773 protein-coding genes, 12 tRNA genes, 2 pseudogenes, 1 riboswitch and 2 other annotated features (2 of these 790 running past the window's edge) are annotated in these 905,449 nt (G+C 66.0%); of the genes and pseudogenes, 464 read left to right on the top strand and 323 right to left on the bottom strand.

Annotation, left to right across the window (positions count from 1 at the left end; translation table 11 throughout):
• On the bottom strand, positions 1–984 hold the 5' portion of the coding sequence (locus tag C1O66_RS11570) for a M14 family metallopeptidase (protein ID WP_102768012.1). It extends 138 nt beyond the left edge of the window; only the first 984 of its 1,122 coding nucleotides appear in the window; the start codon lies at positions 982–984; its stop codon lies off the left edge, out of view.
• Positions 985–1,002: 18 nt separating this feature from the next.
• The gene (locus C1O66_RS11565; protein ID WP_102768011.1) at positions 1,003–2,199 is read right to left on the bottom strand and encodes a M20 aminoacylase family protein; all 1,197 of its coding nucleotides are present in this window, start codon (positions 2,197–2,199) and stop codon (positions 1,003–1,005) included.
• Between the two features lie 642 nt (positions 2,200–2,841).
• Here C1O66_RS11565 and C1O66_RS11560 point away from each other — a divergent pair.
• Positions 2,842–3,879 (top strand): putative phage abortive infection protein, encoded by a 1,038-nt coding sequence (locus C1O66_RS11560; RefSeq protein ID WP_102768010.1) that lies wholly within the window; start codon positions 2,842–2,844, stop codon positions 3,877–3,879.
• A gap of 274 nt (positions 3,880–4,153) precedes the next feature.
• Here C1O66_RS11560 and C1O66_RS11555 read toward each other — a convergent pair whose 3' ends face one another.
• Positions 4,154–6,211, bottom strand: coding sequence for a C1 family peptidase (locus tag C1O66_RS11555; RefSeq protein ID WP_108724342.1), 2,058 nt, complete (start codon positions 6,209–6,211; stop codon positions 4,154–4,156).
• 210 nt (positions 6,212–6,421) lie between these two features.
• Here C1O66_RS11555 and C1O66_RS11550 point away from each other — a divergent pair, with 210 nt between their 5' ends.
• Genes C1O66_RS11550 through C1O66_RS11540 form a run of 3 tightly spaced genes read left to right on the top strand, consistent with a single transcriptional unit; the run spans position 6,422 to position 9,946 of the window.
• Positions 6,422–8,482, top strand: a complete 2,061-nt coding sequence (locus tag C1O66_RS11550; RefSeq protein ID WP_102768009.1) for a molybdopterin-containing oxidoreductase family protein — start codon at positions 6,422–6,424, stop codon at positions 8,480–8,482.
• Positions 8,483–8,501: 19 nt separating this feature from the next.
• On the top strand, positions 8,502–9,587 hold the full coding sequence (locus tag C1O66_RS11545; protein ID WP_102769611.1) for an aminopeptidase: 1,086 nt from the start codon (positions 8,502–8,504) through the stop codon (positions 9,585–9,587).
• Between the two features lie 23 nt (positions 9,588–9,610).
• Positions 9,611–9,946 (top strand): polyhydroxyalkanoic acid system family protein, encoded by a 336-nt coding sequence (locus C1O66_RS11540; protein ID WP_102768008.1) that lies wholly within the window; start codon positions 9,611–9,613, stop codon positions 9,944–9,946.
• Between the two features lie 56 nt (positions 9,947–10,002).
• On the opposite strand, the gene C1O66_RS11535 is transcribed toward C1O66_RS11540, so the two are convergent.
• On the bottom strand, positions 10,003–10,254 hold the full coding sequence (locus C1O66_RS11535; protein ID WP_102768007.1) for an acyl-CoA-binding protein: 252 nt from the start codon (positions 10,252–10,254) through the stop codon (positions 10,003–10,005).
• A 136-nt stretch (positions 10,255–10,390) separates the two neighbouring features.
• Between C1O66_RS11535 and C1O66_RS11530 the strand changes: the two genes are divergently transcribed.
• Positions 10,391–11,803 carry a wax ester/triacylglycerol synthase family O-acyltransferase gene (locus C1O66_RS11530; protein ID WP_102768006.1) on the top strand — a complete coding sequence of 471 codons (1,413 nt, stop codon included), beginning with the start codon at positions 10,391–10,393 and terminating at the stop codon, positions 11,801–11,803.
• A gap of 728 nt (positions 11,804–12,531) precedes the next feature.
• Here the strand turns inward: C1O66_RS11530 and C1O66_RS11525 are convergent.
• From C1O66_RS11525 to C1O66_RS11515, 3 genes are all read right to left on the bottom strand, one after another.
• Complete coding sequence (locus tag C1O66_RS11525) at positions 12,532–12,876, bottom strand: hypothetical protein (protein ID WP_102768005.1); 345 nt, start codon at positions 12,874–12,876, stop codon at positions 12,532–12,534.
• A 224-nt stretch (positions 12,877–13,100) separates the two neighbouring features.
• Positions 13,101–13,874 (bottom strand): tetratricopeptide repeat protein, encoded by a 774-nt coding sequence (locus C1O66_RS11520; protein WP_102768004.1) that lies wholly within the window; start codon positions 13,872–13,874, stop codon positions 13,101–13,103.
• A gap of 13 nt (positions 13,875–13,887) precedes the next feature.
• Entirely contained in the window at positions 13,888–14,544 is a 657-nt protein-coding gene (locus C1O66_RS11515; protein ID WP_102768003.1) for a TetR/AcrR family transcriptional regulator, read from the bottom strand.
• Positions 14,545–14,726: 182 nt separating this feature from the next.
• On the opposite strand from C1O66_RS11515, the gene C1O66_RS11510 reads away from it, so the two are divergent.
• The 6 genes from C1O66_RS11510 (at position 14,727) to C1O66_RS11485 (ending at position 19,858) form a co-directional block, all read left to right on the top strand.
• Entirely contained in the window at positions 14,727–15,635 is a 909-nt protein-coding gene (locus C1O66_RS11510) for an ABC transporter ATP-binding protein (protein WP_102768002.1), read from the top strand.
• Positions 15,632–16,411 (top strand): ABC transporter permease, encoded by a 780-nt coding sequence (locus tag C1O66_RS11505; RefSeq protein WP_207795940.1) that lies wholly within the window; start codon positions 15,632–15,634, stop codon positions 16,409–16,411. Before C1O66_RS11510 ends, C1O66_RS11505 begins: the two co-directional genes overlap by 4 nt.
• Before the next feature lie 50 nt (positions 16,412–16,461).
• A complete protein-coding gene (locus tag C1O66_RS11500) occupies positions 16,462–16,731 on the top strand; it encodes a BolA family protein (RefSeq protein ID WP_102768000.1) in 270 nt (89 codons plus the stop codon).
• A 124-nt stretch (positions 16,732–16,855) separates the two neighbouring features.
• A complete protein-coding gene (hisG, locus tag C1O66_RS11495; RefSeq protein WP_102769610.1) occupies positions 16,856–17,512 on the top strand; it encodes an ATP phosphoribosyltransferase in 657 nt (218 codons plus the stop codon).
• An 11-nt stretch (positions 17,513–17,523) separates the two neighbouring features.
• Positions 17,524–18,837, top strand: coding sequence for a histidinol dehydrogenase (gene hisD, locus C1O66_RS11490; protein WP_102767999.1), 1,314 nt, complete (start codon positions 17,524–17,526; stop codon positions 18,835–18,837).
• Positions 18,838–18,964: 127 nt separating this feature from the next.
• On the top strand, positions 18,965–19,858 hold the full coding sequence (locus C1O66_RS11485; RefSeq protein WP_207795939.1) for a substrate-binding periplasmic protein: 894 nt from the start codon (positions 18,965–18,967) through the stop codon (positions 19,856–19,858).
• Between the two features lie 11 nt (positions 19,859–19,869).
• Here the strand turns inward: C1O66_RS11485 and C1O66_RS11480 are convergent, their stop codons facing one another.
• Positions 19,870–21,435, bottom strand: coding sequence for a methyl-accepting chemotaxis protein (locus C1O66_RS11480; protein ID WP_102767998.1), 1,566 nt, complete (start codon positions 21,433–21,435; stop codon positions 19,870–19,872).
• A gap of 165 nt (positions 21,436–21,600) precedes the next feature.
• Between C1O66_RS11480 and C1O66_RS24085 the strand changes: the two genes are divergently transcribed.
• From C1O66_RS24085 to C1O66_RS11435, 10 genes are all read left to right on the top strand, one after another.
• Positions 21,601–21,822, top strand: coding sequence for a CopG family transcriptional regulator (locus C1O66_RS24085; protein WP_171827544.1), 222 nt, complete (start codon positions 21,601–21,603; stop codon positions 21,820–21,822).
• On the top strand, positions 21,819–22,277 hold the full coding sequence (locus C1O66_RS11475) for a PIN domain-containing protein (RefSeq protein ID WP_207795938.1): 459 nt from the start codon (positions 21,819–21,821) through the stop codon (positions 22,275–22,277). Before C1O66_RS24085 ends, C1O66_RS11475 begins: the two co-directional genes overlap by 4 nt.
• Before the next feature lie 8 nt (positions 22,278–22,285).
• Positions 22,286–23,386 (top strand): histidinol-phosphate transaminase, encoded by a 1,101-nt coding sequence (gene hisC / locus C1O66_RS11470; RefSeq protein WP_102767997.1) that lies wholly within the window; start codon positions 22,286–22,288, stop codon positions 23,384–23,386.
• An 8-nt stretch (positions 23,387–23,394) separates the two neighbouring features.
• On the top strand, positions 23,395–24,021 hold the full coding sequence (gene hisB / locus C1O66_RS11465) for an imidazoleglycerol-phosphate dehydratase HisB (RefSeq protein WP_102767996.1): 627 nt from the start codon (positions 23,395–23,397) through the stop codon (positions 24,019–24,021).
• A gap of 1 nt (position 24,022) precedes the next feature.
• Positions 24,023–24,670, top strand: a complete 648-nt coding sequence (hisH, locus tag C1O66_RS11460; protein WP_102767995.1) for an imidazole glycerol phosphate synthase subunit HisH — start codon at positions 24,023–24,025, stop codon at positions 24,668–24,670.
• Positions 24,671–24,813: 143 nt separating this feature from the next.
• A complete protein-coding gene (hisA, locus tag C1O66_RS11455) occupies positions 24,814–25,557 on the top strand; it encodes a 1-(5-phosphoribosyl)-5-[(5-phosphoribosylamino)methylideneamino]imidazole-4-carboxamide isomerase (protein ID WP_102767994.1) in 744 nt (247 codons plus the stop codon).
• A 402-nt stretch (positions 25,558–25,959) separates the two neighbouring features.
• A complete protein-coding gene (gene hisF, locus C1O66_RS11450; RefSeq protein ID WP_102767993.1) occupies positions 25,960–26,733 on the top strand; it encodes an imidazole glycerol phosphate synthase subunit HisF in 774 nt (257 codons plus the stop codon).
• The gene (gene rsmD, locus C1O66_RS11445; protein WP_102767992.1) at positions 26,730–27,365 is read left to right on the top strand and encodes a 16S rRNA (guanine(966)-N(2))-methyltransferase RsmD; all 636 of its coding nucleotides are present in this window, start codon (positions 26,730–26,732) and stop codon (positions 27,363–27,365) included. Before hisF ends, rsmD begins: the two co-directional genes overlap by 4 nt.
• Positions 27,366–27,415: 50 nt before the next feature.
• The gene (gene coaD / locus C1O66_RS11440) at positions 27,416–27,916 is read left to right on the top strand and encodes a pantetheine-phosphate adenylyltransferase (RefSeq protein ID WP_102767991.1); all 501 of its coding nucleotides are present in this window, start codon (positions 27,416–27,418) and stop codon (positions 27,914–27,916) included.
• Between the two features lie 122 nt (positions 27,917–28,038).
• Positions 28,039–28,305: a YfhL family 4Fe-4S dicluster ferredoxin gene (locus C1O66_RS11435; RefSeq protein WP_102767990.1), complete on the top strand. Its 267-nt coding sequence runs from the start codon at positions 28,039–28,041 to the stop codon at positions 28,303–28,305.
• A 1-nt stretch (position 28,306) separates the two neighbouring features.
• Here C1O66_RS11435 and C1O66_RS11430 read toward each other — a convergent pair whose 3' ends face one another.
• From C1O66_RS11430 to C1O66_RS11310, 25 genes are all read right to left on the bottom strand, one after another.
• The gene (locus tag C1O66_RS11430) at positions 28,307–28,867 is read right to left on the bottom strand and encodes a histidine phosphatase family protein (RefSeq protein ID WP_102767989.1); all 561 of its coding nucleotides are present in this window, start codon (positions 28,865–28,867) and stop codon (positions 28,307–28,309) included.
• Entirely contained in the window at positions 28,857–29,654 is a 798-nt protein-coding gene (locus tag C1O66_RS11425; protein WP_207795937.1) for an adenosylcobinamide-GDP ribazoletransferase, read from the bottom strand. The genes C1O66_RS11430 and C1O66_RS11425 overlap by 11 nt, the downstream gene beginning before the upstream one ends.
• A 38-nt stretch (positions 29,655–29,692) precedes the next feature.
• The gene (locus tag C1O66_RS11420; protein WP_102767988.1) at positions 29,693–30,556 is read right to left on the bottom strand and encodes a sensor histidine kinase; all 864 of its coding nucleotides are present in this window, start codon (positions 30,554–30,556) and stop codon (positions 29,693–29,695) included.
• A gap of 7 nt (positions 30,557–30,563) precedes the next feature.
• Positions 30,564–32,114: a DUF3369 domain-containing protein gene (locus C1O66_RS11415; RefSeq protein WP_102767987.1), complete on the bottom strand. Its 1,551-nt coding sequence runs from the start codon at positions 32,112–32,114 to the stop codon at positions 30,564–30,566.
• 80 nt (positions 32,115–32,194) lie between these two features.
• Positions 32,195–33,241 carry a nicotinate-nucleotide--dimethylbenzimidazole phosphoribosyltransferase gene (gene cobT / locus C1O66_RS11410; protein ID WP_102767986.1) on the bottom strand — a complete coding sequence of 349 codons (1,047 nt, stop codon included), beginning with the start codon at positions 33,239–33,241 and terminating at the stop codon, positions 32,195–32,197.
• A complete protein-coding gene (locus tag C1O66_RS11405) occupies positions 33,238–34,029 on the bottom strand; it encodes an ABC transporter substrate-binding protein (RefSeq protein WP_102767985.1) in 792 nt (263 codons plus the stop codon). Before C1O66_RS11405 ends, cobT begins: the two co-directional genes overlap by 4 nt.
• Positions 34,026–35,606: a cobyric acid synthase gene (locus C1O66_RS11400; protein ID WP_243392774.1), complete on the bottom strand. Its 1,581-nt coding sequence runs from the start codon at positions 35,604–35,606 to the stop codon at positions 34,026–34,028. The genes C1O66_RS11405 and C1O66_RS11400 overlap by 4 nt, the downstream gene beginning before the upstream one ends.
• Entirely contained in the window at positions 35,603–36,670 is a 1,068-nt protein-coding gene (locus C1O66_RS11395) for a pyridoxal phosphate-dependent aminotransferase (protein ID WP_102767984.1), read from the bottom strand. Before C1O66_RS11395 ends, C1O66_RS11400 begins: the two co-directional genes overlap by 4 nt.
• On the bottom strand, positions 36,667–37,617 hold the full coding sequence (gene cbiB, locus C1O66_RS11390; protein WP_102767983.1) for an adenosylcobinamide-phosphate synthase CbiB: 951 nt from the start codon (positions 37,615–37,617) through the stop codon (positions 36,667–36,669). Before cbiB ends, C1O66_RS11395 begins: the two co-directional genes overlap by 4 nt.
• Positions 37,618–37,706: 89 nt before the next feature.
• Positions 37,707–38,276 carry a cob(I)yrinic acid a,c-diamide adenosyltransferase gene (gene cobO, locus C1O66_RS11385; protein ID WP_102767982.1) on the bottom strand — a complete coding sequence of 190 codons (570 nt, stop codon included), beginning with the start codon at positions 38,274–38,276 and terminating at the stop codon, positions 37,707–37,709.
• A gap of 2 nt (positions 38,277–38,278) precedes the next feature.
• The gene (gene bluB, locus C1O66_RS11380; protein ID WP_207796006.1) at positions 38,279–38,941 is read right to left on the bottom strand and encodes a 5,6-dimethylbenzimidazole synthase; all 663 of its coding nucleotides are present in this window, start codon (positions 38,939–38,941) and stop codon (positions 38,279–38,281) included.
• Positions 38,938–40,284, bottom strand: a complete 1,347-nt coding sequence (locus tag C1O66_RS11375; RefSeq protein ID WP_102767981.1) for a cobyrinate a,c-diamide synthase — start codon at positions 40,282–40,284, stop codon at positions 38,938–38,940. Before C1O66_RS11375 ends, bluB begins: the two co-directional genes overlap by 4 nt.
• An 11-nt stretch (positions 40,285–40,295) precedes the next feature.
• Positions 40,296–41,144, bottom strand: a complete 849-nt coding sequence (locus tag C1O66_RS11370) for an ABC transporter ATP-binding protein (protein ID WP_102767980.1) — start codon at positions 41,142–41,144, stop codon at positions 40,296–40,298.
• Positions 41,141–42,193, bottom strand: a complete 1,053-nt coding sequence (locus C1O66_RS11365; protein WP_102767979.1) for a FecCD family ABC transporter permease — start codon at positions 42,191–42,193, stop codon at positions 41,141–41,143. The genes C1O66_RS11370 and C1O66_RS11365 overlap by 4 nt, the downstream gene beginning before the upstream one ends.
• A complete protein-coding gene (locus C1O66_RS11360) occupies positions 42,190–43,086 on the bottom strand; it encodes an ABC transporter substrate-binding protein (RefSeq protein ID WP_102767978.1) in 897 nt (298 codons plus the stop codon). Before C1O66_RS11360 ends, C1O66_RS11365 begins: the two co-directional genes overlap by 4 nt.
• Entirely contained in the window at positions 43,083–43,664 is a 582-nt protein-coding gene (gene cobU, locus C1O66_RS11355; RefSeq protein ID WP_102767977.1) for a bifunctional adenosylcobinamide kinase/adenosylcobinamide-phosphate guanylyltransferase, read from the bottom strand. Before cobU ends, C1O66_RS11360 begins: the two co-directional genes overlap by 4 nt.
• Positions 43,665–43,687: 23 nt before the next feature.
• Positions 43,688–45,640 carry a TonB-dependent receptor plug domain-containing protein gene (locus C1O66_RS11350; RefSeq protein WP_102767976.1) on the bottom strand — a complete coding sequence of 651 codons (1,953 nt, stop codon included), beginning with the start codon at positions 45,638–45,640 and terminating at the stop codon, positions 43,688–43,690.
• A gap of 102 nt (positions 45,641–45,742) precedes the next feature.
• Positions 45,743–46,014, bottom strand: a riboswitch (cobalamin riboswitch).
• Positions 46,010–46,558: a hypothetical protein gene (locus C1O66_RS11345; protein ID WP_102767975.1), complete on the bottom strand. Its 549-nt coding sequence runs from the start codon at positions 46,556–46,558 to the stop codon at positions 46,010–46,012. It overlaps the preceding riboswitch by 5 nt.
• A gap of 4 nt (positions 46,559–46,562) precedes the next feature.
• Positions 46,563–47,237, bottom strand: coding sequence for an aminoacyl-tRNA hydrolase (gene pth, locus C1O66_RS11340; RefSeq protein WP_102767974.1), 675 nt, complete (start codon positions 47,235–47,237; stop codon positions 46,563–46,565).
• 156 nt (positions 47,238–47,393) lie between these two features.
• A complete protein-coding gene (locus tag C1O66_RS11335) occupies positions 47,394–48,017 on the bottom strand; it encodes a 50S ribosomal protein L25/general stress protein Ctc (protein ID WP_102767973.1) in 624 nt (207 codons plus the stop codon).
• Positions 48,018–48,157: 140 nt separating this feature from the next.
• On the bottom strand, positions 48,158–49,120 hold the full coding sequence (locus C1O66_RS11330; protein WP_102767972.1) for a ribose-phosphate pyrophosphokinase: 963 nt from the start codon (positions 49,118–49,120) through the stop codon (positions 48,158–48,160).
• Between the two features lie 70 nt (positions 49,121–49,190).
• Positions 49,191–49,267 (bottom strand) — tRNA-Gln (locus tag C1O66_RS11325).
• Positions 49,268–49,310: 43 nt separating this feature from the next.
• Complete coding sequence (gene ispE, locus C1O66_RS11320; RefSeq protein WP_102767971.1) at positions 49,311–50,318, bottom strand: 4-(cytidine 5'-diphospho)-2-C-methyl-D-erythritol kinase; 1,008 nt, start codon at positions 50,316–50,318, stop codon at positions 49,311–49,313.
• A gap of 72 nt (positions 50,319–50,390) precedes the next feature.
• Complete coding sequence (locus C1O66_RS11315; protein WP_102767970.1) at positions 50,391–50,981, bottom strand: outer membrane lipoprotein LolB; 591 nt, start codon at positions 50,979–50,981, stop codon at positions 50,391–50,393.
• Entirely contained in the window at positions 50,978–52,828 is a 1,851-nt protein-coding gene (locus C1O66_RS11310; RefSeq protein WP_102767969.1) for a tetratricopeptide repeat protein, read from the bottom strand. The genes C1O66_RS11315 and C1O66_RS11310 overlap by 4 nt, the downstream gene beginning before the upstream one ends.
• A gap of 81 nt (positions 52,829–52,909) precedes the next feature.
• Between C1O66_RS11310 and mutM the strand changes: the two genes are divergently transcribed.
• The 3 genes from mutM (at position 52,910) to C1O66_RS11295 (ending at position 57,882) form a co-directional block, all read left to right on the top strand.
• Positions 52,910–53,740, top strand: coding sequence for a bifunctional DNA-formamidopyrimidine glycosylase/DNA-(apurinic or apyrimidinic site) lyase (gene mutM / locus C1O66_RS11305; protein ID WP_102769605.1), 831 nt, complete (start codon positions 52,910–52,912; stop codon positions 53,738–53,740).
• The gene (gene mutY, locus C1O66_RS11300; RefSeq protein WP_102767968.1) at positions 53,737–54,789 is read left to right on the top strand and encodes an A/G-specific adenine glycosylase; all 1,053 of its coding nucleotides are present in this window, start codon (positions 53,737–53,739) and stop codon (positions 54,787–54,789) included. The genes mutM and mutY overlap by 4 nt, the downstream gene beginning before the upstream one ends.
• 498 nt (positions 54,790–55,287) lie before the next feature.
• Positions 55,288–57,882: a TonB-dependent receptor plug domain-containing protein gene (locus C1O66_RS11295; protein ID WP_102767967.1), complete on the top strand. Its 2,595-nt coding sequence runs from the start codon at positions 55,288–55,290 to the stop codon at positions 57,880–57,882.
• Between the two features lie 65 nt (positions 57,883–57,947).
• Here the strand turns inward: C1O66_RS11295 and rapZ are convergent, their stop codons facing one another.
• The 3 genes from rapZ to C1O66_RS11280 are packed head-to-tail and all read right to left on the bottom strand — an operon-like array spanning position 57,948 to position 61,537.
• A complete protein-coding gene (rapZ, locus tag C1O66_RS11290; RefSeq protein WP_102767966.1) occupies positions 57,948–58,910 on the bottom strand; it encodes an RNase adapter RapZ in 963 nt (320 codons plus the stop codon).
• Complete coding sequence (gene recN, locus C1O66_RS11285; protein WP_102767965.1) at positions 58,907–60,658, bottom strand: DNA repair protein RecN; 1,752 nt, start codon at positions 60,656–60,658, stop codon at positions 58,907–58,909. The genes rapZ and recN overlap by 4 nt, the downstream gene beginning before the upstream one ends.
• 3 nt (positions 60,659–60,661) lie before the next feature.
• Positions 60,662–61,537: an NAD kinase gene (locus tag C1O66_RS11280; RefSeq protein ID WP_102767964.1), complete on the bottom strand. Its 876-nt coding sequence runs from the start codon at positions 61,535–61,537 to the stop codon at positions 60,662–60,664.
• Between the two features lie 68 nt (positions 61,538–61,605).
• Between C1O66_RS11280 and hrcA the strand changes: the two genes are divergently transcribed.
• Both hrcA and C1O66_RS11270 read left to right on the top strand, forming a co-directional pair.
• Positions 61,606–62,625, top strand: coding sequence for a heat-inducible transcriptional repressor HrcA (gene hrcA, locus C1O66_RS11275; RefSeq protein ID WP_102767963.1), 1,020 nt, complete (start codon positions 61,606–61,608; stop codon positions 62,623–62,625).
• A gap of 201 nt (positions 62,626–62,826) precedes the next feature.
• A tRNA-Ile gene (locus C1O66_RS11270) sits at positions 62,827–62,903 on the top strand.
• A 220-nt stretch (positions 62,904–63,123) separates the two neighbouring features.
• On the opposite strand, the gene C1O66_RS11265 is transcribed toward C1O66_RS11270, so the two are convergent.
• Positions 63,124–64,317 carry a PEP-CTERM sorting domain-containing protein gene (locus tag C1O66_RS11265; RefSeq protein ID WP_165794567.1) on the bottom strand — a complete coding sequence of 398 codons (1,194 nt, stop codon included), beginning with the start codon at positions 64,315–64,317 and terminating at the stop codon, positions 63,124–63,126.
• Between the two features lie 247 nt (positions 64,318–64,564).
• Complete coding sequence (locus C1O66_RS11260) at positions 64,565–65,656, bottom strand: helix-turn-helix transcriptional regulator (protein ID WP_165794566.1); 1,092 nt, start codon at positions 65,654–65,656, stop codon at positions 64,565–64,567.
• Positions 65,657–65,822: 166 nt separating this feature from the next.
• Between C1O66_RS11260 and C1O66_RS11255 the strand changes: the two genes are divergently transcribed.
• The 5 genes from C1O66_RS11255 (at position 65,823) to C1O66_RS11235 (ending at position 71,293) form a co-directional block, all read left to right on the top strand.
• Positions 65,823–66,668, top strand: coding sequence for a tRNA-uridine aminocarboxypropyltransferase (locus C1O66_RS11255; RefSeq protein ID WP_102767960.1), 846 nt, complete (start codon positions 65,823–65,825; stop codon positions 66,666–66,668).
• 45 nt (positions 66,669–66,713) lie between these two features.
• Positions 66,714–68,105, top strand: coding sequence for a cache domain-containing protein (locus C1O66_RS11250; protein WP_102767959.1), 1,392 nt, complete (start codon positions 66,714–66,716; stop codon positions 68,103–68,105).
• Positions 68,102–68,740 carry a response regulator gene (locus C1O66_RS11245; protein ID WP_102767958.1) on the top strand — a complete coding sequence of 213 codons (639 nt, stop codon included), beginning with the start codon at positions 68,102–68,104 and terminating at the stop codon, positions 68,738–68,740. Before C1O66_RS11250 ends, C1O66_RS11245 begins: the two co-directional genes overlap by 4 nt.
• Positions 68,741–68,967: 227 nt before the next feature.
• Entirely contained in the window at positions 68,968–71,040 is a 2,073-nt protein-coding gene (locus C1O66_RS11240; RefSeq protein WP_102769603.1) for a carbon starvation CstA family protein, read from the top strand.
• Between the two features lie 49 nt (positions 71,041–71,089).
• Positions 71,090–71,293 carry a YbdD/YjiX family protein gene (locus C1O66_RS11235; protein ID WP_102769604.1) on the top strand — a complete coding sequence of 68 codons (204 nt, stop codon included), beginning with the start codon at positions 71,090–71,092 and terminating at the stop codon, positions 71,291–71,293.
• A 350-nt stretch (positions 71,294–71,643) separates the two neighbouring features.
• On the opposite strand, the gene C1O66_RS11230 is transcribed toward C1O66_RS11235, so the two are convergent.
• On the bottom strand, positions 71,644–72,051 hold the full coding sequence (locus C1O66_RS11230) for a DUF1801 domain-containing protein (RefSeq protein ID WP_102767957.1): 408 nt from the start codon (positions 72,049–72,051) through the stop codon (positions 71,644–71,646).
• 63 nt (positions 72,052–72,114) lie between these two features.
• Complete coding sequence (locus C1O66_RS11225) at positions 72,115–72,501, bottom strand: hypothetical protein (protein WP_133155178.1); 387 nt, start codon at positions 72,499–72,501, stop codon at positions 72,115–72,117.
• Between the two features lie 85 nt (positions 72,502–72,586).
• Here C1O66_RS11225 and C1O66_RS11220 point away from each other — a divergent pair, with 85 nt between their 5' ends.
• The 6 genes from C1O66_RS11220 to C1O66_RS11200 all read left to right on the top strand — a co-directional run bounded on the left by C1O66_RS11220 (position 72,587) and on the right by C1O66_RS11200 (position 76,704).
• Positions 72,587–73,219, top strand: coding sequence for an ABC transporter ATP-binding protein (locus C1O66_RS11220; RefSeq protein WP_243392773.1), 633 nt, complete (start codon positions 72,587–72,589; stop codon positions 73,217–73,219).
• A 119-nt stretch (positions 73,220–73,338) separates the two neighbouring features.
• Positions 73,339–74,100, top strand: a complete 762-nt coding sequence (locus C1O66_RS11215; protein WP_102767955.1) for a peptidoglycan-binding domain-containing protein — start codon at positions 73,339–73,341, stop codon at positions 74,098–74,100.
• 66 nt (positions 74,101–74,166) lie between these two features.
• The gene (locus C1O66_RS11210) at positions 74,167–75,345 is read left to right on the top strand and encodes a hypothetical protein (RefSeq protein WP_102767954.1); all 1,179 of its coding nucleotides are present in this window, start codon (positions 74,167–74,169) and stop codon (positions 75,343–75,345) included.
• 110 nt (positions 75,346–75,455) lie between these two features.
• Positions 75,456–75,590 carry a hypothetical protein gene (locus C1O66_RS24620; RefSeq protein ID WP_279305046.1) on the top strand — a complete coding sequence of 45 codons (135 nt, stop codon included), beginning with the start codon at positions 75,456–75,458 and terminating at the stop codon, positions 75,588–75,590.
• Between the two features lie 20 nt (positions 75,591–75,610).
• Positions 75,611–76,141: a hypothetical protein gene (locus tag C1O66_RS11205; protein ID WP_102767953.1), complete on the top strand. Its 531-nt coding sequence runs from the start codon at positions 75,611–75,613 to the stop codon at positions 76,139–76,141.
• Positions 76,142–76,161: 20 nt separating this feature from the next.
• A complete protein-coding gene (locus C1O66_RS11200) occupies positions 76,162–76,704 on the top strand; it encodes a GNAT family N-acetyltransferase (RefSeq protein ID WP_165794565.1) in 543 nt (180 codons plus the stop codon).
• Positions 76,705–76,713: 9 nt separating this feature from the next.
• Here C1O66_RS11200 and C1O66_RS11195 read toward each other — a convergent pair whose 3' ends face one another.
• A complete protein-coding gene (locus C1O66_RS11195) occupies positions 76,714–77,196 on the bottom strand; it encodes an OsmC family protein (protein ID WP_102767951.1) in 483 nt (160 codons plus the stop codon).
• 37 nt (positions 77,197–77,233) lie between these two features.
• Positions 77,234–77,887, bottom strand: a complete 654-nt coding sequence (gene alkB / locus C1O66_RS11190; RefSeq protein ID WP_102767950.1) for a DNA oxidative demethylase AlkB — start codon at positions 77,885–77,887, stop codon at positions 77,234–77,236.
• A 292-nt stretch (positions 77,888–78,179) separates the two neighbouring features.
• On the opposite strand from alkB, the gene C1O66_RS11185 reads away from it, so the two are divergent.
• Complete coding sequence (locus C1O66_RS11185) at positions 78,180–81,167, top strand: adenosylcobalamin-dependent ribonucleoside-diphosphate reductase (protein WP_102767949.1); 2,988 nt, start codon at positions 78,180–78,182, stop codon at positions 81,165–81,167.
• 37 nt (positions 81,168–81,204) lie between these two features.
• On the opposite strand, the gene C1O66_RS11180 is transcribed toward C1O66_RS11185, so the two are convergent.
• From C1O66_RS11180 to C1O66_RS11170, 3 genes are read right to left on the bottom strand one after another with little or no spacing between them, the layout of a single operon-like run.
• On the bottom strand, positions 81,205–81,789 hold the full coding sequence (locus tag C1O66_RS11180; RefSeq protein WP_165794564.1) for an OmpA family protein: 585 nt from the start codon (positions 81,787–81,789) through the stop codon (positions 81,205–81,207).
• On the bottom strand, positions 81,749–83,146 hold the full coding sequence (locus C1O66_RS11175; protein WP_102767947.1) for a sensor domain-containing diguanylate cyclase: 1,398 nt from the start codon (positions 83,144–83,146) through the stop codon (positions 81,749–81,751). Before C1O66_RS11175 ends, C1O66_RS11180 begins: the two co-directional genes overlap by 41 nt.
• Positions 83,143–83,763: a YfiR family protein gene (locus C1O66_RS11170; protein ID WP_102767946.1), complete on the bottom strand. Its 621-nt coding sequence runs from the start codon at positions 83,761–83,763 to the stop codon at positions 83,143–83,145. Before C1O66_RS11170 ends, C1O66_RS11175 begins: the two co-directional genes overlap by 4 nt.
• Before the next feature lie 272 nt (positions 83,764–84,035).
• Here C1O66_RS11170 and C1O66_RS11165 point away from each other — a divergent pair, with 272 nt between their 5' ends.
• Complete coding sequence (locus C1O66_RS11165) at positions 84,036–86,009, top strand: hypothetical protein (protein ID WP_102767945.1); 1,974 nt, start codon at positions 84,036–84,038, stop codon at positions 86,007–86,009.
• Here the strand turns inward: C1O66_RS11165 and C1O66_RS11160 are convergent.
• On the bottom strand, positions 85,990–87,255 hold the full coding sequence (locus C1O66_RS11160) for a patatin-like phospholipase family protein (protein ID WP_102767944.1): 1,266 nt from the start codon (positions 87,253–87,255) through the stop codon (positions 85,990–85,992). The genes C1O66_RS11165 and C1O66_RS11160 overlap by 20 nt on opposite strands.
• A gap of 139 nt (positions 87,256–87,394) precedes the next feature.
• Between C1O66_RS11160 and C1O66_RS23685 the strand changes: the two genes are divergently transcribed.
• Entirely contained in the window at positions 87,395–87,697 is a 303-nt protein-coding gene (locus tag C1O66_RS23685) for a hypothetical protein (protein WP_133155177.1), read from the top strand.
• 15 nt (positions 87,698–87,712) lie between these two features.
• Here C1O66_RS23685 and C1O66_RS11155 read toward each other — a convergent pair whose 3' ends face one another.
• Entirely contained in the window at positions 87,713–88,150 is a 438-nt protein-coding gene (locus C1O66_RS11155; protein ID WP_102767943.1) for a hypothetical protein, read from the bottom strand.
• 175 nt (positions 88,151–88,325) lie between these two features.
• Here C1O66_RS11155 and C1O66_RS11150 point away from each other — a divergent pair, with 175 nt between their 5' ends.
• The 3 genes from C1O66_RS11150 to C1O66_RS11140 are packed head-to-tail and all read left to right on the top strand — an operon-like array spanning position 88,326 to position 89,883.
• Entirely contained in the window at positions 88,326–88,712 is a 387-nt protein-coding gene (locus C1O66_RS11150) for a MerR family transcriptional regulator (RefSeq protein WP_102767942.1), read from the top strand.
• Positions 88,709–89,323, top strand: coding sequence for a hypothetical protein (locus C1O66_RS11145; RefSeq protein WP_102767941.1), 615 nt, complete (start codon positions 88,709–88,711; stop codon positions 89,321–89,323). The genes C1O66_RS11150 and C1O66_RS11145 overlap by 4 nt, the downstream gene beginning before the upstream one ends.
• Positions 89,324–89,352: 29 nt before the next feature.
• Positions 89,353–89,883, top strand: a complete 531-nt coding sequence (locus C1O66_RS11140) for a 3'-5' exonuclease (RefSeq protein ID WP_102767940.1) — start codon at positions 89,353–89,355, stop codon at positions 89,881–89,883.
• A gap of 15 nt (positions 89,884–89,898) precedes the next feature.
• On the opposite strand, the gene C1O66_RS11135 is transcribed toward C1O66_RS11140, so the two are convergent.
• The 3 genes from C1O66_RS11135 to C1O66_RS11125 form a co-directional block, all read right to left on the bottom strand.
• The gene (locus C1O66_RS11135) at positions 89,899–92,562 is read right to left on the bottom strand and encodes a diguanylate cyclase domain-containing protein (protein WP_165794563.1); all 2,664 of its coding nucleotides are present in this window, start codon (positions 92,560–92,562) and stop codon (positions 89,899–89,901) included.
• Between the two features lie 133 nt (positions 92,563–92,695).
• Positions 92,696–93,673, bottom strand: coding sequence for a caspase family protein (locus tag C1O66_RS11130; protein ID WP_133155176.1), 978 nt, complete (start codon positions 93,671–93,673; stop codon positions 92,696–92,698).
• A gap of 11 nt (positions 93,674–93,684) precedes the next feature.
• Positions 93,685–96,681: a CHAT domain-containing protein gene (locus C1O66_RS11125; RefSeq protein WP_165794562.1), complete on the bottom strand. Its 2,997-nt coding sequence runs from the start codon at positions 96,679–96,681 to the stop codon at positions 93,685–93,687.
• A gap of 134 nt (positions 96,682–96,815) precedes the next feature.
• Here C1O66_RS11125 and C1O66_RS11120 point away from each other — a divergent pair, with 134 nt between their 5' ends.
• The 3 genes from C1O66_RS11120 (at position 96,816) to C1O66_RS24080 (ending at position 99,764) form a co-directional block, all read left to right on the top strand.
• Complete coding sequence (locus tag C1O66_RS11120; protein WP_102767936.1) at positions 96,816–97,400, top strand: RNA polymerase sigma factor; 585 nt, start codon at positions 96,816–96,818, stop codon at positions 97,398–97,400.
• Positions 97,390–98,133 (top strand): hypothetical protein, encoded by a 744-nt coding sequence (locus C1O66_RS11115; RefSeq protein ID WP_133155175.1) that lies wholly within the window; start codon positions 97,390–97,392, stop codon positions 98,131–98,133. The genes C1O66_RS11120 and C1O66_RS11115 overlap by 11 nt, the downstream gene beginning before the upstream one ends.
• A gap of 98 nt (positions 98,134–98,231) precedes the next feature.
• The gene (locus C1O66_RS24080) at positions 98,232–99,764 is read left to right on the top strand and encodes a methyl-accepting chemotaxis protein (RefSeq protein ID WP_243392772.1); all 1,533 of its coding nucleotides are present in this window, start codon (positions 98,232–98,234) and stop codon (positions 99,762–99,764) included.
• Between the two features lie 22 nt (positions 99,765–99,786).
• Here the strand turns inward: C1O66_RS24080 and C1O66_RS24615 are convergent, their stop codons facing one another.
• Positions 99,787–99,912, bottom strand: coding sequence for a hypothetical protein (locus tag C1O66_RS24615; RefSeq protein ID WP_271008411.1), 126 nt, complete (start codon positions 99,910–99,912; stop codon positions 99,787–99,789).
• Between the two features lie 913 nt (positions 99,913–100,825).
• Here C1O66_RS24615 and C1O66_RS11105 point away from each other — a divergent pair.
• From C1O66_RS11105 to C1O66_RS11020, 18 genes are all read left to right on the top strand, one after another.
• A complete protein-coding gene (locus tag C1O66_RS11105) occupies positions 100,826–103,111 on the top strand; it encodes a phage tail sheath family protein (RefSeq protein ID WP_102767934.1) in 2,286 nt (761 codons plus the stop codon).
• A gap of 16 nt (positions 103,112–103,127) precedes the next feature.
• On the top strand, positions 103,128–103,652 hold the full coding sequence (locus C1O66_RS11100; RefSeq protein WP_102767933.1) for a phage tail protein: 525 nt from the start codon (positions 103,128–103,130) through the stop codon (positions 103,650–103,652).
• Positions 103,653–103,688: 36 nt separating this feature from the next.
• Complete coding sequence (locus C1O66_RS11095; protein ID WP_102767932.1) at positions 103,689–104,426, top strand: hypothetical protein; 738 nt, start codon at positions 103,689–103,691, stop codon at positions 104,424–104,426.
• A 557-nt stretch (positions 104,427–104,983) separates the two neighbouring features.
• Positions 104,984–105,337 carry a hypothetical protein gene (locus C1O66_RS23680; RefSeq protein WP_133155174.1) on the top strand — a complete coding sequence of 118 codons (354 nt, stop codon included), beginning with the start codon at positions 104,984–104,986 and terminating at the stop codon, positions 105,335–105,337.
• The gene (locus tag C1O66_RS11085) at positions 105,334–106,641 is read left to right on the top strand and encodes a DUF4255 domain-containing protein (protein ID WP_102767930.1); all 1,308 of its coding nucleotides are present in this window, start codon (positions 105,334–105,336) and stop codon (positions 106,639–106,641) included. Before C1O66_RS23680 ends, C1O66_RS11085 begins: the two co-directional genes overlap by 4 nt.
• Positions 106,638–108,701, top strand: coding sequence for an ATP-binding protein (locus C1O66_RS11080; RefSeq protein WP_207795936.1), 2,064 nt, complete (start codon positions 106,638–106,640; stop codon positions 108,699–108,701). The genes C1O66_RS11085 and C1O66_RS11080 overlap by 4 nt, the downstream gene beginning before the upstream one ends.
• Entirely contained in the window at positions 108,698–109,015 is a 318-nt protein-coding gene (locus C1O66_RS11075; protein ID WP_207795935.1) for a hypothetical protein, read from the top strand. The genes C1O66_RS11080 and C1O66_RS11075 overlap by 4 nt, the downstream gene beginning before the upstream one ends.
• Positions 109,012–112,410 (top strand): eCIS core domain-containing protein, encoded by a 3,399-nt coding sequence (locus C1O66_RS11070; RefSeq protein WP_102767929.1) that lies wholly within the window; start codon positions 109,012–109,014, stop codon positions 112,408–112,410. Before C1O66_RS11075 ends, C1O66_RS11070 begins: the two co-directional genes overlap by 4 nt.
• Positions 112,407–113,063: a hypothetical protein gene (locus C1O66_RS11065; RefSeq protein ID WP_102767928.1), complete on the top strand. Its 657-nt coding sequence runs from the start codon at positions 112,407–112,409 to the stop codon at positions 113,061–113,063. The genes C1O66_RS11070 and C1O66_RS11065 overlap by 4 nt, the downstream gene beginning before the upstream one ends.
• Positions 113,064–113,091: 28 nt before the next feature.
• On the top strand, positions 113,092–113,436 hold the full coding sequence (locus C1O66_RS11060) for a hypothetical protein (RefSeq protein WP_102767927.1): 345 nt from the start codon (positions 113,092–113,094) through the stop codon (positions 113,434–113,436).
• Positions 113,437–113,440: 4 nt separating this feature from the next.
• A complete protein-coding gene (locus C1O66_RS11055; protein WP_207795934.1) occupies positions 113,441–114,553 on the top strand; it encodes a hypothetical protein in 1,113 nt (370 codons plus the stop codon).
• The gene (locus tag C1O66_RS11050; RefSeq protein ID WP_102767925.1) at positions 114,550–115,065 is read left to right on the top strand and encodes a phage baseplate assembly protein V; all 516 of its coding nucleotides are present in this window, start codon (positions 114,550–114,552) and stop codon (positions 115,063–115,065) included. The genes C1O66_RS11055 and C1O66_RS11050 overlap by 4 nt, the downstream gene beginning before the upstream one ends.
• Positions 115,066–115,088: 23 nt before the next feature.
• A complete protein-coding gene (locus C1O66_RS11045; protein WP_102767924.1) occupies positions 115,089–115,412 on the top strand; it encodes a PAAR-like protein in 324 nt (107 codons plus the stop codon).
• 16 nt (positions 115,413–115,428) lie between these two features.
• Complete coding sequence (locus C1O66_RS11040) at positions 115,429–115,788, top strand: GPW/gp25 family protein (RefSeq protein ID WP_102769599.1); 360 nt, start codon at positions 115,429–115,431, stop codon at positions 115,786–115,788.
• Positions 115,785–118,250, top strand: coding sequence for a putative baseplate assembly protein (locus C1O66_RS11035; protein WP_102767923.1), 2,466 nt, complete (start codon positions 115,785–115,787; stop codon positions 118,248–118,250). The genes C1O66_RS11040 and C1O66_RS11035 overlap by 4 nt, the downstream gene beginning before the upstream one ends.
• Positions 118,247–120,955, top strand: coding sequence for a putative baseplate assembly protein (locus C1O66_RS11030; protein WP_102767922.1), 2,709 nt, complete (start codon positions 118,247–118,249; stop codon positions 120,953–120,955). The genes C1O66_RS11035 and C1O66_RS11030 overlap by 4 nt, the downstream gene beginning before the upstream one ends.
• The gene (locus C1O66_RS11025) at positions 120,952–123,051 is read left to right on the top strand and encodes a phage tail protein (RefSeq protein ID WP_102767921.1); all 2,100 of its coding nucleotides are present in this window, start codon (positions 120,952–120,954) and stop codon (positions 123,049–123,051) included. Before C1O66_RS11030 ends, C1O66_RS11025 begins: the two co-directional genes overlap by 4 nt.
• 29 nt (positions 123,052–123,080) lie before the next feature.
• Positions 123,081–126,194, top strand: coding sequence for a DUF6519 domain-containing protein (locus C1O66_RS11020; RefSeq protein ID WP_102767920.1), 3,114 nt, complete (start codon positions 123,081–123,083; stop codon positions 126,192–126,194).
• A 74-nt stretch (positions 126,195–126,268) separates the two neighbouring features.
• On the opposite strand, the gene C1O66_RS11015 is transcribed toward C1O66_RS11020, so the two are convergent.
• Entirely contained in the window at positions 126,269–127,171 is a 903-nt protein-coding gene (locus C1O66_RS11015) for a type 2 periplasmic-binding domain-containing protein (RefSeq protein ID WP_102767919.1), read from the bottom strand.
• A 508-nt stretch (positions 127,172–127,679) separates the two neighbouring features.
• Here C1O66_RS11015 and C1O66_RS11010 point away from each other — a divergent pair.
• Positions 127,680–128,090: a cupin domain-containing protein gene (locus C1O66_RS11010; RefSeq protein WP_102767918.1), complete on the top strand. Its 411-nt coding sequence runs from the start codon at positions 127,680–127,682 to the stop codon at positions 128,088–128,090.
• Between the two features lie 660 nt (positions 128,091–128,750).
• On the opposite strand, the gene C1O66_RS11005 is transcribed toward C1O66_RS11010, so the two are convergent.
• Positions 128,751–129,116: a hypothetical protein gene (locus tag C1O66_RS11005; protein ID WP_102767917.1), complete on the bottom strand. Its 366-nt coding sequence runs from the start codon at positions 129,114–129,116 to the stop codon at positions 128,751–128,753.
• 525 nt (positions 129,117–129,641) lie between these two features.
• On the opposite strand from C1O66_RS11005, the gene C1O66_RS11000 reads away from it, so the two are divergent.
• The 7 genes from C1O66_RS11000 (at position 129,642) to C1O66_RS10970 (ending at position 134,592) form a co-directional block, all read left to right on the top strand.
• Positions 129,642–129,718 (top strand) — tRNA-Arg (locus C1O66_RS11000).
• A 12-nt stretch (positions 129,719–129,730) separates the two neighbouring features.
• Positions 129,731–129,805, top strand: a tRNA-Glu gene (locus tag C1O66_RS10995).
• Positions 129,806–130,114: 309 nt separating this feature from the next.
• The gene (locus C1O66_RS10990) at positions 130,115–130,675 is read left to right on the top strand and encodes an HNH endonuclease (RefSeq protein WP_102767916.1); all 561 of its coding nucleotides are present in this window, start codon (positions 130,115–130,117) and stop codon (positions 130,673–130,675) included.
• A gap of 198 nt (positions 130,676–130,873) precedes the next feature.
• Positions 130,874–130,939, top strand: a tRNA-Pro gene (locus tag C1O66_RS10985).
• Positions 130,940–131,198: 259 nt separating this feature from the next.
• Positions 131,199–132,335, top strand: a complete 1,137-nt coding sequence (locus tag C1O66_RS10980) for a slipin family protein (protein WP_102767915.1) — start codon at positions 131,199–131,201, stop codon at positions 132,333–132,335.
• 65 nt (positions 132,336–132,400) lie between these two features.
• Positions 132,401–133,627, top strand: a complete 1,227-nt coding sequence (locus C1O66_RS10975; RefSeq protein ID WP_102767914.1) for an RtcB family protein — start codon at positions 132,401–132,403, stop codon at positions 133,625–133,627.
• A 323-nt stretch (positions 133,628–133,950) separates the two neighbouring features.
• On the top strand, positions 133,951–134,592 hold the full coding sequence (locus C1O66_RS10970; protein WP_102769598.1) for an MBL fold metallo-hydrolase: 642 nt from the start codon (positions 133,951–133,953) through the stop codon (positions 134,590–134,592).
• Between the two features lie 11 nt (positions 134,593–134,603).
• Here the strand turns inward: C1O66_RS10970 and C1O66_RS10965 are convergent, their stop codons facing one another.
• Positions 134,604–134,930 carry a DnaJ family domain-containing protein gene (locus C1O66_RS10965; RefSeq protein ID WP_102769597.1) on the bottom strand — a complete coding sequence of 109 codons (327 nt, stop codon included), beginning with the start codon at positions 134,928–134,930 and terminating at the stop codon, positions 134,604–134,606.
• 324 nt (positions 134,931–135,254) lie between these two features.
• On the opposite strand from C1O66_RS10965, the gene C1O66_RS10960 reads away from it, so the two are divergent.
• Both C1O66_RS10960 and C1O66_RS10955 read left to right on the top strand, forming a co-directional pair.
• The gene (locus C1O66_RS10960; protein ID WP_165794561.1) at positions 135,255–135,833 is read left to right on the top strand and encodes a PEP-CTERM sorting domain-containing protein; all 579 of its coding nucleotides are present in this window, start codon (positions 135,255–135,257) and stop codon (positions 135,831–135,833) included.
• A gap of 248 nt (positions 135,834–136,081) precedes the next feature.
• Positions 136,082–136,750 (top strand): MlaC/ttg2D family ABC transporter substrate-binding protein, encoded by a 669-nt coding sequence (locus C1O66_RS10955; protein ID WP_102767912.1) that lies wholly within the window; start codon positions 136,082–136,084, stop codon positions 136,748–136,750.
• Between the two features lie 2 nt (positions 136,751–136,752).
• Here C1O66_RS10955 and C1O66_RS10950 read toward each other — a convergent pair whose 3' ends face one another.
• Entirely contained in the window at positions 136,753–137,346 is a 594-nt protein-coding gene (locus C1O66_RS10950) for an NADPH-dependent FMN reductase (protein WP_102767911.1), read from the bottom strand.
• On the bottom strand, positions 137,343–138,122 hold the full coding sequence (locus C1O66_RS10945) for an arylamine N-acetyltransferase family protein (protein WP_207795933.1): 780 nt from the start codon (positions 138,120–138,122) through the stop codon (positions 137,343–137,345). The genes C1O66_RS10950 and C1O66_RS10945 overlap by 4 nt, the downstream gene beginning before the upstream one ends.
• A gap of 154 nt (positions 138,123–138,276) precedes the next feature.
• Between C1O66_RS10945 and recC the strand changes: the two genes are divergently transcribed.
• From recC to C1O66_RS10920, 5 genes are read left to right on the top strand one after another with little or no spacing between them, the layout of a single operon-like run.
• Positions 138,277–141,915: an exodeoxyribonuclease V subunit gamma gene (gene recC, locus C1O66_RS10940; RefSeq protein WP_102767910.1), complete on the top strand. Its 3,639-nt coding sequence runs from the start codon at positions 138,277–138,279 to the stop codon at positions 141,913–141,915.
• Positions 141,912–145,706 (top strand): exodeoxyribonuclease V subunit beta, encoded by a 3,795-nt coding sequence (gene recB, locus C1O66_RS10935; RefSeq protein ID WP_102767909.1) that lies wholly within the window; start codon positions 141,912–141,914, stop codon positions 145,704–145,706. Before recC ends, recB begins: the two co-directional genes overlap by 4 nt.
• Before the next feature lie 2 nt (positions 145,707–145,708).
• A complete protein-coding gene (gene recD / locus C1O66_RS10930) occupies positions 145,709–147,682 on the top strand; it encodes an exodeoxyribonuclease V subunit alpha (protein ID WP_102767908.1) in 1,974 nt (657 codons plus the stop codon).
• 36 nt (positions 147,683–147,718) lie between these two features.
• Complete coding sequence (locus C1O66_RS10925) at positions 147,719–148,870, top strand: metallophosphoesterase family protein (protein ID WP_102767907.1); 1,152 nt, start codon at positions 147,719–147,721, stop codon at positions 148,868–148,870.
• Positions 148,867–151,539: an AAA family ATPase gene (locus C1O66_RS10920; protein ID WP_102767906.1), complete on the top strand. Its 2,673-nt coding sequence runs from the start codon at positions 148,867–148,869 to the stop codon at positions 151,537–151,539. Before C1O66_RS10925 ends, C1O66_RS10920 begins: the two co-directional genes overlap by 4 nt.
• Before the next feature lie 192 nt (positions 151,540–151,731).
• Here the strand turns inward: C1O66_RS10920 and C1O66_RS10915 are convergent.
• Together C1O66_RS10915 and ispB are read right to left on the bottom strand one after the other, a co-directional pair.
• A tRNA-Pro gene (locus tag C1O66_RS10915) sits at positions 151,732–151,808 on the bottom strand.
• Between the two features lie 53 nt (positions 151,809–151,861).
• Positions 151,862–152,791: an octaprenyl diphosphate synthase gene (gene ispB / locus C1O66_RS10910; RefSeq protein ID WP_102769595.1), complete on the bottom strand. Its 930-nt coding sequence runs from the start codon at positions 152,789–152,791 to the stop codon at positions 151,862–151,864.
• Positions 152,792–153,168: 377 nt separating this feature from the next.
• Here ispB and rplU point away from each other — a divergent pair, with 377 nt between their 5' ends.
• From rplU to proB, 4 genes are all read left to right on the top strand, one after another.
• Complete coding sequence (gene rplU / locus C1O66_RS10905; protein WP_102767905.1) at positions 153,169–153,480, top strand: 50S ribosomal protein L21; 312 nt, start codon at positions 153,169–153,171, stop codon at positions 153,478–153,480.
• A 49-nt stretch (positions 153,481–153,529) separates the two neighbouring features.
• On the top strand, positions 153,530–153,787 hold the full coding sequence (gene rpmA, locus C1O66_RS10900; protein WP_102767904.1) for a 50S ribosomal protein L27: 258 nt from the start codon (positions 153,530–153,532) through the stop codon (positions 153,785–153,787).
• A gap of 178 nt (positions 153,788–153,965) precedes the next feature.
• Positions 153,966–155,060 (top strand): GTPase ObgE, encoded by a 1,095-nt coding sequence (gene obgE / locus C1O66_RS10895; RefSeq protein WP_102767903.1) that lies wholly within the window; start codon positions 153,966–153,968, stop codon positions 155,058–155,060.
• On the top strand, positions 155,057–156,175 hold the full coding sequence (gene proB / locus C1O66_RS10890) for a glutamate 5-kinase (RefSeq protein ID WP_102767902.1): 1,119 nt from the start codon (positions 155,057–155,059) through the stop codon (positions 156,173–156,175). The genes obgE and proB overlap by 4 nt, the downstream gene beginning before the upstream one ends.
• Positions 156,176–156,300: 125 nt before the next feature.
• Here proB and C1O66_RS10885 read toward each other — a convergent pair whose 3' ends face one another.
• Positions 156,301–156,969, bottom strand: a complete 669-nt coding sequence (locus C1O66_RS10885; protein WP_102767901.1) for an RNA pyrophosphohydrolase — start codon at positions 156,967–156,969, stop codon at positions 156,301–156,303.
• Between the two features lie 164 nt (positions 156,970–157,133).
• Here C1O66_RS10885 and C1O66_RS10880 point away from each other — a divergent pair, with 164 nt between their 5' ends.
• The 3 genes from C1O66_RS10880 to C1O66_RS10870 are packed head-to-tail and all read left to right on the top strand — an operon-like array spanning position 157,134 to position 160,718.
• A complete protein-coding gene (locus C1O66_RS10880) occupies positions 157,134–158,876 on the top strand; it encodes a proline--tRNA ligase (protein ID WP_102769594.1) in 1,743 nt (580 codons plus the stop codon).
• Positions 158,873–160,042: a DUF418 domain-containing protein gene (locus tag C1O66_RS10875; protein WP_102767900.1), complete on the top strand. Its 1,170-nt coding sequence runs from the start codon at positions 158,873–158,875 to the stop codon at positions 160,040–160,042. The genes C1O66_RS10880 and C1O66_RS10875 overlap by 4 nt, the downstream gene beginning before the upstream one ends.
• 34 nt (positions 160,043–160,076) lie before the next feature.
• On the top strand, positions 160,077–160,718 hold the full coding sequence (locus tag C1O66_RS10870) for a lytic transglycosylase domain-containing protein (protein WP_102767899.1): 642 nt from the start codon (positions 160,077–160,079) through the stop codon (positions 160,716–160,718).
• 33 nt (positions 160,719–160,751) lie between these two features.
• Here C1O66_RS10870 and C1O66_RS10865 read toward each other — a convergent pair whose 3' ends face one another.
• From C1O66_RS10865 to hemA, 6 genes are all read right to left on the bottom strand, one after another.
• Positions 160,752–161,321, bottom strand: coding sequence for a UbiX family flavin prenyltransferase (locus tag C1O66_RS10865; RefSeq protein WP_102767898.1), 570 nt, complete (start codon positions 161,319–161,321; stop codon positions 160,752–160,754).
• 35 nt (positions 161,322–161,356) lie between these two features.
• Entirely contained in the window at positions 161,357–161,671 is a 315-nt protein-coding gene (grxD, locus tag C1O66_RS10860; RefSeq protein WP_102767897.1) for a Grx4 family monothiol glutaredoxin, read from the bottom strand.
• A gap of 61 nt (positions 161,672–161,732) precedes the next feature.
• On the bottom strand, positions 161,733–162,368 hold the full coding sequence (locus C1O66_RS10855) for a hypothetical protein (protein ID WP_102767896.1): 636 nt from the start codon (positions 162,366–162,368) through the stop codon (positions 161,733–161,735).
• A gap of 77 nt (positions 162,369–162,445) precedes the next feature.
• Entirely contained in the window at positions 162,446–163,282 is an 837-nt protein-coding gene (gene prmC, locus C1O66_RS10850; protein ID WP_102767895.1) for a peptide chain release factor N(5)-glutamine methyltransferase, read from the bottom strand.
• Entirely contained in the window at positions 163,279–164,364 is a 1,086-nt protein-coding gene (gene prfA / locus C1O66_RS10845) for a peptide chain release factor 1 (protein WP_102767894.1), read from the bottom strand. Before prfA ends, prmC begins: the two co-directional genes overlap by 4 nt.
• Before the next feature lie 79 nt (positions 164,365–164,443).
• Positions 164,444–165,754, bottom strand: coding sequence for a glutamyl-tRNA reductase (gene hemA, locus C1O66_RS10840; protein WP_102767893.1), 1,311 nt, complete (start codon positions 165,752–165,754; stop codon positions 164,444–164,446).
• Between the two features lie 173 nt (positions 165,755–165,927).
• On the opposite strand from hemA, the gene C1O66_RS10835 reads away from it, so the two are divergent.
• On the top strand, positions 165,928–166,206 hold the full coding sequence (locus C1O66_RS10835) for a hypothetical protein (protein WP_102767892.1): 279 nt from the start codon (positions 165,928–165,930) through the stop codon (positions 166,204–166,206).
• Here C1O66_RS10835 and miaB read toward each other — a convergent pair.
• From miaB to C1O66_RS10815, 4 genes are all read right to left on the bottom strand, one after another.
• Positions 166,190–167,566, bottom strand: a complete 1,377-nt coding sequence (gene miaB / locus C1O66_RS10830; RefSeq protein ID WP_102767891.1) for a tRNA (N6-isopentenyl adenosine(37)-C2)-methylthiotransferase MiaB — start codon at positions 167,564–167,566, stop codon at positions 166,190–166,192. The two genes, C1O66_RS10835 and miaB, sit on opposite strands and share 17 nt — an antisense overlap.
• Before the next feature lie 87 nt (positions 167,567–167,653).
• Positions 167,654–168,055, bottom strand: coding sequence for a hypothetical protein (locus tag C1O66_RS10825; protein ID WP_102767890.1), 402 nt, complete (start codon positions 168,053–168,055; stop codon positions 167,654–167,656).
• Positions 168,056–168,205: 150 nt separating this feature from the next.
• Positions 168,206–169,576 (bottom strand): L,D-transpeptidase family protein, encoded by a 1,371-nt coding sequence (locus tag C1O66_RS10820; RefSeq protein ID WP_102767889.1) that lies wholly within the window; start codon positions 169,574–169,576, stop codon positions 168,206–168,208.
• Positions 169,577–169,657: 81 nt separating this feature from the next.
• Entirely contained in the window at positions 169,658–170,800 is a 1,143-nt protein-coding gene (locus C1O66_RS10815; RefSeq protein ID WP_243392771.1) for a YybH family protein, read from the bottom strand.
• Positions 170,801–171,038: 238 nt separating this feature from the next.
• Between C1O66_RS10815 and C1O66_RS10810 the strand changes: the two genes are divergently transcribed.
• Complete coding sequence (locus C1O66_RS10810) at positions 171,039–171,938, top strand: type IV pilus assembly protein FimV (RefSeq protein WP_102767888.1); 900 nt, start codon at positions 171,039–171,041, stop codon at positions 171,936–171,938.
• 91 nt (positions 171,939–172,029) lie between these two features.
• Here the strand turns inward: C1O66_RS10810 and C1O66_RS10805 are convergent, their stop codons facing one another.
• The 5 genes from C1O66_RS10805 to C1O66_RS10785 all read right to left on the bottom strand — a co-directional run bounded on the left by C1O66_RS10805 (position 172,030) and on the right by C1O66_RS10785 (position 175,664).
• Positions 172,030–173,031, bottom strand: a complete 1,002-nt coding sequence (locus C1O66_RS10805) for a choice-of-anchor A family protein (RefSeq protein WP_165794560.1) — start codon at positions 173,029–173,031, stop codon at positions 172,030–172,032.
• A gap of 198 nt (positions 173,032–173,229) precedes the next feature.
• The gene (gene arsH, locus C1O66_RS10800; protein ID WP_102767886.1) at positions 173,230–173,964 is read right to left on the bottom strand and encodes an arsenical resistance protein ArsH; all 735 of its coding nucleotides are present in this window, start codon (positions 173,962–173,964) and stop codon (positions 173,230–173,232) included.
• Positions 173,961–174,638 (bottom strand): aquaporin, encoded by a 678-nt coding sequence (locus C1O66_RS10795; protein ID WP_102769592.1) that lies wholly within the window; start codon positions 174,636–174,638, stop codon positions 173,961–173,963. The genes arsH and C1O66_RS10795 overlap by 4 nt, the downstream gene beginning before the upstream one ends.
• Before the next feature lie 22 nt (positions 174,639–174,660).
• Positions 174,661–175,167: an arsenate reductase ArsC gene (locus tag C1O66_RS10790; RefSeq protein WP_102767885.1), complete on the bottom strand. Its 507-nt coding sequence runs from the start codon at positions 175,165–175,167 to the stop codon at positions 174,661–174,663.
• A gap of 173 nt (positions 175,168–175,340) precedes the next feature.
• Positions 175,341–175,664: an ArsR/SmtB family transcription factor gene (locus C1O66_RS10785; RefSeq protein WP_102767884.1), complete on the bottom strand. Its 324-nt coding sequence runs from the start codon at positions 175,662–175,664 to the stop codon at positions 175,341–175,343.
• An 85-nt stretch (positions 175,665–175,749) separates the two neighbouring features.
• Between C1O66_RS10785 and C1O66_RS10780 the strand changes: the two genes are divergently transcribed.
• From C1O66_RS10780 to C1O66_RS10745, 8 genes are all read left to right on the top strand, one after another.
• Positions 175,750–178,059, top strand: a complete 2,310-nt coding sequence (locus C1O66_RS10780; RefSeq protein ID WP_394341025.1) for a heavy metal translocating P-type ATPase — start codon at positions 175,750–175,752, stop codon at positions 178,057–178,059.
• 72 nt (positions 178,060–178,131) lie between these two features.
• Positions 178,132–178,515, top strand: a complete 384-nt coding sequence (locus C1O66_RS10775; protein WP_133155172.1) for a hypothetical protein — start codon at positions 178,132–178,134, stop codon at positions 178,513–178,515.
• A 195-nt stretch (positions 178,516–178,710) separates the two neighbouring features.
• Complete coding sequence (locus C1O66_RS10770) at positions 178,711–179,994, top strand: TolC family protein (RefSeq protein WP_102767882.1); 1,284 nt, start codon at positions 178,711–178,713, stop codon at positions 179,992–179,994.
• Positions 179,991–181,313, top strand: a complete 1,323-nt coding sequence (locus tag C1O66_RS10765; protein ID WP_102767881.1) for an efflux RND transporter periplasmic adaptor subunit — start codon at positions 179,991–179,993, stop codon at positions 181,311–181,313. The genes C1O66_RS10770 and C1O66_RS10765 overlap by 4 nt, the downstream gene beginning before the upstream one ends.
• Positions 181,314–181,339: 26 nt before the next feature.
• Entirely contained in the window at positions 181,340–184,552 is a 3,213-nt protein-coding gene (locus tag C1O66_RS10760) for an efflux RND transporter permease subunit (protein ID WP_102767880.1), read from the top strand.
• A 153-nt stretch (positions 184,553–184,705) separates the two neighbouring features.
• Positions 184,706–185,527 carry a hypothetical protein gene (locus C1O66_RS10755; protein WP_102767879.1) on the top strand — a complete coding sequence of 274 codons (822 nt, stop codon included), beginning with the start codon at positions 184,706–184,708 and terminating at the stop codon, positions 185,525–185,527.
• 820 nt (positions 185,528–186,347) lie between these two features.
• The gene (locus C1O66_RS10750) at positions 186,348–187,676 is read left to right on the top strand and encodes an AAA family ATPase (protein WP_102767878.1); all 1,329 of its coding nucleotides are present in this window, start codon (positions 186,348–186,350) and stop codon (positions 187,674–187,676) included.
• Positions 187,673–188,509, top strand: coding sequence for an HNH endonuclease family protein (locus C1O66_RS10745; protein WP_102767877.1), 837 nt, complete (start codon positions 187,673–187,675; stop codon positions 188,507–188,509). The genes C1O66_RS10750 and C1O66_RS10745 overlap by 4 nt, the downstream gene beginning before the upstream one ends.
• A gap of 22 nt (positions 188,510–188,531) precedes the next feature.
• Here C1O66_RS10745 and C1O66_RS10740 read toward each other — a convergent pair whose 3' ends face one another.
• The 3 genes from C1O66_RS10740 to C1O66_RS10730 all read right to left on the bottom strand — a co-directional run bounded on the left by C1O66_RS10740 (position 188,532) and on the right by C1O66_RS10730 (position 191,469).
• Positions 188,532–189,413: a DNA adenine methylase gene (locus tag C1O66_RS10740; RefSeq protein WP_102767876.1), complete on the bottom strand. Its 882-nt coding sequence runs from the start codon at positions 189,411–189,413 to the stop codon at positions 188,532–188,534.
• Positions 189,414–189,421: 8 nt separating this feature from the next.
• A complete protein-coding gene (locus tag C1O66_RS10735; RefSeq protein ID WP_102767875.1) occupies positions 189,422–190,759 on the bottom strand; it encodes a hypothetical protein in 1,338 nt (445 codons plus the stop codon).
• Between the two features lie 371 nt (positions 190,760–191,130).
• Positions 191,131–191,469 carry a helix-turn-helix domain-containing protein gene (locus C1O66_RS10730; RefSeq protein WP_102767874.1) on the bottom strand — a complete coding sequence of 113 codons (339 nt, stop codon included), beginning with the start codon at positions 191,467–191,469 and terminating at the stop codon, positions 191,131–191,133.
• Positions 191,470–191,621: 152 nt separating this feature from the next.
• Here C1O66_RS10730 and C1O66_RS10725 point away from each other — a divergent pair, with 152 nt between their 5' ends.
• The 5 genes from C1O66_RS10725 to C1O66_RS10705 all read left to right on the top strand — a co-directional run bounded on the left by C1O66_RS10725 (position 191,622) and on the right by C1O66_RS10705 (position 196,825).
• Positions 191,622–192,257 carry a hypothetical protein gene (locus tag C1O66_RS10725; protein WP_133155171.1) on the top strand — a complete coding sequence of 212 codons (636 nt, stop codon included), beginning with the start codon at positions 191,622–191,624 and terminating at the stop codon, positions 192,255–192,257.
• Between the two features lie 13 nt (positions 192,258–192,270).
• A complete protein-coding gene (locus C1O66_RS10720; RefSeq protein WP_102767872.1) occupies positions 192,271–193,344 on the top strand; it encodes an AAA family ATPase in 1,074 nt (357 codons plus the stop codon).
• Positions 193,345–193,357: 13 nt separating this feature from the next.
• The gene (locus C1O66_RS10715) at positions 193,358–193,975 is read left to right on the top strand and encodes a hypothetical protein (protein WP_102767871.1); all 618 of its coding nucleotides are present in this window, start codon (positions 193,358–193,360) and stop codon (positions 193,973–193,975) included.
• Between the two features lie 229 nt (positions 193,976–194,204).
• Positions 194,205–195,344: a ParB/RepB/Spo0J family partition protein gene (locus C1O66_RS10710; protein WP_102767870.1), complete on the top strand. Its 1,140-nt coding sequence runs from the start codon at positions 194,205–194,207 to the stop codon at positions 195,342–195,344.
• Positions 195,341–196,825 carry a site-specific integrase gene (locus tag C1O66_RS10705; protein ID WP_133155170.1) on the top strand — a complete coding sequence of 495 codons (1,485 nt, stop codon included), beginning with the start codon at positions 195,341–195,343 and terminating at the stop codon, positions 196,823–196,825. Before C1O66_RS10710 ends, C1O66_RS10705 begins: the two co-directional genes overlap by 4 nt.
• A 395-nt stretch (positions 196,826–197,220) precedes the next feature.
• Here the strand turns inward: C1O66_RS10705 and C1O66_RS10695 are convergent, their stop codons facing one another.
• Positions 197,221–197,472: a helix-turn-helix domain-containing protein gene (locus tag C1O66_RS10695; protein WP_102767867.1), complete on the bottom strand. Its 252-nt coding sequence runs from the start codon at positions 197,470–197,472 to the stop codon at positions 197,221–197,223.
• 162 nt (positions 197,473–197,634) lie between these two features.
• Here C1O66_RS10695 and C1O66_RS23675 point away from each other — a divergent pair, with 162 nt between their 5' ends.
• Complete coding sequence (locus C1O66_RS23675; RefSeq protein WP_133155169.1) at positions 197,635–198,003, top strand: hypothetical protein; 369 nt, start codon at positions 197,635–197,637, stop codon at positions 198,001–198,003.
• A 20-nt stretch (positions 198,004–198,023) separates the two neighbouring features.
• Positions 198,024–198,785: a hypothetical protein gene (locus tag C1O66_RS10690; protein WP_102767866.1), complete on the top strand. Its 762-nt coding sequence runs from the start codon at positions 198,024–198,026 to the stop codon at positions 198,783–198,785.
• 84 nt (positions 198,786–198,869) lie between these two features.
• On the opposite strand, the pseudogene C1O66_RS10685 reads toward C1O66_RS10690, so the two are convergent.
• The 3 genes and pseudogenes from C1O66_RS10685 to C1O66_RS10675 form a co-directional block, all read right to left on the bottom strand.
• Positions 198,870–199,532, bottom strand: a pseudogene (locus C1O66_RS10685) (EamA family transporter); the annotation flags it as partial.
• 768 nt (positions 199,533–200,300) lie between these two features.
• Entirely contained in the window at positions 200,301–201,476 is a 1,176-nt protein-coding gene (locus tag C1O66_RS10680; RefSeq protein ID WP_102767865.1) for a hypothetical protein, read from the bottom strand.
• A gap of 6 nt (positions 201,477–201,482) precedes the next feature.
• Positions 201,483–202,103: a hypothetical protein gene (locus tag C1O66_RS10675; RefSeq protein WP_102767864.1), complete on the bottom strand. Its 621-nt coding sequence runs from the start codon at positions 202,101–202,103 to the stop codon at positions 201,483–201,485.
• A gap of 24 nt (positions 202,104–202,127) precedes the next feature.
• Here C1O66_RS10675 and C1O66_RS10670 point away from each other — a divergent pair, with 24 nt between their 5' ends.
• From C1O66_RS10670 to tnpC, 3 genes are all read left to right on the top strand, one after another.
• Positions 202,128–202,472, top strand: a complete 345-nt coding sequence (locus C1O66_RS10670) for a hypothetical protein (protein WP_102767863.1) — start codon at positions 202,128–202,130, stop codon at positions 202,470–202,472.
• The gene (gene tnpB, locus C1O66_RS10665; protein ID WP_102767862.1) at positions 202,469–202,810 is read left to right on the top strand and encodes an IS66 family insertion sequence element accessory protein TnpB; all 342 of its coding nucleotides are present in this window, start codon (positions 202,469–202,471) and stop codon (positions 202,808–202,810) included. The genes C1O66_RS10670 and tnpB overlap by 4 nt, the downstream gene beginning before the upstream one ends.
• A gap of 68 nt (positions 202,811–202,878) precedes the next feature.
• Complete coding sequence (gene tnpC, locus C1O66_RS10660; RefSeq protein WP_102769590.1) at positions 202,879–204,498, top strand: IS66 family transposase; 1,620 nt, start codon at positions 202,879–202,881, stop codon at positions 204,496–204,498.
• A 29-nt stretch (positions 204,499–204,527) separates the two neighbouring features.
• Here tnpC and istA read toward each other — a convergent pair whose 3' ends face one another.
• The 3 genes from istA to C1O66_RS10645 form a co-directional block, all read right to left on the bottom strand.
• Positions 204,528–205,628, bottom strand: coding sequence for an IS21 family transposase (gene istA, locus C1O66_RS10655; RefSeq protein ID WP_243392769.1), 1,101 nt, complete (start codon positions 205,626–205,628; stop codon positions 204,528–204,530).
• Positions 205,629–205,853: 225 nt separating this feature from the next.
• Complete coding sequence (locus C1O66_RS10650) at positions 205,854–206,264, bottom strand: IS3 family transposase (protein ID WP_133155168.1); 411 nt, start codon at positions 206,262–206,264, stop codon at positions 205,854–205,856.
• Positions 206,265–206,296: 32 nt separating this feature from the next.
• On the bottom strand, positions 206,297–206,533 hold the full coding sequence (locus C1O66_RS10645; RefSeq protein ID WP_165794559.1) for a transposase: 237 nt from the start codon (positions 206,531–206,533) through the stop codon (positions 206,297–206,299).
• A 108-nt stretch (positions 206,534–206,641) separates the two neighbouring features.
• Here C1O66_RS10645 and C1O66_RS23895 point away from each other — a divergent pair, with 108 nt between their 5' ends.
• Positions 206,642–206,803, top strand: a complete 162-nt coding sequence (locus C1O66_RS23895) for a hypothetical protein (RefSeq protein ID WP_165794558.1) — start codon at positions 206,642–206,644, stop codon at positions 206,801–206,803.
• 56 nt (positions 206,804–206,859) lie between these two features.
• Here C1O66_RS23895 and C1O66_RS24705 read toward each other — a convergent pair whose 3' ends face one another.
• Complete coding sequence (locus C1O66_RS24705) at positions 206,860–207,339, bottom strand: hypothetical protein (protein ID WP_165794557.1); 480 nt, start codon at positions 207,337–207,339, stop codon at positions 206,860–206,862.
• Between C1O66_RS24705 and C1O66_RS10635 the strand changes: the two genes are divergently transcribed.
• From C1O66_RS10635 to C1O66_RS10610, 6 genes are all read left to right on the top strand, one after another.
• Entirely contained in the window at positions 207,338–210,307 is a 2,970-nt protein-coding gene (locus C1O66_RS10635) for a lantibiotic dehydratase (protein WP_165794556.1), read from the top strand. The two genes, C1O66_RS24705 and C1O66_RS10635, sit on opposite strands and share 2 nt — an antisense overlap.
• Before the next feature lie 454 nt (positions 210,308–210,761).
• On the top strand, positions 210,762–212,393 hold the full coding sequence (locus tag C1O66_RS10630; protein WP_102767857.1) for an erythromycin esterase family protein: 1,632 nt from the start codon (positions 210,762–210,764) through the stop codon (positions 212,391–212,393).
• An 11-nt stretch (positions 212,394–212,404) separates the two neighbouring features.
• Positions 212,405–213,622 (top strand): lanthionine synthetase LanC family protein, encoded by a 1,218-nt coding sequence (locus tag C1O66_RS10625; RefSeq protein ID WP_102767856.1) that lies wholly within the window; start codon positions 212,405–212,407, stop codon positions 213,620–213,622.
• Complete coding sequence (locus C1O66_RS10620; protein WP_165794555.1) at positions 213,619–214,875, top strand: HlyD family efflux transporter periplasmic adaptor subunit; 1,257 nt, start codon at positions 213,619–213,621, stop codon at positions 214,873–214,875. Before C1O66_RS10625 ends, C1O66_RS10620 begins: the two co-directional genes overlap by 4 nt.
• Positions 214,872–216,977, top strand: a complete 2,106-nt coding sequence (locus C1O66_RS10615) for a peptidase domain-containing ABC transporter (RefSeq protein ID WP_102767854.1) — start codon at positions 214,872–214,874, stop codon at positions 216,975–216,977. Before C1O66_RS10620 ends, C1O66_RS10615 begins: the two co-directional genes overlap by 4 nt.
• On the top strand, positions 216,974–217,939 hold the full coding sequence (locus C1O66_RS10610) for a GlcNAc-transferase family protein (RefSeq protein WP_102767853.1): 966 nt from the start codon (positions 216,974–216,976) through the stop codon (positions 217,937–217,939). Before C1O66_RS10615 ends, C1O66_RS10610 begins: the two co-directional genes overlap by 4 nt.
• Positions 217,940–218,219: 280 nt before the next feature.
• On the opposite strand, the gene C1O66_RS10605 is transcribed toward C1O66_RS10610, so the two are convergent.
• The 4 genes and pseudogenes from C1O66_RS10605 to C1O66_RS10590 form a co-directional block, all read right to left on the bottom strand.
• A protein-coding gene (locus C1O66_RS10605) for an IS3 family transposase (protein WP_102766725.1) occupies positions 218,220–219,439 on the bottom strand; the annotation gives its coding sequence in 2 pieces (ribosomal slippage) (positions 218,220–219,151 and positions 219,151–219,439; 1,221 coding nt in all).
• Positions 219,045–219,161: a sequence feature (AL1L pseudoknot), on the bottom strand. Its footprint overlaps the gene before it by 117 nt.
• A complete protein-coding gene (locus C1O66_RS23665) occupies positions 219,436–219,984 on the bottom strand; it encodes a pPIWI-associating nuclease domain-containing protein (protein ID WP_133155166.1) in 549 nt (182 codons plus the stop codon). Before C1O66_RS23665 ends, C1O66_RS10605 begins: the two co-directional genes overlap by 4 nt.
• Positions 219,985–220,027: 43 nt before the next feature.
• Positions 220,028–220,195 (bottom strand): annotated as a pseudogene (locus tag C1O66_RS24365) (PIN domain-containing protein); the annotation flags it as partial.
• The gene (locus tag C1O66_RS10590) at positions 220,192–220,659 is read right to left on the bottom strand and encodes a helix-turn-helix domain-containing protein (protein ID WP_102767851.1); all 468 of its coding nucleotides are present in this window, start codon (positions 220,657–220,659) and stop codon (positions 220,192–220,194) included. The gene C1O66_RS10590 and the pseudogene C1O66_RS24365, both read right to left, overlap by 4 nt.
• Before the next feature lie 292 nt (positions 220,660–220,951).
• On the opposite strand from C1O66_RS10590, the gene C1O66_RS10585 reads away from it, so the two are divergent.
• From C1O66_RS10585 to C1O66_RS10570, 4 genes are read left to right on the top strand one after another with little or no spacing between them, the layout of a single operon-like run.
• Complete coding sequence (locus C1O66_RS10585; protein ID WP_102767850.1) at positions 220,952–223,570, top strand: AAA domain-containing protein; 2,619 nt, start codon at positions 220,952–220,954, stop codon at positions 223,568–223,570.
• Positions 223,560–224,780: a hypothetical protein gene (locus C1O66_RS10580; RefSeq protein ID WP_133155165.1), complete on the top strand. Its 1,221-nt coding sequence runs from the start codon at positions 223,560–223,562 to the stop codon at positions 224,778–224,780. The genes C1O66_RS10585 and C1O66_RS10580 overlap by 11 nt, the downstream gene beginning before the upstream one ends.
• Positions 224,780–226,306, top strand: coding sequence for a phospholipase D-like domain-containing protein (locus tag C1O66_RS10575; RefSeq protein WP_165794554.1), 1,527 nt, complete (start codon positions 224,780–224,782; stop codon positions 226,304–226,306). Before C1O66_RS10580 ends, C1O66_RS10575 begins: the two co-directional genes overlap by 1 nt.
• Entirely contained in the window at positions 226,306–227,790 is a 1,485-nt protein-coding gene (locus C1O66_RS10570) for a sigma-54-dependent transcriptional regulator (protein ID WP_102767847.1), read from the top strand. The genes C1O66_RS10575 and C1O66_RS10570 overlap by 1 nt, the downstream gene beginning before the upstream one ends.
• 29 nt (positions 227,791–227,819) lie before the next feature.
• On the opposite strand, the gene C1O66_RS10565 is transcribed toward C1O66_RS10570, so the two are convergent.
• From C1O66_RS10565 to C1O66_RS10535, 7 genes are all read right to left on the bottom strand, one after another.
• Complete coding sequence (locus C1O66_RS10565; protein WP_102767846.1) at positions 227,820–228,899, bottom strand: AcrVA2 family anti-CRISPR protein; 1,080 nt, start codon at positions 228,897–228,899, stop codon at positions 227,820–227,822.
• Between the two features lie 306 nt (positions 228,900–229,205).
• A complete protein-coding gene (locus tag C1O66_RS10560; protein WP_102767845.1) occupies positions 229,206–229,493 on the bottom strand; it encodes a hypothetical protein in 288 nt (95 codons plus the stop codon).
• Positions 229,472–230,176, bottom strand: coding sequence for a ParA family protein (locus C1O66_RS10555; RefSeq protein ID WP_102767844.1), 705 nt, complete (start codon positions 230,174–230,176; stop codon positions 229,472–229,474). The genes C1O66_RS10560 and C1O66_RS10555 overlap by 22 nt, the downstream gene beginning before the upstream one ends.
• Complete coding sequence (locus tag C1O66_RS10550; protein WP_133155163.1) at positions 230,176–231,147, bottom strand: hypothetical protein; 972 nt, start codon at positions 231,145–231,147, stop codon at positions 230,176–230,178. The genes C1O66_RS10555 and C1O66_RS10550 overlap by 1 nt, the downstream gene beginning before the upstream one ends.
• An 82-nt stretch (positions 231,148–231,229) precedes the next feature.
• Positions 231,230–233,032, bottom strand: a complete 1,803-nt coding sequence (locus tag C1O66_RS10545; RefSeq protein ID WP_133155162.1) for a site-specific integrase — start codon at positions 233,030–233,032, stop codon at positions 231,230–231,232.
• 77 nt (positions 233,033–233,109) lie between these two features.
• Positions 233,110–233,186 (bottom strand) — tRNA-Met (locus C1O66_RS10540).
• 140 nt (positions 233,187–233,326) lie between these two features.
• Positions 233,327–234,229 (bottom strand): delta(1)-pyrroline-2-carboxylate reductase family protein, encoded by a 903-nt coding sequence (locus C1O66_RS10535; protein WP_102767841.1) that lies wholly within the window; start codon positions 234,227–234,229, stop codon positions 233,327–233,329.
• 213 nt (positions 234,230–234,442) lie between these two features.
• Between C1O66_RS10535 and ftsY the strand changes: the two genes are divergently transcribed.
• Entirely contained in the window at positions 234,443–235,690 is a 1,248-nt protein-coding gene (gene ftsY, locus C1O66_RS10530; RefSeq protein ID WP_333780323.1) for a signal recognition particle-docking protein FtsY, read from the top strand.
• Between the two features lie 110 nt (positions 235,691–235,800).
• On the opposite strand, the gene ffh is transcribed toward ftsY, so the two are convergent.
• Entirely contained in the window at positions 235,801–237,219 is a 1,419-nt protein-coding gene (gene ffh, locus C1O66_RS10525; RefSeq protein ID WP_102767839.1) for a signal recognition particle protein, read from the bottom strand.
• 50 nt (positions 237,220–237,269) lie between these two features.
• On the opposite strand from ffh, the gene C1O66_RS10520 reads away from it, so the two are divergent.
• The 7 genes from C1O66_RS10520 (at position 237,270) to C1O66_RS10490 (ending at position 248,131) form a co-directional block, all read left to right on the top strand.
• Positions 237,270–238,172, top strand: a complete 903-nt coding sequence (locus tag C1O66_RS10520; protein WP_102767838.1) for a cytochrome C assembly family protein — start codon at positions 237,270–237,272, stop codon at positions 238,170–238,172.
• Positions 238,173–238,235: 63 nt separating this feature from the next.
• On the top strand, positions 238,236–238,484 hold the full coding sequence (locus tag C1O66_RS10515; protein ID WP_102767837.1) for a PP0621 family protein: 249 nt from the start codon (positions 238,236–238,238) through the stop codon (positions 238,482–238,484).
• Positions 238,481–240,466 (top strand): sensor histidine kinase, encoded by a 1,986-nt coding sequence (locus tag C1O66_RS10510; protein WP_102767836.1) that lies wholly within the window; start codon positions 238,481–238,483, stop codon positions 240,464–240,466. Before C1O66_RS10515 ends, C1O66_RS10510 begins: the two co-directional genes overlap by 4 nt.
• 2 nt (positions 240,467–240,468) lie before the next feature.
• A complete protein-coding gene (locus C1O66_RS10505; RefSeq protein WP_102767835.1) occupies positions 240,469–242,052 on the top strand; it encodes a sigma-54-dependent transcriptional regulator in 1,584 nt (527 codons plus the stop codon).
• An 801-nt stretch (positions 242,053–242,853) separates the two neighbouring features.
• On the top strand, positions 242,854–245,760 hold the full coding sequence (locus tag C1O66_RS10500; protein ID WP_102767834.1) for a ribonucleoside-diphosphate reductase subunit alpha: 2,907 nt from the start codon (positions 242,854–242,856) through the stop codon (positions 245,758–245,760).
• Between the two features lie 239 nt (positions 245,761–245,999).
• Positions 246,000–247,220, top strand: a complete 1,221-nt coding sequence (locus C1O66_RS10495) for a ribonucleotide-diphosphate reductase subunit beta (RefSeq protein ID WP_102767833.1) — start codon at positions 246,000–246,002, stop codon at positions 247,218–247,220.
• 242 nt (positions 247,221–247,462) lie between these two features.
• Complete coding sequence (locus C1O66_RS10490) at positions 247,463–248,131, top strand: histone (RefSeq protein WP_102767832.1); 669 nt, start codon at positions 247,463–247,465, stop codon at positions 248,129–248,131.
• Positions 248,132–248,329: 198 nt separating this feature from the next.
• Here C1O66_RS10490 and C1O66_RS10485 read toward each other — a convergent pair whose 3' ends face one another.
• The 11 genes from C1O66_RS10485 to C1O66_RS10435 form a co-directional block, all read right to left on the bottom strand.
• Complete coding sequence (locus C1O66_RS10485) at positions 248,330–249,697, bottom strand: zinc-ribbon and DUF3426 domain-containing protein (RefSeq protein WP_102767831.1); 1,368 nt, start codon at positions 249,695–249,697, stop codon at positions 248,330–248,332.
• Positions 249,698–249,784: 87 nt separating this feature from the next.
• The gene (gene prmA, locus C1O66_RS10480) at positions 249,785–250,684 is read right to left on the bottom strand and encodes a 50S ribosomal protein L11 methyltransferase (protein WP_102769589.1); all 900 of its coding nucleotides are present in this window, start codon (positions 250,682–250,684) and stop codon (positions 249,785–249,787) included.
• Between the two features lie 53 nt (positions 250,685–250,737).
• Positions 250,738–252,087: an acetyl-CoA carboxylase biotin carboxylase subunit gene (gene accC, locus C1O66_RS10475; RefSeq protein WP_102767830.1), complete on the bottom strand. Its 1,350-nt coding sequence runs from the start codon at positions 252,085–252,087 to the stop codon at positions 250,738–250,740.
• Between the two features lie 9 nt (positions 252,088–252,096).
• Complete coding sequence (gene accB / locus C1O66_RS10470) at positions 252,097–252,561, bottom strand: acetyl-CoA carboxylase biotin carboxyl carrier protein (protein WP_102767829.1); 465 nt, start codon at positions 252,559–252,561, stop codon at positions 252,097–252,099.
• Positions 252,562–252,633: 72 nt separating this feature from the next.
• On the bottom strand, positions 252,634–253,083 hold the full coding sequence (gene aroQ / locus C1O66_RS10465) for a type II 3-dehydroquinate dehydratase (protein WP_102767828.1): 450 nt from the start codon (positions 253,081–253,083) through the stop codon (positions 252,634–252,636).
• 190 nt (positions 253,084–253,273) lie between these two features.
• Positions 253,274–253,903: a TlpA disulfide reductase family protein gene (locus tag C1O66_RS10460; protein WP_102767827.1), complete on the bottom strand. Its 630-nt coding sequence runs from the start codon at positions 253,901–253,903 to the stop codon at positions 253,274–253,276.
• Positions 253,900–254,529 (bottom strand): hypothetical protein, encoded by a 630-nt coding sequence (locus tag C1O66_RS10455; protein WP_102767826.1) that lies wholly within the window; start codon positions 254,527–254,529, stop codon positions 253,900–253,902. Before C1O66_RS10455 ends, C1O66_RS10460 begins: the two co-directional genes overlap by 4 nt.
• Before the next feature lie 6 nt (positions 254,530–254,535).
• Positions 254,536–255,285, bottom strand: a complete 750-nt coding sequence (locus C1O66_RS10450) for a transglycosylase domain-containing protein (protein WP_102767825.1) — start codon at positions 255,283–255,285, stop codon at positions 254,536–254,538.
• Complete coding sequence (gene aroE, locus C1O66_RS10445) at positions 255,282–256,148, bottom strand: shikimate dehydrogenase (RefSeq protein WP_102767824.1); 867 nt, start codon at positions 256,146–256,148, stop codon at positions 255,282–255,284. Before aroE ends, C1O66_RS10450 begins: the two co-directional genes overlap by 4 nt.
• Positions 256,145–257,002 (bottom strand): cell envelope integrity protein TolA, encoded by an 858-nt coding sequence (locus C1O66_RS10440; RefSeq protein WP_102767823.1) that lies wholly within the window; start codon positions 257,000–257,002, stop codon positions 256,145–256,147. Before C1O66_RS10440 ends, aroE begins: the two co-directional genes overlap by 4 nt.
• Before the next feature lie 5 nt (positions 257,003–257,007).
• Entirely contained in the window at positions 257,008–259,077 is a 2,070-nt protein-coding gene (locus tag C1O66_RS10435) for a ribonuclease catalytic domain-containing protein (RefSeq protein ID WP_102769588.1), read from the bottom strand.
• A 348-nt stretch (positions 259,078–259,425) separates the two neighbouring features.
• Here C1O66_RS10435 and C1O66_RS10430 point away from each other — a divergent pair, with 348 nt between their 5' ends.
• Positions 259,426–261,570, top strand: coding sequence for a prolyl oligopeptidase family serine peptidase (locus C1O66_RS10430; protein ID WP_165794553.1), 2,145 nt, complete (start codon positions 259,426–259,428; stop codon positions 261,568–261,570).
• A gap of 308 nt (positions 261,571–261,878) precedes the next feature.
• Positions 261,879–263,267 (top strand): transposase, encoded by a 1,389-nt coding sequence (locus C1O66_RS10425; RefSeq protein WP_102769448.1) that lies wholly within the window; start codon positions 261,879–261,881, stop codon positions 263,265–263,267.
• Positions 263,268–263,524: 257 nt separating this feature from the next.
• Here the strand turns inward: C1O66_RS10425 and C1O66_RS10420 are convergent.
• Positions 263,525–264,744, bottom strand: a protein-coding gene (locus C1O66_RS10420; protein WP_102767821.1) for an IS3 family transposase whose coding sequence is annotated in 2 segments (ribosomal slippage) — positions 263,525–264,456 and positions 264,456–264,744 — 1,221 coding nt in all. Because the reading frame shifts where the segments join, the coding sequence is not laid out codon by codon here.
• Positions 264,350–264,466: a sequence feature (AL1L pseudoknot), on the bottom strand. Its footprint overlaps the gene before it by 117 nt.
• A 763-nt stretch (positions 264,745–265,507) precedes the next feature.
• Between C1O66_RS10420 and C1O66_RS23660 the strand changes: the two genes are divergently transcribed.
• Entirely contained in the window at positions 265,508–266,248 is a 741-nt protein-coding gene (locus C1O66_RS23660) for an NYN domain-containing protein (RefSeq protein ID WP_133155161.1), read from the top strand.
• A gap of 13 nt (positions 266,249–266,261) precedes the next feature.
• Positions 266,262–268,550, top strand: coding sequence for an NACHT domain-containing protein (locus C1O66_RS10415; protein WP_102767820.1), 2,289 nt, complete (start codon positions 266,262–266,264; stop codon positions 268,548–268,550).
• 334 nt (positions 268,551–268,884) lie between these two features.
• Here C1O66_RS10415 and C1O66_RS10410 read toward each other — a convergent pair whose 3' ends face one another.
• On the bottom strand, positions 268,885–269,631 hold the full coding sequence (locus tag C1O66_RS10410; protein WP_102767819.1) for a helix-turn-helix domain-containing protein: 747 nt from the start codon (positions 269,629–269,631) through the stop codon (positions 268,885–268,887).
• A gap of 201 nt (positions 269,632–269,832) precedes the next feature.
• Between C1O66_RS10410 and C1O66_RS10405 the strand changes: the two genes are divergently transcribed.
• The 4 genes from C1O66_RS10405 to C1O66_RS10390 all read left to right on the top strand — a co-directional run bounded on the left by C1O66_RS10405 (position 269,833) and on the right by C1O66_RS10390 (position 274,335).
• A complete protein-coding gene (locus C1O66_RS10405; RefSeq protein WP_102767818.1) occupies positions 269,833–271,092 on the top strand; it encodes an amidohydrolase family protein in 1,260 nt (419 codons plus the stop codon).
• A gap of 122 nt (positions 271,093–271,214) precedes the next feature.
• A complete protein-coding gene (locus tag C1O66_RS10400) occupies positions 271,215–271,631 on the top strand; it encodes a hypothetical protein (RefSeq protein WP_102769587.1) in 417 nt (138 codons plus the stop codon).
• Complete coding sequence (locus tag C1O66_RS10395; RefSeq protein ID WP_102767817.1) at positions 271,628–272,419, top strand: DUF2145 domain-containing protein; 792 nt, start codon at positions 271,628–271,630, stop codon at positions 272,417–272,419. Before C1O66_RS10400 ends, C1O66_RS10395 begins: the two co-directional genes overlap by 4 nt.
• A gap of 23 nt (positions 272,420–272,442) precedes the next feature.
• The gene (locus C1O66_RS10390; protein ID WP_102767816.1) at positions 272,443–274,335 is read left to right on the top strand and encodes an MFS transporter; all 1,893 of its coding nucleotides are present in this window, start codon (positions 272,443–272,445) and stop codon (positions 274,333–274,335) included.
• A gap of 9 nt (positions 274,336–274,344) precedes the next feature.
• Here C1O66_RS10390 and C1O66_RS10385 read toward each other — a convergent pair whose 3' ends face one another.
• The 6 genes from C1O66_RS10385 to fabG (C1O66_RS10360) all read right to left on the bottom strand — a co-directional run bounded on the left by C1O66_RS10385 (position 274,345) and on the right by fabG (C1O66_RS10360) (position 279,861).
• Positions 274,345–275,544: a hypothetical protein gene (locus C1O66_RS10385; protein WP_102767815.1), complete on the bottom strand. Its 1,200-nt coding sequence runs from the start codon at positions 275,542–275,544 to the stop codon at positions 274,345–274,347.
• 53 nt (positions 275,545–275,597) lie between these two features.
• Positions 275,598–276,350, bottom strand: a complete 753-nt coding sequence (locus tag C1O66_RS10380) for an outer membrane lipoprotein-sorting protein (protein ID WP_102767814.1) — start codon at positions 276,348–276,350, stop codon at positions 275,598–275,600.
• A 14-nt stretch (positions 276,351–276,364) separates the two neighbouring features.
• Positions 276,365–277,588, bottom strand: a complete 1,224-nt coding sequence (locus tag C1O66_RS10375; protein ID WP_102767813.1) for an ABC transporter permease — start codon at positions 277,586–277,588, stop codon at positions 276,365–276,367.
• Positions 277,585–278,298: an ABC transporter ATP-binding protein gene (locus C1O66_RS10370; protein ID WP_102767812.1), complete on the bottom strand. Its 714-nt coding sequence runs from the start codon at positions 278,296–278,298 to the stop codon at positions 277,585–277,587. The genes C1O66_RS10375 and C1O66_RS10370 overlap by 4 nt, the downstream gene beginning before the upstream one ends.
• Entirely contained in the window at positions 278,295–278,972 is a 678-nt protein-coding gene (locus C1O66_RS10365) for a hypothetical protein (RefSeq protein WP_102767811.1), read from the bottom strand. Before C1O66_RS10365 ends, C1O66_RS10370 begins: the two co-directional genes overlap by 4 nt.
• Positions 278,973–279,120: 148 nt before the next feature.
• On the bottom strand, positions 279,121–279,861 hold the full coding sequence (fabG, locus tag C1O66_RS10360) for a 3-oxoacyl-ACP reductase FabG (RefSeq protein WP_102767810.1): 741 nt from the start codon (positions 279,859–279,861) through the stop codon (positions 279,121–279,123).
• A 171-nt stretch (positions 279,862–280,032) separates the two neighbouring features.
• Here fabG (C1O66_RS10360) and C1O66_RS10355 point away from each other — a divergent pair, with 171 nt between their 5' ends.
• From C1O66_RS10355 to C1O66_RS24360, 5 genes are all read left to right on the top strand, one after another.
• Complete coding sequence (locus C1O66_RS10355; protein ID WP_102767809.1) at positions 280,033–280,539, top strand: hypothetical protein; 507 nt, start codon at positions 280,033–280,035, stop codon at positions 280,537–280,539.
• 6 nt (positions 280,540–280,545) lie between these two features.
• Positions 280,546–281,490, top strand: coding sequence for a DUF2145 domain-containing protein (locus C1O66_RS10350; RefSeq protein WP_102767808.1), 945 nt, complete (start codon positions 280,546–280,548; stop codon positions 281,488–281,490).
• A gap of 506 nt (positions 281,491–281,996) precedes the next feature.
• Positions 281,997–283,706 carry a glycoside hydrolase family 19 protein gene (locus C1O66_RS10345; protein WP_207795930.1) on the top strand — a complete coding sequence of 570 codons (1,710 nt, stop codon included), beginning with the start codon at positions 281,997–281,999 and terminating at the stop codon, positions 283,704–283,706.
• Between the two features lie 180 nt (positions 283,707–283,886).
• Positions 283,887–287,018: a chitinase C-terminal domain-containing protein gene (locus C1O66_RS10340; protein WP_102767806.1), complete on the top strand. Its 3,132-nt coding sequence runs from the start codon at positions 283,887–283,889 to the stop codon at positions 287,016–287,018.
• A gap of 34 nt (positions 287,019–287,052) precedes the next feature.
• On the top strand, positions 287,053–289,095 hold the full coding sequence (locus C1O66_RS24360; RefSeq protein WP_243392766.1) for a glycosyl hydrolase family 18 protein: 2,043 nt from the start codon (positions 287,053–287,055) through the stop codon (positions 289,093–289,095).
• An 852-nt stretch (positions 289,096–289,947) separates the two neighbouring features.
• On the opposite strand, the gene C1O66_RS10330 is transcribed toward C1O66_RS24360, so the two are convergent.
• Positions 289,948–290,781: an N-acyl amino acid synthase FeeM domain-containing protein gene (locus C1O66_RS10330; protein WP_102767804.1), complete on the bottom strand. Its 834-nt coding sequence runs from the start codon at positions 290,779–290,781 to the stop codon at positions 289,948–289,950.
• Positions 290,782–290,966: 185 nt separating this feature from the next.
• The gene (locus C1O66_RS10325; protein ID WP_102767803.1) at positions 290,967–291,593 is read right to left on the bottom strand and encodes a YqiA/YcfP family alpha/beta fold hydrolase; all 627 of its coding nucleotides are present in this window, start codon (positions 291,591–291,593) and stop codon (positions 290,967–290,969) included.
• Between the two features lie 227 nt (positions 291,594–291,820).
• On the opposite strand from C1O66_RS10325, the gene C1O66_RS10320 reads away from it, so the two are divergent.
• Together C1O66_RS10320 and C1O66_RS10315 are read left to right on the top strand one after the other, a co-directional pair.
• On the top strand, positions 291,821–294,640 hold the full coding sequence (locus C1O66_RS10320; protein ID WP_102767802.1) for a zinc-dependent metalloprotease: 2,820 nt from the start codon (positions 291,821–291,823) through the stop codon (positions 294,638–294,640).
• A 749-nt stretch (positions 294,641–295,389) separates the two neighbouring features.
• A complete protein-coding gene (locus C1O66_RS10315; protein ID WP_102767801.1) occupies positions 295,390–296,400 on the top strand; it encodes a transporter in 1,011 nt (336 codons plus the stop codon).
• Between the two features lie 2 nt (positions 296,401–296,402).
• Here the strand turns inward: C1O66_RS10315 and C1O66_RS10310 are convergent, their stop codons facing one another.
• The 5 genes from C1O66_RS10310 to thiD form a co-directional block, all read right to left on the bottom strand.
• Positions 296,403–296,813, bottom strand: coding sequence for a GNAT family N-acetyltransferase (locus C1O66_RS10310; RefSeq protein ID WP_207795929.1), 411 nt, complete (start codon positions 296,811–296,813; stop codon positions 296,403–296,405).
• Positions 296,814–296,859: 46 nt separating this feature from the next.
• A complete protein-coding gene (gene mpl / locus C1O66_RS10305; RefSeq protein ID WP_102767799.1) occupies positions 296,860–298,248 on the bottom strand; it encodes a UDP-N-acetylmuramate:L-alanyl-gamma-D-glutamyl-meso-diaminopimelate ligase in 1,389 nt (462 codons plus the stop codon).
• A gap of 57 nt (positions 298,249–298,305) precedes the next feature.
• Positions 298,306–298,980: an HAD family hydrolase gene (locus C1O66_RS10300; protein ID WP_102767798.1), complete on the bottom strand. Its 675-nt coding sequence runs from the start codon at positions 298,978–298,980 to the stop codon at positions 298,306–298,308.
• Between the two features lie 17 nt (positions 298,981–298,997).
• Positions 298,998–300,284, bottom strand: coding sequence for a glutamate-1-semialdehyde 2,1-aminomutase (gene hemL / locus C1O66_RS10295; protein ID WP_102767797.1), 1,287 nt, complete (start codon positions 300,282–300,284; stop codon positions 298,998–299,000).
• Positions 300,285–300,357: 73 nt separating this feature from the next.
• On the bottom strand, positions 300,358–301,332 hold the full coding sequence (gene thiD / locus C1O66_RS10290; RefSeq protein ID WP_102767796.1) for a bifunctional hydroxymethylpyrimidine kinase/phosphomethylpyrimidine kinase: 975 nt from the start codon (positions 301,330–301,332) through the stop codon (positions 300,358–300,360).
• Positions 301,333–301,612: 280 nt separating this feature from the next.
• On the opposite strand from thiD, the gene C1O66_RS10285 reads away from it, so the two are divergent.
• The 9 genes from C1O66_RS10285 (at position 301,613) to C1O66_RS10245 (ending at position 315,595) form a co-directional block, all read left to right on the top strand.
• Positions 301,613–301,765 (top strand): rubredoxin, encoded by a 153-nt coding sequence (locus tag C1O66_RS10285; RefSeq protein ID WP_102767795.1) that lies wholly within the window; start codon positions 301,613–301,615, stop codon positions 301,763–301,765.
• An 86-nt stretch (positions 301,766–301,851) separates the two neighbouring features.
• Positions 301,852–302,265 carry a response regulator gene (locus tag C1O66_RS10280; RefSeq protein ID WP_102767794.1) on the top strand — a complete coding sequence of 138 codons (414 nt, stop codon included), beginning with the start codon at positions 301,852–301,854 and terminating at the stop codon, positions 302,263–302,265.
• A 155-nt stretch (positions 302,266–302,420) separates the two neighbouring features.
• The gene (locus tag C1O66_RS10275; RefSeq protein WP_102767793.1) at positions 302,421–302,786 is read left to right on the top strand and encodes a response regulator; all 366 of its coding nucleotides are present in this window, start codon (positions 302,421–302,423) and stop codon (positions 302,784–302,786) included.
• Positions 302,787–302,803: 17 nt separating this feature from the next.
• On the top strand, positions 302,804–303,361 hold the full coding sequence (locus tag C1O66_RS10270) for a chemotaxis protein CheW (RefSeq protein WP_102767792.1): 558 nt from the start codon (positions 302,804–302,806) through the stop codon (positions 303,359–303,361).
• A 103-nt stretch (positions 303,362–303,464) separates the two neighbouring features.
• Positions 303,465–305,777 (top strand): methyl-accepting chemotaxis protein, encoded by a 2,313-nt coding sequence (locus C1O66_RS10265; protein ID WP_102767791.1) that lies wholly within the window; start codon positions 303,465–303,467, stop codon positions 305,775–305,777.
• Positions 305,778–305,792: 15 nt separating this feature from the next.
• Positions 305,793–312,692 carry a hybrid sensor histidine kinase/response regulator gene (locus C1O66_RS10260; protein WP_102767790.1) on the top strand — a complete coding sequence of 2,300 codons (6,900 nt, stop codon included), beginning with the start codon at positions 305,793–305,795 and terminating at the stop codon, positions 312,690–312,692.
• 144 nt (positions 312,693–312,836) lie between these two features.
• Positions 312,837–313,937 carry a GGDEF domain-containing protein gene (locus C1O66_RS10255; protein ID WP_102767789.1) on the top strand — a complete coding sequence of 367 codons (1,101 nt, stop codon included), beginning with the start codon at positions 312,837–312,839 and terminating at the stop codon, positions 313,935–313,937.
• A 230-nt stretch (positions 313,938–314,167) separates the two neighbouring features.
• Positions 314,168–314,749, top strand: a complete 582-nt coding sequence (locus tag C1O66_RS10250) for a porin family protein (RefSeq protein WP_133155160.1) — start codon at positions 314,168–314,170, stop codon at positions 314,747–314,749.
• 219 nt (positions 314,750–314,968) lie between these two features.
• Positions 314,969–315,595 (top strand): GNAT family N-acetyltransferase, encoded by a 627-nt coding sequence (locus C1O66_RS10245; protein WP_102767787.1) that lies wholly within the window; start codon positions 314,969–314,971, stop codon positions 315,593–315,595.
• 47 nt (positions 315,596–315,642) lie between these two features.
• On the opposite strand, the gene C1O66_RS10240 is transcribed toward C1O66_RS10245, so the two are convergent.
• Complete coding sequence (locus C1O66_RS10240) at positions 315,643–316,371, bottom strand: Crp/Fnr family transcriptional regulator (RefSeq protein WP_243392765.1); 729 nt, start codon at positions 316,369–316,371, stop codon at positions 315,643–315,645.
• Between the two features lie 226 nt (positions 316,372–316,597).
• Between C1O66_RS10240 and C1O66_RS10235 the strand changes: the two genes are divergently transcribed.
• The 10 genes from C1O66_RS10235 (at position 316,598) to C1O66_RS10190 (ending at position 327,830) form a co-directional block, all read left to right on the top strand.
• Positions 316,598–318,544, top strand: a complete 1,947-nt coding sequence (locus C1O66_RS10235) for an AMP-dependent synthetase/ligase (RefSeq protein ID WP_102767785.1) — start codon at positions 316,598–316,600, stop codon at positions 318,542–318,544.
• A gap of 23 nt (positions 318,545–318,567) precedes the next feature.
• Positions 318,568–319,389 (top strand): ABC transporter ATP-binding protein, encoded by an 822-nt coding sequence (locus C1O66_RS10230; RefSeq protein ID WP_102769586.1) that lies wholly within the window; start codon positions 318,568–318,570, stop codon positions 319,387–319,389.
• A 12-nt stretch (positions 319,390–319,401) separates the two neighbouring features.
• A complete protein-coding gene (locus C1O66_RS10225; protein WP_102767784.1) occupies positions 319,402–320,331 on the top strand; it encodes a branched-chain amino acid ABC transporter permease in 930 nt (309 codons plus the stop codon).
• A gap of 116 nt (positions 320,332–320,447) precedes the next feature.
• Positions 320,448–321,512, top strand: a complete 1,065-nt coding sequence (locus C1O66_RS10220) for a branched-chain amino acid ABC transporter permease (RefSeq protein WP_102767783.1) — start codon at positions 320,448–320,450, stop codon at positions 321,510–321,512.
• 82 nt (positions 321,513–321,594) lie between these two features.
• Positions 321,595–322,920, top strand: a complete 1,326-nt coding sequence (locus C1O66_RS10215) for an ABC transporter substrate-binding protein (RefSeq protein WP_102767782.1) — start codon at positions 321,595–321,597, stop codon at positions 322,918–322,920.
• 157 nt (positions 322,921–323,077) lie between these two features.
• Entirely contained in the window at positions 323,078–323,884 is an 807-nt protein-coding gene (locus C1O66_RS10210; protein WP_102767781.1) for an ABC transporter ATP-binding protein, read from the top strand.
• A gap of 45 nt (positions 323,885–323,929) precedes the next feature.
• On the top strand, positions 323,930–324,229 hold the full coding sequence (locus tag C1O66_RS10205) for a hypothetical protein (RefSeq protein WP_102767780.1): 300 nt from the start codon (positions 323,930–323,932) through the stop codon (positions 324,227–324,229).
• Entirely contained in the window at positions 324,226–325,548 is a 1,323-nt protein-coding gene (locus tag C1O66_RS10200; RefSeq protein WP_102767779.1) for a phenylacetate--CoA ligase family protein, read from the top strand. The genes C1O66_RS10205 and C1O66_RS10200 overlap by 4 nt, the downstream gene beginning before the upstream one ends.
• A 98-nt stretch (positions 325,549–325,646) precedes the next feature.
• Positions 325,647–326,627, top strand: a complete 981-nt coding sequence (locus C1O66_RS10195) for a tripartite tricarboxylate transporter substrate-binding protein (protein ID WP_102767778.1) — start codon at positions 325,647–325,649, stop codon at positions 326,625–326,627.
• A 210-nt stretch (positions 326,628–326,837) separates the two neighbouring features.
• A complete protein-coding gene (locus tag C1O66_RS10190) occupies positions 326,838–327,830 on the top strand; it encodes an alpha/beta hydrolase (RefSeq protein WP_102767777.1) in 993 nt (330 codons plus the stop codon).
• 7 nt (positions 327,831–327,837) lie between these two features.
• Here the strand turns inward: C1O66_RS10190 and C1O66_RS10185 are convergent, their stop codons facing one another.
• The 3 genes from C1O66_RS10185 to C1O66_RS10175 all read right to left on the bottom strand — a co-directional run bounded on the left by C1O66_RS10185 (position 327,838) and on the right by C1O66_RS10175 (position 330,888).
• Positions 327,838–329,274, bottom strand: coding sequence for a sensor histidine kinase (locus C1O66_RS10185; RefSeq protein ID WP_102767776.1), 1,437 nt, complete (start codon positions 329,272–329,274; stop codon positions 327,838–327,840).
• Positions 329,271–329,933: a response regulator gene (locus C1O66_RS10180; protein WP_102767775.1), complete on the bottom strand. Its 663-nt coding sequence runs from the start codon at positions 329,931–329,933 to the stop codon at positions 329,271–329,273. Before C1O66_RS10180 ends, C1O66_RS10185 begins: the two co-directional genes overlap by 4 nt.
• A gap of 67 nt (positions 329,934–330,000) precedes the next feature.
• Positions 330,001–330,888, bottom strand: a complete 888-nt coding sequence (locus tag C1O66_RS10175) for a LysR family transcriptional regulator (protein ID WP_102767774.1) — start codon at positions 330,886–330,888, stop codon at positions 330,001–330,003.
• Between the two features lie 129 nt (positions 330,889–331,017).
• On the opposite strand from C1O66_RS10175, the gene C1O66_RS10170 reads away from it, so the two are divergent.
• The 3 genes from C1O66_RS10170 to C1O66_RS10160 are packed head-to-tail and all read left to right on the top strand — an operon-like array spanning position 331,018 to position 333,076.
• Positions 331,018–331,443 (top strand): hypothetical protein, encoded by a 426-nt coding sequence (locus C1O66_RS10170; protein WP_102767773.1) that lies wholly within the window; start codon positions 331,018–331,020, stop codon positions 331,441–331,443.
• A gap of 44 nt (positions 331,444–331,487) precedes the next feature.
• The gene (gene htpX, locus C1O66_RS10165) at positions 331,488–332,363 is read left to right on the top strand and encodes a protease HtpX (protein ID WP_102767772.1); all 876 of its coding nucleotides are present in this window, start codon (positions 331,488–331,490) and stop codon (positions 332,361–332,363) included.
• A 38-nt stretch (positions 332,364–332,401) separates the two neighbouring features.
• Positions 332,402–333,076 (top strand): tellurite resistance TerB family protein, encoded by a 675-nt coding sequence (locus C1O66_RS10160; protein ID WP_102767771.1) that lies wholly within the window; start codon positions 332,402–332,404, stop codon positions 333,074–333,076.
• Positions 333,077–333,088: 12 nt separating this feature from the next.
• Here C1O66_RS10160 and C1O66_RS10155 read toward each other — a convergent pair whose 3' ends face one another.
• From C1O66_RS10155 to C1O66_RS10140, 4 genes are read right to left on the bottom strand one after another with little or no spacing between them, the layout of a single operon-like run.
• A complete protein-coding gene (locus C1O66_RS10155) occupies positions 333,089–335,350 on the bottom strand; it encodes a xanthine dehydrogenase family protein molybdopterin-binding subunit (protein ID WP_102767770.1) in 2,262 nt (753 codons plus the stop codon).
• On the bottom strand, positions 335,347–335,817 hold the full coding sequence (locus C1O66_RS10150; RefSeq protein ID WP_102767769.1) for a (2Fe-2S)-binding protein: 471 nt from the start codon (positions 335,815–335,817) through the stop codon (positions 335,347–335,349). Before C1O66_RS10150 ends, C1O66_RS10155 begins: the two co-directional genes overlap by 4 nt.
• Before the next feature lie 20 nt (positions 335,818–335,837).
• The gene (gene dtd / locus C1O66_RS10145) at positions 335,838–336,278 is read right to left on the bottom strand and encodes a D-aminoacyl-tRNA deacylase (protein WP_102767768.1); all 441 of its coding nucleotides are present in this window, start codon (positions 336,276–336,278) and stop codon (positions 335,838–335,840) included.
• The gene (locus C1O66_RS10140; protein ID WP_102767767.1) at positions 336,275–337,186 is read right to left on the bottom strand and encodes a cation diffusion facilitator family transporter; all 912 of its coding nucleotides are present in this window, start codon (positions 337,184–337,186) and stop codon (positions 336,275–336,277) included. Before C1O66_RS10140 ends, dtd begins: the two co-directional genes overlap by 4 nt.
• 105 nt (positions 337,187–337,291) lie before the next feature.
• On the opposite strand from C1O66_RS10140, the gene argB reads away from it, so the two are divergent.
• The 19 genes from argB to C1O66_RS10045 all read left to right on the top strand — a co-directional run bounded on the left by argB (position 337,292) and on the right by C1O66_RS10045 (position 356,148).
• The gene (gene argB / locus C1O66_RS10135; RefSeq protein WP_102767766.1) at positions 337,292–338,209 is read left to right on the top strand and encodes an acetylglutamate kinase; all 918 of its coding nucleotides are present in this window, start codon (positions 337,292–337,294) and stop codon (positions 338,207–338,209) included.
• A 144-nt stretch (positions 338,210–338,353) separates the two neighbouring features.
• Positions 338,354–339,043 carry a pyrimidine 5'-nucleotidase gene (locus C1O66_RS10130; RefSeq protein WP_102767765.1) on the top strand — a complete coding sequence of 230 codons (690 nt, stop codon included), beginning with the start codon at positions 338,354–338,356 and terminating at the stop codon, positions 339,041–339,043.
• 172 nt (positions 339,044–339,215) lie between these two features.
• A complete protein-coding gene (locus tag C1O66_RS10125) occupies positions 339,216–339,911 on the top strand; it encodes a response regulator (protein WP_102769585.1) in 696 nt (231 codons plus the stop codon).
• 148 nt (positions 339,912–340,059) lie between these two features.
• Entirely contained in the window at positions 340,060–340,731 is a 672-nt protein-coding gene (slmA, locus tag C1O66_RS10120) for a nucleoid occlusion factor SlmA (RefSeq protein WP_102767764.1), read from the top strand.
• Between the two features lie 65 nt (positions 340,732–340,796).
• Positions 340,797–341,747, top strand: coding sequence for an ATP-binding protein (locus tag C1O66_RS10115; protein ID WP_102767763.1), 951 nt, complete (start codon positions 340,797–340,799; stop codon positions 341,745–341,747).
• Positions 341,740–342,207: an NUDIX domain-containing protein gene (locus C1O66_RS10110; protein ID WP_102767762.1), complete on the top strand. Its 468-nt coding sequence runs from the start codon at positions 341,740–341,742 to the stop codon at positions 342,205–342,207. The genes C1O66_RS10115 and C1O66_RS10110 overlap by 8 nt, the downstream gene beginning before the upstream one ends.
• Positions 342,208–342,233: 26 nt before the next feature.
• Positions 342,234–342,629 (top strand): phosphoribosyl-AMP cyclohydrolase, encoded by a 396-nt coding sequence (hisI, locus tag C1O66_RS10105; protein WP_102767761.1) that lies wholly within the window; start codon positions 342,234–342,236, stop codon positions 342,627–342,629.
• Entirely contained in the window at positions 342,626–343,000 is a 375-nt protein-coding gene (locus C1O66_RS10100) for a phosphoribosyl-ATP diphosphatase (RefSeq protein ID WP_102767760.1), read from the top strand. The genes hisI and C1O66_RS10100 overlap by 4 nt, the downstream gene beginning before the upstream one ends.
• On the top strand, positions 342,993–343,388 hold the full coding sequence (locus tag C1O66_RS10095; RefSeq protein ID WP_102767759.1) for a DUF4870 family protein: 396 nt from the start codon (positions 342,993–342,995) through the stop codon (positions 343,386–343,388). The genes C1O66_RS10100 and C1O66_RS10095 overlap by 8 nt, the downstream gene beginning before the upstream one ends.
• A gap of 70 nt (positions 343,389–343,458) precedes the next feature.
• Complete coding sequence (locus C1O66_RS10090) at positions 343,459–343,806, top strand: histidine triad nucleotide-binding protein (RefSeq protein WP_102767758.1); 348 nt, start codon at positions 343,459–343,461, stop codon at positions 343,804–343,806.
• Between the two features lie 76 nt (positions 343,807–343,882).
• Positions 343,883–344,125, top strand: coding sequence for a Sec-independent protein translocase subunit TatA (tatA, locus tag C1O66_RS10085; RefSeq protein ID WP_102767757.1), 243 nt, complete (start codon positions 343,883–343,885; stop codon positions 344,123–344,125).
• A 79-nt stretch (positions 344,126–344,204) separates the two neighbouring features.
• Entirely contained in the window at positions 344,205–344,684 is a 480-nt protein-coding gene (gene tatB / locus C1O66_RS10080) for a Sec-independent protein translocase protein TatB (protein WP_102767756.1), read from the top strand.
• A complete protein-coding gene (gene tatC / locus C1O66_RS10075) occupies positions 344,681–345,466 on the top strand; it encodes a twin-arginine translocase subunit TatC (RefSeq protein ID WP_102767755.1) in 786 nt (261 codons plus the stop codon). Before tatB ends, tatC begins: the two co-directional genes overlap by 4 nt.
• 795 nt (positions 345,467–346,261) lie before the next feature.
• Positions 346,262–346,978 (top strand): CerR family C-terminal domain-containing protein, encoded by a 717-nt coding sequence (locus C1O66_RS10070; RefSeq protein WP_165794551.1) that lies wholly within the window; start codon positions 346,262–346,264, stop codon positions 346,976–346,978.
• 17 nt (positions 346,979–346,995) lie between these two features.
• Complete coding sequence (locus C1O66_RS10065) at positions 346,996–348,465, top strand: efflux transporter outer membrane subunit (RefSeq protein WP_165794550.1); 1,470 nt, start codon at positions 346,996–346,998, stop codon at positions 348,463–348,465.
• Positions 348,466–348,527: 62 nt separating this feature from the next.
• Positions 348,528–349,670, top strand: a complete 1,143-nt coding sequence (locus tag C1O66_RS10060) for an efflux RND transporter periplasmic adaptor subunit (RefSeq protein WP_102767752.1) — start codon at positions 348,528–348,530, stop codon at positions 349,668–349,670.
• A 33-nt stretch (positions 349,671–349,703) separates the two neighbouring features.
• Positions 349,704–352,793: an efflux RND transporter permease subunit gene (locus C1O66_RS10055; protein WP_207795928.1), complete on the top strand. Its 3,090-nt coding sequence runs from the start codon at positions 349,704–349,706 to the stop codon at positions 352,791–352,793.
• 31 nt (positions 352,794–352,824) lie between these two features.
• On the top strand, positions 352,825–353,979 hold the full coding sequence (locus tag C1O66_RS10050) for an alpha/beta hydrolase family protein (RefSeq protein WP_207795927.1): 1,155 nt from the start codon (positions 352,825–352,827) through the stop codon (positions 353,977–353,979).
• Positions 353,980–354,180: 201 nt separating this feature from the next.
• Entirely contained in the window at positions 354,181–356,148 is a 1,968-nt protein-coding gene (locus C1O66_RS10045; RefSeq protein ID WP_279305045.1) for a metallophosphoesterase family protein, read from the top strand.
• A gap of 26 nt (positions 356,149–356,174) precedes the next feature.
• On the opposite strand, the gene C1O66_RS10040 is transcribed toward C1O66_RS10045, so the two are convergent.
• The 3 genes from C1O66_RS10040 to C1O66_RS10030 are packed head-to-tail and all read right to left on the bottom strand — an operon-like array spanning position 356,175 to position 358,262.
• Complete coding sequence (locus C1O66_RS10040; RefSeq protein WP_102767750.1) at positions 356,175–356,462, bottom strand: hypothetical protein; 288 nt, start codon at positions 356,460–356,462, stop codon at positions 356,175–356,177.
• Complete coding sequence (locus tag C1O66_RS10035; RefSeq protein WP_102767749.1) at positions 356,459–356,743, bottom strand: DUF2164 domain-containing protein; 285 nt, start codon at positions 356,741–356,743, stop codon at positions 356,459–356,461. Before C1O66_RS10035 ends, C1O66_RS10040 begins: the two co-directional genes overlap by 4 nt.
• Positions 356,744–356,762: 19 nt before the next feature.
• On the bottom strand, positions 356,763–358,262 hold the full coding sequence (locus tag C1O66_RS10030) for a cryptochrome/photolyase family protein (protein WP_102767748.1): 1,500 nt from the start codon (positions 358,260–358,262) through the stop codon (positions 356,763–356,765).
• A gap of 33 nt (positions 358,263–358,295) precedes the next feature.
• Between C1O66_RS10030 and C1O66_RS10025 the strand changes: the two genes are divergently transcribed.
• The 10 genes from C1O66_RS10025 (at position 358,296) to C1O66_RS09980 (ending at position 368,031) form a co-directional block, all read left to right on the top strand.
• Complete coding sequence (locus C1O66_RS10025; protein ID WP_102767747.1) at positions 358,296–358,874, top strand: YqgE/AlgH family protein; 579 nt, start codon at positions 358,296–358,298, stop codon at positions 358,872–358,874.
• Positions 358,871–359,302: a Holliday junction resolvase RuvX gene (ruvX, locus tag C1O66_RS10020; RefSeq protein ID WP_102767746.1), complete on the top strand. Its 432-nt coding sequence runs from the start codon at positions 358,871–358,873 to the stop codon at positions 359,300–359,302. The genes C1O66_RS10025 and ruvX overlap by 4 nt, the downstream gene beginning before the upstream one ends.
• Positions 359,299–359,799: a bifunctional pyr operon transcriptional regulator/uracil phosphoribosyltransferase PyrR gene (gene pyrR / locus C1O66_RS10015; protein ID WP_102767745.1), complete on the top strand. Its 501-nt coding sequence runs from the start codon at positions 359,299–359,301 to the stop codon at positions 359,797–359,799. The genes ruvX and pyrR overlap by 4 nt, the downstream gene beginning before the upstream one ends.
• Positions 359,800–359,804: 5 nt before the next feature.
• Positions 359,805–360,767 (top strand): aspartate carbamoyltransferase catalytic subunit, encoded by a 963-nt coding sequence (locus C1O66_RS10010; RefSeq protein WP_102767744.1) that lies wholly within the window; start codon positions 359,805–359,807, stop codon positions 360,765–360,767.
• 145 nt (positions 360,768–360,912) lie between these two features.
• Positions 360,913–362,226 (top strand): dihydroorotase, encoded by a 1,314-nt coding sequence (locus tag C1O66_RS10005; RefSeq protein ID WP_102767743.1) that lies wholly within the window; start codon positions 360,913–360,915, stop codon positions 362,224–362,226.
• A gap of 1 nt (position 362,227) precedes the next feature.
• On the top strand, positions 362,228–362,965 hold the full coding sequence (locus C1O66_RS10000) for a lysophospholipid acyltransferase family protein (RefSeq protein ID WP_102767742.1): 738 nt from the start codon (positions 362,228–362,230) through the stop codon (positions 362,963–362,965).
• A 58-nt stretch (positions 362,966–363,023) separates the two neighbouring features.
• Positions 363,024–364,613, top strand: a complete 1,590-nt coding sequence (locus C1O66_RS09995; protein WP_102767741.1) for a thymidine phosphorylase family protein — start codon at positions 363,024–363,026, stop codon at positions 364,611–364,613.
• 16 nt (positions 364,614–364,629) lie between these two features.
• Positions 364,630–365,529 (top strand): ribose-phosphate diphosphokinase, encoded by a 900-nt coding sequence (locus tag C1O66_RS09990; protein WP_102767740.1) that lies wholly within the window; start codon positions 364,630–364,632, stop codon positions 365,527–365,529.
• 74 nt (positions 365,530–365,603) lie between these two features.
• Positions 365,604–366,755: an HD-GYP domain-containing protein gene (locus C1O66_RS09985; RefSeq protein ID WP_102767739.1), complete on the top strand. Its 1,152-nt coding sequence runs from the start codon at positions 365,604–365,606 to the stop codon at positions 366,753–366,755.
• Positions 366,756–366,915: 160 nt separating this feature from the next.
• Complete coding sequence (locus C1O66_RS09980) at positions 366,916–368,031, top strand: HD-GYP domain-containing protein (protein WP_102767738.1); 1,116 nt, start codon at positions 366,916–366,918, stop codon at positions 368,029–368,031.
• Positions 368,032–368,052: 21 nt separating this feature from the next.
• Here C1O66_RS09980 and gpmA read toward each other — a convergent pair whose 3' ends face one another.
• On the bottom strand, positions 368,053–368,796 hold the full coding sequence (gpmA, locus tag C1O66_RS09975; protein WP_102769582.1) for a 2,3-diphosphoglycerate-dependent phosphoglycerate mutase: 744 nt from the start codon (positions 368,794–368,796) through the stop codon (positions 368,053–368,055).
• A gap of 197 nt (positions 368,797–368,993) precedes the next feature.
• Between gpmA and C1O66_RS09970 the strand changes: the two genes are divergently transcribed.
• The 8 genes from C1O66_RS09970 (at position 368,994) to C1O66_RS09935 (ending at position 375,943) form a co-directional block, all read left to right on the top strand.
• The gene (locus C1O66_RS09970; protein WP_133155159.1) at positions 368,994–370,226 is read left to right on the top strand and encodes a hypothetical protein; all 1,233 of its coding nucleotides are present in this window, start codon (positions 368,994–368,996) and stop codon (positions 370,224–370,226) included.
• 14 nt (positions 370,227–370,240) lie between these two features.
• On the top strand, positions 370,241–370,693 hold the full coding sequence (locus C1O66_RS09965; protein WP_223696471.1) for a type 2 periplasmic-binding domain-containing protein: 453 nt from the start codon (positions 370,241–370,243) through the stop codon (positions 370,691–370,693).
• Between the two features lie 57 nt (positions 370,694–370,750).
• A complete protein-coding gene (locus C1O66_RS24610) occupies positions 370,751–372,265 on the top strand; it encodes a methyl-accepting chemotaxis protein (RefSeq protein WP_102767736.1) in 1,515 nt (504 codons plus the stop codon).
• 133 nt (positions 372,266–372,398) lie between these two features.
• The gene (locus C1O66_RS09955) at positions 372,399–372,809 is read left to right on the top strand and encodes a rhodanese-like domain-containing protein (RefSeq protein WP_102767735.1); all 411 of its coding nucleotides are present in this window, start codon (positions 372,399–372,401) and stop codon (positions 372,807–372,809) included.
• Positions 372,810–372,853: 44 nt separating this feature from the next.
• Positions 372,854–373,117 carry a glutaredoxin 3 gene (gene grxC, locus C1O66_RS09950; RefSeq protein WP_102767734.1) on the top strand — a complete coding sequence of 88 codons (264 nt, stop codon included), beginning with the start codon at positions 372,854–372,856 and terminating at the stop codon, positions 373,115–373,117.
• 165 nt (positions 373,118–373,282) lie between these two features.
• Positions 373,283–373,762, top strand: coding sequence for a protein-export chaperone SecB (gene secB / locus C1O66_RS09945; RefSeq protein WP_102767733.1), 480 nt, complete (start codon positions 373,283–373,285; stop codon positions 373,760–373,762).
• A 157-nt stretch (positions 373,763–373,919) separates the two neighbouring features.
• On the top strand, positions 373,920–374,948 hold the full coding sequence (locus C1O66_RS09940) for an NAD(P)H-dependent glycerol-3-phosphate dehydrogenase (protein WP_102767732.1): 1,029 nt from the start codon (positions 373,920–373,922) through the stop codon (positions 374,946–374,948).
• 2 nt (positions 374,949–374,950) lie between these two features.
• Complete coding sequence (locus C1O66_RS09935) at positions 374,951–375,943, top strand: Bug family tripartite tricarboxylate transporter substrate binding protein (RefSeq protein ID WP_102767731.1); 993 nt, start codon at positions 374,951–374,953, stop codon at positions 375,941–375,943.
• Positions 375,944–375,958: 15 nt separating this feature from the next.
• On the opposite strand, the gene trmL is transcribed toward C1O66_RS09935, so the two are convergent.
• Entirely contained in the window at positions 375,959–376,432 is a 474-nt protein-coding gene (trmL, locus tag C1O66_RS09930) for a tRNA (uridine(34)/cytosine(34)/5-carboxymethylaminomethyluridine(34)-2'-O)-methyltransferase TrmL (protein WP_102767730.1), read from the bottom strand.
• 62 nt (positions 376,433–376,494) lie between these two features.
• Complete coding sequence (locus C1O66_RS09925) at positions 376,495–377,262, bottom strand: ComF family protein (protein WP_102767729.1); 768 nt, start codon at positions 377,260–377,262, stop codon at positions 376,495–376,497.
• Between the two features lie 106 nt (positions 377,263–377,368).
• Here C1O66_RS09925 and C1O66_RS09920 point away from each other — a divergent pair, with 106 nt between their 5' ends.
• The 7 genes from C1O66_RS09920 to C1O66_RS09895 all read left to right on the top strand — a co-directional run bounded on the left by C1O66_RS09920 (position 377,369) and on the right by C1O66_RS09895 (position 383,286).
• Positions 377,369–378,256 (top strand): class I SAM-dependent methyltransferase, encoded by an 888-nt coding sequence (locus C1O66_RS09920; RefSeq protein WP_243392764.1) that lies wholly within the window; start codon positions 377,369–377,371, stop codon positions 378,254–378,256.
• Between the two features lie 296 nt (positions 378,257–378,552).
• A complete protein-coding gene (gene coxB, locus C1O66_RS09915) occupies positions 378,553–379,674 on the top strand; it encodes a cytochrome c oxidase subunit II (RefSeq protein WP_102769579.1) in 1,122 nt (373 codons plus the stop codon).
• A gap of 38 nt (positions 379,675–379,712) precedes the next feature.
• A complete protein-coding gene (gene ctaD, locus C1O66_RS09910; RefSeq protein ID WP_102767728.1) occupies positions 379,713–381,341 on the top strand; it encodes a cytochrome c oxidase subunit I in 1,629 nt (542 codons plus the stop codon).
• Between the two features lie 4 nt (positions 381,342–381,345).
• Complete coding sequence (locus C1O66_RS24350) at positions 381,346–381,462, top strand: cytochrome oxidase small assembly protein (RefSeq protein ID WP_223696474.1); 117 nt, start codon at positions 381,346–381,348, stop codon at positions 381,460–381,462.
• Between the two features lie 12 nt (positions 381,463–381,474).
• Complete coding sequence (locus C1O66_RS09905) at positions 381,475–382,104, top strand: cytochrome c oxidase assembly protein (RefSeq protein WP_102767727.1); 630 nt, start codon at positions 381,475–381,477, stop codon at positions 382,102–382,104.
• Complete coding sequence (locus C1O66_RS09900; RefSeq protein ID WP_102767726.1) at positions 382,101–382,343, top strand: DUF2970 domain-containing protein; 243 nt, start codon at positions 382,101–382,103, stop codon at positions 382,341–382,343. Before C1O66_RS09905 ends, C1O66_RS09900 begins: the two co-directional genes overlap by 4 nt.
• Before the next feature lie 58 nt (positions 382,344–382,401).
• A complete protein-coding gene (locus tag C1O66_RS09895; protein WP_102767725.1) occupies positions 382,402–383,286 on the top strand; it encodes a cytochrome c oxidase subunit 3 in 885 nt (294 codons plus the stop codon).
• A 137-nt stretch (positions 383,287–383,423) separates the two neighbouring features.
• On the opposite strand, the gene C1O66_RS09890 is transcribed toward C1O66_RS09895, so the two are convergent.
• Positions 383,424–383,642: a DUF2909 domain-containing protein gene (locus tag C1O66_RS09890; protein ID WP_102767724.1), complete on the bottom strand. Its 219-nt coding sequence runs from the start codon at positions 383,640–383,642 to the stop codon at positions 383,424–383,426.
• A 42-nt stretch (positions 383,643–383,684) separates the two neighbouring features.
• Here C1O66_RS09890 and C1O66_RS09885 point away from each other — a divergent pair, with 42 nt between their 5' ends.
• From C1O66_RS09885 to C1O66_RS09865, 5 genes are all read left to right on the top strand, one after another.
• On the top strand, positions 383,685–384,461 hold the full coding sequence (locus C1O66_RS09885) for an SURF1 family protein (protein ID WP_243392763.1): 777 nt from the start codon (positions 383,685–383,687) through the stop codon (positions 384,459–384,461).
• 22 nt (positions 384,462–384,483) lie between these two features.
• Positions 384,484–385,125 (top strand): SCO family protein, encoded by a 642-nt coding sequence (locus C1O66_RS09880; RefSeq protein ID WP_341476789.1) that lies wholly within the window; start codon positions 384,484–384,486, stop codon positions 385,123–385,125.
• A 34-nt stretch (positions 385,126–385,159) separates the two neighbouring features.
• Entirely contained in the window at positions 385,160–386,320 is a 1,161-nt protein-coding gene (locus tag C1O66_RS09875; protein WP_102767721.1) for a COX15/CtaA family protein, read from the top strand.
• A 97-nt stretch (positions 386,321–386,417) separates the two neighbouring features.
• A complete protein-coding gene (gene cyoE / locus C1O66_RS09870) occupies positions 386,418–387,338 on the top strand; it encodes a heme o synthase (protein WP_102767720.1) in 921 nt (306 codons plus the stop codon).
• A 3-nt stretch (positions 387,339–387,341) separates the two neighbouring features.
• Entirely contained in the window at positions 387,342–388,013 is a 672-nt protein-coding gene (locus tag C1O66_RS09865) for an SCO family protein (protein WP_102767719.1), read from the top strand.
• Positions 388,014–388,097: 84 nt separating this feature from the next.
• Here C1O66_RS09865 and rpoH read toward each other — a convergent pair whose 3' ends face one another.
• The 3 genes from rpoH to ychF form a co-directional block, all read right to left on the bottom strand.
• Complete coding sequence (rpoH, locus tag C1O66_RS09860) at positions 388,098–389,018, bottom strand: RNA polymerase sigma factor RpoH (RefSeq protein WP_102769578.1); 921 nt, start codon at positions 389,016–389,018, stop codon at positions 388,098–388,100.
• Between the two features lie 161 nt (positions 389,019–389,179).
• Positions 389,180–389,689, bottom strand: coding sequence for a chemotaxis protein CheW (locus C1O66_RS09855; RefSeq protein ID WP_102767718.1), 510 nt, complete (start codon positions 389,687–389,689; stop codon positions 389,180–389,182).
• A gap of 222 nt (positions 389,690–389,911) precedes the next feature.
• Positions 389,912–391,003: a redox-regulated ATPase YchF gene (gene ychF, locus C1O66_RS09850; protein ID WP_102767717.1), complete on the bottom strand. Its 1,092-nt coding sequence runs from the start codon at positions 391,001–391,003 to the stop codon at positions 389,912–389,914.
• A gap of 229 nt (positions 391,004–391,232) precedes the next feature.
• On the opposite strand from ychF, the gene C1O66_RS09845 reads away from it, so the two are divergent.
• The 6 genes from C1O66_RS09845 (at position 391,233) to C1O66_RS09820 (ending at position 397,560) form a co-directional block, all read left to right on the top strand.
• Positions 391,233–392,345: an FAD-dependent monooxygenase gene (locus tag C1O66_RS09845; RefSeq protein WP_102767716.1), complete on the top strand. Its 1,113-nt coding sequence runs from the start codon at positions 391,233–391,235 to the stop codon at positions 392,343–392,345.
• A gap of 21 nt (positions 392,346–392,366) precedes the next feature.
• Positions 392,367–393,110, top strand: a complete 744-nt coding sequence (locus tag C1O66_RS09840; protein ID WP_223696476.1) for a DsbC family protein — start codon at positions 392,367–392,369, stop codon at positions 393,108–393,110.
• Between the two features lie 126 nt (positions 393,111–393,236).
• The gene (locus C1O66_RS09835) at positions 393,237–393,722 is read left to right on the top strand and encodes a DUF3429 domain-containing protein (RefSeq protein WP_102767714.1); all 486 of its coding nucleotides are present in this window, start codon (positions 393,237–393,239) and stop codon (positions 393,720–393,722) included.
• A gap of 4 nt (positions 393,723–393,726) precedes the next feature.
• Positions 393,727–395,523 carry a M61 family metallopeptidase gene (locus C1O66_RS09830; protein WP_243392762.1) on the top strand — a complete coding sequence of 599 codons (1,797 nt, stop codon included), beginning with the start codon at positions 393,727–393,729 and terminating at the stop codon, positions 395,521–395,523.
• A complete protein-coding gene (locus C1O66_RS09825) occupies positions 395,508–396,743 on the top strand; it encodes a DUF3108 domain-containing protein (RefSeq protein WP_102767713.1) in 1,236 nt (411 codons plus the stop codon). Before C1O66_RS09830 ends, C1O66_RS09825 begins: the two co-directional genes overlap by 16 nt.
• Positions 396,744–396,762: 19 nt before the next feature.
• Positions 396,763–397,560 (top strand): enoyl-CoA hydratase, encoded by a 798-nt coding sequence (locus C1O66_RS09820; protein WP_102767712.1) that lies wholly within the window; start codon positions 396,763–396,765, stop codon positions 397,558–397,560.
• 69 nt (positions 397,561–397,629) lie between these two features.
• Here the strand turns inward: C1O66_RS09820 and lysS are convergent, their stop codons facing one another.
• Positions 397,630–399,156, bottom strand: a complete 1,527-nt coding sequence (gene lysS / locus C1O66_RS09815; protein ID WP_102767711.1) for a lysine--tRNA ligase — start codon at positions 399,154–399,156, stop codon at positions 397,630–397,632.
• Positions 399,157–399,266: 110 nt separating this feature from the next.
• Here lysS and C1O66_RS09810 point away from each other — a divergent pair, with 110 nt between their 5' ends.
• The 13 genes from C1O66_RS09810 (at position 399,267) to C1O66_RS09750 (ending at position 413,275) form a co-directional block, all read left to right on the top strand.
• On the top strand, positions 399,267–400,325 hold the full coding sequence (locus C1O66_RS09810; RefSeq protein ID WP_102769576.1) for a Gfo/Idh/MocA family protein: 1,059 nt from the start codon (positions 399,267–399,269) through the stop codon (positions 400,323–400,325).
• 2 nt (positions 400,326–400,327) lie between these two features.
• The gene (locus C1O66_RS09805; RefSeq protein ID WP_102767710.1) at positions 400,328–400,924 is read left to right on the top strand and encodes an acyltransferase; all 597 of its coding nucleotides are present in this window, start codon (positions 400,328–400,330) and stop codon (positions 400,922–400,924) included.
• A 5-nt stretch (positions 400,925–400,929) separates the two neighbouring features.
• Positions 400,930–402,027: a DegT/DnrJ/EryC1/StrS family aminotransferase gene (locus C1O66_RS09800; protein WP_102769575.1), complete on the top strand. Its 1,098-nt coding sequence runs from the start codon at positions 400,930–400,932 to the stop codon at positions 402,025–402,027.
• A gap of 10 nt (positions 402,028–402,037) precedes the next feature.
• Positions 402,038–403,282, top strand: coding sequence for a lipopolysaccharide biosynthesis protein (locus C1O66_RS09795; protein WP_102767709.1), 1,245 nt, complete (start codon positions 402,038–402,040; stop codon positions 403,280–403,282).
• Positions 403,283–403,328: 46 nt separating this feature from the next.
• Entirely contained in the window at positions 403,329–403,979 is a 651-nt protein-coding gene (locus C1O66_RS09790) for an acyltransferase (protein WP_102767708.1), read from the top strand.
• On the top strand, positions 403,976–405,073 hold the full coding sequence (locus C1O66_RS09785; protein ID WP_243392761.1) for a glycosyltransferase: 1,098 nt from the start codon (positions 403,976–403,978) through the stop codon (positions 405,071–405,073). The genes C1O66_RS09790 and C1O66_RS09785 overlap by 4 nt, the downstream gene beginning before the upstream one ends.
• Positions 405,070–406,350: a glycosyltransferase family 4 protein gene (locus C1O66_RS09780; protein ID WP_102767706.1), complete on the top strand. Its 1,281-nt coding sequence runs from the start codon at positions 405,070–405,072 to the stop codon at positions 406,348–406,350. The genes C1O66_RS09785 and C1O66_RS09780 overlap by 4 nt, the downstream gene beginning before the upstream one ends.
• A complete protein-coding gene (locus C1O66_RS09775) occupies positions 406,347–407,063 on the top strand; it encodes a class I SAM-dependent methyltransferase (RefSeq protein ID WP_102767705.1) in 717 nt (238 codons plus the stop codon). Before C1O66_RS09780 ends, C1O66_RS09775 begins: the two co-directional genes overlap by 4 nt.
• 10 nt (positions 407,064–407,073) lie before the next feature.
• Positions 407,074–408,243, top strand: coding sequence for a DegT/DnrJ/EryC1/StrS family aminotransferase (locus C1O66_RS09770; RefSeq protein ID WP_102769574.1), 1,170 nt, complete (start codon positions 407,074–407,076; stop codon positions 408,241–408,243).
• A 30-nt stretch (positions 408,244–408,273) separates the two neighbouring features.
• On the top strand, positions 408,274–408,867 hold the full coding sequence (locus C1O66_RS09765) for a sugar transferase (RefSeq protein WP_102767704.1): 594 nt from the start codon (positions 408,274–408,276) through the stop codon (positions 408,865–408,867).
• Positions 408,868–408,932: 65 nt separating this feature from the next.
• Complete coding sequence (locus C1O66_RS24605) at positions 408,933–410,792, top strand: polysaccharide biosynthesis protein (RefSeq protein WP_102767703.1); 1,860 nt, start codon at positions 408,933–408,935, stop codon at positions 410,790–410,792.
• 154 nt (positions 410,793–410,946) lie between these two features.
• A complete protein-coding gene (gene tviB / locus C1O66_RS09755) occupies positions 410,947–412,233 on the top strand; it encodes a Vi polysaccharide biosynthesis UDP-N-acetylglucosamine C-6 dehydrogenase TviB (RefSeq protein WP_102767702.1) in 1,287 nt (428 codons plus the stop codon).
• A gap of 19 nt (positions 412,234–412,252) precedes the next feature.
• Positions 412,253–413,275 (top strand): NAD-dependent epimerase/dehydratase family protein, encoded by a 1,023-nt coding sequence (locus C1O66_RS09750; protein ID WP_102767701.1) that lies wholly within the window; start codon positions 412,253–412,255, stop codon positions 413,273–413,275.
• Between the two features lie 139 nt (positions 413,276–413,414).
• On the opposite strand, the gene C1O66_RS09745 is transcribed toward C1O66_RS09750, so the two are convergent.
• The 15 genes from C1O66_RS09745 to C1O66_RS09680 all read right to left on the bottom strand — a co-directional run bounded on the left by C1O66_RS09745 (position 413,415) and on the right by C1O66_RS09680 (position 430,305).
• The gene (locus C1O66_RS09745; protein WP_102767700.1) at positions 413,415–414,542 is read right to left on the bottom strand and encodes a glycosyltransferase family 4 protein; all 1,128 of its coding nucleotides are present in this window, start codon (positions 414,540–414,542) and stop codon (positions 413,415–413,417) included.
• Entirely contained in the window at positions 414,520–415,158 is a 639-nt protein-coding gene (locus tag C1O66_RS23655) for a hypothetical protein (RefSeq protein WP_133155158.1), read from the bottom strand. Before C1O66_RS23655 ends, C1O66_RS09745 begins: the two co-directional genes overlap by 23 nt.
• Before the next feature lie 128 nt (positions 415,159–415,286).
• The gene (asnB, locus tag C1O66_RS09740; protein ID WP_102767699.1) at positions 415,287–417,230 is read right to left on the bottom strand and encodes an asparagine synthase (glutamine-hydrolyzing); all 1,944 of its coding nucleotides are present in this window, start codon (positions 417,228–417,230) and stop codon (positions 415,287–415,289) included.
• A gap of 8 nt (positions 417,231–417,238) precedes the next feature.
• Positions 417,239–418,507 (bottom strand): O-antigen ligase family protein, encoded by a 1,269-nt coding sequence (locus C1O66_RS09735; RefSeq protein ID WP_133155157.1) that lies wholly within the window; start codon positions 418,505–418,507, stop codon positions 417,239–417,241.
• Positions 418,501–419,085, bottom strand: a complete 585-nt coding sequence (locus C1O66_RS09730; RefSeq protein WP_243392760.1) for a serine O-acetyltransferase — start codon at positions 419,083–419,085, stop codon at positions 418,501–418,503. Before C1O66_RS09730 ends, C1O66_RS09735 begins: the two co-directional genes overlap by 7 nt.
• A 31-nt stretch (positions 419,086–419,116) precedes the next feature.
• Entirely contained in the window at positions 419,117–420,205 is a 1,089-nt protein-coding gene (gene wecB / locus C1O66_RS09725; protein WP_102767696.1) for a non-hydrolyzing UDP-N-acetylglucosamine 2-epimerase, read from the bottom strand.
• 8 nt (positions 420,206–420,213) lie between these two features.
• Entirely contained in the window at positions 420,214–421,347 is a 1,134-nt protein-coding gene (locus C1O66_RS09720) for an N-acetyl sugar amidotransferase (protein ID WP_102767695.1), read from the bottom strand.
• The gene (locus tag C1O66_RS09715; RefSeq protein WP_102767694.1) at positions 421,344–422,138 is read right to left on the bottom strand and encodes an AglZ/HisF2 family acetamidino modification protein; all 795 of its coding nucleotides are present in this window, start codon (positions 422,136–422,138) and stop codon (positions 421,344–421,346) included. Before C1O66_RS09715 ends, C1O66_RS09720 begins: the two co-directional genes overlap by 4 nt.
• Before the next feature lie 13 nt (positions 422,139–422,151).
• Positions 422,152–422,787, bottom strand: a complete 636-nt coding sequence (gene hisH, locus C1O66_RS09710) for an imidazole glycerol phosphate synthase subunit HisH (protein ID WP_102767693.1) — start codon at positions 422,785–422,787, stop codon at positions 422,152–422,154.
• A complete protein-coding gene (locus C1O66_RS09705) occupies positions 422,780–423,412 on the bottom strand; it encodes an acyltransferase (protein ID WP_102767692.1) in 633 nt (210 codons plus the stop codon). The genes hisH (C1O66_RS09710) and C1O66_RS09705 overlap by 8 nt, the downstream gene beginning before the upstream one ends.
• 21 nt (positions 423,413–423,433) lie before the next feature.
• On the bottom strand, positions 423,434–424,678 hold the full coding sequence (locus C1O66_RS09700) for an oligosaccharide flippase family protein (protein ID WP_102767691.1): 1,245 nt from the start codon (positions 424,676–424,678) through the stop codon (positions 423,434–423,436).
• Positions 424,679–424,683: 5 nt separating this feature from the next.
• On the bottom strand, positions 424,684–425,727 hold the full coding sequence (locus tag C1O66_RS09695) for a glycosyltransferase family 2 protein (RefSeq protein WP_102767690.1): 1,044 nt from the start codon (positions 425,725–425,727) through the stop codon (positions 424,684–424,686).
• On the bottom strand, positions 425,724–427,043 hold the full coding sequence (locus tag C1O66_RS23650) for a glycosyltransferase family protein (protein WP_133155156.1): 1,320 nt from the start codon (positions 427,041–427,043) through the stop codon (positions 425,724–425,726). The genes C1O66_RS09695 and C1O66_RS23650 overlap by 4 nt, the downstream gene beginning before the upstream one ends.
• Positions 427,044–427,088: 45 nt before the next feature.
• On the bottom strand, positions 427,089–428,258 hold the full coding sequence (locus C1O66_RS09685; RefSeq protein WP_102767688.1) for a Wzz/FepE/Etk N-terminal domain-containing protein: 1,170 nt from the start codon (positions 428,256–428,258) through the stop codon (positions 427,089–427,091).
• A gap of 91 nt (positions 428,259–428,349) precedes the next feature.
• The gene (locus C1O66_RS09680) at positions 428,350–430,305 is read right to left on the bottom strand and encodes an SLBB domain-containing protein (protein WP_165794549.1); all 1,956 of its coding nucleotides are present in this window, start codon (positions 430,303–430,305) and stop codon (positions 428,350–428,352) included.
• Between the two features lie 127 nt (positions 430,306–430,432).
• Here C1O66_RS09680 and C1O66_RS09675 point away from each other — a divergent pair, with 127 nt between their 5' ends.
• Both C1O66_RS09675 and C1O66_RS09670 read left to right on the top strand, forming a co-directional pair.
• Entirely contained in the window at positions 430,433–431,581 is a 1,149-nt protein-coding gene (locus C1O66_RS09675; RefSeq protein WP_102767686.1) for an MraY family glycosyltransferase, read from the top strand.
• A 27-nt stretch (positions 431,582–431,608) separates the two neighbouring features.
• The gene (locus C1O66_RS09670) at positions 431,609–433,105 is read left to right on the top strand and encodes a DEAD/DEAH box helicase (protein ID WP_102767685.1); all 1,497 of its coding nucleotides are present in this window, start codon (positions 431,609–431,611) and stop codon (positions 433,103–433,105) included.
• A 121-nt stretch (positions 433,106–433,226) separates the two neighbouring features.
• Here the strand turns inward: C1O66_RS09670 and C1O66_RS09665 are convergent, their stop codons facing one another.
• Positions 433,227–434,009, bottom strand: a complete 783-nt coding sequence (locus C1O66_RS09665; protein ID WP_102767684.1) for an SAM-dependent methyltransferase — start codon at positions 434,007–434,009, stop codon at positions 433,227–433,229.
• On the bottom strand, positions 434,006–434,650 hold the full coding sequence (locus C1O66_RS09660) for a Maf family nucleotide pyrophosphatase (RefSeq protein ID WP_102767683.1): 645 nt from the start codon (positions 434,648–434,650) through the stop codon (positions 434,006–434,008). The genes C1O66_RS09665 and C1O66_RS09660 overlap by 4 nt, the downstream gene beginning before the upstream one ends.
• 79 nt (positions 434,651–434,729) lie before the next feature.
• Between C1O66_RS09660 and C1O66_RS09655 the strand changes: the two genes are divergently transcribed.
• From C1O66_RS09655 to C1O66_RS09555, 21 genes are all read left to right on the top strand, one after another.
• On the top strand, positions 434,730–435,290 hold the full coding sequence (locus C1O66_RS09655; RefSeq protein WP_102767682.1) for a YceD family protein: 561 nt from the start codon (positions 434,730–434,732) through the stop codon (positions 435,288–435,290).
• Between the two features lie 317 nt (positions 435,291–435,607).
• Positions 435,608–435,790 carry a 50S ribosomal protein L32 gene (rpmF, locus tag C1O66_RS09650; RefSeq protein ID WP_009552540.1) on the top strand — a complete coding sequence of 61 codons (183 nt, stop codon included), beginning with the start codon at positions 435,608–435,610 and terminating at the stop codon, positions 435,788–435,790.
• A gap of 335 nt (positions 435,791–436,125) precedes the next feature.
• Positions 436,126–437,223: a phosphate acyltransferase PlsX gene (gene plsX / locus C1O66_RS09645; RefSeq protein WP_394341036.1), complete on the top strand. Its 1,098-nt coding sequence runs from the start codon at positions 436,126–436,128 to the stop codon at positions 437,221–437,223.
• A 56-nt stretch (positions 437,224–437,279) separates the two neighbouring features.
• Positions 437,280–438,263: a beta-ketoacyl-ACP synthase III gene (locus C1O66_RS09640; RefSeq protein ID WP_102767680.1), complete on the top strand. Its 984-nt coding sequence runs from the start codon at positions 437,280–437,282 to the stop codon at positions 438,261–438,263.
• Positions 438,264–438,342: 79 nt separating this feature from the next.
• Positions 438,343–439,284, top strand: a complete 942-nt coding sequence (fabD, locus tag C1O66_RS09635; RefSeq protein ID WP_102767679.1) for an ACP S-malonyltransferase — start codon at positions 438,343–438,345, stop codon at positions 439,282–439,284.
• Positions 439,285–439,327: 43 nt separating this feature from the next.
• Complete coding sequence (gene fabG, locus C1O66_RS09630; RefSeq protein ID WP_102767678.1) at positions 439,328–440,080, top strand: 3-oxoacyl-ACP reductase FabG; 753 nt, start codon at positions 439,328–439,330, stop codon at positions 440,078–440,080.
• 153 nt (positions 440,081–440,233) lie between these two features.
• On the top strand, positions 440,234–440,473 hold the full coding sequence (acpP, locus tag C1O66_RS09625; protein ID WP_102767677.1) for an acyl carrier protein: 240 nt from the start codon (positions 440,234–440,236) through the stop codon (positions 440,471–440,473).
• Positions 440,474–440,516: 43 nt separating this feature from the next.
• Entirely contained in the window at positions 440,517–441,761 is a 1,245-nt protein-coding gene (gene fabF, locus C1O66_RS09620) for a beta-ketoacyl-ACP synthase II (protein ID WP_102767676.1), read from the top strand.
• 55 nt (positions 441,762–441,816) lie between these two features.
• Positions 441,817–442,362, top strand: coding sequence for a hypothetical protein (locus tag C1O66_RS09615; RefSeq protein ID WP_102767675.1), 546 nt, complete (start codon positions 441,817–441,819; stop codon positions 442,360–442,362).
• Between the two features lie 289 nt (positions 442,363–442,651).
• A complete protein-coding gene (locus C1O66_RS09610) occupies positions 442,652–444,124 on the top strand; it encodes a DegQ family serine endoprotease (protein WP_102767674.1) in 1,473 nt (490 codons plus the stop codon).
• Between the two features lie 566 nt (positions 444,125–444,690).
• Entirely contained in the window at positions 444,691–446,499 is a 1,809-nt protein-coding gene (gene lepA, locus C1O66_RS09605; protein WP_102767673.1) for a translation elongation factor 4, read from the top strand.
• Positions 446,500–446,554: 55 nt separating this feature from the next.
• Positions 446,555–447,529, top strand: a complete 975-nt coding sequence (gene lepB / locus C1O66_RS09600) for a signal peptidase I (RefSeq protein ID WP_102767672.1) — start codon at positions 446,555–446,557, stop codon at positions 447,527–447,529.
• Between the two features lie 74 nt (positions 447,530–447,603).
• Complete coding sequence (locus C1O66_RS09595; protein ID WP_102767671.1) at positions 447,604–448,002, top strand: DUF4845 domain-containing protein; 399 nt, start codon at positions 447,604–447,606, stop codon at positions 448,000–448,002.
• 55 nt (positions 448,003–448,057) lie between these two features.
• On the top strand, positions 448,058–448,798 hold the full coding sequence (rnc, locus tag C1O66_RS09590) for a ribonuclease III (RefSeq protein ID WP_102767670.1): 741 nt from the start codon (positions 448,058–448,060) through the stop codon (positions 448,796–448,798).
• A complete protein-coding gene (gene era, locus C1O66_RS09585; protein WP_102767669.1) occupies positions 448,795–449,856 on the top strand; it encodes a GTPase Era in 1,062 nt (353 codons plus the stop codon). Before rnc ends, era begins: the two co-directional genes overlap by 4 nt.
• Positions 449,857–449,908: 52 nt before the next feature.
• Positions 449,909–450,688 carry a DNA repair protein RecO gene (recO, locus tag C1O66_RS09580; RefSeq protein ID WP_102767668.1) on the top strand — a complete coding sequence of 260 codons (780 nt, stop codon included), beginning with the start codon at positions 449,909–449,911 and terminating at the stop codon, positions 450,686–450,688.
• 53 nt (positions 450,689–450,741) lie between these two features.
• Complete coding sequence (locus C1O66_RS09575) at positions 450,742–451,536, top strand: pyridoxine 5'-phosphate synthase (protein WP_102767667.1); 795 nt, start codon at positions 450,742–450,744, stop codon at positions 451,534–451,536.
• Positions 451,537–451,544: 8 nt separating this feature from the next.
• On the top strand, positions 451,545–452,081 hold the full coding sequence (locus tag C1O66_RS09570) for a GNAT family N-acetyltransferase (protein ID WP_102767666.1): 537 nt from the start codon (positions 451,545–451,547) through the stop codon (positions 452,079–452,081).
• Positions 452,078–452,473: a holo-ACP synthase gene (gene acpS / locus C1O66_RS09565; protein WP_102767665.1), complete on the top strand. Its 396-nt coding sequence runs from the start codon at positions 452,078–452,080 to the stop codon at positions 452,471–452,473. The genes C1O66_RS09570 and acpS overlap by 4 nt, the downstream gene beginning before the upstream one ends.
• 40 nt (positions 452,474–452,513) lie before the next feature.
• Positions 452,514–453,584 (top strand): beta-N-acetylhexosaminidase, encoded by a 1,071-nt coding sequence (nagZ, locus tag C1O66_RS09560; RefSeq protein WP_102767664.1) that lies wholly within the window; start codon positions 452,514–452,516, stop codon positions 453,582–453,584.
• A gap of 17 nt (positions 453,585–453,601) precedes the next feature.
• A complete protein-coding gene (locus tag C1O66_RS09555) occupies positions 453,602–453,823 on the top strand; it encodes an oxidoreductase-like domain-containing protein (protein ID WP_243392758.1) in 222 nt (73 codons plus the stop codon).
• Positions 453,824–453,858: 35 nt separating this feature from the next.
• On the opposite strand, the gene C1O66_RS09550 is transcribed toward C1O66_RS09555, so the two are convergent.
• Complete coding sequence (locus C1O66_RS09550) at positions 453,859–454,896, bottom strand: hypothetical protein (RefSeq protein ID WP_133155155.1); 1,038 nt, start codon at positions 454,894–454,896, stop codon at positions 453,859–453,861.
• A 214-nt stretch (positions 454,897–455,110) separates the two neighbouring features.
• Positions 455,111–458,167 (bottom strand): Rne/Rng family ribonuclease, encoded by a 3,057-nt coding sequence (locus tag C1O66_RS09545; protein ID WP_102767662.1) that lies wholly within the window; start codon positions 458,165–458,167, stop codon positions 455,111–455,113.
• A gap of 1,007 nt (positions 458,168–459,174) precedes the next feature.
• Here C1O66_RS09545 and C1O66_RS09540 point away from each other — a divergent pair.
• The 12 genes from C1O66_RS09540 (at position 459,175) to kdpE (ending at position 473,471) form a co-directional block, all read left to right on the top strand.
• Entirely contained in the window at positions 459,175–460,191 is a 1,017-nt protein-coding gene (locus tag C1O66_RS09540; protein ID WP_243392757.1) for an RluA family pseudouridine synthase, read from the top strand.
• Positions 460,192–460,338: 147 nt separating this feature from the next.
• The gene (locus C1O66_RS09535) at positions 460,339–461,001 is read left to right on the top strand and encodes an HAD family hydrolase (RefSeq protein WP_102767661.1); all 663 of its coding nucleotides are present in this window, start codon (positions 460,339–460,341) and stop codon (positions 460,999–461,001) included.
• A 63-nt stretch (positions 461,002–461,064) separates the two neighbouring features.
• A complete protein-coding gene (locus tag C1O66_RS09530; protein ID WP_102769571.1) occupies positions 461,065–461,496 on the top strand; it encodes a Rieske (2Fe-2S) protein in 432 nt (143 codons plus the stop codon).
• Positions 461,497–461,612: 116 nt separating this feature from the next.
• On the top strand, positions 461,613–462,674 hold the full coding sequence (locus tag C1O66_RS09525) for a S49 family peptidase (protein WP_102767660.1): 1,062 nt from the start codon (positions 461,613–461,615) through the stop codon (positions 462,672–462,674).
• A gap of 653 nt (positions 462,675–463,327) precedes the next feature.
• Complete coding sequence (kdpF, locus tag C1O66_RS09520) at positions 463,328–463,417, top strand: K(+)-transporting ATPase subunit F (RefSeq protein WP_102767659.1); 90 nt, start codon at positions 463,328–463,330, stop codon at positions 463,415–463,417.
• Position 463,418: 1 nt separating this feature from the next.
• Positions 463,419–465,227: a potassium-transporting ATPase subunit KdpA gene (gene kdpA, locus C1O66_RS09515; protein WP_102767658.1), complete on the top strand. Its 1,809-nt coding sequence runs from the start codon at positions 463,419–463,421 to the stop codon at positions 465,225–465,227.
• A gap of 10 nt (positions 465,228–465,237) precedes the next feature.
• On the top strand, positions 465,238–467,337 hold the full coding sequence (kdpB, locus tag C1O66_RS09510) for a potassium-transporting ATPase subunit KdpB (RefSeq protein ID WP_102767657.1): 2,100 nt from the start codon (positions 465,238–465,240) through the stop codon (positions 467,335–467,337).
• A 13-nt stretch (positions 467,338–467,350) separates the two neighbouring features.
• Positions 467,351–467,947 (top strand): potassium-transporting ATPase subunit KdpC, encoded by a 597-nt coding sequence (gene kdpC, locus C1O66_RS09505; RefSeq protein ID WP_102767656.1) that lies wholly within the window; start codon positions 467,351–467,353, stop codon positions 467,945–467,947.
• A 128-nt stretch (positions 467,948–468,075) separates the two neighbouring features.
• On the top strand, positions 468,076–468,912 hold the full coding sequence (locus C1O66_RS09500; RefSeq protein ID WP_102767655.1) for a TorF family putative porin: 837 nt from the start codon (positions 468,076–468,078) through the stop codon (positions 468,910–468,912).
• Between the two features lie 27 nt (positions 468,913–468,939).
• Positions 468,940–469,914, top strand: coding sequence for a magnesium and cobalt transport protein CorA (locus C1O66_RS09495; RefSeq protein ID WP_102767654.1), 975 nt, complete (start codon positions 468,940–468,942; stop codon positions 469,912–469,914).
• A 33-nt stretch (positions 469,915–469,947) separates the two neighbouring features.
• Positions 469,948–472,695: a DUF4118 domain-containing protein gene (locus C1O66_RS09490; RefSeq protein WP_102767653.1), complete on the top strand. Its 2,748-nt coding sequence runs from the start codon at positions 469,948–469,950 to the stop codon at positions 472,693–472,695.
• A gap of 68 nt (positions 472,696–472,763) precedes the next feature.
• Positions 472,764–473,471 carry a two-component system response regulator KdpE gene (gene kdpE, locus C1O66_RS09485; RefSeq protein WP_102767652.1) on the top strand — a complete coding sequence of 236 codons (708 nt, stop codon included), beginning with the start codon at positions 472,764–472,766 and terminating at the stop codon, positions 473,469–473,471.
• 55 nt (positions 473,472–473,526) lie between these two features.
• Here the strand turns inward: kdpE and C1O66_RS09480 are convergent, their stop codons facing one another.
• Positions 473,527–474,267 carry a type 1 glutamine amidotransferase gene (locus C1O66_RS09480; protein ID WP_165794548.1) on the bottom strand — a complete coding sequence of 247 codons (741 nt, stop codon included), beginning with the start codon at positions 474,265–474,267 and terminating at the stop codon, positions 473,527–473,529.
• Between the two features lie 172 nt (positions 474,268–474,439).
• Here C1O66_RS09480 and argJ point away from each other — a divergent pair, with 172 nt between their 5' ends.
• Positions 474,440–475,678, top strand: a complete 1,239-nt coding sequence (gene argJ / locus C1O66_RS09475; RefSeq protein ID WP_102767650.1) for a bifunctional glutamate N-acetyltransferase/amino-acid acetyltransferase ArgJ — start codon at positions 474,440–474,442, stop codon at positions 475,676–475,678.
• Positions 475,679–475,773: 95 nt separating this feature from the next.
• Here the strand turns inward: argJ and C1O66_RS09470 are convergent, their stop codons facing one another.
• A complete protein-coding gene (locus tag C1O66_RS09470) occupies positions 475,774–476,220 on the bottom strand; it encodes an urease accessory protein UreE (protein WP_102767649.1) in 447 nt (148 codons plus the stop codon).
• A 176-nt stretch (positions 476,221–476,396) separates the two neighbouring features.
• Between C1O66_RS09470 and C1O66_RS09465 the strand changes: the two genes are divergently transcribed.
• On the top strand, positions 476,397–476,846 hold the full coding sequence (locus tag C1O66_RS09465) for a GNAT family N-acetyltransferase (protein WP_165794547.1): 450 nt from the start codon (positions 476,397–476,399) through the stop codon (positions 476,844–476,846).
• Between the two features lie 30 nt (positions 476,847–476,876).
• Here the strand turns inward: C1O66_RS09465 and C1O66_RS09460 are convergent, their stop codons facing one another.
• The 3 genes from C1O66_RS09460 to C1O66_RS09450 form a co-directional block, all read right to left on the bottom strand.
• Positions 476,877–478,646, bottom strand: coding sequence for a hypothetical protein (locus tag C1O66_RS09460; RefSeq protein ID WP_133155154.1), 1,770 nt, complete (start codon positions 478,644–478,646; stop codon positions 476,877–476,879).
• A 159-nt stretch (positions 478,647–478,805) separates the two neighbouring features.
• Positions 478,806–479,471, bottom strand: a complete 666-nt coding sequence (locus tag C1O66_RS09455) for an alpha/beta hydrolase (protein WP_394341024.1) — start codon at positions 479,469–479,471, stop codon at positions 478,806–478,808.
• 138 nt (positions 479,472–479,609) lie between these two features.
• Entirely contained in the window at positions 479,610–480,647 is a 1,038-nt protein-coding gene (locus tag C1O66_RS09450; RefSeq protein ID WP_394341023.1) for a formylglycine-generating enzyme family protein, read from the bottom strand.
• A 58-nt stretch (positions 480,648–480,705) separates the two neighbouring features.
• On the opposite strand from C1O66_RS09450, the gene C1O66_RS09445 reads away from it, so the two are divergent.
• Complete coding sequence (locus tag C1O66_RS09445; RefSeq protein WP_102767646.1) at positions 480,706–481,968, top strand: class I SAM-dependent methyltransferase; 1,263 nt, start codon at positions 480,706–480,708, stop codon at positions 481,966–481,968.
• Between the two features lie 682 nt (positions 481,969–482,650).
• Here C1O66_RS09445 and C1O66_RS24600 read toward each other — a convergent pair.
• The 11 genes from C1O66_RS24600 to C1O66_RS09390 form a co-directional block, all read right to left on the bottom strand.
• Entirely contained in the window at positions 482,651–484,405 is a 1,755-nt protein-coding gene (locus tag C1O66_RS24600) for a methyl-accepting chemotaxis protein (protein WP_102767645.1), read from the bottom strand.
• A 141-nt stretch (positions 484,406–484,546) separates the two neighbouring features.
• Positions 484,547–485,065, bottom strand: a complete 519-nt coding sequence (locus C1O66_RS09435) for a hypothetical protein (RefSeq protein WP_133155153.1) — start codon at positions 485,063–485,065, stop codon at positions 484,547–484,549.
• Positions 485,037–486,287 (bottom strand): sialidase family protein, encoded by a 1,251-nt coding sequence (locus C1O66_RS09430; RefSeq protein ID WP_102767643.1) that lies wholly within the window; start codon positions 486,285–486,287, stop codon positions 485,037–485,039. The genes C1O66_RS09435 and C1O66_RS09430 overlap by 29 nt, the downstream gene beginning before the upstream one ends.
• Positions 486,288–486,304: 17 nt before the next feature.
• Complete coding sequence (locus C1O66_RS09425; protein WP_102767642.1) at positions 486,305–488,701, bottom strand: TonB-dependent receptor; 2,397 nt, start codon at positions 488,699–488,701, stop codon at positions 486,305–486,307.
• Between the two features lie 139 nt (positions 488,702–488,840).
• Positions 488,841–489,254 (bottom strand): DUF2946 family protein, encoded by a 414-nt coding sequence (locus C1O66_RS09420; protein ID WP_102767641.1) that lies wholly within the window; start codon positions 489,252–489,254, stop codon positions 488,841–488,843.
• 52 nt (positions 489,255–489,306) lie between these two features.
• Positions 489,307–489,780 carry a copper chaperone PCu(A)C gene (locus C1O66_RS09415; RefSeq protein ID WP_394341035.1) on the bottom strand — a complete coding sequence of 158 codons (474 nt, stop codon included), beginning with the start codon at positions 489,778–489,780 and terminating at the stop codon, positions 489,307–489,309.
• Positions 489,781–489,893: 113 nt separating this feature from the next.
• Positions 489,894–490,730: a substrate-binding periplasmic protein gene (locus C1O66_RS09410; protein WP_133155152.1), complete on the bottom strand. Its 837-nt coding sequence runs from the start codon at positions 490,728–490,730 to the stop codon at positions 489,894–489,896.
• A gap of 91 nt (positions 490,731–490,821) precedes the next feature.
• A complete protein-coding gene (locus C1O66_RS09405; protein WP_243392756.1) occupies positions 490,822–492,099 on the bottom strand; it encodes a M20/M25/M40 family metallo-hydrolase in 1,278 nt (425 codons plus the stop codon).
• The gene (uraD, locus tag C1O66_RS09400; RefSeq protein WP_102767637.1) at positions 492,096–493,883 is read right to left on the bottom strand and encodes a 2-oxo-4-hydroxy-4-carboxy-5-ureidoimidazoline decarboxylase; all 1,788 of its coding nucleotides are present in this window, start codon (positions 493,881–493,883) and stop codon (positions 492,096–492,098) included. Before uraD ends, C1O66_RS09405 begins: the two co-directional genes overlap by 4 nt.
• Positions 493,884–493,886: 3 nt before the next feature.
• A complete protein-coding gene (gene puuE, locus C1O66_RS09395; RefSeq protein WP_102767636.1) occupies positions 493,887–494,828 on the bottom strand; it encodes an allantoinase PuuE in 942 nt (313 codons plus the stop codon).
• A 26-nt stretch (positions 494,829–494,854) separates the two neighbouring features.
• Complete coding sequence (locus tag C1O66_RS09390) at positions 494,855–495,568, bottom strand: GntR family transcriptional regulator (protein WP_102767635.1); 714 nt, start codon at positions 495,566–495,568, stop codon at positions 494,855–494,857.
• Positions 495,569–495,620: 52 nt separating this feature from the next.
• Here C1O66_RS09390 and uraH point away from each other — a divergent pair, with 52 nt between their 5' ends.
• The 13 genes from uraH (at position 495,621) to C1O66_RS09325 (ending at position 515,472) form a co-directional block, all read left to right on the top strand.
• Positions 495,621–495,977: a hydroxyisourate hydrolase gene (uraH, locus tag C1O66_RS09385; protein ID WP_102767634.1), complete on the top strand. Its 357-nt coding sequence runs from the start codon at positions 495,621–495,623 to the stop codon at positions 495,975–495,977.
• Positions 495,978–495,998: 21 nt separating this feature from the next.
• The gene (xdhC, locus tag C1O66_RS09380; RefSeq protein ID WP_102767633.1) at positions 495,999–496,832 is read left to right on the top strand and encodes a xanthine dehydrogenase accessory protein XdhC; all 834 of its coding nucleotides are present in this window, start codon (positions 495,999–496,001) and stop codon (positions 496,830–496,832) included.
• Positions 496,833–497,570: 738 nt separating this feature from the next.
• Positions 497,571–498,806: a glycerophosphodiester phosphodiesterase gene (locus tag C1O66_RS09375; RefSeq protein WP_102767632.1), complete on the top strand. Its 1,236-nt coding sequence runs from the start codon at positions 497,571–497,573 to the stop codon at positions 498,804–498,806.
• Positions 498,807–499,076: 270 nt separating this feature from the next.
• Positions 499,077–500,003: a caspase family protein gene (locus C1O66_RS09370; RefSeq protein ID WP_102767631.1), complete on the top strand. Its 927-nt coding sequence runs from the start codon at positions 499,077–499,079 to the stop codon at positions 500,001–500,003.
• An 18-nt stretch (positions 500,004–500,021) separates the two neighbouring features.
• The gene (locus C1O66_RS09365; protein WP_133155151.1) at positions 500,022–506,060 is read left to right on the top strand and encodes a CHAT domain-containing protein; all 6,039 of its coding nucleotides are present in this window, start codon (positions 500,022–500,024) and stop codon (positions 506,058–506,060) included.
• Positions 506,061–506,306: 246 nt separating this feature from the next.
• Positions 506,307–507,530 carry a urate hydroxylase PuuD gene (locus C1O66_RS09360; RefSeq protein ID WP_102767629.1) on the top strand — a complete coding sequence of 408 codons (1,224 nt, stop codon included), beginning with the start codon at positions 506,307–506,309 and terminating at the stop codon, positions 507,528–507,530.
• Positions 507,527–508,840: a glycerate kinase type-2 family protein gene (locus C1O66_RS09355; RefSeq protein ID WP_102767628.1), complete on the top strand. Its 1,314-nt coding sequence runs from the start codon at positions 507,527–507,529 to the stop codon at positions 508,838–508,840. Before C1O66_RS09360 ends, C1O66_RS09355 begins: the two co-directional genes overlap by 4 nt.
• Before the next feature lie 128 nt (positions 508,841–508,968).
• Complete coding sequence (locus tag C1O66_RS09350; RefSeq protein ID WP_165794546.1) at positions 508,969–509,733, top strand: Crp/Fnr family transcriptional regulator; 765 nt, start codon at positions 508,969–508,971, stop codon at positions 509,731–509,733.
• A gap of 177 nt (positions 509,734–509,910) precedes the next feature.
• Entirely contained in the window at positions 509,911–510,738 is an 828-nt protein-coding gene (locus tag C1O66_RS09345; RefSeq protein ID WP_102767626.1) for an HDOD domain-containing protein, read from the top strand.
• Positions 510,739–511,065: 327 nt separating this feature from the next.
• Positions 511,066–511,704 (top strand): DUF47 domain-containing protein, encoded by a 639-nt coding sequence (locus C1O66_RS09340; RefSeq protein ID WP_102767625.1) that lies wholly within the window; start codon positions 511,066–511,068, stop codon positions 511,702–511,704.
• A 9-nt stretch (positions 511,705–511,713) separates the two neighbouring features.
• Complete coding sequence (locus C1O66_RS09335) at positions 511,714–512,727, top strand: inorganic phosphate transporter (RefSeq protein WP_102767624.1); 1,014 nt, start codon at positions 511,714–511,716, stop codon at positions 512,725–512,727.
• 37 nt (positions 512,728–512,764) lie between these two features.
• Complete coding sequence (locus tag C1O66_RS09330) at positions 512,765–513,412, top strand: DUF47 domain-containing protein (RefSeq protein WP_102767623.1); 648 nt, start codon at positions 512,765–512,767, stop codon at positions 513,410–513,412.
• A gap of 161 nt (positions 513,413–513,573) precedes the next feature.
• Positions 513,574–515,472 (top strand): M48 family metallopeptidase, encoded by a 1,899-nt coding sequence (locus C1O66_RS09325; RefSeq protein WP_102767622.1) that lies wholly within the window; start codon positions 513,574–513,576, stop codon positions 515,470–515,472.
• 138 nt (positions 515,473–515,610) lie between these two features.
• On the opposite strand, the gene C1O66_RS09320 is transcribed toward C1O66_RS09325, so the two are convergent.
• From C1O66_RS09320 to C1O66_RS09310, 3 genes are read right to left on the bottom strand one after another with little or no spacing between them, the layout of a single operon-like run.
• Positions 515,611–516,846: an MFS transporter gene (locus C1O66_RS09320; RefSeq protein WP_243392755.1), complete on the bottom strand. Its 1,236-nt coding sequence runs from the start codon at positions 516,844–516,846 to the stop codon at positions 515,611–515,613.
• Positions 516,839–518,716, bottom strand: a complete 1,878-nt coding sequence (arsN2, locus tag C1O66_RS09315) for an arsenic resistance N-acetyltransferase ArsN2 (protein WP_102767621.1) — start codon at positions 518,714–518,716, stop codon at positions 516,839–516,841. The genes C1O66_RS09320 and arsN2 overlap by 8 nt, the downstream gene beginning before the upstream one ends.
• Positions 518,707–519,204 (bottom strand): MarR family winged helix-turn-helix transcriptional regulator, encoded by a 498-nt coding sequence (locus tag C1O66_RS09310; RefSeq protein ID WP_102767620.1) that lies wholly within the window; start codon positions 519,202–519,204, stop codon positions 518,707–518,709. The genes arsN2 and C1O66_RS09310 overlap by 10 nt, the downstream gene beginning before the upstream one ends.
• Before the next feature lie 544 nt (positions 519,205–519,748).
• Here C1O66_RS09310 and C1O66_RS23885 point away from each other — a divergent pair.
• On the top strand, positions 519,749–519,949 hold the full coding sequence (locus C1O66_RS23885) for a hypothetical protein (protein ID WP_102767619.1): 201 nt from the start codon (positions 519,749–519,751) through the stop codon (positions 519,947–519,949).
• Positions 519,950–520,183: 234 nt separating this feature from the next.
• Positions 520,184–521,359, top strand: coding sequence for a M23 family metallopeptidase (locus tag C1O66_RS09300; protein WP_102767618.1), 1,176 nt, complete (start codon positions 520,184–520,186; stop codon positions 521,357–521,359).
• 79 nt (positions 521,360–521,438) lie between these two features.
• Here C1O66_RS09300 and C1O66_RS09295 read toward each other — a convergent pair whose 3' ends face one another.
• The 8 genes from C1O66_RS09295 to xdhA all read right to left on the bottom strand — a co-directional run bounded on the left by C1O66_RS09295 (position 521,439) and on the right by xdhA (position 530,706).
• Positions 521,439–522,476, bottom strand: a complete 1,038-nt coding sequence (locus tag C1O66_RS09295; protein WP_102767617.1) for an RDD family protein — start codon at positions 522,474–522,476, stop codon at positions 521,439–521,441.
• A complete protein-coding gene (locus C1O66_RS09290; RefSeq protein ID WP_133155148.1) occupies positions 522,473–522,955 on the bottom strand; it encodes a hypothetical protein in 483 nt (160 codons plus the stop codon). The genes C1O66_RS09295 and C1O66_RS09290 overlap by 4 nt, the downstream gene beginning before the upstream one ends.
• A gap of 388 nt (positions 522,956–523,343) precedes the next feature.
• The gene (locus tag C1O66_RS09285) at positions 523,344–523,838 is read right to left on the bottom strand and encodes a hypothetical protein (RefSeq protein ID WP_102767615.1); all 495 of its coding nucleotides are present in this window, start codon (positions 523,836–523,838) and stop codon (positions 523,344–523,346) included.
• Positions 523,839–524,060: 222 nt separating this feature from the next.
• Complete coding sequence (locus C1O66_RS09280; protein WP_102767614.1) at positions 524,061–524,330, bottom strand: hypothetical protein; 270 nt, start codon at positions 524,328–524,330, stop codon at positions 524,061–524,063.
• Positions 524,331–524,860: 530 nt separating this feature from the next.
• A complete protein-coding gene (locus C1O66_RS23640; protein ID WP_133155147.1) occupies positions 524,861–525,502 on the bottom strand; it encodes a hypothetical protein in 642 nt (213 codons plus the stop codon).
• 268 nt (positions 525,503–525,770) lie between these two features.
• Complete coding sequence (locus tag C1O66_RS09275; RefSeq protein WP_133155146.1) at positions 525,771–526,244, bottom strand: OmpA family protein; 474 nt, start codon at positions 526,242–526,244, stop codon at positions 525,771–525,773.
• A gap of 575 nt (positions 526,245–526,819) precedes the next feature.
• Positions 526,820–529,147: a xanthine dehydrogenase molybdopterin binding subunit gene (gene xdhB / locus C1O66_RS09270; RefSeq protein ID WP_102769567.1), complete on the bottom strand. Its 2,328-nt coding sequence runs from the start codon at positions 529,145–529,147 to the stop codon at positions 526,820–526,822.
• A gap of 11 nt (positions 529,148–529,158) precedes the next feature.
• On the bottom strand, positions 529,159–530,706 hold the full coding sequence (gene xdhA, locus C1O66_RS09265) for a xanthine dehydrogenase small subunit (protein ID WP_102767612.1): 1,548 nt from the start codon (positions 530,704–530,706) through the stop codon (positions 529,159–529,161).
• A 362-nt stretch (positions 530,707–531,068) separates the two neighbouring features.
• Here xdhA and C1O66_RS09260 point away from each other — a divergent pair, with 362 nt between their 5' ends.
• Genes C1O66_RS09260 through C1O66_RS09235 form a run of 6 tightly spaced genes read left to right on the top strand, consistent with a single transcriptional unit; the run spans position 531,069 to position 538,269 of the window.
• Positions 531,069–532,058: a LysR family transcriptional regulator gene (locus C1O66_RS09260; RefSeq protein ID WP_102769566.1), complete on the top strand. Its 990-nt coding sequence runs from the start codon at positions 531,069–531,071 to the stop codon at positions 532,056–532,058.
• A gap of 39 nt (positions 532,059–532,097) precedes the next feature.
• Positions 532,098–533,450, top strand: a complete 1,353-nt coding sequence (gene guaD, locus C1O66_RS09255; protein WP_102767611.1) for a guanine deaminase — start codon at positions 532,098–532,100, stop codon at positions 533,448–533,450.
• Positions 533,451–533,500: 50 nt separating this feature from the next.
• Positions 533,501–535,042, top strand: a complete 1,542-nt coding sequence (locus C1O66_RS09250; RefSeq protein WP_102767610.1) for an ABC transporter ATP-binding protein — start codon at positions 533,501–533,503, stop codon at positions 535,040–535,042.
• A complete protein-coding gene (locus C1O66_RS09245) occupies positions 535,029–536,108 on the top strand; it encodes an ABC transporter permease (protein ID WP_102767609.1) in 1,080 nt (359 codons plus the stop codon). The genes C1O66_RS09250 and C1O66_RS09245 overlap by 14 nt, the downstream gene beginning before the upstream one ends.
• Positions 536,109–536,115: 7 nt before the next feature.
• Positions 536,116–537,036 (top strand): ABC transporter permease, encoded by a 921-nt coding sequence (locus C1O66_RS09240; protein WP_102767608.1) that lies wholly within the window; start codon positions 536,116–536,118, stop codon positions 537,034–537,036.
• Between the two features lie 57 nt (positions 537,037–537,093).
• Positions 537,094–538,269, top strand: coding sequence for a BMP family ABC transporter substrate-binding protein (locus tag C1O66_RS09235; RefSeq protein ID WP_102767607.1), 1,176 nt, complete (start codon positions 537,094–537,096; stop codon positions 538,267–538,269).
• A gap of 100 nt (positions 538,270–538,369) precedes the next feature.
• On the opposite strand, the gene C1O66_RS09230 is transcribed toward C1O66_RS09235, so the two are convergent.
• On the bottom strand, positions 538,370–539,344 hold the full coding sequence (locus C1O66_RS09230) for a helix-turn-helix transcriptional regulator (protein WP_102767606.1): 975 nt from the start codon (positions 539,342–539,344) through the stop codon (positions 538,370–538,372).
• A gap of 871 nt (positions 539,345–540,215) precedes the next feature.
• Here C1O66_RS09230 and rsgA point away from each other — a divergent pair.
• The 4 genes from rsgA to C1O66_RS09210 all read left to right on the top strand — a co-directional run bounded on the left by rsgA (position 540,216) and on the right by C1O66_RS09210 (position 546,664).
• On the top strand, positions 540,216–541,364 hold the full coding sequence (gene rsgA / locus C1O66_RS09225) for a ribosome small subunit-dependent GTPase A (RefSeq protein WP_165794545.1): 1,149 nt from the start codon (positions 540,216–540,218) through the stop codon (positions 541,362–541,364).
• A gap of 91 nt (positions 541,365–541,455) precedes the next feature.
• Entirely contained in the window at positions 541,456–541,827 is a 372-nt protein-coding gene (locus tag C1O66_RS09220) for a nuclear transport factor 2 family protein (RefSeq protein WP_102767604.1), read from the top strand.
• A 170-nt stretch (positions 541,828–541,997) separates the two neighbouring features.
• A complete protein-coding gene (locus tag C1O66_RS09215; RefSeq protein ID WP_102767603.1) occupies positions 541,998–544,319 on the top strand; it encodes a TonB-dependent receptor plug domain-containing protein in 2,322 nt (773 codons plus the stop codon).
• Positions 544,320–544,399: 80 nt separating this feature from the next.
• On the top strand, positions 544,400–546,664 hold the full coding sequence (locus tag C1O66_RS09210; protein ID WP_133155145.1) for a diguanylate cyclase: 2,265 nt from the start codon (positions 544,400–544,402) through the stop codon (positions 546,662–546,664).
• A 12-nt stretch (positions 546,665–546,676) separates the two neighbouring features.
• Here C1O66_RS09210 and C1O66_RS09205 read toward each other — a convergent pair whose 3' ends face one another.
• Positions 546,677–546,871, bottom strand: a complete 195-nt coding sequence (locus C1O66_RS09205; RefSeq protein ID WP_102767601.1) for a hypothetical protein — start codon at positions 546,869–546,871, stop codon at positions 546,677–546,679.
• Between the two features lie 194 nt (positions 546,872–547,065).
• On the opposite strand from C1O66_RS09205, the gene C1O66_RS09200 reads away from it, so the two are divergent.
• Both C1O66_RS09200 and C1O66_RS09195 read left to right on the top strand, forming a co-directional pair.
• Positions 547,066–547,572 (top strand): PH domain-containing protein, encoded by a 507-nt coding sequence (locus tag C1O66_RS09200; RefSeq protein WP_102767600.1) that lies wholly within the window; start codon positions 547,066–547,068, stop codon positions 547,570–547,572.
• The gene (locus C1O66_RS09195) at positions 547,565–549,145 is read left to right on the top strand and encodes a PH domain-containing protein (protein WP_165794544.1); all 1,581 of its coding nucleotides are present in this window, start codon (positions 547,565–547,567) and stop codon (positions 549,143–549,145) included. Before C1O66_RS09200 ends, C1O66_RS09195 begins: the two co-directional genes overlap by 8 nt.
• A 13-nt stretch (positions 549,146–549,158) precedes the next feature.
• On the opposite strand, the gene C1O66_RS09190 is transcribed toward C1O66_RS09195, so the two are convergent.
• The 4 genes from C1O66_RS09190 to C1O66_RS09175 all read right to left on the bottom strand — a co-directional run bounded on the left by C1O66_RS09190 (position 549,159) and on the right by C1O66_RS09175 (position 553,009).
• Positions 549,159–550,499 carry a leucine-rich repeat-containing protein kinase family protein gene (locus C1O66_RS09190; protein ID WP_102767598.1) on the bottom strand — a complete coding sequence of 447 codons (1,341 nt, stop codon included), beginning with the start codon at positions 550,497–550,499 and terminating at the stop codon, positions 549,159–549,161.
• A 93-nt stretch (positions 550,500–550,592) separates the two neighbouring features.
• Positions 550,593–550,668 (bottom strand) — tRNA-Asn (locus tag C1O66_RS09185).
• Positions 550,669–550,737: 69 nt separating this feature from the next.
• Positions 550,738–550,813: transfer RNA gene (locus C1O66_RS09180), tRNA-Asn, on the bottom strand.
• A 36-nt stretch (positions 550,814–550,849) separates the two neighbouring features.
• Positions 550,850–553,009, bottom strand: a complete 2,160-nt coding sequence (locus C1O66_RS09175; protein ID WP_102767597.1) for a TonB-dependent siderophore receptor — start codon at positions 553,007–553,009, stop codon at positions 550,850–550,852.
• Between the two features lie 315 nt (positions 553,010–553,324).
• On the opposite strand from C1O66_RS09175, the gene C1O66_RS09170 reads away from it, so the two are divergent.
• Positions 553,325–555,436, top strand: coding sequence for a sensor histidine kinase (locus C1O66_RS09170; protein WP_102767596.1), 2,112 nt, complete (start codon positions 553,325–553,327; stop codon positions 555,434–555,436).
• Positions 555,437–555,502: 66 nt separating this feature from the next.
• Here the strand turns inward: C1O66_RS09170 and C1O66_RS09165 are convergent, their stop codons facing one another.
• The 9 genes from C1O66_RS09165 to C1O66_RS09125 form a co-directional block, all read right to left on the bottom strand.
• Positions 555,503–556,630, bottom strand: coding sequence for an NAD(P)/FAD-dependent oxidoreductase (locus C1O66_RS09165; protein ID WP_102767595.1), 1,128 nt, complete (start codon positions 556,628–556,630; stop codon positions 555,503–555,505).
• Between the two features lie 51 nt (positions 556,631–556,681).
• On the bottom strand, positions 556,682–557,005 hold the full coding sequence (fdxA, locus tag C1O66_RS09160; RefSeq protein ID WP_102767594.1) for a ferredoxin FdxA: 324 nt from the start codon (positions 557,003–557,005) through the stop codon (positions 556,682–556,684).
• Between the two features lie 89 nt (positions 557,006–557,094).
• The gene (gene cobA, locus C1O66_RS09155) at positions 557,095–557,901 is read right to left on the bottom strand and encodes a uroporphyrinogen-III C-methyltransferase (RefSeq protein WP_102767593.1); all 807 of its coding nucleotides are present in this window, start codon (positions 557,899–557,901) and stop codon (positions 557,095–557,097) included.
• Between the two features lie 32 nt (positions 557,902–557,933).
• The gene (locus C1O66_RS09150; protein WP_102767592.1) at positions 557,934–559,253 is read right to left on the bottom strand and encodes a sulfate adenylyltransferase subunit 1; all 1,320 of its coding nucleotides are present in this window, start codon (positions 559,251–559,253) and stop codon (positions 557,934–557,936) included.
• Between the two features lie 2 nt (positions 559,254–559,255).
• The gene (gene cysD, locus C1O66_RS09145; protein ID WP_102767591.1) at positions 559,256–560,215 is read right to left on the bottom strand and encodes a sulfate adenylyltransferase subunit CysD; all 960 of its coding nucleotides are present in this window, start codon (positions 560,213–560,215) and stop codon (positions 559,256–559,258) included.
• Entirely contained in the window at positions 560,212–561,012 is an 801-nt protein-coding gene (locus tag C1O66_RS09140) for a phosphoadenylyl-sulfate reductase (protein WP_102767590.1), read from the bottom strand. Before C1O66_RS09140 ends, cysD begins: the two co-directional genes overlap by 4 nt.
• Complete coding sequence (locus tag C1O66_RS09135; RefSeq protein ID WP_102767589.1) at positions 561,009–561,497, bottom strand: DUF934 domain-containing protein; 489 nt, start codon at positions 561,495–561,497, stop codon at positions 561,009–561,011. Before C1O66_RS09135 ends, C1O66_RS09140 begins: the two co-directional genes overlap by 4 nt.
• A gap of 26 nt (positions 561,498–561,523) precedes the next feature.
• The gene (locus C1O66_RS09130) at positions 561,524–563,239 is read right to left on the bottom strand and encodes a nitrite/sulfite reductase (protein WP_102767588.1); all 1,716 of its coding nucleotides are present in this window, start codon (positions 563,237–563,239) and stop codon (positions 561,524–561,526) included.
• A 66-nt stretch (positions 563,240–563,305) separates the two neighbouring features.
• Entirely contained in the window at positions 563,306–564,064 is a 759-nt protein-coding gene (locus C1O66_RS09125) for a sulfite exporter TauE/SafE family protein (protein WP_207795926.1), read from the bottom strand.
• Between the two features lie 262 nt (positions 564,065–564,326).
• Here C1O66_RS09125 and C1O66_RS09120 point away from each other — a divergent pair, with 262 nt between their 5' ends.
• Together C1O66_RS09120 and C1O66_RS23880 are read left to right on the top strand one after the other, a co-directional pair.
• Positions 564,327–564,845 carry a DUF1993 domain-containing protein gene (locus C1O66_RS09120; RefSeq protein WP_102767586.1) on the top strand — a complete coding sequence of 173 codons (519 nt, stop codon included), beginning with the start codon at positions 564,327–564,329 and terminating at the stop codon, positions 564,843–564,845.
• Positions 564,846–564,996: 151 nt separating this feature from the next.
• Positions 564,997–565,137, top strand: a complete 141-nt coding sequence (locus C1O66_RS23880) for a hypothetical protein (protein WP_165794543.1) — start codon at positions 564,997–564,999, stop codon at positions 565,135–565,137.
• 102 nt (positions 565,138–565,239) lie between these two features.
• Here C1O66_RS23880 and C1O66_RS09115 read toward each other — a convergent pair whose 3' ends face one another.
• Positions 565,240–567,348 (bottom strand): putative bifunctional diguanylate cyclase/phosphodiesterase, encoded by a 2,109-nt coding sequence (locus C1O66_RS09115; protein WP_165794542.1) that lies wholly within the window; start codon positions 567,346–567,348, stop codon positions 565,240–565,242.
• Between the two features lie 307 nt (positions 567,349–567,655).
• Between C1O66_RS09115 and C1O66_RS09110 the strand changes: the two genes are divergently transcribed.
• The 19 genes from C1O66_RS09110 (at position 567,656) to C1O66_RS09025 (ending at position 589,401) form a co-directional block, all read left to right on the top strand.
• Positions 567,656–569,218, top strand: a complete 1,563-nt coding sequence (locus tag C1O66_RS09110) for an FAD-binding oxidoreductase (RefSeq protein ID WP_133155144.1) — start codon at positions 567,656–567,658, stop codon at positions 569,216–569,218.
• A 185-nt stretch (positions 569,219–569,403) separates the two neighbouring features.
• A complete protein-coding gene (locus tag C1O66_RS09105) occupies positions 569,404–569,835 on the top strand; it encodes a gamma-butyrobetaine hydroxylase family protein (RefSeq protein ID WP_102767583.1) in 432 nt (143 codons plus the stop codon).
• 69 nt (positions 569,836–569,904) lie between these two features.
• Positions 569,905–570,636, top strand: a complete 732-nt coding sequence (gene ubiE / locus C1O66_RS09100) for a bifunctional demethylmenaquinone methyltransferase/2-methoxy-6-polyprenyl-1,4-benzoquinol methylase UbiE (RefSeq protein WP_102767582.1) — start codon at positions 569,905–569,907, stop codon at positions 570,634–570,636.
• Positions 570,637–570,962: 326 nt separating this feature from the next.
• Entirely contained in the window at positions 570,963–571,979 is a 1,017-nt protein-coding gene (locus tag C1O66_RS09095; RefSeq protein WP_102767581.1) for an EpsD family peptidyl-prolyl cis-trans isomerase, read from the top strand.
• 8 nt (positions 571,980–571,987) lie between these two features.
• A complete protein-coding gene (gene epsE / locus C1O66_RS09090; protein ID WP_243392754.1) occupies positions 571,988–572,857 on the top strand; it encodes a polysaccharide export protein EpsE in 870 nt (289 codons plus the stop codon).
• 9 nt (positions 572,858–572,866) lie between these two features.
• Positions 572,867–574,276 carry a chain length determinant protein EpsF gene (gene epsF, locus C1O66_RS09085; protein ID WP_102767580.1) on the top strand — a complete coding sequence of 470 codons (1,410 nt, stop codon included), beginning with the start codon at positions 572,867–572,869 and terminating at the stop codon, positions 574,274–574,276.
• Between the two features lie 38 nt (positions 574,277–574,314).
• A complete protein-coding gene (locus C1O66_RS09080; protein ID WP_102767579.1) occupies positions 574,315–575,202 on the top strand; it encodes a polysaccharide biosynthesis tyrosine autokinase in 888 nt (295 codons plus the stop codon).
• A gap of 2 nt (positions 575,203–575,204) precedes the next feature.
• Positions 575,205–576,110, top strand: coding sequence for an exosortase B (xrtB, locus tag C1O66_RS09075; protein ID WP_102767578.1), 906 nt, complete (start codon positions 575,205–575,207; stop codon positions 576,108–576,110).
• A gap of 2 nt (positions 576,111–576,112) precedes the next feature.
• Positions 576,113–576,790, top strand: coding sequence for an exosortase-associated protein EpsI, B-type (epsI, locus tag C1O66_RS09070; RefSeq protein ID WP_102767577.1), 678 nt, complete (start codon positions 576,113–576,115; stop codon positions 576,788–576,790).
• 63 nt (positions 576,791–576,853) lie between these two features.
• Positions 576,854–578,371 (top strand): oligosaccharide flippase family protein, encoded by a 1,518-nt coding sequence (locus C1O66_RS09065; protein ID WP_102767576.1) that lies wholly within the window; start codon positions 576,854–576,856, stop codon positions 578,369–578,371.
• A gap of 4 nt (positions 578,372–578,375) precedes the next feature.
• Positions 578,376–579,836 carry an O-antigen ligase family protein gene (locus C1O66_RS09060; protein WP_102767575.1) on the top strand — a complete coding sequence of 487 codons (1,461 nt, stop codon included), beginning with the start codon at positions 578,376–578,378 and terminating at the stop codon, positions 579,834–579,836.
• Positions 579,829–580,758: a glycosyltransferase family 2 protein gene (locus tag C1O66_RS09055; protein ID WP_165794541.1), complete on the top strand. Its 930-nt coding sequence runs from the start codon at positions 579,829–579,831 to the stop codon at positions 580,756–580,758. The genes C1O66_RS09060 and C1O66_RS09055 overlap by 8 nt, the downstream gene beginning before the upstream one ends.
• Positions 580,759–580,807: 49 nt before the next feature.
• Complete coding sequence (locus C1O66_RS09050) at positions 580,808–581,230, top strand: serine O-acetyltransferase (RefSeq protein WP_102767573.1); 423 nt, start codon at positions 580,808–580,810, stop codon at positions 581,228–581,230.
• A 28-nt stretch (positions 581,231–581,258) separates the two neighbouring features.
• Positions 581,259–582,449, top strand: a complete 1,191-nt coding sequence (locus C1O66_RS09045) for a glycosyltransferase (RefSeq protein ID WP_243392870.1) — start codon at positions 581,259–581,261, stop codon at positions 582,447–582,449.
• 72 nt (positions 582,450–582,521) lie between these two features.
• Positions 582,522–583,613, top strand: a complete 1,092-nt coding sequence (locus C1O66_RS09040) for an NAD/NADP octopine/nopaline dehydrogenase family protein (protein WP_165794540.1) — start codon at positions 582,522–582,524, stop codon at positions 583,611–583,613.
• Between the two features lie 4 nt (positions 583,614–583,617).
• Positions 583,618–584,943 (top strand): AMP-binding protein, encoded by a 1,326-nt coding sequence (locus tag C1O66_RS23430; protein ID WP_108724341.1) that lies wholly within the window; start codon positions 583,618–583,620, stop codon positions 584,941–584,943.
• 22 nt (positions 584,944–584,965) lie between these two features.
• On the top strand, positions 584,966–586,054 hold the full coding sequence (locus tag C1O66_RS09035; protein WP_165794539.1) for a glycosyltransferase family 4 protein: 1,089 nt from the start codon (positions 584,966–584,968) through the stop codon (positions 586,052–586,054).
• Complete coding sequence (locus tag C1O66_RS09030; protein WP_243392753.1) at positions 586,051–588,063, top strand: heparinase II/III family protein; 2,013 nt, start codon at positions 586,051–586,053, stop codon at positions 588,061–588,063. Before C1O66_RS09035 ends, C1O66_RS09030 begins: the two co-directional genes overlap by 4 nt.
• Positions 588,064–588,153: 90 nt before the next feature.
• Complete coding sequence (locus C1O66_RS09025; RefSeq protein ID WP_102767569.1) at positions 588,154–589,401, top strand: glucosamine inositolphosphorylceramide transferase family protein; 1,248 nt, start codon at positions 588,154–588,156, stop codon at positions 589,399–589,401.
• A 24-nt stretch (positions 589,402–589,425) separates the two neighbouring features.
• Here C1O66_RS09025 and C1O66_RS09020 read toward each other — a convergent pair whose 3' ends face one another.
• The 3 genes from C1O66_RS09020 to wecB (C1O66_RS09010) all read right to left on the bottom strand — a co-directional run bounded on the left by C1O66_RS09020 (position 589,426) and on the right by wecB (C1O66_RS09010) (position 594,003).
• Positions 589,426–591,942 carry a heparinase II/III domain-containing protein gene (locus tag C1O66_RS09020; RefSeq protein ID WP_102767568.1) on the bottom strand — a complete coding sequence of 839 codons (2,517 nt, stop codon included), beginning with the start codon at positions 591,940–591,942 and terminating at the stop codon, positions 589,426–589,428.
• A 211-nt stretch (positions 591,943–592,153) separates the two neighbouring features.
• A complete protein-coding gene (locus C1O66_RS09015) occupies positions 592,154–592,894 on the bottom strand; it encodes a WecB/TagA/CpsF family glycosyltransferase (RefSeq protein WP_102767567.1) in 741 nt (246 codons plus the stop codon).
• Positions 592,891–594,003: a non-hydrolyzing UDP-N-acetylglucosamine 2-epimerase gene (wecB, locus tag C1O66_RS09010; protein ID WP_207795925.1), complete on the bottom strand. Its 1,113-nt coding sequence runs from the start codon at positions 594,001–594,003 to the stop codon at positions 592,891–592,893. Before wecB (C1O66_RS09010) ends, C1O66_RS09015 begins: the two co-directional genes overlap by 4 nt.
• Before the next feature lie 303 nt (positions 594,004–594,306).
• On the opposite strand from wecB (C1O66_RS09010), the gene C1O66_RS09005 reads away from it, so the two are divergent.
• Together C1O66_RS09005 and C1O66_RS09000 are read left to right on the top strand one after the other, a co-directional pair.
• On the top strand, positions 594,307–595,314 hold the full coding sequence (locus C1O66_RS09005) for an NAD-dependent epimerase (protein WP_102767566.1): 1,008 nt from the start codon (positions 594,307–594,309) through the stop codon (positions 595,312–595,314).
• Between the two features lie 209 nt (positions 595,315–595,523).
• Positions 595,524–596,855 carry a UDP-glucose dehydrogenase family protein gene (locus C1O66_RS09000; protein WP_102767565.1) on the top strand — a complete coding sequence of 444 codons (1,332 nt, stop codon included), beginning with the start codon at positions 595,524–595,526 and terminating at the stop codon, positions 596,853–596,855.
• 114 nt (positions 596,856–596,969) lie between these two features.
• On the opposite strand, the gene rfbC is transcribed toward C1O66_RS09000, so the two are convergent.
• From rfbC to C1O66_RS08955, 9 genes are all read right to left on the bottom strand, one after another.
• Positions 596,970–597,524, bottom strand: coding sequence for a dTDP-4-dehydrorhamnose 3,5-epimerase (gene rfbC / locus C1O66_RS08995; RefSeq protein ID WP_102769562.1), 555 nt, complete (start codon positions 597,522–597,524; stop codon positions 596,970–596,972).
• Between the two features lie 11 nt (positions 597,525–597,535).
• On the bottom strand, positions 597,536–598,429 hold the full coding sequence (rfbA, locus tag C1O66_RS08990) for a glucose-1-phosphate thymidylyltransferase RfbA (protein ID WP_102767564.1): 894 nt from the start codon (positions 598,427–598,429) through the stop codon (positions 597,536–597,538).
• 56 nt (positions 598,430–598,485) lie between these two features.
• On the bottom strand, positions 598,486–599,367 hold the full coding sequence (gene rfbD / locus C1O66_RS08985; protein WP_102767563.1) for a dTDP-4-dehydrorhamnose reductase: 882 nt from the start codon (positions 599,365–599,367) through the stop codon (positions 598,486–598,488).
• Between the two features lie 4 nt (positions 599,368–599,371).
• Positions 599,372–600,430, bottom strand: a complete 1,059-nt coding sequence (gene rfbB, locus C1O66_RS08980) for a dTDP-glucose 4,6-dehydratase (protein WP_102767562.1) — start codon at positions 600,428–600,430, stop codon at positions 599,372–599,374.
• Between the two features lie 39 nt (positions 600,431–600,469).
• Positions 600,470–601,750, bottom strand: a complete 1,281-nt coding sequence (locus C1O66_RS08975; RefSeq protein WP_102767561.1) for a nucleotide sugar dehydrogenase — start codon at positions 601,748–601,750, stop codon at positions 600,470–600,472.
• A 52-nt stretch (positions 601,751–601,802) separates the two neighbouring features.
• Positions 601,803–603,242, bottom strand: a complete 1,440-nt coding sequence (locus C1O66_RS08970; protein WP_243392752.1) for a mannose-1-phosphate guanylyltransferase/mannose-6-phosphate isomerase — start codon at positions 603,240–603,242, stop codon at positions 601,803–601,805.
• A gap of 24 nt (positions 603,243–603,266) precedes the next feature.
• Complete coding sequence (gene galE, locus C1O66_RS08965; protein ID WP_102767560.1) at positions 603,267–604,289, bottom strand: UDP-glucose 4-epimerase GalE; 1,023 nt, start codon at positions 604,287–604,289, stop codon at positions 603,267–603,269.
• Between the two features lie 45 nt (positions 604,290–604,334).
• Positions 604,335–605,573, bottom strand: a complete 1,239-nt coding sequence (locus tag C1O66_RS08960; RefSeq protein WP_165794538.1) for an outer membrane beta-barrel protein — start codon at positions 605,571–605,573, stop codon at positions 604,335–604,337.
• Between the two features lie 91 nt (positions 605,574–605,664).
• Complete coding sequence (locus C1O66_RS08955) at positions 605,665–607,053, bottom strand: undecaprenyl-phosphate glucose phosphotransferase (RefSeq protein WP_102767558.1); 1,389 nt, start codon at positions 607,051–607,053, stop codon at positions 605,665–605,667.
• 203 nt (positions 607,054–607,256) lie between these two features.
• On the opposite strand from C1O66_RS08955, the gene C1O66_RS08950 reads away from it, so the two are divergent.
• The 8 genes from C1O66_RS08950 (at position 607,257) to C1O66_RS08915 (ending at position 618,989) form a co-directional block, all read left to right on the top strand.
• On the top strand, positions 607,257–607,775 hold the full coding sequence (locus C1O66_RS08950; RefSeq protein ID WP_102767557.1) for a hypothetical protein: 519 nt from the start codon (positions 607,257–607,259) through the stop codon (positions 607,773–607,775).
• Entirely contained in the window at positions 607,772–609,328 is a 1,557-nt protein-coding gene (gene ubiB / locus C1O66_RS08945) for a ubiquinone biosynthesis regulatory protein kinase UbiB (protein WP_102767556.1), read from the top strand. Before C1O66_RS08950 ends, ubiB begins: the two co-directional genes overlap by 4 nt.
• A 75-nt stretch (positions 609,329–609,403) precedes the next feature.
• Positions 609,404–613,411 carry a sensor histidine kinase gene (locus C1O66_RS08940; protein ID WP_102767555.1) on the top strand — a complete coding sequence of 1,336 codons (4,008 nt, stop codon included), beginning with the start codon at positions 609,404–609,406 and terminating at the stop codon, positions 613,409–613,411.
• 122 nt (positions 613,412–613,533) lie between these two features.
• Positions 613,534–614,994 carry a high affinity choline transporter 1 gene (locus tag C1O66_RS08935; RefSeq protein ID WP_102767554.1) on the top strand — a complete coding sequence of 487 codons (1,461 nt, stop codon included), beginning with the start codon at positions 613,534–613,536 and terminating at the stop codon, positions 614,992–614,994.
• 66 nt (positions 614,995–615,060) lie between these two features.
• Positions 615,061–615,390, top strand: a complete 330-nt coding sequence (locus C1O66_RS08930; RefSeq protein WP_102767553.1) for an FmdB family zinc ribbon protein — start codon at positions 615,061–615,063, stop codon at positions 615,388–615,390.
• Positions 615,391–615,462: 72 nt separating this feature from the next.
• Complete coding sequence (locus tag C1O66_RS08925) at positions 615,463–616,119, top strand: DUF502 domain-containing protein (protein WP_102767552.1); 657 nt, start codon at positions 615,463–615,465, stop codon at positions 616,117–616,119.
• 153 nt (positions 616,120–616,272) lie between these two features.
• Positions 616,273–618,078: an aspartate--tRNA ligase gene (aspS, locus tag C1O66_RS08920; protein ID WP_102767551.1), complete on the top strand. Its 1,806-nt coding sequence runs from the start codon at positions 616,273–616,275 to the stop codon at positions 618,076–618,078.
• An 83-nt stretch (positions 618,079–618,161) separates the two neighbouring features.
• Positions 618,162–618,989, top strand: coding sequence for a CsgG/HfaB family protein (locus tag C1O66_RS08915; RefSeq protein WP_102767550.1), 828 nt, complete (start codon positions 618,162–618,164; stop codon positions 618,987–618,989).
• Positions 618,990–619,008: 19 nt separating this feature from the next.
• Here the strand turns inward: C1O66_RS08915 and C1O66_RS08910 are convergent, their stop codons facing one another.
• On the bottom strand, positions 619,009–619,620 hold the full coding sequence (locus C1O66_RS08910) for a glutathione S-transferase family protein (protein WP_102767549.1): 612 nt from the start codon (positions 619,618–619,620) through the stop codon (positions 619,009–619,011).
• Positions 619,621–619,726: 106 nt separating this feature from the next.
• Here C1O66_RS08910 and C1O66_RS08905 point away from each other — a divergent pair, with 106 nt between their 5' ends.
• The 4 genes from C1O66_RS08905 to clsB all read left to right on the top strand — a co-directional run bounded on the left by C1O66_RS08905 (position 619,727) and on the right by clsB (position 623,378).
• Positions 619,727–620,710 carry a helix-turn-helix transcriptional regulator gene (locus C1O66_RS08905; RefSeq protein WP_102767548.1) on the top strand — a complete coding sequence of 328 codons (984 nt, stop codon included), beginning with the start codon at positions 619,727–619,729 and terminating at the stop codon, positions 620,708–620,710.
• 39 nt (positions 620,711–620,749) lie between these two features.
• The gene (gene nudB, locus C1O66_RS08900) at positions 620,750–621,226 is read left to right on the top strand and encodes a dihydroneopterin triphosphate diphosphatase (protein WP_223696497.1); all 477 of its coding nucleotides are present in this window, start codon (positions 620,750–620,752) and stop codon (positions 621,224–621,226) included.
• Positions 621,227–621,336: 110 nt separating this feature from the next.
• Positions 621,337–622,047 carry an endonuclease/exonuclease/phosphatase family protein gene (locus C1O66_RS08895; RefSeq protein ID WP_243392868.1) on the top strand — a complete coding sequence of 237 codons (711 nt, stop codon included), beginning with the start codon at positions 621,337–621,339 and terminating at the stop codon, positions 622,045–622,047.
• Positions 622,044–623,378: a cardiolipin synthase ClsB gene (gene clsB, locus C1O66_RS08890; protein WP_165794537.1), complete on the top strand. Its 1,335-nt coding sequence runs from the start codon at positions 622,044–622,046 to the stop codon at positions 623,376–623,378. Before C1O66_RS08895 ends, clsB begins: the two co-directional genes overlap by 4 nt.
• 29 nt (positions 623,379–623,407) lie before the next feature.
• Here clsB and C1O66_RS08885 read toward each other — a convergent pair whose 3' ends face one another.
• The 8 genes from C1O66_RS08885 to C1O66_RS08850 form a co-directional block, all read right to left on the bottom strand.
• Complete coding sequence (locus C1O66_RS08885; protein ID WP_102769558.1) at positions 623,408–624,532, bottom strand: ABC transporter substrate-binding protein; 1,125 nt, start codon at positions 624,530–624,532, stop codon at positions 623,408–623,410.
• 109 nt (positions 624,533–624,641) lie between these two features.
• A complete protein-coding gene (locus tag C1O66_RS08880) occupies positions 624,642–625,688 on the bottom strand; it encodes an ABC transporter ATP-binding protein (RefSeq protein ID WP_102767546.1) in 1,047 nt (348 codons plus the stop codon).
• Complete coding sequence (locus tag C1O66_RS08875; RefSeq protein ID WP_102767545.1) at positions 625,685–626,662, bottom strand: family 1 glycosylhydrolase; 978 nt, start codon at positions 626,660–626,662, stop codon at positions 625,685–625,687. The genes C1O66_RS08880 and C1O66_RS08875 overlap by 4 nt, the downstream gene beginning before the upstream one ends.
• A 3-nt stretch (positions 626,663–626,665) precedes the next feature.
• On the bottom strand, positions 626,666–627,577 hold the full coding sequence (locus tag C1O66_RS08870; protein ID WP_165794536.1) for a glycoside hydrolase family 16 protein: 912 nt from the start codon (positions 627,575–627,577) through the stop codon (positions 626,666–626,668).
• 12 nt (positions 627,578–627,589) lie between these two features.
• The gene (locus C1O66_RS08865) at positions 627,590–628,960 is read right to left on the bottom strand and encodes a GH1 family beta-glucosidase (protein WP_102767543.1); all 1,371 of its coding nucleotides are present in this window, start codon (positions 628,958–628,960) and stop codon (positions 627,590–627,592) included.
• Positions 628,960–629,793: a carbohydrate ABC transporter permease gene (locus C1O66_RS08860; protein ID WP_102767542.1), complete on the bottom strand. Its 834-nt coding sequence runs from the start codon at positions 629,791–629,793 to the stop codon at positions 628,960–628,962. Before C1O66_RS08860 ends, C1O66_RS08865 begins: the two co-directional genes overlap by 1 nt.
• Entirely contained in the window at positions 629,790–630,701 is a 912-nt protein-coding gene (locus C1O66_RS08855) for a carbohydrate ABC transporter permease (protein ID WP_243392751.1), read from the bottom strand. The genes C1O66_RS08860 and C1O66_RS08855 overlap by 4 nt, the downstream gene beginning before the upstream one ends.
• Positions 630,701–631,987, bottom strand: coding sequence for an extracellular solute-binding protein (locus C1O66_RS08850; protein ID WP_102767541.1), 1,287 nt, complete (start codon positions 631,985–631,987; stop codon positions 630,701–630,703). Before C1O66_RS08850 ends, C1O66_RS08855 begins: the two co-directional genes overlap by 1 nt.
• A 161-nt stretch (positions 631,988–632,148) precedes the next feature.
• On the opposite strand from C1O66_RS08850, the gene C1O66_RS08845 reads away from it, so the two are divergent.
• The 6 genes from C1O66_RS08845 (at position 632,149) to glk (ending at position 640,677) form a co-directional block, all read left to right on the top strand.
• The gene (locus tag C1O66_RS08845; protein ID WP_243392750.1) at positions 632,149–633,195 is read left to right on the top strand and encodes a LacI family DNA-binding transcriptional regulator; all 1,047 of its coding nucleotides are present in this window, start codon (positions 632,149–632,151) and stop codon (positions 633,193–633,195) included.
• 214 nt (positions 633,196–633,409) lie between these two features.
• Positions 633,410–636,394 carry a TonB-dependent receptor gene (locus tag C1O66_RS08840; protein ID WP_102767539.1) on the top strand — a complete coding sequence of 995 codons (2,985 nt, stop codon included), beginning with the start codon at positions 633,410–633,412 and terminating at the stop codon, positions 636,392–636,394.
• 17 nt (positions 636,395–636,411) lie between these two features.
• Entirely contained in the window at positions 636,412–637,128 is a 717-nt protein-coding gene (locus C1O66_RS08835; RefSeq protein ID WP_102767538.1) for a SapC family protein, read from the top strand.
• Positions 637,121–638,122: a cupin-like domain-containing protein gene (locus C1O66_RS08830; protein WP_102767537.1), complete on the top strand. Its 1,002-nt coding sequence runs from the start codon at positions 637,121–637,123 to the stop codon at positions 638,120–638,122. Before C1O66_RS08835 ends, C1O66_RS08830 begins: the two co-directional genes overlap by 8 nt.
• Positions 638,123–638,131: 9 nt before the next feature.
• On the top strand, positions 638,132–639,655 hold the full coding sequence (locus tag C1O66_RS08825; RefSeq protein ID WP_102767536.1) for a tryptophan halogenase family protein: 1,524 nt from the start codon (positions 638,132–638,134) through the stop codon (positions 639,653–639,655).
• A gap of 38 nt (positions 639,656–639,693) precedes the next feature.
• The gene (glk, locus tag C1O66_RS08820; protein ID WP_102767535.1) at positions 639,694–640,677 is read left to right on the top strand and encodes a glucokinase; all 984 of its coding nucleotides are present in this window, start codon (positions 639,694–639,696) and stop codon (positions 640,675–640,677) included.
• Between the two features lie 87 nt (positions 640,678–640,764).
• On the opposite strand, the gene hutH is transcribed toward glk, so the two are convergent.
• Both hutH and hutU read right to left on the bottom strand, forming a co-directional pair.
• On the bottom strand, positions 640,765–642,309 hold the full coding sequence (gene hutH, locus C1O66_RS08815; RefSeq protein WP_102767534.1) for a histidine ammonia-lyase: 1,545 nt from the start codon (positions 642,307–642,309) through the stop codon (positions 640,765–640,767).
• Between the two features lie 24 nt (positions 642,310–642,333).
• Positions 642,334–644,043: a urocanate hydratase gene (hutU, locus tag C1O66_RS08810; protein WP_102767533.1), complete on the bottom strand. Its 1,710-nt coding sequence runs from the start codon at positions 644,041–644,043 to the stop codon at positions 642,334–642,336.
• Between the two features lie 75 nt (positions 644,044–644,118).
• On the opposite strand from hutU, the gene hutC reads away from it, so the two are divergent.
• From hutC to C1O66_RS24595, 6 genes are all read left to right on the top strand, one after another.
• On the top strand, positions 644,119–644,841 hold the full coding sequence (gene hutC / locus C1O66_RS08805) for a histidine utilization repressor (protein WP_102767532.1): 723 nt from the start codon (positions 644,119–644,121) through the stop codon (positions 644,839–644,841).
• Complete coding sequence (locus C1O66_RS08800; RefSeq protein WP_102767531.1) at positions 644,838–645,404, top strand: HutD/Ves family protein; 567 nt, start codon at positions 644,838–644,840, stop codon at positions 645,402–645,404. Before hutC ends, C1O66_RS08800 begins: the two co-directional genes overlap by 4 nt.
• Before the next feature lie 28 nt (positions 645,405–645,432).
• Positions 645,433–646,641, top strand: a complete 1,209-nt coding sequence (gene hutI, locus C1O66_RS08795; protein WP_207795924.1) for an imidazolonepropionase — start codon at positions 645,433–645,435, stop codon at positions 646,639–646,641.
• Positions 646,642–646,670: 29 nt separating this feature from the next.
• Positions 646,671–647,480, top strand: a complete 810-nt coding sequence (hutG, locus tag C1O66_RS08790) for an N-formylglutamate deformylase (RefSeq protein ID WP_102767529.1) — start codon at positions 646,671–646,673, stop codon at positions 647,478–647,480.
• Between the two features lie 2 nt (positions 647,481–647,482).
• Positions 647,483–648,859: a formimidoylglutamate deiminase gene (gene hutF / locus C1O66_RS08785; RefSeq protein WP_102767528.1), complete on the top strand. Its 1,377-nt coding sequence runs from the start codon at positions 647,483–647,485 to the stop codon at positions 648,857–648,859.
• A 146-nt stretch (positions 648,860–649,005) separates the two neighbouring features.
• Positions 649,006–650,559 carry a methyl-accepting chemotaxis protein gene (locus tag C1O66_RS24595; protein WP_271008736.1) on the top strand — a complete coding sequence of 518 codons (1,554 nt, stop codon included), beginning with the start codon at positions 649,006–649,008 and terminating at the stop codon, positions 650,557–650,559.
• Positions 650,560–650,623: 64 nt separating this feature from the next.
• On the opposite strand, the gene C1O66_RS08775 is transcribed toward C1O66_RS24595, so the two are convergent.
• On the bottom strand, positions 650,624–652,150 hold the full coding sequence (locus tag C1O66_RS08775) for a S10 family peptidase (RefSeq protein WP_102767526.1): 1,527 nt from the start codon (positions 652,148–652,150) through the stop codon (positions 650,624–650,626).
• 48 nt (positions 652,151–652,198) lie between these two features.
• Between C1O66_RS08775 and C1O66_RS08770 the strand changes: the two genes are divergently transcribed.
• Positions 652,199–653,035: a DUF429 domain-containing protein gene (locus C1O66_RS08770; RefSeq protein ID WP_102769556.1), complete on the top strand. Its 837-nt coding sequence runs from the start codon at positions 652,199–652,201 to the stop codon at positions 653,033–653,035.
• Between the two features lie 110 nt (positions 653,036–653,145).
• Positions 653,146–654,123, top strand: coding sequence for a hypothetical protein (locus C1O66_RS08765; RefSeq protein WP_133155140.1), 978 nt, complete (start codon positions 653,146–653,148; stop codon positions 654,121–654,123).
• A 9-nt stretch (positions 654,124–654,132) separates the two neighbouring features.
• On the opposite strand, the gene C1O66_RS08760 is transcribed toward C1O66_RS08765, so the two are convergent.
• Both C1O66_RS08760 and C1O66_RS08755 read right to left on the bottom strand, forming a co-directional pair.
• Entirely contained in the window at positions 654,133–654,744 is a 612-nt protein-coding gene (locus C1O66_RS08760) for a nitroreductase family protein (protein ID WP_102767524.1), read from the bottom strand.
• Between the two features lie 69 nt (positions 654,745–654,813).
• Entirely contained in the window at positions 654,814–655,707 is an 894-nt protein-coding gene (locus C1O66_RS08755; RefSeq protein ID WP_102767523.1) for an EamA family transporter, read from the bottom strand.
• A 72-nt stretch (positions 655,708–655,779) separates the two neighbouring features.
• Between C1O66_RS08755 and C1O66_RS08750 the strand changes: the two genes are divergently transcribed.
• Positions 655,780–656,301, top strand: coding sequence for a MarR family winged helix-turn-helix transcriptional regulator (locus C1O66_RS08750; protein WP_102767522.1), 522 nt, complete (start codon positions 655,780–655,782; stop codon positions 656,299–656,301).
• 82 nt (positions 656,302–656,383) lie between these two features.
• Here C1O66_RS08750 and rocF read toward each other — a convergent pair whose 3' ends face one another.
• The 5 genes from rocF to C1O66_RS08725 form a co-directional block, all read right to left on the bottom strand.
• On the bottom strand, positions 656,384–657,304 hold the full coding sequence (rocF, locus tag C1O66_RS08745) for an arginase (RefSeq protein WP_102767521.1): 921 nt from the start codon (positions 657,302–657,304) through the stop codon (positions 656,384–656,386).
• Positions 657,305–657,353: 49 nt separating this feature from the next.
• Positions 657,354–658,259, bottom strand: coding sequence for an LOG family protein (locus C1O66_RS08740; RefSeq protein ID WP_102767520.1), 906 nt, complete (start codon positions 658,257–658,259; stop codon positions 657,354–657,356).
• A 142-nt stretch (positions 658,260–658,401) separates the two neighbouring features.
• Positions 658,402–659,154, bottom strand: a complete 753-nt coding sequence (locus C1O66_RS08735) for a HesA/MoeB/ThiF family protein (protein WP_102767519.1) — start codon at positions 659,152–659,154, stop codon at positions 658,402–658,404.
• Positions 659,155–659,225: 71 nt separating this feature from the next.
• The gene (locus C1O66_RS08730; protein WP_102767518.1) at positions 659,226–660,662 is read right to left on the bottom strand and encodes a S41 family peptidase; all 1,437 of its coding nucleotides are present in this window, start codon (positions 660,660–660,662) and stop codon (positions 659,226–659,228) included.
• Between the two features lie 241 nt (positions 660,663–660,903).
• The gene (locus tag C1O66_RS08725; protein WP_102767517.1) at positions 660,904–662,079 is read right to left on the bottom strand and encodes an ABC transporter ATP-binding protein; all 1,176 of its coding nucleotides are present in this window, start codon (positions 662,077–662,079) and stop codon (positions 660,904–660,906) included.
• Between the two features lie 192 nt (positions 662,080–662,271).
• Here C1O66_RS08725 and C1O66_RS08720 point away from each other — a divergent pair, with 192 nt between their 5' ends.
• Together C1O66_RS08720 and C1O66_RS08715 are read left to right on the top strand one after the other, a co-directional pair.
• A complete protein-coding gene (locus C1O66_RS08720) occupies positions 662,272–663,903 on the top strand; it encodes an ABC transporter permease (protein ID WP_102769555.1) in 1,632 nt (543 codons plus the stop codon).
• A 119-nt stretch (positions 663,904–664,022) separates the two neighbouring features.
• A complete protein-coding gene (locus C1O66_RS08715) occupies positions 664,023–664,682 on the top strand; it encodes a class I SAM-dependent methyltransferase (protein ID WP_102767516.1) in 660 nt (219 codons plus the stop codon).
• Between the two features lie 16 nt (positions 664,683–664,698).
• On the opposite strand, the gene C1O66_RS08710 is transcribed toward C1O66_RS08715, so the two are convergent.
• From C1O66_RS08710 to C1O66_RS08680, 7 genes are all read right to left on the bottom strand, one after another.
• Positions 664,699–664,773 (bottom strand) — tRNA-Arg (locus C1O66_RS08710).
• A 116-nt stretch (positions 664,774–664,889) separates the two neighbouring features.
• Positions 664,890–669,308 (bottom strand): translocation/assembly module TamB domain-containing protein, encoded by a 4,419-nt coding sequence (locus C1O66_RS08705; RefSeq protein ID WP_133155139.1) that lies wholly within the window; start codon positions 669,306–669,308, stop codon positions 664,890–664,892.
• Positions 669,309–669,360: 52 nt separating this feature from the next.
• On the bottom strand, positions 669,361–671,232 hold the full coding sequence (locus C1O66_RS08700; RefSeq protein ID WP_102767514.1) for an autotransporter assembly complex protein TamA: 1,872 nt from the start codon (positions 671,230–671,232) through the stop codon (positions 669,361–669,363).
• Complete coding sequence (locus tag C1O66_RS08695; protein ID WP_102767513.1) at positions 671,229–672,410, bottom strand: vWA domain-containing protein; 1,182 nt, start codon at positions 672,408–672,410, stop codon at positions 671,229–671,231. Before C1O66_RS08695 ends, C1O66_RS08700 begins: the two co-directional genes overlap by 4 nt.
• 68 nt (positions 672,411–672,478) lie before the next feature.
• Complete coding sequence (locus C1O66_RS08690) at positions 672,479–674,560, bottom strand: S9 family peptidase (RefSeq protein ID WP_102767512.1); 2,082 nt, start codon at positions 674,558–674,560, stop codon at positions 672,479–672,481.
• A 39-nt stretch (positions 674,561–674,599) separates the two neighbouring features.
• Positions 674,600–674,839, bottom strand: coding sequence for a hypothetical protein (locus C1O66_RS08685; RefSeq protein ID WP_102767511.1), 240 nt, complete (start codon positions 674,837–674,839; stop codon positions 674,600–674,602).
• Positions 674,840–674,846: 7 nt separating this feature from the next.
• Positions 674,847–675,701, bottom strand: a complete 855-nt coding sequence (locus C1O66_RS08680) for an AAA family ATPase (RefSeq protein ID WP_102767510.1) — start codon at positions 675,699–675,701, stop codon at positions 674,847–674,849.
• An 88-nt stretch (positions 675,702–675,789) separates the two neighbouring features.
• Between C1O66_RS08680 and C1O66_RS08675 the strand changes: the two genes are divergently transcribed.
• From C1O66_RS08675 to C1O66_RS08635, 9 genes are all read left to right on the top strand, one after another.
• Positions 675,790–676,446, top strand: coding sequence for a c-type cytochrome (locus C1O66_RS08675; protein ID WP_102767509.1), 657 nt, complete (start codon positions 675,790–675,792; stop codon positions 676,444–676,446).
• A gap of 143 nt (positions 676,447–676,589) precedes the next feature.
• Positions 676,590–677,849: an HD-GYP domain-containing protein gene (locus C1O66_RS08670; RefSeq protein ID WP_102767508.1), complete on the top strand. Its 1,260-nt coding sequence runs from the start codon at positions 676,590–676,592 to the stop codon at positions 677,847–677,849.
• Between the two features lie 131 nt (positions 677,850–677,980).
• Positions 677,981–679,579, top strand: a complete 1,599-nt coding sequence (locus C1O66_RS08665; protein WP_102767507.1) for an ABC transporter substrate-binding protein — start codon at positions 677,981–677,983, stop codon at positions 679,577–679,579.
• Positions 679,580–679,697: 118 nt separating this feature from the next.
• On the top strand, positions 679,698–681,707 hold the full coding sequence (locus C1O66_RS08660) for a hypothetical protein (RefSeq protein ID WP_133155138.1): 2,010 nt from the start codon (positions 679,698–679,700) through the stop codon (positions 681,705–681,707).
• Between the two features lie 1,012 nt (positions 681,708–682,719).
• Positions 682,720–683,022 (top strand): DUF2249 domain-containing protein, encoded by a 303-nt coding sequence (locus C1O66_RS08655; protein ID WP_102767505.1) that lies wholly within the window; start codon positions 682,720–682,722, stop codon positions 683,020–683,022.
• Between the two features lie 24 nt (positions 683,023–683,046).
• On the top strand, positions 683,047–684,267 hold the full coding sequence (locus tag C1O66_RS08650) for an NnrS family protein (RefSeq protein WP_102767504.1): 1,221 nt from the start codon (positions 683,047–683,049) through the stop codon (positions 684,265–684,267).
• A gap of 36 nt (positions 684,268–684,303) precedes the next feature.
• Entirely contained in the window at positions 684,304–684,813 is a 510-nt protein-coding gene (locus C1O66_RS08645) for an RrF2 family transcriptional regulator (RefSeq protein ID WP_102767503.1), read from the top strand.
• Positions 684,800–686,236 (top strand): cytochrome c oxidase accessory protein CcoG, encoded by a 1,437-nt coding sequence (ccoG, locus tag C1O66_RS08640; RefSeq protein WP_102767502.1) that lies wholly within the window; start codon positions 684,800–684,802, stop codon positions 686,234–686,236. Before C1O66_RS08645 ends, ccoG begins: the two co-directional genes overlap by 14 nt.
• Before the next feature lie 19 nt (positions 686,237–686,255).
• Positions 686,256–687,458 (top strand): NnrS family protein, encoded by a 1,203-nt coding sequence (locus C1O66_RS08635; protein ID WP_102767501.1) that lies wholly within the window; start codon positions 686,256–686,258, stop codon positions 687,456–687,458.
• Positions 687,459–687,514: 56 nt separating this feature from the next.
• On the opposite strand, the gene C1O66_RS23875 is transcribed toward C1O66_RS08635, so the two are convergent.
• Positions 687,515–687,988, bottom strand: coding sequence for a Crp/Fnr family transcriptional regulator (locus C1O66_RS23875; RefSeq protein ID WP_165794535.1), 474 nt, complete (start codon positions 687,986–687,988; stop codon positions 687,515–687,517).
• 614 nt (positions 687,989–688,602) lie between these two features.
• Here C1O66_RS23875 and C1O66_RS08625 point away from each other — a divergent pair.
• From C1O66_RS08625 to C1O66_RS08615, 3 genes are read left to right on the top strand one after another with little or no spacing between them, the layout of a single operon-like run.
• Positions 688,603–690,534 (top strand): type IV pili methyl-accepting chemotaxis transducer N-terminal domain-containing protein, encoded by a 1,932-nt coding sequence (locus C1O66_RS08625; RefSeq protein ID WP_102767499.1) that lies wholly within the window; start codon positions 688,603–688,605, stop codon positions 690,532–690,534.
• On the top strand, positions 690,531–691,232 hold the full coding sequence (locus C1O66_RS08620) for a LuxR C-terminal-related transcriptional regulator (protein WP_102767498.1): 702 nt from the start codon (positions 690,531–690,533) through the stop codon (positions 691,230–691,232). The genes C1O66_RS08625 and C1O66_RS08620 overlap by 4 nt, the downstream gene beginning before the upstream one ends.
• 36 nt (positions 691,233–691,268) lie before the next feature.
• Entirely contained in the window at positions 691,269–692,399 is a 1,131-nt protein-coding gene (locus tag C1O66_RS08615) for an HPP family protein (protein WP_243392749.1), read from the top strand.
• 18 nt (positions 692,400–692,417) lie between these two features.
• Here C1O66_RS08615 and C1O66_RS08610 read toward each other — a convergent pair whose 3' ends face one another.
• From C1O66_RS08610 to C1O66_RS08600, 3 genes are read right to left on the bottom strand one after another with little or no spacing between them, the layout of a single operon-like run.
• Positions 692,418–692,846, bottom strand: coding sequence for a SirB2 family protein (locus C1O66_RS08610; RefSeq protein ID WP_102767497.1), 429 nt, complete (start codon positions 692,844–692,846; stop codon positions 692,418–692,420).
• Between the two features lie 16 nt (positions 692,847–692,862).
• Positions 692,863–694,908 (bottom strand): TonB-dependent receptor plug domain-containing protein, encoded by a 2,046-nt coding sequence (locus tag C1O66_RS08605; protein ID WP_102767496.1) that lies wholly within the window; start codon positions 694,906–694,908, stop codon positions 692,863–692,865.
• Positions 694,905–695,144: a hypothetical protein gene (locus tag C1O66_RS08600; RefSeq protein WP_133155137.1), complete on the bottom strand. Its 240-nt coding sequence runs from the start codon at positions 695,142–695,144 to the stop codon at positions 694,905–694,907. The genes C1O66_RS08605 and C1O66_RS08600 overlap by 4 nt, the downstream gene beginning before the upstream one ends.
• Between C1O66_RS08600 and C1O66_RS08595 the strand changes: the two genes are divergently transcribed.
• Together C1O66_RS08595 and C1O66_RS08590 are read left to right on the top strand one after the other, a co-directional pair.
• Positions 695,143–696,909, top strand: coding sequence for a cytochrome D1 domain-containing protein (locus C1O66_RS08595; protein WP_207795923.1), 1,767 nt, complete (start codon positions 695,143–695,145; stop codon positions 696,907–696,909). The genes C1O66_RS08600 and C1O66_RS08595 overlap by 2 nt on opposite strands.
• Before the next feature lie 214 nt (positions 696,910–697,123).
• Positions 697,124–697,432, top strand: a complete 309-nt coding sequence (locus C1O66_RS08590) for a c-type cytochrome (protein WP_102767494.1) — start codon at positions 697,124–697,126, stop codon at positions 697,430–697,432.
• Between the two features lie 79 nt (positions 697,433–697,511).
• Here C1O66_RS08590 and mobB read toward each other — a convergent pair whose 3' ends face one another.
• The gene (mobB, locus tag C1O66_RS08585; RefSeq protein ID WP_102767493.1) at positions 697,512–698,015 is read right to left on the bottom strand and encodes a molybdopterin-guanine dinucleotide biosynthesis protein B; all 504 of its coding nucleotides are present in this window, start codon (positions 698,013–698,015) and stop codon (positions 697,512–697,514) included.
• A gap of 89 nt (positions 698,016–698,104) precedes the next feature.
• Here mobB and napF point away from each other — a divergent pair, with 89 nt between their 5' ends.
• Positions 698,105–698,578, top strand: a complete 474-nt coding sequence (gene napF / locus C1O66_RS08580) for a ferredoxin-type protein NapF (RefSeq protein WP_207795922.1) — start codon at positions 698,105–698,107, stop codon at positions 698,576–698,578.
• Here the strand turns inward: napF and C1O66_RS08575 are convergent.
• The 32 genes from C1O66_RS08575 to C1O66_RS08420 form a co-directional block, all read right to left on the bottom strand.
• Positions 698,561–699,187, bottom strand: a complete 627-nt coding sequence (locus tag C1O66_RS08575; protein ID WP_102767491.1) for a NapC/NirT family cytochrome c — start codon at positions 699,185–699,187, stop codon at positions 698,561–698,563. The two genes, napF and C1O66_RS08575, sit on opposite strands and share 18 nt — an antisense overlap.
• A gap of 13 nt (positions 699,188–699,200) precedes the next feature.
• Positions 699,201–699,668, bottom strand: a complete 468-nt coding sequence (locus C1O66_RS08570; RefSeq protein WP_102767490.1) for a nitrate reductase cytochrome c-type subunit — start codon at positions 699,666–699,668, stop codon at positions 699,201–699,203.
• Positions 699,669–699,670: 2 nt separating this feature from the next.
• On the bottom strand, positions 699,671–700,537 hold the full coding sequence (napH, locus tag C1O66_RS08565) for a quinol dehydrogenase ferredoxin subunit NapH (protein ID WP_102767489.1): 867 nt from the start codon (positions 700,535–700,537) through the stop codon (positions 699,671–699,673).
• Positions 700,534–701,331, bottom strand: coding sequence for a ferredoxin-type protein NapG (gene napG, locus C1O66_RS08560; protein WP_102767488.1), 798 nt, complete (start codon positions 701,329–701,331; stop codon positions 700,534–700,536). Before napG ends, napH begins: the two co-directional genes overlap by 4 nt.
• 30 nt (positions 701,332–701,361) lie before the next feature.
• Complete coding sequence (napA, locus tag C1O66_RS08555) at positions 701,362–703,908, bottom strand: nitrate reductase catalytic subunit NapA (RefSeq protein WP_102769552.1); 2,547 nt, start codon at positions 703,906–703,908, stop codon at positions 701,362–701,364.
• A gap of 104 nt (positions 703,909–704,012) precedes the next feature.
• The gene (locus C1O66_RS08550; protein WP_102767487.1) at positions 704,013–704,324 is read right to left on the bottom strand and encodes a chaperone NapD; all 312 of its coding nucleotides are present in this window, start codon (positions 704,322–704,324) and stop codon (positions 704,013–704,015) included.
• Between the two features lie 13 nt (positions 704,325–704,337).
• The gene (locus C1O66_RS08545) at positions 704,338–705,135 is read right to left on the bottom strand and encodes a tetratricopeptide repeat protein (RefSeq protein WP_102767486.1); all 798 of its coding nucleotides are present in this window, start codon (positions 705,133–705,135) and stop codon (positions 704,338–704,340) included.
• Positions 705,132–705,539 carry a cytochrome c-type biogenesis protein gene (locus C1O66_RS08540; protein WP_279305044.1) on the bottom strand — a complete coding sequence of 136 codons (408 nt, stop codon included), beginning with the start codon at positions 705,537–705,539 and terminating at the stop codon, positions 705,132–705,134. Before C1O66_RS08540 ends, C1O66_RS08545 begins: the two co-directional genes overlap by 4 nt.
• 32 nt (positions 705,540–705,571) lie before the next feature.
• Entirely contained in the window at positions 705,572–706,096 is a 525-nt protein-coding gene (locus C1O66_RS08535; protein ID WP_102767484.1) for a DsbE family thiol:disulfide interchange protein, read from the bottom strand.
• Positions 706,093–708,054: a heme lyase CcmF/NrfE family subunit gene (locus C1O66_RS08530; RefSeq protein WP_102767483.1), complete on the bottom strand. Its 1,962-nt coding sequence runs from the start codon at positions 708,052–708,054 to the stop codon at positions 706,093–706,095. Before C1O66_RS08530 ends, C1O66_RS08535 begins: the two co-directional genes overlap by 4 nt.
• Positions 708,051–708,518: a cytochrome c maturation protein CcmE gene (ccmE, locus tag C1O66_RS08525; RefSeq protein ID WP_243392747.1), complete on the bottom strand. Its 468-nt coding sequence runs from the start codon at positions 708,516–708,518 to the stop codon at positions 708,051–708,053. The genes C1O66_RS08530 and ccmE overlap by 4 nt, the downstream gene beginning before the upstream one ends.
• On the bottom strand, positions 708,515–708,679 hold the full coding sequence (ccmD, locus tag C1O66_RS08520) for a heme exporter protein CcmD (RefSeq protein ID WP_102767482.1): 165 nt from the start codon (positions 708,677–708,679) through the stop codon (positions 708,515–708,517). Before ccmD ends, ccmE begins: the two co-directional genes overlap by 4 nt.
• The gene (ccmC, locus tag C1O66_RS08515) at positions 708,676–709,428 is read right to left on the bottom strand and encodes a heme ABC transporter permease CcmC (protein ID WP_102769550.1); all 753 of its coding nucleotides are present in this window, start codon (positions 709,426–709,428) and stop codon (positions 708,676–708,678) included. Before ccmC ends, ccmD begins: the two co-directional genes overlap by 4 nt.
• Positions 709,429–709,457: 29 nt before the next feature.
• Positions 709,458–710,126, bottom strand: coding sequence for a heme exporter protein CcmB (gene ccmB / locus C1O66_RS08510; protein WP_102767481.1), 669 nt, complete (start codon positions 710,124–710,126; stop codon positions 709,458–709,460).
• Positions 710,123–710,731, bottom strand: a complete 609-nt coding sequence (gene ccmA / locus C1O66_RS08505; protein ID WP_207795921.1) for a heme ABC exporter ATP-binding protein CcmA — start codon at positions 710,729–710,731, stop codon at positions 710,123–710,125. Before ccmA ends, ccmB begins: the two co-directional genes overlap by 4 nt.
• Complete coding sequence (locus C1O66_RS08500; RefSeq protein ID WP_102767479.1) at positions 710,728–711,789, bottom strand: cytochrome D1 domain-containing protein; 1,062 nt, start codon at positions 711,787–711,789, stop codon at positions 710,728–710,730. Before C1O66_RS08500 ends, ccmA begins: the two co-directional genes overlap by 4 nt.
• Positions 711,786–712,451 carry a Crp/Fnr family transcriptional regulator gene (locus C1O66_RS08495; RefSeq protein ID WP_243392746.1) on the bottom strand — a complete coding sequence of 222 codons (666 nt, stop codon included), beginning with the start codon at positions 712,449–712,451 and terminating at the stop codon, positions 711,786–711,788. The genes C1O66_RS08500 and C1O66_RS08495 overlap by 4 nt, the downstream gene beginning before the upstream one ends.
• Positions 712,452–712,646: 195 nt before the next feature.
• The gene (locus tag C1O66_RS08490) at positions 712,647–713,357 is read right to left on the bottom strand and encodes a Crp/Fnr family transcriptional regulator (protein WP_102767477.1); all 711 of its coding nucleotides are present in this window, start codon (positions 713,355–713,357) and stop codon (positions 712,647–712,649) included.
• A 103-nt stretch (positions 713,358–713,460) separates the two neighbouring features.
• Positions 713,461–715,335 carry a nitric oxide reductase activation protein NorD gene (locus C1O66_RS08485; RefSeq protein ID WP_102767476.1) on the bottom strand — a complete coding sequence of 625 codons (1,875 nt, stop codon included), beginning with the start codon at positions 715,333–715,335 and terminating at the stop codon, positions 713,461–713,463.
• A gap of 16 nt (positions 715,336–715,351) precedes the next feature.
• Positions 715,352–716,347: a 4Fe-4S binding protein gene (locus tag C1O66_RS08480; protein ID WP_102767475.1), complete on the bottom strand. Its 996-nt coding sequence runs from the start codon at positions 716,345–716,347 to the stop codon at positions 715,352–715,354.
• Positions 716,340–717,149 (bottom strand): CbbQ/NirQ/NorQ/GpvN family protein, encoded by an 810-nt coding sequence (locus tag C1O66_RS08475; protein ID WP_102767474.1) that lies wholly within the window; start codon positions 717,147–717,149, stop codon positions 716,340–716,342. Before C1O66_RS08475 ends, C1O66_RS08480 begins: the two co-directional genes overlap by 8 nt.
• 2 nt (positions 717,150–717,151) lie before the next feature.
• The gene (locus C1O66_RS08470) at positions 717,152–718,594 is read right to left on the bottom strand and encodes a cbb3-type cytochrome c oxidase subunit I (protein WP_102767473.1); all 1,443 of its coding nucleotides are present in this window, start codon (positions 718,592–718,594) and stop codon (positions 717,152–717,154) included.
• Positions 718,595–718,771: 177 nt separating this feature from the next.
• Positions 718,772–719,197 (bottom strand): c-type cytochrome, encoded by a 426-nt coding sequence (locus tag C1O66_RS08465; RefSeq protein ID WP_102767472.1) that lies wholly within the window; start codon positions 719,195–719,197, stop codon positions 718,772–718,774.
• 123 nt (positions 719,198–719,320) lie between these two features.
• Positions 719,321–719,707: a YkvA family protein gene (locus C1O66_RS08460; RefSeq protein WP_102769549.1), complete on the bottom strand. Its 387-nt coding sequence runs from the start codon at positions 719,705–719,707 to the stop codon at positions 719,321–719,323.
• 44 nt (positions 719,708–719,751) lie between these two features.
• On the bottom strand, positions 719,752–720,381 hold the full coding sequence (locus C1O66_RS08455) for a nitrous oxide reductase accessory protein NosL (RefSeq protein ID WP_102767471.1): 630 nt from the start codon (positions 720,379–720,381) through the stop codon (positions 719,752–719,754).
• Between the two features lie 6 nt (positions 720,382–720,387).
• Complete coding sequence (locus tag C1O66_RS08450) at positions 720,388–720,948, bottom strand: nitrous oxide reductase accessory protein NosL (RefSeq protein WP_102767470.1); 561 nt, start codon at positions 720,946–720,948, stop codon at positions 720,388–720,390.
• Positions 720,945–721,769, bottom strand: a complete 825-nt coding sequence (locus C1O66_RS08445) for an ABC transporter permease (protein WP_102767469.1) — start codon at positions 721,767–721,769, stop codon at positions 720,945–720,947. Before C1O66_RS08445 ends, C1O66_RS08450 begins: the two co-directional genes overlap by 4 nt.
• Positions 721,769–722,755 carry an ABC transporter ATP-binding protein gene (locus C1O66_RS08440; RefSeq protein WP_243392745.1) on the bottom strand — a complete coding sequence of 329 codons (987 nt, stop codon included), beginning with the start codon at positions 722,753–722,755 and terminating at the stop codon, positions 721,769–721,771. Before C1O66_RS08440 ends, C1O66_RS08445 begins: the two co-directional genes overlap by 1 nt.
• Positions 722,730–724,049, bottom strand: coding sequence for a nitrous oxide reductase family maturation protein NosD (locus tag C1O66_RS08435; protein ID WP_102767468.1), 1,320 nt, complete (start codon positions 724,047–724,049; stop codon positions 722,730–722,732). Before C1O66_RS08435 ends, C1O66_RS08440 begins: the two co-directional genes overlap by 26 nt.
• Positions 724,046–726,700: a NosR/NirI family protein gene (locus C1O66_RS08430; RefSeq protein ID WP_102767467.1), complete on the bottom strand. Its 2,655-nt coding sequence runs from the start codon at positions 726,698–726,700 to the stop codon at positions 724,046–724,048. The genes C1O66_RS08435 and C1O66_RS08430 overlap by 4 nt, the downstream gene beginning before the upstream one ends.
• A gap of 97 nt (positions 726,701–726,797) precedes the next feature.
• A complete protein-coding gene (gene nosZ / locus C1O66_RS08425; protein WP_102767466.1) occupies positions 726,798–728,744 on the bottom strand; it encodes a TAT-dependent nitrous-oxide reductase in 1,947 nt (648 codons plus the stop codon).
• Positions 728,745–728,758: 14 nt separating this feature from the next.
• Complete coding sequence (locus tag C1O66_RS08420; protein ID WP_102767465.1) at positions 728,759–729,142, bottom strand: DUF2946 family protein; 384 nt, start codon at positions 729,140–729,142, stop codon at positions 728,759–728,761.
• 201 nt (positions 729,143–729,343) lie between these two features.
• On the opposite strand from C1O66_RS08420, the gene C1O66_RS08415 reads away from it, so the two are divergent.
• The 3 genes from C1O66_RS08415 (at position 729,344) to C1O66_RS08405 (ending at position 732,583) form a co-directional block, all read left to right on the top strand.
• On the top strand, positions 729,344–729,748 hold the full coding sequence (locus C1O66_RS08415) for a c-type cytochrome (protein WP_102767464.1): 405 nt from the start codon (positions 729,344–729,346) through the stop codon (positions 729,746–729,748).
• Between the two features lie 10 nt (positions 729,749–729,758).
• Positions 729,759–730,805, top strand: coding sequence for an FAD:protein FMN transferase (locus C1O66_RS08410; protein WP_102767463.1), 1,047 nt, complete (start codon positions 729,759–729,761; stop codon positions 730,803–730,805).
• 389 nt (positions 730,806–731,194) lie between these two features.
• Positions 731,195–732,583, top strand: a complete 1,389-nt coding sequence (locus tag C1O66_RS08405) for a transposase (protein ID WP_102769448.1) — start codon at positions 731,195–731,197, stop codon at positions 732,581–732,583.
• Positions 732,584–733,273: 690 nt separating this feature from the next.
• Here the strand turns inward: C1O66_RS08405 and C1O66_RS08400 are convergent.
• Both C1O66_RS08400 and C1O66_RS08395 read right to left on the bottom strand, forming a co-directional pair.
• Positions 733,274–733,363, bottom strand: a tRNA-Ser gene (locus tag C1O66_RS08400).
• A 54-nt stretch (positions 733,364–733,417) separates the two neighbouring features.
• Positions 733,418–734,242: a symmetrical bis(5'-nucleosyl)-tetraphosphatase gene (locus C1O66_RS08395; RefSeq protein ID WP_102767462.1), complete on the bottom strand. Its 825-nt coding sequence runs from the start codon at positions 734,240–734,242 to the stop codon at positions 733,418–733,420.
• 105 nt (positions 734,243–734,347) lie between these two features.
• On the opposite strand from C1O66_RS08395, the gene C1O66_RS08390 reads away from it, so the two are divergent.
• From C1O66_RS08390 to C1O66_RS08375, 4 genes are all read left to right on the top strand, one after another.
• Positions 734,348–735,646, top strand: a complete 1,299-nt coding sequence (locus C1O66_RS08390) for a hemolysin family protein (protein ID WP_102767461.1) — start codon at positions 734,348–734,350, stop codon at positions 735,644–735,646.
• A complete protein-coding gene (locus C1O66_RS08385) occupies positions 735,647–736,396 on the top strand; it encodes a SapC family protein (protein ID WP_102767460.1) in 750 nt (249 codons plus the stop codon).
• Positions 736,397–736,594: 198 nt separating this feature from the next.
• Positions 736,595–737,989: a lyase family protein gene (locus tag C1O66_RS08380; protein ID WP_243392744.1), complete on the top strand. Its 1,395-nt coding sequence runs from the start codon at positions 736,595–736,597 to the stop codon at positions 737,987–737,989.
• Between the two features lie 260 nt (positions 737,990–738,249).
• Positions 738,250–738,930 (top strand): N-acyl amino acid synthase FeeM domain-containing protein, encoded by a 681-nt coding sequence (locus C1O66_RS08375; RefSeq protein ID WP_102767458.1) that lies wholly within the window; start codon positions 738,250–738,252, stop codon positions 738,928–738,930.
• A 15-nt stretch (positions 738,931–738,945) separates the two neighbouring features.
• Here C1O66_RS08375 and C1O66_RS08370 read toward each other — a convergent pair whose 3' ends face one another.
• Together C1O66_RS08370 and C1O66_RS08365 are read right to left on the bottom strand one after the other, a co-directional pair.
• Positions 738,946–739,764 carry an EAL domain-containing protein gene (locus tag C1O66_RS08370; RefSeq protein ID WP_102767457.1) on the bottom strand — a complete coding sequence of 273 codons (819 nt, stop codon included), beginning with the start codon at positions 739,762–739,764 and terminating at the stop codon, positions 738,946–738,948.
• A 144-nt stretch (positions 739,765–739,908) separates the two neighbouring features.
• Complete coding sequence (locus C1O66_RS08365; protein ID WP_102767456.1) at positions 739,909–740,748, bottom strand: IclR family transcriptional regulator; 840 nt, start codon at positions 740,746–740,748, stop codon at positions 739,909–739,911.
• Between the two features lie 811 nt (positions 740,749–741,559).
• Here C1O66_RS08365 and C1O66_RS08360 point away from each other — a divergent pair.
• Genes C1O66_RS08360 through fahA form a run of 4 tightly spaced genes read left to right on the top strand, consistent with a single transcriptional unit; the run spans position 741,560 to position 747,128 of the window.
• Positions 741,560–742,546 carry an MBL fold metallo-hydrolase gene (locus C1O66_RS08360; protein WP_102769547.1) on the top strand — a complete coding sequence of 329 codons (987 nt, stop codon included), beginning with the start codon at positions 741,560–741,562 and terminating at the stop codon, positions 742,544–742,546.
• A gap of 11 nt (positions 742,547–742,557) precedes the next feature.
• Complete coding sequence (locus C1O66_RS08355; RefSeq protein ID WP_102767455.1) at positions 742,558–744,471, top strand: FAD-dependent monooxygenase; 1,914 nt, start codon at positions 742,558–742,560, stop codon at positions 744,469–744,471.
• Complete coding sequence (gene hmgA / locus C1O66_RS08350; protein ID WP_102767454.1) at positions 744,468–745,757, top strand: homogentisate 1,2-dioxygenase; 1,290 nt, start codon at positions 744,468–744,470, stop codon at positions 745,755–745,757. The genes C1O66_RS08355 and hmgA overlap by 4 nt, the downstream gene beginning before the upstream one ends.
• Positions 745,758–745,796: 39 nt before the next feature.
• Positions 745,797–747,128 carry a fumarylacetoacetase gene (fahA, locus tag C1O66_RS08345; RefSeq protein ID WP_102767453.1) on the top strand — a complete coding sequence of 444 codons (1,332 nt, stop codon included), beginning with the start codon at positions 745,797–745,799 and terminating at the stop codon, positions 747,126–747,128.
• Between the two features lie 64 nt (positions 747,129–747,192).
• Here the strand turns inward: fahA and C1O66_RS08340 are convergent, their stop codons facing one another.
• The 3 genes from C1O66_RS08340 to C1O66_RS08330 all read right to left on the bottom strand — a co-directional run bounded on the left by C1O66_RS08340 (position 747,193) and on the right by C1O66_RS08330 (position 750,145).
• Entirely contained in the window at positions 747,193–748,725 is a 1,533-nt protein-coding gene (locus tag C1O66_RS08340) for an ABC transporter substrate-binding protein (protein WP_102769546.1), read from the bottom strand.
• A gap of 161 nt (positions 748,726–748,886) precedes the next feature.
• On the bottom strand, positions 748,887–749,276 hold the full coding sequence (locus C1O66_RS08335; RefSeq protein WP_102767452.1) for a hypothetical protein: 390 nt from the start codon (positions 749,274–749,276) through the stop codon (positions 748,887–748,889).
• 26 nt (positions 749,277–749,302) lie between these two features.
• Positions 749,303–750,145: an isopenicillin N synthase family dioxygenase gene (locus tag C1O66_RS08330; RefSeq protein WP_102767451.1), complete on the bottom strand. Its 843-nt coding sequence runs from the start codon at positions 750,143–750,145 to the stop codon at positions 749,303–749,305.
• A gap of 457 nt (positions 750,146–750,602) precedes the next feature.
• Between C1O66_RS08330 and C1O66_RS08325 the strand changes: the two genes are divergently transcribed.
• The 4 genes from C1O66_RS08325 to zapE all read left to right on the top strand — a co-directional run bounded on the left by C1O66_RS08325 (position 750,603) and on the right by zapE (position 757,599).
• Positions 750,603–753,458, top strand: coding sequence for a 2-oxoglutarate dehydrogenase E1 component (locus C1O66_RS08325; RefSeq protein WP_102767450.1), 2,856 nt, complete (start codon positions 750,603–750,605; stop codon positions 753,456–753,458).
• A gap of 122 nt (positions 753,459–753,580) precedes the next feature.
• On the top strand, positions 753,581–754,843 hold the full coding sequence (odhB, locus tag C1O66_RS08320; protein ID WP_102767449.1) for a 2-oxoglutarate dehydrogenase complex dihydrolipoyllysine-residue succinyltransferase: 1,263 nt from the start codon (positions 753,581–753,583) through the stop codon (positions 754,841–754,843).
• A 151-nt stretch (positions 754,844–754,994) separates the two neighbouring features.
• Positions 754,995–756,416, top strand: coding sequence for a dihydrolipoyl dehydrogenase (gene lpdA / locus C1O66_RS08315; protein ID WP_102767448.1), 1,422 nt, complete (start codon positions 754,995–754,997; stop codon positions 756,414–756,416).
• A gap of 82 nt (positions 756,417–756,498) precedes the next feature.
• The gene (gene zapE, locus C1O66_RS08310; RefSeq protein ID WP_102767447.1) at positions 756,499–757,599 is read left to right on the top strand and encodes a cell division protein ZapE; all 1,101 of its coding nucleotides are present in this window, start codon (positions 756,499–756,501) and stop codon (positions 757,597–757,599) included.
• A gap of 107 nt (positions 757,600–757,706) precedes the next feature.
• Here the strand turns inward: zapE and C1O66_RS23630 are convergent, their stop codons facing one another.
• Both C1O66_RS23630 and C1O66_RS08300 read right to left on the bottom strand, forming a co-directional pair.
• A complete protein-coding gene (locus tag C1O66_RS23630; protein ID WP_133155136.1) occupies positions 757,707–758,225 on the bottom strand; it encodes a hypothetical protein in 519 nt (172 codons plus the stop codon).
• Between the two features lie 159 nt (positions 758,226–758,384).
• Positions 758,385–759,152 carry a PP2C family protein-serine/threonine phosphatase gene (locus tag C1O66_RS08300; RefSeq protein ID WP_102767445.1) on the bottom strand — a complete coding sequence of 256 codons (768 nt, stop codon included), beginning with the start codon at positions 759,150–759,152 and terminating at the stop codon, positions 758,385–758,387.
• A gap of 51 nt (positions 759,153–759,203) precedes the next feature.
• Between C1O66_RS08300 and C1O66_RS08295 the strand changes: the two genes are divergently transcribed.
• Both C1O66_RS08295 and C1O66_RS08290 read left to right on the top strand, forming a co-directional pair.
• On the top strand, positions 759,204–759,407 hold the full coding sequence (locus C1O66_RS08295; protein WP_102767444.1) for a YdcH family protein: 204 nt from the start codon (positions 759,204–759,206) through the stop codon (positions 759,405–759,407).
• Between the two features lie 180 nt (positions 759,408–759,587).
• Complete coding sequence (locus C1O66_RS08290; protein WP_102769545.1) at positions 759,588–761,609, top strand: ATP-dependent DNA helicase; 2,022 nt, start codon at positions 759,588–759,590, stop codon at positions 761,607–761,609.
• Between the two features lie 78 nt (positions 761,610–761,687).
• Here C1O66_RS08290 and C1O66_RS08285 read toward each other — a convergent pair whose 3' ends face one another.
• Positions 761,688–762,527, bottom strand: coding sequence for an outer membrane protein assembly factor BamD (locus C1O66_RS08285; RefSeq protein ID WP_102767443.1), 840 nt, complete (start codon positions 762,525–762,527; stop codon positions 761,688–761,690).
• A 169-nt stretch (positions 762,528–762,696) separates the two neighbouring features.
• On the opposite strand from C1O66_RS08285, the gene C1O66_RS08280 reads away from it, so the two are divergent.
• From C1O66_RS08280 to C1O66_RS08180, 20 genes are all read left to right on the top strand, one after another.
• Complete coding sequence (locus tag C1O66_RS08280) at positions 762,697–763,698, top strand: RluA family pseudouridine synthase (RefSeq protein WP_102767442.1); 1,002 nt, start codon at positions 762,697–762,699, stop codon at positions 763,696–763,698.
• Positions 763,699–764,028: 330 nt separating this feature from the next.
• Positions 764,029–764,895 (top strand): SMC-Scp complex subunit ScpB, encoded by an 867-nt coding sequence (scpB, locus tag C1O66_RS08270; RefSeq protein WP_102767440.1) that lies wholly within the window; start codon positions 764,029–764,031, stop codon positions 764,893–764,895.
• Complete coding sequence (locus C1O66_RS08265) at positions 764,892–767,105, top strand: pseudouridine synthase (RefSeq protein WP_102767439.1); 2,214 nt, start codon at positions 764,892–764,894, stop codon at positions 767,103–767,105. The genes scpB and C1O66_RS08265 overlap by 4 nt, the downstream gene beginning before the upstream one ends.
• A 120-nt stretch (positions 767,106–767,225) precedes the next feature.
• The gene (ndk, locus tag C1O66_RS08260) at positions 767,226–767,651 is read left to right on the top strand and encodes a nucleoside-diphosphate kinase (RefSeq protein WP_102767438.1); all 426 of its coding nucleotides are present in this window, start codon (positions 767,226–767,228) and stop codon (positions 767,649–767,651) included.
• Between the two features lie 150 nt (positions 767,652–767,801).
• A complete protein-coding gene (gene rlmN / locus C1O66_RS08255; protein WP_102767437.1) occupies positions 767,802–768,923 on the top strand; it encodes a 23S rRNA (adenine(2503)-C(2))-methyltransferase RlmN in 1,122 nt (373 codons plus the stop codon).
• 102 nt (positions 768,924–769,025) lie between these two features.
• Positions 769,026–769,796 carry a type IV pilus biogenesis/stability protein PilW gene (pilW, locus tag C1O66_RS08250; RefSeq protein WP_223696505.1) on the top strand — a complete coding sequence of 257 codons (771 nt, stop codon included), beginning with the start codon at positions 769,026–769,028 and terminating at the stop codon, positions 769,794–769,796.
• A 13-nt stretch (positions 769,797–769,809) separates the two neighbouring features.
• The gene (locus tag C1O66_RS08245) at positions 769,810–770,817 is read left to right on the top strand and encodes a helix-turn-helix domain-containing protein (RefSeq protein WP_165794534.1); all 1,008 of its coding nucleotides are present in this window, start codon (positions 769,810–769,812) and stop codon (positions 770,815–770,817) included.
• 102 nt (positions 770,818–770,919) lie between these two features.
• A complete protein-coding gene (gene ispG / locus C1O66_RS08240) occupies positions 770,920–772,224 on the top strand; it encodes a flavodoxin-dependent (E)-4-hydroxy-3-methylbut-2-enyl-diphosphate synthase (RefSeq protein WP_102767434.1) in 1,305 nt (434 codons plus the stop codon).
• 45 nt (positions 772,225–772,269) lie between these two features.
• Positions 772,270–773,592: a histidine--tRNA ligase gene (gene hisS / locus C1O66_RS08235; RefSeq protein ID WP_102767433.1), complete on the top strand. Its 1,323-nt coding sequence runs from the start codon at positions 772,270–772,272 to the stop codon at positions 773,590–773,592.
• A 50-nt stretch (positions 773,593–773,642) separates the two neighbouring features.
• Positions 773,643–774,326 carry a YfgM family protein gene (locus C1O66_RS08230; RefSeq protein ID WP_102767432.1) on the top strand — a complete coding sequence of 228 codons (684 nt, stop codon included), beginning with the start codon at positions 773,643–773,645 and terminating at the stop codon, positions 774,324–774,326.
• The gene (gene bamB, locus C1O66_RS08225) at positions 774,323–775,498 is read left to right on the top strand and encodes an outer membrane protein assembly factor BamB (RefSeq protein WP_243392742.1); all 1,176 of its coding nucleotides are present in this window, start codon (positions 774,323–774,325) and stop codon (positions 775,496–775,498) included. The genes C1O66_RS08230 and bamB overlap by 4 nt, the downstream gene beginning before the upstream one ends.
• Before the next feature lie 50 nt (positions 775,499–775,548).
• Complete coding sequence (gene der / locus C1O66_RS08220; RefSeq protein ID WP_102767431.1) at positions 775,549–776,886, top strand: ribosome biogenesis GTPase Der; 1,338 nt, start codon at positions 775,549–775,551, stop codon at positions 776,884–776,886.
• 92 nt (positions 776,887–776,978) lie between these two features.
• The gene (hfq, locus tag C1O66_RS08215) at positions 776,979–777,224 is read left to right on the top strand and encodes an RNA chaperone Hfq (protein WP_102767430.1); all 246 of its coding nucleotides are present in this window, start codon (positions 776,979–776,981) and stop codon (positions 777,222–777,224) included.
• 29 nt (positions 777,225–777,253) lie between these two features.
• Positions 777,254–778,564, top strand: coding sequence for a GTPase HflX (gene hflX / locus C1O66_RS08210; protein ID WP_207795920.1), 1,311 nt, complete (start codon positions 777,254–777,256; stop codon positions 778,562–778,564).
• A 2-nt stretch (positions 778,565–778,566) separates the two neighbouring features.
• Positions 778,567–779,886 carry an FtsH protease activity modulator HflK gene (gene hflK / locus C1O66_RS08205; protein WP_394341034.1) on the top strand — a complete coding sequence of 440 codons (1,320 nt, stop codon included), beginning with the start codon at positions 778,567–778,569 and terminating at the stop codon, positions 779,884–779,886.
• Between the two features lie 18 nt (positions 779,887–779,904).
• Positions 779,905–780,807, top strand: a complete 903-nt coding sequence (gene hflC / locus C1O66_RS08200; RefSeq protein ID WP_102767427.1) for a protease modulator HflC — start codon at positions 779,905–779,907, stop codon at positions 780,805–780,807.
• 39 nt (positions 780,808–780,846) lie between these two features.
• Entirely contained in the window at positions 780,847–781,038 is a 192-nt protein-coding gene (locus tag C1O66_RS08195) for a DUF2065 domain-containing protein (RefSeq protein ID WP_102767426.1), read from the top strand.
• Between the two features lie 123 nt (positions 781,039–781,161).
• Positions 781,162–782,325 (top strand): ATP phosphoribosyltransferase regulatory subunit, encoded by a 1,164-nt coding sequence (locus C1O66_RS08190; protein WP_102767425.1) that lies wholly within the window; start codon positions 781,162–781,164, stop codon positions 782,323–782,325.
• A gap of 44 nt (positions 782,326–782,369) precedes the next feature.
• Positions 782,370–783,707, top strand: coding sequence for an adenylosuccinate synthase (locus C1O66_RS08185; protein ID WP_207795919.1), 1,338 nt, complete (start codon positions 782,370–782,372; stop codon positions 783,705–783,707).
• Between the two features lie 96 nt (positions 783,708–783,803).
• Positions 783,804–784,325 (top strand): phosphoribosyltransferase, encoded by a 522-nt coding sequence (locus C1O66_RS08180; protein WP_102767424.1) that lies wholly within the window; start codon positions 783,804–783,806, stop codon positions 784,323–784,325.
• A gap of 506 nt (positions 784,326–784,831) precedes the next feature.
• Here C1O66_RS08180 and C1O66_RS08175 read toward each other — a convergent pair.
• Positions 784,832–784,916 (bottom strand) — tRNA-Leu (locus C1O66_RS08175).
• 154 nt (positions 784,917–785,070) lie between these two features.
• On the opposite strand from C1O66_RS08175, the gene rnr reads away from it, so the two are divergent.
• On the top strand, positions 785,071–787,425 hold the full coding sequence (gene rnr, locus C1O66_RS08170) for a ribonuclease R (protein WP_243392865.1): 2,355 nt from the start codon (positions 785,071–785,073) through the stop codon (positions 787,423–787,425).
• Between the two features lie 45 nt (positions 787,426–787,470).
• Here rnr and C1O66_RS08165 read toward each other — a convergent pair whose 3' ends face one another.
• From C1O66_RS08165 to C1O66_RS08155, 3 genes are read right to left on the bottom strand one after another with little or no spacing between them, the layout of a single operon-like run.
• The gene (locus C1O66_RS08165) at positions 787,471–789,078 is read right to left on the bottom strand and encodes an NAD(P)H-hydrate dehydratase (protein WP_243392741.1); all 1,608 of its coding nucleotides are present in this window, start codon (positions 789,076–789,078) and stop codon (positions 787,471–787,473) included.
• A 12-nt stretch (positions 789,079–789,090) separates the two neighbouring features.
• Positions 789,091–790,401, bottom strand: a complete 1,311-nt coding sequence (locus C1O66_RS08160) for an FAD-dependent oxidoreductase (protein WP_102767422.1) — start codon at positions 790,399–790,401, stop codon at positions 789,091–789,093.
• 1 nt (position 790,402) lies between these two features.
• Positions 790,403–791,785 (bottom strand): amidase, encoded by a 1,383-nt coding sequence (locus C1O66_RS08155; RefSeq protein WP_102767421.1) that lies wholly within the window; start codon positions 791,783–791,785, stop codon positions 790,403–790,405.
• Between the two features lie 209 nt (positions 791,786–791,994).
• On the opposite strand from C1O66_RS08155, the gene rpsB reads away from it, so the two are divergent.
• From rpsB to C1O66_RS08075, 16 genes are all read left to right on the top strand, one after another.
• On the top strand, positions 791,995–792,741 hold the full coding sequence (gene rpsB / locus C1O66_RS08150; RefSeq protein ID WP_102767420.1) for a 30S ribosomal protein S2: 747 nt from the start codon (positions 791,995–791,997) through the stop codon (positions 792,739–792,741).
• 124 nt (positions 792,742–792,865) lie between these two features.
• On the top strand, positions 792,866–793,762 hold the full coding sequence (gene tsf, locus C1O66_RS08145) for a translation elongation factor Ts (RefSeq protein WP_102767419.1): 897 nt from the start codon (positions 792,866–792,868) through the stop codon (positions 793,760–793,762).
• 160 nt (positions 793,763–793,922) lie between these two features.
• Positions 793,923–794,633: a UMP kinase gene (gene pyrH, locus C1O66_RS08140; RefSeq protein WP_102767418.1), complete on the top strand. Its 711-nt coding sequence runs from the start codon at positions 793,923–793,925 to the stop codon at positions 794,631–794,633.
• A 28-nt stretch (positions 794,634–794,661) separates the two neighbouring features.
• Entirely contained in the window at positions 794,662–795,222 is a 561-nt protein-coding gene (gene frr, locus C1O66_RS08135; protein ID WP_102767417.1) for a ribosome recycling factor, read from the top strand.
• A gap of 14 nt (positions 795,223–795,236) precedes the next feature.
• Positions 795,237–795,965, top strand: coding sequence for a polyprenyl diphosphate synthase (gene uppS, locus C1O66_RS08130; RefSeq protein ID WP_102767416.1), 729 nt, complete (start codon positions 795,237–795,239; stop codon positions 795,963–795,965).
• 5 nt (positions 795,966–795,970) lie between these two features.
• The gene (locus C1O66_RS08125) at positions 795,971–796,825 is read left to right on the top strand and encodes a phosphatidate cytidylyltransferase (RefSeq protein WP_102767415.1); all 855 of its coding nucleotides are present in this window, start codon (positions 795,971–795,973) and stop codon (positions 796,823–796,825) included.
• Positions 796,822–798,021: a 1-deoxy-D-xylulose-5-phosphate reductoisomerase gene (locus C1O66_RS08120; protein WP_102767414.1), complete on the top strand. Its 1,200-nt coding sequence runs from the start codon at positions 796,822–796,824 to the stop codon at positions 798,019–798,021. Before C1O66_RS08125 ends, C1O66_RS08120 begins: the two co-directional genes overlap by 4 nt.
• Entirely contained in the window at positions 798,018–799,385 is a 1,368-nt protein-coding gene (gene rseP, locus C1O66_RS08115) for an RIP metalloprotease RseP (RefSeq protein ID WP_102767413.1), read from the top strand. Before C1O66_RS08120 ends, rseP begins: the two co-directional genes overlap by 4 nt.
• 10 nt (positions 799,386–799,395) lie before the next feature.
• The gene (bamA, locus tag C1O66_RS08110; protein ID WP_102767412.1) at positions 799,396–801,723 is read left to right on the top strand and encodes an outer membrane protein assembly factor BamA; all 2,328 of its coding nucleotides are present in this window, start codon (positions 799,396–799,398) and stop codon (positions 801,721–801,723) included.
• A gap of 38 nt (positions 801,724–801,761) precedes the next feature.
• Positions 801,762–802,232, top strand: coding sequence for an OmpH/Skp family outer membrane protein (locus tag C1O66_RS08105; protein ID WP_243392740.1), 471 nt, complete (start codon positions 801,762–801,764; stop codon positions 802,230–802,232).
• Between the two features lie 3 nt (positions 802,233–802,235).
• Positions 802,236–803,264 carry a UDP-3-O-(3-hydroxymyristoyl)glucosamine N-acyltransferase gene (gene lpxD / locus C1O66_RS08100; RefSeq protein WP_102767410.1) on the top strand — a complete coding sequence of 343 codons (1,029 nt, stop codon included), beginning with the start codon at positions 802,236–802,238 and terminating at the stop codon, positions 803,262–803,264.
• A 59-nt stretch (positions 803,265–803,323) separates the two neighbouring features.
• The gene (fabZ, locus tag C1O66_RS08095) at positions 803,324–803,767 is read left to right on the top strand and encodes a 3-hydroxyacyl-ACP dehydratase FabZ (protein ID WP_102767409.1); all 444 of its coding nucleotides are present in this window, start codon (positions 803,324–803,326) and stop codon (positions 803,765–803,767) included.
• Between the two features lie 13 nt (positions 803,768–803,780).
• Positions 803,781–804,575 (top strand): acyl-ACP--UDP-N-acetylglucosamine O-acyltransferase, encoded by a 795-nt coding sequence (lpxA, locus tag C1O66_RS08090; RefSeq protein WP_102767408.1) that lies wholly within the window; start codon positions 803,781–803,783, stop codon positions 804,573–804,575.
• A 4-nt stretch (positions 804,576–804,579) separates the two neighbouring features.
• On the top strand, positions 804,580–805,725 hold the full coding sequence (lpxB, locus tag C1O66_RS08085; RefSeq protein ID WP_102767407.1) for a lipid-A-disaccharide synthase: 1,146 nt from the start codon (positions 804,580–804,582) through the stop codon (positions 805,723–805,725).
• Entirely contained in the window at positions 805,697–806,335 is a 639-nt protein-coding gene (rnhB, locus tag C1O66_RS08080) for a ribonuclease HII (RefSeq protein ID WP_102767406.1), read from the top strand. Before lpxB ends, rnhB begins: the two co-directional genes overlap by 29 nt.
• Positions 806,332–807,126, top strand: coding sequence for a TrmH family RNA methyltransferase (locus C1O66_RS08075; protein ID WP_102767405.1), 795 nt, complete (start codon positions 806,332–806,334; stop codon positions 807,124–807,126). The genes rnhB and C1O66_RS08075 overlap by 4 nt, the downstream gene beginning before the upstream one ends.
• Before the next feature lie 21 nt (positions 807,127–807,147).
• Here the strand turns inward: C1O66_RS08075 and ppsR are convergent, their stop codons facing one another.
• Positions 807,148–807,969 carry a posphoenolpyruvate synthetase regulatory kinase/phosphorylase PpsR gene (ppsR, locus tag C1O66_RS08070; RefSeq protein WP_102767404.1) on the bottom strand — a complete coding sequence of 274 codons (822 nt, stop codon included), beginning with the start codon at positions 807,967–807,969 and terminating at the stop codon, positions 807,148–807,150.
• A 205-nt stretch (positions 807,970–808,174) separates the two neighbouring features.
• Here ppsR and ppsA point away from each other — a divergent pair, with 205 nt between their 5' ends.
• From ppsA to C1O66_RS08025, 9 genes are all read left to right on the top strand, one after another.
• Positions 808,175–810,583: a phosphoenolpyruvate synthase gene (gene ppsA, locus C1O66_RS08065; protein ID WP_102767403.1), complete on the top strand. Its 2,409-nt coding sequence runs from the start codon at positions 808,175–808,177 to the stop codon at positions 810,581–810,583.
• Positions 810,584–810,890: 307 nt separating this feature from the next.
• Positions 810,891–812,954 carry a sodium:solute symporter family protein gene (locus C1O66_RS08060; RefSeq protein ID WP_165794533.1) on the top strand — a complete coding sequence of 688 codons (2,064 nt, stop codon included), beginning with the start codon at positions 810,891–810,893 and terminating at the stop codon, positions 812,952–812,954.
• Positions 812,955–813,139: 185 nt separating this feature from the next.
• Positions 813,140–813,502, top strand: a complete 363-nt coding sequence (gene rpsF, locus C1O66_RS08055) for a 30S ribosomal protein S6 (RefSeq protein WP_102767402.1) — start codon at positions 813,140–813,142, stop codon at positions 813,500–813,502.
• A gap of 85 nt (positions 813,503–813,587) precedes the next feature.
• Positions 813,588–813,875, top strand: coding sequence for a primosomal replication protein N (gene priB, locus C1O66_RS08050; RefSeq protein ID WP_102767401.1), 288 nt, complete (start codon positions 813,588–813,590; stop codon positions 813,873–813,875).
• Positions 813,876–813,919: 44 nt separating this feature from the next.
• Complete coding sequence (gene rpsR, locus C1O66_RS08045) at positions 813,920–814,210, top strand: 30S ribosomal protein S18 (RefSeq protein WP_102767400.1); 291 nt, start codon at positions 813,920–813,922, stop codon at positions 814,208–814,210.
• A 13-nt stretch (positions 814,211–814,223) separates the two neighbouring features.
• Entirely contained in the window at positions 814,224–814,676 is a 453-nt protein-coding gene (rplI, locus tag C1O66_RS08040; protein ID WP_102767399.1) for a 50S ribosomal protein L9, read from the top strand.
• Positions 814,677–814,884: 208 nt separating this feature from the next.
• Complete coding sequence (gene dnaB, locus C1O66_RS08035; RefSeq protein WP_102767398.1) at positions 814,885–816,339, top strand: replicative DNA helicase; 1,455 nt, start codon at positions 814,885–814,887, stop codon at positions 816,337–816,339.
• A 10-nt stretch (positions 816,340–816,349) separates the two neighbouring features.
• Positions 816,350–818,392 (top strand): 3'-5' exonuclease, encoded by a 2,043-nt coding sequence (locus C1O66_RS08030; protein WP_165794532.1) that lies wholly within the window; start codon positions 816,350–816,352, stop codon positions 818,390–818,392.
• Between the two features lie 69 nt (positions 818,393–818,461).
• On the top strand, positions 818,462–819,637 hold the full coding sequence (locus C1O66_RS08025) for a PA0069 family radical SAM protein (protein ID WP_102767396.1): 1,176 nt from the start codon (positions 818,462–818,464) through the stop codon (positions 819,635–819,637).
• A gap of 16 nt (positions 819,638–819,653) precedes the next feature.
• On the opposite strand, the gene C1O66_RS08020 is transcribed toward C1O66_RS08025, so the two are convergent.
• From C1O66_RS08020 to C1O66_RS07990, 7 genes are all read right to left on the bottom strand, one after another.
• Positions 819,654–821,285 carry a response regulator gene (locus C1O66_RS08020; RefSeq protein ID WP_102767395.1) on the bottom strand — a complete coding sequence of 544 codons (1,632 nt, stop codon included), beginning with the start codon at positions 821,283–821,285 and terminating at the stop codon, positions 819,654–819,656.
• A gap of 278 nt (positions 821,286–821,563) precedes the next feature.
• Positions 821,564–822,706: a molecular chaperone DnaJ gene (gene dnaJ / locus C1O66_RS08015; protein ID WP_102767394.1), complete on the bottom strand. Its 1,143-nt coding sequence runs from the start codon at positions 822,704–822,706 to the stop codon at positions 821,564–821,566.
• A 129-nt stretch (positions 822,707–822,835) separates the two neighbouring features.
• Complete coding sequence (gene dnaK / locus C1O66_RS08010; protein ID WP_102767393.1) at positions 822,836–824,794, bottom strand: molecular chaperone DnaK; 1,959 nt, start codon at positions 824,792–824,794, stop codon at positions 822,836–822,838.
• A gap of 148 nt (positions 824,795–824,942) precedes the next feature.
• Positions 824,943–825,467 carry a nucleotide exchange factor GrpE gene (gene grpE, locus C1O66_RS08005; protein WP_102769540.1) on the bottom strand — a complete coding sequence of 175 codons (525 nt, stop codon included), beginning with the start codon at positions 825,465–825,467 and terminating at the stop codon, positions 824,943–824,945.
• 96 nt (positions 825,468–825,563) lie between these two features.
• On the bottom strand, positions 825,564–826,001 hold the full coding sequence (locus C1O66_RS08000) for an RNA-binding S4 domain-containing protein (RefSeq protein WP_102767392.1): 438 nt from the start codon (positions 825,999–826,001) through the stop codon (positions 825,564–825,566).
• Between the two features lie 27 nt (positions 826,002–826,028).
• On the bottom strand, positions 826,029–827,495 hold the full coding sequence (locus C1O66_RS07995) for a sensor histidine kinase (RefSeq protein WP_102767391.1): 1,467 nt from the start codon (positions 827,493–827,495) through the stop codon (positions 826,029–826,031).
• A complete protein-coding gene (locus C1O66_RS07990; protein WP_102767390.1) occupies positions 827,488–828,198 on the bottom strand; it encodes a response regulator transcription factor in 711 nt (236 codons plus the stop codon). The genes C1O66_RS07995 and C1O66_RS07990 overlap by 8 nt, the downstream gene beginning before the upstream one ends.
• Positions 828,199–828,372: 174 nt before the next feature.
• Between C1O66_RS07990 and C1O66_RS07985 the strand changes: the two genes are divergently transcribed.
• The 4 genes from C1O66_RS07985 to C1O66_RS07970 all read left to right on the top strand — a co-directional run bounded on the left by C1O66_RS07985 (position 828,373) and on the right by C1O66_RS07970 (position 832,602).
• Positions 828,373–829,407 carry a porin gene (locus C1O66_RS07985; protein WP_165794531.1) on the top strand — a complete coding sequence of 345 codons (1,035 nt, stop codon included), beginning with the start codon at positions 828,373–828,375 and terminating at the stop codon, positions 829,405–829,407.
• Between the two features lie 82 nt (positions 829,408–829,489).
• A complete protein-coding gene (locus C1O66_RS07980; RefSeq protein WP_102767388.1) occupies positions 829,490–830,449 on the top strand; it encodes a Bug family tripartite tricarboxylate transporter substrate binding protein in 960 nt (319 codons plus the stop codon).
• 91 nt (positions 830,450–830,540) lie between these two features.
• Complete coding sequence (locus tag C1O66_RS07975) at positions 830,541–831,059, top strand: tripartite tricarboxylate transporter TctB family protein (protein ID WP_102767387.1); 519 nt, start codon at positions 830,541–830,543, stop codon at positions 831,057–831,059.
• A 13-nt stretch (positions 831,060–831,072) separates the two neighbouring features.
• The gene (locus C1O66_RS07970) at positions 831,073–832,602 is read left to right on the top strand and encodes a tripartite tricarboxylate transporter permease (RefSeq protein ID WP_102767386.1); all 1,530 of its coding nucleotides are present in this window, start codon (positions 831,073–831,075) and stop codon (positions 832,600–832,602) included.
• Positions 832,603–832,630: 28 nt separating this feature from the next.
• Here C1O66_RS07970 and hemH read toward each other — a convergent pair whose 3' ends face one another.
• The 9 genes from hemH to argA form a co-directional block, all read right to left on the bottom strand.
• Positions 832,631–833,725 (bottom strand): ferrochelatase, encoded by a 1,095-nt coding sequence (gene hemH / locus C1O66_RS07965; RefSeq protein ID WP_394341022.1) that lies wholly within the window; start codon positions 833,723–833,725, stop codon positions 832,631–832,633.
• 63 nt (positions 833,726–833,788) lie between these two features.
• Complete coding sequence (locus C1O66_RS07960; protein ID WP_102767385.1) at positions 833,789–834,772, bottom strand: adenylate/guanylate cyclase domain-containing protein; 984 nt, start codon at positions 834,770–834,772, stop codon at positions 833,789–833,791.
• A 280-nt stretch (positions 834,773–835,052) separates the two neighbouring features.
• Positions 835,053–837,326: an RNA polymerase sigma factor RpoD gene (gene rpoD, locus C1O66_RS07955; RefSeq protein ID WP_102767384.1), complete on the bottom strand. Its 2,274-nt coding sequence runs from the start codon at positions 837,324–837,326 to the stop codon at positions 835,053–835,055.
• A 449-nt stretch (positions 837,327–837,775) separates the two neighbouring features.
• Positions 837,776–839,851: a DNA primase gene (dnaG, locus tag C1O66_RS07950; protein WP_102767383.1), complete on the bottom strand. Its 2,076-nt coding sequence runs from the start codon at positions 839,849–839,851 to the stop codon at positions 837,776–837,778.
• A gap of 9 nt (positions 839,852–839,860) precedes the next feature.
• Positions 839,861–843,085, bottom strand: a complete 3,225-nt coding sequence (locus tag C1O66_RS07945) for a bifunctional diguanylate cyclase/phosphodiesterase (protein WP_102767382.1) — start codon at positions 843,083–843,085, stop codon at positions 839,861–839,863.
• Positions 843,086–843,551: 466 nt separating this feature from the next.
• Positions 843,552–843,851 (bottom strand): H-NS histone family protein, encoded by a 300-nt coding sequence (locus C1O66_RS07940; RefSeq protein ID WP_102767381.1) that lies wholly within the window; start codon positions 843,849–843,851, stop codon positions 843,552–843,554.
• Positions 843,852–844,015: 164 nt separating this feature from the next.
• Positions 844,016–845,098, bottom strand: coding sequence for an extracellular solute-binding protein (locus C1O66_RS07935; protein ID WP_102767380.1), 1,083 nt, complete (start codon positions 845,096–845,098; stop codon positions 844,016–844,018).
• A gap of 180 nt (positions 845,099–845,278) precedes the next feature.
• Complete coding sequence (locus C1O66_RS07930; protein WP_102767379.1) at positions 845,279–845,551, bottom strand: oxidative damage protection protein; 273 nt, start codon at positions 845,549–845,551, stop codon at positions 845,279–845,281.
• A gap of 124 nt (positions 845,552–845,675) precedes the next feature.
• The gene (gene argA, locus C1O66_RS07925) at positions 845,676–847,028 is read right to left on the bottom strand and encodes an amino-acid N-acetyltransferase (protein WP_102767378.1); all 1,353 of its coding nucleotides are present in this window, start codon (positions 847,026–847,028) and stop codon (positions 845,676–845,678) included.
• Positions 847,029–847,177: 149 nt separating this feature from the next.
• Between argA and hrpA the strand changes: the two genes are divergently transcribed.
• The 4 genes from hrpA (at position 847,178) to apbC (ending at position 857,090) form a co-directional block, all read left to right on the top strand.
• The gene (gene hrpA / locus C1O66_RS07920) at positions 847,178–851,200 is read left to right on the top strand and encodes an ATP-dependent RNA helicase HrpA (RefSeq protein ID WP_165794530.1); all 4,023 of its coding nucleotides are present in this window, start codon (positions 847,178–847,180) and stop codon (positions 851,198–851,200) included.
• Positions 851,201–851,446: 246 nt separating this feature from the next.
• Positions 851,447–853,258, top strand: a complete 1,812-nt coding sequence (locus C1O66_RS07915; RefSeq protein WP_133155135.1) for an HDOD domain-containing protein — start codon at positions 851,447–851,449, stop codon at positions 853,256–853,258.
• An 86-nt stretch (positions 853,259–853,344) separates the two neighbouring features.
• Positions 853,345–855,909 (top strand): serine/threonine protein kinase, encoded by a 2,565-nt coding sequence (locus C1O66_RS07910; RefSeq protein WP_243392739.1) that lies wholly within the window; start codon positions 853,345–853,347, stop codon positions 855,907–855,909.
• Between the two features lie 83 nt (positions 855,910–855,992).
• Positions 855,993–857,090, top strand: coding sequence for an iron-sulfur cluster carrier protein ApbC (gene apbC / locus C1O66_RS07905; RefSeq protein ID WP_102767375.1), 1,098 nt, complete (start codon positions 855,993–855,995; stop codon positions 857,088–857,090).
• A 75-nt stretch (positions 857,091–857,165) separates the two neighbouring features.
• On the opposite strand, the gene C1O66_RS07900 is transcribed toward apbC, so the two are convergent.
• On the bottom strand, positions 857,166–857,711 hold the full coding sequence (locus C1O66_RS07900; protein ID WP_102767374.1) for an Mpo1 family 2-hydroxy fatty acid dioxygenase: 546 nt from the start codon (positions 857,709–857,711) through the stop codon (positions 857,166–857,168).
• A gap of 144 nt (positions 857,712–857,855) precedes the next feature.
• Here C1O66_RS07900 and C1O66_RS07895 point away from each other — a divergent pair, with 144 nt between their 5' ends.
• A complete protein-coding gene (locus C1O66_RS07895) occupies positions 857,856–858,617 on the top strand; it encodes a YceI family protein (RefSeq protein ID WP_165794529.1) in 762 nt (253 codons plus the stop codon).
• A gap of 34 nt (positions 858,618–858,651) precedes the next feature.
• Here C1O66_RS07895 and C1O66_RS07890 read toward each other — a convergent pair whose 3' ends face one another.
• The 3 genes from C1O66_RS07890 to moaA are packed head-to-tail and all read right to left on the bottom strand — an operon-like array spanning position 858,652 to position 860,981.
• On the bottom strand, positions 858,652–859,209 hold the full coding sequence (locus tag C1O66_RS07890) for a GNAT family N-acetyltransferase (RefSeq protein WP_102767372.1): 558 nt from the start codon (positions 859,207–859,209) through the stop codon (positions 858,652–858,654).
• Positions 859,202–859,825, bottom strand: coding sequence for a molybdenum cofactor guanylyltransferase MobA (gene mobA / locus C1O66_RS07885; RefSeq protein ID WP_102767371.1), 624 nt, complete (start codon positions 859,823–859,825; stop codon positions 859,202–859,204). Before mobA ends, C1O66_RS07890 begins: the two co-directional genes overlap by 8 nt.
• Positions 859,826–859,838: 13 nt before the next feature.
• Positions 859,839–860,981: a GTP 3',8-cyclase MoaA gene (gene moaA, locus C1O66_RS07880; RefSeq protein ID WP_102767370.1), complete on the bottom strand. Its 1,143-nt coding sequence runs from the start codon at positions 860,979–860,981 to the stop codon at positions 859,839–859,841.
• 132 nt (positions 860,982–861,113) lie between these two features.
• Between moaA and C1O66_RS07875 the strand changes: the two genes are divergently transcribed.
• Positions 861,114–862,064 (top strand): PfkB family carbohydrate kinase, encoded by a 951-nt coding sequence (locus tag C1O66_RS07875; protein ID WP_102767369.1) that lies wholly within the window; start codon positions 861,114–861,116, stop codon positions 862,062–862,064.
• A 46-nt stretch (positions 862,065–862,110) separates the two neighbouring features.
• Here C1O66_RS07875 and C1O66_RS07870 read toward each other — a convergent pair whose 3' ends face one another.
• The 4 genes from C1O66_RS07870 to C1O66_RS07855 form a co-directional block, all read right to left on the bottom strand.
• A complete protein-coding gene (locus C1O66_RS07870) occupies positions 862,111–862,893 on the bottom strand; it encodes an oxygen-binding di-iron domain-containing protein (protein WP_102769537.1) in 783 nt (260 codons plus the stop codon).
• Positions 862,894–862,984: 91 nt separating this feature from the next.
• Positions 862,985–865,510 (bottom strand): two-component system response regulator, encoded by a 2,526-nt coding sequence (locus C1O66_RS07865; protein WP_102767368.1) that lies wholly within the window; start codon positions 865,508–865,510, stop codon positions 862,985–862,987.
• Positions 865,507–867,360, bottom strand: a complete 1,854-nt coding sequence (locus C1O66_RS07860; protein WP_165794528.1) for a PAS domain S-box protein — start codon at positions 867,358–867,360, stop codon at positions 865,507–865,509. Before C1O66_RS07860 ends, C1O66_RS07865 begins: the two co-directional genes overlap by 4 nt.
• Before the next feature lie 327 nt (positions 867,361–867,687).
• Positions 867,688–868,305: a phenylacetic acid degradation protein PaaY gene (locus C1O66_RS07855; RefSeq protein WP_102767366.1), complete on the bottom strand. Its 618-nt coding sequence runs from the start codon at positions 868,303–868,305 to the stop codon at positions 867,688–867,690.
• A gap of 269 nt (positions 868,306–868,574) precedes the next feature.
• Between C1O66_RS07855 and C1O66_RS07850 the strand changes: the two genes are divergently transcribed.
• The 12 genes from C1O66_RS07850 (at position 868,575) to C1O66_RS07795 (ending at position 879,582) form a co-directional block, all read left to right on the top strand.
• A complete protein-coding gene (locus C1O66_RS07850) occupies positions 868,575–869,378 on the top strand; it encodes an enoyl-CoA hydratase-related protein (protein WP_102769536.1) in 804 nt (267 codons plus the stop codon).
• A 35-nt stretch (positions 869,379–869,413) separates the two neighbouring features.
• The gene (gene paaI, locus C1O66_RS07845) at positions 869,414–869,887 is read left to right on the top strand and encodes a hydroxyphenylacetyl-CoA thioesterase PaaI (protein WP_102767365.1); all 474 of its coding nucleotides are present in this window, start codon (positions 869,414–869,416) and stop codon (positions 869,885–869,887) included.
• Between the two features lie 17 nt (positions 869,888–869,904).
• A complete protein-coding gene (gene paaK, locus C1O66_RS07840) occupies positions 869,905–871,209 on the top strand; it encodes a phenylacetate--CoA ligase PaaK (protein ID WP_102769535.1) in 1,305 nt (434 codons plus the stop codon).
• A 37-nt stretch (positions 871,210–871,246) separates the two neighbouring features.
• Positions 871,247–872,248 (top strand): 1,2-phenylacetyl-CoA epoxidase subunit PaaA, encoded by a 1,002-nt coding sequence (gene paaA / locus C1O66_RS07835; protein ID WP_102767364.1) that lies wholly within the window; start codon positions 871,247–871,249, stop codon positions 872,246–872,248.
• Positions 872,245–872,538 carry a 1,2-phenylacetyl-CoA epoxidase subunit PaaB gene (paaB, locus tag C1O66_RS07830; RefSeq protein ID WP_102767363.1) on the top strand — a complete coding sequence of 98 codons (294 nt, stop codon included), beginning with the start codon at positions 872,245–872,247 and terminating at the stop codon, positions 872,536–872,538. Before paaA ends, paaB begins: the two co-directional genes overlap by 4 nt.
• 10 nt (positions 872,539–872,548) lie before the next feature.
• Complete coding sequence (gene paaC / locus C1O66_RS07825) at positions 872,549–873,325, top strand: 1,2-phenylacetyl-CoA epoxidase subunit PaaC (RefSeq protein WP_102767362.1); 777 nt, start codon at positions 872,549–872,551, stop codon at positions 873,323–873,325.
• Positions 873,325–873,852, top strand: coding sequence for a 1,2-phenylacetyl-CoA epoxidase subunit PaaD (gene paaD / locus C1O66_RS07820; RefSeq protein ID WP_102767361.1), 528 nt, complete (start codon positions 873,325–873,327; stop codon positions 873,850–873,852). Before paaC ends, paaD begins: the two co-directional genes overlap by 1 nt.
• A 24-nt stretch (positions 873,853–873,876) precedes the next feature.
• A complete protein-coding gene (gene paaE / locus C1O66_RS07815) occupies positions 873,877–874,956 on the top strand; it encodes a 1,2-phenylacetyl-CoA epoxidase subunit PaaE (RefSeq protein WP_102767360.1) in 1,080 nt (359 codons plus the stop codon).
• A gap of 39 nt (positions 874,957–874,995) precedes the next feature.
• On the top strand, positions 874,996–875,619 hold the full coding sequence (locus C1O66_RS07810; RefSeq protein ID WP_102767359.1) for a TetR/AcrR family transcriptional regulator: 624 nt from the start codon (positions 874,996–874,998) through the stop codon (positions 875,617–875,619).
• Between the two features lie 80 nt (positions 875,620–875,699).
• Complete coding sequence (locus tag C1O66_RS07805; protein WP_102767358.1) at positions 875,700–876,878, top strand: ABC transporter substrate-binding protein; 1,179 nt, start codon at positions 875,700–875,702, stop codon at positions 876,876–876,878.
• Positions 876,879–876,971: 93 nt separating this feature from the next.
• A complete protein-coding gene (paaZ, locus tag C1O66_RS07800) occupies positions 876,972–879,026 on the top strand; it encodes a phenylacetic acid degradation bifunctional protein PaaZ (RefSeq protein ID WP_102767357.1) in 2,055 nt (684 codons plus the stop codon).
• Positions 879,027–879,075: 49 nt separating this feature from the next.
• Positions 879,076–879,582 (top strand): hypothetical protein, encoded by a 507-nt coding sequence (locus tag C1O66_RS07795; RefSeq protein ID WP_102769534.1) that lies wholly within the window; start codon positions 879,076–879,078, stop codon positions 879,580–879,582.
• A 33-nt stretch (positions 879,583–879,615) separates the two neighbouring features.
• On the opposite strand, the gene C1O66_RS24675 is transcribed toward C1O66_RS07795, so the two are convergent.
• On the bottom strand, positions 879,616–880,374 hold the full coding sequence (locus C1O66_RS24675) for a C40 family peptidase (RefSeq protein ID WP_341476779.1): 759 nt from the start codon (positions 880,372–880,374) through the stop codon (positions 879,616–879,618).
• Positions 880,375–880,859: 485 nt separating this feature from the next.
• On the opposite strand from C1O66_RS24675, the gene C1O66_RS07785 reads away from it, so the two are divergent.
• From C1O66_RS07785 to C1O66_RS07755, 7 genes are all read left to right on the top strand, one after another.
• Positions 880,860–882,884 (top strand): M3 family metallopeptidase, encoded by a 2,025-nt coding sequence (locus C1O66_RS07785; protein ID WP_165794527.1) that lies wholly within the window; start codon positions 880,860–880,862, stop codon positions 882,882–882,884.
• 301 nt (positions 882,885–883,185) lie between these two features.
• The gene (locus C1O66_RS07780) at positions 883,186–884,007 is read left to right on the top strand and encodes a phosphate/phosphite/phosphonate ABC transporter substrate-binding protein (RefSeq protein ID WP_243392738.1); all 822 of its coding nucleotides are present in this window, start codon (positions 883,186–883,188) and stop codon (positions 884,005–884,007) included.
• A 63-nt stretch (positions 884,008–884,070) separates the two neighbouring features.
• Positions 884,071–885,606, top strand: a complete 1,536-nt coding sequence (locus C1O66_RS07775; protein ID WP_102767354.1) for an acyl--CoA ligase — start codon at positions 884,071–884,073, stop codon at positions 885,604–885,606.
• Positions 885,607–885,661: 55 nt separating this feature from the next.
• Positions 885,662–886,678, top strand: coding sequence for a Bug family tripartite tricarboxylate transporter substrate binding protein (locus C1O66_RS07770; RefSeq protein WP_102767353.1), 1,017 nt, complete (start codon positions 885,662–885,664; stop codon positions 886,676–886,678).
• Positions 886,679–886,711: 33 nt separating this feature from the next.
• A complete protein-coding gene (locus tag C1O66_RS07765; protein WP_243392737.1) occupies positions 886,712–887,266 on the top strand; it encodes a tripartite tricarboxylate transporter TctB family protein in 555 nt (184 codons plus the stop codon).
• A 1-nt stretch (position 887,267) separates the two neighbouring features.
• Positions 887,268–888,794, top strand: coding sequence for a tripartite tricarboxylate transporter permease (locus C1O66_RS07760; protein WP_102767352.1), 1,527 nt, complete (start codon positions 887,268–887,270; stop codon positions 888,792–888,794).
• 19 nt (positions 888,795–888,813) lie between these two features.
• Entirely contained in the window at positions 888,814–889,830 is a 1,017-nt protein-coding gene (locus tag C1O66_RS07755; RefSeq protein ID WP_102767351.1) for a 2-dehydropantoate 2-reductase, read from the top strand.
• A gap of 21 nt (positions 889,831–889,851) precedes the next feature.
• Here the strand turns inward: C1O66_RS07755 and C1O66_RS07750 are convergent, their stop codons facing one another.
• The 4 genes from C1O66_RS07750 to C1O66_RS07735 form a co-directional block, all read right to left on the bottom strand.
• On the bottom strand, positions 889,852–890,688 hold the full coding sequence (locus C1O66_RS07750) for an HAD family hydrolase (protein WP_165794526.1): 837 nt from the start codon (positions 890,686–890,688) through the stop codon (positions 889,852–889,854).
• Positions 890,689–890,761: 73 nt separating this feature from the next.
• Positions 890,762–892,543, bottom strand: a complete 1,782-nt coding sequence (locus C1O66_RS07745; protein WP_102767349.1) for a PhoH family protein — start codon at positions 892,541–892,543, stop codon at positions 890,762–890,764.
• Between the two features lie 281 nt (positions 892,544–892,824).
• Positions 892,825–893,304 (bottom strand): peroxiredoxin, encoded by a 480-nt coding sequence (locus C1O66_RS07740; RefSeq protein ID WP_102767348.1) that lies wholly within the window; start codon positions 893,302–893,304, stop codon positions 892,825–892,827.
• 235 nt (positions 893,305–893,539) lie between these two features.
• Entirely contained in the window at positions 893,540–893,914 is a 375-nt protein-coding gene (locus tag C1O66_RS07735) for an Mth938-like domain-containing protein (RefSeq protein WP_102767347.1), read from the bottom strand.
• Between the two features lie 220 nt (positions 893,915–894,134).
• Between C1O66_RS07735 and C1O66_RS07730 the strand changes: the two genes are divergently transcribed.
• The 9 genes from C1O66_RS07730 to C1O66_RS07690 all read left to right on the top strand — a co-directional run.
• Complete coding sequence (locus tag C1O66_RS07730; RefSeq protein WP_102767346.1) at positions 894,135–895,361, top strand: pyridoxal phosphate-dependent aminotransferase; 1,227 nt, start codon at positions 894,135–894,137, stop codon at positions 895,359–895,361.
• A gap of 55 nt (positions 895,362–895,416) precedes the next feature.
• Complete coding sequence (locus C1O66_RS07725; RefSeq protein WP_102767345.1) at positions 895,417–896,730, top strand: homoserine dehydrogenase; 1,314 nt, start codon at positions 895,417–895,419, stop codon at positions 896,728–896,730.
• A 5-nt stretch (positions 896,731–896,735) separates the two neighbouring features.
• The gene (gene thrC / locus C1O66_RS07720) at positions 896,736–898,142 is read left to right on the top strand and encodes a threonine synthase (RefSeq protein ID WP_102767344.1); all 1,407 of its coding nucleotides are present in this window, start codon (positions 896,736–896,738) and stop codon (positions 898,140–898,142) included.
• Positions 898,135–899,394, top strand: a complete 1,260-nt coding sequence (locus tag C1O66_RS07715) for a molybdopterin molybdotransferase MoeA (protein WP_243392736.1) — start codon at positions 898,135–898,137, stop codon at positions 899,392–899,394. Before thrC ends, C1O66_RS07715 begins: the two co-directional genes overlap by 8 nt.
• Entirely contained in the window at positions 899,391–899,666 is a 276-nt protein-coding gene (locus tag C1O66_RS07710) for a MoaD/ThiS family protein (RefSeq protein WP_263299859.1), read from the top strand. The genes C1O66_RS07715 and C1O66_RS07710 overlap by 4 nt, the downstream gene beginning before the upstream one ends.
• Before the next feature lie 15 nt (positions 899,667–899,681).
• The gene (gene speD / locus C1O66_RS07705; RefSeq protein ID WP_102767343.1) at positions 899,682–900,053 is read left to right on the top strand and encodes an adenosylmethionine decarboxylase; all 372 of its coding nucleotides are present in this window, start codon (positions 899,682–899,684) and stop codon (positions 900,051–900,053) included.
• 606 nt (positions 900,054–900,659) lie between these two features.
• On the top strand, positions 900,660–903,284 hold the full coding sequence (locus C1O66_RS07700) for a TonB-dependent receptor (protein WP_102767342.1): 2,625 nt from the start codon (positions 900,660–900,662) through the stop codon (positions 903,282–903,284).
• A 176-nt stretch (positions 903,285–903,460) separates the two neighbouring features.
• On the top strand, positions 903,461–904,825 hold the full coding sequence (gluP, locus tag C1O66_RS07695) for a glucose/galactose MFS transporter (RefSeq protein WP_102767341.1): 1,365 nt from the start codon (positions 903,461–903,463) through the stop codon (positions 904,823–904,825).
• 204 nt (positions 904,826–905,029) lie between these two features.
• Positions 905,030–905,449, top strand: partial view of a BlaI/MecI/CopY family transcriptional regulator gene (locus C1O66_RS07690; RefSeq protein ID WP_102767340.1) — the 5' portion only. It continues 33 nt past the right edge of the window; only the first 420 of its 453 coding nucleotides appear in the window; the start codon lies at positions 905,030–905,032; its stop codon lies beyond the right edge, outside the window.

Raw genomic sequence — 905,449 nt, 5'->3', positions numbered from 1 at the left:
CTCAGGCGGCGCCTCGGGGTGGGCCTCCAGCCAATGGTCGGCGCGCAGGGCCAGGATCATCTCGTCCAGCGGCACGGTGCCGAACTCCAGTGCGATGCCGGTGCAACGCGCGCCGGGCGCCACCTGGGCGCACACCGATTCGGCGACCGACCACATCAGGCCCTGCAGCGGTGCCGAGCTGGAATTGCCCTCGCGCAGCGAGGTCACGCCGGCGCCCCACCACTGGCGCGCTCGGGCCAGGCCTTCGTCCGCGCCCAGGCCGGTGTCGATGCGCTCGCCATGGCCGCAAGGCCCCAGGCCCGTGTGCAGATCGATCCAGGCCAGCTCGCGCACGCCGGCCAGGTGCTCTTCCAGCACATGGCGCAGGGTGATGTGGCTCCAGGTCGGCGTGTGGCCGCCGTAGAACAGGCCCAGCTCCTGCGTGTACTGGCCACCGCTGACGGCTTGCTGCCAGGCGGCCCGGCCGTGGCGGGCGATGTAGTCGTTCAAGCGCGCCTCGTTCTCGGCGCTGGGCGGCCAGTGGCGGGGCAGCAGGGCGCTGGCCAGCTCCTCATAGCCCGGGTTGGCAGGCAGGGGGCGCTGGTGGAAATCGACGAAGTTGCGATTCAGGTCCACGCCTTCCTGCGTGACCCGCCGCCACCAGGAAAAACCATGCGGGTTCAGGCCGTGCAGATAGAGCACACAGACACCGCTGGCGCGCACAGCGGCCAGCCATTCGGTATCGGCCAGCAGGCCGCACTGGATGCCCGAGCCCGCAAAGCCCTCCACGCCGTGGCAGGCGCTGCTGAGGATGAGCAGGCGCTCGGCCCGGCCGCGCGCCGGGCCCTGGCGCAGCACATCGAGGGCCAGGGTCTCGCCCTCGCGGCCCAGCAGCGGGTGGCGGTGCGGCTCCGGGTCCAGGCCGGCGGACTCGGCCGCGGCCAGGAACTTGGCGCGCGCCTCGGCATAGCTCTGCGCGAAGAAGGTTTCGGCCGGCGCCGACATGGCTGCGTCTTTCTTTCCTCAGGGCCGCGGCTGGTTCAGCCAGGCCTCGGCCAGCTGCACCCACATCGAGCCGCCCAGGGGGATCAGATCGTCGTTGAAGTCGTAGCTGGGGTTGTGCAGGGTGCAGGGCCCCATGCCGTGGCCGCCGATGCGGTGGCTGCCGTCGCCATTGCCGATCAGGAAGTAGCAGCCGGGTTTCTCTTGCAGGAAGAAGCTGAAGTCCTCGGCGCCCATGGTGGGTTCGAACTCCTGCACCATCTCGGGCCCGACCATGGCGCTGAGCGTCTGGCGCACGAACTCCGTCTCGGCGGGGTGGTTGATGGTGGGCGGGTAGTTGCGGCGGAACTTGAACTCGCAGCTGACCTCAAACGCGCTGGCGATGCCCTGTGCCATCTCCTCCATGCGCCGCTCGATCAGGTCCAGCAGTTCCAGGGTGAAGGTGCGCACCGTGCCCTCGATCACGCAGGCGTCGGGGATGACGTTGGTCGCCTCGCCCGCGTGGATCATGGTCACCGAGATCACGCCGGCCTCGGCCGGGCGCTTGTTGCGACTGATGATGGTCTGGAAGGCCTGCACCATCTGGCAGGCCGCCGGCACCGGGTCCACGCCCAGATGCGGCATGGCGGCATGGGCGCCCTTGCCGCGCAAGGTGATCTTGAACTCATTGCTGGAGGCGAACACCGGCCCGGTCTTGAGCGCAAAAGCGCCGGCCGGCATGCCCGGCCAGTTGTGCGCGCCGAACATGGCCTCCATGGGGAAGAGCTTGAAGAGCCCGTCCTTGATCATCTCGCGCGCGCCGCCGCCGCCTTCTTCGGCCGGCTGGAAGACCAGGTAGACGGTGCCGTCGAAATTGCGGTTGGTGGCCAGGTGCTTGGCCGCGGCCAGCAGCATGGCGGTGTGGCCGTCATGGCCGCAGGCGTGCATCTTGCCGGGCTGGGTGCTGGCATGCGCAAAGGTGTTGTGCTCCGTCATCGGCAGGGCGTCGATGTCGGCGCGCAGGCCCACGGCCCGCTCGCTCGTGCCGTTCTTGACGATGCCCACCACCCCGGTCGTTCCCAGGCCGCGGTGCACCGGAATGCCCCATTCGCTCAGGGTCTGGGCGATCAGGTCCGAGGTGCGCTGCTCCTGGAAGCAGAGCTCGGGGTGGGCATGGATGTCGCGGCGCAGGCGCTGGATCAGCGGCGCATCGGCCAGGATGGAGTCGATGAACTTCATGGCGGCATGGCCAGGGTGGCCCGGTGGGTGGCTGAGGAGTGAAGGGGGCAGAAGATAAAGACTGCAGGGCGTCAGTCTAAACCCGGGCGTTTCTCGGTGGGCTTAGCGTGCCCAGTTGATGGCGCCGGGGGGCGTTTTTGTTGCCTGAGCGGCGCTCTACCCCAAGAACAGCAGCACGAAGTGCGAAGCTGAACGTGACGCACGTGCTTGCGCAACAAACCGGTTGCTGTGGTCAGGGAGGATTTCGTGTTGTACGCACAAAGCCATGACGAAGCTTCTGAGCTAAGCCGCGTACGGATTCAAGCGCTCTGCGCTACAGGAATGCCACGATTGGAGAAGAGGGGCAGGGGGCAATGAATGCGTCAAGCCTTGCTAGTGAGGACAAAACCTTACGCACGACACGAAAAGTCGGCGGTGTGCTGAGCATTCAGGGCATGCCTGGCAAGTTGGCTGCGCCGTGTACATCTTGGAGTGGGAAAGAGCCGCTCTGGCGCATGCGCGCGATTGTCAATAGTTCACCGGGGCGGCGAATCGATATTTGAGGATCGCACTGAATTCTGAGCGTCAATTGGCGACACAATAGAAGGAAAGCCAAGCCAAAGTTGGTGCTCAATATATCTATCCTGCTGTCGGGGAGTAAATATGGATTCTTCGCTTTCTAAAAGTTATACGTTAAAAGAGTCGGTGGTAATAACCCTAATTATATCTATTGGACTTGTTGCAGTTTTTTCTGCTGACGTATCAATTGGAATATTGGTGATATTTTTCAGTGGTTGCGTGAGCCTCAATGTAGCAAGGCGAACCCATGATCCAATTCTCGCGGGAGTGGGTGGCCTGATTTTTACGCTTGCCGTCTGGCTTGGTTGGGCTCGTTGGGGCGCGAAAATCATTCAGATTGCCGTAGTTGAGGTGGAGGGCGAAGCGCTAGGGCAACTTGGTCAGTTGGGCGACCTATTTGGCGGCATCAACGCTCTGTTTGCGTCGTTCGCATTCATCGGTGTTGCCGTGGCCGCCTATTTCCAATATCGAACCATGCGTTTGGTCGAAGAGGACAGCAAGCTACAAAGAGAAGAACTCAAGCTACAAAGGCAAGAACGCACGCGCCAAGCATTTGAGCCCCTGTTTTTCCTGCTGTTGGAGCGGGTAGCGCCACCAGCAGATCTATTCGATTCGTTCGGGGGTAGCGCCAGCGCGCCTACGCTAATCCGGAAGTCTGTTGCTGCTCAAAGGCTGGGTAAAATGGTCACAATCCAAGGGGTCAGCCGAGACGAGCACGTTAAAGCCTTGTCGCAGCGTTATAGGGAATTTTATATAGACAACGAAGCAATACTCGGTCCGCACTTTCGAAAGCTGTATCACCTTTTTAAGTTCATTCATCGATCGGAATTGGGTGATGAGCAGAAAAGGGACTATGCGACCATAGCGAGAGCTGCGTTAGATAAGGATGATCTGATGCATCTTGTTGTCAATACATACACCGACGAGGGAAAGTATTTCATACCGCTCATTGAGTACTATGGGCTGCTAAAGCATGCAGGGGGCAGCAAGGAGTGCAAGCAACTGGCCGAATTGAATGGCATCCGAGAATGCGCGTTTGAGGGGGCAAGGGCGCGCAGCGCATTCTGGGAGCAGAATCCTCAGATCAAGTCCGAAATTGAGGGGCTGCTCAAGAGTATTTAGGTCGACTATTTTCCGTAAACTCGGGGTCGAGTCTTAAATGGCGAGGCTCTGAGTTCCCGCACTTTCTCCATCTCACGCGTCAGACCTGTCCGCCTCACCTGCAGTTGCCCCCGAGCCACCGTCAAGCCCAGTTCGGTGGCCATCTCAGTCATCGTCATTTCGCCTCCAGTCCAGCAGCCTTGTGTTTGCCCGATCCTCGACGAGCTGCGCCTGTTGAGCTTGAAGCCCCCGTGGGAGGTGCAGCGTGTTGAGGGCGCTTGAGTCTTCAGGGCGTTCAGAGCTTGCGAGACAGCGCATCGAGCGCCCGGCGCTGTGCCTGCAAGGACGCCGCCGAGCGCTCGAAAGCCAGAGGCGGTGTGGCCGGTTGTGCCGGGCCGCTGCGCTGGCCGCGGGTGGCGGGCGCGGGGGCTGTGGCGCCCAGCATACGGGCAAAGCTGCCGCTGACGGTGGTCTCGTCGTCGTCAAAAGCGCCGTGGGAACTGGCTTTGGAGCCATCGACCCCGGCGGCGAGGTTGGGGGCCAGCACATGGTGGATGCGGCCGCTGGCGATCAGCTGGGCGACGCGGCCGCGATCCAGGAACTTGGCCAGGCCGAGGATGGGCTCGCCATCGGCGCCAAACCAGGGGCGGGGCTTGTCTTCAAATGCGTTGGAGACCAAGTAGAGCAGGGACTTGTTGTAGATGTGGGCGCAGTGGTCGGCACGCTCGTGGTGGTCGTCCAGGGTGTAGAGCGTCATCGCATCAAGCCGACCGTCCTCCAGCGCCGGTGCGTAGTGGGCCTCGAACAGGGTGTGGGTGCAGGCGGGGGCCCAGAGCGTGCAGCTCCTCACCTTGTGGGCTCCGGTGCTGAGCAGATCCAGCAGCGGCGCGCCCAGAATCGAGCCGGCTGAGTGGGCGACAAGATGCACTTCGAGGTCTGGGAATTCCTGGGCCAAACGATGAATCTCAGCGGCAGCCAGGGCAGCGCCGTGGCCGGGGCGGCTGGCAGCAAGGGCGTTCTCCTTCATTTCGCTCCAGGCGGATTTGCCGGTGAGCGCGCGGGCCAGGGGTTCGAGGCCATCGTCGAGGCGGTCGAGCAGAAAGTCTTTGCTGCGGTCGAGTGCGCCCTCGGTGCGGCGGCCGCGCAGCAATTCGCTGAGCATATGGCTCAGCGTGGTCCAGTAGTCGCTGTGCCAGATGAAGGACAGGGGGTAGGCCTCTTGCGGCATCAGCTGCTTCTTGTAGGCCGCCAGGCGTTGCAGGGCCGCATCGGCTGCCACCAGGCCGCCATGTGCATGCAGAACGATGCGGCGGCGGGACCACGTTTTGAGCGTGTTGCGCAGGTCGACGCGGAAGAGCTGCTGCAGATCGGCCTCGCGCATGCCGAGCTCGCCGCGCGGGTCGAGCTTGCCGTCGTTGCCGAGGTTGATCACATGCGGACGCAGCTGGTTGAGCGCGCCCTGGGCCGAGGCCGTGCTGCGGGTGTTGGTCGCTGGGGCACCCGCGATCTGGCTGGTGGTGACGGGCACACCGAGCCGCGCCACCCAGACATCGCTGCCGTGGGCGAGCCAGTCGGCATAGCTGATGTGGCCAAAGCCACGGCGGCCCCAGCTGGGGCCCCAGGAGTTCTGCAACCAGAAGCCGTGTTCGTCGTAGGCCACGATGGCAAAGGCATGGCCACCGAGCAGCTGTTCATTGGGGTGGATCAGGCCATCGGCGCCGACTTCATCCCAGCCGGCATGGACCTCGCTGGTCGCATAAAGGATGCCGACTTCCGCCAAGGCCGCGTGCATGGCCACCAGGTCGCGGTGGTTGACCCGCAGATAGGCGCCCAGCGGACGCAGCGCGGAATCGTCGGCGCGCTCGCGGGTCAGCCCCGGCGACTTGGCGGAGGGTTTGGCCAGGCTGGGCCACAGGGCTTCGGCACAGACGCCGTGTTTCTGCCAGGCCTTCATGGCGCCCCGGGCGCTGGAGCCGTCGTAGTCCTCGCCTTCCCATTCGTCGTAGCGGCGGGCCATCTCGTAGAACATGCGGGCGCTGACCTGGCCCTTGTCCGGCACCACCTTGCGCCGGCGCAGCAGGAAGTGGGCCACGGTGGCGAGTGCGAAGCCGGTGCATGCGCCTTCGGTACCCTGGTTCAGCACGGGGACCTTGTGCTTCAGATAGTCCTCCAGAAACAGCTGGCTGGGCACTTCCACCAGGCTTGCCTGGTAGAGCCGGTCGCGGAAATCGATGGTGTCGGGCCGCGCGTTGTAGCGGCGCTGGGGGCTGGGGGCTGCAGCTGCGCGGCGGGCCGTGCTTTTGCTGAGCTTGGGCTCTTGCTTCTTCGTTGCCTTGATCGCCGGCTGTGCCATGTGTTGCTCCCGTTTGAAGGCGGCGAAGTTAGCATGCGGCCTCGCAGGGAGCTTCCCCCTAACTCGAAATTCTGTGGACAAAAGAATGAGCTGAGACCTGGGGGCGGCCGGCCGCGGTGATTTTGGGCGGTCCGATTGAACCCGGGCGTACCGGGGCCACAATGTGCGCTGCGTGCCCGGCCCCCCGGGCAGCTGTGCAATAGTCTCGCCATGCAAGACCTTCTCGCCCCCACCTCCCTGCCGGACCGCGCCTCGCCCCACATCGTCAAGGGCGCCTGCCCGCACGACTGCCCCGACACCTGCGCTTTGCGCATCACGGTCGATCAGGGCCGGGTGATCAAGATCCAGGGTGCGGCGGACCACCCGAGCACGCACGGGGCGCTGTGCACCAAGGTCTCGCGCTATGCCGAGCGCACCTATCACGAGGAGCGGCTGCTGCAGCCGCTCAAGCGGGTCAGCCGCAAGGACGAGGCGCCGCGCTTTGAGCCGGTCAGCTGGGCCGAGGCCCTGGCCGATATCTCGGCGCGGCTGAAGACCATCGCCGCGCGCGACCCGCAGGCCATACTGCCCTACAGCTACGCGGGCACCATGGGCCTGCTGCAGGGCGAGGGCATGTCGGCGCGCTTTTTCAACAAGCTGGGCGCTTCGCAGTTGGATCGCACCATCTGCGCCTCGGCCGGCGCGGCGGCGCTGACGGCGACCTACGGCCACCGGGTCGGTATGCACCTGCCTTACTTCGCCGAGAGCCGCCTGATCCTGATCTGGGGCAGCAACTCGATCGCCTCCAATCTGCATTTCTGGACCTACGCGAACAAGGCCAAGCGCGAGGGTGCCAAGCTGATCTGCATCGACCCGCGCAAGACCGAGACTGCCGACAAATGCCACCAGCACATCGCCCTGCTGCCCGGCACCGACGGCGCCCTGGCCCTGGGCCTGATGCATGAGCTGATCGTTCACGACTGGCTGGACCACGACTACATCGCCCGCCATGTCGATGGCTGGGAGGAGCTGAAGGCCCGAGCGCTGAACTGGCCGCCCGAGGCGGTGGCCGAGGTCTGCGGCATCACGGCCGAGGAGGTGCGCGGCCTGGCGCGCGACTACGCGCAAACGAAGCCGGCGGCCATCCGCCTCAACTACGGCATGCAGCGCGTGCGTGGCGGCGGCAATGCGGTGCGCCTGGTGGCTCTGCTGCCTTGCCTGACCGGCGCCTGGCGTTCGCGCGCCGGCGGCCTGCTGCTGTCCAGCTCGGGCTGGTTTGCGCCTTTCAAGAACATGGCCGCGCTGGAGCGGCCCGAGTTGCTGGCTGGCCGCCAGCCGCGCCTGACCAATATGAGCACCATTGGCGACGATCTGCTGCGCGAGGCCTCGCCCGAGTTCGGCCCCAAGATCGAAGCGCTGATCGTCTACAACAGCAACCCGGTGGCGGTGGCGCCCGAGTCGCCCAAGGTGGTGAAGGGCTTCCAGCGCGAGGACCTTTTCACCGTGGTGCTCGAGCATTTCATGACCGACACGGCCGACCTGGCTGACTATGTGCTGCCGGCCACCACGCAGCTGGAACATCTGGATGTGCACACCAGCTACGGCCACACCGATGTGCTGATCAACGAGCCGGCGATTGCGCCCATCGGCGAGGCCAAGCCCAACACCCAGATCTTCCGCGAGCTGGCCGCGGCCATGGGCTTCGAAGATGAGTGCTTCCGCGAGAGCGACGAGCAGCTGGCCCGCCAGGCCTTCACGGCCGAGATCGATTTCGAAGCCTTGCGCGCCCAGGGCTGGCAAAGCCTGCCGCTGAAGGAGGCGCCGTTTGCTGAAGGGCGCTTCCCCACGCCCAACGGCCGGGCGCAGGCGGCCGGCGCGGACTTCGTGGCCAATTACGAAAGCCGCCGCTCCAGCCCCGAGCTGGCCGCGCGCTACCCGCTGGCCATGATCTCGCCGCCGGCACGCAACTTCCTCAACTCCAGCTTCGTCAACGTCAAGAGCTTGCGTGACATTGAGGGCGAGCCTCTGGTCGAGCTGCATGCTGAAGACGCTGCGGCCCGCGGCCTGCAGGACGGCGCCATGGTTCGGGTGTTCAATGACCGGGGTAGTTATCTGTGCCGTGCCCGTATCAGCCCGCGCGCCCGGCCCGGTGTGGTCAACGGCCTGGGCGTGTGGTGGCGCAAGCTGGGCGCCGGTGGCAGCAATGTCAACGAGGTGACGCACCAGCGGCTGACGGACATGGGCCGGGCGCCGAGTTTTTACGACTGCCTGGTCGAGGTCAAGGCCGCCTGAGGTGCTGAAGAAGAAGGCGATGAAGAAGAAGCGCTGGCGCTGGGCCTTGCTGGCGGCTGCGGCTGCGGGCTTGCTCGCCTCGCTGGGCGGCTGCGCGCAGATCGGCTATTTGGGCCAGTCGGTCGGCGGCCATCTGCGCCTGGTCTCTGCCGCCAAGCCGGTGGACGAGTGGCTGGCCGACCCGGCGCTCAAGCCCGCCCTGCGCGAGCGCCTGCAACAGAGCCAGCGCATGCGCGACTTCGCAGTGCAGCAGCTGCACCTGCCGGACAACAACAGCTACCGCCGCTACGCCGACCTGGGCCGCTCGGCCGCGGTCTGGAATGTGGTGGCTGCGCCCGAGCTGAGCCTGACACTCAAGACCTGGTGCTTTCCCATCATGGGTTGCGTGGGCTATCGCGGTTACTTCAACCAGGCCGAGGCCGAGGCTTATGCCGCCGAGCTGCGCGCCGAGGGCTATGAGGTCATGGTCTACGGCGTACCCGCCTACTCGACCCTGGGCTGGAGCCGGCTGCTGGGCGGCGACCCGCTGCTCAACACCTTCATGAACCAGCCCGAGGCGGAGCTGGCCGGGCTGATCTTCCATGAGCTGTCCCATCAGGTCGTGTACGCGGCCGATGACACGCAGTTCAACGAGTCTTTTGCCACCGCAGTGGAGCGGCGTGGCGCCCTGGCCTGGTTGCAGGCTCAGGGCAGCGCGGCCGAGCGCGAGCGCTATCTGGCACGGCAGTCGCAGCGTGTGCAGTTCCGCGCCCTGACTCAGCGATACCGCGAGCGGCTGGAAGCGCTGTATGTCCAGCCGATGGATGTGGAGGCCAAGCGTGCGGCCAAGGCGCAGCTGTTGGCCGAGATGCGGGCCGAGCATGCGCAGCTCAAGGCGGCGCAGTGGGGCGGTGACAGCGGCTATGACGCCTGGTTTGCGCGCGCCAACAACGCGAGCTTTGCCCTGCTCTCGGCCTACACCGAGCTGGCGCCGCAATTCGAAGCCTTGCTGGATCGCGAAGGTGGCGACTGGCCGCGCTTTTACACGGCCGTGAAAGCCCTGGCCGAGTTGCCGCCGGAGCAGCGCAGAATGCGCCTGCAAGAGCTCAAGAATTCTGCAGAGTGAGAAAGAAAGAGAAAGTACACACCATGGCCGACATCCGCATCCACCGTGACCATGCCCTCGGGCTCAAGCGTGCCCGCGAGATCGCCTGGGCCTGGGCCGAGCAGGTCGAAGAAAAGTTCGACATGGAGTGCACGGTGCTGGAAGGCAAGACCAGCGACACCGTCGAGTTCACGCGCTCGGGCGTCAAGGGCGAGCTGATCGTCACCGCCGATCATTTCGAGCTGCACGCCAAGCTGGGCCTGCTGCTGGGCGCCTTCAAATCCACCATCGAGGGCGAGATCCAGAAGGAGCTCGACGGCCTGCTGGCGGGAGAGGCGGGCGGCGGGAAAAAAACGGCGGGCAAGAAAAAGCCGGCGTGAAGCCGGCTTGAGCAAGGCGCCGAGCCCGCATCACGCAGGCCCGGGGTCTGTCTCGATCACTTCAGCGATTCGATCAGGTCGATGTAGCTTTGCATCGCTTCATCGCTGCTGGTGCCCTTGAGCTCGTTCCAGGCGTCCCATTTGGCGCGGCCGACCATATCGGTGAAGCCCGGGCGGCTGCCGTCCACATCGCCGCTGCTGCCTTGCTTGTAGAGCGCATAGAGCTTCAGCAGGGTCATGTTGTCAGGACGCTCGGGCAGGTTCTTGGACTCGGCCACAGCGGCTTCGAATTGGTCTTTCAGGCTCATGGTGTCTCCTAGATGGCGGTGAGTGCCGACTGAACTGGTAACAATCGGGATGGACGCCAACGATGTTACCCAGCATTGTCTGGACAAGACACTCTAATTCCTCAAGGAGACTGCATTGGCCACTGTGACGGAACGCATGTCCAAGGTCGACACCGCCTGGTTGCGCATGGACACGGAGTCCAACCTGATGATGATCGTCGGGGTCTGGATCATCCGCCCCGGTATCAGCCTGGCGGCCTTGCGCGAACGCGTCGAGGCGCGGCTGCTGCAGTACGGGCGCTTCCGTCAAAAGGTGGTGGAAGACGCCATGGGTGCGCAATGGGTGGAAGACGATGACTTCGACATCACTCACCATGTGCAGGCCGAAGAGCTGCTGCCCCGGCGCGGCCAGAGCCGGCAGGATTGCCTCAAGGAGCGCGTCGGTGAACTGGCGGCCGAGCCGCTGAACCCGGCCCATCCGCTCTGGCAGTTCCAGCTGATCGAGGACATGGGCGATGGCAGCAGCGCCCTGGTCGCCCGCATCCACCATTGCATCGGCGATGGCATCGCCCTGATCGCCGTGATGCTGTCCATCACCGATGGCGGCAAAGCGCCGCCGAAGCGCCTGCAGCAGCCCCGCGATGACCAGGACTGGCTGACCGATGCCTTGCTCAAGCCCATCAGCGCCATGACCATCAAGGCCATCCGTGTGGCCGGCGCGGGCATGGCCAAGTCGGTGGACACGCTGATGCAGCCTCACCATCCGCTCGACAGCTCCATGGACATGGCGCGCATGGGTTATCAGGCGGTCAGCGATGTGGCGGCCTTTGCCCTGATGTCGGACGATTCGCCGACCCAGCTCAAGGGCAAGCCGGGCACGCAAAAGCGCGTCGCCTGGGACGATGGCCTGCCGCTCGATGCCGTCAAGGCCGTGGGCAAGGCGCTGAACTGCTCGATCAACGATGTGCTGCTCAGCTGTGTGGCCGGTGCGATTGGGCGTTATCTGCAGGCCAAGGGCGAGGATGTGGCGGGCAAGGAGATCCGCGCCATGGTGCCGGTCAATCTGCGGCCGATGGAAAAGGCTTACCAGCTGGGCAATCGCTTTGGCCTGGTGCCGCTGGTGTTGCCCATCGGCATCGAGAACCCGGTCGAGCGCCTCTACGCCGTGCGCTCGCGCATGCAGGATTTGAAAGGCAGCTTCCAGCCGGTACTGGCCTTTGGCCTGCTCTCGGTGGCCGGCTTGCTGATCAAGCCGGTGCAACAGGCCATGCTCAATGTCTTCGCTAAAAAGGCGACGGCGGTGATGACCAATGTGCCCGGCCCGGCGGAGTCCCTGCATTTCTGCGGCTCGACCGTGGAGCGGGTGATGTTCTGGGTGCCGCAGTCCGGCGACATCGGCGTGGGCGTCAGCATCCTGACCTACGCCGGCCGCGTGCAATTCGGCCTGATCACCGACAGCACCTTGTGCCCGGACCCCGAAGGCATCATTGAGCAATTCGCCCCCGAGTTCGACAAGCTCCTGGTGCTGGCCTTGATGCTGCCCTGGGGTGAAGAGGGCGCGGATTTGTAAATCTGAGCCTGGGTCTGGAAGCGGCGCAAGACAAACTTTCGTTGTGCTGATCCTTTTCGCTGCGGTGGCTCGGCCCGCCGCCGGGCTCATGGTTCGCGGGTCGGCTCTGTGAGCCGACTGCCCTCGGTGCTCACTGCGCGGCTCAGCGGCGCCAAACTCCCTCCGTTCGCTGCGCTCACTGTGGTCAAACAGTGGCGCCGAGTCAGCGCTTGAAGCGCGCTTGAAGCAAACTTCGGCGCGCGCCTGAGCCGCTCCGCTGCGCCCTCGGCCGCGCACAAATCGCCCGGCGGCGGGCCGAGCCACCTCCGGAGGTGGCGTGCTCCACGGTTGATGAGGCACATCGACCGCGATGCAAGCGCCCTGCAGCCCGTGCCGCTGCCGGGCGATTTGTGCAGGGCCGAGCAGCACAGCGCCTCGGGGCGCGCACGTACCCGTGCGCTTCAAGTTCTGACTTGGCGCTTCTGTCTGAACGAAGCGAACGCAGGGAGCGAAGTGAGTTATGCGCCAGCCCCGAGGTGCGAGCAGCGCAGGGAAGTCGGCCCTGCAGGGCCGGCCCCGGAACCATGAGCCCGGTGGCGGCGCGGGCTGCAGGGCCTCACGAGCCAAACCAAAGGCTGCTTCGTGCCGATCACCGCCGCCCGCCCACCAAGAAAAAAGCGCGCAAGCCCCCTTGGGAGCTGCGCGCCTTTTGCTGCTGAATCACGAGCGCCCCATGCAGGGCGCTTGGATCACTTCTTGTCGACTTGGTCGGCCAGGTTGGGCTTCAGGTTCGGCTTGATGTTGGGGCGGCCGGCGGCGGTCGGGTAGGCGTTCATCACGCGGGTGGGGTCCACGCTGGCCAAGTAGGCGTTGTACTGCTTCTCGGTGCAGCCGATGGTCTTGTTGCCTTGCTTCTCGCCGCGGTACTCGCCCTTGCGGTAGACGAATTGGTACTCAGCGGCGGCCTGGGCGGGCTCGATGCTGGACTGGTACTTGGCGGCGCATTCCACGCGCAGGGCGGTGGCTTCGGGGGTTTGGGCCCAGGAGGCCGCGGCCAGCGGGGCGAGGGCGAGGGCAATCAGGGTGCGCTTCATGGTGGATCAACCTTTTCGTGTCGGGGTGAGGTGAAGTCCGCGGGCTCGGTCAAGCGGCTGGCTCGAAGGTGTCCGCCTCAGGTGTCACAGCTTAGCCAGCCTGCTGGTGAAAATCCATCCGCGAGTGCGGGGGGAGGCGGCTTTCCATCCAATTGAAAACGTGCGTTTGTGCACGCTTTTCCGGGCTTTGGCCGCGCTGTTTTCAAGCCCTGTCACACAGCCGATCAGTCTTCCAGCTCTTCTCGCGCCATTTCGACGTCCAGGCATTCCATGGCGTCCATGGGCTCGCAGGCGGCGGCGTCGGCATAGAGGCTTTCGGCCTCTTTCATGCGCTTGTCGCCTTCCAGCATGACAAGGCCGTTGGCCCGCTCGATCATGGCGATCGCGCTGCTGGGGTTGAGCTTGATCGCCTGCTCGAACATCTTCAGGCCGGTGGCAGTGTCCGCGCCCTGGGTCTTGCCCAGCAGCTTGCCGACCTTGTCGATCACCTCGGCATGGAAGGCGCCCAGGGCGATGTGGGCGTCGGCATGTTTGGGCGCCAGCTCGATGGTTTTCTCGAGCGCGTTCTTGACCTTGCTGCCCAGGCCTTGGGCCAGGGCCTTGGCCACGCTGATGCCCTGGCCGTAGCGGCCGATGGCATAGGCCTGCCAGTAGTAGGCGGCGGGGTTCTTGGGCTCTTCCTGCTGCTGGGCGTCGGCGCGCTCAGCCACTTCCAGGAACATCTCGAGCTTGGTCTTCTCTTTCTTTTCCAGGTAGTTGGCGTAGATGGCCTGAGCCTTGTTGGCCACCGTGATGCCGGCGCCGCCGGCGGCCAGGCCGGCCTCGTAGGCTTTCTGGAAGTCGCCGGCGTGGAAGTGGATCCAGGCCTCGACCACGGCCGCGTCCTTGGGCCAGGGCTCGGCGTCGCCAGCATGCAGGCGGGCCCAGTGCTTCTTCAGGCTGGCGGCGCTGTACTGGAAAGCGCTGTTGTCATGGGGGAAAGCGGTCCACTTGGCCATGGTGCGGCGTCCTTCAGGTTTGGTACTGGTTGGCAAGGGCGAAGAGGTGATCCTTGGAGGCTGGCTCCAGATAAGGCAGCAGCAGGCTCAGCACATGGAAGGCGCCGCGCATCAGGGCGGCACCGGCCTGCTCGGGCTCCAGGGCGTGGCGCGGGTCGCGCACGTACTCGAAACTGAGCCAGTAGCTGAGCAGCACGACCATGGAGTTGGCGGTCGGCCCGGCCTCGCGCAGCGCCATCTCCAGCGCGCCGCCCTTTTGCAAGCCGGCCAGCACCGCGCGCATGGCCTGGTTCTTCTGCGTCAGCACGTTCTGGAAATGCATCTCCAGGCGGCGGTTCTTGGACAGCAGATCGTTCAGATCGCGGTAGAGAAAGCGGTGCTTCCAGATCAGCTCGTAGAGCATGTGGAAGAACAGCCAGGCGTCCTCCACATTGCGCACATTCTCGGCCGCCACCAGCAAGTCGCCCAGCTCCCGCTCGTAGCGGTTGAAGAGCGCATTGATCAGTTCGTCCTTGGCCGGATAGTGGTAGTAGAGGTTGCCGGGGCTGATGCCCAGCTCGGCGGAGATCAGCGTGGTCGAGACATTGGGCTCACCAAAGCGGTTGAACAGGTCCAGCGTGACTTCGAGGATGCGCTCGGCGGTCCGGCGTGGCGGCTTTTTTGTGGCCATGTAAAGGTTGTCTCCTGCTTTGGCTGATTCTGGCATCAAGCAGCGGGGCCGCTCTAGAGTTTGGCTACAAATGGCACCGTTTGCCTGCTGAAAACCCTGGGCCAGCGGGGGCGGGTCTTGCTTCCTACAATGCGCGGATGCAGCCAACAGTGTCTTCAGCGTCGTCATATGGCGGGCCCTCGGTGCCCGCCATTTCATTTCAGAAGGTCTCCAAGACCTACCGCGGGGGGCAGGTGCGCGCGCTGGACGGGGTGTCCTTTGACATCGCCCAGGGCGAGTTCTTCGGCCTGCTGGGCCCCAATGGCGCGGGCAAGACCAGCCTGATCAGCATCCTCGCCGGCCTGGCCCAGGCCAGCGGCGGCAGCGTCAAGGTCATGGGTCATGACGTGGTGACGGATTACGCCGCGGCGCGCCAGGCCCTGGGCATCGTGCCGCAGGAGCTGGTCTTCGACCCCTTCTTCAGCGTGCGCGAGGCGCTCAAGATCCAGAGCGGCTATTTCGGTGTGCGCAACAACGAGGCCTGGATCGACGAGCTGCTGGAAAACCTCGGCCTGGCCGACAAGGCCCACGCCAACATGCGCCAGCTCTCGGGCGGCATGAAGCGGCGCGTGCTGGTGGCCCAGGCGCTGGTGCACCGGCCGCCGGTGATCGTGCTCGATGAGCCCACCGCTGGCGTTGACGTGGAGCTGCGTCAGACCCTGTGGCAGTTCATCGCCCGCCTCAACCGCGAAGGCCACACGGTGCTGCTGACCACCCATTACCTGGAAGAGGCTGAAGCCCTGTGCGGCCGCCTGGCCATGCTCAAGCTGGGCCGCATCGTGGCGCTGGACCGCACCTCGGACCTGCTCAAAGGTCGCGCCTCGACCATGCTGCGTTTCAAGACCGATGCCGCCCTGCCGGCCTCGCTGCAAGAGCAGGCCCGCACCACCGGCCGCATCGTGCAGATCAAGGCCCATGACGCGGCCGAAGTCGAAACCGTGCTGGCCACGCTGCGCGCGGCGCAATGCCCGATCGAAGACCTGGAGATCGGCCGCGCCGACCTCGAAGACGTGTTCCTGGAAATCATGCAACAAGAAGGGAGCGCGGCATGAGTGGCGGCGGAGGTATTCAATTGAAGGGCGCCGGCACGCTGTTCTACAAAGAGGTGCTGCGCTTTTGGAAGGTCAGCTTCCAGACCGTGGCCGCGCCGGTGCTGACGGCGGTGCTCTACCTGCTGGTCTTCGGCCATGTGCTGGAAGATCACGTCAAGGTCTACGGCACGGTCGGCTACACGGCCTTCCTGATCCCGGGTCTGGTGATGATGAGCGTCTTGCAGAACTCGTTTGCCAACTCGTCCTCCAGCCTGATCCAGAGCAAGGTGACCGGCAACCTGGTCTTCCTGCTGGTGACCCCACTCTCGCACTGGGCCTGGTTCGTGGCCTATGTGGGCGCCTCCATGGTGCGCGGCATGGTGGTGGGCCTGGGCGTGCTGCTGGTGACCTTCTGGTTTGCGCCGCCGGGCGTGTCCAACCCCCTGTGGATCGCTGTCTTCGCCCTGCTGGGCGCCGGCATGATGGGCACGTTGGGCCTGATCGCCGGGCTTTGGGCCGAGAAGTTCGATCAACTCGCCGGCTTCCAGAACTTCATCATCATGCCCATGACCTTCCTCTCGGGCGTGTTCTATTCGGTGCATTCGCTGCCGGCGTTCTGGCAGGGTGTCAGCCATCTGAACCCGTTTTTCTACATGATCGATGGCTTCCGCCACGGCTTCTTCGGCGTCAGTGATGCCTCGCCCTGGCTGAGCCTGGCGGTGGTCGGCGGCAGCTTCGTGGCAGTGGCCAGCCTGGCGTTGGAACTGCTGCGGCGCGGCTACAAGATCCGCTCCTGAAACCGCGCTACGACCGCTCATGCCGCGCTTGAAACTAGAATCCAGCACTTATGGCCGACCCCACACCCGCTGAAGTCCAGCAATACATCGCCGCAGGCCTGCCCTGCGAGCACCTGCACGTCGAAGGCGACGGGCGGCATTTCTTCGCCACCATCGTGTCCTCGGAGTTCGAGGGACTGAGCCGCATCCGCCGTCACCAGCGCGTGTACGCGGCCCTGGGTGAGCGCATGCGCGAGCAGATCCACGCGCTGTCCATGAAGACCCACACCCCGGCCGAGCATGCTGCCACGGCGGCGGCATCGCATCACCATCACGCCTGAACCGGCATCCGCAACAAATCTTCTGGATTGAGATGCGGGTGGCGGTGAGACGCCCCACCCAGGTGAATCTCACGGCCGTCCGCTGAATCCCCAGATTCAGACCCACCAAGGACCGACGCCCATGATGATCACCCTGGCACTCTCCAAAGGCCGCATCTTCGAAGAAACCCTGCCGCTGCTGCAGGCCGCCGGCATCACCGTGCTGGAGGACCCGGAGAAATCGCGCAAGCTGATCCTGGCCACCAACAGCCCCGAGGTGCAGGTGGTGCTGGTGCGCGCCAGCGATGTGCCCACCTATGTGCAGTACGGCGGTGCCGATCTTGGCGTGGCCGGCCGCGATGTGCTGATCGAGCACAACCATGCACTGGGCGGCAACGCCGCCGGCATGTACCAGCCGCTGGACCTGAACATCGCCCGCTGCCGCATGAGTGTGGCGGTGCGCGATGACTTCGATTACGCCCGCGCCGTCAAACAGGGCTCGCGCATCCGCGTGGCCACCAAGTACACGGAAATTGCCCGTCAGCACTTTGCCGACAAGGGCGTGCACGTGGACCTGATCAAGCTCTATGGCTCCATGGAGCTGGCGCCGCTGACCGGCCTGGCCGATGCCATCGTCGACCTGGTCTCCACCGGCAACACGCTCAAGGCCAACCGCCTTGTCGAGGTCGAACAGATCATGGACATCTCCTCCCGCCTGGTGGTCAACCAGGCCGCGCTCAAGCTCAAGCGCGAGCCGCTGCGCCGCATGATCGATGCCTTTGCTTCTGCCATTCCGAAGTGAGAACGAACGCCATGTCCCTGCAACTTCGTCAACTGAACACCGCCAGCGCCGATTTCGAAGCCGAGTTTCAGCGCGTGCTGCACTGGTCGGCCGAGGCCGATGCCGCCATCGAAGGCCGGGTCGCCGAGATCCTGGCCGATGTGCGCAGGCGCGGCGATGCCGCTGTGCTCGAGTACACCGCCCGTTTCGATCGGCTGCAGGCCGCCACCGTGGCTGAGCTGGAGCTGAGCCGCGAGGAGCTGAAGGCGGCCTTCGAGGCCATCAGCCCGGCCCAGCGCAGCGCCCTGGAGGCCGCCGCCGCCCGTGTGCGCAGCTATCACGAGCGCCAAAAGGCCGCCTGCGGCGAGAGCTGGAGCTACCGTGACGAAGACGGCAGCCTGCTGGGCCAGAAGGTCACGCCGCTCGATCGCGTGGGCATCTATGTGCCCGGCGGCAAGGCGGCCTACCCGAGCAGCGTGCTGATGAACGCCATCCCCGCCCAGGTGGCCGGCGTGCCCGAGATCATCATGGTGGTGCCCACGCCCGGCGGCGAGAAGAACCCGCTGGTGCTGGCTGCGGCCTATGTGGCCGGTGTGCACCGCGCCTTCACCCTGGGCGGCGCCCAGGCCGTGGCGGCCTTGGCCTATGGCACGGCCACGGTGCCGCGCGTGGACAAGATCACCGGCCCCGGCAATGCCTATGTGGCCAGCGCCAAGAAGCATGTCTTCGGTCAAGTGGGCATCGACATGATTGCCGGCCCCAGCGAGATCCTGGTGCTGGCCGATGGCTCCACGCCGCCGGACTGGGTGGCCATGGACTTGTTCAGCCAGGCCGAGCACGACGAGCTGGCGCAAAGCATCCTGCTCTGCCCCGATGCCGTCTACATCGCCCAGGTGGCCGAGGCGATCGAGCGCCTGCTGCCCACCATGCCGCGCCAGGCCATCATCCGTGCCTCGCTGGAAGGCCGTGGTGCGCTGATCCAGACGCGCTCGATGGAAGAGGCCTGTGAGATCAGCAACCGCATCGCGCCCGAGCATCTGGAAGTGTCCAGCCGCGACCCGCATCGCTGGGAACCGCTGCTGCGCCACGCCGGTGCCATCTTCCTGGGCGCCTACACCAGCGAATCCCTGGGCGACTATTGCGCAGGGCCGAACCACGTCTTGCCCACCTCGGGCACGGCGCGTTTCTCCTCGCCGCTGGGCGTCTACGACTTCCAGAAGCGCAGCAGCCTGATCGAGGTCAGCGAAGCCGGTGCGCAGAAGCTGGGCCCGATCGCGGCGGAGCTGGCCTACGGCGAAGGCTTGCAAGGCCATGCACGGGCGGCGGAGCTGCGCCTGCGCGCCTGAGGCTCGCTGCTTCGGCTGAACTTTCGGGCTGCGCTGCGCGCAGAACCGGGGTTAGCCATGGCCGGTGGCGGGCCGGGCTGTGGCAGAGTTGGGGTTTCGCGTCTGCTCTGACCCTGAGCCACCTGCCTTGACCTGCCTGCCTCGCCGTCAGCTGCTGATCAGCGCCTTGCCTGCTGCGGGCTGGGCGCCGGGCGTGGCGCGGGCTGCTTCTGCTGCGCTTGGCGTCGCGCAGCCGCTGCGCGTGCGCTACCCGCGGCCCATGCGCGAGATCGACCCCAGCAGCTGGTACCCGCTGCAATTGCTCAAGCTGGCGCTGGAGGCCTGCGGCGTCAGCTGTGAGCTGGAGCCCACGCGCCAGGTCATGGTGCAAAGCCGCGCCTTGCTGGACCTGCAGAACGGCCAGGACGGGCTGGATATCGCCTGGAGCATGACCAGCATTGAGCGCGAGCGGCAGCTGCTGCCCATCCGCTTCCCGATCTACAAAGGCCTGTACGGCTGGCGCCTGATGCTGCTCAAGCGCGGGCTGGAGCCGCATCTGCTGCGGGAGGTGCGCAGCCTGGCCGATCTGCGCCGCTACAGCCTGGTTCAGGGCCATGACTGGCCAGACACGACCATCCTGCGGGCCAATGGCTTGCAGGTGGTGACCGGCTCCTCCTTCGACGCCATGTTCAACATGCTGCGCCTGGAGCGCGGCCAGGCCTTTCCGCGGGCGCTTCTGGAGATCGACTGGGAGCTGGAGAGCCATGCCGACAGCCTGGCCATCGACCCCCATCTCTGCCTGCATTACCCGACGGCCATGTATTTTTTCGTCGGCCGCGGCAACGAGCGCCTGGCCGGCCTGGTCGAGCGAGGCCTCAATCGCTTGCTGGCCAAGGGCAGCTTCGAGCGCATCTTCATGCAGTACCACGGCGCCATCCTGGCCCGCCATGTGCTGAGCCGGCGCCGCGTGCTGGAGCTGCACAACCCCTTGCTGCCGCCCGAGACGCCGCTGGCGCGCAAGGAGCTGTGGATGCAGCCTTGAAGAATCCTGGCTCAGAGACGGAAGCGTTTTGCCGCCTCGTGCAGCAAGGCCCCCTCGCTCTGCAGTTCGATGGATTCGCTGGCCGTTCGATCGACCATGTCGCTGTTTTCTCGGATTCGTTTGGCGATCCCGTCGAGTAGGTCTTGCAGCTCGGCGATCGAACCGAGCTGTTGCTGCAGTTCATGGCTGCTTCCCTGAATCAGGCGGCTGACTTCGGTGACTTGCTCGACCATGGCGTCGATGGTGTTGCGCGTGTGCTGAACCGCATCTGCGCCGCGCTCGACTTGGGTGCTGCTGCCAGCGATCAGATGCTTGATCTCCAGTGCGGCATCTGCGCTGCGCTTGGCCAGCGTACGCACCTCGCTGGCCACCACGGCGAAGCCCCGTCCGGCCTCTCCGGCGCGCGCCGCCTCCACCGCCGCATTGAGGGCCAGGATATTGGTTTGGAAGGCAATGCCGTCGATCACGCCGGTGATGTCTGCAATGCGGCGGCTGCTTTGTTCGATTTCGTCCATGGCGCCGACCACGGCCTGCATGTCCGCACTGCCTTGGCGTGCCAAGCTGGCCGCTTGTTGTGAGCGCTCGTTGGCCTCGGCCGCCGAACTGGCGCCGACCTTGGCCTGCGCATCCATGGCTTGCAAAGCGGTGCCCGCGTTCTCCAGGTCGTGTACTTCCAACAGGGCACGCGCCGAGAGCTCTGCATTGGCTTGCGAGATATTGCGGGAGCTGCTGTCGATATGACCTGCGCCCTGCTGCACTCGCGCGATCAACTCGCGCAGCTTGAAAACCATGCTGGCGATATCGCCACGCAGCTTGCGCAATTCATTGCGGCTGTGGGCGTCGTTGGCGTTGCTGCGCTCTTCCAGGGCTTCCTGCCGCAGATCTCCCTCGGCCACGGTGCGGGCCACGGTGGATGCTTGCGTCAGGGCGCCCATGATGGAGCGTTGCAGGCTCCACAAGCTGCCCCCGAGCAAGAGCACGGCCAGGCCTCCGACGATCAGCATGCCCAGGTAGCCTTGCCAGCGGGTGCGGTCGAAACGCTGCATGGCCTGCTCGGCGAACTGGTTGCTGGTCTTGACGGTTTCGTCCACCGCCTGGCGATGGGCGAGGTAGCGTTGGTGGGCTTGATCCAGACCGCGGCGGGCGGCCTCCGGGTCCTGCCGGATCAAGGGCTTGAGCACCTGCTCACGCGCCAGATCGAGCAACTGCTGCGCCAGTCGGTGCTGTTCCCCCAGGAGTTGGCGCTCCAAGCCGTGAGGCGGGTGCTGGGTCCAATGCTGAACGCGGGCTTCGTACTCTGCTTGCAGTCGCTGGACTTCGGCCTGCGCCATTTGTAGGCTGATTGTTTGTTCCACTGCCTGGGACAGCACCAGCCGAAGCTCGATCAGATACATGGGGGGCGGCAGGATGTCGGCCACCACATCCTTGGCCACAAAGCTCTGCTGCGCGTCTTCGTGCAGCTGTTCGAACCCGCGCACGGCCTGGCCGAGCAGCAGGCCGGTGGCCAGCAGATTGGCGGCAATCAGCAGGGCGAAGCGGGTTTTGAGCGAGAGGCTGGACAGGTCAAAACGGGACATGCGAGCTCCATGGCAGTTGAGGCACCCAGCGATGGCCGCGACGGCTCGGTCGCGTGGGTCGTCCAGCTCATGTTTTCGACCGTCCGGCTGGAAAGTCTGAGCGCTGTTTGCTTTCGATTTGACACGAACTTCGTGTTTCACGGACTTCGTGTTACTCTGCGAGCCGTGAAAAACGTCACCATCTCCATGGAAGACAGCGTCGCCGAATGGGCACGGCTCGAGGCTGCGCGGCGCAACACCAGCGTTTCGCGCCTGGTCGGCGAGATGCTGGCCGAGAAGATGCGCCACGACGACGCCTACGAGCGCGCCATGCAGGACTGGCTGCACCGCGAGCGCAGCTGGGCCTCGGACGGCGCCGCCTACCCGCAGCGGGGCGACGCAGCATGAGTGCCGTGCTGGCCACCCGCGAGCCGGTGTTTGTCGACACCTCGGTGCTCATCCTCAGCGAAGACGGCGCCCAGCCCGAGGCGCGCGAGCAGGTCATGGCCGTGCTGCGCCTGCTCTGGCAGCAGCGCCGCGGCCGGCTCTCGACCCAGGTGCTCAACGATTTCTACCGCCTGGTCACCACCCGCATCCAGCCGCCCATGCCCAATGGCGATGCGCGGGCCGAGGTGCGGCGCTACCAGCGCTGGCAACCCTGGGCCATCGACCACGCCACGGTGGAAAGCGCCTGGTCGATCGAAAGCCGTTTCGGTCTGCCCTATGCCGACGCCCTGATCGTGGCCGCCGCCAAAGCCCAGGGCTGCACCCGCTTGCTCAGCCTGGAGCTCAAGCATGAGCTGCAGCTGGACAGCGTGCAGATCCTCAACCCCTTGCTGATGGCGCCCGAGGCCCTGCAATGACGACGACCATGAACCGCCCCAGCGACGCCCCCGCCGATCTTTTGCAGCAGGCCTTGGCCGCCATCCGGCCCGATGTGCGCGCGATGAGCGCCTACCCGGTGCAAAGCAGCGCCGGCCTGATCAAGCTGGACGTGATGGAGAACCCGTTTCGTCTGCCGGCCGAGCTGCAGGAGGCCCTGGGCCGCCGCCTCGGTGCCGTGGCGATCAACCGTTATCCGACCGAGCGCACCCGCGAGCTGGCCCTGGCCCTGGCCGCCCATGCCGGCATGCCCGAGGGCTGCGACATCGTGCTCGGCAATGGCTCGGATGAGCTGATCACCTTGCTGAGCATGGCCGTCAGCCAGCCGGGCGCTTGCGTGCTGACGCCGCTGCCCAGCTTTGTGATGTACGAGCATTCGGCCCGTTACCAGGGCCTGGGTTTTGTCGGCGTGCCACTGCGCGCGGAAGATTTCGAGCTGGACGGCCCGGCCATGCTGGCGGCGATTGCGCAGCACCAGCCAGCGCTGATCTACCTGGCCTACCCGAACAACCCGACCGGCAATCTCTGGGACCGGGCCGTGATCGAGCAGATCATCGCCGCCGCACCCGGCCTGGTGGTGATGGACGAGGCCTACCAGCCCTTTGCCGCTGCCGACTCCATGGCCTGGCTGCGCCGCCATCCGAATGTGCTGGTCATGCGCACCATGAGCAAGTTCGGCCTGGCCGGCGTGCGCATCGGCTATCTGATGGGCCGCAGCGAGCTGATCGCGCAGATCGAAAAACTGCGCCCGCCTTTCAATATCGGTGTGCTCAATGCCGAGGCCGGCCTCTTTGCGCTCGAGCACGCCGAGGTGTATGCCGCGCAGGCGGCCGAGCTGCGTGCCCAGCGTGAGCGGGTCCTGGCGGCGCTGCAAAGCCTGCCTGGCGTGCAGGTCTTCCCCAGCCAGGGCAATATGCTGCTGGCACGGGTGGCGGACGCGGCGGCCACGTTCGCGGCCATGAAGGCGCGCGGCGTGCTGATCAAGAACGCGTCCAGCGCCCACCCCTTGCTGGCCAACTGCTTGCGCATCACCATCGGCACGGCCGAGGAAAACACAGCCATGCTGGCTGCCCTGAAAGAAAGTCTCTGAGCATCATCATGACGAGCACCGATCTGGTCCTGAGCCCCACACCCGCGGCGCGCATCGCCGAAGTCAGCCGCAACACCAAGGAAACGCAGATCCGCGTGCGCGTCAACCTCGACGGCACAGGCGAGGCGCGCCTGAACACCGGCATTGGCTTCTTCGACCACATGCTGGACCAGATCGCCCGCCATGGCCTGATCGATCTGGAGATCGAAGCCAAGGGTGACTTGCACATCGACGGCCACCACACGGTGGAAGACGTGGGCATCACCCTGGGCCTGGCGGTGGCCCAGGCGGTCGGCGACAAGAAGGGCCTGACGCGCTATGGCCACAGCTATGTGCCGCTGGACGAGGCGCTGTCGCGCGTGGTGGTGGATTTCTCGGGTCGCCCCGGCCTGGCCATGGATGTGAAATTTACCGCCGGCTCGATTGGTGCGTTCGACACCCAGCTGGCGTTTGAATTCTTCCAGGGCTTTGTCAACCATGCCCTGGTGTCCCTGCATGTGGACAATCTCAAGGGGCATAACGCCCACCATCAGTGTGAAACCATCTTCAAGGCCTTCGGCCGCGCGCTGCGCATGGCCCTGACCCTGGACCCGCGCTCGCTGGGCGTGATCCCCTCGACCAAGGGCAGTCTTTGACATGAAGCGGACTGTTGCGGTTGTCGACTACGGCATGGGCAATCTGCGTTCGGTTTCGCAGGCCGTGCTGCATGTGGCGCAGGACTCCGGGCTGGAGGTGGTGATCACCTCCGAGCCCGAGGCCGTGCGCGCCGCCGAGCGCGTGGTGCTGCCGGGGCAGGGCGCCATGCGCGACTGCATGCGCGAGCTCAAGGATTCCGGCCTCCAGCAAGCGGTGCTCGAAGCCGCCGTCAGCAAGCCGCTGATGGGCGTCTGCGTGGGCATGCAGATGCTGCTGGACCACAGCGAAGAGCAGGACACGCCGGGCCTGGGCTTGATCCCCGGCCGCGTGCGGCGTTTCCAGCTGGATGGCCAGTTGCAGCCGGATGGCAGCCGCTACAAGGTGCCGCAGATGGGCTGGAACCGCGTGCGTCAGGCGCAGCCCCATGCGCTGTGGGCCGGCATCCCCGATGAGAGCTGGTTCTACTTCGTGCACAGCTTCTATGCCGCGCCGTTAGATGCGCGCCACAGTGCCGGCGAGACCGATTACGGCCTGCGCTTTACCTGCGCGATCGCCCGGGATAATATTTTTGCCACCCAATTCCACCCTGAAAAAAGTGCTGCGCTGGGCCTCGCCCTGTATCGCAATTTCCTCCACTGGAAACCCTGAGCGTCTCACCTCCTTGACCCAGCCATCATCGATATGCATCCATGCATGCGCGGTCCGCTCGGGCACTTGAGTTTCAGCGGCACTGACCCCTGTTCCTGTCCCTCCCCCCAACCCCATCTACTTCCTCACCACAGACCTCGGCCATGTTGCTGATTCCTGCTATTGACCTGAAAGACGGTCGTTGTGTGCGCCTCAAGCAAGGCGATATGAACGAGTCCACCACCTTCGGCGAAGACCCGGCAGCCATGGCGCGGCGCTGGATCGACGCCGGTGCGCGGCGCCTGCATCTGGTCGACTTGAACGGCGCCTTCGCGGGCAAGCCGGTCAACGAGCCGGCCATCAAGGCGATCCTGCGCGAGGTCAATGGCGAGATCCCCGTGCAGTTGGGCGGCGGCATTCGCGATCTGGACACCATCGAGCGCTACCTCGATGCCGGCCTGAGCTACATCATCATCGGCACGGCTGCGGTCAAAAACCCCGGCTTCCTGCAGGATGCGGCCACCGCGTTTGGCGGCCACATCATCGTGGGCCTCGACGCCAAGGACGGCAAGGTCGCCACCGATGGCTGGAGCAAGCTGACCGGTCACGAAGTGATCGACCTGGCCCGCAAGTTCGAAGGCTATGGCCTGGAAGGCGTGATCTACACCGACATCGGCCGCGACGGCATGCTGACCGGCATCAATATCGAAGCGACGGTGAAGCTGGCGCAGGCACTCAGCATTCCGGTCATCGCCTCGGGCGGTCTGTCCAATATTGCGGACATCGAAGCGCTCTGTGCCGTTGAAAGCGAAGGCGTGGAAGGCGTGATCTGCGGCCGCTCCATCTACACCGGCGATCTGGATTTCACCGCGGGCCAAGCGCGCGCGGACGAGTTGTCCCTGGGCTGAAGCACGAGTCTGCGACGGCTGACGGTACGAAGCAGCCCTTGGGTCGGTTGTTGATCTGGCCGACTGGGCACTTTGCTCCGTTCATGTCCCCCGCCCCCAGCCTGTGGCTGGGGTCTCCTCCTTTACTTCACTTCGCAAAGCACCCAGCCGGCCCGATCCAGCAAGGCTTTTCCCCTTCGACCAAGACGCCGATCGGTTGAACTGACAAGGGGAGTCGGGTGAGTGCTGAAGCGAAGTCAAGGAGGAGGGCCGCGCGTAGCGCGGGCCGGGGGACATGAGCGGAAGCACTCGCCCGGCGACCCTTGGCAACTGCGCACACTTCAACGACGGCTAGGTGCCAATTCCAAGTTGATCAGACCGACGTCTGCTCCTCACTTCTCTTCTCTCTCGCGAAAGCTCGTCATGCTGGCCAAACGCATCATTCCCTGCCTGGACGTGACCGCCGGGCGGGTCGTCAAGGGCATCAACTTCACCGAGCTGCGTGACGCGGGCGATCCGGTGGAGATCGCGGCGCGCTACAACGAGCAGGGCGCCGATGAGCTGACCTTTCTCGACATCACCGCGACCAGCGATGGTCGCGACCTGATCCTGCACATCATCGAGGCCGTGGCCTCCCAGGTCTTCATTCCGCTGACGGTGGGCGGCGGCGTGCGTGAGGTGGCCGATGTGCGGCGCCTGCTCAATGCCGGCGCCGACAAGGTCAGCTTCAACTCCGCTGCCGTGGCGCGACCCGAGCTGATCCGTGAAGCGTCCGACAAGTACGGCGCCCAGTGCATCGTTGTCGCCATCGATGCCAAACGCCGCGCCGAGGGCGATGCGCGCGGCCCGGGCTGGGATGTCTACACCCATGGCGGGCGCAAGAACGTGGGCCTCGACGCGGTGCAGTGGGCCAAGCAGATGGCCGAGTTCGGCGCCGGCGAAATCCTGCTGACCAGCATGGACCGCGACGGCACCAAGAGCGGCTTCGACCTGGCGCTGACGCGCGCGGTCAGCGACGCCGTGTCGGTGCCGGTGATCGCCTCGGGCGGCGTGGGCTCGCTGGAGGATCTGGCCGACGGCATCACGATCGGCGGTGCCGATGCGGTGCTGGCTGCCAGCATCTTTCACTACGGCCAGCACACGGTCGGCGAGGCCAAGGCCATGCTCGCCGCGCGCGGCATTGCGGTGCGGCAATGAGCGGCGGTCGCCCCCGTTCCAGCGCGGCCGCCAAGGCAGGCTCGGCTGCGCCGCAATCGAAAACCCATGGCGCGCCCCGCATGGCGCCGCGCGAGGTGCGCATCATCGGCGGTCAGTGGAAACGCTCCAAGCTGCCGGTGGCCGACCGGCCAGGCCTGCGGCCCACGCCCGACCGCGTGCGTGAAACCCTGTTCAACTGGCTGGGCCAGGACCTCGACGGCTGGCGTGTGCTCGATGCCTTTGCCGGCAGTGGCGCCCTCGGTTTCGAGGCCGCCTCCCGCGGTGCGGCTGAAGTGCTGCTGCTGGAGCGTGACGCCGAACTTGCACGCAGCCTGAATGCCAGCAAAGTTCGCCTCAAGGCCGACACGCTGCGAGTGGAGAGCAGCGACGCCCTGGCCTGGATGGCGCGTTGCGCGCCGGCGCGCTTCGAGCTGGTGCTGCTGGACCCGCCGTTTCAGCAGGACTTGTTCCTGCCGGCCCTGCGTGCGGCCTTGCCGCTGCTGGTGCCGGATGGCCTGGTCTATCTGGAGTCCGGTGAGCCCATCGTGGCGCCGGAAGAGCTGGGCCTGGAGGTCTGGCGCTCGGGCAAGGCCGGGGCTGTGCATTTCCAGGTCTTTCGGCGCAAGGGATAATTCCAACTCGCCAACGCCGTGGTCCAGAGCCTCTCCGCCGGACCGATTCCATGAGCCGACCTTCGCTGACCGCCGTCTACCCCGGCACCTTCGACCCCTTGACCCTGGGCCATGAGGACCTGCTGTGCCGCAGCTGCCGCATGTTCGACCGCGTCGTGCTGGCCGTGGCGGCTGCGCATCACAAGCGCACCCTGTTCAGCCTTGATGAACGCCTGGCCATGGCGCGTGAGCTGGCGGCGCCGCTGCCGCAGGTCGAGGTGATCGCCTTCAGCGGCCTGCTCAGCGAGTTCGTGCTGGCTCAGGGCGGCCAGGCGGTGGTGCGCGGTGTGCGCTCCAACAGTGATTTTGAATACGAGTTCCAGATGGCCGGCATGAACCGCCACCTGATGCCTGGCGTCGAGACCGTGTTCTTGTCCACCTCGGACGCCTACCAGTTCGTCACCGGCACCTTTGTGCGCGAGATCGCGCAGCTCGGCGGCGACGTCAGCAAGTTTGTCTCGCCGCTGGTGCTGGCGCGTTTGCAAGAGCGCTTGGCGCGGAAGGAGGGCTGAGACATGGCGTTGATGATCACGGACACGGGCGAGGGGAGTCCGCAAGGCATGCCTTGCGCCCTCGCACGCGGGCTGCGCATGCAGGCGCTGCCCGTATTCGTCGGTTTGGAGGAGGGTGCGTTATGGCGCTGATGATTACCGACGAATGCATCAATTGCGACGTCTGCGAGCCCGAGTGCCCCAACAACGCCATCTCCATGGGCGAGGAGTACTACCAGATCGCGCACGACAAGTGCACCGAGTGCGTGGGCCATTTCGACGAGCCGCAGTGCGTGCAGCTTTGCCCGGTCGCGTGCATCCCGGTCAATCCGGCCCATGTCGAGGACAAGGAAACCTTGATGGCCAAGTACCTGCGCTTGAGCGCGGTCTCGACCACGCCGGCAGCCTGATTTAGACCGAGCCGACCCGCAGCGCCCAGCATTCGCCGTAGCGCGGGGGCGCTGGCCACACGGCCGCGTTTGGGGTTTTGAGCAGCCCTTCTCGTTCCATCCACTGGCGTGCCAACATCCAGCCGCCATGGCTGATCAGCAGCCCGCCCGCCGGCACCGGCCAGGCGGCCGCGCGCGCCAGCAGCTGCCTCAGGGATTCGCCGCCGCCCGGCGCGTGGCCGGCAAAGTCCTGCATCCAGGGCTCGAAATCGGCGGCGCTCAGCTCGGCCCAGGGGCGGCCGTCCCAGGCGCCGAAGTCCATCTCGGCCAAGGCCGGATCGATGTGATGCCGCCAACCCCAGCGGCGCAGCCAGCGGCCCACATCGGCGCAGCGCTGCAGTCCGGAGCTGTGCACCACATGGGGCAGGCGGTGGCGGCGCGCGAAGCGCTGAATGCGCCGGGCCAGGCGCTTGGCGCGGCGCCGCTGAACCGGCAGATCCGTGCCCGCGCCGATGCAGCGCCCGGCCGCGCCCTCAGGTCTGGGGTGGCGCCAGACCCAGGCCCGGGGCGACTCAAGCGGCATGGGCCACGGCCAACAGACCCAGCAGCAGACCCAGCTCCACCAGCTGCTGCGTGGCGCCGAGGTTGTCGCCGGTGTAGCCGCCGAGGCGGCGTTTCAGCATGGACTGCATCCACCAAGTCAGGCCCAGGCCGGCCAGGCTGGCGGCGCCGAGCGCCGGCAGCAGGCCCGGCAGAAGAATCAGCATGCCGCCGGCCAGGGCCAAGGGCCAGAGCAAGCCCGCGAACACCGTGCCCAGGCTGGCCTCGGTGGCCAGAGGCTTGGCTTTGGCATGCTCGGCATCGCCGGCGTAAGGCAGGGCGTGCATCAGCCAGACCGGCGCCAGGCGCGAGGCGCTGTGGGCCCAGATCAGGGCCAGCAGGCCCAGCATGGGGCTGTGCTCGACCAGGGCCAGCAAACAGGCGGCCTTGAGCCCCAGCATCAGGATCAGGCCCAGGGCGCCATAGCTGCCGATGCGCGAGTCCTTCATGATGGTGAGGGCCTTCTCGCGGCTGACCGCGCCGCCCAGGCCATCGCAGCTGTCGGCCCAGCCATCTTCGTGGAAGCCGCCGGTCAGCCAGATGCTGGCGGCCATGCTCAGGCCCACCGCCACCATCGGTGGCCACAGGCACAGGGCCGCGCCCAGCACGGCGGCCGACCAGGCGCCGACCAGCAGGCCCACGGCCGGAAAGTAGCGCCCGCAGGCCTGCAGCCAGGACGGCTCAAAGCCGACCCAGGCGGGCACGGGACAGCGGGTGAAAAACTGCAGGGCGATGAAGAACAGGCGAAGCTCGTGGAGCAGGACAGGCATGCGGAGGGGAGAAGAGAAGAACAGGTGCGCGCTCGCAATCAATCGCGCAGGGGGAGATCGACACGGAAGCCCAGGCCGGGAACATGGGCCTCGTCCACCACGATCTGGCCGCCCATCTGCTCGCACAGCTTGTGCACGATGTAGAGGCCCAGTCCCGAGCCGCCGCTGCCGCGGCGGGTGGTGAAGTAGGGCTCGAACATGCGCGCCCGCACCTCGGGCGGTACGCCGCGGCCGTTGTCGCTGAAGTGCAGCTGCAGGCGCTCGCCTTGGCTGTGCAGGCGCACGCGGATCAGGCGCGGCCGGTCTTCGGGCTGCTCTTGAAACGCATGGGTCAGGGCATTGACGATCAGGTTGGAGACGATTTGCGAGAACTGGCCCGGCACCAGGGTGGCGTGCAGGTGCTCGGGCGTGTCCAGCTCGACGCGGGTCTGCGCGCTGCGCAGCACGGGGTTGTGGGCCATGACGATGCCGCGCAGATAGGGGCTGAGGTCCACATGCATCTCAGCGGCGCTGGACTGGTCCACGGCCAGGGTCTTGAAATTGCTGATCAGGTCGGCAGCGCGAGCCAGGTTGTTGTTGACCAGGCGGGCGCCGTCTTCCAGCTGGCTGGCCAGGGTTTGCAGCTCGCTGCGGCTGACCTTGTCGCCGCTGAGTTTGCGCGTCAGGCTGCGGGCGAATTCCTCCATGCCCGAAGCGGCGGTCACGGCGATGCCGATCGGCGTGTTGATCTCATGCGCCACGCCTGCGACCAGATTGCCCAGTGCGGCCAGCTGCTCCTGTTCCAGCAGGCGTTCGGTGGCGAGTTGCAGCTCGCGCTGCAGGCGCTGCAGCTTTTGCTGCGGCGTTTCGCCCGGGCCGGTGGGAACCGAGCTACTCATGTCGGAGGGAGTCAGGCTGCTCATGGCGGCCTCAGGAATCCGGATAGCGGACGTAGATGTCCTTGACCGCGGGCAGGTTGGCCATCAGCTTGGCCACCAGATCAGGGTCGAACTGCAGGCCGGCCTGCTCCTGCACATAGCTCAGCGCCTCGTCGAAGTTCCAGCTCTCCTTGTAGCAGCGGCGGCTGACCAGGGCGTCCAGCACATCGGCCAGGGCGACGATGCGGCCGGCGATGTGGATTTGCTCACCCAGCAGGCCGCGCGGGTAGCCCTGGCCGTCCCAGCGTTCATGGTGCTCATGGGCGATGATGGCGCCCAGCTGCAGGATGCGCTTGTCCGATTTGCTCAGCAGCTCAAAGCCGATGCGCGAGTGGGTCTTCATCACCTCCCACTCCTCGGCGTCCAGCTTGCCGGGCTTGTTGAGCACGCGGTCGGGGATGCCGATCTTGCCCACATCGTGCAGGGGTGCGGCCTGGCGCATGAATTCGACCTCGCTGCTGCGCAGGCCCGAGAGCTCGGCCAGCAGGGCGGCCAGTTCGCCGACGCGGCGCACATGGGCGCCGGTTTCCTTGCTGCGGCGCTCGACTGCCTCGCCGATGATGTAGACGGTGGAGCGCTGCGTATCCTGGATCTCCTCGCGCAGCAGCAGGGCTTCGTAGGTGATGGCGACATTGGCGCAGAAGATCTCCAGCAGCTCGCGCGACTGGGCATCCACCGGCTCGGAGAAGGTCATGTAGAGCAGGGTCTCGTTGCCGCTGCTGCTGCGGTAGTAGCCGACGAAGTGGTGGGCGTCGAAGGAGCTGACCTGGTCGTCCAGCGCGCGGTCCAGGGCCACCTTCACTTCGGCCGGCAGGTTGCTGATCTCTTCATCGACCAGCAAGCGCGAGTACTCGGTGGTGGCCGCCAGCACCTTGAGCCGCCCCTCGATGTGCGAGGCCGCGTAGGCCGCCACGCGGCTGGCGCACAGGCCCTGGGCTTCATAACCGAGCAAATGCGCGGCTTGCTCCAGCACGGCCGAGGCAAAGCGGCGCAGATTGTGCGAGTCGTAGATGCGGGTGATGGCGTCGATCGAGCGGCGCAGTGCCAGGCGCGACTGCTCGATGATCATGATGTCGCGGTAGCTGCGCAGCGCCGCGTAGAAGACCGTGATCAGCTTGCGCTTGGTCAGCTCGGTCTTCTCCTTGTAGTCATTGATGTCGTAGCTCTTGATGACATGCTCTTCCGGCGCCTGCCCCGGCTGGCCGGTGCGCAGCACGATGCGCACATGGTGGTTGTCCAGCTCTTCGCGGATGTAGCGCGCCAGGTCCAGACCGGCATGCTCGGACTCCATCACCACATCGAGCAGGATCAGGGCAATGTCGCGCCGGGTCTTGAGCAGCTCGCGCGCTTCGGCGCCGCTGTAGGCATCGAGGAACTGCAGGCGCCGGCCGCTGAACTCGAAATCGGCCATCACCAGCTGGGTGACCTGGTGCACGGCCACATCGTCGTCCACGATCATGACAACCCAGGGCTCCAGCGCCTTGGGGGCGTTGCCGTCGGTATCCAGCTCGGGGTTCTCGTCAGCAAAAACCAAATCCGTCATGGCGCATGTCCTGATGCAGCGTGGCTGGCCCGATTATGGCCACAGCGCAAGCCCTGTAAACAGAGCTTTGGGCAATGATTTCAGTGCTGTTCGCTGACGCCGGCGGAGGCAAAGCTGGCCATTTCGGCCAGGATGCGGCAGGCGGATTCCAGCAGCGGCCAGGCCAGGGCCGCGCCCGAGCCCTCGCCTAGGCGCAGGCCCAGGTCGAGCAGGGGCTCGGCCTGCAAGGCCTCCAGCATCAGCCGGTGGCCGCTCTCGTTCGAGCGGTGGGCAAAAATGCAACGCTCCAGCGCCGCCGGCTGCAGGCGGGCGGCCACCAGCACGGCACTGCTGGCGATGAATCCGTCGACGACGATGACCCGGCGCTCCAGCGCCGCCTGCAGCACCGCGCCCACCATCATGGCGATCTCGAAGCCACCGAAGGCAGCCAGGGCCTGCAGCGGCGCCTGGGCCTGGGCATGCAGGTCCAGCACCTCCTGCAGCACCGCCACCTTGCGCGCCAGGGCGGCATCGTCAAGACCTGTCCCCCGGCCGGTGCACTCGGCCACCGGCAGGCCTTGCAGCCGGGCCAGCAGCAGGGCGGCGCTTGAGGTGTTGCCAATGCCCATCTCGCCCAGCAGCAGGGCATTGCCTGGCTTGCTGCGCAAGAGGTTCTTGCCGGCGGCGATGGCGGTGGCGCATTGGTCGATGCTCATGGCCGCTTCGGCCGAAGCGTCCCGTGTGCCGTGGGCGATCTTGGCGATGATCAAACCCTCGCGCGGCGCAAAGTCGTGGGCCACGCCGGCGTCGACCACGCTCAGCGCCAGGCCGTGCTGGCGCGCCAGCACGCTGATAGCGGCACCACCAGCCAGGAAGTTTTCGACCATCTGCCAGGTCACATCGCTGGGGTAGGCCGACACGCCGCGCCGCGCCAGGCCGTGGTCGCCGGCGAACACCATCATCTGCGGGCTTTTGAGCTGCGGCGTCTCGCTGCCCAGGATCAGGCCCAGGCGCAGCATCAGCGTTTCCAGCTGCCCCAAGGCACCCAGAGGCTTGGTCTTGCCATCGATGCGGGCCTGCAGGGCGGCGGCGAGGGCCGGGTCTTGCAGGGAGGCGATGTCGGGGATCAGATGCTCGGCCATGGTCATGGGTTCTCCGTGGAATCTTGAAACAGGGATTGCAAGGCGGCCTGCACCTGGCGGGCGCCGCGCTCGATGGCCGTGGGGCCGGGGGCCAGGATGTCGGCCGATTTGATCTCGATCAGGCGTGCGCCCAGCTCAGCAAAGCCGGGCCGGGCCAGCACCCGCTCGGGCACGAAGCGCTTGCCGCACCAGCTGCCCAGGATCAGCTCGGGCCGGCGCGCCAGCACCTCCGCGGGGCTGACGATGCGCTCGCGCGCCAGGCTGGCGCGGGCGCGGTCGGCAAACACATCCTCGCCGCCGGCCAGCGCGATGATCTCGCTGACCCAGCCGATGCCCATGATCAGCGGCTCGTCCCATTCCTCGAAGCAGACGCGCGGCCGGCGCGGCAGCTGGCGCCCGATGGCCGCGATCTCGTCCTGCGTGGCCTGCAGCTGGGCGCAGAGCTGCTCGGCCTGGGCCTCGTGGCCGACCAGGGCGCCGAGGGTGCGCACCATGGCATGGATGCCGGCCAGATCGCGGTGGTCGAAGCAGAGCGTGGCCAGGCCGGCGGCCTCGCATTCGGCCAGCAGCGGCTTTTGCAGGTCCGAAAAGCCGATCACCAGATCCGGCTGCACGGCCTGGATCTTCTCCAGCTTCATGGTCGTGAAGCCGCTGATCTTGGGCTTCTCGTGCCGCGCCTCGGGCGGGTAGACGGTGTAGCCCGAGATGCCGGCAATGCGCGCTTGCGCACCCAGGCGGTAGAGCGTATCCACGGCTTCGGTGGACAGGCAGGCGATGCGTTCGGGGCGGCTCATGGCTTGGCGCTCGGGTCCTGGAGCAGGCCCATCAGGGCGCCGGGCTCGAAATGCTGTTCGATGTAGTCGGCCAGGCCCTCGAAGACCGCGTCCAGGCCGGGCAGGCTCTGGCCGAAGAGGGCGCGCAGCACCGTGTCCTGCTCAAACAGGCCGTGGGCGTAGAGGCCCAGCACCGAACCCTCGCGCCAGCCAATGGCCTCGCCCGCCTCGTTGCGCAAGGCCACCTGGGCCGGCGCCAGGCTGGGGTGCTGGACGGTGCGGCCATGGTGGATCTCGTAGCCGCCGGCGGCCACGCCGCTGAGCGGCGCCCATGGCCCGTCCAGCTCGGCGAAGCGCAGATCGCAAGGCCGCAAAAGCTTGTCGCGCTCGAACTGGGTGACCAGGGGCAGCAGGCCCAGGCCCGGCGCATTGCCGTCCAGGCCATGCGGGTCGAGCAGGCTTTCGCCCAGCATCTGCAGGCCGCCGCAAATGCCCAGCACCGGCCGGCCGGCGGCGGCATGCTGGGCGATGGGCAGGTCCAGGCCTTGCGCGCGCAGCCAGGCCAGATCGGCCGCCACCGCTTTGGAGCCGGGCAGGATGATCCAGTCCGCGCCCTCGAGCTCGGCCGGACTTCGCGCCCAGTTCAGGCGCACGCCGGGCAGGCTGCGCAGGGGCTGGAACTCATCGAGATTGGACAGGCGCGGGTAGGCGATGACGGCGATTCGAAGACGCCGAGCACTTGTCGAAGCTGTGAAGCCGTTCGCCGGGCCGCTCCCAAGAACGGCGCAGCCCCCTTGGGGGGCCGACTGCGTACTCGCAGGCGAGGGGCTCTCGTCAAAGACCCCGTCTTCCTCGGGCAGGCCGTGGCCGCGCCACATGGGCAGCACCGCCATCGTGGGCACGCCGGTCAGCGCCTGCAACTGCTCCGGCCCCGGGGCCAACAGGCGGGCATCGCCGCGGAAACGGTTCAGCACAAAGCCGCGGATCAGCGCGCGCTCCTCCGCGGGCAGCAGCTGGTGGGTGCCGAAGAGGTGGGCAAAGGCGCCGCCGCGGTCGATGTCGGTCACCAGCAGGCAGGCGGCATTGACCTCCAGCGCGGTGCGCATGTTCACGTAGTCGCTGCTGTGCAGATTGATCTCGGCCGGCGAGCCCGCGCCCTCGATCACGACCACGTCGTTCTCGGCCATCAGTTCATGCAGGGGCGGCCGGGCGCGCAGCCAGAGCTGCTCGCTGCGCTCGCGCCAGGGCCACTCGGTCAGCACCGGGTCCACCGCGCCGAGCACGATGACCTGAGATTTCGTGTCCGCCTCGGGCTTGAGCAGCACCGGGTTCATGCGCACCTCGGGCGTGCGCCGCGCGGCCAGTGCCTGGAAGTACTGGGCGCTGCCGATCTCGCCCAGCCGGCCGTTCAGGCCGGGCACCACTCGGGCGTTGTTGCTCATGTTCTGGGCCTTGAACGGCGCGACCTTGAGGCCTTGCCGGGCGTAGTAGCGGCACAGGGCGGTGGCCAGCCAGCTCTTGCCCGCGCCGCTGGTGGTACCCAGCACCATCACCGCCTTGGCGGTCTTTCTTGCTTGTTCTTCTTTTTGGGGCGTCATTGCGGGAGGTCCTTGATCGCTTGGTACAGGGCGGCCTGGGCGCTGGGCGGCTGGGTCGAGACGCGCAGCCAGCCCGGCAGGCCGAAGCTGCGGGCATCGCGCAGCTTGATGCCGCGCTGGCGCAGCGCGCTCAGCAGGCTGTCGCTGTCCTGTGTGGGCCGGGTCAGCCAGAAATTGCCGCAGCTCGCCTCACTTTGCTGCCAGCCCAGCTCGGCCAGCAGCGCACGCTGATCCTGCTGCCATTCGCGCAGCTGGGCCCTGACCTGGCTCAGATAGCGCTCAGTTTCCGGCTTGCACCATGCCTGCAGCAGGGCGCAGCCCTCGCTGGCCAGCACCCAGCTGGGCGCCAGCTGCAGGGCGAGCTCATGAAGCGGGCAGGCCGCCGGAGCGATCAGGTAGGCGGCGCGCACGCCGGTCATCCCAAGGGCCTTGTTGGGGCAGATCAGGCGCCAGGCTCGCTCGGCCAGATCGGCGGGCAGGGCGCAGGCGCCGTCCAGGCGCAAGGGCTCGTAGGCTTGGTCCACGGCCAGGATGGAATCGCTGTCTTGCAAGGCCAGGTCCAGCACCATCCACTCGTCGAGGCTGAAGCTTGCGCCCGTCGGGTTGCAGGGGTCGCAGACCCAGACCAGGGCCGGCGCAGCGCAGGGCAAGCCGTCTTCTTGCCGGCCCAGGCCCTGAACCAAATCCTGGCTCGCTGCATAACGGTGCACCTGCAGACCCAGGGCCAGAGCGGCGGCCTCGTAGTCGGCAAAGCCGGGGCTGGGCAGCCAGACATGGCGCAGGCCGGCGCGCAGGGCCGCCAGGCTCAGGCGCCGGATCGCTTCGGCCCCGCCCGAGGCCGGCAGCACGCGCTCGCCCTCTTCCAGGCCGTGCGCCGCAGCCAGGCGCTGGCGCAGGGCGCGGTACTGCGGATCGGGGTAGCGGCTGCGGTCGGCGTCCAGCACCGCCTGCCAGAGCGTCGGCGGCGGGCCCAGGGGGCTGGCATTGCTGGAGAAATCATGGCGCGGTGTGGGACCGCTGTCGGCGCCACCATGCTCGGGGATGAAAGGGAGCGCGGCGCTCATGACAAGCCGCCACGCAGCCAGGCCGCGCCAAGTGCCAGCAGGCCTGCGTTGAGGAGGAGGCTCCAGCGCGCTAGGCCCAGGGCCGGCGCCAAATCACCGAGCTGCGGCGCGCGCCCTGCTTCATTGAGGCGGTAGACCCCGGGCTTGCCCAGGCTCAGACCCAGGCGCAGGGCCAGGGCCGCCATGGGCCAGCCGCTGTTGGGCGAGGGCGTGCGGCGCGCCTGACTGAACAGCGTCAGCCAAAGCGTGGGTCGGCCGAGCAGCAGGCCCAGGGCGGTCAGGCGCGCGGGAATCCAGGACAGGGCATCGTCGGCGCGTGCCGCCCATTTGCCCGACCATTCGCGTCGGTCGCGGTAGCCCCACATGGCATCGGCCGTGTTGGCAAAGCGGTAGAGCGCTGCGCCGGGCAGGCCGGCAATCATGGCCCAGAACAGGGGTGCCACCACCGAGTCATTGAGGTTCTCGGCCAGGGTTTCCAGCGCGGCCTCGCGCACCTCGGCCTCGCTCAAGTGCGTGGTGTCGCGGCTGACCAGTCGCGCCAGCCGAGCCCGCCCGACCGGCAGCGATTCGGCCAGAGCCATCTCGACGGCCGCCACCTCTTCGCGCAACATGCGCCACGCCAGCAAGGGCTTGAGCAAGAGCCCTAGCAGGGCCGCACACAGCAACAGGCGCGGCCCACCCAGCCAGGCCTGTGTCTGCAGGATCAGCTGCGTTTCCAGCAGCATGGCCAGGCCGATGCAGAGCCCGGCGCCCAAGCACCAGGCCAAGGCGCCGCCGACAAACGCCAGGCCAGCCTGCTGCCGCGCCAGCGCTTCCGTGAACAGGCCCAGATACTTGCCCATGGCCACCACCGGATGCGCCCACAGCGGCGGCTCGCCGCAGAGGCGATCGATCGCCAGGGCGAAGGCAAACGCCAGCGGCAGCAGCCAGGCCATGCTTATGCTCATCTCGTCCTTCTCGTTTGACGCCCCGCTTGCAAGCGGGGCGTTCTTCGGCAGGCGTCGGTCCAGCCGCAGGGCTGGCCCTCGGTCCTGCCTCAGTCTTCTATGCCGCGCTGCGCTGGCACACCTGCCTTGAAGTGGTGCTTGATCAGCGTCATCTCGGTCACGGTGTCGGCCAGTGCTATCAGCTCGTCCGGCGCGTTACGTCCGGTCAGCACCACATGGACATGGGCCGGCCGTTCGCGCAGGGCTTGCAGCACCGGCTCGAGCGGCAGCCAGCCGTAGCGCAGCGGGTACATGATCTCGTCCAGCACCACCAGAAAATGCTCGCCGGCTGCGATGGTGGCGGCGGCGCGCGCCCAGCCATCGCGGGCCAGCTGGGCGCTGTGCTCCAGGTCCTTGCTCTTCCAGCTGAAGCCATCGCCCAGGCCTTCGATGGGCACACCGAGCTGTTCGAACATGCGGTGCTCGCCGAAGCGGGCGCTGGGCACTTTCATGAACTGGTAGATCTTGACCGCCTTGCCGCGGCCATGGGCGCGCAGGGCCAGGCCGAAGGCGGCCGTGCTCTTGCCCTTGCCGTCGCCGGTGTGGACCAGGATCAGGCCGCGGCGCTCGGCCGTGGGGATGATGCGTTCGCGGTCGACGGGGGGCTTTTCGATTTCCATGGTCAGCTCAATTCCAGAGAGGGTTCGTCCATCAGCATCTCGGCCAGTGGGCGGGCATCGCGCCAGCCCTGCTGCTCGAGCATGGGGCGTTCGTAAAAACGGGCCACCGGGCCCAGGCAGAGCAGGCCCAGGGGCATGGCGCCCTGCGGCAGCTGCAGCAGCGCGGCCAGGGCCTCTGGCTCGAACATCGAGACCCAGCCCAGGCCCAGGTTCTCGGCGCGCGCGGCCAACCAGAGGTTTTGCACCGCGCAGGCGGCCGAGCACAGCGCCATCTCGCGCGGCATGCTGCGGCGGCCAAACACCGTGCCGTCCTCGGGCGCGAGGCTCACCAGCAGCAGCTCGGCGCAGTCGCCAAGGCCCTCGACCTTGAGGCGCAGAAACTCCGCCGCGCGGGCGTCCAGCGCGGCGGCCGTGCGCTGGCGCTCGGCCTCCACCAGGGCCTGGATCTGCCTGCGCAGCGCGGGCTGGCGGATGCGCATGAAGCGCCAGGGCTGCATCAGGCCCACCGAAGGCGCTTGATGCGCGGCGTTCAGCATGCGCTGCAGCTGCGCATCGTCCACCTGTCCGCCGGGGGCAAAGTGGCGGATGTCGCGGCGCAGGGCGATGTTGGCGTAGACGGTGTCACGCTCCGCCGCGCTGAACTGGTGCTGGGCGCAGCGGATCACGGGCAAGCACCCGCCGAGAAGAAACGAGCCACGGCCGCCGGGTTGGAGGCGAAGTAGTGGTGCACATAGCTGGCCCGCAGCGAGCCCTGGAGGTAGAGCGCCTCAGCCGCGCGGCTGCCGGTCTTGGCATTGGGGTTGCTGGCGATGGCGGCAGGGGCCAGCGGCGTCTCCATCGTCGAGTGATGAAAGCTGTGGCCGCGCAGCGGGCCTTCGGGCCAGTCCAGCGCTTGCAGGCCGAGCGCGGCCAGGCGTTTCTGCATGCGCGCCTGGCCGGGTATCAGGCCGGCCATGGGGTGGACCTGGCCCTCGGCATCGGCCAGGCTGTCGAGCAGGCAGAGCATGCCGCCACATTCGGCCAGCAGAGGCTTGGCTTGTGCCAGGTGCTCGCGCAGCGATGCGAAAAAGCTGGGGTGGGCGGCCAGGGCCGGCGCATGCAGCTCGGGGTAGCCGCCGGGCAGCCAGAGCGCATCGCAGTCGGGCAAGACCTGACCCTGCAGCGGCGAGAAGGGGATCACCTCGGCGCCGAGCGCGCGCAGGCAATCGAGATTGGCTGGGTAGATGAAGGAGAAGCAGGCGTCCTGGGCCACGGCGATGCGCCGGCCGGCCAGGGCCTGCGGCGGCACCTCGCTCGCGGGCCAGAGGGGTTCTTGCAGATCGAAGCGCACCCGCGGCCATTCGAACTCGGGCCTCAGCGCCTCGCCCCAGGCATCGGCCCAGGCGTCCAGCTGGCTGTCCAGCTCGGGCAGCTCCATGGCCTGAACCAGGCCCAGGTGGCGCTCGGGCAGGCTCAGCTCAGGCTTGCGCAGCAGGGCGGCGGCCAGGGGCAGATCGGCCGGCAGGCCTTGGGCCACCATCTGGCCATGGCCGGGGCTGCCCACGCGGTTGGCCACCACGCCGCAGAGCTGGATGTCGCTGCGGTAGCGCTGCAAGCCGGTGGCCAGGGCGGCAAAGGTCTGGGCCATGGCCGAGGCATCGATCACGGCCAGCACCGGCAGGCCGAATGCGGCCGCCAGATCGGCGCTGCTCGGGTCGCCATCGAACAAGCCCATCACGCCCTCGACCAGGATCAGCTCCGCTTCAGCGGCAGCCTGGGCCAGCAGGGCACGGCAATGCGCCAGGCCGCCCATGAACAGGTCCAGCTGATACACCGGGTGGCCGCTGGCGCGCTCCAGCACCATGGGGTCGAGGTAGTCCGGCCCGGTCTTGAACACGCGCACGCGCTGGCCCTGGCGGCGGTGCCAGCGGGCGATGGCCGCGGTGACACTGGTCTTGCCCGAGCCCGAGGAGGGCGCGCTGATCAGCACGGCGGGGCAGAGGGTGGTGGTGTCGGTGTTCAGCGGCATGGCGAGTGAATTCAATCGGCTTTTTGTTTGAGAGGCACGACATTGCTGAAGGCGGCCGGGCTGGCTGCGGGCGCTATCAGCGGCGCCGTGGGCAAGGCCAGCCACTGGCCCTGCACCTCGAGCAGATGCAGGCGCTCGTCAAACACCTGCTGCAGGGCGCGGTGGCTGTCTGCCTCGCCGGGGCTGCCGTGGCAGAGCACGCGGCCGGCTTGCATGATGACCAGTCCGTCGGCCTGCAAGGCCATGTTCAGCTCATGCAGCACGCTGACCACGGCCACGCCGGCCCGGGCCAGGCCGCGCACCAGCTGCAGCCAGTCGGCCTGGTGGGGCGGGTCCAGATGGGCCAGGGGTTCGTCCATCAGCAGCACCTGGGCCTGCACGGCCAGGGCGCGGGCCAGCAGCACGCGCTGGCGCTCGCCGCCCGAGAGCTGGCCCAGCGGGCGCTGGCGCCAGTCCCAGCACTGGGTCTGCAGCATGGCCTGCTGCACGGCGGCCTGGTCGGCGCTGCTCGGCGGCGCCAGCCAGGCGCGATGGGGCAGGCGGCCCAGCATCACCACATCTTGCGCGCTTAGCTCGTCGCCACTGCTTTCGTTCTGGCCCAGCCAGGCCAGCTCGCGGGCGCGTGCCTTGCGCGGCCACTCGGTCAGGGGGCGGCCGAGCAGCTCGATGCTGCCCAGTCTGGGGATCAGCCCGGCCAGGGCGCGCAGCAGGGTCGATTTGCCGGCGCCATTCGGGCCGACGATGGCCGTCCATTGCCCGGCCGGCAGCTCCAGCGAGAGCCGGTGCAGCACCGGCTGGCCTTGCAAGCTGGCGCTGAGGTCTTTGCAGCTCAGCGCTGTTGCGTGGGTCGTGCTCGTCATGCGCGGCCTCCGTATTTGCGCTTGTGCATCAGGCGCAGCAGATAGCCGCCGCCCAGGATGGCGGTGATCACGCCCACCGGCAGCTCTTGCGGCGCCATCAGCCAGCGCGCGAGGATGTCGGCCGCCAGCAGCAGCAGGCCGCCGGCGCAAGCCGAGAGCAGCAGCAGCTGGCGGTGCGAGCCGTGGCAGAGGTTGCGCACCAGATGCGGGGCCACCAGGCCGACGAAGGCAATCATGCCGGTCTGGGCCACGGCGGTGCCGGTGGCCAGGGCGAAGGCGCCAATCAGCAGCACCCGCACCAGGCCCAGGCGCACGCCCAGCGATTCGGCGGTGGCCTCGCCCAGGGTCAGGGCATCCAGGGCTTCGCTGGCGCCGAGCGCCACGGCCAGGCTGAGCAGCAGCACACAGCCCATCAGCACAATGCTGGGCCAGCCGAGAAAACTGGTCGTGCCCAGCACAAAGGCCTGCATGGTGCGCAGGATGTCGGGGTCGGCCAGGGTGACCAGATCGGTGACGGCGCCCAGCACCACACCGACCACCACGCCGGCCAGCAGCAGGCGCAGCGTCTGCTCGACGCCGCGCGCCATGGCCAGGGTTAGGCTGACGCCCATCAGCGTGCCCAGAAAGGCCACGCCGGTCAGGCCCAGGCGTTCCAGCCACTGCATGCCGGCCGGCGTGGTGCCCAGCAGCGAAAGGCTCAGCGCCACGCCCAGCCGTGCGCCGGCGGCGCTGCCCAGCAGATAGGGGTCGGCCAGGGGGTTGCGGAACAGGCCTTGGGTGATGGCGCCAGCCAGGCCCAGCAGGGCGCCAGCCAACCAGGCACCGGCCGAGCGGGGCAGGCGGATATCCCAGAGGATCTGCGCCTGCATGGCATCCTCACCGCGCCAGTCCAGGGTCAAGCCGGTGCTGCCCACGGCCACGCCCACAGCCAGGGCCAGGACGCTGGCCAGCAGCAGGCCGGCCAGCAGGGGCCAGGCCCGCCAGGACGTCGGCGCGGCCGGGAGCGACGCGGCTGGCGGCGACACGGGCGTGGTGGACGGGGCGCTCATGGCTTGCTGCCGTATTGCTCGCGCAGGCATTGCGCCATGATCTGCGCTGCCTCGCCCATGCGTGGGCCGGGGCGGGCCAGCACATCGCTTTGCTTGGCGTCGAAGACGCAGACGCGCTGGTCTCGGATCGCGGGAATGCGCGACCAGCCGGGGCGGTCCGCCAGGCCATCGGCATTGCGCTTGCCGATCATGATCAGCTGCGGTGCCGCGCGCACCACATACTCGGGGCTGATCTTGGGAAAGGGGCCCATCTCGGGCGTGATGATGTTCTTCACGCCCAGGCGGGCCATGGTCTCGCCCATGAAGGACACGGGGCCGGCGGCATAGGGCGAGCGGTCGACTTCGTAGTAGACCAGGGCGCCGCGTGCCTGCGGCGGGATGCTCTGCGCGGCGGCGCCGACCAGGGCCTCGATGCGGCGCCAGACGGCCTGGGCATCGCGCACCTGCAGCAGGGTGCCGATCTTGTCGAGCACGCGCTGAACGTCGGCATAGGACTTGGCCTCCAGCGTCACCACGGTCAGGCCCAGGCTGCGCAGCCGGTCGGTCACGCGAGACGACGGCGCCAGCAGCACCACATCGGGCCGCAGCGACACGATGGTCTCGACCTGGGTGTCATCCAGGCCGCCGAGCTTGGGCAGCTTGCCCACCGACTCGGGGTGGTTGGAGTAGCGGTCCACGCCCACCAGGCGATCGCAGGCTCCCAGGGCGCAGATGGTCTCGGTCAGCGAGGGCAGCAGGGTGACGATGCGCTGCGGCGGGCGGCTCCACTGGGTGGTGTGGCCGAGGTCGTCCTTGATCTCGACCTTGGCAGGCGCTTGAGCTTGCGCAAGCGCCGGGCCGAGTGTCAGCGCGAGCAGCGAGGCCGCGAGTAGGGATGCGAAGCGAAGCTTCATGGCAGATCGGTCTCCACATGCACCGGCCGGGTCCAGGCCTGGCCGGCCACCATCAGGGTCAGGTCTTGACAGCGGCTGGCCACCGCCTGGTTGAGCCGGCCCAGTTCATCGACAAAGTCGCGCACCTCGCGCCCCAGCGGCGAGATGCCCCAGCCCACCTCGTTGGACACGAAGAGCACGGGTGAGGCCAGCTCGGGCAGCGCGGCCAGCAGCGCGCTGCGCTCGGCCTCCCAGCTCGCGCGGTCCGGCCGGCCGCCCATGGGCATCAGCCAGTTGGTCAGCCACAGGGTCAGGCAGTCCACCAGCAGCAGCCGGCCCGGCGCGCTCTGGGCGCGCAGGGCGCGGGTGAGCGACAGCGGCACCTCCACGGTGGCAAAGCCGGCCGGCCGGTCGGCCTGGTGGCGGGCAATTCGCTGGCGCATCTCCTCGTCCCAGGCCTGGGCCGTGGCCAGCACACAGACCTCATGCGCCGGCGAGGCCTTCAGCCAGCGCAGGGCCAGGCGCTCGGCATGGCGGCTCTTGCCGCTGCGCTGGCCGCCGACGATGAGCTGGTGCCTCTGAAGCTGATCAGCCGCCATGGTCGCTTTTGCCTGCGTCAGATTTACAGCGAGGCGGGGCTGTAGCGCAGGCCGACGAAGACCGTGCGCGGTGCCTGGGCATAGCCGCCTGCTGTCTGGTAGCTGCGGTTGAAGGCATTGTCCAGATTCAGCTGCAGGCGCAGCTCGCGCGTCAGGCTGTACTGGGCGTCGAGGTTGAGCAGGGCATAGCCCGCCAGTGGCTTGCTGTTGGCCGCGTCGTCATAGCGTTGGCCCGAGCTCTGCACGGCCGCACCCAGCTTCCAGTTCGCCACCGTGGTGTCGGCACGCAAGGTGCCGTACACGCGCGCACGCCGGGCCAGCAGCTTGTCGTTGCTCATGTTCTTGGGGGCCTGCAGGTCCAGGGTGCTGGAGAGGCGGATGCCGGCGATCTCGGTGCTGCCTTGCAGGCTCAGACCTTGCAAGCGGGCCGAGGCGACGTTTTGATAGCAGCCACGCTTGTTGACGCAGCTGCCTGGCGCTCCGTAGATGATCAGGTCGCGGATGCGGTTGCGGTAGGCCGTGAGCGAAAATTCGCTGTGCTCGGTGTTGTACTTCAGGCCGAACTCGAGGTTGCGGCCGCGCTCGGGGTCCAGCGGCTTGATGCCGGGCTTGCTCAGATCGGGGCTGTATTCGCTGGCGCGCTGAAACAGGGTCGGTGCACGGAAGGCCGTGCCGACGGAGCTGACCAGGCGCAGGCCCGAAGCGAGCACATAGCCGGCCGCGACCGTGCCGGTGTTGACGCCGCCGAACTGGCTGTCATCGTCATGGCGGCCGTGTACTTGCAGGCTCAGCGCATCCTGGTTCCATAGCCAGCCCAGGGCCAACCCATGCTGGCGGCGCTTGTCGATCTTGTTGTCGCTCAGCAGGTTCGGGTTCTCCAGGCGGTCCTCGCGGCGCTCCAGGATGAAGTTGAGTTGCTGGCCTTTGGCGATCTGGTAGCTGCCATTGAGGCTGATATTGCGCAGCTGGGTTTCGGTCAGGTAGACCGAGGGTTGGGTCTCGTACTTCTCGGTCGATTCAGCCAGGCTCAGCTGGGTCTGCAGCGCCGGCAACCATTGCGCACTCCAGCTCAGCTGGGCCACGCGGGTGTCCTGGATGCTGTGGTCGTCATTGTCTGGCGAACTTTTCGATCCATCGTATTGGGCATCGGAGTGGCTGCTCAGAGCGAGGGCCTCAAGCCGGTGGGCCGTGTTCAGCTGCAGGCCGATGCGGCCCTTGAGGTTGTGGTTCTTCCAGCCATCACGGTCGGCGATGTAGCTGAAGCTGCTGGGCGAGTCGATGGTGCTGTTGAAGCCGTCACTGCGCTCGGCCGCGGCGCTGAGGGCGAAGTCCAGCAGGCCCGCGCTGCCGGTGAGGCCGGCGTCGAGCTTGCGAGTGCCCAGATTGCCCAGACCGGCGCCCAGCTCGGCCTGCAGGCGCGGGCCGCCCTTGCGGGTGAAGATCTGCACCACGCCGCCGACTGCGTCGGAGCCGTAGATGGCGCTGGCTGGGCCTTTGAGCACTTCCACGCGTTCGATTTGCGACAGCGGGATGCCTTGCCAGGCCGTGCCGCCGCTGGCTTGCGAATCGACACGCACGCCGTCCACCAGAACCACCGTGTGGCGGGTGTCAGCGCCACGCAGGAAGAGCGATGTCGTGGTGCCGGGGCCGCCGTTGCGGACCATCTCCACGCAGCCGCTGTTGCGCAGCAGATCGGCCAAGCTGCCAAAGGCTTGGCGTTCGATGTCGGCGCGGGTCAGCACGGTCAGGTCGGTCAGGACCTCGCTCAAGCGAATGGGCGAGCGGGTGGCGGTGACCACCACCGAATCGAGCTTGTTGGGGCCAGGGCCTTGTGCCTGGGCTTGGCCCTGGATGGCCATGGCAAGCAGGGCCAAGGCGAAGGGCAAGGCTTGGGCGCGAACAGCAAAGGACGAAGGTGCGGCGGGCAGGAACGCGCGCGCCTGAGTGCGGGCCAAGGGCCGGACGGAAGAGGTCATGAGCAAAAGAAACAGCAAGCAGAACTGCCAGGCACCAGCTCACCCGCTGAGCGCCTGTGGAACGATGTGCTGCAGCACCCGCCCGTAGAAGGGCAGGGGACGCGGCGCACCACGTTGTTGGCCGGTATCCGGGCTGGTGAACCTCAGCAGCTGTGTCCTTCCCAAAACCCGGGGGTTTCAGTGGACCGAGGACAGCGCTTGAAGCGCGCTGGCGGCTGTCGCGATGAGGCGTGCGGCCAGGGCTCCGTTCACTTACCGTTGCGGGGACAGCTCAGGTTGGGCTTGCTTGCGAGCGTGGCAGCGCGCCTTCCTGATTCCCGTTTAACTGTGCAAGACGCAATGCTTGCACGAGCACCAACGGGCTGGATTCTAGCTTGCGGCCGAGGCGGCCCGGCCGGGCTTGGCGCCGATGGATGCGGGCGCAGGCGGCGCTTTTGCCTTCGTGTCTGCCGGTGTCAGGGGCTTCAAGGGTTTGGGCGCCTTGGGTGCTTTGGGCGGTTTGGGATGAGCGGCTTGCGCGGGTTGGGTCTGCGCAGGCGCCGAGGCAGGCAGGCCGCGGCCATGGATGGCCACCGAGCCGGGCGCCCGACGCAGCGCTTCCGATTCGTCTTTCAGGCGACGAGCTTCCATCTCGCGGGCGCGATGCGCATCGTCTCTGGCCAGGGCTTGGGCGGCGCGCCGGTCGGCGTCGCTCGGTTGGTCAAAGGCGATGGTCTTGGGCGCTTGCGCGCTGCCTTCGGGGCAGGGCGAGTCGCGCAGATCGCGGCCCTGTGGTCCGCAGCGGTAGACCTGGGCGCTGCGCGTCTCCGTTTGGGCTTGTGCGGCAGGGGGTAGACCCAGCAGGGGCACGGCCAACACCGCAGCCCAGGCCGCGCCATTCAAAACCAGGACGGGGCGGGGCAGGGTGCGGTGGTGCATGGGCTCAGCTTTCGGTGGGGGCGGCTGGGGTGGTGGGCTGACCGGGGCTGCCTTCGGGCTTGGCGGCCAGGGCTGCCGGCTTGGGCGGTTTGGGCCGCGGCGGCTTGGCGTGGATCTTGGCCAGGGCCTTGTCCATCTGGCCCGCCAGCATCAGCTCGACGGTGGCCAGGGATTTGTCGATGCAATCCTGCACCGCCTCGCGCTCCGACAGGGGCGGCTTGCGCAGCACATAGGCGGCCACTTCACCCTTGTGGCCGGGGTGGCCGATGCCCAGGCGCAGGCGCCAGAAATTGGCCGAGCCGAGCTGGGCCTGCATGTCCTTCAAGCCGTTGTGGCCTCCGTTGCCGCCGCCTTGCTTGAACTTCATCTCACCAGGCAGGAGGTCCAGCTCGTCATGGATGGCCAGGATCTCCTCCGGCGCAATCTTGAAGAAGCGCGCCAGCGCCGCCACCGATTTGCCCGAGAGGTTCATGTACGTCATGGGCTGCAGCAGCCAGATCGGCCCTTCGCAGCCGGGCGCGTTGTTGATTCGCGCGCACAGGCCGTAATAGTTGCGTTCGGCCTGCAGCGTGGCACCCAGCTTGCGCGCCAGCTGATCCACCCACCAGAAACCGGCGTTGTGGCGCGTGTCTTCATATTCCGCCCCGGGGTTGCCGAGGCCAACAAACAGTCGAATCATGGGCGGAGATTATCGGTGGGCAGGGTGGCCGAGAGAAAGGGGCGAACGGGGCGGGGCTTGCAGATGGGGCGGGCGCCGTGCGCCGCCGAGCGGGCAAGAAAAAGGCCCTGCAGTGCAGGGCCTTTTCGTGAGGCATGAAGCCGTGGGGAAGAAGGATTACTTCTTGCCCTTCTTCTTGCCCTTGCCGTCGTCGGCGGGAGCGGCAGCAGCCACCACCACTTCGACCACAGGCTCCACCGGGGTGGCGACCACGGGGTTCGGCTTGCCGTGGGTCACAACCTTGATGCCAGCGGGGATCTTCAGGTCGTTCACGTGCACCGAGTGACCCTTGGTCAGGCCGCTCAGGTCCACTTCGATGAAAGCGGGCAGTTGCTGGGCCAGGCAGGTGATTTGCAGCTCGGTGATCACGTGGTTGACCGTGCAGCTGTCGGTCTTCACGGCCGGCGAGTTTTCTTCGCCGATGAAGTGCAGCGGCACCTTCTTGGTGATCTTGGTGGTGCCGTCCACGCGCTGGAAGTCAGCGTGCAGGACTTGCGGCTTGTAGGGGTGCAGCTGGAAGTCGCGCAGCAGAACTTGCGTGACCACGCCGTTCAGTTCCATCTCGAGGATGGTGCTGTGGAAGGCTTCCTTCTTCAGGGCATGGAACAGGGCGTTGTGGTCCAGTTCGATGTTGGCGGGTTCGCCAGCGCCGAAAACGATGCCAGGAACGCGACCAGCAATGCGCAGGCGGCGGCTCGCTCCGGTCCCCTGCAGCTTGCGATCAAAAGCGGTGAATTTCATAGTGACTCCAAATGGCTGAACACCGCATGCGGTGTCCATGGTGTTGAGCGCCCGCGACCAGGCTGCTCAGTGAAATGCAGTCCGTACGGCGACTGCATGTGATTCGGGCGCCGCAGCTTGCACCGCGTCGCCCGAAGAACTTAGAAGTTGTTGTTCTGCTCGCTGAACAGCGAGGTGACCGACTCACCGTCCGAAATGCGGCGGATGGTTTCGGCGAACAGGAAGGCGACCGACAGCTGGCGGATCTTGCCGCAGGCCTTGGCTGCATCGTTCAGCGGGATGGTGTTGCTGATGACGACTTCGTCCAGGTGCGACTTGGAAATGCGCTCGATGGCGGGGCCCGACAGAATCGGGTGGGTGCAATACGCGAACACGCTCTTGGCGCCGCGGTCCTTCAACACTTCAGCGGCCTTTACCAGGGTGCCGGCGGTGTCGATCATGTCGTCCATGATCACGCAGTTGCGGCCGTCGATTTCGCCGATGACGTGCATCACTTCCGAGACATTGGCAGCCGGACGGCGCTTGTCGATGATGGCCAGATCGCAGCCCAGCTGCTTGGCCAGGGCGCGTGCACGCACCACACCGCCAACGTCGGGGCTGACCACGACCAGATTGCTGTAGTTGCGGGCCTTCAGGTCCGACAGCAGCACCGGCGAGGCGTAGATGTTGTCGACCGGGATGTCGAAGAAACCTTGGATCTGGTCGGCGTGCAGGTCCATGGTCAGGACGCGCTCGACACCGACGGTTTCCAGCAGATTGGCCACGACCTTGGCCGAAATCGGCACGCGGGTCGAACGTGGGCGGCGATCCTGGCGTGCGTAACCGAAGTAGGGGATCACGGCGGTGATGCGGCGAGCGCTGGCGCGCTTCAGGGCATCGACCATGATCAGCAGTTCCATCAGGTTCTCGTTCGTCGGTGCGCAGGTGGGCTGGATGACGAACACATCGCGGGCGCGGACGTTTTGCTGGATTTCGACGGTGACTTCGCCGTCAGAGAAACGACCGACCACGGCCTTGCCAAGCTCGAGGCCCAGGTGGGTGGCGATTTCTTGGGAGAGAACCGGATTGGCGTTACCGGTGAAGAGGACGGTATTGAGCAGCACGGGCCATCCTTTGGGTCAAGGACCCGTGGCCAGCCAGCGTGTCCGGGTGGGTATTCAAGAGAAAGAAATTTGGCAGGGGAAGAAGGATTCGAACCTTCGCATGTCGGAATCAAAATCCGATGCCTTAACCAACTTGGCGACTCCCCTACACAGGACACTGCAGAGCTGCAGCACCCTATAACTTGTGTCTTTACTCAGCCCAACCCTGCAAGGGGTGGCGATTCAGACTGCGGCAAATTCTACCAGACCAGTGAGTGGGCAAACCCGAAATCAGCTGATTTTTTTCACGGTAGTCAATCCCGTTTTTCCCGCCCTCAGGCTTATTGAAAGTGTCGAGCGTTGCAGCATCAACTCTTGCAAAAACCGCACTGCCTGAACCCGTCATCCGGCTGTTGCAGAATCGCGATTCCAGCAGTTCGAGTGCCTGAACCACCTCAGGGCAGAAATCCTCGGCCGGCTTTTGCAGGTCATTGCGACCGAAGCCATTCAAGAATTTCTCGACTCCTTCAGCATCCAGGCTCACTACGCTTGTCACGGCGCCAGCATCTTCTGACTCGGTCGAGCGGCTGTCGCTGCTCGTTTTGTCGTCGCTGCTGTTGTGTGCAGGAAAGCCCGCTACTATAGCCACAGAATTCGACCTTGCCAAGAGGGGACTCGAAAATATTTTCTGCGTGGGGATGCTGGCGGCCGGTTTCACGACGGCAAACGTCATTTCGGGCAGCTCGATCGGATGCAGGATTTCGCCGATGCCTTCGACGAAAGCGTGGCTGCCGCCAAGGAAAAACGGCACATCCGCACCCAGGCTCAAACCCAGCGGCAGCAGGCGCGAGAGCGGCCAGTTCAGGCCCCAGAGGCGGTTCAGCGCGAGCAGGGTGGAGGCGGCATCGGAGGATCCGCCGCCCATGCCGGCGCCCGCGGGCAAGCGCTTCTCGATGTGAATGTCAGCGCCCAGCGTGCAGCCGCTTTGCTGCTGCAGTGCGCGCGCAGCCCGCAAGCACAAGTCGTCCTCGGGCAGGGCGTCGCCCTGGTCGTGGCGCTGCAGGCGGCCATCGCTGCGGCGCTCGAAATGCAGGGTGTCGGCCCAATCGATCAGGGCAAAGATGGACTGCAGCAGGTGATAGCCATCGGGCCGCTTGCCCACCACGTGCAAGAAGAGATTGAGCTTGGCGGGGGCGGGGACGTCGTAAATCGCTTGCATGGAAAAAGGCCGGGGCCGGTGCGGGAGGGAAATCGGGGTGGTGCGGATCTTGAGGCGCGGATCTCGTGGGGTTCAGTTCGAAGCATCCAGTCGTGCACGCAGGGTCACGCTGGGCTCGCCGTTGCGGCTGGCGATGATGAGACCATCGGCGCGGCGTGCCAGATCCAGGCGCCAGCCCAGTTGCTCGAAGCCGCTTTGCGGCGCCGGCAGGGGCTCGTGCGCGGCCTGCGGCCAGGGCTGGCCGCGCAGCCAGTCGAACAGGGCGGCCAGGGGGATGGTCTCGCCCAGCATCTCGCGGGTCAGGGCGTCGAGATCTTCAAAGCGGCGCTCGCCTTCGGGGGTTTGCAGGCTCACTTCGCCGCCGCCCCAGCGCGCGCGGGCGACTAGGGCGCCCAGCGGCGTGCTCAGCTCCAGTTGGCCTGCGGTCGGGCCGCCGCTGAGGTCGAAGCTGACATTGCCGCCACTCGGTCGGCCGCTGACACCCGTCACCTGTACGCTCAAGCGGCCGGTTAGGTGGACGGCGTCGGGTGCGTTCAGAAGAGCAGCCGGCGGCGCCTGTGGCGCCAGGCTGGCACAGCCGCTCAAGACCGGCAGCAGGGCCAGCGCCAGAGCCCCTGCCATGCCGGCACGCCGGCCGGGCAGGGCGCGTGTCATCCAGGTCATGGTTTGACCTTGAGGCGCTTGAGCGTGTCCAGCAGCGCTTCGTTCTTGGGGTCGCGTTTCAGGCCTTCGGCCCAGACGCGGCGCGCTTCCTCGGCCTTGTCGCTGGCCCAGAGTACCTCGCCCAGGTGGGCAGCGATCTCGGCATCGGGTCGCGCCTCGAAGGCCAGCCGCAGCAGGCGCTGCGCTTCTTCCTTGTTGCCCAGGCGGAACTCCACCCAGCCCATGCTGTCCAGGATGAAGGGCTCGGAGGGCACGAAGCTCAGGGCCTTGGCGATCAGGCCGCGCGCTTCGTCGAGGCGAATGTTGCGATCGGCCAGCGAGTAGCCCAGGGCGTTGTAGGCGTGGTGGTGATCGGGCTTGATGGCGATCACGCGCTTGAGCAGGACTTCCATCTCGTCAAGCTGGCCCAGCTTTTCGGCCATCATCGATTGCTCGTAGACCAGATCGGCGTCCTCGGGCAGGCGCTCGGTGGCGCGGGCCAGCAGCTCGTAGGCCTGCTTCCATTCACGCTGGTCGCGCAGCAGCTGCGATTCGGCCATGACCTTGGCGCGCAGCGCATCGGGGGTGTTTTCGGGCAGGCCTTGCAGCAGCTTGCGTGCCTCAGCCATGCGCCCCTGTCGGGCGATCAGCGAGGCGCGGCGGTACTGGGCCTCAAAGCGGCGCTGTGGGCTGTCCACCTTGATCAACCAGGCTTCGGCGCCCTTGAGGTCGCCGCGCAGCTCGGCCGCCTGGGCCAGCATCAACCAGGATTGCTGGCGGGCCTCCTGGTTGAACTCGGCCTGGCTGTTGTCGCTCGTCTCCTTGGCTGCGCCTCCGGGTTCCTTGGCCTCTTTCGCGGCGGCGAGGTCCAGGCGGCGCAGGTACTCGCGCAAGGCATGGTCGGCCGCTTCGGCCTGGCGCAGCTCCAGCTCCAGCGTGCCCAGGGCAAACCAGGCGCTCAGTTGCTCGGGGTCCTTCAGCGTGACTGCGCGGAACTCGCGCGCTGCGTCCGACGGCTTCTGTGCGCGGGCCAGGGCGCGGCCGTAGGCCAGGCGCAGCTTGGTGTCATCGGGCGAGGCCTGCAGCCGCGCTTGGATCAAGGCCTCGGCCGCCGGCTCGTTGGGCATCAGCTCCAGGGCCAGCTGCATGGCGTCATCGCCCTCCGGGAATTGCTGGTTCAGCGACTGCGTCAGCTCCAGGGCCCGCTTGCTGTCACCAGCCGAAAGGGCCAGGCGCGCCAACACTACCTGGGCGGCCACGCGGGTTTCCTTGGCCTGGCTGGCGTTGTGCAGCAGGGGCTCGAGCGCGCTCAAGACCTTTTTGGGCTCGGGCGCGCGCTGGAACAGGCGGGGCAGGCCGGCCAGCACCGCGCCACGCAGCTCGGGTGGGTTCAGGGCCAGCAGGGCGCGCAGCGGCTCCACCACCTCGGCCGGGCGGTTCAGCAGGGCCAGCAGTTGGATGGTCATCTGCTGCGCCGCCAGTGAGGTCGGCAGGCTCTCGCGCCAGGCGCGTGCGGCGCTCAGGGCCTGGTCACCAGCACGAGCCTGCAGGGCGATGTTGACCACGCGCTTGAACAGCTCTTCGTCCTTGGTGCGGCGGGCGGCGTCCAGCAGCACTTGGTAGGCCACGCCGGTCTGCCCGGTGCTGAGTTCCAGCTCGCCGACCAGCAACTGGTAGAACAGCGGCGCGTCGAGTTCGGAGTTGTGGATGGTGGCAGCAGTTGCAGCGTCGCTTTTGGGCGCGGCCGGGGTTTCGGGCGCACGGGACGGCGCACTGGCGGCGCCTGCCAGGCCGTGAAGCAGGCCGGCCGCCAGCAGCACCAGCAGGCTGGCGTTCAATTGGGGGCGGCGGCGGACGAATTCGGGCATGCAACAAGCTCCTGCGTGATCACAAAGCCCGGGCTAGGCACACGCGGGCTGCGGCCATTCTGCACCGATATGATCGCCGCCATGCCTGAGCTCCCCGAAGTCGAAGTCACCCGCCGCAGCTTTGCCGATGCCATTTGCGGCGCCACGGTGCAGTCGGTTCGCCTGGGCAAGCCGCTGCGCTGGCCCTTGGGCCTGGAGCCGCAGCGCCTGGTTGGCGCCCGCGTGGGTGCCACCACGCGGCGAGGTAAATATTTGTGGTTGCCGCTGAGTTCGCAGCTCGCCCCGGGCGGCTTGCTGCTGCACCTGGGCATGTCGGGCAGCCTGGGCTTCAGCGCCGATGCCTCAGCGCCAGCCGGCGCGCACGACCACTTTGATTTGCAAACCGACCGCGGCTTGCTGCGCCTGAATGACCCGCGCCGCTTCGGCGCCGTTGTTTGGTCGCCGGGCCTGGAGGCCGACCCGGCCGCCAAGCTGTTGGCCGGCCTGGGGCTGGAGCCTTTCGACGCCCGCTTCGACGGCCCCCATCTGCATGCCGGTCTGAGCGGCCGGCGCGTGGCGGTCAAGCAGGCCTTGCTGGCCGGCGACATCGTCGTCGGCGCCGGCAATATCTACGCCTGCGAGGCCCTGTTCCTGGCCGGCATCGACCCGCGCCTGGCGGCCTGCAAAGTGAGCCGCCCGCGCGCGGCGCGCCTGGCCACCGCCGTGCGTGCGGTGCTGGCGCAGGCGCTGGAGGCCGGCGGCAGCACCTTGCGGGATTTCAAGGATGCGCACGGCGTGGCCGGCAGCTTCCAGATGCAGGCCCAGGTCTACGGCCGTGAAGGCCAGCCTTGCCGCGTCTGCGGCACGTCCATCCGCCGCATCGTCCAGGGCGCCCGCTCCACGTTTTTCTGTCCCCAATGCCAAAAGAGATGACGAAGAAGACCGCAGCCGGCGATGCGACCGTGCTGCCGCTGGAGTTTGGCGAGCGCCTGGTGGCCTGGCAAAAGCGACACGGCCGGCACGAGCTGCCCTGGCAGAAGACGCGCGACCCTTACCGCGTCTGGCTGTCCGAGATCATGTTGCAGCAGACCCAGGTGACGACGGTGCTGGGCTATTACCAGCGCTTTCTCGAGCGCTTCCCGACCGTGGCCGATCTCGGTGCTGCCTCGCTGGATGAGGTGCTTTCGCTCTGGGCTGGCCTCGGTTATTACAGCCGGGCGCGCAACCTCCATGCCTGCGCGCGCGCCGTGGCCGCCCGGCCCGACGGGCGTTTCCCGCCGACCGCGGCCGAGCTGCAGGAGCTGCCCGGCATCGGCCGCTCCACCGCCGCGGCAGTGGCGGCCTTCTGCTTCGGCGAGCGCATCGCCATCCTCGACGGCAATGTCAAACGCGTGCTCGGCCGCCTGCTGGCCTTCCAAGGCGACCTGGCCAGCAGCGCGCAGGAAAAGCTGCTCTGGCAGCATGCCCAAGCCCTGCTGCCGGCGGTGGGCATCGAGGCCTACACGCAGGGGCTGATGGATCTGGGCGCGACGGTCTGCACGCCGCGCTCGCCGCAATGCCTGATCTGCCCGGCCGAGAGCTTGTGTGCCGGGCGCAAGACGGGCGAGCCGACCCAGTTCCCGATCAAGACCCGCAAGCTCAAGCGCAGCCGGCGCGAGAACTGGTGGCTGTGGCTGGAGCATGAGGGTCAGGTCTTGCTGCAGCAGCGGCCGGACACCGGCGTCTGGGCCGGGCTCTGGAGCCTGCCCTTGTTCGAGGACGAGGCGCAGCTGCAATCGCATGCGCAAAGCCTGGGCGCCACACCCGATGTGCTGCCGCGCATCGAGCATGCGCTGACCCATCTGGACTGGGTGCTGCACCCGCGCCGCGCGGTGCTGGGTGCCGAGGCCGCGCAGCGTGCCGGCCAGCAAGGGCAATGGGTGGCGCGCGAGGCCCTGGCCAGCTACGGCCTGCCGGCGCCGCTGAAGAAGCTGCTGGGCTGAGCGCTGAGGCTCGCCGCCAGCGATCCGCGAGGTGGTATCTAAGCGGTATGCATAAGCAAACAAGTTTTTATTGTTTGGGTGAAGTAAGGGTTTCCACTAAATTTCAGGGGCGCCAACAAGAGCGTGCAGTTGAACAAGAGCCCCCGCGATGCCATCCCTCGCTTTGCAGTTTGTTGATTTGATGACCCTCCCGGGTCCAGCCCTCGCCCCCATCGGCCGAATGTGTTGATGGCCGGCCGCGGCCGCGGGGCCGAGCTGCGTTGACCGTCGACGCGACGGATCGAGCCGCGGCGCCCTCCGCCCGCCTCACAACCCCCCCCCCTCCGTTTGAAGCTCTGCAGCTGCCCGCCGGCAGCCCTTGCAGACGGCTTCACCACGCCTTTTTTTCCGTGTGCCCCGCGCAGCGACCGATCGGCGCTGTCGCTGGCTTGGCTTCGCCTTGCCTCCTTTTCGCTGCGCAGGTTTCACCTCGTTTCCATCCTTTCGCCGTCACCCATCATGTCTCTGAAGCCTTCTCTCCTGGCCGCCGCCCTGGCCGCGGTCTTTCTGCCGACCGCCCATTCGCAAACCACCGAGCCCGAGGGCGCCAAGCGCCTGGAGCGCGTCACCGTCACTGGCTCGAACATCGTCAGCCTCAAGCGCGAGGGCGCCAACCCGGTGCAGGTGCTGAGCGCGGCCGACATCAAGGCCAGCGGCAAGACCAGCCTGCCCGAGGTGTTGCGCCTGATCGCCGCCAACAGCGGCAACAGCTTCAACGAGCAGTTCACCGGCAGCTTCTCCGCCGGCACGGCCGGCCTGTCCCTGCGTGGCTTGGGCCAGCAGAACACCTTGGTGCTGGTCAACGGCCGGCGCGTGGCGCCCTATGCCACGGCGCAGAACATGCAGGATGTGTTCACCGATCTGAACAGCCTGCCTCTGGCCGCCGTGCGCCGCATCGATGTGCTCAAGGACGGCGCCTCGTCCATCTACGGCTCGGACGCCATCGCCGGCGTGGTCAATATCGTGCTCTACGACGACTTCCAGGGCACCGAGGCCCGCGTGGGCCTGGGCCGTTCGACCGAGGGCACGGGCCAGAGCGAGCGCAGCTTCGAGCTGCGCCATGGCTTCGGCGATCTGGCACGCGAAGGCTTCAACCTGACGCTGAGCTTCGACGCACTCAAGCGCGACCGCCTGGACCAGAGCCAGGTCGCCTGGCTGCGCGACAACGATTTCCGCGGCGAGCCCGGCGGCACCCTGGCCTGGGTGGCGACCAACTACCTCGGCAGCGATCCCACCAACAAGCTCGGCGGCGTGCAAGGCCCGCTGCAGCTGATCAACTACGGCGACCTGACCCCCGGCAAGACCGGCACCGTGCTGGCCTACAACCCGGCGGCCTACAAGACCCTGATCCCCGGTGCCGAGCGCTACCACGGCTCGGCCCGCGCGACCTGGCGCCTGACGGAGGACGTCGAGGCCTATGCCGAGCTGCTGCTGGGCAGCTCGCGGGCCGACCTGATCTTCGGTGCGCCCCTGTCCGTCTCTAGCAGCCTGCGCGCCTGGAACGACAAGACCCAGTCGCTGGACACCATCTCGGTCGCCCTGCCCAAGAACCATCCCAACTACCCGACCAGCGGCTCGGCCGTGCTGAACGCCACCTTGTTCGACCTGGGCACCCGCTTCAAGCAAGACGCCGTGCAGTTCCAGCGTGTGCTGACCGGCGCCCGCGGCACCACCGGCCCATGGGATTGGGAGGCCTCCTTCACCCAGTCCAGCAGCCGCCTGCGCGAGACGGTGCAGAACTTCGGCAACCGCTATGAGTTCGAGCGCGCGCTCAAGGCCGGCAGCTACAACTTCGCCGACCAGAGCTTGAACAGCGAGGCCCAGCGCCAGGCCCTGCGCATTTCCACCCTGCGACCGGCCAGTGCCGAGCTGATCGCCCTCGACGCCAGCGCCTCGACCGAGCTGACCCGCCTGCCGGCCGGCCCCCTGGGCTTCGCGCTGGGTGTGCAGCTGCGCCGCGAGAGCATGGATTCGCGCACCTCGGAGCAGGTGCTCAGCGGCACCGAGCTGCGCCCGGCCATCAACATCATCCAGGGCGGCCGCACGGTGGGCGCGGCCTTTGCGGAATTCAATGTGCCCCTGCTCAAGAGCCTGAGCCTGAACCTCGCCGCCCGCGCTGACCGCTACAGCGATTTCGGCTCCGCCGTCTCGCCCAAGGCCAGCCTGCGCTACCAGCCGCTGGACAGCCTGGTGCTGCGCGCCAATGTCTCGCAAGGCTTCCGCGCGCCCTCGTTGCCCGAGATCACGCAGAGCACCGGCGTCAGCTACGGCTCGGTGATTGACCCTCGTGACCCGATCTCGCCCACCGTGGCCCGCGGCGTCACCAACCTGACCGCCGCCAACCCGAACTTGAAGCCCGAGCGGGCCAATAACTTCAACTTCGGTGTGGTGCTTTCGCCCGATGCGCAAAGCCAGATCAGCGTCGATTACTTCAACATCCGTCAGAAGGACTTGATCGACACCGAGACGGCCGACTTCATCATCGCCAACGAGGCGCGCCTGCCCGGCCGCGTGCTGCGCGACGAGCAGGGTCGCATCGTCTCGCTGACCCGCCAGTTCAAGAACCAGGGCACGCGCCGCGTCTCGGGCTTTGACATCGAGGCCAGCCGCAGCTTTGCGCTCGGCGGCGCCGGCCGCCTCAAGCTCAAGACCCAGCTGAGCCGCCTGCTGCAGTTCACCCTGCCGCCGGCCGAAGGCGAGGCCGCCGTCAACGGCGCGGGCAGCAACGAGTTCGGCTCCCTGCCGGCCTGGCGCAGCAGCACCAGCGCTGTGTGGAGCCTGGGCGACTGGACCAGCACCCTGAGCTGGAACCGCGTCGGCAGCTACACCCAAACCTACCGCCCGCGACCCGAGATCGCCGAGCGGGTGCGCGCCATCAACACCGTGGATCTGAATGTGGACTGGCAGCTCAGCCGCCAGCTGCAGGCCACGCTGACCCTGCAAAACTTCAGCGATGCCAAGCTGCCCTGGGATGCCTCGACCGGCAGCTACGACTACAGCCAGGGCGACCCGCGCGGCCGCTTCCTGAGCCTCAAGGCCAGCTACCGCTTCTGAGCTTCCTCCTCACATAGACAAAAGCCCCGCATGCGGGGCTTTTTTCATGGCGAAAGCAAAGGCGCTCAGCGCGCGTCCAGCTCGCGGTGGCGTTTGAGCACCGGCCCATGCTTGCCGAACAGGCGGGCCAGGGTTTCGACCAGATAGACCGAGCGGTGCTGGCCGCCGGTGCAGCCGATGGCCACGGTCAGATAACTGCGCTGATCGGCGGCAAAGTTGGGCAGCCAGCGGTTCAGGAACTCGCCGATCTGCTTGAACATCACCTGCACCTCGGGCTGGGCCTGCAGGAAATCGGCCACCGGCTTGTCGCGCCCGGTCAGCGGCCGCAGCTCGCGGTCGTAATAGGGGTTGGGCAGCACGCGCACATCGAACACAAAGTCGGCATCGCTGGGCACGCCGTGCTTGAAGGCAAAGGACTCGAACACCAGGGTCAGCTTGTTGCTGGGCGCCAGCACCAGATCGCGCACCCAGGCGCGCAGCTGGGCGGGGCGCAGCTGGCTGGTGTCCAGCACGGTGGATTCCACGCGCAGGGCGGCGAGCATCTCGCGCTCCAGCTCGATGGCTTCCAGCAGGGCGCGGTGGCCGTTGTCCGAGCCACCGTGGCCGCCGCGGGTGCGCGATTCGCCGCCGTCCAGCTCGCCGAACTGGCTGGTCTCGTCGATGCGCAGCGGGTGCGGGCGGCGCGTTTCCGAGAAGCGCCGCATCAGGGTCTCGGTGTTGGCATCCAGAAAGATCGAGCGGATGGACACGCCCGAGGCGCGCAGCTGCTTGAACAGGGGCAGCAGCAGGGGCAGGGAGCCGGCGCTGCGCACATCGACCGCAATCGCCACCCGGCGCTCGCCGCGCTGGGCTTCGAGCTTGAGGAAGTCCAGCAGCAGCTCGGCCGGCAGGTTGTCCACGCAGAAGAACTCGGCATCTTCCAGCGCATGCATGGCCAGCGACTTGCCGCCGCCGGACATGCCGGTCACCAGGACCACCGAGCTGGCTTCGGCTTGGGCGGCATCGTAGGGGGATGTCGTCGTGCTCATGAACGTGCTTTCTTGGCCTTGCCGGCGGAAGGAGAAGAGGGGGAAGAGAGAGAAGAAGGGCTCGTGTTCGCAGCGTCCAGGGCCGACAGGTCCAGCATCTCCTGGGCATGGGCCTGGGCGGCCGAGGAGAGGCGCTCGCCGCCCAGCATGCGCGCGATTTCGGCCACGCGGGTTTCGCCCAGCACCGGCTGCACATCGCTGCAGGTCTGGCCGCCGCGCAAGGCCTTGGCCACCACCAGATGGTGGTCGGCACAGGCCGCCACCTGGGGCAGGTGGGTGACGGCCAGCACCTGGCGGCTGCGGCCCAGCTGCTTCATCAGCCGGCCTACGGTCTCGGCCACGGCGCCGCCGACGCCGGCGTCGATTTCGTCAAAGATCAAGGTGCCCACGCCGGCATTCACGCCGGTGCCTGTCTTCTGGCAGGTGGTCACGGCAATCGCCAGGGCGATGCGCGAGAGCTCGCCGCCCGACGCCACCTTGGCCAGCGGCCGCGGTGCGCTGCCGGCATGGCCGGCCACCAGGAACTCGGCCGACTCCTGGCCGTAGCTTTGCGGCTGTTCCTGCGGCAGCAAGGCGATGTCGAACTGGCCGCCGTTCATGCCCAGCAGCTGCATGGCCGCGGTGACGGCGCTGGCCAGGGCCGGGGCCGCTTGCGCGCGTGCCGCGCTGACCCGGCGGGCTTCGGCATCAAAGGCCTTGCGGGCCGCGGCCAGGCTGGTTTGCAGGGCGGCCAGATCGGTGGCGGCGTCCAGCGCGGCCAGCTCCTCGCGCCACTGCGCATGCAGGGCCGGCAGCTCCTGCGGCGGGCGGCGGTAGCGGCGGGCCAGGGTCAGCCAGGCGGAGACGCGCTCGTCCAGCTCTTCCATGCGGCCGGGTTCACCATCGGCCTTGTGCAGATAGGCGCTGAGGGTGTGGCTGGCGTCCTGGATCTGGGCCTGGGCGCCACGCAGCGCTTCCACTGCCGGGGCCAGGCGGGCGTCGTACTCGAGCACATCTTCCAGCCGGTCCAGTGCGTCGCCGGTCAGGCCTTCGGCCGTGCTGTCCTCGGCTTCGCTGAGCGCGTTCAGCGCGGCGCGCACCGCGTCGAGCAGCGATTGCGCATGCGAGAGCCGCTGGTGCTCGGCATTGAGTTCGTCCCACTCGTCGGCGCCCGGGGCCAGGCGGTCGATCTCGCCGATCTGCCAGGCCAGGCGTTCGCGCTCGCTGAGCAGCTCGTTCTGGCGCGTCTGCGCGGCGTCCAGCGCTTCGCTGGCGCGCTTCCAGTCGGCGAATGCGGCGGCCAGGGGGCGGGTGTCGAGGTCGGCGTACTGGTCCAGCAGCTCGCGCACCGAGGCCGGGCGGGTCAGGCCTTGCCAGGCGTGCTGGCCGTGGATGTCCAGCAGGCTGTCGGCCAGCTCGCGCAGCTGGCTCACGGTGGCGGCGCTGCCATTGATCCAGGCGCGGCTCTTGCCCTGGCTGTCGATCACGCGGCGCAGCAACAGGCTGGCGCCCTCGGATTCAAAACCGGCTTCGTCCAGCCAGCCGCTCAGGTGCGCGGGGCAGTCAAACTCGGCCGAGATCTCGGCGCGCGCCGCGCCTTCGCGCACCACGCCGGCATCGCCGCGCTGGCCCAGGGCCAGCTGCAGCGCGTCGATCAGGATGGACTTGCCGGCTCCGGTCTCGCCGGTCAGCACCGAAAAGCCGGCGCCAAAATCGAGCTCCAGCTCGGGCACGATGACGAAGTCACGCAGACTCAGGCGTCGCAACATGGTTCAGCTCACCCCTTCGTACCAGCGCAGCTTGCGGCGCAGGGTGGCGTAATAGCTCCAGCCCTTGGGGTGCAGGAAGCAGACCTGGTGGGCCGAGCGGCGCACAGTGATGCGGTCGCCGTGCAGCAGGCTGGCCAGGCTTTGCATATCGAAATTGACGCTGGCATCGCGCCCGGCCACGATCTCCATGCGCACCTCGCCGGTGTCCGGCAGCACGATGGGCCGGTTGGACAGGGTGTGCGAGGCGATCGGCACCAGCAGCCAGCCGCCGATGCTGGGGTGCATGATGGGGCCGCCGGCCGAGAGGGCGTAGGCGGTGGAGCCGGTGGGCGAGGCGACGATCACACCGTCGGCCCGCATATTGGCCACGAACTCGTCGCCCACATCGATGCGCAGCTCCACCATGCTGGCGGTGGCGCCGCGGCTGACCACCACATCGTTCAAGGCCAGGCCGTCGAAGATGCTCTCGCCATCGCGCCAGACCGAGCCTTCCAGCATGGAGCGCTTTTCGGTCTCGAAATCGCCGTCCAGAATCGGCGCCAGCGCTTCCTGAAACTTCTCCAGCGAGATGTCGGTGATGAAGCCCAGGCGGCCCTGGTTGATGCCCACCAGCGGGATGCCATGCGGCGCCATCTCGCGCGCGAAACCGAGCATGGTGCCGTCACCGCCGACGACGATGGCCAGGTCGCAGCGCGAGCCCAGCTCCTCGGTCGTCAAGGCCTCGAAGGCCGTCATGCCGGTGTTGAGGGCGGTCTCGCTTTCGAGGGAAACATCGAGGCCTTGCCGCATCAGAAAATCGGCAATCTCCTCCAGAATCGGGCGTATGCCGCGGGCCTGGTGTTTGCCGACGATTGCCACATGTTGGAAACGTTTGGCCATAGCGAAGAATTACACCACAGCACTATGTCAGTCCGCTGAAGGCGGGCGCCAGTCCCTACAATGCCGCCATGCTCGACGAGCGATCCAAATCCCTGCTGAAAACCCTGGTCGAACGCTATATCGCGGACGGCCAACCTGTCGGTTCCCGCACCCTGTCCAAAGCCTCGGGCCTGGAGCTGAGTCCTGCCACCATCCGCAATGTGATGGCCGATCTGGAAGAGCTGGGCCTGATCGCCAGCCCCCACACCAGCGCCGGCCGCATCCCCACGGCGCGCGGCTACCGGCTCTTTGTCGACACCATGCTGACCGCCCAGCCCGGCCTGGTGGTGCCCGATGACCGGCCGATCGAGGCCCAGATCCAGCCCGACCAGCCCCAGCGCGTGATCGCCAGCGCCGCGCATCTGCTGTCCAGCCTGTCCAATTTCGTCGGCGTGGTCACCGCGCCGCGCAAGCCCAGCGTTTTTCACCACATCGAGTTCCTGCGCCTGGGCGAGCGCCGCGTGCTGGTCATCATGGTCTCGCCCGATGGCGATGTGCAGAACCGCGTCATCTTCACCGCCCAAGACCACAGCCAGGCCGAGCTGGCCGAGGCCAGCAACCGCCTCAACGCCAGCTACGCCGGCCTGAGCCTCGAGGCCGTGCGCGAGCGCCTCAAGAGCGAGGTGGACCAGCTGCGCAGCGAAATCTCCGGCCTGATGAGCGCAGCGGTCCAGGTGGGCAGCGAAGCCATGGCCGACGAGCAGGAGCGCGTCATCATCTCCGGCGAGCGCAATCTGCTCACCGTGCAGGACTTCTCCAACGATATGGGCAGCCTGCGCCGCCTGTTCGATATGTTCGAGCAAAAGACGCAGCTCATGCGCCTGCTCGACGTCTCCAGCCGCGCCGAAGGCGTGCGCATCTACATCGGCGGTGAGAGCCAGGTCGTGCCCTTCGAGGAACTCTCCATCGTCTCCTCGCCCTACGAAGTCAATGGCCAGGTCGTCGGCACCCTGGGCGTCATCGGCCCCACCCGCATGGCCTACGACCGCATGATCCAGATCGTGGACATCACCTCGCGGATGGTGAGTCAGGCGCTGTCGCAGAAATAAAGGGCGGGGAGGGGCGCACCGCGTGGGTGGTGATTGAGTGAACGGGTGAACAGGTGAACACCTGCGGGTCAGGCTGCTTCACGATTCACGAGCCCCTTAGGCCCCCAGCCCTCGCCCGCGGCGCCCCCTATACAATCGCGGGCTTCGTCGGTGCAAGGCCGGCGATTTTTTCATCTTCTCCAAGGGTCGCAAGTCCCCCGGGGGCCGTTAGCTCAGTTGGTTAGAGCAGGGGACTCATAATCCCTTGGTCACAGGTTCAAGTCCTGTACGGCCTACCAGTCATCCCATCCAAGCCACACCCATTTCGCGGTGCGCGGTCGAGGTTTGCCGCCGTTTGCCGCACTCTTTGCCTCACTTTTTCAGGAATCACCGGGTCAGGGGTGGCTGGATGTTTATTGCAATCTCCCTTTCGCGAAAAAGCCCGCAGTTGCGGGCGTGAAGGCAAGGCGTGAAGCCGTGCGAGATGAGGAATCGGGAACTCTGAGGGCCCGGAGTGGGTCAGCGCTGAGGTGAGTTTGTCGGAGTGGCCTTGGCACGGCGGCGGCTGAGGACGCCCAGCCAGCCGAGGCCGCCCAAGGTCAGCACCCAGCTCTCCGGCTCCGGCACGCTGGACACCAGGGTCATTTGGTAGGCATGGACCTGGCCGTTGTGGACGGCTGTGCCGATGATGCTGCCGTTGTCGGCGATGGCCATGGCGGAGGCGCTGGTGTTGGTGCTGAAGTCCCAGTCGCTGCCGGCGGGCAGCAGGCTTTGGAGGGTGTAGGTGTTGCCGTCGGCGTAGAGAAAAGGGATGGAGAACTCGCCGCCGGCGTTGCCGACCACCCAGCCTTTGTCGTTGACGCCGCTGCCCGAGCCGTTGGAGGTGTTCGGGGGCAGGCTGATGGCTTTCATTCCTTGGCTGGCCGACCAGATGAAGGGGCTGCTCTCGCTGCTGTAGATGCTGCTGGAGCCGACCACAGAGCCGTTGTTGCTGACGCCGAAATTGATGGCCGAGTTATGGCCGGGCAGGGCGCCGAGGCTGCTCATCTCGCCGGTGGCCGAGTTGTAGACCATGCCGACGATGAGAGCGAGATCGCTGGGATCGGTGCCGATGCCCACCACCAGGCCGGCGTCGTTGACGCCAAAGGCCTCGGTCATGAAACTGCCGTTGGCCGTGGTGGCGTTGATGATCTGGCTGCTGCCGGTGGCGGCATTGAAGAGCACGGCGCGGTCGCCGTCCTGCGAGCCGGCGCGGCCGACGATGAGGCCGCTGTTGTTGACGGCGTTCGCGGCACCCCAGCCATAGCCCTCGGGCAGGGCCAGGGCTGTGACGCTGCCGTTCGGGTTCCACATCACCGGCAGGGGGGCGGTGCCGAACCAGGTGGCGGCCGACACGCCGACCGTGAGGCCGGCGTTGTTGACACCGTGAGCGGTGGCGAACTGGCGGCCGTCGATATTGCCCAGCGCCTGCATGCCGCCCTGAGCGCTCCAGCGATAGGCCTGGTCCTGGCTGTCGGACGAGCGGCCGACCACAAAGCTGCCGTTGCGCGAGCTGCCAAAGGCTTGCGAGAACTCGCCATTGCCGATGACGCCGAGGTCGACGATGGTGTAGCTGGGCGCATCGGCCTGTGCGCCGCTGGCGAAGGCGGCCGCGGCACTGAGGGTCAGGGCCTGGATCAGAAGGCGGTGCTTGCGGTTCGAGGAGGTGGGCATGTTGGGATTCATACGGCGTGGGCTGTGCTGAGAGAGAAAGGTGGAAAAACAGGGGCCAGAAAAGCAAGTGAAGGCCACCCGATACCGCGATGCGGCGGGGTTAGGTCTGGCGAACGGTTTTCACCTTAGCAGCGCGGCCTGGGCGCTGGAACCGGGTTTGGCCGCAGCGCAGCGCAAATTGACGATGGCGGGACAGGCCTGACGATTTCGGGCCAGTGGGCGGGAGCCTGCGGCAGGCGGGGCTGAATCAGCGGCTCTCGCTCGGCCGCTCGCCAAAGCGGCGCAAGTAAGCCTGGCTGAACTTGCCGGCGCTTTGAAAACCCCAGCGCTGCGCCAGCTCAGCAATGCGGCCGGCCTGACCCTGGCGCAGCTCGGCGCGGGCGCGGTCCAGGCGCAGCTGGCGCAGGTAGGCCATGGGCGTGAGGCCCAGATGCTCATTGAAATGGCGCAGCAGGCTGCTGACGCTGACACAGGCGGCTGCGGCGATATCGCTCAGCAGGATCTCGCTCTGGGCATGGGCGTCGAGGTAGTCCAGCGCGCGGCTCAGGCTGCGCGGCAGCAGGGGCTCCTCGCGGCGCTTGTGCTGGGCCGCGGCAGCGGGGCCGAGTGCGGTCTGCTCATGCAGCAAGCTCAGTCCCATCATCTCCACCCAGCGCTCGATCAGCAGGGGCGGCATGGCGCCATCGCCCTGCTGCAGCAGGCCGCTGGCTTGCCGCGCCATGAAGTGCAGCTTCTGCGCCAGGCCGGGGGCGAGCTTGGGCTGCAAGCGTGCAGGCGGCGCCTCTGCGCCCGGCACGGCCCACAGGGCGGAGCTCAGGCGCAGCAGGGGCTCGCGCGGCAGGGCGATCTCCACAAAATGCGAATCGGCCGCGAACTGGGCCCGCTCCACCTCGGCCGGGTTGAAGACCAGGCCTTCACCGGCGCGCGCCAGGCATCCGCCCTCGTTCAGCATCTGCAGGCGCACCGAGCCGGACAGCACCAGGCCCACCAGCAGATGCGGCGCGTGCTCAGCTGGCGCGCTGCTGTCCTGAGAGCGCACGTTCAGGACAAAGCTGTTGCGCGATTCGGTCAGAAACAGCTGGGGCGCCGCGCCGGCTTGCAGGGCGCTCGGCGCCTGCACCAGCTCCAAGTTCAGGCGCGCGGCCCGGTCCCGGCCCCAGGACGCAATCTCGCGATGCGCCGAGGGCGCGCGTGCGTTCAGCTCGGCGAAATAGTGTTCGATGCCCTCGCGCGAGGCGAACTGGACGGAGCGCAGCACCGGCGGTCGGGGCGGTGGTGGAGTTGCTAACTTGCGCGAGGCCTGGCCTCGGGCGGCCGAGGGTTGCGATGCATCATTCATGCCGAAAGAGTCGTGCGCTGAGCCGGGGTCCGCCTGCATCGGCGGGCAGAGGGTTCGGTCCAGTATGAAGCAGCGCAGCCGGTGCACCCTCCCGGCATAACCCGCAGATGCGCGGTGTGCGCCCGCGAGGGGCAGCTGGGGGGGGCTGGCCCTAGACTCCGCATCTATGTCTCTTGTGTCCCCCTTTGATCTGGAGCCCGCTCTGGATCTGCTGCTCGCTGACCATGCGGTCGCCCGCCTGCGCGCGGCCTGTCTGCTGACGGACACCGCCAACACACGGCCGCGCCTGGACCGAGGTGAGCCGCGCATCGAGCGCTGCGCGCGCTGCCGCCTGATCCCCAGCCACTGCATGTGCCATCTGCGGCCGGTGCTGAGCGTGCCGCCGCAAGGCCATCGGCCGGCGGCGGTGTGCCTGATCATGGCGCCTTTCGAGGCGCTCAAACCCAGCAACACCGGCTGGTTGATTGCCGACGTGCTGCCCGAGACACAGGCTTTCGTCTGGTCGCGCGTGCAGGTGGAGCCGGGGCTGCTGGCGCTGCTGGCCGATCCGCAGTGGCAGGCCTTTGTGGTCTTCCCGGGCGAGTTTGCCGATCCGGGGCGTGAGGTGGTGACCGAGCTGGCACCGATCCTGGCTGAAGCCGCCCAGGTGCCGGAAGGTCGGGCCAAGCGCCCGCTATTCATCCTGCTCGACGGCACCTGGTCGGAGGCACGCAAGATGTTCCGCAAAAGCCCCTACCTGGCCCGTCTGCCGGTGCTGAGCCTGCAGCCCGAGCAACTCTCGCGTTACCGCCTGCGCCGCTCGCACCACGAGCACCATTTCTGCACCTCAGAAGTGGCGGCCCTGTGCCTGGCCCTGGCCGGCGATGAGGTGGCGGCCCAGACGCTGGAGGCGTACCTCGATGTCTTCAGCAGCCGCTACCTGCGCGCCAAGCAAAGCGTGCCGGCGGATGAGGGCGATGAGGGGCACCAGCGATTGCGGGTGTTGGCGGCGGAGCAGGCACGACGAGCCTGAAGAACTCGGCACCGCCGACAAAGGCGACAAACCCGACAATGCCGCATGGCCCTGCAACTCCGCACCAAATTCATCCTCCTCGCCGTCCTGCCCCTGGTGGCCAGCCTCTTGCTGATCGCGCTGGCGGTGCGGCATCAGGAGCGGGAGCTGGTGCAGCGCGAACATGCGCTGGTGGAGCGGGCGTATATGGAGGCGCGGCGGGCGGAGCTGAAGTCCTACGTGGCGCTGGCGGTCAGCACGGTGAAGCCGTTGTACGAGGCGCCGGGGGACCCGCTGGCGCAGCGGGCGCAGGCGCTGAAGCTGCTGGCCTCGCTGGACTATGGGCCGGACGGTTACTTCTTCGTCTACGACCTGGACGGCAACTCCCTGATGCACTCGCGCCAGCCCGAGTTGGTGGGCCGCAATTTGTGGGACATGCGCGATCCGCAAGGCCGGCCGACCATCCAGGAGCTGATCGCGCAGGCGCGCCAGGGCGGAGGCTTTGTCGACTACCTCTGGCGCCGGCCGTCCAATGGCCAGGTCGAGGCCAAGCTCGGTTATGTGGTGCCGCTGGAGCGCTGGGGCTGGATGATTGGCACGGGGCTCTACCTCGGCGACCTGCACGCCACCATGGAGCAGCTGGACGCCCAGGCCAGCAGCAATATCGCCACCACCTTGCTGTGGATTGCCGGCATCGCTGTCTTCGGCGTGGCCTTGATCAGCAGCACGGGGCTCTTGCTCAACGTCAGTGAGCAGCGGGTGGCCGATGCGAAACTGCGCTTGCTGGCCCACCAGGTGGTGCAGTCGCAAGAGGATGAGCGCGCCCATCTGGCGCGCGAGCTGCACGATGGCACCAGCCAGACCCTGGTGGCGACCAAGCTGCTGGTGGAATCGGCCGTTGATGCGCTGGAGGCCGGGCGGCCGCTGCCGGCGCGTGTGCTGGCCACGGCGTTGGAGCGGCTCAAGACCTGCCTGGACGAGGTGCGGCGCATCTCGCACCGCCTGCGCCCGGCCATGCTGGATGACAGCCTGGGCTTGCCGGCTGCGCTGCAAACCCTGGGCCGTGAGTTTGAGGACGATGGCGGCGCGGGTTCGGTGGCGGTCAGCGTGCAGGGAGAGCCGGTGGAGCTGCCCGAGCTGGTCAAGACCGTGCTGTTCCGCGTGGCGCAAGAGGCGCTGACCAATGCGGCCAAGCATGCGGCGGCCGCGCATCTGCAGCTGGATCTGAGCTTCGAGGTCGGCCGGGTGCGGCTGCAGATCAGCGATGATGGCGCCGGCTTTGACGAAGCCGCCGTGCAAGAGCATCCGCGCCAGGGCATCGGCCTGCGCAATATGCGCGAGCGCCTGGCCTCTATCGGCGGGCGCTTGCAGATCCGCTCTCAGCCGGGCGCGGGCACCGAGGTCTGGGCCGAGGTGCCGCTGTCTTTGAACCCTGCCGCTTCCATGGCCTCCGCATGAACTCAGTTTTCGCTTCCGCCCCGATCCGCATTGCCCTGGTGGACGACCACCCGCTGGTGCGCGACGGCCTGCGTTTGCGCCTGGGCGCGGTGCCCGAGTTTGCGGTGGTGGGCGAGGCCGGTGATGCGCGCGAGGCCCTGGCCTTGCTGGCGCACACGGCGGTGGACATCGTGCTGATGGATGTGGGCATGAAGGAGGTCAGCGGCATCGAGCTGGCCGCCGACTTGCTGCAGCGCCAGCCGGGCCTGCGCGTGCTGATGCTGAGCATGTACGACAACCCCGAGTACGTGCAGCGTGCCCTGCAGGCTGGCGCCCAGGGCTATGTGCTCAAGGACGCGCCGGCCAGCGAGATCGTGGCCGCCATCCAGGCCGTGGCGGGTGGGGGCACGTTTTTGAGCCCGGCGGTGTCGCGCCGCCTGTTCCGCGCCCAGACGCCTCGCCCCTTGCTCTCGCCGCGCGAGAGCGAGGTACTGGCCGCGCTGGGCCGCGGCGAGTCGAGCAAGCAGATCGCCGCTGCCATGGACCTGAGCGTGCGCACGGTGGAAGCGCATCGGCAGAACATCAAGCGCAAGCTCAATCTCGAGGGACAGGCGGAGTTGATCAAGTATGCCGTCGAGCATTCAGGGCAGGCGTGAACAGGTGAACAGGTGAACAGGTGAACGGTTGAGCGTGCGAGTTGAATCCTGGCGCTTCAAACCAGATCATCAGGGTTGACCCTTAAGTGATGCCACGCGCCGCCGCGCGTGGTCTGACGGATGCGCGCAGCCGGCCGCTGGCCGAGACTGCGGCCACGCAGCGGTCCCCCTCGTTTTTCCTCTCTCGTTCCCACAGCCAAGACCGCGCGGATCAGGAGACAAAACTCATGTCCTCGAACATCAGGCGCCACCTCGGGTGGCTTCTGGTCGCGGTGCTGGGCGCTTTTGCGCTGGCCACCGTGGCCCTGGGCCGCGGCGAAGCGGTCAGTGCTCTGTGGGTGGTGGTGGCCGCGATCTGCGTCTACCTGATCGCCTACCGCTACTACAGCCTCTTCATCGCCAGCCGCGTGCTGGAGCTGGACCCGCGGCGCCAAACGCCCGCCTGGCGGCACAACGACGGTCTGGACTATGTGCCGACCAACCAATACGTGCTCTACGGCCACCACTTCGCCGCCATCGCGGGCGCCGGCCCGCTGGTCGGCCCGGTGCTGGCCGCGCAGATGGGCTATCTGCCCGGCTTGCTGTGGCTGCTGGCTGGTGTGGTGTTCGCGGGCGCGGTGCAGGACTTCATCGTCCTCTTCATCAGCACCCGCCGCGATGGCCGCTCGCTGGGCGATCTGGTCAAGCAGGAGATGGGCCTGGTGCCGGGCCTGATCGCGCTGTTCGGCGCCTTCATGATCATGATCATCATCCTGGCCGTGCTGGCGCTGATCGTGGTCAAGGCCCTGGCGCATTCGCCCTGGGGCACCTTCACCGTGGCGGCCACCATTCCCGTGGCGCTGTTCATGGGTGTGTACCTGCGCTATCTGCGCCCGGGCCGCATCGGCGAGATTTCCATCATCGGCTTTGTGCTGCTGATGCTGTCCATCGTCGGCGGCCAGTGGGTGCATGAGAGCCCGGTCTGGGGCCCGATCTTCACCTTCGAGGGCACGACGCTGACCTGGATGTTGATCGGCTACGGTTTTGTCGCCGCCTCCATCCCCGTGTGGCTGCTGCTGGCCCCGCGTGACTACCTGTCCACCTTCCTGAAGATCGGCACCATCGTGGCCCTGGCCATCGGCATCGTCTTCGTCGCACCGACGATGCAGATGCCGGCCATCACCCAGTTCGCCGCCGGCAATGGCCCCGTCTGGTCGGGTGATCTCTTCCCCTTCCTGTTCATCACCATTGCCTGCGGTGCCGTCTCGGGCTTCCATGCGCTGATCTCTTCGGGCACCACGCCCAAGATGCTGGAGAACGAAACCCACGCGCGCTTCATCGGCTACGGCGGCATGTTGGCCGAGAGCTTTGTGGCGGTGATGGCCCTGGTGGCCGCCTCCTGCATCGAGCCGGGCGTGTACTTCGCCATGAACAGCCCGGCCGCCCTGGTGGGCAAGACGCCCGAGGCCGTGGCCGCCACGCTCTCGACCTGGGGCTTTGTCATCACGCCCGAGATGCTGGTGCAAACCGCCAAGGACGTGGGCGAGAACACCATCCTGGCGCGCGCCGGTGGTGCCCCGACCCTGGCCGTAGGCATGGCGCAGATCCTGCACCAGGCGATTGGCGGCAAGGCCATGATGGCCTTCTGGTACCACTTCGCCATCTTGTTCGAGGCGCTCTTCATCCTGACCGCCGTGGACGCGGGCACCCGCGCCGGCCGCTTCATGCTGCAAGACCTGCTGGGCAGTTTTGTGCCCGCCCTCAAGCGCACCGATTCGCTGCCCGCCAATCTGATCGCCACCGCGCTGTGCGTGGCGGCTTGGGGTTATTTCCTCTACCAGGGCGTGGTCGATCCGCTGGGCGGCATCAACACCTTGTGGCCGCTGTTCGGCATCGCCAACCAGATGTTGGCCGCCGTGGCCCTGATGCTGGGCACCGTGGTGCTGTTCAAGATGAAGAAGCAGCGCTATGCCTGGGTGACGGCCCTGCCGGCCCTGTGGCTGCTGATCTGCACCATGACCGCCGGCTGGCTGAAGATTTTCTCGTCCGACGCAAAGGTGGGCTTCCTGGCCCATGCCAGCAAGTACAGCAAGGCCCTGGCCGAAGGCCAGCTGCTGGCCCCGGCCAAGACGCCCGAAGCCATGAGCCGCGTGGTCTTCAACGACCGCCTGGACGCCGCCCTGTGCGTGCTCTTCATGTTCGTGGTGGTTAGCGTGCTGATCTACAGCGTGCGCGCCATCCTGGCCGCGCGGGCCTCGGCCCAGCCCACGGCGCAGGAAACGCCCTTTGTGGCTTTGTCGGCTGCCGCTGCGGCACGCTGAGTGTCAAGCCATGGCTGCTGCTGACGACGTGATCGAACAGGCGCGCGAACTGCGCCAGCGTGTCGGCCAGGCCGGCCGCTACCTGGCCCAGGGCCTGCGCCTGATGGTCGGTTTCCCCGACTTCGACACCTACCGCGAACACATGGCCCGCACCCACCCCGACCAGCCGGCCATGACCTACGAGCAGTTCTTTCGCGAGCGCCAGGCCGCTCGTTACGGCGGGGCGGATGGGCGGATGAGCCGCTGCTGCTGACCCGGCGGGCGGTTGCCGGCATAGAGCAGCCGTTGATGATGGGGCTTGTGCCAAGGGGCGTCGGGCGAGTGCTTCCGCTCATGTCCTCCGGCCTGTGCTGCGCACAGGCCTCCCCCTTTACTTCGCTTCAGCACTCACCCGACACCCCTTGTCAGTGCGACCGCTCGGTGTTTTCGTCGAAGGAGCAAGGCCTCGCTGGATCGGGACGGCTGGGTGCTCTGCGAAGTGAAGTAAAGGAGGAGACCCCAGCCGCAGGCTGGGGTCGGGGGACATGAACGGAGCAGAGCGCCCAGTCGGCCCGATCAAAACCCGACCCAAGGGCTGCAATGTGCCGTTTTCGGCCGTCGACCTCAGACCTTCTTGCTGTTGAAGGCCTGCGTTACCAACTGCTCCAACGCGCCTGCGTTCACATCGGCCAGCCGCTTCAAGTAGACGCAGCCCTTGCCGCGCTTGAGCTTGCCCAGCGCATCCAGCAAGGGCTCGGCCTCGTCAAACCCTGTCAGGCCGTAGAGTGCGATGTCCGCCGACCGAGAGGCAAAGCCCACGGCGCAAATTTCCCCGGTCTTGCCGCCCGCCAGCGGGTAGCGGTGCAGGCCGAAGCCGACGATGGCGCTGCCCCACATCACGGCAGGCTGGCCGGTGGCGCGCTGCATCAAGTCGGCCAGCGCGAGGCAGTCAGCGCGGCGGGTGGTATCGGCAATCGCGTTCAGGTAGGCGGCCACATCGGCGGCTGTGGCTTGGGTTTTGTTGGCAGGCATCGCTCGGGGCTTTCAAGTCTCGGTCGGGGGAGATGGTGAGGGGCAGGCCAGCGTCGGCTTCCTTCAGGGCAGCCGTTCGTCAGCCTCCTCGTTCAATCGCAAGAAGGTGCCCGCAGCATCGAACTTCAGGCCGAGCTGGCCGATCCAGACAAACCCCTCCTTCTCAAAAGGCTCGCTCTCGGGCACGGGCTGTCGCGCAGCCTCGATCAGGGCCTGTCGGGTGTACGAACCCTTGGCCATCGTTCGAACCAGGGCCCTGGTTTGCGCCAGCGCCTGGCGAGTTTCTGCTGCAGAGATTTCGGCATAGCTTCGGGTGATGCCGGCGTCGATCGCTTGATACGCCCACCAGGCGTTGGAGCCGATCAGGGCGGCGATGAGCGCAAGGACGAGGTGGCGAGGGTGTCGCATGGGCAAGAGGCTCCTGTTGTGAGGAGGGGTGAGCGCATTCATCGGAATTGTGCGGTCGCGGCCAGCGCTCTCGACCTCCCGCCGCGTTCCCTGAGAATGAGTGCGCCCCACTTCTTGCGAATGCTCCATGTTGTCCCCCGATCCATCCCAGGCTGTCTATCGCGCCCACGGCCTTAGCCTCGCCCATCCCGACCCCGGCCAGCCGCCCCTGATCCAGGACCTGAGTTTCGAGCTGCGGCCGGGCCTGAGCCTGCTGCGCGGCGGCGATGGCCGAGGCAAGACGCGCTGCTTGCGCTTGATCGCGGGGCGGCTGGGTGCGCCGCTCGCGGGCCAGATCGAATGCAGCTTGGCTCCTGCAGACATCTTTTTCGAGGACCCGACCGACCCGGCGCTGGACGCCCAACTGGCCTCGGCGTGGCTGAGCGGCCTACGCCAGCGCTATGCCGACTGGCGCGCCGACCTGGAGCCGGCCCTGGTTGAGGGTTTTGCGCTGGCGCCGCATCTGGACAAGCCGCTCTACATGCTTTCCGCCGGCAGCCGGCGCAAGCTGGGCTTGCTGGCGGCCGCTGTTTGCGGCGCGCGCCTGACCCTGCTGGACACGCCGTTTGCCGCCCTCGACGGGCGCTCCATCCGCCTGCTGGGCGAGCTGCTGCAAGAGGCCGCAGCGCAGCGCGAGCGTGCCTGGCTGCTGGCCGACTACGAGCGGCTGGCCTGTCTTCAAGGCATATCGCTTCAGACCGAGATCGATCTCGGCGACTGAAACGATCCGCAGCGCGCCACTATTCACGCGGCACCTGGGGATGGCCGGCCGGCTCGTGAGCCCCTAGCGTCTGACTCGCCCCGCAGCGTCGCGGGAGTTCAGCGAGCAAGGAGCATGGCATGGCATACGGTGATCGGGTCCTGCAACAAGGGCTCAAGGGTGAGGATGTGGTGGAGCTGCAGCTGCGCCTGGCGGGCTACCGCGGCACGCTGCTCGATGGCGACTTTGGCTCGGGCACCGAGCTGCAGGTCAAGAGCTTCCAGCGCGACTACATGAGGCTGAGCGCTCCCAGCGGCGTGGTGGACCGCGCCACTTTTCTGGCCATCGACGAGCTGGCCAGCCGCTTCCCCATCGACTTTGCGCAGCTGCGCTGCCCTTGCGGGGTCTGCAGCGGTTTCGGCCAGGGCCGCTTCAAAGGGCGCTACATGCCCGGCGGCGAGGGCCAAGAGAAATTCCACCGCTACGAGTACCCCGGAATCCACCGCCTGATCCTCTGGGCGGCGCGGGCCTTGTTTGCCTACCGCGAGGACATTCGCTTCAGCTTCTCCTCGGGCTACCGCTGTGCGGTCGAGAACGAGCGCAAGGGCCGCACCACCACCAACCACCACGGCAAGGCGGTGGACATCGACACCGTGCTGGCGCCCGGCATGGGCAAGCGCGAAGACCTGGAGCGCTGCAACGCGCTGCGCAGCCTGCTGGTCGAAAAGTCCAACGCCCAGATCGGCTGGCTGGCCCGCAACCGCAAATCGCTGGAACCCTCGGACATTGCGCCCACCTGGGTCCACTACGACGTGCGCGAGTACGAGAGCAAATACCTGCGCGACGAGTTCTTCTGCCGCGATCTGGCCGGGCTGGACCGGCGCCTGCCGATCACGGTCTGAGCGGCTGGCAGCGAGCACAACCATCGCCAACGCGACAGCATGCGTTCATGATTCAGGAGTTACGCCATGCAGACAGATATCGGCTTCGTCATCGAAGGACAGCTCCACACAGTTGACGGCAAAGATCTCCTGCGCCTTTTGCAGCGCTGCACCGCGGCGCTGCAGAACCGCGTGCCGACCGGCCAGGACCTGGGAAAGGGCACGTCGCAGGAGCCGTTTCGTCTGACCTCGGCCCAGGCTTGGTTGTACTGCGCGCGTGCCAAGTTCAAGGGTGGCAACAAGTACGTGGCCGTAGCCGGCCGCATGATCGAGAAGCAGGACAAGGGCTTTTACGTCTCCGACCAGGGCCCGGTCTGGCAGCACAAGGAGGGCTATTCGCCCGCCAAATCGGTCAAAGCCCTGGGCGGCGGCGACCCGACCTATCCGACCTTGGCCAAGCTAGCCCAGGATCCGATCAACCTGTTCCCGGCCACTGCGGCGGCGCGCAGCGAAGGTCGACTCGACAGCCGCAGCCTGGCGCCAGCCTGGAACGATGTGGCCGGCACCGACAAGGCCGTCGCCGCCATGCGCGCCATGCTTAAGGGCACGGAGTTGAGCCGGAGCGATTTGGGCCGGCATTACGCGCGCATGCAGACCATCCTGCCGGTGCTGACGGTGGCCATGTTTCTGTCTGAGCCGGCGCGCAACGGCCGCGCATTCGCGATCAATCTGATGTTGCTCGATCTGGCCGCGCATGGCGAGGCTTTCACCGAGCATGGCTTCAATCGTTTCACCCTGGACCAGATGCTCTGGCATCCGGACGGCCTGGACGACTGCGCCACCGGTGATCTGCTGGCCCGGCCACTGCGGGCTCCTCGGTCAAAGAACGACCGCACCTTCGACCAGATCCGTACCAAGGGCCAGCTGCATCTGGTCGGCGGAATCATGCCGGCCAGCCCCACGGGTGGGGCGCTGAGCACCGAGGCGGTAGCCGAACGTCCCGCCAGCGGCCAGACCCTGGCTCCCCGCGACTACCGCTTTGACTTCATCCACATGAAAGAGCTGTCTGTGTTGACACGCTGGTTGCAGCGCCAGGTGCCCGGCTGTCGTTCCTTGAGTCGATTCCGCCTGAGGCGGAATGAACAGGCTTTGGACTACAACAGCATCGTCTTTCCCGAGGACGGTAAGACCAGCCCGGTCCGGCAGAAGATGCGCGAAATCAAGACGGCGATCGAACGGCGCTTGGCCAGTCTGGATGCCCTTTGAGCTCGATTCGGGGACTGGATGAAAGCCGGCCGAGCCAGTCCGCCGGGTCATTCCGGTGAGCCGGCGTTGGCCTTGCGGACATTGCCGCCGAAGTAACGCGCGCGTTCCGGGTGCCTTTGCTGCTGACCGGCCTAGCGGGCAACGCCTACTTCGACGACATTGTTGATCGCCTGATGCCGCTGCTGGACCTGGTCTGGTTGCCGCTGGCGGCGGCCCCGCAGCTAGACTTCCCACTGTTCGGTTAGCCGGTGAGTGAGATAGAAAAATGAGTGAACAGCAGCAGCAGCGCCTGATCGTGGGCGTCGACAAATTCGAGAACATCGTCGCCTTGTTGCTGGAAGAAGCGGGCTTTTGGGTGCGCCGGGGTTTCAAGGTGGCGCTGACGCAGGATGAAAAGCGCCAGATCGGCAAGACCTCGGCGCCCAAGCCCGAGATCGACATGCTGGCCTACCACCCGGGCCGCCAGGAGTTGCTGGTGCTGGAGGTCAAGGCCTACCAGGACACCCCCGGCGTCAAGCTGGCGCAGATGCAGGAAGTTCACGAGGTGCCCACCGGCCGCTTCAAGCTCTTCACCAGCGATCTCTACCGCCAGGTGGTCTTCACCCGTCTGCAGCAGCAGCTGCTGGAGCTGGGCCAGATCGCTGAGCACACCCAGCTGCGACTGGGCCTGATCCCGGGCAAGGTCAACCAGGGCCAGAGCGAGGCCTTGCGTGCGCTGATGCAGGAGCGCGACTGGTTCTTCTGGTCGCCGGACGAGGTCAAGGCCAAGGTGGCGGCGCGCTCGGCGCAGGGTTGATGGCCGTGGCTGAAACCGGCATGAGCGCTTCGCTGGAGGACGCGCTGCCGCAGCGCAGCGCGCGGGTGCTTTTGCGCCGCTTGCGTGCCGGTGATCTGGCGGACTTTCAGGCTTACCGCCAGGACCCGCAGGTCGGGCTGTACCAAGGCTGGCAGGCGCAGAGCGATGCCCAGGCCCTGGCCTTTTTGCAGGAGATGGCCAGCGCGCCCCTGTTGCAGCCCGGCGCCTGGTGCCAGCTCGGCCTGGCCGAGACGGGCAGCGATCGCTTGATCGGTGACATCGGCCTGTGCCTGGCGGCCGACTCGGCGTCCGTCGAGATCGGTTTCAGCCTGCATGCGGCCCGCCAGGGCCAGGGCCTGGCGGCCGAAGGCGTGGGGGCGCTGATCGCTTTGCTGTGGGCGTGTTCGCCGGCGGCCGACGTTCGCGGCATCACCGATGCGCGCAACCTCGGCTCCATCCGCTTGCTGGAGCGCCTGGGCTTTGCGCGGGTGGACAGCCAGGCTGCGGTGTTTCGCGGCGAGGCCTGTGTGGAGCATCACTACCGCTTGCCTCGGCCCGCTTGAATCGCCCGCTCAAGTCACCAGGTAGCTCCAGCTGCCTTCGCAGCGAACGGTGCTGCGCACCGAGTTGGCGATGAAGCAGTGCGTGTGTGCGGCATGGTGCAGGGCTTGCACGGCTGCCTCGTCGGGCGCCTTGGCGCCGCCAAACTGCACTTCGGGCCGCAGCATCACCTCGGTGATGGCGTCCTGCCCGGCTTCGTTCTTGGCCATCAGGCCTTCGGCCGGGTCCTCGTAGTGGCTCACCACATAGCCGGCACGCGCCGCCAGGTCCAGGAACCAGAGCATGTGGCAGCTGGACAGGGCGGCGATGAAGGCCTCTTCGGGGTCCACCGCGCTGGGGTCGGAGAAGGGCAGGCGCACGACGCTGGGCGAGCTGGAGGCCGGCACCTCGGCGCCGCCGTCGAACAGCCAGCGGTGGGCACGGCTGTAGCGCCGGCCGGTGAAGTCTTCATCGGGGCCCAGTGCCCAGCGGATGGTGGCGTGGTGCGTCGACATGGGAGCGATCCTTTGCGGCGGTGGCCCGCATCTTCCGTCATCCCGCGCAGCGCAAGGTCAGGTTGATGCGCTGCTCGCCCAGCAGCGGATGGCGTCCAGGCGCCAGCGCCTGCACCCCGTGGAAGGCCAGGCGCGAGGGCCCGCCCCAGACGAGCACATCGCCATGCTGCAGCGGCCAGCGCGCCGGCCGCTCGCTGCGGCTCAGACCACCGAACAGAAACACGGCCGGCAGGCCCAGGGAGATGGAGACGATGGGCTGGCGTAGGTCCTGCTCGTCGCGGTCCTGGTGCAGGCTCAGCGGCGTGCCGGGCAGGTAGCGGTTGACCAGGCAGGCGTCGGGCCGAAAGCTGGGGTAGCCGGCCTCCTCGGCCACCGCCACGGCCAGCTCGGCGATCACCGGCGGCAGGGCCGGCCAGGGCTGGCCGCTCAGCGGGTCCCTTGATTGGTAGCGGTAGCCGCGCGCGTCCGAAACCCAGCCCAGGGGGCCGCAGTTCGTCATCGCCACCGCCATGCGCCGGCCGCCGGGGGTGAGCCAGTGGCGCAGCGCGGCCGCGGCCATCACGCCCTCGGCGGCGGCCAGCAGCTGGGGTGCCTGGGCCAGCGCCCGGCCGCGCAGCAACACGGCGCCAGGGGCCAGGTCTTGCCGGGCCGGCGGCGGCTCCAGAGCGTCATCAAACAGGTCGAGGTTCATGTGGCGCGAGCCTGGGTGCTTGTCAATTGGTGAAATCTTTTTTGGGTCAAATTCAGCAGCCAAGTTCGCTTGCAAAAGCTTGCAAACCCGAATTCCCGAGGCTTGAAAAGCGAGTGGCCGCTGACATCTTTATTTTTGCGCGGACGCCGCCCAGGCCGGGCAGGGCCATCTGCTGATCCGGGTCAAAACGGGCTCGCTAAGATGCTTGCAGCATGCGCAGCCGGGCTTTCATGGCCCGGCCAGCCGCCACGATCCCGCCACTGATTTTGCTTGCGCTCCCGGAGTACCTCGCATGAGCTCGTCCATCACCCCCCAGGCCACCCAGTTTGATTTCGACAGCGTCCCGCAAGCGCCCCGACAGCCCCTGGCGGCGCCGGCCGCCCTGCCGGCTCAGGAGATCAGCGCCGAGGTGCTGCTGGAGAAATACGCGAAAGGCGAGGAGCAGACCCTGGACGAGCTGCGCCTGCGCGTGGCGCGCGCCCTGGCCCAGGCCGAGGCGCCCGAAGCCCGGGCCGAATGGGAAGCGAAATTTCTCGATGCCCAGCGCCGCGGCTTCGTGCCGGCCGGTCGCATCAATTCTGCCGCCGGCACCGAGCTCAGCGCCACCTTGATCAATTGCTTTGTGCAGCCGGTCGGTGATTCGATTGCCTCGCTGGACGATGGCCACCCGGGCATCTACACCGCGCTGACCGAGGCGGCTGAGACCATGCGTCGCGGCGGCGGTGTCGGTTACGACTTTTCCCGCATCCGCCCGCGCGGCGCCTGGGTCGGCTCGACCCAGAGCAGCGCCTCCGGCCCGGTCAGCTATATGCGGGTGTTCGACCGCAGCTGCGAGACGGTGGAATCGGCTGGCGCCCGCCGTGGCGCGCAGATGGGCGTGCTGCGCTGTGACCACCCCGATGTCGAGGAGTTCATCCGCGCCAAGGACAAGGGCGATCTGAAGAACTTCAACATCTCGGTCGGCGTGACCGATGTGTTCATGCAGGCGGTCGAGGCCAATGGCGAGATCGAGCTGGTGCACAAGGCCGAGCCCGGCGCCAAGCAGCGCGCGGCCGGCGCCTACCAGCGCGGCGATGGACTCTGGGTCTACCGCAAGCTGCAGGCGCGCGAGCTCTGGGACATGGTGATGCGCTCCACGTATGACCATGCCGAGCCCGGCGTGCTCTTCCTGGACCGCATCAACAACGACAACAATCTGTACTACTGCGAGTCCATCTCGGCCACCAACCCCTGTGCCGAGCAGCCCCTGCCGCCCTACGGCTGCTGCTGCCTGGGTTCGGTCAACCTCACGCATTTCGTGCGCCAGCCCTTCGGCCTGGACGCCAGCTTCGACGGCGAGGCCTTTGCCGAGGTCTGCCGCACGGCCACCCGCATGCTGGACAACGTGCTGGACGTGACGCCCTGGCCCCTGCCCGCGCAGCAGCAGGAGGCTCGCAACAAGCGCCGCGTCGGCCTGGGCTTCACCGGCCTGGGTGACACCCTGGTGATGCTGAACCTGCGCTACGACAGCGAGGCCGCGCGCGCCATGGCCAGCGAGATCAGCACCCTGATGCGCGACGCCGCCTACGAGGCCTCGGCCGATCTGGCGCTGGAGCGCGGTGCCTTTCCGCTTTTCAATGCCGACCTCTACCTCTCGGGCGGCAACTTCGCCTCGCGCCTGCCGCAAGGCCTGAAGGACAAGATCCGCGCCCAGGGCCTGCGCAACTCGCACCTGCTGTCGATCGCGCCCACCGGCACCATCAGCCTGGCCTTTGCCGACAACGCCTCCAACGGCATTGAGCCCGCCTTCAGCTGGAGCTACACCCGCAAGAAGCGCATGCCCGATGGCAGCTACAAGGAGTACGCGGTCGAGGACCATGCCTGGCGCCTGTACCGCCATATGTTCGGCAGCGATGCGCCGCTGTCACCGGCCTTCGTCACGGCGCTGGAGCTCTCGGCCTCCGACCATGCCTTGATGGTGGCGGCGGTGGCGCCCTTTGTGGACACCTCGATCTCCAAGACCGTCAATGTGCCGGCCGATTACCCCTATGCCGATTTCCAGGACCTGTACACACAGGCCTGGAAGAGCGGCCTCAAGGGCCTGGCCACCTACCGGCCCAATAGCGTGCTCGGATCGGTGCTCAGCGTTGAATCGGCCCAGCCGGCGCCGGCTGCCGCGGTCAGCTCGCCCGAGCCGCTCAAGCCGGTGGCCTCGGACGGCGGCAACCAGCGCATGTTGGTCTCGCGCCTGCCCAATGCCGTGCTGGCCTCGCTGCGCTGGCCCAGCCGGCCCGAGCTGCCGAATGGCAACCCGGCCTGGAGCTACATGATCCGCCACCCGCATGGCGACTTTGCCCTCTTCGTCGGCGAGCTGCCGGCCGAGGGGCCCGATGCCGGCCTGTTCGGCAAGAACCTGCCCTTTGAGGTCTGGGTCAACGGCGCCGAGCAGCCGCGTGGCCTGTCGGCCGTGGCCAAGACCTTGTCCATGGACCTGCGCAGCAATGACGCGGCCTGGCTGCGCCTCAAGCTCGATGCCCTGGCCACCGTGGCCGAGGAGCGGTCTTTCGAGATGGCCATGCCTCCGGGCGGCGAGCAGCGCCTCTTCCCCGGCGTCGTGGCGGCCACGGCTGCGGTGATCCGCTGGCGTTGCGAGCAGCTCGGCGCCCTGGCCGAGGGCGGCGCCACCCCGGTGATCGATGCCATGTTCAGCCGCGAAGAGCCGCGCACCAGCACCATGGGCACCCTGGCCTGGGCGGTGGACGTGGACAACCCGGCCACCAACGAGCAATTCACACTGACCCTGAAGGAGGTCAGCCTGCCCACGCCGGACGGCGGCTTTGTCACCCGGCCCTGCGCCATGGGCTTCTCGGGCAACTACCCCAAGGCCCTGGACGGCATGGCCCGACTGCTGAGCCTGGACATGCGTGTGATGGACCCGGCCTGGATCGGCATGAAGCTGCGCAAGCTGCTCAATGTCGGCGAGCCTTTGGGTCATTTCATGGCGCCGGTGCCTAACCTCTCGGGTGAGCGGCGCCAGCAGATCTGGCCCTCGACCGTGGCCTATGTCGCGCGCCTGATCATCCACCGCTACGCCATGCTGGGCGTGCTGGACGAACAAGGCCTGCCCCTGGTGGAGATGGGCTTGCTGCAAGCGCCCATCAGCGCGCGCAAGGCCAGCAGCGCCGGCGCCCTGCAGGCCCAGGCCGGCAAGCCCTGCCCGGAATGCGGCAATCGCACCATGATCCACAAGGACGGCTGCGACTTCTGCACCGCCTGTGGCTATGTGGGGCAGTGCGGCTGATCGAGTGAAGCGGTGAACGGGCTTGACGTCCGTTCGCTCAGCCGGCCATCGCGATCAGCACCACGCGCCGGTTCTTGGCACGGTTGGTTTCGTTGCTGTTGTCGGCGATCGGTTTCTCGTGGCCGAAGCCCTGGGTTTTCAGCGCGCTGCTGGGCCAGCCCGCGCCTTGCAGTGCGTGGCTGACGGCGCTGGCTCGGCGCAGGGACAGCTGCTTGTTGTAGCTGGCGTCGCCTACGGCGTCGCTGTGGCCCTCGATTCGCAGCCGTGGCACCTCGACCTCGCGCAGCTGCTGGCCCAGCTCGATCAGGCGCTTTCTCTGCTCCAGCTGCAGGCGGTCGGAATCGAAGCCGAACAGCAGGCTGGTGGCCAGGTTCAACTCCCACTCATCGCCGTTCGGCACAAAGCCCAGCTCTTGCAGGCGGCGCCGTTGCTGCTCGTTCCAGGGCGAGGGCGGTGTGATGACGGCTGCCGTGCCGGGGCTGCTTTGGCAGGCCTGCAAGAGCAGGGGCAGCAGGGGCAGGCCAAGCAGCGCGCGACGCTGCGTCAGGCCGGCGGCCCGGTCATGGGTGTTGAGGCCGGTCTCAGTCCGGGCTGGGTGTGGGGCGTGTCGGGGCTGCTTCAAGTGAACTCCTGCTTGATGAGCCAGGGGCCGGCACGCTGCGTGCCGCCCGCTTGCGCTGGTACATGTCCTGGTCGGCCGCCTTCATCAGCTCGGCAGCACTCAGGCCATGGGTGGGGAAGATCGCCAGGCCGACGCTGATGCCGGGCACCACGATGGATCCATTGGGCAAGGTCACCGGCTGGGCCACGGCACTGCGCAGCTGCTCTGCAATTGCCGGGGCATTGGTAGCCTGGCGCAGGCCATGGACCAGGACCACGAACTCGTCGCCGCCCAGGCGCCCCACCAGGTCCTGTGCGCGCACGCTGCGGCTCAGGCGCTGGGCCACGGCCACCAGCACGCAGTCGCCGGCCTCGTGGCCATGCTCGTCGTTGATGGTCTTGAAGTGATCGGCGTCGATGAAGTAGAGCGAGAAGCAGCCGCCCGCGCGGCTGGCTTGTGACAAGGTGCTGGCCAGCACGCGCTCGAAATGGGCGCGCGTGGCCACGCCGGTCAGGCCGTCGCGAGCGGCCTGGTCGCTGAGCTCGGCATGGGCATGTCGCAGCGCGTCATGCTCGCGCAGCAACTGCTGCTGGTGCTCGCTGAGCTCCTGCAGCAGGGCGTCGAAATCGGCGCTGAGCTGGTCCAGCTCGCGCACGCCCGCACGCGGGGCCTGGCGCAGGGCCAGCAAGGGGCTGTGGGGCTCGCGCAGCTGGCGCATCTGGCGGCTGTGCTCGGCCAGTGCTTGCAGGGGCAGGACCAGGCGATCGGCCAGGCGGTGCGACACGCGCAGCACCGCCACTCCGGCCAGGCCCATGGCCAGCAGCACGCCCGCGGCGGCCCAGCTCATCAGGCTGAGCAGGGCGCTGGCATCGGCCTGCAGCTCCACCACGGCCTGCACCTGGCCCTGGGCCAGCACCGGTGCCTCGGCGCGCACCGGCCAGAGCGATTCGGCCAGCCGGGCCCAGCTGCCCTGGGCATCGGCCTTGCGGTAGCAGGCGAAGTCTTCATCCAGCAGCGTGCCGGCCGCGCCCGGGCGCGGCAGATCGCGCAGGCTGTGGGCACCCAGGCGCACCCGCGCGGCCGACACCGGTTCGTGGAGCAGCAGCTCTTGCAGCAGGGTTTCGGTGGCCTGCCGGTCCTGGAACACCACGGCGGCCTCCACCGAATAGGCCAGCGAGCGTGCCTGCAACTCCAGATTGCGCACCGTGGACAGGTGCAGCAGCAGGGCGGCGCCCACGGTCAGCACCAGACCGACGCTGAGCACCGACAGCCACCCGATGCGCCAGCTGGCCGCACGCATCAGCTCGAGCACGCTGGGCACCGGCCGGGCGTGATGGGCTGGGCCTTGAGCCCAGAGATGGCGCCAGTGCTTGCTCATGCCTTGCGCCCCTGGGGCTTGGCCAGGCGCAGCACCTGAGGGTGCACGCGCAGGCCGCTGCGGGCTACGGCGTCGAGGTTGACCTCGAAGCGGGTGCGGCCGTCCTGGGCCTCGAGGCAGAACATGCCGCCGTCGCTGCAGAACTCGGGCCCACGGCCCAGGGTCAGCACCGCTTGCTGGGCCAGGCTGCGCAGCAGCTGGCGCAGCGGCTCGGGCTGCCAGCCTTCCAGGTAGACGGCCTGGCAATGGGGCGGCAGGGCGCTCTGATTGGCCTCGATCAGATGGACCTCGAGCTGGCGGCCGTCGTGCAGGGGCTGGACCTGGCGGGCGATCTCCTGTGCATCGCTGGCGCTGCGGCTGACGCACAGGCCCAGGGTGGCCGGGCCTTGCGGCCAGCGGGTGTAGCTGACGATGGCTTGCAGGATGGCGCCGGTGGCCAGGGCCGATTGCGCCACCACGGCCTGCTGTGGCAGGGCCTGAGCCTGGCAGGGGCCGCCGGCCAGGCCGCCCAGCAGCAGACCCAGGCCCAGCTCGAGCCGGCGCCGCAGGCGCCCGCGCAGCCACCCGGGCGCGCGCCGCAGCGGGGTCGAGCAGGAGACAAAAAAGGCAGCCAACATTCAGATTCCAAACCAGCCACGCAGGGCCCGGGCCGGGGCCCGGGGACGCGCTTCATATTTCCGAATGAAGACGAGATCGGCCCAGTATAGGCAGGGCTGAAGCCCGAGCCCCGGGCATTCCTGCGCGCTTGGCCTGGCTCACCCCCGCAAGTGCAGGGGGTCTTGTTGCAGCGTCGCGGCAACCGGGCAAAGCGCGGGCTTTTCCGCGGATGGTTGGGGCAGGTCAACGGCTAGGCTCTTGGCCATCTGAATCCCTTGCCCGGGAGGCCTGGATGGCATTCGCACATGAGCTGCTCCTGTTTCCTCTGGAACGTGAGGTGCAGGCCGCGGCCCAGCAGCTGCAAGACAGCTCCGACTGGAACTCACGTCTGGCGGTGGCCTGGGGCCTGCGCCAGCTCAACAGCCCGCGCGCCCAGGCCCTGGCCACGGCCCTGCTCAAGGAGCTGGAGGAGTCGCAGGAGCAGACCGCCTTCATGGACCCGGCGGCCCTGAGCACCATGCGCGCCCGCCTGCATCTGGTGCAGGGCGAGGTGGCCATGCTGATGATGCGTCTGGACGACGCCCAGGCCTGCGTGGAGCGTGCCCGCGCTGAGCTGCAAGCCCACCCCAACCCCTGTGTGCAGGCCGATCTGCATGGGCTGCAAGCCAGCATCCATGCCGACCGAGGCGATGTCGACCTGCAACGCGACGCCCAGCAGAGCGCGCTGGACTGGGCCGATCAGGCCCAGGACGCCGAGCGCCAGCTCTACTACCGGGCCTGCCTGGCGCGCGCCGATCTCTTCCTCGATTTCGAGCTGGCCCGGGCCACCTGGTCCGAGCAGCTGCCCTCCAGCGGCGAGGGCCTGTCGGCCATGTGCCGCGCGGCGTTGTCGGACTACCGCGCCCTCGAACATGGCCTGGGCTCCGAGTATGTCGAGGCGGCTGCTTTTCTGGAGCAGTCCTACGAGGCCAGCCTGGAATCGGGCCAGGTGCGGCGCGCCATCGGCGCGGCCTCCAATCTGGGCTACAGCTACACCAGCATTTCCGATTTCGAAACCGCCCTGGCCTGGCTCAAGAAAGGCCTGGCCGTGGCGCGGCGCGTGCGTTGGCCCGGTGCCATCGGCCTGTGCCTGGCCCAGACCGGCGAGGCCTTGCGCCGCGTCGGCCAGACCGAGTCGGCACGCGAGCTGCTGCGCGAATGCCTGCAGACCCTGGCCCAGCATCCGCACAGCCGCACCGCCATGATGGCGCTGGATTACCTCGGCCAGGCCGAGCTGGACCATGGCCACTACGAGGAAGCGCTCAAGCATTTCGAGCTGTTGGGTCAGCGCGAGCGGCATTCGCATTCCAGCGATATGCGCACCGGTGTCGTCCTCGGCCGGGCCCGGGCTTTGATGCACCTGGGGCGGCTCGACGAGGCCAAGTCTGTGGCCCTGGAGGCCATCAAGGCTGCCACCGCCCAGCAACAGCGCAGTGATCTGGTGGAGCTGCGTGCCCTGGTGGCCGAGATCGAGCGGCGCAGCGGGGCCACACCCGACACGGTGCTGAGCTGGTTGCAGCTGGCCCTCGAGCAGGCGCAGGCGCTGGAAGCCTACCAACCCAAACCTGAGCTTCTGGACGCTGCCGCGGAGGCCCTGAGCCAGGCCGGCCGGCCCGAGGAGGCCTATGCCATGGAGCGCCGCGCCATGGCCGCGCGCCAGGCCGCCTGGGCCACGGCCTCACGCCATGCCCGCCAGCAGGTCGAGGTGGCGCGCAACGAGCGCCAGCATGCCCGCCAGCAGGCCCAGGCCAAGGAAGAGCGCCTGGCCAAGCTGCAGGCCGCCCACGAGCAGTTGCAGCAGCTGGTGGTGCTGGGCCGTGAGATCTGGCGCCAGCGCAGCCCGGGCCTGATCTTCACCGTGCTTTGCCGCGAGCTGCGCTCGGTGCTGAGCGCCGAGGTGCTGGCTGTCTACCGCCGCGATGCCAGCGGCCAGACCCTGGTGATGGGCGAATCGTCCAAGGGCGAGCATGAAGGCCTGCCGCTGAAGATCGCCGTCAGCGACCCTGACAGCCCTTGCGCCGCCTGCAGCCGCGACTGGACCGAGCGCCATGAGACTCTGGAGCGCGGCCCCACCCGCATCTTCGCGCCCATGGTCGGTGACGATGCCAACCCGGCCGTGCTGGTGCTGGAGCTGCCCGAAGGCCAGGCCTGGGGCACGCGCGAGCAGGGCATCCTGCGCCACCTGAGCACCGACGCCGCCCTGGCCTTCAAGCGGGCCATGGCTTGAGCTCACTGTCGACCGGCCGAGCCCCTTCTCTTGGTTGCGGCGCTGCCTTCTCCAAGGTCTGCCAGCCGAAGAAGCGCGCCACCTTGTGACCCTGTGCCCAGGTGTCTGCTTGCCCGAGTGCCATCAGTTCGCGCGTGTAAGGTGCTTCGAACAACAGGTAGCTGGCCAGGGCAGCCCCCTGTGGTCTTGGTCCGCCGGGCGCAGTCTTGCCCACCCCGGTGCCGCGCAAGAGGGTCCGCACAGCGCGCGGCAGGCTCTCCAGATGGCGAGCGGCGATGTCGTCCAGGCGCTGCGAGGGCGCGATCACCAGGGCGTCGAGCGGCCGCAGCGGTGTCTCGGCCAGGGCCTCGGGCGGCAGCAGGGCCAGGGTGCGGTTGATGCGCTCCATGCGCTCGATGTCCACCGCCAGCGCGTCGAGAAAAATGCCCGAGAGTGCATGGCCGGCCACCTGGGCCAGGCTGGGGTAGGCTGAGCTGCTCTCGCGCTGCAGGGCCGGCTCGTGCATGCGACCGGCGCCGATGATGAGCAGGCGGCGTGCGCCGAGATGGATGGCCGGCGAGAGCGGCGCCGTCTGACGCATCGAGCCGTCGCCATACCAGGCGCCGAGGCCGTCGTGGTGCAGGCGCGTGGCCGGAAAGATGAAGGGAATCGCCGAGGAGGCCAGCAGATGCTCTTGCGTCAGCATGGTCGGCACGGCCAGGCGGCTGGAGCGCAACCAGGGGGCGATCGGCCGCGCGGCCTGGTAGAAGCTGACATGCTCGCCGCTGCTGTAGCTGGAAGCGGTCACCGCCAGCGCTTGCAGATGGCCGCGCGCCAGCATGCTGGGCAGGCGGCTCATGGGCACCAGGCGGCTGAGCAGGCCGCCCAGCGGCGTGTTGTCCAGCAGCGAGCGCGGGCGAAAGCGCGCCAGCGCCCAGCCCAGCGACATCATGCTCAGCCAGCGCGCGCCGCTGCGCGCCACGCCCAGCGCGTCGCTGCGGTAGACCTGCTCGGCGCTGAATTGCGACCAGACCTCGGCCAGCTGGTCGACCCCGGCGTCGTAGTGGTCGGCATGGCAGGCCAGGGCCGCGCCGTTGATGGCGCCGGCCGAGGTGCCGACGATGACGCCAAAGGGGTTTGCTGGATCACCGCGGCTGTGCTGATGCTGGCGGCGCATGGCCGTGATGGCCTGCAGCACGCCCACCTGATAGGCCGCCCGCGCGCCGCCGCCGCTGAGGACCAGGGCGGTGGTGGCAGGCTGGTTCATGGCGCGGGTTCGGGGCTAGGGGACTCACGCCCGATTGAGGGTCAAGCCGCTCAGCCGGGGAGCAGGGGGCGGCAATGTCGCTCCGCTGGACATGGCTTCTCTCGTCCTGACCGTGTCGCATGCGGAGGTGAGCCGGCTCATGAAGATACTCCTTGAAGCGTGCGTGGGGCGGCGGCTGGAACAGAACGATGGAGCGTGCCGGGCGCCGCTGTCAGCACAGCCACCCTTGCCTGCAAGCGCGATCTACGCGAAACCTGATGCCGATGGGCTGGTTGTGATTTCACTGCAAATGATAAAAATACCAAGTGACCAATTGCACGAATTTAGCAATTCGTCGATCCGTGACGCCGGAAATGCGATCAAGCGCATCGGCTCCGTGTTGGCTTGCGCAAAAAGCAAGACGCCGCCGCGCGGGGCGGCGACCTTGGGGCTTGATCCGTGAAAGTTGGGGTGGGTCCTATTGATCAGCGCTGCGAATCGGCCAGGCCTGGCTCAGGCCCCAGAGCATCTCGGGCAGCAGAAAGACCAGCAGCAAGGGGGCCTGGGTCTGCCACCAGGCCAGGGCCATCCAGAGCGAGAACAGTGCGCGCGCCGCGGCATCGAATCGGCCCAGATGAATCTGCGGGCGCCACAGTCGCAGCAGGGACCAGACGGTGACCAGGCTGCCCATCAGCTGGCAGAACAAGGCGTGCAGGGGCTCGAAAGCGGGGAAGGCCTGGCCGCCCAGGGCCTGATTCAGGGCAGAGAGCTGGGGCAACAGCCAGGCCAGGGTCCAGGGCGTGGCAAAGCCGACGGTGAGCAGCAGATCGTAGAGCCCGCTGGCGCGCACCAGGTGCAGGTAGCGGCTTGGGTGGAATCGCGGCCATGTGATGCTGAGGACAGAGGACGGGAACATGGAATCTCCAGGACGTTGAACGGGCTTGAAAGTGCCAAGGGTTGGGCTTGAAGCCGGGCGCGACAGGCCCATCTCCACAGCCAGGGCCGCAGCCTCGGGCCTGGAGTACGCTCCAGGGTCAAGCCCTGGCCTCCGCCTTTTTTCTCCGACCTTGTGAACCCACCCTCCATCCGCCATGCAGATCGGTGAACTCTCCGCCCGCACCGGCTTGAGCCGGGACACCTTGCGCTTCTACGAAAAGCGCGGCTTGCTTCGCGCCCGCCGCAGCGACAACGGCTATCGCGACTACCCGCCCGAGGCCGTGCGCTGGCTGGGCTATGTGCGCATGGCCCAGGGCCTGGGCTTCAGCCTGGCCGAGATCGAGGCCGACTTGCCCCGGGTGACGGATGCGCAGCCGGCCGCCACGGCGGATGAGCTGCAGGCTGTGCTGGCGCGCAAGCTGCAAGAGATCGATGCCCGCATTGCCGGCCTGCAAGGTCTGCGCGCCGAGTTGCTGGCCCAGCTGCAGGCGCCGCAGCCGGCCTGCCCTTTGCGAGGCGTGCGCGGCGAGGTGCTGGCATGAGCGGCGGCGGCCCCTTGATGATCCCGCCCGCAGGCGAGGGCTTGCCCGATCGCATCGCCCAGGCGGTGCTCAGCCTGGTGGCGCAGCGGCCGGAGTCGCAAGCCCTGCCCAGCATGCGCCCGGCCGATGCCGCGCGCCAGGCCACCGGCGAGGCCGCGGCCAAGGCGGCGCTGGCGGCCGGCTCTCTGGCCCTGCCGCCCGGGCCGCTGGGCTGGCTCACGGTGCTGCCCGAGATGCTGGCAGTCTGGCGCATCCAGTCTCAGCTGGTGGCCGATATTGCCGCGCTCTACGGGCGCACGGCCGAGCTGGGCCAGGCGCAGATGCTGTACTGCCTGTTCCGCCACACGGCCGCCCAGGCGGTGCGTGACCTGGCCGTGCGGGTGGGCGGGCGCTGGCTGGTGCGGCCGGCCACCACCGCGCTGCTGCAGCGCGTGGCCGGCCAGTTGGGCGCCAAGCTGGGCGAGAAGCTGCTGCAGAAGACCGTCTCGCGCTGGGTGCCCGTGCTGGGCGCGGCGGCGGTCAGCGCCTACGCCTTCTACGACACCCAGCAGGTCGGTCGCGTCGCCATCGAGCTGTTCGAGCGCGAGCAGGTGCTCGACAACCCTGTCTGAATTTCGGCCGCCGCGGCCTACACTGCGGCATGACCGCGGTCCTGCACAGCCCCAGCCCCCTGGCCCTGCGAGCCCCCGCCATCCTGGATGTGGAGGCCTCGGGCTTTGGCCGCGGAAGCTACCCCATCGAGGTGGGCTTTGTCGAGCCCAGCGGCACGGTCTTTTGCTCCCTGATCCAGCCCGAGCCCGACTGGTTGCACTGGGACCCGAGTGCCGAACTGGTGCACGGCATCAGCCGCGAGATCCTGCGCCGCCACGGCAAGCCGCCCGCTTGGGTGGCTGCCCAGATCAACGAGCGCCTGGCGGGCCAGACGGTCTACTGCGACGCCTGGGCCCATGACTACTCCTGGTTGGCGCGGCTGTTCGACAGCGCGGACATGATGCCGGCCTTCCATCTGCAGGATTTGCGCTGCCTGCTCAGCGAGGCCGAGGCGGCCTGCTGGCATCAGCTGCGCGAACAGGTGCGCGAAGAGCTCCAGCTCGACCGCCACCGCGCCAGCGCCGATGCCCGCGTGCTGCAGACGGCCTTGCTGCGCCTGCGGGCGCCGGCGCGCGGCTGAGGCCGACACGCCGCCTCAGCCCAGCTGGTCGAGATTGCCGCGCGCGCAGTTGCGGCCGGCGCGTTTGGCTTCGTAGAGCTTGGCATCGGCCTCGGCCACCATGGGCTCGAGCAGCAGGCGGTGGTTGGGGCTGATGCAAAAGCCCACGCTGATGCCGATGTGCAGTTCCAGCTGCTCGATACGGAAGGGTGTGCCGATGGCCTGGATGATTTTCTCGGCCACGATGCGCGCGGCGCCTGGATCTTGCAGGCCTGGCAGCAGCACGGCGAACTCGTCCCCGCCCAGGCGGGCCACCAGGTCTTGCGGCCGCAGCACATGGCGCAGGCGCCCGGCCACGGCCTTGAGCAGGGCATCGCCGACCGGGTGGCCATGCTGGTCATTGACCGGCTTGAAACGGTCCAAATCCAGGTAGAGCAGGGCGGCATAGCCGCTGCTGCGCCGGGTGCTGACGGCATCGAACAGGTCTTGCGCCTTCTTGTTGAAACCGCGTCGGTTGAGCAGCTGGGTCAGGGGGCAGGTTTGCGAGGCGTCACGCAGGCGCTGCTCCTCGCGCCGCGCCTCGGTCACATCGTGGGCGATGCAGATCACGCCTTCGATGGCCTCGCTCTCGCTGCGCAGCGGTGCGTAGCGCAGCTGCAGCACCAGGGCCATGTCCTCGCTCGTGGCCTGCGAGCGGGCATCGGCGGCCTGGGCCGTGCTGCGGTCATAGACGCGCTCCAGCTGGGTGGCCAGGCCTTGCAACGCACGATCGATGGCCGGGCGGCGCGCCTGGTATTCCTCGTCGCCCAGCAGTTCGGCCACATGGCGGCCCAGCCAAGCTTCGCGGCGGACGTTGTAGCGCCGCTCGAAGGCCTGGTTGAAGAAGAGGAAGCGGGCTTCCAGATCGAGCACCGAGATCATGGCCTGCGAGGTCTGGGCAATGGCCCGCATCATGGCCTCGGTGCGCTGGCGCTCACGCTGGGCGCGCACATCGGCCGAGATGTCGCGAAGGATGACCGAGAGCGTCTCCACCGCGCCGCTGGCCTTGCGGTGAAGCAAGACGGTGGCCATGCAGGGCACGGGCTGGCGCTGCCCGTCGAGCACTGTGCCCTGGCCCTGCCACTGGCCCTGGGCCAGCACGGCGGGCAGGATCTCCTCACGGAAGCGTTCAGCGCCGCCGGGGGCGAAGAAGTCGGTGTAGGCAGTGTCGCTGAGATCGCTGTCCATGGGCACGCCCAGGCGCTGGCGGGCGGCCGGGTTCATGTAGATCAGGCGGTGGTTCTGATCCAGCTGGCAGACGTAATCGGGCGTCAGGGCAAAGATGGCGTTCAGGGTGCGGGCGGCGCGCTGCTGCTCGGCCAGCTCGGTGATGTCCTCGACCGTGCCGACCTGACCCTGCAGCTTGCCATCCAGGCGCAGCGGCGCGGTGCGCACGGCCAGCAGGCGGCGCTGTCCATCGGGGCGCTGGATGCGGCTGAAGGCCTTGAGGCCCTCGCCGCGCCGGATCATCTCCAGCCAGTTGCTGCGCACGCGCTCGCGCCGCTCCGGCGCTTGCAGCTCCAGCCAGCCCCAGGCCAGCTGATCTTCGCGCAGGCCTTGCAATTGCAGATAGGTCGGGTTGGCGTAGACCATGCGGCCGCTCTGATCGCAGCGGAACAGGCCCAGGGGGGAGGCATCGCTGGCGGCGCGCTGGATCGCCTCTTCCAGGCGCACGCGCCTTTGCGTGCGCGCCAAGACCGCCGTCATCAGCAAGGCCAGGCCGCTGACCACGACACTGAAACCGATCACCACGAGGCGTTCGATCCGGTGCCGCGCCAGCGCCGCGTTGTCGCCCTGCGAGACCAGAAGCTGCAGGCCAAACACATCGAGGCTGCGGTAGGCACCGTGGCGCGGCTGGCCGTCGCTGGCCGCGCCGCTGGTGGCAAAAAAGCCCTCGCGGCCGCTGAAGTCAGCGCGGCGCTCAGGCCGATCGGCGAACACATCCCGGCCGATGAAGCCGGGCAGCTCGGGCACGCGCGACAGCGCCACGCCGTCCGCGCGCAGCAGGGTCACCGCGGCGGCCGGACCACGGGCGAAGAAGCCATGCAGGCGCTGCAGGCGGGTCAAATCAATCAAGGCCACGGCCATGGGCAGACCGGAGTCACTGGCGCTCAGGCGCATCAGCATGGGAATCTGCATGGGCCCATTCGCGCGCAGCTGCAAAGGCAGACCGAGCACAGGCTTGGCCTCTGCATGGTCGGCCAGCAGGGCGAGGTAGGCCTGCTGCTGTGACAAATCGGCCGCCGGCTGGCCGCTGATGGCCGGGATGCGGAAGGCCAGGCCCTGGGCATCCAGCAGCAGCACATCGACCATGCCACGCGAGGTCTCACGCAAGGTGTCGGCCAGCTGGGCCAGGGAGACATCGGCCAGAGGCTCGCGCTGACCGCGGGTCAGCAGCCACAAATCGATGGTGCGCAGGCTGCGCTCGGCGTCGCGGAACACCGCCTCGGTCTGGGCGGCTGCGGCCTCGGTGGCGCTGGCCATCTCGCTGCGCTGGTCCTGCAGCAGCTGAGCCGGGTAGAACAGGGTGAACCAGACCACAAAGCCCCAGAGCATCACCAGCACCAGGCCGATGGCCGCGAAAGGGCCGAGCGTCAGCAGCCCGGCCAGGCGGGAGCTTGGCAGCTCAGAAGGGGGCGGCGGCGTGGATTCTTCGGGCATCCGGCTTCGTGGCCGGCCACGATGGGGGCCGGATGCAAACATTGTGCGGCAAGCGGGCCGCCGGATATCGAGCGAAAAACAGCCGGCCGGCCCCTTTCGTGTCTGCGGACGGCGTTGCCCGCGCGGAGCCAGCTCAGCGCCGCTGGCCCAGCAGCATGGGCACGGGGCTGAGCCGCTGTTCGGCCAGAAAGCGCTGGCGCACCTGCTCGATCAGGCGTTCGCCGTCCAGCCAGCCTTGCTGGCGCAGCAGCTGGGCCAGGTGCCAGGTGAAGACGCCGTGCAAGCGGGTGTTGGCCAGGCTGCCGCCCTTGGGCATCCATTCCTCGCGCACCCGCTCGTGGCTGCGGCCGGCGAAGAGCAGGGTGCGGCCGTCGCTGCGCGGGCTGCCGAAGCGGCCGGGGGCGCGTGTCGCCTTCGCGTCTGCCGCGCTGCTGCGTGCATGGCTCAGGGTCAGGCCGAGCTCGGCCGGGTGCAGGGCGCGCACGCGTGGGCCGGGGCTGGGTTCGCCTGGCTCGCTGCGCGCCATGCCGGCGGCATGGCAGGTGTCGAAGACGGCCCAGACCTGGGCGCCGCGGTCGACCAGGCGGTCGATCCATGTGCCGATCTCGTCGTCGAGCAGGGCGTTGGGAATCTGGCCGCTGGCGCCTTCGCCGCTCCAGGACTGCACGTCGGCGGGCAGCAGCACTTCGTCCAGGCCGTCGGCTTCAGGCCAGCGGGCCTCGCCGGCTTGTGGTTGTTGGCTGCCGTGGCCGGAGTAATAGAACAGCAGGCGCTCGCCCGCCCGAGCCTGCTGGGCCAGGTCTTCCATGGCTTGCAGGATGTCGGTTCGGCTCGGTGCGCCACTGAGGGCCTGGATGCGGCCGGCCTCCAAGCCCTGGCTGCGCAGCAGCTCTTGCATCAGGGCCACATCATTGTCCGGGCCATGCAACCAGAGCCGTGCCGGCAAGGCCGGGTAACGCGACACGCCGATGAGCAAGGCCCGGTCCATGCCGGGCAGGCGGGCGGTGGGGGCTGCCCCGACCTGGGCCGGTGCCCAGCCCAGGGCGGCCAGAGTCAGCAGGCAATGGCGGCGTGAATGGCGTGGAGAGCAGGCGTCAAGAGCAGGGCGCACGGCGAATTCGTTCAATGAATCCAGGTGAAGGCGGCCCAGAAATGCGGGTGGGCGCGGGTATGGCCGCGGTACTGCTGCAACCAATGCCGCTGGGCACGAGCCAGCAGCGCGGGGCCGAGGTTAGCACGCGCCTGCGCGCGCGCCGAAGCGGCTTGCCACGGAGGCTGGGCGTAGAAGGCGCTCAACCAATCGGCCGTGCTGTCGTCGGCCACCCGCCACTGGGTGGCCATCAGCTGCTGCACGCCCGCCCCGCGCAAGGTGGCCGCCAGGCCCAGCCATTCGCGGCCGCGCCCGCGCCGGCTGCTGGCACCCTCGTCCAGCACCAGGGCGGTCTCGCAGGCCGAGAGCACGGCCAGCTGCACGCCGGCCCAGGGCAGGCGACCCAGCTCCACCAGGTTCAAGCTCTGACCGTCACCCAGCAGCAGATAGGACTGCTCACGCCCGGCCGGATCGAGCACGAAATGGCTGGCCAGATGCACCAGGGCCGGGCCGGCTTCCAGCGCGGCTTGCAGGCGACGGGCGGTGAAATCATGGTCCAGCTGCAGCAGGGCACCGGTGTGTTGGCGCAGTGCCGCCAGCTCGCGCCGCACGGCCGGCAGGGGCGCCAGGCGGCCGTCCTCGCTGGCCAGGCTGCGGCCCAGGCCCAGCGCGCCCTGGCGCAGCTCGGGCGGCGGTGTGGCGGCGGCCGGCAGGCCGCTGTCCATGCTCAGGCTGACGCGTTCGACCAGGTAACGCTGGCCATCATGCAGGGCGGCAAAAGGCAGGTAGCGCAGCACATCATCCGCCGCGATGTCGAGGTGCTGGGGCTTCGGTGAAACGGGCAGCAGGCGCAGGGCAGGCGCCATCACAGCCAGGTAGAGCGCCTGCGAGAGGGTCAGGTCTTGCTCGCAGCGGCGCTCCAGGCATTGACGCAGGGCCAGGGTCTGCCGTGCCAGGGCGGTGCGCGTCAGGGGCAGCTGCAGATGGCGGGTGGGCTGGCCGGCGGCTTGCACCCGCAGGCTCAGCCGGCCCTCGCGCAGAAAGAAGTAGCTGAGGCGGGCATGGCCGGGTGCCAGGGCCGCTCTGCGGCTCGGGGCCGGATCGGCTCTGGCGTTTTCAGCGGTTTCGGTCGGCTCGGCCTCGTCTTCCGCCAGCTGACGCAGTTGTTGCACGGCGGCGTCCAGTGCTGTCTGGGCGGCCTGCGAGCGCACAGCTGTGCGGTCCAGCAGGCCCACGGTCTGCTCGATCTCGCTGTCGATGCGGTCGGAGGCTTGGCGCAGCTCGCGGCCGATGTCGGCCAGGGCTCCGTGCCAGTGGCGTTCTGCGGCATTGAGCCGCAGATGACGCTCGCCGTCGCTGGCGCTGCGGCGCCCGCCGCGCAGCAGCTCGCCGCGTTCTTCCTCCTGCAGAAAGGCCAGCGCCGCTTCGCTGTCCTTGAAGCGGCCTTGGTCGATCAGCAGCTCGACCCAGGCCCGCAGATGGTGCTCGTAGCGGGCCAGACCGGCACGCTGCAGGTCGGCGCTGTCTTGCGGCAAATCGCTGCGCAAACGCCGCAAGGCCAGAGCACCGAGCTTGTAGAAGACCAGGGCCAGGCGGGGCTGGCTTGCGCTGAGGCGCTGGGCGTTCTCGAACAAGGCTTGGGATTCATGGGCCGGGCTGCGGCCCATGGCCCCCAGGGCCAGGGCGCGCCACTGGTGCCAGGCGCGCAGCCGTGGCTCCAGCCGTGCCCGGGCCAGGTGCAGGATGGCGCGGTTGCTTTGCAGCGGTGTGCTGTGCTTGGTCACGATGCGCTCGACCTCGCCTGCGGCCCAGCGCATGAGCTCGGTGTCACCCTCGCGTTCGGCCAGAGGCAGCAGGGCTTCGGAAAAGAACAGGGTGTAGTTGCTGCCGAATCCCTCGCCCTCGACGATGTCCCGACCCCGTGCCAGCGCCTGCGCATCACCCAGATGGTGGCGGGCCAGCTGTTCGTACAGCCGGGTGGGCAAGGCCTCGGTGTAGACCAGGCCGAAGGCCTGGCCGGGGCTGCGTGCGGCTTTCTCGGCCACCTGCAGCACCCGTGGGTAGTCGCCCGCGGCATGGCTGAAGCGAACCAGATTGTTGTAGGCCCGGCCCAGGCGCATCCAGGCCGGTCGGCCGGCGGCCTGCTCGGCCTCCCAGTAGGCCACCACCTGCTCATGCTCGCGGATCGCCTCCATCACCTGGCCGCGCTCGTACATCACGATGGAGCGCTCGCTCTGCAGCAGGCGCAGCAGGCGTTCGTCGCCGGCTTGCTCAGCCTGGGCGCGCTGGAAGGCGGTGTCGATCAGATGCCAGGCCTGGTCGATGCGGCCGAGCCGCCGGTGGTAGGCCGTCAAGGGCCGGGCGAGGATCAGGGTCGGCGCTGCATCGGGACCGAGTTCCCGGGCCAGGGTCTCGGCCAGGGCTTCCATCTGCGGCCGCGCGCCGACGGTGCCGTAGAGGCTTTCGCTGAGGCTGACCAGCTCCTCCTGGGCCCGCTCGGCGGCGGGGCTGCGGGCACCGGGTCCGGCCGCTCGCAGGACCTGCACGCGGGACTGGATCTCGCCATCCAGCAGGCTTTGCGCTTCGCTGAGCCGGCCCTGGTTCAGCAGGCCGCCCCAGAGCATGCGCAGCATCTGCATGCGGGTTTCAGCGTCGCCAGAGGCCGCAGCCCGCGCCTCGTGGGGGCGATGAAGGTCCAGCAGTTCCGGCAGCGGCCGGTCGGGCCGCTCGCTGAGGATCTGATGGAGCCGAAAGCCATGCAAGGCCCAGAGTGAAAAGCCGGCCACTTCGTCGGGCATCAGCTGCCAGGCGCAGTCTTCCCAGGCTTGGTAGAGCCGGTGGCGATCCGACAGGGTCTCGATGTTGAAGGCCTCGCGGTTCATGGCCGCCAGGCCGGGGTGCGGCTGCCGCGCCAGCGCCTCGGGATCGCGCGCGCAGGTGCTCTCGGGATTTGCCCGCAGGGGCCCGAAACTGAGCAGGCTCAGGGTTACAGTCAGCGCCCGTGCGAAGCGCAAGCCTGCGCGTCGCACGCTTTGATTGTTGCGCTGGAGGCGCGGCCTGCGGTGTTCTCCCATGTGCCCGATTTTTCTTGTCCCGTTGCCGTGCCTCTTGGCCGGCCCCTCGTCTGGCGCCGGCTCGCCCGGGCCGAATCCTAACCAGCCCCATGTTCGATCGCACCGAGGATGAACCAGAAGCACCGGCCCCGCGTGCCGGTGCCAGTGAGGCCGATCTGGCCGCGCTGTATCCGCAGTGGTATCCGCGCCTGCTGCGCTATTTCGTGGGCACCTGCGGCTGCAGCGAGGCCCTGGCCCATGAGCTGGTGCAGGACAGTTTTGCCGCGGCCCTGCGCGGCCTGGCCGGCTTTCGCGGCGAGGCCCAGCTCTCGACCTGGCTCTGGCAGATTGCCGGCAACGCCTTGCGGGCCCATCTGCGGCGCCAGCAGCCCCTGCAGCTGGGGGCCGAGCCGGACGAGGACGCCGTGGCGCAAGACCTGACCCTGGGCCCAGGCCTGAGCTTTTCCGAAAGCACGCATCTCAATGATCTGAGCGACTGTGTGCAGCGAGCTTTTCGACGTTTTCAGGCCCAGGAACCCGAGCGAGCCGAGGTTCTCTACCTGGCTTATGTCGAGGGCTGGACCCGGGCCGAACTGGCCCAGCGCCTCGGTCGCAGCGAGCACGCCACCACGGTCTACCTGGCCCAGTGCCGGGCCAAACTTCTGCCCTTGATGCAAGACTGCCATGACTGCTGAGCACCCACCCCAACTTCCGCCGGACGCGAGCACGCCCGATGCACAGGCCTTGCGTCAGGCCGGCGATTGGCTGGACGGTCTGGCCGGCCGGCCGCAGCCGGCGCCCTCGGAAGGCGCTGCCGAAAGTGAGTCGAAGGAGGCCTGGCAGCAAGGCCAGCGCCTGCGCCGCGGCCTGGATCGACTGCCGCAGCCGCCGCTCGCGGCCATGGACTGGGCTGAGGTGCGCGCCCGTGCCGGCCTGCAGCTGCAGCCCGCGGCGGTGACGGCGCTGAAGAATCCGCCGCCCGAGTCGGCCAATCACAGCCCGCTTCGCCACAGCAAGCCCAGCGGCGGCCGCTGGGCCTGGGGCCTGGCAGCCTCGTTCATGCTGGGTGGTGTGCTGCTCTGGCCGCTGCTCTCGTCGAAGGACCCGGGGAGCGCCGAGGGCGCCTGGCGCGGGGCGCCCCCGACGCCAGAGGCGGCCGTGGCCGTCTGGAGGGTGGCGGACGTGGCCGAGATTTCCCGTCTCAGCGTGGACCTGAGCGCGCAGCTGGAGGCTTTGGGTGCGAGCGTCGAGATCGCCTCGCGCATGCCCTCCGGGGCGCGCGATCGTGACGGCCTGTGGCTGCACATCCGCTGTGCCGCGGCTTGCGATGCGGCCCGGGTGGACCAGCGTCTGGCCGAGCTTGAAACCGCGCTGCAGCCGGCTGCCGATGGCACGCGCAGCTTGAGCCTGAAGCTGCTGCCGCGCTGAAGCCTGCTGTGGCGTGCGTGCCGTTTTTGGCACGATCTCGCTTGCTCTGCGTGCGCCCAGGCCCGATATTGGGGCTTGGCATCAGCAGGGAGACACGAATGAAATTGCGGTTTCAGGTCTTGGCTCTGGGTTTGGCCGGCACCTTGCTGGCCACCCTCACCGGCGGCATCGGCTTGTGGTCGGCCAATCGTCTCGGCGGCAATATCGAGGACGCGCTCCATGCCGCCGCTGCGCTGCAGGCCAGCCAAGAGGCGGACATGATGCATGACGCCATCCGCGGTGATGCTCAGCTCGCCCTGCTGGGCGCCTTGGAGCAGCAAGCAGCCCGTATCTCTGAAGCGGAGGCCGGGCTCAAGGAGCATGCTGCCACCTTCGAGAAGAACCTGGCCCTGCTGGACCAGGCCACGCTCAGCGAGGAGGCCCGCCAGGCCTTGCGCACGGTCCGGCCCTTGGTGGCGCGTTACGTGCAAGCGGCGCGCGAGATGGTCCAGGCCGCCCACAACGATGCCGCCGCGGCGCAAAAGGCCGGTCCGGCTTTGCAGGTCGCGTTCACCCAGCTGGAAGACCAGATGGCGGAGATGTCCGATGCCATCGAGAAAACCAATGAACGCCTGAATGAGCAGGCGGGGCAGGGAGTCAAGATGACCCGGTACCTGATGGCCGTGGCCTGGCTGGCCTCGGCCCTGGCCATGTTGCTGGCCTCGCTGTGGCTGGCCCGCCAGATGACGCGGCCCATGAATCAGGCGGTGCGCGTCGCCCAGGCCCTGGCCTCGGGCGAGCTGGGCAACCGCATCGAACCGGCCGGCAACGAGGAAACCCAGCAGCTCTTGCGCGCCCTGGCCGAGATGCAAGGCAGCTTTGCCGACATCGTGCGCGAGGTCAAGCGCAATGCCGACGAGGTGGCCAGTGCCAGCACCGAGATCGCCCACGGCAACCAGGATCTTTCCGACCGCACCGAGCAGCAGGCCAATGCCTTGCAGCGCACCACCTCGACCATGTCCGAGCTCGATGCCAATGTGCGCAACAACGCCGACAACGCCGAGCAGGCGCGTCAGCTGGCCGAGCAGGCCTCCAAGGTCGCGCTCAACGGCGGCGACATGATGGGCCGGGTGATCTCCACCATGGGCGGCATCAACGACAGCTCGCGCCGCATCGCCGACATCATCGGCGTGATCGATGGCATTGCCTTCCAGACCAACATCCTGGCCCTCAATGCCGCGGTCGAGGCGGCGCGTGCCGGTGAGCAGGGGCGCGGCTTTGCCGTGGTGGCCGGCGAGGTGCGCGGCCTGGCCCAGCGCAGCGCCGCGGCGGCGCGCGAGATCAAGGATTTGATCGACACCAGCGTCGGCCAGGTCGGGCAGGGCACCGAGCTGGTCAACCAGGCCGGCCAGACCATGGATGAAATCGTCAGCGCCATCCGCCGGGTCACCGAGGTGGTGGCTGAGATCAGCCGTGCCTCGGGCGAGCAGAGCGCTGGGGTGCGCGAGGTCGGCCAGTCGGTCGCCCATATGGACCAGGCCACGCAGCAGAACGCAGCCCTGGTCGAGCAAAGCGCGGCCGCCGCCGACAGCCTCAGCCAGCAGGCCCAGCAACTGGTCAAGGCGGTGGCCGCGTTTCGCTTGCCGGGCTGATTTTCAGGCGCTGCTGCGCGGTTCAGGCCGCAGCGGCCAGCTCGGCGGCGATTTCCTGCCGTGCTGCAGCGGGCCAGGCCACGGCGCGCGGTGCGCGCGCCGGGGTCCAATCGGGCCTTTGCTGCAGCGAGGGGCGCAGCTCGGGCACGGCGGTGGTGCGGGTTCCTGGCGCCAGCGCAGCAGATCCACGCGTTCGGCAAAGTTGAGCGAGGGCCGGGCCGCCAGATGGAGCAGCAAGGCCGGTGGGATGACCGCCCAATCGCCGGCATCGAGCTGCAGGGTCCAGCGCTGGTCGAGCCCCTGCAGCTGCAGCAAGACCTGACCCTCCATCAGCAGAAATAGGTCTGGCGCGTCCGTCAGTGAGCTCTGACCCGGTGGGGCTTGGACAGATCATGTCGGGTGGCATGGCGGCGTTGTGCCTGGTGCCGCGGACCTAGTTGCGCACATTGATGGCGGTGATGCTCATGGCAGTCTCCTGATGAGGTTGTGTTGGCGCTTTGGCCTTCGAGAGTTGCCAGCTTAGGACGCGGTTTCAGTCAGGAAACGAAGCGAAACGCGAGAGCTCATGCGCGCGGCAGATATCGGGGCGGGGCGTGGCCGCGACCCTCGGCATGCCGCGGGGGGGCTGAGCGCTCGGGCAGGGTTTGGCCTGGCAACTCGTGCGGGCGCGATCGCTGGCCGGGCGTGCTTTTGTGCCTTTGCCGCCTGGTTCTGTGGCCGCGATCGCGCGTTGAGCCCCCCATCCCCCTAGAACCTCAGTGCCCCTCATGGCAGCGCTTTCGGCGCGAGGCCCTGCACTGCTTTGCCCAATGCTGGCGGGGCTTGCGGGCGATCGACAACGAAAACCCCCGCACGCGCCTGCCAGGTCGGTGCACCGCGCATCATCAAATCTAATGATGTTGTGCGGTCAACGCCCCTCATAGGCTGCGCGGGCCTGATGCAGCCATTCCCGGTCGTGACAGGCAGCGTGCCGCCGCGGCCCGGTGCTGCGGTGGGCGGATCGAGTCCCGAGCGTCGCGTCGTGCGCCTTGTCGAAACGGCGCCAGAAGGAGTTTTCCATCATGCCTGCGCAACTGAACTATCCTGGCGTCTACATCGAGGAGCTGCCCAGCGGGGTGCGCACCATCAGCGGCGTGGCGACGGCCATCGCGGCCTTCGCCGGCTCCGCGCCCCGGGGGCCGATCAACAAGGCGGTGCGCCTGTTCAGCTTCTCGGACTACGAGCGCCGCTTCGGCGGCCTGGCCCTCGACTCCGAGCTGGGCTATGCCGTGCGCCAGTACTTCCAGAACGGCGGCACCGAGGCCTATGCCATCCGCCTGGTCAAGGACGCCAGCACGGCCGAACGCAGCCTGCGCAATGCCGCCGCCGCCGATGTGCTCAAGCTCACGGCGCTGGACGCGGGGGCCTCGGGCAATGGCATCGAGATCCGCGTCGATCACCAGAGCGCCAACCCGGGCAGCAGCTTCAACCTCTCGCTGTTCCGCGCCGAGGATGGGGCGGCCGAGAGCTATGCCAATGTCTCGATGAACTCCGCCGATGCGCGCTATGTGCTGGATCTGGTCAATGCCAGCTCGCAGCTGGTCAAGCTCAGCCGCCTGGTCAGCAAGGCTGCGCTCGATGCCCTGCCGGCTGGCACTTCGCGAAGCCTGCCCCTGGCCGATGTTGCGACATTGCTGGACGCCAACCACAACGAGTTCCGGGTCTCGGTCAACGGCCTGCCGCCGGTCAAGGTGCTGATCGCTTTGCCGGGCGACATCGGCGGCGGCACGGCCACGCAGCGGTTGGATAGCTTGTGCGCCGCCATCCAGCTCCAGGTGCGCGCCCAGGCCAACAGCCAGCAGGCCTACGACCTGTTCACCTGCGCCCGCCCGCCGGGCACCCAGCAGATCTTGATGACCTCGGGCCAAGGCGGCGAGTTCTCGCAGCTGCGGGTGCTGGCCGGCCAGAAGAACAATGCCAGCGGCGTGCTCAAGCTGGGCGCTGCCTCGGGCGGTCTGGAGGTGGACGCGGTGGCGACCATCCGCCCGGCACCCGTGCCCGATCCGGCCACGCTGAGCAGTGCTGTGTTTGCGGCCAATGACCTCAACACCCTGCCGGATGCCACGCACAGCGCGCTGCGCATCAGCCTCGATGGCTATGGCCCTGATGTGGTCGATATCGGCAGCGCAGCCGCCGCAGGCGCTGACCTGGCTGCCAAGCTCGACGATGTGGCGGCGCGCCTGCAAGCCGCCGTGCGTGCTTTGAAGCCGGGCCACCCGAGCTACCGTGATTTCACGGTCAAGGTCAGCGGCACAAGCCTGGTGCTGGCCACCGGTTCGCGGGGTGCCGGCAGCAGCATCGCCGTCAGCGCTGCCCCGGCCAAGAGCATTGCCAACGAGCTGCACCTGCTGGCCGGCGCCACCAGCACCCAGCCGGGTAATCTCTACCTGGCCGGCGGCACCGAGACGCCCTACGCCGAGGCCGATCTCTACCCCACCTTCATTGCCGACCGCGCCAAGCGCCAAGGCATCTATGCGCTGGAAGAGGTGGATCTGTTCACCTTGCTCAGCCTGCCCGGTGTGACCGAACCCGGCGTGCTGGCCGATGCGGCCGCCTACTGCGAGGAGCGCCGCGCCTTCTTCGTGATCGACGCGCCGCCCTCGGCGCAGGACCCGGCCCAGATGGTGGCGGCCGTCAACGGCACCGGCCTGCCCAAGTCCGACCATGCGGCGGTCTACTACCCCTGGGTTTACATCGCCGACCCGCTGCGCAATGGCAAGCTGCGCCTGACCCCGCCCAGCGGCACGGTGGCCGGCCTGTTCGCCCGCACCGATGCCGAGCGCGGCGTCTGGAAGGCGCCGGCCGGCACCGAGGCCACGCTCAGCGGCGTGCAGAAGACCGCCTACACCCTGACCGATGGCGAGTGCGGCGCGCTCAACCCCCTGGGCGTCAACTGCCTGCGGGTGCTGCCGGTCTACGGCGCCGTGTCCTGGGGCGCGCGCACCTTGCGCGGCGCCGATCAGATGAGCTCGGAGTACAAGTACGTGCCGGTGCGTCGCCTGGCCCTGTTCCTAGAGGAAAGCCTCTACCGCGGCACCCAGTGGGTGGTCTTCGAGCCCAATGACGAGCCGCTCTGGGCGCAGATCCGGCTCAACCTTGGCGCCTTCATGAACAGCCTGTTCCGCCTCGGCGCCTTCCAGGGCAAGAGCGCCAAGGAAGCCTACCTCGTCAAGTGCGACCGCGAGACCACCACCCAGGACGACATCAACCGCGGTGTCGTCAACATCCTCGTCGCCTTCGCGCCGCTCAAGCCGGCGGAGTTCGTCGTCATCCGCATCCAGCAGCTGGCTGGTCAGATCCAGGTTTGAGTCAAGGAGTCGCGTCATGGCCCAGTTCACCGTCAATGCCCAGCGTTTCGATCCCTACAAGAACTTCAAGTTCCGCGTCAAGTGGGATGGACGTTATGTCGCCGGCATCAGCAAGGTCTCGGCGCTCAAGCGCAGCACCGAAGTGGTCAAGCACCGCGAGGGCGGCGACCAGAGCAGCAGCCGCAAATCACCCGGCCGTACCGAGTTCGATGCCATCACCCTGGAGCGTGGCGTCACGCACGACACCGAGTTCGAGAAATGGGCCAACAAGGTCTGGAACTATGGTTCCGGCCTGGGCGCCGAGGTCTCGCTCAAGGACTTCCGCAAGGACCTGATCATCGAGCTCTACAACGAGACCGGGCAGCTGGTGCTGGCCTACAAGGTCTTCCGTGCCTGGGTCAGCGAGTTCCAGGCCCTGCCGGACCTGGACGCCAATGCCAATGCCGTGGCCATCGCCCGCCTCAAGCTCGAGAACGAGGGCTGGGAGCGTGATTACGAAGTGGCCGAGCCCAACGAAGTCAGCTTCACCGAGCCGAGCTGAACCTTCGCGCCTGATCGCACCGAGGGTCTTTGAATCATGGCTTCCCTGAGCTCCGCCGACTGGCTGGACCTGCTCGACAGCAGCCACGGCCTGCCGCCGCCGCTGCGCGCCTGTGCCTTGCTGGACCGCGTCTGGCAGGCCGAGCCCGGCTGGGCCGCGAGCCTGCCCCTGGGCCAGCGCGACCGCCAGCTCCTGGAGCTGCAACAGGCCTTGTTCGGCCCACAGCTGGAGCTGCTGGCCATATGCCCGCGTTGTGGTGAGAGCTTGGAGCTGGCCTTGCAAGTGCCCGAGCTGATGGTGCCGGAGCAAACCTCGGGCAGCGCAGAAGCCCTGACGCTGGAACTCGACGGACGCCTGTTGCGCTGCCGCCTGCCAGATAGTCGCGACCTCTGGGACGCGGCGCAGCAGGCAGACGAGGGCCAGGCCCGCGCCTTGCTGATGGCGCGCTGCCTGCAGCTGAGCGAGCAAGACCAGGCCGAGGCCGCCGCGCCGCTGGCTCTGAGCGAGGAGGCAGTGCAGCGGCTGAGCGCGGCGCTCAGCGACGCCGACCCGCAGGCCCACACCGAGCTGGCCCTGCAATGCCCGGCTTGCGAGCATGGCTGGAGCGAGGGCTTTGACATTGCAAGCCATTTGCTCAGCGCCCTGGCGAGCTGGTCCGAGCGCTGCCTCGATCAGGTGCATCTGCTGGCCCGGGCCTATGGTTGGAGCGAGGCCCAGGTGCTGGCCCTGAGCCCCGGCCGCCGGGCGCGCTATCTGGAACGGGTGCTGGCATGAAGACCCAGGGCATGGCCTCGGACTTCTTCGCCGCGCTGGCCCGCAAGGCCGTGCAAGCGCCCGGCTTGCAGCCGCGCCGTGCCTCGCGTTTTGAGGACGCTCCAGCGCCGAACGGACCTGCGCGATGGGGGGCGGATCCTGCTGCGTGGGCCGAGCCGGGTGAGGGCGATGGCCTCGGCGTGCCGGCGCGCGGCCCGTCCCCGCAGCCCTGGACCAGCCCCCGCGCAGATGCTGCGCCTCAGCCGCACGGCCCTGTGATGCAGGCCTTGTCAGACGCCGGTTCATCGGCGCGCTCCGCCCCGGCGACGAGCGAGCGTGACCCGGCGCCGCGCGCCGCAACCGCGCAGTCGTCTCCTGCGGAGGCTCGTGTGCAGCAGCCTTGGCATCACGTGACGGCCCCGTCGCGGCCCCAGGAGAGTGGCTGGGCCGATGCCAGCCGGAGCCCGGCTGAACGCCGTCCTGCGCGCGATCGCGGGCTGGAATCTGAGGCCGCGCTGCAACCGGCCGATTCACAGCGGGGCCGCTCGACAGCTGTGACGCCATCGCGTCCATCACGCATGGCCGCGCTGGATCGCCTGGAGCCGGCAGCCACTGCGGACGACAGCTCGGCGGCGCGCGGTCCAGCGCTGCCATCGCTGGCATCCTTGAAGCTTCAGCCGCTGGATGCCGTGCAGGCCCCGCGCGAAGCTTCCCTGCATACGCTGCCTGAACGGCGCGAGAGCGCCGCTTCGGCGCACTCCATGCGGCATGAAGCTCTGGCACCGCAGATCGAGATCCACATCGGCCGCATCGAAGTGCAGCCGATCGGGGCCCCGGCGCCTGCGGCCGCTCCGCAGCCGAACCCCGCGCAGGCGCAGGCGCGTGCGCCGCAGTCGCTGGAGTCCTATCTGGCAGAACGGCGGCGCTCATGAGCTCGGCCCTGGGATTGGCCGCCACCTCGGCGGTCTTGCAGCAACTGATCAGCGATGGCTTTGTCGCGCTCAAGCTGGCCGATGTGCTGGGCGCCAGCCCGGCGGTGACCTGCTTGCCGCCCGAGAAAGCCCAGGCCCAGGCGGACCTGCCTTCGCTGAACATCGTGCTCTACAACCAGACCCGCAACACCGGTTGGGCCAATCTCGACCTGCCCAGCCGCGATGGGCGCGGCGAGCGCAGCGCCAATCCGGCCCTGGCCCTGGACCTGCACTACCTGCTGGTGGCCTACGGCCTGCAGGATTTCCATGCCGAGATCCTGCTTGGCGCCGCCATGCAGGTCTTGCACGACACGCCGGCCCTGGGGCGTGAGGCCATTCGCCGTGCGCTCAAGCCGGAAGCCAATAAACCCAATCTTCCCAAGCAGCTGGAGCTGGCGGGCCTGGCCGACCAGCTGGAGCAGCTGCGCATCACGGCCATGAACCTGGGCATGGACGAGGTCTCGCGGCTCTGGGGGGCCATCCAGCTGCCAGCGCGGCCCAGTGCAGCCTATTCGGTCAGCGTCTTGCTGACGCAGACGCCGCGCAGTGTGCGCACACCGCTGCCTGTGAGCAGCCGCCAGGTGCATGTGCTGACCCTGCGCAGCCCCCGCATCGACCGGGTGGAAGCCGAAGGGCCGGCGGGCACGCCCATCCTGCCCAACAGCATCGTGCGCATCAGCGGCGCATTGCTGAAGTCGCCACAGCTGACGCTCAAGCTCAACGGCGTGTCGCTGCCGCCGGCTAGCCTGCTCTCGGTCAGCGACGAAGAGATCCGCCTGCAGCTCAGCCCCGCCCTGGACTTGCGCGCGGGCCTGTGCAGCGTGCAGGTCTGCCATGCCCATCTGATGGGTTCGCCACCGCAGCCGCATGGGGTGGTGGAGTCCAATCTCGGCGCCCTGGTGTTGCATCCGCAAGCGCTGTTTGCGCTGGAGCCCGGTGCGGGTCAGGACGTGATCGACGGCCAGGCCTATGCCAAGGGCCGCATCAGGGCCACGGTGACGCCTCCGGTCGGCGCGCGCCAGCGGGTGCGCCTGCTGCTCAACGAGAAAGACCCGCCCGCCGACCGGCCGGCCCGAGCCTACAGCTTTGATGCGCCCGAGGGCAATGGGGTGATTGCGCCGGCCCCCAGCAATGGCGTGCTGCGCATTCCGTTCCAGCATGTGCTGCCCGGCCGCTATCTCGCGCGCCTGCAGGTCGATGCCGGCGTCAGCCCGCTGACGGTGGCGGCCGATGGCCGCTTTGCCGGCCCGGAGTTGCTGCTGTGAACACCGCCTCGGCCCCATCGAGCTCGCCGATCGGCAAGGGCAGCAGCAGCCACCGCGAGCAGGCGCGCAATGCCCGCGTGCTCACGCAAGCCCTGGCGCGCATCGAGCAGCATCTGCAGCAGGCGCCGGGCCAGCCCATGCCTTTGCTGTCGGGCGAGCAGGTGCCGCCGGCCCTGGGGCAACTGGCGCACAGCCTGGGCCTGAGTCCGTTTGAGCGCGATGCTTTGTTGCTCGCCGTGGCGCCGCAGCTCGATGCCCGCATCGGCCCGCTGCTGGCGCAAGCGCAGGGCGAGGGCGGGCAACCCTGGCTGAACGGCCGCCTGGCCCTGGCCTTGCTGGCCGAGTCGCGTTGGGAAGCCCTGACGCCGGTGGCGCCGCTGCGCCGCTGGCAGCTGATCGAGTTGGTCGGCGGACTGGGCCCGCTCGACGCACGCTGGGCGGTGGACGAGACCGTGCTGCACGCCCTCGCCGGGGTCCGCTATGCCGACCCGCGCCTGGCGCCTTGGTTGCAGCGCCAAGCGGCGCGGCGTGGTATGGAGTCGGAGGCGGAGCTGGGGGCGCAGCAGGATGCCGGCCTGGCCGCACTGGCCGCCGCCTGGGAGGCGGCACCTTCACTGCTCCAGACCCCGGTGGCCCACTACGCCGGCCGTGAGGCCGAGGTGCTGGTCCACACTTTGGCGCAGCGCCTGGGCCTGAGCCTCTACCGCCTGCAAGAGCTGCCCCCATCGGCCGAGCGCGAGGCCATGACCCGGCTCTGGGCCCGCGAGGCGCTTTTGCACCGCGGCCTGCTCTGGGTGGATCTGGATGCCATGGAGGAGGGCGGAGCGTCCGGGGGGCAGTTGGCCGTCTGGCTCGACGGCCTGCCCAGTCTGCTGCTGCTCAGCAGCCGCGGCGAGGCGGGTCGCCTGCCGCTGCGCCGGGCGCAGCGCTTGCTGCCTTCCACCGAGCTGAGCGCGGAACGCCGCCTGGCCTTGTGGCGGGACAGTCTGGGCCAGAGGGATGTGAGCACCGAGCTGCAGCGCCAGATGCCGGCCCTGGCCGAGCAGTTCCAGCTGTCCCAGACCCAGGTTCTGCAGCTGGCCGGGCAATGGCGCGCTGCGCTGGACGATCATGCGGGGGAGGACGAGCGTGCCCGGGCCAGCCGCTTGTGGCAGGCCGCACGCGAGGCGGCGCGCGAGGCCGCAGGTGAGCTGCTGCGGCCCTCCACGCGCACGGCGCCGGGCATGACTGCGGGTTCGGGGGGCGCCGGGCTGGACGACCTGGCCCAGCGCATCGAGGCGCGCGCGCAATGGGCCGATCTGGTCCTGCCCGAGCCGGCCCTGCACAGCCTGCGCAGCATGGCCGCCCAGCTGCGCCAGCGCCACCGGGTCTACCAGAGCTGGGGCTTTGCCGAGCGCAGCAGCCGCGGCCTGGGCCTGAGCGCTCTGTTCAGCGGCGGCAGCGGCACGGGCAAGACCCTGGCCGCCGAGGTGCTGGCGCGCGAGCTTCAGCTCGATCTCTACCGCATCGATCTGGCCAGCCTGGTCAGCAAGTACATCGGCGAGACCGAGAAGAACCTGGCCCGCGTCTTTGCCGCCGCCGAAGCCAGCGGCGCCATCCTCTTGTTCGACGAGGCCGATGCCTTGTTCGGCAAGCGCAGCGAGGTCAAGGACAGCCACGACCGCTACGCCAATATCGAGGTCAGCTACCTCTTGCAGCGGGTGGAGAGCTACCGCGGCCTGGCCATTCTGACCACCAATCTCAAGCAGGCCATCGACCCGGCCTTCCAGCGCCGCATCCGCTTCATCGTCCAGTTCCCCTTCCCGGACGAGGCGGCCCGCGCCGCGATCTGGGAGCGCGCCTTCCCGGCCGCCGCGCCGCTGGGGGCCATCGACATCGGCAAGCTGATGCGGCTCTCGCTCTCGGGCGGCCACATCCGCAATCTGGCGCTCAATGCCGCGTTTCTGGCCGCCGACGAAGACTCGGTCATCACCATGCGCCATCTGCGCGATGCCGCCGCGGCCGAGTTCGCCAAGCTGGAGCGGCCCTTGCCCGCCGCCGATGTGGGAGATTGGCTGTGAACAAGCCTGTCTCAGTGGCCACCTCGGTTCAGGCTGTGCCGCGGAGCAGCGCCGCGCCGGCTCCTCGGGTGCAGCTGCATATCGGCAGCCTCGCCTTGCCGGGCTACACGGCGCGAGAAGGCGCGCGGCTGGCCGGAGCCTTCGAGCAGGAGCTCGGGCGCCTGCTGGCTCAGCAGGCTTCGCAGCTGGCCCTGCAGCCCAGCATGGAGGCCGATCTGCTGCGCATCCCGCGTTTTCGCCGCTCGGCCGCCGAGTCGCCTGAGCGCACCGGCCAGCGCCTGGCCCGCGCCTTGATCCAGGGGCTGCCGCGATGAGCAGCAGTGCCGTCCACGCCGCCAGCCCCAAGGTTGCGGAGCGCGAGCAGGCGCCGCGCGGCGAGAGGCGCCCGCCTGGCAAAGAGCCGGCGGTTCGCCCCTTGCTGCAACGCCGCTGCGCCTGCGGCAGCGGCGCCGGTGCCGGCGGCGAATGCGAGAGCTGCGCGGCCAAGGCCTTGTTGCAGCGTTACAGCAGCAGCGGCAGCCCTGCCTCCAGCCAGAACGAGGCCGCCTGGCCCGGCTCGGTCAGCGACACCTTGTCGCGTGCCGGCCGGCCGCTCGATGCCGACACGCGCAGCTTCATGGAATCGCGCTTCGGCCCCGGCAGCGATTTCTCGGCCGTGCGCGTGCACGACGACAGCGCGGCGGCCGCTTCGGCCCGTGATGTCGATGCCCAGGCCTACACCGTCGGCCAGCACATCGTGTTCGGCGATGGCGCCTACCAGCCGCACAGCGAGCCGGGCCGCCACCTGCTGGCCCATGAACTGGCCCACACGGTGCAGCAGCAGGGCCTGCAGCGCAGCGGCATCAGCAATCTGGCCGATCACGGCCCCGACTACCGCCGCCTGGAAATGGAGGCCGACCAGACGGCCGACCGGGTGATGCGCGGCGGGCTGACGGAGGGTTTGAACCTGGGCCAAGGCCTGAGCCGCAGCGGCCCGCGCCTGTCGCGCAAGCCCAGCGCCACGCCGGCCGCCAAGCCCGCAGAGGCCAAGGATGAAGACACGGGCAAGGCCAAGCCGCCCAGCTTCGAGGCCAATTACGAAACCACCACCTACAACCGCAAGTTCTCGCTGACGGGAACGGCGGTGCCCGAGCAGGCCACCGGTACCGTGGACAAGACCGAGGCGGCCTACAAGGTGGACACCCTGGTCCTGCCGCCGCAGAAAGGCCAGAAGGCCCTGGACTATTGCAAGAAGAACACCAGTGCCTTGCACGCGGTGTTCGACTGGTCGGGCGGCCCGGTGCCGACGCAGAACAAGGCCGGCAAGAACGAGGCCCGTGATCCAACCGAGAAGCTGCAACGCTCCTGGCTGGAAACCGTGGGCCACAAGCTCGACAAGAAAGCCCATGCGCGCTGGGCCGAGGTCGGGGGTGAAAAACAGTTCCCCAAGCCGCCCATCGGCCCCAGCTGCGAACTCGACCATATGCAGGAGCTGCAGGTCGGTGGCACGAACGCCGGCAGCAATCTGCAAGTCATCGACAAGGTGGACAACGCCTCCAGCGGCGGCCTGATCCAGCAGCAGCTGCGCCAGCTGGCCGAGCAGGCTTTTGCCGATGCCAAGGACGCGCTTGGCGGCAAGCGGCCCAAGCGGGTGTCGTTGACCTTTGGCGGTGTGCTGATGCAGGGCTCGCCGACCTGTGGCATCTGCTGCCAGCTCTCTCAACGCTTTGTCGATCCGGCCGTCACGGCCGCCACCGACAAGCCTTCGGTCGATGTCGAAGTGAGTGTGCTGGGCAAGCCCTTCACGCTCAAGCTGCCGGCGGACAAGAGCAAGTCCATTCCGCTGACCGGGGTCAATGCCGCCATCGCCAGCAGCGTCAAGGGTCTGACGATCATCAGCTACGAGCGCGATCCCAAGGGCAAGGGTCACGACAAGCTCAAGGCCACGCTGGACGATGCCGCCATTGGTGCCAAGCCCGGCACCAAGAGCACGGTCGTGACCCTGGCCATCGGCCCGGATGGTGTGGTCAAGCCTCTTTCAGGCAAGCTGCCGGCGCCCATCAAGGCCGAGTTCGCCAAGCTCAGCCCCATCACCTTCACCACCCTGAGCATGGACGCCTCGGGCGTGACGGCCGCAGGCACCATCAAGCCCTCGCTGCCCCTGCTGCCCACGCTCGATGTGGTGCTGGACCCCCAAGGCTTCCGCATGGGCAAGGCGCTCGATCCCAAGAAGATCAAGCCGCCCTTCCCGGGGATGAAGGTCACCGAGGCCAGCGTGATGATGGAGCTGGCGCCGGCCTTCAAGCCGGTGGGCACCCTGGCTTTCGAGATCGGCGGGGCCAAGAAGGTGGCCGATGTGAAGCTGACGGCCAGCGCCGACGATCAGGGCCTGGTGCTCAAGGGCGATCTCTTCGTCTACATCCCCGGTGTCGACGAGGCCAAGGGCACGGTGCTCTACCAGGCAGGGCAGTGGAGCGGCGGCGCCAAGGTCGAGGCCAGCAAGCTCAAGCTGCCTTTTGTCACCGGGGGTGCGGTCGATGTCAGCCTGAAGAACGGCAAGCTCGATGCCAACGGCCGGGTCGATCTGGAGCTGCCTGGCAAGAACCCGGCGTCGCTCGAGGTCAAGTACGCCAACAACCGCTTCAGCTACTCGGGCCGCGGACGCATCGAAACCAAGAGCAAGTATCTGAAGCCCATCGATGCCAAGCTCTCGGTCGATGGCGATCTCTTCCGTGCCACCGGCAGCACCGGCATTGCCTTCTCCGGCCTGGACGGCACGGTCAGCGCGACCTACGAGAACCAGGGCGGCAAGGAAAAGGTCTACGGCGACGGCAATATCAAGATCGACAAGGGCCGGGCCAAGGGTTCCATCGACGTCAAGCTCCACCCCAACCAGACCCTCACCGGCAGCGGCAAGCTCAGCTACGAGATCAAGAAAGACATGGTGGCCTCGGCCGCCATCACCATCGACGAGAAGCAGAAGATCACTTTCGATGGCGAGCTGAGCTTTCCCGACATCACCCTGTTCCCGCGCTTTCCGAAGGACGAGACGCCCAAGAGCCTGTTCAGCGCCTCGGGCAGCATCCCCATCCCCGGCGCGTCCATCGGCCCCATCGGCCTCAAGGTCGAGCTCTACGGCGGCCTGGGCTATTACTACTACGTCGGCCCGGGTGTGCTCACCGGCATCAAGGCCACGGTCAAGTTCAGCCCCTTCGAGCCCGACCCTGACTTCGCCTTCAGCATGAAGGCCAAGGCCAGCATCCCGGCCGGCGGCGGCATCACCGGGACGGTGGGCGCCAATGTGGTGCTCGATGCCTTCATCGGCAAGGTCGGCGGCGGGCTCAGCGTGGAGGCGCGTGCGGGGCTCAAGGGCAAGGCCGAGTTGGGCGGCGAGATCGCCTACGCCAAGGACCGTTTCAGCGTCGATGCCAGCGCCTACATCGGCGGCAGCATCGAGCTCGGTGCGGCGCTCAAGGCCAAGGTGTTTGCCGAGGCTGGCGTCTCGGTCTTCAAGGTCAGCACCGAAAAGGTCTGGACGCTCAAGGAGGCCAAGTTCGACACCGGCCTGAGCCTGGGTGTGCGCATGCCGCTGCACTATGACAGCGTCGAGGGCTTCCGCATGCCCAAGCTCTCGGACATCCAGCCCGAGCCCGCCGAGTTCAAGCTCGACACGCAAAAAATGCTCGGCAATCTGTTCGGTGCCGCCAGCAGCGAGGAGAAGGAAAAGTGACCGGCCTGACCCGCTCGCCCAAGCTGCTCAAGGGCGGCATCATCTTGATCGACCCGTCCAGCGGTGCGGTGCAGCGCGTGATCGCCCTGCAGTACAACCCCGATCTGCTGACCCGCTCGCTGACGCCCCAGGGCGCCGGCAGCAGCACGGCGCTGAGCCAGCCGCTGCGGCTCAAGGGCCCGCCGATCGAGACCCTCAAGCTCGACGCCGACATCGACGCCACCGACCAGCTCGCAGCGCCCGACCAGCATGCCGCCGTGGTCGAGGTGGGTCTTCATGCCCAACTGGCCGCGCTCGAGGTGATGGTCTACCCCGACAGCGGCACCTTGATCCGCAACAACGCCCTGGCCAGCGTCGGCACACTGGAGATTGCGCCGGTGGAGGCGCCGCTGCCCCTGTTTGTGTGGAGCAAGGAGCGGGTAGTGCCGGTGCGCATCACCGATTTCTCCATCGTCGAGGAGGCCTTCGACGCCCAGCTCAACCCCATCCGTGCGCGCGTTTCGCTGGGCATGCGGGTGCTCAATATCAACGACCTGGGTTTTGGCAGCAAGGCCGGCCACCTCTACATGGTCTACCACCAGGGTCGCGAGCGCCTGGCCCGCAAGGCCTCCAGCGCCTCGCTGGCCAGCCTGGGCCTGAACGCCTTGTTCTGAGACCTGCGCCCCCACCGAGAAGCACACCATGAGCACCGACCAGCGCTACCCGCCCAACAGCCGCTACCACGGCATCGAAACCGCCGAGTGGAGCGAGGCCGACGGCCGCACCGTGGTCTATCTGCGGCGCCGCTTCGTGCCCGACCCGGCGCGCTTTGTCGGCTTTCAGGAGTACCGGGTGGTGGAGGGCGACCACATCGACCGCATGGCCGCGGCCGTGCTCGGCGACCCCGAGCAGTTCTGGCGCCTGCCCGATGCCAACGGTGATCTTGATGCGCGCGATCTGGAAGAGATCGGCCGCCGCATCCGCCTGACCCTGCCCGAGGGCATGGGTGGCGGCTCGGGTGGCTGGGGAGGGGCGGGCGGTGCTTAAAGGCATGCATGTCACCCTGCTGGTCGGGCCGGCCGTGCCGGTGCCCGTGCCGCAGCCGGTGATGGAGGCCTTGCAGAGCTTCCAGGTGACCTCGGCGGCCGGCTCGCGCAGCGGCTTCCAGATCAGCTTTGCCATCGAGAACCGTTCCCCTCTGCACACCTTGCTGGTGCTGGCCGGCGGCCAGGTGCCCTGGCTGCGCGTGCTGATCGTGCTGACCATCAACAGCCTGCCGCGCGTGCTGATGGACGGGCTGATCACCAAGCAGGAGATCAGCGGCTCCAACGAGCCCGGCGTTAGCACCCTGACCATCACCGGCGAAGACCTGTCGGTGGCCATGGACCAGCAGCAGTTCAACGGCCTGCCTTACCCCGCCATGCCGGCCGAGGCTCGCGTGGCCCTGATCGTGGCCAAGTACGCCATGTTCGGCATGGTGCCCCTGGTCATCCCCCAGGTCTTCAACGATGTGCCGGTGCCGGTGGAGAAGATCCCCACCCACCAGGGCACCGATCTGTCCTATCTGGAAAAGCTGGCCAAGGACGCCGGCCATGTCTTCTACATCGTGCCCGGCCCGGCGCCCGGCATGAACACCGCCTACTGGGGCCCGGAGATCAAGATCGGCCTGCCCCAGCCTGCGCTCAATCTGGGCATGGATGCGCACAGCAATGTCGAGTCGCTGAACTTCAGCATCGACCATGCCAAGAAGGCCATGCCCGTGGTCTTCATCCAGAACTCGCTGACCAAGTTCCCGATCCCGCTGCCGATTCCCGATGTCAGCCTGCTCAATCCGCCGCTGGGCCTGCTGCAGTCCTTGCCCAAGTCCATCAACCTGATGAGCGACACGGCCAAGCTTTCGCCCATGGCCGCGCTGTCCAAGGGCATGGCGGCGGCGGCCGGCTCGGCCGATGTGGTGCAGGCCACGGGCTCCGTCGATGTGCTGCGCTATGGCACGGTGCTGCGCGCGCGCGAGCTGGTCGGCGTGCGCGGCGCTGGCGTGGCCTTCGACGGCATGTACTACGTCAAGTCGGTCACCAGCAGCTTCAAACCCGGCGAGTTCAAGCAGAACTTCACTCTGACCCGCAACGGTCTCATCTCAACCCTTCCGATGGTGCCCCCATGAGCAGCGAAGGCAAGTACTACGGCAAGTACCGCGGTGTGGTGCTCAACAACATCGACCCCATGCAGATGGGGCGCCTGCAGGTGCAGGTGCCCGATGTCATGGGCCTGGGCCTGTCCAGCTGGGCCATGGCCTGCGTGCCCTTCACCGGCAAGCAGGCCGGCTTGTTCTGCCTGCCGCAGATCGGCGCGGGCGTCTGGGTGGAGTTCGAGCAGGGCGACCCGGACCATCCGGTCTGGGTCGGCGGCTTCTGGGGCAGTGCGGCCGATGTGCCGGCCCTGGCCTTGGCCGGCCTGCCGGTCTCGCCCAGCATCGTGCTGCAGACCGGTAACCAGAACGCCTTGATGATTTCCGACCTGCCCGGCCCGGCCGGCGGCATCCTGCTCAAGACCACCGCGGGCGCCCTGATCTCGATCAACGAGCTGGGCATCACCATCAGCAACGGCCAGGGCGCCACCATCATGCTCAACGGCCCCAGCGTCAACATCAACGCCGGCGCCTTGACGGTGATCTGAGCGCAACAGGAGCTTCGACCGCCATGCCAGGCTTCATCGTTCATGTCGGCGCCACGGTGCTGTGCTCGCACGGCGGCCAGGCCAATCCCAGCGTGCCTTTTCCGCGCGTGCTGGTCTCGGGCCAGCCGGTGGTCACCATCGCTGCGCCCTATCTAGTTGCCGGCTGCTCCATGCCGCCACCAACCGCCGGCAATGGCCCCTGCGTCACCGGCCAATGGCTGACCGGCAGCACGCGGGTGCTGGCCGGCGGCCAGCCGCTGGTGCTGCAGTCCAGCAGCTCCGTCTGTGCGCCCACCGGCACGCCCTTGATCATCGCCATGACGCAGCTGCGCGCGTCGGCACTCTGAGTGAGGAATGGCAGCGATGACCCTCGAGTTCCCCTACCGCATCGACAGCCGAGGCCGCAGCGCCGAGCGCGAGGCCGATGCGCGCATCCGCCAGATGATCGAGCAGGTGCTCTTCACCCAGCCGGGCGAGCGCGTCAACCGGCCCGATTTCGGCTGCGGCCTCTTGCAGCTGGTGTTCGCGCCCAACAGCGATGCCCTGGCCGCCGCCCTGCAGTCCACCGTGCAAGGCTCGCTGCAGCAGTGGCTGGGCGAGCTGATCGAGGTCGAGGGTGTGCAGATCGAGCATGTGGACGAGCGCTTGCAGGTCAGCGTGCAGTACATCGTGCGCCGTGATCGCGAGCGCCAGCTCGCCAACTTTTCGAGGGCCTTGCCATGAGCGGCGCCAGCAGCCAGCGCCGCCAGGCCCGCAGCGAGAACCCGCGCCGTCTGCAGCTGCTGCGCGAGCAGACGCTGCCGCCCGCCCTCAACGGCATCGACTACCTCGAGGTGGCCAGCAAGGACCAGCGCACGCTCAAGCTCGTCTTCGTGTTCCCGGTCAGCGGTCTGAGCGTCGCGCATTGCCGCATCGTCGGCGGCGTGCGCATCCAGGGCGTCCGCGTGCTGACGGCCCAGGCCAGCGGCAAGGTGCTGACCCTGACGGTGGACCAGGCCGGGGATTTCTCCTGGTACGAGCTGCAGCTGATCGACCCGGCCGCGCCCGAGTTTGCGCCCGCCGGCATCGACCCGGTGCTGGCCAGCATCCGCTTCAGCTTCAAGGCGCAATGCCCCTCGGATTTCGATTGCGAGAGCGCCCACCACTGTCCACCCGCCAGCCTGCCCGAGCCCTTGCTCGATTACCTGGCCAAGGACTACGCCAGCTTCCGCCGCCTGATGCTGGACCGCATGGGCCAGCTGATTCCCGGCGGGCAGGACGCCCATCCGGCCGATTTCTCCACCGCCCTGGTCGAGATGCTGGCCCATGTCGGCGACCTGCTCAGCTACCGCCAGGACGCCGTGGCCACCGAGGCCTATCTGGGCACGGCGCGCCGGCGTGTTTCGCTGCGCCGCCATGCCCGCCTGCTGGACTACGCGGTGCACGAGGGCTGCAACAGCCGGGCCTTTGTCTGCGTGGAGGTGGCGCCCCAGGCCGATGGTCGCAGCCTGCCCGCGCGCAGCATGCTGCTGACCCGTGGCGGCGACCCGGATGCTCCGGTGCTGCGCAGTGACGAGCTGGCCCGCCTGCCCGAGGACGGCAGCCTGGTGTTCGAAACCCTGCATGCCCTGAGCCTGCATTCGGCCCACAACCGTATCGCCCTGCACGACTGGGGCGAGCTGCGGTACTGCCTGCCGCGCGGCGCCACCAGCGCGGCCGTGGTCAACAGCCCGGTGCTGGCCTTGCTGCCGGGCCAGGTGCTGATTGCCGAGGAGATCCGCAGCGCCACGACGGGCCGCGAGGCCGACCGCGAGCGCAGCCACCGCCACGCCCTGCGCCTGCTGGCCGTCGAGCCAGCCCGCGATGAGCTGACCGGCACCGATCTGCGGCTGCTGCGCTGGCATGAGGACGATGCCTTGCCCTTCCCGCTGTGCGTCAGCGCCGAGTTCGAGGAAGGCGGCAGTCTGGTGCGGCGCGCCATCTCAGTGATGCGCGGCAATGTGGTGCTGGCCGACCAGGGCCTGAGCCGGCGAGCCGAGAGCCTGCTGCCGCCCGAAGTGCCGGCCGATCGCCCCGGCCGTGCGGCGCGCCCCTATCGGCCGCGGCTGCAAGAGCCCGGCATTGCCTTTGCCGAGCCCTACAGCCACGATCAGGCCCAGGCCGGGTCGGCCGCGCGCGCCCTGCGCCAGGATCCGCGCCGGGCGGTGCCGGCCGATATGCATCTGGAGCAGGATGACCCGGCCCAGTTTGGCGACCAGATCCTGCTTGGCGCCAGCCGCTGGACGCCGCGCCGGGATCTGCTGGCCAGCGACCGCTTTGCGCAGGAGTTCGTGCTGGAAACCGAGGCCGATGGCCGCGCCAGCCTGCGCTTCGGCGACAACCAGTTTGGCCGCCGGCCCGAGCCCGGCGCGCGCCTGCTGGCCAGCTACCGCCAGGGCGGCGGCGCGGCCGGCAATGTCGGGCCGGACAGCATCGTCCGGCTGGTCTGCGACGAGCCCCTGATCCGGCCCTTTGTGCTGCGCGTGCGCAACCCCCTCTCAGCCCAGGGGGGCTGCGATCCCGAGAGCGCCGACACCGTGCGCCTGTTTGCGCCCGAGTCCTTCCGCAGCCAGGAGCGCGCCGTCACTGAAGACGATTACGCCCGCATGGCCGAGCGCCACCCGCAGGTGCAGCGCGCGGCCGCCCGCCTGCGCTGGACCGGCAGCTGGTACACGGTCTTCGTCAGCATCGACCGGCGCGGCGGACTGCCTCTCGATGCCGCCTTTCGCGCCGAGATGCTGGCCCATCTCGACCGCTACCGCCTGGCCGGCTACGACCTGGAACTGCAGGAGCCGGCCTATGTGCCGCTGGACATCGAGCTGGCGGTCTGCGTGCTGCCCGGCTTCATGGCCGCGGCGGTGGAGCAAAGCCTGCTGGCGCGCCTCTCCAATGGCCTCGATGCCCAGGGCCAGCCGGCTTTCTTCCACCCCGATCACTTCAGCTTCGGCGGCAGCCTGGCGCTCTCGGCCCTGGTCGAGGCGGCGCAGTCCCTGGTGGGGGTGGCCTCGGTCGAGGTGCTGCGCTTCCAGCGCTGGGGCCGCACGGCCCAGGGCGAGCGGGCAGCGGGCGTGATCCTCGCGGCCAGTCTGGAAGTGCTGCGCCTGGACAACGACCCCAATTTCCCTGAGAACGGCCGGCTGCGGCTGAGCATGCGAGGTGGTTTGTGAGCGCCCCATCGTCACCCTCGAACTTCAGCGGCGCGGATGCGCAATGCGGCTGCTGTGCCGGCGTGTCGGTGCTGACGCCTGTGGATGCCATCAACCCGCCGGGTCAGCGCAGCCTCTCAGCCCGGGTCGGCAGCCAGGCGCGTTTCATGGAAAGCCAGCTGGCCCTGCTGTCCCAGGCGCCGGCCCTTCAAGCCCTGAGCACGCGCGAGCGCAGCGACCCGGCCCTGGCCTTGCTGGAGGCCTGGGCCGGCGTGCTCGATGTGCTGAGCTTCTACCAGGAGCGCCTGCTCAACGAAGGTTTTCTGCGCACCGCCACCGAGCGCCGCTCGGTGCTGGAGCTGGCCCGTGCCATCGGCTACGAGCTGCGCCCCGGCGTGGCGGCCTCCACCTATTTGGCCTTCAACCTGGAAACCTCGCCCGGCGCGCCGCTGCAGGCGCGCATAGCGGCCGGCAGCAAGACCCAAAGCATCCCGGCCCAGGACGAGAAGCCCCAGGTCTTCGAGACCCTGGCGCCGCTGCAGGCCCGCGCGGCCTGGAATGCCATGCCGGTGCTGAGCATGGAGGCCGTGCCGCCGCACTGGGGCGGCACCACCTTGTACCTGGCCGGCCAGTCCACACGCCTGGCGCCGGGCGATGCCTTGCTCATCATCGGTGAGGAGCGCCGCCTGCAGCCCGACAACGAGAACTGGGACTTCCGCCGCGTCGCCCGCGTGCAGCTGGTGGCGCCCGAGAACCCCGGTGTCGATCCGCAGGGCGGCTACACCGTGGTCACCCTGGACCGGCCGCTGGGCAACCACTCGCCCACGGTCCATCCGGCACGCGTGCAGCCTCGCTGTTATGCCTTGCGCAGCAAGGCGGCCTTGTTCGGCCATGCGGCGGCCGATTGGCGGGCCATGCCGCGCAGCCTGCGTGCGGCCTTTCTGGGCCTTGACGACCCGGACGACTCCAAGGTCAACATCCAGACGCAGCCCGAGTGGCCGGCCTTCAGGATCACCGGCGTCTCGGGGGATCAGGAGACGGTCATTCATCTGGATGCCAGCTATCCGCGCATTACGCGCGGCAGCTGGGTCGTGCTGTCGCGGCCAGGCTATGAAGAGGTCTACGAGGTCGAGGCGGTGCAGGAGGATGCGCGTGCCGCCTTCGGCCTGGCCGGCAAGAGCACACGCCTGAAGCTGATGGGCGAGCAGCTGTACGACAAGTTCAACAACGCGCTGCGCGAAACCTCGGTCTGGGGCGAATCGGTGGAGCTGACCTGGGCGCAGCGGCCGCGCTCGGGCTTCATCAGCGGCCATGAGCTGAGCCTGGCCGGCACGGAGCCCGAGCTGGAGGCCGGGCGCTGGCTGGCCTTCAGCGGCCATGTGCTGGCCGAGCGCGAAGAGAACCGCGTGCTGCGCCGCCGGCTGCGCACCGGCGAGCACCTGGCCGCGGTCGAGCTGGCGCGCGACGAGCGCAGCGCTGTGTTCAGCTTCAGCAATGGCGATCGCCTGCTCGGCCATCTGGAGCGTGTCAGCGAGGTGGTGCAGCTGCTGCGCCAGGACTTGATCGAGGGCCGCAGCCGCCTGCTGCTGGCCAGCGATCTGGTGCATGACTACCTGCCTTTGACCCTGCGTATCAATGCCAATGTGGTGGCCGCCAGCCATGGCGACAGCCGGCAGATGAAGGTGCAGGCCGAGGTGCTGGGCAGCGGCCGCGGCAGCGCCGCTTTCCAGCGCTTCAACTTGCAGCAAAAGCCTCTGACCTACATCTCCGCCGCCACACCCTCGGGCACCGAATCGACGCTGGAGCTGCGCGTGGACGGCGTGCGCTGGCAGGAGGCCGCCCGCATCAGCGAGATGGGCCCGCGGGACAGCCGCTACCTGCTGCGCCGCGCCGATGACGGCACGGTCAGCGTGATCTTCGGCGATGGCCACCATGGCCGGCGCCTGCCCAGCGGCAGCATGAATGTGCAGGCCCGCTACCGCGTGGGCATTGGCAGCGAGGGCAATCTGCCGGCCGGGCAGATCAGCCTGCTGCTGGAGCGGCCGCTGGGTGTGAAGGAGGTCAGCAACCCGGTTCCGGCCGCGGGCGGCGCCGACCCCGAGCGCCTGGAGGATGCGCGCCGCAATGCGCCGCTGACCGTGCTGGCCCTGGACCGCATCGTGTCCCTGCGTGATTTCGAGGACTTCGCCGCGGCCTTCGCCGGCATTGGCAAGGCCCAGGCGGTCTGGCTCTGGGATGGCGAGCAGCGTCTGGTGCACCTGACCGTGGTCGGCCTGGACGGCGCCGACATTGCCCCCAGCTCGGCCCTCTACGCCCATCTGCTGGCCGCCATCGACCAGGTGCGGCCGGCCCACCAGCCGCTGCGCGTGGCCACCGGCGAGCTGCTGCGTTTTGGCCTCAGCGCGGGGGTGCGTCTGCAGCCGGCCTATGCCGCCGAGACGGTGTTCCCGGCCCTGCGTCAGGCTCTGGCCGAGGCCTTTGGCTTCCAGGCGCGCGGCTATGGCCAGTCGCTGGCCGGCAGCGAGGTCCTGAGCGTGATGCAGCGCGTGCCCGGCGTCGAACGGGTGGACCTCGACCGCCTGCGTGCCCAGCCCGGAACCTCGGTGGCCGGGCCCGATGGCCGGCTGCGTGCGCGCGGCGCCCGCTGGCAGGGCACGCAGATCCTGCCGGCCCAGCTGCTGCTGATCGATCTGGCCGATGTGCGCCTGACGGAGTTGAGCTCATGACAAGCCCCAGCAAGACCCTGGATGTCGACTTTCTGTTCAGCCGGCTGCCGGCCTTTTACCAAACCCGCGATTCCGAGCAGGGTGGCCCGCTGCGTGCCCTGCTGGAGGTGCTGGCCAGCCAGGGGCAGCTGCTCGATGAGGACATTTCCCAGCTCTACGACAACTGGTTCATCGAGACCTGCGAGGACTGGCTGATCCCCTACATCGGTGACTTGCTCGGTGTGCGCGGCCTGTACTCGGTGACGGGCACCCAGGCTTTTGGCCAGCGCGCCCACGTGGCCAACACCCTGGCCCTGCGGCGGCGCAAAGGCACGCTGCCGGTGCTGGAGCAACTGGCCCAGGACACCACTGGCTGGCGCGCCCATGCGGTCGAGTATTTCCAGCAACTGGGCTGGACCCAGCATCTCAACCATGTGAGGGCCTTCAATGTCCGCACGCCCGATCTGCGCCAGGCCCTGGCCCTGGAGCGTGTGGACGGCGCCTTCGACACCAGCGCCCACACGGCCGAAGTGCGGGCCCTGCCGGCCGGTCGCTACAACATCCCGCACATCGGCCTGCACATCTGGCGCCTGCAGGCCTATGCCGTGCAGCGGGGCACGGCGGCGGTGGGCAGCGTGGCGGGCTTTTTCAGCTTCGATCCGCTGGGCCGCGATGTCGGCGAAGCGGCGCCGGCCGGCGAATCCTGGCTCTTCAACCGCCCGCGCACCGAGGCGCAGATCAGCGATCTGGCCCAGCCCATCCATGTGCCGGAGCCGCTCTCCCGCCGTGCCCTGCATGAGGAGCTGAGCGCCATCCAGGCCGACCTGGCCCAGGGCCGCGAACCGCAACGGCGCTACTTCTCGCAGGAATCGGGCGGGCCGGTGCTGCGTGTGTGGCTCGATGGGGTGGAGGTGGCCGAGACGGCCTTGCGCGTCTGCCATCTGGGCACGATCCCGGGCCTGGCGCCGCCGCAGTGGCGTCGCCCGCCGGCCGGCTGCGTGGGCTTTGACCCGGTGCTGGGCCGCATCGCTCTGCCGGCGGGTCAGGCGGTTGCTCGGGTCGAGGTGGCCTATGCCTACGGCTTCCCCGGTGACATCGGCGGTGGCCCCTACGACCGTCGCCCGGCCCGCGCCGAGGACGAGGCCAGGCAAGGTCTGTTCTCGGCCGAGGGTGCGCGTCTGATCCGTGTGCCCATGGATCAACCGAGCCTGGCCGCCGCCCTGGCCCAAGTGCAGGCTGGCCAGCGCACCCTGATCCGCATCGACAGCGATGCCACCGAGGCGCTCATGCCCAACCTCAACCTGCCCGACAGCGAGCTGCTGATCGAGGCGGTGAACCAGCGCCGCCCGGTGCTGGTGGGCAGCTGGAAGCTGCGCGGCAACAGCAGCACACGCTTTGGCTTCTCCGGCCTGTGGATCGATGGCGAGCTGCAGCTGCAAGGTGGTTTGCGCGCGCTCGATGTGCGCCACTGCAGCCTGCGGCCCAGCCGCGGCGGCATCCGCCACAGCGGCAATGGGCCGGAGTTGCAGATCCGCCTGAGCCACAGCATCTGCGGGCCGATTCAAGCGGCCAAGGCCCTCGGCGGCGTGAGCCTGAGTGCCTCCATCATCGATGCCGATGTGGCCGCGCAGCCGGCGCCGATCGACCCGCAAGCCCTGGTCCTGCCCGACACCGCGCTCGAGATCGACCGCTGCACCGTGCTCGGCGCCTGCAGCGCCGGCCAGCTGGAGGCGGGCAACAGCCTGTTCAACGGCGCGGTCGAGATCGAGCGGCGCCAGCAGGGCTGTGTGCGCTTTTGCTACCTGCCCATCGATGCCCTCACACCGCGGCGCTACCGCTGCCAGCCCGAGCTGGCGCTGCAGGGCTTGTCGCCGGCACAAAAAAAGGGCGAGCTGCTGCGCATCACGCCCAGTTTCAGCTCGCTGCGCCACGGCCATGCGGCCTATGCCCAGCTGCGCCTGAGCTGTGCGCCAGAGATCCGCCGCGGCGCCGAGGACGGTGGCGAGATGGGCGTCTGGAACCTGCTCCAAGAACCGCAGCGCGAGGCCAATCTGCGCCAGGCCCTCGATGAATACCTGCGTTTCGGCCTCGAAGCCGGGCTGATTTTTGTCAATTGATCTGAAGCGAACCATCACGGGACACCACCATGAAAGCCGACCTGACCCGATCGACCGACCGGCCCGACCAGCATTACCGCGCGGTGCGCATGCAGCAGGGGCGGGTGCAGCTGGATGCCGAGTGGAATGAGCAGCAGGACATCCTGAACCGCCGCATCGAAACCGAGACCGTGGACAGCCTGGGCGCAGGCGCGGCCGTGCCCATTGATGCGGCCGGCTTTTTGCTCACCGGTGCCGGCGAGAACATCAGCATCAGCGCCGGCCGTTGCTATGTGCAGGGCCTGCTCTGCGAGGCGGCCACCGGCCAGACGCTGATCACCCAGCCCGGCCTGGCCAGCGCCATCTCGCCGGTGCTGCCTACACAGCCGGCGGGCCAGAGCTTGCTGGCCCTGCCGCCGGCCCAGGCCGCGCCGCTGAGCCAGATCCGCGTCTACAACGCAGCCGGTGCCGCCGTGGCGCCAAGCGAGGGCGTCTACATCGGCTATGTCGAGGCCTGGCTGCGCCACATCACGCCGCTGGAGGCGCCGCACATCCGTGAGGTGGCTCTGGGCCTGCCGGACACCAGCACGCGCGACCAGCTGGTCTGGCAGGTCAAGCTGCTACGCGCCGGCGATGTCAGCACCTCGTTGAACTGCCTGAGCGTCGAGCCCTGGGCCAGCTTCAGCCAGGCGCCCGATGGCCGCATGGCCGCGCGCGCCGAACCCACGGTGCCGCCCAAAGACCCCTGCCTGCTGACCCCCGAGGCCGGCTACCGGCGCCTGGAGAACCAGCTCTACCGCGTCGAGATCCATGACGACGGCAGTATTTCGGGCAAGCCGCGTTTCAAATGGTCGCGTGACAACGGCAGCATCGTCAGCCGCGTGACGCGCTGGCTGGGCGAGCCCACGGCCAATGAGTTCGAAGTGGCCAGCCTGGGGCGCGACGCCGTGCTCGCCATCCAGGCCGGCAGCTGGATCGAGTTCTACAGCGAGCTGCACGAGCAGACCGGCCAGCCCGGCACCCTGGTGCAGGTGCTCAAGACGGCCGGCAATGTCGTGACGGTGGATTTGAGCAGCAAGACCGGGCCGCTGGACAAGGGCTTGTTCAGTGTCAACCCGCGCGTGCGGCGCTGGGAAGGCTGGGGCCAAATCAACCCCGCCGCGCCCAACACCAACACCGGCTGGGTCGAGCTGGAAGACGGGGTGGAGCTCAAGTTCGCGCCCGGCCGCTACCGCATCGGCGATTTCTGGCAGATCCCGGCCCGCACCGCCACGGCCAACATCGAGTGGCCACTGGACAGCGCCGACAAGCCCCGCTTCCTCGCGCCGCTGGGCGTGCTGCGCGCTTTTGCGCGCCTGGCCGTGCTGCGCTACCAGGGCAATCAATGGACGAGGCTGCATGACTGCCGCCAGCTCTTTCCCAGCTTGAGCGAGCTGCGCAACCTCGTCTACGTCGGCGGTGATGGCCAGCAGATCGCGCCCAACCCGATCGCGCCGGCGCCCGTGCCCTTGCCGCGGCCGCTGGAGGTGGCGGTGTTCAACGGCCAGTTTCCGGTGGCCGGGGCGCGAGTGCGTTTCACCGCCAGCCACGGTCAGCTTCCGGGCGGTGGCCTGGTGGCCGAGGTGGACACGGGGCCGGACGGTCTGGCCAGTGTGAGCTGGTCGCTCTCGCCCACGGTGCTGTCGCAGACCTGCAGCGCCGAGCTGCTGGAGGCCGGTGCGCCGGCAGCGGGCAAGTTCAATCGCATCCATTTCAACGCCAGCCTGCTCACCGCCGCCCAGGTCGCTTATGACCCCAGCAACTGCGCCGAGGCCCAGGCGGCTCAGGTCCACACGGTGCAGGACGCGATCGATGCCTTGTGCAAGCGCGGCCATGGCGGTGGCTGCAGCAAGACGGTGGGCGAGGGCGGTGATTTCGCCACGCTCGACGAGGCCATCGAGCGGCTCATCAATGAGAAGCAGCGTGACCTCGTGCTCTGCCTGCTGCCCGGTGATCACCACTTCAAGGACAGCATCGATGTGCAAGCGCCCAGCGGCACGCGCCTGCATGTGCATGGCGCCGGGCAGGCCAGTCGCCTGTTCGTGCAGGAGCAGGAGTTCAATCTCTTCAACTTCGCCTCGGTGGAGCTGGACCAGTTCGAGCTGGTGTGGAGCGAGAGCTGGGCTTCGTTGCGCATCGAAGGCTGCAGCCAGGTGCGCCTGAGCCGTCTGGGCTTAAGCGGCTTCACCCCCAAGGGATTGAGCCTGCTGCAGATTGCCGGCGCCAGCGCGCTGGAGATCAGCTCCTGCCGCATCAAGGCCTACACGGGCGAGGGCCTGCCGGCGCGTCTGAAGCAGGTGTTTGAGCTGCTGCCCGACTTCAAGCCCTTGCAGTCCAGCTTCGAGGTCAAGGAAGGGCGGGTGTTCGAGCCGCTCGATCTGCGGGTGGCCGAGGCCTATGCCCAGCTCAGCGCAGCCCAGCGCAAGAGCCTGGGAGCCCAGATCGCCAACTACCTGCGCATGGCCGACACGGGCGCCTTGGCGCTGGCCCCCGAGGAGCGCGAGGCGCTGCAGCAGTTCCAGCGAGAGCTGCAGGATGAGCAGGTGCCGGCTCAGCAGCTGTTGGCCACGCTGGAGCGCTGGCGTGTCGGCGTGCTGCTGAGCCAGGGTGGCTCGGCCCTGACCCTGGCCGATGCGCGCGCAGACACCTTGTTGGCCGACAACCTGTTCCACGGCCAGCTGGCCTTGTACGGCGACGCCAGCCTGCCCGAGTTCCCGCAAGCCCTGTTCCAGGGCCTGAGCCAGGCCCTGAAGGCCGGACGGGTCAGCCTGGCCCATGGCAACGGCCGGCTGCGCCTGCGCAACAACCGCTTGCGTGGCGTGCGCCTGGCGGACGAATGGGTTCAGCGCATCGACAGCTTGATCAAGAACGGCGGTGTGCTGGATGGGTGCTACCGCAGCCTGGTGGGCGATGCCAATATCGCCAGCGCCCTGAGCCTGGATCTGCTGGCCTACGAGCTCAGCCTCAGCACCACGGCGTTCGAGCGCAACGACGATGTCGGCGTGGTCATTGCCGATCAGGGCAAGTACCTCGGCAACTTCGCCCACAACGATTTCCGGCTGTTCGCCTTCGGCCATGTGCCGGAGAAGTTCGGCAACGGGCCGCTCAATATCGTGGCGGCCTGAGCCTCGGGCCAAGGTCTGGATTGCGGCCGCGCCCGGCCGGGCGCGCAGCAAGGGGCGCCGCGGCCGCCGCGCCCTCAGGTCTTCTTGAGCTTGCCGCTCAGGGGAGCCAGCAGCTGTTGCTGGGCCAGCTCCACCAGTTCGTCCTCGGGGTAGCCGTCCACGCGCAGCAGGCGGCGTTCGTGCAGGGCGGCGCGGCGCAGGGCCTGGCTGAAATGCTCATCGAACAGGCGCTGGTAGCTGCCGTTGCGCAGGGCATTCTGCAGGCCCAGGTGCAGGGCTTCGGCCAGCTCGGGCTCGTCCGGGCGCACGACGAAATAGTCGTCCAGCGGGTAGCGCAGGCCCAGGCCCGGCACCACCGCGAGGCCAGCGCCCACCAGCTTGCCATTGGCCAGCTCTTCCCAAATTTCGTTCAGGCCGCGCGAGAGGTAATCGCTGCGCCGCGCCTGCAGCATGCCGAACAAGCCGGCGTAGTTGGAGGCGCTGACGACCTTGAAGCCCAGGCGCTCGAACACGGGGCGATCGGTCCAGTCGACGCCATAACCCAGGCCCAGGGCCTTGAGCTCGGACAGGTCGCGCAGCTGGGACAGAGTCTGTGCGCGCTCGGCGCGACAGAGCAGCAGGCGCAGGCCCAGCAGGCCGCGCCGCAGCGGAATGGGCACGACCAAGCCTTCGCTGGCCGGCAGGTCGCGGCGCGTGACCATGGTGACATCCAGGCGGCCCTGGCGCAGCTCGGCCATGGCGCGTAGCTGGGTGTAGTGGTAGCGCTCCTCGACGCGCGGCTCGCGGCCTGACTGCTCCAGCACCAGCTGCAACAGCTGCAAGGGGTAGACGCGTCGCGGGTCCTCGCGCGGGTCGGCCACGGGAAAGCTCACACCCTTGCCCGTGCCAGTGCCCGGTAAGGCCTGGGCCCGCAGAGGCGGCACCGTGAGCAGGCTGCTGCCGGCCAGGGCCAGGAGGATGCGGCGACGATCGCTCATGCGCGTGGACGGATGCTCAGTGCCTGTGGGCGCGACGCAGCGGAGCAGGGCAGAGTGGCATGGTGGGTCCGTATCTTGGTGACTGCTGCCGCGGCGGCGCTGGCTCGGCTTGCTTGCGAGCGTGGCTTCTGGCAACGGGACAGCATTGAGCGAAAACTCGCGGGGTGTCTATCCCACCAAAGCGGGGTGTGCGCTTGCGAGCCCCGCCGTGCTGGTTGCCGCGCTCATGTGATGGTGTTGTGGGCCATCGCTGCGCTCAGCCCGGCCGGGCTTCAGGCTGTCTGGACAGTGTCAGCTAGCTTGAGTTCCAAGAGGCCCTGGTCGCTGCCGTCTGGTCAGCCGCGCTTGGCCGAGGTTTCGAGCTAGACCGCACTGGCTTTGTCACCCTGGATGCGCGCCTCCTTACGCGACTGGGCGGCCGGATTGCCGAGCAGGGCAATGTTGCGTGGCAGCCGCGCCGTCTGCCTTGCCACAATGTGCCACCCCTGCTTGCTCTGGAGCCTGCACCATGCCCTTCGACCCGCAACAGCGCTATGTCCACCTGGCCGAAGACGGCCATGCCATCGAGTTGCCCGGTGGCGATGCCTTCTGGAGCTTGCCTGCCGCACAGATGGAGGCGTTCGACCTCGGCTGGTTGGTCACTGAGTTCGAGTGCAGCGAGGACTGGCCCAATTGGGAGCGCCACCCTGAGGGCGATGAGTACGTCTACCTGCTCACCGGTTCCGTTCAGCTGCTGCTGGAACTGCCCGATGGCCTGCAGACCCTCTCCTTGGAAGGGCGAGCTGCCGTGCTCGTGCCCCGGGGTGTCTGGCACACGGCGCGGGTGAGCAGTCCCAGCCGCTTGTTGCACATCACGCGCGGCCGGGGCAGCGAGCACCGGCCGGTGCGTGCGGACGCTGCGCTGACCATGGCCAGTTGATGCCGGTATGGGGTGGTGCCGTTTCCGGCTCGTGCCTCCGCCTGCCCGCGGATGTAGCTGGCGTGACATAACGCGTGAATTGGTGGTGGCCTTTCCTGCGTGGCATGGATTCAGTTTCGAGCCAACCGAAAGCGCAGGGCCCTGTGCGGCCTGGCCGCTTGGTCTGTGGTGCTTTCCAACTGCGACGCCGCACAGGCGGCCATGGCTGACCTCCTGCGCCCGGCAGTGCCGCCTGACATTCGCTTTGTTCGTTTTGCCTCGCCCAAACAGGCCGCAGCGGCCAGCCCGCTCGGCAACCAGGGCAAGTTCCGTGTGCCGCGCCGGGCAGGGAAGGCGGGCGGCCAAGTCGCAGGCTGAGCCGATCCTGCACGGATCTGCCGGCAGCCTGCAGAGGGCGGTCGATCGCTCGTTTAGCTTGGGTACAGACGGGAGGGAGTGGCCACCTGTCGGCGATGGCATCCGACCGTGCGGGTGCACACAGTCGAAACAGCAGGTCAATCGCCGGGAAGCCCGCGCAGAGCATTGACTACGCCATCGAGGGTTTGGGTCTGCTTGAAGATCGATCAACCACAACCGTGTTCTCGCAAAGATTGAAGGCAAAAGCCCGGCGCGAGCACAGCATCACCCGCAGGGCGCCCCACATCTTGCTCGGACAGCGGCCTATTTTTGGAAAGTTTTCAGCGCCTGCTTCAAGCGCTTTCGCCCATCGCTGTTTGTTTCGCGATAGACCTTGAGGGCGAGTGCAAGGAACTGCTGCTCTCCTGGAGACAGCCCAGTTGGTTCACGCTCCACATCGAGCCAACCTGGCTCCTTGCCGCAATGTTGTTCAATCTGTCGCGCCAGTTTGTCGCCGATGGGGCGTGCGCCACTCTTGGCCATCGACCATGTTGCGCCACTCATCTCGACTTGTTTAGCCCAGGTGGATTCAAGCCCCTTGGGCGGATCGCCTGCGGCGATGCGTTCTTCCGCGAAAGTCTGGAAGAGCGCGATGGCGTTGAGTCGGCGGAACGTAGTGATGCTGGACACGGCTGGTGTTGTTAAAACACTTCACATGCATTCTATGTGATCGAATGTGTTGACGAACGCGTGAACACTCTTCACAATTCTTCTATTCGTTGATTCACCCCAACCCGCCAGATCTCATCATGCTCCGCACAGTCTCCATCGCCAACGCCAAACGACCCATGTCGGTCGAGATGGCTTTGTGCGTCGCTGCGGGTCGCCATGAGTTCGCGATGCTGTTCGCACTGAGCCAGCCGCGGCATGACCGATTTGAGGGTGACTCACCGTTACCGGGAGGAACTTCAGCCTACTGAAGTTCTTACATTCCAGGGATCCATCTCCGATCCCCTGAAGCCCGGTCTCCTGCAGGAACCGGGCTTTTTGTTTGGCTCTTGCAAATCGGATTGATGCCCTCTCGGGTGTGCCCGTGCACAAGCACCGGCCAGCTCGGTGTGCATGTGTGCCAAGCACGTTCTGCAGACGGAGCCGGCATGCAGCGATCTCGGCAACCATGTCGAGATCGCGTGCGGACACAGCCGAGAGTGCATGGCCTCGTTAGCTCAGCGGAGCAGAGCGCCGGTCTACGAAACCGGAGGCCGGAGGTTCGAATCCTCCACGAGGCGCCAGCTTTCATTTCTGTCCCGTTGGACTTCCGGTGAGGTCCTCGGCCCTTCAAGCCGAAGAGGCGGGTTCGACTCCCGCACGGGATGCCAAACCCAAGCCTGTCGTCGAGCTCTCGCTTCGATAGGCGCAAACCGGCCGCAAAGATTGGGCGGCGTCGGAACCCGTCACCGACAACCCTTGGGAGCAGGACCCGTGTGTGGCGCAAGTGGAAAGCGCAACTGCTTTGGGAGCAGAACCGCCATCACTACCAGCGTTGAGCAGCGCTGCCGCCCATTGGTCAGTCGTGGCCTCGCTCTGCTGGAAGAGCACTAAGCCTTGAATCCGCTGGGCGCAGCTTGGAGCCTCGCCGCCTTCGTCGTTGAATTTCAGTCGTGCCCAGTCGCAGAAAGGAGGACGCCATGCACGATGTATTGCAGTTGGACATCACCGGCCAGCCCCAGGCCTGGATCTCGGTCGAGCAGGGGGCGGTCCATGTGGCCTCCCGCTCCGTGGCCTGGTCGCTCGGTGATACGCCGCTGGCCGTCCTGCGCGGCGGCATGAACGTCCACTCCGGCCTTCAGTCCAGGATTGAAGTTCCAGCCATCCTGGCCTTGAGCGGCAGTTCGCGCTTGAACCTCTTCGAGCGAGAGCCGGGCTTCAACAAGCTCAAGCTGATCCGGCGTGACCGACAGACCTGTGCCTACTGTGGCGATGCGCATGACCTGCGCGAACTCACGGTCGACCACATCCTGCCGGCCTCGCGTGGCGGCCCTCTCAGCTGGATGAACACGGTCGCTGCCTGCCGCGCTTGCAATGCGCGCAAGGCCGACCGCACGCCGGAGGAGGCCGGGATGCCGCTGCTGTTCACGCCTTATGTGCCCAGCCGCTTCGAGGACTTCCTGCTCAAGGGCAGGCGGATTCGTGCGGACGTGCATGAGTGGCTGGCCGCACGGCTGCCGAAAGAATCGCGCCTGAGTTGATCCACGAGGTCGGCCCAGGCGCCAACAGATCTGCCTTGGAAGGCAGGGCTCACAGGTAGGGGGTACCACCCCACCGGTGCGCTGTGGCCGGGTCCGTCCCGTCGCTGCGGCGCATGCCGCTCTGCTGGAAGAGGCCGATACGGTGAAGCACGGTTGTCCCGCAAGGGTCCGGGTTCGACTCCCGGTTTCGCCACCACTGGATAGCTCAGTCGGGTAGAGCAACGGATTTGGAATCCGTGTGTCGTGGGTTCGACTCCCACTCCACAAATGGCCTGTCACGCCAGTGAAAAACGGTCGAAAGACCACCCCGCCGAACGTGCCGGTCTGCCTTCGGGTTTGAACGGCATCAGCGCGGCCACCTGAGCTTCGGGCACGCGGGGTCTGCGTCCACGGTCAGTCCGAGGCTTGTCCAGAAAGGGCATGCCGACGACGCACCGTGGCACCCAGTCCCAGGCATCCGAGGTCCGTGTCCGCGCTGTAACGGCACCCTATTTGAAACACACGCTGCAACAAGGAGAACACCATGACGATCAAGCGTGTCAATGTGAAGAAGAACGAGCGCGGCCTGCTGCTGCGCAATGGCGACTTCGAGCGTGTGCTGCAACCTGGCACACATTGGCTCCTGTCTGGACTGGATCGGCTTCAGGTCGAACTGGTCGCCATCGGAGCTCCGGCTTTCGTGCACCCGCTGACGGACTACTTGCTGGCCAAAGAGCCGGCGGTGGTCGAGGCCGAGTTCGTTCGTGTTGAGTTGAATGCGACGCAGGTCGGCCTGCGCAGTGAGAACGGTGTGCTGGTTGAGCTGCTGCCGCCTGAAACCCGCCGGCTGTACTGGAAGGGCTTGGTGGATGTGCAGCTTGAGGTGATCGACCTGGCCAGCACCCCAGAACTGTCGCCTGCGCTCACCGCCCGCCTGTTGCAGACCCAGCTGCGTCCGCGCAGCATCACCGGCCTGGCTGGTGTGCTGCAGGTGGTCGTGCCGGAACACGGCGCGGGCATTCTGTGGGTCGACGGCAAGATCGAGCGCTTGCTCGGTGCGGGTTCGTTCGCCTTCTGGAAGTTCAACCGCAGTGTGAACGTGGAGCTGGTGGACCTGCGCTTGCAGTCCGTTGAAGTCACGGGCCAGGAAATCCTGACCCGAGACAAGGTGGCGCTGCGACTCAATCTCTCGGCCACCTGGCGCTATTCGGACGTGCTCAGCGCCTACAAGGCGCTGGCCAAGCCGGCCGAGCACCTGTACCGCGAACTGCAACTCGGCTTACGCGCTGCGGTGGGCACACGCTCGCTCGATGAGCTTCTTGAGAACAAGAGCGTCATCGATGAGGTCGTGACCGCCCAGGTCAAGGACAAGCTCGCCGCCCTCGGGCTCGAGCTGACCAGCGTCGGCGTCAAGGACATCGTGCTGCCGGGCGAGATGAAGACCATCCTCGCTCAGGTGGTGGAGGCCGGGAAAGCGGCCGAAGCCAACGTGATCCGCCGCCGCGAGGAAACCGCTGCAACGCGCTCGCTGCTGAACACCGCCAAGGTGATGGAGGACAACCCCGTCGCCCTGCGCCTCAAGGAACTGGAAACCCTGGAGCGTGTGGCGGAGCGCATTGACAAGATCTCCGTTTTCGGAGGTCTGGACCAGGTGCTCAACGGGCTCGTGAAGCTGCGTTGATCACCGCCCCGGCTGGGCGCAACTTGAATCTCGCTCGGCCGGGGCTCTACATTGGAAACTAGATCATGGAACAAGAACAAACTCAACATATCCACGAGGACGTCCCCGGCGGTGTGCCGCTGAAGATGTGGACGCGTGGCGTGCCCATCGAGCCCGAAGCCAAGCGCCAACTCACCAACGCGGCACGCCTGCCCATCGTCTTCAAGCATGTGGCTGCGATGCCGGACGTGCACTTCGGTATCGGCGCTACCGTGGGTTCGGTCATCCCGACCATCAAGGCCATCATTCCGGCCGCCGTGGGTGTGGACATCGGCTGCGGCATGATGGCCTGCAAGACCACGCTGCGCGCTGAGGACCTGCCCGACAACCTCGCCCCACTGCGCGCGGCGATTGAGCGAGCGGTGCCGCATGGACGCGCGCCAGGCAACCGTGACCCGGGTGCTTGGCAGAAGCCGCCAGGTTCTGTAGACACGGCTTGGGCGCAGCTCGAGCCTGAATTCAAGGAGATCTGCCGAAGCTATCCCAAGCTGGATAAAACCAACCACCACAAGCATCTGGGCACGCTCGGAAGCGGCAATCACTTCATTGAGGTCTGTCTCGACGAGGCTGGTGCCGTTTGGTTCATGCTGCACTCGGGCTCGCGAGGCGTGGGCAATGCCATCGGCACCATGTTCATCGAACTGGCCAAGAAGGACGCGATGCGCCACCAGGCCAATCTGCCGGATCGCGACCTGGCCTACTTTGAGGAAGGCAGCCGCTACTTCGGCGACTACGTGCGCGCCGTGAGCTGGGCACAGAAGTACGCCGCGATGAACCGAGAGGTCATGATGCGCCGCGTGATCGAAGCAGCGAAAACGGTGCTGCACAAGAACTTCCAGAGCCATATCGAGGCGGTGAACTGCCACCACAACTATGTGCAGCGCGAGCAGCACTTTGGCGAGGACGTATTCGTCACCCGCAAGGGCGCCGTGAGCGCCAAGGCTGGCCAACTGGGCATCATCCCAGGCAGCATGGGCGCGCGCAGCTTCATCGTGCGCGGCAAGGGCAATCCGGAGTCTTTCGAATCCTGCTCGCATGGCGCCGGCCGTGTCATGAGCCGTGGCGATGCCAAACGCAGCTTCACCTTGGCTGACCATCGTGCCGCCACTGAAGGTGTGGAATGCCGCAAGGACAAAGACGTTCTTGACGAGACGCCTGCAGCCTACAAGGACATTGACGCCGTCATGGCCGCGCAGGCGGATCTAGTCGACGTGGTGCATACCCTGAAGCAGGTGGTTTGTGTGAAGGGCTGAACTTCTGGGTTGATCGATACCACCATGCCGATGCAAAGGTCGCTCAACCCGCGCTCGGCCGCAGTCGGGCATGCGCCCTGGAATCGTTCGATGCTGCAGGGCGGTTTTGCGCTGGTTGGAGCCGGTTAACTGGTGGCCACGCCGAATGTGGCCTCAGCCGGCATCCATCACCGCAGCTGCCCCCTCCCACACAGCTCCCCGCCCGCTTTTCCCAAGCGCGACAACTCACTTCGAAACTTTGACTTCACGCCGTTCGCTGCCGCCCCCTGAGACTTCGATAATTTGCCAGTCACTTCGAAACTTTGTTCTCAGCCTCCTTCATCATGACCCTGCGCTACCAAATCATTCCCGTCACCGCCTTCCAGCAGAACTGTTCCTTGGTCTGGTGTGACGAGACGCTGGAGGCGGCGGTGATCGACCCCGGCGGTGATCTGGCGCGCATCCGGGCGGCGGTGCAGCAGCAGGGTGTGACGCTCCAAGCGATCTGGTTGACCCATGCGCACATCGATCATGCCGGCGGCACAGGGCAGCTCTCGCGTGAGCTGCAGCTGCCCATCATCGGGCCGCATCCGGGCGATCAGTTCTGGATCGATGGGCTGCCGCAGCAGAGCCAGATGTTCGGTTTTCCCGCCGCCGAGCCCTTCACGCCGACACGCTGGCTGGCCGACGGCGATACGGTGCAGATCGGCCGGCAGACCTTGAACGTGCGCCATTGCCCGGGCCACACGCCGGGCCATGTGGTGTTCCATTCACCACAGATTGCGCGTGCCTTTGTGGGCGATGTGCTGTTCGCCGGCAGCATCGGCCGCACGGATTTTCCCGGTGGCGACCACGCCACCTTACTCGCTTCGATCCGCGAGCGGCTCTGGCCCATGGGCGATGAGACCGTGTTCATCCCTGGCCACGGGCCGGAGAGCAGCTTTGGCGCGGAACGGCGCAGCAACCCGCATGTGCGGGATCGCTGAAGGACATCCGCTCACAGCTGATTGTGGACGCGCAGCGACTCCAGCCGCAGGCTCAGGCTTTGCTCGAGCTGGCTGAGCTGGGTCTGCAGATCCCGTCGCAGGGCCTCGTCCTCGCAGGCGGCGATGCGTGCTTGCAGCGCCGCCTTGTCACGAAACAGGCCCACCTCGGCCGGCGCGTGGCCTGCGTTTTTCAGGATCTTGAAGCTCATGCGCAGGCTCTCGGGCGTGGCCTGCCAGGCCTCGTCCTCGGGCAGGGGCTGCCCAAAGCCTTGGGCTGATTGCAGTTCGCCCGACTTCAGTGCTTCTTGCAGGTGCTGGGCAATTTCGTCGTCACGCATGACTTGACCCTTCAGTTTTCGCTGGCTGGCTTGACAACAGGCCATGCCAGCACCCAGTGTAGAAAACATCGGGCGGGCGACATGCGCCCCGTGGCTGCGCTGAACAGGCGCGTGAATAAACCCAAGCACCCAGTTGCGGGGGGTGTGGCGCGTCGGTGCGCCGGCAAAATTCGCATCCGGTCAAACCCGTGTCTTTCAGGGGCCTGCCGCAGCGCTTGTTTCTGGTGCTGGCGGCAGCCCGGCGGCCGCGAACAAGGACCGAGAACACGCCGGAGAACACCACACGGCATCGATGCATTTCACCCCCGAGGGAGAACCAACACCATGGCCTTTACATCCACGATCTTCAGCAAGACCTTGATCGGCGCCGCGGCCGCCCTGACCCTGATGTCGGCCCAGGCCGCACCGGTCAGCCTGAGCTATTCGGGCCATGGCACCAGCAGCTGGTGGACCGCAGCCAAGGCCACCGGCACCGGCTCCTTTGAAACCAACTCGGGCCAGTTCAGCGGCGACATCAGCTATACCGATCTCAAGAGCTTCAGTTTCCATCTGCAGATCGAGCTGGATGGTGTGACCGAAAACTTCTTTTACGGCCTGGATCAGCTGAGTAATTTCTGGGCCACCGTGGACAACAGCGGCTTCACCAACTTCTACTTGCGCACGGAATACGTCCGTGGTGATCAGCGTGGTGGCCAAGGCCTGAACTTCGAGGGTCTGGGCGCCGATGAAGCCCGCACGCACCACTTCGACATTCCTGGCCCCTTCACCATCGGCCAGCTCAAGGCCACCTTCGGCCCGGACAACCATGTGCCCGAGCCGGCCACCCTGGCCTTGACCCTGGCCGCCCTGGGCCTGGCCGGCGTGGTGGGCCGCGGCCGCCGCAGCAGCCAAGGCAAGGCCTGAGGCGCAGGCGCGCGAGCTCCTGTTCTGGTTTTTTGAACCGGGGTGGCGCCAGGCGCTGCCCAAGAGCGCGCCGCGCGGCACTGCCTCCGGCGCGCTGTTGTTTTCAGGGCTCGGCTTTCAGAATCGGCCGTCCGCCGAGCCGGCGTGCGCCCTCTCGTGGGTCGATGTGCGAGAGCCCAGGGCGCCGCTGACGCGGCCCTGCCGGGGCATCTGCCCGGGCGCAGCAGCACAAGGAAAGACGATTCGCCATGAAAGTCCATTCATCCACCTCCACCCTGGCCCGCCGCGGCCGCGCCGCATTGGCCTCGGGCTTGCTGGCGCTGATGGCCATCAATCCGGGCCTGTCCCTGGCCGCCGATGCCAGCGCGCCCGACACCTTGATCCGTGAGCTCTCGCAGGAGACGGTGGAAGCCATCAAGGCCGACAAGGCCATCCAGGCCGGTGACTTGCAGCGCATCGTCAAGCTGGTCGACGAGAAAATCATGCCGCACGTGGACTTCGACAAGACCACGCGCAGCGCCCTGGGTCGCCACTGGAACCAGGCCACGCCCGAGCAGCGCGAGCGCCTGAAGACCGAGTTCAAGGGCTTGCTGCTGCGTGTGTACGCTGGTGCGCTCTCGCAGTTCAAGGATCAAACCATCCGCCAAGCGCCGCTGCGCCCTGGCGCCACGGAAGGCGGCCAGGTCGAGATCAAGACCCAGATCGTCGGCAAGGGCGAGCCGGTGCAGCTGAACTACAGCCTCGAGAAATCGGAGGCCGGCGTCTGGAAGATCTGGGACTTCAATGTGCTCGGCGCCTCCATGGTGCAGACCTACCGCAATCCCTTTGCGCAAGAGGTCAATGCCAACGGCATCGAAGGCTTGATCAAGATGCTGGCCGAGAAGAACAGCAAGAAACCCCTGCCGGCCAAGGCCTGAACTCAGCGGGTCAGGGGGTGGCTGGCCACAAAGCCGGCCAGCTCGCCCACCAGGCGCCGCAGCCGGCGCTGTGCCGCTTCATCGCGCAGCGCCAGCGCGTCATCAAAGTCGCCGTCGTCCAGGGTCAGGCGTGTCGGCGCCAGCCAGGCACGCAGCTCCTGCACGCAATGGGCCATGCCGCCCAGGGGGGAGCTGTCGGACAGGCTCACCAGGCCGACCGCACAGCCTTGCAGATAGGGCCGCGGGTCGCGGGCCAGCAGCTGCATGAAGTCCAGCGCGTTCTTGAAAACCCCGCTCATGGCGCCGTGGTAGGCCGGGCAGGTCCAGAGCATGGCGTCGGCGCTGCGGAATGCCGCGACCAGGCGCTGCAGCGAAGCCTGGTGTTCGGCCGGGTAGTCCGCCAGCGCCCAGTCGGGCCGGTACATGGGCAGCTGCAGCTCGCGCACATCGAGGGTTTCACAATCCAGCCCCAGTTCAGCCGCCATGGCCATGCCGGCGCGCAGGGCAGCTGCCGACAGAGAGGCAGCTCGCAGGCTGCCGCCTAGGCCGACGATCTTGCCGCGCGGTTGATGTGTGGCTTGTTGCGTGTCACTCATGCTTGGATTCCGAAATGGTCGAGCAAGGCCTGTTGACAGGCCGCTTCCGAAGGCAGCAGGCTTTCGGTCTTGAGGCCTTCGGCCGAGGTGAGGATCAGGCGCCGATCACTGAGGCTGATGCGGCCTCCATCGTCCGTGGCCCGAGAGCAGATGCGCTTGCGCGTGAAGTGCGAGTCGGGCGAGCTTTGGTGGAAGCGGCACATCGGCTCGAAATCACTCAAGTCTCGTGCCTGCAAGTTGAAGCGGTATTCGTCGCTCCAGCTCGCGCAGGCCTCGTGCTCAGCGGGGAGTTGCTGCAGTGTGCGAACGCCGCCCAGCGCCTGAATGCGGTAGACATGGCGGCCCTGTCGGCTCGGTGCTGCTTCGGGTTCAAGCGGCAGCGGCTGCAGGAAGCAATCGCCGAAACCGACATCGACCAGGTAGGCGCCGTCTTCCAGGTGCACGGCGAGGCAGAGGTGGTCGAACTCCGGCCCAAACATGCCATCGGCCCCGGCCACCTGCGCCGAGAGCAAGCTGACCCGGTAGCCCAGCTCACGCAGCAGCGCCGCGAACAAGCCGTTCAGCTCGTAGCAAAAGCCACCGCGGCGCTGCTCGACGATCTTGCGGAACAAGGCGGTCTCTTCGAGGACGATGGCTTCGCCCCGATGGATGCTGAGGTTCTCAAACGGGATCTGGCGCAGATGGGCCCATTGCAAGGCGGCCAGGGTGGCGAGATCGGGCTGGCGGTCGCCGCAGTAGGCCAAGCGCTGCAGATAGGCGTCAACGTTCATGCTCATGGGACACCATTGTGCGCAAGTGCGGCGCCCTCGCCCAAGGTCATGGCCGCTGGGCATGGCGGACTCTTTTCCAGAGCCGACCCAGTTCTGTGCTTGAATTTGGCCCGGCGCGAGGAACGCCGACCTTCGGCCAGAACAAGACCCTATCCCTTCCATGAGCGCACTCCCATCCACCGACATCACCCCCGGCCTGCTGGTCCTGCACGGCAACCGCGCCGAGCTGCTGGGCGATGCGGTGTTCGAGTGGCTGCGCCGCAGCCCTTTGCGCCCGCTGGAAGAAGAAGTGCTGCTGGTGCAGAGCAATGGCGTGGCCGAGTGGCTGAAGATGCAGCTGGCCAGCCTGCGCGGCATTTGCGCCGCCACCCGGGTGGAGCTGCCCGCCCGCTTCATGTGGCGCAGCTACCGCCAGCTGCTGGGCCGCGAGACCGTGCCGCCGCAGTCGCCGCTGGACAAGCTGCCGCTGACCTGGCGGCTGATGCGCTTGTTGCCCGAACTGCTGGAATCAGCGGCATCCGACCCGCAAGCGGCCGAGGTCTACGCGCCCCTGGCTGATTTTCTGCGGCGCGGTGGCCTGGACCGGCGCCTGCAGCTGGCCCAGCGCCTGGCTGACCTGTACGACCAGTACCAGATCTACCGCAGCGACTGGCTGGACGCTTGGGGCCTCGGCCACGATGTGCTGCCCGCCCAGCTGGCCCCGGCCGGTGAACAGCTGGACCTGCGCCAAGCCCCGCCGCTGGCGCCCGATCAACGCTGGCAGGCCTGGCTCTGGCGTGCCTTGCTGCAGCCGCTCTCGGCGGCCGAGCGGGCCGGCACGCGGCCGGTGCTGCACCAGCGCTTCATGCAGGCGCTGCAGGACGAGAGCCAGCCGCCGCGCGGCTTGCCGCGCCGCCTGGTTCTGTTCGGCATGACCCATGTGCCGCAGCAGACGCTGCAGGCCCTGGCCGCGCTGGCCCGCCACTGCCAGGTCATCCTGGCCCTGCCCAACCCCTGCCGCTACCACTGGGCAGACATCATCGACGGCCGCGAGCTGCTGCGCCAACAGCTTCGCGAGCAGCGCCGCCGCCAGCCCCTGCGCCAGGGCCGCGATCTGGCCGAGCTGCCGCTGGAGGAGATGCATGCCCACGCCCACCCCTTGCTGGCCGCCTGGGGCCGCCAGGGCCGCGATTTCGTGCGCGCGCTCGATGCCTTTGATGATGCGGTGCAGACCCAGGCCCGCTTTCCCGCGGCCAAGATCGACCTCTTCGATGAAGCTGCCGCTGAAGGCGAGGGCGGCAGCCTGCTGCAGCAGGTGCAGGCCCGCATCCGTGACCTGGTGCCCCTGGCCGAACATGCCGGCTACGGCCGCAGTGCGCCCGAGCCGGCCCTGCTGCAGGACCGCTCCATCGTCTTCCACATCGCCCACGGTGCCCAGCGCGAGGTTGAGATCCTGCACGACCAGCTCTTGAGCCTGCTGGCCGCGCCGCCACCGCCGGGCCTGCCGAAGCTGCAGCCGCGCGACATCGTCGTCATGCTGCCTGATGTCGAGGGCTTTGCGCCGGCCATCCGCTCGGTCTTCGGCCAGTACGCGCGCAGCGATGCGCGCCACATTCCTTTCGACATTGCCGACTTGAGCGAGCGCGGCAACAACCCGCTGATGGTGGCGCTGGAGTGGCTGCTGCGCCTGCCGCAAGCACGCTGCACCGCCAGCGAGCTGCGCGATCTGCTCGATGTGCCGGGCCTGGCCCTGCGCTTCGGTCTGGAGCCGGCCGATCTGCCGCGCCTGGCGCAGTGGATCAGCGGCGCCGGCATCCGCTGGGGCCTGAACGCCGAGCAGCGCGCCAGCCTGGGCCTGGCGGCCTGTGGCGAGCAGAACAGCTGGGCCTTCGGCCTGCGCCGCATGCTGCTGGGCTTTGCCAGCGGCCAGGGCGAGGCCTACCAGGGCATCGAGCCCTACGGCGAGATCGGCGGGCTGGAGGCGCATCTGGCCGGGTCGCTCGCCGATCTGCTCGGCGCCTTGCTGGACTGGCAGGCGCAGAGCGCCAGCCTGGCCACGCCGGCCGAGTGGGCGGCGCGCGGCCGCGCCTTGCTGGAGACTTTCTTCGAAGCCAGCGACGAGCGCGAACGCCTGAGCCTGGCGGCGCTGAACGCCGGCCTCTCGGCCTGGCTGGAGGCCTGCGAGGCGGCCGGTTTTGTGGATCAGCCGGTGGACCTGGCCGTGGCCCGCGAGGCCTGGCTGGACGGGGTGGACGAGCCCGGCCTGAACAAGCGCTTCCGCGCCGGTGGCGTCACCTTCTGCACCTTGATGCCCATGCGCGCCGTACCGTTTGAAGTGGTCTGCCTGCTCGGCATGAACGATGGCGACTACCCGCGCCGCAGCACCCGCAGCGATTTCGATTTGATGGGCCTGCCCGGTCAGCTGCGCCCGGGCGACCGCTCGCGTCGGCTGGACGACCGCCAGCTGCTGCTGGAGGCCTTGCTCTCGGCGCGGCGCCAGCTCTACATCAGCTGGAGCGGCCGCAGCGCGCGCGACAACAGCGAGCAGCCGCCCTCGGTGCTGGTCTCGCAGCTGCGCGACTATCTGGCCGCCGGCTGGGGTCAGGGCTTGCCCGAGGCGCTCAGCACCGAGCACCCGCTGCAGCCCTTCAGCCGCCGCTATTTCGAGCAGCCGGCCGACCCGCGCCGTTTCACGCATGCCCGTGAGTGGCGCGATGCGCATCTGCAAGCGGAGCCCTTGAGCAGCGAGTCCATCGGCATGGATGCCGCGGCCGAGGAGGAGCAAGCGCCGCTCAAGCTCGCCACCCTGGTCAGCTTTCTGCGCAACCCGGTGCGCGAGTTCTTCCGCCGCCGGCTCAATGTGCACTTCGAGGATGCGGAAGACGAGGCCGGCGAGGACGCCGAGGCCTTCGCGCTCGATGGCTTGCAAGACCACAGCCTGTTGGCCGGTCTGCTGGACCAGGTGCTCAATGCCCAGGAGCAGCGCCTGCAAAGCGCTGCGCCGCCTCTCAATCAGGGCGATCTGGCCGCGCTGATCCGCCTGCAGGCTGCCCGCCTGCAGCGCGCCGGCCGCCTGCCCATGGCCGAGCTGGGCCGCCGTGAAGAACAGCGCCTGGCCGAGGAACTGTTGCCCATGCTCGACCGCTGGCTGCGCCTGCAGGCCGACTACCCCGATGCCGCGCCCAAGGCCCCGCTGCGCCTGGGCCCGCTGGACGATTGGCTCGACGGGCTGCAACAGGCCGGCGAAGGCCTGTTTGCCGAGCGCGTGTGGCTGCAGCTGCTGCCCAGCCGCCTGTGCGGCAAGGCCGCAGCCAAAGGCAAGCCGCCGGCGCTGCGCATGGAGCGCCTGATCGCCCCCTGGGTGCGCATGTTGGCGGCCAGCAGCTGCGGGTTCGACACCGTGCCCGGCGTGCTGGTCGGGCGTGATGCCTGGCTGCAGCTGCAGCCGCTGGGCCAGGAGGAGGCGCAGCCCCTGCTGGCCGATCTGATCGCCCTGTGGCAGCAAGGCATGCAGGAGCCTTTGCCGCTGGCGCCCAAGACCGCGCTGGCTTTTCTCGATACCGAAAAAGGCAAGCCGGTCGAGGTCTTCGAGGGCGGCGGCTTTGCCTCGGCGGGGCGCCAGGCCATGCCGGGCGAGGGCGAGGAGATGAGCCTCACCCGCGTCTACCCCAGCTACGCCGCACTCAGCGCCGACGGCCGCTTTGCCGATCTGGCCCAGCGCCTCTTCGGCCCTCTGCGTGCCTGGGCCGAGCAAGGCGTGGTGATGCAGCTGCATGAAGCCGTGCAGGGCGATGTGTCGAACCTGGAGGCTCAGCCATGATCGCCTTCGTGAACACCCCGGGCATTCCCCTCGACCCCCTGAGCTTCCCGCTCTGGGGCAGCCGCCTGATTGAGGCCAGCGCCGGCACCGGCAAGACCTGGACGATTGCGGCCCTCTACCTGCGCCTGGTGCTGGGCCATGGCGGCGAGGAGGCGGCTTTTGAGCGGCCGCTGCAGCCGGCCGAGATTCTGGTGATGACCTTCACCCGCGCGGCCACGCGCGAGCTGTCTGACCGCATCCGCGCACGCTTGCTGGAGGCGGCGCGGGTGTTCCGCGGCGAGTTGGCCGCCCCCGATGGGCTGCTGCAAGCCCTGCTCGAGGCCTACCCCGAAGGCCCCGGCCGCCGCGCTGCAGCCTGGCGCCTGGCCGCCGCGGCCGAGGGCATGGACGAAGCGGCCGTGCACACCATCGACGCCTGGTGCCAGCGCATGCTGCGCGAGCATGCCTTCGACAGCGGCTGCCTGTTCGACGAAGAGCTGGTGGCCAACGAGCGCCTGCTGCTGGACGGCGCCACCCAGGACTACTGGCGCCAGCAGGTCTACCCGCTTGCTGGCGAGCAGCTCGATGCCGTGTTCGAGGTCTGGCCTGGTGTGGCCGCGCTGGGCGCCGATGCCCAGGCCTTGATGGCTCAGGAGTTGGACCAGGCGAGTGAGGGCGCCGGTTTTCAGCAGGCGCTGCCGGGCTCGCTGGGCGCGCTGATCGAGGCGCTGCAAGCCCGGCGGCGTGAGGCCTTGGCCTTGTTGAAGGATGGCTGGGTCGAGCGCGCCGAGGCCATGCAACGCTGGATTGATGTGCAGCTAGCACCCAAGCAATGCGCCTTCGACAAGCGCAAGCTGGCGACGCGGCATTACACCGCCTGGCTGAAAACCCTGGCCGAATGGGCGCTCGATCCCGAGCAGGAGACGCTGGAACTCAGCGATTCGGCCCTCAAGCGCTTGCCGCTCCGCGGCATGAAAGAAGCGCTCAAGCCCGATGCTGCGGAGCCCGACTGGCCGCCCGAGTTCGCCGCCTTCGAAGAGTTGCTCGCCGGCCTGGCCGCCTTGCCCTCGGCCAGCGCGCCGCTGCGCCTGCATGCGGCCCTGCACATCCGCGATCGCCTGGCCGAGCTCAAGCGCCAGGACGGCAGCTTCGGTTTTGCTGACATGCTGCAGCGCCTGGACGAGGCCCTCGATGAAGCGCGGCATGGCGACCATGCGCGCCGCCTGCGCGAGCGCATGCGGGCCCAGTACCCGGTGGCCTTGATCGATGAGTTCCAGGACACCTCGCCGCTGCAGACCCGCATCTTCGACCGGCTCTACCGCATCGCCGGCAACGCGCGCGACAGCACGCTCTTGCTGATCGGCGACCCCAAGCAATCGATCTACGGTTTCCGTGGCGCCGATATTTACAGTTATCTGAACGTACGCCGCCAGACCGAGGGCCGCCACTATCTGCTGGGCACCAACCACCGCTCGACGCAAGCCTTGGTTCAGGCAGTCAACAGCGTGTTCGCCCGGGCCGAGGCCTTTGACGCCGGCGCCTTCTTGCTGGGCAGCGCCGGGCTGGCCAGTCCCTTGCCCTTCCAGCCCGTGGCGGCGCGCGGGCGGGGTGAGGTGTTCGTCTGCAGCAGCGGTGCCGTTCCCGCGTTGCAGCTGTGGCTGGACCTGGATTTGCAGGACGGCCGCGCCAGCCTGCAGCGCTTTGGTGAGGTGTGCGCCGAGACCATCGTCAGCCTGCTCAATGATGAGAAAGCCGGGTTCTTGAATGAAACCCAGGGCAGATTCCAGCGCCTGCGCCCGGCCGACATCGCTGTGCTGGTGCGCAATGCCCGCGAGGCCTCGGCCGTGCGCGAGGCCATGCGGCGCCGTGGCCTGGCCTCGGTCTACCTGTCGGACAAGGACTCGGTCTTCGCCAGCGATGAGGCCCGCGACCTGCTGGCCTGGCTGCGCGCCGTGGCTTCCCCGCTCGATGCCCGCCTGGTGCGCGCCGCCCTGGCCAGCCCGACCTTGGGGCTGAGCCTGGTTGAGCTGGCCGAACTGGCCCGCGACGACGAAGCCTTTGATCTGCGCAGCGAGCAGCTCAAGGCCTTGCACAGTGTCTGGCAGCAGCAGGGTGTCTTGAGCATGTTGCGCCAGACCCTGCACCGTTTGCAGCTGCCCAGCCGTTGGCTGGCCGCAGGCCTGACGTTGCAGGTCAGCGGTGAGCGCCGCTTGACCAATGTGCTGCACTTGGCCGAGCTCTTGCAGTCGGCCAGCAGCCAACTGGACGGCGAGCAGGCCCTGATCCGCTGGCTGGCGGCCCAGATCGCCGAGCCCGGCAGCACCGGCGGCGAGGAGCAGATCGTGCGCCTGGAGAGCGACGCCGATCTGGTCAGGGTGGTGACGGTGCACAAATCCAAGGGCCTGGAGTACCCACTGGTGTTCCTGCCCTTTGCCGCCAGCTTCCGCGCCGTGGACAAGCGCCGCGCGCGCTACGTCAAGCTGGAGCAGCAGCTGCATCTGGAGCCCGATGCCGAGCAGATCGCCGCCGCCGATCTGGAGCGCCAGCGCGAGGACCTGCGCTTGTTCTACGTGGCCCTAACCCGCGCCCGCCATGCCCTGTGGCTGGGCGTCTCGGCCTTGAAAGTGGGGCAGAGCGACGATTGCCAGGTGCACCGCAGCGCCCTGGGCTATGTGCTCGGTGGCGGTGTGCCGCAGACGCCGGAGGAGCTCTGGAGCTCGGCCGAGGATCTGGCCGCTGGCGACCCGGCTGGCATTCACTTGAGCCGCCTGATCTACCGCCCGGACTGGCCCTGCAGCGCCTTGCAAGCGCGCGGGTCGGCGCCGCCGTTGCGCGAAGCCGAGGTGTACGAGGCCCAGTTCGAGCGCCGCTGGACGGTCAGCAGCTTCTCGGCCCTGGTGCGCGCGCTGAGCAGCGCCAAGGCGCCGGCCCTGGATGCCGGCCGCCTGATCAGCGACGCTGCCGCGCGCGACGACGAAGACCGCCTGGCTGACCCTGAGGCGGCGGCCCTGGCGGCGCAGGCGCCCGCTGAAACCCAAACATCAAGCAGCGTCAGCCTGTTGCCCGCCTGGCACCGCTTCCCGCGTGGCGCTTTTGCCGGCAATTTTCTGCACGATCAGCTGGAATGGTTGGCCGGTGAGGGCTTTGCCCTGGCCGAGTCTCCGGCCCTGCAAGCCCAGCTGCGAGCGCGCTGCGAGCGTCAGGGCTGGGGCAACTGGTCGGACGAGGTCTTGAGCTGGTTGAGTCGCCTGCTGCAAACGCCGCTGCCGCCGCTGAGCGAGGGCGCTTCGCTGGCGCGCCTGGACGCGCTGCTGCCGGAAATGGAGTTCTGGTTCCCCAGCAGCGGGCTGAGCTCGCAGTCCATCGACGCGCTCTGCCGCCAGCATCTGCTCGGCGGCCGGCCGCGTCCGGCCCTGCCGGAGCGGGCGCTGCAGGGTTTGATGATGGGCTTTGCCGACCTGGTTTTCGAGCAGGGCGGGCGTTTCTGGGTCTTGGACTACAAGTCCAATGCCCTGGGTGAGCGCGATGCCGATTACGACCATGAGGTCCTCGAGGCTGCCATGGCCGAACACCGTTATGACGTGCAGGCCGCGCTCTACCTGCTGGCCCTGCACCGCCTGCTGCGCCAGCGCCTGGGCGAGCTTTACGAGCCGGCCCAGCACCTGGGCGGCGCGCTCTACCTCTTCATGCGCGGCATGGACGGCCCCGAGGCTGGCTGCCTGTGGGTGCGGCCGCCGCTGGCGCTGTTGGAGGGGCTTGAGGATCTGATCGATGCGCAGCACCAGGAAGAAGAAAAAGTAGAAGAGGTATGACCATGGACCCGATCACGCCCTCCGCGCTGCAGCAGGAGTTGAAAGCCTGGGTGCAGAACAAGTGGTTGCGCCGCCTGGACGCGGCCCTGGCCGGCTTCATGCATGAGCTGGACCCGCAGGCCGATGCGGCCGTGCTGCTGGCCGTGGCCTTGCTCAGCCATCTGGAAGGGCGTGGCCATGCCTGCCTGCCCCTGGCGCAGCTCTGCGAGGACGCGCCCGACCTGCTGGGCTGGGGTGCCGAGCCGGCGCAACGTTTGGCGGAGCTGAACCTGCCGACGACGCCGGCCGAGTGGACGCAGTGTTTGGCGGCCAGCCCCCTGGTCTGGCAGCCCGGCGCGCCCGACAACCACAGCCCGCTGGTGCTGCAAGGCCAGCGCCTTTATCTGCGCCGTTACTGGCAGTACGAGCAGCGCGTGGCCAGCCAGGTGCTGGCGCGCGTGTCCGCGACCGAGCGGCTCGACACCTTGGCCTTGCGCGCCTGGCTGTGCCGCTTGTTCCCCATACCGGCCGCGGGCCTGGACTGGCAGCAACTGGCCTGTGCCGTGGCCTTGCGCAGCCGCCTGGCCGTCATCACCGGCGGCCCGGGCACGGGCAAGACCTACACGGCCGCGCGCCTGCTGGCTCTGCTGTTCGCCGTCCACGCGCAGCGCCAGACCCTGCGCGTGGCCCTAGCCGCCCCGACGGGCAAGGCGGCGGCGCGGCTCAAGCAGTCCATCGAGTCGGCCCTGCAAGGCCTGGCCGAGGCGCTGGCGCCGGACTTCGATCTGCGCGAGCTGGCCTCCCACATCGGCCCCGCGCGCACCCTGCACGCCTTGCTGGGCGCGCGGCCGGACACGCGCGCCTTCCGCGCCGATGCGGCCCATCCGCTGGAGTTGGATGTGCTGATCGTGGACGAGGCGTCCATGGTCCATCTGGAAATGATGGCGGCCTTGCTGGAGGCCTTGCCGCCCGGCGCACGCTTGATCCTGCTGGGCGACAAGGACCAGCTCGCCTCGGTGGAGGCCGGCGCGGTGCTGGGGGATCTCTGCCGCGAGGCCGAGCGTGGCGGCTACAGCGCGGCCACCGCGGCTTTTGCGCAGGCGGCGACGGGTCAGGTCTTGCCTGCCGAGTACTTGCAGGCCGAGCGGCCTCAAGCCCTGGCCCAGGCCACCGTGATGCTTCGCGAAAGCCGGCGTTTTGGTGGGCCGATCGGCCAGCTGGCCTTGGCGGTCAACCGCGGCGATGTGGCGGCGGCTCAAGGCTTGATGGCGCAAGCAGAAGATCAGGCCTTGCTGCAGCTGCCAGCGCCCGAGCCGGCCGATGTCTTGCGCCTGGCCCTGCAGGGGCGGCCCGGTGCGCCGGGCGGTTATGCCTCGTATTTGCAAGCCTTGCGCCAGCGCCCGCCGGCGGAGGCCGGCCTGCTGGCCTTTGAGGACTGGGCGCGTTGGGTGTTGGGCGAATTCGAGCGCTTTCGCCTGCTCTGCGCCGTGCGCGCCGGCGTCTGGGGCACCGAGGGGATCAATCTGGCGGTGGAGCGGGCTCTCGCCGAGGCGGGTCTGCTGAGCCGGCGCGGCGAGTGGTACGAGGGCCGGCCCCTCATGGTCACGCGCAACGACCCCAGCGTCGGCGTGTTCAACGGCGACATCGGCATCGCGCTCAAGCCGCACAAGCTGCTCGATGCCCAGGGCCTGATTCCCCTGCGCGCCTACTTCCTCGATGGCCCGCAGCTGCGCTCGGTGGGCGTGAGCCGCCTCAACGATGTGGAGACGGCGTTTGCGATGACGGTGCACAAATCCCAGGGCTCAGAGTTCGAGCACACGGTGTTGGTGCTGCCCGAGCAGGGTGGCAGCCATCTGAGCCGCGAGCTGGTCTACACCGGCATCACCCGCGCCCGCAAGTTCTTCACCCTGGTCAGCCCCCAGGCCCAGACCTTCCACCAAGCCTTGCGCCAGCGCACCCGGCGGGCCAGTGGCCTGCTGGACTTGCTGGCTGTTTGAGTCTTCCTCACTGAAATTTTTTCACGCCTGCAGCCCATGCCCAGATTCCTGCACACCGCCGATTGGCAGATCGGCCGCTGGTTCAGCAGCTTCGATCCCGAGGATGCCTTGCCCCTGGCCGAAGCGCGCTTGGCGGCCGTGGAGCGGCTGGCCGCACTGGCCTGTACACACGAGGTCGATGCGGTGCTGGTGGCCGGCGATGTGTTCGATGCGCAGACGGTGTCGGAGCGAACGATACGCCGCATGTTCAACGCCATGGCAGGCTTCAGCGGGCCCTGGGTGCTGATCTCGGGCAACCACGATGCGGCCCTGGCTGAAAGCGTGTGGACGCGTGCCCGGCGCCTGGGCGCGGTGCCGGCCCATGTGCATCTGGCCCTACGGCCCGAGCCCTTGCTGCTGGAAGCCTGCCGCACGGCCATCCTGCCGGCGCCGCTGAGCCAACGTCATACCTACGGGGACAGCACAGCCTGGTTCGACGCGGTCGAGACGCCGGCGGGCTGGTTGCGCCTGGGCCTGGCGCATGGCAGCGTGCAGGGCATCCTGGCCGAGTCCATGGTCGACGCGACCAACCCGATCGCGCCGGACCGCGCAGCGCGTGCGCGCCTGGACTACCTGGCCCTGGGCGACTGGCATGGCGGCAAGCGCATCGAGGCTCGCTGCTGGTACAGCGGCACGCCCGAGCCGGATCGATTCAAGGCCAATGACTCGGGGCAGGCCCTGCTGGTGGAGATCGACGCACCCGGTGCGGAGCCGCGCGTGCAGGCGCTGCGCACGGCGCAGTTCGACTGGCTGGAGCTGTCCGCCAGCCTGCGCGTGGCCAGCGATCTGGACGGCTTGCTGCAGCGCCTGGAGGCCTTGCCGGCCCACACCGTGTTGAGCTTGCGGCTCGAAGGCCAGCTGGCGCTGGACCTGCATCAGCGCTTGAATGCCGCACTGGCCGTGTTGCGGGGGCGCCTGCGCCACCTGAGCGTGGAGGCCTCGGCCCTGAGCTTGGCGCCGACCGACGAGGACATCGCCGCCCTGCAGGCCGATGGCTATCTAGCCGAGGTGATTGCGGAGCTGCGCGAACTGGGAGCGGCCGGACCGGCACCAAGCTCTGAGGAGCCGGGCGAGGCCGAGATCGCCCGCGAGGCCCTGGCCTTGCTGACTGCCACTCTGGCCCAGCGCCGCAGGGAGCTGTCGGCATGAACGCGCCTCTGCAACTGAGCCGCCTGCGCGTCGAGCAGCTGCGGCAGTTCCGGCAAGGATTCGAGCTGGCGAACCTGCAACCCGGCCTCAACATCTTTTGCGGTCCGAACGAGGCGGGCAAGAGCAGCCTGGTGCGCGCCATCCGTGCCGCTTTTTTTGAGCGGCACCGCTCATCGGCCGTGGGCGATCTGCTGCCCTGGGGCGACAGCAGCGCCGCGCCCAGCGTGGAGCTGGACTTTGCTTTCGATGGCCACCAGTACCGTCTGGCCAAGAGCTTCGGCAAACGGCCGCGCTGCGACTTGCGCATCGATGCACGCAGCCTGGAGGGCGCGGAGGCCGAGGACCATCTGGCCCAGCTTTTCGGCTACGGCTTCGCCAGCCGCGGCGCCAGCAAGACCGAGCATTGGGGCATACCGGGCCTGCTCTGGGTGGAGCAGGGCACAGGCCAAGAGCTGCGCGAGGCGGCCCAGCATGCTCGCGAACATCTGCACGGCGCCTTGCAAAGCCAGGCCGAGCGCTTGGGGCAGGGCGCGGCCGCCCAGGTGGCGGCCAGCGGTGGCGATGCGCTGCTGAGCGAGCTGCGCGCCCAGCGCGGCGAGCTGCTCACGGCCACCGGCAAGCCTCGCGCCGAGCTGGAGCAGGCCGCCCAGCGGGTGCAGGCTTTGCAACAATCGCTGCAGGATCTGGACCTGCAGATCGCCCGTTACCGCGAGGATGTGGACCGCTTGGCCCAGCTGCGCAGCCAGCACCAGCGCGATGAGCAAGAGCGGCCTTGGGAGCAGCTGCAGCAGCAGTTGCTTCAAGCCCAGCAGGCGCAAACGGCCCTGCAGCAGAGCGAACAGCAGCTGGGCGAGGCCCGCCAGCGCATGAACCAGTTGCAGAATCAGCAGCAACTGCTGCAGCGCCAGCTGCAGGCTTTTGCCGAACAGGAGCGTGCTGCCACACAGCGCGAGCAGGCCTTGGCGCAGGCCAGCGAACAGCTGCAGCGCGCGCAGGCTGGCCTGGCCCCGGCGCGCGATCAGTTCAAGCACAGCAGCGCCCAGGTGCGCCAGGCCCAGGCCCAGTTGCAACAGTCCCGCCAGGCCGAAGCCGCGCGCCAGACCCGACAGCAGCTGGAGGCCGCGCAGCATCAGCAAGCCCGCATGACCGAGGCCTTGCAACATGCCGAGGCGGCCCAGCAGAGCGTGGCTGCGCTGCGTGCGCCGCAGGCGCAGCAGCGGCCGCTCACCAAGGCTGACCTGGATACCTTGCGCAAGCTGGATCAGCGTCTGCGCGAGCTGAGCTTGCAGCGCCAGGCTTTGGCCACCCGGCTGGAGTTCAAGCTGGATGCGGGCCAGCAGCTGCGTTTGCGCCAGGAGGGGCAGGCCGAGGCGGAATCACTCGCGGGCCAGGGTCAGGTCTTGCTGGCTGCGCCTGGGGTGCTCGATCTGCCGGGTCTGGGGCGCTTGCGCATCACGCCAGGCGGCCAGGATCTGGACGGCCTGGAGGCTCGCTGGAGCGAGGCGCGAGCGGAACATGCCGCAGCGATGGAGCGTTTGGGCGTGCAGGACCTGGCCGAGGCGGAGAGTCGGTTTGCTGCCCAGCAGGAAGCCTTGGCCCAGCTCAAGCTGGTCGAGCAGGCTCTGGCCTTGAGCGCGCCCCAGGGCCTGGCGCGGCTGCAGCAGGAGCAGGCCGATCTGCAGGCCCGGCTCTTGGCCTTGCACGATGCGCTGGCGCAGCAGGCCGCCGGTGAAGCGGCCACTGCGCTCAGTGTGGCTGAGGCTGAATCTGCGCTCGATGCGACCCAGCGCGTGGAAGAAGCGGCCCGCCAGCAGCTCGGCCGCCTGGAACAACAGCACAGCGCGATGGAGGCCCAGCAGCTGCAAGCGCAGCGCGAGCTGGAGCTGGCCCGAGCTCAGTTGGCCGAGCCCGGTCGATTGGAGCGGCAGCGCGAGCATCAGCGGCAGTGGCTGGCCGGGGAGGCTGAGTTGGCGGCCGTGGCTGCCCGCATCGAAACTTTGCAAGCCAGCCTGGACCGCGCGCGGCCGGACATCGTCCAGCAAGACATCGCGCGCCTGCAGCGCAGCGTTCAACAAATGCAGCAGGCCCATCAGGAGCTTGCGGTGCAGATCCAGCTGATCGAGCAGAGCCTGCAGCAGGCGGGCGCGCAGGGCTTGGACGAGCAGCGCGAGCAAAGCGCCGGGGATCTTGCACGCGCCCAGCGCCGCTGGCATGAGCTGCGGCTGCGCGCTGCTGCACTCGATCTGCTCTGCCGCAAGCTCGACGGCAAACGCCAGGCCAGCCTGGCCCGCCTGCAAGCGCCGCTGCAGCAGCATTTGCAGCGTTATGTGCAACTGCTGTTCCCGGATGCCCGGCTCGATGTGGACGAGGCCTTGACGCCGGGCTTGCTCCAGCGCGGCGTGGAGAGCGGCGATTTCGAAGCACTGAGCTTCGGCGCCCGTGAGCAGCTCGGGCTGATCAGCCGTTTTGCCTATGCCGACCTCTTGCAAGAAGCCGGCCGGCCGACCCTGCTCATCCTCGACGACGCCTTGGTGCACAGCGATGCGCAGCGCCTGGCGCAAATGAAGCGCGTGATCTTCGACGCCGCGCAGCGCCACCAGCTGCTGCTCTTCACCTGCCACCCCGAGGACTGGCGCGATCTCGGCGTCGCCCAGCGCAGCTTGCGTTGATCGCAAGTGGCCTGCGCGTGCAGTCTTGTGCATGCCCGGGCTCTGTGCGCGGTTGCACGCGCAGGCAGGCAAACAAAAAAGGGATCTGGAAACAAAAAACGCTGCGAATGCAGCGTCGGATGTGTGGGCCAGTGGCCGTGGATTGCGAGGAATCCGATGGACGTCGTCAAAGCGACTTGAACAAGAATCAACTGGTCGGGGTGAGAGGATTCGAACCTCCGGCCTCTACGTCCCGAACGTAGCGCTCTACCAGGCTAAGCTACACCCCGATTTGTCTTTTGACTTGTTCTGCCGCTCTGCGCGGGTGCTATTCAAACGAGGTTTAAAAAGACCGCTCAACCGACTGAGCCGCAAATTCTAGCAGAGATTCTTGCCATTTGCTAGCAGGCAACAAATTCAGGCAATCTCGGGCCAGCTTGGCTTCGCCACGAGCGGCTTCGCGGGTGGCATCTAACGCACCGGTTGTGCGGACGATTTCCACGATCTCGCTCAGGCGCTCCAGCTCGCCATGCTCGATGGCATGGCGGATCAGCGCGCGCTGCTCGGGCGTGCCGCGTTCCATGGCGATCAGCAAGGGCAGGGTGGTCTTGCCTTCGCGCAGGTCGTCGCCGACGTTTTTGCCCAGGGCCTGGCTGTCACCTTCGTAGTCCAGCACATCGTCGATCAGTTGGAAAGCGGTGCCCAGGGCGCGGCCGTAGCCGGCGCAGGCTTCTTCCACTACGGGCGAGGCATCGGCCAGCACGGCGCCGAGGCGGGCGCTGGCTTCGAACAGCTTGGCGGTCTTGTAGCGAATCACGCGCAGATAGCTGTCGACCGTGATGTCCGGGTCGTGCATGTTCATCAGCTGCAGCACTTCGCCTTCGGCGATCACATTGGTCGCCTCCGCCAGCACTTCCAGCACGCGCATGCGGTTCACCGACACCATCATCTGGAAGGCGCGCGAGTAGAGGAAGTCACCGACCAAGACGCTGGCAGCGTTGCCGAACAGGGCGTTGGCGGTCTGTTTGCCGCGGCGCAGCGAGGATTCATCGACCACGTCGTCATGCAGCAGCGTGGCGGTGTGGATGAATTCGATCACGGCGGCCAGCTCGAAACGCTCCGGCTTGTCGTAGCCGAGGGCATTGGCGAACAAGAGCACCAGCTTGGGGCGGATGCGTTTGCCGCCGGCGTGGACGATGTAACCCGCGATCTGGTTGATCAGCGCGACGTCAGAGCCAAGCCGGCGGCCGATGACGGCGTCGACTTCGAGCATCTCGGCGTTCAGCGTGGCAAGGGCCTCGCTCAGCACGGGCTTGGGGGAGGGGGACGAAGCAGGCGCAGCGTGCACTCTCGGCTCTCAATTTGGCGAAGCTGCGATTATAGGAACAGCGCTGCCGCCCTTTCGCCCGGAGGTGCAAGTCTTGCTGCGCTGGTGCGATGGAAGGCAGGTCAGAGGTGTCGCCAAGGAAACGCTGGGAGCTTGGCGCTTGTGATCTGCGCTGCCCCGTGCTACACTCGCGGGCTCTGCGCAGTTCTTGCTGCAGAGCTTAGGCCTGTGCTGGTGCGTGAGAGGTGGGTGTCTTCTGGAGGCCTGCCGAAATCCGCAAGGGGTGCGCAACAAGCGCAGGTGGTTCAATTGAAAGGGCTGATATGTACGCGGTCATAAAAACCGGCGGCAAGCAATACAAAGTTGCGGCTGGCGAAAAGATCAAAGTAGAACAGATTGCTGCGGATGTTGGCCAAGAGATTGTGATCGACCAAATTTTGGCTGTCGGCAACGGCGCTGAACTGAAGGTTGGCACTCCCTTGGTTGCTGGCGCTAGCATCACTGCCACGGTTGTGGCCCACGGTAAGCACGACAAAGTGCGCATCTTCAAGCTGCGTCGTCGTAAGCATTACAAGAAGAGCCAAGGCCATCGCCAGACTTACACCGAGCTGCAAATCAGCGCGGTGAACGGCTGAGCAGCGGTCAAACGCTAACTTCTTCGCCAACAGTTCAAGGAGCTAATCCATGGCACAGAAAAAGGGCGGCGGTTCCACACGGAACGGCCGCGACTCCAAACCCAAGATGCTCGGTGTGAAGGCCTTCGGCGGCCAGACCATCTCTGCAGGTTCCATCATCGTGCGTCAGCGCGGTACCAAGTTCCATCCCGGCACCAATGTCGGTATCGGCAAGGACCACACGCTGTTCGCGCTGGTCGACGGCCAAGTGTCGTTCGCCATCAAGGGTGAGAACAGCCGTCAGACGGTGTTCGTGACTCCGGTCTGATCGTTTCCGAACGAGCACATCGAAGCACAGCGCGGGTGGAGGGCAGCAGCCGGCCACCCGTTGCCCAAAGCCCCGGCTTGCCGGGGCTTTTGCTTTTTGAGGCTGCATTTGCGATGCAGGGTTTTCACCCGCATTGCCTTACCATCGCCTCAAAAGGCACGGAGCAAGCGACAAGCTTATGAAGTTCATAGACGAAGCCACCATCGATATCGTGGCCGGCAATGGTGGCGCCGGCTGTGCGAGTTTCCGCCGCGAAAAGTTCATTCCTTTCGGCGGCCCGGATGGGGGTGACGGTGGGCGCGGCGGCAGCATCTATGCTGTGGCAGACAGCAACCTCAACACCCTGATTGATTACCGCTACGCACGCCGCCACGAGGCGCGCAATGGCGAAGCCGGCCGTGGCTCCGATTGCTACGGCGCTGCTTCCGAGGACGTGATCCTGCGCATGCCGGTCGGCACCATCGTGCGCGATCTGGAAACCGACACCGTCATTGCCGAGCTACTCGAGCCCGGTGAAAAGATCTTGCTGGCCAAGGGTGGCGACGGTGGCTTCGGCAATCTGCATTTCAAGACCAGCACCAACCGCGCCCCGCGTCAGAAGACGCCTGGTTGGCCCGGCGAGGCCAAGAAGGTCAAGCTGGAGTTGCGGGTGCTGGCTGACGTGGGCCTGCTCGGTCAGCCCAATGCTGGCAAGTCGACCCTGATCACGGCCGTTTCGAACGCGCGCCCCAAGATTGCCGACTACCCCTTCACCACCTTGCACCCGAATCTGGGTGTGGTGCGCGTCGGCCCGGAAAAGAGTTTCGTGGTCGCCGACATTCCCGGTCTGATCGAAGGTGCGGCCGAGGGCGCCGGCCTGGGTCATCAATTCCTGCGTCACTTGCAGCGCACGCGTCTGCTGCTGCATGTGGTGGATCTGGCTCCGTTCGACCCCGCGGTCGATCCGGTGGCGGAGGCCAAGGCCATCGTCAACGAGCTGAAGAAGTACGACCAGGAACTGCACGACAAGCCGCGCTGGTTGGTGCTGAACAAGCTGGACATGGTGCCCGAGGACGAGCGCGCCAAGCGCGTCAAGGATTTCATCAAGCGCTACAAGTGGAAGGGCCCGGTCTTCGAGATCTCGGCCCTGACGCGCGAGGGCTGCCAGCCGCTGATCCATGCGATCTACGACCATGTGGCCACGGCGCACAAGGTCCATGTCGAAGCCGACCCGCGCTTCCCCGACGGCAAGCCGGCCGCGGAGCTGGACGAAGCCGCGGAACAAAAGGCATGAGCCGCGCGCTTGCGGGCGCGCGCCGCATCGTCGTCAAAGTTGGCTCTAGTCTGGTGACCAACGAAGGCCGCGGCGTCGATGCCGAGGCCATCGGCAACTGGTGCCGGCAGCTGGCTGCCCTGGCGGCCGAGGGCCGCGAGGTGGTGATGGTGTCCAGCGGCGCCATTGCCGAAGGCATGAAGCGCCTGGGTTGGAGCACGCGACCCAAAGAGCTGCATGAGCTGCAGGCCGCAGCAGCTGTCGGCCAGATGGGCTTGGCCCAGATGTACGAGAGCAAGCTGCGCGAGCATGGCATGGGCAGCGCCCAGGTCCTGCTGACCCATGCCGACCTGGCCGACCGCGAGCGCTATCTCAATGCCCGTTCGACCCTGCTGACCTTGCTGCAGCACCGCGTGCTGCCGGTCATCAACGAGAACGACACCGTCGTCAACGACGAGATCAAGTTCGGCGACAACGACACCCTCGGTGCGCTGGTGGCCAATTTGATCGAGGCGGATGCCCTGGTCATCCTGACCGACCAGAAGGGCTTGTACTCGGCCGATCCGCGGCGCGACCCGAATGCGCAGTTCATTGCCGAGGCGGTGGCGGGCACGCCCGAGCTGGAGCAGATGGCCGGCGGTGCAGGTTCGTCGCTGGGGCGCGGCGGCATGATCACCAAGATCCTGGCCGCCAAACGTGCGGCAGGCAGCGGCGCCAACACCGTGATTGCCTGGGGTCGCGAGCCCGATGTCTTGCTGCGCCTGGCCGCTGGCGAAGCCATCGGCACGGCCTTGCTGGCCAGCCTGCCCAAGCTGACGGCGCGCAAGCAATGGATGGTGGATCATCTGCAGCTGCGCGGCGCGGTCTCGGTGGATGCCGGCGCCGTGCTCAAGCTGCAGGCCGAAGGCAAGAGCCTGCTGCCCATCGGCGTGATGGAGGTGCAGGGCGAATTCCATCGCGGCGATGTCATTGCCGTGCGCGACCCGGAAGGGCGTGAACTGGCGCGCGGCCTGAGCAACTACTCCAGCGCCGAAGCCCGCCTGATCGCCCGCAAGCCCTCGGCCGAGATCGGCCGTGTGCTCGGCTACGCGGCCGAGCCAGAGCTGATCCATCGCGACAACCTGGTGCTTCGCTGAGTCGACTGCGTCGAGTTCACACTTCAAAAGAAAAGCCTGCGGCGACTGAAAGGTCGGGCAGGCTTTTTTCAAGCCGGCGTTTGCATGGCGCCGCTTGATCGCTCGAGCAACTGAGCGCCGTGGGCTCAGTCCGGCTGGGCTTCCTGGCCTTGCGTGTCCGCAGAAGGGTGGGGGCCGGCCGGCGAAGCCGAGGTGGGCGCCGCGCGCGTGCGCGAGTCCGCGCCGCCGGGGCGCTCCTCGGCATGACCCTCGCCCGTCGGGCCTTCCTGGCGGCCATGCTGCGGGCGCATGCCCGAGCGCAGGTAGCGGTTGTGGTGGTTGATGCGCGGCAGGTAGCGGGCCAGTTCGGTCAGTGCGTTCTCGTAAACCCCGCGCTTGAACTCGATCACGGCATCCAGCGGCACCCAGTATTCGTTCCAGCGCCAGGCGTCGAACTCCGGGTGGTTGGTGGCACGCAGATTCATGTCGGAATCGCGGCCGAGCAGCTGCAGCAGGAACCAGATTTGTTTCTGACCGCGGTAATGCCCGCGCGCATCGCGCCGGATGAAGTGATCGGGCACCTCATAGCGCAGCCAGTCGCGTGTGCGCGCAATGATGCGCACATGCTCGGGAACGAGCCCCACTTCCTCGTGGAGCTCACGGTACATCGCCTGCTCAGGCGTTTCGCCATAATTGATGCCCCCTTGCGGGAACTGCCAGGAATGGGTGCGAATGCGCTTGCCCCAGAACACTTCATTCCTGTGGTTGAGCAGGATGATGCCGACGTTGGGGCGGAACCCTTCACGGTCGAGCATAATCAACCTCGAATCTATAGTTGGTTTGATTATTGCATTGCGGTGCCGCCTTGGCATCACTGTCTAACCCGCAAGCCAGCTGCGAGTCGACCCGCGCGGTCCGCGCGCGTTTCCATCCACTTTTGAATCCGGTTTGGCCCTTGTGGCCCAGCCCCGCCGCCGCCATGAAAGCCAGTCAGTTTTTCGTCTCCACCCTCAAGGAAGCACCGGCCGACGCCGAGGTTGTCAGCCACAAGCTGATGATGCGCGCCGGCATGATCAAGCGTCTGGGCGCCGGCATTTACAACTACATGCCCATGGGCTTGCGGGTGATCCGCAAGGTCGAGGCCATCATCCGCGAGGAAATGGTGCGCGCTGGCGCGGTGGAGCTGCTGATGCCAGTGGTGCAGCCGGCCGAGCTCTGGCAGGAAACTGGCCGCTTCGACAAGATGGGCCCGGAGCTGATGCGCGTGAAAGACCGCCATGGCCGCGACTTCATCATCCAGCCGACCTCGGAAGAGGTGATGACCGACATCGCCCGCCAGGAGCTGCGCAGCTACAAGCAGCTGCCCAAGAACTTCTTCCACATCCAGACCAAGTTCCGCGACGAGCGCCGCCCGCGCTTCGGCATCATGCGCGGCCGTGAGTTCACCATGAAGGACGCCTACTCCTTCGACCGTGATGTGGCCACCGCCACCGTCAGCTACCAGAACATGTACGCGGCCTACCAGCGCATCTTCGAGCGCTTCGGCCTGCAGTTCCGTGCCGTGGCCGCGGACACCGGCGCCATCGGCGGCGAGGCCTCGCATGAGTTCCAGGTCATCGCCGACACCGGCGAAGACGCTATCGTTTACTGCCCGAGCAGCGAGTACGCTGCCAATATCGAGCTGGCCGAAGCCCTGCCGCTGCTGGCCGAGCGCGCCGCCGCCAGCCAGGCCTTGAGCAAGACAGCGACCCCGGGCAAGAGCACCTGCGAAGACGTGGCTGCCCTGCTGGGCCTGCCGCTGACGCAAACGGTCAAGTCCATCGTGCTGGCGGCTGACGAGCTGAACGAGCAAGGCGAGGTCGTCAAGACCACCGTCTGGCTGCTGCTGCTGCGCGGCGATCACGAGATGAACGAGGTCAAGGTCGGCAAGCTGCCGGGCCTGAAGGCCGGTTTCCGCTTCGCCACCGTCAGCGAGATCGAGGCCCATTTCGGCAGCAAGCCGGGCTATCTGGGCCCGATCCAGCTGCTCAAGCCGGTCAAGGTGGTGGCTGATCGCACGGTCGCGCTGATGAGCGATTTCGTCTGCGGCGCCAACGAGGCCGATTTCCACTACACCGGCGCCAACTGGGGCCGCGACCTGCCCGAGCCGGACCTGGTGGCCGACATCCGCAATGTGGTGGCCGGTGACCCCTCGCCGGACGGCCAGGGCGTGCTCGCCATCCAGCGCGGCATTGAGGTCGGCCATGTCTTCCTGCTCGGCACCAAGTACTCGGCCGATATGAAGGCCACCTATCTGGACGAAAACGGCAAGCCGCAGCTGATGGTGATGGGCTGCTACGGCATTGGCGTGACGCGCATCCTTGGCGCTGCCATCGAGCAGAACCACGACGATCGCGGCATCATCTGGCCCGAGTCCATCGCCCCATTCCGCGTGGTGGTCTGCCCCATCGGCATGGACCGCAGCGAAGAGGTCAAGGCCGCCGCCCACAAGCTGCACGAGGACCTGCTGGCCCTCGGCGTGGACGTGCTGCTGGACGACCGCGGCGAGCGCCCGGGCGCCATGTTTGCCGATTGGGAGCTGGTCGGCGTGCCGCACCGCGTGGTGATCTCGGACCGCGGTCTCAAGGAAGGCCTGGTCGAGTACCAGGGCCGCCGTGACGCCGAGGCCCGCAAGCTGAGCCTGGCCGAGGTGCTGGACTTGCTCACGCCCAAGACGGCGTGACCCTCGCGGCGCTGCCTGCCGCGCCGCCTCCGGGCGTGCCGACGGGCATTCAGGTGCCGCAGCGCCACGCGCCCCTCGATGGCTTGCGGGCGCTGGCCCTGCTGCCGGTGATTGCCGTCAACTGGATCGGTTATGCGGCGCTGCCGGACGGTGGCCCCCTGGCGGCACCGAAGCCGGCAGACTCCCTGGTCGCTCAGGCCGTGCTGGCGTTGGTGGCTACCTTGCTGGCCGGCAAGGGGCTGGCCCTGCTGAGCTTTCTGTTCGGTTACAGCCAGGCAGTTTCCTTTCGTGAGCGGGGTCGGCATGCTGCTTCGTGTGCGGAGCCGGATGGGCATCGCAGCCGGCGCATGCGCCGGCTCTTGTGGATCGGCCTGGCTCATGGCCTGCTCGTGTATTCCGGCGACATCCTGACGGCCTATGCCCTGTGCGGCGTGCTGATGCTGCGTGGGCCCACGATGCGCTTGCGCCAGCTGCGCCGGCGCATCTGGGTGTGGGCCGGTGTTGCGGCGCTGCTCCTGATGCCCAGCCTATTCTGGCTCGTGTTCGACCACAGTTCGTTTGCGCCCGAGGCCCCGCGCTCGCTGGCTGCGCCCGCCTCATGGGCAGACTGGTGGGCGCTCAACGCGGGCCATTACCTGCTGATGCAGCTGGGTTTCGTGCTGCAGGGTCTGCCCTTGTTCGTGGCCTGGATGCTGGCAGGGCTGATGGCGGGCCGCCTGCAGCTCTTCACCCATGCGCGCTGGCGCCCCTTGCTCAAGCGCTGGGCCGAGCGTTGGCTCCTGCCCGGCTTGCTGTTCAATGCGATTTTTGGCTGGGCTTGGTCTCAGGCTTTGTGTGATCAGAACCATCAGCTGGATGCGATCTACGGCCTGCTGTCCCTGTTTGTCGCTGTGCTCATGCCGATTGGCCTGGTGCCTTGGCTGCTGCTGCATGGCCAGCGCTGGCTGATCGTGCTAGCACCGGCTGGGCGCCACACCTTGAGCCTCTATCTCGGCAGCTCGCTGCTGAGCCTGGCCTGCCTCAGCGGTGCGGGCTGGGCTCTGCCCTTGGGGACGCTGGCGTTGTTGGTGGCGAGCTTGCTGTACTGGGCTGGCTGGATGATTCTGGCCCGGAGGCTGGGGCCACGTCGGCGCTTGCCTTTGGAAACCTGGCTGGGCTCGGCTTGATTTCAAACTCTCTTTCGCCTTGAACTTTCACGCCATGAACTCATCCGGCACACCGCTCACGCCCGGCCGACGCAGCCTGATGCTGTCCGCCGCCGGTTTGCTGCTGTGCCTGCCTCGCACTGCTTGCGCGGGTGCGCAGGTCGAAGAGCCCTTGGCCGATGCAGTGCGCACGGCCCTGGCGGCTTCGGTCGCCAACAGTGCCCCCCCGCGCCCGCGTTTCGATCAGATCGACGAACGCCTGGCCTATCTGCGCTGGCTGGGCGCGATGAGCGAGAAGCTCAAGAAGCGCAAGAGCGAGGCGCAGATCCGCATCGAATTTCTGGAGACGCTCTGGTACGAGTCCAAACGGGCCGGCCTGGAGCCCAGCCTGGTGCTGGGCCTGGTGCAGGTGGAAAGCGGGTTTCGCAAGTACGCGATCAGCATTGCCGGCGCGCGCGGCTATATGCAGGTGATGCCTTTCTGGGCCAAGCTGATCGGTGATGGGCAAGCCTCACGGCTGTTTCATATGCAAACCAATCTGCGTTTTGGCTGCGTGATCCTGCGCCACTACCTCGACCGGGAGCAGGGCGATCTCTACCTCGCCTTGGGCCGCTACAACGGTAGCCGTGGCCGGCCCGAGTATCCGCGCGCGGTGTTCGCCGCACGCAAGCAGTGGCTGATGCCGGGTGAGGTCTGAGCCGCTGACGGCGCTCTGCTCAGGGGTCGCGGCTCAGGGCTTGAGGCCGGCCCAGCGCTTGGGTTCGGCGCCGGCGACGCCGGCCAGTTCCAGCACCCGTTCTGCGCTTTCGTTGACCAGTTCCTCGATGCTTTGCGGGTGGTGGTAGAAAGCCGGCAGCGGCGGAAAGACGATGGCACCCATCTCGGTGGCAGCCACCATATTGCGCAGATGGGCCAGGTTGAAAGGCGTTTCGCGCACCATCAAAATCAGGCGGCGTCGCTCTTTCAGCGTGACATCGGCCGCCCGGGTCAGCAGGTTGTCGCCGAAGCCGTGGGCCACCGAGGCCAGCGTCTTCATCGAGCAGGGTGCGATCACCATGGCCGCCGTGGCAAAGCTGCCGCTGGCCACGCAGGCGCCGACATCGCCGGGCGCATGGGCGTAAGACGCCTCAGCCTCCAGCGCCTTGCGATCCAGGCCCAACTCATGGTGGGCATTGAGCACGCCCGAGGGCGTGACGATCAGATGCGTTTCCAGGCCCAGCTCGCGGCCGCGCCGCAGCAGGCGCAGCGCGTAGGCAGCGCCAGTGGCGCCGGTGATGCCGACGACCAGTCGTTGTGTCATGAGAGGAAGGGCAGGCGCAGAAGCGGGGCGCGTGCTTACTCAGCGCCCAGCAGGGCTTGCAGCTCGCCGGCTTCGTACATCTCCATCATGATGTCCGAGCCGCCGACGAATTCGCCCTTGATGTAGAGCTGCGGGATGGTGGGCCAGTTGGCGTATTCCTTGATGCCCTGGCGCACGCCTTCGTCTTCCAGCACATTGAAGGTCTTCAGATCGCTGGCGCCGCAGGCCTTGAGGATCTGGATGGCGCGGCCGGAGAAGCCGCACATGGGGAACTGGGCCGTGCCCTTCATGAACAGCACCACGCGGTTGTTCTTGACCAGATCGTCGATGCGCTGTTGAACGTCGTTCATTGTCTTCTTGCCCCAAAGTGAAAAACTGGGGCAATTATCGGCCAGGCCGTCGAAGGCCGACTCAATAGCTGTAGGACAGCCCGAGCTGCAGTACGGGTTTGAGGCGCAAATCACGCAGCAGGTCTTCGGCGCCGCTGTTGCGGCTCGCCCCCAAACGCAAGCCCCCCAGCGACAGGGAGCTGACCAGACCCAGGTCCGCGCTGAAGCCCCAGCCGCCGCGCAAGGACTGGCCGCTGTAGCCGATGCCCAAGTAAGACAGCGACGCACCGGCATCTCCCATGCCGGCCTCGGGCACCATCATGCTAAGGCTGCGCTGACCTACGGCCAGACGTTGCCGGAAATCGCGGTTCAATGCCAAGCCGGCGCTGCTCAAGGACGCGCTGGGCGCGCCCATCAACATGCCGCCAGTGGCGCGCAGGCCGCCGCTGAAGCCACCCAGGCCCGAGCCGGTCAGGTAGTAGTCGCCCAGCAGATTGGCGCTCAGCAAACGGGCGCCACGGCCTTCCAGGCTGCTCAGCTGCACCCGAGCCTGCCAGGGGCTGGTCTCCAGCTGCAAGCCATTGCCATCCAGCGCCAGAGCGGGGTTGGTCGCGCCGGCCAAGGCGTAAGCCAGGCCCAGCTGAAGGGCAAGGATCGGGCGCATGATGCGGGCGTGGAACATGGCGGTCTCCCAGAGCGGTTGGGGTTTGGAACCCATGCTACTGCTTGCCGCGGACAAGCGACATGTCAAATTGCCAGCAATAACCCGGCAAATGAAACTTTGTGTGGTGTGAATCAGCCAGGCCAGCGACCACCGCTGACGCGCGGCTGGCCGCCCAGGTCGCGACGCAGGCTGACTTCGACAAAACCGCGGCATTCCAGCGCCAGGGCCACCGGCTCGGCCTGGTCGTAGCCATGCTCCAGCAGCAGCCAGCCGCCTGGGCTCAGGTGGGCCGGTGCACCTTCGATCAAGGCCATCAGGTCGCTCAGGCCGTCGCCGCCCGGGGTGAGGGCGCTCAGCGGCTCGTGGCGCAGGGCGGGCAGATGCGGGTCCTGGCCGGCGATATAGGGCGGGTTGCTGACGATCAGCTCGAAGCTGCGGTCGCGCAGTGGGTTCCACCAGCTGCCTTGCAAAAACTCCACCGCCAAGCCCAGACACGCGGCATTGCCGCGCGCCACCTCAAGCGCCCCGGCGCTCAGGTCCACGGCGCTCAGCTCGGCCGCCGGATGGCCGGCCTTGATCGCCAGGGCAATGGCGCCGCTGCCGGTACCCAGGTCCACCACGCGCGGCGCGGCGCCCAGGCCGGGCAGCAATTCAAGTGCCCAGTCGACCAGGGTCTCGGTGTCGGCGCGCGGGATCAAGGTGTCGCGGCTGAGGCGCAGACGCAGGCCGTGGAATTCTTTTTCGCCCAGCACATAGGCCAGGGGCAGGCCCTCGGCCATCTGCTGCATCTCACTCGCCAGCTGGGCGGCCAGGGCGGGGCTCAGGGCCTCGTCGTCGTGGCTGATCAGCCAGGCGCGGCTTTGCTGCAGGCGCTCGGCCAGCAAGGTCTGGGCATCACCCCGCTCCAGGTCCAACTGGCGCGCCAGGGCCAGGGCGGTTTTGACGTCGGTGGGCGGGTTCAGGCTCATGCCCGGCCCTCCTCCAGCAGGGCCAGCTGTTCGGCCGCCTGGGCCGCTTGCAGGCCGGCGGCCACATCGTCGAGGTCGCCGTCCATGATGGCGCCGAGCTTGTACAGCGTCAGATTGATGCGGTGGTCGGTCAGTCGGCCTTGTGGGAAGTTGTAGGTGCGGATGCGGTCGCTGCGGTCGCCGCTGCCGATCAGGCCCTTGCGTGTGGCAGCTTCCTTGGCAGCGCGTTCGTTCTTGTCCTTGTCGCGCAGGCGGGCGGCCAGCACGGCCATGGCCTTGGCCTTGTTGCGATGTTGGCTGCGGTCATCCTGGCATTCGGCCACCAGGCCGGTGGGCAGGTGGGTGATGCGGATGGCCGAGTCGGTCTTGTTGACATGCTGGCCGCCGGCGCCGCTGGCGCGGAAGGTGTCGATGCGCAGCTCGGCCGGGTTCAGCGTCACTTCCTCGGCCTCGTCGGGCTCGGGCATCACGGCCACGGTGCAGGCGCTGGTGTGGATGCGGCCCTGCGATTCGGTCGCCGGCACGCGCTGAACGCGGTGGCCGCCCGATTCGAACTTGAGCCGGCCGTAGACCCGCTCGCCTTCGATGCGCACCACCAGCTCCTTGTAGCCGCCCAGGTCGGACTCGCTGGCCGAGAGGATCTCGCTGCGCCAGCCCTGGCGCTCGGCATAGCGCAGGTACATGCGGGCCAGATCGCCAGCGAACAGGGCCGATTCATCCCCGCCGGTGCCAGCGCGTATTTCCAGAAAAGCCGGGCGCTCGTCATCGGGGTCGCGTGGCAGCAGGGCCAGCTGCAGCGATTCATGCAGTCGCGTGATGTCGGCCTCGGCGGCGGTGATCTCCTCGCGCGCCATCTCGGCCATCTCGGGGTCTTGCAGCAGGCTGCGGGCCTCGGTCAGGTCGGCCTCGCGCTGCAGGTATTGGCGGTACTGGCCGACCAGCTCGGCGGCCTCGGCCTGCTCCTTGGTCAGGGCGCGGTAACGCTTCATGTCGGCGGCCAGGGAGCCGTCGGCCAAGAGCGAGTCGAGCTCGCTGAGGCGGAAGGCAAGGCGGTCGAACTGCTGGCGCAGGGAGTCTTTCATGGGAGGCAATCGGCAAAGACAGAGAACGAGCGGATCTGGGGCATAAGCCCGCAGGGCAGGGGCGAAACCTGCTCGGTCGCTAATTCTCGGACGCCGACTTTTCCGGGCTGCGCGGGCTGTTGCGCAGGAACAGGCGCGAGACGGTTTGTGCCAGCTGCAGGCGCTGCTCGCCGTCGACGCTGTGCAGCTCGGCCAGGGCGCCGTGCAGCATTTTTTGCGTCAGGCCGCGGGCCAGGGCTTCCATGACTTCGTCGACATCGGCGCCCTTGGCCAACAGCTTGCGCGCGCGGCTCATTTCATGCTCGCGCCAGTCCTCGGCCTGGGCATTGAGGGCCTGGATCAGGGGCACGGTGTGGCGCTGGCCCAGCCAGTGCACAAAACTCTGCACACCGGTCTCTATGATGGCTTCAGCCTGCTCGACCGCGGCCTGGCGTTTTTCACCGGCCGACTGCACCAGGGTGGCGAGCTCGTCGACGGTGTAGAGGTAGACATCGTCCAGCTGCGCGACTTCGGGCTCGATGTCGCGCGGCACGGCCAGGTCGACCATGAACATGGGGCGGTGGCGGCGTGCTTTCAGCGCCCGCTCGACGGCGCCGAGGCCGATCAGAGGCAGGCTGCTGGCGGTGCAGGAGATCACCGCGTCGAATTCATGCAGACGCTGAGGCAGGTCGGCCAGACGCACGGCCTCGGCGCCCAGGCGGGTGGCCAGCTTCTCGCCGCGCTCCAGCGTGCGGTTGGCCACGGCCATGTGCAGCGGTGTCTTGGCGGCGAAATGGGTGGCCACCAGCTCGATCATCTCGCCGGCGCCAACGAAGAGCACGCGGATCTTGCTCAGGTCTTCAAACAGCTGGCCGGCCAGGCGCACCGAGGCGGCGGCCATGCTGATGGAATGCGCGCCGATTTCGGTCGAGCTGCGCACCTCCTTGGCCACCGAGAAGCTGCGCTGGAAGAGCTGGTGCAAGGTGGTGCCGACCGTGCCGGCATCGGTGGCCTCGCGCACGGCCTGCTTCATCTGGCCGAGGATCTGCGGCTCGCCCAGCACCATGGAATCGAGCCCGCTGGCGACGCGGAAGGCGTGGCGCGCCGCGGCGCTGCCCTCGCGCACATAGGCGTGGTCCATCAGCGCGGCCGGGCTGACGCCGCCGACCTGGGCCAGCCAGTCCACGGCCGGCTGCACGCCGGCGCCCGAGCCGGCGACATAGATCTCGGTGCGGTTGCAGGTGGAGAGGATGGTGGCTTCGGCCGGCGCGTTGCTGCTGCGGGCGCCGCGGCTCAGTTGCTCGCGAAATTGCAGCAGGGTTGGCGCCAGCTGGTCCAGCGAGAACGCAAAACGCCCGCGCAGATCCAGGGACGCGGAGTTGTGGTTCAGACCGAGGGCGAAGACCGTCATGGGCAGATTATAAAATTGACTCGGCACGCGCCCTGTCGCAGTAAGGCCATGCGCGGGCCGGAAAAGCTTGATATGCATCAAGCCTGCCGAAAAACAAAGCGAATACTCAGCCGATCAACGACCGAGTGCCTCTTGCCGATCCCGGCTGCACCGTCCACCCGAGCCCCGTCACCTTGAACGTCCTGGACGCCTTCTGGCACCTGAGCAATTTCTTCCTGCCCGCTTGGGCCGTTGCCGCCTTGATGGCGGGTGGCGCCAAGCTGCTGTGGCGGCGTGAGCTAAAGGCCCTGGCCTGGCGGCGCCTGACGGTCTGGGGTGGCTGGGGCGGCAGCGCGGCCTTGATCCTGGCTCTCGTGCTGCTCGGTCGGGACGGCAAGATGCTGGGCTATGGGCTGATGCTTTTGGGCATCAGCCTGCCGCAATGCATCTTGAGCTTCAGGCCGGGGCGCTGACGGTCTCCGCGGTCAGCACCTCGGCGCGCAGCGAGTGCGCGAAGGCCTGGGTGATGCGCACATCGACCAGCTGGTTCATCAGGCGCGGCTGACCCTTGAAGTTGACGATGCGGTTGCACTCGGTGCGGCCCATCAGCTCGCTGGCGTCCTTGCGGGCATTGCCGGTCACCAGGATGCGCTGGGTCGTGCCAACCATGGTTTCGCTGATGGCCAGGGTGTTGGCCTCGATCACGGCTTGCAGCTCCTGCAGGCGCTTGACCTTCACTTCGTAGGGCGTGGTGTCCTCTAGGGCCGCGGCCGGCGTGCCGGGGCGGGGGCTGAAGATGAAGCTGAAGGACGCGTCGAAGCCGATGTCGTGCACCAGCTTCATCAGCTTGGCATGATCCTCCTCGGTCTCACCGGGGAAGCCGACGATGAAGTCACTGGCGATGCGGATGTCCGGGCGGATGGCGCGCAGCTTCTTGATCGTGCTCTTGAACTCGAGGGCCGTGTAGCCGCGCTTCATGGCCATGAGGATGCGGTCGCTGCCATGCTGGACCGGCAGGTGCAGGTGGTTGACCAGCTGCGGCACACGGCCGTAGGCCTCGATCAGGCGCTGGCTGAACTCGTTCGGGTGGCTGGTGGTGAAGCGCAGGCGCTCGATGCCGGGGATCTCGGCCGCGTATTCGAGCAGCAGGGCCAGGTCGGCGTATTCGCCCGTGTCGCCCATCTTGCCGCGGTAGGCATTGACGTTCTGACCCAGCAGATTGAACTCCACCACGCCCTGGTCGGCCAGGCCGGCAATCTCGGTCAGCACATCGTCAAACGGGCGCGAGACCTCTTCGCCGCGGGTGTAGGGCACGACGCAGTAGCTGCAGTACTTGGAGCAGCCTTCCATGATGGAGACGAAGGCCGAGGCGCCTTCGACCTTGGCCGGCGGCAGGTGGTCGAACTTCTCGATCTCGGGGAACGTGATGTCCACCTGCGGGCGGCGCTCTTCGCGGCGCGCGGCCAGCATCTGCGGCAGGCGGTGCAGGGTCTGCGGGCCGAAGACCACGTCCACATAGGGTGCGCGTTCGATGATGGCTGCGCCCTCCTGCGAAGCCACGCAGCCGCCGACGCCGATCAGAACGCCTTTTTCCTTCAGGTGCTTGACGCGGCCCAGATCGCTGAACACCTTCTCTTGCGCCTTCTCGCGCACCGAGCAGGTGTTGAAGAGGATCAAGTCGGCCTGCTCGACATCGTCGGTTTTCTCGTAGCCCTGGGCGGCTCCCAGCACATCGGCCATCTTGCCCGAGTCGTACTCGTTCATCTGGCAGCCGAAGGTCTTGATGAAGACTTTTTTGCGGGTCGGGGTGGCGTTGTTGTCGTGGCTGCTCATGGCGGTGGCTCGCAGAAAAAATGGAGAGGCCGGCCTACGCAGGCCAGCCAGATCAAACAATGGAGGGAGGCGCGCTGAAGCGCGGGCTCAGCGCTTGAGCCAGGTCTGGGTGCCCGGCTCAAAAGCCCAGCTGGCCGCTTCCAGCGGCGTGCGGGGCCAGGTCTTGTTGGCCAGCTCCACCGGGTTCAGCACCCAGACATCGAGCACCTGGCCATCGGGCGCCACGGTGTAGTGCACGGTCAGCTTCTGGCCGGCCAGGCTGGCCGGCTGCTGCAGCAGATTGTTGGGGCCGTAGACGCGCGTGCCGGGCGAGAGCCGGGCTGGCTGGCCGTTGAGCAGCACATCGGGTGTTTGCACCAGCTGGAACTCGCCGCGCAAGGTCTGCGGGCTGAACTGGCGGTGGGTCTGTGCGTGCGCGACATAGGGCGCACTCAGCGCCAGACTGGCACCCGCTGCGAGCAGCAGGGCATGGGGAACACAGCGTTGCATGGTATCTGTCCAGGGGCTGCGTGAATCGGAGCGGCTGCGCGGCGGCGGCCAGGTGGGCGGCGCCGGCGAAGGCGCAATCGTGCATTTTAGTTCAGACGAGGCTCAGGGCTCCTGCTGGCCACGCCGGTTCGTCGCCAGTCCTTCACGGCATCAGCCGACCACACCGTCGAAGAAGATCTTCCATTGCCCGTTCTGCTCACGCCAGTACTGGCGCTTGAGGCGGGCGCGCTCGTCCTGGGCGCTCTGCTCACGGTAGGTGACGATGAGCACCGGCTCCGCATGCTGGCCCGGCAGCACGCTCAGGCGCTCCAGCGATTGCACCGGCAGCTCCTGGCGGGCCATGCGCGCCAGATTCGTTTCCAGCTTGTCGCTGCTGCTGTCCGAGCCGCGTTGCAGCCCCGGTTCGTAGAGCTGGCGAAGGGTGGCGGCATCTTGGCGCAAGCGGGCCTGCTGCCATTGCTCGAAGGCCGACTCGAAACCGGCATCCAGCGCCGGCGGGCTGCTGACGCTGCTTTTCTTGACCCAGCGGATCTTGTCCATCACCAGCACCGGCGTCTCGCGCGGCGTCACGGTTTCGGCCAGCAGGCGCATCTCGTCATTGCTGAGCACGATGCAGCCGTCGGTGGACTGCGGGCTGCGCGCGTAATTGCCGGCGCGCTCGCCATGCAGCCAGATGCTGGTGCCGCCGCGGCCGGCCAGGCGGTCGATCTCGTTGGGGTAGTTCAGCGGCAGGGCGGCGGCGCCGTAGCGCGAGGCCGCCTCGTCGCGGCGCAGGCCCACGTAGTAGGTGCCCAGCGGCGTGCGCTGGTCGCCTTCGACCAGCTTGCCGGTGCCCAGCTTGCCGATCGAGATGTAGCTGTCGCGCACCAGGCGCACGCCCTGTGCGCTGTTTTCGAACAGATACAGCCGGGCGCGGCTGGTGTCCACCATGATGGCGTGGCGCACGCTGGGCGAGAGTCCGAACATCTGCTCGGGCAGGGCGTCTTGCGGCGGCCGCTCGACCAGGGCGGCCAGGCGCAGGCGCGCCTCGGTGCGCAGCAGCGCCGCCGGGTCCGAGCTCTTGGCGCCACCGGCCGCGGCCAGCTGGCGCTCGACCGCCTCGCCCTGGCCGCTGCGGGCCAGCAACAAGGTGCCGTAAACCATTTGCGCCAGAGCGAAATCGGGCTGCCGGCGCACCAGCTGCTCCACCAGGGCAAAGGCCTGGCCTTCTTCGCCGCGGGCCAGCAGCTGGTAGGTCTGGATCAGCTGGCCTTCGGGCGTTTGTCCGTCGATCTGGGCCGTCAGCAGGTCGGGCGTCTTGCTGGGCGAGGGGCTTCCGATCTTGCTGTTGGCGCTCTTGCCGCTCAGCGCCGACGGTACGCTCAACTCCACCCGCGCCGAGACAAAACCGACGGCGCCGATGGCGCCCAGCACCGCAGCGGCCAGGCCGGCGATCAGCAGGGGGCGGCGGCGGCCGGCGCGACGGCGCCGGGAGGACAGGCGCTCGGCCAGGCGGTCAAGATCGGAATTCGGAGCCGGCATGGGACAGCAGATTCGCAACAGTGCGGACGGAAATAACGGGGCGCAAGAGGAGGGGCAGGGCGATGTGGCTTCAGACCGGGATCAGCGGTTGGTCTCGTCCGAAATCTGCCAGCGCCCGTTGCGGCCGCGGTTCAGGGTGAAGCTCTTGCCGCTCTTCACGCTCAGGGCGTCGGAGTTGTAGTCCTGGCGCAGGCTGACCGTGGCCTTGTCGCCGCTGACCTTGACCTTGATGTCGCTGAGCGTGACCTTGATGCTCTTCTTGCTGGTGATGCGGTCGCGGCGCTCCTGCTCCCAGGCCTTGCGGCTGGGCGATTTGCCCTTGAAGTCGGGCGCGTAGGCGGCGTAGTAGCCGTTCATGTCACGCGAGCTCCAGGCCTTGGCCCAGGCCAGCATGGTGTTCTCGACCGCCTGGCGGTCGGCAGCGGCGCTGTTCTCGGCCTTGCTCGCTTCAGGCTTGGCGGCGGGCGCAGGCGCTGGCTTGGCGGTCGGTGTCGGAGTAGGCGCCACGACGGCCGGGGCCGGAGCAGGGGCTGGCGCGGCGACCGCAGGTGCTGGTGCAGGCTTGGCCGCCGGCGCAGGGCTTGGTGCTGCAGCAGGTGCTGGCGCTGGAGCCGGAGTCGATGCGGGAGCAGGAGCGGGTGCAGGCGCAGGTGTCGCGGCCGGTGCTGTGCTGGGCTTGGGCGCCTTGCGCGGGTCCACGCTCGATTCAAAGATGTTCTGCACCACGGCCAGCTTCAGCGGCAGCACGCCGTCGTTCTTGTCCAGGGCCAGGGCTTTCTTGTAAGCCTGGCCGGCCAGGCGGGCATAGACATCGCCGAGGTTCTGGAAGGCGGTCGCGTAGGCCGGGTTGGTGCGGATGGCCAGCTCCAGGGCCTGGCGGGCTTTTTCATACTCGCCCTGGTTGCCGTAGAGCACGGCCAGGTTGTTGTAGGGGCCGGGTAGCTCGGGGTGGGTCTCGATCAGCTTCTGGAACACGCCGATGGCTTCGGCATTGCGGTTCAGCAGCGAGAGCGCAATGCCGCGTTGCAGGCGCAGGCGCGGGTCCTCGGGCTTGGCGGCCAGCAGCTGATCGACTTTTTTCAAGCCCTCGGCGGCCTTGCCGGCGGCCAGGATGGCCTGCACCTCGCTGACCTCGTCGGCGCGAGCGGGACCGGTGCTCATCAAACCCAGCGACAGGGCCAGCAGGCTGGCCAGTACGGTCGGGCGGAACGCGGTGCGTGTCACGGACAAGAGCTTGGAGGAGGGCATGGTCGCGGCCGAGTGGGAATTGGCGCCGATTGTAGTGGGCCGACCCCGGCGTCGCCCGGGCCGGCTGGCACCGGAACTACCCGGGTTTCCCGGCCTTGCTGGGGCTCTTGACCCAGGGGGTGCATGCTAGAGTCAGTCGCAGTTTCTGCTGGAGGCCCAGCAGCCTTGAACCGCCCTGGTGTGCATGCTGCATAACGTTGATTTTCACGAACGGATGTTCCCTCGGGCTCGCGGCCTGGCGCTGCCGGTGCTGTGCTTGCTGGCGCTGGCCGCCGGCCCCAGCCGGGCGCTGGACATCAGTCCGCCGCGTCTGCATTCGGCCCTGGGTCAGCCGCTGGAAGTGCAGATCGGCCTGCGCCTGAGTCCCGGCGACAAGATCAGCAAGACCCTGACCGACCCCTGCTTCAAGGTCGAGTTGAGCGTCGGTGAGCGCACGCTCAAGACCGCCGAGTTCATGCGTGCCATCGATTGGCAGGCGGCCGACGGCAGCATCCAGATGCGCTTGCACACCGCCGCGCCCGTGACCGAACCCCTGGTGCAGCTCAGCCTGGGCTGCCCACGCCAGCAATTCAGCCTGATGCTGGATCCTGCCCTGGCCTTGCCGCCAACGGCGGCCGGCCCGCTGCAGCCGGCGCCCGAGCGCGCGGCCGCTGGCCAATCGCCGGCCAAAGCCTCGGCACCGGCGCGGGGCCATCGCGGCGGCCCTGCCTTGCGCCTGGATGCCTCACTGTCCGAGCGTGCCCCTGACACACCCGCCGCCGCCGCCGGCGCCGGCGCCGACTGGTTTGCCCCGCTGGCCGGCATTCGTCTCTTGCTGGCCCTGGATGTCGGTGGCCCCGAAGGCGCCACGCCCGAGACCCATCCCGGTGTCGAAGGCCCGCGGCCCGATCGCATCAAGCAGGCCGAGGCGCAGTTCCTCGCTTTGCAGAACGAGCAAAGGCAGTTGCAGGCCGAGATGGCCCAGCTCAGCAGCGAGTTGCTGGCCCGTGAGCAGCGCCGTGCCGCTGGCCAGGCGCAATCCACCGGCTGGCTGATCGGCCTGGCCGCCCTGGCGCTGCTGGCGGGGGCGGCGGCCTGGTTCTGGCAGCGCCGCCAGGCCACGGGTCAAGGCTGAGCGAGACCGGCGTCGCCGCCGGACGCAAGACCCCAGAAAAAGGGCTCCCGCGGGAGCCCTTTGCTTTGCTCGCTGCTAGCGGCTGCTGCAATCAGGCCTGGGCCTGGCTGCGGCGGCGCGAGAACAGGCCGATGGCGCCCAGGCCGGCCAGCATCAGGGCGACGCTGGCGGGCTCCGGCACCGGGGTGGTCGGCACGAAGGGCTCGTAGCCCAGCTCCAGGCGGCCGTTCGGGCCGGCGCTCAGGGAGTTGGCGATCAGGGTGCCCTCCAGGTGGCCGCTGCCGATCACATCCGCCTTCACGGCCAGCACGCTGCCGTTGATGAAGCTGGCCACGTTCAGGCTGGTGGCGTTGCTGAAGTTGTAGAGGATGCGGTCGCGGTGCTGGGCCAGCGCATCGCTGGAGTTGACCTGGTGGCCGCCGTAGTCACCGCTGAGCACCACATTGCTGAGCGTGCTGTTGATGATCACATGGGCGCCGGCCTTGACGTTCTCGAGCGTGATGGTGGTGGCCAGCGAGGTGTTGCCGAGGTTGAAGACCTGCGGGTTGTCGCTGCCGTCGCCGGTCAGCTTGAGGCCGCCCGAGCCGGGCAGGGCCTGGAAGCTGCCGTTGGCGCTTAGGCTGGCGAGCTGGGTGGACAGGCTGCTCAGCTGGGTCTTGGCGGCGCCGAAGTCCAGGTAGCTGGCGTTCTGTACGGCGCTGCCGTACTGCCAGTCGCGGGCCGTCAGGCTGCTGCCGTAGACGATCTGGCCGAAGTTCAGGGCGCCCGGCACCCAGCTGGCTTCGGACGGGCCGATGCCGGCATTGGTGTCGATGTCGGTGTTGGGGCCGTTGTAGACGGTGCCGGCCGGTCCGCCCGAGCTGTTGGTCAGCGACACGCCGCCCTTGACCACCAGGCTGGGCTGGGTGGAGCCGTAGGCATTGCGATAGCCGATGTCGAAGCCGCCGGTCAGGTTGCCGCCGACCGCCAGGCGGCCTTCCACATCCGAAGCCGCGTTGACATTGCCGAAGAAGAAACCGCTGTAGCCGCTGGCCGGGCCCAGGTCGATCACCGAGGCTTGTGCCGAACCGGCCATCAGCAGCAGGGTCGCCACGGCAGATACCAGTTTGATTCCGCTGATTGTGCGGAGGCTGTTTGTTTTCATCATGAATCCCTTGGGTAAGAACGGCGTGCAGGCAGGGAAATGCCTGCGCTGCAGCCGGCGGGATTCTAGAAATAACGCGCTATTTACTCACCCCCGGTTTGAGGGATGTGGTTTTATATTGGTATTCTGTTTGGCGCATGGCTGGCGTCACAATTTTGACTGCTGCATGCGCTGGGACAGGGCTTCGGCGCTCTCCTTGCGCTCGCTGTAGCGGTCCACCAGGCAGGGGCCGATGTCTCGGGTCAGCAGGGTGAATTTGTAGAGCTCTTCCATCACATCGACGACACGGTCGTAGTAGCTGGAGGGCTTCATGCGGCCTTGCTCGTCGAACTCCTGCCAGGCCTTGGCCACCGAGCTCTGGTTGGGGATGGTCAGCATGCGCATCCAGCGGCCCAGCACGCGCAGCTGGTTCACCGCGTTGAAGCTTTGCGAGCCGCCGCTGACCTGCATCACCGCCAGGGTCTTGCCCTGGGTCGGGCGCACGGCGCCGCTGCTCAGGGGGATCCAGTCGACCTGCGCCTTCATCACGCCCGTCATGGCGCCGTGGCGCTCGGGGCTGCTCCAGACCATGCCCTCGCTCCACAGCACCAGCTCGCGCAGCTCCTGCACCTTGGGGTGGCTGTCGCTGCTGTCGTCCGGCAAGGGCAGGCCGCTCGGATTGAAGAATCGCACTTCGCCGCCCATGGCTTGCAGCAAGCGGCCGGCCTCTTCGGCCAGCAAGCGGCTGAAGGAGCGCTCACGCAGCGAGCCGTAGAGGATCAGAAAGCGCGGTGCATGCGTGCTGAGCTGGGCAGGGCGCAGGGCTTCGAGACTGGGGCGCTGGAACAGCTGTGTGTCCAGAGCTGGGAAGTCTTCGGGCTTGATGGGAAGAGCGTCAGTCATGGCGTGTGGGTCGAGGTGAGAGCGCGTGGTAGGAGCGCATGGTGCAGCGCCAGACCCAGCCCGGCGCCCAGCAGCTCGGCCAGCACAAAGCCGGGCGCGCTGGCCGGGGCGATGCCGGCAAAGCTGTCGCTGAACATGCGGCCGAACACGGCGGCGGGGTTGGCAAATGAGGTGGAAGCGGTGAACCAGTAGGCCGCGCCGATATAGGCCGCCACCAGGGATGAGGCCCGGCCTGCCGGCGCGCGCAGGATCACCAGCAGCAGGCCGGCGGTGGCGATGCCCTCGGCCAGCCATTGCGCCGGGCCGGCGCGCAGCTTGGCCGAGGTCTGCAGCAAGGGCAGCTCGAACATCGCGTGGGCCGCCCAGGCGCCGAGTAGCGCACCGAGCAACTGGGCGGCGATGAAGGGCGCCAGACTGGGCCAGGGCAGTTCGCGGCGCCAGGCCATCACCAGGGACACGGCCGGGTTGAAATGGGCGCCGCTGATGGGGCCGAAAACCTCGATCAGCACATAAAGCCCGCCCACGGTGGCGGCCGTGTTGGCCAGCAGGGCGAGGGCGACATTGCCGCCGGCCAGGCGCTCGGCCATGATGCCGGATCCGATGACGATGGCCAGCAACAGGGCCGTGCCCAGGGCTTCGGCCAGCAGTTGTTGAGATGACAAGCGATGGTGCATGGTGAACAAGGCCCCCGCCGACTCAGCTGCGCGCAATGGCTTGCAGGGCCGCGGCCAGCTCGGCGCCGCGCAGGTGCTCCAGCGGCAGGGCCAGCAGCTGCAGCATGCGGTAGGCAATTGCCTGGCGGGTCAGCTCGAAAGCGCGGCGCTTGCCCTCCTCGCCGCCCTCGGCGTTCGACGGGTCGGGGTAGCCCCAGTGCACCTTCACTGGTTGTTGTTCGCCGCCGGAGAAGAACACCGGGCAGGTTTCGGCCGCGGCGCTGTCACAGACGGTGATGACGATGGACAGCGGCGGCGCCTCCGGGCCCGTGAACTCGTCCCAGCTCTTGCTGCGGTAGCCCGCGACATCGACGCCGGCATTCGTCAAGGCTTCCAGCGCGAAGGGGTTGAGCCGGCCGCTGGGCGCGCTGCCGGCGCTGTGCGCGCGTACATCCCGGCCGAGCTTTTGCGCCCAATGATTGAGCATGCCTTCGCTGAGTACGCTGCGTGCGGAGTTGTGGGTGCAGAGGATGAGGACGTGGGTGGTCATGGCTTGGGTGAAAAGGTGAAAAGGTGAAAAGGTGAAAAGGTGAAAAGGTGAAAAGGTGAAAAGGTGAACAGGTGAACAGGTGAACAGGTGAACAGGTGAATGGGTGAATCGTGAGTCGTGAGTCGTGAGGGGGCGGCTTGAGTTCACCCGTTCACCTGTTCACCTTCCCCAACTCAGCAGCCGCAGTCCAGCGGCTTGGGCTGCAGGCAGTCCTGGCCTTGGCAGCAGTTCTCGCTGAGGTAGGCCAGCAGGCTGTTCATCTGCGCAAAGTCGGCGCGGTAGACCAGATTGCGGCCCAGTCGCTCCTGGCTGAGCAGGCCGGCGTTGCTGAGTTCCTTGAGGTGAAACGACAGGGTGGCTGCCGGCAGGCCCAGGGCTTCGGCCAGGGCACCGGGCGTGAGGCCGTCCAGCCCGGCGACCACCAGCAGGCGAAAGATGCGCAGGCGGTGGCTTTGGGCCAAGGCGGCGAGGGCGCGGATGACGTGTTCTTCAGGCATGACATTAATTATTCCATATCTATGGAATTATCGAAACGTAAAAGCCCGCGATGCGCTTGACTCTGGACTCACTCCAGGGTTTCCAATGCAAGCCATGGACACACGCGCCCCTTCTGCTTCCCGCTCCGCGACTCATGGTCATGCCCACAGCCATGACCATGACCATGAACACGGTCATGCCCAAGCCCCGGCCACGCCGGCCGCCCACGGCGACTGCTGCGGCCATGCCTGCGAGACGGCCGAGCCGGTGTTGCCTCCGGCTGCGCCCGCAGCGCTGGCCGGCTACACCCGCTACCGCATCGCCAGCATGGACTGCGCGGTGGAGCAGGCCGAGATCCGCGCGGTGCTGGAGCCGCTGGCTGGCATCGAAGCGCTGCGTTTCGATCTGCCGCAGCGCCAGCTGGCCCTGAAAGCGCCGGAGCCTGTGCAGGCCCAGGCCCTGGCTGTCATCCGCCGCCTCGGCTACGAGCCGCAGCTTTTGTCCCAGGATGCCGATCCGGGCGCTGCCGCAGCCGAAGGCCTGGGTGCGGGCATCTCGCGTCTGATCGCCTCCTTGCTGGCGGCCTTGGGCGCCGAAGCCCTGGCCTTTTTCGCGCCGGACACGCTGCCCTGGCAGATCGCCTCCATGGCTCTGGCCCTGGCGGCCATCGGCTTGGCCGGGCTGGAGACCTACAAAAAAGGCCTGGCGGCGCTGCGCGTCGGCCGCCTCAACATCAATGCCTTGATGGCCGTGGCCGTCACCGGCGCTTTTGTCATCGGCCAATGGCCCGAGGCGGCCATGGTGATGGCGCTGTACGCCCTGGCCGAGCTGATCGAGGCGCGCGCCGTGGACCGTGCGCGTCATGCCATCCAAAGCCTGCTGGCCCTGGCGCCCGAGGATGCCGAAGTGCTGCAGGCCGATGGCCAGTGGCGGCGCCTGCCCAGTGGCGAGGTGGCCTTGGGCTCGACCGTGCGCCTGAAGCCGGGCGAGCGCGTGCCTCTGGACGGCCGCGTGCTGCGCGGCCAGAGCGCGGTGGACCAGGCCCCGGTCACGGGCGAGAGCCTGCCGGTGGACAAGCGGGCCGGCGATGCGCTTTTTGCGGGCACCATCAACCAGACCGCAGCGCTGGAATTTGAAGTCACGGCCCTGGCGGCCGACAGCACCCTGGCCCGCATCATTCACGCGGTGGAAGAGGCGCAGTCCAGCCGCGCGCCGACGCAGCGTTTTGTCGATCGCTTTGCGACCATCTACACCCCGGCGGTCTTTGTGCTGGCGCTGGCAGTGGCTCTCTTGATGCCCTGGCTGGCCGGCTGGACCTGGCTGCAATCGGTCTACAAAGCCCTGGTGCTGCTGGTGATTGCGTGCCCCTGCGCCCTGGTGATCTCGACGCCGGTGACGGTGGTCAGCGGCTTGGCCGCGGCGGCGCGGCGCGGCATCCTGATCAAGGGCGGGGTCTATCTGGAAGAGGCCCGCAAGCTCAAGGTGGTGGCGCTCGACAAGACCGGCACCCTGACCGAAGGCCGGCCGGTGCTGACGCACTTTGAGCTGCTGCGCCCCGCCGCCGAGTTGGCGCGTGTGCAGGCCTGGGCCCAGGCCCTGGCTGCGCGCTCGGACCACCCGGTGTCCAAGGCGATCGCTCAGGGCTTGTCGGCCTCCGTGGTGCCCGAGGTGCAGGGCTTTCGCGCTGAAGCCGGCCGCGGCGTGGCTGCTCAGGTCGAGGGCCAGGCGCTGGTGCTGGCCAACCACCGCTGGATCGAGGAGCGCAGCCAGTGCTCGCCGACGCTGGAGGAGCAGATGGCGCGGCATGAGCAGGCCGGCTGCAGCGTCAGCCTGCTGGCCGATGCCGGCGGCGTGCTGGCCTTGTGCGCCGTGGCCGACACGGTCAAACCTTCCAGCCGCCAGGCCGTGGCCGACCTGATCGCCCTGGGCCTGACCCCGGTCATGCTTTCTGGCGACAACCCGCGCACCGCCCAGGCGATCGCGGCCCAGCTGGGCATCACCGAGCTGCGCGCCAATCTGCTGCCCGAGGACAAGCTGGCCGCCATCACCGAGCTGCAGGCCCGCCTGGGCCCCACGGCCATGGTCGGCGACGGCATCAACGACGCGCCGGCCCTGGCCCGCGCCGACATCGGTTTTGCCATGGGCGGCGCCGGCACGCACACGGCCATGGAGGCAGCCGATGTGGTGGTGATGAACGACGACCTGTCGCGCCTGCCCGAGACCATTCGCCTTTCGCGCCGCGCCCGCGCCGTGCTCTGGCAGAACATCGCCTTGGCGCTGGGCATCAAGGCGGCTTTTTTGCTGGCCGCCTTGTTCGGCAGCGCGACCATGTGGATGGCGGTGTTCGCCGATATGGGCGCCAGCCTGCTGGTGGTGTTCAACGGCCTGCGCATGCTGCGCTGCACTCGCCGCTGAAATTCAGCGTTTACCCGCATCCGCTTCGCCCCCGCTGGCTATACTGCGCCCGCTTCTGTTCAAGCCTTCTCCATGCGTCGTCTCCTCCTTACCTTGCTGGCACTGTTGATGCTGGCCCAGTCCAGCTGGGCCGCGGCAGCGCTGTGCTGCATCAAGGAGTTCCAGGCCAGCGCCCTGGAGGCGGCCGTGCATCTGCAAGGCCAGGCGCATGCCGAGCCGCGTGAGCCACTCGCCGTCAGTGATGACGGCGATGTCGGCGATGTTGGTGAGGCCAGGGCCCAGGACGTTTGCGCCCTCGGCCACTGCCATTGCAATCATTCGCCCCTGGCCCTGTCGCCCGACGCCGATCTGGATGCCCAGGCCGACGGCGCACAGCGGCGCCCGCCGCCGCGCTGCGCAGCGGCGCGCTCGCACATTCCCGAGGGGCGCGACCGCCCCAACTGGCTGCGCGCCTGAGCGGCGCGTCGTCCAAGACTCTTTTTCCCTTTTGTTTGTCCTCACGCGGCCTGGCCGTGTGAGATGAGTTCGGCCTGAACGCTTCTTTTTCAGGCCCGCCGGACGCTGCGCCGACCACCCGTATGTGCTGTTTTTCCACACAAACCGGAGTGTTCGATGCGAACCCCTTTTTCCAATTCTGTTGGCCCCGTGCCGATGCGGATGACACGCGCCGCGGCGCTGCTGTCGCTCTGCGCCCTGGCGCTGCTGAGCCCGTGCTTGCGGGCGCAAACGCCTGAACCTGCCATCGCGGCGAGCTTGAGCCTGCCGCAAGCCCTGAACCTGGCACTGAGCCACAACCCCGATCTGGCCGCTGCGCGCCTGGAGCTGCAGGCTCAGGAAGCGGCCGAGCAGCAAGCCGGTGTCGGCCCCAACCCCGAGCTCAGCCTGCTGATCGAAGACACGCGCCGTGCCAGCCGCAGCAGCACCGTGCAGTGGAGCCAGGCCCTGGAGCTGGGCGGCAAGCGCGCCGCCCGGGTGGCCGCGGCCGCCCATGCCCGCGAGCAGGCGGCCGTGGGCTTGCTGGCGCGGCAGGCCGAGCTGCAGGCCGCTGTCAGCACGGCGTTTTTTGAACTGCTGGCAGCGCAGGAGCAGCAGCGCCTGAGCGAATCGGCCATGCAGCTGGCCGAGCGCAGCGTGCAGGCGGTACAGCTGCGCCTGCAGGCCGGCAAGGTGGCGCCGCTGGAATTGCACAAGGCGCAGGTCGCCGCCGGCACCGTGCGTGCGGACCTGGCCCAGGCGCGCAGTGAGCTGAACCTGGCCCGCCAGCGCCTGGCGGCGCTCTGGGGCGGCGCCGAGGCTCGCTTCGATCGCGCCGAGGGCCAGGCCGAGCAGATGCCGCCAAGCAGCGCCGAAGCCGCGCCCAGCAGCACGGCGCTCGATGAAGCGCCGGCCCTGCGCCTGGCTCGCCTGGACATCGCCCGCCGCCAGGCCCTGACGGCCGGCGAGCGCGCCAAGCGCGTGCCAGATGTAACCGTCAGCCTGGGCGCCAAGCGTGAGGCAGAAACAGGGCGAAGCATGGCCGTGGTCGGCCTGTCTCTGCCTTTGCCGCTGCGCGATCGCAACGAGGGCAATCTGCTCGAAGCGCTGAAGCGCGAGGAGCAGGCGCGCGAGCAACTGGCCGCTGCGCAGGTGCGCCTGCGCTTGGACCTGGCGCAAGCCCAGGAGCGCCTGCGCCAGACCCGCCTGCAGCAGCTGAGCCTGCGCGAGCAGCAGCTGCCGCTGGCGCAGACGGCGTTTGACACCGCGCTGCGCGGCTACGAGCTGGGCAAGTTCGCTTTCATTGATGTGCTCGATGCCCAGCGCAGCCTGTTCCAGCTGCGCCAGCAAGCCCTGCGCCAGAGCGCCGAAGCCTGGCGCGCCGCCGCCGAGATCGCCCGGCTTTTGGGTTTGCCGCCTTTCACCGAGCAGCCCGCCACCCAACAAGACACCACATCATGATGAAGAAGAGCAACACTCCCACTGAAGCTACAAATCCCAGCCCGGCAGCGCGCCCCAAGAAGCAGGCCCTGGCCGTGGCCATGGTGCTGGCCCTGGGCCTGGCCGGCGGCTGGGCCATCCTGCGCGGCGGGCCGGCCGTGGCCGGGGCTGACGCCCATGCGCACGGCGAAGGTGAGGCGCCCCACGAAGAGGCGCCCTCTGTGGCGGCCCCGCCCGTGGTGGCCGCCTCGGCCCCTGCTGTGGCGGCCAGCTCCGCCGACGGCGGCGAAGAATTCGTCGAGCTCAGCGACGAGCAGCTGCAGCGCCAGGCCATCCGCCTGGAAGCCGCCGGGCCGGCCAAGCTGGCCCGCAGCCTGGAGCTGCTGGGCGAGGTCAAGCTGAACCAGGACCGCAGCGTGCTGGTGACGCCGCGCCTGGCCGGCCAGGTCGAGGCGGTGCGCGTCAGCGCCGGGGACCGGGTGCAGGCCGGCCAGGTGCTTGCCGTCATCTCCAGCCAGGCCCTGGCTGACCAGCGCAGCGAGCTGTTGGCCGCGCAAAAGCGCCTGGCCCTGGCGCGCGGCGTCTACGAGCGCGAGAAGAAGCTCTGGGAAGAAAAGATCAGTGCCGAGCAGGACTATTTGCAAGCCCGCCAGGCCTTCCAGGAGGCGGAGATCACCGCCGAAAACGCGCGCCAGAAGCTGCAAGCCCTGGGCGCTGGCGCGGCGGCCAGCGGCACCGCGGGCCTGACCCGTTACGAGGTCCGTGCGCCCATGGCCGGCGTGGTGGTCGAGAAAAAGATCAGCGTCGGCGAGGTGCTCAAGGACGATGCGCCCATCTTCCAGCTGGCCGATCTGGGCACGCTGTGGGTGGAGCTGAGCCTGCCGGTGCAGGCCCTGGGCCAGCTGCAGATCGGCGCGCGCGGCCGCATCCAGGGTGCGCCGGCCAGCGAGCCGGCGCTGACGCTGAGCCATATCGGCAGCACCGTGGCCGAGCAAAGCCGCAGCGCCATGGCCCGCTTGCTGCTGCCCAACCCGCGCGGCCAGTGGCGGCCGGGCCAGCCGGTGACGGTGGCGCTGCAAACCGGCCAAACGGGCGCCTCGGCTGAGGTGACGGTGCCGGTGGCAGTGCGCAACGAAGCGCTGCAAAGCCGCGAAGGCCGCGACGAGGTCTATGTGCGCGAAGGCCAGCGCATGGTGGCCCGCGCTGTGCGCCTGGGCCGCAGCGACGACCGCCACACCGAGGTGCTGCAAGGCCTGAGCGCCGGGGAGCGCTATGCCTCGGCCAACAGTTTTGTCGTCAAGGCCGATCTGGGCAAGTCGGCTGCGGCCCACGCGCATTGAAAAAGAGCGAGAGGACGCAAACCATCATGTTTGAAAAACTCATACGAGCCGCCATCGCCCAGCGCTGGGCGGTGATGCTGGGCGTGCTGGCCATGGCGCTGTGGGGCTTGTACAGCCTGCAGCGCCTGCCCATCGACGCCGTGCCGGACATCACCAATGTCCAGGTGCAGATCAACACCGAGGCGCCGGGCTACTCGCCGCTGGAATCCGAGCAGCGCGTCAGCTTCCCCATCGAGACGGCCATGGCCGGCCTGCCGAATCTGGAACAGACGCGTTCGCTCTCGCGCTACGGCCTGTCCCAGGTGACCGTGGTGTTCAAGGACGGCACCGACATCTACTTCGCCCGTCAGCTGGTGAACGAGCGCATCCAGCAGGCGCGTGGCCAGCTGCCGGCCGGCCTGGCGCCGGCCCTCGGCCCCATCGCCACCGGCCTCGGTGAAATCTATATGTGGACGGTGGAGGCCAAGCCTGATGCGCGACGGCCGGATGGCCAGGCCTACACGCTCAGCGATCTGCGCGAGATCCAGGACTGGATCGTCAAGCCGCAGCTGCGCACCGTGCCCGGCGTGACCGAGATCAACACCATCGGCGGCCATGCCAAGGAGTACCTGGTGGCGCCCCGGCCCGAACTGCTGGTGGCCCATGGCCTGAGCCTGGTCGAGCTGGTGCAGGCGCTGGAGCGCAACAACAGCAATGTCGGCGCCGGCTATATCGAGCGGCGCGGTGAGCAGTATTTGATCCGCGCGCCGGGTCAGCTGGGCTCGATCGAGGACATCGCCAACACGGTGATCCAGACCCGCCAGGGCCTGCCGCTGCGCGTGCGCGATGTGGCCGAGGTGGGTCTGGGCCAGGAGCTGCGCAGCGGCGCGGCCACCGAGAACGGCCGCGAGGTGGTGCTGGGCACGGTCTTCATGCTGATGGGCGAGAACAGCCGCGTGGTCGCGCGCGCGGTAGATCTCAAGCTGAAAGAGATCGCCCGCAGCCTGCCCGAGGGCGTGATCGTGCAGACGGTCTACGACCGCACCGTGCTGATCGACAAGGCGATAGCCACCGTCAAGAGCAATCTCTTCGAGGGCGCGCTGCTGGTGGTGGCCGTGCTCTTTCTCTTCCTCGGCAATCTGCGCGCGGCCCTGATCACGGCGGCGGTGATTCCGCTGGCCATGCTGTTCACCTTCAGCGGCATGGTGGCCAATCGCGTCAGCGCCAATCTGATGAGCTTGGGCGCGCTGGACTTCGGCATCATCATCGACGGCGCCGTGGTCATCGTTGAGAACTGCGTGCGCCGCCTGGCCCATGCCCAGGCCCTGGCCGGCCGACGCTTGAGCCGCAGCGAGCGCTTTGCCGAGGTGTTTGCCGCCGCGCGCGAGGCGCGCCGGCCGCTACTCTACGGCCAGCTCATCATCATGGTGGTCTACCTGCCGATCTTTGCCCTCAGTGGTGTGGAGGGCAAGATGTTCCATCCCATGGCCTTCACCGTGGTGGCGGCCCTGGCCGGCGCCATGATCTTGTCGCTGACCTTTGTGCCGGCGGCCGTGGCCTTGTTCATCGGCGAGCATGTGGCCGAAAAGGAAAACCGCCTGATGGGCTGGGCTCGCCGCGGCTATGCGCCGGCCTTGGACTGGGCCTTGCTGAACAAGCCCCTGGTGCTGGCGCTGGCGGCAGTGTCAGTGAGCCTGAGCGGCCTGATGCTCAGCCGCATGGGCAGCGAATTCGTGCCCAGCCTGGATGAGGGCGATATTGCCCTGCATGCTTTGCGCATTCCGGGCACCAGCCTGAGTCAATCGGTGGCCATGCAGGCCGAGCTGGAGCGGGTGATCCAGACCTTCCCCGAGGTGCAGCGCGTCTACGCCAAGCTGGGCACGGCCGAGATCGCCACCGACCCCATGCCGCCCAATGTGGCCGACACCTTTGTCATGCTCAAGCCGCGCGCCCAGTGGCCCGACCCCAAGCGGCCCACGGCCGACCTGGTGGCGGCGCTGCAGGCGGCCGTGGCCCAGGTGCCGGGGCAGAACTACGAGTTCACCCAGCCCATCCAGATGCGCTTCAACGAGCTGATCTCGGGCGTGCGCAGCGATGTGGCCGTCAAGGTGTTTGGCGACGAGATGGCGGTGATGGAGCGCAGCGCCGAGGCCATCGCGGCCGTGCTGCAGCGCATCCCCGGTGCGGCCGACGTCAAGGTCGAACAGACCACCGGCCTGCCCATGCTCAGCCTGCAGTTGGACCGCGCCAAGCTGGCCCGCCTGGGCCTGAGCGTGGCCGAGGTGCAGGAGAGCGCGGCCATCGCCATCGGCGGCCAGGAGGCGGGCACCCTGTTTGAGGGCGACCGCCGCTTCGACATCCTCGTGCGCCTGCCCGAGACCCTGCGCAGCGATGTCGAGGCGCTCAAGCGCTTGCCGCTGCGTTTGCCATCTACTGGAGGCAATGCCTCGCCAGCCTACGTGACTCTGGGTGAGGTGGCCCAGTTCGACATGGCGCCGGGCCCCAACCAGCTCAGCCGTGAGCAAGGCAAACGCCGCGTGGTCGTGACGGCCAATGTGCGCGGACGCGATATCGGCTCCTTTGTGGCCGAGGCGCAAGCCCGGCTGCAGGCCGAGGTCAAGATCCCGCCGGGCTACTGGACCCAGTGGGGCGGCACCTTCGAGCAGCTGCAGTCTGCCAGCCAGCGCCTGAAGATCGTCGTGCCCCTGGCCCTGAGCCTGGTCTTTTTGCTGCTGTTCGCCATGTTCCGCGACCTCAAGGACGGCCTGCTGGTCTTCACCGGCGTGCCCTTTGCGCTCAGCGGCGGCATTGCGGCGCTGTGGCTGCGCGACATCCCGCTGTCCATCTCGGCCGGTGTGGGCTTCATCGCCCTGTCCGGCGTGGCGGTGCTCAACGGCCTGGTGATGATTGCCTACATCCGCAGCCTGCGCGAAGAGCAAGGCATGGCTCTGGATGATGCCGTGCGCGAAGGCGCGCTCACTCGCCTGCGCCCAGTGCTGATGACGGCCCTGGTCGCCTCGCTCGGCTTCGTGCCCATGGCCTTGGCCGTGGGCACCGGCGCCGAGGTCCAGCGCCCGCTGGCCACGGTGGTGATCGGCGGCATTCTGTCCTCGACGGCGCTGACCTTGCTGGTGCTGCCGGTGCTGTATCGCTGGGTGCATGGGCGATGGGCTGCGCGCCAGAACTTGGCGCACAGCGCACAAGCGCACGAAGAGCAACAGTTGCAAGCAAACGCAAGTGCCGCTGACATCCGCGCTTAGGCCTGGCCGCTGCAAATGCTAGGCTTGCCGCCGCCGCCGCTGTTCGCTCGACTGGGCCATGCCGCCCCTTCGGGTGATGGCCAAGGGGCGCGGCGGCGGGCAAGCTGCACAGCTTCGATCGACGCAACAGACAAGAAGGAAGGGGAGGGTGCGATGCGCAAGATGGTTGCCATGCCGGCAGGCGAGATGTGGCTGGACGTGGTCGAGGGCGAGGTGGTCTCGCAGCAGAAATGGAGCGAGACCCATGTGCGAGGCTCCGGCGGCGGCGGGTACATCAACCAGGGTTCCGGTCATATCGCGAGCACACAGATCACCAGCTCGACCTCGGAGCAGCTGGAGTTCTGGGTCAAGAGCGACGACGGCAAGGAGACCGCCTTTCGCCTGTCCGATGTCGACATGGCCGTGCGCCCGGGGCAGCGTATGCGGATTGCCAGCGGGGCCAAGGCAGGTGCCAGGCAGAGCACGGTGCTGCTGGCCAAGAACTTCGCCAGCGGCGAGACCCATGGCCTGGTGTCCAACTGGCTGCACTGGGCTCTGTCGGCCGGTCTGTTGCGCCGCCCGCTCTGGTATCGCCTGCTCACCACCTGGCTGGCCCTGGGTCTGGCCCTGCTGGCCACCCTGACCTGGGTGCACATCAACAAAGATACCGCGGCCAACCAGGCGCTCGAAGCCTTGCTCGCCCCCGAACGCGGCGCGCCCTTGCCGCTGCTGCAGCTGAGCCAGACAGTGCTGGGCGATGCCATCGCCGGTGTTGGTGATGTGACGCGCGAGATCCAGCGCGCGATGGCGGCCGGCACAGAGAGCGCTCAGGGCAAGTTGGTGTCCAACCTGATGCTCTTGGTCGCCTGTGTGCTGGGCCTGTGGCTGACCTCGGCCCTGGCCCTCAAAGCCGCCGGCCGCCTGATCCTCGGTCTGACCTGGAACCGCCGCGCCGCCCGCAAGGTCCGCGAGCGCGTGCTGGCGGCCTTCGAGTGAGTCAGTCCTGAGGGACAGCTGGTCGAAGGGGGTGGGGGGGGGGGGCTGCGGCGCTTTCTTCCAGCCGCTTCACGAGTGCTGATCCGGAAAAGAGAAAAGCCTTGCAAGTCGTCGACTTGCAAGGCTTCCAATTTGGTGGCGCTTCAGGGACTAACCCCGAGCAGGCCTATCCAGCGCAAAAACTTGTTGATAATCAATGACTTGGAGTCGCTGCCGGGAATTCAGCGCCTCAGGGAAATGGACCCCGGGAGTGGACCCCCGCAACCCAGTTGATGCCTGATTGTATCTGTGTGGATCGAGCGCCCGCTATCGGTCTTTCGTTCGGGCCGCCGAGTGCGCCAACCCCATCGGCGATAGTAGACCCGCGCAAGCAAAGCTTCCTCGATGCGGCGCGTCATTGACCACCCGCTCGGCCTCGTTGGCAGTACGCGCTGGAAACGATGATCGCCAGAGGGTGGTTAGGCGGGCTCGCTGCGTCGCGCACCTCCTGAAAGGCGTCCGACATGACGGGCTGTGCCGCAACTCTGGGAGCGTGGAAAGGTGTAGCAACTGCTTTGGCAACAGATCCTGTTAGCTGTGCAGGTTTACCCGACGCGGTGAACATTTCGTCCGGCGGCTCATCATCGGCTGCGACCGGAGTCGCTTCTGGCTTCATGCCGATCACGATGCACTGAATCGGCCGTAGAAGTTAATATCTCGACGTTGTAACCAGTTCAGCGAAGCGCGGGCGCGGGGGGCTGGCAATTTAGTCCGAAGCCGATAGGTCGGCCTGAGAACAACAGGCAGCCGCCGGCGGTCAGCTATAGGGAAGGTATTGGCGATGTTTCTCACCCGAATCGCGTTGCGGAACGTCCGCTCCATCGAGTCCTTGGCGTTGGAGTTCGGTACAGGAAGCAGCGGTACTCGGCGATGGACACTTCTGCTTGGCGAAAACGGATGTGGCAAGAGCTCGGTGCTCAGGGCTATTGCACTCCTCCTGGCCGGCAGCGATGCCCTGCCCGACGTGCTGGGGGAGCCTGATGCCTGGATCCGCAACGGTGCCAAGCAGTGCTCGATTGAGGGTAGTCTAGTTACGGCCAAAGGTGAGACGCGGGAGATCAAGCTGGTTATCAACCGCGGAGATGGACTGAAGACGATATTCGAGCGCAATAGCAGTTCGCTCGAGGCCCTTGACTCTGCAATCGTGCATGCGGATCGGAACTATTTTTTCCTCGGATACGGAGTCTCGCGACGACCTCCGGTCGCCAAATTTCATTCAAGATTCCCTGAAGAGCGGTCTCGATCGCCGCGTGCACAAGGGATGGCAACCATGTTCTCCGCTGACGCGGCTCTTGTGTCGCTTGAGCAGTGGGCGATGGATCTTGACTACCGCAAAGGCAAGGGAGCCCTTGCCGCGGTCCAGGAAGCCCTGGACAAGCTGCTGCCAGGGATGGCGTTCTCCAAGATTGATCGCCTCCAGAGGCAGATCATGTTCAAGACTGTAGACGGCGACGTTCCGCTGAGCCAACTGTCCGATGGGTACCAGAATATGGCGGCATGGTGCGGCGATCTTCTTTACCGCATCACTGAGACCTTCCCTGACCGCAAGAACCCACTAGGCACTCGTGGAGTGCTCCTCATCGATGAGCTCGACTTGCATCTCCATCCCGTATGGAGGCGCAACCTCGTCGATTTCTTGACCGACATGCTGCCGAACTTCCAGTTCATCGCGACCACCCACTCCGCGCTGACGGCACAGCAATGTGGGGAGGGCGAACTCTACGTCCTCCGGCGCGAAGGAAAAGAGCAACTACCGACCGTCGTCCCCTTTGTGGGTGAGCCGCGCAAGATGATGCTGCATCAGCTCTTGATGAGTCCCATGTTCGGCCTCTCCACGATGGACTCGGTCGAGGTGGAGCAGGCTCGCACCGTCGTTCGTAGGCTGAGCACGAAGACGACGACGCTGACGACGGACGAAAAAGGTGAGCTGCGCAGTAAGCGGCAGGTTCTCGAGTCAGCCGCGAGTTGGGATGCGGTGCCGCACTACGCTAAGGAGCAGACGGCACTCCTGAAGGGCATCAAGGCGTCGTTGGTCAAAAACGGCAAGGCCCCCGTGGTGTCGAGCAAGAAGCTCAAGGCGACGGCCAAAATGCTGGGGGCAAAAGAATGATTCAGATCCAGCGTACGCGGACGGCCGCAGATGTGAAGGGGTTTACTGGAGCGCCGCTGCAACAGAAATTGGGAAAGCTCCTTCAGTATTACTACGATGGCGGCGGCACGGTCGACTTTAAGCCCAAGGCTCGCCAGGTGTGGGGTAAGGCAAAGGGGCAACTGAAGAAGGAGTCGTTCAGTAAGTGTGCCTATTGCGAAGCGGACACCGCTGTTGTCGCCCACGGAGATGTCGAGCACTTCCGTCCCAAAAGCGGATACTGGTGGTTGGCCTACTGCTACGACAACTACACTTTCAGCTGCCAAGTCTGTAATCAGTCCTACAAGGGCAATACGTTCAACGTTTTAGGCAAGAAGCTGTCCGCGCCAGGTTTGCCTCCAGTGCTTCCAACGGATCCGGTGAAGCTTGCCAAACTCGTTGCCAGCCTTTGTCCTGATCCCGCTGCCTGCACAGATACTCAGGTGAAGGGGCTCTTTTCGGTCGAGAAGGCTGACCTTGTTCATCCATATGTGGAGGATCCGGAGCGCTACTTTGGATGGAAAGTCATCCCGGCAACCGAGGAAGTATGGCTCGTACCCAAGACATCGTCGGCTCAAGCGAAGCGGGCGACCAAGGCGGCTGAGAATGTACTTGGCCTTAATCGTACCGAACTGCTGCGCCTTCGCTGGAACGACTACGACGAGCTTGAAACGCTCGCCCTCGCTTTGCAAGAGGGCAATTTTTCGGATGCAAAAAAACAGAACCTGCTCAATAGAATTCGACGCCTAGCTGGCAGTGATCGCCCATTTGCAGCGATGCGGCGCCACTTCTTGCGCTCGTGGGGCCTTCTATAGCCGAACAGGCACAAAGATGATGTCAGGCCACTAGGTGCATAGGCCGCACCGTATCAGGGATCACAAGGCCATCGGAGAAGAACATGATCTCCGAACCCTGATAACGGTCCTGAGCGCTGTAGCTAAGGCCATACACGATATTCCGAAAGCGCCCATACATTGGGCCAATCTCAGGCGCGTTGTCATAGGACACGATCCAGTTCTTCGTACGAAGCCGGGCGATGCGCTTCGCGATCTTGAGGTGGTCGTCGTGCTGATAGTGGTGTAAGTAGAGGTCGCTCCCCTTGACGTAGTAGGGCGGGTCTAAGTACAGCAGGCTCTTAGACGGGAGCTTAGGGGCAATCTCGTCAATGAACGCGAGGGCGTCTTGCTGGTGGAATTCGATGCGCTCCCTTACCCGTGCAATTGCATGAATCCGAGTGACCAAGTCGGCGGCGTTGAACCGGGCGTCAATCTTCCATTTGCCAGTCTGCGCTTTGCCGCCAATCACGCCTGCGTTGAGGATTCCCGACCGGTTGGTCCGGTTCAGGAAGAAGGTCGAGAACCCGAGCGTGAGGTCGTCATGCTGATCCGGCTGCCGTTGGATTTCGCGCTGCCGATACCACTCGTCCATCGTGACCGACGCTCCGCTAATCGCCGCGCAGAGGGCGTCAGTGTTGTCTAGGACTGAACGCCAAAAGGCCGCGACACCGGCGCTGATGTCGTTGATGTAAATCTTGCGAACGTACTCCTGCAAGAGCAGCTCTAGCGCTACGGCTGCGCCTCCAGCGTAAGGCTCCACGTAGGCACCGTCTACCAGCGAGTTCGCTTCGAGGATGCGTTTTACGAAGGGGACCAATTTGCCCTTGCCCCCAGGGTATCGCAGGGGTGTATAAAAGGCCGATGGTCGAGGTTCGCTGCTCATTCGTAGGTTCACTCCCAAATCTTTGTAAATGCGACCTGGACCTCGGCCCATCCGGTGCGCAGCTCTGATGCGGTCGGCAGCGCGTAGCGGCTGTGTATGACGCCATGTAGGCGGTCGATACTGAGCGCTGCATTCGGGTTGCTTGCTAACGCACGGAAGGCTTGAAGGTCGCGCTTGCTTGCGCCATTTAACTGAAGCCCCGCTGTAACGACCTCGACCTTCTTCTTCAGCGGCAGGTCCACGTTGTAGTCCTTGACCTTCTTCTCGGCGCCGTAATGGTCAAGCGATAGTTCCAGGAAGACACGAAACGACGCCGCGACCGACACGGGGTAGGTATCGAGCGGTAGCTTGCGCAGCTCTCGGCACATCTGCTGGAGCTTCTGGTCGTTGATGTTCAGCGGCGTTTGCGCTTGCCCAGGGATCAGGGCCTTGCGATCAAGGAGCGAGCGAGCCTTCGCCGCAGGGCTTGCTTTGGACATGCCCTTTGTATTCGCGTGCGCTGCCAATCGGTCGAGCGGTTCTGGCGTACCTGTGCGCCTACTCAGGTCCGGCAAAGCAGCCTTGAGCGAGTTGACGTACTTCAGTCGGTCGTCTTTGCCTTTGAGCTGTCCGACCGTGATCGTCTTAGACGCGATGTCGTTGACGACCTTTTTCAAGGGGCGGATCAGCTCAGCTTGCGGCAGGTCGGACAGCAGGTCGCCACCTTCAAGGGTTAGACCGAGCAACTCGCGGATTTCCGGCGTGGCCAGTAGGCGATCTAAGTTCGTGATGGGGAAGCGCTCAAGGGCGGCCAATTCCGACTCTGTCAGTTTTCCGGCAGCTTTGACGAACTCCAACACCTTCAGTGACGTGTTCTTGCCGCGGTAGCGCGCCGTTGCGATGCCGTCCCAACTGACCACGCCGCGACCATCGTTTTCGCCCGTATGGATGGCCTCGATCCAGTGACGGGCATCGGACTCGCTCTTGCACACATACACGTCAATCGGCTGGATCGCGTCGAGGCTGAAGTCCTTGGCAAGCCGACGCAACTTTTGGATAGTGAGGTCGCCAACGCCGGTCATGCCATCGAGCACGGCAGGGTTGGCCAGCACACGAAGTGCGGCAAGCCGGCGATTGCCGTCAAGTACGATGTATCCGAAATTGCCCTTGCCAGTAGCCTTGGCCACCAGCATCCGATGCGCAGGGCTCAGCCCGTTTTCTACGATGTCTTCGGCCAGGTTGACGAGCTTGGTGCCCTGCGATTGAACAATCTTTTGCAGGGCTTCGCGCTGGTTGTCGAGCCCGTCAAATCGCGGGTTCTTCAGGTCAAGTTGCAGTTCGTCGAGATTTACATCTGCATTGCTCATTTTTTCTCCGTACGACCTCCCTGGCCGCCGCGAGAGTGTGCCATCACACATGGCTATTGCAGATTGGTGTCAGCGCTGACATCCGGGCGCTCGACATAGCGCCTGGCATGCGACTTCGTTGATGCTGGATGACGTTGCTGTCGGCATGGGTGCTCGCCAGCTCAACGCTGAGCAGAATGACGAGGGCTGGCACCATGGGGTCGTACGCCCTGCGTGAGCGAATCTAATCCTGTATCCAAGCACGTATCCAGGGTTATCGGACTCTATCGTGGGTTTGAAGACTGAATAATGCCATGCGGGGGGCCGCTGCGCTGATCTGCTCCAGCGGTCGCATTAGGTCACATGGGTCGATCGAACTCATCGGGGAGGCCCTATGTCGAAGACCCGCCAGCGTCGCGCTTTCCATAGCGCGCACGCGCGCCGGCTCCCGCTGCCTCTGTGTTTGCCTTCGGTCCCTTAAACGAGGCCTTTACGGCCGCCGGCGCGTCCTCGTCCGGCACATAAACAAGCAGATCCCCGGTTGTGCATTCGAAGTAGCGGCACAAGCGGTCAATGTTGGCGATCGTGGCGTTGTAGCCGATCGACGACACCATCTTTGACAGGGTGGCCCGGTGAATTCCGGTGGCCTCTGCGACCTCACGCCACTCAACCCGGCGACCCGCTCGGAAGCTGTGTTCGGCCATCAATTCAGCCAGTCGGATACGAATCATCTCGGTCACCACGCATCTTGTATCTAGTCATTATGGATGCGATGTGTTGTGTAAACGCGACCTATGGACCTGACAGGACTCCAAACTCTTGATGATCGCCTGTTAATTGATCATGATGCGTATACGCAACTTTTGGTCTTGAAGGGAGATTGATGCGCAAAGTTAACGAACACATGGAGCAACCCAATGCAGTGGCTGTTCCAGAGCAAGCCGACATGGCCGTAGCCCCTGGAATTCCAGGCAATAGCCATGACCGGCGACCTCAACGCATCCGAAGGTGCGGTGCAGGCGTAGCCAGCAAGCCCTTGCAGACGGCTCGGCTGCTCAGCCCGGTTTCGCAGCGTCGGCATGCATGCGATGCTGATCTGGGGTGGGCGGCGGGCGTCCTGGATGGCGAGGGCTGTATCCATATTGCGCGCCAGACCTATGGCACCAGTGGCCGCCGGCCGACTTATCGGCTGCGGCTGCAGATTGCGCAGAACGACGAGATGCTGCTCAAGGAATTTGAATGGGCCGTCGGTGTCCCTGGGCGGCTGTACAGCGCCAAGCCCACGTTCAAACAGAACAGGACCTGTCACAACCTGACCTATGACGGGGTCAAGGCTTTCGACGTGCTTGAACGGCTCTACGAACACCTGCGGCGCAAGAAGCCGCAGGCGGCACTGGCGGCTGAGTTTCGTCAGCGCTGCGACATCCATCGCCACACCGGGCCGCGAGGCTGCCCGCCCGCCTTGTGGGAACTGCGCGAGTGGTACTACGAGCGAATGTCCGATTTAAAGCGTAGCTGAGCCGGAGGCTGTGATGCATAAGACCGAGACACCTCGCAGCGCCGACCGCGCTCAGCTCAGTTTCTACGTAGAAAACCTCCTTGCTGCCTCCCAGCGCAGCTTCGACGACGAACAGCAGGCCCAGCATCTGGGCCGCAGTATCCAGGTCTACGACCGCAATGAGCTGGCGCAGTTCCAGGCCTTCTGGTCTAGTGATCGCAGTGACGGCGGTGCCAGCGCTCGCAAGCTCCTCCAGGCGCTGGAACAGCGTGACCCTTGCTGGCCTTGCAGCCCAGTGCCCGCAGACAGTGTCCTGATCGAACTCGCCAACAGGTTCCCCAACTTTGCGCCGGCAGTCGACCATGTGCGTCGCGCTGCCGCCCTGGCCCGGCTGGCGCCAGGCGGACCGCTGCACTTGGCGCCAATTTTGCTGAACGGTCCACCCGGCATTGGTAAATCGGCCTTCGCCCGGGCCTTCGCTGCGACATTGCAGGCGCCGTTGCTGCAGTTCAGCATGACGCAGGCCACGGCGAGCTTTGGTTTGGGGGGCTTGAACGCGCAATACTCCAATGGCGGGCCAGGGTATCTCGTGCGTTCCCTGGTCGAGCGGGGCGCACCCGATGCCGTGGTGGTGGTCGATGAACTCGACAAAGCCGCCGTCGACGCGAACCACAACCCGACCTTGCCCCTGTACGAACTGCTCGAAGCCAGCACGGCGGCCCGCTACGTGGATGACGGCCTGCAGATGCCTCTGAACTTGAGCGGCCTGCGTTGGATCTGCACCTCGAACGAGGTCTCGTTGATTGCCGAGCCTTTGCTGTCGCGCTGCATGCAGTTCCAGGTTGCAACGCCGACGCCAGAGCAGATGCGTGCGATCACGGCGACCGTGTATCGAGACATCGTCGCTGCCGGCAACTGGGCGGCTCACTTTGACCCTGAGCTGCCAAGGGCGGTCGCGGAGGAGCTGGCCGAGTCCGTGCCGCGTGACCTGACCCGTGTGCTGCGCAGCGCGCTCGGCGCAGCTGCGCTGGCCGGCCGTTCAACGATTCGCGTCACCGATCTGCCGATGCAACAACAGTCGGCCCGTCGACGCATCGGGTTTGCCTGACGGCTTCCTCCTCATGGATTCCAACGCAATGACTGACTGTTCGATGTCTTCGGGCTCCCGCTGGTATGCGCAAGACCTACCCGCCAAGGACTCCCTTCAAATCGCCGCCCAAGTCTACGGGGTCATACCGACCGGCTGGCTGGCGCTTTGGCGGAAGACGATGCGACAACTGGTCAATGCCCGGACGCCGGACCGCGAGTTCTCGTTGATGTACCTCAGCGTTGACTGGGACAACGGCCTGCTCGAACTCGACATGCCCTGGGCCGACGAGGTGCTGACCGGCATTGCGCGCCGCTGCGCGCGGCGCTCGTGCTTTATATGCCGCCAATGTGGCAAGCCCGGGCTCCTGCGTCGGTTCGATATGAGCGATGTGGCGGTGCTGTGCGCGCGCTGCGCCGCACCGGAACTGCTGCATCGCGCCATCGATGACACCGTCAAATACCCGGGCCTGATCGCCATCGGCGGCAGCGCCGACGATGCGCGGCGCGTTCCAGATGTCCTGAGGAAAGCCTTCGTCCGCGCAGCCCGCCGCGACGACGCGACCGGCCCTGCCATGGATGCCGCCGGTTTCCGCCAGTGGGTCGCGCAACTGCAGCGTGTGCAGAGCGTCTTGCCGCCCCGGTCCGCCTGAATTCGCCGAAATGAGCAGGGGTGTTGCGAGGCCGATCGGCCCACAAGCGCGATCCGAATTGCTACTCTGAACTTGAGCTGACCAGGCAAGAGCAGCCCACGCCGAGGACGGCGCGTGCGGCTCTTGCCCAGTAGTGCATTCGAGAAGAGCTGTCGGCATTCCGACGGCTCGCAGCATCGCCGGTGCTCGCCAGCGCCGGCTTCCTCCGTATCCCTTTCTGGAGCTTCCTATGGACGCGAACTCGTCGTCGTTGATCGACCCTGCCCAAGACATCCCTGCGCTGGATGACGAGGTGGACATCATCCTTCCCTCCGAGACGCTGAGCCCGCCAGTCCCGGCGTTGCCGCTGCGCAAGCCAGGCCTACCCAAGACTCCGCTCGTGATCCACGAGCTCGATCCGCACGCCGTCATCGTGCCGGACACCTTCAACCGGCTGAAGGACTTTGCCGATGATCCGAAGTTCGAAGAGCTGCGGATCAACATCGCCTCCGCCGGCCGCAACAGCCAGCCCATCCTGGTCCGGGCGATCGAGGGCCAGCCAGGTCGCTACCTGCTGGTCTTCGGTGAGCGGCGCCTGCGGGCCTGCCAGTTGGAAGGGCTGAAGGTGCACGCCATGTCCATCGGGGCCGAGACCCCGCCGGAGGCCGACTGCGTCGAGCGCATCCGCGAGAACACGGGCAGGGATGAGCTTTCTGCCTACGAAATCGCCCAGCAGCTCAAGCACGCCGCCACGACGCTGAAGCCCGGGACGCAGGGTGAGCTGGCCGCGCTGCTGGGCATCAGCAGCTCAAAGGTCAGCCGGGCCAAGGACCTGGCTGCTTTGCCCGACGAGATGATCGAGGCCTTCGCCTCGCCGCGCGAGATCCGCGTTCAGGACATCAAGACGCTGAAGGACGCTTGGTCTGCCCAGCCCGAGGCTGTGTTGCGTGAAGCCGCGCTCATCACGCAGTCGGCTCAGCCGCTGACGCGCGCCGAGGTGCTGCAACGCTACCGGGACGCGGTGAAGGCAGCAGCGGACGCAGCCGCCGCGGAGAAGGGAGAAGGCAGTGACGGTTTTGCACCGTGCAAAACGGGTGCTGCGCCTGCCAGGCCGGTCGAGCCGAAGCCCGAGCCGCTGGTCTGCCACGGCAGGCCGGTGGGCGAATGGCTGATGTCGGCCCAGGGCGCACTCGCCATCCGGCTGGATGCGGCCATGTCGGAGCTGCAGCGCCGCAAGCTGCTGGAGCTGGTGCAAGGCTTCCTGCAGAACAAGGTGCTGGCCAAGCCGAAGGCCGAGGCGGTGGTGCCGGCAGGCGCCGTCGCCATGGCCGATGCCGGCAACGAGGCCGCTCAGGCCACGCCGCCGCTCCCAGCGAAGGAGGTCGCATGAACGCCGCCACGCCCAACGACAACGAAGAAACCAAGGCCGTCGGAGCCACAACGAAAACGAAACCCAACGATCGCGAAGCGTCCGCCAGGACATTACCGGACGAAAGTTACTGTGAAGCAACTCCTCGTTCGGTAATGTCTCACGCACAAAGCCCGAATGGGCTTGGTGCGCACAGCCAGAGGGGCTTCGCGCAGCGGGATGCGGGTGGCGGGGCGTCGGGTGTCGGTGCGGCAGCACCGGCAGCCGGGGCCGTGCCAGCTGCGGCCTGCGAAGCAAGCAGGCGGGCGCAGCTCGCCGGGGTGGCGCAGACCTCCGTCTCGATGCGCAACGCGATCGAAGCTGTATTCGCCAACGAAGTCGCACCGCACACGATGGAAGGCGTCATCGAAGCAGCGCAGACGCTGCTCAACGCCGTCGATGCCGCACGCGAAGCGCGCAAGGATACGGAACCGAAGCCATCCTCCCTCGAGGACTACGAACGCAAGCAGCTGCTGGTGGATGAGGCCATGGAGGAAGTCCAGGGCAGCTATGGCGACCGGCTGGTCCGGGTGATGGGCGGCTGGGCCGGCAAGGCTCAGACCTTCAGGGCCATGCGATCGGCCCTGCGTCATCGCGCCGTCAGCGCGGTGCGCAGCAGCCTGCGGGTGCTGACGTCGCTGCAGGGCAAGCCGGACTTCCTGGGCCTGCGGCCCGCCGTGGTGAAACAACTCCAGCAAGAGCTGCCAACCCTGGGGCATGCGTACCTGCTTGATCGGGATGTCTGCCTGGCTGCGGTCGGTTGTAAGTCCGAACCCGCCAGCTCCAAGAGCCGCATGCTGAAACGGCTGCCAATGGGTTGGCGGGAGGGCTTCCTCGAGGCCGTGGCGAGCTCGGCCCAGTACGCCATGCCTTGCGCCCTGCTCGACGCCTGCGGCCTGCGGCCGGTCGAGTTGGAGAAGGGCGTCGCGATGGAGATGAAGGGCGATCGGATCCAGGTGCGCATCGAGGGCGGCAAGGTCCGCGATGGGGCAGGGCAGCCCTGGCGGCAGTTCGAGCTGACGCGGGAGGCGCTGCCGGCCTGGGCCTATGACAAGGTCAATCAGGCCACGGCGCTGACCGTGTCAGCGGATCCCGATGCGCTGCGCGCCTTCATCGGGCGCGTGTCGGAGAAGCTGTTCCCGCGCCATGACCCGCCCAGGGCGAACGACATCCTGCTGTCGGCCTATTTGTTCCGGCATGCGCTGGTCTCCGACCTGCGCGCCGAAGGCTGGGACTCGGCCGACATCGCGGCCGTCATCGGCGAGAGCTCGGCGCAGACCACGAAGTGGTACGGCGTGAACTGGGGCACCGGCGGGCGGCGCTCTCACAAGACGCGCGTCGCCAGCATCGTGAAGGACACCGTGCAGACGGCGCGGCCGGTGCGGCCGGCGTCGACTGCCGGACTCGACATGCTCAAGGAGGCAAGCAATAGGTCACGAAGCGGGGTGAGCTTGAGGCGGTAGAACGGCAGCGTCTGGGCGCGGCGGCGATTCGTCGCCGCCGTTCCATCGATAGTGATCCCGCTGGCTTGGCCTTTTTGCAGGACCACGCGCTGCGCGCAGACTGACTGAGCGGGATTTAGCTGCCGGATTGGCGCTGCCGTCGAATTTTCTCAAGTGCAGCCATCGCGGACGCGTATGTGCTCGGTTTCGCGCTGCCCTCGGCCTGGAGGCGCGCGTGCAGTGCCGTGTTGAGACGAGGCCCGGATGCCTCAGCGGAGGCTTGCATCGGATCGGTTGTATGGGTCTGCTTCTTCAGCATCGTGCTGTCAAAGGTAGCACGATGACCACCCAGCAGCTACCACGATCCGCAGGGACTCTGTCGTTCGTTGGCAGCGCAGCACATGCTTGCGAACGAACTACGACTCGTTCCTGCTGCGCTCCACGATCGAGCGAACCATGTCGGCGGCATCCGTTTCCAAGGCCTCGGCGATCCGTATCAAGACGGCGAGCGATGGCTGCGTCTGGGCGACTTCGAGCCGCGCAATGAAGGATCGATGGACGTCGGCGCGGTGCGCCAGCTCCTCTTGGCTGATCGCAATGCGTCCGCGGCGCGCCTTGATTTCGGCGGCGGCGGCCTTCAATACCTGTTCATCTTGTGCTTTGCGCATCCCCCGAAATGGTGGATGTGGAGTCGCATATATGCACCCGCATATATGGTACAAACTGCGCGCTGAAACGGCACAGCACTGCGCTCACGAAAGCGACCAGGTTCGCTGTGCTGGGGTGCCGGTCTGACCGGCGTGTCGGTTCTACCTGGGGAGGTAAGGAACATGAGGATTGGATTGAATTGCGCGGTGTTCATCGTGGGCACGGCGGCGCTTTGGATGACGCAGACGGTTCAAGCTGGGCATGCCGATGTCGCTGTATCGAGTCACGGCGTCGCGCAGGGCACCGGAGCCACATCGAGCGAGTCGCAGTCTCGCTCGAAGGCGACGCTGACCGCAGCTTCGCTTGGGGCACAGCGGGACAGTGATCCCTCGTTGAACGGATCGATCAGCGGCAGGACAGATCAGCCACCTATTGCCGTACTGCAGGCTGCAGCGGAAGCGGCAAGGCGAGACCAGGATCCACTGATCAACGGAGCCATCGGTTCGCCAGTCACTGCCAGCATCGTGCGCGATGCCGTCGCGAAACGCTGATCCACCGAAGAGAAGAGTTCATGAAGCTTGAGAAAAACCTACTGGGCCTGGCCATTTCCTTGACGGCTTTGCCGGGCTTGGCCGCCCCCAACAATGAAGAAGTCGACGTCGTCGGCATCAAGTTCGGCATGTCTCCCGAGCAGGTGATGACCACGTTGAAGAAGAACAGCGCCGAGACGGCGGTGCTCAGCAAGATGACGTACAAGGCTGGGCCGGGCAACAAAGAGGGTATTGCGTCATTCCAAACTTGTGATCGCCCTCTGAACAAGAAGGAACTGGCTCCGAAGTGCGCGGACGAGATCAGTGTCGCGTTCACTGCGGGCACTCAAGAAGCTTTTTACATCCGGCGAAAAGTGGCCTACGACGGCAAGCTTAGGCAGCAAGACCTCCGAGCGGCCTTGGAGAAAAAGTACGGCTTCGTGCATGCGAACGTCGTGAAGCAGTTCGGCGGCACCGGCGAAACCATTTATGGCGCCATGGCCGCGACGACGGATGGCAAGCTCAGCTATGCGCGGGTCAACCCTGCAGGCTGCGATACCGGAGGCGACGGTCCCATGCTGGAGCCGACCCGTGCAAACGGGCGCTGTAGTTGGGCGATGGTGACAGAGACGTCGGCGATGGGGGCACGCCGCGACCTGGTCGATAGCCATACCTTGGCCCTCACCAGTCATGCCGTGCTGTTTCGCTCGCTGAAACTGGAGCAGGCTGCACGCGACAATGCCAACAAGATCCAGAACGCCGAACAGGACAGGAGAGTACAGCCGGGTGCGCCGAAGTTGTGACTAAGCACGGACTTTCTACGTAGAAATTTGGTGCGAGCCAGCCAGCATCAGATCATCCCGGGCTTCGGGTTCCACGGTCCCATTTCAATGGTTGTGTGTGTTGTGCACATCCGGCACATGAGCATGCGTATGCGTCTTGGCCTGATGTCGATGCACATGGCTGTGCGGCCCTGCCGGCAGGATGTCGTGAGTGTGGTCGTGGTGCCCGTCATCGTGTAAATGGACGTGCTCGTGTTCAAGGTCGTGGTGCTCATGCTCGTGGTGGTGAGATTCGGCCAGGTGAACCAGCACGCCGATCAGCATCAAGACGCCACCGAGGGCCAAGCCCCAGCCGCCAGTCCGGTCGCCCAGAGCAAAGGCAAGCGCAGCACCGATGAAGGGAGCGAACGCAAACACGGAGCCGGTTCGCGCTGCACCGAAGGCCCGCTGAGCCAGCAGGTAGAAGCGCAGACTCAGGCCGTAACCGGTCGCGCCAACAGTCATCAGACCCAAAGCCTTCCCCAGCTCGGGTAGTGGCTCACCCGTCACGATGGTCAGGCATGCCGTCGCCGAGACGCCCAGCGCGGCCTTCGCCAGTACGACCTGACCCGGGTCCCGCTCGGCCAGGGCTCGCGACAAGGTGTTGTCCATGCCCCAAGCAGCGGTGGCCACCATCACGGCCAGCAATCCCCACAGCTGGCTGCCGCCCCCCTGGCTCTGATCCAGTACCAGGGTGACGCCGCCGGCCAGCAGCAACAGCACCGCAGCCTAGATATCCGGTGACCCAGATCTCCACATGAGCGTTGTCGTGGGCGACCCAGGATGGCCCATGGTCGGGAGTGTGTTCCAGGAAAGATGGGGGACGCGTCTGCACGCCCGTTGGCTCAAGATCGCAACTGCACTTGCGAGTGGCGAATGCGTAGTTGTAGATCTCAACAACGCGAGGCAGATCCTCTTCACTGGCGTCGCGGTACGAGTAAGTCGTGCTAGGGTCGAAATTTCGATGGAGGATGCTGGCGCAGAATAACGTTGTAGCTAGGCGGTCTCAAAAACTAACTACCGCGGCAAAGTGCTGTGCCACAAGCGCGTCATGCCGAGGCGAAAGAAGTACCGGGGTTGATGCACTTGAACTCTTTCGGGCCGTCACGAGTTCCCGTCATTTTGCGCGGATAGCTCGACACCGTGCGCCCGTCCAGCCCCAATGACCTGCACTGCTGCACGCACTTCTGCTCAAACGATGGAAGCAAGCGAACAAGCATGGCACCGACAAGACAGGATAGGACAGGACAGGACAGGATGAAACCGCAGAATGCTAGAGGCACGATTCAATTGCGGCAAACGACTGGGCAGAACCTCACGCTGCATAAAGTTGAAGCTGAACCGCGAACGACGGCCTGCCGACGCGAGCCGGCTTGATCGACTGGTACGGCATCACTTCTTCCTTGTGTAGGGGCTGTGCCATGGCTTGGATCGCGGGGCTAAATCGGCCCGCCTTTCATGGAGAAGATGAGAAAACTTGCTTTGGTTAATGGCGGCCTACTTGAACAGGAACTTGAATAGCTTGGACAGGAAACCCTCGGGTTGCTGATGGCTGCCGGCGCTCGGCGGCATCGGCGGCCTCTGGGTGTATCGAGGTTGGCTTGTTGGCGGAGCCGACGGCGCTCGGCGCGCCGTTGGCTGCTGTGCTGTCGGCGCCGGCGGCGCTGTCGCCCGAATCTTCGCCAGAATGGCCTCGTTGGGCGTGAGCGGCGGCGACGCAAGCCGGGGAGTCGGCGCGGCATATTGTGGAACTGGCGCCGAAGGCCTCGGCGCGGGCGCGGCCCTGGTGGGCATCGCTTGGTCCTTGATGCGCGCGAGGGCGTCTTGGTTGGATGCGATGGGCGGGCGCGAGCCGACACCAGGCCCGGCCATGCGGCGCTGAGCCTCGGCCTCGGAGATCAACGTCATTTGCCCGTTGGCCGTGATGTTGATCGACAAGTGCGTGTAGCTGAATCTGCTGGTGGTCTTGGAGTAGGGCGGGTCCATCATGCCGGTGATGCTGACCCACTTGCCCTCCCATGACTTGTCGGGACGGTTCTTCAAAACAGCCATGCCCTCCGGCCAAATGGCAGCCTTGAAAATTTGGCCTCGCCAGTTGCCGAAGTTGACGAAGATGTAGGGCTTGTTGGAGCCCTTGATCCTGGCGAGGTTGACCTCGACGATCCTGCCGATGACCTCGACTTTGTCGCCGACATGCTTTAAGCACTGCTCGTAGTCGGAGCCCGAGAGCACGTCATATGCGCCGATGTATCCGAGCTTCGGCGCGTTGGCGGCGGTTCCATTGAACGCAATCGCCGAGGTGGTCTGCGGGATGCTGCGGCCGGCGATGAAGTCGGCCAAGCTCGGCGCGTTGGCAATGGAGGCCATGCAAACCACCGCGAAGTTCTTGGCGTCGGCGGCCAGCGCGCTGTTGGCCGCGAGCAGCGCGAAGACAGGCGAGGAGCGAGGATCGGCGAAGTCGTTGGCCCGAAACAGGATGGCATCGACCTCGGAGTTGGTCGTGCGCCAAAGGGACTGGTCGGCGCGCAGGGCTTTGAGCGCGACGTATAGGCTAATCAGCGAGAAGCGGTCGAGCGTCGGCCCAAACGGGTTGGCCGACTTGCGCTGCGGGTGTTGGAAGTTGAGGTGCCCGGCCTCGGCGCTGCCCAGGTCTTTGATCTCATCGACATACATGCCGTCTTAGTCGATGAGCTGGACCGACGAGCCGTCGCCAGAAACCATGAGGTTGCCGGTCTGCAGGTCGCCGTGGGCGATGCGCTCCTTTTCCAGCATGGCCGCCATGGCCACGAGCGCGTCGGAGAGCTTGCCCAGGGCCACAGCGTTGGAGCAGTTGTCTTCGAGGAACTCGCCGAGGGTCTCGGCGGCCTTGCGTCGCTTCTTGGCCATTTCAGGCAAGTCAATGTCGAACGCAATCGTAGTCAGCTTGTCGGCGATGGCTTCCGCATGCTTCTTGGCCCACCATTCGCCGAGCATGGCCGCCATGGCATCCCTGTGGGGGCCATCGCCGCCAAAGGCCATGGCCATGCGGGCGATCAACCGCGCGCGCCTATCTAGGCTCGCGTAGATGTAGCGCTTGGGGCCGCTTGCCGCCTTGTTGACCATGGAGATGAGAGAACTCAGGTAGAGAGCATCCCAGGCGGCATTCTTCGCCCCGTCAATGGCCTTTTCCCGATTCGGCGAGCGCAGGCTCTTCATAAGCCCGGCCTTGGGCGCGTTGATCGGCGCGAAGTAAACGCAAGCCATGGTGGCGACCTGGCCGGCGAGGAAGTAATCGCGATGCATCCACTCCAATAGGGCCATGATCTTTTCAATGGGCTCGCCTGGATGGAGCAACTCAACCTCCGCCAGTTTGAGCACGGCGCCGTAGCCAGTGCTCCAGTCACGCAGTCCTGCCGCCAGATCGTGCGATTCGAGCGCGCGAGCTTTCTCGGGGCGCGTAAGGCGTTCAGCGCGCCCAAGGGCCTCGTCAGAACGACACCCGCACCTGTTGCCAAGGCGCCAACATCGAAGTCCTTGTTTGTGCCGCTGAGCTTGCCGGCTCCCGCCGCGACGGTCCCGATGGAGGACATCCGCATCGAGCTGCAGCATGGCGCCACAGCGGTCACTGTGACCTGGCCGGCCAGCGCTGCCGGCGAGTGCGCCGCCTGGATGCGCGAGTTGCTTCGATGATCCGCATTGACGCGATGTGGCTGGCCACCGAGCCCATCGACATGCGCGCCGGTGCCGACCGGCTGCTGGCGCGCGTGGTGCAGGTGTTTGGCGTTGCCCAGGTCCACCATGGCTACCTCTTTGCCAACGCCCGGGGTACACGGGTCAAACTGCTGGTGCACGACGGCTTCGGCGTGTGGTGTGCCGCCCGGCGTCTGAATGCCGGGCGCTTCGTCTGGGCCTCAGCGGGGGCAGACGCGACGGCGATCTTGGCGCTCACCGCTGCGCAGTTTGACGCCTTGGTGCTGGGCCTGCCCTGGCAGCGCTTGCCTGAGATGCAATGCATCACAAGGGCATGACGCGGTGCGGCTGACAACGGCATTTGTGCCGATGGCGCGCAGCCCCTGCGCCGGGCAAGATGGCGGGCATGTTCGGCACGCACGACCTCCCGCCTCACGACCTGCAAGGTCTGCCCCCGCAAGCTGCGGCGCTCATCGAGCAGATGCGCCAACACATCGCGCATCAAGCCGATGAATTGCAACGCAAGGACCGCGAGATCGCGCTGCGCGAGGCCAAGATCGAGAAGATCAGCTTCGAGCTGGCTCGCCTCAAGCGCTGGAAGTTTGGCGCCAAAACCGAGGCCATGAGTGCCGAGCAGCGGCGCTTGTTCGAGGAGACCCTGGCCGAGGACGAAGCGGGCCTGCAGGCTCAGCTTGACGCGCTGCGCGCTCAGGCCACCGAAGGCCAGGGCACGCCTGCGAAGACACCGTGCCGCCCACGCCGCCAGGCTCTGCCTGAGCATCTGCGCCGCGTGGAGCATCACCACGAGCCCGAGAACACCTGCTGCCCGAGCCAGGGCTGTGGTCGCCCCATGACGCGCATCGGCGAAGACGTGAGCGAGCGGCTGGACATCGTGCCGGCCGAGTTCTTCGTCCATCGTCACATCTACGGCAAATGGGCTTGCCGCTGCTGCCAGGTGCTGAAGCAGCAAGCAGCCGCCCCCGAGATCATTGACGGCGGCATGGCCGCCAGCGGACTGCTCGCCCACACCCTCATCAGCCGCTTCGCCGACCACCTGCCGTACTACCGCCAGGAGGCGATCAACGCGAGAAGCGGCGTGCACACGCCGCGCTCCACGCTGGCGGCCTGGGCCGGCCAGGCCGGTGCGGCCTTGATGCCGCTGTACGACGCGCACAAACGCTTCGTGCTGAACAGCCGGGTGCTACACGCTGACGAGACGCCGGTCGCGCTGTTGGACCCCGGCGCAGGCAGGACCCGGCGGGCCTATGTGTGGGCCTACGCCAGAAGTCACCACGACCCGACACCGGGCGTGGTCTACGACTTCTGCCCCGGGCGTGGTGCGCAATACCCCTTGGCGTTCCTCGCTGGCGACGAGCGCGAAGGACTTCCCGCTTGGGCAGGCACGCTGATGACCGACCGCTACGGCGTCTACGACACGGTGCTGGACGAGCGGCTGCACCCCGGGCGCCGCGCTGCGGCCTGCGTGGCGCATGCCAGGCGCAAGTTCGACGAGTTGGCCAAGGCCGGCACCAGCGCCGTGGGCGAGGAAGCGATCCGGCGCTTTGCGGACCTCTACGCGACCGAGCGTGAACTTGCCGGCCTATCCGACGACGAGCGGCGCAGCCGGCGCCAGGCGCTTGCTCGGCCGCAGTGGTCGCAACTCAAAGCCTGGTTGGCCCTGGAGCGCCGACGTGTGGCCGACGGGGGCTCAACAGCAGCGGCCATCGACTACACACTCAAGCACTGGGGGGCACTGACGCAGTACCTGGACGACGGCGCTGTGCCCATCGACAACAACCATCTGGAGCGGCAGATCAAGCCCTGGGCAATGGGGCGCAAGGCGTGGATGTTCATCGGCAGCGAGCTGGCCGGGCAGCGTGCGGCGGTGGTGATGAGCCTGGTGCAGTCAGCCCGGATGTGCGGCCACGAGCCCCTGGCTTACCTGCGCGATGTGCTGCAGCGCCTGCCCACGCAGCTCAACAGCAGGATCGAGGAGTTGCTGCCCCATAGGTGGCAGCCGGTCTGACGCCGATCTACGCACTGGCAAGACCGGCGTCAAGGTGGAGCGGCTGGACGCTCACCCAGGTCATGCATCAAGGAGCGGTTCAGATGCGGCAGCCGCTCGAAGTCGAACTGGTCCAGCGTCTTGGTGGTGGCGACATGGCGGTAGTCCTCGAACAGGGCAACGGCCGCATCGGTGGCCCTGAGCCACAAGGTCTTGCCCACCAGCGTGAACGGCGCCGAGTACAGGACGCGCTCGAACTGCACATGGCAGTCCCGGTGCACGCTGACGCGGTGCCAGGAGCCCAGGTCGGGCGCAACGGCCGGCAGGGCCGTGAGCAGCGGGGCCTCCAGCGCGAAGAGCTCCAGCGGGCTGCGCCGGGTCGTGCCGTGGCAACGCACGCCGGCCTCGCTCATGACCCAGACCTTGGCCTGCGCGTTGAGATCGGCCAGGTCGCGGAAGCTCCGCAGCGCCAGGAAGTTGCCCTTCAGATACTTGACGCCAGCCTCGACGATGCCCTTCTTCTGCGGGTCGTGCGGCGGGCAGGCGTCGATCTTGAATCCGTAGCCCTCGGCACACTCGGCATAGGCGCGCCGCACGGTCGGGTCCTGGGCACAGGCCCGGGTGATGGTGCACTTGGCGTTGCCGATGATGACGCGCGCCGGAACACCGGCGAGCCAATCGAAGGCGCGGCGGTGGCAGCCTAGCCAGGTGGCCACGGTCTGGTCCCAGACGAATTCGACGTACTGGTGGCGGCTGTGCGCCAGCGTCATCACGAAGGCCCAGGTGCGCCGGGGCTGCCCATCGGGGTGCAGAAGCGTCGGGCCGGCTCCGAAGTCCACCTGCGCGGCATCCCCCGGCTCGAAGTCCAGCCGGCAGGTGGTCTCGGGCGGTAGGTTCGAGCGGATGTCGGCCAGCAGCCGCCGAACGGAGGAGTAGCTGCCGGCCCAGGCGTGCTGGCGCTTCAGGGCGGCGTGGATGGCGGTGCCGGAGACGCCTTGCTCGACCCAGGCGCTGAGCAGGGCCCGGTGCGGCTCCAGGGTGGATATGGTGGTGCTGGCGCGCCGGGGCTCCCCCAGGGCGACAGCGATGGCCTCGTCGTCGGGCAGCGGCTGCTGGACATCGAGCCAGCCATGAGCAACTGGCCAATTCACGCCATTGCGCGGCCTTGCGCCGGCCCATGAGACGCGCGGCCGCGATCTCCCGGTCGGACTCGCCCTGGCGCATGCGCAGCAGGGCCTGTCGGTAGTGATGCATCTCGAATCTCCTGCGCGCCATCGCTGAGCCTCCGGGCAAAAGCCCAAGGGTAGAGATGGCGGCGGTCAATTCGGGGGGGCGTTCAACGGCCTGCTGCTGGGCCGGTGGCTCCATTACGCCGATCACGCCCTGGCTCCATTACGCCGGTCAGCGGGTGGCGCCTGTATGCCGATCACCCAGTGGCTCCAATATGGCGGTCGGTGACACCAGCCTTGGTTAACGAACGAGCATCCAGCCAAGGGCACCGGTTCGCGCTTGGGGATTCGGCGCTTGGTGCGGCGGGGGATGTTCAGCCCCAGCTCGCAGTACACCCGCCAGACCCGTTTGTGGTTCCACGGCCGGCCGTCCAGGCGCAGCCGGTCAAAGCACTTCCAGAAACCCCAGCGGCCGTTGCGCTCGACAACGCCGTTGAGCGCGTCGATGACCTCGGCATCCTTATCCTGCGGCAGCGGCGGCACCTTGTAGTGCGCCGCCCGCGACAAGCGTGCAGCCCCGCAGGCTCGCGTGATCGGCAGGCGGTACTCGGTCACCATGACCTCGACCACTTGCAGCTTCGCGGACGGCGTCAGATATTTTTCGCCAGCACATCCTTGATCGCCGCGTTCTCCAGCGCCAGGTCGGCGTACATGCGCTTGAGCCGCGCGTTCTCTACTTCCAGCTCGCGCATGCGCGTCAGGTCCGACACCGTCGCGCCCGCGTACTTGCTCGTCCAGGCGTAGTACGTCGGCGAGCTGATGCCGTGCTTGCGGCACACCTCGGCCGCCGCCGGCACGCCGGCCTCTCCCTCCTTGAGGATCGCCACGAGCTGGCTCTCCGTGAATTTACTCTTCCTCATCGGCCTCTTCCTTCTCGGTTGGGCCGCATTCTCTGATTTCAGCTGTCTACTTGGCGGGGGAGCTTACGCGAGGCCATGAACGCCAACCAGCGCCGCCTGTTCGTGGAGAAGCTGGCCGAGGACGAAGCCGCGCTGCGGGCGCAGCTCGAGCGCCTGCGCCGCGAAGCCGAGGCGGCCGCGGCGGCCACCGGTGCTCTCGCGGCTCATGCTGCAGACAAAGACATGGCGGGCCAGTAGCGCGGTGTGGGCGTGGCTGGCGTACTGGGCGGATTCAACCGGTCGTCGCAACACCTTCAACCAGGAGGTGTTGCGACGACCGGTTGAATCCGCCCTGACTTCCTCGATCCGAATGCACGATCAATCTCGGTGCTGGCTTGCGACTGGCGATGGCCCAGCTCAATGCCGTGCACACCACCGCCCTGTGGATGGCCGGAGGACTGTTTAGCTTTGTCTGTCTTGAGGTGCATAGCAATTTGAAGATAGCTTTTTGTTTTGCTTTCGATTTGCTTCCCTATTCGCACGAATGGAGCAAAAACTCTGGTTTCCACCTGTACTGTATTTGCGTTGAAGATCAAACAATAGAAGAAAAACAGTTTCAACGCATCATCTATCGGCGTTGGATGCCAACCAACAAGACAAGACAAGTGAGGGGGCGAAAAGATGAATGGCTTTGGCAAACCGGCGAAAGCGGCAGGTGATTTGCGAATCAGGCATGCAGGGTTTTGCCTGCTGCGCTCGCCGCTGCTTCCGATAGGAGGTGCCTCCTTGGTCATGAGCGAATCTCCGCAGACGCACGATTTGCGTGCGCGAGCCCTCGATGCCATCTTCAATGCCTCTCGTTCCTTGCATACCAGAATTGTTGAAGAGGCCGGAGCATGCGAGGGAGCGTTTCTGCGGTACCTACTCAGAATGAGCCTCCGTTGCACTCCGTTTGGCACTATGGCCGGCATTACGCATTGCCGGGTCGGCTCGCAGGACAACGTGAGATTTGTCGGCGCAGCCCGCTATGAGCGCCATTTGAGGCTCGACTCCGCCGTGGTGCAAGGCCTGGTGCAGCGTTTGCTGGAAGATGATGATGTCATACGGTCTGTGCGTATTCGGGTCGCCAGTAGCCTGCACGTGGTCGGGCGGCGTGCCTACTATGTACGGCCAGCCAAGGGGGCTGCAGGTTTGGGTTTTTTGCAGAAGTCCGTCGCCATAGACGACGCCCTGCATGTGCTGATTTCTGGTTGCCCCGACTGGACGGATTTCCATCGAATTGAGTGGCTCGTTCGGTCTGTTTCTCCGGAATCTTCATCCGATGAAATAACTGAGTATGTCGGCGAATTAATTCGAGATGGGGTTCTCGAGACGGACCTATCGCCACCTATTACGGGGGAGCCGCATGACGCCTGGCTGCGTCAGCGTGTGTACCAGTTGCCCGATTCGAAGCGATCTGTCGCGGAACGACTAGCTGCAATTGGTGAACTTCTTCAGTCGAAGGCCACTCTTGAGCTTCCCTTCTCTGTTGACGACTACCGGAGGGTAGAGCGCCTGCTCGAGCCGCTACTTACAGCAGAGGACGCTGTCATTCAGGCGGATATGGTCAAGCCCGCTGAGATAGCTGAAATTTCCGATTCAACACTGAACCTCGCGCTTCGCGACCTCGGCGAACTACTCCCCTTGCTACTCGAACGTGCAGCGGTACTTGATGACTTCACGCATCGATTCATCGAACGGTTTGGCGATCAGCGTGTGCCACTTCTTCAAGCGCTTGACCCAGAGCATGGCGTTGGGTTGGACGGGTCGGCCGCGGACCTTTCACCCCTTACTGCAGGCCTGGCGTTGAAGCGTGCTGGGGCCCAAGGGACGGCGGTGATGCCTGCCTTGGCTGGAATGGTGCTTGGCGCATTGACACCGGCCAACATCTCTCGCCGCCTCATCGAACTGGACGAAGCAAAGGTACTGCGGCACAAGGTCGGCACGCGCAATGTGCCGCGCCAACTTTACGGCCTCGTCTCGTTTCTCCAGGAAACTGTTGGCGGACCAAAGAAGACCGTACTGTACGGAGTCGGGGCGCCTTGCCCTTCGGTCTTGTTGGGTCGTTTCGGCTTTGCATCGAAGGACCTGCGCGACAGCTTGCTCGCCTTTCTAGAAGCTGATGAAGAGATTGAAGTGGCGGATATCGCTCACCTGCCCAACGACAAACTGGGCAACGTGGTTCAGCGTCCAACGCTCCGGACCCATGAGATCAGCTACCTTGGACGGGCTGCCGAGTCGGCGATTGAGGTTCAGGCGCGGGATATCGACGTGTCAGTCGTGGAAGGGTGTCTCGTTCTACGGAATTCAAAGACTGGCAAGCGAATTGTTCCGCGGATGGCTTCGGCCCACAGTTTTTACCGCTCCGAGCTCGCGCCGTACAAATTCCTATGTTTGTATCAGTTGGCCGGCTATGAATTGCCAGCTATCAATCTCGGAGAAGCTGTAACCGGTTTGGCTTATTGCCCGAGAGTCACCTACAAGACCTTAATAGTCCTCCCGGAGCGCTGGCGCCTCTCGGCTGCGGACATGGCAGCGCTGCGCACTATCGTAGGCACAGGCAACCTCAGCCGTATGCGGGATTGGAGGGAGCAATTGAGACTGCCCAGTACGTTCTGCTATGCCGAAGGCGACAACGTCCTAACCGTAGATTCGGGTGACATTCAGCAGCTACGTGCTTGGCTGGAAATCGTAAGGAATGACCGTGGGGTCGCCTTGACTGAATCGCTGCAGAACATGCGTACGGCGTGGGTCAGTGGACCCGAAGGCCTGTACTGCAACGAATTCATCGTTCCCTTCGAAATTGACCGGCGCGAGCCCACGCCTCGCCTCGATCTAGCTTCACCGCTGGCCGCAGCCCCCTTGCCGGTGGCACGCCAGTTCCTCCCTGGCGTGGAATGGGTGTACTTGAAGATCTATTGCGGCGTCACCATGGCGGACAGTGTCCTCCAGGCCATGGGTGAGCGGATTCGAGGCCTGGCGGCGGTGGGGCTAGCAAGTAACTGGTTCTTCATTCGTTATGGCGACCCGCAGCCCCACCTGCGCATCAGGGTGCGATGCCCGGGGAACGAAGCGGAAGTAAGCCGGTCGCTCGTTGATCACGCGGCCAGTCTTGGGGCGGAGGCGGGCATCGCCAGCATACAACTTGATACCTACCAGCGTGAGATTGAGCGCTATGGGGGCGCGGATGCCATCGGTTTGGCGGAAGCGTACTTCCATCACGATGCCGTGGCATGCCTGGAACTCATTGCCTTGCTATCACCCAATGACAGGTTTTCGGACCAGCGCTGGCTTTTGGCCTTGCATAGTGCGATGGATATTTTGGACCAGTTCGTGGTGGTTCACGATGAGCGCCTGACCTTGGCTCGAAGTTTGAGGGATTCTTTTTTTGAAGAGTTCGAAGTTGATGGTGAAAAGCGCGCGGCAATCGGAAAAAAGTACAGGCACTACAAGCCGCTCATTGAAGGCAAGGCGGTTGATGCGACGCCTGTACAGGAAGTGTTGCTGCGTAGAAGGTGCGCGAGCTCGGAGATCGCTGCTCGCCTGCGAGCCCAACTCGGGAGTAGTGCTCTGAGGCAGTGCACGTCGAGTCTGATGCATATGACTGTTAATCGCCTGCTTCACGCCAGGGCCCGTGAGCAGGAAGCCGTGATCTATGACTTTTTAGAACGCGAGATCCGGAGGCAAGCCGCAATGGCCGCAATGGTTTATCGACCCAAGTAAGGAGAGTACACCGACAAGAACTGCAGAGCACTCAGAAATTCAATTTACCAATCTACTTCCGAGAGGGTATTCCATGAGACTGAAACTTAACAGCGAGACCATCAAGGCTCTGTCCCGCGAGGACGCAAACCAGGTCGCAGGTGGGGCCACTGGCACTCAGTACGCTTGCAATTCGAACCGCGCCTGCTGGACAACCCAAGTCTGCGTAACGCATTCGTTGGTTAGCCATTGCTTGTGCCCGACCTATCCGAGCGTTGCCGATCCGTTTTGATCGTTTTGAAGTGCTGAACTGATCAAGCAACCTTTGCGCCAAACCTCCCGGTTCGGCGCTTTTAAGAGGAACTTTGTGAAACGTCTTTTTGTTGCTGCTGTACTACTAGCGAGCCTATGTTCGGAGGCAGACGAGCGTTCTGTCTTGCGTGTCCGTTTGCAAGATGTCGATGGCACTGCGCTCATGAACACCCTCGTGATGGCTCACACCGTGGCGCCACCGGTCGCGCCGGCGCAGACATTCGCTTACGTAGTCGCGCGCACGAACCGGCAGGGCATTGCAAGGCTTAGGGTGGGCCGGCTGGGTGGCTCGTTGGCGCTGAGCGTAGTGACCGCCCGTGGTTTTGTGCACACACCGATCGACAAAACGAAGCGGCACTTTCGGCTGGCTTCCTGTGACGCGCCTTTGTCTTATGAGGTTGTAGAAATTGGGCGCACTTCAACCAAGACCCGAAGCCGTCCACTCAACGTTGTTGCAGCGCGCAGCTTCATGGATCCCCCAACGCAATTCGCCATTCCCGCCAGCCAGAAGCATCGATATAGCGTTTGCCTTCCTCCTGCCGACTACCTAGTGCATCGCGTTGAATCTGATCGCAGTGTTGGGCCGACCGAGTTGAGCACCGAGAGTCAGTCAGGGACGACGCACTTGGAGATCCGTCATGGTCGTACTCATCCAAATTTGCCCCGTGGTGCGGGCGCCATTGCCGGCACGCCGGCAGACATGATCGAAGCACTCGCCACGAAGACAGGCGCTTCTGTTTTGCTCGGTCTCGGTGAAAACAGCCATGGCAGCGCCAATTTGATCAACCTTCTGCGCGAGGCCGTTGAGAAAGAAGCGTTGGGACCGATTGCTGTGCTTGCCTTGGAAATTGATGCCATTGCTGCTAGGCACGTTGACCGCGCCTTGCAATCACGTGACCTGCCGGCGCTGCGACGTGCGGTGGCGACCGTACCGGGATGGCCTTATACCTCTGAGGAAATGCTTGGCCTATTGGAAAGCTTTGCGCGGGCAAGGCAGGCTCCGCCGCGCCTCCTAGGTCTGGACGTGGCAGTGCCCTTTTACGCATGCCAACACTTCAAGAAGAGTTTGGAGCCAGATGCGGATCAGTTAGCTCAATTGTTCGCACGTGTCCAGCCCTTGTGCTTGCCGCTCCAAGCCGTTGATGCGGGGTTGAATGAAGTCAAGGCGGCGGACGCGCGGCAAGCCCTGGACTCGCTAATGGCGGACACTCTCGTACGAAGGTCGCCTGAGCGTCTAGAAGAACTCGATCATCTACGCAAGTTCTTGGCGCTGCGCACTCCGCTGGACGCGTTGGAGCGCGACCGATTCCTTGCGCTCAACCTGTTGCGCCATGAAGAGCTTCTGAGTGCCGGCACTTCGCTGCTGCTCTCGCATATGGGCCACGTGGGCTTTGGGGAAGCGGACTCCCTCGGAGCCTTGCTCAAGAAGAAGCTCGGCGACCGCTATTTTGCCATTGGCACGTTGCTCGGCGGGGGCGAGGTGCGCGCTGTTCATCCTGCATCGGGTCCAACATCTCAGCGTATAACTGGGGCGTCGTCGCTGGAAGGCACGCTGGAACATGCGTTCACTGGACTCGGGCACGGCGACCATGCCATGCAGTTCGCTGCTTTGTCGCGGATCTCTGGAGGCGAGTCTTGGCTGACTGGCCGATACCTCGCTCAGGTAATCGGCGCCATGTACATACCGGAATCGGGTGCATCGCAGTTCGCAGCTATTTCCCCCCGCGAGCAGTTCGACGCGTTAATTTACTTTGACGTCAGCCGAGCTACCCGCCCAGCAAGGGGAACGCCTTGAAGGTAGCGCCGATGCCTGCCGCATTCCAGGCTTTGCGTAGGGCTGCAAACGAGCAATTGATCTCGAACTGGCGTGCAATGAAGCCGGCAACGTCGTTGTCGGTCGGACTCGCTGGAGCGCTGATGTACTGCTTCGAAGATGCGAGTAGTGGGGATCCGGATCCACAGTTGCAATCGCTTTCAAAGGTGCTGCTTGAGGGGTTGGTCGACGCACTCGCTTGCGAGCCCTCCGCGCCGAGCCTTTACGGCGGCATAGTCGGCGTTGCGTGGTTATTCGACAATTATCGGGCTCAATTGCATGCGCTCAATTTGTCTTTGGACATCAGCGCTTTTCTCGACGAGGTTGATGGCCTTCTGCTGGAAGGTTTGTGTAACACCTGGATGGGACCATATGACTTAACTGACGGTCTGGCGGGTCTAGGCTTGTACGGTCTTGGCCGAGGCCAGCAAACGGGTGATTTTTCAATTGCCGCCGCCTGCCTCAAGCAACTGGTGCTGATGCGGCGCATCGTCGAGGGCTGTCCCCTTTGGCTGATTGAAAGCCGGCATATTCTTGACGAGAACGTGGTGCGCCAGTTTCCGGACGGCCAACTCAACCTGGGCCTAGCCCATGGCATCCCTGGGCTCGTATCTTTTCTGGCCAATGCGGTGGCGCTGGGAGTGGAGGAGCCGCAGACCATGGAGCTGCTAGAAAATGCAGTTCGCATCTTGCGAAAGTACCGAGTAGCCGATTCGGAAGTGTCTTTCCCCGGTTGGGTGGGACCCGATGCACCTCGGCGTCAGGCCTGGTGCTATGGTGATCCCGGCGTAGCCTGTGCTTTGTGGCTGGCTGCCAAAGCAACGAACGACGTAGCCTTGCTCGACGAGGTGAAGTCCGTTGTGGCGAAGTGCTCGGCTCTACCGGAGGCACTTACCGGCATCGCGGACGGCTCTCTTTGTCACGGCTCAGCGGGTTTTGCCTTGTTGCTGCATCTGCTGTCGATCAACGCTGGCGAGCCGGCCTGGGCAAGTTCAGCATGCTATTGGGTGCAACGGGCCCTAGACCAGTTCGAATGCCATGGCTTAGTCCGGTTGGTTCCATCACTGCCTGGCCGTGTGGATGGGCATAACGTGAGCCTATTGAGCGGAACACCGGGCACCGTCTTAGCGTTGGGGACGGTCTTTGGGCGGTATTCGAAGCGGTGGTGCAAGTTTCTCGGCGTTGCATCCCTAGCATGCCCCGCATCATGAGCCCTGCCGCGTTCTTTCGGCAGGACTACCAGCGCCGACAGGGGCAAGCCCATCCGCCAGGGATCCAATTGCTCAGCCAACCTGGCACGGGGCTTATGGCTGCGGTTTTGGCATCCTTCGCCGCTGGCCTTCTGCTGTTGGCCGCAAATGTCAACTACTCAAAACGCAGTGGCGCACAAGGAATCATCGTGCCCAGTAGCGGCATGGCTATTCTGCGCGCGCCAATTGCCGGAAAGGTGACTCGTGCCCCGACCCGAATCAATGCCAGCGTGGCCCAGGATGAAATCTTGTTCGAGATCCTCAGCGATCAGAGCACGGGCCAAGATGCAAGTACCAGGGCGGCTCTGGAAGGCATGTTGACGCGGCGGATGGCCACCCTTGGCGTTGAGCAGAAGCTCCAGCAAGACGTGTTACTCGGTGAGCAAAGCAAGATTGGCGCCCAGTTGGCTTCGATCGAGCAGCAGCTTGGGTCTTTGGAAGATGAGCAGAAGCTGGCGAATCGGGTGCTGCTGGCGGCTATGCAAAGGCGAGGGCAGTTTGAGGCTCTTGTCAAGGAGGGGTTTGCTTCCACTCAGCAACTTCAGGACCGCGACGCATCACTGGATCAGGCCAATCAGAGGCTCCATGCCTTGGATCGACAGCGTTTCGAGCTAGAAGCAAAGCTCGCCGAACTGCGCCGCGAGATGCAGCAGTCGCTTTTTCGCTCGCGCTTAAGTGGCGAAGCACTGGCCCGAGAAAAAATCTCTGTGGAAGAACAGTTGCTGGCTCACCGTGCGAGTGGCGAAGCGAGGGTCAAGGCGCCCATGCGGGGGATGCTTTCAAGCTCGCTGGTCCAACTCAATCAGCAGGTGGCTCAGGATGCGCCCTTGGCTGCAATCCTTTCAACACCATTTAAGCCCGCTGCCTGGTTGTTCGTGTCAGATACCCACGTGCGTGAGTACAAGGTCGGGGACTCTGTAGTTCTTAGGTTTGAGGGTTCCGACAAAACACGTCAAGCCACCGTCCAGAGTGTGACAACAGCTCCCGTCACAACCAAGGAGCTGATGGTCGCGCAATCCCTTTCATTACCCACTGTTTCCTATCTAGTCAGTGTTTCGCTGCCGCCTGCAGCTCGTAACGGCGAAATGGCCGATTCGGACCTGCGGGCGGGCATGCGTATCAACGCGCTAAGTCCCGGGGACCGCAGACCTCTGCTGCAATGGATTTTCAAACCCTTCATTGAGGTCGTGAGCGGCCTGTCGCACAAAACATGATCTTGCGTACCAAGAGAATGACCGTAGCACTGCAGTCTGAAAGCGCGGACTGCGGCCTGTCATGCATGGCCATGCTGGCCAGCCACTACGACGTATCTATCGATCTTGGGGAACTGCGTGATCAATTCGGGTCGGCGCGGGGGGTAACGGCCGCGACTCTGATGGACATCGCGTCGGCCTACGGCTTCGTGCCCCATCTGCTCCAATGCGAGCTCGGCCAATTGCTTCAGTTGAAATCGCCCTGCATTTTGCATTGGGACATGCGGCATTTCGTCGTATTGGAGCGGTTGTCGCCCACTCGAGCTTGGATCATTGATCCAGCCGTTGGTCGGCGCCGCATTTCCATAGAAGAGTTGGACCAGATGTTTACCGGCGCCGTGCTTACTATCAAACCCGGACTACCGCCCCCCAAAAGTCACAAACGTAGTCATGCCTCATTGAGAGACGTGATCGGACCTACTTCCGGGATTCGTGCAAGTCTAGCTAAGGTGCTTGTGCTGGCGGCAATGCTGGAATGCGTTGCGCTCGGTTCTCCTTTGTTGATGCAGACCGTTATTGATGACGTGATCACCTTGGGCGACAGTGACTTGCTGATGGTGGTCGGTATCGGCCTACTGATAGCGACACTATTTCAGTGCCTACTGGTGGCCGGCCGCGGTTGGGCGCTCTCGTTCGCTGGAGCCAGCTTTCGGCTGCAGTGGAGCAGCGCAGTACTCTTTCGTATCCTGACGCTGCCGTACGCCTACTTTCAGAGACGCTCCGCGAGCGACGTGGTGTCGAGGCTTGAGTCGGTCAAGGCCATTCAGTCGACGCTTACCCATAGTTTTGTCGAAGTCTTGCTGGACGGCACATTCGGGTCCATCGCTCTGGTAATACTGGGGCTGTACTCGCTGAAACTGGCCTTCTGCACGGTCGCATGCCTAGTGGCAGTTGTTTTGGTCCGTTCGACTGCCTTGCACTTGAAGCGGGAGCGCAACGAAGAAGCCATTCACCACGATATCCGGCAGCAGGCGTACGCGTTGGAAGCGGTTCAGGCCATCCAGACGGTCAAGGCCAATCATGCAGTATCGAAGGTCCACGGCCGCTGGCTGAGCCATGCCACAAGCCATACCGAGGCGGACTTTCGAATCAGTTTACTGGAGAGCAACACGCAAGCACTAGTGCGCTTAATCCTAGGTTTGGAGCAGTGCGCTGTCATCTACCTTGGCGCGCGAATGGTGCTTGACGGGCACGCGACGGCCGGAACCCTAGTCGGCTACATGATGCTCAAGGAGCAATTCTTGGCAAAGGCAAGTGCTTTGACTGCCAAGGTCATGGAGTTCAGATTGCTGCGCACCCACGTCGACAGGCTCCATGACATTTCCCGGGAAACGATTGCGAGTCCCACTCGAGAAGCAGCTTTGTGTATTGACGCGCCGACATGCACCGACGGAGTGTTGTCGTTTCAGGACGTTTGGTTCCGATATAGCGACGGAGACCCCTGGATTCTTCGCGGCGTGTCCTTTTCCGTGCGGTACGGAGAGTCGGTGGCTATCGTCGGCGCTTCTGGCGGGGGTAAGTCCACTCTGATCAAGATTGCTGCCGGACTGCTACAGCCGACCCAGGGGCGCATACATGTCGGTGTGGATACCGAGAAGGTCGCGTCGGTACTGCAAGACGATCATCTCTTTGCAGGAACAGTCGCAGAAAACATTTCGCTTTTCGCGGAAACGCCCGACGTGCAGCGATTGCAGTCCTGCGCCGTCGCCTCGCAAATCGGTGATGAGATCCTTCACTTCCCAATGGGCTTCAACACCATGGTTGGCGAATTCGGCAGCAGCCTTTCGGGCGGCCAAAAACAACGAATCCTGCTGGCTCGCGCACTCTACCGGCAGGCGGAATTGCTTCTGCTCGACGAGGCCACCAGCCACCTGGACGCTGCCAACGAACGCGGCGTTATCCAGGAACTCAGTGCCATGCCGATCACGCGAGTGTTTGTCGCTCACCGCGCCGAAACCATTCGGAGCGCGCAGCGCATCCTGAGGCTAGAGGGCGGTCAAGTCGCCACGGGCGAGACTGCCAGTATTCTGGCCAATCAAACTTTTGGCGTTTCATCAACATGAGCATCTTTGTAAGCGTCGCATCCTATAGAGACCCGCTGCTATGTGGAACCCTCCAGTCCTTGTTTGAGCAAGCAGATGAGCCTGCGAAACTTTATGTCGGCGTTGTCGACCAGGGGCGACCGGAAGAACGTTTGGAAATCGACGCTTCGCTGCGAGAGCGAGTCCGGTACGTGCACGTAGACGCCCGGGACACACTGGGCCTGGGTTGGGCAAGGACGCTGGCCAGCTCTTTCTACAACTTCGAAGAATGGTATTTACAGATTGACTCCCACATGCAGTTTTCCCCGGGCTGGGACACCCGCATGCGGGTGCTTGCACAGCAGTGCTCAAGCCTGAACCCCAAGTTGGTGATCTCGTCCCACCCACCTGCATTCACTTTGAGCCCGACGGGAGAGCCGGAGCTTGCTCCGACCTCGGATCTCGTGGCCGCTCACGTGGTCAAGGAAGGGGAGCAATTGAGCGTTGACAGCAGCTTGCTGCGCTATCAGTCCATCCTCGTTCAGTCCGCCGGGCCGATTCGAGGCGCACACCTAGCCGGCGGCTGCTTGTTTGCTCGCGGAGACTTTTTCCATGAAGTCCCCTACGACCCATTTCTGTATTTCAGCGAGGAAGAACAGGCTCTGGCAGTGCGTGGATACACCCACGGATGGGACGTGTTTCACGTGCAGGGCCTTCCTATCTTCCATCTTTACAACACCGAAAAGGGAGGTGTTGCCCGCAGCCTGCACTGGCGCGACATCCAGGATCCTCAGCGTACTTTTACTTGGCAGATGCTGAACGCACGGTCCCAGCAACGCCTCAATCGTCTTCTGGGCGGGCACCCCGGCATGGGGGTGTACGGGCTCGGGTCTGCCAGAACTTTGGCAGAGTACGCGGCATTCTCTGGTGTCGACTATGTAAACAAAGTTATCGAGCCATGTGCTTACTACGGTCACTGGCGGTGTCGCGCTAGCGCGGGCTGAGGGCTCTGTATATGATGATAGTGCGACTCAGGTTGTCAGCGCCGATCCAATTTGACCCACCCTGCCGATTCAGTATTGACCCGGGGATGTCATGGTCCAATTTCTTCGGACACCTCGATAAGGGCCTTTAGCCCCTGAGACGAAGACGAGCATGACAGAGAAGAAGCCCCGCCGAGAACGCAGGAACATGCGTAAGCTCCCCCACCAAGTAGACAGCTGAAATCAGAGAATGCGGCCCAACTGAATCGCCCCGGGTTCCGAGGAGGCCTGTTGGTTTAAGTCAGGCGGTCGCGGCCTGACCAGCGCGGTGACGATGGTAATTGGCTTCGAACTCAGCAGGCGGCACATGGCCCAGTGGGCCCATCAGCCGGTGATGGTTGAACCAGGCGACCCATTCCAGGGTCGCCAGTTCCACCGCCTGCTTGGTCTTCCAAGGCCCGCGCCGGTGAATGACCTCGGCCTTGTACAGCCCGTTGATGGTCTCGGCCAGTGCGTTGTCGTAGCTGTCGCCCTTGGAGCCCACTGAGGGCTCGATTCCGGCCTCGGCCAATCGCTCGCTGTACCGGATTGACAGGTATTGCGAGCCGCGGTCGGAGTGATGCACCAGGCCATCGGACGGCTTGCGGTCGTACAGCGCCTGCTCCAATGCGTCGAGTACGAACTCGGTGTGCATCGAACTGCTCTGACGCCAACCCACGATGCGCCGGCTGAACACGTCGATGACGAACGCTACATACACCCAGCCCTGCCAGGTTGAGACATAGGTGAAGTCCGAGACCCACAGCTGGTTCGGCCGCTCGGCCCGGAACTGCCGATTGACGCGGTCCAACGGGCATGGCGCCTTGGGATCGGGAATGGTGGTGCGCACGGCCTTGCCTCGGCGCACACCCTGCAGCCCGAGCTGGCGCATCAGCCGCTCGACGGTGCAGCGCGCCACGGCGACGCCTTCGCGGTTGAGCTGGCGCCAGACCTTCTCGGCGCCGTAGACCTGATGGTTGGCCTGCCAGACGCGCTGCACCTGCGGTAGCAGTTGCACATCGCGCTGGGCTCGCAAAGAGCGCAAGGCCGGGCTGCGCTGACAAGCGACGTGGCGCCAGTAAGCCGATGGGGCAATCTGCAGGACGCGGCAGATCGGCTCGACCCCAAGCTGCTGGCGGTGCTGGTCGATGAACGCCTTCAGGACTTGATGCGGCGGTCGAGCTCCGCCTGGGCGAAAAACGCGCTGGCCAGCTTCAGAATCTCGTTGGCCTTGCGCAGCTCGCGCACCTCTCGTTCCAGTTCCTTGATGCGCTGAGCCTCCGCAGTCGAGACACCGTCTCGCTGGCCGGCATCGACCTCGTGCTGCTTGACCCAGGTGTGCAAGGTCTGCGGCACGCAGCCGATCTTGTCGGCGATGGATTCGATGGCCGCCCACTGCGACGGATGTTCTGCTCGGTGCTCCAGCACCATGCGCACGGCACGCTCACGCACCTCGGGCGAAAACTTCGGGGACTTCTTCATGGCTCCATTCTCCAGAGTTGGAGCCTCCTCAAAACCCGGGGCGATTCAAGGTGATCGCATAGGCTTCGCCTGCAGTTGGCGGCACAGTCAATCAGGTCCGCTAGGGCCTCGATGGCACTTTCAGATATCTCATTGAGCTGCTCTGAGTCGATGGCGAATGTGGCCTCATTTACGTGGACGAACTTGTTGAGCTTGTCGACGGCGTCGCGCAACGCCTTTGCCTCGCCGTCAACATCAATGCCAAGTTCCTCCTCTGCGAACTTCGTCGACAATCCTCCATGAATGACATATTGAATTCGATGTCGACGGGTGAAGCCATCCCTTGACGTCGGGTCGGGCTTGAACCAGGGACTAGCCTGGAGCTCTTCTTTAGGGGCCAGGCTGTCTAATATGTTGCGGGTAAGCTCGCGAAATCCGTTTGAGAAGTTGGTGGCGCGGAGTGGGTTGCGAAGGTCGCGAAGGCTCAGCAGCGTTGCATCAAACAGCGCTACGTGAAAGGGCCTTGTGAGCTTGGCTCGAAGGCGGTCGGCATTTGTATTGGTCATGGATTTCAAGTTCGGCTGCCCTACTTGAGCTGCTGCCTGGATCAAGCTCGGGGCGGTTCTTCAGCAGGTTCCTCACCCATTCGTCGTGGATGAGATCGGTCCACCGAGCACGGAACCGCCCCGACAAGGCCAGCCACATCAGGAAGTCCCGCAGCGGGGCAGGATACAGAACCCAGGCGTCGAAGACTGCCGTGAACGGCGAACTCTTCATTCGTAGCCCATCTGTAGAGCCTGTGCCTGCGCAGCAAGTTCTTCCATGGCCGCCGCGCTCCGCTCTTCCTGGGCTGCCTTGTAGGCCATCAGGTCAGAGAAGCGAACGCGGCGATGCTTGCCTGCCTTGTGGAAGGGCAATGCACCCGACTCAAGTAGCTTGACCAGGTGGGGGCGCGACACGTTGAGCATGTCGGCCGCCTCCTGGGTGGTCAGCTCTGCATGGATGGGGACGACTTTGACCGCGTTGCCGTCGGCCAGCTCCGACAAGATGTCGACCAGCAGACGCAGTGCGGAGGTCGGCAGCTCGACGGCGTGAGCCTCGTTCTTCTCGTCGAAGATCTGGATCCGCTGGGTCTCGAACTGCGTCGATAGAAACGCAGCCAGTGCGCGTTGACCTTGGGTGGCCGCAGCAACCTCGCGCGCAACCGGCAGGGATGCTTCGAAGGTGGTGGACTGGGTCATGGTGAACTGCTCCGCGTGGCTGGTAACGGGGTGGCAATCATAGTCGAAACAAACGAAAATCGCAACAACCGAAACGGCGAGCCGCTTGGTGCTGGCTTCCGAGCCGCGTGTCACCCTGATGATGCGGCTCGGATGATTTAACCCGTTATCGGGCGAAAATGCCCGTTCGATCTTGTGCGATGAGGAGGTGATCTGTTCTCCGACAAGGGGTTAGATCATTGAAGGTTGCTGGCACCCCTCTTGCGAACAGTGGTGACAACCGCATCGGTTACAAGCTCGCAAGAGAGGTTCAATGGCGCTACTTCACTACAACAACCTGGATGTCGCTCGACCGGACATCCTCCTCAAGAACGCCTTCTACGGCCTGAAGACGTTCCATGACTTCCTTCGACGGACGAAGGACTACATGGAGGGCGACGCCGCCGTGAAGCGGCTCGCGTGGAAGGCCGGAACACCGCCTGACGATGATCAGACCGGCAGCCCTCGCGGCTTCTGGATCCAGCTCGAGGAACCCAGGGACCGTCCGAACGAGCCAGAGTCCACGTTCCGCGCGTTCATGGACGAGAACGTCCGCGACGTGTTCGAGAGGATCGCCGATGACCCGGACGCATCGGCTGACCGCCGCAGCAACGGGCGCAAGAAGTTTGCTGATGACCGCAGGCTCCAGGTGCTCGATCGGGATCCCGAGACATCCCAGCTCCTGGTCGATCGCCGACCCAAGGCCGAAGAGCTGCTCTTGCGCCCGAACACACTCACCCTGCTGCGGCAGGCTCAGGCGTTGCAGGCGCTCCAGAACGCGCCCCTGCCGTCGCATCGGCCGCTGCTACGGCTGACGGAATCCGCGGACCATGCTCGGTGGCCGTCCTTCGAACCCGCCGGGGTTGAGGATGGCGGTTGGATGGTGCTAACCGATGAGACGCGCCCAGGCACAGACGAGCAACGCCGCTTCGTCCAAATCGCCCTAGCGACGCCTGACTTCGTGCTTTTGGAGGGGCCACCAGGCTCCGGCAAGACAACAGCCATCTGCGAGCTGGTGCTGCAGCTCGCCAGGCAGGGCAAGCGCGCGCTACTTTGCGCATCCACCCACGTCGCCGTCGACAACGTGCTCGAGCGGCTGATGGATGAGCGCAACCCGCACCGTGATTTGGTCATCCCGGTCCGAATCGGTGAGCGCAGAAACGTCTCGGAGAAGGCCGGCCCTTGGCAGCTCGAGCGCTTCGTGAAGACCGAACGCGAGCGTCTGCTTCGGCATCTTGACCGCCGCGGAGGCCTGAGCGAATCCCAACAAGCCCTGTTGGATGAGATCAGAAATGGGCCGACCGCCATTGAACGCATGGTGCTCGACGCCGCCAATCTTGTTTGTGGGACAACCATAGGCATCCTGCAACACCCCGACATCAAGGCCAGTGGACACGCGGCCGCGAACTTCGATGTCTTGATCGTCGACGAAGCGTCCAAGACGACCTTCCAGGAATTCTTGGTTCCTGCGCTGCTCGCTAAGCGGTGGGTGGTCGTCGGGGACCCGAAGCAGCTGTCGCCCTACGTCGACGATGCCGCGATGGCCGTCAATGTCGAGGCATGCCTCGGCGACGAAGACACGCGAAATGCCTGCGTTGATGTCTACATGGCGAGCCAAGAGGACCCACGGAAGCGGCGAGTTGCCGTCGTATCCATCGATGAAGCGAAGGCGATGGGTGTGTATGCCGCGCAAGCCGCAGCTCGTGGTGTTGTGCTCGCGGACGCCAGCAACGATGACGCGATATGGAGCGCGGCCGTGGTCGTCGGAGACGCTTCCCATCTTGAGCGCCGAGAAGAGGAACTACCGCTCGATGTCGCCACGGTGCGGCACGGCGGCGATGGCCTGGACACCATCCGACGCAGGGCCGATGCATGGTTGCGCATCTCCGGACGTGGTCGCGAAGAGCAGCCTGAGTGGGCCGCCGAGATCGCCTGGCGCATCGCCCGTCTCTACGAGCAGCGCTTCGTAAAGGAGGCCGAGCCAGGTGTGCCCCAAACCCGCTCGACGAGCCAGCGACTACGTAAGCAGATAGAGGCGCTGCTGCCAGCAGCCGAAACCGGCGTCAAACCGGAGGCGATTTGGGCCGAGATTGATCGCGTCCGCAGAGTCGCACTACCGTCCATCCTCGAGTCGCTTCGCCAAGGCTTTGAGCGTGACCCGCAGGCGAGGATGTCGACTGCGCTCTCAGACGGACTGCCGGCGTCAGCGCTCCGACTGCGCCATGTGCTCCTCAGCACGCAGCACCGCATGCATCCAGAGATTGCAGCATTCCCGCACGAGCAAATCTATGGAGGCGAAGCCCTCTTCACACCAGAGCACATGCCAGACGAGCGTGCCTGGAGCTTTCGTCGCCACGCGCACAGGGGCGTCTGGCTCGACGTTCGGGGCAGTTTCAACGGCCGCTTCAATTCGAACTCAGCTGAAGCCGCCGCGGTCATCGACGAGCTGAAGGCCTTCGACACATGGGCCGCACACAACCCTCGAAGCGACGGGCGGCCGTGGGAGGCTGCGGTACTGACTTTTTATCGAGGCCAGGAGCGCGAGATTCGCAACCACCTTCGGCGCTGGACTCAACAGGGAAGCGGCATGCGGCACTTTACGCAAGGACCGAAGGCCAAGCCGCATCTGACCGTTGAGCTTTGCACCGTGGACCGCTTCCAGGGGCACGAGGCCGACCTGGTGATCATCTCGTTCGCAAGCGCGCGCCCGACGAGCTTCCTCGAAAGCCCAAACCGCCTGAACGTAGCGCTCACTCGGGCGCGATACCTGCGCATCGTCGTCGGTGACCGCCACGCCATGCAGAGGGCACAGCCTTCCGTGCTGGGCATGTTCGCCGAACAAGAAGTTTGGGAAGCACAGATCAAAAAAGCTGGAGGAACTCATGCGAGTTAACGGCCTAGCCGACATCGGCAAGCTATTGAACGCGGTACCTGCGACGGCCGCTTCGGAGCAACGTGCCGCTCAATCAACCCAGCGCGCAGCCACAGGCGCTGCAGGTGCCATCCGCCTTACCCGGGAGATCCGTGTTGAGTGTTGGCGCGTGATTGGCCAGGTCGCGAAGGCGGCCAAGCGCAACGAACTGCTGCCGGTTCTGCTACGAGCGCGTGAGCGCGGACAGACCGATGCGAGAGACATTGCAGAGCATCTGCTTTTCGAGGCCGGTTCACGCCACGTCATCGCCCAGCGGCTCCTGCAGATCTCAGAGCAGTACGGGCTCCTGGAGCAGGAGAACCGCCAGTACCGCTTGACCGAGTCTGGGCGCACGGCACTGGATACGAAACAGGTCTTCGTCCCGGAGCGTGGGACATGGACAGTTTGGGCCAGCGATGACCCGCTGCTTGGCGCATCCATCCTCCGCGTCGAGCCTTGGAAGGAATTGCCAGCTCGTGAGGAGGTCCGACGCGAGAAGCACGACAACGCACCTGAGCGCCGCTTCAGGAATTTGCCTCGGTGGGTTCGAGATGCAGTCGGCGTCATCACCACACCGTTGGTCGCAGGCGCACCACTGCGCATCGATGAGCTCGAGGCGAAGGGTGAGGAGGTCGATGCCGAGACGACCCTCCGGGCGATATGGAATGTCACGGGTGCTGGCCTCAGGATCGACGGCACCCTTGGGAGCGAACGTGTGAACGCTGTCGCCGACGCACCAGAGATAGCCGCCAACGCAGTCTGGATGCAGCTCATGCAGGCTGAGGGGCTGTGGTCGCAATGGGACGGCTCCGCCGATGCACTAAGGGTCGCCTTCGACGAGACGATCGCCGGCGAACGCGAATCTCTCGTCCGAGGGATCCACTTCAAGCGACCCGACATCGAGTCACTTGGAACCTTCGACGCGACGACGGTCGACGGGATCGCGCTGCGAGCAAGCTCCCACCAGGATGCAGCGCGCTGGGCGGAGTGGCGCCTTCGAGCGCGCGTGCAGGACTACGCGACCGCGGAGCAATTCGGCAAATGGACGGCTGAAGCGGTCAAACCGTTCGCCGAGTTTGATCCTTCCACGCCGGCCAGGCAGGAGCTTGCAGATTCGGCGTGGCGTGAACGTACGGATAGACCGACACCGAGCACATGGCACTTGGTTGCTGCCGAGGACTGGAGCCTGTGATGACGACAAGGAATAGTGCCACTTGGCAGAAGCGTTTCGTCGAGACCATCGACCAGCGGAATCGTGAGTTGCCGCCGGCGTGGGTGTCCATGCCTTCTGTCGCCAACGCGCGCGGCGAACAAGGACAGGCAGTGTTCGAGTCCGGCCGGAGCCGGCAGATGGCGAACGCCGTTATCTCGTTGCTTTCCCAGGCTCGCGAGAAGGCGGTGATGTCCAGCTTCCTGCTGGCCGACAAAGGGGTCGAAGACGCGATCCTCGAAGCGGCAAAGCGCGGCGTTCGCGTCTACGTGCTGCTGGCATCGGAAGCGCGCCTTGGGCGGGAGGAGGGTGAAGGCGAGTTCGACAAGCGCGTTCTCGACCAGCACAAAGCGATGCTCACCCGTCTCGGTGGGCATGCGCTATTCCGGTCTGCACCTCACTTCCACGCGAAGGTCGTCGTGATTGATCCGGAAACCCGCCCAGCAGGCCTGTTGCTCACTGCGAACCTCACCACCGAAGCGCTTGAGCGGAACGAGGAACTGGCCGTGAACCTCAACGCTTCGGAGGTGATCGAGGTTACTGGCTACCTGAAATGGGCCATGTGGGAGGCTGCGGAGCACGAGCTGATCGATCCGAAGGATCGCTTCAAGGCTACGCGCCCCCTCGGCAAAGTGCTCCACCCTGACCCAGGGAAGCAAATTGTCGCGACCACAGCGAAAGCCAACGCCATACAAGAGGAGGCACTGCGACTCATTGACGGGGCCAGGTCGCGCATCGTGGTCAGCAGCTTCGGCTGGGATGAGGACCATGCCGTCGTCAAACGGCTCTGCACGCGAGCTCGTGAAGGCCTGGACGTCACTGTGCTGGCGCGCATCCGTCCCTCATCCATGCCCGCACTCTTGGCGTTGGCCAAGGCTGGTGCAACCGTTCTCGGCTTCCGCTGGTTGCACGCCAAGGCGATCTGGACCGAATCGGGTCAGTCGTTGGTGATGTCGGCGAACCTGCAGAGCGATGGGCTGGACCATGGCTTCGAGCTGGGCCTGCGCCTGTCCGATGGGCGCTCGCGCGAGATATTGGAGCGGCTCGAAGGCTGGTGCGCCGCTGCGCCTTGGCGCCTCGAACCGAAACCACTCCTCGGTGCTCTCCTCGGCAAGGTAAAGCTTTGGAAGCAGCAGCAGCTCGTCGACGATGAGATCCTCACTTCGGTCGACGTTGATCTCGGTGCCGTGACGGCCGAATCAGCGGCAGCGATCGAGGCTGGTCGGCCCCGGCGTCCGGCGGAAACAGCGTCGCCGTCGACCCTTGCCCACGACCTTCGTTGCGTTTGGCTGGTGGCTGCACCGAGCTTGGCTGCCAAAGCCAAGGAAAAGCTGCGGCCGGCCGCAGAGAAGGACCAGCCCGGTGCGAGCTATCAGCCCGCCGTCTTCCGCGAGCCGAGCGGTCGCCTGGTGGTCGCCGTTCGATCCGTCGCTGAGCTGGACCAGGCACGCATGGTGATGGGTGAGGTTGGGGCTGCCACCATCGTGGTCGCCGAAGGGGCGAACTGATGGACAGGCGCACGGGAACATTGCTGTGCTGGCATGCCGAGCGCGCGGGCATCGAGGTGCTCGAAAGCGCCATCAAGGCGCTTCAGAACCGGCGCATCGACATCAATCGCGTGCTCTATCTTGTCCAGGCGCAGCGTGTGCCTAGTGTTCCGGCAACGATAGGACGGACCGTGGTCGAACCCATCAGCATCGCGCTCGATGATCCAACTCACCACGCAGCGATTTACAAGCAGGTGCGCGATAGGGTGCTTCCGCGGCTGCGTGATCTTCGAGATAGCCTGCACATCAACGTGTCGCCGGGTACGCCAGCGATGCACAGCGTCTGGCTCATGCTGCATGCAGGAGGGGCGTTCCCCGTAGGCGCGCATCTGTGGTCGTCGCAATTCAGTCGCGAGACGGGTCGAGTCCGCATCGACCCCGTCTACTTCTCGATCACGACGTACCTTGCCGAGATACAGCGGGTGGCTCGTCTCCAGCCTCAGCTGGCGGTCTACGAGGCGCAAGCCCGCTCCCCCTCCCGTCGTCTGGCTTTGGAGCACCTCGCGCGCTATGCGCGCGTTTTCGGGGCCCCATTACTCATCCTCGGTGAGCGGGGCACAGGCAAGACCCGCCTGGTTGAGACGTACGTCGCCACCCTAAAAGGTCGTAAGCAGGTTGTCACCGTCCCATGTGGCGGTCTGGACTCGGCGCTCGCCGAGAGTCTCCTTTTCGGCCACCGCAAGGGTGCCTTCACAGGCGCGGCCGGCGATCGGCAGGGCCTTCTGAAGGAAGCGGATGGCGGGATTCTGTTTCTGGACGAAGTGCAGGACATCCCCAAGCCCGTGCAACGCAAACTCGTTCGCGTGTTCCAGGATCGTCAGCGTCGACACAGGCCGCTTGGCAGCGACCGCGAGGAAACAGCCGATGTCGAGCTGGTCTGTGCATCCAATTTGCCCATGGCCGAACTGCGGGAGCGTCTCGACGCGGATCTGTTCGACCGGCTCAGCCACCTGTCCGTCGCGGTTCCGCCGCTGCGGGAGTGTCGAGAGGACTGCAGAGACGACTGGAACCGGGTTTGGGGGGAGCTCCGACAGCGTGACGACATCCCGGTGGATGCGCCATGGACACCGGAAATCGAAGCTGCGCTGCAGCGCAGCTCGCTGATGGGCAATCTCCGTGACCTTCAGCGCCTAGCAGTGCTTTGCATGGCCTGGTGGTCGGTGCCGGACCAGAAAGTGGACGTTGCCAGCGCCCTCGGTGAGTGGTCGCGCTTCACCATGACTGAAGCGAGCGAAGTCAGCGACCTAGGGGAGGGAACCCGTGCGGAGCGAGTTCGATGGTTCCGGGATCGACTCGCTAAGTGGGCCAAGGCGCGTTACGGGACCTGGGCCGCAGCCGCCAAGGCTCTCGAGTGTGACGAAAAGACCCTTCGACTCGATCTGGCCGCGGCTGATGGCGACGACCCTCACTCTCCTGTGCCGGGTGATAAGACCCGGCAAACCTAGATCGGATCGTCGCGCGGCGACTGCGCAGGTCAGGTGATGGGATAGACAACTGTCGTCAGCCTGTCCTCATCGCAGACCCGGACAAGGGTCGGATGAAGCCATCGCAGCTGAGCCTGTCGCTCGGTGCTGGGGATGCGCTGGCCGCCACAGATTCGGGGGCCGGTACGGTAGGTATGCCAGTGCGCCCGGCGGATGTGCGGTCGAGGTCCGTTGCGCTCGGTGAGCTCGGCCGCTCCGTCCCGGAGGGACTGTGCCTTTCGCAGGGCAGAGCCCATACGCGCGCCAACCAGCCACTCCCGGGTCTGCTGTGCAGCGAATACTTTGAAGCCCTTTCTGGTCTTGGTCGGCGTCGGGTTGCCAGGTCGCCCTTGACGTCCCGAAATGTCTGACGCCTGGCTGCACAAGAACAGGACCAGGTTCACAACGGCTTTGGTTGCCGTTGCGATCGCCTGTTTGATCGCGGGCTCATCTGGCATCCGCAACATGCCAAGTGGCCCTTGGCTCGCAGCGATGACCATGTTGGCTCGATCGTGCGCCTCAGCCAGCGTCCAGTTACCAAGATGAATAGGCACCGGATAGAAGAGCTGGTAGTCATCACATCCGACATCGAACAGCAGTCGCAGCTCGGCTCGCTGATTGTTGACATCATGTTCGAGATGGACGAAGCAGCCATGGATCGAACCGCCCAGGATGCTCATGTTGGGAGTGGGCAAGTAGACGCACCATTCGGGCATCCGGAGCAGCAGGTCGCACGGAAGCTGGCCGTCGAGCGGCGTTTCGCAGACTTCTTGGTAGACCGTTGGGTCGAAGGTGTAGACGCCCCGAGTTTTTCTCCATGCGGCCAGTGCGGCAAAGGCCGTTGCGTCCATCACTGCGAATGGGGAAGACGCCCCCAGATGCGTTACGCAGACCCCGAGGTGGTTGGCGATGGCTGCTTGGCTGCACGTAATAGGGGCGTAACACCAGTCAGGCCAATCGGGGGCACTGACTCCTCGCATCTCCATGCGCATCTCGTCGATGTCGCGGTGCGCGTTTGGGAAGCGCTGCGTGTATGCGGCCAGCAGTTCGTTGGGGCGCTTCGCGTGCCCCAGGTGATTCGTTTCGCTCATGATCCCGGTGTGGTTGCCGAGCTGCGGAAACCATCGAGCTCACGAAAAACGTCAGTCGCGATCTGGTTGGCGCCCACAGCCCCAATGACTCAGTGACGAGCACTGAGTCGCGAGGTCACGGGGGCCAATCACCGCGGAACGAGTAGCTGGGCCTCGCGGTTCACACCGCAAAGTGATCTGGCGAGCCAGACCCGGGAGCAAATCCCGATGTTGAGTTGTTGCTGCTCTCAGCTGCTTAACGTGGGGTCTGATCAGCTCGCTGACAAGCTGCAACCTCACCCCCTAAATTGAGGGGGCGGCGCGAGATCAACTGCCCGACAGCGGTGGCAGTCCTCGCTGCTCCATCACTGCGCTGAGACCTGCAACGATGAGGGCCTGCAGCGACGTGTGCTCGCGCACAGCCAGGTCATGGAGGCGGTACCAGTCTTCGTGGCCCAACCGGACGGCGATACCCACGCGCTTGTTCTTCCCGCGGCCTCGGCCCTTGAGTTCAGCCGCTGCGTGCGGGTCGGACGCCGCTGGTGCTGCGACTGCAGGGGCTACGGGCGTGGCCGGCTTGATTGCGAACTTCGTCAGGCTGCTGCTCGGTTGCATCGTTCTATCTCCAGAAGGTGGCTGTCCAGCCACAGGTAGTACCGAAGGATTTCCAGGACGGCTTTGTCCTCATCCTTTGCCCTCTCGCTCACCGCCAAGCCGTCAGTGAGCGCGCGCGAGAACGCGCGGCGATCGCCGATGGTCACAGGCGCCACTGGTCCGGCCGGTGTGAGTGCGTCAATCGCCTGCTGCACCTCCAGCGCTCGGGCCGGTGCGCGATTGATCACAAACGAGTGCGGCTTGCCGGCAGCCGTCGTCAACGCAACCGTCCGGCGCGTGGCCGCGATGTCGGGCATCGACGGCTGGACCGGGATGACGATGTGATCGGCAACGCGCAGCAGAGCGGTTGTTCCGGCGGCAGCATGGGGCGGGCAGTCCACGATCACCAGTTCAAACCGCTCGGTCGTGGCATGGCTGACGATTTCGGTGATGGAGCTGGGATCCGCCCGAACCACGAGGGGGTCTGGTCGCTGTCGTGTCTCGGCCCATGCCGAGACCGTGCCCTGCGGATCGGCATCGACGAGCAGCACCTTGCGTCCTCTGGCGGCCAGCACCGACAGATGGATGGCCAGGGTTGACTTGCCGCTGCCACCTTTCTGCGAGAAGACTGCAAGCGTGCAAGTGCCAGGGGCGCGATCATGATGACGTGACGACATGCTGACGCTCATGGGATCGTTGCCCATCAATGCTTGAGGTCGGGGTCTGAGCCGTTTGCGCGGCGCACGGTGTCCATGTCCCGGTCGCTCGCTCGCACTTTGAGTGCGCCGCCGCCCTGCGCGTAACGACCTTCGAGGTAGTTCTGCGCTGCGCTGGCGATGCTGCGATGTCCCATCAGCGCGGCCACTTCGATGCGGGTGAGCTCGCGTTTGGCCTCCGCGGCGAACAGATGCCGGGCGGAATAGAGGGTCGGGTAGGTGGACCGCTTGGTCAGGCTGGCTCGTCCGACGTCTGCCACCAGATCTCGCACACGGTTGTAGAGGTCCACGAAGGCACCCTCGGGCAGCATGGCCATGACATCAAGCAGGCTGTCAATGATGCGCAACTGCATAGGGTCGAGACCGCCTACGAAGATCTCGCGCGTGGGGCCGTGGGAGCGACCATTGGTGGCCTTTGCGTTCTGGACGATCAGCGTCACCCCTTGTCGGCGCGCGGTCGCCCATTCGCACGGGCGCAGTCCCGTGGCTCGAGTGGATGCCAGCCAGACGGCAGCCAGTTTGCCCACCTGCGAGCTGGATGCGCAGAGCGCCGTGATTAGGGTGTGCCAGTCTTCCGGACTGACGTACCGAGCCCGCTGCTGGGACCCGCGGCGCTCCATGAGGTTGCGTTTGCGCTGCTCAGCCAGCCTATCGTCGTGTTCGATCTCGGAGATCCCCTGCTCGGGATCCAACAGCTCCATCACGACCCGGTCGATGTCTTCCTCGCTCGGGTGCTCGCGCAGATGCTGCATCAGTGCCGCTTTGTACTGGCGGTCAGTCGATGCAGAGATGAACGGCCGCAGGTCGTGCCAAGTGATGGCCAGTTGCAGGTTCCGATCGTCCAGGTGCCGCAGATCGCCTACAGCCAAGCGCCGGGCGAGGTGGTTCTCCAGGGTTCGCATGACCCGCCGGTAGGACTGCAGGGTCTCCGGCGTTCGGTTCGGTGTACGCAGCAGCATTTCGAGCTCTCCCATGTAGTTGTTAACGCGTGAAGGTGCTGTCCTGGAAATGCGTGTTGCGGCGAGCCCGGAAATGCTGCTTCTAGACGGCGGTGTCTGAGTCACCCGGTGTTGTTGCCGCGGCCACGGCGCGCGACCTGCGGAACTCGTCGAGCATCTGCTGCGCGTAGTCCTTCGCGTTCGTATGCCAACCTGACTTGAACACCGCCGCGCCGTCGCGGATTTGTTTGGTTGTGTTTTTCCGGACGATCTCGGCTGCGGAGCGCAGGCCGAGGTAGTCGAGGTTGAAGTCGAGCGCGTGGTCAACGTGACGCTGCAGGCGCTTGAGGAGTGGTTCACCCTCCTCTGCAAACAGCGTTGCGTGGGCGTAAGTGGACGCTTGGGTGGTGCTCCAAGTGCGCCTGGCGCCCGAGATGCTCTCCGCCCTCATGGCCAGATCCTGCGCCGCATGTCCGGCGATCAGTTCTGAGTCCATCGGCGGCACCCCGCGCCCGAGCATCGTCGTGATTGCAGTGTGGCGAAAGCTGTGGAAGACCAGGTCTTCGTCCGTGATTCCCAAGTCGGTCAGGTAATCAGCGAACCGGCGGCTCTGGTTCTTGCTGGGGTCGCTGGCGCGGGTAGCGCCTTGCTTCAGATGAGGGAACAAGGTCAAGGCACCCAGGGTGTGCGCATGTTCCACGTACTCCCAGAAGCCAATCTCGATCAGGCGGCGCGACACCGGGACGATGCGCTCGGAGTTCTTGTTCTTAACGCGCCGGCCTGACTCTTCATCCTCTCGGATTCGGAAGACCAACACGCCTGAGGCTGGGTCAACGTAGATGTCTGCCAGGGTGAGGGTGACGATCTCACCGAGCCGAGCGGCGGTGAACAGGGCTATCAGTGCACACCAGAAGTAGTCTGCAGCCGAGTTGGCTGCCAGGTACTTTTCGGGATCGAAGATGAGCTTGAGTTGATCCGGGCTGAACGGCCGGTAGCCGTTGTGCTTGCGGGCCGTGGCCGCTTCGTCTTTGATCCCTTTCAAGGCTTTGCGGAAGTCTTCATCGATCGGATTGGATGCCATCACTTCGCTAGTGACGCAGTAGGTGCAGAAGTCCTCAAGGTGACCGATGGCCTTGAGCAAAGTGCGGGCGGCGACGCCGCGGTGGGACTTGGCGGGACGGCCGTCTTTGCCCTTGCCGGTGTCTTTGCCTTCAACAGTCTTGTCCCAGACGGCGTCGGATGTGACGGCGCCATACTTGGCGTAGAAGTTGACGAACCTGAGCAGGGTGGCCCGGGTCAGCTCGTGAGCGTGCGTCTTGCTGATGTCGACCTCAAGGCTGCGCTTGAGGAACATCGTCAGGCTGTCCAGCGACCGCTTCTTTTCGGCCCCGGTGGACTCACTGTTGCGCCCGACACCGTCGCGGGACTCGATGTACTCGTCGACGGCGGCGGTCAACCTCTGTGGCTTGATCGAGCCGAAGGCAGGTTGGCCGGCTGCTTTGACCACGGACTGGGACAGCGTGCGAACGATGGCCTGGGGATCGCTGAGGCTGCCAGCGGCCTTCTCCAGCATGTCCTTGAGCTGCGGCTGCGCTTTGAGCAGCTCATTGAACAGGGTGAGATCGTTCAGGTCCTTGATGTCGATCTTCAGGTCGCCGGCTTGCAGCGTCATCTGCTGCAGCAGGTCGCGCGGGTCGATGTTCGAACTCATCTCGCAGATCCTTTCCAGGGCCAAGTTCACAGACATGGCCAGGATGCGAGCATGACGTGCGTCGCGGGTGCGAAGCGACACACGGATCTCCCGAGGCTTCCCTTGCTCGTCTCGAAGTCGAGTGGGCACGATCCAGCGGAAGCTGAACACGCCGTGGCGGTTCAGTTGGAGCCGTGCGGGACGACGAGTGGCCAAGGTGGATACCTCAAGTGGACACCCGGCCAAAGAAAAAAGGCCACTAAGTCGTTGACTCGGTGGCCTCTTTTAGGATTTGGTGGCGCTTCAGGGATTCGAACCCCGGACCTGCGGATTATGATTCCGTCGCTCTAACCGGCTGAGCTAAAGCGCCTCAAGCCCTCTACTATAGCACCGGTTTTTTGGGCGGCGCAAGAGTTCTTTGAAAAAATCTCAGGAAATTTGAAAACGAAAGGTGGGGCAAGGGACGGCGGCCGGCTGCAGCCGGGGCTGAAATCGGCCCCAAGCCTCGTGTCATGAGCTTTGCAGCGCGACGCGCACGGCGGCCAGGTCCCAGGCGGCATGGCCGACGGTCTTGAACAAGAGCGGCGGGCGAATCAGATCGGAGTGACGCAGTGCTTCGGCGAGGCTGTGCACGCGGCTCCAGTCGATGCCGGCCTGCAGCAGGTCGCCGGCTTCGTGGCGGGCGCCGTCGAGGTCGTCGACCCAGACCTGGCGGCGGCGTACTTCGCTGGCGGGCAGCTCGGCCATCTGCGGCGTGAAGCTGCCGATGCCGACGATCAAGGTGGTGTCGGCCACATGCGCGGGCAGCACAGCGCTGAGGCTGGTGGTGGCGGCCACCGTGACCTCGCTGTCTTCCAGCGCCTGCTCCAGGGGCAGGGCGCGCAGGCCCGGCAGGCCTTCCTTGCTCAGCTGCGCGGCGAAAGCCTCGCCCTGGCCGCGGTTGCGGCCGACGCAGCGCAGCTGCACGCCGGGCCAGCGCTGGCTCATGGCCCAGGCGTGGCTGCGTGCCTGTTCGCCGGTGCCGACCAGGGTCAGCACCGCGGGCGGGCGATGCAGCAGGGTTTCGATGCCGAGCAGGGTGACGGCGGCTGTGCGGCGCGCGGTGACCACCGAGCCGTCCATCACCAGCAGCGGTTCGCCGTGGCTGGCGCTGCTGACCAGCAAGCGGCCCTGGATGGTGGGCTGGCCCAAGGCCCGGTTGGCAGGGGTGACGGCGACCAGCTTGGTGATGGCGTACTGCGCATCGGTGCAGGGCATGGCCAGATAGCTGCCGCCATCGGGCAAGGGCAGGACGGAGCGGGTGGCCGCGTGGATCAGCCCGGCGCGCAGGTCCAGCATGGCTTGTGCCACGGCCGGCACGAGGCGATCGAAAGGCAGCAGGGCGGCTGTGGCCTGGGCGTCGAGGATGTCCATCGGGGCGCGAGCCGGGCGGCGAGGCGGCGGCTGGAAGCGTAGCGGGATTCGAGTATCCACCCGGGGCGTGGCAGTCGACCGGGTGGCCGGGCATTTCGGGCATTTCGCGGCGGCGGCTGGCGCTGGAGGGGCGCCGTTTATGATTCCGGCCGCAGCCGCAGGCGAGGGGGTCGATGCCGACGTCCCGCTGCGGTGCGAACCCCGATCACCGGGATGAGCGTCGCGCTGGCTCCGCCGGCCCACTCGCCCGCTGGCACTGCCCCGGCTTCCTGTCCTCCCGATCGTGAGGCCGCCGCAGCGCCGCAGCCCAAAGTGCCCATGTTCAGTTTCTTCAAGAAAAAGTTTTCCAGCAGCCCGGCGCCTGAGCCCGCTCCTGTCGCGGCTCCGGCTCCGACCCCAGCTCCGGTTTTGGCTCCGGCCTCGGATCCGGTGTCCGCGCCTGAGTTGGCGCCGGAGTTGGCGTCTGTGGCCGAGCCCGCCGCGCTGCCAGCGTCAGCCCCGGCCGCTGCTGCGGTGGCGACCGTGCCTGTGGCCGTTGAAGCCCCGGCGCCGGCGCCCGAGCCGCGCCGCAGCTGGATCGACAAGCTGCGTCAGGGCCTGCGCAAAACTGGCTCCAGCATCGCCCAGGTCTTCACCGGCACACAGATCGACGATGCGCTGTACGAGGAGCTGGAAGAAGCGCTGCTGATGGCTGACACCGGCGTCAAGGCGACCGAGTTCTTGTTGACCGATCTGAAACGCCGCGTCAAGGAAGCCAAGGCGACCGACCCTCAGGCCGTGCGCGGTCTGCTGGTCGAGGCTCTGGCCGAACTGCTCAAGCCGCTGGAGAAAAGCCTGGCCGTGGGCCAGCACAGCCCGACGGTGATGATGGTGGTGGGCGTCAACGGCGCCGGCAAGACCACCAGCATCGGCAAGCTCACCCGCCATCTGGCCGAGGCCGACCAAAAAGTGCTGCTGGCCGCGGCTGACACCTTCCGCGCGGCCGCGCGTGAGCAGCTGTCGGTCTGGGCCGACCGCACCCAGGTGCAGATCATCAGCCAGGAGGGCGGCGACCCGGCCTCGGTCACTTTTGATGCGGTCAGCGCCGGCCGTGCGCGCGGCTGCGATGTGGTGCTGGCCGACACAGCAGGCCGCCTGCCGACCCAGCTGCATCTGATGGAAGAGCTGAAGAAGATCAAGCGCGTGATCACCAAGGCGCAGGCCGATGCGCCGCACGAGGTGCTGCTGGTGGTGGACGGCAACACCGGCCAGAACGCGCTCAGCCAGGTCAAGTCCTTCGATGACGCGCTGGGCCTGACCGGCCTGATCGTCACCAAGCTGGACGGCACGGCCAAGGGCGGCGTGCTGGCGGCGATTGCCCGCGAGCGCGCCATTCCGGTCTATTTCATCGGAGTGGGCGAGAAGCTGGAAGACCTGCAGACCTTCAATGCGCGCGAGTTCGCGCAGGCCTTGTTGGAGTGAGCGGAGATTCTCGAGCGGGTGAACCGGTGAACCGCTCGGTTTCTGCACCATGAAAAAAGCCACCGCTTGCGGTGGCTTTTTCGTCGGTGAAGGGCCGGGGGCTTGGGGCTTCAGCCGCCGAGCCCACCCATGCCGCCCATGCCACCGCCGCCGCCCATCATGCCCTTCATGGCTTTCATGCCGCCCATCTTCTTCATCATCTTCATCAGGCCGCCGCCGCTCATCTTTTTCATCATGCCCTGCATCTGGTCGTACTGAGCCAGCACGCGGTTGACGTCCTGGATCTGCACGCCGGCGCCGGCGGCGATGCGGCGCTTGCGGCTGGCCTTGCTCTTGCCGTCCAGCAGCAGGGCGGGCTTGGCGCGCTCTTTGGCTGTCATGGCATTGAGGATGCCTTCCATGCGTTTCATGTCGCGCTCGGCGCGGTCCATGTCGGCCGCACCGGCCTTGGCGGTCATCTGGGTGGGCAGCTTGTCCATCAAGCCGGAGAGGCCGCCCATCTTCTTCATCTGCGAGATCTGGGCCAGGAAGTCGTTGAGGTCGAAGCCGCTGCCGGTCTTGAGCTTGTCGGCCAGCTTCTGCGCGGCGGCCACGTCCACGCCCTTGGTCACTTCCTCGACCAGGGCCACGATGTCGCCCATGCCCAGCACGCGGCCGGCGTGACGTTCGGCGTCGAACACTTCCAGGCCGTCGATCTTCTCGGACGTGCCCGCGAACTTGATCGGCGCACCGGTGATCTGGCGCACCGACAGCGCGGCGCCGCCGCGTGAATCGCCGTCCAGCTTGGTCAGGATGACGCCGGTCAGGGGCAGGGCTTCCTTGAAGGCCTTGGCCGTGTTGATCGCGTCCTGGCCCTGCATGGCGTCGACGACGAACAGGGTTTCAACCGGGTTCAGCACCGCGTGCAGATCGCGGATCTCGGCCATCAACGCTTCGTCGATGGCCAGGCGGCCGGCGGTGTCGACCAGCAGCACGTCGAAGTAATGCTTCTTGGCGTAGTCGATCGCGGCCAGGGCGATGTCGCGCGGCTTCTGCTCGGGGCTGGAGGCGAACCACTCGCCGCCGGCCTGCTTGGTGACGGTCTTGAGCTGTTCGATGGCGGCCGGGCGGTAGACGTCGGCCGAGACGGTCAGCACCTTCTTCTTGCGCTTCTCGATCAGGTGCTTGGTCAGCTTGGCGGTGGTGGTGGTCTTGCCGGCACCTTGCAAGCCGGCCATCAGGATAACGGCGGGCGGCTGGGCGGCCAGGTTGATGTCGGCCACGCCCTCGCCCATGGTGGCGGCGAGTTCCTTGTGGACGATGGAGACCAGCACCTGGCCCGGGTTGAGCGAGCCCACGACCTCGGCGCCGAGTGACTTCTCCTTGACCCGCGCGATGAAGTCGCGCACGACGGGCAGGGCCACGTCGGCTTCCAGCAGGGCCATGCGCACTTCGCGCAGCATCTCCTGGACATTGCTTTCGGTGATGCGGGCTTGGCCGCGCATCGTTTTCACGAGGCGACTCAGGCGGTCGGTCAAATTGGAAGCCATGGGGGGTGGCGCCGGTCCGGACGGGCGGCGCGCAAAAGTACACTGTGCCGATGATTTTATCGTCTGCCTTCATGAGCCCCTCGGCGGCTGTCACGCCGTGGCTGACTGCGGCCAGTGTGCTGGCAGCCTTGAGCTACCTCTGGGTGGGCCTGCGTGCGCCGGTCGCACGCGCCGCCAATGGTGCGCCCGAGCGTGCGCGGCTGGGCCTGGACTGGCCGGTTCTGCTGGCCTGGTCGGCGCATCTGGCCGCCCTGGTGCTGGACATCGCCGGCCTCGGCCAGGATCTGGTGGGGGCGCGTTTCGGCTTTGCGCCGGCCTTGTCGATGACGGTCTGGCTGGTGCTCAGCGTGTATCTGGTGGAGAGCCGCTTTTTGCCGCTGGCTGTGCCCGGGGTGCGCCGGGTGCTGGCCCTGCTGGCGATGGCGGTGGTGGCGCTGGCCTGGGTGTTTCCGGGCGAGGCACGGCCGCTGGCCGGCTCGCCCTGGGCGCCGCTGCACTGGGTGCTGGGCCTGGCCTCGTACGGTTTGTTCGGTGTGGCGGTGTTGCATGCGGCCTTGCTGAGCCGGGCCGAGCGGCAGATGCGGCAGATGCGGCAGGTGGCCTCGGGCACCATGGGCCGGGCCGGCATGCTGGGCGCACGCTCCGAGCCGGGCCTGCCGCTGCTGCGGCTGGAGCGCCTGACCTTTCAGTTTGTGGCGGCCGGTGTGAGCATGCTGTCCCTGGCTTTGCTGCTGGGTTGGTGGTTCACGCCGCAGTGGCGCTGGGATCACAAGAATTTGTTCGCCGTGCTGGGCTGGCTGGTGCTGAGTGGCTTGCTGACCGGCCGCCAGGTCTTTGGCTGGCGCGGCCGGCGCGCCACGCGCTGGTTGTACTTCGGCGCCTTGCTCCTGCTGCTGTCCTATGCCGGCTCGCGCTTTGTGCTGGAAGTGCTGTTGCAGCGCGCGCCGCTGTGATCGGCGCCTGCTGATCGCCAGCCGCGCCGCCCAAATCGCTGAACTGTTGTCTCGATTGCGTCCATGAAATATCTGCTTCTGATCATCCTGCTGGCCCTCCTGTTCTTTGTGCTGGGCTTCAAGCGCGCGCGTCCGGCCGCGCCGCCGGCCGAGAAGAAGAAACCCGGCCCGGCCACGCCCCAGGACATGCTCAGCTGTGCGCATTGCGGCCTGCATCTGCCGCGCGATGAGGCCTTGCCCGGCATGGGCGGGGTGTTCTGCAGCGCGGCGCATCGCAGCCAGTACGAGGCGGAGCACGGCGGCCCGCGATGAGCTTGGGCGCCAGCAAGCGGGCGGATCCGGCCCAGTCCTGGTTCGGCCCGGGGCATGAGCTGGAGGCCGCCGAGACGGGCGAGGCGGGCGAGTCGCAGTTTGACGCCGGTAGCAGCCTCGGTGGCGGCTGGGGCCCGAGTCAGGCCGAGGGCGCCGCCTGGGATGCCTTGCAAGCCGAGCCGCTGCACGAGAGCGCCGAGGACTCTCAGTTCTTTTTCCAGCAGGCGCGGCGCCTGGTGCAAGCCGGGGGCAATGCGTTTTCGCGCCTGTACCGCGCGTTTCTGGCCGCCCGTGCGGCCCTGGGCCTGGTGCTGGTGGCCACCCAGGTGATTGCCGGCCTGCTCGGCGCCTCGCCGCCGCGCTGGACCCTGGCCCTGTGCCTGCTCTATGCCGCCGAGGCCCTGGCCTTGTGGCTGCTGCCGCGTTTGCAGCGAGGTGCCACGGCCAAGAATCTGGCGCGCATCTCCAGCCCGCAGTGGTGGGCCAGCATCGGCCTGGACCTCGGTTTGTTCGGCCTGCTCCATGCCTTCGACCGCCTGGCTGGCGTCAACTACGGCGCCTTGTTCGTCTTGCCGGTGCTGATGGCCGGCGTGCTGACCCCGCGCCTGCTGGCCCTGGCCACGGCGGCCATGGCGGCCTTGTTGATGCTGGGCGTGGCGGCTTGGGCGGTGCTGGAGGGGGCCGACATCGGCCTGCGCATGACCCAGGCCGGCCTGGTCGGCAGCGGCTTTTTTGTGGTCAGCTTGCTGGCCAGCGAGCTGGCTGGGCGCCTGGCGCGCGAGGAGCGCGCGGCCCGCGGCAGCATGGAGCTGGCGCGCCAGCAGGCGCAGCTGAACCGGCTGGTGATCGAGGAGATGCAAGAGGGCGTGCTGGTGGTGGACCGGCGTGGCCGCGTGCGGGCGGCCAACCCGGCCGCGCGCATCCTGCTGGCCGATGGCGCGCCAGTGGCCGCAGCTGAGGCAGCGCCGGCCGGCCCGGCCATGGTGCGCAAGGCGCCATTCCGCCTGCGCGGCGTGCCGGCCTGGCAGCCCCTGGTGGCTTCAGTGGAGCAGGCCTTTGTGGCCGGCAACTGGCCCGAGCTGGGGCGCGATGTCAGCCTCAGCTTCCCCAGCGGCTGGCAGCGCAGCCTGCGCCTGCGCATGCGCTTCACGCGCCGGCGCGAGTCGCACACCACCGAGGATTTGTGCGTGCTGCTGATCGAGGACAACCGCCAGGTCCAGGCGCGCAGCCAGCAGGAAAAGCTGGCGGCCATGGGCCGGGTCTCGGCCGGCATTGCGCATGAGATCCGCAACCCGCTGGCCGCCATCGATCAGGCCAATGCCTTGCTGGCCGAGGACACCAGCGGCGAGCCGCGTGCGCAGCAGCTCACGCGCATGGTGGCCTCCAATGTGCAGCGGCTCAAGCGCATCGTCGAGGATGTGCTGGAGGTGGCGCCCGGCGCCGTGCCCACGCCCACGCCGGTCGATGCCAGCACCCTGGTCAACGAGACCTGCCTCGACTGGGCGCGCACCAACCAGCTGGCGCCGGGGCCGCTGGACCCGCTCAGCTGTGTCGTGCCCTTGCAGCCTTTGGTGGTCAGCTTCGACCCCGAGCACCTGCGTCGCGTGCTGGTCAATTTGCTGGACAACGCGCTGCGCCATGCCGACCCGGGGCCGGCTTCGGTGCAGGTCTTGCTGGAAGAAGAGGCGGCCGCCAGCGGCCCAGGCTGGGCGCGTCTGGTGATTTTCAACGCCGGCCGGCCGATCGCGCCCGAGGTGGAACGGCATCTGTTCGAGCCCTTCTTCTCCACGCGCAGCCGCGGCTCGGGCCTGGGCTTGTACATTTGCCGGGAGCTGTGCGAACGCTACGGCGCCCGCATCGATGTGCAGCGCCGCCATGACCTGCACTTGCCCGGCAATGAGTTTGTGCTGCGCTTGCGCCGCGTGCCGCCGCCGAGCACCCCGCCGGCTGCTTTCACCCCCTCCCCAACGAATTCGAGATGAGCATGAGTAGCAGCAGTTCGCCTGCAGCCGTCGGCCCCACGCACCGCCTCCTGGTGGTCGATGACGAACCCGATCTGCGCACGCTCTACGAGCTGACCCTGCTGCGCGAGGGTTATGAGCTGGAGACCGCCGGCAGCGTCAGCGAAGGCCTGGCGCGCCTGCAAGCGCAGAGCTACAGCGCCGTGATCACCGATATGCGCCTGCCCGATGGCAGCGGCCTGGATCTGCTGCACTGGCTGGAGCAGCAAGGCCGTGGCGAGAAGACCCTGGTGATCACCGCCTACGGCTCGGCCGAGAACGCCGTCGAAGCGCTCAAGGCCGGGGCCTACGACTACCTGACCAAGCCGGTGGACCTGCGTCAGTTCCGCCTGGTGGTGGCCTCGGCCTTGGGTCGTGTGCCGGCCGCGCCGCCGGTGGTGGCCAAGTCGCCGATCGCTGCGCCTGCGGCTGCGGCTGCGCCGACTGCAGCACCCGAGCCTCAGGCATCACCTGTGGCCAAGACGCCGGCGCCGCGGGCTGCCGCAGCGGCAGTGCCGGCCAGCAACTCGGCTCTGTCCCGCCTGGCCGGGCAATCGCCGGCCATGCAGGAGGTGAGGGCCTTGATCGACAAGGTCTCGCGCAGCATGGCGCCGGTGCTTTTGCAGGGCGAGTCGGGCACCGGCAAGGAGCTGGTGGCCCGCGCCATCCACGACAGTGGCGTGCGGGCGCGCCAGCGCTTTGTGGCCGTCAACTGCGGCGCCATTCCCGAGCAGCTGCTGGAGGCCGAGTTCTTTGGCTACCGCAAGGGCGCGTTCACCGGCGCGCACGAAGACCGCGAGGGCTTCTTCCAGGCGGCTGATGGCGGCACCTTGTTCCTTGATGAAATCGGCGATCTGCCCCTGGCCATGCAGAGCAAGCTGCTGCGTTCCATCCAGGAGCGTTCGGTGCGGCCGGTGGGCGCGGTGGTGGAGGCGCCGGTCAATGTGCGCATCCTCAGCGCCACCCACAAAGACCTCAGCGCCGAAGTGGCCGCCGGTCGCTTTCGCCAGGACTTGTTCTACCGCCTCAATGTGATCCAGCTGCGCGTGCCGCCGCTGCGCGAGCGCATCGAGGATGTGGCCCAGATCGGCGAGCGGGTGCTGCAGCGCATTGCCCAGGATGCTGGCGTGTCGCCGGTGCCGCGCCTCAGCGCCGATGCACTCGAGCTGCTCGGCCGCTATGCCTTCCCCGGCAATGTGCGGGAGCTGGAGAACCTCCTGCACCGCGCCCTGGCCCTGTCGGGCGGCGAGTGGATCATGGCGGCCGACCTGGGCCTGCCCGAGGATGTGCTCGATGACTCGCAGCTCGGCGCTTTCGATGCGCTGGAGCCGGCGGAGGCCGGCGCTGTTGCAGGGCTGGGTGAATCGGATGAGGCGCTGGACCAGGGGCAGAGCCAAGAACTGCCTGCCGATCTGGCCGTCTACCTGGATGAGGTGGAGCGCGAGATCCTGCTGCGCGCCCTGGCGCGGCACCGCTTCAACCGCACAGCGGCCGGCGCGGCCCTGGGCCTGAGCCTGCGGCAGATCCGCTACCGCATGGCCCGCCTGGGCATCACGGCGGGCGACTGATCGCGGGGCCTTGAGATGCCCCTGATGCGGACTCGGTAAAAAAACGTAAGTCTGGGCGCTGGCCGCGCTGCTGCACGGGCCCTTGGCTGCCTGGATGAGCCGCTCCAACGGAGCTGTGGACCGGCTTCAGGCTGACGTGCTGGGGTTCGAAATGTGGCCAAGCGCCTTCGCGCCGAGCCAGCATTGACGCGGCTTGGCGAGCGATTTCGGCCGCCAGGCCTGATTTGATGCGGGTTGGCGCGCGCGTTGCGCGTGGCCATCGAATTCAGACCGTGATTTCCTGCTCAAAACAGGCGGCAAGCCCCGGTTTCTCGGGCTTGTCGGGGGCTGGGACATAGCGCGTTCATACGGGGTCGTCAACCGGATTGATACGCTATCGGTAGTGCTTGAGGGGGTGGTCGGCCCCAGATATAGTGTTCTTCATGGTATCCTTCAATCTTGGCTGCGGTGCTCTGGAGACACCTCTTCACGCCTTCGGGCGGCAGGGGCTGGAGCAGGGCCCAAGACTTGATTTCGAGGCTTCGAACGGCGCTCGCCGACCCACCGGTCGGTGCGGCAGCCGCGGCGAAGCAGGCGCCACCCGCCGATGGATCGCGGGTTCTTGCGTCAACCTCGCAGCAGTCGGCCGAGCCGGCCGGTGCTCCCCAGGAGCCCGATCCGCTTCGCGCCAGCAGCCGGAAACAACCATTGCCCGACCCGAGGCGGTCCGGCGTGTGCCAGCGATGCCCCTGACGGGCGCGCAACACGCCGCCGCCCCGCTATGTATTGACTGAATCAAACGTGACCTCACAAGGAAGATCCATGCAGACACAAGCCGCTCCCGCTGTGAACCCGGCGCCTGAAGGCGCCAGCCGCCTGGCGTCGTCCACCCTGAGCCTGGCCGCCCAGTCGGCGTTCCAGGCCTATCAGATCCTGCGCCGCAACGGCGCGGTGGTGGCCTTCGAGCCGAGCAAGATCGCCGTGGCCCTGATGAAGGCCTTTCTGGCCGTGCACGGCACGACCGGCGCGGCCTCGGCCAGCGTGCGCGAGACGGTGGACGGCCTGACCGAAGCGGTGGTGCGCGCCCTGCTGCGTTCGCGCCCGAGCGGTGGCACCTTCCACATCGAAGACATCCAGGACCAGGTGGAACTGGGCCTGATGCGCGGCGGCCATCATGAAGTGGCACGTGCTTATGTGCTGTACCGCGAGCGCCGCTTCCAGGAGCGCCAGCGCCAGGGTCTGGTGGAAACCGCGCCGGCTGAGAGCACGCTGACCGTGATCGACAACGGCCAGCGCGTGCCGCTGGATCTGCCCCATCTGCAAAGCCTGATCGTGTCGGCCTGTGCCAACCTCGGCGCCGATGTGAAGCCCGAGCCCATCCTGGCCGAGACCAAACGCAATCTGTACGACGGCGTGCCCATTGACGAGGTCTACAAGGCCTCCATCCTGGCCGCCCGTACCCTGATCGAGAAAGACCCGGGCTACAGCCGCGCCACCGCACGCCTGCTGCTGCACACCATCCGCCGCGAAGTGGTGGGTGGCGAGATCAGCCAGGAGCAGATGCAAGAGCGCTACGCCGAGTACTTCCCCAAGTACATCAAGAAGGGCGTGGCCGCCGAGCTGCTGGACGAGAAGCTGGCCCAGTACGACCTGGCCCGCCTGGGTGCGGCGCTGAAGGCCGAGCGCGATCTGCAGTTCGACTACCTGGGTCTGCAAACCCTGTACGACCGCTACTTCCAGCACATCGATGACAAGCGCATCGAAATGCCGCAGGCCTTCTTCATGCGCGTGGCCATGGGCCTGGCGCTCAACGAGATCGACCGCGAAGCCCGCGCCATCGAGTTCTACGAAGTGCTGTCCAGCTTCGACTTCATGTCCAGCACCCCGACCCTGTTCAACTCGGGCACGCGCCGCTCGCAGCTGTCGAGCTGCTATCTGACCACGGTGGCCGACGATCTGGACGGCATCTACGAGGCGCTGAAAGAGAACGCGCTGCTCTCCAAGTTCGCCGGCGGCCTGGGCAATGACTGGACCCCGGTGCGCGCGCTCGGCTCGCACATCAAGGGCACCAATGGCAAGTCGCAAGGCGTCGTGCCTTTCCTGAAGGTGGTGAACGACACGGCTGTGGCCGTGAACCAGGGCGGCAAGCGCAAGGGCGCCGTCTGCGCCTATCTGGAAAGCTGGCACCTGGACATCGAAGAGTTCCTGGAGCTGCGCAAGAACACCGGTGACGACCGCCGCCGCACCCACGACATGAACACCGCGAACTGGATCCCCGATCTGTTCATGCGCCGTGTCATGGACGGTGGCGACTGGACTCTGTTCAGCCCTTCGACCTGCCCGGACCTGCACGATCTGTTCGGCAAGGAATTCGAAGTCGCCTACACCGCCTACGAGGCCAAGGCCGACCGCGGCGAGATCAAGCTCTTCAAGCGCATGCCGGCCAAGGACCTGTGGCGCAAGATGCTCTCGATGCTGTTCGAGACCGGCCATCCCTGGATCACCTTCAAGGACGCCTGCAATGTGCGTTCGCCCCAGCAGCATGTCGGCGTGGTGCACTCGTCCAACCTTTGCACCGAGATCACGCTGAACACCAACGACAGCGAAATCGCCGTCTGCAATCTGGGCTCGGTCAACCTGGTCCAGCATTTGAAGGACGGTGGCGTTGACCACGAAAAGCTGAAGAAGACGATCGCCACGGCCATGCGCATGCTGGACAACGTGATCGACATCAACTACTACGCCGTCAAGAAGGCGCGTGACTCCAATCTGCGCCACCGCCCGGTGGGCCTGGGCCTGATGGGCTTCCAGGACGCGCTGTATGCGCTGCGCACGCCCTACGCCTCGCAAGAAGCGGTGGAGTTCGCCGACCGTTCGATGGAAGCGATCTGCTACTACGCCTACTGGGCCTCGACCCAGCTGGCCGAAGAGCGCGGCCGCTACTCGTCCTACCGCGGCTCGCTGTGGGACCGCGGCATCCTGCCGATCGACTCGCTGGAGCTGCTGGCCGAAGCCCGCGGCGGCTATGTGGAAGTGGACCGCTCGACCAGCATGGACTGGGATGCGCTGCGTGCCCGCATCGCCACCCACGGCATGCGCAACAGCAACTGCGTGGCCATCGCCCCGACCGCGACCATCTCCAACATCATCGGCGTGGACGCATCCATCGAGCCTTGCTTCGGCAACCTCTCGGTCAAGTCCAATCTGTCGGGCGAGTTCACCGTCATCAACGAAGCGCTGGTGCGTGACCTCAAGGCCCTGGGCCTGTGGGACGACGTGATGGTCATGGACCTCAAGCACTTCGACGGTTCGCTGCGCCGCATCGACCGCGTGCCGGAAGAGCTGAAGAACCTCTACGCCACCGCCTTCGAAGTGGAAACGCAGTGGCTGGTGGAAGCCGCCGCGCGCCGCCAGAAGTGGATCGACCAGGCGCAGAGCCTGAACATCTACATGGCCGGCGCCTCGGGCAAGAAGCTGGATGAGACCTACAAGCTGGCTTGGTTGCGCGGCCTGAAGACCACCTACTACCTGCGCACCATGGGCGCGACCCATGCCGAGAAGAGCACGGTGACCAAGTCCGGCCAGCTCAACGCGGTGTCCTCGGGTGGCGCGTCGGGCCTGTCATCGGCACCGGTGGCTGCTGCACCGGTGGCCGCTGAACCCGAGTTGCCAGCCACGGACATGAAGTTCTGCTCGATTGACAACCCCGATTGCGAGGCTTGCCAGTAAGCAGATGAAAAAGAGGCGATGTGAGATCGCCTCTTTTTGTCTGCGGCCCGCGATGTCAATGTTCATCGATGTCGCTGGTCTTTTGTATGCATAGATTTGAAGTTATGTGTTGAGCGTGATCTTGTGCGCGGAATCGAAAATTCGATGCAGCACAGCAACGCACAAGGCGTCTTGATGTCAAGAAGTCCTTGGTGTTTGAACACAACACTCTGATAATTCGACACGATAGGAAGTCCACCATGTTGGTTTGGGAAGAAGACCTGAAGCCTGCTGATTCAGCCACTGCAAATGCCGCATCCAGCCCCGCTGCGAATGCGCGTGTTGATGCCTCCGTCGGCGCCGCCCATCTGGCCGCCGCGGGCGCCGCCCCAGCAGCTGGCCTAACCTCCTCCTCACCCGCCACCGCGGCGGTGCTGGCATCGTCGCCGGCTCAAGCTGCCGAGCGCCGCGTCAAGGCCGCCGACAAGCGCATCATCAACGGCCAGACCGACGTCAACCAACTCGTACCCTTCAAGTACAAGTGGGCCTGGGAGAAGTACCTGGCCACCTGCGCCAACCACTGGATGCCGCAGGAAGTGAACATGTCGCGCGACATCGCGCTGTGGAAGAGCCCGAACGGCCTGTCCGAAGACGAGCGCCGCATCATCAAGCGCAACCTCGGCTTCTTCGTCACCGCCGATTCGCTGGCCGCCAACAACATCGTGCTGGGCACCTACCGCCATATCACGGCGCCCGAGTGCCGCCAGTTCCTGCTGCGCCAGGCTTTTGAAGAAGCCATCCACACCCACGCCTACCAGTACATCGTGGAGTCGCTGGGTCTGGACGAGGCCGAGATCTTCAACGCCTACAACGAGGTCAAGTCCATCCGCGACAAGGACGAGTTCCTGATCCCCTTCATCGACGCGATCATGGACCCGAACTTCCACACGGGCACGCAGCAAACCGACCAGACCCTGCTGAAGAGCCTGATCGTGTTCGCCTGCCTGATGGAAGGCCTGTTCTTCTACGTCGGCTTCACCCAGATCCTGGCCATGGGCCGCCAGAACAAGATGACCGGTGCGGCCGAGCAGTACCAGTACATCCTGCGCGACGAGTCCATGCACTGCAATTTCGGCATCGACCTGATCAACCAGATCAAGCTCGAGAACCCGCAGCTCTGGACGGCCGAGTTCAAGGCCGAGATCAAGGCCCTGTTCATGAAGGCCGTGGAGCTCGAGTACGCCTACGCCGAAGACACCATGCCGCGTGGCGTGCTGGGCCTGAATGCATCGATGTTCAAGGGCTATCTGCGCTACATCGCCAACCGTCGTGCCACCCAGATCGGTCTGGAGGAACTCTTCCCGAATGAAGAGAACCCCTTCCCCTGGATGAGCGAAATGATCGACCTGAAGAAGGAACGCAACTTTTTCGAAACCCGCGTCATCGAGTACCAAACCGGTGGCGCGCTGAGCTGGGACTGAGGTCGTTGAAGGCTGAGGCCTTCCTCGCCCCCGTTTCAGCTCAACGAAAAAGATTAGAAGAAAGATGTGTGTATTGGCCAGTTCTGCGCGCCGCTGAACCCTCAGCGGCTCGTGTGACCGGCACCCCCATTTGCCGTACCGGGGCACTCCTCCTGGGTGACATTCGGACGGCAAATAACTGCGCTGCAGCGGCCTCGCTGACTGTAGGCAGTGCTCTTTTCACTTGATCAAGGAGAACTGAAATGGCAACTGCGAAGAAGGCTCCGGCCAAGAAGGCCGCCGCTCCGGCGAAGAAGGCTGCTGCTGCACCGAAGGCTGCTGCTGCACCGGCGAAGAAGGCCGCCGCTCCGGCGAAGAAGGCTGCTGCTCCGGCCAAGAAGGCCGCTGCTCCGGCGAAGAAGGCTGCTGCACCTGCCAAGAAGGCTGCTGCTCCGGCGAAGAAGGCCGCGGCTCCTGCCAAGAAGGCTGCTGCACCGGCGAAGAAGGCTGCTGCACCTGCCAAGAAGGCTGCTGCTCCGGCGAAGAAGGCTGCTGCTCCGGCGAAGAAGGCCGCTGCACCTGCCAAGAAGGCTGCTGCTCCGGCGAAGAAGGCCGCGGCTCCTGCCAAGAAGGCTGCTGCTCCCGCGAAGAAGGCCGCTGCTCCTGCCAAGAAGGCCGCTGCACCGATCAAGCCTCCCGTGAAGAAGGCTGCTGCGCCGATCAAGCCGCCGGTCAAGAAGGCCGCCGCGCCGATCAAGCCGCCGGTGAAGAAGGCTGCTGCTGCGCCCAAGGCCGCTGCTGCTCCGAAGGCTGCTGCTGCAAAGCCGGCTGCCAAGAAGGCCGCTGCCAAGCCCGCTGCTGCCGCTCCGGCCGCCAAGACCGCGCTGAGCCCGCAAGCCGCTTGGCCTTTCCCCACCGGCAACAAGCCCTAAGTCGCGCGCTGCCGCGCCATGCAGGCCACCTCAGGGCGGCTTGCGGCGGCACCCGCTTCTTCTCAAACCCGGCCTCGGCCGGGTTTTTTCATGCCTGCACGCGATGCGCAGGTCGAAGCGCTTTAACTGGAGCTGGGCAAAGGGGAGAGCGGCGATCGGGCGCAGCGGCGACCCGCTGGCCGCGCGCTCCGCTGAGGCTCAGGGGTAGAACAGCTCGACGCTGTAGCCGCTGACGGCCTTGTCGCCGGTGGTCAGCAGGGCTTGCACGGGCAGCTCGGTCGCTGCGGCAAGTGCATCCTGGCTCAGATTGAAGTCCTTGGGCGCGAGCGCGCGGCGCGCGATCAGCTGGCCGTTGGCATCGGTCAGGCTCAGCTCCACCCAGGGCAGGGCGAGCTCGTATTCGCTCTTGTTGCGCAGGGTCAGGGCCAGCTTGTAGTGGTGCCCCGAACCGGCTTGGCTCAGTGCGCTGGCGTCGACGCTGAAGCTGTCCAGGCGCTGCCAGGGCTTGATTTCGCAGTGGGCCACGGCACAGAAGGCTTGCAGATCGGCGCGCAGCTGCGGGTAACGGGCCACCAGGGCGTCACGGAACTGCCAGGTGGCCTGCAAGCCCAGGGCTGCCAGCGCCAGGCCGCAGAGCAGGCCCAGGCTGACGCGCACCCAGAGCCGGTTCCAGATCGTGGCCTGGCGCGCCGGGCGCATGAAGGTGGGCAGCTCCGAAGGCGCGCCACCGCTGTTGCTTTCGCCGCCAGCGGCTGTGCCTTCTGGTTTCACCGCCTTGGTGGCCTCAGCCTCGGCGGCGGCCAGCAACTCGCCGTTTTCGCCCAGGGTGGTGGGCTGAAAGCCGTGGTCGCCTTCGCCCGGGCTGTGTGGGGCTGGCGTGGCTTTTTGTTGCGCCAGCTGGGCCAGCTGGGCCTGCGCGCGCTGGCTGGCTTCGGCCGCAGCCAGCTCGGCCTGCAGCCGGGCCTGCTCTTCTTCGTAAGCCTGTTGCTGGATGTCGGCTTCGGCCTGGGCCTGGGCTTCCAGCTGAGCGCGCTGTGCACTCAGCCGGGCCATTTCCTGCTCGACCTCTTGCGCCACCTGCTGTTCCAGCGAGGGCTCGATCTCGGGCTCGGTCCAGCGCGGGGCGGGGTCCTTGGCGCCGCCCGCGTCGAGACCGGGCTCATCGACCCAACGGGGTTCGTGGCGCGAGTCCATGGCGGCCGCGACGATGGAGTCGTGGCCCGGGCGAGGCTCCTTGTGCGGTGGTGCAGCCGTCAGGTCCAGTGGCCGCGGTGGCGGTGGTGCGTAGGCGGATGCCGGGATCGGGGCCGGAGGGCTTGAGGTGGGCGGCGGGCTCGGCGCCCAGCGGCCATCGTCCTGCGTCGACAAATCGACCGCAGGTGTGTCGTGGGCAGGGGCGGGCGGCCAGGGCGGTGGGGCCTCGAGATCGATGTCGAAGAGCTGCTCGCGGGCGTCGAACACTTCGGCGCAGCGGCCGCAACGCACCCAGCCTTCCGAGACCCGGAGCTGGTCTTCCACGACGCGGAAAATGGTTCCGCAAGCGGTGCAACGGGTGGCGAGACTCATGGCGAGATCATGCCATGAGTCCGCCGAAGCTCAGGGCTAGGCAAGCCCGAACTCGATCGTGAATTCGGGCTCCGCACCACGCCCGAATCAAGCCGCAGGACGCTGGGCCGTCATCAGGATCCAGCCCTCTTCCTCGTCGCTGACCTCGAGCTTCAGCCAGGGGGCGTAGGCTTCCTTCAGCTCCTCGGCCTGGCGGGCCAGGATGCCGGCCAGGATCAGATGTGCGCCCGGGGCGAGGTGGGCCGCCAGCAGCGGCGCCAGCAGCTTGAGCGGCGTGGCCAGGATGTTGGCCATGACCAGCGGGTACTCGCCTTGCGCGGCATCGGGCAGGGCGGCCTTCAGGGCGACCTGGTTGGCCTTGGCATTGTCCTGGCTGGCGGTGATGGCGGCCGGATCGATGTCCACCGCGTCGATGTTTTGCGCGCCGTGCAGGGCCGCACCGATGGCGAGGATGCCGGAGCCGCAGCCGTAGTCGAGCACGCGGGTCCAGCCGGGGCTGAGCTCGCTGTGGGTGGCGATCCAGCGCAGGCACATGCGCGTGGTCGGGTGGGTGCCGGTGCCGAAGGCCAGGCCCGGGTCCAGGCGCATGACGCGCGTGGCCTGGGCCGGGGCTTCATGCCACGACGGCACGATCCAGAACTCGGGCGTGATCTCCACCGGCGAGAACTGCGACTGCGTCAGGCGCACCCAGTCCTGCTCGGCCACGGCTTGAATCGCCTGCACATGCACGTCGGCCGCCCAGTCCTGGCTGAGGATCAGGGTGGCGCATTCGGTGGCTTCGTTCTCGTCCGGGAACAAGGCCTTGACCACCGAGCGCTGCCAGCCGCCACGCGGCGCCGGCATGCCGGGCTCGCCGAACAGGGCTTTCTCGGCATCGGTGTCGGCATCGGCGTCTTCCACCGACACGGCCAGCGCGTCCAGCTCCATCAGTGCGTCGCTGACGATCTCGACATCGTCCTCGCCGCAGATCAGCAGCAGTTCGTGCAGGGTGGCCGAGTTGGGTTCCTTGGCCGCGTCCGGTGCAGAAGAGGTGTCGTCGCTCATCGCTTGTGTTGGCTCATCCAGCCTTCGAGGTAATGGATGTTGGTGCCGCCTTCAATGAACTTGGCGTCGACCATCAGCTCGCGGTGCAGCGGGATGTTGGTCTGGATGCCTTCCACCACGGTCTCGCTCAGGGCGATGCGCATGCGGGCCAGGGCCTGCTCGCGGGTGTCGCCGTGGACGATGATCTTGCCGATCATCGAGTCGTAGTGCGGTGGCACGACGTAGTTGGTGTAGACATGCGAATCCACGCGCACACCCGGGCCGCCCGGTGCATGCCACATGGTGATGCGGCCCGGCGAGGGCGTGAACTTGAAGGGGTCTTCGGCGTTGATGCGGCACTCGATCGAGTGGCCGCGCATGGTGATGTTGCGCTGGGTGAAGGGCAGCTTCTCGCCGGCCGCCACCTTGATCTGCATCTGCACGATGTCGATGCCGGTGACCAGCTCCGTCACCGGATGCTCGACCTGCACGCGGGTGTTCATCTCGATGAAATAGAACTCGCCGTTTTCGTACAGGAACTCGAAGGTGCCGGCGCCGCGGTAGTTCATCTTGCGGCAGGCGGCGGCGCAGCGGTCACCGATCTTCTCGATGATGCGGCGCGGAATGCCGGGTGCCGGTGCTTCTTCGAGGATCTTCTGGTGGCGGCGCTGCATGGAGCAATCGCGCTCGCCCAGCCAGACGGCGTTCTTGTGCTCATCGGCCAGCACCTGGATTTCCACATGCCGTGGGTTTTCCAGGAACTTTTCCATATAGACCTGCGGGTTGCCAAAGGCTGCGCCGGCTTCGGTGCGCGTCATCTGCACCGCGTTGACCAGGGCCGCTTCGGTGTGCACCACGCGCATGCCACGGCCACCGCCGCCGCCTGCGGCCTTGATGATGACCGGGTAGCCGATGGCGCGGGCGATCTTGATGATCTCCTTCGGGTCTTCGGGCAGGGCGCCGTCCGAACCGGGCACGCAAGGCACGCCGGCACGGATCATGGCCTGCTTGGCCGAGACCTTGTCACCCATCATGCGGATGGATTCGGGCGTCGGGCCGATGAAGGTGAAGCCGCTGCGCTCCACGCGTTCGGCAAAGTCGGCGTTCTCGCTCAGGAATCCATAGCCGGGGTGGATGGCTTCGGCATCGGTCACCTCGGCGGTGGCGATGATGGCCGGCATGCTGAGGTAGCTCTGCGAGGACGGCGCGGGGCCGATGCAGACGGCCTCATCGGCCAGCTTCACATACTTGGCGTCGCGGTCGGCTTCCGAGTAGACGACCACCGACTTGACGCCCAGCTCGCGGCAGGCGCGCTGAATCCGGAGGGCAATCTCCCCCCGGTTCGCGATCAGAATCTTCTTGAACATCGCAAATCCTTATTCGATGACGAACAAGGGTTGGCCGAATTCGACGGGCTGGCCGTTTTCGCACAGCACCTTGGTGATCGTGCCGCTGAAGTCGGCATCGATCTCGTTCATGATCTTCATCGCTTCGATGATGCAGATCGGCGAGCCTTCCTTGATCGGCTGGCCGACTTCGGCGAAAGGCTTGGCGTTCGGGCCGGAGGCGCGGTAGAAGGTGCCGACCATGGGCGACTTCACCACATGGCCGGTTTCGGCCGGAGCTGCAACAGGCGCGGCCGGTGCGGCGGCCACCGGGGCTGCGGCCACAGGGGCGGCAGCCACCGGCGCGGCGGCGGGCGCGGCCATCATCATGGGAACGGCCACCGAGCCGTCCGACTTGACGATGCGGACCTTGCCATCGGCTTCGGTGATTTCGAGTTCAGAAATATTCGACTCGGACACCAAATCGATCAGGGTCTTGAGCTTGCGCAGATCCATAGAATTTCTCCAGCGATTGATATTTATTGTTGGAAAACAAAGGCGGCTTCGTGAGCCGCCACCCTCGACGACTCAGGGCTGCGAGTGCTGCTGCAGCTGTGTCAGTGCGTAGCTCAGGGCCAGTTGGTAGCCCTGCGCGCCCAGACCGCAGATCACGCCGACCGCGAGGTCGGACAGATAGCTGTGCTGGCGGAACGCTTCGCGTTTGTGAACGTTGGACAGATGGACTTCGATGAAAGGCAGGGCCACGGCGGCCAGCGCATCACGAATGGCCACGCTGGTGTGCGTGTAGGCGGCCGGATTGATGATGATGAAGCGGCTGCCGTCCTGCGCGGCGGCCTGGATGCGATCCACCAGGGCGCCTTCGTGGTTGCTTTGGAAGGATTTTAGTTCATGCCCAGCATCCGCCGCCATTTTCAGCAGATCAGCGTCGATCTGCGCCAAAGTCTGCGATCCATACACCGCTGGTTCCCGGCTGCCCAGGAGGTTCAGATTGGGTCCATGAATGACGAGAATTTGCATCGGCGTGGGCTGAGGCGCATCCCGAGAGATTTAGAGCCGCAGCACTAGAAACGAAGAAGGCCGGACTTTACGCGTTTTAGGGGCCGTTCGACGCAGGTCGGTGTAAATAAATTGCTTGACCCTTTTTCCCAAATGCGCTTGCCTTTTGGGGTGGATCCGGCCGGCTTGGCCGCCCTGGATCAGCTGAGATTCAGCGTTTTGCAGCCGGTGAAGCCGCCATCTCGCGCAGCTCGGCCAGGCTGGTGGCTCCGGTTTTGCGCCATTGGACCAGGCCGTCGGCACCCAAGGCCACGCTGAAGGGCAGGCCGCCCTGGCTGTTGCCGAGTGTGCGTGCCAATTGCGTACCGGTCAATCCGGCCAGGCCCTGGGGGAAGTCCAGCGGCAGCTTTTGCAGGAAGGCGCGTACCGGAGTTGGCGCGTCGACGGCCAGTCCGACGACCTGCCAGCCCTGGGCCTTGAACTCGCGCTGGAACTCGGCCAGTTCGGGCAGTTCCTTCACGCACGGCGGGCACCAGGTGGCCCAGAAATTGATCAAGAGCTTCTGGCCGCGGAAGTCGGCCAGGCGCAGCTCGCCGCCTTCCGGGCGCTCGAAGCTTCCCGCCCAGAGCTCGGTCTCGGCGGCCGGCAGGCTGGCGGCGCCTTCCGGCGGCAGGGCGGCGCTCGCCGCTGACCCGGCCGGAGCGGGGGCCTGCGGAGCGGTGCGAATGCCCAGATAGAGGCCGCCCAGACCGGCGGCGCCGGCCAGGGCGCGCAACGCCCAGCGGCGCCCCCTGGAGACCGGCGTGGTGTCGCTGCTGGAGGCGAGGGGCTGCTTGCTCATGGCTGGTGTTTGCTTTCAGTGTCGTCGGGTTCGTCGAGCAGGCGCTGCAAAGCGGCCAGATCGCCGCGTTCGCTTCGCCCGCGGCTGTCCAGCTTGAGGGCGCCGCGCAGGTCGTCGAAATCCAGAATGCTCAGATGCACCGTGATCTGCTCCTGCAGGGCGCGGCAGGGCGCGGCCAACGAGAGCACATCGATCTGCCGGCCGCGGGCGTCGTGGCTGGCGCCCACCTCGTAGTCCACTCCCAGATTGATCAGGGCGATCTCGGCGGCCTTGCTGTCGTCGCAGTAGAGCTGCAGGTGGATGTTGTTCAGCCGGGTGGCCGTGCCGCGCCAGACGGCGCCGCAGAGGTGTGGGCGGAATTCGGCCAGCCGCGCCATCCACTGCGCCGCCAGCTCGCGCAGGGCGCGCAGCTCCGCGGGTTGGGTGTCGCTGCAGAAGATGGCCAGGTACTCGCGCACCTCGTCTTCCAGCTCTTCATTGCTGGGCAGGGCGGCGCGGCCGTGGCGGCTGAGGCCCAGCACCTTCAGCGCGCGCTGCTTGGCCGGGCCGTACTCCAGGCCTTCTTCCACCACCAGGCGGGCGGCGGTGGCGGCGATTTCTTGGCTGAGGGTGGATTCGCTGGACATCGGGGCTCAGGGTAGCTCAACCGCGGGCATGCGTGCTTCGATGGTCGCAGCACGCGACAACACGTAGGGAGATGCGGGGCGCTTTTCAAAGCGCTTGGGCGCCGGCAGCATCACGGCCAGGCGGGCGGCCTGGTTGGCCCCCAGCCGGCTGGCGTCCAGGCGGAAATAGTGGCGGGCGGCGGCCTGGGCGCCGAACAGGCCTTCACCCCATTCGACGTTGTTCAAATAGATGTCGAGGATGCGCTGCTTGCTCAGCAGCCCTTCCAACATATAGGTGATCAGGATCTCCTGACCTTTGCGCACGAAGTTGCGCTCGCCGCTGAGGAAGAGGTTTTTGGCCAGCTGCTGGGTGATGGTCGATCCGCCCACCACCTTGGCCGGCTTCACGGCCTTGGCGGTCGGGCCGGCTTGGGCCAGCTTCTTCTCCAGCTTGGCCTGGGCGCGCTGGTTGCGTTCCCAGGCTTTTTCCAGCGCGTCCCAGTCCACGCCGCTGTGCTCGGCAAAGCTGGCGTCCTCGCTGGCAATCACCGCGCGGCGCAGCTGGGGCGAGATCGCCTCGCCATCGACCCAGGTCTGGCTCCAGGGCAGGGCGCCTTGTTCGGTCAGGATGCGCCAGGCCTCGGCCCGCTGGAAGGTGGTGGATTGGGGCGCCAGCACATTCATCAAGGCGATGCGGCCTGCAAAGTAGAGCTGCAAGGCCAGCGCCCCCAGCAGCAGCAGGGCGGCCAGCCGGGTGAGGAATTGCCAAGGCTTCATGGCTTTGAAGCCAGTTCCTGGCGCAGGGCTTGCAGCACCGGGCCGGTGTCCGGCCGGATGCCGCGCCACAGGGCAAAGGCTTCGGCCGCCTGCTCGACCAGCATGCCCAGGCCGTCGCGGCCCTCGGCGCCCTGGGCCGCGGCCCAGGCCAGGAAGGGCGCGGCCGCCGGGCCGTACATCATGTCCAGCGCCAGGGCGCCGGGGGCCAGCACGCCCTCGGTCACCGGCACGGCGGCGCCGGCCAGGCTGGCACTGGTGCCGTTGATCAAGACCTGGAAACCGCTGCCGCAGCCTTGCAGGTTGCTCGCCTGCAGGTCCACGCCATGCTGCGCCGCCCATTCGGCATGCTGGGCCACCAAGCGGGCGGCCTTGTCCACGCTGCGGTTGGCCACGTTGATGGCGGCCGGCCGGGCCGCGATCAGGCTGCCCAGCACGCCGGCCGAGGCGCCGCCGGCGCCCAACAGTAGGATGCGCTGGCCGGCCAGGCGGCGGCCGGCGTTGTGCTCGATGTCGCGCACCAGGCCGGCGCCGTCGGTGTTGTCGCCGAACCAGTCGGGCTGGCCGTCAGCGGCCGTGTCGAAACGCAAGGTGTTGACCGCCCCGGCCAGACGGGCCCGCTCGCTCAAGCGCGAGGCGAGGGCATGGGCTTCAAACTTGAAGGGCACGGTGACATTGCAGCCACGCGCGCCACCGGCGGCAAAGGCTTGGATGTGCGCGGCAAAACCATCGAGCGGGCAGAGCAATCGCTCGTAGCGCAGCGCCTGGCCGGTCTGGGCGGCGAACTGGGCATGGATGGCGGGCGAGCGGCTGTGGGCCACCGGGTTGCCGGCCACGGCATACAGATCCATCGCAGGCGCACTCATGGCTGCGGGCTCAAGCTGGTTTCCAGGCCGTCTTCGCGGGTGAAGCGGAAGCGCGAGGTGATGACCAGCACTTCGGCGCCCTTGCGCATGGCCTGGCTGAAATTGCCGAAAGGGCTGGCGGCGCGGACGATGGCCACGGCCCGGCGGTCGAGGTTCTTGTTGCCCGAGGAGGCGACGATGTCGGTCTCGATCACGCGGCCGCGGTGGTCCACATGGATGTTCATGGTCAGCTCGCCGTAGAGCTTGCGGCCTTTGTAGGTGGGGAAGTCGCGCGTGCCGCGCGCCTCGACCTTGCGGCGCAGGCTGTCGTAGTACTGGGCGTAGACCACCTCGCGCGTGGCCGGGCTGACATAGCGCTTGCGCGGCCGCGCGTTCTCTTCGTTGACGCGGCGCTCGATCTCGGCCAGCAGCTGCACCAGTTGGCGGCGCCGCTCGGCCTGCTCGCGCGCTTCGGCCGTGCCGCGGTCGCGTTCCTGGTCGGGCAGGGGCAGCAGGGCCAGCTCGCGCCGCACCCGGGCCAGCAGCTGTTGCTGCTGTTGCTGCAGTTCGGCAATCTGGGCGTGTTGCACCTCGTTCGCCTCGCCCACCTCCAGCAGCTTGGACGGCGGCAGGGGCGAGGTGGCGCGGCCCGTCTCGGCCTGGCCGCCACCGGCCAGATTGGCCTGCGCCAGGGCCATGGCCTTGGTCGGCGCCTCGGTGCTGCGGCTGTTGACCAGCACCACCTCCAGCGGCGTCTCTTCGAACAGGCGGTTGAAGTTCTCGGGATCGACCCAGCGGAAAGCCAACAGGCCGGCGTGCAAGCCGGCCGAGATGAACAACGCGATCTGGAGGGTGGAGAACTTGCCGCGCCGCATCGTCGTCAGGTCGCTGCCGCCTCGGCAGACGTTCCTCCGCCCGTGCCGGGGCTGTCGCCCTCGCCCTCGCCGCTCATGTCCAGCGCCAGGGTCAGCGGCCCCGCGACCTCCGCGGCCTCGTCGTCTTCGGACTCGGCGGCCGGGTCTTCGCCCGCGCCGGCGCCTTCGGCCTCCAGGCGCTCGATCAGGGTGGCGTGCACATCCAGCGTCATCTCATCGGTGCCGGTGATGCGCACCCGCACATGGGCGCCGCGCGGCAGCGGCTCGCAGCCCAGGGCCTTGAAGACCAGGGGCAGGGTGTCGGCGCGCACCAGGCCGTCCTTCATGACAGTGGCGGTCAGCTCGGTGATCTCGTTCTGTACCAGATAGCGCAGGGTCCAGAAGCGCTCGATGCCGTTCTGGAAGCCGTTGTAGGCGGTGTAGGCCGCGTCAAAGCCCGAGATGATGGAGAAGAGCTGCGCGTCCTTGGGCTTGAACGGTGCCACCAGGGCGGCCGTGCGGCCGTTCTTGGCGCAGGCAATGATCTGCCACTGGTTGACCAGGTCCACATAACGGCGCAGCGGCGAGGTGGCCCAGGTGTACTGCGCCACGCCCATGCCGGCGTGGGGCAGGGCCTTGGTGCCCATGCGCACCTTCACGCCCGGCGCCATGCTGGCCTGGCTGCGGTAGATGCCGGGCAGGCCCATGTCATTGAGCCAGCCGCCCCAGGTGGAGTTGGCCAGGATCATGGCCTCGGCCACGATCAGGTCCAGCGGCGAACCGCGTTGGCGGGTGCTGATGCTCACCACTTCGCTGCCATCCGGCTCGCGCTCGCCGTTGGAATCGAGGCGGAAGTTGTAGTCCGGCCGGTTGAAGTTCTCGGGCTTGCCGCGCACGACCTCGCGCTGTGCCTTCAGGTGGTTGGCCAGGCGGAAGGTGAAGGCCAGCTCGGGCGCGAAGGCGTAGTCGGCCGGGGCGGCGCCGGTCAAGGTGTCGGCGGTGATGACGCCGTCCAGCTTGTCGTGGCGCAGATTGGCCTTGATGGGCACGCGCTCCAGCTTTGTCTCGCTGCCGGTCACGGCCAGCGTGGCCTCGTCCATGGTGACGTAGAGCGACACCGCCGGGCAGTCGCGCCCTTCGATCAGCGTGTAGGCCTGCACCACCTCGTCCGGCAGCATGGTCAGCTTCCAGCCGGGCATGTAGACGGTGGACAGGCGCTCGCGCGCCACCTTGTCCACGGCCGAGTCGGGCTGGAAGGCCAGGCCCGGCGCGGCGATGTGCACGCCGAAGACGATGGTGCCCGTGCCCAGACCCTGCACCGACAGCGCATCGTCGATTTCGGTGGTGGCCGAATCGTCGATCGAGAAGGCCTGCACCGGCGACAGCGGCAGCTCGTCCTTGATCTCGGGCGCCTGCAGGGCCGGGAAACCCGTGCCCTTGGGGAACTGCTCGAACAGGAAGCGCTTCCAGTGGAACTGATAGGGGCTGGCGATGGCGCCGGCCGACTTGAGCAGATCCAGCGGCGCCTTGTGCGAGCGGCGCGTGGCCTCGACCACGGCCTTGTACTCGGGGCCGTTCTTGTCGGGCTTGAAGAGGATCTTGTAAATCTGGTCGCGGATCGCGTCGGGGCAGCGGCCGGCGGCCAGCTCTTCGGCCCAGGCTTCGATCTGCAGCGCCTGCTGGCGCTTGCGTTCGATGCCCAGCAGGGCGGCCTTGACCACCTCTTCGGCTGCCTTCTTGAACTGGCCCTTGCCGGCGCGGCGGAAGTAATGCGGCGCTTCGAAGAGGCGGAACAGGGCCGCCGCCTGGTGCGTCACCCCGGCCTTGGCGTCGAAGTAATCGCGTGCCAGATCGGCGAAGCTGAACTCGCTGTCGGGCGCGAACTCCCAGGCCAGGTCCAGGTCGATCTCCTGGGCCAGGCGCTGGCCTTCCGCGATCAGCTCCGCCGGGGCGGGCTTGTCGAACTTGAGCAGCACATTGGCTGCCTTCACTTTGACGCGCTTGCCCGACTCCAGTTCGATCTGCATCGAACTTTCGGCTTCGGACATGACACGGCCGGCGAGGAATTTTCCGGCTTCATCGAACAGGGCAAACATATGGGCGGCATTGTCGCTGATCAAACCGCTGCTTTTGGCCGCGCCCGCAAGTGGGGCGGTGCAATGGCCCGGAACGAGCCGGCGCACGGAGGTGCGTGGCGAGCCAGTTCTTGACCGCGTCTGCACTGAGCCGGCCGATGTCAGGCCGGGCCTCCCGATGTGGTTCGCCCGAGGGCGGCCCAGGCCGGGCCAAACTTTCGGCATACCTGCGAGCACCAGCGGACACCTAAGATGACCCGGTTGTCTGGGTTTTTGTCATCTTGTTGTCAAGTTCTGTTGGAGCTTTCGATCGTGATTCCTCTCTTGAAACAAAAAGCAAGTTTGCTCGCACTCTGTCTGGCGGCTTCGGTGAACGGCGCGTTTGCGGCTTCACTCGCGCAGCCTCCCTATCCCGCCACCCCGCTCAAACCCGTCACCGATGTCTATCACGGCACCGCCGTGGTCGACCCCTACCGCTGGATGGAGGACATGAAGTCCGCCGAGTTCCAGACCTGGCTGCGCGCGCAGGCCGACTACACCAAGGCTGGTCTGGCCCAGCTGCCCGGCCGCGCCGCCTTGCGCGAGCGCCTGGGCCAGCTCTCCGACGCAGGCGAAAGCACCGGCGGCTACAAGTCCGTGGCCGGCCAGCTCTTTTATATGAAGCGCGCGCCGGGCCAGAACCAGTCGCGGCTGTGGCTGCGCGCGGGGGTGGAGGGCGCCGAGCGCGAGCTGCTGGACCCGAACAACATCCCCGGCGAGCCCGGCAAGCATGCGATCGACTGGTACACGCCCTCGCCGGACGGCAAGCGCTTGGCCATCGGCCTGTCCAGCGGCGGCTCGGAAAACAGCGTGCTGCGCGTGCTCGATGTGGCCAGCGGCAAGTTCTTGAGCGAGGCCATCGCCCACACCGGCCTCAACCAGTTCGGCGTGGCCTGGTTCAAGGACGGCAGCGGCTTCGCCTACAACCGCCACCCGGCGGAAGAGCGCTACAACAAGAGCGCCGTCTTCCTGCACAAGCTCGGCGCCGATCCGGCGCAAGACGCGCCCCTGTTCGGCTGGGAGGTGAACGCCCAGGAGAAGCACGCCCTGGCCGATCTGCCCTACGTCTATCTGAGCAAGGATTCGCGCTGGGCCCTGGCCGAGGTGCTGCATGGCGATGCGGTCGAGCGCTCCTACTGGGTGGCGCCGGCCGAGGACCTGCTCAAGAAGGGCGCAGCCACCCCCTGGCGCCGCATCATCCGCCCGGAAGACAAGGTCACGGAGGCCACCATCTCCGGCGACCAGATCTACGCCCTGAGCCAGAAAAATGCCTCGCGCCGCGAGCTGCTGCAGCTGGACCTGCGCCTGCGCGCCACGCTCTTCCGCCCCCTGCTGCCGGCGGGCGAGAGCGTGCTGCAGGACATCAAGCTGGCTGGCGATGCCGTCTACGTGAAGGCCCTGGATGCCGGCGTGAGCAAGCTCTGGCGGGTGGAGAAAAAAACCAGCAAAGGCAAGCCCGCCATCTCGACCGTGGCCCTGCCGTTTGAAGGCACGCTGCGCGAGATCAGCCCCTTGCCCGGCGGTGAGCTGCTGGTGCTGCACGAGGGCTGGACCCAGCCGCCGCAAAGCCTGGTCTTGATGAAGCCCGGCGCGGCTGACGCATCGGCGCGGCGCGTGAACCTGCAAAAGCCGGTGGCCGTGGACACCTCGGGCGTGCAGGCCGAGCGCGTCATGGTCAAGAGCCATGACGGCGTGATGGTGCCCTTGTCCATCATGTCTTCCAAGAGTGCGCCGCGCGACGGCAAGCGCCCCACCATCTTGATCGGCTACGGCGCCTACGGCTCCACCCAGGAGCCGCGCTTCGGCGCCACCCGCCTGGCCTGGCTGGAGCGCGGCGGCGTCACCGCCATCTGCCATGTGCGCGGCGGCGGGGAGCTGGGCGAAGAATGGCACCGCGGCGGCCATATCCTGACCAAGCAAAACACGGTCTCGGACTTTATTGCCTGCGCCGAATACCTGATCGCGCAGAAGTACGCCTCGCCCGCCACCCTGGCCGGCACCGGCGGCAGCGCCGGCGGCATCACCATCGGCGGCGCCATCACCCAGCGGCCTGACTTGTTTGCCGCGGCGCAGAGCGCGGTCAGCCTGTCCGACATGCTACGCATGGAAACCACGCTCAACGGTGCGCCCAATATCGCCGAGTTCGGCACGGTGACCAACCCCGCGCATTTCAAGAGCATGTATGCGCTGAGCCCCGTGCACCGCGTGCGCGACGGCGTGAACTACCCGGCCGTCATCGTCACCACCGGCGCCAACGACCCCCGCGTCGAAGCCTGGATCCCCGCCAAGTTCGCCGCCCGCCTGCAAGCCGCCCAGCCCGAGCGTTACGCCAGCAAGCCCGCGCTGCTGCGTGTGGACTTCGAAGGCGGCCACGGCATGGGCTCGGGCGTGTCGCAGCGCCTGGACGAAACGGCGGATGTGTGGAGTTTCTTCCTGTGGCAGTTCGGGGATGTGGGGTTTGCGCCGAAGAGGTGAGGGGTGGGTAGAGGGGCGGGCGGGTGACGTGCAAGCGGCGTGACTCGTCTTGCCCCGCACCTTTGGCGATTGACCTGCAGTCGAGCTTTAGGGCGGGCGGGGGAGGTCTGCAATGCAGCGGTTCCAGTCGTTGGCGGGTCGGTAGGCGAACTCACGCTGACCGGCACCAACCTGTCGCTGGGCTTTGTCACCGCGAGCGGCGTGAGCGTCAGCTGTACGAGGTATTCTGTTGAAAAAGTCCCTACCTCGACCCGCTTGTGCACCGTACAATTTGAGTGTTAGCCGGTCGAATCTTGGAGGGCGCCGAGATGATGGGACGACAAGCGAGCGGGCAAGATCGGTTGTTCTATTCGTTCAACCTCGAAGACCACATTCCCCAGAATCATCTGCTGCGCGGCATTGATCGCTGCCTTGACTTCGCTGGCCTGCGTGAGCACCTGGCCGAGCATTACAGCCAGATCGGCCGCCCGTCCATCGACCCTGAGTTGATGCTGCGCATGTTGGTCGTCGGGTACTGCTATGGCATCCGCTCCGAGCGCCGCCTGTGCGAGGAGTTGCACTTGAACTTGGCCTACCGTTGGTTCTGCCGACTGAGCCTGGAAGACGCCGTACCCGATCACTCCACTTTCTCGAAGAATCGCCATGGGCGCTTCCGTGACAGCGGCGTGTTCCGTTGGTTGTTCGATGAGGTCGTGCGTCGCTGTATGGCAGCCGGCCTCGTCAAGGCTGAGGGCTTTGCAGTAGATGCCAGCATCGTGGAGGCCGATGCCAGCAGCCAGCGTGGTGTGGCTGGCACCGAGTCGGTTGACTGGAAAGATCCAGCACTGAGCACACGCGCCGTGCGCGAGTACCTGGAAGGATTAGATGCCGAAGCCCTTGGCAAGGTCCTAGCCAAGAAGATTTCGCTGACCGACCCACAAGCAAGTTGGACGGCGGCGACGGGCGGCCCCGCGTTCTTCGCCTACTCGACGAATTACCTCATCGATGCCGAGCATGGCGTGATCATGGATGTCCAGGCCACGCCGGCCCACCGCACCGCCGAGGTCGAGTCGACCAAACTGATGGTTGATCGAGTGCAGGAGCAGTTCGGCCTCAAGCCCGAGCGGTTGATCGGCGACACGGCCTACGGCACGGCGCCCATGCTGAGTTGGATGGTGGACGAAAAGGGCATCGAACCCCATGTGCCCGTCTGGGATCGCACGCAGCGCGATGACGGCACGCTCTCAAGCAACGAGTTCACTTGGGACGAGCAGGCCAAGGAATACACCTGCCCACAAGGTCGCCCGCTGCGCAGCCAGTGGCGAGTCTTCAAGATTGAGCGCAGTCACATCACCAAGGCCGACACTGTGATTTACCGTGCGAGCCAACAAGATTGCGCCAACTGCCCCGAGAAGCAGCGCTGCTGCCCCACCACCCCTATGCGCAAGATCGTTCGCAGCGTTCACGAAGCCGCACGGGACGTAGGGCGCAAGATTGCCACCACCGAACAGTACGAGCGCTCACGTTGCCAACGCAAGAAGGTGGAAATGCTGTTTGCCCACCTGAAGCGAATCCTGCGGCTGGATCGCTTGCGCCTGCGAGGACTTAGTGGCGCGATGGACGAGTTCACGATGGCTGCGGCAGTACAAAACCTGCGTCGTTTGGCGATGCGGGTGCCGCAAGGTCCACCAACTCAAGGCACAGCTACGCCCGCTTGAGGCGAAACCCCATCGATTAACCTCAAAACCGGGTCGAAAGACCTGGTTCAGACGAAGAAAAGGTGAGTTGAGCGCCTTCGCCTTCCCTTCCGCAACGTCGCCTTCGAGCCGATCAGCGACTTTTTCAACAGAATACGAGGTACAGCTGCCGTTGGACTCTCGCGAGTCGGCCGGCGTCCCACTTGCGACCAGTTCTCTGCAGTCCGAACTCACGTCACTGAATCGCCCCGGGTTCCGAGGAGGCCTGTTGGTTTAAGTCAGGCGGTCGCGGCCTGACCAGCGCGGTGACGATGGTAATTGGCTTCGAACTCAGCAGGCGGCACATGGCCCAGCGGCCCCATCAGCCGGTGATGGTTGAACCAGGCGACCCATTCCAGTGTTGCCAGTTCCACCGCCTGCTTGGTCTTCCAAGGCCCGCGCCGGTGAATGACCTCGGCCTTGTACAGCCCGTTGATGGTCTCGGCCAGTGCGTTGTCGTAGCTGTCGCCCTTGGAACCCACTGAGGGCTCGATTCCGGCCTCGGCCAACCGCTCGCTGTAGCGGATAGACACGTATTGCGACCCACGGTCGGAGTGATGCACCAGGCCATCGGACGGCTTGCGGTCGTACAGCGCCTGCTCCAATGCGTCGAGTACGAACTCGGTGTGCATCGAACTGCTCTGACGCCAACCCACGATGCGCCGGCTGAACACGTCGATGACGAACGCTACATACACCCAGCCCTGCCAGGTTGAGACATAGGTGAAGTCCGAGACCCACAGCTGGTTCGGCCGCTCGGCCCGGAACTGCCGATTGACGCGGTCCAACGGGCATGGCGCCTTGGGATCGGGAATGGTGGTGCGCACGGCCTTGCCTCGGCGCACACCCTGCAGCCCGAGCTGGCGCATCAGCCGCTCGACGGTGCAGCGCGCCACGGCGACGCCTTCGCGGTTGAGCTGGCGCCAGACCTTCTCGGCGCCGTAGACCTGATGGTTGGCCTGCCAGACGCGCTGCACCTGCGGTAGCAGTTGCACATCGCGCTGGGCTCGCAAAGAGCGCAAGGCCGGGCTGCGCTGACAAGCGACGTGGCGCCAGTAAGCCGATGGGGCAATCTGCAGGACGCGGCAGATCGGCTCGACCCCAAGCTGCTGGCGGTGCTGGTCGATGAACGCCTTCAGGACTTGATGCGGCGGTCGAGCTCCGCCTGGGCGAAAAACGCGCTGGCCAGCTTCAGAATCTCGTTGGCCTTGCGCAGCTCGCGCACCTCTCGTTCCAGTTCCTTGATGCGCTGAGCCTCCGCAGTCGAGACACCGTCTCGCTGGCCGGCATCGACCTCGTGCTGCTTGACCCAGGTGTGCAAGGTCTGCGGCACGCAGCCGATCTTGTCGGCGATGGATTCGATGGCCGCCCACTGCGACGGATGTTCTGCTCGGTGCTCCAGCACCATGCGCACGGCACGCTCACGCACCTCGGGCGAAAACTTCGGGGACTTCTTCATGGCTCCATTCTCCAGAGTTGGAGCCTCCTCAAAACCCGGGGCGATTCACACCGACCCTGAGGGGACATTCGCAGTCCTGATCTCGTTGCCGCACACCTGACAGCCGAATCCGTGCCTGTGGCACCAGAACGAGACACTGCAGGGGTGGTAAGTGAAAGCATGGACGATCAAGGTGCAGTGCGCCTCATTAGACGAGGGTAACGGGGCGCCAAGCCGTGCTTGGACACGAAGGTCAATTAAGCTGATGGAACCTGCCTCTGTGTTCGCAGTCTAGCCAGAGGCCCGCCGGACTAACTCGCTTTGCGGGCGGCGACCGGACCACAATGTTTAGATGCACTCGAAATCTGAACGTGTTGAGTGATTCGCTGTGTACAGCGTCCTAGATGTCGGCGTTGCGAGCGAGGGGGTAATGGCTTCACCTGTCGCCAAGTTAGCCCTCAGTGGCTCAGCCGGATGAGTCAAACAGCTGAGCGCTTCGGCATCTAATGCTTCCTGCACAGCAGGACTGAACCGGGCTAGCCATCAAGGTCATGCCAGCCTCCCTGATCTGCTCCGGCTTCGCTCGAAAACGCAGAAACTGCGCGGTACCGGTCTGAAGCGCGTCTCGCCTAAGCCTTGAATTGAACTGAGTGTTTGCTGGGGTCGCGCCTCGGTGGCGGGAAGGCAACGTCTACACTGAGAATTAGCAAGGGCGGCAAGGCTCGCAACAAGCGCGCTGGTATGGTCGCCGAATCCACCGCACCTGCCGACACGGACGCAGCACATGACCGACAGACTTTTCGTCCTTGTGGACTATGACAACCTCGGCGATTTTCGAAAAAACAAGAAGCTTGACGCGGTTGTTCGGCACATTGAATCGCGCATCCCCAACCAATTCATGGACGGTGTTTCGCGCGTCGAGGTGCGTTTGTACGGCGGTTGGACCACTGGACGCTCACTTACCCGCCAAGCCCAGGTTCTTGGGACAGAGATTCAAGCCAATTTCCCAGCTACAACCCAGCGCCTCGATCCAACCGGTAGGCTGGTCAAGCGCATGCTGACGGTAGCTTTCGCCCGCTCGGGCCTGTTCTTGCCAAGCGAAGACCTAGCCGACACTTTCATGCCTGGACGGTCGGTTCGGAACGTTCAGGTCGATCAAAGTGGATGGCGCACATGCGCGTCCCCACAACGATGCCAGTTGGCGCCAATCGAATCGTTCCTCCGAGATGGGCAGTGCGATTTTGGCAACTGCGGAGTAACGACCCGAGACCTTCTTCGCAGGAACGAACAGAAGCAGGTCGACACTCTTATGGTAGCGGACATGGCGGAACTCGCGCTGCGGCAAGGGGCAAAGAAAGTGGTAGTTGTTTCGTCAGACGCCGACATGTGGCCAGGTGTACTTCTTTGCCTCACAGCGGGAGCATCTGTTTGCCAAATTCATACTTCCCCGGGGGGCATGACCAAACCTGTGCTGATGTCCAATTTGTCGCGACTCGGCGTTGTGTACAAGCAAACTTCCGTCTGAAGAGGAGCAAACCGTGACCGTAAATGAACTGAAGCGCATCCTCGGAGCCTTCGTCAATGACCCGAGTGAGCTGGACGTTCGTCAAGGGCGAATCGTTGCTCAAATTCAAGACGAATTGATAGATGTTCGCCTCGTCACGAAGCCAGATTCGGGCGAGTTGATGATCGAAGACTCCGACTCAACGTATACACCTCGTTCGTGGCTCATTCGAAGGGTTGCAAAGCTCGATCTGCTTGCTGACCGGATCTTGACGTTTGTCCCGGACACACCAGCCTTTGTGATGCCGAGCGGCCTTCTGCGCGGAGATCTTTCTTCCCCCGCCTCAGACGACGAGTTCGCTGTCACCAATGTCGCCGCTTCTCTAGAGCAGCGTTTGGGGGCCCCAATTCCGGCAACCACAGCAATCCTGTATCTCACCTCAGATGCTGGAGAGGGCAAGACGACGCTAATTAACCACTTAGCTCGACAGCAGGCCGCCCGCTGCAAGTCCCGAACAGGTAGTTGGCTTCTAGTACCGATAGCACTTGGCGGCAAGACGTTTCTGAGATTTGACGATGTCGTCATCGGAACATTGTCAAACCGCTTCCGCTTCAATCGGTACTACTTTGATGGATTTCTTGAGTTGGTCAAGCTTGGAGCTATTGTTCCGGCCTTTGATGGATTCGAGGAGATGTTTGTCGAGGGGCACTCAGGCGAAGCCGTCTCCGCGCTCGGCAGTTTCATCGATTCGCTTCATTCAGCTGGATCGATCATGGTCGCAGCGAGAAAGGCCTTCTTTGAGATCACGAGCTTCAAGACACAGGCACGGCTGTTTGACGCGATCGGGGACAGGTCTGCTTCGTTTGCAAGACTGAAGATCAATCGATGGATGAGGCCTCAGTTCCTTGAGTACGCGGCTCTGCGTGGTTTCTCAGATGCCGAGGACTTGTACGACACCTTTGCAGCACGCCTCGGAGGCGAACACCCGATGTTGTCGCGCGCCTTCCTAGTCAAGCGACTGGTGGACCTCGCGCAAAGTGTCGAGACGGTTGAGCAGCTTGCAAATGAACTCGGTACTGCACCGCAGGACTATTTCTTCAGGTTCGTCGAGACACTCGTGGATCGGGAGGCCCGCCTGAAGTGGCTAGACAAAACTGGGGATGCAGCGCAGCCTTTGCTCACTGTGACGGAACACCATCAACTTTTGGCCGCGATCGCACGCGAGATGTGGCAATCTTCGGCCAATTCGCTTCGGCTCGACGTGATCGACGTGATCGTGGAGATGTTTGCCGAGCCGATGAGGCGAGGCCCTACATTTGTTCGCCAAATTCGCGAGCGAGTTCGAAACCACTCCCTTCTCTCGACGAACCCAGCGCGCGGAGGCTTGCTCGAGTTCGATCATGACGAGTTCCGCCGCTTCTATTTGGGAGAGTCATTAGGCAGTGCGCTTGCGGATCGGAACCAAGCGGACTTACTATCAATCGTTTCGGCTGACAGGCTTCCATCTGACACTTGTGACCAAGCAGTCAGCCATCTGCTAAGAGTCGGAATGCAACAGAGCGATTGCACTGCTGTAGTCGTGGATGTCGCACGTAGCTCATCGCCACTGTCGTTTGCGCGAGAGAACTGCGGTGCCCTGCTAGTGCGGCTGCTTTCTGGTCAGTCCGATAGCCGAGGTCGCGTGGAAGTGGATTCAGTGGTCTTTCCATTGAACGCCCTATTTGGTCGACGGCTGTCCGACGTGACATTTTCGCAGTGTCGTTTTGAACCTACGGAGATCGCTGGTGCGAATTTCAACAGTATCTCGTTCCATAACTGCGACTTTGAACGCATCGATGCCGCGGACGCGGACACTTTAGCTGGTACCACCCTTGTCGACTGCCGAGTCAACGCTTTGAAGCGCGGCAGCGGGGAAGGTGAAAGAAACCTCTACGGGCCTCATGAAATAGCCGCTGAAATGCGCAAACTTGGCGCAGCAATTCCGCTGGCAGCGAACTTGCCAGCTGATGCCGCGCTACCTGAGGCCGATTCGCGGATTGATGCCGTCGAGAAGTTCCTTAGAGTGTTTTTGCGTACGACTCAGGTCAATGAAGATACGATCCGGGCCAAATTCGGTAGGCAAGGTCCATGGTTCGTCGACGACATTGTTCCTATCTTGGTTCGAGCGAATATCGTCGAAAACGTTGAGTACAGGGGCAAAGGCGTTCAGGCCCGTTTCAAGCTTGCTGTCCCGATGTACGCGATTCAGGATGCCCTCGCAGCCTCAGCAGGCAGTTTTGACACGTTTCTAGCAGCACTTGACGCTAGGGGAACCCAAGGTTAAGCCACCCGAGAGAGGTTATCAATGAATGGCAGTTCCGCTGGGAACACTGCTCGCTGGCACTTTCCAAGACACTCGTTCAACATCGAAAGGTACTGCGCTAGATCATCACCCTCAAAGTTGATTGCCGCTTTTGGAGAAGCGAGATAAGCGAGGGTCATAAGAAGCGAGGGTCAAAGAAGCGAGGGTCAGGCCTTAAATTTCAAGGCAAGACTTGACCCCCAAGTTGTTCCGTTGAATCGCCCCTTGGTGACACGCGTGGGTGTGTCGCCAGTTTGAACGCCGCGTTCCGGTCTTGAGACCATCGAAGAGTAGAGCAGCCCAGGGTCCGCGCCTCCTACCCCCGCCCCGCCCTCTGCAAATGCTTGAAGTGCTCAAACAACCAGGAGCGCATGCCCATCACCAAGGTGTACTGGCGCTTCTCGGCCTCGGGCAGTTTCTGGTCCAGCAGGTGCTGGCGAGCAAAGTCGTGGGCCAGGCGTTGCAGGCGCTCGACCAGTTCGCGGGCCTTGGCCTGGCTGAGGCGGCCGTGCACCAGGCTGAGCAGCTCGGCCTCGCCGTCGAAGCCGCCTGAGAAAAAATCTCCCGCCACTTCCTCGCGGAAGAAGTTCATCACCGGCCCATGCGGGCGCCAGCGGAAGGTCTTGGCCACGCGCAGCTTGTAGCGGTTCAGGGGCTTGAGCTCGATGATGTCCAGGCGGTCCAGCTCGGCCAGGTGCAGGGTCACCTCGGCCTCGCTGAGGCGGTAATTCTGGTGCATCTGCTCGGCCGTCCATTGGCTCAGGCAGCAGATCGCCACCAGCAGCAGCTTGGGGTCGGCGACCACGGCTTTTTCCTGCGCCAGGCTCAGCTCCATGCGCAGGGGCTGGCGTTCGCTGAGTGAGCGGCTCAGCTCGCCGAAATCGGTGTTCAGCACCCGGCAGATTTCATCAACCCGCGACAGCGGCATCTCGCCGCCGGGCGCAAACATGCGCTTGACGCTGGATTCCGACAGCTCCAGCTCGCGGGCCACATCGGCATAGCTCAGGCCCTGGCTCTTCAGCTCGGCCTTGATCACTTCGATCAGGGTTTGGGTGGTGGACATGCGTGGCTCGGTGCGAAGGAGAGTAAGAAAAAGCAGTGTGACGCTGGGCGCAGCAGTAGCGCATGGTGCCACCGTCGGGGCCAGGTCTTGCCACCGAAAGGCATTTTTCGCACGCCAGCGCCGCGCCGCCGCGAGCATCGCTTTCATTCCCAGCCCGCGCCAAGCCGAGCTGAGTTCAATCAAGACGGAGTGAGACACGCGATGCACCACGATGCTGACTTTCAAACCACGCGGCGCCGCCACCTGCAATGCTGCGGCGCCGCCGCCGTGGCCGGCCTGTTCAGCAGCCTGGTGCGCCCGGCCCAGGCCGGCTATCTGCGCAACCCCTGCCGTGGCGCCTTGCCCGAGGCCCTGCGCCAGCATCCGGCCCTGCAGCAGCTCTGGCAAGACATCGACGCCCGCCAGCTCTGGGACGTGCATTGCCATCTGCTCGGCACCGGCGACGCCGGCAGCGGCTGCCGCATCCACCCGGCCATGCACCAGTGGTGGCACCCGGGCGAGAGCCTGCGCCGGCGCGTCATCATGGACGGCGCTTGCGTGCCGGCCGATGCGCCCAGCGTGGACCGCGCTTATCTGCAGCGCCTGCGTGCGCTGACCGAGGATTTCCCCGAGGGCGCCCGCTGGATGCTCTATGCCTTTGACGAAGCCCACGACGAGCAGGGCCGGGCCCAAGCCGACTGGACCACCTTCCATGTGCCCGATGCTTATGCCCGCAGCGTGGCGCAGGCCGGCCCGCAGCGCTTCGCCTGGGTGGCCTCCATCCACCCTTACCGCGAGGATGGGCTGACCCGCCTGGATGCGGCCATCGCCGGCGGCGCCGTGGCGCTGAAATGGCTGCCCAGCAGCATGAACATCGATCTGCGCGACCGCCACCTGCGCCCCTTTTACGAACGCATGGCTGCCGCCCGCCTGCCGCTGATCGTGCACTGCGGCGAAGAGAAAGCCGTGCCCGGCGCCGGCCGTGATGAACTGGGCAACCCGCTGCTGCTGCGCCAGCCTTTGTCGCAAGGCGTGCGCGTGATTGCGGCCCATTGCGCCTCACTCGGCGACGCGCTGGACCTAGACCAGCCCCGGCCGCGCCTGCGCCCGGCATTTGATCTCTTCGCCCGCCTGATGGACGAGCCGGCCTGGAGCGGCCTGCTGCTCGGCGATGTCTCGGCCCTGTTCCAGTTCAACCGCCGGCCCGAGGTCTGGCGCAGCGTGCTGAGCCGGCCAGACTGGCACGGCCGCCTGCTCCACGGCTCGGACTACCCGCTGCCCGGCGTCGGCCCGCTCTACCGCCTGGGCAGCCTGGTGCGGGCGGGGCTGCTGGACGAAGCGCAGCAGCCTTTTCTGGAGCAGCTGCGCGAGCACAACCCGCTGCTGTTCGATCTGCTTTTGAAGAAGTCGGTTCGGTGGCGAGGCCAGGGCCTGCGCACGGAAGTCTTTCACTCGCGCCGCCATTTTGAGCATGGAGGCTGAGCGCGGCCTGCGATGATGCGCCCGCCAGCGCGCATGCCAATCCCTGTGCCGGCGGCGTGCCTGGTGGAGACATCGAGTCGAAGCCGTGGATCAGCAAGACCCTTGAATCGGGAGTTATGAAGATGAAGAAGAAAGCCAAGTCCTTTTCCTGCTCTGCGGGTCTGCTGCTGAGCCTGGTCTTGCTGCAAGCGCCACAGGCGCAAGCCCAGACCACGGCCTCGGAGGCCAGCGCCTTGTCGGCTGTGCCCGTGGCGGTCTCGGTGGCGGCGCCTGCGGTGCTCTTGTCGGCGGGTGCGAACTTGACGGTCGTGGCCGTCGAAGCCTCGGCCCAGGGCACGGTGTGGGTGTTGGAACGCGCGTCGGATGGCGTCCGCGCCAGCGTTCGTTTCGCCGGCAAGGCCAGCACCGCCTTGGGCGCCGTGGTAGTGGTCTCGGTGATCGGCAGTGGCTATGTGCTCTCGGTGGCGGGCGAGGCGGTCGCCCTGGTGCCCAATGCCATCGGCAAGGCCTTGCTGCACCACGAGCAGATCACCCGATGAAGCGCTGCGTTTGGGTTCTGCTGTTGCTGACGGCGGGCTGGGCTCAGGCCGGGCGGCCTTGTGAGGACAAGCCGCTCACCGTGCAGCAGATCGAGCGCGGCATGAATTTGGCCGAAGCCACGGCTCGGCAGTTGGAGGCCAGCGGCGCTCAGGTCGTGTTGCTGGCTCGCGCGGGGCAAGACCTGAGTAAATACGGTGTGCAGTGGTCCCACCTGGGCTTTGCCTACCGCGACAGCCAGGGTGATGCGCAGGCTGCGCAGCCGGTCTGGCGCGTGCTGCACAAGCTCAACCACTGTGGCAGCGCCCGCGCCGATCTGTTTCGTCAGGGCCTGGGTGAGTTCTTTTTGGACCGGCCGCATCGCTACGAGGCTGCTTTTGCTCGGTTGAGCCCGGCGCTTCAGTCGGCGCTGATGCCGCTGCTGCGCGACAAGGCACGCGTGGCCACTCTGCACGAGCCGCGCTACAGCATGGTGTCTTACGCCTGGGGCAGCAAGTACCAGCAAAGCAATCAATGGGTGCTGGAGACCCTGGCCTTGGCGAGCCAGGGTGCAGAGAGCCGCGCCCAGGCCCAGGCCTGGTTGCGCGAGCGGGACTACCAGCCCGGCCTGCTGCGCCTGTCCACGGCCACGCGCCTGGGCGCACGGGTGAGCATGGCCAATGTCGAGTTCGATGACCATCCGAGCGCCCAACGTTTTGCAGGACGAATTGAAACAATCACAGCCGATTCGGTGTTCGCCTGGCTGCCCCGCGCGGGAGCTGGCGATGCGGTTGAGCTGGTCAAACCATGAATTGAGAGAGCGGAGGCAACAGCATGTCGGAATCCCATGGTGGTCAGTTCGCGCTCTTGGCGCAGCGCCGCTTCGCCCCGTTTTTCTGGACCCAGTTCCTGGGCGCGGCGAACGACAACCTGTTCAAGTTCGCCTTCACCGTGCTGCTGACCTACCAGCTGCAGCTGAGCTGGTTGAAGCCGGCCCAGGCCGGGCTGGTGATCGGCGCCTTGTTCATCCTGCCTTTTGTGCTGTTCTCGGCCACCAGCGGCCAGCTGGCCGACAAGCATGACAAGACGCGGCTGATCCAGTTCATCAAGAGCCTGGAGATCGCCATCATGGCGCTGGCGGCCTGGGGCTTTTACGCGACCAATGTGCCGGCCCTGCTGAGCTGCGTCTTCCTGCTGGGCCTGCATTCGACCCTGTTCGGCCCGGTCAAGTACGCCTATCTGCCGCAGCAGCTGAACGAGCGCGAGCTGACCGGCGGCAATGGCATGGTGGAGATGGGTACCTTTGTGGCCATCCTGCTGGGCAATGTGGCCGGTGGCGTGTTGATCGCCCGGCCCGAGGTGGGCGCGCATCAGGTGGCCTTCGCCTGCCTGGGCCTGGCGGTGCTGGGCCGGCTGACGGCGCAAGCCATTCCAGCTTGCCCGTCGACCGACCCCGGCCTGGCGATCAACTGGAACCCGGTCAGCGAGACCTGGCGCAACCTCAAGCTGGCTGGTGAGCAGCTGGCGGTGTTCCGCTCGCTGCTGGGCATTTCCTGGATGTGGTTCTTCGGCGCCGTCTTTCTGGCCAACTTCCCGGCCTTTGCCAAGGAAGTGCTGCACGGCAATGAGCAGGTGGCTTCGCTGCTGCTGGTGGTGTTCTCGGTCGGCATCGGTGTGGGCTCGCTGCTGTGCGAGCTGTTCTCGCGCCGCCATGTCGAGATCGGCCTGGTGCCGGTGGGCGCCATCGGCATGAGCGTGTTTGCCATCGACCTGTACTTCGCCTCGCGCGGCCTGCCGGCGCCTGCGGCGGCTTTGAGCCTCGGTGACTTTCTGGCCCAGGCCGCGCATTGGCGCGTGCTGGCCGACCTGTGCCTGCTGGCGCTGTTCGCCGGCCTATACAGCGTGCCCATGTACGCGCTGATCCAGCTGCGCGCGCAGCCCACCCACCGCGCCCGCATCATCGCGGCCAACAACATCCTCAACGCGCTGTTCATGATCGCCAGCTCGCTGCTGGCTGGTGCCTTGCTCGGCGCGGGCTTCAGCATTCCCGAGCTCTTCCTGGCGGTGGGCCTGGCCAATGCGGTGGTGGCGTTTTACATCTTCATGCTGGTGCCCGAGTACCTGCTGCGCTTTGTGGCTTTCGTCGCCTCGCGCCTGGTCTACCGCTTCCGCGTGCGCGGCGACGAGCACATTCCGGCGCGCGGCCCGGCCCTGCTGGTCTGCAACCATGTCTCCTTCATCGACGCCGTGCTGCTGATGGCAGCCAGCCCGCGGCCGATCCGCTTTCTGATGGACCACCGCATCTTCCGCATTCCGGTGCTGGGCTGGTTGTTCCGTCTGGCCAAGGCGATTCCGGTGGCGCCGCAAAAGGAAGACCCCGCCACCTACGAGCGTGCCTTTGAGCTGGCGCGCGAGGTGCTGGATGAGGGCGAGTTGCTTTGCATCTTCCCCGAGGGCGGCATTACCCGCGACGGCACGCTCCAGCCCTTCAAGGGCGGGCTGATGAAGATCCTGGAAGGGCGCGAGCAGGTGCCGGTGGTGCCACTGGCGCTGCAGAACCTCTGGGGCTCGTTTTTCTCACGCGTGGAGCAGGGCCAGGCCATGGTGCGGCCCTTCCGGCGGGGGCTGTTCAGCCGCGTTGGCCTGCTGGCCGGGGCGCCGCTGGCTGCACCGGCAGTCAGCCCGGAGCTCTTGCGGGAGCGGGTGGGCGGCTTGCTGCGCAGCTGAGCCGATTGCTCAGAACGCCCAGCTGAGCGCGGCATAGCCCTGGCGGCGCTGCGGCAGCTGGGTCAGCACGGCGCCGGCCGGGCCGCCGTAGTGGCGCAGGCCGGCGTCCACGCGCAGGCGGTCGCCCTGCCAGGTCAGGGAGGCGGTCCAGATGCGGCCGCCGTCGGCCGGGTGGTAGAGGCAGTCCAGCGCGGGCGACCAGCCGCCCTCGCTCCATGAAAGCCGCAGGAAGGCATTGCTGCGCTGCAGGCTGCTGCCGCTGCCAAAGGCTTGGGCCTGCCAGGCCAGGTTGGCGGCCAGGGCTTGAGGCGGCACCGCCGCGCCGGGCGGCAGGGCGCGCAGCTGCTGTGTGCGGCGCTGCCAGTCGCGCCAGTCCTGCGGGCTCAGGGCATTGCCGTCCCACCAGGCTTCGGCCAGGAGGCTGAGGCGGTTTTCACCGGTCCAGCTCAAGCCAAGCAAGGCCTGGGCATGGGAGCCGCGCAGGCCTTCGCGCCAGGGTGATTGGCGCTGCAGCAGGCTGCTGGCGTCGAGCTGGTTCAGCAGCAAGGCGTGATCGCGCCGCGCCAGGTGCAAGGAGGCATGCAGCTCCAGGGAGTCCGTGGCCACCCAGGCCAGCGCCGCACCCAGGCTGGGGCCGCTGTGCTGGCCCCAGCGGGCGAAGCCGTGCAGGTCCAGGCTGCCCTGGCGCTGGTAGACGCGGCCGGCCAGGGCTTGCTCATCGCCGCGCCTGCCTTCTTGCTTGAGCGGATTGACCCAGACCAGCGACCAGGCGGTGTCGGCGTCAAAGTGCTCGGCAGCCAGCAGCGGGCGGCCGCGCACCTGGCTGGATAGCAGGGTGCGTCGCTCTTCCTGGGCCACCATGTCATTGGGGCGGAAGGCATAACCCACGTCCCAGCTGAGCAGCTTGCGCCCGGCGCTGAGCTGCCAGGCGCCGAGGTCGGCGTTGGCGTAGAGCTCGTTGACAGTGGCGCTGCTGCTGCTGCTGCGCTTCTCGTCGGCTTCGCCGCCCCGTTCCTGGCGCAGGGCCAGCGCGGCGTTCAGGCCGCGCCATTGGCCGCGCAGCTCCGCGTCCAGGCCCTGCGTTGAGCCCTGGGGGCCCGCCAGCGGCCCCTGCGGGTTGGCGCTGCGATGCTCGCTGCGCGCGCGCAACTGGGCGCTCCAGTCCTGGGCCAGGGCCTGGGTGGGCGCGGCCAGCGACGCTGCTGCCATCAGCAGAAGAGGATGAGCACATGGAAGCAAGGGGCCTCGCATCGGACTTCTCTTCATTCCAGGCTGGGATTGCGCGCCAGGAACATGGGGTTGAGCCAGGTCTCCGGCACGGTGCGCGGTGTGCGCGAGAGATAGCGGATGCGGGTTTCCTTTTTGTGGCTGAGCTGGTCCTGCAGCACCATCTCGTTGACTTGTTTGTGGCCAGCGTCCATGAGGAAGCGGGCCTGCTTGGCCAGCTTGTCCGATTGCACGTACAAGTCGGCCTTGATCGGCTCGTGGCGGGCCTTGTCCAGCCACAGCTCGATGCGCTGGTAGCTGACGCTGCTGCGCAGGGCCTGCAGGCTCAGGTGCAGGCAGGGGCGCTCGCCGCAGCGCGCCTCGCCGATCAGCTGGCCGCTGTAGTCCTCGGCCCAGGACAGGGTGGCGATGTCGCCGGTCGAGGCATCGCCGAGCAGCTTTTGCATCGGGGTGATGCGCATCGGGCGCTGGCTGCCGGGCATCAGCAGCCAGAAATCATCGCCCAGCATCAGCACCTTCTGGCCTTTCTCGGCCGGGCTTTGCATCAGCACCAGAGACTGGCGCTTGCTCTGCACAAAGACGGTGTAGCGGCGCTCTTTCTCGACGCTGCCATCGGCGGCATGCTGGGTGACCAGGGTCTCGACCTGCAGCTTCTCGGCGCTGTTGGCGCCGCCGCTGCGGAACTGATCGGCGGTCTTGAGCAGGCTGGGCACATCCTGGGCGGCCGATGTGCCGGCCAGCAGCAGGGCAGCCAGGCCAAGAATGGGCGCAAGGGTGGCGTTCTTCATCGCGGGTGTGTTCCTCAGGTGTGGGCCAGGGCCTGGACCACGGGTTGATGCACGGTCTTGCGCGCCACCAGGGCCGAGGCCAGCATCACCAGCAGCAGCATGGCTAGGAGGGTGGCGGCGTAGACGCCAGGGTCGATGGCAATGCTCAGCGGATAGCCGTCCGAGCGTCCCGGCGGCGGCGGCATCTGCACCGGAAAGAGGTAGAGCAGCACGCTAGCGCCCAGGGCCAGCAGCGCACCCAGGGCCGCGCCGCCGCCGCCGAGCACCATGCCCTCCAGTGCCAGGCTGCGCAGCAGCTGCCGGGGCAAGGTTCCGAGGGCGCGCAGGGTGCCGATCTCGCGGGTGCGTTCGATGATGGCCATGGCCATGGCATTGGTGACTACGAAGATGACGATCAGGAAGATGATCAGGCCCAGGGCGCCGAAGATGCGGTCGTAGAGATCGCGCACGCTGCGGTAGAAAAAGGCCTGGGTCTCCCAGTTCTGCACCTCCAGCTCGGGGAACTGGGCGGCCACCCGCGCCTGCGCGCCCGGCACGGCCTCCATGCTGCGCAGGAACACGCCCAGGCTGCTGATGCGCGCCTTGTTCAGCAGCTTCTGTGCCGTCAGGACATCGGTGTAGACCAGGCGCTTGTCCATGTCCGGGATGCCGGTGGAGAACACGCCGCGCACCCGCACATCGAGGGCGTTGAGGGCGCCGTCGGCGGTGCTGGAGAGCAGGGTCAGGCTGCTGCCGGGCTCGGCCTTGAGGCTGCGCGCCAGGCCTTCGCCCAGCATCACCTCGGCGCTGGCCTGGGGGCTGCTGAGTAGGGCCTCGCCGGCCTTGATCTTCAGGAAGGGGCCTTTGATGGCGAACTCGCTGTCGGGGTCGATGCCCACGGCCATCATCACCGTCGACTTGTCGCCATTGCTGATCAGGCCGCTGAAGTCCACGCGCGGCAGCACCTGGCGCACCTCGGGGTCGGCCAGCAGCCGGGCGCGCAGCTCATCGGCCTGGTCCAGGCCGTGCTGCAGCGGGGTGTCTTCGTCTTTGTGGAACTGATCGGGCTTGGCCAGGATCAGGTGGCCGCTGCTGCGGGCCGCCATCTGGGCCAGACCCTGGTAGGTTGACAGGGCGAAGCCGCTGGCCAGCAGGATGGCGGCGGTGCCCAGGGCGGCGATGGACACCGTCACCCAGGAGCGGCGGCGGTTGCGCCGCGCGTTCTGCCAGGCAAATTTCAGCCAGGGAAAGTGGTTCATGCGGCGGCTCCGAGAGGCAGGCTGGTTTCGTGGGGGCTGATGCGGCCGTCGAGCAGGGCGATCACCCGGTCGCAGCGGCAGGTCAGGCGGCTGTCGTGGGTAGCGATCAAGAAGGCGGCGCCCTGCCGATGCGCCAGCTCGCGCATCAGGCTGAGCACCTGATCGGCGGTGCCGGAGTCCAGGCTGGCGGTCGGCTCGTCGGCAATCACCAGGCGGGGCCGCTTCACCAGGGCGCGGGCGATGGCCACGCGCTGGCGCTGACCGCCGGACAGGGCATCGGGCCGATGTGCGGCGTGCTCCAGCAGGCCGACCGATTGCAGTGCCTCGCGCACCCGCTGCTGCCGTTCGGCCCAGGGCAGGCCGGCCAGGAACAGGGGATAGTCCACGTTCTCGGCCACGCTCATCACTGGCACCAGATTGAAGTTCTGGAAGATGAAGCCGATGGCATCGCGGCGCAGCAGGGTGGCGCCGGTTTCATCGCGGGCGTCGACCGGCCGGCCTTGCAGCAGAATCTCGCCCCGATCGGCGGCATCGATCAGGCCGCACAGATTGAGGATGGTGGACTTGCCGCTGCCCGAAGGGCCGGTCAGGGCCAGCAACTCGCCCTCGCGCAGCTGCAGGTCCACTCCTTGCAGAGCGGGCACGATGTGTTCGCCCAGGCGGTAGGTCTTGTGCACCGCCCGCATCTCCATGACCACGGGCTGGCTCATGACTGCAGGGCCTTCAGCTTGGCCTGGGCCTTGCTGGCCTGTGGGGCGCCATGCTCCTGCACCAGCTGGTAGAACTTGCGGGCCTCGTCGCGGCGCTCGCCCTGCTCGGCCGCGCGGCCTGCCTGCATCCAGACCGTGGCGCGGAAGGCCAAAGGCGTTTGTGCGAACTGCGGGTGGTTCAGCACCTCTTGCAGCAGCTTGTTGCCGCGCGGGCCGCGGTTGAAGAAACCGGGCAGGGCCAGAAAGGTGCTGGCGGCGGTGAAGCGGGTGTCCAGGGCGATGGGGATCTGGCCGGCCGCGGCGGCGTCGTGTGTGTTGTTGAGCAGGGCCAGGGCCTTGTCCAGATAGGCCAGGCCTTCTTCGGCATGGCTCATCTTCTTCCAGGGCAGCATCGTGGTGGTGGCGCGCAGCGAGGTCGCCGCGCCCAGCTTGGCCATGAGAGAGGGGTTGCCGGGCTCGGCGCGGAGCAGGGCGGTGTAGGCCTCGACCGCCTTCTCGATGGCCGCACTGTCGCCCTGGGTGGCGGCCAGGAACAGCTGCTGGGCCTGGGCGAGTGCCTGCGGCGCTTCGCTGGCGGCCTGGCTCAAGCTCAGCGTGGACGCCAGGCTCAGGCTCAGCAGGGCCTGCACGACCAGGCGATGGCGACGGCGGGCGGGGGCGTGGTGGGGCTTCATCCGGGGGCTCCTCGGTGCGTTGGACTTGATGGACTCAAGCCCGCACCTTAGAAGCCCCCTTCATGTCGCGCATCGGCTTTGCGACTCGCGGTCGCCAGGCGGCGCGAACGGTGGGCCTTGCGGCGTGAAATGCGCCTGCCGCGGCGCCTCAGACCGTCATGCCGCCGGACACCTCGATCACGGCGCCGTTGATGTAGCTGGCGTCCTCGCTGGCCAGAAAGGCGTAGACGCTGGCGATCTCTTCGGGCTTGCCCAGGCGCTTGAGCGGCACATGGGCTTGCATCTCGGTGATCACCTTCTCGGGGATGGTGGCCAGGATCGGCGTTTCGATGAAGCCCGGCGCCACCGCATTGACGCGCACGCCCTTGGGCCCCAGCTCGCGCGACCAGGTCTTGGTGAAGCCGATCACGCCGAACTTGGCCGCCGCGTAATTGGTCTGGCCGAAATTGCCGTAGAGGCCGACCACCGAGCTGGCGTTCAGGATGACGCCGGCGCCCTGCGCCACCATGGTGTCGGCCACGGCCTGGGCGCAGTGGAAGACGCCGCGCAGGTTGACGTCGATGACGGCATCGAACTGCTCCAGGCTCATCTTCTGCAGCCGCGCATCGCGGGTGATGCCGGCGTTGTTGACCAGCACATCGATGCGGCCGTAACGCGCCAGCAGCTCGGCCACCACCGCATCCACCTGGGCGCGGTCGGTGACATTGAGCACGAGGCCCAGGCTCTCGGCGCCGAGCGCGCGGCATTGCGCCGCGGCGGCATCCACCGCTTCGGGCTTGATGTCGCCACAGATGACGATGGCGCCCTCCTGGGCAAAGCGCAGGGCGGTGGCCAGGCCGATGCCTTGGGCGGCGCCGGTGATGAGACAAACCTTGTTTTTCAGCTTCATGGTGAACGAGGGGTCGCGGTGGGCGGAGATGAATAGGAGATGAAGGGGAGATGAAGAATCGGGATGAAACAGGAAGAAAAATCGGTACGCGGCGCACAGTCTAGAGCCCGGCCGCGCCTCGGCCTGCCGCTAACATCGCGCGATCTTTGGTTTCACAGCGGACGGTGTTTCATGCAAGCCTTCGTGTCTCGTTTCCTGAATCGCACAGCGCTCTCGACCGCGCTGGCCTTGTGCGCGGCCGGCGGCCTGGCGCCCGTGCAGGCGGCTGGCCTGTCGGCCTCTTCAGCGTCCGAGAGCATCGGCACCTCGATCGGTAGCCTGTCCACCTCGGTGCAGCAGTCCAGTGCCAGCTCGACCGGTGACAAGCGCGTGGCCGCTGGCGAGTACCGGCTCATCGAGCTGGCCGCGGCCCCCGGCCGACCCGGGCAACTGCGCCTGACCCTGCAGGCCAAGGCCGAATCCGCCGGGGCCGCGGCCGAGACGTCGGCCGACACCTTCCACCTTTTCCTGCCTCAGGCTGCCTTGAACGCAGCCCGCCTGCAGCCCGGCGATTCGATCCAGGCCCGTGCCAAGCCCTATGGTCTGGAGTTTGTCGAGGTGCGCAGCCAGCAGGCCTTCTTCCTGGTGCTGGAGGACGAGATCTACCGCGAGCTTCCTTCGCGGCCACTGAGCCTCTGATCACCCATGGCCTACCTGCACCGCGCGTGGGGCGTGGCTGCGATGGCCTTGGGTTTGAGCGCATCGGGTGGCGCCTGCCATGCCGATGTGCTGCGCTACTGCGCCGGCAACCAGGCCATGAGCGTGGCGCAGCAGGACCGCCTGCTGCGCTTCAGTGCAGTGGTCAAGCAGCAGTTGGAGGCCTCGGGGCATGCCCTGGCCCTGGTGGCTCGCGCCGGGCTGGATTTGCAGCGCTTCGGGCTGCGCTATTCGCACGCCGGCATCAGCCTGCGGGACAGTCCCAACACCCCCTGGTCGGTGCGGCAGCTGTATTTCTCCTGCGAGGAAGGGCGGCCCCGCCTGTTCGATCAAGGCCTGGCCGGTTTTCTGCTCGGTTCGCTGACGCCGGATCTCAGCGTCATCTCCTTGCTCTTGCTGCCTCCCGAGGCAGAGCGGGCCGTGCTGGCCTGGGTCGGCGATGAAGGCCGGGCGCTGCAGCTGCTGGCGCCGCGCTACAGCGCCAATGCTTACGCTTTCGGCCTCGACTACCAGAACTGCAATCAATGGCTGGTGGAATTGCTGGCCACCAGCTGGGGCGGGCTGCAGCCCGCGTTTGACGCCGTACCTGGGCGTTATGAGCCGAGCTTGCGCGCGCAGGCGCAGGCTTGGCTGCAGGCGCAGGACTATCAACCGACGCGCATCGATCTGGGCTGGCGGCCCTTGCTCTGGGCCACGGCCTTGACCCCCTGGTTGCATCGCGACGACCACCCGGCTGAAGACCTGGCAGCGCTGCGCATGCGGGTCAGCATGCCCGAATCCATCGAACAGTTCGTGCGCCAGCGCTGGCCCGAAGCGCGCCGCATCGAACTCTGTCTGCGCGGTCAGGACTTGGTGTTGCGCCAGGGCTGGCAAGCCCTGCCGGCGGATTGCGCGCCTTCGGCGGCAGACCAAGAGTTCAGCCTGGGCGGCTGATGCCTCTTCGCGCCCGAGGCGCGGTCCCTGCGGGAGCAGGGCGGTGAAACAGGCGGTCCCGGCGGCCGCTTGAATGGCGCGTTCGTGAGCAGCTGTGTCGAGATGTCTCTGCCGGCGCCTTGCGGGACCGCGTGGCGGGCGGTGGCGATGTGGCTGAACGGCCTTGGTGTTCAGCGGCTTTGGCAAGGCTCCGCCCCTCCCCGGTCGCTAGGCGATCTGGACTGCTTTTGGTATTGCTGTTTACGCGAAGTTTCGGTCTAACTAGGTGTTTTCATCTATGTTTTGCGACAAACTGGTATCTAAAGTAAATACCACTGATGGGCCGGAGACTTGTTCTGGTCTTGAAGCGGTTGCCTTGGATGCCAGTGGCTCTGGGGCTTGAATCACACCGGCGCTGCAGCCTTCTGGCGCGTGAGAGATGGGAGTTGTTCATGAACCGAAGTCCTGAAATCGCCACCCAACTGGCATGCGGCAGAGAGCGCCTTACCGGAGCGCGCGAGGTTTCCATGAATCGACCGTTCGGCCTACTGTCAGGCCTTACAGGTCGTCATCCCGGCGTCATCGTCTGGACGGCTCGGGCCGTGTCGGCCCTGCTGCTGGCTGCGGCCGCACCGGCCTGGGCGGTCAACTGCAGCACGCTGCCGGTCTGGGCCGCAAGCACGGCCTACACCGCGGGCAAGCAGGTGCAGGAGGCCGGCAAGGCCTATTCAGCCAACTGGTGGACGCAAGGCCAGGCGCCGGCCAGCAACTCGGGCAGCTGGGGTGTGTGGAAGCCACTCGGCGCTTGTGACGGCGGTGGTGGTGGCACGGGCGGCAACAAGGCGCCGGTGGCCAGCTTCAACTCGGTGGTGGATCGCCTGACCGTCAGTTTCGACGGCAGCGGCTCCAGCGATGCCGATGGCACGGTGGCCAGCTGGCGCTGGGACTTTGGCGATGGCACCAGCGGCACGGGCGCCAAGATCAGCCATGCCTACGCCAAGACTGGCACCTATCCGGTCACGCTGACGGTCACCGATGACAAGGGCGCCACCGGCAGCAAGGCCTTGAGTGTGAGCCTGGTTTCCGTGGTCAAGGACCCGGTGACCGGCAAATACATCTTGCGTCAGGCCGATGTGCAGGCCAATGAAGCGCGCCTGACCGGCACCCCGCTGTTTGCCTCGGTCAAGGCCTCGGTGGCGACTCGGGACAACGCGGTGGTCACGGCGGTCAAACCCGGTGCGGCCAGTAACCCCGAGAACGTCAAGCGCGTTGAGCGCATCCTGCCGGCCAGCCAGTGGGAGTTCCTCTTCCCCCTGCGCCACCCGAGCTACACCTACACCGGCCTGTTGCAGGCCGTGGCCAAGTTCTCGGGCGTGTGCAGCAGCTACAGCGATGGCCGGGATGCCGACGCCATCTGCCGCAAGACCCTGGCCACCATGTTTGCCCACTTCACCCAGGAGACCGGCGCGCATGACCGCAACAACGCCATCCCGGAGTGGCGCCAGGCCCTGTACTTCGTGCGCGAGTCGGGCTGCAGCGAGAGCAGCTACGGCTGCCCCTACAACAACGAATGCCTGCCCAGCACCTGGCAGGGTCAGGTCTGGCCTTGCGGCAAGGATGCGCAAGGCCGCTACAAGCAGTATTTCGGCCGCGGTGCCAAGCAGCTGTCCTACAGCTTCAACTACGGGCCCTTCTCCGACGCCATGTTCGGTGATGTGAAGGTGCTGCTGAACAACCCCGAGCAGGTGGCCGACACCTGGTTGAACCTGGCCTCGGCGGTGTTCTTCTTCGTCTACCCCGCCTCGCCCAAGCCCAGCATGCTGCATGTGGTGGACGGCAGCTGGAAGCCCAATGCGACCGACACGGCCCAAGGTATCAAGCCCGGCTTCGGTGCCACCACCAATGTGATCAACGGCGGCATCGAATGCGGTCAGATCACCGAGAAGCCGCAGTCGGTCAACCGCATCGCCTACTACCGGCAGCATGCCGCCTCGCTCGGCGTGCCCATCGCGGCCAATGAGGAACTGGGCTGCGCGACCCAGAAACCCTTTGTAGTCGGCGGCGCCGGCGCTCTGGACATCTACTGGGACCAGGACTGGGCCTACTACCCCGATATGCCCGAGGGCAAGGCCTTTGCCTGCAAGCTGGTCGGCTACCAGACCGCCCACTTCGCCCTCAAGGCAGGCGACTACCAGCGCTGCGTCGAGAAGTACTTCGATGTGGTGATCAAGCCATGAGCCCTCACTGAGAACCCCGGCGGGCCGGACGCGTCGCTCCGAGCCCGTTTTCCCCCAAAGCCGTTTGTACAGCCCTCGTTTCAGCGAGGGGTGGGGCGGCTGCATTCCGCGACGCAAACCGCCCAGCCCAGCGCCCTGAGCGCTGCCAAGAACCTAGCCTGAGACAAGCAAGGACTTCCCATGAAACATGCACTTCCCAGCCTGAGCGTGCTGGTGGCCGCCATGGCCGCCAGCCCCGCTTTGGCCTACAACTGCACCGGTGTGAATGAGTGGTCGGCCACGGCCGTCTACACATCGGGCGGCAAGGCCAAACAGAACAACAAGGCCTACCAAGCCAAGTGGTGGACCCAGGGCAACAGCCCGGCCACCAACTCGGGCCAGTGGGATGTCTGGAAGCCTCTGGGCGAATGTGACGGCGTCGTCAATCAGCCGCCGGTGGCAGCGTTCACCTCCAGCATCAACGGCCTGGCCGTCAGCGTCAACGGCAGCGGCTCGACCGATGCCGATGGCCGCGTGGTCAGCTATGCATGGACCTTTGGCGATGGTGGCACGGCCACCGGCGCCACCGCCAGCCGCAGCTATGCCGCAGCCGGCACCTACACCATCACCTTGACGGTGACCGACGACAAGGGCGCCACCAGCAGCAAGAGCAGCCAGGTGACCGTGGGCACGGTGGTCAACCAGCCGCCCGTGGCCGCCTTCACCAGCACGGCCAATGGCCTGACGCTGAGCGTCAACGGCAGCGGCTCCAGCGACCCCGACGGCACGATCGCCAGCTACGCCTGGAATTTCGGCGATGGCGGCACTGCCACCGGTGCCACCGCCAGCCGCACGTATGCGGCCGCCGGCAGCTACAACGTCAGCCTGACCGTCACCGACAACAAGGGCGCCACCAACACCAAGACCCAGGCCGTCACCGTGACCGGCGGCTCCGTCAACAAGCCGCCCACGGTGGCCCTGACGGCGCCCAGCGCTGGCGCTACGCCCGGCGCCGGTGACAGCGTGACCCTGAGCGCCAATGCCGCCGACAGCGACGGCACGGTCGCCAAGGTGGCTTTCTATGTCAACGGCGCCCTGGTGTCCGAGGACAGCACGGCGCCCTACAGCGTGGCCTGGACTGCGCGTGCCGGCGTGGCCGATATCGTGGCTCGCGCCACCGACGACAAGGGAGCCAGCAGCGACAGCCCGGCCGTGCGCATCACCGTCAGCGGCACCTCCACGGGCGATGAGCGTTGCCGCCCAGAAGGCCTGCTGACCACGCCGGGCACGACGCCGGCCTACTGCAAGGTCTACGACGAGCAGGGCCGCGAAAAGATGGGTGCGGACAAGCCGCGCCGCATCATCGGCTACTTCACCAGCTGGCGCACCGGCAAGAACGGCCAGCCCGCCTACCTGGCCAGCAACATCCCCTGGGCGCAGCTGACCCACATCAACTACGCCTTCGCGCATGTGGACGGCGCCAACAAGCTCTCGGTCGGCAATGTCAACGACCCGAACAACCCGGCCACCGGCATCACCTGGCCCGGTGTGGCGGGCGCCGAGATGGACCCGGCCTTCAGCTACAAGGGCCACTTCAACCTGCTGAGCAAGTACAAAAAGCAGTTCCCGCAGGTCAAGACCCTGGTGTCGGTCGGCGGCTGGGCCGAGACCGGCGGCTACTTTGACGACAGCGGCAAGCGCGTGGCCAGCGGTGGCTTCTACACCATGACCACCAATGCCGACGGCAGCGCCAACACGGCCGGCATCAATGCCTTTGCCGACTCGGCCGTGGCCTTCCTGCGCCAGTACGGCTTTGACGGCGTGGACATCGACTACGAGTACGCCACCAGCATGAAGGACGCCGGCAACCCGGATGACTTCGCCATCTCCAACGCACGCCGTGGAAGCCTGGTGAAGAACTATGTGGTGCTGATGCAGACCTTGCGCGCTCGTCTGGACGCAGCCGGTCAGGCCGACAACCGCCACTACATGCTGACGGTGGCAGCCCCGGCCTCGGGCTATCTGCTGCGCGGCATGGAGAACTACCAGGTCACCCAGTACCTGGACTACGTCAACATCATGAGTTATGACCTCCATGGTGCCTGGAACCAGTTTGTCGGCCCCAATGCCGCGCTCTATGACGATGGCAAGGACAAGGAGCTGGAGGCCTGGAATTACTACACGGCAGCGCAGTACGGCCGCATCGGCTATCTGAACACCGACTGGGCCTACCACTACTTCCGCGGTGCCTTGCCGGCCGGCCGCATCAACATCGGCGTGCCGTACTACACCCGCGGTTGGAAGGACGTGACGGGCGGTACCAATGGTCTTTGGGGCACGGCGGCGCAGACCGACCAGACCAAGTGCCCGCCGGGAACCGGCGGTGGCACGGTGCAGAAGTGCGGTGCAGGCGCCATTGGCATCGACAACCTCTGGCATGACCTGGACGTGTCCAACAAGGAAGTGCCGGCCGGTTCCAACCCCATGTGGCACGCCATGAACCTGGCCGCTGGCAAGCCCGGCAGCTATCTGGCCGCCTACGGTCTGAACCCGGCCACCAACCCGGCCGATCAGCTGACCGGCAGCTACACCCGCTTCTACGACGGCACCCTGGTCGCCCCGTGGCTGTGGAATGCCCAGAAACGGGTCTTCCTGTCCACCGAGGACGAGCAGAGCATCGGTGTGAAGGCGCAGTACGTGGCGGACCGCGGCATCGGTGGTGTGATGTTCTGGGAACTGGCCGGCGACTATGCCTACGACAACGCCAAGGCCGAGTACTTCATGGGCAGCACGCTGACCAAGGCGCTGTACAACAAGTTCAAGACGGCCGCGCCCTACGGCAACCGCCTGAGCGCCACGGCCCTGCCGACCGAGAGCCTGGACATCCGCTTCAGCATCGCTGGCTTCGCCCTGGGTGATGCCAACTACCCGATCAATCCCAAGCTGACCCTGACCAACAACAGCACGCAGACCCTGCCGGGCGGCACCGACTTCAGCTTCGATGTGCCCACCGCCATTCCTGCCACGTTGACGGATCAGAGCGGCTTCGGCCTGAAGATCGTGCAGAGCGGTGCCAACCCGTCCGGTAACAACATCGGCGGCCTGAAGAACGACGTGCACCGCGCTGCCTTCAAGCTGCCGACCTGGCAGACCCTGGCCCCGGGTCAGAGCGTCACCATCGCCCTGAACTACTACCTGCCCATGCCCATGCCGAGCAACTGGGTGGTCAGCTTCGGTGGCAAGTCCTACAGCCTCAAGCAAGAGGCACGGCGTGCGGACCTGAGCGCCGCCGCCCTGGCCAAGGCCGCTGCCGCCAAGGCCGCAGGCAAGTGAATGCTAGCAACCCCTCTCAACGGAGCATGAAGATATGAGACTGCAACAAACAATGATCCCGGCCGCCCTGGCCCTGGCCTTCGGGCTGGCCAGCCCCTTGGCCATGGCTTACAACTGCACCGGCGTCGCCGAGTGGAGCGCCCAGTCGGTCTACACGAGCGGCAAGGTCGTGCAGCAGGCGAGCAAGGCCTTCTCGGCCAAGTGGTGGACGCAGGGCAACAGCCCGGCCACGAACTCGGGCCAGTGGGATGTCTGGAAGCCGCTCGGTGATTGCGACGGCGGCAATAACGACGTGACCCCACCGACCGTGCCCTCGGGCCTGACGGCCAGCGGCCAGACCACCAGCAGCATCGTGCTGACCTGGAGCGCCTCAACCGACGCCGGCAGCGGCGTGGCCGGCTACGACGTCTATCGCGCTGGCAATCTGGTGGCTTCGCCCACGGCCACCAGCCACACCGACACCGGTCTGGCGGCCGGCACGGCCTACAGCTACACCGTGCGGGCCCGCGACAAGGCAGGCAATGCCTCGGCCCAGAGTGCCGCCTTGATGACGAGCACGGCCAGCGGTGTTTGCGCTGCGGCACCGGCGGTGCCGACCGGCCTGGCGTCGCCGAGCCAGACCAGCAACAGCGTCAACTTGAGCTGGTCGCCGGTGGCTGCCGGCCCGAATTGCACGGTGCAGTACCGCGTGCTGCAAGGCAGCAGCCAGGCCGCCCAGGTGGCCAACCCCAACGCCAGCGTGACCGGCCTGGCCGCGGATACGTCTTACAGCTTCAGCGTGGTTGCCTTCAACCAGGCGGGCGCTTCGGCCGCGTCGCCGGCCATCTCGGTGCGCACCGCCAAGCCTGACACCAACACCGGTGCCAAGAACGTGGTGGGCTACTTTGCGCAATGGGGCATCTATGGCCGCAACTTCCTGGTCAAGGACATCGACAAGGGCGGCACCGCTTCGCGCCTGACGCACATCAACTATGCCTTCGGCAATGTGCGCAACAACAAGTGCGAGGTCGGCCTGACCGTGCCGGTGAACGAGAGCACCGGCGTGGGCGGCGACGCGTTTGCCGACTACACCAAGTCCTTCCAGGGCTATCAGAGCGTGGACGGCGTGGGCGACACCTGGGACCAGAAGCTGCGCGGCAACTGGAACCAGCTGAAGAAGCTCAAGGCCAAGTACCCCAAGCTCAAGGTGCTGATCTCGCTGGGTGGCTGGACCTACTCGCGCGGCTTCTCCAGCGCATCACGCCCGGAGAACCGTGTCGCCTTCGTCAAGTCCTGCATCGACGCCTATATCAAGGGTGATCTGCCCGTGACCGAGAACGCCGGTGGCGTGGGCGCGGCCGCTGGCGTCTTCGACGGCATTGACCTGGATTGGGAATACCCGGTGGCCTGTGGTCTGGCCTGCGGCAAGCCCGAAGACAAGGAGAACTTCAACGGTCTGGTGGCGGAGTTCCGCAAGCAGCTCGATGCCGTTCGCCCCGGTCTGCTGCTGACCATGGCGGCCCCGGCCGGCATTGACAAGATCCGCGAGTACCAGCCTGAGGTGGCGCAGAACTCGCTGGACTTCATCAATGTGATGACTTACGACTTCCACGGCGGCTGGGAAACCACGACCAACTTCCACACTCCGCTGTATGGCTCGCCCAAGGACCCGTCCACCGGTGATGCCCGGGTCTACAACACCGCGGATGCCATCCAGGCCTATCTGGACCGCGGCGTGCAGCCCAAGAAGTTGAACCTGGGCATCGGCTTCTACGGCCGCGGCTGGACCAATGTGCCCAATGTCAACAACGGGCTCTACCAGAGCGGCGCGATCCCGGCGCCGGCCACCTACGAGAAGGGTAACGAGGACTACAAGGTGCTCAAGACCTTGAACTACCCGAGCTATGTGGACCCGGTGACCCGTGCCCAGTGGATCTTCAATGGCACCACCTTCTGGAGCTTCGACACGCCGGTGCAGATCAACGAAAAGATGATCTACCTGAAGAACAAGAACCTCGGCGGAGCCTTCTTCTGGGAGTTCAGCGGTGACGATGCCAACGCCACCTTGCTCAAGGCCATCAGCGATGGTCTGAAGTAAGCAAACCCCTGCTCAGGGATCTCAAGGCGACCCAACAATCCGGAGGCGGAGGAAGGGCCGGGGGCAGTGATTCACTCCTCGGTCACTGCCCCCACAAAGCCCTCAGCTGTTTCCGGACTTGAGGTCGGTCTCATCAAGAAGGCCAGCGTTCGCGCTGGCCTTTTCTGTTTGTTCGCGGTGGGCGTGTGGCGGCAGTCGGCACGAAGCAGCCTTTGGTGGTTTTGCTCGTGAGGCCCTGCAGCCCGTGCCGCCACCGGGCTCATGGTTCCGGGGTCGGCCCTGACGGGCCGACTTCCCTGCGCTGCTCGCGCCTCGGGGCTGGCGCATAACTCACTTCGCTCCCTGCGTTCGCTTCGTTCAGACAGAAGCGCCAAGTCAGTACTTGAAGCGCACGAGTACGTGCGCGCCCCGAGTCGCTGTGCTGCTCGGCCCTTCACAAATCGCCCGGCAGCGGCACGGGCTGCAGGGCGCTTGCATCGCGGTCGATGTGCCTCATCAACGGTAGAGCACGCCACCTCCGGAGGTGGCTCGGCCCGCCGACGGGCGATTTGTGCGCGGCCGAGGGCGCAGCGGAGCGGCTCAGGCGCGCGTACTCGCGCGCTTCAAGTGCTGACTCGGCGCCACTGTTTGACCACAGTGAGCGCAGCGAACGGAGGGAGTTTGGCGCCGCTGAGCCGCGAAGCGAGCAGCGAGGGAAGTCGGCTCGCAGAGCCGACCCGCGAACCATGAGTCCGGCGGCGGGACGAGACACCGCAGCGAGAAAGATCAATCAAGACAGCGGAAGTCCGCAATGTGCCGCAATCCGCCCTTCAGTCGGCGTGCAGGCCGCACGAGCGCATGCGCGTCGCTGGGTCAGAGGAACTCACCGGTAACGGTGTCCCCTTCGAGATCGGGGTAATCGTCCTTGCTGGTGGCGGCGCGCAGGCTCTCGATGTCCTGATGGGCGCGGCTCAGACGGCCGACGATATTGGCTTCCTCGGCGATGGACAGGAAGTAGGGGTAGAGCGAGCGCACTTCGAGCGACAGTTCGGGGCGGCCGCCCAGATTGGCGATTTGCTCCTGCACATAGGCAAAATCCAAGCACATCAGAACTGCCGGTGCGTTGACGCGTGGGTTTTGGCGCTGGCCGGTCAGGACCTTGAAGCCCAGCATGGCTTGATAGAAACGCACGTGGCGGGGATTGACCTCGATCAGCAGGCTGTCGAAGCCCATCAGCCGGTGGGCGTAGATGTAGGCGACATGAAACAGCGAGGCCAGCACACGCTTGGACTTGGAAACGTTGTCCACCGCCAGCTTGGTGAACTCACAGATGTTGCGACGCTCGGCTCGCAGGGCATCGGTTTCGTGGCCGAAGGTTTCATCGACATTGAGGCCGGCCGGCGAATCAAAGCCAATGGTGATGGTGCCGATGATGACTTCAGCGTCACTGGCCACCAAGGTGATGCGTTGTGGTTCGGCTTCCTCGGGCAGGTCGCTGGCGATGTAGCCGCGCGAGGCATAGCGGCGCTGGATCAGCACGCTGGCGGAACTGCGGCGACCTGACGAATCGGCGTTGCGGATCTTGAACAGCCGCTGATTGATCTCCACCCCATTGCCAGCCACCTCGCTCTGCAGCAACTCAGGCAGCAGCGATTGCAGTTTGTGTGGTGACTCGAACGTCACGCCAATGATGGTGTCGCCTTGCAAAGTACTACTTCCTTGTGCTCTCACGTGCAACCTGGCGACTGAGCGTTTGCGCCAGGCTCATTCCGAAGACTTGCGACCTTGGGGCGAGGATTGTCTCCAAATATCGGTCACCTTACACAAATTCCGTGCAATTTGACTCAGTATCGATCTCTAGTTTGATTCAAGTTGTCAGTGTGATTTAGGCGTCAGAGCTGGAGGAAGCGGACCAAGCCTTCCAGATGGTCTTCAAAATCGCTGAGGCCATGGTCGCTGCCTTCCAAGAGCTGGATCGGCCCCGCGGCATAGCGGGCCTGCATTTCACGCCAGTCCAGCAACTCATCGCCTTTTGCCACCACGGCGAGGCAACGCTCAGGGTTCAGCAAACGCTCCGGCCGCAGCGTGCACAACTCATCGACGAACTCAGGCTGGAAGAAAAAGCGTTCCGCCGGATCCTGCCAGCAGCTTTGCTCGCCGATATAGGCCGCCAGATCGCGAGCCGGGTCGACGGCGGGGTTGATCACGACGGCGCGCCAGCCCGGGCGATCCTGGATCAAGGCACTGGTGTAGAAGCCCCCCAAGGAGCTGCCCATGACGGCCGATCGTTCTGCCGGCCAGTCTTGCGTCAAGGTTTGCAGCAGTGCGAATGCCGCACGTGGCGAGGGCGGCAGTTGCGGGCAGGCGAAATGAAGGTCGGGTCGATGGGCTGCCACCCAGGTTTGCATGCGCACCGCCTTGGCCGAGCGTGGCGAGGAGCGAAAGCCATGAAGGTAGAGCAGGTGGCTGCGGCGTGGCGTTTCAGTGCCTGAGCCGGCTGGATCGGAAGCGATGAACATGCGTCTGAGTGTAGGTCGCAGCCCGATCCGTGTTTACCCGCATGCGGTGGCATCGCTCAGCCATTGACGACAGGCAGATGACAGGACACAGTTGCGCGCTTCGCGCCGCTGCGGGTCGGGCCTGAGGCCCCTCGGGGCCGGTTTCCATGCTGGCACAGCCTCTTGTGATCTGCGGCAGCGCGACACTCAATCTCTCTCGTTGCGCCTTCGCGCCAAGGATTTGTTGCATGTCCATTCCGAAACAAGACGTCCAGCCCGCTGCGCTGGTGACGACGACGCACCGCGCCCCCGTGCGCTCGGCCTTGAAGCTGTCGACGCTGGCCGCCGCCGTGGCGGTGCTCAGCGCCTGCGCCACCACCACCCCTCCGAGCGGCAGCGCCGGTGCCCCACCGTCTCCCGCTGCAGCTGTGACGCCGGCCGCAACGCCAGCGCCCGCGGCGGGCAGCACCGCTACAGCGGCCGCACCGGCTGCACCCGGCGCCGCGGCACCGGCCGCAGCGGCTGGCGCCCGTCCGCCGGCTGATCCCAGCGCGCCCAAGCCTTTTGCCGACATCATCAAGGACGCCAAGGTCCAGGACGGTCTGTTCCCGATCTGGCGCAAGGACGAGAAGGCCTGGCTGGAGCTGCCCAAGGACAAGATCGGCAAGCCCTTCCTGTTCACGGTCAATGTGGCCAACGCCGTGGGTGAGCGTGGCCTCTACGCCAGCCAGATGGGCATGGACCAGATGGTCGAATGGCGCCGCATCGGCAACCAGATCCAGCTGGTGGCTTTGAACACCGCATTCCGTGGCGAAGGCGGCGGTAAGGCCGCGGTGGCCCAGGCCTTCTCGCCCAGCCTGCTGGCCTCTGGCACGGTGGCCAGTGCGGAGCACCCGGAGCGCAAATCGGTGCTGATCGACGCCAGCATGTTCCTCGGCGACATCCCGGGCCTGTCCACCCGCCTGGAAGGCGCTTACCGCCTGCCTTTCGCCCCCGACCGCGCCAACTCCTTCATCGAAGCCAGCCGTGCCGATGCGAAGCTGAGCACGCTGACCGCGCGCATGCACTTCTCGACACCGCGCATTCCGGCTCCGCCGCTGACACCGACCCCGGTGCCCATGCCCACGCCGCCGCAGGCCACGCCCGATCCGCGCAGCCTGTTCGTCAGCTTCGTCTACAGCTTCGCGGCCCTGCCCCAGACTGCCATGCGCCCGCGTCTGAGCGATCCGCGCCTGGGTCACTTCATGGAGTCCTTCACCGACCTCGGTGACGACAAGAAGGCCAATGCCCGTGTGCACTACATCAAGCGCTGGCGCCTGGAGAAGAAGGACCCGTCCGCCGCGCTGAGCGAACCGGTGCAGCCCATCACGTACTGGATGGACAAGAACATCCCGGTCAAATACCGACCCGCGGTTGAGGCGGGCATCGTGGAATGGAACAAGGCCTTCGAGAAGATCGGCTTCAAGAACGCCGTCGTCGCCAAGCAGCAGCCTGACGACGCCGATTGGGACAATATGGATGCCGGCCATGCCTCCATCCGCTGGTTCGTCGGTGCCGATGTGGGCTTTGCCATCGGCCCCAGCCATGCCGACCCGCGCAGCGGTGAAATCCTCGATGCCGACATCGGGATGAGCGATGTGTTCTCGCGTGGCTCACGCCGCATGATCGTGGAAGACGTGGGCTTGAGCCCGGCCGCTCAGTCGCTGGCTGCTTTGCCGGGCCACCGCCATGGCGCCCATGAGGCGCTGTGCACCTACGCCCATGACGCAGCGTCCGAGATGAACTTCGCTCTCGATGTGCTGGAAGCGCGCGGCGATATCGCGCCCGACAGCCCCGAGGCCGAGGCCTTTGTGGCCGCGGTCATCAAGGACACCATCATGCATGAGGTGGGTCACACCCTGGGCCTGAAGCACAACTTCAAGGCCTCGACCACCGTCACCCAGAAGCAGCTGGCCGACAAGACCTACACCGATGCCCACGGCATCTCCGGCTCGGTGATGGACTACAACGCCTACAACCTGGCACTCAAGGGCGAGGCCCCGACCACCTTCAACAACACCACCTTGGGTGCCTACGACTACTGGGCCATCGAGTACGCCTACAAGCCCATCAGCGTCGAGAACGAAGCCGCCGAGCTGGCCAAGATTGCCAGCCGCAGCACCGAGCCGGCCCTGGCTTATGCCGATGACGCCGATGCCGGCGGCTTCGGCCCCTACGACGGCATGGACCCGCTGGCCAACCGCTTCGACCTGGGCGATGACCCGCTGGCTTACTACAAGAAGCGTCTGAAGCTGTCCAAGGAACTGTGGACCCGCGTGCAGGACCGCAAGCCCGAAGCCGGTGAGGATCCCTTGCGCCAGCGTCGTGCGCTGATGAGCGGTTTCAACCAGCTCTTCCGCGCCGCCGAGTTGGTGGGCAAGTACGTCGGCGGCATGCACGCCCTGCGTGATCTGCCCGGCAGCACTGGCCGTGCCAGCTTCAAGCCGGTGGAGCCGGCCAAGCAGCGCGAGGCCCTGCAGTTCCTGGCCAGTGGCCTGTTCAGCGCTGACAGCTTCAAGTTCAAGCCCGAGTTCCTGTCCACGCTGACCATCGACTACAACGAGTGGGAACGTGGCGGCCCGCTGAACGTGCCGGCCTCGGTGGCTCGTGTGCAGCTGGTGGCGCTGGATCGTCTGCTGAGCCAGAACACGGCGCTGCGCCTGATGGACATGCCGGCCTATGTGCCGGAAGCCCAGCGCAAGGGCCTGATCTCGCTCAACGAGGTCTACGCCACCTTGCAAAGCGCGATCTGGAGCGAGCTCAAGAGTGGCAGCGAGATCGACCGCCTGCGTCGCAATCTGCAGCGCGAGCACCTGAAGCGCCTGCAAGCCATCCTGACCAAGGGCGGCGGCGCCTCGGGCCAGATGGCGGATGCCTACGCTCTGGCCCGACTGCAAGCCAACAATCTGGCCGCCGAGCTGCGCGCCGCCGTGGCCAAGGGCGGACAAACCGTCGAGACCCGTGCCCACCTCGCCGAAAGCCTGGACACGCTGAACAGCGCCCTCAAGGCCTCGATGTCGCGCTCCTGATCTGACATCAGTTCTTGACGAACAAGGCCGGCGCCGAAGGGCGCCGGCCTTTTTTTGTGCGACTGCTTTTGACGGCAATCGGCATGAAGCCGCCTTTGGTTTGCTCGTGAGGCCCGGCAGCCCGCGCCGCCACCGGGCTCATGGTTCCGGGGTCGGCCCTGGCGGGCCGACTTCCCTGCGCTGCTCGCGCCTGGGGGCTGGCGCATAACTCACTTCGCTCCCTGCGTTCGCTTCGTTCAGACAGAAGCGCCAAGTCAGAACTTGAAGCGCGCGGGTACGCACGCGCCCCGAGGCGCTGTGCTGCTCGGCCCGGCACAAATCGCCCGGCCGCGGCACGGGCTGCAGGGCGCTTGCATCGCGGTCGATGTGCCTCATCAACGGTGGAGCACGCCGAATCCGGAGGTGGCTCGGCCCGCCGATGGGCGATTTGTGCGCGGCCGAGGGCGCAGCGGAGAGGCTCAGGCGCGTGGTCCCACGCGCTTCAAGCGCTGACTCGGCGCCACTGTTTGACCACAGTGAGCGCAGCGAACGGAGGGAGATTGGCGCCGCTGAGCCGCGGAGTGAGCACCGAGGGGAGTCGGCTCGCAGAGCCGACCCGCGAACCATGAGCCCGGCGGCGGGACGAGACACCGCAGCGAGAAAAATCAAGATAGCGGAGGTCCGCAATGTGCCAACACCCGCCACAGCAGCCCTGACATCTCCATGACGCACAATCGCGCCCGCAGCGGAGACAGGGGAGGGCCGTCGTTATGAGTTTCAGTTTCGGTGCACATCAGGACAGCGCCTTGATTTGTGGATTCGTGCTGGCGCCGGGCCAAGCGGGGCGAGCGATTGGCTTGGCTGAGGCTTTGCGCTGGCTGGGCGACCAGGACGCGCGCGCCAGCAGTGCCGAATTCATTTGGCTGCACTTCAATCTCACCGATGCCTCGGCCCAGGCCTGGATGCAATCGCATCTGAGTTTGCCGCCCGAGTTCTTCGAGACTTTGCGCCAGGGCTCGCGCTCCACCCGCATTGAAGATGCCGACGATCATCTGATCGCCGTGGTCAACGATGTGGCCTACGAGTTTGCGTTCGACCCGTCTGAGATCGCCACGCTCTGGGTCAATGTCAGCCCGCAGGTGGCGGTCAGTGCACGCAGCCATCCGCTGCGTTCCATCGACCGGCTGCGCGAGGCGGTCAAGATGGGCGCACATTTCGACTCCACCGTCTCCCTGCTCAATCATCTGTTCCGTGACCAGGGCGATGTGCTGGTGCGCATCGTGCGTGATGCCACGGTGCGTGTCGATGCCATCGAGGACAGCCTGCTCGCCGGCCGTCTGCAGGCCAAGCGCAGCGAGCTCGGCCAGCTGCGCCGGGTGCTGGTGCGGCTGCAACGGCTGCTGGCGCCGGAGCCGGGTGCGCTGTTCCGGCTGCTGCGCCTGCCGCCGCCCTGGGTGGTGCCTCAGGATCTGGATGAGCTGCGTCAGGCGACCGAGGAGTTCTCCCTGGTCATTCGCGACATGGCCGCGCTGCAGGAGCGCATCAAATTGCTGCAAGAAGAAATGGCCGCCCAGGTGGGGGAACAGACCAACCGCAGCGTCTTCACCCTGACCGTGGTGACCGTGCTGGCCTTGCCGATCAACATCATGGCCGGCATGTTCGGCATGAATGTGGGCGGCGTGCCGCTGTCCGACCACCCGCATGGCTTTGCCATCCTGGCCGTGCTGGTGCTGCTGTTCACGGCGGTGGCGGGTTGGTGGGCCTTCCGCAAGCGCGACTGAGCTCAGTCCGTGTCGAGGCGCAGTTCTTCGTCGCCCTGCGCATCACGCCGGCCGCTGGGCCTCCAGCCCTGGGCGCGGTAGAAGCCATGCGCGCGCAGTGCTGGATTGACGCCGGCCATCAGCCAAGGCGGTGGGCTGCCCACCGATTGCAAATGAGTCACCGCCGCCTCCAGCAAGGCGCGCCCCACGCCTTGGCCTTCCTGGCCCGACAGCACAGCCAGCACCAGCACTTCACCGCTGGCCGGGTCCACATTGCAAAAGCCGACGGCCTGAGCTTCGTCATCGACGGCCAGCCAGCCGCAGACCGCGCTGTCATCGAAGGCCGCGCCCAGCGTGGCCGGCGTGATGCCCAGTTCGGCCAGTCTCTCGGGTGAGATGGCGTTGTCCTGCGTGTGCGCTCGGATGTGGAACATGGCGCCCACATCGGCGCGGCAAGCTGCGCGCAGTCGCAAGCCCACCTCAGCTGCGGGCGGCGCGCTCGGCCAGGGCCGCCAGCAGCTTGTCGTGAATGCCGCCGAAGCCGCCATTGCTCATGCACAGCAGGTGGTCGCCCGGGCGGGCGGCCTTGAGCACCGCAGCGATCAATGCGTCGATATTCGCCGTCACGACGGCTTGCGTGCCCATCGGCGCCAGGGCCTCGGCGGCGTCCCAGCCCAGGCCGTCCTGGTGGCAGAAGCTCAGGTCGGCGGCCTCCAGGGCCCAAGGCAGCTGCGCCTTCATGGTGCCCAGCTTCATGGTGTTGGAGCGCGGCTCGAAAATGGCCAGGATGCGCTCCGCCGGTGCGATGCGGCGGCGCAGGCCGTCCACCGTGGTGCGGATGGCCGTGGGGTGGTGGGCGAAGTCGTCGTAGACCTTGATGCTGCCCCCGGCAACGGTGACTTCGCCGCGCAGCTCCATGCGGCGGCGCACGTTCTTGAATTCGGTCAGGGCGGCGGCACTCTGCTCGGGCGTCACGCCCAGGTGCTCGGCGGCGGCGATGGCGGCCAGGGCGTTGAGCTGGTTGTGCTCGCCGATCAACGACCACTCGACCCGCGCCACCTTGAGGCTGCCGCGCAGCACATCGAAGGCCTGCGGTTCGCCGCGCGCGCGCAGGGCGCCGCTTTCTTCCTTGCGAGCCCCGAATCGCTGCACCTCGCTCCAGCAGCCGCGGCTGAGCACGCGCTGCAGCGCCTCTTCGCGGGCATTGAGCACGATACGGCCGCTGGCCGGCACGGTGCGCACCAGGTGGTGGAACTGCGTCTCGATGGCGGCCAGGTCGGGGAAGATGTCGGCGTGGTCGTACTCAAGGTTGTTCAGCACGGCCGTGCGCGGGCGGTAGTGCACGAACTTGCTGCGCTTGTCGAAGAAAGCCGTGTCGTATTCGTCCGCCTCAATCACGAATGCAGGACCCGAACCGAGCTTGGCGCTGACGCCAAAGTTCTGCGGCACACCGCCGACCAGAAAACCCGGCTGCAGGCCGGCGTGTTCAAGGATCCAGGCCAGCATCGAGGTGGTGCTGGTCTTGCCGTGGGTGCCGGCGACAGCCAGCACATGGCGGCCCTGCAGCACATGCTCGGCCAGCCATTGCGGGCCGCTGGTGTAGGCGGCGCCAGCGTCGAGGATGGCTTCCATCAGCGGGAACTTCTCGCCGCGCGTGACCACATTGCCGATCACGAACACATCGGGCTGCAGCGCCATCTGCTCGGCGCCGAAACCTTGGCTCAGCTCGATGCCCAGGGCCAGCAGCTGATCGCTCATCGGCGGGTAGACATTGGCATCGCAGCCGGTGACGCGGTGGCCGGCCTCGCGCGCCAGGGCGGCCAGGCCGCCCATGAAAGTGCCGCAGATGCCGAGGATGTGGATGTGCATGGTCGTGATCGTCAATCGTCAGAAACGGGGTGCGAGCGTAGCTCGCGTGGCGATGGTTCAGGCCATGAACCACGCTTCGCTCAGGGGCAGGGCGTTTTCGAGCGAGCTCAGCACCAGGCAGCGCGGTGTGATCTCGGGGTCCGGGGATTTGAGATCGGGCACCAGCACCACGCCGGCGCCCGCGGTCAGCGCCCCGCGGGCGCCGAAGCTGGAGTCTTCAAACACCAGGGTCTGCTCAGGCGGGCAGCCCAGGCTGCGCGCGGCCAGCTCGAACAGGTCGGGGTGGGGCTTGCCGCGTGCGACCTGGTCGCCGCCGTGGATGGGGCCGAAAAAGCCCAGCAAACCGGCCAGGCCCAGGCGCCGCAGCACCTCGGCATGGCGGGTGGAGGAGGCCACCGCGCAGGGCACGCGGCGCGCTTGCAGCGCCTGCAGCAGCCCCAGCGCACCAGGGCGCAAGGCAAAGCCCTGGCCCTGGAACTGCGCCTCGACCTCGCGGTCCACCGCCTCGTACATGGCCTCGGCGATGGCGTGCGAGCCCAGCAGATCGCTCAGCACCCGCAGGCTGTCGCGGCGGTTGATGCCGACGGTCTTCAGATAGTCGACTTCGCTGAGCGGTGTACCCGCAGCCGCACTCTGGCGCAGCCAGGCGTCACGGATGGGCCGCTCGGAATCGAGCAGCAGGCCATCCATATCAAAGATGGCCGCGGTGAAGCGGCGGCCGGTGTGCGGCATGACAGGGGGCGCTGAGATCAGCGCAGGGCTTGGCGAGCGGCGTCCAGCGTGGCCTGGATGTCGGCCTCGCTGTGGGCGGCGGAGACAAAGCCGGCTTCGTACAGCGCCGGGGCCAGATAGACGCCGGCGTCCAGCATGGCGTGGAAGAAGCGGTTGAAGCGCTCCTTGTCGGTCGTCATCACGGTCTGGTATTCCTGCGGCAGCTGGTCCATCAGGAAGAAGCCGAACATGCCGCCTTGGCAATCGACGCTGAAGGGCACGCCGTTGTCTTTGGCGACCGCTGCCAAGCCATCGACCAGGCGACGCGTCTTGGCCGACAGGTCTTCGAAGAAACCGGGCTTCTGGATCTCGCGCAGCGTGGCCAGGCCGCAAGCGGTGGCCACCGGGTTGCCGCTCAGGGTGCCGGCCTGGTAGACGCCGCCCAGCGGGGCCAGGTGTTTCATGATGTCGCGGCTGGCGCCGAAGGCGGCCAGGGGCATGCCGCCGCCGATGACCTTGCCAAAGACGCTGATGTCGGGCTTGAAGCCGGGGATCAGGCTGGCGTAATGGCCTTGGGCGCTGTGCAGACCGACGCGGAAGCCGGTCATCACCTCGTCCATCACCAGCAGGGCGCCGTGTTCGGTGCAGAGCTCGCGCAGGCGCTTCATGTACGCCGTCTGGGTGCGCACGAAATTCATATTGCCGGCGATCGGCTCGATGATCACGCAGGCCAGCTCCTTGCCGTGCAGGGCGAAGGCTTCTTCCAGCTGGGCCAGGTGGTTGAACTCCAGCACCAGGGTGTGCTGGGCCACCTCGGCCGGCACGCCGGCGCTGGTCGGGTGGCCGAAGGTGGCAAGACCTGACCCTGCCTTGACCAGCAGCGCGTCGGTGTGGCCGTGGTAGCAGCCTTCGAACTTGATGAACTTGCTGCGGCCGGTGGCACCGCGCGCCAGGCGGATGGCGCTCATGGTCGCCTCGGTGCCCGAGGACACCAGGCGCACCTGCTCCATGCTGGGCACCAGCTTCAGGATCTCTTCGGCCAGCTCGATCTCACGCTCGGTCGGCGCGCCAAAGGAGAAGCCCTCTTGTGCGGCCTTGGTGACCGCTTCCAGCACGGCCGGGTGGCCGTGGCCGAGGATCATCGGGCCCCAGGAGCCGATGTAGTCGATGTAGCGCTGGCCTTCGGCATCGAAGATGTAGGCGCCATCGCCACGGGTGATGAAGCGCGGCGTGCCGCCGACCGCGCGGAATGCGCGCACCGGCGAGTTCACGCCACCGGGGATCACGCGCTGGGCGCGTTCGAACAAAGCTTGGTTCTTGGACATCTTGATGAGGCTCGGCGAACGAAAAGACGGCCCCGATCGGGGCCATGGGCTTCGGTGCCAGCAGGCACGGGTTTCAGTGCATGCGGCGCGGCGGACGGCCCGGTGCGGGCTCGTCCAGGGTCAGGGTGGGGGTGCTGGCATGGCCGGCAGCTTCGGCGGCCATGGCGGCTTCTTCCTCTTCGCTGGGCGGCAGGGCCCAGAAGAAGCGGTCGGGAACGACATTGCCCATGCCGGGGCGGAAACCGCCGTCCAGGGCCTGGTCCAGAAAGGACAGGGCCTCGCCGACGGCCGAGTGGATTTCGGCGCCGACCGAGAGCAGGGCGGCCAGGCCGGCCGAGAGCGTGTCGCCGGCGCCGACGAAGTTGACTTCGAAGCGCTCGAACTTCTCGCCCGTCACCGGGCCGGCCGGCGTGGCCAGCACATTGTCGACAAACTGATTGGGCAGCTGGATGCCGGTGACCAGCACATGGGCCGTGCCATGCTGGCCGGCGGCCACGGCCAGCTCGCGCGGTGAGGCCGGGCGATCGGCGTCCCAGTCGGGCAGCAGGAAGTCGCTCAAGGTCTTGTGGTTGCCGACCAGCACATGGGTCTGCGGCAGCACCAGCTCGCGGAAGGCATCCAGATAGCTGGCCTGCTGCTCTTCGTCGAGCCAGGACACATTGGGCAGGTAGGCGACCAGGGGCACGTCGGGGTAGTCCGACAGCACCTCGGCCACGGCGCTCACGCCCTCGGCGCTGCCCAGAAAGCCGACCTTCCAGGCGCTGATCTGCACATCTTCCAGAATCAGGCGGGCCTGCTCGGCGATGGTGTCGGGGTCCAGGGTGTGGTGCTCGAACACCTCGGCCGTGTCGCGCAGCACGATGGCGCTGACCACCGGCAGGCAGTGCGCGCCCATGGCGGCGATGGTTGCGATGTCGCCGGCCAGGCCACCGGCGCCACTGGCGTCGCTGGCATTGAAGCTCAAGACGCAGGCCGGGGCTTGCGGCTCCTGCTCGTCGGCGGGCGCCGTCGGATCGGCGGCGCTGGGGGTGTCGGTCTTGTGATTCATGGTGTGCGGCGCGGGTTCAGAGGACAGAAATTGCAAGCAAATGCAAATGGCGGGCCGCAGGCGGCGAGGGGCTGGACAAGCTCTTTCTTGGGTCTCAGGTCAGTCTTTGAGGACTTGGTCACGAATTCGTTAGCCTGCTTTCGTGACGGGCGGGACAAGGGGAATCCTGATGTTGCGTCCTTGCCGACGGGAGCGCTCCGGCGGCCCCAGTTGGCGTGGCTACAATCTTCGCATTGTAGATAGCAAACCTATACCCATCGTGAGCGAAGCTAGTACCTGGATGTGCCTGATCTGTGGTTGGATCTACGACGAAACCACAGGGGATCCCGAGCACGGTATTGCACCGGGTACGCTGTGGGCCGATGTCGATATGAACTGGACCTGCCCTGAGTGTGGCGCCCGCAAAGAAGACTTCGAAATGGTTCGCATCTGACGCTGCCTCAAGGCAGCGCATTCCCACCTGTTTGCTCGTGCCCGTGGCGCAGCCGCCCTGCGGGCATCGCTGTGAGGAGATAAGGCTTGAACGTACAAGTACCTGAAGGCTTTCAAGCTGCCGCAGCCGGCGCCGCGAAAGTGCTGGTCATCGACGACAGCAACACCATCCGGCGCAGCGCGGAGATCTTCCTCAAGCAAGGTGGGCACGAAGTCGTGCTGGCCGAGGATGGCTTCGATGCCTTGGCCAAGTTGAGCGACTACCAGCCGGATCTGGTGTTCTGCGACATCCTGATGCCACGCCTCGACGGCTACCAGACCTGCGCCATCATCAAGCGCAATCCGCAGTTCGCGGCGGTGCCCGTCATCATGCTGTCGTCCAAGGATGGTCTCTTCGACAAGGCGCGCGGGCGCATGGTCGGCTCTCAAGACTACCTGACCAAGCCTTTCACCAAAGATCAGTTGTTGCAGGCTGTGCTGTCCCATCGACGCGCGGCCTGAGCTTGTGTGGGTCTGACGGGCGCGGCCTGAAGGACCTGGACGTAGATGTAGTTACCGTTGTTGTTGCCGTTGTCCAAGCTTGTGTGTGCCGACAAGTCCGTCGGTTGAGTTGCCGAGGCGCAAAAGCTGCCGCCGCGGCGACGTGAGGATTCCAAATGCCGATACAAAAAATCCTGCTGGTCGATGATTCCAAGACCGAGTTGCATGTGCTCAGCGAGATGCTGGTCAAGCGCGGTTATCTGGTGCGCACCGCCGAGAACGGCGAAGAGGCGATGAAGCGCCTGGCCGAGGAAGTGCCCGACCTGATCCTGATGGACGTGGTCATGCCCGGCCAGAACGGCTTCCAGCTGACCCGCAGCATCACCCGCGACGAGCGCTTTGCTGCCGTGCCGGTGATCATGTGCACCAGCAAGAACCAGGAGACCGACAAGGTCTGGGGCATGCGCCAGGGCGCGCGTGACTATGTGGTCAAGCCGGTCAAGGCCGAGGAGTTGCTGGCCAAGATCAAGGCCCTGGGCTGAGCCCCGAGGGCGCTGACATGAGTAGCAACAACAAGCAAGCCCTGCGCGATCTGCAGACCCGCCTCGCGCAGCGCATGCAGGCGGCGCGCGATCAAGAGACCCAGGCGGCCAGCTGGCTGGCGGTCGAATGTGCAGGCGTCGGCCTGCTGCTCTCGCTGCGCCAGGCGGCCGAAATCTTCACGCCGGTGCCGATGCGGCCCTTGCCCTATGCCCAGCCCTGGCTGGCGGGCGTGGCCAATCTGCGCGGAGGCCTGTTCACCGTCGTCGATCTGGCGGTGTTCCTGGGCCTGCGTGAATCCGGTGCTCAGCGCAGTGAAGCGCGTCAGGATGTGGCTCAGGTTCGCCTGGTCTCGCTCAATGCCGAGCTCAATCTGAACTGCGCGCTCTTGGTGGATCGCCTGCTGGGCCTGCGCGGCGATGAGCAGCTGAGCCCCGATCCGGCGCAGGCCGAGGAGGGCGGGGCACGCCCGCGTTTCGCCGGACCGCGCCTGCTCGACGCTGAGGGACGCAGCTGGCAGGTGCTCGATCTTGAGGCACTGTCCAAGCACGACCAGTTCCTGCGAGTCGTGGTTTGATCTGATAAGCAAACAGCCCGCCTTGAGCTAGGCTCAAGAGTCAGCGGCACGGCCAACGCCGATCCATGTGGGATCGGCTTCCAAACGTATTCACGAGGGTGAGATGAGCTTCCTGGACAAGATCAAAAACCTGGGCAAGAACGAAACCGAAGGCCAGAACGAGCACGCGGCCGCGGACTCCGTGCCCTCCGGTGCGGTGCTGGTGTCCACGCAGTCGCACACCGGCCCAGGCCAGCTGTCGAACTCCTCCATCATCTCCGAGGCCCTGCCGACCGAGCAGCAAGGCGCCACGCAGTTCGATGAAACTGCGGTCGGCACCAGCACCTTTGCCACCACCAGCGCCGCCCTCGACGGCCCGCTGACCGAACAGCCGCAGCCGGCCAAGAGCGCCGAGAACCGCCGCCAGACCCTGCTGACCGCCCTGGTGGCGGCCGGCCTGCTGGGCACCGCGGTCACCGTCAGCCTGAGCCTGGTCGGCGGCAGCCGCAGCTCGGCCCAGGTGCGTGCGGCCGGTCAGGCCTTGATGCACTCGCAGCGCATGGCCAAATCGGTGTCCACCGCCCTGGTGGGCAATCAGGGCGCGTTTGCGGAACTGCGTGAGAGCGGCAGCGTGCTGGTCGGCGTGATCGGCAATTTGCGTACCGGTGACGGCCCGCTGGCCGCAGCCCCCGGCAGCGTGCAGCCGGTGCTGGATATCGTTCAGCCTCTGGTGGAGCGGGCTGAAAAGAACGCCCAGGTGGTGCAGGCGCAGGAAAAGGTGCTGACCGAGGTCGGCCAGGCCCTGCGCGCCATCAACCGCCAATCCAGTGATCTGCTGGAAAGCGCCGAGGCCGTGGCCTCGGAATCGCTGCAACGCAACGGTTCGGCCGCTGAAATCTCGGCCGCCGGTCAGCTGGTGATGCTGACCCAGCGGATCGGCAAGAGCGCCAACGAATTCCTGACGCAGGAAGGCGTGAGCCCCGAGGCCGTGTTCCTGCTGGGCAAGGACTTGAACTCCTTCAAGCTGATCGCCGAGGCCCTGCTGAACGGCAACTCGGAGCTGCGCCTGAGCAGCGCCAAGGACCCGCAGCTGCGCGAACGTCTGGTCGCCTTGCTCAAGCAGTACGAACAGACCCGCACCCAGGCTAAGGCCATTCTGGACAATCTGCAAGGCCTGGTGGCTTCGCGTGAAGCCCAGAAGAGCATCCTGGGCGACAGCGAGGCGCTGCGCAAGGGCCTGGAAGACCTGGCCCTCGAGTTGGAATCTGCCGGCGGCGTGAGCTGGTGGCTGGCCCTGTTGATGATTGCCTCGCTGGGCGCGCTGGTGGCAGGTTCGCTCGGCTTCCTGCGCCTCTACGTGGCGGATCAGAAGCAACGGGCCCTGCTGGCCGAAGCCCAAGAGAGCGAGGCGAAGGCGCAGGAGCGTGAAGCCAAGCGCGTCAACGACGCCAACCAGGCCGCAATTTTGCGTTTGATGAACGAGCTGCAATCGGTCGCTGAAGGTGACCTGACCCAGCAAGCGACCGTGACCGAGGACATCACCGGCGCCATCGCCGACTCGGTGAACTACACCGTGGAAGAGCTGCGCAATCTGGTCGGCCAGGTGCAGGCCACGGCCGCCCGGGTGACGGACACCACCGGCCAGGTTGACCAGACCTCGACCGATCTGCTGGCCGCCTCCAAGGAACAGCTGCACGAGATCCGTTCCACCGGTGAGGCCGTGCTGCAGATGGCCGAGCGCATCAACGAGGTGTCCAACGCCGCCCAGTCCACCGCTGAAGTGGCGCGTCAGTCGCGTCAAGCGGCCGAGTCGGGTCTGCAGGCCATGCAGAACAACATCAGCGGTATGAACGCCATCCGCGACCACATCCAGGAAACCTCCAAGCGCATCAAGCGTCTGGGCGAGTCCTCGCAGGAAATCGGCGAGATCACCGAGCTGATCTCCGACATTACCGAACAAACCAACGTGCTGGCGCTGAATGCGGCCATCCAGGCCGCCTCGGCCGGTGAAGCTGGTCGCGGCTTTTCGGTGGTGGCGGAAGAAGTGCAGCGCCTGGCGGAACGCTCGGGCGACGCCACCCGCCGGATTGCTGCCCTGGTCAAGACCATTCAGACCGACACGCACGACGCCGTGGCCGCCATGGAGCGCTCGACCCTCGGGGTGGTGCAGGGTACGCGTCTGTCCGACGCGGCCGGCAAGGCCCTGGAAGAGATCGACGCCGTGTCACGTCGCCTGGACGAATTGATCGCGCAGATTTCCAGCCAGGCGCTCAGCGAAGCGGCCTCGGCCAATGAAGTGGCTTCCAACATCCAGCACATTTTTGCCGTGACCGAACAGACCAGCGAAGGCACGCGCTCGACCGCACAGATGGTGCACGAGCTGTCCCGTTCGGCCGAGGCTTTGAAGCAATCGGTGGCTCGGTTCAAGGTCGCCTAAGAGGCGGAGCCCGGCATGGATCAGTTCCGCGAGTCCGAGTTCCCTCCCGACCTCAGCCCTTTGGCGTGGGTGCAGGAGGAGTTGCGCCGTTCCCTTGAATCGGTTCACAAGGCGCTGCGGCGCATGCTGCGCGATGGCGACAGCAAGTTCAGCGTGCTGGGCGCCGAGGTTCCCTCCAGCTCCAAGTCGCTGCAGGCGGCCGCCGCCGAGCTGCACCAGGTGGCGGGCGTGCTGTCCCTGGTCGGCCTGCCGGCCGGTGCCACCGTGCTGCGCGCCGCCGAGCAGGCGGTGCTGCGCCTGGCCGATCGCACCGATCTGGTCGATCCTTTCCGGGTCGAGACCATCGAGCGCGCCAATTTCGCCCTGCTCAGCTATATCGCCCGCCTGCTGGCCGGCAACAAGGCCTCGACCCTGAGCCTGTTCCCCGCCTACCGCGAGCTGCAGACCTTCAACGACGCCGAGCGCGTGCACCCGGCCGACCTCTGGCAGTACGAGTGGCGCTGGTGCGAGGTGCCGGCCGAGCCCGGCTGCGCGGCCCTGGCTCCCGAGCAGGGCCGCGCGCCCTTCGAAGCGGCCTTGCTCAAGCACATGCGCACGCCCAGCCCGGCCTTTGCCGGCCGCCTGAGCGATCTGTGCGCCGGTCTCGCTGCGGGCCTGATCGACACCCATGGGCGCACCCTCTGGCAGCTGGCCGCCGCTCAGTTCCAGGCGCAAGCCCTGGGCCTGCTCGACGGCGATGCCTTCGTCAAGCGCCTGGGCTCGCGCCTGCTGTCCCAGCTCAAGCTCGGTCGCCAGGTCGACCCGGCGGTGCAGGAGCGACTGGCGCAAGACCTCTTGTTTTTCTGTGCCCAGGCGCGCGATCCCGCCAGCGAACGCGCCGCGCCCCGCCTCAGCGCGGTGCGCCATGCCTTTGGCTTGAACGCCGATTTCCGCGGCGATTACGAAGACCAGACCTTGGGTCATATCGACCCGGCCTGGGTGGCGCAGGCGCGCCGTCGGGTCGGCGTGGCCAAGGACTCCTGGGGCAGCGCGGCCGAGGGCGACAGCCATCGCCTGGCCGGCCTGGACGAGCAGTTCGCGGCCGTGGCCGAGTCCTTGCAGCGCCTCTTCCCCAGTGGCGAGGTGCTGGGCCAGACCCTGCAGCGCGCGGTGGTTGCCACCCTGCGCTCGGGCCAGCCACCCAGCCCCGCGCTGGCCATGGAAGTGGCCACCAGCATGTTGTATGTCGAAGCGGCGCTGGATGACGCCGCCTTCGACCAGCCCGAACAGGCCGAGCGCGTGCGCGCCCTGGCCCAGCGCATCGACGCGGTCGCCCATGGTGACGCGCCGCAGCCGCTGGATGCCTGGATGGAGGACCTGTACCGCCGCGTCTCGGACCGCCAGACCCTGGGCAGCGTGGTGCATGAGCTGCGCGCCAGCCTGTCGGAAGTCGAGCGCCAGGCCGATGAGTATTTCCGCGACCCCAGCCAGCGCGCCAAGCTGATCCCCGTGCCGGCCCAGCTCTCCGCCATGCGCGGCGTGCTGACCGTGCTGGGCCTCGATCAGGCTGCGCAGGCCTGCGTGCGCATGCGCGATGAAGTCGATGAGCTGGCCAACACCGAGGTTGACACCGAGCGTGGGGGTCCGCGCGAGCTCTTCGAGCGCCTGGCCAACAATCTGGGTGCCCTGGGTTTCTTGATCGACATGCTCAGCGTCCAGCCTCAGCTGGCCAAGCGCATGTTTGTCTTTGACGAGGCCGCGGGTCGTCTGAACCCGGTCATGGGGCGGCGTGCCGATGCCAGCCCGCTGCCACCCATGGCAGTCTCGGCACCGGCGCCTTTCGATGGCCTGATCCAGCTGGATCTGGACAGCAGCCCCAAGGCCGCCCCGCCGACCCATCCTGCGCCGCTGGAAGCTGTCGGCGATCTGGGTCTGCCGGCCTTGCATCTCGATGGTGCCGATACGGTGGCCGCCGATGCGGTGGAGACTCCGGCCGCGGCAGCCGCTGTTGCCGCACCTACACCTGCACCTGCCGCCTTTGCGCAAGACCCGGAGATGCAGGAGATCTTCCTGGAAGAGGCCACCGAGGTCCTGGCCCATGCGCGCCAGGCGCTGGCCGCCTTGCACGACGATGGCAGCGACCGCGAGCAGCTGACCACGCTGCGCCGAGCCTTCCATACCCTCAAGGGCAGTTCGCGCATGGTGGGCTTCGATGCCTACGGCGAGGGTGCCTGGGCCTGCGAGCAGCTGTTCAACGCACGCCTGGCCGATGTCACGCCGCAGGCCGATGCGCCATTGCTGGCCTTCAGCGCCGAGGCTCTGGACTATCTGGGTCAGTGGTGCGAGCAGATCGCTGGCCGCCAGAGCGGCGCCTTCCTGCCCGACCCGCTGCGCCGCAGCGCCGACGCGCTGCGTCTGCAGGGCGAAGCTCTGGCCCTGGATTGGCCGGGCCGCCAGTTGCCGGAGGCCGAAATGCCGCCCGAGCCGGCGATCGAAGTTCCGGCCCAGGAGCTGTTCCTGCCGGTCGAAGATCTGCCGCCGCTCAGCGATGCGGCATTGGATGAACTGAACCCGGACGAGCGGTCTGTGCCGGGTGTCGAGAGCCCGCAAGCGCTGGAGGCGGTCGCGCCGGAACTGGACTTGCCAGAGCTGAACCTGCCCGAAGACGCGTCCTTGCCGGCCGTGAGCGTCAGCGAGGAGCTGCAAGCCTTGGCCGAGCTTGCCGGCTCGCTGGAGCCTGCGCCCGTCGAGCCGCCGCTGCCGGCGGTTTCGGTCGAGCCGCCGCTGCTGACCGAGGAGCCCGGGTTGGATCTGGAACTGGAGCTGGATCTGCCGCTGCTGGCAGAGCCTGCCGAGGCCGCCAAGGCCGAGGCGCCCGAGCTTCCGCTTCTGGAAGAAGCGTCTGATGCGGGCGCCGACACCGAGCTGTCGACCCAGTTGTCCACCCAGCTGATGCCGGAACTGCCCGAGTTGACCGATTGGGTGGCGACTGCGCCGCTGGACATGGGCGTCGCAGACGCCGCGTCAGCCGCGGTCGCGAGCGCAGCCCCTGAGCCCGATGCTGCGCAACCGCCCGTGCTGACCGAGTTGCTCGATCTGGCGCAGGCGGATGAAGCCGAGCCCGCTACCGCCACCGAGTTGATGGACATGGCGCCGCGCGAGGCAGACGCGAGTGCGCCCGCGCAGGACGTTCACGCGCTGCCCGAAGGTGGCAGTTTTGAGACCCTGGCGCTGGATCAGCCCTTTGTGCTGGACCTGCCGCAGGATGCGCCAGTGGCCGAAGCCGCACCGCCGGCGGCCGACTTCGAACTGCCCGAGTTCGAGCTCGATCTGGAGCTCGGCGAGCTGGTGGAAACCGCAGCGGAAATGAACGCCGAGGCCGATGCGCCGGCGCCGGAGACCGCTGCTGAAACCGACCTGGAAGCCGGCGTGGATGCCGACGCGGCAGCCGAGCTGACGCTGAATCTCTACGGTGTCAGCGATGGTGCCCTCGACGAGGCATTGAGCCTGGCCGCGGCGCCCGACGAAACACCGCAGGGTGAGGAGTCCACCGTCGAGCAGGTGCTCGAGGTGGCTGCAGACCCGGTAGACGAGGTTCAGGTTCTTGAGTCACCCGCTGACGCTGCCCACGCCCTGGAGGCCGCGGACGCGGCCGGTGCATCTTCGCCCGACGCCATCGAAGCCGCCGAGTTGCCGCTGGCGCCCGTGATTTCCCTGGTGCCTCACCTCAGCCTGGTCAGCTCGCAAGAGCGTCCGCAGGCCGAGTCGGCCGCTGCGGCGCAGGCCTCGGCCGAAGCAGACGAGGGTGGGCAGGGGCAAGACGTGGGCAGCGATGAGAGCGCCGATGAGGGCGCCGATGAGGGCGTCAAGGTCATTGGCCCGCTGCGCATCAGCATCACGCTGTTCAACATCTTCCTGAACGAGGCCGACGAACTTTCGCGCCGCCTGGCCACCACCCTGGCCGAGTGGGCCATGGAGTTGACTCCGCCGGTGCCACCGCAGTGTGAGTCGCTGGCCCATGCCCTGGCCGGCAACTCCGCCACGGTGGGTTATGAGGACCTGTCGACCCTGGCCCGTGCCCTGGAGCATGCGCTGGGCCGGGCCCAGCGTGCACAGCGCTTCAGCGAGGCCGAAGGCCAGCTCTTCGAGCGTGCGGCCGAGGACATTCGCCAGTTGCTGCATCAGTTCGCGGCCGGTTTCTTGCGCAGCGTGGATTCCTCGCTGGTCGAGCGCCTGCATGCGTACGAGCCCGAGGTGGACAGCAGCCATCTGGGCAGCTTCGATGAGCTGGACGATCTGGGCGAGCCCGAAGGCCCGACCCCGACTGTGGCCGACGACACCCTGGACCTGCATCTGCCGGCCTTCCAGGCGGCCGCGCCTGCACCGGTCGAGCCCACGCCCACGGCCGATCAGGACGAGGTGGAGCCGGGCTTGCCCGACGAGATCGACCCCGTCTTGCTGCCCATCTTCGAAGAAGAAGCCCGCGAGCTGCTGCCGCAGCTGCATGCCGCCTTGCGCGACTGGCTGGCCCGTCCGCAAGACCGCAGTGCAGCCGACGCCTGCATGCGCGCCCTGCACACCTTCAAGGGTGGCGCCCGCCTGACCGGCGCGATGCGCCTGGGCGAGCAGGCCCACGAGCTGGAGTCGGCCGTCGAGGCGGCGCTGGCCATGGACCCGCCGGACAGCGCCACCTTGCAGGCCTTGCAGGATGGTGGCGATGCGCTGGAAGCCGGTCTAGACCGTTTGCTGGCCCGCGAGCAAGTGCCCGATCTCGATCCCTTCACCGCCACCGAGGTGGTGGAGGTGCAAGCGACAGCGGCCGCGCCCGCCGCCGAGGTGGACATCGACTTGCCCGATGCGAGCGAGACGCCCACTCCGGACCTGGAAGTCGAACCTCTTGCGGCGGAGAGCGAAGCCTCGCTTGAACCCCTGCCGGAACCGGTCCCCGAGCCGGTGGCGCCGCGCCGCATCGACTGGTCGCGTTTCAGCGAGCGCCAGGCCAGCCCGGACGACATCACCATCGAGCTGCCGGGCGCGGGCCCGCAGGCCATGGTGCGCGTGCGCGGAAGCCTGCTGGAGCGCATGACGGCCCAGGCCGGCGAGGTCAGCATCCGGCGTGCGCGCCTGGAGTCCGAGCTGGCGCAGATGAAGGGCTCGCTGCTCGATCTGGACGACAACTTGTCTCGCCTGCGCACCCAGTTGCGCGAGCTGGAGCTGCAGGCCGAAGCCCAGATGGGCACGCAGCAGGAACTGCATCAAAAGGCCGGCCGCGATTTCGACCCGCTGGAGTTCGACCGCTACACCCGCTTCCAGGAGCTGACCAAGATGCTGACCGAATCGGTCGGCGACGTGGCCACCGTGCAGCGCGCCTTGCAGCGCAATGTGCAGCTGGGTGAAGACGAGCTGGCGGCGCAATCGCGGCTGACGCGTGAGTTGCAGGACGATTTGCTGCGCACGCGACTGGTCGAGTTCGACAGCCTGGGTGAGCGCATGCACCGCGTGGTGCGCCAGGCCTCGCGCGATGCCGGCCGGCAAGCCCAGCTGGAGATCATCGGCGGCCAGACCGAGCTGGACCGCAGCGTGCTGGAGCGCATGGCGGGGCCGTTTGAGCATCTGCTGCGCAACAGCATCAGCCACGGCATCGAGGCGCCCGAGCAGCGCCAGGCCCTGGGCAAGCCCGCGCAAGGCACGGTGCGCCTCGAGCTGCGCCAGGAGGGCAATGAAATCCTGCTCAGCTTCAGCGATGACGGTGCCGGCCTGGACCTGAAACGCATCCGCGAACGTGGCGAGCAAATGGGCCTGATCCAGGCCGGCGAGTCGCTCACTGATGCGGCGCTGATGCAGTTGATCTTCACCTCCGGTTTCTCCACGGCCACCCAGGTGACCGAGCTGAGTGGCCGCGGTGTGGGCATGGATGTGGTGCGAGCCGAAGTCAGCACCCTGGGTGGTTCGATCACGACCGAATCAACCCCGGGCCAGGGCACGCGCTTTGCGCTGCGCCTGCCGCTGACCACGGCGCTGACCCAGGTCGTGCTGCTGCGCAGTGGCGACCAGGTGGTGGCGGTGCCCGCCAGCTTGATGGATTCTCTGCAACGCGTGCCTCAGGATCAGGTCGAGGCTGCCTACGCCAACGGCACACTGAACCATGGCGGTGAGACCCTGCCGTTCTACTGGCTGGGCGGCCTGCTGGGCCAGCCGGGCCGGGGCCATGGTCAGGGCCGTTACCTGCCGGTGGTGCTGATGCGCAGCGCGCAGCAGCGCCTGGCCCTGCACGTGGATGAAGTGCTGGGCAACCAGGAAGTGGTGGTCAAGAACATCGGCGCACAGCTGAGCCGCGTACCGGGCCTGGCAGGTGTGAGCCTGCTGGCTTCGGGTGATGTGGCGCTGATCTACAACCCGGTGGCCCTGGCGGCCTGGTACGGTGAGCAAGCACAGCAGCGCCTGGTTGAGGCCCGCGAGGCCGCCGAGCTGGCCGAAGCGACCGGCATGGTGCCGCTGCAAGCGGTGGCCGAGCCGGCCGAGGATCTGCCGCCGCTGGTGCTGGTGGTTGACGATTCGCTGACCGTGCGTCGCGTCACCCAGCGCCTGCTGGAGCGCGAAGGCTACCGCGTGCAGCTGGCCAAGGATGGCCTCGATGCGATGGAGGCCTTGGGTGGCGACGAGTTGCCGGCCCTGGTGCTGTCCGACATCGAGATGCCGCGCATGGACGGTTTCGACCTGCTGCGCAACATCCGTGGCGATGCCCGCCTGCGTGCGCTGCCGGTGGTGATGATCACCTCGCGGATCGCGCAGAAGCACCGCGACTATGCCGAGCAGCTGGGCGCCGATCATTACCTGGGCAAGCCCTATGACGAAGCGCACTTGCTGGAGCTGATTGCTCGCTACACTGCGGCGCAAGCGCACAGCAAGACAGAGGCAGCGGCCTTGCTGCCTTGAAGGGGCGGCAGGCGAGGGTGGCCTGGCAGGCAGCCCTCGTCTTCTGCTGCTGCTGCGACCGCAGCTTGCAAGCCGAATTTTGGGCCGGCGTTCACCGGCCCTCCGGCCCCGATTCGGGGCCATTCTTTTTTGACCGTAGCCTTCATGTCTGAAGTCGTTGATCATCTCGCCGAGTTGACCGGGTTCCGCGATCGCGATGTCATGGACGTCACCCTGGTGTCGGCCCTGCGCGATTTGCTGGAACCGAGCTCGGTGGCGATCTACCGCTGCATCGGCGAGGCCGGTCATGAACGCTGGCTGACGCGCGCCCGGCTGTGCGCCGACGACGTCGTGGCCACTGCCGACCCGCTCTGGATGGAGCCCGAACGTCTGCCGCTTGCGCAAGACTTCCCCGAGCGCCTGGAATGCATGCGCAGCCGCACTGTGCTGCAGTGGCAGCTGGCGCCTGCGCTGGAGGCTGTTGAAGCGGAAGGGGCCGCCAACCCGGCCCCCGGGCTGTGGATCAACCTCTTCCCCATCGCCACCGAGCGTGAGGTGGTGGGCGTGGTGGAGGTCCATTCCTTGAGCCGCCTCAAGAGCAAGTCGCAGCGCATGGTCAGCAGCGTGCTGCGGATTTATCACAATTTCCAGGGCCTGCTGGACTACAGCGAACGCGACACCTTGACGGGCTTGCTCAACCGCAAGACCTTCGAGGAGAGCTTTCTCAAGGCCCTGGGCGAGCTGGCGGCCAACGTCTCCTCGGGCGTGATGTCGCATGACGAAGGCGAGGGCGAGCGGCGTCATGAGCACGGCCAGCCGCAGTACTTCCTCGGCGTGATCGACATCGACCATTTCAAATCGGTCAACGACCGCTTCGGTCACTTGATCGGGGACGAGGTCCTGCTGCTGCTGTCGCGTTTGATGCGCAGCAGCTTCCGCTTTCACGACCTGCTCTACCGCTTCGGTGGCGAAGAGTTCGTGGTGCTGATGCGCTGCGATGTGGGGCTGGACGCAGCCCAGGCCTTCGAGCGCCTGCGTCACAACACCGAGCACTACGCCTTCCCACAGGTGGGGCGGATCACGGTCAGCATCGGCTTCACCCAGGTCCGCGTTGGCGACTCGCCCGCGGCGGCCTTCGAGCGCGCCGACAAGGCCGTCTATCACGCCAAGGACAACGGTCGCAACCAGGTGCACAACCATGCTGATCTGGTCTCTGCCGGCCAGATGCAGGAAGTGACCCAGCTCAGCGATATGGAGCTGTTCTGAGCTAAGGAGCCGACTTCGGCCCGGCTCGGCAACCGGGTTCTTTTTTCCAGCCGTCACAGACCGTCACAGAGCACACACCGAGCGTGCACTGACCTGGCGGGCCCCCTTCGACACAATGAATTCATCGCAGCAAGACAGCAAGCCCTGAGGCCTCTGCCCCCGACTTGCCGCGAGTGTTGAAACCCTGTGATGCGGCCCGCCTCGGCGGCCGCGAAGGAAAGGAACCCACCATGACCAAGAACAAGAACTCCAAGATCGCCCTGGCTTCCATCTCGGCTTTGGCCCTCGCACTGGGCGCGGCCAGCGGCGCCGCACGTGCCGCATCGTCCGGTGATTCGGGCTTCTACCTCAGTGGTGACCTGGGTCAGTCCCGCAACAACCTGAGCAGCCCCACCAGCCCGGCGGTCGCCACCGACAAGCGCGGCACCATCTACGGCATCAGCGGTGGCTACCAGTTCAACAAGCACTTCGCCACCGAGCTGAGCGTGCAACGCCTGGGCACCCACGGCATCGGCAGCACCGAAAGCAAGACCACGGCTTACTCCCTGGACGCCATCGGCCGCTTGCCCGTGAGCGACAAGTTCGCCGTCTACGGCCGTCTGGGTGCCAGCCATCTCGACCGCAAGTTCAGCGGCATCGACGGCCAGAACGCTCATGGCGTCGGCTTCAAGCTCGGCCTGGGTGCCGAGTACGCCTTGGACAAGAACTGGTCCCTGCGCACCGAACTGACCCGCTACAACAAGGCGCCGGTTGCCAGCACCTACGGTGAGCACATGAACACCTGGACCGCAGGCGTGAAGTACCGCTTCTGATCAAGCTTGGCAGGGCCTTCGCCGCGAATCGAGGCCCTGCATGAGGACACGCCCCGTGCGCAAGCTTTGCCGCGGGGCGTGCTTGCTTTGTGGTGTCGCTACGCCGATTTGTGCGGATAGCGCGCCCCTGTGATCGGGGGGTGTTCGCATCCCCTGCATTGCCGTTAAGGTATGGCCTAGGGTTTTCACTGGTATTTCACCGTTGAAGGGCAGGCATTCATGGCATTGAGCGAGGCTTGGGGTCCCATGGCGAGCGGGCGGCTGTTGTTGCGAGCCCCCGTGGCGAGTGATCTGGAGGCTCTGCATCGCATCCAGTCCGACCCGCTGACGCAGCGGACACGGCCGCAGCCCACCTCACGTGAGGCCAGCTTGGAGTTGCTGCAGTCCTGGCAGCTGCACTGGCAGCGCTGGGGTTATGGTTGCTGGGCCATGAGTCTCGGCGGTGATGAGGGCAAGGATCTGCTGGGCTTTGGCGGCCTGATGTGGCAGGCGGTCGATGGCCGGCAAAGCTTGTGCCTGAAGCTCTGGCTTCATCCGCAGTCCTGGGGCTTGGGCTATGCCACCGAGGTCGGTGAACTGGCCTTGCAGCAGGCTTTTCAGGAACTGCACGCACCTTCGGTTTTGGCCCTGGTTCGCCCCACCGATCTGCCCACCCGCCGCACCCTGGAGCGGCTGGGCATGCGCTTGAAAGGCGCTTTGGCCGATGTGCCCAAGCAGGCCCCCAGCCTGTTGTTTGAAACCACGCCGGCGCATCGGGCTCATTTGGCGCAGAGCCGGCGTCAAGCGGCGGCTCTGGCCGAGCAAGCGCTAAGCCCAGAATCCTCGTTCGGCGCTTACAGCGCCTGAAGCTCATGCGGCGGCCGTGTTCGGCCGCCCTGGTGCAACCGGCAGGCTCAAGCCAGCACCGGAAATCGCCTCAGCCCCTGCAGATCGAGCACCCGCAGGCCGCCGTACTCGATGCGGATCAGGCCATGGCCCGCCAAGGTGTGCAGGGCCAGGTTGACGCGTTGGCGGGACAGGCCGACCAAGTAGCCCAGCTCTTGCTGGGTGATACGCAACAGGCTGCCCACGCCGGGGTAGAGCTGGGGGTGGAAGAGGGCGGCGAGGTTGCGGGCGACGCGCAGCTCGGGGTCGGTGATGCGGTCGATCTCGCGCGCGGCGATGAATTGGCCCAGGCGTTCGTTCAGCTGGTTGAGCATGAAGCGGTTGAAGGGGATGCTGCCCTCCAGCAGCTCATGAAACGCCTCAATCGGCAGGCCGGCCACCACGCTGCGCCGCAGGGCCTGGATGTTGTAGCGGTAGCTTTCGCGCTTGAGCAGGGTGCCCTCGCCAAACCAGCCGCCCGGCGGCACGCCGGTGAAGGTGATGGCTTGTCCGCTGGAGTCGTCATTGCTCATCTTGAGCAGGCCATCGACCACGCCGAACCAGAAGGTCGCCGGCCGGCCGATGCGGCAAACGCGCTCGCCGACATCGGCCTCGGCCACTTGCAGCTGCTGCACGGCGCGCTCGCGCTGCGCCTCGTCCAAGAGATCCAGCCAGGGGATGGCGGCCAGCTCGGCCGCCGTGGCCGGGCGGGCGCGCTGGCGCAAAGGGATGCTGGGGCTGGATGGTGGATGAGGCACGCCGCTCTCGGAACGGGGCCCTGACGCTGAATTCATACGGCAGTGTCCACCGCCCAAGATGACGCAGCGCTTACAGGCCACCCCCGGGAAAGTACCGGCGGGGGAGTCCCTTGAATTGTCGTTACAACGACAACACAGCGTCAAAGTGACGACCTACCATGCAGGCAACAGATGTCGGCAGCACCGCTTCTTGCGGGTCTTGCATGCACGACACAGGAGACAACACGTGGATGCGACATTTCCTCGCCTCTTGCTGGCCCATGCCGCCGAGCGCCCCGATGCGCCGGCTCTGCGTGAAAAGGAATACGGGATCTGGCAGACCCTGAGCTGGTCGCAGCTGGCCGTGCTGGTGCGCGAGCTGGCCCATGGGCTGGCGCTCGCCGGCCTGCAGCGGGGCCAGCATCTGATCGTGGTGGGGGAGAACCGGCCGCGCCTGTCGGCAGCCATGCTGGCAGCCCAGTCGCTGGGGGCGATCCCCGTGCCGCTGTACCAGGATGCGGTGGCGGCCGAGTTTGTCTTCCCGATCAACAACGCCGAGGTCGCCTTTGCCGTGGTCGAGGACCAGGAGCAGGTGGACAAGATGCTGGAGCTGCGCGAGCACTGCCCGCAACTGCGCCACATCTGGTTTGACGACCCGCGCGGCCTGCGCAGCTACCAGGAGATGGGCCTGCGCTCGCTCGACGAGCTCTGCGAGCGCGGCCGTCACGATGCCCTGGCTCGCCCCGGCTTTTTTGCCGCCGAGGTCGCGCAAGGGCTGAGCCACGATGTCGCGGCCATGTTCTTCACCTCGGGCACCACGGGCAACCCCAAGGGCGTGGTCCACACCCATGCCAGCCTGATCGACCGCGCCCAGGCCGGCGCGCGTTTCGACCGCCTCAGCCATGAGGAAGAGGTGCTCGCCTACCTGCCACCGGCCTGGATCGGCCAGAACATCTTCAGCTATGCCCAGTGGCTGGCTTGCGGCTATGTGGTCAATTGCCCCGAATCGACCAGCACGGTCAGCATCGATCTCAAGGAGATTGGCCCGAGCTACTACTTCGCGCCGCCGCGGGTGTTCGAGGGCCTGCTGACCAGCGTGATGATCCGCATGGAAGACGCATCAAGACCCAAGCGCTGGCTGTTCGCCCGCTGCATGGCCCTGGCGCGGCGGGTCGGCCCAGCGCTGATGGATGGCCGCCCGGTCGGCCTGCTGGACCAGCTGAAATACCAGTTAGGCGATCTGCTGATCTACGGGCCTTTGCGCAACAGCCTGGGCCTCTCGCGGGTGCGCGTGGCCTACACCGCGGGCGAGGCCATCGGCCCCGATCTGTTCAGCTTCTACCGCAGCATCGGCATCAATTTGAAGCAGCTCTACGGCTCGACCGAGACCGCCGTCTTTGTCTGCCTGCAGCCCGATCACGAGGCCCGCGCCGACACCGTGGGTGTGCCCATCGAAGGGGTCGAGATCAAGCTGGCCGAGAGCGGCGAGATCCTGGTCAAGTCGCCGGGCCTGCTCAAGGGCTACTACAAGAACGAGGCGGCCACGGCCGAGGTGCTGACGCCCGAGGGCTGGTTCCACACCGGCGACGCCGGCTTCATCGATGCCCATGGCCATCTGAAGATCATCGACCGCGCCAAGGACGTGGGGCGGCTGCGGGGCGGGGCCTTTGATGGCGCCATGTTTGCGCCCAAGTATGTGGAGAACAAGCTCAAGTTCTTTGCCCACATCAAGGAGGCGGTGGCCTTTGGCGACGGCCGCGACCGCGTCTGCGCCTTCATCAACATCGACTTCGACGCCGTGGGCAACTGGGCCGAGCGCCGCAACCTGCCCTATGCCGGCTACACCGATCTGGCGCAAAAGCCCGAGGTGTACGAGCTGATCCGCGACTGCGTGCAACAGGTCAATGCCGACCTGGCCCAGGATGCGCTGCTGGCCGGCAGCCAGATCAGCCGCTACCTGATCCTGCACAAGGAGCTCGATGCCGACGACGGCGAGCTGACTCGCACCCGCAAGGTGCGGCGTGGCGCCATTGCCGAGAAGTACGCGGTGCTGATCGAGGCACTGTATGCCGGCCGCAGTTCGCAGTACATCGAAACCGCCGTCAAGTTCGAGGACGGACGCAGCGGCAAGGTGGCCGCCGATCTGCGCATCAATGATGCCCAGACCTTCGCGGCCGTGAAGAGCGCCGCCTGATGATGATGAGCAGCAGCAGCCCGATGGACCCAAACGACATCAGCATTCCCGGCGACAACACCGCGGTCAAGAAGATCGGTGATGTCATCCTTGAGGTGCGCAATATCTCGTTGAGCTTTGGCGGCGTGAAGGCGCTGACCGACATCAGCTTCGATGTGCGCGAGCATGAGATCCGCTCCATCATCGGCCCCAACGGTGCGGGCAAGAGCTCCATGCTCAACTGCATCAATGGGGTCTATCAGCCGCAGCAGGGGCAGATCAGCTTTCGCGGCAAGACTTTCAAGCACATGAGCTCGCGCCAGGTGGCCGAGATGGGCGTAGCCCGCACCTTCCAGAACCTGGCCCTGTTCAAGGGCATGAGCGTGCTGGACAACATCATGACCGGGCGCAGCCTGCACATGCGCTGCAATCTGCTCCAGCAGGCCCTGCGCTGGGGCGCGGCGGAGCGTGAGGAGATCGCGCAGCGCGAGAAGGTCGAGCGCATCATCGATTTCCTTGAGATCCAGGCCTACCGCAAGACCCCGGTCGGCCGCTTGCCTTACGGCCTGCAAAAGCGCGTGGACCTGGGCCGTGCCCTGGCCATGGAGCCGCAGGTGCTGCTGCTGGACGAGCCCATGGCCGGCATGAATGTGGAGGAGAAGCAGGACATGTGCCGCTTCATCCTCGACGTCAACGCCGAGTTCGGCACCACCATCGTGCTGATCGAGCACGACATGGGCGTGGTCATGGACATCAGCGACCGTGTCGTGGTGCTCGACTACGGCAAGAAGATCGGCGATGGCGCGCCCGCCGAGGTGCGCCAGAACGAAGACGTGATCCGCGCCTATTTGGGCACCTCGCATTGAGATGGAGTCGTGATGGGATTCGTCATTGAAACAATATTCGGCGGCCTGATGACAGGCATGCTGTATTCGCTGATCGCACTGGGCTTTGTGCTGATCTACAAGGCCTCGGGCGTGTTCAATTTCGCGCAGGGCGCCATGGTGCTGTTCGCGGCCCTGGCGATGGCGCGCTTTGCCGAGTGGATTCCGCTCTGGACCGGCATCAGCAGCCCGCTGCTGGCCAATCTGCTGGCTTTTGTCGCGGCCTTTGCGGTGATGGTGGTGGTGGCCTGGGGCGTGGAGCGCCTGGCCTTGCGGCATCTGGTCAACCAGGAAGGCATCACCTTGCTGATGGCCACGCTAGGCATCACCTATTTCCTTGAAGGCCTGGGTCAGATGGTCTTCGGCTCGGACATCTACAAGATCGATGTCGGCATGCCCAAGGACCCGATCTTCCTGTTCGAGAAGAGTTTTGAAGGCGGGGTGCTGATCAACAAGGAAGACCTCTACGCCGCCCTGATCGCCGCGGCCATGGTGGCCTTGCTGGCCTTGTTCTTCCAGAAGACGGCCACCGGCCGCGCCCTGCGCGCCGTGGCAGACGACCACCAGGCCGCCCAGTCCATCGGCATCCCCCTGTCCACCATCTGGGTCATCGTCTGGAGCGTGGCCGGCTTTGTGGCCTTGGTGGCCGGCATCATCTGGGGCAGCAAACTGGGTGTGCAGTTCTCGCTCTCGCTGGTGGCGTTGAAGGCGCTGCCGGTGGTGATCCTGGGCGGGCTGACCTCGGTGCCCGGCGCCATCATCGGCGGCCTGCTGATCGGCGTGGGCGAGAAGGTCTCCGAGGTCTACCTCGGCCCGGCCCTGGGCGGCGGCATCGAAATCTGGTTCGCCTATGTGCTGGCACTGCTCTTCCTGCTGGTTCGGCCTCAGGGTTTGTTCGGCGAAAAGATCATTGATCGGGTGTGAGTGGGTGGGTGAGTAAGTGAACAGGTGAACAGGTGAACAGGTGATGGCGGACGGGGTTCACCCGTTCGCTTGTTCACCGGCTCACTGATTTGCCAGCAACAGAGCGTCCAAACGACATGATTTACCGCGAAAACGGCCAATTCAAAACCAGCTACCGCGCCGACAGCGCCATCCTGGCGATCCGTCAGGACCGCTGGGCCATGGCGGCGCTGCTGGCCCTGGCTTTTGTCGGCCTGCCCCTGCTGGGCAATGAGTACCTGTTCCGGGCCATCCTGATCCCGTTTCTGATCCTGTCGCTGGCGGCACTGGGCCTCAATGTGCTGGTCGGTTACTGCGGCCAGATCTCGCTGGGCACGGGCGCCTTCATGGCGGTGGGCGCGTACGCGGCCTACAACTTCCAGGTCCGCATCGAGGGCATGCCGCTGATCCTCTCGCTGCTTCTGGGCGGGGTGTGCTCCACGGTGGTGGGCGTGCTGTTCGGCATTCCCTCGCTGCGCATCAAGGGCCTGTATCTGGCGGTGGCCACGCTGGCGGCGCAGTTCTTCTGCGACTGGGCCTTTCTGCGCATCAAATGGTTCACCAACAATTCCTCGTCGGGCAATGTCTCGGTGTCGGATCTCAGCGTCTTCGGCCTGGCCATTGAGTCGCCGGTGCAGAAATACCTGTTCTGCCTGAGTTTTGTCTGCGTGTTCGCCCTGCTGACCAAGAACCTGGTGCGCGGCGCCGTCGGCCGTGAATGGATGGCCATGCGCGATATGGATGTGGCGGCGGCCGTCATCGGCATACGCCCGGTCTACGCCAAGCTCAGCGCCTTTGCCGTCAGCAGTTTCATCGTTGGCGTGGCCGGTGCGCTCTGGGGCTTTGTGCATCTGGGTTCCTGGGAGCCGGCGGCCTTTTCCATCGACCGCAGCTTCCAGCTGCTCTTCATGGTCATCCTCGGCGGCCTGGGTTCCATCATGGGCAGCTTCTTTGGCGCGGCCTTCATCATCTTTCTGCCGCTGCTGCTGAACCAGATTCCGCACTGGCTGGGCCTGCCCATGAGCACCGAGACGGCTTCGCATCTGGAGCTGATGGTGTTCGGTGCCCTGATCGTGTTCTTCCTGATCAAGGAGCCCCATGGTCTGGCCCGGCTCTGGTCCACGGCCAAGGAGAAGCTGCGGCTCTGGCCTTTCCCGCACTGACCTTGTCCACACTGTTTTTTCGCGCCTGCTGTTTGTTCAACCCATAACGCACCGCTTGAGTGCGCATCGACTGGAGACACGCATGAAACTGAAGCCATCCCTCGTTCTGGCCCTGGCCGCAGCTGCATCGGGCCTGTTCGGCCCGGCTCAGGCGGCGCCCGAAGCCAAGGAGCAGTTCTTCCCCCTGCTGGTCTACCGCACCGGGCCCTATGCCCCCAACGGCACGCCCTGGGCCAATGGCAAGCAGGACTATCTGAAGATGATCAACGCCCGCGACGGCGGTGTGAACGGCGTCAAGCTGACGTATGAAGAATGCGAAACCGGCTACGCCACCGACAAGGGTGTCGAGTGCTACGAGCGCCTGAAAGGCAAGGGCGCCACACTCTTCGACCCGCAGGCCACGGGCATCACCTTTGCGCTGACCGACAAGGTCATCAAGGACAAGATCCCCCTGATCACCCTGGGCTATGGCCTGGCCGCCTCACAGGATGGCAATGTCTTCAAGTGGAACTTCCCGCTGATGGGCAGCTACTGGACGGCGGCCGACATGCTGATCCAGCACCTGGCCAAGAAAGAGGGCGGCTTCGACAAGCTCAAGGGCAAGAAGATCGCCCTGGTCTATCACGACTCGCCCTTCGGCAAGGAGCCCATCCCCCTGCTGGATGAACGCCAGAAGATGCATGGCTTTGACCTGCTGAAGATCCCAGTCACGGCGCCAGGTGTCGAGCAGAAGTCCGCGTGGCTGCAGGTGCGCCAGCAACGACCCGACTATGTGCTGCTCTGGGGCTGGGGCGTGATGAATTCCACCGCGCTCAAGGAGGCCCAGGCCACCGGCTACCCGCGCGAGAAGATGTACGGCGTCTGGTGGGCCGGCGCCGAGCCTGACGTCAAGGACGTGGGTGAGGGCGCCAAGGGCTACAACGCGCTGGCGCTGAATACCTCGGGCCAGAGCCCCAAGGTCATCCAGGACATCCTCAAGCATGTGCATGACAAGGGCCAGGGCAGTGGGCCCAAGGATGAGGTCGGTTCGGTGCTCTACACCCGCGGCGTGATCATCCAGGCCTTGGGTATTGAGGCGGTGCGGCGCGCCCAGGAGCGCTTTGGCAAAGGCAAGGTCATGACGGGCGAGCAGGTTCGCTGGGGCCTGGAGAACCTGGCCCTGGATCAGAAAAAGCTCGACGCCTTGGGCCTGGGTGGCGTGCTGCGCCCGCTGTCCACCTCCTGCGCCGACCACATGGGTTCCACCTGGGCCCGCGTGCATACCTGGGATGGCGCCAAGTGGAACTTCAGCTCCGACTGGATGCAGGCGGATGAGCAGATCTTGAAGCCCATGGTCAAGCAGGCGGCCGACAAGTACGCGGCCGAGAAGAAGCTGGAGCGCCGCACGCCGGCGGACTGCCAGTCGTGACGGAGTGAGGTGAACGGGTAAGTCGTTGAGTGAACGGGTGAACAAGTGAACAGGTGAGTCAGAACGCCGTCGCTTCACCCGCCCCCCCCTTCACCCGTTCACCCGCTCCCCCCTTCATCCGTTCACCCGTTCACCCGTTCACTCCCACCCACCCACCATGTCCACCCCATTCCTCAACGTCAACGGCATCGAGGTCATCTACAACCACGTGATCCTGGTGCTCAAGGGCGTGTCCTTGCAGGTTCAGGAAGGCCGCATCGTGGCCTTGCTCGGTGGCAATGGCGCGGGCAAGACCACCACGCTGCGGGCGGTGTCCAACCTGCTGGCCGGCGAGCGCGGCGAGGTCAGCAAGGGCAGCATCGAGCTGCGCGGCGAGCGCATCGAAAAGCTCTCCACCGCCGAGATGGTCAACCGCGGTGTGGTGCAGGTGATGGAGGGGCGCCACTGCTTTGCCCACCTGAGCATCGAGGACAACCTGATGACCGGCGCTTACACCCGGCGCGACGGCCGCGCCGCCGTGGCCGAGACGCTGGAGAAGGTCTACAACTACTTCCCCCGCCTCAAGACCCGGCGCAGCTCGCAGGCCGCCTACACCTCGGGCGGCGAGCAGCAGATGTGCGCCATCGGCCGCGCCTTGATGGCCAACCCGCGCATGGTGCTGCTGGACGAGCCCTCCATGGGCCTGGCGCCGCAAATCGTCGAAGAGGTCTTCGAGATCGTCAAAGACCTCAACAGCAAGGAAGGCGTGACCTTTTTGCTGGCCGAGCAGAACACCAATATGGCGCTGCGTTATGCCGACTACGGCTACATCCTGGAGAGTGGCCGCGTGGTCATGGATGGTGCGGCCCAGGCGCTGCGCGAGAACGAGGACGTCAAGGAGTTCTACCTCGGCACCGGTGGCGGTGATCGCAAGAGCTTCAAGGATGTCAAGAGCTACAAGCGCCGCAAGCGCTGGCTGGCCTGATCCGATATGGCCACGCCCATCTCCCTTTCCGACAGAAAGCCGGCCATGAACGAAGACGCCTTCTTCGCCCTCCCGCCCTTCAGGCCCGAGGAGGCCTTGCTCACCCTCAAGCGCAATCTGCGCGACCTGCGTGCGCTGGAGGCGCGCGGTGACAGCTTCTGGCTGCAGGGCCAGCCGGTGCTGGAGCTGAGTGCGCAGGACGTCCAACTGCTGGCCCGCCTGGTCAAACGCCCGGCGCGCAGCCCCGAGTGGGAGACGCGGCATTGCAAGAACGCGGCCGAGGTGCGCAGCCTGCTGGACGAGGTCAAGCGCCGCCTGAACCGCTGGACGGACGAAACACCATGAGCGCCGCGGCCCCCTCGGACGCTTTCTTCGACGCGCTGGAAACCCGCGACCCCGCCGATCGCGAAGCCCAGCTCTTTGCCGCCCTGCGTCTGCAGCTCAGCCATGCCAAGGCGCACACCGCCGCCTATGCCGATCTGCTGGCCGGCGTGGAGCCGGCCGAGGTGGGCGACCGCGCGGCCCTGGCCCGCCTGCCCGTGATCCGCAAGTCCGAGCTGGCCGCGCGCCAGCTGGCTTTGCGCGAAGGGCAGGGCTCGGCAATCGACGGAGCCCATGAGCCCCACGAAGCCTTGGGCGGCTTCTCGGCCATTGGCTGGCGAGGCTGCCTGCGCAGCGCCGGTGCCGGCCGCGTGTTTCAGTCCCCGGGTGGCTTGTACGAGCCTGAGGGCCGCGCGCCCGATTATTGGCGCGTCGCCCGTGCCCTGTTCGCCGCCGGCCTGCGCGCGGGCGACCTGGTGCACAACAGCTTCAGCTACCACCTGACCCCCGCTGGTGCCATGATGGAGGGCGGCGCCCATGCCCTGGGCTGCACGGTCTTTCCCGGCGGCGTCGGCAACACCGAGCTGCAGATGCAGGCCATGCGCGATCTGCGGCCGCAGGCCTATGTCGGCACGCCCAGTTTCTTGAAGATCCTGCTCGACAAGGCGGCCGAGAGCGGCTTGCGCCTCGATTCCCTGCAGCGCGCCTTGCTCAGCGGCGAGGCCTTCCCGAACAGCCTGCGCGACTGGCTGGCCGAGCGCGGCGTGGCCGGCTACCAGTGCTATGCCACGGCCGACCTGGGCCTGGTCGCTTACGAGACCGCAGCGCGCGAAGGCCTGGTGCTGGCCGAAGGCATCATCGTCGAGATCGTCCGCCCGGGTGGCAGCGAGCCGGTGGCCGAGGGCGAGGTCGGCGAGCTGGTCGTCACCACGCTCAATCCCGACTACCCGCTGATCCGCTTTGGCACCGGCGATCTCTCGGCCATCCTGCCCGGGACCTGCCCGACCGGACGCAGCAACCAGCGCATCCGCGGCTGGCTGGGCCGGGCCGATCAGTCGGCCAAGGTGCGCGGCATGTTCATCCATGCCTCGCAGCTGGCCGAGTTGCAGCGCCGCTTTCCCCAGGCCAGCCGGGCGCGCCTGGTGGTCGAGGGTGAGATGGCGCAGGACCGCCTGACCTTGAAGCTGGAGTTGCCCGAGGCCGTGCCGCGCGAGGGCCTGAGCGAGCAGCTGGCCGCTGCCCTGCGCGACATCACCAAGCTGCGCGCCGAGGTGGAGCTGCTGCCGCCGGGCAGCTTGCCCAATGATGGGCGCGTGATCGAAGACGCACGAAAACTCGATTGACCTTCTCGCTTGGCGGATTACGTAGTTCCCGCTGTCTCCAGCGCTGGCCTGCCGCCTAGGATCACAGTCCTCCCACTCGCCATTCGAGGACTGTTGACATGAAGAAGACTGCATTGCCCCTGCTGACCCTGAGTCTGCTGACCCTGGCCTCGGGCGCCGCCCTCGCCAACTACCCTGAGAAGCCCGTCAACATCGTCGTGCCCTTCTCGGCCGGCGGCCCCACCGACAAGGTGGCCCGAGACCTGGCCGAGGCCCTGCGCAAGCCCCTGGGCGCCACCATCGTGATCGAGAACGTCGGCGGTGCCGGCGGCACGCTGGGCGCCACCAAGGTGGCCAAGGCCGCACCCGATGGCTACACCTTGTTGCTGCACCACATCGGCATGGCCACCTCGCCGGCCCTGTACCGCAATATGCAGTACAAGACGCTCGACGATTTCGAGTACCTGGGCCTGATCAACGAAGTGCCCATGACCCTGATCGCCAAGCCCTCGATGCCCGCGAACAGCTATGCCGAGCTGGCCAAATGGCTGGATGCCAACAAGGGCAAGGTCAACCTGGGCAATGCCGGCCTGGGCTCGGCCTCGCACCTGTGCGGCCTGCTGTACCAGAGCACCATCAAGATCGACATGACTACCGTGCCCTACAAGGGCACCGGCCCGGCCATGACCGACCTGCTGGGCGGCCAGATCGACCTGATGTGCGACCAGACCACCAACACCACCAGCCAGATCGAGGGCGGCAAGGTCAAGGCCTATGCCGTCACCAGCAGCAAGCGCCTGACCGCGCCCGCGCTGGCCAAGCTGCCCACGCTCGATGAAATGGGGCTCAAGGGCTTCAGCGTCAACATTTGGCACGGCGTCTACGCCCCCAAGGGCACGCCCAAGCCGGTGCTGGAAAAGCTGGCCGCGGCCCTGAAGGTGGCCCTGGCCGATGCCGATTTCCACAAGCGCCAGGAAGCCCTGGGTGCGGTCATCGTCACTGACAACCGCGTCAACGGCGCCGAGCACAAGAAGTTTGTCGAATCCGAAATCAACAAATGGGGCCCCATCATCAAGGCGGCCGGCCAGTACGCCGACTGAAGATGGTTTGATGGCGTGGAAGCCCGCAGACGCGCCCTGCGTCTGAGTCCCAGAGCCCGGCTTGCCGGGCTCTTTTTCTTGGGGTCCGCCGGCCAGGTGGGTGGCTCCCATCATCTTTGGCTGGCCTAAAGCTTGGCCGCGAAGAATCGCCGCTGTCTTCAACCACAGCGACCGCCCGGCGCCGCCTCCATCGGCCGCGGTCTTCATGCGATGCGATTCACATCCCCTGCCCAAGCCGTCTCCCGTCTTTCCGCCCTGGCTCTGCGTCTGGGCCTGGTTGCCGCCTGCCTGCTGCCTCTGGCCGCCTGCCAGACCCTGCGCCTGGGCGACCAGGAGTTCATCAAACCCGACCGCCTCAGCGGCTTCCAGGCTCGCAGCACCCTGCAGTCGACCGCGCTGACGCGCCAGAACCCGGCCGTGCGCCTGCTGCCGCAAAGCCTGAGCGTGCCGGGCGCCAGCGCCGACGCTGCGCCGGTGCAGCTGCAAGGCCTGAGCCTGCAGCGCCCCGATGCCCTGGCCACGGTGCTGTACTTCGGTGGCAATCTCTTCCACATCGACGATGGCGGCGACGCCGTGCTGGACGCCCTGGCCGGCTGCCCGGTCAATGTCTGGATGTTCGACTACCGCGGCTATGGCCGCAGCGGCGGCGAGCCCAAGGTCGAGACGCTGACGGCCGACGCGCTGCGCCTGTATGACCATGTGCGCGACCATGTTCGGGCCCAGCAGCCGGCCGGTGCCGGCCCCGTGCTGGTTCACGGTTATTCCCTGGGCAGCTTCATGGCCGGCCAGGTGGCCCAGGCGCGCCCGGTGGACGGCCTGATTCTGTCCGGCGCCGCCCCCAGCCCGCGCGCCACGGCCGAGCATGCCGTGCGGCGCCGTGCCGGCCTGCTGGCGCCCCTGCTCAAGCTGGAAATCAGCGAGGGCCTGGAGCGCATCGACAACCGCCAGGCCCTGGCCGCCTACCGCGGCCCGACCCTGGTGCTGGCCGGGGGCCGGGATGAGACCACGCCGGCCGAGCTGGGCCGCGCGGTCTTCGAGGCCCTGCCCGGAGGCGAGCACAAGCGCTGGGTCGAGCTGCCCGAGGCCAGCCATGCCGGGCTGATCCGACAGGGGCCTGCCCAGCCGGCGTACTGCGAACTGGTGCGGCAGGTGGCCGGCAGCACTGGCACCCCCACAGGAGCCTCCACCGGCGCCGGGCGCTGAGCCGAGCTCAAGCCCGCGAAGCCATCGGCAGGCGCACCCCAAAGGCGCAGCCACGCGGCGGTTTCAGCTCCGGCCGCGGGCTGAGCAGGCTCAGCGAGGCCCCGAGGCGCAGGCTGGCTTGCTGGACGATGGCCAGGCCGAGGCCAGCGCCCTCCACCGGGGTCGAGCCCTTCGGGCCGCGCTGGAAGCGCTGGAACAGCCGGCCCTGGGCCTCGGGCGGGATGCCCGGGCCATCGTCCTTGACCCACAGCTCCAGCACATCTGGCTGAGCCGGATCGTGCAGCAGCTGCAGTTCCAGCTGGGCGCCGTGGCCGGCGTAGCGCAGCGCGTTGCCGATCAGATTGCCGACAATGGAGGCCAACGCTTGCGGCTCCACCCGCCAGGGCAAGTGCTCAGGGGCATCCAGGCTCAGTTCGATGCCCGAGCGCTCGGCCTCGGGCAGAAAGGTGAGCAGCTGTTCGCGCAGCCACTCGGCCAGGTCCAGGTCTTGCGGCACCGGCGCCGAGGCTGCCTCCATGCGGGCCAGGGCCAGCAATTGCTCCACCAGGTGCGAGGCGCGCGCCACGGCGGCGTCGAGCTGCCGACCTGCCTGCTCGCGCGCGCCAGCGTCTTCGGCGCGGCGCAGCACATGGGCCTGGGCGCTGATCCAGGCCATGGGCGTGCGCAGCTCATGCGCGGCGTCGTCGACGAAGCCGCGTTCGCGCTCCAGATGGCCGCGCAAGCGGCCCAGCAGGCTTTGCAAGGCCTGCACCAGGGGCTGCAGCTCGCGGTGGCGCAGGGCTTGCTGCAGAGCCGGGGGCAGGGGGCTCAGATCCTCCGGCCGGCGCTGGCGCAGCTCGCGGCTGAGCCGGTTCAGGGGCGCGAGGCCGCGCGTCACCGCCAGCCATAGCGGCAGCAGGATCAAGGGAAAGGCCAGCAGCAGCAGGGGCAGCAGGGCCTGGTGGATACCGGCAAAGATCTGCCGGTCGCTCATCGGCAAGCTGATGCGGTGCAGCGCCCAACGGGCGTTGCTGCGGCTGCGCAGCAGGCAGTCCTGGCCGGGCAAGCTGCAGCGGCCGGGGCTCAGCTGCCAGTTCAAGCCCGGCAGCTCGCGCAGGCGCTCGGCCACGTACACCGGTGGCGCATCGTCCGGCAGCCGGCGGTCGCGCAGGATGAAGCCGGCCCGGGTGCTTTGGCCGGCGTCCTGAAGCTCCTGCTGCGAGAGCTCGTCGATGCTGCGCAGGCGCAGGGCGGCCTCGGCGGCGCTGTGCTCGGGGCGCAGCTGGGCCAGCACCTGGTCCACGGTCTGCTGCAGACGGGCCTCGCGGCCCTGGGCCCAGCGCTGCCAGTAGAGCAGCAGCAGGGCGGCCCAGACCAGCACAAAGGCCAGCAGCAGGGAGACGATCAGCCGCCGCGTCAGGCTGGGCCCGAGCCAGCGCGCACGCAAGCTGCCCGGCCTGCTCATTCCGGCCGTTCCAGGCGGTAGCCCACGCCGCGCAGGGTGTGGATGCGCTCGGGCCCAATCTTCTTGCGCAGATTGGACATGTGCACCTCCAACGCGCTGAACTCCAACGCTTCGCCCAGCGGCTCCAGGCGCTGGGCCAGGGCGCCCTTGGCCACGGCCCGGCCAGGTTCGCGCGCCAGCTCCAGCAGGATGTTGAACTCGCGCGGTGACAGCTCCAGCGCCTGCCCGCCCACGCGGGCCGTGCGCGCGCCGGGCGAGATTTCCAGATCGCCGATGCGCCAGAGTTCGCTGGCCTGCTGGGCATAGCGCCGCTGCACGGCCCGCATGCGCGAGAGCAGCTCGGGCATGGCAAAGGGTTTGACCAGGTAGTCGTCGGCGCCGCCGTCCAGGCCGCGCAGACGCTCATCCAGACCCGAGCGGGCCGTGATCAAGAGCACCGGCGTCAGCGCGCCGCCGCGGCGCCAGCGGGCGAGCAGGTCGAAGCCGCTGCCGTCCGGCAGGCTCAGGTCGAGCAGCACGCAGGCGTAATCGGCCAGCTCCACGGCCTGGGGGGCGTCGGCCGCGCGGCGCAGCCACTGGCTGCTGAAGCCCTCGGTCTGCAGCACCTGCTGCAAGGCCCGGCCCAGCTCCAGATCATCTTCCACGATCAAGACATGCATGGCGCGGCATTGTCCCCATGCCCCTGCGCGGCCCGCCTCGGGACAAACCGCAGGCGGGGCGAGCCGATCAAGGCGCCCGGCGGGCCGCGTCCAGCAACTGCAGCACCAGCGGGTGGTGCTGGCCACGGCGCGAGCGGATGGCGTGGATCTCTTCCTTCACCTCCTCGACATGGCCCAGCAGGCGCAGGCCATGCATGCGTTCCAGGTCTTCACCGCCGAGGCGGCTGACCGGAAACACACCCAGGCCGCGCGAGGCGAACACGGCCATCAGGGCGCTGTCCTCGAACTCGCCGACGATATTGGGCTGCAGCCCCTGTTCGGCGAACCAGTGGTCGAGCGTGCCGCGCAGGGCCGAGTGCGCCGTGGGCAGCAGCACCGGCAGGCGGTTCAGGCAGAGCGGGAACTCGCGCAGCTCGGCCGCGTGCACCAGGGTCTTCGGCCCATACCAATCGACCGGCGCCTGAACCAGCAGCTCGCTGCTCAGACGCAGGCCCGGCTTGTGCGGCGCCGGCCGCCCGGCCAGCACCAGGTCCAGCTTGTGCATGGCCAGCTCGGCCAGCAGCGGGTCGACCTCGCCCTCGTGGCAGAGCAGGCGCAGGGACTCGGTGCCCAGCACCGGCGCGAGCAGGGCGTGGGCGGCCAGTTTGGAGATGCCGTCGCTCAGGCCCACGGCCAGGCGGGCCGTCGGGCCTTGCGCCGCCTGGCGCACCTCCTCCGGGATCAGGCTGCCGAGGCGGAAGATTTCTTCGGCGCGCGCAAACGCGGTCTGGCCCGCCTCGGTCAAAGCCACGCCGCGGCCGGCGGGCTTGAGCAGCTGGTGCCCGAGCGATCTCTCCAGCTCGCGCACCTGGGTGCTGACCGTCTGGATGGCCATGTCCAGCCGTTCCGCGGCGCGCGCAAAGCCGCCTTCCTGGGCCACGACCCAGAAGTAGTGCAAGTGCCTGAAATTCAGCATGGAGCCTCCGCGCTCAATCTGTTGACTTCCGAAAAACAGAAGTGAATCGTATGCCAGCGCTGCTTGTTTGGAAGTGTGGCGCGGCGGAGAATGCAGCCATCTGTGTTTCGGACAAGAAGGGGGAAGACGATGGCCTATTACCTGTTGACCTGGTTGATGGTGGGGCTGCTGGCTGCGCTCTGGTCGCTGGCCAGCTGGGCCTTTCACAGCCTGGCGGTGTGGACCGTGACCGCCCTGGGCTCGCAAGCGGAAGGGTTGCCCACCCTGGGTGCCCGCCTGTCCGACCTGCATTTGCCGGCCTGGCTGGCGCCCTGGGTGCCCGAGGGCTTGCTGCAAGGCCTGGCCGAGTTTGTGGATCTGTTCGCGCCCCTGCTCAAGGCGGTGCTGGAGGCCATGCCCGTGCTCGGTGAATGGCTCTCGCCCTTGATCTGGGTGGGCTGGGGTCTGGGCATGTTCTTGCTCCTGCTGCTCGGTGGCGGCTTGAGCCTTTTGCTCAAGCTGATGCAGAGCAAGGCGGCCAGCTTGGCCCCGCAGCGTTCGTTGCCTTCGGCTTGAAGTGCACCGGACTGCATCACATCTGAATTTGGAGGACTGAGACCATGAAACGCATTGCCTTGTTTCTATTGACCAATCTCGGCGTCATGCTGGTGCTGGGCCTGGCGGTCCACCTGCTCGGGCTGAACCGCTTCTTGCATGCGAACGGCCTGGACTTGACCACCTTGCTGGGCTTTGCCCTGGTGATGGGCTTTGGCGGCGCCTTCATCTCGCTCCTGATCAGCAAGCCCATGGCCAAATGGACCACGGGCGTGCAGATCATCAACCAGTCGAACGACACCACCCACATCTGGCTGGTGACCACGGTGGAGCGCTTCGCCGAGAAAGCCGGCATCGCCACGCCCGAGGTCGGCATCTACGAGGGTGCGCCCAATGCCTTCGCCACCGGCGCCTTCAAGAACTCGGCCCTGGTGGCGGTGTCCACCGGCCTGCTGCAGTCCATGACGCGCGAAGAGGTGGAGGCCGTGATCGGCCACGAGGTGGCCCATGTGGCCAACGGCGATATGGTGACCATGGCGCTGATCCAGGGCGTCATGAACACCTTTGTGGTCTTCCTCTCGCGCATCGTGGGCTACTTTGTCGACAAGATCGTCTTGCGCAATCAGAACGACGGCCCGGGCATCGGCTACTACGTCACCACGCTGGTGATGGACCTGCTGCTTGGTGTGGTCGCGGCCCTGATCGTGGCTTGGTTCTCGCGTCAGCGCGAGTTCCGTGCCGATGCCGGCGCCGCCCAGCTGATGGGTCGCAAGCAACCCATGGTCAATGCCCTGGCGCGCCTGGGCGGCCTGGACCCGGGCGAGATGCCCAAGGCCATGCAGGCCATGGGCATCAGCTCGCGCCCCGGCGGCATGCTGGCGCTGTTCTCCAGCCACCCGCCGATGGAGCAGCGCATCGCCCGCCTGCAGCAATCGGCCTGAGTCATCACCCATCCATCTGGTTTCAAGGAGCAAGCACCATGAGTGCACAACATATGCTGGAACAGCTGTTCAAGTCGGGCCTGAGCTTGCTGGACGGCAAGAGCGGCGGCCGAGGGCCGGACTGGCGGCAGATCGGCGGCGGCGCCGCGGCGGGCGGTGCGCTGGGCCTGCTGCTGGGCAGCAAGCGAGGCCGCAGCTTTGGCGGCAAGGCGCTCAAGTACGGCAGCCTTGCGGCCCTGGGCGCGGTGGCGTACAAGGCCTACCAGTCCTGGCAGGCTCAGCAGGCCCAACAAGGGCAGCAGCAACAGCCGCCTGCAGCGCAACCGGCAGCCTTGGCCGCCCCATCGCAGAACCCGGCACCCCAGGAGCAGCATGGCCGGGCCTTGCTGCAGGCCATGATCGGCGCGGCCAAGGCCGACGGCCATCTCGATGCCCGGGAGCGCGGTCTGCTGGAGACCGAGTTGCAGCGCCTGCAGGCCGAACCGGCCCTGCGCCAGTGGATGGAGGCCGAACTCGCGCGCCCGCTGGATCCGGCTCAGGTGGCGCAGGCTGCCAGCAGCCCGGAGCTGGCTGCCGAGATGTACCTGGCCAGTCTGCTGGTGGCCGACGAAACCAGCTTCATGGAACGGGCCTACCTCGACGAATTGGCGCGCCAGCTGCGCCTGCCTTCCGGCTTGAAAGCCGAGCTTGAAGCCCAGGCCCTTGTGAGCTGAGCGGCGGCGTGCTCAGGCGAACAGCTCGGGCCGCAGCGGCAGCTCGCGAATCCGCCGGCCGGTCAGTGCAAACAAGGCGTTGACCACGGCCGGCGCGATCGGCGGCGTGCCCGGCTCACCGACTCCACCCGGCGCCGCGCTGCTGGGCACGATGTGCACCTCGATCTGGGGCATTTGCGCGAAGCGAACTGCCTCGTAGTCGGGGAAGTTGCTTTGCTCGACCCGGCCGTTTTTCAAGGTGATCTCGCCGTAGAGTGCGGCCGACAGGCCGTAGACGATGGAGCCCTGCATCTGGGCTTCGACCGTGTCGGGGTTGACGACCACGCCGCAGTCGAGGGCGCAGACCACTCGATGCACCCGCGGCTGCCCATCCTGCAGCGACACCTCGGCCACCTGGGCACACCAGGAGCCAAAGCTCTCATGCACGGCGATGCCGCGGGCCCGTCCCGCCGGCAAGGGCTGACCCCAGCCGGCCTTGGCCGCGGCCAGCTCCAGCACCGCGCGGTGGCGCGGCTTGTCAACCAGCAGGGCGCGGCGGAACTCGAAGGGGTCTTTTTTTGCGGCGTGGGCCAGTTCGTCGATGAAGCCCTCGGTGAAGAAGGCGTTGTAGGAATGGCCAACGCTGCGCCAGGAGCCAATCGGCACCGGTGTTTTCACCCGCAGCTGGCGCACGCTCAGGTTCGGTATGGCGTAGGGCAGGTCGAAAGCGCCTTCGATCTGGTTCTTGTCGGGAGAGTCCGCCGCCATCGAGGGCAGCAGGCGCTCGGTCGTGGCCAGGCCGATGGAAGGCGCGGCCACGCGGTTCAGCCAGGCCTGGGGGCGGCCTTGCGCATCGAGCGCGGCGCTGAAGCTGGCCATGGCGACGGGGCGGTACATATCGTGCTGCATGTCCTCCTCGCGCGACCACACGAGCTTGACCGGCCGGCCTTGGGCCTGCATGGCCAGCAGCACCGTCTCTTCGACCATGTCCAGCTCCAGGCGGCGGCCGAAACCGCCACCGAGCAGGGGCACATGCAGCGTCACATGGTCGCTGTCGATGCCGGCCACCTGGGCGGCCTTCCAGCGTGCCAGTGATGCCACCTGCGTGCCGCACCACACCTTCAGATGGCCGTCCTTGAATTGGGCCGTGCAGTTGATCGGCTCCATGGCCGCGTGGGCCAGGAAAGGGGCTCGATAGAGCGCGTCCAACTGGCGCTCGGCCTGCTGCAAGGCGGCCTCGGCGTCGCCAAGCTGGCGGAAGCCGCTGCCCTTGTCCTTGCTGTCCAATGTCTGCTTGAGCTGACGGTCGATCTGAGCGGAATCGAGCTGGGCGTTGGGGCCTTCGTTCCACTCGATGTCGAGCGCATCGAGCGCCTGCTTGGCGCGCCAGTAACGATCGGCCAGCACCACCACCGCGCGTTCCTGCAGCACGATCACATCGGCCACGCCACGGCGGGCCTTGGCTGCGGCGCTTTCGAGCTTGTGGACCTTGCCGCCCAGCACCGGGCAGTGGCGGATGGCAGCGTAGAGCAGGCCCTCGGGGCGCATGTCGATGCCGAACTGCGCCTGGCCATTGACCTTGGCCGGAATGTCGGTGCGCGGCATGGGCTTGCCGATCAGGCGGAACTGGCTCGGGGTTTTGAGGGTCAGGTCTTGCTGCGGGCTAATCCGGGCGGCGTCCGGCGCCAGCTCGCCAAAGCCGGCCTGGCGCCCGCTGGCCGGGTGGCGAACCACACCGGCTTGCACCTGGCAGCTTTCCGGCGTCACGTTCCAGCGCTGTGCCGCGGCATCGAGCAGCATGGCCCGCGCGGTGGCACCGGCCAGGCGCAGGGGCTCCCAGGCATCGCGGATGCTGGAGGAGCCACCGGTGATCTGCAGGCTCAGCAGATAGCCGACCCGCTGCATGGAGCGCCGGGCCAGGTTCGCCAGCAGGCTGTCATCGTCAGCGCTGAAGGGCAGGACATTCACCAGCACTGCCGTGTTGGCGTAGATCTGCGCCAGCGGTGCTTGTTCGGTGCTGACCTGCTTCCAGTCGGCGTCCAGCTCCTCGGCCACCAGCATGGCCAGGGCCGAGTGAACGCCTTGGCCCATCTCGGCGCGTGGTGAGGCGACGATGACGCGGCCGTCCGGCAGGATCTTGACCCAGCCGTTCAACGCGACCTGGCCCGGCTCGGTCGGCAGCTGGGTTTTGTCACCCAGGCGGGAGGCGGCTGAGGGCGCCGTGGTCAAGCCCACGCCGAGTAGCACGCCGCCGCCCAGCAGGCCACCGGCAATCAGAAAGCCGCGGCGCTTCATGCGGAGGCACTCCCGTTCAGTTGCTGGGCGGCCAGATGGATGCCCGCTCGAATGCGCTGGTAGGTACCGCAGCGGCAGAGGTTGTTGATGTCGGCGTCGATGTCGGCATCACTGGGCTTGGGATTGCTGCGCAGCAGCGCGGCTGCGGCCATGATCATGCCGCTCTGGCAGTAGCCGCATTGCGGCACCTGCAGCTGCACCCAGGCCGCTTGCAGGGCGGCGGTGATGCGGTCGGGCTCGGCCTCGATGGTGCGGATCTTGGTGCCTTCGAGGGCCGAAATGGGCATGACGCAGGAGCGAGTGGCCACGCCGTCCACGCTCACGGTGCAGGCGCCGCAGCTGGCCACGCCGCAGCCAAATTTCGTGCCGGTCAGGCCCAGCTCGTCACGCAGCACCCAGAGCAGGGGCGTTTCGGGCTCGATGTCCAACCGTAGGTCCTGGCCGTTGACGTTCAAGGAGATGCTCATCGGGGAGGCTCCAGGGAGGATCAGCGAATCGTGATCGGGATGGTCACTGGCCCGTCATTGAGCAGGCTGACCTTCATGTCGGCGCCAAATTCGCCGGCTTCCACCCGGGGGTGCAGGCGCCGAGCGACTTGCAGGCAGTGGTCATACAAGCGCCGCCCCTGCTCGGCGCCGGCCGCGCCGGTGAAGCTGGGCCGGTTGCCGCTGCTGCAGTCGGCGGCCAGGGTGAACTGCGAGACGATCAGCAGGCCGCCGGCGATGTCTTGCACGCTGCGGTTCATCTTGCCGGCCTCGTCACTGAAGACGCGCAGCTTGAGCACCTTGGCAATCAGCTTGTCGGCCTGAGCCTCGCTGTCGCCCGGCTCGGCGCAGACCAGCATCAGCAGACCCGGTCCGATGGCGCCGGTGATGTGGCCTTCCACTTCCACCTGGGCGTGTTGCACGCGTTGCAGCACGGCGATCATGGCTTCAACTCCATCTGACTTTCATCTTGTGGGTCATCAAAATGCGCTTCCACATCGCTGGGCAGCAGCTGGATGCTGGCGCGCAAGCCGGGCACGGCGACCATCAGCGCGCGCTCCAGCGCATTGCGCTCGGCCGCGGCCTGGCCCAGGCTCCAGCTGGCGGGCATGTGCATGTGCAGGTCGAGGTAGCGGCGCTGGCCGGCGCTGCGGCTGGCGATGTGGTCGAAGCGGATGTGCTGGGCCTGGGCAAAGCGGTCCAGCACTTCTTGCACCGCGCGCAGCTCTTCAGGGTCCAGGGCTGGGTCCATCAGGCCGTGGCTGGACTTCCAGACCAGGTGCACGCCCTCGCGCAAGATGTTGAGGGCCACCACGGCGGCCAGCAGCGGGTCCAGCCACTGCCAGCCGGACAGCATGACGCCGAGCAGGCCCAGCACCACACCGGCCGAGGTCCAGACATCGGTGAACAGGTGCCGTGCATCGGCCTCCAGGGCCATGGAGCGGTGCTCGCGCGCCTTCTTCAGCATGGCCCAGGCCAGGCCGCCGTTCAAGGCCGAGCTGATCACCGCCAGGGCCACGCCCAGGCCCAGGCCTTCCACCGGCTGCGGGTCCAGCAGGCGGTGAACCGAGGCCCAGATGATCCCCAGGCCGGCGGCGATGATGAGCACGCCTTCAAAGCCGCTGGAGAAATACTCGGCTTTGTGGTGGCCAAATGGATGCTCGGCATCCGGCGGCTTGGCCGCCACCGTGACCATGGCCAGGGCGAAGATGGCGCCGGCCAGGTTGACCAGGGATTCCAGCGCATCGGCGGCCAGGCTGACGGAATCGGTCCACCACCAGGCGCCGGTTTTCAGGGCGATGGTCACCAGGGCGACGGCGATGGACAGCTTCAGGTAGGAGGCGACTTGCATGGCCCGCATTGTGGCGGCCTTCCGCTGAAGCGCGGCTGAATGGTGCGGCGCTTCAAACCTACAATCGCGCCAGTTTCAACCCCTGCCTGCCGAGCGCCCGCCGCCATGACGAACGACACGACCGCCACCTCCAGCACCGATGTGGCCCATATTGCCCCGCGCGAGAAGGCCGAGATCCTGTCTCAGGCGCTGCCCTACATCCGCAAGTACCACGGCAAGACCATCGTCATCAAATACGGCGGCAACGCCATGACCGACCCGGAGCTGCAGAAAGACTTCGCCGAGGACGTGGTGCTGCTCAAGCTGGTGGGTCTGAACCCGGTGGTGGTGCACGGCGGCGGCCCGCAGATCGAAGGCCTGCTGAGCAAGCTGGGCAAGAAGGGCCATTTCATCCAGGGCATGCGCGTCACCGACCAGGAGACCATGGACGTGGTCGAGTGGGTGCTGGCCGGTGAAGTGCAGCAGGACGTGGTGGGTCTGATCAATGCCGCCGGTGGCAAGGCCGTGGGCCTGACAGGCCGTGATGGCGGCTTGATCCGCGCCAAGAAGCTGATGATTCAGGACAAGGATGATCCGAGCAAGGAGCACGACATCGGCCAGGTCGGCGACATCGTCTCCATCGACCCCAGCGTGGTCAAGGCCTTGCAGAACGACCAGTTCATCCCCGTGGTCAGCCCCATCGGTTTTGGCGAGCACAACGAGAGCTACAACATCAACGCTGATGTGGTGGCGGCCAAGCTGGCCACTGTGTTGCGTGCTGAAAAGCTCTTGATGCTGACCAATATCCGCGGCGTGCTGGACAAGGAAGGCCAGCTGCTGACCGAGCTGACCCCGCGCCGCATCGACGAGCTGGTGGCCGACGGCACCATCAGCGGCGGCATGATCCCCAAGATCGCCGGCGCCATCGACGCGGCCAAGAGCGGCGTCAACGCGGTCCACATCATCGACGGCCGCGTGCCACATGCCATGCTGCTCGAGATCCTGTCGGACCAGGCGTACGGAACAATGATTCGGTCTCACTGAGACCGAAGGCTTGTTCCGCGTCTGACCGAAGGGAAGACTTGCAATGATTCGGTCTCACTGAGACCGAAGGCTTGTTCCGCGTCTGACCGAAGGGAAGACTTGCCATGATCCGGTCGCACTGAAGTTGAACCACTCAGCTGTGTCGTGAACGAGCGCCGCGCGTCCCAGGTCTGGTTCTTCGACCTCGACAACACCTTGCACAACGCCTCGGCCCATGTGTTCGGGGCGCTCAATGTGGCGATGAACGAGTACATCGTCCGCCACCTGGGGGTGCCAGGCGATCAGGCCGCAGAGCTGCGTTCGCGGTACTGGCACCGTTACGGCGCCACGCTGCTGGGCTTGGTTCGCCATCACGGTGTGTCGGCCGCGCATTTCCTGGCCGAAACGCATGCGCTGCCGGGTATGGAGCCAGGCTTGCACAGCCATGCCCATGACCTGGCCGCCTTGCGCCGCCTGCCCGGGCGCAAGTTCCTACTGACCAATGCGCCGCTGGACTATGCCTTGCGCGTGCTGCACACCCTGGGCATGGCGCGCGACTTTGAGGCCGTGATCGCGGTGGAGCAGATGCGCATGTTCGGCCAGCTGCGGCCCAAGCCGGATGCGCGCATGTTCCGCCACCTGCTGGCGCGTTTGAAGCTGCTGCCCGGCCAATGCATCCTGGTGGAAGACACCCTGGTGCACCAAAAAGCGGCGCGCCGCGTGGGCATGTCCACGGTCAGGATGCAGCGCTGGCTGAAGTGTGCTGCCACCGGGCCGGGCGCACAGCAGCCGCTGCGTCGCCGCCCGGCCTATGTCGACCGTCGGGTGCGCAGCCTGCAAACCCTGCTTCGCTGAAGCGTCGCCACGGCGCTGCTCCACGTGCATGCCGCTGGAATCCGGCGTCATGTCTGGCTGGCTTGCCTATCCCAAGGATGTGGGATGTGAGGCGGCCCAACCCTAGGGGCTTGCCGCATTGGCCGCGGCGGGCGAGGGGGTGCAGAATGGTTCGGCGCAACCCGGATCCTCCATGCCCAATTTCTCTGTCCTGATCGTCGAAGACCAGCTCAGTTTCCGCGATGCCTTCACCCGCTCCCTGGCTTCGGTGTCGGACATCAAGCTGGTGGGCATCGCCACCGACCTGGCCCAGGGTCGCAGCTTGTTCGACCGCCTGCTGCCCGATGTGCTGCTGGTGGACCTGGACCTGCCCGGCGGCAGCGGCATCGAGCTGATCCGCCACGCCGCCCAGACCCGGCCACAGTGCGAGGTCATGGTGATCTCGGTGTTCGGTGACGAGCAGCATGTGCTGTCCAGCATCGAGGCCGGCGCCACCGGCTACCTGCTCAAGGATTCCCTGGCCCTGGACTTGCCGGAGCAGCTGCGCTGCCTGCGCGCCGGCGGCAGCCCGATCAGCCCGGTCATCGCCCGCCGCCTGTTGCTGCGCCTGGCGCCGGCCCTGCCGCAAGGTGCCGCGGCCTCGGCGACGGCCGGATCGGCCCACCACCCGCCGGCCTCGGACGAAGACGCGGTGGCCCTGTCCGAGCAGGAATCCAAGGTTCTGCACCTGGCCGCCAAGGGCTTCACCTTCGACGAAATCGCCAAGTTCATGCAGGTCTCGCCGCACACGGTGATGACCTATGTGAAGCGGGTGTACCGCAAGCTCCATGTGCGATCCAAGGTGGAGGCGATCTACGAAGCACGACGCCTGGGCTGGCTGCGCGACTGAGCGCGGCGCTGACATCAGGAGCGGCCCCGGGCTGTGCCAGAATCGGCCGCGCGCTGGGTGCAAGCAGGCCCGGATCGCTGATTTCTCTGCCGTACCGTCTGCTCTTGCGGCCCTCAGCGGCCGGCCACTTCTTTCAAGCAATCGACCGATGTCAGCCTCCGTGCCCGAATCCACTGCCGTGCCCGTCGATGCGCCATCGGCCGAATCCTCCGATCCCGTGACTGCCGCCCCGCCGGCCCGCAAGCGGCCCCGCCCGGGCGAGCGGCGCGTGCAGATCCTGCAGACCCTGGCCGGCATGCTGGAGCAGCCCGGTGCCGACCGCGTCACCACCGCGGCCCTGGCGGCCAAGCTCGAGGTCAGCGAAGCGGCGCTGTACCGCCATTTCGCCAGCAAGGCGCAGATGTTCGAGGGCCTGATCGAGTTCATCGAGGGCAGCGTCTTTTCGCTGGTCAACCAGATCATCGAGCGCGAAGGTTCGGGCACCGCCCAGGCTCAAAAAATCGTCGCCGTGCTCTTGCAGTTCGGCGAGCGCAACCCCGGCATGACCCGGGTGATGGTGGGCGATGCCCTGGTCTACGAGAACGAGCGCCTGGTCGCGCGCATGAACCAGTTCTTTGATCGCATCGAGAGCTCGCTGCGCCAGGTCTTGCGCGCTGCTGCCGAGGCCAATGGCAGTAGCACGCCGACGGTGGAGGCCAATGCCCAAGCCTCGGTGCTGGTCAGCTTCATCATCGGCCGCCTGCAGCGCTATGCCCGCTCGGGCTTCAAGCGCAGCCCGATCGAGCAGATGGAAGCGGCGCTGCGCATGTTGGCGCGCTGAGTTGAGGTTGGGGCGCGAAGGCGCTGGCAGCCGGGGCGGCCGCGGCGCGCCCTTAAACTGCCCGCATGTCTCTGCTCGATTCGCTCTCTCCGGACAGCCCCTTGAACCGCCTGCTCAGCCGCGCCGAAGCGCTACTGGGTCGGCTGGAGGCCGTCTTGCCTCAGTCCTTGGCCGCGCCCGACTGGCAGGCCGCTGCGGCCTTCCGCTACCGCCGCCGACGCGGCGCGCCGGTGCTGGAGCCGGTGCGCCATGCCGCCAGCATCCAACTCGATGATTTGCTGGAGGTCGAGCCGCAAAAGGCCCGCCTGCGCCAGAACACCGAGCAGTTCGTTCAGGGCCGGCCGGCCAACAATGTGCTGCTGACCGGCGCCCGCGGCACGGGCAAGAGCTCGCTGATCAAGGCGGTGCTGAATGCCTACGCACCGCAGGGCCTGCGCCTGATCGAGGTGGACAAGAACGACCTCGTCGACCTGCCGGATCTGGTCGATTTGGTGGCCGAGCGGCCCGAGCGCTTTGTGATCTTTTGCGACGACCTCAGCTTCGACGAGGGCGAGCTGGGCTACAAGGCGCTCAAGTCCATGCTGGACGGCTCCATCGCCGCCGCCAGTGACAACGTGCTGATCTACGCCACCAGCAACCGCCGCCACCTACTGCCCGAGCAGATGCGTGACAACCTGGGCTACCGCCATACCGAAGATGGCGAGGTGCACCCGGGCGAGGCGGTGGAGGAAAAGATCTCTCTGTCCGAGCGTTTCGGCCTGTGGCTGAGCTTCTACCCCTTCAGCCAGGACGAGTACCTGGCGATTGCCGCGCAATGGTTGCGTTACTACGGCCTGGACGAGGCGCAGATTGCCGCGGCGCGCCAGCCGGCCCTGGTCTGGGCGCTGGAGCGCGGCTCGCGCTCGGGCCGGGTGGCGGCGCAGTTTGCGCGCGATCTGGCCGGGCGCGGCGCGCCGGCCCAGGAGGCACCGGCCGTGATTGCCGGCCAGGCACCGGAGGGCCTCGATCATGTCTGAGTCCTTGACCGGAATGGCGCCCACCGACCGCGTGCCGGTCGAGGTGGCCGTGGGCGTCTTGGTGGAGCGCGATGCGCAAGGCCGGGAAGGGCGCTTCTTGCTGACCTCGCGGCCTGAGGGCAAGGTCTACGCCGGCTACTGGGAATTCCCCGGCGGCAAGCTCGAAGCCGGCGAGACGGTGGAGCAAGCCCTGCGCCGCGAGTTGCAAGAAGAATTGGGCATCACCATCGGTGCCGCCCATCCTTGGCAAGAGCTGGTGATGGACTACCCCCATGCCCGCGTGCGCCTGCATTTCTGCAAGGTCTTCGACTGGCAGGGCGAGTTCCAGATGCGCGAGCAGCAGACCATGGCCTGGCAGGCGCTGCCGGTCGAGGTGCGGCCGGTGCTGCCGGGCACGATTCCGGTGCTGGACTGGTTTGCCTACGAGCGTTCGCACACCGGCCCCACGCACCAGGCCTGAGCCGGCCCACCACTACACTGCTGCGCATGACTGACGACTGGCTGGATCAAATCAAATGGGATGCCGACGGGCTGCTGCCCGTGATCGCGCAAGAGCGCGACAGCGGCGATGTGCTGATGTTCGCCTGGATGAACCGCGAGGCCTTGCGCCGCACGGCCGCCCAGGGCGAGGCGGTGTACTGGAGCCGTTCGCGCCAGAAGTTCTGGCACAAGGGCGAGGAATCCGGCCACACCCAGACCGTGCATGAGATGCGCCTGGACTGTGACAACGATGTGCTGCTGCTCAAAATCACGCAGAACGGGCACACCCCCGGCATCGCCTGCCACACCGGGCGCCACAGCTGTTTCTTCCAACGTTTTGACAAGGGGGCCTGGGTGGCGGCGGACGCCGTGCTCAAGGACCCGGAGCGGATCTACAAATGAACCCGTCCTCGCAAGGCAATGACACCCTGGCCAAACTGGCCGCCGTGATCGAGTCGCGCAAGCCCGCCAACGGCGGCGACCCGGCCACCAGCTATGTGGCCAAGCTTTTCGACAAGGGCCTGGATGCCATCTTGAAAAAGGTTGGCGAAGAGGCCACCGAAACCGTCATGGCCGCCAAGGATGGCGATGCGCAGAAGGTGGTCTATGAGGTCGCTGATCTTTGGTTCCACTCCATCATTGCGCTCTCGGCCTTTGGACTGAAGCCGGCCGATGTGCTGAACGAGTTGGCGCGTCGTGAAGGTCTGTCGGGCCTGCAGGAATTTGCGGCTCGGGGCCAGAAATCCAAGGCCGAGGAGGAACCCAATGACTGAGGACACACAGAACGATGCCACGGTGCTGCTCGATCCTCAACGGGAGCAGAGCCTGCGCACCGTCGGCTTGATCAGCTACCTCTTGCATACCGTGGTGGCGGTCGGGGCCGTCTTGCCCGGGGTACAGGCCAGTGTGCTGCTCTTGCTGGTGGCCGTGGCCATCGACCTGATCAAGCGCGACGACGCGGCCGGCAGCTGGCAAGCCAGCCATTTCAGCTGGCGCCTGCGTTCGGTGGCCTGGGCCGGCTTTTTCTATCTGCTGACCTCGCCCTTGTGGTTGTTGCTGGTGGTGCCGGGCTGGATCGCCTGGGCGCTGGTGTCGATCTGGTTCCTGTACCGTGTCGTCCGAGGTTGGCTGGCCATGAACGCGGCTCGCAGCATCGTCTGAGGGGCCCAGGCCTCGCGGGGTTCCAGGTTTTTGTCAGCCCGTTTTTCGTTTTTCGAGTTTGCTTACAACCATGTCACACGATCCCAACTGCCTGTTCTGCAAGATCGTCGCCGGCCAGATTCCCAGCCGCAAGGTCTATGAAGATGAGCACATCCTGGCCTTTCATGACATCCATCCCTGGGCCCCGGTGCACATCCTTTTGATCCCCAAGCAGCACCTGTCCTCTCTGGCAGAGGCGACCGACGCGCATGCCGAGGTGCTGGGTCGTATGACAGTGCTGGCGCCGAAACTGATGCGCGAGCTGGGTGTCACAAATGGTTTTCGAACTGTCATCAACACGGGCGCCGATGGCGGCCAAGAGGTCTACCACTTGCACATGCATGTCATGGGCGGCCCGCGCCCCTGGGCCAAGGGCTGAGCCCGGCCAAAGCCGCGCTCGCAGAACTGTCATGTGCGCCAACTAGAATGACAGCTTCCATCTCAGGAGAAAAATAATGGGTTCTTTCAGCATCTGGCACTGGCTCATCGTGCTGCTGATCGTGATTGTGGTCTTCGGCACCAAGAAGCTGAAGAACGTGGGTTCCGATCTGGGTTCGGCCGTCAAGGGCTTCAAGGACGGCATGAAGGATGGCGCCGGCAGCGATGCCACCGCCGCCGCGCCTGCGCAGCAAGTCGCCAACGCCGCCAAGGCGAACGACGCCAACACGGTCGACGTCGAAGCCAAGACCAAGTCTTGAGCCTTGACGCGCCACGCTCTGGTTTGTTTTTCGTCTTGCTCTCCATTTCACGCAGGCCTTTTGAGCGCCTGCGACTCGCATGATTGACTTTGGATTTGACAAGCTCGCCCTGATCGGTGGTGTGGCTCTGATCGTCATCGGCCCCGAGCGCCTGCCGCGCGTGGCGCGAACCATCGGCCATTTGATCGGCAAGGCGCAGCGCTATGTGTCCGACGTCAAGGCGGAGGTCAACCGCTCCATGGAGCTGGAAGAACTCAAGAAGATGCGCACCGAAATGGAGACGGCAGCGCGGGAGGTGCAGGACACGGTGCAGCAGGAGATCAACTCCGCCACCCAGGCCTTTGACCAGACCTGGGCCGATGTCAGTGGCCGCAGCATCGGATCCACAGACGCTGAGTCCGGCCTGCCCAGCTACCGACATCCGAAGAAGAACTGGCGGGTCAAGCGCGGCGCGACCCCGCAGTGGTACAAGCAACGCCAAGGCGTGCGCCGCCATGCTCAGTCCGGTGCCGCCCGTGTGGCGCGTTTCCGCCCCAGTCCTGCCCGCCGATTTCCATGACCGATTCCCACAAGCCCGAGGATGAACTCGCGGGCACCGAGCAGCCTTTTGTCTCTCACCTGATCGAGCTGCGCGACCGTCTGGTCAAGGCCAGCTTGGCGGTGCTGGTGGTGTTCGGTCTTCTGGCCTTCTATCCCGGCCCGGCTGCCCTGTATGACTTGCTGGCCGCACCCTTGGTGGCGCAGCTGCCCAAAGGCACGACCCTGATCGCCACCAACGTCATCTCGCCCTTCCTGGTGCCCTTGAAGATCACCTTGCTGGCTGCCTTCCTGGTGGCTTTGCCGATCGTGCTGTACCAGGTCTGGGCCTTTGTGGCGCCGGGCCTGTATTCGCATGAGAAACGTTTGGTCCTGCCTCTGGTGTTCTCCAGCACCTTGCTGTTCATGGTGGGCGTGGCGTTCTGCTATTTCTTCGTGTTCGGCCAGGTGTTCAAGTTCATCCAGAGCTTTGCGCCCAAGAGCATCACCGCGTCGCCTGACATCGAGGCGTACCTGAGTTTCGTGATGTCCATGTTCATTGCCTTCGGCGCCGCCTTCGAGGTGCCCGTGGTGGTGGTGGTGCTGGCTCGCATGGGCTTGGTCTCGGTGGAGAAGCTGCGCGATTTCCGCCAGTACTTCATCGTCCTGGCCTTCGTGATCGCCGCCGTGATCACCCCGCCCGATGTGGTCTCGCAGCTGGCCTTGGCCATTCCCATGTGCATCCTGTACGAGCTGGGCCTGTTCGCCGCCAGCTACTTCATCCGTTACTCCAAGGCGCCGGACAGTTCGGAAGGGACATCTTGATCGGATTGGATTTGCCAAGAAAGCGCTCTCCGGAGCGCTTTTTCTTTGCTACTGCATGTCTGTGCAGTGGCTGAATTCGGCACGAAGCCGCCTTTGGTTTTGCTCGTGAGGCCCTGCAGCCCGTGCCGCCGCCGGGCTCATGGTTCCGGGGTCGGCCCTGGCGGGCCGACTTCCCTGCGCTGCTCGCGCCTCGGGGCTGGCGCATAACTCACTCCGCTCCCTGCGTTCGCTTCGTTCAGACAGAAGCGCCAAGTCAGAAATTGAAGCGCGCGTGACCGCGCGCGCCCCGAGGCGCTGTGCTGCTCGGCCCTTCACAAATCGCCCGGCAGCGGCACGGGCTGCAGGGCGCTTGCATCGCGATCGATCTGCCTCATCCACGGTGGAACACGCCATCTCCGGAGGTGGCTCGGCCCGCCGACGGGCGATTTGTGCGCGGCCGAGGGCGCAGCGGAGCGGCTCAGGCGCGTGGTCCCACGCGCTTCAAGCTCTGACTCGGCGCCACTGTTTGACCACAGTGAGCGCAGCGAACGGAGGGAGATTGGCGCCGCTGAGCCGCGCAGTGAGCACCGAGGGGAGTCGGCTCAAAGAGCCGACCCGCGAACCATGAGCCTGGCGGCGGGCCGAGACACCGCAGCGAGAAAGATCCAGACAGCCGAGGTCCGCAAGGTGCCGAATGCAGCAGCACAACCTTGATTCGAGGACCTGTTTGGGCGTCTTCCGCCTCTCCATTCGTGCACAGGGGCTATTCAGAATTGTTTAATCAATCGATTGATTAAATTGACTATCATGCCTGCCATGTCCAAATCAAACAAAGCGAATCAGAGCGAGGAAGGACCCGGCCGTCGGGAGAGGCTATTGACCGAAGTCAGCCGGATTTTCGCGATCAAAGGCTTCGACAAGGCCAGCACGCGGGAGATCGCCCAGGCGGCCGGGGCGAACATCGGCTTGATCGCCTATTACTTCGGGGACAAGCTGGGTTTGTATCGCGAGGTGATGATGCGGCCCGTGGCCGATGTGATCGCCCGTATCCCGGAGGCCGATGCCAGTGTTCCCTTGCGCGAGTGGCTGGAAAGCTTTTACGGCGCATTTCTGCAACCCTTGCAACTGGATGAGGAGGCCTTGGCCAGCCTGCTCCGTCTGTGCGGGCGCGAAATGATCGAGCCCAGCGCGGTGTATCAGGAGATCTGTGCCGAGTACATCGCGCCGCGCCACACCGAGTTGGTGCAGATGCTGGCGCTGCGATGTGGCGCGCAGGAAATCGACACCGAGCTGCACCAACTGGCCTTCGGCTTGGTTGCCCTGGCCCAGGACTACTGGATGTCGGCGGACCATATGGAGGCCATGGTACCGGGCATGGTGCGCAGCCCCGGCGCTTATGAGCGGGTGCTGGGCCGCCTGGTGGGGTACGGCGAAGCGTTGATCGAACACGAACGGGCGCTGCGTCAAGCGGCTGCCAAGGCATCTGCCGCAAACCTGAATCCGCAGACATCTCGAAAAGTACGCAAAACATGACGATCGTGAAGGTGAGGATGAGAGCACAAGAGATCTCCGTCATGCCCGGCTTGCGCCTGGCCCTGTCGATGACCGCGCTGGCGGTCCTGAGTGCCTGCAGCAGCCTGGCTCCGCCGCCCGAGCTGCCCAAGCAGCTGATGCCTGAGGCCAGCCGCTGGCATGCGCCGCAGGGCCCGGCCCTGGCAGCCGAAGCCGGGGCCGTGGTTTGGCAGCGGCTGAACGACAGCGTGCTCTTGCAGCTGCAAGCCCAGGCCGAGAGCGCCAACCCCAGCCTGCAGCAGGTGCTGGCCCGCGTGCAGCAGGCCCGGGCGCTGTCGCAGCAGGCCGGCAGCGCCCAGCTGCCGCAGCTCAACGCCAACGGCCTGGCCCAGCGCAGCCGGCCTGCCCAGCCCAGCGGCAGCCCGACCCAGACCCTGTCCTCCGTGAGCCTGGACAGCAGCTGGGAAATCGATCTCTTCGCTCGCGTGCGCCAGCAGGCCTCGGCCGCGCAGGCACGACTCCAGGCCAGCGAGCTCGATGCACAGGCCGCACGCTTGAGCCTGGCCGCAGAAGTGGCTCAGGCCTACCTGAACCTGCGCAGCTGCGAACGTCTGGCGCAGATCGCTCAGGCCGATGCCGCGGCCACTGCACAGCTGGCGCGGTTTGCCGCCGAGCGCCTGCGAGTCGGTTTTGAATCGGCCGCCAATGAGGCGCTCTTGCAAGCCGCGGCGGCCAATGCGGCCAATCTGGCCCTGGCCCAGCAGGCCGAGTGCGAGCTGGCCGTCAAGGGCCTGGTGGCGTTGACGGCGATGGAGGAGGGGGCCTTGCGTCAGGCTCTGCAGCCCGGTGCCGCGCAGCTGCCGGCCATCGCAGGCCTGGGCCTGGCCGTGGCTTCGGTGCCGGCCGAGGCCCTGGCCCGTCGCCCCGATCTGGCGGCCAGCCAACAGCAGGTGCTGGCCGCCTGGGCCGAGCGGGGCGCTGCTGAAGCCGCGCGTTATCCGCAGCTGCAGCTGAGCGGCAGTATTTCGCTCGCGAACTTGCGCATCGCTGGCGGCAGCGATGAAGGCCGTGGCTGGTCCTTCGGGCCCAGCCTGAGCCTGCCCCTGTTCGACGGCGGCGCGCGCAAGGCACAGGCGCAAGGCGCGCTGGCGCGCTATGACGAGGCCCTGGCCGGACACCGCCAAAGCGTGCTGCAAGCCGTGCGCGAAGTCGAAGAAGGCCTGGTGCGCCTGGACGCTGCGCGTGCTCGCGAAGCTTTGGCTGAACGTGCAGCCGCCGGCTACCGCCAAAGCCTGCAGGCGACCGAGCGACGCTGGCGCGCCGGGCTGGCCAGCGCGGCCGAGCTGGAAGACGCCCGGCGCCTGAGCCTGGGCGCCGATTCCGCTCTGGTGCAGCTGCAACGTGAGGGCCTGAGCGCCTGGGTGGCCCTGTGCCGAGCGAGCGGCGCCGGTTGGGATGGCCAGGCCGCATCGCCGGCCCTGAAGAAGAGCTCCGGGGATGCTGCATGAAGCCTGCGCGCCCGAAGCTCAAGAACAACCTCACCTCATTTTTGCCCGCGAGTCCTCAGTCCATGAATCGCTCCATCTCGACCTTTTCTGCTGCCCCCGTGCTGGGCTTGCTGCTGAGCCTGAACCTGTTGCAATCCATGCCGGCCCTGGCTGCAGATGCCTCGGCCAGCGCGTCGCCCTCGACCAAATCGCGCCCGGCCCTGACCGTGCAGCTGACCCAGGCCAGCAGCGCTGAATGGGAGCAAACGCTGAGCGCCCACGGCAGTGTCACCGCCTGGCAGGAGGCCATCATCGGCGCTGAGATCGCCGGCCTGCGCCTGGCCGATGTGAAGGTGCAGGTGGGTGACCGGGTCAAGCGCGGCCAACTGCTGGCCCAGCTCTCGGATGCCACCGTGCGTGCCGAGCTGGCTCAGAGCCGCGCCGCCGCGGCCGAAGCCCAGGCCCTGCTGCAAAGCGCCCAGGGCGATGCCGAGCGCGCCCGCGCCCTGCAGGCCGGAGGCAGCGGCGCCCTGAGCGCCCAGCAGCTGGCCCAGTACCTGACCGCCGAGCAGACGGCCAAGGCCCGGCTCGACTCCGCCCAGGCTAGGGTGGCCAGCGACGAGCTGCGCCTGGCCCAGACCCGCATCACCGCGCCCGATGAAGGCATCATCTCGGCCCGCCTTGCCACGGTGGGTGGGGTGGTGCAGCCGGGCCAGGAGCTGTTCCATCTGATCCGCCAGGGCCGCCTGGAATGGCGCGCCGAGCTGCCTGCCGCCGATCTGGCCCGGGTGCGCCCCGGCCTGCCGGTGCAGCTGGCGGCCGCTGATGGCAGCAAGGTGCCGGGCAAGGTGCGGGTGGTGGCGCCCACGGTCGATGCGCAAACCCGTATGGGCCTGGTCTATGTGGACCTGAGCGGCCCCGGCGCGGCCCTGCTGCGTGCCGGCAGCTTTGCACGCGGCGAGATCCAGCTCGGTCGCGGTCAGGCGCTGAGCCTGCCGCAGTCCGCCGTGCAGCTGCGCGATGGCAACAGCTATGTTTTCCGCGTCGGCAAGGACCAGAAGGTGCAGCAGATCAAGGTCAGCACCGGTCGCCGCAACGGCGATCGGGTCGAGCTGCTCGGAGGCCTGGAGCCGGGTGCGGCCGTGGTGCAGAGCGGGGTCAGCTTCCTCAGCGATGGCGACAGCGTGCGTGTGGTGGCCGCCTCGGCTCCCGCGGTCAAGCCCTAAGCCCGCCTCCACAGGATCAGGACTCTCACCATCATGTTGAACGTTTCTTCCGCGTCCATACGCAACCCGATTCCAGCCATTCTGCTGTTCATCATGCTGACCCTGGCCGGTCTGCTGGGCTTCCGCTGGATGAAGATCCAGAACTTTCCCGACATCGACCTGCCCACCGTCACCGTGACGGCCAGCCTGCCCGGTGCCTCGCCGGCGCAGCTGGAATCGCAGGTGGCGCGCAAGCTGGAGAACCAGCTGGCCACGCTGCAGGACGTCAAGCACATCTACACCACGATCCAGGACGGCGTGGTCATGGTCAGCACCGAGTTCCGGCTCGAGAAACCGACCCAGCAGGCGGTGGACGATGTGCGCGACGCAGTCTCGCGCGTGCGCTCCGACCTGCCGGCCGATCTGCGCGACCCGGTGATCTCCAAGATGGAGCTCAGCGGCACGCCCATCCTGGTCTACACCGTGGCGGCTGAGCGCATGGACGACGAGGCCTTGTCCTGGTTTGTCGACAACCAGGTGGCCAAGCGCATGCTGGCCGTGCGTGGCGTGGGTGCGGTCTCGCGTGTGGGCGGCGTCAGCCGTGAGGTGCGCATCGAGCTGGACCCCGCCCGCCTGCTGGCCCTGAACGCCACGGCCAGCGAGGTTTCGCGTCAGCTGCGCCAGATCCAGCAAGAGGCCTCGGGTGGCCGCAGCGACATCGGTGGCATCGAGCAGTCGGTGCGCACCCTGGCCACCGTGCAGACGGCCCAGGAGTTGGCGGCCATGGACATCACGCTCAGCGATGGCCGGCGTGTGCGCCTGGACCAGCTGGCCACGGTGCAGGACACGGTGGCCGAGCGCCGCTCGGCGGCCCAGCTTGACGGTCGGCCTGTGGTGGGCTTCGAGATCACCCGCACCCGCGGGGCTGGTGAAGTTGAGGTGGCGGCCGGTGTGGCCAAGGCGGTGGAGGAGCTGCGCGCCGCCCACCCCGAGATCCAGTTTGCCGAGGCTTTCAATTTTGTGGAGCCGGTGCAGGAGAACTACGACGGCTCCATGGTGCTGCTCTACGAGGGCGCGCTGCTGGCCATCGTCGTGGTCTGGTTCTTCCTGCGCGACTGGCGTGCCACCCTGGTGGCGGCCACGGCCTTGCCCCTGTCGGTGATCCCGGCCTTCGCCGTGATGTACTGGCTGGGCTTCACGGTCAACACGGTGACGCTGCTGTCCCTGTCCTTGGTGGTGGGGATCCTGGTGGACGATGCCATCGTTGAGATCGAGAACATCATGCGCCACCTGGCCATGGGCAAAACGCCTTACCAGGCGGCCATGGAAGCGGCCGATGAGATCGGTCTGGCCGTGATCGCCACCACCTTCACCTTGATCGCGGTCTTCCTGCCCACCGCCTTCATGAGCGGCATTGCCGGCAAGTTCTTCGTGCAGTTCGGCTGGACGGCGGCGATCGCGGTGTTTGCCTCCCTGGTGGTGGCGCGCATGCTCACGCCCATGATGGCGGCCTACATCCTCAAGCCGCTGCAGAAGGCCCATGCCGAACCGCGCTGGCTGGCCACCTACACCCGCTGGGCGGCCTGGTGTCTGCGCCACCGTCTGATCACGCTGGGCGTGACGGCGGTGTTCACCGGAGCCTCGCTGTTCCTGGTGAGCCTCTTGCCCACCGGCTTCCTGCCGCCCGATGACCTGAGCCAGACCCAGGTCACCGTGACCCTGCCGCCCGGCAGCACCCTGGCCCAGACCACGCGCATGGCCGAGCAGGCACGGCAGATCGTGGCCGCCAACAAGCAGGTCAAGCTGATCTACACCGCCATTGGCGGCGGCAGTGCCGGCAGCGACCCCTTCGCCGGCGGAGGCGTGGCCGAGGTGCGCAAGGCCACGCTGACCCTCAATATGACGCCGCGCAAGCAGCGCCCTGGTGTCAGCAAGCAGGACATCGAGGCCCAGCTGCGCCAGGCGTTGGAGGTGCTGCCCGGTGCCCGCATCAAGGTCGGCTTTGGCGGCTCGGCCGAGAAGTATGTGCTGGTGCTGGCCGGGGAAGACGGCCGGGTGCTGGGCGAGCATGCCCAGTTGGTCGAGCGCGAGCTGCGCAGCATCCCGGGCATCGGCGCGGTCAACTCGACCTCCAGCCTGGTGCGACCCGAGCTGATCGTGCGGCCCGACTTCGCCCGCGCGGCTGACCAGGGCGTGAGCGCCGAGGCGATCGCCGACACCTTGCGGGTCGCCACCGCCGGTGACTACGACCAGGCTCTGGCCAAGCTCAACCTCGCCCAGCGCCAGGTGCCCATCGTCGTCAAGTTGCCGGCCGAGGCCCGCACCGATCTGGCCTTGCTCGCGCGCCTGCCGGTGCCGGGCAAGCATGGGCCGGTGCCCCTGGGCAATGTGGCCACGCTGGAGATCGCCAGCGGACCCGCCCAGATCGACCGTTATGACCGCATGCGCAACATCAACTTCGAGATCGAGTTGAATGGCGTGCCCCTGGGCGAGGCCGAGCAGAAGGCCCTGGCCCTGCCCAGCCTCAAGAACCTGCCGCCGGGCGTGATGCAGACCTCGGTCGGCGATGCCGAGGCCATGGGTGAGCTGTTCGCCAGCTTCGGCCTGGCCATGCTGACCGGCGTGCTTTGCATCTATGTGGTGCTGGTGCTGCTGTTCAAGGACTTTGTGCAGCCGGTGACGATCCTGGCCGCGCTGGTGCTGTCGATCCCGGGGGCCTTCCTGGCGCTGTACGTCACGCACACGGCGCTGTCCATGCCGTCCATGATCGGGCTGATCATGTTGATGGGCATTGCCACCAAGAACTCCATCCTGCTGGTGGACTATGTGGTGATCGCCAGGCGCGACCATGGCATGCCGCGTTTCGAGGCCATCCTCGACGCCTGCCACAAGCGCGCCCGCCCCATCATCATGACCACCATCGCCATGGGCGCAGGCATGCTGCCCATCGCCCTGGGCCTGGGCGTGGACCCGAGCTTCCGCGCCCCCATGGCCATCGTCGTGATCGGCGGCTTGATCACCTCCACCTTCCTGAGCCTGCTGGTGATTCCGGTGGTGTTCAGCTATGTGGATGATCTGATCCTGATGTGCGGGCGTTTGCTGCGGCGCAAGCCCCGGGCCAGCGCCGCGGCCGATCCGGCTTGATTTCTTGGCCCTCAACCTCAGCTGAATTGCCATGCGCACGACCGAAGCCCTCGATCCCTTGTCGCCGTCCTGTCAAACTCGCCGCCGCCTGAGCTTGGGCATGGGTGCGGCTCTGGCGCTCGGCGCTCTGGGCGGCTGCAAGCTGGAGACGGAGACGTCGGCTGCGCTGGGGGAGGCCAAGGCGCTTTCGCCGCATGATGCGGCTTCGGGGGCTTCTGCCGGCTCGGCCTCGGCCCCGGCAAGTGCGCCTGCGAGCGCGCCTGCAAGTGCGCCGGCTTTTGCCGATGTCAGCGTGCCCAGCCGCCTCTACCAGGCCCATGACCTCGACTGGCAAGACCTGATGCGCCAACGCGCGGTGCCGGTGCGCTTGTATTTGCCCGCAGGGCGGGCCGAGGCGCCGGGCCTGCCCTTGCTGCTGTTCTCGCACGGCCTGGGCGGTTCTCGGCGGGGCTACAGCTATCTGGGTGCCTACCTGGCCTCGCAAGGGGTGGCCAGCTTGCATGTCCAGCATGTGGGCAGTGACCGCGGCCTGTGGACCGGCAACCCCTTCAGCCTGGTCGGCCGCCTGCAGGATGCCGCCAAGGAAAGCGAAGCCTTGAACCGGGTGGCCGATGTGCGCTTTGCCCTGGATCAGCTGCTGGCCAGCGAGTTCGGCGAGCGGATCGACCCGCAGCGCATTGCCGCCGCCGGGCATTCCTACGGCGCCAACACCACCATGCTGCTGGCTGGCGCGCGGGTGCAGCGCCAGGGTCAGGTCTTGCCCTTGCTGGAGCCCCGCATCAAGGCGGCCATCCTGATCTCGGCGCCGCCGTTTTACGGCGAGAGCGATCTGGCGCCCATTCTGCAGGACGTGCGCATCCCCAGCCTGCACATCACCGCCACCCAGGATGTGATCCAGGTGCCGGGCTATTACTCCGCCGCCGAGGATCGCATCAAGGTCTTCGAGGCCATGGGTGGCCCGAGCAAGGCCCTGGCCGTGTTCGAAGGCGGCTCGCACAGCATCTTCACCGATCGCAGCGGCACGGGTGGCGTCAGCCTCAACCCCAAGGTCAAGGTGGCCACGCGTGAGTTGTCGCTGGCTTTTCTTGACCACGTCTTCGTCGGGCGCAAGGAGGGGCTGTCCCGCTGGAACGAGCGTTATGGAGCTCTGTTGCAACGCTGGCAGCCGGCGGCGGGCATGGCCTGAGGCGAGGTCGCGGCTGGATGCCGCGACTTGTGCCGTTTGGCTCAGGCGGGCAGGGGATTGACTCGCAGCCCGCACGCCTGTGCGAGGCTTGGTTGGCATCGGTGTGCAGGGGTGCCGAAGCACACTGCGCTTCACGGATGTGTCATGGCGGCTGCGCACCATCGCGGCTTTCTTTCTCCTCGACCCGAGAACGCCACGACCATGATGAAGACGAACAAGAAGTCCGCCCTGACCCCACGCGGGTGCCAGGTCTTGCTGGCCAGCCTGCCTCTGCTGCTGAGCGCCTGCGGCGGCGCCGGTGATGCGCCCAGTCCGGCGCCAGTGCCTGCCCCAGCACCGGCGCCGGCACCTGCGCCAGCCGAAGCCAAGGCCTTGAAGGTCGCCCTGTTGCCTGACACCCAGGGCGGTGGTTCGAATGTGTCGGTTTACCCCATGCGTGCGCTGCTGGAGCTGTACAAGCAGCAGAAGGTCGATGTGGTCCTGGTGGTCGGCGATCTGGCTGAGAACGGGTCGGCCGCCGAGTATCGCCAATGGCGAGAGGTGGCTGAGGCCTACAAGCCTTTCATGACCTTTCTGCCCATCATGGGCAACCACGACAACAAGGGCATGGATCAGGATTGGCATGATCTTGTCGCCGATTTCATCCCGGCCGATGCCGAGCACATGTCGGGCGCACGGAACAAGAACTACGCCGTGCTGCGCAACGGCGTGCTGCTGATCAATGTCTCATACGGCTGGATGCCGTTCGCCTACGATTTTGTCGAGCAGACCATCCTCAAGCACAAGGCCAAGGCACGCCATATCGTGCTGCAAACCCACAACTCGTTTGTCGGCAACAAGTACGGCCTGTTGCGTGAGCGCATAGTCGAAGGCTACAAGTCGGAAGAGGGTGATGTGGCCTTCAAGGCGGTGTACGACAAATACCGCAAGCTGCTGGCCGAACATGAGGTGGTCTATGTCTCCGGGCACGAGCATCTGTACGCGCGCAGCCTGATTCGTGATCCGGCGCAGCGCAATTTCATGCAGATCGTCTCCGGCAGTGCCTCCTACAAGGGCTACGAGAATCGCTTTGGCGAGCATGAGCTGGTGCAGAACACCTTGATGCTCAAGGCCCGCACCGAGGCCACCGGCACCTTGGATGTGAACGCATCCATCCTGGATTTCAAGGACGATGTGCTGGACTTCAAGGCCTGGTATGCCGAGCACAGCGTGATGAAAAACGAAGACGGCCCCAAGGAACTGGCCCAGCCCAAATGGCAGCTCTTCGATCGCTTCCGGCGCAGTGCAGCACGCTGCGAGAAGGTCGTCTTCCCGGCCAGTTTCCCGGTCGAGATTCAGCGCAACAACGCTTACGACACCAACTATCGCAGCAGCCCCTGCCCATCACCGCAAGGTGTATCGGCCCGCGTGCTCGACGGCGAGAACCTCACTTTCAACCGTCACGACACCCGCAGTCGCACCATGAGCGCCGAGGCCGGCAAGACCGAGGCGGCCAACAACCGCGAGATGCTGTCGCTGATGCAGCGCTATATGTTCGTGGCCCATGAAAGCTGGCGCCCGAACTTGAACAACAGCCAACGCGCGCGCCTGATCAAGGTCGGGACGCCCGAGGAAGAGGTTGAGGTGCGCGCCACCACCATCGATCTGAAGAAGCAACTGATCCTGTCCTGGGAAGCCAAAGCCGAAGGCACGGTTTCCGAAGTGCTCAATGTCAGTGGCACCGCTGGCCAGGGCGGCACCTACATTGACCCATATGGTCGCAGCAAGGACATCCGCGCCAGCACCGGCCTGCCCGGTTCTTTGGGCGATGGCAGCGAGCAAGGCAAGCGACCGGTGCAACTGCCGTCCTGGGCCAGTGGCAGCTGGATTCTGGCGGCCGATGGCCAGGGCGATCCCTTTGTGCTCGAGTTCAGCCTGCCCAAGGATGGCAAGCCGGAGCAGCTGATGCTGGCCCGCCAGGACCCGGTCAGCGGTGCCTGGCGGCCGGTCGCCACGACCGCCTGCCTGAGCCAGCGCGCCTATGTGCCAGCATTCCTGCTCGGCACGCCGCCCGATGTGGCGGCCAGCTGCTCGCTGGTCGAGGGTGTGGCCGGCTATGACGCGGCGAAGAAGGCCTTCTGGCTGCGCAGCCCGCGCGAAGGACGTTTTGCGCTGATCGCGCGCCCTTGATCGAGGGAAAGCCGTCTTGTCTGCCTTCAGCCGGTGCGCCGCGGGTGGCGAGCGGCCTGGCCCTCGTTGCCGCGCTTGTAGTTGCCGGTGATCTTGGCCATAGCCTGCTGGCCTTGCTCGAAGCTGCCGGTGTTCAGGATGTGAAGCAGGGCCATGGCGCGGTTGCCGCGCAGCAGGGCCGCCTGGCGGCCCTCGCGCAGCACTTCCAGGCTGCCGTCCTTGCGCTCGCGGTGGCTGAAACCCAGATCGAATGGGCGGGTCGGGGCCGGGTTGAAGTCCTCGCCGTCCTCAGCCGGTGCGGCGGGCTTGTTCATGGTTTTTTGCCTCGCGCCATGATCTTGCCTTCGAACTTGCGCCAGTACTGGAACTCGTCCTCATGGACTTCGATGTCCAGCTCGGCCACGCGTTGCTGCATGCGCTCCTGCACATCGGCCACCGCCTGGTTGTAGATCAGCGGCCCGATCTCTTCCAGAAAAAAGCCCAGCAGGCCGCCGGCAGCGATATTGCCGATGGGCTCGTCCATGTGGTGCTCGAAGTAGCGCTCGATCGAGCGAATCGCTTGCTCGCGGGCGGCTTTGGGGATTTCGATGCTCATGGTGTGTCGTTGGCCTTGCTCACTCAATGGCTCGCGATTTGACCACCGCATAGCGCGCCAGCGTGGCCGCGCGGGCCTCATCGTGGCGCACGATGGGCGTGGGGTAGTCGCGGCCCAGCACCACGCGGCAGGCTTCCAGCTCCAACGGTTTGGCCAGCCAGGGCGCGTGGATCAGCTTGGGCGGCAGCTTGGCCAGTTGGGGCAGGTAGCGCTTGATGAACTTGCCCTCGGGGTCGAACTTCTCGCTCTGCGTCACCGGGTTGAAGATGCGGAAATAGGGTTGGGCATCGCAGCCGCTGGATGAGGCCCATTGCCAGCCGCCGTTGTTGGCGGCCAGGTCAAAGTCCAGCAGCTTCTCGGCGAAATAGGCCTCGCCGCGCCGCCAATCAATACCGAGGTCCTTGATCAGGAAGCAGGCCGTCACCATGCGCAGGCGGTTGTGCATGTAGCCGCTCTGGTTCAGCTGCAGCATGGCCGCATCGACCAGGGGGTAGCCGGTCCGGCCCTCGCACCAGGCTTCGAACAGATGATCGGCCGCCGGGCCGCTGTCCCAGGTGATGGCGTCGTACTCGGGTCGGAAGGCCCGCACCATGGCATGCGGGTGGTGGTGCATGACCTGGTGGTAGAAATCGCGCCAGATCAGCTCGGAGAGCCAGACCTCGGCGCCACGGTCGCCGCCCTGGGCGCGCTGCCAGGCCTCGCGCGCCAGGCGCCGGATCGAGATGGTGCCAAAGCGCAGGTGCAGGCTCAGGTAGCTGGGGCCCTTGACGGCGGGGAAGTTGCGCGAGGCCTCGTACTGGTCCATGCGGTCGAGAAACTCCTCGAACAAGGCCTCGGCGCCGGAGGCACCCGCGCCCAGATGCGGGCTCAGATCGGTGGGCTCGAAGCCGATCTCGGCCAGGCTGGGTACGCCGCGGGCCAGGGCCGTGGGGGCCAGGGCCGCCGCGTGCCGCGCTACGGGATAGCTGCGCAGATAAAAGTCGTTGATCTGGCGCAGCCAGGCGTTTTTGTAGGGGGTGAACACGCCGTAGGGCTTGCCTGCGCCGGTCAGCACCTCGCTGCGCTCGAACACCACATGGTCCTTGAACGTGCGCAGCTGGCAGGCAAAGCTGGCCAGGGCTTCGGCCACCTGGGCGTCGCGGGACAGGGCCGCGGGCTCGTCGTCGTGGTTGCAGAACACCGCCTGCACTTCCAGCTCGGCCGCCAGGCGCGGGATCTCCTCGGCTGCCCGGCCATGGCGCACGATCAGGCCGCCTCCGGGGCAGAGCGCGCGCAGGCTGGTGTCCAGCTCGACCAGGCTGCGCAGGATGAAATCGACCCGGCGGTCGCTGCGGGGCAGGGCGTCGAGGATGTCGCGGTCCAGCACGAAGACGCAGAAGACCTGGTCCGCCGCTCGCAAGGCCCGGTACAGGGCGGCCTGGTCGTCCACACGCAGTTCGCGGCGGAACCAGACCAGGGCGCGCGGCACGCTGCCGGCGGGGGCGGGAGTTTGATCGGGGGCATTTATTGGGCGCGTCATCCCGATAGTGTCGCCCGCGAATAAAATGCCTGCATGCCTCAAGATCGGATCGTCCTCGCCAACCAGTTCCTGATCGCCATGCCGGGCATGGCCGACGAGGCCTTCGCCGGCAGCGTCGTCTACCTCTGTGAACACAATGAAAAAGGCGCGCTGGGCCTGGTCATCAACAAGCCCATCTCCCTGACCCTGGGCAGTTTGTTCGAAAAGGTCGAGCTGAGCCCGCCCAGCGATGAACTGGCTGCCACGGCCGTCTACTACGGTGGCCCGGTGCAGACCGAGCGCGGTTTCGTGCTGCACGAGCCGCTGGACGCCGAAGGCAAGCATTACAACGCCACCCTGGCCGTGCCCGGTGGCCTGGAAATGACCACCAGCCGCGATGTGCTGGAGGCCTTGTCCAACGGCGCTGGCCCGCGCCGCGTGCTGGTCACCCTGGGCTACAGCGGCTGGGCCGCCGGCCAGCTGGAAGAAGAAATTGGCCGCAATGGCTGGCTGACCGTGGACGCCGAGCCCAACATCATCTTCGACACCCCGGTGGAGCAGCGCTACGAACGCGCGTTGGGCCTGTTGGGCGTGGACCCTCGCATGCTGAGCCAAGAGGCCGGTCACGCATGACCGCGCCGGCCCCAGCGACCCCCATTCCCGCACCGGCCGCCGCCGCCGTGCAGACGGCCCTGGCTTTTGACTACGGCAGCCGCCGTGTCGGCGTGGCCTATGGCAGCCGCTTCACCGGCCAGGCCGAGCCGCAGCGCCACATCGCTGTCGAGGGCGAAGCGCGCATGCAGGCGATCGAGAAGCTGGTGCGCGAGTGGCAGCCCCAGGCCCTGGTCATCGGCGTGCCTTTCCACCCCGATGGCGCCGAACACGAGATCACCGCCCGCGCGCGCAAATTTGGCCGCCAACTTAAGAGCCGCCTGCGCCTGCCCGTCTTCGAGGTGGACGAGCGCTACACCAGCGTCGAGGCCGAGAGCCAGGGCGCGCGCGATGTCGATTCGGCCGCGGCCGCCCTGATTCTTGAACAGTTTTTCAGAGAGAACACATGAGCACTTTGCTACTGGATGCCGAGGCGATCTATGCCGATCTGCTGCGCGGCGTGCAAAAACTCTGGCAGCCCGAGGCGGCGCTGGTGGGCATCTGGTCGGGCGGCGCCTGGCTGGCCGAGCGGCTGCAGCGCGATCTGGGCCTGGCCGGCCAGGCCGGCGTGATCTCCAGCTCCCTGCACCGCGATGACTTCGGCTCCAAGGGCATGTCGGCCAAGGCCGACCACACCAAGCTGCCTTTCGAGGTGGAAGGCCGCCACATCGTCCTGATCGACGATGTGCTCTACACCGGCCGCACCACGCGCGCCGTGATCAACGAGCTCTTCGATTTCGGCCGCCCGGCCAGCGTCACCCTGGCGGTGCTGGTGGACCGTGGCGGGCGCCAGCTGCCGATCGAGCCAGCCTTCTCGGCCGCGCGCGTGCATCTGCCGGCCGAACAGCGTCTGCGCCTGGCCAAGAGCGAGGACGGCCGTTTCAGTTTTGATGTCAAGGAAGGCTGAACGCCATGCTCTCCAAACGCAACCCCCAGCTGAACAAGCACGGTGAGCTGGTTCACCTCTTGTCCATCGAAGGCCTGCCCCAGGCCATCATTCACCAGATTCTGGACACGGCCGGCACTTTTCTCTCGGTCAACGACCGTGAGGTCAAGAAGGTGCCGCTGCTGCGCGGCAAGTCGGTGTTCAATCTGTTCTTCGAGAACAGCACCCGCACCCGCACCACCTTCGAGATCGCGGCCAAGCGCCTGTCGGCCGATGTGCTGAACCTCGACATCGCCCGCTCCAGCACCGCCAAGGGCGAAACCCTGCTGGATACGGTGGCCAATCTCTCGGCCATGCATGCCGATATGTTCGTGGTGCGCCACAGCGAATCGGGCGCGCCCTATCTGATCGCCCAGCATTGCGCGCCCCATGTGCATGTGGTCAATGCCGGTGATGGCCGCCATGCGCACCCGACGCAAGGCTTGCTGGATATGTACACGATCCGGCACTTCAAGAAGGACTTCCGCAATCTGACCGTGGCCATCGTCGGCGACATCGTGCACTCGCGCGTGGCCCGCTCCGACATCCATGCGCTGAACATCCTGGGCGTGCCCGAGATCCGCGCCGTCGGCCCCAAAACCCTGGTGCCGGGCGACCTCAAGGACATGGGTGTGCGCGTCTGCCACGACATGGCCGAGGGCGTCCGCGATGCCGACGTCATCATCATGCTGCGCCTGCAGAACGAGCGCATGAGCGGCGCCATGCTGCCCAGCGCCGGCGAGTTCTTCAAGAACTTTGGCCTGACGCCCGAGAAGTTGGCCCTGGCCAAGCCCGATGCCATCGTCATGCACCCGGGCCCCATCAACCGGGGCGTGGAAATCGCCTCCACCGTGGCCGATGGCGCGCAAAGCGTGATCCTGCCGCAGGTGACCTTCGGCATCGCCGTGCGCATGGCGGTCATGTCCATCCTCGCTGGAAACGAAGCATGAAGATGAGCCCACCCCCGATGCGCTTCGCGCCTCCCCCTCAAGGGGGCGAGCCCAGTGGCCCGGCAAAGCCGGTTCCACGGGCTCTGCTGGGTGAAGTCGGCGAGGTCCATGGCCTGGCATGTGTTGCTGCACAGGAGTTCTGCAAGTGAAGATTCTTATCAAAGGCGGGCGTTTGATCGACCCGGCCAGCGGCCTGGACCGCATCGGCGACCTGGCCATCGCCAACGGCCGCATCGTCGGCCTCGGCGATGTCGGTGAGTTTTCGGCCGAGCGCGTCATCGAGGCCGGCGGCCTGGTGGTGGCGCCGGGCCTGGTGGACCTGGCGGCGCGCCTGCGCGAACCCGGCCATGAGCACGAAGGCATGCTCGAGAGCGAGCTGGCTGCGGCAGCGGCCGGTGGCGTGACCAGCCTGGTCTGCCCGCCCGACACCGACCCGGTGCTGGACGAGCCCGGCCTGGTCGAGATGCTCAAGTTCCGCGCCCGCAAGCTGAGCCGCTGCCGGCTCTTCCCGCTGGGCGCGCTGACGACGCATTTGAGCGGTGAGTCGCTGACCGAGATGGCCGAGCTGACCGAGGCCGGCTGCATCGGCTTCTCGCAGGCCGACCAGCCCATCCGTGACACCCTGGTGCTGGCCCGCGCCCTGTTGTACGCGGCCACCTACGACTACACCGTCTGGCTGCGCCCGCTCGATGCCTATCTGTCCGGCGGCGTGGCCGCCAGCGGCGCGGTGGCCACCCGCCTGGGCCTGTCCGGTGTGCCGGTGACGGCCGAAACCGTGGCCTTGCACACCATCTTCGAGCTGATGCGCTCGACCGGTGCGCGCGTCCACCTCTGCCGCATCTCCAGCGCGGCCGGTGTGGCCCTGGTGCGTGCGGCCAAGCAGGAGGGCCTCAAGGTGACGGCCGATGTGTCCATCAACTCCCTGCACCTCAGCGATGTGGACATCGGCTACTTCAATCCGGCCATGCGCCTGAACCCGCCGCTGCGCCAGGGCCGCGACCGCGACGCCCTGCGCGCCGGCCTGGCCGATGGCACGCTGGATGCGCTGGTGTCGGACCACATGCCGGTCGCTCCCGACGAGAAGAACGTGCCTTTCGCTGAAGCCACGCCGGGCGCCACCGGCCTGGAGTTGCTCCTGAGCCTGGCCCTGCGCTGGGGCCAGGACAGCGGCCTGACCCTGGTGCAAAGCCTGGGCGTGGTCACGGCCGCGCCAGTGCGCGTGCTGGGCAGCACCCTGGGCTCGCTGGGCGCCAGCGCGGGCCGTCTGGTCGAGGGCGGTGTGGCCGATGTCTGCGTCTTCGACCCGGCCGCCAGCTGGGCGGTCACGCCCGAGCGCCTGAGCAGCCAGGGCAAGCACACGCCCTTTGCCTACGAGATCAGCGGCTTCGAGCTGCCGGCCCAGGTGCGCTACACGGTGGTGGCCGGCCATATGGCTTTCGAAGCCGCGGCTGCGCGCTGAGATGCGCAATCTGCTCGCCGCCTGGCGCTTGCTGCGCTTTGTCCTGCATGTCTTGCACGGGCTCTTGATGATCAAGCTGCTGTTCCCGAGCCTGAGCTTGGGGCAGCGCCACCACCGCATCCGCTGGTGGTCCGGCAAGATGCTGGCGCTGATGGGTGTGCGCCTGCAGCTCCAGGGTCAGGCCCGGCCGGGCCCCAAGCTGATCGTCGCCAACCATGTGTCCTGGCTGGACATTGCGGCCGTGCATGCGGTGCTTCCCGAAGCGCGCTTCGTCTCCAAGGCCGATGTCAAGCATTGGCCGGTGGTGGGCGCGCTGACCGAGGGGGTGGGCACCTTGTTCATCGAGCGCGCCAGCAAGCGCGACGCGCTGCGCGTGGTGCACCAGATGGCCGATGCGCTCAAGGCGGGCGACACCGTGGCCGTCTTTCCCGAGGGCACGACCGGGGCTGGCCCCGAGCTGCTGCCTTTCCACGGCAATCTGCTGCAGGCGGCCATCGCCACCGAGACAGTGATCCAGCCTCTGGCCCTGCGCTGGCATGAGCCGGGCGAGCGCTTCAGCAGCTCAGCCCGCTTCATCGGCGACACCACCATGATCGCCAGCCTCTGGACCGTGCTCAAGGCGCGCGGCGTGGGCATCGACATCCAGATCCTGCCAGCTCTCGAGAGCGCGCATGCCGACCGCCGCGCCCTGGCTGAGCATGTGCGCGAGCAGATCGCCGCGGCCTTGGCTGCGAATTGACACAAAAGCCTGGTAGATGGGGCCGGGTGAGGGCAGGCGAGTCCGTTAAAGTGGCTGGATGAGCGCCAACCCGCTGCCCAAGAGTTCGCTGTCCATTCGCCGCGTCGGCATCGACACCTGGCGCGAGAACGTGGCCTATCTGCACCGCGACTGCCCGGTGGTGCGGGCGGCGGGCTTCCAGGCCCTGTCCAAGGTCGAGATCCACACCCGCAACGGCCAGGGGCCACGCAGCATCCTGGCGGTGCTCAATGTGGTGGACGATGAGCGCATCGTCAGCGCCTGCGAGCTGGGCCTGAGCGAAGAGGCTTTTGCCCGCCTGGGCGTGGTCGAGGGCCATGCAGCCACGATTGCCCATGCCGAGCCGCCGGGATCGATTGCCGCCTTGCACCGCAAGATCAATGGCGAGCGCCTGGGCCGCGAGGAACTGGCCGCCATCATCCGTGACGTGGCGCAAGCGCGTTACTCCAAGATCGAGCTGGCCGCCTTTGTGGTGGCCACCAACCAGTACGAGCTGGACCGCGAAGAGGTGCTGCACTTGACCGAGGCCATGATTGCCGTCGGCCGACGTCTGGACTGGAAGGGCCAGGTCGGCGCCGGCCCCGTGGTGGACAAGCATTGCATTGGCGGCATTCCGGGCAACCGCACCTCCATGCTGGTGGTGCCCATCGTCGCCGCCCACGGCATGCTCTGCCCCAAGACCAGCTCGCGCGCCATCACCTCGCCCTCGGGCACGGCCGACACCATGGAGGTGCTGGCGAATGTGGAGCTGGGTTTCGAGCGCATGGTCGAGATCGTGCGCGCCACCCGCGCCTGCCTGGCCTGGGGCGGCACGGCCGATCTCTCGCCGGCCGATGACATCCTGATCTCGGTGGAGCGGCCGCTGTCCATCGACTCGCCCGGCCAGATGGTGGCCTCCATCCTGTCCAAGAAGATCGCAGCCGGCTCCACCCATCTGGTGCTGGACATCCCGGTCGGACCCAGCGCCAAGGTGCGATCGATGGTCGAGGCGCAGCGGCTCAAGAAGTTGTTTGAGTACGTGGCCGGCCATCTGCGCCTGCAGCTCGACGTGGTACTCAGCGATGGCCGCCAGCCTATCGGCCGCGGCATCGGCCCGGTGCTGGAGGCCCAGGATGTGATGCAGGTGCTGCAGTGCGACCCCGCCGCGCCGCAGGACCTGCGCCAGAAGGCCTTGCGACTGGCCGGCCGCATGATCGAGTTCGACCCCGATGTGCGCGGCGGCGAGGGCTACGCCATCGCCCGCGACATCCTTGAAAGCGGCCGCGCCCTGGCGCAGATGAATGCCATCATCGATGCCCAGGGTCGCCGCCAGGACATGCCGACCGTGGGGGCGCTGAGCTTCGAGGTGCGGGCACCGGCGGAGGGCCATGTCATCGCCATCGACAACCTGCGCATCGCCCGCGTGGCGCGCCTGGCCGGGGCGCCGCAGGTGGCGGGTGCCGGCCTGCTGCTGCTCAAGCGGCTCGGTGATCCGGTGCATGCGGGCGAGCCGCTCTACCGCATCCATGCCCAGTTCGAGGCCGATCTGCAGTTTGCCCGCGACCTGGCCGAAAAAGACTCGGGCTGCCAGATCGGCCGGCTCGACCAGCTGCCGCATGAATTTGCCAGCGGCTCCCTGTTCTCTCTCTGAAAGTGATTCGCCATCCATGAGCGATCTTCTGCATGCCCGGGCCCTGTTGCTGGCCTTCGAGGACGAGCGAGCGTTGGCCGAGGAACTGGCCGCCGCGCTGGCCGTGCCTTTGGCCTTCATCCGCCGCCATCGCTTCCCGGATGGCGAGCTGCGCCTGGTTCTGCCCAAGCCGCTGCCGCCCACGGTCTTCCTGTTGCGCGGCTTGCAGCAGCCGAACGAAAAGCTGGTTGAGCTCTTGATCGCCGCGCCGACCGCGCGCGAACTGGGTGCCGATCGCCTGGTGCTGGTCTCGCCCTATCTGGCCTATATGCGCCAGGATATGGAGTTCACGCCCGGCGAGGCGGTCAGCCAGCGCCATATCGCCCGCCTGCTGGCCCAGCAGTTCAACCACGTGATCACCCTGGACCCGCATCTGCACCGCATCGCCAGCCTTGATGAGGTGATGCCGGCCGGGGCCGGCTTTGCGCTCTCGGTGGCACCGGTGCTGGGTGCCTGGATTGCCGCGCATGTGCCGGGCGCGCTGCTGATCGGGCCCGATGAAGAGTCGGCGCAATGGGTCAGCGAGGCCGCCGCCGCAGGTGGCCTGGACCATGCCATCGGCCGCAAGGTGCGGCATGGCGACCACCAGGTCGAGCTGGCCTTGCCGGAGCTCGAGGTGAGCGGCCGGGCCGTTGTGTTGCTGGACGATATGGCCTCGACCGGTCGCACCCTGATCGGCGCGGCCCAGGGCTTGCTGGCCCGGGGGGCGGCCTCGGTCGATGTGGCCGTGACCCATGCCTTGTTCAACGGCGATGCCTTGCCGGCCCTGCAGGCCGCGGGCGTGCGCCATGTCTGGAGCAGCAACAGCGTGCCGCACGGCAGCAATGCCGTCAGCATCGTGCCGCTGCTGGCGGGGGTCTTGCGGCGCTGGTTGTGAAGGACTGAAGCGGCCGGGCTGCCGTCTCGGGCCCGGCCTTCCACAGCGTGCTGAGTGAGGAGTGGCTGAGCGCGATGCAATTGCTGAAGCTGGTGGCGGAACAGATCCAGGTGGGCGCGTCCTTGCCCTTCAATGTGCGCGATGCCGCCGGCGGCCTGCTGCTGGCCTGCGGGCAGAAGGTCTACAGCCAGACCCAGCTGCTGGCCCTGCTGGAGCGCGGCGTGTTTGCCGATGTGCAGGAACTGCAGGCCCTGCAAGCAGGGCAGGCCGTGCCGGCCGAGCCGCCCTCGCTGGCCTCGCGCTGGCAGCAGGCGGTCTGGTCGCTGGATCTGATGCTCAAGAGCCTGGGCGACAGCGAGCATTTCCTGGCCAACTGCGATGAGGTCACCACCGAGCTGATCACCCTGGCGCGCCAGGATGGCGATGTGGCGCTGTACCAGTCGGTGCGGCAGGAAAACCAGCAACTGCGCCTTTACGGCCTGACCCATTCCCTGCATGTGGCCACGCTCTGCCTGATGGTGGCGCAGCGCCTCGGATGGGCGGAATCGCGCCAGCGCTCGGCCGTCAAGGCGGCGCTGACCATGAATGCCAGCATCATCGAGCTGCAGGGGCGCTATGCCATGGCCGGCGGCCGCCTGACCGAGAGCCAGCGCGAGCAGATCCGCCGCCACCCCGAGGAGGCCACCAAGCGCCTGCGCGCCGCCGGCACGGCCGATGAGGAATGGCTGGTCGCCGTGGCCCAGCACCATGAGCAAGCGGGTGGCCGCGGTTATCCGCGCGGCCTGACCGAGGTGGAGGAGCTGGCGCGCCTGCTGCGCCTGGTCGATGTCTTCATGGCCAAGATCAGCGCCCGCACCAGCCGGCCGGCCATGGACATCAAGCTGGCCGCGCGCCAGACCTACGAGGCCGCCCCCGGCGACGCCATGGTGGCGGCGCTGATCAAGGAGTTCGGCATGTACCCGCCGGGTGAATTGCTGCGCCTGGCCAGCGGCGAGCTGGCCGTGGTGGTGCGGCGCGGCGCCAGCCTGCAATGCCCCGTGGTGATGACCCTGGTCGATGCCCAGGGCAAGGCCTGCGCCGTGCCCATGCGCCGCGACACCTCGCGGCCCGAGCATGCGGTGGCGGCCGTGGTGCCCGACAAAAGTCTGCTCGCACGCGTGCCCAGCGAGCGGCTCTACGGGCTCTACGGCCTGCATGGTCTGGATGCCTTGAATCCCCTGCACTGACCCCCTGCTTGCAGGGCGATGCCGGCGGCTGCGCCGCTGGTCGGGCCGCCAGTAGCGGCGTAGACTGGAGCGACAAGTGCGGCCTCGTTGGTGAGGCCGGCACGGGGTGCCATGAAGGCCCGGCTGCCCCGGGACATCAAACAGCGACGGAGTCCGCATCATGCAGTTGCTGAAGCTGGTCGCCAAGCAGCTCACCGTCGGTGAACCATTGCCTTTCAATGTGCGTGATGAGCTGGGCAGCCTGCTGCTGGCATGCGGCCAGGTCTTGCGCAGCGACGCCCAGCTGGAGATGCTGCTGGGCCGCGGCATGTATGCCGATGTCGAGGAAATCAGGGCCCTGGCGGCCGGCCGCAAGGTGGCGGTGGCCACGCCGACGGTGTTCGCGCGCTGGAACCAACTGCCTTGGGCGCTGGACGTGCTGTTGAAGAATGTCAGCGTCGAGGCGGGCTTTGTGGCGGCCTGCGAGGAGCTGGCTCAGGAGCTGATCCGCCTGGTGCAGCGCGACCCCGATGTGGCCTTGTTCCAGGCCACGCGCCAGGAGTCGCATCAGCTGCGCAACTACGGGCTGACCCATGCCATGTTTGTCGCCACGGGCGTGCTCCTGCTGGCCCAGCGCCTGGGCTGGAGCGAAGCCCGCCAGCTCACGGCTGTGCAGGCTGCCTTGACCATGAACCTCAGCATCGTCGATCTGCAAGGGCGCTTTGCCGTGCACGGCCGCATGACCGAAGAACAGCGCGCCCAGCTGCGTGCCCATCCGGACACGGCCGAGGCGCAGCTGCGTGCCGCCGGGGTTGAGGATGAGGAATGGCTGCAAGCGGTGCGCGAGCACCACGAGCATGCCGATGGACAGGGCTATCCGCGCGGTTTGAGTCAGGTGTCGGAGCTGGCCGAGCTGCTTCGCCTGATGGATGTGTTCATGGCCAAGATCAGCCGGCGCGAGTCGCGCCCGGCCTTGGCGGTCAAAGAGGCCGAGCGGCAGGCTTACGCCTTGATGCCCGGCAGCCCCTTCGTTGCTGCGCTGGTCAAGGAGGTGGGCATCTATCCGCCCGGCGAGCTGGTCAATCTGGCCAGCGGCGAGCGTGCGGTGGTGATCCGTCGGGGCGCCAGCATGTCGACGCCCCTGGTGGCGGCGCTGACCGATCGCAAAGGCTTGCCGATCACCCAGACGCCCAAACGCGACTGCGCTCAGCGCGAATTCTCGATCGCCGCGCTGGAGTCTGACAAGACCTTGGTCAGCCGCGTACCGCTGGAGCGGCTGTACGGCCTGCTCACCTGAGGGGCCCTGCGGCCCCGAGGGTCAGGCCTTGCCCTGGCTGGCCACGGCGGCCGCTGCCTTGGCCGCGGCTTCGGCGTCGCCGAGGTAGTAGCTCTTGATCGGCTTGAGATCGGCATCGAGCTCATAGACCAAGGGGATGCCGTTGGGGATGTTGACGCCAACGATGTCGTTGTCGCCAATGCCGTCCAGGTACTTGACCAGGGCACGGATGCTGTTGCCGTGGGCGGCGATCACCACGCGCTTGCCCAGCTTGATGGCCGGAGCCACGCTGCCTTCCCAGAAGGGCAGGACGCGGGCCACCGTGTCTTTCAGGCACTCGGTCAGCGGAATGTCCTCGGGGTCCATCTTGGCGTAGCGCAGATCGCCGCGCTCGCTGCGCGGGTCGCTGGGTTCCATGGCCGGCGGCGGGGTGTCGTAGCTGCGGCGCCAGACCAGCAGCTGTTCGTCACCGTACTGCTTGGCGATATCGGCCTTGTTCAGACCTTGCAGCGAGCCGTAATGGCGCTCGTTCAGGCGCCAGCTGTGGACGACCGGCAACCAGGTGCGGTCCATTTGATCCAAACAATGCCAAAGCGTCCAAACCGCACGCTTGAGCATCGAGGTGTAAGCCACGTCAAAGTCAAGGCCTGCATCCTTGATCAAGCGCCCGGCCTGTTTGGCCTGCTCCACACCGGTGGGGGTCAGGTCAACATCGGTCCAGCCGGTGAAACGGTTTTCGAGGTTCCAGGTGGATTCGCCATGGCGAATGAGCACGAGTTTGTACATGGACATTGCTTGATAGGGCCGCCCAATTTGGGCTGCTTGGATTCTACGGGCCCGCTATCGCAAGTCATGCTTCACGCTTGCTTGCGATTCGTACTCAAGTCTGTGGCGTCGGGGCCGACAACGTCTGTACAGAGTTGGGCGTTGGGCGCACATTTGTGCGGCACGCCTGTTTTTTGCTGTTCATAAAGGAGACATTCATGAGAATTGGAACTGCTGTGTTCCTGACGCCAGTGGCCCTGGCCTTGCTCACACTGGCCGGTGGCGCCCAAGCCCAAGCGGCCGGCGATTCTGCGTTTTCCTTTTCCGGTTTTGGCACCTTGGGTCTGGTCAAGTCCAGCTCGGACACCGGCAAGTACGCCCTCTACAGCCAGCCGCGCGGCGCCGACACCTCGGTCACCGGCGAAGTCGACAGCAAGTTAGGCTTGCAGGTCACAGCCCGCGCCAACGCCATGTTCTCGGGCACCGTGCAGGTGCTGACCAAGCAGGACGGCAAGGGCAAGTTCACGCCGGGCCTGGAGTGGGCCTTCGTCAAGGCCCAGGTCTCGCCGAATCTGGCCCTGCGCCTGGGCCGCATGGGCGGCCCGTTCTTCGCGGTTTCGGATTTCCGTGATGTGGGCTACGCCAACACCTGGCTGCGTCCGCCGCAGGATGTCTACGGTCAGGTGCCGGTCAGCCATTTCGACGGTGCCGATGTCAGCTACCAAACTTCGCTGGGCTCGGCCACCGTGACGGCGCAACTCTACGGAGGCAAATCCTCGTCCTATGTCACCGGCGTCAAGGTGGAGCTGGACAAGGTCTTGGGCGTCAACGCCAGCGCTGAGCTGGAAGGCGGCGTGACCCTGCGCGTCGGCCATGTCAGCAGCAAGCTGACGGCGCACAGCACGACTCTGGCCACCATCGTGGCCGGTCTGCGCAACCCGCAACTGGCCGCGTTGAGCCCGCGCTTTGCTGCTCTGGGCAACGAGCTGGATGGTACGAACAAGACGGCCACATTCACCGGCATCGGCGCCAGTTATGACCAAGGCGACTGGTTGGCCAATTTCGAGTACACCCAGCGCCGCACCGACTCTTATGTCTCTGACACCAACGGCTGGTACTTCACCTTGGGCCACCGATTCGGCAAGTTCACGCCCTACCTGACCTTGTCCAAGCTCAAGGTGGCGGACGCCAACGCTGTCAACGACATCCCGGCACCAACGCCTGGGCTGGCCCAGCTGAAGGGGGGCGTCAGCCTGGTGCTGGCCGGACAAGCCACCGACCAGAAAACCACCGGCTTGGGCCTGCGTTGGGACGCCTACCGCAATATCGCGATCAAGGCGCAGTACGAACGCATCCAGCCCAAGACTCAAGGTCTGTTCCTGGTGCCTGTCAACGGCACCGTGGTCGGCAATGTCAATGTCTACAGCATCGCTGTGGACACCGTGTTTTGAGACGGAGGCCTGACATGAATCGCAAGCATCTGATCTCTCTGAACTCGCGCGCTCTGCGTCTGGCTTTCGGCATGGCTTTGGGTTTCTCGGCCCTGGCTGCACAAGCTCAGGTGGCAGTGATCGTCAACAGCAAGAGCCCGACGGCCAGCATGACGGCCGATCAAGTGGCCACCATCTTCCTGGGCAAGTCCAATGTGCTGCCCAGCGGTGCGGCGGCTGCAGCCACCGATCTGCCAGACGGTTCGCCCGTGCGCGACCAGTTCTACAGCAAGGTGACCGGCAAGCAAGGCCCGCAGGTCAAGGCCGCGTGGTCACGCCTGGTCTTTTCAGGCAAGGCCACGCCGCCTAAAGAGCTGGCTTCGGCGGCCGAAGTCAAGAAGTTCGTGGCGGCCAATCCCGATGCCATCGGCTACATCGAGAAATCTGCCGTGGACGGCAGCGTCAAGGTGGTCCTGAGCGTAGACTGATCCAACGCTCAACCTGGATGCGCCGTCGGGCGCGGCGCATCAGCACTGGAGGTTCGAATGAATGTAAAGACCAGAATCTGGCTCTTGCCTGTGTTTGCAGCGTTGATCTTTGCCATTGGCATTGCCGTGGTGTGGGGCTTCTCGGCTCGCACCTCCTCGGCCATCAACGCCGTAGGTCAAGTTCACTATCCCTATGTGGACGCCACCACGCAACTGGCCGCCCAGCTGGAAGCATTGGGCGCCACCATTCAAAGTGCCGTGGCCGAGGGCGAGAAGAAGCGTCTGGATGAAGCGAAGGAGCGCGCCAGCAGCATTCGCAAGCTGCTGGAAGCCATCGCCAAGATCGAAGGCAAGGGGGATACCGCCGCCAAGCTGAAGTCGGGCTTTGATGCTTACTTTGCGGCTTCGGTGGACACGGCCGAGCTGTTCCTTGGTATCAAGCAAGGCGATCAAGCCGGTGCGATTCCCAAGATGCAGGCCGCGCTCAAGACCCTGGATGCCGAGGTCAAGGCGGCTCGTGTCGATGCCAGCGAAGGTTTCGAGAGCGGCCTGCACAAGGCCGAAGGTGGCGTGTCCGCCAGTCTCTTCGCCATCCTGATCAGCGGTTTGGTTGTGGTGGTGGCACTGGGAGTTGGATCCTTCCTGGTGATCGGCAGCGTCTGGCGTCAGCTGGGTGGTGAGCCTGAATACGCTCGCGATGTGATGCGTCAGATGGCCGATGGCGATCTGTCCCAGGACATTCACGTGGCACCTGGCGCAGAAGGCAGCTTGCTGGATGCGGTGCGCGCCATGTCGCAAGGCCTGGCCGCCATCGTCAGTGATGTGCGCATGGGCACCGATTCCATGTCGGTGGCCTCACGCGAAATCGCGGTCGGCAACCATGACTTGTCGGTGCGGACCGAGAAGCAGGCCACTTCGTTGGAGCAGACCTCCGGCAATATGCAGACCCTGACCGACACCGTGCGTCAGAGCGCCGAAGCGGCAGCCCAGGCCAATCAACTGGCTGGTTCGGCCGCGACCGTGGCGCGCAAGGGTGGCGAGGTGGTGGCTCAGGTGGTCTCGACCATGGAAGAGATCAACACCAGCTCCAAGAAGATCAACGACATCATCGGCGTGATCGATGGCATCGCCTTCCAGACCAACATCCTGGCGCTGAATGCTGCCGTCGAGGCGGCGCGTGCGGGCGAGCAGGGCCGCGGTTTTGCCGTGGTGGCCAGCGAAGTGCGCTCCCTGGCGCAGCGCTCGGCCGAAGCGGCCAAGGAGATCAAGTCCTTGATCGGCGCCAGCGTCGATCGTGTCGAGTCGGGCAGCCGCCTGGTGCGCGACGCCGGTGCCACCATGACCGAGATCGTGGCCAGTGTGCAGCGGGTGTCGGACATCATCGGTGAGGTGACTGCGGCCTCCGGCGAACAAAGTCAGGGCATCGGTCTGGTCAACCAGTCGGTGGTGCAGCTCGATCAGATGACGCAGCAGAATGCGGCACTGGTCGAGGAGGCCGCTGCCGCCGCCAGCAGCCTGGAGCAGCAAGCCCAGGCCTTGCAGGCGGCTGTGGCCACTTTCAAGCTGCGCTGACCGCGAATCTCGCGCTCCGAGCGCACAGCCCTGGTGTGCCAGGGCCTTCTTCCAGCCCGCCGCTGCTTTGCACCGGCGGGCTTTCTATAATCCCGCCTCCACTCTTTCACGGACGCCTCACGGCCGCTGCCCTTTGAACTTCTTGCTCGACAACTGGATTTTGGTCTTGGCTGCGTTGACCTCGGGCGGCCTCTTGCTCTGGCCCACGCTGGCGAGCGGCGCGCAGGGCGCTGCGGTCAACACGGCCGAAGCGGTGCGTTTGATGAATCGCGAAAAGGCGGTCTTGATCGACGTGTGCGAGCCGGCCGAGTTTGCGGCTGGCCATGTCGCCGGCGCTCGCAACGTGCCTTTGGCTTCGCTGGAGGGTCACAAAGGCCTGCCCAGCAACAAGAGCCTGCCGGTGATTGTGGTCTGCCAGAGCGGCGCCCGCGCGGCCCGCGCGGCGGCCCAACTGCGCAAGCTGGGCTATGAGAAAGCCCAGCCCCTGGCCGGTGGGCTGAATGCCTGGCGCGAAGCCAGCCTGCCGATCGAGAAGAGCGCCTGAGTCGGCTCGGCTTCCTGTCTCGCCTGGTTTTTGAGGAGTCGGCCATGAGCCACGTCAAGATGTACACCACCCAGGTCTGCCCGTTCTGCGTGCGGGCCAAGGCCTTGCTGAAGCAGCGCGGCGTCGAGCAGATCGAAGAAATCCGCATCGACCTGAACCCGGCCGAACGCGATGCCATGATGGCGCTGACCGGCCGCCGCACCGTGCCGCAGATCTTCATCGGTGAGACCCATGTCGGTGGTTGCGATGATTTGATCGCGCTGGACCAGCGCGGAGGCCTGCAGCCCTTGTTGCAAGCAGGCGCCTGATTCCGAAGCGGGTGGCTGGGGGCGCGCTGAACGCCCCTGGCGTCCGCCGGCCCGAATTCAAGAGCGGGCAGACCCCCACAGACTGAAATATTCGCTGCGCCATAATCAGCGCCGCTGCCCGCAGCAAAGAAGCTGGCGGGCCTTTACTTTTTTGGGAACCCCATCATGGCCGAAGAGAACAACACCCCCGTCTTCCAGATTCAGCGCATGTACCTGAAGGATCTGTCGCTGGAGCAACCCAACGCCCCGCAAATCCTGCTGGAACAAACCCAGCCCCAGGTGGACATCAACCTGGCCCTGGCCGCTGAGCCGGTGGTGGATGGCATCTTCGAAGTGTCCGTGACGGCCACCGTGACCACCAAGGTCGGCGACAAGACGCTGTTCCTGATCGAGGCCAAGCAAGCCGGTATCTTCGAGATCCGAAATGTGCCGCAAGAGCAGACCGAAGGCATCCTGGGCATCGTCTGCCCGCAGATGATTTACCCCTACTTGCGCGCTGTGGTGTCTGACGTTTGCACCCGCGCTGGCTTCCCGCCCGTGCTGCTGACCGAAGTCAACTTCCAAGCCATGTTCGAAGCTCAGCAAGCCGCACGCGAAGCAGCGGCCAACGGTGGCGACGCTGCCGCCGCGCCGACCCTGAACTGAGATGGACTGTCTGCTGGAGACCGGCGCAAGCCGGCCTCCGCGCGCCACGCCCCCGCTGTTGTTCGGCCGGGGCGTTTTGCATTTCGGGCTTCGTCGGTTTGCGCGGGCGCATGCAGAGCGGGGCCGGAGTACCTGTTTTGAAGGTTAAGCTGCTGCCATGAAGATCAGCATTCTTGGAGCCGGTGCCTGGGGTACGGCCTTGGCCGTGCAGGCCGCGGCCCGTCACGAGGTGGTGTTGTGGGCCCGCGATGCGTCGGCCGTGGCCGCCATGCGGGCCGAGGGCCGCAACCGCGCCTATTTGCCTGACACGCCGCTGCCCGAAGGCCTGCAGATCGAGGGTGATCTCGCCCGTGCCGTGGCCCATGCCTGCGAGGCGGCCGAGCCCGGATTGATCGTGGTGGCCACGCCCATGGCCGGCCTGCGTGCCATGCTCGCGGCCTTGCCGGACGGGGCGCGTGTGCTCTGGTTGTGCAAGGGTTTCGAGGCCGGCACCGGCCTGCTGGGGCACGAGATCGCCCGCGCGGTACAGCCGCGCCTGCGTGTGGGCATTCTCTCGGGGCCCAGCTTTGCGCAAGAGGTGGCGGCGGGTCAGCCGACCGCCCTGGTGGCGGCCAGCGAGGATGAAGCCCTGGCACAGGCGGCCGTGGCGGCCTTCCACAGCGAACGCCTGCGCGTCTACACCTCGGCCGACCCGGTTGGCGTCGAGGTCGGCGGTGCGGTCAAGAATGTGATGGCCATCGCCGTTGGCGCAGCCGATGGTCTGCGTCTGCGCGCCGAGCGAGAAGGGCAGTTGCTCGATGCGCCGGGGCTCAATGCCCGCGCCGCCCTGATCACCCGCGGCCTCGCCGAGATGCTGCGCCTGGGCCTGGCCCTGGGTGCGCGCAGCGAGACCTTCATGGGCTTGTCGGGCATGGGCGATTTGGTGCTGACCGCCACCGGCGATCTGTCGCGCAACCGCCGGGTCGGCCTCTTGCTGGCCGATGGCCTGCCGCTGGCGCAGATCCTGCGCGAGCTGGGCCATGTCGCCGAAGGGGTGTACAGCGCGCCCACGGTGCTGGCGCGCGCCCGCGCCAAGGGTGTGGACATGCCCATCACCGAAGCCGTGGTGGCCGTGCTGGAAGGGCGTTTGAGCCCCGCCGATGCCGTGGACCTGCTGATGGGGCGTCAGGCCCGTTCCGAGCACTGAGCATGGTGCCCGCGCCTCGGAACTGTGGTTCTCGTCGTCTGCTGCTGGCGCTGGCCGCCTCGGGGCTGGTGCCACCGCTGCGCGCGGAGCCGGCCTGGCCAGCCGCACGGCCGATCAAGCTGATCGTGCCTTTTCCGGCCGGCAGCTCACCCGATCTGGTGGCGCGCTGGCTGGCCGAGCCGCTGGCCGCCGCCCAGGGGCAAACCGTGCTGGTCGAAAACCGGCCGGGCGCCGGCGGCAATGTCGGCACGGCGCTGGCAGCCCAGGCGGCGCCCGATGGCTATACCTTGCTGCTGACCATCCAGGGGCCGCTGGTGACGGCGCCCTTGCTCAACCCCAAGCTGCCCTACGACCCGCTGCGTGATCTGCGGCCCATCGGCCTGGTGGCCAGCTCGCCCAATGTGCTGGTGCTGGGCAGTGGGGTGAATGCGCGCGATTGCGCTGAGTTTGTCCGTCAGGCCCGTGTGCAAGGTGTGGCCTGGAACTACGGTAGCGTCGGCAATGGCAGTGCCTCGCACCTGGCCATGGAGTCCTTCAAGGCTCGCGCCGGCCTGGCTCTGACCCATGTGCCCTATGCCGGCTTCCCGCAGGTCACCAACGCCCTGCTCAGCGGCGAACTGCAGGCGGCCTTTATGGTGCCAGGTCTTGCCATGGCGCAGGTGAGGGCTGGCAAGCTCAAGGCCCTGGCCGTCAGCAGCCTGGGCCGGGTGGCGGCACTGGCCGATCTGCCTACCTTGGTGGAGCTGGGTTATCCGGGCTTTGAGGCCATTTCCTGGCAGGCCTTGCTGGCGCCGGCACGCACGCCCAGCGTCGTCGTCGAGCGCTTGTCGGCCGAGCTGCTGCGCATCTGCCGCAGCGATGCCTTTCGAGCCAAGCTGCTGGGGCTGTACTTCAGCGCGCAGGGGACCGCACCCGAGGGCTTGTTGAACCTGATGCGTGCGGATCGCCTGCACTGGGCTCAAGTGATCAAGATGGCCCAGGTCAAGGCCGACTGACCGAGTTCAAGCGGCTCAGGCCTGGCTGCCTTCGTAGCCGTTCTGGCGCCAGGCTTCGAACACCGCCACGGCCACGCTGTTGCTCAGATTCAAGCTGCGTTGGCCCGGGCGCATGGGCAGGCGCACGCGCTGCGCCTCGGGGAACTGCTCGCGCAGTTCGGGCGCCAGGCCGGCGGTTTCCGAGCCAAAGACCAGGAAGTCACCGGCCTGCCAGCGCATCTGCGCCAGCGGCTGGCTGCCGCGTGTGGTGAAGGCAAACAGGCGATCGGCCGGAGGCTGCACGGTGGCCAGAAAGGCGGCCCAGTCGCGGTGGCGGTGCACGGCGGTGTACTCGTGGTAATCCAGGCCGGCGCGTTGTAGCAGCCGGTCTTCCATGGAAAAGCCCAGCGGCTCGATCAGGTGCAGGCTGCAGCCGGTGTTGGCCGCCAGACGGATCACATTGCCGGTGTTGGGGGGAATCTCGGGTTGCACCAGAACGATGTGGAACATGGGTCGCATGAAGAAAATTTGGGGGAAAGGTCTGTCCTTGAGCGCCGCTCGGGATCACTGGCTCAGCGCCGGATGCTGTCGCTGCCGCCTTCCGGCGTGCGCGCCACCACCCAGGCCTCGACATGGGCCGCGCCGGCCTGGCGCAGCACGCGGGCGATCTCGAACACGGTGGCGCCGCTGGTCATCACATCGTCGAGCACAGCCACATGGCTGCCCCGCAGATCGGCCAGGCGGCCGGGCTCGACGGCGAAGGCCTGCTTCACATTGTGGCCGCGTTCTTGCAGAGGCAGGCGCGCCTGCTGGGTCGTGCTGCGCACGCGCAGCAGCAAATGCGCGTCGCAGGCCAGCTTGCGGCGGCGCGCCAGGGCCCGGGCCAGCTCGTAGCTCTGGTTGTAGCCGCGTTCCTTCAGCCGCTCGGGTGCCAGCGGCACGGGCAGCAGCCAGTCGGGCGGCTCGACCTGCGCGATGCTCAAGGCCTGCTGCAGGCGCTCCAGCAAGGTCTCGCGCAGATCCAGGGCCTGGTGGAATTTGTAGTGCTGCAGCAGGCCATCCCAGGGAAAGCTGTAGTCGAGGGCGGCAACCGTGCGGTCCAGGGGCGGCGGCTCGCGCAGGCAGCGGCCGCATTTGGCCTCGCGTCGGCCGCTCAGTTCGGGCGGCAGGCGTGCCGCGCAGGTCCAGCAGCGCGGGGCGGGGCGCGCGTAGCGCAGCAGACAGTCGGCGCAGACCCGGGCGGTGGACCAGGCACGGCAGACTGCGCATTGCCCGGGGCAGCGCATCAGCACCCGCTCGACCCAAGCGGGTTTGCCGGTCGCCGCATGCTGGGTTTCCATGGGCTCAATATACTGCCCGCCCATGGCCGATCCCTTGACTCCCCCTAGGACGGAAACGTCCGCCGCAGCCCCGTCTGCGCCCGCTGCCCGGCCGCAAGATCTGGATGTGAACGCCCTGCACCGGCAGGCGCGGCGCTTGGCCAGCATGGCCCAGACGCCTTGGCTGCATGAGGAGGTGGCCACTCGCATGGCCGAGCGCCTGGCCATCATCAAGCTGCAGCCGACACGCGTGCTGCAGTGGTCGGGCCTGCTGGGCGGCGGCGAAGCGGCCTTGCTGGCGGCCTACCCGCAAGCCGAGCACCGTGTGATCGAGCCCGACGCCGCCCTGGCCGAGCGCAGCCAGGCCTTGCACAAACGCTCCTGGTGGCAGAACGCGCTGGGCCGTGGCGCCACGGTGCAAGTGCAGGGCCCCCAGGCGATGGCGGGCTTGAAATCAACGCCAGAACAGGATCAGGTCGGCCTGGTCTGGGCCAATATGGCCTTGCACGCGGCACCCCATCCACCTGAGACCCTGGCGGCCTGGCATGGTGCTCTGCGGGTTGACGGGTTTCTGATGTTCTCTTGCCTGGGCCCCGACAGCTTTGTCGAATTGCGCCAGCTGTTTGAGCGCCAAGCTTGGGGGCGTGCCGGCCCGGACTGGTGGGACATGCATGACATCGGCGATCTGCTGGTGGGAGCCGGCTTTGCCGATCCCGTGATGGACCAGGAGCGCATTCAACTGACCTGGGCGCAAGCCGACGACCTTCTCAAAGACTTGCGCTTGTTGGGTGGCAATGTGGCGCCCGAGCGATTTGTCGGCTGCCGAGGCAAGACCTGGCACCAGAAGCTTTTGCAGGCCTTGGAAACATTGCGTCGGCCCGATGGCCGGCTGCATCTGAGCCTTGAAATCGTGTACGGGCACGCGTTCAAGCCGGTGCCGAAGATACGGGTAAGCCCTGAGACCAGCCTGACTTTGGAGCAGATGCGCGCGATGGTGCGTCGATCTGGGGGCTGATAGAGGCTTAAAGCGACAGTGGGTCGCGACATGCTGGGCTAAAATTCGCGTTTAGCCAAAATGCATGACCCATGACTTTAGGGTCAGACCATGCCAGCGTCTTTGACGAGCCTCAAAAGAAGCGCTGAAGCGGTTGCATCAATGGGCCGGCCGGGCAGTGAAACGGGTTCACGCCAGGGCTCTCATGAGACGAATTTGAAACAAGAGTGACGACCATGAAGATGATGAACGCACGAGTGCATCAGGCCGCGCGCCGCGTGGGGCAGCTGGCGCAAGTGGCCGCGGCGGCCGGCGCGATGCTGGTGGCCCAGACGGCCCTGGCAGCCCAGGCGGTCCAAGACCTGCCGGGTGGCCCTGCGGTCAATCAACTCAATCTGCACCCCCCGGTCACCCGCATTGCGGCCGACCAGATGTGGCTGCACAACTTCATGCTGATCATCTGCCTGGCCATTTTTGTGGCGGTGTTCGGCGTGATGTTCTATTCCATCTTCAAACATCGCAAATCCAAGGGCGCGGTGTCGGCCAACTTCCACGAAAGCGTGAAGGTTGAAATCGCCTGGACCGTGGTGCCTTTCATCATCGTCATCCTGATGGCCCTGCCGGCCACCAAGGTGGTGGTCGCGATGAAGGACACCACCAACGCAGATCTGACCATCAAGGCCACCGGCTACCAGTGGAAATGGGGTTATGACTACCTGAAGGGCGAGGGCGAGGGCATTGGCTTCCTGGCCACTTTGGACACGGCCCATCGCGCCATGTCCGACGCCGGCAAGCCGGCTGGCGATGACTACCTGCTGAAGGTGGACAACCCCCTGGTCGTGCCCGTCAACAAGAAGGTTCGGATCATCACCACCGCCAACGACGTCATTCACGCCTGGATGGTGCCGGCCTTTGGTGTCAAACAAGATGCCATCCCCGGCTTCGTCCGCGACACCTGGTTCAAGGCCGAGAAGATCGGTGATTTCTACGGCCAATGTGCCGAGCTGTGCGGCAAGGAGCACGCCTACATGCCCATCCACGTGAAGGTGGTGTCGGCAGAAGACTACTCCAAGTGGGTGGATGGCAAAAAGAAGGAGCTGGCCGCCAAGGCGGACGATCCGAGCAAGGTCTGGGAGCAAGCCGCCTTGGTGGCTCGCGGTGAAAAGGTCTACAACGCCAACTGCGCGGCCTGCCACAAGGCCGATGGTTCGGGCGCTGGTCCGATCAAAGCCCTGGTGGGTTCGCCGGTGGTGCTGGCGGAAGACAAGCTGGCTCAGATCAAGGTGCTGCTGAATGGCCAGAACAATGGCGCCATGCCGGCCTGGAAGCAATTGAGCGACACCGAGATCGCCGCGGTGATCACCTACACCAAGAACAGCTGGTCCAACAAGACCGGTCAGGTGGTGCAGCCGGCTGAAGTGCTGGCCGCCCGCAAGTGATGGGCTGAACGTCGACAAGCGTTGATAAAGGAAACAAGATGAGTGCAGTGCTTGGCCACCCCGGTCATGACGTTCATGACCATGACCACCACGATCACCACGCCCCCACGGGCTGGCGTCGTTGGGTCTTTGCCACCAACCACAAGGACATCGGTACCCTGTACCTGCTGTTCTCGTTCACCATGCTGATGATCGGCGGCATCTTGGCGCTGTGCATCCGCGCCGAGCTGTTCCAGCCCGGTCTTCAGTTCTTCAATCCGGAACTGTTCAACCAGTTCACCACCATGCACGGCCTCATCATGGTGTTCGGCGCCATCATGCCGGCCTTTGTGGGCTTCGCGAACTGGATGGTGCCGCTGCAGATCGGCGCGTCCGACATGGCTTTTGCCCGCATGAACAACTTCAGCTTCTGGCTGATGATTCCTGCGGCCATCATGTTGGTGGCGTCCTTCTTCATGCCGGGTGGCGCGCCTGCCGCCGGCTGGACGCTGTATGCGCCCCTGACCCTGCAGATGGGCCCCTCCATGGATGCCGGCATCTTCGCGATGCACATTCTGGGTGCCTCGTCCATCATGGGTTCGATCAACATCATCGTCACCATCCTGAACATGCGCGCACCCGGCATGACGCTGATGAAGATGCCGATGTTCTGCTGGACCTGGCTGATCACCGCTTACCTGCTGATCGCCGTCATGCCTGTGCTTGCCGGTGCCATCACCATGACGCTGACCGATCGTCACTTCGGTACCAGCTTCTTCAGCCCCGCTGGCGGCGGTGACCCGGTGATGTACCAGCACATCTTCTGGTTCTTCGGTCACCCCGAGGTCTACATCATGATCTTGCCGGCCTTCGGCATCGTCAGCCAGATCGTGCCGGCCTTCGCCCGCAAGAAACTGTTCGGTTATGCCTCCATGGTGTACGCCACGGCCTCGATTGCCATCCTGTCCTTCATCGTGTGGGCTCACCACATGTTCGCCACCGGCATGCCGGTGACGGGCCAGCTGTTCTTCATGTACGCCACGATGTTGATTGCCGTGCCCACGGGCGTGAAGATCTTCAACTGGCTGGCCACCATGTGGCGCGGTTCCATGACCTTTGAAGTTCCCATGCTGTGGGCCGTGGGTTTCATCTTCGTGTTCACCATGGGTGGCTTCACGGGTCTGATCTGCGCCATGGCGCCGATCGACATCCAGATCCAGGACACCTATTACGTCGTCGCCCACTTCCACTATGTGCTGGTGGCTGGTTCGCTGTACGCGCTGTTCGCTGGTGTCTACTACTGGGGTCCGAAGTGGACCGGCGTGATGTTCTCCGAGACGCGCGGCAAGATCCATTTCTGGGGCTCGCTGATCAGCTTCAACATCACCTTCTTCCCGATGCACTTCCTGGGTCTGGCCGGTATGCCCCGTCGCTATGCCGACTACCCGCTGCAGTTCGCTGATTTCAATGCCATCGCCTCCGTGGGCGCCTTTGCCTTCGGTCTGATGCAGGTGTACTTCTTCCTGTTCGTGGTCATCCCGATGATGCGCGGCAAGGGTGAGAAGGCTCCGCAAAAGCCCTGGGAAGCTGCAGAAGGCCTGGAGTGGGAAGTGCCGTCGCCGGCTCCCTTCCACACCTTTGAAGAGCCGCCCAAGCTGAACGCCAGCGCCACCAAGGTGATCGGCTGACACCATGAGCGCCACGCCTGAACAACGCAAGAGCAACAAGCGCCTGGCGCTGATCCTGTTCACGGTGGCCCTGGTCTTCGGACTGGGCTTCGTGACCAAGATCGCCTTGCTGGGTTTCTGAAATCGGCCTGCGATGAGCGAATCCAAGCGGCCCTGGACCCTGGCGTCCGCCCTGCGCAGGGACAATCTGCACTTGGTGGGCAAGCTCTTGGTCGTGGTGACCATGATGTTCGGCTTCGGCTATGCGCTGGTGCCGCTCTACAACGCCATCTGCTCGGCACTGGGTATCAACGTGCTGTCGCTCAGCGAGCGTCAGCACGCGGTGCGAGCCGAAGATGTGAAGAATGGCCAGATCGACTACAGCCGCAAGATCACGGTCGAGTTTGACGCCAATGCCCGTGGGCCCTGGGAGTTCAAGCCCGCCATGTCGCATGCGGTGGTGCATCCGGGTGAGCTGACCACGGTGATGTACGAGTTCCGCAATGTGCAGAACCGCGTCATGGCGGCCCAGGCCATCCCCAGCTATGCACCCAAGCAAGCGACGGCGCACTTCAACAAGCTGGAGTGCTTCTGCTTCAACGAGTACACCTTGCAGCCGGGCGAAACCAAGCAGTGGCCGGTCGTCTTCGTGATCGACCCCAAGCTGCCCAAGGACGTCAAGACCATCACCCTTTCCTACACCTTCTTTGAAGTGGCGGGCAAGGGCAAGGCGCAGGCCCAACTCAGCGCTCCGGTGCTGAGCAGCAAGGAACCGCGCACATGAGCCAGGCTGGCGAAGACCTGAAGCAGGCGGCGGCTCGGCCGCTGTCCTTTGTGCAGACCATGAAGGCCGTGGCCTGGTCGTTTTTCGGCGTGCGTCGTGGCGCCGACTATGAAAAAGATGTGGCTCAGCTGAACCCGGTGCATGTGATCATTGCCGGGCTCATCGGAGCCGTTTTATTTGTGCTGGTTCTGGTGCTGTTGGTCCAATGGGTCATCGGCAGCGGGGTCGCCGGCGCTTGAGGCTGGCAGCGTTTGCAGCGTCATCAGCAGGACTGAATTTAGTTCGAGGAGAAAAGAAATGTCGGCAGCGACTACCACGGGCAAGACCCCTTACTACTTCGTACCAGGGCCCTCGCGCCATCCGGTGATGGCCGCCATCGGCCTGTTCTTCGTGATCCTCGGCGCAGGCCAGTGGATCAATGACCATGACTGGGGCAAGTACTCGCTGGTCTTCGGTCTGCTGTGGTGGGCCGTGGTGCTCAAGCAATGGTTCGGCGATGCCATCCGCGAAAGCGAAGGCGGTCTGTACAGCGACCGCATCGATGTGTCCTTCCGCTGGAGCATGGGCTGGTTCATCTTCTCGGAAGTGATGTTCTTTGCCGCCTTCTTCGGTGCGCTGTACTGGGCTCGCGTCCATGCTGTGCCGACCCTGGGCAGCTTGGAGAACGCGTTGCTGTGGCCTGACTTCAAGGCTTTGTGGCCCAGCGTGGCAGCCGGCATGACGGCCTCGCCCGCCGGTGTCGTTGAGCCCTTCACCACCATGGGTCCCTGGCCGCTGCCGACCATCAACACCGCGCTGCTGCTGACCTCGGGCGTGACCCTGACGGTCGCTCACCATGCGCTGATCGCCGGCAATCGCGGCAAGACCATCGCCTTCATGTGGATGACGGTGCTGCTGGGTGTGATCTTCCTGTGCGTGCAGGGCTACGAGTACATGCACGCCTACCGCGATCTGAACCTCAAGCTCAGCTCGGGAGTCTATGGCTCGACCTTCTTCATGCTGACCGGCTTCCACGGCTTCCACGTGTTCGTCGGCATGCTGATGCTGCTGTTCATCACCCTGCGCCTGCAAAAGGGCCACTTCACCAAGGACCGCCACTTCGGTTTCGAAGGCGCCGCCTGGTACTGGCACTTCGTGGACGTGGTCTGGCTGGGCCTGTACTTCATCGTCTACTGGATGTGAGGTCGGCCCACTTTGGATGGCGGCGGATATCCGCCGTTCAAAGGGGTTGGCAGGCCGCAGTCGGCCATGAAAAAGCGCCGCAATTCGCGGCGCTTTTTTTCTGAGGCGGGGCCATGCAAGCCCGTTCGTGCTGCGCTTCAGCGCTGCATGGGCAAGCCGGTCGGTTCGATCCAGCCCATCAAATAGCTCAGCAAGATGAACAGGAACAAGGCCACCGACAGGCCGACCCGCAAGGCCAGGGCGCGGGCCATATTCGGGCCGCGGCTCTCTTGCTTGCCGTTCTTGAACATGAACAGACCAGCGGCCGCGAGGGCGCCGAGGATGCCGATGAATGCGAGGATGACGATGAGTTTCATGGTCGCGGATTATGCGCTTGGGGGCCAGTACTGATGGCTGGCTTGAGTCCTCGGGCGCGCGCGTGGGTGATCGGTCTGGCCACGCTGTCGGCGGTGTTGCTGACGGCGCGGCTGGGCGTCTGGCAGCTCGATCGCGCGGCGCAAAAGGCCGCACTGCACAGTGCCGTGCTGGAGCGGGCCCAACTACCGCCCTTGCGCGCCGAAGCTTTGCTGGCCGCACCAGGGGAGGCCGAGACCCAGTTGCACCGTCTTGTGCGTTTGCGTGGGCGCTGGCTCAGCGAGCACACCGTCTATCTGGACAATCGGCCCATGAACGGACGGGTTGGTTTTTTTGTGGTGACGCCGCTGCAGCTCAGTGAGCGCCCCGACATCATCTTGGTGCAGCGAGGCTGGGGCCCGCGTGATGCCCGGGATCGCAGTCGCTTGCCCCAAGTGCAGACCCCGACAGGGGAAGTGGAGTTGCTCGGGCGATTGACCGTGGCGCCTTCCCGTGCATACGAGTTCAGCGCGGCAGGGGAGGGCCCGATCCGGCAAAATCTAGACCCAGCCAGCTTGGTCAAGGCGCTGCCCGCTCCCTTGTTGCCTTTGACGGTGCTGCAACTGCCCGATGCCGACGCCACGCCGGCGGCAGGCGCGGCAAGTTCGCCTCCTGCCGACGGCTTGTGGCGTGATTGGCCGGCGCAGGATGCCGGCCTGCAAAAGCACCACGGCTACGCTTTTCAATGGTTTGCGCTTTCTGCGCTGCTTCTGGGTCTTTATGTCTGGTTCCAAACAATCCGTCCCCGCATCCGCTCCCGCCGCAGCGAGCACAGCGCCTGAAGCCGAGGGCCTGACCTTGACGGTGCACAGCCTGCCAAGCTCCCAAGGCCTGGCCGACGCGCAGCGTCAGCGCGGCGGTCGCCTGCGCATGCTGATGGTCTTGGCGGCCTGTGCTGCGCCGGTGGTGGCGTCTTACTTCACGTTCTACGTGGTTCAGCCGCGCGGTTCGGCCTACAGCGAGTTGATCCACCCGACTGTGGATCTGCCACCGGCTTTGCACCTGCAAGACCTGCAAGGCAAGCCGGTCGCCGCCGAAAGCCTCAAGGGCCAGTGGTTGCTGACCCTGGTGCAAGAAGGCGACTGCGACGAGGCCTGCGAGCGCCGCTTTTTCCTGCAGCGCCAGCTGCGCGAGATGCTGGGCAAGGAGCGCGACAAGGTCGACAAGCTCTGGCTGCTGCCCGAGGACTCGCCTTCGCCCAAGCCCGAGCTGATTCAGGCGCTGACGGCCGGCGTGCCGGTGACCATCCTGCGCGCGCCGCGTGCCGAGCTGGAAGCCTGGCTCAAGCCCGCAGCCGGCCAGACCTTGAAGGACCACGTCTATCTGATCGATCCCATGGGCCGCTGGATGATGCGCTCGCCGCCGCAGCCGGACCCATCCAAGCTCAAGGGCGATCTGACCCGCTTGCTCAAGGCCAATGCGGGCTGGGACAAAGAAGGGCGCTGAGCCGCCTGGGCTTGTGTGAGTGAGAAATAGCCTCATGTTCGATCTCTCCCCTCTGTGGCAGCTGGCAGCGTTGGGCGCCTTGATCGCCTGCGGCCCCTTGCTGTGGCTGCGTCTGCGTTCGCGTGCGGCCACACCGGGCCAGCGTTTGCGCGCCTTGACGGTGCTGACGCTGTTCCTGACTTTCGACTTGGTCCTCTTTGGCGCCTTCACCCGGCTCACGGATTCCGGCCTGGGCTGCCCCGATTGGCCGGGCTGTTATGGCAGCGCCAGCCCACTGGGGGCGCGTGACGAGATCCATGCCGCCCAGACCGCCATGCCCAGCGGCCCGGTGACGCACGGCAAGGCCTGGGTGGAAATGATCCATCGTTACCTGGCCAGTGCTGTCGGCGTGCTGATTCTGGTGCTGTGCGTGATGAGCTGGCGCCACTGGCTGCAGCGCCGGGCCGCGCCATCCACCACGCCAGACGCTGCAGCCGTCGTTTCACCGGCCTGGGCTACCTTGACCTTGGTCTGGGTGTGCATGCAGGGAGCCTTCGGGGCGCTGACGGTGACCATGAAGCTGTTCCCTGCCATCGTCACCCTGCATCTGCTGGGCGGCATGGGTTTGCTGATGCTGCTGGCCTGGCAGGCCCAGGGTTACAGCCCCAGGCCCTTGCGCCTGAACCCGGGTCTGCGTGCCGGCGCCTGGCTGTTGATGCTGCTGAGCGTGCTGCAGGTGGCTTTGGGTGGCTGGGTCAGCACCAACTATGCGGTGCTGGCCTGTTCGGAGTTTCCGGCCTGCCAGCCGGGCCAGTGGTGGCCGGCCATGGACTTTGAGCATGGCTTCACCCTATGGCGCGAGCTCGGGGTGGGCAAGGGCGGCGGCTGGCTGCCTTTTGAGGCCTTGACCGCCATTCACATGACCCACCGCTTGGGGGCCTTGCTGGTGTTCAGCGTCTTGTTGCTGTTCGCGTGGCGCCTGGCCGCCTCGGGTGAAGCCGGTCCCTGGCCGCGGCGTTTGCTGCTGGTGGCGGGCTGGCAGTTGCTCAGCGGCATGTCCAATGTGGTGCTCGATTGGCCCATCCTCGCTGCTTTGGCTCACACCGGCGGCGCCGCGATGCTGTTGACGCTGCTGGCGGCGCTGCTGGCCCAGATCGAGCAAGGCCAGCGCTCGGTGCGGGTGCAGGCCCTGCCGATCCGGCCCTTGGTTGCTTAGCGCCGCTGCCCTCGGTGGCTCTGCACGCGGGAGCCACGCTGAAAATTGTTTGCGCAGATCGCTGCTCAGCCCCCGAATCCCGATACCCTGATCCCTTATGTCTTCTACGCCCTCCGTCACCGCTGCCGTGCCTACCGCCTCGCGTTGGCAGCAGTTCTACCAACTGACCAAGCCACGGGTGGTGCAGCTGATCGTGTTTTGCGCCGTCATCGGCATGGCCCTGGCCGTGCCCGGTATGCCCAGCGGCGCGCAGTGGATCAGCATCGTCGCGGCCACCGTGGGCATCTGGCTGGTGGCCGGTGCGGCTGCGGCCTTCAACTGCCTGATCGAGCAGCAGATCGATGCCAAGATGAAGCGCACCGCCTGGCGCGCCACGGCCAAGGGCCAGCTGAGCCGCGCGCAGACGCTGAGCTTTTCGGCCCTGCTTTGCGGCATCGGCTCGGCGATTCTGTGGGTCTGGGTCAATCCGCTGACCATGTGGCTGACCTTTGCCACCTTTGTCGGCTATGCCGTCATCTACACCGTCATCCTCAAGCCCATGACACCGCAGAACATCGTCATCGGCGGTGCCTCGGGCGCCATGCCGCCGGTGCTGGGCTGGGCTGCGCTGCGGGGCGAGGTGGGGCCGGAGGCCCTGATCCTCTGCCTGATCATCTTTTTGTGGACGCCGCCGCATTTCTGGGCACTGGCCTTGTACCGGGTTGAGGATTACCGCAAGTCCGGCCTGCCCATGCTGCCCGTTACCCATGGCGGTGAATACACGCGATTGCAGATCTTTCTCTACACCTGGATCTTGCTGGCCGCGACCTTGCTGCCCTTCCTGACCGGCATGAGTGGCTGGATCTATCTGGCCAGTGCCCTGGCCCTGGGTCTGGGCTTTTGTGGCTACGCCTGGAAGCTGTGGCGAGGCTACTCGGACGAGCTGGCCCGCGCCACCTTCCGCTTCTCGATCTGGCATCTGTCGCTGCTGTTTGCAGCCTTGCTGCTCGACCACTATTTGCTGCCCTCGGGCGCTTGAGCCATGAAACGCACGACGAACTCCACTTCTTCTTCGCCCTTGCCCTCGCCCAAGGGCCTGAGCCGCCGCAGCCTGGCCGCCACCGGCCTGGCCTTTGCGCTGCTGGGCAGCCTGGCTGCCTGTGACCAGCTGGGCCTGGGTGGCGCGAGCAAGCTGGCCTTCAAGGGCGTGGACCTGACCGGCGCCGAGTACGCGCGCAGCCTCAACCTGCCCGACCAGGACGGCCGCAGCCGCAGCCTGGCCGATTTCAAGGGCAAGGTGGTGGTGGTGTTCTTTGGCTATACCCAATGCCCGGATGTCTGCCCCACCACCATGGCCGAGCTGGCCGAGGTCAAGCGCTCGCTGGGCGCCGAGGGCGAGCGCGTGCAGGGCGTGTTCGTCTCCGTCGACCCCGAGCGCGACACCCCCGCCTTGCTCAAGGCTTATATGGCCAGCTTCGACCCCAGTTTTGTGGCCCTGCGTGGCAGCGAAGAACAGACCAAGGCGGCGGCCAAGGAGTTCAAGGTGTATTACGCCAAGGTGCCCGGCAAGACCCCCGAGAGCTACACCCTGGACCACACCGCGGCCAGCTTCATCTTTGACCCCGAAGGCCGGGTGCGCGTGTTCTCGCGTTATGGCTCGGGCGCGCAAGCGCTGGCCGATGACATCAAGCTGCTGCTGGCGGAGAAGCGCTGAAGCTCGAAGCCAGCTGGCGCTTCGCCACGCCAAAAAGAAAACGGCCCCGGTAGGGGCCGTTTTTCATGGCGGGCAAGGGTCGGATCAGGCCGGGCTGAGTGCCTTGCGCATCTTCTTCATGGCCGCCACTTCGATCTGGCGGATGCGCTCGGCCGACACGCCGTACTCGGCCGCCAGCTCATGCAGGGTCATGCCGCCGGACGAATCGTCGTTGACCTTGAGCCAGCGCTCCTCGACGATGCGGCGGCTGCGCTCGTCCAGGGCTTCCAGCGCGCGGCTGATGCCGTCGCCGGCCAGCTCGTCGCGCGCCTGGGCTTCCAGCACGCGGGTCGGCTCCTGGCTGTCGTCGGCCAGGTAGGCGATGGGAGCGAAGCTCTCGCCGTCCTCGTCGCTTTGCGGCTCGAGCGCCACATCGCCGCCGGACATGCGGGTTTCCATCTCCAGCACTTCTTCCGGCTTGACGTTCAGTTCGCGCGCCACATGGGCCAGCTGCGCTTCGCTGAGACTGTTGCGGTGGGTTTGGTCGTCGGCCTGGTCTTCCTTCATGCTGTGCTTCATCGAGCGCAGATTGAAGAACAGCTTGCGCTGGGCCTTGGTCGTGGCGACTTTGACCATGCGCCAGTTGCGCAGCACGTACTCGTGGATCTCGGCCTTGATCCAATGCATGGCATAGCTGACCAGACGCACGCCCTGGTCCGGGTCGTAGCGCTTGACGGCCTTCATCAGGCCGACATTGCCTTCCTGGATCAGGTCGCCCTGGGGCAGGCCATAGCCCAGGTACTGGCGCGAGATCGACACCACCAGGCGCAGGTGCGAGAGCACCAGGCGGCCGGCGGCCTCGAGATCGCCGCTGTCACGCAAACGGCGGGCGGCCGAGCTTTCCTCTTCCGGGGTCAGCAGGGGCAGGCGGTTGACGGCGGAGATGTATGCATCCAGGTTGCCGAGCGAGGGCACCAGCGACCAGGGGTCACGGACCGTCAGAGCAGTGGGTGTAGACAAAGTCATCGCTTTCTTTCGCAAGCCGAACCTCAGCGGTTCCATGTGGTCAATATTAGCACTCTCGTTTAGTGAGTGCCAAATCGCTGGGGTTATTCCAGAAAGTGCATGAATATGCGCTTTCTGGTGAGTGCGCTCGCTAACTTAGAGCGGCGTCTCAGTCGCTTGCATCAATCCAGCAGGCCGAAATCGGGGCTGACGACCATGGTGTCGATGTCCAGCAGGATCAGCATGCGCTCGCCGATCTTGCCCAGACCGGTGATGAAGCGGGCGTCCAGCGCCGCCGCCACCTCGGGCCGCGGCTTGATTTCCTCGGCGCTGAGTTCCAGCACATCGGAGACCGAATCCACCACCACGCCGACGATGCGCTGCGCCACATTGAGCACGATCACCACGGTGAAGGCGTTGTACTCGCCGCTTTGACCCAGGCGCATGCGCAGGTCAACGATGGGCACGATGACGCCGCGCAGATTGACCACGCCCTTGATGAAATCGGGCGAATGGGCGACGCGGGTGGGCGGCTCGTAGGAGCGGATTTCCTGCACGCGCAGGATGTCGATGCCGTATTCCTCGCCACCGATGCGGAAGGTCAGGAATTGCCGCGTGTCATGGCGGGCCTGGCCGCCGGTGGGCTGCAGGGCTTGGGCACCAGAGGAGGGAACCAGTTCGTTTGAGCTCATGGATCGGTGGGCTTGTCTGCGGTGAAGTCGGAAGAGGGCCAGTCGGTGCTGAACGTCTCAGGTCCATTTTGCAACCATTGTGCGCCGCGCCATCGCTCGATCTGCTGCCACCGGGCCGGGTAATTTCCCCCATGGCCTGAAGCGCTTCGGCGCGGGGCGGCTGTCGCCCAGAAAAAAGCCCCGCCAGGGCGGGGCTGTTGTCGGCGGGGCGCAGGTCCCGGCTCAGACGTTGAAGAGGAAATTGAGCACGTCGCCATCCTTGACCACGTATTCCTTGCCTTCGGCGCGCATCTTGCCGGCGTCCTTGGCCCCTTGTTCGCCCTTGAAGGTGATGAAGTCTTCGAAGGCGATGGTTTGGGCGCGGATGAAGCCGCGTTCGAAATCGGTGTGGATCACACCAGCCGCCTGCGGGGCGGTGTCGCCCTTGTGGATGGTCCAGGCGCGCACTTCCTTCACGCCGGCGGTGAAGTAGGTCTGCAGGCCCAGCAGGCTGAAACCGGCGCGGATCAGGCGGTTCAGGCCCGGCTCGTCCTGACCCATTTCGGCCAGGAACATGGCGCGGTCTTCGTCGCTCATTTCCGACAGTTCGGCTTCGGTCTTGGCGCAGATGGCGACCACCGGGCCGTTCTGGGCGGCGGCGTACTCCTTCAGGCGGTCCAGGAAGGGGTTGTTCTCGAAGCCGTCTTCGGCCACGTTGCCCACGAACATGGCCGGCTTGGCCGTGATCAGGCACAGGGGCTTGAGGATGGCCTGCTCTTCCTTGCTGAAATCGATGGTGCGCACCGGCTTGGCCTGGTCCAGCGAAGCCTGGCACCGCTCCAGCACCTTGACCAGGGCGATGGCGTCCTTGTCACCGGCGCGGGCCACCTTGTTGTAGCGGTGCAGGCTCTTCTCGACCGTGCCCAGGTCGGCCAGGCAGAGCTCGGTCTGGATCACCTCGATGTCGGCGATCGGGTCGACTTTGCCGTTCACGTGGATCACGTTCGGGTCTTCGAAGCAGCGCACCACATTGACGATGGCGTCGGTTTCGCGGATGTGTGAGAGGAACTGGTTGCCCAGGCCTTCACCCTTGGAGGCACCGGCCACCAGGCCGGCGATGTCCACGAACTCGACGATGGCCGGCAGGATGCGCTCGGGCTTGACTATCTCGGCCAGGGCCTGCAGGCGCGGGTCCGGCAGTTCCACCACACCGACATTGGGTTCGATGGTGCAGAAGGGATAGTTCTCGGCGGCGATGCCGGCCTTGGTCAAGGCATTGAACAGGGTGGACTTGCCGACATTGGGCAGGCCGACGATGCCGCATTTGAGGCTCATGGAGGGCTTTCTGGGGAGCTGGGTTGGAGGCCGCGGTTGCGGCCGCTGAACAAGGCGGTCTGGGAGCCGGGCTGAGCCGATGGGGCGGCCGCCGGCTCGAAGCTGGGCGCGATTTTAGGCCAATGCGGAGCCGCGCTGCGCCGGCGCCGCTCCGGCCGGCCGAGTCGGGCGTGCAAAAGCAGCTTCCCCACTCGCCGCAGGCCTGGCCGGGCCTGCCTACAATGCCGCGATGCAAACATATGACGTCCTGGTGCGTGGCAGCGGCTGCGTCGGTCGCAGCTTGGCCTTGGCCCTCGGGGCCCAGGGCCTGCGCGTGGCCCTGCTCGGCAGCGCCGAAGCCACGCCCGCCCAGCGGGAGGACGTTCGCAGTTACGCGCTCAACGCTGCGGCCGTGCGACTGCTTCGCGAGCTCAAAGTTTGGGATTCCTTGCCGCCCAGCGCCCTCAGCCCGGTCTACGACATGAAGATCCACGGCGATGCGCCGGGCTCACTGCTCGAGTTCTCGGCCTGGAGTCAGGGTGTGTCGGAACTGGCCTTCATTGTGGACGCCGGTGCGCTGGAACAACAACTGGCCGTGGCTTTGCGCTTTGCGCCCCATGTGCAGCTGGTGGACTCCCCGGTGCCCGCCGCGCTGACGGCACTCTGTGAAGGCCGTGCCTCGGCTGCACGGGCCGAGCTGGGCGTGAAATTCGAACTCAACAGCTATGGGCAGCGCGGCATTGCGGCCCGCCTGCGCTGCGATCGGCCGCACCAGGGCGTGGCCCGGCAATGGTTCCGCTCGCCCGATGTGCTGGCCTTGCTGCCCATCGCGGCGCCGGAGGCGGGCGCTTCCTATGGTTTGGTCTGGTCGGTGCCGGAGGCTCGGGCCGAGGAGCTTCTGGCGCTGGATGAGGCCAGCTTTGAAGCGGCGCTGAATGACATCTGTGGCGCCGAGGTCGGTGCGCTGAGCCTGGCCAGCGCACGCGGTACGTGGCCGCTGGCCTTGGCTCGTGCCGAGCCGGTTCAGGGGCCCGGCTGGGTTTTGCTGGGCGACGCGGCGCATCTGGTGCATCCGCTGGCCGGCCAGGGTTTGAACCTGGGTCTGGCGGACGTGGCGGCCTTGGCCCGCGTGTTGGCCGGGCGCGAAAGCTGGCGCCCTTTGGGCGACGAGCGTCTTTTGCGCCGCTATGCTCGCGAGCGCCAACTGGACACCTGGGCCATGGGCGAGCTGACCGACGGGCTGCTGCGATTGTTTGCCAGTGATCTGGAGCCGGTGCGCCGTTTGCGCAACCAGGGCCTGAGCACCTTGAATACCCTTTCCCCCTTGAAGCGCTGGCTCACAGCGCGGGCGCTTGGCGCCTGAGACCTCCCCAACTTCTTCTCCATGAGTCTGACAACAATGCTGAACTTGAAGACCCTGGCGGTGGCGAGTCTCGCCGCCAGCCTGCCCTTGGTGGCCGCAGCCAACGAAGCGGTGATCCGCAAGAGCCTGGGCGAGAAGTTGCCCGGCATGCCCAAGATCGAGGAGGTGCGGCAAAGCGCGCTGCCGGGTTTGTGGGAAGTGCGCATCGGCAACGAGATCCGCTACACCGACCCGACCGGCAGCTATCTGGTTGAGGGCGAGCTGATCGATTTGCGCACCCGCAAGAACCTCACCGAAGAGCGCCTGAACAAGATCAACCAGGTCGACTTTGCGGCCCTGCCGCTGAAAGACGCCGTGGTCTGGAAGAACGGTAACGGCAAGCGCCGCATCGCCGTATTTGCCGACCCGAATTGTGGCTACTGCAAGCGCTTCGAACGCGCCCTGCAAGACGTCAAGGACATCACCGTCTACACCTTTCTGGTGCCCATCCTCGGTGGTGACTCCGCGGAAAAGGCACGCTCGATTTGGTGCGCCAAGGACGCTACGGTCAGTTGGCAAGGCTGGATGTTGGACGGCAAGGCGCCGGTCAAACCGCTCGCCGCCTGCGACGATGGTGCCATCGAACGCAATACGGCCATGATGCGCCGCTTCCACGTCAATGGCACGCCGGCCATCTTCTTTGAAGATGGCAGCCGCGTGCCGGGCGCCCTGGGGGCCGAGCAGTTGGAGAAGCGACTTCAGGCCGTGTCCGCCACCAAGTCCTGAGCCAGCCAACTGGCAGCGGCTGCAGCGGCTGAGTGATTCAGCAGGGCTTCAGCCGCTTTTTCTTGCCGCTGGCCGGGGCCCTCGCTGAATGGCCCCTGAATTCTTGTTGACCCGGAGCATCCCTGCATGTCTGCCGCCCCTAGTGCCGAGCCCCCCAAGCCGATGAACACGCTCTCTCCTCTGCCATTGCACCCGGTGGCATTGAAGCTGGGACATCTGGGCCTCCTGCCCTTTGTGGCCGGGGCCGTGCTGATCTGGCTGATCGGTGACCGCAACCTCGAGGCCCATGCCTTCGTGACCCTGGCCACTTCGGCCTATGCGGCCTTGGTGATCTCATTTCTCGGCGGCATCTACTGGGGCTTTGCTTTTCGCATGCCCGAGGCCACGGCCCAGCCCTTTGTCTGGGGCATCATGCCCTCGCTGGGCGCCTGGGTGGCGGTGGTGATGCCAGCCTATGCCGGCCTGGTCTTGCAAGGCGGCATGTTGATCATTTGCTATCTGGTGGATCGTCGGCTTTACCCCGCGTTTGGCGCTGCAGCCTGGCTGACCTTGCGTTTCCGTCTGAGCGCAGGCGCTGCCCTGTGCTGCTTCCTGGCGGCGGCAGGGAGCTGAGACCGTGGCCGATATTCGTTATCGCATCGAGCTCGATCGGGCGCGCGAACACCAGTTCCTGGTCACCCTGACCTTGGCCGCACCGGCGGCCGAGCAGACCGTCAGTCTGCCGGCCTGGATTCCGGGCAGCTATCTGCTGCGCGAGTTTGCTCGCCACCTGAGCGGCCTCACGGCCAGCCAGGGCAGCCGCGAGCTGGAGCTGGAGCAAGTGGACAAGGCCAGCTGGCGCGTCGCGTGCAGCGGCCGCAGCGCCTTGGTGCTGCGCTACCGTGTTTATGCATTTGATCCTTCGGTGCGCGCCGCCTTTCTGGACGTCGAGCGCGGCTTCTTCAACGGCAGCAGCCTGTGCCTGCGCATCCATGGACGCGAAGACCAGCCTCATGTGCTGGAACTGGCCGGCTTGCCCGAGGGCTGGCAGGTGGCCACAGCGATGCCGCAGAACGCTGATGGCAGCTATGTCGCGGCCGACTATGACGAGTTGATCGATCATCCCTTTGAGCTGGGGTGCTTCTGGCAGGCGCGGTTCAGTGCCTGCGGCGTGGAGCATCAGCTGGTGGTCAGCGGCGCCTTGCCGTCCTTTGATGGCGAGCGCCTGCTGGCTGACACCCAGCGCATCTGCGAGGCGCAGATCCAGTTCTGGCATGGCCCGATGGGCAAGCGGCGCAGCCCCTTGCCCTTTGAGCGTTATGTCTTCTTCCTGAATACCGTGGACGAGGGCTATGGCGGTCTGGAGCACCGCGCCAGCACGGCCTTGCTGTCACCGCGCCGGGATCTGCCGCGTCATGGTCAGACCGAAAGCAGCGAGGGCTATGTCCGCCTGCTCGGCTTGATCAGCCACGAGTACTTTCACACCTGGAACGTCAAGCGCCTGCGTCCGGCCAATTACCTGCGCCTGGATTACGCCCAGGAGAACTACACCGAGCTGCTGTGGTTCTTCGAGGGCTTCACTTCCTACTACGACGAGTTGATGCTGGTGCGCACCGGCCTGATCGACGAGTCGCGCTACCTCAAGCTGCTTTCCGCCACCCTCAGCGGTGTCCTTGCGACGCCGGGGCGCAAGGTGCAGAGCGTGGCCATGGCCAGCTTCGATGCCTGGGTCAAGTACTACCGCCAGGATGAGAACTCGCCCAACAGCACCATCAGCTATTACGGCAAGGGCGCTTTGCTGGCCCTCGCCTTGGATTTGACCCTGCGTCTGCGGCATGCCGATGGAGAGCCCGCCACCAGTCTCGATGAGCTGATGCGGGGGCTGTGGCAGCGTCATGCGGCGGGAGAGGGAGCCACGGGCGGAATCCGCGAGGCCGACATCCTGAATCTGTTGGCTGAGCTGGGTGGGCCGGCTGTCGCTCAGCAGTTGGCGCAGTGGGTGCATGGCACCGAGGATCTGCCCTTGCTGCCCTTGTTTGAGCGCCTGGGCGTGCAACTGCGCGCCGACAAGCAAACCCTGGCCCAGCGCCTGGGCCTGCGTCTCCATGACGCCAGCGGCCCGATCAGCGTCAAGCAGGTGCTGGCAGGCTCGGCCGCTGCCACCTCGGGCCTGTGTGCCGGCGATGAAATCATCGGCTGCCAGGGCTGGCGCCTGCGCCGCCTTGATGACGCCTTGCTGACCCTGGCGCCGGGACAGCAAGAGCTGCAACTGCTGGTGTCGCGCGACCAGCGCCTGCTTGAATTGCGGCTCGATTTGCCGAGCAGCAGCGCGGGGGCCACCGTCAGCTCCAGCACCACGCCTGTGCAGCTGTGCCTGGCCGACAAGGCGCCCGCGCGTGCACTGAGCCTGCGCCGGGCATGGCTGACGGGCTGATTCAGCTGACCCGCGGGGGGCAGCCATTGGCAGCGCGCCGCTCCTGGTGGCTACCGGCCGCCTTGACGCTGCCGGTGCTGGTCCTGCACGGCTGTCTGGGTGAGGCCGTCCTCGAGATGCACCAGCGCTGGACCGAGCTGGCGGAGATGCCGCCCAGGCTCAGCGTCAGCTATGTGAGCGAGTTGAAGCAGAGTCGACCGCCTGCCGCGCCGGCCGCAGCACCGGCACTCTTGCGGCCGGTGAGCAAGAAGCCGCTCGGGGCGGCGCCCGCCCATGCGCAGGCGGCTTCGGCATCTGTGCCGGAGCCGGCACAACCGGAGCCCGACAAGGCCTTGCTGCCCGAACCTGCTGCCAGCAGGCCCGAGCTTGAACCGGTCCCGCCCTTGCCTGAGCTGGCGGCCAGTGCCGAAGCTGCTGCTGCTACGAGCCAAGCCGCAGGTTCAGCGGCAAGCCAGGCCTCAGCCGAGGGCCCAAGCTTTCAACCCGGCCCCGAATGGCCGCCCTCGACCCGTTTGCGTTACGACTTGACCGGCAATTACCGCGGTGCCGTCACCGGCGAGGCACAGGTGGAATGGATCCGCGAGGGCAGTCGCTACCAGGTGCATCTGGACGTTTCGGTGGGTCCCAGCTTTGCGCCCTTGATCTCGCGCCGTATGAGCAGCGATGGCCGTCTGACGCCCGATGGCATCGCCCCGCAACGGTATGACGAGGACACGCGGGTGCTGTTCAGCAGCCGGCGTCGCGTCAGCGTGCTCTTTCAGGGGGATCAGCTGACGCTGGCCAATGGTCGGGTCGAGCCGTCCGCGCCCGGCATGCAGGATGCCGCCAGCCAGTTCGTGCAGCTGACCTGGCTGTTTCTGACCGGCCGCCAGAGCTTGCGCGAAGGCCTTGTGCTGGAACTGCCGCTGGCCCTGCCGCGCCGCCAGTACCGTTGGCGCTACGAGGTGCTGGGGCGCGAAACCCTGGCCACGCCCATGGGCGAGCTCGACACCTGGCATCTCAAGCCCTCGGTGGTGGCCGGCGGTGGCGACCTGACCGCCGAAGTCTGGCTGGCGCCCACCTTGCAATACCTGCCCGTGCGCCTGCGCATCCGCCAGGACGAACAGACCTACATCGATCTCATGCTCAAGGCGCCGCCGGCCCAGGCGGCCGAGGGCTCGCCTGCCCCAGCGCCTATAGTGAAGCCCAAGATCGAGACCCCGAACCCCAACCTTCCCTGAGCCAAGGAGTGAGACTCATATGAGCAGTTACGAATGCATCATCACCGCCGTGCACGGCGACGGCCCGCGCAAGACCGCCCTGATCACCCTGAACCGCCCCAAGGCCTTGAACGCGCTGAGCGATCCGCTGTTCGACGAGCTGGGCGAGGCCCTGCTGGCTTTTGATGCCGACGACAGCATCGGCTGCATCGTGCTGACCGGCTCCGAGCGTGCCTTCGCCGCCGGTGCCGACATCCCGACCCTGGCCCAGCACGACTTCCAGAGCGCCGTGCGCACCGACATGATCACGCGCAACTGGGAGCACATCCTGCGCGTGAAGAAGCCGGTAATCGCAGCCGTGGCCGGCTTCGCCCTGGGTGGCGGCTGCGAGCTGGCCATGATGTGCGACTTCATCATCGCGGCCGACACCGCCAAGTTCGGCCAGCCGGAAGTGAAGCTCGGCGTGACGCCGGGTGCCGGCGGTACCCAGCGCCTGCCGCGCGCCGTGGGCAAGGCCAAGGCCATGGACCTGCTGCTGACCGCCCGCATGATGGACGCGACCGAGGCCGAGCGCAGCGGCCTGGTCTCACGCGTGGTGCCGGCGGACAAGCTGCTGGAAGAAACCCTGGCGGCCGCCGAGGCCATCAACGGCTTCAGCGCCCCGGCCCTGCAGCTGATCAAGGAGCTGGTCAACCGCAGCTTCGAGAGCGGCTTGAAAGAGGGCGTCACCTCGGAGCGACGTGTTTTCCATGCGGTGTTTGGCACCGACGACCAGCGCGAGGGCATGGATGCGTTCTTGAACAAGCGGCCGCCAGTCTTCAAGCACGGCAAGCGCTGAACACCGGCGCTGAAATAAAAAAGGGGAGGCCATGGCCTCCCCTTCTTTTGATGCCCGTCGCTTGAGCGATCAGGCCTCGCGGCGCAGCGCCGGGAACAAGATGATGTCGCGGATGCTGGGCGAATCGGTGATCAACATCATCAGGCGGTCGATGCCGATGCCGCAGCCGCCGGTCGGGGGCATGCCGTATTCCAGGGCGCGAATGAAGTCGGCGTCAAAGAACATCGCTTCCTCGTCGCCGGCGTCCTTGTTGGCCACCTGGGCGTGGAAGCGGGCGGCCTGGTCTTCGGCGTCATTCAGCTCGGAGAAGCCATTGGCGTACTCGCGGCCGGTGATGAAGAGCTCGAAGCGCTCGGTGATCTTGGGGTTGCTGTCCGAGGCACGGGCCAGGGGCGAGACCTCGACGGGGTAGTCGATGATGAAGGTCGGCTGCCAGAGTTTCTCTTCCACAACGGCCTCGAACATGCCGAACTGCAGCTCGGGCAGGGTCCAGTGCTTGGGTGCTTCTTCGCCCAGGTCCTTGAGCTTGGCGCGCAGCAGCTCGGCGTCGTCGGCCTCGGCCTCGCTCAGGCCGGCATGCACGACCAGGGATTGGCGCACCGAGAGGCGAGCAAAGGGCTCGTCCAGATGCACGTCCTTGCCGGCGTAGCTGACGCGGGCATTGCCGGTGGCGGCGCGCGCGGCGTGGCGCAACACTTCCTCGGTGAAGTCCATCAGATCATGGTGCGTCCAGTAGGCCGCATAGAACTCCATCATCGTGAACTCGGGGTTGTGCCGGACCGAGATGCCTTCGTTGCGGAAGTTGCGGTTGATCTCGAACACGCGCTCGAAGCCGCCCACGATCAGGCGCTTGAGGTAGAGCTCGGGCGCGATGCGCAGGTACATCTCCTGGTCCAGCGCGTTGTGATGCGTGATGAAGGGCTTGGCGTTCGCGCCACCCGGGATCGGGTGCAGCATGGGCGTTTCCACTTCCAGGAAGCTGTGCTCGACCATGAAGCTGCGGATCGAGGACACGGCCTTGGAGCGGGCGATGAAGCGGGCGCGGGCGTGCTCGTCGGTGATCAGGTCGACATAGCGCTGGCGGTACTTCTGTTCCTGGTCGGCCATGCCGTGGAACTTGTCCGGCAAGGGGCGCAGGCTCTTGGTCAGCAGGCGCAAGGTGGTGACGCGCACCGACAGCTCGCCGGTCTTGGTCTTGAAGAGCTGGCCTTCGGCGCCGACGATGTCGCCCAGGTCCATGTGCTTGAAGGCGTCGTAGCTTTCCTCGCCGACCCCGTCCTTGGTGACGAAGAGCTGGATGCGGCCGGTCGCGTCTTGCAGGGTGCCGAAGGAGGCCTTGCCCATCACGCGCTTGAGCATCAGGCGGCCCGCCACCGAGACGGCCACGGCCTGCGGCTCCAGCGTTTCATTGTCCAGATCGCCATAACGCTGGTTCAGCGGCAGGGCGCGGTGCTGGGGTTTGAAATCGTTGGGGAAGGGGACGGCGGTCTTGGCACGCAGCGCGGCCAGTTTCTCGCGGCGTTCGGTGATCAGCTGGTTCTCGTCCTGGGCTGCAGGGGCGTGGTGCGGAGCGGGAGGGGTGTGCTGGGTCATCATCAACTCGTTGAATTTGCTCCGATTTTAGGCGCTTATCGAAGCGTGCTTTGATGCACCCTAGAATGTTGATCATTCGTAACCACAGGTACCCGATGTTCGGTGGCCTTCTCATGAGCGCAACATTTCCTATCCTGGACCGACCCATTCGATTTGCTTTGGTCGGCTGCGGCCGTATTGCCAAGAACCATTTCGAAGCTCTTGCCAAACATCGAGATCGTGCGGAATTGGTTGCGGTGTGTGACATCTTGCCCGAGGCTTTGGCTGCAGCAACGGCCGCGACAGGTGCTCAGGGTTTCAGCAGTTACACGCAGATGTTGGCCGAAGCTGAAGCAGACATCGTCGTGTTGACCACGCCCAGCGGCCTTCATCCTCTGCAAGCAATTGAGGCGGCTCGTGCAGGGTTTCACGTGCTGAGCGAGAAGCCGATGGCCACGAAATTTGAACAAGGCATGGCCATGGTTCAGGCTTGCCGTGACGCAGGGGTCAAGCTCTTTGTGGTGAAGCAAAATCGTTTGAATACCACCGTGCAATTGGTCCGCAAAGCTATCCAGCAAGGCCGTTTCGGCCGCATTTTTATGAGCACTGTGAATGTGTTCTGGACCCGCCCCCAAAGTTACTACGACGCAGCCAAATGGCGCGGTCGTTGGGACCTGGATGGTGGTGCCTTCATGAATCAAGCCAGTCACTATGTGGACCTCTTGGACTGGCTGGTCGGTCCCATCGACAGCGTGCATGCATACACGGCGACGTTAGATCGTGATATCGAAGCGGAAGACACAGGGGTACTCAGCGCGCGTCTTCGCCATGGAGGGCTCGCTTCCATCAATGTGACTATGTTGACCTACCCTCAAAATCTGGAAGGGTCGATCACCATTCTTGGTGAAAAGGGCACGGTGAAGATTGGCGGGACGGCAGTGAACAAGATCGAACACTGGCAGTTTTCCGATCCGCATCCGGACGATGAATTGATCAAAGCTGCGAGCTACGACACAGGCAGTGTCTATGGCTTTGGTCACCCGCTCTATTACGACAATGTGATCAAAACCCTGCGTGGCGAGGCCAGCGCTGAGGTCGACGGTTACGAGGGCTTGCGATCGCTTGAAGTCTTGGTGGCCGCTTATCGCAGCGCCAGGGATGGGCAGCGCGTCGGCCTTCCCCTGGTGTTTTGATCATGGCTTACTGGAAGCATGAAAGCGCCATCGTGGATGAGGGCGCTGAGTTGGGTGAAGGCACCAAGGTTTGGCATTTCGCGCACGTGAGTCCGGGCGCAAAAATTGGTGCTCGTTGCGCTTTGGGGCAAGGTGTGTACGTAGGCAACGACGTGCAAATTGGTGACAACGTCCGCATCCAAAATAATGTGTCGGTGTACGACGCCGTAACGCTTGAAGACGACGTGTTCTGCGGTCCGAGCATGGTGTTCACCAATGTGTACAACCCTCGTGCCGCCGTGGCGCGCAAGAACGAGTACCGCCGCACCCTCATCCGGCAAGGCGCGACCTTGGGTGCGAATTGCACCATTGTTTGTGGCAACACCGTGGGTCGGTATGCGTTTGTCGGAGCAGGCGCCGTCGTGCAAAAAGACATTCCAGACTTCGCGCTTGTTGTCGGGGTTCCGGCTCGGCGCATTGGTTGGATGAGTCGCTTTGGTGAGCGATTGGAGTTGCCCTTGCAAGGGTATGCCGAGACAACATGCCTGCATACGGGCGATCGCTATCTCTTGCGGGGCGACTCGTGTGAATTGGTTGAAGTGGGAAAAGATAAGCAATGAGCAATTTGCCGTTCATCGACCTCAAGGCTCAATACCTGGCCTTGAAGTCCAGCATTGATGCGCGTATCCAGGCTGTTCTGGATCATGGGCAGTACATCATGGGGCCGGAAGTTAAAGAGTTGGAAGAAAAACTCGCGGCCTACGTTGGCTCCAAGCACTGCGTCACCGTGTCGAGTGGTACTGAGGCTTTGCTGATCGCCCTCATGGCGCTGGATTTGAAGCCTGGAGATGAAGTCATCACCACGCCGTTCACATTTGCAGCTACGGCCGAGGTCATTGTGCTTCTCGGTGGCGTACCGGTGTTCGTTGATATTGAACCTGACACCTGCAATATCGATGTCACCAAGATAGAGGCGGCCATCACTTCACGCACACGCGCCATCATGCCTGTCAGCCTCTACGGGCAGGTGGCTGATATGGACGAGATCAATGCCATTGCAGCCCGTCACGGCAATTTGCCAGTGATCGAAGATGCTGCACAGAGTTTTGGTGCCAGCTACAAGGGCAAAAAGAGCTGTGGCCTGTCGACCTTTGGAGCCACCAGCTTTTTTCCGAGCAAGCCTTTGGGGTGCTATGGGGACGGTGGTGCTTTGTTCACGAATGATGACGCGCTCGCTCAAGCGGCCCGAGAAATTCGGGTACACGGTCAAAGTCAGCGTTACACCCACACGCGCTTGGGTGTAGGTGGGCGAATGGACACCTTGCAGTGCGCAGTCGTGCTGGCCAAACTTGAGCGCTTCGATTGGGAAATCGAGCAGCGTTTGCGTTTGGGTGATCGCTATCAGCATCTGCTGAGTGATTTGCCGGTTCAGCGTCTGGCCGTTCGACCGGATCGGAATTGCGTTTGGGCGCAGTTCACGGTCATCCTGAATGACCGCCCCAAGGTGCAGCAGGCTCTTCAGACTGCAGGCATCCCGACTGCGATCCACTACCCCCGCCCCTTGCACCTGCAGCCGGCATATCAGTCATACGGGCAAGGCCTGTCTCACCCGCACAGCGAGTTGGCAGGCCAGCGGGTGATGAGCTTGCCCATGAGCCCCGACCTTACCCAAGAGCAACAGGACCGAGTGGTCGCTGAGTTGGCCAAGGCCTTGAAGGTGTGACCGTCGCGAGATGCGCTCCGGGCTGCTGAGGTCCACCCTGACCCTGCTGGCCGGGGGCGTGCTCGCCCAGGCTCTGCCTTTGTTGCTGGGGCCTTGGCTGACGCGGATCTACAGCCCGGAGGAGTTTGGTCAGTTCGCCAGCTTGTGGGCGCTGGCGGCCAATTTGGCGGTGGTGGCCTGCGCCCGCTATGAGTTCGCCCTGCCGCTGGAGACCGAGGAGGCGGACGCTGCGGTCCTGATGGCTTTGTGTGCCCGGCTCTTGCTGGCCATGACTGGTGTGGCGGCGTTGGTGGGCTTGATCTTGGCTTGGCTCGCAGAGGCTGGGCAGGGCCCAGCCTTGCTTTTGCCGTTGGCGGTGCTGGCGGGCGGGCTGAGCCAGTGGCTCACGCTCTGGGCCAGCCGGGTAGGACGCTTCAGTGCCACGGCCCTGGCCCGCGTGCTGCAGTATGGCGGCGCAGCCCTGTTGCAGCTGGGTCTGGGTCTGCTGGCCTTCGGGGTTTGGGGCTTGCTGCTCGGCCCTATCGTCGCGGGCCTCGCCGCGGCCTTGGTCTTGGCCCGGCCGGCGCCGGCCGGGGGCTGGCAGATGTTGTGGCGCCAGCCCTGGGTGGAGCTGCGGGCCATGGCGCGACGCCATCGCGAGTTCCCTCTGCTCAACACGCCCCATGCCTTTGCCGGGGCCTTGCAGGACAGCCTGGCGCTGTTTTTGTTGGTGTGGTGGCTCGGTGATGCCTCGGCCGGCTTTTGGGCCTTGGCCTTGCGCTATCTGAAGGCGCCGGCGGGTTTGGTGGGCAGTGCCTTGTCGCAGCCGCTGTACACCCGCTTGGTGGCCTTGCAGACCGTCGAACAGGCGCGTCAGCTGGTACAGCGCCTTCTGCTGCTGCTGCTGGCCCTCGGCTTGAGTTTGGCGGTGCTGCTGATGGTCTGGGGGCCGGACCTGTTCGTCTGGCTGTTCGGCGAGCGCTGGCGCGAGGCCGGGCAATTGGCCCGCGCGCTGGCGCCCTATATCGCCCTGCATTTCGTTGCCTCGCCGCTGTCGGTGGCCACACTGGCCTGGGGTCAGCAGGCCTGGGCGCTGCGTCTGGCGCTGTGGGGGCAGTTGGCCTTTGCCCTGGGCTTAGGCCTGGGCCTGTTCTGGGGCGGCTTGATCGGCGCGGCCTGGGGGGTGTCTGCGATGATGTCGGCCTACTTCATGTACTTTTTCCTGGCCTTGCCCGCCCGCGCCGCCGTGGTTCCGGCGCGTGCGAGCTTGAGTTGAGCCCTTCGCCCGTTTTGTTCCGCCGTCCTGCTTGCTTGATCGAGAGATGAACCGACCTTCCCCGTACCCTGACACCTTGCCTGCTGCGCCCCTGTGGCGGCGCGCCTGGCAGCCGCTCAAGCTGCTGGCTTCGCGCCTGTGGGGCACGCGCATGGTCTGGGGCTTTGTGCGCGGTGACGGAGTCTTTCTGCCCAACACCCGCATCAGCAACACCAGCGAGGTGTTCGACCGGCCGGCGCTGGATGTGGGCGACCATGTGTTCATCGGCCACTTCAGCGTGCTCGATGCCAGTGGCGGGCTGCACATCGGCGAGGGCTGCCAGATCGGCTTTTTCACCGGCTTGTTCAGCCATTCCAGCCATGCCGCCATCCGCCTGTATGGCCGGGCCTATGTCAGCACGCCCGAGAAGCAGGCCTATTTCAAGGCGCCGGTCTCGCTCGGCCCTTATTGTTTTGTCGGCGCCCATGCCACGCTGCTGCCCGGCACCCGGCTGGGCAAGGGCTGCATCGTGTCGGCCTACTCGCTGGTCAGCGGTGAGTTCCCGGATTTCGCCATCATCGCGGGCAACCCGGCCCAGCAGGTGGGTGACACGCGGCGCATGGATGCGCGTCTGTTGGCCCAGCACCCGGAGCTGCAGCCGCATTACCTGGCCTGGGCCGGCGCCTTGCCGAGCGCCGTCGACGAGGTGTCGGCGTGAGTGAGTTGAAGGCCTTGCGCCTGGTCTTGATCGGTGATGGCGAGAGCCCGCACCTGCTGAAATGGGCGCGGGCGCTGGCGCCGCAGGTGGAGCTGTGGGCGGCCTCTTCGCGGGGCTTTCTGCCCGACTTCGAGGCCGTGCTGCCGGCGGCGCGGCGCTATGCGATGAACACCGACCCGGCGCATGCCGGCGGCAATGTGGCCTTGCTGAAGCAGCTGCCGGCGCTGGCGGAATGGCTGGCCCGTGTCGATGCCGATTGGCTGCATGCCCATTACCTGACCTCGCACGGCACCCTGGCCTGGATGGCCCGGCGCGGCTGGCGCCTGCGCGCCCGCATCGCGGGCTCGGCCTGGGGCAGTGACATCCTCGTCACGCCCGAGCAGAGCTGGCCTTACCGCTGGCTCACCCGCAAGGTCTTGAAGGCCTGCAGCGTGTGCACCTCTGATTCGCAGCACATGACGGCCCGGATGAAGGACTTGGGGGCAGGGGAGGTGATGACCTTTCCCTTCGGCCTGGAAGCCATGCCCAAGCCGCCGGCTCGCAAGCAGCCCTGGCTGTTTTTTGCCAACCGGGGGCTGGAGCCCATTTACCGGCCCGAACGTGTGATCGACACCTTCGCGGCCATTGCCAGGCAGCAGCCGGAGGCCCAGCTGGTGATCGCCAACGACGGCTCGCTGCGTGCGGCCTTGGAGGCTCAAGCACGGGCCCTGGGCGCCGATCTGGCCGAGCGCATCCAGTTCGTTGGTCGCCTGGACGCCAAGCGCCAGGCCGAGCAGTACGCCCGCGCCCGCTGGTATCTGAGCCTGCCCCAGAGTGACTCGGTGGCGGTGTCGGTGCTGGAGGCCATGGCCCATGGCTGCGTGCCAGTGCTCTCGGATCTGCCCGCCAACCACGAGCTGCTGCCAGAGCCTGGCCGCGGCCTGATCCTGGACCCAGAGAACGAGGCCGCACGCGAAGCCTTGCCAGGCCGTTTGCTGGCGCTGGACACCGCTGCGGCGGCAGCCGCCAACCGCGACTGGGTGGCCCGCCATGGCTTGTTTGCACCGGCGGTGCAGCGCTTCCTGACCCGATTGAAAGAACTGTCTGCCCCGTGAAGATCCTGCTCATCAACCATTACGCCGGCTCACCGCAGCACGGCATGGAGTTCCGCCCCTTCTACCTGGCGCGGGAATGGGTGCGCATGGGCCACCAGGTGCTGATCCTGGGTTCGGTGAAATCGCATGTGCGCGCCACCGAGCCTCAGCCGGGCGTGCAGATCATCGACGGCGTGCACTACTGCTGGTATGACACGCCCGAGTACCAAGGCAATGGGCTGGGGCGCTTGCGCAATATCGGGTCTTTTTGCCGGCAGGTCTGGGGCGATGGCAAGAATCTGGCCGAGGGTTTCCAGCCCGATGCGGTGATCGCGTCCAGCACTTACCCCATGGACATCTGGGTGGCGCGCAAGATTGCGAGTCTGGCCCGTGCGCAGCTGGTCTACGAGGTGCACGACCTCTGGCCCCTGTCGCCGATCGAGCTTTCGGGCATGTCGCCGTACCATCCCTTTGCCATGCTTTGCCAGAAGGCCGAGAACGACGCCTACCGCGATGCCGATGTGGTGGTCTCCATGCTGCCCAAGGTGCATGAGCACATGGCCGCCCATGGCCTGGATCTGCGCAAGCTGCACATCGTGCCCAATGGCATTGCGCTGGATGAGTGGTCCGACACGGCGCCGCCCGCGCCGCTGCAGGGCGAGCTGGCCGCGCACCTGGATGCTTTGGCGGCGCAGGGCCAGCTGGTGCTGGGCTATGCGGGCTCGCACGGCCTGCCCAATGCGCTCGATGTGCTGCTCGACGCCGCCCGCCTGCTGCAGCAGGCGCCCGCGGGCAGCCCGGCTCGGCGCGTGGCCATCGTCATGGTCGGTGGCGGCCACGAGAAGGCCCGCCTGCAGGCCCGCGTGGCGGCCGAGGGCCTGAGCCAGGTGCGCTGTTTCGATGCCATCCCCAAGGCCCAGATCCCCGCCTTGCTGGCTCGCTTTGACATCGCCTACATCGGCTGGCAACGCACGCCGATCTACCGATTCGGCATCGCACCCAACAAGCTGATGGACTACATGATGGCGCGACGGCCGGTGCTGCATTCGGTGGAGGCCGGCAACGACCCGGTGCGCGAAGCCGGCGCCGGCTTGACCGTGCCACCCGAGGACGCGCAGGCGGTGGCCGATGGCGTGTTGCGCCTGGCGGCGCTGAGCGCTGCGGAGCGCGCCGCCATGGGCGAGCGTGGCCGTGCTTTTGTGTTGGCCGAGCACAGCTATCCGGTCCTGGCGAGGCGCTTTTTAGCGGCTCTGTCCGCTCTGGCGCCGAAGGCTGAGGGCGAGGGGCCACGGCCATGATCCAGCGCCAGACCGAACTCGACGCCATCGCCCAGCGTTACCAGCGCCGTGCCACGGCCGGCCTGGGCGATCGCTACAGCCTGCTGCGGCCCGAGGTCTGGCAGATGCTGCAGGAGCGCCAGCGCGCCTTGCTGCGTGAGCTGGCGGTGCGGCCCGGCGCCGTGGCCGACTGGCGGCTGACCGAGGTGGGCTGCGGCGCCGGTGGCAATTTGCTGGAGTTTTTGCGTCTGGGCCTGCGGCCCGAGCATCTGCAGGGCGTCGAGTTGCTGCCCGAGCGGCACGCCGCTGCGCGCGAGTTTCTGCCCGCGGCGCTGCAGCTGCACCAGGGCGATGCCTCGGCGGCGGCTATCGAGGCACAGAGCCAGGACTTGATCCTGCAGTCCACGGTGTTCTCCTCGATTCTGAGCGACAGCGTGCAGCAGGCTGTGGCCCAGGCCATGTGGCGCTGGCTCAAGCCGGGCGGCGCCGTGCTCTGGTACGACTTCATCGTCGACAATCCACGCAATGCCGATGTGCGCGGCGTGCCGCTGGCGCGTGTGCGGGCCCTGTTCCCTGAGGCGGAGTCCATCCGCTGGCAACGCCTGACCCTGGCGCCGCCGCTGGCGCGCTGGGTCTGCCGCCTGCATCCGCAGGCCTACAGCTGGTTCAACAGCATCCCCTGGCTGCGCACCCATGTGCTGGCTGTGATCGAGAAGAAAACGTCGTCTGTCTGAAATGTCCGCCATGAGTGAGTCGCCCCTGCCGTTCCTGCCCTTTGCCTTGCCCGAAATTGGTGAGGACGAGATCCATGAGGTGGTGGACACCTTGCGCTCCGGCTGGGTGACCACCGGCCCCAAGGCCAAGCGCTTCGAGCAGGACTTCGCTGCCTTCCTTGGCGAGCCCGAGATCGAGTGCATCGCCGTCAACTCCGCCACCGCCGGCCTGCATCTGGCGCTGGAGGCCATGGGTATCGGCCCCGGCGATGAAGTCATCACCACCACCCACACCTTCACCGCCACCGCCGAGGTGGTGCGTTATCTCGGTGCGGACGTGGTGCTGGTGGACATCGACCCCGCAACCCTCAATATCGACCCTCGCCTGGTTGAGGCCGCCATCACGCCCCGCACCCGCTGCATCATTCCGGTGCATTACGCCGGCCTGGCGGTGGACATGATTGCCATCCTGGACATCGCCCGCAAGCACGGTCTGCGCGTGCTGGAAGACGCCGCCCATGCCCTGCCCACCACGCTGGAGAAGGAGCTGATCGGCACCATGGGCAGCGATGCCACGGTGTTCAGCTTCTACGCCAACAAGACCATGACCACGGGCGAGGGAGGCATGCTGGTGACGCGCAATGCCGAGCTGGCCAAGCGGGCCAAGGTCATGCGCCTGCATGGCATGAATCGCGATGCCTTTGACCGCTTCACTGCCAAGGTCCCGAGCTGGTATTACGAGATCGTGGCCCCGGGCTTCAAGTACAACCTGACCGATATCGCAGCGGCATTGGGCATCCACCAGCTCAAGCGCATCCAGGCCTTCCAGGCGCGGCGCGAGCAGATTGCTGCGGCGTACAACGAGGCCTTTGCGGACCTGCCTTTGATCTTGCCGCCCAAGGCGGTCGAGGGTGATGTGCACAGCTGGCATCTCTACGTGCTGCGCCTCAGCGATGCGGCCAAGATCGAACGTGATGCCTTCATCGAGGCCATGTTCGCCGCCGGCATTGGCTGCAGCGTGCACTACATCCCCTTGCATCTGCAGCCTTACTGGCGCGATCGCTACGGCCTGGCGCCCGAGCAGTTCCCGCATTCGCAAAAGGCCTACGAGCGCAGCTTCAGCATCCCGCTCTACACCGCCATGAGCGATGCCGATGTGCAGCGCGTGATTGCGGCCGTCCGCCGCATCGCCCTCGCTTGAACGCCTCGCTGGACCGGATGCTTCACCACCATGGCCAAGCGCTTGTTTGATGTGTTCTGCGCGGGCCTGGGGCTGCTGCTCCTGTCGCCGCTGTGGATCCTGGTGGCGATCTGGATCAAGCTCGATTCGCCGGGCCCGGTGCTGTTCCGGCAGGAGCGGGTGGGGCGCTTTGGCAAACCGTTCTCCATCCACAAATTCCGCAGCATGCGGGTGGATGCGCCGGCCTTGGGCCCGCAGATCACGGTCGGGGATGACCCGCGCATCACACGCAGCGGCCGTTTTTTGCGTGCCAGCAAGATCGATGAATTGCCGCAGCTCTGGGATGTGTTTCGCGGCGCCATGAGCCTGGTTGGGCCCCGGCCCGAGGTGCCACGCTATGTGGCGCTGTACACACCGGAGCAGCGTGAGCTGGTGCTGTCGGTGCGGCCGGGCATCACCGACCCCGCGTCATTGCAGTTCCGCCATGAGAGCGAGATCCTGGCGCGTGCGGCCGACCCGGAGCGCGAGTATGTCGAGGTCATCCTGCCCGCCAAGCTGCGGATCGCGGGCGACTATGTGCGCGACGCCAGCGTCTGGGGTGATCTGCGCCTGATCCTGGCCACGCTCGGCGCTCTGCGCCACTGAAGCCGATCTTCGGCCTCTGCTGAATTGCCCTGCCCACCACAACAAAAAGAAACAGAACCCCTGCCATGAACTGGTTGTCCCTCGATGCCTTCCTGACCCGCATCCGGCCACAGCGTGAGGCCCTGGCCTTGCTGCTGGACCTGGCCGTGGTTGCTCTGGCCTGGCAGGCCACCTACCTGTTCCGTTTGGGTTTTGAGCGCTGGTTCAGTGCGCGCCCGGGCTATGACCACTGGGTGCTGCTCGGCTTTGTGCTGCTCTATGCCCTGGTGCTCAAGGGCCTCAAGGTGCCCAAGGGCATGTGGCGTTTCTCGGGATTTGGTGAGGTTCAGCGCCTGGCCCTGGCCTGCCTGATCGCCGGCCTGATCGGCGCCACCCTGGTCTTGATGGCCCAACTCAGCAAGGTGCCTCGTGCGGTGCTGGCTTTGCATCCACTCTTTGCGCTGATGGGCCTGGCCATGCTGCGCATGGGCTATCGCATGCTCTACGAGCACATGCGCAGCCGCATCAGCGGCAGCGCTCAGGAACAGCGTCGCGCCTTGGTCATGGGCGCGGGCGATGCCGGGCGCCTGCTGGTGGCCGGCATCCAGCACAGCCAGGGTTGGGTGGTGGTGGGCTATCTGGACGATGCGCCCGAGAAGCGGGGCGCGCGTGTCGGCGGCGTCCCGGTGCTGGGCGGTCTTGAGCAGGTCAAGCAATTCTCCGAACTGCACGGCATCACCCACCTGATCGTGGCCATGCCCGCGGCGAGCACGGCCCAACGCCGCCGCGCCCTGGACCTGGCGGCTCAGGCCGGCCTGCCGGTGCTGACCGTGCCCAGCAGCCAGGAACTGCTGGCCGGTCGCAACGTCGATCAGGTGCGCGACATCGAGCCCGAGGATCTGCTGGGGCGAGAGCCCGTGGAATTGGACGAAGGCGGCATCAGCGAATGCCTGAACGGCAAGGTGGTCCTGATCACCGGCGCGGGCGGCTCCATCGGCTCCGAGCTGTGCCGGCAAGTGGCCCGTTATGGCCCCTCGAGGATCGTCCTGTACGAACTCTCAGAGTTCGCGCTCTACACCATCGAACAGGAACTGGGCGAGAAGTTCCCCCACATCCCCTTGGTTCGCCTCGTCGGCGACGTGAAGGATCTGGAGCATCTGCGCTACGTCTTCGGCAAGTACAAGCCCCAAATCGTCTTTCATGCCGCTGCCTACAAGCACGTGCCGCTGATGGAAGAAGAAAACGCGTGGGCCTGCTTGCGCAACAACACCCTGGGCACCTACCGCGCGGCATCGGCGGCAATAGAGTTCGAAGCAGAGCGATTTGTGCTGATCTCTACCGACAAGGCGGTCAATCCGACGAATGTGATGGGCGCTAGCAAACGCGCCTCCGAGATGGTGCTATCAAGCTTCGCGGCCCGTGGCGGCGCCACCAAGTTGACGGCGGTGCGTTTCGGCAATGTGCTGGGTTCTAGTGGCAGTGTAATTCCCAAGTTCAAGGAGCAACTCACCACCGGTGGCCCGCTGACAGTGACGCACCCCGACATTACTCGCTACTTCATGACTATCCCGGAAGCAGCTGGGCTGGTGCTGCAGGCGGCTTCGATGGCCGATAACGGCCAAGTCTACGTACTGGACATGGGCGAGCCGGTCAAGATTGTCGACCTAGCTCGTAACTTGTTGCGAATGAGCGGCCATGCCGAAACGCGTATCGCCTTCACTGGATTGCGCCCCGGCGAGAAGCTCTACGAGGAGCTGCTCGCCGACGCCGACGAAACTCTGTCCTCGCCGCATCCGCGGCTGCGCATCGCGCGGCTGCATGATCGCGGTTCGGAAGCCTGGTTGGCCGAGTTGCTGACCTGGCTGATGGTGGGCCGTGACCCAGGCGATTCGCGTGATACGCGGCTGAGGCTGCGTCACTTTGTCAGCGAGTACCAGCCGCGGTGAGAGCGCTTCGCCGTTGCCGGCTCGGCGCACCGGCAACATCCGCAAGGTAGACTGCGGGCCGCTGCGAACCGCCTGATCCCCTGTTGCGGGGACATGTCGCCCTCTCGATCGGAGCCGTATCAGCAGTCAAGGGCAGTAATTTTCGAGAATCAATATGAGTTATCAAAATCAGGAAGAGAAGGTCGTTGCCGTTGTCGGCCTCGGTTATGTCGGCCTTCCGCTCGCTGTCGAGTTCGGTAAGCGCCGCGCTGTCATCGGCTTCGACATCAACGCCAAGCGCGTCGCGGAGCTCCAGGGCGGGCAGGACCACACGCTCGAGTGCAGCCCGGAAGAGTTAGCCGAAGCCGGCCGCCTGACCTACACCGACCGCCTCGACGATTTGAGGCAGGCGCGGGTGTTCATCGTCACTGTGCCGACCCCGGTCGACCAGGCCAATCGCCCCGACATGACGCCGCTGGTCAAGGCCAGCGAGACCGTGGGCAAGGTACTCAAGCGCGGCGACATCGTGATCTACGAATCGACCGTGTACCCCGGTGCCACCGAGGAAGTTTGCGTGCCCATCCTGGAGCGCGTCAGCGGCTTGAAGTTCAACGTTGACATCTTCTGCGGCTACAGCCCCGAGCGCATCAACCCGGGCGACAAGGAACACCGCCTGCCGACCATCAAGAAGGTCACCAGCGGCAGCACGCCTGCGATCGCCGACGAAGTGGACGCGCTGTACGCTTCGATCATTGTCGCGGGCACCCACAAGGCCAGCAGCATCAAGGTGGCCGAAGCCGCCAAGGTGATCGAGAACACCCAGCGCGACGTGAACATCGCGCTGATGAATGAGCTGAGCCTGATCTTCCACAGGCTGGGTATCGACACGCACGAGGTGCTGATCGCCGCCGGCACGAAGTGGAACTTCCTGCCCTTCCGTCCGGGGCTGGTCGGCGGCCACTGCATCGGCGTCGACCCGTACTACCTGACGCACAAGGCGCAGGAGGTCGGCTACCACCCCGAGGTGATCCTGGCTGGCCGGCGCATCAACGACAGCATGGCCCGTCACGTCGCCGACGAGACCGTCAAGCTGATGCTGCGCAAGAACAAGCCGGTCCTGGGCGGCAAGGTGCTGGTGCTGGGTCTGACCTTCAAGGAAAACTGCCCCGACGTGCGCAACACGAAGGTGGTGGACATCGTCCGTGCGCTGCAGCAGTACAACACCGGCGTGGATATCTACGACCCGTGGATCGATCTGGCCGAGGCCGAGCATGAGTACGGCGTGCAGTGCCTGGCCGAGATGCCGGCATCGGGCACGTACGACGCGATCGTGCTGGCCGTGGGCCACCACCAGTTCGCGACGCTTGGCGAGCAGGGCATCAAGGCGCTGGGCAAGCCCGACGCGGTGCTGTTCGACGTCAAGGGCCTGCTGCCCCTGGGCGCCGCCGACGGCCGCTTGTGATCGCGGCAAGGGCAGACGCATGACCCGTTATGACGATACGCGCGCCACGCTGCGGGCCACACCGCGCACCTGGTTGATCACCGGCGTGGCCGGCTTCATCGGCAGCAACCTGCTGGAGACGCTGCTGACGCTGGATCAGACCGTGGTGGGCCTGGACAACTTCGCCACCGGACACCAGCGCAACCTCGACGAGGTGCGCGGCCTGGTGAGCGCGAGCCAGTGGGCGCGATTCCGCTTTATCGAAGGCGACATCCGCGACGAGCAGACCTGCCGCGACGCGTGCGCCGGCGTGGATTACGTGCTGCATCAGGCTGCGCTGGGCTCGGTGCCCCGCAGCCTGGCCGACCCGATCACGACCAACGCGGCCAACGTCACCGGCTTCCTGAACATGCTCGTCGCCGCGCGCGACGGGCAGGTCCAGAGCTTCACCTACGCGGCCAGCAGCAGCACCTATGGGGATCACCCGGCGTTGCCCAAGGTCGAAGAGAACATCGGCAACCCGCTGTCGCCCTACGCGGTGACGAAGTACGTGAACGAGTTGTACGCGGACGTCTTCGCCCGCAGCTACGGCTTCACGACGGTCGGCCTGCGTTATTTCAACGTGTTCGGCCGCCGGCAGGATCCCAACGGCGCCTATGCCGCGGTGATCCCGAAGTGGGCTGCGGCGCTGATCGACGGCGAGACCGTGTTCATCAACGGCGACGGCGAAACTAGCCGGGATTTCTGCTACGTGGCAAACGCGGTGCAGGCGAATATCCTGGCCGCTACCGTCGAAGATATATCGGCACGCAGTCAGGTCTACAACGTCGCGGTAGGCGATCGCACATCATTAAACCAACTGTTTGATCTTCTTCGAGATGGTCTGCTTGCGGAAGGTGTCGACAGTAAGGCTCGGCCGGTTTATCGTGACTTTCGTGCTGGCGATGTGCTGCATAGCCAAGCTGATATCGGCAAGGCGCGACGGCTGCTCGGCTATGAGCCCACTCACCTTCTCAAGGAGGGGCTGGACGAATCTTTGTCTTGGTACGTTAGGAATCGCTGACTGTGTTCGCCCGCTACCGCCAGCCATGGTGGGCGACCTGAGTCATAAACACCCTAGAATTGATCTAGGAGATTGTTGGTCCGTGCCAATTAGTTTCTGTCTCGGCCGAGCACGGCTGCCCATTGCCGCATTCGGCATTTCATTTGTTGGGGTGGCTTTCGCGTGCAATCTCAGCAATAGCCTTGCGGTAATGCTGGATGACCAGGGTTTCGTCGAATTCGCGCTGCATCTTGAGGCGTCCAGCAGCGCCCATTGCGGCGCGAGCTTCATCGCTGAGAAGAAGCATTTGTTCTAGTTTTGCCGCCAAGTCGGCGGCATCTGCTACTCGGCAAAGCAGACCGTTTTCCCCATGCGCAACGACCTCGCGGCAACCAACGGCGTCGGTAGCCACAATCGGCTTCGCCATAGCTGCTGCTTCAAGGAGCGTTCGTGGCGTACCTTCACGATATGACGGCAGCACCACGCAATCTGCAGCAGCGATTTCTGCGCGGACGTCCTTGCGTGTTCCTAGATATGTCACCAAGCCGTCCCTAACCCACTCGTCCACTTGTTGGCGGGATATCGCCGCCGGGTTGTCATAATCGGCAGCTCCTAGGAGTGCGAAATCAACGTTATGGTGTCTACGTCCAAGTTCTCTGGCTGCTTCAACGAACTCCACTACACCCTTGTCTCGCAACATCCGGCCAATCAGCAAGAACCGAAATGGTTCATTCGCTCGTTTTCTTGTTTCCGGCTGAAAGCGTTTGAGATTAATGCCGGAGCCAGGCAAAAGACCAGTCTGCTTCACATCGACTAAACGTTCGGTTACGAATAGGTCACGGTCCGTCGCGTTCTGAAAGAACACACGATCCGAAGTTCGCAAGGCGTGGCGGTAAAGAATTTTCACGACAACCGTTAGGAGGCTTTTGGAAATAAATGCAGCGCCGAGCCCAGCTACGTTGTTAATCACGGGAATGCCGGTAGCTTTCGCTGCGATTGATCCGTAGATGTTGGGTTTAGCTGTATAGCTGAGCAAAATGTCCGGGCGCTCTGCGCGAAAGTACCCTTTCATTCGTGAAAGCAGACGCAAGTCTTCGATTGGATTCGTGCCGCCATTAGGCATGGGCATATCGACAAACTGGCATCCGAGTGCAACCAGTTCATTGGCAAACGAGTCGCGTGGCGCCAGTGCGATCACTTGGTGACCGTCTTGCAGTAGCGCCTCGATCAAGCCTCGCCGGAAATTGAGAATGTTCCAGGCGGTATTAATACAAATGACGATCTTCATCAGAGGAAAGTAGCCAGCCGCTTAGCTCACGCCAGTTCACTTCGGGTGCTGGAATTGGTGATCCATAAAGTTGCCCTCTGCGTGAGTAAAAGCCGCGAATAGCCCAAGAGGAGAGGAGTATGTGGTACGGCGCTTCGTTGCCAAAGCGCTCAGGGTGGGCCCAGATACCGTTTGCAGCAACCGGCATTCCTTCTAGGTCTAGCGCCATCCAAGGAGTGATTGAGTCTACCAGCAGCCATCCCTTGCTTGTTCGAACTTCAACTGCAGCATGGCTAGGGTGCCCTCTGCGGAACATTGCGCTCATAAAGGGCTGATTTTGACGATAGAGAAAGAACACGCGGCGAGTCTCTAGTTTGTGCAAGGAGAGTCCCTTTTCTATCGTTCGACTCAACTCATAGCAGGCCCCTCTGCCTCTTTGCAATAACTCTGCTGGTTCCACGGCATGACCCTGTGGAGGCGTGGCCCCATCGACCTTGATGACGCGCAACACATTTTGCTGAACGGAACGGATATGGACTAATTCCTCCTCATAAGTCGCGGCTCTATTTGTAGGGGTCATTCCCATACTCGCTAATGCCCTGCGGTCCGCATCAGTCATGTCCTTGGGGACGTTCATAGCCCATCCTACGGCCGCCATGGCGGTAACCAGGGTAACCAGCCACAGTGAGACTAGGCGCCACTTGACTGTCCGTACGGAATTTAAATGGATCAACATGTGAGCGGTGAACTCTGCGCACTAAGTCCTTAACGAGCTTGCCGCCAAGCTTGCAGTGACAAGATGGGCCAAAGTTGTTCGGTCATGTTGCGCCGACCTTCGAGGTGTATGCGCCAAGCACTGATCACGCGTGCGCCGTCAAGGCCCGGCACTTCTCGCAAAGAGTGCTCAGAAAGCAGATGCTCAGCCCAAGGCCGCAGTGGCCCACGTAACCAAGCAGCCAACGGTAACGCAAAGCCCATTTTTGGTCGTTCCATCAGCGAACGAGGGACGTGCCGGTCCAGCAATCGCCTCAACAACCATTTGCTCTGCCCGTCACGGATCTTGTAGTTCATTGGGAGAGACCATGCGAACTCGTAGACACGGTGATCCAAGAAAGGAATGCGCCCCTCCAATGAAACACCCATGCAAGCCCGATCCACCTTGTGGAGGATATCCCCCGGCAAGTAGTTAACGGTGTCCATGAGCATCATGGACTCGACGGCGCCAAGGCCATGCCGCATTTGGATAGCTTGGTGCTGACGATCGTAACCAATCATTGGAGAAGGGTGCCAGAAGGACACAGCGCCGTGATATAAGTCCTCCGCATGGCGTGCACCCAGCACCCGAATCGCTTTCGTAGCCTTATCGGGAAAATTACTGATGCCAGCTCTATTACTAGCGATCGCGTGATACCCCTTGCCTAGGTTTTCCAGAGTGGTATGCGATGCACAAGCCAGGATTTGTGCTGCACCTCGCCTTAATGGTCCCGGTATACGCTGAAGCTTCCGCCAAGTTGAGTTTGCGAACATGTAACGGTTGTAGCCCGCAAAGAGTTCGTCGCCCGCATCGCCTGACAACGAAACTGCGACATGCTGCCGCGCCAGCTTAGCGACCAAATAGGTAGGAATCTGGGACGAATCACCAAACGGCTCGCTGTATATTTCAGGAAGCTTAGGAATAATGTCCAAGGCTTCCTGGTCACTAAGATAGTGTTCCGTATGCTCTGTGCCAAGGTGTCGCGCCACCTCGCGCGCGAACGGGGCCTCATTGTGCGCCGCTTCGTGAAACCCGATCGTAAAGGTCCTGACTCGCTTTGGGGAACGGCGGGCCATCATCGCCACCACTGTCGTGGAGTCGATACCTCCAGACAGGAATGCACCCAGAGGGACGTCGGCAACCATCTGGTCTTCGATTGCGCGCCCCAGTACCGCATCTAGTGCGTCAATTGCATCTGTATCGTTGCCTTTGAACGGGTTCTGACGCGCTTGAAGCGCCGCGGCAATTGGGTCCCAGTAAGATCGAACGGTCATTGCGCCACTGGCAAGATCCAGTTCTAGAAGGGACGCTGGCGACAACTGGTGAACTTTTTCGTAAATTGTTTCTGGCGCTCCGATATAGCCGAACTGAAGAAGGCCGCCAATGGCGACTGGATTGAGTGAGGTATTGAATCCGGGAACGGTGGTAATCGCCGAAAGCTCTGAAGCGAACACAAAACGGTGATTTTTTCCCTGACCGGAAATGCCGTAGTACAGCGGCTTCTCGCCAAATCTGTCTCGTGCAAGATACAGGCGTCCTTCCTGCCGATCAAGCAACGCAAACGAAAACATTCCGACACAACGGGAAAGTGCTGCCTGTATGCCCCAGGCTTCAATGGCGGCGATCAACGTCTCTGTGTCGGAATGTCCACGCCAAACCGGCGCACGATTTTGCTGAGTTAGAGATTCTCGAATCTCATGATGATTATAGATTTCACCATTGTAGGTGATGACATAACGTTCGCCAGGTGAAATCATGGGCTGATGGCCGGCGCTCGAGAGCTCAACAATCGCCAGGCGACGGTGACCTAAGGCGACGCCCAAATGACGATCAAACCACGCGCCCTGCGAATCCGGTCCACGACGAGCGATACGGTCGAGTTGCCCCAACAGAATCGCCTCTGCTGATTCGAACGAGTCCCGGTTTAGTGCTGTAAAGCCAGCGATTCCGCACATATAGATATTTAGCTGAGCGAAGAACGGAGGTTGAGGGGGTGACCTGGATCGGTCCGCATTGCTGCCAAATGCATGAAGTGCATAAGCATCAAAACAAGGTAGAACAAACGATAGTTCTTCATGAAATCACCGGTTCCCAGCATCAAGAAAAATGCCAGCAGCGTCGCAATAGCAGCCCAGCGATGAATCGGCTTCGATGCCTTGATGGCCAGCAGTGCCATAGGAGCCATGAACAGCCCGTAGAGCAAGAGTGCAGCCGGAATGCCGTAATTGAGAGGCCACGACGCCAACTGTGAGTCGACCACGTCGAGGCCAAGCGCGCGCCCAGGACCGACACCCAAAACTGGCGAATCATGAATAAATCTCAAGGCGTTGTCGATAAGTTCGAACCTGATGTTTGCTGTGTTGACCTGACCCAGATCACCCCCTTGAAGAGCAACTACCAACTCACTGACTCTGCTAAAGCCCCCAAAGGTATCGGCAAGTTGGCCGGCGGCGGCAACCGCAGCACCATGAATTACCAAAAAGAAGGCAATCCGCTTTCCACTTGTAGCCGAATGAAACAGAAATTCAAAATAACCAAGCAATAGCAACGGTGTTGCAGCAATGTAGCCTGAGCGAGAGCCGGTCAGAATGATTGCAAGCAGAGTCAGGGCCGCGAATCGGATGGATCTGTCGAAAAACAGGAAATAGGCGAGCATGAGTGTAAAGACTAATGCTGCAAAATTTGGGTTGGCGAATGGTATGCCAATCCGAATATGATTGATGGCGTATTGCACTTTGGCGTCGCGGTAAATCGCCAAGACGAGATCAATTAGAAAGGGTAACTCGAAAACTAGGACGATGGTGCAGCCAATGTTGAGAAGAACGCAGAACTTCATCAGCTTGCTAACGGCCTCTAAATGGCGGCTCTCCATACAGGCACCTATGTGCAGTGCCAAAGGAATGAAGAACAAGAAGCGTACGAGGTCGACCAAGTCACCGTTGTCGAGTGGAATGCCGACCGCGGCGTGACCATATATCGCGCTGAGACACCCTGAAAACGTGAGAGCCGTTAGGGTGAGAAGCCAAATAATTGGCGGGATAGCTGCCGTGGCTTGATTTGGGCGCCTTGCGAACAAAATCGCAAGACCACCCGCGAGTAATTGAACTGCCAACCACAACCATTCCAAAGTCCAGCTGAAAAGGTGGCCTGGAACAAATAGTGCAAGAGCGATGAGTGACAGATCGCCAAACTTGCGACTTGACTTTGGTAACGAAACTCCAGCCTTCAACACGAAGCCTGCCTTCCCGTGGATGCTGCGCTCTTGTCATAAATGGTTGCGCCCGGAATGATGTAATCCTTGGCGCTCCGCATTGCAATGACACGAGCAGGCACTCCGCCAAGAGTGACGCCTTCCGTTTCACATGATTTGTTCACTACAGCTTGAGCCGCGATGGCAACTCCGTCGGCAATTCGAATGGCGCCGAAAAGTTTGGCGCCTGGCCCGATGTAACAGTTGTCTCCTAAGGTTGGTGCCGAGTTTTGCGTACCAGCTGCAGTGCCAATATTCACGCCCGAATGGATTCGACAGTTCTCGCCAATTCGTGAATTAGGGTTAATGATTATTGGCCCGCGATGAGCGATGCTCAACCCGGCGGCGAACACGAAAGGTGGAATCTCAAAATTAAGTCTGATTGATTGCTTGTAGTATCGGTAATGCCAGTAACTGCGCGCCAAGGTCGCAAAAAAGCCTCGCTTCTTGAGCCAATACTCGTAGTGGCGTAGGATGATCTGGTATTTCCAGATGTCATCGCCAATCAGGCGCGGACGAGTCCTCTTCTCCCCGCGCGACAGGCGATCTGCTTCCAGCATGCGAACTAAATCGTGCCTTTCCATAGTGGGTCTAGGCGGAAATCAGAGTTGACAAAATAGTCTCGGATGTATGCCCTTCGCCGTAGGGATTGAAGTCGGCATGCCCGGCTCGCCCGTAGCACCTCAAGGCTCGGTCGGCGATAGGGTCTATGGACACGTCGATCAAGGTATTCCAGCCATGATCAACCAACTCCTTCCACTCCGTCTGGTCGCGAAGCGTGGCACATGGCACCTTAAAGAAAAACGCTTCCTTCTGGACACCACCTGAATCGGTCAAAATGAGCTGAGCATTGCGCTCGAGTTGCAACATCTCCAAATAGCCTAAGGGCTCAGTCAGGTAAACCTGCTTGTGCTCACAAAGCCGTTTCAGCGTAGCGTCGTCCAACTTGCCACGTGTCCGCGGGTGTAAGGGAAGGACCACAGGATGTGCGTCCGCCAGCTCAAGAATGCCATCCATGATTCGCCCCAGCCTCTGCGGAGCGTCGGTGTTCTCCTGGCGGTGGATTGTGGCCAGCACGTACGCCCTTGTTTGGTGAACCTCGCGTAGTTCAGCGCTCAACAAAGCGGCGTTGTCAGGGCTATTGCCATAGTGCAATGCTGCGTCGTACATGATGTCGCCAACGTCATGTACATTGGTCACTATTCCTTCACGTTGGAGGTTTTCTACTGCGGTTCGTGTCGGACAAAACAAGTAGTTTGCGAGATGGTCAGTGAGTACCCGATTGATCTCTTCCGGCATGGCTCGGTTGAAAGAACGCAGGCCGGCTTCGACATGCGCCAACGGAATTCCAAACTTCGACGCACAAACGGCGGCGGCCAAAGTGGAATTGGTATCTCCATAAACAAGGACCAAGTCAGGCCTCTCGACCTGCAAAACAGGGTCCAAAGCAATCATCATACGGCCCGTCATGTCGCCATGAGTGCCGCCCGAGACACCCAAAGAGTGCTGAGGGCGCTGAATGTCCAGCTGCTGAAAGAACACGTCCGACATTTGAGCGTCGTGATGCTGGCCGGTATGGACTAGCACCTCCGACATATCGTTTCGTGCTCGAATCGCACGATTGAGCATGGCAGCCTTGATGAACTGCGGGCGAGCACCAACAATGGTCAATATCTTCATGATTCAGGTCATTTATCGCTTCGGAGCAATCGGGCAAGCTTCGCCTTGACGCGAAGCAAACGATCGATCAGGTCTGCATTCGACGGGTAGTCGCGATAGGTCTTCGGTGATGCCGCAATAATGCTTTCAAGTTCGGACTTGTTGATTCCCAACTTTTTAGCAACGAAACTGCAGTCCTCTGCGGCCTCAGCTTCGTTGTACGGTGGTAGCTCCAACTCACTCAGCGCAGCTTCGCGCGAAAGCTGTCCTGAAACGACGAGGCTGGCCAAGTGGGCTCGACGCTTATCGAAGCCAAATTTCTTTGGAAGATAGTAAGACTGAAAGAACTTGGTGAATCGTGATTCATAGTGCTTTCCGCCGTAATCGCGCCAACCAAACCTTTCTATCAAAAACTGTTTGGCCGATTGCTTGTTGTAGTCCTCAAAGTTTAGCATTTTGAGGATCTTGTTTCTTTTGACAAACGGCCAATAGAATGTGTAATCAAAAAGAGAGTATGTCGGGAAAGTTCGGAGAGGTCGGCTTCCATAAAGATTATGTATTGACCGAAGATGCTTGCGATCAATGCTGGTGTATCCCCAGGCCTCCGGTAGAATAGATTCGGTCTGCAAATTGTGTCCGCTAATGATCCAACGAATACTCTTCCGTGCGGCAAGTTTGAAAAGTACTGCGACGAAAGTATGGTCTTGCGGGACATCGCAGTTTGCAACGCCGGATCTCAGAAAGGCAAGTTGGAGATCTCGCATTTCTTCCCAGTCTATGACGGTAGTGTGCAAATCGATTCCCAGCGCTGAGACAATCTTCTCGATATTGCTTACCGCCAATTCGCTATTCCAGCCCGTATCCACATGGACGGCTAGAGGTCGAAGCCCGAGTTCGAGGACGCGATAGGCGACGTAGCTGCTGTCGACACCGCCCGAGATTCCTATGATGCAATCATATTCTTGGCCTTTACCTTGTTCTTTGATCTGCGTGACGATTGCATCCAGTGCTACTGCGCCGGCCGATCCGCCAATGAGTTGCGGCTTTTGATGGTGCTCGAAGTCATGGCAATGGTTGCAGACGCCCGCACTATCAAAAACGATCTCGGGATCGCTGGTATCCATGACGCAGTGCGTACAAATTTGATAAGGTCGAGTTTTCATGGAATAGACGATGTTCTTAATGCTTCATTGACTTCCGCCGGCTTTGGATAGCTCAGTAGAACCGCTCGATGCGGGCCGCGGAAAGTAAAAAGTGCTCCTGCGGCACATGCTGATGCGCCGGATTGGGCGACGGCCTTGCCTAGATCGGCGACGTCTGCGGCGCCGCCGCAACTGATGACGGGGACGCTGGCCACTGTGCACACCTGCTTCAAAAGGGCGTGATCGTAACCGAGTAAGGTCCCGTCGCGATCGATGTTGTTGAGCAAGATCTCTCCCGCACCAGCCTCCACGAAGTCCTTGACAAGCGCTTGTAAGGAGGCCGCCGCCACTTTCTTGGTCCCAGAGACCGAGCGAGCTTGGTAGCCGCCAAAGAGTGTCTTTTTGATGTCAATACTCACCACCACGCTTTGTGAGCCGACTTCCTTTGCAGCTTCAGACACCAGGGCTGGTCGGGCCATTGCTGCACTATTGATAATTACTTTCTCGACGCCCATTTCAACGAGCTTGCGAACCTGATTGGCGTCGCTGATACCTCCGCCGTAGGCCAGTGGCATGAAGCACTCGTTGGTCACATCTTTGATCAGGTCGAAATTTGGGCTTAGCCCGCGTTTACTTGCCCCGATGTCAAGGATTGCCAGTTCATCGACCTCCTTCTCGTTGAAGATTCGCACGCTGTTGATTAAATCCCCAACGTAACTAGGCTTTGAAAACCTAATTGTTTTGACCAGGCGTCCTTCTTCAAGTAGTAGTACCGGAATGACGCGAAAAGGGTTGAAACTGTCTGATGGCATGCCTTGGTCCCGTTCAGGTCTTTGCAATGAAATTTCTGAACATTTGAAGCCCGAAACGGTGGCTTTTTTCCGGATGGAACTGAGCCCCGAAAACATTGTCTTTGCGAATCGATGCGGCAAACCTCAAGCCATACTCGCACCACGCCGCCACGTTTGCCGGGGTGGTTGCGTCAAAATAATAAGAGTGGACGAAGTAAAATCGGTTGAAATCTGCCAGACCTCCGGCGAAGAGAGGATTGCTGAGGTCTGCATCGACGCTAGACCACCCCATATGTGGCACCTTAAGTGCCATCGTCTGTCCCGGCATTCCCGATGGGAAGCGTCTGACCTTCCCTGGAATAATGTCGAGACCAGGCAGTACACCTTCCTCGCTGCTCGAGCCAAGCAGTTGCATGCCAACGCATATTCCAAGCAATGGACGTCCTGAGCGCGCGAACTCGAGAATCGATTCGGCCAAATCGGGAATGGCTCCCAGATTGCGACGACAGGAATCGAAAGCGCCCACGCCAGGCAAAATAATACGCTCAGCAATCCTAACTTCGTTTGAATTTCGGGCGAAGCGAATTTCCGCACCGGCACGAAGCAGCATGTTCGCAACGGAGTTGATATTGCCAACTCCATAGTCGACAATGGAGACTGATTTATTCATTGGCAATTGAATCTAGATATTTTGAGCGAAAACTATTGAAGTGGTCGGCCGGTATGAATCCGATGTACTTGTATTCGCTTTGGTGGGAGATGCATTCGTCGGGATTTAGGAGTCGAATTATCTTGGCAGGATTTCCGGCCAGAACGCAAAAACCTTCTGGAAATGATTTGCTTACGACCGCACCAGCGCCCACCACTGTATACGGTCCAAGATTTACGCCAGGTAAAACTATGGCGTTGGCTCCGATCCAGCAATATGAGCCAATTCGAATCGGCCTAGTTATATTGTGTGCGCGGTTGTCATTAAGTGCGTGATTCGCGCTGATGATCTTTACGCCAGCGGCCACCTGTGTATAGTCTCCAATGAGCACCCCATTCGTGCCCTGAATGTAACAACCGGGCATGAGTCCGGGCGAGGTTTCAATCCCAATATGAATTCGATGGGCATCGATCGCCATACTTGAGGGGTGGAGTGGCCAATAGGGTAGTTTTTTGCGAGAGAGCCTATAAGCTAGAAGCTGCTTGAGCGAGATCGGTGTTTGAGTGCGACGGGTTTCGACTACAGGTTCAAGGAACGGCATAGCCTGAGCGAACCGCAAGGCGATGGCTTTAATAATGGATTTCACTTCAAAACCAAGGGGTATTGTCTAGTCCACAGTTCGAGAGCGCCTGGCGAACTGCAAGGCTCTCGTGCCGTAACTAGCGTACATGATTGATAATGACCACGCCAGCGCTGAAACGTAGGTCTCAACTGCCCAATGAAGATACTTGCCTGCCAAATAGACAGTGCTGACTGCGAGTATAGATACTGCCTGCAGGCCTAAATCCTCAGCATGGCGTTTGGCGACGTAGAACGAGTAGGTCAGAGGCGAGACAATAAATCGTAGGACATAAACCCATACCATAATGGAGCAGATTGTCCCCGCGAGATCCCATTGATCTCCAAGGAAAAACTTCGAACCAGCTTCGCTAAACACGAGAACCAGCGCAAGTGCGCTAGCTCCGATCGGCGTAGTGATGGCGAGCAGCTTTAAGCTGAGGCCCCAGTAGGGGCGTTTGTCTGATACTCGCTGGCCAACTTGCTGGCGATAAAGGTCTGAAAACGCAGATCCAACTAGCATTAGCGGGGTACCGACAAGCCTTTGGGCGAGGACGTAGGCGCCGGTAGCCGCAGTTCCATAAAGACTGCCGAGAAAGATGGCTGGTAAGTTTGAACCTAAAGCATTGAGTAGATCGGCTGGACTTGTGTAGAACGCAAAACGCCACTGCCTCAGCGCGAGCGCCCGCAGTCGCGAACTCTGGAAACTCGGCTTGATCTGGTTCTTCTGCTGGCACTTGTAGATCAAGAGCAGCAATCCTGCGATTTGTCCAACCAGGGTGGCGGCGATGAGGGCTGCTGCTGTCGGATACGTCAGCGCAGCGAGGACGGATAGTGCTGCGGTAGTCAGTGCCGCAACAAATCGACTCTTTGCCAATAAAGCGAATTGCTCCTTTTGAAGCGCCACGTTGGACATCGCTTGTTGCATGCCGGCCAACATGACGCTAACTGGCATGAAGATCGAGAGAGCGAGCGGCATTCCCATAGGGACTTGCCAGCCCATCAATATCGCAACAGATACTATGAGGGTAATAACCAGTCCGATGCCGATATTGATAAAAATGGAAAGCCCGAGAATGGCGTTTGTCGCTGCTCTTGAGTGTGTTGCCAAAATTGCATTTTCATACTTGAAATTTGCAACGGTGGCGCAAATTGCGGCAATCGCAAGGTAAATGCCGAATATTCCGAATTCGGCGGCGTCATATCCCCTCGCAATAATGGGGGCACTTATAAGCGGCAGGATCTGTGCGGCAGTTGTGCCTGAGAGCAGCACCCAGAACCTTCGAAACACCATCCTGTTTACTCCGGCTTTTGCAGCCGACTCCGGTTTGGATGGTGGATATTATTTGTGGTTGGCCAGTACTTGAGGTCCAGCTTCACCCAGCCAAAAATAGTTTGAGAAGTCCAGCAAATGCAGTTAATTGCGAACTTTGTGTTGCGCCGAACTGAAATCCAAATGAATGCTAACAGCATGGGCCAAATGGCCATTTGTGGTGAGATGGCTAAAGTAATCGCAGAAAGTGCAACCGCCGCAATCATTGAAAATTGAAGGGGCTTGAGTCGCATGAAGGAAAAAATGTTGCCATTTCGGCATGCTTGCCGAGTCGCCTGACCAGCTCCAAAGAATTTCTTGCCAAGATGAGATCTCCACGGAATCAAAGATCCAAGGAGCTTATTGGTTGCGGTGAATTTCGGAGTGAAATGGTCGACCATATGGGTTGACGTCCAAACGACCGTTGAGCCTCGCATCAATAGGCGACTGTAGAGTTCCACTTCTTCGTTTGAAAACAGGTTGGGCGCCCAATTACCCGCCTCAATCACGCAGTCTCGGTTCATCAAGACGGCTCCACCAAAGGCTTTGCATGGCATACCGGGCTGATTGCCGGCGAGTTGCATTAGGTCGAAACTGCCGTCCGGATAAATATTTCTGGTCTGGCCTGCGAGTCCATTTTTGCCCCCTTTGTCGGCCACGACATAGAGTAGTTCTGTGTCAAACTCCGGTCGCAGGCACATGTCGCCGTCAAGATAGAGGATCCAACGCCCTTTGGATTCAAGGGTTCCAGCGGCGCGGGCTGCACCTGCATTCAATTGCGGGCTCGCAGTCAGTTCCAAGACCTTATCGAAGAGCGCAACCGCGATTTCCACGGAGTTGTCATTTGAGGCCGAGTCAACAAAAACTGTTTCGCAATTGATTCCGTAGCCCTTGACTCGTTCGAGTGATCTTGCGCATGCGCCTAGATTGGGTGCTTCATTGTGCCCAATCACGCAGATTGAGAGGTCAACTCTACTATCTTTATCGCCGGCTTGCCTATTCTGCGATGTTGAAGCTGTCTGCGGGCTCATTCGCAGTTTCCTTCTTTAACTTTCAGCAGCTGAATGAACTTTTCGTGTTGAGTTGTCCTCGAGAATGCCTTGATAATGGATTCTGCACGTCGGACAGGGCCGCCAAGCGATTGGCCGTGCAGTTTTTCTATGGTCGCCAATAGGTGCGCCTCGTCGCGGTGATCAACACTGAAAAAGGTAGGGTCGTCCCGGAGGAGCTGATTTACGGCCATGGTCTTCGGGCCAATGGAAATAATCGGTAGTCCAGTTGAAATATATTCAAATACTTTTCCGGTTATTACTTCGTCGGCCCCTTCCTCTCTGGTGTGAAGCAAAACTAGGGCATCCATCTCGAACATGCGCTGAATTGCCTCAAGGTGGGTCAATTTGCCACCATTCATCAGCCTGCTGCCAAGGCGCTGCTCCCATCCTGCTTCCAGTTTGGATGGGCCATGGATGACAAATTGAACTTTGTTCTCTGGTAATTTCTCTAGTGTTTTGAATACAGTTGCAGGATCGCGGTAACTTTGTTCTCCATGATCTACAGCGCCAAAGTAGCCCAACTTCATTTGCCGTCCGTTGAGAGCTTTATTCGTCCGAGTGATGTTGTCGAGGAGCTTCTCATCAAAGCCATTTGAAATGAGGGTAGCCTTGTCGCTAAGCTGGATGTTCGCGATTTGCTCAGCCTTAGGCAGCATTGGGCCGCTGATGTATGTGAGATGGTCTGCGGCCTTCAGACAGCTGCGTTCCATCGATTGGTTAATACTTTGAAAGAATGGATTCTTCTTTCGAAAAAGAGAAGTTCCATTCCAACTGTCGCGATAATCCATGATCCAGCGCACTTGATTCTTCGTGCGCTTGATGTGTTTGCCAATCAAGTGAATGCTGTGTGGCGGCCCGGAAGTTATTAGTGCTACTGGACCTTTGGCTGACTCAATTTCTTGGAGCACAGCTTTCCGCATTTTGCGGCTTACCAGGAAGCCGGTGTCGGGAATCATGGCGTCAAGGACTACATGTTTCAATCTTTGTCGCAAGCGGCTTTGGATGTTCGGTGGGTCGGATCGTTTTTGGCTATTGGCGGCCGCGTCCTTTGCTGAAGTGACGGTGCGTCTGGCCACATTCGCGATCGGGTCTTCGCAGGTGATGGTGTTTATCTTCGCCAACGCTTCGTCATAGCCAAACGTGTCGAAATGAGGCGTGCGAGCGCATACAACAGTGACATCTTCACCCTTTTGCGTTAGGAATTCAGCCAGCTTCAGAACTCTGATTGCACCACCTAAGCTACGAAGATATGGAGGGAATCCATAGGTGCAAATTATGATTTTGGCTGTCGCCATTTGTTTTCTCTTTTGTACGGCACCCGTTATTGTGAGTGTCGATTTTCAGTATTTTGGTTTCAGAAAAAGGAGTCGGCGAAGGTTATTCTGAATTTTTTTCAAGGCTTGGTGGGTGTCTTGCTGGCGTCGCGCTTGAATCAGTACGAACTTCACCAGAAGTGTCATTAGCAGTAGGCTGAAGGCTGTCAATGTTGCGATCACTGCTATCAAGCCCTTTTTGGGTTGGCTCTTTCTTGTGGGGGGCTGAGCTACATCTATCACCTGGATAGTGCCCCCCTCCCGCGCCTCATCGACCCTCGCGGCTTCAAATTGTCTGGTGTAAAGCTCAACCATGGCTTCTCGATACTTGAATTCTCGAAACTTGCCAATGAAATCGCCATTCTTTTTTTCGTCCAAGCCTTCGGTTTGTTGGCGGAGTTTCTGCTGCATCGCCACAAGTTCATTTGTGGCTTTTTGGTATTCGATTGAGCCTGGAGCTAAAGTGGAACGCATGGCCGCGAGCTTTATCTCTTGAGCGGCGATTCTCTCTTGCGCCGCTGCAACTGCTTGCATCGTGGCCGTAGAGTTTGTTCGTAGTGTTGCCAAATCAATGCCAGCTGCTTTTAAGGCAATTTCTGCGTCTGCAAGTGCTTTGTTTGCTTCTTCGAGCTGTTTGAGGAAAAATCTGCGACGGTGTTGTGCTTCTGTGACCGCAAGCGAGTTGATCAATTTAGTTAATTGCTCGACGTGTGCATTTGCTAAGTTGGCTGCAAATTTTGGATCAACGTCTGTGACAGCAATCGCAATGATCCCTCCCTTGTCGACTTGCACCGCTACTGCGCCTGAGAGGATTTTTCGTAGGTCCTCTTTGATGTTTCGTTGATAGCGTTTGTCGAGCTGAAACTGATCGATGAGGTGGTCTTGTACGGTTTCGCTAAATAGAAAGCTTACATACTGATCAACTGGATTTTTGAGGCCAGCTGCTGCACCAGCCATGCTCCCGAAAGAACCTAGGTTGCTTAATGTCGACGCTAGGCTGCTTTGTTGTTGTTGGGGGGGGAGTAGCCGCGTGGTGGCTGTAAATGCGGGCGTGAGCGTAAAGCTGTATGCCAATGCTAGTGCGCCGACAATGAGTGGCGTGTAAATCAACAATCTAGCGTGTGCCGTGACATACTCAATGAGCGGGAGGGCCGTGCTTGAACTGCCTTGGTCCGTTGTTTGGGTAGTTAGGTCCATATGTTGTTATGCAGGCCTGAAGCTCAAGTTTCTTGGAAGATCTCTGGAAAGTTCTGGTTGACAGACTGCCGGCTGATGCAGGTCAGTTCTTTCAGTTTTTGATTGTTTTTAGTGCAGCCGCACCCAAGCCGAACTGATAAAGGATCTGTGTCCAGTCCTTGGCTTCTTGCATGAAGGTGGTTTTGTTCATTTCCTCCGGTACGAAGACGGTGTCTCCGGGAAGAGCGGTTATGCCATCAAGCGCGCCGCCGGCAAGCAGCCAGCCGGACTTTTGGCGAGCGCTCACCACGCTACCATTGGCGCGCAAGACAAAGATGCTGTTGGTGTCAGCGCCTCTCGTTGGTCCGCCTGCGAGTTTCAGGAAGTCGTTGATGGAACTTCCGTCGCTGAATAGATAGCTGCCACCGTTGAATACGCTGCCAAAGACTCCGATGGTTTTGGGTATTGCGGGTATCAGCAGGCGGTCGCCGTCTTCTACGGCTAAATCTGGCAACGTTTTGGAGGATGGGTTCAGTTGCAGAACAATTCGGCCCGTAGGTTTTATCGATCGCAGGCGTTGAATCAGCTGGTTGGTCCCTTGTGTTTTGGCTGCTTGTGCGGAGGCTTCTTCTGAATTCGCGGTGCGCTGAGAAGAGGTGCTGCGAGCGAACTCAGTCTCCATATCGCGAAGGGCCCGTTCATAGTTTTCCTGTTGGGAAAGCCGGGTGCTTTCTCGGCTGAATTCAGTGCCAAAAACATACGCGTCAGGTGTTAAGCCACCTGCAGCTCGAATTGCGTCAGCCAGGCTGCTGTTGGCTGGGAGTATGAATTCTCCGGGGCGCTGGACTTCGCCTTCGATCTTGACCCGTTTGCTTTGTTTGTGTTGGGGCAGAGAGGCGTCAACGGCGCTGAAAGCACGCAAGACGTCGCCGTCGCGAGGCTTTAGCTTGGCTTGCTGAGGCAAGCTCAACTCGCTGATGCGTGTGTCATTGCGGGTATCCAGATGTTCTACCGTGAAGCGGCTGCGGTCAGCCACGGCTGTGAAGCCGCCGGCCATGGCCAGCACGTCCTCCAGGGTGTCTTGAGACTTCAGTTCAAAGATGGCGGGCTTGTTGACGCTTCCGACGAGGGCCACTTGCGGCCCGACGGCGCCGATGTGAATCACATCATCGGCTTGCAGGGGGCGGTCCGCAGACTTGTCGCCCTTGATCAGCAAGTCGTAGAAGTCAAAGCTACTGATCGTTTTGCCGCTTCGGCGCAGCTCGATCTGTCGGAAGCTGCCTGCAGCCGTGGGGCCGCCAGCTTGCATCAGCGCGTTGACCAAGGTCGACAGGCTGCTCACTGTGTATGCGCCGGGGCGTTTGGTGAAGCCGGTGACGTAGATGCGAATGCTGCGCAGCTTGCCCAGCGAGGTGCTGAGTTTGTAGTTTTTGAAGACTTGGCTGACCCTTTGGTCGATGGCTGCCGCAAGGTCGGCGTAACGCAGGCCTGCAACCATAGCCGGTCCGACTCGCGGGAGGGTGATGCGGCCGCTCCGGTCTACGTTGAGTCGCAGGTCGGCCTCAACCGATCCCCACAAAGTCACCAAGACTTCATCTCCCACATTGATTACATAGTCTTGCGGAATTTGGGTGCTGGCTTCTTGGAGTCCATTCGTGGAATGTCCAAGCTCCATTAGTTCGCTGCCAAATCTGCGTATCAATGGCTCGACACCGACATTGCGCTGCACATAGCGCTCAAACTCACTGGGAACGTAGACTTCGGCCGGCTTGGCGAAGAGCCGGAAGTCAGGCGAGCCTGCTGGTTTGTCCTGGTCCGTGTTGATGGGGGCATTGCTTGCTTGCCCCTGCAGGCGAATCGGAGCCCCCTCTGCTGTTTGCGATTGAGCTTGTGTTTGAGCTTGGGCCTGAGCCGACAAAGCTCCAAACAGGGCACTTTGGGCGACCGCTGCGACGATCACACCGTGCTTGAAGCCGCTGCTGCAACCAGAGGCCAGTCCGGTGTTGGGAAGTCGGTCCCTGCGGTCAGTTTTTGTATTGTGTTTGTCTTGCGACTCAGAAAATGTCATGGCCTGCTCGAAAAGGTGCATTCGTTGACCGTCTAGGGGCGCCCCAGTATCGGCGTTGCGGGATTCTAGCCGTCCACTCGGCTGACTATTTACAGAGCAGGAATCGTGGCTCGTTACACTCTTGTCCATGCTTTATTTGCTCTGCTCCTTTTTGGTGGCGACTCTGGTCACCCTCTGGATCGTCCACTCCTCCAGCCTGCATGCCCATCTCTCTGCTGACGGTGATCTGGACGGCCCTCAGAAGTTCCATGTGAAAGTCGTGCCCCGCATCGGCGGTGTCGGCATGTTCTTGGGGCTGTTGGTGACCGCTGCCCTCGTGTGGTTTCGCGGCTCGGATCATGCGCACTTGGGCTTGATGCTCCTCCTGTGCGGCTTGCCGGCTTTCGCGGCGGGTCTGATCGAGGACTTCACCAAGAAGGTGTCGCCGGGCAAGCGTCTGTTGGCGACAGCCATTTCGGCGACGATCGCGTTTTATTTGATCAACGCCCAGATCACACGGACCGACATTCCGGGGCTGGATTGGTTGGTCGGTTTTTCCGTCGGTGCTTTGGTGGCCACCGTGTTGACGGTGTCGGGCGTTGCCAACGCGGTCAACATCATTGACGGCTTCAATGGCTTGTCGTCCATGTGCGTGAGCCTGATGTTGCTGACCTTCGCCTACGTGGCGCTGCAGGTCGGTGATGTAGAACTGACCCTGTGGTCTCTGGCGGGCGTCGGGGCAGTGCTGGGCTTCTTTGTCTGGAACTTTCCGGCCGGGCTGATTTTTCTTGGCGATGGCGGGGCCTATTTTCTGGGCTTCTTTGTGGCGGAAATTGGGGTGCTGCTGATCGCCCGTCACCCCGAGGTGTCGCCGCTGTTTGCGCTGATGGTCTGCATTTATCCAGTGTTTGAGACCCTGTTCTCGATCTACCGCCGCCGCTTCATCCGGGCCACGCCGCCGGGCCTGCCCGATGGCATCCACTTGCATTCGCTGATCTACCGTCGCCTGATGCGCTGGACGGTGGGGACGCGGGATGCCCGTGCGATGACGCGCCGCAACTCCATGACGGCGCCCTATCTCTGGATGCTGTGCCTGTCTTCCCTGGTGCCGGCGGTGTTCTTTTGGGATTCGACCGCCATGCTCGCGCTGTGCATGTTGTTGTTCGGCTTGGTCTACGTGGGCTTGTACTGGCGCATCGTTCGTTTTCGCACACCGTCTTGGATGGTGTTTCGGGGCGATGTGATGGGGCGTGCGCCGCGTGACTCCAAATCGGCGTCTGGCCCGAAATCGCAGTAAAAGCCCTGCATCAGGGATAATGGTGGGATGACCGAACCCCAAATCATCGAATCCGCCACCCCTGATCCCACGCCGGCTCGCTTCGACACCCTCCCGCTCGACGCCAAGCTTTTGCGTGCCGTGGCCGACTCTGGCTACGCGTTGATGACGCCGATCCAGGCCAAGGCGATTCCGATCGTTCTGGAGGGTCGCGATGTGATGGGTGCGGCGCAGACGGGTACCGGCAAGACCGCCGCCTTCTCCATCCCTTTGCTGCAGCGCATGCTGAAGCATGAAAACGCCAGCGCTTCGCCGGCCCGTCATCCGGTGCGAGCCCTCGTGCTGGCGCCGACGCGCGAGTTGGCCGATCAGGTGGCCAACAACATCAAGGCCTACGCCAAGCACACCAATCTGCGTGTGACCTGCGTGTTTGGCGGCATCGACATGAAGCCGCAGACCTTGGTGCTCAAGGGTGGCGTGGAAGTCTTGATCGCCACGCCCGGGCGATTGCTGGACCACATCGAAGCCAAGAACTGCGTGCTCAATCAAGTCGAGTACGTGGTTTTGGACGAAGCCGATCGCATGCTGGACATCGGCTTCCTGCCCGATCTGCAGCGCATCCTGAGCTTCCTGCCCAAGACCCGCCAGACCTTGCTGTTCTCGGCCACCTTCTCGCCCGAGATCAAGCGTCTGTCGCAAAGCTATCTGCAAGATCCGGTCTTGGTTGAAGTGGCGCGCCCCAATGCCACGGCCAAGAACGTGGAGCAGCTGTTCTACAGCGTCACCGATGACGACAAGCGCGCCGTGGTGCGCCAGATCCTGCGTCAGCGTGAGATCAAGCAGGCGATTGTGTTTGTCAACTCCAAGCTGGGTGCCGCCCGCCTGGCACGCTCCTTCGAGCGCGATGGCTTGCGCACGGCGGCCTTGCATGGCGACAAGTCGCAGGACGAGCGCCTGAAGTCGCTCGAGGCCTTCAAGCGCGGTGAAGTCGACCTGCTGGTCGCCACCGACGTGGCTGCGCGTGGCCTGGATATTGCCGATCTGCCCGCGGTCTTCAATTTCGACGTGCCCTTCAATGCCGAAGATTACGTTCACCGCATTGGCCGCACCGGCCGCGCGGGTGCGTCCGGCGTGGCAGTGACCCTGGTGACGCGTGCTGATGCGCGTCTGGTTGCGGACATTGAAAAACTGGTCAAGCGCACGCTGGATTTGCAGGCTTTTGAGTTGCCGGATGACCGTGGCTCGCGCTCCGCTCGATACGAGGGTGTCGAGCGCTCGGATCGTCCGGCCCGGCCGCGTCGCGAAGAGTCTTTCTATGATGCAGCCCCCGCCGCCGCCGCGCCCCGTCCGGCCTACCGCCCACCGGCAGCGCCGCGCGATGCCTTCTTCGACAAGCCCTACGAAGCCAGTCAGCGCGACGAGCCGCCGGCCTGGGACAAGGGTGCTGCTGCAGCGCCGCGCAGCGTGTCGAGCAATATCAAGCCCAAGAAGAAGGTGGCGGCCTTGTTCGGGGCCAAGGCACCGGCGGCTTCGCTGGAGTCTTGAAGGCACGCGCGCCTTGCGCGGCTCGGCCGGCTGGCAAAGCGGACTGAGTTTCAAGTGAAAAGACGGCGCCCATGAGGCGCCGTTTTCTTGGGCGTGCTAGCGGTAGCCCTGGCTGCCCGGCTCAGGCCAGGATGGCGAACACCGCTGGCACCTTGTCCGGCAAGCCCTCGCCGGAGCTGCGCCAATCGGCCACGCTGGCGCTGCGGGTCCAGCCTTGGGTCAGGCTCAGGCCGCAGCTGATGGACAGGCGGGTCTGTGGTCGCAAATTGCTCAGCAGGGCATGGAGCAGGGCGGAGTTGCGGTACGGTGTTTCGATCATCAGCTGGGTTTGCTGTTGCCGGCCGGACAGGGCTTCCAGCTCCTTGATGCGCGCGGCGCGCGCTGGTGCTTCCACGGGCAGGTAGCCGACAAACGCAAAACTCTGGCCATTCAGGCCGCTGGCCGACAAGGCCATCAGCAGGGAGCTGGGGCCGCTCAACGGCAGCACCTCGATGTCGGCATCGTGCGCGGCGGCCACCAGCAGGGCGCCGGGGTCGGCCACGGCCGGAAGGCCGGCTTCTGAAATCAGGCCCATGTCATGCCCGGCCAGCGCGGGCGCCAACAGGGCGTGCCAGGCCTGGTTCTGGTTGACCAGATCGCCGCCCCGGCCTTTGGGCGGGCGTGGCAATTCCTTGATCTCCAGGCTCTGCAGGGGCTGCGCCAGCGGGCAGACTTCGTCCACTCGCTTCAAAAACGCACGGGTGGTCTTGGCGCTTTCGGCGGCCCAGTGGCTCAGGCGTGCGGCGGTGGCAATGACTTGCTGCGGCAAGACCTCATTGAGTGGCACCGCCGCGCCCTCGACGCCAAAGTCCAGGGTGTTGGGGATCAGGTAAAGGCGGCCCTTCTTGTTGTTGTGCGCGTTCATGGGCTGACTCCGCCTGCCAGGCTGTGGGCGAGGGCTTGCAAGGGATCCAGGCCCGCGGCGCGGAGCAGGGCGCTGGTGCGGATCAGTGGCAGGCCGATCAGCGCAGTCGGGTCGTCTGACTCGATGGCCGACAGCAGGCTGATGCCTAGTCCTTCCGATTTGGCGCTGCCTGCGCAGTCGTAGGGCTGCTCGGCGCGCAGATAGGTCTCAATCTCGGTGTCGCTGAGTTCGCGAAAGCGAACGCGCACCGGGGCCAGGTCTTGCTGGGCAAAACCGCTTGCCTCGCAGACCACGGCCACGCCGGTTTGAAAAATGATGCTGTGGCCGCTCATGCGGCGCAGTTGCTCGACGGCGCGCTCGTGGCTGCCTGGCTTGCCGATGGGGCTGCCATTCAGGTCGGCAACTTGGTCAGAGCCGATCACGATTGCCTCGGGGTGAAGTCGGGCCACGGCGTGCGCCTTGGCGAGAGACAGGCGCGCAGCCAGTGCCGCGGGTGCTTCGCCGGGAAGCGGGGTTTCATCTACTTCGGGTGACTGCACGGCAAAGGGCAGGCGCAGCCGCTCCAGCAGTTCACGCCGGTAGCGTGAGGTGGAGGCGAGGATCAGGGGGCGGGGTGCCGGGGTGGCGGAGGGTGTGTGCATGGCTGGATTTTCGCATTGGCGGCCGGGCTTCGCGTTTCAGCTGCCCGGCTTGCAAGGCCGGCCTCGTACACTTGCGGCCATGAAAGCGCATGAATTTGACTCGCGAAAATTGGACGTTCCGGCCTTTGCCCGGGATGCGGGCAGCCTGCAGGGTGAGTGGCCGGCTTCGCAGCTGGGTCGCCTGGCCGATGTGGCGGCGCCCGAGACGCCGGTGGCGGCCTGGCCTGCGGTGCAGTGGTCCTTGCAAGGTGAGCGCCGGGAGCTCAGCGGCGGTGCCATTGAAACCTGGTTGCACCTGGAGGCCTCGGCTGAAGTGAGCATGACCTGCCAGCGCTGCCTGCAGCCGGTGCAGGAGTCGATGAGCCTGGAGCGCTCCTATCGCTTTGTGCGCGATGAGCAAGAGGCGGCCGAGCAGGACATCGAGAGCGAAGAGGAGCTGCTGGTGCTGACGCGCAATCTCGACGTTCAGGAATTGGTGGAAGATGAATTGCTCTTGTCGCTCCCCTTGGTGCCGCGCCACGAACAATGCCCGAAGCCCTTGGAAGTGCCGGCAGGCGTGGCGGAGCTGAGCGAGGAAGAAGCAGCCTCGTCCGAGCGCCCCAATCCCTTTGCGGCCTTGGCTGCGTTGAAGAGAAAATGACGAAGCGGGCCGGCGGCCGAGTGCTTCCGCCGGCGGCGATTGTGGGCTCGGATTTGAGTCTTGGCGTCAACGGTGCTACAATCGCGGGCTTTCCCCGGTCCGAGAATCAAAGTAGCGTGCCGTGAGTGCGGGCCAGCTTGGCTGCAGTGCTTGCAAACCGCTGGCGCATGGTGCGCTTGATGCTCGCGACGCTTGTGTACACAGCAATCGCGGCGCCCGGGGTGTGTAGGTCGCTGGTCTGCGTGGAGAGCTGGAGCGAACCGCTTCAGCAAATCCAGACCGCCGCGCCTCAATCACCGGAGCCTTAGGAGAATTTCATGGCCGTTCAGCAAAACAAGAAGTCGCCTTCCAAGCGTGGCATGCACCGTTCGCACAATGCCCTGGTCACCCCGGGCACTGCCATCGAGCCGACTACCGGCGAAGTGCATCTGCGTCACCACATCAGCCCCACCGGCTTCTACCGCGGCCGCAAGGTCCTGAAGACCAAGGCTGACGCCTGATCGATTTCGACTGACGCGCCTGCCCCAGGCGGCGCGTTGATCTCACGATCTGCTGTGATCACGAATTCCCGGCCTGTGCCTTGTTGCAGTGCCGGGTTTTTGTGTTTTCTGCGGGCTCTGTTGCGCGGTGTTTCCACCGTTGGCAAGAGACCGCATGGCCTGACATATTGGCTTGATCCACTCGGGTGTGCGTGCGCGAGGGCGCTGCACGGCCTGAGTTTTCGTGTCCGGCCGTTTTTCTGTGGCCGGCTTTCACCTGGGTTGCTGTGATGTCTTCTGTCGATTCCCGTCTGCCCGCCCAGCCCGCGGTGTCCGTGGCCGAGCCTTTGGCCCGGGTGCGCCTGGCTGTCGATTGCATGGGCGGCGACCATGGGCCGTCCATCACCTTGCCGGCCTGTGAGGCCTTCCTCGCCAAGCACCCGCAAGCCGAACTGCTGCTGGTGGGCCTGCCCGATGCGCTGGCTGCGGCCGTCCAATGGCCACGCTGCCGCATCGTGCCCGCCAGTGAAGTGGTGACCATGGACGACCCGGTCGAGGTGGCGCTGCGCCGCAAGAAGGATTCGTCCATGCGGGTGGCCATCAGCCAGCTCAAGTCGGCCGACGGCGGCTTGCCGCTGGCCGATGCCTGCGTGTCGGCCGGCAACACCGGCGCCCTGATGGCGGTCTCGCGCTATCTGCTCAAGACCCTGGATGGCATCGATCGCCCGGCCATTGCCTCGGTCATGCCCAACCAGCTCGGCGGCTACACCACCATGTTGGACCTGGGCGCCAATGTCGATTGCTCGGCCGAGCACCTGCTGCAATTCGCGCTGATGGGCAGCGCCCTGGTCGCGGCTGTGGATGGCAAGCCCGAGCCGCGTGTCGGTCTGCTCAATATTGGTGAAGAGGTCATCAAGGGCAGCGAAACCATCAAGCGCGCGGGTGAGTTGCTGCGCGCTGCGGCGGCTGCTGGTCAGCTGAATTTCCACGGCAATGTGGAAGGCAATGACATCTTCAAGGGCACGGTCGACCTGGTTGTGTGCGATGGTTTTGTCGGTAACGTCGCGCTGAAGACGGCCGAAGGCCTGGCCACCATGATCATCACCATCATCCGCGAGGAGTTCGGTCGCAGCTGGATCAGCAAGGCGGCCGCCGCTCTGGCGATGCCGGTGCTCAAGCGCTTCAAAGGTCGCGTCGACCACCGTCGCTTCAACGGTGCAGCCCTGCTGGGCCTGCGTGGCCTGGTGTTCAAAAGCCATGGCTCGGCCGATGCCTTCGCTTTCGAGAACGCTTTGAACCGAGCGTATGATGCCGCCCGCAACCGGTTGCTCGACCGGGTACACGATCGCATCATTGCCACGCTGCAAGCCACGCCCGGCACCACGACCGGCACCGAGGGGCTCGCGGTGGGCGACTCAGGAGACAAGGCGGCCCCGGTCGCCCAAGCTGCATGACCACCATCCCCAGCGCCACGAACACCCCCGCATTTGCTCCCACGCCTTCGACGGCCATGCCTTCGGCGCGCTACGCCCGCATCATCGGCACCGGCAGCTACCTGCCGCCACTGCGTCTGAGCAATGCCGAGCTGGCCGCACAGCTGGCCGCCGATGGCATCGAGACCTCGGATGAGTGGATCGTCGAGCGCACCGGCATCCATGCCCGCCATTTCGCCGCCGAAGGCGTGACGGCCAGCGACCTGGCCTTGCCCGCTGCGCAAGCCGCCATTGCCGCGGCCGGCATTGCGGCCGATGAGATCGATCTCATCATCGTCGCCACTTCGACGCCGGACATGGTCTTCCCCTCGACCGCCTGCCTGCTTCAACACAAGCTGGGCATCGCCGGTGGCGCCGCCTTCGATGTGCAGGCGGTCTGCTCCGGCTTTGTCTACGCGCTGACGGTGGCGGATTCCATGATCCGCACCGGCGCGGCCAACAAGGCCCTGGTTGTGGGCGCCGAGGTGTTCTCGCGCATCCTTGATTTCAAGGACCGCACCACCTGTGTGCTGTTTGGCGATGGCGCCGGTGCCGTGGTTTTGGGCGCCAGCGAGACGCCGGGCATCCTGGCCACCGAGCTGCATGCCGATGGCAAGCACTCGGGCATTCTTTGCGTACCCGGCCATGTCTCGGGCGGCAAGGTCAGCGGCGACCCGCTGCTGAAGATGGACGGCCAGGCCGTGTTCAAGCTGGCCGTCGGCGTGCTGGAAAAAGTGGCCCGCTCGGTGCTGGAAAAAGCCGGCCGCAGCGAGGATGACATCGATTGGCTGATTCCTCATCAAGCCAATATCCGCATCATGCAGGGCACGGCCAAGAAGCTGAAGCTGCCGCTGGACAAGGTGGTGGTCACCGTGGATCAGCACGGCAACACCTCGGCGGCGTCGATCCCGCTGGCCCTCGATGTGGCGGTGCGTGACGGCCGCGTCAAGGCCGGTGACACCGTGATGCTGGAAGGCGTGGGGGGCGGCTTCACCTGGGGTGCCGTGCTGCTGGATTTCTGATTCCGCAGGCCGCGCTTCACGGCTTTTGCCTCCGCTGCAATTCCGAGTTACTTCATCTTCAATTCTTCGACACACGATCATGAGCGCAAAGTTCGCATTCGTCTTTCCGGGCCAAGGCTCGCAAACCGTAGGCATGCTGGACGCCTGGGGCGATCACCCTGAAGTGGCTCGCACCCTGGCCGAAGCATCCGAGGCCCTGGGCGAAGACATCGGCGCCCTGATCAAGGCCGGCCCGAAAGAGCAGCTGGACCTGACCACCAACACCCAGCCCGTGATGCTGACGGCCGGCATTGCCTGCTACCGCGCCTGGGTGGCTGAAACCGGCTTGCTGCCGGCGGCTGCGGCCGGCCACTCGCTGGGCGAGTACACCGCCCTGGTGGCGGCCGGTGCGCTGACGCTGGCCGAGGCCCTGCCTCTGGTGCGATTCCGTGCCCAAGCCATGCAAGAGGCCGTGCCGGTGGGCGTGGGCGCCATGGCGGCCATCCTGGGTCTGGACAGCGCGGCCGTGATCGAGGGTTGTGCCGCCGCGGCCGCCGCCACCGGTGAGGCCGTGGAGGCCGCCAATTTCAATGACCCCAAGCAGACCGTGATTGCCGGCACCAAGGCCGGGGTCGACAAGGCCTGTGAGTTGCTCAAGGCCGCGGGCGCCAAGCGCGCGCTGCTGCTGCCGGTGTCGGCGCCCTTCCACTCGAGCCTGATGAAGCCGGCGGCGCTGGCGCTGCAAGGGCGTCTGGCCGCGACCGAGTTTGCGGCGCTGCAGTTTCCGGTGATCAACAACATCGATGTGGCCGCAGTCGGCGATGCCGCCGGCCTGCGCGATGCGCTGTACCGCCAGGCTTTCGGCCCGGTGCGCTGGGTCGAAGTGGTGCAGGCGCTGAAGGCGCAGGGCATCCAGCATGTGCTGGAGTGCGGCCCGGGCAAGGTCCTGGCCGGCCTGGCCAAGCGTGTCGATGCCGAACTGATCAGCGCCACCGTGCTGGACCCGGCCAGCCTGGCCGAGGCACGCGCACTGCTGGGCTGAGCATCGCCCCGTCTGCACCTTCCAACGAAACCGCAAGAAGATCATGACTGACACGACGACAAGCAGCACCCCCCAAGTGGCCCTGGTCACCGGCGCCAGCCGCGGCATCGGCCGCTCCATCGCCCTGACCCTGGCCGAGCAGGGCTACAAGGTCATCGGCACCGCCACCAGCGAATCCGGTGCGGCCGCCATCGGCGAGGCCCTGGCTGCGCTGGGTGGCTCGGGCGTGGTGCTCAATGTCAATGATGCGGCCGCGGTTGAAGCGGCCGTGGACGGCATCGTCAAAGCCCATGGCGGCCTGCACGTGCTGGTCAACAACGCCGGCATCACCCGCGACACCCTGGCCATGCGCATGAAGGACGACGATTGGGATGCCGTGCTGGACACCAATCTGAAGGCCGTGTTCCGCATGAGCCGCGCCGTCATGCGCACCATGATGAAACAGCGTTATGGCCGCATCATCAGTATCACTTCGGTGGTCGGGGCTTCGGGCAACCCGGGCCAGGCCAACTACGCGGCGGCCAAGGCCGGTGTTGCCGGCATGACGCGCTCGCTGGCGCGCGAGCTGGGCAGCCGCGGCATCACCGTCAACTGCGTGGCGCCTGGTTTCATCGCCACCGACATGACCGAAGTGCTGCCCGAGGCGCAGAAGGCCGCGCTGCTGGCGCAGATCCCGGTGGGCCGCCTGGGCGAGCCGCGGGAAATTGCGGAGGCTGTTGCCTTCCTCGCGTCACCGAAGGCAGCCTACATTACCGGCAGTGAACTGCATGTCAACGGCGGCATGTTCATGAACTGACAGATTTGAGATGGCGGCAGTTCCGCCGCCATCCACCGGATTTGCCCGGCCGGTGAAGGTTCTCTGATGTGCCGCAATGCCTTGTTTTAGGCGCGACTCCCTAGAGGCCTTAGAATCCCGGGCTGTTCCTAGCAAACCCCTCCTGGAGGAGTCATGAGCGATATCGAAGCACGTGTCAAGAAAATCATCGCCGAGCAACTCGGCGTGCCTGAGTCCGATGTGACCAACGAAAAGGCCTTCGTGGCCGACCTGGGCGCCGACTCGCTCGACACCGTGGAATTGGTGATGGCACTCGAAGACGAGTTCGGCATCGAAATCCCCGATGAAGAAGCCGAGAAGATCACCAGCGTTCAGCTGGCGATCGACTACGCCGTCAAGCACCAAAAGGCCTGAGTCTTCAGCGCTTGAGCCTTTGTTCAACTGATTTCCGTACCGCATGAGCCGTCGTCGCGTCGTAGTTACCGGACTTGGTCTGATCAGCCCCGTGGGAAACACGGTCGCTGAAGGCTGGGCCAACATCCTGGCCGGTCAGTCCGGTATTGACCGCATCACCCGCTTTGATCCGTCGGCCTTTGCCTGTCAGTTCGCCGGTGAGGTGAAGGGCTTCGATGTGGCGGACTACATGTCCACCAAAGAAGCGCGGACCATGGACACCTTCATCCATTACGGATTGGCGGCGTCCATTCAAGCGGTGCGCGATGCCGGTCTGCCGACCGGCGATCAGTTGAGTGAAGAGCAGGCTGAGCGCATCGGCGTGCTGGTGGGGTCGGGCATCGGCGGCTTGCCGCTGATCGAAGAAACCCACAGCGAGTACGTTGCGCGCGGCCCGCGTCGCATTTCCCCCTTCTTTGTGCCGGCCTCGATCATCAACATGATCTCGGGCCATGTCTCGATCAAGTTCGGCTTCCAAGGCCCGAACCTGGCCATCGTGACCGCTTGCACCACCGGCTTGCATGCCATCGGTCAAGCTGCGCGGCTCATTGAATACGGCGATGCCGACGTGATGATCGCCGGCGGCGCGGAATCCACCGTGTCGCCCTTGGGCATCGGAGGCTTTGCCTCGGCGCGGGCACTGTCCACGCGCAACGACGATCCCAAGACTGCTTCCCGACCCTGGGACAAGGACCGCGACGGTTTTGTGCTGGGTGAGGGCGGCGGTGTGCTGGTGCTGGAAGAGTACGAGCATGCCAAGAAGCGTGGCGCCAAGATCTATGCCGAGCTGTCCGGCTTTGGCATGGGTGCTGACGCGTACCACATGACCGCGCCCAATGTGGACGGTCCCAAACGGTCGATGCGCGCGGCATTGCGCAATGCAGGCCTGAACGCCGACCAAGTGCAATACATGAACGCCCACGGCACCTCCACGCCGCTGGGTGATGTGAACGAGACGAACGCCATCAAGCTGGCCTTCGGCGACCATGCCAAGAATCTGGTGGTCAGCTCGACCAAGTCCATGACCGGGCATTTGCTCGGCGGGGCCGGTGGTATCGAGTCGGTGTTCACGGTGCTGGCGGTTCACCACCAGGTGGCGCCGCCAACCATCAACATCTTCAACCAGGATCCCGAGTGCGACCTGGACTACTGCGCCAACGAAGCGCGGCAGATGAAGATCGAATACGCCGCCAAGAACAATTTCGGTTTCGGCGGCACCAACGGCACGCTGATCTTCAAGCGGGTCTGATCGCCGGCGGCGCCAGCTGCCTTGTTGTTTCAAAGCCGAACCTGAGCCTGCTGCGATGAACGCCACCTCGCGTCACGCAGCGCCGCTCCGGGTTGAGGTGCTTCCACAGCCAGCCTTGCAGCTGGCTGTGTCGTTTCTGGCCCTGCTGGCTGCGGCTTCGCTGTCGGCGGCTGGGGTTGCGCATCAGTTGGTGTCCGCGTGGCATTCGGTTTGGGTCTTGCCTCTGTGCGCCGCCCTGGGCTGGCGTGTGGCGCGTGTGCGGCCGCGCTTGTTGCTGTGGGATGGCCAGAGCTGGCGCTTGCACGAGCGCGAGGCATCGGGAGCGCCGCGCGACCCGGGTGTGGAGCTTCGGCTGGCCGCAGTCTTTGATTTCGACGACTGGCTGCTTCTGCGGGCGCAGCGTGTGGACGCTGCAGCGCCTCTGCTGCAGCGACTGCGCTGGCATTGGGTGCCGCTCTATCTCCCACTGAGCCGGCGCCGGCAGCCGGGAGTGTGGGGCACATTGCGGGCGACCCTGTTTGCCGCTCGCGCCAGCCAGGATGGGCAGAGCACACGCGGGGCGCGGGATCAGCCCCCTGGAGGCGCAGGTCCTGCGACCTGAGGCGTGGCGGCCGCTGATTCCGGGGTGACTTTCGCAAGCCGGCTTGGGCCGCTGCCATCATCAAACGCAGCCGGTCGAGGCTGGCGCGCCATGCCGTGCTTGCTGGCAGTGGCGGCTTGTCCGCCCGCTTGTCCGATCGCAGCACACGCTGCATTTGTTTACCTGTTCTTTGCATTCGTCCACCCTTGAAATCAAGTCGCCTGGTCCCAAAATCGCCAGCTGCTGTCTCAGGTTCAACGCCCTGGCCGCGTTGGTGGGTTTTTCTCTGGTGAACACTTCGAGTCCAACCATGTCCTTTCTGTCTCTTGCCCGTCCGTCCTTGTCGCGCTGGTCGCGAGCCTTGCTCTCTGCCGGCGCTCTGTCCCTGAGCCTCAGCCTGCTGCCCGATGTCGGCCATGCCCAGGCGCGCGAGCTGCCGGACTTCACCGAGCTGGTCGAGAAGGTCGGCCCGGCGGTGGTGAACATCCGCACCTCGGAGCGCCTCAAGGCCAATGCCCAGGGCATGCCCGAGATGGACGAGCAGATGCTGGAGTTCCTGCGCCGCTTCGGCATGCCCGCGCCCAACCAGCGCCGTGGTGCCCCACGCGGCGGCGGCGACAACGAAGATGCACCGCAGCGCCGCGGCGTCGGCTCGGGCTTTGTGCTCAGCGCTGATGGCTATGTGATGACCAATGCCCATGTGGTGCAGGATGCCGACGAGGTCTACGTCACCCTGACTGACAAGCGCGAGTTCAAGGCCAAGCTGGTCGGCGCCGACCGCCGCACCGATGTGGCCGTGCTCAAGATCGAGGCGAGCGGCCTGCCGGCAGTGAAGATCGGCGATGTCGGCCGCCTCAAGGTCGGTGAATGGGTCATGGCCATCGGTTCGCCCTTTGGCTTCGACAACAGCGTCACCGCCGGCATCGTCAGCGCCAAGGCGCGCGACACGGGCGACTTCTTGCCCTTTATCCAGACCGATGTGGCCATCAACCCGGGTAATTCGGGTGGCCCGTTGCTGAACATGCGCGGCGAGGTGGTAGGCATCAACTCGCAGATCTACAGCCAGTCCGGCGGCTTCATGGGCATCTCCTTCTCGATCCCCATCGATGAGGCGATCCGCGTGTCCGAGCAGCTGCGCAGCCACGGCAAGGTGGTGCGCGGCTTCATCGGCGTGACGCTGGAAGATGTGAGCAAGGATGTGGCCGAGGCCATCGGCCTGGGCAAGCCGCATGGCGCCGTGATCCGCAGCGTGGTGGCTGGCGGCGCGGCCGACAAGGCCGGCATCGAAGGCGGCGATGTGATCACCAAGTTCGACGGCAAGACGATCGAGAAGGTCAGCGATCTGCGTCGCGTGGTGGCCGGTCTCAAGCCGAACAGCAAGGCCGTGGTCCAGGTGTTCCGCCGCGGTACCTACAAGGACCTCAACATCACCATCGCCGAGATGCCCAATGAAGAAGCACGTACTTCGGCGGGCGTCGACGGTGACGGCAAGCCCTCTGCCGGCCCGGCCAGCGCCTTGGGCTTGCAGCTCGGTGAGTTGAGCGAGGCGCAAAAGCGCGAGCTCAAGCTCAAGTCGGGTGTTCGCGTGGAGGCGGCCATCGGCGTGGCCGCACGTGCAGGCCTGCGCGAGGGCGATGTCATCCTGTCGGTGGACAACACCGATGTCAGCAGCGTCAAGCAGGTGCAGGCCGTGCTGGCCAAGCTGGACAAGGCCAAGGTCATCAATTTGCTGGTGCGCCGCGGTGACCTGACCAGCTTTGTGCTGCTGCGCCCGGCTCGGTAATCTGGCCGTTTAATCCACGCTGGCGACAGTGCCAAGACCCGGTATGCCAGAGCGGGCTGCCGGGTCTTTTCATATGGCGGAAGCTGCTCACCTGCCGGGCCACGCGGCAGGGCAGGGTGGCGGATTTCGATTCCTGTCGCTGTCGGCTAGAATCCGGAGTTCGCCTGGCCTCTTTGCGGCCGGCGAAAGACGTAAACACGAGTCAAGCGTGACGAAAATGCCGGGCCGACGGAGGCGCAGGCGGGCGGGCTGCAAGGTTTTCAAAAACCATGCCAGCGCGCCTTGATAAGCCTGTGAATAAGTTGTGGACAAAATCCATGTTGGCGGGCCGCAACGACGGGCAATCCCGGCGGGGCGCGGTTTCCAGACAGGACCTTTTGGCTACAATGGAAGCCCAACAAGCAGTTGCCATACCTTTTGTTGGAAGGCGCGTCACCGTTTCGACGTGCCTTTTTTTTACCCGCCGTTCGGCCTTTGTGTGGCCATCACATCGCGCCGCGATTGAGAGCTTGCGCTGCCCGGGCTCCCGCCCTTTGTGACTCCAGCCCAGCTCAGTCTGTAAAAGCATGAACCACATCCGCAATTTCTCCATCATCGCCCACATCGACCACGGCAAGAGCACGCTGGCGGACCGCATCATTCAACGCTGTGGCGGTCTCTCGGACCGCGAGATGGAAGCGCAGGTGCTGGACTCGATGGACATCGAGCGCGAGCGCGGCATCACCATCAAGGCCCAGACCGCAGCCCTGCAGTACACGGCCAAGGACGGCAAGACCTACAACCTCAACCTGATCGACACGCCCGGGCATGTGGACTTCTCGTACGAAGTGAGCCGCTCGCTGTCGGCCTGCGAGGGCGCGCTGTTGGTGGTGGACGCCAGCCAGGGCGTGGAAGCACAGACCGTCGCCAACTGCTACACCGCGCTGGACCTTGGCGTGGAAGTGGTGCCGGTGCTGAACAAGATGGACCTGCCCAGCGCCGATCCGGACAACGCCAAGGCCGAGATCGAAGACGTGATCGGCATCGACGCCACCGACGCCATCCCCTGCAGCGCCAAGACCGGCATGGGCATCGATGAAATCATCGAGGCCGTGATCGCCCGCATCCCGCCGCCCAAGGGCGTGGTCGAGGCGCCGCTGCGCGCCATGATCATCGACAGCTGGTTCGACAACTACGTCGGCGTGGTGATGCTGGTCCGCGTGGTGGACGGCACGCTGCGCAAGGGCGAGCGCATCCGCATGATGGCCACCAATGCCATCTACCCGGCCGAGCATCTGGGCGTCTTCTCGCCCAAGTCCGAAAAGCGCGATCAGCTCAATGCCGGTGAGGTGGGCTTTGTGATTGCCGGCATCAAGGAGCTGCAGGCTGCCAAGGTCGGCGACACCATTACGCTGGAAAAGAAGCTGCCCAACAACCTCGGCCCGGCCGAAGAGGCCTTGCCCGGCTTCAAGGAAATCCAGCCCCAGGTGTTTGCCGGTCTGTATCCGACCGAATCGAGCGAGTACGACCAACTGCGCGATGCGCTCGAGAAGCTCAAGCTCAACGACTCTTCGCTGCGCTACGAACCCGAAGTCTCGCAGGCGCTGGGCTTCGGCTTCCGCTGCGGCTTCCTGGGCCTGCTGCATATGGAGATCGTGCAGGAGCGTCTGGAGCGCGAGTTCGACCAGGACCTGATCACCACCGCGCCCAGCGTGGTCTACGAGGTGGTGCTGGGGGATGGCACGGTGATCGAGGTGGAGAACCCCTCGAAGATGCCCGAGGTCGGCAAGATCGCCGAGATCCGCGAGCCCATCGTCACCGTGCACCTCTACATGCCGCAGGACTATGTCGGCCCGGTCATGACCCTGGCCAACCAGAAGCGCGGCACGCAGATCAATATGGCCTACCACGGCCGCCAGGTCATGCTGACCTATGAAATGCCGCTGGCCGAAATCGTGCTGGACTTCTTCGACAAGCTGAAGTCGGTCTCGCGCGGCTACGCCTCCATGGACTACGAGTTCAAGGAGTACCGCGCCTCCGATGTGGTCAAGGTCGACATCCTGATCAACGGCGACCGCGTCGATGCTCTGTCCATCATCGTCCACCGCGCGCAGAGCCAGTTCCGCGGCCGCGCCGTGGCGGCCAAGATGCGCGAGCAGATCCCGCGTCAGATGTACGACGTGGCGATCCAGGCTGCCATTGGCGCCAACATCATCGCCCGCGAGAACATCAAGGCGATGCGCAAGAACGTGCTGGCAAAATGCTACGGTGGCGACATCACCCGCAAGCGCAAGCTGCTCGAAAAGCAAAAGGCCGGCAAGAAACGCATGAAGCAGATCGGCTCCGTCGAGGTGCCTCAAGAAGCATTCCTGGCCATCCTGCAAGTGGACGACTGACCGCCGTCGCCCGGCCTTCTTTCTTCTCCCTTCCTCCCAACCAAGCGATCGATTGATGAGTGCTCTGACCGGAATTCTCTACGCGGCCCTGGTCGCTTACCTGGGCGGCTGGTACACCGGCTACTGGAGCGGCAACTTCTCCCTTCTGCTTTTCATCCTGACCGTGGTCACGCTGGCCTACTGGCTGGCCGAGCGCTTTCATTTCCAGCCGGCCCGAGCTCGTGCCGCCCAGGCCCTGCTCGATGCCGATGCCCAGCGCCGCCAGACCCTGGCCGCCCAGGGCATCAGCCGTGTCGATGGGGATGTCGAGGCGGCACGTCAGCAGATCCTGCAGCAGCCCTGGTGGATGGATTGGACTGCCGGCTTGTTCCCGGTCATCCTGGCCGTGTTCTTTCTGCGCTCTTTCTTGTTCGAGCCGTTCAAGATCCCCTCGGGTTCGATGGTGCCGACCCTGCTGGTCGGTGACTTGATCCTGGTGAACAAGTTCCACTACGGCGTGCGCCTGCCGGTGATCAACAAGAAGATCATCTCCAACAACGAGGTCAAGCGCGGCGACGTGATGGTGTTCCGCTGGCCGGTGGACACCAGCGTGGACTTCATCAAGCGCGTGGCGGCCATCCCCGGCGACGAGGTGGCCTACCTGAACCAGAAGCTCTACATCAACGGCAAGCCGACCGAAGTCCAACCCCAGGGTGACTTCTACGACGAGAGCTCGATGACCTACCGTCCGCGCTTCCTGGAGAAGCTGGGCGAGAAGGAGCATCAGATGCTGGTCAACCCACAGGCGCAGCCCATCTTCCAGCCCAACCGTCCGGATGGCCCGTTCCCCTACCAGGACCAGTGCAAATACACCATCGAAGGCGTGCGCTGCACGGTGCCGGCGGGTTACTACTACATGATCGGCGACAACCGCGACAACTCCGGGGACTCGCGCTTCTGGGGCTTTGTGCCCGATGAAAACATCGTCGGCCGGGCCTTCTTTGTTTGGATGAATTTCGGTAACCTCAAGCGCATTGGCCCCTTCCATTGAGGCGGCCTGAACGGCGGGGCTGCGGTCTCGCCCGGCAAAGATCCGGTTTGAAACTTCAGGGAGAGGACGTTTCGATGCTTCGTCGTCAGTCAAATCCAGGCCAGCGTTGCCATTCGGGTGCCCAAGCGCGATCACAGCGCGGCATCAGCCTTCTGGGTCTGCTGTTCTGGGGTGTTCTGCTCGCCTTCGGTGGCGTGGTGATCGCCCGCGTCATCCCGACCGTGCTGGAGTTCTACACCATTCAACGTGTGGTCGATCGCATTGCTGCGGCCAACCCGGCCACCGTGCCGGCCGTGCGCGCCGAGTTCGAGCGCGCTCAGCAGGTTGAATACTCCATGGTCAGCATTTCCAGCCAGGATCTGGTGATCAGCAAGGACAACGAGAAGCTGCAGATCAGCTTCGCCTACGACAAGCAGGTCGATCTGGCCGGCCCTGTCTATCTCTTGATCAAGTACCAGGGCAAGTCCCGTTGATGGCGTTTTCGCCGCTTCGGTCGCTGGCGCCCGCATTTTCAACGTCTGTGTCCGCATGAGTAGCAGTGCTGCGCCTCTTCTCGCCTTGCAACAACGCCTGGGTCATCGCTTCAGCAAGCCGGAGCTGCTGAGCCGCGCCCTGACGCACCGCAGCTTCAGCAGCGATCACAACGAGCGCCTGGAGTTCCTCGGCGACGCGGTGCTGAGCCTAGCCGTCTCCAGCCTGCTGTACGAGCGCTATGCCGGCTCCGACGAGGGCGACCTGACCCGCATCCGCGCCCACCTGGTGCGCGAAGACAGCCTGCACCGCCTGGCGCTCGATCTGGGTCTGCCCCAGGTGCTGCGCCTCTCGGATGGCGAGGCCAAGGGCGGTGGCGCGCAGCGCCCCTCCATCCTGGCCGACGCCCTCGAAGCCATCATCGGCGCCACCTTCATCGACGCCGGCTACCCGGCCGCGCTCGAGGTGGTGCGCAAGATGCTGGGCGATTTGCTGGCCGGTGCGGCCACCGACCGCTGGGCCAAGGATGCCAAGACCGCGCTCCAGGAGATGCTGCAAGCCCGCCGCCTCGCCGTACCCACCTATCGCATCACCGACACCCGCGGCCAGGCCCATGCCCAGACCTTTGAGGTTGAGTGCGTCGTGCCTGCGCTGAAGCTGGCCACGCGCGGCGAGGGCCGGTCCCGCCGCATTGCCGAACAAGAAGCCGCCCGTCGCCTGCTCGACGAACTGATTGCCCTCGACAAGCCAAGTTCTGGCTTGCGCGACAAGGAGCGGCCCCGCGCCGACACCCCATGACCCACACCCCCACCACGCCGGACGACGCCACTTCGCCTGAAGCTTCGTCGGCCTCTCCTGCACCCGTCGTCACCTATGCCTTGCCGCCCATTCCCGCGGCCGGCTCGGGCGCGACCTCGCTCTCGCCCGAGGCCGCAGCCGCCGCGCAAGCCAGCGGCGGCAAGATGGCCGACGGCACGCCCCAGCGCTGTGGCCTGATCGCCATCGTTGGCCGGCCCAATGTCGGCAAGTCGACCCTGCTCAACGCCCTGGTCGGCCAGAAGGTCAGCATCACCTCGGACAAGGCGCAGACCACGCGCCACCGCATCACCGGCATGCGCACGGTGGACGAAGCGCAGTTCGTGTTCGTGGACACGCCCGGCTTCCAGATGAAGTACAACGCGGCGCTCAACCGCAACCTGAACCGCACCGTGCACGGCGTGCTCGGCGATGTGGATCTGGTGCTCTATGTGCTGGAAGCGGGCCGCTTCGGCCTGGACGATGCCAAGGTGCTGTCCCTGCTGCCGCAGGACAAGCCGGTGGTGATGATCGCCAACAAGCTGGACGCCGTGCAGCGCCGCGCCGATCTGGCCCCCTGGCTCAAGAGCATGCAGGAGCGCCGCAACTTCAGCGAATTCGTGCCCCTCTCGGCCAAGAAGGACGCCGATGTCCAGCGCCTCTTCAAGATCCTCAAGCCCTACCTGCCCGAGCAGGGCTGGTTCTACGACGGCGACGCGCTGACCGACCGCAGTGAGAAATTCCTGGCCAGCGAAATCATCCGCGAGAAGCTGTTCCGCCTGACCGGTGACGAGCTGCCCTACACCTCGACCGTGATCATCGACAAATGGGAAGACGAGGGCGAGCTGCGCCGCATCTCGGCCTCCATCGTGGTCGAGCGCGATGCTCACAAGGGCATGATCATCGGCCAGGGCGGCGAGCGCCTCAAGCGCATCGGCTCCGAGGCGCGCCAGGAGCTGGAGCATCTGATGGATGGCCGTGTCTTCCTGGAACTCTGGGTCAAGGTGCGTTCGGGCTGGGCCGACAGCGAAGAACATTTGCGCACCTACGGCTACGAGTGAAGCCGCTGGCGTGCTTCTCGTTTGACCGGTTTGACCGGCGGCCCGTTCGCTGATGGCCCGCGGCGCGCGCGCACCTGCGGTTCAGCAGGCTTTTGTGCTCCACCAGTACGACTGGAGCGAGTCCAGCCTCATCCTCGACCTTTTCACCCGTGAGCAGGGGCGTCTGGCCGTGGTGGCCAAGGGCGCCAAGCGGCCGTACTCGCAGCTGCGCGCGGTGCTGCTGCCCTTTCAGCGCATCCAGGTCACCCTGTCCAAACCGGCCAAATCCACGGATGGCAACCCGGCCGAGGTCGTCACCCTGCGCGCGGCCGAATGGGCCGGCGGCAGCACCTTGCCGGCCGGCGCCGCGCTGTTTTCGGGCTATTACCTGAACGAGCTGCTGCTCAAGCTGCTGGCCCGGCAGGATGCCCATCCGCTGCTCTTCGAAGCCTATGCCCAGACCTTGCCGCAGCTGCATGCCAACGAGGATGCGCAGTCGCAGGCGGCGCTGCGCGCGTTTGAGCTGCGCCTGCTGGTGGAGACCGGCCTGCTGCCCGACCTCAGCGTCGTGACGTTGACGCAGGCGCCATTGCAGCTGGAACGCAGCTATGGTCTGGCTGCCGAGGCCGGCATTCAACCCTTGTCCGTCGAAGCAGGCGGCCTGGATGGCAGCACCTGGATCCATCTGCAAGCCGCGCTGCTGCACGGCAGCATGGCCGCACTGCAGCAGGCCTGCGCTCCGGTCTTGCCGCAGCTCAAGTCAGCGCTGCGCGGCCTGCTTCACTATCATCTGGGCGGCAAGCCGCTGCGCACCCGCCAGGTGATGCTGGATGTGCAGAAGCTGCTCGACTGAAGCTTGGGCGCAGCCCCGGCCGCCCTGACTGATATTTGCTGGAACTGGAAACGATGAACCCTTTGCTCGCTCCCGAGGCCTCGGCCGTCCATTCGCACGGCCAGCGCTGCGCCTTGTCGGTCAATGTCAACAAGGTGGCCTTGCTGCGCAACACACGACACCTGGGCATTCCCGGCGTGCTGCGCGCGGCCGAGGCCTGCTTGCTGGCCGGGGCCCAGGGCATCACCGTGCACCCGCGCCCCGACGAGCGCCACATCCGCCCGGCCGATGTGCGCGAGCTGGCGGCGCTGATGAAGCAGTGGCCGCATGCCGAGTACAACATCGAGGGCAACCCGACCCAGAACCTGATGGACTATGTGCGTGAGCTGCGTCCGCACCAGGTGACTTTTGTGCCTGACAGCGAGGACCAGTTCACCTCCGACCACGGCTGGAACCTGCCGGCCGATCGCGAGCGCCTGGCGCCGCTGATCGCGGAATGCCAAAGCCTGGGCGTGCGCGTCAGCCTCTTCATGGACCCGTTGCCCGAGGCCATGGCCCATGTGGCCGCGTTGGGCGCCGAGCGCATCGAGCTCTACACCGAGACCTTCGCCAGCGCCTTCGGCACTGCCCGCGAGGCCGAGGTGCTGGCCGGCTTCACCCGCACGGCCGAGGCCGCCCTGGCCCAGGGCCTGGGCATCAACGCCGGCCACGACCTCAACCGCGACAACCTGAGCCTGTTCCTGCGCGCCGTGCCCGGTGTGCGAGAGGTGTCCATCGGCCATGCCTTGATCGCCGATGCCCTGGAGCTGGGCTACACCGAGACCGTGCGCGAGTACCTGCGCAGCATCCAGCGCGCTTACGCAGCCTGAGCACCGACATGAGCAGCAAGAAGCCGGCATTCCTCGACCTGCGCCCGGCCGAGCCCGACGATGCGCTGCGCATCGCTGCCTTGGCGCGCTGGGTCTGGCTGGACCGTTATGCCGCCGAGGGCGGCGTCAACAGCACGGTGGCCGAGTACCTGAAGCGTGATTTCGACGAACAGCTGCTGCGCCAGTCCATCGATCTGAATCGTCACTGGGTGATCGAGCGGGGCGACACCTTGTTGGCCTGGGCGCATCTGGACGACAGCGCGGTCTGCCCGGTGGCTGTGTCCGGCCAGGCGGTCGAGCTCAAGCGGCTTTACGTGGCGCCGCACAGCCAGAACCAGGGCCTGGGCTTGAAGCTGCTGCACCAGGCGCGCCAGACCTGGCCCGAGCGTTCGCTGTGGCTCAGTGCCTGGATCGGCAACGAAGGCGCTTTGCGTTTCTACCGCCGCGAAGGTGCCAGCCTCTGGGGCGAGGCCTGGTTCGAACTGGGCGGCCAGCAGCATCGCAATGAGTTGCTGGGCTGGGCACCGCTGGAGCCCGAGGCATGATTTACGGCATCGGCACCGATGTCTGCGACATCCGCCGCATGCGCGAGACCCTGGCGCGGCGCGGCGAGCGCTTCGCGGAAAAAGTGCTGGGTCCGCAAGAGCTGGAGGTCTTTCGCGCCCGCCGTGCGCGCGCCGAGAGCCGGGGCCTGAGTTTTCTCGCCACCCGCTTCTCCGCCAAGGAGGCCTTCTCGAAAGCCATCGGTCTGGGCATGCGCATGCCCATGAACTGGCGCGACTGCGAGATCCTCAACGCGCCCAGTGGCAAGCCCGAGATCCGCCTGCATGGCGAGCTAGCCCGCTGGTTTGAAGCCCAGGGCCTGCGCGCCCTGGTCAGCGTCAGCGACGAAACCGATTACGCGACCAGCTTTGTGGTGGTCGAGACCCTGGCCTGAAGCAAGGCCGCAGGAAGACGGACAAAGACGGACAAAGACGATGGAAGTAAACCTGCAACACGCCCCCGTGGTGCTCGATGTCGCCGGCCTGAGCCTGAGCGAGGCCGAGCGTGTGCGCCTGCGCCACCCCCTGGTCGGCGGCCTGATCCTGTTCGCCCGCAATTTCGAGAGCCGCGCCCAGCTGCTGGCGCTGACGGCCGACATCAAATCCATCCGACCGGATGTGTTGATCTGTGTGGACCATGAGGGCGGCCGCGTGCAGCGTTTCCAGACCGATGGCTTCACCCACCTGCCGGCCATGCGTCGGCTCGGCGAGTTATGGATGGAGGATGCGCTGCAGGCCACCGCGGCGGCCACGGCTGCCGGGTTCGTGCTGGCCGCCGAGCTGCGCGCCTGTGGCGTGGACTTCAGCTTTGCCCCGGTGCTGGACCTGGATTACGGTGAGAGCTCTGTCATCGGCACCCGCAGCTTCCACCGCGACCCACGCGTGGTGGCCTTGCTGGCCAAGAGCCTGCAGCATGGCTTGTTGCTGGCCGGCATGGCCAGCTGCGCCAAGCATTTCCCGGGTCATGGCTACGTCAAGGCCGACTCTCACACCGAGGTGCCCGTGGACCGGCGCAGCCTCAAGGCCATCCTGGCCGAGGATGCGAAGCCGTTTGAATGGCTGGTCATGAGCACCGGCGCGGTGATGCCGGCCCATGTGATCTACCCCAAGGTCGATGCCCGCCCGGCCGGATTCAGTGCCCGCTGGTTGCAGGAGGTGCTGCGTGAGCGCCTGGGCTTTGGCGGCGCCATCTTCAGCGATGACCTGGGCATGGCCGGCGCCCGCGTGCTGGAAGGGCGTGCGATCGGCTACGTGGACGCGGCGCTGGCGGCCCTGCAAGCCGGTTGCGATCTGGTGCTCTTGTGCAATCAGTCGAATGTCGACGGTGGCCGGGCCTTGGATGAATTCCTGGACGGCCTGCAAGCCGCACAGGCCCGCGGCGACTGGCAGCCCAGCGCCGAGAGCGAGGCCCGCCGCGCAGGCCTGCTGCCGCAATCGGCGCCGCTGACCTGGGACGAGCTCATGCATGAACCGGCCTACCATCAGGCCTTGCAGACTCTGCCTTGAAGCCGGGGGCTGCGGTCATGAACAAGGATGCCGGCGTCGCTCCTGCGATGGCTGATGCAGCCAACGCTGCCAGTGCGGCTAACGCGGCCGACCCCCGGCCCGAGCCGCCCGTGGCACCCGACCTGGACGCCTGCTGCGGCAATGGCTGCGACCCCTGCATCTTCGACCTGCACGATCTGGCCATGGACCAGTATCGCCAGGCCCTGAGGGCCTGGGAGGCGCGGCAGCGAGCGCAGTAGCGGGGACGCGCTTCCGGCCCCCGCCACTGAAACACTCAGCGTTTGAGGTTCTTGCCGCTCGCTTCCATCTCCATGTCCACCTTCATGTTCATCACCGGCTTGCCCGGCGCTTGCATGCGCATGTTCATGGCCAGGTTCATGGCCTGATTCAGGACCAGGCGGTCGGCCACGCGCCAGCTCATGCGGCCTTGGCCCTGGCCCGAGGCGGTCATCAGCGGCGCGGCCGGCGCGGAGGCGGTGGCATCCGGGGCGCTGGCGGCCGAGCTTGCAGCGGCGGCAGCAGCCACAGCGGCTTCGGCCTTGTCATCGTTCATGGCCATGGTGATGTTCACGCCGACGTCGAAATCAGCGACGCCGTTTTCCAGCTTGACCAGGGTGTAGCGGCCCAGCATCTTCAGGTCCATGCCCGGGCCCTTGGGAATTGGCAAGGCCATGTCCAGCGGCATCTCGGCCGATTCGCCGACCTTGAGGCGGCGGCCTTCCAGGGCGCTCATGCTGCTCAGCAATTGCTTGAGCAGCCCTTCGGACAGGCCGCTGCTCGCGGCATCCATGCCGGCCATCTTCATGGACTGGAAGCTGCCGGTCTTCTGGTTCAGCTTGGCGTCGATCTTGATGTCGACCGTGGCCTTGGGCGGGCCCACGCGCTCGCCGGCGGCATTGCTCATCTCCAGGGGCAGGCTCTTGCCGCGCAGCTGAAGCTGGAAGTTGCCTTGCTTGTCAGCGGCCGTGGTCGTGACTTGCTGGTCGAACTCGCTGCGCATGCTCATGGGCATCTTGGCGGCCTGCATGGCCTGCTCCATCTTGGCGCGCTCTTCCTCGCTCATGCCCTCGAAGGGCTCCATGCGCATGTCCATCTTCATGCGCATGACCGAATGGATCTGATGGCGTTGCTGGGGCAGGGGGAAGAAGCGCAGTTCCACTTCGTTCGTGGCGGCGCTGGCGATTGCCGCGGCAGCGGCCTTGGGCTTGGCCGAGGCGGCTTGAGCGGTCGGCAGCAGGCCGGCGCTGAGGATCAGCAGGGCGCTCAAGCCGTGGGTCAATAGGCTGCGCTTGGGGTGTTGAGACGTCAACATGATGGACAAGACTCCCTCGGGTGAGTGTGATGGGGTGCTTAGGGGAAAGGCCTGGTTGGTGCGTGCGCTGAAACCCGGTCGAAAAAAAGCCGCCTGGCTGGCGGTGCAGCGAGGCGGCATTGTCGGCGGGGCGGTCTTGGCTGCCCAGCCCTCTAAAGGGCGAGAGCTTCGCGCCGGGGCTCGGGGCCACGGCGCGCCTCTTTCCTCTTTTTACTTACTGCTCAAAAGGCAGCTTGAACTGCGAGAGGTCCTTGCGGGTCTCGACCAGCACCAGCGGGCCTTCGTCCAGGGCAACCATGGGCGGGCGCACGCGCGGCACATGGACCGGCTTGGGCTCGGCCGCAATGGCTTCCTGGGCGGCGCGGATCTTGTCCGCGTCGGAGTTCACCCATTGCAGACCGCTGGAGGCGGCGATGGCGTGCAACTCGTCCATCGGCAGGGCGAAGACCGGGGCCGGCGCTGCCACGGGAGCGGCTGGCGCGGCGGCAGCCGGAGCGGGGGCAGGTGCAGCGGCCGGCGTCGCGGCTGCTGCAGCGTCGCTCGCTTCCGGTGCCAGGCTCAGTTGCACCGGTGCGGCCGCAGGGGCCAGGGCCTCTGCGCTGTCGCCCTGGGTGGCTGCGTGTTCGCTGCTCTGGCCTTCGGCCAGGTCGTCACGGCGCTCGCGGCGGCCACGATCGCGGCCACCACGGCGGCGGCGGCCTTCCTGGCCCTCACCCGCTTCGGGGCGATCGCCAGACTCGTGGCTGCCAGCTTCAGCGGCGGTGCCGTTGGCGCTATCGCTGCCGGCTCCGCTCTCGGCCTCGCTGGCTGCCGCTGCCTTGGGCTCAGCGCCCTCGGCCGTGTCGGCGCCTTCAACCGCTTCACCGGCTTCGACGTTGCGACCCTCTTCGCGGTCACGGCCACCACGGCGGCGGCGGCGGCCACGGCCTTGACGCTCTTCACCGTTGGCGCCAGCGGCAGCCTCGGCGCCGTTTTCACCAGCGTTCAGCGCGCCTTCGGGCACGGTGTCGACGAAGTCGGCGGGGGTGTCGTTCAGGCTGGCGGGCAGGGCGGCAGCGGCTTGCTGCTGCTCGGCATTGCGCTCGACGCGCTCACCACGTTCGGCGCGCTCACCGCGCTCGCTGCGTTCGCCACGTTCCGGGCGATCACCGCGCGGGCGGCGGCCATCCGGACGCTCTGCACGTTCCGGGCGTTGGCCTTCGACGCCTTCCGGGCGCTCGGCGCGCTCAGGGCGGCGGGCGCGTTCCGGACGCTCGGTGCGCTCGGGGCGGCCCTCTGCACGCGTTTCACCGCGAGCTTCCGAGCGGGGCTCGTTGCGGCCTGCGCCTTCGCGCTTGCCGTTGCGATCGCCACGCTCGCCACCACGCTCACCACCGCGCTCACCACCGCGCTCGGCGCGGCCACCACGGCCACCGCGGGCGCCGTCACGGCCACCTTCACGCTTGCGCTCACCGCCTGCTGCTGCAGCAGTGCTGCCTGCAGCCGGCTTGGCGGCAGCAGGGGCCGCGGCCGGGGCTTCTGCCGGGCCACCGAACAGGCTCTTGATCCAGCCGAAGAAGCCACCGCCAGCGGCCGGGGCTGCGGCCACCGGTGCTGCGGCCGGCGATGCGGCGCGTGCTGCCGGCTCGGCCTTGGGGGCCGGTGCCGTGGGCATGGGCGCGGGTTGCTCGGGCAGGATGCCCTTGATCACCGGCTCTTGCTTGCTGCGGCCCTTGTCGCTGTCGCCACGACGGGTGATGCCCACCTCATCGGTCGGCTCCTCGATCATGGTGTAGCTGGCTTGCAGGTTTTCCAGGCGTGGGTCGTCGTGGCGCAGGCGTTCCAGCTTGTAGTTGGGCGTGTCGAGGTGCTTGTTGGGCACCAGCAGCACGGTGACGCGCTGCTTCAACTCGATCTTGGTGATCTCGGTGCGCTTCTCGTTCAGCAGGAAGGAGGTCACTTCCACCGGCACTTGCACGTGCACGGCGGCGGTGTTGTCCTTCATCGCCTCTTCCTGGACCATGCGCAGGATCTGCAGCGCCGAAGACTCGGTGTCGCGGATGTGGCCGGTGCCGTTGCAGCGCGGGCAGGTGATGTGGTTGCCTTCGCTGAGGGCCGGGCGCAGGCGCTGGCGGCTCATTTCCAGCAGGCCGAACTTGCTGATCGATGCGAACTGCACGCGGGCGCGGTCATTGCGCAGGGCGTCGCGCAGGCGCTGCTCGACTTCGCGGCGGTTCTTCGACTCTTCCATGTCGATGAAGTCGACCACGATCAGGCCGCCCAGGTCGCGCAGACGCATCTGGCGCGCGATTTCATCGGCGGCTTCGAGGTTGGTGCGGGTGGCGGTCTCTTCGATGTCGCCGCCGCGGGTCGAGCGGGCCGAGTTCACGTCCACCGACACCAGCGCTTCGGTGTGGTCGATCACGATGGCGCCGCCCGAGGGCAGGTTGACCGTACGGCTGTGGGCGGTTTCGATCTGGTGTTCGATCTGGAAACGGCTGAACAGCGGCGCGTCGTCGCGGTAGCGCTTCACGCGATGGCCCTGGTCGGGCATCACGTGGTTCATGAACTGGTGGGCCTGTTCGAACAGGTCGTCGGTGTCGATCAGGATTTCACCGACATCGGCGGTGAAGTAGTCACGGATCGCGCGGATCACCAGGCTGGATTCCTGGTAGATCAGGTAGGCGCCCTTGCCACCCTTGGCCGCATCGTCGATGGCGGTCCAGAGCTTGAGCATGTAGTTCAGGTCCCACTGCAGCTCGGCGGCGGAACGGCCGATGCCGGCGGTGCGGGCGATCAGGCTCATGCCCTTGGGGTATTCGAGCTGGTCGAGGTTTTCCTTGAGCTCTTCGCGGTCTTCGCCCTCGATGCGGCGGCTCACGCCACCGCCGCGCGGGTTGTTGGGCATCAGCACCAGGTAGCGGCCGGCCAGCGAGACGAAGGTGGTCAGGGCTGCGCCCTTGTTGCCGCGCTCTTCCTTTTCGACCTGGACCAGCAGTTCCTGGCCTTCCTTGATGCAGTCCTGGATGCGCGCCGAGCGCACGTCCACGCCTTCACGGAAGTATTGCCGGGCGATTTCCTTGAAGGGCAGGAAACCGTGGCGGTCTTCGCCGTAATCGACGAAACAGGCTTCGAGCGAGGGCTCGACGCGGGTCACGACCGCTTTGTAGATATTGCCCTTGCGCTGTTCGCGGCCTTCGATTTCGGTCTCGAAGTCGAGCAGCTTTTGGCCATCAACGATTGCGAGGCGCCGTTCTTCCGGCTGCGTCGCATTGATCAGCATGCGTTTCATTTGACATCACTCCTCGCGCGCGGCCGTCGGGTTTCTGGCCCGAGCGGTTCGCGCGCTCACACATCGCGTCACCGCGGCGGCGTCAATCCGGAAGGACCGAAGCCGGGCGGCGACTCATCGATGCACGGGCGATGCGGAGGAACCGAGGAAGGAATCGCCCTGGACTGACCCTGATCGCCACCGGTGTGGGTGGACGCTCAGTGGGCCAGCGTTGGCGCGTGCGGCGCAACAGGCGGCGCGGAGGCCCGCTCCCATGAACGCGCAGCGCGGGCGCCAAAGGCCCGGGGATGCTGCGCGGCCCGGCCACGGCGGCGCGCCAGCCTCGCCGGCGCGGGGCCGGGGCTGCATGCAAAGCGGTGGGGGGTGGGGGGAGTGAGGGAAATCATCCGCGAGGACTGTTGGACGCGAGCAGCAGGCGGTCTGACTCTTGATCGACCGGCCTGCCGCCGTGGAATACCTTGTCTGCTGCCCCATGCGCCCCGCGATTCAAAGGTCGGCGGCGCCCATACGGCGTGGTTCGTTCTACATCGCTCTGCCACACACACTCAGCCGCCGCCGTGTCACTTGGGGACAGGGCCCGCCGCTGGGCATTTGTGTTGCATCACCAGTTGTTGATGGGGTTCAAGACCACGTGCTTGACGGGCATCAAGCCCCATCGCCACCTCGCCGCCGTGGCCCTGACCTGAGTCTGGCCTTGATTCCTGCCCGATCCTGCGCGGGCCTGAGCCCGGGTAAAATCAGAAAAATCAAATACTTACGGCAGTAACGTGGTGAGCAACATTATAAGGGCTAAAGCCAGAGCACCGGCCGCCACAGAAACCCGGAAGTCCGGCCCCAAATCGGGCGCTGCCAGCGCTGCCAAAACACCCGGCCGGGCCACCGACAAAACCGCCCGCCCGGGCAACAAGGCGCCGGCCCGAGCCGGCGGCCGCCGAGCCGGCCCCTTGCTGGGCGAGCGGGTGCCGGTGAAGCCCGGAGCGCGCCCATTGGGTACGTCGGCGGCGCCGGTGGCTTCGGCGCGAAAGCCGGCAGCCGACGCCACAGCCCCGCTGCCGCCCTCGGCCGCGCAGGTCCGGCGCGTGGTGATCGACGACGGTTCGGCCGGCCAGCGCTTGGACAACTTCCTGCTGCGCGAGCTCAAGGGCGTGCCCAAAACCCATGTCTACCGCGTCATCCGGGCCGGCGAGGTGCGGGTGAACAAGGGCCGGGCGCAGGCCGACACACGGCTGGAGCTCGGCGATGAGGTGCGCATCCCGCCGGTGCGCCTGCCCGAGCGGGCAGCGGAAGCCGCGGGGGAGTACGTGCCGCCGCGCGAGTTCCCGGTGGTTTTTGAGGACGATCACCTGCTGGCCATCAACAAGCCGGCCGGCGTGGCCGTGCACGGCGGCTCGGGCGTCAGCTTCGGCGTGATCGAACAGCTGCGCCAGGCCCGGCCGCAGGCCAAGTTTCTGGAGCTGGTGCACCGTCTGGACCGGGAAACCTCGGGCCTTTTGCTGATCGCCAAGAAACGCAGCGCCCTGGTCGCGCTGCAGGATCAGTTTCGCGAGCGCGAAACCGGCAAGACCTACGCCGCCCTGGTGGCCGGGGTCTGGCCAGCCAATCTGAAGGTGATCGACGTGCCCTTGCTCAAGTTCGTGGGCAGCGATGGCGAGCGCTGGGTGAGGGCGGTGACGAATTCACATGATCCACAGGCGGAGCAGGCCAAGCGTTCGATCAGCCTGGTCAAGGTGGCCCAGGCCCTGAATGGCTACAGCCTGCTGGACGTGACCATCAAGACCGGCCGCACGCACCAGATCCGCGTGCACCTGGCTCACGGCGGCCATGCCATCGTCGGCGACCCCAAGTACGGCGATTTCGAAGCCAACCGGGCCCTGGCGCGCGGCGAGCACCGCTTCGAGCGCATGTTTCTGCACGCCCAGCGTCTACGCTTCAACCACCCGGCCCGCGAGGGCGAGGAGATCGAGCTGCTGGCACCTCTGCCCGAGGAATGCCAGCGCTTGGTCGCGGCTTTGAGTCGAAAGTAGTTTGATGAACCAAGACCTGGATTTTCGGGACGAGCGCCGGGCCGCCCCAAGCCGGCCCGGTACGGCGATGTTCGTGCCGGTCGAACCGGCACGAATCGCCGTCCCCTCGGGGGACCGACCAAGGCATGCCTTGGGCGAGGGGCATCCATGACTCGGCCTCAGCGTTTCGATTTGATCGCGTTTGATTGGGACGGCACCCTGTTCGACTCCACGGCCCTGATCACCCGCAGCATCCAGAACGCGGCCGAAGACCTGGGTCTGCCGCGGCCCAGCGACACGCAGGCCAGCTATGTGATCGGCATGGGCTTGCAGGCGGCCATGGCGCATGCGGTGCCCGATCTGCCTGAGGCGCGCTTTGCCGAGATGGGCGAGCGTTTTCGCCACCATTACCTGGCGGCCCAGCATGAGGTGATTCTGTTTCCCGGGGTGCCGGAGATGCTGGCCGACTTGCAGGCCCGCCACCACTGGCTGGCGGTCGCCACCGGCAAGAGCCGCCGCGGCCTGGACGAGGCCATGCGCGCGGTCGGCCTGGACCAGCTCTTCGATGGCAGCCGCACTGCCGATGAAACCCGCAGCAAGCCCCATCCGCAGATGCTGCTGGAGCTGATGCGCGAGTTCGGTGCGGAGCCCGAGCGCACCTTGATGATTGGCGACACCACCCATGACCTGCAGCTGGCGCTGAACGCCGGCTGTGCCAGCGTCGGGGTCAGCTACGGCGCCCACGATCACCGCAGTTTTGCCGAGTTCCAGCCCCTGCATGTGGCCCACAGCGTGGCTGACTTGCAGCAATGGCTGCTGCAGCATGCCTGAGGGCCGGTGGTCCGCCGACCTGTCCTGATTTCAGCCTTGATGGATTTGAACAAGAAGCCCTCGATGAGCCTCCCGCCCAGCCTCACCCCACCGCCGTCTTCGGAATCGCCACAAGCCGAGGGCCTGCCTTTGTGCAGCTCCGAGGCGCTGCAGGAGCGTGGCCGCGCCCACACCTTTGATGTGCAGCAGTACCGCGAGCCGGCGCGGGCCTTTGCCTTGCGCTTCGATGGCAAAGTGGTGGCCTATCTGAACCGCTGCGCCCATGTGCCGACCGAGATGGATTGGCAGGAGGGCGAGTTCCTTGATGGCGACAAGCAGTACATCATGTGCTCCATCCACGGCGCGGTGTACGACCCGCTGACCGGCCGCTGCGTCACCGGCATGTGCGGCCGCATGGGCCTGACCAAGATCGAGGTGCAGGAGCGCGAGGGCGTGGTCTATTGGTATCCTTCCCGAGACACCCGCCCTGCAGCGTCGGCACCCAAAGCCGAGTAGGCTGACAGTCAAACCAAGCGACCCCGGATCGATTTGGCCCTTTTTGCGGCCTTTTTCGGCCCTCTTCGGGGCCCGCCCCGAACGAACACTCTGAACAGAACGAGCCGTACCCCAAGATGAGCAACCATGACGAACTGCCGCGGCCGATTGCGGACCCGGTGATTGAAGGCGCTCCGCTGGCGAGCGAGCCGGCCGCGCGGCCTGGCCCTGCGACAGCAGCGGCCGCCGCTGCGGCCAGCCCGGCCTCCGGCGCCGTAGCGTATGAGCCTTTGCTGGCCGAATTTGCCCGTGAGTACCTGCGTGACCGCCGCAGCGAGCGCCGCTGGCGGCTGGTCTTCCGCCTGTTCTGGTTGTTGGCGCTGGTGTTCGCTGCCTGGTTGCTTCTGTATCCGCCGCATTTGCACCGGCCGAGCAACAACACGCCGCACACCGCCTTGGTCGAGGTGCGCGGCGAGATCGCGGCCGACACCGAAGCCAGCGCCGAGCTGATCCTGTCGGCCTTGAAGGACGCCTTCGAGGACCCCGGCTCGCAGGCCGTGGTGCTGCGCATCAACTCGCCCGGCGGCAGCCCGGTGCAGGCCGGCATCGTCTACGACGAAATCCAGCGCCTCAAGGCCTTGCATGGCAAGAAGGTGTTTGCCGTGGTCGAGGAAATGTGCGCTTCGGGCGCCTACTACATCGCCGCGGCCGCAGACGAGATCTATGTGGACAAGGCCTCGGTCGTGGGCTCGATCGGTGTGCTGATGGACGGCTTTGGCTTCACCGGCCTGATGGGAAAGCTGGGCGTCGAGCGCCGCCTGCTCACCGCCGGCGAGAACAAAGGCATGCTGGACCCCTACAGCCCGGTCTCGCCCAAGCAGCAGGCGTTCGCCCAGGCCATGTTGAACCAGATCCACCAGCAGTTCATCGCCGTGGTGCGAGAAGGCCGCGGCAAGCGCCTCAAGGAAACGCCGGAGATGTTCTCCGGCCTGTTCTGGAATGGCGAACAGGCCGTCAAGATGGGCTTGGCCGATGAGTTCGGCAACCTCGACTACGTCGCCCGCGAGGTGGTCAAGGCCGAGGAAGTGATCGACTACACGCCGCGCGAGAACGTGGCCGAACGCCTGGCCAAACGCTTCGGCGCCGCCCTCGGCGAAGGTGCGGTCAAGGCCGCGCGAGGCGGTTTAAGCATGCGCTGAATCGCGGCAAACTTTGGGTTTCCAAGGGGGCGAGTCCGGGAGGATTTGCCCCTTTTTGCTGCGCAGCATCCATTCTTGGGGATGGCGGTTGTCGGCACATTGCGGAGCTTGGCTTGGGTGACGATCGGGACGACCGGGCGCTCTGCTCCGTTCATGTCCCCCGTCGCCCGACTGCGTCGGGCGCCTCCTCCTTTACTTCACTTCGCAGAGCCCCCGGCCGTCCCGATCCCGCGCCTCCCTGCCCCCTCGAAGAAAACACCAATGGTGGATCTGCCAAGGGGTGTCGGGTGAGTGTTGAAGCGAAGTAAAGGAGGAGGTCCGCGCGAAGCGCGGGCCGGGGGACATGAGCGGAAGCACTTGCCCGACACCCCTTGGCACCAGCCCAACCTTCAACGGCAGCTCTGTGCCGCAAGCCGCCCCGCCATGCGGCGATCTTTACACCTTCTTGATGCCCATCCCCCCAGCTTCTACACGGGCCTGATGCGTCTGTTTTTAAGCTGACTTCATCGCAACAAGGTCCGTCAAACGACCGTGAGGATGAAGAAGATGATGCTGATGGATGGGATCTTTCTGGTCCTGAGCCTGGCCTTGTTTGGCCTGGCTGTGGGCCTGGCCCTGGCCAGCCACAAGCTGGCTGCGGCAGGGGGCAAGCCATGAGTGCCTTGTACTGGGTCAGCGGCCTGGTGGCCGCGGGCTTGTTTGCCTATTTGCTGTACGCCCTGCTGCGTGCCGAGGAGTTCTGAGATGGACGCCTGGGCATGGATGAATTTGGCCCTGTTCATGGGCCTGCTCTTGCTGGCCGCCTGGCCGCTGTCGCGTGGCTTGAGCGCGGTGGCGGCCGGTGACCTGCCGCGCTGGATGCGCCGGGTCGAGGCGCCGATCTACCGCCTCGCCGGAGTCAATGCCGACGAAGGCATGCACTGGAAGCAGTATGCGCTGGGGCTGCTGCTGTTCAGCTTCTTCGGCGTGCTGGCCGTTTACGGCCTGCAGCGCTGGCAAGACCTGCTGCCGCTGAATCCGCAGGGCATGGCGGCGATTGCGCCGGACTCGGCCTTCAACACCGCCATCAGCTTTGTCACCAACACCAACTGGCAGGGCTATGGCGGTGAGAGCAGCATGAGCTATCTGACCCAGATGCTGGCGCTGACGGTGCTGAACTTTGTGTCGGCCGCCTCCGGCATCGCCGTGGTGTTTGCGCTGATCCGGGGTTTCTCCAGCAAGGCCGCGGGCGCGCTGGCCGGCACGGTGGGCAACTTCTGGGCCGACCTGACCCGCATCACGCTTTGGGTGCTGCTGCCGCTGTCCCTGCTGCTGGCTGTGGCCATGGTGGGGCAGGGCGTGATCCAGAACTTTGACGCCTACAAGGAGGTCAAGACCCTGGCGGTGCAGAGTTATGCCGTGCCGAATTTGGGTGCCGACGGTCAACCCCAGCTGGATGCCGAGGGCAAGCCGCTGAGCCAGACCGTCAGCAGCCAGAGCCAGACTCTGGCCATGGGCCCGGTGGCCTCGCAGCTGGCCATCAAGATGCTGGGCACCAATGGTGGCGGTTTCTTCAATGCCAACTCGGCCCATCCCTTCGAGAACCCGACGCCACTGTCGAATCTGCTGCAGATGCTGGCCATCTTTCTGATCCCGGCGGCGCTGTGCTTCTGCTTCGGCCGCATGGTCGGTGATTCACGTCAGGGTGTGGCGATCCTGGCGGCGATGAGTGCGCTCTTCATCGCCGGCGTGCTCGCCGCCACCAGCGCCGAGCAGGCCGGCAATCCGGCCCTGAGCCCCCTGGGTGTGGACCAGGCCGCCAGCGCCGTGCAGGCCGGCGGCAATATGGAGGGCAAGGAGACCCGCTTCGGCATCAACGCCAGCAGCTTGTTTGCGGTGGTGACCACGGCCGCCTCCTGCGGCGCCGTCAACAGCATGCACGACTCGATGACGCCGATCGGCGGCCTCGTGCCCCTGGTGATGATGCAGCTCGGCGAGGTGGTGTTCGGCGGCGTGGGCACGGGCCTGTACGGCATGCTGGTGTTTGCCATCCTGGCCGTCTTCATCGCCGGCCTGATGATCGGCCGCACGCCCGAGTACCTGGGCAAGAAGATCGAGGCCTATGAGATGAAGATGGTGTCCATCGCCATCCTCGTCACACCGATGGTGGTGCTGATGGGCACAGCCCTGGCCGTGCTCAGCGAGGCTGGCCGGGCCGGCGTGGCCAATCCGGGCGCCCATGGCTTCAGCGAAATCCTCTACGCCCTGACCTCGGCCGGCAACAACAACGGCAGTGCCTTCGCCGGCCTGTCTGCCAACACGCCCTTCTACAACACCTTGCTCGGTGTCGTGATGTGGCTGGGCCGTTTCGGCGTCATCGTGCCCGTGCTGGCTCTGGCCGGCAGCCTGGCTGCGAAGAAGCGCATCCCGGTCAGCAGCGGCACCTTGCTCACCCATGGCCCGCTGTTCGTCGGCCTGCTGATCGGCACCGTGCTGCTGGTGGGCTTGCTCAACTACGTTCCGTCCCTGGCCCTCGGCCCCATCGTCGAGCACCTGCTGCTCTGGAAGCTGTGAGGGTATTGCCATGACAACTCAACAAAGCCAAACACAAGTCAGCACCTTCTCGCTGCTCGACCCCTCGCTGGTCAAGCCAGCGTTGCTGCAATCCTTCGCCAAGCTGGACCCGCGGGTGCAGTGGCGCAACCCGGTGATGTTCGTGGTCTTCGCCGGCAGCCTGCTGACCAGCCTGCTGTGGCTGCTCAGCTGGCGCCTTCCTGAGCTGGTTGGCAGCGAGGGCCGCGGCTTCATGCTGGCCATCTCGCTGTGGCTCTGGTTCACCGTGCTGTTCGCCAACTTCGCCGAGGCCATGGCCGAGGGTCGCTCCAAGGCGCAAGCGGCCTCGCTGCGCGGCTTGAAGAGCAAGACCTGGGCGAAGAAACTTGCTCAGCCTGTTCACGGCTCCAGCTGGCATCCGGTGCAATCGGATGAACTGCGCAAGGACCATGTGGTGCTGGTCGAAGCCGGCGACTTGATCCCGCTGGACGGCGATGTGATCGAAGGCGTGGCCTCGGTGGACGAGAGCGCCATCACGGGCGAGTCGGCACCAGTGATCCGTGAGTCGGGCGGCGACTTCTCCTCCGTCACCGGCGGCACTCGCGTGCTGTCCGACTGGCTGGTGGTGCGCATCTCGGTCAACCCGGGTGAGTCCTTCCTGGACCGCATGATCTCCATGGTCGAAGGCGCGCGCCGCCAGAAGACGCCCAATGAGATCGCGCTGACGATTCTGCTGGTGGCCCTGACCCTGGTCTTTCTGGTGGTGACCGTGACCCTGCTGCCCTTCTCGATCTTCAGCGTCTCTGCGGCAGGCGCGGGCACGGTGGTATCCATCACCGCCCTGGTGGCCTTGCTGATCTGCCTGATCCCCACCACCATCGGCGGCCTGCTCTCCGCCATCGGCGTGGCCGGCATGAGCCGCATGATGCAGGCCAATGTGATCGCCACCTCGGGCCGCGCGGTTGAGGCGGCCGGTGATGTGGACGTGCTGATGCTGGACAAGACCGGCACCATCACCCTCGGCAACCGCCAGGCCAGCGCCTTTGTGCCGGCGCCCGGTGTCAGCGAGCAGCAGCTGGCCGACGCCGCCCAGCTGTCCTCGCTGGCCGATGAAACGCCGGAAGGCCGCAGCATCGTCGTGCTGGCCAAGACCCGCTTCAATCTGCGTGAGCGCGAGATGGGCACGCTGGACGCCCAGTTCGTGCCCTTCACGGCCCAGACCCGCATGAGCGGTGTCGACCTGGCCGGCGGCCGGCAGATCCGCAAGGGCGCGGGCGATGCGATTCGCCGTTATGTCGAGAGCCTGGGTGGCAGCTTCCCCAAGGAGCTGAGCGCGGCCATCGATGACATCGCCCGCCGCGGCAGCACGCCTCTCGTCGTGGCGGAAGGTTCGCGCGCCCTGGGCGCTGTCGAGCTCAAGGACATCGTCAAGGGTGGCATCAAGGAGCGCTTCGCCGAGCTGCGCCGCATGGGCATCAAGACGGTGATGATCACCGGCGACAACAAGCTGACAGCGGCTGCCATCGCGGCCGAGGCCGGTGTCGATGACTTCCTGGCCGAAGCCACGCCCGAAGCGAAACTGCAGCTGATCCGCGATTACCAGGGCGAGGGCCGCCTGGTGGCCATGACCGGCGACGGCACCAACGATGCGCCAGCCCTGGCCCAGGCCGATGTGGCCGTGGCCATGAACACCGGCACGCAGGCGGCCAAAGAGGCCGGCAATATGGTGGACCTGGATTCCAACCCCACCAAGCTGCTGGAGATCGTCGAGACCGGCAAGCAGCTCCTGATGACGCGTGGCTCGCTGACGACCTTCTCCATCGCCAACGATGTGGCCAAGTACTTCGCCATCATCCCGGCCATGTTTGTGGGCGTCTACCCGCAGCTGAGCGCGCTCAATGTGATGGGCTTGCACAGCCCGAGCTCGGCCATCTTGTCGGCGGTGATCTTCAACGCGCTGATCATCATCGCGCTGATCCCCCTGGCCCTGCGCGGCGTGCCCTACCGCGCCATCGGTGCAGCCGCGCTGCTGCGCCGCAATCTCGCGATCTACGGCCTGGGCGGCCTGATCGTGCCCTTCATCGGCATCAAGATCATCGACCTGATCCTGGTCGGCCTGCGTCTGGTTTGAGGAGCTCCCCATCATGACGAATCTGTTCAAGCAAGTCCGTCCCGCCCTGGCCAGCCTGCTGTTGCTCAGCGCGGTCACCGGCCTGGTCTACCCGCTGGTGGTCACGACCCTGGGCAAGACCCTGTTCCCGGCCGAGGTGGCCGGTTCCCTGATCCGCAACAAGGCGGGCGAGGCCATCGGCTCCGAGCTGATCGGCCAGAGCTTCAGCGAGCCACGTTACTTCTGGGGCCGGCCCTCGGCCACTGCACCCATGGCCAACAATGCCAGCGGCTCCTCGGGTTCCAACCAGGGGCCCTTGAACCCGGCGCTGAGCGAGGCCGTGGCCGCCCGCGTGGCGGCACTGCGCGCCGCTGACCCGGGCAACACGCAGCCGGTGCCGGCCGATCTGGTCACCGCCTCGGCCAGCGGCCTGGACCCCCACATCAGCATGGCCGCCGCCCGCTACCAAGCCCCTCGCGTGGCGCGTGAGCGCCAGCTGCCGATGAAAGAGGTGCTGCGCCTGATCGAGGCCCACACCGCGGCGCGCGATCTGCAGGTGCTGGGGGAGCCGCGTGTTCATGTGCTCAAGCTCAACCTGGCGCTCGATGCGCTGAGCGGCACGCCGCGCTGAGCTGCCAACTTTTCCGGACCCCGTGGTCCCGATGAAGCCCCAGGCGAAAGCCAACACAGTGTTTGAACGGGGGAGGGGCTTCATCACCCTTTGTCGCCTTTTGATTTCTTGAATGTTCTGAACTTCTGATGAAAACAAGCATTTCTTTTCTGACCCTGACCCTGGCCCTGACTGGTCTGTCCTTCAACTGCCTGGCCCAGGCCACCGCGCCGTCGCCTGCCGCCACACCCGAGCACAGCCTCACGGGCAATCTGAGCCTCAACAGCGACTACCGCTTCCGCGGCATCAGCCAGAGCTGGAAGTTGCCCGCCTTTCAAGGCGGCTTGGACTACGCCCACCGCAGCGGCTTTTACGCCGGCACCTGGGCCTCCAATGTCTCGGGCAACAGCTACAACAACGGCGCCGGCCTGGAGCTGGATCTCTACGCCGGCTTCAAGTTCCCGCTCGCGCAAGACCTGACCCTGGACCTGGGTGCGCTCGCCTACCTCTACCCCGGCGCCAAGCTGAACAGCGCGCCTGGCGTGGCTACGGACAAGACCTACAACAATGTGGACCTGTACGCGGGCCTGACGGCCGGCGCCTTCAGCGCCAAGCTGTCGATTGCCGCCACCGATTACTTCGGCCTCAACAGCGACACCGCTGGCTACGCCTACTTCAGCAGCCTGCCGGCCGCCGGTGGCAGCAAGGGCAGCGCGTATCTGGACCTGAACTACAACCTCGATCTCGGCTCCGGCCTGAGCCTGGGCACCCATCTGGGGCATGTGCATGTACGGCACTACGCTGATCTGTCTTACAGCGACTTCAAGCTCTCGCTGAGCAAGGAGATCGCCGGCCTGAACTGGACCGGCGCCCTGGTCGGCACCAATGCCAAACGCGACTTCTACCAAGCCGGCAACGCCGCCGGCCAGAATGCCAAGCGCCTGGGCAACACCGGTCTGGTGCTCAGCGTCGCCAAGACCTTTTAAGACTGCAGCGCGGGAGAGAATGCCGGCATGCTGATCAATTGCGCGGTCTACCAAGACGGAACCAAGCTGGCTGACCTCTCGCCCGACCGGCCCGAGGAATTGCAGGGCTATCTGCAGCAGCCCAACACCTTCGTCTGGGTGGCGCTGCGCGATGCCGATGCCGCCGAGCTGGAGCCCTACCGGCGACTCTTCCACTTGCATGAGCTGGCGGTCGAGGATGCCAGCCGCGGCCAACAGCGGCCCAAGGTCGAGGAGTACGGCAGCGATCTGTTTGCCTCCATGCACCTGGTCGACTGGGTGGGTGGCGACCTGAGCCTGGGTGAGGTGGCGGTGTTTGTCGGCGCCAACTATGTGCTCTCGGTGCGGCGCGGCAGCAAGCTGCATTTCCTCGGCGTGCGTGAGCGCTGCGAGCGCGAGCCCGAGCTGCTGGTTCACGGCCCCAGCTTCGTGCTCTATGCCTTGATGGACGCGGTGGTGGACCGTTACTTCCCCATCGTCGACCGCCTGGAGCTGGAGCTGGACGAGATCGAGCAAAGCATCTTTGTGCGCGGCGCCCAGCTCGACAACATCAAGCGCCTCTACGAACTCAAGCGCCGCCTGATGCTGTTGCACCGCGCGGTGGCACCCATGTTGGAGATGCTGTCCAAGCTTCACGGCGGCCGCATCCCGCCCATCTGCGCCCGCACCGGCGACTATTTCCGCGATGTGGCCGACCATCTGGCCCGCATCGAGGGCGCCATCGATTCCCTGCGCGACACCTTGGGCACGGCCATCCAGGCCAATCTGTCCATGGTGGCCATCGAGGACAGCAATGTCACCAAGCGCCTGGCGGCCTGGGCTGGCATCTTTGCTGCGGCCACCGCTTTTGCCGGCATCTGGGGCATGAACTTCGAGCACATGCCTGAGCTCAAGCTGAGCTGGGCTTACCCGGCTGCGCTCGGTTTGATCGTCAGTGTCTGTGGATTTTTGTGGTGGCGTTTCCGTCGCGCCGGCTGGCTCTGAACGGGCCTGGATTTGAATTTCAATGGACAAGGCATGAGCGACGAACGCCCCAACCCCGACGCCCTGCTGGCCCAGATCCGCGAGCAGGAGAGCGCGGAGCAGCGGGGTCGGCTGCGCATTTACTTCGGCTCATCGGCCGGTGTGGGCAAGACCTTTGCCATGCTGCAGGTGGCTCGCAAGCTGATGGCCGAGGGGCGCGATGTGCTGGCCGGCGTGGTGGTCACCCACGGCCGCAGCGAGACCCAGGCCTTGCTCGACGGCCTGCCTCAGCTGCCCCTGCGCGAGCTGGAGTACCGCGGCAAGAAGCTGCCCGAGTTCGATCTGGACGGCGTGCTGGCGCGCCGGCCGTCCCTGGTGCTGGTGGACGAGCTGGCGCACAGCAATGCGCCCGGTTCCCGCCACCCCAAGCGCTGGCAGGATGTGGAGGAGCTGCTGGCGCGCGGTATTGATGTCTACTCCACGCTCAATGTCCAGCACCTGGAGAGCCTCAACGATGTGGTGGGCGGCATCACCGGGGTGCGCGTTCAGGAGACCCTGCCCGACACCTTCTTCGATCGCGCCGACGAAGTGGTGATGGTGGACACCCCGGCCGACGAACTGCTCGCGCGGCTGGCGGCAGGAAAAGTCTATATGGGCCCGCAGGCCCAGCGGGCCGCCCAGAACTTCTTCCGCAAGGGCAATCTGATGGCCTTGCGCGAGCTGGCCCTGCGCCGCACCGCCGACCGGGTGGAAGACGATGTGCAGGCCTGGCGCAGCAACGAGCGTGTTGCCCAGGTCTGGAAAACCGAGGCCGCCATCCTCTGCGCCATCGGCCCCAGTCCTGCGGCCGAGAGCGTCTTGCGCAGCGCTGCGCAGCTGGCCCAGCAGCTCAATGTGTCCTGGCATGCGGTCTATGTGGAGACCCCGGCCTTGCAGCGCCTGCCCGATGCGCAGCGCGACCGCATCCTGCGCACCGTGCGCCTGGCCCATGAACTGGGCGCGCAAACCGCTGTGCTGCCGGCGCAAGACCTGGCCCCAGCCCTGCTGGCCTATGCCCGCGAGCACAACCTGTCCAAGTTGGTGTTGGGACGGAGTGAGTCGCGATCGGCCTGGCGGCGCTGGCTGGGTGCTGTGCCTTTGCAGCAGCAGTTGGCGGAAGGGGCGCCGGAGCTGGACCTGATCACCGTGGCCGCCGCGGCGCTGTCGCCGGCGCGTCGCGCGGCCGCGACCAGCCAGGAGGCCGAGGAGCGCGAGCTGCAGTGGCAGCAGCTGGCCGGCCGCTACGGCCTGGCGGCGCTGGCTTGCGCGGCCACGGCCCTGATCAGCTGGCCTTTGCAACTGGCTTTTGATCAATCCAATATCGTCATGCTGTTCTTGCTGACAGTGGCGGGTGTGGCCTTGCGCCTGGGCCGCGGGCCGGCGGTGCTGGCCAGTTTTCTGAGCGTGGGACTGTTCGATTTCTTCTTCGTGCAGCCCAAGCTGAGCTTCGCCGTTTCCGATGTCCAGTACCTGCTGACCTTCGCCGTCATGTTGGTGGTGGGCCTGGTGATCGGCCAGCTGACGGCCGGCCTGCGCTACCAGGCGCGGGTCTCGGCCGAGCGTGAGGCACGCTCGCGTGCGCTGTTCGAGCTGACCAGCGATCTGGCCGGCGCCTTGCAGACCGAGGCGGTGCTGCAGGTGGCCGAAGGCGCCTTGGCCGAAGAGGTGCACGGCGAGGCCTTGCTCTATGTGCTGGACCTCAACGACGACTTGCAGCCCTCGCCACGCCAGGCCAACCTGGCCCTGGCCGATCAACCCGACGCTGGCACGGCGCGCTGGGCGCTCGATCACGGCCAGGCCGCGGGCCTGTCCACCGACACCCTGGCCGGCAGCGCCTGGTTCTACCTGCCGCTGCAAGCGCCCATGCGCACCCGTGGCGTGCTGGCCCTCAAGCCCAAGAGCAGCCGCAGCCTGATGCTGCCCGAGCTGCGCGCCCAGCTGGAGACCTATGGCCGCATCATCGGCCAGGCGCTGGAGCGGGTGCATTACGTCGAAGTGGCGCAGCAGGCCTTGGTGCACATCGAGGGCGAGCGCCTGCGCAACTCTTTGCTCTCGGCCCTGTCCCATGATTTGCGCACGCCGCTGGCCGGGCTCTACGGCCTGGCCCAGACCCTGGACCGCACGCCCGCGCTGCCGCCCCAGGCGCGCGAGCTCAGCGCCGCCCTGCAGCAGCAGGCCCAGCGCATCAGCGCCATGGTCAACAACTTGCTCGACATGGCCCGGCTGCAAAGCGGGGCGGTGCGCCTGAATCCGCAGTGGCAGCCGGTGGAAGAGGCGGTGGGTACGGCCTTGCAGGCCTTGCAGCCCGCTCTGGCCGGCCATGCCTTGCAGCTGGACATTCCGGCGGGCCTGCCCTTGCTGAACCTGGACGCGGCGCTGATGGAGCGGGTGCTGTGCAATTTGATCGAGAACGCGCTCAAGTACACGCCACCCGACAGCCGCCTGCGCATCTCGGCCGAGCTGGCGCCGGCCTCGGAGCAGGCCCTGCTGCTGCGCGTGGCCGACAACGGCCCGGGCCTGCCGCCGGGGCGCGAGGAGCAGCTGTTTGCCAAGTTCAGTCGCGGCGAGCGCGAAAGCAGCACGCCGGGCGTGGGCCTGGGCCTGGCCATCTGCCGCGCCATCGTGCAAGCCCACGGCGGCCAGATCCACGGCGAAAATCTGCCCGGCGGCGGCGCCTGCTTCGTCATCCGCCTGCCGCTCGGTGAACCGCCGGCGCTGCCGGCGGGAGATGAGCCCGAACCCGGGGCCGACCCGGTCCTTTGAATGTAAGTGCCGCGCTGCCGCTGCTGCCACTGTTCTTGTTGTCACCGCTGCTCTCAGCGCCTGAATCCATGAGCGAACCGCATCCCATTGCCCTGATTGTTGAAGACGACGCGAGCATCCGCCGCTTCGTGCGCCTGGCCCTGGAGGCCGAGGGCTGGCAGGTGCACGAGGCCAGCACCGTGCGCCAGGGCCTGGTCGATGCCGGCACGCGCCGGCCCGAGCTGGTGATCCTGGACCTGGGCCTGCCCGATGACGATGGCCTCAACTACCTGCGCGATCTGCGTGCCTGGTCGGGCGTGCCGGTGATCGTGCTCTCGGCGCGCACGGCCGAGGCCGACAAGATCGCCGCCCTCGATGCCGGTGCGGACGATTACCTGAGCAAGCCCTTTGGCGTCGGCGAGCTGATGGCCCGCGTGCGCGTGGCCCAGCGGCGCAGCCAGGCGGCGGCGCGCAGCAGCATGGATGAGCCGGCGCAGACGGTCTTCCGTTTCGGCGAGGTGGAGGTCGATCTGGCCCAGCGCCGGGTGCTGCGCGCCGGCCAGCCGGTCCATCTGACGCCGCTGGAGTACCGCTTGCTGACGCATCTGATTGCGCACGCCGGCAAGGTGCTGACACACCGCCAGATGCTCAAGGCCGTCTGGGGCCCCAGCCATGTCGAGGACAACCACTATCTGCGCGTCTACATGGGCAATCTGCGCCAGAAGCTGGAGGCGGTGCCGGCGGCGCCGCAGTACCTGCTGACCGAGACGGCCGTGGGCTACCGCCTCGTGGCTTGAAGCTCGGCGGCAGCCGGGGCAGCTGGGGCGAGCGGGGCCATCCGGCCCTGGGGCTTCACCAGCCCCCGTGCAGATGGTTGGCCAGGGGCTGGCGCAGACCGCGCAGCCAGTGGCCGTAGACGCTGCGGGCCAGGCGGTGCAGCTCGGCGGTGCGGGCGGGCAGCTCGCGCAGCAGCTCCTCTTCGCTCTGCACCGTGCGGCCATGGCCTTGCGCCAGGGCCTGGCGGATCTCTTCGCGCGATTCGGCGCACCAGGCACGCACGCTGTCCTCGGTCACTTCCAGATGCGATTGCAGGCCCAGGTGTCGGCCATGGGCAAAGCCTTTGTTCAGGCAATGGCTGCCGAACAGGATGCGCTGGGCGCCGCTGGGGATCTCGAAGCTGTCGTGGTGCCAGTTGAACATGGTGACCTGGGCCTGGCCGCCCAGGCGCTCGCGCCCGGCCGGCGTGGCCCAGAGCCGGCTCCAGCCGATGTGGGGCCAGGCATGGCGGTGCACCCGCGCGCCCAGCGCCCGGGCCAGCAGCTGGGCGCCGAAGCAATGGCCGAGCACCGGCACGTCCAGGGCCACGGCCTGGCGCAGCAGGCCCAGCTCGGCCTCGATCCAGGGCAGGTCGTCGTTGACGCTGTGGTTGCTGCCCAGCACGACCAGGCCGCTGTAGTCGCTGATCCAGCGAGGCAAGGCCTGACCCCGCGGCGCGTGGAAGACTTCGCAGTCCAGGCCCTGGCTGCGCAGATGGCTCAGCAGGTAGCCGGGGCCTTGGTTGCACTCGTGCTGGAGGATGGCGATCGGGTTCATGAAGCGGGCCGGCATGGCGTCCGGCCACTCGTTGCGAGGGCTTCAATTTAGAAGGGCCGCCATCAAGATCCTGCTCAGTTGGTGGGTGGCGGTGTCAAGAAGCCGTCAAGCCCGCGCGCCAGGCCGCGCCCTACAATTCGCGCACCTTTCCCCCTCATTGCTTGTGCCCGCCATGCCCGTCAACCTCACCGCCCCCGATCCCGCCAGCCTGCACCCCGTTCCCGGCGTTCGCCTGGGCGTGACCATGGCGGGCATCCGCAAGGCCGACCGGCGCGACCTCAGCGTCATCGCCCTCGATGAGGGCGCCAGCGTGGCCGGCGTCTTCACCAAGAACCGCTTCTGCGCTGCGCCGGTGCAGGTCTGCCGCGAGCATCTGGCCGGTCAGACCGAGGGCGCCGGCATCCGAGCCATCCTCGTCAACACAGGCAATGCCAATGCCGGCACCGGCGAAGATGGCCTGGCCCGCGCGCGCCAGAGCTGCACGGCCCTGGCCGAGCTGATGGGTCTGCAGCCCAGCCAGATCCTGCCGTTTTCCACCGGCGTGATCATGGAAGTGCTGCCGGTGGACCGCATCATCGCCGGCCTGCCCAAGGCCATCGCCGCCCTGCGCGACGACGCCTGGGGCGAAGCGGCACTCGGCATCATGACCACCGACACCTTGCCCAAGGCCGCCTCGCGCCAGATCCAGATCCAGGGCCAGACCGTCACCATCACCGGCATCAGCAAGGGCGCAGGCATGATCCGCCCCAATATGGCCACCATGCTCGGCTATGTCGCCACCGACGCGCACATCAACCCGGGCCTGCTGCAGACCCTGGTGACCGAGGCGGCCGATGCCTCCTTCAACCGCATCACCATCGATGGCGACACCTCGACCAACGACTCCTTCGTGCTGATCGCCACCCACAAGGCCCAGCATGAGCGCATCGAATCGCTGCACAGCGCCGAGGGTCAGGCCTTGCGCGAGGCGGTGATCGCCGTGTCGCAGCAATTGGCCCAGGCCATCGTGCGCGACGGCGAGGGCGCCACCAAGTTCATCTCGGTGGTGGTCGAGGGCGGCCGCGACGAGGCCGAGTGCAAGCTGGCGGCCTATGCCATCGCCCACTCGCCCCTGGTCAAGACCGCCTTCTTCGCCAGCGACCCGAACCTGGGCCGCATCCTGGCGGCGGTCGGCTATGCCGGCATCGCCGACCTGGACCAGACCTTGATCGATCTGCATCTGGACGATGTCCATGTGGTGCGCGCCGGCGGCCGCCACCCCGATTACCGCGAGGAAGACGGCCAGCGTGTCATGAAGCAGAGCGAGATCACCGTGCGCGTCAGCCTGCACCGCGGCGCCGCCCACACCACGGTCTGGACCTGCGACCTCAGCCACGACTACGTGACCATCAACGCCGACTACCGCTCCTGAGCGAGCGCAGCGCGGCTCATGGCTCCGCGCAGCACCCAGCAAAAAGCCCGGCATGCCGGGCTTTTTCTTTGGCGCATGGCGTCCTGACGGCGCCCTCAGTGCTTGCAGCCCGGGCCATGGACATGAGGCACAGGCGCCGCCTGCACCGGGATGCCGACCGGCTTGCCCTTGGCATGCGAGGGGTGCGAGCAGCCGGCGTGGCTGTGGTCGTGGCTGTGGCCGTGATCGTGGTGGTCATGCGCATGCCCATGGTCGTGGCCGTGGTCATGAGAGCCGCAATCCGCATGGGCCGGCGCATCGACCACGCGCAGCGAGCCATCCTCGGCCACCAGCACATCACCGGCGTGCAAATGGGTGCCCTCCGGCAGCTGAATCTTCAGCGCCTGGCCCTGTTCGTCGGTGACCTCCAGCGCATGCTGGCGGCTCTGCGCTTCGTCCAACTTGACGACCGCTGCCCGCTTGAGCAGGGCCGGGGCCAGGCCCTGGCCGCCGGGGAGGCGTTTGGTGATGAGCAGGGCAGCGGAGGACGATTGGGTGTTCATGATGGGGCAGCAGAGGATGGAAATGAAAAAGCAGCAGGGTCGAAGCCGACAATGTAGCGAAGTCTGAATCGGTGTTTGAAAAGAGGGCGAAGGCGATGCAAGAAAACGGAGGAGCCCGTGGGCAAGAAACGGGGCAGGAGGGGCAGGAGGGGCGGAGGCCTGGATTCACCATTCGTTTGGCCGGCCCGGCCGATCACCCGGGTTTGGCGGCGCTGTACCGGCGCGCATCGCTGGCCAATGAGAGGGATCGTGAGTTCCTGCTGAGTGAGCCAGACTTGCTGCAGATGGACAGCCTTGCCATTGACTGCGCTTGCATGTGGCTGGCCGAGGCGGCCGAGACCGGCGGCCGCATTCTCGGCTTCGTCAGCCTGGAGCCCGGCCCGGTGGACACCCAAACGGTGATGCTCGACGGCTTGTTTGTCGAACCTGATCTGTGGCGCCATGGCCTGGGCCGTGCGCTTCTGGCCCATGCTTGCGAGCGAGCCCACGATTCGGGCGCGCTATCCATGGAAGTGCTGGCCAACACCCATGCCCTGGCCTTTTATCGGCGCGAAGGTTTCGAGTCGCTGGGCGAAGAGCCCCAGCGCTTCGGCGTCGCCCATCGGATGCGTCGGCAACTCGCCTGAGGCCCTGCGACCAGCGTTGCGGCCAAGGCCTCAGAAATCCACCGCCTTGGTCCGCAAGCCGCGGGCAATCAGGGTGGCGTTGATCAGCTGGGCTTGTTCGCGGCTGGCAAAGGGCCAGATGGCGGGGCGCCAGCCCTCGGGGGTCTGGAAGACTTGCGCCTGGCTTGCGCCGCCGCCCGGGTTGGCGGCCAGGGCCACCTTCATGCGTTCCAGCATGGCCTCGGCGTCGGCCTTGTTGGCGCTGACGGGGCCGACCAGGGCCACCACGGTCGCCTTGCCGGCTGTGGCCGCCGCGTTGCCGCTCGGCTTGCCGGCGCTCACGCCTCGCTCTTCCGACGGCTTGCCACGCGAATCCTTGGCCGTGGATTTGTCCGCCGCGTTGTCGACGGCGCTGTGCAGGCTGGGGCGCTCGCCGTCACGGCTGCTGATGCGGCCGGCGGTGATGGGCGAGGGCTTGGGGCCGTTCATCAAGTCGGCCACCGGGTCGGCGGGCTTGGCCGGGGCATTCTTGTCCTCGGCCTTGGCGGCCTCGCTGCTGGGGGCCGGGGCGTCGGCCAGCATGGGCCGGGCGTTCTTGCGCGGGATGGGCTTGACCAACTGCGGCCGGATGTCGGGTTGGGGCTCGCTGGCGGCCAGCTCGGGGCTGCTGTTGGCGCTGTCCTTGCCGGCGGCCTTGTCCAGGGCCGCTTGCTGGGCGGCAGCAATCGCGGCGGCCGTGGCTGCCGCGGCTTCACGCAGATCCAGCGGGGTGGGCAGGGCCGGCTTCAAAGGGGGGGCAGCGACTGCCGCGCTGGCAGCACTGCTGGTGCTCGACGGTGCCGTGTTCTCCGCGAACTCGGCCGCTGCCGACGCGGCGCTGGCTTCGGGGGCGGCCGGCCCGGCGGCTTCGCTGGCCTCAGGCTCGGCTGCTTGGGCCACCGCACTCGCGGGAGCAGAGGCTGCCACGGCGACGGCCGCGCTGGCGGCTGCAGCGGCCGCTTCCTCGGCCTCCTTGACGGCCTTGCGGCTGGGCAGGAGCAGCAGGGCGGCGCTCATCAGCAGCACGCCCAGGGGCAGCAGGGTCACGGCGCCCAGACGCCAGGGGCTCAGGCAGCGGCGGCCGATGATTTGCGGGCGCGGGTGGCCCTGGCCGACCAACACGCGGGTGCGCGAGCGGCCGGCGTCGATGGCCGCGGTGAACAGGTAGAGCTCGAACGGCCAGGCGCCGCCATTGCCTTGCGCGTCGCCACCGGCGCTGCCGCCGCCCATCATCAGCTCGTCGATGGGCACCACGCGCTGCGGCCAGCTGCCGTCGCCCGGCTGTTCCGAGTAGCCAAAGCGCTGGGCGAAGCTGGCGATGCGGGCCGGCGTCAGGCCGGCGATGAAACGTTCGCTGAAGGCCGGCCAGGTGTCCGAGCCGGCGGCGGGCCGCGGCTTGCCGGGCTTGGGGCTGCGGCTGCGCCAGTTGCGCAGGCCGCGCTTGAAGCGCTCGCCCCAGCTGCTGCGGTGCCAGAGTTCCTGGTCGGCCAGGGCGTCGAGTTCGGCGGCGTTGCTGTTGGCGGCGATGGTCGATTCCTCGCCCCAGGCCGCCAGGCTGTCGGGCGAGACCTCGTCGGTCAGCACCGGTTCGATCGGTTCCTGCGGGCGGCCGCTGCGGCTGCTTTTGCGAGCGGCAACGTCCGAGCTGGGCGCAGCTGCGCCGCCATTGCGCATGAAGGGCAGGGCCACGACGCCGATGGTGTGGACGTCGTAGATATTGATGCGTTTCGCGAGCGGGTGGCTGTTGTGCCAGGCCACCAGGTGCTCGACCAATCGATCCATGGCGTGTCGGTCGCCCTTGTGTCTTCGTTCTTGCGTTGGGCTCGACCTGGGTTTCAGGGCCCGGGCGAGCCTGTGGAGTGTGCCTTGCAACTGTGCCCCAGGCGCGCCGGGGTGTTGGTCTTTGAAAGCCGGGATTTCCAGTTCAAACCGGCGCCGGCCTCAGCCCAGGGTTTTCAGCAGCCAGGCTTGCAGATCGCGCAGCTCTTCGGGGCAGACCGAGTGTTCCATGCGGTAGTCATGCCATTCGACCGTGTGGCCCAGGGCTCGCAGCTGCTCGCGCGCCGCCTCGCCGCGGGCCGGCACCACCACCGGGTCCAGCCGGCCATGGGCCATGAAGATGGGTGTCAGTCGGTTGGCGTCGCTGCGCTCGGCCTCGAAGTGCTCGGCCAGCGGGTTGTAGCCCGAGAGCGCAACGATGCCGCCCAGGCGCTCGGGGTAGCGCAGGCCGGTGAACAAGCTCATGGCGCAGCCCTGCGAGAAGCCCATCAGCACGATGCGCTGAGCCGGCACGCCGCGGGCACGTTCGGCATCGATCAGGGCGGCGATGGCTGCGCCCGAGGCGCGCACGCCGTCGGCGTCTTCCTGGCGCTGCAGATCGACCTGGCGGATGTCGTACCAGGCGCGCATCACATAGCCACCGTTGATGGTGACGGCTTGTTCCGGCGCATGGGGAAAGATGAAGCGCACGGCGCCCAGGGCGCGCAGGTCCAGCTCTTCGCACAGGGGCACGAAGTCATGGCCGTCGGCACCCAGGCCGTGCAGCACGATCAAACTGGTGCGGGGATTGGGGCCGGTGTCGTGTTGCAGGGCGGGCAGGGTCATCATGGCGGTCGGTGGAGAGAAAAGGGGATGCAAGGCCGAGCTATGGGGTCGGGGCCCGAACGCCATTGTGGCCCGACCGGCTTCCAGGCTGGGTGACTGTGGCCACGGCCCGGCTGGGCCGGGCCGGGCCGGGCCTTTGGTTCAACGCTCGGCCTCGCGCATCAGGCGAAAGCCCAGCAGCACATAGCGGGTGTCAGGCCGGTTCCAGTTGCGAAAGCTGCTGCGTGTGTAGAACGGCCAGCTGTGCCAGCTGCCGCCGCGGCGCACCCGCACCTCGCCCTCGGGCGGGCCTTGCGGGTCGATGCGGGGCGAATGGGCGTAGTAGTCTTCGCCGTACCAGTCGGCCACCCATTCCCAGGCATTGCCATGCATATCGTGCAGGCCCCAGGCGTTGGGAGCGAATTGCCCCACGGGCGCGGTGAAGACATGGCCGTCACGGCCCGGCAAGGCCTGGTCCCGCCACTGCGGCCAGAGCGCGGCTGTGTCGGCATCGAAGACATTGGCCACCCGCAGCAGGCTGGCCGGCTTGTCGCCCGAGTGGTAGCGGCTGCGCGTGCCGGCGCGGGCGGCGTACTCCCACTCGGCCTCCGTGGGCAGGCGGTAGCGCCGCCCCTCGACCCGGCTGAGCCAGGCCGCCATGGCCTGGGCATCGGCCCAGCTGACATTGACGACCGGGTGATCGTCGCCCTGCGGGAAGCCGGGGTCGCGCCAGGAGTAGCGAGGCAGGCGGCCTACGAAGGCGTCATGGCGCGGGCTGGTGGCCGGGTCGTACTGGGCGTTGTAGCCGTAGGCGCCGGTGCCGTCGGCGATCGATTCCGGCACATGGCCGGAGGCTTCAACAAAGCGGCGGAACTGACCCACCGTCACCTCGTGCACACCCATCCAGAAGGGCTTGCTGATTTGCACCCGGTGCACCGGCCCTTCGTCCTGCAGCTTGCTGAAACGTTCGGGTTCGAGCGCCGGGAAGTCGCGCGCCAGACGGGCGGGCGATTCCCCGCTGCCCATCCGGAACTGGCCCGCGGGCAAAAGCCTGAACTGCATGCCCAAGCTGTTGCGATCAAGCGCGGGCTCGCCGGCGCTGCCGGGCCTGAGCCGCGGGCCGGCAGCCGCAGCGGCGCTGTGCAGCAATGAAAGTGCCAGCAGGCTGGCCCGCATGAACTTTTGAGCGCAGGATGTCATGGCTCGGATGGTAGGCGCACGCAATGACGGAAAATCGGCTTTTGCACGGACGCCGGCCATGTTTTCCCATCTGATCTCCGACCCCCAGGCGCCTGCCGCCCCCGCAGCCCAGGCCGACGCCCGCCAGCGCTTTCTCAAGCTGCTGCACACCGCCTTGCAGGACGGCAGCTTCGTCAAGCTGCTGCTGAGCAAGTACAGCGGCTCGCAGCCCCAGCTGGAGCGCCTGACCCTGCGCCCGGTGCAGCTGCGTGGCGAGGTGGCGCTGAGCCTGCTTTGGCGCTACCAGACCAAGGACATCACCAAGAACCTGGCCGTGCCGGAGGCCCTGGCCGAAGTGGACGCGCTGCTGGGGGCAGAGTTTCAGAACGCGCACCTGCAGACCCAGAGCCACGAGGTGCAGCTGGCCTTCAGCCGCAAGGGCCGCCCCAGCCTGCGCGTGGGCCGCAGCGCCGAGTCCGCCCCGCCTCAGGCCCAGGTGCAAACCCAGGGCCATGACAAGGAAAAACAACGTTATCTGGAACTGGATCGCCCCTTCTGGCGCGATCTGGGCGTGACCCATGCCGTGCGGCGCGGCGGCGAGGACGAGCTGCAGCTGGTGCCAGCCATGTCGCGCAAATGGAAGCAGATCAACAAGTTCATCGAGATTTTTGCCGCGGCGCTGAAGAACTCGGGCTTGGCCGAAAGCCCCGATGTGCATGTGGCCGATTTCGGCTCGGGCAAGGGCTATCTGACCTTTGCCATGCACGACTGGCTGCGCGCCCAGGGCAAGCAGGCCCAGGTGACCGGTGTGGAGCTGCGCGAGGACATGGTGCGCCTGTGCAATGAGGCAGCCCGCCGCCACGGCATGGAGGGCCTGCGCTTCGATCAGGGCGATGTGCGCAGCTACACCCCGCTGCGTCTGGACGTCATGATTGCCCTGCATGCCTGCGACATCGCCACCGATTACGCCATCCATTTCGGCCTGCGCACCGGCGCCCGCGTCATCATGTGCTCGCCCTGCTGCCACAAGCAGATTCGCCCGCAGATGCAGATGCCGGCCCAGCTGCGCCCGCTGCTGCAGCACGGCATCCATCTGGGCCAGGAGGCCGAGATGGTGACCGATTCCCTGCGCGCCCTGCTGCTGGAATCCCAGGGCTACGAAACCCAGGTCTTCGAGTTCGTCGCGCTGGAACACACCAGCAAGAACAAGATGATCCTGGCCGTCAAACGCCCCCAGCCCTTGAGCGCCGCCCGCCGCGCCGAGCTCTTGAGCCAGATCGCCGAGGTCAAGGCGTTCTACGGCCTGCGCGAGCAGTGCCTGGAGACTTTGCTGGCGGATTGAAGCCACCGCTGGTTTCGTCTCGCTTGATGGGGCGTTCTCGCCTCTGTGAGGCTGATGGGTTTTGCTCGTAAGGCCCTGCAGCCCGTGCCGCCACCGGGCTCATGGTTCCGGGGTCGATGTGCCCCCCGTCGGTGGAGAACGCCCACTTCGGAGGTGGCTCGGCCCGCCGACGGGCGATTTGTGCGCGGCCAAGGGCGCAGAGGAGCGGCTCAGGCGCGCGTACTCGCGCGCTTCAAGCGCTGACTCGGCGCCACTGTCTGACCGCAGTGAGCGCAGCGAACGGAGGGAGATTGGCGCCGCTGAGCCGCGGCGTGAGCACCGAGGGGAGTCGGCTCGCAGAGCCGACCCGCGAACCATGAGCCCGGCGGCGGGACGAGACACCGCAGCGTGAGCGATCGGCACAGTGGAGGACAGCCATGTGTCGGCTTGAGCCCTGGGCCGTTCAGCGCTTGTGTGCCTCAGAAGCAAAAAAAGCCCCGACCTTGCGGCCGGGGCTTGTGAAGAGCGCATGCCACCGCCCGGGACGCCGGCTTGGGAAGCAAGCGGGCGTGGGGCTGCGGTGACCGGGTGTTGCGCGTGCAGCGCAGGCTTGTGGCGAACGCGGGCGCTGGAGCGGGCTCCAGCGGGGCGCACGCGGCCTGCTCGCTGTGAAACGGAGAGCGTCGCCGGGGCGACGCCTGGCTTAGAAGGTGTCCCAGCCCCCGTCATCGGCCGGGGCTGGCGCTGGCGCGGGTGCCGGGGCGCGAGGGGCGGCTGCCGGGGCGGGCTTGCTGGTCTGAGTGCTTGCGGGCTTCTTGGCCGCAGCCGGCTTGGCCGCGTGCGAGGCCGCCTGGTGCGTGGACTTGATCGGTTTGCGGCTGGGCGCGAGCGCGGCTTTGTGCGCGCCCTGGGCTGAGAGCTTGAAGCTGGCCACAGCGTTCAGCAGACCCTGGGCCTGGTTGCGCAGGCTTTCGCTGGCCGCAGCGCTTTCCTCGACCAGAGCGGCGTTCTGCTGGGTGGCGCGGTCGAGCTGGGTCACGGCCTCGCCGACCTGGCTGATGCCCGAACTCTGCTCGCGGCTGGCGCTGCTGATCTCGCCGACGATGTCGGCCAGGCGCTGCACCGAACCGACGATGTCCTGGATGGTCTGGCCGGCGCGGTCCACCAGCTGGGTGCCGGTCTGCACGCGCTCGACCGAGTCATTGATCAGGCTCTTGATTTCCTTGGCAGCATCGGCGCTGCGCTGGGCCAAGTTGCGCACCTCGCTGGCGACGACCGCGAAACCACGGCCTTGTTCACCCGCACGGGCGGCTTCCACGGCAGCGTTCAGGGCCAGGATATTGGTCTGGAAAGCAATGCCGTCGATGACGCTGATGATGTCCGAGATGCGCTTGGAGCTGCCTTCAATGCCGCGCATGGTCTCCACCACCTCGCCCACCACCTGGCCGCCATCGCGGGCCACCTGGGCGGCGCTTTGCGCCAGCTGGTTGGCCTGGGCGGCGTTGTCGGCGTTCTGGCGAACGGTGGCGTTCAGCTCCTCCATGGTGGCCGAGGTTTCTTCCAGCGACGAAGCCTGTTCCTCGGTGCGCGAGGACAGATCGGCATTGCCTTGGGCGATCTGGGCGCTGGCGGTGGCCACCGATTCGGCGCCGTCGCGCACATCGCTGACGGTGCCCATCAGACTGGTTTGCATTCGGGACAGGGCGCTGAGCAACTGGCCGGTTTCGTCCTGCGAATCGCTGTGGATGGCCTGACTCAGGTCACCGCTGGCGACGCGGTCGGCGGCCTGCACGGCCAGGCTCAGCGGGGCGGTGATGCCACGGATCAGGGCCGTGGCCATCATGGCGGCCGCCACCAGGGCCAGCACCGAGACGATGGCCAAACCGGTCAACGCTGATTTGTAAACTTCGTCGGCGTCCAAAGCCGCATCGTCGGCGCCCTTGACATTGAGCGCCACGATTTTTTCAGCGCTGCTGCGGGCGCCCTCAAAGGCCTGGCGAGCACCGCCGCCCAGCTGCTTGCGCGCCTCATCGGCATTGCCGGCAGCGGCCGTGGCCAGCGCTTCTTTCGCCAGGGCTTGGTAGCTGTTCCATTGCGCCGTGAACTGCTCGTAGAGCTTGCGCTCTTCCGCACTGCTGATCAGCTTCTCGTACTGGGATGCGTCTTTCTTGAGCTCGTCCTGCGCATGGCTCATGGCACTCTCGGCGGCGCTGATCTGTTCCGGGGTGCTGGCGTTCACGCGCAGCAGCACGCCGATGCGGAACTCGCTCAAGTCCCCGTTCAAAGCCGAGGCATAGCGCACCGAGGGCAACCAGTTGTGGCTGATCTCGGAAGAGTCCATTTGCACCTGGTGCACTTGCCGGTAGCCGAACAAGGCCAGCAGGACAAGCAAGCCGGCCAGCAGGCCGAAGGCAGCGCGCAGCTTGCCGGCAATGGTCAGGTTCTTCAGAAGCTGCATGGAGACATCCCCCGGACGGCTCGAGGCCGCAGAGTTGCGATGAAGGTGCGAGCCTGTTCGGGCTCAGCACGCATCATCGGGGGAAGCGCCTTGCAGGAAAGGCGAATCAGACCGGGCGTAGGGCGCTTGTTCTCAGGACGTTCACTGGCCCGGCCTGGATCGGGCCCAGGCCGCCAGGTCCTCGGCCTGCGGTGGGCCCAGCACCCATTGCACCGGCCGCCCGGGGCGCAGCAGCGCGATATAGGGGGTGATGCCACGCCAGCCGGGGTCGACGCTGTAGCGCAGGGCGGCAGCCTGGCCCTGAAAGGCGAAGACCCGGTCGGCGCGCTTGTAATGCGGGTTGGCCAGCAGCCCGCTGTCATCCTCGCCTGGGGCCTGGTCCATGACGACGGCGATCAGCGGGGCGCGCTGGCGCTTGCGCTCTGGCGCGGCTGCCAGCTGGGCCAGCACGGCGGGGCAGTGGCCGCAGTCGGTGCTGGAGAAGACCACCAGGGCCGGTGTCTTCAGGCTCGCCTGCAGCTGCGCCCAGGCCTGGCTGTCGAAGGCTTCCACCTGACGCTTGGCTTGGGCCGGCGCCGCGGCCAGCAGCAGCCAGGCCGCCAGGCCGAGGGCCTGAGTCCGCCATCTCGTTTCAGGGCGAGTTCTTGAGGGCAATGACATGGATCTGCTCCTGGGTGCGCCAGAGCGCGTAGAGCCGCTGGCCGTGGCGCAGCAGGCGGGGGTGGTCGTTGTTCAGGCCGGTGGCGGCCAGTTCGCGCAGCTGGAAGCTGCTGCCGCCGTCGCTGGACAGCCAGGCGCGCAGGCGCTGGCTCTGCGTCGCGCCGTCGAAGCTGCGCCAGACGATGGCCAGCTCTGGGCCGGCCGCGATCACATCGGCGTGCTCGGCCCCGGCATCGGGCAAGGCCTGGACGGCGCCGACCGGGCGGCCCTGGGCGTCCAGCCGGCCATAGCGCACGGCCGCCTCGCCGCCGCGCAGGCCGAACCAGACGGCGTGGTAGCCACCGCCCTCGGCCGGCGTGAGGCCTGGGCCGTGGTGCGGGCAGGCATCCACGGCCCAGCGGTCCAGGCTGGCCCGCACCGGCGCGGCGGGCGGCTCCGAGGCCGCGCCCTGCAGCAGTGCAAAGCCATGGTCACGCTCATTCGGCTCGAAGACATGGCGCCAGAGCGCCGCCATGCCGCCCTCGGGCGTGGGGCTCAGGGCGATGCGGCAGCATTCGCAGCTGTGATCGGCCACTTTCAGATCAGGCCCGAAGCTCGCGCCGCCATCCGTCGATTCATTGCGGTAGATGGCGGCGCCGCGGTAGGGCTTGCCGGTCGGCTTGCCCTGGGCCGCGGCGGTCTTGCTCAGCTCCAAATCGCGCTTGTCGATCCAGACCGTGTGCAGCACGCCGCGCGCATCGAAGGCGATCGATTCGAAGCGGTGGGTGATGACTTGCCGGTCCGCGTGCACGGTGAAGGGCGGGCCGAAGCTGGCGCCGCCGTCTGTTGAGCGCAGCATGCGGATCTCGCCGGTGTAGGGCTTGGCCAGCGGCCGCGTGTAGCTGATCACCACGGTGGCTTGCGGGCCGAAGGCGATCTTGGGCCGGTTCTCGCCGTCGGCAACCGGCTTCTCGCCGGCGATGTCCAGCAGGCGCGGTGCTGTCCAGCTGCGCCCCTCATCGGCGCTGCGCTGCACAAACAGCCGGCCTTGCGCGTCCAGGCCGCTGAGCCAGAGTTCGCCCGCGGGCGAGAAGGCCGCGCCCACGGCCAAGGCGGGCTTGCCGGTCTTGGCCGGCCGGGCTGCCGCCGCGGCGTGGTCTCCGCCATGCTGCGCCCAGGCGGCCGGCAGCAGCGTGGCCGCCAGGCTGAAAGCGGCGCAGAGTCTGTGCAATCGTGTCGTCATGTGGATCCCTTCTTCACTCAGTAGCGGGCCCGGATTTCGGTGAACAGGGTGCGGCCGGGGTAGGGGTGGGCCTGGTAGCCACGGCGGTCCGTGGCATTGTCCAGACCCAGGGCCAGCTCGAACTTGGGGCTCAGCTGGACGCTGCAGCGCAGGTCCACAAAGGTGAAGGACGAGACGCCGCCGTAGACATTCGGATTGCTGTCGAGGTTGTAGCTGTCGTTGTAGGCGCGGCCCGAGTGGCGCAGGCCGAGGCTGGCCATCCAGCGGCTGTTCGGCCGGTAGGCAGCCAGCACATTGGCGCGGACCTTGGGCACACGCAGCCACCATTTGCCCACGCTTTGCGGGTCACGTGCATTGGCCAGCACTTTGGAATGGGCAAAGGCCGCGTTGACATCAAGGCTCAGGCCCTGGATGAACAGATCCTGGGTCTGCCAGACCAGCTCCAGGCCGTAGGTGCGCACCCGGTCCACATTGGAGACCCGGGTCACGCTGGGCAGCACGCTGGTGTCGCTCTGGCGCAGGATGGCGTCGCGCACATCGTCATGGAACAGCGAGACGCGCAGGCGCTGCAGCTCCCAGTCCTTTTCGGCGCTGAACTCCAGTGCGTTTGAGCGCTCGGCCTTCAGGTTCGGGTCGCTCTGGGTTTGCGAGGTGGCGGTGAAGGTGCCGTTGTACAGCTCTTCCACATTGGGGAAGCGCACGCCACGGCCGAAGCTGGCTTTCAGCGTCAGATCGGGCTGGGCCATCCAGGCGAGCGAAGCCTTGGGCGAGGCGCCGCTGAGCTTGCGCTCGGCATAGGGCAGGCTGCGCTGGAAGCTGCCGTCGCCCATGGCCTGGCATTGCGCACCGGCCTCCGCCTTGCAGCTAGCGACGCGCAGCAGCTGCAGGCCGTCCGTCGTGCGGAACTGCTCCTGGCGCAGACCCAGGGTCAGGGTCAGGTCTTGCTGCAGCTTCCATGCGTCCTGCGCGTAGGCGGCAATCACCTCGCTGCGGCCGCTGTAGCTTTGCGTCAGCACCGTCTCGCCGCTCAGCCAGTTCGGCGCCTTGCGGCTGGGGCTGTTGAGCAGGTAGGCATTGCGATGCAGACCCAGGGTCAGGGCATGGCGGCCATCACCCCAGTCGCCGGCCACCGGGCTGTAGGCGGCCTGCAGCTCCAGGGTGTTCCAGCCGGTGCCGTCGCGGCGCGTCCACAGGCCTTCGCCGCCGGCTTGGGCCTGCGGCTCGGGCAGGTTCGCCTGGGCCGCGATATCGCGCAGGATGCGGTAGTTGGAATAGACCAGGGAGGCATTCCAGCCGCTGGCGTAGCGGGTCTTCAGGGTCAGGCCGCCGTGGCGGTGCAGTTCGTCGCGGCTGGACGGCGCGAAGGCGCTGTCCGGGATGACGAAGCGATTCACGCCGTCGCTGACCGCGCCCGACCAGACGGTGTGGCCGGCCGCGTCGCGCAAGAACGGCCGGTTGCTGTTCTGCGTGTCATTGGTCCACAGGCCCAGCATGGCGCTGGCCATCAGCTCGGGTGTGAAGGCATAGCCCGCCTTCAGCTTGAGCATGTCCTGCACCGTGTGGTCGATGGCGCCACCGCTGGCGCCGAAGACGGCGCGTGCCGCGCCCTTGGGGTCGCGGTCGTAGACGATGCCGGTGACGATCTTGTCGCCCGGTTTGGCCGGGTCGAAGGCGCCGGTCTTGGCGTTCACGCCGGCGCTGTAGTAGTTCATCGGCTGCGAGGTCGAGTTCTGATGGTTCAAGCTGGCCGTGTACCAGAGGCCCGAATCCAGGCGGTTGCCGACATAGGCCGAGAGCTGGTGGCCGCCGTAGCTGTCGGCCTGGCCGTACTGCGAGAAGCGCTGGCTGTAGCCGGTCAGCCTTGCTGAGGCTTCCAAGCCGCGCGGCTCGCGCTCGGTCGTCACCACCGTGGTGCCGATCGAGTTGCCGGGGTAAATGGCCGAGAAGGGGCCATAGAGCATGTCGACGCGAGCGATCGCCTCGGGCGTGATCATGTTCCAGCGCGGGCCGTCAAAGCGACCGAGGAAGTTGCTGATCAGGTAGCCGTCCACATAGGCCAGGCCGCGGCCCGGTTGCAGGGTGCCGAAGCTGCGGCCGCCGATCATCGAGTTGCGGTCACCGATATAGCGCTTGCGGATGCTGGTGTTGGGCAGGTATTTCAGCGCGTCCTCAGGGTTGAAGAGGTTCTGATCGCGCAGGTCCTCGGCGGTCTTGCTGACGCTGTTGCTGGGCAGATGGGCGGCCAGGCCGGAGCGCAGCGAAGCGCCGGTGATCAGCACCGGGGCGAGCTGCTGGTCGGTGGCAACGCCTTGGGCCTGGGCGGCGCCAAGCGGGAAGAGGGCAGACAGTGCGAGTACGAGCGTGCGACGGTGGGGCAGGGCGGCACAGTGGCCGGCAAAAATAGGGGACGACATGGAGCGGAATCCGGGTGGCAGTGCGCACAGCGCGGCGGCTGTGGCAGATCAATCAATCAAGGGCTGGCGGGGCCGCTGCGAGAGCGGCGGTCCGGGTCAGAGCCAGGGCGGCGGCCAAAGGCCAGCCGCATGCGGTGGATCAGGCCGCGGTGGGTGGCGCGCGTGATTGCGGCGGCGCCCAGGCATGCATGCTCCGCGGCGCGCTGAGGAAGCGCACCGGCATGGCCTGGCGGGGTGAGCCGAGCAGGGGCAGGGCCTGCTGCGCTGGCGGCGGTGCAGCCGCCTGCTGGGCCTGCAGATCGCAGGCCGGGCAATGGTGGAAGAGGCCGTGCAGCGAATCCTTGTCCGCCGCCTGGCGCGCGGCCAGCACCGATTGCTGCGCGCGGGGCGAGACCACACTGCTGCGGCAGATCTGGCTCCAGCTGCTGGGTTCGCCGCGCAGGGCGCCCAGCAGCTGGCCCAAGGCCGGCGCCAGCGCCATCAGCAGCACGCAGCAGGCCACCCAGCCGCTGAAGAAGCGGGCATGGCGGCGGAGCGGGGTCAGGTGAAGCACGGGCGCGATTGTAGGCAAAGGGCCGGGGCCGGCCGCTTGCGCTGGGTCATTGTCAGTGCTTGTGGGCGTGCTCGGCAGCGGCCGGCTTGCCCATGGCGCGGGCCTCGGCCTTGATCTCCTGTTCCACGCGCTTCTTGTCGCGGCCTTCGAACACCAGGGTCAGGTCCACGGCCTCGCCGGCGGCCAGCGGCTTCTTCAGGTCCATGAGCATGATGTGGAAGCTGCCCGGCTTGAGCTCGACCAGCTGGCCGGCCGGCAGATCCAGGCCCTCAACGGCACGCATCTTCATGGTGCTGCCTTCCATCTTCATTTCGTGGATCTCGGCCACGCCGGCCACCGAGGAGCGCACCTCGACCAGGCGGCTGTCGCTCTTGGCCTTGAGCTGCACAAAGGCACCGGTGGCTTTTTGCGGCGCCACGGTGGCGCGCACCCAGGGCTGGCTGACTTCGACCTGGGCCCAGGCCGAGGCGGTGCCCAGCAGGCTCAGGGAGGCGGCAATGAGAGTGGCACGCAAGGACTTGTTCATCATGATGGCAGCTCGCAGCTTTCAGGGTAAGAAAAGGATGGCAGGCGGATTCTAGGAGCGGCCTCCGGCCGGGGCCGGAAGTCGGGCAAGCCCTGTTTGTGGCAGGGTCGATTTCAGGCGATGTTCAGCCACTCGGCAGATTGGCCCAGCAGGCCATAACGGCGCATCACCTCGCGCCATTGGCTGTCGCCGCCCATGGTCTGTGCCAGCTGCAACAAGCGCTCGCGCAAGGTCTCGGGCAGGTCGCGCGAGATCATCAAATGACGCTGGTAGCGCATGCGCGGTTGAGCCGCCACGTGGACGAGCTCATCGAACCCCGGGATGCGCTGGCGCCACCAGGCCAGGCCGCTGCGCGAGAGAAAGGCCAGGTCCACCCGGCCCAGCAGCAACATGCGCAAATTGGCTTCTTGCGTGAAGGAGTCCAGGCGCTGCAGCTCACCGCTCGCCACCAAGGGATCGGCATCGGTGTAGACATGGCCGTAGACGCCGCCCAGCTTGTGGCCGCGCAAGGAAGCCGGCCCTTCAAACTCAAAGGGCTGGCGCTTGAGTGACAGAACCAGATCCTCGTCATTCATCACCGCCGCGGACCAGATCGGCGCTTGCGCTGGATCGGGCGAAGAGAACCAGGCGGGTGAAACCCAGGGCACGAGCCCGGCCCATTGCGCTTGGCGCACCTGGATGTCGACCCGCCGGCGCGGCAGCAACTCCAACTCCACTCCCTCGATCAGGCCCTCGGCGCGCATGTGCAACCAGCCGGCGAGCTCGAAGCTCAGGCCTTGCTGGGGCGAGGTCACGAAAGGCGGGTAGTCGTAGTAGCTGATCAGCTTGAGCGGGCCAAACCGAGCAGGCGTGGCGCGCGGAAGGCCCATGGCCAGGGTCGCGCCGTGGGGCCAGAGGCAGGATGCCAGGCCCAGGGCGGGTAGCAGCAGACGTGCGTGGCGCGGGTCCAAGATGCGTGCGACCATCGGTTGCAAGGCCCCCAGTTTGGCATGAACCGGGCTGCGTTTGTACCGGCCCAGGCCGGCCACAGTGCTCCGGTGCTCAGGCGCTCAGCAGGTCCAGCAGGCTGCGCGCGATCACCTGGGTGGCGCGGCGCAGGTCGTCCAGCTGCAGGTGCTCGTCGGCCCGCTTGGCATTGCTCTCCAGCACCGTGCGCGGCCCGGCGCCGTAGATGGCGGCCGGGATGCCGTGTTCGCCGTAGAGCCGCACATCGGTGTAGAGCGGTGTGCCCGAGGTGGGGATGGGCTCGCCGAAGACCGCCTCGCCATGTTTCTGCAGGGCCTCGACCAGCGGCTTGTTGCCGGCCTGGGGCTTGAGCGAGCGGGCCAGCAGCAGGCGCTTGATGTCCACCGTCACGCCCGCAGCGTTGCCGCCGCAGCGGGCCGCGGCGCCGCGAATCAGCTCACGGAGATTGGCTTCCACGGCCACCGGGTCTTCCTCGGGAATCATGCGTCGGTCGAGCTTGAACACTACACGGCCGGGCACGACATTGGTGTTGCTGCCGCCCTCGATGCGGCCGACGTTGAGGTAGGGATGGTTGATGCCGGGCACCTCGGAGCTGATCTTCTGGTACAGATCGTTCTGGGCGTAGAGCACTTGCAGAATGGCCACCGCGCCTTGCAGCGCGTCGATGCCGGTGCTGGGGTAGGCGGCGTGCGAGGCGCGGCCGTGCACCGTCACCTCCAGCTGCAGGCAGCCGTTGTGCGCCGTCACCACCTGGTAGCTGAAGCCGGCGGCCAGCAGCAGGTCGGGCTTGCTGAGGCCTTGCTTCAGCAGCCAGCCCGGGCCCAGCTCGCCGCCGAATTCCTCGTCGTAGGTGAAGTGCAGCTCCAGACCGCCGCGCAGGGCGACTGCGCCCTCGGCCTGCAGGGCCTCCAGCGCGCGCAAGGCAAAGGTGTAGCTGGCGAAATCGCTCTTGCTCACGGCGGCCGCGCGGCCATAGAGGCGCCCATCGACGATCTCGCCGCTGTAGGGCCCATGGCTCCAGCCCTCGCCCGGCGGCACCACATCGCCGTGGGCATTGAGCGCCACCACCGGCCCGCCCTCCGCATAGCGCCGGCGCACGATCAGGTTGGTGATGCTCTCCATGCCCTGGGCCTGCACCAGCTCGGCGGGCACGGCATGCTTCTCCGCGGTCAAGCCCATGGCCGCCAGCAGCTCGGCGGTGCGCTCGGCATGGGGCGCGTTATTGCCCGGCGGTGTGTCGGTGGGCACCTGCACCAGGGCTTGCAGATAGCGCACTTCTTCGGCGAAATGGGCGTCGATCCAAGCGTCGAGCTTGGCGTAGTTCTGGGCGGCCTGTGTCATGGGGTGTGTCATGGCGTGTGGCCCTCCGCGGCCAAATGATCGAGCAGGTGGGTAAAGGCCTGGGCGGCCAGTTCGATGTCGTCGTTGTTCGTCGACTCCAGCGGGTTGTGGCTGATGCCCTCGTTCTGGCCGCGCACAAAGAGCATGGCCTGGGGCATGCGCTCATGCAGCCTCATCGCGTCATGGCCAGCACCTGAGGGGAGTTGGAAGACCCGGCAGCCGGTGGCGGCCACGGCGCGTTCCCAGCGGGCTTGCCAGCTCGGGTCGCTGGGCGCGGCATTGGCGGCCAGCGTGGGCTGCAGCGTCCAGCTCAGGCCACGGCGCTCGCAGATGCGGATCAGCGCCTCGCGCACCTCGGCGTCCAGCGCGTCGCGGGCGGCGTCGCTGGGCGCGCGCAGGTCCAGGCTGAACTGGCAGCGGCCCGGGATCACATTGATGGAGCCGGCTGGCACTTGCAGCTGACCCACAGTCCCCACGGTGCCTGCACTGGCAGCTGCACATTGCTCGACAAACAGCAGCAGCTCGGCCACCGCAGCGGCCGCATCGCGCCGCTGGCCCATGGGCGTGGTGCCGGCGTGCGCCGCCTGACCGATCACCTTGCCCAGGTAGCGCCGGCTGCCGTTGATGGAGGTGACCACGCCCAGGGCCAGGTCTTGCCCGTGCAGCACCGGGCCTTGTTCGATGTGCACCTCGACAAAGCCGAGGTAGCGGGCGGGGTCGCGCGCCAGCGCAGTGATGGCCTCCATCGTGCCGGGCAGGCCGGCGGCCTGCATGGCCGCGCGCATGGGGATGCCTTCGCGGTCTTGCAGTTCCAGCCAGGCCGGGTCGAACTGTCCCGTCAGGGCGCTGGAGCCCAGGAAGGTGGCCGGATAGCGTTGGCCTTCCTCCTCGGAGAAGGCCACCACCTCGATGGCAAAGGGCAGGCGTCGCGCGGCGGCATGGAGCTCGCGCACACAGGCCATGGGCAGCAGCACGCCGAGGCGGCCGTCGTGCGGGCCGGCATGGCGCACGGTGTCGTAGTGGCTGCCGGTCAGCAGGCGCGGCGCCTCGGCTCGGGCGCCGTGATAAGTGCCAACGACATTGCCGACCGCATCGATGCCCACCTCGTCGAAGCCGCACTCACGCATCCAGGTCTGCAGCTGGGCGGCCACGGCCTGGTGGGCCTCGGTCAGGTAGGTGACGGTCAGTTGGCCGGCCTCGCAGAAGCCCGGCTCGGAATGCTGGGCCAGCGCCTGCGCCCAATCCCAGATGCGGTTGCCGAGGATGGGTTCGACCCCGAACTTGTCATTCAAGCGGATCTCGGCGATGCGGTGGATCTGGCGCAGGCACTCGGCCCGCTCGACGTCTGCCGGTTGGGCCAGGCGGCGCGCAAAAGTGGCGATGATCTCGGCCCGGCTCAGGCCCAGGCCCCGCGGACCGCGTACGGCCAGGATGAAGGGCCAGCCGAAGCGTGCGTTGTAGTCGGCATTGAGCTGCTGGATGCGCGCGAATTCCTCGGGGCTGCAGTCGCTCAGGCCCGCGCGGCTTTGCTCGCCGGTGGATTCGGCCGTCAGGCTGCGCGCCAGCATGGCCTTGCCGGCCAGCTCGGGGTGGGCGCGGATCAAGCCCAGCTGCTCGGCCTCGCTGGCCTCGCGCACGACCTGGGCCAGGGCTTGCTTCAGTGCCGTCAGATTTAGCAGGGGCCGTGCGGATGCGGCGCGTCGGGCGATCCAGGGCGAGTGTTCGTAGACGCCGTCCAGCAGGGCGACGAAGTCCTCGACGCTGGCTGCGTTCAGGGTGTTCAGGTTCAGGCTCATGGCTCAGCGTTCCCAGACAAAAGCGGTGTTGGCGTCGAAGGGGTGGGTGGCGCGCCAGTGGCGGGCGATGTCGATGCGGCGGCAGATCCAGACGCGATCGTGTTGCTGCACATGGTCCAAAAAGCGCTGCAGCGCTCGCATGCGGCCGGGCCGACCGAGCAGGCGGCAGTGCATGCCCACGCTCATCATGCGAGGCGTCTCTGCGCCTTCGGCGTAGAGCACATCGAAGCTGTCACGCAGGTACTCGAAGAACTCGTCGCCATGGCTGAAACCCTGAGGCAGGGCGAAGCGCATGTCATTGCAGTCGAGTGTGTAGGGCAGCACCAGCTGCGGCGCCAGGCTGCCGTCACTCTTGCGCACGTTCAGCCAGAAGGGCAGGTCGTCGCCGTAGTAATCGCTGTCGTACTCGAAGCCGCCGTAGTCGGCCACCAGGCGGCGGGTGTTCGGGCTGTCGCGGCCGGTGTACCAGCCCAGAGGGCGCTCGCCCAGCATGCGGGTCAGGATGTCCATGCCGCGCTGCAGGTGCTCGCGCTCGGTGGCCTCGTCCACGTTCTGGTAGCTGATCCAGCGCCAACCGTGGCAGGCCACCTCATGGCCCAGGCTTTGCAAGGCACTGCAAAGCTCGGGGTGGCGCTCCAGGGCCATGGACACGCCGAACACGGTCAGCGGCAGGCCGCGCCGCTCGAACTCGCGCAGCAATCGCCAGACGCCGACGCGCGAGCCGTACTCGTAAATGCCTTCCATGCTCAGATGCCGCGCCGGAAAGGCCGGCGGGTTGAACATCTCGGACAAAAACTGCTCGCTGCCGGCATCGCCGTGCAGTACCGAGTTCTCGCCGCCTTCTTCGTAGTTCAGTACGAACTGCAGGGCGAGGCGGGCCTGGCCGGGCCACTGGGCCTGCGGCGGCTGGGCGCCGTAGCCGATCAGGTCGCGGGGGTAGCTCATGTCTTGGTGCTCCAGATGAGTGGGGCTCAGGATTTCAGGGCCTGGGCCAGGTCGGCCACGCGCGGCTGCAGGCGCAGGCTGGTTTCCACATGGCCCAGGTGATCGCGCAGCAGCTTTTGCACCGCGCGCTTGTCGTGCGCTTCCAGCGCGTCGACCAGGGCCACATGCTCGGCATGCGACTCGGCGGCCGAGTGGTCGCTTTGGTACATCAGCGAGATCAGCGAGCTGCGCGAGAGCAAGTCTCCGAGCAGCTGCGCCAGCACCTCATTGCCCTGCATGCGCGCCAGCAGGCGGTGAAAGTCAGCCAGAAGGCGGGTGCGGCCGGGCACATCGGTGCGGGCGATGGCCTGGGCCTCGGCCTTGAGATGCTGGCGCAGCTCGGCCAGTTGGGCCGGCGTGATGCGCTCGACCAGCTGGGCCAGCAGGCTGGATTCCAGCATGCGCCGCACCTCGAAGACCTGGCGCGCTTCCTCGACGCTGGGCTCGGCCACAAAGGCGCCGCGCGCCGGCGTCAGCGTCACCAGGCGGTCGCGGCTGAGCTGGTTCAGGGCCTGGCGCACCAGGGTGCGCGAGACGGAAAAAATGTCCGCCAGCTTCTGCTCGGCCAGCTTGGTGCCCGGCATCAGGCGGCGCTCGACGATGGCCGCGGTGATGGCGGCCGCGATGCGCTCGGTGCTCGAAGCCGGCTCCACATCGGCTGCTGGGCTTGAAAGGGCAGGGGGCGGGGCTTTGGCTCGCATTGTGTGCCGAAGTGTATACACTTTGCCTTCAGTCACACCAAGAGAGACCTAGATGGGCAAGCTCACCACCCATGTGCTGGACACCATGCACGGCAGCCCGGCTGCCGGCATGGCCGTGCGCCTCTACCGCATGGACGCCAGCGGCAGCCCGCAGCTGCTCCACAGCCTGACGTTGAATGCCGATGGCCGCGCCCCGGCGCCGCTGTTGGAGGGTGAGGCCTTTCAGCCCGGCCGCTACCGCCTGGTGTTTGCGGCGGCGGCTTACTTCAAGTCACGCGCCGTTGCCTTGCCGGAGCCGGCCTTTCTGGATGAAGTGCCTCTGGATTTCGGAATTGCCGATGCGGGCTCGCACTACCACGTGCCGCTGCTGCTCAGCCCCTGGAGCTATTCCACCTACCGTGGCAGCTGAGCGGCTCGGGATTCCATCGACATGAGTGCATTGAGCCGCGAGATCGCCGCGCTGGAATTGCTGTTGACGCGGCAGCCTGCGGTGCTGGTGTGCGTGGCCGACGTGCAGGGCAGTGGGCCGCGCGAGTTGGGCGCCTGGATGGCCCTCAGTGCCGGCGGGCAGATTGGCAGCATTGGCGGCGGCCGCTTGGAGTTTGACGCCAGTGCTGAAGCGCGGGCTTTGCTGGCTGCGAATGGACCCGAGCCGGGCGGCGTTCTGCGCCGCTATGCCCTGGGCCCCAGCCTGGGCCAATGCTGCGGTGGCGTGGTGCAACTGCGCTTCGAGCGCCTGGGGCCGGCAGACATCGCCGGCCTGCGCGCTCGGCTGTTGGCGCCGGAGTCGCGTCAACCGGTGGCCTTGTTCGGCGGCGGCCATGTCGGCCGGGCCATCGTCAAGCTCTTGATCGATCTGCCCTTTGAGCTGCAATGGCTGGACAGCCGCGACGAGGTCTTCCCGCCCGAGCTGGCGGCGCAGGTCCATCTGGCCGAGCATTCGCAGCCGGTGCAGGCGGCGGTGCCAGGTCTTGCTCCGGGCTCGCAGGTGCTGATCATGAGCTTCAGCCATGCCGAGGATCTGGACATCGTCGCCGCCTGTCTGGCGCGCCAGCGCGAGCGCGGCGATCTGCCCTTCATCGGCCTGATCGGCAGTGCCAGCAAATGGGCGAGCTTCCGCCAGCGCCTGCTGGCGCGTGGCTTCAGCGAAGCGGAGCTGGGTCAGGTGAATTGCCCGATCGGCCTGCCTGGCATCACTGGGAAGCAGCCTGAGGTGATTGCCGTCTCGGTGGTGGCGCAACTGCTGCTGCGGATTGGCCGGTGACGCCACTTTGCGGTCGTCCCTTGCGCTGATCGCTCACGCTGCGGTGGCTCGCCCCGCCGCCGGGCTCATGGTTCGCGGGTCGGCTCTGCGAGCCGACTCCCCTCGTTGCTCACTGCGCGGCTCAGCGGCGCCAAACTCCCTCCGTTCGCTGCGCTCACTGCGGTCAGACAGTGGCGCCGAGTCAGAGCTTGAAGCGCGCGAGTACGCGCGCCTGAGCCGCTCCGCTGCGCCCTCGGCCGCGCACAAATCGCCCATCGGCGGGCCGAGCCACCTCCGGATTCGGCGTGTTCCACCGTTGATGAGGCACGTCGACCGCGATGCAAGCGCCCTGCAGCCCGTGCCGCTGCCGGGCGATTTGTGCCGGGCCGAGCAGCGCAGCGCCTCGGGGCGCGCGCGGTCACGCGCGCTTCAAGTACTGACTTGGCGCTTCTGTCTGAACGAAGCGAACGCAGGGAGCGAAGTGAGTTATGCGCCAGCCCCGAGGCGCGAGCAGCTCAGGGAAGTCGGCCCGCCAGGGCCGACCCCGGAACCATGAGCCCGGTGGCGGCACGGGCTGCAGGGCCTTCCGAGCAAACCCAAGAGCTGCCTCGTGCCAGAACCAGCCCTTGCCACATCTGCTGCTGGATGTTTGAAAGTAGTCCGTTTGGCTCATGATCGCTCATCGGCATGGTGAGAACTTTCACGGGGAATGAGGAATATGGCTCACGTCTTGTTGTTGTAGACCGGAGAGTCCCCCCCATGCACACGAATCTGAATTTCACCGTCCTGGCCGCTGTGGCCGCTTTGTCTGGCTTGGCCGCCGCGCCGGCACAAGCCTGGAATACCTTGGATGGCAAGGCTCCGCTGGTGATCGCCCATCGCGGCGCCTCGGGCTACCTGCCCGAGCACACCTTGGAAGGCTATGCCAAGGCCATCCAAATGGGCGCGAACTACATCGAGCCCGACTTGGTGATGACGCGCGACGGCGTGCTGGTGGCCCGCCACGAGCCGGTGATCGGCGATTCGACCAATGTGCGCTCGCTGGCCCAGTTTGCCGACCGCATGACGACCAAGACTATCGATGGCGTCAAGTACGAGAACCAGTTCTTCGTCGAAGACTTCACTCTGGCCGAGCTGAAGACCTTGGGCGCCAAGCAGACCCGCGCCGGCCGCCCGACCGAGTTCGATGGCCAGTTCAAGGTCCCGACCCTGGACGAAGTGATCGCGCTGGCCAAGGCCAAGAGCATCGAGACCGGCCGCACCATCGGCATCTATCCCGAGCTCAAGCACTCGACCTATATGCAGGGCGTCTCGCAAAGCCTGGGTTTCGGCAAGACTTACTTTGAAGACAAGCTGGTCTCGACCCTGCACGCTGCCTACGGCAACACGGGCGCTGCACCGGTTTTCATCCAGAGCTTTGAAGTCGGCAATCTGCAGTACCTGAACACCAAGACGGACATCAAGTTGGTGCAGCTGGTTGATGCCGATGACGTCAATGCCGACGGCTCGATGTCTCTGGTGGCACCTTACGACCGCCCCTTCGATGTGGCCGTGCGCAATGGCAAGCTGACCTTTGCCGATCTGGTCAGCAACGTCGGCCTGTCCTTCGTCGCGACCTATGCCGACGGCGTCGGCCCCTGGAAGCCCTATCTGCTCAAGACCGTGGCTGACGGCGTGGACCGCACCGGTGATGGCATCGTCAACGGCCAGGACCGCCGCATCGACGGCAGCACCGGCGTGATCGAAGCGGCCCATGCTAACGGCCTGTTCGTCCACACCTGGACCTTCCGCAACGACGCCTCCATGCTGGGCTTCAACGACCCGCAAAAGGAAATGGAAGCCTATCTGAAGATGGGCGTGGACGGCATCTTCACCGACTTCACCGACACCGGTGTCGCCGCCGTGGCGGCCGTGCCCGAGCCGCAAACCTATGCCCTGCTGCTCAGCGGCTTGGGCGTGATCGGCTGGCTGGGTCGCCGCCGCAACAGGGCCTGAGCGCTGCGGCCCTGTGGGCCGTTCACGGGCACGAAGTCGACGCAAAGCCGCAGGGCATGCCCCTGCGGCTTTTCTTTTTCCCTGGCGCGATTTGTTGCCCGCGCACCCTGGGTGAAACCCGTGGCTGTTTGGGCAATCTGAACCTAGGGGTTTCGTCCTGTTCGCATGTCGCCCAAGATGGCCGCCGGCTCCGCGCCGGCCGCTTCGGGCTGAGATCGCTGGCCGTTCATCCGAGACCCTCCGCGTTCATCTTTGTCAGGAGATCCGACCATGGCCAGCAAGAAAACTGCCGCCTCCAAGCCGCTGCTCATACCCAAGGCAGCGTCCCTGCACATCGGCCTGAATGCCGTCAGCCCGGCGGCTTACGGGGGCTGGAGCGGGCCGCTGGCGGCCTGCGAGTTCGATGCCCAGGACATGGCGGCCATAGCCAAAGCCCAGGGCATCGCCAAACCCGCGGTGCTGCTCACGCAAAAGGCGACGCGCGCGGCCGTGCTGGCACAGATGCGTGCGGCGGCCAAGAGCTTGAAGGCGGGTGATTTCTTCCTGCTCAGCTACTCCGGCCATGGCGGCCAGGTGGCCGACAGCAATGGCGACGAGCCGGACAAGAAGGACGAGACCTGGTGCCTGTTTGACGGCCAACTGATCGATGACGAGCTCTATTTCGAGCTCAGCCGCTTTGCCGCCGGTGTGCGCATCCTGGTGCTGTCCGACAGCTGCCACAGCGGCAGCGTCACACGCGCCTTCCCACCGCCGCCGCCGCCGCCGGACCAGCGCCCCAAGCTCATGCCCGAAGAAGTGGCCAACCGCGTCTACCGCGAGCACCAGGCCTTCTACGACAAGCTGCAGGACGATGTGATGAAGGCGGCGGCCAGGGCGGCTTCGGCCGCACCTGTGGACCCCGATGCAGCCCTGGCTTTGGTGGGGGCCGCGGCGCAGGCCAGCAAGCTGGTGGGGCGCTTCCGGCCGGCCGTGCTCTTGATCTCGGGCTGCCAGGACAACCAGACCTCGATGGACGGTCCGCACAACGGCGCTTTCACCGGCCAATTGCTCAAGGTCTGGAACAACGGCACCTTCAGCGGCAATTACTCGGCCTTCCATGCCCGCATCCGCGCCGGTCTGCCACCCAGCCAGTCGCCCAATCTCTTCGTCCTGGGGCCGGCTGCGGCCTTTCTTGCGCAAAAGCCTTTCACTGTCTGAGCCTTGCTGGAGCCCGCCATGCCCGCTGCCGCCGCCCCCATCCCTCTGCGCCTCAGTGCCCGCGCCAGCGGCCAGGCTCAGCTGCCTCAGCTGCTGATGCCAGCCACCCGCGCGGCGGGCACGCCACAAGAGCAGGGCGATGTGTTTTTTCCGGCCGGCTACCTCCAGCCCCTGGCCAGCTTCGAGACCAGCCCGGCCGCGCGCAGCAGCGTGGCCGGTGCCTCCCAGCATGAGGCTGCGCTGGCACCGGATGCCCTGATGCTGATCGAGCTGGCCGATGGCAGCAGCCTGATCACCAGTGCCGCACGCCTGCAGCAAAGCCTGCGCCTGAGCCACCCCGAGTTGCTCGACCCTGCGACAGGTGCCATCCTGCTGGAGCAGCTGCGCCAGCAAGGCGCCGCCCCCAGCCGCGGCCTGGGCGAGGCCGTCGGCGGCCTGATCAGCAGGGTCTTCACCTTCGCGGCCGGCGACAAGCCTGATGCCATCATCAAGCTGGCTCTGAGCAAGCTGGCGGACAAGGCCGAGCTCGGCGTCACCTGGGCCGGCACCCGGGCGCTGATGTGGGCCATCGAGTGCCAGCTGGACCAGGAGCCCGGGCTGTACCGCTGGGTCTCGGCCACCGGCAAAGCGCAAGACCTGGCCCCGCACGGCCTGGACCTGCTCACGCCGGTGGACCCGGCCACGGCCCAGCCCATGCTGGTGTTTGTGCATGGCACCGGTTCCAGCTCGCTGGGCAGCTTTGGCGAGCTGCGCAACGGCGACCGCGATCTCTGGGGGGCGCTGGAGGCGCGCTTCCGCGGCGGCATCTTTGCCTTCGAGCACCGCACCCTGTCCGAAAGCCCGATCGAGAATGCGATCGCCCTGGCGCGCTCCCTGCCCATCGGCGCCCATGTCAACCTGGTCTCGCACTCCCGCGGCGGCCTGGTGGCCGATCTGCTCTGCCTGGACAAATTTGACGATCTGATCGAGCGTTATGCCTATGCCTTCGAAGGCACGGGCGTGGCCGATGAAGCGGAGAACCAGCGCATCCGCGCTGAGCTGGATGCAGGACATGCCGAGCAGCGCGAGCAGCTGCGCACCCTGGCCCGGGTGCTGCGTGAGCGCCGCCTGGTGGTGCAGCGCTATGTGCGTGCCGCCTCGCCGGCCAGCGGCACCAAGCTGGCCAGCGGCAATTTCGATGTCTTTCTCTCCGGCCTGCTGAGCCTGATCGGCCGCGTGCCGGTGTTCTTCGGCAGCCCGCTGTACTCGGCCTTCAAGCGCGTGGTGATCGAGATCGCCAAGAACCGCACCGATGCCCATCTGGTGCCCGGCATCGAGGCCATGCTGCCCGATTCGCCGCTGGCCCGCCTGCTGCGCGAAGCGCCGGTGCGGCCCGGCACGCAGATGGCGGTGATTGCCGGTGATATCGAGGGCGGCGGCCTCTTGCGCCGGGTTGGCGTGATGTTGACCGACTACCTGCTCTTCGACATGGACGACAACGACCTGGTCGTCAACACCAGCGCCATGCTGGCCGGCATCGCCCCGAAGCTTTCGGCCCGGGTGCTGTTCGATCGCGGTGCCGATGTTTCGCACTTCCGCTATTTCGTCAATGCCGACACACGCAGCGCCTTGCGCGACTGGCTGACCCACAGCGAGCCAGCCCGGCTGCCCAACTTTCACGACCTGCCGGCTCAGGCCGACTTTGCCGCGGCCATGGCCGCCGCCCTGGCGGCCAGCAGCAGCCGCGCGGTGGGCGCGGACACGCGGCCCATCGTCGTGGTGTTGCCCGGCGTGATGGGCTCGCATCTGCGCGCCGGCCCCAAGGACCGGGTCTGGTTCGATCCCCTGGACATTGCCGCCGGTGGCCTGGAAAAGCTGGCCTGGCAGGAGGGGGGAGCGGGGGTGGAGGCCGAAGAGCTGTTCGCCATGTTCTACGGCAAGCTGTGCGAGCACCTGAGCAAGAGCCACCGGGTCGAGCCTTTCCCCTACGACTGGCGCCAGCCGCTTGACGTGCTGGCCGAGCGCCTGGGGCAGTTCCTCGATCGCCTGCTCAAGGAAAGCGACCAACCCATTCGCCTGCTGGCCCACAGCATGGGTGGCCTGGTGGTGCGTGCCTGCATCCACAAGCGCCGCGCGGTGATGGACGGCTTGATGGCGCGCGAGGGCGCCCGCCTGCTGATGCTGGGCACGCCGCACCAGGGCGCGCACTCCATGGTCGAGAACCTGATCGGCAAAGGCGACACCTTGCGCACCCTGGTGCGCCTGGACATGACCCACGATATGCAGGAGGTGCTGGACATCATTGCCGGCTTTCGCGGCGCTCTGCAGCTGCTGCCCAAGCCTGGCTTTGTTGACACCTTCCAGGGCCTGCCCGAGGGGGGCGTCAGCCTGGCCTACCAACAGGCCGAGACCTGGGCCGAGCTCAAGGGCCTGGTGCGCGATTTCTGGTTCGGCAACGGTCGCGCCGGCACCCCGCCCCAGCCCGTGCTGGATGCTGCCAGCTGGTTGTGGCAGCAGGATGGCCCGGGGCTGCCCAGCCTGCCTCTGGCCTACGCGAGCAAGAGCGTCTACATCTTTGGCCAGGCGCCCAACACGCCATGCGGCATTCGCATCGAAGGCACGGACAACTCTCGCCGGCTCAAGATGGTGGGCACCACCCGTGGCGATGGCACGGTCAGCTGGGACTCCGGCCGCATCGGCGGCATCGGCCGCTTCTTCTACATGCCGGCCGCGCATGGTGACCTGCTGGCCACGCCGGCCCATTTCCCGGCGCTGGTGGAGCTGCTGACCTCGGGGCAGACCGCCCGCCTGGCCGTCAACCCGCCGGCCCAGCGTGCCATCGAGCAGGCCATGCCCACCCATTACGACGCCGGCCCGCCGAGCGCCGAGGACCCCGATGCCTTGCTGCGCGGCCTGCTCGGCGCCTCGGCCCGCGACCGCGTACCGGCCCGCACCAAGCGACGGCTGGAGGTCCAGGTGCGCGCCATGGATCTGCGTTTCGTGACCGATCCCATCATGGTGGGCCACTACCTGCGCGACCCGATTGCCGGTGCCGAGAGCCTGATTGACCGCGAGCTGCTCAGCGGTGAACTCAGCGAGCGCCACAGCCTGGGCCTGTATGCCGGCAGCCGCGGTTCTGCCGTGGTGGTGCTGCGCGTGCCCGGTGATGCCGAGCGCCGCCGCGGCAACCTCAGTGGTGCCGTGGTGACCGGCCTGGGTTCTTACGATGTGCCACTCAACCCGGCCGACCTGACCGAGGCGGTGCGCACCGGCGCGCTGCGCTACCTGCTGCAGGTCATCGATGTGCTGGGCAAGGGCGAGCGAGAGCTGACCCTGGCCAGCCTGCTGCTGGGTTACAACTCTTCGGCCAATCTGACCGTGGCGGCTTCGGTCGAGGCTCTGGTGCGCGGCGTGATGGAGGCCAATGCGCGCTTCTTCGCCACCACCGGTCTCAACATCCGCATCGGCCGCTTGGATTTGATCGAGCTCTACCTCGACACCGCCATCAGCGCCACCTATGCCTTGCGCCAGCTCAGCGCCACGCTGAGTGACCAGGCCGAGCGCCAGGGCACTTCCTTGCTCTGCCGCGGTGAGCTGCAGCAGGGCGAGGGCCTGCGCTCGCGCCTCTTCGATGCCGGCAGTGCCAGCTACTGGCCGCGCCTGATCGTCGCCGATGCCGACCGCAGCGCCGATGCCCCCGCTCCGGCCGGCAACAATGCCGCAGCGCTCGCCCAGCGCCTGCGCTACACCTATGTCGGCCAGCGCGCCCGGGCCGAATCGGTGGCGCTGCAGCGGCAGCCGGGCCTGATTGAGCAGTTGGTCAGCCAGCAGATCGGCAATCCGATCTGGAATGAAGATTTCGGCCGCCTGCTGTTCCAGCTGATGGTGCCGCATGACTTCAAGGACGCCGCTCGGCAATTGGACCGGGTGGTGCTGGTGGTCGATGCCTACACCGCCAACCTGCCCTGGGAGCTGCTGCTCGGTGACAACCCCGAGCGCCCGGCCGAGGAAAAGCTGCCTCTGGCCCTGCGCACGGCTGTGGTGCGCCAGCTGGCCTCGCCACGATTCCGCAATGTCGTGCGCCAGGGCAGCGGCCGGCGCGCGCTGGTGATCGCCAACCCCAGCAGCGAGGGCTTTGCCAAGGGCTTCCCGCTGATCGGCGGCCAGCCCAGCGCGGCACCGCCGGATCTGCCCGGCGCCGAAGCCGAGGGCCAGCAGATCACGGCTTTGCTGAGCCGCATCGGCTACGAGGTCGAGTCCCAGGTCGGCAACTGGCTTCGGGCCAGCGATGTGTTGGCCAAGCTGTACAGCCAGCCCTGGCGCTTGCTGCACATCTCGGCCCACGGGGTGTTCAACCTCACGCATGCCGATGGTCAGGCGCGCAGCGGCGTGCTGCTTTCGGACGGTCTCTTGATCACTGCCGCCGAGATCGAGGCCATGGAGACCGTGCCCGAGCTGGTGTTCCTGAACTGCTGCCACCTCGGCCAGGTGGACCCGGCCGGCAAGGGCCAGGGCAGCAACAAGCTGGCCGCCAGCGTGGCTCGCGAGCTGATCGAGATCGGCGTGCGCTGTGTCATCGTCGCCGGCTGGGCTGTTAACGATGAATCGGCGCGGCGCTTCGGCCAGGTCTTCTACGAGCAGCTGCTGCTGCGCCGCCAGAGCTTTGGCGATGCCGTCTTCCGGGCCCGCCGTGCGGTCTGGGACAGCCACCCCGAGGACATCACCTGGGGCGCCTTCCAGGCCTATGGCGACCCGGGCTGGATGGCTGAACCACAGGGGCAGGGCGGGGACGAGGCCCGCCGTGCAGATGCGGGCGAGGGTGGAGGCCCGCCCCTGTTCGTCTCGCCCGAGGAATGGCTGGACGAGCTGGCACGGCTGCGGGCGGATCTCTCGCGCCGCCGCGATCACCTGAGTGCGCGTGAGCTTGAGGCCTTGGGCCAGCGTGTGCAGGACACCCTGGACCGGCGCTGCCCGGCCGGTTGGCTGGAGCTGCCGCAGCTGCAGTCGGCGTTGGGCCGCACCTGGATGGAGCTGGGCCAGCTGGAGCAGGCGCGCGAGGCCTTGCTGCGCGCGGTGCAGGCAGTGGATCGCAGCGGCGCCGTGCCGATTTCGGATCTGGAAAAACTGGTCGATGTGGAGACGCGCCTCGGCGAGGCGCAGGCGGTCGACGCGCTGAGCCGCTCGACCCAGGCGGGCAAGGCGGGCAAGCCTGGCTCTCAAGCAGCCGAGCCTCTGGACACCGGCCTGATCGAGCTGGCCCTGCGCCGCCTCGACGGCCTCGATGTCTTGCTGGCCGGGCCGGCCGCTGCAGCGCAGGACGCGCTTCCGGCCTCCAACCACTCCGAGCGCACGGCCTTGCGCGGCAGCGCCTGGCAGCGCCTGGCCAGCTTGCAGGCGCGGCGCTTGCTCAGCGGCCAACTGGACATGGCGGCGGCCGATGAGGCCGCGCGCTTGATGGACCAGGCCTTGCAGAACAGCGTGGCGGCCTACAAGGCCGGCGAGGGGCAGCCGGGTAGCGATAGCTTCAGCGCCTGCCATGCGCTCTACCGCCTGGCCCTGGATGCCCTGACCGATTGGCAGAGCCCGGCCCAGCGCGACGCGGCCATCGCCCTGGCCCAGCAATGCCGGCGCGATGCGGCGCAGAAGTTCGCCATCGAGCCCAGCCCCTGGGACTTGCTGATCCAGCCCGAAGCCTTGCTGGTCGAGCGCCTGCTTGACGGCAGCCTGGGGCGTGCCGGCGAAGAAGGGCGGCGCGCGCAGGAAGATCTCGCCAGTGCCTATCTGCAAGCGCTGGACGGCGTCAGCGCCCGGCCGGCGCAGCTGGAAGCCATGGTCAACCGGCTGGAGCGGCTCTCACGCTTCCACGATGCCTTGGCCCTGGTGCGCTACCGTGACGAGGCGCTGGAGCGCACCGCGGCCGGCCTGGCCGACCTGGCCGCACGCCTGCTACCCGGGCGGGCGCTGCGCGCGGATCGGCCCCGCACGGGCGCCGAGGCACTGCAGGCCGGGGCTGCAGTCAAGCCGGCCGCCAAGTCAGGCCCCAAGCCAGCGGCGAAGGCCAAAGCCAAGCGCCGTTGAGCATGGCGTTCCGGGCCTGTCAGAGCGTCGACTGAAAGAAAACCCGAACAGGCGGGTGGGGCGGAACTGTATACACTTTGCCCACTCGTCGCAGCGGAGCGCTGCCGGCGCGCCGCGCGGCCCGGCTGCCCCGCGGCGGCGGGCAGAGGAGTCGGGCCAGGCTTTGCACTGGCCCCACGCGACAGGGATTGCAGCTCACAGCGCCCGCCTGTGGTGAGCCGCCTCTGACTCGGAACCGCTTCAACCATGGATGTTTTCTCGCCCGCCCATCTGCTGGACTGGGCTGCCTTGCTGCTGCGCTGGCTGCACGTCATCGTCGGCATTGCCTGGATCGGCGCCTCCTTCTACTTCGTCTGGCTGGACAACCATCTGCAAAAACCCAGCGCGCCCGAGCTGCGCGCGCGAGGCGTGGATGGCGAGCTCTGGGCCGTGCACGGCGGCGGCTTCTACAACCCGCAGAAGTACATGGTGGCGCCGCCCGATCTGCCGCAGCAGCTGCACTGGTTCTACTGGGAAAGCTACTGGACCTGGATCAGCGGCTTCGCGCTCTTTGTGCTGCTGTACCTGGCCAACGCCAACACCTATCTGATCGATCCCCGCGTCCATGCCTGGAGTGCGCCGGCCGCTGTGGCTGCGGCCCTGGGCTTTCTGGCCTCGGGCTGGTTGGTCTACGACCAGATCTGCCGCCGCTTCGGCCACAAGGCCGATGGCAGCATCGGCAACGACGGCCGGGTGCTGGGCCTGATTGCGGTCTTTGTCGTCGGCGCCAGCTGGGCGGCCAGCCAGCTGTTTGCCGGCCGTGCGGCCTTTCTGATCATTGGCGCCATGCTGGCCACGATGATGAGCGCCAATGTGCTGTTCTGGATCATCCCGGGCCAGAAGCAGGTGATTGCCGACATGCGCGCCGGCCGGCCGGTCAGCCCGGTGTTCGGCCAGCGCGGCAAGCAGCGCAGCGTGCACAACACTTATTTCACCCTGCCGGTGCTGATTGCCATGCTGTCCAACCACTACGGCATGCTCTACAGCCATGCCCAGAACTGGCTGGTGCTGGTGCTGCTGATGGCGGTGGGCGTGCTGGTGCGGGTGTTCTTCGTCCAGCGCCACAAAGGCGTGCAGGACTGGCGTTTTGTGGCAGCCGCGCTGGCCCTGCTGGCGGGCTTGATCGTCTGGATGGCGCCGCGGCCGGCGCCGGCTCCCGATGCTTCAGCAGCAGCGGCATCAGCTCCTGCGGCCCCGGGCATGGCCGAGGTGCAAGCCATCGTCACGCAGCGCTGTGTGATGTGCCATAACGCACAATTGGCGCAGAAGGGGGTGCAGCTGCACAGCCCCGAGCTGATTCGTCACAACGCCCAGGCGCTCTACCAGCAGGCCGTGGTGCAAAAACTCATGCCCATGAACAACGCCACCCAGATCACCGACGCGGAGCGCGCCCTGCTGGGCCGCTGGTTCGAGGCCGGAGCCCAGCCTTGACCCTTCCCGACCCCAAGGCTTTGCTGCGCCAGCTCTACCAGGCGGCCGTGGACCGCGCCTTGCCGGCGCGCACCCTGGCGGCCGAGCTGCCGCCCGCGCCACCGCGTGGCCGCACCCTGGTGCTCGGGGCCGGCAAGGCGGCCGGCGCCATGGCGCAGGCGCTGGAGGCCGCTTTGCAGTCGCAATGGCCGGCCGACGCGCCCGTGTCGGGCCTGGTGATCACGGCCTATGGCCACACCCCGCCGGGCTACCGGCCGCGGCGCCTCGAGCTGGTCGAAGCGGCCCACCCGGTGCCCGACGCCGCAGGCCAGGCCGCGGCGCAGCGCATGCTGGCCCTGTGCCAGGGCCTGAGTGCCGACGATCTGGTGATCTGCCTGATCTCGGGCGGGGGCTCCTCCCTGCTGAGCCTGCCGGCCTCGGGCCTGAGCCTGGCCGACAAGCAGGCGCTGAACCGGGCCCTGCTGCACAGCGGCGCTTCGATCGGCGAGATGAACTGCGTGCGCAAGCACCTTTCGGCCATCAAGGGCGGGCGCCTGGCGGCGGCTTGCGCGCCCGCGCAAGTCCTGACCCTCTTGATCAGCGATGTGCCCGGCGATGAACCCGGCGTGATCGCCTCCGGCCCCACGGTGGCCGATGCCAGCAGCTGCCGCGATGCCCTGGCCATTTGCGCCCGCTACCGCCTGAGCCTGCCGGCTGCGGCGCGCGCCGGCTTGGAGTCGGGCGCCTTCGAGACGGTCAAGCCGGGCGAGGCCTTCTGGGCCCAGCAGCGGCTGCACATGCTGGCCACGCCGCAGATGAGCCTGGAAGCGGCGGCCGAGGCCGCTCGCGCGCTGGGACTGGCCGCTCACATCCTCAGCGACGAGATCGAGGGCGAGGCGCGCGAGGTGGGCCGTGTGCATGCGGCGCTGGCCCGCGCGGTGGCTCGGCGCGGCCAGCTTTTTGCCAAGCCCTGTGTGCTGATCTCGGGTGGCGAGACCACGGTCACCGTGAAGCCCCCGCCATCGGGGCAAGCGCTCGGGCAGGGCGGCCGGGCCACCGAGTTCTTGCTGGCCTGCGCCATCGCCCTCGATGGCGAGGCCGGCGTCTACGGGCTCTCGGCCGACACCGATGGCATCGATGGTGTCGGTGACAACGCCGGCGCCTTCCTCACGCCCAGCAGCCTGGCCCGCGCCCGTGCCCTGGGTCTGAATCCCCGCGCCGAGCTGGATGCCCACAACGCCCGCGGTTTCTTCGCGCCTCTGGGCGATCTCTTGATCACCGGGCCCAGCTTCACCAATGTCAACGACTTTCGCGCCTTGCTGATTCTGTGAGTGATCCTTTGCGTGATCGTCCGAGGCGGCAGCGCCTGGCGCCGGCCTAGCTCCGCATGCTTTGACCTTGCTCAAAGACAAAGCCGCGCTTCTGGCCGACAGTGGCAGCCATCGTTCTCATGCCACTCATGTCGTTGCCCATCTTGGACAAGGTCCTCACTCCCGCCACGCCGACCCCTGCTGCTGCGCCCTCGCTGGTGCCGGCCTCGGTGTGGACCACGCTGTTCGGCCCCCCACGTCTGGCGGCCGATGAGCTGCGGGGTCTGCAGGAACTGGCTCGGGTGCGCAGCCTGTGCAGCGGCGCCTGTGCCTTCAAGCGTGGCGATCCGGCCGACACCCTGGTGGCCGTGCTCGAAGGGGCGGTCGGCCTGGGCACCCATGCCAGCGGCAGTGCCGCGGCGCCGGCCATGCCGGGGCAGGGCGGCCAGTTCCAGCTCGAGCGCGCCATCCATGGCCCGCAGTGGCTGGACAACAGCAGCGCCTGGCTGGAAAAAGGCCGCACCCAGGACGCCCAGGCCTTGATGCCGGCGCGCCTGCTGGAGCTGCCGGTCAGCGGCGTGCGGGTGCTGCTGAACCGCCATCCGGTGATGAGCGAGCGTTTGCTGCAATGCCTGGCCCAGTCGGTGCAGAACCTGACCGGTGCGGCCCATGATTTGATGGCCAAGGACGCGCAAAAGCGCCTGGCCACCTGGCTGCTGCAACGCAGCCCGGCCAGCGGTGAAGAGGTGGCCCTTCGCGAGCGCAAGCGCGAGCTGGCCGCCCAGCTGGCCATCACGCCTGAGACCCTCTCGCGCCTGCTGCGCCAGCTGATGAGCGCCGGCCTGATCGAGGTGCGCGGCTACTCCATCAAGCTGCTCAATCTGGCGGCGCTGCAGAGCCTGGCCCAGGGCTGAAGCCGGCGCCAGCCGGCGGCAAGCGCCGCGCAAACGTGCATTGTTGGCTCCAGCATGAATACACCGCCTTCGCGGCGCATTTGCAGGCTTTGAAGCGGCCAAGCCCTCACTTAGACTGCAAGCGAACACGGGCCCGTCGACCCGTTCAGCCAGGAGAGCAATGTGACCGCAGCAGCCATGGCAGCCGCCGAAAAATTCTTCGAGAAGAACAATGCCCTGCCCACCATGCCCGAGGTGGCCAGCCGCTTGATTCGCAGCTTTGACGACGAGAACATCAGCCTCGGTGCCGTTGCCGATCTGATCGGCAAGGACGCCGCCCTGGCGGCCAAGGTCCTGCGCCTGGCCAACTCGGCGCGCTACAGCCCCTCGCACCAGATCTCCAGCCTCAACGACGCGGCCGCTGCGCTGGGCATGGAGACCTTGCGCAATCTCTCGCTGGCCGCCTGCCTCTCCAGCGCCTTCCCGGTCATCCCTGGCCTGGACCGCACCCTGTTCTGGCGCCACAGCATTGCCACCGCGGCCTACTCGCGCATCCTCAGCCGCATGCTGCAGCTCGATGCCGACACGGCTTATCTGTCGGGCCTGATGCTGCGCACCGGCCAGCTCTTGATGGCGCTGCGCGACCCCGAGCTGGTGGCCGATGTCGAGGCCCATGCGGCCGAGCCGGGCAGCCGCTTCTCGCTGGAGATGCACCGCTTTGGCTGCACCCATGCTGACGTCACCGCCTGCCTGGCCGCGCACTGGCATTTCCCGGCGCCCATGGTCGAGGCCTTCAAGGACGCCGACACGCCGATGGAGATCCGCCCCTTTTCGCTGATGGCGGCCGTGCTGCATCTGGCCGAGGTGCTGGCCGACGCGGCCGAGCACCATGACAACCCCAGCCAGTCCCTGCTGGTGGCGGTGCCCGAACTGGTCGAGCACCTGCACCTGGACCTGGCCTTCCTGGAGGCCAAGATCACGGCCGCGGGCGATGTGACCAGCGATGTCGAGCAACTGCTCAGCTAGCAAGACCTGACCCGCCCCGCGCCCTCCAAGCCGGCCGCCTTCACGTGAAGGCGGTTTTTTTTTCGCTTTCGGTCGGGCGGTGCGAGGCGCCGGCTGCCTGTTGTTTTCACCCCTGGATGAGGGTTTGAGTGCGCTCCCGAGGCCGGCGGGTGGCCGGGGATGCGAAAATATGTGGTTTGTCGTCATCACGGTGACACAAATCAGCACTAGCCCTTGTTGACAAGGGCAAAATCCGGCCGCTGACCCCCAAGGCGGGCGAGAGGCGCCCGCTTTTGGCGGGATGCTCTGGCGCCCACGGCCCCCATTCAAGTCCCCCAGGAGTATTCGATGTTCAGTAGCCTGATGCCACAGCGCAGGGAGTTCTATGAGCTTCTTGCGGCGCACTCAGACCGCGTGGTTGCCGGTGCCAACGCCATGTTGCGCCTGGTCAACAGCCTCGGTGAGCGCAACCAAGATGTGGCAGCGCTGGCCCAGGAGGTCGATCAGAACGAGAAGAGCGCCGACAAGATCAAGGCGGCCTTGATCCAGTTGCTGCACAAGTCCTTCACCACGCCGATCAACCGCGACCAGATCCACACCCTGACGATCGAGATCGATCAGGTCATCAACGCCCTGCGCCGTGTGGCCCAGGCGGTGGAGATGTACAACATCACCGACTCCACGGTCGAAGGCCGCGAAATGGCCTCGCTGGGCGCCGACGCCTGCCTGCGTCTGAACCAGGCCGTCAGCCTGTTGGGCGACAAGAAGCGCACCGCCGAGATCATCGACCTGTGCAAGCAGATCGAGGTGATCGAGTCCAAGGGCGACCGCATCGAGCGCAGCGCGGTGACCCGCCTGTTCGAGGCCGGCGGCAGCCCCTGGATCGCCATGAAGATGCGCAAGTTCTACGGCCTGCAAGAAGACGTGCTGGACTGCTGCGAAGACGCCGCCAAGACGATTGAAGAAATCCTGATCGAGAACTCCTGAGGACATGTCATGGAAGGACTAACGATCAGCATCTGGGTGCTGGGCCTGCTTATTTTTGTGGCCCTGGCATTCGACTTCATGAATGGTTTCCATGATGGCGCGAACTCGATTTCGACTATCGTGGCCACCGGCGCCCTGACGCCCAAGCAGGCCGTGGCCTTTGCGGCCTTTTTCAACTTTGCGGCCATCTGGGTGTTCCAGCTCAAGGTGGCGGCCACCATCGGCAAGGGCACGGTGGACCCGAGTTTTGTCGATTACTACGTGATCTTTGGCGCCCTGATGGGGGCGCTGATCTGGAACATCATCACCTGGTACTACGGCATCCCCTCGTCCTCGTCCCACGCTCTGGTCGGCGGCCTGATTGGCGCCACCATGATCAAGGCCGGTTCGGGCGCGCCCATCGTCTGGAGCGGCTTTGGCAAGATCCTGGCCTTCATCATCATTTCACCGTTCGTGGGCTTCATGCTCGGGGGCTTGCTGATGGTGGCGGTGGCCTGGGCGTTTCGAAACCGATCGCCCCACCAGGCCTCCAAGTGGTTCAAGAACGCCCAGTTGGTGGCTGCCGCGGCCTACAGCCTGGGCCACGGTGGCAATGATGCGCAGAAGACCATCGGCATCATCTGGCTGCTCTTGATCTCGGCCGGCGCGGCTACCACCGATGTGCACACTTTGCCCAACTGGGTGATCTATGCCTGCTACATCGCCATTGCCTGGGGCACGTATCTGGGCGGCTGGCGCATCGTCAAGACCATGGGCACCAAGATCACCAAGCTGAACTCGGTCAGCGGCTCCTGCGCCTCCATGGGCGGCGCCATCAGCCTGGGTCTGGCGACCCTGGGCGGCATTCCGGTCTCCACCACCCACACCATCACCGGCGCCATCGTCGGCGTGGGCGCAGCCCAGGATGTGAAGGCCGTGCGCTGGGGGGTGACCTTCAATCTGGTGGTGGCCTGGGTGCTGACGATTCCAGCCTCGGGCTTGATCGCTGCGCTGTTCTGGTACATCGGCCGCGGCATCCTGTGATGCCTGGCCGCATGCCGACTCCGACTGAGAATCTGAAATGAGCGCCCACCTGACTCCCAAACGCAACGCCTTTTTTGAACTGCTGGCTTCGCACACCACCCGCATGGTGGCGGGCGGCAACGCAACCCTGCGCCTGATCACGGGCCTGGGCCAGCCCGGTGCTCAGACGCTGGAATTGATCGAGGAAGTGCATGAGTACGAGACCAGCGCGGACAAGATTCTTGAGGATCTGATCCGTCTGCTCTACGAGAGCTTCACCACCCCGATCAACCGCGATCAGCTGCACACGCTGGCCTTGGATCTCGACCGGGTGCTGGACGAGTTGCAGCATGTCTGCAACGCCGTCGGCGCCTACCGGATCAACGAAACCACCCAGGAAGCCCGCACCATGGCCGCCCTGGTGGCCGATGCCTGCCTGCGCCTGGATCGCGCCGTGCTGGCCTTGCCCGACAAGACCCGCGGCCAGGAAACCCTGGATCTGTGCAAGGAGATCGACCGCATCGAGCATGAGGTCGATACCTTGCGCAAGCGCGCCATCAAGGCCATGTTCGAGCAAGAGGGCGATGACGCCGCCGCCTGGCGGGCCATCAAGCTGCGCGAGCTCTACTCGCTGCTCGAAACCGTGATGGAAGCCTGCAAACGCGCCGCCGGCACGATCGAAGAGATCCTGATCGAAAACGCCTGAAGCCGTGCTTGGGGAGGGCGGCGCCGCGGCGGGTTGCAGCGCCATCCCCCTAAGCTGAAATCCCAGCAGGGTGCGCTGACGCACTCGCCAGTTCTGCCAATTCCGTCACAATGCCGTCGCCCCCAAGAAGGGGCGATTTTCATTTGTGGAGGGAGAGGGGCGTGAATTCGGCCGACCATGTGCACCTGCTGCGCCTGAATGAACAGGCCAGCCGCGATGAACCTGAGCGTTATCGCCGCCGCGTGCTGCGCTTTGCCCTGCTGGGCTACGGCGTCGTGCTGCTCTGCGCCGTGCTCGGTCTGGCCGGTGTCCTGGGCCTGGCCTGGCATCTTCAGAATGGCGGCCGGCCCGGGGGCTGGATGGTGTGGGTGGGCCTGGCCTGCCTGGGGCTGCTGTTTGCGGCCTTGCAAGGCCTGCGTGTGCCCTTCGATGCGCCCGAGGGCCAGGTCTTGACCGCGGCGGACGCGCCCGAGCTCTTCGGTGTGCTGGAGAAGATCCGCGCCAAAGTCGGCGGTCCGGCCTTGCACCGGGTCTGGATCACCGGTGATTTCAATGCCGCCATCGTCCAGCAGCCCTTGTTCCTGGGTCTGCACCATCGCAACCATCTGCTGCTGGGTTGGCCCATGCTGTCGGCCCTGGAGCCGCGCCGCCTGTTCGCCGTCATTGCCCACGAGTATGGTCACCTGCGCGGCGATCACGGCAAGCTGTCGGCCTGGATCTACCGCACGCGCCTGGCCTGGATTCGGCTGAGCCGCCGCTACCGCGAAGGCGGCTCGCCGGTCAGCTGGGTGCTGGGTGGCTTTGCCGGCTGGTACTTCCCGCGTTTCGATGCGCTCAGCTTTGCGCTGGCGCGTGAGGACGAGTACGAGGCCGATCGGGTCTCGGCCCGGCTCTTCGGTTCCGAGGTGGCCAGCCAGGCCCTGCTGGAGATCGCCATCAAGGCCCAGTGGTACGAGCAGGAGTTCTGGCGCCGCCACTGGCGCCTGGCCCGGGTCGAGGCGCAGCCCAGTCCCTTCAGCAACCTGCCCACGAGCTTGCAGCGCGCCAGCGAGCCCGGCTGGCAGCAAGAGGCCCTGCGCCGTGAGCTGCGCCGCCTGGCCAGTTTTGACGACACCCATCCGGTGCTCAAGGACCGCCTGGCGGCCCTGGCGCCCGACCCGGATCGCCCACCGCTGCCGCGCCCCCCTCAGCCCTCGGCCGGCCATGCCCTGGGCCTGCTGGGCGTGGCGCGCGAGCGCATCGGCCAGGCCTTGGACGGCGCCTGGTGGGAACAGCACCGCGCCGATTGGCGCGCGCATGGCGAACGCCTGCGCCAGCAGCATGCCCAGGCCCTGGAGTTGCAGCAGCGCGCCCGCGCCGGCAGCCAGCCTCTGGTCGCCGAAGAATGGCTCGCCTGGGCCGATGCGATGGAGGCGCTCAGCGATCAAGACCCGACTCCACTGCTGGAGCGCGCCCTGAGCCTGGCGCCGCGCCACCCCCAGGCCCTGCGCCGCCTGGCCCTGCGTCATGCGCCCAAGGCCGATCTGCGCGTGGGCGATTGGCTGGAGCAGCTCTACCAGTACCACGAAGACCAGGCCTGGTTCGCGGCGCGCCTGGCCCAGGATTGGATGGATGCCGCCCAGGCGCGCGACCAGGTGCTGCCGCCCGAACAGCGGCGCCTCTGGCGCCAGCGCCTCAGCGAGAGCGAGGCCATGGAGCACAGCGCCTGGGAGCGTTTCGCCGAGCTGCCGCCCTGGGAACAGACCCTGGCGCCCCGCCTCAGTGCCGACCAGCTGCGTGAGCTGCGCGGCGTGCTGCTGCGCGAGCCCGAGCTGCAGGCCGCCTGGTTGGGTGAGCAAGAGCTTGACGTCAAACCCGCGCGTCGCCACTTCACGTTCTGGGTGCAGGCCAAGCCGGGCTGGAGCGAGGACTCGGCCGACGCCCTGGCCGAGCGGCTCTTCCATGCCTTGCGCGACACCGAGCTGCCGGGCCGCCTGCGCGTGATGGTGCTGGGCCGCCATGTCGAGCCGGCACGGCGCAAGGTGCAGGGCGATCTGCTGAGTCTGGTGCAGCGGGGCTGAAGCCTGAGCAGGCACGAGGCCAGGCCGGTGCCGCCCTCTCGTAGACCGGCCTGGTGTGCATATTGATGGCCGCTGTGCTCTGGTGCCTGGGCCTTTGAGCACGCGCAGACCTGCGCCCATCAGCTTGTTGGGCCAGGCTTAAGGCGCTCCGCTCGGTGAAGCGCTTGGCTTGGGCACAAGCATCAGGGCCGCGACCGCCAGCGCGCCGAGGCTTGCCGACAGCCACAGACTGCCAGCCTCGAATCGGTCCAGGCAAAGGCCGAACAGCCAGGGCGCCAGCGCCTGCGCCACCCGTGCCGGTGCCATCAGCACACCCATGCGCTGCCCATAGCCTTGCGGACCGAAGAGTGCCAGGGGCAAGGTGCCTTTGACAATGGTCAGGATGCCGTTGCCGGCTCCGTGCAGCAGGCCAAAGCACAGCGCTGCCGGGGGACCGAGCGCAAGCAGCGCCAGGGCGCCCATCGGATGCATGGCCGCTGCCACGCGTGCCACCCACAAGGGGTGGGCGCGGCGCAGCAAGCTGTACTCCAGCAGGCGCGCGCCGACCTGGGCCGGCCCGATCAGCGCGCCCACGGCCACAGCGGCCGCCAAGCTGCTGCCATGGGCTTGCAGCAGCCGGGGCAGGTGGGCCGCCATGGCCGTGCCCGCAAAACCCATGATGGCAAACACCAAGGCCAGCAAGGCCGTGGTCCACCTGGCACGGGCTTGCTGCGTGGCGCTGGCGCTTGTCGCCGGGCCGCGTGCGCTGTCTGCTTGCGGCGCTGTCGTTTCGGCATCTGCGCTCGCGTGCTGATGCTGGCCCGGCAGGCCCGGCAGGCGCCAGTTCAAGGGCAATGCAATCAGCAGATGCAAGCCAGCCCAGGCCAGACAGGCGCCGCGCCAGCCCCCATGCTGCTCCAGCAGCGTCGTCAAGGGCCAGCCCACCGTGCTGGCAAAGCCGGCGATCAAGGTGATGCCGGTGATGGCTTGGCGGGCGTCCCGCCCGTGCAAGCGAACCAAGCTGGCAAAGGCTGCCTCATACAGCCCCGAGCCCATGGCCAGGCCCATCAGCAGCCAGGCGGCGAACAGCCCCAGCTGGCCCTGAGCCTGGCTCATGGCGCACAGGCCCAGCGCAAAGACCAGGTTAGAGGCCATCAGCGCGGGCCGGCCACCGTGTCGGTCGATGGCTCGGCCGGCGGCGGGGCCCAGCAGGGCGGAGACGAGCAAGGCTAGAGAGAAGGCCGCGAACACGGTCGCGCTGGTCACGCCCAGATCGGCCGCCATGGGCGTGGCCAGCATGGCCGGCAGGTAGTAGGACGATGCCCAGGCCACGGTTTGGGCCAGCCCCAGATTGGCGACGGTCTGCCAGGGCACAGCGCGTGCAGGATCAGCCACAGCAGCTGGTCTGTTTGGGGCTGCAGGAGCGCGCGGGCGCTGAAGCCGCGGCCTGGGTCACGGGCCTCGGGCCGCAGCAGGACCCTCCTGCCGCTGCCGCTGCTGCTACTGCTTCCGCTGCAGCCGGCGCTGGCGAGCCCGGCGCCTCAAAGGACTCGCTGCTGCAGACCCCGGTTTCGGGCAGATCCAGTTCCACCCGATCGGCGGCCGCCAGGTCGCCCGCCAGCGCCGCCACCACCGAGCGTGCTTGCTCGAAGCCGGTCGCCATCAAGAAGGTGGGCGCCCGGCCATAGCTCTTCACCCCGACGGTGTAGAGGCCTGGCTCGGGATGGGCCAGTTCGCGGTGACCATGCGGGCGCACCGTACCGCAGCTGTGCAGATTCGGGTCGATCAACGGGCCCAGGGCCTCGGTGGATTCCAGCCAGGGGTCGAGCTTCACGCGCAACTCGCTGCTGAGGCTCAGATCCGGGCGCTGCCCGGTGGCGCAGATGATCTCGTCGATGCCGTCGAACTGCAGGGGCTCGCCGTTCGCGCCCTGGCCGAGCACGCTGAGCTGATGCCCCACCCGGCGCAGCTCGTTGATGCGCAGTCCAGCGATGAACTCCATGGCGCCGCTGGACTGCAGGGAACGCAAGGCTTGGCCCAGCTGGCCGCGCGCGGGCAAGGCGTCTGCATCGCCGCCGCCAAACACCCGTTTCAGGACCGGCGAGCGCACCGCCCAGGCCAGGCGTGTTCCCGGCTCCTGCTGCGCCAACTCGGCCAGGGCGAGCAGGGCATTGGCCGCCGAATGGCCAGCCCCGACCACCAGGGTTTTGCGGCCGGCATAACGCGCTCGTTCCCGACCCAAGATATCGGGAATGCCGTAGAAGACTTGCGCCGCTGCCTCGGCCTCGCCCAAGGCGGGCAAGCCACTGGCGCCCAGTGGGTTGGGTTGGCCCCAGGTGCCCGTGGCATCGATGACCGCCCGCGCGCGCAGCTCAATCACACGACCCTTCTGTTCGGCGCGGATGATGAACGGCGCCTGGGCGCGGCCGGCACTCTTGACCTTGTCAAAGCCGGCGCGACTGATGGCCCGCACGCGGGTGTTGAGCATCAGGCCTGGTGCCACAGCCGGCAGTTCAGCAAACGGCTGCAGCACCTGCTCTACCACCTCGGCCGCCAGCGGCAGGGCCTCGGCATCCGGAGGCTGCCAGCCTGTGGCTGCCAACTGGCGGGCCATGTCGGCATCGAGGTTGTAGCGCCAGGAAGAGAACAGGCGCACATGTCCGTAGTCCAGCAAATGGGCGCCAACTTGCGGCGCCGCTTCCAGTGCCACAAAAGGCAGGCCACGCGCGATCAGCTTGGCGACCGCGGCCAGGCCGACCGGGCCGGCGCCGAGCACGGCAATCGGCAAGTCCTCGGCCGCTGTCGCTTCGGCGGCCAGCAGGCTGAGTGACATGAAGTGGGCCTCGGCAGGGCAAGCGCCTTGCAGCAGCGCCGAGGCCTTGAGCGCGTCCGGCGCCTCTTGGATGGACGCTGCCTGGAAGCCCAGGGCACTGAAGTACTCGCGCGCCGTCAGTGTCAGCACAAAGAGGCGGCTGAGATTGCGGCGGCGCGCCTCGTCGATCAGCAGGCTCAGCATGGCGCGGCCCAGCCCCTGCTTTTGCTGGCCGGGCGCTACCGCCACAGAGCGCAGCAGCGCGTGCTCGCCATAGACATCGGCGCCCGCACAGCCCAGCAGTTCGCCTTGGGACAGGGCCAGCACGAATGTTGACAAATGGTCCTGTGCGCCATCGATGGGCAGTTGATGGCTGCGCAAGAGCGCGGCCACGGCGGGCCAATCGGCCGGCGTGGCCTGGCGAAGGGAAATGGTCTTGGTGTTCAGCGACATGATGGATTCGTTCTCGGTTCCTTGTGGGCCATGGGTGGCGGCAGGCAGCAATTGGCTGCGGTATCCGCTTGCAGGGCCTTCAAGAGCAAGAGCAGTGAGCTCTCGACTGCGGCGCGTTCGCGCTCGTTCAGGGCACTCAGCAGCTCAGCGGCGTGGGTGTCCAGGGTTTGATTCAGTTCAGTGCAGGTGCGTTCGCCTTCGGCGGTGAGCGTGACGAGCCAGCTCCTTGCGTCGTTCGGATTCGGCTCCTTGCTCACCAAGCCACGCGCAACCATGCCCTCCACCGCACGCGACACCCAGCTCTTCTCCAGACTGAGGCGGGTGCCGAGTTCCGAGAGAGGCTGCGGCCCCGAACGGGCCAGTTCGGTCAGCAGGTAGCACTGCGTGCTGGTGGTGCGGCAGCAATCGGCCACCACACGTTGAGCGCGGGTGTAGAGGCGTGCGACTTCGCGCAGCAGGCTGCCGGGCGTGGCGTTGGTGAGGTTCATGGCGTGGCTGTCCTGGTGGTGTATAGCAACTATGTTCACGCATGATAGTTCCGAGAATAATGTTTCGTATAGCAACTAAAAGCCAGCTGAAGCGAACCCGCCCGATGCAGCTTGTGGCAACGATAGCTTTCGCTCTTTAAGTTGTCAATAGCAACTATATACGCCAGCCCGAGTGGGCGGCTTGCAGCTGCCCTGGCGAACCTGCCATTCGGCGCTTGCAGACATTGCCGCGCTTCGCGGGCTTGCCCAAAGCCGCCTTTGCTTGGTCCAATGATCCGTATCCGTCGTCAATGTTCAGTTGTGGGCGGCATGCGAGCCGGCACGGCGCAAGGTGCAGGGTGATCTGTTGAGACGGGTGAACGGGAGTTGAAACGTGAGCGAGCAGGGCGAGCGTCCGGGACGAGCGTCGGATCAAGGCCCCGATGAGGAGCCTGGCCGGGGTGCAGCGCCGAGCTCGCTCCAGCTGAAAGCGGCGTCTACCTTCTTTGGCGTCAGCGCCATCCTCCACGTCCTGGCTTGGCTGAGTTACAGCTCCGGCTGGAGCATGGCCTACACGATCTTTGTGCTGGGCATGGCGATCACCTGCTTCAACATCGCCGTCGAACCCGATGCGCTGTTTCGCCCCTTCACAGTGGCAGCGCTGAAAGCAAGCACGGCACGCCGTTCGCCCGTGCGCGCGGCGCTCGACAAAATTGCCTCAGCCAGCATGTTGCTGGCGCTGCTGCTGTGGCTGACGGGCAATTGATGGCGCTCGGTGTGCGGCGGCCTGGGCCGTTAGCACAGTCCCAGTGCGGGGACAAGATGGCAGCTTGAACAGGCGACGCCAGCGGCCTCGCTTCCTAGACTGAGTTGGCATGTCCCGCGCTTGCTTGCAAGCGAGGCTGAACCCCTCCGGTTCAGTCCGCTGGCCTTGGCCGTTTGGGGCAGCGCCCGGGCGCCCGGCCCGCCTTTAACTCATTCAGAGAGAAAGCGCATTCCCATGAAACCCAGCTCTCAGTTCTTCAAGCCTTCCCTGCTGCTCGTGCTGCGAGCCATGGCTGCAGCAAGCCTGTTCACCCTGTCGCAGGCACAAGCTGCAAGCGAGTCTGCGGGCCCGGCAAGCTCGCCCAACTCCTTGCTCTACAGCCATGCCGAAATGTTCAGCTTCGACACCGAAAGCTACTTGCTGGCCCAGGCGCCCGCCTTGGCTCAGTATGCGGAGGTGATTTCCCATTGGGCGGGCTACAGCAGCATCAGTCCCCGTGTCTTGCTGGCGCTGATTGAGCAGCAGAGCGGCCTCTTGAGCAAGCCCGGTCAGCGCGCCGCCATTCATCGCCCCATGGGTGCGCTGTCCACGCGCAGCGGTTTCAATGAGCAGGTGCGCGATGTAGCCGATCAGCTGGCACGCAAGCTCTACGAGCCTGCGCCTCATGAGGCGGCTGGTGAGTTCGGCGGTGATGCAGCGCGGGCTGCGCCCCTGCGCGCGCTGCTGGCAAACACCAGCGCCAGTGAGGCCGAGTTCGCCGCTACCTACCAGCGCCTGTTCGGCCTCAGCTTCGACACCGAGGCCGCCCGCGCGCTGCATGATCCCGCTGCTCGCTCCGGCAAAGAAGCCGGTGCCGCCGCGCCTGACACTAGCCTGGCCGGGCCGCCGGCCGGCTTCCTGCAGTTCCCGTTCCCAATTGGTGACTCTTGGCATGTGGGCGGCGCCCACACCAACACCGGCAGTGGCAACTACCCCATGTCCTCGCTGGACATGAGCAAGGGCGGCGGCTGGGGCAGCAACCAGACGGGAGTGCGGGTGTCGGCCTCGGCGGCCGGCACCTTCAAGCGCCACTCCAGCTGCTTCGCCGAGATCGTGCACAGCGGCGGCTGGTCCACCACCTACTATCACATGGACAAGCTGCAGTACAACACCGGCGCAAATGTGGCCAAGAACGCCTTCATCGGCAACCCGGCCAACAACAAGGCGCAAGCACTGTGCAATGGCGGCGCTTCCACTGGACCGCACCAGCACTGGAGCCTCAAGTCCAACGGCGCCTGGCAGCACCTCAACACCGTCAACCTGGCCGGCTGGACCATCACCGCCACGGGCAGCAGTTATGACACCAACTGCAACCGCTTCTACCTGACCAAGAACGGGGTCAAGAAGTGCTCGGGCTATTTCAGCCAGTGAGCCTGGAAAGCCTGGCGCGCGGGCCCGCCTGAGGGCCCGAGCCGCGGCCGGCAGACAGGGCGGCCTCTCTGTGCGCTTTTCAGGGCGAGGCCGCCCATTCGGCTGGGCTCAGAACCCGACGCTGGTAGCGCCAGGAGGAGGCGATGCCGATGTCGTAGCCGTGGGCCAAGGTGATCTGGATCTGGTCCAGCGTCGCCGCATCCGGGTGGGCGTCCAGCGCCAGGCGGGCCAATGCTTGCAGGCGCTGGGCCTGGTCAATGTCGGCGTCGCGCGAGATGGCGTGGATGCTCAGATGCCGGATGGTCCTGCTGCTTCCCCCGTCCTTGCTGGACTGGGTGTAGGTCACGCCTTGATTCACCGCCGAGGACTGCACCCAGGGCTCGGCGTTGACGGCGAGCAGGATCTGCGCCAGGGGCGCGAAGGGCGTCTGGCTGTCCTTCTGCAGCCATTGCTGCGAGATCAGCGGCCCCAGCGCACCCAGCAGCAGGAGCAGGGCGCAGACCGCGCGGTGCAGCGTGGGCAGTGGCGCCGCCAGGTCTGCGGGCACGGGGCCTTGCCAGGCCGCGTTCACCACGAAGGACCCGCTCAGCACATCGTGCAGGGCTTGGCGGGAGCGCCGGTTGAACAGAAAGAGGTAGAGCAGGCAGGCGCCCAGGCCGAAGATGGCCAGGCCCAGCACGGCCGCCCAGGCGCTGAACAGCAGCGCGTCCGGCAGCTGCGCATTGCTCAGGAACCAGACCGTACCCACGGGCAGGTAGCGCAGCACGGCACGGCCGAGTGGCAACTCAGCGCCCTGCGCATCCACCACCTTGATCTGCAGCAGGCGTTTGCCCAAGCTCTGGCCCCAGCCCAGCCGGCTGTTGAAGAAGCCGAAGTAGGCAAGCGCAATCCCGAACCCGAGCAGCCGGCCCCAAGGCCCGAGCCCGACCAGGGCATCGGACGCCAGCGCACCCAGGGCCATGCCGATGAGGCCCAGCGCCAGGCCGTCTAGCATGAAGGCGGCGACGCGGCGCCAGAAGCCGGCGATGGGGCTTGTACTTGAGGCGGTCGATGGCGAAGGCTGAGCCTGTGTTGGCGTCGCCTGGCTCTGGGCCGTAGGTTTTGCTGTGCTGCTCATGGTGTGGTGCTGGCTGTGGGTTTGGCGCGCAAGCTGAAGCCGGCCGGCGCTTGCGCGGGAGCTGGGTTGTCGCAGTGGTACATGTCCAGGTAGAGCTGGCGTTGGACCTGGCCGCAGGTGGCCTGGTACAGGTCCACGATGTGGAAGTCTGGCTGGCCGGCTTTGAGTGGCAGGCCCCGCAGCATGGCATCCAAGAGCTCGCGCTCTTGTTCCTCGCTCAAAGGCGCCCGTGGCTCGGTTCTCGAGCCGACGCTGCCGACCCGGCTGATCTCGGGGCGGGAGCCGTCAGCGCAAAGCAAGCGGGCCAGGTAGGCGCGCTGACCCGCGGCGCGGCACACCTCGATGGCGTTTGCCTTGCTGTCACCCAGGGAACCGGGATCGTTCCCGGGCAGGTTGGCCGTTTGCGCGATTGCGCTTGCAGCCGAGCACAAACACAGCGCCAGCAGCCATGCTGGGCGTCCTGGAACCTTCATCTTCATCAATGTCCTCCCTCGGTGTGCATCGGTGTGCGTCAGTGCAGGCCGAGCCCTTGTTCTTTCCGCATGGCCATGTGGCTGCGCCCAGGGTCTGCTTGCGCCTGGGTGCTTGGCCGCATCTTTTGATCGGAGTGCCCGGCCCATGCCGGATGATCTGTATGTTTTGGCGCGACGCAGTGTAGCCAGCCGCCCGCCCGGGCGAATCGGGCCCATCCCGGGGCGCCTACGATTGCCCATGGCATCCAAAGCCGCGGGGCTGGGCTTGCGGCCCGCCCGCGCCAGCAGGTCAGCAAGCACCAGCCCGCGGATCAAGCCGCTGAAGATGGGGCACAGGCTTTCGAGCTCCGTGCGGGAATGGGTTCAAGGTGCCTGGCGCCTTTGCTTGGCCCGGTCAACAACGCAGCTCTCTGAACTGTCGGCGCAACTGCAGCAGGTGTTCTTGCGCAGCAGGCAGGCTTGCTGTGTTGGCGCTGGCTTCGGCCGCTTCCGCCGCGGGGATCGCGCGGTCCAGCCTTGCGCAGCTTTGACGCGCCTCGGGCGACAGCTGTTTCAAGCGGCGCCCCTGGATGTCGAACTGCTTGGCGCCCAAGCCCGTGATCGGCTTGATCGCTTCGGCCAAGGCCTCGCGCTGGCGTTCGCGCTGGACATCGGCCCCGAGCGGCGGCGAAGCAGAAAGAGGAGACTTGCCCGAAACGCTGCTGCTCAGGCCCCGCGTGGGCTCCAAATCCACCTTCTTGGCACCCAGACAAGGGCTGTCGGAGTAGCTGACTCGACCGTCCACCTCGCATTTGAAGGCGGTGCGGGAAGGGGCGGGAAGCTGGGTTTGTGCTTGCGCTTGTGCTCGCGCAGCTGCGCCGAAACCGCAACCGAGGAGGAAGGCGAACATCGACACCAACAAGAAGCTGCCAGGCGACCGGGCTGATGGCTGGAATCCTCGCGTCGTGACGCTGGTGGGCCGAGGCGGGGCTGCGTTGGCAAGCATGGCTGGGGCTGCAGCGGGCTGTTGGGTCGGAGATTGCGCCTTGGCAGCGCTTCCTGACTCTTGCGGCCCCCTTGAAGGCAAGCAACACCCTTGTCGATGCTCAAGGTTTGACACGGACATGGTGCACTAGCCGAGCAGTTGATGCAGCGCTGCGGCCAAGAAGCCGATGCAAAGGACCGCAAAGACGATGAACATGGCATTTGTATTGCCAGTTAGTTTTCTCTCGTCGTAGTCCTGCCGTTTGCGTTGCTCTTCAAGCGACAGATGATCCGCAATTTGCCCGCGTAGCTTCAGCAACTGAGCAGAGGGGAGTCTTGAGCCGCCCCGGAGGCGCCAGGCGTCAGCGGCGAGCCATGCGAAGACAGCGGACAGGGCCAGCAAGAAAACTGTGAACATCCTGCGCTGCCTACTCAAGCGTCAACAGCCGATCGAGCGCGTCGTTCAGCACCAAACTGCGAGAAGACGCAGGCGTTTCGGCCGTGTTTACAAACGCATGCTGCCACCGCATTGCCAGTGAGTCTTCGTACATTTCACTCCAACTGAAGAATTCTGCTCACCTGAACTTCGCTGGGTACAAACAAACACCACCCTGTCGAATGGGCGAACCTTGCGTGGCCGAAAGCAGGCGCTATGTTGCCACCACTACAAGGCCTTAGGTCAGTGTGTCCGGGGCTGATGGCTTCTTGCCGTGCACGCTGGATGTCGCCGAACCGGGTGTCGCAGGCTGCCAGGGGAATCGCTGTCGTCATGCGTTGAGTCTTGTCGTTACCAAGTTTGCATGTTCGTACGCATCAGCAGACTCTGGATCTTCAAATTCAAGGCCTGACCCTCGCGACCTCTCTCGCGACCTCTGACCCTCGCGACCTCGCTCCGCACGCGAATTCGGAATTTCCGACCCCGAATTCCCCTCACGCCCCCGCGAATTCCTATTCCTCCGTGACCAATGATGTGTTTAGCAGCTTTCTATTGCGGAAAGCAAAAGTAACCTTTGATTTATGGTTCGGCGAATCACAAAGTCCAAACCATTCAAAATAACCGCCATGCAGATCGCGCCATGATTCTGCGACCTCGCAAAGCTTTGTTAAACGCTCGACATCAATCTTCTGAATTTGCACGTCGCCGTCAATGAAGAATCTACTCAACGTGAGACTCAGTCCGCATCGTCGGCTCTTGTTTCGTCCATTTGGCGCGGACTCTAAGGCAATTGCGTCTAATCCGCCAGCCTTTAAAATCTCATTTTTCCGGGAGCGGTCAATCGGGGATAATTCAATTTGTTTGCTGAGGCCAATCAATTCAATGATCCCTTCGCCGAAATGACGAGCCACTGCATCCTCATTGCACATCGAGATGGCGGCTCCTTGAATTATTTGTTTCAGCCGAACGGAGCCGTCTGGATCGCTGACATGACGATCACAAGAAGGGAGAGAGTTCTTGGTTAGGCAATTCCCTATTTCATCAGAATTAACGGCCTCATTGGCATTGGCTGAATAACTTGCAAACAGTCCAATGATTAAGAAAAAAGTAGACTGACAAGATCGAGAAAATATCGCGAGCACAAAATTTTTCATGTCGAAATTTTTATTTCAGCGTCAATAATTGAAGAATTATCTAAGGAGTATGGGGTAATGGATGTGGGGTCTGAATTTGGGGTCAATTATCAAATATTAAGTCCCCGTCGCTCCATCTAATTTCCGCGCCAGGATTCGGGCTTAACCCCAAACGTCCATTCTTGCTTGTTTGAATGTCTGGTAACTCAAGTCTGTGGAGGTGCAGGTCTTGCCCTTAGATTTAAGACTTGCCCCGAATTCACTCTGAAATGTAATGGCTCCGTTGGGCCTACCTTTGGTCAAGTCCCTTGCATTTGCCGCCCGGACACTCTTGTTCACAAACAGTTCTGTTGATGCATTGACCCGCATACTCGAACTCGACAGATCCAGGCTTGGGGCGAGTAGATGGGGCCAGCGATTTGATTGATTTCAGAGCTTTTGTTTCCGTATAGACCCTGGTGCTCGGAACACCGATTTCCATGAGAAATTGCTTTATTGACTCAGCGCGAGCGAGTGCCATCGCCGATTGACCCTCGCTGTTCAGATCGTAGTAGGCGACCACAACGATGACATCGAGATAAATGGCGTTTATCAGTGGGAGGTGGCTCGCAATCCGGATGCGCTCCGCGTCACTTGGGATGGACGACCCCTCATCGAAGCTGATGACCTCGCCGTTCACAATTGGCGTCGGCACCCATGCGCGAACATAGGTCGGCAGAAGCATTGCTAGAAATGCAATGACCCCAAGCAGGCTGCGCTTCAAGCGATCACGTCGTCGCTGCGGGAGCCAGGTGGTACGCGACATAGTTGGCATGTGTCTAAGGTCGAACGTCGGGACACTAGCCGCATGTAGAAGCTAGCGGCAGAAGTGCTTTTTAGAGCGTGGCCACAGCCACTCCTGTGGATTGCAGTCCCTTCTGGCAATGAGGGCTGACTTCGAAACCCTGACTGACATGACGCCGATTATGTACGGGTGAAGTTCAGTGCTTCCGCGACCCAACTCGTGCGGCGTCGCTCGGCTTTACTTGCCAGTATGCGAACAGTTGGGGTCGTGCTTTCTTCGCTTTCAAGTGTGATGCGAGCAGTTGCTTTGCAGCACTGTGGACGCGGTGACCACTCTCCGGGAATGCTTGGCGAGACTTGCATCGCTTGATGGGTTGGGCATGTCGAGCTGAAAGCATGACTTGAACCCAGCGCGCCCGTTCCCGACCTCACCAACGCCCCAGCAGGCGGTTCTGCTTGGGAATGTGCTGAACCCAGTTGGCGCATGCTGTGATGCGGGCACGAGTTTGAGCTCGGCCTTTCCGCCGACTCCAGGGCTGTCATTCATCAACAGCCTCACATCACCCCACCCACCGCCCTCAGCACCGCCTCCGCCGTCGCCGGCGCCCTCAGCTCCGGATCACAGCCCACCGGCCCGGCCGCAGCAATCGCATCCTTGATCGCCAGCAACACCGAGAACGGCAATAGAAGGGGCGGCTCACCCACGGCCTTGGATCGGTGGATGCTGTCGGCCGCGTTGGCTTGGGCGTACAGCGCGACGCGGAAGTCGGGCGGGCTGTCGTTGGCGGTGGGGATTTTGTAGGTGCTGGGGGCGTGGGTGCTGAGGGCGCCGGTCTTGGGGTGCCAGACCAGCTCTTCCATGGTCAGCCAGCCCAGGCCTTGAACGAAGGCGCCTTCGACCTGGCCGATGTCCAGAGCGGGGTTGAGCGAGCGGCCGGCGTCGTGCAGCACATCGGCGCGGGTGACGCGGCTCTCTCCCGTGAGGGTGTCCACCAGCACCTCGGCCACGGCCGCGCCGTAGGCGAAGTAGTAAAACGGCTTGCCCTGCAGGCGGGCGCGGTCCCAGTGCAGGCCGGGGGTGGCATAGAAACCATCGCTCCAGAGCTGGATGCGCTGCAGGTATGCCTTGGCCACCAGTTCAGTGAAGGGCATCCGGCTGTCGCCTGCACCCTGCACATGGTCACCGGCAAAGCGCAGCTCCGCTTCCGTGCAACCCAGCAGCTGGGCGGCCAGGGGCTGCAGGCGCAGGCGGATCTGGCGGGCGGCGTCTTGCGCGGCCTTGCCGTTGAGGTCGCTGCCGGTGGAGGCGGCGGTGGCCGAGGTGTTGGCCACTTTCTGGGTGTCGGTGGCGCTGCAGCGCACGCGTGCCAGGCTCAGGCCCAGCTCTTCGGCCACCACCTGCGCCACCTTGGTGTTCAGGCCCTGGCCCATCTCGGTGCCGCCGTGGTTCACCAGCACCGAGCCGTCGGTGTAGACATGCACCAGGGCCCCCGCCTGGTTCAGGTGCACGACATTGAAGCTGATGCCGAATTTCAGCGGTGTCAGGGCCAGGCCTTTTTTCAGTACCGGGCTGGCGGCGTTGAAGGCCGCAATTTCGGCGCGGCGGGCGTGGTAGCGGCTGCTCTCGACCAGCTGATCGGTCAGGGGCTGCAACTGGTTGTCTTCCACGGTCTGGCCGTAGGGCGTGAGGTTGCGCTCGCCTGCGTCGCGGTAGAAATTGCGCTGCCGCACGAGCAGCGGGTCCAGGCCCAGGCGGCGGGCGATGGAGTCCAGAATCATCTCCACGGCCAGTGCGCCCTGGGGCCCGCCAAAGCCGCGGAAGGCGGTGTTGCTCTGCGTGTTGGTGCGGGCGCAAAAGCCGTGCAGGGCCACATGAGGCAGCCAGTAGGCGTTGTCGAAATGGCAGAGCGCCCGCGTCATCACCGGGGCCGAGAGGTCGGCCGAGTGGCCGCAGTTGGAGATCAGCTCCACCTCGGCGCCGAGGATGTGTCCCTCTTGATCAAAGCCCACGTCCCAGCGGTAGTCGAAACCGTGGCGGCGGCCGGTGATCATGAAATCGTCGTCGCGGTCCAGGCGCAGCTTGACCGGGCGGCGCAGGCGGCTGGCGGCCAGGCCGGCCACGCAGGCGAACAGGGCCGATTGCGACTCCTTGCCGCCGAAGCCGCCGCCCATGCGCCGGCATTGCACCTGCACCTGGTGGCTGGCCCAGCCCAGGGCGTGGCTGATCAGCTGTTGCATCTCGCTGGGGTGCTGGGTCGAGCAATGGACCAGCAGGCCGCGGTTTTCCTGGGGCAGGGCGTAGCTGATCTGGCCTTCCAGATAGAACTGCTCCTGCCCGCCCACCGACCAGCTGCCTTGCAGGCGCTGCGGCGCTTGTGCCAGGGCCGTGGCCGCATCGCCGCGGTTCAGGTGCATGGGCGGCACCACATACTGGCCGGCGGCATGGGCCTCCAGCGCGGTCAGCACGGCGGGCAGGGGCTCGATCTTGAGTGCTTGGCCGGCCAGGGCGGCGGCGCGGCGGGCCAGCTCGCGGCTGCTGGCGATGATGGCAAACACCGGCTGGCCGACATAACGCACCTCGCCCGCGGCGAGGATGGGGTCGTCATGCAGCAGGGGGCCGCAGTTGTTTTCGCCGGGGATGTCTTCGGCCGTCAGCACCAGCTGCACGCCGGGTTGGGCGCGCAGCAGGGCCAGGTCGATGGCGACGATGCGGCCATGGGCGATGGGCGAGAGGCCCAGGGCGGCGTGCAGCGTGCCCTCGGCCTCGGGAATGTCATCGGTGTAAATCGCTTCGCCGCTGACATGCAGGGCGGCCGACTCGTGCGCATGGCTGCGGCCCACGGTGTGCGGGCTGGGCAGGGTTGGGGCGGAGGTGTGGTTCATGGCTGTGCTGCTCATCGCGCCTGCTCCGCATCGCTGAAGCGCACGGCCTGCCAGACGCTGAGGCTGGCGGCGGGCAGGGGGGCGTCGGGCCGGGTCTCCAGCCAGAAGCGGCGTAGGAGGTTTTGCGCCACCTGCAGCCGGTAGTCGGCGCTGGCGCGCATATCGCTCAAGGGCTGGAAATCCAGCGCCAGGGCGGCCTGGGCCGCTTGCAGGGCGGCTTCGTCGTTCCAGCTCTGGCCCAGCAAAGCCTGCTCGGCCGGCGCGCTGCGCCGCACGATGGCGGCCATGCCGCCGAAAGCCAGGCGCGCCTCTTGCACGCGGCCCGCCTCGTCCAGGCGCAGGCTCAGGGCTGCGCAGACGGCCGAGATGTCGCTGTCGTAGCGCTTGGCGATCTTGTAGGCGCGGATGCGCTGGGTTGGGCCGGGCAGGGGCAGGTGCATGGCCTCGACAAACTCACCGGGCTGCAGCGCGTTTTGCATGTAGCCGAGGTAGAAGTCTTCCAGGGCCAGGCGGCGCTGCTGGCTGCCGCGGCGCAGCACGATCTGCGCGCCCAGGGCGATCAGGGCCGGGGCGCCGTCGCCAATGGGCGAGCCGTTGGCGATATTGCCGCCCAGGGTGCCGGCCTGACGCACCGGCGGCGAGGCAAAGCGCAGCCAGAGCTCGCGCAGCGGCGGCACGGCGGCGCTCAGGGCGCTCCAGGCGGCCTCGAGGCTGGCGCCGGCGCCGATCCACAGGCCCGGTTGCCCGTCGAAGGGCTCGGGCCGGATGGCCTTGAGCTCGGCCACGGCGCCGAGATAAATCACGTCGCCCAGGTCACGGAAGCGTTTGTTGACCCAGAGGCCGATGTCGGTGGAGCCGGCCAGCAGGCGCGCCTGCGGCTTGGCCTCGCGCAGCGCGGCCAGCTCGGCCAGGCTGCGCGGGGCGTGGAACTGGTCAAGGCGGCCCGGGATGGCCGGCTGGGCGGCGGCGTAGTGCAGGGGCGGGTCTTGCTGCAGGCGGTGCAGGGCGGCGCGGGCGGGCGCCAGGTCCAGGGTTTGCTGGGGCAGCTCGAACATGCGCTGGCCCGCGTCCAGCAGGGGCCGGTAGCCGGTGCAGCGGCAGAGGTTGCCGGCCAGGGCGTCGGCCAGCTCCTGGCGGTCGGGCCGGCTGCCGCTCTGGCAGTGGCGCTCGTAGCAGGCCTGCAAGCTCATGGCAAAACCCGGCGTGCAGAAGCCGCACTGCGAGGCATGGCAGTCCACCAGGGCTTGTTGCACCGGGTTCAGTGCCTCGGCGCTGCCCAGGTCTTCCACGGTCCACAAGGCCTGGCCGTCCAGCGTGGGCAGCAACTGGGTGCAGGCGTTGACATTGCGAAGCTGCATCTGGCCCGACGCATCGAGTTCACCGAGCAGCACGGTGCAGGCGCCGCAGTCGCCCTCGGCGCAGCCTTCCTTGGTGCCGCTGCAATGGGGCTGGGCATGTTCGCGCAGATAGCCCAGCACGGTGGTGGTCGGCGCCAGGCCGTCCACGGCCTGGATCTGGCCGCGGTGGAAAAAGCGGATGGGGCGGGTGTGGTGGGGCATGGCGGGGGAGGTGGCTGGGGGTGAACAGGTGAACAGGTGAATGGGTGAATGGGTGAATGGGTGAATCGTGAGTCGGAGGTGGACTGTCGTCGAAGCTGGTGTCTTGCTCACCCGTTCACTTGTTCACTCGTTCACTCCTTCCATCGCCACATCAACCGAACGTGTGAACAGGTGAATGGGGTGAACTGGTGAACACGTGAATGGGTGAGTCGGAGGAGATCTGTCGTCGAAGCTGGTGCCTTGTTCACCCGTTCACCTGTTCACTCGTTCACTCCTCCCATCGCCACATCAACCAAGAACGGTATCTCCTCACCCCCTCTTCCCTATACGATCTCTCACATGACCACTATATGCAGCCAGGCATGAACTTGCGCGCCGATTTCGACAAGATCGAGCTTCAACTCGTGCGAGTCTTGCATACCGTGATCAGCGAGCAAAGCGTCTCGAAGGCAGCCCTGCGCCTGCACAGCACGCAGCCGGCCGTCAGCGCCCAGCTGCGGCGCCTGCGTGCGCTCACGGGCGATGCGCTGCTGGTGCGCAGCGGCGCCGGAATGCGGCCCACGGCCACGGCGCTGGAGCTGCTGGAGCCGGCCCAGCGCCTGCTGCAGGACGCGGCCCGGCTGTTCGGCGCGCCCCAGCGCAGCAGCCGCGGCGCTGGTTTTGACCCGGCCAGTGCCGAGCTGAACCTGCGCATCGCCGCCAGCGATTACCTCGACCCGCTGTTTCTGCCCGAGCTGGTGGCGCGCCTGCAGCGCCTGTCGCCGGGCCTGCGCCTGGACTTGCAGCCGCTTTCGGCCGAGTTCGATTACCGCCGCGGCCTGGCCAGCGGCCAGATCGATCTGGTCATCGGCAACTGGCTGCGCCCGCCGGAGGAGCTGCACCTGGGACGCTTGTTCAGCGACGAGGTGGTCTGCCTGGTGGCGCGAGATCACCCTTTGCTCAAGCTGCGGCCCAAGGACTGGACGGTGCAGCGCTATCTGGACAGCCAGCATCTGGCGCCCATGCCGCTGTCGGCCGGCCAGCCTGGCGTGATCGACCAGCATCTGGCCGAGCAGGGCCTGAGCCGCCAGATCGCCGTGCGCAGCGCTCATTTCGGCCAGCTGCCGCTGATGGTGGCGCGCAGCTCCCTGGTGCTGACCACCGGCCGCCAGTTCTGCAGCCGCTACCTGGCCAGCCTGCCGGTGGCGGTGCTGCGCTGCCCGGTGGCGTTTCCGCGGCTGAGCTATTACCAGCTCTGGCATGCGCTCTCGCACCAAGCCGCCGCCCAGCGCTGGCTGCGCGAGCAGGTGCGGGAGGTGGCGCGTGAACTCGCTCGCAGTGCGGTCGCCAAGAAGGCCGCTGAAGCCACTTGATGCGGCGATGCGCCCGAACCCCAATTTTTGATTCTTCCCATGCCCGATTTGAACCCTTCGACCCCCTCCACCGGCCCCGGCCGCAAGCTCGCCCTGCGCGGCGATCTGCTGGACTTCACTGCCCAGCCCGACTGGGGCCAGCTGGACAGCCCGGCCGTGCGTTTCCAGCCCGACCACTGGCTGCTGATCGACGAGGCCGGCCGCATCGCCGGCACCCAGCCGAGCGAGCCCGACGCCAGCTGGCAGCAGGTGGACCGCCGCGGCCGCCTGATCCTGCCCGGCTTCATCGACACCCATGTGCACTGCCCGCAGCTGGATGTGATCGCCTCCTACGGCGCCGAGCTGCTGGACTGGCTCAACCGCTACACCTTCCCGGCCGAGCGCCGCTATGCCGACCCGGCCGTGGCGGCGGCCGGTGCGGCACGTTTTCTGGATGCGCTGCTGGCCCACGGCAGCACCTCGGCCGTGGTGTTTCCGACCGTGCACAAGGGCTCGGCCGAGGCCTTGTTCGCCGCGGCCGAGGCGCGCGGCATGCGCCTGATCACCGGCAAGGTGCTGATGGACCGCCACGCGCCGCCCGAGCTGCTGGACGATGTGGCCGGCGCCGAGCGCGATTGCATCGATCTGATCCAGCGCTGGCATGGCAAGGGCCGCCTGGCTTACGCCGTGACCCCGCGTTTCGCCCCCACCAGCAGCCCGGCCCAGCTGGCCATGGCCGGCGCCTTGTGCCGCGCCGATGCTTCGCTCTACATGCAAACCCATGTGGCCGAAAACCGCGAGGAGGTGCGCTGGGTGACCGAGCTCTTCCCCGAGGCGCGCAGCTATCTCGATGTCTACGAGCGCGTCGGCCTGCTGCATGAGCGCGCCATCCTGGCCCACGGCATCTGGCTGGACGAGACCGACCGGCAACTGCTGGCCGCGCGCGGCGGGCAGGTGGCGCACAGCCCGTCCAGCAATCTCTTCCTGGGCAGCGGCCTCTTTGACTGGCCGGCGGCGCGGGCCAGCGGCCTGGGTGTCAGCATGGCCAGCGATGTGGGCGGCGGCACGAGCTTGTCCATGCAGCGCAATCTGCTGGATGCCTACAAGATCCAGGCTTTGTCGGGCCAGCGCCTGAGCGCCTGGGTGGCTTTGCACGCCGCCACCCGCGGTGCTGCGGAAGCCCTGGGTTTGCAGCAGGAAGTGGGCCACTTTGGCCTCGGTACACTGGCGGACGTTTGCGTCTGGGATTGGGCCCGTGGCCCGGTGGCCCAGGCACGCGACGAGCGGGTGGCGCCCGGCCATGAGCCTCAAGCTTTGCATGAACGCGTGTTCGCCTGGATGAGTTTGTCCGACGAGCGCAATCTGCACAGCTGCTATGTGGCCGGCCAGTGCCGCCACCAGCGGGATTCATAGACTTCTTTGTTTTTGATTGATTGACTTGCGCCAGCCGGATTGACGACCCCATGACTTTGCGACTCGCACTCACCGGCATCAGCAAGCAATACCCGGCCGTCAAGGCCAATGACGACATCAGCCTGTCGGTGCAGCCCGGCCAGATCCATGCGGTGCTGGGCGAGAACGGCGCCGGCAAGTCCACGCTGATGAAGATCATCTACGGCGCCGTTCAGCCCGACGCCGGCCAGATGCTCTGGAACGGCCAGCCCGTGCGCCTGAAAAGCCCGGCCCAGGCCCGGGCCCTGGGCATCAGCATGGTCTACCAGCACTTCTCGCTGTTTGACACGCTGACGGCGGCCGAGAACGTCTGGCTGGGCCTGGACAAGGCCTTCAGCCTGGCCGAGGTGATCACCCGCATGCAGCAGCTTTCGGCCAGCTATGGCCTGGAGGTGGATCCGTCGCGGCCGGTGCATTCGCTCTCGGTGGGCGAGCGGCAGCGGGTGGAGATCTTGCGCGCGCTGCTCACCGAGCCGCAACTGCTCATCCTGGATGAGCCGACCTCGGTGCTGACCCCGCGCGCCGTCGAGCAGCTCTTTGCCACCCTGCGCCAGCTGGCCGCCCAGGGCTGCGCCATCCTCTACATCAGCCACAAGCTGGACGAAATCCGTGCCCTGTGCAGCCATTGCACGGTGCTGCGCGCCGGCCGGGTGACCGGCGAGGTGGACCCACGCACTCAAAGCAGCGCCGAGCTCTCGCGCCTGATGATCGGTGCCGAGCCGCCGGCCCTGCCCAGCCGGGCGGCCAAGGCCGGCGCGCTGGCGCTGGAGGTGCAGCGCCTGAGCCTGGCCAAGGCCCAGCCCTTTGGCAGCACCCTGGTCGATGTGGGCCTGCGCCTGCACGCCGGCGAGATCCTCGGCGTGGCGGGCGTCTCGGGCAATGGCCAGCAGGAGCTGCTGGCGGCGCTGAGCGGCGAAGACCCGCGCGCGCCGCGTGGCAGCGTGCAGCTTTTCGGCAGCGACATCGCCCGCGCCAGCCCGCGCCGCCGCCGCCGCATGGGCCTGCATTTCGTGCCCGAGGAGCGCCTGGGCCGTGGCGCTGTGCCCGAGCTTTCGCTGGCGCAGAACACCTTGCTCACCCGCACCGAGGCCGTCACGCGCTGGGGTTGGCTGCGCCAGGCCCAGGTGCAGCGCCTGGCCCAGCATTTGATCTCCCGCTACCAGGTGCGCGCCGGCGGCGCCGGGGCAGCGGCGCGCAGCCTCTCGGGCGGCAATTTGCAGAAATTCATCGTCGGCCGCGAGATCGATGCGGCGCCCAAGGTCCTGCTGATCGCGCAGCCGACCTGGGGTGTCGATGTGGGCGCGGCGGCGCAGATCCGCGCCGAACTGCTGCGCCTGCGCGATGCCGGTTGTGCGATTTTGGTGATCAGCGAGGAGCTGGACGAATTGTTTGAACTCTCTGACCGCCTGGCCGTCATGGCTCAGGGACGGCTGTCGCCGGCCGTGCCGGTGGCCGAGACCAGCCGGGCGCAAATCGGCGAATGGATGAGCGGGCTCTGGGGCCGCGAGGGCTCGCGAGAAGCAGGCGGAGGAGGTGCGCATGTTCCGGCTTGAGGCCCGCCCCCAGCCTTCCAAGCTGATGTCCCTGGCTTCACCGCTGCTGGCCCTGGGCCTGACGGTGCTGCTCGGCGTCGGCCTCTTTTTGCTGCTGGGCAAGGACCCGCTGCGTGGCCTGCAGATGTTCTTCTGGGAGCCGATTCGCTCGGCCTATGCCTGGAGCGAGCTGGGCCTCAAGGCCACGCCCCTGGTGCTGATCGCCCTGGGCCTGGCGGTGTGCTTCCGTTCCAATGTCTGGAACATCGGCGCCGAGGGCCAGTTCATCATCGGCGCCCTGGCCGGCGGCTGGGTGGCCATGCAGGCCGGGCCGGACAGCAGCCGGTGGATCGTGCTGGCCATCCTGGCCGCGGGCGTGGCCGGCGGCATGGCCTGGGCCGGCATCACGGCGCTGCTGCGCGCGCGCTTTCATGCCAATGAGATTCTGGTCAGCCTGATGCTGGTCTATGTGGCCGATCTGCTGCTCGGCTATCTGGTCTACGGGCCCTGGAAAGACCCGGGCGGCTACAACTTCCCACAAAGCATCAGCTTTCTGGCCGTGACCAAGATCCCGCGCCTGATGGAGGGCTCGCGCCTGAACATCGGTGTGCTGATCGCGACCGGCTCGGTGCTGGCCTTCTGGCTGCTGCTGTTCCGCACCTACGCCGGCTTTGCCCTGCAGGTGGGCGGCATGGCGCCGGCGGCGGCACGCTATGCCGGCTTTTCGTCCAGCCGCGCGCTCTGGACGGCCTTGCTGCTCTCGGGCGCTATGGCCGGTCTGGCTGGCGCGCTGGAGGTGGCCGGGCCGCTGGGCCAGCTGACGCCGTATGTGCCGGCGGGCTACGGATTCGCCGCCATCATCGTCGCCTTTGTTGGCCGCCTGCATCCGGCGGGCATCGTGTTCTCGGGCCTCTTGATGAGCATGTTCTACATCGGCGGAGAGCTGGCGCAGTCGCGCCTGGGCCTGCCCAAGTCCATCACCGGGGTGTTCCAGGGCCTGCTGCTGTTTTCGCTGCTGGCCTGCGACACCTTGATCCACCACCGCATCCGCCTGCGCCGCCCGGCCTCGGGTGCGGCTCGCGTTTGAGGCTGCCATGGACGCCATTGCGCTTCTGATCGCCGCCTCGCTGAACGCCGGCACCTTGCTGGCCCTGGCGGCCCTGGGCCTGCTCATCAACGAACGGGCCGGCATCGTCAACCTCGGGGCCGAAGGCCTGATGCTGGTGGCGGCCATCGCCGGCTATGCCACCGCCGTGCACAGCGGCAGCGATGTGCTGGCCTTTGCCGCCGGCATGGGCGCGGGCGGCCTGCTGGCGGCCTTGTTCGGGCTGCTGGTGATCTGGCTCAACACCAACCAGTACGCGGCCGGCCTGGCGCTGAGCCTGTTCGGCAGCGGCTTCTCGGCCTTTGTCGGCCTGCGCTACACGCAGGAAAAGCTGGGCCCGCGGCCGAGTTTCGAGATCCCGGTCCTGGCCGACATCCCCTTCATCGGCCCGGCCTTGTTCAAGCAGCATCCGCTGGTCTATGCGGCCATGGCCTTGACGCTGTTCCTGGCCTGGTTCCTGTATCGCTCGCGCGCCGGCCTGGTGCTGCGCGCGGTGGGCGAGTCGCCCGAGTCCGCGCATGCGCTCGGTTATCCCGTGCGACGCATCCGCCTGGCGGCGGTGGTGGCCGGTGGGGCGCTGTGTGGCCTGGCGGGCGCTTTTCTCTCGGTGGTCTACACGCCGCTGTGGGTGGAGGGCATGACGGCCGGCAAGGGCTGGATCGCCCTGGCCCTGACGACTTTTGCCACCTGGCGCCCGGCGCGTGTGCTGGCTGGTGCCTATCTGTTCGGCTTTGTCACCATGCTGCAGTTCCATCTGCAAGGGCAGGGCGTGCAGATCGCCAGCCAGTTCCTGAGCATGCTGCCCTACCTCAGCACGATCGCCGTGCTGGTGCTGATCTCCAGCAAACCCGGTTTCATTCGTGCCAATATGCCGGCTGCCTTGGGCAAGCCGTTTTTCCCAGGTTCCTGATCCCCCGGTTCCTGACCCCCTCTCTCTTTCGAAGCTTCATCACAAGGAGTGCGCACCATGTCCTCGCCGTCTGATCTCCCCAAACGCCATGCCCTGAAACTGGCGGCCTGCTCGGGCCTGCTGCTCAGCGCCGCCCTGGTCGGCTGCGGCAAGAAGGAGGATGCTCCGGCGCCGTCCGCCGCGTCGGCACCGGCCTCGGCCAGCGCCGCCAAGGCCGAGCCTTTGAAGATCGCGTTTGCCTACGTCGGCCCGGTCGGCGATGGCGGCTGGACCTTTGCCCATGACAACGCCCGCAAAGCGGTGGAGAAAGAGTTTGGCGACCGTGTGCAGACCAGCTTTGTCGAGAAAGTGCCCGAGGCGGCCGATGCCGAGCGCGTCTTCCGCGATATGGTGGGCCAGGGCAACCAACTGATCTTCGGCACCACCTTTGGCTATGGCGAGCCCATGCTCAAGGTCGCGGCCGATGCCCCGAACGTCAAGTTCGAGCATGCCACCGGCTACAAGCAGGCCGCCAACCAGCGCACCTACGACTCGCGCACCTACGAGGGCGCCTACATGGCCGGCGTGATCGCCGGCAAGATGAGCAAGAGCGGCGTGATCGGCGTGGTGGGCTCCATCCCCATCCCGGAGGTGATCCGCAATATCAACAGCTTCACCCTGGGCGCGCAGACCGGCAATCCGAAGATCAAGGTCAAGGTGGTCTGGGTCAACAAGTGGTTCGACCCACCGCAGGAGACTGAAGCCGCCCAGACCTTGATCAACGGCGGCGCCGACGTGCTGATGCAGAACACCGACTCCAGCGCCGTGCTGCAGACGGCCGAGAAGAACGGCAAGCTGGCCTTCGGCTGGGATTCCGACATGACCGCCTACGGCCCCAAAGCCCATCTGGGCTCGGCCGTCATCAACTGGGCGCCGTACTACATCGCCGCTGTGCGTGAGGCCTTGGATGGCAGCTGGGCGGCCGGCCCGGGCAAGCATGCCTGGTGGGGCGTCAAGGAAGGCGCGATCGACCTGGTCTCCATCTCCGACAAGGTGCCCGCCGAAACCCGCGCCGAGATCGACAAGATCAAGGCCGGCCTCAAGGACGGCAGCTTCACCATCTGGAAGGGCCCCTTGGTCGGCCAGGACGGCAAGGAAGTGCTGAAGGCCGGTGAGGTGGCCGACGACAAATTCCTGTCCGGCATCAACTTCTACCTCAAGGGCGTGGAAGGCAAGGTGCCGAGCGGCAAGTGAGCCTCGCTTGGCCGGCCGGGGCTGCGTGCTGCCGGCCAAACGAGAAAAGGGCGTGAGCGAGGTTCACGCCCTTTTTGTTTGCTTTCTTGCAGTGCGCGGCTCAGTCGTCCTCGCGGACAGCGGCTTCCTCGCTGGGCGAGCGGCCCAGCAGGTTCATGGACATGGCGCGGGCCACGGCCTGGGCGCGGTTGGCGGCATTGAGCTTGCGCAGAATCTTCTGCACATGGTTCTTCACCGTCAGCGCGCTGATGCCCAGCTTGACGCCGATCTGCAGATTGCTCATGCCTTCACGCAGCCAGCCCAGGATTTCGCGCTCGCGGTCGGTGATGCCGCAGGCGCCGGTCTGGCGGGCCTGGGCGGCAGCGGTGCGCGGCGCCTCGTGGATCTCGCGCTCCACGGTTTGCACGCGCTGCCAGGTGCCGTGCAGATAGGGGGTCAGCAACTCCAGCAGCATGGACTGCAAGGGCAAGCCTTCCACCAGGGCATGGCTGCCCGACGGGGCCAGCACAAAGAAGCTCTCCACCTCGGCCGGGCGCTGCGGGCGCGAGATGCCGTGCACCCAGAGGCTGCTGTAGCCGCCGGCCAGCAGGGCCAGACGCAGGGGCTCCAGCTCGGGCTCCAGCAGCTCGACCACGTCGACATGCAGGGGCTTGCAGCGATGCTCGATCCAGCGCTGCTGCAGATGCAGCAACAGTGGGCCTCGGTTGTCGCTCAGGGCCAGCTGCAGCTCAGGCACGACCGCCACATTGTTGAAAAGCTCAAAGTGCAGCTCGCGGCGCTGGCGCTGGTAGGCGCCGCAGCTGAGCAGCTGGTGCGGCAGCAAGATTTGCAGATTGCTCTGCGTCCAGACGAAGAACTGGTAGCGGCGGCGCACCTCGAGCGCGGTCTCGGCCGCGCGCACGATGGCCTCGACATGTTTGCCGTTCAGATAACCGCCATGTTCATCGCTGCGTGCGGGCGCTTCCAGCGCAGCCGGTGCCGCTGCGGGAAAGCCGCCCAGCGCAGGGGCGAGTGCGGCAGCATGTTCGGGGGACAGAGCGGGTGGGCAGTCGGGAAAGGTGTGCATGTCGTCCATGGGTGTGCCGGTAGCGGCTGCCGGCGCAGCTTAAGTGGGCGATGTGACGACTTGTTGACCCGAACGACCGAGCAGAGGACGGGCGAAACAGGGGGGCAGTGGGGTGCTGCGATGCCGTGGAGATCTGGGGTGCAGAGACTTTGCTTTTCGTCAAATCACTGTCACAGATTGCGTGCACAATGCAGGGCATCCAAGGCGAGAAACCGGCTGCAGATTGGGCAGAGTTCTGGAACCCGTCACCAGCGCGTTGGAAACCGTCGCTCCGCATGGAGTGTCCGGAAGTCAGAAGGGCCACAACCTCAGGGTGCGTGGCCCTTTGCTTTTGGATGGCCGGAATGTGTGGCGCGCATGTCGCAGATCCAGCGGCCTCGAATGCCATCTGGCGATCGGCACTTGACGCTGCGCGCCCGGGGCCGCCACACTGCGCGGCAGCAGTGCTCGCTCGCTCGCTGCATCGCTCTCCATCCTCCACCCATCACTGCAAAGGAGTCCACCATGGCTGCAAATGATCTTGTCATCGCGCAGCGGTCGTCGGCTGCACTCCTGCGCTGCGCTCATTCACGCCGCTGAGGTGATGCCGGGTTCAACAGCCCGGCTGCCCTGAGTTGACGTTCTGAGTCCATACGCCCGGCCTTGTTCGCCCGGGCTGCCAGCGTACCGGCACGCCGCCGACGCCGCGCCTCACCCCCCTCCCACACAAGTCACCTGTCGTCCACAGGTCTGTGCCGTCACACCCATGCTTGGGGCGTGGGCGCGGGCCGCGGCGCTGTGCTTGCGTTCGGGCCGGTGTGTCGCTGCGAGCAGGGCTTGCAGGCGAACCGGTCACGGGACGCAGGCGCATGCGCCACTCGCAAGAGAACGCATACCCATCATGGAACTCTCCGAAGACTTCTTCGCTTCCCAATTCTTCAACGCTCAATTTTTCGACGCTCAATTGCCCGCGCTGCAAGCCCTGGGCTTTTCACTGCAACACCACCTGCCGGCCTTGCAAGCCATGGATCTGCCTGCAGGCGCGACGCCGGCCCAGCCCTGGCGCTTGATCGAGCTGCAAAGAGACGGCCATGCGCGGCTGCAATCGCCGGCCGGCCTGCGTGCGGCGCGGGCGTTGCCGGGCTTGATCCAGGTCCTGCATGCCCAGGGCGAGCAGCTGGCCGTCGGCGACTGGTTGCTGGCGCGCGAGAACGCCCAGGGCGAGCTCTGGGCCGAGGCGCGGCTGCCGCCCTTCAACAGCCTGAGCCGGCGCGACCCCGAGGGCTTTCGCCAGGCTCTGGTCAACAACGTGGACCTGGCCTTGCTGGTGATGGGCCTGGATCATGATTTCAAGCTCGCTCGACTGGACCGTTACCTGGTGCTGACGCATGCGGCCGAGCTGCCGGCCCTGCTGGTGCTCAGCAAGGCCGATCTGTGCCCGGATCTGGAGCGCCGGCTGGCCGAGGTGCGCGCGCATCTGGGGCGACAGCTGGGCACCAGCGTGCTGGAGGTGTTGGCGCTCGATGGCCAGCCTGAGTCTTGCCGCGCCGCCTTGCACCCTTGGCTGGGCCGCGGCCAGACCCTGGTGCTGCTGGGCTCCAGCGGCGCGGGCAAGTCGACGCTGAGCAATGCGCTGTGTGCCGAGGACGGGCGGCAGCAGCTCACCGGTGCAGTGCGTCTGGACGACAGCCGCGGCCGCCACACCACCACGACGCGCAGCCTGCGCGCCAGTGTGGCGGGGGCCTGCATCATCGACACGCCGGGCCTGCGCAGCTTGCAGCTCGATGCCGATGTGGCGGCGGTTCGCGCGGCTTTTGACGATGTCAGCGAGCTCGCCCAGCACTGCCGCTTTCGCAACTGCAGCCACAGCGGCGAGCCGGGCTGCGCGGTGGTGGGCCAGCTCAGCGCGGCACGGGTGAAGAGCTTTCACAAGCTGCAGCGCGAGGCCGAGCGCGATCAGCAAAGCCCGCTGGACCGTCGCCATCAGCTCTCGCAGTGGAAGGCCATGGTGCAGAGCAGCCGCATGGCCACCAAGCTCAAGCGCGGTTGAAGCTCGACCGGGGCCGCGTGGGACACTGCGGCCCCGTTTCCTCGTTCAGTTCATTCATTCATTGACCGATCCTTGCTTGAGAGCGCAACCCATGAGCAGCCCTGAAACCACGCCTGAACGCAGCCCCGCCGATCTGGCCCAGGCCCAGTTGGAGGCCTACAACGCCAAGGATCTGGACGCCTTCTGCGCTTGCTACAGCGAGGACGTGCAGGTCTGGCGCATGCCGGCCGCAGCGCCGCGCACGCTGGGCCTGGCGGCGTTTCGCGAGAGCTATCGCACGGGGCCGTTTGCCCAGCCGCAGGTGCAGGCCGAGGTGCGCGAGCGCTTGCTCATGGGGCAGACCGTGGTCGACCATGAATGGGTGCACGGCCGCGGCCCCGAGCCGCAGCAGGTGATGGTGGTCTACCGCTGCCGGGCGGGGCGCATTGCCGAGGTCTATTTCTTCCCGAATGAGACCTTCTGAAAGGAGAGGCGGGGAGGAAAGGGGGGGAGGGGGCTTGTGCGGCATTCGCCCCGGGGCGGTAAAGAAGTTAAAAGGCCGACCGTCGCGAAGGGTGGCTCGGTCGGGCTGTGCCATGCTTCGCGCCGATTCGAAACTTGCGCGCTGAGCGCGCAGCGCCACCCGGTCTCACCATGAAAACTGTTCCCCGTCTGGCTTGCCTTCTTGCGACTCCATCCGCCTTCTCGCTGAGTGTCACGCTGATGGCCATGACCCAGATGGCCCTGGCCCAGAGTGTGGAAGCGCCGGCCAGTGCAGCGAGCGCGCCGGCCAAGCCTCGCCTTCCTGTGGCGCCTGCGGCCAAGAGCAATGAGCAGCTGCAGCGCGTCGAGGTCAGCGGTGGGCCCAGCGACGAGGCCGTGCGGCGCGCTTCGACGGCCTCCAAGATCATCATCACCCGCGAGGAGATCGACCGTTTCGGCGACAGCAGCGTGGGCGAAACCCTCAAGCGCCTGCCCGGCGTCACCACCGGCGGCCGCCCCGGCCGCGGTGGCGAGGTGCGCATGCGCGGCATGGGCGGCGGCTACACGCAGATCCTGGTCAATGGCGAGCGCATGCCGCCGGGCTTTTCGCTCGACCAACTGCCGCCCGAGCAGGTGGAGCGCATCGAGGTGATGCGCGCGCCCACGGCCGAGTTCGGCGCCCGCGCCGTGGCCGGCACCATCAATGTGGTGCTGCGCGAGGCGCTGCAAAAGCGCCTGAACGACTGGCGCGCGGGCCTGAGCCTGGAGCGCGGCCATTTCAGCCCCAGCCTGAGCTGGAGCCGCAACGACAAGCTCGATGATCAGGGCGGCGCCTACAACCTCAGCATCAATGTGCAGCAGAGCGAGAACCGCGACAACAATCTGTCCAGCTCGCTGAGCCGTGATCTCAAGACCGGGCTGCAAAGCCTGCAGCGCACCGAGACCCAGAGCGAGGACCAGCGCCGCCATCTGCACCTGACCTCGCGCCTGCAGTGGCGCCTGGACGGCGGCGACACCCTGGCCATCCAGCCTTTTCTGATGGCCATGCGCAGCAAGGGATGGAACCAGGCCCAGCTGCAGCGCGAAGGCGAGAGCACCCCGGCGCTGAACACCTTTGACCGCAGCCAGACAGCTTCACGCAATGCCATGGAGATGCTGCGCTTCAACACCCAGTGGAGCCACCGCATCGACGAGGAAACCCGCCTGGAGCTGCGTGCCGGTGCCGGCGCCGGGCGCGGCGATTCGAGCAGCCTGCGCGAGGAGTTCAAGACCGGCACGCCCGCCGCCAGCCGCATCCAGCAAGACACGACCGACAGCCGCGACCGCAGCTGGAGCTTGAACGGCAAGTTCTCTCGCCAGCTGGAAAACGAACACAGCCTGGTGGCCGGCCTGGAAGGCGAGGGCACCCGCCGCCGGCAGGAGCGCAACTGCCTGCAAGACGGCGAGGCCTGCCCTGGCCTGCTGGACTTTGGCGACGACCTTTCGGCCTCGACCCAGCGCGTGGCCTTGTACGCCCAGGACGAGTGGAGCGTGGGCAAGCAATGGTCTTTCTACGCCGGCTTGCGCGGCGAGACGATCGCCACGCGCAGCTCGGCGGCCAATTACGCCGTCAGCCACCGGGCCAGCGTCTGGACGCCGCTGCTGCACGGCGTCTGGAAGTTCAACGAAAAGAGCCGCGACCAGATCCGCGCCAGCCTCACGCGCAGCTACCGCAGCCCCAATCTGCAGGACCTGATCGCCCGGCCCAGCATCAATTCCTTCTACCCCTGCCCGAGCGGCAAGTCCTGCGGCGCCAATGAGGTGGACCATCCCGACCGGGCCGGCAACCCCCTGCTGCGCCCCGAGCTGGCCACCGGCATCGACATCGCCTACGAGAACTACCTGAGCAAGGGCGGTATCCTCAGTGCCAGCTTCTTTGCCCGCCGCATCACCGACCTGATGCGCAATGTCACCACCTTGGAGACCGTGTCCTGGGCCTCGGTGCCGCGCTGGGTGACCAAGCCGACCAATATCGGCCGGGCACTGACCATGGGCGTGGAACTGGAAGCCAAGTTCCGGCTCGATGAGTTCATCGAAGACGCCTGGCCGGTCAATCTGCGCAGCAATCTGAGCCTGTTCAGCTCGCGCGTGGACGGCATTCCCGGCCCCAACAACCGCCTCGACCCGCAGCCGCGCGCCACCGCCAACCTGGGCGCCGACTACAAGCTGCGCAGCCTGCCGCTGAGCCTGGGCGCCGGCCTGAACTGGACGCCGGCCAACACTGTGCAGCAGAACCTGCTGACCGAGGCCCGCAGCAGCCGCAAGGTGGTGCTGGATGCGTTTGCGCTCTGGAGCATCGATCGCGACACCCAGCTGCGCCTGTCGGCCAGCAATCTGGCACCGCTGGACTACACCACCGGCAGCACCACCACCACCGACACCCGCCAGGTCGTCAGTGAGGGCGGCGGGCGGAGTTACACGGTCTGGCAGCTGCGCCTGGAAATGAAAATCTGATCGGTCAAGACTTCGGGTTGAAGCCCCGCCCGCGTTCTCGGCTAGCATGGTCCCGCTTCTTCAGCGGGAGGGTGCTGTCCTTGAGTGAACGCATGAGCCATCTGGTGGTTTGGGTCGGCCTGGGCGTGGCGCGACTGACGCGGTTGACGCGCTTCCCGGTTTGGGTGCTTGGGGTCTTCTGGGGCCTGGCCGCCGCTGTTTCCAGCGCCCATGCCGCGCCGGTTTCGCCTCAGCCGGCCGCCACGGCGGCCAGTGCCATGATCCAGCTCAGCGAGGAGGAGCGGGTCTGGATCGACCAGCACCGCCATCGCTCCCTGAGCGTGGGCTTCGATCCCTTCGCCGGGATGGACAGCTTCGAGTTCCGCGGCCAGCGCATGGGCCTGCTGCCGGCGCTGCTCAAGGACATGCAGAGCCAGCTGGGCCTGCGCCTGGTGCCGGCCGATGTGAAGGGCTGGGACGATGCCTACAGCCGCTTCTTGCGCGGCGAGATCGATGTGCTCTACGGCGCCAACCCCACGCCCGAGCGCGAGAAGATCATGCGCTTCACCCAGGCGGCGCAGCGCTATCCCTACGTCGTGTTCGCGCGCAAGGAATCGAGCGTGCAGACCCTGGGTGATCTGGACGGCAAGACAGTGGGTTTCCTCTCGGCCGACTTTGTGATCGAGCAACTGCCCAAGGAGTTTCCCAATATCAAGTTCCAGGTTGCCAGCTTTGACGACCAGGCCGCTGGCCTGCGTGCGCTCAGCGAAGGCCGGGTTGATGGCTTCGTCACCTCGGGTGGCGGCGTCGAATACGAGTTCCTGAACCAGTTCCCAGGCCTGACCCTGGTGGCCGAGCTCAAGTCCATCACCTCGGACATGACCTTCGCCGTGGCCAAGGAGCGGGTGCTGCTGAGCCAGATCATCGATCGCTACATCGCCCAGCGCCCGGCGCAGATTCGCGCCCTGGCCCAGGAGGCCGCGCGCAGCTACAACCGCAAGGTGCTGCGCCTGAGTCCGGCCGAGCTGAAATGGCTGGATGAGCACGGCGAGGCCGTGGTCGGCGTGGCCGAGGACTACCTGCCCTTCGACCATTTCGACAAGGGCCAGTACAAAGGCATTGCCGGTGCCACCTTGCAGCGCATCGGCGACATCATCGGCATTCGTTTCAAGGTGGTGGGTGCGCCGTTTGCGCAGCTGATGGATCAGGCGCGCAGTGGCCGCGTCGATGTGCTGAACATGGCCAAGACCGACGACCGCTTGGCCGATTTCATCTTTCCGCGCGCCATCAGCAATGAGCGCGACATCATCGTCGGCCTCAAGAGCAGCCCGCCGGTGCAGGATGTCTATGGCCTGGACGGCCTGCGCGTGGCCGTGATCGAGGGCTTCTGGCACGAGGAGTACCTGCGCAAGAACCTCAAGAACCCGCAGATCGTGACCACGGCCAGCATCATCGAATCGCTGCAGCTGGTGCGCGACGGCAAGGTGGCCTATCTGATCGAGAACCCGACCGTGGCCGAGTTCTACATCAATGGCCTGGGCTATGGCGATGTGGTCAAGCGTGGCATCACCTCCAAGGATTCCTTCATCTACTTCGGCGTCAGCCGCCGCCAACCCGAGCTGGCCGGCATCATGGACAAGGTCATCCCCCTGATCCAGTTCGAGGAGATGAAGTACCTGGGCATCCAGTCTGTGCCCTCGCTGCGCAACGAGGCCAACAGCCGCCTGCTGATGCTGCTGGCTCTGCTGGGTGCGGCGCTGCTCTTGATCCTGGTGCTGACCGTGCGCACGGTGCGCAAGCTGATCGAGCAACGCGCCAAGACCCAGTTCCTGCACGAGCGCGAGCACCTGCTCTACACCGACAGCCTGACGGGTTTTCACAACCGCAACTACTTCAGCCACCGGCCCGACCATGGCGAGCCGGCTCAGGCGGCAGACTTCCCGCAGGCCGTGGTGGTGGCGGACATGAACAACCTCAAGCATGTCAACGATGCCCACGGCCATGCGGCCGGCGATGCGCTGATTCAGCTCTTTGCCGAAACCGTGCGCGCCCAGTGGCCCGAGGCCGATGCCTACCGCATCGGCGGCGACGAGTTCTTGTTCCTGCTGCCGCGCCGCCGTGAGTCGGCCCTGCTGGCCGAGCTGGAGGCGCTGAAAACGCGCTGCCAGAACAACCGCCGCGAGCTGGCGCCGGGTTTCTGGGTCAGCCCCAGCGCGGCCCTGGGCCATGCCATGCGTGAGTCGCCCGAGCAGTCGCTCCATGCCTGCATCGCCCAGGCGGATGCGCGCATGTACGAGGTCAAGGCCGGCATGAAGAAACGCCGCAGCGACCATCTGCCGCCGGGCAGCCTGGCTGAGGGTGTGTGATCCCTTGTGTGATCAGGCGTCGCGGTGACCGAGCAGGCGCGCCGGCAGAAAGAGCAGGGCGCGCAGCAGGGCAAAGACGGCCTCGACGCTGATGCCGATCAGGCGGAAGGGCAGGCTGATCAGCCAGACCAGGGGCCAGAGCAGCAAGGCCATCAAGGCCAGGGGCCAGCAGATCACGAGCAGGATCAACCAGAGCAGCAGTTTCATGCGGTCGGCCTCAGTGGGGACGGGGGCTGACTGTAGCCAGCACCGGGCCGCTCTGGCTGCAGCCAGACGATGGGCCGCAGGCCGCGTGGCATCGGCTGCATCCCGGCGCGACCGTCCGCAGGCAGAATGCGCGGCGACGCGAGCCAGCGAGCAGAGGGTGTGCACCCTCTTCGGCACGCGCAGGAGCCTTGTGCATGGATCACGAACTGTCTTCTCCGCCCGTCCTCTTGGACACCTTGCCTGAGCTGGGCCGCTACTGGCGGTTCAAGTACGCGCTCATGCTGGCCATCCCGGGTGGCGCCTTGTTGCTGCTGCATCTGCTGCTGAGCTTGCGCCGCAACGCAGTCGACCGCCCGGTGCTGCTCGGCATCGGGCTTGCCGTGCTGGCGCTGGGTGCCTTGCTGGGCTGGTGGTATGGCGCACGCCGCCACGCCCTGTACCGGGCCGAGTTGCGCGAGCAGGAGGGCGTGGTGCTTTACGACGGGGTCTGGTGGCGCAGCGAGATCTGGGTGCCGATGGCGCGCTTGCAGCATCTCGATGTCAGCCAGGGGCCGCTGGACCGGCGCTGGGCCATGGCTTCGTTGAGCCTGCACACGGCCGGCACGCATGACCACCACACCCAGATTGACGGCCTGCCCCAGGCCCTGGCCCACCGCCTGCGCGAGCGCTTGCTGCCGCGCCATCGGGGTGAGCATGAGTGAGGCCGGCCACAGCGCGCCGGGCGAGCCTGGGCCGGCCGTGCAGCGCCGCCTGCATCCCCTGTCCTGGCTGTTTGCCGTCGGCGGGGTCGCGCGCCAGCTGTTGCTGCCCATCCTGGCCTATCTGCTGCTGGGGCAGCGCGATTCGGAGTGGTCGGTCTGGTTGATCGGTCCCTTGGGCCTGTATGCCTTGTGGGCGGTCTTGCACACCCGCAGCTTCAGCTACCAGGTCTTGGGCAGCGAGCTGCTGGTGCGCGAAGGCTTGCTGGATCGGACCCAGCGCCACATCCCGTTTGCGCGAATCCACAACATCAGCCAGCAAAGCCACTTTTTTCACCGCCTTTTGGGCGTGACCGTGCTGCGCCTGGATTCAGCCGCGGGCGGCAAGCCCGAGGCGGTGATGGCCGTGCTGAGCCTGGCCGAGGCGGCCCGCCTGGAGGCCGTTCTGCGTGGCCAGCGTGCCGAGGTCAGCGACGAAGCCGCGCCAGCGATGCCGATCCAGGCCAGCCAGTCCGCATCGGTCGACGCAGACTCGCCCCGCGTCTTGCTGACCCTGCCTTTGCGCGAGATCGTGTTGCTGGGCCTGAGTTCCAACGGCGGCATGTTGCTGGTGGGCGCCTTTTTTGGCGCGGTCATGCCCAATGATCAGGCGCGCCGTCTGCTCGGCCAGTGGCTGGGGGCGCCTGCGCGCGCGTTGGGGCGGCTGTTCATCGACGATATGAAAGACCACCGCTGGCTGCATCTCCTGATGCTGGGCCTCAGCGCCGTGCTGATGGTGCTGCTGCTGATGCGCCTGCTTTCGGTGGTCTTGGCGGTGCTGAGGTATCACGGCTTCCGCCTGGAGCTGCAGGGCGAGCGCCTGCTGGCCTCGCATGGCCTCAGCACCCGGGTGCGCGCGGGCGCGCGTCTGCCTCGGTTGCAGCGCTGGGAGCTCAGTGCCAGCTGGCTGCAGCGCCGGCTGGGCCGATGCCGTTTGGCGGTGTCGGTGGCGGGCGATACCGCCCATCAAGAGAGTGAAGGGCTGGGGCCAGTCGGCCAGTTCAGCGAAATGGCGCCTTTGGCGACGCCGGCGCAAGCCCAGGCGCTCTTGCATCTGTGCCTGCCAGGCCTGAGCTGGTCTGCGCTGCCGTGGCAGCGCCTGGGGCGGCCCAGCTTGCGCCGTCTGCTCTACGGGCAATGGCGCCTGGGTCTGCCGCTTGGCCTGGTGCTGCTGCTGGCCGCCGGCCTGTGGCGGGACTGGGCGCTGCCCTGGTGGGGGATTGCCGCGGTCGCCGCCATGCTCCTGACGGCCGGGTGGCTGTACGCACGCGCCTGGGTTGCGTTTTCGGCCTATGCGCTGACCGACGATGTTCTGGTCTTCCGCAGTGGTGTGTTCACGCAGCGCTGGGTGATCGTGGCCGCTTCGCGTGTGCAGACCTTGCGCTTTTCCAGCAATGCGCTGGATCGCCGCCTGGGGCTGGTGCACTTGCAGCTCGACACCCAGGGCGGCTCCAAACTGCAGCGGGCGCTGGACATCCCCTGCCTGGAGCGTGCCCAGGCAGATGCGCTGCATCAGCGGCTCTGGCGCCGTGTCTGAGCGCTGCAGACCCTCAGAATGCCTGTGACTCCAGGCTGCGGATGATGGAGGGCCACGAGGGGCGTCGTGCGGCGTCCTCGGCCAGGCAGGCATCACGCAAGGTCAGCAGGGCCCGCAGAGATTGAGGGCTCGCGTCCTCGCAGCGCGCCAGCAATTCCTCCAGCAGGCAGCCGAAGGCGCGCACCTCGATGCGTGCCACCGCCTCCCGCTGCGCCGCGCTGGCCTCTGCCGGCAAAAAGGAGGCCGCCCCAAAGTCCCCGAGATAGGCCTGGCCCTGGCCGTCGTGCAGGATGTTGTGGGCGTAGAAGTCGCCATGGCTGAGGCCGCGTGCCTGCAGCTGGGCCAGGGCCGAGGCCATACCGCGGGCGATGCGCAGCAGGGCGCTCAGGTTGAAGCATGTGTCCTCGGCGTAGACATCGCGGCTGCAGCTGGCCAGGCTGGGCGGGCCGGCCAGGCTCTGAAAGGCCGGGCTGATCAGATCGAGCACCAGGCCTTGGGCATCGTTCGGGTGGGCGCTGAGCTTGGCTCGCAGCGGGATCAGATGCGGGTGGGCACCGGCCTGCAGGGCCGCGGCCATCTCGCTGCGGGGCAGGCCGTCGCTGGTGACCTCGCCTTTGAACACCTTGACGGCGACCGGCTCGCCCGTATCGACCTGCCGCGCGCGGTGGATCACGCCGGACGCACCCTCGCCGAGCTGGTCTTCGAGGCGCAGCTGTGGCCAGGGCAGGGTGGGCAGGGGCGTGTGCGCCAGCGCATCGTGCTCCAGCTCGCGGTTGAACGGATTGCCGCCGAAGGCCAGCCAGCTCAGGCGTGGCAGCTGCAAAAGCAATTCGGGCAAAGCCTGCAATTCATTGGCCGAAACGCGGATCAGCTCCAGCGCCCGGCAGTGCTGCAGCTCGGTCGGCAGCGCGCGCAGGCGGTTGCCCGCCAGGGCCAGCTTCTGCAGCCGCGCGCAGCGGCCAATCTCGGCCGGCAGCATCTCGATGCGGTTGTCGGTCAGGATCAACCAGCGCAGACGCGCGGGCAGGGCGGCGCCGCTGACACGTTCGATGCAGTTGCTCTTGAAGCCCACCATTTCCAGCTGCGGGCAGCGGCCCAGCACCTCGGGCAGCTCGGTGAAGCGGTTGCCGGAGGCAAACACGATGCGCAGCCGTGGCAGCTCGGCCAGCCAGTTGGGCAAGTGCTTCAGCGCATTGCTGGAAACATCGAGCACCTCCAGGCTGGCGGCCAAACGCTGAATCTCAGCGGGTAGCTCCTGCAGCCCGCAGCCACGCAGGTCGAGGTGGCTGCAGCCTTGCAGACCGCCCTGGCGGAGGGCGTCCAGTGTTTGCAGCGATGTGGTGTTCGAGCTCATGGGTGGTGGATCCGAGGGCGGAAAGCGTGGCGTGGCCGGATGGCCGGGCAAGAAAAAACCCCCAGCATCTTGCGATGGTGGGGGTTTTGAATTTGGCTCCTCGACCTGGGCTCGAACCAGGGACCTACGGATTAACAGTCCGGCGCTCTACCGACTGAGCTATCGAGGAATTGTCTTTTCGGTACTTCTAATTTTTGTGTTGCAGCAGGCAATCCGAACCGCTGCAACGCTGAATTTCTGGCTCCTCGACCTGGGCTCGAACCAGGGACCTACGGATTAACAGTCCGGCGCTCTACCGACTGAGCTATCGAGGAACAGAGCCTCGCATTATAGGATGAATTTTGAGAGGTTTACAAGTGGATTTCCAAACTTGTTCGGAAAGTTCTCGGCGCCAGGGGGTAGAGGTAGACATGGTCGAACTGGAAGGGCGACTCTTTCCAGGCGCGCTTGTTGGCGATGTTGTCCACGCCGACGCGCCAGATCAGCAGCTGGCGGCCCCAGCTCTGCTCGAAGCGCGCGCCGGCATTGAGACGGGTCCAGCCCGGGATGTTGAGGCTGTTGTCGCGCAGCACGGCGCGCGGGCCCTCAAACACCAGGCCAGCGTTCAGCTGCAGGCCAGCCAGCGCGGGCACATCTTGACGCACTTGCAGGCGCAGACTGTTCTCGGCCACGTTGACGGGCTTGAGGCCGTTGATGTCGGCCACGCTGCTGTCGGCACGGCGGGCCTTGAGCTTCATGGCGCTGGCCAGCAGGCCGCCGCCAGACCATTTCAAGTCGGCCTGGGCCTCCAGGCCCTGGTGGCGGGCGATGCCATCGGGGCGGCGCACGCAGCTGCCTGGCGTGCTGTCGCTGCAGTCACCGAAATCGTCCCAGACCGGGCGGTTGATCTGGAAGGCATTGATCGACCAGTCCACGGCCTTGCTGCCGGCCTTGAGGCCGATCTCGCTCTGGCGGCTCTTCAGGGCCGGCAGGGCGCGGCCGGCCGCGTCGCCGTAGCGCTTGCGGTTGGGCGTGACTTCGCTTTCCACACCTTCACCCCAGCTGGCGTAGGCCATCAGCTGCGGGTTGATGGCATAGCTCAGGCCCAGCCAGGGCGTGCTCAGGCTCTGGCTGTAGTCGGTCGGGCGTGAGCCATTGGTGCGCACGCTGCTGCGGTTCAGCTGGGTGTGGCGCAGGCCGGCCCAGGCTTGCAGCTCGGCGCTCAACTGCACCGTGTCGCGCAGCGAGAACTCGCGGCTGCGCTCGTCGCGCAGGGTGTTCTGGTCGGTCAGGCTGGGGTCGGCGGGGTTGACCGCGCTGCCGTCGATGCGGCCGGGGCCCACGCCGTTGTAGGCCTGGGCCTGAGCGCGGCTCTTGTAGTGGCTGATCAGGAAGCCGGTGCTCAGCTGGTGGCGCAGCGGGCCGGTGTCGAAGCGTCCGCTCAGAGACAGGTCCAGGGCTTCGCTGTTGCGGCGCTCGTTCTCGCTGCGGAAGTCGAACATATCGTACGTGCCGTCCCTGCAGTAGCGGTCGTAGTTGCCTTCCTTGTCGCAGCCGTAGGCATAAGCCAGGCGGTCATCGGTCTTGAGGCGCTGAACGGCCAGATGGGCCTGTGCCTGCCAGTCCGCATTCAGCCGCTGCTGCAGGCGCAGCGAGGCATGTTGATTGTCAAACTCGACGGGCAGGGTCCAGGTCTGGTTGTTCAGATTGGTGCGGGGATCAAAAGCCTTGGCGTCGGGCAGCTTGTTGCCCAAGAGGCTCATGCCCGGCTGGCTGGGCTGGCTGTGGCGGTTCAGTTCGAACTCGGCCTCGAGCAGGGTGCCCGGCTGCACGCGCCACTCGCCGGCCACGGCCAGCAGCTGGCGCGTGCCCGTGGCGTCGCGCAGCTGCGGATGCAGATCGGCCGCGGCTGCATTGACGCGCAGGCCGAACTCGCCGCTGCCGCCGAAGCGCTGGCTCCAGTCGATGGCCGCCTCAAACGTGCCGCGCTCGCTGAAGCCGCCGCTGAGGATGGTGTGAGCCTGGGCCGTCGGGCGCTTGACCACCAGGTTCACCAGGCCGCCGGGCGAGCTGGTGCCGGCCTGGATGCCGCTGCTGCCCTTGAGCACTTCGATGCTGCTCTTGTTGCCCAGGTCCAGCATGGTCTCGCCATTGATGGGCAGGCCGTCGCGGCGGTAGTTGAAGCGGTTGTCCAGGTCGTAGCCGCGGATCTTCAGGTAGGAGATGTAGCCGGCGGCGTTGTAGGCATCGCCGAGGCTGGCGTCCAGGGCGGTCAGGCCCGAGAGGGCCGAGATGCCGGCGTCCAGCAGGCGCTCCTGGCTGAACAGGCTGATCTGCAGCGGCAGCTTGGCCACCGGGGTCTCGCCGAAGCCGCCCACCTGGGCCGGCATCTCAGCCGTGCGGCCGCTGACCGAGACCGTGGGCAGGCTCTGCGCCTGGGCCAGGCTGCTGCCGAGCAGCAGAGCCAGGGCGGATGAAACAAGGCTCGGGCGCAGGGCCAGAGCAGGACGGGACGAAAGGAATGTGGGCATCGGGAACTGCAGTGAAGTCAAGAACAACAACAGACGCTGCAGGGCGGCAAGCCAGGGCGCCGCGGCAGGCCGCAGCGCGGGTGCTGCGAGCCGACGGGCTGTGCCTCAGATGCTTCCCTGCGCGAGGATTAACTCGTGCCGATCCAGGGATCGGCATGCCGGCCGGAGCCAGCGATCAGGTTCAAAGGGACTTTCTCAGCCGGCTTCCCCTTCAGAAGGCCAGCACCCCCAGCGAAGCGCGCATTCTAGCGTCGCGCCTGATTTGCGGTCTTTCCCGGGCTTGCTCTGGCTGCGGGCCGCGTGGACACTCGGGCCATGACGCTTCGTCCGGCACTCAGCGCCCCGCCCAGTCTGCAATCCAGCCCGGTGCCCGAGCCGGTCGCGCCGGCCGGTTCGCATCCTGCCGATGCGCAGGCCGATCCCCCCTGGCTGCAGGCCCTCGACGAGCTGATCCTGGAGGAGCGGCAGGACGAGGCGCTGGACAGCCTGCACCAATGGCTGGCCCGGCCCGAGCTGACGCCCGATCTGGTGCTGCGCCTGCAAGCCCGCGAGCTGCGCCTGCAGCTGCTCAACGGCTGCAGCCCGGCCGCGGCCGAGCAGGCCTATGCCTTGCTGGAGAGTGCGCAAAGCCTGGGCTCGGCCCGGGTCAGTGCCGATGTGCTGTGCAGCATGGCCCTGGTGCAAAGCGCCACCCGCTTGACCGCCGCCGCCATGCAGGCGGTGGGCCAGGCCGATGCCTTGTACGAGAGCATCGGCGATACGCGCTCGCGCCAGCTGGCCCGTCTGCTGCTGGCCCGGGTGCTGATGGCGGCCGAGATGTTTGTCGAGCTGATCCGCCAGTTCGAGCCCCTGCTCGGAGGCCCGGATGTCGGCGACGACCGGCCCGTTCAGGATGGCGAGATGCCGCCGCGCCTGCGCTGCGCCTTGCTGCTCTCGGTCGGCGCGGCGTATGCGAACGCCAACACCGAGCTGAGCGGCTCGGCCGAGGGCATCGATTCGCGCCAGGCCATCCCGATCTACCGCCGCGCCCTGGCCCTGGCCGAGCTGATTGGCAGCCCGCCGACGCGGGTGCGCTGCCGCTTCAGCCTGGCCAATCTGATGATCTGGACCGGCCAGCTGGACGAGGCCGCCCAGCTGCTGCGCGAGGTGGAACAGCTGGCGGCGCAGCAGCCGCTGTCCCTGCTCAACCGCGCCCATCTGCGCCAGAACCAGGCCTTGCTGGCCTGGAAATCGGGCCGTGCCCGCGAAGCTCTGCTCATGTTCCGCGAGGTGCGGGCCATGTGCGAGCAGGGCGGCTTGCTCTTCCTGCTCGGGCGCGCCCTGCTGCGCCTGGCCGAATGCGCCGAGGACTGCGGCGATTTGGCCCAGGCCCTGGAGGCGCGCCAGGCCCAGGTGCAGCTGCTCGGCGCCAATCTACGCGCCCAGCAGCAGAACTTCGGCCAGGGCATGTTGAGCCTGGTTCAGCATGCCCGCGTGGCGGCGCAAAACGAACTGCTGCAACGCCAGGGCAACAGCCTGGAGCAGGCCCTGGCCCAGCGCAATGGCGAGCTCAACGAGACCTTGAGCCGGCTGCGCGCCGAGATGTCGGTGCGGCGCGCGGCCGAGGCGGCCCTGACCGAAGCCCATGCCCAGCTGGAGCTCAAGGTAGCGCAGCGCACCCGCGAGCTGGAGCTGGCCATGCGCCGGCTGATGGAGCATGAAAAGCAGGCCGCGCTGAGCTATCTGGTGGCCGGCGTGGCCCATGAGCTGAACACACCGCTGGGCAATGCCTTGCTGGCCACCAGCTCGGCCCAGGCCGGGCTGCAGGAATTCGGCCAGGCCTTCGAGGCCAACCGCTTGCGCCGGCAGGACGTGCAAGGCCTGCGCCAGAACCTGCAGGCCAATCTCGACATCGTCAGCCACGGCCTCGAGCGCGCCACCGTGCTGCTGCGCAATTTCAAGGCCCTGGCCTTGCAGGACAGCAGCGACGACATCGAATGGATGGACGCCGCACAGGTGGCCCACAACACCTTGCAGGCCTTCACCGGCGCCTTGCGCGAGGCCGGCGTGACGGTCGATTTGAGCGGGCTGCAGCCGCTGCGCCTGCGCGGCCATGCGGCGGCGCTCAGCCAGGTGCTGGCCCAGCTGATCGAGAACGCGCTGCTGCATGCCTTCCAGGGCTGGAGCGGCGAGCGCCGCCTGAGCCTGCACGGCCGGGCCCTGCCCGAAGGCCTGGAGCTGCGCGTCGCCGACAGCGGCCATGGCATCGCCCGCGAGCACCAGGCCCATGTCTTCGACCCCTTCTTCAGCACCCGCATGGGCCAGGGCGGATCGGGCCTGGGCCTCTACCTCGCGCAGCGCCTGGTGGTGCAGCGCCTGGGCGGTGAGCTGGCGCTGAACAGCGCGCTGGGCCGGGGGGCGGAGTTCATCATCCGCCTGCCCAGCTGAGCCCCTTCAGGGCATGAAAAAGCCGCCTCGAGGGCGGCTTTGCGTTCGCTGATCGGCGAGGCCGGATCAATCGAACACGGGCGACTCGACGCCGAGCACCTTGTGCAGCTTGGGGCTGGTGGTCGTGTACTGCAGATGCACGCGCTTGTCGGGGTTGATGTAGGGCATGGCGCCGAAGGCGGCCAGGGCGCATTCATGGAAGCCCGAGAGGATCAGCTTCTTCTTGCCGGGATAGGTGTTCACATCGCCGACGGCGAAGATGCCCGGCACGCTGGTCTGGAACTTCTCGGTGTCGACGACGATCTGCTTGCGCTCCAGGGCCAGGCCCCACTCGGCGATCGGGCCCAGCTTGGGGCTCAGGCCGAAGAACACCAGCACCTGGTCGCAGGGCACGACGCGGGTCACGCCGTCGCCGCCGGTGACCTTGATATTGGTCAGCTTGCCATCGGCTTCGACGATGTCGGTCACCTGGCCGACTTCGAACTGCATCTCGTAGGCCTCGCACAGCTCGCGCATCTTGGCCACGCTGGCCGGGGCGGCGCGGAAGCCGTCGCGGCGGTGCAGCAGGATCACGCTCTCGGCCTTGTGGGCGCCACCGTCGTCGTTGCCGGCGCAGAAGTTCAGGGCCCAGTCCAGGGCCGAGTCACCGCCGCCGACGATCACCAGGTTCTTGCCGGCGAACTGCTCGGGGTTGCGCACGCGGTAGTGCAGCTGGGTGCCTTCGTACTTGTCGATGCCCTCGACCTTCAGCGTGCGCGGCTGGAAGGAGCCCACGCCACCGGCGATGAAGATGGTCTTGGTCAGGAAGCTGGTGCCCTTGCTGGTGGCGACGAAGAAGCGGCCATCGTCCTGCTTGAGCACGGTGGTCACTTCCTGGCCCAGATGGAAGGTCGCGCCGAAGGGCTCGATCTGCTTCATCAGGTTGTCGGTCAGCTCCTTGCCGGTGCAGATGGGCACGGCCGGGATGTCGTAGATCGGCTTGTCCGGGTAGAGCTCGATGCACTGGCCACCGGGGTAGGCCAGGGAGTCGATGATGTGGGCCTTGACCTCGAGCAGGCCCAGCTCGAAGACCTGGAACAGGCCCACCGGGCCGGCGCCGACGATGACGGCATCGGTCTCAATGGTTTCCGGGCCCGGGGCCAGGAGTTCGTCGGCGGGCGCGGTCGTCGTCTCTACGTTCACTTGGGATTCCATTTCTTGGCCGGGCCCCGTTCAGGCCCCGCGTCAGCAGTTTTACGAAGTCGTTCAGCGGATCAGCTCGGACAGCTTGTCCGTGCGGTCCTTCCAGTCATCGGCGTCGGGCAGGGCGCCCTTGCGCTTGGTGATGCTGGGCCACTTCTTGGCGAGGTCGGCATTGAGCTTGATCATGTGCTGCATGTTTCCTGGCACATCTTCTTCCGGCACGATGGCGTTGACCGGGCACTCGGGGATGCAGACGGCGCAGTCGATGCATTCATCGGGGTCGATGGCCAGGAAGTTCTGGCCTTCGCGGAAGCAGTCAACGGGGCACACGTCGACGCAGTCGGTGTACTTGCAGCGGATGCAGGATTCAAGGACGACGTGGGTCATGGTGGATCAGCTCGTGTAGTTGGGGCCAGAGTCGCTGCCGGGCTGCACCCTTTTCGGGCGTGGCGCCAAGCAGCGGCAAAAGGCGGATTTTAATCAATGAGGCTGCGAGTCAGGCCTTGATGGGGCGCAAGACCCGGCGTGTTGCTGGAATTTGTGGGCGAAGCGTGGCCTGAAACCCCCACGCCGCGCCGTGCAGCCGTCAGCGGCCGGGCGCCCGCGCCGACGGTGACCACGGTCGGCCGACCGCGGTGCAGCAGCGAAGCGGCGGCCAGCTCGGCCACCGTGTGGTCGCTGCTCAGGGCATCGGCGCAGCCGGCGCGCGAGACCGCCAGCACCGGCGTGTCGGCCGGCCAGCCGGCCTCCAACAGCTTGCGGCCCAGGGCGGCCAACTGGCGGCCGGCCATGTAGAAGACCTCGGTGTCGGCACTGCGGGCGGCCTGCAGCTCGCCATCCTGGGTCATGGCCGTGGTCAGGCTGACGCTGCGGCCGCTGCCGCGGCGGGTCAGCGGGCGCTGCACCTGGGCGGCTGCGGCAATGGCCGCGGTCACGCCAGGCACCACCTCGCTGGCGATGCCGGCTTCATGCAGGGCGATCAGCTCTTCTTCCAGTCGGCCGAAGACGCTGGCATCACCGCCCTTGAGTCGCACGATGCGGCGGCCGGTCCGTGCCTGCTTGACCAGGGCGGCGTTGATGGCCGTCTGTTTGGTCGAGTCGCAAAAGCCGCGTTTGCCCACATCGATCCATTCCGCGTGCGGCGCCAGCTCGCGCAGGGCCGGGTCGGTCAGGGCGTCGAACAGCACCACCTCGGCGGCGGCCAGGGCGCGTGCGCCGCGCAGGGTGATGAGGTCGGCGGCGCCGGGGCCGGCGCTGACGAAGAGGACGGTTTGTGGACTCATAGGGCGACTCGTTTCAGGTCGGAGCGGTGAGTTCAGCGCACCAACAAGGCGCCGCTGGTGCGGTTGCTGCTGGGGTCGACGACGATCAGGCTGCCGCCGACGCGGTTGCTGGCATAGGGCTCAACCGGCAGGGCGGCCTGCACCTCGATCTGCACATGGCCGATCTCGTTGACATTCAGCTGCTCGGCGTCCAAGGGCTGCAGGCTGTGGATGTCCAGGCGGTGCTCGATGGCGCTGATGCGGCCCTGCACCCAGCGGTTGCCGTGGCGCAGCCAGTATTTGCGGCCTGGCACAGCCGGCTCGGTGTCCAGCCAGGCCAGGGTGGCTTTGAAGCTTTGTGTCGGCTGGGCCGAACCGGGGGTGACGATCCAGTCGCCGCGCGAGACATCAAGCTGGCGGTCCAGCACCACGCCGGCCGATTCGCCGGCCACGCTGTGGCTCACGGTTTCGCCGGCACGGCGTACTTCAGCCACGATGGCGCGCTCGCCGCTGGGCAGGATCTGGATTTCGTCGCCGGCCTGGATCTGGCCATGGGCGATGCGGCCCCAAAGGGTGCGCGGCTGGTGGCCCGTGCCTTCACCCGTTTCACCGGTGTCTCGGGCCACGTACTGCACCGGGATCAAGACCTGACCCTCCACCTTCTCCTGCACGCCCGGCAGGCTTTCCAGCACCTGCAGCAGCGAGGGGCCCTGGTACCAGGTCGCCCATTCACCGGCCAGGGGCTGGGTGACGTTGTCGCCGCGCAGGGCCGAGACCGGCACGATGGCGGTGACGGCAATCCCGGCCTGCTCGGCAAAGGCGCGCAAGGCCTTTTCCACCGCAGCGAAGGCCGGGCCGGGCTGTTCCAGCGCGTCGAGCTTGTTGACGGCGAAGACGATGCTGGGCACGCGCAGCAGATGGGCCAGCAGGCTGTGGCGGCGGGTCTGAGGCAGCAGCTCGACGGCCTCGACCGAGGTGTCCAGCTTGGTGATGTCCACCAGCACCACGGCGGCATCGCTGCCGGCGGCGGCCGTCACCATATTGCGGGTGTACTGCTCATGGCCGGGCGCGTCGGCAATGATGAACTTGCGCGTCTTGGTGGCGAAATAGCGGTAGGCCACATCGATGGTGATGCCTTGCTCGCGCTCGGCCTCCAGTCCATCGGTCAGCAAGCTCAGGTCGATGGGCGCACCGGCGGCGCGCTTTTCCAGGGTGTCCAGCTGGTCGGCCAGGATGGCGCGGGAATCGAACAGCAGGCGGCCGATCAGGGTGCTCTTGCCATCGTCGACGCTGCCGGCCGTGAGAAAGCGCAGGGCGCGGTGATGGGTGTCCACGTCAGCGTCGTGGATCAGGTGTTCAGCAACGGCGTTCATGATCAGAAATACCCTTCCTTCTTGCGGCGCTCCATCGAGGCCTCGGACGTGCGGTCGTCCATGCGGGTGGCGCCGCGCTCGCTGACGGTCACGGTCAGCGTCTCGGCCACGATGTCGGCGGCGGTGGCGGCCGTGCTTTCCACCGGGCAGGTGCAAGTCATATCGCCCACGGTGCGGAAGCGCACGGTGGCGGTTTCCACCGTCTCGCCGGTCTCGGGCGGGGTCACCTCGGTCACCGGCACCAGCAAGCCCTTGCGGCGGATCACCGGGCGCTCATGCTTGAAATACAAGCTGGGCAGTGGGATGTTTTCGCGGGCGATGTAGAGCCAGACATCCAGCTCCGTCCAGTTGCTGATCGGGAAGGCGCGGAAATGCTCGCCCGGGCGGATGCGGGTGTTGAACAGATTCCAGAGCTCGGGGCGCTGCTCCTTGGGCTGCCATTGGCCGAAGCTGTCGCGGTGGCTGAAGATGCGTTCCTTGGCGCGCGCCTTTTCTTCATCACGGCGGGCGCCGCCGATCAGCACGTCGAAGCGGTGTTCTTCGATCGCCTCCAGCAGGGTCACGGTCTGGTGGCCGTTGCGCGATTCCAGCGGGTGGGCCAGGCGCACGGTGCCCTTTTTGATGGACTCGTCCATGTGCGCGACGATCAGGCGCTCGCCCATCTCGGCGACGCGCTGTTCGCGGAATTCGATCACTTCGGGGAAGTTGTGGCCGGTGTCCACATGGACCAGGGGGAAGGGCAGGCGGCCCTTGAACACATTGCCGGCCACGCGGGTCTTGAAGGCTTTTTCGGCTAGGCGCAAGACCACGCAGGAATCCTTGCCACTGGAGAACAGCAGGCCTGGGCGCTCGAAAGCGGCGGCGACTTCGCGCAGGATGAAGATGGCTTCTTCTTCCAAATGGTCCAGATGGCGCTGGTCCACGGTGGCGGCCAGTGCTTGCAGATTGAGGGGGGCGTTCATGCCGTGGCTCCTGACTTCAATTCTTCGTTCGAGCGGGCTTGGTGCAAGCCGCACTCTTTGGCATCTTCACTCTCCCACCACCAGCGTCCCGAGCGGAAATCCTCGCCGACCGAGATCGCCCGGGTGCAGGGCGCGCAGCCGATGCTGGGCATGAACTGGTCATGCAAGGTGTTGTAGGGCACCTGGTGGGTGTCGATGTAGTGCCAGATGTCGGCCCAGCTCCAGTCGGCCAGCACATTGAGCTTGATGCGGCCTTGGCCGTCCAGCTCTTCGGCGGGCACCTCGGCGCGGTTCTGGCTTTGCTCGCGGCGCAGACCGGTGATCCAGGCCGTGCGGCCGGCCAGCATGCGGCCCAGGGGCTCCAACTTGCGCACGCCGCAGCAGGCCTTGCGCAGGGCCAGGCTCTCGTACATGGCGCGCTCGCCATGCGACTTCACGAAATGCACCACCTGCTCGGCCACCGGGCGGAAGACCTGCACCTGCAGGCCGTAGCGCGCCTCGATCTGGGGCAGCAGGGCCAGGGTCTCGGCATGCAGGGCGTCGGTGTCCAGGGTGGCGATGTCGATAGCCAGACCATGGCGCGCGATCAGGTCGGTGATGACCATGTCCTCTGCGCCCAAGCTGCTGCTCTGGATCAGGCCGGCGCCGAAGCGCTCGGCAGCCGCCCGCAACTGGTCGACGCTGGCGGCCACGCGCGCTTCAAAGCCAGGCGCGGCGCGGGCATACAGGCCCACGGCTGAGGCACTGGCCGTGGCGCCGGGCAGGCTGCTCAGTGAAGAGACGCCTCCGTCGCTCATGCCGCGCCTCGTGCAAACACTGGCTGGCTGTGGTCCACATCGCCCTGGTAATGGGCCGGGAAGAAGGCCAGGGCGCGCTCGGCTGCAGCCTGGCTTTCGCCGGCGCGCAACTGCACGGCATTGAAACCGCAGCGGGCCAACAAGGGCAGCATGTCGACGATCACTTCGCCGGTGGCACGCACCTCGCCAGCAAAGCGGTAGCGGGCGCGCAGCAGGCGGGCCTGGCTGTAGGCGCGGCCGTCCACCCATTTCGGGAACTTCAGGGCCACCAGGGCCAGGCGCGGCAGGTCATGCGCCAGATCTTCGATGGCGTAGTCATTGGGCACTTCCACGCCGGTGACCAGGCCGGCGGGCCAGTGGTCACGCACGGCATGCCATTGCTCCAGGCTCAGCAGCAGGTGGGGCGCCGGGTCCGGGTGCGGCATCGGGCCGTCTTCGCCCACCACGCGGTGCCATTCGGAATGGGTGCTGTCGATGAATTTCATGGTCGTCGTCGTCGGCTGGGCGGAGGTCATTGGGCTTCGGCGGCAGCAGCGTTGTTGCCGGTCAGGGTGCGCACGGCATTGGCGGGGGCCTTGAAGGGCTCCAGGCCGATGCGGCGCACGGTGTCGATGAAGCGCTCGCTGGCGTTGGCGCGCTCGCGGCGGTAGGTCTGGACGATGGACTCGATCACATCTGGCACCTCGTCGGCCGCGAAGGAGGGGCCGATCACCTTGCCCGGCACCGAGGCACCCGAGAGGGTGGAGCCGTCCGAGCCGCCCAGCGAGACCTGGTACCACTCCTTGCCGTCCTTGTCGACGCCGAGGATGCCGATGTGGCCGCTGTGGTGGTGGCCGCAGCTGTTGATGCAGCCGCTGATGTGCAGGTCGATGTCGCCGATGTCGTAGAGCTCGTCCAGGTCATCGAAGCGCTCGGTGATGGCCGCGGCCACTGGGATGGAGCGGGCATTGGCCAGGGCGCAGAAGTCGCCACCGGGGCAGGCGATCATGTCGGTCAGCAGGCCGATGTTCGGGGTGGCGAAGCCCAGCGCGCGGCTGGCTTCAAACAGGGCCGGCAGCTCGCTCTCGCGCACCCAGGTCAGCACCAGGTTCTGGTCATGGCTGACGCGCAGCTCGCCCAGGCCGAAGCGGTCCGCCAGATCGGCCGCGCCGTCCATCTGGGCATCGGTGGCGTCGCCCGGGGCCAGGCCGGCGCGCTTGAGCGAGAGGGTGACGGCGCGGTAGCCCGGCACGCGGTGGCCGTGAACGTTGCGCTCCAGCCAGCGCTTGTAGGCGCCGTCCGCCACGCCGGCGAAGATGTCGCTGCCCTCGCCCGGCTGCACGCCGGCCGGCGTGACGAAGCTTGCGGCCACACGGTCCAGCTCGGCTTGCGGGATCAGGTGCTCGCGGCCGCCTTCGTCCAGCTCCAGGATCTGCTTGAACTCGGCGTTCACATCGTCGAAGAAGGCCTGGCCTTCGGCCTTGACCAGGATCTTGATCCGGGCCTTGTACATATTGTCGCGGCGGCCATAGCGGTTGTAGACCCGCACGATGGCCTCCAGATAGACCAGGATCTGCTGCCAGGGCAGGAACTCGTTGATCACTTGGCCGATGATGGGCGTGCGGCCCATGCCGCCGCCGACCAGCACTTGGAAGCCGACCTCGCCGGCCTCGTTCTTCTTCAGCTGCAGGCCGATGTCATGCCAGGCGATGGCGGCGCGGTCTTCGGCCGCGCCCGAGATGGCGATCTTGAACTTGCGCGGCAGGAAGGCGAACTCGGGGTGCAGGGTGCTCCACTGGCGCAGCACTTCGGCGTAGGGGCGCGGGTCGACGATCTCGTCGGGCGCGATGCCGGCGAAGCAGTCGCTGGTGATGTTGCGGATGCAGTTGCCGCTGGTCTGGATGCCGTGCATGTCGACATCGGCCAGGCGGTCCATCACATCGGCGGCTTGGGGCAGGGGGATCCAGTTGTACTGCAGGTTCTGGCGCGTGGTGAAGTGGCCATAGCCGCGATCGAAATCACGGGCGATGCCGGCCAGGGCGCGCAGCTGCGCGCTGGACAGCACGCCGTAAGGCACGGCCACGCGCAGCATGGGCGCATGGCGCTGCACATACCAGCCGTTCTGCAGGCGCAGGGGGCGGAATTCGTCGTCGCTCAACGTGCCGGCCAGATTGCGCTCCAGCTGGTCGCGGAACTGCGCAGCGCGGGCGCGGACGAACTGGCGGTCGAAGTCGGTGTACTGGTACATGGCGGGCTTGTCGGAAGAGTTCGGTGGATCTGAGGATCTGAGAAGGGGTTTCGGCCGGACGGGGCTTTAGTGAATGACTTTCCAGCCGGCCAGCAGCAGGGAGCCGCACAACAGGCCGCGCACCACACCATCGGGCAGGCGTCGGGTCAGTTGGGCACCCAACCAGATGCCAGGCATGGAGCCGATCAGCAAGGGCAGCAGCAAGGTCCAGTTGACATGGCCCAGCGTGGCATGGCCAATGCCGGCGACCAGGGTCAGGGGCACGGCGTGGGCGATGTCGCTGCCGACGATGTAGCGCGCCTCCAGGCGCGGGTAGAGCAGCAGGATCAGGGTGGCGCCGATCGCGCCCGCACCGATCGAGGACAGCGAGACCAGCACGCCCAGCAGCACGCCGGCCGCGACCGTCAGCGCCGGCTTGCGCGACTCGGGGATGTGGCGTTCCAGGCGCAGGCCCACGGCTTGCCAGGATTTCTTGAAGGCCACCACCAGGGCGGTCAGGAAGAGGGCAATGCCCAGGGAAAAAGTCAGTGTGCTGGCCCAGCCCTTGGTGATGTCGGTGGCGTGCATCAGGGCCACGGTGGCGATGGAGGCCGGGATGCTGCCAGCCAGCAACAGGGCGGTCAGGCCCCATTTCACATGACCGTGGCGGGCGTGGGCGACCGAACCGGACATCTTGGTCAGTGCGGCGAACCACAGATCGGTGCCGATGGCCACGGCCGGGCTGAGCTGGAACACCGACAGCAGCAGCGGCGTCATCAGCGAACCGCCGCCCACGCCGGTCACCCCGACGATGGCGCCGACGCCAAATCCACTTGCAATTGCCATCCAGTCCACATCTGCTCCCAGTTGCTGAGGCGCAGGTCTGCGTCTCAGGGGGCGGACTTTATGTAGCCTTTATATATACGCAAACCATTTATTTGTAGATTGCTTATCCGAATTTGCATATATGAAGTTTGAGATGCTGCCCCATCCGGTCATTCGGTGCGGCGCCAGCGGCTTTCACACGGGGCTGACAGAATGCGCGGCGCCGGGCCGCGAACCTGTGGCTCCCATGTTTTCCCCAACCGCCTTTTTAGAAAGTGCCGCCATGACCGCATCCACCCCCGTCCTGCACCAAGCCAGCGTGCCCGTCTTCAAGCAAATGCTGGGTGGCCTAGCCGATGTCCTGAGCAAGGCCGAGGCCCATGCCACGGCGCGCAATATCGACCCGCAAGTGTTCCTGCAGGCGCGCCTGTTCCCGGACATGTTCGCGCTGCTGCGCCAGGTGCAGATCGCCTGCGATTTCGCCAAGGGCGTGAGCGCCCGCCTGGCCGGCGCCGAGGTGCCCAGCGTGGCGGACGAGGAAAAGAGTTTTGCCGAGCTGCAGGCGCGCATCCAAGCCACTCTGGCCTTCATCGATGGCCTGCCGACCGAGGCCTTTGCCGAGGCCGCCAGCCGCGAGGTGGTGCTGCGCCCGGGCACGCCGAAAGAGCGCCGCTTCGCCGGCCAGGCCTATCTGCTGAGCTATGGTCTGCCGCAGTTCTTCTTCCACGTGACCACGGCCTACGCCATCCTGCGTCACAACGGCGTGGAGCTGGGCAAGAAGGACTATATGGGCGCCTTCTGAGGCAGCGTCTGAGGCGTTTTGAGGCGCAGCTGGCTGCGCTGACCCCGGGCCTGAGCCTGCTTCATGTCACACTGCGGCACGGTTTTTCGAGTTCGCTGGAAACACCCCATCGTCCATCTGTGCCGCAGGCACGCCAACTGAGGAGCGACTCATGGCCAAAGGTCAGCAAAAGAGCAACAAGGAAGCGAAGAAGCCGAAGAAGGACAGCGCACCGCCCAAGCCGATTTCATCCGGCGCGGTGATGCCCACGGTCACCACCGTGGTGCCCGATCGCAGCAAGAAGGCCAAGTAAGAAGGACAGGCAGGCCCCAAGCCTGGCGAAACATTCGTCGCTTCGGGCCTCACACACCGCAAGACCCAGCCACGTGTGCTCCATGCCCACGTGGTTTTTTTTTCATGCCGGAGCAGCAGCCTCGCGCGCATCTCGCCAGGCCAGGAAGGACTCGAAGTCCATCGGCCGGCCCAGCAGGAAGCCTTGCACCTGGTCACAACCGACGCGGCGCACCGCATCCAGCTCGCCCTCGCGCTCGATGCCTTCGGCCGTCACCGTCAGGCTCAGGCTGTGGCCCAGGCGGGCGATGGTTTCCAGCAGCTCGTAGCGCCGCGGTGAGAGGTCCACCTCGCGCACAAAGGATCGATCGATCTTGAGCTCATCCACCGGCAGGTGCTGCAGATAGGCCAGCGAAGAGTGGCCGGTGCCGAAGTCGTCGATCGACAGGCGCACGCCCAGGGTGCGCAGGCCATGCAGCAGGGCCACCGGGTCGTCGCTGCTGTCCATCAGGCCGGTTTCGGTCAGCTCCAGGGTCAGGTGTTGCGGGTCGACGTCGTGCTCTTGCAGGCGCTCGCGCAGAAAGTCCAGCAGCTCGCCGTTCTGCAGATCCTGGGTGGAGATGTTGACGGCGATGTGCAGGCCGGCCATGCGTGGCTCAGCCAGCAAGCGCAAGGCCTCGCCCAGCATCCAACGCGTCAGCTGGCTGACCCGGCCGGTGCGCTCGGCAAAGGGGATGAACTCGCCCGGCGGCACCCAGCCGCGGGTCGGGTGCTTCCAGCGCACCAGGGCTTCGGCGCCTTCCAGCTCGCCGCTGCCCAGGCGCAGCTTGGGCTGCAGATAGGCATGCAGCTGCTCGCCCTGCAGGGCCGCTTGCAGGTCCGACGCCAGGGTCAGGTCTTGCTGGCGAGCTTGCTCGGTGCCGCTGCTGTAGAAACGCAGCGCCGCCTTGGAACGCTTGGATTCGAACAAGGCCTGCTCGGCCTGGCGCAGCAGCGACTCGGCCTCATGACCATGCTCGGGGCAGAGCGCGGCGCCGCAGGAGATGGACAGGTCCAGGCGCTGGCCTTGCCAGTCCAGCGGCTGCTCGATGGCGCGGCGCAGGCTCTCGGCCTGCAGCTGGGCGTCGGCGGCGTCGCGCACCTGCAGCAGGGCGGCGAAGGTGCCGCCGGCCAGGCGGGCCAGCGGGGCTTGCGCACCCAGGGCTTCGGCAAGATGGCTGCTGGCGCGGCGGATCACGGCATCACCGGCATCGAAGCCGAGCAGGGCGTTGATGGTCTTGAGCCGGTCCAGGTCCAGGCAGAGCAGGCAGGAGGCCAGGCCGCCCTGGTTGCGCCGCTGTTGCAGCTGCTCATTGGCCTCGACCAGAAAGCGCGCGCGCTGGGCCAGGCCGGTCATGGCATCGGTGTTGGCCAGGCGGCGCAGGCGCAGCTCGCGCTCGCCCACGGCGGCCGCCAGGGTGTTCAGGGCCTGGCCGACGCGGGTCACCTCGTCCTGGCCCTGCAGCTCGGCGCGCGCGCTGTAGTCACCGGCGGCCAGGCGCTGGGCCGCCTGTTCGGCGTGACCCAGGGGCACGGTGATGGAGCGGCGCACCACGCCGTCCAGCGCACCGCTGAAGGCGACCACCAGCACGCCCAGGATCAGCATCCACTGGCGGTCCTTACGGATCTCGTCCTGCAGCTCGTGGGCATGGTCGGCCGTATCTTTCTGCTGGAGTTCGAGCAGTCGGTCGGCAGCGCGAGCCAGCTGGTCCAGGGCCTGCTCGGTCTCACGCGCCATCATCGTGCGTGCGGCGTTCAGGTCCTCGGCCTCGATCAGGTCGATGTTGCGGCCATAGGCCGCACGGTACTGATCGAGGGCCTGGCTCAGTTCTGCAAAAGCCCGACGGCTGGCCGCACCGCGCAATTGCTGACCAAGGCGACTGAGATCCTGGTCGATCTGCCGGTTGGCCGCGTCGGCCTCGCGGTAGGCCGCAATGCGCTGTTCGCGCGGCGCGCTGATCAGCACCAGCAGCTTGCGCGAGGTTTTGTGCGCCTGCGCGCTGATGTCCTCTGACAAATGCAGCAGGGTCAGGCGCTGGCTGGCCAGCTCGTTCAGGGCCACCGAGAGCTGGTTCATGCGTTCCAGCTGGCTCAGCCCAGCCAGGGTCAGCAGCAAGAGCACCAGCACGGAACGCAGGGCCAGGCGGGTACCGATGCGCAGGCGCGCCAGGGCTTGCAGGGGCGAAAGAAACATGGATGCAGGAAATCGAAGGGCTGGGGAATGGGACATCAAAGCCTGGCGCGCGGCAGCGCCGGGGAACAGCTCCCGGCGCCGCGTTTGTGCTGCGCCGCCTCAACACTTCATGGCTTCAAGCTCTATCGGTTGCCCGCTGCAGAACTTTCGCTTTTCTTTCATTCCCGAGGCTGCCATTCGCACAGCCCTGAGGTCCGCCGCCAACCGGGCTCGGCACAAGCCCTGACATGGTTGTTATCAATTTGGTTCTAGACTGGTCTTAAATTGGGTGTCGTTTGGTATTTTGCGACTCGGGGAGGAGGGCAAGATGGATCGACGGCGTTTTCTCGCCCGCGGGGCGGCTTGGCCTGCGGTAACGGTGCTGGGTGGTGGGCTGGCCGGCTGTGGCGGCGGAGGTGGCGGCCGAAGTGGAGGCCTGGTGGAGCCTGCGCCGGCGCCGCCGCCCGCACCGGGGCCCAGCCCGGATGCCGATTGGGATGCTCTGGCCGCCCAGGTGCAAGCCCAAGGTGCAGGGCAAGTCTTGCGCCCCGGCGACAGCGGCTACGACACCCGGCGCCTGGTCGCCAACGCCCGCTATGACGCTCTGCGTCCGCTGGGTCTGCTGCGCTGCGCCAGTGCGGCCGATGTGGCGGCCGGTTTGGCCTTCGCACGCCGCAAGGCCATGCCTCTGGCCCTGCGTGGCGGTGGCCACAGCTATCTGGGCGCCTCGACCGGGCCGGGCCTGGTGCTCGATGTCGGGCCGATGAACGGGGTCAGGCTGGAGGGCGAGGTGGCCGTGGTCGGCGCCGGTGCCACCCTGGCCGATGTCTACGAGGGCTTGATCAGCCAGGGCCGCTGCATCCCCTCGGGCAGCTGCCTGAGCGTGGGCATTGCCGGCATCACCCTCGGCGGTGGCTTTGGGGTGCTGGACCGGGCCTACGGCCTCAGCTGCGACGCTTTGATTGGCGCCACCGTGGTCAATGCCGAGGGTCAGGCATTGGTCTGCGATGCCGGCCGCAACAGCGATCTGTTCTGGGCCTTGCGCGGCGGCGGCGGCGGGCGCTTCGGTGTGCTGACCGAGCTGCGTTTTCAAACCCATGCGGTGGGGCCATTGCTGCAGTTCAGCGCGAGCTTCGGCCTGGACGATCTGGGGGCGGTGCTGGCCGCCTGGCAGCGCTGGCCGGAGCAAGGTTTGCCCGGCTCGGCCTGGTCGCAGCTGGCGGTGTCGCCCCAGGGTGGGCGCCTCTGGGGATTGGCATTGGGCGCACACAGCGACGTGGCGCAGTTTTCTCCGATCTGGCAGGCGCTGCTGGCGCGCATCAACCGGCCCGGCCTGGTGCCGGGCGCTCTGCAGGCGCGCAGCTACCGGGATGTCTTGCTCGGCGATTGCGCCGGCCTGAGCCTGGCGCAATGCCATCTGCCAGCGCAGAACCCGGAGGGGCGCCTCGGTCGCGTGACCATGGCGGCCAGCTCGGACTTTTACGACCAAGCCCTAGCGCCCGAGGGCCAGCGGGCCTTGGCGGACGCCTTGCGTGCGCGGCGCGGCCAGGGTTCGGGCGGTGTGATCCTGAATCTGATGGGTGGGGCCATCGCCCAGCTTTCACATCAGGCCACGGCATTTCCGCACCGTGCGGCCTTGTTCAGCGCCCAGTACGGGGTGGAGCTGCCGCCTTTCGCCACCGCCTCGGCGGTGGAGGAGGGGGCCCGTTGGACCCACGGCCTGCGCGAGCAGATGCGGCCCTGGAGCAGCGGCCGCGCCTATCTCAATTACCCGGATGCCAGCATTGCCGACCCGCTGCCGGCCTACCATGGCAGCCATCTGGCCCGGCTTCAGCAGATCAAGCAGGCGCAGGACCCCAGCGGCCTGTTCAAGACCGTGCAAGGGCTGTGATATCCGGGCTGCCGGCAGGGCGTGCGCCGGCAAGGGTGGGGCAAAGTTACACTGGGCGCCCTTTGTGGCGGCCCGGCTCGGGCTGTGATGCGCCGCTGGTTTCCATCTTGTCTGCGCTTCCTTCCCGAGTCTCTCGGGCCGCCTGCATGCCTCTGCTTTGAATTGCATCCTCTGCAAACCTGACCATGGCCGGCCTCAGCCCCAAGACCCCCAGCCCCACCGAGATCACCGTGCACCAGCAGTCCCGCGTGCTGGAGGTGGCGTTTTCGGACGGCGCGCGCTTTCGCATCCCGTTCGAGCTGATGCGGGTCTACAGCCCCTCGGCCGAGGTGCAAGGCCATGGCCCCGGCCAGGAGGTGCTGCAGACCGGCAAGCGCGAGGTGCAGATCACCGGCCTGGAGCCGATCGGCCACTACGCCGTGCGGCCGCAGTTTTCCGATGGCCATGACAGCGGCCTGTTCACCTGGGACTATCTGTACCAGCTCGGCGAGCAGCAAACCCAGCTTTGGGCCGATTACGAAGCCCGCCTGGCCGCGGCCGGTCTGAGCCGCGATGCCGACATGGCCGCTCCGGCGCCGGCCGGCGGCCATGGCTGCGCCAGCCACGGCCATCACTGAAAACTGAAGCCTCGCCCACACCGGCCCACAAAGCTTCAGCCCACTCATTTCCCGCGAGACCCATTCATCATGAGCAGCACCCATTTCGGCTACCAGACCGTTGACGAGCGCGAGAAGGCCAGCCATGTGCGCGGCGTGTTCGACTCGGTGGCGTCCAAGTACGACGTCATGAACGACCTGATGTCCATGGGCATGCACCGCGCCTGGAAGGCCTACACCGTGGCCGTGGCCAACCTCAAGGCCGGCGATCGGGTGCTGGACATTGCCGGCGGCACGGGCGATCTGTCGCGGGCCTTTGCCAAGAAGGTGGGCGAAACCGGCATGGTGGTGCACACCGACATCAACGAGGCCATGCTGCGCCAGGGCCGCAACCGCCTGCTCGACGAAGGCCTGATCCTGCCGACCAATCTGTGTGACGCGGAGAAGCTGCCCTACAAGGCTGGCAGTTTCGATCTGGTCAGTGTGGCGTTCGGCCTGCGCAATATGACTCACAAGGACGTGGCCCTGGCCGAGATGTGCCGGGTGCTGCGCCCGGGTGGCAGGCTGCTGGTGCTGGAGTTCTCCAAGGTGGCCGCGCCGCTGCAGAAGCCCTACGACTGGTACTCCTTCAAGGTCTTGCCCAAGCTGGGCCAGATGATTGCCGGCGACGCCGAGAGCTACCGCTACCTGGCCGAGTCCATCCGCATGCACCCGGGTCAGCAGGAGCTCAAGGCCATGATGAAGACGGCCGGCTTCGGCCATGTCGATGTGCACAACCTGAGCGCCGGGGTGGTGGCTCTGCATGTCGGCATCAAGTGCTGATGTGATGGTGGGGGCTTAAGTATTTGTGCGCAAGGCGCCCCAGTCCTTGATTTGTCATAAACCGAAATGAAACAGTGCCTGCCGCCGAATTCCGGTGGCGCGAGGGTATTCCCTGGGCTGTCGATTCATTCTTGGGCACGCCCGTGAAATACCGCGGGTATTCCGTGAGGGGCGCCCCCCTGATTGCCGGTTTCCCGGGGGGCGAATTGTCATTTTCCAAAGTTACACTCGCTCGTCCCAGCGTGGGCGAGGTAGCTTGCTGCGCTGCAGCATCAGTTTTGGGGCCCCGGCTCGGGGCACCGCGCTAGAAGAGAGAAAGACAAGCCATGTACCTGACGAATCAAGAGAACGCTTCCGCTTTCAAGGGCCTGCGCGTGGCCGCGGTGGCCGCCGCCGTGGTGGCCGTGATGCTGAGTGGTTGCGGTGACGACAAGAAGTCGGACAAGGCCTCGCAAACGGCTGCCAAGGTGAACAAGGAAGAGATCACCGTTCACCAGATCAACTTCGTGCTGCAGCGCCAACAAGGCCTCAAGCCCGAACAAGCCGAAGCGGCCAGCCGCCAGGTGCTGGAGCGTCTGATCGAGCAGGAACTGGCCGTGCAAAAGGCCCAGGAGCTGAAACTGGACCGCGACCCGCGTGTCGTGCAGCAAATCGAAGCCGCCAAGCGCGAAATCATCGCCCGCTCCTACGTCGAGCGCATCGGTGAATCGGTGGCCAAGCCGAGCAGCGAAGAAGTCAGCAAGTATTACAACGAGAAACCCGCGCTGTTCAAAGACCGCCGTATTTACAGCCTGCAGGAATTGGCGATTGAAGCCAAACCCGAGCAATTTGGTCAGCTGCGTCAGAAACTCGAAAGCGCCAAGAATATTGGCGAGTTTGCCGAGTATCTGAAATCCAATGATTTCCGGTTCACCGCCAACCAGGCAGTGCGCGCCGCCGAGCAATTGCCGCTCAACGGCCTGGAGTCGATCGCCCGCATGAAGGACGGCGACTCGGCGGTCACCCAGACCGCCAATGGCATCACCGTGCTGTTCCTGGTCGGCTCGCGCAGCCAGCCGGTCGACGAGGCCCGGGCTCGCCCGGCCATCGAGGCCTTCCTGGTCAATCAGCGCAAGGCTGAGCTGGTGCAAAAGGACCTGAAGGGCCTGCGCGAAGCCGCCAAGATCGACTACATCGGCAAGTTCGCCGAGGGCGCGCCGGGTGCCAAGGGCGCCGCAGCCTCCGCCCCGGCCGCAGCCGCCACGCCGGCTCCGACGGCGGCGCCCGTGGCTGCCGATCCGGTTGCTCCGGCCGCCAGCGGTCTGAATGCCGCTGACATCTCCAAGGGCATGGGTCTCAAGTGAGTTTCAACATGACGTCGTCTTTCCTGACCTTCGCTCCTTCGCGCCCGGCCCGGGTGGCTGCGGCGGCCTTGGCATTGCTGGGTTCCCTGTCGATGGCTGCCTCAGCGCAGGTGCAAGCCGCGGCTGCGGCCATGCCCGGCGCCAGCGCTCCGGCTGAATATCGCCTGGGTTCGGGCGATGTGCTGCGCATCACCGTGTACCAGAATCAAGACCTGACCCTGGAAACCCGGGTGTCGGAGAGCGGCGTCATTTCCTTTCCCTTGCTGGGCAGTATCCGCATCGGTGGTCTCAGTGCCACTCAGGCCGAGAAACTGATCGCCGACGGTTTGCGCGACGGCAATTTCGTCAAGAACCCGCAAGTCACCGTGGTGGTGTTGCAGGTCAAGGGCAACCAGGCCAGCGTGCTGGGCCAGGTCAATCGCCCGGGCCGCTACCCAATCGAAACCGCCGACATGCGCCTGACCGATCTGCTGGCCAATGCCGGTGGCATCGCCGTCACTGGCGCCGAAGTGCTGGTGCTCAGCGGTACCCGCAACGGCCAACCCTACCGCCTGGAAATCGACCTGCCGCGCATCTTCGCTGCGGGCGGCCGTGAGCAGGATGTGCTGATCCAGAACGGCGACGTCATCTGGGTCGAGCGCGCCCCCATGGTCTATATCTACGGTGAAGTGCAACGCCCCGGCCCCATGCGCCTGGAACGCGGCATGACCCTGATGCAATCGCTCGCCACCGGCGGCGGCATCACCCAACGCGGCACCGAAAAAGGCATCCGCGTCCACCGCAAAGGCCCCGACGGCAAGGTCGAAGTTCTCCAGCTCCCGATGGATGAGGGTTTGAAGGATGGGGATGTTGTGTACGTTAAAGAGAGCTTGTTTTAAGGGCACGGTATGACATTCGGACAATTTATCGCCATTCTGCAAGCCCGTTGGAAACTCGCGATGGCGGTGTTGATCGCAACCCTGCTTGTGGTCATGGGCATCACCCTCGTTATGCCAAAGCAATACACCGCGACTGCGAGCTTTGTGGTTGACGCAAAGCCTGATCCGTATTCCGCCATGAGCTACGGCACGATGGTGAATCCGTCTTTCATGACGACGCAGGTCGACATTATTCAAAGTGATCGAGTGGCTCAACGCGTGGTCCGATCTCTGAAGCTCAACGAGAACCCGCAGGTTCGTGAGCAATGGAGGGAGGCTACGGGCGGCCAAGGCAGCGTCGAGTCCTGGTTGGGTGAGACGTTCCAGAAGAGCCTGGACGTGCGGCCTTCGCGCGAGTCCAACGTGGTCAGTGTGTCCTACAAAGCCGTTGACCCGAAATTTGCTGCCGGGCTGGCAAATGCATTCGTACAGGCGTATTTGGACACTGTCCTGGAGTTGAAGGTCGATCCGGCCAAGCAGTACAGCAGCTTTTTCGATTCGCGCGCCAAAGACGCACGCAACACACTGGAAGCGGCGCAGATCAAGCTCAGTGCTTTTCAGCGTGAGAAGGGCATCATCAATGCTGACGAGCGCCTGGACATCGAGAATGCGCGCTTGAGCGAGCTTTCTTCGCAGCTGGTTGCTTTGCAGGCCATTGCGTCGGAGTCCAGCAGCCGTAATGCTCAAGCTACCGGTGCGTCAGGCGACCGCATGCAGGAGGTGTTGAATAACCCCATCGTGGGCAGTCTGAAGGCCGACCTGTCGCGCGCCGAAGTGCGTCTGCAGGAAGTCAACGCTCGCCTTGGTGAGAGCCATCCGCAAGTGATGGAATTGAAGGCCAACATCGCTGAACTGCGAATCAAGATTGCTGAAGAAACGCGTCGTATCACGGGTGGCGTGGGAGTCACCAATGCCATCAATCGGCAGCGAGAGTCGCAGTTGCGAGCGGAACTTGAAGCTCAGCGCGCCAAAGTATTGCAAATGAAGCAGGTGCGTGACGAAGGCATCGTGCTGGCACGTGACGTCGAGAATGCTCAGCGCGCGTACGACTCAGTCCAAGCCCGCTTGACCCAGTCCAGCCTGGACAGTCAGTCGACGCAGAGCAATGTCAGCGCCTTGACGGTGGCATCGCCGCCGCTGGAACCGTCCAGCCCGCGTACTTTCTTGAACGCTCTGATCGCGGTGTTTGGCGGCACCTTGCTTGGCGTGCTAGCAGCCTTCATTCGGGAGGTTTCAGACCGCCGCATTCGTACCGTGGAAGACATTTCCGCCAGCCTCGGTATCGCCGTGATTGGTGTCATGCCCAAACCCGGCTCGGCCAAGTCGGGTCAGTTGGCTACAGCCGCAGCACAACGTCGTGTGATCGGTCATAGCGCCTGAGCCTTAGCGCTTCCAGAGAACAGTAGAGGATTGAGAACATGAGCGAAGCGAGTTTGGGACAGAGCGCAGCCGATGCAGGCAAGGAACTGAAGGATCGTTCGATTGGGGCGATCATTGCCGAGACCCGCGATCTCTCTGCCGACCAAGTAGCGCGTGTGCTGAGCTACCAGCGAGAGAAGAACGTTCGCTTTGGCGAGGCTGCCATCGCTCTGGGGTTTGCCAATGCTGATGATGTGCTGTTCGCTTTGGCGCAGCAGTTTCACTACCCCTATGCGCCGGAAGTCAGCCGCAACCAGAACGCAGAGTTGATCACCCTGAATCAGCCTTTCTCAGCGCAAGCTGAGTTTTTCCGGGCCGTGCGCAGCCAGTTGATGATGCGGGTGTTCAGTGAGCAGCAATCGCCTCGCCGAGCCTTGGCCGTGGTCAGCGCCAATCAGGGCGATGGCAAGAGTTTTTTTGCTGCGAATTTGGCTGTCACTTTGGCTCAGCTGGGCGGCCGCACCTTGCTCGTTGACGCTGATCTGCGTGGGCCGCGTCAGCATGAGGTGTTCGGTGTGCAGAGCCCATCAGGCCTGTCCGGCATTCTCGCGGGTCGTACCGAGGGACAGGCCATCCAGCCGATCAAGGGCGTACCTGGTTTGTTCTTGCTACCCGTGGGCATCACGCCGCCCAATCCGCTGGAATTGCTAGAGCGTCCGGCATTCGGGTTGCTGCTGCGTGAGCTGGTGTCCAAGTTCGACTATGTGATCGTTGACACGCCTGCCGCTGAGCTGGGTGCGGACGCTGTGGTGATCGCTTCGCGCTGTGGTGCGGCCATGCCGCTCGCGCGCAAAAGCGAATCCAAGCTGGCGCCTTTCCAAGAGTTGGTGGCCGGGCTGGCTGACGCGTCCACCCTCGTCACCGGCGCGGTGTTGAACGAGTACTGATCATGGTGCAGTCCCCAGGTTCGGCGTCAGACAACGCCGTTGCAGCGGCCGTGCCTGCGGTTCGCTTGAGCAGCCCTGACATTGGTGTGCTGGTGCTGGTGCTGCTTGGTTTCGCGGCCATGTTTGTGCCCACATATTGGGACTTGTCCAGCACAGTCTGGGCCAGTGACGAGCAAGGTCACGGTCCCATCATTCTTGCTGTTAGCTTGTGGCTGCTGTATCAGCAGCGCCAGACCCTTTTGCAAGTTCAGCCCAAGCCAGCCTACATCACGGGCGGATTGTTTCTGATGTTGGGCTTGGCGCTTTATGCCTTTGGCCGCTCGCAGTCCATCTTGCTGTTCGAAGTGTCGGCGCAGATCTTTGTGCTGATCGCCATCGCGTTGATCTTGATCGGTGGTGCTGGGTTAAAGCTGATCTGGTTTCCGCTGTTTTTCCTGCTCTTCATGGTTCCCCTGCCCGAGGTGCTCGTCACTGCCTTGACCACACCCTTGAAATCGGCGGTGTCTGCGGTTGCTTCCTCTTTGCTCTACAACGCTGGCTATCCAGTGGGGCGCGCTGGAGTCATCTTGACTATTGGCCCTTATCAACTGTTGGTCGCAGACGCTTGCGCGGGCCTGAACTCCATGTTCACGCTGGAGGCCTTGGGCCTGCTGTACATGAAGTTGATGAACTACACCTCAGCCGGTCGCAACGTGACCTTGGCATTGTTGCTGGTGCCTATTTCCTTTGTGGCCAACATCGTGCGGGTGATGATTCTGGTGCTGGTCACCTACTACTTTGGTGATGCAGCCGGGCAAGGATTCATCCACGGATTTGCCGGCATGGTTCTGTTCATGGTGGCGCTGGCCATCATGTTGGTGGTCGACAAGATCTTGAATTTCTTCTGGGTGACCGACAGGCGCAAGTGACCATGCATTTCAATCGCACTGCAGCCATTGTGATGACGGTGTTGATGCTCGCTTCGGCGGGTGCAGCACACCGCATGACGCCTCGTGTTCACTTGACCGATCAAATCGGCAAGCCGGATCTCGAGACTTTGTTTCCCAAGAGTTTCGGGGCCTGGCGCCTTGATACCAGCATGCCGGTCATTCTTCCGGCCCCCGATGTTCAGGCTCGGCTCGACCAGATCTACAACCAGGTCCTCAGCCGTTCGTACATCAATGGCCAGGGCCAGCGCATCATGCTGTCCGTAGCCTATGGTGGCGATCAGTCCGACGGCACGCGGGTGCATCGCCCCGAGGTGTGCTACCCGGCGCAGGGCTTCCAGATCCTCAGCAACCGCGCGGCCGAGTTGCCTGTGGCCGGCAAGGACCTGCATGTGCGTCAGCTGACCTCCAAACTCTCGCAGCGCATGGAGCCCATCACCTACTGGGTGGTGGTCGGAGACCAAGCAGTGCGCTCCGCGACCGAGCAAAAGGTCGCACAGTTGGCATACGGTGTGCGCGGCATCATTCCCGATGGCTTGCTCGTCCGTGTGTCTTCGATCGACGCGAATTCCGAAGCCGCATTCGCGGTTCAGCATCAGTATCTGACTGACCTGGCCGGCGCTTTGCAGCCGGCAGCACGCGTACGCGTTTTCGGCCGTTGAGGCTGGGTTCGTGGGCCTGTTGACCATGTCCCTTTTGCTGGGCCGGCTTGACTTGGGTCCGCGATGAGCGACATCGCCAAGCAGTCGGTCGCCGCGGCCAAATGGGGGGCGCTCGCGGCGGCGTCCAAGTTCTTGATGCAACTGGCCGTCAACATCATCGTGGCGCGCCTCTTGGGGCCGGACAGCTACGGCTTGTTTGCCCTGGCCACCTTGGCTTTGCTGCTGGCCACGTTCTTCTCCGAGTTCGGCTTGGGCTGGAGCTTGATGCAACGTGCTGACATCGATGACCTGGCGGTGCGCTTTGTTTTTACATGGCAATGCATCAGCGGCCTACTTGGCACACTGATCTTGCTTGTGGGCGCGCCTTTGATGGCCACATTTCTGCGTGACCCCCGCCTAGTTGACGTGATCCGTTGCCTGTCTTTGGTGTGCGTCCTCAATGCCATGGCGTCCACTGCCAACAACCTGTTGCGCCGCGAGTTGCGTTTCAAGGACATTGCTGCCCAACAGATTCAAAGCTACGCCATGGCTTACCTCTTGGTGGGCATACCTCTGGCTGCGCTGGGCCATGGCGCTTGGAGCTTGGTGGCGGCCTGGCTCACGCAGGCGCTGCTTGGTGTGGTGCTGGCCATGCGCAGTCGGCCGCATGCCATGCGGCCACTGTTCCGTGTGGCCGCGCCGCGAGAGTACGTCAACATTGGCGCCGTCGTGTTTGTCACCAACATCTGCAACTGGTTGGTCAGCAATGTCGATCGGTTGCTGATTGGCCGCCTTCTCGGCACCCAACCGGCAGGTCTCTATGCGGTGGGCTACAACCTCGCCACCGTGCCCAACGGCCTGATGATCTCAGCCTTGCAACCGGCCTTTCTGGCGTCCGGTGCCAGGCTGCAGGAGCAGCTGCCGACGCTGCGCAAGGCTTACATCGAAGTGCAGTCCTTCATTTGGTTGTTCATCGCCCCAGTCTTTGTCGCTGGCGCCCTGTCCAGCCAGGAGCTGATACGCCTGCTTTACGGGCCTAACTGGGGCGACAGCGGCCTGGTACTGGGCCTCTTGTTTCTGGCCATGCCAGCATATCTGGCGTGGGCGCTGAGCACCCCGATTTTGTGGAACACCGGGCGGCGGCACCTGGAATCTCTGCTGCAATTGCCGCTGCTTGGCCTTGCAGTGCTGTCCTTTGTACTGGCTTCCAGCCACGGCTTGGTGGCCATGGCTGGGGTCGCGGCGGCCGTGTTCTTGCTGCGCTTTCTGGTGATTGCCGGGCCGGCCTGTGTGGCTTTGGCTGTGCCGGGCGTCGAGCTGCGAAGGCTGCTCTGGCGTGTGCTGCTGCTCAATGGCGCCGTCATGGCGGCAGGCTACGCTGCGGGCCTGGCCTTGAGTCACTGGACCACGGCGCCGCTGGCCTTGCTGCTGGCGCGCAGCGGCGTAGCGGCTTCTGTGGCTCTGCTGCTGTGGCTGTCGGTGCCCAATTTGGTCGGTGCACCGGTCTTGGGATTGCTTGGGCGCTTCATCCCGAGACAATCACGTCTTGCCCGGCACTTTGCTGCGCAAGTGGAACGAATGAACAAGAAAGAAGCGGGCTGACCCCATGGACATCGTCGTTTTTTACGGCATCTACATCTTGATGGCCTTCACCATTGCCATCGGCTTTGTGTTCATCGTCGGCGGCACCATGCACTTTGGCGTCAAGCGGCCCGATGGTTTTTTGCCCTATCTCTTCGTACCCATGGTGCTGGCGATTGCTGTGGCCACATTGGCCTCGGGTCGCAATCTAGGTCTTGAGGGCCTGGAAGGGCTGCCGCCTGATGCCGCTGATATGGCCGCTGGAGGAAGTGCCGCCAAATGGACGCAGCGTGCCACGTCTATCTTTCTGCTGGCAGCCTCCTTGGAGCGCATTGCTCAGTTCATCTTGGCCAAACGCCAGCTGAATACGCCGCGGGCGCTGATGATTGCTTACGTGATCTTCTGGGTGTGTTCGGTGGCCTTGCCTGCAGCCTTGGGCACGCGCCCGACGGTTTCTCACGAGTTCCTCTACGCCCTGATCATCGGCACCGGTGCCTTGCTCACCACCGAAAACGGTGCGCGCCGCACCGTCATTTGGGCCCGCAATGCCTTGTTTGCCTTCATGGCCTTGGGCCTCTTGTTTCTGGCCGTCAAGAAGAATCTGGTGCTGGCGCCCTATACCGGTGGCTTGATTCCTGGCTTCAACGTGCGTTACTCCGGCCTTTCCAGCGGCCCCAATGCCATGGGCCCGTTGGCCGTGCTCGGCCTGATTTGCCTCTGGTGCATGCCTTACCAGCGGCGGAGTGTGCAGAGCGCGGCGTGGCTGGTGGGCGCTGCCACATTGATCCTCACGCAGTCGCGCACCAGCTGGATTGCCGCCCTGCTGTGCTTGCTGACCCTGGTCTATTTCCAGTACCGCGGTCGCATCGGTGCCGGCCTGGCCCAAGGCCGTTACAAGCTGCAAAGCCAGTTCCTGCTCGGCGCGTTGGCAGTGCTGGTGCTCGTGTTCATGGCGGTGGCGGTGTCCGGCGCACTCGGTGCGCGTGTTGAAAAGTTTCTGGCCAGCCGCACCGGCAGCGACCTCGTGACGCTGACGGGCCGTACCGAGATCTGGGCCGTGGCGATCGAGGAATGGCGGCGGAGCCCGCTCTTCGGTTACGGGCCTGATATCTGGGACCCCTACCACCGTTTCCAGATCGGCTACAGCGCCGCCTTCCATGCCCACAACCAGTTCCTCAATGTGCTGGCGGCCTCGGGCTTGATCGGCCTGCTCAGCTTCCTCGTCTATCTGGTGGCCTTGGTCGCGCGCGTTTTGCCTCGCCTGGCGGCCTTCAAGGGCATGCCGGCGGCATTGGCCGTGCTGCTGCTGGTGCGCTCGATCAGCGAGGTGCCGATCGGTCTGCACAGCTTCGGCAGCGAGTCGCTGTTCCACATTCTGCTGCTGATGCTGGTGGCGGGTGCCCCGGCGACCGTGCGCCTACGCAAGCCTGTGCAAGCCAGGGCCTGGGCCGATACCGAGCAGCAAGAGGGCATGCAAGGTGCCTGATCGTTCACCCTTCTGGTCGGTCGTCATACCGCTGTACAACAAGGGCCCTTACATCGAGGCCACAGTGGCGTCCGTGCTCGCACAGAGCGATCCGGACTTCGAGATCGTGGTGGTGGACGATGGATCCACCGACCAGGGGGCAAGTTTGGTCGAGGCCCTGCCGGACCCGCGAATCCGTCTGATTCGCCAGGCCAACGCGGGTGTGTCCGCGGCGAGAAATCAAGGCATCCAGGCCAGCCGAGGCGAGTTCGTTGCTTTTCTGGATGGTGACGACCTCTACCATCCCGAATGTCTGGCTCGTCTGCGCGCCTTGCATGGGCAGTTTCCCCAGGCGTGCGTCTTGGGTGGGCGCGAGCAGAGAGTTGCGCATGACGACATGGCCGGGCACCGGTTTTCGAGTTTGCCGGCACAGTTGCCATGCCGGATCGTGGACAACCTGCCAGCAGAGTTCTTGCGTGCGGGTTTGCCCTTCAGCTCCAGCTCTGTGGCCGTGAACCGCCATTTGCTAGCAAGCTTGCCGTTCGCGTTTCCTCCCGGGGAATCCATGGGTGAAGACCTTGACTTATGGTTTCGACTGGCGGAGCTCGGGCCGGTTGCGCTGATTGATGCTCAGATTGCTGTCTACCGAGTAGGCATAGCCGACAGCTTGATGGGGTCCTATCGCGCCCTAGAGCTACTTCCGGTTTGGCTCCGCTTAGAACAGCGCGCGACCGAGATGACTGCGGCCAGCGAAGTCAGGCGTGCTTCCTTACGTCTTGTCGCGGAGATGCGATTGACTCTTGCTAGAGTTTTGGTCGTTAAGGGGATGAGAACCGCAGCGGTGAAGTTGTGGGTTTCAGGCTGGCGTGCGATTGTCGGGCGACGGTGGTGGTTCACTGTCCTGATATTGCTATCACCTCGATTGGCTGCGCTGATTCGGTGAATATTGATCGTGTGGGCGCTTGCGTAGGTGGCTGTGTTCGGGGGGTTCAATGATTCGTATTTTTAGGGTCGCGCATCTGCTTGCGGAATATGGTGTGCCTGTGATCCCTCGCTTCCTCTATATTTTGAATAGAGTGCTTTTTTCCATTGCCCTGCCACCCAGCGTTTCCGTTGGTCGAAATGTTTTATTTGGTTACAGCGGATTGGGCATCGTGGTGCATGCTCGGGTCGTCATTGGCAACAACGTCAAGATTTCTCAGAACGTAACCCTGGGTGGACGATCCGGATATCTCGAAGTTCCCATCATTGAGGATGACGTCGATATTGGCGCGGGTGCTTGTGTGCTCGGTCCGGTACGGATTGGACGCGGCGCCAAAATCGGAGCCAATGCTGTGGTGTTGAAGGATGTGCCTGCGGGCGCTATTGCGGTCGGCGTGCCGGCGCGAATTTTGACCAGTGGTCAGGGTGATTGAGTTGGCCGCCCTGAGAATCCTGTTCTTGATGTACGACCACCTGCCTGCGTTCAGACCGGATGTGGCCGTCTTGTTCGGCAAAGAGTTGCCCAAGCTAGGCATTCAATCCGACCTGCTCGGACAATTGGCAAGTGGGCGCAGCGTTGCAGAAGCGCACGCTTGGCCAGCGGGGCAAGTGTTTTTGCATGGACGCGAGCGCAAGGGCATTTTGGGACACATGCTGCGCCCGTTACTTGATGTTTCTTTGCTATGGCGAGTTAATTCTGAACATCGCCTGATTCAAGTTCGCGACAAGATACGAACGGGTTTGATTGCTTTGCTGTATGCACGCGTGAGCGGGCGAAAAATGGCCTATTGGATGTCTTTTCCTTTTGTCGAAGGATTCAGAATTCGGCACGAAGAAATCGGGCGAAGGCAGGGTTTGCTGGTTTGGCTGGTGAATGGTTTGCGCGCTGTCAGTGCGCGGAGCCTTTACTACGGTTTTTTGGCGGCTAGGGTTGACCACTTATTTGTGCAAAGTGACGCCATGCTTGAATTCATGGCAGGAAAAGGCGTTGCAAGAGCACGCATGACGGCCGTGCCGATGGGGGTGGATGCCGCCCATTTCAAGAATGTATGCGCGCCTTCAGTTCGGCCTTCGTTGTTTGAGGGCCGTCAGGTCATTGCTTACCTGGGAGTGCTTAGCCGCAGCCGGAAGTCGGAGTTTCTCCTGGATGTCCTGGCTGCCGTGAGGGCAAGCATGCCCAATGCCTTTTTGCTTCTGGCCGGAGATGCCGCCAGCGAAGATGAACAGATTTGGTTTCGTGAGCAGATTGCCGTCCGAGGGCTGTCGGATCATGTGTGGTTGACTGGATGGTTACCTCAAGCCCAGGCTTTGCCCTTGCTCAAATGCGCAGCTCTTGGGCTGTCGCCGTTTCCCCGCGACTATCTGTTCGACACCAATTCGCCCACAAAGGCGATTGAGTATCTGGCCCTCGGAATACCTTGCGTTGGCAATGAGAACCCTGATCAACGCCTCGTATTGGAGTCAAGTGAGGGCGGGCTTTGCGTGCCCATGGATGTCACGAGCTTCAGAGATGCTGCGCTGAAGCTGCTGTCTGATCCCGAGTACGCCAAAGACTGCGGTGTTCGCGGTCAGGCCTGGGTGGCGCAGCACCGTTCCTATCAGGCGATCGCAGCCAAGGTGGCTGCGGTTTATCAACAGCTGCTGGCGCGCTGACCCTGCGCTGAGCGGGGCCGGCGGCAGGGGATGGGCCGGCCTAGAAACAAATTCAGAACTTCAGGAAAACGTATGCGAGTCCTTATCGTCGGTGCCGGCAACGCCGGTTGTGCCCATGCCTCGGAGCTGTCCTTCCGTGGCCACGAGGTGGTGTTGCTGAAGACCTCGAAGTCCATGCACGACGCGAACTTTGAGCGCGTGCTCGAGCGCCAGGGCATGGACGTGATCGACAACCCGCGCCACGGTGCCCGCCGTTTCCAGCCTTTCACCTTGGCGACGCGCGACCTCGATGCTGCGTTCGCGGTTCGGCCTGACATCGTGTTCGTGGCCACGCAGTCGACCCAGCATGAGGCGATCGCGCGCCTGCTCGGCCCGCGCCTCAGCGCCGGCCAACTCCTGATCGTCAGCCCGGGCTATATGGGCAGCTGCTATTTCCGCAAGCACAGCGCCTCGCCCGAGGTGATCGTGGCCGAAGGCGAGAGCCTGCCTTTCGATGCCCGCATCGTTGAGCCCGGCGTGGTCAATGTGCTCTGGGAAAACAGCCGCAATGCGTTGGCCTTCCTGCCGCGCAGCCGCAGTGCCGAGGGCCTGGCGCTGGCGCAGGCCTTGCTGCCGCGCTATGTGGCAGCACGCAGCAATGTGGTTGAGTCGGCCCTGCACAACCCCAATCTGATTCTGCACACGGTGGGCACCTTGCTGTCGGCCAGCCGCATTGAGTATTCGGGCGGTGAATTCTGGATGTACCGCGAGGCCTTCACGCCTTCGACGATCCGCTTGATGGAGCGTCTGGACGAGGAGAAGAAGGCCATCATCACGCGCACCCAAGGAGATCCGGCCGGCTATCTGGAGGCCTTCAAGTTCCGTAACGAGGAGAATCTCGACATGGCCCCGCTCGAGGTGCTGCGCAAGTACGCGGCTGAAGGCGGCCCCAAGGGTCCTACCGATATGACAACGCGTTATGTCACCGAGGACGTGCCCATGGGTCTGGGGCTGATGTCGTCGCTGGGCCGTCTGCTGGGGGTGCCGACGCCGGTCTGCGATTCCCTGGTGGTCTTGGCCGGCGCCTTGCTCGGCACCGAGTTCGAGTCGCAGGCGCGCACGGTCGAGCAGCTCGGCTTTGCCGGCATGTCGGCGGACGAGTTTGTGCGCGTGATCAACGGGTGAGCCGATGAGCTTGATCGATCACCTCGAAAAGGCCTACTACCGTTATCGGCCTTTCATACCGTCGCGCCTGCTCTACCACCCGCAGTATTTCCTGGTGCTCGAGTTGCAGGCGCAGCGTGTCGCTGAGGGCGGCAGCGGTGCCGGGCTGCTGCAGGTCCGCAAGGAGCTGTTGCGCGGCATCCTGCAGCAATGTGTCCGGCATGTGCCGTTCTATCGCGCCGAGGTGAAGCTCAGCGAGGCGGAGCTGGCGAATGAGGATCCCTATGCGCTGCTGCAGCGCTTTCCTTTGCTCGACAAGAGCGTGGTGATGAGTCGTCAGGCCGAGTTCCGCAATGAGCGCTACAGCCTGCGGCGCTTGCATTACGCCACCAGCGGCGGCTCGACCGGGGAGGGTATCGGTCTGTGGCGCAACAAGCGCCTGGCCGATATCGAGCGTGGCTTCTTTGCCGCCGAGTGGGGGCAGTTCGGTTTCAGCTTTGACAAGTCGCAGTACCTGCGCATCGGTGCGGACGCGCGCGCCAAGGCCGATGAGCCGCCAGTGCGGGTCAATGGCAACCGGCTGATGCTCTCGCCTTACCACGTGAACGGCCGCCACAAGGCGGCCATCCTGGCGGCTCTGCGCAGCTTCCGGCCGCAGTTCATTCATGCCTACCCCAGCGTGGCAGCGGACTTGGCCAACCTGATCGAGGATGAGGAGCTGGGCTTTGACGTGCGCGCGGTGCTGCTGGCCTCCGAGCCGGCGACGGCCGGCCAGTTGGCCGATGTGGCGCGCGTCTTCAAGTGCCCGATTTCGGTGAACTATGGACTGACCGAGCGAACCAACATCGCCTTCGCCCGCTACAGCGGGGGCGAGGACCTGAGTTTCCAGTTCGACGCGCTGTACGGCGTCAACGAGAACCGCTTGATCGACGGGCGTGCAGAGATCGTCGGCACCTCGTTGTGGAACGACGTGACACCGCTGGTCCGCTACTGCACCAAGGACTTCGGCGCGATCGACGAGCTGGGCCTGTGCACGCGCATCGAGGGGCGCAGCCAAGAGTTCCTGACCGACCGTTTCGGCGGGCGCATCCCGGGCCTGTCCATCGTCATCGACGAGGTGACCTGGGACTTTGTGCGTCTCTACCAAGTGCGCCAGCGCCGCGCCGGCGCCATCACCATCGCGGTGGTGCCGCGGGGCGAGGGCTTGACTGCTGAGCAACGCCAGTTTGTGCTTGATGCTCAGATCAAACGTTGGGGCACTTTCTTCGACGTGGATCTGGAGCTGGTTGAGGACATTCCGCAGGGCAAGAACGGCAAGCGTAAGCTGGTGCAGATCGATCTGGCGCCATGAGGCTGCTGCGGAGGGCAGGGCGATGAGTCGGCGCGAAGTCTTGATGATTGGTACGGCGCCCGAGGGCAAGGGTGGCGTGGCCTCGGTGGTGGGGGTCTATATGGCCCATGGCTTGCCGCAGCGCTTCCCGCTGCGCTACGTCAGCACGCACCGTGAGGGCAGTCGCCTGGCCAAGCTGTGGTGCAGCGTTTCGGCGCTCCTGCGCATCGTGTTCCTATTGCTGAGCGGCCGGGTGGCGGTGCTGCATGCTCATGTGTCTTCTAACGCCAGTTTCAAGCGCAAGTCGGTGTACCTGGCCCTGGCGCGCGCATTTGGCGTTAGTACGGTGTTTCATTTGCATGGCGGTGCGTTCGACAAATTCACGGACCAGAGCGCCTCGCCGCGTCTGCGCCGTTGGATCGTGCACAGCCTGCAGCGCAGCACGCGCGTGGTGGCCTTGTCAGATTCTTGGGTTCGATACCTGAGTGGTGTTGCTCCTGGCTTGAAGGTGCGAGCCATTGCCAACCCGGTGTTCATGCCGGCGCTGGCAGAGGGCCGGGCTGACCCGGCGGAGCAGGCCGGTCGGCTGATTTTCCTAGGTCGGGCGGAGCACAACAAAGGCGTGTTCGATCTCTTGCAGGCGCTGCAGCTGCTGCGCGAGCAGCGGCCCGATGTGCGTCTGGCTATCGGCGGCGACGGCAATCTGGAGGCCCTGCGTGCCGAGGTGCATCGCCTGGGGCTGGACGCCCAGGTCGAAGTGCTGGGTTGGGTCGTGGGGGAAGCCAAGCTGCAGCAGCTGAGGCGGGCCGAGGTCTTCGTTCTGCCGTCCTACAGCGAAGGCCTTCCCATGTCGATGCTGGAGGCCATGGCGTTTGGCAAGGCGGTGGTGGTGACGCCGGTGGGTGGGATTCCCGAGGCGGTTCAGCATGAGCAGCAGGGCTTGTTGGTCCAGCCGGGCCAGCCGCGTGAGCTGGCCGATGCGCTGCTGCGCCTCTTGCAAGATGACGAGCTGCGCCTGCGCCTGGGGCAGCGGGCCCGGCAGCGCGTGGCTGAGCGTTTTGGGGTCGAGCGTGTCCTGGGCCAGGTGGCTGATCTTTACCGAGAGCTTGGTGTTGAGGAGTTGCGAACGTGAGCAGCCATGAGGCAGGGTGGCGACTGAGCTGGTTCTGGAATCGCTTGCGCTGCATGTCACCCGCCGAGGTGCTGCACCGCAGCCAGTACGCGCTTCTGAAGCGGGCGCAGCGCAGCCTGGGCTTCGGGGCGCTGCGGGCGGAAGCACCTGATCAGTTGCAAGGAGGTGTGCGCTGGGTCTTGCCGCGGCCCGCCGAGGGCGAGGTGGAGTCTGCTGACTACCTGGCTGAGGCCGAGCTCATTGCCCAAGGCTCGGTGCGTTTGTTTGCCAGCCAGCGTTTCGAGGTCGGCGCCGAGCCGCAATGGAACCGCTGCCCGCTGACGGGCGTGCAGGCGCCGCTGCGGCCCGCCCACGCCCTGTCGATCACCGACCGCAGCCAGGTCGGCGATATCAAGTACCTGTGGGAGCTGAACCGCCATTTGCATTGGGTGGCCCTGGCCCAGGCCTGGGCGCTTAGTGGCCAGCGAGAGCATCTCAATACTCTGGCGCTGCAACTCCGCTCGTGGCTAACGCAATGCCCCTATGGGCAGGGCCCCAACTGGACCAGCTCACTGGAGTACGCCATCCGCCTGCTCAATTGGTCCCTGGTCTGGCAACTGATCGGGGGGCTCGAGTCACCGCTGTTTCAGGGCCCGCATGGCCAGGCGTTGCGGAGCGACTGGCTCCGCAGCATCAATCTGCATGTGCGAGCCATCAGTCAGCACTATTCGCGCCATTCTTCGGCCAACAACCACTTGGTTGGCGAGCTGACGGGTGTCTTCGTGGCTGCAGCAGTCTGGCCCTTCTGGCGCTCCGTCACCGAGCTGGCCGGACGGGCGCGGGCCGAGTTGCTGAGAGAGATCGATTTGCAGGTGGCGCCTGACGGCGTACTGCGCGAGCAGGCCTTTGAGTACGCCACCTTCACTTTCGACTTCTTTTTGGCCGCGGAGCGCGCAGCCGCGGCTTCGGGGCAGCCCATGCCGGCGAGCTACAGGGCGCGCATGGCGGCGATGTGCCGTTTTGTCGCCTCCGTCACCACATGCCGAGGTGCGGTGCCACAGGTCGGTGATGCCGATGGCGCCGAGGCCTTCCGCCTGGACCCGCGGCCGGGCCGCGACTGTTTTGCGGCCATGCAGCAAAAGGGTGCAGCGCTCATGAGGCAGCCGGCCTGGCTGCCCCAGCCTCAGCATCGGCGAGATGACGCGGCCTGGCTTGATTGGGCCACGGGCGCCGTGGCTGAGCCGGGTGCGGCCTCGGCCGGCCGCGCCTTGGACTTTCCAGACGGAGGCTATTACTTGTTCGGCCGCGACATGGGTGGCCCGCAGGAGATTCTGGGTCTTGTTGATGCCGGGCCGTTGGGTTATCTGGGCATCGCCGCACATGGGCACGCCGATGCCTTGCAACTCTGGCTTTCGGTGTCCGGCATTCCGGTTTTGGTCGACCCGGGTACTTACTCCTATTGGGCGGAGAAGAAATGGCGCGACTATTTCCGCGGCACGTCAGCGCATAACACGGTGCGGGTGGCCGGCATTGATCAGTCCATGAGTGGCGGCCGCTTCATGTGGACCCGAAAAGCGCATGTTTGTGCGAACCGCAGCATCAAGCGAACGCCTGAGGGTGATTTTTCATGGAGCGCCGGGCATGATGGTTACAAACATTTACCTGGAAAGGTCTTGCATTCCCGGGAAGTTCAGTTTTCTGCACAGAGCAAGTCTCTGCGCGTGCTGGATCGAGTGGAAGGCCGCAAGCCGGAGTTGATAGAGCTGTTCTGGCACATCGCGCCGGACTGGACGCTTCAAGTCGAGGGTGCGAACCGCGTTCGGCTCTGCCATGGTGAGGGTTTGCAATTGGTCCTGCAGATCAAGGCGCCGCTGCCCGGCCGTTTGGACATCGTTTCCGCGCAGGAGGAGCCTCCCTTGGGTTGGTACTCGGCCGGATATGGAGAGCGCTGCCCCTGTCCTACGATCCGCTGGACAACAAGAAGCATTTCTATTCAATTGGAAACACTGATTGAGGTGATTTCCGTGTAGCAGGCCGTGTCGCTCTTCATGGCCTGAGACGAACAACAGGATAGGCCGACCACGAATGCCGGCTTGCCTGTTTCGACGCAGGGAGCGGGCATGAAGAGCTTGATGGAATCACTGTATCGCTGGCTTGACCGGCAACTGTTTCGGGCGCGAAGCTTCGACCTGGATTTGGTCCAGCGATTGGTCGAGGCTGCGCCAGGTCAGCAGTTTTATCTTGGTGGCTTTCCGGCAGAACAGCTGGAAAGCGGGGTTCGTGCCTACCTCGGTTCGGGCATGGCGCTGCCGGTGGAGGTGCGCCACAACGCCTCGTCAGAGCTGATCTATCTGGGCCAGATGTGCCTGGATCACCGTTCATTGAGTCGCAGCGTGCTCGGTGTCATCAGCAAGCTGCCGGCAGCCCAGGCCATGGCTGTGCGCATGCAAGAGACGCCCGACTCGCCGCGAGCGGTCCGGCCAGCTAGCCCGCGACCGCGGAGCGCGACCCAGTTGCTGGTACAGCTCTTTCAGGACTCGATTCGCGCCTTGTCGACTCGCGAACAATGGGCTCTGGCCGTCGGCAACTGGTGCAGCAGCAGCCGGACTTTTGCCGCGCATCAGGTAATCAAGCCGCCGCCGGATCGCTTTTGGGCCGACCCCTTCATCGCGGAGATCGAGGGCAAGCGCTGGGTGTTCTTCGAGGAACTGGTTTACGCCGAGAATCGCGGCAAGATCGCAGTTTTCGAACTTGGGCCGGATGGCCAATGTGTTGGCGAATCCCAGCGGGTGCTCGAGGCACCGTATCACCTGTCCTACCCCTTCATGCTTCGGGATCAGGGCCGGCTTTACATGATTCCCGAGTCGTCCGCGAACCGGACAGTGGACCTCTACGTCAATGAAGGCCGCTTCAAGGACTGGACCCATGTCAAGACCCTGGTGGCTGGTGATCGCTTGGCCGATGCCACGGTCATTCACCATGATGGGCTTTGGTGGATGTTTGCGACCCGCGGTGATGTGGGTGCGGCTATGCACGATGAGCTGGTGATTTACTGGGCCGCCACCCTCGAGGGCGATTGGACTCCGCACGCGGCCAACCCGGTCAAGATCGATGCCCGCAGCTCGCGTCCGGCCGGTGCAATGTGGGTGGCTGAAGGCTGCATTCATCGCCCGGTCCAGGACTGCTCGGCCCGATACGGATCGAACATCCGGGTGCAGCGGGTGGTCGAGCTCAGTCCCACACACTTCCATGAGGAAGACCTGGGCTCCATCGCCCGCAACGGCACGCCTGACGCTCTGGGTCTGCACACACTCAGTGTCTGCGGTTCGCTGGGCTGTATCGATTTGCTGATGCAGCTACCCAAATAGGGCAGCGTCGGCCACCTGTGGGGCTCAAGGAGGCAACAAGGTCTGGCGTTTGTCGAAGCTGATGACCTGGTTGCCCACGGTCACTGCGATGCGGCTGCCTTGCTGGCTGACCTGCACCGGCAGGATCTTGCAGCTGTCACGCAGCACCGTCAGGTGTACCAATTCTGTGCTGGGTGTCAGGGCAGTGAAACGCCCATGGGCCTGCGCCGGCATTGCGGTTTCAGGGGCGACGTCCCAGGCCATGGTCTGAGTGAAGTTGGTCGCCGGGCCATAACGGTCCAGACATACAGATGAGGTGTCCTTGCTGGCCTTGACTGTGCTGGCATCGGCTGTGAACGGGTTGGGCGAGTGATAGTTCAACTCCCATTGCCGGGCCTTGGTGCTGGTCGCCCAGTCATAGACCAGGGTGATGCCGTTGGCGCGGTCCATAACGATGCTGCGAATGGCATTGCTCAGCAAGGGGGTCCATTTGCCCGTCTGTGGGTCGTTGGCCCGGTAGGCCAGTGCTGCGTCACCGGTGACGGCAGACAGGGCGCCGCGCACCTCGCTGTAGATGATGTCGCCGCGCGCGTCCATGCTGTACAGCGGCTCGGTCGGTTTGATGGCGCCAACGGCGCTTTCACTCTGGCCGATTCCGCCGTCGAAAGTCAGCGCGTTCTTGTAGCGTGTGGCGCGGGTCACGATACGGTGATGAGGCGAGTTGTAGTAGGGGTAATAGCCACTGCTGATCAGCAAGGGCTTTCCTTGCGACACGTAGACCAGGGAGTTCTGGTCTGCATGCGAATGGTTGAAGGCACCGAAACGGCTGGAGCGGAAGAACACGCTGGTGCGGGCCGAAGCCTTGGCATCGACATGCATAGCTGCCAGGCCGGCATCTCTCGTGAACCAACTGTTTTGTGTCGGGGCTTGAGCGGCAGGCTGAGCCGAACTGTCTGCGCCCAAAAGTAGCAACTGCCAGATCAAGGCGCCGTTGGGGGAGTTGATATTGCCTGGGTTCACCCGCCAGTACCACGCATCTTGCGGGTTGCGAGTCATCTGAGCGTGCAGCCGGTAGTAGTTGGAGCTGTAGTTGGCGTACAGATCCTGGGTTTCAGACTCGTTGCCGAAGGCGCTGGGCTGTTTGATATTGGGCGCCGTGAACGCCATCAATTGCTCGCCGCTGCGGCGTAGGTACTCCAGTTGGTAGAGGTCGACGCCAATGATGCTGCGCACTGCGGCGACATAGGGCACGACACCGTTGAAGGCATACCAGGCGTAGGCGATGCCATTGCCAAAGCTGCCATCCTGATCTCCCCAGGTGCTCATGGTGAACTGGCTCAAGTCCCAGAAGCGAGCGAGCAAGGCCGGTGCTTCCGGAAAGTTGGGCAGCCCGGTGGACAAGAGTAGCGCCTGTGTAATCCAACGCACATTGGAGACGCTGTGCGAGTCGTACGGTTCCCGATCCAGGTAACTTAGCGCTTGTGCCGTCTGCAGCAGGCGGCTGCGCAGGTTGTCCGCCAGGCTTGTGCGTTGAGCTTGGGTCAGATCGGCCCAGAGCATGTCTAGTCCTACGGCCAGAGCCAAGAAAACTTCTCGATTCGCTTGGTCGCTATTCTTTTCGCTGCTCTTGCCATTTGGCGTCCAATCGCCCAGCGCCAGCAGTCGCTGTTTACCAGCAGCGAGCATGGCCGCGTTGTTGTCCAGCCTCCCGGCAAGGATCAAGCCTTCCATGTACTCCCGCTCGGTTCGGGCGGTCTGCACCATATTGCGCAAAGTCAGTACCTGTGCGAGCGCCGTAGCTGAGCCCGCAGTTGGCGTGGCATCGGGTGATACGGCCACGGCTTGGTTTGAGGCCCACCGAGCCCTTGCTTGCAAGGCTGTCAATGCAGAAGCATAGTCCGCACCTCTGGCCGCAATTGCAATTTTGGCGTAACTGCTACCAGCCGGAAGCACCCTAGGGCGCTGTTTTCCGGCGGCATTGACCGCCACGGTCTGGCCGTCTGGGATCGCATTCGCGTAGACGGCGGTGGGAGCAAAACTGGGGCCTTTGGCCAATGCAACGGCTGGCGCAGCTATGGTGAATCGTCGCCATTGCGAGCTGATGCGGGAGCCTCTCGTGTTTGTGTATGCCACAGCCCATTCGTACTTCCCTGGAAACAAGCCGCGGTCAATTTGTAGCCGCGGTGCCGTGATGTCGTTGCGGTTTACCAGTGCACTGCCACCACCTTGCGGCCGGAGTACAAAGCTCCATGGAATGCTGCTTTGGCGGTCACGAGCTTCGCCCCAAGAAAACAGCGGCGTAATACTCAGTCGGGCGCAGTCATTGGGCGCAATTCGCCGTAGGTGGGCCGGCATCAACTCCAGCCAATCCGCTGCCATCTGGGCGCACGATTCGCCGCTGCCCGGCAACTCCCCGGCAGCTGGTGGATCGCTTCTGAGAAGGTCGGGTTCGGCTTGACGAACTTGGTGTTGCTGGCAGGCCGACAAGAACACAAGCGCCATTGCGGCGCCGAATCTGCTCATTGAGGGCCGAAAAATGGAGCGTTGAATGATGGCCATCATGCGTACTACCTTGCACTTTCGTGCAGCTGGTGATCAGCAGCTGCCAGAAACAGCGCTGCCGCAGCAACGCGCGGAGCTTTGATTGTGCCGGCTTGTTCGCATTCTGGCCGCTGGTCAAGGCGGCATTAATAGCTGGAAAACCGATCTATCTTGACCGTACCTGCAGGTCAGGATGGGGTAGGGGTTGGCGCGAGTTCATCTCACAGACACCTCAGCGAGAGCGCCACTCCTTTAGCATCAAACCGAAGAACGCCATGTCCTCAATGAAGTAGCGCCTGAACATGCGGCGAGGTTCTTGCAGAAAGCGGTAGAACCATTCGAAGCCTGTCTTCTGCATCCAGAGAGGTGCTCGTTTGACCTTGCCTGCCGCCACATCGAACGTTCCGCCCACACCCATCGCAAACGGGATCTTCATCTGTGACTGGTAGGCGCCGAGAAACTGTTCCTTCTTTGGCGAGCTGATGGCGACAAAGAGCAGATCGGCCTTGGCGGCCGTGATTTCTTCAACCACGCCAGCTTCTTCCTCGGGCTTCCAGTAGCCGTTGCGATGACCTGCGAACACCAGCTTGGGGTACTTCTGGCTGTAGATGTCTCGCACTTTGGAGACGATTTCTTCCTTGGCGCCCAGAAGGTAGACCCGCCAACCTTTATCGGCGGCACCGGCCATCAGTGCCTCGAACAAATCTACGCCTGCGACCCGTTCCTTCAGAGGCTTGCCCAGGAGTCGCGAGGCCCAGACCACCGGCATGCCGTCGGCGTTGATGAGTGCACATTCGTTGATGATGCGCTGCAGCTCGGGATCACGTTGCGCCTTGACCAGCTTGTCGACATTGACCACGACGTGCTGATGCGGTCTGCCGCTGGCGATGAAGCCCTCAATGGTCTGCACCGTCTCCGCCATGGACAGGTTGTCGATGGTGCAGCCCATCATCTGGATGCGTGGGCGGTTCATGCGAGCTTCTCTGCCAGGATGGCGACGATACGTTCGGCGGATTTCCCATCCCACAAGGCCGGCCGCCGGCCGCGTTTGCCGCCCGTCTTCAGTGTTTCGAGTGCCAAGGGGATGATCACGTTCGGGTCCGTGCCTGCCAGCACGTTGCTGCCTTCGTCCACCGTGACGGGACGCTCCGTGTTCTCGCGCATGGTGATGCAGGGCACGCCGAGGGCGGTGGTCTCTTCCTGCAGTCCGCCGCTGTCGGTGAGCACCAGGGCGGCATCCTTCCAGAGGTGGAGGAAGGACATGTAGGCCTGCGGGCCCATCAGGGTGACGTTGGCGCCCAGTTGCACGCCGAACTTCTCGATATTGGCGCGGGTGCGGGGATGGACTGGAAAGACCAGCGGGATTTCGGCCGAGACGGTGCGCAGGACCGTGGCGATGCGCTCCAGGGCTTCAGCACTGTCCACATTGCTGGGACGGTGCAGGGTGACGACCCCATAGCGGCTGTGCTGGCGCTTGTAGGCGTCGCTTTCCAGGACCGAAGTGTCCTGGGTCTTGAGCTTCTCGGCTTGGAACAGCACGTTGTCCACCATCACATGGCCGACATCGAAGACCGTGCTCATGTCCTTGCCTTCGCGCTGCAAGTGCTGGGTGCCGCTGGGCTCGGTGACGAAGTACCAGTCGCTGATGGCATCGGTCACCAGCCGGTTGATCTCTTCCGGCATGCTCATGTCGCCACTGCGCAGGCCTGCTTCCACATGGGCCACAGGCACACCGGCCTTCTTGGCCACGATGGAGCAGGCCAGGGTGGAATTGACGTCGCCGACGACCAGGCAGGCGGCCGGCTTTTCTGCATTCACCAATTGCTCGTAAGCCAGCATGATCTTGCCGGTCTGGTCGGCATGGCTGCCGCCGCCGCAGCCCAGGCGCACATCGGGCGCCGGAATGCCCAGCTCTTCGAAGAACACATCATTCATGTCCCGGTCGTAGTGCTGGCCGGTGTGGATGATCTTCCAGCTCAGGCGGCCACTGGCCTGCAGGGCCCGCACGATGGGGGCGATCTTCATGAAATTGGGACGGGCGCCCGCGATCAGGTGGATGCAGGGCAGGGCGGTGGAGGTCATGTGGCGGCGTCTCGTTGGAGGTCAGCCCGCTTCAGGTTCAAGGGATTGGAATGAACGCGGGCAAGTGCGGCAGATTCTAGGGGCGGCAAGTTGCCGTCAAGCGACAGCCCGGCTCGGCACGCCGCAACTCCCTAACTTGAGTGGTTGCTGGTGATTTTGCCGGGCGCGCAGCCCTCACGAGGCATCAAGCACAGCACTTGTCGGCGAGAATGCGCGCTGACCGCCGACGGCGCCATATGGGCTCATGTTGGCGCAAGCGCCCAGGCCGAGACTCGCGGCCCCGCACATGAATCAGGAGATTTTGTGAAAGTACTCGTCACCGGCGCCGCCGGCTTCATCGGCATGCATGTCAGCCAGATCCTCCTGGCGCGAGGCGACCAGGTGGTCGGCCTGGACAATCTGAACGATTACTACGACCCGACGCTGAAGCACAACCGCCTCGCTCGGTTGACCGGCAAGCCCGGTTTCGAGTTCGTGAAGATGGATGTGGCGGACCGCCCCGGCATCGAGAAGCTCTTCAAGGATCACAAGTTCGACCGGGTGGTCCACCTGGCCGCCCAGGCCGGTGTGCGCTATTCGATCGAGAACCCCCACGCCTACATCGACAGCAATATCGTCGGCTTCACCAACATCCTGGAAGGCTGCCGCCACAACGGTGTGCAGCATCTGGCCTATGCCTCCAGCTCCAGCGTGTACGGCGGCAACACCTTGATGCCTTTCTCCGAGCACCACAGCGTCGACCATCCGGTCAGCCTGTATGCCGCCACCAAGAAGGCCAATGAGCTGATGGCCCACACCTACAGCCATCTGTTCCGCCTGCCCACCACCGGCCTGCGCTTCTTCACGGTCTACGGCCCCTGGGGTCGCCCGGACATGGCGCTGTTCCTGTTCACCAAGGCCATCATCGAAGGCAAGCCGATCAATGTCTTCAATCACGGCAAGATGATCCGTGACTTCACCTACATCGATGACATCGCCGAGGGTGTGGTGCGCGTGCTGGACCGCCCGGCCACGCCGGAGCCAGGTTACGACTCCGACAAGAGCGACCCGGCCCACTCCAATGCGCCCTACCGCGTGTTCAATATCGGCAACCACGCGCCGATCCAGCTGATGGCCTTCATCGAGGCAATCGAGAAGGCCGTGGGTCGCGAAGCGATCAAGAACTTCATGCCGCTGCAGGATGGCGACGTGCCCGCCACCCACGCCGATGTCGAAGAGTTGGCGGCCTGGACCAACTTCCGCCCGGCCATGCCGGTGCCGGACGGTGTGGCCAAGTTCGTGGCTTGGTACCGCGATTACTTCAAGGTCTGAGGCCCACTAAGGCCGCAGCCTGAGCGGCTGCGTCGAAAGCCAAGCCCGCCCGCGTTCGCGCCGGCGGGCGTTCTTTTATTTCTTGGCTTTGATCCTCGTCCGAATGGCTCATCAGGCCTTCATATTTCGCGGTTAAAACTGCAGCCAGGCGCTACGCTTGCGCGTCGCCAAGCCACTTCGCGAAACAACAGGAAAGACAAGGCCGCCGAATGAAAGTCACCGCCATTGGCACGGGTTATGTGGGTCTGGTCACGGGCGCCTGCCTGGCCGAGATGGGCAACCATGTCGTTTGTCTGGATGTGAATCCGGAGAAAATTCGCATCCTCAACGAGGGCCAGATCCCCATCCACGAGCCGGGCTTGCTGGACATCGTGCGCCGCAATGTGGCGGCGGGCCGGCTGCAGTTCACCACCGACATCGATCGAGCGGTCAACCACGGCACCATCATGTTCATTGGCGTGGGCACGCCGCCCGATGAAGATGGTTCGGCCGATCTTCAATACGTGCTGGCGGCCGCGCGCTCCATCGGCCAGCGCATGACCGACTACAAGGTTATTGTCGACAAGAGCACGGTGCCTGTGGGCACGGCCGATCGCGTGCGTGCCGCGGTGGAGGAAGAGTTGGCCAAGCGCGGCTCGAACCTGAATTTCTCCGTCGTATCCAACCCGGAGTTCCTCAAGGAGGGCGCTGCGGTCGAAGACTTCATGAAACCGGACCGCATCATCGTCGGCTCGGATGATGAACAGGCCACGCTGTTCATGCGGGCGCTGTACTCACCGTTCACGCGCAACCATGACCGCATGATCGTGATGGATCTGCGCAGTGCCGAGTTCACCAAGTACGCCGCCAATGCCATGCTGGCCACCCGCATCAGCTTCATGAACGAGATGGCGCTGCTGGCCGAGAAAGTCGGCGCGGACATCGAACTGGTGCGCCGCGGCATCGGCTCCGACCCGCGCATCGGCTACAGCTTTCTGTATGCCGGCGCGGGTTATGGGGGATCTTGCTTCCCCAAGGACGTCAAGGCCTTGATTCGTGCGGCTGAAGATGAAGGCATCCCGCTGCGCGTGCTGACCGCCGTGGAGCAGGCCAACGAGCGACAGAAGCTCCTCTTGGTGGACAAGGTCGTGTCACGCTTTGGCTCCGATTTGTCGGGTCGCCATTTCGCTCTGTGGGGCCTGGCCTTCAAGCCCAATACCGACGATATGCGCGAGGCGCCAGCCCTGGTCATCGTCCAGGAGTTGCTGCGGCGCGGCGCCACCTTGGCGGCCTACGATCCCGTGGCCATGCCGGAGGCTCAACGCCTGTTGGGTGATCACGGCGGACTGCAGCTATGCCCCAGTGCGGAGGCTGCGCTCGAGGGGGCCGACGCCCTGCTCTTGATCACCGAGTGGAAAGAGTTCCGAACGCCGGATTTCGACGGAATCAAGCGCTCACTGAAGCAGCCCGTGGTTTTTGATGGCCGCAATCAATGGGAGCCCGCTCTCATGAAGACACTGGGCTTCGAGCACTTTGCGATTGGCCGCGGGCTGTCGCTTTGACAAGCTTGGATCTACCCCGCTCGAGCAAGCCCTGACTCATGACGCTGAGTACGGGCCGCGCACTCGAAGGGAAGGACAGGTTCAGCGATTGAGCTTGGTGGGCTTGATGGCGCGTCAGTCGAACAGCCGCGGCGCGTCGGCCAGCAGTGGAGCTTTCAGGTCTTTGTCTGCCAGCAGGGGCGCTGCGCCAACATCTGGCCATGCGATCCCAATCTCAGGGTCATCCCAACGCACAGCACCTTCGGCCTGAGGCGCGTAGGTGTCGGTGGTCTTGTAGAGAAAGTCAGCACTCTCGCTGAGCACCAAGAAGCCGTGGGCAAATCCGGGTGGAATCCACAACTGCTTGTGGTTGTCGGCGCTCAATTCGACGCCCACCCATCGCCCGAAATTGGGGCTGGACCGGCGGATGTCCACGGCCACATCAAACACCGCGCCCGCCACGCAGCGCACCAGCTTGCCCTGGGCATGGGGCGGCAATTGGAAATGCAGGCCGCGGAGAACGCCTCGTGCGGAGCGGGAGTGATTGTCCTGAACAAATCGAATGTTCTGGCCCACGGTCTGATTGAAGACGTCTTGGTTCCAAGTTTCGGCAAAGAAGCCACGCGAATCACCGAAGACGCGCGGTTCGATCAACAGCACATCAGGCAAATGGGTCGGACAGGCTTTCATGATGCGGGTGCTCAATAGGGACGATCTGTCAAAAGCCGCTGCAGGTACTGCCCATAGCCATTCTTGGCCATGGTTCTTGCCATGGCAGCCAATTGCTCGGCGTCGATCCAGCCAGCGCGGAAAGCTATTTCTTCCGGGCAAGACACCTTGAGTCCTTGCCGCTTCTCGAGAGTGGCAATGAACTGGCCAGCCTCCAGCAAACTGTCATGAGTTCCGGTGTCCAGCCAGGCATAGCCACGTCCCATCATTTCCACTTGCAACTGATCTCGTGACAAATAGTGTGCATTGACATCCGTGATCTCCAGTTCCCCACGGGCACTTGGACGAATGCTCGCTGCGATGTCGCACACTTGCTCGTCGTAAAAGTAGAGACCCGTTACGGCGTAGTTGCTTTTCGGGTGAGCGGGCTTTTCCTCGATTGACAATGCGCGCAGCTGGCCGTCGAACTCCACGACGCCATAACGTTCCGGGTCGTTGACGTGGTATGCAAAAACGGTCGCTCCCGTTTTTGTGTTGTCCGCATGTTGCAGCAGACTTTGGAAGTCGTTGCCGTAAAAAATGTTGTCCCCAAGGACCAAGGCGCTCGGCGCGCCGCCTAGGAACTGGCGACCCAAAATGAAAGCCTGAGCCAGGCCATCCGGGCTGGGTTGCACGCAGTAGCTGATGTTCAGGCCCCAGCGCTGCCCATCACCGAGCAAGGCCTCGAAACGAGGGATGTCCTGTGGCGTGCTGATCAGCAGGATGTCGCGGATGCCTGCCAGCATCAGCGTGCTCAAGGGGTAGTACACCATGGGCTTGTCGTACACGGGCAGCAGCTGCTTGCTCATTGCCATGGTGGCGGGGTGCAGGCGCGTGCCCGAGCCACCGGCCAGAATGATGCCCTTGCGATTCTTGGATGAACTCATGGTGTAGCTCCAGATGTGCGGCCCGCCCTTGGGCCGCGGGCAGCGCGAGTATGGGGTTAGAGGATCTCGGCCAGCATGCGGTCGACGCCGACGGTCCAGTCCGGCAATCGAAGGTCAAAGTTCTTCTGGAGTTTGGCTGTCGATAGGCGCGAATTCAAGGGCCGGCTTGCGGGTGTGGGGTAGTCGCTGGTGGGGATGGGCAGCACTTGATCGGCCGCCACTCGCAGCGAGTGGCCTTGCCGGCGGGCGGTCTCAATGACATGGCGGGCATAGGCATGCCAGCTCGTTTCGCCTGCCGCCACAGCGTGGTAAGTGCCACTCAAGCTCGGATTCGTCAGTGTGGCTCTGGCCATATGGGCCGTGAGGTCGGCCAAGAGGTCGGCGCCCGTGGGCGCGCCCATCTGGTCGGCTATGACCTTGAGTTGCTCGCGCTCGCTTGCCAATCGCAACATGGTCTTGGCGAAATTGCCGCCGCGGGCCGCATAGACCCAGCTGGTGCGCAGGATCAGGTGCTGGCAAGCATTGGCGCGGATGGCATGTTCGCCGGCCAATTTGCTGGCGCCATAGACGCTCAGCGGTGCCGTGTCAGCCGCTTCGTCGCGGGGCTGATCACCTGTGCCATTGAAGACGTAATCCGTGCTGTAGTGCACCAGCAGTGCACCCAGGCGGGTGGCTTCGGCGGCCAACAGCCCTGGTGCGGTGGCGTTGATCTGGTGGGCCAACTCGGGCTCGCTCTCGGCCTTGTCCACTGCCGTGTAGGCCGCGGCATTGACGATCAGCTGGGGCGCGAAGCGTTGCACTGTGGTTTGCAAGGACGTGTTGTCGGCCAGATCGCCGCCTTCGTGGCGATCCAGGGCGATCAATTCACCCAGAGGGCTCAGTGCGCGCTGCAACTCCCAACCGACCTGGCCATTCTTGCCGAGCAAGAGGATGCGCACGGCCTCAGGCTCCGTACTGCTGGGAGACCCAGTCGCGGTAGGCACCGCTTTGCACCCGAGCCACCCAGTCTGGGTGGTCGAGGTACCACTGCACGGTCTTGCGGATGCCGCTGGCAAAGGTTTCGGCCGGGCGCCAGCCGAGTTCGCGCTCGACCTTGCGGGCGTCGATGGCGTAGCGGCGGTCATGGCCGGGACGGTCTTTGACGTAGGTGATCAGGCGGCTGTAGGGGCCGGCGGGGTCAGGACGCAACTCATCCAGCAAAGCGCAGACGGTTTTGACGATGTCGATGTTCGCCATCTCGTTCCAGCCGCCGATGTTGTAGGTTTCGCCCACACGGCCGCCAGCGATCACGGCACGGATGGCGGAGGCATGGTCGGTGACATACAGCCAATCGCGGATCTGCTGGCCATCGCCGTACACCGGCAAGGGCTTGCCGGCCAGCGCATTGACGATCATCAGCGGGATCAGCTTCTCGGGGAAGTGATAGGGGCCGTAGTTGTTGCTGCAGTTGGTGGTCAGCACCGGCAGGCCGTAGGTGTGGTGCCAGGCCCGCACCAAATGGTCGCTGGCCGCCTTGCTGGCCGAGTAGGGGCTGTTCGGCTCGTAGGTCTTGGTCTCCGTGAATGCCGGGTCTTGCGGGCCCAGGCTGCCGTAGACCTCGTCGGTGGAGACATGGTGAAACCGAAAGGCCGCCTTGGCCTCCTCGTTCAGGCCCGACCAATATTGGCGGCTGGCTTCCAGCAAGGTGTAGGTGCCCTCGATATTGGTGCGCATGAAGGCACCCGGGCCGCTGATCGACCGGTCGACATGGCTTTCGGCCGCGAAATGCACGAGCGCTCGGGGCTGGTGTTCGGCCAGCAGGCGGTCCACCAAGGCGCGGTCGCAGATGTCGCCTTGAACGAAGACGTGTCGTGCGTCGCCTTGCAAGGAAGCGAGGTTCTCGAGATTGCCGGCGTAGCTCAGCACATCGAGATTGACCACGGTCTCATCGGACTGGGCCAGCCAATCGAGCACGAAGTTGCTGCCGATGAAACCGGCGCCGCCGGTGACGAGGATGGTCATGCTGCCTACCTGCAAAAGCCACGAATGGCCTTCAGGCTACTACAGCCGCCAAACGCGTAAACCCGATTCAGCCAGGGCTTTCTGGTCAAATGCGGCCTTGACATCAACAAACACCCCCCCAGGGTTTAGCTTGCTGGTCAGGTCCGACACTTTCAGCTGTTTGTAACCTTTGTGTGCCACGGCCGCGACGATGGCATCGGCACGTGGCAACTCGGCCCAAGTGACCGGGCGCACGCCGTATTCATGCACGGCCTCTTCGACATCCGCATCCGGGTCGGTCACGATCACCTCGACGCCGTAGCTTTGCAGTTCATGAATGATGTCGATGACCTTGGAGTTGCGCAGGTCACCGCAGTCTTCCTTGAAGGTCAGGCCCAGCACATTGACCTTGGCACCCTTGATGGGGGAGCCGGCCGCGATCATCTGCTTGATGGTTTGTTCAGCAATGAATTTGCCCATGCCATCGTTGATGCGCCGGCCGGCCAGGATGACTTGAGGGTGATAGCCCAGCATGTCGGCCTTGTGGGTCAGGTAATAAGGGTCCACGCCAATGCAGTGGCCACCGACCAAGCCCGGCTTGAACTTCAGGAAGTTCCACTTCGTGCCGGCGGCCTCCAGAACTTCGCTGGTGTCGATGCCGATCTTGTCGAAGATGATGGCCAGTTCGTTCATCAGCGCAATGTTCAGGTCGCGCTGGGTGTTCTCGATCACCTTGGCGGCCTCGGCCACCTTGATGCTGGCGGCACGGTGCACGCCCGGCTTGATGATGCGCTCGTAGACTTGCGCGACCGTGTCCAAGGTCTGCGGGGTGTCGCCGGAGACGATCTTCAGGATCTTGGTCAGCGTGTGCTCCTTGTCGCCCGGGTTGATGCGCTCGGGGCTGTAACCGACAAAGAAGTCCTGCTTCCACTTCAGGCCCGACTCGCGCTCCAGCACGGGAATGCAGACCTCTTCGGTCGCACCGGGATAGACGGTGCTTTCGTATACAACGATGGCGCCCTTCTTCATGTGGCGGCCCACGCTGGTGCTGGAGCCGATCAGGGGCCTGAAGTCAGGGATATGAGCCTCGTCCACCGGCGTGGGCACGGCGACGATGATGACGTCGGCTTCGGCGAGGCAGGCGGGATCGTGGCTGTACTCGGCATGCACGGCCAAGGCCATTTCGGCGTCTTCGAGTTCGCGCGAGGGGTCGGTGCCGGCCTGGCATTTGGCGACCTTGTCCTTGGCGATATCAAAGCCGATGGTGCGGCTGTGCTTGCCAAACGCCACAACCAGGGGCAGGCCGACATAACCCAGACCGACGACGGCAATGATGCTCATGATGGAAACTCAGAAAAAATGTGAGCGGGCTCTCGCTCGCGGCAGGTTCGGCTCAGTTGCGGCCGTAGGTGTCTTCAAAGCGGACGATGTCATCCTCGCCCAAATAGGCGCCGGACTGTACCTCAATGATTTCCAATGGCACCCGGCCTGGATTGGCCAGGCGGTGGGTCTGGCCGAGTGGGATGTAGGTGCTTTGGTTTTCGCTCAGCAGCAGGACCTTGTCGCCATTGGTGATTTCGGCCGTCCCAGACACCACGATCCAGTGCTCGGCGCGATGGTGGTGCATCTGCAGGCTCAACGAGGCGCCGGGTTTCACCATGATGCGCTTGACCTGGAAACGTGCGCCGGAGTCGATGCTGTCGTACCAGCCCCAGGGGCGATGGACTTTGCGGTGCAGGGTCTGCTCGCCGCGTTTCTCCGCATCCAGCCGGGCAACGATCTTCTTGACTTCTTGGCTGCGCGCGCGGTCACTGACCAGCACGGCGTCGGGGGTCTCGACCACCACGATGTCCTGCAGGCCGACCACGCTGACCAGGCGGCTGGTGGCATGCACCAAGGTGTTGCGGCTGTCGCTGATGATGGCATCGCCCTGCCAGGCATTGCCATCGGCATCCTTGTCCGCCACCTGCCAGACAGCCTCCCAGGCGCCCAGATCATTCCAGCCGGCATCAAGGGCCAGCATGCGCAAGGGGATGTCGCTGCCCGGGCAGCGCTCCATCACGGCGTAGTCCACCGATTCGCTGGGCACGGCGGCAAACTCAGCCTTGCCTGGGCGCACGAATTTCGCATCGGTCTGGCGTACGTCCCAAGCGGCTTGCGTCGCCTCAGCGATGTCGAGGCGGAAGCGACGCAAGGCTTGCAGCCAGACGCTCGCGCGTAGCACAAACATGCCACTGTTCCAGAAATAGCCACCTTCGGCCAGGTAGCGCGTGGCTGTGGCGGCATCGGGCTTCTCCACAAACTGAGCCACGGCCAGTCCCTGCTCATCGCGTGCAGCACGGATGTAGCCATAGCCTGTTTCAGCGCGATCGGGGGTGATGCCCAGGATCACGATGGCGCCCTCGGCCGCGCAGCGCACCGCTTCTTGCAGCGCTCCAGTGAAGGCTTGGGCCTGAGTCACGGTCTGGTCGGCAGGTGTGACCACCAGCACCGGGTCCTGCCCGTTCTGCAGCGCCGCCAAGGCCGCCAGGGTCAGGGCCGGCGCTGTGTTGCGTCCGGAGGGTTCGAGCAGCACTGCTGAAGGCTCCAGGCCGGTTTCGCGCAATTGATCCAGCACGAGAAAGCGGTGCTCTTCGTTGCCGACAATCATCGGCCCCAAGACATCCAGGTCTTCGGCGCCCAATCGGCCAAGGCGTGTGGCGGCCTGCTGAAACAAGCTGCTGTTGCCCGACAGCACCAGGAACTGCTTGGGATATCCGGCGCGTGACAGGGGCCACAGCCGGGTGCCACTGCCGCCGGCCATGATGACCGGCTGAACTTGAATTCGGTTCATGAGTCTTTTCTTCAAGTCTGGATCTCAAGAGGGTTCGAATCCTTGCGGATTCATGCGCTGCCACCGCCAGCTGTCCTCGCACATGCGGGCCAGCGTGTGCCGGGCTTGCCAGCCCAGGCGCTGCTGGGCCAGGGTCGGGTCGGCATAACAGGCCGCCACATCGCCAGGGCGTCGCGCCACGATGTCATAGGGTACCGCTTGGCCGCTGGCCGCTTCATACGCTTTGACCAGGTCCAGCACGCTGTAGCCCTGACCGGTGCCCAGGTTGACCGTGATCGACTCTGGGCCCGACAGCAAGAAGCGCAGCGCCGCCACATGGCCCTCGGCCAGGTCCAGCACATGGATGTAGTCGCGCACGCCGGTGCCATCTGGCGTGTCGTAGTCATTGCCGAAGACCTGCAGGCGCGGTCGGCGGCCGATGGCCACTTGGGCGACATAGGGCATGAGGTTGTTGGGCGTGCCACGGGGATCCTCACCGATCAGACCGCTTTCATGTGCGCCCACCGGGTTGAAATAGCGCAGGCAAGCGGTTTGCCAGCTCGGATCCGCCGCACCGAGATCGCGCAAAATGGTTTCACCCATCAGCTTGGTGGCGCCGTAGGGGTTGACGGCTGACAGGGCCGCATCCTCGCGCAGCGGCAGCCGCTCCGGCACACCGTAAACCGTGGCGCTGCTGCTGAAGACGATGCGTTTGCAGCCGTGGGCTTGCATCTGCTCGCAGGTGTTGACCAAGCCGCCCAGATTGTTGCGGTAGTAGGCGAGGGGTTGCTGGGTGGATTCGCCCACTGCCTTGAAGGCCGCGAAATGGACGACCGCTTGAGGTTGATGCTTTGCAAACACCTGAGCCAAGGCGGTTGGGTCGCAGACATCGGCCTGTTCGAACACCGGTGTTTGACCACCGAGCTGCGCCAGGCGCTTCAGCACTTCGGGCGAGCTGTTGCTGAAATTGTCGACGCCCACGACCTGATAACCAGCGGCCTGCAAGGCCAGCCAGGTGTGAGAGGCGATATAGCCTGTGGCGCCGGTCAGAAGAATGGTTTCAGCCATGGAGAGAGTTGCGAAGTGTTTGCAATGGGGATGCCAGTCGGCTCATCAGTTCAGAACCATTTGACCGTAGCAGCCGAAGCTGTTGGCGTCGTAGACATACTGGACGATGGTGCTGCTGCGCGAATTCTTGGTGTACTGGCAGCCGAGCTGAATGCTGCGCGAATACAGCCAGCGCGCACCGAGGCTGTAGGCCGTGTCGCGGTCCTGGCTTTTGGCCTGCTGACCCAGAAAGTCATCGACGCGTTCCGCGCGCGAGCTGCTGGCGCTGGCGTTGAGAACGATCTTGGCCGTGAGCTCATAGCTGACCGCCAGCTGGGCCGAGGTCGTGACGCGGTTTTGGTCGGCATTCAAGGTGTTGCCGCCGACCCGGAAGAAGGAAGTTTCCAGGCCTGTGTCCCGGCTGAGGGTGGTGGCAATGTTCCAGCGTACCGTCGGCAACCAGGTCCAGGTCAGTTGGCCGGTCGTGCCATTGAAATCATTGCCCGCCCCCAGCTTCACGCGCGATCGGCCGTGGCTGATTCGTCCATCGATGGAGCTGGCGCCGCTGAGCACGGCCCGTCCGGTCAGATCGATGTCTTTCCGTGTGAACTCGGAGGCTTGGTACTCGGCATTGAGCAGGTTGATCAATGTGAAGCGCGGGAAACGATCCCGGGTGTGGCGTCCCGCCACGCCGAGGCGCAAATTCGGGCTGGGGCTGTAGGTCAGACCCAGGGAGTAACGGGTCTGGTCGACTTCCAAGCGGCTGTACTCGACGGCGCTGAAGCGTCGGCTGCGTTGGCCAGCAGAGGCTTCTGCCGAGAATTTGGTCACCAGGCCCACGCGCAGCACCGCATCCACGGCTGTGTTCTTCTCAATGTTTTTCTTGAAGATGGGCGCGATGCCACTGCCAATGTTGTAGGTCGCCAGGGATTGGCTGTTGTTGACCTTGACGCTGCCCGAAAGGCGCTCTGCCGTGGACCAGTCCAGCCCGCCTTTGAGGGTGTAGCCGCGGTTGTTCAACTCGCTGTTGTTCTGGTAGCGATTGGCCTGCAAAGAGGCATCCAGATTCAGGCGTTGGCGGCCAAAGGTCTGGTCGATGCCGGCCAGCAGCGAGGCGCTGACCACGCGGTCACTGTTGGCATTGTTGTTTTGGCGGTAGATGTTGGAGACGTGGCTGAGGTTGAGCGCCGTACCCACGTAGTAGGGGTTGGCGTCGGCCAGGGCCGGGCTCGCCAGGCAGCATCCCAGCAGGCTCAGGAGCCCCAGCGCAGCGGGCGGCAGGGGGCGGTTCAGCGAAACAGACATGGGCTTCCTTGGGGAACCAGGGGCGGCATTCGTCGGCGCCGGGCTTGGCAGGCAGGTGCCGCTTGCGCGCAGGCCGCCCGCAATCAGGGATTCAGTAGGCATGGCGGTCAAACAGCATCAGCCGTGCGGTGCGCACGATGATCTGCAGATCCAGGGCCAGGGACCAATTCCGCAGGTACTCCAGATCGTATTCGACCCGTGCTTTCATCTTGTCGATCGTGTCGGTTTCACCACGCAGGCCGTTGACCTGGGCCCAGCCGGTGATGCCGGGCTTGACCTTGTGGCGAACCATATAGGCCTTGATCAGCTTGCGGTATTCCTCGTTGTGGGCCACGGCGTGCGGGCGCGGGCCAACGATGCTCATCTGGCCTTGCAACACATTGATGAACTGCGGCAATTCGTCCAGAGAGGTTCGGCGGATGAAGGCGCCGAACTTGGTGATGCGTGGATCGTCCTTGGTGGCCTGCTTGACCACCGGGCCGTTGTCCATGGTGCGCATGGAGCGGAATTTGTAGACGATGATCTCCTCGCCATCCAGGCCGTTGCGGCGCTGCTTGAAGATGATGGGTCCGGGTGAGCTGAGCTTCACGCCAATCGCCACGGCCAGCAAGATCGGTGAAATCAGCACCAGAATCACGCAAGCCAGCACGATGTCGCTGAGGCGTTTGATCAACTCGTTGGTGCCGGTAAAGGGTGTTTCGCAAATGCCCACCACGGGCACACCGTTCATGTCCTGCAGTCGGCCCTGGATGATGCTGATGCCGAACACATCGGGCACGAAAAACAGGCTGGCGGTCGTGCCTTGAATCTGCTCCAGCAGGTGCACGATGCGTGGCTGCGAGCCCAGGGGCAGGGTGATGTAGACCTCGCGAACGCTGTGCTTGCGCACATAGTCACTCAGTTCGCTGAGCATGCCCAGCAGCTTGGCGTGTGCATCCGGGTGCAGGCGCTCATCCTGCCGGTCGTCGAAATAGCCGAGAAAGTCGATGCCCTTGTCCGGTCCGTCGCGCAGGGCGCGCGCCACTTTGGCGCCCAGCGGCCCCGCGCCCACGATCACGGCACCGCGCCGTGTCGCGCGGACACGGCGGCGGCGCAGCAGGGCGCCGCACTTGATGGCCACGATTTGCAACACCGGCGTCAGCGCGATCCACCACACCAGCACCTTGTCCTCGAAATAGCCCATGCTGTTGGTCGCATAACCACACAGGCCCAGGATGAAGAGCAGAGCCAGCCAGGAGCCGATGACATCGATGGCTGCGCTGATGGTGGTATCGGCGAAACGATTGCGCCCAGGGAAGGTCAGCGCAAACACGAGCAAGCACAAGGTCAGGTCCGAGCGCACGATGGGCTCGCCGAAATAGTGATTCACCGCCAGGTAGCACAAGACCACCAGGCCGGGCTCCATGAAGGCAGCGATGAACGATTCGATGGACTGAGGTGCGCTGTAAAACGTTCTTTTGTAACTTCTATCCTCGAACATCGTTCCTGAACTCCTTGGTGCCGGGCGGCGTTGCTTTTTTTGATACGAGCCGTGAATCGACCCTGCAGACTCTCGACATGCCCGAGCGCCCCTCCATCTGAGGAAAATATGAACAGGGATTCTCTCTCAGTTCTCCAGGGGTAATTCCCCCCGCTTCCCCCTAGGTCCGCTGTGCCACGCGGCGACTCCCTACAATCCGCGCCATGCTAGAAGAATGGACCGCCATGTTTGCACCGGCCGCACAGGATCGCATGGTCTTGTTGCTCAATCATGTCATCAGCCGCGAGGCCCTGGCCACGGGGCGCTTGCAGCCTTTTGCCGGCCGCGCGCTGGTGTTGCATCTGCAGAACTGGCCGGCTTTGCTGCCCAAGGCGCCCGATTTGGCGCTGGGCGTGACGCCTGCGGGCTTGTTTGAACGCCTTGAGCAGGCGCCCGATGGTGCCTTGCGCATCGAGATCGATGCCGGCAACCCGGCCTTGCTGGCTCTGGGTTCGCTGACCGGCCAGAAGCCCCAGGTCCATGTGCAGGGCGACGCGGCTTTCGCCGGCGCCATGAATTGGCTGATCGAGAACCTGCGCTGGGATGTGGAAGACGACCTGGCCGCGGTGATCGGCCCGGTGGCCGCCCATCAGCTGGCCCGTTGCGGCCGCGCAGTGTCTTCGGCGCTGGCCGGTCTGGCAGCGGGTGTGCGAGGTATGGCCGCGGGTCGCGCCGGCGCATGAGGTACTTCGCCCGGCTGTTCGTCATCGTCTGGACGATTCTTCGCTTCGGCCTCGATGATCTGGCCCTGTCGGGCTTGCGCCGCCGTCGTTTCCAGCTGCTGCGCCGCACGGTGTCGCTGGGGCGTAGCTGGGACCAGCCACGCGGCGTGCGCCTGCGCTTGGCCCTGGAGCACCTGGGGCCCATCTTCGTCAAGTTTGGCCAGGTGCTGTCCACCCGACGCGATCTGCTGCCTCCCGACCTGGTGGAAGAGTTGTCCAAGCTGCAGGACCGCGTGCCACCATTCCCGGCCGCCGAGTCGCGCGCCCTGGTCGAAAAGGCCTTTGGCAAGCCGGTCGAGGAGCTGTTTGGCAGCTTTGATGCCGAGCCGGTGGCCAGCGCCTCGATCGCTCAGGTCCATTTCGCCACGCTGAAAGACGGTCGCGAGGTGGCGGTCAAGGTGCTGCGCCCCGGCATGCTGGACACCATCGACGACGACATCGCCTTGCTGCGCACCCTGGCCGGCTGGGTCGAGCGCTTCTCGGCCGATGGCCGGCGCCTGAAGCCGCGCGAGGTGGTGGCCGAGTTCGACACCTATCTGCACGACGAGCTGGACCTGGTGCGCGAAGCCGCCAACGCCGCCCAGCTGCGCCGCAATATGGCCGGCCTGGACCTGATCATGGTGCCCGAGATGCACTGGGACATGTGCAGCACCGAGGTGATCGTGATGGAGCGCATGAAGGGCGTGCCGATCTCGCAACTCGATCGTCTCAAGCAAGCCGGCATCGACATCCCGAAGCTGGCGCGCGACGGTGTCACCATCTTCTTCACCCAGGTGTTCCGCGATGGCTTTTTCCATGCCGACATGCACCCGGGCAATATCCAGGTCAGCCTCGATCCCGCCACCTTCGGCCGTTATGTGGCCCTGGACTTTGGCATCATCGGCACCCTGACCGAGGTCGATAAAGAGTACTTGGCGCAGAACTTCATCGCCTTCTTCCAGCGCGACTACAAGCGCGTGGCCGAGTTGCACATCGCCTCGGGCTGGGTGCCGCCGGAGACCCGGGTGGACGAGCTCGAAGGCGCGGTGCGCGCCGTCTGCGAGCCGCATTTCGACCGGCCGCTCAAGGACATCTCCTTGGGGCAGGTCTTGATGCGCTTGTTCCAGACCTCGCGCCGCTTCAATGTCGAGATCCAGCCCCAGCTGGTGCTGCTGCAAAAGACCTTGCTCAATGTCGAGGGCCTGGGTCGTCAGCTGGACCCCGAGCTCGATCTCTGGGCCACCGCCAAGCCCTTTCTCGAGCGCTGGATGAACGAGCAGGTCGGCTGGCGCGCCCTGATCAACCAGGTCAAGAAAGAGGCGCCTCGCTATGCCCAGCTCTTCCCCGAGCTGCCGCGCCTGCTGCATGATGCGCTCAAGCGCCAGGCCACGGGCCCGGATTCGCGCGCGCTCGAGGCCTTGCTGCGCGAGCAGCGCCGCACCAACCGCCTCCTGCAGGCTTTGCTTTACGGTGCGGTGGGCTTCACCCTGGGCCTGCTGACCACACAGATCCTGCTGCGCTGGCACTGGCTTTGATCCCCTCGCTTCTGCTGTGTCGCCCTAGGGACAGACCGGTGGGGCGAGGCGCGCGATTCGGGTAGGCTGGGGCGCATGCGCTTGCGCCTGGGCTCTCACCGTTTTTTTGCCGCATGGCTCCTGTTCGCCAGGGCCGGCCGAGGGCTCGGCCGGTTTCGTGGCTGGTGCCTGGTCTGGGCTTGGGCCTGCTGCGCGGTGGCGCAGGCGGGCAGCGGCCTGCAGAACCTGCGTTTCGAGCAGCTGGCGGCCGAGCGGGCGGGGCTGCAGGCCATCCTGTACAGCGCCCAGCAGGATGCGCGCGGCCTGATGTGGTTGGGCACCAGCGCCGGCCTGTATCGTTTTGACGGCCGGGCCGCCCAGCCCTTTGGCTCCGAGCCGGCTGATGCCCACTCCTTGAGCCACCCGGCCGTGCGCAGTCTTTTGTTGTTGCCTGGCGAGCGCTTACTGATCGGTACCGAGCGAGGCCTGGACGAGATGGACCTGCGCAGCGAAACCCTGCGCCGGCATGGCCTGCCGGGCGAGCGGCATATGCGCGAGCGCTATGTGCTGGGCCTGCAGTCGGCGAAGGACGGGCGCGTCTGGGTCTTGACCGGCTTGGATCTGCTGCATTTCGATCCACAGCGGCGCGCGTTCGAAGCGGTGGGTTTGCCGCTGTTGGAGCCTCTGGTGCCTGGCCGCAAGGCCGGCATGGCCGCCATGGTCAGCGACGGTGCCCAGGGCGTGTGGGTGGTCGCTGGGCGTCACCTGATGCATCTTGATGCCCAGGGCCGCCTGCAGCAGCGCTGGCCCTTGGGCAGCTTTGGAGCCAGCGAGCCCGGCGTGCGCAGCCTCGTGATCGACGCCCAGCAGCGTGCCTGGCTGGGCACCAATGCCGGCGTGCAGATGATCGACACGCGCAGCGGCGAAGTGCTGGACTTGCCCGCGCGCTGGGGCTTGCCGCCCAGTCTGGTTCACACCTTGTACCGCGATCAGGACGATGGCATCTGGGTGGGCACCGGCAATGCCGGGCTCTGGCATTGGCGACCCGGCAGCGTGCAGTTCGAGTCCCATATGCACCACCCGGCCTTGCCTGACAGCGTGTTCAGCAATGCCATCTCGGCCCTGTTTCAGGACCGCAGCGGCGTGCTGTGGGTGGGCACCTGGGGCTGGGGTATTTCCTTGGCGGATTTGCGCAGCGGCGGCTTTCGCGCCTACCGCTCGGTGGTCGGCGATGCCAGCAGCCTGTCCAGCGACAGTGTCATGGCGGTGGCGGCCGATGGCGCCGACCATGCCTGGGTGGCCAGCTACGGCGGCGGCCTGAACCGGCTGCAGCTCTCCAGCGGCGAGGCCGAGCGTATCCGGCCGGAGCAACTGCCCATGCGTTACCTCAAGGCCTTGCTGCTGCAGCCTGAGCGTGGGCTTTGGGTGGGCGGCGACGACGGCCTGTTTCTGCTTGACTTGAAAAGCCGCCAGGCCCGACGCATCGACTTGGGCGAGCGCCTGGGGGGCGGCATGTCCATCGCGGCGCTGGCCCACGATGCCCAGGGACAGCTGTGGGCGGCCAGCGCTGCCGGCGCCTACCGTTTTGGCAACGATGGCCGTCTGACCCGCTTCCGCCGCGACGGCGGCCGGCCCGGCAGCCTCAGCAACGAGGTCATCGACTGCCTGTTGTCTGATCGTGACGGCCGTTTGTGGCTGGGCAGCAAGGGCGGGCTGCAGCTCTGGGATGCGGCGCAGCAGCGTTTCAGCCAACCGGTGCGAGCCAGCCTGGACATGCCTCAGCCTTCGGAGCTGGCCATCTACGCCCTGCGTCAGGACCGGCAGGGGCGCATCTGGGCCGGAACCCAGCTGGGTCTGTACGAACTGCTGCAGAGCGAGGCGGGCGTCTGGCAGCTCAAGTCCAGGCGTCGCCTGGCGGGCATGCCCAAGGGCTGGGCCCATAGCCTGGAGCTGGCCGAAGATGACGCGCTCTGGTTCGCCAGCCCCGATGGCCTCAGCCGCCTCGACCCGGAGCGACGCAGTCTGCGCCACTACCCCTCGCGCAGCGGTCATTTCCGTGGCAACTTTGCCCAGGGTGGCAGCAGCCAAGGAGTCGCCGGCCAGCTGCTGTATGGTGGGGAAGGCCTGCTGCGCTTCAAACCCAGTGAGCTGCGCGACAACCCGGTGGCGCCGCCGGTGGTGCTGGCCGATGTGCGCATCTTCAATCGTTCCCTGCTGGACCCGAGCCAGGCTGCGCAACGTGCCGACGAGGCCGCCAGCAGCCTCGCTGCGCTGGGGGTCAGCGGCCCCTTGGCTCAGGCCGAGCAGCTGCGCTTGAGCCACCGAGAGGCCATGGTCAGCTTTGATCTGCGTGCCCAGCATTTCTTCAATGCCGGCCGTCTGCGCTATGCCTGGAAGCTCGAAGGCTTTGATCAGGACTGGATCCAGGGCCCCGATGGCGAGGGGCTGGCCACCTACACCAACCTTGATGCCGGTCGCTACCGCCTGCTGGCGCGGGCCGCCAATCCTGATGGGGTGTGGGGGGAGCCGCGGCAGTTACTGGCCATTGAGGTGCAGCCGCCCTGGTGGCGCAGCCTGAGCGTGCGCCTGCTCTTGCTGGCGCTGCTGGTGCTGAGTCTGGCCGCGGCCTGGCAGCTGCGCCTGCGCCGGCTGCGCCGGGTGCAGCTGGAGCTGGAGCGTCAGGTCGAGCTGCGCACGGCCCAGGTGCGGGCCCAGCGGCAGCAGATTGCCACGGTCAGCGACATCGGCCGCGAACTCACCGCCTCGCTGGATCTGGCCGCGGTGCAGCAGGCCCTGTACCGTCAAGTCGAATCGCTGATGCCGGCCCTGATCTTTGGCGTCGGCTTGTTGCGCAGGGAAGAGGCCGTGGTGGCCTTCGACTTTGTGATCGATCGCGGCCGGCCGCTGCAGCCCTACCGCCGCAGTCTGGACCACCCCGAGCAGCCGGCCGTGCGCTGCATCGTGCAAGGCGAACCGCAGTGGGAGCGCGAGATCCTGCGTGACAACCGTCTGATTGATGCCGACGGGCTGGGCGGCCAGTACGACCCCGCGCTCGGGCCTGGACAGGTGCTGCGCCTGGCCAGCGGCGAGGAGCCCACCCGCGCCCGCTCCGGCCTCTACGTGCCGCTGCGCATCAAGGGTCAGGTCAAGGGCTTGATCTGTGTGCTCAGCGACCAGGTCGATGCCTACCGCCAGACCGATCTGGATCTGCTCCAGGCCTTGGCTGCCTACGCCGCCGTGGCGCTGGACAATGCCGACGCCTACGCCCAGTTGCGTCGCACCCAGGCTCAGCTCTTCGAGCAGGAGAAGCTGGCCTCGCTGGGCTCGCTGGTGGCCGGCGTGGCCCACGAGCTGAACACGCCGCTGGGCAACAGTCTGCTGGCGGCCAGCACGCTGCAGGACGGCACGCGCGAGTTCAAGGCCTTGCTGGCCGCCGGGCAACTCCGCCGCTCCGAGCTGCAAGCCTTCTGCGACACGGCCGAGGCCAGCGCCGGCCTGCTGGTGCGTGGCCTGGCCAGCGCCGCCAGCCTGGTGTCCAGCTTCAAGCAGCTGGCCGTGGACCAGACCTCGGAGCGGCGCCGCCAGTTCGAGCTGCAACAGCTCTGCGAGGAGGTGCAGCTCAGCCTGATCAACCGCCTGCGCAAGGACGGCCACCAGCTGCAGATCCAGGTCGAGCCGGGCCTGAGCCTGGACAGCTACCCGGGCCCTCTGGGCCAGGTGCTCAGCAATCTGGTGCTGAACGCCATCATCCACGGCTTCGAAGGCCAGCAGAACGGCCTGATGCAAATCGAGGCGGCAGCGGTCGATGCCGAGCGGGTGCGCCTGCGCTTCCGTGACAACGGCCGGGGAATTGCTCCCGAGCACCTCTCGCGCGTTTTCGATCCCTTCTTCACGACCAAGCTGGGCAATGGCGGCAGCGGTCTGGGCCTGCATCTGTGCTACACCATCGTGCGCTCCATGCTGGGCGGCGAGATCACGGTCAGCAGCGTGCCGGGGCAGGGTGCCCAGTTCGAACTGCTGCTGCCGCGCATCGCCCCGGCGAATCGAACCCTGGATGCCGGCGGCGGGCTGGCTCAGGCGCCAGGCCTAGGCTCAACTCTCTAAGTCCGCGCCATCCCCCAGGAACAGAGGGTCTGGGGTGAAACCCGCGCTGTCGCGGGGGACTTCATTGCAGAGATAATCCGCCGCGTTTTGTCCACCCCACCATCGCTTCACGGCCTGACACCATGCTCCTGACTCTGGTCTTTGCCTATCTCCTGGTCACCATCGCCATTGGCTTGTGGGCAGCCAAGCGGGTCAAGAACACCGCGGACTTTGCCATCGCAGGGCGTCACCTGCCGCTGGCCATGGTCATCACCACGACCTTTGCCACCTGGTTCGGTGCCGAGACGGTGCTGGGCATTCCGGCCAAGTTTGTCGAGGGCGGGCTCGGCGGCGTGGTGGAAGACCCCTTTGGCGCCGGCTTCTGCCTCATCCTGGTGGGCCTCTTCTTTGCCGGCAAGCTCTACAAGATGACCTTGCTGACCATCAGCGACTACTACCGCGAGCGCTACGGCCGCGTGGTCGAGGTGGTGTGCTCCTTCATCATCATCCTGTCCTATCTGGGCTGGGTGGCGGCGCAGGTCACGGCTCTGGGGCTGGTGTTCAACCTGCTGTCGGGCGGCGCGATCAGCGTAGCCATGGGCATGGCCCTGGGCACCGCCTCCATTCTGGCCTACACCTTGTTCGGCGGCATGTGGTCGGTGGCGGTGACCGATTTCATCCAGATGATCATCCTGGTGCTGGGCCTGAGCCTGATTGCCTGGTTCGCGGCCGATATGGCCGGCGGCGCCGGCAAGGTGGTCGATCTGGCCGTCAGCAAGGACCTGTTCCGCTTTCTGCCGCCGCCCAGCCTGCACGACTGGCTGTTCTTCATCGGCAGCGCCATCACCATGATGTTGGGCTCGATCCCTCAGCAAGACGTGTTCCAGCGCGTGATGTCGGCCAAGGACGAGAAATCCGCCGTGCGCGGCTCCATCATCGGTGGTGCCAGCTATATCGTGTTTGCCTTCGTGCCCATGTTCATCGTGGTCAGCGCCCTGATCATCATGCCGGAGCAGGCCGAGCAGCTGATCAAGGAAGACTCGCAGAAAGTCATCCCGACCCTGGTCATGGACAAGATGCCTTTTGTGATGCAGGTGGTGTTCTTCGGTGCGCTGCTCTCGGCCCTCAAGTCCACCGCTTCGGCCACCCTGCTGGCGCCTTCGGTGACCTTTGTCGAGAACATCTGGCGCCAGTTCTTTCCGCGTGTTTCGGACAAGCAGGAACTGCGCACCATGCGCATCGCCACCCTGGTCTTCAGTGTCTGCGTCTGCACCTACGCCATCATGCTGCAGGGCACGCCCATCTTCGAGCTGGTGACGGCCGCCTACAAGGTCACCCTGGTGGGCGCGTTCGTGCCCCTGGTGTTTGGCCTGTACTGGAAGCGGGCGACCACCCAGGGTGCGATTTTTGCCATCGTCCTGGGGGTGCTGAGCTGGTTGTTGTTCGAGGCGACACCCGCCGGTGAGCAGATGCCGGCCCAACTGGCCGGTGTGCTGGCCGCGGTGCTTGGCATGTTGATCGGTTCGCTGGGTCCGCAGGCGATCAAGAATGTGCATGCCTCGCACCACAAGCTGGCGGGTCTGGAGCCAGGCCAGCCGGCCTGAGCGGCCCTGCGGCTGGTCCGAAGCCGGCCCCCTATAATTTACGGTTTTGAATCAACGGTTTAGACCATGCCGATCTACGCTTACCGCTGCGCCGAATGCGGTCACGCCAAAGACGTGCTGCAAAAGCTGTCCGATGCACCGCTGAGCACCTGCCCGCATTGCGGCGCAGAAGCTTTCCAGAAACAAGTCACCGCCGCCGGCTTCCAACTCAAGGGCTCGGGCTGGTACGCCACCGATTTCAAGGGTGGCGGTAGCGCCGCCGCCGCCACGGGTGGCGCCGTGGCGTCCACGCCCGAGGCCAGCTCTGCCGCTTCTACCAGCTCTGGCGCAGAAAGCGGCGGCAGCAGTGCCGCTGCCGCGCCGGCTGCCTGCGGCGGCTCCTGTGCCTGCCATTGAGCCTCTCGTTTGAACCCGCTTCCCGACATCACCCTCCAGCCCACGCCCACCGAGCCCCCGAATAGGACCCCTGTGAAAAAGTACATCGTCACCGGCCTCCTGGTCTGGCTGCCTCTGGCCATCACCATCTGGGTGCTGTTGTGGGTGCTGGGCATCATCAACGGGGTATTCGCCTCCATGCTGACCGCCCTGCAGGCGGTGGCACCGGCCTCGCTGCACGAGAGCATCGACGGCCTGCGCCACATCCCGGGTCTGGGCCTGGTGATCTTGGTCGGCGGCATGTTGCTGACGGGCGTGTTCGTGGCCAATATCTTCGGCCAGTGGTGGCTGCGCCAGTGGGACCGCCTGCTGTCCAACATCCCCATCGTCAAGAGCATCTACAGCTCGGTCAAGCAGGTGTCCGACACGCTGTTCTCCAGCAGCGGCAACGCCTTCCGCGAAGCCGTGCTGGTGCAGTATCCGCACCAGGGCAGCTGGACCATTGCCTTCGTCACCGGCAAGCCGGGCGGCGAGGTGGCCGAGGCCCTGGGGGACGAGCATGTCAGCCTCTACGTGCCGACCACGCCCAACCCGACCTCGGGCTTTTTCCTGATGATGCCGCGCAGCCAGGTGCGGCCACTCAAGATGAGCGTGGATGCCGCGCTCAAGCACATCATCTCCATGGGTGTGGTGGCGCCGGAAGGCGAGAGCGCCGGGGACGAAGGCCCGGCTCGAAATCAGCCGGGTTGAGCGCCTTGGCATGCGCTCAACCCTGAGGGCTTTGGACGCAGCCCCTCAGCGCCTCCCCCCGCATCAAAGACCTGTACCGAACCCTGTGGGCCAAGCCGGCACCGAGCGCCGGTGCCGCCGCCCGAATCGACGAAATTTTGGAGTGAACCCGCAATGAGAACCTGTTACGCCGGCCAAGTCAGCGAGAAGCTGCAAGACCAGACCGTTACCCTGATGGGCTGGGCCCACCGTCGCCGCGACCACGGCGGCGTCATCTTCATCGACCTGCGCGACCGCGAAGGCCTGGTGCAAGTCGTCTGCGACCCCGATCGCGCCGACATGTTCAAGGTGGCCGAAGAGGTGCGCAACGAGTTCTGCCTCAAGGTCGTGGGCAAGGTGCGCCTGCGCCCCGCCGGCACCGAGAACAACAACCTGACCAGCGGCAAGATCGAAGTGCTCTGCCATGAGCTGGAAGTGCTGAACCCCTCCGTGACGCCCCCGTTCCAGATGGACGACGAGAACCTGTCCGAAACCACGCGCCTGACCCATCGCGTGCTGGACCTGCGTCGCCCTTACATGCAGAACAACCTGATGCTGCGCTACCGCGTGGCCATGGAAGCGCGCAAGTTCCTGGACGAGCATGGCTTCATCGACATCGAAACGCCGATGCTGACCAAGAGCACGCCCGAAGGCGCGCGCGACTACCTGGTGCCCAGCCGCGTGCACGACGGCCAGTTCTTCGCGCTGCCGCAATCGCCCCAGCTGTTCAAGCAGCTGCTGATGGTGGCTGGCTACGACCGCTACTACCAGATCACCAAGTGCTTCCGCGACGAAGACCTGCGTGCCGACCGCCAGCCCGAATTCACCCAGATCGATATTGAAACGAGCTTCCTGAGCGAACAGGAAATCCGTGACATGTTCGAAGGCATGATCCGCCACGTCTTCATGAAGGCGCTGAATGTGGACCTGGGCACCTACCCGGTGATGAAGTACGCCGATGCCATGCATCTCTACGGTTCGGACAAGCCCGATCTGCGCGTCAAGCTGCAGTTCACGGAACTCACCGATGTGATGGGCGATGTGGACTTCAAGGTCTTCTCGACCCCCGCCACCACCAAGGGCGGCCGTGTTGTCGCCCTGCGCGTGCCCGGCGGTGCCTCGATCAGCCGCGGCGAGATCGACGCTTACACCGAGTTCGTCAAGATCTACGGCGCCAAGGGCCTGGCCTGGATCAAGGTCAATGAAGTGGCCAAGGGCCGCGAAGGCCTGCAGTCGCCCATCGTCAAGAACCTGCACGACAAGGCCGTGGCCGACATCCTCTCGCGCACCGGCGCGCAGGACGGCGACTTGATCTTCTTCGGCGCCGACAAGGCCAAGATCGTCAACGATGCCATCGGCGCCCTGCGCCTGAAGGTCGGCCACAGCGATTTCGGCAAGGCGGGTGGCCTGTTCGAAGACCGCTGGGCTCCGCTGTGGGTGGTGGACTTCCCGATGTTCGAGCACGACGAAGAGAACGACCGCTGGGCGGCCGTGCACCACCCCTTCACCGCGCCCAAGGACGGCCATGAAGACCTGATGGTCACCGACCCCGGTGCCTGCATCGCCAAGGCCTACGACATGGTGCTGAACGGCTGGGAACTGGGCGGTGGCTCCATCCGTATCCACCGCGCGGAAGTGCAGAGCAAGGTCTTCGACGCGCTCAAGATCAGCAAGGAAGATGCGCAGGTCAAGTTCGGCTTCCTGCTGGAAGCGCTGCAGTACGGCGCCCCGCCGCACGGCGGCCTGGCCTTTGGTCTGGACCGCATCGTCACCATGATGACCAAGGCCGAGTCCATCCGCGACGTGATCGCCTTCCCCAAGACCCAGCGTGCCCAGTGCCTGCTGACCGGCGCACCGAGCAATGTGGACGAGAAGCAGCTGCGCGAGCTGCACATCCGCCTGCGCAATGCCGCAGCGGCTTCGGGTGCAGCCGGCGCTTGATGCGCAGCACACCGGCATCACAACAGGGCAGCTTCGGCTGCCCTTTTTCTTGGTCTGTTACCAAACGTAGGGAGTGTCAGCAGATGTTGTCTTTGAAGAACACCAGTACACCGCACGCGACCCGCTCGGGCGCACTCATCGCCCTGGCCCTGATGCTGGCGGCCTGCGGCAAGCAAGGCGCGACCCTGGGCGAGGGCAGCTCGGAGATCACCGGCTCGGCCGGCGCCGCCGGTGCCCACCAAGCACACCGTGAGCTGATGAAGTGCGATGCGCCCGTGGCCACGCTGGCCCTGGTGGAAAACAGCAACGGCTACACCGTGTCCAGCAGCTACAACCTGCCCAGCTCGCCCGTGCCCCTGATCCGCCTGCTGGCCCAGCAAAGCGGCTGCTTCCGCGTGGTGGACCGCGCGGCCGGCCTGAAAGCGACCATCAAGGAGCAGGAGCTCAAGGACGCCGGCATCCTGCGCCAGCAGGGCAGCACGGTGCACAAGGGCAAGGGCTATGAGGCCCAGTACAGCCTGACCCCCAGCCTGAGCTTCAGCGAGCAGAACGCCGGCCGCGAGGTTGGCGGCCTGATGGCGCAGATCCCGGTGCTGAACAAGTTTGTCGCTGCCGCCGAGCAGGTCAAGCTCAAGGAGGCCCAGGTCGCCCTGCTGCTGACCGACAACGAAACCACCGAACAGATCGCTGCCGCCACCGGCTCGGTGCGCGTCACCGACCTCGGCATGGGCGGCCTGGTGGTGGGCAAGCTGGGTGGTGCTGGCGGCGCCGGTTGGGCCAACAGCAACGAAGGCAAGGTGATTGCTGCAGCCTTCCTCGACGCGCACAACAAGCTGGTCGTTCAGGTGCGTGAGCTGGCCGCCAGGGACCTGCCGCCGCCGGTAGCAACCAAGTCCGGCAATAAGGGCTGAGCGAGGCCCTGGTGCGCTTTCAGCCCGCATCCACCTGCATAGCGGGCCGTGCCTGCACCCGGCCCAGCCAGCTTTGCACATGGGGGTGCGCGCTGACTGGTGCGCCGAGGTGCAGGCTGTAGCCGATCACCGAGCCGACCAGCAAGTCGGCCAGCGAGTAGCTCGCACCCAGCATCCAGGGGCGCAGCGCCAGACGCTGGTCGAGCAGGGCCAGCAACCCATCCAGTTCGGTGCGGGCGGCCTCGGCGTGCACCGGGCTGATCAAGGCCGGGTCGCCGAAGCTGGCGCGGTGCAGGCGATTCAAGACCGAGCCGTAGCTCACATAGGCCCAAGTGCACCAGGACAGGGCCTGCAGGCGTTCGGCGCTGCCGGCGGCCGGCCACAAGCCGCGTTCGACCCCGTAGGTCTCACCCAGCCAGAGCTGGATGGCCAGGGCCTCGAACATGGGCGTGCCATCGACAGTCAGTGTGGGCACCTTGCCGTTCGGGTTCAGCGCCAGATAGTCCGGATGCCGCTGTGCGCCGCTGCGGATGTCGATCAGAACCCGCTCGTGCGGCAGGCCGAGCTCGGCCAGGGCACAGGCGACGGGGGTGGCGCTGCTCATCGGGCAGCCGTACAGAACGATGGACATGGTCAGTCTTCCTTGTTGTGAGGCGTCGACACCCTGTCGACGACGGACTCGACTGTAGAAACCATTGCGGACAGATTCGGCCCTCAATCACCGTTACAGTGGCCCGATGTTGAGTGCCTCATCGCGGCTGCTGCGTCTGCTGTCCCTGCTCCAGGCCCGCCGCCACTGGGCCGGGCCTGAGCTGGCCGAGCGCCTGGCCGTGCACCCGCGCACCCTGCGGCGGGACATCGATCGCTTGCGTGAGCTGGGCTATCCGGTCGCGGCCAGCAGCGGGGTGGCCGGCGGCTATGCCCTGCGCCCGGGGCAGACCTTGCCGCCGCTGCAGCTCGACGACGAGGAGGCCCTGGCCGTGGCGATCGCCTTGCGGACAGCCGCTGCCGGTCGGGTGGGCGGCATCGAAGAGCCCGCCTTGCAGGCCCTGGTCAAGCTCGAGCAGCTGATGCCGGCCCGGCTGCGCCGGCGCGCCGACGCGCTGCGCTCGGCCGTTCAAGCCCTGCAGGGCGTGGGCCCCAGTGTCGATGCCAGCCTGCTGGCCGATCTGGCCGGTGCTTGCCGCGACCAGCTGGGCCTCGATTTCGATTACGTGGATGCCAAGGGCGGGTCCAGCCGTCGCTCGGTCGAGCCACAAGGTGTGGTCCACACCGGCAGTCGCTGGTATCTGGTGGCGTGGGACCGGGTGCGCAGCGATTGGCGCACCTTTCGCCTCGATCGCATCGCCGGCCCGGCCCAGGTCGGTGGGCATTTCAAGCCGCGCCCGGGCCCCGAGGGTGGGGATCTGCGCGCCTATGTCACCCGCTCCCTGCTGCTTTCGCCGCAGGCCGAGCAGGCCCGGGTGGTGCTGCACGCGCCCCTGGCCCAGATGGCCGCCCGCATCCCGGCCACCGCCGCGCGGCTGGAGGCGATGGCCGGCGATGCGCAGCGCTGCCTGCTGCAGTGCGGCGCCCATGCACTCGATGCCTTGGTGTACTGGCTGCTGGTGCTGGAGGTCGAGTTCGAGGTGCTGGAGCCGCCCGCCTTGCGCGAGCGCATGGCCCAGGCCATGCAGCGTGCGGCGCGCAGCCTGGCTCGGTCTGAGGCCAAGACGGTGTGAGCCTGCAAGAGGACTTCTTGCTCCGCTATGCTTGCCGGCATGAGCGCCATCGCGATGCAAACCCGCCCCTACAAAATCCCTGAATCCGTGTTGGTGGTGATCCACACCCCCGAGCTCCAGGTCCTGATGCTGGAGCGGGCCGACCGCCCCGGCTTCTGGCAATGCGTGACCGGCTCCAAGGACGCGCTGGACGAGCCAATCGCCGAGACCGCACGCCGCGAGGTGCAGGAAGAAACCGGCATCGAGGCCAGCCAGGGCCTGCTGCGCGACTGGGGCCTGGCCAATGAGTACGAGATCTACCCCGTCTGGCGCCACCGTTATGCCCCCGGCGTCACCCGCAACACCGAGCATGTCTTCGGCCTGACCGTGCCGGCCGGCACGCCCGTGCGCCTGGCCCCGCGCGAGCATCTGCAGTACCGCTGGCTGCCCTGGCAGGAGGCGGCCGATCTGTGCTTCTCGCCGTCCAACGCCGAGGCGGTGCTGCAGTTGCCGAACTTCGTGGCCGCGCTGACATGAAAGGCAATGCCTTCAGCCAGTCGGTGCAGCACGAAATCCCGGCGGCGTCCTCGGCGTCGGCGGCGCGCCTGCGCGTGGCCACCTACAACATCCACAAAGGCGTGCGCGGCATGGGGCCGCAAAAGCGCCTGGAGATCCACAACCTGGGCCTGGGCATCGAGGCGCTCGATGCCGACCTGGTGTTTCTGCAAGAGGTGCGGCACTTTCACCACCGTGACGCCAAGCAGTTCGATCACACCTGGTTCGGCTGGCCCGATCAGGGCCAGGCCGAGTTTCTCGCACCCGATGGCTACCAGGTGGCCTACCGCACCAATGCGGTGACCAAGCATGGCGAGCATGGCAATGCCTTGCTCTCGCGCTTCCCCATCGGCGACATCGGCCACCATGATGTGTCGGACCACCGCTTCGAGCAGCGGGGCCTGCTCCATGTGCCGGTGCGCTGGCAGGGCCGTGAGGTGCACACCGTGGTGGCGCATCTGGGCCTGATGCACAGCGGCCGCGTGCGCCAGGTGCAGCGCCTGGCCGAGTTCATCCAGCACCATGTGCCGGCTGATGCAGTGCTGCTGGTGGCGGGGGATTTCAATGACTGGGGCGAGCGCCTGGATGCACCCATGCGTGCCCACGGCCTGCAGCGCGCGGTGGCACCACAGGGGCGATCGCGCTACGCCACCTTTCCATCGCGCCTGCCGTTTTTCTCGCTCGATCGCATCTACACCCGCGGCCTGCGCTGCGTGAGCATGCAGGTGCCCAAAGGCCCGGTCTGGGCGCGCATGTCCGATCACCTGCCTCTGCTGGCCGAGCTGGAGCTGGAGGGCGCGTGAGCGGCCGTCCTGCTGCCGACGAGGCCGGAGGCCTCGAGCAAGAATCCCTGCTGTCCTGGCACGCCCAGCCCAGCCCCGAGTTCAGCGGCGGCAATCAGCTGCAGCTGCTGCGCGGGGGCGACGAACTGTTCCCCTTGCAGACGGCGGCCATCGCCGGTGCCTTGCGCGAGGTCTGGCTGGCCACCTACATCTTTCATGACGACGAGGCCGGCCAGGCCCTGGTGGCGGCGCTGCGTGCTGCGGCCGCGCGGCGGGTGCGGGTAAGGGTGGTCGTGGATGGCTTTGGCAGCAAGGCCTCGCTGGCCTGGCTGCAGGCCCAGCTGGAGGGCAGCGGCGTGGCCCTGGCCGTGTTCCGCCCCATCGATCGCTGGTACAGCTGGCTGCAGCCGGGGCAGCTGCGCCGTCTGCATCAGAAGCTCTGCGTGGTTGATGGCGAGCAGGGCTTTGTCGGCGGCATCAACATCATCGGCGACCGCATGGACCTGAATCACGGCGCCACCGAGCAGCCGCGCCTGGACTTTGCCGTCGCCCTGCATGGCCCCGCCGTGCTGCCCATGGAGCAGGCCGCGCGCGCTGTCTGGACCCGGGCCTGGCTGGGCCGCGATTTTGGCGAGGAGCTGCGCGCCCTGGTGCGCAGCCCCGAGCCGCTGTCCCGCCTGCGGCGTCTGGTCCAGGGCCTGCGCATGCCGCGGCCGACCTGGCTGCGCCGGCGCCAGCGCGAAGGCGAACCTGCTTTGCAGCCCGAGCTGGAGCCGGTCTGCGCGGCCTTTGTGCTGCGCGACAACCTGCGTCAACGCCGCACCATCGAGCGGGCTTACATCGACGCCATCCGTGCTGCGCGCGAACGGGTGGACCTGATCACCCCTTACTTCTACCCCGGCCATGCCTTCCGCCGCGCCCTGCGCGACGCAGCCCGGCGTGGCGTGCGGGTGCGTTTGCTGCTGCAGGGCAAGGTCGACTATCTGCTGGCCGGCATGGCCGCACAGGCGCTGTACACCGAGCTGCTCGGCCACGGCGTCGAGATCTTCGAGTACACGCCGGCCTTCTTGCATGCCAAGGTCTGTGTGGTCGATGAGAGCTGGGCCACGGTGGGCAGCTCCAACATCGACCCGCTGTCTCTGCTGCTCAACCTGGAGGCCAATGTCATCGTCCGTGACGCTGATTTTTCGCGGGCGCTGGCGGCCGAGTTCGAGCAGGCCTTGCAGGTCTCGCGTCAGGTGGACCAGCGCCATTTGCAGGGCCAGGGCCTGCGTGCCATGTTCAGCCGGGCGCTGGTGGCCTGGGCGGCCTATGTTTACCTGCGGGTGGCTGGCGCCGCCGGGCGCTATTGATGGCGTGACGGCATCGCCGCCGGCCTGCTTCAGTGCTTGGCGCCGCTGTCCAGCAAGACCTGCGGGTTGAAGTCGTAGCGGCGCAGGCGCGGGTTGTGCACCTTGCTGAAGCGGCGGAAATCCAGCTCGCGCAGGTCGGGGCGGGCCAGGAAGCGCATGAACAGGGGGCGCTCCAGGCTCAGGCCTTCGTCGATGAAATCGCGGCCCTGGTGCAGATCGTGAAGCATCACCAGGGCGAAGGCGCCGGTCAGGAAATGGCCGCCGACCAAGGCCGAGAGGCGGCCGTCGATCAGGGCCTGCATGGCCTCGTCCGAGGTGTTGATGGCGGCGAACAGCAGATCGCGGCCGGGCTTGAGGCCCCGGCTTTCAGCGGCTTCCATGGCCCCGAAGGCCATCAGATCGCTGCCGGCCCAGACCAGCTGCGGCGCCGCGCCGCGCTGCAGCAGGCCCAGCATGCGCTCGCGCGCCTGATCCCGGCGCCAGTCGGCAAAGGTCTGCGCATCCAAATCGACCTGCGGATGCTCGGCCAGAGCTTGGCGCAGGCCCTGGTTGCGCTGGATGGAGCTGGGTGTGGAGCGATCCCCGGCGATGGACACCAGGTGCAGGCGCCCATCGGCGCCGTGCAAGCGTCGCGCCAGGCCTTGTTCGAGCAAGGCTCGGCCGCTCAGGTAGCCCGCGTCCTGGGCGCGCGGCTCCAGGCTGCCCACCAGCAAGGGCAGGCCGCGGCGCGGGCTGAAGCGCTGCTGCTCCTGCGGCAGCAGGCCCGAGAAGGCCGCAAAACTCTTGATGCCCGCCGCCGCCAGGTTCTGGGCGCAGGCCACCAGCACGCCTTTGTCATTGCTGAGCACGACATAGTCCGGTCGCTGGCCGGCGGGCCGCTGCGCCAGTTCGCGGCTCAGGGCGACGGTGCGTTCAGGGTCACGCTCGGCGTACAGCACCTCCAGCTTGAGCCCCAGGCTGCTCGCCGCGGCCTCCATGGCCTGGCTGGCGCTGCGCCAGAAGGCCTCGTCGGCATGGCCGGGGTTGATGAAGACGATGCTCTGCGCCTGCAGCGGCGCGGCCAGCAGGAGCAGCCCGAGTGCAGCGAGAGCAGGCGGAGCCGAGCGCAGGGCGCGGAGGACGGCGTGGCGCAAGCAACGCAAGAGGCGAGACATGTCGGGGCCGTTGTGCGCCTGGCGGCGCGAGCGAAACAAGTCGCCATTGTCGGCTTGTTTTCAGCCCCGTCCGGCGCCGTCTGAACCGGGGGACCCCCGGCCCCTGCGCTCACTCCAGCCGCAGACCCTCGGCGTCGAACCAATGCAGGCGGCGCGCGTCGAAGCCGAAATGCAGGGCCTCGCCCGTCTGCAAGGTGGGCTGGCCGGGCAACACGGCGCACAAGGCTTGATCGCCGCAACGCAGCCAAACCAGGTGCTGGCCGCCCAGAGGCTCGATCAGCTCGACCCGGCCCTCGAAAGGCTGGCCTGCGCCCAGCATCACGTCCTCGGGCCGAACGCCCAGGGTCAGCGCGCCGGCGGGCGCCGAGGCCGGGCCGGCCAGTTGCAGCACACCGGACTGGAACTGGCCATTGGCGTTCAGCTTCCCGGCGATGCGGTTGATGGTGGGCGAGCCGACGAAGCTGGCCACGCGCAAGGTGCGCGGCCGCTCATAGACCTCGGCCGGGGTGCCGATCTGCTGGATCGCGCCCTCGTGCATCACGACGATGCGGGTGGCCAGGGTCATGGCCTCCACCTGGTCGTGGGTCACGTAAATCATGGTGTTGCCCAAGCGCGCATGCAGCTGCTTGAGCTCGCGGCGCAGCTCGGTGCGCAGCTTGGCGTCGAGGTTGGAGAGCGGCTCGTCCAGCAGCAGCACACCGGCCTCGCGCACCACGGCGCGGCCGATGGCCACGCGCTGGCGCTGGCCGCCGGAGAGCTGGGCCGGGCGGCGCTGCAGCAAGGCATCCAGCTGCAGCATGGCGGCGGCGCGCTTCACCCGGGCTTCGATCTCGGCCTTGGGCAGGCCGGCCATTTTGAGCGGGAAGGCCAGGTTGGCATGCACGCTCATATGCGGGTAGAGCGCATAACTCTGAAACACCATGCCCACGCCGCGGGCGCTGGGCTCGGCCTGGCTCATGTCCTGCTCGCCGATCAGGATGCGGCCGCCGCTGATGGGGTTGAGGCCGGCAATGCTGTGCAGCAGGGTCGATTTGCCGCAGCCCGAAGGGCCCAGCAGAACCAGGAACTCGCCGGACTGGACGTCCAGGTCGAGGTGGCGGATGACCTCGTGGCCGCCGAAGCGGATGTTGAGGCCTTGGATGCAAACGCGGCTCAAAACGAGACCCTTTCGATGCGAAGGTGAGGGCGCGCTGCGGCGGCGCCGGGAATGAGGCGGGCGATGCGATGTGAGCTCGGGCGCGCGGGGGCTGGGGGCAAGGGCTGCAGGCGGTACAGCGCGGCTGGGGCGTAGTCGCGATGCACGCGCTCCAGCAGCTCCAGGATGCGCGCCTCGTCCACCTCTGGCTCGGGGCCACTTGACGCCTGCTGGGCCAGGCGCTGCGGCAGCACGGCCAGGAAGTCACAGGGGCTGGCCATGCTGCGCAGGTCGCCGGGCAGCACCGTGGGCGCGTCCACGCCCAGGGCTTGCAGCACATCGCCGGGGTAGCCGCGGCCGAACAGCGGGTCCAGCCACCAGCGGTTGCGCAGTCCGTCCTGGCGCAGGGCGGCGGCGAGGTCGGCCGGGAGATGGCTGGCCGGGCGTATGGCTTGCAGGCCCAGCACGATGCCGACCCGGGCTCCTGGTGCTGCGCTGCGCAGGGCGCGCAGCGCCTCACCATGGCTGACCAGCCGGTGGTGAGCGATTTGCAGCTCGGTGTGCAATGCGCGCGCCAGGGCCTGCGGATGCGCGCTCGTCCAAGCCGGGTTCTCGTGGGTGATCCAGTGCCCCACCCGGTCACCAAGCTGCTCACCCATCAGCCGGGCAAAGTCAGCAAAAGCACCGATGGTCGAGCGCTTCATCCAGCCGCCCTGCGCCTGCAGCGCCGGGGGCAGCTCGCCCTGGTGCAGCGTCACCCAGGGCTGCTGGCCCTGAGCCAGCAAGGCGTCCACCTGGCGCGAGACTTGGCCCAGGGCGTCGGCATCGGGCCGGGCACCCATGCCCTTGGGGAAGATGCGGGCCCAGTCGATGGCGAGATGGCAAGCCGGCGCCTCCGGCGCTGAGCCTGGGCCGGCCGCGCCCAAGGCTGTGGCGCCACTCCGGTGGTCGGGCCAGAGCGATGCGTTCTGGGCGAGATGCCGGCTGACCTGCATGGCTCAGTCCTCTTTGTAGATGCGCACCCAGTCGACCCGCATCTCGGCCGGGAAGGGCGTGCTGGCATCGGGGTTGCCGGGCCAATCGCCGCCGACGGCGAGATTGAGGATGACGAAGAAGGCACGCTCGAACACCCAGGGCACACCCGCGGGCAGGCCGGCCGGTGTGAGGCGATGGAACTCGACCCCGTCGACCAGCCAGATCAGCTCTTGCGGACGCTTGATCAGGGTGAAGACATGAAAGTCCTCGGACAGCGGCTTGGCGCTGATGAAGCGCTTGCCAATGCCCAGGGCACCCGAATAACCCGGGCCATGGACGGTGCCGTAGGCATGGAGCGGCTCCTTGCCGATGTTTTCCAGCACATCGATTTCTCCGGCCGCAGGCCAGGGCAGCTTGTCCTCACCCAAGGTCCAGAAGGCCGGCCAGATGCCGGGGCCACCGGGAATCTTGATGCGTGCTTCCAGCTTGCCGTAGCTGAAGCTGACCTTGCCGTCGCTGCGCAGGCGGCCCGAGCTGTACTCGCAAGGCTTGTCGTTCCAGCAAGGGCCGGCGTTGGCTTGCTTCTCGGCTCGCAGCAGCAGGTTGCCCTGGCCGTCGAGTGCCGCATTGCGGGCCGCCTGGGTGTAGTACTGCAGTTCGTGATTGCCCCAGCCATTGGCTTCCTTGTTGCCGAGGTCGTAGTTCCAGTGCTTGGCATCGGGCAGGGTGCCGGCTGCGCCTTCGAACTCATCAGCCCAGACCAGGGTCCAGCGATTGGAGGGTGCGGGAGTGGGGGCGGGGGACGGCGCTGGTGAGGGCGCCGGTGCTGGAGCCGGGGAGGGCGAGGCCGTCGCGCCGCCGCCGCCGCAGGCGACCATCAGCGAGGCCAGGGCGGCCATCAGCGGCCGGGTGGGGTGCAGGACAGGGTGCTTCATCGCGGCCGCCGCTCAGCCCTGGGCGCGCCACTGGCGCAGCAGGTCTTGGTACCAGAGCGCGCTGGCCTTGAGCGTGCGCGCCTGGGTTTCGTAGTCGACATGGACGATGCCGAAGCGCTTGGAGTAGCCAAAGCCCCATTCGAAGTTGTCCATCAGGCTCCACACCATATAACCGTCCACCCGCACGCCACGGCGGCGGGCCTCGGCGGTGGCGGCGATGTGGGTGCGCAGGTAGTCGAGCCGGTCCAGGTCGTGCACATGGCCGTCGACCAAGGTCTGGTCGGGGAAGGCTCCGCCGTTTTCGGTGATGTAGAGCGGCGGCATGTCGGGGTAGTCGGCGTGCATGCGGCAGAGGATGTCGGTCAGGCCCTCGGGGTAGACCTCCCAGTCCATGTCCGAGGCGGGCAGGCCGTGCTCGCGGGCGCTCCAGGGCTTGCCGTCGGCATTGACCACGTAGCGGGTGTAGTAGTTGATGCCCAGGTGGTCCATGGGCGCGCGCATGGCGGCCATGTCGCCGGCCTCGATCTTGGGGGCAGCGGCGCCCAGGTCGGCCAGGGCTTCGGCCGGGTACTCGCCCTTGAACAGCGGGTCGCTGTACCAGCGCCGGCTTTTTGCATCGGCCAGGCGGGCGGCGGCGATGTCGGCCGGGTGGGCCGTGGCGGGCACGCTGGGGCCCATGTTCAGCACGATGCCGAGGTTCTTGCAGCCGCCTTCGGTGCGCATGGCTTGCATGGCCAGGCCGTGGCTGAGCAGCAGGTGGTGCGAAACCTGGGCCGCCAGCGCGCGGTCGCGCAGGCCCGGCGCGTGCACGCCGGTGTCATGGCCCAGGGTGGCGGTGCACCAGGGTTCGTTGTGGGTGGACAGGGCGTAGAGCCGGTCGCCCAGATACTTTTGCACATGCCGGGCGTAGTCGACGAAGCGGTGCACCGTGTCGCGTGCGGCCCAGCCGCCTTGCTGGTCTTGCAGGGCTTGCGGCAGGTCCCAGTGGTAGAGCGTGGCGACCGGCTTGATGCCGCGCGCCAGCAGGCCGTCGACCAGGCGCTCGTAAAAGCCCAGGCCGGCGGCGTTCCACTCACCCCGGCCCGTGGGCTGGATGCGTGGCCAGGCCAGCGAGAAGCGGTAGCAGTTGACGCCCAGCGAGGCGATCAGGTCCAGGTCCTGCTCCAGGCGATCGAAATGCTCGCAGGCGATGTCGCCATTGCTGCCGTCGGAGATGGCGCCGGGCTGGCGGCAGAAGCGGTCCCAGATGGATTCGCCGCGGCCGTCGACCTGGGTCGCGCCCTCGATCTGAAAGCTGCTGGTGGCCACGCCGAACAGGAAGTCGGCCGGGAAGCTGGCGGGAACGTCAGCCGAGGAGGTGGGGATGTGAGTTGCAGCGGACATTATTTGACGGCGCCAGCGGTCAGACCGGCGATCAGTTGGCGGGATGAAATGACGAAGAGGACGATCAGGGGCAGGGTCGCAATGGCCGAACCGGCCATGATGGCGCCCCACTCGGTGTTGACGGTGGCCTGCAGGCTGCGCAGGGCCAGGGGCAGGGTGTAGCTCTCGGCCTGACGCAGCACCACCAGCGGGGCCATGAAGTTGTTCCAGGAGGCGATGAAGGTGATCAGGCCCAGGGTGCCCAGGGCCGGGCGCAGCAGGGGCAGGGCGATGCGCCAGTAGATGCCGAACTCGCTGCAGCCATCCATGCGCGCGGCCTTGAGCAGCTCCATGGGCACCGAGGCGGCCGCGAACTGCCGCACCAGGTAGATGCCGAAGGCGCCGGCCGCGCCGGGGATGTAGAGCGCGCGGTGGGTGTCCAGCCAGCCCAAGGCGTCCATGACCATGAAGTTGGGGATCATGGTCATGAAGGGGGGCACCAGCAGGGTGCCCATGACGAGCAGGAACAGCGGCTGCTTGAAGCGGAACTCCAGCATGGCAAAGGCATAGCCGGCCATGGAGCAGAACAGCAGGGTGAGCACCGTGGACATCAGCGCCACGTAGAGGCTCCAGCCCAGATTGCGCCAGAAGGGCAGGCGGGTGGTCAGGGTCTGCAGATTGCGGCCCAGTTCGCCGTCGAACCACAGCGGCGGCGGCACATTGAAGATGGCTGCGTTCGATTGGGTGGCGAACACGAACATGAAGTAGAAGGGCGCCAGCATCAGTAGGGCACCGCCACCGACCAGCAGATAGGCGGCCCCACGTGAGAGGGTTTTTGTCGACAGGCGGCTCATGGCTTGCGATCCTTGAAAGCGCGGTTGGTCAGCCAGGTCATGGTGGCCAGCAGGGCGAACAGCAGCCAGGAGATGGCGTTGGCGGCGCCGAAGTCGCTGAAGTCAAAGGCCAGGCGGTAGACGTAGATGGCCACCGTCATGGCGGCCTGGTCGGGGCCGCCGCGGCCGTTGGTCAGAATGAACGGTTCTTCGAAAAGCTGCATGCCACCGATGATGCTCAGGGTTATTCCAAACAGCATCATGGGCTTGAGCGCCGGCAGGGTGATGTAGCGGAAGCAGGACCAGGAGCCCGCGCCGTCCAGCTTGGCGGCTTGATACAGCTCGCGCGGGATGGTCTGCAAGGCGGCCAGGTAGAGCACCAGGTTGAAGCCGACATAGCGCCAGAACACCACCATGGCCACGGCCGGCTTGAGGGTCTGCGGCTGCCACAACCAGTTGATCGCCTCCATGCCAAAGGCCCACTTGAGCAGGGCGTTGATCAGGCCGTAGTCGGTGGACAGCAGGGAGGTGAACATCATGGCGATGGCCACCGTCGAGGTGATGTAAGGCAGGAAGTAGGCGGCCGCCACGCTGTGGCCGTGGCGCCCGAAAGCGCGGTTGATGAAGACCGCCAGCGGCAGGGCCACCAGATGCTGGGGCAGGCCCGAGAACACGGCCAGCCAGAGCGTGTTGCCCAGGGCTTTCCAGAACCAGGCATCACCCAGCACGAAGATGAAGTTCTCCAGGCCGGTGAAGCGCATGGCCTCCAGCCCGGCTGTGGGTTCCCAGCTCTGGAAGGCCATCCACAGCGAGAACAGCAGGGGGAACAAGCCGAAGATCGAGAACAGCGCCAGAAAGGGGCTGAGCAGCAGATAGGGCACCCAGGCGCGGGGCAGGCGAAATGACGGACGCGTCTTTTTCATCATCATCACCGCGTGGCCCTGTGAACCAGCAAGGCCTGGGCATCGGCCAGGGCCTTGGGAATGGACTTGCCGTAGATCAGCACGTTGTCGAGCTCGCCATTGACCACCTCCTCGGCGAACTTGTTCTGCCGGTGCAGGGGCCGTGCGGGGATGCGGCGGGCCGCGTCGCGCCACAACTGGCGGGCGCGTTGGCCGCCGAGGAAATCGACCGGTTCGTCAAAGAAGGGGTCGTCCTGGGCGCTGAGCAGGGCGGGGAAGGCGTCCTGGTTCTTGAAGGCGCTGAGCTGCAGCTCGCGGCTGAGAGTCAGGTGCTGGATCAGCGACCAGGCCAGGGCTTTGCGGCTGGGGTCGGAGCGGCGCGGGATGGCGTAGTAGCTGCCGCCCCAGCCGCCGAAGCTGCCGCCGGGCAGCTGGGCCGCGCGCCACAGGCCATGGGTGTTGGGCGCCACCGATTTGGCCATCTGGCTGGCCATCCAGGCGCCCGAGAGCTCGGTCGCCAGCTTGCCGCGGCGCAGGTGTTCGCTCCAGTCATTGCGCCAGGTGTCGACGATGGCGTCCAGACCCAGGCGCCGCACTTTTTGCGCCAGCTCGAAGGCACGCTGGAACAGCGGGCTGCTGATGCTGGGCCGGCCTTGGGCGTCGAAGTAAATGCTCTGGCCGGCCGGGGTGCTGGAGAACAGCACGATGTCCTTCAGGTAGCGTGCATGCGCCAGCAGGTAGGCGCCGGTGCGGGCCTTGATCTGCACGCCGGCCTGCACGTAGGCCTCCCAGCTTTCGCTCAGGTCCTTCAGGCCCAGGCCGGCGCGCTCCAGCACATCGGCGCGGTAGAACATCGAGCCCGGGCCGATGTCGGCGGGAATCGCCACCACCGCGCCCTCGCGGTTGCGCGCTTGCTCAAAGGCGAAGGGCACGAAGCGTTCGCGCAGGCCTTCGGCCAGATAGGGCGGAACAGACAAATCCTGCAGGCCGGCGCCCAGCGAGAAGCGGCCCATGTACATGGTTTCCAGCGCGATCACATCGGGCAGATGGCTGGCGCTGGCCGAAGACAGGGCCGTGGTCATGGCCGTGTGGTGGTCGTCGTACTGGCGGCTGATCACCTCGACCTGCACACCGCCATGGGCCTGGCTCCAGGCGGGCAGGGCTTGCTTGATGACCTGGTCCAGCAGCGGAAAGGCCGCCACCACCAAGCGTGGCGGTTCGCTCTGAGCCGGCGCGCTGTGGGCCAGAGGCGCGAGCGCCGCTGCAGCCAGCAACTGGCGCCGACGCGTGTCGGGGGACTTGTCTCGTGTCATTGTTTTTTGTTTGTTGACGCTTTGAAAGCGCTTTCACAATTCTGTGCCGGCAGGCCCGGCGCACCAAGCCGCGTAAACCCTAGTGGGACAAGCGCGGGGGGCGCGGCGTAGCCGTCCCTGGGGCCGCCTACACTGTCCAGCCCCCGTGGAAAGGACCGTCTGTGCAAGCCAAACCCGCAGCCAAGAAAGCGCCGTCAAGCCGAGCGGAGGGCGTGGTCACGCTCGAGCAGGTGGCGGCCCGGGCCGGGGTCTCGCCCAGCACGGTCTCGCGCATCCTCAATGGCACGGCCACGGTCAGCGAGCTCAAGCGGGCAGCGGTGGACGAGGCCATCCGCACCCTCGGTTTCCGCCCCAACCCGGTGGCGCGCGGCCTGGCCGGCGGGCGCACCATGAGCATCGGCGTGGTCACCCAGCGCATCAGCAGCCCGTTTTACGGCGAGGCGCTCAGCGGCATCGAGGTGGAGCTGGAGTCGGCCGGCTATGTGCCGCTGTTCGTCAGCGGCAACTGGAACGAGGCCGATGAGCGCAAGGCCATCGAGACCTTGCTGTCGCGCCGCGTGGACGGCGTCATTGTGTTGGCCGGTCGCCTGGACAACCGCGAGCTGGAGGCCTTGTCCGACAGCGTGCCCATGGTGGTGGTGGGGCGGCAGGTGGCGGGCGAGCGCCTGTTCAGCTTCAGTTTTGACAACCGCGCCGGCGCGCGCCTGGCCACCGAGCATCTGATCTCGCTGGGCCACCGCCGCATTGCGCTCTTGCTCGGCGATCTGATCCATGACGATGCCATCGATCGCCAGAACGGCTACTTCGATGCGCTGGCGGCGGCCGGCATTCCGGTCGAGCAGGAGCTGATCGTGCAGAGCGATTACACCGAGGCCGGCGGCATGCTGTCGGTCAGCCGCCTGATGGAGCGCGATGTGGCCTTCAGTGCCATCTTCAGCTCCAACGACCAGATGGCTTACGGTGCCATCCTGGGCCTGGCGCGGCGCAATCTGCGGGTGCCGGACGATGTCTCCATCGTCGGCTTTGATGACCTGATCATGTCGCGCTACACCATGCCGCCGCTCAGCACGGTGCGCCATTCCGTCTATGAAACCGGCGCCCAGGCGGCCGGTGCCATGCTCAGCCTCTTGCGCGGCGAGCGCCCGACGGTGCAGCTGGCGGCGCCGGAGCTGGTGCTGCGCGAATCGGTGCGCCGGGCCATCCGCTGATCCCGCAGCACCCTTGCGGCGGCTCGGGCGCGTGACTTTGCACTGAAACCGATTGCAGGCCGGTCAAGCTAGGGATTGGCGTTGCGAGGAGCGAGCAACCTAGGGTGTTGCCTAATTTGAAAGCGCTTGCAAATGCGCGATTCTTGACGGTAATGAAAGCGCTTTCAAGCGTTTCATTGGGCAGACCTTCAAAAAAAACCCCGGAGACAAGTTCATGAGAAATCCTCGACCCGTCACTCGTTTGTCCCGTTCGGCAAGCGCGGTGGGCTTGTTGGTGGCCAGCCTCGGCGCCCAAGCCCAGCAGGCCACGCCGCCCGCCGATACCAACAAGGCTCAGCTCGATGCCGTCGTCGTGACGGGTATTCGCCAGAGTCTGGAGACCTCCCTCAACCTGAAGCGCAATGCGCGCGGTTTGGTCGACGGCATCGTGGCCGAAGACATCGGCAAGTTCCCGGACGCCAACCTGGCCGAATCCATGCAGCGGATCTCGGGCGTGTCCATCGACCGCAGCAACGGCGAGGGCTCCAAGGTCACCGTGCGCGGCGTCGGCCCCGATTTCAATCTGGTGCTGCTCAACGGCCGCCAGATGCCGGCCTCCAGCATCGGTTCGACCTTTGCCTCCAATTCCCGCTCTTTCGACTTTGCCAACCTGGCGTCGGAAGGCGTGGCCGCCCTGGAGGTTTACAAGACCAGCCGGGCCGAGAGCCCCACGGGCGGCATCGGCGCCACCATCAACATCAAGACCGCCCGCCCGCTGGACAACAAGCAGCGCCTGGCCAGTGTCGGTGTGAAGCTGGTCAGCGACGACTCGAACAAGCGTCTGCCCGACAGCCTCAGCGGCAGCCAGCTGACGCCTGAGGTTTCGGGCATTTACAGCGACGTGTCGGCCGATGGTCGGTTTGGTATTGCCCTCGTCGGTAGCATCCAGAAGCGCAATGGCGGCTACAACCAGGCCGCAGTGGACGCCGGCTGGCGCACCTTCAAGGGCGATGAGCAGAACTGGGGCACCATTCCGCTGCCGGGTCAGCCGGGTGCCGACAAGATCACCAACCGCCCCAAGCCGACTGATCTGTATGTGGTGCCGCAGGAACTGCGTTACAGCCTGAACGCGTTTGAGCGCACCCGCACCAACGGCCAGCTCGTGCTGCAATTCCGCCCGGTGCAGGATGTGACCGCCACGGTGGACCACACCTACTCGGAAAACAAGATCCACTCCAAGCGCAGCGAGCTGTCGGCCTGGTTCAATTTCGGCCCGTCCTCGTCGTCCTGGACCAATGGCCCCATCGCTGCACCGCTGACGTACACCGAAACCTACCCCGCCAACGGCCCGGCTGATGTGGCGATGGCCGGCAGCATTTTCGGCACCAAGAACAAGAACCAGTCCACCGGTGTGAACCTGGCTTGGAAGGCCAGCCAAGCGCTGAGCCTGGAGTTCGATGCCCATCACTCCACGGCCACCTCGGGTGCCGACAGCCCCTTCGGCAGCAACTCGACCCTGGGCGTGTCGATGTACAACCGTGCCAGCGCCTCGGCCGACTTCTCGCAAAAGTTTCCAGTGCTGAGCATCGGTCTGGCCGGCGATCCCGCCGCCAGCCCCAGCCTGCTGCAAGTGACGGGTTCGTCCTTCCGCAACAGCTATATGCGCAATCAGATCGACCAGGCGCAGTTCAAGGGCAAGTATGTGCTGTCCGAGAGCTCCGGTCTGGATTTCGGCGTGGGCATGACCAAGGTCAAGAACCGCACCGCCTTTGCCAATGTCCAGCAGGACGACTGGGGTGGCCACAACAAGCCCAGTGACTATCCGGATACCCTCTGGCAAGCCGCGCAACTGCAAAGTTATTTCGGCCATTCGCTCGGCAGCAATGGCAGCAATCTGTTCAACAACTTCTACCTCTGGGACTTCAATGCCGTGCGTGCCGCGGCCATCAAGGCCGATGGCAGCGACAAGTGGTTCGTGCCTTCGTACAACTTCACCGACGATCGCCGCACGCAAGAGAAATCCAGCAGCGCCTTCATCCAGTACGGCAAGGACTGGGAGTGGGGCGTGCCCATGAACGCCACGATCGGACTGCGTTACGAGCGCACCGAGGTCAATTCCCAGGCCCTGGTGCCCAAGGTGACCGGCATCAATTGGGTGTCGGCCAACGAGTTCGCCCTGGTCAAGGGGGCGGCCGATTTCACCGCGCTTTCCGGCAAGTACAACTATGTGCTGCCCAGCATCGATTGGGAGGCTGAGCTCAGCGACAAGGTCAAGATTCGCGCCAGCTATGGCGAGACCATCGGCCGACCGGACTGGGGGGCAATCCAGGGTGGCATCACCTTGTCGGACTTCCGTGTCAACGGGGGGTCAGGCAGCCAGGGCAATCCGAGCCTGAAGCCGCTGCTGTCCAAGAATTTCGACTTCTCGGCTGAGTACTACTACGCCAAATCGAGCTACGCCTCGCTGTCGTTGTTCCGCAAGAACATCAGCAACTTCATTGGCACCAGCAGCTCTCAAGCCACACCGGCAGGCCTGACTTCGCCGATCGGCGGGGCGTTGTACAACGAAGCGGTCAGCAAGAACTGCCCGACCAAGGACGCTGCCTGCATCCGTAACTACATCCTCAACACCTACAACGGCAGCAAGGGCGTGGTGCGCACCGGCTTTGACGGCAATGGCAACCCGCTGGGTACCATCGCCGGCCAGGTTGGTGATCCGCAGGCCAGTTTCACCATCACCGCGCCGACCAACCAGCGCAGCGACTCCATCAAGGGCATGGAGTTCAACATCCAGCACGCTTTTGGCAAGTCGGGTTTTGGCCTGGCCGCCAACTATACCTGGGTGCGTTCGGGCCTGAAATACGACAACCTCAACCTGAAGGAGCAGAACGCACTGCTGGGACTGAGCAACTCGTCCAATTTGGTGGGTTTCTACGAGGACGACAAGTACAGCGCCCGCGTGGCCTACAACTGGCGTGGCGAGTTCCTGAGCAGCACCAGCGCCGATGTGTTCGGCAGTGCAGGTCCGGCTTATACCGAGGCTTACGGTCAGTGGGACCTCAGCTTGGGCTATAAGTTCAACAAAAAGCTCAGCTTCAACTTCGAAGCCCTGAACCTGAACGACGGTACCCAGCGCGTTCACGGGCGTGCCAAGGAGGAAACGCTGTACTTCACCCAGACCGGACGCCGCTACATGCTGGCCGCCCGCTACGCCTTCTGACCGACGGAGTGCTCCTCATGCGCCCAGTTCTGCTCGACAACGTCAACCATGCCGATCTGCGTCTGCAAACGCGGCTCGATGCCAGCTGGGGTGACGCCGCCAACGCCGTGCCCACGGTGCCGGCGGAGTTCCGGCAGATCCAGGCGCATTTCCCCATCGTGTTCCAGGAAAGCGGCGCCAATGCCGCGGCTCGTTTCCAGCCCGTGGCCTTGCTGGGCTTGTTCGAGCCGCACAACCGCTTTCTCGGCCCGCAGGGCTGGCGCGCCGGGCACCTGCCCTGGGCACTGGAGCGCCAGCCTTTTCTGGTCGGACGCGATGGGGAGGAATGGGTGGTTCATGTGGACCTGGACAGTCCACGCCTGAGCCGTGAGGCCGGGGAGCCCCTGTTCCTGCCGCAGGGCGGGCAGTCGGTCGTGCTCGAGCGCCGGCTGTCCGTGCTGCAGGCCTTGCACCAGGGCATGCTGGAGTTGCCTGATTTCATCGACGCCTTGCTGCGCCACCGCCTGTTGGAGCCGATGAATCTGGATGTCGAGCAGCCCGACGGACAGCTGCGCCGCATGTCCGGCTATTTCGTGATCGATGAAGACCGCTTGGCCGGCCTGTCCGGTGCGGCCGTGGCCGAGTTGCATGAGGCCGGCCACTGGCTGCCCATCGCCATGGCTCTGGCTTCGCTATCCCACCTGCCGGCCTTGATCCTGGCCGAGCAGGCGCAGGGCGTGCGGCTCCATGCTTGAAATCCAGGTGCCTGCCCCCGGGCAGGTGCCTTCCCTTGTGCTGAGCTTGGACGAGCCCTGCGTCCTGCGCGGGCTGGTCTCGCATTGGCCCGTGGTTCAGGCCGCGGGGCAGGGCGCTGATGCGGCGGCTGCGTGCATGCAAGGCCACTGGCGCGGCGCCACCGTCGGCGTCTTCCAGATGGCGCGCGAGACCGGCGGCCGTATCGCCTACACCGAGGACTTCAGCGGCTTCAACTTCAGTCGCCAGATCCTGCCTTTCGATCAGGTTCTGGCTCAGTTGCTGGCCGGGCAAGACCTGGCCCCCAGCCTCCGCCCCTATCTCTACATGGGTTCGACCACGGTCGAGACCTGCCTGCCGGGCTTTGCCGCCGAGCACATGCTGGCCATGGACACGCCGGAGGCGCCGCTGGCCAGCCTCTGGATGGGCAACCGCATCACCGTGCCCGCGCACCAGGACTGGCCGTCCAATATCGCCTGCTGCGTCGCAGGCCGCCGGCGCTTCACTCTGTTCCCGCCCGATGCGGTCGGGGATCTCTACGTCGGCCCGCTGGATCTCACGCCCGCCGGCCAGCCCATCAGCCTGGCCAACCCGTCCGCGCCCGATCTGCAGCGCTTTCCGCGCTTTGCCAAGGCCCTGGCGCGTGCCCAGGTGGTCGAGCTGGAGCCGGGCGATGCGATCTACATTCCCAGCCTGTGGTGGCACCAGGTCGAAGGGCTGGATGACCTCAATGTGCTGATCAACTACTGGTGGCGGCGCAGCCCGGACTGGTCCGATTCGCCCAACACCGCGCTCTGGCTGGCCCTGGCCACGGTGCGCGATCTGCCGCCGGCCGAGCGTGCGGCCTGGCGCGCTTTGTTCGACCATTACGTCTTTGAGGCCGATGCGCAGACGGCGGCCCACATTCCGGCGCCGGCACGCGGCCTGCTGGCGCCTTTCACCGAGCCGGGTATGCGCCGCATGCGCGCCTGGCTGCTCAAGAAACTCAATCGCTAGGTCCCCACCATGAGTGTCCAAACCTTGTATTCCGACGGCGCCCGTCCGGTGCGCCGCGTCGTCATCGCCGGCGGCGGCACCGCCGGCTGGATGGTGGCCGCCCTGATGGGCAAGCTGATGGGCAAGCTGCTCGACATCCGCCTGGTCGAGTCCGAGGAGATCGGCACCGTCGGCGTCGGCGAAGCCACCATCCCGGCCCTGCACACTTACCACGAGCTGCTGGGCCTGAACGAGGCGGAGTTCATGGCCGCCACGCAGGCGACCTTCAAGCTCGGCATCAAGTTCGAAGGCTGGAAGGCGCCGGGTGAGGACTACATCCACTCCTTCGGCCTGACCGGCAAAGACCACTGGAGCGCCGGCTTCCAGCATTTCTGGCTCAAGGGCCGCGAGCGCGGTCTGGCGGCGCCCTACGGCGACTACTGCCTGGAGCTGCGCGCCGCCGAAGAGCAGCGCTTTGCCCACCTGCCGAACAACGGCATGAACTACGCCTACCACCTGGATGCCACGCGTTACGCCCGCTTCCTGCGCGGCCTGGCCGAGGCTCATGGCGTGCGCCGCATCGAGGGCAAGATCGCCGCCGTGCTGCGCGAGCAGCCAGGTGAGGGCGATCTGACGGCCTTGCAGATGGAAGACGGCAGCCGCATCGAGGGCGATCTCTTTGTCGACTGCACCGGCTTCCGTGCCTTGCTGCTGGGCCAGACCCTGGGCGTCGGCTATGAGGACTGGAGCCATTGGCTGCCCTGCGACCGCGCCGTGGCGGTGCAGACGGCCTCGGTGCGCGAGGCGCCGCCCTACACCCGCTCGATCGCCCACCCCTTCGGCTGGCAATGGCGCATCCCCCTGCAGCACCGCGTGGGCAACGGCCTGGTCTACAGCAGCCGCGAGCTCTCGGACGCCGACGCGCCCGACATGCTGCGCCGCCATGTCGAGGGCGAGCTGATCACCGAGCCGCGCCTCTTGCGCTTCCAGCCGGGCCAGCGCCACGAGGTCTGGCACCGCAACTGCGTGGCCATGGGCCTGGCCAGCGGTTTCATCGAGCCGCTGGAATCCACCAGCATCCATCTGGTGCAGCGCGCCGCCATCCGACTGATGCGCTTGTTCCCGGCCGGTGGCATCCGCGAGGTGGATGTGCGCGAGTTCAACCAGCAGACCACGCAGGACCTGCAGCACATCCGCGACTTCATCATCCTGCACTACCACGTGACCGAGCGCGACGACTCGGCCCTGTGGCGCCATGTGCGCACCATGGCCGTGCCCGAGACCCTGCGCCACCGCATCGAGCTGTTCCGTGAGACGGCGCGCGTGTTCCGCCCGCTGGACGAGTTGTTTGCCGAAAACTCCTGGATCCAGGTCATGATGGGCCAGGGCATCAGCCCGCAGCATCACCACCCGGTGGCTGACTTGATGGGTGACGCCGAGCTCTCGCAATTCCTCAACAACATCCGCAGCCAGGTCAGCCGCCAGCTGGCTGGCCTGCCGCCCCACCAAGCCTATGTCGAGCGCCTGTGTGCGCCGTATCGCGCGGCCGCCTGAGCGCCGCGCTGTTTCCTTTTGCTGACTGACCACCTGCCATGTTGACTCCCGTTCCGAGCCCGGACACCTTCCCCCGCCTGCTGGCCGATATCGGCGGCACCAATGCCCGCTTTGCCTGGGTCGATGCGCCGGGCGCCCCGCTGCGCGCCTGCGCGATCTATCGCGGTGCCGAGCATGCCTCGCTGGCCGCAGCCGTCGAGGCCTATTTGCAGCAGCAGGGCCTGCCGCGGCCCCAGGCCCTGGCCATCGGCATCGCCTATCCGATCAGCGGCGATGAGGTGCGCATGACCAACGGCGCCTGGTCGTTTTCCATCAGCGGCCTGCAGCGCGAGCTGGGTCTCAAGCGCCTGACGGTGATCAACGACTTCGCCGCCCTGGCCTTGGGCATCCCGGATCTGCAAGCGGCGCAGCTGCATGCGCTGGGCCCCGGTGAGGCTGTGGCCGGCGCGCCGCTGGCCGTGATCGGCGCCGGCACCGGCCTCGGCGTGGCCGGCCTGATGCCGCTGCCCGGCGGCGGCTGGTGGCCGGTGTCGGGCGAGGGCGGCCATGCCACCCTGGCCGGCCTCGATGATTTCGAAGATGCCGTGATCGCCCGCCTGCGTGCTCGCTTCGGCCATGTCTCGGCTGAGCGTGCGCTCTCGGGCCCGGGCCTGGTCAATCTCTACCAAGCCTGCACCGAGCTGAACGGCCAGCCGGTCCTCAGCCTGGAGCCCGCCGAGGTGCTCGGCCGTTCCGAGGCCGGCGACGCCACCGCCGCCCAGGCCATTGCCCTGTTCTGCGGCTTCCTGGGCAGCATGGCCGGCAACGTCACCCTGACCCTGGGCGCCCGCGGCGGCGTCTACATCGGCGGCGGCATCGCCCCGCGCTTGCTGAAAGAGCTGCGCAGCTCCACCTTCCGCAGCCGCTTTGAGGGCAAGGGCCGCCTGTCCGGCTTCCTCACGCCGATCCCCTGCCACGTGATCGACGCGGCGGTGTCGCCCGCGCTGGAGGGGGCGTCGCGGGCGCTGGACTTGGGTTTGTAATTCTCGTCTCAGGCGGCTCCGGCGGCTCAGCCTCCCGCCCATGAAAAAAGCCGGCACCAGGCCGGCTTTGCGCATCTCAAGACACGATCAGGGCAGCACGACGATGCTGCCTTCGCGCTCGACCAGCGCAGCCAGTTCGCCGGTGAAGACCAGGGCCGTCGCGGCTTCGATGCTGGGGGCCAGGTAATGGTCGGTGGGCATGGCCGGGCTGGTCTTGCGCACCAGGGCGTGCACCTCTTCCAGCGCGGCCGAGCTCTTCAGCGGGCGCAGGAACTCGATGCCCTGAGCGGCGGCCAGCAGTTCGATGCCGATGATGTGGGCGGTGTTGTCCAGCATCTGCCCCAAGCGGCGCGCGCCGAAAGTGGCCATGGAGACATGGTCTTCCTGGTTGGCGCTGGTGGGCAGGCTGTCCACGCTGGCCGGGTGGGCCAGGCTCTTGTTCTCGCTGGCCAGGGCGGCGGCGGTGACGTGGGCGATCATGAAGCCCGAATTCAGGCCGGCGTTCTCGGTCAGGAAGGGCGGCAGGCGCGAGACGCTGGCGTCGATCAGCATGGCGATGCGGCGCTCGGCGATGGCGCCGACCTCGGCAATTGCGCAGGCCAGCGCGTCAGCGGCCAGGGCCACCGGCTCGGCGTGGAAGTTGCCGCCAGAGACCATATAGCTGCTGCCGTCCTCGCCGGCAAACACCAGCGGGTTGTCGGTCACGGCATTGGCTTCGCGGATCAGCACATCGCGGACATAACGCGCCTGGTCCAGGCATGCGCCCATGACCTGGGGCTGGCAGCGCAGGCAGTACGGGTCTTGCACGCGCTCGTCGCCTTCCTTGTGCGACTCGCGGATGGCGCTGCCGGCCAGGATCTGGCGGTAGGCGCGGGCCGCTTCGATCTGACCGGGCTGGCCGCGCACCTCGTGGATGCGCGGGTCAAACGGGCCGTCGCTGCCGCGAGCGGCGTCCAGGCTCAGCGCGCCCGAAACGAGGGCCGATGCGTAGACCTGCTCGAAACGGATCAGGCCTTCCAGCGCCAGGGCGGTGCTGGTCTGCGTGCCGTTGATCAGCGCCAGGCCTTCCTTGGCTTGCAGCACCAGGGGTGCGATGCCGTGCTTTTGCAGCTCGGGCAGGGCGGGCAGGCGCTTGCCATCGACCAGCATTTCTCCTTCGCCCAGCAGGGCCAGGGTCATGTGCGAGAGCGGGGCCAGGTCACCCGAGGCGCCGACCGAGCCTTGTGCCGGCACGTAAGGGATGAGGCCGGCATTGAAGACGTCGAGCAGGCTTTGCACCACCTCCGGGCGCACGCCCGAGTGGCCGCGGGCGAGCGAGGCGGCCTTGGTGGCCAGCATCAGGCGCACGACTTCGGGCTGCAGCGGCGCGCCGACGCCAACGCAGTGCGAGCGGATCAGATTGAACTGCAGCGTGGCCAGCTCTTCCTTGCTGATGCGCTTGGAGGCCAGCTTGCCGAAGCCGGTGTTGACACCGTAGACGGGGGCGTCGCCGGCGGCTGCGGCCTGCACCACGGCAGCGCTGCGGCGGATGATGGCGTCAGCGCTGGCGTGCAGGCTCAGAGTGATGCCGCCGCTGCGGATCTGGCGCAGCTGGGCCAGGGATAGCTGGCCAGGGGTGATTTCGATGTTCATGGGTCGGTCGTTTTCGGGTGTTTTTTATTGGTCCAACATGGGCATGTTCAGACCGCGCTCACGTGCCGTGGTCTTGGCGATCTCATAGCCGGCATCGGCATGGCGCATCACGCCGGTGCCGGGGTCGTTGTAGAGCACTCGCGAGAGGCGCTGGGCGGCGGCATCGGTGCCGTCGGCCACGATGACCACGCCGCTGTGCTGGCTGAAGCCCATGCCCACGCCGCCGCCGTGGTGCAGCGAGACCCAGGTGGCGCCACCGGCGGTGTTCAGCAGCGCGTTCAGCAGCGGCCAGTCGGACACGGCGTCCGAGCCGTCGGCCATGCTTTCGGTTTCGCGGTTGGGGCTGGCGACCGAGCCGCTGTCCAGGTGGTCGCGGCCGATGACGATGGGGGCCTTGAGCTCACCGTTCTTCACCATCTCATTGAAAGCCAGGCCGGCAATGTGACGCTCGCCCAGACCCAGCCAGCAGATGCGCGCCGGCAGGCCCTGGAAGGCGATGCGCTCCTTGGCCATGTCCAGCCAGCGATGCACATGGGCGTGGTGGGGGAAGAGTTCCTTGATCTTGGCGTCGGTCTTGTAGATGTCTTCCGGGTCGCCGGACAGTGCCACCCAGCGGAAGGGGCCGCGGCCTTCGCAGAACTGCGGGCGCACATAGGCGGGCACGAAGCCGGGGAAGTCGAAGGCGTTCTTGACGCCTTGCTCCAGCGCCACTTGGCGGATGTTGTTGCCGTAGTCCACGGTGGGGATGCCCATGGCCTGGAAGTCCAGCATGGCTTGCACATGGACAGCGCAGCCGCGCGCCGCAGCGGCCTTGAGGTCGGCATGCTGGGCGGGGTCGGCGGCGGCGGCCTTCCACTGCTCCACGGTCCAGCCGGCGGGCAGATAGCCGTTGATCAGGTCGTGAGCGCTGGTCTGGTCGGTCACCAGATCGGGCTTGATGGCGGTGCCAGCCTTGGCGCGGCGCACCAGCTCCGGCAGGATCTCGGCGGCATTGCCCAGCAGGGCGATGGAGATGGCCTTGCCTTCGGCGGTGTACTTGGCGATGCGGGCCAGGGCGTCGTCCAGATCGGTCGCTTGCTCGTCGACATAGCGGGTCTTCAGGCGGAAATCGATGCGCGATTGCTGGCACTCGATGTTCAGCGAGCAGGCGCCGGCAAACGTGGCGGCCAGGGGCTGGGCGCCGCCCATGCCGCCCAGGCCGGCGGTTAGCACCCAACGGCCAGTCAGCGAGCCACCATAGTGTTGGCGGCCGGCTTCGGCAAAGGTTTCATACGTGCCTTGCACGATGCCCTGGGTGCCGATGTAGATCCAGCTGCCGGCCGTCATTTGGCCGTACATCATCAGGCCCTTGCGGTCGAGCTCGTTGAAGTGTTCCCAGTTGGCCCAGTGCGGCACCAGATTGGAGTTGGCGATCAGCACGCGCGGTGCGTCCGCATGGGTCTTGAACACGCCAACCGGCTTGCCCGACTGCACCAGCAGGGTCTCGTCGGCTTCCAACTTCTTGAGCGATGCCAGGATGGCTTCGAAGCAGTCCCAATTGCGGGCGGCCTTGCCGATGCCGCCGTAGACGACCAGTGCGTCCGGGTTCTCGGCAACCACAGGGTCCAGATTGTTCTGGATCATGCGGAAGGCGGCCTCGGTCAGCCAGCTCTTGCAGCTGAGCTGGGTGCCGGTGGGCGCGCGCACGACGCGCGGCTGAGCAGAGGTCTTGGGCGTGGTCGACGGTGAGGACATGACGGGCTCCTATGGGGCTGCGGAATGTGGCGAACTCTAGTTGTCTATACAAGTAAAGTCAACTACGATCCGGCCATGGTCAGAAAATCGCCCGCCAGCCCGGAACCGCAGTACCTGAAGGTGCAGAACCATCTGCGCGAACGCATCGCTTCGGGCCACTGGGTGGCCGGTGATTTGCTGCCTTCCGAGGCCGAACTGGTGCAGACCTTTGGCGTCAGCCGCATGACGGTGAACCGTGCCCTGCGCGAGCTGCACCAGGAGGGATTGATCGAGAGGGTGCAGGGCGTGGGCACTTTTGTGGCCCAGCTGCACCGCATCTCTTCGACCCTGACCGTGCGCGATGTGCACGACGAGATCGCGGAGCGCGGCCACCGCCACGAGGCCGTGCTGCACCGCCTGGAGACGCTGAAGGCCACGGCCGAGCAGGCGGCCGAGTTCGAGCTGCCGGCCGGCGCTGAGCTCTTCCACAGCGTCATCGTGCACCTGGAAAACGGCGTGGCCATCCAGTGCGAAGACCGCCTGGTCAACCCGCTCTGCGCGCCGGACTACCTGGCCCAGGACTTCAGCCAGAGCACGCCCACCCACTACTTGTTACAAGTTGCCCCCCTCAGCGAGGCCCGCTACACCATCGAATCGACGTTGCCGAGCGAATCCGAGGCTAAGCTTCTGGGCATTTCGCGGCGCGACCCCTGTCTGGTGGTCAAGCGCAGCACCCTGAGCCGCGGGCGCATCGTCACCACCGTCCGTTTGACCCACCCCGGCTCGCGTTATCTGTTGCAGGGGAGCTTTCAAGCATGAGTTGGAGTGTGATCAGCGCGGAAGATTTGGCGCCGCAGCCATGGAAAAACGGCGGCGGCCAGACCCGCGAGCTGTTGGCCTGGCCACATCCCAGCGACTGGATCGTGCGCCTGAGCGTGGCCGATATCGAGCGCGACGGGCCGTTCTCGGCCTTCGAAGGCATCCAGCGCTGGTTCGCCGTGCTGCGCGGCGATGGCGTGCGCTTGTATGAGTACGAGCTGCGCGTCGGCGACGAGTTGCTGAGTTTCGATGGCGCCCTGGCGCCTGAGTGCAGCCTGATCGGCGGCGCCACCCGCGACTTCAATCTGATGCACCGGCGCAGCCGCGGCCGCCTGCTGGTGCAGCCGGCCGATCACCCCTTTCTGCCCGAGGCGGGCAACAGTCGCTGGTTCGGCTTGTTCACCGCCGGCGGAGGCCTGCTCAGCCATGGCGCGCGTGCCATGCCGCTGCGCCCCTTGAGCCTGGCCTGGTGCGAAAGCCCGGCGCGGCAGAGCTGCATTTTTGACGGCGAAGGTGCCGCCTGGTGGATGGCCTGGAGCGAGGCAGAGGACGCCGGCGACTGACGATGCAACAAGCAGGAGCTCAATGACCATGAAGACGCAGCTGTGGACCGGTGGCCGTTTGGCCACGCTGGCGGGTGACACCGCCTGGGGTTGGGTGGAGCAGGGCGCGGTGCTGACCCAGGGCGAGCACATCCTCTGGGTCGGCGCCACCGCCGACCTGACGCCCGAGCTGCGCGCCACCGTGGCCCAGACCCACGACCTCGGCGGCGCCGTGGTCACGCCGGGCTTGATCGACTGCCACACCCATCTGGTCTACGGCGGCCAGCGCGCGCGCGAGTTCGAGCTGCGCCTGCAGGGTGCCAGTTATGAAGAGATTGCCAAGGCTGGTGGCGGCATCCGCTCCAGCGTTGCTGCCACGCGCCAGGCCACCGAGCACCAGCTCTACGCCCAGGCCGCCCACCGGCTGCTGAACCTGTTGAAAGAAGGCGTCACCACGGTCGAGGTGAAATCGGGCTATGGCCTGAGCCAGGCCTCGGAAGCCAAGATGCTGCGTGTGGCGCGGCGCCTGGCCGGCCTCGGTGTCGATGTGCGCACCACCTACCTGGGTGCCCATGCCCTGCCGCCGGAGTTCGACGGCCGGGCGGACGAGTACGTGCAAGCCGTCTGCGACTGGCTGCCCCTGCTGCAGCGCGAGGGCCTGGTCGATGCCGTCGATGCCTTCTGCGAGGGCATCGGCTTCACGCCGGCGCAGACGCGCAAGATCTTTGAGGCCGCGCGCGCCGCTGGCCTGCCGGTCAAGCTGCATGCCGAACAGCTCAGCGACCAGGGCGGCAGCCAGCTGGCGGCCGAATTCAAGGCCTTGTCCTGCGATCACCTGGAGTACCTGAGTGCCGAGGGTGTGGCCGCCATGGCGGCCGCTGGCACCGTGGCCGTGCTGCTGCCGGGCGCCTACTACTTCCTGCGCGAGACGAAACTGCCGCCGGTGCAGGCGCTGCGCGAGGCCGGTGTGCCCATCGCCATCTCCACCGATCACAACCCCGGTACCTCGCCGACGCTGTCCCTGCTGCTGATGCTGAACATGGCCTGCACCCTGTTCCGCCTGACGCCGGAAGAGGCGCTGCGCGGCGTGACCGTCAACGCGGCCCGCGCCCTGGGCCTGGCCGACCGCGGCCAGCTGGCCCCGGGCCAGCGCGCTGATTTCTGCCTCTGGGATGTCGAGCATCCCAATGAGCTGGCCTATTACTTCGGCCGCAACCCGCTGCGCCAGGTGGTGCGTGGCGCCAAGTTGCGCGGCTGAGCGAACCTGAAACTGTTGTCTGCCCCATCATGAGTCCTGTTTTCCAGCTGCGGCAGGGCCGCACGCCCTTGCTGATCAGCATGCCCCATGTGGGCCATCAGATCCCTGCGGACCAGCAGGCCCGCTACCAGCCCCGCGCGCTGGACAGCGAGGACACCGACTGGCATCTGGAGTGCCTCTACGGCGGCATCGCCGAAGAGCTGGGCGCCAGCCTGATCGTGCCGAGCTACTCGCGCTATCTGATCGACCTGAACCGCCCGCCCGAAGACACGCCCATGTATCCGGGTGCGTCCAACACCGAGCTCTGCCCGACCCGCTTCTTCACCGGCGAGCCGCTCTACCTGGCCGGCCAGGAGCCCGATGAGGCCGAGAAGCTGCGCCGCCGCCAGCTCTACTGGCTGCCCTATCACCGTGCGCTCAACGCCGAGCTGCAGCGGCTCAAGAACCTGTTTGGTTACGCCTTGCTCTTCGACGCGCACAGCATCCGCTCCGAGCTGCCCTGGCTGTTCGAGGGCCGCCTGCCCGATCTGAACCTGGGCACGGTCGAGGGTCGCTCCTGCGCGCCCGAGATCACCGCCGCCCTGGGCCAGGTGCAGGCCAGCCAGAGCGCATACACCCAGGTGGTCAATGGCCGCTTCAAGGGCGGCTACATCACCCGCCACTATGGCCAGCCTGCCGAGCAGATTCATGCCGTGCAGCTGGAGATGTGCCAGCGCTGCTATATGAGCGAACAGCCGCCCTATGCCTACGACCCCGAGCTGGCCGCCCAGGTGCAGCCCTTGATCCGCCAGTTGCTGAGCGCCTTGCTGCAGTGGCAGCCCCAGAACCCCAAGGCCTGAGCATGAACGCGATCAACAAGAAGTTCTGGGCGGCGCAAGCCTGGGTCGAAGGGCGCTGGCAGCACGATGTGCTGCTGGAGGTGGGTGCCGATGGCCATTGGCTGCACGTGCAGGCCGGCCAAGCCTGCCCCGAGGGTGCCGCGCGCCTGGAGGGCCCGGTCATCCCCAGCCTGGTCGACACCCACAGCCATGCCTTCCAGCGCGCCTTTGCCGGCCTGGCCGAGCGGCGCGAGGCGGGCGACGACGATTTCTGGTCCTGGCGCGACCGCATGTACGGCCTGGCCTTGCGCGTCACGCCCGAGCAACTGCGTGACATCGGCGCCCAGCTCTATCTGGAGCTGCTGCAGGGCGGCTACACCCAGGTCTGCGAGTTCCACTATCTGCAGCATCAGGAAGATGGCAGCGCCTATCCCGACGAGCTGGCCATGAGCTGGGCCCTGGCCGACGCGGCCGCCGAAGTGGGCTTGGGCCTGACCTTGCTGCCGGTGCTGTACGCCCATGCGGGCTTTGCCGAGCCGGCCCTGCGCCGCGACCAGCGCCGCTTCGCCACCGATGCGGCCTGGGTCTGGCGCGCCAGCGAACGCATCCGCGCCGCCGGCCGGCCGCTGCTCCATGCCGGCGTGGCCCTGCATTCCCTGCGCGCTGCCCATGCCGGCGACATCCAGGAGCTGCAGGCCCTGGTCGGCGAGACCGACATCCCGATCCACATCCACATCTCCGAGCAGCAGCAGGAGGTGCGCGACTGCCTGGCCGCCACCGGCCAGCGGCCCATGCAGCTGCTCTGCAATGACTTCCAGCCCGACCGGCGCTGGCACCTGGTGCACGCCACCCACAGCACGCCCGAGGAGATCGCCCAGGTGGCGGCCACGGGCGCTTCGGTGGTGATCTGCCCCGGCACCGAGGGCAATCTCGGCGATGGCCTGTGCGATCTTTCCGGCTGGCTGGAGGCCGGCGTGCCCATCAGCATCGGCTCGGACAGCCACGTCACCCGCAACTGGGTGGAAGAGCTGCGCTGGTTGGAGTACGGCCAGCGCCTGAGCCTGCAGCAGCGCAATGTGGCGGCGGCCCCGGGCCGTGAGGCCAGCACGGCGGCGCGTTTGTTTGAAGCCGTGCGTGCCGGCAGCGCAGCGCCGGCCGGCTTCCAGCATTGGGGGCTGGAGGCCGGCGCCCGGGCAGACTTCCTGGTGCTGGACCCCTTGGCCAGCGGCGTCGCCGGTCTGCCCGATTCGGCCGTGCTGGACGGCCTGGTGTTTGCGTCCCAGGGTCAGGTCTTGCTGGAGGTCTATGTGGCCGGCCAGCGGCGCCTGCACCAGGGCCAGCATGAGGCACGCGCCGAGATTGGCGCCCGCTTCCTGAAGACCATGGCGGCCCTGGCCTGAGCGCCCGCGCCGGGGGGTTCGGGCGCCCGGCAGGCCATGCCGGATGTTGCGAATTGGTAGATTTCCCGCGCGCTTTTCTTGAGTGTGCGATTGGCGTTTCGAATATGCTCTGCGGGCAAAGGGTTTTTCACCTTTGGGAGCTGACGATGCTGAATCTCCAGGATTTCACGGTGCGCGCTCGTTTGTATGCCTTGGCGGCCGTGTCCATGTGCATGCTCTTGCTGGTTGGTGGGGCCGGCCTCTATAGCCTCAATGAGGCCAAGCAATCCTTCAAGCACTTTGTCGATAACGACAACCAGTCTTTGGTCCACGTCTCCAAAATGCGCGCCGAGGCGGGCAATTTGCGGCGCTACGAGAAGGACCTGGTGATCAATCTCGACGACGCTGCCGCCGTCGACAAATACCGTGCTGATTGGCGCCGAGCCTACGATGCCTTCTTCGCAGCGCAGAAACAATTGGCTGCCCTGAGCATCTCGCCTTCCGAGCGTGCGGTGATTCAGTCCATCGAAGAGGGGCTGAGGCAGTACCAGGCCGAGATGGACCCCTTCATGAACAAGCTGGGTCAAAAGGAGTTCCCGGATTCGGCCGCGGCCAACAAGGCCCTGGGCGCCGCCAAGAAGGCGATTCGTCCGGTTGAAGACAAGATGGCCGAATTGGTCAAGCTGATCGATCAGGATGCCGAAGAGGGTGTGGCCGAAATCGCCCGCCATGAGCAGCGCACGCGCATGACCCTGATCACCATCCTGGTCATCAGCCTGACCCTGATCGGCTTCTACACCTTCTTCAATCTGCGCTCCATCCTCGAGCCCCTGAGCGAAGTCAAGCAGTCGGCCGAGCGCATCGCCGGCCAGGATCTGAGCGAACGCATTCAGGTCAGCGGCCGTTCCGAGACTTCGGACCTGATGCGCGGCGTGCAAGCCATGCAAGAGTCCTTGCGCGAGGTCGTGGCCAAGGTGCGCAGCGCCACCGACAACATTGCCAATGCTTCGGCCGAGGTAGCGCTGGGCGGCAATGACCTCAGTCAGCGTACCGAGCAGGCGGCCTCGAACCTGGAGGAAACCGCTTCGGCCATGGAGCAGCTCACCGCCAGTGTCAAGCACAACGCCGAGTCGGCCCGCCAGGCCAACCAGATGGCGGCCGAAGCCGCCGGCGTGGCCCAGCGTGGCGGTGAGGTGGTGGGCGAGGTGGTCAGCACCATGAGCCGCATCAGCGCTTCGTCCAGCAAGATCAGCGACATCATCTCCACCATCGACGGCATCGCCTTCCAGACCAATATCCTGGCCTTGAATGCTGCCGTGGAAGCCGCCCGCGCCGGCGAGCAGGGGCGCGGCTTTGCGGTGGTGGCCAGCGAGGTGCGCTCCCTGGCGCAACGCAGCGCCGAGGCCGCCAAGGAGATCAAGGGTTTGATCACCGCCAGCAGCGAAAGCGTGGAGGCCGGGGCCGCCCTGGTCGAGCGCGCCGGCGGCACCATGCAGGATGTCATCGCCTCGATCGGGCGGGTCGGCAGCATCGTCGCCGAAATCAGCCATGCCACCGCCGAGCAAAGCACTGGCATTGGTCAGATCGGCCAGGCCATCAGCCAGCTTGACACCATGACCCAGCAGAACGCGGCGCTGGTCGAGGAGTCGGCTGCCGCAGCGCAGAGCTTGCAGACCCAGGCCGACGAGCTCGCGCGCGCGGTGGCGGTGTTCCGCCTCTGAGCCTCGGCCGCAAGCGCCGCACAGGCCCTGCCGTCCCGACGGACAGGGCCTTTTCTTTGGAGCCTCAGCGGCCCGTGTCTGCGCCGCCGCGCACGAACTCACGCAGCTCCTGCGCCATGCGCTCCAGCGAAGGCGGGTGGATGTACATCATGTGCCCGGCCTCGAAATAGCTGACCTGGATCTTGCCGTGCAGGCTGCCGTGCAGGCCCAGGTGGCTGAGCGTGTAGTCGCCCGCTGCGTGCGGCGTGGCCAGGTCGTAGTAGCCGCTGGCCACGTAGATGCGCATGTCCGGGTTGGCGTGCATGGCACGGCGCAGGCTGTCGCCGACATTGACGTACTTGCCCTCGAAGCCTTTCCAGGCCCAGGTGTTCCAGAGCGGCGCGATCACCAGATAGGGCTCGTCGCGCTCGTATTTGAGCTGCTCGCGCAGCACCCGGTTGATGCCCACGGCATAGGCACCGACCAGATTGTTCATGCCGGCATCGTCCTCGGGGTGCTCGCCGGCATCGTCGCGGTCCAGGCCCAGGAAGCGGCTGTCCAGCCGGCCCACGGTCTGGCCGCGCTCGCGCAGCAGCTCCTTGAAGAAGCGGAACTCGGTCGGCCGCAGATCGCAACGCAGCAGATAGGCCACGCTCAGGCCGCTGTAGGTCGAGAGGGTCTCGGCCACCTTCTGGCGCCGTTCGGGGCTCAGGCGTGAGCCCTGCATCAAGGCCAGCCAGTACTCGCCGTTGGCGAACTCCTCGGCCTCGCTGACGACTTGCTTCAGCGGCTTCTTCAGCTGCGCCGGTTTCAAGGCCTTGTGGTACCAGGCGGTGGCGGCGTAAGTGGGCAGGAAGAGCGGGAAGGGCAGTTCATTGCCGTGATCGAAACCCAGGGTCTGGAAATCCACGGCCATGGACACCAGCATCAGGCCGTTGAGGTGGATGTTGTGCTTGTCCTGCAGATGGCGCGACAGGCCGGCGGCGCGGGTCGTGCCGTAGCTCTCGCCGATCAGGTACTTGGGGCTGGCCCAGCGAGCGTTGCGCGTCAGGTAGAGGCGGATGAACTCGCCCACGGCGTCGAGATCGCGCTGGTACTCGTGGTACTCGGCCAGCTTCTCGCCTTCGGCCACGCGCGAGTGGCCGGTGCCCACCGGGTCGATGAAGACCAGGTCGGAGTCGCTCAGCAGGCTGAACTCGTTGTCGGTGAGGGCGTAGGGCGGGGCGCCGCATTGGCCCATCTCATCGGTGGGCACACGCTGGGGCCCTAGCAGCCCCAGATGCAGCCAGACGCTGGATGAACCCGGGCCACCGTTGAAACTGAAGGTCAGGGGGCGCTCTGAGGCCGAGGGGGCCTTCTTGCCCTCGCGCTTCAGCGTGTAGGCGATGAAGAACACGCTGGCGCGTGTCTTGTGCCCCTTGAACTGGCCTTTCTGGGCGCCTTCGGCTTCGCTGTGCACCTCTTGCAGCAAGAGCGTGCCGCAGGTGGCGGTGTATTCCAGCGTGCGCTTGCCCAGCACCAGCTTGTGTTCGGTGACCACCAGGTGTTCGACAGGCGGCTTGTGGTGGCTGTCGCTGACAGGGGATGAAGCGGGTTGTTCGGCCGAGGACATGGCTTTCCTTTGTGGGGTGGGCGTGGCGGGGCGATTAGAGTGTGGCCCATGCACTCTAGCGCGCCCTTGGCCTCGTCCGACTCCCCCTTGCTGGGGCTTGATTTCAGCAGCGCACCGACGCGCCGCAAGCCCATCACCGTGGCCCAGGGCCGCCGCCAGGGTCAGGTCTTGCGCCTGGATGGTCTGCTGGCTTTTGAGACCCTGGCTCAGCTGTCCGAGTTCCTGAGCCGGCCCGAACCCTGGCTGGGTGGCTTTGACTTTCCCTTCGGCCTGCCGCGCGAGCTGGTGCAGGCTCTGGGCTGGCCGCAGGAATGGCGGGCCTTGATGGCGCATTACAGCGGCCTGAGCCGCGCCGAAATCCGCGCCACCTTTGCTGCATTCTGTGACGCCCGTCCGGCTGGCCAGAAGTTCGCCCACCGAGCCTGCGACCTGCCGGCCGGCTCTTCGCCCAGCATGAAGTGGGTGAACCCTCCGGTGGCCTATATGCTTCACGCGGGTGTGCCTGTGCTGCTGCAGGCCGGCGTGCACCTGCCGGGTCTGTGTGAGGGCGACCGCCAACGCGTGGCACTGGAGGCCTACCCGGGCTTGCTGGCGCGTGAGTTTCTCGGCCGACGCAGCTACAAAAGCGACGAGCGCGCCAAGCAGACACCGGAGCGCCTGATCGCCCGCAAAGACTTGATCGATGCCCTGGAGCAGGGCCGCAGCCGCCTGGGTCTGCGCCTCAAGCTCAGCCACAGCCAGCGCGAGGCCTTGATCGACGATGCCAGCGGCGACCGGCTGGACGCTGTCCTGTGCCTGATGCAGGCCGGCTGGGCGCAGACCCAGCCCGGATACGGCTTGCCGGCGGCAATGGACCCGCTGGAAGGTTGGATCCTCAGCGCCTGATTTGAAACAAATTCGAACAGCTGCACCCAGCCGCGATGACAACCCGGTCCAGAGCGCCCGCGTTGCCAAGGCCAGGGACGCTAGAAAATCCACCATCGAGAGGGACGTTTGTGAAACGACAGCGCTTTGTACGAATGATGGGCGCCGCCTTGTGTCTGGGCGCCTTGCCTGCGGCTCGGGCACGCGACCGTGATTCCTGGGATGAGGGCGATTACCTGATCCTCCATGCCCGATACGGCACGGCGCAGAATCATGTCGACGTCAGCGCGCAGCTGCGTCGCCTCGCTCGCCGGGATGGTCATTTCCAGGTCAACAACGAGGTGCTGGGTGTGGACCCCGATCCCGGCGAACGCAAGACCTTGCGCATCATGACCCGCGATCGGGACGGGCAGCGGCGCCTGTTCGAGTATGCCGAGTACAGCCTGGTCGATGGCAGCCACTTCATCGGCTGGCGTCAGGGCGACTGGGGGCACGCCGAGGGTGGCAGCTGGGATTACATCGAGCACCGCGATCCGGGTTCACACGGCGGTGGACGTGGTCACGATGATGGGCGTTATGAGATCGTGCGCGCGCTCTATGGCACCGAACGCCATCAGATCGATGTGACGCAGGAGCTGCGCCGCGTAGCACGGCGCGACCGGCGCGTGCGGGTGGTCAACGACTTGTTCGGCGGCGCCGATCCGGCGCCCGGGCGACGCAAGACCTTGTGGCTGGACACGCGCACGCCCAGCGGCCGCCAGCGCCGCTTCGAGTATGAGGAAGGCAGCTGGATCGACGGCGAGATGTTCCTGGGCTGGGGCTCGGGTGGCCCTTGGCGCGAGGACGACAGCGGCCCGCCGCGGCCGGGATATCGGCCCCTGCGCATCATCAGCGCGCGCTACGGCGAGGGTGGCCGCAGCGCCGACGTCAGCGATCTGCTGCGCGCCCGGATTCAGCGCAACAGCCTGCGCCTGCGGGTGGACAACGGCTCCATGGGCGGTGATCCCTCACCGGGCCGGCGCAAGCAGCTGACGCTGACCTACGCCTTCGAGGGCGAGGACATCCGCCAGCTGCGTGTGGATGAAGGCGAGTGGCTGAGCCTGCCCTGAAGACGGGACTCAAGCGAAACGCAGAATCTCTGCCAGTGGTTTGCGCGGCTTCTGCGGCCAGTTGCCTTCGGCGGAGTAGCCGACCGGCAGCAGCATCACCGGCAGGACCTCAGGCGCCAAGCCAAAAGCCAGGCTCAGTCCTTGGGCATCGAAGCCGCTCATGGGGCAGGACGCCAGCCCCATCCCCTCGGCGGCCAGCATCAAGGTCATGGCCGCCAGGGAGGCGGAGCGAATCGCCTCGTCGCGTTGCGCCTGCGCTTGCTGCTCCAGCGCGGCGGTGGCCATCTGCTGCCAGCTCTGGCTGACGGTGGCTGGCAACTGCCCGGCAGCGACCATGGGCTCCAGAGTCTGCGCCAGCTGGCGGTGGGCGTTCAGGGTGCCACAGATGATGAAGGTGACAGCGGCGTCTTCGACCTTGTGCTGGCCATAGGCCAGCTTCGCTAGCCGGGCCTTGGCCTCGACGGTCTGCACGGCGATGAACTGCCAGTTTTGCAAATGAAAGGCCGAGGGCGCCCGCCCGGCCAAGCTGGCCAGCAACTCGATCTGGGCAGGGCTCAAGCTGCGATGTCGATCAAAGTGGTTGCTGGAGGCGCGTTGTTCAATCAAGGTCTGGATGTTCATGGCATGTGTGGGGCTTTGAGCCGGGAGTGAGAAAGTAGACATGGAAGGAGCTTGCGTTGCACATCGCCGTCAAGCCTTGGTGCCAGGTGCTGCGCTGCTCAGGCTGGCGCGCTGAACCAACGCGATGCTGATCAGCACGCCCAGAAAACCCAGCGCGCCGATCGGGCTGAGGCCTTGATCCAACCAGAGCCAGCCCAGCAGCACGGCGCACAGCGGGCTCAGCAAGCCCAGGGATGCCACCGAAACGGGTGGCAGCAAGCGCAGGCCGCGGAACCACAGGGCGTAGCTCAGCAAGGTGCCGATCAAGCTGAGGTAGAGGTAGGCGCCGGCTTCGCTCGCGCTGATCTGCGTCAGCGCCGGGTCCAGCCAGAGCGCCAAGGGCAGCAACATCAAGCCACCGAGCAGCAGCTGCCAGCCCGTCAGAGGCAGCACCGGCAAATCGATGCGCCAGTGTCGTGACAGAAACGTGCCTGCCGCCATGCAGGCGGCGCCAGCCAGGGCTGCGCTCACACCCATGGCATCCCAGGCCGCCCCGGGTGCCAGCAGCAAGGCGGCCATGCTCAGCACTCCGCCCGTGCCGGCTGCCAGGGCCAGGCGGCGCGGCCTCCGGCCATCCATCGCCCAGGCCATGGCCATCACCAAGAGTGGCTGGATGGCGCCCAACACCGCCGCCACGCCGCCGGGCAGGCGGTAGGCGGCCACGAAGAGCAAGGCCTGGAAGGCGCCGATATTGAGCGCTGAAAGCAGGGCCAGCGGACCCCAGTCTTGGCGTCTCGGCCACTGGCGAAAGCACAGCAGCAGCAAGAGCCCCGCTGGCAGGCAGCGCAGGGCGGCGGCGGTGAAGGGGCGGCCGGCTGGCAGCCATTCACTGGTCACCAGATAGGTCGTGCCCCAAATGAGAGGGGCGATAGCGGTCAGCAAGAGCTGCGTGCCGAGCGGCGTGTTTGTCGCGTTTGGTTTCATGAATTTATCTTGAATTCAAGATAAATATCGCAGGAGATAATCTTGAAGTCAAGATAATTTGGAGACCAGGCCATGGCACGAGAGACAAGCGCTGGCGCGGAGGACGCAGTCGATCGCATCCTGAAGCAGTGGCGGTTAGAGCGGCCGGATCTGGCACTGGAAGCCATGGCCACGATTGGCCGCTTGAAGCGTTGCGCACAACTGCTGCAGCGCCGGCTGGAGGCTAGGTTCGAGCAGTTCGGCTTGAGTGCCTGGGAGTTCGATGTCCTGGCCACTTTGCGGCGCTCCGGCGAGCCCTATTGCCTCTCGCCCTCGGCTCTGCTCAATTCCCTGATGGTGAGCTCGGGCACCATGACCCATCGCATGCAGCGCCTGGAATCCGCCGGCTGGGTAGAGCGGGTACCTAACCCGGAAGATGCACGCAGCCTGCTGCTGCGCCTGTCACCTCAGGGTTTGGCCCTGATCGATCAGGCGGTGGAGGCTCATGTCGCCAACGAAGAGGCGATTCTGGCGCCGCTCAAGAGCAGCGAGTGGCGCGCCCTGGATGCTGGCTTGGTGGCCTTGCTGGCGACACTGGAGCCTGCGGCCTCCTGATTGGCCTGTAGGGCACCTGAGGCGCCGATTCGGCGGTGCTCGCATCCCGCGGCGCCGCCGAGTCCCGGTCGATCAGCCTTACTTACTTGCGCATGAGGGTGGATTTGCCGAAGAGAGATTCGATCAAATCCACCGCCACCTTGGCCGTCTTGTTCTGCAGGTCCAGCGCCGGGTTCAGCTCCATCACGTCCAGCGAGGCCAGGAAGCCGGTGTCGGCGATCATTTCCATGCAGAGCTGGGCTTCGCGGTAGGTCGGGCCGCCGGGCACGGTGGTGCCCACGCCGGGGGCGATGTCGGGGTCGAGGAAGTCGACGTCGAAGCTGACATGCAGATGGGTGTTGGCGTCCAGCGTGGCCAGGGCCAGCTCCATGGTGTGGCGCATGCCCATCTCGTCGATGTAGCGCATGTCGAAGACTTCCAGCTCCTGCTCGTTGACGAAGCGCTTTTCGCCGGCGTCCACGCTGCGGATGCCGATCTGACGCACCCACTTGGGGCTGATGGCCGGCACCTTGCCGCCGATCTCGATCAGCTGCTGCGGTCCAAAGCCGCACAGGCAGGCGACCGGCATGCCGTGGATGTTGCCGCTGGGCGTGAGGGCGCTGGTGTTGAAGTCGGCGTGGGCGTCCAGCCAGAGCACGCGCAGCTTCTTGCCCACATCGCGGCAGTGCCGTGCCACGGCGCTGATCGAGCCCAGACCCAGGCAGTGGTCACCGCCGAGCAGGATGGGCATGCGGCCGGTCTTGAGCTCGGCATAGACTGCATCGTGCACGGTCTGGTTCCAGGCCGTCACCTCGTTCAGATGGCGGTAACCATCGACCGGCGGCAGCCAGGGGTTGGACGGGCCGCTGAGGTTGCCACGGTCCAGCACATCGACGCCGTGGCTCTGCAGCGCCGCGGCCAGGTCGGCCACGCGCAGGGCTTCCGGGCCCATGCTGGCACCGCGTGCACCCGCACCGATGTCGGTGGGCGCGCCGATCAGGGAGACGGATCGAAGTGTGGTCATGTCAGTGGTCCTGTGTTGTTATGTGTGGGGTGGGTCGGGGAAGACGGTGTCAGTCGGCCGCGTCGCAGTCGAGCGCCCCGGGGTTCATGTCGTATTCCGATTCGAGCAGGGCCCAGGCTTCCTCGGCGCTCTCGACGAAATGGAAGAGCTTCTCGTCGCCAGGGCTGATCATGCCGGTCTCGACCAGCCAGTCGAAATTGATCAAACGGGTCCAGAACTCGCGGCCGAACATCAGGATGGGCCGGCGCCGGCTCTTGCCCGTCTGGATCAGCGTCATGGTCTCGAACAGCTCGTCCAGCGTGCCAAAGCCGCCGGGGAAGCAGACCAGGGCCACCGAGCGCATCAGGAAATGCATCTTGCGCAGGGCGAAGTAGTGGAAGCGGAAGCACAGCTCCGGCGTGATGTAGGGGTTGGGGTGCTGCTCGTGTGGCAGCACGATGTTCAGGCCGATGCTCTTGCCGCCCACCTCGTAGGCGCCGCGGTTGCCCGCTTCCATGATGCCGGGGCCGCCGCCAGTGACCACATAGATCGGGTTGTGGCGCTGGGTGGAGACGGTGGTGACCAGGCTCGCAAAGCGCCGCGCTTCCTCGTAGTAATGGCTCATGGTGAGCTGCATCTCGGCGCGTTTGAGCGCCTCGGCGTCGTTGCTCTGGCGGGCTTGTTCGACCTTCTGCTCGGCCGCTTCGCGCGGCAGGATGCGGGCGCTGCCGAACATCACGATGGTGGACTTGATGCCCAGCTCCTGCTGGATCAGCTCGGGCTTGAGCAGCTCCAGCTGCATGCGCACCGGGCGCAGATCGTCGCGCAGCAGGAACTCGTTGTCGTCAAAGGCCAGGCGGTAGGCGCTACCGGGCTGGTCGTAGTTGGGCTGCGGCACGCCGCGCCGCGCTTCCTGGACTTCTTCCTTGGCGCTGGGGAAATTGCGGGCGATCAGGGGTTTGCGCTTGTTGCTCATATCGGGTCATGGCCGCGGCGTGTTGGAAGCCGCTTCGGCAAGTCAGAGGCGGTGTGTCACCGCCGGGCGGCAGCTTACGGGAAGCTGCGAAGAATTTTCTTTCGTAAATTTCTTGGAAATCGATGTTTCGTGTGTGTTTCGGTCAGGCGCTGCGTTGGCAAACGCTGCAGCCGGGGTCTTTCTGCACGAGTATTTCGCTCCATTCCATGCGTTTGCCGTCCAGCATCAGCAGGCGGCCGGACAAGGGCTCACCGGCACCCAGCAGCACTTTCAGGGCCTCGGCGGCCTGCATGCTGCCGATGATGCCCACCAGCGGCGCCAGCACGCCCATGAGGGCGCAGTGGGCCTCTTCAAAGCGGCTGTCGGGCGGGAACAGGCAGGCGTAGCAGGGCGCGTGGCCGCTGCGGCTGTCGTAGACGCTGATCTGGCCATGCCAGCCGGTGGCGGCGCCCGACACCAGGGGCACGCCGTGGCGCACGCAGGCGCGGTTGACCGCCTGGCGGGTGGCGAAGTTGTCGCAGCAATCCAGCACCACATCGGCGCTGCCCACCCACTCATCGAGCAAGCCGGCATCGGCGCGCATCTGCAGCGTGCGCAGCTGGGGATCCGGGTTGATGGCGGCCATGGCTTCGGCGGCCGATTCGACCTTGGGGCGGCCGATGCGCGCTTGCGTGTGGGCGATCTGGCGCTGCAGATTGGTCAGCTCGACCGTGTCGTCATCGACCAAGCTGATGTGGCCGACGCCAGCGGAGGCCAGATAGAGCGCGGCCGGTGAACCGAGGCCGCCGGCGCCGATGATCAGAGCCCGGGATTGCAGCAGGCGCTGCTGGCCTTCGATGCCGATCTCGTCCAGCAGGATGTGGCGCGAGTAGCGCAGCAACTGTTCGTCGTTCATGGCCCGAGCATAGCGCGCGGCGCCCATGAAAAAGGCCCGCTGGAGGGCGGGCCTGATCGGGGGAGCTGGGCTTACTCGGCCGTCTTGGCCTCGGCCTTGCGTTCCACCGCAGTCTTGGACACCAGCACCGGCTGGCCCTTGAGCTGGTTCAGGGCTTGCGCCAGCTGGAAGTCCTCGGCGCTGCCGAACTCGGGCAGGGGCTTGGGCGGCTCGTTCTTCTTGGCGTACTCGGCTTCCAGCTTCTGGCGCGCTTCCTCGCGGGCCTTTTCGCGGGCTTCATCCTTGACCTCGTCCTTGCCGCCCAGGTGCTTTTCCAGATCGGCTTCGCGGGTGCGCAGGGCGGCGAAGACATTGCCTTCGGCGGTTTCGTCCAGCTGGATGTCGGGCACGATGCCCGTGGCCTGGATGGAGCGGCCGCTCGGCGTGTAGTAGCGCGCGGTGGTGATCTTGAGGGCCGTGTCCGGGCTCAGCTGGCGCACGGTCTGCACCGAGCCCTTGCCGAAGGTCTGGGCACCCATGATCAGCGCACGCTTGTGGTCTTGCAGGGCGCCGGCGACGATCTCGCTGGCCGAGGCCGAGCCTTCGTTGACCAGCACCACCAGCGGTACTTTTTTCAGTGCGGCCGGCAGGCGCTTGAGCGGGTCGTTGCCGCCGCGGCGCAGGTAGTAATCGGGGCTGGCCTTGAAGCTGGCCTTGGAGTCGGCGATCTGGCCGTTGGTGCTGACCACTTCGACATCCTTGCTCAGGAAGGCCGAAGAAATCGCCACCGAGGCCTCCAGCAGGCCGCCCGGGTCGTTGCGCAGGTCCAGCACCAGACCCTTGAGATTGGGCTCTTGCTTGTAGATCTCTTCCAGCTTCTTGGCGAAGTCTTCGACCGTGCGGTCCTGGAACTGGCTCACTCGCAGCCAAGCGTAGCCGGGCTCCACCACTTTGCCGCGTACGCTCTGGGCGCGGATTTCTTCGCGCACGATGGTGACGGGGAAGCTGCGGTTCTCGCTCTTGCGGTAAATGGTCAGCTGCACCTTGGTGTTGAGCTCACCGCGCATGCGCTTGACGGCCTGGTCCAGGCCCAGGCCTCGCACCAGGGTGTCGTCGATCTTGCTGATCAGGTCGCCGCTCTTGAGGCCGGCGCGGAAGGCGGGCGAACCTTCGATCGGCGAGACGATCTTGACCAGACCGTCCTCCATCCCGATCTCGATGCCCACACCGACGAATTTGCCGGTCGTGCCTTCGCGGAATTCCTTGAAGTTCTTCTTGTCGAAGAACTGCGAATGTGGGTCCAGGCCGGACACCATGCCGGCGATGGCGTCGTTGATCAGCTTTTTCTCATCGACCGGTTCGACGTAATCGGACTTGACCATGCCGAACACGGCGGCGAGCTGTTGCAGCTCTTCCAGCGGCAGCGGCGAGAGACTGCTGCGGGCATTGGCCTGCAATTGCATCGTGGTCAACGCGCCTGCAACGGCGCCCAGAGCGAGCCAGCCGGCAACTTTCAATTTGGCACTCATGATGCGAGCCTGTCCTGTCGGTGAAATTCAGCAAGATCGTGGAATCTGTAGCGTAACAGTCGCGCCAAAACCACGCCTTCAGTATATGCCCGTGGGGCTTTCGCTTGCAGCGCAGACAGGCGGTTTTGGGGGCTCAAATTGCCCCAAACCGGTGAACAAAGCGACGAAACGCAGGGCTTTTTGTCGGCTTTACCGCGGCTTTACGTTTCGGGTGACTTTCGGCACCGGGGGCGTGCAAACCTCAGGCCGGCGTGTTTTCGCTCGCTGTGGCGCTTGCGGCCGGGAAGGTCACCACATGGTCGACCAGAGGGCGGATGCCGATCCACTCGCCGACCTGGTGGTCGTGGTGTGAGGGCACATGGGCCTTGATGCGGTCGCCGGTGGCCAGGCGCAAGGTGTAGAGGAAATCCGCACCGCGGAACACCTTGCGTTCGATTTGCGCTTTCACCGGCGCCGCATCGTCATGAACGATGTCGTCGGCTCGAAGCAACACTTCGCAGCGGCCGCCCTCGAAGGCGCTGGCCAGGGCACAAGCGTCGGCGTCCACCAGGGCGCCCAGGGGCGTCATCACTTCGGGGCCCGATCCGCCCTGGACGATGCGGCCGGGCGTGAAGACGCTGTGGCCGATGAAATCCGCCACAAAGCGCGTGGCCGGGCGGTGGTAGACGGTGTAGGGCGCGTCCCACTGCTCCAGCCGGCCCTTGTTCATCACGCCCACCACATCGCCGATGGCAAAAGCCTCGGATTGGTCGTGGGTGACAAACAAGGCGGTGGTGCCGCTGGCGTGGAGGATGGCGCGCAGCTCTTGCGAGAGGTGCTCGCGCAGATCGACGTCGAGGCTGGAGAAGGGCTCGTCCAGCAGCAGCAGGCGCGGCGCCGGGGCCAGGGCGCGGGCCAGGGCCACGCGCTGCTGCTGGCCACCGGACAGCTGGTGCGGTGCGCGCTTGGCGGCATGGGCCAGGCCGACCAGATCCAGCATCTCGCCGATGCGGCGCTCGCGCTCGCTGCGGCTCAGGTGGCGCAGGCCGAAGGCGATGTTGTCGGCCACCGACAGGTGGGGAAAGAGGGCGTAGTCCTGGAACACCATGCCGATGCGCCGGGCCTCGGGGGCCAGATGCAGGCCGCGGGCGGCATCGGCCAGGGGCTCGTGTTCGATCAGGATGCGGCCGCTGTTCAGTCGCTCCAGGCCGGCGATGCAGCGCAGCAGCGAGGTCTTGCCGCAGCCCGAGGGGCCGATCAGCACACCGATCTGGCCGCGCGCCAGACCCAGGCTGACGCCATCCACCGCACCCGGTCGAGGGGTGCCAGCAAGGGTGGGGCTGGAGATGCTGGAGGCTTGACCCGTTTGCGGGCCGTGCGTGTGGCTGTGGGCAGCGCCGGGGTAACGCAGGCCGATCTGGTCAAGGGCAAGAAACATGGCCTTTATGATAGCCGCCCACACCGCGTGTTTCGAATGCGGATCGTTCGCATTTGCTTGATTCAGATCAAGCCAGGGCGCGTCGCCGGGCAGCGACGGCGCCGGGGCGTCGCCGGTGTCGTATCGTCCTTGTTGCCTTGTTGCGGTCCTGCCTGCCGCTTGTTCCGCTGTTCGTTCCTGACCACCGCCCGCATGCTGCGTCTGATCACTGTTGTTTGCCTCTTGCTGGCTGTGCCGGTGTTCGGTGTGCTCGGCTCCTGGTTCGGTCTCGACGCGCAAAGCCTGGCGCTGCTGCGTCACCAGCTGGAGACGGTGCTGCCGGCCTATGCCGCCTCGTCTCTTGTGCTGTCGGTCTCGGTGGCTTTGGGAGTGGCGGTGCTGGGTGGGGCCACCGCGGCCGCCGTCAGCTTGTTTGATTTTCCGGGCCGGCGCTGGTTTGAATGGGCCTTGCTCCTGCCCATGGCCATGCCGGCCTATGTGGCCGCGTATGCCTACACCGACGCGTTGCAGTACAGCGGCGCGTTGCAAACCTGGCTGCGTGAGCTCACCGGCAGCAGCAAACCCATGTGGTCCGATGTGCGCAGCCTGCCGGGCGCGGTGCTGCTGTTCGTGCTCTGCCTCTACCCCTATGTCTACCTGCTCACCCGCACGGCTCTCAGCGAGCGCGGTGTGACCCTGATGGAGACCGCCCGCATCCTCGGCGCCGGCACCTTGCGCCGGGTGCGCGAGGTGGCCTTGCCCCTGGCCCGCCCGGCCCTGGCTGCCGGCGTGGCGCTGGCGCTGATGGAGACCCTGGCCGATTACGGCGTGGGCTCTTACTTTGGTTTGAACACCTTGACCACCGGTATCTACAAGGCCTGGCTGGTGATGAACGACCGCATGGCCGCGGCGCAGCTGGCCTCGGTGCTGCTGCTGGCCGTGGCCGGCCTGCTTTGGCTGGAGCGGCGCGCGCAGGCCCGCTTGCGCTTTTCCAGCAGCCGCGCCGGCGCCCAGCATGCGGCCGAGGCGCGGCCGCTGCGCCTGCACGGCGCGGCTGCGGCCCTGGCCGTGGGCCTGTGCACGCTGCCCATCCTTTTGGGCTTTGTGCTGCCGGTGCTGGCCTTGCTCAAGCTGATGTGGCTGGAGGCGCGCTACGGCGAGTTCGGCTTGCCACTGGCCCGCTTCGCGCAGTGGGCCTGGACCAGCTTGCAGCTGGCCGGCCTGTCCGCCGCCCTGGCCGTGGCCATGGCCCTGGTGCTGGCCTACGCCGGCCGCATGAGCGCCGGTGCGGCGGCCCAGCGCGGGCCAGGAGCCGGGCTGCTGAAGCTGTCCACGCGCGTGGTGTCGCTCGGTTATGCCGTGCCTGGCGCGGTGATCGCGGTGGGCATTCTGCTGCCCCTGGGTTGGCTGCAAACCCATGCGCCGCAACTGGGCCTGACGGGTGTGGTGACCGGCACGATTGCCGGCTTGATCTATGCCTATCTGGTGCGCTTCTCGGGCGTGGCCTTGCAATCGGTCGAGGCTGGCTATGCCCGCATCTCACCCAATGTGGACGAAACCGCCCGTCTACTGGGCGCCAGCCGCCGGCGTGTGTTCTGGGAGCTGCATGCGCCGCTGCTGGCGCGCTCCAGCCTGGCCGCGGCCTTGCTGGTGTTTGTGGATGTGATGAAAGAGCTGCCCGCCACCCTGGTGCTGCGCCCCTTCAACAGCGACACCCTGGCCGTGGTGGCCTACCAGATGGCGCGCGACGAGCGCCTGGGCGAGGCTGCGCTGCCCTCGCTGGCCATCGTGCTGGTGGGGCTGGTGCCGGTGCTGATGCTCTCGCGGGCGATGCGCCAGCGATGAGCATTCATCTACCCCTGGCCGCGCAAACAAGGGGTCAGTTCGGGGCCTGATCGCCCGATCCCCATGGCCGGCCCGGCGTTACCGTGGCCACACATTGCCTCGTTTGCAAAGGTGTGCCCATGAGCTCAAGCCCCGTGCTGCCGGTCAAGACCTACCAGGACATCGTCCCGGACTACAGGACCTATGTGCAGTTCCAGACCGAGAAATGGGCCTCGCACGAGATCACCGTGCCCAAATGGGAGCAAGGGCAGCAGCGCTATCTGAACGCGGTGTTTGCCGAGGTGCCGCGCGATCTGCGCATTGCCGACATCGCCTGCGGCGACGGTGTCGGCCTGCGCTATTTCAAGCAGATGGGCTTCAGCGATGTGATCGGTGTGGAGTTCAACGAATCCAAGCTCGAGCGCGCCCGTGAGAGCGGCTACCCGGTGATTGCCGGCGATATGCACGAGCTGGTCAACTTCGAAGACGCGAGCGTGGACATCGTCTATTCCTCCCACACGCTCGAGCACGCCTACCAGCCGGCCAAGGTGCTGGCCGAGTTCCGCCGCATCCTGCAGCCCAATGGCGCGCTCTTCATCGTCTTGCCCTATCCCGACCCGGGTCACTGGAACGACGAGGCCCACGGTGCCAAGTACGAGCTGGGCACCCATCTGGACGACGAGGGCGCCAGCGTGATCCGCTACTTCGAGAACGCCGGCTTCAAGCTCTTGAGCGGCATGTTCGACAACTTCCGCGAACCTGAGATCTGGTTGATCTTTGCGCGCAGCAGCGACAACTGAAGGGCTCAGGGCTGCTTGGTCCCTCCGACAGGAATCGAACCTGTATTTGCCGCTTAGGAGGCGGCCGTTCTATCCATTGAACTACGGAGAGACGCGCCCGGTGGCCCGGGCGGCGCGAATTCTCGCATGAAAGATCGGCAGGCCACGCGGCGCCGGCGCTGATGCTTCCGACTTCCGCTGCAATCCTGCGTTAGGCGTCGGCGGGTCTCACTCCCACTTCCACTGCCAGATCAGATCGAGCGCGTTTTCATCGCCGGCCTGGCCGCGCAGGGTGAAGCGCTGGGCGATGCGGTAGATCAGCTGCCAGCTGCCTTGCGTGGCGTTGAGGCCGCGCTCAAACGCCACATACCAGCGCTTGGACAGCTGCTTGCCCACACGCACCACGGTGCCGCGCACCTCGCCATTGCCTTCGCTGACCGACAGCTCATCCAGGCCGATGGACTTGATGACCTTGCCGGTGCGGCTTTCGCCGCCGCCGTTGAGCAGGGCCATGGCGGCTTTTTGCAGCAGGGCGGTGTCGCTGCGTTCGAGGTTGTCGGGCGCGCGGCCCAGCAGCAGCCAGGAGAGCTTGGCCGTGTCGGCCATATCGGGGTCGGAGAAGAGCTTGATGCGCGGTGACTGGGCGCTGCCGCCGATGGTCACGCCCACGCGCACCTCTTCTTCGCCCGGGCGGATGGCCAGGATGTCCAGGCGCGGGTTGTCCATCACGCCGCTGAAGGTGACCTGGCCTTTTTCGATCGTGAGCTTTTGGCCGTAGGCATCGACGCTGCCGTTGACGGTGCGGATGCTGCCGTGCAGCTGCGGCCGGCCCTGGGCCTGGGTCATCTGCAGCTCGCCGGCCAGCAAGGTGTCCACGCCATGGCCGCGCACGCGCAGCTTCTGGCCCAGGTCGATGTCCAGCTTGAGCTTGATCTGCCGCCGCGCCGCGGCGGATTCAGCAGGTGCCGCTGGCACCTGCGCCACGCGCCGCACCTCGACATCGTCATCCAGCTCGGGTGCGTTGCCGCGCGAGAAATCAAACAGGCCGTCTTCCACATCGAGCTTGCCCTGCAGATCCAGGGCCTGGGCGTCCATGTGCAGGCGCAGCTGGCCGTTCACGGCCAGGCGGCGGTCGACCCGTCGCAGCAGGGCGAACTTGTTGGCCTGGGCTTGGATGTCGGCCTGCGGCTTGGCGCCCAGCTGCAGTTTCCCTTGGGCATTGAGCTCGCCCTCACCGGCGCGCAGGCGCAACTGCTGCAGCTCGGCATGGCTGCCCTTGAGCTGCAGGGCAAAGCTGCCGTCTTGCACATCGATGCCCAGCAGCGGGTTGCGCAGGCCCAGCTTGCTGCCCTGGATCTGGCCCACCACCTGCGGGTCATTGAGCTTGCCGGCGAAGCTGGCGCTGGCGGCCAGGCCGCCTGCCACGCGCCAGCCCGAGGGCACCCAGGCGCCCCAGGCGCTGAGGTTGTCCACCCGCGCTTCCAGCACGCCCTCCAGATGCGACTGCGCCGAAGGCCAGGGGCTGGCCTCAGCGCCCTCGTTGCGCGCCGTCACCGCGCCGGCCAGCACGCCGATATTGCTGCCGGCGAAAGCCTGGGTCAGATGCCAGCGGCCGGGCGCGCCGATCACGCCCAGGCGCAGCTCGCTCAGGCCCAGGGCCTGGGTGCCGCCGTCGTCGGTGACCTTGAGGTCGCCGCTGCGCCGCTGCAGGGACAGCTCCACGCCCAGCTGGGGCAGGGTGTGGATGCGGGCGCTGCCGTCCACCACCAGATCGCCGCCCCAGCCGAAATCGGGCTGCCAGCGTGCCAACAGGGGCGCGACGGCCAGGGGTTCCAGGACCAGGTCGAGCTGCAGCTGATCGGGCCCTTCGGCGGCCTTCCAGGCCAGCTGCTGCCAGCGCAGGCCGGCGCCCAACAGCTCCAACCGCCCGGGCTCGAACTGCGCGCCGCTGAGCTGGCCTTGCGGGCCGCTCTCCACGCGCAGGGCCAGGTCTTGCGCTTGCAGCCAGGGGGCCGGGGCTTTGTCGGCCGGTCTGGCCGTTTTGCTGGCTGCGGTGGCGGCAGGCACGCGCGCATCGAGCTTGAGGCCGCTGGCGCGCCACTGGCCGCCCTGGGCCCAGAGCTGGGCCAGTTCGCTCGCCGAAGGGCTGGCGGTTCCTGCCGTGCCCAGGCTGCCCTTGAGGCCGATCTGGAACTGGCTGCGCGAGGGCTGGTCGGCCGGCTGGTGCGCTGGGCGCAGGGCGGCGGGCAGCAGGGCTGTGCCCAGGCCGCTGAGCTGCAGCTGGTGCTGGATCCAGCTGCCGCTGAGCTGCAGCTGAACTTGGGGCAGCTGGGCCTCGGGGCTCTTGAGCTGCTCCAGATCGAGTTGCAGGGCCAGCGGTGCATTCAGGGCACTGGCGAGCTTGGCGTTCAGCCGGGCCTTGTCCAGGCTCAGCTGGTCGAGCTTGAGCGCCTGACCTTGCAGCTCGGTCTGGCTTTGCCAGCTCCAGCGGGGGGTGCTGCTGGTGGCGTTCTTGCCACCGCTCCTGTCCGCTTCGGCTCGGCCCTGCCAGGCCAGCTGTCCGCTCAAACTGCCGGCCAGCTGGTGGGCGGGCTCGCCCTTGGCCAGGGCTGGGGCCAGGGCTTGCCAGAGCGGCTGCAGGGCTTGCAGCTGGGGCGCTTGTAGTTGCAGCTGGCCTTCCAGGCTGTGGTCGGCCAGCAGCTGGGCGCGGCCTTGCAGCTGGTTGCCGCCGGCCTGCAGATCGGCGCGCAGGGTGGGCACTTGCTGATCGTTGGCGCGCTCGTAGCTGAGGTCGGCGGCCAGCTCCATGCCGGCCTGGCTGCCGGGCAGCAGGCGCAGCCGGGCCTGGCCGCGCGGGGCCTGGGCGAGCAGGCCGGCCTTGCTCTGCTGGGCCGGGGCCTGCAGGTCAGCGCTGAGGTCCAGGTCCAGGCGGGCGCTGGGGCCCGGCGCTTGGGGCCAGAGGCGGCGCAGCTCCGGCACCATGCCGCGGGCATTGGCCTGCAGCTGCCAGCCGCCGGCCAGGCTGCCGGGGCGGCTGAAGGCCAGTTTGGCGCTGCCCTTGAGCTGGGCTTCGCCGGCCTGCATCAGCAGCTCTTGCAGGTCCAGGCCTTGCATGGACGCGACCGCGCTGGCCTGCAGGCGCACGGGGCTGTGGGCATTGAGCGGGGCGTTTTGCGGGCTGGTCGCCGCCGGTGCGGCCAGCTGGGCGCGCGCCGCAGCCGGCGTCACCGGGCCTGGCGGCAGCCAGCGGCCTTGCAGATCGGTCTTGATGCGCAGCTGCAGCGGCGGCGAGCTGGCGGCCGATTTCTTGTCGTGTTGGCCTGATGCATCGTTGCCTGCTTCGATCAGCCCCTGCGAGGTGCTGAGCTCCACCGTGCCCGCGGCCAGCAAGCCGGCGGCACGCGCATCCAGGCCCTCGCTGCGCAGGTTCTCCAGGCTCAGCGTGAGCTGGCTGCCGCCGGCGCTGCTGCTCTTGCCGCTGCCACGCAGGCGGCCGGCGGGCAGGGCGCTGCTGCCCAGCAGCACATCGAAGGCGCGCAGCTGGATCTGGCTCGGGTCCAGGGCTGAAGCCTCGGCATCCAGGCTCAGCTGGCGCACCGGCAGGCGCTGTTCGTTCCAGAGGCCGGCCGCGTGGTTGGCGAGCTGGGCCTTGATCAGCAGGGCGGGCTGCTTCGAATTTTTCTTGCCAGTCGTGCTGCTGTCGGCCAGCAGGCTCACTTGGCCGCTCAGCGCAGTTTTGGGCAGGCCCGACATCAGGGCCGAGAGGTCCAGTTGCTGCGTGTCCAGCTGCAGCTGGGGCAGGGGCCAGGCGGCGAAGGGGCGCAGCTGGGCCTGGGCCTGCAGCTGCTGGTTCTGGGCGCTCAGCGCGGCCTGGAGCTGCAGCTGGGCCAAGGGGCCGTGCAGCTCCAGCTGCGCGCCCCAGGCTGGCAGATCGGCCTGGGCGGCTGACTTCAGGCCCAGGCTGGCCTGCAGGGGCAGGCCGCTGCCGGCGCCCAGCGTGGCGCTGCCGCTGAGCTGCATTTGATCCCAGGCCAGCTGCTGGATCTGCAGGCGGTGCTCGGCGCCGGGGTTGTTGTCGGTCACCGTGCTCAAGTCCACCCGCGCCTGCAGCCCGTGCACCGGCAAGGGGCTCAGCGTGGGCAGGGACAAGCGGTCCACTTGCAGCTGCGCGATGTGCACGCCCAGAGGGATGGGCAGCTCCTCGGGCACGGGGCTGGGCTCGGCGCTGGGCGCCAGATGCACCGTCACCTGGCGGGCACTCAGGCGCTCGACCATCAGGTCGCCCCAAAGCAGGGGCGAGCGGTTCCAGGCCAGGCTCAGGCCAGTCCAGCGCAAATCGTCGATCTCGATGCGGTCCTGGCCGCCGGGGATGGTGAGGCTCAGGCGCTGGGCCGAGAAGTCGCCGATCAGGCTGCCCTGCGGCGCCTCGACCTGCAGGCCGGGCACTTGCTGCAGCAGCCAGCGGCTGCCCGCCTCGCTGCCCAAGCCCCACCAAAGGCCCAGGCCGGCGCTGCCGGCCAGCACCGGCAGGGTCATCAGGCCCAGCAGCAGGCCGCGGCCGCGGCGGGCTGGGGCGGGCTTGGGCGCAGGGCTGCTGTCGCCGGCGGGGGCGGCAGGGGTGCCCGGTGTGGAGTCGGGTTCGCTCATGGGGCCGGGTCGGGGTTCGCGGCGTTGGCGCTTGTCATCATCATCATCACCATCAAAGCGCGATGCCAACGCTGAAATGCAGGCGCCATTTTTGGGTCTCCTGGCCGCGGGCCAGGTCCAGGCGCAAGGTGCCCAGGGGGCTGCGGTAGCGCATGCCGAAGCCGTAGCCGATGCTGGGCTTCAGGTCACGCCAGTGCTGGGCTGCCTGGCCGGCGTCCACGAACACGGCGCCGAGCAGGGCGGGCATGCTGGCGGTCAGACCATGGGCCAGCTCGACGCTGCCGTTCCACAGGATGCGGCCGCCGGTGGCATTGCCATCGGCATCGCGCGGGCCCAGGTCATCGAGGCCGTAGCCGCGCACGGTGTCATCGCCGCCGGTGCGAAAGCGCAGCTTCTCGGGCAGGCCGACCTCCTGCGAAGCAAAGACCTGGCCCCACTCGCTGCGGGCGCTGCCGAACCAGCCACCGGGCAGGGGCTGGTAGGCCTGCAGGCGCACATGGCTGCGCAGGAATCCGCCGTTACGGGCTTCGGAGCTGTCGGCCCGGCCCACGCCCAGCAGCAGGCTGGCGCTGTAGCCCCGGGTGGGGGTGAGCGGGCTGTCGAGCCGGCGGTGGATCCACTGCACATTGGCCGAGGCAGCGCCGGCGCTGATGGTGCCTTGCGGGTCGGTCTCGCGGGCGCGCAGCAGCTCCAGGTAGTAGGTGCGGTCCTGCCGCTCGGTCTCGCGGGTGCGGCCGACGCGGGCGCGCAGATTGACCGTGGTCTTGTTGTCGTCGACCTTGCGCTCCAGGAACAGGGCGCCCACATTGCGCTGCATATCGGGCTGCGGATGCGAGCTCAGCTCCAGGTCGTAGGAGCTGTTGTTCTGGCTGAGCTTGAGCTTGCTGCGCGCACGCAGGTCCAGGCCGAAGGGGCGGCGGTGGATGTAATCGGCGCCCAGGCGCGGGCCGCTGCCGGTGTCGTAGCCGATGCTGGCGGTCAGCTGCTGGCGCGGCGCCTCGCGCAGCTTGATGTGCACGGGCGCGGCCTCGGGCGGATCGCTGAGCGGCTGGATGTCGACATTGACGCTGTCGAACAAGGTGGTGCGGACCAGGCGCTCCTGGAAATCGAGCAGCAGCTGCTCGGTGTAGGGCTGGCCGACGCTGAAGCCGGCCAGGCGCTCGACGCTGCTGCGCGGCTGGTACTTGAGTCCTTCGATCTGCAGCTCGCCGAGGCGGAACAGCGGGCCGCTGTCCAGCTTCAGGTCCAGCTCGGCGCTCTGGGTCTCGGCATCGATGCGGGCACTGTGGGTGTCCAGTGTGGCGAGCGGGAAGCCACGCGCGCGGGCCGTGGCCAGCAGCTCGTTCTTGGCCTGCGACCAGCGCGGCTGCGAGAAGCCCTGGCCCAGGCCCAGCGACCATTGGCCCTGCAGGCGCTCGCGCAGGGCGGCCAGATCGGCGCCCGCCACGGCGGGCTGGTCCGGGGCCAGGGCACCGGCGAACTCGATCTGCAGCGCCTTGACCCGGGTCTGCGGGCCGGGCTCGACCTTCACCGTCACCACCACCGGGCTGCCCTCGTTGCGGCTGACCTGCACCTGGGCGTTGAAGAAGCCTTCGGTCTCCAGCAAGGCCTGGGCCTGCTGGGGCGCGGCCTGGATCAGGCGACCCAGCTCCTGGCGACTCAGGCGCTGGTCTTCGGGGGCGCTGCGGAAGCGGGCCAGGTCCAGGTGTTCCTGCAGCAGATCGCGCAGATCGCCGGGCGCCTCGACCACCAAGTCGTACTCGGCCACCAGGCGCACCGGCGCGGCATCGGCGGCGGCGCCGGGCGCGGCACTGGCCGGCGGTGGCTCGTTCTTCCAGAGGCTGCTGATCGAGGCGCAGCCGGACAGGCCCGCCGCCGCGAACAGCAGGGCGCCGCGCAGCAGCCGGGGCAGGGTGTGGCTCATTGGCTGAGCAAACGCATCGCGCCTTCCAGGCCTTGCAGGGACAGGGGGAACATGCGTTGCTGCATCAGGTTCTGGATCAGGGACACGCTCTGGCGGTACTGCCAGACGCCTTGCGGCTCCGGGTTGATCCAGGCGTATTTGGGGAAGGCGTGGGTCAGGCGTTGCAACCATTCGGCGCCGGGTTCTTCATTGTTGTATTCGACGCTGCCACCGGGCTGCAGGATCTCGTAAGGGCTCATCGTGGCATCGCCGACAAAGATCAGCTTGTAGTCACGGTTGTATTTGCGGATCAGGTCCCAGGTGGGCGTCTTCTCGGCGAAGCGGCGGCGGTTGTTCTTCCAGACAAAGTCGTAGACGCAGTTGTGGAAGTAGAAGAACTCCAGGTGCTTGAACTCCGTCTTGGCGGCCGAGAACAGCTCTTCGACGCGGTGCACATGCTCGTCCATGGTGCCGCCCACATCCATCAGCAGCAGCACCTTCACCTTGTTGTGGCGCTCGGGCACCATGCGGATGTCCAGCATGCCGGCGTTGGCGGCGGTCTTGCTGATGGTGTCGCTCAGATCCAGCTCCAGGTCCGAGCCCTCGCGGGCAAAGCGGCGCAGCCGGCGCAGGGCGACCTTGATATTGCGCGTGCCCAGCTCGAGCTGGTCGTCGTAGTCCTTGTAGGCCCGCTGCTCCCAGACCTTGACGGCGCTCTTGTTCTTGCCGGCGCCACCGATGCGTATGCCTTGCGGGTTGTAGCCGCTGTTCCCGAAGGGGCTGGTGCCGCCCGTGCCTATCCATTTGTTGCCGCCCTCGTGGCGCTCTTTTTGCTCCTCGAAGCGCTTTTTGAGCGTCTCCATCAGCTCGCTCCAGCCCATCTTTTCGATGGCGGCTTTTTGCTCGTCGCTCAGTTCCAGCTGCAGGTGCTGGCGCAGCCATTCCAGCGGCAGCTCCTGGCTGAAATCGCTGAGCAGCTCCACGCCCTTGAAATAGGCGGCAAAGGCGCGGTCGAACTTGTCGAATTGCGTCTCGTCCTTGATCAGGGTGGTGCGGGCGAGGAAGTAGAAATCGTCGATGGAGGCGGCGCCCTCGCTGCCGATCACGCCTTTCTCCAGGCCCTCGAGCAGGCTGAGGAATTCCCGCACCGACACCGGCAGCTTGGCCGCCCGCAGGGTGTAGAAGAATTTGATCAGCATGGGAGGAGGGGCAAGAAGGGGGGGGGGTGCGCCCGGCGCGGGTGGGGCTTTGATTATCGGTGTCTGGCTCAACGCTTCGTGGCGGCTTTGGTGGACGAGGTCGCTTTCTTGGCAGCGGCCCCGCCATCGTGGCGGGCCAGCCAGGCAAAGAACTCAACGTACCACTGACGGCTGTTGCGGGGCTTGAGGATCCAGTGGTTCTCGTCAGGGAACCAGAGCAGGCGGCTGTCCACACCGCGGGCCTTGAGGGTGTTGTAGTAGGCCAGGCCTTGGGCATCGGGCACGCGGTAGTCCAGGGCGCCGTGGATCACCAGGGTGGGCGTGTTCATGTGCTGGGCAAAGCTGTGCGGGCTTTGCGAGGCGATCTTGGCCGGGTCGTCCCAGTACCAGCTGCCCAGTTCCTTGGCGTGCCAGGTGTAAGCGTCGTCGGCAAACATGGCCTGCCAGTCAAAGCAGCCCGCGTGGCACACATAAGCCTGGTAGCGGCCGGCCGGCACATGGCCGTTCATCCAGGCGACCATGTATCCGCCGTAGCTGCCACCGGTGGCGAACACGCGTTTCGCATCGGCCCAGGGTTGGGCCAGCAGCCAGTCGGTGCCGGCCTCGATGTCCTGCAGCTCCAGCTCGCCCCAGCGGTGGGTGATGGAGTCCAGGAAGGCGTGGCCGAAGCTGGACGAGCCGTGGTAGTTCACGCAGGCCACCACATAGCCTTGGGCGGCAAACACCTGGTGGTTCCAGCGCCAGTGCCAGCTGTCGCCAAAGGCGGTGTGCGGGCCGCCGTGGATGACATGCATCACCGGGTAGGCCTTCTTTTTCTTGGGGTTGAAGCCGGGCGGGTAGATCAGCCACATCTGGACCTCGTCGCCCTGGCCGCCCTTGAGCATCACCTCCTGGTGCTTGCCAAACTCATGACGCTTCAAATGCTCGGTGTTGAAGCGCTCGATGCGGGCGCTGCTGCCGTCTTCCAGCAGGCGCGAGAGCCGCGGTGGGAACTGCACGCTGTCATGGTTCAGCACCACGGTGCCGGCGGCCAGCGCGAAGCTGCCCACATGGCCGCCTTCGAACACGATCTCGGCCTGGCAGTGCTTCAGTTCGAAGCGCCAGAGGTGGCGGCGGCCGGCCTGTTCGGCGGCCAGCAGGATGGACAGATCGTCTTCATCCCAGACCAGGGGCGCGCTGACTTCATGGTCCCAGTCGGCCGACATCACGGCCCAGTGGCCGGCCGTGTCCAGCACGGCCAGCTGGCCCGGCATGGTGTGCTTCAAGCCCTGGTGGCTGGCGACGAAGGCCAGATGCTGGCCGGCGTGGCTGTGGCGCGGCGCGCGGAAATCCCAGCCCTCCACCTGCAAGAGCACGCAGTGCTGAGCGCTCTTGACCTCGACTTCGCCGAGGGCCAGGTCATGGTCCAGGCGCTTGTCTGCCTCGGGGTCGAAGGCGTAGACGATGCGGCGGCCATCGGGCGAGATGTCGAAGCTGTGCTCGTCGGGGTCGGCCAGGCTCAGGGCCAAGTCTGTCCCCTCGAAGAGATCGCGCACCTTGCCACTGTCCACATCGACGACCAGCAGATGCGGCACCCGGCCCATGGGCACATGGTGGTCCCAGTAGCGGTAGACGGCGTCTGAGGTGACGTAGCCGCTTTCCTTGCGGTCCTTGAAGTCCTTGAGCGCCTGCGCTTGGGCGGCCTGGCCTTTCAGCTCGGGCCAGACCCAGGAGATGAAGGCGATGCGGCGGCCATCCGGAAACCATTTGAAAGCCTGTACGCCAGTGGCGACGCCGACGCCGGGCAGGCCGATGCGACGGGCCTCGCCGCCGTCGGGGGCGATCACATAGAGCTGCGGCTCGCTGTCCTTGGCGCCTTCCTGCTCGCGCCGGGCGATGAAGGCGATGCGGTCGCCGCGCGGGCTCCACTGCGGCGCGCCGTCCTTGCTGTCGGGGCTGCCGGCCTGGGTCAGCTGGCGCGGCTCGCCGCCCAGGGTGGAAAGCAGATAGAGGTGGGACTCGGTCTTGTTGCTCGCCATGTCGCAGCGGCTGACGCTGGCCACGGCCTGGGCGCCATCGGGCGAGAGGCTGGGCGCGCCGACGCGGGCCAGGGCCCAGAGGGCCTCCACGTCAAAGGTCTCGGGCTTTGCTGCGCGTGGGGATGCCGCCATGGTCGGTCTTTTCAGGAAAGGAGTGTTGAAAGAGGAGGGCTAGGGCTTGCGGCTCAGGCCGTCCAGCTGGGCCAGCAGGGCCCGTGCCGCCCAGCGCCCGACGCCACAGCCGCCCAGGATGAAGCCCAGGCCCAGCAGCTGAGGCAGCTGCCATTCGGTGCTGGCGATGAAATCAAAGCCCAGCGCGCGGCCCAGCTCCCAGCCGGCCAGGGCGCCCAGCACAAAGCCGCAGGCATCGGCCAGGCCTTGCTTCAGGCCTTGTTGCAGGTTCTTGTCCATGGCTGCCTCAGCGATGCTGGCGCTGCATGAAGACCAGCTTCTCGAACAGGGTCAGGTCTTGCTCGTTCTTCAGCAGGGCGCCCACCAGAGGGGGGATCAGGTGCTCGGCACCCGGCTGGCTCAGGGTCTCGGGCGGCATGTCTTCGGCCACCAGCAGCTTGAGCCAGTCGAGCAGCTCCGAGGTGCTGGGCTTTTTCTTCAGGCCCGGCAGATTGCGCACCTCGAAGAAGGTCTTGAGGGCGGCGGCCAGCAGCTCTTTCTTGAGGCCGGGGAAATGGACATCGACGATGGCCTGCATGGTCACCGGGTCGGGGAACTTGATGTAGTGGAAGAAGCAGCGGCGCAGAAAGGCGTCGGGCAGCTCTTTCTCGTTGTTCGAGGTGATGAAGACCAGGGGGCGGTGTTTGGCCTTGATCAGCTGGCGTGTTTCGTAGCAGTAGAACTCCATGCGGTCGAGTTCGCGCAGCAGGTCGTTGGGGAACTCGATGTCGGCCTTGTCGATCTCATCGATCAGCAGGGCCACCGGTTGATCGGCCTCGAAAGCCTGCCAGAGCACGCCCTTGACGATGTAGTTCTCGATCTTGCTGACCTTGTCCACGCCTTCGATGCCGGAGAGCTGGCTGTCGCGCAGGCGGCTGACCGCGTCGTACTCGTACAGGCCTTGCTGGGCTTTGGTGGTGGACTTGATGTGCCACTGCAACAGTGGCAGGCCGAGGCTGCGCGCCACTTCCTCGGCCAGCATGGTCTTGCCGGTGCCGGGCTCGCCCTTGAGCAGCAGGGGCCGTTGCAGGGTGGCGGCCGCGTTGACGGCCAACTTCAAGTCATCGGTGGCGATGTAGTGCTCGGAACCTGCAAATTTCATGGTTTGGATCAAAGTCCGGAAGGTGACGATTCAGTATAAGTGGCCCCCTATAATGCCCGTCGGTACAAGATCTAGACACCCCGGGACCATGAAAAAACTGCTGCAGATCTCGCTCGCTCTGGCCACTTTGTTCGGCGCCAGCGCTTCCGTTCTCGCCAAGGACGCCGCTCCTGCGGTGGCCGGCCAGGACAAGATCGCCATGTGCATTGGCTGCCATGGCATCCCGGGCTACCAAGCCAGCTTTCCTGAAGTGCACAAAGTGCCCATGATCGCCGGCCAGAACGCCAAGTACATCGCCGCGGCCCTGACGGCGTACGCCAAGGGCGAGCGCAAGCACCCGACCATGCGCGGCATTGCTCAAACCCTGAGTGAGCAAGACATCGCCGACATCTCGGCCCTGTACGAAAAGCAAGCCCCCGCCCAGGCCCTGCCGGAAACCCCGCCAGCCCCCTCGGCCCAGGTGGCTGAGCTGCTGACCAAGGGTGCCTGCGTTTCCTGCCACGGCGCCAACTTCAGCAAGCCCATTGACGGCGCTTATCCCAAGATCGCTGGCCAGCACGCTGACTACCTGAACGTGGCCCTGAAGTCCTACCAGACCGAAGGCAACGCCGTGGTTGGCCGCAGCAACGCCATCATGGCCGGCCAGGTCAAGCAGTTCAGCGCTGCCGAACTCAAGGCCATCGCCAAGTACCTGGCCTCGCTGCCTGGCGATCTGCGCACCGTGCCGCAAAGCAAGTTCCGCTGAACCAGGCCTGCGTGCAGCGTCAAAAAGCCGCCAATTTGGCGGCTTTTTTGTGCCTGATCGCCGGGTCGCGCGGAGCTGCTGTGGCCCATACTCGGCGGCACGTTCTTCGTGCTCCTCCCAGCGATTCGTTTTCAGCCAGGCTCATGCTCAAGAAGATTCCCATCCATCAGGTTCAGCTGGGCATGTACCTCCAGTCCATGGAGGGTTCGTGGTTGTCGCACCCCTTCTGGAAGACCAAGTTCGTGCTGCGCGACCCGGCCGATCTGGAGGCGCTGCTGACCAGTGGTGTGCCCATGGTGTGGATCGATGTCAGCAAGGGCAGCGATGTGCAGGACCAGGCCGTGCCCGACACCTTGGTCCAGGATCTGGTCGATGCGCCCAGCCCCGCCTCCGTATCTACGCCGCCGGCCGAGGCGGCGCCAGCCGCCACCACCGTGGCACCCGGCCCGGCGCGGGTCGAGCGGGTCAGCATGGGCTCCGAGATGGGCCGTGCCGCCCAGGTGGTCAATCGCTCGCGCCAGGCTGTCACGGCCTTGTTTGGTGAGGCTCGCATGGGCAAGGCCATCGATCCCGAGATGTGCCTGCCGCTGGTGGAAGAAGTCGCTGACTCGGTGTCGCGCAACCCCTCGGCCTTGATCAGCCTGGCCCGGCTCAAGACCAAGGACGATTACACCTATATGCACTCGGTGGCCGTGTGTGCCCTGATGGTGTCCTTGAGCCGCCAGCTTGGTCTGGATGACACGCAAACACGCGAGGCCGGTCTGGCCGGTCTGCTGCATGACATCGGCAAGATGATGATGCCGCTCGATGTGCTGAACAAGCCGGGCCAGCTGACCGAAGCCGAGTTTGACATCATGCGCTCCCACCCCATGCGCGGCTACATGATGCTGAAAGAGGGTGGGGCCGTGCCCGAGGCCGCGCTCGATGTCTGCCTGCACCACCACGAGAAGATGGACGGCACCGGCTATCCGCAAAAGCTCAAGGGTGAGCAGATCAGCCTGCTCGCGCGCATGGGCGCGGTCTGCGATGTCTACGATGCCATCACTTCAACCCGGCCCTACAAGGCCGCCTGGGACCCGGCCGGCTCCATCCAGCGCATGGCGCAATGGACCGGTCAGTTCGACCCGGTGGTGTTCAAAGCCTTTGTGAAAAGCGTGGGCATCTACCCGGTGGGCAGCCTGGTCAAGCTGGAATCGGGCCGCCTGGCGGTTGTGATCGACCTGAATCCGCAGAACCTGGCTGCACCCATGGTGCGGGTGTTCTATTCCACCAAGTCCAAGCTGCCGATTCCGGTGCAGATGCTGGATCTGGCCAACCCGGCCAACTCGGACCGGGTGGTGGGGCGCGAGTCGCCGCAGGACTGGGGCTTCACCCATCTCGACGACATCTGGCGCAAGACCTGACCCTTCGTCATTTTTTGCATAGTCCTTGCCGCCTGCGCAGCCAGCCGGCTGAGAGCCAAGGTTTACCCCATGCGGAAGCTCATGCCGCGCTCCCTACACTCGCGAAGTTCCTGGCTTGAGAGGTGCTCGCAATGAATACCGCGTTCCGTTTGGTGCCGCTGTTGGCCGCTGTGGCCATCTCCTTGATGCTGCCGACACCGGCGGCGCAGGCGCAGACCCTGAAATGGGCCAGTCAGGGTGATCCCCAGACCATGGACCCGCACTCGCAGAACGAGAGCATGACCAATATGGTCAATGGTCAGGTCTACGAGCGCCTGACCCGCCGCGACCACAAGCTCAACATCGTTCCGGGTCTGGCCACCGAGTGGACCCAGGTCAACCCCTTGCTGTGGCGCGTGAAGTTGCGCCAGGGGGTCAAGTTCCATGGCGGCCAGCCCTTCACCGCCGACGATGTGGTGTATTCCATCCAGCGCGCCAAGGAGTCGACCTCGCAGCTGTCCATCTACGCCAATGCCGTGGGCACGCCCCGCAAGGTGGACGAGCAGACGGTGGAGTTCGTGCTGACCGCCTTCAACCCGATCTTTCTGCAGCATCTGGACACGCTCTGGATCATGAGCAAGTCTTGGTCTGAGGCCAACCGCGCCACCCGGCCGCTGGACTTCAAGAACAAGGAAGAGGGCTTCACCAGCATGAATGCCAACGGCACCGGCCCCTACATGCTGGTCACCCGCCAACCCGGCATCAAGACGGTGTACAAGCGCAACACGAACTGGTGGGGCAAGTTCGAGGGCAATGTGCAGGAAATTGTCCTGACACCGATCGCCAATGACGCCACCCGCCTGGCGGCTCTGGTCTCGGGCGAACTGGACTTTGTGCTCGACCCGGCACCGCGCGACGTCGCGCGCCTGCGCAACACCCAGGGTGTGAAGATCATTGACGGCCCCGAGAATCGCCTCATCTTCATCGGCATGGATCAGGGCCGGGACAAGCTGCTCTACGGCCAGGTGCCCGGTGACAAGAATCCGTTCAAGGATCTGCGTGTGCGCCGCGCGCTTTACCAGGCCATCGATGTGGAAACTCTGCGCAGCAAACTGATGAATGGTTTGAGCGTGCCCACCGGCGGACTGACGCCGGCCTCGGTCGCAGCCTTCGACGACCCCAAGATCGAGGCCCGTTTCCCTTTTGATATTGCTGGCGCCCGCAAGCTGATGGCCGAAGCCGGCTACGCCGACGGCTTTGAGGTGACGCTCGACTGCCCCAACAACCGCTACATCAACGACGAAGAGATCTGCCAGGCCCTGGCCGCGATGTGGGCCCAGCTCAAGATCAAGGTGCGGGTCTCGGCCATGCCGCGGGTGCTGTTCTTCCCCAAGTTGGAGAAGCTCGACACCAGCCTGTATCTCTATGGCTGGGGCGGCGCCATCACCGATGCCGAATCCATTTTCGCGCCGGTGTTTCGCAACCGCGGCGAGCGCGGCATCGGTGCCTACAACTACGGCAACTGGCGCAATGACAAGTTCGACAGCCTGGCCGCCCAAAGCAGCGTCGAGATCGATCCCAAGAAGCGGGAGCAGCTGATCAAGTCGGCGCTGATGGAGCTGAAAGAACAGTTCCAGGTTCTGCCCCTGCACCGCCAGATGATTCCCTGGGCGGCCCGCAGCAACGTCAGTGTGGTGCACCGGCCGGACAACTGGTTCGAGGTGGCCTGGGTGAACATCGGCCCGAAATGAGGCGCTCTCGCTGCGGCGGGCGGCAATAACGCGCCAAAAGCGCGTGCTTCTTCGGCGCTGGCGCCGGGAACTTGATGCCTAAGATGAGGGGAGTAGCAGCCCGAGCGAGCCTCATCTCATGTCTTCCACGCCGCACCGTTCTTCTCCAGTCTTGCCGGGTCTCAAGGCCGGCTTGGTCCTGCTGTCCAGCCTGACCTTGGGCCTGGTGCTCAGCGCCTGCGGCGGCGGAGGCGGCAGCAGTGATTCCAGCAACGGCGGCACGGACAGCGCCGCTGGCAGCACCACCTTCAGCGTGACGCCCACCCTCAGCGGCGTGGCGGCGGTTGGCGCGCCCCTGGCCAATGCCCAGATCAAGGTCATCGATGCCGCCGGCACAGCCCTGGGCAGCACCAGCACGCAGCCCAGCGATGGCAGCTACAGCCTCAACCTCAGCAGCAAGACCCTCAAGGGCCCGCTGCTGGTGCAGGTGATCGGCGTGGACTCTCAGGGCATGCCCCAGGTCCTGCACTCCATCGTGCCGATTCTGGACGCGGCGAAATCGGCCATGGTGGCCAATGTCACGCCTTTGAGCCAGGCCATCGTGGCCTTGTCCGTGGGGACCGACCCGCAAGCCTTGTTTGCCACGGCCGCTGCCAGCGCGGCGCAGATTGCCCCTGCCGCATCGGCCGCCAGCGGGGCCGGCGAGTTCCTCAAGGCCTTGATCAAGACCCAGCTCAGCGACCTCAAGATCACCAACACGGCCAGCCTCGACCTGCTGGGCGATGCCGGCTTCACGGCCAACAAGAGCCCCCAAGACCTTTTGCTCGAAGCCTTGCGCGTGCAAGTGGCGCGCAGCAACAAGGGCGTGGATCAGCTGCTCATCAGCAACAAGATGCTGGCCACGGCGGTGCCGGAGGTGGTGGTGGGGCTGGCCACGGCGCAGACCGAACTGCTCAAGACCGGAGGCGTGCCGGCCAATGCCATCAGCTCCACCCTCAAGCTGGCCTCCAGTGCCAAGGCGACGACGGACAATCTCGCCAGCTTGGACGATCTCAGCGCAGGTTTGAATGCACTGATCGCCCAGGGCAAGACGGCCGCTGACTTCACCGCCTCGACCTGGCTCGGTACCTATGAAAGCCACAACTCCGGCACCAAGGCCGAGTTGGCCGCTCGCCTCGCAGGTTTGGCCACGGCCAAACGTCAGCTGGGTCGCATGATGGTGACCGGCTGTGCCGACGATGTGCTGACCGGCGGCCTGTGCAAACGCGTGCTGGTGGCGGCCGCCGTCAGCGATTCGACGGGCACGGTGCAGGAGTACTTCACCAATGCGGCCACCTTCACCAAAGCCCCAGCTCCGGCCACCACGGGCGGCACCTGGAGCCTGATCGGCAATGCGCGCAAGGTCGATGCCAAGATCTATCCGGTCAGCGTGCAGGCCCTGGCGGCGGATGCGGCGCTCGCTCCGGCGAGTGCGGCCAGCGCTGCCAATCCCTGGGTCGGCATTCAGTTGGAAGTGCAATCCCGCACGGCCGCCGCAACACCGGTGCAATTGCTGAGCACGGCCAATGTGCAGATGCCCAGCGGCTACAGCATCGGCCTGTCCTACTGCAACCGGCCCTTCATGTGCATCTCGAGCACGCCGGGTTCGGCGACCGTGGCGCCCACCGGGGACATCGCCGACAGCGCCTTGCAACAATCGGCCTTGGGCTGGTTGGGCGGCGCCGAAAGCCAGCGTGGCGCCAAGTACGTGGCCAGCTACACCATCGCCGGCACGGCCGAGACGCGAGCCATGTTTCTGCCCGCCGATGTGCCCGCCGACAGCGGCCGCAGTCGCTTCCCGACCCTGGACGGCATCAGCAGCAGCCAGCCGCTCAAGGCCTCAGCCCTGCGCCAGGACCTGGTGCTCAACTACGCCACTTGGGCCAGCGCCAACCCCGATATGCGCTTGATCAGCGTGCGCACCCGCCTGACCGGCGGCATCATCCCTTTGTTCACCGACGCCACGCCGCCGCTGCCACCCAAGACCACGCTCACCCTGGCCGGCCTGAGCCTGCCCACGCCGCTGACCATGACAGCCGAAATCTGGCTGGGTGCGCAGGACATGCAGGGGCGGCGTTACTACAGCAAGTACACCTTGCAGCCCGAATGAAGCTCTTGGACTCGGCACCATGAAAAAAGGCCTGCTTTGTGACTTGCAGCATTGGGTTGCACTGCGCCGGAAGCAACGGATTGCACTTTGAACCTCACTGCTCCCGACTTCGAGGCATCGATGGCGGCACTTTCGGATCGGAATGAACCATCCGATTGCACAAAGTCGAGTTACGTCGCTGAGATTTGCACTTTGTCAGGGTTCAGCTTTGCGGCCGCGTAGCTCGGCTGTCCACCTGTGTTTATGACGAGCGCCGCGACGAGGAGCAGCTGTTGAATCGGATCGAGCTTCCAGGTCTCAGTTCTGGCAGTGGCTGGTATCGCTATGTCCTTGGGTGGATTCGGGCCTTGCATGTATTCCGGCGTACGTGAGCATCCTGTTCGGCAGGATTGGCTCGTGATTCAGTGCGGGGGATTTCCTGCGCGAGCAGCAGCTCTGCCCTAGAAGCTGGAGTTCGTCGAACCTCGGTAACAGGCTGCTTCCTGCCATTCGATTCAGGTCAGACCGCGGTCAGTCTGCCCCGCCTTGGCCAAGACCGTGCTGAACGCCATCTGAGTCTTCTGCTGCTGTCGGCGGCCCAGATCCAATTGCACGGGAGCCTCCTGGCGCCGCGCCGTAGTGCCGGCATGCGCCTGGCGCTCTGCCTCTGGCGCGACATGCTGCTCGTATTTCCTCGGTTCGCCGCGGCGAGCTTTTCCTGCAGCAGTTGGAGGTCATTTAGCGCCGCGCTTGCATCCAGGCGCGTCGCGGCGGCTTCGTGATGCAGTCGTTTGCCCTCGCAAGCGTTGGATTGCCAGCATCCTGAAAGTTGAGGGATTACTGCCCGCAGTTTTGTGCGAAGGGCTGTCTCGCTTGTCTTCCGCTCCGACAAGGACTCGCCGTGCACATCGCATCGTATTCCGTTCGCTGAAGTGCATGGCGGCGAAACATAAGATGCATTTTTAATGTTGCTTTACGAATCCGGTTACGGAACAATAGATTCATTGTGAATGCAACTTATTGGGGATCTCGCATGAACATCGACTCCGACCACTGCGCCGTGCCGGCCAGAAACTCCGTTATTGATGTGCGACTGGTTGCCCCGGCGCAGCGCCACGTCCTGATCTTCCGGCACTTTGAAAGCTTGCCGGTCGGCGCTTGGTTCGAGCTACACAGCGACCATGAACCTGTTCCGTTGAGGCAGCAGTTCCAGTCCTTGTGGCCCGGTCAGTTCGATTGGGAGGTTTTGGAGGCTGGTCCGACGCAATGGCGTCTTCGTATCGGTCGGCGCCCTGCGGCTCAAAGTTGCTGCGGCTGCTGCAGCGGCGCCCGCTGAGCGAAGCGGCAGGAGGAGAGCAGGATGGGCACGGTGTTCGTTCAGTTGCAGGAGCCGCCTCGGCGGCACCGGTCTGGCCAAGGGCTGGCGCTCTGGGACCTGGGCTTTCGGCCGTTTTATCTCTTGGCCGCCTTGTTGGCCATGCTGTCCGTGCCTTTGTGGGCGCTGCAGTTCAGTGGCTTGCTGGCCAGTGGAGGCCTGCGCGGTTCAGCCTGGCATGCCCATGAGATGGTGTTCGGCTACGCCCTGGCCATCGTCATCGGGTTTTTGTTCACGGCCGGTCGAAACTGGTCGGGGCGGGCCACGCCGACGGGCCGCCCCTTGATGGCGCTGGCGGCGCTGTGGGTGCTCGCCCGTGTGCTGGTGCTGACACCTTGGTTGTGGGCCTCGCTGGCGGTCAATGTGGCCGTGCCTTGGCTGGCGGCTTGGGGTTTGTGGGGGGCCCTGCACGCAGGCGGCAACCGGCGGAATTACTTCTTTGTCGGCCTGCTGCTGGCCTTGGGCTTGGCCACCGCTGCTTTGCATCTCGGGCAGTTGGGCCTGTGGGCCAAGCTTCAGCTGCCGGCGGCACCGTTTCAAGGCCTGGGCTTGCCCTTGGCGCTCGATCTGCTCTTGTTCATGATTGCCGTCATGGCCGGCCGAGTGCTGCCCATGTTCTCCAACAATGGTGTGCCTGGCATGAACGCGCGCCGTGAGCCTCGCCTGGAGCGCATCGCACTGGCGGCGCTGCTGCTGCTGGCCGCCTGCGACGCACTGGGCTTGAGCGGCCCGGTGATGCTTCTGGCGCTGCTGCCGGCTTTGCTGGCGCACAGCCTGCGCTTCGCGCTCTGGCAGCCTTGGAAGACCTTGGGCAACCCTTTGGTCTGGGTGCTGCACGCGGCCTACGCTTGGCTCTTGCTGCACCTGGCTCTGCGTGCAGCGGCGACCCTGGACTGGCTGCCCGCGGCCTCTGCGACCCATGCCCTGACGGTGGGCCTGATCGGACTGATGACCCTGGGCATGATCACGCGCACCGCCCTCGGGCACACGGGTCGGCCGCTGAAAGCTGGGCCGGTGGAGACGGCGGCCTACTTGGCCTTGCTTGCGGCCGCAGTGCTGCGGGTGTTTCTGCCGCTGCTGCTGCCGGCGGCCTTGCTATGGGCGGTCTGGCTGTCTGCCCTGTGCTGGACCTTGGCATTTGCCCTGTATTTGTGGCGTTATGGTCCCATGCTTCTGCGGCCCAGGGTTGATGGGCTTCCCGGATGAGTACATGGCCCCGTTCAAAACCAACAAGGATCAGCCATGCGCTTGACCACCATGACCGACTACGCCTTGCGCATGCTGATCTATTTGGGTCAGCAACCCGATCGGCTCTGCACCACGGCTGAGATCGCTCAGGCCTATGACATCTCGGAAGCCCATCTGACCAAGATCACCCACCAGCTCGGCCTGGGCGGCTGGATTCGTACCGTGCGTGGCAAAGGCGGGGGCATGAGCTTGGCTTTGGCGCCGGAAGACATCATGCTCGGCGAATTGGTGCGTGCCGTGGAGCCCGACTTCTACCTGGTGGAGTGTCTCGGCAATGGCAATGCCTGCAGCCTGACTGGCCGCTGCCGCCTGACCGGGATCTTCAACGAGGCGCTCGCGGCCTTCCTGGAGCAGCTGGATCGCCACAGCCTGGCTGATCTCTTGAGCCCCGCCCAGACTCCCGCCAGCGCCACGTCGCGCGGCGTGCCTGTGGGCTTGTCCGGTTTGAGCATTCAGCCCGTCCCCATCAAACGGCGCAGCCGAAAGCCCCATGAGCCAATCTGACTCCCCTCGCTCGTCGCCGGGTGCGACGGCGCCCCGGGTGATTCCGCTGTATGTGGCCGAGGCCAAGGTCTACCCGCGTTCGGTGAGTGGCCGCTTTGCCAACTGGCGCTGGCTGATGGTCGCTCTGACCCAGCTCTTCTTTTACGGCGTGCCCTGGCTGCAGTGGAATGAACGCCAGGCCCTGCTGTTCGATCTGGAGGCTGGGCGTTTCTATGTCCTGGGCCTGTTGTTGGTGCCGCAGGACTTCATCTACCTGGCTGCCTTGCTGGTGCTCAGCGCCCTGGCCTTGTTCTTCTTCACCGCCGTGGCCGGCCGCCTCTGGTGCGGCTACAGCTGCCCGCAGACGGTCTACACGGAGATGTTTCTGTGGATTGAGCGACATACCGAGGGCGATCGCCAGGCGCGCATGCGCCTGGACCGCTCGCCCTGGTCGGCTGAGAAGCTGGCACGCAAGACAGCCAAGCATGGCGGCTGGCTGCTCCTGTCCTTGCTGACCGGCTTCAGCTTCGTCGGCTACTTCGTGCCGATCCGCGAGCTCAGCCAGCAGCTCTTGCACCTGCAGCTCGCCGCCTGGCCGAGTTTCTGGGTGCTGTTCTACGCGGGCGCCACCTATGGCAACGCCGGTTTCTTGCGCGAGCAGATGTGCAAGTACATCTGCCCCTATGCGCGCTTCCAGAGTGCCTTGATCGATGCCGATTCGCTGATCATCAGCTATGACGCCGCCCGCGGCGAGCCGCGTGGCGCGCGTTCGCGCAAGGGACCAGAGCTCGCGCTTGGCCAGACCGCCGATTGCGTGGGCTGCACCCTGTGCGTGCAGGTTTGCCCCACCGGCATTGACATCCGCAATGGCTTGCAAAACGAATGCATAGGTTGCGCCGCCTGCATTGACGTCTGTGATCAGGTGATGGACAGGGTCGGGGCGCCGCGTGGCCTGATCCGCTATGCCACCGAGAACGGCATCAAGAATCATTGGACGCGCTCGCAGATGCTGGCCCGCGTGTTGCGACCTCGGGTCTTGATCTATGGGGCGGGCCTGTTCTTGCTGAGCGGCGCCTTCGCCTTCAGCCTGCAGCAGCGCCAGGATCTGTTGATCGATGTGGTCAAGGACCGCAGCACCATGGCGCGCGAGGTCGGGGACGGCGTGGTCGAGAACGCCTACCGCCTGCAACTGATCAACCGCAGCGAGCGGCCTTTGCGCCTGAATCTGAGCGCCGAGGGTTTGGTCGGGCTGCAGTTGCAAGCCCAAGGGGGTAGCCAGTTTCTGTTGGCGCCGGCCGCCATCGGCGCCGTGCCGGTTCAGCTGCGCTTGCCTCAGCAGGCTGGCCTCGCTCCAGGCACCCATACCGTCTACTTCGTCGCCGAGGATCGCGACCTCCCCGGCAGCCGCTTCCGCAGCAAGGCCGTGTTCTACCTGCCGCGCTGATCTCTGACGGCGCCTGCACATGCTGTCGCCCCACCGTCCGTTGTTCGCGGCTGCCGCTGCGCTGTGGCTGAGCAGCGCACTCTGGTGGAGCGCGTGCTTGTTGTGGCTGCTGCCTGCCGGTGTGCTGCCGGTGTCGGTCCTGCATGGCTGGCTGATGAGTCTGGGCATGATGCCGCTGTTCATTGCCGGCTTTGCTGGCACCAGCTTTCCGCGCTGGCTGGACCAAGAGCCGCTCGACGGCAGCCGGCTCCTGCTGCCCGCTGTGGCCGCCTGGCTGGCCTGGGTGGGCTTGCTGCTGGCCGATGCTGCGGGCCGGCGCGGCCTGGCCGCCGGGTTCGCAGCCGTGCCGGGCCTGTTCATGCTTGGCATCGCCGTGGTCCTGCTGCGCCGCTGTGCCCGGCACGGTGCACGCTTTTCAGTTCATGCCTGGGGCATAGCCGCCGGCTTGCTCTGGGGCGGCCTGTGCCAGCTGTGTGCTGCGCTGGCTGTGCTGGTCGAGCAGGCGACGTTGTTGCAGGCGGCTCAGCGCCTGGGTTTGTGGCTGGGCGTCGGCAGCATCTTCATGCTGGCCTTGCAGCGCTTGACGCCGTTTGTGCACCAGCAAGGCCGACGCGCGCCAGGCCTCTTGATCGGTCTGCTGCTCAGCCTGCTGCTGCGCGCTGGCCTGGACCTGGCCGCGCTCTGGGCCTGGCCGCTGCCAGCGCCGATGCACCTGTTGGCTGCTGCGGCACTGCTGTGCCTGGCGGTGTTTGTTTTGCGCGACGCGCAGCGGCGCGAACTGCTGGCCGCCCGACGCACGCCCCTGGTCGCCCAGCTTCATGCCGGCTATGTATGGCTGGGTCTCAGCCTGGCCTTGGACGCGCTGGCGCAAGGGGGAGCCGGATTGGGCCGCCCGGATCTGCAGCGCGCACTGGCCGTAGCGGCCCTGCATGCGCTGACGCTCGGATTCATGGGCACGACTCTGCTGGCCATGGCCAGCCGGGTCAGTGCGGTGCAGCAGGGCCGAAGCGTGGCCGTCGACCGAGGTTTGAGTTTGATGCAAGCCCTGCTGCAGTTGCTGACTGCTGCCCGTTTGGCTGCCGCGATGGCTCCTGTCTGGCCGGGCCTTGTAGACCTGCTGCCTGCAGTTGCGCTGGCTTACCTGGTTCTGGCTCTGGCCTGGAGCTTGCGCTATGGGCCGTGGCTGCTACAAAGAGGGAGAGGGAAGAGTCGTGAGCGATGAAGCGATAGGTGATTGCCACGCGGCTGTGTGCCCCGATTCGTCTCAGAAGGCTGCCATCAACTCATGGGCTCACTGGTCGGACGCTGGCTCAGGGCGGCGAGGCGCGCGGGATCCGGGAAGCGCAGCTGGCTGTGCTTCATCACGATCAGGCCTTGCTCATGGAACTGACGCAGGGTGCGGGACAGGGTCTCCGGTGTCACGCCCAGTTGCGCAGCCAAGTCGCGTTTGAACTGGATCAGGGTCAGACAGTCGCCTTGGCCCTTCAGCATGAACTCATGAAGCAGCCATTCGGCGAGTCGTGAGGGGAAGTCTTGAGTGGCCAGGGCCTGGCGCGACTCCAGGGCGTCACAAGCGCTACGACTCAGGCTGTCCAGCAGGGTGGCAAGCAGCACCGGATGCTGGCGGCAGAGATCCAGCACGGGCAGTGCCGGAAGCTCATAGGCCACCACCGGGCTGAGGGCCAGGGCGGACTCGGGGAAGGGTGCCTGGGTCCAGGCTGAGACCAGGTCCACCCATTGCCCCCCGTGCAAGGCCCGGCTCTGTCGCCAAACCCCTTTGTTGTCCTGTCTGCCCAGGCTGAGCTTGCCGCGGACTAGCAGCCACAAGCCGCCCGCCTGGTTGCGCAATCCATCGCTCAGAAGGCGCGCGCCTGTCCGCGCGCGGTGCCTGCATCCCAATAAGGCCAGCCTGATCAGAATCTCATCATGGCCGGCCAGTTCCGGCCATGCCTGCTGCAAAGCCAGGAGCAGGGCAGGGGACGGGTGGGCCGATCCTGACCTCGCGCTTGGCATGAGGCCTGTGCTCGTCGCTGTCGGCGGGAGCAGCACCGGGCCTGACCGAGGCTGACTTGGGTGCGATGCATGGCTGCTGGGTGTCATGATGGTGGCCTTTTTGGCGACTGCAGGGCAAAACCGGGGCGGCATGCGGGCCTGCATGCGGCCCTGCGTGTGATGGGCTCTAGTCGAACACCGATGGCCCCCGCTCGACCTTGAACTGGTGCAAGAATGCAGCGCTTTCCAGCACCTTTCCCTCATGCGATCCTGCTTGGACCTGCTGCCTCGCCGTTCAGGCATGGGCCGCTGCCTCGACGGACATCCAAGTTCCTAGACCCTGCCGTCTGACTCGAAGTCCATCGCCACAGCTCATGAATATCTCCTCGCCGCGTTTGCCCTGGTCATTGGGGGCCAAGCTGAACCTGATTGGCGCTTGCCTGCTCTTGCTGGCCCTCAGTGGCATCGGTCTGATGATGTCTTTCACCCGGCAGCTGGACGGCGGGGCTGCGGCGGTCAACGAAGCCGGCCGCATGCGCATGCAGACCTGGCGCTTGGCTCAATCTCTGGAGGGCGGCAACCCTGCGCTGATTGCGGGCCAGCTTGATCAGTTTGAGCAGAGCTTGCTCCTGCTCAGCCGCGGCGACCCCACGCGGCCGCTGGCCCTGCCCAAGGACCCGGCCACTCGCGCCGCATTTGTCGTGGTGCAGGACGAGTGGTTGCGCTTGCGCTCAGATTGGACCTCGGGCCCGGCGCCTCAAGCCGAACAAGTCGCGGAACGAGCGACGCAGTTTGTCGCTCATATCGATGACTTTGTGTCGGCGATTGAGTCGCAGCTGGCGAGCCTGACTGCGCTTCTCAACTGGCTGCAGTTCGCCATGGTCGGCCTGGCTTTGACGGCCGCCGCTGCCTTGCTGTATGCCGGCTACCGCCTGATCCTGCGGCCATTGAGCCGTTTGCATGCGGGCCTGGCTCAGGTCGGCCGCGGCGATCTGGAGGCGCGGGTGTCGGTCAGTTCGCACGATGAGTTCGGCGCCCTTTCAGAAGGCTTCAACGCCATGGCCGCCACCCTCCAGGGCCTGTATCAAAACCTGGAGGCCCAGGTGAGCGCCAAGACCCAGGATCTGGCGCTGCAGAACACCCGGCTGGCGGCGCTTTACCGGGCTGCCGACTGGGTGTCCAAGGCCGACAGCCTGCCCACGCTGGCCCAAGGCTTCGCCACCCAGCTCCGGGCCTTGGCTCAAGCCGATGCTTCGGCCGTGCGCTGGTCTGACGAGGGCAATCGACGTTACTTGCTGCTGGCCTCCGACGGCCTGCCGCAAGCCCTGGTGGACGAAGAGCAGTGCGTGCCGACGGGTGCTTGTTTTTGTGGTCAGACACTGGACAGCGCCGAAACCCGGGTGATCCCGATTCTGCCGCTGCAGGACGGGCCCGACGCAGACGCGAGAGCCATGCTCGGTCATTGCGAGCGCGCCGGTTTTCAAGCCGTCATCACCGTGCCGGTGCGCCTGCATGAGCGCATGCTGGGCGAGCTCAACCTCTTTTACCGCCAGCCCAAGGAGTTGGCGGCGGACGAACGCGCGCTGCTGGAAACCCTGGCCAGCCATCTGGCCGGCGCCATCGAGGGCTTGCGTGCGTCGGCGATGGAGCGCGAGGCTGCTGTGGCCGAGGAGCGCGGCCTGCTGGCACGCGAGCTGCACGACTCCATCGCCCAAAGCCTGTCCTTCTTGAAGATCCAGGTCAGCCTCTTGCGCCAGGCCCAGGAGCGCCAGCAGCCGGAGGCGGCGGCCCAGGCCGTGGCCGAGCTCGACGCTGGCGTGCGCGAGAGCCTGGCCGATGTGCGCGCCTTGTTGCTGCATTTCCGCACCCGCACCAACGGCGAGGACATCCTTCCCGCTTTGCAGAGCACCCTGCGCAAGTTCGAGCAGCAGTCGGGCTTGCAGAGCGAGCTCTCCATGGCCAATGACGGCCTGCCGCTGGCGGCCGATGTGCAGGTGCAGGTCCTGCATGTGGTGCAGGAAGCGCTGTCCAATGTGCGCAAACATGCGCAGGCGCGGCGGGTCTGGGTCAGCGTGCAGCAGCGGCCCTTCTGGCGTGTTGAAGTGCGTGACGACGGCTGTGGCTTCCAGCCCGATGCGGCGGCCTGGGACGAGACCCATGTCGGCTTGCGCATCATGCAGGAGCGCGCCGCCCGTATCGGCGGCCGGGTCGAGGTCAGCTCCGTGCCGGGGCAGGGCAGCCGCGTGGTGCTGAGCCTGGAACCCTTGGTGTCGGCTGACGCCGGTATTCAAAAAGGAAATGCATGAACGCTGAAAGTTCCAAGGCACGGGTCCTGGTGGTCGACGACCACAGCCTGTTTCGCCGTGGCCTGATTGCCTTGCTGGCCGGTGACGGCCGCTTTGAGGTGGTGGCCGAGGCCGGTGACGCGGCAGAAGCGCAGCGTCGGGCGGCCGAGTGCCAGCCCGACGTCATCCTGCTCGACCAGCATTTGCCCGGCGTGCTCGGCGCCGATGCTGTGGCTGGCCTGTTGGAAGTGGCGCCGGCGGCGCGGGTGTTGATGTTGACCGTCAGCGAGGACGAGGCCGACCTGGCCCGGGCCTTGCGCCAGGGCGCTTGCGGCTACCTGCTCAAGACCACGGACAGTGATGTGCTGATCCAGTCCTTGCTGCAGGTGCTGTCCGGGCAGTCGGCCGTCAGCCCGGAGATGACCAGCAAGCTGGTCAACGCGTTCCAAAGCCTGGGTCGGCAGTCTTCTGCTGCGGTCGCAGGCGCCCCGTCGACTGCCGAGCCGGTCGTGCCCGAGGCCCAGGCTGCTCCTTCGATTTCGCCTCGCGAACAGGAAATCCTGGCCCATATCGCCAAGGGCGCCAGCAACAAGGAGATCGCTCGCGCCCTGGGCATTGCCGAAACCACGGTGAAGATCCATGTGCAGCACATCCTGCGCAAGCTGGGCCTGAGCTCGCGCGTGCAGGCTGCGGTGTTCGCCAGCCAGCGCGGCCTTTGAGCCGCTCCCCTAGCCATCTTGCCTGAGGGAGTCGCTGTGCCCCATCGTTCCAATTCACCGCGCCCAGGCCCAGGGACGGCCAGGCTTGCCGGCTGGCGCGCTGCGTGCCTGGCCTGGCTGAGCGCCTTCCTGCCGGGCCCCCTGGCCATCGACAACCGCGAGCGCCTGCGTGTGGTGGCTGGTGCCAGTCTGGGTATTGGCTTGACGGCCTGGCTGTGCCACGCGCTGGCCGGCGCTCAGCCCAGCCCTTGGCTGGTGGCGCCCCTGGGGGCCAGCGCGGTGCTGGTGTTCGCCGTGCCTGGCAGTCCGTTGGCCCAGCCCTGGCCCGTGATTGGCGGCAACACGGTGTCAGCCCTGGTGGCCGTGCTCTGCATGCAGCTCCAAGTCGGGCCGGAGTGGACCGCAGCGCTTGCGGTGGGGGCGGCTATCGCGGCCATGATGGCGCTGCGCTGCCTGCATCCGCCGGGCGGGGCTTGCGCTTTGCTGGTGGTTTTGAATGGCATCAGCGACCCCGCTTTTGCCTTGCAGCCGGTGTTGCTCAACTCGGTCTTGCTGGTGCTCTGTGGCATGGTCTACAACCAGGCCACAAAGCGGCCCTATCCGCACCGTGCGGCCGCGGCCGTGCCGGCGGCCGATCTGGACCTCGACCAGGTGCTGGCGCGCTACAACCAGGTCCTGGACATCAGTCGCGACGAGTTGCGTGCGCTGATTGAAGACACCCAGCTGCAGGGCTATCAGCGGCGCCTGGCCGATCTGCGCGCCCGGGACATCATGTCCACGCACATCATCACCGTGGCGCACAGCTGGCCGCTGGCTCAGGCCTGGCCTCTGTTCCGCCAGCACAAGATCAAGGCCATGCCCGTGGTGGACGCCCAAGGCGAGCTCGTGGGCATCGTCACGCCGGCCGATTTTTTGCGCAGCCCGGGCTTCGACGCTGCGGCGGTTCTGGCGCCCGGCGGCCTGCAGGTGGGCCAGATCATGACGCGTTCGGTGCGGGTGGTCTCGGCCGATCGCCATCTGGCCGAGCTGATCCCGGTCTTCGCCAGCAGCGGCCACCATCACCTGCCCGTGATCGATGCGCAGCAGCGACCGCTCGGCATGGTCACCCAGTCGGATGTGGTGGCCGCCCTGTCCGGCAGCCTGCTGCGCGCTGCTCAGCCGACCTGAGCGACCGCAGCGCCTGCATCAGTGGAACAGGCCCAGCGGGTGGTGCGTACGCGCCACGGTCACCATCAAGCCCAGCACCAGCAGTGCGGCCAGCAAGCCTGCCGCGCGCTGGCCGCGGCTGCGGCCGCGCTTGAGGGCGATGCTGCCCAGCACGATGTAGAGCAGCAGCAGGCTCAGCTTGCTGGCGAGCCAGGGATCCCGGCCAGGGTTCAGGCCCAGCAGGGTCCAGAGGCTGAGGCCCGCGGCCAGCAAGGCCACATCGATCAGCACGCTGAGCCGGCGCGCCACCTTCTGCATGGGCCAGGCAGCGCCGGCCAACACGGCCAAGCCACGCGCTGTGAACAGGCTGGCGCTGCAGGCGACCAGGCTGATGTGGGCCAGCTTGATGACCGGGTAATGGGACTGCAGGAGCTGCAGCAGGGCGGACAGGTGCTCAAGAAAACTCATGGCCCGCCATCATCGCTCACCAGCGTCCGCGCAGGCTCAGGCGCCAGGTTCGCGGCGCCTCGGCCCAGGTGAACAGCGGTGAGCGCTGCGACAGCACGCTGTTGCCCAGATTGCTGACGCCCAGGTCCAGGTCGAGCTGGGGGCCCAGGCTGCGGCCCAGGCTGGCGCCGCTCAGGGTCAGGGCCGGCACGGCCTGCAAGGGCTGGCCAACAACGGCGGACGCCATCAGCTGACCGCTGCTGCGCTCCGTTCGAATCTGAGCACGCCAGGGCCCTTGCGCCCAAGCCAGTTCGGCTGCCACGGTGTGGCGCGGGCGTTTTTCAAGCCGCTGATCCTGGCCGTCACGGGCATCGAGGTATTGGTAGTTGAGGCCGGCGCTGAAGCCACTGCCGAGGCGTGCGCGGGCGCTGAGCTCCAGGCCGCGCAGGCGGGCACGGTCCACATTCTGGAAGCGGAAGGTGCTGCGTGGGCCGCTGCTGCTGACCAGCACGGGCACGATCAGGTCGCGCAGGCGGTTGTCGAACAGCATGGCCTGCAGTCCGGCATCCTGGCGGTCCCAGCCCAGGCCGATCTCCAGGCCGCGGTTCTTCTCGGGCTTGAGCGCGATGTTGGAGACGTAGGTGTACGGGCCCTCGTCTTCCTGGTAACCGGGGCTGATCTGCTTGATCGTGGGCGGCTTGAAGCCGGTGCTGGCCCCGCCCTTGAGTGTCCACTCGGGTGCGAGATGCCAGACGCCGTAGAGGCGCGGACTCCAGGCGGTGCCAAAGCGCTGGTGCTGGTCCTGGCGCAGGCCCGCGGTCAGGCTGAACTGACGGCCGAACTCGAGTTCGTCCTGCACGTAGAGCGCGTGGTGGCGGGCTGAAGCCCTACCGCCGGGCAGGCCCTCGTTGTCCAGCCGCTCCTGGCGGGCCTCGAAGCCGGCGCTCAGCTGTTGAGCCCCGACACGACCGCTCAATTGTCCCTCGAGCACCTGGTCCTTCAAAGTGTTCGGGCGCAGGCTGGCGACCCCGTTGCTGCGCGTGTTTTCCATGGCGATGCGACTGTCGTAGAGGCGCAGCAAGCTGTGCAGCCCTGCATCCACTCGGTTCACCCTTGCGCCTGCGCTGCCATTCCAGTCGGCCTCCCAGCTCAGGCTGCGGTGACGCCGCTGCAGCGCGGTGTCCGAGGCATAGACGCGTTTCTTGCCGCTGCGCTCGACGGCGAGGCCGTGACGATCTTCGTCGCCGCTGCGCAAGTCCAGGTCGAATTGATGGCCTGCGAGCGGCGTCCAGCGCAGGGCGAGGGCGGCGTCGCGGCGATGCCGGCCTTCGATGTCCGAGATGCGCGCATCGCTGGCGGCGGCCACATCGTCACGGCGACTGTCGGCCAGGCTGAGCCGTGCGCTGAGCTCGGGCGCCAGGGCGCCGCTGAGGCGCGCCGAGGCGCGGTGGCCGTCACCGCCGCGACCGCCCTCGGCCTGGCTGCCTTCCAGGCGCACAGCGCCTTGCCAGGCCAGGCTCGGGGCGCGGGTGATGATGTTGACCACCCCACCCAGGGCTTCGGCGCCGTAGAGCACCGAGAGCGGGCCGCGTACCACCTCGATGCGCTCGATGTCGTCGGTCGACAGCCAGTCGATCTGGAAGTCCGAGTGGCCGATCACGCCGTCGCTGGCGCCGATGCGGCGGCCATCGACCAGGAACAGGGTGTGGCGTGCGTCCATGCCGCGCAGGCTGAGGGTTTTGCGGCCGCTGATGGTGCGCCCGAACACGGCCACGCCGGGCTCGCCGCGCAGGGCTTCCAGCACATTGCCGGCGCCGCGCTGCTCGATCTGTTCCTGTGTGACGACGCTGATGGCGGCCGGTGCGTCCACCAAGGCCATGGCGTGGCGGGTGGCCGACACCACCACCAGAGGCAGTTGTTCCAGACCGCCGGCCGGGCCTGGAATGGCATCGGCGCTGGCCAGGCCGCTGACCAGGGCGCACAGGGCGGCGGCCGCGAGGGCGCGGCTGTGGACTCGTGGGCCAGCTGGAGGCAGAAGAAGGGCGAAGCGGGGGCGGGCAGGGTGGGCGTGGAGGGTCTTCATATCAAGGTGACTCGGTGTGCGATGAGCTCAGCTTGCGTGCAGCGGCGCTGGCGCGCCTTGACCCAGTTCGGGTTTGCACTTGGCTGAGGCGGCGGCGCCACGCGGGCCAGCGGCTTCATGGCCGGACCTTGAACCAGTTCAAGGACGGCGGCCGGGCGCGGCGGGACCATGCCGGCAAACCCCTGCATGGCGCAGGGCTTGCTGAAGTTCCATCCCGAAGAAGAGAGGTACGACATGAAGCTGAACCGAACCCATTTGCCACGGCCTTTACGCTATCCGAGCCACCTGAGCCTGCTGGGTCAGCTGGCCTTGCTGGTCTGCTTGCCGCTGAGCCTGGGCGTGCAGGCTCAGGAGGGCAAGAAAGACATCAGCCCGGGCGATGTGAAGTACCACGCTGCGCCCTCGGCACTCAGCGATGTGCCCATGGTGCAGAGCAGCAACCCCAAGGCGCCGCCCATGACTCAGGCCGAGTTCGATGTCGCGCGCAAGATCTACTTCGAGCGCTGCGCCGGCTGCCACGGTGTCCTGCGCAAGGGCGCCACCGGCAAGCCCTTGACGCCCGACATCACACTGGGCAAGGGCACGGACTATCTGAAGGTCTTCATCGCCTATGGCTCGCCCGCCGGCATGCCGAACTGGCAGACCTCGGGCGAGATGAGCGAGCAGCAGGTGGACCTGATGGCGCGCTACATCCAGCACGACGCGCCAACGCCGCCCGAGTTCGGCATGGCCGATATGAAGGCCACGTGGAAGGTGGTGGTGCCGCCCGAGAAGCGGCCGACCAAGAAGATGAACAACTACAACATCGAGAACATCTTCTCGACCACGCTGCGTGACACCGGCGAAGTGGCCCTGATCGACGGCGACAGCAAGCAGATCATCAACATCGTCAAGACCGGCTACGCGGTGCACATCTCGCGCACCTCCGCCTCGGGGCGCTATCTGTTCGTGATCGGTCGTGACGCCAAGATCAATATGATCGATCTGTGGATGGAGAAGCCCGACAACGTGGCCGAGATTCGCATGGGCCTGGAAGCCCGTTCGGTGGAGGCCAGCAAGTACAAGGGCTATGAGGACAAGCTGGTGATCGCCGGTGCCTACTGGCCGCCCCAGTATGTGATCATGAAGGGCGACACCCTGGAGCCGCTGAAGATCGTCTCCACCCGCGGCAACACCGTGGACAAGCAGGAGTACCACCCCGAGCCGCGCGTGGCCTCCATCGTGGCCAGCCACTACCGGCCCGAGTTCATCGTCAACGTCAAGGAAACCGGCAAGACTTTGATGGTGGACTACACCGATCTGAATGCACTCAAGACCATCGAGGTCGGCACTGCTCGCTTCTTGCATGACGGCGGCTGGGACAGCACCAAGCGCTATTTCATGGTGGCCGCCAACCAGAGCAACAAGATCGCCGTGGTGGACGCCAAGGAAGACAAGCTGGTGAAGCTGGTTGAGGTCAGCAAGATCCCGCACCCGGGCCGCGGCGCCAACTTCATCCATCCCAAGTTCGGCCCGGTCTGGAGCACCGGCCACCTGGGTGACGAGGCCATCTCCCTGGTCGCCACCGATCCCGTCAAGCACAAGCAGTACGCCTTCAAGGAAGTGGCGCAGATCAAGGGTCAGGGCGGCGGCGCGCTTTTCATCAAGACGCACCCGAAGTCCAAGCATCTGTACTCGGACACGCCGTTGAATCCTGATGCCGCGATCTCGCAGTCGGTGGCGGTGTTCGACATCAATGCGCTCGACAAGGGCTTCAAGGTGCTGCCGATCGCCGAGTGGGCGGGTATCAAGGACGACGGCGCCAAGCGTGTGGTCCAGCCTGAGTACAACAAGGCCGGTGATGAAGTCTGGTTCTCGGTCTGGTCGGCCAAGGACAAGCAAAGCGCCATCGTCGTGGTGGACGACAAGACGCTCAAGCTCAAGGCGGTGATCAAGGACCCGCGCCTGATCACGCCGACCGGCAAGTTCAACGTCTACAACACCCAGCACGACGTTTATTGACCCACCCCCGAGGCGCTGACGCGCCTCCCCCTCAAGGGGGCCGAGATGGGACAGGCGCACTCCCCGCGGACTGCGCCTCGCCCATCGAGGGACGATCGGCATGCTTGCCGATTGGCACGCCCGCAGGCCCGGCAAAGCCGGATCCTCGGGCGTCGTTGGAAGAACCCTGGAGCTACGCCCAGGGACTCGATGAGCCTGAAACGGAGAACTTCTGATGCGTACGATTGCACTACTGCTGGCCTGCCTCGGCCTGATCCTGCCCGCCGCCGCGGACACGCCCGAGGAGTCGCTGACCAAGGCCGGCTGCATGGCCTGCCATGCCAAGGACAAGAAGCTGGTCGGTCCGTCCTTCAAGGACATTGCCGCCAAATACAAGGGTCAGGACGCCGCGGCCGTGCTGGCGCAGAAGGTGCGCAGCGGCGGCAAGGGCGTTTTCGGCCCCATCCCCATGCCACCCAATCCGCCCGAGAAAATCAGCGATGCTGATCTCAAGGAGGGGGTGGGGTGGATCCTCAAGCAATGAGCTGACCTAGACCTCAGTCAGCCAGATGGGCGCCCATGGCCAGCTATGGGCGCCCATTTTCTTCGTGCTTGCAGCCGGCTCAGGCGCCAACCTCCCGCGCCTCCTGCAAGACCAGCTCCACCAGAGGCGCCAGCTCGGCCGCGCTGAAGTGGGGCGGCGCGTCGGCGAGGTTGGGCGCATCGCCCACCATCGCCACGATGCCCGGCCACTCGGGCCAGAGCATGGGCTTGCCCACGGCCGCCCGCCAGACCTCCAGCTTGGGGAAGTCGCCGCCCTTGAAGCCCTCGACCAGAACCAAGTCGCAGTCCTGGATGCGGCTGAGGAGGTAGTCCAGATCCGGCTCGGCATCGCCGCGCAGCTCATGCATCAGCGCCCAGCGCGTGCGGCCGAGCAGCAGCACCTCTTGGCAGCCGGCCTCGCGCAGGCGATAGCTGTCCTTGCCCGGGCGGTCGACCTCGATGTCCTTGTGGCTGTGCTTGATCAGCGAAACACGCAGGCCGCGGTCGCGCAGCGCTGGAATCAGGCGTTCCAGCAAGGTGGTCTTGCCCATGCCGGAGCGGCCGGCGATGCCGAAAACTTTCATGGGAGATGCTCGCTGCAAAGAGTCATGGGAATGTGCTCGCCTTGATCTCAAATAAGGCGGCGGGAGCGCGTGCGCAGCACAATGCGCGCATGGATCCTGGTCGCCGTTTTTTGTTCCGTCCCTCCATGGCACGCGCCGCCGTGCAAAGGCCGCCCGGCGCCGTGGCCGAGCCGGCTTTTCTTGCCAGCTGTACACGCTGCGACGCCTGCATCAAGGCCTGCCCGGCCGGCGTCATTCGGCGCGGCGATGGAGGTTTTCCTGAAATGGACTTCAGGAGCGCTGGCTGCGATGCCTGCGGGGCCTGCATACCGGCTTGCACGGTGTCGGCACTGCGCCCGCCGCTGCTGTTTCGCGACTGGCAGGCCCAGATCGGCGCGCAATGCCTGGCCCAACAAGGGGTGGAATGCCGGGTCTGCGGTGAGGCCTGTGACGCCGCTGCGATTCGCTTCAGGCCACGCCTGGGTGGCGTGGCCCAGCCCGAGGTCAGCCCGAGCGCCTGCACCGCTTGCGGCGCCTGCGTCGGGGTCTGCCCCTCGGGCGCGGTTTCAATGCGCCGAGCCTGAAGCCGCGCTGGCCGGTGGCAGGGTGATCTCACCTGCCTTGTGAGCGCCAATCGGCTGGGCAATCGGCGGCAAGGTGTGCGCGATGCCCTTGTGGCAATCGATGCAGGTCTGACCCGCCGAGAAGGCCGTCTGGTGCCGGGTCGCGGCGCGGCTGTTCTGCTCCGCATAGTCCATATAGCTGAAGTTGTGGCAGTTGCGGCACTCCTGCGAGTCATTGGCCTTCATGCGATCCCACTCATGCTGGGCCAGGACGGCGCGCTTGGCATTGAACTTCTCGGGCGTGTCGATCGAGCCCAGCACCTTGTGCAGCACCTCGTTGGAGGCCTGGATCTTGCGCCACATCTTCGGCCCCCATTCCTTGGGCACATGGCAGTCCGGGCAAGTGGCGCGCACGCCGGTGCGGTTCTGATAATGGATGGTGTTGCGGTACTCCACGTAGACGTTCTTCTCCATCTCATGGCAGGAGATGCAGAAGGCCTCGCGGTTGGTCCACTCCATGGCGGTGTTGAAACCGCCCCAGAAAATGACCCCGCCTGCAAAGGCCAGGCTTAGCAGCCAGAACAGCCTGGTGTGGGCAAAAGCCCAGGCGCGGCGAATCAGGTTCTTCACGGCAGCCTCCTGTTTACTTCATGCCCTTGGCACGTTCGTAGGTGTTGGCCACCAAAGGCTTGGCATCACTCTGCGGCACATGGCATTGGGTGCAGAAGTAACGGCGTGGGCTGACGGAGTCGAGCTCAATGCCGTCACGGGTCCTGAAGTGGGTGACGCTGATCTTGGTGGCTCCACTCTCCTTGGTCTTCTGCCAGGCGTGGCAGTCCATGCATTTGTTGAAGTTCTTGGTGATCTGATAGCCGCTGATGGTGTGCGGGATCAGCGGGGGCATCTGCACGAAGTCACGCTCACCGACAGGGTGGTCGCGCTCCTGGCGGTTGTTGGCGGGCGGGTTGTCCTGGTTCAGGGGCGTGCCTTGGCGCAGCCCTTCCAGTTTCACGGGCGCGGCTTTGTCGGCAGCCGCCGCCGGCCCGGCGGCCAACACGGAAAACGCCAGCAGCAGGCTCAGGGCGGGGCGAAGCAGGGGGGGGATCTTCATGGTCAGTCCCTTCGGGTGTCAAAGCGGTGGGTGAATCGGAAAACGGAGCTGTCGCACACATCGATGCAGCGGCCGCAGGCCGTGCAGTCGGGCGCCAGGATCAAGGGGCCGGCGTCCTGCTTGGCCTTCAGTGGGCCGACGATGATCTGCGGCTCGGGGCAGACGGCGAAGCAATCGCCGCAATCATTGCAGCGGCCGCTGTGGGCGGCCGAGACGCGCAGCAGCGGTTTGGCGCCGATCAGGGCGTAGGCCGCGCCCATGGGGCAGACATGGCCACACCAGCCGCGCGGCGCGACCAGCAGGTCGAACAGGAAGACGGCGGCCAGAGCGCCCCAGGCCAGGCTGCCGCCGAAAATCAGCGCACGCTGGGTCAGCGTCACCGGGTTGACTTGCTCCCAGACCGGGCTGCCCAAGGCCGCGGCGGCCAGCAGCACGCAGGCCAGCAAGGCGTGGCGCAGCTGGCGGCTCGGGGCGCGACCGCTGCTGATCTTCAAGCGCCGGCGTAGCCAGGCGGCCGCATCGGTCACCGCGTTGACCGGGCAAACCCAGGCGCAATAGGCCCGGCCCGCCAACAAGCCGTAGAAAGCCAGGACGATGGCCGCGCCGATCAGGGCGCTGGCGGCAGGCCAGAGCCCGTGTCGCAGGCCCGCGAGCAGGCTCTGGGCCAGCACGAAAGGGTCGCTCAGGGGCAGCACATCGAAGCTGAGGCTGGAAGCCAGATTGCCCTTGACCCACCACAGGCCGAACAGCGGGCCGAGCAGGAAGAGGCCGATCACGCCCAGCTGGCTGCTGCGGCGCAGAATCAGCCAGCGCTGGGCGGCCCAGCGGCTGCGAGCGCTCAGTCCAGTGGCGTGCTTCGGCCTGCTCATCGCTGCGGCTCCGATGAGGCTGTGGCATAGGGCTGGGCGCCGCTGCGCAGCGGGCCGATGTCGCTGCCGCCTTCGGGCAGTCGTTGCTCAGGCTGGGCGAAGCGGGGCTTGCCCTGGCGGTTCTGGTCTTCCCAGCCCTTGCGGTAATGCGGGCCCAGCTCGCCCTGGGCCAAGTCGCGCGGCAGCACCTTGATGGCCGGCTGCGCCAGCACGCAGGCGCGCTCGCACTTGCCGCAGCCGGTGCAGGCCTCGGCATGCACCGTGGGCAGCAGCATGGCGTGGCGGTCGCTGCGTGGGTTGCTTTGTTTTTCCAGTGAGATGGCGCTGTCGATCAGTGGGCAGACGCGGTAGCAGACATCGCAGCGCAGGCCGAGGAAGTTCAGGCAGCTCTCATGGTCGATCAGCACGGCCAGGCCCATGCGGGCCTCGGCGATGTCCTGCAGGCCGGGGTCAAGCGCGCCGGTCGGGCAGGCCTTGACGCAGGGGATGTCCTCGCACATCTCGCAGGGGATCTCGCGCGCTTCGAAGAAAGGCGTGCCGATCGCCACCTCGGCGGCCAGGCCGGCGCCCCATTCGCTGAGCTTGAGGTTGTGCGGCGGGCAGGCGCGCACGCACAGGCCGCAGCGCACGCAGGCGGCCAGGAAGTCGGGCTCGGCCAGTGCGCCCGGCGGCCGCAGGGCCTGGGCCGGGTGCGCTTGCGTCGGGCGCGAGAGCACGGCCGCCGCCCCGGCCAGAAGGCCGGCGCTGGCGGTGGTGCTGGCGCCTTGCAGCAGCGCGCGGCGGCTCAGGTTCATGTGCTCACTCCGGCTCGGCTCAGCTCGGGTTCAGGCCTTGACGACCTTGACCGCGCATTTCTTGAAGTCGGTTTCCTTGGAGATCGGGCAGGTGGCGTCCAGGGTCAGCTTGTTGACCAGGCGGCCTTCATCGAAGAAGGGCACAAAGACCAAGCCTCGCGGCACCTTGTTGCGGCCCTTGGTCTCGACGGCGCAAGTGATCTCGCCGCGGCGCGAGGCTACCTTGACCTTCATGCCGCGCTGCAGGCCGCGGTCCTTGGCATCGTCGGGGTGGATGTAGAGCAGGGCCTCGGGCACGGCACGGTGCAGCTCGGGCACGCGCCGCGTCATGCTGCCGGTGTGCCAGTGCTCGAGCACCCGGCCGGTGCACAGCCAGAGGTCGTACTCTTTGTCCGGGCTCTCGGCCGGCGGCTGGTAGGGCAGGGCGAAGATCACGGCCTTGCCATCCTTGTGACCGTAGAACTTCACGCCCTCGCCCTTCTTGACATAGGGGTCGTAGCCCTCGCGGAAGCGCCACAGCGTTTCCTTGCCGTCGACCACGGGCCAGCGCAGGCCGCGGACCTCGTGATAGGTGTCGAAAGGGGCCAGGTCATGACCGTGGCCGCGGCCGAATTCGGCGTACTCCTCGAACAGACCCTTCTGCAGGTAGAAGCCCAGCTCCTTGGACTCGCTGTTCATGTAGTCGGGGATGTACTTGCCGTTGATGCGGCCGACATCGGCGAGCGGGAACTTGTTGACCTTGCCGTTCTTGAAGAGCACGTCGAACATCGTCTTGCCCTTGTACTCGGGCTTCTTGGCCAGCAGCTCGGCCGGCCAGACCTCTTCCATCTTGAAGCGCTTGCTGAACTCGATGAACTGCCAGAGGTCGCTCTTGGCTTCGCCCGGTGCGCTGACCTGCTGGCGCCAGACCTGGGTGCGACGCTCGGCGTTGCCGAAAGCGCCTTCCTTCTCGACCCACATGGCGGCGGGCAAGATCAGGTCGGCCGCCATGGCGCTGACGGTGGGGTAGGGGTCGCTGACCACCACGAAAGCCTTGGGGTTGCGCCAGCCGGGCAGGATCTCGCCGTTGATGTTCGGCCCGGCCTGCATATTGTTGTTGGTCGTGACCCAGTAGCACTTGAGCTTGCCGTCCTTGAGCGCGCGGCTCTGCGCCACCGCGTGCAGGCCCACCTTGTCAGGGATGGTGCCGTCGGGCAGCTGCCAGATTTCCTCTGTGTGCTTGCGGTGCTCGGGGTTGGTGACCACCATGTCCGCCGGCAGGCGGTGGGCAAAGGTGCCGACCTCGCGCGCCGTGCCGCAGGCGCTGGGCTGGCCGGTCAGGCTGAAGGGGCTGTTGCCGGGCTGGCTGATCTTGCCGGTCAGCAAGTGGATGTTGTAGACCATGTTGTTGGCCCAGGTGCCACGGGTGTGCTGGTTGAAGCCCATGGTCCAGAAGGACACCACCTTGACCTTGGGGTCGGCATAAAGCTTGGCCAGGTCTTCCAGCTGCTTGACCGGCACGCCCGACAGCGCGCTGACTTTTTCGGCCGTGTAGTCGGCGACGAACTTGGCGAACTCCTCGAAGCTGATCGGCGTAGCGTCATTCGGATTGCCCTTGGGCTTGCCATCGGCGCCGGGGTAGCCATTGCTCTTGGCGTCTTTCTCCAAGGCATGGGCCGGGCGCAGGCCGTAGCCGATGTCATCGGCGCCCTTCTTGAAGTTGACGTGGTTCTTGATGAACTCTTTGTTGATCTTGTTGTTCTTGATCAGGTAGTGGGCGATGTAGTTCAGGATCGCCAGATCGGTCTGCGGCTTGAAGATGATGGGCTGGTCGGCCAGGTCGAAGCTGCGGTGCTCATAGGTCGAGAGCACGGCCACCTTGGTGTCCGGGCGGCTGAGGCGGCGGTCGGTGATGCGGCTCCACAAGATGGGGTGCATCTCGGCCATATTGCTGCCCCAGAGCACAAAGGCATCGGCCTGCTCGATGTCGTCGTAGCAGCCCATGGGCTCGTCGATGCCGAAGGTGCGCATGAAGCCGGTGACCGCGCTGGCCATGCAGTGGCGAGCATTGGGGTCCAGATTGTTGGAGCGAAAGCCCGCCTTCCAGAGCTTGGCGGCGGCATAGCCTTCCCAGATCGTCCACTGGCCGGAGCCGAACATGGCGATGCCGTTCGGGCCGTCGGTCTTCAGGGCCTCTTTCCACTTGCTGGCCATCAGGTCCAGGGCTTCGTCCCAGCTGACCGGTGTGAACTCGCCTTCCTTGTCGTAGACGCCGTTCTTCTTGCGCAGCAGCGGCGTGGTCAGGCGGTCCTTTCCGTACATGATCTTGGACAGGAAGTAGCCCTTGATGCAGTTCAGGCCTCGGTTCACCGGGCTCTCGATATCGCCCTGGGTGGCCACCACCTTGTTGTCCTGCACGCCCACGACGACGGAGCAGCCCGTGCCGCAGAAGCGGCAGGGTGCCTTGTCCCAGCGTACGGCGCTGTTGCTGGTCGGCGCCTTGGCGGCCGCGCCGTGGACGGTGATGGGGATGCCGGCGGCGGCCGCGGCGGCAGCAGCGGCCTGCAGTTTCAGGATGTCGCGACGATCGACTTGCATGAGGTGCTCCCGTGGCCGCAAGCCGTCTTGGCTGGCGCCCGTGAAATGAAGATGTAGATGAAAAGCATGGTCCTGGAATTGGCGCGTTTGCGCCTTGAACTGCTTCAAGTTTTTGCGGTGTCCAGCTCGCTGAGACGGGTCCGCCAGCCCTGTGCCGGCTCCTCGTGGCCGGCCGGCGCGGGGGCATCCGGGCCGCTGTACTCGAACACCAGGGAGGTGCCCAGCACATCGGGCCAGAGCGCGATGGCACCGAGCTGGGCCGCGGCGGAGATCTGCTCGCAGTCCTCCATCACCAGGACCAATCGGCCGTCATCCGGGTTGTGTGTCAGTTCCACGCCGGGCAGGGTCGCGAGCCGAGCGCTCACATCGGATACATGCTCGGGCCGCATGCGCAGCACCACGCCGAGAACACTCATGGGGAACTCCTGTTCATGGCCGGGGCGCCGAAGCTGTACCGGCCGGGGTTGATGGGGGCGCAGCCGAGGCGCGAGGCCCCTGCGCGCGGGCGGCGACCAGGCCTTGCGCCGCCAGCTCGCGCAAGGGGTGCTCGGCTGGGGCGATGTCTTGCAGGCGCTGCCAATGGCGGATGGCGCCGGCTGCGTCACCCTGGCGCATGGCACGGGTGCCGGACAGGGCCAGGGCCTTCAAGTGATCTGGCGCGATCTGCAGCGCGCGCTGCAGCAGGGCCGCCGGTTCGCCTTCCAGCGAACCCTGCTGGCCGCTGGCCATGACATCGGCCAGATCGGCCATCAGGTCGGCATCCTCGGGCCGCAGGGCCAGGGCGCGGCGGTAGGCGGCGATCGAGGGTTCGCTGCGGCCCAGTACCAGGTAGGACCGGCCCAACATGGCCCAGCCGGCGGCGTCCTCGGGCTGCTGCTGCAGGCGGCGGGCCAGGCCCGCGACCATGGCCTCGGTGCGGTCCGGCGGTGCCTCGGGCGAGATGGCCTCGGGCTGACCCTTCCAGGCATAGCCACCCGCGCCGACCAGCAGCACCAGGCTCACGCAGGCAGCGATCAGGCGCTGGGAGGGACGCGGCAGCGGCGCGGGCGGCGGCGCCAGCACCTGGGCGGCGATCTCCTGGCGCAGCCGGTCCAGCCGGGCTTGCAGCGCGGCCTGGCCTGCAGATTCATCGGCCGCGGCGCTGCCGTTCAGCTGGGCTTGCAGGGCCAGGCCTTGGCGGCGCAGCGCTTGCAGTTCCTGTTGCTGTTCTTGCGTGGGCCAGCTCATCGGATGTCTCCCTCCTCTTCGGGCGCCGCCTCAAAGGCTTCATCGGGCTGGCGTGCCCGGCGGCGCAGGTTCAGCACCAGGCCGGCCAGGGCGGCGGCCATCAGCAGTGCCGGGCCGGCCCATAGCAGCCAGGTGTTGGCTTGCAGCGGCGGCTTGTAGAGCACGAAGTCGCCGTAGCGCTCGGTCATGTAGTGGATGATTTCTTCGTCCCGGCGGCCGGCCTGCAGCTGTTCGCGCAGCTGGGCCTTCAAGTCCATGGCCAGCGGCGCATGGGAGTCGGCGATGGTCTGGTTCTGGCAGACCAGGCAGCGCAGCTGCTGGGCCAGGGCCTGGGCGCGGCGGTCCAGCTCGGCGGTGCTGGCCTCGGCCCGGGCGCATGACATGGCGCCGAGGCTCAGCAGCATGAGGCAAGCAAGCAGACACGCAGGCAGGGGTCTCATAGTCGGTCCAGCAAGGGTTCCAGGGTGTCGCGCAGCAGCTCGGCCGTCAGCGGGCCGACATGCTTGTAGCGAATCAGGCCCTGGCGGTCGATCACAAAGGTCTCGGGTACGCCGTAGACGCCCAGGTCGATGCCGACCTGGCCGCGCGTGTCCGAGCCGATGGCGCGGTAGGGGTTGCCCAGCTCTTTCAGCCAGCGCGTGGCCTGGGCGGGCTCGTCCTTGTAGTTCAGGCCCAGCAGCTGCAACTCCGGCCGACGCCGCGCCAGATCCAGCAGCAGCGGGTGTTCCTCGCGGCAGGGGCCGCACCAGGAGGCCCAGACATTGAGCACGCTGACTTTTCCCGTCATGTCAGCCGAGCTCAGCGGCGCGCCGCCCTCCAGCAAGGGTGTCAGCACAAAGGCCGGCACCGGCTTGCCAATCAGCGGCGAGGGGATCTCGCGCGGTTTCAGCTGCAGGCCGCGCGCCAGGAACAGGGCCAGCACGGCAAAGCCCAGCAAGGGGATCAGCGCTTTGAGCTTCATGGGCGTGCGCTCGCTTGTTGGCTGTTGCTGCGGTAGCGTCGGTCGCTGGCGGCCAGCAGGCCGCCCAAGCCCATCAGCAGGCAGCCGCCCCAGATCCAGTTGACATAGGGCTTGATGGTGATGTGGACGATCCAGGCATCGGCCTGCTCATTGATCGGCTCGCTCAGTGAGACGTAAAGGTCGCGCAGCAGGCCACTGGCGATGCCGGCTTCGGTCATGGGCATCTCCTGGCTGCGGTAGAGCCGCTTCTCGGGGTACAGGGTGGCCACAGGCCGGCCCTCGCGGGTCACCTCCACCGTGCCGCGCATGGCGCGGTAGTTGGGGCCGTCCACGGCGCGAAGCTCGCTCAGGCGGAAGCTGTGCTCGCCCAGGCGGGCGCTCTCGCCGCGCTGCAGCGGCAGGTCCTGGCTCAGGGCCAGGCTGCCGACCAGGGTGACGCCGATGATGAAGACGCCGACGCCAGCATGGGCCAGCAGCATGGCGGCGGCCGAACGCGGCAAGGCGCGCGCGCGCGCCCACCAGCCCTGGCCCGGCGTTGGCCACAGGCGTTCACCCAGCTCCAGCGCCACCGACACCAGCACCCACCAGGCCAGCAGCAGGCCGCCCCAGGCGGCCAGGCTCAGCTGCGCCGTGGCCCAGCCATGGGCGCCGGCGGCCAGCGGGCTCAGCATCAGCGGCCAACGCAGGCGGCGCAGCAGCTCGGCGCTGTCCATGCCCTTCCAGCGCAGCAGCGGGCCCAGGCCCATCAACAGGATCACCGGCGCCATCAGCGGCACGAACACCGCCTCGAAATAGGGCGGGCCGACCGAAATCTTCTGCCCGCTGACGGCATCCAGCGCCATCGGGTAAAGCGTGCCCAGCAGCACCGCGCCGCAGGCGGCCAGCAGCATCACATTGTTGGCCAGCAGCGTGGTTTCACGGCTGCGCCAGTGGAAGCGCGCCCCCAGGCCGACCGCGCCGGCGCGTGCCGCATACAAGCTCAGCGAGCCGCCCACCACCAGCACCAGAAAGACCAGGATGGCCAGGCCGCGCTGCGGGTCGGTGGCAAAGGCATGGACCGAGCTGAGCACGCCCGAGCGGACCAGAAAGGTGCCGAGCAGGGACAGCGAGAAGGTGACGATGGCCAGCAGCACCGTCCAGGCCTTGAAGACACCGCGCTTTTCGCTGACGGCCAGCGAGTGCATCAGGGCGGTGCCGGCCAGCCAGGGCATGAAGCTGGCGTTCTCGACCGGGTCCCAGAACCACCAGCCGCCCCAACCGAGCTCGTAGTAGGCCCACCAGCTGCCCAGGGCGATGCCCAGGGTCAGAAAGGCCCAGGCGGCGCTGGTCCAGGGCCGGGCGAAGCGTGCCCAGGCGGCGTTGAGCTCGCCGCCGGCCAAGGCCGCAATGGCGAAGGCAAAGGCCACGGCGAAGCCGACATAACCCATATACAGCATGGGTGGGTGCAGCACCATGCCGGGGTCCTGCAGCAACGGGTTGAGGTCTCGGCCCTCGGGCAGGCCGGGCACCAGGCGGGCAAAGGGATTGGAGGTGACGAGCAGAAAGACCAGGAAGCCGGCCGCCAGCGCGCCCAGCACGCCCAGCACCCGTGCGCGCAGCGGTGCCGGCAGCTGCCGGCCAGCGGCCGAGACGGCCAGGGTCCAGGCCACCAGCAGCGCCACCCACAGCAACATCGAGCCCTCATGCCCGCCCCAGACCCCGGCAATGCGGTAGGCCAGGGGCAGCTCGCGGTTGGAATGCTGGGCCACATAGGCGACCGAGAAATCGCTGGCCACAAAGGCCTGGGTCAAGGCCAGATAGCCCAGGCCGACCAGGGCGGCCAAGGCCAGGGTCAAGGGCCGGTCCAGCGCCATCCAGTCGGCGCGGTGGCGCTGCGCGCCCAGCACCGGCAGGCCGGCCAGCAGCAGGGCCACGCCCAGGGCCAGCCAGAGGGCGAGATGTCCGAGTTCGGGGATCACGGCGTGCTGCCTTTCAGGGTCTGGGCGGCGCGCTCGCGGGCCTGCTGGCTGCGCTGCAGCGCGTCGGCGGCCTCGGGCGGCATGTAGTTCTCGTCATGCTTGGCCAGCACCTCACGGGCCAGGAACTGCCGGCCCTGCAACTGGCCTTGTGCGACCACGCCTTTGCCCTCTTTGAACAAGTCGGGCAGGGCACCCTGGAAGCTGACGGGCACCTGCTCGCTGCCGTCGCTGATCACGAACTGCACCCGCACGCCTTCGCGCCGGACGCTGCCCGGCTGCACCAGGCCGCCGATGCGGAAGCTGCGGCCTTGCGGCGCCTCTTGCGCGGCCACCTGGCTGGGCGTGTAGAAGAAGACCAGATTGCTGCGGAAGGCATTCATCACCAGGGCCGCGATAGCGCCCAGGGCCAGCAGGCCGGCAGCGATCAGCAGCAGGCGGCGATGGCGGGTTTTTTTGATCATCATGCGCCGTCCTCTTCGGACAGTTGCTGCAAGGCCTGGCTGTGGCGGCGCCGGGCCAGGCCCACTTCGACCAGCATCCAGAGCAGGGCCGAGCCGTAGCTGCCCCAGACAAAAAAGCCGTAGCCGTCCATATGGAAGAAATCGGCGGCGCTGTGCCAGTTCATACGGCTTGTCCTTTCTTGCTCAGGGCCTGCACCCAGGCCTTGCCTTGTTCGCGCTCCAGGATCAGGCCGCGGGCGCGGGTGAAGATGACGGCGAAGGCATAGGCCCAGCAGGCCAGGCTCATCACGGCCAGGGCCTGCAACATGGTCTCGGCCATGCGCGGCGCGGCCGTCAGGCTGATGCTGGCGCCCTGGTGCAAGGTGTTCCACCAGCGCACGCTGAAATAGATGACGGGCACATTGATCACGCCGACCAGGGCCAGCAGGGCGCCGGCCGGGTCGGCCCGCTGCGGGTCCTCGATGGCGTGCACCAAGGCCAGATAGCCGAGGTAGAGAAACAGCAGGATCAGCTCCGAGGTCAGGCGCGCGTCCCAGACCCACCAGCTGCCCCAGCTCGGCTGGCCCCATAGCGCGCCGCTGAGCAGGGCAATCACGGTGAAGCCGGCGCCGGTCGGTGCGATCGCCCGCGCCAGCAGCGAGGCCATGCGTGCCTTGAAGGCCCAGCCGATGGCGGCCCAGAAAGCCAGGGCCAGATAGAGCAGCATGGACAGCCAGGCCGCCGGCACATGGATGAAGAGGATGCGATAGGCCTGGCCCTGGGTGGCGTCGGTCGGTGCTTTGAAGAAGGCCAGGTACAGGCCCAGGGCCCCCAGCCCCGCGGCCAGCAGCCACAGGCCCGGCAACAGGCGGCCGGCCAGCGCGTAGAAACGCGAGGGCGCGGCATAGGTGTAGAAGCGGTGCGTGCGTGTCATGGGATGTGGGGGCGAGCTCAGCATGTCCATCAGATCAGGGCGATGCGCAGGGCCGCGGCGGTGGCTGCGGGCAGGGCCAGCAGGGCGCCGATCAGCAGGGCGGCCAGCAGGGACAGATGGCCGTCAACAGGCAGGCCGGCCTCCAGCGCGCCGACGGCGCCGCTGCCGAAGATCAGAACAGGCACCGCCAGCGGCAGCACGATCAGCAGATTGAGCAAGGCGCCATTGCGCAGGCCCAGGGTCAGGGCGGCGGCCAGATTGCCCAGCAGGCTCAGGCTCGGCGTGCCCAGCAGCAGGCTCAGCATCAAGAGCCCAAGGCTGTCGCTGTGCATGCCGTACATCAGGCCCAGCAGCGGCGTGGCCAGCAGCAGGGGCAGGCCATGGCTCAGCCAGTGCGCCAGGGCCTTGACGGCGGCCAGGCGCCAGGCCGAGTGCGGCGGCAGCAGCAACTGGTCCAGGCTGCCGTCCTGGGCATCGGCGGCATACAGGCTGTGCAGGGACAAGAGACTTGCCAGCAAGGCCAGCACCCACAGCACGCCCGGCGCCATGCGACGCAGCTGCTCGGGTTCGGGCCCCAGGCCGAGCGGAAACAGGCAGGCTGCCAGCAGCAAAAAGGCCACCGGCAGGCCAGCGTCGACGGGCCGGCGCATCGCCAGGCGCAGCTCGCGCTGCAGCAGCAGCCAGCTCGTGGGCGTCATGGGCGGCCTCCGCTCAATAGCAGCTGGCGGCTGGCCAGCCCAGGCAGATGCTGGTGGCTGGTGAACAGCACCGCACCGCCTGCGGCCGCATGGCTGCTCAGCAGAGCGCACAACTGCTGCACGCTGTCGTCGTCCAGCGCATCGAAGGGCTCGTCCAGCAGCCAGCAAGCACCCGCCTGCGGCAGGGCCAGCGATGCCAATGCAGCGCGGCGTTGCTGGCCTTGGCTGAGCTGAGCGCTGCGGCGGGTGCGCATGGGCGCCAGCCCGAAGTGCTTCAGCGCCTGCAGCAGGCTGGCCTCATCGTCCGCCAGGCCTTGCCAGCGGGCCTGAAAGCGCAAGCCCTCCAGCACGGTCAGGTCTGGCTTCAAGCCATTGTTGTGGCCGAGAAATCGCAAGGCCGCCGCATGCTGGATGCCTCCTCGCTCAGCCGGCCGCAGGCCCGCAAGCGTGCGCAGCAATGTGGTCTTGCCGCGGCCATTGCTGCCCTGAAGCCAGACGATGTCGCCCGCGTTCAGCTGCAAGCTGAACTCCTCGAACAGGCTGCGGCCTCCGCGTTGGCAGCTCAGCTGCTTGGCGCTCAGCAAGCAGGGCGAGGCCATGCTCATGATTCCGCTCCATCGCCGCCGACGCAGGCGTCTGCCGGTTCCACCGCATCAGCCACAACGGGCGGCCTGGGGTAGCGCCCTTTCAGCTGGCTCCACGGCAACTTTCGCAGTGCGTCAGTCTGCGACGCGCTCTGGGCCTGGCCCGCAGGGTTTGCGAACCTGGGCAGGTCCAGGTCAAGCGGTGGGTGAAGGCGCTGCAGGTCGATGAACTCCAACCGGTCCTGACTCTGATCCTGCGCCGGAACGGCTAGGACGGGATGGCCTTGTCGTTCAAAGAGCAGGCCAGCGCTCAGCTTCACGGCGTGGCTGAGCGGCATGCTGGCGATGGCGCGGCGAACATCGAGGTGGAGCAGCTGCAGCCGCAGCCCGCCGCCCGCCCTGGGCTGCAAGGTGAGCCAGATGTGAGGGGCGGCCGTGCCCTTCAGCCAGTCCATCACGGGCGCTTCCAGCGGTGTGCGTCGCGGATGCAGATATCCCGGCTTGCCCAGGGCTTCGCCCATGCGGTAGTCATGGACCAGGCCGTCATGGACTTCCTCTGCCAGCGGGTCGTATGAAATCTCCCAAACCTCAGCCAGGTCCTGCAGTGCGACCAGAAAGCTGCGGCGTTCCGGAAGGTCGCGGATGGCCGCGACGCGTGTGCGCTGCCGGCCGTCCAGGCTTTGCAAGGCAATCGTCTTGACCGGCTGCAGCCGTCCATCGAAGAGCTGCAAGGCGCTGGCCTGCTCGGTGCTGGCCAGCAGCCAGCGGCCATCGCTGCTCAGGGCCAAGGCTTCGAGTGAGGAGGCGACCCGTCGCTCGTGCCGCAGGCTGCTTGGGTTCATGTCAAACACGGCCACCCATCCGTCCCGCGATGCCAGCACCAGCTGGCGGTCCTTGGAGGCGAGCAGGGGCGGCAGGTCGGCACAGTTCAGAGCCTCAGCCTTGGATTCGGCTGCGGTGAGCGTGCTGGCCTCGCCGCCCGCAGATGCACCGGGCAGCAAGGCGAGAACACCCAGGCAAGCGGCCAAGCCACTGCGCAGCCGCGAACCGGCACCGGTGCTGAAACAGCAGCTGCTCATTGCAGGGTGTAACTCGCCAATTCCTCGGGCTGCAGAATGTGGATGTCGCGCCGCGAAATCTGAATCAGGCCTTCGTCCTCCAGCTCGCGCAGCACCCGTGAGAAGTACTCGGGGGTCAAGCTCAGGCGCGAGGCGATCGTCGCCTTGCTGACGGGCAGCGACACCGTGTGGGGCGCGCGCCGTTCGTGGCTGTGCCGCTGGTCTTCCAGCAGGAAGCCGACGACACGCTGCAGCCCGCTGCGCAGGCAATAGCTCTCCACATCGTGCTGCAGGCCGCGGATGCGTTGCGATGCGTCGGCCAGCAAACGCAGGGCAAAACCGGGGTCGCGCTTGATCTGGGCCGTGATGGCGCGCTTGGGGATGCGCAGCAGCAGCGTTTCCGTCAGGGTCTGCGCATTGAATGCCTGGGGCTGGTCGTTGAAGATCGACGACTCGCCGATGGTTTGTCCGGGCCCGATCAGCTCCAGCACCTTTTCCCCGCCATGGGTGGCCAAGGCAAACACCTTGACCTGCCCCGTGATGATGATCATCAAGTGCTCGCAGGTCTCGCCGCTGCTGAACAGGGCCTGGCCGCGAGGCAGGCGCATCAGGCTGCTGCCTTGGTCCACGATCAGGCCGAGATCCGCTTCACTCAGGCCCTGGAACATGGGATGAACCGCCATGTATCGCGGCAGCTCAGAGGCGGTAGAACGATGGGCAGTGGGCATGGCTTGAGCCTTGTCGAGCTGGGAAAGAAGGGCTTGCGGGGGCCATTCTGTTCAGCGCCGACGGTGCTCATTTGACCTGTATCAAGCGGCCTGACGCAGTAGTTCTACGGAACGATGGTCAATACTCCTTTCGAACGATGGGTGCTTGCATCAGCCCGCTTGCTGGCCGCCGGTGTAGGCCGCCAGGTTGGCGACATCACGAATGCGGATGTCGCGCTTGTCCACTTCGATCAAGCCCGCGGCTTCGAGCTCATGCAGCACGCGCGAGAAGTACTCGGGCGTCAGGCTCAGGCGCGAGGCGATGGTGGCTTTGCTCACGGGCAGGGACACCGTGACCATCTCGCCGCTGACGCGGTCCTCGGCCAGCTGGTCGCGCAGCAGGTAGCCGATCACGCGCTGCACGCCGCTGTGCAGTGCATAGGCCTGGACATCATGGACCAGACCGTGCAGGCGGCGTGAGATGCCCGCCAGCATGCGCAATGCGAAGCGGCTGTCGTGCTCGATCTCGGTCAGCACCGCCTGCTTGGATACCGAGAGCAGCAAGGTGTCGGTCAGGGCCTGGGCATTGATGATGTAGGGCCTGCCGGTGAACATGAGGGCTTCGGCGAAGCTGTTTCCCGGCCCCACCAGCTCGATCACCTTCTCCTGGCCCGCCGGCGAGATGGCGAAGAGCTTGACCTGCCCGGTGACGGTGACGTGGAACTCTTCGCAGGGCTGGCCAACGCGGAACACCGGATCGCCGCGCGTCAGACGACGCAGGCTGCAGCCTTGCGCCAGCCGTGCCAGCTCTGGAGCACTGAGATCGGTGAACAAGGGCAGCACAGAGAGGTAACGAGGTAGATCAAACGCGCGCATGTCCATGGCCTGGCTCCGTTCTTGGGGTTCTTGTCGAGAGCTCGATTGTCGAGACGGCCCGCGCCCGGCCACTTGACATCGCTCAAGCCCACAGCCCCTGCTGCCCAGTTCAGACGCCGCGTGTCAACCTGCTGTAGACCCCGGCCAGGCGCAGCGGCAGTTCGGTCGGGCGGGCCACGCGGGCCCAGCCCTGGTGGCCGAAAAGATGGGGCAGATAGTCCTGGGCCTGCTCGTCGATGCTCAGGCAAAAGGGCTGCAGGCCGGCGCGGCGCGCCTCGCGCACTGCTTCGCGCGTGTCCTCGATACCCCAGCGGCCCTCGTAGACATCGAGGTCATTGGGCTTGCCGTCGGTCAGCAGCAGCAGCAGGCGCAGGCGCTCGGGGCGCTCTTGCAGCCGGCGTGTGGCCAGGCGAATCGCCGCGCCCATGCGGGTGTAGTAGCCAGGCTTGATCGCGCCGACCCGGCTTTGCACCGGGCCGGACCAGGCTTCCTCGAAACCCTTGAGCTGATGGATGCGCACCTGGCTGCGCCGCACCGAGCTGAAGCCCAGCATGGCAAAGGGGTCGCCGCAGCCATGCAAGGCCTCGCCGAAGACATAGAGCGCATCGCGGATCACATCGATCACCCGCTGCTCGTTGTTGGCATAGGCGTCGGTGGACAGGGACAGATCGGCCAGCAGCAAGGTGGCCAGGCTGCGCTCGCTGCGCTGGCGCCGGGCCCAGACTTGCGGTTCGGGGCTGCTGCTGGCGTGCAGGCCGGCCAGATGCCGCACCCAGGCATCGAGATCCAGCATCTCACCCTCGTTGCAGCCGCGCTGCCACTGCGGCGCGCTGCGCAGGGTTTCGAGCCGGCGGCGCAGGCGGCGTGCGGTCTGGCGCAATGCGGCAGGGGGCGAGAACGCCGGGCCGCTCGGTCGCGCCACCAGGGTCTGCACCCGGCAATGTTCGGGCAGCAGGCATTGCCGCTTCCAGTCCCACTCGGGCAGTGACTCGCCCTCGCCCAGGGGCAGGTCGTCGGCGCTGGCGCTGGGCAGGTCGAGGTCGAACTTGATGCGTGCGGCGCTGGCCGAGCCCTCGCGCGCCAGCGTCAGCTCCTCCATATCGTCGGCCGCGGCGCGTGCCTCGTCCTCGTCGGTCTCGTCCTCGCTGGCACGGTCCAGGGGCACATGCTCGCTCCAGCTGCGCAGGGACTCGGCCTTGGAGGCCAGCAGCAGCGGCGCCCTCTGCGAGGCCGGCTTGGCCGGGCGGGCGCGGCGGCGTTTCGCTTGCTCTTGTTCTTGTTGCGCTTGTGACCCACCGCCCGCGGCCGCGCTGCGCGCCTGGCCCGTCGCCCCCGCCGCGGCCGCAGGCAGGGCCTGAAGCCACAGCCAGACCGGGGCCAGCAGCGGGGCCTCCACATCGAAGCGGCCATCGAAGCTGCCATCGATCCTGGCCAGCCCGGGCTCGGCCAGCAGCAGGGCCTGCAGGCGCGCCTCGGCCGCCCGCGCCTCGGGCGTGCGCAGCGCCACGGCCTCGGCGCGGCGCTGGGCCAAATGGGCCTCGCGCAAGCGCAGCCAGCGCGGCCGCAGGCCCGGGCAGCGCTGCAGGGCCAGCTGGCAAGCGGCCAGGTTGTCGCCCGCCCAGCTGCCGCTGGCACTGAGTTCGAAGCAGGCGGCCAGGGCGGCCAGCCAGAGGTAGAGGTCGCGGTTCAGCTCCGCCTGCTCGAACAGGGCGATGCGCGGCGGCAGGGCCAGGGTCTCGCTGTCCAAGCGCGGCAGGGCGGCGCGCGTGCCGCTGCCGGCCAGGCGCTGCAGCCAGTGGCGCGGGCCTCCGATGCGCATATCGGCCGCGGGCACGATGCGCAGGCTGTGGCTGCCGCCGGCGGCGCGGTAGAGCAGGCCGACGGCCTGCTGCACATCGGGCAGCGCCACGGCAGCCCCGTCATGGCCGCGCTCGGCGGCTCCGGTGATGAAGCGATGCCAGCGTTCGCCGATCCACTCTTCCATGGTCTAACTTCCTACTTCAAGGGTCGGTTCTGTTGCTGTTCTTTTTCGACTGGCGCAGCGTCTCACGCAGCGCGTCCAGGCCCACTGTCCATTCCAGCTGGGGTTGGGGCAGCTGCGGCTGGGCCTGTTGCGATTCGGCGCATTGGTCCACGCAGCGGCCGCACTGCACGCAGGAAAACATCAGGCGCTTGATCTGGCGCGGCCGCAGCCGCATCGGGCAGACGCGGTCGCAGGCGCTGCCCTCGGGCGCACGCTCGGTGCTGCAGGTTCGGCAGTCGCTGGCGCGCTCGCGCTTGAAGGCCACGACCAGGGCGCGCGGATTGGCCATCCAGGCCAGGCTCTGGAACAGGCCGACGGCGCAGCCGAAGCGGCAGAACAGGTGGCGGGCGAACAGCAGCTCCAGGGTGAAGGCGCTGCCGGCAATCAGGATGAAGCGGCTCTGGTTGGCGGTCAGCGTACCTTGCAGCAGGCCGCCCCAGATCGCTGGCGGCGGCAGCAGATAGGTCAGCAGGGTGATGGCCCAGAGAAAGCCGAAACCCGCGCAGCTCAAGGCATAGACGGGCCACCAGCGCCGCTGCGCGGTCTCGCCCGGCCGCAGGCTGGCCTGCTCGTCCCAGAGGCTGAATTTGCCGCAGGCCTTGTGCAGCAAAGCGTTCAGCCCCTCGACCAGCGAGAAATGCGGGCACAGCCAGCCGCAGTACAGCCGGCCCCAACGCCAGGCCACACCGAGAAAGAGCGCCACCAGGGCCAGGCCCGGCAGGATGCCGCGCAGGATCAGGCTTAGGGCCGCTTGATCGGCGCTCACCTCGCCGCGCTGCAGGGCGCTGATGCCCAGACTCCAGCGCTGGCCGAGGAACCAGAGTTGGGTTTCGTTGAGGTCGAAGCGCAGCAGGTTCAGCGCCGGCGCCAGCAGGAAGAGGGCGAAGAAGGCCAGCTGCGTGGCGCGCCGGCGGCGCTGCAGGCGCTGGCTGTGCTGAACAGAAGAGCCCGTCGCGGGGCCAGGATCAGGCATCGCCGATCACCGCGCGCAGCACCTCGTGCAGGGCGGCGCCGGTGTCGGCTTCGTCCGTCAGCGCGTCGACGATGGCCGCGCGGCAGGCGGGTAGCAGTGCCAGACCGGCCACATGCAGGCGCGCCGCCATCACCAGCAGCCGGGTGCTGGCGGTTTCTTCCAGGTCTTGCTCGGTCAGCCGGCGCAGGGCCTGGGCCAGGCGGACCAGCTGGGCAGCGACCTCGTCCGTGCAGCCGCTCTCGCTGGCGACGATGGCGCGCTCGATGTCAGGCGCCGGGTAGTCAAGGCCCAGGGCGACGAAGCGCTGGCGGGTGCTGGGCTTCAGGCCCTTGAGCAGGTTCTGGTAGCCGGGGTTGTAGCTGATCACCAGCATGAAGCCGGGCGCAGCCTGCAGCAGCTCGCCGGTGCGCTCGATGGCCAGCTGGCGCCGGTCATCGGCCAGCGGGTGCAGGACCACGGTGGTGTCCTTGCGCGCCTCGACCACTTCGTCCAGATAGCAGATCGCACCTTCGCGCACGGCCCGGGTCAGCGGGCCGTCGCACCAGCGCGTGTCGCCGCCCTGGATCAGGTGGCGGCCGACCAGGTCGGCCGCGCTGAGGTCGTCATGGCAGCTGACCGTGATCAGTGGCCGGCCCAGCCGGGCCGCCATATGCTCGACCAGCCGGGTCTTGCCGCAGCCGGTCGGGCCCTTGATCAGCAGGGGTAGGCGGCTGGCATGGGCCTGCTCGAAGAGCCGGCATTCCTCGCCTTGGGGCGCATAGAAGGGCAGTTGTTGCAACTGCCTGGCACTGTGCATTTCCATGCTCAGGCCGCGCGGGGCAAGGCGCCGTTTTGCTGGGCGCTTTCGTGCAGGGCTTCATCTTCGGCCCGGCCGGGGCCGACGAAGAAGCTGGCCAGATAAGCCAGCAGGCCCAGCAGGAACATCACGCCGCCGGCCATGCGCAGCCAGTAGAAGAAACGCAGCTGGTCTTGCGTGGCCATGAAGCTCATCGCGCCCTCGGTGGGCATGCGCTGCAGCCAGACCTGCAGGATGCCGGCGCCGGTCAGGGCCAGCACCATCACGCCCATGCCTATGGTCATGATCCAGAAGCTCCACATTTCCACGTTCTGGGCACGTCGTGAGTTGGCCTCGCGGCCGCGCAGCAGGGGCATGGCATAACTGATCATTGCAATGACCACCAGCACATAGGCGCCGTAGAAGGCCAGGTGGCCGTGGGCTGCAGTGATCTGGCTGCCATGGGTGTAGTAGTTGACCGGGCTCAGCGTGTGCAGGAAGCCCCAGACGCCGGCGCCGAGGAAGCCCATCACCGCGCAGCCCACGGCCCAGAGCACGGCCGCCTGGTTGGGATGCTCGCGCTTGCGCCGCTGCACCATATTGAAGGCGAACAAGGTCATCATGAAGAAGGGGATGGGCTCCAGTGCGCTGAACACACTGCCGACCCACAGCCAGTAGCCCGGCAGACCGATGAAGAAGAAGTGGTGGCCGGTACCCAGGATGCCGGTGACCAGGGCCATGGTGACGATCAGGTACAGCCACTTGTCGATCACTTCACGGTCCACGCCGGTGGTCTTGATCAGCACAAAGGCCAGCAGCGCGCCCAGGATCAGCTCCCAAGTGCCTTCCACCCAGAGGTGAACCACGAACCACCAGTACATCTTGTCGCGCACCAGATTGCTGGGGTTGACGAAGCTGAACAGGAACATCAGGGCCAGGCCCCACAAGCCCATCAGCAGCACCAGGGTGATGGCGGTCTTGCGGCCCTTCAGCACCGTCATGCTGATGTTGAAGAGAAAAGCCAGGGCGACGACGACGATGCCCAGCTTGGTCGGCAGCGGCTGCTCCAGGAATTCGCGCCCCATGGTGGCCAGCAGGTTGTTGCCGGTCATCTCGGCCAGCGTGGCATAGGGCACCAGCAGATAGCCGAGTATGGTCAGCGCGCCGGCGCCCAGGAAGACCCAGAACAGGATCTTGGCCAGCAGCGGGCTGTAAAGCTCGGTCTCCGCCTCCTCGGGCACCAGGAAATAGGCGCTGCCCATAAAGCCCATCAGCAGCCACACGATCAGCAGATTCGTGTGCACCATGCGGGCGATATTGAAGGGAATGGCCGGGAACATCAGGTCCCCGATCAGGTACTGCAGGCCCAGGGTGATGCCGAAGACGATCTGGCCAAGAAAGAGTGCCAGTGCGCCGACGAAGTAGAGCTTGGCGACGGCTTGGGATTTGTATTTGAGGGTGATGGGTTTCATATGGAATCCTCTTGTTCGGGAGACCCGGCCGGCGCGCTTGCAGGCGTGCCGGCCTTCGTCGCGCGTCGCTGAGTTGGCAGGGGCTGAGCTCGGTCGCGTCTCAGCCGTACCGCTTGCAGGCGGCCCGGCCTTCGTCGCGCGTCGCTGAGTCCGCAGTGGACTCAGCTCGGTCGCGACTCAGCCTTCGACATTCGGCGGCCACTTTTCGGTGTCGATACCGTTCGTCCACCTGAGGAACTCAACGAGGTCATCAAGCTGCTTGTCGTCGAGCTGGAAGTTGGGCATCTGGCGGCGGCCGGGGGCGCCGGTCGGCTGGGCCTTGATCCAGGCCTTGATGAAGTCAGGGCCGCGGCGCTTGTAGACATTGCCCAGCTCGGGCGCGAAATAGGCGCCTTCGCCGAGCAGGGTGTGGCAGCCGATGCAGTTGCGGGTTTCCCAGATGTGCTTGCCGCGCACCACGGCCGGCGTCAGTTCGCCGGCATTGGACCGCTTGGGAATTCTTTGCTCGGTGTCGAAGATCAGCGCGGCGAACAGCAGCACGAAGAACAAGGTGCCTCCGTAGAAGATATTGCGCGCCATCTGGCTGGTGAAGCCTCGGCTCATGATGGTCCGTCCTCAGGGTCTGTTGCAGATGCCGCAAGACTAGGGACTTATGTCAGCCGCTTCCTTGAACCGGAACAAGGAAATCGGCTCTGCTGCCAGCGCTATCGATGGGGGGCGTCCCGCTCAACGCCGCAGGGCAAGCCAGACCGCCATCGTGGCGGCCAGCCAGACCAGCAGGACCAGGGCCGCACCGAGCCAGGACACCGGCTTGCGTTTTTCCTGGCGCAGCCAGTCCTCGGCCAGGCGCCGGCAGTCTGCCAGCACCTCGGGCGGCAGCAGGCGCAGGCCGAGATGGATCAGGATGGGCAACAGCAGCAACTCGTCGAGATAGCCCAGCACCGGGATGAAGTCCGGGATCAGGTCGATGGGGCTCAAGGCATAGGCCACGATCAGGGCCGCCAGGGCTTTGGCATGCCAGGGCGTGCCCGGGTGGCGGCCGGCGAACCACAGGCTCAGGCCATCGCGCTTGAGACGACGGGCCCAGTTTCGTAGCTGCTGGATGACAGTCATGGCGGCCATCATGACAGGGCTGCACTTTCTCCCGCTCCGGCGCCTCAATGCCCGAGATGGGCTCTTGGATCCAATTGCTTCAGCAGGGAACGCGGCACCTCGGCCAGGCGCATCGCTTGGCCTCCGCGCCGCTGCGCGAAGGCCAGCGCCGCCGCGCGGTCGGCAAATGCCGGCAGATTGCCGGCCCGCATCGGCCCCAGCGCGTCGGAGCCGCTGACGAAGACGGCCTGGCCGGCATCCAGCCAGGCGCCTGGCTGAGCACGGTTGCCGCCCGCGTCACGGACATAACGTGCTGCGACCTCGGTGACACTGCGGCCACGCGCATAGCGGCCGACGTCCTGCAGATAGATCAGCATGGACACTGGTGAGTCGAAGAACTGCGTGGCGCCGTCACTGAAGATCAGCTGCGCCGCCCATTCCGGCGCACGCGCCGGGAACATGCCGCAGACCGGGCAGCGCGCATCGCCTGGGATGGGGCGAGCCTGCAGCAGGCCCAGGCCCGAGCTCGGCTCATAGGCCAGCGGCGGCGCCAGCACGCAGAAATCGTCCACCAGCAGGGCTGCTGCCGCGGCCGGCGAGCGCTGGCGCGCCCAGAGCAGGCCGGCGCCCAGCAGGCCGCTTGCCGCGAGGCCGGCCGCCAGCAGGCGGCGCCGCGCGAAGGGCGAGCGCTTCATGGGTGTCTACATCCGGCTGTCATGCAGGGCGCCGCCGCTGAGGTCCACCATCTCGGGGCGGATCTCGGCATAGCGCAGCAGGCGGCCGCCCCAGCTCTTGATGAAGGCCTGGGCCTGGTCCTCGCGGCTGAAGCTGGCCAGGGTCGGGCCCATGGAACCATGGCGCTTGCTGCCCAGCACATAGAGGCCGTTCTTGGCTTCGAACCAGTGGCCGCGCGGCTGGTCCCAGTCGGCCAGGCCCATGTCCTGCACAAAGGCGGCGCGCACGGCGCGCACCTGCTCGGGCCGAAGCAAGGTGTTGAACAGCTCCACCGTGTCGCAGAAGAACAGGGGCTGCGGCGTGCCTTCGTAGAAGATCTGCGCCTTGGGGCCGGGGTAGTCGGCCAGCAGCATGCCGTCGAGGTCGCAGGTGCTGCGCGGGTCGATCTCGGCCGGGACCAGGGCTTGCTGGCTGTCTTCGGCCGATTTGCCGCAGGCGGTCAGGCCCAGGCCCGCCAGTCCCGCCATGCCGGCGATCAGCAGGCTGCGGCGCGGCAACTTGGTCGATGAATCAAGCAGTGTTTTCATGTGCGGAATCTCCAGCGTGCCAGGGCCAGCGGCAGCACGATCCAGACCCCCATGACCAGGCCCATCAACCAGGGCTTGGCCATGGCCGGCGGCACCAAGGTGCCCAGGCCATAGAGCGTGCGCATGTCCTCCAGCGAAAAGATATTGAGGATGCGAAACACATCGGCCGGGTTCAGCAGCAAGGCATAGGCCAGGGCGTCGCCGGCCAGCCAGCCACCCCCGGCGCCGGCCACCAGCAGGCCCAGCAGCACCAGGTCGAACACCAGCACGAAGAAAAACCAGAGGGCGATCGCCAGGCCCGAGGCCCGGGTGCGCTCGCGAGCCAGCACCGAGAGCAGCACGGCCAGGCTCAAAAAGGCCAGGCCCAGCAGCAGGGCGCTGAGCACAAAGCCCAGGTAGTGGTAGAGCCCGGCCCAGCCGAACTGCTGCCACAGCAGGCCGGCCACCAGGGCAAAGCCGCTCAGCGTGGACAGGCTCAAAGCGGCGGCCAGGCCCAGGTACTTGCCCAGCAGCAGCTCCAGCCGGGTGATGGGCAGGGCCAGCAGCAGGTCCAGGCTGCCGCGCTCGCGCTCGCCGACCACGGCGTCGAAGCCCAGCAGCAGGGCGATCAGCGGGATCAGGTAGATGACCAGGCTGACCAGGCTGGCGATGATGAACTCGATCGAGCGCGGCCCGATCTGGCCCTGGGCGGAGCCGCCGAAGTAGGTGATGGCCAGCGAGAACAAGGTGAACACCAAGGCCACGGCCAGCACCCAGCGGTTGCGCATGCGTTCGCGGAACTCTTTGGCAGCGAGGGTCAGGATCTGTCGTGCGGCTTCCATCAGGCGGGCCTCCGGGCGGCGTCACCGAGGCCGAAGAACAGGTCTTCGAGCGAGGGCTCCAGAATCTTCAGGTCCAGCAGGCGCGAGCCCAGCTGGGTGGCAAGGGCCAGCGCGGCCATCTTGTGTTCGCGTGGGCAGCTCAGGCTGAGCCGGCAGTCTTGGGCGCGCTGCTGCAAGCCCAGGCCGGGCAAGCCCTGCTTGTCCAGCAGCTGGCTGGCAAACAGCACATCGGCCTCGCTGGCCAGGCTCAGCTCGATGTGCAGCGGCGCCTGCTGCTGCTCGCGCAGCGACTGCACCGTGCCCAGGGCCTGGATGCGGCCCGCCGCCATGATGGCCAGGCGGTCGACCCGCTCCTGCAGCTCGGCCAGGATGTGCGAGGTGATCAGCACCGTCACGCCCTGCTCGCGCAGCGCCTGCAGGCTGCGGTAGAAATCGCGTATGGCTTGCGGGTCCAGGCCGTTGCTCGGCTCGTCGAGAAACAGCAGCTGGGGGCCGCCCAGCAAGGCCTGGGCAAAGCCGAGGCGCTGGCGCATGCCTTTGGAGTACTCGCGCAGCGGCCGGTGGCCGGCGTCGGCCAGACCGACCTGTTCCAGCAGCGGCTGGCATTGCGTGGCCGCTGCGCCCTTCAGACGGGCGAAGAACTGCAAGGTCTCCAGTCCGCTGAGGTTGTCGTACAGCACCACGTTTTCGGGCAGGTAGCCCAGGCCGCGCCGGATGGCGCGGAAGTCGCCGCCGCTGATGGGCCGGCCCTGGATCAGCACCTCGCCGCTGCTGGGCGCGACCAGGCCCAGCATCATCTTGAACAAGGTGCTTTTGCCGGCGCCGTTGTGGCCGATCAGGCCGAAGATCTCGCCGCGCTGCACGCGCAGGTCGACGCCGTCGACCGCGCGCAGGCTGCCGTACTGCTTGCTCAGGCCGCGCAGCTCGATGGCCGGGCTGCCGCCCTTGCCGGACGTGCCGTCATTGGCCGGGATAGTGCTTGTCACGCCATTCACTCCATTGCTTGTGGGCCGCCCGCATCTGCGGGCGGGGGTCGATCACGCTGGGCACGCGCAGCACGGGGAACTGCTGGCCGACCAGGCGCAGGGCCTGGATGGCCGGGCTGGCCAGCAGCAGCTTGAGGCCGGGGTAGCGCCAGCTCAGGCGGTCCACCATGTCATTGGCCTCGTAGGGCACGTCGCCGCGGCCGTCGCCATTCCGGTCCCAGCCGAGGTAGTTGCTCCAGTGGTTGCCGGCGCACTGCTCGGGCGGAACCGGTTGGCCACGATCCTTGCGGTCTTTGGGCAAGGGGCAGCCCCAGACCTCGTCGCGCGCGCCGATGTAGCGGATCTGCTCGCGGTTGGCGATGAAGTCATTGCCCTCGACCACATTGCGGGTCGAGCCGGCCGAGAGGTGCACGCCGACATGGTTGTCGACGATCAGATTGCCTGTCAGCGTCGCGTACTCGACGTCGTAGATGAAGAAGCCGCGGTTGTTGCCGGCGATGATGTTGTTCTCGATCAGCGAGTCCTGCAGCGTGCGCAGCATGATGCCGTGGTCGCTATTGCCCCAGGTGCGGTTGCCGCGCACGACCTGGTCGCGCACCTCCATCAAGGCCAGGCCACCGCGGTTGTAGTAGCTATCGTTGTCCTCCCACAGGTTGTAGTAGGAGTTCATGTAGTGGCTGCCGTAGCGGCTGTGGTGCAGCTTGTTGCCGCGGAAAACGGCGTGGTGCGAGACATCGACATAGAGCGCGTCACGCACAAAGCCGATGTTGTTGCCGATGATGCGGGCGCCGGTGGTGTTGTAGAGCTGGATGCCGTTGCCGCGCTGCGAGCTGTTGTACTCGCGCTTGCCGGTGATCAAGTTGGCCTCGATGCGCACATCGTTGGCCTTCTCGATCCACAGGCCGAACAAGTTGTACGTCAGGTCGCAGCTCTGTACCACTGCACGGTGGGCGCCGGGGCGCAGATAGATGCCGGCGTTCTGGTCCTTGAGGCTGTCGCCCGAGTCGCGCACGATCAAGCCCTCGATCGTCACATCGGGGGCGGTCACCCGCAGCGTGTCGCCCTGCATGGCGCCGCTCAGGGTCGGCCGGCCGATGCCGCGCAGGGTCAGCGGCTTGTCGATCGTGAAATTGCCCCGGTACAGGGCACGCTCCACTTCTACGGTGTCTCCCGGGCTGGCGCCATCCAGAGCCTGCTGCAGCGAGTCACCAGGGCGCACGCGCACGGTGGCGGCACCGGCCGTGCTGGCGATCAGGAGCAGGGAGGTCAGCCAGGCGGCTGCGCTTGCCCTCATGCCGACAGCCCGCCCATGGACTTGAGCGCGAGGAAGAGCACGGCGCCGATCAAGAGGTTCTTGAAGCCGACATAGCTGAGCATGTCCATCACGCTGGCGCGGCGGTAGTTGGCTTGCCACCAGGGGCCGTCCTTGACATAGCGCTTGCCGGCCAGGCGGATCAGCACCTCGTAGACGCTCCAGCCAAACCACCAGGCGATGATGGCGCTCTGCGAGAGCCGGCCGCTGCCGGCCAGCACCCAGGCCAGGCTGGCAGCCAGGGCCAGGGAGAAGCCGGCGATCTGCAGCGCCCGCTGGCTGGCAAAGGTGCCGGCGTTCCAGGGCCAGAGATGGTCCCAGAGCTCGCGCGCCAGCCAGACCAGGCCGCTGCGGCCGGCCTTGTGCGCGGGGCTCACCGCTTCGCTGGGCATGCGCGGGTCGGGGCCGGCGGCGACCTTGGCCGAGATCGCCGGCACCGAGTCGATGGGGATGAAATAGCCGTCGCGGCCGATCGGTGTGATCAAGAGGCCGTCGCGCTCGCGCCGCTTGCGTTCCTTGGCCAGCGGCGGGCAGCCCTTGGCATCGGTGTAGAGAATCATGCAGTCCAGGCAGTGCAGGCATTCGCGGTGGTCGATGCGGCCGGCCGCGTCGATGGCCAGCGAGCCGCAGCCAACGGCGCAGGCCTTGCAGCTGTTGCAGTCCTGCTTGCGCTTGAGGCCGAACCAGCGGAAGGTGCTGGGCATGGCCAGGGCCGCGCCGAGCGGGCAGATGTATTTGCAATAGGGCCGCTCGATGAACAGCGAGACCCCCAGGATCAGGCAGACGAAGAGGCCGTAGGGCCAGGCGCGATGGCTGATGCCGACCAGAAAGGTGGTCTTGAACGGCTCCACCTCGGCCAGCTTTTCGGCCAGGCCCATGGAGAACATGGACACGCTCAGCAGACCGAAGAAGACGCCGTACTTGAGCCATTTGAGCCGGTCGTGCCAGCGCTGCGGCAGATGGCCTTGCCAGCGCTTCAGGCCCAGCTTGCTGCCGATCTTGTAGAGCGCCTCGGACAGCGAGCCGAAGGGGCACATCCAGCCGCAGAACAGGCCACGGCCGAACAGGAAGACGGTGGCGATGATGAAGATCCAGAAGCAGAAGATGAAGGGGTCGCTGAGGAAGAGCGACCAGGTCCACTGGAACAGCAAGGCATGGAACCAGGTCAGCACTTGGGTGATGGAGGGCTGGGCCATGGCGCCGAAGCCGACGAAGACTATGCTCAGCGCCCAGGCCGTGTACTTGAAGCCATTGACCGGCCACTTGTTCTTGTGCGTGGACAGGCGGGTCAGTCGCTCGCGCAGGGCATAGACCACGGTCACTGCCAGCAGCAGGGCGACGAAGAGCGCGATCTCCAGCGCCCGGCTTTTCCAGACCTGCACCCAGGGCGCGGCGGCCTCGGGCAGGGCCGGGCGGCCGCCCACGAGAAGGCGATCATCGAGCCAGACCTGGGCGTCGAAATTGACGAAGCTGCGCGTGCCGGTGGCGCGCTCGACCTTGTTGCCCAGAAAGGCCAGCTTCCAGGGGTAGGCGGGCGAGAAGCTCTTGTTGCGGACGATGAAGATCGCCGACTCGTCAAAGGCCGGCGCGCCTTCGGCCTGCAGGCCGTAGAGATTGAGGTAATCGAGGTCGCGGAAGGTGAAGGCATCGGCGCCTTGCTTGAGCTGCACCCGGTCGTAGAGACCGCCGCGCACAAAGCCCGAGCCCTTGAAGGACTCCACACCGGCGCTGCGCACCACGAAGATGGCATGCTCGCCCGGCTTGAGCGAGGCCTGCAGCTGCTGCCGGCCGCGTTCGCCCAGCAGGCTGCGGGCGACATCCGGGTGGTTGAGGTCACCGAACCAGAGTTCGATGAAGGGCTGATCGTTGTGCGCCAAGCCCAGCTGCTCGCTGCGCACGCTCAGGCGCTGCAAGGCGCCCAGCGCCTTCAGCTGCGCCCAGCTGAGCGCCTGGCCCTGGGGCGCGGTGGCCTGGTAGCGGGCGGCTTCGCGCAGGGTGGGCGGCAGGATGCCGACCTGGCGGGCCACCGCCTGGCCCGAGGCCATCATGACCTGGTTCTGCGCGATCACGGTGACGGTGGCGCCGGAGATGGCGTCTAGGCCCAGCACGCCCTCATCGGGGCGTGACTGCCCGACCTCGATCTTGTCGGCCACCGACTTGCCCAGGTACTGCTTGTTGAAGTTCAGCAGTGCGGACTCGGGAATGCCCAGCAGCAGGATGGGCTCGGAATGCTTGAGTACCTGGGTGCCGACGAAGCGCCCGGCCCGGTCCATGCCGATCAGGGTGACCACCGGCTTGCCGGAATAGGCCGGCGTGTCGGTGATGTCGGTGGACAGCATCACATAGCCCAGCAGCGGCTTCTTGCCGGCGGCGTCGGCGGCGCCGTATGCCTCGACATAGGGCGGCGTGCCCATGCGCTCGGAAAAGCTCTGGGCGCCGGGGAAGACCTGGGCGCAGGGCAGCAGGGCGCACATATCGCGGGCCTGAGCCAGGCCTGTGGGCAGCTCGGCCTCGTAGGCGCCTTCCTTGGCGCTGGCGGTGCCAGGGAGGAGGGCGGTGAAAGCAAGCAAAAACGCGGCCAGACAGAAGCTGCGCTTCAGTGTGGCCGCCAAGAGATGGCATCGGGAGAACATGGTCACTTTCAGGGGTCCGGCGCCCGGGCCTGTTTGAGGTCCAGGTGGGCGCCGGGGCTCAGATCGGCGGGGCTCGAGTCCGCCGGTCTGTGCGCGCTCAGGCTTCAACAATCATCCGCGTGCGCATCTCGAGGTGCAGGGCATGGCAGAAGTGGGTGCAGTAGCACCAGTACACGCCCGGCTTGTCAGCCACGAAAGTCACCGAGGCGGTTTCCTGCGGGTTGACGATGAAATTGACGTTGTACTTGGGGATGGCAAAGCCGTGCGTCAGATCCTCGATCTTGTCCAAGTTGGTCAAGGTCAGGGTCACCACATCGCCCTTCTTCAGCTTGAACTCGCGCAGGCTGAAGGCCGGGGCTTGCGAAGTCATCTTGACCTCGACCTTGTTGCCCTTGCGGAACACGCCCGATTCCTTGGGGTCTTTGATCGCATTGGGGAACTCGTCGAGTTCGTAGACCTTCTTCGGATTCAGCAACTCGCGCTTGAAGATGATGAAGTCATGCGGCTCGCCGCGCACCGGGTGGTCGGCCATCAGCACCATCTTCTCGCCCGAGATGTCGATCAGCTGCTCGTTCTCAGGGTGCAGGGGGCCGACCGGCAGGAAGCGGTCCTTGGAGAATTTGCAACCGACGGCCAGGTACTTGCCGTCCGCGGCGCGGGTTTCCGACTGGCTGGCGTTCAGGTGGCCCGGCTGGTACTGCACATCGATGCGGTCGACCACGTACTTGGCGCTCTTGTCGCCGGCATGGAACTTGATGGCAGTCTCAAGATTCCACTTGACCACCTGGCTGTCCAAGAAGAGCGTGGTGTAGGCATTGCCGCGGCCGTCGAAGGCGGTGTGCAAGGGGCCCAGGCCCAGCTCGACTTCGGCGACGATGGCCTTGTCCGGCGACTCCAGCTTGCCGTCGAAGTAATCGAGCACCTTGGCCAGCTCGATCACGGTGCCGGTGGGCGAGAGCTTGCCGGCGCAGATGAAGTACTTGGCGTCCGGGCTGGCATTGACACCGTGCGGGTTCTTGGGCACCGAGACGTAGGCGGTCAGTGCGGTCTTGGGGTCCTTGTTGGCGGCGTGCGTGCCGTCCACCACCGGCACCTTGGAGTCGCCATAGGTCTTGAACTTGCCGGCCTTGACCGCGGCCTCGATGCGGGCGATGTTGAAGAACAGGCAGGCATCGCGCTCGGAGGACATCATGTCCTCGTACTTGGCGCCCATCTCGGTGTTGTACTGGTTGGTGGCGGCCAGCTTGCCGTCGTAGGAGGTGGCGGTCAGGTCGCAGTTGCCGTCGATCAGCACTTGCCAGCGGACCTCCATGCTCTCGGCATCGACGCAGGTGAACAGCGAGTGATAGGTGCTCGCGTCTTCGTTGCCGGCCGTGTTGGGCAGGGGGACGGAGAACTCACCGCCGCAGAACACGCGGGTGGTGTAGTTGATCTTCGGGTCCACCGGGTCGGCCTTGTCGGGGAAGATGCCGTGGAAGCCCTGCACATTGGGCAGCTCGGTGATCTTGTCGCAGACGAAGTAGTCCAGGCGGATGCGGGCGATGCGGCTGTTGATCTTGTCGTTGATCCAGGCGTAGCGGCCGTCGTAGTTGCCGTCCTTGTAGGAGGCATGGGTGTGGTGGGTGTCGGCGACGGTGTACTTCAGGCTGCCGTCGGCCTTGGTGCCCATGACCTTCTTGGATTCGTTGGTGTGGCCCCAGCCGACCAGGGCATCGGGCACGAAGCAGGGGATGCGGGTGATCTCGCGGCCCGAGGGCAGGCCCAGCACGCGCATATCGCCGGTGTGGCCGCCGCTCCAGAGTCCGTAGTAGCTGTCCAGCTCACCGGGCTTCAGATGTGCTGCGTTGGCGGCGCCGCTGCCTGCCGCGGCATGGCCACCCGGCGCCGGGCCGGAGGCGGCCGCCGGAGCGGTTGTGCCGGGCTTGTCGCTGCAAGCGACGGCGCCGAGGGTCAGGCCGGCCAAGGCGGCGCTGTTGACGAAGCGGCGGCGGCCCAGTGCGGGCTGTTCGATGGCGGCCGGTGTCTTGCTCTTCTTGTCGTTCATGGAGGACGTCCTCTTCAGTGGAATCGTGGGTTCGGAGGGCCGCGTGCCGGGGGCGGCGCGGCGCGGAAGGTGAGAGGGGCGGGCGGCCTGCTTGCGTCCGCCAGGCCGGGGCCGGCAAGCGGCATGGCTGGCTGCCAAAGGCCAGGGTTGGGCAAGGGCCCCAGCAGCAGGCAGTTAGGGCAGTCCAGGCCCGAGGGGCTGCCGGCATTGCCGCCGGCGCCGTCGTCATCGCCGAGTTGAACCAGGCGCATCTGGCCGGAGCCCGAGCAGACCAGGTCCAGCCTGCCGTGCTCGATCAGCGGTGCCGCCCAGGCCGCCGCCATGGCCAGCAGCAGCCAGCCGAGCACGCAGCGGCGCAGCGTTCGGCTGAAGGTGGGGACGAGGGTGGCGGAGCACATGGGGCGGAGGGGATCGGGCTGGGCATCAGAAAGCTTGCAGCGATGATCCCGACCCTGGTCGCTGCACGCCTTGAACTGGTTCAAGAAAAGCAAATAGAGCGGGCTTGGCTGCAGATATCGCTGGCCGGGCCTTCTCCCGGCGCAGCACGCTTCCTAGAATCTGCGCAGAACGCCGCTTTGGTGCCACCTGAAAGATTCGTTATGTCCAAGTTTGTCAATACCACCCTGGCGCTGGCCGGACTGCTCGTGCTGCTGAGCGCCTGCGGCAAGAAAGAGGCCGCCGAGCCGACGCCAGCGCCAGCGCCCGCCGTCGTGGCGGCACCGGTGCCCAGTGCGCCTGCCGTGGCCGAGAACACCGTCGGCAAGAGCATTTACGGCAAGACCTGCGCCATGTGCCATGCGGCCGGCGTGGCCGGTGCACCCAAGCCCGGCGACAAAGCCGACTGGGGCCCGCGCATCGCCCAGGGCAAGGAGCTGCTCTACAAGCACGCGCTGGAAGGCTTCACCGGTGCCAAGGGCATGATGCCGGCCCGCGGCGGCGGCGCTTCGCTGAGCGATGAGGACGTCAAGGCCGCGGTCGACCACATGGTGGCCTTGTCCCAGTGAGGATCCGACCATGAAGCGACCGGCCCTCACTGGCGCCGCCCTGTCGCGGCGCAGCGCTTTGGCCTGGGCCTTGCCGCTGCTGGCCTCGGCGGCAGCCCTGCCACAGCCGGCGCGAGCCATGGCCGCACAGCGCCGCGATTCGCGCCCTCTGCTTGGAACCCGGGTGGACATGGTGGCCGAGGGCGGCTCGGCTGTCTTCCTGGCCGAGGCCATGGACAGCGCCTTCGGCGAGATGGCGCGGCTGAGCGCCATGATGAGCCGCTACGAGCCCGAGAGCGCGCTCAGCCGCATCAACCAGGCCGCCGGGCGCAGCGCCGTGGCGGTGCCCGGCGAGCTGATGGCCGTGCTCCAGACCGGCCTTGCGCTGCATCGGCGCACCGAGGGCTGGTTCGACATGACCGTTGGCGCGCTCAAGAGCTGGCGCTTCGAACCCGGTCAGCATGGGGCGGTGCCGAGTGAGGCCATCTTGTCGCACGAGCGCAGCTTGGTGGATGCTGCTGGCCTGCGCCTGGATCCTGCTGCAGGCCGTGCCCATTTGCTGCGGCCCGGCATGGCGCTGGATCTGGGCGGTGTGGCCAAGCTGCCGATCTTGGCGGCCGGCATGCGCCGCCTGCAAGACTGGGGCGTGGCGAACGCCTTGATCAATGGCGGCGGCGATGTGCTCTACCGCGGCCGCAACCAGGGTCGCCCTTGGCGGGTCGGCTTGCGAGACCCGCGGCGGCCGCAGCAAGTGCTCGGCGTGCTCGATCTGCAAGGTCAGGGCGTGCTGGCGGCCAGTGGCGACTACGAGCGCTACTTCATCGCGGACGGGCAGCGCCAGCACCATATTCTCAGCCCCCGCTCCGGCCGCCCCAGCCAAGGCGCTTGTGGGGTCAGCTTGTGGGCGCGCGATGTGGACCTGGTCAACGGCCTCGGTGCGGCTTTCATGCTGGGCGGGCACGGCTACAGCCGCGAGTATCTGGGGCGCACTCCTGAATTGCAGGCCTTGCTGGTCTACCCCGACCAAACCGTGTGGGCCACGTCGGACATGCAGCGAGCCCTGCGTCCTTGGGGCTAGCTGGTCTGCGCATTGCCCCTTGATCAACGGGCATCTTGGGTGTCATGCCTCGCGGTTCCACCTCCATCGCCGTTGCAAGAAGCCGTTTCTCCCAGAGCTGACGAGTTGGGCTTTTCAACTCAATGCCCCAGCCGAGGCTGAGTACGCACCCACCCCGGTATGCATACATTCCCAGTGCCTGCTGCATCTCATCGGGCAGCGGAGAGCCCGATGAGTCGGGGGGGGTGAAGGCTGGCGCCGCGAGGTTCGCTTCGGGTTGATCGCAGTTGGTCGGATTTGGCAATCGTGGGGCAGCAATGGGCATATTCTGTTGAAAAAGTCCCTACCTCGACCCGCTTGTGCACCGTACAATTTGAGTGTTAGCCGGTCGAATCTTGGAGGGCGCCGAGATGATGGGACGACAAGCGAGCGGGCAAGATCGGTTGTTCTATTCGTTCAACCTCGAAGACCACATTCCCCAGAATCATCTGCTGCGCGGCATTGATCGCTGCCTTGACTTCGCTGGCCTGCGTGAGCACCTGGCCGAGCATTACAGCCAGATCGGCCGCCCGTCCATCGACCCTGAGTTGATGCTGCGCATGTTGGTCGTCGGGTACTGCTATGGCATCCGCTCCGAGCGCCGCCTGTGCGAGGAGTTGCACTTGAACTTGGCCTACCGTTGGTTCTGCCGACTGAGCCTGGAAGACGCCGTACCCGATCACTCCACTTTCTCGAAGAATCGCCATGGGCGCTTCCGTGACAGCGGCGTGTTCCGTTGGTTGTTCGATGAGGTCGTGCGTCGCTGTATGGCAGCCGGCCTCGTCAAGGCTGAGGGCTTTGCAGTAGATGCCAGCATCGTGGAGGCCGATGCCAGCAGCCAGCGTGGTGTGGCTGGCACCGAGTCGGTTGACTGGAAAGATCCAGCACTGAGCACACGCGCCGTGCGCGAGTACCTGGAAGGATTAGATGCCGAAGCCCTTGGCAAGGTCCTAGCCAAGAAGATTTCGCTGACCGACCCACAAGCAAGTTGGACGGCGGCGACGGGCGGCCCCGCGTTCTTCGCCTACTCGACGAATTACCTCATCGATGCCGAGCATGGCGTGATCATGGATGTCCAGGCCACGCCGGCCCACCGCACCGCCGAGGTCGAGTCGACCAAACTGATGGTTGATCGAGTGCAGGAGCAGTTCGGCCTCAAGCCCGAGCGGTTGATCGGCGACACGGCCTACGGCACGGCGCCCATGCTGAGTTGGATGGTGGACGAAAAGGGCATCGAACCCCATGTGCCCGTCTGGGATCGCACGCAGCGCGATGACGGCACGCTCTCAAGCAACGAGTTCACTTGGGACGAGCAGGCCAAGGAATACACCTGCCCACAAGGTCGCCCGCTGCGCAGCCAGTGGCGAGTCTTCAAGATTGAGCGCAGTCACATCACCAAGGCCGACACTGTGATTTACCGTGCGAGCCAACAAGATTGCGCCAACTGCCCCGAGAAGCAGCGCTGCTGCCCCACCACCCCTATGCGCAAGATCGTTCGCAGCGTTCACGAAGCCGCACGGGACGTAGGGCGCAAGATTGCCACCACCGAACAGTACGAGCGCTCACGTTGCCAACGCAAGAAGGTGGAAATGCTGTTTGCCCACCTGAAGCGAATCCTGCGGCTGGATCGCTTGCGCCTGCGAGGACTTAGTGGCGCGATGGACGAGTTCACGATGGCTGCGGCAGTACAAAACCTGCGTCGTTTGGCGATGCGGGTGCCGCAAGGTCCACCAACTCAAGGCACAGCTACGCCCGCTTGAGGCGAAACCCCATCGATTAACCTCAAAACCGGGTCGAAAGACCTGGTTCAGACGAAGAAAAGGTGAGTTGAGCGCCTTCGCCTTCCCTTCCGCAACGTCGCCTTCGAGCCGATCAGCGACTTTTTCAACAGAATAGGCACTTTGCTGTCGTAGGCACGCAGGCCGCGACCGGCTGCAACCGCTGCATAGCGGCTATTCGGTCTGGCTGCACACTTGAATGCCGTGTCAAGCGCGTTCGACTCTACGAAGGGCGAAGCTTGTGTCCATGAGCGTCCGGATTTTCTTCAGATGTCGCCGCGGCTCGTAAGGCTTCGTAGATCTAGGCTAGGTCGTGGGGAAGGCGTGGCGCTAGTTGCAAGGCATCGTGCTGGACCATGCTGGGCGCGAGGCCTAAAGCGAAATGCCCTGGGTAGTCGGCCATTTACAGTGAGGCGACGGCGTCAAGCTAGGGCCGATGTATTGGCTCGAAGCCGACCGGGGCCTACTTCAAAGGCTCTGGCAGTGGCGCCGCGGATATAGAGCTTCAATCCTGCGAAAAGCGGCGCTCGCGACTGCTTCTGGCAACCAAAAAAACAGCCCCTGACGGGGCTGTTGAACATAAGGCTTGCATCTGTGAAGTGAACTTAAGGCTTGCACTTGGTGCAATCCAATGTTTCAAGTCGCATGCTTCTTCAAGCAGGCCTTTTTAATTGGCGGAAGCTGTGAGATTCGAACTCACGGAGGGGATAAACCCTCGCCGGTTTTCAAGACCGGTGCCTTAAACCGCTCGGCCAAGCTTCCAGGATTTTTGTGCGGGTGTTGCGGCGGACTCGCATTCTAGCTGCAATGTCGGGATCAGCCCGGCTTCTGAGCCTGCTCGCATTGCACTTGGATCAGTTCCAGGCAGCGGCCATGTTCGACACGGGCGGCGCTGAGTTGGCCGCCCCAGATGCAGCCGGTGTCCAGGGCCAGCAGATCAGGGCGTTGCAGCAGGCCCAGGGTGGACCAGTGGCCAAAGGCGATGGGCTGGCCAGCGCTGCGGCGGCCCGGGGCGTCGAACCAGGGCAGCCAGCCGGGCGGGGCGCTGGCGCTGTCGCCCTTGGTCTTGAGGTCCATGCGGCCCTCGGCGTCGCAAAAGCGCAGTCGGGTCAGGGCGTTGATGATGAGGCGCAGGCGTTCGGGGCCGAGCAGGTCCTCACTCCAGCGGTCGGGCTCGTTGCCGTACATCTGCGGCAGGAACTCGGCCAGGTCCGGGCCGCGCAGCAGGGCTTCCACCTCGGCGGCCAGGCTCAGGGTTTGGGCCACGCTCCAGTCGGGCAGCACGCCGGCATGCACCATCAGCCAACCCTGGGCCTGCACCGCCAGGCGCTGCTGGCGCAGCCAGTCGAGCAGGGCAGGGCGGTCGGGGGCGTCGAGGATGTCGTTCAGAGTGTCGCCCTTGGAGACCTTGCGCGCACCATGCGCCACGGCCAGCAGGTGCAGGTCATGGTTGCCCAGCAAGCAGGTGGCCGCAGCCCCCAGGCCGCTGAGGCGGCGCAGGGTTCTCAGCGAGGCCGGGCCGCGGTTGACCAGGTCGCCGAGAAAGTAGAGTTGGTCGCGCGAGGGCGAGAAATCGATCGTCTTCAGCAGGCGCTCGAGCGCGTCGCAACAGCCCTGCAGGTCTCCAATGAGGTAGTTCATTGCGGGATTGTGCTGCCTTCGCTGTCAAACGCTTCTGCTACGCTTGCGGCCTCTTGCAATCGCCCGCGCTCGAATCAGGGTAGACCCTTGGTTGCAGCGCCTTCAATGGATACCGCGCTCGTTCTCTTTCTGATTCTGCTCAACGGCTTGTTTGCGATGTCGGAGATGGCTTTGACGGCCAGCCGCAAGGCGCGTTTGCAAGTGATGGTCGAAAGCGGCGAGGGTGGCGCGCAAGCGGCCATGGACTTGCATGACAACCCGACCAAGTTCCTGTCCACCGTTCAGATCGGTATCACCTCGATCGGTGTGCTCAACGGTATCGTCGGTGAAGCGGCTTTTTCTGGCCCCTTGTCGGCCTGGTTGATTGCCACATTCGAGTTGCCCCAGCGTGCGGCAGAGTTGTCAGCCACCGGCCTGGTGGTGGTGATCCTGACCGTGCTGACCATTGTGTTCGGCGAACTGGTGCCCAAGCGTATCGGTCAGATCTACCCTGAGACGGTGGCTCGCCTGGTCGCGCCGCCCATGAACCTGCTGTCGCTGACGGTGCAGCCGCTGGTGCGTTTGCTGACCTTTTTCACCGAAACCACCTTGGGGCTGATCGGCCTGCGCGGCCGCGCCCAGCGCGGGGTGACCGAAGAGGAAATTGCCGCCAGCCTGGAAGAGGGTCTGGACGCCGGCGTGATTGAGGAGCATGAGCACCAGATGGTGCGCAATGTCTTCCGCCTGGATGAGCGCGAGATCGGCTCGATGATGATTCCGCGCGCCGAGATCGCCTGGCTTGACGCCGACGATTCGCCCGAGCAGGTGCTGGCCGTGCTGCGCGCTCATGGCTACAGCCGCTACCCGGTCTGCCGTGGCGACCTCAGCGAGGTGCTGGGCGTGGTGTCGGCCCAGGCGCTGCTGCAGCGTGCCCTCAGCGGCGAAGAGCTGGCCCTGGTGCAGGACCTGGAGCAGCCGGTGTTTGTGCCGGAGACGCTCTCGGGCATGGAGTTGCTGGAGCACTTCCGGGCCTCGGACGCGCCCCTGGTGTTTGTGGTGGATGAATACGGCGAGGTGCAGGGCGTGATCTCTGTGCGCGACGTGCTGGAAGCGATCGCGGGCGAGTTCAATGCGCCCGGTGATGGTGATGCCTGGGCGGTGCAACGCGAGGACGGGAGCTGGCTGCTTGATGGCCTGATCCCCGTGCCCGAGCTGAAAGACCGCCTGGAGCTCAAGGAACTGCCCGAAGAAGACCGTGGGCGCTACAACACCCTGGCCGGCATGATCATGCTGTTGCTGGGGCGCTTGCCGCGCACGGCCGATGTGGTGGAGTGGAACGCCTGGAGATTCGAGGTCGTGGACCTCGATGGCAAGCGTGTGGACAAAGTGCTGGTCAGTCGACTGGCAGTAGATGGAGAAGAGTAAATGAGTACACCCCCGCTGTATGGGAATCTGGTGCCCCTGGACCGCGAGGCCCACAAGAAGCTGCGTCTGAAGACGGACCTGTCGACCGTGGAGCGCGTGGTCGGCCAGAACTCGCTGTTCCTGGCAGCGGTCGAGTTCGCCGAAGCCTGCAAGGAATACCCGATCGTGTTCGTGCGCGTCGGCGAAACCCCGACCGACGGCTCCAAGCAAGCCGTGGCGCCGCTGGCCGTGCTGGGCCTGAAGCCCGCCACCAATCTGTTCATCAAGGACGGCAAGTGGACCGGCAACTACGTGCCGGCCTTCCTGCGCCGCTACCCCTTCGCCATGGCCCGTCTGGACCAGAACGAAGAGCAGATCGCCCTGTGCTTTGACAGCGAATGGCCCGGTTTCTCCGAGACTGAAGGCAACTCCCTGTTTGCCGAAGACGGCCAGCCGACCGAGTTCCTGCTGAACGCCAAGAACTTCCTGGAAAGCTTCGAGCAAGAGTCCGAGCGCACCCGCGCCATCTGCGCCCACTTGGTGGAGCTGGACCTGTTGCGCGACATGCGCTTCGAAGCCACCCTGGGCAATGGCGAAAAGCTGGATGTTGAAGGCTTCATGGCCGTGGACGAGCAAAAGCTGGCTGAGTTGCCCGATGACAAGGTCGTGCAACTGCACCGCAACGGCCTGCTGGCCCTGCTGGAGATGCACCGCGTCTCCATGGGCAATATGAGCCGCCTGGCGGTTCAGCACACCAGCGCCGCCGCCTGAGACCTTCAAGGTCTTCGATCGGCCTGACGGCCAGCCTGCACTGACTGGCCGCCGCTGCAGCTCCTGACAAACCCGCTGCGGGTTTGCAGGAGCTGTTTTCTTTTGGGGCCCTGGCTACGATGCGGCCACACAAAAATCCTTCCGGGCTTGTAGTCGATGTCGGTCTTGGTGTTTGAAGGCTTTTTGTCCACCCCTGAGATGCTGGCTCTGTTGGAGCCGGCCAGCGTGGTGCAGCGATTGATGGATTTCGAGGCGGCCCTCGCGCGCGCGCAGGGGCGCTGCGGCGTCATTCCCTTGCCGGCGGCGCAGGCGATAGCCAGCCTCTGCCGGGTCGAGTTGTATGACGTGCCGGCCCTGATCCAGGCCAGCGTGCCAGCGGGCAGCCTGGCCCTGCCTGTGGTGCAGAAGCTGGCGGAAACCGTGGGCTTGTTCGACCCCGTGGCCGCCGGCTATGTGCACTGGGGCAGTACCAGCCAGGACATGGTGGACAGCGCCATGGCCTTGCTGCTGCGCCGCAGCCTGGGGCTGATCGAAGACGATCTGCTGCAGCTGCTCGGCCATTTGCTGGATCTGGCCGAGGCGCACCCGGCCGTGCCAGTGCTGGCGCGCACCTTGATGCAGCCGGCCCAGGTCAGCAGCCTGCGCCATCGCTTGCTCAACTGGATACAACCCCTGCTGCGCAGCGCCCAGGCCTTGCGTGAGACGGCCGATGCTGCCTTGCAGCTGCAGTACGGCGGCGCGGTAGGCACCCTGGGCATGTTGGGCGATCAGGCCGAGGCGGTGAGCGCCGCGCTCGCGGCCGAGCTCAAGCTGCCACAGGCGGCCATGCCCTGGCACACCCAGCGGGACCGCATGGTGCGCCTGGGCGCGGAGCTGGGCATTCTGTGCGGGGCCCTGGGCAAGCTGGCGCGCGATCTGGCCTGGCTGTGCCAGCCGGAGATTGCCGAGATGGCCGAGCGTCAGCCGGAACCTGGCAGCCCGGCCACAGCCAATGCCAGCGAGCCTGGCCGCGGCTTCAAGCGCAGCGCCAGCAGCGTCATGCCGCACAAGAACAACCCCGTGGCCTTGCTGCGTGCCCTGGCCGCAGCCGAGCGCGCGCCCCAGCGCGTGGCCGGCCTGCTGGCCAGCATGCCGCAGGAGTTGGAGCGCGGTCTGGGCGGCTGGCATGCGGAGCTGGCCGAGATGAGCGGCCTGCTTCTGCATGCGCATGGCGCCACCCGAGCCTTGGCTCAGGGCGCGCAAGGATTGCGCGTCTTTCCTGGCCGCATGCGGGAGCAGATCGAGGCGCAGCAGGAGCTGGTGTTCGCCGAAGCGTTGACGCTGTGCTTGATTCCTGTGATGGGTCGCGAGCCCGCACACCGCTTGGTGGAGCAGCTGTGCCACCAGGTGGCGCCCGGTGGCGACGGGCTGTTGGCCCTGGCGCAATCTCGATGCCAGGAGGATGTGCGCTTGCGCGGCCGTATCGACGCCGGCACGCTGGCGGCGCATTTCAACATTGATGCCGCCGCGGCCCAGGCCGATCGACGCCTGGATGCGGTGCTGGTGGCGGCGCGTCAGCACTGGGCGGCCTTGTCTGACCACCCTCATTGGTGAAACCGCGCGCGGCGCCAGCTGGGCATGGACCTGGCAGCTCGGACTCAAGCGGCCGCCTCGCCAGCGCTGGGGCGGCCTGGCGGGCCGCATGAGCTGGATGCTGGGCCGGTGTCAGAAAGTAAGTGCATGAGATTGGTGTAAGTCCCGTGCTTGGCTGTGAATTTTTCGCATTCGAGCTCATTAGACTGGCGCCTCGCTGGTTCCCGGCCTCGATGTCCGAGTGCTGGATCCAGATGGTTGACGACCTGAGAGCAGTACAGATGACGGCCATCGAAACATGCACGGACTTGAGCCCGGCCTGGGCGGGCGCATTGCGCCTGGACACCGTGCGCCATGACAGCTCGCGCCTGAGTGCTTGCAGCCTGGTGGCCCGGCGTTATGCCGAGCGCGGCTATTTGTGCCAGGACCTGAGTACCCACAGCGAAGGTGGCGCCACCATCTGCTCGGCCTTTCAGGGCGTCAGTACCGTGGGCACCATCGCGGTGCGCCTGGACAGCGCCGAGGTGGGTCTGGCGGCCGATCGCGTATTCCCTGAGGAATTGGCCGCCTTGCGGGCGAGTGGCGCCAATCTGTGCGAGTTCGGACGTCTGGCACTGGATCATCAAGTCAGCGACAACAAGCAGCTGCTGGCGCATCTGTTTCACCTGGCTTATCTGCATGCCCATCGCCTGGCGGCCTGCGATCTGCTGGTGATCGAGGTCAACCCGCGCCATGTGCCGTTCTACAAACGCATGCTGGGCTTTGAGGCGCGCTCGGAGGCGCGCCTGAACCCGCGCGTGCAGGCGCCGGCCGTGCTGATGAGTCTGGATCTGCTTCATGCCCGCGAGCAGATCGCGCGTCTGGGCGGCCAGCCCGAGCGGGTGGTCGAGACGCGCTCGCTGTATCCCTGCTTCTACGGCGAGGCCGAGGAAGCGGCCCTGCTGCGCAAGCTGCGTAACTGAGATTTCGAGCGGCGCTCAGCGCAGCAGCGCCTCGATCTCATCAGCCGGCACCAGCCGTTGGAACGCTGGCCGCGCGAACAGATAGCCCTGCATCAGGCGCGCGCCTTGCTGCCAGAGCCAGTCGCGCTCGGCGAGTGTTTCCACGCCTTCGGCAATCACCTGCACGCCCATTTCTCGGCACAGGTCCAGCACGGCTTTGATGATGTGCTGGCGCGGGCGGTGGCTGTCGACGTCGCGCAGCAAGCCCATGTCCAGCTTGATCAGGTCGGGCTGGAAGTCGGCCAGCAAGGCCAGGCCGGCGTAGCCGGCGCCGAAGTCGTCGATCGCGTTGAGGAAACCAATGCGGCGGTACTCGCTCATCACTTCTGCATACCAACGGCCGTCGCCGACCCGCTCGCCCTCGGTGGTTTCAAAAATGATGCGCTCCAGCGGCAGGCCCTGGCTGCGCGCCGCGGCCAGGGTGGTGCGGATGCAGGCCTCGGGCCGGTAGACGGCATTGGGTAGGAAATTGATCGACAGCCGCGTCTCGGGCAGCTCGCCCAGGCCCAGGCGCACGGCGTCCTTGATGGCCTTGACGCGGCAGGCCTGGTCGAAGCGATAACGGTTGTGATCGGTGACCTGGGCCAGCACGCAGCCGGCCGATTCACCATTCGGCCCGCGCACCAGGGCTTCGTAGGCATAGATGCTGCCAACGCGCAGGTCGACGATGGGCTGAAAGGCGTAACTGAACTCAAAACCCAGCTGCCGTCCCTCGCCCTGGCAGCCATCGCAGGCGGCCTCATCCAAATCACCGAAATGGGTGGCCGATATGGGGAAGGAAGTGCTTTCGCTCATAAAGCCTCGTGGGGGAGCGGATCGCCGCGGCGACCCATCGTCAATCGGTTTGCCACTCGCTGACACCGCCCGAGCCGTGGTTCAGGGCGCACCAGCCATGGTAGCGAGAACCGGGGGATGTTCGGGTGCTCCTTGTCGTATGCGTCAGGTGCTGACTGAGCCGCTTGCTCGTGACCCCAACTGGCGAGAGATGTCTTCGGCCGCGCGCCTCAGGCTGCGCGCGGGCAGGCCATCTGCCGCGAGACTGAAGCTGCGGCTGGGGCCAATGGCGGTGAGGCTCAGGACCATGCGGCCTTGGTCGTCGAACACCGGTGCGGCGAGGGCGCTGACGCCGGCCACCACTGCGTCTTGCGCGCGGGCCAGGCCGGCTTCGCGGATCAGCGCCAACTCCGCCTGCATCTCGGCCAGGCCCGGGCAGGGCGTGGCCTCAGGCTCCAGATCCAGCGCGGCCTGCACCTGCGCCTCCGGCAGATGGGCGGCAAAGAGCAGGCCCGAGGCCGTGCCGCGCAAACTCATCACCGTCCCATGGCGCATGCTGATGTGCACGGGGCTGGGCGCCTCGGCCACCCGCACGATGGTGGGCCCGCGGTTGCCCCAGACGGCGATGGCCACGGTCAGGTTCAGCGCCTGGGCCAGTTCCTCAATCCGCGGCGTGGCCAGGCGCACCGGCTCGTACTGCTGCAAGCTGATCAGCCCCAGTTGCAGGGCCAACGGCCCGAGGCCGTAGCGGCCACTGAGCGCCTCCTGCTCCACCAGGCCCAGCTTGATGAAGCTGACCAGGTAGGGGTGGGCTTTGGCCGGCGCCATCCCGGCCTCGCGCGCCAGATCTTTCAAAGCCAGCGGCCGGCCGTGGTGGGCGAGGGCGGTCAGCAACTGCCCGCCAACCTCGATGCTCTGGATGCCACGCGGGCCGCGCTCGGGGGCGGTTTCGAGCGTGTCGCTGCTGTCGTTGTCGTTGGGTGCGTTTTTTCGGTGCGAGGCCATGGCGGCAGATTAGAACCGAAGCGCGGGGCTGAGCTCGGAAGCGATTCTTCCTGTTGGGCAAGGGGCGCGTATCGGCGCATTGCAGGCTTCCACTGTCTTGATTGATCGTTCTCGCTGCGGTGTCTCGGCCCGCCGCCGGGCTCATGGTTCGCGGGTCGGCTCTGCGAGCCGACTTCCCTCGCTGCTCACTCCGCGGCTCAGCGGCGCCAAACTCCCTCCGTTCGCTGCGCTCACTGTGGTCAAACAGTGGCGCCGAGTCAGTTCTTGAAGCGCGCGAGTACGCGCGCCTGAGCCGCTCCGCTGCGCCCTCGGCCGCGCACAAATCGCCCGTCGGCGGGCCGAGCCACCTCCGGAGGTGGCGTGTTCCACCGTGGAAGAGGCACATCGACCGCGATGCAAGCGCCCTGCAGCCCGGGCCGCTGCCGGGCGATTTGTGAAGGGCCGAGCAGCACAGCGCCTCGGGGCGCGCGCGTACTCGCGCGCTTCAAACTCTGACTTGGCGCTTCTGTCTGAACGCAGCGAACGCAGGGAGCGAAGTGAGTTATGCGCCAGCCCCGAGGCGCGAGCAGCGCAGGGAAGTCGGCCCGCCAGGGCCGACCCCGGAACCATGAGCCCGGTGGCGGCGCGGGCTGCAGGGCCTCACGAGCAAAACCCCACGGCTGCTCTGTGCCGAATCTTGCCCATCATGAATTTGATTTGCGGTTGCTGAATTTGTTAAATATAGACAAATTCATTTGACTTTGGTTAAATCAAGGCCTGCCGCTTTGTGCTGTTCCGGCGCCTGCGATGGCCCCTCACCGAGACCTTTGTCATGAGCCACCCGAACTCGACGAGCCCCAAGACCTTTGCTTCGCAAGCCGATCTGGAGGTCAAGAAGGTCAGCTTTGACCAGCTGTCGCCGCATGCCTACGCCTACACGGCGGAGGGCGACCCGAACACCGGCATCGTCATCGGCGATGACGCGGTCATGGTGATCGACACCCAGGCCACGCCGGTGATGGCGCAGGACGTGATCCGTCGCATCCGTGAAGTGACGGACAAGCCCATCAAGTACGTGCTGCTCAGCCACTACCACGCGGTGCGGGTGCTGGGCGCCAGCGCCTACCGGGCCGAGGGCTGCGAGCAGATCATTGCCAGCCAGGACACTTACGATCTGATCGTCGAGCGTGGCGAGCAAGACAAGGCCAGCGAGATCGGCCGCTTCCCGCGCCTCTTCAATGCCGTGGAGTCGGTGCCGCCGGGCCTGACCTGGCCGACCCTCACTTTCACCGGCAAGATGACGCTCTGGCTGGGCACCTTGGAGGTGCAGATCCTGCAGCTGGGCCGTGGCCACACCAAGGGCGACACGGTGGTATGGCTGCCGCAGGACCGGGTGCTGTTCTCCGGCGATCTGGTTGAGTTCGATGCCACGCCCTATGCCGGCGACGCTTACTTCCAAGATTGGCCCGCCACCCTCGACCGCCTGGCTGCGCTCAACCCGGCCAAGCTGGTGCCGGGCCGTGGCGCCGCGCTGCAAACGCCCGAGCAGGTGCAGGCCGGCCTGAACGGCACACGCGCCTTTGTCAGCGAGCTGTACGAGAGCGTCAAGGCCGGCGCCGCCGCAGGCCTGGACCTCAACGCGGTCTACCGCGAGACCTATGCCCGCTTGGCTGAGCGTTATGGCCACTGGGTGATCTTTGCGCATTGCATGCCCTTCGATGTGACCCGGGCGTTTGATGAGGCCAGCGGCCACGCCGACCCGCGCATCTGGACGGCCGAACGCGATGTGGCCATGTGGAAGGCGCTGGAAGGCGTCTGAGGCTCAAGCCCATGCGCGATCCCTACGTCTACCCGCAGTACGAGGCGCGCATCAGCGCCGACGAACTGCATTGGCGCGCCACCGGCGAGGCGGTACGCCGCCCGGTGGTGATCGTCGGCGCCGGGCCGGTGGGGCTGAGCTTGGCGCTCGATTGCGCGGCGCGCGGGCTGGCCGTCGTGCTGCTGGACGACAACAACAGCGTCAGCATCGGCTCACGCGCGGTCTGCTATGCCAAACGCACGCTGGAGATCTGGTCGCGCCTGGGCCTGGCCCAGGATCTGGTGGCTCAGGGCGTGAGTTGGCGTTTGGGCCGTGTCTTCCATGGCGAGGGCCTGGCCTACGAGTTCGACCTGTTGCCCCAGGCCGGCCATGAGCAGCCGGCCATGATCAATCTGCAGCAGTACCACCTGGAAGAGCGACTGGTGGCTGCCTGCATGGCCGAGCCGCTGATTGATCTGCGCTGGAAGCACAAGCTGCTGGCGCTGGCTAAAGAGGCTGGGGACGCCAGCGAGGAGGGCGGCCCGCTGCGCCTGCGCATCGAATCGCCTGCAGGGGAGTTTGAGCTGCTCGCCGACTGGCTGTTGGCCTGCGACGGCGCCAGCAGCGATGTCCGCCGCATGGTGGGCGCGGAGTTCAGCGGCAAGGCCTTTCAGGACCGCTTCCTGATCGCCGATGTGCACATCCCCGAGGCCCAGGGCTTCCCGACCGAGCGGCGCTTCTGGTTCGACCCACCGTTCCACCCCGGCCAATCGGTGCTGCTGCATCGGCAGAGCCGCAACATCTGGCGCATCGATTTCCAGCTCGGCTGGCAGGCCGACCCCGAGCAGGCTCGCCAGCCCGAGAACGTGCAGCGCCTGGTGCGTGCCATGCTGGGCCCGGACGTGCCATTCGAACTGGAGTGGGTCTCGGTCTACCAGTTCGCCTGTCGCCGCATCGACCGCTTCCGCCACGGCCGCGTGCTGTTCGTTGGCGATGCCGCGCACCAGGTCTCGCCCTTTGGCGCACGCGGCGCCAACAGCGGCGTGCAGGATGCCGACAACCTGGCCTGGAAGCTGGCCGCCGTGCTGCAAGGCCGCGCGCCCGAGGACTTGCTGGACAGCTACCACCTGGAGCGCGCGGCCGCCGCTGACGACAACCTGCGCCAGTCCACCCGCTCGACCGATTTCATCACCCCCAAGACCGCCACCTCGCTGCAGCTGCGCAATGCCGTGCTGGAGCTGGCGCGGCGCGAGCCCTTGGCCCGTCCCCTGGTCAACAGCGGCCGGCTGTCCATGCCCACGGCCTACCGCGACTCGCCGCTCAACACGGCCGATGTACCAGGTGCATTCGAGGCCGGCCCGGCACCGGGTCAGCCCGTGCCCGATGCGCCGGTGCACTGCGCCGGCCAGGCCAGTTGGCTGTTGCGCGAACTGCACCGGGCGGGGGCGGGCTTTGTGCTCCTGAGCTTCGGCGCTGTTGCCGCGACAGGGTTGCCGGCTGAGTGTCACGCGCTCGTGGTGGGCGAGGACCTGATCGATGCCGAGGGCCTGCTGGCCGCCCGACTGAATGCCCGACCCGGCACCGTCTACCTGATCCGCCCCGACCAGGTGGTGGCGGCACGCTGGCGCAACTTCGACGCGGCGGCTGTGGCGCAGGCCCTGGACCGCGCCCTGGCGCGCAGCCCTGCGCCTGCACCGATCGCGTCACCCGCTGCGTCGACCGCGACTTTGAAACGCCAACCCAATCTGCAAGACCCTGACGGTTTTTACGAGCACCTGATCAGCGCCCAGAGCGATCTGGACGAGGGCCAAGCCCAGCGCTTTCTGGCCAAGCTGAGCTTGATTCTGGCCAACCAGATCGGCGACAGCGCGCTGCTGCGCGAGGCGATCGAACTGGCCCGCGAACCCGAATCTCCGACTTTGACTTCCATCGAATCTGCACCATGAGTGAAGCCCTGAACTACCAAGCCGGTTTCGGCAACCAGCATGTCACCGAGGCCGTGGCCGGCAGCCTGCCCGTGGGCCGCAACAGCCCGCAGCAGGTGGCCCATGGCCTGTACGCCGAGTTGCTCTCGGGGGCGGCCTTCACCGCGCCGCGTGCCGAGAACCTGCGCACCTGGATGTACCGCCGCCAGCCCTCCGTCGTGGTGGGCAGTTATCAGCCCCTGAGCCATGACTTTCTGAAAACCGGTGCGGCCGAGGGCCAGGCCGCTCCGCCGGACCCGCTGCGCTGGGCGCCGAGCGCCATCCCCGAGGCTCGCAGCGATTTCGTTGCCGGCCTGCGCACCCTGGTCGTCAACGGCGACCCCGATGCGCAAGTGGGCATGGCTGCGCATCTTTACCTGGCCAATGCCTCGATGGAGCGCAGCGCCTTCGTCAACGCCGACGGTGAGCTGCTGATCGTGCCGCAGCAGGGTGCTCTGCGCATCACCACCGAGCTCGGTCGCCTGGATGTGAAGCCGGGCGAGATTGCGCTGATCCCACGCGGTCTGGCTTTCAAGGTGGCAGTGGACGGCCCCTCGCGCGGCTATATCTGCGAGAACTACGGCGCGCCCTTCCGCCTGCCGGAGCTGGGTCCGATCGGCTCCAACGGCCTGGCCAATCCGCGCGACTTCCTGGCCCCGGTGGCGCATTTCGAAGCCGAGGCCGGCGCCTACGAGATCATCAAGAAGTTCGGCGGCAAGCTCTGGCGCGCCGAGCAGGGGCACACGCCCTTCAATGTGGTGGCCTGGCATGGCAATCTGACGCCCTACAAGTACGACACCGCGCATTTCATGACCATCGGCTCGATCAGCTTCGACCACCCGGACCCGAGCATCTTCACCGTGCTGACCTCGCCCAGCGACACCGCCGGCTGGGCCAATGTGGACTTTGTGATCTTCCCGCCGCGCTGGATGGTGGCCGAGGACACTTTCCGCCCGCCCTGGTACCACCGAAATGTGATGAGCGAGTTCATGGGCCTGGTGCTGGGCCAGTACGACGCCAAGCCCGAGGGCTTCAAGCCCGGCGGCTCCAGCCTGCACAATGCCTACGTGCCGCATGGCCCGGACACCGAAGCCTTTGCCAAGGCCAGCAGCGTGGACCTGGCGCCGCACAAGCTGGATCACACCCTGGCCTTCATGTTCGAGACCCGCTGGCGCCTGCTGCCCACCGAGTTCGCCCTGAACGGTGGCGCGCTGGAAACCAGTTATGTCCAGTGCTGGAGCGGCTTGCAAGACCGTTTCAGCGCCTGAACCGACTGCAGCAATATTGACCGATAGTTTGAGAACCCCATGAGCTTGATCGACCACACCCACAGCCCCAGCGCCCAGTCCTGGGTGGACAGCGCCAACGCGGCCGACACCGATTTCCCGATCCAGAACCTGCCCTACGGCCTGTTCCGCCGCGCCGGCAGCAATGAGAGCGCCCGCGTCGGCGTGGCCATCGGTGACCAGATCCTCGATCTGCGCCTGGCCGCCGCCGCCGGCAAGTGGAGCAGCAGCGTGCAGGTGCTGCTGCAGCCCCTGGCCGATGGCAATCTGAATGCCTTCATGGGCCAGCCCTCGGCCGCGCGCCTGGAGCTGCGCCATGCCTTGTTCGATGCGCTGCTGGCCGGCTCCAAGCAAGAGGCCGCCCTGCGCGCCTGCCTGCTGGCCCAGGCCGAGGCGCAGATGGCCGTGCCTTGCCGCATCGGCGACTACACCGACTTCTACACCGGCATCCACCACGCCACCACGGTGGGCAAGCTGTTCCGCCCGGACAACCCGCTGCTGCCCAATTACAAATGGGTGCCCATCGGCTACCACGGCCGCAGCTCGTCCATCGGTGTGAGCGGCGGCACGGTGCGCCGCCCGCTGGGCCAGCTGAAAAGCCCCGATGCTGAAGTGCCGGTGTTGGCCGCCTGCAAGCGCCTGGACTATGAGCTGGAGCTGGGCGTCTTTGTGGCCAGCGGCAATGAGTTGGGCACCCCCATCCCGATGGAGCAGGCCGACGAGCACCTGTTCGGCGTGACCCTGCTCAACGACTGGTCGGCCCGCGATGTGCAGGCCTGGGAATACCAGCCGCTCGGCCCCTTCCTGGCCAAGAACTTCGCCACCACCATCTCGCCTTGGATCGTCACCATGGAGGCGCTGGAGCCTTTCCGCGTGCCCTTCTCGCACCCGGCCGAAGATCCCCAGCCGCTGGCTTACATCGATTCGCCCCGCAACCGTGCGGAAGGTGGCTATGCGATCGAACTCGAAGTTTGGATTCAAACCGAGAAGATGCGCGCCGCCGGCGAGCCCGCCACACGCCTGATGCGCTCCAACTTCAAGCATGCCTACTGGACCCTGGCTCAGATGCTGACCCACCACGCCAGCAATGGCTGCAATCTGCAGCCGGGCGACTTGATGGGCACAGGCACCCAGTCCGGCCCCGAGGCGGCCGAGGGCGGCTCGCTGCTGGAGCTGTCCCTGGGCGGCAAGCAAGCCCTGACCCTGCCCAATGGCGAGACGCGCACCTTCTTGCAAGATGGCGACACCATCAGCCTGCGCGGCTATGCCGAAACCAGCAACCTGGCCGGCGGCGCCCGCCGCATCGGCTTTGGCGACTGCAGCGCCACCATCGTGCCCGCGCCGCAGGATTGAGGTGAACTGCCTAGCGCAAAAGGCCGCCTTTAGGGCGGCCTTTTTCTTGGGCAGTGGCTGGAGATTACTTCAGCGTGGTGAAGCGGGCCTCAGGTTTGTCGTCCGCGCGGTGGACGGTGTCCACATTGCTGCGCATGGCCCAGGGGCGGACCTGATGGTGGATGGGGATGAAGAGGTGTTCATCGCGCACGCGCAGAAGGGCTTCGCGGATCAGGCCGTTGCGCTTGGCGACGTCGTTCTCGGTCTTCATGGCCGTGACCAGTTGGTCGATCTTGGCGTCGCTGACCCGTGAGTAATTGCCTTTGCCATCGATGCCGGATGTCTTGGTGTGGACGATGTCCTGCAGGGTGTACTGGCCGTCGAAGGTGGGTACACCCCAGCCGTAGAGGTAGAAGGGCGATTCCAGCTTTTGCAGCAGCACCGAGTGTTGCGACATCGGCTGAGCGCTGAGCTTGGCCTTGATGCCGATCTTGGCCCACATGGCCACCGCGGCCTGGCAGATTTCTTCGTCGTTGACGTAGCGATCATTCGGGCAATTCAGCGGTACTTCGAAGCCGTCGGCGTAGCCGGCTTCGGCGAGCAGCTTTTTCGCTTTCTCCACATCGGCCTTGAGTGGTTGGTCGATATCGGGTGTATGGCCGTTGACGCCGGGCGCCACCATGATGGCTGCCGGCACCGAGAGGCCGCGCATCAGGCTGCGGCGGATCGCTTCACGGTCGATGGCCAGGTTCAGGGCCTCGCGCACGCGGCGGTCCTTGAAGGGGTTCTTGCCCTTGACACTGGAGCCGCGCAGCTCGTCACTGCCTTCGTCCATGGCAAAGAAGATGGTGCGGTTCTCGGGGCCGTCCAGCACCTTGAGCTTGGGGTCGGCCTTGAGCTTGGCTACGTCTTGCGTGGGCAGGTCGGTCAGCAGATCCACATCGCCCGAGAGCAGGGCGGCCACGCGGGTGGCATCGCTCTTGATCGGCAGATAGGTGATTTCGGTGACATTGCCCTTGTTGGTGTCCCACCAGTCCTTGTTGGCCACCATGCTGATGCGCTGATCGGGCTGCCAGGCGGTGATGCGATAGGGGCCGGTGCCCATGGCATTGCGTGAGGCGTAGGTGTCTTCCTTGGCCTTGTAGTCTTGCGGGTTGACCGATTTGTTCTTCTCCGCCCAGGCCTTGCTCATGATGCGGAAATTGGTCAGGTTGCGCAGCAGCACCGGGTTGGGGCCGTCGAGCAACATGTCGACAGTGTGCTCGTCGATCTTTTTCACTTCCTTGATGCCGCTGACAAAAATTTGCATATTGGCTTGCGGCTGACGGATGCGGGCGAAAGAGAACACCACATCGTCGGCGGTGAAGGGGGTGCCGTCATGGAATTTGACGCCGCGGCGCAGCTCGAAGCGCACTTGCGTGGGGCTGATCTGCGTCCATTTGCTGGCCAGCGAGGGCTCGGGCTGGAACTTCTCGTTGTAGCGGGTCAGGCCTTCGTAGGCATAACCGGTGATGTTGGTGGTGGTCGAGTGGTTCTGCGAATGCGGATCCAGGGTCTGGATGTCATTCTGGGCCGCCCAGCGCAGAGGGGCGGCATGGGCTGTGATCTGCGGGCTCATCAGGCCGCTGAAGGCCAGGGCCAGGGTCAGAGCAGAACTGCCGAACAGCGCGGTGGCGCTGCGTTGAATCAGGGGCTTGTGTGCGTGCTTCAAGGAGGACTCCCGTCGAGTGTCGATCGCGGCCCGCGCGGGATGGCGCCGGGGCGGTTTCAGCGCGCATGCTAGCCCTGCTGTTCGGGCTTGCTCGTAGTGGCTTGCCCGGATGGCGGGGTGGCTTGGATCTCGAGATCGGCGTCGCAGCCGATGCCGGCGGCGATCCAGCGCCGGCAGAGCCGGGCCAGCAGTTGGTTGCGGCGGCGCGCCGCCTCGCGCGCCCAAGGGCGAACTGCGCCCAGATGGTGCCAGGGGGTGCTCAGCATGCCGCAGACATAGCGCCGGGTTTCAGCGCACCAGCGCAGCGCCTCGCAGCGCCCGGAGCGACGTCGACTGATCAGCATGCCGACCGGGCAGGGCTCGCTCAGACAGCAGAGTCCGCAGCCGTTGCAGGGCTGGCCCAGCGCCGGCTTGGGCGGCGCTTCGGGGTGGATCTCGATGATGGCGGGGCCGGGCATGGCGCGATTGTGGCGCCGGCCGGACCTCAGGTCTTGACGCCGAGCTCGCGCAGACGTTCCTGCAGATAGCTGTGGGCGGTGTAGCGTTCGCTCAGCACCACCTCGTTGCGCGGGTGCAGGAACAGAGGCAGGGAGATGCGGCTCTTCTTGGCGCCTTCGCCAGTGGGGTTGACCACACGGTGCTGGGTCGAGGGGTAGTAGCCGCGCGAGGCTTCCTGCAGCATGTCGCCGATGTTGATGATCAGCATGCCGAAGTCGCAGGGCACATCGATCCAGTGGCCGTTCATGTCCTGCACCTGCAGGCCCGGCTCATTGGCTGCGGGCAGGATGGTCAGCAGATTGATGTCGCCATGGGCCGCGGCGCGGAGCGAGCCGGCCGGCTCTTGGCCGGTCAGCGGCGGATAGCGCAGCACGCGCAGCAGGGTTTGCTGGCTGTCCTGGATCATCTGCGAGAGCGGTTGGCTGTAGTGCTGGGCAATCTCGGGCGGCGTGTAGCGCTCGACCCAGCCCAGCAGTTCCTGTGCCAGGGTGTTGGCCTGGGCGTAGTAGCTGTCCGCATCGGCCTTCAGCGAAGCCGGCACGCGGCCCCAGGGGTAGATGTGGAAATACTCCTTGATGTCCTTCTGGCTGGCGCCTTTGGCCGTCTCGGAGATTTCGGTTGAGAAGTAACCGTCCTGCTTTTCCTTGGAAAAAGTGAACTGGTGCTTCTCTTCGGTGTTGAAGAAGGCCAGCCAGTCGGCGTAGATCTTTTCGACCAGGGCCTGCTGGATGGGGTGGTTGACCAGCACACCGAAACCGGTTTCGTGCAGGGAACGGGTGAAGGCTTCGGCCGCATCGGCCGCCCGGTAGTCAACGACGCGAACTTGCATGGGATCTCCTGAACTTTGTCCCGACGCCGTGCCATTCAATCGCGGGGCCGCGGCGCGCAACGCTGAGTCTAGCGCCAATCGAGAACGATTCGCAAACGTTTGCCGCCGACGCGTTGCCGTGTTTTGGTCAGGGTAAGCGGGCGTCGGAAGCGTGTGGGGGCGGTAAAGCCCAGTACAGCATGGCGTCGAAATCCGTGCACAAAGCCTCAACTTCCGCGTGGGGCGGCCGATACAGCCGAAGGTCTGCGAGCCTGGCGGCTGCGGTAACTCCTGCGTAATTCGGGGGTGAAAGGAAATCAAGGGTGTTAAAGTCGCGCCCTTGAGACTTCAGGTCCTTCCCGTCCCTTTTCCTGGCAACAGCGAAGGTGGGTCGCAATCCGCCAACCGGTCGAGCCGTGTCGCGGAAGGTTTATCAACCAGCCAAATCCCTGGAAGCCGGGGCTAGAGGTGAGCGAAGATGATGCAGCAATACAGGTCCAATTCATACCTGTTCGGGGGCAATGCGCCCTATGTCGAAGAGATGTACGAGGCCTACCTCGACAACCCGGGCTCCGTGCCCGACAACTGGCGTGCGTACTTTGACGCACTTCAGCATGTGCCCGCCACCGATGGCGGCGAAGGACGCGATGTCCCGCATGCGCCGGTGATTGAATCCTTTGCTCAGCGCGCCAAGGCCAATGCCTTCGCCGCCAAGGCCTCCAGCGCCGATCTGGCTGTGGCGCACAAGCAAGTGCATGTGCAGAGCCTGATCGCCGCCTACCGCTTCCTCGGCAATCGCTGGGCCGAACTCGACCCGCTCAAGCGCGCCGAGCGCCCCAAGATTCCCGAACTCGATCCGGCCTTCTACGACCTGACCGAGTCCGATATGGACATCAGCTTCTCGGCCTCCAACACCTACTTTGGTGGCGAGACCATGAGCCTGCGTCAAATCGTGCAGGCCCTGCGCGAAACCTACTGCAGTTCGGTCGGCTCCGAGTTCATGCACTGCACCGACCCCGGTGAGAAGCGTTGGTGGCAAGAGCGCCTGGAGAAAGCCCGCGGCAAGCCGACCTTCAGCGCCGAAGAAAAGCGCCACATCCTCGATCGCCTGACCGCAGCCGAAGGCCTGGAGCGCTATCTGCACACCAAGTACGTCGGCCAGAAGCGCTTCTCGCTGGAAGGTGGCGAGAGCTTCATCGCCGCCATGGATGAGCTGATCCAGCGCGCCGGCCAACGTGGCGTGCAAGAGATCGTGATCGGCATGGCCCACCGCGGCCGTCTGAACGTGCTGGTCAACACCCTGGGCAAGATGCCGGCCGACCTGTTCGCCGAGTTCGAGCACAAGGCTGCTGAAGACTTGCCGGCGGGTGACGTCAAGTACCACCAAGGTTTCAGCTCGGACGTCAGCACCAAGGGCGGCCCGGTTCACCTGTCGCTGTCCTTCAATCCCTCGCACCTGGAAATCGTCAACCCGGTGGTCGAAGGCAGCGTGCGCGCCCGCCAAGAGCGCCGCGGCGACAAGGACGGCAGCCAGGTGCTGCCCGTGCTGGTGCACGGCGACGCGGCCTTCGGCGGCCAGGGCGTGGTGCAGGAAACCCTGTGCATGGCCCAGACCCGCGGCTACGGCACCGGCGGCACCGTGCATATCGTCATCAACAACCAGATCGGTTTCACCACCAGCGACCCGCGCGACCTGCGTTCCACCACCTACTGCTCGGACGTCGTCAAGATGATCGAGGCGCCGGTGTTGCACGTGAATGGTGACGATCCGGAAGCGGTGGTGTGGGCCATGCAACTGGCCATGGATTACCGCGCCGAGTTCCGCAAGGACGTGGTGCTGGATATCGTCTGCTACCGCAAGCTGGGCCACAACGAGCAGGACACCCCCTCGCTGACCCAGCCCCTGATGTACAAGAAGATCGCGGCCCACCCCGGCACCCGCAAGGTCTACGCCGACAAGCTGGCTGCACAGAATGTGGTCGACGCTGCGGGTGCCGACGAGATGGTCAAGGCCTACCGCGCTGCCATGGACGAAGGCCGCCACACCGTGGACCCGGTGCTGACCAACTTCAAGAGCAAGTACGCCACCGACTGGTCGCCTTTCCTGGGCAAGAAGTGGACCGACAGCTGCGACACCGCGCTGCCCGTCTCCGAGTGGAAGCGCCTGGCCGACAAGCTGACCACGCTGCCCAAGGATTTGGTCGCGCACAACCTGGTGCAGAAGCTGTATGCAGACCGCGCTGCGATGGGTCGCGGTGAGATCAATGTGGACTGGGGCATGGGTGAGAGCATGGCTTTCGCTTCCCTGGTGGCCAGCGGCTATCCGATCCGTTTGTCGGGCGAAGACGCGGGCCGCGGTACCTTCACCCACCGCCACGCCGTCATTCACGACCAGAACCGCAGCAACTGGGATGAAGGCGCTTACGTGCCGCTGCAGCATGTGGCGGAAGGTCAAGCGCCCTTCGTGGTCATCGACTCCATCCTCAGCGAGGAAGCGGTGCTGGGCTTTGAGTACGGCTATGCCGCGGCCGAGCCGAACACGCTGACGATCTGGGAAGCCCAGTTCGGCGACTTCGCCAACGGTGCCCAGGTGGTGATCGACCAGTTCATCGCTTCCGGCGAAGTGAAGTGGGGCCGTGCCAACGGCCTGGTGATGATGCTGCCGCACGGCTACGAAGGCCAAGGTCCCGAGCACAGCTCGGCCCGCCTGGAGCGCTTCATGCAGCTGGCGGCTGACAACAATATGCAGATCGTCCAGCCGACCACGGCCAGCCAGATCTTCCACGTGCTGCGTCGCCAGATGCTGCGCATGTTCCGCAAGCCCTTGGTCATCATGACGCCCAAGAGCCTGCTGCGCGCCAAGGACGCCACCTCGCCGCTGGCCGAGTTCACCAAGGGTGAGTTCCGCACCGTGATCGGTGAGCAGGATGCCTCGATCAGCGCCGACAAGGTCAAGCGTGTGATCGTCTGCTCGGGCAAGGTCTATTACGACCTGGTCCGCAAACGCGAGGAAAAGAAGGCCAGCGATGTGGCCATCATCCGCGTCGAGCAGCTCTATCCCTTCCCGCACAAGGCGTTTGCTGCCGAGATCAAAAAGTACCCCGGCGCGACCGAGCTGGTGTGGTGCCAGGACGAGCCGCAAAACCAGGGCGCCTGGTTCTTCGTCCAGCACTATGTGCACGAGAACATGCTGGACGGCCAGAAGCTGGGCTACGCGGGTCGTCCCGCCTCGGCCTCGCCGGCCTGCGGTTACGCCCACCTGCACCAGGAGCAACAGAAGTCGCTGCTGGATCAGGCCTTCGGCAAGCTCAAGGGTTTCATACTCACCAAGTAAGAAGGGCCAAGCGGGCGTCTGCCAAGACAGCGCCCGCTTTTTGCCGCCCTTGTTGATGTTGTTGTTGAAGCCGCCGCAAGACGGCGCCTCAGCTCCGCGAACACGTTGAAAGAACACAGATCATGGCAATCGTTGAAGTCAAAGTCCCCCAGCTGTCCGAATCCGTTGCCGAAGGCACGCTGCTGACCTGGAAGAAAAAGCCCGGCCAAGCCGTCGCCATCGATGAAATCCTGGTGGAGATCGAGACCGACAAGGTCGTGCTCGAAGTGCCCGCACCCAGCGCCGGTGTGATGGCCCAGATCGTCAAGAATGACGGTGAGAGCGTGGTCAGCGAAGAAGTCATCGCCCGCATCGACACCGAAGGCACGGCCCAAGCCAGTCCGCTGGAAGTGAAGGCCGTGGTGGCCGCCGCTGCTCCGGCTGCTGCAGCAGCCCCGGCCGCCGCCACCGGCGGCGCCAAGGGTGATGTGGCCATGCCGGCCGCCGCCAAGATCCTGGCCGAGAAGGGCCTGTCGGCCACCGACGTCGCCGGTTCCGGCAAGGATGGCCGCGTGACCAAGGGCGACGCCCTGGCCGCTGGCGCCAAGCCCGCCGCTGTGGCCGCTCCGGTGGCCGTGGCCGCCGCGCCCGCTGTGGCCAAGCCGCTGCCCGCCGTGGCCGCCCCGGCCGCCCTGAATCTGGGCGATCGCCCCGAGCAGCGCGTGCCCATGACCCGTCTGCGCGCCCGCGTCGCCGAGCGTCTGCTGCAATCGCAAGCCACCAACGCCATCCTGACCACGTTCAACGAAGTGAACATGGCCCCGGTGATGGAGATGCGCAAGAAGTTCCAGGAAAAGTTCGAGAAGGAACACGGCGTCAAGCTGGGCTTCATGAGCTTCTTCGTCAAGGCCGCGGTCGCCGCCCTGAAGAAGTACCCGGTGCTGAACGCCTCGGTCGATGGCAATGACATCGTCTACCACGGCTACTTCGACATCGGCATCGCCGTCGGTTCGCCGCGCGGCCTGGTGGTGCCCATCATCCGCAATGCCGACCAGCTGAGCTTTGCCGACATCGAGAAGAAGATCGCCGAGTTCGGCCAGAAGGCCAAGGAAGGCAAGATCTCGCTGGACGACCTGACCGGCGGCACCTTCTCGATCTCCAACGGCGGCACCTTCGGCTCCATGCTGTCGACCCCCATCATCAACCCGCCGCAATCGGCCATCCTGGGTGTGCATGCGACCAAGGACCGCGCTGTCGTTGAGAACGGTCAAGTGGTGGTGCGCCCGATCAACTATCTGGCCATGTCGTATGACCACCGCATCATTGATGGCCGTGAAGCCGTGCTGGGTTTGGTCACCATGAAGGAAGCCCTGGAAGACCCAGCTCGTTTGTTGTTTGATATCTAAACGGCTACTGCGCGACCTCAGGCCGTCGTTGCGGGTCCCGACCTCCGCATCCTCACGTAGCGCTGCTACGTTCCGGTGCATCGGCACCCGCGCCTAGCCCTGAGGCCGCTCGCTACGCCTTGGCGTTGGCGCACCCAATTCAGGAATACCTATGAGCACCAAACAATTCGACGTCGTCGTCATCGGTGGCGGCCCTGGCGGCTACATCGCCGCCATCCGTGCCGCCCAGCTGGGCTTCAACACCGCTTGCATCGACGAGTGGAAGAACGAGAAGGGCGGCCCGGCGCCCGGCGGCACCTGCACCAATGTCGGCTGCATTCCGTCCAAGGCCTTGCTGCAATCGAGCGAGCACTTCGAGCACGCCAACCACCACTTTGCCGACCACGGCATCTCGGCGGACAACGTGCGCATCGACATCAAGAAGATGATCGGTCGCAAGGACACCGTCGTGAAGCAGAACAACGACGGCATCCTCTACCTGTTCAAGAAGAACAAGGTCACGTTCTTCCACGGCCGCGGCTCCTTCGTGGCGGCCAAGGATGGCTTGTACGAAGTCAAGGCCGGTGAAGAAGTCATCCTGGCCAAGCATGTGGTGCTGGCCACCGGCTCCAATGCCCGCCAGCTGCCCGGCGCAGCGTTTGACGAAGAGCTGATCCTGTCCAACGACGGCGCGCTTCGCATCGGTGAAGTGCCGAAGAAGCTGGGCGTGATCGGCTCCGGCGTGATCGGCCTGGAAATGGGCTCGGTCTGGCGCCGCCTGGGTGCGGAAGTCACCGTGCTGGAAGGTCTGCCGACGTTCCTGGCTTCGGTCGATGAATCGGTCGCCAAGGAAGCCGCCAAGCTGTTCAAGAAGCAGGGCCTGAAGATCGAGCTGGGTGTGAAGATCGGCGAAGTCGCCAAGAGCAAGGACGGCGTGACGGTGGCCTACACCGATGCCAAGGGCGCCGCCCAGACCCTGGCCGTCGACAAGCTCATCATCTCGATCGGCCGCGTGCCCAACACCATCGGCTTGAACCCCGAAGCGGTCGGCCTGAAGCTGGACGAGCGCGGCGCCATCGTGGTGGACGACGAGTGCAAGACCAATCTGCCCAATGTCTGGGCGGTCGGCGATGTGGTGCGTGGCCCGATGCTGGCGCACAAGGCCGAGGAAGAAGGCGTGGCCGTGGCCGAGCGCATTGCCGGCCAGCATGGCCATGTCAACTTCAACACCATCCCCTGGGTCATCTACACCAGCCCCGAGATCGCTTGGGTCGGCCGCACCGAGCAGCAGCTCAAGGCCGATGGCGTCGAGTACAAGGCCGGTCAGTTCCCCTTCCTGGCCAATGGCCGCGCCCGCGCCCTGGGTGACACCAACGGTTTCGTCAAGTTCCTGGCTGATGCCAAGACCGACGAAATCCTGGGCGTGCACATCATCGGCCCGATGGCCTCCGAGCTGATTTCGGAAGCCGTGGTGGCCATGGAGTTCAAGGCTTCGGCTGAAGACATCGCGCGCATCTGCCATGCCCACCCGAGCTTGAGCGAAGCCACCAAGGAAGCGGCCCTGGCCGTGGACAAGCGCACGCTGAACTTCTGATTCCGGTCGGAATTCGCAAGCAACAAGGGGCGGCCGCGGTCGCCCCTTGGTCCATCTCGAAGAAGGTTGTAGTGTCTCTCTCATGACCCGCGTCACCGAGCTTTATCAGCAAACCCTGGCCGAGCGCGGCTACACCGCCGATCCCGCGCAGCTGCGCGCCGTGGCGGCGCTGCAGCGCTGCCAGGACGAATGGGCCGACTACAAGGCACGACGCAGCAATGCTGTGACCAAGCTGCTGGTGCGCCCGCCGCTGCCGCGCGGCGTCTACATGTACGGTGGGGTGGGGCGGGGCAAGAGCTTTCTGATGGATTGCTTCTTCCAGGCCGTGCCGCTGACGCGCAAGACCCGGCTGCACTTCCACGAGTTCATGCGCGAGGTGCACCGCGAACTGCTCGAACTCAAAGGCATTGCCGATCCGCTGGAGGAACTGGGCAAGCGCATCGCCAAGCGCTTCCGCCTGATCTGCTTCGACGAGTTCCATGTCTCGGACGTGACCGACGCGATGATCCTGTATCGCCTGCTCGACTCACTGTTCCGCAACCGTGTGTCCATCGTCACCACCTCGAACTTCCACCCGGACGGCCTCTACCCGAACGGCCTGCACCGAGACCGCATCCTGCCGGCCATCGAGCTGCTCAAGGCCAAGCTGGAGGTGATCAATGTGGACAACGGCTTCGACTACCGCCGCCGCACCCTGGACCAGGCCCAGCTCTACCACCAGCCGCTGGGCGATGAGGCCGAAGCTGCACTGACCGCCACCTTCGAAGCCCTGGCCGAGGCTCGCGATGAAGACCCGCGCCTGCAGATCGAGCAGCGCCAGATCCGCGCCCGGCGCCGCGCGGGCGGCGTGGTCTGGTTCGATTTCGCCCAGCTCTGCGGCGGCCCGCGCTCGCAGAACGATTACCTGGAGCTGGCCACCCAGTTCCACACCCTGATCCTGTCCAATGTGCCGGAGATGCCGCCGCGCCTGGCCAGCGAGGCGCGCCGCTTCACCTGGCTGGTCGATGTGCTCTACGACCGGCGCGTCAAGCTGGTGATCTCGGCCGCCGTGCCGCCCGAGCAGCTGTATGCTGACGGCCCTCTTGCCCATGAGTTCCCGCGTACGGTCTCGCGCCTGCAGGAGATGCAATCGCAGGAGTACCTGTCGCTGGCTCGTCGTGATGTCGACACCAGCTTGACCTGAGGAGGCCGGCGCCCATGAAGCTTTGCCATCACCGCATGCCCGTGCTTGGGCTCACGCTCATGGTCCTTTTGAGCCCGGCATGGGGTCATGTCGAATCCCCTGCGTCTTCAGTCAGCGAGTCGCTGCGTTTGCAGCAGATCAAGCAAACCCAATCCGAGGCTCTGGCGCGTGATGCAGAGGCCCGGGAGGCTTGCCACAAGCAGTTCGCCATCAATGATTGCCTGCTGGCCCAGCGCCTGCGCCACCGGGCCGAAATGCAGCCATTGCAGCGCGAGCGAGATGCCATTGAGTCCAGCCTGCGTCGTGCGCGAGCCGAGGCGCAGCGTGAACGGGTGCGTCAGCGTCAGTTGGAGTTCGCTGCCAGCGAGGGTGAGCGTCGCACGGAAAGTCTGTTGCAGGCCGCCGATGCCGCCTCGGCGCCGATCAAGAAGCAGGTGGGCCTCGGTCGTGCGGCGGGTGAGCCCGGGGTTGCTGCTTCGGCCGCGCCGGTGCCCCATCGCTCGCCGGGTCTGAGCGCCCAGGCCCGGCAGCGCCAGGCCGAGCAGGCGGCGCGTCAGCATGCGCAGCAACGCGCCCAGATGGAGGCGCGTGTGAGGGCCCATCAAGCCCAGGTCAGGCAGCGACAAGAGGCGCGCAACAAGCCAGCAGCGGCAGCGCTGCCCGTGCCCACAGCGGCTGAAATTGCCGCCACATTGAGGTCGCCCGCGCCGGTTTCGGTCTCCGCTTCTGCGCCGCGCGCTGCGGTTCCAGGCTCGGGCCCGGCGCGCTGAGGCGCGCGCCCTGCTTCAGTCCAGCGCTTCCACCTTGGCAATGGCCAGGGACAGGTTGTCGCCGCCGCCCCGGGCGCGTTGGCGCGCTTTGCTGATCAGCAGTTCTGCCGCCTCACGCGGCGGCAGGCTGTGCAGCACGGTGCCGATCTCGTTGACGCTGAAGTAATGCCACAGTCCGTCGCTGCAGCACATCAAGGTGTCGCCAGGCGTCAGGGTGTCGATGGTGTGGGTGCTGATGGTTGGCTCGGCTACCGTGCCCAGGCAACCGGTCAGCAGGTTGGACTGTGGGTGGCTGCTGGCCTCGGCCTCACTGAGCTGGCCTTCGTCCACCAGGCGCTGCACATAGGAATGGTCCATGGTGCGCTTGACCAGGTTGGGGCCGCGGTAATGGTAGATCCGCGAATCGCCCGAATGAATCCAGTGGCAGTGCCGATCGGGGCTGATCAGGAAGGCGGCGACCGTGCTGTGTGGCTCTTCCTCGGCCGACAGGGCGGTCAGCTTGATCATCAGATGCGCTTCGGACACCAGCTGATCGAGCAGGCTTTCGGGCAGCTCGCTCTCGGGCGAGAAGCGCTCGAACAGCTGTTGCGCAGTCAGCATCACCTGGTCGGCCGCCTTGCGGCCACCGCTCTTGCCGCCCATGCCGTCGGCCACCACGGCCAGCAGGCAACCGCTGAGGCGGGCGTGGGTCAGGACTTGGACTTGGTCTTGCTGGTACAGGCGGTCGCCGCGGTGGATGCCGGTCGCCGCGCTCAGGCGAAAGCCCGGTGGAGTGCGCGTCATGCCGAAAACTATAAACGTTAAACTGCGCCACTTCGCCCGGGCAAAGCCCTCATGGATGAACAACTTCACTCGCAGTCACGCCGCTTGATCGAGCTGCGCATCGAGCACGGCGATCTGGATGGGTTGATCGACCGCGTGGCCCTGGAGCAGCCGCTCGACGAGCTGGCCTTGCGCCGCTTGAAGAAACGCCGCCTGCAACTGCGTGACCAGATCGCCCAGCTGGAGCGCGCGAGCGATCCCGATGAGCTGGCCTGATGCAGCGCCAGCGCGCCCGGCCATTTCCCTCAACACCCTGGCCGCCGGCGGCGCGCCACAAGCACCCTGGGCCCCCGCGCCGTGACCTCTGCTGAGATGCCTGCCCCTCCCGACGACGACAGCGTGCCGCCTGAATGGCCGGTCATGCCGCAGGAGCTCGACGACGACTTCATCGCCGCCATGGAGGCCGCGCCTGCGGCGACGACCCTGCAGCACAGCGAGCTGGAGCAGTGGGTGACGGCGGCCTTTGACATCGGCGGCCCGCTCTCGCGCAGCGACCCGGGCTATGCCCCGCGCGAGCAGCAGCTGGCCATGGCGCAGGCGGTGGCCCAGGCGATTGCGCGGCGCGAGACCCTGGTGGTGGAGGCCGGCACCGGGGTGGGCAAGACCTTTGCGTACCTGGTGCCCGCCTTGCTCAGCGGCGGGCGCGCCCTGATCAGCACGGCGACCAAGAATTTGCAGGATCAGCTGTATATGCGCGACCTGCCGCGGCTGTGCGAATCGCTGCAGGTGGCGGTGCGCGTGGCGCTGCTGAAAGGGCGGGGCAGCTACCTCTGCCTGCACCGGCTCGCCCATGCGCGTCACAGCGCCGAGCTGCCGGACCGGCGCGCGGTCATGGCCCTGGCCCGTGTGGAACGCTGGGCGCAGGGCACGCAGAGTGGCGACCTGGCCGAAATGGAGGGCCTGGACGAGCGCTCGCCGGTGATTCCGCTGGTCAGCTCCACGCGCGAGAACTGCCTGGGCTCGGAATGCCCGGAGTACAAGTCCTGCTATGTGGTGAAGGCGCGGCGTGAAGCCATGGAGGCCGATGTGGTGGTGGTCAACCATCACCTGTTCTTCGCCGATGTGAGCCTGCGCGACAGCGGCGTGGCCGAGCTGCTGCCCAGCGTCGATCTGGCCGTGTTTGACGAGGCGCACCAGCTGTCCGAGGCGGGCGTGCAGTTCCTCGGCACCTTGCTGGGCAGCTCGCAGCTGCTCGATTTCGGCCGCGATCTGCTCGGCCTGGGCCTGGCGCAGGCGCGGGGCCTGCAGGACTGGCAGGCCTTGCAGACCCGGCTGGAGCTGGCTGCGCGCGAGCTGCGCCTGGTTTGCGCCGGCCCGCTGGCCAGTGCCGGGCGAGAACTGCGCGGCATGCTCAAGCTGGCCTGGAAAGAGCGCGCCGGGCGCCCGGGCTTTTCGGCCGCGCTGGAGGAGGTGGCCGCCGCTGCCGAGCAGGCCATCGAATGCCTGTCCACGGTGACCGAGCTCTCACCCGATTTTCAGCGTCTGCACGAGCGTGCGGTGGCCTTGCGCGATCTGGCCGAGACCTTTGCGCAGGAGCCTGACCCCGGCGATGTGCGCTGGATCGACCTCAGCCCCAACCAGGCGCGTCTGGTGCAGTCGCCGCTGGACATCCGCGAGGCCATGCAGGAGCAGCTGCAAGGCCCGCCCAAGGCCTGGATATTCACCTCGGCCACGCTGGGCGAGGACGAGCGCCTGCGCTGGTTCACCGAGCCCACCGGCCTGGACGATGCCACGGTGCTGCGCGTGGGCAGCCCCTTCCGTTACGAGGAAAACGCGCGGCTCTACGTGCCCCGTGGCTTCCCCAAGCCCAACGAGCCCGATCATGCGCCCCAGGTGGCGGCCATGGCCGCACGCTGCGCGCGCGCCCTGGGTGGCCGCACCTTTGTGCTGACCACCACCTTGCGCGCCTTGCAGACCATCGGCGATGGCCTGCGCGCTGCGTTTGAAGCCGAGGGCGATGACATCACCGTGCTGCAGCAGGGCGCGGCGCCCAAGCGGCTGCTGCTGCGCCAGTTCCTGGACAACCCGCGCGCGGTGCTGGTCGGCTCGGCCAGCTTCTGGGAGGGCATCGACGTGCCCGGCGACAAGCTGCAATGCGTGCTGATCGACAAGCTGCCCTTTCCGCCGCCCAACGATCCGCTGGTCGAGGCGCGCGTGCAGCGCCTGGAGGCGGCCGGCCGCAATGCCTTTGCCGAGTACTTCATCGCCGAGGCGGCGATCTCGCTCAAGCAAGGCGCCGGCCGCTTGATCCGCACCGAGCAGGATCGAGGTTTGCTCGTCGTGTGTGACCCGCGCATGGCTGGCATGAACTACGGCCGCCGCCTGCGTGCGGCCTTGCCGCCGATGACGCCCTTGGCGACCGAAGGCGAGGCGCTGGCCTGGCTGGAACACTTGGCGGCGGAGCGCCTGCCCGATTGAAGTTCAGACCGACGGCCCATAAAAAACGCGTGCCATGGCACGCGTTTCTGCAGGGGAAGTGGCCTCAGCCCTGAGGCGTCACCAGAAACGCCACCAGGCTTTCTTGCCTCCGTCGTAGTTGCCGCTCAGGTAGGCGCTGTTGGGGAAGCTCTTCTCCAGCACCCGCTTGGCGTCGTCGCGCAGGGCCGGCAGGTCCAGCTTGTCGTAGCTCTGGGTCATGATGAACAGGGCTTCCTCGGCGGCCGGGGCGCGCTGGAACTCTTGCACTGCCTGCTGCGCGCGGTTGGCCGCGGCCAGGTAGGCGCCGCGGTTGTAGTAATAGCGCGCCACATGCACCTCATACACCGCTAGGGTGTTGGTGATGTAGTCCACGCGCACGCGCGCTTCGGCGGCGTACTTGGAATCGGGGAACTGGTCGATCAGCTGCTTGAAGGCCAGCATAGCGTCGCGCGAGGCTTGCTGATCCCGCTCGGCGATGTCCTGGTTGGCCAGGCGGCCGAACAGGCCCAGGTCTTCGTTGAAGTTGACCAGGCCCTTCATGTAGAGCGCGTAGTCCATGGCCGGGCTGGACGGGTTCAGCTTGATGAAGCGGTCCAGGGTGCTGACGGCTTGGGCGCGCTCACCACTCTTGTGGTACGCCCAGGCCAGATCCAGCTGTGCCTGCTGCGCGACAATCGTGCCGGCGGCGCGGCCTTCGATGCGCTCCAGGCTCTTGATGGCGCGGTCGTAGCTGCCCGAACTCAGGTCGTCCTTGGCCTCTGCGTACAATTTGTCCAGGCTGGCCTGAGAATTCGGGTCGTCCTTGGGGGCTGACGAGCAGGCGGCCAAGGCCAGGGCGACCGCGGCCAAGAAGCCGCTGCGCCAGGCCGCCGAAGAGGCGGCCGTGGTTTGAACCTGGGGGAGCACCTTTTGGGGCATCTCTTGGAGTGAACGTGCTGACGAGCCGTTCGATGCCCGCGCCGGGCGGCGCTCCACGCAATTTTCGATCATGATCCCTACAGGGCGGTGCTCATCACCGGCCCTCAGCTGAAGACGGAGCAACGATTATATGGTTCAGGCTCTGCCTGCAAGTCCGACCCTCGCCGCCATGGATGGCGATGATGAATGGGACGGCGAACAAGACCCCGCAGTAGCGGCAGACGAGACCGTCGAAGTGCGCGAGGCCCTGGTCGAGGCCGATTGGCACGGCCAGCGCCTGGATCGCTGGATGGTGCAGTTGGCGCCCGAGTTTTCGCGCAATCACCTGCAGAGCTTGATCGAGCGCGGCTGCGTACAGATCAACGGTCAGGCCGCCAGCAGCGCTTCGCGCAAGCTGCAGGCCGGCCAGCGCGTGCGCGTCGAGCTGCAGCCGACCGAAGAAAGCCGCGCCTTCCGTGCCGAAGCCCTGCCGCTGGACATCGTCTACGAGGACGAGCATCTGCTGGTCCTGAACAAGGCGGCCGGCATGGTGGTCCATCCCGCTTCAGGCAACTGGACGGGCACGGTCATGAACGGCCTGCTTGCGCATCACCCGGCGGCTGCGGCCCTGCCGCGCGCCGGCATCGTGCACCGCCTCGACAAAGACACCAGCGGCCTGATGATGGTGGGCAAAAGCCGCGAGGCCGTGACGGCGCTGACGCGCATGATCGCCGCGCGCGAGGTTCATCGCGAGTACGTGGCCCTGGCCTACGGCCGGGTGCCGGAGGAAATGACGGTCGATGCGCCGCTGCGCCGTGATCTGATCTCGCGCATCAAGATGGCCGTGCTGGCCACCGGCAAGCCCTCGCGCACCGATGTCTACCTGCTCGGCATGGGAGAGCAGGGTGTGCGCCCGATCAGCGCGGTGCACTGCGTGCTGCACAGTGGGCGCACCCACCAGATCCGCGTGCATCTGGCCTACAAAGGTTACCCCCTGGTCTCGGATGCGCTGTACGGCGGTGTGCCTGGCCTGGGCCTGACGCGTCAGGCGCTGCATGCGGCCCGGCTCTCGTTTGCCCATCCGGTCACTGGGGCGGCCTTGCAGTTTGAGGCAGCCTTGCCGGCCGATTTGGCGGCGGCTTGGGAGACTTTGGGACTGCCGCCGCCGAGTCTGGCCCCCGTGTTCGATTGAGCGCGCTACAATCAGCGCCAGTTGATGACGCAGTGACGATGCGCGGGAAGCAGTCTCTGGCCCGCAAGGCGCGTCTCAAGCTTGGTGAGGTGGTGGCCGCCGGACTCGATGTCGATGCCGCCCGATCCGCCCGCCGCAAACCCAGCCCCGCCTTTCTTGTTGGCTTGAGTGGAAGCGCCGCCGAGGTGTTCAATTCGGTGCCGCATCCCATGCCGAGGCGCCGTGAGTGCGCCCCGCTGGCTTGCTGAGTGATGTCAGACGCAAGCGCCAAGCCCTGCAAGGCCCGGACGAATCAACACCCGCATGGAACGGGAACGATGACGAAAGTCAATGAACACACAGGATGCTAAGCGCGTCCTCGAGACCGCGCTGATTTGCGCCCAGCAGCCTTTGACGCTGCGCGAAATGCGCAGCCTGTTTGCCGATGCCGTCGGTCCCGACACCTTGCGTTCGGTGCTCGACGAGCTCTCGCGTGATTGGGAAGGCCGGGGCGTGGAGTTGGTGGCGGTGGCCAGCGGCTGGCGCTTTCAGAGCCGGCCCGAGATGCGCGAGTATCTCGACCGCATGCATCCCGAGAAGCCGCAGCGTTACTCGCGGGCCGTGATGGAGACCTTGGCCATCATTGCCTACCGCCAGCCGGTGACGCGCGGCGATATTGAAGACATTCGCGGCGTGGTGGTCTCCACCCAGATCGTCAAGCAGCTCGAAGATCGGGCCTGGATTGAAGTGATTGGCCACCGCGAAGCGCCCGGGCGACCGGCGCTGTACGCGACCACGCAGCAGTTTCTGGACGATCTGGGCCTGAACAGCCTGGAGCAACTGCCCGAACTGGAAGCCGGGCAGGCGCCGAGTGCGGCCGTGGCGGAAGCCGCGGGCTTGCAGGGCTTGTTGCTGGAGGCGGAAGCCGAAACCGAAGCTCCGGCTCAGCTGCCGGTTGACGGTCAAAGCAGCAGCTCAGGCGAGGTGCCGTCAGAAGCCACGGCGCCCCAAGCCCTTGAATCCGAAGCGGTGCCCGATGCGAATCTGGCGACTGCTGAACCCACGCCGCTGGTGGATGCCTCTGTGCAGCCGCCGGCAGGAACCGCGAAGATTTCTTCGATCCATTCCGCGCCTATCGGCAACGATATTGGCGCCTCTATTCCGGCCGAGCCGGACTCTCAGACTGACGCCGCCGAACCGGTGCAACCCGACGCATGAATTCCAACGAAACCGATTCCCAAGCCGATTCCGGCGCTCCCGCCCTTGAACCTGGCAGCGAGGCTGCAGCGCCCAAGCGCAAGCGTGCGCCGGCCAAGTCCAAGGCGGCGGTGAGCGCCGACAGTGCCCCGGCTGCGGTTGAAGCCGCCGCTGAAGCCGCGCCCGTCAAGACACGCGCGCCGCGCAAGACGGCGGCGAAGAAGGCCGCTGAAGCCGTGCTGGAGCTGAGTGGCGAAGCTTCGGCTTCAGTTGCGGCGCCGGCCGCGGCTCCGTTTGAACCCGAGGCGGCAGAAGCCGCTGCGCCCAAGCGCCGGGCTCCGCGCAAGACCGCCGCTGCCAAATCGGCCGAAGCTTCCCCCGAGGCTGCTGCGCCCGAGGCGGCGCCAGCGCCGGCCGAAGCCGCACCGGCACCCGCCGCGCGCAAGCCGGTGTTCACGCTGGCGCCGGACGCCGAATCGGCGCCAGCGGCCGAACCGGTGGCGGAAGCCGCCGAAGCTGGCTCCGGCGAAGACACGGGTGATTCGGCCGAGGGTGGCGAGCGCGGTGGTCGCAATCGCAACCGCCGCCGGGGCCGTAAGGATCGTGGTGATCGCGCCGAGCGTCCGGAGGGCGCCGTTGCGGCCGAGGGTGGCGAGCGCCCGCTGCGCGTGGCCGTGCAGGCGGTGGCGCCTGCACCCGAGGTGCTGGCGGCGGTGGGTGAGCGCTTCGCCGAAGTGCTGGCGGGTGAATTCGATGGCAGCGACGAGGGCGAACTGCCTGATGCTACGGCTGCGGTCGAGGACGAAGAAGAAGTCGACACCAAGCGTGTGCTGGCCGCCGAGCCCGATGCGCCCAAGCTGCAAAAAGTGCTGGCCCAGGCTGGCATTGGCTCGCGCCGCGACATCGAGGACATGATTGCCGACGGCAAGATCGAAGTGAACGGCGAAGTGGCCCACATCGGCCAGCGCATTTCCTTCGGTGACCAGGTCCGTGTGGCCGGCAAGCCGATTCGCGTGCGCATCTCGCCGCCGGCGCCGCGCATCCTGGCCTACCACAAGCCCGCCGGCGAAGTGGTCACCTTCAACGACCCGGAAGGTCGCCCGACCGTGTTCCGTCACCTGCCGCGCCTGCAGCAGGGCAAATGGCAATCGGTCGGTCGCCTGGATATCAACACCGAAGGCCTGCTGCTGTTCACCAACTCGGGTGAGCTGGCCAATCAGCTGATGCATCCGCGCTTCGGCGTGGAGCGTGAGTACGCCGTGCGCGTGCTCGGCACCTTGCAGCCCGATCAAAAGGCGCGTCTGCTCGAAGGCGTGATCGTCGAGGGTCAGAAGGCCGCGTTCAAGAGTATCGAAGACGGCGGCGGCGAGGGCGTGAACCACTGGTACCGCGTGGTCATCACCGAAGGTCGCAACCGCGAAGTGCGCAAGCTCTTCGACACGGTGGGCCTGACGGTCAGCCGCCTGATCCGCATCCGTTACGGCACCGTGGTGCTGCCGCGCGGCCTGAAGCGCTGCGTCTGGATCGAGCTGGGTGAAGACGATGTGAAGATCATCCGCCGCCTGGCCGGTGGTGAGCAGCAGGGCCGTGGCCGAGAGGATCGTGCCGAGCGCGGCCCTCGTGGGAACGACCGAGGCAATGAGCGCGGCGAACGTGGTGACCGTGGCGAGGCGCGTGCCGATCGAGGTGAGCGTGGTGAGCAACGCCCCGAGCGCGGTGGCGAGCGCGGCCGCAACGGCAACGGCAACAACCGCCGTGCCGATGGTCGCCAGGCCGGTGTCGGCCCGCGCCCTTCGCGTGGCCCCGAGGCGCGTGCGCCCGAGCGTGATCGCGAGCCGCCGCGTGCCCAGGAGCGCGACCGCGATCGTGATCTGGATCGTGGCGACGACGAGTTTGACGACTTCATTCCGCGCAATATCAACCCGCTGGAGCAGACCTTTGACCGTCGCTTTGCCGGCAACAAGGGTCGTGGTTTCCCGCAGGGCTTCGGTGCCGGCGGCAGCAGCAGCCAGGAGCCGCGTGGCGGCCAAGGCCGCGGCGGCGCCCGTGGCGGCAAGGGCGACGGCCCGCGCCAGCCCGATCCGATGCAAACCTCGGTCGGCTATATCGGTGCGGACGCCTTTGTGCGCCGCAGCGGCCGGGGTGGTGGCGGTGGTGGTCGTGGCGGCCAGGGCGGCGGCAACGGCGGCGGTGGCCGCAGCGGCGGCGGCTTTGGTGGCCGCAAGCGCTGATCCAGCGTGGCGGATGGCGCGGTTTCAGGCCCGGCTCAGCCCGGCGCTGAAACCTCGCTGACACCGGCACACAGTACAATTGCGGGTTTTGCCAAGCCCTTAGATTTCAGGAGAAATACCATGGCGATCGAACGTACCCTTTCCATCATCAAGCCCGATGCCGTCGCCAAGAACGTGATCGGCCAGATCTACGCTCGTTTCGAAGGCGCAGGCCTGAAGATCGTCGCGGCCAAGATGACCCACCTGTCGCGCGGCGAAGCCGAGGCTTTCTACGCTGTGCACAAGGCACGCCCCTTCTTCAACGACCTGGTGAACTTCATGATCTCCGGTCCGGTCGTGATCTCCGCTCTGGAAGGCGAGAACGCCATCTTGAAGCACCGCGATCTGATGGGTGCCACCGACCCGAAAAAGGCCGAGAAGGGCACCATCCGTGCTGACTTCGCCGACAGCATCGATGCCAACGCCGTGCACGGTTCGGACGCTCCCGAAACCGCTGCCGTGGAAGTGGCATTCTTCTTCCCCGGCATGAATGTCTACAGCCGTTAATTCGGTCTGACGCCTCTTGTGCTGACAGCCTGGAGGCTGTGAGTTTGAGCTGTAAACCGCTTGCCGGCCTTCGGGCTTGCGGCGGTTTTTGCAAACCAGGGCGGCGCCATTTCGGGCCCGGCCCTGACGACAAGAGATAGAGGCAAGATCATGGACGCGGTCAACCTGCTTGGATTCGATCTGGAAGGCCTGGCTGCGTACTGCGAGCAGCTGGGGGAAAAGCGTTTTCGCGCCACCCAGCTGTTCCGCTGGATCCATCAAAAAGGTGCATCTGATTTCGCTCAGATGACCGACCTGGCCAAGTCGCTGCGCGACAAGCTGGCCAGCCGGGCGCATATTCAGGCGTTGCCGGTGATTTCTGAACATCGCTCCGCGGACGGCACGGTCAAATGGTTGTTTGACGTGGGCGCCGGCAATGCCGTGGAAGCCGTCTACATCCCCGAAAGCGACCGTGGCACGCTGTGCGTGTCCAGCCAAGCCGGTTGTGCCGTGGGCTGCCGTTTCTGCTCCACCGGCCATCAGGGCTTCAGTCGCAACCTCGAGACCTGGGAAATCATTGCCCAGCTCTGGTACGCCGAGCACCAGCTGCGCCGCGACCTGGGCCGCGATGAACGCATCATCTCCAACGTGGTGATGATGGGCATGGGCGAACCCCTGCAGAACTACAACGCCCTGGTGCCGGCCCTGCGCATGATGCTGGACGACCATGGCTATGGTCTGTCGCGCCGCCGCGTGACGGTCTCGACCTCGGGCGTGGTGCCCATGATCGACCGCCTGCGCGAGGACTGCCCGGTGGCCCTGGCCGTGTCCCTGCACGCGCCGACCGACCCGCTGCGCGACCAGCTCGTGCCGCTGAACAAGAAGTACCCGATTGCCGAGCTGCTGGAGGCCTGCAATCGCTACCTGGACAAGGCGCCACGCGACTTCATCACCTTCGAATACTGCATGCTGGATGGCGTCAACGACACGCCCGAGCAGGCGCAGACCCTGGTCAAGCTGCTGTGCGGAACCCACGGGGTCTCCTGCAAGATCAATCTGATCCCCTTCAATCCCTTCCCGGCTTCTGGCCTGCTGCGCAGCTCGAACGAGCGCGTCAAGGCCTTTGCCGAGGTGCTGCTCAATGCCGGCCTGGTGACGACGGTGCGCAAGACGCGCGGTGACGACATCGACGCGGCCTGCGGGCAGCTGGCCGGCGAGGTGCAGGATCGCACCCAGGCCCACATTCGCATGGTGCGTGCGCCAGTGGTGGTAAAAGGCGCAAGTTCTCCCTGAGTGCAGTGAACTTTTCGAACCCCTGGTGAAGACAACAGCCCAATGAAAACAAGAACTGAGCAGACAGGTTTGGCATCTTTGGTGGCGAAGTCCGGGTCCCGCATGCTGTTGGCGGGCTTGGTGCTGATGCTGGCGGCCTGTGCGGCCCCGGCGCCCACTGCCAGCACGGGCCCGCGCACCGCCTTCGATCAGACCGATGCGGACCGCCGCGCCGGTGTGCGCCTGGAGTTGGCGGCCGGCTATTTCTCGCGCGGCCAGTACAACACCGCGCTCGACGAAATCAAGCAGGCCCTGACCGCCAAGCCCGATATGCGCGAGGCCATCAATCTGCGCGGCCTGGTGTATGCGGCCATGGGGGAACCTCAGCTGGCCGACGACAACTTCCGCCGCGCGCTGGTGCTCTACCCGCAAGACCCCGACACCTTGCACAACTACGGCTGGCTGATGTGCCAGCAGCAGCGCTGGGCCGAAGCCAGCAGCCGCTTCGAGCAGGCCCTGGCGCAGCCCAGCTACCGCGCGCCGGCGCGCACCTACCTGGCCAAGGGCGTGTGCGAAGCGCGCGCCGGCCGCTTGGCCGAAGCCGAAGCCAGCCTGGTCAAGGCCTTCGAGTTCGATCCGGGCAACCCGGCCGTGGCCGTCAATCTGGCCGAGGTGCTGTACCGCAATCAGCAGTACGAACGCGCGCGCTTCTACATCAAACGGGTCAATGCCCAGGAAGACCAGAGCACAGCGCAGACGCTCTGGCTGGCCCTGCGCATCGAGCGCCGTCTCAACAACAATGCCGGCGTGGATGAACTGGGCCAATTGCTGCGTCGTCGTCATCCGCAGTCGGCCGAGCTGCAAGCCTTGAACAATGGGCGCTTCGATGAGTGAAGAGGGAGATCGCATGTCTTCGATCCTGAGCGAGGCCGCGCCCGTGTCGGGCATGGCCGCGCCGCGCCAGACCGCGGGCGCCTGGTTGCGCGATGCGCGCCAGCGCCATGGCCTGCACATCGTCGCCCTGGCGGCCACGCTCAAGGTTCACCCGTCCAAGCTCGAGGCGCTGGAAGCCGACCGCTGGGATGAGCTGCCGGACACGACCTTTGTGCGTGCGCTGGCCAAGTCCATCTGCCGCGTGCTCAAGATCGATGCTGCGCCGGTGCTGGCCCTGCTGCCGAACAGCGAAGACCGCGAGCTGACCATGTCGCGCGGCCTGAATCAGCCTTTCCGCGACCGCACGGCCGGGGAGGGTGGTTTCTCGCTGGCGCTCATTCAGCGGCCGGTGGTTTGGGGGCCGGCCTTGTTGCTGGCTGCTGCGGTCGGTGTTTACCTGATGCCTGCGGCCTGGCTGCCCTCGGCCGCCTCGCTCGGCGCGGCAGGCCCGGCGGCCAGCGAGGCGGTGGAGTCGAGCTCTGCCACCTTGCCCGTGCCGGTCGAGGCGCCTTTGGTCACGGCTTCGGCCCCGGTGCTCGCGGCGCCCGCTTCGGCCTCTGCCGTCATGGCTCAGTCGAGCCCGGTGCTTCAAGCGCCCGCCAGCGCTGCCGCTGTGGGCCTGCAGTCCACAACTGGGCAGGACTTGCGTTTGAGCCCGCCGTCACCTGCCTTGACGAAGCCACTTGCCGCAGCCGCTTCGGCAGCTGCGATCGCACCTGCGCAGCCGCTGGCGCCACCGCCGGGCTCCGTGCCGCTGGTGGTCAAGGTCAGCTCCGAGTCCTGGGTCGAGGTGGTGGACGCTTCGGGCCGTACCCTCTTGTCCAAGCTCCTGCGTCCCGGTGATGCGCAGAATCTGGCCGGCCTGCCGCCTCTGCGTGTACGCGTGGGCAATGTGGCCGGCACTGAGTTGATCTTGCGTGGCGAGCCGGTGGATCTGGTGTCGCGGTCCAAGGATAACGTGGCACGCCTGGAACTGAATTGACCGATGGATCCGAGCGGTGCCGGCGCCTGACCCCTCACCCCAGCCTGCATCCTCGCGAATCCAAGCCCTGTTTTTTGCCGAACCTCACAGCAGCATCGACATATGAGCGCAACGCCTGACGAGACCAGCCCCGCGCTGGCGTCCTCTCCCTTCTTGGCCGTGGCCGCCGCCCAACCGGCTGCGCGCCGCTCGCGCCAGGCCCAGGTTCGCTGGGGTTCGCGTGTGGTCACCATCGGCGGTGATGCGCCGGTGCGCGTGCAGTCCATGACCAACACCGACACCGTGGATGTGATCGGCACCGCCATCCAGATCAAGGAGCTGGCGATTGCCGGCTCCGAGCTGGTGCGCATCACGGTCAACACGCCCGAGGCGGCCGAGGCCGTGCCGCACATCCGCGAGCAGCTCGATCGCATGGGCATCGATGTGCCTCTGGTGGGCGATTTCCACTACAACGGCCACCGTCTGCTGAGCGAGTACCCGGCCATGGCGCAAGCCTTGTCCAAGTACCGCATCAATCCGGGCAATGTGGGCAAGGGCGACAAGAAAGACCGCCAGTTCGCGATGATGATCGAGGCCGCGATCAAGTACGACAAGGTCGTGCGCATCGGCGTCAACTGGGGCAGCCTGGATCAGGAATTGCTCGCCGCCATGATGGACGAGAACGCCCAGCGCGCCGAGCCCTGGGATGCCAAGCAGGTCATGTACCAGGCGCTGATCCAGTCGGCCCTGAGTTCGGCCGAGTACGCCCGCGAACTGGGCATGAACCCCGACAACATCATCATCAGCTGCAAGGTCAGCGGTGTGCAGGACCTGATCTCGGTCTACCGTGCGCTCAGCCAGCGCTGCGATTACGCCCTGCACCTGGGTCTGACCGAAGCCGGCATGGGCACCAAGGGCACGGTGGCCTCGGCCACGGCCTTGTCCATCCTGCTTCAAGAGGGTATCGGCGACACCATCCGTGTCTCGCTGACGCCCCAGCCTGGCGAATCTCGCACGCAAGAGGTGGTGGTCGCGTTGGAGATCTTGCAGTCTCTGGGCCTGCGTGCCTTCAACCCCAGCGTGACCGCCTGCCCGGGCTGCGGCCGCACCACCAGCACCACCTTCCAGGAGCTGGCCAAGCAGATCGACGATTTCCTGCGTGAGCAGATGCCGGTCTGGCGCAAAAAGTACCCCGGCGTGGAAAACCTCAAAGTGGCCGTGATGGGCTGCATCGTCAACGGCCCCGGCGAGAGCAAGCACGCCGACATCGGCATCAGCCTGCCGGGCACCGGCGAGGCGCCGGCTGCGCCTGTCTTCATCGACGGCGAGAAGGCCCTGACCCTGCGCGGCGAGAACATCGCCAACGAGTTCCACGCCCTGGTCGAGAACTACATCGAGAAGCGCTTTGGCGCCGTGCAAGCGGCCTGAGCGCTGGCATTGCTTGAAAAAAAGAACACCGCGAATTCCACACCCATGAGTGAACCGAAGAAGTTGCCCCAGCTGCAAGCCGTCAAGGGCATGAACGACATCCTGCCGCCCGACTCGGCGCGCTGGGAATGGCTGGAAGCCAAGATGCGCAGCGTGTTGCAACGCTATGGCTATCAGAATGTGCGCACGCCCATCGTTGAGCCCACGGCCCTGTTCGTGCGAGGCATTGGCGAGGTGACCGACATCGTCGAGAAGGAGATGTACGCCTTCGAAGACCGTGCCGACAAGCATGGCCAGGCCGAGCATCTGGCCCTGCGCCCGGAGATGACGGCCGGCGTGGTGCGCGCCATGATCGAGCATTCCTTCCTGCGCGACTCGGGCCGCCGCCTGTACTACTTCGGCCCCATGTTCCGCCGCGAAAAGCCGCAGAAGGGTCGTTACCGCCAGTTCCATCAGATGGGTGTCGAGGCCCTGGGCTTTGCCGGCCCCGATGTCGACGCCGAAGTGATCTTGATGGGCAGCCGCCTCTTGCGCGAGCTGGGTCTGAAGGATGGCGAGCATGTCAGCCTGGAGCTGAACTGCCTGGGCGAAGCGGCCGAGCGCCGCGCCCACCGCGAGGCCCTGATCGCCCACCTGGAGGCGCACAAGGACCTGCTCGATGAAGACAGCCAGCGCCGCCTCTACACCAACCCCCTGCGCGTGCTGGATACCAAGAATCCGGCCCTGCAGGAGATGGCGAATGCCGCGCCCAAGCTGCTGGATTTCCTGGGTGAAGCCTCGCTGGCGCATTTCAACGGCGTGCGCGCCATCCTCGATGCCGCAGGCGTGGCCTATCGCATCAACCCGCGCCTGGTGCGCGGCCTGGACTACTACAACCTGACCGTGTTCGAGTGGGTCACCGACAAGCTGGGCTCGCAAGGCACGGTCTGCGGCGGCGGCCGCTACGACGGCCTGATCGAGCAGCTGGGTGGCAAGGCCACGCCGGCCGTGGGCTTCGGCATGGGCATGGAACGCATGCTGCTTTTGCTGGAAGAAGTGGGCGTGGCCCCGGCCGCGCCGACCCCGCATGCCTACGCCATCGTGCCCTCGGCCAACGGCCTGGCCCAGGTCATGGTGGCGCTGGAGGCCCTGCGGGGCGCCGGCATCAGCGTGATCCTGCACCCGGGGCAGAGCAGCATGAAGTCGCAGTTCAAGAAGGCCGATGCCAGCGGTGCGGCCTTTGCCCTGATCTTCGGCGAGGACGAAGTCGCCCGCGGTGAAGTGGCCGTCAAGCCGCTCCGCCAGGGAATGCAACCCGAGGGGGCGGCGCAGTACACCCGCAGCATTTCGTCGGCGGCCGACTGGGCAGCCGAGCTGCTCAACGCATAATCGCGGCCTTCCTCCCGTTTTCACCACCGCAATCCGAGAATCTTTCATTCATGGCGTCGCATCTCGATCTCGAAGAACAAGAACAGCTGGACCAGCTGAAGGCTTTTTGGAAAACCTGGGGCAATCTGATCACCTGGGCGCTGACCATCGCCCTGGCGGCCTATGCCGGCTGGACCGGTTGGAACTGGTACCAGCGTGACCAGGCCAGCAAGGCCGCGGCCATGTACGACGAGCTGGACCGTGCCGTGCAGGCCGGTGATGCCGAAAAGGCCGGCCGCGTTTTTGGTGATCTGAAAGAGCGTTTTCCCAGCACCACCTATGCCGCTCAAGCTGCGCTGCAGGCCGCCAAGGCTCAGTTCGACAAGGGTCAGGCCGATGCCGCCCGCGCCAGCCTGAGTTGGGCAGCCAGCAGCGCTTCGCAAGAAGATGTGCGCGATGTCGCCCGCCTGCGTCTGGCCGGTCTGCAACTCGATGCCAAGCAGTACGACGAGGCGGCCAAGACCCTGGATGCGATCAAGTCGCCCGATTTCGTCGCCCTGCAGGCCGACCGCCGCGGTGACCTGCTGGTCTTGCAGTCCAAGCCGGATCTGGCCAAGGCCGAGTACCAGAAAGCCTATGCCGCCATGGACAAGAACCAGGACTACCGCCGCCTGATCGAGGCCAAGCTGAGCACCCTGGGCGTGGCCCCGTCGGTGGAAGAAGCAGCGGCCGCCGGCCAAGGAGCGGCCAAGTGAGCGGCGCGCTGAAGACGACGACGGTGCAGATGGGTGCGTCCCGCCTGCGCGCTGGTGCGCTGGCCCTGGCGGCTGCGGCCGTGCTGACCGGCTTGTCGGGCTGCTCGCTGTTCGGCTCCTCGAACGCACCCAAGCCCACGCCGCTGGAAACGCTGACGCCCGAGATCGCTGGCCGCGTGGTCTGGAACAGCCGCATCGATTCGGTGCAGTTTCCACTCTCGATCGCCACCGTGGCCGATCAGTTCGTGGTCGCCGGCAGCGGCGGCGTGGTTGAGGCCTTGCAGGCCAGCGATGGCCGCTCGGCCTGGCGGGTGGATGTGGGCCAGAAGCTCAGCGCCGGTGTCGGCTCGGACGGCCGTTTCGCCGCCGTGGTGACGCGTGAGAACGAGGTGGTGGTGCTGGAAGCCGGCCGCGTGCTCTGGCGCAAGCCGCTGCCCAGCGCCGTGCTGGCTGCGCCCCTGGTGGCGGGCGAGCGCGTCTTCGTGCTGACCGTGGATCGCCAGGTCCAGGCTTTCGATGCCCTGGATGGCCGCCTGCTCTGGAATCTGCGCCGCCCTGGCGAGCCCCTGACCCTGGCCCAGCCCGGTGTGCTGGCCGCCTTCAAGGACACCTTGATCGTCGGTCAAGGCCCGCGCATGGCGGGGGTCGATCCGCTGCGTGGTTCGGTGCGCTGGGAAGCCAGCGTGGCCAGCCCGCGCGGCACCAATGAAGTCGAGCGCCTGGCCGATCTGGTGGCGCCCGCTGTCCGTCAGGGCGACCTGATCTGCGCGCGCGCCTTCCAGTCCGCCGTGGGCTGTGTCAATGCCGAGCGCGGCAGCGCGCTCTGGAGCCGCAACTTCGGCGGCATGAACGGCATCGGTGGCGGTGCCACCGCCGTCGTGGCAGCCGACGCTTCGGATCGCATCACGGCCTGGGGCCTGGGTAATGGTGATGTGATGTGGACGGCCGATCAGTTCCAGCACCGCCGCCTGAGCGCGCCGCTGGTGGTGGGCAAGAATGTGGTGGTCGGAGACTTCGAAGGCCAGGTGCACTTCCTGGCCCTGGACAACGGCCGCACCCAGCTGCGCCTGGCCACCGACGGCTCGGCCATCCAGGCCGCCCCCGTGGCCCTGGGCACGACCATTCTGGTGGCCACCCGCAATGGCGGGCTGTACGCCTTGCGACCTGAGTAAGACCCGGCTCCGGCCGGCTTTGAACCCCTAGCAGTGAGAACAATAAGAATATGAAACCCGTCATCGCCCTGGTCGGACGCCCCAATGTGGGCAAGTCCACGCTCTTCAACCGGCTGACCAAGAGCCGCGACGCCATCGTCGCGGATTTCGCCGGCCTGACGCGCGACCGCCACTACGGTGACGCGCGTCTGGGTGATCGTGAGTTCATCGTCATCGACACCGGCGGTTTCGAGCCCGACAGCACCACCGGCATCGTCAAGGAAATGGCCAAGCAGACCCGCCAGGCCGTGGCCGAGGCGGATGCCGTGGTCTTTGTGGTCGATGTGCGTCTGGGTCTGTCGGCCCAGGACAGCGACATCGCCCGCTATCTGCGCCAGGCCAACAAGCGCATCTTCCTGGCCGTGAACAAGGCCGAGGGCATGAGCGATTCGCCCCTGCTGGGTGAGTTCCATGAGCTGGGCCTGGGGGAGCCGCACCCGATTTCGGCCTCGCACGGACAGGGCATCCGCAGCCTGCTGGAAGCGGTGCTGGAGCCCTTCGAGTTTGAAGAAGACGAAGAGGCTGCGCCCGAGAACGACGGCGTCATCCGTCTGGCCGTGGCCGGCCGCCCCAATGTGGGCAAGAGCACGCTGATCAACACCTGGCTGGGTGAAGAGCGCCTGGTGGCCTTCGACATGCCGGGCACCACGCGCGACGCCATTGCCGTGCCTTTTGAGCGGAATGGTCAGCAGTTCCAGCTGATCGACACCGCCGGCCTGCGCCGCAAGGGCAAGGTCTTCGAAGCCATCGAAAAGTTCTCGGTGGTCAAGACCTTGCAGGCCATCGCCGACGCCAATGTCGTGCTGCTGCTGCTGGATGCGACCCAAGGCGTGTCCGATCAAGACGCGCACATTGCGGGTTACATCCTGGAGAGCGGCCGTGCCGTGGTGCTGGCCGTCAACAAATGGGACGCCATCGACAGCTACCAGCGCGAGCAGCTGCAGCGCTCGATCGAGCAGCGCCTGGCGTTTTTGAAGTTCGCCCCGATCCACAATATCTCGGCGCTCAAGCGCCAGGGCTTGGGTCCGCTCTGGGGCGCTCTGGCCGATGCCTATGCTTCGGCCTACCGCAAGATGACCACGCCGGTGCTGACGCGCCTGATCCAGGAAGCGGTGGAGCACCAAACGCCCAAACGCAGCGGGCACTTCCGCCCCAAGCTGCGCTACGCCCACCAGGGCGGCATGAATCCGCCTCTGGTGATCGTGCACGGCAATTCGCTGGAAGGCGTGACCGAGGCCTACAAACGCTATCTGGAAGGCCGCATCCGCGCCCACTACAAGCTGGTCGGCACGCCCATGCGCATCGAGATGCGTTCCTCGAAGAATCCCTACAGCGACAAAGACAGCTGAAGCCTGTCTCCCGGGCCCGCAGCGGTGGCGGCCGGCCTGTGTTAAGGTGAACGCCGTTCCCTCCAAATCCCTCTCACAACACGGAGCATATCGTGAGCAACAAAGGCCAACTCCTGCAAGATCCCTTCCTGAACCTGCTGCGCAAGGAGCATGTGCCGGTGTCCATCTACCTGGTCAACGGCATCAAGCTGCAAGGTCACATCGAGTCGTTTGACCAGTATGTGGTTCTGCTGCGCAACACGGTCACGCAGATGGTCTACAAGCACGCCATCTCCACGGTGGTGCCGGGTCGTGCGGTGAATTTCCACACCGCCGACAGCGCTGACGAAGCGCACTGAAACCTGGGCTTTTGCCCCTTGCCCACACCTTGAGTTCCGCTGACTCCACCCACACGTCGCCGCCTTCTGAGGCGGCGCGTGCCATTCTTGTGGGCGTTGATTTCGGCCGCCACGCCAAATCTTCGTTCGCATCCACATTCGATCCCACCCTGGACGAGCTGGCCTTGCTGGCCGAATCCGCCGGCGACACGCCGGTGGCCCGGGTGATCGCCCGCCGCCAGTCGCCCGATGCAGCGCTGTTTGTCGGTTCTGGCAAGGCCGACGAGATCAAGCTGCTGGTGCAGATGCACCAGGCCCACACCGTGCTGTTCGACCAGGCGATCTCGCCGGCGCAGCAGCGCAATCTCGAGCGTGTGCTGGGCGTGCCCGTGGCCGATCGCACCGCCTTGATCCTGGAGATCTTTGCCGCCCGTGCCAAGAGCCATGAAGGCAAGATGCAGGTCGAGCTGGCCCGCTTGCAATACCTGGCCACACGCCTGGTGCGCCGCTGGAGCCATTTGGAGCGCCAGAGCGGCGGCATCGGCATGCGCGGCGGCCCCGGCGAAGCCCAGATCGAGCTGGACCGCCGCATGATCGATGACCGTATCAAGGCCATCAAGGAAAAGCTCAAGAAGGTGCAGCGCCAACGCAGCACCCAGCAGCGCGCCCGCGCCCGCAACAGCGTGTTCCGCGTGTCCTTGGTCGGCTACACCAATGCCGGCAAGTCGACGCTCTTCAATGCCCTGGTCAAGGCGCGCACCTACGCGGCCGACCAGCTCTTCGCCACGCTGGACACCACCACGCGATCGCTCTATCTGGAGCAGGCCGGCACCAGCGTGTCCTTGTCCGACACCGTGGGTTTCATTCGCGACCTGCCGCACAAGCTGGTCGAGGCTTTCCGCGCCACCTTGCAGGAGGCGGCCGATGCCGACCTGCTCTTGCATGTGGTCGACGCAGCTTCGCCCGTGCTGGAAGAGCAAATGCTGGAAGTGGAGCGCGTGCTGGAAGAAATCGGCGCCGACCACATTCCGCAGATCCTGGTCTACAACAAGCAGGACATGCTGGAAGAGAGCCAGCGACCGCGCAGCGGCATGGACTGGATCGAGCGCCAAAGCGATGGCAGCGTCGGCGCGCGCGTGCCGCGTGTCTTCGTCAGCGCGCTCGATGGCAGCGGCCTTGATGTGTTGCGCGAGCAGATCGTGCAGGCCCTGCTGACGCAGCGCCCGGTCGACTTGAATTCCCCAGGTCTCACCCCAGATGCAGGGGTGGACTTCGCCTCACTGGATTCCGACGATTCCGAACAACCGCTGGCAGACGCCGTGACGGGCGACCCTGCCGACACCCATCCCACACAGGCATGAGCATGAACACCTACGAGCGCGTGAGCCCCGAGCGGCCCGTGATGAGCAGCCCCGCTGCCGGCCGCATCAAGCCTCTGGCGGCCGCGGCTGCCGCTTTGCTGCGCGGCCTGTGGCCCCAGAACTGGCGGGCAGGACGTCTGCTGAACAACGGCCGCAATGACGGCCCGCCGGATCTGGATGAGCTCTGGCGTGATTTCAATCGCAAGCTCTCCGGCATGTTCGGTGGCAAGCCCGCCGGCAATGGCGGCAATAACAACAACGGCGACTCGGGTGGCGGCAATAACTACCAGCCCGATATGAAGAGCGCCAGCGTCGGCGCTTTGCTGATCGGCGGCGTGGTGTTGGTCGGTTGGCTGGGCAGCGGCTTCTTCATCGTGCAGGAAGGCCAGCAAGGAGTGATCACCTCCTTTGGCAAGTACAGCAAGACGGTCGATGCCGGCTTCCAGTGGCGCCTGCCGTTCCCCTTCCAGGCCAGCGAGGTGGTCGCCGTGACCCAGCTGCGTCAGGTCGAGGTGGGCCGCAACTCGGTGGTGGCGGCCACGGGGCTGCGTGACTCCTCCATGCTGACGCAGGACGAGAACATCGTCGACATCCGCTTCACCGTGCAGTTCATCCTCAAGGATGCGCGCGACTACCTGTTCGAGAACAACAAGCCCGATGAGGCGGTGATCTTGGCGGCCGAATCGGCCGTGCGCGAGATCGTCGGCAAAAGCAAGATGGACTCGGTGCTGTACGAGCAGCGCGATGCCATCGCGGCCGAGCTGGTCAAGTCGGTGCAGGCCCAGATGGATCGTCTGAAGGCCGGCATCCTGATCAAGGCCGTGAACGTGCAGAACGTGCAGGCGCCCGAGCAGGTGCAGGCTGCCTTCGACGATGCCTTCAAGGCCGGCGCCGACCGCGAGCGCCTGAAGAACGAAGGCCAGGCCTACGCCAACGACGTGATCCCCAAGGCCCAAGGCACTTCGGCGCGCCTGCGCGAAGAGGCCGAGGGTTACAAGGCTCGTGTGGTGGCGCAGGCCGAAGGTGATGCGCAGCGCTTCAAGAGTGTGCTGGCCGAGTACCAGAAGGCACCGGCGGTCACACGCGACCGCCTCTACACCGACACCATGCAGCAGGTCTATTCCAACGTCAGCAAGGTGATGGTGGACAGCCGCAATGGCTCCAACCTGCTGTACCTGCCGTTGGACAAGCTGATCCAGCAGGCCGGTGGCAGTGTCACCAGTACAGTGCCGGCGGCCGTGCCGTCCAGCGAGACCCCGGCCACCGTGGGCAATAACGACATGCGTTCGCGCGACGGCCTGCGCAGCCGCGACGGCCGTTGATTTCAGGGAGTGATAGAGATGAACCGTATTGCCTCCATCGCGGTCGGCGCCCTGATCGCCTTCATGCTGGCCAGCTCCATGCTCTTCATCGTCGACCAGCGCCAGTTCGCGGTCGTCTACGCCCTGGGTGAAATCAAGGAAGTCATCACCGAGCCCGGTCTGAAGGTCAAGCTGCCGCCGCCGCTGCAAAATGCCGTGCTGCTGGACCGCCGCGTGCAGACCCTGGACAGCCCCGAGTCGCGCCCCATCTTCACGGCCGAAAAGAAGAGCCTGGTGATCGACTGGCTGGTGAAGTGGCGCGTGGCCGAGCCGCGCCAGTTCATCCGCAATAACGGCTCCGACATGCGTAACGTCGAGAACCGCCTGAGCCCCATCGTGCAAGCGGCGTTCAACGAAGAAGTGACCAAGCGCACCGTGCTGGCCGTGCTCTCGACCGAGCGCGAGAAGGTCATGAACGATGTGCGCAAGCGCCTGGAAGACGAGGCCAAGCAGTTCGGTATCGAGGTGGTGGATGTACGCATCAAGCGCGTCGACTTCTCCGCCAACATCACCGACTCGGTCTACAACCGCATGAAGTCCGAGCGCCTGCGCGTGGCCAATGAGCTGCGTTCCACCGGTGGGGCGGATGCTGAAAAGATCAAGGCCGATGCCGACCGTCAGCGCGAAGTGATCGTGGCCGAGGCCTACCGCGATGCGCAGAAGATCAAGGGTGAGGGCGATGCCAAGGCTTCGGCCCTGTACGCCGAAGCCTTCGGTCGTGACCCGCAGTTTGCGCAGTTCTACCGCCAGCTGGAGGCTTACCGCAGCACCTTCCGTAACAAGTCGGATGTGATGGTGGTGGACCCGAGCAGCGACTTCTTCAAGGCCATGCGTGGCTCCGGCGCTGCCGGTGGTGCGGCGACCTCCGGTCCGCGCAAGTAAACGCGGCATCGCTGGCAACACGCGAGGAGGGCAGGGCGCATGAGTGGCAACAGCTGGTTGACGGCGCTGGCCTTGATGCTGGTGATCGAAGGCTTGTTGCCCCTGCTCAGCCCGGCCTCCTGGCGCCAGGTCTTCGCCCGCATGCTGGCCATGACCGACGGGCAGATCCGTTTTGTCGGCTTGCTCAGCATGCTGGCGGGGCTGCTCGCTTTGTTGTGGATTTCGCAGTGAAGCGTGTTTGATTTGCGCCGCTGAGCGCGGAAAAACGGGGAAAAGCGGGGAATTGGGGATGCCCGAGGGGCAATCCGGCCGCAGCGCCGGTACAATGCGTTTTTAACCCCCTCCCGAATCCCCATGGCCTCTGCTTGGCTGCTGCCCGAGCATATCGCTGACGTTCTGCCGTCCCAGGCGCGCCGCATCGAAGAGCTGCGCCGCGAGCTTCTGGACATGGCGCGCAGCTACGGTTGCGAGCTGGTGATGCCCCCGCTGCTGGAGCATCTGGACTCGCTGCTCTCCGGAACCGGCCACGCGCTGGACCTGCAAACCTTCAAACTGGTGGATCAGCTCTCGGGTCGAAGCCTCGGCCTGCGCGCGGACACCACGCCCCAGGTGGCTCGCATCGACGCGCACCTGCTGAACCGCGCCGGTGTGACCCGCCTGTGCTACTGCGGCCCGGTGCTGCACACCCGTCCGGCGGGCTTGCATGCGACCCGCGAGCCGCTGCAGTTCGGTATCGAGATCTACGGCCATGCCGGCCTTGAGGCCGATCTGGAAGTGCAGGAGCTTGCCCTCGATGCGGTGCAACGTGCAGGCCTCAAGCACGCCGCCTTGGACATGGGCGATGCCCGTCTGGTGCGTGGTGTGCTGGGTGATCTGCAGCTGTCGGCCTCGCAGCTGGATGCCCTGGTGGCTGCCATGGCCAGCAAGGATGCCGGTTCGCTGCGCGCCTTGTCGGCCGATTTGCCGGCGGCGGTGCAAGCGCATTTGCAAAGCCTGCTGTCGCTGTTCGGGGGTGTCGAGGTGCTGGCGCGTGCGCGCGAGGTCTTGCCTGCGCATCCGCTGATCACGGCCGCGCTCGACGATCTGCAATGGCTGGCTCAGCACCTGCAGCACAGCCATCCGGACATCCGCATCGGCTTTGACCTGGCGGATCTGACGGGCTATGCCTATTACAGCGGCGTGCGCTTCGCGCTCTACGCCGAGGGTTTCAGCGATGCCGTGCTGCGCGGCGGTCGTTACGACGAGGTGGGGGCGGTGTTTGGCCGTCGCCGCCCGGCGGTGGGCTTCAGCCTGGACCTGAAGACGCTCGAGGCCCTGAGCCCGGCCAGCCCCTTGCGGGCGGCGGTCCGGGCGCCCTGGGGCGAGGATGCCGAGTTGCGGGCGGAGGTGCGTCGCCTGCGCGAGGCGGGTGAAACCGTGGTGTGCGTGCTGCCAGGGCATGAACACGAAGGCGACGAATTCGACTGCGACCGCGAGCTGGTCCAGATCGACACTCAGTGGGTGGTGCGCGCGCTCTGAGTCGCGTGTCGCCAGGAATTACTTTTGATCATCGGGTTATCAAGATGAATAGCGAAATCGCTCGTGGCCGCAATGTGGTTGTTGTGGGCACTCAATGGGGTGACGAAGGCAAGGGCAAGGTTGTCGACTGGATGACCGACCATGCCCAGGGCGTGGTGCGTTTCCAGGGTGGCCACAATGCTGGGCACACCTTGGTCATCAAGGGTGTGAAGACCGCGCTGCAGCTGATCCCCTCGGGCATCATGCGCGACGGCGTGGCCTGCTATATCGGCAACGGCGTGGTGGTCGATCCAACCCATCTGCTCGGTGAGATCGAGCGCCTGGAGAAGGCGGGCGTGGAAGTGCGTTCGCGCCTGTTCATCAGCGAGTCCTGCCCGCTGATCCTGCCCTTCCATGTGGAAGTGGACAAGGCTCGCGAAGCCCTGCGTGAAAGCAGCGGCGCTGGCAAGATCGGCACCACCGGCAAGGGCATCGGCCCGGCCTACGAAGACAAGGTCGCCCGTCGCGCCCTGCGCGTGCAGGACCTGAAGCACCCCGATCGCTTCGCCAAGAAGCTGCGCGAGCTGCTGGAGCTGCACAACTTTGCGCTGGCTGGTTATCTGAATGCCAAGGCTCTGGAGTTCCAGCCCATCTTTGATCAGGCCATGAAGATGGCTGAGGTGATCAAGCCCATGATGGCCGATGTGGGCTACATGATCCACAAGGCGCATCTGGCAGGCGCCAACATCCTGTTCGAGGGCGCGCAAGGCACGCTGCTGGACATCGACCACGGCACCTACCCCTATGTCACCTCCAGCAACTGCGTGGCTGGCAATGCCGCTGCGGGCGCCGGCGTGGGCCCGCAGATGCTGCACTACATGCTGGGCATCACCAAGGCCTACACCACCCGCGTCGGCTCGGGCCCGTTCCCGACCGAGCTCGAGTGGGAAAAGGAAGGCACCGTCGGCTACCACCTGTCCACCGTGGGCCAGGAAAAAGGCACCGTGACCGGCCGCGCCCGTCGCTGTGGTTGGTTTGATGCCGCGGCGCTCAAGCGTTCGGTCATCATCAACGGCATCACGGGCCTGTGCATCACCAAGCTCGACGTGCTGGATGGCCTGAGCGAGATCAAGATGTGCGTGGGCTACAAGCTGGCCGACGGCCGCGTGCTCGACATCCTGCCGCTCGATGGCGATGAGATCGTCGGCAGCGAAGCGATTTACGAAACCTTCCCGGGCTGGACCGAGACCACCTTCGGTGCCACCTCCTGGGACGCGTTGCCGCTGAATGCGCGCAATTACCTGCAACGCATCAAGGAAGTCATCGGCGCGCCGATTGATATGGTGTCGACCGGTCCGGACCGCGAGCACACCATCCTGCTGCGTCATCCCTACACGGCCTGAGTCTCGCGCTCGCGCTGCTCTGGCCTCGCTCGCTGCCGGGCCAGTCTTTCTTAGTTTTTTGAGCCTCACCCGCCCACTCCACAGGAGAAACCATCCATGTTGACCGACGACGGCAAGCATCTGTACGTGTCCTGGGACGAATACCACATGCTGACCGAGCGCCTGGCGCTCAAGATCCACGCTTCCGGCTGGGAGTTCGATCAGATCCTGTGCCTGGCCCGTGGTGGCATGCGCCCCGGCGACGTGCTGTCCCGCGTGTTCGACAAGCCGCTGGGCATCATGTCCACCAGCTCCTACCGCGCCGAAGCCGGCACCATCCAGGGCCGCCTGGACATCGCCAAGTACATCACCATGCCCAAGGGCGAGTTGGCCGGCCGCGTGCTGCTGGTCGATGACCTGGCGGATTCCGGCGTGACACTGAAGGCGGTGGTCGAGCGCCTGCGCGGCATGCCGGCGATCAGCGAGCTGCGCTCCGCGGTCATCTGGACCAAGGGTGTGTCCAGCTACACGCCCGACTACTACGTCGAAATGCTGGAAACCAGCCCCTGGATCCACCAGCCCTTCGAAGAGTATGACGACATGCGCCCCGATGCGCTGGCCAAGAAATTTGTTGTCTGAGCCCACGCTGCAGGCCATGCAAAAAGCCGGCGACGCTGACCTGATGCAGGTCGGCGTCGGCCGGCTTTTCTCTTTTTTCTCTACCTTCTTTTTCGCTGCATCCGCACTGTCGGATGCGCGCGTCGCACCTGGTCTCGAGTTGGGTGCGCGCAAGAAAAAAGCCGGTATCTTTCGATACCGGCTTTTCATGGATTTGGTGCCCAGGAGAGGACTCGGTCACATGGCCGCGACCCCGCTTCGCTCCTTTGGAGCGAAGCCTTCTCGTCCTCACGCAAAGTCCGCCGGACTTTGCTTTCTGGGCGCGAGAATGACAAAGGCCGATATCTTGCGATATCGGCCTTTGATGGATTTGGTGCCCAGGAGAGGACTCGGTCACATGGCCGCGACCCCGCTTCGCTCCTTTGGAGCGAAGCCTTCTCGTCCTCACGCAAAGTCCGCCGGACTTTGCTTTCTGGGCGCGAGAATGACAAAGGCCGATATCTTGCGATATCGGCCTTTGATGGATTTGGTGCCCAGGAGAGGACTCGAACCTCCACGGAGTTACCCGCTAGTACCTGAAACTAGTGCGTCTACCAATTCCGCCACCTGGGCAAGGTTCAAAGCTGAGCTCGATTCCAAGTATCTTTCGATCGGTATCGAGTAAGCCCTGTCGTTTCAGGAAAGCAAGGATTCTATCATCAAAAACTTTAAGAACTCAAGTAGCGCGAATGCGAAAGCAGCCGCGCCTGCCGAAACCCCCGGATTGCTGAGCGAGGTCGAGGGCACGCTGCAAGGCCATCGCGATGGCCACGGTTTCTTGCTGCCCGATGTCGGCACGCAAGACATCTACCTTTCGCAGCAGGAAATGCATGCCGTCATGCACGGCGATCGCCTGCGCGTGCGAATCACGCGTTATGACAAGCGCGGCCGGCCCGAGGGTCGGGTGCTGGAGATCCTCGAGCGCAAGAAGAAGCCCATCATCGGCCGTTTGCTGCTTGAGTCCGGCATCTGGCTGGTGGCGCCCGAGGACAAGCGCATGGGGCAGGACATCCTGATTCCCAAGGCCGGCATTGCCAATGCCGTGGCGGGTCAGGTGGTGGCGGTCGAGTTGATCGAGCCGCCTTCGCTTTATGCCCAGCCGGTGGGTCGTGTCGTTGAAGTGCTGGGTGAGATTGACGATCCCGGCATGGAGATCGAGATCGCCGTCCGCAAGTACGACGTGCCGCACCGCTTCAGCGCCGCCACGCTGGCGCAGGCAGCCAAGCTGCCCGAGAAGCTGCGCGCCGTCGATCTCAAAGGCCGCATCGACCTGCGCGATGTCGCCCTGGTCACCATCGACGGCGAAGACGCGCGCGATTTCGACGATGCCGTCTACTGCGAGCCGCACAAGCAGGGGCGAGGCAAGACGGCCTTCAGCGGCTGGCGTCTGTTGGTGGCCATTGCCGACGTCAGCCATTACGTGAAACCCGGCGACCCGCTCGATGGCGACGCTTACGAGCGTGCCACCTCGGTCTACTTCCCGCGCCGCGTGATCCCCATGCTGCCGGAGAAGCTGTCCAACGGCCTGTGCTCCTTGAACCCCTACGAAGACCGCCTGTCCATGGTTTGCGACATGCTGGTCAACGAAAGTGGCGAAGTCTCGGCCTACCAGTTCTACCCGGCCGTGATCCGCTCCCATGCGCGCTTCACTTACAACGAGGTGGCGGCGATTCTTGGCAACACCCATGGCCCCGAGGCTGCCAAGCGCCGCGATCTGGTGCCGCATCTGCTGAACCTGCACGAGGTCTACCGCGCCTTGCTGGGCGAGCGCCACCGCCGCGGTGCCATCGATTTCGACACGGTGGAAACGCAGATCGTCTGCGACGACAACGGCCGCATCGAGAAAATCATCCCGCGCACCCGCAATGAGGCGCACAAGCTGATCGAAGAGGCCATGCTGGCCGCCAATGTCTGCGCGGCCGATTTCATCGAGCATTCCAAGCACGGCTCACTGTTCCGCGTGCACGAGGGTCCCACGCCGGAGAAGCGTGTCGCGCTGCAGGCCTATCTGCGCGCCCTGGGCCTGGGCCTTTCGATCGGCGACAACCCCAAGCCCAGCGAGTACCAGGCCATTGCCGCGGCCACCAAGGACCGGGTCGATGCGACCCAGATCCACGCCATGCTGCTGCGCTCCATGCAGCAGGCGCAGTACACGGCCGCGAACGCCGGGCACTTCGGCCTCAGCTACCAGGCCTACACCCACTTCACCAGCCCGATCCGACGCTACCCCGACTTGCTGGTGCATCGCGTCATCAAGGCCATCCTGTCGGACAAGAAGTACCAGCTCGACGCCGGCAAGATGGATGTGCCCATGCCCGCCAAGCGCCCGGGTCGCGCGGCGCCCATCGATCCGGCCAAGGCCGCGACCGAGCTGGAACGCTGGGAGGTGGTGGGCGCGCATTGCAGCGCCAACGAGCGCCGCGCCGACGAGGCCTCGCGCGATGTGGAAGCCTGGCTCAAGTGCCGCTATATGCGCGAGCATCTGGGCGAGGAGTTTGCCGGCACCGTCAGCGCGGTCACCAGCTTTGGCCTGTTCGTGCAGCTCGACGCCTTGTTCGTCGAGGGCCTGATCCACATCACCGAACTCGGTGGCGAGTACTTCAAGTTCGACGAGGTGCGTCAGGAGCTGCGAGGCGAACGCACCGGCATTCGTTACGCGACGGGTGCCAAGGTGCAGGTGCAGGTGGGCCGCGTTGATCTCGATGCGCGCAAGATTGATTTCCGTCTGGTGCAGGAGAGCGGCGAGGCCAAGCTGCTGGCCCGCGCGGCTCGCGACAAGGCTGGGCAGGGTGCGCGCGCCGCGGCCCTGGCCTTGCCGGTCACTGCCGAGGAGGAGTTGGAGCAATTGCTGAGCCGCGACCGGGAGGTCAAGGCCGTGGCCAAGGCGGCACGTCGCGGCACGGCGGGCCGTAGCCGCAGCGGCGGTGCCAGCAGCCCCGCGGCGCAAGCGCCGCACCCCGTGGAGTTGGCGCGTCAGGTGGCGCGCAAGAACCAGGCGACCAAAGCCAGCAAGTCAGGCAAATCGGCCAAGGCCGGCAAGTCTGCGGCCGCGTCCGCCAAGACGGGTGGCAAGCGACGCTAAGGCTACGGCCTGAGTTGCGGCCTGAGTGCGGGTTCTGACCCGGGCTCAGGCCTGCGCTTGCGCATGGAGCGCATGCATGCGCTCCACCAGATCGGCGGCTCGCAAGGGGCCGCCGATTTGCGTTTCAGCCGCCAGGCCATGCCAGTGGCAGGCGGCGCCGGCCACGCTTGCGGGTTGCAGCGAGGGCGTTTGCGCCCACAGGCCGCCCAGCCATCCGGCCAGCACATCGCCGCTGCCCGGTGTGGCGAGGGCCGCATTGCCGCTGGAGTTGATGGCGATTTGCGGTGTGAGGGGCGTGAGGTGTGAGAGGGGTGTGTGGTCCTGGCTCGGTGATGCGATCACGCTGCCGGAGCCTTTCAGCAGCACCGTGCAGTGCAGCTGATCTGCCAGCTTGCGCGCGCTCTGGAGCCTGTCTGCCTGGACCTCGTTCACCGTGCAGCCCAGCAGGCGCGCGGCCTCCAGTGGGTGGGGTGTCAGCACCGTCGCCAGGCCCAGACCCATGCGAGCCGAGAGCAGGGCGCGCAGTCGGGGCTCGCGGGCCACGGCATTGAGTCCATCGGCATCGAGCACCAGGCGCTCGGCATGGCCCAGCACCTCGGCGATAACGCTGCCGACGACCTCGCCGCCCCCGCAACCGCAGACCACGGTGCGCCCATGCCAGGTGCCTCCCTTGCCATCGGATAACGGGGAATTCCAGCGCATCAGCTCGGGGCGCTGCGGGTCCACTTCGGCGTCGACCGTTGAGTCCAGCAGCCAGGCGTAGACCCGGCCGGCGCCCGCGGCCAAGGCGGCGCGGGCGGCCAGGCGTGCGGCGCCGCGCATGCCCGGTGCACCGCCGATCACGAGCACATCCCCTTGGCTGCCCTTGTGCTGCAGGTGCCGATCGCCGCCCTGGCCGCGCAGCCAGGGCTGAAGGCTGTCGCGCGCGATCAGCTGGGCCAGCGCGGCGCTGCCGCCGAGGTCCACGCCCAGATCGTCAAACCAGATCCGGCCGCACAAAGCGCGGCCCTGGCCGGTGAACAGGCCGGGCTTCAGGGTCAGCAGGCTCAGGCAATGCTGGGCTTGCACAACAGTGGCAGGGCTGGTGCTGCCGTCACCCGGGGCGGGCATGCCGGTGTCGGCCATCAGTCCGCTGGGCAGGTCCACGGCCAGCAGGGCACAGCCGGACCCGCGAGCGGGCAGTGCGTTCAAGCCGCGGATCGCCTCGGCCAGCGCGCCGCCGGGTGCGCGCTGCAGACCCAGCCCCAGCAAGGCGTCGACGGCCAGGCTGCAGCGCTCCGGCGCCTGCCAGCCGGCCTGGATGGGCACGCCGGCGGCTTGGGCGGCGTTCAGGGCTGCTTGCGCATCGGCAGGCCGCTGGCTGCCGGCGCGGCTGGGGTCCATCAGCTGAACCTGAACGGGCAGGCCGTGCTGATGCAGCAGGCGCGCGGCCACCAGGCCGTCGCCGCCGTTGTTGCCGGGCCCGCAGGCGAACAGCACCGGCCCCGCGCCGCGCCGTGGCAAGGCCAGGATCAGGCGCGCCAGAGCCAGACCGGCTCGCTCCATCAAGGGTGGCGAGGGCGAATGGGCCAGGGCTGCAGCCTCGATGGCGCGGCTTTGTGCCGCGCTGTGCAGGGGCAGTGTGTGGGTGGGGTGTTGGAGGTCGAGCAGCACGGCCCCAGCTTGTCAGGCGGAGCGCGTGATGTCCAGCCCGCGGATATCGGGCAGCTCGCTGCCTTGCACTTCACTGGCTGTTTTGCCACTGATTTGATGCGCCAGCACGGCCGCCGCACCGCAGGCCAGGGTCCAGCCTGAATGCGCGAGCGATTGCTGGCCCAGATTGAGCCAGATTCCGGGCTGGCCGCTGGCGCCCAGCACCGGCAGGCCGTCATCAAGAACCAGATGGCTGCCTTGCCACTTCTGCACCTGGCCGGCCTGCATGGCGCCAGGGAACCAGTCGTTCAGGGTCTCGTGCAAGGGCGCCAGGGTGCTGGCCTTCAATTCAAGCGCATGCGGCCGTGGCAGGCTGGAGACGCGCACACGCTGACCGATGCGGGCGATGCCGATCTGGCGCTGCCAGTCCAGCAGGCCGGCCGCCGGGCCCAGATGCGGGTGGGCCTCCAGCACGCGCAGCGGTGCGGTGATCGACAGGGTGTGCAGCTCGCGCCAGCGAGGCTTCAATCCCAGGGCCTTGAGCAGAGGCGCGGCACCGGTGCCGGCGCAGACCAGCACCGCGTCGAAGCGCTCTTCCTGCGGGCCCAGCGGCGCGGGCTGGGTGTCGCCGGCCTCCTGGGGCTCGTTGCGGCGCGGGCTGCTGCCCAGTTGCTCGTCGGTCGGGGTGTATTCGTGCACCAGGCGGGTGGGCGCGCCCGCTTCCAGGCTGCGCACCGTCGTGTGGAAGCGAAAGCGCGCACCCAGGCGCTGCGCTTCGCTGCGCAGCAGGTGGCAGAACTGGCGCGTGTTGCCCACCTCGCCCACGCCCAGTTGCACGCCGCCATGCAGGGCGATCTCGGGGTTGAGGCCGGGCTCCAGGGCCAGGCATTGCGCGGCATCGAGCAGGCGGTGCGGCAGCTCCAGGCGCTGCAGGCGTTCCAGGCCGGCCTGGATGGCCTTCTGATCCTTGTCCTGGCGCAGCAGCACGAGCTGGCCCTCGGCGCGCTCGTGATCCAGCTGCAGATGGCGGCGCAGTGCTTGCAGGCGCTCGAAGCTGAAGCGGGCGAGTTGCAGCAGGCGGTCTTGCGCCTCTTGCGTGGCCGGCTTGCGCTGTTGGCGCCAGCGCTGCCATTGCCAGCCCAGCGGGCCAGCGCCGGGGCGCGGGAAGGCGGGGGCCAGCCAGGGCAGCATCAGGGCCGGCGCGATATGGCCGCCGGTGGCAAAGCTGCCTTCTGCGGCCACGCTGCCGCGGCGCTCGAAGACGGTGACCTGGTGGCCGGCCGCGGCCAGCTCGTAGGCACTGCAGACGCCGGCCACGCCGGCGCCGATGATGGCGATGCGCATCTCAGTGCTCCTCGCCGGAGGTGTGCGCGCGCAGGGCCTGCTCGATGTGCAGGCTCAGGCTCAGGACCTGCTCGTCCTGCAGGGCTGGTGCCCACACCATCAGGCCGACCGGCAACTGGCCCGCCGCATGGCAGGGCAGGGACAGGGCACAGCCATCGAGCAGATTGACCACCGAGGGGTTGCGCAGCAGCAGGGCGTTGGTGGTGAAGAAGGCCTCGTCGCTCAGCAGCAAGGGTTGCAGCAGGGGGGCGACCACCGGCACGGTGGGGCTGAGCACGGCATCGAAGCCTTGCAGCTGCGATTCCATCGCCGCGATCCAGCGGCGGCGGGCGTGGATCAGGTCGATGTAGTCGGCGGCGCTGATGGCCTCGCCGCGGCGGATGCGTGTGGCGACACGGGGGTCGTAGGCGCTGTCGCCGTGGGCGTTCATCAGGGGGCGGTGCCAGGCCCAGCTTTCGGCCGCGGCAAAGCCACCTTGGGCTTGCAGCTGGGGCAGGTCCTGCAAGGCGGGCAGCTGGATCTCTTCGATCTGCGCGCCTTGTTGGCGCAGCAGGCGCAGGCTCGCTTCGAAAGCGGTGCTGACCGCGTCGTCCATGCCGTCGAGGAAATGGTTCTTCACCACGGCAAAGCGGCAGGCGTTCAGCGGCCGTGCTTGCAGGTGCACGGTGCGCGCGGCCAGCACCTCATGCAGCAGCACGGCGTCGCGCACCGAGCGGGTGATGGCGCAGGCGGTGTCGAGTGTTGTGGACAGGGGGATGCAGCCTTCGGTCGGCGTCAGCCGGGCGGTGTTCTTGAAGCCGACCAGGCCTTGCAGGGCGGCCGGGATGCGGATCGAGCCACCGGTGTCCGAGCCCAGGGCGGCCCAGGCGGCGCCGGTGGCCACCGAAACCGCGCCGCCGGAGGTGGAGCCTCCGGGGATGCGCTCGTGGCGATCGAGGGCTTGGGTGACGGGGTTGGCGGGCGTGCCTTGGTGCGGGTTGATACCCACACCGGAGAAGGCGAACTCGCTCATGGTGTTGCGGCCCAGCAGGGCGGCGCCGGCCTGGCGCAGGCGGGCCACCGCGGGGCTGTCGCTGCTTGCGGGCGGATGGCCCTGCAGCAGGCGCGAACCGGCGCTGCTGGTGGCGCCGGCCACATCGAACAAGTCCTTGATGCCGATGGCCAGGCCGCCCAGCCGAGGGCGGGGGGCGCCGGCGCGGGCCGCGGCATCGCTGGCCTCGGCGGCGGCTTGCGCGGCGGGCGCCATGCGATCGAGGGAGTCGTCGATGTAGGCGTGACGGCAGGCGTCGGAATGGGCGGCGTGCTGGCTGGACTGCAGGGCATCCAGAGCGTGAAGGCGGCCTTCATGCAGGGCAGCCAAGGCACTGCTCAGGTCGTTGGGCATAGGTCGTGTATACTCTTTGGGTTTTGCCGGACGCCCTAGGCAATTTTTGCCCGGGGTTTGTGCTGGTGAATCAATCGCAAACCGGCCACTGAGAGGTGTTGCTGCTGCAAGTTGTTGCAAGAGGCCAGGCCCCGTTTGGATATGGGGCAGAGGTCACGAAGCAGAGCAATTCGGGCCGGATTTTAGACACAACCTTCGGAGTTAAAAACATGTCCGTTACGATGCGCGAAATGCTGGAAGCCGGCGTCCACTTTGGTCACCAAACCCGCTTCTGGCACCCCAAGATGGCCCCGTATATCTACGGCCACCGCAACAAGATTCACATCATCAACCTCGAAAAGACGCTGCCTGCGTTCGAAGAGGCTCTGAAGTTCATCCGCCAGCTGTCGGCCAAGCGCGGCACCATCATGATGATTGGCACCAAGCGCCAAGCCCGTGAAGTGGTGGCCCTGGAAGCCCAGCGCGCCGGCGTGCCTTACGTTGACCAACGCTGGTTGGGCGGCATGATGACCAACTTCAAGACGGTCAAGGCCTCGCTGAAGAATCTGAAGGACATGCAAGCCCAGGTCGAAGCCGGCACCCAGCCCGCCATCAAGAAGGAAGCCCTGCTGTTCCAACGCGATCTGGCCAAGCTGGAAAAGAACATCGGCGGCATCCAGGACATGAACGGTCTGCCCGACGCCATCTTCGTGATCGACGTGGGCTTCCACAAGATCGCCGTGGCCGAAGCCAAGAAGCTGGGCATCCCCGTGATCGGCGTGGTTGACACCAACCACTCGCCCGAAGGCATCGACTACGTCATCCCGGGCAACGACGACTCCGCCAAGGCTGTGGCCCTGTACGCTCGCGCCGTCGCTGACGCCGTGATCGAAGGCCGTGCCAACGCCGGCAACGAAGTCGTGCAAGCCGCTGCCCCGGCTGGCGACGAGTTCGTGGAAGTCGCCGAAGGCGCTTGAGTTTCAAGCGGCCAGGCTGACGCCGAATCAAGGGGCTGTGTTCAGCCCCTTTTTTTCAAAGCAAATTGGTTGAAGTGTCTGCCCGCGTGAAACCGGGCAGGTTCATTGAGTAACGGAGAAACAAATGGCTGCAATTACCGCAAGCATGGTCGCTGAGCTGCGCGCCCGCACCGATGCCCCGATGATGGAATGCAAGAAGGCGCTGACCGAAGCCGAAGGCGATCTGGGTCGTGCCGAAGAAATCCTGCGCGTCAAGCTGGGCAACAAGGCGGGCAAGGCCGCTTCGCGCGTGACCGCTGAAGGCGTGGTCGCCTCGGCCGTGGTCGGCGGCGTGGGCGCCCTGCTGGAAGTGAACTGCGAAACCGACTTCGTGTCGAAGAACGATGCCTTCCTGGCTTTCGTGAATGCCGTCGCTGGCCTGATCGCCACCGAAGGCCCGGCCGATGTGGCCGCCCTGTCGGCGCTGCCGCTGTCGCAAGAAGGCTTCGGCCCGACCGTGGAAGACGTGCGCAAGGGTCTGATCGGCAAGATCGGCGAGAACATGTCGATCCGCCGCTTCCAGCGCTATGCATCGGGCACCAAGCTGGCTTCCTACCTGCACGGCACCCGCATCGGCGTGATGGTCGAGTTCGACGGCGACGAAGTGGCCGCCAAGGACGTCGCCATGCACGTGGCCGCCATGAAGCCGGCTGCACTGTCGGCTGCCGAAGTGTCGGCTGAGCTGGTCGAGAAGGAGCGCAAGATCGCTGCCGAGAAGGCCGCCGAGTCCGGCAAGCCTGCTGACATCGTCGCCAAGATGGTGGACGGCGCCGTGCAGAAGTTCCTGAAGGAAGTCTCGCTGCTGGACCAAGTCTTTGTGAAGGCCGCCGACGGCAAGCAAACCGTCGCCGCCATGCTGAAGGACAAGGCCACCACGGTGAAGAGCTTCACCCTGTACGTGGTGGGCGAAGGCATCGAGAAGAAGGTGGACGACTTCGCCGCCGAAGTGGCCGCGCAAGTGGCCGCCGCCAAGGGCCAGTAAGCCCTGAAGCAAACAAAGGGCGCCTCTGGCGCCCTTTACACTTGTGCCCGTTGAAGTCGGCGGCCCCATTCTTGGGCTGCATGGCTGCCTACCCGGCGGTCTGCAGACGCGGCACAAGCCCGACATCCCATTCAGCAACAGCAGCCATCAAGAGGTCCTCATGCCCGCGCTCAAACGCATCCTGCTCAAACTTTCCGGTGAAGCCCTGATGGGCGACGACGCTTTCGGCATCAACCGCGCGACCATCGTGCGCATGGTGCAGGAGATCCGCGAGGTCACCGAGCTCGGCGTGGAGGTGGCGGTGGTCATCGGTGGCGGCAATATCTTCCGCGGTGTCGCGGGCGGCTCGGTCGGCATGGACCGCGCCACGGCCGATTACATGGGCATGCTGGCCACGGTGATGAACTCCCTGGCCCTGGCCGACACCATGCGCCAGGAAGGCATCGTCGCTCGCGTGATGTCGGCCATCGGCATCGAGCAGGTGGTGGAGCCTTATGTGCGCCCCAAGGCCCTGCAGTATCTGGAAGAAGGCAAGGTCGTGGTGTTCGCGGCCGGCACGGGCAACCCCTTCTTCACCACCGACACGGCCGCCGCGCTGCGTGGTGCCGAGATTGGCGCTGAGATCGTGCTCAAGGCCACCAAGGTCGATGGTGTCTACACCGCCGATCCCAAGAAGGACCCGAGTGCGACCCGCTACTCGCGCATCAGCTTTGACGAGGCCATCACCAAGAATCTGCAGGTGCTGGACGCCACCGCTTTCGCGCTGTGCCGCGACCAGAAGCTGCCGATCCGCGTGTTCAGCATCCTCAAGGCCGGCGCGCTCAAGCGCGTGGTGATGGGCGAAGACGAAGGCACGCTGGTGCACGTTTGAGAAACAAAGGTTTTCAAGGTCAAGAATCATGAGCATTGCAGACATCAAGCAGAACGCTGAAGCCAAGATGGCCAAGTCGGTCGAGGCGCTGAAGAACGAGTTGCACAAGATCCGCACCGGCCGCGCCCACCCCGGCATCCTCGATCAGGTCAGTGTCGACTACTACGGCTCCATGGTGCCCGTCACCCAGGTGGCCAATGTGACCTTGCTCGATGCCCGCACCATCAGCGTGCAGCCCTGGGAAAAAGGCATGGGCGCCAAGATCGAGAAGGCGATTCGTGAGTCCGATCTGGGCCTGAACCCGGCCTCGCAAGGCGAGCTGATCCGCGTGCCGATGCCGCCGCTCAACGAAGAGCGCCGCCGCGACCTGACCAAGGTCGTGCGCAACGAAGGCGAAGATGCCAAGATCGCCGTGCGCAATCTGCGCCGCGATGCCAATGAGCAAGCCAAGAAGCTGACCAAGGACAAGCTGATCAGCGAAGACGACGAGCGCCGCAGCCTGGACGATGTGCAGAAGCTGACCGATCGCACCATTGCCGAGATCGACAAGCTGGTCGCGGCCAAAGAAGCCGAAATCCTGGCGGTCTGAGCGAGTTCGCGACAGTGACGACCGAGAAGAAGGCGGTGCCCCGCCATGTGGCCATCGTGATGGATGGCAACGGCCGCTGGGCGAAGAAGCGCTTTCTGCCGCGCTTCTTCGGCCACAAGCAGGGCGTCGATGCCCTGGTCAAGATCGTGCAGGCCTGCATCGATCGCGAGATCGAGTACCTGACGGTGTTTGCCTTCTCCTCGGAGAACTGGAAGCGCCCCAGCGATGAAGTCTCGGGCCTGATGGGTCTGGTGCTGGCAGCCGTGTCGCGCTACCTGGCGCGCATGGGGGCCATGGGGGTGCGCATCCGCATCGTCGGTGACCGCGAGGCAGTGTCTGACAAGCTGCGCAATGCCTGGAACGAGGCCGAGAGCAGCACGGCGCACAACAGCAAGCTGACCCTGTCCGTGGCCTTCAACTACGGCGGCCGCTGGGATGTGGTGCAGGCCTGCAAGGCAGCGATGCAGGCGGGCGTGCCGCCGGCCGAGCTGACCGAAGCGCGCCTGTCCGAGTTCATGGCCATGAACTACGCGCCCGACCCCGACCTCTTCATCCGCACCGGCGGTGAAGTGCGCATCAGCAATTTCCTGCTCTGGCAGGTCGCGTACACCGAGTTTGTGTTCTCCGACTGCCTGTGGCCCGAGTTCGGTGAGGCGCAGCTGGACGCGGCCATCGAGTCTTTCCGTGAACGCGACCGCCGCTTTGGCGGCGTCAAAGAGGCGCCGGCACTGGCTGGCGTTTGAACCCCATGCTCAAAGCCCGCATCATCACGGCCTTGGCCTTGCTGGCCGTTTTGTTGCCCGCTCTGTTCGCCGCCTCGCCCTGGCCTTTCGCCTTGCTGACCCTGCTGATGATCGGCGCGGCCGGTTGGGAGTGGTGCAGGCTCAATGCTGGCGGTGGCCTGCCGGCTCTGGCCTTCGGTGCGGCCTTGGCCGCGGCCTGCGCGGGCACGCTCTGGTTCTTCGGTCTGGCGCCGCGCCCGGCCTGGTGCTGGTGGCTGGCGGGCTTGATCTGGGTGCTGGGCGGGGCCTATGCCTTGCGCGGCGGCCCGGCAGCCTGGCCGCAGGCCTCCAAGGCCCTGCGCCTGCTGCTCGGCGCCCTGGCGCTGTGGGCGGCCTGGGGCGCCATGCTGGAGGCCAAGGCCACCGGCATCAACTTCCTGCTCTCCATCTTTTGCCTGGTCTGGATGGCCGACATCGCCGCCTACTTCGGTGGTCGGACCTTCGGCCGGCGCAAGCTGGCCGTGACCATCAGCCCCGGCAAAAGCTGGGAGGGCGTCTGGACCGGCATGGCCGGCGTGCTCGCCCTGGGTCTGTTCTGGACCTTTGTCATCGACCGCCAGTTCGCGGTCGATTCCGCCAGCCTCTACCAGCGCCTGCTGCAAGGGCAGGGCCTGGCCATCGGCCTGCTGGCTCTGGTTTTCCTGGCCAGCATGAGCGTGGTCGGTGACCTGTTCGAATCCCTGATCAAACGTGCGGTCGGCGCCAAGGACAGCAGCCAGTTGCTGCCGGGCCATGGCGGTGTGCTCGATCGCGTCGATGCCTTGCTGCCGGTCTTCCCGCTGGCCCTGGCGCTGAGTTCCCTGAGTTCCTCCCTGCCATGAGTCTTCATACCCGTCCGCAGCGCATCTGCGTGCTCGGCTCCACCGGTTCCATCGGCGTCAACACCCTGGATGTGCTGGGTCGCCATCCCGAGCGTTACGAAGTCTTCGCGCTGAGCGCCATGAGCCGGGTGGATGCCTTGCTGGCCCAGTGCCTGCAGTGGCAGCCGCGTTTTGCCGTCTTGCCCGATGCGAGCCTGGCCGCGCAGCTGCGCAGCCAATTGCGCGAGCAGGGCAGCCGCACCGAGGTGCTGGACGGCGTGGACAGCTTGTCCGCCGTGGCGGCCCATCCCGAGGTGGACATGGTCATGGCCGCCATCGTCGGCGCGGCCGGCCTGGCGCCCTGCCTGGCGGCAGCAAAAGCGGGCAAGCGCCTGCTGCTGGCCAACAAGGAGGCCATCGTCGTCGGTGGCGCCTTGTTCATGCAGGCGGTGGAGCAAGGCGGTGCCACCTTGCTGCCCATCGATAGCGAGCATTCCGCCATCTTCCAATGCCTGCCCGAGGATCGCAGCACCTGGGCGCAGCGCATCGATCACATCGTGCTCACCGCCTCCGGCGGCCCCTTCCGCCAGCGCGACCCGGCCACCCTGCACGAGGTGACGCCGGCCCAGGCTGTGGCCCACCCGAACTGGGTGATGGGTCGCAAGATCTCGGTCGATTCGGCCACCATGATGAACAAGGCACTTGAGGTGATCGAAGCGCGCTGGCTGTTCTCGCTCAAGCCCGAGCAGATCAAGGTGCTGATCCATCCGCAGAGCATCATCCATTCGATGGTGGTGTGCCGCGACAACTCGGTGCTGGCCCAGCTGGGCACGCCCGATATGCGCGTCCCCATCGCCTACGGCCTGTCCTTCCCCGAGCGCATCGAGGCCGGCGCCAGCCGGCTCGATCTGCTGACCCAGCCCGCGCTGAGCTTTGAAGAGGCGGACGAGCGCCGCTTCCCCGGTCTGTATCTCTCCTGGCAAGCGCTGCGCGCGGCCGAGGGTTCGACCGCCGTACTCAATGCCGCCAACGAAGAGGCCGTCGCAGCCTTCCTCGACGGCCGCCTGCGCTTCGATCACATCCACCGCGTCAATGCCCAGAGTCTGGAGCAGACCCTGCCGCAGGCCGGTGAGTGCAGCAGCGTGGAAGGCTTGCTGGGCCTGGATCAGCGTGCGCGCCGCCAGGCCCTGGCCCTGATTGCGGAGCTCGGCGCGTGAGCACGGTGCTGGCCTTCATCCTGACCCTGGCGGTGCTGGTGGTCGTGCATGAGTACGGGCATTACCGCGTGGCCCGCGCCTGTGGCGTCAAGGTCTTGCGCTTTTCGGTGGGATTTGGCCGCGTGCTCTGGCGCCATCAGCGCACGCCCGATTCGACCGAGTTCACCCTCTGCGCCTTGCCGCTCGGCGGCTATGTGCGCATGCTTGATGAGCGGGAAGGTCCGGTGCCGGCCGGTCTGCGCGAGCAGGCCTTCAACAACCGGCCGCTGCGCCAGCGCGTGGCCGTGGTGGCGGCTGGCCCGCTGGCCAATCTGCTGCTGGCGGCCTTGCTGTTCGCCGGCGTCAACTGGGTCGGTCAAGAGGAGCCCAAGCCCATTCTGGGCGCGCCGCTGACGGGATCCATGGCCGAACGCGCGGGCTTGCGCGCCGGTGACTGGGTGCAGGCCGTGTCCGCCGATGGCCAGCAATGGCGCGAGCTGCAGTCCCTGGCCGAGCTGCGCTGGCAGCTGACCCAGGCCGTGGAGCAGGGCCGCAAACTGCATCTGGAGATCAGCGATGCCCAGGGTCATGGCCGCCGCAGCGTGGCGCTGGACACCGACAGCCTGGGTGCCCATGAGATCGATGCCCAGGTGGTCAGCAAGCTGGGCCTGGGCCCGGCCTTCAGCGAGCCGGTGCTGGGTCGCCTGACGCCTGGTGGCGCGGGCGAGGCGGCTGGGCTCAAGGAGGGCGATCTGGTGCGCCGTGTCGATGGCGTTGCAGTGGCCGATGCCGCCAGCCTGCGCGAGCTGATCCGTCAAGCGGGCCAAAGTGAGCCGGCGCGCAGCATGCAGTGGCAGGTGGAGCGTCACGGCCAGATGGTTGAGCTGGAGGTGCGGCCCAAGGTGATGGTCGATGCCGGCCGCAAGATCGGCCGCATCGAAGCGATGGTGGGCGCAGCGCCTGCCATGGTGCTGGTGCGTTACGGCCTGTGGGATGGCCTGCTTCGGGGCGTCGAACGCACCTGGGATGTTTCGGCCATGACCGTCAAGATGTTCGGCCGTATGCTGGTCGGAGAGGCTTCGCTGAAGAACCTCAGTGGCCCGCTGACGATTGCGGACTACGCGGGTCAGTCAGCGCGGTCGGGTCTGCCGCAGTACCTGGGCTTTCTGGCCTTGGTCAGCGTCAGTTTGGGTGTGCTGAACCTGCTGCCGCTGCCGATGCTCGATGGTGGACACCTGATGTATTATCTTTTCGAGGGTTTGAGCGGCCGCCCCGTCTCGGAGTGGTGGCAAACGCAACTGCAGCGCGCGGGCGCGCTGATCCTGATGCTGATGATGGCTTTGGCCCTTTCCAACGACGTGGCCCGCTTGACGGGCCTGCATTGACTCTACTTGCATGTCCTCATTCTTTAGAACGGGAGCGCCCCTGCGCCCCTCCATCCTGACCTTGGCCATTGCGGCCACACTGCAGTCAGGCGCCGCCTGGGCGGTGGATCCCTTTGTTCTCAAGGACATCCGTGTTGAGGGTCTGAAGCGTACCGACCCCGGTACCGTCTTTGCGTCCCTGCCCTTCCGTGTCGGCGACAGCTACAACGACGACAAGGGCGCCGCCGCCTTGCGCGCCCTGTTTGCCACCGGCCTGTTCAAGGACGTGCGCATCAACATCGATGGCAACGATGTGGTCATCACCATCGAAGAGCGCCCCATCATTGCCAATGTGAGCTTTGTGGGCCTCAAGGAGTTCGACACCGAGGCGCTGAGCAAGTCGCTGAAGGATGTGGGCATCGGCGAAGGCAAGCCCTTCGACCGCGCTTTGGCCGACCGCGCCGAGCAGGAACTCAAGCGCCAGTACCTGACGCGCAGCCTCTACGGTGCCGAAGTCACCACCACCATCACGCCGCTGGAGCGCAACCGCGTCAACGTGAGCTTCAACGTGACCGAAGGCGAGCCGGCCAAGATTGCCGAAGTGCGCATCCTGGGCAGCAAGGTCTTCTCTGAGGGCACCTTGCTGGGCCTGCTGGAGCAGACCAGCAGCGGCTGGCTGACCTGGTACACCAAGACCGACCGCTACTCGCGCACCAAGCTCAATGCCGACCTGGAGACCCTGCGCTCCTACTACATGAACCGCGGCTATCTGGAGTTTGCCGTCACCTCGACCCAGGTGACCATCTCGCCGGACAAGCAGAGCATCAGCATCGCCATCACGGTCAATGAAGGCCAGCCCTACACCGTCACCGGCGTCAAGCTGGAAGGCGAGTTCCTGGGCCGTGAAGACGATTTCCGCCGTTTGGTGCTGCTGCGCCCCGGTCAGCCCTACCAGGGCGAGGCCGTGGCCCAGACCACGCGTGCGTTCACCGATTTGTACGGCAGCTTCGGCTACGCCTTTGCTCGCGTCGACAGCCGCCCCGAGATCGATCGGGCCACTGGCCAGGTGGTCGTGACCTTTGTGGCCGAGCCGGCTCGCCGCGTCTATGTGCGCCGCGTGCTGATCGCCGGCAACAACCGCACCCGCGATGAAGTGATCCGCCGCGAGTTCCGTCAGTTCGAATCGGCCTGGTACGACGGTCGCCGCATCAAGGCTTCGCGCGACCGCGTGGAGCGCCTCGGTTACTTCAAGGAAGTGACCATCGACACCAATGAGGTGGCGGGCGCACAGGACCAGGTCGATGTGATCCTGACCGTGGAAGAGCGCCCGACCGGCAACATCCAGGTTGGTGCCGGCTATTCCAGCCAGCAAAAGCTGTCCTTCAGCGGTGCCATCAAGCAGGAGAACGTCTTCGGCTCGGGCAATTACCTGGGCGTGGAAGTCAACACCTCCTCGGTCGGCCGAGCCCTGGTGGTGTCGACCGTGGACCCGTACTTCACCGTCGATGGCGTCTCGCGCGCGCTCGATGTGTTCTACCGCACGCAGAAGCCGATCAACACCCTGGGTGAGCAGTTCGAGCTGGTCACGCACGGCGGCTCGATCCGTTTCGGCGTGCCTTTCTCCGAGCAGGACACCGTGTTCTTCGGTGCCGGCTACGAGCGCACCAAGCTGACCACCAACCAGGGCCTGCCCCTGAGTTACTTGCTCTACGGGCGCGCCTTCGGCAACAACAGCCTGTCCTTGCCGCTGACCATCGGCTGGCAGCGTGACAGCCGTGACAGCATCATCTCGCCCATGGTCGGCAAGTACCAGCGCATCAACCTGGAAATGAGCCCGGCCGGCGATGCCCGCTATGTGCGCGCCAACCTGCAGTACCAGCACTACATCCCCATCACCAACAAGATCACCTTGGGCTTGAACAGCGAGCTGGGTTGGGGCGCCGGTATCGGCGGCAAGCCGTACCCGATCTTCAAGAACTTCTACGCCGGTGGCCTGGGTTCGGTGCGGGTGTTCGAGGCCGGCTCGCTCGGTCCGGTGGATGTGACCGGCTCCTACTCGGGTGGCAATCGTCGCATCAACTTCAATGCCGAGTTGTACCTGCCTGTGCCGGGCAGCGGCAATGACAAGACCTTCCGTCTGTTTGGCTTCGTTGACGCCGGCAACGTCTGGGCCGAGCATGAAAAGATCAATCTCGATACCCTCAAGAACGGCACCTCCATGTTGCGTGCCTCGGCAGGTTTCGGTTTGAGCTGGGTGTCTCCGATGGGCCCGCTGCGCCTGAGCTATGGCGTGCCTTTGCGTAAACATCCAACGGATAGAATCGAGAAATTCCAATTCCAGATCGGGACTGCATTCTGATGAAGAGCAAGCTTTTTAAGGCGGTGGCTGTGGCTGCCATGATGTCTGTGTCGACGCTGGGCGTGCAGGCGCAGGAATTGAAGATTGGCTACGTCAACAGCGATCGCGTGCTGCGTGAGGCCAATGTCGGCAAGGCTGCGACCCAGAAGCTCGAGATCGAATTCGGCAAGCGCGAAAAAGAGCTGAAGGACATCGAGACCAAGCTGCGCAGCTCGGCCGAGAAGCTGGAAAAAGACGCGCCGACCCTGTCGGAAGCCGAACGTAACCGCCGCCAGCGCGACCTGATGGAACTGGACCGCGACCTGCAGCGCAAGCGCCGCGAGTGGCAGGAAGACCTGACCCAGCGCAAGAACGAAGAGCTGCAAGCCGTCGTCGACCGCGCCAACAAGGTCATCAAGCAGATCTTCGATGCTGAAAAGTACGACCTGATCTTGCAAGACGCCATCCACTTCAGTGCCCGCGTGGACATCACCAAGAAGGTGATCGACGCGCTCAACGCCCAGAAGTAATCGGTGGGCGCAGTCTCACTGGCTGATGTGATCGCCGCCTTGGGCGGCGATCTTCATGGTGCGTCCGAAACGCAGATCACGCGCATCGGACCGCTTGAGGGCGCCGATGCTGGCACCCTGAGCTTTCTGTCCAACCCGCGCTACCAGGCGCAGCTGGCTGGCAGTACCGCCGCTTGCGTGATCGTGGCGCCGGCCTTTGCCGAAGCGGCCGCGGCCCGCGGCGCGGCCATCGTCACGCCTGATCCTTACCTGTACTTCGCGCGGCTCACCCAGTGGTGGGCGGCGCGGGTGCGTCCGCGCCCGGTGGCCGGCATCCATCCCAGCGCTGTGATTGACCCCAGCGCGGTGATCGGCGCGGATGTCAGCATCGGCGCCCTGGCGGTGATCGAGGCTGGCGTGAACATCGGCGATGGCGCGCAGATCGGTCCGCACTGTGTGGTCGAGCGCAATGCTCGCATCGGTGCCGGCAGTCGTCTGTCCGCCCGCGTGACCCTGGGCTTCGATTGCCAGATCGGCGAGCGCTGCATCGTGCACGCCGGGGTGGTCATCGGTGCCGATGGCTTCGGCTTCGCGCCGAATCAGGGTCAGTGGGAAAAGATTGAACAGCTCGGCGCCGTGCGCATCGGCAACGATGTGGAGATCGGCGCCAACACCTGCATCGACCGTGGTGCGCTCGAGGACACCGTGCTCGAAGACGGCGTCAAGCTCGACAACTTGATCCAGATCGGCCACAACGTTCATGTCGGTGCCCACACGGCCATGGCTGGTTGCGCCGGTGTGGCGGGCAGCGCGCGCATCGGTGCGCATTGCACGGTCGGTGGCGGTGCCATCGTGCTGGGGCATCTGAGCTTGGTCGACCATGTGCATGTGTCGGCTGCCACCGTGGTCAGTCGAAGCATCAAGCAGCCCGGCCAATACAGCGGCGTCTTCCCCTTCGACGACAATGCCAGCTGGGAAAAGAATGCGGCGACCTTGCGTCAGCTGCATACTTTGCGAGAGCGCCTCAGGGCGCTAGAGAAAAGAGGCGCTTGACCTAGGTCGAGCGCCGCCTCGCGCGAACGCATCCGCGCACTCGAGAAGAAGAATTCAACATGATGGACATCCACCAAATCCTCAAGAGGCTCCCGCACCGTTACCCGCTGCTGCTGGTGGACCGTGTGGTCGAGATCGAGAAGGGCAAGCGCATCCAGGCGATCAAGAACGTCAGCATCAACGAGCCGTATTTCGTCGGCCATTTCCCGCATCGCCCGGTCATGCCCGGCGTGCTGATGCTGGAAGCCATGGCTCAGGCCGCCACCTTGCTGGCCCTGGACAGCAATGGCACGGTGCTGGATGAGAACACGGTGGTGTATTTCGCTGGCATCGACAACGCGCGCTTCAAGCGCCCCGTCGAGCCCGGTGACCAACTGCTGCTGGACGTGACCCTGGACCGCGCCAAGGCCGGCATCTACAAGTTCAGCGGCAAGGTGATGGTGGGCGAGGAGCTGGCCTGCGAGGCGCAGCTGATCTGCACCATGCGCCGCATCGACGCTTGAGGCCTGACGCGCCATGACGAGCAGGATTCACCCGACGGCCATCATCGACCCCGCAGCCGAGCTGGACAGCTCGGTCACGGTCGGTGCCTACACGCTGATCGGCCCGCAGGTGAAGATCGGCGCGGGCACCCGCATCGGCCCGCACTGCGTGATCGAGGGGCGCACCACCATCGGCGCCGACAACCAGTTCTACCAGTTCAGCTCCATCGGCGCGATGCCGCAGGACATGAGCCATGGCGGCGAGGTGACCGAGCTGGTGATCGGGGACCGCAACACGGTGCGCGAGTTCTGCACGCTCAACACCGGCACCTTCAAGGAAGAGGGCGTCACCCGGGTCGGCTCCGACAACTGGATCATGGCCTATGTGCACCTGGCCCACGATGTGCAGCTGGGCAACCACTGCGTGCTGGCCAACAACGCCACGCTGGCGGGCCATGTCCATGTCGGTGACTGGGCGGTGATTGGCGGCCTGACCGGCGTGCACCAGTTCGTCAAGATCGGCGCGCACGCCATGATCGGCTTCCAGGGCCATGTGTCCCAGGATGTTGCGCCCTTCATGACGGTCGATGGCAATCCTTTGGCCGTGCGCGCCGTCAATCTGACCGGCCTGCGCCGCCGCGGCTTCAGCAATGAACGCATCGCCGTGATCCGCCAGCTGCACAAGCTGATCTTCCGTAGCGGCCTGACGCTGGAGCAAGCGGTCGAGCAGATCACCGCACTGCGGGACGAGCAGGCCCAGGATGCCCAGGCCGATGTGCAGCTGATGCTGGATTTCATCGCCGGCGCCAAGCGCGGTCTGGTGCGCTGATCTCATGGCTGAGCCTTCGCTGAGCCTAGCCCTGGTGGCCGGCGAGGCCTCCGGAGACCTGCTCGCCAGTTTGCTGATCCAGGGCCTGAAAGCGCGCTGGCCCGAACTCCAGACTCAGGGCATTGGCGGCCCGCGCATGGCCGCCCAGGGCTTCGAGGCCTGGTGGCCCTCGAGCAAGCTCTCGGTCTTCGGCTATGTCGATGCTCTGCTCAATATCCGTGAGCTGCTGGCGATTCGCCGCCAGCTGGGCGACCGCTTGCTGGCCCAGCCGCCGGCGGCCTTCATCGGTGTGGATGCGCCCGATTTCAATTTCGGCCTGGAGCAGCGCTTGCGCGAAGCGGGCGTGAAGACGGTGCATTTCGTCTGCCCTTCGATCTGGGCCTGGCGTGCCGAGCGGGTCGAAAAGATCAAGCGCTCGGCCGACCATGTGCTGTGTCTGTTCCCTTTCGAGCCCGCGCTTTTGCAGGCCCACGGCATCGGCGCCAGCTATGTGGGTCACCCCCTGGCCGATGCGATTCCGCTGCAGCCGCCGCAGGCCCAGGCCCGCTCAGCTCTGAAGTTAGACGGAGCCGACTCCGTGGTCGCCTTGCTGCCCGGCAGTCGGCGCAGCGAGATCCGCTACATCGCCGAGCCCCTGTTGCGCGCCGCTGTGTTGATGCAGCAGGCGCGGCCCGAGCTGCGCTTTGTGATGCCGGTGGCACCGGGCCTGCGCGCCCTGATTGACCCGCTGGTGGCTCGGCACGCCCCGGGCCTGCAACTCGATCTTCTGGATGGCCGTTCTCACGAAGCTTTGGCGGCCTGTGACATCACCCTGGTGGCCAGCGGCACGGCCACCCTGGAGGCGGCGCTGTTCAAGCGGCCCATGGTGATTGCCTACCGCATGCATGCGCTCAATTGGTGGCGCATGAAGGGCAAGAACTACCAGCCCTGGGTGGGCCTGCCCAATGTGCTGGCGCGCGACTTCATCGTGCCCGAGCTGATTCAGGATCAATGCACGCCCGAGGCCCTGGCCCGCGAGGGGCTGGCCTGGCTGGACGACACGGCGCGCTGCGAGCGAGTGCGGGCCATTTTTCAGCAACAACACGAGCTGCTGCGCTGCAATACCGCGCAAAAGGCCAGCGATGCGATCGCGCAAGTCCTGCAAGCCTGAGCTGCGTGTGCCCGAGCAACTGGGCCTGAGCTGGGATGGCCTGGGGCTGGTGGCCGGCGTGGACGAAGCCGGCCGCGGCCCGCTGGCCGGCCCGGTGCTGGCCGCCGCCGTCATCCTCGACGATGCCAACCCGATCGCCGGGCTGGCGGATTCCAAGGCCTTGACCGAGAAAAAGCGCGAACGCCTGTTCGACGAGATCCGCGCCAAGGCCTTGTGCTGCTGCATTGCCGAGGCCAGCGTGGAAGAGATCGACCGGCTCAACATCCTGCAGGCCACCCTGCTGGCCATGAAGCGAGCCGTGGAAGGCTTGCGCCTCAAGCCGGCCAAGGTGCTGGTCGATGGCAACCGCCTGCCGGTGCTCAAGATCCCGGCCGAGGCCATCGTCAAGGGCGACGCCAAGGTGCAGGCGATCTCCGCCGCCTCCATCCTGGCCAAGGTGGCGCGCGATCGCCAGTGCCTGGCCATGCACGACAGCCACCCCGAGTACGGCTTTGCCGGCCACAAGGGCTACCCGACCGCCGAACACCTGGCCGCCTTGCGCGCCCATGGCGTGACGGCCTGGCACCGGCGCAGTTTCGGCCCGGTGCGCGACATCCTTGAGAACGCATGAGCCCCAGCAGCCCGATTCTTCACATCACTTCGCGTGACAACCCGGCCCTGCAACGCCTGCGCAAGCTGAGCCTGGACGGCAGTGCCTACCGCAAGCTGGGCAGCGTCTGGCTGGAGGGCGACCATCTCGTGCGCGCCTGCCTGCAGCGCGGCCATCCGGTGCTGCAGGCGGTGCTGACCGAGGCCGCGGCGGCCGATCCGGTGCTGCGCGCCCTGGCCGATGCGGCGCCGCGTCAGCTGGTCGTGCCGCTGGCGCTGTTCAAGCAGATCAGTGGCCTGGAGTCGCCGGCCCAGATCGGCTTCGAGGTGCCGCTGGACGCCGGGCAAGACCTGGCCCCGGAGGCGGACACCGTGGTGCTGGATCGCCTGCAGGACGCCGGCAATGTCGGCACGATTCTGCGCAGCGCGGCGGCCATGGGCTTTCGCCAGGTCTTGGCGCTCAAGGGCACGGCGGCACTCTGGTCGCCCAAGGTGCTGCGCGCCGGCATGGGGGCGCATTTCGGCCTGCGCCTGATTGAAGGTCTGTCGCCGGAAGACTTGGGCCGCCTGCGTGTGCCCCTGGTGGCCACCAGCTCCTATGCCGAGGCGCAGCTGCACCAGATCGCGCTGCCGAGCCCCTGCGCCTGGGTCATGGGCCACGAAGGGCAGGGCGTGCAGCCCGGGTTGATGGCGCGCTGCTCCTTGACGGTGGGCATTCCGCAGCCGGGCGGCGAGGAATCGCTCAATGTGGGCAGTGCCGCGTCCATCTGTCTGTACGAGTCGGCGCGCCAGCGTCTGCTGGCGCCGCGCTGAGCCCGCTCGCCAGCTGGCGCGTCAGTAGATCAACCGGTCCGGCCGGATGTCGCGCAGGATGGTGGTGGCGATTTCTTCGATGGACTTGTGGGTCGAGGACAGCCAGGAGATGCCATTGCGCTTCATCATGGCCTCCGCCTCGTTGACCTCGTAGCGGCAGTTCATCAGGTCGGCGTATTTGCTGCCGGGGCGGCGCTCGTTGCGGATCTGTGAAAGCCGCTCGGGATCAATTGTCAGGCCAAAGCATTTGCGCTTGTGCGGCTCGAGCATCGAGGGGATCTTGCTGCGCTCGAAGTCTTCCGGGATCAGTGGGTAGTTGGCCGCCTTGATGCCGTGCTGCATGGCCAGGTAGAGCGAGGTGGGCGTCTTGCCGCTGCGCGAGACGCCGACCAGGATCACATCGGCCGATTCCAGGTTCTTGGCCGATTGGCCGTCGTCATGGGCCAGCGAGAAGTTGATGGCCTCGATGCGGTCGTGGTACTCCTGGCTGCGCGCCACATCCGAGAAGCGGCCGACCCGGTGGTTGCTCTTGACCTGGAACTCTTCCTCCAGCGGCTCGATGAAGGTGTTGAACATGTCCAGCACCAAGGCCTTGCAATGCTCGCGCACCACCTGCAGCACCTCGCGATTGACCAGGGTCGCGAAGACGATGGCGCGCCGGCCTTCCGCTTCGCTGGTCTGGTTGATCTCGTGCACCACCTGGTGGGCTTTCTCGGCCGTGTCCACAAATGGGCGCCGCACATGGCGCGGCTTGCCCGGGAACTGGGCCAAGATGGAGTTACCAAAGGTCTCGGCAGTGATGCCGGTACCGTCCGAGACAAAGTACACGGTGCGATTGGGCATGGTCAGCAGGCTCTAGAGTCTTTCTTCATCATAAGTCGGGCGAGCCCGTAGAATCGTTCGAAATGTCCTGCCTTCGCGCCATGACCATCCCATCCTCACAAACAGAATCAAGAATCGGCCGGGATGCCGTGTGGCTGCATTTCATGGGGGGCGCCGTGGGCGCCCCGGCGGGACTCCGGAATTTTCAACATCACGGAGTTTTCCCATGTCTGCACGCTTTGAGCCGACCGCCCTGGTCGTCCCCTTTGAGAATCTGAGGATGAGCGACGTCGAGGTCGTTGGCGGTAAGAACGCCAGCCTCGGCGAGATGATTTCGGAGCTGTCCTCCTCGGGCGTCCGTGTGCCGGGTGGCTTTGCCACCACGGCCCATGCCTTCCGCGAGTTCCTCAAGCATGAGGGCCTGGACAAGCGCATTGAGGCGCGCCTGGCGACCCTGAACACCGACGATGTGCGCGCCCTGGCCGAGGCCGGTGCAGAAATCCGCGGCTGGCTGGAAGCGCAGCCCTTCCCGGCCGATCTGGAAGCGCAGATCCGCAGCTCCTTCGCCAAGCTCACGGCCGACCACCCGGACGTGTCCTTCGCCGTGCGCTCCTCCGCCACGGCCGAAGACTTGCCGGATGCGTCCTTCGCCGGCCAGCAGGAAACCTTCCTGAACGTGGTGGGCATCGAAGAGGTGCTGCACAAGATGAAGGAGGTGTTTGCCTCCCTCTACAACGACCGAGCCATCAGCTACCGCGTGCACAAGGGCTTTGCCCATGCCGACGTGGCCCTGTCGGCCGGCGTGCAGCGCATGGTGCGCTCCGACCTCGGCTCGGCCGGTGTGATGTTCACCATCGACACCGAGAGCGGCTTCAAGGATGTGGTCTTCATCACCTCCAGCTACGGCCTGGGCGAAACCGTGGTGCAGGGCGCCGTGAACCCGGACGAGTTCTATGTGCACAAGCCGGCCCTGGCGCGCGGCAAGCTGCCCATCATCCGACGTAACCTCGGATCCAAGCTGATCCGCATGGAGTTCACTTCGGCCGAGGAAAAGGCCGCCAGCGGCAAGCTGGTCAAGACCGTGGACACCCTGCCCGAGGCGCGCAACCGCTACTCGCTGAACGACGCGGAAGTGATCGAGCTGTCCAAGTACGCGCTCATCATCGAGCAGCATTACCAGCGTCCCATGGACATTGAGTGGGGCCGTGATGGCGTCGATGGCCAGCTTTACATCCTGCAGGCCCGCCCGGAGACGGTGAAGAGCCAGGCCGAAGGCCAGGTCGAGCACAGCTACAAGCTCAAGGGCCACAGCGCCGTGCTGGCCGAAGGTCGTGCCATCGGCCAGAAGATCGGCACCGGCCCGGTGCGCCTGGTCGAGAGCGTGGCCGAGATGGAGCGCGTGCAGCCCGGCGATGTGCTGGTCACCGACATGACCGACCCGAACTGGGAGCCCGTGATGAAGCGGGCCAGCGCCATCGTCACCAATCGTGGTGGCCGCACCTGCCACGCCGCCATCATTGCGCGCGAGCTGGGCATTCCGGCCGTGGTCGGTTGCGGCAATGCGACCGAAACGCTCAAGGATGGCCAGCTGGTCACCGTGGCCTGCTCGGAAGGCGATACCGGCTATATCTACGACGGCCTGCTGGAAACAGAAGTCAGCGAGGTGCACCGCGGCGAGCTGCCTTACTGCCCGATCAAGATCATGATGAACGTCGGCAATCCGCAGCTGGCCTTCAACTTCGCGCAGATGCCCAGCGCCGGCGTCGGCCTGGCTCGCCTCGAGTTCATCATCAACAACAACATCGGTGTCCACCCCAAGGCCATCCTGGACTATCCGAACATCGATGCTGATCTGAAGAAGGCGGTGGAGTCGGTGGCCCGAGGCCATGCCTCGCCGCGCGCCTTCTATGTCGACAAGCTGGTGGAGGGCATTGCCACCATCGCGGCGGCCTTCTACCCGCGCCCGGTGATCGTGCGCCTGTCCGACTTCAAGAGCAATGAGTACCGCAAGCTGATCGGTGGCTCGCGCTACGAGCCCGATGAAGAGAACCCGATGCTGGGTTTCCGCGGCGCCTCGCGCTACATCAGCGGTGAGTTCTCAGATGCCTTTGCCATGGAGTGCGAGGCGCTCAAGCGCGTGCGCATCGACATGGGCCTGAGCAATGTCGAGATCATGGTGCCCTTTGTGCGCACGGTGCGCCAGGCCGAGCGGGTGGTCAGTATGCTGGCCGAGCGTGGCCTCAAGCGTGCGGCCGACGGCGGCAGCGACGGCCTGCGCGTCATCATGATGTGCGAAGTGCCCAGCAACGCCATCCTGGCCGAGCAGTTCCTGGAGCACTTCGATGGCATGTCCATCGGCTCCAACGACCTGACCCAGTTGACCCTGGGCCTGGACCGCGATTCGGGCCTGGAGCAACTGGCCGGTGATTTCGACGAGCGCGACCCGGCCGTCAAGGCCATGATCTCGCGCGCCATCGCCGCTTGCCGCGCCACGGGCAAGTACGTGGGCATCTGCGGCCAGGGCCCCAGCGACCACCCCGATTTCGCCGACTGGTTGGCCAGCGAGGGCATCGTGTCCATCTCCCTGAACCCGGACACAGTGATCGAAACCTGGCAGCGCCTGGCCAAGCGTTGATGGCCACGGGCCGGTGCTTGGGCGCTGGTTCGATGGATTGAGACCGAACGGCCCGCTTGACGCGGGCCGTTTTTGTTTCTTGCAAGGGCGTCTGGGCGTCCGCCGGACCTCGGGGCGGCAAGCCTCGGGTTTTCGGTATCGACAGCAGGGGGCCGGGGCTCGCATGATGGGGGCAGGCCACCGGCCCTGGCGCATCCCTCGCTGCCACCTCTTTCGTGTTCTCGTCGCCCAGACCTGCAGACTCACCGTGGCTTTTGTTCGCTCCCGCTCCTTTGCCCCCCGGCCACCGCTGCCTCTGGCGGCACGCATGAAGCGCATCTACCTGGGCTTCACCCTGGGTTTTCTGTTCTTCCTGCTGTGCCTGGCGGTGCTGGAGCGGCTGGGTCTGTCCAAGAGCGCGATTGGCATCAGTTTTCTGGCCGCCACCGTGGTGGTCTACGCCTGCATCGGCCTGTTCAGTCGCACCACCGATGCCGACGAGTACTACGTGGCCGGCCGTCGCGTGCCGGCCATTTTCAATGGCATGGCGGCCGGTGCTGATTGGATGAGCGCGGCCAGCTTCATCGGCCTGGCCGGCACGCTCTACCTCAGTGGATATGGCGGCTTGGCCTATGTGCTGGGTTGGACGGGCGGCTTTTGTCTGGTGGCTTTGTGCCTGGCGCCGTATCTGCGCCAGTTCGGGCAGTACACCATCCCGGACTTTCTCGGTGCCCGCTACGGCGGCATGGCGCCGCGTCTGCTGGGCGCATTGGCGGCCATGCTGGTGTCCTTCATCTATGTGGTGGCGCAGATTTACGGGGTGGGCCTGATCACGGCGCGCCTGACGGGCTTCAGTTTCGAGATCGGGGTGTTTCTCGGTCTGGGCGGCGTGCTGGTCTGCTCATTTCTGGGGGGCATGCGGGCCGTGACCTGGACCCAAGTGGCGCAGTACATCGTGCTCTTGCTGGCCTATCTGGTGCCTGTGATCTGGATGAGTGTCAAACAGACAGGCATGCCGTTGCCCCAGCTCAGCTACGGCCAGCAACTGCAGCAGATCAGCGTGACCGAGCAGCGATTGCTGCGCGACCCGGCCGAGTTGCAGGTGCGAGCCGCCTTCGCCGAGCGGGCAGCCGGTTTTGAGCGCAAGTTGCAAGAAGTGCCCGAGGCGCTGGCGGCCGAGCGCGCTGAGGCGGCCCGGCAGGTGGCGGCACTCAAGGCGCAGGATGCCCCGCTGGCCGCCATTCAGGCGGCCGAGAAGCGCCAGGCGGCCTTGCCTCGCACGCCCCATGAGGCGGCCGAGCAATGGCAACGAGGCCGTGCTTACAACGAGGCGCGGGCGCAACCGCTGGGCGGCATGCCGGAGCATGCGCTGGCCTACGCGGGCCATCCGCAGGGCAGTGCGCCGGAGCAGCACAAGTTCGAGGAGTCGCGGCGCAACTTCCTGGCCCTGGTGTTCTGCCTGGTGGTGGGTACGGCCGGCCTGCCGCACTTGTTGACGCGCTTCTACACCACGCCCACGGTGCGCGAGGCGCGCAGTTCGGTGGCCTGGTCCCTGCTTTTCATCTCGCTGCTCTACATCACCGCGCCAGCCCTGGCCGTGATGGTCAAGTACGAGGTCTTCACCCATCTGGTGGGCACGCCCTTCGAGCAGTTGCCCGGCTGGATCATGCAGTGGACCCGGGTCGATCCCGGCTTGCTGGCGGTCAGCGACGTCAATGGCGACGGCATCCTGCAGCTCGGTGAGCTGCGCATCAGTGGAGACATCATCCTGCTGATGGCGCCCGAGCTGATGGGCCTGCCCTTCGTCATCTCGGCCCTGGTGGCGGCCGGTGGCCTGGCAGCGGCGCTGTCGACGGCCGATGGCTTGTTGCTGACCATCTCGGCCGCCTTGTCCAACGATGTCTACTACCGGCTCTTCAACCCGCAGGCCTCGATGACGCGCCGCGTCACCTTGTCCAAGGCCTTGCTGCTGGCCACGGCTTTGGCGGCCGCCGCCGTGGCGGCGCAAAAGCCGGCGGACATCCTGCTGCTGGTGTCAGCGGCGTTCTCCATCGCCGGCGCCACTTTCTTCCCCGCGCTGGTGCTGGGCATTTTCTGGCGCCGTGCCAATGGTTGGGGTGCACTGGCCGGCATGCTGACCGGTCTGGCGGTGACGGTGTACTACATGGTGGCGGCCAGCCCCAGCTTGCGCCTGGCCTTGGGCGTGCCGGGGCCGGCCCAGCTGATCGGCGGCATCGCGCCCGTCTCGGCTGGGGTGTTTGGTGTACCGGCCGGTTTCCTGGCCATTGTGCTGGTCAGCTGGCTGACGCCGCGGCCTTCGGCGGCGCAGGCCCATATGCTGGATCAGTTGCGCAGCCCGCCGCGCCCGCAGCCGCCATCGACACAGTTCTGAGCTCGAACCCGCCGCTTTGCGTGCACGCAAACCTTGGTGGAAATCGAGAAACTGCGCTACAATTGCGGGTTCCCCCTTGCCGTGACCACGTGAACTGACGCTGTGGCACGGCTTCCACAGGCGAAAGCAGGGCGGTCCACTGTCGGGCGTCGGCCGGCTCAGCCTGGAATCCACAAGGAGTATTTATGCGTCACTATGAAATCGTTTTGCTGATCCATCCGGATCAAAGCGAACAAGTTCCGGCCATGCTGGAGCGCTACAAGACCCTGATCACCAGCAATGGCGGCGCTGTGCACCGCGTTGAAGACTGGGGCCGTCGTCAGATGGCTTACCTGATTCAAAAGCTGGCCAAGGCTCACTACCTGTGCGTCAACATCGAATGCAGCAAGGAAACCCTGGCTGAGCTCGAAACCGGCTTCCGCTTCAACGACGCCATCCTGCGCCACCTGACCGTGGTGAAGGCCAAGGCTGAAACCACGCCTTCGGTGATGATGAAGACCGTGGAACGCGAAGACGCCCGCAAGGCGCCCCAAGTCGCAACGGCCTGATCAGGCTTAGCTCCGTGTTCATGAAGGTTGCCAGCGAACTGGCCACCAGCGTGCCTTTCAAGACCCGACTGCGTTCTCTTTCACTTTGAACCAACTGGTTTTGCAAGCACAGCTGCTGGAGCTGGGGCTTGTCAGATACACACCGGCCGGACTGATGGCCCTGGATGCGATGCTCAAGCACGAATCCCAGGTCCAGGAAGCTGGCAAGCCGCGCAAGGTTTCCATGGAAATCAAGGCGGTCGCAATCGGTGAGATCGGCAAGCGCCTGCAGTCGCTGGGAGTGGGAGGCAATGCACTGTTCACAGGCTTCCTCAGCGCTCAGAAGAACGGCCGTGGAACCATCTTCCACATCACCGCTCTGACACCCAACTGAACACCGAATTGTTCGAATCCGGATTAAATTAAAGAGGTCATACGATGGCACCACCACGTGGCAAGGGTCGCTTCTCCAAAGACAAGAAGCCCAAGCGCAACACCCAATCCCTGCTGTTCCGCCGCAAGCGTTTCTGCCGCTTCACCGTCACCGGTGTTGAGCAGATCGATTACAAGGACATCGACACCCTGCGCGATTTCATCGGCGAAAACGGCAAGATCACGCCGGCTCGCCTGACGGGCACCCGCGCTTTCTTCCAGCGTCAGCTGACGGTCGCCATCAAGCGCGCCCGTTTCCTGGCCATGCTGCCCTACAGCGACCAGCACAAGGTCTGAGGAGTAACCCAACATGCAAATCATTCTGCTTGAAAAGGTCGCGAACCTCGGCAACCTGGGCGACGTCGTCAAGGTCAAGGACGGCTACGCACGCAACTTCCTGATCCCGACCCGCCAGGCACGTCGTGCCACGGCCACCGCGATCGCCGAGTTCGAAGCCAAGCGCGCCGAACTGGAAAAGGCCGCTGCTGAAAAGCTGGCCGCTGCACAAGCCGTGGGCGAAGCCCTGGCCGGCAAGACCGTGCGCATCAGCCAAAAGGCTGGCGTGGACGGCCGTCTGTTCGGCTCGGTGACCAACGCCGACGTGGCCGAAGGCCTGGTGAAGCTGGGCTTCTCCATCGCCAAGGCGCAAGTGCGCATGCCCAATGGCCCGCTGAAGGCTGTCGGTGAGTTCACCGTCGCTGTCGCCGCCCACACCGATGTGGTCGTCGAAATCAGCGTGCAAGTGGTGCGCGACGCCGAGTAAACTCCGGTGTCACTGACCGTCAGCGGTCAGACAGTCGAAAAGCCGATGCTGTCCGCAGTGTCGGCTTTTTGCGTTTTTGGGCGGCGGTTTATACAACGCTGCCCCCAGGCTATCCACAGGCTTGTCCACAGGGCAGGCCTGTGGACAGCCCGGTCTTGATTGCCTTGCCCTGTTCAGCCCGCCCGAACTGCGACCCCTCCTGCCATCCATGAGCGCCACTTTCTCTCCCACTCCCTTGCCCGGATCCTCAGGTTCCTTGCCAGGCGGCAGCGCCGGCCGCGATGACGATGTGGCCCGCCTGCGCGTGCCGCCGCACTCGATCGAGGCGGAGCAGAGCGTGCTGGGTGGTCTCCTGATCGACAACAGCGCCTGGGACCGCGCCGGCGATCTGCTGAGCGAATCGGATTTCTACCGCTTCGAGCACAAGCACATCTACCTGGCCCTGGGCAAGCTGATCAATGCCGCCAAACCGGCCGATGTGGTGACCGTGTTCGAGGAGCTGACCTCGGTCGGCAAGGCCGAGGAATGCGGTGGCCTCGCGTATCTGAATGCCCTGGCGCAAAGCGTGCCGAGTGCCGCCAATATGCGGCGTTATGCCGAGATCGTGCGCGAGCGGGCCGTGCTGCGCAAGCTGGTCTCGGCCAGCGATGAAATCGCCAGCGCGGCCATGAACCCGCAGGGCCGTGCGGTCAAGGAAATCGTTGACGAGGCCGAGGGCAAGATCTTCCGCATCAACGAGGAAGGCAATCGCAGCGGCCAGGGTTTCCAGAGCATGGACAACCTGGTGGTGGACCTGATCGACCGGGTCAACGAACTGGCCGAGAACGGCGCCGAGGACGTCACCGGCGTGCGCACCGGCTTCTACGACCTCGACAAACAGACCGCCGGTCTGCAGCCGGGCGACCTGATCATCCTGGCCGCGCGCCCCTCCATGGGCAAGACGGCCTTCGTGGTCAATATCGGCGAGAACGTAGCCATCAACGAAGGCCTGCCCGTCGTCATCTACTCCATGGAAATGGGCGCCGCCCAGCTGGCATTGCGGATGGTGGGTTCGGTGGGCCGCATCGACCAGAGCCGTCTGCGCCTCGGGCGCTTGAATGACGACGAATGGGGCCGCCTGTCCGAGGCGGTGGACAAGCTCGGCAAGGCCCATATCTACATCGATGAAAGCCCGGGCCTGAGCCCGTCCGAAGTGCGCGCGCGTGCGCGCCGCCAGGCCCGCATCAGCGGCCAGCTCGGCCTCATCATCATCGACTACCTGCAGCTGATGAGCGGCAATGGCGGCGGCAATGAAGAAAACCGCGCCACCGTCATCGGCGAAATCTCGCGCGGCCTGAAAGCCCTGGCCAAGGAGCTGAAATGCCCGGTGATCGCGCTCTCGCAGCTGAACCGCTCGGTGGAGCAGCGGCCTGACAAGCGTCCCATGATGTCCGACCTGCGCGAATCGGGCGCCATCGAGCAGGATGCCGACATCATCATGTTCATCTACCGCGACGAGTACTACACCAAGGAAGAGTGCAAGGAACCGGGCGTGGCTGAGATCATCATCGCCAAGCAGCGGAATGGCCCGGTCGGCACCATCAAGCTGGCCTTCCAGCGCATGCACACCAAGTTCGAGAACCTGTCGCCGGACTATGTCAGCCCGGTCGGTGACGAGTACTGAGTCGCGGCCGGTGAGCGCTTCAGACACCGGTGCGGCGCCGGGCGCCGAGCCACCCGCCCATTTGGCCAATCCTGCCGAAGCGCCGATCACGGAGCAGCCCGAAGCCCTGTTCGTGCCCGAGCATTTCGCGCCGACCGAGGAGCAGCAGCGGATCCAGGCCACGCGCGCCCGCCATGTGCTGATCGAGGCTAATGCCGGCGCCGCCAAGACCACCAGCCTGGCCTTGCGCATCGCGCAGGCCCTGATGCGGGGCGCCGATCCGGCCATGATCCTGGCCCTGACCTACACCGCGCCGGCCGTGCTGGCCTTGCGCGCGCAGCTGCGCTGGGTGGGTTTGCCGGCCGAGCTGGTCGATGCGATCCGCGTGCAGAGCTTCGAGGCCTTCAGTCTTGAGGTGCTGGAGTGCATCGAAGGCGGGCGTCCCCTGTCCCTGCAGCGCCTGGAGCAGGTCAAGCCTTACCTGCTGCGCGCGGTCGAGAGGGCGCAGACCCTGCCGGGTGAGCGACACCCCGAGGAGCTCAGCGTCGATGGCTCGCCGGCGGCGCTGGCCGAGGGCTTGCTGCAGACCTTTGCCGTGCTCAAGGGCCGCATGCTGATCGAGCAGCTCGATGAGGATGAGGCCATGAGCCCCGCCTTGGCCGAGGACCTGGGATTTGACTACCTGAGCCTGCGCGTGCGCTCGGCCTATGAGTTCATCCGCCGCGGCGGCCACCCGGACCGGCCGGAGTTCCGCTGTGAGGGCGACGCCTGCTACGACCTGGCCCGCGCCTTGCTGCGCGACGAGATCCCGCGCGAGGGCTCACCCCTGGCCCAGGGCCTGGCCTTGATCGTGGTGGACGAGATGCACGACACCAACCGGGCCATGTTCACCGTGCTCAAGGCGGTGCTGGAGGCCAACCGCCGCGCTGCTTTCGTCGGCGTGGGTGACCGCGATCAGGTGATTCACTCGCAGGCCGGCGCCGAGGCTGCTTTCATGCACCAGAGCTTCGAGCAGGAGATCGGCCGGCCGGTGCGCCTGCCGCTGACGGCCAGCCACCGCTTCGGCCCCGAGCTGGCGCTGATGGCCGGCCGCCTGGCCCACAACAAGGCTTATGCCGCGGCCGCACATTGCGCCACCGAGATCGAGCTGCTGCCTTGTGAATCGGCGCGGGTGATGGCGCAGCAGGTGGCACGTCTGGCCCAGGCCCATCTGCGCCAGGCCGAGCGCCACGAGCTGCGCATCCTGCTGCGCCGCCCGGCCCAGTCCATCCTGCTGGAGCGCGAGCTGCTCAAGCTGGGGGTGGACTACCGCGTCGATGGCTTTGAGTCCTTCCTGCGCCGGCCGGAGGTGCTGCTGGTGCGCGCGCTCCATGCCTTTGCGCGCGACGATTTCAGCAGCTTTGCCAGCCGCCCTTTGCGCGAGCAGACCTTGGCCGCGTTGATGCTGTTCGCGGGCGCCTTGATCGAAAGCCCGGAGCTGCGCCATCTCGACGCGGTCACCGCGCAGCGCCGCGCGATTGCCGACGCGGCCTCGCACATCGACGGCATGCGGCCTTTCATCGAGGGCCAGGTCTTGCGCAATGCCTCGCCGCGGGCCTTGGCGCGTCTGCGCGCGGCCCTGGCGGTGTTGAAGGCCGAGGATCTGCAGGTCTTTGGCGAGGGCTTTGTGCGCGCGCTCGACCCCAGCGGCCTGGCGGCCTCGGTGCTGGTGCGCAAGGAAGACATCCAGCAGGTGCGCGACAACATTGCCCAGCTGGTGCAGATGATCGTGGCCGAAGGCGAGGGGCTGGAGCAGGCCTTCCGCCTGCTGCATCTGCTGGAAGCCGGCCAGGCGCGCATGCGCGCCGATCCGCGGGTCAGCCTGTCCAGCATCGAGGCCGCCAAGGGCCTGGAGTTCGACCATGTGCTGATCCCGCATCTCTCGCGCGGCGAGTTTGTTGGCGAGGTCAGCGCCGCCGAAAACCGCAACCTGCTGTATGTGGCCATGACGCGCGCGCGCCAGCGACTGAGTCTGGCTTACAACCCGGCCTCGCCCTCGCGTTTCTTGATCGAGGCCGGGGTGCTGAGCGCCTGAGTGAGGGGCGACGGCGGCAGGGGTGAACTGTGCGAACGGGATGCGCGAAATGCTGTATAAACGTACAGTATGTCACCCCTCCCACCAAGCCGCCCCAAGCGCCCGCTGCCGCCGGTTCCGACGGACCAGCCGCTCTACATCGCCGCCGACACCCTGAAAGGGCGGGGCACGGCCTGGGCGCTGGCGCACCGCTTCCAGAGCGAACAGCGCGAGCAGTTCGATGATGGCTGGGGCTCGCTGGCCCAGAGCTTCGATCCCGAGGCCTTGCCGCCCAGCACCCAAATCATCGAGGAGCGCGCCCAGCGCATCCTCTCGGGCAACCAATCGCCCGACATCCCCTTTGACCAGTCCATCAATCCCTACCGGGGTTGTGAGCATGGCTGTGTCTACTGCTTCGCCCGGCCGACGCACAGCTATCTCAACCTCTCGCCCGGGCTGGATTTCGAGACCCGCATCATCGCCAAGGTCAACGCCGCCGAGCGCCTGCAGGCCAGCTTCGCCAGCCCGCGCTATGTGCCACGCCTGACCTGCCTGGGCACGGCCACCGATGCCTACCAGCCCATCGAGCGCAAGCTGGGCATCACGCGGGCCTTGATCGAGGTGCTGCAGGCGCATCGCCACCCCTTCTCGGTGGTGACCAAGTCTTCGGGCATCGAGCGCGATCTGGATCTGCTCCAGCCCATGGCCGAGCAGCAGCTGGTGTCCTGCTACATCTCCATCACCACCCTGGACCCGGCCCTGGCCCGCATCCTGGAGCCGCGTGCCGCCTCGCCCCAGCGGCGCCTGCGCAGCTTGCAGACCCTGGCCGAGGCCGGGGTGCCCGTGGGGGTGAGCGTGTCGCCCTTGATTCCCTTTCTCAACGAGCCGGAGCTGGAGCAGATCCTGGAAGCGGCCGCTGCGCTGGGTGCACGCTCGGCCTTTTGCATCCCGCTGCGCCTGCCTTGGGAGGTGAACCCGCTGTTCCAGGACTGGCTGCAGCGCCATGTGCCCGAGCGGGCCGCGCGCATCATGGCCCGGGTGCGGGATATGCGCGGCGGCCGTGACAATGACCCGAACTTCGGCAGCCGCATGCGCGGCGAGGGCATCTGGGCCCAGCTGCTGTCGCAGCGCCTGCACAAGGCCTGCGCCCGCCTGGGCCTGTCGCGTGAGCGCTATCCGCTCGACCTGACGCGCTTTCAGCGGCCAGCAACTCAGCGCCCGGCATCGTCGGCAACCGAGCCCTCCAGCCAGGGCCGCCTGTTCTGATCCGCTTGAGGGGCGCTCAGCTCGGGGCGCCGGTGCGCAAGGCCAGGCCGCCGGCGGCGCGGTTGCGGTTGTTCAGCGAGGCGATGGGGATGACGTAGCGCGCCTGCAGCTCGCTGATGCGCTCAGCCAGTTGTTCGGCGTCGTCGATCTTCTCGGCATGGCGCTTGAGCACCAGGCTGGCCATGTCGATCAGCTTGGCGTTGCGGGTGCTTTCGCCTTGCTGGATCAGCAGCTCCACACCGGTGCGGGCGGAGCCGCGCATGGAATGGCGCATGGCCGTTTCGGCCACGCCGAAGATGCGGGTGTGGCAGCTGCGGAACTCGTTGGCCACGGCCTCGTTGTCCTCGCTGACCGAGACCAGCAGCTCCGAGCTGGCTTTGGAGGTGCAAAAGCGCAGGCCCAGCTGGGACATGATGGGCCCCATCTCATCCAGCTGAATGGCCAGCTTGGACAGGCGGATCCACAGGCCCACCAGCAGGCTGGCGGCTTCGAGGTCGAAATCTTCGCCGTCTGCCTCGGCGCTGAGCTGGCGGGCCAGCTCCAGGGCATTGCCGACCTTGTGTTCGGCCAGATGGCGCAGGCCGCGGAACACGGCCTCGAAGCGCTGCAGGCGCTTGGACTGCGGCCGCCGTTCCAACTCCTGCACCATGGCGTCGTGCGCGTACTTCAGGCCCTTGATGTCCTTGTTGTCAAAGCGCATGAAACCGATCAGCACCAGGCTCAGCATGTCAAACAGCTTGGAGCGCAGGCCTTGGGCCATGGTGCGCTCCATCATCTTCAGCGACTCTTCGCGCTGGCCGGCGTAGAAGGCCAGGCTGCCGCAGCGTTGCTGGCGCAGCAAGCAGCCGGGGGTGAGCTTGGCGGCGGTGCGGTAGGTCTCCAGGGCCGCTTCCAGCTCGCCTTGTTCCATCTGCACTCGGCCCATCACGTCGTAGGAATCGGCATGGTCGGGGATGTCGCCGATCAGGGTTTCCAGCGTGCGCCGTGCCGCCACCAGATTGCCAGCGGCCAGCTCGGAGCGCGCCACGCCCAGGCGTGCCCAGGGCACGGTCTTGGCTTCGATGATGGCGTCGTAGAGCTTGTGGGCCTCTTCGTGGCGGTTCAGGCGCAGCAAAAGCTCGGCACCGATGCGGGCGGCATAGAGCCAGAACTCGGCACGGGCATTGAATCGCTTGAGGCAATGGGCCGCGGCAGCCTCGAACTCCTGCTTCTCGATCGCCTCGAAGATGTCCTTGAGCACGCGCTTGCGGTGGCGCGCATGGGCCAGGCGGTCGGCCAGCGAGGCGCTGGTGTAGGGTTTGATCAGGTAGGCGTCGAGCGCAGCCTCGGCGGCCTCGGCCACCTTGGCATAGGACGCTTCGCCGGTGACCATGACGAAGACGGTGGAGTAGGGCAGCAGGTGCTCGCGGCGCAACTCGTCCAGCAGATCCTGGCCAGACATTTCGGTGCCGTCGAAGTGGTAGTCGCAGAGCACGATGTCGTAGGTCTTGTGCTCCAGGATGACGCGGGCGTCGCTGACGCGCGAGGCCTGGCGCACCTGCTGCACACCCAGATCGCGCAGCTGGGCCGAGAGCAGGCTGCGCGAGGTCGAGTTGCTGTCGATGATCAGCGCGCTGGCGTTCTGGATCTCGCGGTCCATCAAGGCCATGGGGCCTCCCGGCGCAAGCAGGTCGCGGCGCGGCCGCCGCGGTCAGGGCGGGCGGGGCGGGCGGGGCGTGGGGCGGTGGGCATCGGGCTTCTCACACCGGGAGTATCGGCGCGCCGGCCGGCCGACTTGAGTGCCCCCAAGGCCACAACAGCTCGGTGTTTGCCCGGCATTTCTGAGCCCAGCGCATGCCGAGGCGGGCAAGAAAAAGCGCCCGGATCAGGCCCGGTGGGACCTGATGGCGGGCGCTGGGGGAGGGGCCGGAGGGCCCTCCCGAGGGCTTACTTGAAGATGTCCTTGACCCGGTCGGTCCAGCTCTTGGCATTGGGCGAGTGCTTCTCGCCGCCTTCGCGGAAGCTCTTGTCCAGCTCCTTCATCAGCTTGCGCTGGTACTCGGTCAGCTTGACTGGGGTTTCCACGCTGATGTGGCAGTACAGATCGCCGGGGTAGCTCGAGCGCACGCCCTTGATGCCCTTGCCGCGCAGGCGGAAGGTCTTGCCATGCTGGGTGCCTTCGGGCAGCTCGATTTCGGCCTTGCCGCCCAGGGTGGGCACTTCGATCGTGCCGCCCAGGGTGGCCGTGGTCAGGCCCACCGGCATGGTGCAGTGCAGGTCATCCCCGTCGCGCTCGAAGATCTCGTGCTGCTTGATGCGAATCTCGATGTACAGGTCGCCCGAGGGGCCGCCGTTGACACCGGGTTCGCCATTGCCGGCCGAGCGAATGCGCATGCCTTCGTTGATGCCGGCCGGGATCTTGACTTCCAGCGTCTTGCTTTTCTTGACCTTGCCTTGGCCGTTGCAGGCGGTGCAGGGGTCCGGAATGATCTTGCCGGTGCCGTGGCAGTGCGGGCAGGTCTGCTGCACCGAGAAAAAGCCTTGGCGCATGTGCACCGTGCCCGAGCCATTGCAGGCGCCGCAGCTCTTGGCGCTGGTGCCGGGCTTGGCGCCGGTGCCGCTGCAGGTCTCGCAGTTGTCCCAGCTGGGGATGCGGATCTGCGATTCCTTGCCGCGGGCCGCTTCTTCCAGCGTGATCTCCATGGCGTAGGACAGGTCGCTGCCGCGGTAGACCTGCTGGCCGCCGCCGCGCCGGCCACCACCGCCGCCGTTGAAGATGTCGCCAAAGATGTCGCCAAAGGCCTCGGCGAAGCCGCCAAAGCCTTCGGCACCCGGGCCGCCGCGGCCGCCCATATTCGGGTCGACGCCGGCATGGCCGTATTGGTCATAGGCCGCGCGCTTTTGCGCGTCGGACAGCATCTCGTAGGCCTCTTTGGCCTCCTTGAACTGTTCTTCGGCCTTCTTCGCACCCTCGCCCTGGTTGCGGTCGGGGTGGTACTTCATGGCCAGCTTGCGGTAGGCCTTCTTGATCTCTTCTTCGGTTGCCGTTTTGGCGAGGCCGAGGATCTCGTAATAGTCACGCTTTGCCATGGGCGGGGTCCGTGCGGTTCAAAACAACAGCGCCGCGTCGAGCGGGGGAGGCATCAAACCTCCTTGGCTGCGGCGCGGCGGCGAAGACGGCCGGTTTCTCATTGGAGACCGGCGCGCCCAAGGTCTTTCTTACTTCGAGTCCTTGACTTCCTTGAACTCGGCGTCGACCACATTGTCGTCGGCCGGCTTGGCGGAAGCTTGCTGAGCCTGCGGCTGCTCGCCACCGGCGGCACCGGCTGCCGCCGCCTGCGCAGCTTGCGCGCCTTGTGCGTCGGCGTAGATCTTCTCGCCCAGCTTCTGGCTGGCGGTCATCAGGGCTTCGGTCTTGGCTTCGATGTCGGCCTTGTCGTCGGACTTGATCGATTCTTCGGCGGCCTTGATGGCTTCCTCGATCTTTTCCTTCTCACCGGCTTCCAGCTTGTCGCCATGCTCGGTCAGCGACTTGCGCACGCTGTGCACCAGACCATCGGCCTGGTTGCGGGCCTGCACCAGCTCAACCTTCTTCTTGTCCTCGCCGGCGTTGGCTTCGGCGTCCTTGACCATCTTTTCGATCTCGGCTTCGGACAGGCCGGAGTTGGCCTTGATGGTGATCTTGTTTTCCTTGCCGGTGCCCTTGTCCTTGGCGCCGACGTGCAGGATGCCGTTGGCGTCGATGTCGAAGGACACTTCGATCTGCGGCGTGCCGCGCGGTGCCGGCGGGATGCCTTCGAGGTTGAACTCACCCAGGCTCTTGTTGCCCGAGGCCAGCTCGCGCTCGCCTTGGTAGACCTTGATGGTCACGGCCGGCTGGTTGTCGTCGGCGGTGGAGAAGGTCTGGCTGAACTTGGTCGGGATGGTCGTGTTCTTGGCGATCATCTTGGTCATCACGCCACCCAGGGTTTCGATGCCCAGGGACAGCGGGGTCACGTCCAGCAGCAGCACGTCCTTGCGGTCGCCGCCCAGCACCTGGCCTTGAATCGCAGCCCCCACGGCCACAGCTTCGTCCGGGTTCACGTCACGGCGCGGTTCCTTGCCGAAGAACTCCTTGACCTTCTCTTGCACCTTGGGCATGCGGGTCATGCCGCCGACCAGGATCACGTCGTCGATGGCACCCACGGCCACGCCCGCGTCCTTGATGGCGGTGCGGCAGGGGGCGATGGTGCGCTCGATCAGCTCGTCCACCAGCGACTCCAGCTTGGCGCGGGTCAGCTTGACGTTCAGGTGCTTGGGGCCGGTCGCGTCGGCGGTGATGTAGGGCAGGTTGACGTCGGTTTGCGAGCTGTTGGACAGCTCGATCTTGGCCTTTTCTGCGGCTTCCTTCAGGCGCTGCAGGGCCAGCACGTCCTTGGTCAGGTCGACGCCTTGCTCTTTCTTGAACTCGGTGACGATGTAGTCAATGATGCGCTGGTCGAAGTCTTCGCCGCCCAGGAAGGTGTCGCCGTTGGTCGACAGCACTTCGAACTGCATTTCGCCGTCCACATCGGCGATTTCGATGATGGACACGTCAAAGGTGCCGCCGCCCAGGTCATACACCGCGATCTTGCGGTCGCCCTTGCCATGCTTGTCCAGGCCGAAGGCCAGGGCCGCGGCGGTGGGCTCGTTGATGATGCGCTTGACGTCCAGGCCGGCGATGCGGCCGGCGTCCTTGGTGGCTTGGCGCTGGGCGTCGTTGAAGTAGGCCGGCACCGTGATCACAGCTTCGGTCACTTCCTCACCGAGGTAGTCCTCGGCGGTCTTCTTCATCTTGCGCAGCACTTCGGCGCTGATCTGCGGCGGTGCCAGCTTCTTGCCGCGCACTTCCACCCAGGCGTCGCCGTTGTCGGCGGCTGCGATGGCGTAAGGCATCAGCTCGATGTCTTTTTGCACTTCCTTCTCGGTGAATTTGCGGCCGATCAGGCGCTTCACCGCGTACAGGGTGTTCTTGGGGTTGGTCACGGCCTGGCGTTTGGCCGAGGCGCCGACCAGGATCTCGCCATCTTCTTGGTAGGCAATGATGGACGGGGTGGTGCGAGCGCCTTCGGCGTTCTCGATCACGCGGGTCGTGTTGCCTTCCATGACGGCCACGCACGAGTTCGTGGTGCCCAAGTCAATGCCAATGATCTTTCCCATGGTCTTACTCCTGAAGAATTTTGATGCGTTGCTGGCGGCGCGCTGATGGCTGGTGAAAGCGCTGGCGCGGCGGCCGGATGGTTCTTAGCTGCGGCTGGCGGTCGGGCTTTCAAGCCCGGCCGACCGAGCATTTCGTGCAGTTTTGTCTTTATTTCGGGGCGGTGACGGTCACCAGGGCCGGGCGCAGCACGCGCTCGGCGATGGAGTAGCCCTTTTGCAGGACCATGACCACCGTGTTGGGCTCTTGCTCGGCCGGCACGACCGAGATGGCCTGGTGCTGGTGCGGGTCGAACTTGGTGCCGGCGCTGGGGTTGATCTCCAGCACCTTGTTGCGCTCCAGGGCCGAGGCCAGCTGGCGGCGGGTGGCGTGCACGCCTTCCAGCACCGTCTCGACCTTGGCGTCGGGCAGGGCGATGGCGGCGTCCATGCTGTCCATCACGGGCAGCATGGATTCGGCGAAGGATTCCACGGCGAACTTGCGGGCCTTGGACATTTCTTCTTCCGAGCGGCGGCGGATGTTCTCCACCTCGGCCTTGGCGCGCAGGTAGGCGTCCGACATCTCGGCCAGGCGGGCTTCCACCTCGGCCAGCTTGGTCGCAGCGCTGTCCGCGCCGGTCTCGGCGGCAGAGGTCTCGGGGATCGGCTCTTGGGGGGTGGGAGTGTCTGTGGTCATGATGCAAAAAGAAGCAATGGGGCGCATATGGGCCCCATGCCCTCGATTTCAAGAGGGCTTTTCGAAGGAAATAGGCCGGGTTAACCCGCTATTTTCTCATTCTGAGTCAGCGCTGGCCGACCAGCGGTCCCAGTCGCTGAGGCGGCGGCGGTCCTGCTTGGTGGGGCGGCCCTGGGTGATGGTGGCGGCCGGCTCGGGCGCCAGACGGCGGCGCTCGGCCGCCAGCTCGCGGCGCCGGATGCTCTCGGGCGTTTCTTCGTACATGCCCTGCGCCTGGCTGGCCGGGCCGCGCTGCGGGCTCAGGCCCAGCACGCGCACCTCGCGATCCACCACGCCCTGGCGGAAATGCAGCAGGTCACCGAGCTTGAGCTCGCGCGAAGCCTTGGCCACCTGCTCGTTCACCTGCACCCGGCCCTTGCCAATTTCCTCGGCGGCCAGCGAGCGGGTCTTGAAGAAACGCGCCGCCCAGAGCCATTTGTCCAGGCGCACGCCGGTTTCGGCGGCGTCGTGCTCTTCTTTGCCCTTGTTTTTCATGCCGGCGATTTTCGCTCAGGCTTTCGCTCAGGTGCCGGCCCGGGGCAGTTCCACCACCGCGTCCAGCCCGCCCACCTGCCCCTCCGCCCCGAGTCGGTTGCTGAGCGCGATGCGGCCGTTCAGCGACATCACCAGGGCGTGGCAGATGGCCAGGCCCAGGCCTGAGCCGGAGGGGTTGTCGCCGCTCGCAAAGGGCAGGAAGAGGCGCGCCTGCTGCGCCGGCGAGAGGCCCGGGCCGCTGTCGGCAATGGTCAGCCGCGCCAGCTCGTCCAGACCGCGCAGCTCGATCGTCAGCCGCCCGCCAGCAGGCGTATGTAGGATGGCGTTGTGCAGCAGATTGCGGGTCAGCTCGCGCAAGGCCCATTCGTGGCTGGCGATGGGGGCGGGCTCGGTGCTGATGTCGAAATCCAGGCCGCGCTGCACGATCAGGGGCGCCAGGTCCAGGGCCACGGCGCGTGTCACCTCGGCCCAGTCCTGGCGCGGCATGGCGGCATGGGGTTGGTCGCCCTGCTGGCGCATCTGCTCGGCCTTGGCCAGGGCCAGCATCTGGTTGGCGACCTGGGTGGCGCGGGCCACGGTGGTGTCGATCTCGGCCAGGGCCTGCATGGGCTCGACATCGCCTTGCCGGGCCGATTGCACCTGCACCTTGAGCACGGCCAGCGGCGTGCGCAGCTGGTGCGAGGCATCGCGCACAAAGCGCTTCTGGTGCTCCAGCAGCCGGGCCTGGCGGGTCAGGGCTTCGTTGGTGGCCGCGATCAGCGGCTGCAGCTCGGCCGGCAGGCCGCTCGGAGCGCTGGGCAGCGGGCGCAGGTCATCGGCCTCGCGCGACTGGATCAGCTCGCTGAGCGCGCGCACCGGCCGCGTCGAGCGCTGCACCACCAGCCAGACCACGCCGGCAATCACCGCCAGCATGGTGGCCTGGCGCCAGAGCGTGTCCAGCAGTACCTGGCGGGCCAGGGCGTGGCGCAGGTCCAGGGTTTCGGCCACCTGGATGGTGGCCTGGCCGATGCCGGCCTGGCCGGCCACCGGCTGCAGCAGCACGGCCATGCGCACCGGCTCGCCGCGGTAGAAGCCATCGTAAAAATCCACCAGGGCGGCGTACTTGCTGCGTTGGGGCAGGGGGCCTTTCCAGGCCGGCAGGTCCTCGTAGCCGGCCAGCATCTCGCCCTGGAAGCCGCTGACCTTGAAATACAGCCGCGTGCTGTTGCCCGACTCGAAAGTCTCCAGCGCCGAATAGGGCACGCTGGCGCGCAGCCGCGGGCCTTGCGGCGAGCCCTCCACGCTGAGCAGCTCACCGATCGCCTTGGCCGAGGCCAGCAGGGTGCGGTCATAGGCCGTGTCGACGGCGCTCAGGGCCTCGCGGTAGAGGCTGACGGTGTTGATGGCCACCAGCAGGCCCACCGGCAGCAAGATGCCCAGCAGCAGGCGGCTGCGCATGGACAGCCGGCTCCAGCGTGAGCTCGCTTCGCTGGAAACGCTTGAAGACTCAGGCATCGCCGGCTTCGGCCTGCAGCAGGTATCCGAGGCCGCGCAAGGTGGCCAGGCGGGCGCTGCTGTCGCTGGCGGCCAGCTTTTTGCGCAGGCGGTAGGCCACCACCTCGATGGCATCAGGCAGCGCCTCGCTCGCACCGGCAAACACCAGGTCGAACAAGCGCTCCTTGGCCACCGCCTGGCCGGGCTTGGCCAGCAGGGCGCGCAGCAGGGCGGCCTCGCGCGGCGCCAGGTCCAGAGGCTGGCCGCGCAGGTAGACGGCACCGCTGTCGGGGTCGGCGCGCAGTCCGCAGAACTCGGGCGTCAGGGGCCGGTCGTCGGCGCCGTGCGGGTTGCTGCCTTGCGGGCCGCGCCGGCGCACCAAGGCGCGCACGCGGGCTTCCAGCTCGTCCAGGTCAAAGGGTTTGGGCAGGTAGTCGTCGGCCCCGATGTTGAGACCGAGGATGCGGTCACCCAGGGTGCCGCGCGCGGTGATGATGATGACGGGGGTGTCCAGGCCTTCGGCGCGCGCTTCGCTGAGCACATCGAGGCCATCGCGGCCCGGCATGGACAGGTCCAGCAGCACGACATCGGGCAGGCTGGCGCGCCAGCGCGAGAGGGCACGCTCGCCATCGTCACAGGTGCTGACGCGAAAGCCGCGGCGCTCGAAGGATCGCTGCAGCGTGGTTTGCATCGCCAGGTTGTCCTCGATCACCAAGAGTTTCATGCGGGCAACGATAGCAGAGCGCCCCCGCGCCGCCGGGCCTCGGCCGCCTCGGGTTTTGCCCCAGGGCTTTGGACAGGCATTTGACAGCCTGGCTCAGCACCATGGCGGTGCACGCTGGGCGAGCCGCCCCGCCTGCGTCCAAAACCAAACCCAAAAATGACGGAGACAAGACCTATGAAAACGAAGCGTGGATCTCAAGTCCTGGGCCGCGGCCTGGCTCTGGCTGTGTTGTGCAGCAGCGCCGGCTTGGCCGCTGCGCAGAGCTCGGTGACGATTTTCGGCGTCATGGACGTGGGCGTGCAGCGCCTGTCCAACGGTGGCAAGAACCTGTCCCTGGTCAGCATCGACGGCATGCAGACCAGCCGCATCGGCTTTCGCGGCACTGAGGATCTGGGCAATGGACTGAGCGCCAGCTTCCACCTCGAAGGCGCGGTGGGCCCCGATGTGGGTTCGGGCGGTGACTGGCGCCGCCGCGCGACCGTCAGCGTCAGCGACAAGGCGGCCGGTGAGGTGCGCCTGGGCCGCGACTATGTGCCCACCTTCTGGAACATCAGCCGCTTCAATGCCTTCGGCACCAACGGTGTCGGTGCCGCCAGCAATCTGGTCTATGGCTTCGACGGCGCCTCGTCCACGGCCAAGACGGTGATCCGCTCGGACAACTCGGTCGGCTACTTCCTGCCCTCGAATCTGGGCGGCATCTACGGCCAGGCCATGATGGCCGCGGGCGAGGGGTCGACCGGCAAATATGTGGGCGGCCGCCTGGGCTATGCGCAAGGGTCACTCGATGTGGCCGGCGCCTGGTCAGAGACCACCAACACCGCGGCCGGCACCAAGTTCAAGGTGGGCAATCTGGGCGGCAGCTACACGGTTGATGCCTTCAAGCTGCTCGGCCTGTATCACGTCAGCAAACAGGCCACGCGCGAGCAGACCAATTGGGTGCTGGGCGGCACCTACACCCAGGGCGCCCATGTGCTGCGTTTCAGCCATGTGCGCTCCAAGAACCGCGACAGCGCCAACGGCAGCGACTACAGTGGCAAGCTGCTGGCCCTGGGGTATGTCTACAACCTGTCCAAGCGCAGCTCGATCTACGCCACCACCTCGCGGGTGCAGAACAGCGCGACCGGCAAGTTCCTGATCCCTGGCGGCTCGGCCGTGCTGGCAGGGCAGAGCTCGACCGGCACGGAATTGGGCATCTATCACTCGTTCTGATCGGGCTCAGGCCGCGGCAGCCCTCTGCCGCTGCGGCGCCGAGACGACCCACAAGACAGCAAAAACACAGGAGACAAGCACCATGCGTCGCGACACCTTTCTGAAATCCCTGGCCGCCCTGGCTGCCGCCGGCGCCTTGCCGGAGCTGGCGAGCGCCAGCGCCAACATCAAGATGATGATCCCCGCCAACCCGGGCGGCGGCTGGGACACCACCGGTCGTGCCCTGGGCAAGGCCTTGCAGGACGCGGGCATGGCGTCCTCGGTGCAGTACGAGAACAAGGGTGGCGCAGCCGGTGCCATCGGCCTGGCCCAATTCGTCAACGCCAGCAAGGGCGATGGCAACGCGCTGATGGTCATGGGCGCGGTGATGCTGGGCGGCATCATCACCGGCAAGCCGCCGGTCAGCCTGACGCAAGCCACCCCGATCGCGCGCCTGACCAGCGAGTACAACGTCTTTGTGCTGCCGTCCAACTCGCCGCTCAAGACCATGAAGGACGTGGTCGAGCAGATGAAGAAAGACCCCGGCAGCGTGAAATGGGGCGGCGGCTCGCGCGGCTCGACCGAGCATGTGGCGGCAGCCATGATCGCCCGCGATGTTGGTGTGGATGCGGCCAAGATCAACTACGTGCCCTTCCGCGGCGGCGGCGAGGCCACGGCCGCCATCTTGGGTGGCAATGTCACCGTCGGTGGCAGCGGCTACAGCGAGTTCGCCCAGTACATCGAGAGCGGCAAGATGCGCCCCATCGCCGTGACCGCGCCGACCCGGCTCAAGGGCCTGAACGTGCCGACGCTGCGCGAACTGGGCATCAATGTCGAGATCGGCAACTGGCGCGGCGTCTACGCGCCCCCGGGCATCAGCATGGAGCAGCACAAGGCGCTGACCGACATGATGACCCTGGTCTTCCGCAACAAGAGCTGGATCGAGGCGCTGGAGAAGAACGGCTGGACCCCGGCACTGCTGACCGGCAAGGCCTTTGCCGATTTCGTGGACCAGGAGTTCGCCATGCTGCGGGCCGTGATGGTCAAGTCCGGAATGATCTGAGCGATCACGCGCCGGCAAGGCGTGGCACGCGCATCCGGCCGGGCGGGAGCTGGGCGGGATGGCGCTGAGTTCATTTGTTAGCGAGGGTCCTATGGCGACCGAAACTTCTTCTTCCTCCGTGCTGCACCAGAGCCTGGTCGGCGGTGGCGCACTGCTGATCGGCGCGCTGATGGCGTACGGCGCCACCTTCATTCCTTCCGATGCCGGCTACGCCGGTGTCGGCCCCAATGCCTTGCCCTGGCTGGTCTCGGTGGTGCTGATGATCTGCGGCACCTGGCTGATCTGGGAAGCGCGCAGCGGCGGTTACCGCGCCATGGAGACGCCCTCGGGCGCGGCCCAGGGCGACTGGAAGGCGGTGGCCTGGGTGGTGGCGGGTGTGCTCGCCAATGCCGGCCTGATCACCGTGGTCGGCTTCATCCTGGCGTGTGCCTTGTGCTTCACCCTGGCGGTGCGTGGCCTGCGCATGTCGGAAGGCCGCCCCGGCGGCGATCTTCGCCAGACCGTGATCGACGGCGTCAGCGGCGTGCTGATTGCCGCGCCGGTCTTCTGGCTCTTCACCAAACTGCTGGCCATCCAGCTGCCCGGCCTGACGGCCAGCGGCTGGCTCTGAGGACGACAACGCCATGGAACTCTGGAATCAGCTGCTCGGCGGCTTCATGACGGCCGGCACGCCGGTCAATCTGCTCTGGGCCTTTCTGGGCTGTGTGATCGGCACCGGCATCGGTGTGCTGCCGGGCCTGGGCCCGGCGGTGACGGTGGCCATGTTGCTGCCCATCACCTCCCAGGTCGAGCCCACGGCCTCGATGATTTTCTTCGCCGGCATTTACTACGGTGCCATGTACGGCGGATCCACCACCTCCATCCTGCTCAACACCCCCGGTGAGACCGGGACCATGGTGACGGCGCTGGAGGGCTTCAAGATGGCCAAGAGCGGCCGCGCCGGTGCGGCCCTGGCCACCTCGGCCATCGGCTCCTTCGTGGCCGGCACGATTGCCACCGTGCTGGTGACGCTGTTCGCGCCGGTCATGGCCGAGTTCGCCGTGACCCTCGGCCCGCCGGAATACTTCTGTCTGATGCTGCTGGCCTTCACCACCGTCAGCGCGGTGCTGGGCAAGAGCACGCTGCGCGGCATGACGGCCTTGTTCATCGGACTGGCCATGGGCCTGGTCGGCCTGGACCAGATCACCGCGCAGGTGCGCTACACCGGCGGCGTGCCCGAGTTCATGGACGGCATCGAGGCGGTGCTGGTGGCCGTGGGCTTGTTTGCGGTGGGCGAGACCTTGTACAACGCGCTCTACGAGGGCCGGAGCACGCAAGAGATCAACAAGATGAGCAGCGTGCACATGACAGGCAGCGAGTGGCGCCGCTCCTGGCCGGCCTGGCTGCGTGGCACAGTGATCGGTTTCCCCTTCGGCACCATCCCGGCCGGTGGCTCGGAGATTCCGACCTTTCTGAGCTATGCCGCCGAGCGCAAGCTGAGCAAGCACCCGGAGGAGTTTGGCACCACCGGCGCCATCGAAGGCGTGGCCGGCCCCGAGGCCGCCAACAATGCCGCGGTGACCGCCACTCTGGTGCCGCTGCTGACCCTGGGCATCCCGACCTCGGTGACCGCGGCCATCATGCTCTCGGCTCTGCAGAACTACGGCATCCAGGCCGGACCGCAGCTGTTCCAGACCTCGTCCACCCTGGTCTGGGCCCTGATCGCCTCGCTCTACATCGGCAATGTGATGCTGCTGGTGCTGAACCTGCCCTTGGTGGGCCTGTGGGTCAAGCTGCTCAAGATCCCCAAGCCGCAGCTCTACGCCGGCATCCTGATCTTCGCCACCGTGGGGGTCTACGGCATGCGCCAGAGTGCGTTCGATTTGGTCGTCATGTTGGCCATCGGCTTGCTGGGCGTGGTGATGCGCCGCTTTGACTTCCCGACCGCACCGGTGGTGGTGGGCATGATTCTGGGCCCGATTGCCGAGGCGCAGATGCGCAATGCCCTGTCTATCGGCGAGGGCCACTGGGGTGTGTTCGTGCAGCGGCCCATGTCGGCCGGCCTGCTGGCGCTGGTGGTGCTGGTGCTGGTCTTGCCGCGGCTGTGGCCGCGGGTGGTGCGCTGGCGTGAGGTGAGGCTGGCGGCGCAGCGCAATGCGGCGCACACCACCTGACCTTCCTGATCAGGGGCTCGCGCCCTGATCAGTCCTTGGCGCCCAGGGCCAGCGCGCGTTCGCGCTGTGCCGCCAGGGCGGAGGCATCAGCCACCTCGCGCGTGGGCCAGCCTTGCAGATGCTGTTCGGCCAGGTCGGCCAGGGCGCGCAAGCCGGCCGGGTCGTCGTTCAGGCAGGGCACATAGCTGAAGCGTTGGCCGCCCGCGTGCAGGAACGCTTCGCGCGCTTCCTGGTTGATTTCTTCCAGCGTCTCCAGGCAGTCGGCGCTGAATCCGGGGCAGATCAGGGTGACGCTCTTCAGGCCCTCCTGGGCCAGCTTGATCAGGCTGGGTTCGGTGTAGGGCTCCAGCCATTTGGCCTTGCCGAAGCGGCTCTGGAAGGTCACCAGCCATTGCTCGCGACTGAGCCCCAGGGCCTCGGCCAGCAAGCGGCCGGTCTTCAGGCATTCGCAGTGATAGGGATCACCAAGGGCCAGGGTGCGGGCCGGCATGCCGTGGAAACTCATCACCAGCTTGTCGCTGCGGCCGTGCTCGGCCCAGTGGCGGCGCACGCTGTCCGCCAGGGCGGCGATGTGCTGGGGCTGGTCGTAGTAGCGGTTGATGAAACGCAGCTCGGGCAGGTGGCGGGTCTGCAAGCTCCAGCGCGCCACGTCGTCGATCACGCTGGCGGTGGTGGCGCCCGAGTACTGCGGGTAGGCTGGCAGCACCAGCACACGGGTGGCGCCTTCGGTACGCAGGGCATCAAGCTGGGCAGCGATGGACGGCTGACCGTAGCGCATGGCGTAGCGCACGCTGAGGCGGTGGCCACGCTCGCCCAGCAGGCCTTGCAGCAGCTTGGACTGACGCTCGGTCCAGACCTTGAGCGGAGAGCCTTCTGGCAGCCAGACGGTGGCGTACTTGGCCGCTGACTTGGCCGGGCGCACGCGCAGGATGATGCCGTGCAGGATCAGCATCCAGATCAAGCGCGGGATCTCAACCACCCGCGGGTCGCTCAGGAACTGAGCGAGGTAGGTGCGCAGCGCAGCGGCCGTGGGCGCCTCGGGCGTGCCGAGGTTGCAGAAGAGGAGGGCGGTCTTGGGGGCGCTACCGTGGCGGTAGGCGGGTTCAGGCTTCATCATGCTCATCCGGGCATGATAGGGCTTGGTCTGAGTGCCTGCAGCTGTGGGGCTGCAGGCAAGGGGGCGAGCTCAGTGTTGGCTGGCGTTGCTGCCGGGTTTGCTGCTGGCGCTGCCCAGCTGCAGCGGCTCGGTATCGGCGAAGTGCAGCACTTCGAAGCGCACGGTCGGCGAGGTCGGGTCCACCGGCGGGCTGCCCAGGCCGATGGCACCGCTGCCGTGCAGGGTGCAGCTGCCGCGCTTGAGGCTGACGATCTCGCCGTCCAGGCCGAAACGCACGAAGGTGCCGTTGTAGCTGAGGTCGGTGATGGAAAAACTGCCGCCATGCCAGTCGATGCGGGCATGCGAGCGCGACACCCGGCCATCGGTGATGCAGTAGGTGGCCTGCACGCTGCGGCCCAGCACGATGGGCATGCTGTCGATGTCGAAGACGCGGTCCAGATCCATCCACACCAGGCGGATGCCGTCGGGCTCTACCGCATGGACCACCTCGCCAAACTGCGTGGCCGCCATATCGCTCTGGTTGGGTTGGTCCAGCACATGGACATGCACCGGCTCGGCCCGGCCGCGCAGAGCGATCAGATCCAGGCTGCGAAAGCGCAGCTTTTGCGTGCTGGGCAGGCCGGCGAGCACCTCGGCGGTGATCAGGGTTTCGTTGTCGCCGGCGTGGTCGAGCAGGCGGGCGGCCACATTGACGGCATCGCCGAAGCAGTCACCGTTGAGCTCCACCACCTCGCCGCGCGCCAGGGCCACCTGCATGCGCAGGGCGCGCAGGCTGGCCGAACCCTGCTGCTTGCCGCGCGCCACCAGGTGCTCCAGAAACTCGTGCATGCGGATGGCGGACTTGACGCCATCGCGCGGCACCTCGAACACCGCCATCAGCCCGTCGCCCAGGGTCTTGATCAGGCGGCCATTGCACTCGTCGACCGCACGCGCGATCAGGTTCACGGTGTGGGTGACCAGGGCCGAGGCTTCGGCATTGCCCAGGGTCTCGAACAGTGCTGTGCTGCCGCGCAAATCGGCAAACAAAACAGTGCGTTCCCGGATGTCGGCCATGTCAGATCAGAAGGGGCGAAAGTGCGTGAAGTTCTTGGCAGTGTAGCCGCCCCACATGATGGTGGATGGTCAGGGCAGTGGGCAGGGTTTCGTGTGCGCGCCGGCCTCGAATCCGTGTCCCTGATGCGCCCATAAAAAGGGCTGGATCGCTCCAGCCCTTGGCTCTTCAGACTCGCCTGATGACAGCTTGCCCAGGTACGTGCGCAGCTTGTGCCTGCGGCTCAAGCCGCGTCGCCGCTGCGCGGCAGCCCGCCGTAGCGGGCTACGCATCTGGCCAAGCTTACAGGTTGTCCAGATATGTGCGCAGCTTGTCCGAGCGGCTCGGATGCTTGAGCTTGCGGATGGCCTTGGCTTCGATCTGGCGGATGCGTTCGCGGGTGACGTCGAACTGTTTGCCGACTTCTTCCAGCGTGTGGTCCGTGCTCATTTCGATGCCGAAGCGCATGCGCAGCACCTTGGCTTCGCGCGGGGTCAGCGAGTCGAGGATGTCCTTCACCACATCGCGCAGGCCGGCTTGCATCGCTGCTTCGATTGGCGCGGTGTTGTTGGTGTCCTCGATGAAATCGCCCAGGTGGCTGTCGTCATCGTCACCGATCGGCGTTTCCATGGAGATCGGCTCTTTGGCGATCTTCATGATCTTGCGGATCTTGTCCTCGGGGATTTCCATTTTCTCGGCCAGGGTCGGCGCATCCGGCTCAAAGCCGAATTCCTGCAGATGCTGGCGCGAGATGCGGTTCATCTTGTTGATCGTTTCGATCATGTGCACCGGGATACGGATGGTGCGGGCCTGATCGGCGATCGAACGGGTGATGGCCTGACGGATCCACCAGGTCGCATAGGTCGAGAACTTGTAGCCGCGACGGTATTCGAACTTGTCCACCGCTTTCATCAGGCCGATATTGCCTTCCTGGATCAGGTCCAGGAACTGCAGGCCGCGGTTGGTGTACTTCTTGGCGATGGAGATCACGAGGCGCAAGTTGGCCTCGATCATTTCCTTCTTGGCGTCGCGCGAGGCCTTTTCGCCCTCGTTCATCTTCTTGTTGATGTCCTTGAGGTCATCAATCGGCACGACGGCCTTGCTCTGGATGTCGATCAGCTTTTGCTGCAGTTCCTGCACCGGCGGCAGGTTGCGGGCCAGCACGGCAGAGTAAGGCTTGCCGGCGGCGACTTCCTTCTCGGCCCAGGCGCGGTTCAGCGCATTGGGCGGGAAGTTCTTGATGAAGTACTCCTGTGGCATGCCGCACTTGTCGACCACGATCTTGCGCAGTTCGCGCTCGTAGCGGCGCACATCGTCCACCTGCGAGCGCAGCAGATCGCAGAGCTTTTCAATCGTCTTGACGGTGAAGCGGATGGTCATCAGCTCGGCGCTGATGGCTTGCTGGGCCTTGTTGTAGGTCGGCGACTTGTAGCCGTCCTTCTCAAAAGCCTTGCGCATCTTGTCGAAGTTGACGGCCAGCGAATCCAGCTTGACCAGCGCGGCGTTCTTCAGCTCTTCCAGCTTCTTGGTCAGGGCCTTGGAGCCGCCGTTGCCGTCGTCGTCGTCTTCTTCGTCGAACTCGTCGAAGTCTTCTTCGGCCACATAGTCGTCGGCCTCATCGGCAGCGACGAAGCCGTCCACCACTTCCGAGATGGTCTTCTCGCCGGCGCGGATCTTGTCGGCCAGGTCGAGGATGTGGGCGATGGTGGTGGGCGAGGCCGAGATGGCCAGCATCATGGCCTGCAGGCCGCCTTCGATGCGCTTGGCGATTTCGATCTCGCCTTCGCGGGTCAGCAGTTCGACCGTGCCCATTTCGCGCATATACATGCGCACCGGGTCGGTGGTGCGGCCGAATTCCGAGTCCACGGTGGACAGGGCGGCTTCGGCGGCTTCTTCGGCTTCTTCTTCGGTCGAGGTGGCGGTGGCGCTGCCCTGGATCAGCAGGGTGGCGGCATCTGGAGCCTGCTCGTAGACCGCGATGCCCATGTCGTTCAACATGGAGATGATGGCCTCGAGGATTTCCTCGTTGACCAGCTTCTCGGGCAAGTGGTCGTTGATTTCCTGATGGGTCAGGAAACCACGCGTCTTGCCCATCTTGATCAGGGTCTTCAGCTCGTGGCGGCGCTTGGCGGCTTCTTCTTCCGTCAGTGCCGTTTCTTCCAGGCCGAACTCACGCATCAGCGCGCGCTCCTTGGCGCGCGAGACCTTCATGCGCAGGGGCTTGGCCTTGGGCTTGTCCTCGGCAGCTTCGGCCACTTCGGCTTCGGCTTCGGGCTCGCCTTCCAGATCGGCTTCGAGGTCCGAGAAGTCTTCTTCCTCGACCTCGGCGGCCTTCTTGCCTGCGGCCTTCTTGGTCTCGGTGGCTGCCTTGGGCTTGCGGCCGCGCTTGGGCTTGTCCTCGCCCTCTGCCGTGGCCGCTGCGGCCTTGGGCGCCTTCACGGCCTTGGCCGGCTTCTCGGCTTTTTCGGCAGTGGCTGCGTCGGCCTTCACGGCCTTGACCACCCGCACGACCTTGGCGGCGGGCTTTTTGGTTTCTTCGGCTTCGGGTGCGGTGGGCGCGGTCTTCTTGGCAGTCATGCAGATCCTCGGGTGGATGGTGGGCGGGCGGGCCGAAAAGCTAGGGAAAGCGGGAAACTGAAATATTTTTTCGCTGAAACCGGTGCGCTGCAGTGTGCCGGACATGCAGCAGCCACCTGGGGGCGTTCACTGCGCTTTTCAAGGCGGAGTTCGACCCAGGTGGCATTCAGACGCTGCGTTCCTCGCTGAGCTTCTTGTCAGCGTTGTCAGCAACGTGGCGCGACCAAGCTAGCGTGTACGTTTGTCAATGCAAGGCTTGGCGGATACAGGTGGCCTTGATACCGCTGTGGGTGCCCAGTGTCGCTGGGTGGCCGGGTCCGGAAGCACATGCCGTCACTCTTGAGACGCGCGCGAAAACCCCACATTATCGCCCAAAGCCGAGGTGGCTACAAAAATCGCCGTGCCAAGCTGGCCGTGCTGTCAACGGACTACGCGGCGGGCGGGCCCTCTCAGGCCGTGCTTTCCTGGCTGAGCGGGGTGTCCTTGAGCTGCTTGATCTGGGCGCGGATCTGGGTGAAGCGGCGCAGGTCCTCGCTGCTGGGCGTGCCTTGCACCAGTTTCTGGGCCTCGCCCTCCAGTCGGGCGATCCAGAGCTGGCGCAGGGCCAGCTGGAAGACTTCGAACTGCGGCTCGTCCTCGGTGAACAGGTCGACCAGCAGGCCGCGCGCCGAATCGAGCACGCCGTCCTCCGACATGCTAGCCTCCAGTGCCGACCAGGGGCCGGCGCCGTGGTGCACCAGATAGCGCTCCAGCCAGGTCACCAGTTCGCCGTGCACGCCGGGTAGCTGGTGCAGCAGCTGGTGGTCCTCGGCGCTCAGCCGCTCCCACCAGGCGCTGTTGAGCAGCAGCATGCGCAGGGCGTTGTCCATGGGGGAACTGGGCGCGCGGCGCGGCAGCTGCGGCGCTTCGCCCTCGCCGCGGCGTTTCCAGCTGCCTTTGCCTTTCCAGTCTTTCTTGTCCTTCCAGTCGCCGCTGGGCTTCCATTCCTTCTTGCCCTGCCAGGGCTTGCGCTCCCCGGCCGAGGATCCGCCGCCCGCGGCAGCATCGCCATGGCTGGGGTCGGGATGGAAATCGCCGTAGTCGGCGGGCTCGTAGTCGGCCGGGCCGAAATCTGGCGGCGGCTCGTCGCCGTCTTCGAAGCTGCTGCGTGGCGAGTGGCTGCTGGGGGCAGGGTTGCGCGGTGGGCGCTGCTCGCTGCGGCCGCCGCCACGGCTGCCTTCGGCCTGCACCTGCCAGGCGCTCATCAAATCCTGGTCGCTGAGCTGTGCGCGCTTGGCCAGCTCGCCCAGCAGCGCGCGCTTGAGCAGACCCTGGGGCAAGGCCTGCCAGAGCGGCCGGGCATTGGAGAGCATGCGGGCGCGGCCTTCGACGCTGCCCAGATCGCAGCCCTCGGCCGCAGCCTCCATCAGCCGGCGAGAGAGCGGGATCGCCTCCTGCACACAGCGCTCAAAGGCCTCGGCGCCGAGCTCGCGGACGTAAGAGTCGGGGTCGTGTTCGGCCGGCAGGAACAAAAACTTGACGCTGCGGGTATCGGTGGCATGGGGCAGGGCGGCTTCCAGCGCTCGGCCCGCGGCCCGGCGGCCGGCAGCGTCACCGTCGAAGCTGAAGACCACCGATTCGGTGAAGCGAAACAGCTTGTGCACATGCTCGGCCGTGCAGGCCGTGCCCAGTGTGGCCACGGCATTGTTGAAGCCGCTCTGCGCCAGGGCCACCACGTCCATATAGCCTTCCACCACCAGGGCGTAGCCGCGCTGGCGCAGTCCGGCCCGGGCCTCGAACAGGCCATAGAGCTCGCGGCCCTTGCTGAAGACCGGGGTTTCCGGTGAGTTCAGATACTTGGGTTCGCCCTTGTCCAGCACCCGGCCGCCGAAGCCGATGGTGTCGCCCTGGACATTGCGGATCGGGAACATGATGCGGTCGCGAAATCGGTCGTAGCGCTTTTGTTCTTCGCCTTCTTCGCCGGAGACGATCACCATGCCAGCCTCGGCCAGCAGCGGGTCGTCGTAGGCCGGAAACGCGCTGGCCAGGGCACGCCAACCTTCCGGTGCGTAGCCGAGGGCGAAATGGGCGGCGATCTGACCGGTGAGGCCGCGCTTCTTGAGGTAATCGATGGCGCGGGGTGATTTCTTCAGCTGGCCGCGGTAATGGTCGCTGGCGCGCAGCAGCACATCGGTCAGCGTGGACTGGCGTTTTTTCTGCGCGGCGGCGCGTTCGCGTTCCTCGGCCGAGCGTTCGTCCTGCGGCACTTGCATGCCGGCCTGCTGGGCCAGCTCCTGAACCGCCTCGACAAAGCCCAGGCCGCTGTGCTCCATCAGGAAGCCCACCGCATTGCCATGCACGCCGCAGCCGAAGCAGTGGTAGGTCTGCCGGGTCGGGCTGACGATGAAGCTGGGCGATTTTTCGCCGTGGAAGGGGCACAGGCCCTTGTGGTTGATGCCGGCTTTTTTCAGCTCGACATGGCGGCCCACGACCTCGACGATGTCGGTGCGGGAGAGAAGGTCTTGAATAAAGCCTGGTGGGATCACGCGGCGAGTCTAAGGCAAGCCTCGGGCCGCGCCCGGGGTGACCGCGGCCCCTGCAGCCTCGCGCGCCCGCAGCGCTTGCATCCAGCCGGACTGCGGGAAGGCGCGCACCCAGGCTGCCACCTCGGTGGCCGGCATGGCTTCGGCGATGCCATTGCCCTGGCCCTGGATGCAACCCAGGCGCAGCAGGGCGCGGGCATGGGCGGCGGTCTCCACGCCCTCGGCCACCACGCTGCAGCCGAAGTTGTGGGCCAGGCCGATCACGCCCTCGACCAGGGCGCTGTCCTGGCTGTTGATCAGCATGTTCTGCACAAAGGAGCGGTCGATCTTGAGCGCATCGACCGGCAGGCGTTGCAGATAGGTCAGGGTGGAGTAGCCGGTGCCGAAGTCGTCGAGGGCGAAGCTCACGCCGTAGCCGCGGCAGCGCTTGATCAGGGCTTGCGTGGCATTGATGTCGGCCAGGGCGGCGGATTCCAGCACCTCCAGGCTCAGGTGGCGTGCCACCGGCTCGCTGTGCCGCTGCAGCAGCTCTTGCAGGCGCTGGGCAAACTCGGGCATCTGCAGCTGGCGGGCGGTGACGTTGACGCTGATGTTCAGGCCCAGGCCCTCGGCCAGCCATTGCTCGCTGTGCTTGAGCGCTTGTTCCATCACCCAGTCGCCAACCTGCACGCCCAGGCCGGTGGGCTCGATCAGCGGCAGGAAATGGGCCGGGCCCAGGAGGCCGCGTTCGGGGTGCTGCCAGCGCAGCAGGGCTTCCATGCCCAGCACCTGGCCGGTCTGCATATCGATCTTGGGCTGGAAGTAGAGCTGCAGCTCGCTGGCATCCAGGGCCTGCTGCACGCGCGCCAGCGCGATCAGGCTGGCTTCGTTGCGCAGGCGCTTGGCGGTGTCGAACAGCCGGTAACCGTTGCGCCCGGTGTGCTTGACGCGGTAGAGCGCATGGCCGGCATGGCGCATCAAGGTCTCGGCGTCGCTGTCGTCCTGCGGATAGAGCGTGGCGCCCATGCTGGCGCTGAGGTCGAGGATCAAGGTGTCGGCCTGGCCGGGCTGGCTGGCGGCCAGCTTGTAGGGCTGAGACACCACGGCCAAGAGTCGTTCCAGGGCTTGCTCGGACTCGTCCTGGTTTTTGGCTCGCAGCAGCAGGGCAAACTCGTCGCCGCCCAGGCGCGCCACCACATCCGACCATTGCGCGCTGCTGCGCAAGGCGCCTTGCAAGCGCTCGGCCACCTGTAGCAGCAGCAGGTCGGCCCGTTCGGGGCCATGCTCGGCATTGATGCGCTTGAACTGATCCAGGTCGAGGCGGCAGATGCTCAGATGGAAGCCGTCGCGCTCGCTGGCCTCCAGGCCGCCTTGCAGCAGGCGCATGAACTCGTCGTGGTTGGGCAGGCCGGTCAGGGGGTCGAAGCGCGACTGCCGGTCCAGCCGGTCCTGCTGCTGCAGGGCCAGGGTCAGGTCGGACATGGTCAGCACCCGGTAGCGCAGCGGGCCGTCAGGCTCGGGAATGGTGGACACCGTCAGCTGCAGATGACAAGGGCTGCCGTCGGCGCGCTGGGCATGCACGCGGCCTTGCCAGAAGCCCTCGCTCTGCAAGGCCAGCTGCAGCTGTTCCGGGCTGTGGCCCGATTGGCGCAAGACCTGGATCTGCAACGGCGGCGCGGTCTGTCCGACCAGGGTTTCGCGGCTGTGGCCCAGCATGCGGCAAAAGCTCGGGTTGGCGTCCAGCAGCCGGTCTTCGGTGTCGGTGACGGCCAGGCCTTCGTGCAGATGCTGGAACAAGGCCACGCTCATGCGCTGGCGCTCCTCGGCCTGGTGTTGCCAGTTGATGTCGCGCAGCAGGGTCAGCAGGCGCAGGGCATGGCCTTGCGGGTCGCGTGCCTGCACGCTGCCCTTGAGCTCGTACCAGTGCCAGAGCCCGGGCTCGCCACCCAGGCTGGGCAGGCGCAGCGAGGCGATGAATTCATCGGGCCCGCCCGGCGGCAGCAGGCCTTCCAGAGCCTGGCGGCAACGCTCGCGGTCCAGCGGGTGGCAGATGGCCAGCCAATCGCTGGGCCAGGCCGCAGCATCTTGTGCGGCGGCGGCGCCGGTGTAGCGCAGCCAGGTCGGACAGGCCTGGTGGCTGACGTCCAGGCCGCGTGAGCCTTTCGTGCTGCGCTCCAGCCGCCATTCGGCCAGGCCCATGCCGGTGGCGGCCAGCAGGCCTTGCCAGTGGTGGCGTTCGCTGCGCGTCTCCCAGTTCTGAGCCTGCAGCAGGGCCGGCAGAAGACTCATGGCCAGGCCCAGGCTTGCCATCACGGCGCACAACTCAAACAGGTTCAAGCCTTGCAGTGGCCCCCAGCCTTGCGCCCAGCTCAGGCTCAAGCTGCCCAGGAGCCAGGGCAGCAACGCTGCGGTCAGCCAGCCGCGTCGATGCACAAGGGTCAGCAGGCTGAAGAGCAGCAGGATCGCCAACATCAGGCTCAGGCTGCCAGCGTCCAGGCCTTCATGCCGCCACAGCAGGCCGGTTTGGAGCAGCGCGCAGGCCGCAGCCAAGGCCGCGCTCAGCGCGCTTCGCTTCCAGTTGCGGGTGGGAATCAAGGGCCTGGCGTTTTGCGGCCACAGCCGCGAGCCTGGCTCGGCGGACTTGTTCGGCGAGGCCAAGGCATGCAAGCCTTGAAAAAGCAGGGGTGCCAGACTCAACACGCCCAAACTCTGGCTCAGCCAACTCATCAGCAGGGCGGACCAGGCGCCATGTTCGGGGATTCCGCCGGTGAATTGCAGCAGCAGACAGCTCAGCAGAGCACTCAGGCCGCCGCCACCCAGTGCTGCCAACAGCAGCCATTGCGCGACATCACGGCGTCGCTGTAGCCGGCTTTGAAAGCCTCCGGCATGCAGACCTTGTACGGCGATCCAGGTGCCGGCAAGCTGGGTGACCGCCAGGCCGGCAGCGAGAGCCGGCGGGGTTTGCATCAAGCAGGACGTGGCGAACTGCGACAGCCATAACGCGGGCAAGAGGCGCGGCCCCCACAGGCAAAGGGCAACCAGTGACACCGCGGCGGGTGCCCAGATCAGACCATTCATGCCGGCCGGCAACCAGCTCAGGCCCAGCTGAGAGGGCTTGAGATCTGCGGCCAGCAGCAGCCAGGCCCAGAGCAGGCCGGCCATGAGGACGCCCACCTGTTGGGCCAGCAGGCGTACGCGTCGGGCCACTTGCGACTGATGCAGCGCTGGCGTGTGGGGAAGGGCAGCGATGTCGTCCAAATCAATACGCGTGAAAACGGGCCAAGGTGAAGGCGTGCGGTCTATGTATCGAGGCGTCCCGCGGCCGGTTTCGAGGCGCAAGAGACGCTACATTCACCCTGAAACTCCGTCCGCTTTGGATTGGATTTTCAGTGGCGCGGCGATGCTAGCAGTCATGGCGAGGCTTGCCAGGGTTTTCTGCCCCTTCAAACGGGGTGGGCGGTGCGGCCAGGCATCAATTTCACCCGAGGCCAAGCCGAGTTTCAGTGTGGCGTGGCGCTGCCTGCGGCCCAAAAAAAAGCCGCCCGAAGCGGCGGCTTTTTGAGATGTGCGACGAGGCGCGTTTTAGAAACTGGCAGGCGGTGCTGCGGGCGAACTCGAGACTGAAATCTGGTGGGCTGTGCCAGCGCCGGGAGCGTTGGGTTTGCTTCGGAGTTTCAGCGCAAAACGCCGGCCGAGCTTCAAGCCTCGGCAAGGGCTCAAACCCTCAAACGTGGAAATCGTTCAGGCTGGCACCGCCGGCAATGGCAGCTTTCAACCACTTGGGTTGCAGGCCACGGCCACTCCAGGTTTCACCGGTGGCTTGATTGCGGTATTTCACGGCCACTTTGGAGGCGGATTTCGCAACCTTGGGCGCGCGGGTGCTCAAATCGGCGGCGGTCAAACCAAAATCAGCCATCAGGGAGCGCACCTTGGCGATGGCATCGGCGCGCTCGCGTTCCTTGGTTTCGGCGATTTGTTGGTCGAGTGCAGCCCGTTGGGCCAGGAGGTCTTTCAATGATGACATCGGTGCAAATCCTCGCAAGGTTTGGTGTCCAACCCAAATGGTCGGTTTGATTATAGGCATGACCGCCCAAAATCAAACAAGTCCGTTCAAACCCTGTTGTGATTTGATCCTCAGTATCCTTGGATACTCAAGTGAGATTCATCAAACCCCTGGCCCGAGGTGCTTCATTTGTAACCGACGCGGTCAAGAATCTGCTGCACCTGCGGTTGGTGGCTGCCCACCACGGCCACCGGGATGGTTTCGCTCTTGAAGCGCCCCAGGGCGTCAAGCGCCGGGTTGACCGGGCGCACCGAGGGCACGGCCGGCCATTCGTTGTTGCCGTTGGCGAAATAGGCTTGCGCTTCGTTGCTGGCCAGATACTCGAGGAACTTGATCGCGTTGGCGCGGTTTTTGGCATGGCGGGCCACCGCGCCGCCGGCGATATTGATGTGGGTGCCCCAGCTTTGCTGATTCGGGAACACCACGCCGATCTTTTCCACGGCGCTGCGATCTTCCGGTTTGTCGGAACGCATCATGCGGGCCAGATAGTAGGTGTTGGTGATGGCCACACCACATTCCCCGCTGGCCACGGCCTTGATTTGGTCGGTATCACCGCCCTTGGGCTCGCGCGCCATATTGGCGACCATGCCTTTGAGCCATTGCTCGGTGGCCGCCGCGCCCAAATGTTCATACACCGAGCCAAACAGGGAGAGGTTGTAAGGGTGCGACCCCGAGCGGGTGCAAACCCGACCCTTGTTTTTGGCGGCGCCCAGGTCTTCGTAATTGAGCACCTCATCTTTCTTGACGTTCAGCTTGTTGTAAACCACCACACGGGCGCGGGTCGACAGGCCAAACCAAGTGGTGCCCTGGGCAGTTTCCTTGGCGCGCAGCTGCTCGGGGATTCGTTGTTCCAGCACGGCCGATTTGATCGGCAGGAACAAACCTTCTTCTTCCGCCCGCCACAAACGCGCGGCATCGACCAGCAAAACCACATCGGCGGGGCTGGCCGCGCCCTCACTCTTCAAACGGGCCAGCAGGCCGGCGTCATCGGTATCGACGCGGTTGATTCGAATGCCGGTGGCCTTGGTGAAATTCGAATACAGGGCCTCGTCGGTTTGGTAATGACGGGCCGAATACAAATTCAGCTGTTCCTGGGCTGAAGCTGAGGTCCCTGCGCCGCACAAACCGGCCAGCAGGCTCAGGGCCAGCAGGGGGCGTTGCAGCGGCGAGAAAACGCGTTGACGCAGGGTGGGGGTGAGGTTTCGCATGAGAGACAACTCCGGTCCTTGAGAATGCTTGAAAGTGTACATTGAACAAGAATTATTCTTGTTTGAGATTGAAAACAAACCCGCGCGAAGCGGGTTGTGTTTGCAGGCGCGAGGGCAAATCGGCCAGTGCCGGGCTGTCAGGCCCCGTCGGCGGAGGTTCCGCGCAAAGCGGTGCCGCGCTTAGGCTGTGGGCGGGACGTAACCCGCCACCGCTTCGGCGCCAGATCCGAAGAAGAACTGCTCCATCTGGCGGGCCAGGTATTGGCGGGCGCGCAGATCGGCCAGGTTCAGGCGGTTTTCATTGACCAGCATGGTCTGGTGCTTCATCCACAGCGCCCAGGCTTCCTTGCTGATGTTGTTGTAGATGCGCTTGCCCAGTTCGCCCGGGTAGGGCGCGAAATCCAGGCCTTCGCCTTCCTTGTTCAGATGGGTGCAGTGGATGGTGCGTGCCATGGGTGAATCCTTGTGGGGTCGTGAAAACGAAGCGAAACAAAAAGGTGTGTGGCCCGAGGGCCCAGGGTGGCGCACTCTAGCGTGCGAGCAATGGCCGTGTCAGCGGCGAGCTTTTTCAGTGGGATCAGCCCAGTTTTTTGACCAGGACCTGCGAGCGGCGGTCCCAGTTGTATTTGCGCTTGCGCTCTTCGGGCAGCCATTCTGGGTCCACCGGGTGGAAGCCGCGCTTGATGAACCAATGCATGGTGCGGGTGGTCAGCACAAAGATGCTGCTCAGGCCCTGTGCCTTGGCGCGTTGCTCGATGCGCTTGAGGATGCGGTCCCCGTCGCCCTGGCCCTGCACATCGGGCGAGACGGTCAAGGCCGCCATCTCGGCCGTGCGCGCTTCCACGTACGGGTAGAGCGCGGCGCAGCCGAAGATCACGCCGTCGTGCTCGATCACGGTGTAGAGCTCGATGTCGCGCTCGATCTCGGTCCGGTCGCGCTTGACCAGGGTGCCGTCGCGCTCGAAGGGTTCGATCAGGGCGATGATGCCGCCGATGTCGTCGGAGTCGGCCTCGCGCAGGCTTTCCAGCTTTTCATCGACCACCATGGTGCCGATGCCGTCGTGGGTGTAGACCTCTTGCAAGAGGGCGCCGTCTACCGCGAAGGGCACGATGTGCGAACGCTCGACGCCCGACTGGCAGGCCTTGACGCAGTGCTGCAGGTAGAAATCGACATCGATCGGCGGTGTGGCGCCGGCGGCCGGCTTGTTCGAGCGCGCCAGCATGCGCACCGCGTCGGCCAGGGCCAATTCGGTGTCGACCGGGCTGTCCGGGTCGCTGGGGTCTTCGCGCACGCCGGCCACTTCGCAGACGAAGAGCAGCTTGTCGGCCTGCAGGGCGATGGCGGCACTGGTGGCCACATCTTCCATCGACAAATTGAAAGCTTCCCCCGTGGGCGAAAAGCCGAACGGGGACAGCAGCACCACCGCCCCGCTGTCGATGGCGCGCTGGATGGCCGCCGCATCGACGCGACGCACCAGGCCGCTGTGCTGGAAATCGGTGCCGTCGACGATGCCCACCGGGCGGGCCGTCAGGAAATTGCCGGAGACCACCCGCACCGTGGCATTGGCCATGGGCGTGTTGGGCAGGCCTTGGGAGAAGGCCGCTTCGATCTCGAAACGCAGCTGGCCGGCGGCCTCCTGGGCGCAGTCCAGGGCCACGGCGTCGGTGATGCGCATGCCGTGGCTGTAGATGGCTTTCTGGCCCTTGGCGGCCAGTTGCTCGTTCACTTGCGGGCGAAAGCCGTGCACCAGCACGATCTTGATGCCCATGGCATGCAGGATGGACAGGTCCTGCACAAAGGCATTGAGCTTGCCGGCCGCCACCAGCTCACCCGGCATGCCCACCACAAAGGTCTCGCCTCGGTAAGCGTGGATGTAAGGCGCCACGGCGCGAAACCAGGGGACGAAGGTGTGGGGGAAGACAAGGCTCATGGCCCGGGATTGTGCCGCAGCTGCGGGTCTTCCCGAGGTGAGGCGCGATGCGAATCCGGCGCGTGAACGGTGCCAGGCTTCAGCTTTGACCTGAGCGCTTGGCCATCCACCCGGGCGGGAATGCGCGCAGCACGGATAATCCGCGCCTCGTGAACGCCAAGCCCCCCCATCCCCCTCGTCCACCGGGCACTGCCCGCCCTGACACTCCGCGCCCGGCTCAGCCCGCGGCCGGCCCGGTCCCCCGCTCCTTGGATCGATCGGTGGACCGCCCGGCCGCCGGCGCGCCCGAGCCGGCCGAAGCGGCGCGTCCGCCACGCCCGCCGCGCCCACCGCGGCCCCCGCGGTCCGAGAGCGAGCGGCCCCTGCCGCCGGCCAACCCGCTGCCGCCCATCACCTTCCCCGAATCGCTGCCGGTGTCCAGCCGGCGCGATGACATCGCCCAGGCCTTGGCCGAGCACCAGGTCATCATCGTCTGCGGCGAGACCGGCTCGGGCAAGACCACCCAGCTGCCCAAGATCGCCTTGGCTCTGGGCCGCGGCCGCGCCAACACCGGCAAGCTGATCGGCCACACCCAGCCGCGGCGCATTGCCGCCAGCAGCGTGGCCAAGCGCATTGCCGACGAGCTGAAGACGCCGCTGGGCGAGATCGTCGGCTACAAGGTCCGCTTCCAGGACCGCCTGCAGCCGGGCGCCAGCGTCAAGCTGATGACGGATGGCATCCTGCTGGCCGAGACGCAGACCGACCCGCTGCTCAAAGCCTACGACACCCTCATCATCGACGAGGCCCATGAGCGCTCGCTGAACATCGATTTCCTGCTCGGCTATCTGCGCGAGGTGCTGCCGCGCCGGCCGGACCTCAAGGTCATCGTCACCTCGGCCACCATCGACGCCGACCGCTTCGCCAAGCATTTCGAGTCCGCCAAGGGGCCTGCTCCCGTCTTGATGGTCTCGGGCCGGACCTTCCCGGTCGAGCAGCGTTACCGGCCGTTTGAAGAGTCGCGTGAGTACGACCTCAATAACGCCATCTGCGACGCGGTGGACGAGCTCTGGCGCGAGGGTGGCGGCGATGTGCTGGTCTTCCTGCCCGGCGAGCGCGAGATCCGCGAGGCGGCCGAGGCCCTGCGCAAGCACCACCCGCCCGGGGTCGAGGTGCTGCCCCTGTTCGCGCGCCTGTCGCAGCAGGAGCAGGACCGCGTGTTCGAGCCTCATGGCCAGCGCCGCATCGTGTTGGCCACCAATGTGGCTGAAACCTCTTTGACCGTTCCCGGCATCCGCTACGTCATCGACCCCGGCACCGCGCGGGTCAAGCGTTACAGCTACCGCAACAAGGTCGAACAGCTGCAGATCGAGCCGGTCAGCCAGAGCTCGGCCAACCAGCGTGCGGGCCGCTGCGGCCGGGTGAGCAACGGCATCTGCATCCGGCTCTATGACGAGAAAGATTTCAACGAGCGCCCACGCTTCACCGACCCGGAAATCCTGCGCAGCTCGCTGGCCGGCGTGATCCTGCGCATGAAGTCCCTGGGCCTGGGCCAGGTTGACGAGTTCCCCTTCATCGAGCCGCCGCCGCGCAAGGCCATCGCCGATGGCTACCAGCTGCTGCAGGAGCTGGGCGCGGTGGACGATTTCAACGAGCTCACGCCCCTGGGCAAGGAGCTGTCGCGCCTGCCGCTGGACCCGCGCGTGGGCCGCATGATTCTGGAAGCGCGCAAGCGCGAAGCGCTCAATGAGGTGCTGATCATCGCCAGCGCCCTGTCCGGCCAGGACGTGCGCGACCGGCCCATGGAGCAGCAGCAAGCGGCCGACGAGAAGCACAAGAAGTTCGACGACGAGAAGAGCGAGTTCCTCGGCTACCTCAAGCTCTGGAAGTGGATCGAGGAAGCGAAAGGCGGCCACGGCGAGCACAAGCTCAGCAACCGCCGCTACGAAGCCCTCTTGCGCGAAAACTTCATCAGCCCGCGCCGCGTGCGCGAATGGAAGGACATCTACTCCCAGCTGCACACCGTGGTGGCCGAGCAGGGCTGGCGCCTCAACGGCAGCCCCGCCACCTACGAGCAGCTGCACCTGTCCATGCTGGCTGGCTTGCTGGGCAATCTCGGCCTCAAGAGCGATGAGGATGAGTGGTACCTGGGCGCGCGCGGCATCAAGTTCTGGCGCCATCCCGGCGCCCACCTGAGCAAGAAGCCGGGCCGCTGGATCGTCGCCGCCGAGCTGGTGGAAACCACGCGCTTGTTCGGCCGCGGCATTGCGGCGATTGAGCCGCAATGGCTGCCCGGCATCGCCGGTCACCTGATCAAGACCCAGCTGCTGGAGCCGCACTGGGAGAAAAAAGCGGCCGAGGTGATCGCGCTCGAGCGCGCCACGCTCTACGGCATCGTCATTTACGCCAACCGGCGCGTGAACTTCGGCAATGTCGATGCCAAAGCGGCGCGCGAGATCTTCATCCGCGAGGCCCTGGTCAATGGCGAATGGGAGTCCCGCCTGCCTTTCTTGGCCCACAACGAGCGCCAGATCAAGAAGGTCGAGGAGCTCGAGCACAAATCTCGCCGCCAGGATGTGCTGGTCGACGACGAGCTGATCTACGCCTACTACGACAGCCAGCTGCCGGCCGAGGTCTGCTCGGGCGCCACGCTGGAGCGCTGGTACCGCCAGGCCAGCAAGGCAGCCCCACAGCTTCTGCATCTGAGCCGCGAGGAGCTGATGCGCCACGAGGCCGCCGGGGTCACCACCGAGGCCTTCCCCAAGACCCTGCGCCTGGGCGGCGTCGACTGCACGGTCAGCTATCTGCACGAGCCTGGCGATGCGCGCGACGGTGTCACCGTCAACGTGCCCATCTTCGCGCTCAACCAGGTCAGCGAGGAGCGCTGCGAGTGGCTGGTGCCCGGCATGCTGGCGCCCAAGATCACCGCCTTGCTCAAGAGCTTGCACCAGCGCCCGCGCTCGCGCCTGGTGCCGTTGCCCGACTTCGTCGCCGAGTTCATCGCCAGCCACCCTTTTGCCCAAGGCGCCCTGATCGAGGTGCTGCTCAAGGCGGTGCGCGAGCGCACGCAGCTGGCCATCCAGCGCAATGACTTCAAGCTCGAACAGCTGCAGCCGCATCTGTTCATGAACTTCCGCGTGGTGGACGAGCATGGCCGCCAGCTCGGCCAGGGCCGCAATCTGGCGGCGCTGAAGTCGGAGCTGGGCGGCCAGGCGCGCTCGGCCTTCCAGGCCTTGGCTGCGCTCAAGCTGCCGTCATCGGCGCCTGCGACCGAGCCGCTGCCGCCCGTGGCGAAAGGTGGCATTCGCGCCGAGGTGGTGCCAGCCAAGAAGCCGGTGCAAGAGACCGCCAAGACCTACACCGCTTGGACCTTCGGCGAGCTGCCCGAGCTGATGGAGGTCAGCCGCGGTTCGCAGACCTTGATCGGTTTCCCGGCCTTGATCGACCGCAGCAGCCATGTCGAGATCGAGGTGTTTGACGAGCCCGATGTGGCCGCCGCCAAGCACCGCCAGGGCCTGCGTCGCCTGGTGGCGCTGCAGCTCAAGGAGCCGCTCAAGTTCCTGGAGAAGAACATCCCCGATCTGCAAAAAATGTCGGTGCTGTTCATGAACCTGGGCACGGCCGAGGAACTGCGCGACCAGATCATCGGCGTGGCCCTGGACCGCGCCTTCCTGGCCGAACCCTTGCCCAAGGATGAGTTCAGCTTCAAAGCCCGCATCGAAGAAGGCCGCAGCCGCCTCAACCTGATCGCCCAGGAAGTGGCGCGCCAGACCGGCGTGGTGCTGCAGGAGCTCCATGCCGCGCAGAAGAAGCTCAAGGACAGCCGCGCCGCCAAGGACGTGGCCGAGGACATCACCGCCCAGCTGCAACGCCTGGCACCCAAGAACTTTGTGCTCACCACGCCCTGGGCCCAGTTGCAGCATCTGCCGCGCTACCTCAAGGCTGTGACCGCCCGCCTGGACAAGCTGCGCGCCGATGCCGCCCGCGACGCCAAGCTGATGGCCGAACTCAAGCCCCTGGAGCAGCGCTATCTGCGCCGCGTCATCGAGCTCAAGGGCACGGCTGACGCCCGCCTGGCCGATTTCCGCTGGCAGCTGGAGGAGCTGCGCGTCAGCCTCTTTGCCCAGGAGCTGCGCACGCCGCAGCCGGTCAGCGTCAAGCGGCTGGACAAAGTCTGGGCACAGCTACAAGGCTGAGGCCAGACTTTGCGGCGAGACTGACATCTGCCCGCAGGGCATGTCAGGTCGGAGCCACAAGGTCTGGGCCCAGCTGCAGGCTTGAGAACTCGGGAGCAGGTGAGGAGGGCAGGAGGGCAGGGGGCAGTAGGGGGGGGCTGAGCGGAAATAAACCGCCTTTCCCGCTCAGCTTGTGGCCTGCAGTTGTTGCAGTTTGTGTCCAATAGGGCGATAACGATCTCGGTCCTGTTGGGTCCCGCTTTGTCCGTGTCAGACGCCTCCGCCTCTTCATCCACCCCCGCCGACAAGACGGTCGCCGCGGCGCCCATGCGCCGCTTCGGCCGCTTCGAGCTGCGCGCCCTGCTCAACAAGAGCGCGCGCAGCATGCTGTGGGTGGTCTACGACGCGCGTCTGGGCCAGGAGCTGTACCTGTGCATGCCGCGCGTGGCGCCAAACAGCGCTGCAGCCATGGAGCATTGGCAGAAGATGGCCCAGGCCGCCTCGCGCGTGCAGCACCCGAATCTGGCCCATGTGATCGAGATCGGCCAGGTCGAGCAATGGCCGTTTGTGGCCTACGACCGTGCCCTCGGCGAAACCCTGGATGAACGCCTGGCCCGCCAGAGCGCCCCGCTGCCGGTCGAAGCGGCCGAGTGGGTGTGCCAGTACCTGGAGGGCCTGGCCTTCGCCCACGAAGCTGGCCATGCCCACCGCGATGTGCAGTGCTGCACTCTCATCATCGGCGCCAACAACCAGGTCCGTGTGCTGGGCCTGGAGGTGGCGCAAGAGGTGTTTCCGGCCACCGTGGATTTCAATACCGTCACCCGCCGCGCGGTGCGCGAGTCGGCGGCGGAGGATGTGCTCTGCGTCGGCCTCTTGCTGCACCGCATCCTCAGCGGCCGGCCGGTGCTGGAGCAGAACGATCTGCAAGCCGTGGTGCAGCAGATGCAGCCCCTGGGCCGCGAGCTGGTGCGCCTGGGCTGGGAGACGCCGCACCCCATTCCCGACCCGCTGCGCGCCATCTGCAACCGCGCCAGCGACCGCCAGGCCCGCCAGCGCTACCACATCGCCCGAAGCCTGCTGCGCGCCCTCGATGGCTGGCGCACCACCGCCGCCAGCGATCAGGGCGGCCCGATCGCCCTGCTGATGGACAAGCTGCAGCGCATCGGCCATCTGCCCAGCACCAGCCCCAATCTCAGCCGCATCGGTGCCGGCCTGGAGCGCCAGCACAGCAGCACCTTGTCGGCCCTGGTGCTGCAGGACATGGCCCTGAGCCTGGAGCTGCTGCGCCGCGTCAACCTCTCGCTCAAGCAGAACGGCGCGCCAGTGGACGGCACCGTGCTCAATATGCAGCGCGCCATCGCCATGCTGGGCCTGGACGGGGTGCAGCAGGCCGCCCGTGCGCTCAAGCCCTGGCCCGGGCCGCTCAGCGAGCTGCAGGCCACCATGCTGCGCAGCCTGATGAAGCGGGTGCACCGCGCCGGGCAGATCGCCCAGGTGCTGCGCCCGGCCGGCTACGACGGCGAGGTGGTCTACCTGATCACGGTCATGCAGAACCTCGGCCGCTTGCTGCTGCAGTACCACTTCCCGGACGATGCTCAGCAGATCCGCCAGCTGATGCAGCCGCCCGAGCCCACCGAAGACCAGCCCCATCCTCAGGGCATGACCGAGCAAGCCGCCGCCTACGCGGTGCTGGGCTGCGATCTGGAGGCGCTGGGCGCGGCCGTGGCCAAGCACTGGAGCCTGGGCGAGGAGCTGGTCCACATGATCCGCCGCCAGCCGCCCGAGGCGGCCGTGCGCCACCCCAGCAACGACGCCGATCTGCTGCGCCTGACCTGCAGCCTGGCCAATGAGCTGGTCGACGCCCTGACCCAGGTCGAGGCGCGCCGCCAGCCTGCCGTCGAGGCGGCCACGCGCCGCTACGCCCGCGCCTTGGGCCTGGGCCTGCAGGACATCAAGCAGGCGCTCAACCCCGAGACGCCGCCGCCACCCACTTTCGACGCCCAGCAGCCGCCGGCCCTGGTCGATGCGCCCCGCGCCTCGGCCCTGCGCAAGCGCCTGACCGGCGGCGCCACCGGCTAGCGGCCATGCGCGCCGGCCTGTGTCCGTCCTTCGCTTTCACGCCGGTGCTCCGGTGCTGAGACCTCCCCGAGCTTTGCGCCCCCACCATGCTGCCCACGCTGCCCGCCGACGAACCGAGTGATCTGATCCAGGAGTCTGCGGAGGAGGCGGCGACGTCCGAATTCGGCGGCTACACCATGCCGGCGCCGCTGGCCGATCTGCACGTGCCGCAGCTGGGGCGCTTTCACTTGCTCAAGCGCCTGGGCGAGGGCGCGCAGGCGACCGTCTGGCTGGCCCATGACCCGCGCCTGGACCGCGAGGTGGCGCTCAAGGTGCTGCGCCCGCCCAGCGATGGCCGCAGCGTGGACGAGTGGCTGCACGAGGCGCGCGCCGTCAGCCGCCTCCACCACCCCAATATCGTGCCGGTCTTCGAGGCCGACATCCAGGATGGCCAGGCCTATCTGGTCTTCGAGTACGTGGCCGGCGGCTCGCTGGCCGACCGCATGCGCCGTCAGGTGGACAGCGGCGGCGCCCTGCCGGCCCGGGTGGCGGTGGAGCTGAGCCTGGGCCTGCTCGATGGCTTGCAGGCCGCCCACCAGGCCGGCGTGGTGCACCGCGACCTCAAGCCCAGCAACATCCTGATCGATGCCAAGGGCCGGCCGCGGGTGATGGACTTCGGCATCGCCGGACGACTGAGTGTGCCCTCGGCGAACAGCGGGCCGGGGCAAATCGGCCCGCGCATCGTCGGCACCCCGGCCTATCTCTCGCCCGAGGCGGCGCGCGGCGAGCTGCCGACACCGTCCATGGATGTCTTCGCTGCGGCCGTGCTGCTGGCCGAAATGCTCAGTGGCCAGCGCCTCAACCATGACCCCGATCCCTGGAAATCGGTGCGCCGGGTCAAGGACGAAGAGCTGCAGCTGCCGCCCGGCCTCGGGCCCGAGGTGGACGACGCCTTGCGCGCCATCGTTCAGCGCGGCCTGGCCCGCGACCCGGCCCAGCGCTGGCCCAGTGCCCTGGCCATGCACGACGCCCTGGCCCGCTGGCTGCGCCCCGAGGCCGCGCCGGAAGGGGCGGCAGCCCAGGGCGAGGGCGCAGCGCTGGAGTTTCTGCTGCGCCGCATGCGCATCAAGAGCGACTTCCCGGCCATGAGCCAGGCCATCAGCCGCATCCAGCGCCTGACCCAGTCCGAGCATGAGAGCCTGTCCAGCCTGTCCAACGAGATCCTCAAGGATGTGGCGCTGACGCAAAAGCTGCTGCGCCTGGTCAACACCGTGCAGTTCCGCCACACCGGCGGTGGGGTGCAGGCTGGTGGCATCAGCACGGTGTCGCGCGCCGTGGCCCTGATCGGCTTTGGCGGCATCCGCAACCTGGCCCTGTCCCTGATCCTGCTCGAGCGCATGGAAAACAAGGCCCATGCCCAGGCCTTGCGTGAGGAGTTTCTGCGCTCGCTGATGGCGGCCTCGCTGGCGCGCGAGCTCTGCCTCAACGGACCGAGCAGCCAGGAGAGCGAAGAGGCTTTTCTGGCTGCCTTGTTCTACCACCTGGGCCGCTCGCTGACCGAGTTCTACTTCCCCGAAGAGGCGCGCCAGATCCGCCGCATGCGCCGCCCCGAGCAGGGTCCGGCCGGCGAGGAGATCGCACCGGGCCTGAGCGAGGCCAGTGCTTCCATCCAGGTGCTGGGCATGAGCTATGAGCAGCTGGGCCTGGGCGTGGCCCGGCAATGGGGCCTGCCCGAGGGCCTACAGGAGAGCATGCGCCGGCCCAGCGGCGAGCCGCCCCAGCGCTGGATCGACAAGCCCTCCGAGCGCCAGCGCTGGCTGGCCCATGCCGCCAATGCCGTGGCCGATGTCATCCTGCACACCGAGCCGGACCAGGCCCATGCCAAGGTGCATGCCATGGCCCAGCGTCATGCCCGTGCCCTGGGCCTGAGCGCCAGTGATTTCGACCAGGCCGCCGACCGGGCCCGCGCCCGCCTGAGCCAGATGGCCGAGGCCATGGGCATCGCCCTGCCGAAGAGCTCACCGGCACGCCGCCTGCTGGCGCCGCTGCAGCCCGCGCCGGACGATTCGCTGAGCCCGCACCAGCTGCAGGCCACGGTGCTGGAGGAGCCCACGCTCAGCCTCACCGGTCAGGCGCTGACGCGCGAGCAGGCGGTGGAGACCCTGGCCTCGGGCATCCAGGACATCACCAACGCCATGGTCGAGAGCTTCAAGCTCAACGAAGTGCTGCGCATGATTCTGGAAACCATCTTCCGTGCCATCGGTTTCCGGCGTGTGGTGTTCTGCCTGCGTGACCCGAAGAGCGAGCAACTGACCGGCCGCTTCGGCCTGGGCGAGGGCGTGGAGGCGGTGGTGCCGGCCTTCCGCGTGCCGCTGCGCCTGCCCAGCCACGGGGCGCCGGACTTGTTCACGGCGGTGTGCCACAAGGGTGCCGACACCTTGATCGCCGATGCCTCGGCCCCCAATATCGCCGAGCGCCTGCCGCCCTGGTACCAGGGTGCGGTGCGGGCCCCCAGCTTCTTGCTGCTGCCCATGATGCTCAAGGGTCAGCCCTTTGCCATGATTTATGCCGACAAGGCTCGGCCCGGCGCCATCGATCTGGGCGAGAAAGAACTGGCCTTGCTGCGCACCCTGCGCAACCAAGCGGTGATGGCGTTCAAACAGGTGGCATGAGCGGCCCATCGGGCCCCGGCGGCCTGGGGTTTTCCCGGCTCGGCTAGACTGCGGGCCCCGTCGCAGCAGCCCGAGCCATCGCCATGTCCAGCCCCATCTCTGAAGCCACCATCTTGCAAGCCCTGCAGGCCGTGATCGATCCCAACACGGGCAGCGATCTGGTGTCGGGCAAGCAGATCAAGAATCTGCGTCTGAATGGCGCTGATGTGGCCTTTGATGTGGAGCTGGGCTACCCGGCCGCCAGCCAGCATGCCGCCCTGCGCGCCGCCCTGGAAGCCGCCGTGCGCACGCTGCCCGGTGTCGGCCAGGTGAACATTGCCATCGCCAGCAAGATCGTGGCCCATGCGGTGCAGCGCGGTGTGCAGCTGCTGCCGGGCGTGAAGAACATCATCGCCGTGGCCTCGGGCAAGGGCGGGGTGGGCAAGAGCACCACCGCGGCCAATCTGGCGCTGGCGCTGGCCGCCGAGGGCGCACGCGTGGGCGTACTCGATGCCGACATCTACGGACCCAGCCAGCCGCTGATGCTGGGCGCCTCGGGCCGGCCGGACAGCCTGGACGGCAAGCTGATGGAGCCCAAGCTGGCCCATGGCCTGCAGCTGATGTCGATTGGCTTCCTGGTCGAGGACGACCAGGCCATGATCTGGCGCGGCCCCATGGCCACCCAGGCGCTGGAGCAGCTGCTGCGCCAGACCCGCTGGCAGGATCTGGACTACCTGGTGGTGGACATGCCGCCCGGCACCGGCGATATCCAGCTGACCCTGAGCCAGCGGGTGCCGGTGACCGGCGCCATCATCGTCACCACGCCCCAGGACATCGCCCTGATCGATGCCAAGAAGGGGCTGAAGATGTTCGAGAAGGTGGGCGTGCCCATCCTCGGCCTGGTCGAGAACATGGCGGTGCACATCTGCACGAACTGCGGTCATGCCGAGCACATCTTTGGCGCCGACGGCGGCAAGAAGATGGCTGCGCAGTACGGCCTGGATTACCTCGGCGGCCTGCCCCTGGCCCTGTCCATCCGTGAGCAGGCCGATGCCGGCCGGCCCTCGGTGGTGGCCGAGCCCGAGGGCGAGATCGCCGCGCTGTACAAGACCCTGGCCCGCCAGGTGGCGATCAAGATTGCGTCCCAGGCCAAGGACTATTCGGCCAAGTTCCCGACCATCTCGATCTCCAGCGGCACCTGAGTTTGCAAGGTTCGGCAGGCCCTCTAGCCAGGCCATAGGCCAGGCAGGGACTCAGAGTGGGCGTGGCCCAAGAACTCAGGCCACCGGGTGGGCCAGATCGCGCAGATGGGTGGGGCCGACGCGGCGCTCGATCTCGGCCAGCATGGCCCGGCCCCAGCCCAGGGCAAAAAGTGCTTCGGCCACGACAAACATCGGGCCCACCAGCAGGCCGACCAGGTCGTCGACAAAGGCGGGCTTCTTGCCCTCGTAGTAATGGCCCAGGAACTGGATGATCCAGCCCAGCACAAAGCTGCCCAGGCCCCAGCTCAGCCATTGCGCCGTCGAGCCAGCTGCAAGCGGCTCGGCCAGGGCCATCAGCAGGCCGTTGACCGCGCTGACGGCCAGGCCCAGCACCAGATTGCCGCGGGTCAGGTACCAGGCCGTGCTCAGGCCCCAGACGGCCCAGGCGCCGTTGAAAGACAGGCCGAGGGCCTCGAACTGCAGGCGTGCCAGCAGCACGCCGGCCGCGAACACGATCAGCGGGATGCCGACGAAATGGGTGGCGATGTTGCGGCGGTCGCGGTGGTAGCTGGCGTACTGGGCCATCAGCTCGATGGCAGGTCGGAAGGGGCTGGCGGCCATGGTGGCTCCTCGTGAAAGCGCGTGAAATCGCGTGAAATCGTGTTTATGCCGATGCTATCGCACTCGCCCTTGGGGGCGCTGCGGGCCGCTGTCAGAATGCCTCGAAGTTTTCGGGGCTCTCCCCGGGCCAGAGAAAGAAGTCGCATGTCTGAGTCTCGTCACCGCGCGCCTGCCCGGCTTTGGGCTGTTGGTTTGCTGAGCCTCGTGCTGCTGGGCTGTGCGAGCGCGCCATCGCCCCAGGCTGTGTCGAGTCCGGATGCGGTGCTGGCGCCGTTTGCCGAGGCCGAGCGCGATCTGCGAGCCCAGGTGGGCGGGCGCCTGTACCGCCTCGATGCCGAGGCCAGCCAGCTGCGCATCCATGTGTTTCGCGCCGGGCGCGCGGCGGCCTTGGGCCACAACCATGTCTTGAGCGCACCGCAGCTGCGGGGCCTGCTCTGGTGGCCGCTGAACGAGCAGGCGCTGCCGCAGCCACGCGGCGGTAGCGAGGCCCGCTTCGAGCTGCAGCTGCGCCTGGACGAGCTGCTGCTGGATCCACCCGAGCTGCGTGCGGCGCTCGGCCCTGGCTGGGCTTCGGTGCTGAGCCCCGAAGCCGTGGCCGCCACGCGGCGCAATATGCTGGGTGAGCAGGGCTTGCAGGCCGAGCGTTTCCCCGAGCTGCGCATCCAGGGCCTGAGCCTGATCGGTGAGCCGCCCAAGCTGATCGGCCGCTGGCGCCTGAGCCTGCACGGCGTGACCCGCACGGTCGAGGTGCCCTTGCACGTCGATCTGTCGGCCGATCAGGTTCGGGTGACCGGTGCCTGGGTGCTGCGCCAGAGTGACTTCGGCCTCCAGCCTTTTTCGGTGGCTGGCGGTTTGCTGGCGGTGCAGGATGAGCTGCTGGTGGAGTTTGATCTGCGCGGGCGCTGAAGCCTCGGCCTCAGCGCATGTTTCAGCGCAAACTTCAGCGCAAACGCCGGCTCATCAAATCCTTGTCGACCAGGCGGCCGTCGGGCATCTTGATGGCGCCCATCAGGCGGCCGTAGCGGATGAAGCCGCAGCTCTCGTAGAGGCGCACGGCCGCATGGTTGCTGGCCGTGACGCTGAGTGTCACCAGCTCCAGCACCGGCTCGCCTTCCAGCAGCATCAGCGCGCGTTGCAGCAGCTGGCGGCCGATGCCGCGGCCATGGACCTCGTCGCGCACCATCATGCCCACGATGTGGGCGACGTGGCGCACCTTGACGCGAGCCTCATGCTCGCAGCTGATGGCGCCCACCAGCTGTCCGTCCAGCCAGGCCGTCAGGGTGAAGAGGTTGGCGCCACCGTCGCCGCCGCTGAGACGGCCGCGGTAGCTCTCGGCATCGCGCAGCAGCTCGGTGCGGGCGTCCGAGGTGAAAGCTTCGGGGTGGCCGGCCAGCATGCCGTCGCGCAGGGTTTTGTAGTCCTGCAGATCGGCCTCGCGCATCAGGCGGATCTGGCAGTCGATGCGCGGGGCGATGCTGGGTGCAGAAGGTTCAGCCATGGTTGGGATTCTCTGGGCTCTCGGGATTCAGACCGTGCAGCTCACTCAGGCTGTTGAGGTTGATGAAGGCTGCAGCATCGCCGGGCTGATCGAAGTGCAGGGCGCAGTGGGCCTGCATCTGCTGCCAGCGTTCCAGCTTGCGGCCTCCCTCGGCGAGAAACTGCGCCGCGCTGTCGGCCAGGTGAGGGCGCAGCAGGCAGAACACCGGTTGGGCCTGGCCCTCGCAGACGGCGTAGGCGAGATCGGCCTGGGCTTCGGTGCAGGCCCGGGCCAGACGCGCGGCCAGATCGCGCGGCAGGCGCGGGCTGTCACAGGGCACGCAGAGCAGCCAGTCGCTCTCGCAGGCACGTAGGCCGGCCAGGATGCCGGCCAGGGGGCCGAGGTAGTCGTCGTTGTTGTCGGCAATGACGGGCCAGCCGAACTGGGCATGCCGCTCCAGCTCCTGGTTGGCGTTGATCAGCAGCGGGCCGACTTGCGGCTGCAGCCGCTCCAGCACATGGGCCAGCAGCGGCCGGCCATGCAGCACTTGCAAGCCCTTGGCCACGCCGCCCATGCGGCTGCCGCGGCCGCCGGCCAGCACCAGGCCGGTGATCTGCTCGCGGGCGGGGGCCGACATCGGTGCGCCGCCCTCAGCCGCCGATGTAGTGCATCTCGACCCGGCGCTCGCCTGCGGCAGCGTTGCCCTGGCCATCCGGGCCCATACCGGCACCGCGCAGCTGCGAGTAACGGTCGCTGCGCTGCGACCACAGGCCGGCCAGGCTGGCCGCGATCTGCGCATCGCTGGCAGGGCTGCGCAGCAGGGCGCGCAGATCGGTGCCGCGGTGGGCGAACAAGCAGGTGTAGAGCTTGCCTTCGGTCGAGAGGCGGGCGCGGTTGCAGTCGCCGCAGAAGGCCTGGCTGACGCTGGAGATCAGGCCGATCTCGCTGCTCAGCCCGCCCTGGCTGATGCGCCAGCGCTCGGCGGTTTCGCCGGCCACGCTGCGGCTCAGCGGCTCCACGGTGAAGGCTTCACGCAAGCGCTGCAGCAGCTGAGCCGAGGGCAGCACTTCGTCCATGCGCCAGCCATTGCTGCTGCCCACATCCATGTACTCGATGAAACGCAGGCGCACACCGCTGCCCAGGAAATGGCGTGCCATGGGCAGGATCTCGGCGTCGTTGACACCTTTCTTGACCACCATATTGACCTTGATCGGGCCCAGGCCTGCGGCTTGCGCGGCGGCGATGCCGTCCAGCACCTCGGCCACCGGGAAACCAACATCGTTCATGCGCTGGAACACGGCGTCGTCCAACCCGTCCAGGCTGACCGTGACGCGGCCCAGGCCCGCGTCCTTGAGGCGCTGGGCCATGCGGGTCAGCAGGGAGCCGTTGGTCGTCAGCGTCAGGTCCAAGGGCTGGCCCGCGGGCGTGCGCAGCTCGGCCAGCATGGCGATCAGGCGTTCGAGGTTCTTGCGCAGCAGGGGCTCGCCGCCGGTCAGCCGGATCTTCTCGACCCCCAGGGCCACGAACTGGCGCGCCAGGCGGGTGATCTCCTCGAAGCTGAGCAGGTCGGCATGGGGCAGGAACTCGTAGTGCTTGTCGAAGACCTGCTTGGGCATGCAGTAGCTGCAGCGGAAATTGCAACGGTCGGTGACCGAAATGCGCAGATCGCGCAGCGGCCGGCCGAGCTGGTCGCGCGGCGGCAGCGCGGGCTCGGCGGGGTCCAGTGGCAGCGGCAAGGCGCTCAGCTGGCGCTGGTCGGCGATCGGGATCACGGGCTTCTTGAGCGGGGGCATGCGTCCGATTGTGCCTCCAGCGACAAAACCTCTTGCGCCGTGGCCCGGCCCGGCCCGGCCCGGGGCGGCGCTCGCACGGCCGTGACTATCACCACAAGAGGGGGCTTGCCCTGGGCGCCTGCAGCAGTTGGAATGCGCAACATGACCGGCGTGCTCCATCCTGACCTCCCTCGCTTCATCGCCTTCGGTGCGGCCTACACCGAGCTGCAACGCAGCGGCCCCGACCTCTGGCGCAGCGTCAACCGCGGCGCGCCCTGGCAGGTGGCGGTGGCCCTTTCGACCCTGGGCGAACTCAGCGCCTTTGCCGGCGCCATCAGCCAGGATGCCTTCGGCCAGGAAATCTGGATCGACAGCAGCGATGCCAATCTCGACCTGCGCTTCATCCAGCAACTGCCCAAGCCGCCGCTGATGGCCTTGAGCCGGCCCGACGAGGCGCCGCAGTTCTTTGTCGGCCAGGACAGCGCCGACCTGCACTTCCGCCCCGAGGGCCTGCCCAGCGGCTGGCTCAAGCGATTGCGCTGGGCTCATTTCGGGGGCTTGAGCCTGGTGCGTCAGCCTCTGGGCTTGCGCCTGCTGGCGCTGGCCGAAGGACTCAAGGCCGAAGGCAAAACGCTCAGCTATGCGCCCGAGTTCAGCCTGCAGATGGATTCGCGCTACGACGAGACCCTCGAGCGCATGTGCCGCCTGGCCGATGTGATCCAGATTTCGGAGGCCGAGCTGCGCGGTCTGTTCCGCGCTCAGGACTACCGCGTCGGTCTGGCCCAGATCAGCGCCTGGAACCCGGACGCCATGCTCCTGCTCCAGCACGGCGTGGCCGGCCATGCCACGCTGTTCCGCGGCCGCGAGGAGTGGCATGCGCAGATTGCCGATTACGACGTGGTCGACCCCGTGGGCGCGCGCGAGTCGGGCCTGGCCGGGCTGATCTTCAGCTGCCTGCGCCAACGCGAAGCGCCGGTGCAACAGCACCTGCGCTGGGCCGTGGCGGCAGAAGCCGCTGCCTGCAGCGCAGCCGGTTTCTGCCCGCCTTCGGAAGCCCTGGTCGCCACCCTGGCGGCCCGGGCCTTGCTCAAAACGGGGGGGTGAGCGGGGGGGGCTGGTCACGGCAGCGCCATGAGTCACCCGGTTTGACTCAATCCGGAATGCGGTAGTCGGCCGGCCCCATCAGGTCAATGCCGCAGGCCAGGTTCTCGGCCCAGGCGATGAACTGTTGCACGGCCGGGCCGCTCATCGGGCTGCCGTGTTGCGGCACGATCATGGCGATGTCCAGCTCGCGCACCATGGCTGCCCAGAGGCGCATGACCTTGTTGCTGACCATGTAGCGGCGGTGGAAGCCTTCCATGTAGCGGATGTGGCCGGCCAGTTCGGTCACCGGTTTGGCGGGGTCGAGCTGGGCACCCAGCGAGGCGCCGAGGTCGCCCGAGAACAGGATGCGGCTGACTGGGTCGTAAAACTGGAAATTGCCCTCGGCGTGCAGGAAATGCGCGGGCAGGGCCCAGAGCTCGAAGCTGTCGGCGCTGCCCTGGCCCAAGCGCAGGCGTTGGCCGGCATCGGGCAGGCCGATGATGCGGCCGGCCGTCTTGCCGGGCTTGCAGAAATGCGGCGCGAAGCGTTCCCAGATGCGCGAGATGTAGACCGGTGCGCTGCTGGCCGTCATCCAGCGGTCCAGTGAGGCGATGATGTCAGGGTCGGCATGCGAGGCCAGGATGGCGGCCAGCTTGTGCGGCGCCATGTACTGGGTCAGGCCCAGGTAGAGCTCGTTGTAGGCGATATTGCCGCCCGGGTCGAGGATGGCGCCGGTGTTGCCATGTACCAGCAGGAACTGATTGGATTGCACGGCCTCGCCTTCCTCCACGCTGAGCTTGGAGAACATCAGGCAGCGGTGCGAATCCTGGTGGAACAGTTCGATGGGCATGGCGCGCGTGCGGACGAAGCCGTCATTGGAATGCAGCGACTCTAGCCAGCCCGGGGTGGCCAGCCCTTGAGCCAGATCAAGCCGGATTGAGTCAAGCGCTGCCCGCAGCGTTTGGCGCCAGGCTTTCACGCAAGCTGAGTAGATCGGCCTCGGGCAGGGCGCGGCTGTAGAGCCAACCCTGGGCATCGCTGACCCCGAGTTTGAGCAGCACCTCGCGCTGCGCCTGGGTCTCGACGCCCTCGGCCGTGAGTTCCAGGCCCAGGGTGCTGGCCAGGGCCACAATGGCCCGCACAATGGCCAGATCATGGCCCTCGCGCTCCAGGTCGCGAACAAAGCTCTTGTCGATCTTGAGCCGGTCGAGCGGGAAATGCTTGAGCAGGGACAGCGAGGAGAAGCCGGTGCCAAAGTCATCGATGGCCAGTTTGACGCCCAAGCGGCGCAGCTCGCCCAGGATCACGCGGCCGCTGTCCACCGACTGCAGGGTCGATTCGGTGATCTCCAGCTCCAGGCAGGCCGGCGGCAGGCCGTGGCGTTTCAGCGCCTCGGCCACCAGATCGACAAAGCCTGGGCGTTGCAGCTGGCGCGCCGAGATGTTGACGGCCAGACGCTCCAGCGGCCGGCCGCTGGCCAGCCAGCGCACGCCCAGGCGACAGGCCTGATCCAGGGCCCAGCGGCCGAAGTCCTCGATCAGACCGATGTCCTCGGCCACCGGGATGAAGCGATCGGGGCTGATGGCGCCCAGCTCCGGGTGCTGCCAGCGCATCAGCGCCTCGGCGCCGATGACGCGCTGCCGGGCCATGTCGACGATGGGCTGCCAGTGCAACATCAACTCCTGGCCCAGGCGCGCGCGGCGCAGGCCTTGTTCAATCTGCAGCCGGGCCACAGCCTTGTCGGACAGCCGCGCGCTGAACACTTCATAACGGTTGCGGCCCGCGGACTTGGCCTCGTACATGGCGGCGTCCGCGGCTTGAATCAGCGCGTCTGCCGAACGGCCGTGCTCCGGAAACTGCGCGATGCCCACGCTGGCGGAGACGGACACCGGGTCACGCCCTGCGAGCTCCACCGGCAGGCGGATCTGGGCCAGCAGCTTCTCGGCCAGAGTGGTGGCGTCGTCCGTGCGGTGAATGTCGCTGAGCAGGATGATGAACTCGTCACCGCCGAGGCGCACCGAGACATCCGAGCGGCGCAGGCACAGCTCCAGCCGGCGCGCGATCTGGATCAGCAGCTCGTCGCCGACGCCGTGACCCAGGGTGTCGTTGATGGTTTTGAAACCATCCAGATCCATGAAGAGCAGGGCGAAGCGCGCAGGCTCGCGATCACGTTGCCCCTCGTTGCCGATGAAGTGGCGCAGGCAGACCTCGAGGTGGTGCCGGTTGCCCAGGCCCGTCAAGGCATCGTGGTAGGCAAGATGCTGGATCTGCGTCTCGGCCCGGCGCAGGGCCGAGATGTCGGTGAAAGTCAGCACCTGGTGGCTGAGCCGGCCCTGGGCATCGAGCACCGGGGCCAGGTGTTGCCAGGCCGGAAACAGGCGGCCATCGCGGTGCCGGCACATGGTCTCGCCATGCCAGACGGCGGCGCGCGCGGAGCTGCCCTCTTCATCAGTGCTGGTGTAGTTGGCGCCCGCATGGAAGGGGGCTTGATCGTTCTGCCGCTGGGCGGGCAGAAAGCTGCGCACGTCCTGGCCCAGTACCTGCTCCAGGGTCCAGCCGGTCATCTGCGTGAACGAGGGATTGATCGCGCGCACGCGGTGCTGGGTATCGAGGATGACGATGGCGTCGGCCGCGGATTCGAACACCACGGCAGCGCGGCGCAGCTGGGCCTCGGTCTCGAGCTGCACGCTGATGTCGCGGAACACGCCGATGATCTTGCCGTCGCCGGGCACGCCTTCGCTGAAGTGACAGGCGCGGATCTCCAGCCAGGTCGGTGGTTCCTGGGCGGGCTTCCAGCGCGTCACGCAATGGGCCGAGCCACCCGGTTGCAGCAGGGCGGCCAGCTGCTCGCGTGCTGACAGTTCGATGCAGGCCATGAAGGCCTGGCGCGAGAGTGCAAAGCCGCGTGCCGTGGAGAGCTGCAAGGGGTCGACATGGCCGTTCAGCTCGATCTGGTCCGATTCTGGATGGAACTCCATCACCCCGAGCTGGGCAGCGTCCAGGGCCAGACGGTAGCGCTGCTCGGCCCGTTCGGCCTGGCGTTCGACCTCGCGCCGCGCCAGGGCCATGCGGATGGTGGCATTGAGCTCACGCAGCTCGAAGGGCTTGAGCAAGTAGCCATAGGGCGCGGTCAGACCGGCCCGTTCCAGCGTGGCCGGCTCTGCATAGGCGGTCAGGTAGACCACGGGGATGCGCAGCTGGCTGATCAAGGTCTGTGCGGCGCGCGTGCCGTCGCCGCCCTTGCCGAGATTGATGTCCATCAGCACCAGGTCGGGGCGATCGCTGCGGGCCAACTCCAGGGCGCGCTGCTCGGAGGCCGCCACGCCGTTGACGATGTAGCCCAGGGATTCCAGGTCCTGCTTGAGATCCAGCGCGACGATGCGCTCGTCTTCGACGATCTGAATGCGGGCCAGACGTGGTGTGGGCGTCGGCGGGCTGGGTGGCGGCGGGTTCAGGAGTTCGTTCATTCCGGGCTGACCTGGGTGAGCGGTGAGGGTGCGCTGGGCGGCATGGCCGAGGCGCGGTCGGGCTGGCTGGCGAAGCGGACGCGGATGCGGGTGCCGGGCCCATCGAGCAGGCTGAGCTGTCCGTCGAGCTGCTCGGCCAGCAGGGGGATCAGCTGGAAGCCCAGTGTGCGGCTGTCTTTCCAATCGGGGCGCTGCGCCAGACCGATGCCGTCGTCGCAGACATCGAGATGCAGCAGACCTTCGGCTTCGTGTTCGGCACGGATTTCGATGCTGCCGGCACGGCCTTCGGGAAAGGCATGCTTGAAGGCATTGGTGACCAACTCATTGACGATCAGTCCGCAGGGAATGGCCTCCTGCAAATGGATGGACAGGCCGCATTCGGGCGCCAGCACTCGCACCTGGATGTTCTGTTGGGGATCGCTGTAACTTTCGCGCAGCAGGGCCGCCAGGCGCTTGAGGTAGGGGCCCAGCTCCAGCTCGGTGAAGTCATTGCGTTCGTAGAGCAGCTGGTGGGTCAGGGCCATGGCGCGGATGCGGTTCTTGCTCTCGCGCAGCACCAACTTGACCGATTCGTCGACATGGCGCGATTGCAGGCGCAGCAGGCTGGAGATGATCTGCAGATTGTTCTTGACCCGGTGGTGCACCTCGCTGAGCAGGGCGGTTTTCTCTTGCAGCGCGCGTTCGACCTGGGCTTGCGCCGCCAGGCGTTCGTCGATGTCGGTCACGGTGGCCAGCACCTCGGGCGGATCGCTGTCGGCAATCGGGTTGAGTCCCACCTCGACATTGAAATGGCTGCCGTCGCGTCGCAGTGCCTGCAGCGAACGGCGTTTGGCCATGGGCCGGGTCTGGAGGTGGCCGAAGAAATGGCTGATCAGAGCCGGGTGGCCGCTGCGCGACGCCAGCGGCACGAGGGAGTTGATGTCACTGTCCTGCAAGCCGCTGCTGGGGCAGGCGAACAGCCGGTCCATGGCCGTGTTGGCCAGCAAGATGCGGCCGTTGGCATTGACCAGGGCCATGCCATCGGGCGCCGCGTTGAAGGCGCTGCGAAAGCGCGCTTCGCTGGCGCGCAGCGCTCGCTCGCTGTGCACGCGGTCCGAGATGTCGATGCCGCAGGCAATCAGATGGCTGATGCGCTCCTGCCCGTCGCGCAGCGGGGCGAGCATGAAATCGATGGTCATGCGCGTGTCTCCGCGCATGCGCACGACGATGTCGCGCCGGATCACCTGGCCACGCCCGGCGTCGGCGATGGCGGATTGCAGCCAGGCTTGCAGCTCGTTGTCGTGACCCCACCAATATGTTTGGTAGAAGGGGCGGCCCAAGACCTCGTCCTTCTCGATGCCGCCTGCCTCCAGGGGGGCGCGGTTGGCCTCCAGCAGCAGGCCGTCCAGGCTGAGCAGGCCGACAAACGCGAACAGCCCGTCCAGCACGCGGCGCAACTGGGCCTCGCTCTCGCGCAAGGCCTCTTCGGCGCGGCGCTGGCTGCTGAGGTTGACTGCCTGCACCAGGATGCCCACGATGGCCTGCTCTGCATCGCGCAGCGGCAGGTAGCTGGCCTCCCACTCCGAGAGCTCGCCCGGATGGCTGGGCACGCGCACCTGGATGCGGAACTTTTCCAGCGCCTGGCCCTGGTGCAGCACCGCGTGCAGCAAGGGTTGGAGATGGGGATAGGCCTCGGGCAGGACCTCGGCCACGCTGCGGCCCAGCAAGTGCTCGGCCGGCACGCCGTTGAAATCTGCCAGGGCGCGGTTGACCCGTTGATAGCGCAGCTCGCGGTCGAGTACGGCCAGGCCGACCGGCATATCGCTGGCGAACAAGGTGTCCAGCACGGCGCTGTCGGTGGGCCCGCTCACGCTGAAGACCCCGAGCGGCCGGGCAGGTCGCCGGCCGGATGCGGCGAAAACGAGGCCCGCAGGCGCCAAGTTGGCATTGGGTTCGAACACGAAACGATTTGCATGCCTGCTCCTCCCTGGGAACCAACGACAGCCACAAGCGCCAGTCTCGACCCCGCCTATCTTGACGTTTGTCAAATTCGAGTCTACCCGCATGCATGGCGCGGCGGCGGAATCTTTACGTCCTGTTCCAAGCGCTCGAATCTAAGCGCGGAGCTGAGGCTGGGCTACCGGTGCAGGCTCGCATGGCGGCCAGGATCTCGGCGCTTCGCGCCACGGGCGTTTCCCTCAGGCCTTGTCTGGCGCAGGCCCCGCGGTGGCTTGCTTGGGCCGGTGCGAGCCCACTTGCAGGCGTGGCCGCTGGCTTTCCGCCTCGGGCAGTGGCTGAACCTCGCGCAGGCTGGCTTGGCAGCGCAGGGTCAGGTCTTGATAGGTCTCGGTGCCGGTGCGCTTCCAGCGGATTTCATCCTCGCTGAGTTCGCGCATGACCTTGGCCGGCAGGCCGGCGATCAGCGAGCGCTCGGGCAGCTTGAGCCCGGCGCGCACAAAGGCGCAGGCGGCCACGATGCTGCTGGCGCCGACCTCGGCCGCGTCCATGACCACGGCATTCATGCCGACCAGGGCGTCGTGGCGCACGATGCAGCCATGCAGAACGGCGCCGTGGCCGATGTGGCCGTTGCGCTCGACCACAGTCAGCGAGTCCGGGAAGCCGTGCACCACGCAGCTGTCCTGGACATTGGCACCCTCGTGGATCTCGATGCGGCCGAAATCGCCGCGCAAGCTGGCCAGGGGGCCGATATAGCAGCCCGGGCCGATGTGGACATCGCCGATCAGCACGGCCGTGGGGTGGACATGGGCGCTGGGGTGGACGACCGGGATGACGCCGTCGATGGAGTAGGAGGGCATGGGCGGGGGTGGGATGGTGAACGGGTGAACGGGTGAACGGGTGAACGGGTGAACGGGTGAACGGGTGGGGCATGCAGACGAGTGTGGCTGATTCACCTGTTCACCCATTCACTTGTTCACTGCATTCCAAGGGTTTACGCTGATCGGCGCCGTCTTGCGCCAAGTCAAGGCGGACCTTACGATCTACCGACCGGTCGGTCAATAGTGTTTTGCTGCACCCACCGACCGTGTCACAAGCCTGTTTGTTGCTCCATCGCCCCGAGGCCCGCATGCAAGAACCGCAACTTTTGAGCCAGCAGGACGGTGCCGTCCGCACCCTGACCCTGAACCGCCCGGCGGCGCTCAATGCCTTCACCTCGGGCCTGCTGGCCGAGCTGCGCGAGGCGCTGGATGCGGCCGCGGGCGATGCCAGCGTGCGCTGCGTGGTGATCACCGGCGCTGGCCGCGCCTTTTGCGCCGGCCAGGACCTCAGCGACCCCATGGTCAACCCCGATTTGAAACCTGGCGAATCGCCCAAGGACATCGGTGCCTTGCTCGACGGCTTCTACATCCCCCTGGCCCAGCGCGTTCGCAGCATGCCGGTGCCCGTGATCGCCGCCGTCAACGGCGTGGCGGCCGGCGCTGGCGCCAATCTGGCCTTGGGCTGCGACCTGGTGCTCGCCGGCAACTCCGCCAGCTTCATCCAGGCCTTTGCCAAGATCGGCCTGGTGCCCGATTGCGGTGGCAGCTGGTTGCTGCCGCGCCTGGTGGGGCGCGCCAAGGCCTTGCAACTGGCCCTCCTGGGCGAGAAGCTGCCGGCCGCCGAGGCGCAGGCCATTGGCCTGATCTACAAGGCCGTGCCCGATGAAGAGCTCGCCGCCAGCGCCCAGGCCCTGGCGCAAAAGATCAGCCAGATGCCGGTGCGCGCCATGGCCCAGACCCGCATGGCGTTTGATGAAGCCGGCCTGCTGGACTTTGACGACGCTCTGCGCCTGGAGGCGGTGACGCAAAGCCAGCTCGGCTTCTCGGCCGACTATCTGGAGGGTGCCGCGGCCTTTTTGCAAAAGCGTGCGCCCAAGTTCAGCGACCGCTGAAGAACCCCAGCGCCAGCATCAAGACGGAGCCGCCCATGAGCATGGATGCACAAGAGATTGCTGAAGCCGTGAAGCGCAGCATGTGGGCCCAGGACCGCGCCAGCCAGAGCTTGGGCATGGAGGTGCTGGCCATTGCGCCCGGCGGCGCCACCCTGGCCATGACCGTGCGCGAGGACATGCTCAACGGCTTTGAGATCTGCCACGGCGGCTTGATCACCACCCTGGCCGACTCGACCTTTGCCTTCGCCTGCAACTCCTACAACGAGCTGACCGTGGCCTCCGGCTTCAGCATCGACATCGTGGCACCGGCCCGGCTCGGCGACCGCCTGACCGCGGTGGCGCGCGAGGTCTCGCTGGCAGGCCGCACCGGCGTCTACGACATCACGGTCAAGAACCAGGCCGATCAGCTGGTGGCCGTGTTCCGCGGCAAGAGCTATCGCATCAAGGGCAAGCCGGTGGTGCTCTCGCCCCTGGCTCCGGATTTGGAACCCTCGGAAGGTGAGGCATGAACGTGACGACGAACAGCATGCCATCGCGTCCCGGCCTGGACGCGATCGAGAGTGCCAGCCAGGACGAGCTGCAAGCCCTGCAGCTGAGCCGCCTGCGCTGGAGCCTGCAGCATGCCTACGACCAGGTGCCGCATTACAAGGCCGCCTACGATGCGGCCGGTGTGCACCCGTCCGATCTGAAGAGCCTGGCTGACCTGGCCAAGTTCCCCTTCACCACCAAGAAAGACCTGCGCGACAACTACCCCTTCGGCATGTTTGCCGTGCCGCGCCAGCAGGTGGCGCGGGTCCATGCCTCTTCGGGTACCACGGGCAAGCCGACGGTCGTGGGCTACACCCAGCAGGACATCGACACCTGGGCAGGCTTGGTGGCCCGCTCCATCTACGCCGCTGGCGGCCGCGCGGGCGATCTGGTCCATGTGGCTTATGGTTATGGTCTCTTCACTGGCGGGCTGGGCGCGCATTACGGCGCTGAGAAGCTGGGCTGCACGGTCATCCCCATGTCCGGTGGCCAGACCGAGAAGCAGGTGCAGCTGATCCAGGATTTCCGGCCCGACATCATCATGGTCACGCCCAGCTATATGCAGGTGATCATCGAGGAGTTTGCGCGCCAGGGCCTCGATGCGCGCGAGATGTCGCTGCGCATCGGCATCTTCGGGGCCGAGCCCTGGACCGAGGCCATGCGCCGCGAGATCGAGGGCAAGGCTGGCATCGACGCGGTGGACATCTACGGCTTGTCCGAGGTCATGGGCCCGGGCGTGGCCAGCGAGTGCATCGAGAGCAAGGACGGCCCCGTGATCTGGGAAGACCATTTCTACCCCGAGATCATCGACCCCGAGACCGGTGCCGTGCTGCCCGATGGTGCTGAGGGCGAGCTGGTCTTCACCTCGCTGAGCAAGCAGGCCCTGCCCATCATCCGCTACCGCACCCGCGATCTGACCCGGCTGCTGCCGCCCACCTCGCGCAGCATGCGGCGCATGGGCAAGATCGTCGGCCGCAGCGACGACATGCTCATCATCCGCGGCGTCAATATGTTCCCGACCCAGATCGAAGAACTGGTGCTGCAGGAGCCGCAGCTCTCGGGCCAGTACCAGATCGTGGTCTCGCGCGAGGGCGCACTCGACGAGGTGGAGGTGCGCTGCGAGCTGCAGCCGGCCGCCGCAGCCGCCGATGGCAGCCAGGTCGCCCAGGTGGCCAAGTCCTTGCAGCACCGCATCAAGACCCTGGTGGGTGTGTCCACCAAGGTCCATGTCGGTGCTCCCGATTCGATTGAACGCACCCTGGTGGGCAAGGCTCGCCGGGTGATTGACAAGCGCCCGCGTTGATTCAGCCCCGCGGCGGCCTCTTTCAGGAGCAAAGCAGATGTACACCCAAGCCATGAGCGTCGGCCCACAGGATGTGGCCACCAAGGCCAAGAGCGCCGAGGACGCGGCCCGAGAAGCCGCATTCGAGGCCCGCATCGATGCAGGCGATTTCATCGAAGCCAAGGACTGGATGCCCGAGCATTACCGCAAGACCTTGGTGCGCCAGATCAGCCAGCATGCGCATTCCGAGATCGTCGGCATGCTGCCCGAGGGCAACTGGATCAGCCGCGCGCCCACGCTCAAGCGCAAGGCCATCCTGCTGGCCAAGGTGCAGGACGAAGGCGGCCATGGCCTCTACCTCTACTCGGCCGCCGAGACCCTGGGCACTAGCCGTGATCAGATGCTCGATGCGCTGCACAGTGGCCGCGCCAAGTACAGCTCCATCTTCAACTACCCGACCCTGACCTGGGCCGATATCGGCGTGGTCGGCTGGCTGGTCGACGGTGCGGCCATCATGAACCAGGTGCCGCTGTGCCGCTGCTCGTATGCGCCGTACGCCCGCGCCATGATCCGCGTCTGTCGCGAGGAGAGCTTCCACCAGCGCCAGGGCTATGAGTCCCTGCTGGTGATGATGCAGGAAGGCACGGCCGCGCAAAAAGCCATGGTGCAGGACGCGGTCAACCGCTGGTGGTGGCCGTCTCTGATGATGTTCGGCCCGGCCGACAAGGATTCGCCCAACTCCGAGCAGTCCATGCGCTGGGGCATCAAGCGCATCAGCAACGACCAACTGCGCCAGAAGTTTGTCGACGCCACCGTGCCCCAGGCGCAGATTCTGGGCATCACGCTGCCGGACCCCGATCTCAAATGGAATGAAGAACGCGGTGAGCATGACTTCGGCGCCATCGACTGGGCCGAGTTCTGGCGCGTGGTCGGCGGCGACGGCCCCTGCAACCGCGAACGCCTGGCCACCCGCGTCAAGGCCTGGGACGAAGGCGCCTGGGTGCGCGAGGCGGCACTGGCCCACGCCCGCAAACAGATGAACAAGGAGCAAGCCGCATGAGTTCGATCGACAAGGAATGGCCTCTGTGGGAGGTCTTCGTGCGCAGCAAGGCTGGCCTGGACCACAAGCACTGCGGCAGCCTGCACGCACCCGACGCCAAGATGGCCGTGCAGATGGCCCGCGAGGTCTACACCCGGCGCCAGGAAGGCTGCAGCATCTGGGTGGTGCTGTCCAACCAAATCGTCGCCTCGGACCCGGGCGAGAAGGGCATGTACTTCGACCCGGCAGAAGACAAGGTGTACCGCCACCCGACCTTCTATCAGCTGCCCGATGCCATCAACCACATGTAAACCAGCCGGTATGAGCCAAGCATCGATTCAAGTGGGCGCCAGCCCGCAAGTGCAGTACCTGCTGCGCATCGCCGACAGCTGCCTGATCCTGGGTCAGCGCCTGGGCGAGTGGTGCGGCCATGGCCCCATCCTCGAGGAAGACCTGGCCCTGGCCAATATGGCCCTGGACCTGATCGGCCAGGCGCGCGCGCTGCTGACCCATGCCGCGCACCTGGACGGGCAGGGCCATGACGAAGACCAGCTCGCCTTTTTGCGTGACGAGCGCCAGTACCTGAATCCGGTGCTGATGGAGCTGCCGCGCGGCGATTTCGCCTTCACCCAGGTGCGCAACTTCGCCGTCGCCACCTGGCTGCAGCTGCTCTGGGGCCGCCTGGCTTCTAGCAGCGATGCCGAGGTGGCGGCGATTGCCGCCAAGGCCGTCAAGGAATCGCGTTACCACCAGCAGCATGCCGCCGACTGGGTTGTGCGCCTGGGTGATGGCACGGACGAATCCGCCGCCCGCATGCGCGAGGCCCTGGCCCAGCTCTGGCCTTTGTTCAACGAGCTCTTCGACGCCGATGCGGTGGACGCCGCGGCGGTGGCCCAGGGCCTGGGCCCGGCCTGGTCGGAGCTGCGCGCCGACTGGCAGGCGCAGATGGACGAGGTGCTGGCCGACGCCACCCTGGCCCATCCCAAGCCCAGCGCCTACGTGTCCGCCGGCCGCCGTGGCGTGCACAGTGAGCACATGGGCCATCTGCTGGCCGAGATGCAGTACCTGCAGCGCGCCTACCCCGGGGGCAAGTGGTAATGAGTCTGCCATCCAGCAGCGCCTGCGGTCGGCTGGAAGCCGCCTGGGAGGTGCTGCGCCAGATTCCCGACCCCGAGGTGCCGGTGATCTCGCTCTGCGAGCTCGGCATCGTGCGCGATCTGCGCCTGCGTGAGGACGGGGTCGAGGGCCTGGAGGTGGTGCTGACGCCCACCTACAGCGGCTGCCCGGCGACCGAGCTGATCCAGGACGATGTGCGCACGGCCTTGTCTGCTTTTGGCTCGGTGCAGGTGACCCTGCAGCGCGCGCCGGCCTGGACCACCGACTGGATCACGGCCGAGGGCCGCGAGAAGCTGCGCGCCTACGGTATTGCACCGCCCGGGCCGGTGGCGTCGGGCGCCGAGCAGCCGATCCGCCTGGTGCACCGCGCCTCGCTGAGCCAGCTGGCCTGCCCGCGCTGCGGCAGCCTGCAGACCGAGAAGCTGTCTGCATTTGGCTCCACCGCCTGCAAGGCCCTGTACCGCTGCTTGAGCTGCCGCGAGCCGTTTGAGCATTTCAAACCCATCTGAATTCAAAGAAGACGGATCCCAGCGATGAGTCTGCATTTCCATCCCCTCAAGGTCAGTTCGGTCACACCCGACACTGACGACGCCGTGATCCTCAGCTTCGAGGTGCCCGCCAGCCTGCAAGCTGATTTCCAGTTCGTGCCCGGTCAATACCTGACCCTCCGCCATGAGGTGAAGGGCCAGGACCTGCGCCGCTCCTATTCCATCTGCGCCGGCGCCGATGACGGCGAGCTGCGCGTGGGTGTGCGCCGAGTGGAAGGCGGCGCCTTCTCGACCTGGGTGCACGGCGAACTCAAGGCCGGCGCGGTGATTGAGAGCTATCCGCCTCAGGGCCGTTTCGGCGCCCAGGCTCTGGCCGGGCGCGGCGAGCATCATGTCGGTATCGCGGCTGGCTCGGGCATCACGCCCATCCTGTCCATCATGAAGACGGTGCTGGCGCGCGACCCAGAGGCCCGCTTCACCCTGATCTACGGCAACCGGGCCCAGGCCTCCACCATGTTCAAGGAGGAGATCGAGGACCTGAAGAACCGCTATATGACGCGGCTGTCTCTGCACCCGGTGTTCTCGCGCGAGCAGGTCGATGCGCCGCTGCAAGCGGGGCGCATCGATGCGGGCAAGCTGGCGGTGTTCCTGGCCACGGTGCTGCCACCGTCCAGCATCGACCAAGCCTACATCTGCGGGCCGTTCGAGATGAACGAGGCGGCCGAGGCCACCTTGCGCGCCTCCGGCGTGGACGAGTCGCGCATCCATGTCGAGCGCTTCGGCACGCCCGAGATGCAGGCCGGCCAGCCGGCGCCCCACCAAAGCCTGGCCGGCGATGCCGACAACGCTCGCGTGACGGTGATTCGCGACGGCCTCAGCCGCGAGATTGAGTTTTCCAAGAGCGATGCCAGCCTGCTGGACGCCGCCGCGCGTGCAGGCATGGATGTGCCCTTTTCCTGCAAGAGCGGTGTCTGCTCGACCTGCCGCTGCAAGCTGCTGGAGGGTGAGGTGCGCATGGACAAGAACTTCGCGCTCGACAAGCATGAGATCGCTGCCGGTTTCATCTTGAGCTGCCAGGCCCATGCATTGACGCCCCGCGTGGTGATTTCTTTTGATGAACGCTGAACCGATGTCGCGCTCCCGTTCACCGATGGACGCAAGCTGATGGCCCGCGGACGCGCTCCGGGTTTCGAGAACCAGCGCGAGCAGATCCTTCGCGAGGCCGCGCGATTGTTCGCGCATCAAGGCTACCCGGGCACTTCGATGAATGCCGTGGCCGAAGCCTGCGCCGTGAGCAAGCCCACGCTGTACCACTATGTGCGCGACAAGCACGAACTGCTGGTGCAGATCTGCGAGAGCCATGTCCAGGATCTGGAGGCCTTGGTGCAAGAGGTGCTGGCGCAAGACCAGGCCCCCGAGGCGCGCCTGCGTGCCCTGATCGCCCGCTTTGTGCAGGCCTATGGCCAGGCGCAGAACGAGCACCGGGTGCTGACCGAGGATGTGAAGTTCCTGGACGAAGCCGATCGCCTGCGCCTGACGGCGATCGAGCGTCGTGTGGTCGCGGCCTTTGCCGACAGTGTGGCGGCCGTGCGGCCCGAGCTGCAGGGAGCCAGGCTGCACAAACCGCTGACCATGCTGCTCTTTGGCATGATCAACTGGACCTTCACCTGGCTCAAGCCCGATGGCGAGCTGACCTATGACGCGGTGGCCCCCATGGTGGCCGATCTGTTCTTTGGCGGACTGGGCGCGGTGCAAGCCGAGCCTGGGGCGCAGGCCTTGCAAGTTTGATGAAGGCTTGGCGGCGGACCATGGCTGGCTTGCCTAGGCACGCCTTTTTTCACGGACAACACACAGGAGACAGAACGAGCATGAATGCCACTTCGCTGAAGCACCCATCGTCGTCACACCGCAAGACCTGGCTGAGCCTGGCCGCTGGACTCTTGCTGTGCGCCCAAGCCCTGGCCGACATCCATGTCGGCGTCACCGTCTCGGCCACCGGGCCGGCAGCTTCCCTGGGCATCCCGGAGAAGAACACCTTGAGCCTGATGCCGACCAGCATCGCCGGCCAGAAGGTCAATTACATCGTGCTCGACGATGCCTCTGACACCACCTCGGCCGTGGCCAACACGCGCAAGCTGATCACCGAGCACAAGGTCGATGTGGTGATCGGCTCGACCACCAGCCCCAATTCCCTGGCCATGATCGATGCCGTGGTTGAGGGCGCCACGCCCATGATTTCCATGGCGGCTTCCAACCGCATCGTCGACCCGGTGGACACCAAGAAGCGCTGGGTTTTCAAGACCCCGCAGAACGACATCATGATGGCCCTGGCCATCGCCCAGCACATGGCCTCGGCGGGTGTGAAGACCGTGGGCTTCATCGGCTTTGCCGATGCTTATGGCGAGGGCTGGTTCCAGGAGTTCAGCAAGATCGCCGAGCTCAAGGGCCTGAAGCTGGTGGCGTCTGAGCGCTACAACCGCACGGACACCTCGGTCACGGGCCAGGTGCTCAAGCTGGTGGCGGCCAAGCCCGATGCGGTGCTGATCGCGGGCTCGGGCACGCCGGCCGTGCTGCCGCAGAAGTCACTGCGTGAGCGCGGCTACGCCGGCAAGTACTACCAAACCCACGGTGTGGCCAACAACGACTTTTTGCGCGTCGGCGGCAAGGATGTGGAAGGCACCTTCCTGCCCAGCGGCGGCGTGCTGGTGGCCAGCCAGCTGCCGGCCGATCATCCGGTCAAGAAGAGCGCGCTCGACTACGTCGCTAAGTACGAAGCGGCCTTTGGTAAGGGCACGGTCTCGACCTTCGGCGGCCATGCCTGGGATGCCGGCCTGCTGCTGCAGGCGGCCCTGCCGGTGGCGCTGAAGAAGGCGCAGCCCGGTACGCCGGCCTTCCGCGCCGCGCTGCGCGATGCGCTGGAGGGCGTGAAAGAACTGCCCGGCGCCCACGGCGTGTTCAATATGTCGCCGACCGATCACCTGGGCCTGGATCAGCGTGCCCGCGTGATGGTGAAGATCGAAAAGGGCGCCTGGCTCTACCAGCCCTGACACCAGCCCTGACGCCGGGTTCACACGGAACCCTTAGCAAGCAGGGGCCCGATCGGGCCCCTTTTGTAATCCACTCAGAGACAGACCACCGCCATGAGCGCCACCCCTCCCATTCTTCAAAGCCTGATTGCCAACCGCTGGATCGGCAGCCAGGCGGCCCGAGCCCTGCACAGCGCCGTCAACGGCCGGCCGGTGGCCTTGACTCATGCGGATGAGATCGACTTTGCCGAGAGCCTGAGCTATGCCCGGGGTCAGGCCCTGCCTGCCTTGCTGGCCCTGGATTTCCAGCAGCGCGCCGCCAGGCTCAAGGCCTTGGCGACCTATCTGCTGGAGCGCAAGGAGGGGCTGTACGCCATTTCCGCCCACACTGGCGGCACGCGCAGCGACAACTGGATCGATATCGAGGGCGGCATCGGCACCTTGTTTGCCTACGCCAGCATCGGCCGACGTGAGCTGCCCTCCAGCAATGTGATGCACGAGGGCCCGGCCATTCCGCTGAGCAAGGAGGGGCAGTTCATCGGCTCCCACATCCTGGTGCCCAAACGTGGCGTGGCGGTGCACATCAATGCCTTCAACTTCCCCATGTGGGGCATGCTGGAGAAGTTCGCGCCCAGCTTCCTGGCGGGCATGCCTTGCATCGTCAAGCCGGCCACCGCCACCTCCTTCGTGGCCGAGGCCTGTGTGCGCCTGATCCATGAAAGCGGCCTGCTGCCGGCCGGCAGCTTGCAGCTGATCGTGGGCGGCTCGGGCGACTTGCTGGACCGCCTGGAGGAGACCGATGTGGTCACCTTCACCGGCTCGGCCGACACCGCCGCCATGCTGCGCGTCAACAAGAACCTGATTGCGCGCTCCATCCCCTTCAACGGCGAAGCGGACAGTCTGAACTGCGCCATCCTGGCGCCCGATGTGGAGGTGGGCGACCCCGAGTTCGAGCTCTTCGTGAAAGAGGTGGCGCGCGAGATGACGGCCAAGACCGGCCAGAAATGCACCGCCATCCGCCGCGCCATCGTGCCCGCCCGCCACATCGATGCGGTGGCCGAGGCCTTGCGTGCGCGCCTGGCCAAGATCAAGGTCGGTGACCCGGCCGTCGACGGCGTGCGCATGGGCGCCCTGGCCTCCAAAGCCCAGCAGGCCGATGTGGCCGAGCGCGTGGCCTTGCTGAGCGCCGGCAATGAAATCGTCTTCGGCGCCAAGGACGGCTTTGCGCCGGTGGGCGAAGGTGTGGGCGAGGGCGCTTTCTTTGCGCCGACCTTGCTGCTCTGCCGCGATGCCTTCGCCAACGAGCAAGTTCACAACCTGGAAGCTTTCGGCCCGGTGTCCACCTTGATGCCGTACCAGGAACTGGACGAGGCCCTGAGCCTGGCCGCCAAGGGCCGCGGCAGCCTGGTCGGCTCGGTGGTCACCAAGACGCCGGCGATTGCCGCGCAAGCGGTCTATCACGCCGCGGCCTTCCACGGCCGTCTGCTGGTGCTGGACCGAGACGCCGCCAAGGAGTCCACGGGCCACGGCTCGCCCCTGCCGCAGCTCAAGCATGGCGGCCCCGGCCGCGCTGGGGGTGGCGAAGAGCTGGGCGGCATCCGCTCGGTCAAGCACTACCTGCAGCGCTGCGCGGTGCAGGGCAGCCCGACCATGCTGAGCGCCATCACCGGCGAGTACCAGCGCGGCGGCCGGGTGCAGGAGGATGCCGTCCATCCCTTCCGCAAGTATTTCGAAGAGATCCAGGTCGGCGATTCCCTGCTGACCCACCGCCGCACCGTCAGCGAGGCCGACATCGTCAATTTCGGCGGCGTCTCGGGTGACTACTTCTACATGCACTTCGACGAAGTGGCGGCCAAGGACACGCAGTTCGGTCAGCGCATCGCCCACGGCTACTTTGTGTTGTCGGCCGCGGCCGGCCTCTTTGTGTCGCCGGCGCCCGGCCCGGTGCTGGCCAATTACGGCCTGGACACGCTGCGCTTTGTGAACCCGGTGGCGATCGGTGACACCATCCAGGCGCGCCTCACATGCAAACGCCGCATCGACCGCGGCAATCGCCCCGACCAGCCGCCGCAGGGCGTCGTGGCCTGGGATGTGCAGGTGATGAACCAGCGTGGCGAGCTGGTGGCCAGTTATGACATCCTGACCCTGGTGGCCAAGAAGCCGGCTTGAGCATCCTCTGCTGACAGGCCCGGGCCGGCGCCGTGATACCGTGCCGGCCATGAACACGCATTTGCAAGCCGCACAGAACGCGGTGCTGAACGAGGAAGACACCTGGGTGCAGAGCGATCTGCTCTGGCGCGATGAGCGCTGGACGGCCGAGGTCATCAAGAACGAAGACGACGAGGGCTGGGCTGTGGCCATGACCCTGGCGGGCGAGGCCGAACCCGCCTTGGTCGGCCCCTGGACCATGGGTCGCGACAAGAAGAACCCCAAGCCCTTGTCGGCGCCGGCCTTTCACACCTTGGTGAAAACCGCCTCCGAGGTGCTGCGTCGGCATGAGCAGCAGCTCCACGCCCGCCTGCACAAAAGCTTGAAGATCGACACCGAGCAGGGCCGCATCCAGGTCTTGCTGGACATCGTTCCCGATGAAGACAACCCTTATGCCACGCTGACTGCGCGCAACGACGATGGAGAAACGATCGCGCAGATCAAGGTCGACGCCGGTTTCAAGCTGAGCGAAGCCTCGGCCCAGGCCTGGGCAGCGAAAGAGTTCTTGCGGCCTTGAGTTCGGCCTGAAGACCGTCCAACGTCCGGCGGCTTACTTGGCCGGCGCGTTGTTGTTGGCTGCCGCCGCGTTCAGGTCGGCGCGGCGTGCCCCGGTGAAGCGCTTGGCCCAGTAGGCCTCGCGCATGTCCTCCACCCGCACGGCACCGCCGACGCGGGGCGAGTGGATGAACTTGCCCTCGCCGACGTAGATGCCCACATGCGAGAAGGTGCGGCGCATGGTGTTGAAGAACACCAGATCGCCGGGCTTGAGTTCGGTCTTGTTGATGGGCAGCAGGCTGGCCAGGCGTGCCTGTTCGTCGGCGCGGTGCGGCAGCACCATGCCCACGCTGAGCTCGAAGATGTGGCGGGTGAAGCCGCTGCAGTCAAAGCCGCTTTCGACCGACTTGCCGCCGCGCGTGTAGCGCACACCCAGGAAGTTCATGGCCGAGAGCACCAGGCCGGAGGCGGTGTCGCGCACCTGGTTCAGCAGGCTGCTGGACTCAGCTTGCGCCAGCAGGCCGCGTTCTTGCAGAAATCGGCTGACGGGGTCGCTGGAGGTGGATGTGGTGACTCCGGCCGGGCCATGGGCGGCGCCGCCGTTTCCGGAGGCTGCCAGCGCCGCAGGTAGGGGCGCGAGGTTGGCATTGCCGGTGACTGCCGACAGGTTCTGTGAGTTCGTGGGGCCAGCCGTCAGTTGGCTGGAGCTCGAGTTCTGCAGCAGGCTCTGGCCGTAGGCGCCGGTGACCATGCCTGGTGGCGGCGTGGTCTGGGCTTGTGCCAAGGAGGCGCCCATCAAACCCAGGCTCGCCATCAAACTCAGCGCGCGGACAGCACGTCCGAGCGAAGTGGCAGTGGGGGAGGGGGTCTGGCGGCTGGCGTCGAGCATGGTGTTCGGCGCGCAGCTTATGGGGGGGCTGTTGCGGGTGTCAAGCAAAGTGGCAGGCGACCGAGGGAAATCCCGGCGCAATCAGAAGGCAGCGGAAGCAATCATCAACCCCAGTCGCTGCTCGATCTAGGGCTAACCCTTAATTTGAACACAGATGATGTCAGGCTTTGAGGTGACAGGTCTTGCGTTCCGGCAAGGTTTCACGGATTGCGCTGGCGCAGCCCATGCCGTGGGGAACTTGTCGGCTGTGCGGCTTGCGCGCGGTGCATGGCTTGCAAAGGTCTGGCCTGTCGCAAACCCCGCTGTGGCCGGGATTCGCGGAGGCGCACAATCCCAGCCCACAAGGCGGCTGCGAGCAAAGCGTTTACGCCTGCAGCCCTCGGGCGGCCAGGGGCCTCCTGGTTCGCCCCATGACTTCATTTCATTTCTTCCCGATTGCCACCATGAAGCACAAGCATCTGTTCCTCGGCGCTGCCGCTCTTTTGCTGGGCGCACAGGCGCTGGCCCAGAGCGGCGGCGCCGCCGCCGTTCTGCCCGGCCCAGCGTTTCCCCAATTCAAATCGGTCGCGCAGGTCAAGTCGGCTTGCGATGCCGGGTTGGCCGGCGCCAAGAAGCGCTTGGCTGCGCTGGAACGGCGCAAGCTGGATACCGGCTGGCTGGCGGCCTATGACGATTACTACACCTACCAGGAGGACGTGCAGTACCCGATCGAGTTCGTGCTCAATGTCCACCCCGACAAAGCTGTGCGTGAGGCCGCCCAGGCCTGCGCCATGGCCTGGTCCGAGTACAACACGGGGGTGGGCCAAAACGAAAAGCTCTACCGCGCCCTGAAGAGCGTGCCCACGCCCACCGCTTTGGAGCGCGAGCTGCAGCGTGTGGCTCTGGGCAGCTTCGAGGATGCGGGCGTGGCCCTGCCGCCGGCCAAGCGCAAGCAAGCCAAAACCTTGCTGGTGCGCCTGGCCGAGCTGGACCAGAAGTTCGGTCAGAACCTGCGCGATGCCGGCGTCAAGGTCAGCTTCAGCGAGGCGGAGCTCAAGGGCGTGCCCGAGGGTGTCTGGGCCAAGGCGCCGCGCGATGCGCAGGGCCGCATCGTGCTGGGTGTGGACTACCCCAGCTCCGGCCCGGTGATCCAGATGGCCGAAGACCCTGCCGCGCGTGAGCGCATGTGGCGGGCCAAGAACAGCGAAGGCGGGGACGCCAACCTCAAGATCCTCGACGAGATCACGCAGGCGCGCCAGGATTTCGCCAAGCTCTTTGGCTACAACAACTTCGTGGACTTCAATCTGCGCCGCCGCATGGCCAAGGACTCGGCCAGTGCCTGGAAGTTCCTCAACGAGGTGAAGAGCCAGGTGAGCGAGCGCGAAGTCGCCGATATGGCCCAGTTGCGCGCCGCCAAGGCGCAGCATCTGGGTACCCCGCTGGAGGCCACCCAGGTCTTCGCCTGGGACAGCGCTTTCTATGCCGAACGCCTGCGGCAGGCGCAGTTCTCGGTCGACCAGGAAGCCTTCCGCGAGTACTTCCCGGCCCAGGAAAGCCTGCAGTTCGCCATGCGCGTGATCGAGCGGCTGATGGGCGTGAAGTACACCCGCGTGCCGGCCGAGCTGTGGCATCCGGAGGCTCAGGCCTATGCCGTCAGCGACGCTGCCAGCGGCAAGCCCCTGGCCACGCTTTACGTGGATCTGTTCCCGCGCGAGGCCAAGTACAACCACGCGGCCGTCTGGCCGCTGCGCTCCAGCGCCACCCGCATCGGCCGCACGCCCACGGCCGCCCTGGTGGTCAACTTCGACCGCAAGGGCCTGACCCTGGGTGAGATGGAGACGCTGCTGCACGAGCTGGGTCATGCCGTGCATAACAACCTGTCCAACACCCACTACGCCTCGCAAGGCGGTACCAATGTGATGCTGGACTTTGTGGAAGCCCCTTCGCAGATGTTGGAAGACTGGGTTTACGACAAAAAGGTGCTCAAGCTCATGGCCGAGGTCTGCCCCAGCTGCAAGCCAGTGCCGGATGCCCTGGTGGACAAGGCGGTGGCGGCCAAGGAGTTCGGCAAGGGCTCTCAGTACGGCCGCCAGCACCTGTTCGCCAGTTATGACCTGGCCTTGCATGGCCCGGTGCACCAGGAGCCGCTGGCCCTGTGGGCCAAGATGCAGGGCGCCACGCCTCAGGGTTATGTCGAGGGCAGCAAGTTCCCGGCCGGCTTTGCCCATGTGGCGGGCGGTTACGGTGCCGGCTATTACGGCTACCTCTGGAGCCTGGTCGTGGCCATGGATCTGCGCACGGCCTTTGCCGCTGACAAGCTGAACCCGGAGACGGGCATGCGCTACCGCAATCTGGTGCTGGGCCAGGGTGGCCAGAAGCCGGCGCCTGAGCTGGTGCGCGATTTCTTGCAGCGTGACAGCAATACCAAGGCCTTCTTCGACTACCTGAAACGCTGATCCTCGCCAATCTTGACCGTCGCCGCCGCCGCTCCTGGCGTTGGCTTCTGTTTCGAGCCCGCAACTCCTGCACGGAGTTACGGGCTTTTTCATTTGCTTGCAGCTCAGGATAATTGTTACGCCGAACGGTCTGGCCGGCACGCACAATGCCGGCGATCCATGTCAGTGGGACCCGCGTCAGTTGGCGAGCTCCGGTCAGAGGCCATCCCCGGCCATTCCCGGCCATGTTGCAACCGAGCTCGCAGCAGAAGCTCTGCTGCATGCCCCACAGTTCCTTCACCAGTCCACGGGAGTTCTTGCCTTGAAGTACCCCAAGCTTCGCGCCATCCTTTTGACCTCCATGCTGTGCGCGCCCGCCTTGGCCGCTCAGGCCTTGAGCTTTGCGGTCAATGAAGGGGTCAGCTATCGCGTGCCCTTGAGTGAGATCCGCACGCGTTACGAGGGCATTGCCGCCGACCTCAGCAAGCTGCTGCGCCAACCGGTCACCATCGAGCCCATCGGCGACTACCCGACCTTGCGCCAGGGCCTGGCTGACAAGCGCTGGGAGCTGGCCCTGGTGCACCCGGCGCATATCTCCATTGCCGCCATCCGCGATCAGGGCTACAGCTTGCTGGCCGTGACCAAGGGCTTCACCGGCTACAAGGCCAGTTTTCTGGTGCGCGCGGACAGCACGCTCAAATCGCTGGCCGAACTCAGGGGGCAGCGCCTGGGTGCGCCTGATGAAGATTCCATCACCTCCATGATGGTGCGCGCCACCTTGCGCGACAACGGCGTGGTGCCCAAGCAGATGGAGATCACTTACACCCGTTACCAGGACGCCGTGCCCTTCTTCGTGGAGAACCGCCTGACCCATGCGGGCGCCACCGCCTCCAACGCCCTGGTCAAGGACTGGCAGGACAAGGGCGGCAAGGTATTGGCGGCGTCCAAGGCGGTGCCCATCAAGCACATCATCGCCAGCCCGCAGCTCAGCTCGGAACAGGTCGAGAAGGTTCGCGCCTACTTTCTTGCCCTGGACAGCAGCGAGGACGGGCGCAAGAAGCTGGAGCCCACCAAGTGGAAGGGCTTCGAGGCCTACGACCAGGCGGCGCTGCTGAAACTTGGTGTTTGGCTGGATGTGAAATGACATCTTTCGCTGCGACACTGCGCCCCGAATCGGCCTGCTCCTGAATCTGAACGAGATGCAACGATGAGCCAAGACTCCCTGTTTGAGATGTTGTCGCAGCAATCGCAGCCCGACACCCCGGCCCTGCGAGCCCCGGGGCGGCCGACCTTGAGTCATGGCGCATTGCGCCAGCTGGCGGCCGATACGGTGTCCCGTCTCAATCACTTGGGCATCGGCCGCAATGACCGGGTTGCGCTGGTTCTGAACAACGGCCCCGAAATGGCCGCTTGTTTTCTGGCCTGCGCCTGCGGCGTGGCCAGTGCGCCGCTGAACCCGGCCTACCGCGCCGAGGAGTTCGAGTTCTACTTGGGCGATCTGCAGGCCAAGGCCCTGATCGTGGAGCGCGGCAGCGCCTCACCCGCCGTGGCGGTGGCGCTGAAATTGGGCGTTCGCATTCTGGAGCTGGTGGTTGAGGACGGCGCGCCGGCCGGCAGCTTCACGCTTCACGAGACCGAGGGCGGCGCCCGCACCGAGGGCCCGGCAGCGCAGGCTGGCTATGCCCAGCCCGACGATGTCTCCATGGTTCTGCACACCTCGGGCACGACCTCGCGGCCCAAGATCGTGCCGCTGTCGCAGCGCAATCTCTGTGCCTCGGCCCGCAACATCCGCCAGAGCCTGCAGTTCCAGCCCAGTGACTGCGGCCTGAATATCATGCCGCTGTTCCACATCCACGGCCTGATTGCCGGGGTGCTGGCGCCGCTGTCGGCGGGGTCCCAGGTGTTCTGCACGCCGGGTTTCAATGCGCTGAAGTTCTTCGGCTGGATGGACGAGGCCGCACCGAGCTGGTACACGGCAGTGCCCACCATGCATCAGGCCATTCTGAGCCGCGCGAGCAAGAACCAGGAGGTGATTGCCCGTCACCCGCTGCGCTTCATGCGCTCGTCTTCGTCGTCCATGCCGCCGCAGGTGATTGCCGAGCTGGAGCAGGTGTTTGGCGCACCGCTGATTGAGGCCTACGGCATGACCGAGGCCACCCATCAGATGTGCAGCAACCCGCTGCCGCCGGCCGTGCGCAAGCCCGGAACGGTGGGCCTGGCAGCAGGACCCGAGGTGGCCATCATGGGCGCCGGAGGCGCGCTGCTGGCGGCTGGCGAGACCGGCGAAATCGTCATCCGCGGTGCCAATGTGACGGCGGGTTATGAGAGCAACCCGAGCGCCAATGCCGAGGCTTTCAGCCAGGGCTGGTTCCGCACCGGCGACCAGGGCGTGATGGATGCAGAGGGCTATGTGTCCATCACCGGCCGGCTCAAGGAAATCATCAACCGTGGCGGCGAGAAGATCAGCCCACGCGAAGTGGACGAGGTGCTGATGGACCACGCGGCCGTGGCCCAGGTGGTGTGCTTCGGCATGCCGCATGCCAAGCTCGGTGAAGAGGTCGCGGCTGTGGTGGTGTTGCGCGAGGGGCAGGCCGCCAGCGAGCGCGAGCTGCAGGACTTTGTGGCCCTGCGCCTGGCGGACTTCAAGGTGCCGCGCAAGATCTTGTTCATGGACGAGATCCCCAAGGGGGCGACGGGCAAGCTGCAGCGCATCGGTCTGGCGCAGAAGTTGGGCCTGGGCTGAGTTTTTGCCGTTTCATCGATTGACTGCCAACAGTGCAATAAAGGGAGAGCGTTTCATGGGAGTGCGTGCGATCCACAAGAAGAACAGCAAGACCTGGTGGGCTGCGGCCCTGCTGGGCCTGGCGGCCGTGCAGGCCCAGGCCGCCGGCTGGGTGCCGACCAAGCCGATCGAGTTCATCGTGCCTGCGGGCACAGGCGGCGGTGCCGATCAGATGGCTCGTTTCGTCCAGGGCATGGTGTCCAAGCACCAGCTCAGCCCGCAGCCGATGGTGGTGGTGAACAAGGCGGGTGGTGCCGGCGCCGAAGGCTTCCTCGATGTCAAGGGCGACAAGGGCAATCCGCACAAATTGGTCATTACCTTGTCCAACCTCTTCACCACGCCCATGGCCACCGGTGTGCCTTTCAACTGGCGAGACCTGACGCCGGTCAGCATGCTGGCATTGGATCAATTTGTGCTCTGGGTCAACGAAGAGGCGCCTTTCAAGACGGCCAAGGACTACTTCAATGTGCTGAAGGGTCAGAACCCCAACAGCTTCAAAATGGGCGGCACGGGCTCCAAGCAGGAGGACCAGATCATCACCGTGATGCTGGAGAAGGCCACCGGCAAGAAGATGATCTACATCCCCTACAAGGGTGGCGGTGATGTGGCGGTGCAGCTGGTGGGCAAGCATGTGGACTCCACCGTCAACAACCCGATCGAGGCCGAGTCGCACTGGCGCGCCGGCAAGCTGCGGCCGCTGTGTGTGTTCGATGAGCAGCGCATGCCTTACCCGGCCAAGGTCACTGCAAGCCAGGCCTGGGCCGATTTGCCCACCTGTGCATCGCAAGGCATCCCGGTCAGCTATCTGATGCTGCGCGGCATCTTCATGCCGCCGGGTGTCAGTGCCGAGCAAACGGCGTTCTACCAAGAGCTGTTCAACAAATTGCGCGCCTTGCCCGAGTGGAAGGACTTCATGGCCAAGGGTGCGTTCCGGCAAACCGCGCTGCAGGGCGCCGAGTTCATCGATTGGCTGGGCAAGAACGAGCAGCAACACCGTGTGCTGATGAAGGAAGCGGGCTTCATGGCGCAGTAAGCCAGGGGCTCATCTCGGCTGGGAGGCGGGGTGATGAGCGAAGAACAAAACATGCAGACTGAATCGGCGGAGCGTGGAGACAACCTGTCTGCAAGCGCTGGGCCGGGTGCTTGGCAGCTGCGCTGGGTGGAACTGGGCGTGGCCCTGTTCCTGCTCGTCGTGGCTGGCCTGGTGATCAAGGACAGCCTGCGCCTGGGCATTGGCTGGGCCGATGACGGGCCGCGCTCCGGCTATTTCCCGTTTCGCATCGGCCTGGCGCTGGCGGCCTGTTCGGCCTGGCTCTTGCTCCAGCAACTCCTGCGTTGGCCGCGCTTGCGCAGCCGCGTGTTTGCGGAAGGTGCGCAGTTGCGCGATGTGGCGGCGGTGCTGCTGCCAACCACCGTGTTTGTTGCCGCCATCCCCTGGCTGGGCATCTATCTGGCGGCCTGCTTGCTGGTAGCTTGGTTCATGTGGCGCAACGGCGGCTATCGCTGGCCCTGGCTCGTGGGGTTGCCGCTGGCGGTGAGCGTCAGCTTGTTCCTTCTGTTTGAACGCGCCTTCACACAGCCTTTGCCCAAGGGCCCGATCGAACACTGGCTGGGCTTCTGAGATGGATGATTTTTCCAATCTGCTGCACGGCTTTTCGGTCGCCGCCACCCTGCCCAATCTGGGCTATATGTTGGTGGGCATCCTGCTGGGGGTCTTGATTGGCGTGCTGCCGGGTTTGGGCGGCGCCAATGGTGTGGCCATCCTGCTGCCGCTGACCTTCGCCATGGACCCCACCACCGGCATCATCATGCTGTCCTGCATCTACTGGGGCGCTTTGTTCGGCGGGGCCATCACGTCCATCCTCTTCAACATCCCCGGTGAACCCTGGTCGGTGGCCACCACCTTTGATGGCTACCCCATGGCCCAGCGCGGCCAGGCGGCGCAGGCGCTGACGGCGGCCTTCACCTCGTCCTTTGTGGGTGCTGTGTTCGCCACACTTTTGATCACCTTTCTTGCGCCGCTGCTGGCCCGTTTTGCCCTGCGCTTCGGCCCGGCCGAGTTGTTTGCGGTGCAGCTGTTGACCTTCTGCAGCTTTGTCGGCATGAGCCAGGAAGCGCCGGTCAAGACCCTGATCGCCATGCTGCTGGGCTTTGCCCTGGCCGCCGTGGGCATGGACGACATGACCGGTCAGCTGCGCATGACCTATGGCTTCACCGATCTGCTCAAGGGCTTTGATTTCCTGATCGCGGTGATCGGCCTCTTTGGCATCGGCGAGATCCTGTTGACCATGGAAGAGGGCCTGGCCTTCAAGGGCCAGAGCGCCCGCATCAGCCCGCGCGTGGTCTGGCAGACCTGGGTGCAGCTGTTGCGCCACTGGAAGACCTTTCTGCGTTCCATGGCCATTGGTTGCTGGATGGGCATCACGCCCGGCGGCGCCACACCTGCTTCATTCATGAGTTATGGCGTGGCGCGTCGCATGGCCAAGAACCCCGAGGACTTTGGCAAGGGCGAGTTGGCCGGTGTGGTGGCGCCCGAGACGGCCGCCCATGCGGCCGGCACCTCGGCCCTGCTGCCCATGTTGACGCTTGGCATTCCGGGCTCGCCCACGGCCGCCGTGCTGCTCGGCGGTCTGGTGATCTGGGGCCTGCAGCCCGGGCCCATGCTGTTCACCGAACACAAGGATTTCGTCTGGGGCTTGATTGCCAGCATGTACCTGGCCAACATCGTCGGTCTGATCGTGGTGTTGACGACGGTGCCATTCTGGGCCGCCATCCTGCGCGTGCCCTTCGCCATCATTGCGCCCATCATCATCGTCACCTGCGCGGTGGGTGCCTACACGGTGCACAGCTCCATGTTCGATGTCTACCTGATGTTGGGCTTCGGCGTGCTCGGTTATTTGTTCAAGAAGATCAAGATTCCCATGGCGCCTCTGGTGCTGGCCTTGGTGCTGGGCGACAAGGCTGAGGCCAACTTCCGCCAGTCTATGCTGCTCTCGCAGGGCGAGCTCAGCATTTTTTGGTCCAATGGCTTGGTCGGTGGCATCACGGGCCTGGCCTTGCTGATGCTGCTCTGGCCGCTGCTGGATGTGGCCAAGCGCTGGGCCCGCGGTCCGGCGGCAGATGCACAACAAGAGGTGAAGGCCGTATGAGTGGAATGAGGACGGGCGCATGAAGTTCGCCATCGTGGGTGCAGGCGCCATCGGCGGCCTGCTCGGGGTGCGCCTGGCCGCGGCCGGTGAGCAGGTCTGCTTCATCGCCCGCAACAAGAACCTGGCTGCGATCCAGACCCAGGGCTTCACCCTGATCGAGGAAGACGGTCGCGAGCTGGCGCAGCCGGCCGGCCCGAACCTGCGCGCGGTGCAGCGCATGGCCGAAGCCGGTGTGCAGGATGTCGTGCTGCTGACCGTCAAGGCGCATCAGCTGGTCGATCTGCTGCCCGAGCTGCCGGCCCTGATCGGCCCGAAGACCTTGATCGTCAGCATGATCAACGGCCTGCCCTGGTGGTATTTCCAGGGCCTGGCCGGCCCGCATGAGGGCCGCGTGCTGGAGTCGGTGGACCCGGGCGGCGCCATCGCCGCCACGCTGCCCTCGACCCAGGTGATCGGCAGCATCGTCTACCCGGCGGCGCAGCTGGAAGCGCCCGGGCGCGTGCGCCTGATGGAGGGCAATCGCTTCAGCCTGGGTGAGCTCGACGGCCAGCGCAGCGAACGCATCGAGGCTTTGTCACACGCGCTGATGCGCGCCGGCTTCAAGGCGCCGGTGGCCAAGGACATCCGTTCCGAGCTCTGGGTCAAGCTCTGGGGCAATCTGAGCTTCAACCCGATCTCGGCCCTGAGCCATGCCACGCTGGAAGACATCTGCCGCTTCCCGCTCAGCCGCGAACTGGCCGCGCGCATGATGGGCGAGGCCCAGCAGGTGGGCGAGAAGCTGGGCGTGCAGTTCAAGATCTCGCTGGACAAGCGCATCGCCGGCGCCGAGGCCGTGGGTGCCCACAAGACCTCGATGCTGCAGGATGTGGAGGCCGGCCGGGCGCTGGAGCTGGAAGCCTTGCTCGGCGCCGTGGTCGAGCTGGCCCGCATCACCGAGACCGTGACGCCCAATCTCGACGCCATCTATGCCGTCACCCGCCTGCTGGCCTTGAGCCTGAGCCGGCAGGGTGGCCGCTTGCAGATCAGCCCGGTCTGACGCCACTCGCGCAGGCGGGCTTCAGCGCCGCCAGTCGGCTTCGATGAAGCGCAGCACCGCATCCTCGTGGTGCGGGCCGATCACCTGGTGGGCTTCTTGCTTGACCGCCTCGATGGCATTGGCCACGGCAATGCCGCGGTGGGCGGCGCGCAGCATCTTGATGTCATTGACATGGTCGCCAAAGACCACCACCTCTCGTTCCTGCAGGCCGTAGCGCTGGGCCAGCAGCTGGATGCCCTGGTCCTTGGTGGCGCGTCGGTCGTGCACGGTCAGCCAGGGCCAGCCGGGTTTGTAGAGGTCTTCGGCCAGATGGGTTTCCACCGCATCGCCGCACAGTGCGTCGATGTCCGCCTGCAGCGCCGCCAGCGGCGCCTCGCGCTCCACCACCACAAAGGTCACGGCCGGGTCGCGCAGCTCGTCTTGCAGGCGCGGGCTGTGGCGCAGGCGCGGGTCGGCATTGCGCTGGCGCTCGGTGACAAAGGCCTGCTGCGCCTCGTTGTGCACCGATTGGTAAAACAGCTGGTCGCCCAGCGGGCCGTGGGTGGAGACGAAGGGCATCAGGCCATGCTGGCGGATCAGGGCGAACACGGCCTGAGCCAGGGCTGGCTCCATGGCATTGACCACCTCATGCTCAGCGCTGGCCAGATCGCTGAGGTAGGCGCCGTTGCTGCCGATCACGGGCAGGCGCAGGGGCAGATCGCCGAGGATGTGGCGGATCGAGGTGACATGGCGGGCGCTGGCCACGGTGAAGAGCAGGCCTTGGTCCAGCAGGCGGGTCAGTCCGGCGCGGGTGCTGTCAGCCAGGCGGCCTTGGGGGTCGAGCAAGGTACCGTCGAGGTCGGAGACGTAAAGCGTCATGTCGGGATCAGGCTGCAAAAAGAAAAAGGGCGGCTGAAGCCGCCCCGGAAAATTTGCGATCGGTGCCAGGTGCTCAGAGCACCTCGGAGGCAAAGTCTGCCAGACGCGAGCGTTCGCCGCGCGCCAGCGTGACATGGCCGCTGTGGGCCCAGCCCTTGAAGCGGTCCACGGCATAGGTCAGGCCCGAGCTGCCTTCGGTCAGGTAGGGCGTGTCGATCTGCGCGAGGTTGCCCAGGCAGACGATCTTGGTGCCGGGGCCGGCGCGGGTGATCAAGGTCTTCATCTGCTTGGGCGTCAGGTTTTGCGCCTCGTCGATGATGACGAACTTATTCAGGAACGTGCGGCCGCGCATGAAGTTCAAGCTCTTGATCTTGATCTTGCTGCGCACCAGGTCGTTGGTGGCGGCACGGCCCCATTCGCCGGCGGCGCTGTCGCCGCGGGCCAGCACTTCGAGGTTGTCGTCCAGGGCGCCCATCCAGGGGCTCATCTTTTCCTCTTCGGTGCCGGGCAGGAAGCCGATGTCCTCGCCCACAGGCACGGTCACGCGCGTGACGATGATCTCGCTGTAGCGGCGCTCGTCCAGTACCTGCGAGAGGCCGGCGGCCAGGGTCATCAGCGTCTTGCCGGTGCCGGCTGTGCCGGTCAGGGTGACGAAGTCGCAGTCGGGGTCGAGCAGCAGGTTGAGGGCGAAGTTCTGCTCGCGGTTGCGGGCGGTCACGCCCCAGACCGAATGCTTCTGATTGCCGTAGTCTTTGAGCGTGCGCAGCACGGCGGTCTTGCCGGTGATCTCCAGCACCTTGGCATAGAGCGGCACGGCGCCGGGCGCTTCCAGGTAGACCAGCTCGTTGACCAGCAGCGAAGGCACCAGGGGGCCGCTGATGCGGTAGTAAGTCAGGCCGCCTTGCTGCCAGCTTTCCATGGTCTTGCCATGGCGCTCCCAGAAGTCGGCCGGCAGGGCTTGCACGCCGGTGTAGAGCAGATCGGAGTCTTCCAGCGTTTTGTCATTGCGGTAGTCCTCGGCCGGCAGGCCCAGGGCACGCGCCTTGATGCGCATATTGATGTCCTTGGACACCAGGACCACTTCGCGCTCGGGCTGCTGGATCTTCAGCGCCTGCACCACGGCCAGGATCTGGTTGTCGGCCTTGCCCTGGGGCAGGCCGGCTGGCAGGGGTGTGTCGATCAGCTGGGTCTGGAAGAACAGCTTGCCGCCGGCTTCGCGGTGGCCGGTGTGATCCAGGGGCAGGCCCTTGGCCATTTCCTCGATGCCGCTGCTCTTCAGGCCCCCGGCCAGATTGTCCAGTTCGCGGCTGACCTGGCGCACATTGCGCGCCACTTCGGTCATGCCCTTTTTGTGCCCGTCCAGCTCTTCGAGCGTGATCATGGGCAGGTAGATGTCGTGTTCCTCGAAGCGGAACAAGCTCATCGGGTCGTGCATCAGCACATTGGTGTCGAGCACAAAGAGCTTGGGTGCTGTGCTGCCGGCCTTCTTGCTGGCCTTGGCCGGCTTGGCAGTGCCGCTGGTCTTGCCGGCGCTTTCGGGCGTGGGCTTGCTGGCCTTGGGCTTGTCAGCGGGGTAGATGGTGGGCGCCAGGGCGTCCACCGGCAAGGTCGGTGTGGCAGCTGGTTTTGCAGCGTTGCGGGTCTTGGCGGCAGGACTGCGGCCACTCACTGTGGCAGTGGCGGGTGCGGGTGCAGCTGTGGGCGCGGCGCTCAGCTTGGGGGCGGCCAGGCTGCGGCTGCTGGTTTTGGCGATCGGGGTCTCGGCTTTGGTGCTGGGGCTCACCGCCAAGGTGTTTGCAAAGGCGGTGGGCTCGAGGCGGGCGGCGCGTTTGGTCGGGGGCTTGGGCAGTGGCATGGTGCTCAGTGTTCGGGTGAGGTGAAGCTCACCACGCAGTCGGGAAGAAAAGCCGTGACGGCAGGCCGGGAGGCTGATGACGAAGCAGGCGGCCGAAAAAAGCAAAAAGCCGCACAGGCTGCTGTGCGGCTTGATGGTGTTTGTTCTTGGGCTTCGCGGCTCTCGGGCATGAATCCATTATGCACAAAGCCGGTGACGCCGCCGCCCAAATGCGCGGGCATGAAAAAAGCCGATGCGGGCAGGGCCCGAATCGGCTTTTGCTAGTCGCAAGGCTCGCTGAATCAGGCTGCAGCCTTTTTCAGAGCGCTGACTTCCTTGAGGACTTCGTCCACATGGCCAGCCACCTTGATGCCACGCCATTCGGCGCGCAGCACGCCCGACGCGTCGATCAGGAAAGTCGAGCGCTCGATGCCCTTGACCTTCTTGCCGTACATGATCTTGTTCTTGACCACGCCGAACATGTGGCAGAGCTTTTCTTCGGTGTCCGCGATCAGCTCGAAAGGCAGTTCCAGCGTCTGCTTGAACTTGTCGTGCGAGGCCATGTTGTCGCGTGAAACACCCAGCACAACTGCGCCAGCTTTCACGAAGTCCTTGTGGCGGTCGCGAAATTGCATCGCTTCCGTAGTACAACCGGGAGTGTTGTCCTTCGGGTAGAAGTACAGCACCACGGCTTGACCCAGGAAGGTTTGTGGTGTGAACTTCACGCCTCCGGTGGCAAGGGCTTCAATTTCCGGGAGAGGTTTGTTGAGCGCTGGCGTCATGTGGCGTTCTATGTATGATGTGCCCGGCTGGGCATAGCCGTTGATTATACGGCCTTTGGCGAGCCCCCTCCGGGAGGCCCGCCTTCGTCATTTAGGGGGATTGCCCTCGGTCCAGCGCTTGTGATGTGTGCCAGATTGAGCCCGGGATGGGTTTCAAGTGCATGGATTGCGCAGTGTCATCACCCTTGCAAAGCCGCTCGGCGCAGCCTCCAGCGCCCCATAAAGCTTCTGTATTTCAGGCTTCGATCAGCAAGGCTGCAAGCACGGCGCGATGCTCGCTGCTGAGCACGTTGTAGGTGCGGCAGGCCGCCGCCAGGTCCATGGTTTCGATGCCGATGCGGGCCTCGATCAAGCTGCGGTAGAGCTTGGGGTTGGCGAAGCGGATGCGGCTGCCGCTGCCAAAGATCACCAGCTCGGGCTTCAGGCTCAAGATCTGTTCAAAGTGCGCTTCTGTCAGATCCTCAAAGCGCGTCAGCGCCCAGGACTGCACCTCGCCGCGCCAAGGCACCAGCACGCTGCTGCGGTGTTCGTCGGCATTGACCCGAACGCTTTGCCCGTCGTGGCGCGAAATGATGTTGCCGCCTTGCGGCTCGTCGAGTTGGAATTTCATCGTGGCGGGGAGGGCGGGGTGGGGGTGACGGCCATGCCGGGGGCTGCGAAGGCTCACTTGCTTGTACTCTCAGGCGGCGGGTACCTGAGCAGCCGCAGCCCTGTGATTAAATTGTATGGTTTTGCACTGCAGCATGAGGGCCGCTGGGCCTTCTCGTCCCTCAGTGTCAAAGTTTTCCCAGCCCCACTTGCCCCCACAGATCGCCCGAGGAGTCCCCGTCTTGAAGCCCATCGCCAAGTCCAGCAAGCTCGCCAGCGTCAGCTATGACATCCGTGGCCCCGTGCTGGACAAGGCGCGCCAGATGGAGGATGAGGGTCAGAAGATCATCAAGCTGAATATCGGCAATGTGGCCGCCTTCGGCCTGATGCCGCCGGACGAGATCGTGCAGGACATGATCCGCAACCTGCCCGATGCTGCCGGCTACACCGACAGCAAGGGCCTGTTTGCCCCGCGCAAGGCCGTGGTGCACTACACGCAGGAGAAAGGCGTCAAGGGCGTGACGGTGGACGATGTCTACCTGGGCAATGGCGCGTCGGAGCTGATCCAGATGGCGATGAACGCCCTGGTCAACGATGGTGACGAGGTGCTGATCCCCGCACCTGACTTCCCGCTCTACACCGCGGTGGTGGGCCTGTCCGGCGGCAAGCCGGTCCATTACCTCTGCGACGAGGGCGCGGGCTGGCTGCCCGACCTGGACGACATCGAGTCCAAGATCACGCCGCGCACCCGCGCCATCATGGTCTGCAACCCCAACAACCCGACCGGGGCGCTGTACCCGGACGACCTCTTGCTGGGCATCATCGAGATCGCCCGCCGCCACCAGCTCTTGATCTTCGCGGACGAGATCTACGACAAGACCTTGTACGACGGCAACACGCACACCAGCATGGCCAGCCTGGCCGATGATGTGCTGTTTGTGACCTTCAACGGCCTGTCCAAGAACTATCGCTCCTGCGGCTACCGCGCCGGCTGGATGGTGGTCAGCGGCGAAAAGCGCCATGCCCGCGACTACATCGAGGGCCTGAACATGCTGGCCTCGCTGCGTCTGTGTTCCAACACGCCGGGCCAGCTGGCCATCCAGACCGCCCTGGGCGGTTACCAGAGCATCAAGGACCTGGTCGCCCCGACCGGCCGCCTGTGCCGCCAGCGCGATCTGGCCTACGAGCTGCTGAGTCAGATCCCGGGCGTCAGCGTGGTCAAGCCCAAGGCAGCGCTCTACATGTTCCCGCGCCTGGACCCCCAGGTCTACCCGATCGCGGACGACCAGCAGTTTGCCTACGAGTTGCTGGCCGAGGAGAAGGTGCTGATCGTCCAGGGTACGGGTTTCAACTGGGTGGCGCCCGATCACTTCCGCCTGGTCTTCTTGCCCAATTCCGACGACTTGAAGGAAGCGATCGGCCGCATCGAACGCTTCCTGGCCCAATACCGCAAGCGCCACGGCACCTGAGCCGCCCTCCCGGGTTTGTTTTCTTCGAAACGTGAACAGCAAAGTGACAGACAGCATGAAAGCGATCAAAGTCGGCCTCCTCGGCATTGGCACCGTGGGCAGTGGCACCTTCCATGTGCTGCGTCGCAATCAGGCGGAGATCAAGGGCCGCGCGGGCCGCGGCATCGAGGTCACCATGGTGTGCCGTCGTGACCTGGCCCAGGCGCGCCAGATCGTGGGCGATGCCGATGTGGTGGTCACCGCCGACCCCTTCGAGATCATCCGCAACCCCGAGATCGACATCGTGGTCGAAACCATCGGCGGCTGCGATCTGGCCCGCAGCCTGGTGCTGGAAGCCATCGCCCAGGGCAAGCATGTGGTCACCGCCAACAAGGCGCTGCTGGCCGTGCATGGCACCGAGATCTTTGCCGCTGCGCGCGCCAAGGGTGTGATGGTCGCGTTTGAAGCGGCTGTGGCCGGCGGCATCCCCATCATCAAGGCCTTGCGCGAAGGCCTGACCGCCAACCGCATCGAGTGGATCGCCGGCATCATCAACGGCACCACCAATTTCATCCTGTCCGAGATGCGCAGCAAGGGCCTGGACTTCGCCACCGTGCTGAAAGAAGCCCAGCGCCTGGGCTATGCCGAGGCCGACCCGACCTTTGACGTCGAAGGCGTGGACGCCGCCCACAAGCTGACGCTGATGAGCGCCATCGCCTTTGGCGTGCCGGTGCAGTTCGACAAAGCCCATGTGGAAGGCATCAGCCAGCTGCAGGCCGCCGACATCAAGTACGCCGAGCAGCTGGGCTACCGCATCAAGCTCCTGGGCCTGACCCGCCGCCGGGACACGGGCATCGAGCTGCGCGTGCACCCGACTCTGGTGCCCATGAGCCGCCTGATTGCCAATGTTGAAGGCGCGATGAACGCCGTGGTGGTGCAGGGCGATGCCGTCGGCACCACGCTTTACTACGGCAAGGGCGCCGGCGCCGAGCCGACCGCTTCGGCCGTGATCGCCGATCTGGTGGATATCACTCGCTTGCACACCGCCGACCCCGACCACCGGGTGCCGCATCTGGCCTTCCAGCCCGACGCGATGAGCGACACCGCCATCTTGCCCATGGCCGAGGTGCTGACCAGCTATTACCTGCGTCTGCGCGTGGCCGACGAGGCCGGTGTGCTCTCGCGCATCACCACCATCCTGGCCGAGCACGACATCTCGATCGACGCCGTGCTGCAGCGCGAATCCAACGAGGGCGAGCGCCAGACCGACCTGATCATCCTGACCCACGAGACCCAGGAAGGCCGCATGAACCGAGCCCTGGCTCAGATGCAAGGTCTGAACACCGTGCTCGCGCCCATCGTGCGCCTGCGCAAGGAAGAATTGGCTTGACGAGCATGCGATACATCAGCACCCGCGGCGACCAAACTGAGCGCCGCTTCTGCGACATCCTGCTGGAGGGCCTGGCGCCCGATGGCGGCCTGTACCTGCCCACGCATTACCCGCAGGTGGACGATGCCACGCTGACGCGCTGGCGCGGTCTGGCTTATGCCGATCTGGCCTTTGAGATCCTGTCGCTCTACATCGACGACATCCCGGCCGAAGACCTGCGCGCCATCACCCGCCGCACCTACACCGAGGCCGTGTTCGGCACGCCCGAGATCACGCCGCTCAAGACCCTGGAGCCGGGCTTGGCCCTGCAAGCCCTGTCCAACGGCCCGACCCTGGCCTTCAAGGACATGGCCATGCAGCTGCTGGGCCAGCTCTTCGAGTACGAGTTGGGCCGGCGCGGCCAGACGCTCAACATTCTGGGCGCCACTTCGGGCGACACCGGCAGCGCGGCCGAGTACGCCATGCGCGGCAAGGCGGGTGTGAACGTCTTCATGCTCAGCCCTCATGGTCGCATGAGCCCCTTCCAGCAGGCGCAGATGTTCAGCCTGCAGGATGCCAACATCCACAACATCGCCATCGAGGGCGTGTTCGACGACTGCCAGGACATCGTCAAGGCGGTCAGCAATGACCTCGAATTCAAGCGCAAGTACCAGATCGGCACCGTCAATTCGATCAACTGGGCGCGTCTGCTGGCCCAGGTGGTGTACTACTTCGCCGGCTACTTCCAGGCCACGACGAGCAACACCGAGCGGGTCAGCTTCACCGTGCCCTCGGGCAATTTCGGCAATGTCTGCGCCGGCCATGTGGCGCGCATGATGGGCCTGCCGATTGCGCAGCTGGTGGTGGCCACCAACGAGAACGATGTGCTGGACGAGTTCTTCCGCACCGGCGTTTACCGTGTGCGAGGCAGCGCCGAGACACACGAGACCTCGAGCCCGTCCATGGATATTTCCAAGGCCAGCAATTTCGAGCGTTTTGTGTTCGATCTGCTGGGTCGCGATGGAGCGCGCACCAAGGCCTTGTTCGGCGAGGCCATCGCCCGCGAAGGGCGCTTCCAGATCAGCGCCGGCGAGCATGCCGAGATCGCGCGTTATGGCTTCCAGTCCGGCCGCAGCAGCCATGCCGACCGCCTGGCCACCATCCGCAGCACCCATGCACGCTATGGCGTGGTGGTGGACACCCACACGGCCGATGGCCTCAAGGTGGCACAAGAGCGCCGCGAGCCGGGTGTGACCATGCTGGTGCTGGAGACGGCTTTGCCGGTCAAGTTCGCCGCCACCATCGAAGAGGCGCTGGGCACAGCGCCGCCGCGGCCGGCCGGCCTGGAGCACATCGAGTCCCTGCCCAAACGGGTGGTGGTGATGCCGGTCGATGTGGCTGGCGTTCAGCGTTTCATCGAAGCCCATGTCTGAACGTCTTGCTTCCAAGGCCAAGCCGGCCATGTTGCCGCTGGATGAAGCCCTGGCTCGTTTGCTGGCCGCCGTTCAGCCACTGGGTCGGAGTGAAATGCTGCTCACGGCCGAGGCCCTGGGCCGCGTGCTCAGTCAGGACGTGGTGTCCTTGCTTGATGTGCCGCCCGCCGACAACTCGGCCATGGACGGCTATGCTTTTTGCGCGGCCGATGTGCGCGAGCCGGGTACGGTTTTGCCGGTGGCGCAGCGTGTGCCCGCCGGCGTGGTTGGTGCCGCACACCTGCCGGGCACGGCTGCGCGCATCTTCACCGGTGCGCAAGTGCCGGTGGGTGCCGACACCGTGCTGATGCAGGAGCAGTGCGAGGCTGTGCCGGGCGAGGGCCTGGGCGCTGTGCGTTTCTTGAGCGTGCCCGAGTTGGGCAATGCCATCCGCCGCCGCGGCGAGGATGTGGAGCGTGGCGCCACTGTGCTCTCGGTCGGCAGCCGCCTGGATCCGGCGGGCCTGGGCCTGGCCGCTTCGGTCGGCGCAGCACAGCTGAAAGTGGCGCGGCGCCCGCGCGTGGCGCTGTTTTCCACCGGCGATGAGCTGGTGATGCCCGGCGAGCCGCTGCGCCCCGGCGCCATCTACAACTCCAACCGTTTCACTCTGCGTGGCCTGCTGCAAGGCCTGGGTTGTGAGGTGCTGGACCTGGGCATCGTGCCCGACCGTCTGGATGCCACCCGTGCCGCTTTGCGCGATGCTGCAGCGCAGGCCGACCTCATCATTACTTCGGGCGGCGTCTCGGTTGGTGAGGAGGACCATCTGCGGCCGGCCGTGCAAGCGGAAGGCCAGCTGGAGCTCTGGCAGATCGCCATCAAGCCCGGCAAGCCCTTGGCCTTCGGTTCGGTGCGCCGAAATCACGATGGCGGTTCGGCGTGGTTCATCGGTCTGCCCGGTAATCCGGTCGCCAGCCTGGTCACCTTCTGCCTGCTGGTGCGGCCGGTGATCCTGCGCTTGCAGGGTGCCACCCGCTTGCATCCTCGTGCCTACGCCTTGCGCGCCGATTTCAACTGGCCCCGGGCTGACCGGCGCCAGGAGTTTCTGCGTGCCCGCCTCAATGAGGCGGGCGGCCTGGATCTGTTTGCCAACCAAAGCTCGGGCGTCCTCAGCTCGGCGGTTTGGGGCGACGGCTTGGTGGACAACCCCTCGGGTCGCAGCATCGCGCCCGGCGACACGGTGCGCTTTCTGCCGTTCAGCGAGTTGCTGTCATGAGCGAGGGCGTGGCCATGATTCAGGTGCAGCTGAAATTCTTCGCCTCGCTGCGTGAGCAACTGGGTTCGGGTGAGCGGCTGGAGATACCTGCGGGAACCAGCGTGGCGGCGCTCCGGGCCCAGCTCTGCGCCCGCTCTGCCGTGCATGCCGAAGCCTTGGCGCCCGGGCGTGCCGTGCGCTGCGCGCTGAACCAGCAGATGGTGGCCAGCGATTCGGCCGTCATCCCTGCCGATGCCGAGCTGGCTTTTTTCCCGCCAGTCACCGGCGGTTGAGTCGCTGAGGCTGCCGTGCAGGGCTTGCACCTGACTGCCGATCTGCGTGGCTGCGACCCGCAATCGCCTCTGATGCTGGACCCAGAGGCTCTCGGCCGCCTGTGCCGCGATGCCGTGCAAGCGGCAGGTCTGGGCGCCGTGGCTGAGTTGTTCCATCGTTTCGAGGTCGCGCCTGGCTGTGAGCAGAGCGGCATCACGGGCGTGGTGCTCCTGGCCGAATCTCATCTGGCCATCCACACCTGGCCCGAGTTGGGGGGCGTGACGCTCGATGTCTACGTCTGCAACCTCATGGGCGACAACAGCGCCTCAGCGGAGCGCCTGATGAAGCTGCTGTGCGACGCCTTTGCGCCCCGCGAGCGGCGAGAGCAGCGTCTGTTGCGAGGTTGAATAGGCTGGCTGGTATCGGTACGGGCTGTAGGGCGCTTGCATCGCGGTCGACGTGCCCCTTCCACTGTGGAGCATGCCACCTCCGGAGGTGGCTCGGCCCGCCGATGGGCGATTTGTGCGCGGCCTAGGGCGCAGCGGAGCGGCTCAGGCGCGCGCCGAAGTTTGCTTCAAGCGCGCTTCAAGAACTGACTCGGCGCCACTGTTTGACCACAGTGAGCGCAGCGAACGGAGGGAGTTTGGCGCCGCTGAGCCGCGGAGTGAGCAGCGAGGGGAGTCGGCTCAAAGAGCCGACCCGCGAACCATGAGCCCGGCGGCGGGCCGAGACACCGCAGCGAGAAAGATCCAGACAGCCGAGGTCCGCAATGTGCCGCTTCCCGCCCTTCAAACCCCGGGTATCCCCGCGCTTCCGTCTTGCATCAGCCCCTGCTTTGTAAGACCGATGCAATGAAGTCCTGCAAAACGCAACGTGCTGATCCAGTGGGCGAGTGGGCCGCTAAATTGCCGAGGTCGAAGCATGGGCCTGCCCGGCTTGCTGCGCTTTCATCGCAGCGGACTGATTCAACTTCATCAAGCAAGACGCAAAAGAAACTCTCGGAGACCTGTTCCATGAACCAGCCCTTGTCGTTCCAGAAGAAACTGCTGCCCCAACTGATCAGCGCTGTGATTGGCACGCTGGCCTTGCAAGCTGCCCATGCGGCAGATGAGCCGGCCAAGACCAATGAGCTGGAGAAGGTGGAGATCCGCGGTATCCGCGCCACGCTGAACAAGAACCTCGTGGAGAAGCGCGAGAACTCCAGCATCGTCGATTCGATTTCGGCCGAGGATGTGGGCAAGTTCCCTGACAAGAACGTGGCCGATTCGCTGCAGCGCGTGCCGGGCATCTCGGTGGACCGCAGCTGGGGCGAGGGCAAGGCCATCTTCGTGCGCGGCACGGACAAGAACCTCAACATGACCCAGCTCAACGGCCAGGCCGTGTCGAGCTCGGAGTGGTGGCTGAATGAAGCCCAGACCCGCAGCTTCAACTACGACGTGTTGCCGTCTGAAATCGTCGGCAGCCTCGATGTCTACAAGAGCCCCTCGGCCGATCTGGATGAAGGCAGCATCGGCGGTCTGGTCATCGTCAAGACCCGCAAGCCCTTGGCCTTCAAGGATGCGCTGACCCTGCAAGCCTCGGCCGAGGCCATCTACAGCCAGCTGCCGGGCAAGACCGATCCGCAGGCCTCCGGTTTGTTGAACTGGAAGAGCGCCGACAAGACCTTCGGTGTGATGCTGGCTCTCAGCAAGCAAACCCGAACCATGCGCCGCGATGGCCTGGAGATGTTCGATGACGGCAAGTACGAGGTCCAGCCGGTCGACAAGAACAATGTGCCCACCGGCGCGGCCTCGACCAAGGCCTATGCCGCATGGGGTGGCGGCTCGGCCATCTTCCGCCAGGATCGCGATCGAACCACCGGCAACCTGGCCCTGCAGTTCCAGCCCAACCAGCAGACCGACATTGTCCTGAATTACATGAATTCGGACATGAAGATGGACAACAGCAACCAGAACTACCTCTGGCAGGCCAGCGGTCAGGCGGTGGATGGTGTCATCAAGGTTCAGAACCCCAGCTTCATCACCACCTCGGACGGCACCAAGGCCCTGGTCGGCGGCTCGATCGGCCCCACCAATGTGTCCTTTGAGCCCATCTACCGCGAGTCCTATGTGAAGGCCAAGGTGCTCGATCTGGACGGTACCTTCCGCACGGATCGCTGGACCTTCCACGGCCAGGCAGGTACCACCTCGTCCGAAGGCGGTAGCCGCCATGACCGGCATTTCTGGATGGAAGGCAATGCCACGGCCACCATCGACATGGGCCTGGACAAGTACGGCGTCAAGTACGACATGGACCCGCTGAGCTACAAGGGCCTGGTGCTCAAGCCCGGCGGCGGCACCAGCGATCGCGTTCGCCGCATGGAGAGCAAGGAGAACTATCTGCAGGGTGATGTGACCCTGGATGTGGACAATGGGTTCATCACCACCGTCAAGTTCGGTGGCAAGCACCGCGACAGCACGCAGCAGAATTTCCGCAGCCAGGGCACGGCCAACGGCGCCGCCGCCAGTTGGCAAAACCTGACCCTTGGCGATCTCTCCACCGGCCCATCGCCCCAGCTGAGCCAGGCCGCTGCTTCGCCCGGTGCGCTGACCCAGTATCTGTGGTTTGATGATGCGCTGGTGGCCAGCAAGGCCATTCCCATGTTCGACAAGAACATGACGTACGCCGATGTGCTGAACGAGCATTACAAGATCAAGGAAAAGATCTCGGCCGCCTATGTCAAGGCAGACTTCTCCAGCGGCAAGTGGCGCGGTGATTTTGGCGTCCGCTTCGTCAAGACCCAGCAGACCTCGAACGGTTTTGCCCAGGCGGCCGACAAGACCTTCAAGCCGATCAGCCAGGACAACAATTACACCGACACCTTGCCCAGCCTGAACGTCGCGTACTCGCTGCAGAAGGACCTGATCCTGCGTGGCGCCATCTCCAAAGCCATGGCACGCCAGACTTTCGACGTGCTCAACCCGGGCCTGACCCGCGACGGCACCGTGCTGACCAAGGCCAAGGCCGGCAACCCGCTGCTCAAGCCCATCCACTCCAACCAGGCCGAGCTGGGCGCCGAGTGGTACTTCGAAGAAGGCTCGCTGCTCTCGGGCACGGTCTTCATCAAGAAGCTGGACACCTTCAACTACACCGACACCAAGCAGGAAACCATCAACGGCGAGGTGCTCAATGTCTCGCGCCCCTTGAATGCCGACAACGGTGCCGACATCAAGGGCTTCGAGCTGCAGTGGCAACAGGCCTTCGGCCGCAGCGGCTTCGGCGCCACGGCCAACTACACCTTCACCGATGCGAAGGCGGGTGCTGTGGCCGGCCAGCCGCGCCTGCAGGTCGTGGGCAATTCGCGTGACCAGTACAACGCCAGCGTGTACTACGAGCGCGATGGCATCAGCGCCCGTGTGTCCTACAACTACCGTTCCAAGTCTTACGGTGGTACGAAGATGGGCGGTCAGGAAGTCAACAGCGCCTACGGCCAGTGGGATGCCTCGGCCAGCTGGGACATCACGCCCAAGGTCTCGCTGTTTGCCTCGGCGGTCAACCTGGGCAACGAGCTGGTGCGCAGCAATACCAGTGATGGCCTGCCCTTGGGCGTGTACGAGAACGGCCGCCGCTTCGGCATCGGTCTGCGCGCCAAGTTCTGACGGGCGTCGAACGTGCCTGAGCGTGCCCGCTCTGCCGGGCGGGCATGCTGGGGCCGTCGCAACGGGCCTCCCACCTTCAGCGGAGGGAGGCCTATTGCCTTGTGGGCGGCCCTCGACGGGCGGCTTGATGCGGGGCGAAAGCGCCCGCAGCCTCTTGTGATCACCTGGATACCTTCATGAACCAGCAGCAGACCTCATCCGCCTCCCGCGCCGGCTCCACTGCCAGCAGCGTGGTTCTGGCCATGCTTTTCATCGGCCTGATGTTCTTCATCCTCGGCTTCGTCACCTGGCTCAATGGCTCGTTGATCCCTTTCCTCAAGATTGTTTGCGAGCTCAATAACTTCCAGGCGCTCTGGGTCACCTTTGCCTTCTACATCGCCTACACCGTGATGGCGCTGCCCTCGGCCGCCATCCTGGCGCGCACCGGCTACAAGCGCGGCATGACGCTGAGCTTGGCGGTCATGGCTGTGGGCGCTTTGCTCTTCATCCCGGCCGCCAAGGTCGGCCATTACGGGCTCTTCCTGTTGGCGCTGTTCACGCTGGCCTCGGGCATGACGCTGATGCAGACGGCCATCAACCCCTACATCGTCTGCATCGGCGCGCGCGAGAGCGCGGCCATGCGCATCAGCATCATGGGCTTGTTCAACAAGGGTGCCGGCATCGTCGTGCCCCTGGTGTTCTCGGCCCTGATTCTGTCCGGCTTCGATCAGAAGGCGGCTATCGACCTGGCCGCTTTGGAGCCTGCGGCGCGCGCCCTGGCCCGCGCTGAGCTGGCCTCGCGCCTGATCACGCCCTATCTGGTGATGGCAGCTGCGCTGCTGGTGTTCACCGCTGTCATCCATTTCTCCTCACTGGCCGAACCCGATCTGGACGACGCAGGCGACAGTGCGCCGGTGCGCCTGGGCGAGGTGTTTCGCTTCCCGCAGGTGGTGCTGGGTGCCTTGAGCCTGTTCGTCTACGTGGGTGTCGAGGTGATCGCTGGCGACACCATCGGCCTGTACGGCCAGCAGCTGGGGGTGGCGAACTATGCCGTGTTGACCAGCTACACCATGGCCGCCATGGTGATGGGTTACCTGGCTGGTGTGCTCTTGATCCCGCGTTTCATCTCGCAGAAGACGGCCTTGCAGGCCTCGGCTGCGCTGGGGGTGCTGCTGTCTGCTGCAGTTGCTCTGAGTTCCAGCCAGGACAGCGGGCTTTCACAGTTGTTGCTGGGCTGGGCTGGCGTGCCGGCCGTGCCCAACACCGTGTTCTGTCTGGCGGCTTTGGGCCTGGCCAATGCCTTGGTCTGGCCGGCCGTCTGGCCTCTGGCCTTGCAAGACCTGGGCCGTCACACCGCCAGCGGCTCGGCCTTGCTGATCATGGGCATCGCCGGCGGCGCCCTGTTGCCCATGGCCTACGGCCATTTTGCGGACGCCAGTGGCCCGCAAAGTGCCTATTGGGTGATGCTGCCGTGCTATGTGTTCATCTTGTTCTACGCCACCCTCGGCCACAAGCTGCGGCACTGGGGGGATGGGTCAGAGCGCGCGCTCAAGCGCGCCTGATCGAGCGCGGCGGAGTGCTTTTCAGCCGGAACGAGGGGCGGGTCGTATCGACACCGCCCCTTTTCATTGGCCCGGGCGCGTCCCTCTGCGGACTCCAGCGGGTTCCATGGTCTGGAGCCGAGTTGCACTTAAGTACTAAAGAATTAGTTGCAAGGATGACGTCTTTGAGTCAGAATGAAACTAATTAATTAGTAGGAGCGCTTCATGGCCCGCCCCAAGTCCACCGAACTGACCCCCGCAGAGCAGCGCATCATGCAGGTCCTCTGGCGCGGGCGTGCCATGACGGTGCGCGAGATTGCGGCGGAGCTGTCGACTGAGCATGAGCTTGCCTACACCACGGTTCAGACCCTGTGCCGCATCCTGCTGGACAAGGGGCATGTCAGCTGCGAGAAGCAGGGCAAGGCCTTTGTCTACCAGGCGCTCACGGTGCAGCAAGAAGCCCGAAGCCAGGCCTTGCTGGGCTTGTTGAAGAAATTCTTTGGCGGCTCGCCGACCTTGCTGGCCCAGCATCTGCTGAACCAGGAGGCCTTGTCACCTGAGGTGGCCGGTCAGTTGCAGGCCCAGATCGATCGGGCTGCAGCGCAAGCCGCGGCGCAGGATCCCTCTGCAGCCACCGCGGCCCAG

It is taken from the genome of Paucibacter aquatile, from assembly GCF_002885975.1.
Taxonomy (GTDB): Bacteria; Pseudomonadota; Gammaproteobacteria; order Burkholderiales; family Burkholderiaceae_C; genus Paucibacter_A; species Paucibacter_A aquatilis.
This window is presented reverse-complemented; position numbering and strand designations above follow the sequence as displayed.

What these genes read in the sequence shown, in the direction of transcription:
- C1O66_RS11200 (WP_165794565.1), top strand. Translation starts at nt 76,162, where the DNA reads ATGAGCGCTTCGCTGGAGGACGCGCTGCCGCAGCGCAGCGCGCGGGTG.
- C1O66_RS08695 (WP_102767513.1), bottom strand. Translation starts at nt 672,410, where the DNA reads ATGCTGATCAAATTCTTCTACACCCTGCGGGCGGCCAAGCTGCCGGTG.
- C1O66_RS09535 (WP_102767661.1), top strand. Translation starts at nt 460,339, where the DNA reads ATGACTCGGCCTCAGCGTTTCGATTTGATCGCGTTTGATTGGGACGGC.
- C1O66_RS09280 (WP_102767614.1), bottom strand. Translation starts at nt 524,330, where the DNA reads ATGTTCACAGTTTTCTTGCTGGCCCTGTCCGCTGTCTTCGCATGGCTC.
- C1O66_RS09170 (WP_102767596.1), top strand. Translation starts at nt 553,325, where the DNA reads ATGACGCTTCGTCCGGCACTCAGCGCCCCGCCCAGTCTGCAATCCAGC.
- ccmC (WP_102769550.1), bottom strand. Translation starts at nt 709,428, where the DNA reads ATGACACGCACGCACCGCTTCTACACCTATGCCGCGCCCTCGCGTTTC.
- tsf (WP_102767419.1), top strand. Translation starts at nt 792,866, where the DNA reads ATGGCTGCAATTACCGCAAGCATGGTCGCTGAGCTGCGCGCCCGCACC.
- C1O66_RS07980 (WP_102767388.1), top strand. Translation starts at nt 829,490, where the DNA reads ATGCGTCGCGACACCTTTCTGAAATCCCTGGCCGCCCTGGCTGCCGCC.
- lpxA (WP_102767408.1), top strand. Translation starts at nt 803,781, where the DNA reads ATGACGAGCAGGATTCACCCGACGGCCATCATCGACCCCGCAGCCGAG.
- C1O66_RS09840 (WP_223696476.1), top strand. Translation starts at nt 392,367, where the DNA reads ATGAGTCTGACAACAATGCTGAACTTGAAGACCCTGGCGGTGGCGAGT.
- C1O66_RS07985 (WP_165794531.1), top strand. Translation starts at nt 828,373, where the DNA reads ATGAAAACGAAGCGTGGATCTCAAGTCCTGGGCCGCGGCCTGGCTCTG.
- paaC (WP_102767362.1), top strand. Translation starts at nt 872,549, where the DNA reads ATGAGCCAAGCATCGATTCAAGTGGGCGCCAGCCCGCAAGTGCAGTAC.
- cobA (WP_102767593.1), bottom strand. Translation starts at nt 557,901, where the DNA reads ATGAGTCCACAAACCGTCCTCTTCGTCAGCGCCGGCCCCGGCGCCGCC.
- C1O66_RS08390 (WP_102767461.1), top strand. Translation starts at nt 734,348, where the DNA reads ATGGATACCGCGCTCGTTCTCTTTCTGATTCTGCTCAACGGCTTGTTT.
- C1O66_RS08420 (WP_102767465.1), bottom strand. Translation starts at nt 729,142, where the DNA reads ATGTGCTCCGCCACCCTCGTCCCCACCTTCAGCCGAACGCTGCGCCGC.
- C1O66_RS10510 (WP_102767836.1), top strand. Translation starts at nt 238,481, where the DNA reads ATGAGCTTGGGCGCCAGCAAGCGGGCGGATCCGGCCCAGTCCTGGTTC.
- hisH (WP_102767693.1), bottom strand. Translation starts at nt 422,787, where the DNA reads ATGAATAAATCAGTCTCCATTGTCGACTATGGAGTTGGCAATATCAAC.
- C1O66_RS08850 (WP_102767541.1), bottom strand. Translation starts at nt 631,987, where the DNA reads ATGACACGAGACAAGTCCCCCGACACGCGTCGGCGCCAGTTGCTGGCT.
- C1O66_RS08670 (WP_102767508.1), top strand. Translation starts at nt 676,590, where the DNA reads ATGCTCAAGAAGATTCCCATCCATCAGGTTCAGCTGGGCATGTACCTC.
- C1O66_RS10220 (WP_102767783.1), top strand. Translation starts at nt 320,448, where the DNA reads ATGATTTACCGCGAAAACGGCCAATTCAAAACCAGCTACCGCGCCGAC.
- C1O66_RS07775 (WP_102767354.1), top strand. Translation starts at nt 884,071, where the DNA reads ATGAGCCAAGACTCCCTGTTTGAGATGTTGTCGCAGCAATCGCAGCCC.
- mpl (WP_102767799.1), bottom strand. Translation starts at nt 298,248, where the DNA reads ATGCACATCCACATCCTCGGCATCTGCGGCACTTTCATGGGCGGCCTG.
- C1O66_RS09555 (WP_243392758.1), top strand. Translation starts at nt 453,602, where the DNA reads ATGAACAAGGATGCCGGCGTCGCTCCTGCGATGGCTGATGCAGCCAAC.
- C1O66_RS10055 (WP_207795928.1), top strand. Translation starts at nt 349,704, where the DNA reads ATGTTGAACGTTTCTTCCGCGTCCATACGCAACCCGATTCCAGCCATT.
- C1O66_RS09350 (WP_165794546.1), top strand. Translation starts at nt 508,969, where the DNA reads ATGTCGTTGCCCATCTTGGACAAGGTCCTCACTCCCGCCACGCCGACC.
- C1O66_RS11260 (WP_165794566.1), bottom strand. Translation starts at nt 65,656, where the DNA reads ATGAATGATGCATCGCAACCCTCGGCCGCCCGAGGCCAGGCCTCGCGC.
- C1O66_RS10030 (WP_102767748.1), bottom strand. Translation starts at nt 358,262, where the DNA reads ATGACGCGCCCAATAAATGCCCCCGATCAAACTCCCGCCCCCGCCGGC.
- C1O66_RS10050 (WP_207795927.1), top strand. Translation starts at nt 352,825, where the DNA reads ATGCGCACGACCGAAGCCCTCGATCCCTTGTCGCCGTCCTGTCAAACT.
- C1O66_RS10340 (WP_102767806.1), top strand. Translation starts at nt 283,887, where the DNA reads ATGAAACATGCACTTCCCAGCCTGAGCGTGCTGGTGGCCGCCATGGCC.
- pyrH (WP_102767418.1), top strand. Translation starts at nt 793,923, where the DNA reads ATGCCCGCGCTCAAACGCATCCTGCTCAAACTTTCCGGTGAAGCCCTG.
- C1O66_RS23660 (WP_133155161.1), top strand. Translation starts at nt 265,508, where the DNA reads ATGACCGACAGACTTTTCGTCCTTGTGGACTATGACAACCTCGGCGAT.
- hisI (WP_102767761.1), top strand. Translation starts at nt 342,234, where the DNA reads ATGACTGACGACTGGCTGGATCAAATCAAATGGGATGCCGACGGGCTG.
- C1O66_RS10365 (WP_102767811.1), bottom strand. Translation starts at nt 278,972, where the DNA reads ATGAAGCCCCACCACGCCCCCGCCCGCCGTCGCCATCGCCTGGTCGTG.
- der (WP_102767431.1), top strand. Translation starts at nt 775,549, where the DNA reads ATGAAACCCGTCATCGCCCTGGTCGGACGCCCCAATGTGGGCAAGTCC.
- C1O66_RS10270 (WP_102767792.1), top strand. Translation starts at nt 302,804, where the DNA reads ATGAGTAGCAACAACAAGCAAGCCCTGCGCGATCTGCAGACCCGCCTC.
- paaE (WP_102767360.1), top strand. Translation starts at nt 873,877, where the DNA reads ATGAGTCTGCATTTCCATCCCCTCAAGGTCAGTTCGGTCACACCCGAC.
- recO (WP_102767668.1), top strand. Translation starts at nt 449,909, where the DNA reads ATGGCCCGCGGCGCGCGCGCACCTGCGGTTCAGCAGGCTTTTGTGCTC.
- C1O66_RS10375 (WP_102767813.1), bottom strand. Translation starts at nt 277,588, where the DNA reads ATGAACCACTTTCCCTGGCTGAAATTTGCCTGGCAGAACGCGCGGCGC.
- asnB (WP_102767699.1), bottom strand. Translation starts at nt 417,230, where the DNA reads ATGTGCGGAATCGCTGGCTTTACAGCACTAAACCGGGACTCGTTCGAA.
- C1O66_RS09675 (WP_102767686.1), top strand. Translation starts at nt 430,433, where the DNA reads ATGCTTTATTTGCTCTGCTCCTTTTTGGTGGCGACTCTGGTCACCCTC.
- cobU (WP_102767977.1), bottom strand. Translation starts at nt 43,664, where the DNA reads ATGGCGGCTGATCAGCTTCAGAGGCACCAGCTCATCGTCGGCGGCCAG.
- rpsF (WP_102767402.1), top strand. Translation starts at nt 813,140, where the DNA reads ATGCGTCACTATGAAATCGTTTTGCTGATCCATCCGGATCAAAGCGAA.
- C1O66_RS08415 (WP_102767464.1), top strand. Translation starts at nt 729,344, where the DNA reads ATGTCCAAGTTTGTCAATACCACCCTGGCGCTGGCCGGACTGCTCGTG.
- C1O66_RS08540 (WP_279305044.1), bottom strand. Translation starts at nt 705,539, where the DNA reads ATGCTGCTGAGCCTCGGCGCCATGTCATGCGCCCGGGCCGAGGCCAGC.
- C1O66_RS11015 (WP_102767919.1), bottom strand. Translation starts at nt 127,171, where the DNA reads ATGAGCGATCGTCGCCGCATCCTCCTGGCCCTGGCCGGCAGCAGCCTG.
- C1O66_RS09250 (WP_102767610.1), top strand. Translation starts at nt 533,501, where the DNA reads ATGACTTTGCGACTCGCACTCACCGGCATCAGCAAGCAATACCCGGCC.
- grpE (WP_102769540.1), bottom strand. Translation starts at nt 825,467, where the DNA reads ATGACCACAGACACTCCCACCCCCCAAGAGCCGATCCCCGAGACCTCT.
- C1O66_RS10780 (WP_394341025.1), top strand. Translation starts at nt 175,750, where the DNA reads ATGCAAGCCATGGACACACGCGCCCCTTCTGCTTCCCGCTCCGCGACT.
- C1O66_RS10405 (WP_102767818.1), top strand. Translation starts at nt 269,833, where the DNA reads ATGCACCACGATGCTGACTTTCAAACCACGCGGCGCCGCCACCTGCAA.
- C1O66_RS10870 (WP_102767899.1), top strand. Translation starts at nt 160,077, where the DNA reads ATGAACTCATCCGGCACACCGCTCACGCCCGGCCGACGCAGCCTGATG.
- C1O66_RS10795 (WP_102769592.1), bottom strand. Translation starts at nt 174,638, where the DNA reads ATGCACCATCGCTTGTCATCTCAACAACTGCTGGCCGAAGCCCTGGGC.
- C1O66_RS10100 (WP_102767760.1), top strand. Translation starts at nt 342,626, where the DNA reads ATGAACCCGTCCTCGCAAGGCAATGACACCCTGGCCAAACTGGCCGCC.
- C1O66_RS10310 (WP_207795929.1), bottom strand. Translation starts at nt 296,813, where the DNA reads ATGTTCCACATCCGAGCGCACACGCAGGACAACGCCATCTCACCCGAG.
- C1O66_RS10785 (WP_102767884.1), bottom strand. Translation starts at nt 175,664, where the DNA reads ATGCCTGAAGAACACGTCATCCGCGCCCTCGCCGCCTTGGCCCAAAGC.
- hemH (WP_394341022.1), bottom strand. Translation starts at nt 833,725, where the DNA reads ATGAGCATGATGAAGCCTGAACCCGCCTACCGCCACGGTAGCGCCCCC.
- mutY (WP_102767968.1), top strand. Translation starts at nt 53,737, where the DNA reads ATGACGAAGAAGACCGCAGCCGGCGATGCGACCGTGCTGCCGCTGGAG.
- C1O66_RS11415 (WP_102767987.1), bottom strand. Translation starts at nt 32,114, where the DNA reads ATGACGGATTTGGTTTTTGCTGACGAGAACCCCGAGCTGGATACCGAC.
- aroE (WP_102767824.1), bottom strand. Translation starts at nt 256,148, where the DNA reads ATGAGTGCGCCTGCGATGGATCTGTATGCCGTGGCCGGCAACCCGGTG.
- C1O66_RS11105 (WP_102767934.1), top strand. Translation starts at nt 100,826, where the DNA reads ATGCCTGCGCAACTGAACTATCCTGGCGTCTACATCGAGGAGCTGCCC.
- C1O66_RS07975 (WP_102767387.1), top strand. Translation starts at nt 830,541, where the DNA reads ATGGCGACCGAAACTTCTTCTTCCTCCGTGCTGCACCAGAGCCTGGTC.
- prfA (WP_102767894.1), bottom strand. Translation starts at nt 164,364, where the DNA reads ATGAAAGACTCCCTGCGCCAGCAGTTCGACCGCCTTGCCTTCCGCCTC.
- hisB (WP_102767996.1), top strand. Translation starts at nt 23,395, where the DNA reads ATGACGAGCACCGATCTGGTCCTGAGCCCCACACCCGCGGCGCGCATC.
- ccoG (WP_102767502.1), top strand. Translation starts at nt 684,800, where the DNA reads ATGAGCCAATCTGACTCCCCTCGCTCGTCGCCGGGTGCGACGGCGCCC.
- C1O66_RS07895 (WP_165794529.1), top strand. Translation starts at nt 857,856, where the DNA reads ATGTCTGAGTCTCGTCACCGCGCGCCTGCCCGGCTTTGGGCTGTTGGT.
- C1O66_RS10630 (WP_102767857.1), top strand. Translation starts at nt 210,762, where the DNA reads ATGAACACCCTCGTGATGGCTCACACCGTGGCGCCACCGGTCGCGCCG.
- C1O66_RS09935 (WP_102767731.1), top strand. Translation starts at nt 374,951, where the DNA reads ATGGTGCCCGCGCCTCGGAACTGTGGTTCTCGTCGTCTGCTGCTGGCG.
- C1O66_RS10550 (WP_133155163.1), bottom strand. Translation starts at nt 231,147, where the DNA reads ATGCTGCTGCGTACACCGAACCGAACGCCGGAGACCCTGCAGTCCTAC.
- C1O66_RS10745 (WP_102767877.1), top strand. Translation starts at nt 187,673, where the DNA reads ATGATTCAGATCCAGCGTACGCGGACGGCCGCAGATGTGAAGGGGTTT.
- C1O66_RS10010 (WP_102767744.1), top strand. Translation starts at nt 359,805, where the DNA reads ATGCTCTCCAAACGCAACCCCCAGCTGAACAAGCACGGTGAGCTGGTT.
- C1O66_RS11280 (WP_102767964.1), bottom strand. Translation starts at nt 61,537, where the DNA reads ATGGCCAAACGTTTCCAACATGTGGCAATCGTCGGCAAACACCAGGCC.
- C1O66_RS08470 (WP_102767473.1), bottom strand. Translation starts at nt 718,594, where the DNA reads ATGAAACCCATCACCCTCAAATACAAATCCCAAGCCGTCGCCAAGCTC.
- mobB (WP_102767493.1), bottom strand. Translation starts at nt 698,015, where the DNA reads ATGAAAGTTTTCGGCATCGCCGGCCGCTCCGGCATGGGCAAGACCACC.
- C1O66_RS11345 (WP_102767975.1), bottom strand. Translation starts at nt 46,558, where the DNA reads ATGCACCACCGCACCCTGCCCCGCCCCGTCCTGGTTTTGAATGGCGCG.
- C1O66_RS09925 (WP_102767729.1), bottom strand. Translation starts at nt 377,262, where the DNA reads ATGGAAACCCAGCATGCGGCGACCGGCAAACCCGCTTGGGTCGAGCGG.
- C1O66_RS09435 (WP_133155153.1), bottom strand. Translation starts at nt 485,065, where the DNA reads ATGTCATTGCCCTCAAGAACTCGCCCTGAAACGAGATGGCGGACTCAG.
- C1O66_RS08835 (WP_102767538.1), top strand. Translation starts at nt 636,412, where the DNA reads ATGCGCCCAGTTCTGCTCGACAACGTCAACCATGCCGATCTGCGTCTG.
- C1O66_RS09750 (WP_102767701.1), top strand. Translation starts at nt 412,253, where the DNA reads ATGACCCGTTATGACGATACGCGCGCCACGCTGCGGGCCACACCGCGC.
- C1O66_RS09805 (WP_102767710.1), top strand. Translation starts at nt 400,328, where the DNA reads ATGGCTTACTGGAAGCATGAAAGCGCCATCGTGGATGAGGGCGCTGAG.
- C1O66_RS09095 (WP_102767581.1), top strand. Translation starts at nt 570,963, where the DNA reads ATGTACCTGACGAATCAAGAGAACGCTTCCGCTTTCAAGGGCCTGCGC.
- recB (WP_102767909.1), top strand. Translation starts at nt 141,912, where the DNA reads ATGATCGCCTTCGTGAACACCCCGGGCATTCCCCTCGACCCCCTGAGC.
- C1O66_RS08735 (WP_102767519.1), bottom strand. Translation starts at nt 659,154, where the DNA reads ATGAACGACGAACAGTTGCTGCGCTACTCGCGCCACATCCTGCTGGAC.
- kdpA (WP_102767658.1), top strand. Translation starts at nt 463,419, where the DNA reads ATGGACGCCTGGGCATGGATGAATTTGGCCCTGTTCATGGGCCTGCTC.
- C1O66_RS08655 (WP_102767505.1), top strand. Translation starts at nt 682,720, where the DNA reads ATGAACATCGACTCCGACCACTGCGCCGTGCCGGCCAGAAACTCCGTT.
- C1O66_RS09390 (WP_102767635.1), bottom strand. Translation starts at nt 495,568, where the DNA reads ATGCGAGCCAAAGCCCCGCCCCCTGCCCTTTCAAGCCCAGCAGCCGAT.
- C1O66_RS11120 (WP_102767936.1), top strand. Translation starts at nt 96,816, where the DNA reads ATGTTCGATCGCACCGAGGATGAACCAGAAGCACCGGCCCCGCGTGCC.
- C1O66_RS08155 (WP_102767421.1), bottom strand. Translation starts at nt 791,785, where the DNA reads ATGCCCAACGACCTGAGCAGTGCCTTGGCTGCCCTGCATGAAGGCCGC.
- obgE (WP_102767903.1), top strand. Translation starts at nt 153,966, where the DNA reads ATGAAGTTCATAGACGAAGCCACCATCGATATCGTGGCCGGCAATGGT.
- C1O66_RS10095 (WP_102767759.1), top strand. Translation starts at nt 342,993, where the DNA reads ATGACTGAGGACACACAGAACGATGCCACGGTGCTGCTCGATCCTCAA.
- C1O66_RS08960 (WP_165794538.1), bottom strand. Translation starts at nt 605,573, where the DNA reads ATGTCTGTTTCGCTGAACCGCCCCCTGCCGCCCGCTGCGCTGGGGCTC.
- C1O66_RS08335 (WP_102767452.1), bottom strand. Translation starts at nt 749,276, where the DNA reads ATGCCCGGCCCCGCCATCATCGAGATCCACCCCGAAGCGCCGCCCAAG.
- ccmE (WP_243392747.1), bottom strand. Translation starts at nt 708,518, where the DNA reads ATGATGATCAAAAAAACCCGCCATCGCCGCCTGCTGCTGATCGCTGCC.
- C1O66_RS23880 (WP_165794543.1), top strand. Translation starts at nt 564,997, where the DNA reads ATGGCCAAAGGTCAGCAAAAGAGCAACAAGGAAGCGAAGAAGCCGAAG.
- tviB (WP_102767702.1), top strand. Translation starts at nt 410,947, where the DNA reads ATGAGTTATCAAAATCAGGAAGAGAAGGTCGTTGCCGTTGTCGGCCTC.
- C1O66_RS08975 (WP_102767561.1), bottom strand. Translation starts at nt 601,750, where the DNA reads ATGAGCATCATTGCCGTCGTCGGTCTGGGTTATGTCGGCCTGCCCCTG.
- alkB (WP_102767950.1), bottom strand. Translation starts at nt 77,887, where the DNA reads ATGAACCTCGACCTGTTTGATGACGCTCTGGAGCCGCCGCCGGCCCGG.
- odhB (WP_102767449.1), top strand. Translation starts at nt 753,581, where the DNA reads ATGGCAATCGTTGAAGTCAAAGTCCCCCAGCTGTCCGAATCCGTTGCC.
- C1O66_RS09765 (WP_102767704.1), top strand. Translation starts at nt 408,274, where the DNA reads ATGGCCAAGCGCTTGTTTGATGTGTTCTGCGCGGGCCTGGGGCTGCTG.
- C1O66_RS10705 (WP_133155170.1), top strand. Translation starts at nt 195,341, where the DNA reads ATGAACGCCGCCACGCCCAACGACAACGAAGAAACCAAGGCCGTCGGA.
- C1O66_RS10515 (WP_102767837.1), top strand. Translation starts at nt 238,236, where the DNA reads ATGAAATATCTGCTTCTGATCATCCTGCTGGCCCTCCTGTTCTTTGTG.
- hisH (WP_102767995.1), top strand. Translation starts at nt 24,023, where the DNA reads ATGAAGCGGACTGTTGCGGTTGTCGACTACGGCATGGGCAATCTGCGT.
- C1O66_RS09220 (WP_102767604.1), top strand. Translation starts at nt 541,456, where the DNA reads ATGAGCAGCCCTGAAACCACGCCTGAACGCAGCCCCGCCGATCTGGCC.
- kdpF (WP_102767659.1), top strand. Translation starts at nt 463,328, where the DNA reads ATGAGTGCCTTGTACTGGGTCAGCGGCCTGGTGGCCGCGGGCTTGTTT.
- gluP (WP_102767341.1), top strand. Translation starts at nt 903,461, where the DNA reads ATGAACCAGCAGCAGACCTCATCCGCCTCCCGCGCCGGCTCCACTGCC.
- kdpB (WP_102767657.1), top strand. Translation starts at nt 465,238, where the DNA reads ATGACAACTCAACAAAGCCAAACACAAGTCAGCACCTTCTCGCTGCTC.
- C1O66_RS11395 (WP_102767984.1), bottom strand. Translation starts at nt 36,670, where the DNA reads ATGAGCGCCGCGCTCCCTTTCATCCCCGAGCATGGTGGCGCCGACAGC.
- C1O66_RS10505 (WP_102767835.1), top strand. Translation starts at nt 240,469, where the DNA reads ATGAGTAGCAGCAGTTCGCCTGCAGCCGTCGGCCCCACGCACCGCCTC.
- C1O66_RS08855 (WP_243392751.1), bottom strand. Translation starts at nt 630,701, where the DNA reads ATGATGATGAAAAAGACGCGTCCGTCATTTCGCCTGCCCCGCGCCTGG.
- C1O66_RS11195 (WP_102767951.1), bottom strand. Translation starts at nt 77,196, where the DNA reads ATGTCGACGCACCACGCCACCATCCGCTGGGCACTGGGCCCCGATGAA.
- C1O66_RS10620 (WP_165794555.1), top strand. Translation starts at nt 213,619, where the DNA reads ATGAGCCCTGCCGCGTTCTTTCGGCAGGACTACCAGCGCCGACAGGGG.
- C1O66_RS08445 (WP_102767469.1), bottom strand. Translation starts at nt 721,769, where the DNA reads ATGGAAGCCGCACGACAGATCCTGACCCTCGCTGCCAAAGAGTTCCGC.
- C1O66_RS10720 (WP_102767872.1), top strand. Translation starts at nt 192,271, where the DNA reads ATGCATAAGACCGAGACACCTCGCAGCGCCGACCGCGCTCAGCTCAGT.
- hemL (WP_102767797.1), bottom strand. Translation starts at nt 300,284, where the DNA reads ATGTCCAAGAACCAAGCTTTGTTCGAACGCGCCCAGCGCGTGATCCCC.
- C1O66_RS10325 (WP_102767803.1), bottom strand. Translation starts at nt 291,593, where the DNA reads ATGTTCATCGCTTCCGATCCAGCCGGCTCAGGCACTGAAACGCCACGC.
- galE (WP_102767560.1), bottom strand. Translation starts at nt 604,289, where the DNA reads ATGGCTGAAACCATTCTTCTGACCGGCGCCACAGGCTATATCGCCTCT.
- C1O66_RS08875 (WP_102767545.1), bottom strand. Translation starts at nt 626,662, where the DNA reads ATGCAGGTCAGCCGGCATCTCGCCCAGAACGCATCGCTCTGGCCCGAC.
- C1O66_RS11240 (WP_102769603.1), top strand. Translation starts at nt 68,968, where the DNA reads ATGTCCTCGAACATCAGGCGCCACCTCGGGTGGCTTCTGGTCGCGGTG.
- C1O66_RS09195 (WP_165794544.1), top strand. Translation starts at nt 547,565, where the DNA reads ATGAGTGAGGCCGGCCACAGCGCGCCGGGCGAGCCTGGGCCGGCCGTG.
- C1O66_RS10275 (WP_102767793.1), top strand. Translation starts at nt 302,421, where the DNA reads ATGCCGATACAAAAAATCCTGCTGGTCGATGATTCCAAGACCGAGTTG.
- C1O66_RS11515 (WP_102768003.1), bottom strand. Translation starts at nt 14,544, where the DNA reads ATGGCCACAAAAAAGCCGCCACGCCGGACCGCCGAGCGCATCCTCGAA.
- C1O66_RS08180 (WP_102767424.1), top strand. Translation starts at nt 783,804, where the DNA reads ATGTTGACCGACGACGGCAAGCATCTGTACGTGTCCTGGGACGAATAC.
- C1O66_RS08370 (WP_102767457.1), bottom strand. Translation starts at nt 739,764, where the DNA reads ATGAGCGAAAGCACTTCCTTCCCCATATCGGCCACCCATTTCGGTGAT.
- C1O66_RS09360 (WP_102767629.1), top strand. Translation starts at nt 506,307, where the DNA reads ATGGATGTTTTCTCGCCCGCCCATCTGCTGGACTGGGCTGCCTTGCTG.
- wecB (WP_102767696.1), bottom strand. Translation starts at nt 420,205, where the DNA reads ATGAAGATATTGACCATTGTTGGTGCTCGCCCGCAGTTCATCAAGGCT.
- C1O66_RS10385 (WP_102767815.1), bottom strand. Translation starts at nt 275,544, where the DNA reads ATGGCAGCAGCGTCGCTGGCCGCGCCCACCCAGGCCCTGGCCCAGGAC.
- C1O66_RS10580 (WP_133155165.1), top strand. Translation starts at nt 223,560, where the DNA reads ATGCGAGTTAACGGCCTAGCCGACATCGGCAAGCTATTGAACGCGGTA.
- frr (WP_102767417.1), top strand. Translation starts at nt 794,662, where the DNA reads ATGAGCATTGCAGACATCAAGCAGAACGCTGAAGCCAAGATGGCCAAG.
- C1O66_RS09340 (WP_102767625.1), top strand. Translation starts at nt 511,066, where the DNA reads ATGTTCAGTAGCCTGATGCCACAGCGCAGGGAGTTCTATGAGCTTCTT.
- C1O66_RS08185 (WP_207795919.1), top strand. Translation starts at nt 782,370, where the DNA reads ATGAATAGCGAAATCGCTCGTGGCCGCAATGTGGTTGTTGTGGGCACT.
- C1O66_RS09110 (WP_133155144.1), top strand. Translation starts at nt 567,656, where the DNA reads ATGGATCGACGGCGTTTTCTCGCCCGCGGGGCGGCTTGGCCTGCGGTA.
- C1O66_RS09770 (WP_102769574.1), top strand. Translation starts at nt 407,074, where the DNA reads ATGAGTGAGTCGCCCCTGCCGTTCCTGCCCTTTGCCTTGCCCGAAATT.
- C1O66_RS10455 (WP_102767826.1), bottom strand. Translation starts at nt 254,529, where the DNA reads ATGTCCAGCGAATCCACCCTCAGCCAAGAAATCGCCGCCACCGCCGCC.
- C1O66_RS09790 (WP_102767708.1), top strand. Translation starts at nt 403,329, where the DNA reads ATGAACCGACCTTCCCCGTACCCTGACACCTTGCCTGCTGCGCCCCTG.
- trmL (WP_102767730.1), bottom strand. Translation starts at nt 376,432, where the DNA reads ATGTTCCACATCGTTCTGGTGCAACCCGAGATTCCCCCCAACACCGGC.
- C1O66_RS10765 (WP_102767881.1), top strand. Translation starts at nt 179,991, where the DNA reads ATGATGAAGAAGAGCAACACTCCCACTGAAGCTACAAATCCCAGCCCG.
- C1O66_RS09460 (WP_133155154.1), bottom strand. Translation starts at nt 478,646, where the DNA reads ATGGATCGATTGGTCGAGCACCTGGTGGCCTGGCACAACAGCCACCCG.
- C1O66_RS07910 (WP_243392739.1), top strand. Translation starts at nt 853,345, where the DNA reads ATGCTGCCCACGCTGCCCGCCGACGAACCGAGTGATCTGATCCAGGAG.
- C1O66_RS11405 (WP_102767985.1), bottom strand. Translation starts at nt 34,029, where the DNA reads ATGAGCCGCCCCGAACGCATCGCCTGCCTGTCCACCGAAGCCGTGGAT.
- C1O66_RS09695 (WP_102767690.1), bottom strand. Translation starts at nt 425,727, where the DNA reads ATGAGCCCGCAGACAGCTTCAACATCGCAGAATAGGCAAGCCGGCGAT.
- rapZ (WP_102767966.1), bottom strand. Translation starts at nt 58,910, where the DNA reads ATGAGCACGACGACATCCCCCTACGATGCCGCCCAAGCCGAAGCCAGC.
- C1O66_RS10185 (WP_102767776.1), bottom strand. Translation starts at nt 329,274, where the DNA reads ATGAGCAGGCCGGGCAGCTTGCGTGCGCGCTGGCTCGGGCCCAGCCTG.
- C1O66_RS09175 (WP_102767597.1), bottom strand. Translation starts at nt 553,009, where the DNA reads ATGCCCACATTCCTTTCGTCCCGTCCTGCTCTGGCCCTGCGCCCGAGC.
- C1O66_RS11085 (WP_102767930.1), top strand. Translation starts at nt 105,334, where the DNA reads ATGAGCTCGGCCCTGGGATTGGCCGCCACCTCGGCGGTCTTGCAGCAA.
- C1O66_RS09430 (WP_102767643.1), bottom strand. Translation starts at nt 486,287, where the DNA reads ATGACGACACGATTGCACAGACTCTGCGCCGCTTTCAGCCTGGCGGCC.
- bamA (WP_102767412.1), top strand. Translation starts at nt 799,396, where the DNA reads ATGTCCTCATTCTTTAGAACGGGAGCGCCCCTGCGCCCCTCCATCCTG.
- C1O66_RS07810 (WP_102767359.1), top strand. Translation starts at nt 874,996, where the DNA reads ATGGCCCGCGGACGCGCTCCGGGTTTCGAGAACCAGCGCGAGCAGATC.
- fabF (WP_102767676.1), top strand. Translation starts at nt 440,517, where the DNA reads ATGAGCCGTCGTCGCGTCGTAGTTACCGGACTTGGTCTGATCAGCCCC.
- C1O66_RS07865 (WP_102767368.1), bottom strand. Translation starts at nt 865,510, where the DNA reads ATGAACGAACTCCTGAACCCGCCGCCACCCAGCCCGCCGACGCCCACA.
- C1O66_RS11360 (WP_102767978.1), bottom strand. Translation starts at nt 43,086, where the DNA reads ATGAAGCTTCGCTTCGCATCCCTACTCGCGGCCTCGCTGCTCGCGCTG.
- hisD (WP_102767999.1), top strand. Translation starts at nt 17,524, where the DNA reads ATGTCCCTGCAACTTCGTCAACTGAACACCGCCAGCGCCGATTTCGAA.
- C1O66_RS10485 (WP_102767831.1), bottom strand. Translation starts at nt 249,697, where the DNA reads ATGAGTCTCGCCACCCGTTGCACCGCTTGCGGAACCATTTTCCGCGTC.
- hutU (WP_102767533.1), bottom strand. Translation starts at nt 644,043, where the DNA reads ATGTCCTCACCGTCGACCACGCCCAAGACCTCTGCTCAGCCGCGCGTC.
- C1O66_RS10370 (WP_102767812.1), bottom strand. Translation starts at nt 278,298, where the DNA reads ATGAGCCAGCCCGTGGTCATGGAGATGCGGGCGGTGCACAAGACCTAC.
- C1O66_RS10575 (WP_165794554.1), top strand. Translation starts at nt 224,780, where the DNA reads ATGACGACAAGGAATAGTGCCACTTGGCAGAAGCGTTTCGTCGAGACC.
- dtd (WP_102767768.1), bottom strand. Translation starts at nt 336,278, where the DNA reads ATGATCGCCGTGCTGCAACGCGTGCAACACGCCCAGGTGGAAGTGGAA.
- C1O66_RS08405 (WP_102769448.1), top strand. Translation starts at nt 731,195, where the DNA reads ATGATGGGACGACAAGCGAGCGGGCAAGATCGGTTGTTCTATTCGTTC.
- C1O66_RS10170 (WP_102767773.1), top strand. Translation starts at nt 331,018, where the DNA reads ATGGCCTATTACCTGTTGACCTGGTTGATGGTGGGGCTGCTGGCTGCG.
- tatB (WP_102767756.1), top strand. Translation starts at nt 344,205, where the DNA reads ATGATTGACTTTGGATTTGACAAGCTCGCCCTGATCGGTGGTGTGGCT.
- C1O66_RS10390 (WP_102767816.1), top strand. Translation starts at nt 272,443, where the DNA reads ATGTCGGAATCCCATGGTGGTCAGTTCGCGCTCTTGGCGCAGCGCCGC.
- C1O66_RS09550 (WP_133155155.1), bottom strand. Translation starts at nt 454,896, where the DNA reads ATGTTGACGTCTCAACACCCCAAGCGCAGCCTATTGACCCACGGCTTG.
- C1O66_RS11175 (WP_102767947.1), bottom strand. Translation starts at nt 83,146, where the DNA reads ATGAGCAAGCACTGGCGCCATCTCTGGGCTCAAGGCCCAGCCCATCAC.
- C1O66_RS08730 (WP_102767518.1), bottom strand. Translation starts at nt 660,662, where the DNA reads ATGAGTGCCAAATTGAAAGTTGCCGGCTGGCTCGCTCTGGGCGCCGTT.
- pth (WP_102767974.1), bottom strand. Translation starts at nt 47,237, where the DNA reads ATGATTCGACTGTTTGTTGGCCTCGGCAACCCCGGGGCGGAATATGAA.
- C1O66_RS11135 (WP_165794563.1), bottom strand. Translation starts at nt 92,562, where the DNA reads ATGCCCGAAGAATCCACGCCGCCGCCCCCTTCTGAGCTGCCAAGCTCC.
- C1O66_RS08360 (WP_102769547.1), top strand. Translation starts at nt 741,560, where the DNA reads ATGAGCCACCCGAACTCGACGAGCCCCAAGACCTTTGCTTCGCAAGCC.
- C1O66_RS07725 (WP_102767345.1), top strand. Translation starts at nt 895,417, where the DNA reads ATGAAAGCGATCAAAGTCGGCCTCCTCGGCATTGGCACCGTGGGCAGT.
- moaA (WP_102767370.1), bottom strand. Translation starts at nt 860,981, where the DNA reads ATGCCCCCGCTCAAGAAGCCCGTGATCCCGATCGCCGACCAGCGCCAG.
- ndk (WP_102767438.1), top strand. Translation starts at nt 767,226, where the DNA reads ATGGCGATCGAACGTACCCTTTCCATCATCAAGCCCGATGCCGTCGCC.
- mutM (WP_102769605.1), top strand. Translation starts at nt 52,910, where the DNA reads ATGCCTGAGCTCCCCGAAGTCGAAGTCACCCGCCGCAGCTTTGCCGAT.
- C1O66_RS08830 (WP_102767537.1), top strand. Translation starts at nt 637,121, where the DNA reads ATGCTTGAAATCCAGGTGCCTGCCCCCGGGCAGGTGCCTTCCCTTGTG.
- C1O66_RS09775 (WP_102767705.1), top strand. Translation starts at nt 406,347, where the DNA reads ATGATCCAGCGCCAGACCGAACTCGACGCCATCGCCCAGCGTTACCAG.
- hflK (WP_394341034.1), top strand. Translation starts at nt 778,567, where the DNA reads ATGAACACCTACGAGCGCGTGAGCCCCGAGCGGCCCGTGATGAGCAGC.
- accB (WP_102767829.1), bottom strand. Translation starts at nt 252,561, where the DNA reads ATGGATCTGCGCAAGCTCAAGACCCTGATCGATTTGGTGTCCGAGTCG.
- lpdA (WP_102767448.1), top strand. Translation starts at nt 754,995, where the DNA reads ATGAGCACCAAACAATTCGACGTCGTCGTCATCGGTGGCGGCCCTGGC.
- rsmD (WP_102767992.1), top strand. Translation starts at nt 26,730, where the DNA reads ATGAGCGGCGGTCGCCCCCGTTCCAGCGCGGCCGCCAAGGCAGGCTCG.
- C1O66_RS07765 (WP_243392737.1), top strand. Translation starts at nt 886,712, where the DNA reads ATGAGCGAAGAACAAAACATGCAGACTGAATCGGCGGAGCGTGGAGAC.
- C1O66_RS09730 (WP_243392760.1), bottom strand. Translation starts at nt 419,085, where the DNA reads ATGCTGGAAGCAGATCGCCTGTCGCGCGGGGAGAAGAGGACTCGTCCG.
- acpS (WP_102767665.1), top strand. Translation starts at nt 452,078, where the DNA reads ATGATTTACGGCATCGGCACCGATGTCTGCGACATCCGCCGCATGCGC.
- C1O66_RS09810 (WP_102769576.1), top strand. Translation starts at nt 399,267, where the DNA reads ATGAGCGCAACATTTCCTATCCTGGACCGACCCATTCGATTTGCTTTG.
- C1O66_RS11265 (WP_165794567.1), bottom strand. Translation starts at nt 64,317, where the DNA reads ATGCCCACCTCCTCGAACCGCAAGCACCGCCTTCTGATCCAGGCCCTG.
- C1O66_RS08690 (WP_102767512.1), bottom strand. Translation starts at nt 674,560, where the DNA reads ATGGCGGCATCCCCACGCGCAGCAAAGCCCGAGACCTTTGACGTGGAG.
- C1O66_RS09115 (WP_165794542.1), bottom strand. Translation starts at nt 567,348, where the DNA reads ATGTTTCTTTCGCCCCTGCAAGCCCTGGCGCGCCTGCGCATCGGTACC.
- C1O66_RS11040 (WP_102769599.1), top strand. Translation starts at nt 115,429, where the DNA reads ATGACCCTCGAGTTCCCCTACCGCATCGACAGCCGAGGCCGCAGCGCC.
- rpoD (WP_102767384.1), bottom strand. Translation starts at nt 837,326, where the DNA reads ATGACTGCCAAGAAGACCGCGCCCACCGCACCCGAAGCCGAAGAAACC.
- C1O66_RS10610 (WP_102767853.1), top strand. Translation starts at nt 216,974, where the DNA reads ATGAGCATCTTTGTAAGCGTCGCATCCTATAGAGACCCGCTGCTATGT.
- C1O66_RS10090 (WP_102767758.1), top strand. Translation starts at nt 343,459, where the DNA reads ATGTCACACGATCCCAACTGCCTGTTCTGCAAGATCGTCGCCGGCCAG.
- C1O66_RS08375 (WP_102767458.1), top strand. Translation starts at nt 738,250, where the DNA reads ATGACGGCCATCGAAACATGCACGGACTTGAGCCCGGCCTGGGCGGGC.
- C1O66_RS08590 (WP_102767494.1), top strand. Translation starts at nt 697,124, where the DNA reads ATGCGTACGATTGCACTACTGCTGGCCTGCCTCGGCCTGATCCTGCCC.
- C1O66_RS11055 (WP_207795934.1), top strand. Translation starts at nt 113,441, where the DNA reads ATGCATGTCACCCTGCTGGTCGGGCCGGCCGTGCCGGTGCCCGTGCCG.
- C1O66_RS07805 (WP_102767358.1), top strand. Translation starts at nt 875,700, where the DNA reads ATGAATGCCACTTCGCTGAAGCACCCATCGTCGTCACACCGCAAGACC.
- C1O66_RS10925 (WP_102767907.1), top strand. Translation starts at nt 147,719, where the DNA reads ATGCCCAGATTCCTGCACACCGCCGATTGGCAGATCGGCCGCTGGTTC.
- C1O66_RS08325 (WP_102767450.1), top strand. Translation starts at nt 750,603, where the DNA reads ATGATGCAGCAATACAGGTCCAATTCATACCTGTTCGGGGGCAATGCG.
- C1O66_RS10990 (WP_102767916.1), top strand. Translation starts at nt 130,115, where the DNA reads ATGCACGATGTATTGCAGTTGGACATCACCGGCCAGCCCCAGGCCTGG.
- C1O66_RS08935 (WP_102767554.1), top strand. Translation starts at nt 613,534, where the DNA reads ATGCTCCTGACTCTGGTCTTTGCCTATCTCCTGGTCACCATCGCCATT.
- C1O66_RS10070 (WP_165794551.1), top strand. Translation starts at nt 346,262, where the DNA reads ATGTCCAAATCAAACAAAGCGAATCAGAGCGAGGAAGGACCCGGCCGT.
- rpmF (WP_009552540.1), top strand. Translation starts at nt 435,608, where the DNA reads ATGGCCGTTCAGCAAAACAAGAAGTCGCCTTCCAAGCGTGGCATGCAC.
- C1O66_RS10690 (WP_102767866.1), top strand. Translation starts at nt 198,024, where the DNA reads ATGAAGCTTGAGAAAAACCTACTGGGCCTGGCCATTTCCTTGACGGCT.
- argA (WP_102767378.1), bottom strand. Translation starts at nt 847,028, where the DNA reads ATGAGCCTTGTCTTCCCCCACACCTTCGTCCCCTGGTTTCGCGCCGTG.
- C1O66_RS07795 (WP_102769534.1), top strand. Translation starts at nt 879,076, where the DNA reads ATGAACACGCATTTGCAAGCCGCACAGAACGCGGTGCTGAACGAGGAA.
- C1O66_RS10450 (WP_102767825.1), bottom strand. Translation starts at nt 255,285, where the DNA reads ATGAAGCCTTGGCAATTCCTCACCCGGCTGGCCGCCCTGCTGCTGCTG.
- paaI (WP_102767365.1), top strand. Translation starts at nt 869,414, where the DNA reads ATGAGCATGGATGCACAAGAGATTGCTGAAGCCGTGAAGCGCAGCATG.
- lpxB (WP_102767407.1), top strand. Translation starts at nt 804,580, where the DNA reads ATGGCTGAGCCTTCGCTGAGCCTAGCCCTGGTGGCCGGCGAGGCCTCC.
- C1O66_RS09900 (WP_102767726.1), top strand. Translation starts at nt 382,101, where the DNA reads ATGAGCCAGGCTGGCGAAGACCTGAAGCAGGCGGCGGCTCGGCCGCTG.
- C1O66_RS10435 (WP_102769588.1), bottom strand. Translation starts at nt 259,077, where the DNA reads ATGTTTGCCCTGTTCGATGAAGCCGGAAAATTCCTCGCCGGCCGTGTC.
- epsE (WP_243392754.1), top strand. Translation starts at nt 571,988, where the DNA reads ATGACGTCGTCTTTCCTGACCTTCGCTCCTTCGCGCCCGGCCCGGGTG.
- C1O66_RS10315 (WP_102767801.1), top strand. Translation starts at nt 295,390, where the DNA reads ATGAGTTTCAGTTTCGGTGCACATCAGGACAGCGCCTTGATTTGTGGA.
- proB (WP_102767902.1), top strand. Translation starts at nt 155,057, where the DNA reads ATGAGCCGCGCGCTTGCGGGCGCGCGCCGCATCGTCGTCAAAGTTGGC.
- napF (WP_207795922.1), top strand. Translation starts at nt 698,105, where the DNA reads ATGGATCCTGGTCGCCGTTTTTTGTTCCGTCCCTCCATGGCACGCGCC.
- xdhC (WP_102767633.1), top strand. Translation starts at nt 495,999, where the DNA reads ATGAGTGCATTGAGCCGCGAGATCGCCGCGCTGGAATTGCTGTTGACG.
- C1O66_RS09965 (WP_223696471.1), top strand. Translation starts at nt 370,241, where the DNA reads ATGAATCGCAAGCATCTGATCTCTCTGAACTCGCGCGCTCTGCGTCTG.
- kdpE (WP_102767652.1), top strand. Translation starts at nt 472,764, where the DNA reads ATGAGCGAACCGCATCCCATTGCCCTGATTGTTGAAGACGACGCGAGC.
- C1O66_RS10285 (WP_102767795.1), top strand. Translation starts at nt 301,613, where the DNA reads ATGTGCCTGATCTGTGGTTGGATCTACGACGAAACCACAGGGGATCCC.
- C1O66_RS10000 (WP_102767742.1), top strand. Translation starts at nt 362,228, where the DNA reads ATGCGCAATCTGCTCGCCGCCTGGCGCTTGCTGCGCTTTGTCCTGCAT.
- C1O66_RS10725 (WP_133155171.1), top strand. Translation starts at nt 191,622, where the DNA reads ATGCGCAAAGTTAACGAACACATGGAGCAACCCAATGCAGTGGCTGTT.
- C1O66_RS24675 (WP_341476779.1), bottom strand. Translation starts at nt 880,374, where the DNA reads ATGGCGAGCCTGGGTTTGATGGGCGCCTCCTTGGCACAAGCCCAGACC.
- C1O66_RS10025 (WP_102767747.1), top strand. Translation starts at nt 358,296, where the DNA reads ATGCCTCAAGATCGGATCGTCCTCGCCAACCAGTTCCTGATCGCCATG.
- C1O66_RS07760 (WP_102767352.1), top strand. Translation starts at nt 887,268, where the DNA reads ATGGATGATTTTTCCAATCTGCTGCACGGCTTTTCGGTCGCCGCCACC.
- C1O66_RS08720 (WP_102769555.1), top strand. Translation starts at nt 662,272, where the DNA reads ATGCTGCGTCTGATCACTGTTGTTTGCCTCTTGCTGGCTGTGCCGGTG.
- rpoH (WP_102769578.1), bottom strand. Translation starts at nt 389,018, where the DNA reads ATGACTTTGTCTACACCCACTGCTCTGACGGTCCGTGACCCCTGGTCG.
- C1O66_RS09865 (WP_102767719.1), top strand. Translation starts at nt 387,342, where the DNA reads ATGAAACGCACGACGAACTCCACTTCTTCTTCGCCCTTGCCCTCGCCC.
- C1O66_RS09845 (WP_102767716.1), top strand. Translation starts at nt 391,233, where the DNA reads ATGCAAACATATGACGTCCTGGTGCGTGGCAGCGGCTGCGTCGGTCGC.
- C1O66_RS10950 (WP_102767911.1), bottom strand. Translation starts at nt 137,346, where the DNA reads ATGAGTGACACGCAACAAGCCACACATCAACCGCGCGGCAAGATCGTC.
- coxB (WP_102769579.1), top strand. Translation starts at nt 378,553, where the DNA reads ATGCTGGTGGCCCAGACGGCCCTGGCAGCCCAGGCGGTCCAAGACCTG.
- C1O66_RS08025 (WP_102767396.1), top strand. Translation starts at nt 818,462, where the DNA reads ATGTCACCCCTCCCACCAAGCCGCCCCAAGCGCCCGCTGCCGCCGGTT.
- C1O66_RS23895 (WP_165794558.1), top strand. Translation starts at nt 206,642, where the DNA reads ATGAACGCCAACCAGCGCCGCCTGTTCGTGGAGAAGCTGGCCGAGGAC.
- C1O66_RS11295 (WP_102767967.1), top strand. Translation starts at nt 55,288, where the DNA reads ATGTCTCTGAAGCCTTCTCTCCTGGCCGCCGCCCTGGCCGCGGTCTTT.
- C1O66_RS09285 (WP_102767615.1), bottom strand. Translation starts at nt 523,838, where the DNA reads ATGTTCGCCTTCCTCCTCGGTTGCGGTTTCGGCGCAGCTGCGCGAGCA.
- C1O66_RS10155 (WP_102767770.1), bottom strand. Translation starts at nt 335,350, where the DNA reads ATGAAGCGCCGCGGCTTTCTGATTGCCGGTGGCCTGCTGGGCGGCGGC.
- C1O66_RS08840 (WP_102767539.1), top strand. Translation starts at nt 633,410, where the DNA reads ATGAGAAATCCTCGACCCGTCACTCGTTTGTCCCGTTCGGCAAGCGCG.
- C1O66_RS10885 (WP_102767901.1), bottom strand. Translation starts at nt 156,969, where the DNA reads ATGCTCGACCGTGAAGGGTTCCGCCCCAACGTCGGCATCATCCTGCTC.
- rfbA (WP_102767564.1), bottom strand. Translation starts at nt 598,429, where the DNA reads ATGAGTTCATCCAAGAATCGCAAGGGCATCATTCTGGCCGGTGGCTCG.
- C1O66_RS08930 (WP_102767553.1), top strand. Translation starts at nt 615,061, where the DNA reads ATGCCGATCTACGCTTACCGCTGCGCCGAATGCGGTCACGCCAAAGAC.
- C1O66_RS10205 (WP_102767780.1), top strand. Translation starts at nt 323,930, where the DNA reads ATGAACGAAGACGCCTTCTTCGCCCTCCCGCCCTTCAGGCCCGAGGAG.
- C1O66_RS11560 (WP_102768010.1), top strand. Translation starts at nt 2,842, where the DNA reads ATGGATTCTTCGCTTTCTAAAAGTTATACGTTAAAAGAGTCGGTGGTA.
- hrcA (WP_102767963.1), top strand. Translation starts at nt 61,606, where the DNA reads ATGCTCGACGAGCGATCCAAATCCCTGCTGAAAACCCTGGTCGAACGC.
- C1O66_RS08705 (WP_133155139.1), bottom strand. Translation starts at nt 669,308, where the DNA reads ATGAGCGAACCCGACTCCACACCGGGCACCCCTGCCGCCCCCGCCGGC.
- C1O66_RS10625 (WP_102767856.1), top strand. Translation starts at nt 212,405, where the DNA reads ATGCCTGCCGCATTCCAGGCTTTGCGTAGGGCTGCAAACGAGCAATTG.
- C1O66_RS10200 (WP_102767779.1), top strand. Translation starts at nt 324,226, where the DNA reads ATGAGCGCCGCGGCCCCCTCGGACGCTTTCTTCGACGCGCTGGAAACC.
- C1O66_RS07940 (WP_102767381.1), bottom strand. Translation starts at nt 843,851, where the DNA reads ATGTCATCATTGAAAGACCTCCTGGCCCAACGGGCTGCACTCGACCAA.
- rpsB (WP_102767420.1), top strand. Translation starts at nt 791,995, where the DNA reads ATGTCCGTTACGATGCGCGAAATGCTGGAAGCCGGCGTCCACTTTGGT.
- C1O66_RS10245 (WP_102767787.1), top strand. Translation starts at nt 314,969, where the DNA reads ATGGCATTGAGCGAGGCTTGGGGTCCCATGGCGAGCGGGCGGCTGTTG.
- C1O66_RS08280 (WP_102767442.1), top strand. Translation starts at nt 762,697, where the DNA reads ATGGATGGCGATGATGAATGGGACGGCGAACAAGACCCCGCAGTAGCG.
- C1O66_RS11480 (WP_102767998.1), bottom strand. Translation starts at nt 21,435, where the DNA reads ATGTCCCGTTTTGACCTGTCCAGCCTCTCGCTCAAAACCCGCTTCGCC.
- C1O66_RS07900 (WP_102767374.1), bottom strand. Translation starts at nt 857,711, where the DNA reads ATGGCCGCCAGCCCCTTCCGACCTGCCATCGAGCTGATGGCCCAGTAC.
- C1O66_RS10395 (WP_102767817.1), top strand. Translation starts at nt 271,628, where the DNA reads ATGAAGCGCTGCGTTTGGGTTCTGCTGTTGCTGACGGCGGGCTGGGCT.
- C1O66_RS07970 (WP_102767386.1), top strand. Translation starts at nt 831,073, where the DNA reads ATGGAACTCTGGAATCAGCTGCTCGGCGGCTTCATGACGGCCGGCACG.
- recC (WP_102767910.1), top strand. Translation starts at nt 138,277, where the DNA reads ATGAGCGCACTCCCATCCACCGACATCACCCCCGGCCTGCTGGTCCTG.
- C1O66_RS11535 (WP_102768007.1), bottom strand. Translation starts at nt 10,254, where the DNA reads ATGAGCCTGAAAGACCAATTCGAAGCCGCTGTGGCCGAGTCCAAGAAC.
- C1O66_RS09595 (WP_102767671.1), top strand. Translation starts at nt 447,604, where the DNA reads ATGCTTCGTCGTCAGTCAAATCCAGGCCAGCGTTGCCATTCGGGTGCC.
- C1O66_RS11215 (WP_102767955.1), top strand. Translation starts at nt 73,339, where the DNA reads ATGGCATACGGTGATCGGGTCCTGCAACAAGGGCTCAAGGGTGAGGAT.
- C1O66_RS08895 (WP_243392868.1), top strand. Translation starts at nt 621,337, where the DNA reads ATGGGGCCGCAAAAGCGCCTGGAGATCCACAACCTGGGCCTGGGCATC.
- C1O66_RS10490 (WP_102767832.1), top strand. Translation starts at nt 247,463, where the DNA reads ATGGCAACTGCGAAGAAGGCTCCGGCCAAGAAGGCCGCCGCTCCGGCG.
- paaB (WP_102767363.1), top strand. Translation starts at nt 872,245, where the DNA reads ATGAGTTCGATCGACAAGGAATGGCCTCTGTGGGAGGTCTTCGTGCGC.
- uraD (WP_102767637.1), bottom strand. Translation starts at nt 493,883, where the DNA reads ATGAGCCTGAACCTGAACACCCTGAACGCAGCCAGCGTCGAGGACTTC.
- C1O66_RS09140 (WP_102767590.1), bottom strand. Translation starts at nt 561,012, where the DNA reads ATGAGCGACGGAGGCGTCTCTTCACTGAGCAGCCTGCCCGGCGCCACG.
- C1O66_RS08870 (WP_165794536.1), bottom strand. Translation starts at nt 627,577, where the DNA reads ATGAAGCACCCTGTCCTGCACCCCACCCGGCCGCTGATGGCCGCCCTG.
- C1O66_RS10160 (WP_102767771.1), top strand. Translation starts at nt 332,402, where the DNA reads ATGAGTGCACAACATATGCTGGAACAGCTGTTCAAGTCGGGCCTGAGC.
- C1O66_RS08160 (WP_102767422.1), bottom strand. Translation starts at nt 790,401, where the DNA reads ATGCGCATCGCCATCATCGGCGCCGGCGTGGCCGGCGTCTGCAGTGCC.
- C1O66_RS09470 (WP_102767649.1), bottom strand. Translation starts at nt 476,220, where the DNA reads ATGAACACCCAATCGTCCTCCGCTGCCCTGCTCATCACCAAACGCCTC.
- rpsR (WP_102767400.1), top strand. Translation starts at nt 813,920, where the DNA reads ATGGCACCACCACGTGGCAAGGGTCGCTTCTCCAAAGACAAGAAGCCC.
- paaK (WP_102769535.1), top strand. Translation starts at nt 869,905, where the DNA reads ATGCCATCGCGTCCCGGCCTGGACGCGATCGAGAGTGCCAGCCAGGAC.
- C1O66_RS09060 (WP_102767575.1), top strand. Translation starts at nt 578,376, where the DNA reads ATGGACATCGTCGTTTTTTACGGCATCTACATCTTGATGGCCTTCACC.
- aroQ (WP_102767828.1), bottom strand. Translation starts at nt 253,083, where the DNA reads ATGCAAATTCTCGTCATTCATGGACCCAATCTGAACCTCCTGGGCAGC.
- dnaJ (WP_102767394.1), bottom strand. Translation starts at nt 822,706, where the DNA reads ATGGCAAAGCGTGACTATTACGAGATCCTCGGCCTCGCCAAAACGGCA.
- C1O66_RS08725 (WP_102767517.1), bottom strand. Translation starts at nt 662,079, where the DNA reads ATGTTTCTTGCCCTTGACCAGATCGGCCTGCGTTACCCCGGCGCTGCC.
- C1O66_RS08460 (WP_102769549.1), bottom strand. Translation starts at nt 719,707, where the DNA reads ATGACTGTCATCCAGCAGCTACGAAACTGGGCCCGTCGTCTCAAGCGC.
- prmC (WP_102767895.1), bottom strand. Translation starts at nt 163,282, where the DNA reads ATGAGCCTGAACCCGCCCACCGACGTCAAAACCGCCCTGGCCCTGGCG.
- C1O66_RS09165 (WP_102767595.1), bottom strand. Translation starts at nt 556,630, where the DNA reads ATGGAATCCCAAGTGAACGTAGAGACGACGACCGCGCCCGCCGACGAA.
- C1O66_RS11220 (WP_243392773.1), top strand. Translation starts at nt 72,587, where the DNA reads ATGTTGTCCCCCGATCCATCCCAGGCTGTCTATCGCGCCCACGGCCTT.
- napA (WP_102769552.1), bottom strand. Translation starts at nt 703,908, where the DNA reads ATGCAAGTCGATCGTCGCGACATCCTGAAACTGCAGGCCGCTGCTGCC.
- C1O66_RS09525 (WP_102767660.1), top strand. Translation starts at nt 461,613, where the DNA reads ATGAGCAACCATGACGAACTGCCGCGGCCGATTGCGGACCCGGTGATT.
- C1O66_RS10570 (WP_102767847.1), top strand. Translation starts at nt 226,306, where the DNA reads ATGGACAGGCGCACGGGAACATTGCTGTGCTGGCATGCCGAGCGCGCG.
- C1O66_RS07770 (WP_102767353.1), top strand. Translation starts at nt 885,662, where the DNA reads ATGGGAGTGCGTGCGATCCACAAGAAGAACAGCAAGACCTGGTGGGCT.
- C1O66_RS08230 (WP_102767432.1), top strand. Translation starts at nt 773,643, where the DNA reads ATGGCGTCGCATCTCGATCTCGAAGAACAAGAACAGCTGGACCAGCTG.
- C1O66_RS11375 (WP_102767981.1), bottom strand. Translation starts at nt 40,284, where the DNA reads ATGCCGCTGAACACCGACACCACCACCCTCTGCCCCGCCGTGCTGATC.
- C1O66_RS09415 (WP_394341035.1), bottom strand. Translation starts at nt 489,780, where the DNA reads ATGAACAAGTCCTTGCGTGCCACTCTCATTGCCGCCTCCCTGAGCCTG.
- cbiB (WP_102767983.1), bottom strand. Translation starts at nt 37,617, where the DNA reads ATGAGCATAAGCATGGCCTGGCTGCTGCCGCTGGCGTTTGCCTTCGCC.
- C1O66_RS09490 (WP_102767653.1), top strand. Translation starts at nt 469,948, where the DNA reads ATGAGCGACGAACGCCCCAACCCCGACGCCCTGCTGGCCCAGATCCGC.
- paaD (WP_102767361.1), top strand. Translation starts at nt 873,325, where the DNA reads ATGAGTCTGCCATCCAGCAGCGCCTGCGGTCGGCTGGAAGCCGCCTGG.
- C1O66_RS07935 (WP_102767380.1), bottom strand. Translation starts at nt 845,098, where the DNA reads ATGCGAAACCTCACCCCCACCCTGCGTCAACGCGTTTTCTCGCCGCTG.
- epsF (WP_102767580.1), top strand. Translation starts at nt 572,867, where the DNA reads ATGACATTCGGACAATTTATCGCCATTCTGCAAGCCCGTTGGAAACTC.
- tnpC (WP_102769590.1), top strand. Translation starts at nt 202,879, where the DNA reads ATGTTCGGCACGCACGACCTCCCGCCTCACGACCTGCAAGGTCTGCCC.
- C1O66_RS24605 (WP_102767703.1), top strand. Translation starts at nt 408,933, where the DNA reads ATGAACTGGTTGTCCCTCGATGCCTTCCTGACCCGCATCCGGCCACAG.
- C1O66_RS08380 (WP_243392744.1), top strand. Translation starts at nt 736,595, where the DNA reads ATGCTGGCTCTGTTGGAGCCGGCCAGCGTGGTGCAGCGATTGATGGAT.
- C1O66_RS08700 (WP_102767514.1), bottom strand. Translation starts at nt 671,232, where the DNA reads ATGAGCCACACCCTGCCCCGGCTGCTGCGCGGCGCCCTGCTGTTCGCG.
- C1O66_RS10115 (WP_102767763.1), top strand. Translation starts at nt 340,797, where the DNA reads ATGTCTCTGCTCGATTCGCTCTCTCCGGACAGCCCCTTGAACCGCCTG.
- nagZ (WP_102767664.1), top strand. Translation starts at nt 452,514, where the DNA reads ATGGAAGTAAACCTGCAACACGCCCCCGTGGTGCTCGATGTCGCCGGC.
- C1O66_RS09685 (WP_102767688.1), bottom strand. Translation starts at nt 428,258, where the DNA reads ATGGACCTAACTACCCAAACAACGGACCAAGGCAGTTCAAGCACGGCC.
- aspS (WP_102767551.1), top strand. Translation starts at nt 616,273, where the DNA reads ATGAGAACCTGTTACGCCGGCCAAGTCAGCGAGAAGCTGCAAGACCAG.
- miaB (WP_102767891.1), bottom strand. Translation starts at nt 167,566, where the DNA reads ATGAGCAGCCACGACAACAACGCCACCCCGACCCGCAAAAAAGTCTTC.
- C1O66_RS10585 (WP_102767850.1), top strand. Translation starts at nt 220,952, where the DNA reads ATGGCGCTACTTCACTACAACAACCTGGATGTCGCTCGACCGGACATC.
- C1O66_RS11205 (WP_102767953.1), top strand. Translation starts at nt 75,611, where the DNA reads ATGAGTGAACAGCAGCAGCAGCGCCTGATCGTGGGCGTCGACAAATTC.
- C1O66_RS11430 (WP_102767989.1), bottom strand. Translation starts at nt 28,867, where the DNA reads ATGCCGCTTGAGTCGCCCCGGGCCTGGGTCTGGCGCCACCCCAGACCT.
- C1O66_RS09375 (WP_102767632.1), top strand. Translation starts at nt 497,571, where the DNA reads ATGCACACGAATCTGAATTTCACCGTCCTGGCCGCTGTGGCCGCTTTG.
- C1O66_RS09640 (WP_102767680.1), top strand. Translation starts at nt 437,280, where the DNA reads ATGCCTTCGGCGCGCTACGCCCGCATCATCGGCACCGGCAGCTACCTG.
- C1O66_RS08940 (WP_102767555.1), top strand. Translation starts at nt 609,404, where the DNA reads ATGCGCTTGCGCCTGGGCTCTCACCGTTTTTTTGCCGCATGGCTCCTG.
- C1O66_RS08910 (WP_102767549.1), bottom strand. Translation starts at nt 619,620, where the DNA reads ATGTCCATCGTTCTGTACGGCTGCCCGATGAGCAGCGCCACCCCCGTC.
- C1O66_RS07750 (WP_165794526.1), bottom strand. Translation starts at nt 890,688, where the DNA reads ATGACGCTTTACGTCTCCGACCTCGACGGTACCTTGCTCGACCCCCAA.
- thiD (WP_102767796.1), bottom strand. Translation starts at nt 301,332, where the DNA reads ATGAATCACAAGACCGACACCCCCAGCGCCGCCGATCCGACGGCGCCC.
- C1O66_RS09105 (WP_102767583.1), top strand. Translation starts at nt 569,404, where the DNA reads ATGGCCGGCCTCAGCCCCAAGACCCCCAGCCCCACCGAGATCACCGTG.
- cobT (WP_102767986.1), bottom strand. Translation starts at nt 33,241, where the DNA reads ATGACCATGGCCGAGCATCTGATCCCCGACATCGCCTCCCTGCAAGAC.
- C1O66_RS10065 (WP_165794550.1), top strand. Translation starts at nt 346,996, where the DNA reads ATGAGAGCACAAGAGATCTCCGTCATGCCCGGCTTGCGCCTGGCCCTG.
- rplI (WP_102767399.1), top strand. Translation starts at nt 814,224, where the DNA reads ATGCAAATCATTCTGCTTGAAAAGGTCGCGAACCTCGGCAACCTGGGC.
- C1O66_RS09370 (WP_102767631.1), top strand. Translation starts at nt 499,077, where the DNA reads ATGGCCAGCAAGAAAACTGCCGCCTCCAAGCCGCTGCTCATACCCAAG.
- C1O66_RS08105 (WP_243392740.1), top strand. Translation starts at nt 801,762, where the DNA reads ATGATGTCTGTGTCGACGCTGGGCGTGCAGGCGCAGGAATTGAAGATT.
- C1O66_RS08265 (WP_102767439.1), top strand. Translation starts at nt 764,892, where the DNA reads ATGAATTCCAACGAAACCGATTCCCAAGCCGATTCCGGCGCTCCCGCC.
- C1O66_RS11520 (WP_102768004.1), bottom strand. Translation starts at nt 13,874, where the DNA reads ATGGCCAAGTGGACCGCTTTCCCCCATGACAACAGCGCTTTCCAGTAC.
- epsI (WP_102767577.1), top strand. Translation starts at nt 576,113, where the DNA reads ATGCATTTCAATCGCACTGCAGCCATTGTGATGACGGTGTTGATGCTC.
- C1O66_RS10520 (WP_102767838.1), top strand. Translation starts at nt 237,270, where the DNA reads ATGATTTTATCGTCTGCCTTCATGAGCCCCTCGGCGGCTGTCACGCCG.
- C1O66_RS10560 (WP_102767845.1), bottom strand. Translation starts at nt 229,493, where the DNA reads ATGCAACCGAGCAGCAGCCTGACGAAGTTCGCAATCAAGCCGGCCACG.
- C1O66_RS11500 (WP_102768000.1), top strand. Translation starts at nt 16,462, where the DNA reads ATGGCCGACCCCACACCCGCTGAAGTCCAGCAATACATCGCCGCAGGC.
- C1O66_RS10320 (WP_102767802.1), top strand. Translation starts at nt 291,821, where the DNA reads ATGTCCATTCCGAAACAAGACGTCCAGCCCGCTGCGCTGGTGACGACG.
- C1O66_RS09245 (WP_102767609.1), top strand. Translation starts at nt 535,029, where the DNA reads ATGTTCCGGCTTGAGGCCCGCCCCCAGCCTTCCAAGCTGATGTCCCTG.
- C1O66_RS10680 (WP_102767865.1), bottom strand. Translation starts at nt 201,476, where the DNA reads ATGTATGTCGATGAGATCAAAGACCTGGGCAGCGCCGAGGCCGGGCAC.
- C1O66_RS24350 (WP_223696474.1), top strand. Translation starts at nt 381,346, where the DNA reads ATGAGCGCCACGCCTGAACAACGCAAGAGCAACAAGCGCCTGGCGCTG.
- C1O66_RS08650 (WP_102767504.1), top strand. Translation starts at nt 683,047, where the DNA reads ATGGGCACGGTGTTCGTTCAGTTGCAGGAGCCGCCTCGGCGGCACCGG.
- C1O66_RS09985 (WP_102767739.1), top strand. Translation starts at nt 365,604, where the DNA reads ATGCAATTGCTGAAGCTGGTGGCGGAACAGATCCAGGTGGGCGCGTCC.
- C1O66_RS10440 (WP_102767823.1), bottom strand. Translation starts at nt 257,002, where the DNA reads ATGCGGCGCGGCAAGTTCTCCACCCTCCAGATCGCGTTGTTCATCTCG.
- C1O66_RS08625 (WP_102767499.1), top strand. Translation starts at nt 688,603, where the DNA reads ATGAATATCTCCTCGCCGCGTTTGCCCTGGTCATTGGGGGCCAAGCTG.
- C1O66_RS10810 (WP_102767888.1), top strand. Translation starts at nt 171,039, where the DNA reads ATGTTCCCTCGGGCTCGCGGCCTGGCGCTGCCGGTGCTGTGCTTGCTG.
- C1O66_RS09680 (WP_165794549.1), bottom strand. Translation starts at nt 430,305, where the DNA reads ATGACATTTTCTGAGTCGCAAGACAAACACAATACAAAAACTGACCGC.
- C1O66_RS08365 (WP_102767456.1), bottom strand. Translation starts at nt 740,748, where the DNA reads ATGGCCTCGCACCGAAAAAACGCACCCAACGACAACGACAGCAGCGAC.
- C1O66_RS09365 (WP_133155151.1), top strand. Translation starts at nt 500,022, where the DNA reads ATGCCCGCTGCCGCCGCCCCCATCCCTCTGCGCCTCAGTGCCCGCGCC.
- C1O66_RS09995 (WP_102767741.1), top strand. Translation starts at nt 363,024, where the DNA reads ATGAGCGCCAACCCGCTGCCCAAGAGTTCGCTGTCCATTCGCCGCGTC.
- C1O66_RS10460 (WP_102767827.1), bottom strand. Translation starts at nt 253,903, where the DNA reads ATGAGCAAGCAGCCCCTCGCCTCCAGCAGCGACACCACGCCGGTCTCC.
- C1O66_RS23430 (WP_108724341.1), top strand. Translation starts at nt 583,618, where the DNA reads ATGAGCTTGATCGATCACCTCGAAAAGGCCTACTACCGTTATCGGCCT.
- C1O66_RS10225 (WP_102767784.1), top strand. Translation starts at nt 319,402, where the DNA reads ATGGGATTCGTCATTGAAACAATATTCGGCGGCCTGATGACAGGCATG.
- C1O66_RS09000 (WP_102767565.1), top strand. Translation starts at nt 595,524, where the DNA reads ATGAAAGTCACCGCCATTGGCACGGGTTATGTGGGTCTGGTCACGGGC.
- C1O66_RS11475 (WP_207795938.1), top strand. Translation starts at nt 21,819, where the DNA reads ATGAGTGCCGTGCTGGCCACCCGCGAGCCGGTGTTTGTCGACACCTCG.
- C1O66_RS09655 (WP_102767682.1), top strand. Translation starts at nt 434,730, where the DNA reads ATGAAAGCGCATGAATTTGACTCGCGAAAATTGGACGTTCCGGCCTTT.
- ccmB (WP_102767481.1), bottom strand. Translation starts at nt 710,126, where the DNA reads ATGACGCCCACGAGCTGGCTGCTGCTGCAGCGCGAGCTGCGCCTGGCG.
- C1O66_RS09615 (WP_102767675.1), top strand. Translation starts at nt 441,817, where the DNA reads ATGAACGCCACCTCGCGTCACGCAGCGCCGCTCCGGGTTGAGGTGCTT.
- xdhB (WP_102769567.1), bottom strand. Translation starts at nt 529,147, where the DNA reads ATGAACCACACCTCCGCCCCAACCCTGCCCAGCCCGCACACCGTGGGC.
- C1O66_RS10355 (WP_102767809.1), top strand. Translation starts at nt 280,033, where the DNA reads ATGCAAGCCTTCGTGTCTCGTTTCCTGAATCGCACAGCGCTCTCGACC.
- C1O66_RS09990 (WP_102767740.1), top strand. Translation starts at nt 364,630, where the DNA reads ATGAGCGATCTTCTGCATGCCCGGGCCCTGTTGCTGGCCTTCGAGGAC.
- C1O66_RS24705 (WP_165794557.1), bottom strand. Translation starts at nt 207,339, where the DNA reads ATGACCAAGGAGGCACCTCCTATCGGAAGCAGCGGCGAGCGCAGCAGG.
- xrtB (WP_102767578.1), top strand. Translation starts at nt 575,205, where the DNA reads ATGGTGCAGTCCCCAGGTTCGGCGTCAGACAACGCCGTTGCAGCGGCC.
- C1O66_RS09530 (WP_102769571.1), top strand. Translation starts at nt 461,065, where the DNA reads ATGAGCCTCCCGCCCAGCCTCACCCCACCGCCGTCTTCGGAATCGCCA.
- C1O66_RS10760 (WP_102767880.1), top strand. Translation starts at nt 181,340, where the DNA reads ATGTTTGAAAAACTCATACGAGCCGCCATCGCCCAGCGCTGGGCGGTG.
- C1O66_RS08190 (WP_102767425.1), top strand. Translation starts at nt 781,162, where the DNA reads ATGGCCTCTGCTTGGCTGCTGCCCGAGCATATCGCTGACGTTCTGCCG.
- C1O66_RS10260 (WP_102767790.1), top strand. Translation starts at nt 305,793, where the DNA reads ATGGATCAGTTCCGCGAGTCCGAGTTCCCTCCCGACCTCAGCCCTTTG.
- C1O66_RS09260 (WP_102769566.1), top strand. Translation starts at nt 531,069, where the DNA reads ATGAACTTGCGCGCCGATTTCGACAAGATCGAGCTTCAACTCGTGCGA.
- C1O66_RS08885 (WP_102769558.1), bottom strand. Translation starts at nt 624,532, where the DNA reads ATGTCTCGCCTCTTGCGTTGCTTGCGCCACGCCGTCCTCCGCGCCCTG.
- rplU (WP_102767905.1), top strand. Translation starts at nt 153,169, where the DNA reads ATGTACGCGGTCATAAAAACCGGCGGCAAGCAATACAAAGTTGCGGCT.
- nosZ (WP_102767466.1), bottom strand. Translation starts at nt 728,744, where the DNA reads ATGAACGACAAGAAGAGCAAGACACCGGCCGCCATCGAACAGCCCGCA.
- C1O66_RS10555 (WP_102767844.1), bottom strand. Translation starts at nt 230,176, where the DNA reads ATGGGCAACGATCCCATGAGCGTCAGCATGTCGTCACGTCATCATGAT.
- puuE (WP_102767636.1), bottom strand. Translation starts at nt 494,828, where the DNA reads ATGAGCTACCCCCGCGACCTGATCGGCTACGGCGCCCAGCCGCCGCAG.
- C1O66_RS08550 (WP_102767487.1), bottom strand. Translation starts at nt 704,324, where the DNA reads ATGAGTGTTCTCGGCGTGGTGCTGCGCATGCGGCCCGAGCATGTATCC.
- C1O66_RS07740 (WP_102767348.1), bottom strand. Translation starts at nt 893,304, where the DNA reads ATGACGCCAGCGCTCAACAAACCTCTCCCGGAAATTGAAGCCCTTGCC.
- secB (WP_102767733.1), top strand. Translation starts at nt 373,283, where the DNA reads ATGGCCGAAGAGAACAACACCCCCGTCTTCCAGATTCAGCGCATGTAC.
- C1O66_RS08480 (WP_102767475.1), bottom strand. Translation starts at nt 716,347, where the DNA reads ATGCCTGATCCTGGCCCCGCGACGGGCTCTTCTGTTCAGCACAGCCAG.
- C1O66_RS10040 (WP_102767750.1), bottom strand. Translation starts at nt 356,462, where the DNA reads ATGAACAAGCCCGCCGCACCGGCTGAGGACGGCGAGGACTTCAACCCG.
- C1O66_RS10590 (WP_102767851.1), bottom strand. Translation starts at nt 220,659, where the DNA reads ATGACCCAGTCCACCACCTTCGAAGCATCCCTGCCGGTTGCGCGCGAG.
- C1O66_RS08800 (WP_102767531.1), top strand. Translation starts at nt 644,838, where the DNA reads ATGAGTTGGAGTGTGATCAGCGCGGAAGATTTGGCGCCGCAGCCATGG.
- hisA (WP_102767994.1), top strand. Translation starts at nt 24,814, where the DNA reads ATGTTGCTGATTCCTGCTATTGACCTGAAAGACGGTCGTTGTGTGCGC.
- C1O66_RS09150 (WP_102767592.1), bottom strand. Translation starts at nt 559,253, where the DNA reads ATGAACGCCGTTGCTGAACACCTGATCCACGACGCTGACGTGGACACC.
- C1O66_RS09660 (WP_102767683.1), bottom strand. Translation starts at nt 434,650, where the DNA reads ATGCACACACCCTCCGCCACCCCGGCACCCCGCCCCCTGATCCTCGCC.
- C1O66_RS07995 (WP_102767391.1), bottom strand. Translation starts at nt 827,495, where the DNA reads ATGCCTGAGTCTTCAAGCGTTTCCAGCGAAGCGAGCTCACGCTGGAGC.
- C1O66_RS11140 (WP_102767940.1), top strand. Translation starts at nt 89,353, where the DNA reads ATGACCGCGGTCCTGCACAGCCCCAGCCCCCTGGCCCTGCGAGCCCCC.
- C1O66_RS09875 (WP_102767721.1), top strand. Translation starts at nt 385,160, where the DNA reads ATGTTCGATCTCTCCCCTCTGTGGCAGCTGGCAGCGTTGGGCGCCTTG.
- C1O66_RS10775 (WP_133155172.1), top strand. Translation starts at nt 178,132, where the DNA reads ATGCGTCGTCTCCTCCTTACCTTGCTGGCACTGTTGATGCTGGCCCAG.
- C1O66_RS07960 (WP_102767385.1), bottom strand. Translation starts at nt 834,772, where the DNA reads ATGGCCGACATCCGGGAACGCACTGTTTTGTTTGCCGATTTGCGCGGC.
- C1O66_RS11185 (WP_102767949.1), top strand. Translation starts at nt 78,180, where the DNA reads ATGAGCTCGTCCATCACCCCCCAGGCCACCCAGTTTGATTTCGACAGC.
- C1O66_RS10670 (WP_102767863.1), top strand. Translation starts at nt 202,128, where the DNA reads ATGGAGCAACTCAACCTCCGCCAGTTTGAGCACGGCGCCGTAGCCAGT.
- C1O66_RS09240 (WP_102767608.1), top strand. Translation starts at nt 536,116, where the DNA reads ATGGACGCCATTGCGCTTCTGATCGCCGCCTCGCTGAACGCCGGCACC.
- hutI (WP_207795924.1), top strand. Translation starts at nt 645,433, where the DNA reads ATGAAGACGCAGCTGTGGACCGGTGGCCGTTTGGCCACGCTGGCGGGT.
- rocF (WP_102767521.1), bottom strand. Translation starts at nt 657,304, where the DNA reads ATGACCACACTTCGATCCGTCTCCCTGATCGGCGCGCCCACCGACATC.
- mobA (WP_102767371.1), bottom strand. Translation starts at nt 859,825, where the DNA reads ATGTCGGCCCCCGCCCGCGAGCAGATCACCGGCCTGGTGCTGGCCGGC.
- C1O66_RS10425 (WP_102769448.1), top strand. Translation starts at nt 261,879, where the DNA reads ATGATGGGACGACAAGCGAGCGGGCAAGATCGGTTGTTCTATTCGTTC.
- C1O66_RS08450 (WP_102767470.1), bottom strand. Translation starts at nt 720,948, where the DNA reads ATGAAAACACTGCTTGATTCATCGACCAAGTTGCCGCGCCGCAGCCTG.
- C1O66_RS09450 (WP_394341023.1), bottom strand. Translation starts at nt 480,647, where the DNA reads ATGACATCCTGCGCTCAAAAGTTCATGCGGGCCAGCCTGCTGGCACTT.
- C1O66_RS10150 (WP_102767769.1), bottom strand. Translation starts at nt 335,817, where the DNA reads ATGAGCATCTCCTTGAACGTCAACGGCCAGGACCTACGGTTGGACATC.
- C1O66_RS08245 (WP_165794534.1), top strand. Translation starts at nt 769,810, where the DNA reads ATGTCTTCGATCCTGAGCGAGGCCGCGCCCGTGTCGGGCATGGCCGCG.
- C1O66_RS10865 (WP_102767898.1), bottom strand. Translation starts at nt 161,321, where the DNA reads ATGACACAACGACTGGTCGTCGGCATCACCGGCGCCACTGGCGCTGCC.
- C1O66_RS09295 (WP_102767617.1), bottom strand. Translation starts at nt 522,476, where the DNA reads ATGAGCAGCACAGCAAAACCTACGGCCCAGAGCCAGGCGACGCCAACA.
- hutG (WP_102767529.1), top strand. Translation starts at nt 646,671, where the DNA reads ATGAGTCCTGTTTTCCAGCTGCGGCAGGGCCGCACGCCCTTGCTGATC.
- C1O66_RS08715 (WP_102767516.1), top strand. Translation starts at nt 664,023, where the DNA reads ATGAGCTCAAGCCCCGTGCTGCCGGTCAAGACCTACCAGGACATCGTC.
- C1O66_RS10345 (WP_207795930.1), top strand. Translation starts at nt 281,997, where the DNA reads ATGAATCGACCGTTCGGCCTACTGTCAGGCCTTACAGGTCGTCATCCC.
- C1O66_RS24360 (WP_243392766.1), top strand. Translation starts at nt 287,053, where the DNA reads ATGAGACTGCAACAAACAATGATCCCGGCCGCCCTGGCCCTGGCCTTC.
- C1O66_RS10880 (WP_102769594.1), top strand. Translation starts at nt 157,134, where the DNA reads ATGAAAGCCAGTCAGTTTTTCGTCTCCACCCTCAAGGAAGCACCGGCC.
- napH (WP_102767489.1), bottom strand. Translation starts at nt 700,537, where the DNA reads ATGAGCAGGCCGAAGCACGCCACTGGACTGAGCGCTCGCAGCCGCTGG.
- C1O66_RS08455 (WP_102767471.1), bottom strand. Translation starts at nt 720,381, where the DNA reads ATGAAGCGCTCGCCCTTCGCGCGGCGCCGCCTGCTGGCGGCCGGCCTC.
- C1O66_RS08665 (WP_102767507.1), top strand. Translation starts at nt 677,981, where the DNA reads ATGAATACCGCGTTCCGTTTGGTGCCGCTGTTGGCCGCTGTGGCCATC.
- scpB (WP_102767440.1), top strand. Translation starts at nt 764,029, where the DNA reads ATGAACACACAGGATGCTAAGCGCGTCCTCGAGACCGCGCTGATTTGC.
- C1O66_RS09345 (WP_102767626.1), top strand. Translation starts at nt 509,911, where the DNA reads ATGGCAGCCGCCGAAAAATTCTTCGAGAAGAACAATGCCCTGCCCACC.
- C1O66_RS11070 (WP_102767929.1), top strand. Translation starts at nt 109,012, where the DNA reads ATGAGCAGCAGTGCCGTCCACGCCGCCAGCCCCAAGGTTGCGGAGCGC.
- C1O66_RS10955 (WP_102767912.1), top strand. Translation starts at nt 136,082, where the DNA reads ATGAAAGTCCATTCATCCACCTCCACCCTGGCCCGCCGCGGCCGCGCC.
- C1O66_RS10790 (WP_102767885.1), bottom strand. Translation starts at nt 175,167, where the DNA reads ATGACCACCCACGTCCTCATCCTCTGCACCCACAACTCCGCACGCAGC.
- C1O66_RS23640 (WP_133155147.1), bottom strand. Translation starts at nt 525,502, where the DNA reads ATGAAAAATTTTGTGCTCGCGATATTTTCTCGATCTTGTCAGTCTACT.
- C1O66_RS11370 (WP_102767980.1), bottom strand. Translation starts at nt 41,144, where the DNA reads ATGACGAGCACGACCCACGCAACAGCGCTGAGCTGCAAAGACCTCAGC.
- slmA (WP_102767764.1), top strand. Translation starts at nt 340,060, where the DNA reads ATGTCAGCCTCCGTGCCCGAATCCACTGCCGTGCCCGTCGATGCGCCA.
- C1O66_RS10500 (WP_102767834.1), top strand. Translation starts at nt 242,854, where the DNA reads ATGCAGACACAAGCCGCTCCCGCTGTGAACCCGGCGCCTGAAGGCGCC.
- C1O66_RS10975 (WP_102767914.1), top strand. Translation starts at nt 132,401, where the DNA reads ATGGAACAAGAACAAACTCAACATATCCACGAGGACGTCCCCGGCGGT.
- C1O66_RS10110 (WP_102767762.1), top strand. Translation starts at nt 341,740, where the DNA reads ATGTCTGAGTCCTTGACCGGAATGGCGCCCACCGACCGCGTGCCGGTC.
- C1O66_RS10195 (WP_102767778.1), top strand. Translation starts at nt 325,647, where the DNA reads ATGAAGAAGACTGCATTGCCCCTGCTGACCCTGAGTCTGCTGACCCTG.
- C1O66_RS09745 (WP_102767700.1), bottom strand. Translation starts at nt 414,542, where the DNA reads ATGAAGATCGTCATTTGTATTAATACCGCCTGGAACATTCTCAATTTC.
- C1O66_RS10820 (WP_102767889.1), bottom strand. Translation starts at nt 169,576, where the DNA reads ATGCCGGCTCCGAATTCCGATCTTGACCGCCTGGCCGAGCGCCTGTCC.
- ispG (WP_102767434.1), top strand. Translation starts at nt 770,920, where the DNA reads ATGAGCGCAACGCCTGACGAGACCAGCCCCGCGCTGGCGTCCTCTCCC.
- C1O66_RS08635 (WP_102767501.1), top strand. Translation starts at nt 686,256, where the DNA reads ATGCTGTCGCCCCACCGTCCGTTGTTCGCGGCTGCCGCTGCGCTGTGG.
- C1O66_RS07990 (WP_102767390.1), bottom strand. Translation starts at nt 828,198, where the DNA reads ATGAAACTCTTGGTGATCGAGGACAACCTGGCGATGCAAACCACGCTG.
- C1O66_RS07700 (WP_102767342.1), top strand. Translation starts at nt 900,660, where the DNA reads ATGAACCAGCCCTTGTCGTTCCAGAAGAAACTGCTGCCCCAACTGATC.
- C1O66_RS08000 (WP_102767392.1), bottom strand. Translation starts at nt 826,001, where the DNA reads ATGAAAAACAAGGGCAAAGAAGAGCACGACGCCGCCGAAACCGGCGTG.
- C1O66_RS08595 (WP_207795923.1), top strand. Translation starts at nt 695,143, where the DNA reads ATGAAGCTGAACCGAACCCATTTGCCACGGCCTTTACGCTATCCGAGC.
- C1O66_RS09300 (WP_102767618.1), top strand. Translation starts at nt 520,184, where the DNA reads ATGAAACCCAGCTCTCAGTTCTTCAAGCCTTCCCTGCTGCTCGTGCTG.
- C1O66_RS07745 (WP_102767349.1), bottom strand. Translation starts at nt 892,543, where the DNA reads ATGCCACTGCCCAAGCCCCCGACCAAACGCGCCGCCCGCCTCGAGCCC.
- C1O66_RS11435 (WP_102767990.1), top strand. Translation starts at nt 28,039, where the DNA reads ATGGCGCTGATGATTACCGACGAATGCATCAATTGCGACGTCTGCGAG.
- era (WP_102767669.1), top strand. Translation starts at nt 448,795, where the DNA reads ATGACCCACACCCCCACCACGCCGGACGACGCCACTTCGCCTGAAGCT.
- C1O66_RS23650 (WP_133155156.1), bottom strand. Translation starts at nt 427,043, where the DNA reads ATGGCGACAGCCAAAATCATAATTTGCACCTATGGATTCCCTCCATAT.
- C1O66_RS11035 (WP_102767923.1), top strand. Translation starts at nt 115,785, where the DNA reads ATGAGCGGCGCCAGCAGCCAGCGCCGCCAGGCCCGCAGCGAGAACCCG.
- fahA (WP_102767453.1), top strand. Translation starts at nt 745,797, where the DNA reads ATGAGCTTGATCGACCACACCCACAGCCCCAGCGCCCAGTCCTGGGTG.
- C1O66_RS08500 (WP_102767479.1), bottom strand. Translation starts at nt 711,789, where the DNA reads ATGAGCAGCTGCTGTTTCAGCACCGGTGCCGGTTCGCGGCTGCGCAGT.
- C1O66_RS11155 (WP_102767943.1), bottom strand. Translation starts at nt 88,150, where the DNA reads ATGTTCCCGTCCTCTGTCCTCAGCATCACATGGCCGCGATTCCACCCA.
- C1O66_RS08680 (WP_102767510.1), bottom strand. Translation starts at nt 675,701, where the DNA reads ATGAAATTTGCAGGTTCCGAGCACTACATCGCCACCGATGACTTGAAG.
- C1O66_RS09665 (WP_102767684.1), bottom strand. Translation starts at nt 434,009, where the DNA reads ATGAACGCGCACAACAACAAGAAGGGCCGCCTTTACCTGATCCCCAAC.
- C1O66_RS10210 (WP_102767781.1), top strand. Translation starts at nt 323,078, where the DNA reads ATGTCCACCCCATTCCTCAACGTCAACGGCATCGAGGTCATCTACAAC.
- C1O66_RS08410 (WP_102767463.1), top strand. Translation starts at nt 729,759, where the DNA reads ATGAAGCGACCGGCCCTCACTGGCGCCGCCCTGTCGCGGCGCAGCGCT.
- C1O66_RS07710 (WP_263299859.1), top strand. Translation starts at nt 899,391, where the DNA reads ATGAGCGAGGGCGTGGCCATGATTCAGGTGCAGCTGAAATTCTTCGCC.
- C1O66_RS10125 (WP_102769585.1), top strand. Translation starts at nt 339,216, where the DNA reads ATGCCCAATTTCTCTGTCCTGATCGTCGAAGACCAGCTCAGTTTCCGC.
- C1O66_RS09905 (WP_102767727.1), top strand. Translation starts at nt 381,475, where the DNA reads ATGAGCGAATCCAAGCGGCCCTGGACCCTGGCGTCCGCCCTGCGCAGG.
- C1O66_RS10565 (WP_102767846.1), bottom strand. Translation starts at nt 228,899, where the DNA reads ATGAGCGAAACGAATCACCTGGGGCACGCGAAGCGCCCCAACGAACTG.
- grxC (WP_102767734.1), top strand. Translation starts at nt 372,854, where the DNA reads ATGAGCCACGTCAAGATGTACACCACCCAGGTCTGCCCGTTCTGCGTG.
- C1O66_RS11210 (WP_102767954.1), top strand. Translation starts at nt 74,167, where the DNA reads ATGCAGACAGATATCGGCTTCGTCATCGAAGGACAGCTCCACACAGTT.
- ccmD (WP_102767482.1), bottom strand. Translation starts at nt 708,679, where the DNA reads ATGAACTGGCACAGCGCCGCCGATTTCTTCCATATGGACGGCTACGGC.
- C1O66_RS11255 (WP_102767960.1), top strand. Translation starts at nt 65,823, where the DNA reads ATGTCTCTTGTGTCCCCCTTTGATCTGGAGCCCGCTCTGGATCTGCTG.
- lysS (WP_102767711.1), bottom strand. Translation starts at nt 399,156, where the DNA reads ATGATGACCCAGCACACCCCTCCCGCTCCGCACCACGCCCCTGCAGCC.
- tatC (WP_102767755.1), top strand. Translation starts at nt 344,681, where the DNA reads ATGACCGATTCCCACAAGCCCGAGGATGAACTCGCGGGCACCGAGCAG.
- C1O66_RS09970 (WP_133155159.1), top strand. Translation starts at nt 368,994, where the DNA reads ATGAGAATTGGAACTGCTGTGTTCCTGACGCCAGTGGCCCTGGCCTTG.
- hutC (WP_102767532.1), top strand. Translation starts at nt 644,119, where the DNA reads ATGGTCAGAAAATCGCCCGCCAGCCCGGAACCGCAGTACCTGAAGGTG.
- C1O66_RS10265 (WP_102767791.1), top strand. Translation starts at nt 303,465, where the DNA reads ATGAGCTTCCTGGACAAGATCAAAAACCTGGGCAAGAACGAAACCGAA.
- C1O66_RS09500 (WP_102767655.1), top strand. Translation starts at nt 468,076, where the DNA reads ATGAAAACAAGCATTTCTTTTCTGACCCTGACCCTGGCCCTGACTGGT.
- apbC (WP_102767375.1), top strand. Translation starts at nt 855,993, where the DNA reads ATGTCCAGCCCCATCTCTGAAGCCACCATCTTGCAAGCCCTGCAGGCC.
- C1O66_RS09495 (WP_102767654.1), top strand. Translation starts at nt 468,940, where the DNA reads ATGCTGATCAATTGCGCGGTCTACCAAGACGGAACCAAGCTGGCTGAC.
- C1O66_RS10535 (WP_102767841.1), bottom strand. Translation starts at nt 234,229, where the DNA reads ATGGACATCCTCGACGCCCAGGCCACAGCCGCCCTGCTGCCTTTCGAT.
- C1O66_RS11555 (WP_108724342.1), bottom strand. Translation starts at nt 6,211, where the DNA reads ATGGCACAGCCGGCGATCAAGGCAACGAAGAAGCAAGAGCCCAAGCTC.
- C1O66_RS23885 (WP_102767619.1), top strand. Translation starts at nt 519,749, where the DNA reads ATGGCCTACACGATCTTTGTGCTGGGCATGGCGATCACCTGCTTCAAC.
- C1O66_RS09405 (WP_243392756.1), bottom strand. Translation starts at nt 492,099, where the DNA reads ATGACACACCCCATGACACAGGCCGCCCAGAACTACGCCAAGCTCGAC.
- C1O66_RS23665 (WP_133155166.1), bottom strand. Translation starts at nt 219,984, where the DNA reads ATGACCAATACAAATGCCGACCGCCTTCGAGCCAAGCTCACAAGGCCC.
- C1O66_RS10250 (WP_133155160.1), top strand. Translation starts at nt 314,168, where the DNA reads ATGACCAAGAACAAGAACTCCAAGATCGCCCTGGCTTCCATCTCGGCT.
- C1O66_RS08865 (WP_102767543.1), bottom strand. Translation starts at nt 628,960, where the DNA reads ATGTCCGCTGCAACTCACATCCCCACCTCCTCGGCTGACGTTCCCGCC.
- C1O66_RS10710 (WP_102767870.1), top strand. Translation starts at nt 194,205, where the DNA reads ATGGACGCGAACTCGTCGTCGTTGATCGACCCTGCCCAAGACATCCCT.
- hflC (WP_102767427.1), top strand. Translation starts at nt 779,905, where the DNA reads ATGAACCGTATTGCCTCCATCGCGGTCGGCGCCCTGATCGCCTTCATG.
- C1O66_RS11250 (WP_102767959.1), top strand. Translation starts at nt 66,714, where the DNA reads ATGGCCCTGCAACTCCGCACCAAATTCATCCTCCTCGCCGTCCTGCCC.
- accC (WP_102767830.1), bottom strand. Translation starts at nt 252,087, where the DNA reads ATGTTCAAGAAGATTCTGATCGCGAACCGGGGGGAGATTGCCCTCCGG.
- thrC (WP_102767344.1), top strand. Translation starts at nt 896,736, where the DNA reads ATGCGATACATCAGCACCCGCGGCGACCAAACTGAGCGCCGCTTCTGC.
- ychF (WP_102767717.1), bottom strand. Translation starts at nt 391,003, where the DNA reads ATGAGCCTCAAATGCGGCATCGTCGGCCTGCCCAATGTCGGCAAGTCC.
- C1O66_RS10400 (WP_102769587.1), top strand. Translation starts at nt 271,215, where the DNA reads ATGAAGAAGAAAGCCAAGTCCTTTTCCTGCTCTGCGGGTCTGCTGCTG.
- htpX (WP_102767772.1), top strand. Translation starts at nt 331,488, where the DNA reads ATGAAACGCATTGCCTTGTTTCTATTGACCAATCTCGGCGTCATGCTG.
- dnaK (WP_102767393.1), bottom strand. Translation starts at nt 824,794, where the DNA reads ATGGGAAAGATCATTGGCATTGACTTGGGCACCACGAACTCGTGCGTG.
- lepA (WP_102767673.1), top strand. Translation starts at nt 444,691, where the DNA reads ATGAACCACATCCGCAATTTCTCCATCATCGCCCACATCGACCACGGC.
- C1O66_RS09795 (WP_102767709.1), top strand. Translation starts at nt 402,038, where the DNA reads ATGCGCTCCGGGCTGCTGAGGTCCACCCTGACCCTGCTGGCCGGGGGC.
- C1O66_RS09890 (WP_102767724.1), bottom strand. Translation starts at nt 383,642, where the DNA reads ATGAAACTCATCGTCATCCTCGCATTCATCGGCATCCTCGGCGCCCTC.
- hmgA (WP_102767454.1), top strand. Translation starts at nt 744,468, where the DNA reads ATGAGTGAAGCCCTGAACTACCAAGCCGGTTTCGGCAACCAGCATGTC.
- C1O66_RS10755 (WP_102767879.1), top strand. Translation starts at nt 184,706, where the DNA reads ATGCGCAAGATGGTTGCCATGCCGGCAGGCGAGATGTGGCTGGACGTG.
- C1O66_RS11350 (WP_102767976.1), bottom strand. Translation starts at nt 45,640, where the DNA reads ATGACCTCTTCCGTCCGGCCCTTGGCCCGCACTCAGGCGCGCGCGTTC.
- C1O66_RS10215 (WP_102767782.1), top strand. Translation starts at nt 321,595, where the DNA reads ATGAAACTGAAGCCATCCCTCGTTCTGGCCCTGGCCGCAGCTGCATCG.
- C1O66_RS08610 (WP_102767497.1), bottom strand. Translation starts at nt 692,846, where the DNA reads ATGAGTTTTCTTGAGCACCTGTCCGCCCTGCTGCAGCTCCTGCAGTCC.
- C1O66_RS23685 (WP_133155177.1), top strand. Translation starts at nt 87,395, where the DNA reads ATGAAGATACTCCTTGAAGCGTGCGTGGGGCGGCGGCTGGAACAGAAC.
- C1O66_RS09820 (WP_102767712.1), top strand. Translation starts at nt 396,763, where the DNA reads ATGAGCAGTTACGAATGCATCATCACCGCCGTGCACGGCGACGGCCCG.
- zapE (WP_102767447.1), top strand. Translation starts at nt 756,499, where the DNA reads ATGACCCGCGTCACCGAGCTTTATCAGCAAACCCTGGCCGAGCGCGGC.
- C1O66_RS09135 (WP_102767589.1), bottom strand. Translation starts at nt 561,497, where the DNA reads ATGAAATTCATCGACAGCACCCATTCCGAATGGCACCGCGTGGTGGGC.
- C1O66_RS08195 (WP_102767426.1), top strand. Translation starts at nt 780,847, where the DNA reads ATGAGTGGCAACAGCTGGTTGACGGCGCTGGCCTTGATGCTGGTGATC.
- C1O66_RS08660 (WP_133155138.1), top strand. Translation starts at nt 679,698, where the DNA reads ATGTCTTCCACGCCGCACCGTTCTTCTCCAGTCTTGCCGGGTCTCAAG.
- tatA (WP_102767757.1), top strand. Translation starts at nt 343,883, where the DNA reads ATGGGTTCTTTCAGCATCTGGCACTGGCTCATCGTGCTGCTGATCGTG.
- cyoE (WP_102767720.1), top strand. Translation starts at nt 386,418, where the DNA reads ATGTCTTCTACGCCCTCCGTCACCGCTGCCGTGCCTACCGCCTCGCGT.
- napG (WP_102767488.1), bottom strand. Translation starts at nt 701,331, where the DNA reads ATGAACCTGAGCCGCCGCGCGCTGCTGCAAGGCGCCAGCACCACCGCC.
- acpP (WP_102767677.1), top strand. Translation starts at nt 440,234, where the DNA reads ATGAGCGATATCGAAGCACGTGTCAAGAAAATCATCGCCGAGCAACTC.
- C1O66_RS11310 (WP_102767969.1), bottom strand. Translation starts at nt 52,828, where the DNA reads ATGCCCGAATTCGTCCGCCGCCGCCCCCAATTGAACGCCAGCCTGCTG.
- C1O66_RS10945 (WP_207795933.1), bottom strand. Translation starts at nt 138,122, where the DNA reads ATGAGCATGAACGTTGACGCCTATCTGCAGCGCTTGGCCTACTGCGGC.
- C1O66_RS11230 (WP_102767957.1), bottom strand. Translation starts at nt 72,051, where the DNA reads ATGCCTGCCAACAAAACCCAAGCCACAGCCGCCGATGTGGCCGCCTAC.
- C1O66_RS09610 (WP_102767674.1), top strand. Translation starts at nt 442,652, where the DNA reads ATGTCCTTTCTGTCTCTTGCCCGTCCGTCCTTGTCGCGCTGGTCGCGA.
- gpmA (WP_102769582.1), bottom strand. Translation starts at nt 368,796, where the DNA reads ATGTACAAACTCGTGCTCATTCGCCATGGCGAATCCACCTGGAACCTC.
- C1O66_RS08495 (WP_243392746.1), bottom strand. Translation starts at nt 712,451, where the DNA reads ATGGCGGTTCATCCCATGTTCCAGGGCCTGAGTGAAGCGGATCTCGGC.
- coaD (WP_102767991.1), top strand. Translation starts at nt 27,416, where the DNA reads ATGAGCCGACCTTCGCTGACCGCCGTCTACCCCGGCACCTTCGACCCC.
- C1O66_RS10495 (WP_102767833.1), top strand. Translation starts at nt 246,000, where the DNA reads ATGTTGGTTTGGGAAGAAGACCTGAAGCCTGCTGATTCAGCCACTGCA.
- rpmA (WP_102767904.1), top strand. Translation starts at nt 153,530, where the DNA reads ATGGCACAGAAAAAGGGCGGCGGTTCCACACGGAACGGCCGCGACTCC.
- ftsY (WP_333780323.1), top strand. Translation starts at nt 234,443, where the DNA reads ATGAGCGTCGCGCTGGCTCCGCCGGCCCACTCGCCCGCTGGCACTGCC.
- C1O66_RS10695 (WP_102767867.1), bottom strand. Translation starts at nt 197,472, where the DNA reads ATGCGCAAAGCACAAGATGAACAGGTATTGAAGGCCGCCGCCGCCGAA.
- C1O66_RS08295 (WP_102767444.1), top strand. Translation starts at nt 759,204, where the DNA reads ATGGATGAACAACTTCACTCGCAGTCACGCCGCTTGATCGAGCTGCGC.
- lepB (WP_102767672.1), top strand. Translation starts at nt 446,555, where the DNA reads ATGAGTGCTCTGACCGGAATTCTCTACGCGGCCCTGGTCGCTTACCTG.
- C1O66_RS11095 (WP_102767932.1), top strand. Translation starts at nt 103,689, where the DNA reads ATGGCTTCCCTGAGCTCCGCCGACTGGCTGGACCTGCTCGACAGCAGC.
- kdpC (WP_102767656.1), top strand. Translation starts at nt 467,351, where the DNA reads ATGACGAATCTGTTCAAGCAAGTCCGTCCCGCCCTGGCCAGCCTGCTG.
- C1O66_RS10035 (WP_102767749.1), bottom strand. Translation starts at nt 356,743, where the DNA reads ATGAGCATCGAAATCCCCAAAGCCGCCCGCGAGCAAGCGATTCGCTCG.
- C1O66_RS11050 (WP_102767925.1), top strand. Translation starts at nt 114,550, where the DNA reads ATGAGCAGCGAAGGCAAGTACTACGGCAAGTACCGCGGTGTGGTGCTC.
- C1O66_RS08465 (WP_102767472.1), bottom strand. Translation starts at nt 719,197, where the DNA reads ATGAGCCGAGGCTTCACCAGCCAGATGGCGCGCAATATCTTCTACGGA.
- C1O66_RS08535 (WP_102767484.1), bottom strand. Translation starts at nt 706,096, where the DNA reads ATGAAGCTCAAAGCGCTGATCCCCTTGCTGGGCTTTGCCGTGCTGGCC.
- argB (WP_102767766.1), top strand. Translation starts at nt 337,292, where the DNA reads ATGACGAACGACACGACCGCCACCTCCAGCACCGATGTGGCCCATATT.
- nudB (WP_223696497.1), top strand. Translation starts at nt 620,750, where the DNA reads ATGAGCGCCATCGCGATGCAAACCCGCCCCTACAAAATCCCTGAATCC.
- C1O66_RS09200 (WP_102767600.1), top strand. Translation starts at nt 547,066, where the DNA reads ATGGATCACGAACTGTCTTCTCCGCCCGTCCTCTTGGACACCTTGCCT.
- C1O66_RS11225 (WP_133155178.1), bottom strand. Translation starts at nt 72,501, where the DNA reads ATGAATGCGCTCACCCCTCCTCACAACAGGAGCCTCTTGCCCATGCGA.
- C1O66_RS09015 (WP_102767567.1), bottom strand. Translation starts at nt 592,894, where the DNA reads ATGAACCGCCCACGCATCCAGATGATGGGCTGCACCATCGACAACCTG.
- C1O66_RS09205 (WP_102767601.1), bottom strand. Translation starts at nt 546,871, where the DNA reads ATGAAACTGCTGCTCTGGTTGATCCTGCTCGTGATCTGCTGGCCCCTG.
- C1O66_RS09835 (WP_102767714.1), top strand. Translation starts at nt 393,237, where the DNA reads ATGTCTGCCGCCCCTAGTGCCGAGCCCCCCAAGCCGATGAACACGCTC.
- C1O66_RS08290 (WP_102769545.1), top strand. Translation starts at nt 759,588, where the DNA reads ATGGAGGCCGCGCCTGCGGCGACGACCCTGCAGCACAGCGAGCTGGAG.
- C1O66_RS07855 (WP_102767366.1), bottom strand. Translation starts at nt 868,305, where the DNA reads ATGCCCTCCTACTCCATCGACGGCGTCATCCCGGTCGTCCACCCCAGC.
- C1O66_RS08740 (WP_102767520.1), bottom strand. Translation starts at nt 658,259, where the DNA reads ATGAGCAACAAGCGCAAACCCCTGATCGCCCGCAATTTCCCCAGCGCC.
- C1O66_RS08300 (WP_102767445.1), bottom strand. Translation starts at nt 759,152, where the DNA reads ATGACGCGCACTCCACCGGGCTTTCGCCTGAGCGCGGCGACCGGCATC.
- C1O66_RS10980 (WP_102767915.1), top strand. Translation starts at nt 131,199, where the DNA reads ATGACGATCAAGCGTGTCAATGTGAAGAAGAACGAGCGCGGCCTGCTG.
- C1O66_RS10750 (WP_102767878.1), top strand. Translation starts at nt 186,348, where the DNA reads ATGTTTCTCACCCGAATCGCGTTGCGGAACGTCCGCTCCATCGAGTCC.
- C1O66_RS09045 (WP_243392870.1), top strand. Translation starts at nt 581,259, where the DNA reads ATGTACGACCACCTGCCTGCGTTCAGACCGGATGTGGCCGTCTTGTTC.
- C1O66_RS09190 (WP_102767598.1), bottom strand. Translation starts at nt 550,499, where the DNA reads ATGAGCTCGAACACCACATCGCTGCAAACACTGGACGCCCTCCGCCAG.
- C1O66_RS07785 (WP_165794527.1), top strand. Translation starts at nt 880,860, where the DNA reads ATGACTTCATTTCATTTCTTCCCGATTGCCACCATGAAGCACAAGCAT.
- C1O66_RS11010 (WP_102767918.1), top strand. Translation starts at nt 127,680, where the DNA reads ATGCCCTTCGACCCGCAACAGCGCTATGTCCACCTGGCCGAAGACGGC.
- C1O66_RS08905 (WP_102767548.1), top strand. Translation starts at nt 619,727, where the DNA reads ATGTTGAGTGCCTCATCGCGGCTGCTGCGTCTGCTGTCCCTGCTCCAG.
- C1O66_RS11425 (WP_207795937.1), bottom strand. Translation starts at nt 29,654, where the DNA reads ATGCCTGTCCTGCTCCACGAGCTTCGCCTGTTCTTCATCGCCCTGCAG.
- guaD (WP_102767611.1), top strand. Translation starts at nt 532,098, where the DNA reads ATGCCCGATTTGAACCCTTCGACCCCCTCCACCGGCCCCGGCCGCAAG.
- C1O66_RS10650 (WP_133155168.1), bottom strand. Translation starts at nt 206,264, where the DNA reads ATGGTGACCGAGTACCGCCTGCCGATCACGCGAGCCTGCGGGGCTGCA.
- C1O66_RS09445 (WP_102767646.1), top strand. Translation starts at nt 480,706, where the DNA reads ATGTTTTCCCATCTGATCTCCGACCCCCAGGCGCCTGCCGCCCCCGCA.
- C1O66_RS08075 (WP_102767405.1), top strand. Translation starts at nt 806,332, where the DNA reads ATGAGCCCCAGCAGCCCGATTCTTCACATCACTTCGCGTGACAACCCG.
- arsN2 (WP_102767621.1), bottom strand. Translation starts at nt 518,716, where the DNA reads ATGTCGCTGAACACCAAGACCATTTCCCTTCGCCAGGCCACGCCGGCC.
- C1O66_RS24600 (WP_102767645.1), bottom strand. Translation starts at nt 484,405, where the DNA reads ATGCAGCTTCTGAAGAACCTGACCATTGCCGGCAAGCTGCGCGCTGCC.
- C1O66_RS08485 (WP_102767476.1), bottom strand. Translation starts at nt 715,335, where the DNA reads ATGGAAGAGTGGATCGGCGAACGCTGGCATCGCTTCATCACCGGAGCC.
- C1O66_RS07850 (WP_102769536.1), top strand. Translation starts at nt 868,575, where the DNA reads ATGCAAGAACCGCAACTTTTGAGCCAGCAGGACGGTGCCGTCCGCACC.
- C1O66_RS10960 (WP_165794561.1), top strand. Translation starts at nt 135,255, where the DNA reads ATGGCCTTTACATCCACGATCTTCAGCAAGACCTTGATCGGCGCCGCG.
- C1O66_RS10350 (WP_102767808.1), top strand. Translation starts at nt 280,546, where the DNA reads ATGGCCTACCTGCACCGCGCGTGGGGCGTGGCTGCGATGGCCTTGGGT.
- C1O66_RS08950 (WP_102767557.1), top strand. Translation starts at nt 607,257, where the DNA reads ATGCTAGAAGAATGGACCGCCATGTTTGCACCGGCCGCACAGGATCGC.
- C1O66_RS08125 (WP_102767415.1), top strand. Translation starts at nt 795,971, where the DNA reads ATGCTCAAAGCCCGCATCATCACGGCCTTGGCCTTGCTGGCCGTTTTG.
- C1O66_RS09895 (WP_102767725.1), top strand. Translation starts at nt 382,402, where the DNA reads ATGTCGGCAGCGACTACCACGGGCAAGACCCCTTACTACTTCGTACCA.
- ispB (WP_102769595.1), bottom strand. Translation starts at nt 152,791, where the DNA reads ATGCTCGAAGTCGACGCCGTCATCGGCCGCCGGCTTGGCTCTGACGTC.
- C1O66_RS08750 (WP_102767522.1), top strand. Translation starts at nt 655,780, where the DNA reads ATGGCACGAGAGACAAGCGCTGGCGCGGAGGACGCAGTCGATCGCATC.
- pyrR (WP_102767745.1), top strand. Translation starts at nt 359,299, where the DNA reads ATGAGCACTTTGCTACTGGATGCCGAGGCGATCTATGCCGATCTGCTG.
- C1O66_RS08570 (WP_102767490.1), bottom strand. Translation starts at nt 699,668, where the DNA reads ATGAAGATCCCCCCCCTGCTTCGCCCCGCCCTGAGCCTGCTGCTGGCG.
- C1O66_RS23675 (WP_133155169.1), top strand. Translation starts at nt 197,635, where the DNA reads ATGAGGATTGGATTGAATTGCGCGGTGTTCATCGTGGGCACGGCGGCG.
- C1O66_RS09310 (WP_102767620.1), bottom strand. Translation starts at nt 519,204, where the DNA reads ATGAACCTCACCAACGCCACGCCCGGCAGCCTGCTGCGCGAAGTCGCA.
- C1O66_RS08545 (WP_102767486.1), bottom strand. Translation starts at nt 705,135, where the DNA reads ATGAGCTGGCCCACGCAAGAACAGCAACAGGAACTGCAAGCGCTGCGC.
- C1O66_RS09080 (WP_102767579.1), top strand. Translation starts at nt 574,315, where the DNA reads ATGAGCGAAGCGAGTTTGGGACAGAGCGCAGCCGATGCAGGCAAGGAA.
- C1O66_RS09230 (WP_102767606.1), bottom strand. Translation starts at nt 539,344, where the DNA reads ATGGACGACATGCACACCTTTCCCGACTGCCCACCCGCTCTGTCCCCC.
- C1O66_RS09065 (WP_102767576.1), top strand. Translation starts at nt 576,854, where the DNA reads ATGAGCGACATCGCCAAGCAGTCGGTCGCCGCGGCCAAATGGGGGGCG.
- hisS (WP_102767433.1), top strand. Translation starts at nt 772,270, where the DNA reads ATGAGTGAACCGAAGAAGTTGCCCCAGCTGCAAGCCGTCAAGGGCATG.
- C1O66_RS09025 (WP_102767569.1), top strand. Translation starts at nt 588,154, where the DNA reads ATGAAGAGCTTGATGGAATCACTGTATCGCTGGCTTGACCGGCAACTG.
- rnc (WP_102767670.1), top strand. Translation starts at nt 448,058, where the DNA reads ATGAGTAGCAGTGCTGCGCCTCTTCTCGCCTTGCAACAACGCCTGGGT.
- C1O66_RS08755 (WP_102767523.1), bottom strand. Translation starts at nt 655,707, where the DNA reads ATGAAACCAAACGCGACAAACACGCCGCTCGGCACGCAGCTCTTGCTG.
- hutH (WP_102767534.1), bottom strand. Translation starts at nt 642,309, where the DNA reads ATGAACATCGAAATCACCCCTGGCCAGCTATCCCTGGCCCAGCTGCGC.
- hisF (WP_102767993.1), top strand. Translation starts at nt 25,960, where the DNA reads ATGCTGGCCAAACGCATCATTCCCTGCCTGGACGTGACCGCCGGGCGG.
- C1O66_RS09855 (WP_102767718.1), bottom strand. Translation starts at nt 389,689, where the DNA reads ATGAGCTCAAACGAACTGGTTCCCTCCTCTGGTGCCCAAGCCCTGCAG.
- uraH (WP_102767634.1), top strand. Translation starts at nt 495,621, where the DNA reads ATGGGCAAGCTCACCACCCATGTGCTGGACACCATGCACGGCAGCCCG.
- C1O66_RS09980 (WP_102767738.1), top strand. Translation starts at nt 366,916, where the DNA reads ATGCAGTTGCTGAAGCTGGTCGCCAAGCAGCTCACCGTCGGTGAACCA.
- C1O66_RS07870 (WP_102769537.1), bottom strand. Translation starts at nt 862,893, where the DNA reads ATGCCCATCGAACTGTTCCACCAGGATTCGCACCGCTGCCTGATGTTC.
- hutF (WP_102767528.1), top strand. Translation starts at nt 647,483, where the DNA reads ATGAACGCGATCAACAAGAAGTTCTGGGCGGCGCAAGCCTGGGTCGAA.
- ctaD (WP_102767728.1), top strand. Translation starts at nt 379,713, where the DNA reads ATGAGTGCAGTGCTTGGCCACCCCGGTCATGACGTTCATGACCATGAC.
- ppsA (WP_102767403.1), top strand. Translation starts at nt 808,175, where the DNA reads ATGTCTGCACGCTTTGAGCCGACCGCCCTGGTCGTCCCCTTTGAGAAT.
- glk (WP_102767535.1), top strand. Translation starts at nt 639,694, where the DNA reads ATGTTGACTCCCGTTCCGAGCCCGGACACCTTCCCCCGCCTGCTGGCC.
- C1O66_RS07735 (WP_102767347.1), bottom strand. Translation starts at nt 893,914, where the DNA reads ATGAAATTCCAACTCGACGAGCCGCAAGGCGGCAACATCATTTCGCGC.
- C1O66_RS10045 (WP_279305045.1), top strand. Translation starts at nt 354,181, where the DNA reads ATGATGAAGACGAACAAGAAGTCCGCCCTGACCCCACGCGGGTGCCAG.
- rlmN (WP_102767437.1), top strand. Translation starts at nt 767,802, where the DNA reads ATGGACGCGGTCAACCTGCTTGGATTCGATCTGGAAGGCCTGGCTGCG.
- C1O66_RS07755 (WP_102767351.1), top strand. Translation starts at nt 888,814, where the DNA reads ATGAAGTTCGCCATCGTGGGTGCAGGCGCCATCGGCGGCCTGCTCGGG.
- C1O66_RS09825 (WP_102767713.1), top strand. Translation starts at nt 395,508, where the DNA reads ATGGCTGACGGGCTGATTCAGCTGACCCGCGGGGGGCAGCCATTGGCA.
- C1O66_RS11540 (WP_102768008.1), top strand. Translation starts at nt 9,611, where the DNA reads ATGGCCGACATCCGCATCCACCGTGACCATGCCCTCGGGCTCAAGCGT.
- ispE (WP_102767971.1), bottom strand. Translation starts at nt 50,318, where the DNA reads ATGCAAGCGATTTACGACGTCCCCGCCCCCGCCAAGCTCAATCTCTTC.
- C1O66_RS09425 (WP_102767642.1), bottom strand. Translation starts at nt 488,701, where the DNA reads ATGTCGTCCCCTATTTTTGCCGGCCACTGTGCCGCCCTGCCCCACCGT.
- rnhB (WP_102767406.1), top strand. Translation starts at nt 805,697, where the DNA reads ATGCGATCGCGCAAGTCCTGCAAGCCTGAGCTGCGTGTGCCCGAGCAA.
- C1O66_RS08060 (WP_165794533.1), top strand. Translation starts at nt 810,891, where the DNA reads ATGAAGCGCATCTACCTGGGCTTCACCCTGGGTTTTCTGTTCTTCCTG.
- C1O66_RS08385 (WP_102767460.1), top strand. Translation starts at nt 735,647, where the DNA reads ATGAGTACACCCCCGCTGTATGGGAATCTGGTGCCCCTGGACCGCGAG.
- C1O66_RS08285 (WP_102767443.1), bottom strand. Translation starts at nt 762,527, where the DNA reads ATGCCCCAAAAGGTGCTCCCCCAGGTTCAAACCACGGCCGCCTCTTCG.
- paaZ (WP_102767357.1), top strand. Translation starts at nt 876,972, where the DNA reads ATGAGCGCCACCCCTCCCATTCTTCAAAGCCTGATTGCCAACCGCTGG.
- C1O66_RS10965 (WP_102769597.1), bottom strand. Translation starts at nt 134,930, where the DNA reads ATGCGTGACGACGAAATTGCCCAGCACCTGCAAGAAGCACTGAAGTCG.
- C1O66_RS11115 (WP_133155175.1), top strand. Translation starts at nt 97,390, where the DNA reads ATGACTGCTGAGCACCCACCCCAACTTCCGCCGGACGCGAGCACGCCC.
- recN (WP_102767965.1), bottom strand. Translation starts at nt 60,658, where the DNA reads ATGTTGCGACGCCTGAGTCTGCGTGACTTCGTCATCGTGCCCGAGCTG.
- C1O66_RS10190 (WP_102767777.1), top strand. Translation starts at nt 326,838, where the DNA reads ATGCGATTCACATCCCCTGCCCAAGCCGTCTCCCGTCTTTCCGCCCTG.
- C1O66_RS07890 (WP_102767372.1), bottom strand. Translation starts at nt 859,209, where the DNA reads ATGGCTGAACCTTCTGCACCCAGCATCGCCCCGCGCATCGACTGCCAG.
- C1O66_RS09125 (WP_207795926.1), bottom strand. Translation starts at nt 564,064, where the DNA reads ATGGCAATTGCAAGTGGATTTGGCGTCGGCGCCATCGTCGGGGTGACC.
- C1O66_RS11165 (WP_102767945.1), top strand. Translation starts at nt 84,036, where the DNA reads ATGGCATTCGCACATGAGCTGCTCCTGTTTCCTCTGGAACGTGAGGTG.
- C1O66_RS09940 (WP_102767732.1), top strand. Translation starts at nt 373,920, where the DNA reads ATGAAGATCAGCATTCTTGGAGCCGGTGCCTGGGGTACGGCCTTGGCC.
- C1O66_RS10380 (WP_102767814.1), bottom strand. Translation starts at nt 276,350, where the DNA reads ATGAAGAACGCCACCCTTGCGCCCATTCTTGGCCTGGCTGCCCTGCTG.
- C1O66_RS09290 (WP_133155148.1), bottom strand. Translation starts at nt 522,955, where the DNA reads ATGAAGATGAAGGTTCCAGGACGCCCAGCATGGCTGCTGGCGCTGTGT.
- C1O66_RS09050 (WP_102767573.1), top strand. Translation starts at nt 580,808, where the DNA reads ATGATTCGTATTTTTAGGGTCGCGCATCTGCTTGCGGAATATGGTGTG.
- wecB (WP_207795925.1), bottom strand. Translation starts at nt 594,003, where the DNA reads ATGACCTCCACCGCCCTGCCCTGCATCCACCTGATCGCGGGCGCCCGT.
- C1O66_RS08020 (WP_102767395.1), bottom strand. Translation starts at nt 821,285, where the DNA reads ATGGCCTTGATGGACCGCGAGATCCAGAACGCCAGCGCGCTGATCATC.
- C1O66_RS09035 (WP_165794539.1), top strand. Translation starts at nt 584,966, where the DNA reads ATGAGTCGGCGCGAAGTCTTGATGATTGGTACGGCGCCCGAGGGCAAG.
- C1O66_RS11145 (WP_102767941.1), top strand. Translation starts at nt 88,709, where the DNA reads ATGAGCGGCGGCGGCCCCTTGATGATCCCGCCCGCAGGCGAGGGCTTG.
- fabG (WP_102767810.1), bottom strand. Translation starts at nt 279,861, where the DNA reads ATGAAGCTGAAAAACAAGGTTTGTCTCATCACCGGCGCCGCCCAAGGC.
- C1O66_RS08770 (WP_102769556.1), top strand. Translation starts at nt 652,199, where the DNA reads ATGCACTCTAGCGCGCCCTTGGCCTCGTCCGACTCCCCCTTGCTGGGG.
- C1O66_RS10175 (WP_102767774.1), bottom strand. Translation starts at nt 330,888, where the DNA reads ATGCTGAATTTCAGGCACTTGCACTACTTCTGGGTCGTGGCCCAGGAA.
- fdxA (WP_102767594.1), bottom strand. Translation starts at nt 557,005, where the DNA reads ATGACCCACGTCGTCCTTGAATCCTGCATCCGCTGCAAGTACACCGAC.
- C1O66_RS11365 (WP_102767979.1), bottom strand. Translation starts at nt 42,193, where the DNA reads ATGAGCGCCCCGTCCACCACGCCCGTGTCGCCGCCAGCCGCGTCGCTC.
- C1O66_RS08435 (WP_102767468.1), bottom strand. Translation starts at nt 724,049, where the DNA reads ATGAGGGCAAGCGCAGCCGCCTGGCTGACCTCCCTGCTCCTGATCGCC.
- C1O66_RS08395 (WP_102767462.1), bottom strand. Translation starts at nt 734,242, where the DNA reads ATGAACTACCTCATTGGAGACCTGCAGGGCTGTTGCGACGCGCTCGAG.
- C1O66_RS23655 (WP_133155158.1), bottom strand. Translation starts at nt 415,158, where the DNA reads ATGAACGTCCCCAAGGACATGACTGATGCGGACCGCAGGGCATTAGCG.
- C1O66_RS09040 (WP_165794540.1), top strand. Translation starts at nt 582,522, where the DNA reads ATGCGAGTCCTTATCGTCGGTGCCGGCAACGCCGGTTGTGCCCATGCC.
- fabD (WP_102767679.1), top strand. Translation starts at nt 438,343, where the DNA reads ATGAGCGCAAAGTTCGCATTCGTCTTTCCGGGCCAAGGCTCGCAAACC.
- C1O66_RS09715 (WP_102767694.1), bottom strand. Translation starts at nt 422,138, where the DNA reads ATGCCATCAGACAGTTTCAACCCTTTTCGCGTCATTCCGGTACTACTA.
- C1O66_RS11550 (WP_102768009.1), top strand. Translation starts at nt 6,422, where the DNA reads ATGCAAGACCTTCTCGCCCCCACCTCCCTGCCGGACCGCGCCTCGCCC.
- C1O66_RS11545 (WP_102769611.1), top strand. Translation starts at nt 8,502, where the DNA reads ATGAAGAAGAAGCGCTGGCGCTGGGCCTTGCTGGCGGCTGCGGCTGCG.
- C1O66_RS08600 (WP_133155137.1), bottom strand. Translation starts at nt 695,144, where the DNA reads ATGTCGTACCTCTCTTCTTCGGGATGGAACTTCAGCAAGCCCTGCGCC.
- C1O66_RS10970 (WP_102769598.1), top strand. Translation starts at nt 133,951, where the DNA reads ATGACCCTGCGCTACCAAATCATTCCCGTCACCGCCTTCCAGCAGAAC.
- C1O66_RS08915 (WP_102767550.1), top strand. Translation starts at nt 618,162, where the DNA reads ATGTTGTCTTTGAAGAACACCAGTACACCGCACGCGACCCGCTCGGGC.
- C1O66_RS09130 (WP_102767588.1), bottom strand. Translation starts at nt 563,239, where the DNA reads ATGTACCAGTACACCGACTTCGACCGCCAGTTCGTCCGCGCCCGCGCT.
- C1O66_RS09330 (WP_102767623.1), top strand. Translation starts at nt 512,765, where the DNA reads ATGAGCGCCCACCTGACTCCCAAACGCAACGCCTTTTTTGAACTGCTG.
- C1O66_RS11420 (WP_102767988.1), bottom strand. Translation starts at nt 30,556, where the DNA reads ATGAGCAGCCTGACTCCCTCCGACATGAGTAGCTCGGTTCCCACCGGC.
- C1O66_RS10060 (WP_102767752.1), top strand. Translation starts at nt 348,528, where the DNA reads ATGAATCGCTCCATCTCGACCTTTTCTGCTGCCCCCGTGCTGGGCTTG.
- hisG (WP_102769610.1), top strand. Translation starts at nt 16,856, where the DNA reads ATGATCACCCTGGCACTCTCCAAAGGCCGCATCTTCGAAGAAACCCTG.
- C1O66_RS08340 (WP_102769546.1), bottom strand. Translation starts at nt 748,725, where the DNA reads ATGAGCCCGCAGATCACAGCCCATGCCGCCCCTCTGCGCTGGGCGGCC.
- ffh (WP_102767839.1), bottom strand. Translation starts at nt 237,219, where the DNA reads ATGGCTTCCAATTTGACCGACCGCCTGAGTCGCCTCGTGAAAACGATG.
- C1O66_RS08645 (WP_102767503.1), top strand. Translation starts at nt 684,304, where the DNA reads ATGCGCTTGACCACCATGACCGACTACGCCTTGCGCATGCTGATCTAT.
- C1O66_RS08860 (WP_102767542.1), bottom strand. Translation starts at nt 629,793, where the DNA reads ATGAGCCGCCTGTCGACAAAAACCCTCTCACGTGGGGCCGCCTATCTG.
- hisC (WP_102767997.1), top strand. Translation starts at nt 22,286, where the DNA reads ATGAACCGCCCCAGCGACGCCCCCGCCGATCTTTTGCAGCAGGCCTTG.
- C1O66_RS08760 (WP_102767524.1), bottom strand. Translation starts at nt 654,744, where the DNA reads ATGAACATCCAGACCTTGATTGAACAACGCGCCTCCAGCAACCACTTT.
- C1O66_RS08825 (WP_102767536.1), top strand. Translation starts at nt 638,132, where the DNA reads ATGAGTGTCCAAACCTTGTATTCCGACGGCGCCCGTCCGGTGCGCCGC.
- C1O66_RS10920 (WP_102767906.1), top strand. Translation starts at nt 148,867, where the DNA reads ATGAACGCGCCTCTGCAACTGAGCCGCCTGCGCGTCGAGCAGCTGCGG.
- C1O66_RS08955 (WP_102767558.1), bottom strand. Translation starts at nt 607,053, where the DNA reads ATGTTCGAGGATAGAAGTTACAAAAGAACGTTTTACAGCGCACCTCAG.
- C1O66_RS10615 (WP_102767854.1), top strand. Translation starts at nt 214,872, where the DNA reads ATGATCTTGCGTACCAAGAGAATGACCGTAGCACTGCAGTCTGAAAGC.
- C1O66_RS09215 (WP_102767603.1), top strand. Translation starts at nt 541,998, where the DNA reads ATGAAAACTGTTCCCCGTCTGGCTTGCCTTCTTGCGACTCCATCCGCC.
- C1O66_RS10855 (WP_102767896.1), bottom strand. Translation starts at nt 162,368, where the DNA reads ATGGGTTCCAAACCCCAACCGCTCTGGGAGACCGCCATGTTCCACGCC.
- C1O66_RS11045 (WP_102767924.1), top strand. Translation starts at nt 115,089, where the DNA reads ATGCCAGGCTTCATCGTTCATGTCGGCGCCACGGTGCTGTGCTCGCAC.
- C1O66_RS10180 (WP_102767775.1), bottom strand. Translation starts at nt 329,933, where the DNA reads ATGCATGTCTTGATCGTGGAAGATGATCTGGAGCTGGGCCGGGCCTTG.
- C1O66_RS09335 (WP_102767624.1), top strand. Translation starts at nt 511,714, where the DNA reads ATGGAAGGACTAACGATCAGCATCTGGGTGCTGGGCCTGCTTATTTTT.
- C1O66_RS08970 (WP_243392752.1), bottom strand. Translation starts at nt 603,242, where the DNA reads ATGAACCGAATTCAAGTTCAGCCGGTCATCATGGCCGGCGGCAGTGGC.
- C1O66_RS07715 (WP_243392736.1), top strand. Translation starts at nt 898,135, where the DNA reads ATGTCTGAACGTCTTGCTTCCAAGGCCAAGCCGGCCATGTTGCCGCTG.
- C1O66_RS11315 (WP_102767970.1), bottom strand. Translation starts at nt 50,981, where the DNA reads ATGACCTGGATGACACGCGCCCTGCCCGGCCGGCGTGCCGGCATGGCA.
- C1O66_RS11020 (WP_102767920.1), top strand. Translation starts at nt 123,081, where the DNA reads ATGAAAGCCGACCTGACCCGATCGACCGACCGGCCCGACCAGCATTAC.
- hemA (WP_102767893.1), bottom strand. Translation starts at nt 165,754, where the DNA reads ATGACGGTCTTCGCCCTCGGTCTGAACCACAACTCCGCGTCCCTGGAT.
- C1O66_RS10715 (WP_102767871.1), top strand. Translation starts at nt 193,358, where the DNA reads ATGGATTCCAACGCAATGACTGACTGTTCGATGTCTTCGGGCTCCCGC.
- rfbC (WP_102769562.1), bottom strand. Translation starts at nt 597,524, where the DNA reads ATGAAAGCCTGTCCGACCCATTTGCCTGATGTGCTGTTGATCGAACCG.
- C1O66_RS09235 (WP_102767607.1), top strand. Translation starts at nt 537,094, where the DNA reads ATGTCCTCGCCGTCTGATCTCCCCAAACGCCATGCCCTGAAACTGGCG.
- C1O66_RS08685 (WP_102767511.1), bottom strand. Translation starts at nt 674,839, where the DNA reads ATGGACAAGAACCTGCAACAAGGCCTGAAGCAAGGCCTGGCCGATGCC.
- C1O66_RS10825 (WP_102767890.1), bottom strand. Translation starts at nt 168,055, where the DNA reads ATGCAACGCTGTGTTCCCCATGCCCTGCTGCTCGCAGCGGGTGCCAGT.
- C1O66_RS10730 (WP_102767874.1), bottom strand. Translation starts at nt 191,469, where the DNA reads ATGATTCGTATCCGACTGGCTGAATTGATGGCCGAACACAGCTTCCGA.
- C1O66_RS11525 (WP_102768005.1), bottom strand. Translation starts at nt 12,876, where the DNA reads ATGAAGCGCACCCTGATTGCCCTCGCCCTCGCCCCGCTGGCCGCGGCC.
- C1O66_RS10675 (WP_102767864.1), bottom strand. Translation starts at nt 202,103, where the DNA reads ATGGCCCTATTGGAGTGGATGCATCGCGATTACTTCCTCGCCGGCCAG.
- dnaB (WP_102767398.1), top strand. Translation starts at nt 814,885, where the DNA reads ATGAGCGCCACTTTCTCTCCCACTCCCTTGCCCGGATCCTCAGGTTCC.
- C1O66_RS09570 (WP_102767666.1), top strand. Translation starts at nt 451,545, where the DNA reads ATGAGCAGCAAGAAGCCGGCATTCCTCGACCTGCGCCCGGCCGAGCCC.
- C1O66_RS10740 (WP_102767876.1), bottom strand. Translation starts at nt 189,413, where the DNA reads ATGAGCAGCGAACCTCGACCATCGGCCTTTTATACACCCCTGCGATAC.
- C1O66_RS07930 (WP_102767379.1), bottom strand. Translation starts at nt 845,551, where the DNA reads ATGGCACGCACCATCCACTGCACCCATCTGAACAAGGAAGGCGAAGGC.
- C1O66_RS07875 (WP_102767369.1), top strand. Translation starts at nt 861,114, where the DNA reads ATGCGCAACATGACCGGCGTGCTCCATCCTGACCTCCCTCGCTTCATC.
- C1O66_RS11170 (WP_102767946.1), bottom strand. Translation starts at nt 83,763, where the DNA reads ATGTTGGCTGCCTTTTTTGTCTCCTGCTCGACCCCGCTGCGGCGCGCG.
- C1O66_RS24595 (WP_271008736.1), top strand. Translation starts at nt 649,006, where the DNA reads ATGCTGAATCTCCAGGATTTCACGGTGCGCGCTCGTTTGTATGCCTTG.
- C1O66_RS08355 (WP_102767455.1), top strand. Translation starts at nt 742,558, where the DNA reads ATGCGCGATCCCTACGTCTACCCGCAGTACGAGGCGCGCATCAGCGCC.
- C1O66_RS10770 (WP_102767882.1), top strand. Translation starts at nt 178,711, where the DNA reads ATGCGGATGACACGCGCCGCGGCGCTGCTGTCGCTCTGCGCCCTGGCG.
- ubiE (WP_102767582.1), top strand. Translation starts at nt 569,905, where the DNA reads ATGAGCAGCACCCATTTCGGCTACCAGACCGTTGACGAGCGCGAGAAG.
- grxD (WP_102767897.1), bottom strand. Translation starts at nt 161,671, where the DNA reads ATGAACGACGTTCAACAGCGCATCGACGATCTGGTCAAGAACAACCGC.
- rfbB (WP_102767562.1), bottom strand. Translation starts at nt 600,430, where the DNA reads ATGACCATCCTCGTCACCGGCGGCGCCGGTTTCATCGGCAGCAACTTC.
- xdhA (WP_102767612.1), bottom strand. Translation starts at nt 530,706, where the DNA reads ATGCCCCACCACACCCGCCCCATCCGCTTTTTCCACCGCGGCCAGATC.
- C1O66_RS11025 (WP_102767921.1), top strand. Translation starts at nt 120,952, where the DNA reads ATGACAAGCCCCAGCAAGACCCTGGATGTCGACTTTCTGTTCAGCCGG.
- pilW (WP_223696505.1), top strand. Translation starts at nt 769,026, where the DNA reads ATGCTGTTGGCGGGCTTGGTGCTGATGCTGGCGGCCTGTGCGGCCCCG.
- C1O66_RS11505 (WP_207795940.1), top strand. Translation starts at nt 15,632, where the DNA reads ATGAGTGGCGGCGGAGGTATTCAATTGAAGGGCGCCGGCACGCTGTTC.
- ruvX (WP_102767746.1), top strand. Translation starts at nt 358,871, where the DNA reads ATGACCGCGCCGGCCCCAGCGACCCCCATTCCCGCACCGGCCGCCGCC.
- C1O66_RS10410 (WP_102767819.1), bottom strand. Translation starts at nt 269,631, where the DNA reads ATGTCCACCACCCAAACCCTGATCGAAGTGATCAAGGCCGAGCTGAAG.
- C1O66_RS11100 (WP_102767933.1), top strand. Translation starts at nt 103,128, where the DNA reads ATGGCCCAGTTCACCGTCAATGCCCAGCGTTTCGATCCCTACAAGAAC.
- paaA (WP_102767364.1), top strand. Translation starts at nt 871,247, where the DNA reads ATGTACACCCAAGCCATGAGCGTCGGCCCACAGGATGTGGCCACCAAG.
- C1O66_RS09670 (WP_102767685.1), top strand. Translation starts at nt 431,609, where the DNA reads ATGACCGAACCCCAAATCATCGAATCCGCCACCCCTGATCCCACGCCG.
- C1O66_RS23680 (WP_133155174.1), top strand. Translation starts at nt 104,984, where the DNA reads ATGGCCGCGCTGGATCGCCTGGAGCCGGCAGCCACTGCGGACGACAGC.
- C1O66_RS11400 (WP_243392774.1), bottom strand. Translation starts at nt 35,606, where the DNA reads ATGACGCCCCAAAAAGAAGAACAAGCAAGAAAGACCGCCAAGGCGGTG.
- fabG (WP_102767678.1), top strand. Translation starts at nt 439,328, where the DNA reads ATGACTGACACGACGACAAGCAGCACCCCCCAAGTGGCCCTGGTCACC.
- cysD (WP_102767591.1), bottom strand. Translation starts at nt 560,215, where the DNA reads ATGAACGCCCCCCTCAATCTGCAAGCACTGGCCGCCACCGTGGACCAG.
- C1O66_RS09455 (WP_394341024.1), bottom strand. Translation starts at nt 479,471, where the DNA reads ATGATGACCCTGCCCGCCCTGCAACACGACACCGGCCCCAATCCCCGC.
- argJ (WP_102767650.1), top strand. Translation starts at nt 474,440, where the DNA reads ATGCCCGTCAACCTCACCGCCCCCGATCCCGCCAGCCTGCACCCCGTT.
- C1O66_RS09120 (WP_102767586.1), top strand. Translation starts at nt 564,327, where the DNA reads ATGACCGCATCCACCCCCGTCCTGCACCAAGCCAGCGTGCCCGTCTTC.
- C1O66_RS10300 (WP_102767798.1), bottom strand. Translation starts at nt 298,980, where the DNA reads ATGCCGCACACCGGCCGCCGCTTCACCGCGGCCATCTTTGATATGGAT.
- C1O66_RS08605 (WP_102767496.1), bottom strand. Translation starts at nt 694,908, where the DNA reads ATGAAGACCCTCCACGCCCACCCTGCCCGCCCCCGCTTCGCCCTTCTT.
- C1O66_RS11565 (WP_102768011.1), bottom strand. Translation starts at nt 2,199, where the DNA reads ATGAAGTTCATCGACTCCATCCTGGCCGATGCGCCGCTGATCCAGCGC.
- C1O66_RS11335 (WP_102767973.1), bottom strand. Translation starts at nt 48,017, where the DNA reads ATGAAATTCACCGCTTTTGATCGCAAGCTGCAGGGGACCGGAGCGAGC.
- C1O66_RS11160 (WP_102767944.1), bottom strand. Translation starts at nt 87,255, where the DNA reads ATGAACCAGCCTGCCACCACCGCCCTGGTCCTCAGCGGCGGCGGCGCG.
- C1O66_RS08775 (WP_102767526.1), bottom strand. Translation starts at nt 652,150, where the DNA reads ATGTCCTCGGCCGAACAACCCGCTTCATCCCCTGTCAGCGACAGCCAC.
- C1O66_RS08120 (WP_102767414.1), top strand. Translation starts at nt 796,822, where the DNA reads ATGAGTCTTCATACCCGTCCGCAGCGCATCTGCGTGCTCGGCTCCACC.
- C1O66_RS08330 (WP_102767451.1), bottom strand. Translation starts at nt 750,145, where the DNA reads ATGCAAGTTCGCGTCGTTGACTACCGGGCGGCCGATGCGGCCGAAGCC.
- C1O66_RS08475 (WP_102767474.1), bottom strand. Translation starts at nt 717,149, where the DNA reads ATGGAAATGCACAGTGCCAGGCAGTTGCAACAACTGCCCTTCTATGCG.
- C1O66_RS09545 (WP_102767662.1), bottom strand. Translation starts at nt 458,167, where the DNA reads ATGAAACGCATGCTGATCAATGCGACGCAGCCGGAAGAACGGCGCCTC.
- C1O66_RS10230 (WP_102769586.1), top strand. Translation starts at nt 318,568, where the DNA reads ATGGACCCAAACGACATCAGCATTCCCGGCGACAACACCGCGGTCAAG.
- C1O66_RS11150 (WP_102767942.1), top strand. Translation starts at nt 88,326, where the DNA reads ATGCAGATCGGTGAACTCTCCGCCCGCACCGGCTTGAGCCGGGACACC.
- C1O66_RS24080 (WP_243392772.1), top strand. Translation starts at nt 98,232, where the DNA reads ATGAAATTGCGGTTTCAGGTCTTGGCTCTGGGTTTGGCCGGCACCTTG.
- C1O66_RS11060 (WP_102767927.1), top strand. Translation starts at nt 113,092, where the DNA reads ATGAGCACCGACCAGCGCTACCCGCCCAACAGCCGCTACCACGGCATC.
- C1O66_RS11530 (WP_102768006.1), top strand. Translation starts at nt 10,391, where the DNA reads ATGTCCAAGGTCGACACCGCCTGGTTGCGCATGGACACGGAGTCCAAC.
- cobO (WP_102767982.1), bottom strand. Translation starts at nt 38,276, where the DNA reads ATGGAAATCGAAAAGCCCCCCGTCGACCGCGAACGCATCATCCCCACG.
- C1O66_RS10735 (WP_102767875.1), bottom strand. Translation starts at nt 190,759, where the DNA reads ATGAGCAATGCAGATGTAAATCTCGACGAACTGCAACTTGACCTGAAG.
- C1O66_RS24610 (WP_102767736.1), top strand. Translation starts at nt 370,751, where the DNA reads ATGAATGTAAAGACCAGAATCTGGCTCTTGCCTGTGTTTGCAGCGTTG.
- C1O66_RS09720 (WP_102767695.1), bottom strand. Translation starts at nt 421,347, where the DNA reads ATGAAAACTCGACCTTATCAAATTTGTACGCACTGCGTCATGGATACC.
- recD (WP_102767908.1), top strand. Translation starts at nt 145,709, where the DNA reads ATGGACCCGATCACGCCCTCCGCGCTGCAGCAGGAGTTGAAAGCCTGG.
- C1O66_RS10140 (WP_102767767.1), bottom strand. Translation starts at nt 337,186, where the DNA reads ATGCAAGTCGCCTCCTACCTGAAGCTGTCCATCGCCGTCGCCCTGGTG.
- C1O66_RS09020 (WP_102767568.1), bottom strand. Translation starts at nt 591,942, where the DNA reads ATGATGGCCATCATTCAACGCTCCATTTTTCGGCCCTCAATGAGCAGA.
- C1O66_RS10255 (WP_102767789.1), top strand. Translation starts at nt 312,837, where the DNA reads ATGTCTGAAGTCGTTGATCATCTCGCCGAGTTGACCGGGTTCCGCGAT.
- tnpB (WP_102767862.1), top strand. Translation starts at nt 202,469, where the DNA reads ATGATCCGCATTGACGCGATGTGGCTGGCCACCGAGCCCATCGACATG.
- C1O66_RS08490 (WP_102767477.1), bottom strand. Translation starts at nt 713,357, where the DNA reads ATGGACATGCGCGCGTTTGATCTACCTCGTTACCTCTCTGTGCTGCCC.
- arsH (WP_102767886.1), bottom strand. Translation starts at nt 173,964, where the DNA reads ATGACTGACGCTCTTCCCATCAAGCCCGAAGACTTCCCAGCTCTGGAC.
- ubiB (WP_102767556.1), top strand. Translation starts at nt 607,772, where the DNA reads ATGAGGTACTTCGCCCGGCTGTTCGTCATCGTCTGGACGATTCTTCGC.
- C1O66_RS08620 (WP_102767498.1), top strand. Translation starts at nt 690,531, where the DNA reads ATGAACGCTGAAAGTTCCAAGGCACGGGTCCTGGTGGTCGACGACCAC.
- C1O66_RS08675 (WP_102767509.1), top strand. Translation starts at nt 675,790, where the DNA reads ATGAAAAAACTGCTGCAGATCTCGCTCGCTCTGGCCACTTTGTTCGGC.
- ccmA (WP_207795921.1), bottom strand. Translation starts at nt 710,731, where the DNA reads ATGAGCATGGCCTCGCCCTGCTTGCTGAGCGCCAAGCAGCTGAGCTGC.
- C1O66_RS09480 (WP_165794548.1), bottom strand. Translation starts at nt 474,267, where the DNA reads ATGAACCCGATCGCCATCCTCCAGCACGAGTGCAACCAAGGCCCCGGC.
- C1O66_RS10635 (WP_165794556.1), top strand. Translation starts at nt 207,338, where the DNA reads ATGAGCGAATCTCCGCAGACGCACGATTTGCGTGCGCGAGCCCTCGAT.
- ppsR (WP_102767404.1), bottom strand. Translation starts at nt 807,969, where the DNA reads ATGCCCAATCGCACCGTGTACTTTGTCTCGGACGGTACCGGCATCACT.
- fabZ (WP_102767409.1), top strand. Translation starts at nt 803,324, where the DNA reads ATGATGGACATCCACCAAATCCTCAAGAGGCTCCCGCACCGTTACCCG.
- C1O66_RS09575 (WP_102767667.1), top strand. Translation starts at nt 450,742, where the DNA reads ATGAACCCTTTGCTCGCTCCCGAGGCCTCGGCCGTCCATTCGCACGGC.
- rsgA (WP_165794545.1), top strand. Translation starts at nt 540,216, where the DNA reads ATGGAACTCTCCGAAGACTTCTTCGCTTCCCAATTCTTCAACGCTCAA.
- C1O66_RS08430 (WP_102767467.1), bottom strand. Translation starts at nt 726,700, where the DNA reads ATGTTCTCCCGATGCCATCTCTTGGCGGCCACACTGAAGCGCAGCTTC.
- C1O66_RS11245 (WP_102767958.1), top strand. Translation starts at nt 68,102, where the DNA reads ATGAACTCAGTTTTCGCTTCCGCCCCGATCCGCATTGCCCTGGTGGAC.
- C1O66_RS09700 (WP_102767691.1), bottom strand. Translation starts at nt 424,678, where the DNA reads ATGGTGTTTCGAAGGTTCTGGGTGCTGCTCTCAGGCACAACTGCCGCA.